This is a genomic window from Kitasatospora viridis, assembly GCF_007829815.1.
Taxonomy (GTDB): domain Bacteria; phylum Actinomycetota; class Actinomycetes; order Streptomycetales; family Streptomycetaceae; genus Kitasatospora; species Kitasatospora viridis.
In genome coordinates this window covers 2111547-3016143 of the sequence record NZ_VIWT01000001.1, presented here as the reverse complement: position 1 = coordinate 3016143, position 904597 = coordinate 2111547, and the positions used below count along the sequence as shown (strand labels likewise).

821 protein-coding genes, 19 tRNA genes, 3 rRNA genes, 7 pseudogenes and 3 riboswitches (2 of these 853 only partly in view) are annotated in these 904597 nt (G+C 73.2%); of the genes and pseudogenes, 497 read left to right on the top strand and 353 right to left on the bottom strand.

All coding sequences use genetic code 11. The features are described 5' to 3' along the window. Positions 1 to 184, bottom strand: partial view of a phosphoribosylformylglycinamidine synthase subunit PurS gene (purS, locus tag FHX73_RS13475; protein WP_110672848.1) — the 5' portion only. 68 nt of this gene lie to the left of the window's left edge; 184 of the gene's 252 nt are visible here — the first part of the coding sequence; the start codon lies at positions 182 to 184; its stop codon lies beyond the left edge, outside the window. A gap of 472 nt (positions 185 to 656) precedes the next feature. Here purS and FHX73_RS13470 point away from each other — a divergent pair, with 472 nt between their 5' ends. From FHX73_RS13470 to FHX73_RS13440, 7 genes are all read left to right on the top strand, one after another. Beyond that, positions 657 to 974 carry a histone-like nucleoid-structuring protein Lsr2 gene (locus FHX73_RS13470; RefSeq protein WP_101380749.1) on the top strand — a complete coding sequence of 106 codons (318 nt, stop codon included), beginning with the start codon at positions 657 to 659 and terminating at the stop codon, positions 972 to 974. Between the two features lie 132 nt (positions 975 to 1106). Then, positions 1107 to 1179 (top strand) — tRNA-Gly (locus FHX73_RS13465). A 45-nt stretch (positions 1180 to 1224) separates the two neighbouring features. Then, a tRNA-Gly gene (locus FHX73_RS13460) sits at positions 1225 to 1300 on the top strand. A 143-nt stretch (positions 1301 to 1443) separates the two neighbouring features. After that, positions 1444 to 2427, top strand: a complete 984-nt coding sequence (locus FHX73_RS13455; RefSeq protein ID WP_145905236.1) for an ABC transporter ATP-binding protein — start codon at positions 1444 to 1446, stop codon at positions 2425 to 2427. Next, positions 2424 to 3224 carry an ABC transporter permease gene (locus tag FHX73_RS13450; protein ID WP_145905235.1) on the top strand — a complete coding sequence of 267 codons (801 nt, stop codon included), beginning with the start codon at positions 2424 to 2426 and terminating at the stop codon, positions 3222 to 3224. The genes FHX73_RS13455 and FHX73_RS13450 overlap by 4 nt, the downstream gene beginning before the upstream one ends. A 42-nt stretch (positions 3225 to 3266) precedes the next feature. Beyond that, positions 3267 to 4538: a sensor histidine kinase gene (locus FHX73_RS13445; RefSeq protein WP_246213505.1), complete on the top strand. Its 1272-nt coding sequence runs from the start codon at positions 3267 to 3269 to the stop codon at positions 4536 to 4538. Beyond that, complete coding sequence (locus tag FHX73_RS13440; protein WP_145905234.1) at positions 4535 to 5155, top strand: response regulator transcription factor; 621 nt, start codon at positions 4535 to 4537, stop codon at positions 5153 to 5155. The genes FHX73_RS13445 and FHX73_RS13440 overlap by 4 nt, the downstream gene beginning before the upstream one ends. Positions 5156 to 5180: 25 nt before the next feature. Here the strand turns inward: FHX73_RS13440 and FHX73_RS13435 are convergent, their stop codons facing one another. The 4 genes from FHX73_RS13435 to purD form a co-directional block, all read right to left on the bottom strand. Next, a complete protein-coding gene (locus FHX73_RS13435; protein WP_145905233.1) occupies positions 5181 to 6080 on the bottom strand; it encodes a phosphoribosylaminoimidazolesuccinocarboxamide synthase in 900 nt (299 codons plus the stop codon). A 91-nt stretch (positions 6081 to 6171) separates the two neighbouring features. Further along, complete coding sequence (locus tag FHX73_RS13430; protein ID WP_145905232.1) at positions 6172 to 7710, bottom strand: N,N-dimethylformamidase beta subunit family domain-containing protein; 1539 nt, start codon at positions 7708 to 7710, stop codon at positions 6172 to 6174. Between the two features lie 145 nt (positions 7711 to 7855). After that, positions 7856 to 9298 carry a hypothetical protein gene (locus FHX73_RS13425; protein WP_145905231.1) on the bottom strand — a complete coding sequence of 481 codons (1443 nt, stop codon included), beginning with the start codon at positions 9296 to 9298 and terminating at the stop codon, positions 7856 to 7858. Between the two features lie 443 nt (positions 9299 to 9741). Next, positions 9742 to 10986, bottom strand: coding sequence for a phosphoribosylamine--glycine ligase (gene purD, locus FHX73_RS13420; RefSeq protein WP_145905230.1), 1245 nt, complete (start codon positions 10984 to 10986; stop codon positions 9742 to 9744). A gap of 297 nt (positions 10987 to 11283) precedes the next feature. Between purD and FHX73_RS13415 the strand changes: the two genes are divergently transcribed. Further along, positions 11284 to 12078 carry an SLATT domain-containing protein gene (locus FHX73_RS13415; RefSeq protein WP_425461381.1) on the top strand — a complete coding sequence of 265 codons (795 nt, stop codon included), beginning with the start codon at positions 11284 to 11286 and terminating at the stop codon, positions 12076 to 12078. Between the two features lie 40 nt (positions 12079 to 12118). On the opposite strand, the gene FHX73_RS13410 is transcribed toward FHX73_RS13415, so the two are convergent. The 3 genes from FHX73_RS13410 to FHX73_RS13400 all read right to left on the bottom strand — a co-directional run bounded on the left by FHX73_RS13410 (position 12119) and on the right by FHX73_RS13400 (position 14484). Beyond that, the gene (locus FHX73_RS13410) at positions 12119 to 12766 is read right to left on the bottom strand and encodes a hypothetical protein (RefSeq protein WP_145905229.1); all 648 of its coding nucleotides are present in this window, start codon (positions 12764 to 12766) and stop codon (positions 12119 to 12121) included. Between the two features lie 73 nt (positions 12767 to 12839). Next, positions 12840 to 13625 carry a GntR family transcriptional regulator gene (locus FHX73_RS13405; protein ID WP_246213504.1) on the bottom strand — a complete coding sequence of 262 codons (786 nt, stop codon included), beginning with the start codon at positions 13623 to 13625 and terminating at the stop codon, positions 12840 to 12842. A gap of 58 nt (positions 13626 to 13683) precedes the next feature. Beyond that, positions 13684 to 14484 carry a carbon-nitrogen family hydrolase gene (locus FHX73_RS13400; RefSeq protein ID WP_145905228.1) on the bottom strand — a complete coding sequence of 267 codons (801 nt, stop codon included), beginning with the start codon at positions 14482 to 14484 and terminating at the stop codon, positions 13684 to 13686. Between the two features lie 115 nt (positions 14485 to 14599). Between FHX73_RS13400 and FHX73_RS13395 the strand changes: the two genes are divergently transcribed. Continuing rightward, the gene (locus tag FHX73_RS13395) at positions 14600 to 15436 is read left to right on the top strand and encodes a maleylpyruvate isomerase family mycothiol-dependent enzyme (protein WP_145905227.1); all 837 of its coding nucleotides are present in this window, start codon (positions 14600 to 14602) and stop codon (positions 15434 to 15436) included. On the opposite strand, the gene FHX73_RS13390 is transcribed toward FHX73_RS13395, so the two are convergent. The 5 genes from FHX73_RS13390 to pdhA (FHX73_RS13370) all read right to left on the bottom strand — a co-directional run bounded on the left by FHX73_RS13390 (position 15426) and on the right by pdhA (FHX73_RS13370) (position 21887). Then, on the bottom strand, positions 15426 to 16799 hold the full coding sequence (locus tag FHX73_RS13390) for an MFS transporter (RefSeq protein WP_145905226.1): 1374 nt from the start codon (positions 16797 to 16799) through the stop codon (positions 15426 to 15428). The genes FHX73_RS13395 and FHX73_RS13390 overlap by 11 nt on opposite strands. A gap of 68 nt (positions 16800 to 16867) precedes the next feature. Beyond that, positions 16868 to 18097, bottom strand: a complete 1230-nt coding sequence (locus FHX73_RS13385) for a M64 family metallopeptidase (RefSeq protein ID WP_145905225.1) — start codon at positions 18095 to 18097, stop codon at positions 16868 to 16870. Positions 18098 to 18340: 243 nt separating this feature from the next. Further along, positions 18341 to 19750, bottom strand: a complete 1410-nt coding sequence (locus FHX73_RS13380) for a dihydrolipoamide acetyltransferase family protein (RefSeq protein WP_145905224.1) — start codon at positions 19748 to 19750, stop codon at positions 18341 to 18343. Between the two features lie 13 nt (positions 19751 to 19763). Beyond that, positions 19764 to 20735 carry an alpha-ketoacid dehydrogenase subunit beta gene (locus FHX73_RS13375; RefSeq protein WP_145905223.1) on the bottom strand — a complete coding sequence of 324 codons (972 nt, stop codon included), beginning with the start codon at positions 20733 to 20735 and terminating at the stop codon, positions 19764 to 19766. 6 nt (positions 20736 to 20741) lie between these two features. Next, positions 20742 to 21887 carry a pyruvate dehydrogenase (acetyl-transferring) E1 component subunit alpha gene (gene pdhA / locus FHX73_RS13370; protein WP_425461380.1) on the bottom strand — a complete coding sequence of 382 codons (1146 nt, stop codon included), beginning with the start codon at positions 21885 to 21887 and terminating at the stop codon, positions 20742 to 20744. 359 nt (positions 21888 to 22246) lie between these two features. Between pdhA (FHX73_RS13370) and FHX73_RS13365 the strand changes: the two genes are divergently transcribed. Further along, complete coding sequence (locus FHX73_RS13365; RefSeq protein WP_145905221.1) at positions 22247 to 22906, top strand: response regulator; 660 nt, start codon at positions 22247 to 22249, stop codon at positions 22904 to 22906. A 76-nt stretch (positions 22907 to 22982) separates the two neighbouring features. Next, a complete protein-coding gene (locus FHX73_RS13360) occupies positions 22983 to 24083 on the top strand; it encodes a phosphotransferase (protein WP_246213503.1) in 1101 nt (366 codons plus the stop codon). Between the two features lie 7 nt (positions 24084 to 24090). Here the strand turns inward: FHX73_RS13360 and FHX73_RS13355 are convergent, their stop codons facing one another. The 4 genes from FHX73_RS13355 to FHX73_RS13340 form a co-directional block, all read right to left on the bottom strand. Further along, positions 24091 to 25857 (bottom strand): protein kinase domain-containing protein, encoded by a 1767-nt coding sequence (locus FHX73_RS13355; RefSeq protein ID WP_145905219.1) that lies wholly within the window; start codon positions 25855 to 25857, stop codon positions 24091 to 24093. 138 nt (positions 25858 to 25995) lie between these two features. Continuing rightward, complete coding sequence (locus tag FHX73_RS13350) at positions 25996 to 27441, bottom strand: protein kinase domain-containing protein (RefSeq protein WP_145905218.1); 1446 nt, start codon at positions 27439 to 27441, stop codon at positions 25996 to 25998. Positions 27442 to 27608: 167 nt separating this feature from the next. Then, complete coding sequence (locus FHX73_RS13345; protein ID WP_145905217.1) at positions 27609 to 28211, bottom strand: bacterial proteasome activator family protein; 603 nt, start codon at positions 28209 to 28211, stop codon at positions 27609 to 27611. A 60-nt stretch (positions 28212 to 28271) separates the two neighbouring features. Then, complete coding sequence (locus tag FHX73_RS13340; RefSeq protein ID WP_145905216.1) at positions 28272 to 29087, bottom strand: hypothetical protein; 816 nt, start codon at positions 29085 to 29087, stop codon at positions 28272 to 28274. Between the two features lie 191 nt (positions 29088 to 29278). On the opposite strand from FHX73_RS13340, the gene FHX73_RS13335 reads away from it, so the two are divergent. After that, positions 29279 to 29545 carry a metal-sensitive transcriptional regulator gene (locus tag FHX73_RS13335; protein WP_145905215.1) on the top strand — a complete coding sequence of 89 codons (267 nt, stop codon included), beginning with the start codon at positions 29279 to 29281 and terminating at the stop codon, positions 29543 to 29545. A gap of 10 nt (positions 29546 to 29555) precedes the next feature. Here FHX73_RS13335 and FHX73_RS13330 read toward each other — a convergent pair whose 3' ends face one another. Next, a complete protein-coding gene (locus FHX73_RS13330) occupies positions 29556 to 30281 on the bottom strand; it encodes a TetR/AcrR family transcriptional regulator (RefSeq protein WP_145905214.1) in 726 nt (241 codons plus the stop codon). Between the two features lie 116 nt (positions 30282 to 30397). Here FHX73_RS13330 and FHX73_RS13325 point away from each other — a divergent pair, with 116 nt between their 5' ends. The 5 genes from FHX73_RS13325 to FHX73_RS13305 all read left to right on the top strand — a co-directional run bounded on the left by FHX73_RS13325 (position 30398) and on the right by FHX73_RS13305 (position 35243). Continuing rightward, positions 30398 to 31480, top strand: coding sequence for an alpha/beta fold hydrolase (locus FHX73_RS13325; RefSeq protein WP_145905213.1), 1083 nt, complete (start codon positions 30398 to 30400; stop codon positions 31478 to 31480). A 162-nt stretch (positions 31481 to 31642) separates the two neighbouring features. Continuing rightward, positions 31643 to 32986 (top strand): erythromycin esterase family protein, encoded by a 1344-nt coding sequence (locus tag FHX73_RS13320; protein ID WP_145905212.1) that lies wholly within the window; start codon positions 31643 to 31645, stop codon positions 32984 to 32986. 99 nt (positions 32987 to 33085) lie between these two features. Further along, a complete protein-coding gene (locus tag FHX73_RS13315; protein ID WP_145905211.1) occupies positions 33086 to 34558 on the top strand; it encodes a WXG100-like domain-containing protein in 1473 nt (490 codons plus the stop codon). Then, positions 34542 to 34850: a hypothetical protein gene (locus tag FHX73_RS13310; protein WP_145905210.1), complete on the top strand. Its 309-nt coding sequence runs from the start codon at positions 34542 to 34544 to the stop codon at positions 34848 to 34850. The genes FHX73_RS13315 and FHX73_RS13310 overlap by 17 nt, the downstream gene beginning before the upstream one ends. A gap of 60 nt (positions 34851 to 34910) precedes the next feature. After that, entirely contained in the window at positions 34911 to 35243 is a 333-nt protein-coding gene (locus tag FHX73_RS13305) for a WXG100 family type VII secretion target (RefSeq protein ID WP_145905209.1), read from the top strand. A 92-nt stretch (positions 35244 to 35335) separates the two neighbouring features. Here FHX73_RS13305 and FHX73_RS13300 read toward each other — a convergent pair whose 3' ends face one another. Then, the gene (locus FHX73_RS13300; RefSeq protein ID WP_145905208.1) at positions 35336 to 36313 is read right to left on the bottom strand and encodes an NAD(P)H-quinone oxidoreductase; all 978 of its coding nucleotides are present in this window, start codon (positions 36311 to 36313) and stop codon (positions 35336 to 35338) included. A 137-nt stretch (positions 36314 to 36450) separates the two neighbouring features. Here FHX73_RS13300 and FHX73_RS13295 point away from each other — a divergent pair, with 137 nt between their 5' ends. Further along, positions 36451 to 37071 carry a cyclodeaminase/cyclohydrolase family protein gene (locus FHX73_RS13295; RefSeq protein WP_145905207.1) on the top strand — a complete coding sequence of 207 codons (621 nt, stop codon included), beginning with the start codon at positions 36451 to 36453 and terminating at the stop codon, positions 37069 to 37071. Positions 37072 to 37074: 3 nt separating this feature from the next. Here FHX73_RS13295 and FHX73_RS13290 read toward each other — a convergent pair whose 3' ends face one another. The 5 genes and pseudogenes from FHX73_RS13290 to FHX73_RS13265 all read right to left on the bottom strand — a co-directional run bounded on the left by FHX73_RS13290 (position 37075) and on the right by FHX73_RS13265 (position 42105). Then, on the bottom strand, positions 37075 to 38097 hold the full coding sequence (locus FHX73_RS13290) for a potassium channel family protein (RefSeq protein ID WP_246213502.1): 1023 nt from the start codon (positions 38095 to 38097) through the stop codon (positions 37075 to 37077). A gap of 94 nt (positions 38098 to 38191) precedes the next feature. Next, complete coding sequence (locus FHX73_RS13285; RefSeq protein ID WP_145905205.1) at positions 38192 to 39403, bottom strand: molybdopterin molybdotransferase MoeA; 1212 nt, start codon at positions 39401 to 39403, stop codon at positions 38192 to 38194. Beyond that, positions 39400 to 40344 (bottom strand): annotated as a pseudogene (locus tag FHX73_RS13275) (NTP transferase domain-containing protein). Before FHX73_RS13275 ends, FHX73_RS13285 begins: the two are co-directional and overlap by 4 nt. A 37-nt stretch (positions 40345 to 40381) precedes the next feature. Beyond that, entirely contained in the window at positions 40382 to 41302 is a 921-nt protein-coding gene (locus FHX73_RS13270; protein WP_170304909.1) for an MBL fold metallo-hydrolase, read from the bottom strand. A 152-nt stretch (positions 41303 to 41454) separates the two neighbouring features. After that, positions 41455 to 42105 carry an FMN-dependent NADH-azoreductase gene (locus tag FHX73_RS13265; protein WP_145905201.1) on the bottom strand — a complete coding sequence of 217 codons (651 nt, stop codon included), beginning with the start codon at positions 42103 to 42105 and terminating at the stop codon, positions 41455 to 41457. Positions 42106 to 42211: 106 nt separating this feature from the next. Between FHX73_RS13265 and FHX73_RS13260 the strand changes: the two genes are divergently transcribed. Continuing rightward, the gene (locus tag FHX73_RS13260; protein WP_145905200.1) at positions 42212 to 42610 is read left to right on the top strand and encodes a winged helix-turn-helix transcriptional regulator; all 399 of its coding nucleotides are present in this window, start codon (positions 42212 to 42214) and stop codon (positions 42608 to 42610) included. Between the two features lie 33 nt (positions 42611 to 42643). Here the strand turns inward: FHX73_RS13260 and FHX73_RS46180 are convergent, their stop codons facing one another. After that, a complete protein-coding gene (locus FHX73_RS46180) occupies positions 42644 to 43153 on the bottom strand; it encodes a class I SAM-dependent methyltransferase (RefSeq protein WP_281292717.1) in 510 nt (169 codons plus the stop codon). A gap of 96 nt (positions 43154 to 43249) precedes the next feature. After that, positions 43250 to 43891 (bottom strand): annotated as a pseudogene (locus tag FHX73_RS46175) (HAD family hydrolase); the annotation flags it as partial. A 95-nt stretch (positions 43892 to 43986) separates the two neighbouring features. Between FHX73_RS46175 and FHX73_RS13250 the strand changes: the two are divergent. Beyond that, positions 43987 to 44310, top strand: a complete 324-nt coding sequence (locus FHX73_RS13250; RefSeq protein ID WP_145905198.1) for a DUF1330 domain-containing protein — start codon at positions 43987 to 43989, stop codon at positions 44308 to 44310. 26 nt (positions 44311 to 44336) lie between these two features. Here FHX73_RS13250 and FHX73_RS13245 read toward each other — a convergent pair whose 3' ends face one another. Together FHX73_RS13245 and dnaB are read right to left on the bottom strand one after the other, a co-directional pair. Next, complete coding sequence (locus FHX73_RS13245; protein ID WP_145905197.1) at positions 44337 to 44714, bottom strand: GatB/YqeY domain-containing protein; 378 nt, start codon at positions 44712 to 44714, stop codon at positions 44337 to 44339. A 59-nt stretch (positions 44715 to 44773) separates the two neighbouring features. Further along, positions 44774 to 46228, bottom strand: coding sequence for a replicative DNA helicase (dnaB, locus tag FHX73_RS13240; RefSeq protein ID WP_145908253.1), 1455 nt, complete (start codon positions 46226 to 46228; stop codon positions 44774 to 44776). A 436-nt stretch (positions 46229 to 46664) separates the two neighbouring features. On the opposite strand from dnaB, the gene FHX73_RS13235 reads away from it, so the two are divergent. Continuing rightward, entirely contained in the window at positions 46665 to 47981 is a 1317-nt protein-coding gene (locus FHX73_RS13235; protein WP_246213501.1) for an MATE family efflux transporter, read from the top strand. Positions 47982 to 48071: 90 nt separating this feature from the next. Here FHX73_RS13235 and rplI read toward each other — a convergent pair whose 3' ends face one another. The 4 genes from rplI to rpsF form a co-directional block, all read right to left on the bottom strand. After that, positions 48072 to 48512 carry a 50S ribosomal protein L9 gene (rplI, locus tag FHX73_RS13230; protein ID WP_145905195.1) on the bottom strand — a complete coding sequence of 147 codons (441 nt, stop codon included), beginning with the start codon at positions 48510 to 48512 and terminating at the stop codon, positions 48072 to 48074. A gap of 17 nt (positions 48513 to 48529) precedes the next feature. After that, positions 48530 to 48766, bottom strand: a complete 237-nt coding sequence (rpsR, locus tag FHX73_RS13225) for a 30S ribosomal protein S18 (protein ID WP_030304537.1) — start codon at positions 48764 to 48766, stop codon at positions 48530 to 48532. Between the two features lie 76 nt (positions 48767 to 48842). Continuing rightward, positions 48843 to 49460 (bottom strand): single-stranded DNA-binding protein, encoded by a 618-nt coding sequence (locus FHX73_RS13220; RefSeq protein WP_145905194.1) that lies wholly within the window; start codon positions 49458 to 49460, stop codon positions 48843 to 48845. Positions 49461 to 49560: 100 nt separating this feature from the next. Further along, on the bottom strand, positions 49561 to 49851 hold the full coding sequence (rpsF, locus tag FHX73_RS13215; protein WP_145905193.1) for a 30S ribosomal protein S6: 291 nt from the start codon (positions 49849 to 49851) through the stop codon (positions 49561 to 49563). A 301-nt stretch (positions 49852 to 50152) separates the two neighbouring features. Here rpsF and FHX73_RS13210 point away from each other — a divergent pair, with 301 nt between their 5' ends. The 3 genes from FHX73_RS13210 (at position 50153) to FHX73_RS13200 (ending at position 52972) form a co-directional block, all read left to right on the top strand. Continuing rightward, a complete protein-coding gene (locus tag FHX73_RS13210) occupies positions 50153 to 50458 on the top strand; it encodes a hypothetical protein (protein WP_145905192.1) in 306 nt (101 codons plus the stop codon). Between the two features lie 216 nt (positions 50459 to 50674). After that, positions 50675 to 51793 (top strand): lipid II:glycine glycyltransferase FemX, encoded by a 1119-nt coding sequence (locus FHX73_RS13205; protein ID WP_145905191.1) that lies wholly within the window; start codon positions 50675 to 50677, stop codon positions 51791 to 51793. A 75-nt stretch (positions 51794 to 51868) separates the two neighbouring features. Next, positions 51869 to 52972 carry an alanine racemase gene (locus FHX73_RS13200; protein ID WP_145905190.1) on the top strand — a complete coding sequence of 368 codons (1104 nt, stop codon included), beginning with the start codon at positions 51869 to 51871 and terminating at the stop codon, positions 52970 to 52972. On the opposite strand, the gene FHX73_RS13195 is transcribed toward FHX73_RS13200, so the two are convergent. Both FHX73_RS13195 and FHX73_RS47170 read right to left on the bottom strand, forming a co-directional pair. Continuing rightward, positions 52963 to 54573 carry a glycosyltransferase family 87 protein gene (locus FHX73_RS13195; RefSeq protein ID WP_170304908.1) on the bottom strand — a complete coding sequence of 537 codons (1611 nt, stop codon included), beginning with the start codon at positions 54571 to 54573 and terminating at the stop codon, positions 52963 to 52965. The two genes, FHX73_RS13200 and FHX73_RS13195, sit on opposite strands and share 10 nt — an antisense overlap. 118 nt (positions 54574 to 54691) lie before the next feature. Then, positions 54692 to 57481, bottom strand: a complete 2790-nt coding sequence (locus FHX73_RS47170) for a transglycosylase domain-containing protein (protein ID WP_281292678.1) — start codon at positions 57479 to 57481, stop codon at positions 54692 to 54694. A gap of 456 nt (positions 57482 to 57937) precedes the next feature. On the opposite strand from FHX73_RS47170, the gene FHX73_RS13180 reads away from it, so the two are divergent. The 4 genes from FHX73_RS13180 to FHX73_RS13165 all read left to right on the top strand — a co-directional run bounded on the left by FHX73_RS13180 (position 57938) and on the right by FHX73_RS13165 (position 62606). After that, positions 57938 to 58621 (top strand): PadR family transcriptional regulator, encoded by a 684-nt coding sequence (locus FHX73_RS13180; RefSeq protein ID WP_145905187.1) that lies wholly within the window; start codon positions 57938 to 57940, stop codon positions 58619 to 58621. Between the two features lie 150 nt (positions 58622 to 58771). After that, positions 58772 to 59854, top strand: coding sequence for an inositol-3-phosphate synthase (locus FHX73_RS13175; RefSeq protein WP_145905186.1), 1083 nt, complete (start codon positions 58772 to 58774; stop codon positions 59852 to 59854). A gap of 212 nt (positions 59855 to 60066) precedes the next feature. Beyond that, complete coding sequence (locus FHX73_RS13170) at positions 60067 to 61389, top strand: MFS transporter (RefSeq protein WP_342795298.1); 1323 nt, start codon at positions 60067 to 60069, stop codon at positions 61387 to 61389. 50 nt (positions 61390 to 61439) lie between these two features. Beyond that, positions 61440 to 62606 carry an LppU/SCO3897 family protein gene (locus tag FHX73_RS13165; RefSeq protein WP_145905185.1) on the top strand — a complete coding sequence of 389 codons (1167 nt, stop codon included), beginning with the start codon at positions 61440 to 61442 and terminating at the stop codon, positions 62604 to 62606. A gap of 68 nt (positions 62607 to 62674) precedes the next feature. Here the strand turns inward: FHX73_RS13165 and FHX73_RS13160 are convergent, their stop codons facing one another. Further along, a complete protein-coding gene (locus tag FHX73_RS13160) occupies positions 62675 to 64108 on the bottom strand; it encodes a CCA tRNA nucleotidyltransferase (RefSeq protein WP_145908250.1) in 1434 nt (477 codons plus the stop codon). Positions 64109 to 64401: 293 nt separating this feature from the next. On the opposite strand from FHX73_RS13160, the gene FHX73_RS13155 reads away from it, so the two are divergent. From FHX73_RS13155 to trxA, 7 genes are all read left to right on the top strand, one after another. Then, positions 64402 to 66801, top strand: coding sequence for a hypothetical protein (locus FHX73_RS13155; protein WP_145905184.1), 2400 nt, complete (start codon positions 64402 to 64404; stop codon positions 66799 to 66801). 107 nt (positions 66802 to 66908) lie between these two features. Beyond that, a complete protein-coding gene (gene murJ / locus FHX73_RS13150; RefSeq protein WP_145905183.1) occupies positions 66909 to 69308 on the top strand; it encodes a murein biosynthesis integral membrane protein MurJ in 2400 nt (799 codons plus the stop codon). A gap of 214 nt (positions 69309 to 69522) precedes the next feature. Then, entirely contained in the window at positions 69523 to 71757 is a 2235-nt protein-coding gene (locus tag FHX73_RS13145; protein ID WP_246213500.1) for a serine/threonine protein kinase, read from the top strand. 32 nt (positions 71758 to 71789) lie between these two features. Further along, the gene (sigM, locus tag FHX73_RS13140) at positions 71790 to 72626 is read left to right on the top strand and encodes an RNA polymerase sigma factor SigM (protein WP_145905182.1); all 837 of its coding nucleotides are present in this window, start codon (positions 71790 to 71792) and stop codon (positions 72624 to 72626) included. Continuing rightward, complete coding sequence (locus FHX73_RS13135; RefSeq protein WP_145905181.1) at positions 72623 to 73501, top strand: anti-sigma factor family protein; 879 nt, start codon at positions 72623 to 72625, stop codon at positions 73499 to 73501. The genes sigM and FHX73_RS13135 overlap by 4 nt, the downstream gene beginning before the upstream one ends. 138 nt (positions 73502 to 73639) lie before the next feature. Further along, on the top strand, positions 73640 to 74620 hold the full coding sequence (gene trxB / locus FHX73_RS13130; protein ID WP_145905180.1) for a thioredoxin-disulfide reductase: 981 nt from the start codon (positions 73640 to 73642) through the stop codon (positions 74618 to 74620). Positions 74621 to 74712: 92 nt separating this feature from the next. Next, positions 74713 to 75039 carry a thioredoxin gene (trxA, locus tag FHX73_RS13125; protein ID WP_145905179.1) on the top strand — a complete coding sequence of 109 codons (327 nt, stop codon included), beginning with the start codon at positions 74713 to 74715 and terminating at the stop codon, positions 75037 to 75039. A gap of 70 nt (positions 75040 to 75109) precedes the next feature. Here the strand turns inward: trxA and FHX73_RS13120 are convergent, their stop codons facing one another. The 9 genes from FHX73_RS13120 to rpmH form a co-directional block, all read right to left on the bottom strand. Then, on the bottom strand, positions 75110 to 75730 hold the full coding sequence (locus tag FHX73_RS13120; RefSeq protein ID WP_145905178.1) for a GNAT family N-acetyltransferase: 621 nt from the start codon (positions 75728 to 75730) through the stop codon (positions 75110 to 75112). Positions 75731 to 75863: 133 nt separating this feature from the next. Continuing rightward, positions 75864 to 76943: a ParB/RepB/Spo0J family partition protein gene (locus FHX73_RS13115; RefSeq protein WP_145905177.1), complete on the bottom strand. Its 1080-nt coding sequence runs from the start codon at positions 76941 to 76943 to the stop codon at positions 75864 to 75866. After that, positions 76940 to 77947, bottom strand: a complete 1008-nt coding sequence (locus FHX73_RS13110) for a ParA family protein (RefSeq protein ID WP_145905176.1) — start codon at positions 77945 to 77947, stop codon at positions 76940 to 76942. Before FHX73_RS13110 ends, FHX73_RS13115 begins: the two co-directional genes overlap by 4 nt. 199 nt (positions 77948 to 78146) lie before the next feature. After that, on the bottom strand, positions 78147 to 78917 hold the full coding sequence (gene rsmG / locus FHX73_RS13105) for a 16S rRNA (guanine(527)-N(7))-methyltransferase RsmG (protein WP_145905175.1): 771 nt from the start codon (positions 78915 to 78917) through the stop codon (positions 78147 to 78149). Positions 78918 to 79086: 169 nt separating this feature from the next. Beyond that, positions 79087 to 79620 (bottom strand): Jag family protein, encoded by a 534-nt coding sequence (locus FHX73_RS13100; protein ID WP_145905174.1) that lies wholly within the window; start codon positions 79618 to 79620, stop codon positions 79087 to 79089. 86 nt (positions 79621 to 79706) lie between these two features. After that, positions 79707 to 80900, bottom strand: a complete 1194-nt coding sequence (gene yidC, locus FHX73_RS13095; protein ID WP_145905173.1) for a membrane protein insertase YidC — start codon at positions 80898 to 80900, stop codon at positions 79707 to 79709. A 3-nt stretch (positions 80901 to 80903) separates the two neighbouring features. After that, positions 80904 to 81224: a membrane protein insertion efficiency factor YidD gene (yidD, locus tag FHX73_RS13090; RefSeq protein ID WP_145905172.1), complete on the bottom strand. Its 321-nt coding sequence runs from the start codon at positions 81222 to 81224 to the stop codon at positions 80904 to 80906. Beyond that, positions 81221 to 81658 (bottom strand): ribonuclease P protein component, encoded by a 438-nt coding sequence (gene rnpA / locus FHX73_RS13085; protein ID WP_145905171.1) that lies wholly within the window; start codon positions 81656 to 81658, stop codon positions 81221 to 81223. The genes yidD and rnpA overlap by 4 nt, the downstream gene beginning before the upstream one ends. A 19-nt stretch (positions 81659 to 81677) precedes the next feature. Continuing rightward, positions 81678 to 81815, bottom strand: a complete 138-nt coding sequence (gene rpmH / locus FHX73_RS13080; protein ID WP_145791958.1) for a 50S ribosomal protein L34 — start codon at positions 81813 to 81815, stop codon at positions 81678 to 81680. A 374-nt stretch (positions 81816 to 82189) separates the two neighbouring features. On the opposite strand from rpmH, the gene dnaA reads away from it, so the two are divergent. The 14 genes from dnaA (at position 82190) to FHX73_RS13015 (ending at position 98212) form a co-directional block, all read left to right on the top strand. Then, a complete protein-coding gene (gene dnaA, locus FHX73_RS13075) occupies positions 82190 to 84091 on the top strand; it encodes a chromosomal replication initiator protein DnaA (RefSeq protein WP_145905170.1) in 1902 nt (633 codons plus the stop codon). A 919-nt stretch (positions 84092 to 85010) separates the two neighbouring features. After that, positions 85011 to 86141, top strand: coding sequence for a DNA polymerase III subunit beta (dnaN, locus tag FHX73_RS13070; RefSeq protein WP_145905169.1), 1131 nt, complete (start codon positions 85011 to 85013; stop codon positions 86139 to 86141). A 128-nt stretch (positions 86142 to 86269) separates the two neighbouring features. Then, complete coding sequence (gene gnd / locus FHX73_RS13065) at positions 86270 to 87145, top strand: phosphogluconate dehydrogenase (NAD(+)-dependent, decarboxylating) (RefSeq protein ID WP_145905168.1); 876 nt, start codon at positions 86270 to 86272, stop codon at positions 87143 to 87145. Between the two features lie 67 nt (positions 87146 to 87212). Then, a complete protein-coding gene (gene recF / locus FHX73_RS13060) occupies positions 87213 to 88343 on the top strand; it encodes a DNA replication/repair protein RecF (protein WP_145905167.1) in 1131 nt (376 codons plus the stop codon). Positions 88344 to 88410: 67 nt separating this feature from the next. Continuing rightward, entirely contained in the window at positions 88411 to 88923 is a 513-nt protein-coding gene (locus FHX73_RS13055; RefSeq protein WP_145905166.1) for a DciA family protein, read from the top strand. A gap of 272 nt (positions 88924 to 89195) precedes the next feature. After that, on the top strand, positions 89196 to 91220 hold the full coding sequence (gene gyrB / locus FHX73_RS13050; RefSeq protein ID WP_246213499.1) for a DNA topoisomerase (ATP-hydrolyzing) subunit B: 2025 nt from the start codon (positions 89196 to 89198) through the stop codon (positions 91218 to 91220). A gap of 53 nt (positions 91221 to 91273) precedes the next feature. Further along, positions 91274 to 93892 (top strand): DNA gyrase subunit A, encoded by a 2619-nt coding sequence (gyrA, locus tag FHX73_RS13045; protein ID WP_425461379.1) that lies wholly within the window; start codon positions 91274 to 91276, stop codon positions 93890 to 93892. Positions 93893 to 94033: 141 nt separating this feature from the next. Then, complete coding sequence (locus FHX73_RS13040; protein ID WP_246213498.1) at positions 94034 to 94720, top strand: DUF3566 domain-containing protein; 687 nt, start codon at positions 94034 to 94036, stop codon at positions 94718 to 94720. Between the two features lie 267 nt (positions 94721 to 94987). Beyond that, positions 94988 to 96328, top strand: a complete 1341-nt coding sequence (locus FHX73_RS13035) for an SAM-dependent methyltransferase (RefSeq protein ID WP_145905164.1) — start codon at positions 94988 to 94990, stop codon at positions 96326 to 96328. A 65-nt stretch (positions 96329 to 96393) separates the two neighbouring features. After that, positions 96394 to 96467 (top strand) — tRNA-Ile (locus FHX73_RS13030). Positions 96468 to 96606: 139 nt separating this feature from the next. Further along, positions 96607 to 96680: transfer RNA gene (locus FHX73_RS13025), tRNA-Ile, on the top strand. 98 nt (positions 96681 to 96778) lie between these two features. Beyond that, the gene (locus FHX73_RS13020) at positions 96779 to 97546 is read left to right on the top strand and encodes a protein phosphatase 2C domain-containing protein (protein WP_145905163.1); all 768 of its coding nucleotides are present in this window, start codon (positions 96779 to 96781) and stop codon (positions 97544 to 97546) included. 312 nt (positions 97547 to 97858) lie between these two features. Next, positions 97859 to 97987, top strand: coding sequence for a DLW-39 family protein (locus FHX73_RS45585; RefSeq protein WP_211786189.1), 129 nt, complete (start codon positions 97859 to 97861; stop codon positions 97985 to 97987). A 152-nt stretch (positions 97988 to 98139) separates the two neighbouring features. Further along, positions 98140 to 98212 (top strand) — tRNA-Ala (locus FHX73_RS13015). A 70-nt stretch (positions 98213 to 98282) separates the two neighbouring features. On the opposite strand, the gene FHX73_RS13010 is transcribed toward FHX73_RS13015, so the two are convergent. Beyond that, entirely contained in the window at positions 98283 to 99041 is a 759-nt protein-coding gene (locus tag FHX73_RS13010; RefSeq protein WP_145905162.1) for a DUF5324 family protein, read from the bottom strand. Between the two features lie 141 nt (positions 99042 to 99182). Here FHX73_RS13010 and FHX73_RS13005 point away from each other — a divergent pair, with 141 nt between their 5' ends. Together FHX73_RS13005 and FHX73_RS13000 are read left to right on the top strand one after the other, a co-directional pair. Continuing rightward, positions 99183 to 99707 carry a peptidylprolyl isomerase gene (locus FHX73_RS13005; RefSeq protein WP_145905161.1) on the top strand — a complete coding sequence of 175 codons (525 nt, stop codon included), beginning with the start codon at positions 99183 to 99185 and terminating at the stop codon, positions 99705 to 99707. Positions 99708 to 99820: 113 nt separating this feature from the next. Beyond that, complete coding sequence (locus FHX73_RS13000) at positions 99821 to 100726, top strand: rhomboid family intramembrane serine protease (RefSeq protein ID WP_145905160.1); 906 nt, start codon at positions 99821 to 99823, stop codon at positions 100724 to 100726. Positions 100727 to 100989: 263 nt separating this feature from the next. Here FHX73_RS13000 and crgA read toward each other — a convergent pair whose 3' ends face one another. Beyond that, positions 100990 to 101241 carry a cell division protein CrgA gene (gene crgA / locus FHX73_RS12995; RefSeq protein WP_145905159.1) on the bottom strand — a complete coding sequence of 84 codons (252 nt, stop codon included), beginning with the start codon at positions 101239 to 101241 and terminating at the stop codon, positions 100990 to 100992. Positions 101242 to 101404: 163 nt separating this feature from the next. Here crgA and FHX73_RS12990 point away from each other — a divergent pair, with 163 nt between their 5' ends. From FHX73_RS12990 to FHX73_RS12975, 5 genes are all read left to right on the top strand, one after another. Next, positions 101405 to 102187 carry a DUF881 domain-containing protein gene (locus tag FHX73_RS12990; RefSeq protein WP_211786187.1) on the top strand — a complete coding sequence of 261 codons (783 nt, stop codon included), beginning with the start codon at positions 101405 to 101407 and terminating at the stop codon, positions 102185 to 102187. Between the two features lie 114 nt (positions 102188 to 102301). Beyond that, positions 102302 to 102475 (top strand): hypothetical protein, encoded by a 174-nt coding sequence (locus FHX73_RS44640; RefSeq protein WP_170304907.1) that lies wholly within the window; start codon positions 102302 to 102304, stop codon positions 102473 to 102475. Between the two features lie 80 nt (positions 102476 to 102555). Further along, the gene (locus FHX73_RS12985) at positions 102556 to 103218 is read left to right on the top strand and encodes an aminodeoxychorismate/anthranilate synthase component II (RefSeq protein ID WP_145905158.1); all 663 of its coding nucleotides are present in this window, start codon (positions 102556 to 102558) and stop codon (positions 103216 to 103218) included. A 10-nt stretch (positions 103219 to 103228) separates the two neighbouring features. After that, positions 103229 to 104320 carry a class E sortase gene (locus tag FHX73_RS12980; RefSeq protein ID WP_246213497.1) on the top strand — a complete coding sequence of 364 codons (1092 nt, stop codon included), beginning with the start codon at positions 103229 to 103231 and terminating at the stop codon, positions 104318 to 104320. 64 nt (positions 104321 to 104384) lie between these two features. Further along, positions 104385 to 105104 (top strand): class E sortase, encoded by a 720-nt coding sequence (locus FHX73_RS12975; protein WP_145905157.1) that lies wholly within the window; start codon positions 104385 to 104387, stop codon positions 105102 to 105104. Between the two features lie 100 nt (positions 105105 to 105204). On the opposite strand, the gene pknB is transcribed toward FHX73_RS12975, so the two are convergent. From pknB to FHX73_RS12950, 5 genes are all read right to left on the bottom strand, one after another. Next, positions 105205 to 107325 carry a Stk1 family PASTA domain-containing Ser/Thr kinase gene (pknB, locus tag FHX73_RS12970; RefSeq protein WP_145905156.1) on the bottom strand — a complete coding sequence of 707 codons (2121 nt, stop codon included), beginning with the start codon at positions 107323 to 107325 and terminating at the stop codon, positions 105205 to 105207. Positions 107326 to 107598: 273 nt separating this feature from the next. Next, a complete protein-coding gene (locus tag FHX73_RS12965; RefSeq protein WP_145905155.1) occupies positions 107599 to 109068 on the bottom strand; it encodes a peptidoglycan D,D-transpeptidase FtsI family protein in 1470 nt (489 codons plus the stop codon). 122 nt (positions 109069 to 109190) lie between these two features. Beyond that, positions 109191 to 110927: a BofC C-terminal domain-containing protein gene (locus FHX73_RS12960; RefSeq protein WP_145905154.1), complete on the bottom strand. Its 1737-nt coding sequence runs from the start codon at positions 110925 to 110927 to the stop codon at positions 109191 to 109193. Positions 110928 to 111025: 98 nt separating this feature from the next. Beyond that, entirely contained in the window at positions 111026 to 111586 is a 561-nt protein-coding gene (locus FHX73_RS12955) for an FHA domain-containing protein FhaB/FipA (protein ID WP_145905153.1), read from the bottom strand. A gap of 11 nt (positions 111587 to 111597) precedes the next feature. Beyond that, the gene (locus FHX73_RS12950; RefSeq protein WP_145905152.1) at positions 111598 to 112512 is read right to left on the bottom strand and encodes an FHA domain-containing protein; all 915 of its coding nucleotides are present in this window, start codon (positions 112510 to 112512) and stop codon (positions 111598 to 111600) included. A 429-nt stretch (positions 112513 to 112941) separates the two neighbouring features. Here FHX73_RS12950 and FHX73_RS12945 point away from each other — a divergent pair. Both FHX73_RS12945 and FHX73_RS12940 read left to right on the top strand, forming a co-directional pair. Beyond that, positions 112942 to 113025, top strand: a tRNA-Leu gene (locus FHX73_RS12945). A 142-nt stretch (positions 113026 to 113167) separates the two neighbouring features. Further along, positions 113168 to 113251 (top strand) — tRNA-Leu (locus FHX73_RS12940). A gap of 122 nt (positions 113252 to 113373) precedes the next feature. Here FHX73_RS12940 and FHX73_RS44635 read toward each other — a convergent pair. Beyond that, positions 113374 to 113568, bottom strand: a complete 195-nt coding sequence (locus FHX73_RS44635; RefSeq protein WP_170304906.1) for a hypothetical protein — start codon at positions 113566 to 113568, stop codon at positions 113374 to 113376. 31 nt (positions 113569 to 113599) lie between these two features. Further along, complete coding sequence (locus FHX73_RS12930) at positions 113600 to 114130, bottom strand: potassium channel family protein (RefSeq protein ID WP_211786186.1); 531 nt, start codon at positions 114128 to 114130, stop codon at positions 113600 to 113602. Positions 114131 to 114213: 83 nt separating this feature from the next. On the opposite strand from FHX73_RS12930, the gene FHX73_RS12925 reads away from it, so the two are divergent. Further along, positions 114214 to 114879: an MOSC domain-containing protein gene (locus tag FHX73_RS12925; RefSeq protein ID WP_145905150.1), complete on the top strand. Its 666-nt coding sequence runs from the start codon at positions 114214 to 114216 to the stop codon at positions 114877 to 114879. A 4-nt stretch (positions 114880 to 114883) separates the two neighbouring features. On the opposite strand, the gene FHX73_RS12920 is transcribed toward FHX73_RS12925, so the two are convergent. After that, positions 114884 to 115258: a hypothetical protein gene (locus FHX73_RS12920; protein WP_145905149.1), complete on the bottom strand. Its 375-nt coding sequence runs from the start codon at positions 115256 to 115258 to the stop codon at positions 114884 to 114886. A 158-nt stretch (positions 115259 to 115416) separates the two neighbouring features. Here FHX73_RS12920 and FHX73_RS12915 point away from each other — a divergent pair, with 158 nt between their 5' ends. Then, positions 115417 to 116160 (top strand): alpha/beta fold hydrolase, encoded by a 744-nt coding sequence (locus FHX73_RS12915; RefSeq protein WP_246213496.1) that lies wholly within the window; start codon positions 115417 to 115419, stop codon positions 116158 to 116160. Here FHX73_RS12915 and FHX73_RS12910 read toward each other — a convergent pair. Next, the gene (locus FHX73_RS12910; RefSeq protein ID WP_145905148.1) at positions 116132 to 117394 is read right to left on the bottom strand and encodes an MFS transporter; all 1263 of its coding nucleotides are present in this window, start codon (positions 117392 to 117394) and stop codon (positions 116132 to 116134) included. The genes FHX73_RS12915 and FHX73_RS12910 overlap by 29 nt on opposite strands. Positions 117395 to 117525: 131 nt before the next feature. Between FHX73_RS12910 and FHX73_RS12905 the strand changes: the two genes are divergently transcribed. Then, on the top strand, positions 117526 to 118341 hold the full coding sequence (locus tag FHX73_RS12905; RefSeq protein ID WP_145905147.1) for a site-specific integrase: 816 nt from the start codon (positions 117526 to 117528) through the stop codon (positions 118339 to 118341). A gap of 27 nt (positions 118342 to 118368) precedes the next feature. On the opposite strand, the gene FHX73_RS12900 is transcribed toward FHX73_RS12905, so the two are convergent. The 3 genes from FHX73_RS12900 to FHX73_RS12890 all read right to left on the bottom strand — a co-directional run bounded on the left by FHX73_RS12900 (position 118369) and on the right by FHX73_RS12890 (position 120581). Beyond that, positions 118369 to 118608 carry a chaplin gene (locus FHX73_RS12900; RefSeq protein ID WP_145905146.1) on the bottom strand — a complete coding sequence of 80 codons (240 nt, stop codon included), beginning with the start codon at positions 118606 to 118608 and terminating at the stop codon, positions 118369 to 118371. A gap of 141 nt (positions 118609 to 118749) precedes the next feature. Further along, entirely contained in the window at positions 118750 to 119922 is a 1173-nt protein-coding gene (locus FHX73_RS12895; protein WP_246213495.1) for a sensor histidine kinase, read from the bottom strand. Continuing rightward, entirely contained in the window at positions 119919 to 120581 is a 663-nt protein-coding gene (locus FHX73_RS12890) for a response regulator (protein ID WP_425461378.1), read from the bottom strand. Before FHX73_RS12890 ends, FHX73_RS12895 begins: the two co-directional genes overlap by 4 nt. A gap of 186 nt (positions 120582 to 120767) precedes the next feature. Here FHX73_RS12890 and FHX73_RS12885 point away from each other — a divergent pair, with 186 nt between their 5' ends. After that, positions 120768 to 122597, top strand: coding sequence for a phosphatidylglycerol lysyltransferase domain-containing protein (locus FHX73_RS12885; RefSeq protein WP_211786185.1), 1830 nt, complete (start codon positions 120768 to 120770; stop codon positions 122595 to 122597). Positions 122598 to 122849: 252 nt separating this feature from the next. Further along, the gene (locus FHX73_RS44630; RefSeq protein WP_170304904.1) at positions 122850 to 123602 is read left to right on the top strand and encodes a hypothetical protein; all 753 of its coding nucleotides are present in this window, start codon (positions 122850 to 122852) and stop codon (positions 123600 to 123602) included. A gap of 64 nt (positions 123603 to 123666) precedes the next feature. On the opposite strand, the gene FHX73_RS12875 is transcribed toward FHX73_RS44630, so the two are convergent. Then, a complete protein-coding gene (locus tag FHX73_RS12875; protein WP_145905143.1) occupies positions 123667 to 126348 on the bottom strand; it encodes an ATP-binding SpoIIE family protein phosphatase in 2682 nt (893 codons plus the stop codon). A gap of 260 nt (positions 126349 to 126608) precedes the next feature. Between FHX73_RS12875 and FHX73_RS45580 the strand changes: the two genes are divergently transcribed. The 4 genes from FHX73_RS45580 to FHX73_RS12855 are packed head-to-tail and all read left to right on the top strand — an operon-like array spanning position 126609 to position 131914. Further along, complete coding sequence (locus tag FHX73_RS45580) at positions 126609 to 127832, top strand: rhodanese-like domain-containing protein (protein ID WP_145905142.1); 1224 nt, start codon at positions 126609 to 126611, stop codon at positions 127830 to 127832. 23 nt (positions 127833 to 127855) lie between these two features. After that, positions 127856 to 128488, top strand: a complete 633-nt coding sequence (locus tag FHX73_RS12865) for a DUF5819 family protein (protein ID WP_145905141.1) — start codon at positions 127856 to 127858, stop codon at positions 128486 to 128488. Beyond that, positions 128485 to 129759, top strand: coding sequence for an HTTM domain-containing protein (locus FHX73_RS12860; protein WP_246213494.1), 1275 nt, complete (start codon positions 128485 to 128487; stop codon positions 129757 to 129759). Before FHX73_RS12865 ends, FHX73_RS12860 begins: the two co-directional genes overlap by 4 nt. A gap of 10 nt (positions 129760 to 129769) precedes the next feature. Next, entirely contained in the window at positions 129770 to 131914 is a 2145-nt protein-coding gene (locus FHX73_RS12855; protein WP_145905140.1) for an FUSC family protein, read from the top strand. On the opposite strand, the gene FHX73_RS12850 is transcribed toward FHX73_RS12855, so the two are convergent. The 7 genes from FHX73_RS12850 to FHX73_RS12820 all read right to left on the bottom strand — a co-directional run bounded on the left by FHX73_RS12850 (position 131903) and on the right by FHX73_RS12820 (position 139774). Continuing rightward, the gene (locus tag FHX73_RS12850; protein ID WP_145905139.1) at positions 131903 to 132676 is read right to left on the bottom strand and encodes a TrmH family RNA methyltransferase; all 774 of its coding nucleotides are present in this window, start codon (positions 132674 to 132676) and stop codon (positions 131903 to 131905) included. The two genes, FHX73_RS12855 and FHX73_RS12850, sit on opposite strands and share 12 nt — an antisense overlap. Before the next feature lie 22 nt (positions 132677 to 132698). Next, positions 132699 to 133166 (bottom strand): SAM-dependent methyltransferase, encoded by a 468-nt coding sequence (locus FHX73_RS12845; RefSeq protein ID WP_145905138.1) that lies wholly within the window; start codon positions 133164 to 133166, stop codon positions 132699 to 132701. Between the two features lie 55 nt (positions 133167 to 133221). Beyond that, positions 133222 to 133722 (bottom strand): HPP family protein, encoded by a 501-nt coding sequence (locus tag FHX73_RS12840; RefSeq protein WP_246213493.1) that lies wholly within the window; start codon positions 133720 to 133722, stop codon positions 133222 to 133224. 118 nt (positions 133723 to 133840) lie between these two features. Further along, complete coding sequence (locus tag FHX73_RS12835; RefSeq protein WP_145905137.1) at positions 133841 to 134908, bottom strand: hypothetical protein; 1068 nt, start codon at positions 134906 to 134908, stop codon at positions 133841 to 133843. Between the two features lie 318 nt (positions 134909 to 135226). Continuing rightward, positions 135227 to 137650, bottom strand: coding sequence for a protease pro-enzyme activation domain-containing protein (locus FHX73_RS12830; RefSeq protein WP_170304903.1), 2424 nt, complete (start codon positions 137648 to 137650; stop codon positions 135227 to 135229). A gap of 242 nt (positions 137651 to 137892) precedes the next feature. Then, positions 137893 to 138156 carry a hypothetical protein gene (locus FHX73_RS12825; protein WP_145905135.1) on the bottom strand — a complete coding sequence of 88 codons (264 nt, stop codon included), beginning with the start codon at positions 138154 to 138156 and terminating at the stop codon, positions 137893 to 137895. A gap of 100 nt (positions 138157 to 138256) precedes the next feature. Then, a complete protein-coding gene (locus FHX73_RS12820; RefSeq protein ID WP_145905134.1) occupies positions 138257 to 139774 on the bottom strand; it encodes an FAD-dependent monooxygenase in 1518 nt (505 codons plus the stop codon). Positions 139775 to 139873: 99 nt separating this feature from the next. Here FHX73_RS12820 and FHX73_RS12815 point away from each other — a divergent pair, with 99 nt between their 5' ends. After that, entirely contained in the window at positions 139874 to 141064 is a 1191-nt protein-coding gene (locus FHX73_RS12815; RefSeq protein WP_145905133.1) for a bifunctional glycosyltransferase family 2/GtrA family protein, read from the top strand. 7 nt (positions 141065 to 141071) lie between these two features. Here FHX73_RS12815 and FHX73_RS47165 read toward each other — a convergent pair whose 3' ends face one another. Next, positions 141072 to 141452: a nuclear transport factor 2 family protein gene (locus FHX73_RS47165; protein WP_145905132.1), complete on the bottom strand. Its 381-nt coding sequence runs from the start codon at positions 141450 to 141452 to the stop codon at positions 141072 to 141074. A 109-nt stretch (positions 141453 to 141561) separates the two neighbouring features. On the opposite strand from FHX73_RS47165, the gene FHX73_RS12805 reads away from it, so the two are divergent. After that, positions 141562 to 142395 (top strand): MerR family transcriptional regulator, encoded by an 834-nt coding sequence (locus FHX73_RS12805; protein ID WP_145905131.1) that lies wholly within the window; start codon positions 141562 to 141564, stop codon positions 142393 to 142395. Here the strand turns inward: FHX73_RS12805 and FHX73_RS12800 are convergent. After that, positions 142378 to 142905 (bottom strand): PadR family transcriptional regulator, encoded by a 528-nt coding sequence (locus FHX73_RS12800; protein ID WP_145905130.1) that lies wholly within the window; start codon positions 142903 to 142905, stop codon positions 142378 to 142380. The genes FHX73_RS12805 and FHX73_RS12800 overlap by 18 nt on opposite strands. 103 nt (positions 142906 to 143008) lie before the next feature. On the opposite strand from FHX73_RS12800, the gene FHX73_RS12795 reads away from it, so the two are divergent. Beyond that, positions 143009 to 143785, top strand: a complete 777-nt coding sequence (locus tag FHX73_RS12795) for an alpha/beta fold hydrolase (RefSeq protein ID WP_145905129.1) — start codon at positions 143009 to 143011, stop codon at positions 143783 to 143785. Positions 143786 to 143822: 37 nt separating this feature from the next. On the opposite strand, the gene FHX73_RS12790 is transcribed toward FHX73_RS12795, so the two are convergent. Continuing rightward, entirely contained in the window at positions 143823 to 144281 is a 459-nt protein-coding gene (locus FHX73_RS12790) for a nuclear transport factor 2 family protein (RefSeq protein ID WP_145905128.1), read from the bottom strand. A 127-nt stretch (positions 144282 to 144408) separates the two neighbouring features. After that, entirely contained in the window at positions 144409 to 146091 is a 1683-nt protein-coding gene (gene paaN / locus FHX73_RS12785) for a phenylacetic acid degradation protein PaaN (protein WP_145905127.1), read from the bottom strand. 115 nt (positions 146092 to 146206) lie between these two features. Here paaN and FHX73_RS12780 point away from each other — a divergent pair, with 115 nt between their 5' ends. Continuing rightward, the gene (locus FHX73_RS12780) at positions 146207 to 146791 is read left to right on the top strand and encodes a TetR/AcrR family transcriptional regulator (RefSeq protein ID WP_145905126.1); all 585 of its coding nucleotides are present in this window, start codon (positions 146207 to 146209) and stop codon (positions 146789 to 146791) included. A 4-nt stretch (positions 146792 to 146795) separates the two neighbouring features. On the opposite strand, the gene FHX73_RS12775 is transcribed toward FHX73_RS12780, so the two are convergent. Beyond that, positions 146796 to 147335, bottom strand: a complete 540-nt coding sequence (locus tag FHX73_RS12775) for an Lrp/AsnC family transcriptional regulator (RefSeq protein WP_145905125.1) — start codon at positions 147333 to 147335, stop codon at positions 146796 to 146798. A 172-nt stretch (positions 147336 to 147507) separates the two neighbouring features. Between FHX73_RS12775 and pdhA (FHX73_RS12770) the strand changes: the two genes are divergently transcribed. The 3 genes from pdhA (FHX73_RS12770) to FHX73_RS12760 are packed head-to-tail and all read left to right on the top strand — an operon-like array spanning position 147508 to position 150925. Beyond that, positions 147508 to 148641 (top strand): pyruvate dehydrogenase (acetyl-transferring) E1 component subunit alpha, encoded by a 1134-nt coding sequence (gene pdhA, locus FHX73_RS12770; RefSeq protein ID WP_145905124.1) that lies wholly within the window; start codon positions 147508 to 147510, stop codon positions 148639 to 148641. Between the two features lie 5 nt (positions 148642 to 148646). Beyond that, positions 148647 to 149633, top strand: a complete 987-nt coding sequence (locus FHX73_RS12765; protein WP_145908239.1) for an alpha-ketoacid dehydrogenase subunit beta — start codon at positions 148647 to 148649, stop codon at positions 149631 to 149633. 5 nt (positions 149634 to 149638) lie between these two features. After that, positions 149639 to 150925, top strand: a complete 1287-nt coding sequence (locus FHX73_RS12760; protein ID WP_145908240.1) for a dihydrolipoamide acetyltransferase family protein — start codon at positions 149639 to 149641, stop codon at positions 150923 to 150925. 28 nt (positions 150926 to 150953) lie between these two features. Here the strand turns inward: FHX73_RS12760 and FHX73_RS12755 are convergent, their stop codons facing one another. After that, a complete protein-coding gene (locus FHX73_RS12755; RefSeq protein ID WP_145905123.1) occupies positions 150954 to 151400 on the bottom strand; it encodes an Lrp/AsnC family transcriptional regulator in 447 nt (148 codons plus the stop codon). Between the two features lie 22 nt (positions 151401 to 151422). Then, a complete protein-coding gene (locus FHX73_RS12750; protein WP_246213492.1) occupies positions 151423 to 151731 on the bottom strand; it encodes a DUF7677 family protein in 309 nt (102 codons plus the stop codon). A 30-nt stretch (positions 151732 to 151761) separates the two neighbouring features. Between FHX73_RS12750 and FHX73_RS47775 the strand changes: the two are divergent. Both FHX73_RS47775 and FHX73_RS12740 read left to right on the top strand, forming a co-directional pair. Beyond that, positions 151762 to 151929: pseudogene (locus FHX73_RS47775) on the top strand (ribbon-helix-helix domain-containing protein); the annotation flags it as partial. A 103-nt stretch (positions 151930 to 152032) separates the two neighbouring features. Then, on the top strand, positions 152033 to 153802 hold the full coding sequence (locus tag FHX73_RS12740; protein ID WP_145905120.1) for an ATP-binding protein: 1770 nt from the start codon (positions 152033 to 152035) through the stop codon (positions 153800 to 153802). On the opposite strand, the gene FHX73_RS47160 is transcribed toward FHX73_RS12740, so the two are convergent. The 4 genes from FHX73_RS47160 to FHX73_RS12725 are packed head-to-tail and all read right to left on the bottom strand — an operon-like array spanning position 153795 to position 154841. Next, entirely contained in the window at positions 153795 to 153926 is a 132-nt protein-coding gene (locus tag FHX73_RS47160) for a hypothetical protein (RefSeq protein WP_281292677.1), read from the bottom strand. The two genes, FHX73_RS12740 and FHX73_RS47160, sit on opposite strands and share 8 nt — an antisense overlap. A gap of 38 nt (positions 153927 to 153964) precedes the next feature. Further along, positions 153965 to 154204, bottom strand: coding sequence for a hypothetical protein (locus FHX73_RS44615; RefSeq protein ID WP_170304902.1), 240 nt, complete (start codon positions 154202 to 154204; stop codon positions 153965 to 153967). Beyond that, positions 154192 to 154434: a hypothetical protein gene (locus tag FHX73_RS12730; RefSeq protein WP_145905119.1), complete on the bottom strand. Its 243-nt coding sequence runs from the start codon at positions 154432 to 154434 to the stop codon at positions 154192 to 154194. The genes FHX73_RS44615 and FHX73_RS12730 overlap by 13 nt, the downstream gene beginning before the upstream one ends. Next, entirely contained in the window at positions 154431 to 154841 is a 411-nt protein-coding gene (locus FHX73_RS12725) for an ATP-binding protein (RefSeq protein ID WP_170304901.1), read from the bottom strand. The genes FHX73_RS12730 and FHX73_RS12725 overlap by 4 nt, the downstream gene beginning before the upstream one ends. 242 nt (positions 154842 to 155083) lie before the next feature. Here FHX73_RS12725 and FHX73_RS12720 point away from each other — a divergent pair, with 242 nt between their 5' ends. The 7 genes from FHX73_RS12720 to FHX73_RS12695 all read left to right on the top strand — a co-directional run bounded on the left by FHX73_RS12720 (position 155084) and on the right by FHX73_RS12695 (position 159442). Continuing rightward, positions 155084 to 156010: a Scr1 family TA system antitoxin-like transcriptional regulator gene (locus tag FHX73_RS12720; RefSeq protein ID WP_145905117.1), complete on the top strand. Its 927-nt coding sequence runs from the start codon at positions 155084 to 155086 to the stop codon at positions 156008 to 156010. Continuing rightward, on the top strand, positions 156003 to 156209 hold the full coding sequence (locus FHX73_RS12715) for a DUF397 domain-containing protein (protein ID WP_145905116.1): 207 nt from the start codon (positions 156003 to 156005) through the stop codon (positions 156207 to 156209). Before FHX73_RS12720 ends, FHX73_RS12715 begins: the two co-directional genes overlap by 8 nt. Before the next feature lie 172 nt (positions 156210 to 156381). After that, positions 156382 to 156645 carry a hypothetical protein gene (locus tag FHX73_RS12710; RefSeq protein ID WP_145905115.1) on the top strand — a complete coding sequence of 88 codons (264 nt, stop codon included), beginning with the start codon at positions 156382 to 156384 and terminating at the stop codon, positions 156643 to 156645. Then, positions 156617 to 157144 (top strand): DUF6879 family protein, encoded by a 528-nt coding sequence (locus FHX73_RS12705; RefSeq protein WP_145905114.1) that lies wholly within the window; start codon positions 156617 to 156619, stop codon positions 157142 to 157144. Before FHX73_RS12710 ends, FHX73_RS12705 begins: the two co-directional genes overlap by 29 nt. Positions 157145 to 157165: 21 nt before the next feature. Then, the gene (locus FHX73_RS12700; protein WP_145905113.1) at positions 157166 to 158014 is read left to right on the top strand and encodes a helix-turn-helix domain-containing protein; all 849 of its coding nucleotides are present in this window, start codon (positions 157166 to 157168) and stop codon (positions 158012 to 158014) included. A 138-nt stretch (positions 158015 to 158152) separates the two neighbouring features. Further along, entirely contained in the window at positions 158153 to 158281 is a 129-nt protein-coding gene (locus FHX73_RS47155) for a hypothetical protein (RefSeq protein WP_281292675.1), read from the top strand. Between the two features lie 15 nt (positions 158282 to 158296). Next, complete coding sequence (locus FHX73_RS12695; protein ID WP_145905112.1) at positions 158297 to 159442, top strand: methyltransferase domain-containing protein; 1146 nt, start codon at positions 158297 to 158299, stop codon at positions 159440 to 159442. A 55-nt stretch (positions 159443 to 159497) separates the two neighbouring features. On the opposite strand, the gene FHX73_RS12690 is transcribed toward FHX73_RS12695, so the two are convergent. The 3 genes from FHX73_RS12690 to FHX73_RS12680 form a co-directional block, all read right to left on the bottom strand. Then, entirely contained in the window at positions 159498 to 160025 is a 528-nt protein-coding gene (locus tag FHX73_RS12690) for a DUF6879 family protein (protein WP_145905111.1), read from the bottom strand. Between the two features lie 168 nt (positions 160026 to 160193). Next, positions 160194 to 161321, bottom strand: coding sequence for an erythromycin esterase family protein (locus FHX73_RS12685; RefSeq protein ID WP_246213491.1), 1128 nt, complete (start codon positions 161319 to 161321; stop codon positions 160194 to 160196). 45 nt (positions 161322 to 161366) lie between these two features. Next, positions 161367 to 162299, bottom strand: coding sequence for an NADP-dependent oxidoreductase (locus tag FHX73_RS12680; protein WP_145908238.1), 933 nt, complete (start codon positions 162297 to 162299; stop codon positions 161367 to 161369). A gap of 125 nt (positions 162300 to 162424) precedes the next feature. Here FHX73_RS12680 and FHX73_RS12675 point away from each other — a divergent pair, with 125 nt between their 5' ends. Next, complete coding sequence (locus FHX73_RS12675; RefSeq protein ID WP_145905109.1) at positions 162425 to 163381, top strand: GlxA family transcriptional regulator; 957 nt, start codon at positions 162425 to 162427, stop codon at positions 163379 to 163381. A gap of 42 nt (positions 163382 to 163423) precedes the next feature. Here FHX73_RS12675 and FHX73_RS45575 read toward each other — a convergent pair whose 3' ends face one another. Beyond that, on the bottom strand, positions 163424 to 164569 hold the full coding sequence (locus tag FHX73_RS45575; RefSeq protein WP_211786346.1) for a hypothetical protein: 1146 nt from the start codon (positions 164567 to 164569) through the stop codon (positions 163424 to 163426). A gap of 194 nt (positions 164570 to 164763) precedes the next feature. On the opposite strand from FHX73_RS45575, the gene FHX73_RS12665 reads away from it, so the two are divergent. Continuing rightward, the gene (locus FHX73_RS12665) at positions 164764 to 166302 is read left to right on the top strand and encodes a globin domain-containing protein (RefSeq protein WP_246213490.1); all 1539 of its coding nucleotides are present in this window, start codon (positions 164764 to 164766) and stop codon (positions 166300 to 166302) included. Between the two features lie 13 nt (positions 166303 to 166315). Here the strand turns inward: FHX73_RS12665 and FHX73_RS12660 are convergent, their stop codons facing one another. After that, complete coding sequence (locus FHX73_RS12660; protein ID WP_145905108.1) at positions 166316 to 166819, bottom strand: NUDIX domain-containing protein; 504 nt, start codon at positions 166817 to 166819, stop codon at positions 166316 to 166318. A 481-nt stretch (positions 166820 to 167300) separates the two neighbouring features. On the opposite strand from FHX73_RS12660, the gene FHX73_RS12655 reads away from it, so the two are divergent. Both FHX73_RS12655 and FHX73_RS12650 read left to right on the top strand, forming a co-directional pair. Next, positions 167301 to 168095, top strand: coding sequence for an IclR family transcriptional regulator (locus tag FHX73_RS12655; protein ID WP_246213489.1), 795 nt, complete (start codon positions 167301 to 167303; stop codon positions 168093 to 168095). Between the two features lie 177 nt (positions 168096 to 168272). Further along, positions 168273 to 168692 carry an SsgA family sporulation/cell division regulator gene (locus FHX73_RS12650; protein ID WP_145905106.1) on the top strand — a complete coding sequence of 140 codons (420 nt, stop codon included), beginning with the start codon at positions 168273 to 168275 and terminating at the stop codon, positions 168690 to 168692. 60 nt (positions 168693 to 168752) lie between these two features. Here FHX73_RS12650 and FHX73_RS12645 read toward each other — a convergent pair whose 3' ends face one another. Continuing rightward, the gene (locus FHX73_RS12645) at positions 168753 to 169130 is read right to left on the bottom strand and encodes a phage holin family protein (protein WP_145905105.1); all 378 of its coding nucleotides are present in this window, start codon (positions 169128 to 169130) and stop codon (positions 168753 to 168755) included. A gap of 75 nt (positions 169131 to 169205) precedes the next feature. Between FHX73_RS12645 and FHX73_RS12640 the strand changes: the two genes are divergently transcribed. The 5 genes from FHX73_RS12640 (at position 169206) to FHX73_RS44610 (ending at position 172530) form a co-directional block, all read left to right on the top strand. Further along, positions 169206 to 169523, top strand: a complete 318-nt coding sequence (locus FHX73_RS12640) for a cupin domain-containing protein (RefSeq protein ID WP_145905104.1) — start codon at positions 169206 to 169208, stop codon at positions 169521 to 169523. Between the two features lie 62 nt (positions 169524 to 169585). Beyond that, positions 169586 to 170260: a thiaminase II gene (tenA, locus tag FHX73_RS12635; RefSeq protein WP_145905103.1), complete on the top strand. Its 675-nt coding sequence runs from the start codon at positions 169586 to 169588 to the stop codon at positions 170258 to 170260. A 157-nt stretch (positions 170261 to 170417) separates the two neighbouring features. Further along, entirely contained in the window at positions 170418 to 170618 is a 201-nt protein-coding gene (locus FHX73_RS12630) for a DUF5326 family protein (protein WP_145905102.1), read from the top strand. A 182-nt stretch (positions 170619 to 170800) separates the two neighbouring features. Further along, positions 170801 to 171544, top strand: a complete 744-nt coding sequence (locus FHX73_RS12625) for a VC0807 family protein (RefSeq protein ID WP_246213488.1) — start codon at positions 170801 to 170803, stop codon at positions 171542 to 171544. Positions 171545 to 171549: 5 nt separating this feature from the next. Further along, positions 171550 to 172530 (top strand): glycoside hydrolase family 113 protein, encoded by a 981-nt coding sequence (locus tag FHX73_RS44610; protein WP_170304899.1) that lies wholly within the window; start codon positions 171550 to 171552, stop codon positions 172528 to 172530. A 59-nt stretch (positions 172531 to 172589) separates the two neighbouring features. Here the strand turns inward: FHX73_RS44610 and FHX73_RS12615 are convergent, their stop codons facing one another. Both FHX73_RS12615 and FHX73_RS12610 read right to left on the bottom strand, forming a co-directional pair. Further along, positions 172590 to 174077, bottom strand: a complete 1488-nt coding sequence (locus FHX73_RS12615; protein ID WP_145905101.1) for an SPFH domain-containing protein — start codon at positions 174075 to 174077, stop codon at positions 172590 to 172592. Between the two features lie 188 nt (positions 174078 to 174265). Then, a complete protein-coding gene (locus tag FHX73_RS12610; protein ID WP_145905100.1) occupies positions 174266 to 174472 on the bottom strand; it encodes a hypothetical protein in 207 nt (68 codons plus the stop codon). A gap of 282 nt (positions 174473 to 174754) precedes the next feature. Here FHX73_RS12610 and thiC point away from each other — a divergent pair, with 282 nt between their 5' ends. The 3 genes from thiC (at position 174755) to FHX73_RS12595 (ending at position 177346) form a co-directional block, all read left to right on the top strand. Continuing rightward, the gene (gene thiC, locus FHX73_RS12605) at positions 174755 to 176560 is read left to right on the top strand and encodes a phosphomethylpyrimidine synthase ThiC (RefSeq protein ID WP_145905099.1); all 1806 of its coding nucleotides are present in this window, start codon (positions 174755 to 174757) and stop codon (positions 176558 to 176560) included. A gap of 151 nt (positions 176561 to 176711) precedes the next feature. Next, positions 176712 to 176942, top strand: coding sequence for a FitA-like ribbon-helix-helix domain-containing protein (locus FHX73_RS12600; RefSeq protein WP_145905098.1), 231 nt, complete (start codon positions 176712 to 176714; stop codon positions 176940 to 176942). Beyond that, positions 176939 to 177346 (top strand): type II toxin-antitoxin system VapC family toxin, encoded by a 408-nt coding sequence (locus FHX73_RS12595; protein WP_145905097.1) that lies wholly within the window; start codon positions 176939 to 176941, stop codon positions 177344 to 177346. The genes FHX73_RS12600 and FHX73_RS12595 overlap by 4 nt, the downstream gene beginning before the upstream one ends. 48 nt (positions 177347 to 177394) lie before the next feature. Here FHX73_RS12595 and FHX73_RS12590 read toward each other — a convergent pair whose 3' ends face one another. Continuing rightward, positions 177395 to 177835, bottom strand: a complete 441-nt coding sequence (locus FHX73_RS12590) for a CBS domain-containing protein (RefSeq protein WP_145905096.1) — start codon at positions 177833 to 177835, stop codon at positions 177395 to 177397. A gap of 236 nt (positions 177836 to 178071) precedes the next feature. Beyond that, a complete protein-coding gene (locus FHX73_RS12585; RefSeq protein ID WP_211786183.1) occupies positions 178072 to 179547 on the bottom strand; it encodes an alpha/beta hydrolase family protein in 1476 nt (491 codons plus the stop codon). Positions 179548 to 179787: 240 nt separating this feature from the next. Here FHX73_RS12585 and FHX73_RS12580 point away from each other — a divergent pair, with 240 nt between their 5' ends. Beyond that, a complete protein-coding gene (locus tag FHX73_RS12580) occupies positions 179788 to 180009 on the top strand; it encodes a type II toxin-antitoxin system VapB family antitoxin (protein WP_145905095.1) in 222 nt (73 codons plus the stop codon). After that, positions 180006 to 180425 (top strand): PIN domain-containing protein, encoded by a 420-nt coding sequence (locus tag FHX73_RS12575; RefSeq protein ID WP_145905094.1) that lies wholly within the window; start codon positions 180006 to 180008, stop codon positions 180423 to 180425. Before FHX73_RS12580 ends, FHX73_RS12575 begins: the two co-directional genes overlap by 4 nt. A 10-nt stretch (positions 180426 to 180435) precedes the next feature. Here the strand turns inward: FHX73_RS12575 and FHX73_RS12570 are convergent, their stop codons facing one another. Then, a complete protein-coding gene (locus tag FHX73_RS12570) occupies positions 180436 to 181074 on the bottom strand; it encodes a flavin reductase family protein (RefSeq protein WP_145905093.1) in 639 nt (212 codons plus the stop codon). A gap of 125 nt (positions 181075 to 181199) precedes the next feature. Here FHX73_RS12570 and FHX73_RS12565 point away from each other — a divergent pair, with 125 nt between their 5' ends. Together FHX73_RS12565 and FHX73_RS12560 are read left to right on the top strand one after the other, a co-directional pair. Beyond that, complete coding sequence (locus FHX73_RS12565) at positions 181200 to 182021, top strand: hypothetical protein (RefSeq protein ID WP_145905092.1); 822 nt, start codon at positions 181200 to 181202, stop codon at positions 182019 to 182021. 267 nt (positions 182022 to 182288) lie between these two features. Beyond that, positions 182289 to 182771 (top strand): hypothetical protein, encoded by a 483-nt coding sequence (locus FHX73_RS12560; RefSeq protein WP_145905091.1) that lies wholly within the window; start codon positions 182289 to 182291, stop codon positions 182769 to 182771. Positions 182772 to 182780: 9 nt separating this feature from the next. Here the strand turns inward: FHX73_RS12560 and FHX73_RS12555 are convergent, their stop codons facing one another. From FHX73_RS12555 to FHX73_RS12545, 3 genes are all read right to left on the bottom strand, one after another. Further along, positions 182781 to 183338: a MarR family winged helix-turn-helix transcriptional regulator gene (locus tag FHX73_RS12555; RefSeq protein WP_211786182.1), complete on the bottom strand. Its 558-nt coding sequence runs from the start codon at positions 183336 to 183338 to the stop codon at positions 182781 to 182783. A 101-nt stretch (positions 183339 to 183439) separates the two neighbouring features. Then, complete coding sequence (locus tag FHX73_RS12550; RefSeq protein ID WP_145905089.1) at positions 183440 to 183937, bottom strand: NUDIX hydrolase; 498 nt, start codon at positions 183935 to 183937, stop codon at positions 183440 to 183442. Positions 183938 to 183971: 34 nt separating this feature from the next. Further along, positions 183972 to 184754 carry a GNAT family N-acetyltransferase gene (locus FHX73_RS12545; protein WP_246213487.1) on the bottom strand — a complete coding sequence of 261 codons (783 nt, stop codon included), beginning with the start codon at positions 184752 to 184754 and terminating at the stop codon, positions 183972 to 183974. Positions 184755 to 184821: 67 nt separating this feature from the next. On the opposite strand from FHX73_RS12545, the gene FHX73_RS12540 reads away from it, so the two are divergent. Next, a complete protein-coding gene (locus tag FHX73_RS12540; protein ID WP_145905087.1) occupies positions 184822 to 185205 on the top strand; it encodes a YrdB family protein in 384 nt (127 codons plus the stop codon). A 21-nt stretch (positions 185206 to 185226) separates the two neighbouring features. On the opposite strand, the gene FHX73_RS12535 is transcribed toward FHX73_RS12540, so the two are convergent. Both FHX73_RS12535 and FHX73_RS12530 read right to left on the bottom strand, forming a co-directional pair. Then, positions 185227 to 186447: a metallophosphoesterase gene (locus FHX73_RS12535; RefSeq protein WP_145905086.1), complete on the bottom strand. Its 1221-nt coding sequence runs from the start codon at positions 186445 to 186447 to the stop codon at positions 185227 to 185229. 115 nt (positions 186448 to 186562) lie between these two features. Next, positions 186563 to 187720, bottom strand: coding sequence for a LacI family DNA-binding transcriptional regulator (locus tag FHX73_RS12530; RefSeq protein WP_145905085.1), 1158 nt, complete (start codon positions 187718 to 187720; stop codon positions 186563 to 186565). A 354-nt stretch (positions 187721 to 188074) separates the two neighbouring features. On the opposite strand from FHX73_RS12530, the gene hisC reads away from it, so the two are divergent. The 4 genes from hisC to FHX73_RS12510 all read left to right on the top strand — a co-directional run bounded on the left by hisC (position 188075) and on the right by FHX73_RS12510 (position 191468). Continuing rightward, complete coding sequence (hisC, locus tag FHX73_RS12525; protein WP_145905084.1) at positions 188075 to 189154, top strand: histidinol-phosphate transaminase; 1080 nt, start codon at positions 188075 to 188077, stop codon at positions 189152 to 189154. A gap of 201 nt (positions 189155 to 189355) precedes the next feature. Further along, on the top strand, positions 189356 to 190522 hold the full coding sequence (locus FHX73_RS44605) for a hypothetical protein (protein WP_170304898.1): 1167 nt from the start codon (positions 189356 to 189358) through the stop codon (positions 190520 to 190522). An 18-nt stretch (positions 190523 to 190540) separates the two neighbouring features. Next, complete coding sequence (locus FHX73_RS12515; RefSeq protein ID WP_145905083.1) at positions 190541 to 191119, top strand: sugar O-acetyltransferase; 579 nt, start codon at positions 190541 to 190543, stop codon at positions 191117 to 191119. Next, on the top strand, positions 191112 to 191468 hold the full coding sequence (locus FHX73_RS12510; protein WP_145905082.1) for a hypothetical protein: 357 nt from the start codon (positions 191112 to 191114) through the stop codon (positions 191466 to 191468). The genes FHX73_RS12515 and FHX73_RS12510 overlap by 8 nt, the downstream gene beginning before the upstream one ends. Before the next feature lie 47 nt (positions 191469 to 191515). On the opposite strand, the gene FHX73_RS12505 is transcribed toward FHX73_RS12510, so the two are convergent. Beyond that, the gene (locus FHX73_RS12505; RefSeq protein ID WP_145905081.1) at positions 191516 to 191908 is read right to left on the bottom strand and encodes a DUF6924 domain-containing protein; all 393 of its coding nucleotides are present in this window, start codon (positions 191906 to 191908) and stop codon (positions 191516 to 191518) included. A gap of 120 nt (positions 191909 to 192028) precedes the next feature. Between FHX73_RS12505 and FHX73_RS12500 the strand changes: the two genes are divergently transcribed. From FHX73_RS12500 to FHX73_RS12420, 15 genes are all read left to right on the top strand, one after another. Then, a complete protein-coding gene (locus tag FHX73_RS12500; protein WP_145905080.1) occupies positions 192029 to 192463 on the top strand; it encodes a GNAT family N-acetyltransferase in 435 nt (144 codons plus the stop codon). A 263-nt stretch (positions 192464 to 192726) separates the two neighbouring features. Further along, a complete protein-coding gene (locus FHX73_RS45570) occupies positions 192727 to 194217 on the top strand; it encodes an efflux RND transporter periplasmic adaptor subunit (RefSeq protein ID WP_211786181.1) in 1491 nt (496 codons plus the stop codon). Further along, positions 194217 to 195071: an ABC transporter ATP-binding protein gene (locus FHX73_RS12480; protein WP_145905079.1), complete on the top strand. Its 855-nt coding sequence runs from the start codon at positions 194217 to 194219 to the stop codon at positions 195069 to 195071. Before FHX73_RS45570 ends, FHX73_RS12480 begins: the two co-directional genes overlap by 1 nt. Beyond that, positions 195068 to 196279 (top strand): ABC transporter permease, encoded by a 1212-nt coding sequence (locus tag FHX73_RS12475; protein WP_145905078.1) that lies wholly within the window; start codon positions 195068 to 195070, stop codon positions 196277 to 196279. The genes FHX73_RS12480 and FHX73_RS12475 overlap by 4 nt, the downstream gene beginning before the upstream one ends. 8 nt (positions 196280 to 196287) lie before the next feature. Continuing rightward, positions 196288 to 196968: a hypothetical protein gene (locus tag FHX73_RS12470; RefSeq protein WP_211786180.1), complete on the top strand. Its 681-nt coding sequence runs from the start codon at positions 196288 to 196290 to the stop codon at positions 196966 to 196968. A 186-nt stretch (positions 196969 to 197154) separates the two neighbouring features. Further along, on the top strand, positions 197155 to 197850 hold the full coding sequence (locus FHX73_RS12465; protein WP_145905077.1) for a VC0807 family protein: 696 nt from the start codon (positions 197155 to 197157) through the stop codon (positions 197848 to 197850). Positions 197851 to 198049: 199 nt separating this feature from the next. Further along, the gene (locus FHX73_RS12460) at positions 198050 to 198895 is read left to right on the top strand and encodes a response regulator transcription factor (RefSeq protein ID WP_145905076.1); all 846 of its coding nucleotides are present in this window, start codon (positions 198050 to 198052) and stop codon (positions 198893 to 198895) included. A 4-nt stretch (positions 198896 to 198899) separates the two neighbouring features. Beyond that, positions 198900 to 200429, top strand: a complete 1530-nt coding sequence (locus tag FHX73_RS12455; RefSeq protein ID WP_246213486.1) for a sensor histidine kinase — start codon at positions 198900 to 198902, stop codon at positions 200427 to 200429. A 275-nt stretch (positions 200430 to 200704) separates the two neighbouring features. Next, the gene (locus FHX73_RS12450; protein ID WP_145905075.1) at positions 200705 to 202249 is read left to right on the top strand and encodes a cytochrome ubiquinol oxidase subunit I; all 1545 of its coding nucleotides are present in this window, start codon (positions 200705 to 200707) and stop codon (positions 202247 to 202249) included. A 15-nt stretch (positions 202250 to 202264) separates the two neighbouring features. Continuing rightward, positions 202265 to 203266: a cytochrome d ubiquinol oxidase subunit II gene (cydB, locus tag FHX73_RS12445; protein ID WP_145905074.1), complete on the top strand. Its 1002-nt coding sequence runs from the start codon at positions 202265 to 202267 to the stop codon at positions 203264 to 203266. A gap of 15 nt (positions 203267 to 203281) precedes the next feature. Continuing rightward, the gene (gene cydD, locus FHX73_RS12440; RefSeq protein WP_145905073.1) at positions 203282 to 206797 is read left to right on the top strand and encodes a thiol reductant ABC exporter subunit CydD; all 3516 of its coding nucleotides are present in this window, start codon (positions 203282 to 203284) and stop codon (positions 206795 to 206797) included. Between the two features lie 98 nt (positions 206798 to 206895). Then, a complete protein-coding gene (locus tag FHX73_RS12435; RefSeq protein WP_145905072.1) occupies positions 206896 to 207324 on the top strand; it encodes a peptidoglycan-binding domain-containing protein in 429 nt (142 codons plus the stop codon). A gap of 155 nt (positions 207325 to 207479) precedes the next feature. Beyond that, positions 207480 to 208379, top strand: coding sequence for a hypothetical protein (locus tag FHX73_RS12430; protein ID WP_145905071.1), 900 nt, complete (start codon positions 207480 to 207482; stop codon positions 208377 to 208379). A gap of 16 nt (positions 208380 to 208395) precedes the next feature. Continuing rightward, entirely contained in the window at positions 208396 to 208866 is a 471-nt protein-coding gene (locus FHX73_RS12425) for an amino acid kinase family protein (protein WP_145905070.1), read from the top strand. A 39-nt stretch (positions 208867 to 208905) separates the two neighbouring features. Then, positions 208906 to 210675, top strand: a complete 1770-nt coding sequence (locus FHX73_RS12420) for a sensor histidine kinase (protein ID WP_246213485.1) — start codon at positions 208906 to 208908, stop codon at positions 210673 to 210675. Positions 210676 to 210701: 26 nt separating this feature from the next. Here FHX73_RS12420 and FHX73_RS12415 read toward each other — a convergent pair whose 3' ends face one another. Next, on the bottom strand, positions 210702 to 211265 hold the full coding sequence (locus FHX73_RS12415; RefSeq protein ID WP_145905069.1) for a carboxymuconolactone decarboxylase family protein: 564 nt from the start codon (positions 211263 to 211265) through the stop codon (positions 210702 to 210704). Between FHX73_RS12415 and FHX73_RS12410 the strand changes: the two genes are divergently transcribed. The 11 genes from FHX73_RS12410 to FHX73_RS12360 all read left to right on the top strand — a co-directional run bounded on the left by FHX73_RS12410 (position 211264) and on the right by FHX73_RS12360 (position 223862). Further along, complete coding sequence (locus FHX73_RS12410; protein WP_145908233.1) at positions 211264 to 211842, top strand: MarR family winged helix-turn-helix transcriptional regulator; 579 nt, start codon at positions 211264 to 211266, stop codon at positions 211840 to 211842. The two genes, FHX73_RS12415 and FHX73_RS12410, sit on opposite strands and share 2 nt — an antisense overlap. A gap of 276 nt (positions 211843 to 212118) precedes the next feature. After that, the gene (locus FHX73_RS12405) at positions 212119 to 212622 is read left to right on the top strand and encodes a YegP family protein (protein ID WP_145905068.1); all 504 of its coding nucleotides are present in this window, start codon (positions 212119 to 212121) and stop codon (positions 212620 to 212622) included. After that, positions 212615 to 213028, top strand: a complete 414-nt coding sequence (locus FHX73_RS12400) for a hypothetical protein (RefSeq protein WP_145905067.1) — start codon at positions 212615 to 212617, stop codon at positions 213026 to 213028. The genes FHX73_RS12405 and FHX73_RS12400 overlap by 8 nt, the downstream gene beginning before the upstream one ends. Before the next feature lie 308 nt (positions 213029 to 213336). Then, on the top strand, positions 213337 to 214410 hold the full coding sequence (locus FHX73_RS12395) for a substrate-binding domain-containing protein (protein ID WP_145905066.1): 1074 nt from the start codon (positions 213337 to 213339) through the stop codon (positions 214408 to 214410). A 157-nt stretch (positions 214411 to 214567) separates the two neighbouring features. Then, positions 214568 to 215155 carry a hypothetical protein gene (locus tag FHX73_RS12390; protein ID WP_145905065.1) on the top strand — a complete coding sequence of 196 codons (588 nt, stop codon included), beginning with the start codon at positions 214568 to 214570 and terminating at the stop codon, positions 215153 to 215155. Between the two features lie 164 nt (positions 215156 to 215319). Next, the gene (locus tag FHX73_RS12385; protein ID WP_145905064.1) at positions 215320 to 217935 is read left to right on the top strand and encodes a hypothetical protein; all 2616 of its coding nucleotides are present in this window, start codon (positions 215320 to 215322) and stop codon (positions 217933 to 217935) included. Between the two features lie 125 nt (positions 217936 to 218060). Beyond that, the gene (gene pstC, locus FHX73_RS12380; protein WP_246213483.1) at positions 218061 to 219047 is read left to right on the top strand and encodes a phosphate ABC transporter permease subunit PstC; all 987 of its coding nucleotides are present in this window, start codon (positions 218061 to 218063) and stop codon (positions 219045 to 219047) included. A gap of 46 nt (positions 219048 to 219093) precedes the next feature. After that, positions 219094 to 220257: a phosphate ABC transporter permease PstA gene (pstA, locus tag FHX73_RS12375; protein WP_211786179.1), complete on the top strand. Its 1164-nt coding sequence runs from the start codon at positions 219094 to 219096 to the stop codon at positions 220255 to 220257. A gap of 38 nt (positions 220258 to 220295) precedes the next feature. After that, positions 220296 to 222101: a substrate-binding domain-containing protein gene (locus FHX73_RS12370; protein ID WP_145905062.1), complete on the top strand. Its 1806-nt coding sequence runs from the start codon at positions 220296 to 220298 to the stop codon at positions 222099 to 222101. A gap of 2 nt (positions 222102 to 222103) precedes the next feature. Further along, positions 222104 to 223003 (top strand): sortase, encoded by a 900-nt coding sequence (locus tag FHX73_RS12365; protein WP_145905061.1) that lies wholly within the window; start codon positions 222104 to 222106, stop codon positions 223001 to 223003. Between the two features lie 40 nt (positions 223004 to 223043). Continuing rightward, a complete protein-coding gene (locus FHX73_RS12360) occupies positions 223044 to 223862 on the top strand; it encodes a phosphate ABC transporter ATP-binding protein (RefSeq protein ID WP_145905060.1) in 819 nt (272 codons plus the stop codon). 78 nt (positions 223863 to 223940) lie between these two features. On the opposite strand, the gene FHX73_RS12355 is transcribed toward FHX73_RS12360, so the two are convergent. Further along, positions 223941 to 224753 carry an HAD family hydrolase gene (locus FHX73_RS12355; protein WP_145905059.1) on the bottom strand — a complete coding sequence of 271 codons (813 nt, stop codon included), beginning with the start codon at positions 224751 to 224753 and terminating at the stop codon, positions 223941 to 223943. A gap of 307 nt (positions 224754 to 225060) precedes the next feature. On the opposite strand from FHX73_RS12355, the gene FHX73_RS12350 reads away from it, so the two are divergent. From FHX73_RS12350 to FHX73_RS12340, 3 genes are all read left to right on the top strand, one after another. Next, a complete protein-coding gene (locus FHX73_RS12350) occupies positions 225061 to 225648 on the top strand; it encodes a helix-turn-helix domain-containing protein (protein WP_145905058.1) in 588 nt (195 codons plus the stop codon). Positions 225649 to 225832: 184 nt separating this feature from the next. After that, positions 225833 to 226372 (top strand): hypothetical protein, encoded by a 540-nt coding sequence (locus tag FHX73_RS12345; protein WP_145905057.1) that lies wholly within the window; start codon positions 225833 to 225835, stop codon positions 226370 to 226372. Further along, complete coding sequence (locus FHX73_RS12340; protein WP_145905056.1) at positions 226372 to 227544, top strand: MAB_1171c family putative transporter; 1173 nt, start codon at positions 226372 to 226374, stop codon at positions 227542 to 227544. Before FHX73_RS12345 ends, FHX73_RS12340 begins: the two co-directional genes overlap by 1 nt. 7 nt (positions 227545 to 227551) lie before the next feature. Here the strand turns inward: FHX73_RS12340 and FHX73_RS12335 are convergent, their stop codons facing one another. The 6 genes from FHX73_RS12335 to FHX73_RS12310 form a co-directional block, all read right to left on the bottom strand. Further along, the gene (locus FHX73_RS12335) at positions 227552 to 228439 is read right to left on the bottom strand and encodes an LLM class flavin-dependent oxidoreductase (RefSeq protein ID WP_145905055.1); all 888 of its coding nucleotides are present in this window, start codon (positions 228437 to 228439) and stop codon (positions 227552 to 227554) included. Positions 228440 to 228509: 70 nt separating this feature from the next. Continuing rightward, entirely contained in the window at positions 228510 to 229853 is a 1344-nt protein-coding gene (locus FHX73_RS12330; protein ID WP_145905054.1) for an MATE family efflux transporter, read from the bottom strand. After that, positions 229850 to 230392, bottom strand: coding sequence for a hypothetical protein (locus tag FHX73_RS12325; protein ID WP_145905053.1), 543 nt, complete (start codon positions 230390 to 230392; stop codon positions 229850 to 229852). Before FHX73_RS12325 ends, FHX73_RS12330 begins: the two co-directional genes overlap by 4 nt. Continuing rightward, positions 230331 to 231149 carry a multinuclear nonheme iron-dependent oxidase gene (locus FHX73_RS12320; protein ID WP_145905052.1) on the bottom strand — a complete coding sequence of 273 codons (819 nt, stop codon included), beginning with the start codon at positions 231147 to 231149 and terminating at the stop codon, positions 230331 to 230333. The genes FHX73_RS12325 and FHX73_RS12320 overlap by 62 nt, the downstream gene beginning before the upstream one ends. Then, the gene (locus FHX73_RS12315; protein ID WP_170304897.1) at positions 231149 to 232303 is read right to left on the bottom strand and encodes a multinuclear nonheme iron-dependent oxidase; all 1155 of its coding nucleotides are present in this window, start codon (positions 232301 to 232303) and stop codon (positions 231149 to 231151) included. Before FHX73_RS12315 ends, FHX73_RS12320 begins: the two co-directional genes overlap by 1 nt. A 688-nt stretch (positions 232304 to 232991) precedes the next feature. Continuing rightward, a complete protein-coding gene (locus FHX73_RS12310; protein WP_145905050.1) occupies positions 232992 to 233990 on the bottom strand; it encodes a helix-turn-helix domain-containing protein in 999 nt (332 codons plus the stop codon). A 205-nt stretch (positions 233991 to 234195) separates the two neighbouring features. Between FHX73_RS12310 and FHX73_RS12305 the strand changes: the two genes are divergently transcribed. Then, a complete protein-coding gene (locus FHX73_RS12305; RefSeq protein WP_145905049.1) occupies positions 234196 to 234561 on the top strand; it encodes a hypothetical protein in 366 nt (121 codons plus the stop codon). A 103-nt stretch (positions 234562 to 234664) separates the two neighbouring features. After that, a complete protein-coding gene (locus FHX73_RS12300; protein WP_145905048.1) occupies positions 234665 to 234877 on the top strand; it encodes a hypothetical protein in 213 nt (70 codons plus the stop codon). A 50-nt stretch (positions 234878 to 234927) separates the two neighbouring features. On the opposite strand, the gene FHX73_RS12295 is transcribed toward FHX73_RS12300, so the two are convergent. From FHX73_RS12295 to FHX73_RS44600, 4 genes are read right to left on the bottom strand one after another with little or no spacing between them, the layout of a single operon-like run. Further along, the gene (locus FHX73_RS12295; protein ID WP_145905047.1) at positions 234928 to 235674 is read right to left on the bottom strand and encodes a barstar family protein; all 747 of its coding nucleotides are present in this window, start codon (positions 235672 to 235674) and stop codon (positions 234928 to 234930) included. Between the two features lie 19 nt (positions 235675 to 235693). Continuing rightward, positions 235694 to 235993 (bottom strand): hypothetical protein, encoded by a 300-nt coding sequence (locus FHX73_RS12290; protein WP_145905046.1) that lies wholly within the window; start codon positions 235991 to 235993, stop codon positions 235694 to 235696. Positions 235994 to 236003: 10 nt separating this feature from the next. Then, complete coding sequence (locus tag FHX73_RS12285) at positions 236004 to 239825, bottom strand: RHS repeat-associated core domain-containing protein (protein ID WP_145905045.1); 3822 nt, start codon at positions 239823 to 239825, stop codon at positions 236004 to 236006. Next, complete coding sequence (locus tag FHX73_RS44600) at positions 239822 to 239983, bottom strand: hypothetical protein (RefSeq protein ID WP_170304896.1); 162 nt, start codon at positions 239981 to 239983, stop codon at positions 239822 to 239824. The genes FHX73_RS12285 and FHX73_RS44600 overlap by 4 nt, the downstream gene beginning before the upstream one ends. A gap of 299 nt (positions 239984 to 240282) precedes the next feature. On the opposite strand from FHX73_RS44600, the gene FHX73_RS12280 reads away from it, so the two are divergent. From FHX73_RS12280 to FHX73_RS12255, 6 genes are all read left to right on the top strand, one after another. Continuing rightward, a complete protein-coding gene (locus FHX73_RS12280) occupies positions 240283 to 240840 on the top strand; it encodes a DUF6939 family protein (protein ID WP_145905044.1) in 558 nt (185 codons plus the stop codon). A gap of 336 nt (positions 240841 to 241176) precedes the next feature. After that, positions 241177 to 242031, top strand: a complete 855-nt coding sequence (locus tag FHX73_RS12275) for a putative hydro-lyase (RefSeq protein ID WP_145905043.1) — start codon at positions 241177 to 241179, stop codon at positions 242029 to 242031. A 166-nt stretch (positions 242032 to 242197) separates the two neighbouring features. Continuing rightward, entirely contained in the window at positions 242198 to 242911 is a 714-nt protein-coding gene (locus FHX73_RS12270) for a hypothetical protein (protein ID WP_145905042.1), read from the top strand. Positions 242912 to 242915: 4 nt separating this feature from the next. Further along, positions 242916 to 243731, top strand: coding sequence for a hypothetical protein (locus tag FHX73_RS12265; protein ID WP_145905041.1), 816 nt, complete (start codon positions 242916 to 242918; stop codon positions 243729 to 243731). Next, complete coding sequence (locus FHX73_RS12260; RefSeq protein WP_145905040.1) at positions 243728 to 244558, top strand: hypothetical protein; 831 nt, start codon at positions 243728 to 243730, stop codon at positions 244556 to 244558. Before FHX73_RS12265 ends, FHX73_RS12260 begins: the two co-directional genes overlap by 4 nt. After that, on the top strand, positions 244555 to 245406 hold the full coding sequence (locus FHX73_RS12255; protein WP_145905039.1) for a hypothetical protein: 852 nt from the start codon (positions 244555 to 244557) through the stop codon (positions 245404 to 245406). Before FHX73_RS12260 ends, FHX73_RS12255 begins: the two co-directional genes overlap by 4 nt. Positions 245407 to 245454: 48 nt before the next feature. Here the strand turns inward: FHX73_RS12255 and FHX73_RS12250 are convergent, their stop codons facing one another. The 13 genes from FHX73_RS12250 to FHX73_RS12190 form a co-directional block, all read right to left on the bottom strand. Further along, entirely contained in the window at positions 245455 to 246717 is a 1263-nt protein-coding gene (locus tag FHX73_RS12250; protein WP_145905038.1) for a CynX/NimT family MFS transporter, read from the bottom strand. 116 nt (positions 246718 to 246833) lie between these two features. Next, positions 246834 to 247595, bottom strand: coding sequence for a FadR/GntR family transcriptional regulator (locus FHX73_RS12245; RefSeq protein WP_145905037.1), 762 nt, complete (start codon positions 247593 to 247595; stop codon positions 246834 to 246836). Positions 247596 to 247767: 172 nt separating this feature from the next. Beyond that, positions 247768 to 249429, bottom strand: coding sequence for an LCP family protein (locus FHX73_RS12240; protein ID WP_246213482.1), 1662 nt, complete (start codon positions 249427 to 249429; stop codon positions 247768 to 247770). Then, entirely contained in the window at positions 249422 to 250030 is a 609-nt protein-coding gene (locus FHX73_RS12235; RefSeq protein ID WP_145905036.1) for a DUF6542 domain-containing protein, read from the bottom strand. The genes FHX73_RS12240 and FHX73_RS12235 overlap by 8 nt, the downstream gene beginning before the upstream one ends. Before the next feature lie 386 nt (positions 250031 to 250416). After that, entirely contained in the window at positions 250417 to 251223 is an 807-nt protein-coding gene (locus tag FHX73_RS12230) for an HAD family hydrolase (protein ID WP_145905035.1), read from the bottom strand. Next, on the bottom strand, positions 251220 to 252494 hold the full coding sequence (gene serS, locus FHX73_RS12225) for a serine--tRNA ligase (RefSeq protein WP_145905034.1): 1275 nt from the start codon (positions 252492 to 252494) through the stop codon (positions 251220 to 251222). Before serS ends, FHX73_RS12230 begins: the two co-directional genes overlap by 4 nt. A 434-nt stretch (positions 252495 to 252928) precedes the next feature. Continuing rightward, a complete protein-coding gene (pheA, locus tag FHX73_RS12220; protein WP_145905033.1) occupies positions 252929 to 253864 on the bottom strand; it encodes a prephenate dehydratase in 936 nt (311 codons plus the stop codon). Between the two features lie 152 nt (positions 253865 to 254016). Continuing rightward, complete coding sequence (efeB, locus tag FHX73_RS12215; protein ID WP_145905032.1) at positions 254017 to 255225, bottom strand: iron uptake transporter deferrochelatase/peroxidase subunit; 1209 nt, start codon at positions 255223 to 255225, stop codon at positions 254017 to 254019. Positions 255226 to 255304: 79 nt separating this feature from the next. After that, complete coding sequence (locus tag FHX73_RS12210) at positions 255305 to 257326, bottom strand: copper resistance CopC/CopD family protein (RefSeq protein WP_145905031.1); 2022 nt, start codon at positions 257324 to 257326, stop codon at positions 255305 to 255307. A gap of 7 nt (positions 257327 to 257333) precedes the next feature. Next, on the bottom strand, positions 257334 to 257810 hold the full coding sequence (locus FHX73_RS12205; protein WP_145905030.1) for a copper chaperone PCu(A)C: 477 nt from the start codon (positions 257808 to 257810) through the stop codon (positions 257334 to 257336). Next, on the bottom strand, positions 257810 to 258493 hold the full coding sequence (locus FHX73_RS12200; RefSeq protein WP_145905029.1) for an SCO family protein: 684 nt from the start codon (positions 258491 to 258493) through the stop codon (positions 257810 to 257812). Before FHX73_RS12200 ends, FHX73_RS12205 begins: the two co-directional genes overlap by 1 nt. 74 nt (positions 258494 to 258567) lie before the next feature. Further along, positions 258568 to 259311, bottom strand: a complete 744-nt coding sequence (locus tag FHX73_RS12195) for a YcnI family copper-binding membrane protein (RefSeq protein ID WP_211786178.1) — start codon at positions 259309 to 259311, stop codon at positions 258568 to 258570. Positions 259312 to 259468: 157 nt separating this feature from the next. After that, positions 259469 to 260296, bottom strand: coding sequence for a hypothetical protein (locus FHX73_RS12190; RefSeq protein WP_246213481.1), 828 nt, complete (start codon positions 260294 to 260296; stop codon positions 259469 to 259471). 207 nt (positions 260297 to 260503) lie between these two features. On the opposite strand from FHX73_RS12190, the gene FHX73_RS12185 reads away from it, so the two are divergent. The 4 genes from FHX73_RS12185 to FHX73_RS12170 are packed head-to-tail and all read left to right on the top strand — an operon-like array spanning position 260504 to position 263454. Continuing rightward, positions 260504 to 261127, top strand: coding sequence for an ATP-binding protein (locus FHX73_RS12185; RefSeq protein WP_145905028.1), 624 nt, complete (start codon positions 260504 to 260506; stop codon positions 261125 to 261127). A gap of 37 nt (positions 261128 to 261164) precedes the next feature. After that, positions 261165 to 262064 (top strand): LysR family transcriptional regulator, encoded by a 900-nt coding sequence (locus FHX73_RS12180; protein WP_145905027.1) that lies wholly within the window; start codon positions 261165 to 261167, stop codon positions 262062 to 262064. A 38-nt stretch (positions 262065 to 262102) separates the two neighbouring features. Further along, the gene (alc, locus tag FHX73_RS12175; RefSeq protein WP_145905026.1) at positions 262103 to 263170 is read left to right on the top strand and encodes an allantoicase; all 1068 of its coding nucleotides are present in this window, start codon (positions 262103 to 262105) and stop codon (positions 263168 to 263170) included. 32 nt (positions 263171 to 263202) lie between these two features. After that, on the top strand, positions 263203 to 263454 hold the full coding sequence (locus FHX73_RS12170; RefSeq protein ID WP_145905025.1) for a hypothetical protein: 252 nt from the start codon (positions 263203 to 263205) through the stop codon (positions 263452 to 263454). A gap of 17 nt (positions 263455 to 263471) precedes the next feature. Here the strand turns inward: FHX73_RS12170 and FHX73_RS12165 are convergent, their stop codons facing one another. After that, positions 263472 to 264671, bottom strand: coding sequence for an acyl-CoA dehydrogenase family protein (locus FHX73_RS12165; RefSeq protein ID WP_145905024.1), 1200 nt, complete (start codon positions 264669 to 264671; stop codon positions 263472 to 263474). 153 nt (positions 264672 to 264824) lie between these two features. On the opposite strand from FHX73_RS12165, the gene FHX73_RS12160 reads away from it, so the two are divergent. Continuing rightward, positions 264825 to 265466, top strand: coding sequence for a TetR/AcrR family transcriptional regulator (locus FHX73_RS12160; RefSeq protein WP_145905023.1), 642 nt, complete (start codon positions 264825 to 264827; stop codon positions 265464 to 265466). A gap of 30 nt (positions 265467 to 265496) precedes the next feature. Here the strand turns inward: FHX73_RS12160 and FHX73_RS12155 are convergent, their stop codons facing one another. Both FHX73_RS12155 and FHX73_RS47150 read right to left on the bottom strand, forming a co-directional pair. Beyond that, positions 265497 to 265724 carry a DUF5302 domain-containing protein gene (locus FHX73_RS12155; protein WP_145905022.1) on the bottom strand — a complete coding sequence of 76 codons (228 nt, stop codon included), beginning with the start codon at positions 265722 to 265724 and terminating at the stop codon, positions 265497 to 265499. Between the two features lie 70 nt (positions 265725 to 265794). Beyond that, on the bottom strand, positions 265795 to 265917 hold the full coding sequence (locus FHX73_RS47150) for a hypothetical protein (RefSeq protein WP_281292674.1): 123 nt from the start codon (positions 265915 to 265917) through the stop codon (positions 265795 to 265797). Positions 265918 to 266066: 149 nt separating this feature from the next. Between FHX73_RS47150 and FHX73_RS12150 the strand changes: the two genes are divergently transcribed. Next, positions 266067 to 266609, top strand: coding sequence for a hypothetical protein (locus tag FHX73_RS12150; RefSeq protein ID WP_145905021.1), 543 nt, complete (start codon positions 266067 to 266069; stop codon positions 266607 to 266609). 30 nt (positions 266610 to 266639) lie between these two features. On the opposite strand, the gene FHX73_RS12145 is transcribed toward FHX73_RS12150, so the two are convergent. Beyond that, complete coding sequence (locus FHX73_RS12145) at positions 266640 to 267365, bottom strand: SDR family oxidoreductase (protein ID WP_145905020.1); 726 nt, start codon at positions 267363 to 267365, stop codon at positions 266640 to 266642. Between the two features lie 81 nt (positions 267366 to 267446). On the opposite strand from FHX73_RS12145, the gene FHX73_RS12140 reads away from it, so the two are divergent. Further along, entirely contained in the window at positions 267447 to 267944 is a 498-nt protein-coding gene (locus FHX73_RS12140) for an FBP domain-containing protein (RefSeq protein ID WP_145905019.1), read from the top strand. Here the strand turns inward: FHX73_RS12140 and FHX73_RS12135 are convergent. Beyond that, positions 267928 to 270726 carry an ATP-binding protein gene (locus tag FHX73_RS12135; protein WP_145905018.1) on the bottom strand — a complete coding sequence of 933 codons (2799 nt, stop codon included), beginning with the start codon at positions 270724 to 270726 and terminating at the stop codon, positions 267928 to 267930. The two genes, FHX73_RS12140 and FHX73_RS12135, sit on opposite strands and share 17 nt — an antisense overlap. A gap of 184 nt (positions 270727 to 270910) precedes the next feature. Between FHX73_RS12135 and FHX73_RS45565 the strand changes: the two genes are divergently transcribed. Next, complete coding sequence (locus tag FHX73_RS45565; RefSeq protein ID WP_145905017.1) at positions 270911 to 272410, top strand: MFS transporter; 1500 nt, start codon at positions 270911 to 270913, stop codon at positions 272408 to 272410. A 7-nt stretch (positions 272411 to 272417) separates the two neighbouring features. Here FHX73_RS45565 and FHX73_RS12125 read toward each other — a convergent pair whose 3' ends face one another. Further along, positions 272418 to 272981 carry a TetR/AcrR family transcriptional regulator gene (locus tag FHX73_RS12125; RefSeq protein WP_145905016.1) on the bottom strand — a complete coding sequence of 188 codons (564 nt, stop codon included), beginning with the start codon at positions 272979 to 272981 and terminating at the stop codon, positions 272418 to 272420. An 80-nt stretch (positions 272982 to 273061) separates the two neighbouring features. Here FHX73_RS12125 and FHX73_RS12120 point away from each other — a divergent pair, with 80 nt between their 5' ends. After that, a complete protein-coding gene (locus FHX73_RS12120) occupies positions 273062 to 273778 on the top strand; it encodes an SDR family oxidoreductase (RefSeq protein WP_145905015.1) in 717 nt (238 codons plus the stop codon). A 42-nt stretch (positions 273779 to 273820) separates the two neighbouring features. Here the strand turns inward: FHX73_RS12120 and FHX73_RS12115 are convergent, their stop codons facing one another. The 3 genes from FHX73_RS12115 to FHX73_RS12105 all read right to left on the bottom strand — a co-directional run bounded on the left by FHX73_RS12115 (position 273821) and on the right by FHX73_RS12105 (position 274956). Continuing rightward, positions 273821 to 274141, bottom strand: coding sequence for a transcriptional regulator (locus tag FHX73_RS12115; RefSeq protein ID WP_145905014.1), 321 nt, complete (start codon positions 274139 to 274141; stop codon positions 273821 to 273823). Beyond that, positions 274138 to 274560, bottom strand: coding sequence for a hypothetical protein (locus FHX73_RS12110; protein WP_145905013.1), 423 nt, complete (start codon positions 274558 to 274560; stop codon positions 274138 to 274140). Before FHX73_RS12110 ends, FHX73_RS12115 begins: the two co-directional genes overlap by 4 nt. Before the next feature lie 123 nt (positions 274561 to 274683). After that, positions 274684 to 274956: a hypothetical protein gene (locus FHX73_RS12105; RefSeq protein WP_145905012.1), complete on the bottom strand. Its 273-nt coding sequence runs from the start codon at positions 274954 to 274956 to the stop codon at positions 274684 to 274686. Between the two features lie 153 nt (positions 274957 to 275109). Between FHX73_RS12105 and FHX73_RS12100 the strand changes: the two genes are divergently transcribed. The 5 genes from FHX73_RS12100 to FHX73_RS44590 all read left to right on the top strand — a co-directional run bounded on the left by FHX73_RS12100 (position 275110) and on the right by FHX73_RS44590 (position 279582). Beyond that, a complete protein-coding gene (locus tag FHX73_RS12100) occupies positions 275110 to 276483 on the top strand; it encodes a sensor histidine kinase (RefSeq protein ID WP_246213480.1) in 1374 nt (457 codons plus the stop codon). Then, positions 276474 to 277118: a response regulator transcription factor gene (locus tag FHX73_RS12095; RefSeq protein ID WP_033826106.1), complete on the top strand. Its 645-nt coding sequence runs from the start codon at positions 276474 to 276476 to the stop codon at positions 277116 to 277118. Before FHX73_RS12100 ends, FHX73_RS12095 begins: the two co-directional genes overlap by 10 nt. Before the next feature lie 40 nt (positions 277119 to 277158). Next, positions 277159 to 277881, top strand: a complete 723-nt coding sequence (locus FHX73_RS12090; RefSeq protein WP_145905010.1) for a DUF4097 family beta strand repeat-containing protein — start codon at positions 277159 to 277161, stop codon at positions 277879 to 277881. Positions 277882 to 278143: 262 nt separating this feature from the next. Continuing rightward, a complete protein-coding gene (locus tag FHX73_RS12085) occupies positions 278144 to 278854 on the top strand; it encodes a class I SAM-dependent methyltransferase (protein ID WP_145905009.1) in 711 nt (236 codons plus the stop codon). Positions 278855 to 278874: 20 nt separating this feature from the next. Further along, the gene (locus FHX73_RS44590) at positions 278875 to 279582 is read left to right on the top strand and encodes a hypothetical protein (RefSeq protein ID WP_170304895.1); all 708 of its coding nucleotides are present in this window, start codon (positions 278875 to 278877) and stop codon (positions 279580 to 279582) included. Positions 279583 to 279633: 51 nt separating this feature from the next. On the opposite strand, the pseudogene FHX73_RS12075 reads toward FHX73_RS44590, so the two are convergent. Then, a pseudogene (locus tag FHX73_RS12075) lies at positions 279634 to 280377 on the bottom strand (pirin family protein); the annotation flags it as partial. A gap of 35 nt (positions 280378 to 280412) precedes the next feature. Here FHX73_RS12075 and FHX73_RS12070 point away from each other — a divergent pair. After that, positions 280413 to 282164 (top strand): recombinase family protein, encoded by a 1752-nt coding sequence (locus FHX73_RS12070; RefSeq protein ID WP_246213479.1) that lies wholly within the window; start codon positions 280413 to 280415, stop codon positions 282162 to 282164. 63 nt (positions 282165 to 282227) lie between these two features. On the opposite strand, the gene FHX73_RS12065 is transcribed toward FHX73_RS12070, so the two are convergent. Beyond that, positions 282228 to 282920, bottom strand: coding sequence for a recombination directionality factor (locus FHX73_RS12065; RefSeq protein ID WP_145905008.1), 693 nt, complete (start codon positions 282918 to 282920; stop codon positions 282228 to 282230). A gap of 1548 nt (positions 282921 to 284468) precedes the next feature. Here FHX73_RS12065 and FHX73_RS45560 point away from each other — a divergent pair. The 12 genes from FHX73_RS45560 (at position 284469) to fxlM (ending at position 297633) form a co-directional block, all read left to right on the top strand. Beyond that, on the top strand, positions 284469 to 285002 hold the full coding sequence (locus tag FHX73_RS45560) for a plasmid mobilization protein (protein WP_211786177.1): 534 nt from the start codon (positions 284469 to 284471) through the stop codon (positions 285000 to 285002). Next, positions 284999 to 286750 (top strand): relaxase/mobilization nuclease domain-containing protein, encoded by a 1752-nt coding sequence (locus tag FHX73_RS12055; protein ID WP_145905006.1) that lies wholly within the window; start codon positions 284999 to 285001, stop codon positions 286748 to 286750. Before FHX73_RS45560 ends, FHX73_RS12055 begins: the two co-directional genes overlap by 4 nt. Before the next feature lie 235 nt (positions 286751 to 286985). Then, positions 286986 to 287321 (top strand): hypothetical protein, encoded by a 336-nt coding sequence (locus FHX73_RS44585; RefSeq protein ID WP_170304894.1) that lies wholly within the window; start codon positions 286986 to 286988, stop codon positions 287319 to 287321. A gap of 275 nt (positions 287322 to 287596) precedes the next feature. Continuing rightward, on the top strand, positions 287597 to 288541 hold the full coding sequence (locus FHX73_RS12045; protein WP_145905005.1) for a hypothetical protein: 945 nt from the start codon (positions 287597 to 287599) through the stop codon (positions 288539 to 288541). Between the two features lie 166 nt (positions 288542 to 288707). Next, the gene (locus FHX73_RS12040; RefSeq protein ID WP_145905004.1) at positions 288708 to 290033 is read left to right on the top strand and encodes an NsdA family TPR-like regulatory protein; all 1326 of its coding nucleotides are present in this window, start codon (positions 288708 to 288710) and stop codon (positions 290031 to 290033) included. A 400-nt stretch (positions 290034 to 290433) separates the two neighbouring features. Then, positions 290434 to 290598, top strand: a complete 165-nt coding sequence (gene fxlA, locus FHX73_RS12035; protein ID WP_145905003.1) for an FxLD family lanthipeptide — start codon at positions 290434 to 290436, stop codon at positions 290596 to 290598. A gap of 132 nt (positions 290599 to 290730) precedes the next feature. After that, complete coding sequence (locus tag FHX73_RS12030; RefSeq protein ID WP_145905002.1) at positions 290731 to 293229, top strand: lantibiotic dehydratase; 2499 nt, start codon at positions 290731 to 290733, stop codon at positions 293227 to 293229. Between the two features lie 33 nt (positions 293230 to 293262). Continuing rightward, complete coding sequence (locus FHX73_RS44580; RefSeq protein ID WP_170304841.1) at positions 293263 to 293646, top strand: transposase; 384 nt, start codon at positions 293263 to 293265, stop codon at positions 293644 to 293646. A gap of 20 nt (positions 293647 to 293666) precedes the next feature. Next, a complete protein-coding gene (locus tag FHX73_RS12025) occupies positions 293667 to 294671 on the top strand; it encodes an IS3 family transposase (protein WP_170304840.1) in 1005 nt (334 codons plus the stop codon). Positions 294672 to 294698: 27 nt separating this feature from the next. Beyond that, positions 294699 to 295238 carry a thiopeptide-type bacteriocin biosynthesis protein gene (locus FHX73_RS12020; RefSeq protein ID WP_145905001.1) on the top strand — a complete coding sequence of 180 codons (540 nt, stop codon included), beginning with the start codon at positions 294699 to 294701 and terminating at the stop codon, positions 295236 to 295238. After that, complete coding sequence (locus FHX73_RS12015; RefSeq protein WP_145905000.1) at positions 295235 to 296407, top strand: lanthionine synthetase C family protein; 1173 nt, start codon at positions 295235 to 295237, stop codon at positions 296405 to 296407. The genes FHX73_RS12020 and FHX73_RS12015 overlap by 4 nt, the downstream gene beginning before the upstream one ends. A gap of 23 nt (positions 296408 to 296430) precedes the next feature. After that, a complete protein-coding gene (gene fxlM / locus FHX73_RS12010; protein ID WP_145904999.1) occupies positions 296431 to 297633 on the top strand; it encodes a methyltransferase, FxLD system in 1203 nt (400 codons plus the stop codon). Positions 297634 to 298009: 376 nt separating this feature from the next. Here fxlM and FHX73_RS12005 read toward each other — a convergent pair whose 3' ends face one another. The 6 genes from FHX73_RS12005 to FHX73_RS11980 are packed head-to-tail and all read right to left on the bottom strand — an operon-like array spanning position 298010 to position 304004. Beyond that, entirely contained in the window at positions 298010 to 299236 is a 1227-nt protein-coding gene (locus FHX73_RS12005; protein ID WP_145904998.1) for a beta-ketoacyl-[acyl-carrier-protein] synthase family protein, read from the bottom strand. Beyond that, positions 299233 to 299484 carry an acyl carrier protein gene (locus FHX73_RS12000; protein ID WP_145904997.1) on the bottom strand — a complete coding sequence of 84 codons (252 nt, stop codon included), beginning with the start codon at positions 299482 to 299484 and terminating at the stop codon, positions 299233 to 299235. The genes FHX73_RS12005 and FHX73_RS12000 overlap by 4 nt, the downstream gene beginning before the upstream one ends. Next, complete coding sequence (locus FHX73_RS11995) at positions 299448 to 300503, bottom strand: NAD-dependent epimerase/dehydratase family protein (protein ID WP_145904996.1); 1056 nt, start codon at positions 300501 to 300503, stop codon at positions 299448 to 299450. The genes FHX73_RS12000 and FHX73_RS11995 overlap by 37 nt, the downstream gene beginning before the upstream one ends. Then, complete coding sequence (locus FHX73_RS11990; protein WP_145904995.1) at positions 300500 to 302098, bottom strand: AMP-binding protein; 1599 nt, start codon at positions 302096 to 302098, stop codon at positions 300500 to 300502. The genes FHX73_RS11995 and FHX73_RS11990 overlap by 4 nt, the downstream gene beginning before the upstream one ends. Then, positions 302095 to 302991: an alpha/beta fold hydrolase gene (locus FHX73_RS11985; protein ID WP_246213477.1), complete on the bottom strand. Its 897-nt coding sequence runs from the start codon at positions 302989 to 302991 to the stop codon at positions 302095 to 302097. Before FHX73_RS11985 ends, FHX73_RS11990 begins: the two co-directional genes overlap by 4 nt. Before the next feature lie 56 nt (positions 302992 to 303047). Continuing rightward, entirely contained in the window at positions 303048 to 304004 is a 957-nt protein-coding gene (locus FHX73_RS11980; RefSeq protein ID WP_246213476.1) for a 3-oxoacyl-ACP synthase III family protein, read from the bottom strand. Between the two features lie 224 nt (positions 304005 to 304228). Here FHX73_RS11980 and FHX73_RS11975 point away from each other — a divergent pair, with 224 nt between their 5' ends. Then, the gene (locus FHX73_RS11975) at positions 304229 to 311614 is read left to right on the top strand and encodes a type I polyketide synthase (protein WP_145904992.1); all 7386 of its coding nucleotides are present in this window, start codon (positions 304229 to 304231) and stop codon (positions 311612 to 311614) included. 131 nt (positions 311615 to 311745) lie between these two features. Here FHX73_RS11975 and FHX73_RS11970 read toward each other — a convergent pair whose 3' ends face one another. The 3 genes and pseudogenes from FHX73_RS11970 to FHX73_RS11960 all read right to left on the bottom strand — a co-directional run bounded on the left by FHX73_RS11970 (position 311746) and on the right by FHX73_RS11960 (position 313703). Next, the gene (locus FHX73_RS11970) at positions 311746 to 312711 is read right to left on the bottom strand and encodes a pirin family protein (RefSeq protein WP_145904991.1); all 966 of its coding nucleotides are present in this window, start codon (positions 312709 to 312711) and stop codon (positions 311746 to 311748) included. A gap of 94 nt (positions 312712 to 312805) precedes the next feature. Next, positions 312806 to 313033 (bottom strand): annotated as a pseudogene (locus FHX73_RS11965) (pirin family protein); the annotation flags it as partial. A gap of 139 nt (positions 313034 to 313172) precedes the next feature. Continuing rightward, positions 313173 to 313703, bottom strand: a complete 531-nt coding sequence (locus FHX73_RS11960) for an SseB family protein (protein WP_246213475.1) — start codon at positions 313701 to 313703, stop codon at positions 313173 to 313175. A 235-nt stretch (positions 313704 to 313938) separates the two neighbouring features. Between FHX73_RS11960 and FHX73_RS11955 the strand changes: the two genes are divergently transcribed. After that, positions 313939 to 315768 carry an acyl-CoA dehydrogenase gene (locus FHX73_RS11955; RefSeq protein WP_145904990.1) on the top strand — a complete coding sequence of 610 codons (1830 nt, stop codon included), beginning with the start codon at positions 313939 to 313941 and terminating at the stop codon, positions 315766 to 315768. Positions 315769 to 316193: 425 nt separating this feature from the next. Further along, positions 316194 to 317504 carry a M18 family aminopeptidase gene (locus tag FHX73_RS11950; RefSeq protein ID WP_145904989.1) on the top strand — a complete coding sequence of 437 codons (1311 nt, stop codon included), beginning with the start codon at positions 316194 to 316196 and terminating at the stop codon, positions 317502 to 317504. 56 nt (positions 317505 to 317560) lie between these two features. Here the strand turns inward: FHX73_RS11950 and FHX73_RS11945 are convergent, their stop codons facing one another. After that, positions 317561 to 319381, bottom strand: coding sequence for an NHL domain-containing thioredoxin family protein (locus tag FHX73_RS11945; RefSeq protein ID WP_145904988.1), 1821 nt, complete (start codon positions 319379 to 319381; stop codon positions 317561 to 317563). 58 nt (positions 319382 to 319439) lie between these two features. Beyond that, positions 319440 to 321020 carry a glycosyl hydrolase gene (locus tag FHX73_RS11940; protein ID WP_170304893.1) on the bottom strand — a complete coding sequence of 527 codons (1581 nt, stop codon included), beginning with the start codon at positions 321018 to 321020 and terminating at the stop codon, positions 319440 to 319442. A 163-nt stretch (positions 321021 to 321183) separates the two neighbouring features. Between FHX73_RS11940 and FHX73_RS11935 the strand changes: the two genes are divergently transcribed. Beyond that, the gene (locus tag FHX73_RS11935) at positions 321184 to 321666 is read left to right on the top strand and encodes an LURP-one-related/scramblase family protein (protein WP_145904986.1); all 483 of its coding nucleotides are present in this window, start codon (positions 321184 to 321186) and stop codon (positions 321664 to 321666) included. A gap of 47 nt (positions 321667 to 321713) precedes the next feature. Continuing rightward, positions 321714 to 322487 carry an aminoglycoside 3'-phosphotransferase gene (locus FHX73_RS11930; RefSeq protein WP_211786176.1) on the top strand — a complete coding sequence of 258 codons (774 nt, stop codon included), beginning with the start codon at positions 321714 to 321716 and terminating at the stop codon, positions 322485 to 322487. A 7-nt stretch (positions 322488 to 322494) separates the two neighbouring features. Here the strand turns inward: FHX73_RS11930 and FHX73_RS11925 are convergent, their stop codons facing one another. Both FHX73_RS11925 and FHX73_RS11920 read right to left on the bottom strand, forming a co-directional pair. Continuing rightward, the gene (locus FHX73_RS11925; protein ID WP_145904984.1) at positions 322495 to 323097 is read right to left on the bottom strand and encodes a GNAT family N-acetyltransferase; all 603 of its coding nucleotides are present in this window, start codon (positions 323095 to 323097) and stop codon (positions 322495 to 322497) included. A gap of 131 nt (positions 323098 to 323228) precedes the next feature. After that, positions 323229 to 324512: an adenylosuccinate synthase gene (locus tag FHX73_RS11920; RefSeq protein ID WP_145904983.1), complete on the bottom strand. Its 1284-nt coding sequence runs from the start codon at positions 324510 to 324512 to the stop codon at positions 323229 to 323231. Positions 324513 to 324638: 126 nt separating this feature from the next. Here FHX73_RS11920 and FHX73_RS11915 point away from each other — a divergent pair, with 126 nt between their 5' ends. The 3 genes from FHX73_RS11915 (at position 324639) to purM (ending at position 328399) form a co-directional block, all read left to right on the top strand. Continuing rightward, the gene (locus FHX73_RS11915; protein WP_342795296.1) at positions 324639 to 325472 is read left to right on the top strand and encodes a diacylglycerol kinase catalytic domain-containing protein; all 834 of its coding nucleotides are present in this window, start codon (positions 324639 to 324641) and stop codon (positions 325470 to 325472) included. Between the two features lie 196 nt (positions 325473 to 325668). Then, positions 325669 to 327246, top strand: a complete 1578-nt coding sequence (purF, locus tag FHX73_RS11910) for an amidophosphoribosyltransferase (protein WP_145904982.1) — start codon at positions 325669 to 325671, stop codon at positions 327244 to 327246. A gap of 79 nt (positions 327247 to 327325) precedes the next feature. Next, a complete protein-coding gene (gene purM / locus FHX73_RS11905; protein WP_145904981.1) occupies positions 327326 to 328399 on the top strand; it encodes a phosphoribosylformylglycinamidine cyclo-ligase in 1074 nt (357 codons plus the stop codon). A gap of 118 nt (positions 328400 to 328517) precedes the next feature. On the opposite strand, the gene FHX73_RS11900 is transcribed toward purM, so the two are convergent. Both FHX73_RS11900 and FHX73_RS11895 read right to left on the bottom strand, forming a co-directional pair. Next, the gene (locus tag FHX73_RS11900) at positions 328518 to 328766 is read right to left on the bottom strand and encodes a DUF3073 domain-containing protein (protein WP_145904980.1); all 249 of its coding nucleotides are present in this window, start codon (positions 328764 to 328766) and stop codon (positions 328518 to 328520) included. Between the two features lie 347 nt (positions 328767 to 329113). Next, positions 329114 to 330289, bottom strand: a complete 1176-nt coding sequence (locus FHX73_RS11895; protein ID WP_425461377.1) for a Glu/Leu/Phe/Val dehydrogenase dimerization domain-containing protein — start codon at positions 330287 to 330289, stop codon at positions 329114 to 329116. 181 nt (positions 330290 to 330470) lie between these two features. Here FHX73_RS11895 and FHX73_RS11890 point away from each other — a divergent pair, with 181 nt between their 5' ends. Both FHX73_RS11890 and bldC read left to right on the top strand, forming a co-directional pair. Next, on the top strand, positions 330471 to 331367 hold the full coding sequence (locus tag FHX73_RS11890) for a DUF8083 family protein (RefSeq protein ID WP_246213474.1): 897 nt from the start codon (positions 330471 to 330473) through the stop codon (positions 331365 to 331367). Positions 331368 to 331990: 623 nt separating this feature from the next. Beyond that, positions 331991 to 332197: a developmental transcriptional regulator BldC gene (gene bldC, locus FHX73_RS11885; protein WP_014137253.1), complete on the top strand. Its 207-nt coding sequence runs from the start codon at positions 331991 to 331993 to the stop codon at positions 332195 to 332197. Between the two features lie 538 nt (positions 332198 to 332735). On the opposite strand, the gene FHX73_RS11880 is transcribed toward bldC, so the two are convergent. The 3 genes from FHX73_RS11880 to FHX73_RS11870 all read right to left on the bottom strand — a co-directional run bounded on the left by FHX73_RS11880 (position 332736) and on the right by FHX73_RS11870 (position 338275). Further along, positions 332736 to 332812: transfer RNA gene (locus FHX73_RS11880), tRNA-Asp, on the bottom strand. Between the two features lie 127 nt (positions 332813 to 332939). Further along, positions 332940 to 336920 carry an ATP-dependent RNA helicase HrpA gene (gene hrpA, locus FHX73_RS11875; RefSeq protein WP_145904979.1) on the bottom strand — a complete coding sequence of 1327 codons (3981 nt, stop codon included), beginning with the start codon at positions 336918 to 336920 and terminating at the stop codon, positions 332940 to 332942. Positions 336921 to 337024: 104 nt separating this feature from the next. Further along, a complete protein-coding gene (locus tag FHX73_RS11870) occupies positions 337025 to 338275 on the bottom strand; it encodes an FAD-dependent monooxygenase (RefSeq protein ID WP_145904978.1) in 1251 nt (416 codons plus the stop codon). 148 nt (positions 338276 to 338423) lie between these two features. Here FHX73_RS11870 and FHX73_RS11865 point away from each other — a divergent pair, with 148 nt between their 5' ends. Beyond that, on the top strand, positions 338424 to 339005 hold the full coding sequence (locus tag FHX73_RS11865) for a TetR/AcrR family transcriptional regulator (protein ID WP_145904977.1): 582 nt from the start codon (positions 338424 to 338426) through the stop codon (positions 339003 to 339005). Between the two features lie 28 nt (positions 339006 to 339033). Here FHX73_RS11865 and FHX73_RS11860 read toward each other — a convergent pair whose 3' ends face one another. Both FHX73_RS11860 and FHX73_RS11855 read right to left on the bottom strand, forming a co-directional pair. Then, positions 339034 to 339687 (bottom strand): response regulator, encoded by a 654-nt coding sequence (locus FHX73_RS11860; protein WP_145904976.1) that lies wholly within the window; start codon positions 339685 to 339687, stop codon positions 339034 to 339036. Further along, entirely contained in the window at positions 339684 to 340931 is a 1248-nt protein-coding gene (locus FHX73_RS11855; RefSeq protein ID WP_145904975.1) for a sensor histidine kinase, read from the bottom strand. The genes FHX73_RS11860 and FHX73_RS11855 overlap by 4 nt, the downstream gene beginning before the upstream one ends. Before the next feature lie 102 nt (positions 340932 to 341033). Here FHX73_RS11855 and FHX73_RS11850 point away from each other — a divergent pair, with 102 nt between their 5' ends. Then, positions 341034 to 341600, top strand: a complete 567-nt coding sequence (locus FHX73_RS11850) for a hypothetical protein (RefSeq protein WP_145904974.1) — start codon at positions 341034 to 341036, stop codon at positions 341598 to 341600. A 112-nt stretch (positions 341601 to 341712) separates the two neighbouring features. Here FHX73_RS11850 and FHX73_RS11845 read toward each other — a convergent pair. The 4 genes from FHX73_RS11845 to FHX73_RS11830 all read right to left on the bottom strand — a co-directional run bounded on the left by FHX73_RS11845 (position 341713) and on the right by FHX73_RS11830 (position 342452). Further along, positions 341713 to 341786, bottom strand: a tRNA-Phe gene (locus tag FHX73_RS11845). Between the two features lie 19 nt (positions 341787 to 341805). Beyond that, positions 341806 to 341879 (bottom strand) — tRNA-Asp (locus FHX73_RS11840). Between the two features lie 52 nt (positions 341880 to 341931). Next, a tRNA-Glu gene (locus tag FHX73_RS11835) sits at positions 341932 to 342004 on the bottom strand. A gap of 106 nt (positions 342005 to 342110) precedes the next feature. Continuing rightward, positions 342111 to 342452, bottom strand: coding sequence for a metallopeptidase family protein (locus tag FHX73_RS11830; RefSeq protein ID WP_211786175.1), 342 nt, complete (start codon positions 342450 to 342452; stop codon positions 342111 to 342113). A 150-nt stretch (positions 342453 to 342602) separates the two neighbouring features. On the opposite strand from FHX73_RS11830, the gene FHX73_RS11825 reads away from it, so the two are divergent. From FHX73_RS11825 to FHX73_RS11815, 3 genes are all read left to right on the top strand, one after another. Next, a complete protein-coding gene (locus FHX73_RS11825) occupies positions 342603 to 343379 on the top strand; it encodes a hypothetical protein (protein ID WP_145904972.1) in 777 nt (258 codons plus the stop codon). Positions 343380 to 343568: 189 nt separating this feature from the next. After that, positions 343569 to 345809, top strand: a complete 2241-nt coding sequence (locus FHX73_RS11820; RefSeq protein WP_145904971.1) for a DEAD/DEAH box helicase — start codon at positions 343569 to 343571, stop codon at positions 345807 to 345809. Positions 345810 to 345917: 108 nt separating this feature from the next. Continuing rightward, positions 345918 to 346730 (top strand): TIGR02452 family protein, encoded by an 813-nt coding sequence (locus FHX73_RS11815; protein ID WP_246213473.1) that lies wholly within the window; start codon positions 345918 to 345920, stop codon positions 346728 to 346730. Positions 346731 to 346737: 7 nt separating this feature from the next. Here FHX73_RS11815 and FHX73_RS11810 read toward each other — a convergent pair whose 3' ends face one another. Both FHX73_RS11810 and FHX73_RS11805 read right to left on the bottom strand, forming a co-directional pair. Continuing rightward, positions 346738 to 347613 carry a DUF3592 domain-containing protein gene (locus FHX73_RS11810; protein ID WP_145904970.1) on the bottom strand — a complete coding sequence of 292 codons (876 nt, stop codon included), beginning with the start codon at positions 347611 to 347613 and terminating at the stop codon, positions 346738 to 346740. A 131-nt stretch (positions 347614 to 347744) separates the two neighbouring features. Continuing rightward, positions 347745 to 348050, bottom strand: a complete 306-nt coding sequence (locus tag FHX73_RS11805; protein ID WP_145904969.1) for a hypothetical protein — start codon at positions 348048 to 348050, stop codon at positions 347745 to 347747. Between the two features lie 162 nt (positions 348051 to 348212). Here FHX73_RS11805 and FHX73_RS11800 point away from each other — a divergent pair. The 3 genes from FHX73_RS11800 (at position 348213) to FHX73_RS11790 (ending at position 350579) form a co-directional block, all read left to right on the top strand. Next, a tRNA-Lys gene (locus tag FHX73_RS11800) sits at positions 348213 to 348285 on the top strand. A 159-nt stretch (positions 348286 to 348444) separates the two neighbouring features. Next, positions 348445 to 348864, top strand: coding sequence for a hypothetical protein (locus FHX73_RS11795; RefSeq protein ID WP_145904968.1), 420 nt, complete (start codon positions 348445 to 348447; stop codon positions 348862 to 348864). Then, the gene (locus tag FHX73_RS11790; protein WP_145904967.1) at positions 348864 to 350579 is read left to right on the top strand and encodes a M48 family metallopeptidase; all 1716 of its coding nucleotides are present in this window, start codon (positions 348864 to 348866) and stop codon (positions 350577 to 350579) included. The genes FHX73_RS11795 and FHX73_RS11790 overlap by 1 nt, the downstream gene beginning before the upstream one ends. Before the next feature lie 3 nt (positions 350580 to 350582). Here FHX73_RS11790 and FHX73_RS11785 read toward each other — a convergent pair whose 3' ends face one another. After that, a complete protein-coding gene (locus FHX73_RS11785) occupies positions 350583 to 351665 on the bottom strand; it encodes a tyrosine-protein phosphatase (RefSeq protein WP_246213472.1) in 1083 nt (360 codons plus the stop codon). An 84-nt stretch (positions 351666 to 351749) separates the two neighbouring features. Beyond that, on the bottom strand, positions 351750 to 352628 hold the full coding sequence (locus FHX73_RS11780) for a LysR family transcriptional regulator (protein ID WP_145904966.1): 879 nt from the start codon (positions 352626 to 352628) through the stop codon (positions 351750 to 351752). Between the two features lie 76 nt (positions 352629 to 352704). Here FHX73_RS11780 and FHX73_RS11775 point away from each other — a divergent pair, with 76 nt between their 5' ends. Then, positions 352705 to 353448, top strand: coding sequence for a CTP synthase C-terminal region-related (seleno)protein (locus FHX73_RS11775; RefSeq protein ID WP_145904965.1), 744 nt, complete (start codon positions 352705 to 352707; stop codon positions 353446 to 353448). Here FHX73_RS11775 and FHX73_RS11770 read toward each other — a convergent pair. Continuing rightward, a complete protein-coding gene (locus tag FHX73_RS11770; RefSeq protein ID WP_145904964.1) occupies positions 353417 to 353734 on the bottom strand; it encodes a hypothetical protein in 318 nt (105 codons plus the stop codon). The two genes, FHX73_RS11775 and FHX73_RS11770, sit on opposite strands and share 32 nt — an antisense overlap. A 95-nt stretch (positions 353735 to 353829) precedes the next feature. Then, positions 353830 to 354900 (bottom strand): enoyl-CoA hydratase/isomerase family protein, encoded by a 1071-nt coding sequence (locus tag FHX73_RS11765; protein ID WP_145904963.1) that lies wholly within the window; start codon positions 354898 to 354900, stop codon positions 353830 to 353832. A 342-nt stretch (positions 354901 to 355242) separates the two neighbouring features. Between FHX73_RS11765 and FHX73_RS11760 the strand changes: the two genes are divergently transcribed. The 8 genes from FHX73_RS11760 (at position 355243) to FHX73_RS11730 (ending at position 364395) form a co-directional block, all read left to right on the top strand. After that, positions 355243 to 355992 (top strand): HAD family hydrolase, encoded by a 750-nt coding sequence (locus tag FHX73_RS11760; RefSeq protein WP_170304892.1) that lies wholly within the window; start codon positions 355243 to 355245, stop codon positions 355990 to 355992. Next, entirely contained in the window at positions 355989 to 358391 is a 2403-nt protein-coding gene (locus FHX73_RS11755) for a glycoside hydrolase family 65 protein (protein ID WP_145904962.1), read from the top strand. Before FHX73_RS11760 ends, FHX73_RS11755 begins: the two co-directional genes overlap by 4 nt. Positions 358392 to 358458: 67 nt before the next feature. Next, a complete protein-coding gene (locus tag FHX73_RS11750; RefSeq protein WP_145904961.1) occupies positions 358459 to 359061 on the top strand; it encodes a helix-turn-helix domain-containing protein in 603 nt (200 codons plus the stop codon). A gap of 63 nt (positions 359062 to 359124) precedes the next feature. Then, the gene (locus FHX73_RS44575; RefSeq protein WP_170304891.1) at positions 359125 to 359277 is read left to right on the top strand and encodes a DUF6126 family protein; all 153 of its coding nucleotides are present in this window, start codon (positions 359125 to 359127) and stop codon (positions 359275 to 359277) included. Positions 359278 to 359466: 189 nt separating this feature from the next. Next, entirely contained in the window at positions 359467 to 362040 is a 2574-nt protein-coding gene (locus FHX73_RS11745) for a WD40/YVTN/BNR-like repeat-containing protein (RefSeq protein WP_145904960.1), read from the top strand. Between the two features lie 80 nt (positions 362041 to 362120). Next, positions 362121 to 362846, top strand: a complete 726-nt coding sequence (locus FHX73_RS11740) for an MgtC/SapB family protein (RefSeq protein ID WP_145904959.1) — start codon at positions 362121 to 362123, stop codon at positions 362844 to 362846. A gap of 114 nt (positions 362847 to 362960) precedes the next feature. After that, positions 362961 to 363437: a carboxymuconolactone decarboxylase family protein gene (locus tag FHX73_RS11735; protein WP_145908220.1), complete on the top strand. Its 477-nt coding sequence runs from the start codon at positions 362961 to 362963 to the stop codon at positions 363435 to 363437. A 28-nt stretch (positions 363438 to 363465) separates the two neighbouring features. Then, the gene (locus FHX73_RS11730) at positions 363466 to 364395 is read left to right on the top strand and encodes an RNA polymerase sigma-70 factor (RefSeq protein ID WP_145904958.1); all 930 of its coding nucleotides are present in this window, start codon (positions 363466 to 363468) and stop codon (positions 364393 to 364395) included. Positions 364396 to 364414: 19 nt separating this feature from the next. On the opposite strand, the gene FHX73_RS11725 is transcribed toward FHX73_RS11730, so the two are convergent. The 4 genes from FHX73_RS11725 to FHX73_RS11710 all read right to left on the bottom strand — a co-directional run bounded on the left by FHX73_RS11725 (position 364415) and on the right by FHX73_RS11710 (position 366539). After that, positions 364415 to 364633 carry a hypothetical protein gene (locus tag FHX73_RS11725; RefSeq protein WP_145904957.1) on the bottom strand — a complete coding sequence of 73 codons (219 nt, stop codon included), beginning with the start codon at positions 364631 to 364633 and terminating at the stop codon, positions 364415 to 364417. 126 nt (positions 364634 to 364759) lie between these two features. Further along, entirely contained in the window at positions 364760 to 365359 is a 600-nt protein-coding gene (locus FHX73_RS11720) for a TetR/AcrR family transcriptional regulator (protein WP_145904956.1), read from the bottom strand. Then, complete coding sequence (locus FHX73_RS11715) at positions 365359 to 366183, bottom strand: alpha/beta fold hydrolase (protein ID WP_145904955.1); 825 nt, start codon at positions 366181 to 366183, stop codon at positions 365359 to 365361. Before FHX73_RS11715 ends, FHX73_RS11720 begins: the two co-directional genes overlap by 1 nt. A 68-nt stretch (positions 366184 to 366251) precedes the next feature. After that, complete coding sequence (locus FHX73_RS11710; protein WP_145904954.1) at positions 366252 to 366539, bottom strand: YiaA/YiaB family inner membrane protein; 288 nt, start codon at positions 366537 to 366539, stop codon at positions 366252 to 366254. A gap of 164 nt (positions 366540 to 366703) precedes the next feature. Next, a riboswitch (cyclic di-AMP (ydaO/yuaA leader) is annotated at positions 366704 to 366859 on the top strand. Positions 366860 to 366869: 10 nt separating this feature from the next. On the opposite strand from FHX73_RS11710, the gene FHX73_RS11705 reads away from it, so the two are divergent. Continuing rightward, the gene (locus FHX73_RS11705) at positions 366870 to 367778 is read left to right on the top strand and encodes a M23 family metallopeptidase (RefSeq protein WP_145904953.1); all 909 of its coding nucleotides are present in this window, start codon (positions 366870 to 366872) and stop codon (positions 367776 to 367778) included. 4 nt (positions 367779 to 367782) lie between these two features. Here FHX73_RS11705 and FHX73_RS11700 read toward each other — a convergent pair whose 3' ends face one another. Next, a complete protein-coding gene (locus FHX73_RS11700; protein ID WP_145904952.1) occupies positions 367783 to 368691 on the bottom strand; it encodes a hypothetical protein in 909 nt (302 codons plus the stop codon). Between the two features lie 43 nt (positions 368692 to 368734). Between FHX73_RS11700 and FHX73_RS11695 the strand changes: the two genes are divergently transcribed. Further along, positions 368735 to 369319 carry a GNAT family N-acetyltransferase gene (locus tag FHX73_RS11695; RefSeq protein WP_170304890.1) on the top strand — a complete coding sequence of 195 codons (585 nt, stop codon included), beginning with the start codon at positions 368735 to 368737 and terminating at the stop codon, positions 369317 to 369319. A gap of 65 nt (positions 369320 to 369384) precedes the next feature. Continuing rightward, positions 369385 to 370062 (top strand): sensor domain-containing protein, encoded by a 678-nt coding sequence (locus FHX73_RS11690; RefSeq protein WP_145904950.1) that lies wholly within the window; start codon positions 369385 to 369387, stop codon positions 370060 to 370062. A 46-nt stretch (positions 370063 to 370108) separates the two neighbouring features. Here the strand turns inward: FHX73_RS11690 and FHX73_RS11685 are convergent, their stop codons facing one another. After that, positions 370109 to 370522, bottom strand: a complete 414-nt coding sequence (locus tag FHX73_RS11685) for a hypothetical protein (protein ID WP_145904949.1) — start codon at positions 370520 to 370522, stop codon at positions 370109 to 370111. 184 nt (positions 370523 to 370706) lie between these two features. On the opposite strand from FHX73_RS11685, the gene FHX73_RS11680 reads away from it, so the two are divergent. Both FHX73_RS11680 and FHX73_RS11675 read left to right on the top strand, forming a co-directional pair. Then, entirely contained in the window at positions 370707 to 371441 is a 735-nt protein-coding gene (locus FHX73_RS11680) for a hypothetical protein (protein ID WP_145904948.1), read from the top strand. Further along, positions 371442 to 372092: a TNT domain-containing protein gene (locus tag FHX73_RS11675; protein ID WP_246213471.1), complete on the top strand. Its 651-nt coding sequence runs from the start codon at positions 371442 to 371444 to the stop codon at positions 372090 to 372092. It begins immediately after the preceding gene. A gap of 12 nt (positions 372093 to 372104) precedes the next feature. Here FHX73_RS11675 and FHX73_RS11670 read toward each other — a convergent pair whose 3' ends face one another. The 7 genes from FHX73_RS11670 to FHX73_RS11640 form a co-directional block, all read right to left on the bottom strand. Then, on the bottom strand, positions 372105 to 373157 hold the full coding sequence (locus FHX73_RS11670; RefSeq protein WP_145904947.1) for a hypothetical protein: 1053 nt from the start codon (positions 373155 to 373157) through the stop codon (positions 372105 to 372107). A 409-nt stretch (positions 373158 to 373566) separates the two neighbouring features. After that, positions 373567 to 373640 (bottom strand) — tRNA-Met (locus FHX73_RS11665). Between the two features lie 150 nt (positions 373641 to 373790). Beyond that, a tRNA-Met gene (locus FHX73_RS11660) sits at positions 373791 to 373864 on the bottom strand. 80 nt (positions 373865 to 373944) lie between these two features. Further along, positions 373945 to 374880, bottom strand: a complete 936-nt coding sequence (locus tag FHX73_RS11655; RefSeq protein ID WP_145904946.1) for a PrsW family intramembrane metalloprotease — start codon at positions 374878 to 374880, stop codon at positions 373945 to 373947. A gap of 100 nt (positions 374881 to 374980) precedes the next feature. Further along, positions 374981 to 375838 carry a tRNA (guanosine(46)-N7)-methyltransferase TrmB gene (gene trmB / locus FHX73_RS11650; protein WP_342795295.1) on the bottom strand — a complete coding sequence of 286 codons (858 nt, stop codon included), beginning with the start codon at positions 375836 to 375838 and terminating at the stop codon, positions 374981 to 374983. Between the two features lie 43 nt (positions 375839 to 375881). After that, positions 375882 to 377126, bottom strand: a complete 1245-nt coding sequence (lhgO, locus tag FHX73_RS11645; protein ID WP_145904945.1) for an L-2-hydroxyglutarate oxidase — start codon at positions 377124 to 377126, stop codon at positions 375882 to 375884. Between the two features lie 68 nt (positions 377127 to 377194). Further along, positions 377195 to 378622, bottom strand: coding sequence for an NsdA family TPR-like regulatory protein (locus FHX73_RS11640; protein WP_145904944.1), 1428 nt, complete (start codon positions 378620 to 378622; stop codon positions 377195 to 377197). A gap of 777 nt (positions 378623 to 379399) precedes the next feature. On the opposite strand from FHX73_RS11640, the gene FHX73_RS11635 reads away from it, so the two are divergent. Further along, a complete protein-coding gene (locus tag FHX73_RS11635) occupies positions 379400 to 381643 on the top strand; it encodes an asparagine synthase-related protein (RefSeq protein ID WP_145904943.1) in 2244 nt (747 codons plus the stop codon). Positions 381644 to 381703: 60 nt separating this feature from the next. Then, entirely contained in the window at positions 381704 to 382216 is a 513-nt protein-coding gene (locus tag FHX73_RS11630) for a universal stress protein (RefSeq protein WP_145904942.1), read from the top strand. Between the two features lie 19 nt (positions 382217 to 382235). On the opposite strand, the gene FHX73_RS11625 is transcribed toward FHX73_RS11630, so the two are convergent. Next, a complete protein-coding gene (locus FHX73_RS11625; RefSeq protein ID WP_145904941.1) occupies positions 382236 to 382745 on the bottom strand; it encodes a CGNR zinc finger domain-containing protein in 510 nt (169 codons plus the stop codon). Positions 382746 to 382845: 100 nt separating this feature from the next. Here FHX73_RS11625 and FHX73_RS11620 point away from each other — a divergent pair, with 100 nt between their 5' ends. From FHX73_RS11620 to FHX73_RS11610, 3 genes are all read left to right on the top strand, one after another. After that, entirely contained in the window at positions 382846 to 384132 is a 1287-nt protein-coding gene (locus FHX73_RS11620; protein WP_145904940.1) for an MFS transporter, read from the top strand. A 45-nt stretch (positions 384133 to 384177) separates the two neighbouring features. Next, positions 384178 to 384906 carry a tyrosine-protein phosphatase gene (locus FHX73_RS11615; RefSeq protein ID WP_145904939.1) on the top strand — a complete coding sequence of 243 codons (729 nt, stop codon included), beginning with the start codon at positions 384178 to 384180 and terminating at the stop codon, positions 384904 to 384906. Positions 384907 to 385026: 120 nt separating this feature from the next. After that, the gene (locus FHX73_RS11610; protein ID WP_145904938.1) at positions 385027 to 385734 is read left to right on the top strand and encodes a DsbA family oxidoreductase; all 708 of its coding nucleotides are present in this window, start codon (positions 385027 to 385029) and stop codon (positions 385732 to 385734) included. Between the two features lie 13 nt (positions 385735 to 385747). Here the strand turns inward: FHX73_RS11610 and FHX73_RS11605 are convergent, their stop codons facing one another. Together FHX73_RS11605 and FHX73_RS11600 are read right to left on the bottom strand one after the other, a co-directional pair. Then, positions 385748 to 387919, bottom strand: a complete 2172-nt coding sequence (locus tag FHX73_RS11605; RefSeq protein WP_211786174.1) for a sigma-70 family RNA polymerase sigma factor — start codon at positions 387917 to 387919, stop codon at positions 385748 to 385750. A gap of 386 nt (positions 387920 to 388305) precedes the next feature. Then, positions 388306 to 389121 carry a TetR/AcrR family transcriptional regulator gene (locus FHX73_RS11600; protein ID WP_246213470.1) on the bottom strand — a complete coding sequence of 272 codons (816 nt, stop codon included), beginning with the start codon at positions 389119 to 389121 and terminating at the stop codon, positions 388306 to 388308. Positions 389122 to 389434: 313 nt separating this feature from the next. Here FHX73_RS11600 and FHX73_RS11595 point away from each other — a divergent pair, with 313 nt between their 5' ends. The 13 genes and pseudogenes from FHX73_RS11595 to pstB all read left to right on the top strand — a co-directional run bounded on the left by FHX73_RS11595 (position 389435) and on the right by pstB (position 407641). Next, on the top strand, positions 389435 to 390799 hold the full coding sequence (locus FHX73_RS11595) for an NAD(P)/FAD-dependent oxidoreductase (RefSeq protein ID WP_246213469.1): 1365 nt from the start codon (positions 389435 to 389437) through the stop codon (positions 390797 to 390799). A gap of 166 nt (positions 390800 to 390965) precedes the next feature. Continuing rightward, entirely contained in the window at positions 390966 to 392309 is a 1344-nt protein-coding gene (locus FHX73_RS11590; RefSeq protein WP_145904937.1) for a PP2C family protein-serine/threonine phosphatase, read from the top strand. A gap of 599 nt (positions 392310 to 392908) precedes the next feature. Then, positions 392909 to 394423: ribosomal RNA gene (locus tag FHX73_RS11585) — 16S ribosomal RNA — on the top strand. A gap of 268 nt (positions 394424 to 394691) precedes the next feature. Beyond that, positions 394692 to 397811 (top strand): 23S ribosomal RNA (locus tag FHX73_RS11580). 85 nt (positions 397812 to 397896) lie between these two features. Further along, positions 397897 to 398013: ribosomal RNA gene (rrf, locus tag FHX73_RS11575) — 5S ribosomal RNA — on the top strand. The 16S, 23S and 5S rRNA genes sit together here, the layout of an rRNA operon. A gap of 88 nt (positions 398014 to 398101) precedes the next feature. After that, positions 398102 to 399025, top strand: coding sequence for a mycothiol synthase (gene mshD, locus FHX73_RS11570; protein ID WP_145904936.1), 924 nt, complete (start codon positions 398102 to 398104; stop codon positions 399023 to 399025). A gap of 307 nt (positions 399026 to 399332) precedes the next feature. Beyond that, a pseudogene (locus FHX73_RS11565) lies at positions 399333 to 401411 on the top strand (RNA degradosome polyphosphate kinase); the annotation flags it as partial. 60 nt (positions 401412 to 401471) lie between these two features. Next, on the top strand, positions 401472 to 402596 hold the full coding sequence (locus FHX73_RS11560; RefSeq protein ID WP_246213468.1) for a CHAD domain-containing protein: 1125 nt from the start codon (positions 401472 to 401474) through the stop codon (positions 402594 to 402596). A 159-nt stretch (positions 402597 to 402755) separates the two neighbouring features. Then, the gene (locus FHX73_RS11555; RefSeq protein ID WP_145908213.1) at positions 402756 to 403178 is read left to right on the top strand and encodes an NUDIX hydrolase; all 423 of its coding nucleotides are present in this window, start codon (positions 402756 to 402758) and stop codon (positions 403176 to 403178) included. A gap of 261 nt (positions 403179 to 403439) precedes the next feature. Further along, positions 403440 to 404582 (top strand): phosphate ABC transporter substrate-binding protein PstS, encoded by a 1143-nt coding sequence (pstS, locus tag FHX73_RS11550; protein ID WP_145904935.1) that lies wholly within the window; start codon positions 403440 to 403442, stop codon positions 404580 to 404582. Between the two features lie 146 nt (positions 404583 to 404728). Further along, positions 404729 to 405745 carry a phosphate ABC transporter permease subunit PstC gene (gene pstC / locus FHX73_RS11545; protein WP_145904934.1) on the top strand — a complete coding sequence of 339 codons (1017 nt, stop codon included), beginning with the start codon at positions 404729 to 404731 and terminating at the stop codon, positions 405743 to 405745. Then, on the top strand, positions 405742 to 406821 hold the full coding sequence (gene pstA, locus FHX73_RS11540) for a phosphate ABC transporter permease PstA (protein ID WP_145904933.1): 1080 nt from the start codon (positions 405742 to 405744) through the stop codon (positions 406819 to 406821). The genes pstC (FHX73_RS11545) and pstA (FHX73_RS11540) overlap by 4 nt, the downstream gene beginning before the upstream one ends. 43 nt (positions 406822 to 406864) lie before the next feature. Then, complete coding sequence (pstB, locus tag FHX73_RS11535) at positions 406865 to 407641, top strand: phosphate ABC transporter ATP-binding protein PstB (protein ID WP_145904932.1); 777 nt, start codon at positions 406865 to 406867, stop codon at positions 407639 to 407641. A 131-nt stretch (positions 407642 to 407772) separates the two neighbouring features. On the opposite strand, the gene FHX73_RS11530 is transcribed toward pstB, so the two are convergent. Continuing rightward, positions 407773 to 408768 (bottom strand): inorganic phosphate transporter, encoded by a 996-nt coding sequence (locus tag FHX73_RS11530; RefSeq protein WP_145904931.1) that lies wholly within the window; start codon positions 408766 to 408768, stop codon positions 407773 to 407775. A gap of 5 nt (positions 408769 to 408773) precedes the next feature. Beyond that, complete coding sequence (locus FHX73_RS11525; RefSeq protein ID WP_145904930.1) at positions 408774 to 409394, bottom strand: DUF47 domain-containing protein; 621 nt, start codon at positions 409392 to 409394, stop codon at positions 408774 to 408776. A gap of 275 nt (positions 409395 to 409669) precedes the next feature. Here FHX73_RS11525 and FHX73_RS11520 point away from each other — a divergent pair, with 275 nt between their 5' ends. Further along, complete coding sequence (locus FHX73_RS11520; RefSeq protein WP_145904929.1) at positions 409670 to 410026, top strand: metal-sensitive transcriptional regulator; 357 nt, start codon at positions 409670 to 409672, stop codon at positions 410024 to 410026. On the opposite strand, the gene FHX73_RS11515 is transcribed toward FHX73_RS11520, so the two are convergent. Continuing rightward, entirely contained in the window at positions 410004 to 410240 is a 237-nt protein-coding gene (locus tag FHX73_RS11515; protein ID WP_145904928.1) for a hypothetical protein, read from the bottom strand. The genes FHX73_RS11520 and FHX73_RS11515 overlap by 23 nt on opposite strands. Before the next feature lie 167 nt (positions 410241 to 410407). Continuing rightward, positions 410408 to 411283 (bottom strand): SCO4651 family lipoprotein, encoded by an 876-nt coding sequence (locus FHX73_RS11510; RefSeq protein WP_145904927.1) that lies wholly within the window; start codon positions 411281 to 411283, stop codon positions 410408 to 410410. Positions 411284 to 411473: 190 nt separating this feature from the next. Here FHX73_RS11510 and FHX73_RS11505 point away from each other — a divergent pair, with 190 nt between their 5' ends. Further along, positions 411474 to 411677 (top strand): hypothetical protein, encoded by a 204-nt coding sequence (locus tag FHX73_RS11505; RefSeq protein WP_145904926.1) that lies wholly within the window; start codon positions 411474 to 411476, stop codon positions 411675 to 411677. 55 nt (positions 411678 to 411732) lie between these two features. On the opposite strand, the gene FHX73_RS11500 is transcribed toward FHX73_RS11505, so the two are convergent. Together FHX73_RS11500 and FHX73_RS11495 are read right to left on the bottom strand one after the other, a co-directional pair. Then, a complete protein-coding gene (locus tag FHX73_RS11500) occupies positions 411733 to 412488 on the bottom strand; it encodes a phosphatase PAP2 family protein (RefSeq protein WP_145904925.1) in 756 nt (251 codons plus the stop codon). Between the two features lie 81 nt (positions 412489 to 412569). Continuing rightward, positions 412570 to 413655, bottom strand: coding sequence for an NlpC/P60 family protein (locus tag FHX73_RS11495; RefSeq protein ID WP_145904924.1), 1086 nt, complete (start codon positions 413653 to 413655; stop codon positions 412570 to 412572). A gap of 405 nt (positions 413656 to 414060) precedes the next feature. Here FHX73_RS11495 and FHX73_RS11490 point away from each other — a divergent pair, with 405 nt between their 5' ends. From FHX73_RS11490 to FHX73_RS11470, 5 genes are all read left to right on the top strand, one after another. After that, a complete protein-coding gene (locus FHX73_RS11490) occupies positions 414061 to 414411 on the top strand; it encodes a hypothetical protein (protein WP_145908212.1) in 351 nt (116 codons plus the stop codon). Between the two features lie 143 nt (positions 414412 to 414554). After that, complete coding sequence (locus tag FHX73_RS11485; protein ID WP_145904923.1) at positions 414555 to 415364, top strand: hypothetical protein; 810 nt, start codon at positions 414555 to 414557, stop codon at positions 415362 to 415364. Beyond that, positions 415354 to 416658 (top strand): hypothetical protein, encoded by a 1305-nt coding sequence (locus FHX73_RS11480; protein ID WP_246213467.1) that lies wholly within the window; start codon positions 415354 to 415356, stop codon positions 416656 to 416658. The genes FHX73_RS11485 and FHX73_RS11480 overlap by 11 nt, the downstream gene beginning before the upstream one ends. Before the next feature lie 6 nt (positions 416659 to 416664). Further along, complete coding sequence (locus tag FHX73_RS11475; RefSeq protein ID WP_246213466.1) at positions 416665 to 418245, top strand: SCO6880 family protein; 1581 nt, start codon at positions 416665 to 416667, stop codon at positions 418243 to 418245. Positions 418246 to 418303: 58 nt separating this feature from the next. Continuing rightward, a complete protein-coding gene (locus FHX73_RS11470; protein WP_145908209.1) occupies positions 418304 to 419614 on the top strand; it encodes an ATP-binding protein in 1311 nt (436 codons plus the stop codon). Here FHX73_RS11470 and FHX73_RS11465 read toward each other — a convergent pair. The 5 genes from FHX73_RS11465 to FHX73_RS11445 all read right to left on the bottom strand — a co-directional run bounded on the left by FHX73_RS11465 (position 419587) and on the right by FHX73_RS11445 (position 425078). Then, a complete protein-coding gene (locus FHX73_RS11465) occupies positions 419587 to 421161 on the bottom strand; it encodes a HAMP domain-containing sensor histidine kinase (protein WP_145904922.1) in 1575 nt (524 codons plus the stop codon). The two genes, FHX73_RS11470 and FHX73_RS11465, sit on opposite strands and share 28 nt — an antisense overlap. Positions 421162 to 421166: 5 nt before the next feature. Continuing rightward, complete coding sequence (locus tag FHX73_RS11460) at positions 421167 to 421937, bottom strand: response regulator transcription factor (protein ID WP_145904921.1); 771 nt, start codon at positions 421935 to 421937, stop codon at positions 421167 to 421169. A 102-nt stretch (positions 421938 to 422039) separates the two neighbouring features. After that, positions 422040 to 423134, bottom strand: coding sequence for a S1C family serine protease (locus FHX73_RS11455; protein ID WP_145904920.1), 1095 nt, complete (start codon positions 423132 to 423134; stop codon positions 422040 to 422042). Positions 423135 to 423223: 89 nt separating this feature from the next. Next, positions 423224 to 424270: a LacI family DNA-binding transcriptional regulator gene (locus FHX73_RS11450; RefSeq protein ID WP_145904919.1), complete on the bottom strand. Its 1047-nt coding sequence runs from the start codon at positions 424268 to 424270 to the stop codon at positions 423224 to 423226. A 73-nt stretch (positions 424271 to 424343) separates the two neighbouring features. Beyond that, a complete protein-coding gene (locus tag FHX73_RS11445; RefSeq protein WP_145904918.1) occupies positions 424344 to 425078 on the bottom strand; it encodes a response regulator transcription factor in 735 nt (244 codons plus the stop codon). A 380-nt stretch (positions 425079 to 425458) separates the two neighbouring features. On the opposite strand from FHX73_RS11445, the gene FHX73_RS11440 reads away from it, so the two are divergent. From FHX73_RS11440 to FHX73_RS11420, 6 genes are all read left to right on the top strand, one after another. Then, the gene (locus tag FHX73_RS11440; RefSeq protein ID WP_145904917.1) at positions 425459 to 425785 is read left to right on the top strand and encodes a MoaD/ThiS family protein; all 327 of its coding nucleotides are present in this window, start codon (positions 425459 to 425461) and stop codon (positions 425783 to 425785) included. Positions 425786 to 425919: 134 nt separating this feature from the next. Next, a complete protein-coding gene (locus FHX73_RS11435) occupies positions 425920 to 426615 on the top strand; it encodes an LmeA family phospholipid-binding protein (protein ID WP_170304889.1) in 696 nt (231 codons plus the stop codon). A gap of 122 nt (positions 426616 to 426737) precedes the next feature. Continuing rightward, positions 426738 to 426818: an Ms5788A family Cys-rich leader peptide gene (locus FHX73_RS47640; protein ID WP_425461439.1), complete on the top strand. Its 81-nt coding sequence runs from the start codon at positions 426738 to 426740 to the stop codon at positions 426816 to 426818. A 246-nt stretch (positions 426819 to 427064) separates the two neighbouring features. Next, positions 427065 to 427904, top strand: a complete 840-nt coding sequence (locus FHX73_RS11430; protein WP_145904915.1) for a sulfurtransferase — start codon at positions 427065 to 427067, stop codon at positions 427902 to 427904. 34 nt (positions 427905 to 427938) lie between these two features. Next, positions 427939 to 428229, top strand: coding sequence for a DUF1416 domain-containing protein (locus FHX73_RS11425; protein ID WP_101381718.1), 291 nt, complete (start codon positions 427939 to 427941; stop codon positions 428227 to 428229). 106 nt (positions 428230 to 428335) lie between these two features. After that, positions 428336 to 428590 (top strand): DUF3099 domain-containing protein, encoded by a 255-nt coding sequence (locus FHX73_RS11420; protein WP_425461438.1) that lies wholly within the window; start codon positions 428336 to 428338, stop codon positions 428588 to 428590. Here the strand turns inward: FHX73_RS11420 and FHX73_RS11415 are convergent. After that, on the bottom strand, positions 428584 to 428946 hold the full coding sequence (locus FHX73_RS11415; protein ID WP_145904913.1) for a DsrE family protein: 363 nt from the start codon (positions 428944 to 428946) through the stop codon (positions 428584 to 428586). The two genes, FHX73_RS11420 and FHX73_RS11415, sit on opposite strands and share 7 nt — an antisense overlap. Positions 428947 to 429220: 274 nt before the next feature. Here FHX73_RS11415 and FHX73_RS11410 point away from each other — a divergent pair, with 274 nt between their 5' ends. From FHX73_RS11410 to ygfZ, 3 genes are read left to right on the top strand one after another with little or no spacing between them, the layout of a single operon-like run. Continuing rightward, on the top strand, positions 429221 to 429805 hold the full coding sequence (locus FHX73_RS11410) for a heme-binding beta-barrel domain-containing protein (protein ID WP_145904912.1): 585 nt from the start codon (positions 429221 to 429223) through the stop codon (positions 429803 to 429805). A 33-nt stretch (positions 429806 to 429838) separates the two neighbouring features. Then, entirely contained in the window at positions 429839 to 430282 is a 444-nt protein-coding gene (locus FHX73_RS11405; protein WP_145904911.1) for a Fur family transcriptional regulator, read from the top strand. A 10-nt stretch (positions 430283 to 430292) separates the two neighbouring features. Beyond that, a complete protein-coding gene (gene ygfZ / locus FHX73_RS11400; RefSeq protein ID WP_145904910.1) occupies positions 430293 to 431252 on the top strand; it encodes a CAF17-like 4Fe-4S cluster assembly/insertion protein YgfZ in 960 nt (319 codons plus the stop codon). Positions 431253 to 431309: 57 nt separating this feature from the next. Here ygfZ and dtd read toward each other — a convergent pair whose 3' ends face one another. Then, positions 431310 to 431759 (bottom strand): D-aminoacyl-tRNA deacylase, encoded by a 450-nt coding sequence (gene dtd, locus FHX73_RS11395; protein WP_145904909.1) that lies wholly within the window; start codon positions 431757 to 431759, stop codon positions 431310 to 431312. Between the two features lie 312 nt (positions 431760 to 432071). Between dtd and FHX73_RS11390 the strand changes: the two genes are divergently transcribed. After that, entirely contained in the window at positions 432072 to 432593 is a 522-nt protein-coding gene (locus FHX73_RS11390) for an RsiG family protein (RefSeq protein ID WP_145904908.1), read from the top strand. A 78-nt stretch (positions 432594 to 432671) separates the two neighbouring features. Here the strand turns inward: FHX73_RS11390 and FHX73_RS11385 are convergent, their stop codons facing one another. Then, positions 432672 to 433166 (bottom strand): inorganic diphosphatase, encoded by a 495-nt coding sequence (locus FHX73_RS11385; RefSeq protein WP_145904907.1) that lies wholly within the window; start codon positions 433164 to 433166, stop codon positions 432672 to 432674. Between the two features lie 76 nt (positions 433167 to 433242). On the opposite strand from FHX73_RS11385, the gene dacB reads away from it, so the two are divergent. From dacB to folE, 6 genes are all read left to right on the top strand, one after another. Next, positions 433243 to 434637: a D-alanyl-D-alanine carboxypeptidase/D-alanyl-D-alanine endopeptidase gene (dacB, locus tag FHX73_RS11380; protein WP_170304888.1), complete on the top strand. Its 1395-nt coding sequence runs from the start codon at positions 433243 to 433245 to the stop codon at positions 434635 to 434637. Positions 434638 to 434676: 39 nt separating this feature from the next. Next, positions 434677 to 435912, top strand: a complete 1236-nt coding sequence (locus FHX73_RS11375; RefSeq protein WP_145904905.1) for a zinc-dependent metalloprotease — start codon at positions 434677 to 434679, stop codon at positions 435910 to 435912. Between the two features lie 157 nt (positions 435913 to 436069). Further along, positions 436070 to 437221 carry a tRNA lysidine(34) synthetase TilS gene (gene tilS / locus FHX73_RS11370; RefSeq protein WP_145904904.1) on the top strand — a complete coding sequence of 384 codons (1152 nt, stop codon included), beginning with the start codon at positions 436070 to 436072 and terminating at the stop codon, positions 437219 to 437221. A gap of 41 nt (positions 437222 to 437262) precedes the next feature. Continuing rightward, complete coding sequence (gene hpt, locus FHX73_RS11365) at positions 437263 to 437817, top strand: hypoxanthine phosphoribosyltransferase (RefSeq protein ID WP_145904903.1); 555 nt, start codon at positions 437263 to 437265, stop codon at positions 437815 to 437817. A 274-nt stretch (positions 437818 to 438091) separates the two neighbouring features. Further along, the gene (gene ftsH, locus FHX73_RS11360) at positions 438092 to 440122 is read left to right on the top strand and encodes an ATP-dependent zinc metalloprotease FtsH (RefSeq protein WP_145904902.1); all 2031 of its coding nucleotides are present in this window, start codon (positions 438092 to 438094) and stop codon (positions 440120 to 440122) included. A gap of 122 nt (positions 440123 to 440244) precedes the next feature. Further along, on the top strand, positions 440245 to 440850 hold the full coding sequence (folE, locus tag FHX73_RS11355; RefSeq protein WP_145904901.1) for a GTP cyclohydrolase I FolE: 606 nt from the start codon (positions 440245 to 440247) through the stop codon (positions 440848 to 440850). A 139-nt stretch (positions 440851 to 440989) separates the two neighbouring features. Here the strand turns inward: folE and FHX73_RS11350 are convergent, their stop codons facing one another. Then, on the bottom strand, positions 440990 to 442171 hold the full coding sequence (locus FHX73_RS11350; RefSeq protein ID WP_145904900.1) for an alpha/beta hydrolase: 1182 nt from the start codon (positions 442169 to 442171) through the stop codon (positions 440990 to 440992). A 368-nt stretch (positions 442172 to 442539) separates the two neighbouring features. On the opposite strand from FHX73_RS11350, the gene FHX73_RS11345 reads away from it, so the two are divergent. The 7 genes from FHX73_RS11345 (at position 442540) to FHX73_RS11315 (ending at position 448796) form a co-directional block, all read left to right on the top strand. Further along, positions 442540 to 444387, top strand: a complete 1848-nt coding sequence (locus tag FHX73_RS11345; RefSeq protein WP_145904899.1) for a phosphatidylglycerol lysyltransferase domain-containing protein — start codon at positions 442540 to 442542, stop codon at positions 444385 to 444387. Between the two features lie 41 nt (positions 444388 to 444428). Further along, the gene (gene folP, locus FHX73_RS11340; protein WP_145904898.1) at positions 444429 to 445283 is read left to right on the top strand and encodes a dihydropteroate synthase; all 855 of its coding nucleotides are present in this window, start codon (positions 444429 to 444431) and stop codon (positions 445281 to 445283) included. A gap of 125 nt (positions 445284 to 445408) precedes the next feature. After that, complete coding sequence (locus tag FHX73_RS11335; RefSeq protein ID WP_246213820.1) at positions 445409 to 445852, top strand: nuclear transport factor 2 family protein; 444 nt, start codon at positions 445409 to 445411, stop codon at positions 445850 to 445852. A 137-nt stretch (positions 445853 to 445989) separates the two neighbouring features. Next, positions 445990 to 446349 carry a dihydroneopterin aldolase gene (gene folB / locus FHX73_RS11330; RefSeq protein ID WP_145908208.1) on the top strand — a complete coding sequence of 120 codons (360 nt, stop codon included), beginning with the start codon at positions 445990 to 445992 and terminating at the stop codon, positions 446347 to 446349. A 46-nt stretch (positions 446350 to 446395) separates the two neighbouring features. Further along, positions 446396 to 446989, top strand: coding sequence for a 2-amino-4-hydroxy-6-hydroxymethyldihydropteridine diphosphokinase (gene folK / locus FHX73_RS11325; protein ID WP_145904896.1), 594 nt, complete (start codon positions 446396 to 446398; stop codon positions 446987 to 446989). A 48-nt stretch (positions 446990 to 447037) separates the two neighbouring features. Further along, positions 447038 to 447523, top strand: a complete 486-nt coding sequence (locus tag FHX73_RS11320) for a DUF3180 domain-containing protein (RefSeq protein ID WP_145904895.1) — start codon at positions 447038 to 447040, stop codon at positions 447521 to 447523. A gap of 67 nt (positions 447524 to 447590) precedes the next feature. After that, positions 447591 to 448796, top strand: coding sequence for a hypothetical protein (locus FHX73_RS11315; protein ID WP_145904894.1), 1206 nt, complete (start codon positions 447591 to 447593; stop codon positions 448794 to 448796). Positions 448797 to 448809: 13 nt separating this feature from the next. Here FHX73_RS11315 and FHX73_RS11310 read toward each other — a convergent pair whose 3' ends face one another. Beyond that, on the bottom strand, positions 448810 to 449295 hold the full coding sequence (locus FHX73_RS11310) for a hypothetical protein (protein WP_145904893.1): 486 nt from the start codon (positions 449293 to 449295) through the stop codon (positions 448810 to 448812). A 52-nt stretch (positions 449296 to 449347) separates the two neighbouring features. Here FHX73_RS11310 and arfB point away from each other — a divergent pair, with 52 nt between their 5' ends. After that, positions 449348 to 449788 carry an alternative ribosome rescue aminoacyl-tRNA hydrolase ArfB gene (arfB, locus tag FHX73_RS11305; protein WP_145904892.1) on the top strand — a complete coding sequence of 147 codons (441 nt, stop codon included), beginning with the start codon at positions 449348 to 449350 and terminating at the stop codon, positions 449786 to 449788. A gap of 7 nt (positions 449789 to 449795) precedes the next feature. Here the strand turns inward: arfB and FHX73_RS11300 are convergent, their stop codons facing one another. After that, positions 449796 to 450317: a flavin reductase family protein gene (locus FHX73_RS11300; protein ID WP_246213465.1), complete on the bottom strand. Its 522-nt coding sequence runs from the start codon at positions 450315 to 450317 to the stop codon at positions 449796 to 449798. Positions 450318 to 450626: 309 nt separating this feature from the next. Between FHX73_RS11300 and FHX73_RS11295 the strand changes: the two genes are divergently transcribed. Further along, positions 450627 to 452492, top strand: coding sequence for a GGDEF domain-containing protein (locus FHX73_RS11295; RefSeq protein WP_145904890.1), 1866 nt, complete (start codon positions 450627 to 450629; stop codon positions 452490 to 452492). A gap of 62 nt (positions 452493 to 452554) precedes the next feature. After that, a complete protein-coding gene (locus tag FHX73_RS11290) occupies positions 452555 to 453604 on the top strand; it encodes a carbohydrate-binding protein (RefSeq protein ID WP_145904889.1) in 1050 nt (349 codons plus the stop codon). A gap of 48 nt (positions 453605 to 453652) precedes the next feature. On the opposite strand, the gene nagA is transcribed toward FHX73_RS11290, so the two are convergent. The 3 genes from nagA to FHX73_RS11275 form a co-directional block, all read right to left on the bottom strand. Then, a complete protein-coding gene (nagA, locus tag FHX73_RS11285) occupies positions 453653 to 454819 on the bottom strand; it encodes an N-acetylglucosamine-6-phosphate deacetylase (RefSeq protein WP_145904888.1) in 1167 nt (388 codons plus the stop codon). Further along, the gene (locus FHX73_RS11280; RefSeq protein WP_145904887.1) at positions 454816 to 455748 is read right to left on the bottom strand and encodes an ROK family protein; all 933 of its coding nucleotides are present in this window, start codon (positions 455746 to 455748) and stop codon (positions 454816 to 454818) included. The genes nagA and FHX73_RS11280 overlap by 4 nt, the downstream gene beginning before the upstream one ends. A 100-nt stretch (positions 455749 to 455848) precedes the next feature. Continuing rightward, the gene (locus FHX73_RS11275; protein ID WP_145904886.1) at positions 455849 to 456766 is read right to left on the bottom strand and encodes an SIS domain-containing protein; all 918 of its coding nucleotides are present in this window, start codon (positions 456764 to 456766) and stop codon (positions 455849 to 455851) included. Positions 456767 to 456950: 184 nt separating this feature from the next. Between FHX73_RS11275 and FHX73_RS11270 the strand changes: the two genes are divergently transcribed. From FHX73_RS11270 to otsB, 4 genes are all read left to right on the top strand, one after another. Further along, positions 456951 to 457742, top strand: a complete 792-nt coding sequence (locus FHX73_RS11270) for a DeoR/GlpR family DNA-binding transcription regulator (RefSeq protein WP_145904885.1) — start codon at positions 456951 to 456953, stop codon at positions 457740 to 457742. A 200-nt stretch (positions 457743 to 457942) separates the two neighbouring features. Continuing rightward, positions 457943 to 459181 (top strand): extracellular solute-binding protein, encoded by a 1239-nt coding sequence (locus FHX73_RS11265; protein ID WP_246213464.1) that lies wholly within the window; start codon positions 457943 to 457945, stop codon positions 459179 to 459181. Between the two features lie 47 nt (positions 459182 to 459228). Next, positions 459229 to 459456, top strand: a complete 228-nt coding sequence (locus FHX73_RS11260; protein WP_145904884.1) for a DUF3263 domain-containing protein — start codon at positions 459229 to 459231, stop codon at positions 459454 to 459456. A 30-nt stretch (positions 459457 to 459486) separates the two neighbouring features. Then, entirely contained in the window at positions 459487 to 460338 is an 852-nt protein-coding gene (gene otsB / locus FHX73_RS11255) for a trehalose-phosphatase (RefSeq protein ID WP_145904883.1), read from the top strand. Here the strand turns inward: otsB and FHX73_RS11250 are convergent. Both FHX73_RS11250 and FHX73_RS11245 read right to left on the bottom strand, forming a co-directional pair. After that, on the bottom strand, positions 460328 to 461776 hold the full coding sequence (locus FHX73_RS11250; protein ID WP_145904882.1) for an alpha,alpha-trehalose-phosphate synthase (UDP-forming): 1449 nt from the start codon (positions 461774 to 461776) through the stop codon (positions 460328 to 460330). The two genes, otsB and FHX73_RS11250, sit on opposite strands and share 11 nt — an antisense overlap. Before the next feature lie 63 nt (positions 461777 to 461839). Continuing rightward, a complete protein-coding gene (locus tag FHX73_RS11245; RefSeq protein WP_145904881.1) occupies positions 461840 to 462856 on the bottom strand; it encodes a glucosyl-3-phosphoglycerate synthase in 1017 nt (338 codons plus the stop codon). 184 nt (positions 462857 to 463040) lie between these two features. Then, positions 463041 to 463173, top strand: a riboswitch (SAM riboswitch). 17 nt (positions 463174 to 463190) lie between these two features. On the opposite strand from FHX73_RS11245, the gene thrC reads away from it, so the two are divergent. From thrC to FHX73_RS11215, 6 genes are all read left to right on the top strand, one after another. Beyond that, positions 463191 to 464471 carry a threonine synthase gene (gene thrC, locus FHX73_RS11240; protein ID WP_145904880.1) on the top strand — a complete coding sequence of 427 codons (1281 nt, stop codon included), beginning with the start codon at positions 463191 to 463193 and terminating at the stop codon, positions 464469 to 464471. Positions 464472 to 464518: 47 nt separating this feature from the next. Next, complete coding sequence (locus FHX73_RS11235; protein ID WP_145904879.1) at positions 464519 to 464797, top strand: MoaD/ThiS family protein; 279 nt, start codon at positions 464519 to 464521, stop codon at positions 464795 to 464797. A 493-nt stretch (positions 464798 to 465290) separates the two neighbouring features. Beyond that, positions 465291 to 465494 carry a cold-shock protein gene (locus FHX73_RS11230; protein WP_030289665.1) on the top strand — a complete coding sequence of 68 codons (204 nt, stop codon included), beginning with the start codon at positions 465291 to 465293 and terminating at the stop codon, positions 465492 to 465494. A gap of 345 nt (positions 465495 to 465839) precedes the next feature. Further along, positions 465840 to 467462, top strand: a complete 1623-nt coding sequence (gene groL / locus FHX73_RS11225; RefSeq protein ID WP_145904878.1) for a chaperonin GroEL — start codon at positions 465840 to 465842, stop codon at positions 467460 to 467462. A gap of 114 nt (positions 467463 to 467576) precedes the next feature. Next, positions 467577 to 467936 (top strand): hypothetical protein, encoded by a 360-nt coding sequence (locus tag FHX73_RS11220; RefSeq protein WP_145904877.1) that lies wholly within the window; start codon positions 467577 to 467579, stop codon positions 467934 to 467936. A gap of 103 nt (positions 467937 to 468039) precedes the next feature. Beyond that, entirely contained in the window at positions 468040 to 468726 is a 687-nt protein-coding gene (locus FHX73_RS11215) for a copper homeostasis protein CutC (protein WP_145904876.1), read from the top strand. 55 nt (positions 468727 to 468781) lie between these two features. Here the strand turns inward: FHX73_RS11215 and FHX73_RS11210 are convergent, their stop codons facing one another. After that, positions 468782 to 470848 (bottom strand): HelD family protein, encoded by a 2067-nt coding sequence (locus FHX73_RS11210; protein ID WP_145904875.1) that lies wholly within the window; start codon positions 470846 to 470848, stop codon positions 468782 to 468784. Positions 470849 to 471155: 307 nt separating this feature from the next. Here FHX73_RS11210 and FHX73_RS11205 point away from each other — a divergent pair, with 307 nt between their 5' ends. Then, complete coding sequence (locus tag FHX73_RS11205) at positions 471156 to 471368, top strand: hypothetical protein (protein WP_145904874.1); 213 nt, start codon at positions 471156 to 471158, stop codon at positions 471366 to 471368. Between the two features lie 27 nt (positions 471369 to 471395). On the opposite strand, the gene FHX73_RS11200 is transcribed toward FHX73_RS11205, so the two are convergent. The 3 genes from FHX73_RS11200 to FHX73_RS11190 form a co-directional block, all read right to left on the bottom strand. Beyond that, positions 471396 to 473051 carry a DNA repair helicase XPB gene (locus FHX73_RS11200; RefSeq protein ID WP_145904873.1) on the bottom strand — a complete coding sequence of 552 codons (1656 nt, stop codon included), beginning with the start codon at positions 473049 to 473051 and terminating at the stop codon, positions 471396 to 471398. A 105-nt stretch (positions 473052 to 473156) separates the two neighbouring features. Next, positions 473157 to 473885: a purine nucleoside phosphorylase YfiH/LACC1 family protein gene (locus tag FHX73_RS11195; protein WP_145904872.1), complete on the bottom strand. Its 729-nt coding sequence runs from the start codon at positions 473883 to 473885 to the stop codon at positions 473157 to 473159. A 34-nt stretch (positions 473886 to 473919) separates the two neighbouring features. After that, on the bottom strand, positions 473920 to 476424 hold the full coding sequence (locus tag FHX73_RS11190; RefSeq protein ID WP_145904871.1) for a helicase-associated domain-containing protein: 2505 nt from the start codon (positions 476422 to 476424) through the stop codon (positions 473920 to 473922). Positions 476425 to 476588: 164 nt separating this feature from the next. Between FHX73_RS11190 and FHX73_RS11185 the strand changes: the two genes are divergently transcribed. Then, entirely contained in the window at positions 476589 to 477392 is an 804-nt protein-coding gene (locus tag FHX73_RS11185) for a hypothetical protein (protein WP_145904870.1), read from the top strand. Between the two features lie 25 nt (positions 477393 to 477417). Here FHX73_RS11185 and FHX73_RS11180 read toward each other — a convergent pair whose 3' ends face one another. After that, a complete protein-coding gene (locus tag FHX73_RS11180) occupies positions 477418 to 478002 on the bottom strand; it encodes a TetR/AcrR family transcriptional regulator (RefSeq protein ID WP_145904869.1) in 585 nt (194 codons plus the stop codon). Positions 478003 to 478104: 102 nt separating this feature from the next. Between FHX73_RS11180 and FHX73_RS11175 the strand changes: the two genes are divergently transcribed. Next, positions 478105 to 478359, top strand: a complete 255-nt coding sequence (locus tag FHX73_RS11175) for a putative antibiotic biosynthesis monooxygenase (RefSeq protein ID WP_145904868.1) — start codon at positions 478105 to 478107, stop codon at positions 478357 to 478359. Here FHX73_RS11175 and FHX73_RS11170 read toward each other — a convergent pair. Next, positions 478335 to 479195, bottom strand: coding sequence for a class I SAM-dependent methyltransferase (locus FHX73_RS11170; protein WP_145904867.1), 861 nt, complete (start codon positions 479193 to 479195; stop codon positions 478335 to 478337). The genes FHX73_RS11175 and FHX73_RS11170 overlap by 25 nt on opposite strands. A gap of 123 nt (positions 479196 to 479318) precedes the next feature. Here FHX73_RS11170 and FHX73_RS11165 point away from each other — a divergent pair, with 123 nt between their 5' ends. Next, the gene (locus tag FHX73_RS11165) at positions 479319 to 479936 is read left to right on the top strand and encodes an HAD family hydrolase (protein ID WP_145904866.1); all 618 of its coding nucleotides are present in this window, start codon (positions 479319 to 479321) and stop codon (positions 479934 to 479936) included. A gap of 21 nt (positions 479937 to 479957) precedes the next feature. Here the strand turns inward: FHX73_RS11165 and FHX73_RS11160 are convergent, their stop codons facing one another. Next, positions 479958 to 480197, bottom strand: coding sequence for a hypothetical protein (locus FHX73_RS11160; protein WP_145904865.1), 240 nt, complete (start codon positions 480195 to 480197; stop codon positions 479958 to 479960). Between the two features lie 515 nt (positions 480198 to 480712). Here FHX73_RS11160 and FHX73_RS47145 point away from each other — a divergent pair. Beyond that, the gene (locus FHX73_RS47145) at positions 480713 to 481096 is read left to right on the top strand and encodes a cold-shock protein (protein ID WP_145904864.1); all 384 of its coding nucleotides are present in this window, start codon (positions 480713 to 480715) and stop codon (positions 481094 to 481096) included. 49 nt (positions 481097 to 481145) lie between these two features. On the opposite strand, the gene FHX73_RS11150 is transcribed toward FHX73_RS47145, so the two are convergent. From FHX73_RS11150 to FHX73_RS11135, 4 genes are read right to left on the bottom strand one after another with little or no spacing between them, the layout of a single operon-like run. Continuing rightward, positions 481146 to 481994 carry a 1,4-dihydroxy-6-naphtoate synthase gene (locus tag FHX73_RS11150; RefSeq protein WP_145904863.1) on the bottom strand — a complete coding sequence of 283 codons (849 nt, stop codon included), beginning with the start codon at positions 481992 to 481994 and terminating at the stop codon, positions 481146 to 481148. Continuing rightward, positions 481987 to 482673 carry a futalosine hydrolase gene (locus tag FHX73_RS11145; protein WP_246213463.1) on the bottom strand — a complete coding sequence of 229 codons (687 nt, stop codon included), beginning with the start codon at positions 482671 to 482673 and terminating at the stop codon, positions 481987 to 481989. The genes FHX73_RS11150 and FHX73_RS11145 overlap by 8 nt, the downstream gene beginning before the upstream one ends. Continuing rightward, the gene (locus tag FHX73_RS11140) at positions 482670 to 483263 is read right to left on the bottom strand and encodes a hypothetical protein (protein WP_145904862.1); all 594 of its coding nucleotides are present in this window, start codon (positions 483261 to 483263) and stop codon (positions 482670 to 482672) included. Before FHX73_RS11140 ends, FHX73_RS11145 begins: the two co-directional genes overlap by 4 nt. A gap of 26 nt (positions 483264 to 483289) precedes the next feature. Next, complete coding sequence (locus FHX73_RS11135) at positions 483290 to 484663, bottom strand: MFS transporter (protein ID WP_425461437.1); 1374 nt, start codon at positions 484661 to 484663, stop codon at positions 483290 to 483292. A gap of 619 nt (positions 484664 to 485282) precedes the next feature. Between FHX73_RS11135 and FHX73_RS11130 the strand changes: the two genes are divergently transcribed. The 3 genes from FHX73_RS11130 to FHX73_RS11120 all read left to right on the top strand — a co-directional run bounded on the left by FHX73_RS11130 (position 485283) and on the right by FHX73_RS11120 (position 490291). Next, positions 485283 to 486161, top strand: a complete 879-nt coding sequence (locus FHX73_RS11130) for a DUF3027 domain-containing protein (protein ID WP_145904861.1) — start codon at positions 485283 to 485285, stop codon at positions 486159 to 486161. Between the two features lie 164 nt (positions 486162 to 486325). Then, positions 486326 to 489634 (top strand): sacsin N-terminal ATP-binding-like domain-containing protein, encoded by a 3309-nt coding sequence (locus FHX73_RS11125; protein WP_145904860.1) that lies wholly within the window; start codon positions 486326 to 486328, stop codon positions 489632 to 489634. A gap of 69 nt (positions 489635 to 489703) precedes the next feature. Continuing rightward, entirely contained in the window at positions 489704 to 490291 is a 588-nt protein-coding gene (locus tag FHX73_RS11120) for an NAD(P)H-dependent oxidoreductase (protein WP_145904859.1), read from the top strand. On the opposite strand, the gene FHX73_RS11115 is transcribed toward FHX73_RS11120, so the two are convergent. Together FHX73_RS11115 and FHX73_RS11110 are read right to left on the bottom strand one after the other, a co-directional pair. Continuing rightward, a complete protein-coding gene (locus FHX73_RS11115; protein ID WP_145904858.1) occupies positions 490257 to 492683 on the bottom strand; it encodes an HAD-IC family P-type ATPase in 2427 nt (808 codons plus the stop codon). The genes FHX73_RS11120 and FHX73_RS11115 overlap by 35 nt on opposite strands. Positions 492684 to 492764: 81 nt before the next feature. Then, positions 492765 to 493022 (bottom strand): DUF2530 domain-containing protein, encoded by a 258-nt coding sequence (locus FHX73_RS11110; protein WP_145904857.1) that lies wholly within the window; start codon positions 493020 to 493022, stop codon positions 492765 to 492767. 119 nt (positions 493023 to 493141) lie between these two features. Between FHX73_RS11110 and FHX73_RS11105 the strand changes: the two genes are divergently transcribed. The 5 genes from FHX73_RS11105 to FHX73_RS11085 all read left to right on the top strand — a co-directional run bounded on the left by FHX73_RS11105 (position 493142) and on the right by FHX73_RS11085 (position 497994). Then, positions 493142 to 494602 carry an NCS2 family permease gene (locus FHX73_RS11105; RefSeq protein WP_145904856.1) on the top strand — a complete coding sequence of 487 codons (1461 nt, stop codon included), beginning with the start codon at positions 493142 to 493144 and terminating at the stop codon, positions 494600 to 494602. 160 nt (positions 494603 to 494762) lie between these two features. Beyond that, positions 494763 to 494990: a hypothetical protein gene (locus FHX73_RS11100; RefSeq protein WP_145904855.1), complete on the top strand. Its 228-nt coding sequence runs from the start codon at positions 494763 to 494765 to the stop codon at positions 494988 to 494990. 108 nt (positions 494991 to 495098) lie between these two features. Then, positions 495099 to 496010 (top strand): DUF4231 domain-containing protein, encoded by a 912-nt coding sequence (locus tag FHX73_RS11095; RefSeq protein WP_170304887.1) that lies wholly within the window; start codon positions 495099 to 495101, stop codon positions 496008 to 496010. Positions 496011 to 496121: 111 nt separating this feature from the next. Then, positions 496122 to 496556 carry a MarR family winged helix-turn-helix transcriptional regulator gene (locus FHX73_RS11090; RefSeq protein ID WP_145904853.1) on the top strand — a complete coding sequence of 145 codons (435 nt, stop codon included), beginning with the start codon at positions 496122 to 496124 and terminating at the stop codon, positions 496554 to 496556. A gap of 49 nt (positions 496557 to 496605) precedes the next feature. Beyond that, positions 496606 to 497994 carry an MFS transporter gene (locus tag FHX73_RS11085; protein ID WP_246213462.1) on the top strand — a complete coding sequence of 463 codons (1389 nt, stop codon included), beginning with the start codon at positions 496606 to 496608 and terminating at the stop codon, positions 497992 to 497994. A gap of 7 nt (positions 497995 to 498001) precedes the next feature. Here the strand turns inward: FHX73_RS11085 and FHX73_RS11080 are convergent, their stop codons facing one another. Together FHX73_RS11080 and FHX73_RS11075 are read right to left on the bottom strand one after the other, a co-directional pair. Continuing rightward, a complete protein-coding gene (locus tag FHX73_RS11080) occupies positions 498002 to 498526 on the bottom strand; it encodes a GNAT family N-acetyltransferase (protein ID WP_211786171.1) in 525 nt (174 codons plus the stop codon). Between the two features lie 59 nt (positions 498527 to 498585). Further along, positions 498586 to 499122, bottom strand: a complete 537-nt coding sequence (locus FHX73_RS11075) for a hypothetical protein (RefSeq protein WP_145904852.1) — start codon at positions 499120 to 499122, stop codon at positions 498586 to 498588. 87 nt (positions 499123 to 499209) lie between these two features. Here FHX73_RS11075 and thpR point away from each other — a divergent pair, with 87 nt between their 5' ends. Next, positions 499210 to 499770, top strand: coding sequence for an RNA 2',3'-cyclic phosphodiesterase (thpR, locus tag FHX73_RS11070; protein ID WP_145904851.1), 561 nt, complete (start codon positions 499210 to 499212; stop codon positions 499768 to 499770). Between the two features lie 28 nt (positions 499771 to 499798). On the opposite strand, the gene FHX73_RS11065 is transcribed toward thpR, so the two are convergent. Further along, positions 499799 to 500401 carry a TetR/AcrR family transcriptional regulator gene (locus tag FHX73_RS11065; protein WP_145904850.1) on the bottom strand — a complete coding sequence of 201 codons (603 nt, stop codon included), beginning with the start codon at positions 500399 to 500401 and terminating at the stop codon, positions 499799 to 499801. A 77-nt stretch (positions 500402 to 500478) separates the two neighbouring features. Between FHX73_RS11065 and FHX73_RS11060 the strand changes: the two genes are divergently transcribed. Further along, on the top strand, positions 500479 to 501246 hold the full coding sequence (locus FHX73_RS11060) for an SDR family oxidoreductase (RefSeq protein WP_145904849.1): 768 nt from the start codon (positions 500479 to 500481) through the stop codon (positions 501244 to 501246). Between the two features lie 181 nt (positions 501247 to 501427). On the opposite strand, the gene serC is transcribed toward FHX73_RS11060, so the two are convergent. Continuing rightward, complete coding sequence (gene serC, locus FHX73_RS11055) at positions 501428 to 502549, bottom strand: phosphoserine transaminase (protein ID WP_145904848.1); 1122 nt, start codon at positions 502547 to 502549, stop codon at positions 501428 to 501430. Between the two features lie 112 nt (positions 502550 to 502661). After that, a complete protein-coding gene (locus FHX73_RS11050) occupies positions 502662 to 503762 on the bottom strand; it encodes a citrate synthase 2 (RefSeq protein WP_145904847.1) in 1101 nt (366 codons plus the stop codon). A 386-nt stretch (positions 503763 to 504148) separates the two neighbouring features. On the opposite strand from FHX73_RS11050, the gene pdxH reads away from it, so the two are divergent. The 6 genes from pdxH to fxsT all read left to right on the top strand — a co-directional run bounded on the left by pdxH (position 504149) and on the right by fxsT (position 514081). Beyond that, a complete protein-coding gene (pdxH, locus tag FHX73_RS11045; protein WP_145908202.1) occupies positions 504149 to 504772 on the top strand; it encodes a pyridoxamine 5'-phosphate oxidase in 624 nt (207 codons plus the stop codon). Positions 504773 to 505072: 300 nt separating this feature from the next. Then, positions 505073 to 505264, top strand: coding sequence for an FxSxx-COOH cyclophane-containing RiPP peptide (gene fxsA, locus FHX73_RS11040; protein WP_145904846.1), 192 nt, complete (start codon positions 505073 to 505075; stop codon positions 505262 to 505264). Positions 505265 to 505307: 43 nt separating this feature from the next. Then, positions 505308 to 507692: an FxsB family cyclophane-forming radical SAM/SPASM peptide maturase gene (locus FHX73_RS11035; RefSeq protein ID WP_246213461.1), complete on the top strand. Its 2385-nt coding sequence runs from the start codon at positions 505308 to 505310 to the stop codon at positions 507690 to 507692. Continuing rightward, positions 507692 to 508504 (top strand): AAC(3) family N-acetyltransferase, encoded by an 813-nt coding sequence (locus tag FHX73_RS11030; protein WP_145904844.1) that lies wholly within the window; start codon positions 507692 to 507694, stop codon positions 508502 to 508504. Before FHX73_RS11035 ends, FHX73_RS11030 begins: the two co-directional genes overlap by 1 nt. Positions 508505 to 508662: 158 nt before the next feature. After that, positions 508663 to 509994 carry a TIR-like protein FxsC gene (locus tag FHX73_RS11025; RefSeq protein WP_145904843.1) on the top strand — a complete coding sequence of 444 codons (1332 nt, stop codon included), beginning with the start codon at positions 508663 to 508665 and terminating at the stop codon, positions 509992 to 509994. Then, positions 509987 to 514081 (top strand): FxSxx-COOH system tetratricopeptide repeat protein, encoded by a 4095-nt coding sequence (gene fxsT / locus FHX73_RS11020; RefSeq protein WP_145904842.1) that lies wholly within the window; start codon positions 509987 to 509989, stop codon positions 514079 to 514081. Before FHX73_RS11025 ends, fxsT begins: the two co-directional genes overlap by 8 nt. Before the next feature lie 7 nt (positions 514082 to 514088). On the opposite strand, the gene FHX73_RS11015 is transcribed toward fxsT, so the two are convergent. The 3 genes from FHX73_RS11015 to FHX73_RS11005 all read right to left on the bottom strand — a co-directional run bounded on the left by FHX73_RS11015 (position 514089) and on the right by FHX73_RS11005 (position 516819). Next, positions 514089 to 514946: an alpha/beta fold hydrolase gene (locus tag FHX73_RS11015; RefSeq protein ID WP_145904841.1), complete on the bottom strand. Its 858-nt coding sequence runs from the start codon at positions 514944 to 514946 to the stop codon at positions 514089 to 514091. Between the two features lie 52 nt (positions 514947 to 514998). After that, positions 514999 to 515958, bottom strand: coding sequence for a DUF4231 domain-containing protein (locus FHX73_RS11010; protein WP_145904840.1), 960 nt, complete (start codon positions 515956 to 515958; stop codon positions 514999 to 515001). A 111-nt stretch (positions 515959 to 516069) separates the two neighbouring features. After that, positions 516070 to 516819: a sugar isomerase domain-containing protein gene (locus FHX73_RS11005; RefSeq protein WP_145904839.1), complete on the bottom strand. Its 750-nt coding sequence runs from the start codon at positions 516817 to 516819 to the stop codon at positions 516070 to 516072. Between the two features lie 174 nt (positions 516820 to 516993). Here FHX73_RS11005 and FHX73_RS11000 point away from each other — a divergent pair, with 174 nt between their 5' ends. After that, a complete protein-coding gene (locus tag FHX73_RS11000; RefSeq protein ID WP_145904838.1) occupies positions 516994 to 517686 on the top strand; it encodes an iron-dependent transcriptional repressor DtxR in 693 nt (230 codons plus the stop codon). 415 nt (positions 517687 to 518101) lie between these two features. Here FHX73_RS11000 and FHX73_RS10995 read toward each other — a convergent pair whose 3' ends face one another. Then, positions 518102 to 518761, bottom strand: coding sequence for a bifunctional DNA primase/polymerase (locus tag FHX73_RS10995; RefSeq protein WP_145904837.1), 660 nt, complete (start codon positions 518759 to 518761; stop codon positions 518102 to 518104). Between the two features lie 490 nt (positions 518762 to 519251). On the opposite strand from FHX73_RS10995, the gene FHX73_RS10990 reads away from it, so the two are divergent. Further along, complete coding sequence (locus tag FHX73_RS10990; RefSeq protein ID WP_145904836.1) at positions 519252 to 520628, top strand: NsdA family TPR-like regulatory protein; 1377 nt, start codon at positions 519252 to 519254, stop codon at positions 520626 to 520628. Positions 520629 to 520882: 254 nt separating this feature from the next. Next, positions 520883 to 522148 (top strand): hypothetical protein, encoded by a 1266-nt coding sequence (locus tag FHX73_RS10985; RefSeq protein ID WP_145904835.1) that lies wholly within the window; start codon positions 520883 to 520885, stop codon positions 522146 to 522148. A gap of 48 nt (positions 522149 to 522196) precedes the next feature. Here the strand turns inward: FHX73_RS10985 and FHX73_RS10980 are convergent, their stop codons facing one another. Next, positions 522197 to 523492 (bottom strand): ABC transporter substrate-binding protein, encoded by a 1296-nt coding sequence (locus FHX73_RS10980; protein ID WP_145904834.1) that lies wholly within the window; start codon positions 523490 to 523492, stop codon positions 522197 to 522199. A gap of 239 nt (positions 523493 to 523731) precedes the next feature. On the opposite strand from FHX73_RS10980, the gene FHX73_RS10975 reads away from it, so the two are divergent. Together FHX73_RS10975 and purU are read left to right on the top strand one after the other, a co-directional pair. Beyond that, a complete protein-coding gene (locus FHX73_RS10975) occupies positions 523732 to 524169 on the top strand; it encodes an SCO4402 family protein (RefSeq protein ID WP_246213460.1) in 438 nt (145 codons plus the stop codon). A 79-nt stretch (positions 524170 to 524248) separates the two neighbouring features. Continuing rightward, the gene (gene purU, locus FHX73_RS10970) at positions 524249 to 525127 is read left to right on the top strand and encodes a formyltetrahydrofolate deformylase (RefSeq protein WP_246213459.1); all 879 of its coding nucleotides are present in this window, start codon (positions 524249 to 524251) and stop codon (positions 525125 to 525127) included. Between the two features lie 16 nt (positions 525128 to 525143). On the opposite strand, the gene FHX73_RS10965 is transcribed toward purU, so the two are convergent. Next, positions 525144 to 526295: a maleylpyruvate isomerase N-terminal domain-containing protein gene (locus FHX73_RS10965; protein WP_145904831.1), complete on the bottom strand. Its 1152-nt coding sequence runs from the start codon at positions 526293 to 526295 to the stop codon at positions 525144 to 525146. 17 nt (positions 526296 to 526312) lie between these two features. Next, a complete protein-coding gene (locus FHX73_RS10960; RefSeq protein WP_145904830.1) occupies positions 526313 to 526810 on the bottom strand; it encodes a sigma-70 family RNA polymerase sigma factor in 498 nt (165 codons plus the stop codon). Between the two features lie 250 nt (positions 526811 to 527060). Between FHX73_RS10960 and FHX73_RS10955 the strand changes: the two genes are divergently transcribed. The 6 genes from FHX73_RS10955 (at position 527061) to FHX73_RS10930 (ending at position 535294) form a co-directional block, all read left to right on the top strand. Beyond that, positions 527061 to 527567 carry an ATP-binding protein gene (locus FHX73_RS10955; RefSeq protein ID WP_145904829.1) on the top strand — a complete coding sequence of 169 codons (507 nt, stop codon included), beginning with the start codon at positions 527061 to 527063 and terminating at the stop codon, positions 527565 to 527567. 306 nt (positions 527568 to 527873) lie between these two features. Continuing rightward, a complete protein-coding gene (locus tag FHX73_RS10950; protein ID WP_145904828.1) occupies positions 527874 to 529181 on the top strand; it encodes an MFS transporter in 1308 nt (435 codons plus the stop codon). Positions 529182 to 529191: 10 nt separating this feature from the next. Further along, positions 529192 to 529743, top strand: a complete 552-nt coding sequence (locus FHX73_RS10945; RefSeq protein ID WP_145904827.1) for a GNAT family N-acetyltransferase — start codon at positions 529192 to 529194, stop codon at positions 529741 to 529743. 80 nt (positions 529744 to 529823) lie between these two features. After that, positions 529824 to 530153: a DUF4229 domain-containing protein gene (locus FHX73_RS10940; protein WP_246213458.1), complete on the top strand. Its 330-nt coding sequence runs from the start codon at positions 529824 to 529826 to the stop codon at positions 530151 to 530153. 3 nt (positions 530154 to 530156) lie between these two features. After that, positions 530157 to 531206, top strand: a complete 1050-nt coding sequence (locus FHX73_RS10935) for a LacI family DNA-binding transcriptional regulator (protein ID WP_145904825.1) — start codon at positions 530157 to 530159, stop codon at positions 531204 to 531206. A gap of 86 nt (positions 531207 to 531292) precedes the next feature. Then, a complete protein-coding gene (locus FHX73_RS10930) occupies positions 531293 to 535294 on the top strand; it encodes an SdrD B-like domain-containing protein (protein WP_170304886.1) in 4002 nt (1333 codons plus the stop codon). A 37-nt stretch (positions 535295 to 535331) separates the two neighbouring features. Here the strand turns inward: FHX73_RS10930 and FHX73_RS10925 are convergent, their stop codons facing one another. Continuing rightward, entirely contained in the window at positions 535332 to 536543 is a 1212-nt protein-coding gene (locus FHX73_RS10925; protein ID WP_145904823.1) for an MFS transporter, read from the bottom strand. A gap of 413 nt (positions 536544 to 536956) precedes the next feature. On the opposite strand from FHX73_RS10925, the gene FHX73_RS10920 reads away from it, so the two are divergent. Further along, on the top strand, positions 536957 to 538270 hold the full coding sequence (locus FHX73_RS10920) for a dicarboxylate/amino acid:cation symporter (protein ID WP_145904822.1): 1314 nt from the start codon (positions 536957 to 536959) through the stop codon (positions 538268 to 538270). 123 nt (positions 538271 to 538393) lie between these two features. Then, entirely contained in the window at positions 538394 to 538954 is a 561-nt protein-coding gene (locus tag FHX73_RS10915; RefSeq protein ID WP_145904821.1) for a Uma2 family endonuclease, read from the top strand. 122 nt (positions 538955 to 539076) lie between these two features. Here the strand turns inward: FHX73_RS10915 and FHX73_RS10910 are convergent, their stop codons facing one another. Then, the gene (locus tag FHX73_RS10910) at positions 539077 to 539280 is read right to left on the bottom strand and encodes a cold-shock protein (protein ID WP_030060085.1); all 204 of its coding nucleotides are present in this window, start codon (positions 539278 to 539280) and stop codon (positions 539077 to 539079) included. Between the two features lie 349 nt (positions 539281 to 539629). Between FHX73_RS10910 and FHX73_RS10900 the strand changes: the two genes are divergently transcribed. The 12 genes from FHX73_RS10900 (at position 539630) to FHX73_RS10845 (ending at position 551923) form a co-directional block, all read left to right on the top strand. Then, entirely contained in the window at positions 539630 to 540520 is an 891-nt protein-coding gene (locus tag FHX73_RS10900; RefSeq protein WP_425461436.1) for a menaquinone biosynthetic enzyme MqnA/MqnD family protein, read from the top strand. A gap of 173 nt (positions 540521 to 540693) precedes the next feature. After that, positions 540694 to 541917: a cyclic dehypoxanthinyl futalosine synthase gene (gene mqnC, locus FHX73_RS10895; protein WP_145904820.1), complete on the top strand. Its 1224-nt coding sequence runs from the start codon at positions 540694 to 540696 to the stop codon at positions 541915 to 541917. 3 nt (positions 541918 to 541920) lie between these two features. Further along, complete coding sequence (locus FHX73_RS10890; protein WP_145904819.1) at positions 541921 to 542427, top strand: imidazolonepropionase-like domain-containing protein; 507 nt, start codon at positions 541921 to 541923, stop codon at positions 542425 to 542427. 189 nt (positions 542428 to 542616) lie between these two features. Then, positions 542617 to 543192: a hypothetical protein gene (locus FHX73_RS10885; protein ID WP_145904818.1), complete on the top strand. Its 576-nt coding sequence runs from the start codon at positions 542617 to 542619 to the stop codon at positions 543190 to 543192. 44 nt (positions 543193 to 543236) lie between these two features. Beyond that, the gene (locus FHX73_RS10880) at positions 543237 to 543929 is read left to right on the top strand and encodes a demethylmenaquinone methyltransferase (RefSeq protein WP_145904817.1); all 693 of its coding nucleotides are present in this window, start codon (positions 543237 to 543239) and stop codon (positions 543927 to 543929) included. Between the two features lie 149 nt (positions 543930 to 544078). Continuing rightward, positions 544079 to 544858, top strand: coding sequence for an SCO2525 family SAM-dependent methyltransferase (locus FHX73_RS10875; protein WP_145904816.1), 780 nt, complete (start codon positions 544079 to 544081; stop codon positions 544856 to 544858). A gap of 30 nt (positions 544859 to 544888) precedes the next feature. After that, positions 544889 to 546712, top strand: coding sequence for an SCO2524 family protein (locus tag FHX73_RS10870; protein WP_145904815.1), 1824 nt, complete (start codon positions 544889 to 544891; stop codon positions 546710 to 546712). A gap of 4 nt (positions 546713 to 546716) precedes the next feature. Next, on the top strand, positions 546717 to 547637 hold the full coding sequence (locus FHX73_RS10865) for an SCO2523 family variant P-loop protein (protein ID WP_145904814.1): 921 nt from the start codon (positions 546717 to 546719) through the stop codon (positions 547635 to 547637). Between the two features lie 20 nt (positions 547638 to 547657). Next, positions 547658 to 548611 carry an SCO2522 family protein gene (locus FHX73_RS10860; protein WP_145904813.1) on the top strand — a complete coding sequence of 318 codons (954 nt, stop codon included), beginning with the start codon at positions 547658 to 547660 and terminating at the stop codon, positions 548609 to 548611. Then, the gene (locus tag FHX73_RS10855) at positions 548608 to 549552 is read left to right on the top strand and encodes an SCO2521 family protein (protein WP_145904812.1); all 945 of its coding nucleotides are present in this window, start codon (positions 548608 to 548610) and stop codon (positions 549550 to 549552) included. Before FHX73_RS10860 ends, FHX73_RS10855 begins: the two co-directional genes overlap by 4 nt. 117 nt (positions 549553 to 549669) lie before the next feature. Then, positions 549670 to 550602: a DUF6879 family protein gene (locus tag FHX73_RS10850; RefSeq protein ID WP_145904811.1), complete on the top strand. Its 933-nt coding sequence runs from the start codon at positions 549670 to 549672 to the stop codon at positions 550600 to 550602. 40 nt (positions 550603 to 550642) lie between these two features. Further along, positions 550643 to 551923 (top strand): geranylgeranyl reductase family protein, encoded by a 1281-nt coding sequence (locus FHX73_RS10845; RefSeq protein ID WP_145904810.1) that lies wholly within the window; start codon positions 550643 to 550645, stop codon positions 551921 to 551923. Positions 551924 to 551960: 37 nt separating this feature from the next. Here the strand turns inward: FHX73_RS10845 and FHX73_RS10840 are convergent, their stop codons facing one another. Beyond that, complete coding sequence (locus FHX73_RS10840; protein ID WP_145904809.1) at positions 551961 to 552647, bottom strand: peptidylprolyl isomerase; 687 nt, start codon at positions 552645 to 552647, stop codon at positions 551961 to 551963. Positions 552648 to 552873: 226 nt separating this feature from the next. On the opposite strand from FHX73_RS10840, the gene FHX73_RS10835 reads away from it, so the two are divergent. The 19 genes from FHX73_RS10835 (at position 552874) to FHX73_RS10745 (ending at position 575194) form a co-directional block, all read left to right on the top strand. Next, entirely contained in the window at positions 552874 to 553785 is a 912-nt protein-coding gene (locus FHX73_RS10835; protein ID WP_145904808.1) for a DMT family transporter, read from the top strand. A 466-nt stretch (positions 553786 to 554251) separates the two neighbouring features. Beyond that, complete coding sequence (locus FHX73_RS10830) at positions 554252 to 554611, top strand: NADH-quinone oxidoreductase subunit A (RefSeq protein WP_014137597.1); 360 nt, start codon at positions 554252 to 554254, stop codon at positions 554609 to 554611. A 59-nt stretch (positions 554612 to 554670) separates the two neighbouring features. Further along, the gene (locus FHX73_RS10825) at positions 554671 to 555225 is read left to right on the top strand and encodes a NuoB/complex I 20 kDa subunit family protein (protein ID WP_145904807.1); all 555 of its coding nucleotides are present in this window, start codon (positions 554671 to 554673) and stop codon (positions 555223 to 555225) included. Beyond that, entirely contained in the window at positions 555222 to 555947 is a 726-nt protein-coding gene (locus tag FHX73_RS10820) for an NADH-quinone oxidoreductase subunit C (RefSeq protein WP_145904806.1), read from the top strand. Before FHX73_RS10825 ends, FHX73_RS10820 begins: the two co-directional genes overlap by 4 nt. Further along, entirely contained in the window at positions 555947 to 557275 is a 1329-nt protein-coding gene (locus FHX73_RS10815) for an NADH-quinone oxidoreductase subunit D (RefSeq protein WP_145904805.1), read from the top strand. The genes FHX73_RS10820 and FHX73_RS10815 overlap by 1 nt, the downstream gene beginning before the upstream one ends. After that, positions 557272 to 558009, top strand: a complete 738-nt coding sequence (nuoE, locus tag FHX73_RS10810; protein WP_342795294.1) for an NADH-quinone oxidoreductase subunit NuoE — start codon at positions 557272 to 557274, stop codon at positions 558007 to 558009. Before FHX73_RS10815 ends, nuoE begins: the two co-directional genes overlap by 4 nt. Next, positions 558009 to 559373 (top strand): NADH-quinone oxidoreductase subunit NuoF, encoded by a 1365-nt coding sequence (nuoF, locus tag FHX73_RS10805; RefSeq protein ID WP_145904804.1) that lies wholly within the window; start codon positions 558009 to 558011, stop codon positions 559371 to 559373. Before nuoE ends, nuoF begins: the two co-directional genes overlap by 1 nt. Beyond that, entirely contained in the window at positions 559370 to 561823 is a 2454-nt protein-coding gene (locus FHX73_RS10800) for an NADH-quinone oxidoreductase subunit G (protein WP_145904803.1), read from the top strand. The genes nuoF and FHX73_RS10800 overlap by 4 nt, the downstream gene beginning before the upstream one ends. Beyond that, entirely contained in the window at positions 561823 to 563193 is a 1371-nt protein-coding gene (nuoH, locus tag FHX73_RS10795; protein ID WP_145904802.1) for an NADH-quinone oxidoreductase subunit NuoH, read from the top strand. The genes FHX73_RS10800 and nuoH overlap by 1 nt, the downstream gene beginning before the upstream one ends. A 6-nt stretch (positions 563194 to 563199) precedes the next feature. Further along, positions 563200 to 563775, top strand: a complete 576-nt coding sequence (nuoI, locus tag FHX73_RS10790; protein WP_145904801.1) for an NADH-quinone oxidoreductase subunit NuoI — start codon at positions 563200 to 563202, stop codon at positions 563773 to 563775. Then, positions 563772 to 564629: an NADH-quinone oxidoreductase subunit J gene (locus FHX73_RS10785; protein ID WP_145904800.1), complete on the top strand. Its 858-nt coding sequence runs from the start codon at positions 563772 to 563774 to the stop codon at positions 564627 to 564629. The genes nuoI and FHX73_RS10785 overlap by 4 nt, the downstream gene beginning before the upstream one ends. Further along, positions 564626 to 564925 carry an NADH-quinone oxidoreductase subunit NuoK gene (nuoK, locus tag FHX73_RS10780; protein ID WP_101381844.1) on the top strand — a complete coding sequence of 100 codons (300 nt, stop codon included), beginning with the start codon at positions 564626 to 564628 and terminating at the stop codon, positions 564923 to 564925. The genes FHX73_RS10785 and nuoK overlap by 4 nt, the downstream gene beginning before the upstream one ends. A gap of 9 nt (positions 564926 to 564934) precedes the next feature. Beyond that, complete coding sequence (gene nuoL / locus FHX73_RS10775) at positions 564935 to 566830, top strand: NADH-quinone oxidoreductase subunit L (RefSeq protein ID WP_145904799.1); 1896 nt, start codon at positions 564935 to 564937, stop codon at positions 566828 to 566830. Between the two features lie 40 nt (positions 566831 to 566870). Then, positions 566871 to 568487 (top strand): NADH-quinone oxidoreductase subunit M, encoded by a 1617-nt coding sequence (locus tag FHX73_RS10770; protein ID WP_145904798.1) that lies wholly within the window; start codon positions 566871 to 566873, stop codon positions 568485 to 568487. Continuing rightward, positions 568484 to 570130, top strand: coding sequence for an NADH-quinone oxidoreductase subunit NuoN (nuoN, locus tag FHX73_RS10765; protein ID WP_145904797.1), 1647 nt, complete (start codon positions 568484 to 568486; stop codon positions 570128 to 570130). Before FHX73_RS10770 ends, nuoN begins: the two co-directional genes overlap by 4 nt. 173 nt (positions 570131 to 570303) lie before the next feature. Then, a complete protein-coding gene (locus tag FHX73_RS10760; RefSeq protein WP_145904796.1) occupies positions 570304 to 571314 on the top strand; it encodes a polyprenyl synthetase family protein in 1011 nt (336 codons plus the stop codon). Positions 571315 to 571359: 45 nt separating this feature from the next. Further along, positions 571360 to 572019 (top strand): response regulator transcription factor, encoded by a 660-nt coding sequence (locus FHX73_RS10755; protein ID WP_170305060.1) that lies wholly within the window; start codon positions 571360 to 571362, stop codon positions 572017 to 572019. A 287-nt stretch (positions 572020 to 572306) separates the two neighbouring features. Next, on the top strand, positions 572307 to 574154 hold the full coding sequence (locus tag FHX73_RS10750; protein WP_281292715.1) for a 2-oxoacid:acceptor oxidoreductase subunit alpha: 1848 nt from the start codon (positions 572307 to 572309) through the stop codon (positions 574152 to 574154). Next, positions 574151 to 575194: a 2-oxoacid:ferredoxin oxidoreductase subunit beta gene (locus FHX73_RS10745; protein ID WP_145904793.1), complete on the top strand. Its 1044-nt coding sequence runs from the start codon at positions 574151 to 574153 to the stop codon at positions 575192 to 575194. The genes FHX73_RS10750 and FHX73_RS10745 overlap by 4 nt, the downstream gene beginning before the upstream one ends. Positions 575195 to 575254: 60 nt before the next feature. Here the strand turns inward: FHX73_RS10745 and FHX73_RS10740 are convergent, their stop codons facing one another. From FHX73_RS10740 to FHX73_RS10730, 3 genes are all read right to left on the bottom strand, one after another. Beyond that, the gene (locus FHX73_RS10740) at positions 575255 to 575458 is read right to left on the bottom strand and encodes a DUF397 domain-containing protein (RefSeq protein ID WP_145904792.1); all 204 of its coding nucleotides are present in this window, start codon (positions 575456 to 575458) and stop codon (positions 575255 to 575257) included. Between the two features lie 78 nt (positions 575459 to 575536). Beyond that, positions 575537 to 575740 carry a DUF397 domain-containing protein gene (locus tag FHX73_RS10735; protein WP_145904791.1) on the bottom strand — a complete coding sequence of 68 codons (204 nt, stop codon included), beginning with the start codon at positions 575738 to 575740 and terminating at the stop codon, positions 575537 to 575539. A gap of 245 nt (positions 575741 to 575985) precedes the next feature. After that, positions 575986 to 576936: a winged helix-turn-helix domain-containing protein gene (locus tag FHX73_RS10730; protein WP_145904790.1), complete on the bottom strand. Its 951-nt coding sequence runs from the start codon at positions 576934 to 576936 to the stop codon at positions 575986 to 575988. Between the two features lie 75 nt (positions 576937 to 577011). On the opposite strand from FHX73_RS10730, the gene FHX73_RS10725 reads away from it, so the two are divergent. Together FHX73_RS10725 and FHX73_RS10720 are read left to right on the top strand one after the other, a co-directional pair. Then, complete coding sequence (locus tag FHX73_RS10725; protein WP_145904789.1) at positions 577012 to 577770, top strand: alpha/beta hydrolase; 759 nt, start codon at positions 577012 to 577014, stop codon at positions 577768 to 577770. A gap of 2 nt (positions 577771 to 577772) precedes the next feature. Next, a complete protein-coding gene (locus FHX73_RS10720) occupies positions 577773 to 578513 on the top strand; it encodes an alpha/beta hydrolase (RefSeq protein WP_145904788.1) in 741 nt (246 codons plus the stop codon). Here FHX73_RS10720 and FHX73_RS10715 read toward each other — a convergent pair. Then, the gene (locus FHX73_RS10715) at positions 578495 to 578803 is read right to left on the bottom strand and encodes a DUF6191 domain-containing protein (RefSeq protein WP_145904787.1); all 309 of its coding nucleotides are present in this window, start codon (positions 578801 to 578803) and stop codon (positions 578495 to 578497) included. The two genes, FHX73_RS10720 and FHX73_RS10715, sit on opposite strands and share 19 nt — an antisense overlap. Positions 578804 to 578883: 80 nt before the next feature. Between FHX73_RS10715 and FHX73_RS10710 the strand changes: the two genes are divergently transcribed. The 3 genes from FHX73_RS10710 to FHX73_RS10700 all read left to right on the top strand — a co-directional run bounded on the left by FHX73_RS10710 (position 578884) and on the right by FHX73_RS10700 (position 581257). Then, the gene (locus tag FHX73_RS10710; RefSeq protein ID WP_145904786.1) at positions 578884 to 579774 is read left to right on the top strand and encodes an RNA polymerase sigma-70 factor; all 891 of its coding nucleotides are present in this window, start codon (positions 578884 to 578886) and stop codon (positions 579772 to 579774) included. 115 nt (positions 579775 to 579889) lie between these two features. Beyond that, positions 579890 to 580849: an EamA family transporter RarD gene (rarD, locus tag FHX73_RS10705; protein WP_145904785.1), complete on the top strand. Its 960-nt coding sequence runs from the start codon at positions 579890 to 579892 to the stop codon at positions 580847 to 580849. A 24-nt stretch (positions 580850 to 580873) separates the two neighbouring features. After that, the gene (locus FHX73_RS10700; RefSeq protein ID WP_145904784.1) at positions 580874 to 581257 is read left to right on the top strand and encodes a hypothetical protein; all 384 of its coding nucleotides are present in this window, start codon (positions 580874 to 580876) and stop codon (positions 581255 to 581257) included. A 15-nt stretch (positions 581258 to 581272) separates the two neighbouring features. Here the strand turns inward: FHX73_RS10700 and FHX73_RS10695 are convergent, their stop codons facing one another. Genes FHX73_RS10695 through FHX73_RS10685 form a run of 3 tightly spaced genes read right to left on the bottom strand, consistent with a single transcriptional unit; the run spans position 581273 to position 584494 of the window. After that, positions 581273 to 582175 (bottom strand): ABC transporter permease, encoded by a 903-nt coding sequence (locus FHX73_RS10695; protein WP_145904783.1) that lies wholly within the window; start codon positions 582173 to 582175, stop codon positions 581273 to 581275. Next, on the bottom strand, positions 582162 to 583172 hold the full coding sequence (locus FHX73_RS10690) for an ABC transporter ATP-binding protein (protein ID WP_425461376.1): 1011 nt from the start codon (positions 583170 to 583172) through the stop codon (positions 582162 to 582164). The genes FHX73_RS10695 and FHX73_RS10690 overlap by 14 nt, the downstream gene beginning before the upstream one ends. Continuing rightward, positions 583172 to 584494, bottom strand: coding sequence for a LolA family protein (locus FHX73_RS10685; RefSeq protein WP_246213455.1), 1323 nt, complete (start codon positions 584492 to 584494; stop codon positions 583172 to 583174). The genes FHX73_RS10690 and FHX73_RS10685 overlap by 1 nt, the downstream gene beginning before the upstream one ends. Before the next feature lie 188 nt (positions 584495 to 584682). Between FHX73_RS10685 and FHX73_RS10680 the strand changes: the two genes are divergently transcribed. The 3 genes from FHX73_RS10680 to FHX73_RS10670 all read left to right on the top strand — a co-directional run bounded on the left by FHX73_RS10680 (position 584683) and on the right by FHX73_RS10670 (position 590127). Next, a complete protein-coding gene (locus tag FHX73_RS10680) occupies positions 584683 to 587262 on the top strand; it encodes a bifunctional FO biosynthesis protein CofGH (RefSeq protein ID WP_145904782.1) in 2580 nt (859 codons plus the stop codon). Positions 587263 to 587556: 294 nt separating this feature from the next. Continuing rightward, positions 587557 to 588873: an aspartate--tRNA(Asn) ligase gene (aspS, locus tag FHX73_RS10675; RefSeq protein ID WP_145904781.1), complete on the top strand. Its 1317-nt coding sequence runs from the start codon at positions 587557 to 587559 to the stop codon at positions 588871 to 588873. A gap of 144 nt (positions 588874 to 589017) precedes the next feature. Next, the gene (locus tag FHX73_RS10670; RefSeq protein ID WP_145904780.1) at positions 589018 to 590127 is read left to right on the top strand and encodes an ADP-ribosylglycohydrolase family protein; all 1110 of its coding nucleotides are present in this window, start codon (positions 589018 to 589020) and stop codon (positions 590125 to 590127) included. 87 nt (positions 590128 to 590214) lie between these two features. Here FHX73_RS10670 and FHX73_RS10665 read toward each other — a convergent pair whose 3' ends face one another. The 3 genes from FHX73_RS10665 to FHX73_RS10655 form a co-directional block, all read right to left on the bottom strand. Beyond that, entirely contained in the window at positions 590215 to 590427 is a 213-nt protein-coding gene (locus tag FHX73_RS10665; protein WP_145904779.1) for a DUF397 domain-containing protein, read from the bottom strand. Beyond that, positions 590402 to 591280 carry a helix-turn-helix domain-containing protein gene (locus tag FHX73_RS10660; protein ID WP_145904778.1) on the bottom strand — a complete coding sequence of 293 codons (879 nt, stop codon included), beginning with the start codon at positions 591278 to 591280 and terminating at the stop codon, positions 590402 to 590404. The genes FHX73_RS10665 and FHX73_RS10660 overlap by 26 nt, the downstream gene beginning before the upstream one ends. A 270-nt stretch (positions 591281 to 591550) precedes the next feature. Continuing rightward, positions 591551 to 592261 (bottom strand): GOLPH3/VPS74 family protein, encoded by a 711-nt coding sequence (locus FHX73_RS10655; protein ID WP_145904777.1) that lies wholly within the window; start codon positions 592259 to 592261, stop codon positions 591551 to 591553. 336 nt (positions 592262 to 592597) lie between these two features. Between FHX73_RS10655 and FHX73_RS10650 the strand changes: the two genes are divergently transcribed. Beyond that, positions 592598 to 594541 carry a hypothetical protein gene (locus FHX73_RS10650; protein WP_145904776.1) on the top strand — a complete coding sequence of 648 codons (1944 nt, stop codon included), beginning with the start codon at positions 592598 to 592600 and terminating at the stop codon, positions 594539 to 594541. 96 nt (positions 594542 to 594637) lie between these two features. Here the strand turns inward: FHX73_RS10650 and FHX73_RS10645 are convergent, their stop codons facing one another. Together FHX73_RS10645 and FHX73_RS47140 are read right to left on the bottom strand one after the other, a co-directional pair. Further along, positions 594638 to 595405 carry a polyprenol monophosphomannose synthase gene (locus tag FHX73_RS10645; RefSeq protein WP_145904775.1) on the bottom strand — a complete coding sequence of 256 codons (768 nt, stop codon included), beginning with the start codon at positions 595403 to 595405 and terminating at the stop codon, positions 594638 to 594640. A 211-nt stretch (positions 595406 to 595616) separates the two neighbouring features. After that, positions 595617 to 595742, bottom strand: a complete 126-nt coding sequence (locus FHX73_RS47140; RefSeq protein ID WP_281292669.1) for a hypothetical protein — start codon at positions 595740 to 595742, stop codon at positions 595617 to 595619. 210 nt (positions 595743 to 595952) lie between these two features. Here FHX73_RS47140 and FHX73_RS10640 point away from each other — a divergent pair. Further along, positions 595953 to 596025, top strand: a tRNA-Arg gene (locus FHX73_RS10640). 101 nt (positions 596026 to 596126) lie between these two features. Here the strand turns inward: FHX73_RS10640 and FHX73_RS10635 are convergent. Then, on the bottom strand, positions 596127 to 597305 hold the full coding sequence (locus FHX73_RS10635; RefSeq protein ID WP_145904774.1) for an alpha-hydroxy-acid oxidizing protein: 1179 nt from the start codon (positions 597303 to 597305) through the stop codon (positions 596127 to 596129). Positions 597306 to 597502: 197 nt separating this feature from the next. Here FHX73_RS10635 and FHX73_RS10630 point away from each other — a divergent pair, with 197 nt between their 5' ends. After that, positions 597503 to 598888 carry a nitrosuccinate lyase gene (locus tag FHX73_RS10630; RefSeq protein ID WP_145904773.1) on the top strand — a complete coding sequence of 462 codons (1386 nt, stop codon included), beginning with the start codon at positions 597503 to 597505 and terminating at the stop codon, positions 598886 to 598888. Between the two features lie 33 nt (positions 598889 to 598921). Here the strand turns inward: FHX73_RS10630 and FHX73_RS10625 are convergent, their stop codons facing one another. Next, on the bottom strand, positions 598922 to 599659 hold the full coding sequence (locus FHX73_RS10625; protein WP_145904772.1) for a hypothetical protein: 738 nt from the start codon (positions 599657 to 599659) through the stop codon (positions 598922 to 598924). Positions 599660 to 600021: 362 nt separating this feature from the next. Here FHX73_RS10625 and FHX73_RS10620 point away from each other — a divergent pair, with 362 nt between their 5' ends. Continuing rightward, positions 600022 to 601542, top strand: coding sequence for a PucR family transcriptional regulator (locus FHX73_RS10620; protein ID WP_145904771.1), 1521 nt, complete (start codon positions 600022 to 600024; stop codon positions 601540 to 601542). 18 nt (positions 601543 to 601560) lie between these two features. Here FHX73_RS10620 and FHX73_RS10615 read toward each other — a convergent pair whose 3' ends face one another. From FHX73_RS10615 to FHX73_RS10605, 3 genes are all read right to left on the bottom strand, one after another. Continuing rightward, on the bottom strand, positions 601561 to 602439 hold the full coding sequence (locus FHX73_RS10615; RefSeq protein ID WP_145904770.1) for a carbon-nitrogen hydrolase family protein: 879 nt from the start codon (positions 602437 to 602439) through the stop codon (positions 601561 to 601563). A gap of 47 nt (positions 602440 to 602486) precedes the next feature. Next, positions 602487 to 604811 carry a murein biosynthesis integral membrane protein MurJ gene (gene murJ, locus FHX73_RS10610; RefSeq protein ID WP_170304885.1) on the bottom strand — a complete coding sequence of 775 codons (2325 nt, stop codon included), beginning with the start codon at positions 604809 to 604811 and terminating at the stop codon, positions 602487 to 602489. Positions 604812 to 605152: 341 nt separating this feature from the next. After that, complete coding sequence (locus FHX73_RS10605; RefSeq protein WP_170304884.1) at positions 605153 to 605980, bottom strand: phosphatase PAP2 family protein; 828 nt, start codon at positions 605978 to 605980, stop codon at positions 605153 to 605155. Between the two features lie 471 nt (positions 605981 to 606451). On the opposite strand from FHX73_RS10605, the gene FHX73_RS10600 reads away from it, so the two are divergent. Beyond that, a complete protein-coding gene (locus FHX73_RS10600) occupies positions 606452 to 607438 on the top strand; it encodes a sigma-70 family RNA polymerase sigma factor (RefSeq protein ID WP_145904767.1) in 987 nt (328 codons plus the stop codon). Between the two features lie 229 nt (positions 607439 to 607667). Further along, positions 607668 to 609812 (top strand): helix-turn-helix transcriptional regulator, encoded by a 2145-nt coding sequence (locus tag FHX73_RS10595; RefSeq protein WP_246213815.1) that lies wholly within the window; start codon positions 607668 to 607670, stop codon positions 609810 to 609812. A gap of 10 nt (positions 609813 to 609822) precedes the next feature. On the opposite strand, the gene FHX73_RS10590 is transcribed toward FHX73_RS10595, so the two are convergent. From FHX73_RS10590 to FHX73_RS10560, 7 genes are all read right to left on the bottom strand, one after another. Then, positions 609823 to 610242: a hypothetical protein gene (locus FHX73_RS10590; protein WP_145904765.1), complete on the bottom strand. Its 420-nt coding sequence runs from the start codon at positions 610240 to 610242 to the stop codon at positions 609823 to 609825. A 154-nt stretch (positions 610243 to 610396) separates the two neighbouring features. Next, positions 610397 to 612541 carry an MMPL family transporter gene (locus FHX73_RS10585; RefSeq protein ID WP_145904764.1) on the bottom strand — a complete coding sequence of 715 codons (2145 nt, stop codon included), beginning with the start codon at positions 612539 to 612541 and terminating at the stop codon, positions 610397 to 610399. Between the two features lie 156 nt (positions 612542 to 612697). Continuing rightward, positions 612698 to 613405, bottom strand: coding sequence for a maleylpyruvate isomerase family mycothiol-dependent enzyme (locus tag FHX73_RS10580; protein ID WP_211786170.1), 708 nt, complete (start codon positions 613403 to 613405; stop codon positions 612698 to 612700). A gap of 70 nt (positions 613406 to 613475) precedes the next feature. Beyond that, on the bottom strand, positions 613476 to 614156 hold the full coding sequence (locus FHX73_RS10575; protein WP_246213454.1) for a class I SAM-dependent DNA methyltransferase: 681 nt from the start codon (positions 614154 to 614156) through the stop codon (positions 613476 to 613478). Between the two features lie 143 nt (positions 614157 to 614299). After that, the gene (locus FHX73_RS10570) at positions 614300 to 615064 is read right to left on the bottom strand and encodes an alpha/beta hydrolase family protein (protein WP_145904763.1); all 765 of its coding nucleotides are present in this window, start codon (positions 615062 to 615064) and stop codon (positions 614300 to 614302) included. A 164-nt stretch (positions 615065 to 615228) separates the two neighbouring features. After that, positions 615229 to 616074, bottom strand: coding sequence for an alpha/beta fold hydrolase (locus FHX73_RS10565; protein WP_145904762.1), 846 nt, complete (start codon positions 616072 to 616074; stop codon positions 615229 to 615231). Positions 616075 to 616137: 63 nt separating this feature from the next. Next, positions 616138 to 616803 carry a DUF4097 family beta strand repeat-containing protein gene (locus FHX73_RS10560; protein WP_145904761.1) on the bottom strand — a complete coding sequence of 222 codons (666 nt, stop codon included), beginning with the start codon at positions 616801 to 616803 and terminating at the stop codon, positions 616138 to 616140. Positions 616804 to 617045: 242 nt separating this feature from the next. Here FHX73_RS10560 and FHX73_RS10555 point away from each other — a divergent pair, with 242 nt between their 5' ends. The 4 genes from FHX73_RS10555 to FHX73_RS47135 all read left to right on the top strand — a co-directional run bounded on the left by FHX73_RS10555 (position 617046) and on the right by FHX73_RS47135 (position 621063). Beyond that, a complete protein-coding gene (locus FHX73_RS10555) occupies positions 617046 to 617789 on the top strand; it encodes a GbsR/MarR family transcriptional regulator (RefSeq protein WP_145904760.1) in 744 nt (247 codons plus the stop codon). 109 nt (positions 617790 to 617898) lie between these two features. Further along, positions 617899 to 618369, top strand: coding sequence for a carboxymuconolactone decarboxylase family protein (locus FHX73_RS10550; RefSeq protein WP_145904759.1), 471 nt, complete (start codon positions 617899 to 617901; stop codon positions 618367 to 618369). Between the two features lie 39 nt (positions 618370 to 618408). Beyond that, on the top strand, positions 618409 to 619914 hold the full coding sequence (locus tag FHX73_RS10545; protein ID WP_145904758.1) for an SMI1/KNR4 family protein: 1506 nt from the start codon (positions 618409 to 618411) through the stop codon (positions 619912 to 619914). 132 nt (positions 619915 to 620046) lie between these two features. Further along, on the top strand, positions 620047 to 621063 hold the full coding sequence (locus tag FHX73_RS47135) for a lytic transglycosylase domain-containing protein (RefSeq protein ID WP_145904757.1): 1017 nt from the start codon (positions 620047 to 620049) through the stop codon (positions 621061 to 621063). Between the two features lie 63 nt (positions 621064 to 621126). Here FHX73_RS47135 and FHX73_RS10535 read toward each other — a convergent pair whose 3' ends face one another. After that, the gene (locus tag FHX73_RS10535; protein WP_145904756.1) at positions 621127 to 621579 is read right to left on the bottom strand and encodes a MarR family winged helix-turn-helix transcriptional regulator; all 453 of its coding nucleotides are present in this window, start codon (positions 621577 to 621579) and stop codon (positions 621127 to 621129) included. Positions 621580 to 621687: 108 nt separating this feature from the next. Here FHX73_RS10535 and FHX73_RS10530 point away from each other — a divergent pair, with 108 nt between their 5' ends. The 4 genes from FHX73_RS10530 to FHX73_RS10515 all read left to right on the top strand — a co-directional run bounded on the left by FHX73_RS10530 (position 621688) and on the right by FHX73_RS10515 (position 624491). Beyond that, the gene (locus FHX73_RS10530) at positions 621688 to 622038 is read left to right on the top strand and encodes a hypothetical protein (RefSeq protein ID WP_145904755.1); all 351 of its coding nucleotides are present in this window, start codon (positions 621688 to 621690) and stop codon (positions 622036 to 622038) included. A 5-nt stretch (positions 622039 to 622043) separates the two neighbouring features. Next, positions 622044 to 622373 (top strand): YrdB family protein, encoded by a 330-nt coding sequence (locus tag FHX73_RS10525; protein WP_246213813.1) that lies wholly within the window; start codon positions 622044 to 622046, stop codon positions 622371 to 622373. A gap of 174 nt (positions 622374 to 622547) precedes the next feature. Next, positions 622548 to 624176 (top strand): S53 family peptidase, encoded by a 1629-nt coding sequence (locus FHX73_RS10520; RefSeq protein WP_145904753.1) that lies wholly within the window; start codon positions 622548 to 622550, stop codon positions 624174 to 624176. A 111-nt stretch (positions 624177 to 624287) separates the two neighbouring features. Continuing rightward, on the top strand, positions 624288 to 624491 hold the full coding sequence (locus FHX73_RS10515; protein WP_145904752.1) for a hypothetical protein: 204 nt from the start codon (positions 624288 to 624290) through the stop codon (positions 624489 to 624491). 26 nt (positions 624492 to 624517) lie between these two features. Here FHX73_RS10515 and FHX73_RS10510 read toward each other — a convergent pair whose 3' ends face one another. The 4 genes from FHX73_RS10510 to FHX73_RS10495 form a co-directional block, all read right to left on the bottom strand. Further along, on the bottom strand, positions 624518 to 624793 hold the full coding sequence (locus tag FHX73_RS10510) for a hypothetical protein (protein WP_145904751.1): 276 nt from the start codon (positions 624791 to 624793) through the stop codon (positions 624518 to 624520). 173 nt (positions 624794 to 624966) lie between these two features. After that, the gene (locus FHX73_RS10505; RefSeq protein ID WP_145904750.1) at positions 624967 to 625287 is read right to left on the bottom strand and encodes an FmdB family zinc ribbon protein; all 321 of its coding nucleotides are present in this window, start codon (positions 625285 to 625287) and stop codon (positions 624967 to 624969) included. A 132-nt stretch (positions 625288 to 625419) separates the two neighbouring features. Further along, the gene (locus FHX73_RS10500; protein ID WP_145904749.1) at positions 625420 to 626718 is read right to left on the bottom strand and encodes an MFS transporter; all 1299 of its coding nucleotides are present in this window, start codon (positions 626716 to 626718) and stop codon (positions 625420 to 625422) included. 298 nt (positions 626719 to 627016) lie between these two features. Beyond that, on the bottom strand, positions 627017 to 628504 hold the full coding sequence (locus tag FHX73_RS10495) for a potassium/proton antiporter (protein ID WP_246213453.1): 1488 nt from the start codon (positions 628502 to 628504) through the stop codon (positions 627017 to 627019). Between the two features lie 274 nt (positions 628505 to 628778). Here FHX73_RS10495 and FHX73_RS10490 point away from each other — a divergent pair, with 274 nt between their 5' ends. Further along, a complete protein-coding gene (locus FHX73_RS10490) occupies positions 628779 to 631508 on the top strand; it encodes a penicillin acylase family protein (protein WP_145904747.1) in 2730 nt (909 codons plus the stop codon). A 57-nt stretch (positions 631509 to 631565) separates the two neighbouring features. Here FHX73_RS10490 and FHX73_RS10485 read toward each other — a convergent pair whose 3' ends face one another. Further along, positions 631566 to 632153 carry a 5-formyltetrahydrofolate cyclo-ligase gene (locus FHX73_RS10485; protein ID WP_145904746.1) on the bottom strand — a complete coding sequence of 196 codons (588 nt, stop codon included), beginning with the start codon at positions 632151 to 632153 and terminating at the stop codon, positions 631566 to 631568. 60 nt (positions 632154 to 632213) lie between these two features. Between FHX73_RS10485 and FHX73_RS10480 the strand changes: the two genes are divergently transcribed. The 8 genes from FHX73_RS10480 (at position 632214) to FHX73_RS10445 (ending at position 638490) form a co-directional block, all read left to right on the top strand. Then, the gene (locus FHX73_RS10480; protein WP_145904745.1) at positions 632214 to 633047 is read left to right on the top strand and encodes a GGDEF domain-containing protein; all 834 of its coding nucleotides are present in this window, start codon (positions 632214 to 632216) and stop codon (positions 633045 to 633047) included. A gap of 54 nt (positions 633048 to 633101) precedes the next feature. Continuing rightward, the gene (gene galU, locus FHX73_RS10475; RefSeq protein WP_145904744.1) at positions 633102 to 634019 is read left to right on the top strand and encodes a UTP--glucose-1-phosphate uridylyltransferase GalU; all 918 of its coding nucleotides are present in this window, start codon (positions 633102 to 633104) and stop codon (positions 634017 to 634019) included. Positions 634020 to 634042: 23 nt separating this feature from the next. Further along, positions 634043 to 635392 (top strand): molybdotransferase-like divisome protein Glp, encoded by a 1350-nt coding sequence (glp, locus tag FHX73_RS10470; RefSeq protein ID WP_145904743.1) that lies wholly within the window; start codon positions 634043 to 634045, stop codon positions 635390 to 635392. 164 nt (positions 635393 to 635556) lie between these two features. After that, entirely contained in the window at positions 635557 to 636027 is a 471-nt protein-coding gene (gene moaC, locus FHX73_RS10465; RefSeq protein WP_246213812.1) for a cyclic pyranopterin monophosphate synthase MoaC, read from the top strand. Beyond that, positions 636024 to 636527, top strand: a complete 504-nt coding sequence (locus tag FHX73_RS10460; RefSeq protein WP_145904741.1) for a MogA/MoaB family molybdenum cofactor biosynthesis protein — start codon at positions 636024 to 636026, stop codon at positions 636525 to 636527. Before moaC ends, FHX73_RS10460 begins: the two co-directional genes overlap by 4 nt. A 14-nt stretch (positions 636528 to 636541) precedes the next feature. Next, positions 636542 to 637126, top strand: coding sequence for a GNAT family N-acetyltransferase (locus tag FHX73_RS10455; protein WP_425461375.1), 585 nt, complete (start codon positions 636542 to 636544; stop codon positions 637124 to 637126). Between the two features lie 154 nt (positions 637127 to 637280). Then, positions 637281 to 638297, top strand: a complete 1017-nt coding sequence (gene sepX / locus FHX73_RS10450) for a divisome protein SepX/GlpR (RefSeq protein WP_145904740.1) — start codon at positions 637281 to 637283, stop codon at positions 638295 to 638297. A gap of 119 nt (positions 638298 to 638416) precedes the next feature. Next, positions 638417 to 638490, top strand: a tRNA-Ala gene (locus FHX73_RS10445). A gap of 148 nt (positions 638491 to 638638) precedes the next feature. Here the strand turns inward: FHX73_RS10445 and FHX73_RS10440 are convergent. From FHX73_RS10440 to FHX73_RS10420, 5 genes are all read right to left on the bottom strand, one after another. Further along, entirely contained in the window at positions 638639 to 639235 is a 597-nt protein-coding gene (locus FHX73_RS10440) for a hypothetical protein (RefSeq protein ID WP_145904739.1), read from the bottom strand. A 17-nt stretch (positions 639236 to 639252) separates the two neighbouring features. Then, positions 639253 to 640806: a sensor histidine kinase gene (locus FHX73_RS10435; protein WP_246213452.1), complete on the bottom strand. Its 1554-nt coding sequence runs from the start codon at positions 640804 to 640806 to the stop codon at positions 639253 to 639255. Next, a complete protein-coding gene (locus FHX73_RS10430; protein ID WP_211786169.1) occupies positions 640800 to 641603 on the bottom strand; it encodes a response regulator transcription factor in 804 nt (267 codons plus the stop codon). Before FHX73_RS10430 ends, FHX73_RS10435 begins: the two co-directional genes overlap by 7 nt. A gap of 110 nt (positions 641604 to 641713) precedes the next feature. After that, positions 641714 to 643906, bottom strand: coding sequence for an ArnT family glycosyltransferase (locus FHX73_RS10425; protein WP_145904738.1), 2193 nt, complete (start codon positions 643904 to 643906; stop codon positions 641714 to 641716). 227 nt (positions 643907 to 644133) lie between these two features. Further along, the gene (locus tag FHX73_RS10420; RefSeq protein WP_145904737.1) at positions 644134 to 644874 is read right to left on the bottom strand and encodes an SDR family NAD(P)-dependent oxidoreductase; all 741 of its coding nucleotides are present in this window, start codon (positions 644872 to 644874) and stop codon (positions 644134 to 644136) included. A gap of 88 nt (positions 644875 to 644962) precedes the next feature. On the opposite strand from FHX73_RS10420, the gene FHX73_RS10415 reads away from it, so the two are divergent. After that, complete coding sequence (locus tag FHX73_RS10415; RefSeq protein ID WP_145904736.1) at positions 644963 to 645544, top strand: hypothetical protein; 582 nt, start codon at positions 644963 to 644965, stop codon at positions 645542 to 645544. Here the strand turns inward: FHX73_RS10415 and FHX73_RS10410 are convergent. The 3 genes from FHX73_RS10410 to FHX73_RS10400 form a co-directional block, all read right to left on the bottom strand. After that, on the bottom strand, positions 645532 to 646584 hold the full coding sequence (locus FHX73_RS10410; protein ID WP_145904735.1) for a TolB-like translocation protein: 1053 nt from the start codon (positions 646582 to 646584) through the stop codon (positions 645532 to 645534). The two genes, FHX73_RS10415 and FHX73_RS10410, sit on opposite strands and share 13 nt — an antisense overlap. Before the next feature lie 158 nt (positions 646585 to 646742). Then, complete coding sequence (locus FHX73_RS10405) at positions 646743 to 647297, bottom strand: DUF6197 family protein (RefSeq protein WP_145904734.1); 555 nt, start codon at positions 647295 to 647297, stop codon at positions 646743 to 646745. A 127-nt stretch (positions 647298 to 647424) separates the two neighbouring features. After that, positions 647425 to 648660, bottom strand: coding sequence for an aminoglycoside phosphotransferase family protein (locus FHX73_RS10400; RefSeq protein WP_211786168.1), 1236 nt, complete (start codon positions 648658 to 648660; stop codon positions 647425 to 647427). Positions 648661 to 648720: 60 nt separating this feature from the next. Here FHX73_RS10400 and FHX73_RS10395 point away from each other — a divergent pair, with 60 nt between their 5' ends. The 10 genes from FHX73_RS10395 (at position 648721) to FHX73_RS10350 (ending at position 660786) form a co-directional block, all read left to right on the top strand. Continuing rightward, a complete protein-coding gene (locus FHX73_RS10395; protein ID WP_342795293.1) occupies positions 648721 to 649554 on the top strand; it encodes an ABC transporter ATP-binding protein in 834 nt (277 codons plus the stop codon). Beyond that, positions 649551 to 650228 carry an ABC transporter gene (locus tag FHX73_RS10390; RefSeq protein WP_145904733.1) on the top strand — a complete coding sequence of 226 codons (678 nt, stop codon included), beginning with the start codon at positions 649551 to 649553 and terminating at the stop codon, positions 650226 to 650228. The genes FHX73_RS10395 and FHX73_RS10390 overlap by 4 nt, the downstream gene beginning before the upstream one ends. A 183-nt stretch (positions 650229 to 650411) precedes the next feature. Beyond that, complete coding sequence (locus FHX73_RS10385) at positions 650412 to 652004, top strand: MFS transporter (RefSeq protein ID WP_246213451.1); 1593 nt, start codon at positions 650412 to 650414, stop codon at positions 652002 to 652004. A 146-nt stretch (positions 652005 to 652150) separates the two neighbouring features. Further along, complete coding sequence (locus tag FHX73_RS10380; RefSeq protein WP_246213450.1) at positions 652151 to 652606, top strand: MarR family winged helix-turn-helix transcriptional regulator; 456 nt, start codon at positions 652151 to 652153, stop codon at positions 652604 to 652606. Positions 652607 to 652738: 132 nt separating this feature from the next. Beyond that, complete coding sequence (locus FHX73_RS10375) at positions 652739 to 653233, top strand: DUF1269 domain-containing protein (protein ID WP_145904731.1); 495 nt, start codon at positions 652739 to 652741, stop codon at positions 653231 to 653233. 76 nt (positions 653234 to 653309) lie between these two features. Continuing rightward, positions 653310 to 654668, top strand: coding sequence for an FtsW/RodA/SpoVE family cell cycle protein (locus tag FHX73_RS10370; RefSeq protein ID WP_145904730.1), 1359 nt, complete (start codon positions 653310 to 653312; stop codon positions 654666 to 654668). 47 nt (positions 654669 to 654715) lie between these two features. Further along, complete coding sequence (locus FHX73_RS10365; RefSeq protein WP_145908190.1) at positions 654716 to 656182, top strand: penicillin-binding transpeptidase domain-containing protein; 1467 nt, start codon at positions 654716 to 654718, stop codon at positions 656180 to 656182. 50 nt (positions 656183 to 656232) lie between these two features. After that, a complete protein-coding gene (locus tag FHX73_RS10360; RefSeq protein ID WP_145904729.1) occupies positions 656233 to 657690 on the top strand; it encodes an APC family permease in 1458 nt (485 codons plus the stop codon). 65 nt (positions 657691 to 657755) lie between these two features. Beyond that, positions 657756 to 659084, top strand: a complete 1329-nt coding sequence (locus FHX73_RS10355; RefSeq protein WP_145904728.1) for a glycosyltransferase 87 family protein — start codon at positions 657756 to 657758, stop codon at positions 659082 to 659084. Between the two features lie 67 nt (positions 659085 to 659151). After that, a complete protein-coding gene (locus FHX73_RS10350) occupies positions 659152 to 660786 on the top strand; it encodes a N,N-dimethylformamidase beta subunit family domain-containing protein (RefSeq protein ID WP_246213449.1) in 1635 nt (544 codons plus the stop codon). Positions 660787 to 660846: 60 nt separating this feature from the next. Here FHX73_RS10350 and FHX73_RS10345 read toward each other — a convergent pair whose 3' ends face one another. Next, positions 660847 to 662625 carry a penicillin-binding transpeptidase domain-containing protein gene (locus FHX73_RS10345; RefSeq protein WP_145904727.1) on the bottom strand — a complete coding sequence of 593 codons (1779 nt, stop codon included), beginning with the start codon at positions 662623 to 662625 and terminating at the stop codon, positions 660847 to 660849. A gap of 139 nt (positions 662626 to 662764) precedes the next feature. Continuing rightward, positions 662765 to 664636: a dolichyl-phosphate-mannose--protein mannosyltransferase gene (locus FHX73_RS10340; protein WP_145904726.1), complete on the bottom strand. Its 1872-nt coding sequence runs from the start codon at positions 664634 to 664636 to the stop codon at positions 662765 to 662767. Between the two features lie 130 nt (positions 664637 to 664766). Between FHX73_RS10340 and rsmI the strand changes: the two genes are divergently transcribed. The 10 genes from rsmI to FHX73_RS10290 all read left to right on the top strand — a co-directional run bounded on the left by rsmI (position 664767) and on the right by FHX73_RS10290 (position 675825). Beyond that, on the top strand, positions 664767 to 665627 hold the full coding sequence (gene rsmI / locus FHX73_RS10335) for a 16S rRNA (cytidine(1402)-2'-O)-methyltransferase (protein ID WP_211786167.1): 861 nt from the start codon (positions 664767 to 664769) through the stop codon (positions 665625 to 665627). Between the two features lie 338 nt (positions 665628 to 665965). Beyond that, positions 665966 to 666418: a hypothetical protein gene (locus FHX73_RS46150; RefSeq protein ID WP_425461374.1), complete on the top strand. Its 453-nt coding sequence runs from the start codon at positions 665966 to 665968 to the stop codon at positions 666416 to 666418. Positions 666419 to 666496: 78 nt separating this feature from the next. Then, positions 666497 to 667372 (top strand): TatD family hydrolase, encoded by an 876-nt coding sequence (locus FHX73_RS10325; protein ID WP_145904724.1) that lies wholly within the window; start codon positions 666497 to 666499, stop codon positions 667370 to 667372. 37 nt (positions 667373 to 667409) lie between these two features. Continuing rightward, positions 667410 to 668324: a 16S rRNA (adenine(1518)-N(6)/adenine(1519)-N(6))-dimethyltransferase RsmA gene (gene rsmA / locus FHX73_RS10320; protein ID WP_145904723.1), complete on the top strand. Its 915-nt coding sequence runs from the start codon at positions 667410 to 667412 to the stop codon at positions 668322 to 668324. Next, positions 668321 to 669259 (top strand): 4-(cytidine 5'-diphospho)-2-C-methyl-D-erythritol kinase, encoded by a 939-nt coding sequence (locus FHX73_RS10315; RefSeq protein WP_246213448.1) that lies wholly within the window; start codon positions 668321 to 668323, stop codon positions 669257 to 669259. The genes rsmA and FHX73_RS10315 overlap by 4 nt, the downstream gene beginning before the upstream one ends. 52 nt (positions 669260 to 669311) lie before the next feature. Beyond that, entirely contained in the window at positions 669312 to 671117 is a 1806-nt protein-coding gene (locus FHX73_RS10310; protein ID WP_145904722.1) for an ABC-F family ATP-binding cassette domain-containing protein, read from the top strand. A 276-nt stretch (positions 671118 to 671393) separates the two neighbouring features. After that, positions 671394 to 671903 (top strand): hypothetical protein, encoded by a 510-nt coding sequence (locus FHX73_RS10305; protein WP_145904721.1) that lies wholly within the window; start codon positions 671394 to 671396, stop codon positions 671901 to 671903. 94 nt (positions 671904 to 671997) lie between these two features. Continuing rightward, positions 671998 to 673590 carry a WXG100 family type VII secretion target gene (locus FHX73_RS10300; RefSeq protein ID WP_145904720.1) on the top strand — a complete coding sequence of 531 codons (1593 nt, stop codon included), beginning with the start codon at positions 671998 to 672000 and terminating at the stop codon, positions 673588 to 673590. A gap of 86 nt (positions 673591 to 673676) precedes the next feature. Then, complete coding sequence (locus FHX73_RS10295; RefSeq protein WP_145904719.1) at positions 673677 to 675131, top strand: S8 family serine peptidase; 1455 nt, start codon at positions 673677 to 673679, stop codon at positions 675129 to 675131. A gap of 169 nt (positions 675132 to 675300) precedes the next feature. Beyond that, positions 675301 to 675825: a DUF6083 domain-containing protein gene (locus FHX73_RS10290; protein WP_145904718.1), complete on the top strand. Its 525-nt coding sequence runs from the start codon at positions 675301 to 675303 to the stop codon at positions 675823 to 675825. Here FHX73_RS10290 and FHX73_RS10285 read toward each other — a convergent pair. Genes FHX73_RS10285 through FHX73_RS10275 form a run of 3 tightly spaced genes read right to left on the bottom strand, consistent with a single transcriptional unit; the run spans position 675798 to position 678294 of the window. Then, entirely contained in the window at positions 675798 to 676370 is a 573-nt protein-coding gene (locus FHX73_RS10285; RefSeq protein WP_145904717.1) for a hypothetical protein, read from the bottom strand. The genes FHX73_RS10290 and FHX73_RS10285 overlap by 28 nt on opposite strands. Then, a complete protein-coding gene (locus FHX73_RS10280; protein WP_145904716.1) occupies positions 676367 to 677980 on the bottom strand; it encodes an alpha/beta hydrolase in 1614 nt (537 codons plus the stop codon). Before FHX73_RS10280 ends, FHX73_RS10285 begins: the two co-directional genes overlap by 4 nt. Continuing rightward, positions 677977 to 678294 (bottom strand): WXG100 family type VII secretion target, encoded by a 318-nt coding sequence (locus tag FHX73_RS10275; protein WP_145904715.1) that lies wholly within the window; start codon positions 678292 to 678294, stop codon positions 677977 to 677979. The genes FHX73_RS10280 and FHX73_RS10275 overlap by 4 nt, the downstream gene beginning before the upstream one ends. A 225-nt stretch (positions 678295 to 678519) precedes the next feature. Between FHX73_RS10275 and FHX73_RS10270 the strand changes: the two genes are divergently transcribed. The 7 genes from FHX73_RS10270 to FHX73_RS10240 all read left to right on the top strand — a co-directional run bounded on the left by FHX73_RS10270 (position 678520) and on the right by FHX73_RS10240 (position 685658). Further along, complete coding sequence (locus FHX73_RS10270) at positions 678520 to 679902, top strand: MFS transporter (protein WP_145904714.1); 1383 nt, start codon at positions 678520 to 678522, stop codon at positions 679900 to 679902. A gap of 215 nt (positions 679903 to 680117) precedes the next feature. Then, positions 680118 to 680193, top strand: a tRNA-Thr gene (locus FHX73_RS10265). 183 nt (positions 680194 to 680376) lie between these two features. Then, positions 680377 to 681045 carry a response regulator transcription factor gene (locus FHX73_RS10260; RefSeq protein ID WP_145904713.1) on the top strand — a complete coding sequence of 223 codons (669 nt, stop codon included), beginning with the start codon at positions 680377 to 680379 and terminating at the stop codon, positions 681043 to 681045. Between the two features lie 224 nt (positions 681046 to 681269). Next, entirely contained in the window at positions 681270 to 682379 is a 1110-nt protein-coding gene (gene galT / locus FHX73_RS10255; RefSeq protein ID WP_145904712.1) for a galactose-1-phosphate uridylyltransferase, read from the top strand. Beyond that, on the top strand, positions 682376 to 683356 hold the full coding sequence (gene galE / locus FHX73_RS10250) for a UDP-glucose 4-epimerase GalE (protein ID WP_145904711.1): 981 nt from the start codon (positions 682376 to 682378) through the stop codon (positions 683354 to 683356). The genes galT and galE overlap by 4 nt, the downstream gene beginning before the upstream one ends. 38 nt (positions 683357 to 683394) lie before the next feature. Then, complete coding sequence (gene galK, locus FHX73_RS10245) at positions 683395 to 684558, top strand: galactokinase (protein WP_145904710.1); 1164 nt, start codon at positions 683395 to 683397, stop codon at positions 684556 to 684558. 173 nt (positions 684559 to 684731) lie between these two features. After that, positions 684732 to 685658, top strand: a complete 927-nt coding sequence (locus tag FHX73_RS10240; RefSeq protein ID WP_145904709.1) for a response regulator transcription factor — start codon at positions 684732 to 684734, stop codon at positions 685656 to 685658. A gap of 86 nt (positions 685659 to 685744) precedes the next feature. Here the strand turns inward: FHX73_RS10240 and FHX73_RS10235 are convergent, their stop codons facing one another. From FHX73_RS10235 to FHX73_RS10225, 3 genes are all read right to left on the bottom strand, one after another. Next, entirely contained in the window at positions 685745 to 686242 is a 498-nt protein-coding gene (locus FHX73_RS10235; RefSeq protein WP_145904708.1) for a MarR family winged helix-turn-helix transcriptional regulator, read from the bottom strand. Between the two features lie 88 nt (positions 686243 to 686330). After that, a complete protein-coding gene (locus tag FHX73_RS10230) occupies positions 686331 to 686966 on the bottom strand; it encodes a TetR/AcrR family transcriptional regulator (RefSeq protein ID WP_246213809.1) in 636 nt (211 codons plus the stop codon). A 110-nt stretch (positions 686967 to 687076) separates the two neighbouring features. Next, positions 687077 to 688045, bottom strand: a complete 969-nt coding sequence (locus tag FHX73_RS10225; RefSeq protein WP_145904707.1) for an acyl-CoA desaturase — start codon at positions 688043 to 688045, stop codon at positions 687077 to 687079. Between the two features lie 278 nt (positions 688046 to 688323). Here FHX73_RS10225 and FHX73_RS10220 point away from each other — a divergent pair. The 6 genes from FHX73_RS10220 to FHX73_RS47130 all read left to right on the top strand — a co-directional run bounded on the left by FHX73_RS10220 (position 688324) and on the right by FHX73_RS47130 (position 693615). Then, positions 688324 to 688397, top strand: a tRNA-Gln gene (locus FHX73_RS10220). 172 nt (positions 688398 to 688569) lie between these two features. Beyond that, on the top strand, positions 688570 to 690045 hold the full coding sequence (gene glmU / locus FHX73_RS10215; RefSeq protein ID WP_145904706.1) for a bifunctional UDP-N-acetylglucosamine diphosphorylase/glucosamine-1-phosphate N-acetyltransferase GlmU: 1476 nt from the start codon (positions 688570 to 688572) through the stop codon (positions 690043 to 690045). Positions 690046 to 690306: 261 nt separating this feature from the next. Then, entirely contained in the window at positions 690307 to 691284 is a 978-nt protein-coding gene (locus FHX73_RS10210; protein WP_145904705.1) for a ribose-phosphate diphosphokinase, read from the top strand. A gap of 228 nt (positions 691285 to 691512) precedes the next feature. Then, positions 691513 to 692106 (top strand): 50S ribosomal protein L25/general stress protein Ctc, encoded by a 594-nt coding sequence (locus FHX73_RS10205; protein ID WP_145904704.1) that lies wholly within the window; start codon positions 691513 to 691515, stop codon positions 692104 to 692106. A gap of 90 nt (positions 692107 to 692196) precedes the next feature. Then, complete coding sequence (gene pth / locus FHX73_RS10195) at positions 692197 to 692778, top strand: aminoacyl-tRNA hydrolase (RefSeq protein WP_145904703.1); 582 nt, start codon at positions 692197 to 692199, stop codon at positions 692776 to 692778. Positions 692779 to 692916: 138 nt separating this feature from the next. Continuing rightward, positions 692917 to 693615: a hypothetical protein gene (locus tag FHX73_RS47130; protein WP_145904702.1), complete on the top strand. Its 699-nt coding sequence runs from the start codon at positions 692917 to 692919 to the stop codon at positions 693613 to 693615. 85 nt (positions 693616 to 693700) lie between these two features. Here the strand turns inward: FHX73_RS47130 and ppc are convergent, their stop codons facing one another. Beyond that, positions 693701 to 696436 carry a phosphoenolpyruvate carboxylase gene (ppc, locus tag FHX73_RS10185; protein ID WP_145908187.1) on the bottom strand — a complete coding sequence of 912 codons (2736 nt, stop codon included), beginning with the start codon at positions 696434 to 696436 and terminating at the stop codon, positions 693701 to 693703. A gap of 260 nt (positions 696437 to 696696) precedes the next feature. On the opposite strand from ppc, the gene FHX73_RS10180 reads away from it, so the two are divergent. Further along, a complete protein-coding gene (locus FHX73_RS10180) occupies positions 696697 to 697965 on the top strand; it encodes a sensor histidine kinase (RefSeq protein WP_145904701.1) in 1269 nt (422 codons plus the stop codon). A gap of 24 nt (positions 697966 to 697989) precedes the next feature. On the opposite strand, the gene FHX73_RS10175 is transcribed toward FHX73_RS10180, so the two are convergent. Both FHX73_RS10175 and FHX73_RS10170 read right to left on the bottom strand, forming a co-directional pair. Continuing rightward, complete coding sequence (locus FHX73_RS10175; protein WP_145904700.1) at positions 697990 to 698475, bottom strand: SUKH-3 domain-containing protein; 486 nt, start codon at positions 698473 to 698475, stop codon at positions 697990 to 697992. A gap of 143 nt (positions 698476 to 698618) precedes the next feature. Next, entirely contained in the window at positions 698619 to 699077 is a 459-nt protein-coding gene (locus FHX73_RS10170) for a YwqJ-related putative deaminase (protein WP_246213447.1), read from the bottom strand. Between the two features lie 263 nt (positions 699078 to 699340). Here FHX73_RS10170 and FHX73_RS10165 point away from each other — a divergent pair, with 263 nt between their 5' ends. The 3 genes from FHX73_RS10165 (at position 699341) to FHX73_RS45550 (ending at position 704381) form a co-directional block, all read left to right on the top strand. Beyond that, a complete protein-coding gene (locus tag FHX73_RS10165) occupies positions 699341 to 700351 on the top strand; it encodes an SMI1/KNR4 family protein (protein WP_145904698.1) in 1011 nt (336 codons plus the stop codon). Between the two features lie 45 nt (positions 700352 to 700396). Next, a complete protein-coding gene (locus FHX73_RS10160) occupies positions 700397 to 702850 on the top strand; it encodes an SUKH-4 family immunity protein (RefSeq protein WP_145904697.1) in 2454 nt (817 codons plus the stop codon). Between the two features lie 154 nt (positions 702851 to 703004). Beyond that, positions 703005 to 704381, top strand: coding sequence for a hypothetical protein (locus tag FHX73_RS45550; protein ID WP_211786166.1), 1377 nt, complete (start codon positions 703005 to 703007; stop codon positions 704379 to 704381). A 48-nt stretch (positions 704382 to 704429) separates the two neighbouring features. Here FHX73_RS45550 and FHX73_RS10145 read toward each other — a convergent pair whose 3' ends face one another. Beyond that, complete coding sequence (locus FHX73_RS10145) at positions 704430 to 705329, bottom strand: SDR family oxidoreductase (protein WP_145904695.1); 900 nt, start codon at positions 705327 to 705329, stop codon at positions 704430 to 704432. 79 nt (positions 705330 to 705408) lie between these two features. Between FHX73_RS10145 and FHX73_RS10140 the strand changes: the two genes are divergently transcribed. Then, positions 705409 to 706035, top strand: a complete 627-nt coding sequence (locus FHX73_RS10140; protein WP_145904694.1) for a TetR/AcrR family transcriptional regulator — start codon at positions 705409 to 705411, stop codon at positions 706033 to 706035. On the opposite strand, the gene FHX73_RS10135 is transcribed toward FHX73_RS10140, so the two are convergent. Continuing rightward, positions 705981 to 707255 (bottom strand): nucleotide sugar dehydrogenase, encoded by a 1275-nt coding sequence (locus FHX73_RS10135; RefSeq protein ID WP_145904693.1) that lies wholly within the window; start codon positions 707253 to 707255, stop codon positions 705981 to 705983. The two genes, FHX73_RS10140 and FHX73_RS10135, sit on opposite strands and share 55 nt — an antisense overlap. Positions 707256 to 707785: 530 nt before the next feature. On the opposite strand from FHX73_RS10135, the gene mfd reads away from it, so the two are divergent. Continuing rightward, entirely contained in the window at positions 707786 to 711421 is a 3636-nt protein-coding gene (gene mfd, locus FHX73_RS10130) for a transcription-repair coupling factor (protein WP_145904692.1), read from the top strand. 61 nt (positions 711422 to 711482) lie between these two features. On the opposite strand, the gene FHX73_RS46140 is transcribed toward mfd, so the two are convergent. Then, on the bottom strand, positions 711483 to 712070 hold the full coding sequence (locus tag FHX73_RS46140; protein ID WP_246213446.1) for a DUF4352 domain-containing protein: 588 nt from the start codon (positions 712068 to 712070) through the stop codon (positions 711483 to 711485). A gap of 238 nt (positions 712071 to 712308) precedes the next feature. Between FHX73_RS46140 and FHX73_RS10120 the strand changes: the two genes are divergently transcribed. The 6 genes from FHX73_RS10120 (at position 712309) to FHX73_RS10095 (ending at position 719542) form a co-directional block, all read left to right on the top strand. After that, entirely contained in the window at positions 712309 to 714573 is a 2265-nt protein-coding gene (locus FHX73_RS10120) for an N-6 DNA methylase (RefSeq protein ID WP_246213445.1), read from the top strand. A gap of 122 nt (positions 714574 to 714695) precedes the next feature. After that, complete coding sequence (locus FHX73_RS10115) at positions 714696 to 715388, top strand: spermidine synthase family protein (protein WP_145904691.1); 693 nt, start codon at positions 714696 to 714698, stop codon at positions 715386 to 715388. A gap of 58 nt (positions 715389 to 715446) precedes the next feature. Continuing rightward, complete coding sequence (locus FHX73_RS10110) at positions 715447 to 716016, top strand: hypothetical protein (protein WP_145904690.1); 570 nt, start codon at positions 715447 to 715449, stop codon at positions 716014 to 716016. Continuing rightward, positions 716013 to 717716 (top strand): serine/threonine-protein kinase, encoded by a 1704-nt coding sequence (locus tag FHX73_RS10105; protein WP_281292668.1) that lies wholly within the window; start codon positions 716013 to 716015, stop codon positions 717714 to 717716. Before FHX73_RS10110 ends, FHX73_RS10105 begins: the two co-directional genes overlap by 4 nt. 153 nt (positions 717717 to 717869) lie before the next feature. After that, entirely contained in the window at positions 717870 to 718499 is a 630-nt protein-coding gene (locus FHX73_RS10100) for a SurA N-terminal domain-containing protein (protein ID WP_170304883.1), read from the top strand. Between the two features lie 41 nt (positions 718500 to 718540). Then, on the top strand, positions 718541 to 719542 hold the full coding sequence (locus FHX73_RS10095; RefSeq protein ID WP_145904688.1) for a MazG family protein: 1002 nt from the start codon (positions 718541 to 718543) through the stop codon (positions 719540 to 719542). A gap of 11 nt (positions 719543 to 719553) precedes the next feature. On the opposite strand, the gene FHX73_RS10090 is transcribed toward FHX73_RS10095, so the two are convergent. Next, positions 719554 to 719973: an SDR family oxidoreductase gene (locus FHX73_RS10090; RefSeq protein ID WP_145904687.1), complete on the bottom strand. Its 420-nt coding sequence runs from the start codon at positions 719971 to 719973 to the stop codon at positions 719554 to 719556. Between the two features lie 144 nt (positions 719974 to 720117). On the opposite strand from FHX73_RS10090, the gene FHX73_RS10085 reads away from it, so the two are divergent. The 7 genes from FHX73_RS10085 to FHX73_RS10055 all read left to right on the top strand — a co-directional run bounded on the left by FHX73_RS10085 (position 720118) and on the right by FHX73_RS10055 (position 728089). Further along, on the top strand, positions 720118 to 721428 hold the full coding sequence (locus FHX73_RS10085; protein WP_145904686.1) for a cytochrome P450 family protein: 1311 nt from the start codon (positions 720118 to 720120) through the stop codon (positions 721426 to 721428). A 229-nt stretch (positions 721429 to 721657) separates the two neighbouring features. Continuing rightward, positions 721658 to 721822, top strand: a riboswitch (cyclic di-AMP (ydaO/yuaA leader). Positions 721823 to 721826: 4 nt separating this feature from the next. Beyond that, positions 721827 to 722567 (top strand): transglycosylase family protein, encoded by a 741-nt coding sequence (locus tag FHX73_RS47125; RefSeq protein WP_145904685.1) that lies wholly within the window; start codon positions 721827 to 721829, stop codon positions 722565 to 722567. 225 nt (positions 722568 to 722792) lie between these two features. Beyond that, positions 722793 to 724079, top strand: a complete 1287-nt coding sequence (gene eno / locus FHX73_RS10075) for a phosphopyruvate hydratase (RefSeq protein ID WP_145904684.1) — start codon at positions 722793 to 722795, stop codon at positions 724077 to 724079. An 89-nt stretch (positions 724080 to 724168) separates the two neighbouring features. After that, positions 724169 to 724603 carry an FtsB family cell division protein gene (locus FHX73_RS10070; RefSeq protein WP_145904683.1) on the top strand — a complete coding sequence of 145 codons (435 nt, stop codon included), beginning with the start codon at positions 724169 to 724171 and terminating at the stop codon, positions 724601 to 724603. Positions 724604 to 724621: 18 nt separating this feature from the next. Further along, positions 724622 to 725272 (top strand): DUF501 domain-containing protein, encoded by a 651-nt coding sequence (locus FHX73_RS10065; RefSeq protein ID WP_145904682.1) that lies wholly within the window; start codon positions 724622 to 724624, stop codon positions 725270 to 725272. Further along, on the top strand, positions 725269 to 726210 hold the full coding sequence (locus FHX73_RS10060) for a Ppx/GppA phosphatase family protein (protein ID WP_145904681.1): 942 nt from the start codon (positions 725269 to 725271) through the stop codon (positions 726208 to 726210). The genes FHX73_RS10065 and FHX73_RS10060 overlap by 4 nt, the downstream gene beginning before the upstream one ends. 505 nt (positions 726211 to 726715) lie before the next feature. After that, entirely contained in the window at positions 726716 to 728089 is a 1374-nt protein-coding gene (locus tag FHX73_RS10055; RefSeq protein WP_145904680.1) for an NAD(P)/FAD-dependent oxidoreductase, read from the top strand. Between the two features lie 248 nt (positions 728090 to 728337). Here FHX73_RS10055 and FHX73_RS10050 read toward each other — a convergent pair whose 3' ends face one another. Then, positions 728338 to 730896, bottom strand: a complete 2559-nt coding sequence (locus FHX73_RS10050; protein WP_145904679.1) for an ABC transporter permease — start codon at positions 730894 to 730896, stop codon at positions 728338 to 728340. Continuing rightward, positions 730896 to 731669 (bottom strand): ABC transporter ATP-binding protein, encoded by a 774-nt coding sequence (locus FHX73_RS10045; RefSeq protein ID WP_145904678.1) that lies wholly within the window; start codon positions 731667 to 731669, stop codon positions 730896 to 730898. Before FHX73_RS10045 ends, FHX73_RS10050 begins: the two co-directional genes overlap by 1 nt. Before the next feature lie 329 nt (positions 731670 to 731998). On the opposite strand from FHX73_RS10045, the gene FHX73_RS10040 reads away from it, so the two are divergent. Together FHX73_RS10040 and FHX73_RS10035 are read left to right on the top strand one after the other, a co-directional pair. Next, positions 731999 to 732080 (top strand) — tRNA-Leu (locus tag FHX73_RS10040). A 46-nt stretch (positions 732081 to 732126) separates the two neighbouring features. Next, complete coding sequence (locus FHX73_RS10035) at positions 732127 to 732489, top strand: hypothetical protein (RefSeq protein ID WP_145904677.1); 363 nt, start codon at positions 732127 to 732129, stop codon at positions 732487 to 732489. 22 nt (positions 732490 to 732511) lie between these two features. On the opposite strand, the gene FHX73_RS10030 is transcribed toward FHX73_RS10035, so the two are convergent. The 3 genes from FHX73_RS10030 to FHX73_RS10020 all read right to left on the bottom strand — a co-directional run bounded on the left by FHX73_RS10030 (position 732512) and on the right by FHX73_RS10020 (position 736125). Then, positions 732512 to 733471 (bottom strand): hypothetical protein, encoded by a 960-nt coding sequence (locus FHX73_RS10030; RefSeq protein ID WP_145904676.1) that lies wholly within the window; start codon positions 733469 to 733471, stop codon positions 732512 to 732514. A gap of 301 nt (positions 733472 to 733772) precedes the next feature. Beyond that, positions 733773 to 734993: an acetyl-CoA C-acetyltransferase gene (locus tag FHX73_RS10025; RefSeq protein ID WP_145904675.1), complete on the bottom strand. Its 1221-nt coding sequence runs from the start codon at positions 734991 to 734993 to the stop codon at positions 733773 to 733775. Between the two features lie 52 nt (positions 734994 to 735045). Further along, positions 735046 to 736125: an SGNH/GDSL hydrolase family protein gene (locus FHX73_RS10020; RefSeq protein ID WP_145904674.1), complete on the bottom strand. Its 1080-nt coding sequence runs from the start codon at positions 736123 to 736125 to the stop codon at positions 735046 to 735048. A gap of 169 nt (positions 736126 to 736294) precedes the next feature. Between FHX73_RS10020 and FHX73_RS10015 the strand changes: the two genes are divergently transcribed. From FHX73_RS10015 to FHX73_RS09980, 8 genes are all read left to right on the top strand, one after another. Next, a complete protein-coding gene (locus FHX73_RS10015; protein ID WP_145904673.1) occupies positions 736295 to 737695 on the top strand; it encodes a cystathionine beta-synthase in 1401 nt (466 codons plus the stop codon). Between the two features lie 479 nt (positions 737696 to 738174). After that, positions 738175 to 738483, top strand: coding sequence for a hypothetical protein (locus FHX73_RS10010; RefSeq protein WP_145904672.1), 309 nt, complete (start codon positions 738175 to 738177; stop codon positions 738481 to 738483). 263 nt (positions 738484 to 738746) lie between these two features. Beyond that, a complete protein-coding gene (locus FHX73_RS10005) occupies positions 738747 to 739988 on the top strand; it encodes a L,D-transpeptidase (RefSeq protein WP_145904671.1) in 1242 nt (413 codons plus the stop codon). A 66-nt stretch (positions 739989 to 740054) separates the two neighbouring features. Then, entirely contained in the window at positions 740055 to 740558 is a 504-nt protein-coding gene (locus FHX73_RS10000) for a DUF1203 domain-containing protein (RefSeq protein ID WP_145904670.1), read from the top strand. A 39-nt stretch (positions 740559 to 740597) separates the two neighbouring features. Then, entirely contained in the window at positions 740598 to 741752 is a 1155-nt protein-coding gene (locus FHX73_RS09995; protein ID WP_145904669.1) for a cystathionine gamma-synthase, read from the top strand. Between the two features lie 212 nt (positions 741753 to 741964). After that, positions 741965 to 743176, top strand: a complete 1212-nt coding sequence (gene ilvA / locus FHX73_RS09990; RefSeq protein ID WP_145904668.1) for a threonine ammonia-lyase — start codon at positions 741965 to 741967, stop codon at positions 743174 to 743176. A gap of 41 nt (positions 743177 to 743217) precedes the next feature. After that, positions 743218 to 744201, top strand: coding sequence for an ATP-binding cassette domain-containing protein (locus FHX73_RS09985; RefSeq protein ID WP_145904667.1), 984 nt, complete (start codon positions 743218 to 743220; stop codon positions 744199 to 744201). After that, positions 744198 to 745055, top strand: a complete 858-nt coding sequence (locus tag FHX73_RS09980) for an ABC transporter permease (RefSeq protein ID WP_145904666.1) — start codon at positions 744198 to 744200, stop codon at positions 745053 to 745055. Before FHX73_RS09985 ends, FHX73_RS09980 begins: the two co-directional genes overlap by 4 nt. Positions 745056 to 745124: 69 nt before the next feature. Here the strand turns inward: FHX73_RS09980 and greA are convergent, their stop codons facing one another. After that, a complete protein-coding gene (gene greA / locus FHX73_RS09975; RefSeq protein ID WP_145904665.1) occupies positions 745125 to 745622 on the bottom strand; it encodes a transcription elongation factor GreA in 498 nt (165 codons plus the stop codon). A gap of 222 nt (positions 745623 to 745844) precedes the next feature. Beyond that, positions 745845 to 746261, bottom strand: a complete 417-nt coding sequence (locus FHX73_RS09970; RefSeq protein ID WP_145904664.1) for a DUF4307 domain-containing protein — start codon at positions 746259 to 746261, stop codon at positions 745845 to 745847. Positions 746262 to 746397: 136 nt separating this feature from the next. Here FHX73_RS09970 and mca point away from each other — a divergent pair, with 136 nt between their 5' ends. Both mca and FHX73_RS09960 read left to right on the top strand, forming a co-directional pair. Then, on the top strand, positions 746398 to 747291 hold the full coding sequence (gene mca / locus FHX73_RS09965) for a mycothiol conjugate amidase Mca (protein ID WP_145904663.1): 894 nt from the start codon (positions 746398 to 746400) through the stop codon (positions 747289 to 747291). Between the two features lie 78 nt (positions 747292 to 747369). Next, entirely contained in the window at positions 747370 to 747552 is a 183-nt protein-coding gene (locus FHX73_RS09960) for a hypothetical protein (protein WP_145904662.1), read from the top strand. A gap of 48 nt (positions 747553 to 747600) precedes the next feature. Here the strand turns inward: FHX73_RS09960 and FHX73_RS09955 are convergent, their stop codons facing one another. The 4 genes from FHX73_RS09955 to FHX73_RS09940 are packed head-to-tail and all read right to left on the bottom strand — an operon-like array spanning position 747601 to position 752061. Beyond that, positions 747601 to 748941, bottom strand: coding sequence for a GH1 family beta-glucosidase (locus tag FHX73_RS09955; RefSeq protein WP_145904661.1), 1341 nt, complete (start codon positions 748939 to 748941; stop codon positions 747601 to 747603). Between the two features lie 34 nt (positions 748942 to 748975). Further along, positions 748976 to 749818, bottom strand: a complete 843-nt coding sequence (locus tag FHX73_RS09950) for a carbohydrate ABC transporter permease (RefSeq protein ID WP_145904660.1) — start codon at positions 749816 to 749818, stop codon at positions 748976 to 748978. Then, a complete protein-coding gene (locus tag FHX73_RS09945) occupies positions 749811 to 750734 on the bottom strand; it encodes a carbohydrate ABC transporter permease (RefSeq protein WP_145904659.1) in 924 nt (307 codons plus the stop codon). Before FHX73_RS09945 ends, FHX73_RS09950 begins: the two co-directional genes overlap by 8 nt. Before the next feature lies 1 nt (position 750735). Continuing rightward, positions 750736 to 752061: an ABC transporter substrate-binding protein gene (locus tag FHX73_RS09940; RefSeq protein ID WP_145904658.1), complete on the bottom strand. Its 1326-nt coding sequence runs from the start codon at positions 752059 to 752061 to the stop codon at positions 750736 to 750738. A gap of 188 nt (positions 752062 to 752249) precedes the next feature. Here FHX73_RS09940 and FHX73_RS09935 point away from each other — a divergent pair, with 188 nt between their 5' ends. Together FHX73_RS09935 and FHX73_RS09930 are read left to right on the top strand one after the other, a co-directional pair. Next, a complete protein-coding gene (locus FHX73_RS09935) occupies positions 752250 to 753482 on the top strand; it encodes an ROK family transcriptional regulator (RefSeq protein WP_145904657.1) in 1233 nt (410 codons plus the stop codon). A 69-nt stretch (positions 753483 to 753551) separates the two neighbouring features. Beyond that, entirely contained in the window at positions 753552 to 755861 is a 2310-nt protein-coding gene (locus FHX73_RS09930) for a discoidin domain-containing protein (RefSeq protein WP_145904656.1), read from the top strand. A 7-nt stretch (positions 755862 to 755868) separates the two neighbouring features. Here FHX73_RS09930 and FHX73_RS09925 read toward each other — a convergent pair whose 3' ends face one another. Continuing rightward, complete coding sequence (locus tag FHX73_RS09925; protein WP_145904655.1) at positions 755869 to 756600, bottom strand: SDR family oxidoreductase; 732 nt, start codon at positions 756598 to 756600, stop codon at positions 755869 to 755871. A 104-nt stretch (positions 756601 to 756704) separates the two neighbouring features. On the opposite strand from FHX73_RS09925, the gene FHX73_RS09920 reads away from it, so the two are divergent. Continuing rightward, complete coding sequence (locus tag FHX73_RS09920; protein ID WP_145904654.1) at positions 756705 to 757346, top strand: class I SAM-dependent methyltransferase; 642 nt, start codon at positions 756705 to 756707, stop codon at positions 757344 to 757346. 28 nt (positions 757347 to 757374) lie between these two features. On the opposite strand, the gene FHX73_RS09915 is transcribed toward FHX73_RS09920, so the two are convergent. Beyond that, positions 757375 to 757935: a DUF421 domain-containing protein gene (locus FHX73_RS09915; protein WP_145904653.1), complete on the bottom strand. Its 561-nt coding sequence runs from the start codon at positions 757933 to 757935 to the stop codon at positions 757375 to 757377. Positions 757936 to 758072: 137 nt separating this feature from the next. Between FHX73_RS09915 and FHX73_RS09910 the strand changes: the two genes are divergently transcribed. Together FHX73_RS09910 and FHX73_RS09905 are read left to right on the top strand one after the other, a co-directional pair. Beyond that, positions 758073 to 758702, top strand: a complete 630-nt coding sequence (locus tag FHX73_RS09910; protein WP_145904652.1) for a MerR family transcriptional regulator — start codon at positions 758073 to 758075, stop codon at positions 758700 to 758702. A 10-nt stretch (positions 758703 to 758712) separates the two neighbouring features. Next, complete coding sequence (locus FHX73_RS09905; protein ID WP_246213443.1) at positions 758713 to 760080, top strand: RICIN domain-containing protein; 1368 nt, start codon at positions 758713 to 758715, stop codon at positions 760078 to 760080. Positions 760081 to 760284: 204 nt separating this feature from the next. Here FHX73_RS09905 and FHX73_RS44570 read toward each other — a convergent pair whose 3' ends face one another. Beyond that, a complete protein-coding gene (locus FHX73_RS44570) occupies positions 760285 to 760461 on the bottom strand; it encodes a hypothetical protein (protein WP_170304882.1) in 177 nt (58 codons plus the stop codon). A 168-nt stretch (positions 760462 to 760629) separates the two neighbouring features. Here FHX73_RS44570 and FHX73_RS09900 point away from each other — a divergent pair, with 168 nt between their 5' ends. Further along, entirely contained in the window at positions 760630 to 761787 is a 1158-nt protein-coding gene (locus FHX73_RS09900; protein WP_145904651.1) for a sensor histidine kinase, read from the top strand. Positions 761788 to 761828: 41 nt separating this feature from the next. Further along, positions 761829 to 762470: a response regulator transcription factor gene (locus tag FHX73_RS09895; RefSeq protein WP_145904650.1), complete on the top strand. Its 642-nt coding sequence runs from the start codon at positions 761829 to 761831 to the stop codon at positions 762468 to 762470. Positions 762471 to 762528: 58 nt separating this feature from the next. On the opposite strand, the gene FHX73_RS09890 is transcribed toward FHX73_RS09895, so the two are convergent. The 4 genes from FHX73_RS09890 to FHX73_RS09875 all read right to left on the bottom strand — a co-directional run bounded on the left by FHX73_RS09890 (position 762529) and on the right by FHX73_RS09875 (position 768496). Further along, positions 762529 to 765180: an FtsX-like permease family protein gene (locus FHX73_RS09890; protein ID WP_145904649.1), complete on the bottom strand. Its 2652-nt coding sequence runs from the start codon at positions 765178 to 765180 to the stop codon at positions 762529 to 762531. Further along, positions 765177 to 765950, bottom strand: coding sequence for an ABC transporter ATP-binding protein (locus FHX73_RS09885; RefSeq protein ID WP_145904648.1), 774 nt, complete (start codon positions 765948 to 765950; stop codon positions 765177 to 765179). Before FHX73_RS09885 ends, FHX73_RS09890 begins: the two co-directional genes overlap by 4 nt. Positions 765951 to 766122: 172 nt before the next feature. After that, a complete protein-coding gene (locus tag FHX73_RS09880) occupies positions 766123 to 767295 on the bottom strand; it encodes a serine hydrolase domain-containing protein (protein WP_425461373.1) in 1173 nt (390 codons plus the stop codon). 115 nt (positions 767296 to 767410) lie between these two features. Continuing rightward, the gene (locus FHX73_RS09875) at positions 767411 to 768496 is read right to left on the bottom strand and encodes a serine hydrolase domain-containing protein (RefSeq protein WP_425461435.1); all 1086 of its coding nucleotides are present in this window, start codon (positions 768494 to 768496) and stop codon (positions 767411 to 767413) included. A 375-nt stretch (positions 768497 to 768871) separates the two neighbouring features. On the opposite strand from FHX73_RS09875, the gene FHX73_RS09870 reads away from it, so the two are divergent. After that, a complete protein-coding gene (locus FHX73_RS09870) occupies positions 768872 to 770911 on the top strand; it encodes a thioredoxin domain-containing protein (protein ID WP_145904646.1) in 2040 nt (679 codons plus the stop codon). Positions 770912 to 770957: 46 nt separating this feature from the next. Next, the gene (locus tag FHX73_RS09865) at positions 770958 to 771824 is read left to right on the top strand and encodes a GNAT family N-acetyltransferase (protein WP_145904645.1); all 867 of its coding nucleotides are present in this window, start codon (positions 770958 to 770960) and stop codon (positions 771822 to 771824) included. Here the strand turns inward: FHX73_RS09865 and FHX73_RS09860 are convergent. Beyond that, complete coding sequence (locus tag FHX73_RS09860; protein ID WP_145904644.1) at positions 771821 to 772756, bottom strand: hypothetical protein; 936 nt, start codon at positions 772754 to 772756, stop codon at positions 771821 to 771823. The two genes, FHX73_RS09865 and FHX73_RS09860, sit on opposite strands and share 4 nt — an antisense overlap. Positions 772757 to 773012: 256 nt before the next feature. Here FHX73_RS09860 and FHX73_RS09855 point away from each other — a divergent pair, with 256 nt between their 5' ends. From FHX73_RS09855 to FHX73_RS09845, 3 genes are all read left to right on the top strand, one after another. Further along, positions 773013 to 773708 (top strand): papain-like cysteine protease family protein, encoded by a 696-nt coding sequence (locus FHX73_RS09855; RefSeq protein WP_246213441.1) that lies wholly within the window; start codon positions 773013 to 773015, stop codon positions 773706 to 773708. A gap of 10 nt (positions 773709 to 773718) precedes the next feature. After that, on the top strand, positions 773719 to 774567 hold the full coding sequence (locus tag FHX73_RS09850) for a hypothetical protein (RefSeq protein WP_145904642.1): 849 nt from the start codon (positions 773719 to 773721) through the stop codon (positions 774565 to 774567). Between the two features lie 186 nt (positions 774568 to 774753). After that, positions 774754 to 775134, top strand: a complete 381-nt coding sequence (locus tag FHX73_RS09845; RefSeq protein WP_145904641.1) for a hypothetical protein — start codon at positions 774754 to 774756, stop codon at positions 775132 to 775134. Here FHX73_RS09845 and trhA read toward each other — a convergent pair. Continuing rightward, positions 775030 to 775626 carry a PAQR family membrane homeostasis protein TrhA gene (gene trhA / locus FHX73_RS09840; protein ID WP_246213806.1) on the bottom strand — a complete coding sequence of 199 codons (597 nt, stop codon included), beginning with the start codon at positions 775624 to 775626 and terminating at the stop codon, positions 775030 to 775032. The genes FHX73_RS09845 and trhA overlap by 105 nt on opposite strands. 401 nt (positions 775627 to 776027) lie before the next feature. On the opposite strand from trhA, the gene FHX73_RS09835 reads away from it, so the two are divergent. Beyond that, the gene (locus FHX73_RS09835; RefSeq protein ID WP_145904639.1) at positions 776028 to 777854 is read left to right on the top strand and encodes a phosphoenolpyruvate carboxykinase (GTP); all 1827 of its coding nucleotides are present in this window, start codon (positions 776028 to 776030) and stop codon (positions 777852 to 777854) included. Between the two features lie 185 nt (positions 777855 to 778039). Here FHX73_RS09835 and FHX73_RS09830 read toward each other — a convergent pair whose 3' ends face one another. Beyond that, positions 778040 to 779254: a pyridoxal phosphate-dependent aminotransferase gene (locus FHX73_RS09830; protein ID WP_145904638.1), complete on the bottom strand. Its 1215-nt coding sequence runs from the start codon at positions 779252 to 779254 to the stop codon at positions 778040 to 778042. Between the two features lie 74 nt (positions 779255 to 779328). Here FHX73_RS09830 and FHX73_RS47120 point away from each other — a divergent pair, with 74 nt between their 5' ends. Further along, on the top strand, positions 779329 to 780024 hold the full coding sequence (locus FHX73_RS47120; protein ID WP_170304881.1) for a prepilin peptidase: 696 nt from the start codon (positions 779329 to 779331) through the stop codon (positions 780022 to 780024). 7 nt (positions 780025 to 780031) lie between these two features. Here FHX73_RS47120 and FHX73_RS47115 read toward each other — a convergent pair whose 3' ends face one another. Both FHX73_RS47115 and FHX73_RS09820 read right to left on the bottom strand, forming a co-directional pair. Next, a complete protein-coding gene (locus FHX73_RS47115) occupies positions 780032 to 780163 on the bottom strand; it encodes a hypothetical protein (protein WP_281292667.1) in 132 nt (43 codons plus the stop codon). Positions 780164 to 780331: 168 nt separating this feature from the next. Further along, positions 780332 to 781942 (bottom strand): chitinase, encoded by a 1611-nt coding sequence (locus tag FHX73_RS09820; protein WP_145904636.1) that lies wholly within the window; start codon positions 781940 to 781942, stop codon positions 780332 to 780334. Positions 781943 to 782385: 443 nt separating this feature from the next. Here FHX73_RS09820 and FHX73_RS09815 point away from each other — a divergent pair, with 443 nt between their 5' ends. The 6 genes from FHX73_RS09815 to FHX73_RS09790 all read left to right on the top strand — a co-directional run bounded on the left by FHX73_RS09815 (position 782386) and on the right by FHX73_RS09790 (position 789602). Further along, the gene (locus tag FHX73_RS09815) at positions 782386 to 783180 is read left to right on the top strand and encodes an isoprenyl transferase (protein WP_145904635.1); all 795 of its coding nucleotides are present in this window, start codon (positions 782386 to 782388) and stop codon (positions 783178 to 783180) included. Between the two features lie 248 nt (positions 783181 to 783428). Then, complete coding sequence (gene phoH2, locus FHX73_RS09810) at positions 783429 to 784763, top strand: RNA 5'-3' helicase PhoH2 (RefSeq protein ID WP_145904634.1); 1335 nt, start codon at positions 783429 to 783431, stop codon at positions 784761 to 784763. A 411-nt stretch (positions 784764 to 785174) separates the two neighbouring features. After that, the gene (locus FHX73_RS09805; RefSeq protein ID WP_145904633.1) at positions 785175 to 785897 is read left to right on the top strand and encodes an aggregation-promoting factor C-terminal-like domain-containing protein; all 723 of its coding nucleotides are present in this window, start codon (positions 785175 to 785177) and stop codon (positions 785895 to 785897) included. Positions 785898 to 786090: 193 nt separating this feature from the next. Then, positions 786091 to 787545: an AI-2E family transporter gene (locus tag FHX73_RS09800; RefSeq protein WP_145904632.1), complete on the top strand. Its 1455-nt coding sequence runs from the start codon at positions 786091 to 786093 to the stop codon at positions 787543 to 787545. Positions 787546 to 787554: 9 nt separating this feature from the next. After that, the gene (locus FHX73_RS09795) at positions 787555 to 788874 is read left to right on the top strand and encodes an AAA family ATPase (protein ID WP_145904631.1); all 1320 of its coding nucleotides are present in this window, start codon (positions 787555 to 787557) and stop codon (positions 788872 to 788874) included. Continuing rightward, complete coding sequence (locus FHX73_RS09790) at positions 788871 to 789602, top strand: HNH endonuclease family protein (protein WP_145904630.1); 732 nt, start codon at positions 788871 to 788873, stop codon at positions 789600 to 789602. The genes FHX73_RS09795 and FHX73_RS09790 overlap by 4 nt, the downstream gene beginning before the upstream one ends. Positions 789603 to 789614: 12 nt before the next feature. Here FHX73_RS09790 and FHX73_RS09785 read toward each other — a convergent pair whose 3' ends face one another. After that, positions 789615 to 790148, bottom strand: a complete 534-nt coding sequence (locus tag FHX73_RS09785; RefSeq protein WP_145904629.1) for an alkyl hydroperoxide reductase — start codon at positions 790146 to 790148, stop codon at positions 789615 to 789617. A 5-nt stretch (positions 790149 to 790153) separates the two neighbouring features. After that, complete coding sequence (locus tag FHX73_RS09780; RefSeq protein ID WP_145904628.1) at positions 790154 to 790705, bottom strand: peroxiredoxin; 552 nt, start codon at positions 790703 to 790705, stop codon at positions 790154 to 790156. A 161-nt stretch (positions 790706 to 790866) separates the two neighbouring features. Between FHX73_RS09780 and FHX73_RS09775 the strand changes: the two genes are divergently transcribed. The 5 genes from FHX73_RS09775 (at position 790867) to FHX73_RS09755 (ending at position 796285) form a co-directional block, all read left to right on the top strand. Further along, positions 790867 to 791850 (top strand): LysR substrate-binding domain-containing protein, encoded by a 984-nt coding sequence (locus tag FHX73_RS09775; RefSeq protein WP_145904627.1) that lies wholly within the window; start codon positions 790867 to 790869, stop codon positions 791848 to 791850. Positions 791851 to 792040: 190 nt separating this feature from the next. Next, positions 792041 to 793267, top strand: coding sequence for a phosphodiester glycosidase family protein (locus FHX73_RS09770; protein ID WP_145904626.1), 1227 nt, complete (start codon positions 792041 to 792043; stop codon positions 793265 to 793267). Beyond that, on the top strand, positions 793264 to 794193 hold the full coding sequence (locus tag FHX73_RS09765) for a decaprenyl-phosphate phosphoribosyltransferase (protein ID WP_145904625.1): 930 nt from the start codon (positions 793264 to 793266) through the stop codon (positions 794191 to 794193). The genes FHX73_RS09770 and FHX73_RS09765 overlap by 4 nt, the downstream gene beginning before the upstream one ends. Further along, the gene (locus FHX73_RS09760; RefSeq protein ID WP_145904624.1) at positions 794190 to 795506 is read left to right on the top strand and encodes an FAD-binding oxidoreductase; all 1317 of its coding nucleotides are present in this window, start codon (positions 794190 to 794192) and stop codon (positions 795504 to 795506) included. The genes FHX73_RS09765 and FHX73_RS09760 overlap by 4 nt, the downstream gene beginning before the upstream one ends. Beyond that, positions 795503 to 796285, top strand: coding sequence for an SDR family NAD(P)-dependent oxidoreductase (locus FHX73_RS09755; protein ID WP_211786164.1), 783 nt, complete (start codon positions 795503 to 795505; stop codon positions 796283 to 796285). The genes FHX73_RS09760 and FHX73_RS09755 overlap by 4 nt, the downstream gene beginning before the upstream one ends. On the opposite strand, the gene FHX73_RS09750 is transcribed toward FHX73_RS09755, so the two are convergent. From FHX73_RS09750 to FHX73_RS09740, 3 genes are all read right to left on the bottom strand, one after another. Then, positions 796275 to 798161, bottom strand: coding sequence for an ATP-binding SpoIIE family protein phosphatase (locus FHX73_RS09750; protein WP_145904623.1), 1887 nt, complete (start codon positions 798159 to 798161; stop codon positions 796275 to 796277). The genes FHX73_RS09755 and FHX73_RS09750 overlap by 11 nt on opposite strands. 70 nt (positions 798162 to 798231) lie before the next feature. Further along, on the bottom strand, positions 798232 to 798966 hold the full coding sequence (locus FHX73_RS09745) for a class I SAM-dependent methyltransferase (protein ID WP_145904622.1): 735 nt from the start codon (positions 798964 to 798966) through the stop codon (positions 798232 to 798234). A 475-nt stretch (positions 798967 to 799441) separates the two neighbouring features. After that, a complete protein-coding gene (locus FHX73_RS09740) occupies positions 799442 to 802411 on the bottom strand; it encodes an AfsR/SARP family transcriptional regulator (protein WP_170304880.1) in 2970 nt (989 codons plus the stop codon). A gap of 212 nt (positions 802412 to 802623) precedes the next feature. Here FHX73_RS09740 and FHX73_RS09735 point away from each other — a divergent pair, with 212 nt between their 5' ends. From FHX73_RS09735 to FHX73_RS09725, 3 genes are all read left to right on the top strand, one after another. After that, entirely contained in the window at positions 802624 to 802863 is a 240-nt protein-coding gene (locus tag FHX73_RS09735; protein ID WP_145904620.1) for a hypothetical protein, read from the top strand. Between the two features lie 423 nt (positions 802864 to 803286). Next, complete coding sequence (locus tag FHX73_RS09730; protein ID WP_145904619.1) at positions 803287 to 803610, top strand: nuclear transport factor 2-like protein; 324 nt, start codon at positions 803287 to 803289, stop codon at positions 803608 to 803610. Continuing rightward, positions 803607 to 804908, top strand: coding sequence for an Ig-like domain-containing protein (locus tag FHX73_RS09725; RefSeq protein WP_145904618.1), 1302 nt, complete (start codon positions 803607 to 803609; stop codon positions 804906 to 804908). The genes FHX73_RS09730 and FHX73_RS09725 overlap by 4 nt, the downstream gene beginning before the upstream one ends. 18 nt (positions 804909 to 804926) lie before the next feature. On the opposite strand, the gene FHX73_RS09720 is transcribed toward FHX73_RS09725, so the two are convergent. Next, positions 804927 to 806594 (bottom strand): fumarate hydratase, encoded by a 1668-nt coding sequence (locus FHX73_RS09720; protein WP_145904617.1) that lies wholly within the window; start codon positions 806592 to 806594, stop codon positions 804927 to 804929. Between the two features lie 99 nt (positions 806595 to 806693). Between FHX73_RS09720 and FHX73_RS09715 the strand changes: the two genes are divergently transcribed. Further along, positions 806694 to 807401: a DUF1707 SHOCT-like domain-containing protein gene (locus FHX73_RS09715; RefSeq protein ID WP_342795291.1), complete on the top strand. Its 708-nt coding sequence runs from the start codon at positions 806694 to 806696 to the stop codon at positions 807399 to 807401. A gap of 255 nt (positions 807402 to 807656) precedes the next feature. After that, positions 807657 to 808082 carry a WhiB family transcriptional regulator gene (locus FHX73_RS09710; protein WP_425461372.1) on the top strand — a complete coding sequence of 142 codons (426 nt, stop codon included), beginning with the start codon at positions 807657 to 807659 and terminating at the stop codon, positions 808080 to 808082. A gap of 69 nt (positions 808083 to 808151) precedes the next feature. Here the strand turns inward: FHX73_RS09710 and glpX are convergent, their stop codons facing one another. Beyond that, complete coding sequence (gene glpX, locus FHX73_RS09705) at positions 808152 to 809192, bottom strand: class II fructose-bisphosphatase (RefSeq protein ID WP_145904616.1); 1041 nt, start codon at positions 809190 to 809192, stop codon at positions 808152 to 808154. A gap of 198 nt (positions 809193 to 809390) precedes the next feature. Here glpX and FHX73_RS09700 point away from each other — a divergent pair, with 198 nt between their 5' ends. Beyond that, complete coding sequence (locus FHX73_RS09700) at positions 809391 to 809936, top strand: DUF4245 domain-containing protein (RefSeq protein ID WP_145904615.1); 546 nt, start codon at positions 809391 to 809393, stop codon at positions 809934 to 809936. An 87-nt stretch (positions 809937 to 810023) separates the two neighbouring features. Here the strand turns inward: FHX73_RS09700 and FHX73_RS09695 are convergent, their stop codons facing one another. After that, entirely contained in the window at positions 810024 to 810635 is a 612-nt protein-coding gene (locus FHX73_RS09695; RefSeq protein WP_145904614.1) for a malonic semialdehyde reductase, read from the bottom strand. 128 nt (positions 810636 to 810763) lie between these two features. Beyond that, on the bottom strand, positions 810764 to 811012 hold the full coding sequence (locus FHX73_RS09690) for an exodeoxyribonuclease VII small subunit (protein ID WP_145904613.1): 249 nt from the start codon (positions 811010 to 811012) through the stop codon (positions 810764 to 810766). 94 nt (positions 811013 to 811106) lie between these two features. Here FHX73_RS09690 and FHX73_RS09685 point away from each other — a divergent pair, with 94 nt between their 5' ends. After that, on the top strand, positions 811107 to 811583 hold the full coding sequence (locus tag FHX73_RS09685; protein ID WP_145904612.1) for a GNAT family N-acetyltransferase: 477 nt from the start codon (positions 811107 to 811109) through the stop codon (positions 811581 to 811583). 3 nt (positions 811584 to 811586) lie between these two features. On the opposite strand, the gene xseA is transcribed toward FHX73_RS09685, so the two are convergent. Together xseA and FHX73_RS09675 are read right to left on the bottom strand one after the other, a co-directional pair. Next, complete coding sequence (xseA, locus tag FHX73_RS09680) at positions 811587 to 812801, bottom strand: exodeoxyribonuclease VII large subunit (protein ID WP_145904611.1); 1215 nt, start codon at positions 812799 to 812801, stop codon at positions 811587 to 811589. A 10-nt stretch (positions 812802 to 812811) separates the two neighbouring features. Beyond that, positions 812812 to 814158, bottom strand: a complete 1347-nt coding sequence (locus FHX73_RS09675) for an APC family permease (RefSeq protein ID WP_246213438.1) — start codon at positions 814156 to 814158, stop codon at positions 812812 to 812814. Between the two features lie 88 nt (positions 814159 to 814246). On the opposite strand from FHX73_RS09675, the gene FHX73_RS09670 reads away from it, so the two are divergent. Both FHX73_RS09670 and ppgK read left to right on the top strand, forming a co-directional pair. Beyond that, the gene (locus tag FHX73_RS09670) at positions 814247 to 815236 is read left to right on the top strand and encodes a 4-hydroxy-3-methylbut-2-enyl diphosphate reductase (RefSeq protein ID WP_145904610.1); all 990 of its coding nucleotides are present in this window, start codon (positions 814247 to 814249) and stop codon (positions 815234 to 815236) included. Positions 815237 to 815318: 82 nt separating this feature from the next. Further along, the gene (ppgK, locus tag FHX73_RS09665) at positions 815319 to 816065 is read left to right on the top strand and encodes a polyphosphate--glucose phosphotransferase (RefSeq protein WP_145904609.1); all 747 of its coding nucleotides are present in this window, start codon (positions 815319 to 815321) and stop codon (positions 816063 to 816065) included. A 43-nt stretch (positions 816066 to 816108) separates the two neighbouring features. On the opposite strand, the gene FHX73_RS09660 is transcribed toward ppgK, so the two are convergent. Further along, positions 816109 to 816693, bottom strand: a complete 585-nt coding sequence (locus FHX73_RS09660; protein ID WP_145904608.1) for a DUF6542 domain-containing protein — start codon at positions 816691 to 816693, stop codon at positions 816109 to 816111. Positions 816694 to 816876: 183 nt separating this feature from the next. On the opposite strand from FHX73_RS09660, the gene ychF reads away from it, so the two are divergent. Beyond that, entirely contained in the window at positions 816877 to 817950 is a 1074-nt protein-coding gene (gene ychF, locus FHX73_RS09655) for a redox-regulated ATPase YchF (RefSeq protein WP_145904607.1), read from the top strand. An 80-nt stretch (positions 817951 to 818030) separates the two neighbouring features. Here ychF and FHX73_RS09650 read toward each other — a convergent pair whose 3' ends face one another. The 3 genes from FHX73_RS09650 to pdxR form a co-directional block, all read right to left on the bottom strand. Then, a complete protein-coding gene (locus FHX73_RS09650; RefSeq protein WP_145904606.1) occupies positions 818031 to 818291 on the bottom strand; it encodes a Txe/YoeB family addiction module toxin in 261 nt (86 codons plus the stop codon). Continuing rightward, entirely contained in the window at positions 818288 to 818545 is a 258-nt protein-coding gene (locus FHX73_RS09645; RefSeq protein WP_145904605.1) for a type II toxin-antitoxin system Phd/YefM family antitoxin, read from the bottom strand. The genes FHX73_RS09650 and FHX73_RS09645 overlap by 4 nt, the downstream gene beginning before the upstream one ends. Before the next feature lie 64 nt (positions 818546 to 818609). Next, complete coding sequence (gene pdxR, locus FHX73_RS09640) at positions 818610 to 820007, bottom strand: MocR-like pyridoxine biosynthesis transcription factor PdxR (protein WP_145904604.1); 1398 nt, start codon at positions 820005 to 820007, stop codon at positions 818610 to 818612. A 47-nt stretch (positions 820008 to 820054) separates the two neighbouring features. On the opposite strand from pdxR, the gene FHX73_RS09635 reads away from it, so the two are divergent. Beyond that, positions 820055 to 820549 (top strand): carboxymuconolactone decarboxylase family protein, encoded by a 495-nt coding sequence (locus FHX73_RS09635; protein WP_145904603.1) that lies wholly within the window; start codon positions 820055 to 820057, stop codon positions 820547 to 820549. Here FHX73_RS09635 and FHX73_RS09630 read toward each other — a convergent pair. Continuing rightward, entirely contained in the window at positions 820539 to 821975 is a 1437-nt protein-coding gene (locus tag FHX73_RS09630) for an aminotransferase-like domain-containing protein (protein ID WP_145904602.1), read from the bottom strand. The genes FHX73_RS09635 and FHX73_RS09630 overlap by 11 nt on opposite strands. A gap of 35 nt (positions 821976 to 822010) precedes the next feature. Between FHX73_RS09630 and FHX73_RS09625 the strand changes: the two genes are divergently transcribed. Further along, entirely contained in the window at positions 822011 to 822904 is an 894-nt protein-coding gene (locus FHX73_RS09625) for a DMT family transporter (protein ID WP_145904601.1), read from the top strand. Positions 822905 to 822947: 43 nt separating this feature from the next. Here FHX73_RS09625 and FHX73_RS09620 read toward each other — a convergent pair whose 3' ends face one another. The 4 genes and pseudogenes from FHX73_RS09620 to FHX73_RS09600 form a co-directional block, all read right to left on the bottom strand. Then, on the bottom strand, positions 822948 to 823307 hold the full coding sequence (locus FHX73_RS09620) for a DUF488 domain-containing protein (RefSeq protein WP_145904600.1): 360 nt from the start codon (positions 823305 to 823307) through the stop codon (positions 822948 to 822950). A gap of 25 nt (positions 823308 to 823332) precedes the next feature. Then, positions 823333 to 823986 (bottom strand): HAD-IA family hydrolase, encoded by a 654-nt coding sequence (locus FHX73_RS09615; RefSeq protein ID WP_145904599.1) that lies wholly within the window; start codon positions 823984 to 823986, stop codon positions 823333 to 823335. Positions 823987 to 824034: 48 nt separating this feature from the next. Further along, positions 824035 to 825188 (bottom strand): annotated as a pseudogene (locus FHX73_RS46120) (dihydrofolate reductase family protein). A 28-nt stretch (positions 825189 to 825216) separates the two neighbouring features. After that, complete coding sequence (locus tag FHX73_RS09600) at positions 825217 to 825798, bottom strand: pyridoxamine 5'-phosphate oxidase family protein (RefSeq protein ID WP_145904597.1); 582 nt, start codon at positions 825796 to 825798, stop codon at positions 825217 to 825219. Between the two features lie 87 nt (positions 825799 to 825885). Between FHX73_RS09600 and FHX73_RS09595 the strand changes: the two genes are divergently transcribed. The 5 genes from FHX73_RS09595 (at position 825886) to FHX73_RS09575 (ending at position 834425) form a co-directional block, all read left to right on the top strand. Further along, a complete protein-coding gene (locus FHX73_RS09595; RefSeq protein WP_145904596.1) occupies positions 825886 to 826707 on the top strand; it encodes a methyltransferase domain-containing protein in 822 nt (273 codons plus the stop codon). A 66-nt stretch (positions 826708 to 826773) separates the two neighbouring features. Further along, complete coding sequence (locus FHX73_RS09590; protein ID WP_145904595.1) at positions 826774 to 827895, top strand: septum formation family protein; 1122 nt, start codon at positions 826774 to 826776, stop codon at positions 827893 to 827895. A gap of 477 nt (positions 827896 to 828372) precedes the next feature. After that, complete coding sequence (locus FHX73_RS09585) at positions 828373 to 828768, top strand: (deoxy)nucleoside triphosphate pyrophosphohydrolase (RefSeq protein ID WP_145904594.1); 396 nt, start codon at positions 828373 to 828375, stop codon at positions 828766 to 828768. A gap of 135 nt (positions 828769 to 828903) precedes the next feature. Continuing rightward, entirely contained in the window at positions 828904 to 831573 is a 2670-nt protein-coding gene (locus FHX73_RS09580) for a SpoIIE family protein phosphatase (RefSeq protein WP_246213437.1), read from the top strand. 248 nt (positions 831574 to 831821) lie between these two features. Beyond that, a complete protein-coding gene (locus FHX73_RS09575) occupies positions 831822 to 834425 on the top strand; it encodes a SpoIIE family protein phosphatase (RefSeq protein ID WP_145908175.1) in 2604 nt (867 codons plus the stop codon). Between the two features lie 3 nt (positions 834426 to 834428). On the opposite strand, the gene FHX73_RS09570 is transcribed toward FHX73_RS09575, so the two are convergent. From FHX73_RS09570 to FHX73_RS09560, 3 genes are read right to left on the bottom strand one after another with little or no spacing between them, the layout of a single operon-like run. Further along, a complete protein-coding gene (locus tag FHX73_RS09570; RefSeq protein ID WP_145904593.1) occupies positions 834429 to 835187 on the bottom strand; it encodes a succinate dehydrogenase/fumarate reductase iron-sulfur subunit in 759 nt (252 codons plus the stop codon). Continuing rightward, entirely contained in the window at positions 835174 to 837054 is a 1881-nt protein-coding gene (locus FHX73_RS09565; protein WP_145904592.1) for a fumarate reductase/succinate dehydrogenase flavoprotein subunit, read from the bottom strand. The genes FHX73_RS09570 and FHX73_RS09565 overlap by 14 nt, the downstream gene beginning before the upstream one ends. 9 nt (positions 837055 to 837063) lie before the next feature. Continuing rightward, complete coding sequence (locus FHX73_RS09560; protein ID WP_145904591.1) at positions 837064 to 837849, bottom strand: hypothetical protein; 786 nt, start codon at positions 837847 to 837849, stop codon at positions 837064 to 837066. A gap of 123 nt (positions 837850 to 837972) precedes the next feature. On the opposite strand from FHX73_RS09560, the gene FHX73_RS09555 reads away from it, so the two are divergent. From FHX73_RS09555 to FHX73_RS09525, 7 genes are all read left to right on the top strand, one after another. Further along, the gene (locus tag FHX73_RS09555) at positions 837973 to 839541 is read left to right on the top strand and encodes an ABC transporter family substrate-binding protein (protein WP_145904590.1); all 1569 of its coding nucleotides are present in this window, start codon (positions 837973 to 837975) and stop codon (positions 839539 to 839541) included. A 148-nt stretch (positions 839542 to 839689) separates the two neighbouring features. Continuing rightward, positions 839690 to 841558, top strand: a complete 1869-nt coding sequence (gene typA, locus FHX73_RS09550) for a translational GTPase TypA (protein ID WP_145904589.1) — start codon at positions 839690 to 839692, stop codon at positions 841556 to 841558. Between the two features lie 177 nt (positions 841559 to 841735). Continuing rightward, positions 841736 to 843364: a peptide ABC transporter substrate-binding protein gene (locus FHX73_RS09545; RefSeq protein ID WP_145904588.1), complete on the top strand. Its 1629-nt coding sequence runs from the start codon at positions 841736 to 841738 to the stop codon at positions 843362 to 843364. Positions 843365 to 843448: 84 nt separating this feature from the next. Continuing rightward, positions 843449 to 844372, top strand: a complete 924-nt coding sequence (locus FHX73_RS09540; RefSeq protein ID WP_145904587.1) for an ABC transporter permease — start codon at positions 843449 to 843451, stop codon at positions 844370 to 844372. Further along, complete coding sequence (locus tag FHX73_RS09535) at positions 844365 to 845393, top strand: ABC transporter permease (RefSeq protein WP_145904586.1); 1029 nt, start codon at positions 844365 to 844367, stop codon at positions 845391 to 845393. Before FHX73_RS09540 ends, FHX73_RS09535 begins: the two co-directional genes overlap by 8 nt. Before the next feature lie 16 nt (positions 845394 to 845409). Beyond that, positions 845410 to 846471 carry an ABC transporter ATP-binding protein gene (locus FHX73_RS09530; RefSeq protein ID WP_145904585.1) on the top strand — a complete coding sequence of 354 codons (1062 nt, stop codon included), beginning with the start codon at positions 845410 to 845412 and terminating at the stop codon, positions 846469 to 846471. Further along, complete coding sequence (locus tag FHX73_RS09525) at positions 846461 to 847579, top strand: ABC transporter ATP-binding protein (RefSeq protein WP_170304879.1); 1119 nt, start codon at positions 846461 to 846463, stop codon at positions 847577 to 847579. Before FHX73_RS09530 ends, FHX73_RS09525 begins: the two co-directional genes overlap by 11 nt. Positions 847580 to 847639: 60 nt before the next feature. Here FHX73_RS09525 and FHX73_RS09520 read toward each other — a convergent pair whose 3' ends face one another. The 9 genes from FHX73_RS09520 to FHX73_RS09475 form a co-directional block, all read right to left on the bottom strand. After that, a complete protein-coding gene (locus FHX73_RS09520; RefSeq protein WP_145904583.1) occupies positions 847640 to 848746 on the bottom strand; it encodes an ABC transporter ATP-binding protein in 1107 nt (368 codons plus the stop codon). 28 nt (positions 848747 to 848774) lie between these two features. Beyond that, a complete protein-coding gene (locus FHX73_RS09515) occupies positions 848775 to 849848 on the bottom strand; it encodes an ABC transporter ATP-binding protein (protein WP_145904582.1) in 1074 nt (357 codons plus the stop codon). 55 nt (positions 849849 to 849903) lie between these two features. Continuing rightward, entirely contained in the window at positions 849904 to 850887 is a 984-nt protein-coding gene (locus tag FHX73_RS09510) for an ABC transporter permease (protein WP_145904581.1), read from the bottom strand. Between the two features lie 162 nt (positions 850888 to 851049). Further along, positions 851050 to 852825, bottom strand: a complete 1776-nt coding sequence (locus FHX73_RS09505; protein ID WP_145904580.1) for an ABC transporter substrate-binding protein — start codon at positions 852823 to 852825, stop codon at positions 851050 to 851052. Between the two features lie 144 nt (positions 852826 to 852969). Next, positions 852970 to 853995 (bottom strand): ABC transporter permease, encoded by a 1026-nt coding sequence (locus tag FHX73_RS09500; RefSeq protein ID WP_145904579.1) that lies wholly within the window; start codon positions 853993 to 853995, stop codon positions 852970 to 852972. A 565-nt stretch (positions 853996 to 854560) separates the two neighbouring features. After that, a complete protein-coding gene (locus FHX73_RS09495; protein ID WP_170304878.1) occupies positions 854561 to 856948 on the bottom strand; it encodes a peptidoglycan binding domain-containing protein in 2388 nt (795 codons plus the stop codon). Between the two features lie 139 nt (positions 856949 to 857087). Continuing rightward, positions 857088 to 857522 (bottom strand): DUF6113 family protein, encoded by a 435-nt coding sequence (locus FHX73_RS09485; RefSeq protein ID WP_145904577.1) that lies wholly within the window; start codon positions 857520 to 857522, stop codon positions 857088 to 857090. Next, on the bottom strand, positions 857519 to 858397 hold the full coding sequence (mshB, locus tag FHX73_RS09480) for an N-acetyl-1-D-myo-inositol-2-amino-2-deoxy-alpha-D-glucopyranoside deacetylase (RefSeq protein ID WP_145904576.1): 879 nt from the start codon (positions 858395 to 858397) through the stop codon (positions 857519 to 857521). The genes FHX73_RS09485 and mshB overlap by 4 nt, the downstream gene beginning before the upstream one ends. A 30-nt stretch (positions 858398 to 858427) precedes the next feature. After that, positions 858428 to 858622 (bottom strand): DUF2304 family protein, encoded by a 195-nt coding sequence (locus tag FHX73_RS09475; RefSeq protein ID WP_145904575.1) that lies wholly within the window; start codon positions 858620 to 858622, stop codon positions 858428 to 858430. A 244-nt stretch (positions 858623 to 858866) separates the two neighbouring features. Between FHX73_RS09475 and FHX73_RS09470 the strand changes: the two genes are divergently transcribed. From FHX73_RS09470 to FHX73_RS09450, 5 genes are all read left to right on the top strand, one after another. Then, positions 858867 to 861008 carry a S9 family peptidase gene (locus FHX73_RS09470; protein ID WP_145904574.1) on the top strand — a complete coding sequence of 714 codons (2142 nt, stop codon included), beginning with the start codon at positions 858867 to 858869 and terminating at the stop codon, positions 861006 to 861008. A 127-nt stretch (positions 861009 to 861135) separates the two neighbouring features. Further along, entirely contained in the window at positions 861136 to 862086 is a 951-nt protein-coding gene (locus FHX73_RS09465; RefSeq protein WP_145904573.1) for an ABC transporter ATP-binding protein, read from the top strand. Next, on the top strand, positions 862083 to 862805 hold the full coding sequence (locus FHX73_RS09460; RefSeq protein ID WP_145904572.1) for an ABC transporter permease: 723 nt from the start codon (positions 862083 to 862085) through the stop codon (positions 862803 to 862805). Before FHX73_RS09465 ends, FHX73_RS09460 begins: the two co-directional genes overlap by 4 nt. Before the next feature lie 8 nt (positions 862806 to 862813). Continuing rightward, complete coding sequence (locus tag FHX73_RS09455) at positions 862814 to 864076, top strand: sensor histidine kinase (protein ID WP_145904571.1); 1263 nt, start codon at positions 862814 to 862816, stop codon at positions 864074 to 864076. Positions 864077 to 864086: 10 nt separating this feature from the next. Then, complete coding sequence (locus tag FHX73_RS09450) at positions 864087 to 864704, top strand: response regulator transcription factor (protein WP_145904570.1); 618 nt, start codon at positions 864087 to 864089, stop codon at positions 864702 to 864704. Positions 864705 to 864729: 25 nt separating this feature from the next. On the opposite strand, the gene FHX73_RS09445 is transcribed toward FHX73_RS09450, so the two are convergent. Further along, positions 864730 to 865635 carry a transglutaminase family protein gene (locus FHX73_RS09445; protein WP_246213436.1) on the bottom strand — a complete coding sequence of 302 codons (906 nt, stop codon included), beginning with the start codon at positions 865633 to 865635 and terminating at the stop codon, positions 864730 to 864732. A gap of 67 nt (positions 865636 to 865702) precedes the next feature. Continuing rightward, positions 865703 to 866725 carry a GNAT family N-acetyltransferase gene (locus tag FHX73_RS09440; protein ID WP_145904569.1) on the bottom strand — a complete coding sequence of 341 codons (1023 nt, stop codon included), beginning with the start codon at positions 866723 to 866725 and terminating at the stop codon, positions 865703 to 865705. Between the two features lie 125 nt (positions 866726 to 866850). Between FHX73_RS09440 and fdxA the strand changes: the two genes are divergently transcribed. Continuing rightward, complete coding sequence (gene fdxA / locus FHX73_RS09435; RefSeq protein ID WP_145904568.1) at positions 866851 to 867177, top strand: ferredoxin; 327 nt, start codon at positions 866851 to 866853, stop codon at positions 867175 to 867177. A gap of 24 nt (positions 867178 to 867201) precedes the next feature. Continuing rightward, positions 867202 to 868347, top strand: a complete 1146-nt coding sequence (gene dapC, locus FHX73_RS09430; protein WP_145904567.1) for a succinyldiaminopimelate transaminase — start codon at positions 867202 to 867204, stop codon at positions 868345 to 868347. Positions 868348 to 868410: 63 nt separating this feature from the next. Here dapC and FHX73_RS09425 read toward each other — a convergent pair whose 3' ends face one another. Both FHX73_RS09425 and FHX73_RS09420 read right to left on the bottom strand, forming a co-directional pair. Then, positions 868411 to 869451 (bottom strand): hypothetical protein, encoded by a 1041-nt coding sequence (locus FHX73_RS09425; protein WP_145904566.1) that lies wholly within the window; start codon positions 869449 to 869451, stop codon positions 868411 to 868413. Positions 869452 to 869629: 178 nt separating this feature from the next. Then, a complete protein-coding gene (locus FHX73_RS09420) occupies positions 869630 to 870625 on the bottom strand; it encodes a VldE C-terminal domain-containing protein (RefSeq protein WP_145904565.1) in 996 nt (331 codons plus the stop codon). Between the two features lie 143 nt (positions 870626 to 870768). On the opposite strand from FHX73_RS09420, the gene dapE reads away from it, so the two are divergent. Together dapE and FHX73_RS09410 are read left to right on the top strand one after the other, a co-directional pair. Next, entirely contained in the window at positions 870769 to 871866 is a 1098-nt protein-coding gene (dapE, locus tag FHX73_RS09415) for a succinyl-diaminopimelate desuccinylase (protein WP_145904564.1), read from the top strand. A gap of 69 nt (positions 871867 to 871935) precedes the next feature. Beyond that, entirely contained in the window at positions 871936 to 872769 is an 834-nt protein-coding gene (locus FHX73_RS09410) for an LOG family protein (RefSeq protein WP_145904563.1), read from the top strand. 58 nt (positions 872770 to 872827) lie between these two features. On the opposite strand, the gene folP (FHX73_RS09405) is transcribed toward FHX73_RS09410, so the two are convergent. Then, positions 872828 to 873640 (bottom strand): dihydropteroate synthase, encoded by an 813-nt coding sequence (folP, locus tag FHX73_RS09405; protein ID WP_170305057.1) that lies wholly within the window; start codon positions 873638 to 873640, stop codon positions 872828 to 872830. 214 nt (positions 873641 to 873854) lie between these two features. On the opposite strand from folP (FHX73_RS09405), the gene FHX73_RS09400 reads away from it, so the two are divergent. Continuing rightward, complete coding sequence (locus FHX73_RS09400) at positions 873855 to 874196, top strand: DivIVA domain-containing protein (protein WP_145904561.1); 342 nt, start codon at positions 873855 to 873857, stop codon at positions 874194 to 874196. Beyond that, the gene (locus FHX73_RS09395) at positions 874193 to 874771 is read left to right on the top strand and encodes a DNA-3-methyladenine glycosylase I (RefSeq protein WP_145904560.1); all 579 of its coding nucleotides are present in this window, start codon (positions 874193 to 874195) and stop codon (positions 874769 to 874771) included. Before FHX73_RS09400 ends, FHX73_RS09395 begins: the two co-directional genes overlap by 4 nt. A 30-nt stretch (positions 874772 to 874801) precedes the next feature. Here the strand turns inward: FHX73_RS09395 and FHX73_RS09390 are convergent, their stop codons facing one another. Next, positions 874802 to 875602 (bottom strand): enoyl-CoA hydratase-related protein, encoded by an 801-nt coding sequence (locus FHX73_RS09390; protein WP_145904559.1) that lies wholly within the window; start codon positions 875600 to 875602, stop codon positions 874802 to 874804. Between the two features lie 382 nt (positions 875603 to 875984). Between FHX73_RS09390 and FHX73_RS09385 the strand changes: the two genes are divergently transcribed. Beyond that, positions 875985 to 876152, top strand: coding sequence for a DUF3117 domain-containing protein (locus FHX73_RS09385; protein ID WP_145793043.1), 168 nt, complete (start codon positions 875985 to 875987; stop codon positions 876150 to 876152). A gap of 104 nt (positions 876153 to 876256) precedes the next feature. Here FHX73_RS09385 and FHX73_RS09380 read toward each other — a convergent pair whose 3' ends face one another. Continuing rightward, positions 876257 to 876919 (bottom strand): O-methyltransferase, encoded by a 663-nt coding sequence (locus FHX73_RS09380; protein WP_145908172.1) that lies wholly within the window; start codon positions 876917 to 876919, stop codon positions 876257 to 876259. Between the two features lie 273 nt (positions 876920 to 877192). Here FHX73_RS09380 and sigE point away from each other — a divergent pair, with 273 nt between their 5' ends. The 4 genes from sigE to FHX73_RS09360 all read left to right on the top strand — a co-directional run bounded on the left by sigE (position 877193) and on the right by FHX73_RS09360 (position 880272). After that, positions 877193 to 877957 (top strand): RNA polymerase sigma factor SigE, encoded by a 765-nt coding sequence (gene sigE, locus FHX73_RS09375; protein WP_246213799.1) that lies wholly within the window; start codon positions 877193 to 877195, stop codon positions 877955 to 877957. Beyond that, positions 877954 to 878871, top strand: coding sequence for a zf-HC2 domain-containing protein (locus FHX73_RS09370; protein ID WP_145904558.1), 918 nt, complete (start codon positions 877954 to 877956; stop codon positions 878869 to 878871). The genes sigE and FHX73_RS09370 overlap by 4 nt, the downstream gene beginning before the upstream one ends. A 149-nt stretch (positions 878872 to 879020) precedes the next feature. Further along, positions 879021 to 879470: a sec-independent translocase gene (locus FHX73_RS09365; RefSeq protein ID WP_145904557.1), complete on the top strand. Its 450-nt coding sequence runs from the start codon at positions 879021 to 879023 to the stop codon at positions 879468 to 879470. Positions 879471 to 879579: 109 nt separating this feature from the next. After that, entirely contained in the window at positions 879580 to 880272 is a 693-nt protein-coding gene (locus FHX73_RS09360; RefSeq protein WP_145904556.1) for a hypothetical protein, read from the top strand. A gap of 91 nt (positions 880273 to 880363) precedes the next feature. On the opposite strand, the gene FHX73_RS09355 is transcribed toward FHX73_RS09360, so the two are convergent. Genes FHX73_RS09355 through FHX73_RS09345 form a run of 3 tightly spaced genes read right to left on the bottom strand, consistent with a single transcriptional unit; the run spans position 880364 to position 883514 of the window. Beyond that, on the bottom strand, positions 880364 to 881524 hold the full coding sequence (locus FHX73_RS09355; RefSeq protein WP_145904555.1) for an Mrp/NBP35 family ATP-binding protein: 1161 nt from the start codon (positions 881522 to 881524) through the stop codon (positions 880364 to 880366). Between the two features lie 57 nt (positions 881525 to 881581). Then, complete coding sequence (locus FHX73_RS09350) at positions 881582 to 882223, bottom strand: DUF1003 domain-containing protein (RefSeq protein ID WP_145904554.1); 642 nt, start codon at positions 882221 to 882223, stop codon at positions 881582 to 881584. Continuing rightward, on the bottom strand, positions 882213 to 883514 hold the full coding sequence (locus FHX73_RS09345; protein ID WP_145904553.1) for a magnesium transporter MgtE N-terminal domain-containing protein: 1302 nt from the start codon (positions 883512 to 883514) through the stop codon (positions 882213 to 882215). Before FHX73_RS09345 ends, FHX73_RS09350 begins: the two co-directional genes overlap by 11 nt. A gap of 77 nt (positions 883515 to 883591) precedes the next feature. On the opposite strand from FHX73_RS09345, the gene FHX73_RS09340 reads away from it, so the two are divergent. The 3 genes from FHX73_RS09340 to FHX73_RS09330 all read left to right on the top strand — a co-directional run bounded on the left by FHX73_RS09340 (position 883592) and on the right by FHX73_RS09330 (position 885878). Further along, the gene (locus tag FHX73_RS09340; protein ID WP_145904552.1) at positions 883592 to 884149 is read left to right on the top strand and encodes a pyridoxamine 5'-phosphate oxidase family protein; all 558 of its coding nucleotides are present in this window, start codon (positions 883592 to 883594) and stop codon (positions 884147 to 884149) included. Positions 884150 to 884280: 131 nt separating this feature from the next. Then, on the top strand, positions 884281 to 885204 hold the full coding sequence (locus tag FHX73_RS09335; protein ID WP_145904551.1) for a DMT family transporter: 924 nt from the start codon (positions 884281 to 884283) through the stop codon (positions 885202 to 885204). A 26-nt stretch (positions 885205 to 885230) separates the two neighbouring features. Then, positions 885231 to 885878: a suppressor of fused domain protein gene (locus FHX73_RS09330; RefSeq protein ID WP_145904550.1), complete on the top strand. Its 648-nt coding sequence runs from the start codon at positions 885231 to 885233 to the stop codon at positions 885876 to 885878. Positions 885879 to 885904: 26 nt separating this feature from the next. On the opposite strand, the gene FHX73_RS09325 is transcribed toward FHX73_RS09330, so the two are convergent. From FHX73_RS09325 to FHX73_RS09310, 5 genes are all read right to left on the bottom strand, one after another. Beyond that, entirely contained in the window at positions 885905 to 886765 is an 861-nt protein-coding gene (locus FHX73_RS09325; RefSeq protein ID WP_145904549.1) for a PHP domain-containing protein, read from the bottom strand. Positions 886766 to 886816: 51 nt separating this feature from the next. Further along, the gene (locus FHX73_RS09320; protein WP_145904548.1) at positions 886817 to 887455 is read right to left on the bottom strand and encodes a DUF6758 family protein; all 639 of its coding nucleotides are present in this window, start codon (positions 887453 to 887455) and stop codon (positions 886817 to 886819) included. A 229-nt stretch (positions 887456 to 887684) separates the two neighbouring features. Continuing rightward, positions 887685 to 887831: a hypothetical protein gene (locus tag FHX73_RS44560; RefSeq protein ID WP_170304877.1), complete on the bottom strand. Its 147-nt coding sequence runs from the start codon at positions 887829 to 887831 to the stop codon at positions 887685 to 887687. Between the two features lie 347 nt (positions 887832 to 888178). Further along, positions 888179 to 889039, bottom strand: coding sequence for an alpha/beta fold hydrolase (locus FHX73_RS09315; protein ID WP_145904547.1), 861 nt, complete (start codon positions 889037 to 889039; stop codon positions 888179 to 888181). A gap of 156 nt (positions 889040 to 889195) precedes the next feature. Then, positions 889196 to 891577 carry a DEAD/DEAH box helicase gene (locus FHX73_RS09310; RefSeq protein ID WP_145908171.1) on the bottom strand — a complete coding sequence of 794 codons (2382 nt, stop codon included), beginning with the start codon at positions 891575 to 891577 and terminating at the stop codon, positions 889196 to 889198. 625 nt (positions 891578 to 892202) lie between these two features. Between FHX73_RS09310 and FHX73_RS09305 the strand changes: the two genes are divergently transcribed. After that, a complete protein-coding gene (locus tag FHX73_RS09305) occupies positions 892203 to 892925 on the top strand; it encodes a ferritin-like fold-containing protein (RefSeq protein ID WP_145904546.1) in 723 nt (240 codons plus the stop codon). 36 nt (positions 892926 to 892961) lie between these two features. On the opposite strand, the gene FHX73_RS09300 is transcribed toward FHX73_RS09305, so the two are convergent. The 3 genes from FHX73_RS09300 to FHX73_RS09290 all read right to left on the bottom strand — a co-directional run bounded on the left by FHX73_RS09300 (position 892962) and on the right by FHX73_RS09290 (position 894465). Next, positions 892962 to 893258, bottom strand: coding sequence for a hypothetical protein (locus FHX73_RS09300; protein WP_145904545.1), 297 nt, complete (start codon positions 893256 to 893258; stop codon positions 892962 to 892964). Positions 893259 to 893439: 181 nt separating this feature from the next. Further along, entirely contained in the window at positions 893440 to 893667 is a 228-nt protein-coding gene (locus FHX73_RS09295) for a DUF3107 domain-containing protein (RefSeq protein WP_145904544.1), read from the bottom strand. Positions 893668 to 893808: 141 nt separating this feature from the next. After that, the gene (locus tag FHX73_RS09290; protein WP_145904543.1) at positions 893809 to 894465 is read right to left on the bottom strand and encodes a TetR/AcrR family transcriptional regulator; all 657 of its coding nucleotides are present in this window, start codon (positions 894463 to 894465) and stop codon (positions 893809 to 893811) included. A gap of 873 nt (positions 894466 to 895338) precedes the next feature. On the opposite strand from FHX73_RS09290, the gene FHX73_RS09285 reads away from it, so the two are divergent. The 4 genes from FHX73_RS09285 (at position 895339) to moeZ (ending at position 900107) form a co-directional block, all read left to right on the top strand. Further along, on the top strand, positions 895339 to 896868 hold the full coding sequence (locus FHX73_RS09285; RefSeq protein ID WP_145904542.1) for a DUF3492 domain-containing protein: 1530 nt from the start codon (positions 895339 to 895341) through the stop codon (positions 896866 to 896868). Continuing rightward, entirely contained in the window at positions 896868 to 897761 is an 894-nt protein-coding gene (locus tag FHX73_RS09280; protein ID WP_145904541.1) for a hypothetical protein, read from the top strand. Before FHX73_RS09285 ends, FHX73_RS09280 begins: the two co-directional genes overlap by 1 nt. Positions 897762 to 897825: 64 nt before the next feature. After that, a complete protein-coding gene (locus tag FHX73_RS09275) occupies positions 897826 to 898773 on the top strand; it encodes an NAD-dependent epimerase/dehydratase family protein (RefSeq protein WP_145904540.1) in 948 nt (315 codons plus the stop codon). Positions 898774 to 898928: 155 nt separating this feature from the next. Further along, positions 898929 to 900107, top strand: a complete 1179-nt coding sequence (moeZ, locus tag FHX73_RS09270; RefSeq protein ID WP_145904539.1) for an adenylyltransferase/sulfurtransferase MoeZ — start codon at positions 898929 to 898931, stop codon at positions 900105 to 900107. Between the two features lie 94 nt (positions 900108 to 900201). Here moeZ and FHX73_RS09265 read toward each other — a convergent pair whose 3' ends face one another. Next, on the bottom strand, positions 900202 to 902853 hold the full coding sequence (locus FHX73_RS09265; RefSeq protein ID WP_145904538.1) for a lysylphosphatidylglycerol synthase transmembrane domain-containing protein: 2652 nt from the start codon (positions 902851 to 902853) through the stop codon (positions 900202 to 900204). 133 nt (positions 902854 to 902986) lie between these two features. On the opposite strand from FHX73_RS09265, the gene FHX73_RS09260 reads away from it, so the two are divergent. Further along, positions 902987 to 903337, top strand: a complete 351-nt coding sequence (locus FHX73_RS09260) for an MGMT family protein (RefSeq protein WP_145904537.1) — start codon at positions 902987 to 902989, stop codon at positions 903335 to 903337. A gap of 84 nt (positions 903338 to 903421) precedes the next feature. Further along, positions 903422 to 904597: the 5' end (the start) of an ATP-dependent helicase gene (locus FHX73_RS09255; RefSeq protein WP_246213435.1), read on the top strand. The gene runs 2172 nt beyond the window's last position; the window shows 1176 of its 3348 coding nt (coding positions 1–1176); its start codon is at positions 903422 to 903424; its stop codon lies off the right edge, out of view.

The window sequence follows — 904597 nt, the reverse complement described above, 5'->3', positions numbered from 1 at the left end:
CTTCGCGGATCCGGGCGAGCGCGGCGTCGTCCACCGGGCCCTCCAGTTCCAGCTCGAAACGCTTGCCCTGGCGGACGTCGGCGATCCCGGTGAAACCGAGACGGGGCAGTGCACGCTGCACCGCCTGTCCCTGGGGGTCGAGGATCTCCGGCTTGAGCATGACGTCGACTACGACGCGTGCCACTGGCACTCCCAAAGGTGTGGTGCGTGAAGGCGGGGGACCTTCAGAGTACCGGGGCTGCGAGGTCGTTCGACGTCCCGGGCATTGCGACGCGCGTAGACCAACGACCCTTACCAACAAGGACATACGCGGTTACCGACAAGGGGGGCGGACCGCTTCCACACCCGTTCCGGACCAGCCGAATACCGGCACTTGGGACAGATCGACCAACGAAAGAGTCCGACGGCGACTGTGCCGCGGGGACCCAATCCCGGACGAAGTAACGGTATGGAGGCGAAGCGAGGTGAATATCCGGAAAAAGAAAGCAGGCACCATCGATTTCCCCGACCCTCCGGTGCAGAATAGGGCCACCGGCATCGACGGGGAGCCGCGCTGGTGGCATGTCCACCCTTGATGCCCCCCTGCGCGGCCGGCGCACAGGGCCGCCGCGGCATACCGCGCCCGGTAGGCCGAATTGCCGAGAGGATTGACACCCATGGCTCAGCGTGTAGTTGTCACGCTCTCCGACGACCTGGACGGCGGCGCAGCCGCCGAAACCGTCCACTTCGGCGTCGACGGGAAGTCGTACGAGATCGACCTGTCCGTGGACAACGCGGAAAAGCTGCGCGAGGCGCTCGCCCCGTTCGTCGCGGCCGGCCGCCGCCAGAGCCGCACCGGAAAGTCGTTCCGCCGCACCGCCCTCGCCCCCGACCCGGCCGCCGTCCGCGCCTGGGCGCAGTCCCGCGGCATGGAGCTGCCGGCCCGCGGCCGGATCCCCAAGCACGTCTACGAGGCGTTCTCCGAGGCGAACTGACCTCGCCGCACACCGGGCCGCCCGCAGGTCGGGCGGCCCGCCCCGGAAGTGTGCACGACCACTCCCGGGGATGGGGTAGAGTATTTCTCGTCGCCGCAACCGGAGGCCGAAAGGCCGAGGGAAGCACGACATGCGGACGTGGCTCAGTTGGTAGAGCATCACCTTGCCAAGGTGAGGGTCGCGAGTTCGAATCTCGTCGTCCGCTCGCAGTCCATCTGTTAAGGTGGCGTGCAGAACAAGTGAAGATCGTGCGGACGTGGCTCAGTTGGTAGAGCATCACCTTGCCAAGGTGAGGGTCGCGAGTTCGAATCTCGTCGTCCGCTCCACGAAAATCGGCCTCCTTCGGGAGGCCGATTTCGTTTTTCCCACCCGTCGATGACATTTGTCACCGCCGACCCGTGGAAGTGCCCGGGCGACCGGTGAAACCGCGCACTGCCGCCGGCCCGTTCCCGGACCGAAGCTGAGAGGCATGACGCCTCCCACCCCCGCCGTCCAGGCCAGCGGTCTGCGCCGCAGCTACGGCACCCCCGCCCGGCCCTTCGAGGCGGTGCGCGGTCTCGACCTCAGCGTGCAGCGCGGCGAGCTCTTCGCCCTGCTCGGCACCAACGGCGCCGGCAAGACCTCGACCATGGAACTGATCGAGGGACTGGCCCGGCCGACCGGCGGCACCGTGCGGGTGCTCGGCCACGACCCCCACCGGGAGCGCGCGGTGCTGCGCCCCCGGATCGGGATCATGCTCCAGGAGGGCGGCTTCCCCGGGGACCTCACGGTGGCCGAGACGGTGCGCGGCTGGGCCGGCACCAGCAGCCGGCCGCGCCCCGCGGCCGAGGTGATCGAGCTGGTCGGGCTGACCGACCGGGCCGCGGTCCGGGTCAAGCAGCTCTCCGGCGGCGAGAAGCGCCGGCTGGACCTCGCGGTCGCGCTGGTCGGCCGGCCCGAGGTGCTCTTCCTCGACGAACCGACCACCGGCCTGGACCCGCAGGCCCGGGCCGCCGTCTGGCAGCTGGTCCGCGAGCTGCGCGCGGCCGGCACCACGGTGCTGCTCACCACGCACTACCTGGAGGAGGCCGAGGAACTGGCCGACCGGCTGGCCATCCTGCACCACGGCCGGGTGGTGACCCAGGGCACCGTCGCCGAGGTGATCGCCGACCGCCCGGCCCGGATCGGCTTCGAGCTGCCCGAGCAGCCGGCGCCGCCGCTGCTCGCGCTGCCGCAGGCCGAGGTCGGCTTCCAGGGCCGCCAGGTCACCATCCGCACCCGGGACCTCCAGGGCACGCTGACCGAGCTGCTGCTCTGGGCCGAGCACCAGGGCGTGCGACTGACCGGGCTGGACGCCCGCAGCGCCAGCCTGGAGGAGGCCTTCCTCGCCATCGCCGCCGAGGCGCAGCCCGACCGGGCAGCGGGCGAGCACCCCACCGAACCCGCCACCACGCTGACCGGAGCCGGCCGATGACCACCGCCACGAGCACCCCGACCACCCCCGGCACCGCCCGCCGGATGCTCGCGCTCGCCCGCACCGAGGGCCTGCTGCTGACCCGCAACCGGATCGCGATCTACATGGCCCTCGCGATGCCGCTCTGCCTGATCGGCGTGCTGCGCCAGTCGCTCAAGTCCCAGCACGCCCAACTGCCCGGCGGCGACCTGCACAGCGCCCTGCTGCTCAGCCTCTACCTGACCGTGCTGCTCTTCGTCGTCTACTACAACCTGACGGCGGCCTACGTGGCCCGCCGCAACGACCTGGTGCTCAAGCGGCTGCGCACCGGCGAGCTGACGGACCTGGAGATCTTCGCCGGCACCGCGCTGCCCGGGCTGCTGCTGGCGCTGCTCCAGATGGTCGCGATGACCGTCGGGGTGGCCGCGCTGGTCGGCCTGCCGGCGCCCCGGAACCCGCTCCTGGTGGTGGTCGGCCTGCTGCTCGCGCTGGCCGTGCTGGTGCCGCTGGCGGCGCTCTCCAGCGCCTTCACCAAGAGCGTGGAGACCTCCGGGATCACCACCCTGCCGGTGATGATGCTGACCATGTTCGGCAGCGGCCTGCTGGTGCCGTTCTCGGTCTTCTCCGGCCCGGTGCTGCTGGTGCCGCGGCTGCTGCCCACCACCCCGGCGCTGGCGCTGCTGCGGACCGGCTGGCTGGGGTCCGACGGCGCCCACCACCCCATGGCCTGGTGGCTGTACCTGCCGGTCGCGCTGGCCTGGGCGGCGCTGGCGGTCTGGGCGGCCCGGCGCTGGTTCCGCTGGGAACCGCGGCGCTGAGCTGGTCTGATAGGACGGACGTCCACGAGGGGGATGGTGACGGTGCGCAAGCTGATGGCGCGTTGGCGGGGCAACTCGAAGGCCAAGCGGGTGGAGATATACAACCGCTGGTCGATGTACAGCCTGACCGTGATGCTGCCGGTGGTGCTGCTTCCGAGCGCCCTGCTGGTGCTGCACCGCGAGTCCCCCGGGTCCAGGGGCGCGCTGATCGCGCTGACCGCCACGGTGCTGCTGAACTCGGTGCTCTCGGTGCCGCTGGTGCGCTCCGCGCTGGCCAGCCAGATCCGGCAGACCGCGATTCCGGTGCGGCTGCTGGCGGTCCACGCGGTCACCACCCAACTGGGCATCTGGCTCACCCTGCTGCTCGGCCCGCACACCGTCGGCCGGCCGAAGGACGGCATCACCATCCTGATCTTCCAACTGACGGTCTGGGTGGTCGCCCCGGCGATCGCGCTGCGCCCGCGGCGGATGCTGCTGTGCGGCGTCCCGATGCTGCTGCTCGCCGTACCGCCGCTGGCGATCGGCTGCGAGTCGGTCGCGATGGCCGTCGGGGTGGTGGTCGGCTCGCTGCCCGGGCTGGTCTTCGCGGCCGCCAGCTGCCGCTGCGCCTCCTGGGTCGCCAGGACCGCGTGGGAGCTGGACCGGGCCCGGGAGGACCAGTCCCGGCTGGCGGTGGCCGAGGAACGGCTGCGGTTCTCCCGCGACCTGCACGACGTGCTGGGCCGCAACCTCACCACCATGGCGCTCAAGGCCGAGCTGGCCGTCCAACTGGCCCGGCGCGGCCGCCCGGAGGCGGTCGACCAGATGATCGAGGTGCAGCGGATCGCCCAGCAGTCGCACCGCGAGGTGCGCGAGGTGGTGCGCGGCTACCGGACCGCCGACCTGGGCGCCGAGCTGGCCGGCGCCCGCTCGGTGCTGCGGGCGGCCGGGATCGACTGCCGGGTGGAGCCGGGTCCCGACCCGGCGGCGCTGCCCCCGCTGACCCAGGCGGTGCTCGGCTGGGTGGTCCGCGAGGCGGCCACCAACGTGCTGCGGCACAGCGAGGCCGGCCTGGTCGCGGTGCGGCTGCGGCTGGAGGACCGGGAGACCGTGCTGGAGGTGACCAACGACGGGGTGCCGGCCGAGCCGCCGACCGGCCACCTGCCCGGCAGCGGGCTGACCGGTCTGCGCGAGCGGCTGGCCGCGCTCGGCGGCGAACTGGACTGCGAGCGCGGCGCGGGCGGCCGGTTCACGCTGCGCGCGGTGCTGCCGGTGCGTCAGGTCGACGGGTCGGCGGAGCTGGACGAGGAACTGGAAGAGGAGCTGGTCCGATGACCGCCACCGACCGGGTGCGGGTGCTGCTCGCCGACGACGAGCACCTGATCCGCGGTGCGCTGGCCGCGCTGCTGGCCCTGGAGGACGACCTGACGGTGGTCGCGCAGGCCGCCTCCGGCGCGGAGGCGCTGGCCATGGCGCTGGCCCACCAGCCCGACGTGGCCGTGCTCGACCTGCAAATGCCGACAATGGACGGCATCGAGGTCGCCGCCGAGCTGCGCAGCCGGCTGCCGGACTGCCGCACCATGATCGTCACCGGCCACGGCCGCCCCGGCTACCTCAAGCGGGCCCTGGAGGTCGGGGTGCGCGGCTTCCTGCCGAAGACCGTCTCGGCCGCCGACCTGGCCGGGATCATCCGCACCGTGGTGGCCGGCGGGCGCTACGTCGACCCGGAGCTGGCCGCCGAGGCGATCAGCTCCGGGGACAGCCCGCTGACCCCGCGGGAGACCGACGTGCTGGAGCTGGCCGCGGACGGCGCCACGATCACCGAGATCGCCGCCCGGGCCGCGCTCTCGGCCGGCACCGTGCGCAACTACCTCTCCTCGGCCGCCGGCAAGCTGGGGGCCGAGAACCGGCACGCGGCCGCCCGGATCGCCCGCGAGCGGGGCTGGATCTGAGCGGCCGTCGGTTTCCGGCGGGCCGTCAGACCCACTCGGTGCCGGTCAGCCGCTCGTAGACCTCGATGTAGCGGGAACGGCTGCGCTCGGCCACCGCGGCCGGCAGCGGAGGCGGCGGCTGCTCGCCGTTGCGGTCCCAGCCGGACTCGGCCGAGCTCAGCCAGTCGCGGATGATCTGCTTGTCGTAGGAGGGCTGGGTGCGGCCCGGCTGCCACTCGTCGGCCGGCCAGAACCGCGAGGAGTCCGGGGTCAGCGCCTCGTCGCCGATCACCAGCTCGCCGTCGCTCAGGCCGAACTCGAACTTGGTGTCGGCCACGATGATGCCCTGCTCGCGGGCGATGTCCCGGGCCCGGGTGTAGACCGCCAGGGTGGTCTGGCGCAGGGTGGCCGCCCAGTCCGCGCCGATCCGGCGGGCGGTCTCCTCGTAGGAGACGTTCTCGTCGTGCTCGCCGACCTCGGCCTTGGTGGCCGGGGTGTAGATCGGCGCGGGCAGCTCGGAGCCGTCCACCAGGCCCTGCGGCAGCGCGATCCCGCAGGCGGTCCGGCTGACGTTGTACTCGGCCAGGCCCGAGCCGGTCAGGTAGCCGCGGGCCACGCACTCCACCGGGAACATCTCCAGCGGGTCGCAGATCATGGTGCGGCCGGCCCAGTCGGCCGGGGCGCCGGCCGGCAGGTCGGTGGAGATCACGTGGTTGGGCACCAGGTCGGCGATCCGGTCGAACCACCAGAGCGAGAGCTGGGTGAGGATCCGGCCCTTGTCCGGGATGTCGGTCGGCAGCACCCAGTCGAAGGCCGAGGTCCGGTCGCTGGCCACCATGACCAGCCGGCCGGCCTGATCGCGGTAGAGCTCCCGGACCTTGCCGGTGTGCAGGTGCTCCAGACCGGGCACCTGGACCGGCTCGGGCTTGGTGACGAATCCGCTCACAGTGGTCTCAGTCCTCATATGTGGGGGTCGCTGGACGCCCCGATCCTTTCATGGGCCCCCTCGCCCGTCCTTCCGGCCCGTGAGCGGCCGGTCAACCCGCCTTGCAGACCCGGTCCAGCAGGTTGGCGGTGGCCCGCTGGATCCGCTCGTCGGTGTGGCCGGGCCGGTCCAGCGCGGGCGACCAGGCGAAGGTGCCGGCCGCGAAGACGTAGGCGCCGCTGGGCGCCCGGTAGAGCGAGGTCTCCTGGTGCCGGGGGCGGCCCTGCTCGTCCTGGTAGGGCGAGTGGGCGAGCAGGGTGCGCTCGCTGTGCGCCGGCAGCGCGACCTTGGGGAAGTACCGGTCGGCCTCGCCCGCCACCAGGCCCGGCACCTCGGCGCCGTCCCGCAGGCCGGTGCCGGTCCACAGCCAGTGCCAGGTGTTCGCCGCCCGCAGCGGCACCGGCTGGGCCACCCGGCCCGCGTACTGCACCCCGATCAGCTGCTGCTCGGGCTCGCCGGCGTCGCGCCACAGCGCGCTCGCGGTGCCGCTCAGCCCGGCGGCCGGGGAGCCGGGCGGAACCCGTTGCCGCTTGCGGCAGTTGAGCAGCCGGTTGGGCTCGCCGGCCGGGCCGGGGGTGAGGTCCACCCGCCAGTACATGGTGTTGGCGGAGAGGAAGACCAGCGAGGTGCCGCCGTCCCTGGCCCGCTCGGCGGCCCGCCGCATCGGCTCGGACCAGTACTCGTCGTGGCCGGGGAAGACCAGCGCCCGGTGCCGGGACGGCTCGACCAGGCCGGCGTGCAGGTCGCTCGCCGTGGCGTAGGCCAGGTCGTAGCCGTACCGCTCGGCCCAGCGGATGAAGTCGTAGGCGTGGCCCACGTGCAGCGGCAGCCCGGCCCCGGCGTGCGGGCGGTCGAAGGAGACCGTGACCGCCGCCTGCGCCTCGCCGACCAGCGCACCGCAGGAGTCCCAGGCGTGGTACAGGCTGGCGCCGGTGTGCCCGTCCTCCGGGAAGAGGTTGTACGCCTGCCAGGTCACGTCCGGCAGCACCAGCAGCAGTTCGGCCGCCGGCTCGGCGCCGAGCGGGTCCCGCACGGTGAACGGCACGTGGCTGCGGTGCCGCTGGTCGGCGGTGGTGAGCACCGCGACGTAGGCGCCCGGCCGCCAGTGCGCCGGGATCTGCAACCGCCAGGTGTGCCACCAGTGGTGGCAGCTGACGGTCCGTCCGACCACCAGCGGGGCCGGCTGCTGGATCCCGGGGATCAGCGGCGAGGCGTTCATGTGCTGGGCGCCGGCGCCCGCGTAGTGGCCGATCCGGTAGACGTCCACCAGGAAGTCGCGCGGCGGGTTCACGGTGACCCGCAGGTCCACCGCACCGCCGGGGTGCACCGTGCCGGCCGAGGAGAAGCCCTTGATCTGCTGCACCACGTCGTCCGAGTTGCGCGGGGCGCCGATCAGCGGCGGGGGTGCGGCCGGCAGCGGGCGCTGGCCGGGTGCGTCGGTGCTGACGTACCAGGGGATGGCGGCCTCGGTGCCCTCGAAGTAGCAGTCCGGGCTGCGCAGCCACGGCAGCGGCCCCTGCCCGAACGGGTCCGAGACCCCGTGCGCGAGCGTCCCGGACTCCCATCTGCGCCCGGCGGACTCCTTCTCCATGCCTGCCCCTCCCGCTACCGCCCGTCCGTGGCATGTGCCACGGAAAAATGCGTGTGGCCCAGCAGACCACACAGTGCCGGTACCGCGTCACCCCAAGTGAGCAACTGGTGACGGACGTTCCCCGATCGAGCGATCCCCTGGACGGTCAGCCCAGCCTGACCGGTTGTTCCAGCCGCACCCCGGCGGCCTCCAGCCAGGCGCGCAGCCCGTCCACCGCGCCCTGCTCGACCGCCTCCACCACCGGCTCGGCCAGGTCGCCCCGGCGGACCCCGCCGAGCAGCAGCACCGGACCGTCCAGCCAGTCCAGGCCCGGCTGTCCGCCGACCCCGTCCACCGCCGCGCAGCAGACCATCGCGGTCACGCAGTCGGCCAGCTGGTCGCCGCCGCCGGACAGCGCCCGGGCCAGCTCCGGCGCCCGCCCGGCGCCCAGTTGGGCCAGCAGCCGGGCCAGCGTGCCCGGCTGCGGGCCGTTGCCGCGCACCGGCGCGACGGCGTCCAGCGCCTCCTGCAGCGCCATCGCCCGCAGCCGCCAGCCGCGGTCCACCACCTGCTCCGGGTAGTCCGTCCAGAGCAGGTCGGCCGGGCCACCCGGCATCGGGCCGTGGAACAGCTCGGCGGCCAGTGCCGAGACGGCCGCGTCCATCTCGCCCGGCTCCTCCAGCAGGTCGCAGGCCGGGCGGTCGCCGAGCCGGCTCTCGTAGCCCTCGGCCAGCCGGTCCCGGCGGGACAGCTCGGTGAGCGCGGCGGCCACCCCGGCGTTCAGCTGCACCGGGCAGCGGCCGAGCCGCCAGGCCGGCGTGGCCACCCGGGTGAGCAGCCGGTCCCAACCCGCGTAGGCCAGCCCGACCTGGCCCTGGGCGGCGATCCGCAGCCCGTAGTCCACCGCCCTGGCCTGCTCGGCGGCGGCCGCCGCGGCGGACCGCTCCAGCTCGGCCGCGTGCGCCCGGCAGGCCCGCAGCAGGGTCCGGTCGATCCGGTCGAAGAGCCGGGAGAGCGGGCCGAGCCGGCCGGTGCCGAGCGCCGCGTCCAGCCCCCGGACGAACCGGCGGGCGGCGGCGATCTCCGGGTCGGCCGCGGCCGCCGTGCCCGCGGCCACCGGCGCGAGCAGCGCCAGCAGTTCGCCGGCCCGCATCCACCAGAGGAACGGCGAGCCGATCACCAGCAGCGGAGGTTCGGCGCCCGCTCCCGGGCGCTCCTCCAGCCAGCTGTCGCAGTCCGGGGTGAGCGCGATGCCGCTCGGCGCGGGCACCCCGAGCCGCGCGGCCAGCTCCTCGACCAGCCGGTACAGTTCGGGCGCCTGCCGCTCGGCCACCGGTATCGCGGGGGTGCTCGGCGGCACCGCCCGGGCGTGCCGGCGGATCGCGGCCAGCGCGACCACCGCCACCAGCACGGCGAGCAGGCCGACGGCCCAGCGGGCGGCGTCCCAGCCGGCCCGGTCGGGCGAGCCGGCGGCGCCGAGCCGCCCGGTCCACCCGCCGGCCAGCAGCACCACCGCCACGGCGGCCGGCAGCACGGCGGCGGCCCGGGCCAGGGCCCGGATCCGCAGCAGCGCGCGGGCCCGGGCACGAGCAGCGTCGAGAGCGGCCATCCGGTGCTGCACCCCCTTCGGAGTCGGACAGATGTCGGGCGGGTCGTCAACAACCGCTCCGGGCCGGCGGTCCCGCCGTCCGTGGAAGCGTCCTCCCGCTCAGGTGTGACGCACACGGACGGGCCGGTGTTCCGAGCCGGTCGGGAATCCACCCGGACCGGTGACCCGGGAGCCGGGCCGGTGTCGTCCGCCCCAGCAGCTTCCCCCCGTGCGCCCCGGTGCACCCGGCGGCGACCGCGGTCCGGCCCCGCGATCCAGCGCACCCTACGGCCGCCGGCGGGCCCGCGTCAGCCGGATGTCCAGGCTTTCACTCGAAGGGCTTGAATCGCCCGCCCGTTCGCCCTCCGGCCCCGGACCCCGGCGGCCGGCACAACGGCCAGGGGCGCTGCGTCCATGGGGGTGTCCCCCGGACGCAGCGCCCCTGGTGGTGGGCGGTCCGGCCGCTACTGGGCGGCCTTCAGCGCGATGTCGGTGCGGTGCTGGGAGCCCGCCAGCCGGATCTTCGCCACCCCGTCGTAGGCCCGCTCCCGGGCCTCGGCGAGGTCGGTGCCGGTCGCGGTGACCGAGAGCACCCGGCCGCCGGCGCTGACCACCCGGCCCTGCTCGTCCAGCTTGGTGCCGGCGTGCAGCACGAAGGCGCCGCCGTCCGCCTCGGCCTCGGCCAGGCCCTCGATCACGTCGCCGGAGCGCGGCGCGGCGGGGTAGCCCTCGGCGGCCACCACCACGGTGACCGCGGCGCCCTCGTCCCAGCGCAGCGGCTCCAGGTCGGCCAGCGTGCCGTTGGCCGAGGCCAGCAGCACGCCCGCCAGCGGGGTGCGCAGCCGGGCCAGCACGACCTGGGTCTCCGGGTCGCCGAAGCGGGCGTTGAACTCGATCACCCGGGTGCCGCGCGAGGTGAGCGCCAGGCCCGCGTAGAGCAGGCCGGAGAACGGGGTGCCGCGGCGGCGCAGCTCGTCCACGGTGGGCTGGAGCACGGTCTCCAGCACCTCGGCGACCAGGTCCTGGGGCGCCCAGGGCAGCGGCGAGTAGGCGCCCATGCCGCCGGTGTTCGGGCCGGCGTCGCCGTCCAGCGCGCGCTTGAAGTCCTGGGCGGGCTGCAGCGGGAGCACCGTGGTGCCGTCGGTGATCGCGAAGAGCGAGACCTCCGGGCCGTCCAGGTACTCCTCGATCACCACCTTGTCGCAGGCCGCGGCGTGGGCCAGCGCGGCGGTGCGGTCGGCGGTGACCACCACGCCCTTGCCGGCCGCCAGGCCGTCGTCCTTGACCACGTAGGGGGCGCCGAAGGCGTCCAGCGCCTCGGCCGCCTCCTCCGGGGTGGTGCACAGGTAGGAGCGGGCGGTGGGCACGCCGGCCCCGGCCATCACGTCCTTGGCGAAGGCCTTGGAGCCCTCCAGTTGGGCGGCCGCGCCGGACGGGCCGAAGACCGGGATGCCGGCCGCCCGGACCGCGTCGGCCACGCCGGCCACCAGCGGTGCCTCGGGGCCGACCACCACCAGGTCGGCGGTCAGTCGGGCGGCCAGCTCGGCGACGGCGGGGCCGTCCAGCTGGTCCACCGGGTGGACCGTCGCCAGCTGCCCGATGCCGGCGTTGCCGGGTGCGCAGTGCAGCTCGCTGACGGCGGGATCTTGGGACAGGGAGCGGCACAGGGCGTGTTCGCGGGCGCCGCCGCCGATGACGAGGACCTTCACGCTGCGCAAGGGTAGCCGGTGACCGGAACCGGGCGGTCCACCGGGCGGCGCGCCGGGCGCCGCGGACCGCCCGGTTCGGCCGACCGGTGGACCCGGTCAGGTTCGCGGAGCGGACCGCCCTCGCTCGGACGAGTGAAATCCCTCCGACTTCCGCAACCGTCCCACCAAGGGGTTCTGACGCCTTTTCGGGTAACGATCCGTCCGGTCCGGCCCACATGCTCAGCCATTTGGCGGTAAGAAGTGCTGTTGGATACCCAGCAGAGCCCAGCAGTCAGGCCCGTCAAGGGAGCCCCACAGGTGAGCCAGCCCGAAATGCAGCCCGAGGAAAGTCCCTGGGGCAAGGACGTCGGCGAGGAGGACCAGCCCACGCCCGCGGCCGGCGCCGGCCGGGACCGGGCCGCCACCCGCCGCCGCGCCGACCTGAGTGCCCGCCAGTTCCCCCTGGGGGACTGGGGGGAGCCGGCCGAGCGGCTGGAGGAGCTGTACCGCTGGTCCGAGGAGCGGGCCGTCGAGGCGATCGAGTGGTACCGCCGGGACCGGCTGTGGAAGCGCCGCTGGGCCCGGGTGCTGCGGTTCGGCGCGGTCGTGCTCGGCGTCGCCGGGGTGGCCCTGCCGCTGGTCCAGCTGACCGGCCGGCTGCCGCACGGCAGCGCCTGGGGCTACGTCGCGCTGGCGCTGGCCGGCGGCTGCCTGGGCGCCGACCGGGCCTTCGGGCTCTCCAGCGGCTGGATGCGGGACGTCTCCACCGGGCAGGCGCTGCAGCGCCGCCTGGAGGCCTTCCAGTTCGACTGGGCCTCGGAGTGCGTGCGCGAGGTGCTCGGCCCCACCGAGGGCACCGCGGGCGAGGCGGCCGAGCGCTGCCTCGGGGTGCTGCGGCGGTTCTGCGAGGACGTCTCCGAGCTGGTCCGCGGCGAGACCTCGGAGTGGATGCTGGAGTTCCGGGCCCGGATGACCCAGCTGCCCACCCAGGCGCCCGGCTCCTGGGGCGGCCGCTCGGAGGCCGGGGTGCCGGCGCAGGTGCGGGTGCTGCCGCCGCCCGGTACCCGGCCGACCATGCCCCGCCAGCGGCCGCCGGAGGGCCCGCTGCGCTGAGCCGCCCGGCGGTGGCCGTCCCGGTGGTCGCGGTCGCCGGTCAGGCGAAGACGATCATCGAGCCCTGGGTCAGGCTCCGGGTCGCCGCCGCGTACAGCCCGGCCCAGGCGTGCCGCTCCCGGGCGTACGGGTGCAGGTCGTCCAGCGGCGGGCCGAACGGCTGCTCCAGCCCGGTCGGGCCGAGCGGCCGGGTCGGCCCGGGCGGGTTCATCGGGTCGATGCCGAGCACCGGGGCGATCGCCTGCAGCTCGCGCACCAGCCCGTACGAGGAGCCCAGCGGCCCGCCGGAGGCGAGCAGGGCCTGGTCCACCAGCGGCACGTCGAACTCGATCGGCACGTAGGCGCCGGCGTGGTCGAAGTGCCAGACCAGGTGGGACTGCTCGGCGGTGGCCTCGAACATCTCCAGCAGCTGCTCGTAGTCGCCGCCCAGCGCGTCCACCGGGGTCAGCTCGAAGCCGGTGAGCTGCAGCAGGTAGGCCCGGCGCAGGAAGTGCAGCGAGTCGTAGTCGAAGGCCGCTATCGGCTCCACCCCGCCGGTGATCCCGGGGGCGAACTGGTACACCGGCACCGGCGGCAGCCCGCGGGCGGCCAGCGCGGCGTTGTAGAGGCCCAGGTCCTCGCGGAACGGGTTCTCCGGGCTGTGGGTCAGCACGTCCACCAGCGGGACCAGCCAGAGGTCGCAGGCCACGAGCGGTTCTTCCTCTCCGGGCGGGCTGGGGGGACGGGCGCGGCGCCGATCCGCCGGCGGCGCCCGATCAACCCTACCGGCCCGGCGCGGGGTCGGCGGTGGACCGCTCCCCGGCACCCGCGGTGAGCAGGCCCAGCACGGTGACCGAGTCCAGTGACTCGCCGGTCAGCCGGGCCAGCAGCCGCACGGTGAACAGGTTGTAGTCGTCCAGCAGCCGGCGGGCGCCGGCCAGGTCGGCGGCGGCGATGAGCTCGACCAGCTCGGGCTGCCGGTCCCAGCAGAGCCCGGCCAGCTCGCCGCCGGACCGCAGGTAGGGCGCGGCGAACATCCAGGACTGCACCCGCAGCCAGTCCAGGTACTCGGCGATCCGCCGGTTCTCCAGGAACTCGGCGATGCCCTGCCAGAACCGCCGGTCGCAGCCGACCATCACGTCCAGGTTGCCGGCCCGCACCGCCCGGGCCGCCGCCTCGGCCCGCCGGCGCAGCGGGCCCAGCCGGTCCGGGTCGGGCACGGCGTGCCGGACGGCGAACTGCCGGAAGGCGCTGTCGGTGAGCAGCGTGCGGGCCTCGAAGATCTCCAGGAAGTCTGCCCAGCGCAGCTCGGGCACGGTGAAGCCGCGGTGGTGCTCGGCCCGCAGCAGCCCCTGGGCGGCCAGGTCGACCAGCGCCTCGCGGGCCGGAGTCGCCGAGACCCCGTAGAGCTCGGCGATCTCCTTCACCGTGAAGTTGCTGCCGGCCGGCAGCCGACCGGCCATCAACTCCTCGCGCAGCGCCCCGGCGATCTGCTCGCGCAGGCTGTTGCGCTGGATCGGCAGGCGCCCGGAACCGGCCCCCACGTCGCCGAGACCGAGTACGACCACCGCACACCTCCTCCGACGCCGACCGGACCGAACGGCAATCCTCGCAGACCGGAGCGGGTCAGCGCCGCTGGGCCGGGGCCGGGATGCCCAGCAGGCGGTCCCGGAGCACCGGGAACTCGGCGCGCGCCCGGGCCACCTCCGCCGGGTCGAACTCCACCGTGAGCACCTCCTCGTCCGGGCCGGCCTCGGCCAGCACGGTGCCCCAGGGGTCCACCACCACGCTGTAGCCCGCCTGTTCGACGCCGGCGTGGGTGCCCGCGGTGTTGCAGGCCAGCACGAAGGCCTGCTCCTCCACCGCGCGGGCCCGGGCCAGCAGGCTCCAGTGCTCGCGCCGGCGGGCCGGCCAGGCGGCGGGCACCACCATCAGCTCGGCGCCGGCGTCCAGCAGCGCCCGGAAGAGCTCCGGGAAGCGCAGGTCGTAGCAGGTGGCCAGGCCCAGGGTGGCGAACTCGGTGCCGGCCGTGACGATCTCCTGGCCGGCCCCCATCGCCACCGCCTCGCCGCTGTCGAAGCCGAAGCGGTGGATCTTCCGGTAGGTCTGCACCAGGTCTCCACCGGGGGAGAAGACCAAGGAGGTGTTGTAGACCGGCCCGTCCGGATCGCGCTCGACGATCGAGCCGGCGTGCAGCCAGGCACCGATGTCCTTGGCGGCCCGCGCCATCAGCTCGGCGGTCGGGCCGTCCAGCGGCTCGGCCCCGGCTGACCAGGCGTCATAGGCGAACCCGCCGAGCGCCCAGAGCTCCGGCAGGACCACCAGGTCGGCACCCCGCTGGGCGCGCACCAGCGCGTCCGCGCGGGCCCGCCGCTCGGCCACCGGTTCGGCGTCGGAAACGGAGAGTTGGATCAAAGAGGCGCGCACACTACCACCGTCCACGTCAAGAGACCTACGATCGTCACCCGAAAGCGCTGCCCTGCTCTCACCAGGCAGCGTAACGTGCGGTGGGGATCGCCGGAGCGGAAGAAAAAAGGACACTGTGACCGACAATCAGGTCGTCCAGACCTACACGGATGCCTGGACGCACGCCATCGAGGCCATATCCGAGCTGTTGGCGGCGCTGCCCTCCGACTCGTGGAACCGGGCGACCGAACTGCCCGGCTGGTCGGTGCGCGACGTCGTGTCGCACGTGATCGGCGTCGAGTCGGAACTGCTCGGCGATCCGCGCCCGATCCACTCGCTCCCGAGCGACCTCTTCCACGTCAAGGACGACGTCTCCCGCTACCTCGAACTCCCGGTCGACAAGCGCCGTTGCCACACCTCGCCGGAGATGACGGCCGAGCTGGAGTACGTGATCATCCGCCGCGCCCGGTCGCTGCGCAACGCCACCACCGGAGCGGACGACCCGGTCGCCATGCCGCTCGGCCCGGGCGCCTACCAGGTGCCCTACCAGCGGCTGCTGCAGCTGCGGGCGATGGACCTCTGGGTGCACGAGCAGGACCTGCGGCGGGCCCTCGGGCTGTCCGGCAACCTGGACTCCCCCGGCGCCCCGATCACCCGCGACGTGCTGCTGGCCGGCCTGCCCCGGGTGGTCGCCAAGAGCGCCGGCGCGCCGGCCGGCACCACCGTCGCCCTCGACGTCGGCGGCCCGCTGGAGTTCCTGCGCACCGTCCGGGTCGACCAGGACGGTCGCGGCTCGATCGACGACCGGATCACCCTGGGCCCGGACGTGCGGTTCAGCACCGACTGGGAGACCTACCTGCGCCTGGCCACCGGCCGGGTCCGGGCCGACGGGCTGCCCGCGGGCCGGCTGCGGGTGGACGGCGACCAGGAGCTGGCCGAGCGGATCCTGGCGAAGTTCTCGGTCATGCCGTAGCGGCGGCCCGCCCGACCTGGCGGTGCAGCCGCAGCACCATCGCGGTGCCGACCGCCATCGGCACCGCGAGCCAGCAGAAGGCGATCCGGAAGGCGCCGGCCGAGTAGGTCTCGGCGCCGCCGGAGACCGCGTCCAGCAGCAGCCCGACGCCGAGCAGGGTCAGCATGGTGGCCACGAAGCCGCCCATGTTGGCGATCCCGGAGGCGGTGCCCAGCCGGTGCCCCGGGTTGTGCGCGCGGGCGTACTCCAGGCCGACCAGCGAGCCGGGCCCGTTGCTGCCCATCGCCACGATGAGCAGCAAAAGCAGCCAGAACGGCGGGTGCCCGCCGGGCCAGGCCAGCGCCGCCGCCCAGCTGGCCGAGGTGCCGGCGATCACGCCCAGGGTGATCGGCATCCGGGCCTGCGAGGAGCGGGAGAGCAGCCGGCCGAAGAGCAGGCCGAAGGCCATGTTGCTGAGCACCAGCAGGGTGAGCAGCCCGGCCGCCCCGCCGCGGCTCATGCCCTGCCCCTCCACCAGGTAGGGCAGGCCCCAGAGCAGCGAGAAGGCGTTGCCGGGGAACTGGGTGGTGAAGTGCACCCACAGGCCGAGCCGGGTGCCCGGCTCGTGCCAGCACTCCCGGATCCGGGCCAGCAGCGAGGGCTGCGGGCCGTCCGCCACCGGCGCCGCCGACTGCTGCCCGGACGGGCCCGGCGGGACCTCCCGCAGCCAGAGCGCGACCAGCGCGAAGACCGCCACCCCGAGCAGCGCCGTGCCGGCGAAGGTGGTGGTCCAGCCCTCGGTGTGCAGCGCCCGGGCCAGCACCACGGTGGTGACCAGGTTGCCGCCCATGCCGGCCAGGCCGGTGAGTTGGGCGACCAGCGGGTTGCGGGCGGCCGGGAACCAGCGGGCGGCGATCCGCAGGACGCTGATGAAGGTCATCGCGTCGCCGCAGCCGAGCACCGCCCGGGAGGCCAGCGCGGGCCCGAAGGAGGTGCTGAAGGCGAAGGCCAACTGCCCGGCGCTGAGCAGCAGCACGCCGGCCAGCAGCACCCGGCGCGGACCGTACCGGTCCACCAGCAGGCCGACCGGGATCTGCATCGCGGCGTAGACCAGCACCTGGAGGATGGAGAAGGCGGAGAGCGCGGAGGCGCCCACGGAGAACCGGTGCGCGGCGTCCAGCCCGGCGACGCCGAGGCTGGTGCGGTGGATCACCGCCAGGACGTAGACGCTGACCCCGATGCCCCAGGCCAGCCAGGCGGCCCGGCCGCCGGGCGGGAGGGCGGCCTCGGGGTGCGGGGTCCCGGGGAGCCGGCCGGGGGCGGGCCGGGGCGCGGGGACGGACGCGGGCAGGGACGGGGAGCTGGTGGCGGGGTCCGCGGGCATAGTGCACCCAGATTAGTCATCCCATCATTCGATGGTTCTATCGGGTACATACCGATCCGGTCGCGGATTCAGCCGGCCAGCGTCCAGCTCACCGTACGGGTCATGTGCTGGTCCCGGAAGGCCTCGTCCCGCACCCAGTCGGTGGTGTCCCGCACCGTCGCGGTCACCGTGGTCCGGTGGCCGGCCGGCAGGCCCAGCGCCGCCGGGTCCAGCCAGGTCTGGTCCGGGGCCTGCGAGGCCACCGGGTGCCCGTCCACCTTCCACTGCACCTGGAGCCGCCGGCCGCCCTCCAGGGTCAGCGGACGGACCGTCAGCCGCGGTCGGCCGCTGACCTGGCCCGGGCGCGGGTCGACGCCGTCCAGCGGGGAGACCCGGCGGTAGAGCTGCTCCAGGATCGCCTCCCGGGAGGGCAGGTTGTAGCTGCCGCCCAGGGTCCGCATCACCGAGTCCTCGGTCGGGCGGTAGACCCCGTTGGCGCTCCGGTAGGCGCCCACCTCGCCGCCGCCGTCCGGCGACTGCGCGCCCAGCCAGCGCCACCACTTGGCGTGGTCGCGGCGCATCGCGTCGGCGCCCTCGCCGGACAGGTTGGGGTAGTCGGTGTCGGTCGGCGCGCTGTCGTACTCGTCGCCCAGGTCGCCGACGGTGTGCCCGATCTCGTGCTGGATGATCCGGCCGGCGTCCGGGCTGCCGCCGGCCAGCGTGGTCACGCCGGTGCCGCCGGCCCCGCCGTACTCGACGGAGTTGGCCAGCGCGATCAGGTACTGCGGGCCCTCGCCGGGGCCGGCGTAGCGGGCGGTGGCGGCCTCGTCGGCGCAGAGCAGCCGGGCCGTGCCCTCGCACCAGAAGTGCATGCCGAGCGGGGTGGCCGGGCGGGCGCCGCGGCCGTCGGTCTCGGCGATCCCGGAGGTCGGGGAGACCACGTCCACCCGCCGTATGTTGAAGAAGTCCCGGTAGCTGCGGAACGGCTCGATGTCCATCAGGGCCCGCCAGGCCTGGTCCGCCTGTTGGTGGAAGAGGTCCTGCTGGGCGGCCGTGTAGCCGTCGCCGAGCAGCACCAGGGTGATCCGGTTGGCCGGGTCACCGGTGCGGCGTATGTCCACGGTGGGGGCCGCGCCGATGCCGCGCAGCCGGGCCGGCGCGACGCCGCCGCGGGGCGGCAGCGCGCGGTCCGGGAGCAGTCCGAGCGAGCCGAGCGGCTCCGGGTCGGCCAAGCCGGCCAGCGCGGGCGCCACGGCGGTGGCGAGCAGGACGAGTGCGGCCAGACTCCGGATGAGACGGCCAGGGCTGCCAGGCGTCATACCGATGGTCCTCGGTGCTCCGGTCACCCGGCGGGCGCTCGGGTGGGGGATTGCTCAGAGGTACCCCCGCCGCACCGATCATCTGACTTTTCCACCCCAGATCTCACCCGATCGGCGGCTGGCCAACGACGACGGGGCCTGACCCGCGAACGCCCTTTCGCACACCAACCGACCGGAACCGGCGACGGCCCCGGGCCGGCCCGGTCTCCCGAACCCGCCCGGGGCCGCCCGGCCCGGGACTCGTCAGCCCCAGGTGATCAGCTTCTTGGGCTTCTCCAGCACGGCGGCCGTGTCGGCCAGCACCTTGGAGCCCAGCTCGCCGTCGACCAGCCGGTGGTCGAAGGAGAGCGCCAGGGTGGTCACCAGCCGCGGCACGACCCGGCCCTTGTGCACCCAGGGCAGCTCCCGCACCTGGCCGAATGCCAGGATCGCGGCCTCGCCCGGGTTCAGGATCGGGGTGCCGGTGTCCACGCCGAAGACGCCGACGTTGGTGATCGTGACGGTGCCGCCGGACATCGCCGCGGGCGAGGTCTTGCCCTGCCGCGCGGTGTCGATCAGCGCGCCCAGCTCGGTGGCCAGGGCGGGCAGGGTGAGCGCGCCGGCGTTCTTGATGTTCGGCACGATCAGGCCGCGCGGGGTGGCCGCCGCGATGCCCAGGTTCACCTGGCCCTTGACCACGATCTCCTGGTTGGCCTCGTCCCAGGCCGCGTTGATCTCCGGGTAGCGCCGCACCGCGGTGAGCAGCGCCTTGGCGACCAGCAGCAGCGGGGAGACCCGCACGCCGGGGCCCAGCTCGCCGCTCTCCTTGAGCTCGCGCACCAGCTTCATCGTCCGGGTCACGTCGACCTGGACGAACTCGGTGACGTGCGGCGCGGTGAAGGCCGAGGCGACCATCGCCTGGGCGGTGGCCTTGCGCACGCCCTTGACCGGGATCCGCACGTCCAGGCCGGTGGCCGGCGGCGGCGCCGCCTCGACCGGCGCGGCCTCGACCGCGGCGGCGACGGGGGCCGGCAGGGCGGGGGCCGGGGCGGCGGCCGCGTGCACGTCCTCGCGGGTGATCACGCCGTCCTTGCCGGTCGGCACCACGGTCGCCAGGTCGACGCCGAGGTCCTTGGCCAGCTTGCGCACCGGCGGCTTGGCCAGCGGGCGCTCACCGGTCACCGGCACGGCCGCGACCGGCGCGGCCGGGGCGACGGGTGCGGGCGCCGCAGCCGCGGGCGCGACCGGGGCGGCCGGCGCGGCGGCGGTGGTCCGGCGGGCCCGGCGCTGGGCGGTGCCGGTGCGCGGGCCGTAGCCGACCAGCACGGGCTCGCGCTTGGCCGGCTCGGCCTCCTCCGCGGCGGGTGCCGGGGCCACCGGGGCGGCGGCCGGCGCGGCCGGAGCCTCGCCCGGCGCACCGGCCACCGCGACCGCGATGATCGCCGTGCCCACGTCGACCGTGGTCCCCTCCGGGAAGTGCAGCGCCTCGACCACCCCGTTGTAGGGGATCGGCAGCTCGACGGCGGCCTTCGCGGTCTCGACCTCGCAGACGACCTGACCGTCCGTCACGGTGTCGCCGGGCTGGACGTACCACTTGAGGATCTCGGCCTCGGTCAGGCCCTCGCCGACGTCCGGCATCTTGAACTCACGGAGTGAGCGCACTTCGGTGGTCATGGACTCACTCCTCTCAGAACGCCAGGGCGCGGTCGACCGCGTCGAGCACGCGGTCCAGGTCCGGCAGGAACTGCTCCTCGACCCGGGACGGCGGGTACGGCGCGTAGTAGCCGCCGACCCGCAGCACCGGGGCCTCCAGGTGGTAGAAGCACTGCTCGGTCAGCCGGGCGGCGAGCTCGGCGCCCATGCCCATGAAGACCGGCGCCTCGTGCACCACGACGGCCCGGCCGGTCCGCTTGATGGAGGCGGCCAGCGTCGGGAAGTCGATCGGGGAGAGCGAGCGCAGGTCCACCACCTCAAGGCGGTGGCCGTCCTGCTCGGCCGCCGCGGCGGCCTCCAGGCAGGTCTTCACCGTCGGGCCGTAGGCCAGCAGGGTCAGGTCGGTGCCGGGGCGGACCACCTTGGCGGCGTGCAGGTCGAGCGCCGGGGCGGCGCTGATCTCGGCCTTGTCCCAGTAGCGGGCCTTCGGCTCCAGGAAGATCACCGGATCGTCGGACTCCACCGACTGCCGGAGCATCCAGTACGCGTCGTCCGGGTTGGACGGGGTGACCACCCGCAGGCCGGCGGTGTGCGCGAAGTAGGCCTCGTGCGACTCGCTGTGGTGCTCGACGGCGCCGATACCACCCGCGTAGGGGATCCGGATGGTGACCGGCATCTTGACGTGCCCGAGCGCGCGGGCGTGCATCTTGGCCAGCTGGGTGACGATCTGGTCGAAGGCCGGGTACACGAAGCCGTCGAACTGGATCTCCACGACCGGGCGGTAGCCGCGCAGCGCGAGGCCGATCGCGGTGCCGACGATGCCGGACTCGGCGAGCGGGGTGTCGATCACCCGGTCCTCGCCGAAGTCCTTCTGCAGACCGTCGGTCACCCGGAAGACACCGCCGAGCTTGCCGACGTCCTCCCCCATGACCAGGGTCTTGGGGTCGGCCTCCAGACAGCTGCGCAGTCCCTCGTTGATCGCCTTCGACATGCTGAGCTTGGACATCTAGGGCTACTCCCCACCCTCGAAGGACTGCGCGTACGCCACGTACTCGGCCCGCTCCTCGGCCACCAGGGCGTGCGGCTCGGCGTAGACGTGGTCGAAGATCAGGGTCGGGTCCGGGTCCGGCATCGACCGGACGCCCTCGCGCACCCGCAGGCCCAGGGCCTCGCTCTCGGCGTCGACCGCGGCGAAGAACTCCTCGTCCGCCAGGCCCTCGCGCTCCAGGTGGGCGCGCAGCCGGGAGATCGGGTCCTTGGCCTTCCAGGCCTCGGTCTCCTCGCTGCTGCGGTAGCGGGTGGGGTCGTCCGAGGTGGTGTGCGCGCCCATCCGGTAGGTGAACGCCTCGATCAGCACCGGGCCGGAGCCGCTGCGGGCCCGGTCCAGCGCCCAGCGGGTGACCGCGAGGCAGGCCAGCACGTCGTTGCCGTCCACCCGCACGCCCGGGAAGCCGAAGCCGGCGGCGCGGCGGTAGAGCGGGATCCGGGTCTGGGTGGTGGTGGGCTCGGAGATCGCCCACTGGTTGTTCTGGCAGAAGAAGACCACCGGGGCGTTGTAGACCGAGGCGAAGGTGAAGGCCTCGTTGACGTCGCCCTGGCTGGAGGCGCCGTCGCCGAAGTAGGCGATCACCGCGTCCTCCGCGCCGTCCTTGGTGATGCCCATCGCGTAGCCGGTCGCGTGCAGGGTCTGCGAGCCGATCACGATGGTGTAGAGGTGGAAGTTCTTCTCGTTCGGGTCCCAGCCACCGTGGTTGACCCCGCGGAACATCCCGAGCAGGTTGAGCGGGTCCACCCCGCGGCACCAGGCGACGCCGTGCTCGCGGTAGGTGGGGAAGGCGTAGTCGTTCTCCCGCATCGCGCGGCCGCTGCCGACCTGGGCCGCCTCCTGGCCGAGCAACGAGGCCCACAGGCCCAGCTCGCCCTGCCGCTGCAGCGCGGTCGCCTCGCCGTCGAACCGGCGCACCAGCACCAGGTCGCGGTAGAGCGCCCGCAGCTCCTCGGGCGTGACGGTCAGCGGGAACTCCGGGTTCTCGACCCGCTCGCCCTCGGGCGTGAGCAGTTGGACGAGCTCGGCGGGGGCGTCCTGCCCCGTGCGGAGGCTGTCGGGGACGCCGGGGGCGGCCTTCTTGCGCGCCCTCGACGTGCTTTTGACGGTCACGTTCACTCCTCGGTCTGTCCGGCCGCCCGGGGTCGCCGGTGCCGGTCCGGTCACCCGTTCCGCTCGGCGCGCTGGGTGTGCGGCCGATGGCGAGACGGGTGGTGATCCTTTTCCGACGGCTTCCCACGAGAACGTTACCCAGCGAGCGCGTTCGGCGCGCCTGCGCTAGGACGTCCTACTTGTTCCGACCGGGCTGGGCCGAACCCGGGCATGGAGCAGCCTCCCGGTGGGGCTCGTCAGGACACCAGCGCACGCTATCCGGGCGGGGCGCTCCGCGTAAGGGGGTTGACCGGACAGATTGTGCGGACCGGGAGTGCGGTGATGGCGCCGTGACTGTCTGGTTATGGGAGCATTCGACAATGAGCAAAAACGGACGAATCAGGGTTTTTCTCCTCGATGACCACGAGGTGGTCCGACGCGGCGTCCACGAACTGCTGTCCGGCGAGGACGACATCGAAGTGGTCGGCGAGGCCGGCACGGCCGCCGAGGCGCTCAGCCGGATCCCGGCGGTGCGGCCCGACGTGGCGGTGCTCGACGTGCGGCTGCCGGACGGCAACGGCGTGGAGGTCTGCCGCGAGGTGCGCTCCGCGGACCCGCGGATCCGCTGCCTGATGCTCACCTCGTTCTCCGACGACGAGGCGCTCTTCGACTCCATCATGGCCGGCGCCTCCGGCTACGTGCTCAAGGCGATCCGCGGCACCGACCTGCTCTCCGCGGTGCGCGACGTGGCGGCCGGGAAGTCGCTGCTCGACCCGGTGGCCACCTCCCGGGTGCTGGAGCGGCTGCGCACCGGCGGCGAGCCGGAGGACGAGAAGCTGGCCCAGCTGACCCGGCAGGAGCGGCGGATCCTGGACCTGATCGGCGAGGGCATGACGAACCGTCAGATCGGCAACGAGCTGCACCTGGCGGAGAAGACCGTGAAGAACTACGTGTCCAGCCTGCTGGCCAAGCTCGGCATGGAACGGCGCACCCAGGCGGCCGCCTATGTCGCACGACTGGGCACGGAACAGCAGCACTGAGCCACCGATCGGTCAGTGGGCGAATACAATCCGCCAAGCCGCCCGCACTCATCCAGCGGCGCTACGATCACGGCACGTGACAGAGAGTCAGATCCTCGCGGAGGCCGACGGGTTCGTCGAGATCGACGGCCCCGACGCCGCCGCCCCACCGGTCGGCACGCTCAGCCCACCGGTCCCCGACTGGGCCATCGCCAGGGTGCTGGCCCGCTACCGGACCGGGCCGGTGCTGGACGTCGAACCGGTGGCCGAGGGCCTGCTCAACCGCTGCTGGCGGATCACCACCGGCACCGGCCGCTACTTCCTCAAGTGCTACGTGGACCAGAGCACCGCCGCCCCGGCCGCGATCGCCGCCCAGCACCGGGCCACCGTCCGGCTGGCGGCCCGCGGGCTGCCGGTGCCGCCGCCGCTGGCCGACCGCGCCGGACGCACCGTCAACCAGCTGCTCGGCCGCCGGTTCGCGCTCTACGCCTGGGTGCCCGGCCGGCACCGCGCCGGGGCGGAGCTGACCGGCGAGGAGTGCGCCGAGCTCGGCGCACTCCTCGCCCGGCTGCACGGCGCACTGGCCGAGGAGTGCGCCCCGGTGGTGCAGCCGGTCGCACTGCCGAGCGCCGACCCGCGGGCCACCGCCGCGCTGATCGCCGAACTGCGCGGGCTGGCCGCCGGGCACCGCCGGTACTGCGCCTTCGACCGGCTGGCCGAGCGCCGGCTGGCCGAGCGGCTGGACCTGCTGGTCACCCACCGGCACCGCCGCCCGGCGCCCACCGCGATCGGCCGCTCCGGCTGGGTGCACGGCGACTTCCACGGCCTGAACCTGCTGCACCTGGGCGGCCGGGTGAGCGCGGTGCTGGACTGGGACCGGCTGCGGGTGCGGCCGGTGGCCGAGGAGGTGGTGCGGGCCGCCACGCTGGTCTTCAACCACCCGGTCACCGGCGAGCTGGACCTGGCCCGGGTGCGCCGCTACGCCCGCGGCTACCGCTCGGCGGCCGGCGCCCCGGCCGAGGAGCTGGCGCTGGCCGTGCACCGGGTCTGGTGGGAGCGGCTGAACGACTTCTGGATGCTGCGCTGGCGCTACCAGCGCGACGACCCGCGCGCGGACCCGCTCTTCCCGGCCGCCGCCGCCCAGACGGTCTGGTGGTGCCAGGAGTACGAGCAGGTCCTCGACGCGTTCGTGAACTGAGCCGCCGTCAGCCCAGCGTGGGCAGGCCGCTCGGCTTGGTGCTCGGGCTGGGCGGCGGCGCGGTGCTGTGGCCGGAGGTCGGCGAGTCCGTCGTCTCGCCGCTCGGCGAGGCCCCGCCGCTGGCGCTCGGCGAGCCCGAACCGCTGGCGCTGGGCGAGCCGCTGGCGCTGGCGCTCGGCGAGCTGGAGCGCCCCGGCCGGGAGGTCTGGTAGGTCTGCTGCCCGCCGTCGGTCGGAGTGTACGACGGCGCGTGGCTGGCGCGGCTGGGCGACGGGGTGATCACCGGGCTCGGGCTCGACGAGGTCGGCTCGTCGGTCGGCGACTGCGGGGCCGAGCTGGAGGCGCCGGGCGCGGCCGGGGTGCCGCCGGTGCTGCCGCCGCCGTTCGCGGCCACCGCGATGCCGATGCCGGCCGCGGCGAGCAGCAGCGCGCCGAGCCCCCAGGCCAGCGCCTTGCGCCGGCCGCGCGGCTGCGGCTCGTGGTAGCCGTCGTCGTACCCGCCGTCGTAGCCGTCCCCGTCACCGCCGCCGTAGCCGCCACCACCGCCGTGCGGGCCGCCGCCGCCCTGGTACGGGGCGGCCGGGGTCTGGTAGCCGCCCGAGCCGTGCGGCAGCACGGCGGTGCGGTCGCCCACGCCGCCCAGGATCGTGGTGGCCGCCGTGGCGGCGATGCCGCCGGGCGGGGTGCCGGTGCCCAGCACCGTGGTCGGGTAGTTGGAGCCGGCCGCGTGCATCTCGCGCAGCGCGTGCTGCACGTGGGCGCGGAACTCGTCGGCGCTCTGGAACCGCTCGTCCGGGTTCTTCGCGAGCGAGCGCAGCACCAGGTCGTCCAGCTGCCACGGCACCCGGTTGTGCACCCGCGAGGGCGGCACCGGCGGGTCCTGGACGTGCTGGTAGACCACGGCCAGCGGGGTGTCGCCGACGAACGGCGGACGCAGCGTCAGCAGCTCGTAGAGCATGCAGCCGGCCGCGTACAGGTCGGAGCGGTGGTCCACCGGCTTGCCCAGCGCCTGCTCCGGCGACAGGTACTGCGGGGTGCCCATCACCATGCCGGTCTGGGTCATGGTGGTGGCCCCGCCGGCCAGCGCCCGGGCGATGCCGAAGTCCATCACCTTGACCGCGCCGGCGGTCGTGATGATCACGTTGGCCGGCTTGATGTCGCGGTGCACGATGCCGTGCCGGTGGCTGTAGTCCAGCGCCTCCAGCACCCCGGCGATGATGATCAGCGCCTGGTCCACCGGCGGTTCCTGCTCGCCCACCAGCAGCTCGCGGACGGTCCGGCCCTCGACCAGCTCCATCACGATGTACGGGGTCGACTCGGCCCCGACCATCTCCTCGCCGGTGTCGTAGACGGCGACGATCGAGTGGTGGTTGAGCGAGGCGACCGAGTGCGCCTCGCGGGTGAAGCGCTGGCGGGCGATGTCGTCCTGGGCCAGCTCGGCGCGGAGCAGCTTGACCGCCACGGTGCGGCCGAGCCGGATGTCCTGGGCGGCCAGCACCTCGGCCATGCCGCCCCGGCCCAGCCGGTGGGTCAGCCGGTAGCGGCCGTCGCCCAGGGTGCCGAGCGCGGCGGCGGTGCCCCGGCCCGGGGTCGCCGGGCCGCCGTACGGCTCGCCGCCCGGCTGGCCCGCCGCCCTGGCGGCGGTGGTCTCCTCGGCACCGGTTGGCAGAGGCGTCTCGCGGGTGAGCGCGTCGTCGGGGTCCGCCTGCGGCCCCTGCCCGGTGAAGGGCTCGCGCTCTTCCTCGCCGTCGCCCGGCTGCTGCGTCTGTGCCATTACTCCTCGCCCCGGGCCGACGCTCTGGTCGCGGTCGCCCTTTCGATTCGCTTCCCAGAACGCTACCGCCTCCGGGCCCGCCGCCCCGAATGCCGACGTGGGCCCGGGACGGCTGCGCGGGCCGCCGGCCCGCCCGGATCAGACCTGGGACTGCCCTGGCAACAGCTGCGACAGCTGCGCGGTCACGGTGTGCGCCGGGAACGCCGGCAGGCTGGTGGTGTCGGTGTTCTTGCTGATCACGATGGCGATGATGATGATGATCAGCACGATCAGGCCGATCACCACGCCGACCACCACCAGTGCCGTCGAGCACCCGCTGTTCCCGCTGCTCTTGACCGGCGCGAAGTTCGGCTGCTGCACCGGCATCTGCATGGACATCGGGGCGGGCGGCTGCTGGAAGGCCGGCGGCGGGGTCTGGAACTGCGGCTGCGGCGGCGGGGTCTGGTACGGGCCCGGGGCCGGCGTCTGGTACTGCTGCTGCGGCATCGGGGTCGGGTACTGCGCCGGCGGCGGGGTCTGCGGACCGTACGGCGGCGCCTGCGGCGGCTGGTAGGGCGTCTGCACCTGCGGGGCCGGGGTGTTGATGTCCCCGTTCACCGGCGGGAAGTTCTTCAGCCCGGAGGAGTGCGCGGACCGCGGGCCCTCGCCGATCACCAGCGGGGTGGCCATCAGCGGCGCGGCGCCCGACTTCTCGCCGGCCGCGACCCGCTCGACCTCCTCGCGCATCGTCTCGGCGGTCGGGAACCGGTGCCCCGGGTCCTTGCGCAGCGCCCGGGCGACCAGCGCGTCCACCGCCGGGGTGACGGCGCGGTTCAGCGAGGACGGGGCCGGCGGCTCCTCCTGCACGTGCTTGTAGGCGATCGAGAACGGCGAGTCCCCGTCGAACGGCAGCTGGCCGGTGAGCAGCTCGAAGAGCATGCAGCCGACCGAGTAGAGGTCGGAGCGGGCGTCCACGCTCTTGCCCAGCGCCTGCTCCGGCGACAGGTACTGCGGGGTGCCGACCACCATGCCGGTCTGGGTCATCGAGGTGACGCCGGACTGCATCGCCCGGGCGATGCCGAAGTCCATCACCTTGACGACGCCCTTGGTGTTCACCATGACGTTGCCCGGCTTGATGTCGCGGTGCACCAGGCCCTGGTCGTGCGAGACGTCCAGCGCGGCCAGCACCGCGGCGGTGATGCTCAGCGCCTGCTCGGTGGGCATCGCGCCGTGCTCGGAGATCGCCTGGTTGAGCACGTCGCGCAGCGAGTGGCCCTCGACGTACTCCATCACGATGTACGGGACGGTCCCGCCGTCCTGGGTGAGCTCCTCGCCGCTGTCGTAGACGGTGACGATGTTGGTGTGCTGGAGCCGGGCCACGGCCTGCGCCTCGCGGCGGAACCGCTCGCGGAACGAGGCCTCGCGGCCGAGCTCGGTGTGCAGCGTCTTGATCGCGACCGGACGGCCGAGCACGTTGTCGTGGGCCAGGTGGACCGAGGCCATGCCGCCCTGACCCAGCAGGTGCTGCAGGACGTACCGGCCGTTGCCCAGCGAGTGGAGCTGCGCCTGCGGCTGGTCCACTCCGGTGCTGCCGTCCTCGCTCATGGTCCTCTGCTTCCCCCTCGGCGCGGCCCGGATCGGCCGCCCCGCGACGTGGTGATTTCAGACGTGGGTGATGGATGTCCGGCGCCAGGGTATCGGCACCGCGTGCCGTCGGGGCCTGCCGGGGCACGGGGCTGAGCGGTGGTCAGCCCCCGTGCCCCCGGGACTGCTTACAGGTACGGGCCCGAACGGATTCCGCGGCCCTCGCCCGGGTCGTCCCCGTCGGCCTCGCCGAGCGCGCCGGGCGGCAGCGCCCGGCGCATCTGCTCCAGCTGGGCCCGGGCGGCCATCTGCTGGGCGAACAGCGCGGTCTGGATGCCGTGGAACAGGCCCTCCAACCAGCCGACCAGCTGGGCCTGGGCGATCCGCAGCTCCGCCTCGGTCGGGATGCCGTCGTCGGTGAACGGCAGCGAGAGCCGCTCCAGCTCCTCGACCAGCTCGGGCGCCAGGCCCTTCTCCAGCTCCTTGATCGAGCTGGCGTGGATGTCCCGCAGCCGCACCCGGCTGGCCTCGTCGAGGGGCGCCGCCCGGACCTCCTCCAGCAGCTGCTTGATCATGCTGCCGATCCGCATCACCTTGGCGGGCTGCTCGACCATCTCGGTCACCGGCAGCTCGCGGTGCTCGCCGTCCTCGTCCGACCGCACCCGGCCGCCGCCGACCGCCAGGCCGTCCGGGCCGACGATCAGCACCTGCGGCTCCTCGGTCCCGCCCCTCGGTCCGTTCGATCCCTGGTACGGCTCGTGCTCGGGCCGTTCGTTCAGCGGCTTCGTCATACCTCCTTCATATGCTTCCCCGCTCAGGAGGGTCAACCGACCGCGCGCCACCGGGCCCGGTCAGCCGCGCCGCAGCCGCAGGCCGACCAGGCCGAGTCCGAGCCCGATCAGCACCAGGCCGGCGCCCATCGGCAGCACCAGCACGGTCGGGCCGGTCAGCCGCACCGCCACCGGCAGCGCCACCGCCTGCTGCTCCTGCTCGGCCTCCGGCAGGCCCGGACCGGCCTGGTCCGCGGGGTCGGCGGGGGCGTCCGAGGGGGCTGCGGAGTCCTCGTCGGCCGGGGCGGCGGCGTCCTGGGCCGGCTGGACCGACGGGTCCTGCTGGGCCCCGGCGCCGGGCTGGTCCGTCCCGTCGCCCGGCTGCGCGGCGACCTGGTCGTCGCCGGCCTGGTCCTCGCCCGAGTCCCCGCCGGGGTCGGGCTGCTGGACCGGCTGCGGGGCGGCGGCGGCCGGATCGGTCTGCGGCTCGACCGCGGCCGGCGGGGGCACCGGCCCGGCGGTGCCGGGGGTGGTGCTCGCGGAGGGCGCGGCGGTGCGCTCGGGGCTCGGGCCGGCCGGGGTCCGGGTGGGCGCGGTGCTCGGGGCGGCGCCGGCGGTCGGGGTGGCCTGGCCGGTCGGGGCGGCCGGGGTCGCGCCGCCGGTCGGCCGGCTCGCGGCCGGGCCCTGGGACGGGCCGGCGGCGGGGCCCTGCGGAGCGCCGGGTCCGGCCGGGCTGCTCGCGCCGACGGCCGCGGGTCCGGCGACGGGGTCGGCCTGGGCGACGGCGGGCAGTGCGACGCCGAGCAGCAGCGGTGCGGCGAGGGTCACCCCCGTCGCGATCCGGCGGCAGCGGTGGGAGGGGTGCGAGCGGTGGAGCGGGAGCGGGGGCACGGCCACGGACGAGGTCCTTCCAACGGCCGGAGCCCGCGGGCCCCGGCGGCGGAACAGCTCGTGACCAGAGTCACACGATCCGACATTCCGGGCATGTCGGACCAGGCCGCTTCCCCTTGGCCCGAACCGGAACGGATACCCCACGGGGTACGCTGGAGCTCGCACCAGCCAACAGCCCGTCCCGGAGAGGTGGCGCCATGAAGGTCGACGACGAGGCGGTCGGCGCGGTCCTGAACCGCCTGCGCCGCGCCCAGGGCCAGCTGGCCGGCGTGATCGCGATGATCGAGGCCGGCCGTGACTGCAAGGACGTGGTGACCCAGCTGGCCGCCGTGTCGCGGGCGCTGGACCGGGCCGGCTTCAAGATCGTGGCCAGCGGGATGCGCCAGTGCCTGGCCGGCGCCGACCCGGACTCGCCGCCGATGACCGAGGCCGAGCTGGAGAAGCTCTTCCTCACCCTGGCCTGACGGCCGCCCGCTAGCCCTGAGCCTCGATCAACTCCCGCACCCCGGCGAGCAGTCGGTCGAGGCCGAAGTCGAGCGGATCGATCCCGGTGGGCGCGAAGGCGCCCTCCGCGATGGCCCGGCTGAGCGCCGGGAAGCGCTCGGCGTGCCGGGTGAGCAGCTCGCCGGTGAGCCGGTCCCACTCCTGGCTGCCGGCCTCGTCGTAGTCGACGTGCTGCTGGGCCACGCTCCGCACCAGGCCCGCGACCAGCACGAACACCTGGTGGCACTGGGCCGCGCCGAGCCCGGTGGGGGCGAGCGCGGCGTGCGCGGCGTCCAGCCAGCCGAGCTGGTTGGGGCCCATCAGCCGGCGGCTCATGGTGGTGGCCGCGAGCAGCCACGGGTGCCGCCGGTGCACGGCCAGCGAGCCGTGCGCCCAGCCGCGCAGGCGTTGCGCCCAGTCATCCCCGGCGGCTGACCGGTCGGGCAGCTCGGCGAGCACCGACTCCACCATCAGCGCGACCAGTTCGGTCTTTCCCGGCACGTAGCGGTAGAGCGCCATCGCGGAGACCTCGAACTCGGCCGCCACCTTGCTCATCGAGACGGCGTCCAGCCCCTGAGCGTCGGCCAGTTGGACGGCCGCGGCGGCGATCCGCTGCGGGGTCAGGCTGGGCTTGGGCCCCCGGGTGGGCTGTTCCTGCTCGCCCCAGAGCAGTGCGAGCCCGGCCTTCGGGTCGTCGGCCTTGGCGGTCCTGGCCATCGGTCGTCCCTTCCTCTCCTCGGTGGCGCATCTTCGGTGGCGCATTGACACGCCCCACAACTGTGTATACCTTAAACACAACAGCTGAGGCCGTAAACAGTTTAGGGGAGAAGCTCATGATCGGCACTATCGCCACCGCCACCGCCGCAGTCCTCGCCGCACCCGCCGCCGGCCTGCTGGGCTACCGCCAGGCCAAGCGGGCCGTGCTCGCCCGGCGGCTGCGGATCACCTCGCCCAACGGCATCGACGAGTCCGGGTTCGTCCGGATCGGCGGCATCGACCAGTGGGTCTCGATCCGCGGCGAGGACCTGGCCAACCCGGTGATCCTGGAGATCCACGGCGGCCCCGGCGCCTCCAACCTGATCTACGCCCACCGCACCCGGGAGTGGGAGCGCCACTTCACCGTGGTCCGCTGGGACATGCGCGGGGCCGGCCGGACCTTCCTGAACGGCGGGCCCGAGGGCCAGGGCGAGTTCAACCTCGACCGGCTCCACCGGGACGCCCTCGAAATGACCGACCACGTCCGCGCCCGGCTCGGCGTCGCCAAGCTGCTGCTGGTGGCCAACTCGCTCGGCACCGTGCTCGGCCTGCGGCTGGCCCGCAACCACCCCGAGCGGTACTCCGCCTACGTCGGCACCGACCAGAACGTGATCGGCGGCGGGCGGGACCGGTTCGCCTACCACGCGCTGGTCGAGCGGCTGCGCGCCGCCGGCAAGCGCAAGGAGCTGGCCGCCGTCACCGCGCTCGGCGCCGACTCCAGCGCCTGGACCACCCACCAGTGGGGCGAGTACCACAAGGTCGTGACCACCACCGACCCGCTCACCTTCGACACCATGAAGACCGTGGTGATCCGGTCCTTGTGGTTCTCCCCGCTGCTGACGCTGCGTGAGGTCCGCGGCTACTTCAAGGCGATGAACTGGTCGGAGCAGCTCGGCCCGCAGGCCATGGGCGTGGACGAGTACGCCGAGGGCACCGAGTTCCGGATCCCGTTCTTCGTCTTCCAGGGCGACCAGGACGTGATCACCCCCGTCGAGCCCGCCAAGCGCTTCTTCGACCAGGTCAGCGCCCCCGTCAAGGAGTTCGCCCTGCTGGAGGGGTGCAGCCACTTCGCCTCCTTCCGCCGGCCGCAGGCCTTCCTCGACCTGCTGCTCACCAAGGTGCGCCCCGCCCTCGACGCCGCCCCCGCGGGGCGGGCCTGATCCCCGGGAGCCGGGTCCTGGCCCCGTCCCGGGGGTGGACCCAGCTCCCAGTCCGTTCTCGTCCTGCGCCCGGACGAGAACGCGACGGCCGGGTGATGGGCTGGGATCGACCGGGAACGCCCGGTCGATCGAGGCGGCGGTTCGAGCTGAGGGGTGGTCGGGATGACCGACGGGACGGCGATGGGGCGGCGGTCGCTGCTGGTGGCGGCGGCGGTCACGGCGGGGGCCCTGCTCACACCCGGGAGCGCGGCCGCGGCCACCCCGGGCGACCAGGCCGGCCAGGACCCGGTGCACGCGTTGGCCCGGGCCGCGCACCCGCTGCGCTCGACCGAACCCGGCTCGGACACCGCCGACCTGCGGCCGCTGGGGGCGATGATCGGCTCCGCCGCCGTGGTGGGCCTCGGCGAGGCCACCCACGGGTCGCACGAGTTCTTCGCGCTGAAGGAGCGGGTCTTCCGGTACCTCGTCGAGGAGAAGGGCTTCACCACCTTCGCCCTGGAGATCGGCTGGCCCGCCGGACTGCGGATCGACGAGTACGTCCAGGGCGGCCGGGGCGACGCGCGCCAGGTGGTGCGGGCCGAACTGGGCGGATCGCCGTTCGAGCGCACGGAGTTCGTCCACCTGATCGAGTGGATGCGTGACCACAACCGCCGCGACCCGGGCCACCGGGTGCACTTCATGGGCAACGACATCGGCTTCCCCAAGGTGGGCGACGACTTCTTCGCGCGGGTCACGGACTGCGTCGCCCGCCGGTTCCCCCGGTTGCTGCCGCGCTTCACGGACCTCTACGCCGGCCTGCGACCGCTGGACGACGGGTACGCCTACCTCGCCCGGCCGGTGGCACAGCGGCAGCGCCCGGCGGCCGACGCCCAGCAAGCGCTGGACCTGCTGCAGGCTCAACCCGGCGCGGGCGACGAGGAGTTCGAGTGGACGCTGCAGCACGCCCGGTCGATCGCCCAGACCGCCGCAGCGCTCGCCACCGACTTCGCCGACCCGAAGTCGGTGACCGCCATGGAGCTCGACCGCGACCGGCTGATGGCCGCGAACACCGTCTGGTGGCAGCGCCGCACCGGTCACCGGATGCTGCTGTCGGCGCACGACGGGCACGTGGGCTACGTGACCGACGAGCCCGGCACCTACCCGAAGGTGCAGGGCGCCTTCCTGCGCGAGGCGCTCGGGACGTCCTACCTGGCGATCGGGACCACCTTCGGCCAGGGCTCCTTCCTCTCCCAGGACCAGAGCCTGGTCGGGCCGTGGAAGAAGTTCACGGTCGGCGCGGCCGCGCCCGGCAGCAACGAGCACACCCTCGACCGGGTCAGCCGCCCCGACTTCTACCTGGACACCCGCACCGCACCGCCCGCCGCCCGCGCCTGGCTCGAAGTCCCGCGCCCCACCCGCCACATCGGCACCGACTACCCCTGCCCCCTCGACGACGTCGCGCTCGGCCCCTCCTACGACCTGCTGGTCCACCTCCACCACGTCCGCGAGGCCGCCCCGTTGCGCTGAACCCGGGCCTTCGGGTGCCGCTCCCCGCGCACCGCGTACGATCGATCTGACTGTTGATCACATCTGGCTGCGGGGGAACTCGATGAAGGCGGGCGAGCGGTGGGGCTGACCCAGGACGCGGAGAAGACCGTCCGCTCGCTGACCGGCATGTGGTGGCCCGACGCCGACGAGGACGGACTGCGCAAGGCCGCCAAAGCCTGGACCGACTGTGCCAACGCCATCGACGACGTCTGCGGCAAGGCCAACACCACCGCCCAGGGCATCCTGCAGCACAACTCCGGCCCCGCCGTCGACGCCTTCGCCAAGTTCTGGGGTCAGTACTACGACAACGGCAAGGGCTGGCTCCACGACGTCGCCGACGCCTGCCGCCAGATGGCCAAGGCCTTCACCCAGTACGCCGACGAAGTCGGCAAGGCCAAGCACCAGTTGGAAGAGAAGATCGCCGTCGTCGGCGGCGTCCTCATCGCCGGCACCGCCCTCGCCTTCTTCACCGGCGGGCTCTCCGAAGCCGCCGCCGACGGAGCCGCCGCCGCCATCGTCTCCACCGCCGCGGCCGTCGGCGTCACCGTCTCCGAAACCGTCGCCACCATCGCCGGCACCGTCCTGACCGGAGCCGTCTTCGGCGCCGCCGAATCCGCCACCGTCGACCTCGCCGTCGCCCAACCCATCAAGATCGCCTTCGGCGACCAGAACGGCATCAGCGGCACCGAGATCCTCGACTCCGCCGAAACCGGCGGCCTCACCGGCGGCGCCACCAGCGGCTTCGGCGCCGGCGCCAGGATCCTCGCCCAATCCAGCGACACCCTCGCCCCCGCCCTCAACGCCCTCAACACCATGCCCGGCCGCATGCTCCTCGGCGGCGGCATCGCCGCCGGACAGGACACCGTCTTCAACGGCGGCATCGACCCCCTGGACATCGCCGCCGGCATCATCGGCGGAGCCGCCGCACCGGGCGGCAAGGGGAACGACGACTCACCGTCGTTCCCCAAGCACGCCAAGCCGGTCGAGCTGCCGTTCCCCGGCCGGCTCCCGCCGCGCGAGTACGTCGAGGACCACCCGGGCACCACCAAGGTGCTCAACGAGCTCGCGAACGTCCCGCCGGACGTCTTCAACCGGGTCTGGGACCACCTGAAGACGTTCGACGGCGGCGGGATCAGCATCGGCCCCAGACCGGTGACCGAACTCCCGGGCGGCTACCACCTCGCCGGGGGCCGGCCGATGGGCGCGGACTGGGGTTGGGAGGGCGTACCGGGCATGTACGACCCGCAGAACGGCCGACTCGTCATCAACTCCGCCGCGGACACGCCCACCAGCGTCGCCGTGCACGAGTTCGGCCATGCGACCGACCACGCCTACGGCAACCTGAGCAGCCAACCGGACTGGCAAAATGTCCAGCAGCAGGTGATGAACCGCATCGGCAACAACCCCGCCCTCGACAGCTACATCCGCCAGCCGCACGAGTACTTCGCCGAGGCGTTCAACGCCTGGGCCAACGGCAGCCTCAAGAAGTTCACCTTCGGCGACCGGACCGCGGCGAAGATCCTGAAGGACTACTTTGACCGAGCACTCTGACAGCTACCTGTTCAGCGCGCCCCCGATGCTCGACGCCGACGGCGTCACCATCTGGGTGAAGTACCACGGCCGGAGCGAGGAGGGGATCTTCTTCGACCGCTGGGAGAAGCTCACCCCCGGCCACCAGCGCTACGACGAACTCCTGCCGCAGGCCCGGCTCAACGCCCAGGAGCAGTACAGCGACGACGACCTGGACGACGACGAGGAGGAGCAGCCCGCCGCGCCGCACCCGGAGACCCTCTCGATGCTGCTGGAGATGCAGCGCAGGACCCGGGAGCGCGGCGACCGGTGACCCGGCGATCGCTCCACCCGTCGTCGAGCCGACTGTCCGTCATACCTGCCTGGGAGCACCGTGTCTGACCCCACCACCGGTGGCAGCGGCTTCTCCGTCCACCCGGCCGACATCCTCACCGCGGCACCGGACTTCACCACCCAGAGCGACCGCCTCAAGTCGGCCGTCACCAACCTGGAGTCCACCCTGAAGGGACTCGGCTCCCCCTGGGGCGCCGACGACCAGGGCAAGAAGTTCGGCGACGCCTACAACCCCCAACACACCGCCCTGGTCAAGTCCCTGGGCGTCCTCGTCCAGGGCCTGGCCAGCGTCCACCTGGGGCTGGAGTCCATGGCCGGAAACCACCAGGGCGCCGACACCACCGCCGCCACCTCCATGAAGGCGAGCGAGTAGGGGCGACGCCCGGGCCTGAGGACCAGCGGACCGGCGGCTCCCGGGGCACGGGTCCACCCGGCGAGAGCCGCCGCCGCACCGGCACCAACGGCTCAGGCCTGCAGCACGATCTTCCCCACCTGCTCCCCCGCCTCCAGCGCCCGGTGGCCCTGGGACGCCTCCGCGAGCGGGAGCACCCGGTCGATGATCGGCTTGACCACGCCCGACTCGATCAGCGGCCAGACGTGCTCGCGCACCGCCGCCACGATCGCCGCCTTCTCCGCCAGCGGACGCGGGCGCAGCGAGGTCGCGACGACCGCGGCGCGCTTGGCGAGCAGCACGCCCAGGTCCAACTCGCCGGTGCGGCCGCCCTGCAGACCGATGATCACCAGACGCCCGGCCAGCGCCAGCGCCTCCACGTTCCGGGACAGGTACTTGGCGCCCATGATGTCCAGGATCACGTCCGCGCCGTGCCCGCCCGTCGCCTCCCGGACCTGCTCCACGAAGTCCTGCTCGCGGTAGTTCACCAGCACGTCCGCGCCCAACTCCTTGCAGCGCGCCAGCTTCTTGTCGCTGCCCGCGGTCACCACCACCTTGGCGCCCACCGCCTTGGCCAGCTGGATCGCCATCGTCCCGATGCCGCTCGCCCCGCCGTGCAGCAGCACCGTCTCGCCCGGGTGCAGGTGGGCGACCATGAACAGGTTGGACCAGACGGTCGCGGCGACCTCGGGGAGGGCGGCGGCGGCGACCAGGCCGAGGCCGCGCGGGATGGGCAGGAGCTGGCCGACCGGGACGACGACCTTCTCCGCGTAGCCGCCGCCGGCCAGCAGGGCGCAGACCTCGTCGCCGACGGCCCAGCCGGCCACGCCGGGGCCGAGGGCGGCGACCGTGCCGGAGCACTCCAGGCCGGGGTAGGGGGAGGCGCCGGGCGGCGGGGCGTAGTTGCCCTGGCGCTGCAGCAGGTCGGCGCGGTTGACGGCGGTGGCGGCGACCTCGACCAGGACCTCGCCCTCGCCGGGGACCGGGTCCTCGACCTTGCTCCAGACGAGCGCCTCGGGACCACCGGGCTGGGGAATCGTGATTGCGTGCATGGCTCGAAGTTACCGGGCCGGACAGCGGGCGCACGCTGGGGGCGCGCGGCGGTCCGGGGACTGCCGTGCGGCTCATTTGATGGTCCGTCAGATATGGCAGTATGCGGCTACCGATCCGTTCGACCGGAAGAGCCGCCGTGCGCGACGAGACGATCAACGAGTTCCTTGACCGCCTGGCCGACCGGGTGCCCGCCCCTGGCGGCGGCGCGTCGGCGGCCCTGCACGCCGCCCAGGCCGGAGCGCTGCTCGCGATGGTGGGCCGGTACAGCACCGGGGAGAAGTACGCCGCGCACGAGGCCGTGGTGGAGCGGATCGTCCGCGAGGCGGACCTGCTGCGCCACCGGGCCCTCGGCCTGGCCGAGCGGGACGCGGCGGCCTTCACCTCGGTGGCCGAGGCGTACCGGCTGCCCCGGGCGACCGAGCCGGAGCGGGCCGACCGCGCCGCGGCGATCGCCCGGGCGCTGGCCGCCGCCGCGCAACCGCCCGCCGAGGTGATCACGGCGGCGCTGGACGCGGTGGAGCTGGCCGAGGCGCTGCTGCCGATCGGCAACCCGAGCGTGGCCACCGACGTCGCGGCCGCCGCCGAGGCGGCCCGGGCGGCGGCGACCACGGCCCGGCTGAACGTCGAGGTGAACCTGACCGGGATCACCGACGAGCGGACCCGGGGCGCGCTGCTGGCCGGCACCGCCCGGGTGGACGAGATCGCCGCCCGCGCCGAGCAGGTCACCGCGGCGGTCCGGGCCGAGCTGGCGAAGTGAGCGTCAGGCGGCGGGCACCCGCTGGATGGTGATCACCCGGTCGGTGGAGTTCAGCACCTCCGCCTCCGGGTCGGCGAAGTTGAGGATCCGCCGCCCGCGCACCACGGCCACCACCAGGTCGGCGCACTCCCGGGGCGAGCGGCCGGCCTCGGCGTGCGTGACGGGGCGTTCGACCACGTTCAGGCCGCGCCCGTAGGTGAGCAGGTCCTCCATCACCGCGCCGGCGTTCGGGCTGAGCATGGAGAGCCCGAGCAGCCGGCCGGCCGAGCTGGAGCTGGTCACCACCACGTCGGCGCCGCTCTGCCGCAGCAGCGGCGCGTTCTCGTCCTCGCGCACCGCGGCGACCACGGTGGCGGCCTTGTTCAGCTGGCGCACCGTCAGGGTGACCAGCACCGCGGTGTCGTCCCGCTCGGCCGCGACCACCACCTGGCCGGCCCTGGGCACCTCGGCGCGCAGCAGGGTGTCGGTCCGGGTGGCGTCGCCGACCACGCCGACCAGCCCGTCCAGCGCGGCCTGCTCGACCACCCGGCGCTGCGGGTCCACCACCACGATGGAGTCCCGGGCCAGGCCCTGGCCCAGCAGGGTCTGCACCGCACTGCGCCCCTTGGTGCCGTAGCCGACGATCACCACGTGCTCGTGCACGGCCGCCCTCCAACGCTTGGTCCGCCACTGCTGACGGGTCCGCTCGGCCAGCACCTCCAGGGTGGTGCCGACCAGGATGATCAGGAAGACCACGCGCAGCGGGGTGATGACCAGGATGTTGGTCAACCGCGCGCCCGCGCTGACCGGCGTGATGTCGCCGTAGCCGGTGGTGGAGAGCGTGACGGTGGCGTAGTAGGCGCTGTCCAGCAGGTTGGGCACGCCGTCGGCGCTGTCGTGGTAGCCCTTCCGGTCCACCCAGACGATCAGCGTGGTGACCAGCAGCACCCCGAGCGCCACCGCGAGCCGCAGCCCCACCTGGCGCAGCGGCGGCCGGCCGGGGCGGGCCGGCAGCACCACCCGTCTCTCTGGTTCCGCCTTGCTCATGCCTCCCAGCATGCGGTCCCGGTGGCCGGCCCGCGCGCCCATCAGGCCTGATCAGCCGTCAGACGTGTCCCCGTGGCGACGCCCTGCGGGACCGTCAGGCCGGCACCGGCAGCAGCTCGATCCGGGACCGGGCGGGCAGCCCGCCCGGCGGGATCACCGCTAGCGCCTCGGCCAGCGCCAGGCCGCGCAGCATGGCCGGCCCGTCGAAGGCGAGCGGCAGCGGACCGTCCTCGGTCAGCCGCACCGGGAGCAGCCGGGTCTGCGTCGGGTGGCCGGGCAGGTCGCCGGCCGTCCGGGCGTACCGGCCCGGGGACGGCTGACGGCCGCTCAGCGCGTCCAGCAGCGGCAGCGCCAGGGTGACCGTGCCGGCCACGGCGGCCAGCGGGTTGCCCGGCAGGCCGACCAGGTGCCGGGCCGGGCCGCCGGGGGTGCTCGGCGGCAGCTCGGCGAGCAGCATCGGGTGCCCGGGCCGCACCGCCACGCCGTCCACCAGCAGCCGGGCGCCGGTCTCGGCCAGCGCGGCGTGCAGGAAGTCGACCGGGCCGGCGGCGGTGGCGCCGGTGGTGACCACCACCTCGGCGGTGGAGCCCAGCAGCGCGTCCCGGAGCAGCCCGAAGTCGTCCCGCACCGCCCGGCGGCCGAGCAGTTCGGCGCCGGCCGCGGTCAGCCAGGGCTCCAGCAGCGGGCCGAGCGCGTCCCGCACCCGGCCGGGGCCGGGCAGGCCGGATCCGCACAGCTCGTCGCCGAGCACCAGCAGCTCGGCCGTGGGCCGCCGACGGACCGTCAGCCGGTCGTAGCCGCAGGCGGCGGCCAGTCCGAGCACCGCGGGACCGACCGCGCTGCCGGCCGGCAGCAGCTGCTCGCCGCGGCGGCACTCCTGGCCGCGCGGGCGCACGTCCTGCCCGGGCCCGGGGTCGCCGAGGGCGCGGAGCACCTCGCCGCGCGCCTCGCCGTGCTCGCGGCGCAGCACGGCGGTGGCGCCGGGCGGCAGCTGGGCGCCGGTGGCGATGCCGGTGGCCCAGCCGTCGGCCAGCGGCGGCGGGGTGCGGCCGGCCAGCACCCGGCCGGCCAGCCGCCACGGGCCTGGCCCGGCGACCGCCCAGCCGTCCATCGCGGCGGTGTCGAAGGCGGGCAGGTCGGTGAGCGCGGTCAGCGGCTCGGCCAGGGTGCGGCCGAGCGCCTCGGCCAGCGGCAGCTCGGCGGTGGGCCGCCCGGTCCGGGCGCCGGCCCGGCGGGCCGCCCGGCGGGCCTGCGGCCAGGGGACGGTGGTGTGCGCGGCGGGCACGGTGGGTGCCGCCGCCGTCATGCCGGCTCCGTCGGCTCCGCCGCCCAGCGCTCGGCGAGCGCGGCGATCCGCTCGGCGGCCCGGGTCACCGCGGCGGCGTCACCGCCCTGGGTGGCGGCGGCCCAGCCGAGCAGGAAGGCGGTCAGCGGCGCGGCCGGCCGGTCCACCCCGTGCACCACCACCCGGGCCAGGTCCAGCAGCTGCTTGGTGTCCACCGCGGGGTCGATGCCCAGCTCGGCGGCGGCCTCGGCCATCCAGTCGTCCAACGTGCGTCCCATGGGCCACCATGCTGCCCGATCCGGGCTACGGCGCGCTGCTCCGGGTGTGAGCGGGCCGAGTCGTTTCGCTCACCCGGCGGCGGAACGGTCGGTGAGGTCCCGGCGGCGGGCGGCGGCCAGCTGGGCCCAGGTGTCGCAGTCGGCGGCCGCGTCCTCGGTGTCGGGCAGCCGCACCGTGCGCAGCCCCCCGACCAGTCGGCGCAGCGGCCGGCCGGCCGGGTCGCCGAGCCCGGCCAGCGCGGCGCGCAGCGCGGCGGTGCGGTAGGCGGCGAGCAGCGGCTGGTCCCGGCCCCCGGCGTCGACCAGCACCGCGGCCTCGACCTCGCCGGTGACGGCGGCGGCCAGTCGTCCGACCGTGCCGGGGGTGAGGAACGGCAGGTCGGCGGCGAGCAGCAGCAGGACGGGCGCACCGGCCGGATCGACCGGGTGGGCGAGCTCGGCCAGTCCGGCCGCGACGGCGGCCACCGGCCCGCCGCCGGGCGGGCGCTCCCTGGTCCAGCGCACGCCGCCGCCGGAGCCGGGGCCGACCACGACGACCCGCTCGGCGCCCTGACAGGCCGCCAGCACCCGGTCCAGCAGCGAGCGCCCGCCCACCGCCAGCCGGGGCTTGTCGGCCCCGCCGAGGCGCCGGGCCGCTCCGCCGGCGAGCACCATCGCGTCGTAGCGCGGTTCCGCTGTCGTCATGCGCCCAGTATCCGGGGCGGGCGGGCGGCCGCGGCGGTCAGTCGGCCGGCCAGGTGTTCGCCTCCGCGCCCAGGGTGAGGAAGGTCGGCAGGGTGAGCTCGCCGTACTCCTCGGCCATGGCGGCGACCAGCGCCTCGGGGTCGTCGGGGTGCTCGGCGAGCAGCTGGTCGAAGTCGCGCAGGTAGGCCCGGGTGAAGCCGAGCACCCGGGCCGGGTCGTCGCCCTGCCCGGGCGCCCGGTGGCCGGCGATCAGCCGCTCGGGGGCGAGGGCGGCGATCCGGTCCAGATTGGCCAGCCAGGCCTCGCGGTCGGCGGGGGTGGTCTCGGCGGTCCACAGGTGGGTGCCGTTGCCCACGAAGTCCCCGGCGATCACGGTGCGCGAGCCGGGCACGTGCACCACGGTGGAGTCGGCGCAGTCCGCCTGGCCGAGCACCAGCACCCGGATCAGCTGACGGTCGATCATCAGCGGCAGCGGGCGCAGCGGCCGGGGCCGCACGGGGTGCTCGGGGATGTCGTCGCCCAGCACCGGGCGCCACTCGGCCACCTTGGCCACCGCGGTGCGCTCGATCGCGGCCACCACCGGCGGGGCGGCCAGCACCGCGGCGTCCGGGAAGAGCCGCAGCACCTCCTCGACGCCGAACCAGTGGTCGGGGTGCTGGTGGGTGACCACCACGGCGAGCAGGTTGCGGTCCTTGCCGGCGATCCACTCGGCGAGTTCCCGGCCGGCGCCGCGGGTCAGCTGGGCGTCCACCAGGACCGCGTCCCGGACCCCGTGCACCAGGCTGGAGGTGGCGAAGAGCGCCGACTCGGGGCCGGTGAACACCTCGATCCGCAGCGGGGGCCCGGGCGGCGGCGCCGCGCTCGAACCTCCCCCGGCCTCCGGCCGGGGGGACACCCGGCGCCCGCCCCGCTCGGCGGGCTCCCCGGTGGACGGTTCGGACGGCGGCGTCGTCGTCACGGCGGCTCCCTGGTCGGCGGCTGGTCGTCGCCCCCAGCATGGGAGCCGCCGGGTGCCGCTGCCCGGCGGGCGCACCCGCCCGGGTGAGCCGGCCGGGCGACGGACCGTCAGTCGAGGTCCGGTCAGCCGACGCCGCGTCAGTCCGCCGCCGGTCAGGCGGCGGTCGCGGCCTCCGCGGCGGCCCGGCCCTTCAGGGCGGACTCCTTGAGGGCCTGCGCCTTGAGCTCGTCGGCGGTGTCGATGAACTCGGCCATCGCGGGGTTGATCCGGGCCAGGGTGAACTCGGTGGCCACCGTGTCCACGGTCACGCCGAGCAGGCCGGTGAGCGCCTTCTCCAGGTACGTGGTGGTGAACTCGAACTCCTCGCGCGGGCTGCCCGGGCCGTAGCCGCCGCCGCGCGCGGCCAGCACGGTGACCGGCTTGCCGGCCACCGTGGCCGCGCCGCCGAGGGTGCGGCCGGCGACCACCACGTGGTCGATCCAGGCCTTCAGCGCGGACGGGACCGAGAAGTTGTACATCGGGGTGCCGATCACCACGGCGTCGGCCTGCTCCAGCTCGGTGAGCAGTTCCTCACGCAGCGCGAACGCGGCCTGCTGCTCGGCGGTGCGCTGGTCGGCCGGGACGAAGGCGGCCAGGATCGCCGCCTCGCCCAGGTGCGGCACCGGGGCGGCGGCGAGGTCGCGGTGGATCACGGTGCCCTCGGGGTGGGCGGCCCGCCACTCCGCGGCGAAGGCGGCGGTGAGTTCGCGGGAGACCGAGTTCCCGGGCAGCGCCGAGGAGTCGATGTGCAGCAGCGTGGCCATGGTGAACCTCCATACGTTCTGAAAGCAGCTGCCTTTTCCTCTGCAGATGCCAATAACGTAGCAGCTTACTTTTCTTTAGTCACTAGCCGCCGGTACCCTTGGCCGCATGGCTGAGGCGGTGGGCTCACGAACGGCGACCGGGAGCACGACGGCGGGCGGCTGCGCGGGTGACCCCTGCGGCAGCGTCGACGCCGGGCTGACCCGGGTCTTCGCCCTGCTCGGGAAGCGCTGGTCGGGGCTGGTCGTGGCCGTGCTCAACCAGCGCTCCGCCTACTTCGCCGACCTGCGCCGGGCCATCCCCGGGATCAGCGAGCGGATGCTGTCTGACCGGCTCTCCGAGCTGGCCGAGGCCGGACTGGTGCTGCGCGAGGTGGACGAGGGTCCGCCGCTGCGCGTCAGCTACCGGCTGACGGAGGCGGGCCGGGCACTCGGCCCGGCCCTGGAGGAACTGCGCTGCTGGGCCGCCGCGCACCTGCCCGCGAGAGCGCCCGACGGCCCCTGCTGACCGGCGCACCGCCCGGCTGCTCCTGACGAGGAGTCAGTCCCGCACGAACCCCAACTCGCTCCACCGCACCCCGGTCCGACCGTGCAGGTCGGCCCGCTCCCCCCGGTGCGCCGGTCGCAGGCCGGCGGCCGCCGCCTGGTCCAGCAACTCCTGGTCCGGGACCTCGAACATCCGCCGCCCGGGCGGCACCGGACCGTGCCGCAGGGTCAGCAGCAGGGTGGCACCGGGCGCCAGCAGCTCCAGCACCCGCGCGAAGGCCCGGGCCCGCTCGGCCGGGGCCAGGTGCATCCAGACGGCGGTGGCCAGCACCAGGTCGTACTCCCCGGCCAGCCCGGGCAGTTCCGGCAGGGCCGCGTCGGTCCAGTCGATCGCCGCCGCCGCGTGCAACCTCCGTCCCGGCTCGCGCAGCTCGGCCACCGGCTCGACGGCGGTCACCCGGTAGCCGCGGGCGGCCAGCCCGGCGGCGTCCCGGCCGGTGCCCGCACCGAGGTCCAGCACCCGGGCCGGGGCCGGCGGCAGCAGGTGCAGCAGCCGGCCGTGCACCTGCTCGAAGTCCAGCTCCTCGTACTGCTCCAGCAGCCGGTCGGCCTCCGCCGCGTAGCCGACGGTGCCCGACGGACCGTCAGCCTCCCCGCCCAGCGCGGCCAGCAGCGCGGGCAGCTCGCGCATGTCCGTGAACACCTCGGCGCCCTCCGCCACCAGCCACTCGGCCGGAGTCACCCCGCCGGCGTACCCGAGCACCCGCATGCCGGCCGCCCGGGCCGCCCGCACGCCGTACTTGCTGTCCTCGACCACCACGCAGGCCTGCGGCGGCACGCCCATCCGCTCCGCGGCGTGCAGGAAGAGGTCGGGCGCGGGCTTGCCGTGCCGCACCTCGGAGGCGCTGAAGATCCGACCGGCGAAGTAGTCGTACAGCCCGGTGCGGCCCAGGGTGTGCCGCATCTTCTCGTGACTGCCGCTGGAGGCCACGCAGCTCGGCAGCCGGAGCCCGGCCAGCGCCTCGGACAGCCCGTCCACCTCGGCCAGTTCGGCGTCCACCGCGATCCGGTGCAGCTCCTCGAACCGCTCCCGCCACGGCACCACGGCCGCCGGGCCGAGCCGCTCGGCCACCTGCTCGCCGATCGAGGTGGTGGACCGGCCGACGAACCGGTCCACCACCTCCGCCGCGGTCAGCGGCCAGCCGAGCTCCGCCCCCAGGGCCACCGTCGCCCGCACCGCGATCGGTTCGCTGTCCACCAGCACGCCGTCGCAGTCGAAAATCACCAGTTCGATCTTGGTCATTCGGTCAGGCTAGCCAGTACCTACGGCCGACCGATTCCCTGGCCCCCGGCCCCGCCTACCGTCGTTCCCGACGACGCGACCACCTGGAGGACCTCATGACCGCCTACGCCATCGGCAACCTGCACTCGGTGGACTTCGGCCCGCAGATCATCGAGTACCTGGAGCGCATAGACGCCACCCTGGCCCCGTACGGCGGCCGGTTCCTGGTGCACGGCAACCCGGTGGAGCTGCGCGAGGGCCAGTGGGACGGCGATCTGATCATCATCGGGTTCCCGGACCTGGAGCAGGCCCGGGCCTGGTACGACTCGCCCGCCTACCAGGAGATCCTGCCGCTGCGCACCGAGCACTCGGTGGGCGACGTGCTGCTGGTCGGCGGCGTGCCGGAGGGCTACCTGGGCGCGGACTCGCTCGCGCACTGAGCCCCTCCGGACCTGCCGACCACCCGTCAGTTCGGCTGCGCGCCGAGGTAGCCGGCCAGCAGCCGGGCCTCGGCGGCCAGCCGCTCCGCCCGGTCCTCCCGGCCCGCCGCCCGGTACTGCTCGGCGGCGGCCTCCCGGTCGGCCACCTCGGCGGCCAGCAGCGCGAGCTGCTCGGCCCCGGTCACCTCCCGGCGCGGCGCCTCCGCCGCCCCGGCCCCGAGCGGGATCTGACCGATCGCCAGGTTCCGGTCGGCGTCCGCCTCCCGCGGCACCGCCTCGGCGTTCTCCAGCACCCCGAGCGCCACCCGCAGCACGCTCGCGGCCGCCCGGTCGCGCCCCTTGATCGCCTCCGTCAAACCGGCGCGCAGCCGCGCCTTGAGCCCCTGGTCCGTCCCGTTCGTCATGCCGGCGACCCTACGGTCCGGCAGGCCGGCGCGGCGAGTGGTTTGCGGACGGCCGGCCGTCAGTCGCGGGTCATGTCGACGAAGCGCGAGTAGTGGCCCTGGAAGGCGACCGTGATGGTCGCGGTGGGGCCGTTGCGGTGCTTTGCGACGATCAGGTCGGCCTCGCCGGCCCGCGGGGACTCCTTCTCGTAGGCGTCCTCGCGGTGCAGCAGGATGACCATGTCGGCGTCCTGCTCGATCGAGCCGGACTCGCGCAGGTCGCTGACCATCGGCTTCTTGTCGGTGCGCTGTTCCGGGCCACGGTTCAGCTGGGAGAGCGCGATCACCGGCACCTCCAGCTCCTTGGCCAGCAGCTTGAGGTTTCGCGACATGTCCGAGACCTCCTGCTGGCGGCTCTCGGCCCGCCGGGAGCCGCCGGACTGCATCAGCTGGAGGTAGTCGATGACCACCAGCTTGAGGTCGTTGCGCTGCTTGAGCCGGCGGCACTTGGCCCGGATCTCCATCATCGACAGGTTGGGGGAGTCGTCGATGTAGAGCGGCGCCTCCGTCACCTCCGGCATCCGGCGGGCCACCCGGGTCCAGTCGTCGTCGGTCATGTTGCCGGAGCGCATGTGGTGCAGCGCCACCCGGGCCTCGGCGGAGAGCAGGCGCATGGCGATCTCGTTGCGGCCCATTTCGAGCGAGAAGATCACGCTGGGCAGCTTGTTGTGGATCGAGCAGGCCCGGGCGAAGTCCAGCGCCAGGGTGGACTTGCCCATCGCGGGACGGGCCGCGATGACGATCATCTGACCGGGGTGCAGGCCGTTGGTCAGCGCGTCCAGGTCGGCGAAGCCGGTGGGCACGCCGGACATCTGGCCCTGCCGGGAGCCGATCGCCTCGATCTCGTCGAGCGCGCCCTCCATGATGTCGGCCAGCGGGGCGTAGTCCTCGCTGGTCCGCTGCTCGGTGACGGCGTAGATCTCGGCCTGCGCGGCGTTGACGATCTCGTCCACGTCGCCCTCGGCCGCGTAGCCCATGCCGGCGATCCGGGTGCCGGCCTCGACCAGCCGCCGCAGCACCGCGCGTTCGTGCACGATCTCCGCGTAGTACTCGGCGTTGGCCGCGGTGGGCACCGAGTTGACCAGGGTGTGCAGGTAGCCGGGGCCGCCGACCCGGCTCAGCTCGCCGCGCTTGGTCAGCTCGCTGGCCACGGTGATCGGGTCGGCCGGCTCGCCGCGGGCGTAGAGGTCGAGGATCGCGCTGTGGATCAGCTCGTGGGCCGGGCGGTAGTAGTCGATCGGCTTGAGCACCTCGACCACGTCGGCGATGGCGTCCTTGGACAGCATCATGCCGCCGAGCACCGACTGCTCCGCCGGGATGTCCTGCGGCGGGACCCGCTCGAAGCCCTCGCCCTCGGGGCGGTCGCCGTCGCGGCCGCCGTCCCGGTCGCGGTCGCGCTTGCGGAACTCGCCGTCCTTGCCGCCCTTGCCGCCCTTGCGGAACTCCCCGTCCTGGCGCCGGCGGCCCGCGGGCAGCCGGTCGCTCGGGGAGTCGGGGAAGGACTGCTCGGGGAAGGAGGGGCCGAAGGCGTCGTCGGCGACCGGCCACTCCTCTTCCGGGGGCGGCGGGACGTCGTGGTCGTCGTACTGGGGGCCGGTCACGCGTCATCCCCGTTCAGCGAGCGTGCGTGGTGGTGCGTCGGGTGAGCGACCACGCTAAGGGGCGGGCCGGGCATGTTCCAAGCCGGATCACCGAAGTTATCCACAGGTCATGTGGATGGAACCCCCAGGACTGTGGACAACTGCCCGAAACCTGTGCACGAGCATGGGGACATCCCTGTGGATAACCTGCTGATCGGTCCACCGTCAACACGCTGACCTGGGTCTCCTCTTTCCACCGGCTGTGCATGAGAAAAACTTCACACACCCCCACCCGTCCGGCCCCGGCCTGTGGATGGCTACCTTGATCCGCATGAGACGCAGCCGCCGGCACGACCGGGAGATCCTCGCGCTGGCGGTACCGGCCTTCGGTGCGCTGGTCGCCGAACCCCTCTTCCTGATCGGCGACTCCGCGATCGTCGGCCACCTGGGCACCGCCCAGCTCGCCGGACTCGGCGTGGCCGGCAGCGCGCTCTCCACCCTCACCGGCGTCTTCGTCTTCCTCGCCTACGCCACCACCGCCGCGGTGGCCCGCCGGATCGGCGCCGGCGACCGCCGGGCCGCCATCCAGCAGGGCGTGGACGGCATCTGGCTGGCCCTGCTGCTCGGCCTCCCCCTGGTGCTGCTGGGCTACCTGCTGGCCCCCGCCACGGCCCACCTGCTCGGCGCCTCCGCCACCGCCGCGCCGTACGCGGTGACCTACCTGCGGATCAGCTCGCTGGGCATCCCGGCGGTGCTCATGGTGCTGGCCGCCACCGGTGTGCTGCGCGGGCTGCAGGACACCCGCACCCCGCTGGTGGTGGCGATCGGCTCGTTCTCCGCCAACCTGCTGCTCAACCTCGGCCTGGTCTACGGCGCCGGCCTCGGGGTGGCCGGCTCGGCCTGGGGCACGGTGCTGGCGCAGACCGGCATGGCCGCCGCCTACCTGTTCGTGGTGGTCCGCGGCGCCCGCCGGGAGCGCGCGGTGCTGCGGCCGGACCTGGCCGGCATCCGGGCCTGCGCCCGGGCCGGCGGGCCGCTGGTGGTGCGCACCATGGCGCTGCGCGGGGTCCTGGTGCTGGCCACCGCGGTGGCCGCCCGGCTGGGCGACCAGCAGGTGGCGGCCCATCAGATCGCCATGACGATCTGGGGCTTCCTGGCCTACGCGCTGGACGCGATCGCGATCGCCGGACAGTCGATCATCGGGCGCTACCTGGGCGCCGACGATCCCGCCGGGGCCCGGGCGGCCACCCGGCGGATGGTCCAGTGGGGGATCGGCTCGGGCGTGCTGCTGGGCCTGCTGGTGCTGGCCACCGCCCCGCTCTACCTGCCGCTCTTCACCCCCGACCCGGCGGTGCGCGGCCAGCTCTGGGCGGTGCTGCCGCTGGTCGCGCTGACCCAGCCGGCCTGCGGGGTGGTCTTCGTGCTGGACGGGGTGCTGATGGGCGCCGGCGACGGCACCTACCTGGCCTGGGCGATGACCGGCACGCTGGCCGCCTTCGCCCCGGTGGCGCTCGCCGTGCCGGCCACGGGCGCCGGGCTGGCCGGCCTCTGGTGGGCGATGAACCTGGTGATGCTGGTCCGGGCCGCCTTCCTGGTCGGCCGCACCCGGACCGGCCGCTGGCTGGTCACAGGCGCGGTCCGCGGCTAGCCGCCGGCTCCCGCGCGAACGGACCCGGGAACGCCCGAGGGCCGGGGCCTCCCAGTGGGAGGCCCCGGCCCTCGGGGTCACGACGGATCGTCAGGCGACGGTCACGTCGAGGTTGGCCTGGACGTCAGCGTGCAGCTTGACGGAGACCTTGTGGGTGCCCACGGTCTTGATCGGCGAGGCGATCACGACGGCGCGCTTGTCCACCGCCGGGCCGCCGGCGGCCTTGACGGCCTCGACGACGTCGGCCTGGGTGACCGAGCCGAACAGGCGGCCGGCGTCGCCGGAGCGCACGGCCAGCTTGACCTGCAGGCCCTCCAGGGTCGCCTTGACCGCGGTGGCGGCCTCGACGGTCTGGATCTCGTGGATCTTGCGGGCGCGACGGATGGCGTCGACGTCCTTCTGGCCGCCCTTGGTCCAGCGGATGGCGAAGCCACGCGGAACCAGGAAGTTGCGGGCGTAGCCGTCCTTGACCTCGACGACCTCGCCGGCGCCGCCGAGGCCGGCGACCTCGTGAGTGAGGATGATCTTCATTCTTCGGTCACCCTCTCTTAGCGCGCGGTGCTGGTGTAGGGCAGCAGCGCCATCTCACGGCTGTTCTTCACGGCCGTGGCGACATCGCGCTGGTGCTGGGTGCAGTTGCCGGTGACCCGGCGGGCACGGATCTTGCCGCGGTCGGAAATGAACTTCCGCAGCAGGTTCGTGTCCTTGTAGTCAACGTAGTTGACCTTGTCCTTGCAGAAGACGCAAACCTTCTTCTTCGGCTTGCGCGCAGGCGGCTTCGCCATGGTGTGCTCCAAATGAGGATCACGATCCGGGTCCGTCACGGGGACGGAGCCCGGTTCGCACGAAATCTGTCAGCTCTTAGAACGGAGGCTCTTCCGAGTAGCCGCCACCGGCCGGGGCACCCCAGCCACCGCCGGCGTTGTTGCCACCGCCGGCCGGCGCGCTGGACGCCCAGGGGTCGTCGGACGGACCGGACTGGCCGCCACCGGAGTTGCCACCCCAGTTGCCGCCACCCTGGTTGCCGCCCTGGCCGCCACCCCAGCCGCCCTGGCCGCCGCCCTGCTGCGGGGCGCCGCCGCCGAAGCCGCCGCCACCACCGCCGCCGGGACCGCGGTTGGCCCGGGTCACCTTGGCGGTCGCCGAGCGCAGGCTCGGACCGACCTCATCGACCTCGACCTCGAAGACCGTCCGCTTCTCGCCTTCCTTGGTCTCGTAAGACCGCTGGCGCAGTCGGCCCTGCACGATGACGCGCATGCCGCGCTGCAGCGACTCGGCCACGTTCTCCGCCGGCTGACGCCAGACGTTGCACGTGAGGAAGAGGCTCTCGCCGTCCTTCCACTCGTTGGTCTGGCGGTCGAAGGTGCGGGGAGTGGACGCGATGCGGAACTTCGCGACCGCCGCACCCGAGGGGGTGAAACGCAGCTCGGGGTCGTCGACGAGATTGCCGACGAGGGTGATGACGGTCTCGCCTGCCATGGTGTGCTGACCTCTCGGGAGGAGGAGTTCCGTTCAGCGATGTTTCACGTGAAACATCGGACTTGAGCCCTCGGGACCGTCAACGGTCCCGAAAGGTGGCTCAGTGGGTGTCCGGGCGCAGGACCTTGGTCCGCAGAACCTGCTCGCTCAGCGACATCTGGCGGTCAAGCTCCTTGACGACCTCAGGCGTGGCCTTCAGGTCGATGACCGAGTAAATGCCCTCGGGCTGCTTCTTGATCTCGTACGCCAGGCGACGACGGCCCCAGGTGTCGATCTTCTCAACGCTGCCGCCACCGGTGCGGACGACGTTGAGGAAGCTCTCGATCAGGGGGGAGACAGCGCGCTCCTCGACCGACGGGTCGAGGATGACCATCACCTCGTAGTGACGCATGGGTAAACCCACCTCCTTTGGACTCAACGGCCACGGTCTCTCCGTGGCAGGAGGGTTGTACGGCGTCGGCACTGGTCCGGGTGCCGTGCTCGGCCACCGTAGCGGCCGGGTCCGACAGACCCCGCCCCCGCGTCTGTGTGAAGACATGCGGGGGCACAGATACACCAGTGCAGATCGCACAGCCTACCCGCACCCATCCGGCCGAACAAAACGCCCATCGATTGCCGCCGGGTCTCAAGGGGCGCAATCTGGGCAGAACGGGTTCATCAGCATCGCCCGGCCCGCACTGGAGGTGGGTTCCATGGCACAGACCATCCGCCGATTCCCCGCGTTCACCCTCAACACCGACGGCCATTCGCACCCCAGGGAGAACACCCTGGCCGCGATGACCGCGCTGCTCGGTGTGCTGGCGTTCACCACGTCCTTCTTCCACGGCCTGCACGTGCTGAGCTCCTGGAGCGGGCTGGCCGGCATCGTCACCGGCCTGTGGGGCCAGTTCATCTCGGCCACCACCGCCGAGCGGTTCGTCCTGGTGATCGCCACGGTGATGTCCGCCTTCGGCTTCGGGATCGCGCTGGCGCACGGCGGACTGTTCGGCGGCATCTGATGGCCACTCGGTAGCAGGACCGCCGCGCGCCACGGCGCGGGCGCGGCGCAGGAGACGGCGCTCCCCCTCGGGGAGCGCCGTTTCGGCTCTCCACGACCCCTCCCGGCGCGGCGGCCCTAGGGTTCGGTCGAACGCGCCGAACGAGACCCGCCCGAATCGGACCATTCGGGCGATAGGGTCAAAGGGTCCACCAACCTGCCAAGGAGCACTCCGAGCATGAGCCTGCGTCTGAGGACGATCACCCGCGAGGAACACCTCGCCTTCGTGCGCAGCCGCCCCTCCGTCAGCCACATGCAGGTGCCCTCCTGGGGCGAGGTCAAGAGCGAGTGGCGCAGCGAGTCGATCGGTTGGGCGGACGCCACCGGCAACCTGGTCGGCGCGGGCCTGGTGCTCTACCGGCAACTGCCCAAGGTCAAGCGCTACCTGGCCTACCTGCCGGAGGGGCCGGTGATCGACTGGTTCGACCCGGACCTGGACCGCTGGCTCGCCCCGCTGCTGGCCCACCTCAAGGCGCAGGGCGCGTTCTCGGTGAAGATCGGCCCGCCGGTGGTGATCCGGCGCTGGGGCACGGCCACCATCAAGGAGGCGGTGGCCGGTGGCCAGGCCAAGCGGCTGCGCGACGTGGACCCGGACTGGTACGAGCCGCGCGCCTTCGAGGTCGCCGACCGGCTGCGCCGGGCCGGCTGGCGGCAGGGCGAGGACGGCGGGGCCGGCTTCGGCGACGTGCAGCCGCGCTACGTGTTCCAGGTGCCGCTGGCCAACCGCTCGCTGGACGACATCCAGCGCGGCTTCAACCAGCTCTGGCGGCGCAACATCAAGAAGGCCGAGAAGAGCGGCGTCGAGGTGGTCCAGGGCGGCTACGACGACCTGCCGGTCTTCCACCGGCTCTACCAGCTGACCGCCGAGCGGGACCGGTTCACCCCGCGCCCGCTGGCCTACTTCCAGCGCCAGTGGCAGCAGCTCACCACCGAGGACCCGAACCGGATGCGGCTCTACCTCGCCTACCACGAGGGCGAACCGCTGGCCGCCACCACCATGCTGACCGTGGGCCAGCACGTCTGGTACTCCTACGGCGCCTCGGCCAACCACAAGCGCGAGGTCAAGCCGTCCAACGCGATCCAGTGGCGGATGATCCGGGACGCCTACGCGCTCGGCGCCGGCGTCTACGACCTGCGCGGGATCAGCGACACGCTGGACGAGGAGGACCCGCTCTACGGCCTGATCCAGTTCAAACTGGGCACGGGAGGACAGGCCGCCGAGTACCTGGGCGAATGGGACTTCCCGGTCAACAAGGTCCTGCACAAGGCGCTCGACCTCTACATGTCGCGCCGCTGACCCGCCCGCACCACCGCACCACCGAGCACCGACCGCCCGTCACCCCGGGCAGCCGGTGCGCCCAGGGAGAGCACCATGACCCTTTCGCTGTACGTAGACGCCGACCGCTGGCGCGGCCACCAGCGCGCGCTGCTGGCCGAGTTCCCCGGCCTGGTGCCGGTGGCCAAGGGGAACGGCTACGGCCTGGGCAACCGGCGCCTGGCCCGGGAGGCGGAGCTGCTCGGCACCGGGCGGCTCGCGGTCGGCACCGCCACCGAGGCGGCCGAGGTGCAGGCCGACGGCTACCCGGGCGAGGTGCTGGTGCTCACCCCCTACCGGATCGGCGAACCGGCCGTCGAACTGCCGGACCCCGACCGGGTGGTGCGCACGGTGGCCGGGCTGGAGGCGCTGCGGGCGCTGACCGGCGCGGGGGCGTCACCGGCCGGGGGCGCGCGGCGGGTGGTGGTGGAGTGCATGACCAGCATGCGCCGGCACGGCATCGCACCGGCCGACCTGGCGCACTGCGCCGAGGTCGGTGACCGGGACGCGATCGAGGGCTTCGCGCTGCACCTGCCGCTGGACCGGCCGGACCGCTCCGACCCGGTGACCGAGGTGGCCGACTGGGTGGCCGCGATCACCGCCGCCGGGCTGCCCACCGCCGCCGTCTACCTCAGCCACCTAGGCTCCGCCGGGGTGGCCGAGCTGACCGACCGTCACCCCGGCACCGACTTCCGCTCCCGGGTCGGCACCCGGCTCTGGCTGGGCGACGTCGCGGCCCTGCGGGCCCGCGCCACGGTGCTCGACGTGACGGCCCTGCGCAAGGGCGACCGGTACGGCTACCGGCAGCACCGGGCGCCCTCGGACGGCCACCTGCTGGTGGTCTCCGGCGGCACCGCGCACGGCATCGGGCTGGAGGCCCCGAAGTACCTGCAGGGGCTGCTGCCCCGGGTGAAGGGGATCGCCCGGGCCGGCCTGGCCACCGTCAACCGCACGCTCTCGCCGTACCAGTGGGACGGCCGGCAGCTCTGGTTCGCCGAGCCGCCGCACATGCAGGTGAGCATCCTGTTCCTGCCCGGGCCCGGCAAGCCGCCGGTGCTGGGCGACGAGCTGGCGGTGACGGTGCGGCACACCACCACGCACTTCGACCGGGTGACGGACGACCGGACGGCCGACCGTCAGCCGGTCGACAGTCAGGCCTGAGCGGCGCCGCCCTCGGGCACCGCGTCCTGCGGCTCGCTCAGCGGGCGCTCCGGGGCCAGCCAGTCCACCACCGCGTCGTGCTCCCCGGCCGGCTCGACCGGGCCGAGCCCCGCGTACGACTCCTCCTCGCGCAGCCGCCGGGCGGTGCCGAGCACGAAGACGTCGGGGGCGAAGTCCAGCACCCCGCCGGACGGGTCGTCACTCCCGTCCCAGCGCACCGGGTCGCGGTCCGGGCGCAGGATGTCGCGGACCACCACGGCGACCAGGTAGAGGGTGCCGATCATGTGCAGCATGATCGCGAAGTGGTACCAGTCCTGGCCGATGCCGTGCTGCTTGGAGTCCCCGATGTAGGCCAGGTAGGACCAGATGCCGAGGAAGTACAGCACCTCGCAGGCCTGCCAGATCAGGAAGTCGCGCCAGCGCGGCCGGGCCAGCACGGCGAGCGGCACCAGCCAGAGCACGTACTGCGGCGAGTAGACCTTGTTGGTGAGCACGAAGGCCGCCACCACCAGGAAGACCAGCTGGGCGAAGCGCGGCCGGCGCGGGGCGCTCAGCGCCAGCCAGCCGATCGCCAGGCAACTGGCCACCAGCAGCACCGCGATCCAGGTGTTCAGGGTCGGCAGCGACTCGTTGCGGTCCTGCATCAGGATCATCCAGAAGGACCCGAAGTCCTCCTTGCGGCTCTGGCTGAAGGTGTAGAAGGTCTTCCAGCCGTCGAAGCTGGCGATCATGATCGGCAGGTCCACCACCAGCCAGGCGGCCACCGCGGCACCCAGCGCCCGACCGAAGTCCCGCCAGCGGCCGGCCCGCCAGCAGAGCACCAGCAGCGGGCCGAGCAACAGCACCGGGTAGAGCTTGGCGGCGGTGGCCAGGCCGATGAAGACGCCGGCCCAGACCGGGCGCCGGCCGGACCAGTAGGCCATCGCCACGGCGGTCAGCGCGACCGCCAGCAGGTCCCAGTTGATGGTGGCGTTCAGCGCCAGCGCCGGGGCCAGCGCGAAGAGCAGCGCGTCCCACGGGCGGCGGCGGTGGGTCCGGGTCAGCGCGATCACCGTGACCACCACGCAGATCAGCAGCATCCCGGCGTTGACCATCCAGAACCAGCGCTCGCGGTCCTGGATCGCCCCGGTGGTGGGGGTGAGCCAGCCGGCGATCTGCATGAACAGACCGGTCAGCACCGGGTACTCCAGGAACTTCATGTCCGGAGAGGGCGACGGGATCTGGTCCAGGTACGGGTGCAGCCCGACGGCCAGGCCGCGGGCGGTGTAGAGGTGCGGGATGTCGCTGTAGCAGGCGTGGGTGTACTGGCTGGTGGCGCCGAAGAACCAGCCGCTGTTGTAGCAGGGCAGCTTCTGGACCAGGCCCAGGCAGTAGGTGAGCACGGTGGTCAGCGCCAGGAACCGGGCCGGCACCCACCAGGAGACGCCCAGCAGCGCCCGCCGCCCGGGCGGGCCGCCGATCAGCTCGCTGCCGGCCTCGGCGACCGGGTCCTCGTCCGCGGGGACGACCACGGTGTTGGGCAGCGGGCCCTGGTCCGGCCCGCCCGGCGGCTGGGCCTCGGCGGCGGTCTGGTCGCGGGTGCTCGACGTCATGGCGCACATCCTGCCGCACGAGTGGTGATCCGACGAGGACCGGTCCACACCAGTTCCCGCACCGGGGCGGAACGGCCCGTGGCCCCGCTCGGTGAGCGGGGCCACGGGCCGTTGCGGGGTGCTGCTGCTAGCCGGCGGGGGGTGGTGCGGTGGTGCCGCCACCACCGGTGCCGCCGCCGGCACCGCCACCGTTGCCACCGCCGGTGCCGCCACCGGGGTGCTTGGTCGGCGGGGAGGCCGAGGTGGTGTCCGGCGGGCAGAACACCACGCAGCCACCGGTACCGCCGTTGCCGCCGCCGTTGCCGCCGCCGGGGCCACCGCCCGGGTTGCGGGTCGAGGTCGGCGAGCTGCCGGGGCAGTCCAGACCGGTCTGGCAGCTCTCGGACGGCAGCGGGGCCTGGGTGGTCGGCGCCGGCTGGACCGGGGCCTGGGTGGTCGGCGCGGCGGTCGCCGAGGCCGAGGTGCTCGCCGAGGCCGAGGGCGAGGGCGAGGCGGTGCTCGGTGCGCCGGACTCGTCGACCTCGGTGTTGACCGGGCCCGGCGCCGGGAAGTCGGTCACCGGGGTGCCGGCCAGCGCGGCCTTCATGTAGGCGGTCCAGATCTCGGTCGGCAGGGTGCCACCGGCGAACTCGGAGAAGCCGGCCGTGCCGGTCAGCGACTGCAGGCCGGGGTGGTTCGGGTCCTCGCGGAACATGGTGATCGCGGTGGTCAGCTGCGGGGTGTAGCCGTCGAACCAGGCCGAGGTGCCCTTGTCGGTGGTACCGGTCTTGCCGGCCACCGGGCGGCCGACCGCCTGCGCCTTGGTACCGGTGCCCTTCTGCACCACGTCCTGCAGCACGCTGGTGATGTTGTCGGCCACCGCCTGGTCCAGCACCTGCTTGGGCGTGGACTTGGTGAAGCCGCTCTGCACCTTGCCGTTCCAGACCAGCTTGGTCACCGCGTACATGTCGGTCTGCTGGCCGCGGGCGGCGAAGACCGAGTAGCCGGAGGCCATCTGGATCGCGCTCGGGGTCGAGGTGCCGATCGCGAAGGAGGCGGTGTTCTGGTTGGCGACCGGCATCGAGCCCGGGCTCAGGCCCATCTGCGCGGCCAGCTTGGCCACGTTCGGACCGCCGACGTCCTCGCCCAGCTGCACGAAGGGCACGTTGAACGAGTTGATCATCGCGTCCCGCAGGGTCACGTAGCCCTGCGGCCCGTTCTCGTCGTTCTTCTGGTGGAAGACCGAGCCGTCCTGGTTGGTGACCAGCGAACCGTCCGGCTTGCGGATGGTGCTGAGGTCGTCGGCCAGGTAGCGGCTGTCCTCGTTGATCCGCAGCGGTTTGCCGTCCGGACCGGTCTGGGTCAGCACGCCGTCCTGCATCGCGGTGGCCAGCACGTAGGGCTTGAAGGTCGAGCCGACCGGCACGCCGGAGGTGTCGGCGTTGTTGGTGTACTGGCCCTTGTCCTCGCCGGGACCGCCGTAGATGGCGACCAACGCACCGTCACCCGGGAGCACCGAGGCCGCGCCGACCTGCACGAAGGTGTCGGTCTTGGGGCGCTTGACCGGGTCCAGGTTCTGCTGGCTGATCTGGTCCACGGCCTTCGACAACATGTCCACCTTGTCCTTCTGCAGGGTGGTGTAGATGTTGAAGCCGCCGTGGCCGAGGACCTGGTCGTTGATCGTCGGGTCCTTGGCCTCGATGTACTTGTTGACCGTGTCGACGATGTAGCCGATCTGACCGGCCTGGCTGCTCGTGGCCTGCTGCTTGATCGGCTCCGGCAGACCGGCCTTGGTGCACTGGTCCATCTGGTCCTGGGTGATGGCCTTGGTCTTCACCATCATGCTCAGGATCCACTCCCAGCGGCCGCTGGCGGGGTCGCCCGGGGTGCCGAACATCCGCTGGTGGTTGCCGGCGCTGAGCGACGGGTCGTACAGGCCGGCGCCCTTCAGCAGACCGGCCAGCATGGCGCTCTGGCACGGGTTCAGGTCCTTCGCCTCGACGCCGTAGTAGGCGTGCGCGGCGGCCTGGATGCCGGTGGAGTTGCGGCCGAACCAGCTGGTGTTGAGGTAGCCGTCCAGGATGTCGTCCTTGGACTTCGCCTGATTGAGCTTCAGCGTGATGAAGAACTCCTTCAGCTTGCGCGTCAGGGTCTGGTCCTGGTTCAGGTAGGCGTTCTTCACGTACTGCTGGGTGATGGTCGAACCACCCTGGGTGGACTGGCCGGAGGCCATGTTGTAGACGGCCCGGGCGATGCCCTTGGGGTCGATGCCGTTGTCGGTGCGGAAGGTCTCGTTCTCCGCCGCGATCACCGCGTTCTGCATCGCCGGGTTGATCTGGGTGATGTCCACGATCTGACGGTTCGTCTGACCGGTGCGGGTCATCTCGCTGCCGTCGGCCCAGTAGTAGATGTTGTTCTGGACCGGGCTGAGGTCCTTGAGCTCGGGCACCGTGGTCATCGAGTAGGCGGTGCCGACCGCCGCCACGGTGCCGCCGAAGAACAGCACGAAGAGCGTGAGCACCTGCTTCCACGAGGGCAGCCAGCGGCGGATCCCGCGCTTGCCCCACCGCGGGTAGTCGATGAGCTTCTTCTTGCCCGGCGGCTTGCCGCCGCCCCGGCCGTCGCCCGGGCCCCGGCCGCCGGGACCGCCCGGACCACCACCGCCGCGGCGACCGCCGCCGGCACCGGCGGCACCGCCGGCGCCGCCGCGCTGCCCGGCCTTGCGCATCTCGGCCCGGGTCATCCGCGGCTGCATGGCGGTCTCCCGCACGCCCTGCGGAGGCCTTCTGGTCGGTCGGCCGGCCGGCTCCGGCCGGCCCGGCGAGTCGTAGGACGGCGCCCCCTCCGGGGGGGTGCCGTAGGCGTACGGGCTCGCGCCGTCATGGCGGCTCGGCGGTTGTTGGCCGCCGTCGGGCGACCGGCGCCGGTGTTCGCTCATAGTCCAGTAACTCCTAGGCCAGGCACGGACGCCTGTCAGCAGGATCTCTTCCGATGCCCGCAACCGCCCTAGGCCGTACGGCCGCTTCCCCGGAGGTGGTCCTCGTGCACACGCGACAGCGTACGGGTGGCGAATGACCCACTAATCGGGCATTTGGTGACAAGAGCCATGAATCTCCGTCAGATCATTACGAGCCCGTTGCCCAGCTTCCCCGAGACGGCCGCGATCGGGGCCCCCCGGAACCCCCTGACCGGACGTCACAGCAGGTCGCGGCGGTGTTCGAAAGGGGGGCCGCCGACGACTGTGTGACGTCTTGTGATCACATTCACCCGTGCCCCCCTTGCCCCAATCGTGACCCAGGCCTATCGTTCTCGATATATCGAGTCGATACATCGCAGCGGCATACACCGCCGCGATGCGGCGGAACCCGAACGTGTCGGAAGGAGGCCGGACCGCGTGAGCAGACGCTCAGGAGTGCTGGAGTTCGCCGTCCTCGGCCTCCTGCACGACGCCCCGATGCACGGGTACGAGCTGCGCAAGCGGCTCAACGTGCTCCTCGGTTCGTTCCGGGCCTTCTCCTACGGCACGCTCTACCCCTGCCTGAAGAGCCTGGTCGCCCAGGGCTTCCTGGTCGAGGACAACCCGAGCACCGAGTACGTCCCGGCGACGGCGCTCAACGGGAAGCGGTCGAAGATCGTCTACCGGCTCTCCCCCGAGGGGAAGCAGCGGTTCGAGGAGCTGCTCGCCGACTCCGGTCCGGACGCCTGGGAGGACGAGCACTTCGGTGTGCACTTCGCCTTCTTCGGCCAGACCGACCGGGCCGTGCGGATGCGCGTGCTGGAGGGCCGGCGCAGCCGGTTGGAGGAGCGGTTGGAGCGGATGCGCTCCTCGATCGCCCGCACCCGCGAGCGGTTCGACGACTACACGCTCGAACTGCAGCGGCACGGCCTGGAATCGGTCGAGCGAGAGGTCCGCTGGCTCAACGAGCTGATCGAGACCGAGCGGGCCAACCGCACCGGCCGCGCCCCGGCACCGCCGGGCGGCAGCGCGGCACCACACACTTCGGACGGCCGTGACCACGCGGACGGATCCCCGGATCCGGTCCGGTCACCGTACGACCGCCCGGGGCGCTCCTCCTAGGAGTGCCGCCGCCGCGTCCGCGTGGGTCATCCGCGCCGGTCACGTGGCGGGCCTGGGCGCCGTGCGCGCCCGTCAGACAGTCAGATGAGATGCAGCACGAGGATCGTCGCCCCCCGGCGAGCCTCACGAGATCACAGGGAGCAACCGGAAATGGGTTCGGTTCGCGTAGCCATCGTGGGCGTGGGCAACTGCGCCACGTCGCTGGTGCAGGGTGTCGAGTACTACAAGGACGCCGACCCGGCCGGCAAGGTCCCCGGGCTGATGCACGTGCAGTTCGGCGACTACCACGTCCGTGACGTGGAGTTCGTCGCCGCGTTCGACGTCGACGCCAAGAAGGTCGGCCAGGACCTGGCGCACGCCATCACCGCCAGCGAGAACAACACCATCAAGATCTGCGACGTGCCGCCGACCGGCGTCACCGTGCAGCGCGGCCACACCCTCGACGGTCTCGGTAAGTACTACCGGGAGACCATCGAGGAGTCGGACGAGACCCCGGTCGACGTCGTCCAGGTCCTGAAGGACAACCAGGTCGACGTCCTGGTCTGCTACCTGCCGGTGGGCTCCGAGGCCGCCGCCAAGTTCTACGCGCAGTGCGCCATCGACGCCAAGGTCGCCTTCGTGAACGCCCTCCCGGTGTTCATCGCCGGCACCAAGGAGTGGGCCGACAAGTTCACCGAGGCCGGCGTGCCGATCGTCGGCGACGACATCAAGTCGCAGGTCGGCGCGACCATCACGCACCGCGTGATGGCGAAGCTCTTCGAGGACCGCGGGGTCATCCTGGAGCGCACCATGCAGCTGAACGTCGGCGGCAACATGGACTTCAAGAACATGCTGGAGCGCGAGCGCCTGGAGTCCAAGAAGATCTCCAAGACCCAGGCCGTCACCTCGCAGATCCGTGACCGCGAGCTGGGCGCCAAGAACGTCCACATCGGTCCCTCGGACTACGTGGCCTGGCTGGACGACCGCAAGTGGGCGTACGTCCGCCTTGAGGGCCGCGCCTTCGGCGACGTTCCGCTGAACCTTGAGTACAAGCTTGAGGTCTGGGACTCCCCGAACTCGGCCGGTGTGATCATCGACGCCGTGCGCGCCGCGAAGATCGCCATGGACCGCGGCATCGGCGGCCCGATCCTCTCCGCGTCCTCCTACTTCATGAAGTCGCCGCCGGTGCAGTACTTCGACGACGAGGCCAAGGAGAACGTCGAGAAGTTCATCCGCGGCGAGGTCGAGCGCTGAGCTTGCGAGGTTCGCTCGCTAGAGCGGCTGAGCGCTGAGCTTGCGAGGTTCGCTCGCCAGAGCGGCTGAGCGCTGAGCGCTCAAGACTGAGCACTCAAGACTGAGCGCTGAGCACTGATCAGCTCGGACTTGCCGCGCTGATCACCCGTCAGCACCACCGAGGGCCGATGTTTCACGTGAAACATCGGCCCTCGGCATGACACCCTGGGCGGGTGGCGATCACCCGACGCGTGGCCCAGGCCCCGAGCTCCCCCGACACCGGGCGGGCCACCCTGGTCGCCCTGCTGCGGACCCGCGACTTCCGCCGGCTGCTCGGGGTGCGACTGCTCTCCCAGCTCTCCGACGGCGTCTTCCAGGCCTCGCTGGCCTCGTACGTGATCTTCTCGCCGGAGCGCCAGTCCAGCCCCGCGGACATCGCCTCGATGATGGCGGTGCTGCTGCTCCCGTTCTCCGTGATCGGCCCGTTCGCCGGCGTGCTGCTCGACCGCTGGCGCCGCCGCCAGGTGCTCTACCTGGGCAACCTGACCCGGTTCGGGCTCGGCCTGGGCACCGCCGCGCTGCTGCTGCTCCGCGCCGAGGAGTGGGTCTTCCTGGCCGCCGCGCTGCTGGTCACCGCGGTCAACCGGTTCATCCTGGCGGGCCTGTCCGCCGCACTGCCCCGGGTGGTGGACGCCGACCAGCTGGTCACCGCCAACGCGCTCTGCCCCACCGCCGGCACGGTGGCCGCGGTGATCGGCGGCGGCACCGGCTTCGTGGTCCACCAGGTGCTGCCGCCCGGCCCGCACGCCGACGCGGCCCTGGTCACCGTCGCGGCCGTGCTCTACCTGGCCGCCGGACTGGCCGCCCGCCGGATGGCCCCCGAACTGCTCGGCCCCGAACACCACCCCGACCGGCCGGACCTGCGGGCCGCGCTCGGCCAGGCCGGCCGCGCGCTGGCCGAGGGGGTGCGCCACCTGGTCCGGGAGAGCCGGCCGGCGGTGCGGGCCCTGGCCGCCGTGACCGCCGCCCGGTTCCTCTACGGGGTGCTGATCGTCACGGTGCTGATGCTCTCCCGCTACACCTTCAACCAGCCGACCGACACCCGGGGCGGACTGGCCACCCTGGGCACCGCGCTCGCCTTCTCCGCCGTCGGCTTCTTCCTGGCCGCCGTGGTCAGCCCCTGGTGCACCCGGCGGCTCGGGCTGGACGGCTGGATGACCGCCTGCCTGGCCTCGGCCGCGGTCTTCGTCCCCGCACTCGGGCTCTCCTTCGCGGTCGCCCCGATCATGCTCGCCGCGCTGCTGCTCGGCCTGGTCACCCAGGCGACCAAGATCTGCGCCGACACGATCGTCCAGCACGAGGTGGCCGACGAGTACCGGGGCCGGGTCTTCGCGATCTACGACGTGCTCTTCAACGTCGCCTTCGTCGCGGCCGGCGCGGTGACCGCCCTGGTGCTGCCGCTGGACGGCCGCTCGGTGCCGGTGGTGCTGGCCGTGGCCGCCGCCTATGCGATCAGTGCGATTTTTTACGCCCGGGGGCGGGCCGAGCGGCGCTAAGGTACCTGGGCGCGCCGACGCACCGTCAGCCGACCCAACGGAGAGCCGTCGTGACCCAACCCGACCAGCCGAACCCCTACGCGGCGGTGCCGCCGCCACCGGCCACTCCACCGGGTGTGCCGCCGGTGCCGCCCGCACCGCCCAGCAGCCCGCCCAGCGCCCAGCCGACGCTGCCGGCCCAGCCCGCCGTGCCCGCACCGCCGGCGGTTCCGGCGCCGCCCGTGGTCCCGGCTCCGCCCGCCGTGCCCGCGCAGCCGGCCAACCCCTGGGCACCGCCGGCCCAACCCGGCTTCGGCCCCGCGCCGGTGCCCGCGCAGCCCGGCTTCGGCCCCGCGCCGGTGCCCGCCCAGCCCGGCTTCGGCCCGGCGCCCGCCCCGGCCCAGGCCGGGTTCGGCCAGCCGGCCTTCGGCGGCTACCCGCAGCAGGCCGGCTTCGTGCCGCCGGCACTGCTCAACTGCAAGGTCTGCCAGGGCTTCCCGGCCGCCGACGTGACGGTCCGCGGGCACCGCGGCCTGATCGTGATGATGAAGTTCCTGACCAACCGCGGCCCGTTCTGCCAGGTCTGCGGCACCGCGGTGGTCCGCGACATGTCCCAGCAGACCCTACTCAAGGGCTGGTGGAGCTACCTCTCCTGGCTCTTCACGCTGATCGCGCTGATCGGCAACCGCGCCGCCTACCAGAAGATCCGCCGGCTCCCGGCCCCGCAGCCCGGCACCCACGGGCCGCAGCTCGACCCGGGCCGTCCGCTCTCCAAGCGCGGCGCGATCTGGATGCTGACCGTGCCGGTGGCCGCGGTGGTGCTCGCCGTCGCGCTGCCGATCGCGCTGGCCGGCTCCTCCGGCGACACCGTCACCGGCGCCTCGGTGGACACCGCCCAGCCCGGCGACTGCCTGCACGACTACAACGCCAAGAACGGCGCCGACGACAGCCACCCCTCAGTGGTCGTGGTCCCCTGCAGCAGCTCGGCCGCCGACTTCAAGGTGATCGCCCGCTCGGGCACCATGGACGACGGCAACCACACCTGCTCGCCCTACTCGGTCTCCACCAAGTGGTACGTCCACCAGGAGCCGACCTACAGCTACGTGCTCTGCCTGGCCCCGCCGAACGCCTCGACCAGCGGCGGCTCCGGCTCCTACGGCGGCGGCAACGGCGGTTCGAGCGGCGGCTCGACCGGCTCCACCGGCTCGGGCAACGGCTCGGGCGGCTCGGCCACCTGACGCCCCCTCGGTTGACGGTCCCTCGGGGCCCGGCGCGGACCGCGCCGGGCCCCGAGCCCGTTCCCGGGTCAGGCCTGCTGCTCGGCCCACCAGGCCTTCAGCTCGGCCTGCGCCTCGTCCTCGGTCATCGGACCGCGCTCCAGCCGCAGCTCCAGCAGGTGCTTGTAGGCCCGGCCGACCAGCGGGCCGGGCGGCAGCTCCAGCAGCGCCATGATCTGGTTGCCGTCCAGCGCCGGGCGGATCGAGTCCAGCTCCTCCTGGGCGCGCAGCTGGACGATCCGCTCCTCCAGCCCGTCGTAGGTGCGGGCCAGGGTCGCGGCCTTCTTCTTGTTCCGGGTGGTGCAGTCGGACCGGGTCAGCTTGTGCAGCCGCTCCAGCAGCGGGCCGGCGTCGGTCACGTAGCGGCGCACCGCGGAGTCGGTCCACTCGCCGCCGCCGTAGCCGTGGAACCGCAGGTGCAGCTCGACCAGCCGGGAGACGTCGTCGATCAGGTCCTTGGAGTACTTCAGGTCCCGCATCCGCTTGCGGGTCATCTTCGCGCCGACCATCTCGTGGTGGTGGAAGGAGACCCGGCCGTCCGACTCGAACCGCCGGGTGCGCGGCTTGCCGATGTCGTGCAGCAGCGCCGCCAGCCGCAGGGTCAGGTCCGGGCCGTCCTGCTCCAGCGCGATCGCCTGCTCCAGCACGGTCAGCGAGTGCTCGTAGACGTCCTTGTGCCGGTGGTGCTCGTCCTTCTCCAGCCGCAGCGCGGGCAGCTCGGGCAGCACGAAGCCGGCCAGCCCGGTGTCCACCAGCAGCCGCAGGCCCTTCACCGGGTGCGCGGCCAGCAGCAGCTTGTTCAGCTCGGCCTGGATCCGCTCGGCCGAGACGATGGCGAGCCGGTCGGCCATCGCGGTCATCGCGGCGACCACCTCGGGCGCCGGCTCGAAGTCCAGCTGGGCGGCGAACCGGGCGGCCCGCATCATCCGCAGCGGGTCGTCGGAGAACGACTCCTCCGGCGTGGCCGGGGTGCGCAGCACCCGGGCCTCCAGGTCGTCCAGGCCGTGGTGCGGGTCGATGAAGCCGCGCCCGGGCAGGTCCACGGCCATCGCGTTCACCGTGAAGTCGCGGCGGACCAGGTCCTGCTCGATGGTGTCGCCGTAGGTCACCTCGGGCTTGCGGGAGGTGCGGTCGTACGCCTCGGAGCGGTAGGTGGTGATCTCGATCAGGAAGCTGCCGTCCGCGGTGTCCTTGCGCGCACCGACCGTGCCGAAGGCGATGCCGACGTCCCAGACCGCGTCCGCCCAGCCCTTGACCAGCTTGAGCACCTGCTTGGGGCGGGCGTCGGTGGTGAAGTCCAGGTCGTTGCCGAGCCGGCCGAGCAGCGCGTCCCGCACCGAGCCGCCGACCAGGGCCAGCCGGAAGCCGGCCTCCTGGAAGCGGCGGGCGATCTCGTCCGCCACCGGGGAGACCCGGAGCAGCTCCTGCAGGCCCAGCGTCTGGGCCTCGCTCAGGCCTGGCAGGGCGGCCGGGACGGCGGACGGAGCGGTACGGTCGGGGCTGGGCTCATTGGCGTTGGACACGGCACACAAGGGTACGTGGCCGCGCCCGCCGGTCCGCACGGCTTTTCCGGGCCGCGCGCGCCCCGCTTTCGCCGAGCCCGCAACACTGCGGGCCGGGAAGCGTCGTTACCATGCCGATGACGGAACCCGCACGGCGGCGCGACGCGTCGTTCCGGGTGGGCCGCGGTCCGGCACGGTACCGCGGCGGGAGCAGCGAAGACGACGGCGATTCCAGAACGGCGAGGGCGAAGCGCGTGGGCGAGCCAGCACGGCACACCGAGGGTCCGCGCGACGCCGGGCACGACCGCAGGCCGGTCCGGCGCGGCCGCCGGGCCACCGCCCTGCTCACCGGGCTGCTGGCGCTGGCCGGGGTGGCCACCGTGCCCGGCGCCACCCCGGCGCCCGCCGCCTCCTCCGACTACCCCGCCGGTGTGACGATCACCTCGGTGGTGCAGAACTCGGCCGCGGCCAACGGCACCGTGCAGGTCTCCGGCACGCTGACCAACACCGGCTCCAGCGCGCTGAAGGCCCCGTCGGTCGGCCTGGCGGTCGGCCGCGGCGCCAAGGCCCTGAGCTTCCGCGGCGACATCGGCTCGATGCTCGGCCGCGGCGACCCGAGCAGCCAGGACGGCTCGCAGCTCGGCGCGCCGGTCAAGCAGCTGCCCGACCTGGCCCCCGGCGCCAGCACGCCGTTCGACCTGCCCGCCGTCCAGCTGGGCGACCTCAAGCTGCAGGGCGGCAACGGCGTCTACGAGCTGGCGGTGGACGTCGAGGCCGGCACCGCCGACGACGACAGCCCGCACACCGTCGGCATCTCCCGCACCGTGCTGCCCTACTTCCCGACGCCCGGGGACACCCAGAAGGTGCAGACCGCCACCCTCTGGCCGCTCACCCACGCCCCCGAGCTGGTCCCGCAGACCGGCCAGGACAACGACGAGCCGGTGCTGCGCGACGACAGCCTGGTCACCGAGCTGGGCCCGAACGGCCGGCTCGGCCAGCTGGTCAAGCTCGGCAAGGAGATGCCCGGCCTGACCTGGGTGGTCGACCCCGACCTGCTGGACGCGGCACTGGCGATGACCAAGCCGTACCGGGTGCTGGCGCCCGGCCACCACAACGGCGATCCGGCCCAGGACGGCAACACCGTGGCCGGCACCGGCACCGCGGTGGCCACCGAGTGGCTGAACCAGCTGCGCCAGGCCGTCGCCCAGCCGCAGAACACCGTGCTGGCGCTGCCCTACGGCGACCCCGACCTGGCCTCGATCGCCCACAACGGCGGCCAGTTGGCAAACCTGGACTCGCTGCTGAACACCGCCAAGACGGCCGGCGGGGTGACTGCCGAGGGCCGGCTCTCGGTGGACGTGCACAACGACGTCGCCTGGCCCTACCAGGGCTACGCCGACCCGGCCACCATCCAGGTGACCCAGCGGCTGGGCGCCACCAAGGTGCTGCTGAACGGCGCCAGCGTGCCCGACGCGAAGAGCCTCCCCTACACCCCCGACGCCGCCCGCCCGCTCGGGAACGGCCAGACCGCGCTGGTCGCCGACCCGACCATCGCCAGCCTCTTCCAGGACGACCTGAAGAGCCCGGACCGCCAGACCCAGGCCGAGCAGCGCTTCCTCGGCGAGACGCTGGGCATGGTCCAGCAGGCCCCCTCCAACCAGCGCACCCTGCTGGTGATGCCGCCGCGCGACCTGACCGCCGACACCGCCAAGGTGATCAAGGCCTCGCTGGCCGCGGCGCAGAACGGCGGCTGGCTGAACCAGGTCCCGTTCGACACCGTGGCGAACGCCCCGGCCGACCCCAGGGCGGGCACCACGGTGGCCGGGCCGGACGCCTACCCCGGCGACCTGCGGGGCAGCGAGCTGCCGGCCGGCGTCTTCGACCAGCTGAACCAGGTGCAGCAGAACGAGGACAAGCTGCTGCGGATCGTCACCAAGCCGCTGCGGGTCATCGGCCCGTTCTCCTCCGCCCTGGAGCGCTCGCTCTCCACCCAGTGGCGCGGCACGGTGCCGGCCGGTGTGGCCTACCGGGCCAACGTGCAGGGCTACCTCGACCAGTTGGTCGACGCGGTGCTGATCCCGAAGAAGAGCAAGACGATCACCCTCGCGGGTGACTCCGGGGTGCTCCAGGTCAGCGTCCGCAACGGCCTGCAGCAGCCGGTGACCAACCTCGAACTGCGGCTCACCTCGGCCCAGCCGAACCGGCTGAAGGTGACCAACCGTCAGTCGATCACGCTGGACCCGGCGCAGAGCACCTCGGCCAGGTTCCAGGCGCAGGCCCTGGGCAACGGCGCGGTGGTGGTGACCGCCCAGCTCTTCACGGTCGGGCCGGACGGCGCCCAGCCGTACAGCGCGCAGCAGCAGTTCACGGTGCAGGTCACCTCGGTGCCCAGCGGCGTCTGGTGGGTGGTCGGCGCGGGTGCGCTGCTGGTGCTCGCCGCCGGCCTGCGGATCTTCCTGCAGCGGCGCAAGCGCGGCGACGAGCCGCCGGAGGACCCGGACGCCCCGCTGACCGACCCCGAGGGCCCGGAGGGCGCCGAGGCCGACCAGGAGCAGGACGAGGAGGCGGAGGGCGACTGGTACGGCCGGCCCGACGACCCCTCACCGCCCTCCGGCCAGGGGCACCCCCAGCGGCAGGCCGCGGCTCACCCCTAGGCGCCGTCCGACGCCCGTCCGGTGGTCGCGTCGAAAGCCGGGTTCGGGTCCGCGGTGATGAGACAGTAGGTGCCTGAGCGGCCGGACCCGGACAGCGATGAGGTGGCATGAGCGAGCGCGGCGGCAAGGATCGGCTGGCTGAGGAGCCGGACTGGTACCTGGACGACACCTACGCACGGGATCCGTTCGCCGCCGACGACCCGTACGCCACCGAGGCCGGGCCGGGGCCCTACCCCGCTCCGGAACCCCCGGCCGGCCCCGCGGACGACACCGCCGAGCCGGACGCCGCGGGGGAGCCGGCGGGCGCGGCGGAACCGGCGGCAGAACCGCAGGCGCTGCCCGGCCAGCAGAACGAGGGCGCGGAGCCGCTCGCCGAACCGGTGGTGCCCGCCTCGCGCTGGGCCCGGCTGACCGCCGCCGCCAGGGCCCGGGCCGCCGCCCTGGCGTCCGAACAGCCCGACGAGGACGAGGACGAGGACGAGGACGGTGCCGAGGCTGGGGCCTCGGCTGCGGAGCCCGCCGGGACCGCCGAACCGGACGCAGCGGCGGACGGGGCAGGCCTGGAGCGCGAGCACGCCGAGTTCGTCGGCGTGGACGCACTGCTCGGCCCGGCGGCGGGCGCGGTGGCCGTCGAGTCCGGCAAGCCCTTCGTCCCGGTGATCGAGTTCGACCCGCCGCTCACCCCGGCCGAGACCGACCCGCACACCGGCGGCCCGGCCGCGCCCGAACTCCCCGACGAGGCCCACGAGACCCACCAGCCCCACGCATTCCACCCGCCCCACGAGCCCGCGGCACCGGGCGAGCCCGGCGAGCCCGGCGACCCCGAGGCGGAACTGCCGGACGACCCGGCCCCCGCCCCCGCCGGCCGGGTCGGCTCGCTGGTCAACTCCAGCGCGATCATGGCCGCCGGCACCCTGGTCTCCCGCGCCACCGGCTTCCTGCGCACCATGGTGATCGCCGCCGCGATCGGCGTCGGCACCATGGGCGACTCCTACTCGGCCGCCAACACCCTGCCCACCCTGCTCTACATCCTGATCGGCGGCGGCGCGCTCAACGCGGTCTTCGTGCCGCAGCTGGTGCGCAGCATGAAGCAGGACGAGGACGGCGGCACCGCCTACGCCAACCGCCTGCTCACCCTGGTGATGGCCGGCCTGGCCGGCGTGGTCTTCGTCGCCGTGCTGGCCGCCCCGCTGCTGGTCCAGCTGATCTCGCACTCGCTGATGTCCGATCAGGCGGACGCCGACGCCACGGTCGCGCTGGCCCGCTACTGCCTGCCCACGATCTTCTTCATGGGCGTGCACGTGGTGATGGGTCAGATCCTCAACGCCCGCGGCCGGTTCGGCGCGATGATGTGGACCCCGGTGCTCAACAACGTGGTGGTGATCTTCACCTTCGCGATGTACATCTGGGTGTTCGGCACCTTCCAGCACAGCCGGGTCGCGCCGCAGACGGTCTCCCCCGAGGGCCTGCGGCTGCTCGGCCTGGGCACCCTGCTCGGGCTGGTGGTGCAGGCGCTGTCGATGGTCCCGTACCTGCGGGCGGCCGGCTTCCGGTACCGGCCGCGGTTCGACTGGCGCGGGCACGGCCTCGGCAAGGCGGCCCGGCTGGCCAAGTGGACCTTCCTCTTCGTGCTCGCCAACCAGGCCGGCTACCTGGTGGTCACCCAGCTGGCCACCGCGGCCGGCAGCGACGCGGCCGACCACGGCTACCTCGGCGTGGGCCTGGCCGCCTACTCCAACGCGCTGCTGATCTGGCAGTTGCCGATGGCGGTGATCACCGTCTCGGTGATGAGCGCGGTGCTGCCCCGGCTCTCCCGCTCGGCCGCCGACGGCGACTCCGGCGCGGTCCGCGACGACCTCTCCTACGGGCTGCGCACCTCGGCGGTGGCGATCGTCCCGGCCGCCTTCCTCTTCCTCGCGCTCGGCCCGCAGATCGGCGGCGCGATCTACGGCCTGGGCAACGGCGGTGCGGTGGCGCACGCCACCACGGCGGTCGGCTACATGCTCTCCGCCTTCGCCCTCGGCCTGATCCCGTACTCGGTGCAGTACGTGCTGCTGCGCGGCTTCTACGCGTACGAGGACACCCGCACCCCGTTCTCCAACACCGTCTGGGTGGCCGTCACCCAGGCCGGCACGGCGGTGCTCTGCTACCTGGTGCTGCCGGCCCAGTGGGCGGTCACCGGGATGGCGCTCGGCTACGGCACGGCCTACGCGGTGGGCGTGGCGGTGGCGGTGCCCAAGCTCAAGCGGAAGGTCGGCGGGCTGGACACCGGCCGGATCACCAAGACCTACGTCCGGCTGGTGATCGCCTGTCTGCCGGCCGCCCTGGTCGGCTTCCTGATCTCCCTGGGACTGTCCAGCCTGCTCTCAGGCTGGCTGGGTAGCGTGCTGACCGTCGCGCTCGCCGGGGCCGCGCAGTTGGCGGTCTTCGCGCAGCTCGCCAGGCGGATGCGGATCGAGGAACTCAACTCGGTCGTCGGCATGGTCCGCAGCCGACTGGGCCGCTGACCCCTCCTCAGTTTGTCCACTGACCGAGCAGTTCGGGCAGCGGTGGAACCGGATGGCCGCATCAGCGGTCGTACTCCGGTGGGAAGAGTGGGCACAATTGTCTTCGAACGACTGGGACCGCGGTCACCGCGGCCCCGGGTCCTCGCCTGTCCTCCTTCCGGGAGGCGCACGGTGAGGGCGCCGTACCGGGCGCTATTTGGGGAGGCAGACGACGGTGGCTGATCGCACCACGGATCGCACCAGGGCAGCCGTCGACGCATCAGCTGCCGAGCCGGCCGCCGAGGTCACCGCGGCGCTGCCGGCCGCGGAGGCCACCTCCGAGCTGACCGTGCCGCTGGCGGTCGCCGAGGCGACGGCCGAGCTGACCGTGCCGCTGACCGGACTGAACGGGGCCCGCCCGCGCAAGGACCCGAAGCCCGCGGCCAAGGCGCCCGCCAAGGCGTCCGGCAAGGCGCCCGCCAAGGCGTCCGGCAAGGCGCCCGCCAAGGCGCCGGCCAGGACGGCCGCCAAGGCCCCGGGCAAGACCACTGCAGCGCCGGCTGACGAACCGTCCGCCACGCCGACGGCACCCGCGAAGACCACCGCGAAGCGCAAGGCGCCCGCGAAGGCAGCGGGGGAGACGACGACCGAGGCCACCGGGGAGATCACCGCGCCGCTCTCCACCGCCGAGATCGCCGCCGCGCTGGCCGAGCCTTCCGCCCGGGCCGACGAGCCGGTGGAGCCCGCTGACGCCACCTCACCCGAACAACCTGAGGAGCCCGAGAAGCCGGCCTCGGCCGAGCCCGCCGGGGGAACGGATCCGGCCACCACCGAGCCCGGCGACTCCGCCGAGCCCGACCCGCTGCCCGGTCAACTCCCGGTCCCGGCGCGGGAGAGCGGCGACCGGATCGCCGGCCGCTACCGGCTGGACGAGTGCTTCACCCAGACCGAGGCCTTCAGCAGCTGGCGCGCGGTGGACGAGAAGCTGCGCCGCGCGGTCGGCGTGCACCTGCTCGCGGCCGGCAACCGGCGCGCCGACGAGGTGGTGGCCGCCGCCCGGTCCGCCGCGCTGCTCGGCGACCCCCGGTTCGTCCAGGTGCTCGACGCCGTCCAGGAGGGCGAACTGGTCTACGTGGTCCGGGAGTGGCTGCCCGACGCCACCGACCTGGCCACCCTGCTGGCCGACGGCCCGCTGGAGCCGTACGAGGCGTACCAGATGGTGCGTCAGGTCACCGAGGCGATCGCCGCCGCGCACCGCGCCGGCCGCTCGCACCTGCGGCTGACCCCGCGCGCCGTGCTGCGCACCGACACCGGCCAGTACCGGATCAACGGCGTCGCGGTGGACGCGGCGCTGCGCGGGGGACCGGCACCGGCCGACCGCGCGGCGGCCGAGCTGGCCGACACCCGGGCGATCGGCGACCTGCTCTACGCGGCGCTCACCCACCGCTGGCCGCACCCCGAGGACCGGTACAAGCTGACCGGCCTGCCCGGGGACGACGTGCCGCCGCCCACCGAGCTGCGCGCGCAGGCCCACCCGGAGCTCGCCGAGCTGGCCGCCCGGATCCTCTGCGAGACCGGGTCCGAGCGGCTCTCCTCGCCCGCCGCACTGGCCAAGGCGATCGGGGCGCTGCCCCGGATCCGCCAGCCCGCCGGCGGCTCGGCCGCCGGCTCCTCCGCCCACCGCTACCCCGCTCCCGGGCAGACGGTCGGACGCACCCCGGCCGCGGCGCCGGCCACCGTCCGGATCCCCGCCGCCGCGCCGGCCCAGGTGCCGCCCCGGCCCCGGCCGCCGCAGCCGAACCCCGGCTACCGCCCGGGGCCGGCCCGGCCGCCGCAGCGCGCCCCGCGACGGGCCGCCAAGGTGCTCCGCTGGACCGTCTCGGTGGTGCTGCTGGCCGCGATCGGCTACGGCTCCTGGCAGTTGGCCGGCAAGCTCGGCGCGACCTCCAGCGGCACCCAGGCGCTCAGCAGCAGCGGCGCGGGCGGCCGCTCCAGCGCCCCGGCCAGCCCGCTCGCGCCGACCCCGCTGCCGATCACCAACGTCACCTCGTTCAACCCGTCCGGCACCACCCAGAACGTGCACGGGAACACCCTGCCGCTCACCCACGACGGCGACCCGACCACCGCCTGGTCCACCGAGAGCTACGACGACGACCTGACGGCCATGAAGCACGGCACCGGCCTGATCGTGGACCTGGGCGCGGTCAAGTCGGTCAACTCGGTCGAGGTGCTCTTCCTCGGCGGGACGACCGGCGTGGAGCTGCGCGTGCCCACCGCGACCGGGGACGCCCTGCCGACCCAGCTCACCGACTTCGGCCAGCCGATCGCCACCGCCTCCAGCACCGACGCGCAGTTCAAGCTCGCCGGCCCGGTTCACACCCGTTACCTCTTGATCTGGCTGACCAGCCTCCCCAAGGATGACAGCGGCAAGTACCGCGGCCAGGTGGCCGAGATCAAGGTGGCCGGCTGAGCCCGCCGGCCCAGCCCGGAGAGGTGTGGGGCATGGCAGGACCGGCGCGACCCGAGCCCGACCCGGTGGCTCTCCCCCCGGCCGGCGCGGCGCCGCAGGCGGAGCCGGACGACGCCGAGCTGCTCGCCCGGCACGTCGCCGGCGACCGGGCCGCCTTCGGCGTCCTGGTGGCCCGCCACCGGGACCGGCTCTGGGCGGTCGCGGTGCGCACCCTGGGCGACCGTGAGGAGGCCGCCGACGCGCTGCAGGACGCCCTGGTCTCCGCGCTCCGCTCGGCGCACACCTTCCAGGGCCGCTCCGCGGTCACCACCTGGCTGCACCGCATCGTGGTGAACGCCTGTCTGGACCGGGCCCGCCGGGCCGCCGTCCGCCGGGCCGACTCGCTGGACGCGCCGACCGGGGCCGACCACGACCGCCCGGCGCTGGACTCGCTGGTACCGCCCGCCGAGCCGGCCGAGGCCCAGGTGCTCCGCCGCGAGCTGGGCCGCGAGGTCTCGGCCGCGCTGGCCGAGCTGCCGCCCGACCAGCGGGCCGTCCTGGTGCTGGTCGACATGCAGGGCTACCCGGTGGCCGAGGCGGCCGAGGTGCTGGGCGTCCCGGTGGGCACGGTGAAGAGCCGCTGCGCCCGGGGCCGGGCCCGGCTGCTCCCGCTGCTGCGCCACCTGCGCTCCGGTCCCGAGGACCCGCCGCCGCAGGCCGCGGTACCGGGTGGCGGTGTTCCACACGGCGGTGTTTCACGTGAAACGGCGCCACGTGAAACACCGCACCGCCGGGACCCGGGGAACCCGAACCGCCCCGGGCCCGTCCCATCCCCGGACCCCGACCGCCACGAGCCGACCCTGGAAGAAGGAGGTGCGACGAGCCGATGACCACCCCATCGCCCCACGAGTCGTCGGCCGACCCGCGCCACCCCTCGGTCGAGCAGCTCGCCGACCTGGCCGAGGACCTGCTGCCCGCGGACCGGGCCGCGGCGGTCCGCACCCACCTGGCCGACTGCCCCGAGTGCGCCGACACCACGGCCGCCCTGACGGAGCTGACCGCGCTGCTCGCCGCCGACCCGATCGAGCCGATGCCGCAGGAGGTGGCCCGGCGGATCGACGCCGCGCTGGCGGCCGCCCAGCCGTCGACGCCCACCGCGCCGATCACCCCGCCCACGCCCGCCGCGCCGACCGTCCCGGGCGCTCCCGCCGCACCCCTCTCCCCCGGCGCCCCGCCGGCCCGGGCCGACCGCAGCACCCGGGCGGCCGGCCGCCCGGGCCGCCGGCGCCGGTTCGTGCTGGCCGCCGCCGCCTGCCTGGCGGTGTTCGGCCTGGGCGGCGGCCTGCTGCTCTCCCAGCAGTCCGCCTCGCGCCCGGCCGCCTCGGCCGTGTCCACCAGCACCCCGGACACCGCCACCCACCCGGCCGCGGGCACGAAGCCGACCGGCCCGGAGTTCACCGCGGCCGGTCTGCCGGACCAGGTCCGCGCCCTGCTCCGGCCGTCCGCCCTGGTCCAGCCGCACACCACCACCGAGCAGGGCGAGACCGGCAACCTCCCGCCCGACTGCGTCCAGCTGGCGATCCCCGCCCACCAGGGCGAGGTGCCGCTGCTGACCGCGCACGGCAGCTACCAGGGCAGCGCGGTGGACGTCTACGTCTTCCGGGCCGCCGGCGATCCGGAGAGCCTGGACGCGTACCTGGTCGCCCCGGGCTGCTCCACCGCCCCGGCCGTCGTCGAGCTGCACCAGCAGGTCCCCGCGCACTGACCGGCGCCGCCGTACCGGACCGCCTGGTGCACGCGGTGCCGGGAATGCGCCAGACTGGTGAGCCGTTGTCCGGGGCGGCGGACCACCGCCGCCGCCCACCCCCGCTGGCGCGGGTCGCGATGCCAACCAGGAGATGCAGTGAGCGACGTCCGTAACGTGATCATCATCGGTTCCGGTCCGTCCGGTTACACGGCAGCGCTCTACACGGCGCGGGCCTCCCTGAAGCCGCTGGTCTTCGAGGGCGCGGTGACGGCCGGCGGTGCCCTGATGAACACCACCGAGGTGGAGAACTTCCCCGGCTTCCGCGACGGCATCATGGGCCCGGAGCTGATGGACAACATGCGGGGGCAGGCCGAGCGCTTCGGCGCCGAGCTGGTCCCGGACGACATCGTCTCGGTCGACCTGACCGGCGAGATCAAGACCGTCACCGACTCCGAGGGCACCGTGCACCGGGCCCGCGCGGTGATCATCGCCACCGGTTCGCAGCACCGCAAGCTCGGCCTGCCGCGCGAGGACGCGCTCTCCGGCCGCGGCGTCTCCTGGTGCGCCACCTGCGACGGCTTCTTCTTCAAGGACCAGGACATCGCCGTGGTCGGCGGCGGCGACACCGCGCTGGAGGAGGCGACCTTCCTCTCCCGGTTCGCCAAGACCGTCACCGTCGTGCACCGCCGTGGCGAGCTGCGCGCCTCCAAGGCGATGCAGGAGCGCGCCTTCGCCGACCCGAAGATCACCTTCGCCTGGGACAGCGCGGTCGAGGAGATCCACGGCGACCCGAAGCTCACCGGCATCACCCTGCGCGACACCACCACCGGCGAGCTGCGCGAGCTGCCGGTCACCGGCCTGTTCATCGCGATCGGCCACGACCCGCGCACCGAGCTGTTCGCCGGCCAGCTGGAGCTGGACGCCGAGGGCTACCTCAAGGTGGACGCCCCGAGCACCCGCACCAACGTCTCCGGCGTCTTCGCCGCGGGCGACGTGGTGGACCACACCTACCGCCAGGCGATCACCGCCGCCGGCACCGGCTGCTCCGCCGCGCTGGACGCCGAGCGCTTCCTGGCCCACCTGGCCCACGCCCAGCAGGAGAACGACGAGCAGGAGCCGGCCGCCGTCGCGGTCTGATCCCTCGGAACCACCGGCGGGCGGAAACAACGCGGCGCCCGCCGGCGTTGAACACCACTGCAGCAGCCGAACAACGAACCCTAGGAGATCCCGTGGCCGGCGCCACCATCACCGTGACTGACGCGAGCTTCGACGCCGACGTCCTGAAGAGCGAGAAGCCCGTCCTCGTGGACTTCTGGGCGACCTGGTGCGGCCCGTGCCGCCAGGTGGCCCCGGTCCTGGAGGCCATCGCCGATGAGCACAAGGACAAGCTGACCGTCGCCAAGGTCGACGTCGACGCCAACCCGGCCACCGCCGCCCAGTACGGCGTGGTGTCCATCCCGACCCTGAACGTCTACGTCAAGGGCGAGCTGGTCAAGAGCATCGTCGGCGCCAAGCCGAAGGCCGCGCTGCTCCGCGACCTCGAAGGCATCATCTAGTCCCAGTGCGGGGACGACGAAGGGGCGGGCCGTTCGGCCCGCCCCTTCGTCGTCCCCGGGTGACGGCGGCTCAGAACGGCCGCAGCGCGGGCTCCTTGGGCGCGCCGCCGAGCAGCCGCTCCAGCGCGGCCGGCCGGCGCCAGGAGAGCGTGTTCCTGGCCTCCAGGCGCAGCCTGGGGTAGCGGTGGTGCGGTCGCACCGTCTTGAAACCCACCGCCAGCAGGTGCTCGGCCGGCAGCAGGCAGCTCGGCCGCTCCTTGCCACTCGCTCCGGTCACCCCGATCGCCTCGATCGCCCGGACCTCCCGCCGCAGCAGGTCCTTCGCGGTCGCCTGCACCAGCACCCGGCCCAGCCCCTGTCCCTGGAACGGCGGCAGCACCCGGCTGATCATCAGCTGAACCGCATCGGGCGAGACCGGGCTGGTCGGGAAGGACTGCGAGCGCGGCACGTAGGCCGGCGGGGCGTACAGCACGAACCCGGCCGGTTGCTCGTCCACGTAGGCGATCCGCCCGCAGGACCCCCACTCCAGCAGCACCGCGGAGATCCACCCCTCCTTCTCCGCCTCCGACTTGCCCGCCTCCACCGCCGCCCGCCCGCTCACCGGGTCCAGCTCCCAGAACACGCAGGAGCGGCAGGGCCCGGGCAGGTCCGCGAGATTGTCCAGCGTCAGCGGGACGATCCTGCGACCCATCCAGCACACCTCCTCGTTCGGTTCCTCCCCCTGGCGGCCCGGACCAATCCGCTCCGGTCCGCCAACACCTCCAACGACTGTGGGTGCATGTTTCACGTGAAACATGCACCCACAGCTGGTTCGCCGGCCTCGCTCAGCCGTTCAGGCGCAACCCGTCCTCACCCGGCGCGAGGCTGTCCAGGATCCGGTTCAAGTCCTCCACCGAGGCGAACTCCAGCACCACCTTGCCCTTGCCCAGCTTGCCGTTGCGCTGCGAGACCTCGACCTTGACCCGGGTGTCGAAGCGGTCGGAGAGTCGGCCCGCCAGGTCGTTGAAGGCCGGCGAGAGCAGCTTGCCGGCCTTCGGCGCGGCGGACTTCTTCGGCTGCTCCGCCGACTCGCTCATCAGCGAGGCGAGCTCCTCGGTGGTCCGCACCGAGAGGCCCTCGGCGACGATCCGCACGGCCAGCGCGTCCTGCTGCTCGGGGTCCACCACTCGCAGCAGCGCCCGGGCGTGACCAGCAGTCAGCACCCCGGCGGCCACCCGCCGCTGCACCGCCGCCGACAACTTCAGCAGCCGCAGCGTGTTGGTGACGTGCTCCCGGGAGCGCCCGATCCGGTCGGCCAGGGCGTGCTGGGTGCAGCCGAAGTCCTTCAGCAGCTGGTCGTAGGCGGCCGCCTCCTCCAGCGGGTTGAGCTCCGCCCGGTGGAGGTTCTCCAGCAGCGCGTCCAGCAGCAGCTTGTCGTCCTCGGTGGCCCGGACGATCGCCGGGATCCGCTCCAGCCCGGCCTCCTGGGAGGCCCGCCAGCGGCGCTCACCCATGATCAGCTCGTAGCGCTCGGCGGCAACCTGACGGACCACCACCGGCTGGAGCAGGCCCACCTCCTTGATGGAGGCGACCAGCTCGGCGAGCTTGTCCTGGTCGAAGACCTCACGCGGCTGCCGCGGGTTCGGCGTGATCGAGTCCAGCGGAAGCTCGGCGAACCGCGCCCCGGCCACCGGAGCGAGCTCCGCCGCCGCCTGCTCCACCGCCTTCTCCGCCACCGTGCCACGGCCGGGCGGGGGCAGCAGCGGCACCGCGCTGGGGGAGACGGTGCCGACGGCGGCCAGTCCCACCGCTCCGCCGGCCGGCCGCGCCGGAGCCGGCGCGACCGCACCCGCCCGTCCCGCCGATCCGGCGGCCGGCGGGATCAGCGCCCCGAGCCCCTTGCCCAGACCCCTGCGACCACTCACCGATTGCCCTCCATCGTGCTCTGCTCTGCCAACGGCCCCGCCTGGGCGCCGATCGTGTGCCGCCCCACGGCGCCCAGCGCCTCGGCCGCCGCCTGCTCCACCGCGGTCGGCGGTGCGGTGTCCAGCCCGACCGCCCGCAGCGCCAGCTCCCGGGCCGCCTCCAGGTAGGAGAGCGCACCGGTGGATCCGGGGTCGTAGGTCAGTACCGTCTGCCCGTAGCTCGGGGCTTCGGAGATCCGCACCGAGCGCGGGATCGCGGTCCGCAGCACCTCGGTGGAGAAGTGGTTGCGCACCTCCTCCGCCACCTGGGCGGCCAGCCTGGTCCGGGCGTCGTACATGGTGAGCAGGATGGTCGAGACGTGCAGCGCCGGGTTGAGGTGCGCCCGCACCAGTTCCACGTTGCGCAGCAGCTGCCCCAGCCCCTCCAGCGCGTAGTACTCGCACTGGATCGGGATCATCACTTCCTGACCGGCCACCAGGGCGTTGACCGTCAGCAGACCCAGCGAGGGCGGACAGTCGATCAGGATGTAGTCCAGCGGCTGCTCGTACGCCGCGATCGCCCGCTGCAGCCGGCTCTCCCGGGCCACCAGCGAGACCAGCTCGATCTCCGCACCGGCCAGGTCGATGGTGGCCGGCACGCAGAACAGGCCCTCCACCTCCACGACCGGCTGCACCACGTCCGCCAGCGGCTTGCCCTCCACCAGCACGTCGTAGATCGACGGCACCTCGGCGTGGTGGTCGATCCCCAGCGCGGTGGAGGCGTTGCCCTGCGGGTCCAGGTCGATCACCAGGACGCGCAGTCCGTGCATCGCCAGCGAGGCGGCCATGTTGACGGTGCTGGTGGTCTTCCCCACCCCGCCCTTCTGGTTGGCCACCACGATCACCCGGGTCGCCGGCGGCCTCGGCAGGCCCTCGCCCGCCCGCCCCAGCGCCTGGACCGCGGCCTGCGCCGCGCGCGCGATGGGGGTGTCATCGATCTGGTCGATGGTGTCCGACTCCTGCATGGGAGCCAGTGTTTCACGTGAAACCGGAGCGGCAACAGTCGCCGCCCGGCCCCGACCGAGGATGCCCGAGAGCAGAGAGCGACGTTTCACGTGAAACACCATGCCCGCTATGTCGGAAATCTGACGGCGCGACACTCCGAAGGCAGCAAAGAGCCCCTGGCCGCACCCAGTGCGACCAGGGGCTTCCCGCGGAACGCGGTCAGCGCCGGCGGCGACCACCGCCGCGCGGGTCCCCCGCGCGGCCCGTGGAGCGCCCGGCCCGGGCGGCCCGGGCTCGCCGGTTCGCCCCCTTCACTCCACCGGGGCTCTCCCCAGCCTTCACCTGGACGACCCGGGTCGCGGCACCCAGCGCGGCCTCGCCGACCGGCAGCACCGCGAACTCCACCGCACCCAACTTGGCCAGCGCCGACCGGGATTCGGCCAGCTCCTGCTCCGCGGTGTCGCCCTTGAGCGCCAGCATCTGGCCGTACGGACGCAGCAGCGGCATCCCCCAGCCGGCCAGCCGCTCCAGCGGAGCCACCGCCCGCGCGGTGACGAACTCCACCGCGATCTCGCCGACCATCTCCTCGGCCCGACCGCGCACCACCGTCACGTTCTTCAGGCCGAGCTCCCGCACCACCTCCTCCAGGAAGTTGGTGCGGCGCAGCAGCGGCTCCAGCAGCGTGACCGAGAGGTCGGGCCGGGCCAGCGCCACCGGAATGCCGGGCAGGCCGGCTCCCGAACCCACGTCGCAGAGCGAGGCGTTCTCGGGCAGCAGCTCCGCCAGCACCGCGCAGTTGAGCACGTGCCGGTCCCAGAGCCGGGGCACCTCCCGGGGACCGATCAGGCCGCGCTGCACCCCGGCGGAGGCCAGCAGCTCCGCGTACCGCTGCGCGGCCGGGAAGTTCTCCCCGAAGATCTCCCGGGCCACCGAGGGCGCCTCGGGCAGGGCCTGGGCACCTTCCTCGGGAGCCGCACTCTCCGTCGCCATCTCAGTCTCTCCGCTCAGAGGTTTCACGTGAAACATTCCCAGCCATTGTCCGATGCCCCGCCCCCGCCGGCACAGTACGAATGAGGACCCCGCCCGCACCGGCCGTGCGAGCGAGGTCCTCAGTGTCCTCGGCGGTCGCTTCCACGACCGCCCGGTCCCGGTCCGCCGATCAGCTCGCCAGGACGACGACGCAGCGCTGCGGCTCCTCGCCCTCCGACTCGCTGCGCAGGCCGGCCGCCGCGACCGCGTCGTGCACCACCTTGCGCTCGAACGGCGTCATCGGCCGCAGCTTCACCGACTCGCCGGTCCGCTTGGCCTCCTCGGCCGCCTTGGCGCCCAGCTCGGCCAGCTCGGCCCGCTTGCGCGCCCGGAAGCCCGCGATGTCCAGCATCAGCCGGCTGCGCTCACCGGTCTCCCGGTGCACCGCGAGCCGGGTCAGCTCCTGCAGCGCCTCCAGCACCTCGCCGTCCTGGCCCACCAGCCGGTGCAGGCTGCGGTCGTTGCCGTCACCGACGATGGAGACCAGCGCCCGGTCGCCCTCGACGTCCATGTCGATGTCGCCGTCCAGGTCGGCGATGTCCAGCAGGCCTTCCAGGTAGTCGGCCGCGATCTCGCCCTCCTGCTCCAGGCGGGCTTCCAGGGTCTCCGAGTCGGCCGCCGCGGCCGCCTCGGACTCGGCGGCGGAGGTGGTGCCTTCCGTCACGGGAGGGACTCCTTCTTGGGTGATACGGGCCCGGCGAACGGGCTGCGAACGACGATCGGACAGGCTCCGAGCCAACCGGCGCGGCGCTAGGACTTCTTCTTCGGCCGCTGGCCGCCCTGCTGCGGACCGCGCTTGGCAGCGCCGCCCGGCTTGGCCGCCGGGCGCTTGGCGCTCCCGCCGGAGCTGCGACCCGCACCCTGACCGGTGGGCACCGCGTCCTGCGGCTCGGCCTTCGAGGTCTCCGCCTCGGCCACCGCGGCGGCCTCGCCCGAGTCGTCCGGCGTGGTCTGCGGAGCCTTGGCCAGCCCGGTGTGCGCCTGGCGCTGCGACTTGGTCTGCTTGCGCGGCTGCTGCCGGCGCACCTGCACCGACTCCTCGACCAGCGCGGCCGCCTGCTGCTGGGCCGCCGGGGCCTTGCCACCGCGGAGGAAGCCGAACGGGCCGCCGCCGGTCTTGATCTCCGTGCCGTCCGGGTTCAGCCGGCCGGCCGCCTTCAGCCGGGCCTGCCGCTCGTCCCAGGCCTTGGAGCCCGGCGTCGGGTTGTTGCGGATGACGATCAGCTGCTGGCCCATCGACCAGACGTTGGTGGTGAGCCAGTAGACCAGCACACCGACCGGGAAGTTGATGCCCATCACGGCGAACATCACCGGGAAGACGTACATCAGCATCTTCTGCTGCTGCATGAACGGCGTCTTGACCGAGAGGTCCACGTTCTTGGTCATCAGCTGGCGCTGGGTGATGAACTGCGACAGCGACATCATCACGATCATCACCGCGGTGACGATCTTGACGTTCAGCGCACCGGTGTGGACGAAGGTGGCCGACAGCGGAGCACCGAAGATGTGCGCCTGTCCCGCGCTCGCCAGCAGCGAGCCGTTGATGACGCCGATCTCCTTGTTGTGCGCGACCGAGCTCAGCACCCCGTACAGGGCGGTGAAGAACGGCATCTGCACCAGGATCGGGAGACAGCTCGAGAAGGGGTTGGTGCCCGCCTCCTTGTAGAGCTTCATCATCTCTTCGGACTGGCGCTGCTTGTCGTTCTTGTAGCGCTCCTGGATGGCCTTCATCTTCGGCTGGATGGCCTGCATGGCCCGGGTCGACTTGATCTGCTTCACGAAGAGCGGGATCAGGCAGATCCGGATCACGACCACCATCGAGGCGATGGACAGGCCCCAGGCCCACCCACCGTTCGGGTCGAAGACGTGGCTGTACAGCGAGTGGAACTGGACGATGATCCAGGACACCGCTGTGTAGAGGGGGTTCAGGAAGGACCAGGTCACCGGTCAGACTCCTTGAGCATTGGGCTTGGTCGTCGGCTCCGGGAGCGCGGCGCTACCGGTGGTCCTGGACTGCACCAGCGCACGCAGGCGCTGGTGCCAGACGGGACGCTTGCGCGGCGGTACGTGGTCCACTCCACCCGGGGACCATGGGTTGCAGCGCAGGATGCGCCAAGCGGTCAGCACGGAGCCCTTCACGGCGCCGTGCACCCGCACCGCCTCGTACCCGTAGTGCGAGCACGAGGGGTAGTAGCGGCAGACCGGTCCGAGCAGCGGACTGATCGTCCACTGGTAGAGCCTGATCAGCCCCATCAGCAGGTACTTCATCGCCCTGATCCTGTCGGCCCTGATCCGGTCGCTGCGGCCGGATCCGTCCGGAGCAACCGCTTCAGTGCGGCATCCAGGTCATGTGCAAGATCCGAGTACGAGGCCTCCGCCGCCGTGGGCAGCGCCCGTACCACTATCAGGCTACCTGCGGGCAGCGCGACCAGACGTTCCCGGACCAGGTGACGAAGCCGACGCTTCACCAGGTTGCGCACCACGGCCGGGCCGACTGCCTTGCTCACGACGAAACCCGCACGCACCGAGGGAAGTCCCTCGGTGGCGTGCGGGTGGGAGTCGCTGTGCTCGTCGACCTGCCCCGCCGACTGGTCCGCCCATCTCAGGTGGACCACCAGCAGGGGCCGTCCGGCCCGGCGACCGCGTTTCACCGCGGTCGCGAAGTCCTGGCGCCGCCGCAGCCGATTTTCGGAGGGCAGCACTGCAGACCCTGGACGCGGATCAGGCGGAGATGCTGGAGCGGCCCTTGCCACGGCGGGCCGCCAGGATGGCGCGGCCGGCGCGGGTCCGCATCCGCAGCCGGAAGCCGTGGGTCTTGGCGCGACGACGGTTGTTCGGCTGGAAGGTGCGCTTGCTCACTCGGGGGCTCCTGGGGTGAATCGTAGGGTGACGAGTTGCGGGTTGGCCGTCACCGTGCGTCCGCGCGATCTCCCCTCATATCCGGGAAATCCGGCCCGAATCCCCAGGTCCGCTGGGTCTCGGGCAATCCACGGCGCCCGTGCTGCGCGCCATCTGGAAGCGGGGTGACCCGCGGGCATGCGGCAGCGGCCATCGACAACTCGACCTGGTTACGGTACGCGGCGGGGCACCCGAGGGTCAAACCGGCTGCCCCGTGGCCATTAACCCACAGCCTGTGGACAACAACTTGAATCAGCTCTGTCCGCTGACTACCGTTGCAGGACTTGTCTGGTTTTGTTCATCCCCCCGACGGGGGAACGAGAAAGCGTGCACCAGTGGCTGATGTCAACAGCGACCTCGCCCCCGCCTGGGCGGAGGTCGTCGAGCGGCTGGTCAACGACACCTCGGTGGGGGACAAGGACAAGGTCTGGGTGCAGCGCACCCAGCCGATGTGGATGATGCACGACACCGCCCTGCTGGCCGCCCCGAACGAGTGGGCGAAGCAGGTGCTGGAGGGCCGGCTGCTGCCGCAGCTGACCGAGGAGCTGAGCCGGCTGTTCGGCCGCCCGGTCCGGATCGCGGTGATGGTGGACGCCAACGCCGCGCCGCCGGTCGCGCCCGCGGCTCCGGCTCCGCCCCGCCCGGCCGAGCCGGAGCCCGACCCCGGTTACCGAGAGCCGTCCGGCTACCAGGACTACCCCTCCTACGAGGAGCGCCGCCCGTCCGGCGGGTACCCCCAGCAGGGCGGCTACGGCGACTACCAGTACCAGGACCAGGGCTATCCGGGCCAGGGCTACCAGCAGCCCGGCGGTTACCAGGAGCAGCAGCCGTACCAGTACCGCGACTGGGAGCCCGAGCCGGAGCGCGGCCCCGGGCCGCCGCCCGGCCGGCCCGCCCAGGGCGACCTGTTCGGCGGCGCCTACGACGCGGCCGAGTCGGAGCCGCGCGGTCGCGTCCCCGGCCGCGGCATGCCGCCGCTGCGCCGCGACCTGCCGCCGAACGCGTTGCGCGGGCTGCCCGGTGGCGGCCGCCAGCTCGGCGAGCCGCAGGGCGGCTCCGAGCGGCACGGCCCGGACCAGCCCGAGCCCGCCGACCGCCCCGGTGGCGGCGGACCGCCCGAGCGGGTGGCCGACCGCACCCCGGTGGCCGGGGTGCCGGCCCCGCCCGGCGGGCCCTCCGGCGATCCGGTCCGCAAGGACGAGCCGGCCGCCCGGCTGAACCCCAAGTACCTGTTCGACACCTTCGTGATCGGCGCCAGCAACCGGTTCGCGCACGCCGCCGCGGTGGCCGTCGCCGAGGCCCCGGCCAAGGCCTACAACCCGCTCTTCATCTACGGCGAGTCGGGCCTGGGCAAGACCCACCTGCTGCACGCGATCGGCCACTACTCGCGCAGCCTCTTCCCGGGCACCCGGGTGCGGTACGTGAGCTCGGAGGAGTTCACCAACGAGTTCATCAACTCCATCCGGGACGGCAAGGCGGACGCGTTCCGCAAGCGCTACCGCGACATGGACATCCTGCTGGTGGACGACATCCAGTTCCTGGCGAGCAAGGAGTCGACCCAGGAGGAGTTCTTCCACACCTTCAACAGCCTGCACAACGCGAACAAGCAGATCGTGCTCTCCTCGGACCGGCCGCCCCGGCTGCTGACCACCCTGGAGGACCGGCTGCGCAACCGCTTCGAGTGGGGGCTGATCACCGACGTCACCCCGCCCGAGCTGGAGACCCGGATCGCGATCCTGCGCAAGAAGGCGATCCAGGAGCGGCTCAACGCCCCTGCGGACGTGCTGGAGTTCATCGCCTCCCGGATCACCCGCAACATCCGCGAGCTGGAGGGGGCGCTGATCCGGGTCACCGCGTTCGCCAACCTGAACCGCTCGCCGGTGGACCTGGAGCTGGCCGGGATCGTCCTGAAGGACCTGATCCCGGGCGGTGACGAGGACGCCGGGCCGGAGATCACCGCCCAGGTGATCATGCAGCAGACGGCGGCCTACTTCGGGCTATCGGTCGAGGACCTGTGCGGCTCCTCGCGCAGCCGGGTGCTGGCGACGGCCCGTCAGATCGCCATGTACCTGTGCCGGGAGCTCACCGACCTGTCGCTGCCGAAGATCGGTGCGCAGTTCGGCGGCCGGGACCACACCACGGTGATGCACGCCGACCGGAAGATCCGCTCACTGATGGCCGAGCGCCGCTCGCTCTACAACCAGGTCACCGAGCTCACCAACCGCATCAAGAGCTGACGACCCCGCAGAACCGCGCCCAGGGCCGGTGGACGACCGTTTTCGGTCGGCCACCGGCCCTTTTCGGCTACCCGGTGGAGTGCGGGTGTAGAGCGCGCCGGCCGGGGAAGGTTCCTCGCTGACGCTCCGACAGTCTCCGGGCCACCTCGCACAACTGAGCATCGATTCGAACAGTGCGGGCCCGTCGAGCCGTTCTCCACAGGACTGTTGGCCATTCGGCCGTCCACAGGGTGGGGACCTCGGAGTTATCCAGAATTCCTCCACAGGGCCCGCGCGGCTACGCTCTTCGGCGCAGGTCAGACCCCTGTGGACTTGTGCACAACAGTTATCCACAGGGTGTGGACAGTTGGGGGCCTGTCAGCGGGCCGGAAAAGTTGTCCACCGGCTGTCCCCAGGCATGGGCCGGTTATCCCCAGCTTCTCCACAGCGATGTCCACTGTTCGACAACTGACGGACCAGGTTCATCGGCCGGTGTGAAAGCCGTCACGTGATGTTGACCCACCCGTCGTGGATAACCCGGGGAAAACCTGGGGAAGGCCCTGGGGAAAACCTGTGGATACCCAGCGTGCCCTGTGGGTAACGCTCCGCCGTCCACAGCGGGCCCTGGTTATCCACCGGCGCCCTCCACAGGCGATGTGGACAAAAAACCGGCGCTGAGCTGCGCAAACGGGGTTATCCACGGTATCCACAGGCCCTACTACTACCGCTACACCTAGAGACCCCCCGAATCGCTCAACAGCGGGGCGGGCCGAAATCTGTGGACAAGCCGTTCCGACACTTGTTCCCCCGACTTGCACCGAGCGGCGTGAAGTGTCCGTGGAGTGCGTCAGACTGTCCTAGGCAACTGAACACCGGCCGACTGACAGCGGCGGCCGACGAAGATCAGCAAGCGACAGCAGGACCCAGGAGGCGGTTACCGGTGAAGTTCCGGGTGGAGCGTGACGTTCTCGCGGAGGCGGTGGCCTGGGCGGCCCGCAGCCTCCCGGCACGGCCGCCGGTGCCGGTGCTGGCCGGCCTGCTGCTCACCGCCCAGGAGGGCTCGCTGGCGCTCTCCGGGTTCGACTACGAGGTCTCGGCCCGGGTCGAGCTGGAGGCGGACGTCGAGGAGCCGGGCACCGTGCTGGTCTCCGGCCGGCTGCTCAACGACATCTCCCGCAACCTGCCCAACCGCCCGGTGGAGATCTCCACCGACGGCATGCGGGTCAGCGTGGTCTGCGGCAGCTCCCGCTTCACCCTGCCGACCCTGCCGGTGGACGAGTACCCGTCGCTGCCCCAGATGCCCACCGCGACCGGCACCGTGCCCGGCGACCTGTTCGCCACCGCGGTCAGCCAGGCGGCCGTCGCCGCCGGCCGGGACGACACCCTGCCGGTGCTCACCGGCGTCCGGGTGGAGATCGAGGGCGACCGGATCACCCTGGCCGCGACCGACCGCTACCGGTTCGCCGTCCGCGAGCTGCTGTGGAAGCCCGAGCAGCCGGACATCTCCGCCGTCGCGCTGGTCCCGGCCCGCACCCTGCAGGACATCGCCAAGTCGCTGGGCAGCGGCGACAGCGTCTCGATCGCGCTCTCCTCCGGCGGCGCCGGCGAGGGCCTGATCGGCTTCGAGGGCAACGGCCGACGCACCACCACCCGGCTGCTGGAGGGCGAGTTCCCCAAGTTCCGCAGCCTCTTCCCGACCGAGTTCAGCGCGATCGCCGCGGTCCAGACCCAGCCCTTCCTGGAGGCGCTCAAGCGCGTCTCCCTGGTGGCCGAGCGGAACACCCCGGTGCGGCTCAACTTCGAGCAGGGCGTGCTGACCCTGGAGGCCGGCTCCGGCGACGACGCCCAGGCCACCGAGCGGATCGACGCGGACCTGGAGGGCGACGACATCTCGATCGCCTTCAACCCGGGCTACCTGGAGGAGGGCCTCAAGGCGGTGGACGCCGCCTACGCCCAGCTGTCCTTCACCACCTCGACCAAGCCGGCCCTGCTCTCCGGCAAGCCCTCGGTGGACGCCGAGGCCGACGAGGCCTACCAGTACCTGATCATGCCGGTCCGGCTCTCCGGCTGACCTGCCGTCCTGACGAGGCGCGGGTGTCCACAGGTGGTCCACACCCTGTGGACACCCGCGCGGCGTAGGCTCTTGACCCGCGGCAACGGCGCCGCCGTCAGGCACGACACCACAGGTAAGGACTTGTCATGGAGCTCGGCCTCATCGGTCTCGGCAAGATGGGCGGCAACATGCGCGAGCGCATCCGCCGCGCCGGCCACACCGTCATCGGCTACGACCGCAACCCCGACCTCGCCGACGTCGCCAGCGTGCCCGAGCTGGTCAACAAGCTCCAGGCCCCGCGCGTGGTCTGGGTGATGGTTCCGGCCGGCGAGCCCACCCAGCAGACCATCGAGGAGCTGGCCGAGCAGCTGCTGCCCGGCGACATCGTGGTGGACGGCGGCAACTCCCGCTGGACCGACGACGAGAAGCACGCCGAGCTGCTGGCCGCCAAGGGCATCGGCTTCGTCGACTGCGGCGTCTCCGGCGGCGTCTGGGGCCTGCAGAACGGCTACGCGCTGATGTACGGCGGCGAGGACGAGCACATCGCCCGGGTCCAGCCGATCTTCGACGCGCTCAAGCCGGAGGGCGAGTTCGGCGCCGTGCACGCCGGCAAGGCGGGCGCCGGCCACTTCGCCAAGATGGTCCACAACGGCATCGAGTACGCCATGATGCAGGCCTACGCCGAGGGTTGGGAGCTGCTGGAGGCGGTGGACAGCGTGACCGACGTCCGGGAGATCTTCCGCTCCTGGAAGGAGGGCACGGTGATCCGCTCCTGGCTGCTCGACCTGGCGGTGGACGCGCTGGACAAGGACGAGCACCTGGCCAAGCTCAAGGGCTTCGCGGCCGACTCCGGCGAGGGCCGGTGGACCGTCGAGGCCGCGATCGACCACGCCGTTCCGCTGCCGGCGATCACCGCCTCGCTGTTCGCCCGGTTCGCCTCCCGCCAGGACGACTCCCCGCAGATGAAGATGATCGCCGCGCTGCGCAACGAGTTCGGCGGCCACGCGGTCGAGTCCAAGTAGTTCCAGTGGTTCCGGCAGTTCCAGTAGTCCACAGGCTGTAGACAGAAGGCGGGCGCAGTACCTCCCCATGCATGTCGCGCACCTGTCGCTCGCCGACTTCCGCTCGTACGCCCGGGCCGAGGTTCCCCTCGACCCGGGCGTGACCGCGTTCGTGGGCCCCAACGGCCAGGGGAAGACCAACCTGGTCGAGGCGGTCGGCTACCTGGCCACCCTGGGCAGCCACCGGGTGGCCACCGACGCCCCGCTGGTCCGCCAGGGGGCCGAGCGGGCGGTGGTCCGCGGCTCGGTCGAGGACCGCGGCCGGACCACCCTGATCGAGCTGGAGATCACTCCGGGCAAGGCCAACCGGGCCCGGATCAACCGCTCCGACAACGTCCGCCCGAAGGACGTGCTGGGGCTGCTGCGGACCGTGCTGTTCGCCCCCGAGGACCTGGCCCTGGTGAAGGGCGACCCGGGGGAGCGCCGCCGGTTCCTGGACGAGCTGCTGACCGCCCGGGCGCCCCGGCTGGCCGGTGTGCGGTCCGACTACGAGCGGGTGCTCAAGCAGCGCAACGCCCTGCTGAAGACCGCCGCGATGGCCCGGCGGTCCGGCGGCCGGGGCTCCGACCTGTCCACCCTGGAGGTCTGGGACGGCCACCTGGCCCGGGCCGGCGCCGAGCTGACGGCCTTTCGGCTGCAGCTGGTGGCGGCGCTGCGGCCGCTGGTCGCCGAGGCCTACGAGCGGCTGGCGCCGGGCGGCGGGCCGACCGAGCTGGAGTACCGGGCCTCCGCCTTCGAGGGGGAGCCGCCGGCCAGCCGGGAGGAGGCCGAGCAGCGGCTGCTGGCCTCCCTCCAGGCGGTGCGCAAGCAGGAGACCGACCGCGGCCTGACCCTGGTCGGCCCGCACCGGGACGAGCTGGGGCTGCTGCTCGGCCCCCTGCCGGCCAAGGGCTACGCCAGCCACGGCGAGTCCTGGTCCTTCGCGCTGGCCCTGCGGCTGGCCTCCTACGAGCTGCTCCGGGCCGACGGCGGCGAGCCGGTGCTGGTGCTGGACGACGTCTTCGCCGAGCTGGACGCCCGCCGCCGGGACCAGCTGGCCGAGCTGGTGGCCGGCGGCGAGCAGGTGCTGGTCACCGCGGCGGTGCCGGAGGACGTGCCGAAGGCGCTGGCCGGCGCGCGGTACGCGGTGTCGGGCGGCGAGGTCACCCGGCTCCAGTAGCAAGGAAGGTCCGGCCGAGTCGTACCCTGGTCTGTCCACAGCCTGGGGAAGAAGGAGCGCACCGCCGATGGGCGAGGAACGAGAGCTCTCCGGCGTCGACCTGGCCCGGGTCGCGCTGCGGGCGGCCAAGGAGCAGGCCCGCCAGCGCGGTGAGCAGGTGCGCGAGAAGCGCGAGGCGAAGCGGCACGGGCTGCGCAGCGGGGCCCGCGCGGACGGCCGTGACCCGGTGCCGCTGGGGGCCGCGCTCAATCGTTTGATCACGGAGCGTGGCTGGGAGGCGCCGGCCGCGGTGGCCGGGGTGATGGGCCGCTGGCCGCAGATCGTCGGCCCGGACATCGCCGCGCACTGCGCCCCGGAGCACTTCGACGAGGCCGAGGCGATCCTGACGGTGCGTTGTGACTCCACCGCCTGGGCCACTCAGTTGCGTTTGCTGGCACGGCAGTTGGTCGCCCGGTTGAACCACGAGCTGGGGCACGGCACGGTCCGGGTGATCCGGGTGCTCGGGCCGGCGACCGCGCAGCGGCGGTACGGCCGGCTGCGCGCGCCGGGCAGCCAGGGTCCGCGCGACACCTGGGGCTGACGCCGTCGGGCCCGCCGGTCGGGGAAGCGGTCTTGACGGAGCGCACACTTCCGGAACCGCTGACGGCCGGTGTGAAGCCGCTGAGCCCCCCAGGCGAGTATCGGGACATGTGCGGAGGGGATTCGGGGCGGTGAATCCGCCTTCAGGGCCTGCCAAACGCCCATCTATGTCAGTGGTACCGGTAGACTGAGAGTCAAACACTGCCGCTTGCGGTAACTGAGTCGAAACGCCGTGGTCGCACGCTCGCCCGAATCCGGGCGGGGATGCGGCCCGTGTTGTGCCAGAGAGGGCGCTTCGTGGCCGATTCCGGCGAGTCCAGCCAGTCCCCCGTCCCCACCGACCCGTCCACCGGGAAGGCCTACGACGCCAGCGCCATCCAGGTGCTGGAGGGCCTCGACGCCGTCCGCAAGCGCCCGGGCATGTACATCGGTTCCACCGGTGAGCGCGGTCTGCACCACCTGGTCCAGGAGGTCGTGGACAACGCCGTCGACGAGGCCATGGCCGGTCACGCCGACACCATCGACGTCACGATCCTGGCCGACGGCGGCATCCGGGTCATCGACAACGGCCGCGGCATCCCGGTCGGCATCGTGCCCGGCCAGGACAAGCCCGCCGTCGAGGTGGTGCTCACCGTGCTGCACGCCGGCGGCAAGTTCGGCGGCGGCGGCTACGCCGTCTCCGGCGGTCTGCACGGCGTCGGCGTCTCGGTGGTGAACGCGCTCTCCACCCGGCTCGCGGTGGAGATCCACACCGACGGCCACCGGTGGACCCAGGAATACAAGATGGGTGCCCCGACCGCGGCGCTGGTCCAGCACGAGGCCACCGACCGGACCGGCACCAGCGTGACCTTCTGGGCCGACGGCGACATCTTCGAGACCACCGTCTACTCCTTCGAGACGCTGGCCCGCCGGTTCAAGGAGATGGCCTTCCTCAACAAGGGCCTGACCATCCGGCTGACCGACGAGCGCCCCGAGCACATCGACGACGAGGGCAAGCCGGTCTCGATCACCTACTTCTACGAGGGCGGCATCGCCGACTTCGTGCAGGACCTCAACTCCCGCAAGGGCGACGTGATCCACCCCTCGGTGATCGACTTCGAGGCGGAGGACAAGGAGAAGGCGATCGCGGTCGAGGTCGCCATGCAGTGGAACGCCTCCTACACCGAGGGCGTCTACTCCTTCGTCAACACCATCCACACGCACGGCGGCGGTACCCACGAGGAGGGCTTCCGCGCGGCGCTGACCGGCCTGGTCAACCGCTACGCGCGGGAGAAGAAGCTGCTCCGGGAGAAGGACGAGAACCTCTCCGGCGAGGACATCCGCGAGGGCCTGACCGCGGTCATCTCGGTCAAGATCGGCGAGCCGCAGTTCGAGGGCCAGACCAAGGACAAGCTCGGCAACACCGAGGCCAAGACCTTCGTCCAGCGCGTCGTGCACGAGCAGCTGAACGACTGGCTGGACCGCAACCCGAACGAGGCCGCGGACATCATCCGCAAGTCCATCACCGCGGCCACCGCGCGGATGGCGGCCCGCAAGGCCCGCGACCTGACCCGCCGCAAGGGCCTGCTGGAGAGCGCCTCGCTGCCCGGCAAGCTGAGCGACTGCCAGTCCAAGGACCCGGCCGAGTGCGAGATCTTCATCGTCGAGGGTGACTCCGCCGGCGGCTCCGCCAAGCAGGGCCGCGACCCGCGGGTGCAGGCCATCCTGCCGATCCGCGGCAAGATCCTGAACGTCGAGAAGGCGCGGATCGACAAGGTGCTGCAGAACACCGAGGTCCAGGCGCTGATCTCGGCCTTCGGCTGCGGCATCCAGGAGGACTACGACGAGTCCAAGCTGCGGTACCACAAGATCGTCCTGATGGCCGACGCCGACGTGGACGGGCAGCACATCCGGACCCTGCTGCTCACCCTGCTGTTCCGCTTCATGCGCCCGCTGGTCGAGGCCGGCTACGTCTACCTGGCGATGCCGCCGCTGTACAAGATCAAGTGGGGCAAGGACGACTTCGAGTACGTCTACTCCGACCGCGAGCGCGACGCCGTGATCGAGGCGGGCGTTTCGGCCGGCCGCCGGCTGCCGAAGGACGACGCGATCCAGCGCTTCAAGGGTCTGGGCGAGATGAACGCCGAGGAGCTGCGGATCACCACCATGGACGCCGCACACCGCCTGCTCCAGCAGATCACCCTGGAGGACGCGGCCCGCGCCGACGACCTCTTCTCGGTCCTGATGGGCGAGGACGTCGAGGCCCGCCGCTCGTTCATCCAGCGCAACGCCAAGGACGTCCGCTTCCTGGACGTGTGACGAGCAGTCTGCTCCGCACACCCCAGTCACGCGTGAAAGGAAACTGACCACCAGTGGTCGACGACAACCGTCCCGACGGCGGGCAGCCGGACACCGGCTCCACCGACACCTTCGTCAGCCGGATCGAGCCGATCGAGCTCGAGACCGAGATGCAGCGCTCCTACCTCGACTACGCGATGAGCGTGATCGTCTCCCGCGCGCTGCCCGAGGTCCGCGACGGCCTCAAGCCGGTGCACCGCCGGGTGCTGTACGCCATGTACGACGGCGGGTACCGGCCGGAGAAGGGCTACTACAAGTGCGCCCGCGTGGTCGGCGACGTGATGGGCAACTACCACCCGCACGGCGACACCTCGATCTACGACACCGTGGTGCGCCTGGCCCAGCCCTGGTCGCTGCGGATGCCGCTGGTGGACGGCAACGGCAACTTCGGCTCGCCGGGCAACGACCCGGCGGCGGCGATGCGCTACACCGAGTGCAAGCTGATGCCGCTGGCCATGGAGATGATGCGCGACATCGACGAGGACACCGTCGACTTCGCCGCCAACTACGACGGCCGCTCGCAGGAGCCGACCGTCCTGCCGGCGCGCATCCCCAACCTGCTGGTCAACGGTGCCACCGGCATCGCGGTCGGCATGGCCACCAACATCCCGCCGCACAACCTGCGCGAGGTGGCCTCCGGCGCGCTCTGGGCGCTGGAGCACCCGGACGCCTCCAACGAGGAGCTGCTCGAAGCGCTGATCGAGCGGATCAAGGGCCCGGACTTCCCGACCGGTGCGCTGATCGTCGGCCGGCGCGGGATCGAGGAGGCCTACCGCACCGGCCGCGGCTCGATCACCATGCGCGCCGTGGTCGAGGTGGAGGAGATCCAGGGCCGCCAGTGCCTGGTGATCACCGAGCTGCCGTACCAGGTGAACCCGGACAACCTCGCGCTGAAGATCGCCGACCTGGTGAAGGACGGCCGGATCGCCGGCATCGCCGACGTCCGCGACGAGTCCTCCTCGCGCACCGGCCAGCGCCTGGTGATCGTGCTCAAGCGCGACGCCGTCGCCAAGGTGGTGCTGAACAACCTCTACAAGCACACCGACCTGCAGACCAACTTCGGCGCCAACATGCTGGCCCTGGTCGACGGGGTGCCGCGCACCCTCTCGCTGGACGCCTTCATCCGGAACTGGGTCAACCACCAGGTCGACGTGATCGTCCGGCGCACCCGGTTCCGGCTGCGCAAGGCCGAGGAGCGGGCGCACATCCTGCGCGCGCTGCTCAAGGCGCTGGACATGATCGACGAGGTGATCGCGCTCATCCGCGCCTCGGAGTCGGCCGACGCCGCCCGCAGCGGCCTGATGAACCTGCTCACCATCGACGAGCTGCAGGCCAACGCGATCCTGGAGATGCAGCTGCGCCGCCTGGCCGCCCTGGAGCGGCAGCGGATCATGGACGAGCACGACGAGCTGCAGCGGAAGATCGACGAGTACAACGCGATCCTGGCCTCCCCGGCCCGGCAGCGGGAGATCATCTCCGAGGAGCTCACCGCGATCGTCGAGAAGTTCGGCGACGAGCGGCGCTCCACCCTGATCCCCTCGGACGGCGACCTGTCGATCGAGGACCTGATCGCGGAGGAGGACATCGTCGTCACGATCACCCGTGGCGGCTACGTCAAGCGGACCCGCTCCGACCTCTACCGTTCGCAGAAGCGCGGCGGCAAGGGCGTGCGCGGTGCCCAGCTGAAGCAGGACGACATCGTCGACCACTTCTTCGTGACCACCACGCACAACTGGATCCTGTTCTTCACCAACAAGGGCCGGGTCTACCGGGCCAAGGGCTACGAGCTGCCGGACGCCGGCCGGGACGCCCGCGGCCAGCACGTGGCCAACCTGCTGGCCTTCCAGCCGGAGGAGCACATCACCCAGGTGATGGCGGTGCGCACCTACGAGGACAAGCCCTACCTGGTGCTGGCCACCCGCGAGGGCCTGGTCAAGAAGTCGCACCTCAAGGACTACGACTCGCCGCGCTCCGGCGGCCTGATCGCGATCAACCTGCGCACCGACGAGGACGGCCGGGACGACGAGCTGATCGGCGCCGAGCTGGTCTCCGCGGACGACGACCTGCTGCTGGTCTCCAAGAAGGCCCAGTCGATCCGGTTCACCGCCACCGACGAGTCGCTGCGGCCGATGAGCCGGGCCACCTCCGGGGTGAAGGGCATGGCCTTCCGGGAGGACGACGAGCTGCTCTCGATGAACGTGGTCCGTCCGGGCACCTTCGTCTTCACCGCGACCGACGGCGGCTACGCCAAGCGGACCTCGGTGGACGAGTACCGGCTCCAGGGCCGGGGCGGCTTCGGCACCAAGGCGGCGAAGATCGTCGAGGGCCGGGGCTCGCTGGTCGGCGCGCTGGTGGTCGAGGAGACCGACGAGATCATGGCGATCACCCTCTCCGGCGGCGTGATCCGCACCAGGGTTTCCGGCGTTCGTGAAACCGGACGTGACACCATGGGCGTCCAACTGATCAACCTCGGAAAGCGCGACGCGGTGGTGGGCATGGCCCGCAACGCGGAGGCCGAGGAGGACGAGGCGGCCGACGACGTCGATGGCGTCGACGGAGTCGAGTCCGCCGTGGAGGGCGAGGATGTGGCGCAGGCCGCAGTCGAGCCGTCCGAGGGCACTGAGCAGGCCTGATACCACTCGGGCAGCCGGCGTCCCGCCGAATCGGCGGGACGCCGGCTGCCCCGGTTACGGGTTTCTCAGCTTGATGCCGCACAGTGGAGTGTCAACCGGGACGCGGCCGCGCCCCGGTGAGGAACTGCGGGAGGATCCAGAGTGAGTGGGACCACGGGTGCTGCGGGAGGTGCCGCGCCGGGCGGTGCGCCGTACGGAGGTGTTCCGCAGCCGCCGGCCGAGCACCCGGCGGCGTCCACCTCGCTGATGTCCGCGATGGGCTCCAACGTCCCGCCGCCGCCGAACGCGCCGGCCCCCGGGGCGGGCGGCTACTCGCAGCCGACCACCTACACCAAGGGCCAGCCCCGCGGCGGTCGCGCCGGCGGCGCGCCCGCGGGCCCCGGCCCGGGCGCTCCGCGCCGGCCGGCCCCGTCCGCGCCCGCGCAGCAGGGCGGCGGCGGCGCGATGGGTCGGCTGCGCAAGGCCCGGCTGCGGGTGGTCAAGGCCGACCCGTGGTCGGTGATGAAGGTCAGCTTCCTGCTGTCGCTGGCGATCGGCGTGATCATGATCGTGGCCGCCGCGGTGCTCTGGACCACCCTGGACTCGCTGGGCGTCTTCGACTCGGTCGGCAAGACCCTCAAGGACGTCACCGGCTCCGGCACCGGCGGCACCGGCGGCATCAACATCATGGACTACGTCGGCTTCGGCACGGTGATCACCTACACCGCGCTGATCGCCGTGGTGGACGTGGTGCTGCTGACCGCCCTGGCCACCCTCTCGGCGTTCATCTACAACGCGGCGGCCGGCTTCACCGGCGGCATCGAGCTGACGCTCGCCGAGGAGGAGTGATCCGGCCAACCCGCCGGTGATCTGACTGAAAGTCACTCGGTACGAACCAGCTTCGCCGAATGCGGCATAGCGGGTCCCACTCGGTTGTTCGACCGGGAGGGGCCCGCTTCGTCATTCGGGTGACTGCTCTCCGGGCCCCGGCGTGCCGCCGGGGCCCGGAGTCGTCGTTCCGGATTGGCTGGTGCGGCCGCCCGCACGGTCACCGGTACGGGTTCGAGGGGCGGCCGGCTCGGCGCTCGGCTGCCCCCAGTTGCGCGGAGGTTCCTGATGGCACAGATCGCACCGCAGCTCGTCGAGGCGCTGGAGGGGCTGCTCGGCAGCCGGCTCCCGTTCCGCCTCCAGGCCTGGGACGGCAGTTCGGCGGGGGCGCCCGAGGGCCCGGTGCTGGTGCTGCGCAACCGGCGGGCGCTGCGCCGGCTGCTCTGGGCCCCCGGCGAGCTCGGCCTGGCCCGGGCCTACGTCTCCGGCGACCTGGAGCTCGGCCCCGGCGAGGACCTGTACGCGGTGCTGAGCGAGGTGGCGCAGTTCGTCGACCGGCCGGAGATCCGCGACCTGCACCTGGGCCCGCGCGACCTGACCGGCCCGGCCGGGCGGCGGGCGCTCGGCGCGCTGGCCCGGGTCGGCGCGCTCGGCCCGCAGCCCGCGCTGCCCCCGGAGGAGGCCCGCCAGCAGGGCCTGCTCCACAGCCGCGGCCGGGACCGGACGGCGATCAGCCACCACTACGACGTGGGCAACGACTTCTACCGCCTGGTGCTCGGCCCCTCGATGGTCTACTCCTGCGCCTACTGGACCCCGCAGGGCCGCAGCCTGGAGGACGCCCAGGCCGCCAAGCTCGACCTGATCTGCCGCAAGCTCGGCCTGCGGCCCGGCCAGCGGCTGCTGGACGTGGGCTGCGGCTGGGGCTCGCTGGTGCTGCACGCGGCCGAGCACTACGGGGTGCGGGCGGTCGGCGTCAGCATCTCCGCCGAGCAGGTCGCGCTGGCCCGGCAGCGGGTCGAGGCGGCCGGACTGGCCGACCGGGTGGAGATCCGGCTGCAGGACTACCGGGAGATCCCTGACGGTCCGTACGACGCGATCTCCTCGGTCGGCATGGCCGAGCACGTCGGCAGCGCCCAGTACCGGGTCTACGCCGAGGGCCTGTACGGCCTGCTGGCCCCGGGCGGCCGGCTGCTCAACCACCAGATCGCCCGCCGCCCCGACCAGCCCGGCGCGGCGCACAGCACCAGCGACTTCATCGACCGCTACGTCTTCCCGGACGGCGAGCTCTCCCCGGTCGGCAGCACCGTCGCCAGCCTGGAGGAGGCCGGCTTCGAGGTGCGCGACGTCGAGGCGCTGCGCGAGCACTACGCGCTGACCCTGCGGGACTGGGTGGCCAACCTGGAGGCGAACTGGGCCCAGGCGGTCCGGCTGGCCGGCCGCGGCCGGGCCCGGGTCTGGCGGCTCTACATGGCCGCCTCCGCGCTGGCCTTCGAGGAGAACCGGATCGGGATCAACCAGGTGCTCGCCGTCCGCACCGCCGGCCGCGGCGAGAGCCGGCTGCCGGCCACCCGGGAGCAGTGGCTGGTCCGTTCCGCCGATCCTGAGCTGCGGGTTGCCAACCAGGGGTAGCCGCGGGGCCGCCGGTATCGATTTGGGGGATCGGGCATCGGTCCGCTAATCTTTCAGTGCGGCAAGGGCCTATAGCTCAGACGGTTAGAGCGCTTCCCTGATAAGGAAGAGGCCACAGGTTCAAGTCCTGTTAGGCCCACCTGCGGAGGAGCCCGCCGACTCATCGGAGTCGGCGGGCTTTCTCGTTGCCGCACGCCAACGGCCCGCAGCGGTGAACGGCCGTGGGCGGACCGGGAAACCGGAACCCGCTCCGGTCCGCTAATATTTCGGTCCAGCGAGGGCCTATAGCTCAGACGGTTAGAGCGCTTCCCTGATAAGGAAGAGGCCACAGGTTCAAGTCCTGTTAGGCCCACCGCGATCGCGGCCCCGGACGGTTCACCGTCCGGGGCCGCGCTGTTCTACCGTGGCTCCCGGTTGAGGAACGGGGACGGCGCGGGAGAGGAGCCGCGGATGCGGATCGAGTACCTGACCGAGGCGATGCCGGGCGGCCGGGGCAACGAGGACTTCGTGCTCGCCGGGGACGGCTTCGCGGTGCTGCTGGACGGGGCCACCGCGAGCGGGTCCGAGACCGGCTGCGTGCACCAGGTGTCCTGGGTGGCCCGGCGGCTCGGCGCGGAACTGGCCCGGATCCTGGTGGCCCGACCGGAACTGTCGCTGCGTGAGGTCCTGCGGGCCGGCGTGACGGCGCTGCGGGAGCTGCACGGGGACGGCTGCGACCTGACCAACCCGGACAGCCCCTCGGCCACCGTGGCGATGGTCCGCTGGGGGAGCGGGCGGCTGGACCACCTGGTGCTGGCCGACTCGCCGGTGCTGGTCGAACTGGCCGACGGCGAGCTGCTGACGGTGCTGGACGACCGTGTCGAACGTCTCCCCGCCTACGACCGCGCCACCGTCGCCCGGCTGCGCAACGCCCCCGGCGGGTTCTGGGTGGCGAGCACCCGCCCGGAGGCCGCCGACCAGGCGCTCACCGGCTCGCACCCGCTGGCCGGGGTGCGCCGCTTCGCGGTGCTGACCGACGGGGTGTCACGGCTGGTGGAGCGGTACGGCTGGAGCTGGCGGGCACTGCTGGACGGCTTGGCGCAGGGCGGCCCGGCGCAGCTGCTGGCAGCCGTCCGGGAGGCCGAACTGGCCGATCCGCCGGGCCGCTTCGCCGGCAAGCGGCACGACGACGCCACGGTGCTGTTCGGCCGCCCCGACCCGGCGGACCTGGTGGGTTGACCGGGAGCGGATCGCCGGGCGCGCAGCGGCCGTTCGAGGACCGACACGCCCGGGCGGGGGACGCCGCCCGCCGGGGGCCGGGGGGAGCTGGTGCCGGATGCGGACGCTGCGCCGTCAAACTGTCGGCAAGGACCGCCGGTTGGGCCCCCGATAGCCGGTCTCGAACAGGACACGGGTGTGTATCATCGGCCGCAGGGCAGTGCGGTCCTGCGACCGCAGGCCCGCCCTGAACATTCGAGGCTCGCCACCCCGGCCGCTCGGTCGGGACCCTTGTGGTCGGGCCGACCCAGCTGAGAAGGACGAGGTCCCGCGGTGAAGAAGCTCCTCCTGGTCGCCCTGGTCGCCCTCGGCGGCTTCTTTGTCTACCGTCAGGTCCAGGCCGACCGCGCCGAGCAGGACCTGTGGACCGAGGCCACCGACCCGATCCCGGCCGGCCGCTGATCCTCCCCCGGCCGCAGGCCGGGAAGTGATCCCCCGGCCCGCCACGGCCGGGGGCACGGCATCGCCCCTGGTCCGGTGCGGGCCGGGAACCTGCGCACGAACTCCGGTGGACCCGGTACGCTGTTGTCCGACGGCGACCCAGGGTTCGCCGCGGGGCTTTAGCTCAGTTGGTAGAGCGCTGCCTTTGCAAGGCAGATGTCAGGAGTTCGAGTCTCCTAAGCTCCACAGCCCAGCAGTACGCCGATGGCCGGCACCGTTCCCACGGTGCCGGCCATCGGCGTTCTCCGACGGTCCGTCAGACCTGCTCGGGCCCGTCCGGCTCCTCCCTGGTGCCGGCCGGCCCGGAGCCGTTCGGGCCGGAGGCGCCCGGGGTGCCGGGAGTGCCCTCGCCGCCCGCCGCGGTGGCGCCGGCGGGGCGCGAGACCGGGTGCAGCGGGTCCGGCGGGCTCTGCACCTCGGGCGGCTCGACCAGCCACTGCGGCTCGCTGCGCCGCCGGCACCAGCCCCAGGCCAGCAGGCCGCCGCCGATCGCCAGCAGGCCGGCCACCGCGAGCAGCCGGCCGGAGCGGGCGCGGCGGTGGCAGGCGCGCTGGTTCCGCTCGGCCAGCCGGCCGATCTGCTCGGCGCTCACCCGGCCCTGCAGCGCCGTCAGCGCGGCCGTGCCCCGGGCCTGTGCCTCCTGCACCACGGGGACCGCGGCGGCCCGCGCGTGGTCCGCGGAGTGCCGGGCGGCCAGGGCGGCCTCCTGGGCCCGGTGCACGGCCTTCAGCGCGCTCTCCTGACTCTTCGGCGGGAGCGCGGCGAAGGCCTGTCCGACGCGCGGGGCGACGTGCCTGACGTACCCCTCGCGGGCCGAGGCGGCGGCCTGGTGCCCGCCGCTGCGGGCCTGTTCGGCCGCCGCCCCCAGAGCCGGCCCGAGCCGCTGCCTGGCCTCGTCGGCGTACTGCGCGGCGGTCTCCCGGGCCGTGGCCGCGTACGGGCCCAGGCTCTCCAGGGTCCGGCCGGCCGTCTCACGTGCGCCTTCCAAAGTGGGCATCGCGGGCAAATGGGTCACGAGGATCCTCCTCCAGGGCTTCGTACCAGGCACTTATCCACCTGATTGGAGATCATGCATCCCGATTTGTCCTTTTGCATGACAGGCTGGGCCGTCTGCCATGATGCTGAGGTCATTGATCCACAGAAGGAAGGCAACCTCGTGGCCGAGGAACTGTTCGCGACCCTCAAGACCAACCACGGCGACATCGTGGTGAAGCTCTTCCCGAACCACGCCCCGAAGACCGTGGCGAACTTCGTCGAGCTGGCCGAGGGCACGCGCGAGTGGACCGACCCGAAGACCGGCCAGAAGACCAACGCCAAGCTCTACGACGGCACGATCTTCCACCGGATCATCGAGGGCTTCATGATCCAGGGCGGCGACCCGCTGGGCCAGGGCATCGGCGGCCCGGGCTACAAGTTCGGTGACGAGTTCCACCCCGACCTGGCCTTCACCAAGCCGTTCCTGCTCGCCATGGCCAACGCCGGCCCGGGCACCAACGGCTCGCAGTTCTTCATCACGGTGGCCCCGACCACCTGGCTGACCGGCAAGCACACCATCTTCGGCGAGGTCTCCGACGAGGCCAGCCAGAAGATCGTCGCCGCGATCGCCGGCGTGCAGGTCGGCCGCAACGACCGCCCGGTCCAGGACGTGGTGATCGAGTCCGTCGAGATCAAGCGCGGCTGACTCCTGCCGATGCCCCTCGGGCGGCAGTAGCCTTGACGGTCCCGGTGCCCCGCCGCCCTGCGGCGGGCGCGCCGGGACTCGTCGTGTCGGGAGTCTCAGGAGGAACAGCCGCGATGGTCCAGGACGACCCGACCGGCCCGGTCGCACCCGCCGGAGCCACCGGACCCGCCGGGCACGCGCTGCCGCGCTGCTACCGGCACCCCGAGACGGAGACCGGGATCGGCTGCTCGCGCTGCGGCCGGCCGATCTGCCCGCAGTGCATGGTCGACGCCGCGGTGGGCTTCCACTGCCCGGAGTGCGTGCGCGGCCCCGAGGCGCGGGCGCAGAGCCGGGCCCAGGCGCCGACCACCCGGTTCGGCGGCCGGCTCACCGGGGACGGGGCGCTGGTCACCAAGGCCCTGATCGGGATCAACCTGGTGGTCTTCCTGCTGGCCGGCTACCTCTACAAGCCGCTGGCCGACGACTGGGTGCTCTACAGCTGGGCCTCCGGCGGTGCCCGGGCCGGGGTGGCCGACGGTCAGTACTACCGGCTGCTGACGGCCGTCTTCCTGCACACCGCGCCGCTGCACGTGGGTTCGAACATGCTGGCGCTCTGGTGGGTCGGGCCGAACCTGGAGCGGGTGCTCGGCCGGCTCCGCTTCCTGGCGCTCTACCTGGTCAGCGGGCTGGCCGGGAGCGCCCTGGTCTACCTGGTGTCGGGGAGCCTGGTCGCCTCGCTGGGCGCCTCCGGTGCGATCTTCGGCCTGTTCGGCGCCACCGCGGTGCTCTTCCGCGCGGCCCGGCAGCCGCTGGGCCCGGTGGTCGCGCTGATCGTCTTCAACCTGGTGATCACCTTCTCGGTGCCCGGGATCGACTGGCGGGCGCACATCGGCGGCCTGGTGGCCGGCGTGCTGACCGGGATCGGGCTGATGCACGCGCCGCGGGCCAACCGGAACCTGGTGCAGGCCGGCACGGTGGTGCTGATGCTGGCGGTGGTCGTCGGCATGGTGCTGGTGGAGACCGCCCGGCTGGGCGGCTGACCCTCGCACAGTTGTCCACAGTGTGCAGTGATTCGCACACCGTGGGTGCGGGACCGGTCTACGCGCGTCTCCCTGCGGCGTTACCGGGCGCTTGGGGATCGTCTCAGAGTTATCCACAGGCGGGGTGGACTTTTCCCCAGTGTGGATAACCGTGTGGACAAGCGGACGGTACGACCGCCGCGGTCCGGCGCCGGACAGCACTGCGAGCCGCCCCGCCCGGCACGGACGGAACGGCTCGCGGAACCCGGATCAGCGGGTCGGCGTTACTTCCACTGGGTGGAGACGCCGAACCCCGCCGCGATGAAGCCGAAGCCCACCAGGATGTTCCAGTTGCCCCAGGCCTGCACGGGCCAGCTGGCACTGGTCACGTAGTAGGTGACGATCCAGGCGAGGCCGATCAGGAACAGCGCCAGCATCACCGGGGCCACCCAGCCGCGGCCTGAACTGATCTTGACCGCGGTCGCCGTCGCGGGCGGGGTGTAGTCGGACTTCTTGCGGAGTCGAGACTTCGGCACGAGGGGCTCTCCTGTCGATGCGCTGTAAGACCGCGCAGGGTGCAGCGGGGCGGGGCGGCAGATGGCGGAGCCGGTCCGCAGCGGAGACCGCGAGGTACTCCGCACATGCCACCGGCGTCCGTTAGCGTAGTGGCTCGGCGGGTCGGAAGGAGATAAGGGTACGGTGCCGAATTCCGAGAATTCCGGGAAACCGGACCAACACCCCGCTTCCGGCCGCCGCAACACCACCCGAATTGTCGGTCGTGCCCTGACCTGCGGCGTCTTCGCCCTCGCCGGAGTGCTCTTCTACGTCAGCGCGCACGCCGCCCGGGGCATCGACCTGCGCACCGACAACTCCATGCTCAAGCTGGGCGACCTGATACAGCAGCGCAGCGACCAGAACCGGCAGACCCAGGCCGACAACTCGCAGCTCCAGCAGCGCGCGGACGCGCTCGCCCGGCAACAGGGGCGCAGTCCCGCCGACAGCGACCTGCTCGCGACCCTGCGCCAGCAGGCCGGCCTCGACCCGCTGCAGGGGCCGGGACTGACCGTCACCCTGAACGACGCGCCGCCCGACGCCACCGCCAGGATCCCCGGCGTCCCCGAGCCCGGGGTCAACGACCTGGTGATCCATCAGCAGGACATCCAGGCCGTGGTCAACGCGCTCTGGCGGGGCGGCGCGAGCGGCGTGCAGGTGATGGACCAGCGGCTGATCGCCACCAGCGCGGTGCGCTGCGTCGGCAACACCCTGCTGCTGCAGGGCCGGGTCTACTCCCCGCCGTACGTGATCCGCGCGGTGGGCCGCACCGACGGGCTGCGGGCCGCGCTGGACGGCGACCCGTCGATCCGCAACTACCTGCAGTACGTCGCGGCCTACGGGCTCGGCTGGAAGGTGCAGGAGAGCGGCGATCTGACGCTGCCCGGCTACACCGGCAGCACCGACCTGCACTCGGCCACCGGCCAGTAGCGCACGGCCCGGTAGCACGCCGCTCCGCCACCGGTCACCGGATCGGCCGCAGCAGGCCACGGGCGAAGGTTCGCGGTCTACTCTGGTCCCCACGGTCCGACTCAAGGGAGCAGCATGTACGGCTGGATCTGGCGCCACCTGCCCGGCAACACGCTGGTGCGCGCGATCATCTCGCTGTTGCTCGTGCTGGGCGTGGTCTACGTGCTCTTCCAGTACGTCTTCCCCTGGGCGGAACCGCTGCTCCCCTTCAATGACGTCACGGTGAACAACGGCGGAGGCCAAGGCTGACCGCCCGCACCCCCGCCGCACCCGTCCGAGCGCCGCTCACCGCGGCACCTCACCGCCGCACCTCACCGGAGTCAGCACCAATGGCCTCGCCCGTCACCGCCCCGCGGATCCTCGTGGTGGACAACTACGACAGCTTCGTCTTCAACCTGGTCCAGTACCTCTACCAGCTGGGCGCCACCTGCGAGGTGGTGCGCAACGACGAGCTGACGGTGGCTCAGGCGGTGCGCCGGGACGGCGACCGCGGCTACGACGGGGTGCTGCTCTCCCCCGGCCCCGGCTCGCCCGAGGAGGCCGGGGTCTGCATCGAGATGGTCCGGCACTGCGCGGCGACCGGGCTGCCGCTGTTCGGCGTCTGCCTGGGCCTGCAGTCCATCGCGGTGGCCTACGGCGCGGTGGTGGACCGGGCGCCCGAGCTGCTGCACGGCAAGACCTCGGCGGTCGAGCACGAGGACGGCGGCGTCTTCGCCGGCCTGCCCTCGCCGATGACCGCCACCCGCTACCACTCGCTGGCCGTGGAGCCGGACACCGTGCCGGCCGAACTGCTGGTCACCGCCCGGACCGAGAGCGGAGTCATCATGGGCCTGCGGCACCGCGAGCTGCCCGTCGAGGGCGTGCAGTTCCACCCGGAGTCGGTGCTCACCGAGGGCGGGCACCGGATGCTCGCCAACTGGCTGGCCGAGTGCGGGGACCCGGAGGCGGTCGGCCGCTCGGCCGGTCTCGCCCCGGTGATCGGCCGGGGCTGAGGTGACGGCGGTGCGCCCGGAGGGGCGCCAGGAGGAGTGGTACGGCGGCTACCAGCCGTACCCGCCGCAGCAGCCGCAGTACCCGCAGCAGCAGCCCGCCCAGCCGCAGTACCAGCAGCAGCCCGCCGCGCAGCCCGGCGCCGAGAGCGACGGCTGGGGCGTCTACCAGCAGGCCGAGCCCACCGGCTACCAGACCCCGGAGCCGGTCGAGCCGGCCCCCGAGTACCCCTGGCTGGCCGACCAGACCCTCCAGCTGCGGGTGGTCCAGCTGCCCGGCCAGCGGGCTGACGACGCGTCGGCGGCGCCCGCCGCGGCCGCGGAGGGCCGGCGCGCCCAGGGCCGGATGTCGATGCGCTCCGGCAACGGCCGGCGCCGGGCCGCCGGACGGCAGGCCCCGGTGGTGCGGCCCAAGGAGCGCAAGCGGGTGGTCGCCGCCCGGGTGCTCGGCGAACTCTTCATCACCACGGGCCTGGTGATGCTGCTCTTCGTGGCCTACCAGCTCTGGTGGACCAACGTGCAGGCCGACGCGATCGCCGACGGCACCCGCAACAAGCTGGAACAGCAGTGGAACAACCCGGCCGCCGCGCCCAGCGGCGGCCCGTCCGGCGCGGCCTCCCCGACCTTCGCGCCCGGCCAGGGGTTCGCCATCATCCACGTGCCGAAGATCGGCCTGACCGACCCGATCGCCGAGGGCACGGTGACCACCACCGTGCTCGACAAGGGCCTGGTCGGCCACTACACCGGCACCGCGCTGCCCTCCGACCCGGCCGGCAACTTTGCGGTGGCCGGCCACCGCACCACCCACGGGCAGCCGTTCAACCGGTTGGCCGAACTGCACCCCGGCGACAAGATCGTGGTGGAGACCGCCACCACCTACTACACCTACGAGGTCGAGGGCGGCATCCCGGAGACCCCGCCGAACAACGTCTCGGTGCTCAACCCGGTCCCCAAGGGCTCGCCGTTCACCCAACCGGGCCGGTACATCACGATGACCACCTGTACGCCCGAGTACAGCGCCCGGGGGCGGCTGATCGTCTTTGGCAAGATGATCGATGAACGACCCAGGAGCCAGGGGCAGCCGCCCGCGCTGACCAACTCCTGATCCACCGGGTCCGGCGGACGCGCCCGGGGCGCGTCCGCCAGGATCCCCCGGGAGCGGAGGCCGCGTGACGCAGCAGCAGACCGGAAGCAGCCCGGCGGCCCGCCGGCCGCGCACACCGCTGGCCCGGGCGCTGGGGGTGGTCGGGGAGCTGCTCATCACGCTGGGCGTGCTGCTCGCGCTCTTCGTCGCCTACTCGCTCTGGTGGACCGACGTGCTGGCGGGCCGTCAGGCCGACCAGGCGGCCCAGCGGTTGCGGCACACCTGGACCGCCCCCGCCGCCCCGGACCCGGCCTACCAGCCCGGCGGCGGCATCGGGTTCCTGCACGTGCCCGCGATGGGCAAGGACTACTCGGTGCTGATCAAGATGGGCACCGACCCGGACGTGCTGAACGAGGGCGTCGCCGGGGTCTACACCCAGCCGTACGCCGCCGCGATGCCCTGGGCCCCGTCCGGCAACTTCGCGCTCGCCGCGCACCGGGACGGCCACGGTGCCAAGTTCCATGACCTGGACGAGGTGCAGAAAGGCGCGCCGATCGTGGTGGAGACCCGGGACAGCTGGTTCGTCTACCGGGTGGACGCGGTGCTCGACCAGACCACCAAGGACGACACCGGCATCGTCGCACCGGTGCCGGAGAAGGCCGGCTACACCCAGCCCGGCCACTACATCACGCTGACCACCTGCACCCCGGTCTACACCTCGCGCTACCGGATGGCGGTGTGGGGCTCGCTGGTCCGGGTCGACCCGGTGGACGCCAAGCGCACCCCGCCGCCGGAACTGCGTTGACGGGACGTTCTGCGCCGACGGGACGGGAAAGGCCGTGGGGCCGCGGACGACCGGAGTCGTCCGCGGCCCCACGGCCTCGTTCAGCCGTTACCTGGGGTGCTTAGTTCCCGCCGTTGCCGAAGGGCGGGAACCCGGGGAGCCCGGTGCCCCCGGTCCCTTTGCTGGGCGACGCCGGGTCGGCCGGGCGGGTGGTGATCGTGATGCTGGTGCTCGGGTCCACCGGCAGGTTGGGGCCGGGGTTGGTGCTGACCACCACGGACTTGTCGTCACCCGGGCCGTTGAAGGTCCAGTTGCTGAAGCCGGCGGCGGTGAGGGCCGCGGTGGCGTCCTTGACGGTCTTGTTGGTGACGTCGGGGACCTGGGCCTTGGCCGGCGCACCGTAGATGGTCAGCGCGATGGTCGCGCCCTGGGCCGCCTTGCCGCTCGGGTTCTCCGAGGCCACGGTGCCCGGGACCTGGCTGGTCGGGTTGGTGCTCGGGGTGGTCTTGCTGGAGTCCACGTTGAAGCCCGCGGCCTGCAGCTGCGCCGTGGCCTGCGCGGTGGGCTGGCCGACCACGTTCGGCACGGTGACCTTGCCCGGGCCCTGCGAGATGGTCAGGGTGACCGCGCTGCCCGGGGCGGCCTGGCTGCCGGCCTGCGGGCTCTGCGAGATCACCGAGTCCTGCGGGACGGTGGGGTCGTTGGCGTAGGTCGGCGCGCCGACCGTGAAGCCGGCGCCCTGCAGCTGCTGGGCGGCCTGGTCCTTGTTCTGGCCGACCACCGAGGGGACCGGGCTCTGGCCCGGGCCGGAGGAGAGCTGCACGGTGATCTGGCCGTTGTCCGGCATCGAGACGCCGGCCGCCGGGTTCTGCTGGCAGACCATGTCCTTGGGGGTGGTCCCGCAGGGGATCGGGTCGCCCTTGACCAGGGTGATCTTGGAGCCGGCGGCGTGCGCGGCGGTGGTCGCGTCGTCGAAGCTCTTGCCGGTCAGGGTCGGCGCGGTGACCTGCTTCCCGCCGCCCCCGCCCTTGAACATCGCCGAGGCGACGAAGAACGAACCGACCAGGACCAGCACGGCCGCCACGGCCAGGATGATCCAGGAGGTGTTGCTCTTCTTCGGCTGGTCGTCCCGGCGCCGGCTGCGCGGCTGGTCGTCGTAGCCGTCCTCGCCGTTGCCGTAGCCGTCGTTGTAGCCGCCGTCGGGGTAACCGGTCTGGTAGCCGTTCTGGTCGTAGCCGCCCTGGCCGGCGACCGGCGGCAGCATGGTGGTCGGCGCGGCGCCGCCGGTCTGCGGCATCATGCTGGTCTGGCCGTACGGGTCGTGCTGGGCCGGGTAGCCGTTCTGGTCGTACCCGTAGCCGCCCATGCCGTAGGCCGCGGCCTGCTGGGCGGCGGCCACCGGGAGGCCGTCGAGGAAGCGCTCGATGTCATCGCGCATCTCGTCGGCGCTCTGGTAGCGGTAGTCGCGCTCTTTGGCCAGCGCCTTCAGCACGATCGCGTCGACCTCGGGGCGGACCTCGGGGTCGTAGCTGGACGGCGGCGCGGCCTCCTCGCGGACGTGCTGGTACGCCACCGCGACCGGCGAGTCGCCGACGAACGGCGGGCGCAGGGTCAGCAGCTCGTAGAGCAGGCAGCCGGTGGAGTACAGGTCGGAGCGGGCGTCCACGGTCTCGCCCTTGGCCTGCTCGGGCGAGAGGTACTGGGCGGTGCCGATCACGGCCGAGGTCTGGGTCATCGTCATGCCGGCGTCACCCATGGCGCGCGCGATGCCGAAGTCCATCACCTTGACGTTGCCCTGCCGGGTGAGCATCACGTTGGCGGGCTTGATGTCGCGGTGCACGATGCCGGCCCGGTGCGAGTACTCCAGGGCCTGCAGGATGCCGATGGTCATCTCCAGCGCGCGCTCGGGCAGCAGCCGGCGGCCGGAGTGCAGCAGCTCGCGCAGGGTCGAACCCTCGACGTACTCCATCACGATGTAGGGGATGGAGATGCCGTCGATGTAGTCCTCGCCGGTGTCGTACACGGCGACGATGGCGGGGTGGTTCAGCGAGGCCGCGGACTGCGCCTCGCGGCGGAAGCGGGCCTGGAAGGAAGGGTCCCTGGCCATGTCGGCCCGGAGCGTCTTCACTGCGACGGAACGGCCGAGCCGGGTGTCATGGCCGAGGTACACCTCGGCCATGCCGCCGCGCCCGAGGACGCCGCCCAGCTCGTACCTGCCGCCGAGGCGACGAGGCTCTTCCATAGTTCCGACCCTCTCCCCCACCGTCCGGTGAGGATGTGACGTAGGTGTCCCCAGCACGTTCCTGTAGTGACGCGGCCGACGCCCCGGTGGTTCTGGAGGCCGGCCCCACCCCCGGCCCCGGCCGGAGCCGGACCGAGCCGCGGCAGACCCCGCCGCTGCGGATACGCTACCGGTCCATCCGGCGGCAACTCGACACGCCCGGCAGCTGAGACCAGACCGGTACCGGAACCGCGCGGCCCTCGGAGCCTAACCGGTGCGGTCGGCGAACCGTGCCTAGTGGCCGATCGCCGCCTGCATCATGGCCTTGGCGATCGGTGCGGCCTGGCTGCCGCCGGCGATCTCCTCGCTCTGCGCCGCACCGTCCTCGACCACCACCGCGACTGCGACCGGGTAGTCGTTGCCGACCTTGGCGTAGGAGACGAACCAGGCGAACGGCAGGCCGGAGTTGTTCACGCCGTGCTGCGCGGTGCCGGTCTTGCCGCCCACCTCGACCCCCGGGATCTGGGCCTTCACGCCGGTGCCGTTCTGCACCACGGCGACCATCATCTGCTGGAGCTTCTGCGCGGTGGCCGGGCTGACCGCCTGGTCCATCTCCTTCTCGGTGTGCTTGGAGATCACCGTCCCGCCGGGCGAGCGCTCCTCGTCCACCAGGTAGGGCTGCATCAGCTTGCCGTTGTTGGCGATCGCCGCGGCGACCATGGCCATCTGCAACGGGGTCGCGGCGGTGTTGTGCTGGCCGATGGCGTCCATCGCGGTGCCGTCGGGGCTGGAGTCGCTGGGGAAGTTGCTGGCCACCGAGCGGATCGGGGTGTCCACGGTGTTGTTGAAGCCGAACTTCTGCGCCTGGGCCAGCAGCTTGGTCTCGCCCAGGTCGGCGCCGAGCTTGCCGTAGACGGTGTTGCAGGAGATCTGCAGCGCGTACTTCAGGGTCGCGCCGCCGCAGTTCTCGTCCGGGCTGTCGTTCTTCAGCTCGGTGTTGGTGCCCGGCAGGATGTAGTGGTCCGGGGTGTCGGTCTGGTCGTCCGGCGTCTGGTACTTGCCGGTCTCGAACGCGGTCGCCGCGGTGACCAGCTTGAAGGTGGAGCCCGGCGGATAGGTCTGGCGCAGCGCCCGGTTGAGCATCGGCTGGTCCGGGTCGTTGCTCAGCGCGCTGAAGTTCTTGCCGTCGGCGGTGCTCGTGTCGGCGACCGAGTTCGGGTCGAAGGACGGGGTGCTGACCATCGCCAGGATCGCGCCGGTGCGCGGGTCCAGGGCGATCGCGGCGCCCTTCTTGTTGCCCATCGCCTGGAAGGCGGCCTGCTGCACCGCCGGGTTGATGGTGGTGACGACGTTGCCGCCCTGCTTCTTCTTGCCGGTCAGGGTGTCCATCGCGTTGCCGAAGAAGAGCCGGTCGTCGGTGCCGGAGAGGATGCCGTTCTCCAGGTTCTCCAGGGCGGTGGACCCGTAGTCGGCCTGCGAGAAGTAGCCGGTGACCGGCGCGTACATCGGCCCGTTGGCGAAGGTGGGCTTGTACTTGTACCGGTAGCCGTTGACGAAGTCCGAGCCCGTGATGGCCTGCCCGTTCTCCCCGCCGACGATGATGCTGCCCCGCGGGTAGGCGAACTGGTCGAACCGGACCCGCTCGTTGTTGCTGTTGTCCGCGTAGCTGTCCGCGACCACCGCCTGCACCCAGTTGGCCCGCAGCAGCAGGGCGAAGACGAGCACCATGCAGAAGACGGCGACCCGTCGGATGGGCTTGTTCACGAGACGGGTCCCCTCCTAGGCGCCACCCGGGCAGGCGGCGACTGCCATTCAACCGCACCTGTGCTTGAGCCCGGCGCGGGGTCCGGTCGGGACCCTGCACCGGGCTCCGGCGCGGCCCTGGATCAGGACGGCGGCGGGCAGTTCGCCTCAAGCTTCTGCTCGTCCGGGCTGAGCGCCGGGGCGCTCGGCGCGGGCGCGGCGGTCGGCGACTGGCCGGCGTCGGCCGGGGTGCCGGTCGACGGGGCGGCCGGGCTGGGCGTGGCCGACGGGCTCGGTCCGGCCGGGGAGGCGCCGACCTTGGGGGCGCTCTTCGAGGTCGGGGTCAGGAAGGCGGCCGGGCTGGCCGGCGCCTGGGTGGGCACCGCCTGGGCCTGCGCCTGGCCGGCCGCGGCGGGCTGGGCGGCCACCTTCGCGCACACCGTGGCCTGCGCCTGGAAGGTGTTCAGCTGCTGGTTCACCGCGTCCATGCCGTTGACCTTGATGGTCTGGCCGAGCTGCTGCTGCTGGGCGGTGGAGAGCAGCTTGGCCTGCACGTCGGTCTGCTGCTTGAGCGAGGACAGGTCCAGGCCGGCCAGCTTCTGGCCCTGGTAGACCGCGACCTTGCCGTCGTTGACGGCCAGGTAGTAGTGGTCCTGGTTCCAGGTCCAGCCGGCGAAGCCGGCGCCGGCGAGCAGGCCGAGGGCCACCACGGTGATCGCCGAGCGGCGGAACCAGCGGCGCTTGCGCGGCGGCTCGGGGGCCGGCTCGCCCGGCTGCTCCGCCGGGTAGCCCTGGGGCGCCCCGGCGGGGGCGGCGCCGTACTCGGGCTGGCCCTGCGGGTAGCCGGCGGGCTGCTCGTAGGCCTCGCCGTAGCCCTCGGCGGGGTAGTTCTCGGGGTTGCCGTAGCCGTCGTAGCCGCCCTCGACCGGGTAGCCCTCCGCGGAGTAGCCCTCGGCGGGGCCGAAGCCGGGCGCCTGGTCGTAGCCGTTGGCCGGGCCGAAGGCGCCCTGCGGGGGCTGCTGGCGGCCCAGCCCGGCGGCGCGGCCGGCCGGGGTGTCGATGATCTGGTTGTCGACGGCGGTGCCGTGCGGGCCCTCGGCGACCGCGCCGACCACCACCGGGGTGGTGGCGAACTGGCCGCTCAGGGTGTCGCTCGGGCCCACGTCGAGCACGTCGGCCACGATGCAGGTGATGTTGTCCGGGCCGCCGCCGCGCAGCGCCAGCTGGATCAGCTCCTGGATGGTCGGCTCGGGGGCGTAGAAGCTCCCGAGCGTCTCCTCCAGGGTCTGGTGGCTGACCGGGCCGGACAGGCCGTCGGAGCAGATCAGGTAGCGGTCGCCGGCCCGGACCTCGCGGATCGACAGGTCGGGCTCGACCTGGCCGCGGCCGTCCAGCGCGCGCATCAGCAGTGAGCGTTGCGGGTGGGTCTCGGCCTCCTCGGCGGTGATCCGGCCCTCGTCCACCAGCCGCTGCACCCAGGTGTGGTCCTGGGTGATCTGGCTGAGCGAGCCGTCCCGCAGCAGGTAGGCGCGCGAGTCGCCGACGTGCACCAGGCCCATCCGGTCGCCGGTCCACAGCAGCGCGGTGAGCGTGCAGCCCATGCCCTCCAGCTGCGGGTCCTGTTCGACCATCAGGCGCAGCCGGTCGTTGGCGGTCTGCACCGCGTCGTGCAGCAGGGTCAGCAGGTCGGCGTGCGGATCGGCGTCGTCGAGCGCGATCAGCGAGCTCAGGACCTCGGAGGAGGCGACCTCACCGGCCGCGGCACCGCCCATTCCGTCCGCCACCGCCAGCAACCGGGGGCCGGCGTAGCCGGAGTCCTCGTTCCCTTCCCGGATCAGACCCTTGTGGGATCCGGCGGCGAAACGCAGCACGAGGCTCATGCGACGCCTGCTCCCCTCTGTGCCGCGCGCTGGTCAGCCGCAGCGGACTGGCCGCCTGCCCGGCTGCTGTTGGACGGGGTGCTGTCCCTCATGCGCTACTACTTCCGCAGTTCGATGACGGTCCTGCCGATACGGATCGGCACGCCGACCTGCAGCGGCATCGGCTGTGTCAGCCGCTGACGGTCCAGATACGTGCCGTTGGTGGAGCCTAGATCCTCAACGGTCCACTGCCCAGTCTGGTCGGGGTAGATCCTGGCATGGCGGGAGGAGGCGTAGTCGTCATCGAGCACGATGGTCGAGTCGTGCGCGCGGCCCAGGGTGATCACCTGGCCCTGCAGCGCGACCGTGGTGCCGGCCAGTCCGCCCTCGACCACCACCAGCTGGGAGGGCTGGGCCGGAGCGCTGCGGGCGCGCCGACCGCCGCCCTGCGGGGAGTTCGCGGGCGCGCTCTCCCGGGGGCCCGGCTGGGGCCGGGCGGGGGCGCCGGAGCCGGCCGCGGCACCCGCCGCGGCGGCGGTGGCCGCACCGCGGCGGCCGAGCCGGGTAGTGCCCTTGGCGCCGAACAGATCGCTGCGGATCACCTGCACCGCGACGATCACGAACAGCCACAGCACGGCCAGGAAACCCAGCCGCAGGACTGTCAGTGTGAGCTCGGACACCGCTGCTCGCCCTACCCTTCGACCTGTCGGTAGATGATCGTCGTGGAGCCCACGACGATCCGCGAGCCGTCGCGGAGCGTAGCGCGCTGAGTGTGCTGCCCGTCCACCACGATGCCGTTGGTGGACCCGAGGTCGAGCACCATGGCCGGGTTGCCGGGCCGGATCTCGGCGTGCTTGCGGGAGACCCCGGGGTCGTCGATCCGCACGTCGGCCTCGGTGGAACGGCCGAGCACGCAGGCGTTCCCGGTGATCTGGTGGCGGGTGCCGTTGATCTCGATCCAGCGGCGGCTGCCGGCGCCGGTGCCCGAGCCGGGGAACGGGCGGACGTTGCCGCCGGCCGGCGCGGGGGGCATCGCGGGCGGGGCGCTGGGGGTCAGCGGCGCGCTGCCGGCGTAGGTGGGCTGGCTGCTCTGGGCCCAGCCCTGGGCGGCCGGCGGGGCGGGCGGTTCGGCCTCCCGCGGGCGCCCGAAACCGGCCTCCCGGGGGGCGGCGGGCGGCGGCGTCGCCGGGTAGCCGGACTGGTAGCCGGCGGCCGGGGCCGACTCGGGGGCGTCCGAGGCGAGCGTGCGGCTGCGCACCCGGTAGAGCCCGGTGTCCAGGTCGTCGGCCCGCTCCAGGTTGACCTGCAGCGGCCCGAGGAAGCTGTAGCGCTGGGCCTCGGCGTACTCCAGCACCATGCCGGCCAGCTCCTGGCCGAGCTGGGCCGCGTACGGGCTGAGCCGCTCGTGGTCGTGCGGGCTGAGTTCGACGATGAAGTCGTTGGGCACGACGGTGCGGTCGCGGTTCCAGATGGTGGCGTTGTTGTCGCACTCGCGCTGCAGCGCACCGGCGATCTCCACGGGCTGGACCTCGGACTTGAACACCTTGGCGAAGGTGCCGTTGACGAGACCCTCAAGTCGCTGCTCGAACTTCTTCAGCACTCCCACGGGGCACCCCCTTCCAAGGGCTCTCGGGCTTCCGGACGGGCCCGGGGGCCCGATTGCGGTACTTCCGTACTGATCGTATCCACGCTGCGGCCATCTGTACGGTTCCCCGGCCACGTGGTGGACGGGCGTGCGTCGCACCACACCCGGGCGCCGCCGCGCCACGAGACGTACCCCCGGCCGACCGGCCTCACCCCTGCCGGTCCCGGCCCTGGTGGCGCGGGTCGGGCCGCTCCGGTGGCGGTCCGCGGCCGACTGTGCGGGTGGGCGCGCGGGAGGGATTCGTAGGTCGCGCCGCGGCCGTGCTAATGTTTTCCACGTCGGAAGGGGCACCCGAGAGGGAGTCGGAACCGGCCGAGTGGGAAAGAAACGGGTCCAAACCGGTTCGACCTCACCCGGACGATCGGCTAGCATCTTCTTCATCACCCAGATGCGCGGGTGGCGGAATAGGCAGACGCGCTGGATTCAGGTTCCAGTGCCCGAAAGGGCGTGGGGGTTCAACTCCCCCCTCGCGCACAAACCGGGAAGCCCCGGTCCGAAGAGATTCGGACCGGGGCTTCCGGCGTTTCCGGGCGCCGTCGCAGGAGCCCACCGCGCGGCCGAGGGGTGTGTGCGTCGGACCCCGACGATCGGCTAACATCTTCCACATCACCCAGATGCGCGGGTGGCGGAATAGGCAGACGCGCTGGATTCAGGTTCCAGTGCCCGAAAGGGCGTGGGGGTTCAACTCCCCCCTCGCGCACAAACCGGGAAGCCCCGGTCCGAAGAGATTCGGACCGGGGCTTCCGGCTTTTCGTGGTGGACACTGCGCGGGGTCTCGCTGTGCGGTCGGGGCGGGCGGCGGAAATCGGGGCGGCGGGCGGTTCAGGATTCGCCGCGTTCCTCGGAGGGGGTGTGGGGGAGGGTGATGCCGTGGCTGGCGGCCAGCCGCAGCAGGCCGGCGATCCGGCCCTCGCTGGCCTGGACACCGTCGAGATCGCCCTCGGCGGTGGCCTTCGCCAGCTCATCCCGGGCCAGGGCGAGCTGAGCGCGGAGCTCTTCTTCGAACATCGCGGTCATCTGACCAGGATGTGCCGGGTCCGGCCATTCCTCAACCGTGCCGATCCGGCCGCTGCCGGTGCTGCCAGCGGCCGCGCAGCCGCTGGCTGAGCGCGGTGAACCCGGCGGCCAGGAAGACCAGGGTGTAGCCGATCTGCAGGATCACGACCAGGCGGGCCGTCTGTCCGGACGGCGTGATGTCGCCGTAGCCGACGGTGGCCATGGTCACCACGGTGAAGTACAGCGCGTCCAGCCGGGTGTGCAGGCCGATGAACTCGCCGGGCTGCCGGGCCAGGCCGGCGTAGGCGGCGGCGAAGGCGACCAGGGCCAGGAAGGAGGCGGCGGCGATCACCGGGGCCGGTCGGCCGCGCTCGGAGCCGCCCATGACCAGGCCGATCTGACGCACCAGCAGGGCGGCCAGGCCGGCCAGCACCACGATGAAGAGGGTCCAGCTGAGCGCCGGGTGCTCGGGGCCGAAGACGCCGAGCGGCAGGGTGAAGAAGGCGGTCAGCAGCACTGCCGGCACTCCCGCGAGCAGCAGCCAGACCAGCAGCGCGGAGTGGCGGTCGGGCGGCTGTTCCATGGCCCCACCCTGGACCGCGCCGGGGTGGCGGGCCCGTCGGCTGAGCCGTCCGGGTAGCCCGGACCGGTGGGTAGGTTGGGGACATGGCAGACCATGCGCGCATCCACTCCGTGAACATCGGCACCGCCCGGCCCACCGAGCACTCCGCGCCCGGGCTGACCGGCATCGACAAGCGTCCGGTGGGCGGCCCGGTCCGGGTCGGGGCGCCGGAGCGGGGCAGCGGGGTGGCCGGCGACGCCATCTGCGACCTGCGCCACCACGGCGGCCCTGACCAGGCGGTGTACGCCTACGAGAGCGAGGAGCTGGCGGCCTGGGCCGAGGAGCTCGGGCGCGAGCTGCACCCCGGGGTGTTCGGCGAGAACCTGACCACCGCCGGGCTGCCGGTGAGCACCGCGCTGATCGGCGAGCGCTGGCGGATCGGCGACGGCCCGCTGCTGGAGGTGAGCTCGCCCCGGATCCCCTGCCGCACCTTCCAGGGCTGGCTGGGCGAGCGGGGCTGGGTGAAGCGGTTCACCGAGCGGGCGCTGCCCGGTGCCTACCTGCGGGTGCTGGAGCCCGGCGAGGTGGCGGCCGGGGACCGGGTGAGCGTGGTGCACCGGCCGGCGCACGGGGTGGACGTGGCCACCGTCTTCCGGGCGATGACCACGGAGCCGGCGCTGCTGCCCGGGCTGCTGGAGGTGGCCGAGCTGCCGGAGCCGATCCGCGACCGGGCCCGGCGCCGGGCCGCCGGGGGCGCTGACGGGGACTGAGCGGTCAGACCGTCAGGGCGGTCTCGATCGAGCGGATCCGGTGACGGGCCAGCGCCAGGTTGGAGCGGGCGCGGTCCAGCACCAGGTAGAGGAAGAGGCCCTCGCCGCCCGGGCCGGTGAGCGGGCGGATCAGGTGGTACTGGTGGGTCAGCGTGGTGAGGATGTCCTCCATCGGCTCGCCGGCCCGGCCCTGGAGCTCGCCGGCCCGCCGGGTGGCCCGGACCAGGTCGGTGCTGCCGGCGGCGGCCAGGGTGAGGTCGAGGTCGGCCGCGTGGCCCAGGGTGCCGAGCGCCATGCCGCTGTTCAGGTCCACCAGGGCGGCGCCGAGTGCGCCGTCGATGGTCAGCGCCTCCTTGAGGGCGTGCTCGACTCCGGCCATCGGGACCTCCAGGTGCTGGTGAGGTGATCGTCGTGCTGTCTCCGAGGGTAGGGAGATGGCGGGTGCATGCCGGGCTGCTGACCGTAATTGATCAACAGTTGTCCGGTCGTACGCGGATGATGTCCGGGTCGAGGCAACAGGTGGAAGGCAGGACAGGGGTGACGGGGCTACTGCACTGGGGGTACGTGCCCGCGGACGGGGCACGTGCGGTGGTGCTGCTGCTGCACGGCGGCCAGGAGCACGGGAGGGGGCCGGCCCGGCCCTGGCAGCCCGCGGCGCTGCGGATGGCCGCCTTCCGGCCGCCGCTGCGCCGGGCCACGGCGGACGGCGCGGTCGCCATCGGGCAGCTCCGCTACCGCCACCGGGGCTGGAACGGGGAGCGGGCGGACGCCGCGCAGGACGCGCTGGCCGCGCTGGACGCCGTGGCCGAGCGGTTCGGACCGGTGCCGGTGCTGCTGGTCGGCCACTCGATGGGCGGCCGGGCGGCGCTGCGGGCGGCCGGGCACCGGGCGGTCACCGCCGTGGTCGCGCTGGCCCCCTGGGTCCCCGCCGCGGAGCCGTGCGAGCAACTGGCCGGGCGGACCCTGGTGACCCTGCACGGCGACCGGGACACGGTGACCGATCCGGCGGCCACCCGGGCCTTCGACGCCCGGGCGCGGGCCGCCGGAGCGGCCGTGGCCGGCATCGAGGTGGCCGGCGGCGACCACGCGATGCTGCGGCGCCGGGGCGACTGGCAGCGCGGCACGGCCGGCCTGGTGGCGGCGCTGCTCGGGCTGCGGCCGGTGCCCGGCCCGGTGGCCGCGGCGCTGGCGCTGCGCGGGGCGGACGGCGAGGGGCTGCGGATCGCGCTGCCCGCCCGGGGCCGGCCCGGCGTCAGTTCGTCCGGACCGAACGGAGGCTGAGTACCGCCGCCGTCACCGCCAGCTGCCCGACCGCGCCGGCCGCGAGCACCGTGCCGGTGCCCAGCAGCGCGGCCACCGGGCCGGCCAGGGCCAGGCCGACGGGGCCCAGGGCGAAGGAGCCGAGGCTCTCGTAGGCGGCCACCCTGGCCCGCACCCGCTCCGGGACCAGCCGCTGCAGGGCCAGGCCGCCCAGGCTCTGCCCGACCGCCGATCCGAGGCCGGCCAGCACGGCGGCCGCGCAGACCCAGGGCAGCCCGGTGCGGGCGGCCAGCACGGCCGGGGGCAGCGCGAAGCCGAACATCGCCACGGTGGACCAGAGCACCGGGCGGCGCGGGTCGCGGCGCAGCAGCCCGAGCGAGCCCAGCACCGAGCCGGCCCCGAAGCACCCCATCACCAGCCCCCAGCCCCGGGCGCCGCCCAGCTGGTGCGCGGCGCAGACCGGGCCGAGCACCAGGAAGGGCGCCCACAGCACCAGGTTGAGGAAGCAGGCGTGCAGGCAGCCGGCCCAGAGCCAGCCGTGCGAGCGGAACTCGCCCCAGCCCTCGCGCAGTTCGCTCAGCAGGCTGGGACCGGCCGGGTGCGGCGCCGTGCTGACGGTCAGTCGGGCCAGCGCGAAGAGGCTGGCCGCGTAGCTGGCGGCGTCCAGTGCGAGCACCGTGCCGGGGCCGGCCCAGGCGGTCAGCACCCCGGCCGCGGCCGGGCCGGCCACCGAGGCGGTGGAGCGGGCCAGGGTGAGCAGGGCGTTGGCCCGGGCCAGCTGCGCGGGCGGGGTGAGCCGGGGGATCAGCGCGGTCAGCGCCGGGTTGAAGACGGCCTCGCCGACGCCGCCGGCGGCCGCCAGCACCAGCAGTGGCCAGAGCGGCGGGCGGCCGGTGAGCAGGGCCGCGGCGAAGCCGGCCTGGGCCAGGCAGCGCACCGCGTCGGCGGCGAGCATCACCCGGCGTCCGCCCAGCCGGTCGGCGGCGGCGCCGCCGAGCAGCAGCACCAGCACCATCGGCAGGATCCGGGCGGTGAGCACCCAGCCGAGGGCGTCCGCGCCGCCGGGTTCGCGCAGCAGCGCGAAGGCGAGCGCGACCGGGGCCATCGCGGAGCCGAGCAGCGAGGTCGCGTAGCCGGTGAGGAAGCGGCGGAAATCCGGTTCCTGCCGTAAGAGGGCGAGCGTGGAGGGCGCGCCGGGTGCGCGCAGCGCGGTGGTCATGGGCAGCAGCGTGCCCTTGGCGGGATCCTCGGACAAGGGGTTCGGGCACGAAAGTTGAGTTTTCTGGTGTCAATTCGGCGCGAGCAGTGACAGGGCGCAGTAAATTGCTTCTGAACTGGCCGAACGGGGGTTTTGGAATGAGTGATTTACTGCGGGAAACCGCTCCGGTGGAATACGCGGTCGCGGTCGAGCGGTACCTGGCGGCGGCCGGCCTGGGGGACGGTTCGCGGCGGGTCTACCGGATCGCGCTGGACACCTGGGCCTGGGCGCTGGCCGGGCGGCCGGCGCCCGGCGGGCAAGGGCGGCGGCGGGCGGCGCCGCCGGTGCTGCCGCTGGCGCTGCTGGACGATCCGCGGGCGGCCGACCGGCTGCGCGCGGCGCTGGCGCGGCGGGCGCTGGAGGCCGAGCCGCGCACGGTGCGGCGGGAGCTGTCCGCGCTGCGCGCGGCGCTGACCTGGTGGCGGGAGCGGGGCTGGCTGGCCGGGGCGCTGCTGGCCGACGACGGGCTGGCCGGTCCGGCGCTGCCCCCGGTTGGGCCGACGGCGCTCACCGGGGAGCAGGCGCGGGCGGTGCTGGCGCTGCCGGCGGCGCTGCGCGACCAGGTCTGCTGGCACCTGGTGTACGAGTCGGGCGCGCCGGTCGAGCGGCTGCTGGCGCTCGACGTGGCCGACCTCGACGCCACCGCGCGGCACGGCCGGGGGCGGGCCGCCGAGCTGGCCTGGGGCGCGGGCACGGCCCGGTTGCTGCCGCTGCTGCTGGTCAGCCGGGCGGGCGGGCCGCTCTTCCTGACGGACCGCCGGGCGCCGGCGGGCGTCCCGGCCCGGGACCGCTGCCCGCTGACGGGGCGTGGGCGGCTCTCCTACCGGCGGGCGGCGGAGCTGTTCGCGGCGGCGACCCGGGAGCTGGACCCGGCGGGGCGCGGCTGGACGCTGCGTCAGCTGCGGCTGGCGGGGGCGGGCGAACGGGGGCCGGCCCCGTCCTGAGGACGGGGCCGGCCGGGACGCCCGGGATCAGGCGTTGATGCAGGTGTTGCCGAAGGCCGGGTTCGCGATGCTGACCACGCCGATCGAGTTCCCGCAGATGTTGATCGGGATGTGGATCGGGATCTGGATGACGTTGCCGGACAGCACGCCGGGCGAGCCGATCGCGACACCCGTGGCGTTCGCATCGGCCGCGGCGGCGCCGGCGCCGCCCAGCACGAGCGCGCCTGCGGCGCAGGTCAGCACCAGGGCCCTGCGGAAGTCCTTCATGGGGTTCTCCAATTCCTTGCGGGATCGAACGAGTTCACACGAGGACCACCTGCGACCGTCGTTGGCCGAAAGTGTTCCACTGGTCACTCTTCGTCTTTGCATCCGATTTCGCCGGTTGCACCACCCGCTAGTGCCGCCAAGTCACCCGCACGGCCCAGCCGGGAGCTCGGCACGGACGGTGAACCCCGCGTCCAGGGTCGGCCCGGCGGTCAGCGTGCCGCCGAGCAGTTGGGCGCGCTCGCGAAGCCCGACCAGCCCGTGGCCGCCGCCCGGCAGCCCCGGGGCGGGCACCGAGGCCGGGGCCGGCCCGTTGCGCACCTCGACCAGCAGCCGCTCCCCCTCGTCACGCACCGTCACCCGCACCCGCGCCCCCGGCGCGTGCTTGCTGATGTTGGTGAGCGCCTCCTGCACCGTCCGGTAGGCGGCCCGCTGCACCGGCTCCGGCCACTCCTGCCCGCCCGGCGGCAGTTCCACCTCGGTGCACAGCCCGCTGTCCTCGATCAGCCGGGGCAGGTCGGCCAGCCGGGGCTGCGGCGGGGGCGGCGAGCCGTCCGGCACGGCGGGGCCGGCCGCCCGCAGCACCCCGACCATCTGCCGCAGCTCCTGCAGGGTCCGCACCGAGAGCTCCCGGATGGTCCGCGCGGTCCGCTCGGCCGCCGGATCGGTGGTGGACACCTGCAGTCCGCCGGCCTGCACGCTGATCAGGCTGACCTGGTGCGAGACCACGTCGTGCATCTCCCGGGCCAGCCTGGCCCGCTCGGTGGCCAGCACCCGCTCGGCCAGCAGCCGGGCCTCGCGCTGCTGGCCCCGGGTCAGCTCGGCCAGTCGGACCGTCAGCTCCCGGCGGGTGCGGGCCAGCCAGCCGACCGCCACCGGCGCGGTGCCGAGCAGCAGCGACTGCATCATCGCCAGCCCGTTGGACTGGGTGAGCGAGAACGGGTCGATCCCGGAGCTGGGTCCGGACTCGGACCAGGTGAAGTAGTCGGCGAGCGCGAAGGCCGCACCGCAGACCACCGCGGCGGCGGGCCGCCGGCGCTGCGCGGCGACCGAGTAGAGCGCCGTCCCGGAGGCGATCCAGCTGTCCGTGTAGAAGGTGCCCGGCAGGGCCAGCGCCATCGAGACCAGCGGCCACCTGGTGCGCAGCAGCAGCCCCGCGGCGCCCGCGCAGTTCAGCCAGGTCTTCCACCAGACCGTGTTGTGGTCCAGCAGCCAGCCCTCCAGCAGCGCCGTCGCCACCGGGAGCAGCAGCGCCGCCCAGTGGCCGGCGCGGGCGGGCCGCCGGGCGGACCCGGCGGCGGGCGGGCGCGCGCTCACCGCTGCGGGGGCCGGACCAGCCCGGCGCGGTGCGCGATCACCGCGGCCTGGACCCGGTTGGCCGCGCGGAGCTTGCCGAGGATCGCGCTGATGTGGTCCTTGACCGTGCCGGTGCCGAGGAAGAGCCGGTCGGCGATCTCCGCGTTGGCCAGGCCCTCGCCGAGCAGCGCCAGCACGTCCAGCTCCCGCCCGGTCAGGGTGCGGACCAGGGCGAGCGCGTCGGCGTCCGGCCCGCCGCCCTCGACGTAGCCGCCGATCACGGTTCTGGTGACCGCGGGCGAGAGCATCGAGCCGCCGCCGGCCAGCACCCGGACCGCGTGGACCAGCTGGTCCGGCGCGGTGTCCTTGAGCAGGAACCCGGCGGCGCCGCCGCGCAGCGCGGTGCCGATGTACTCGTCGGTGTCGAAGGTGGTGAGCATCGAGACGGCCGGCGGGTCGGGCAGCGCCCGCAGCAGCCGGAGCACCGAGAGCCCGTCCAGGTCGGGCATCCGGACGTCGAGCAGCACCACGTGCGGCCGCAGCCGCCTGGTCTGCTCCTCCGCCTCGCCGCCGGAGCAGGCGCCGACCAGCCGCAGGTCGGGGGCCGATCCGATGATCATCCCCAGGCCGGAGCGGACCAACAGCTCGTCATCCACGATCAGCACTCGGATCGGTTCCACGCCGGCTCCTCCTCGTCTCCGTGCACGGGACGAGCGTAGGGCTTCGGACGGTTGCCACCCCCGCCGATCGGCGGGGGCCGAATCCACTGCCCGCATCACGCGCACCGGTTCCCGTGTGAGCCACGATGGATGACGCGCCACCAGGTGCGGATGCGCGCCCCGACCTGATCGTTTGGAATTGAACCCGTGTCCTCCACCAGCAAGCAGCCGCCGTCGGTCCCGGATGCGCCCCGCCGCTCCCCGCTCGCCCGGATACGGCCCGTGGCCGCCGCCGGGACGGTCTGGTACCTGCGGCTGATCGCGCTGCTCAACCTGCTGGCGGTGGTCGCCGTGCCGTTCCGCAACACGGTGCGCACCCACTCCGAGGGCCAGTACTTCACGCCCTACCTGATGACGGCCGGCCTGGCCACGGCGGTGCTCTCGCTCTTCCTCGCGGTGGCGATGCGGCGGCGCAAGCGGGCCGCCTGGATCTTCAACTTCGGGCTCGGCGGCCTGACCTTCCTGCTCTACCTGCTGGCCCTGCTGGTGCCCGGCCAGGACCACTACGACAGCCACCCGTTCAACTACTTCTCCACCGTGCTGACCGGCCTGTTCATGCTCTGCCTGGTGGTCGGCCGCAAGGAGTTCACCTCCAAGGGCGACCGGTCCAACCCGCGGATGGCGGTGGCCACCTTCCTCGGCGGCCTGCTGGTCGGCGGCCTGATCGGCGAGGTGCTGGTCGACGTCAACAACACCCTGACCGGCTCGGGCTTCGGCGACCGGTTCCGGTACGCGATCTTCCGGATGATCACGGTCACCCCCTCGGACCGGGTGCTGGACGTGATCAACGTCCCGAACTGGGTGAACGCCTTCATCAACGCGATGGGCGCGGTGCTCTTCCTGCTGGTGCTCTACGTGGCCTTCCGCAGCCCGCGCGGCAAGGAGCTGCTCACCCGCGAGGACGAGGCCAAGCTGCGCGAGCTGCTGGACCGGCAGGGCGAGCGGGACTCGCTGGGCTACTTCGCCACCCGCCGGGACAAGGCGGTGATCTTCTCGCCCACCGGCAAGGCGGCCGTCACCTACCGGGTGGTCGGCGGGGTCTCGCTGGCCTCCGGCGATCCGATCGGCGACCCGGAGGCCTGGCCCGGCGCGATCGAGCTCTGGCTGGCCGAGGCCCGCGAGCACGCCTGGGCGCCCGCCGTCACCGGCGCCTCCGAGGAGGCCGGGGTGATCTACGCCCGGCACGGGCTGGACGCGCTGGAGCTGGGCGACGAGGCGATCGTCGAGCTGGACGAGTTCTCCCTGGAGGGCCGGGCCATGCGGGTGGTCCGGCAGGCCTACAACCGGGTCAAGCGGGCCGGCTACACCGTCCGGATCCGTCGGCACGAGGACATCCCCGAGGCCGAGATGTTCGCCCTGCTGGACGCCGCCGACCACTGGCGGGACGGCCAGACCGAGCGCGGCTTCTCGATGGCGCTGGGCCGGCTCGGCGACGTGGCCGACGGGCGCTGCGTGATGCTGGAGTGCCACGACGGCGAGGGCCGGCTGCGGGCCCTGCTGAGCTTCGTGCCGTGGGGCGAGAAGGGCCTCTCACTGGACCTGATGCGCCGTGACCGGGAGTCCGAGAACGGGCTGGTCGAGTTCATGGTGATCGAACTGCTGGAGAAGGGCGGCAAGGAACTGCAGCTGGAGCGGGTTTCGCTGAACTTCGCGATGTTCCGCTCGGTCTTCGAGCGCGGCTCCAAGCTGGGCGCCGGTCCGGTGCTGCGGCTTTGGCGCTCGGTGCTCGGCTTCTTCTCCCGCTGGTGGCAGATCGAATCGCTGTACCGGGCCAACGCGAAGTACCGGCCGATCTGGGAGCCCCGCTACCTGCTCTTCGAGAAGAGCAGCGAACTGCCCAGGATCGGCATCGCCAATGCCCGTGCGGAGGGCTTCATCACCGCACCGAGCCTCCCGTCACTCTTCCGTCGCCGGCACCGGCGCCCGCTCACCGCGGAGCCGTCGGCGCCCACGGCGGAAGGCGGCGGGCAGGGGTAGCCCTCCGCCGGGGGGCGGAGGGACCTGGGGGACCCGTACGGGGTGAATCGGGGTTTGCCCCTACCGAATCCCGGGCAACCGACGGGGTTTCGAATGTGACGACTCCCTCTCGAGGATGACGGGAATATCGGTATCGAGAGCGAGTCGCCGGTTGTTGCAACTGCCTAGGCTGGAGAGTGAAGCGAACCGGGTTCGGGGCCCGGGAACGGACCGTGATCGACGCAATTGCGAAGACGGACGAGAGAGGCTGTCGTGAATCAGAAGACCCACGCGGGGGACGCGCGACGGGGGCGGCTGGCAGTGGTCCAGCGGTTCGCCGTCGCCGAGTGGGGAACCCTGTTCGGCACGGTGTGGGAACGGCTGCGGACCAAGAAGTTCGCGGCCGTACCGATGGCCACCGGTGCCACGTTGTTGATCCTGGCCTTCAGCATCGTGCAGCACCTGCCGCACGGTGAGCAGCTCGTCGAGCGGGTCGGCGTGGTGAAGGCCGCGCAGCCGTTGGACGTGTCGCTGCTGCGCACGCCGTTCTCGCTGTTCGTGCCCGCGCTCGACCTGCCGGTCTGGGGGGCGCTGGCCCAGGTGCTGCTGGTCTTCGGGATCGCCGAGATCGTGCTGGGCCGCCGGGCCACCGTGGTGATCGCCTACGCCTGCACGCTGGCCGGCACGCTGTTCGCCCGGATAGGGGTGCGGATCGGTCCGGAGCACCTGTTCGGCTTCCCGTCCTCGGTCGCCCACCTGCGGGACACCGGTCCGTCGGCCGCCGTGGTGGCGCTGGCGGTCTGCGTGGCCTGGAAGACCCGGGCCTGGGCCACCGGCACCGGTGTGGTGGTGGTGATGGTCGCCGAGGTGATCGCGATACCGAACCTGGCCGGCATGGAGCACCTGGTGGCGATCACCACCGCCGTGCTGCTGGCCGCCACCGCCGAGGTCTTCGGCAGCTACTGGCCGCGGGTGCTGAACGGGGTCGGTGCGGCCAGGCTGTTCGCCGGCCAGCGCACCGCCTGACGCAGCGTCGCAACGGCAGAGCGCGCCGCCCGGAGTCGGGCGGCGCGCTCTGCCGTTGCGGGTCTCAGTCCTGGGCGGGGCGGGGCTGGCGGGGCAGCGGCTGCTCGAACCAGACCACCTTGCCGACCGCCTTGCGGGCCGTCCCCCAGCGCTCGGCCAGCTTGCTCACCAGGTTGAGCCCGCGGCCGTTCTCGTCCATCGACTCGGCCGGCTCCAGCGAGGGCAGGTTGTGGTTGTCGTCGCTCACCTCGACCAGCAGCTTGTCCACCCGGATCAGCTGCAGCTGCACGTAGTCCCGGGCCACCCGGACGGCGTTCGTGACCAGCTCGCTGACCAGCAGCTCGGTGGTGTCGCCGAGCGCCTCCAGCCCCCAGGCGGACAGCTGCGCGCGGACCAGCCCGCGGGCCCGGCCGACCTCGGCGGTGTCCACCGCCAGGGTCCAGGTGGCCACCTCGGTCTCCGCGACCCCGTCGAACCGGGCCACCAGCAGGGCCACGTCGTCCTTGCGGTCCTCCGAGTGCAGGCGGTCCAGCACGGTGTCGCAGGCCTCGTCCGGGGTGCGGCGCGGGTCGATCAGGTTGCCGCAGAGCGCGGCCAGCCCGGCTCCTATGTCGCCCCCGCGGACCTCGACCAGCCCGTCGGTGCACATCACCAGCATCGAGCCGTCGGTCACCTCGATCCGCTTGGCCACGAACGGCACCCCGCCGACCCCGATCGGCGCGCCGGCCGGGATCTCCAGCAGCTCGCCGCGCCCGTCCGGATGGACCAGCACCGGCGGCACGTGCCCGGCGCTGGCCAGGTCGCAGGTCCGGTTGATCGGGTCGTAGACGGCGTAGAGGCAGGTGGCCAGGTGGTCGTCGCCGATCTTCTGGGCCAGGTTGTCCAGGTGCCGCAGCAGCTGGCCCGGCGGCAGGTCGAGCGCGGCCAGGGTCTGCATCGCGGTGCGGTAGCGGCCCATCGCGGCGGCCGAGTGCAGGCCGTGGCCCATCACGTCGCCGACCACCAGGGCGACCCGGCTGCCGGGCAGCTGGATCGCGTCGAACCAGTCGCCGCCGACCTCGGCCCGCCGGTCGCCGGGCATGTAGCGGTGGGCGATCTGCACGCCGGGGATCTGCGGCGGGCGGGTCGGGATCATCGAGCGCTGCAGGGTGGTGGCGACCTTGGACTCGGCCCGGTGCAGCCGGGCGTTGTCCAGCGAGAGCGCGGCCCGGGCGGCCAGCTCCAGCAGGGTGGCCGCCTCCGACTCGTCGAACGGCGCGCGGTCGGGCAGCCGGAGCAGCTTCAGGATGCCCAGCACGGTGCCGCGCGCGGAGAGCGGCAGCACCAGCATCGAGCGGCCGGAGACCACCGGCACCAGGCCGGGCCCGCCGCCCAGCGAGGCCGCGTAGTCCACCGCGAGGTCCTCGCCGACGGTGGGCACCAGCACCGCCTGGTTGTTCTGCAGCGCCATGCCGGGCGGGGTGGAGCGCGGCATCGCCAGCAGCGCGCCCTCGTCCAGCACGTGGCTCCACTGCTGCGGGGAGTTGTGGAAGCTGCGGGCCACCCGGCGCAGCATGGTGTCGTCGTCCGGCCGCTCCTCGGGCAGTTCGGCGTCCGAGATCAGCCGGTCCAGCAGGTCCACGCAGGCGAAGTCGGCGACCCGGGGGACCAGCACCTGGCAGAGCTCGCGGGCGGTGGCGTCCAGGTCCAGGGTGGTGCCGACCTTGGAGCCGACCTCGTTGAGCAGGGTCAGCTGCTCGCCGGCCTGACCGTTCGTCAGCAGCGGGGTCAGCTGCTCGGCCGCCCTCCCCCGGATCCCGGCGTCCTGCGGGACGGCGGCCCGGGGCGCGGGCACCGCCGGCTCGGGCCGGACGGCCGCCTCGGGCTCCGGCACCACCCGCAGGCCCAGCGGGCCGCCCTGCGCCTCCGCGCGGGGCGAACCGCGCTCGGCGCTGGCCCGCTGCTGGGCGGTCGGGTAGCGCCGGCCCAGCCCGGCGGCCAGCGCGGCCACCCCGGCGGTCGGCGGCTCGTAGGGCACCACCGGCAGCTTGGTGCCGGCGTCCACCCAGAGCGCCGGCAGCCCCGCGGCGGCCACCTGACGGAGCAGCACCTTCTGCCGCCCGGCCGGCAGCCGGTTCAGCAGCGGGGCCAGCGGGCCGGCGCCGCCGGGGGTGATCGGGCCGAGGGTGGCGGAGATCCAGTGGAAGGCGCCCTGCCCGGCCTCGGCGGCCGCGTACGGCAGCAGCCGGCGGCCGATCGCGATCCGCGGTCCGCGGGCCCGCAGCGGCCGGGCGTCGGCGGCCAGCACCAGCAGGCTGCGGCCCTCCGGCTCGACCAGCGGGTAGGCCCACCAGAGCACCGAGCGGCCGCGGTCCTCCCGGTCGGTGACCGGCATCAGGCCGGCCCAGGCGCCGGCCCCGGTGAGGTCGTCCAGGGTGTCGAAGGCGTCGCAGCGCCGCCCGGCCGGGGACGGGGCCTCGCTCGGCACCCGCGGCTCGACGGCCGGCAGCAGCCCGCTGGCGGCCCGGCCCTGGACCGCCTCGGTGCGGTGGCCGAAGAGCTCCTCGGCCGCCCGGCTCCAGAGCGCGATCCGGCCGTCCGGGTCGATCAGCACGGCCGCCAGCCGCACCATCGCCACCACGCCGGCCGGCTGCTGCCCGGCCGGGTCGGCCGGGCCGTCCTGGGCGCGCGGGGCCGAGGCCAACGCGCCCAGGGCCCGGGGGAGTTCGCTCGTGGTGTCCGCTGTGGAGTTCGGGTCGTCCGCCATGGGTCTGGTACCGCTCCCGCCTGTCCGGCCGCGCTCGGGCCGCCATCTTCGCGGCTGTTCAGGCCTGTCTCGCTGTTGCCGCTCCCAGCGAAGCACGGACGGACCGGGGACCGGTACCGAAACCGTCAGATTCCTCAGTATCAGTTGCGTGTCACCCAGCGTGCGCCGTGCCGCACGCCCTGTCCATCGTTTACTGGCCGGAATTCGCCGCCGGAAAACGCGCCGACCGGTGGCGGGCGCGGCCCGGGTAGGCTCGCCGGGTGGATGAGCGAGGCGACGTGCAGACCCCGGTGCCGTGGTTCGACCCCGAGACGGCGATGCTGGAGGAGAGGGTCGCGGCCACCGAGCTGGCCTGGCTGACCCTGGACGTGGACGTGGCCACGCTGCGGGTGGAGATCGACAACTTCGCGCTGGTCCACCACCAGCGCCTGGGCCCGCTCTACGCGCGGCTGGACGAGCTGGAGGCGCTGGTCGCCGAGGCCCGGGCGGCGCGCACCGGCGACCCGGAGGACCTGCGGCGGGCCGCCGAGGCCCGCCAGGTGGTGGCCGAACTGCCCGACCTGGACGCGCTCTTCGACAGCGTCCGGCAGGCCGAGCGGCAGTCGCCGGACGAGCGGCGGGCTCCGGCCGAACCCGAGCCGGTGCGCCGGGTGCGCCCCGGCAAGGAGGCCCAGCGGCTCTACCGCGAGCTGGCCCGGGCCGCCCACCCCGACCTGGCCCAGGACCCGGCCGAGCAGGAGCGCCGCTCCGTCTTCATCGCCCGGGCCAACGAGGCCTACGGGCGCGGCGACGCCGAGGCGCTGCGGGCACTGGCCGAGGAGTGGTCCACCGCCCCCGAGGCGGCCCCGCTGCCGGGCGCGCCGGAGCGCGGCGAGTGGCTGCACCAGCGGCTGGCCTGGCTGACCGCGCGGATCGGCGAGCTGGCGGCCGAGCGGGTCCGGCTGGAGTCCACCGCGATGGGCTCGCTGCTGGTGATGGCCCCCGGGGACCCGGAGCAGCTGCTGGCCGAGTTGGCCGACCAACTGCTGGCCGGTGCGGCCGAGCGGCAGCGCGAACTGGAGGGGCTGCTCGGTGCTCCGGCCCCGAACGGCGGCCGCGGCAGGCACAATGGGGCCGCTGTGCCCCCACGACCCGAGCCCGGACAGGAGACCCCGAGCATGTTCCAGCAGATCCCCACCGCCCCGGTCGAGACGGTGCCCGCCGAGGCGGTGCTGATCGACGTGCGCGAGCAGGACGAGTGGGACGCCGGGCACGCCGCGGGCGCCCTGCACATCCCGATGAGCCAGTTCACCGCCCGGCTGGACGAGCTGCCGGACGCGCCGCTGTACGTGGTCTGCCGGGTCGGCGGCCGCTCCGCCCAGGTGGTGCAGTACCTGGTGGCGAACGGCCGGGAGGCGTTCAACGTGGACGGCGGGATGTTCGCCTGGGAGCAGGCCGGCCGCCCGCTGGTCTCCGGCTCGGGCGCCGAGGCCTTCGTCCTCTAGCGGCCGCGGGACGGGGAGGACGGATGGCGCAGCAGCCCGCCGAGGGCCGCCGCTGGTCGCTGCCCGCGCTGGTGGTGCTGACCGGCGCCGGGGTGGCGCTGCTGGCCGCGACCGGGGTGCTGCTCGGCGCGCTGCTGCTGGCCGACGCCCCGCCGAACTCCTTCTCCACCAGCCACCAGTCCCAGTTGGACGGCCTGGTCTACCCGGAGTTCGAGCAGAACTGGAAGCTCTTCGCGCCCGACCCGTTGCAGGTCAACACCGACGTGCAGGCCCGGCTGCGCAGCGCGGCCGGGGACGGCTCCTGGGTGGACCTGACGGCCCAGGACGTGGCCGCGATCCGGCACAACCCGTTCCCCAGCCACGCCGACCAGAACCTGCTGCGCCGCGCCTGGGACTTCTACGACGGCACCCACGACGGCCAGGAGGCGCCCACCTCCGGGGAGCGCAGCTCGCTGGCCGTCGAGTACCTGAAGCGGATCGCGCTGCAGCGGCTCGGGCACGTGGCGGGCGGCGAGCCGGTGACCGGGGTCCAGCTGCGGGCCCGGACCACGCCGGTCGCGCCGCCGAGCTGGGGCCCGGGCCGCTCCGTCGACCCGCCGCAGCTGCGCGAGCTGCCCTGGTGGCCCGTCACCTCCTACGACTGGCAGGACCTGTGACGAACCACCAGGAGCACGGCGCGGAGCACGACCTGGCGGCGGAGGGCACCGGGCTGCTGTCCGGCATCCCGCGCCAGGCCGGGCCCGCCCGCGCCGCCGCGCCGCCGCCCGCGCCGGCCGCCCGGCCCACCCCGGTCGAACAGCTCGGCGCGGCGGTGCTGGCCGCCGCGAACGCCTTCAGCGGCCCGCCGCGGGCCCGCCACCAGGCGGCCGCGGTGCGGATCGGCTTCGCCCTGGTGGTGCTGGTGCAGTTCCTGCGCGAGTGGCCGAACCGCCGCGAGCTGTACGGCGACCGGGCGGCCTGGAGCCTGCCGCTGGCCCGGTCGCTGCAGCAGCAGACGCACGCCTTCTCGGTGCTCGGCTGGCAGGACGGCCGCTGGTGGTTCGAGGGCTGCTACGCGCTGGTGCTGGTCGCCGCGGTGCTGATGCTGCTCGGCTGGCGGACCAGGTTCAGCTCGGTGCTCTTCCTGGTCGCCGTGGTCTCGGTGCAGAACCGCAGCGTGCTGGTCGGCGACGGGGGCGACAACCTGGTCCACCTGATGGCGATCTACCTGGCCTTCACCCGCTGCGCCGAGGTCTGGTCGCTGGACGCCCGGCGGCGGGCCCGGGGCGGCGGGGCCGGGGCGGCGGGGGTGCTGCTCTGGCTGCTCGCCGGCGCGGCCCTGGCCGGGGCCGAGGCGGCGGGACGGATCTCCTGGTCGGACCCGGGCTGGTCCGGCCCGGGCTGGGCGGCGCTGCTCTGGACCCTGTGGGCGGTGGCCGGGGCCTGGTGGGCCGTCGACCGCCGGTGGCCCGACGGCGAGCCGCGCGCGGTGCTGGACGCGCTGGGCAGCATGGTGCACCACTGCGCGATGCTGGTGATCGCCGGTCAGGTGGTGCTGGTGTACGCCACCGCCGGGCTCTACAAGGTGCAGGGCAGCCGCTGGCAGGACGGCACCGCGCTCTGGTACCCGCTGCACCTGGACTACTTCACGCCGTGGCCGGGCCCGGCCCACCTGCTGGCGGCGAGCTCGCTGGTGGTCCTGCTGCTCTCCTACGGGACCGTGCTGCTCCAGGTGGCCTTCCCGTTCGCGCTCGCGAACCGGCGGTTGAAGAACGCGCTGCTGGTGGTGATGCTGCTGGAGCACGTGGGGATCGCGGTGCTGCTCGGGCTGCCGCTCTTCTCGCTGGCGATGCTCGCGGCGGACGCGGTGTTCCTGCCCGGTGCGCTGCTGGTCAGGGTGGGTGGTTGGCGGTCCGTCAGGTCGATCGGGCCGGAGCGCCCCGCCTAGACTGACCGTTATGTCGTGGTTCGCAGCTCTTCGTCACACCGGACGGGCGGGGCTGAGCTGGGAACGCGCGCTCAGCGATCCCAAGCGGTCGGCCCGCGGCGCCCTGGCGGTGGCCCTGGTGGTCTTCCCGGTGCTGGCGATCGGCGGGCCCAGGGAGGCCACCTCGGCCGCGATGGGCGCCTTCATCGCCGGCACCGCGACCTTCCAGCGCAGCTTCCGGCCGCGGCCCACCCTGGCGCTGGCGGCCGGCATCGGACTGGGCGTCAGCACCTTCCTCGGCTACCTCGCGGTCAGCGTGCCGGGGATGTTCCCGCTGCTGCTGGCCGCCTGGTCGTTCGCGGCGGGCCTGGCCTGGGCACTCGGCCCGAGCGCCGGGGTGGTGTCCGCCAACACCGTCACGGTGATGCTGGTCGTGGTGCAGCTGCCGGTCAGCGTGCCGACCGCGGCGGCGCACGCGCTGCTCTGCGCGATCGGCGGCGCGGTGCAGGCGCTGGTGATCACCGTGCTGCCGATCCGCAACTGGGGCGCCCAGCGGGACGCGCTGGCCGACGCCTACGCGGAGCTGGCGCACTACGCCCGCCGGCTGCGGCACGAGCCGCACGCCGCCTTCGACCCCGAGGCGATGATGCTGGCCCGGCACGCCGCCGCCCTGACGGCCTGGCAGGAGCGCCGCCGCCCGCCCGAGCTGCACGGCCTGCGGGCGATCGCCGAGCGGATCCGGCCGGCCCTGGCGGCGATCGCCGACCCGGAGATCGGCGCCGCCCCCGAGGGCCCGGAGCGGGACCGGGCCCGCGAGGTGCTGGCCGGCGCGGCCCAGCTGCTGGACGCGCTGGCCCGGGCGATCCGCTCCGGCGAGCCGCTGGTCTACCCGAAGTCCACCCCGGCCGCCCTCGCCCCGCCCGGGCCGCCGGTGCTGCGCGGCCCCGCGCTGCGCGCCTCGCGCCGGCTCACCAGCCAGCTCAGCCGGGCCGCCGGCGCGCTGGAGCAGGGCCGGGAGACCCCGCTGGCCGGACCGGTGGCCGGCCCGGACGGCGTGCTGCACCGGCCGGGGCTGGCCGGCATGGTGCCGGTGGCGGTGCGGGCCGGCTGGCGGCAGGTCAGCCTGGGCACGCCGGTGCTGCACCACGCGGTGCGGCTGGCCGGCGTGGTCACCACCGCCTACCTGCTGGCCAAGCTGACCGGCCTGCACCACAGCTACTGGGCGGCGATGACGGCCGCGATGGTGATCCGCCCGGACTTCGGCCAGACCTACAGCCGGGGCGTGGCCCGGGTGGCCGGCACCGTGGTCGGGGTGGTGCTGGCCACCGCCGTGGTGGAGCTGGCCCGCCCCGGCCAGTGGATCTCCTGCGCGCTCGCGGTGCTCTGCATCGGCGGCGCCTACCTGACCCTGAAGACCGGTTACGCGGTGACCACCACGTGCATCTCGGCCTACGTGGTCTTCCTGCTCGACCTGCAGCCCGGCAGCGCGGTGCACACCGCCTGGGAGCGGGTGCTGATGACACTGCTCGGCGGCGCGGTGGCGCTGCTCGCCTACGCGCTCTTCCCGACCTGGGAGACCTCCCGGCTGCCGGAGCGCACCGCCGAGTGGATCGCCGCGCTGGGCCGGTACGCGGCGGCGGTGCTGGCCGGCTACGGCGATCCGGCCGGGCGCGACCCGCACACCGTGCGCACCGCCCTGCTGGACACCCGGGAGGCCCGGTCGGACTTCCTGCAGGCCCGGGAGCGGGCCGCCGCCGAGCCGGTCCGGCTGGCCACCCACTCCCCCCAGCTGACCCGCAAGCAGCTGGCCCGGACGCAGGAGGCGTTGAGCTACCTGTCCCGGGTCGGGCTGCTGATGGAGGCCCACCTGCCGCCCGGGGACGCCGAGCCGGTGCCGGGCGCGCGGGAGTTCGGTGAGCGGCTGGCCGAGGCCACCGCGGCGGCCGGGGCGGCGGTGCTGACCGGTGCGCCGGTGGACTTCGCCGCGCTGCGGGCGGCGCACCGGGACTGGGAGCGGTCCGAGCAGCCGGCCACCGACCCGGAGCTGGCCTACACCCACCGGGGCAGCGAGCAGCAGGACGTGGTGCGCTCCGGCAGCCGCCTGCTGCTCACCGCGCTCGGCGAGCTGGAGCGGGCGCTGAAGCGGGGCCAGCCGGAGTCGGCGTCAGTCTCCTGACGCGGTGTGCGACATCCAGTGGAACAGCCCCATGCCCACCGAGGTGGCCAGGTTGAAGCTGGAGACCTGCGGCCGCATCGGGATCGCCAGCAGGCCGTCGGCGCTGGCCCGCAGCTCGGCCGAGACGCCGTGCCGCTCGGAGCCGAAGACCAGCAGGGCGTCGTCCGGCAGCCGCACCGAGCGGATGTCCTCGCCCTCCGGGTCCAGCACGAAGCGCGGGCCGGGCGGCAGGCCGTCGGCGGGCAGCCGGGCGACGGCGGTGGCGTAGTGCAGCCCGGCGCCGGCCCGCACCACGGTCGGGTGCCAGGGGTCCAGGTCGCCGGTGGTGACCACGCCGGTGACGCCGAAGCCGGCCGCCAGCCGGACCACCGCGCCGACGTTGCCGAGGTTGCGCGGGTTGTCGAGCACCACCACGGGCGCGGGCCGCGGCAGCGCCCGCAGCCGGTCCAACTGGCCCTGCCGGTCCGGCCGGACGGCCAGCGCGGCCACCCCGGTCGGGTGCGGCCGGGGCACTAGGGCGCGCAGCTCGGCGGCCGGCACCGGGACGGCGGCGGCGAGCACCCGCTCGGCCACGTCCGGGGCCAGCCGGCCGGCCAGTTCGGCCAGGCCGGCCGGGTCGCTGGTGACCACCGCGCGCAGTTCGCCGCCGAACCGCAGGGTGTGCTTGAGCGCGTGGAAGCCGTCGATCAGCAGGCTGTCCGGCTCGGTGGCGGCGGCCCGCCAGTGCCGCAGCGCGGCGGCGGGCTCCTGGTGCGTGGTCATGGCAGCCACTCTCGCACGGGGGTCAGTAGTACTCCTGCATCAGCTCGGTGGCCCACGCGGGCTGGACGGTCGGCTCCAGCGGGCCGAACTCGGCCATCCACGGCTTGAGGTCGAGCACCGGGGTGCCGTCCACCGCGTCCAGGCCGGCCACGTGCAGGTCGAGGCCGTCCAGGGCGATCAGCCGGCAGCGGGAGATGCCGATCCGGTTGGGGCGGTTCTTGCCGCGCTGGGCGAAGATGCCCACCTCGGGCCAGTCCGGGTTGCCGCGCGGGCGCCGGGCGGTGGTCTCGATCTTCTCGGGGGCCACCTTGTGGAAGTGGAAGACCACCTCCAGGTGCGAGAAGGCGTCCAGCCCGCGCAGCGCCTCGGCGGTGTACTGCGCGCCGTCGAGGCGGATCACGGCCCGCTCGCGGCCCCAGTCGTCGTCCTCGACCGCCACCCGGCCGCCGACCACCAGGCCGATCGGACGCACCGTCACGTCGTCAGTCATCCCGTACCACTCCCCCTGTCCGTAGGTGGGGTCGATCCTGCCCTACCTGCCGGACCTACCAGGCGGCCGGGTAGCGCACCGCCGTCGGGCCGAGCAGGCCGGCCAGCCAGCCGATCAGCACCAGGAGCGCGGTGGCCAGCGCCAGCAGGGGGAGGAAGGGCAGCAGGTGGGCGCCCTGCAGGACGACGATCACCGAGGTGGCGGCGGCCGGGGAGTGCGGCAGCCGGGCGATCATCATGGTGATCAGGGCGATCCCGCCGGCCACCGCCGCGCCCCACATGGTCCGGCCGGTGACCGCCAGGGTGGCGAAGCCGACGACGGCGCTCACCAGGTGGCCGCCCACCACGTTGCGCGGCTGGGAGATCGGCAGCCGGGGCGCGCCGTGCACCAGGGCCGCGCTGGCCGCCAGCGGCGGGATCAGCAGCGGCGCGCCGAGCAGCACGCCGAGGCCGACCAGCAGCAGGAGGGCGCCGATCGAGAAGGCGCCGGCGCGCAGGGCGTTCAGCGGATGGTGCGGGAGGTGCGGGCGGTGCGGTCGGTGGGCGGTCTCGGGCACGGCGACTCCACGGGTGAGGGTGCTGTGGGGTTGCCGTCGAGACTAGGTGGAGCTGCGAGGACGCGGCCAGGCGTCTTGCCTCCTGGACAAGTCGTTTGGACGAAGGCACCAGCGCGTGTCAGTCCCACTCCCAGCGGATGCCGGTCTGCCCGGGCTGCTGCTCGGTGGCGAGCGCGTGCACGCTGGCCGAGGCGCCGATCCAGAGCCGTTCGCGCAGCCGGTCCCGCTCCTCGCCGCCGTCCCGCTCGTAGCGCTCGCAGTGCGCGGGCAGGGCGGCCGGGTCGAAGTGCACCTGGAGCACGAACTCGCGCACCGGCACCGCGAACCGCCGGGCGTACAGGGTGGTCGGGCCGGCCGGCGGGAGTTCGACCTCGTACTCGAAGACCGCCGAGTCGCCCAGGCCCAGCGGCCGGTCCAGCAGCAGTTCGGAGACCAGCAGTCCGGTCTGCTGGTTGCGCCGCACCCGGCCGAGCCGGGCGTGCCGCACCGAGGTGATCTCGGGGCAGCCGTTCGCGTCCTCGTCGGACTTCTGCACCACCAGGCAGCGGGTGACGCCGTTGGTGGTGGCCCGCACCACCTGGCGGGTGCGCAGCAGTTGGCCCTGCCGCTCGGCGCCGACGTAGTAGGCGTCGTGGATGCTCAGGCGCTCCAGTTCGCCGATCGGCGGCGCGTCGAGCTCCTGGAAGACCTCGGCGACCTGCTGGTTCTCCGGCCAGAGTTCGGTGATCGGCAGGCTGTCGGGGGTGTGTTGGGAGACCCAGCGGCCGCGCGGACGGGGCGGGCCGAGCAGGCTGGAGAGCGAGCGCTCCTCCAGGCCGAGCAGGTCCTCCAGCAGGGCGACGGCGCGCACCGAGGCGGCCCGTTCGGGCTGGCTGCGCCCGCGCCGCCAGTAACTCAGCGTGGTGACACTGACTCTGACGCCCTGTTGGGCGAGTTCGGTCCTGATCCGGTCCAGGCTGAGTCCGCTGGCCTCGATGGCGCCGTGCAGGGTCTGCGCGAAGCCGCCGTGGCAGCTCGGCACGGTGACCGGGGCGACCGCGGTTGCCTGGGAGCCCGCTGGGAGCGCGGGGGTGGCAGGGAGCCGGGTGGCCGGGCCGGGCGGGGCCGGGTCGAAGACGGTCGGGACGGGTGACCGGTGTGCGACCAGGCGCAGGTGTCCGGCGTTCTGCTGGTACTGCGAGCCCATGCGAATAACCTTCCCCACCAGCCGCCCCGTTTTGCCCGAGACTTAACGCGGCGGGACCGGCTCGATGGTGTTGTGGGGACACCATCGAGCTGCAGGAACCTTACGCAGGCACCAGAGGCTACGTCATCTGTCGTGCCCTATGACAGTGGTCACGACAAATTACTTTCACGCCGTGTCGCGGATCTGCGAATCCGTGAAACATGAATGCAACAAATCCCGCCGGGGACGGGGGTGACCCGTTCCCGGCGGGATCCTGGTGGTGCCCCGGTGGGCCGCCGAAATGGTGTCGGCGGGCCACCGGGCGATGACTCGGCGTTGTCAGCCGACGTTCAGGTTCGCGTCGTCGATGACGAAGCTGGTCTGGCCGGTGCCGTCCTCGGTGCCGGTGAAGGTCAGGGTGACGGTCTGTCCGGCGTAGGCCGACAGGTCGACGGTGCGCTGGGTGTAGCCGTTGCCGGCGTCCAGGTTGGACCAGGTGTTCAGCTGGGTGCCGTTGGCGTCGAGCACCAGGGTGTCGTGCGCGGTGCCGTCGTTCTGGTTGGTGTCGATGTGCAGCCAGAAGGACAGGGTGGCCTTGCAGCCGGTCGGGATCGTCACGGTCTGGGCGAGCGTGTCGGTGTGCGCCGAGTTGTAACCGTCCAGCCAGGCGTCGTAGTTGCCGGAGTGGGCGGGCTCGGACGTCGTGTCACCGTTGACCACGCCGGAGCTGGTGGTCCACGGGTCGGCGGCGCCGGTCTCGAAGCCGCCGTTGCCGAGCAGCTGGGCCGGGGTGCAGGCGGACTGCGCGGCGATGGTGAAGGTGAACACCGCGGAGCCGGTGGCGCCGGTCGAGTCGGTCGCGGTGACCGTCACGTCGGTGGTGCCGGCGGTGGTCGGGGTGCCGGTGATCAGGCCCGAGGAGCTGATCGACAGGCCGGCCGGCAGGCCGGTGGCCGAGTAGGTCAGGGTCTGGCCGGCGGCCGAGTCGGTGCCGTTGACCTGCACCGAGAGGGCGCTGCCGACGGTGCCGCTCTGGTTGCCGGGGCCGGTCACCGTGACGGTGTTGCCGGTGTTGCCGCCCGAGCCGCCGCCGAGCAGCGCGGTGGTCAGCGCGTCCGCGACCGGGGAGCCCCAGCCGGTCACCTGGTCGTAGCCGGCGCCGGCCGGGAAGTCCTGGTTGGAACCGGTGGTGACGTCGTGGAAGGTGCTGCCGTAGGCCGAGGAGTTGGCCACCGCGTAGAGCGCCGGGTTGGCCTGGCCGAGGTTGGCCTTGCCGGCCGACTTGGCCTTCTCGTTGAACAGCGCGGTGTAGCCGGACCAGAGCGGGGCAGCCGCGCTGGTGCCGCCGTAGACCTGCCAGCCCGGGCCGGAGGTGCCCTGGGTGTAGATCGCGAAGCCGCTCTGCGGGTCGGCGTTGGAGGCGACGTCCGGCACGGTGCGCATGGTGCCGGTGACGTTGGTGCCGGTCTGCCAGGACGGCTTGCCGAACTGGGTGGAGACGCCGCCGCCGGCGGTGCTCCAGGCGCTCTCCGAGCCGTAGGAGTTGCCGTTGACCTGGAGGTTGGTGCCGCCGACGCCGGTCACGTACGGGTCGGAGGCCGGGTAGTCCACGGCCTTGACGTTGGCGCCGCTGGTGGAGCGGGTGCAGTCGCGCGAGCCGTCGTCGCCGGAGGCCGAGTAGGCCGAGATGCCCTCGGCGGCGGCCTGCTTCATGGAGTTGTCGACCGCGGTCATCACCGAGGTGGTGGTGTCCGGCTCGCAGGAGCCCCAGGAGATCGAGATGACCGAGACCTGGTCGTCCGCCACGATCTTGGCGGCCATGTCGATCTCGCCCTGGTCGTTGTTGGGGGCTTCGTAGACCAGCTGGGTGGCCTGCGGGGCGACGCCGCGCACGATCTCCGAGTCCAGCTCGACCTCGCCCTGGCCGTCGCCCGGCTTGCTGTCGTAGTTGGCGCCGTCCACCGAGACGGTGGAGACGGCCGGGCCGGTCAGGCCGTACTGCTTGTCGTAGGTGGTGAGGTTCGAGGCGCTGTAGCCGTCGAACTCCCAGAGCGCGACCTTGACGCCGGAGCCCTTGCCGCCGACCTTGTCCAGGTTGTAGGCGCCGTCGTACTGGCCCGGGCCGACGCCGCTCGGGGTGGCGGCCGGGGTGGAGCCGTTCGGCTTGGCCAGGCTCGGGGTGCGCACGGTGTGGTCGGAGAGGCCGCCCACGCCGGCGACCACGGCGGCGACGTCGGCCGGCAGGGTGGCCGCGCCGTCGTTGGCGAAGAACTTCTTCTGCTGCGAGGCGTCGAAGTAGGCGCTCTCGTGGGTGCCGAAGGCGGCGGAGATCTGCGCCGAGGTGCCCTTGACGTCCACCACCTGGCGGTTGGCGCTGACCGAGGCGGTCAGGCCGTGCGAGGTCAGGTAGGCGACCACCTTGGCGGTGTCGGCCTGCGAGGGCGCGTACCGGTCGGCGAACTGCTGGGGGGTCAGGTAGTGGCCGTACTGCGGCGACTTGGGGTCGGAGACCTTCGCCAGGAAGGCGTCCAGGTCGGCGGCGTTGCGCAGCTTGAGCGAGACCGCGACCGAGAGCTGCTGGTCGGCGGGGACGTCGCCCTGCTTCTGCGAGTGCGCGACGGCGGGCGTCACGGTGTTCGACAGGATCACCCGCGGGGTCGCGGCGTTGGGGGTGGCGGCCTGGGCGCTCTGGATGCCGAGTGAGGCGACCGAGAGCGGGAGCAGGGCTATGGCGGCTGCGAGCGCGAGCGGGCGGGGACGCACGGGGGCTCCTCCTCTGACCGGCGTGCAGAGCCGGCGGGGCAGTCGGGGCAGTCGAACTGAGTGGGGGTCGAAACGCTGCGCAGAAACATTCCAGAAGTTCCCTGTGAATTGATCAAAGTCCAGGCAATGAAAAACCAAATAACAGTCAAGTGTGAAAGTGCGTCAATTCAACGGAATGAAGCAACTTCCATACACTGTATGGAAATGGTCCAGACAAATCGGGGTCGCCGCGGCGGCCCCGGTCATTCGTCCACGTCCGCTGCCGCGGCGACCGGGCAGCCGGCCCCCGCGGTGGGGAAGGTGCCGAGCCGGGAGATCCGGAATCCGGCCGGGTAGCTGCGGATCTCCGGGTTCGGCCGGGGCTGGTGCGCCAGCTCGCGCGGGGACGGCGCGCAGACCAACTGGGCGCGCAGCCGCAGCGCGTTGGCGGCCGGCGAGACGGTGCGCGCAGCCGGCTCCGGGTGGCGGAAGGCGCGCCGCAGCGGCTCGGCCGGCAGGGCGATCACGGTGTCGCGCAGCGGCCGGCGCAGCGGGGCCGGGTATCAGGAAACCATCAGGTTCAGGGTCGCGTCCGGGACCCGCCGGCCGCGTTGAGCGAAGGTCAGGTCACGCTGCGTCAGTTTCGCCCAGCCAGTGGGCCAGCGCCCGGCGCAGCTCGGCCCGGCTCGGGTCGGCCGCCGCCCAGGCGGCGTACCCGTCGGGGCGGACCAGCAGCACGGTGGCCCGCAGCTTGCCGTGCCGGTCGGCCGGGGCGGCGTGCACCAGCCGGTCCTCCCAGGGCGCGGTGACCTCCGGCTGCTGGGCGGTGAAGACCGTGCCCGGGCCCCGCTCGTCGGCGTTGACCAGGACGAACCGGCCCGCCCGCAGCGCCTCGTAGAGCCGGGCCGGGGCCTGCGGGGAGTCCTGGGCCAGGCGCAGGTCGGGCACCCGCTTGCCGGCCAGCGGGTGCGCGCCGCGCTCGGCCGGGTACTGGATGCCGATCCCGGAGACGGTGCGGGCGCCCCGGACGGCCAGCGGGTTGACCACCCCGCCCAGCCCGCCGACCACCGAGCGCAGCGCCCGCAGCCCGCTGGACTGGGCGAGCGCCATCCGGATCAGCCCGCCGGAGGCGCGCACCACCTGCCTGCCGACCGGGTGCCGCTCGTCCTGGTAGCTGTCCAGCAGGCTGTCCGGGCTGTGCCCGTTGACCACCGAGGCGAGCTTCCAGCCCAGGTTGGCCGCGTCCTGCAGCCCGGTGTTCATGCCCATGCCGCCGGCCGGCGAGTGGCAGTGCGCGGCGTCGCCGGCCAGCAGCACCCGGTCGGCCCGGTAGCGCGGGGCGATCCGCTCGTCGCAGTGCAACCGGGAGACCCAGCGGACCTCGCGCACGCCCAGGTCGGTGCCGAGCGCGCGGCTCGCCGTCTCGGTCAGCTGCTCGATCTCCACCGGTTCGCCGTCCGGGAGTTGGCGGTTGCGGTCCCAGGCCATCAGCCGGTACCAGCCGTCCCCGAACGGGGCGACCAGGGCGAAGCCGTCGGCGCTGGCACCGGTGCTGATCGCCCCGGCGGGCTCGTCCGCGAGGCGCACGTCGGCCAGCTCCATCGAGGAGACCACCGACTCGCCGGGGAACGGGATGCCGGCCAGTTCGCGCACCGTGCTGTGCACGCCGTCGGTGCCGACCACGTAGCCGGCCCGGTGGTCGGCGGTGCCGTCCGGGGTCTCGACGGTGAGCAGCACGCCGTCCGCGTCCTGCCGCAGGCCGGTCACCCGGTGGCCCCGGCGGATCACCGCGCCGGCCTTCAGGGCCCGTTCGTGGAGCAGCCGTTCGGTGTTCGACTGGGGGGTGATCAGGACGAACGGGAAGCGGGTGGGCAGCTCCGACATGTCCACCTGCAAGGAGCCGAAGGCGCGCAGGCCGGCGATGGTGCGGCCGGTGGCGATCAGCTCGTCGGCCAGGCCCCGGGCGTCCAGCTGCTCCAGGGTGCGGGCGTGCACCCCGAAGGCCCGGGTCAGGTTGGACTCCTCGCTGCGCTGCTCCAGCACGGTCACCGCGACCCCGGCCGCGGCCAGGTCGCCGGCCAGCAGCAGACCGGTGGGGCCGGCCCCTACCACGATCACCTCGGACTGAGTTACCGTACCGGCCATGCCATCTCCAAGGGTCGCGGTGGGCAGCTGCGGTGGCTTCTCAGCCCCATCTCAGCTTCCCATCATGGCGGGCCCATCAGGCGCTGTGAATCTCCAGTCATGACGGACTCCGAGCTGCTCCTGGACCCGACCGGTCTGACGATCGTTCAGACGGTCGAGGTGGTCGTGCCGGTCCACAACGAGGAGCGCGTGCTGGCCCGCAGCGTGCGCCGCCTGCACGGCTACCTGGAGCAGACCTTCCCGTACCCGTTCCGGATCACCATCGCCGACAACGCCAGCACCGACCGCACCTGGGAGGTGGCCCGCGGGCTCGCCGAGGAGCTGTCCGGGGTGACGGCGGTGCACCTGGAGCTCAAGGGCCGCGGCCGGGCGCTGCGCCGGGTCTGGAGCGAGAGCTCGGCGGACGTGGTGGCCTACATGGACGTGGACCTCTCCACCGGCCTGGACGCCTTCCTGCCGCTGGTCGCCCCGCTGCTCACCGGCCACAGCGACCTGGCGATCGGCACCCGGCTGCACCGCGGCTCGGCGGTGGTGCGCGGGGCCAAGCGCGAGCTGGTCTCGCGCGGCTACAACGCCCTGCTGCGCACCACCATGGCGGCCTCCTTCAGCGACGCCCAGTGCGGGTTCAAGGCGGTCCGCACCGAGCTGGTCCGGCCGCTGCTGGCCGAGGTCGAGGACGAGGCCTGGTTCTTCGACACCGAACTGCTGCTGCTGGCCGAACGGGCCGGGCTGCGGATCCACGAGGTGCCGGTGGACTGGGTCGACGACCCGGACAGCCGGGTGGACGTGCTGCGCACCGCGCTGGACGACCTGCGGGGGATGGCCCGGATGGCCCGGGCCTCGTTCCGCCGCCGCCCCGCACTGCCGGGCCGGCCGCGGCCCGGCGCGCCGGGGCGGGGCCTGGTCCGGCAGTTGGCCAGCTTCGCCGTGATCGGCTTCGTCGGCACCGTGTCCTACCTGCTGCTCTACCTCTGGCTGCGCGGGGCGATGCCCGCGCTGGCCGCCAACTTCCTGGCCCAGGCGGTGACCGCGGTGGCCAGCACCACCCTCAACCGCCGCTTCACCTTCGGCGTGCGCGGCGGGCAGGACGCGCTGCGCCACCAGCTCCAGGGCGGGGCCGCGTTCGTGATCGGCGTGGTGCTGAGCAGCGGGGCGATCGGGCTGCTCGCCGCGACCGAGCCGCACGCCTCGCACGGCGTCGAGCTGGCCACCCTGGTGGTGGCCAACGCCTGCGCGACGGCGGCGCGGTTCACGCTGATGCGGTTGTGGGTGTTCCGGCCGGCACGCTGACGGACCGTCAACCCACCTGCAGGTCCTGGACCGTCAGGTGGTGGTCGCGGCGGATCCGGCCGTCCTCGGCGAGCAGCAGGAAGACCCGGGCGGCCCAGAGCCGCTCGCCGGCCTGCTCCAGCTGGATGGTGAAGGCGGCGCAGTCGTGGTGGGCGCGGGCGTCGTCGGCGGCGGTCACCGCCCAGCCGCGCTCGGCGCAGAAGGCATGCTGGGCCTCGGCGACCCGCCCGGTGAGCGCCGAGTGGCCGGCGAACTCGGCCTCCTCGGTGAGCTGCACCGCGTCGGGGGCCCAGAGTTCGGCGACGGCGGCGGCCCGGCGGGCGGCGTCCGGCTCGGCCCAGACGGCCAGGTAGCGGGTGACGAGGTCGGTCAGGGTGGTGGTGTTCACGGTGTTCTCCGTTTCCCGGTGGGTTGGTGCGTCCAGCCTCCGCAGTGCGGCCGGGGCAGGGTCAACGGCCGCCGGGCCACCGCACTCTCCCCCCGGGGGAGACCGCAGAATGAGCGGCATGCTGCTGCCGATCGGTGACTTCGCCCGGGCCACCCTGCTGACCGTCAAGACGCTGCGCCACTACCACCAGGCCGGACTGCTGGAGCCGGCCGACATCGACCCGCGCACCGGCTACCGGCGCTACACCGCCGAGCAGATCCCGGCGGCCCAGGTGATCCGGCGGCTGCGCGACCTGGGGATGCCGCTGGAGCAGGTGCGGGGAGTGCTGACTGCGCCCGGGCCGAACGCCAGGGCCGACCTGCTCGCCAATCACCTGGCCCGGCTGGAGGGCGAGTTGGACCGCACCCGACTGGCCGTCACGGCGCTGCGGGACCTGCTGGACGGCCCGCCGCAGGGGGAGGTGGAGGTGCGCGGCGTGCCGGCGACCAGGGCGCTGGCGATCCGCGAGGTGGTGGACGCGAGTGGGGCCGGGCTCTGGCTGCAGGGCGCGCTGGGCGAGTTGTACGCGGTGCTGGAGGCGCAGGGCGCCGCCGCGGACGGTCCGCCCGGCGGGGTCTACGCCGACGAGGTCTTCACCCACCACCGCGGGGAGGCCACGGTGTACCTGCCGTGTCCGGCGGGTCTGCGGCCGGCCGGGCGGGTGGTCGAAACGGTGCTGCCCGCCGTCGAGTTGGCGGTGATCACGCACGCCGGGCCGCCGGAGGAGAACGACCGGGCCTACGGCATGCTGGCCGCCCACGTCGCCCGGCACGCGCTGGCGGTGGCCGGGCCGGTGCGCGAGCACTACCTGGTGGGGCGGCGGGAGACGGCGGACCGCTCGCGCTGGCGGACCGAGATCGGCTGGCCGGTCTTCGCCACCGGGCGGTCACCGCGCGTCGAGTGACTCCAGGGTGTCGGCCAGCCAGGCGAGTTCGGTCTCGCTGGTGGCCCGGGCGATGAGCAGCACGCCGCGGCGGAACGGGTCGTCCAACTCCTCGGCGCCGAGCGGGCGCTCGCCCTGGTGGAAGAAGCTGCTGGGCTCGCTGAGGAAGGCCAGCCGGCGGCGCAGCACGGCGGCCTGCTCGGCGGGGGCGGTGAGGTGGCGCAGGAAGGCGAGCACGGTGAACCAGTGGTTCTCGTCGGTGAGCGCCGTGCCCTCGGCCTCGCGCAGCCGGCGGCGCAGTTCGGCGCGGCCCGGCTCGGTGAGGGTGAGCACGTGGCGGGGGGCCGCGCGGGTGCCGGGCTCGGTCTGCCGGCCCAGCCAGCCGGCCTGTTCCAGGCGCTTGATCGCCGGGTAGAGCGTGCCGTCGGAGATCGGGCGGACGTGCCCGGTGAGCTGCGCGACCCGGCGGCGCAGCTCGTAGCCGTGCAGCGGCTGGTCGTACAGGTATCCGAGGATCGCCAACTCCAACATGGAGAGCAGTATGCCTCACCCTCGCTATACCTCGATATCGATGTATAGTCCTCGCGATGTATGACCGCATCGAGACGCATGACCGCATCGAGGAGGGGACGACATGCGCGACGCCCAGGTGACGCCCGGGGGAGACCGGATCCGCTGGATCGACATCCCGGGGGACGCGGGGCGGCCCGCCCGGGTCTACCTGCACGGACTCGGCGCGAGCGCCGGCCCGTACTTCACCGCGGCGGCGGTCCACCCGCTGCTCGCCGGGCCGCGCTCGCTGCTGCTGGACCTGCTCGGCTTCGGCATCAGCGACCGCCCGACCGACTTCGGCTACACGCTGGAGGACCACGCGGACGCGGTGGCCACGGCGCTGCGGGCGGCGGACGTCGGCCCGGTCGACCTGGTGGGGCACAGCATGGGCGGGGCGGTGGCCATCGTGCTCGCCGCCCGGCACCCGGAGCTGGTGGCCCGGCTGGTGCTGGTGGACGCCAACCTGGACCCGGTCCCGCTCGACCCGCCCCGCCCCGGCTCCAGCGGCATCGCCGCCCACACCGAGGAGGAGTTCCTGGCCGGCGGCTGGCGCACGGTCCGCGACCGGGTCGGCCCGCACTGGTGGTCCACCATGCGGCTGGCCGGCCGCGCGGCGCTGCACCGCACCGCCGTGCACCTGGCCCGCGGCACCACCCCGACCATGCGCGAGCTGCTGCTCGACCTCCCGGTCCCCCGCCACTACCTGCGCCCGGCCGCCGACGGCCCGCTGCCCGGGGAGCCGGAGCTGCTGGCGGCCGGCGTCGCCGTGGTGCCGGTGCCGGACTGCGGCCACAACATCATGCTGGACAACCCGCAGGCCTTCGCCGAGGCCACCGCCCGGGCGCTGCGGGTAAGTTGACGGCGGACCGGTGCGCGGGCGGCCGCGCTGGCCGGGATCAGTCGAGGGTGTGGGTGCGGACCGCCGCGTCGCCCCGGGTGCGGGTGGCGTTGAAGGTGAGCCCGGTGGCCAGCCAGCCGTCGGCGGTGCGGGTGAAGGGGATCTCGTAGGTGCCCCACACCTCCCAGACGGCGCCGCCGAGTTCGGCGTCCAGCGCGTTGTAGGCGTAGCCCTTGACGTGCACGTGGGCGGTGTCGCCGTCGACGGTGACCCGGTGGTGGGCGGCCAGGTGGAAGCTCTCCTTGCGGGCGTGCAGGCCGACCCGCCAGCCGCCCACCAGCTGGACGTTGGTGATCTCGGCGGGCTCGCCGCCGGCCAGGCTGGTGAAGTCGGCGTGCAGCTTCGGGGTGAAGAGCCGCTCCGCGGCGTCCCAGTCCTTGGCGTCGACCGTGTCGAAGATGGCGGTCACCGCGTCGACCAGGGCGGCGCGGTCGATCAGACGGTCCAGCTCGCTCATCAGAATTCCTCTGTTTGACGGGTTGGTTGCTGATCTTTTTTTATCTCATGACGGACCGTCAGACGTGCAGCGCCCCGGGCGGCGGTTGGTGGTCAGCCGTCCCGGGGCGCCGGTTCGTGGGGGATGATCAGGCGGGGCGGCGGACCTCGACGGTGCGGAACCGGTTGGCCACGAAGGCCGCGTCGGTGTAGGCGGAGTTGGCGGCCCGGTTGGCGCCGGTGCCGTGCAGGTCGGAGAAGGCGGCGGTCTGGTTGGGGTAGACCCCGCCGGTCAGGTTGAGCGAGAGGCAGACGCCGGTGTCCAGGCAGGCCTCGACCAGCGCGTGCTCCACGGCGGGCGAGGTGGTGTAGCCGGTGGCGGTCATCGCGCCGTGCTCGGTGACGGTCTGCCGGAGCAGGTCGATCGCGTCGGTGGTGGACTCGGTGGCCACCGCGAAGTAGATCGGGCCGAAGCACTCGGTGAGGAAGTGCGAGCGGTCGTCCGGCTTGTGCGCCTCGACCTTGACCAGCGCCGGGGTGCGCACGGTGGCGCCCGGGAAGTCGGGGTGCTCGATCACCCGGGGGGCCAGTGCCAGGTCGCCGTACTCGCCGCCGGCCGCCGCCGCGCTGCGCTGCAGCACCGCCGGGTTGACCACGGCGCCGAGGATCGCGGTGGCCCGGGCGTCGTCGCCGAGCAGGCCCTCGATGGCGCGGGCCAGGTCGGCCACCACCTCGTCGTAGCTCTTCGGGCCCTGGTCGGTCTCGATGCCGGCCCGCGGGATCAGCAGGTTCTGCGGGGTGGTGCACATCTGGCCGGTGTAGAGCGAGAGCGCGAAGGCCAGGTTGTTGAGCATGCCCTTGTAGTCACCGGTGGAGTCGATGACCACGGTGTTGACGCCGGCCTTCTCGGTGTAGACCAGGGCCTGCTCGGCGTTCTTCTCCAGCCAGTCGCCGAACTCGGTGGAGCCGGTGTAGTCGATGATCCGCACGTCCGGGTGGAGCGCCAGGGTCTTGGCGACGCCCTGGCCGTCCCGCTCGGCGGCCAGCGTGACCACGTTGGGGTCGAAGCCGGCCTCGGCCAGCACCTCGCGGGCGATCCGCACGGTGAGCGCCAGCGGCAGCACGGCGCGCGGGTGCGGCTTGACCACGACGGGGTTGCCGGTGGCCAGCGAGGCGAACAGGCCCGGGTAGCCGTTCCAGGTCGGGAAGGTGTTGCAGCCGATCACCACCGCGGTGCCGCGCGGCACGGTGACGAAGTCCTTGGTCAGGACGAGCGGGTCGCGCTTGCCCTGCGGCTTGGTCCAGGTCGCCCGGGCGGGCAGCTTGGCCTGCTCGGCGTAGGCGTAGGCGACGGCCTCCAGGCCGCGGTCCTGGGCGTGCGGCCCGCCGGCCTGGAAGGCCATCGCGTAGGCCTGGCCGGTGGTGTGCATGACGGCCTGGGCCATCTCGTGCGAGCGGGCGTTGATCCGGGCCAGGATCTCCAGGCAGACGGCGGCGCGGGCGGCCGGGCTGGCGGCGGCCCAGTCGGCCTTGGCCGCGGCGGCCGCGGTGAGCAGCGCGTCGGTCTCGGCGACCGGGTAGGCGATGCCCAGCTCGATGCCGTAGGGGGAGGCCTCGGTGCCGGTGGTCTCACCGGTCCCGGGGTGGCCGGGCAGCGTGAAGACGGTGCCGAGCAGCGCGTCGAAGGCGGCCTTGCCGTCCGCGGGGGCGCTCTCGCCGTAGGCCTTGGCGATCTCCGGGTACGGAGTCCAGTAGTCGCGTTCGGCGAGCGCCGTCAGCGCCCGGGTGAGGGTCTCCTGGTGACGGGCGATCAGGTCGTCGACGGGGGCCATGCGGCGCTCCTCGGAGGGCGGGAAGAGGCTGACGCTCCTCAGCGTAACCGAACGATCGGTCGGGACAACAGCCCCCGCGCCGTCCGGCTGTCCCCGGGGCGTGGATACTCGGAGCATGGCCGAGATTCCCACCCGCACCACGTACACCGTCGACTCGCTGCTGGCGGTGACCGTGCAGGTCTTCAACGCGCGTGGGTACGACGGGACCTCGATGGAGGACCTGTCCCGGGCGGCCGGCATCTCCAAGTCCTCGATCTACCACCACGTGCGCGGCAAGGAGGAGTTGCTCCGGCTCGCGGTCGGCCGCGCGCTGGACGGCCTGTTCGGCATCCTGGAGGAGCCGGAGGCGAGCAGCGGCCGCCCGGTGGACCGGCTGGAGCACGTGGTGCGCCGCACCGCCGAGGTGCTGCTCGCCGAACTTCCGTACGTGACCCTGCTGCTGCGGGTGCGCGGGAACACCGGGACCGAGCAGTGGGCGCTGGAGCGCCGGCGGGACTTCGACCACCGGGTCGCGGAACTGCTGCGCGAGGCGGTGGCGGCCGGTGAGCTGCGGGCCGACGTGGAGCCCAGGCTGGCCACCCGGCTGCTCTTCGGCATGATCAACTCGATCGTCGAGTGGTACCGCCCGGACCACGGGCAGACCGACGAGATCCCGGACGCGGTGGTCCGGCTGGCCTTCGACGGCCTGCGGGCGGTCTGACGTCCTAGAACGGCGGGACCCGGTCGGTCTCCTCGAAGACCAGCAGGGTCTGGGTGGAGAGCACCTCGGGGATCGACTGGACGCTGCCGAGCACCAGCTCGCGCAGCGCCCGGTTGTCGGCGGTGTGCACCAGCATCAGCACGTCGAACTCGCCGCCGACCAGCGCGATGTGCGCCACCCCCGGCAGGTCGAGCAGCTGCTCGCGCACCGTCCGCCAGGAGTTCTGGACGATCTTCAGGGTCACGTAGGCGCAGGCGCTCTGCCCGGCCCGTTCGTGGTCGACCCGGGCGGTGAAGCCGCGGATCACCCCGTCCTCCATCATCCGGGCGATCCGCGCGTAGGCGTTCGCCCGGGAGACGTGCACCCGCTCGGCGACCGAGCGGATCGAGGCCCGCCCGTCCTGCTGGAGCAGGCGCAGGATCGAGCGGTCGACCCGGTCCAGCCCGCGGTCCGTCGCCAGCCGGTCCCCCGCCGTCAGCTGCCCGGGCAGCCCGGGTCTGCTCGCGCCGTTGCCACCCGGTCCGACCATTTGTTCAGCCACCATGTCCCCCAAGCCTCCGAGAATGGACGTGCTGCGTTCAGCAGACTGCCGTGGCGGCCGATTGTCCAGCACCTGTGTTGCGCTGTGGCCACAATGAAAAGACAACCGAACAATCGGTTGGGAGGCAATCCCCCGCTGCGTTCCCGCTGCCCTCCCCACCCCTTGGAGGTGCCCGATGACCGTTCTCGATCACCGGCCGACCGATCCGGTACCCGGCTGGCTGCCCGGTGCCACGGCACCGCGGACCGATCCCGCACCTCTGCTGCCCGACGCCGCGCCGGTGCGCGTGCTCGGTGCCGCCGACCTCGCCAAGTACGACCCGGCGCTGCTGCTCGACCTGTACCGCCGCCTGGTCGCCGGCCGCCGCTACAACCAGCAGGCGACCACGCTGACCAAGCAGGGCCGGCTCGCCGTCTACCCGTCCTCCACCGGCCAGGAGGCCTGCCAGGTGGCCGCCGCCACCGTGCTGGCCGAGGACGACTGGCTCTTCCCGAGCTACCGCGACACCCTCGCGGTGGTCGGCCGCGGAGTGGACCCGCTGGAGGCGCTCACCCTGCTGCGCGGCAACGCGCACACCGGCTACGACCCCAAGGCCACCCGCACCGCCCCGCTCTGCACCCCGTTGGCCACCCAGGCCCCGCACGCCGTGGGCCTGGCGCACGCCGCCCGGCTGGCCGGCGACCCGACCGTGGCGCTGGCGCTGCTCGGCGACGGCGGCACCAGCGAGGGCGACTTCCACGAGGCGCTGAACTTCGCCGCCGTGCTGAACGCCCCGGTGGTCTTCCTGGTGCAGAACAACGGCTACGCGATCTCGGTGCCGCTGACCCAGCAGTCCGCCGCGCCGACCCTGGCCCACAAGGCGGTCGGCTACGGCATGCGCGGGCGGCTGGTGGACGGCAACGACGTGGTCGCCGTGCACGAGGTGCTCGCCGAGGCGGTGGACCGGGCCCGGGCCGGCGGCGGCCCGACCCTGGTGGAGGCGCTCACCTACCGGCTGGAGGCGCACACCAACGCCGACGACGCCACCCGCTACCGGCAGGACGCCGAGGTGACGGCCTGGCAGGAGCACGACCCGCTGCTGCTGATGGAGCGTCAGCTGCGCGCCGCGGGGCTGCTGGACGACGCCGCGGTGGCCCGCGCCACCGAGGAGGCCGAGGCGCTGGCCGCCCGGATGCGCACCGAGTTCCACGCCGAGCCGCAGCTCGACCCGTTCTCGCTGTTCCAGCACGTCTACGCCGAGCCGACCAGTCAACTACTCGAACAGCAGGCGCAGTTGGCCGCCGAGCTGGCAGCGGAGGACGAGCGGTGAGTACGATGACCCCCACCCGCACCGCGAGCATGGCGCAGGCCCTCAACTCGGCGCTGCGCGACGCGATGCGCGAGGACCGCTCGGTCCACCTGCTCGGCGAGGACGTCGGCAAGCTCGGCGGCGTCTTCCGGATCACCGACGGGCTGGCCGCCGAGTTCGGCGCCGACCGCTGCCTGGACACCCCGCTGGCCGAGGCCGGCATCCTGGGCACCGCGATCGGCATGGCGATGTACGGCCTGCGCCCGGTGGTGGAGATGCAGTTCGACGCCTTCGCCTACCCGGCGATGGAGCAACTGGTCTCGCACCTGGCCAAGATGCGCAACCGCACCGCCGGCAAGCTGCCGCTGCCGATCACCGTGCGGATCCCGTACGGCGGCGGGATCGGCGGCGTCGAGCACCACAGCGACTCCTCCGAGGCCTACTACGCGAGCACCCCCGGCCTGCACGTGGTCACCCCGGCCACCGTGCAGGACGCCTACGGGCTGCTGCGCTCCTCGATCGCCTCCGACGATCCGGTCGTCTTCCTGGAGCCCAAGCGGCTCTACTGGTCCAAGGCCGAGCTGGACCAGGCCGCCGGCAGCGAGCCGATCGGCCGCGCGGTGCTGCGCCGCCAGGGCCGCTCGGCGGTGCTGATCACCTACGGCCCCTCGCTGCCGGTCTGCCTGGAGGCGGCCGAGGCGGCCGCCGCCGAGGGCTGGGACCTGGCGGTGCTGGACCTGCGCACCCTGGTGCCGTTCGACGACGCCACGGTGGCCCAGGTGGTCCGCTCGGTCGGCCGCGCCGTGGTGGTGCACGAGGCCACCGGCTTCGGCGGGGTCGGCGCGGAGATCGCCGCTCGCGTCACGGAGCGGTGCTTCCACCACCTGGCCGCCCCCGTGCTGCGGGTGACCGGCTTCGACATCCCGTTCCCGCCGCCGATGCTGGAGCACCACCACCTGCCCGGGGTGGACCGCATCCTGGACGCGGTCGCCAAGCTCCAGTGGGAGGCGTGAGCGTGATGCCGATCGTGCGCGAGTTCACCCTGCCCGACCTGGGCGAGGGGCTCACCGGGGCCGAGGTGGTGCGCTGGCTGGTCGAGGTCGGCGAGGTGATCGCCGTGGACCAGCCGGTGGTCGAGGTGGAGACCGCCAAGGCGATGGTGGAGGTGCCCTGCCCGTACGGCGGGGTGGTCACCGCGCGGTTCGGCGAGGTCGGCGAGGAGCGGCTGGTGGGCCAGCCGCTGGTCACCGTCGCCGTGGCGCCGGAGCCTGGCACCACGGTGCCGGACGCCGCGCCGGAGCGGCCGCTGGTCGGCTACGGGGTGGCCGAGGGCGGCAAGGGCGCCCGGCGGCGCCGGGTCGGCGTGCCCGTCCCGGTGGCCGAGGTGCACCCGGTGGCCGTGGTGACGCCCGCCGTGGTCGCCGTCATCTCGCCGCTGGTGCGGCGGCTGGCCCGGGACAACGGCGTCGAGCTGACCGGGCTGGCGGGTAGCGGGCCGGACGGGCTGATCGTGCGGGCCGATGTGGACCGGGCGATCTCGGCCCGCACGGCGGCGCCGATCTCGGGCCGGACGGCGGCGCCGGCCGTCGCCGATGGTTCTGCCGATGGTTCGATTCCGCTGCGCGGCCTGCGCCGCACGGTGGCCGAGAAGCTGACCCGCAGTCACCACGAGATCCCGGCCGCCACCTGCTGGGTCGACGCCGACGCGACCGAACTGCTGGCCGTGCGCGCCCAGATGAACCAGGACGCCCGCCTGCCCAAGGTGAGCCTGCTGGCGCTGCTGGCCCGGATCAGCGTCGCCGCGCTGGCCCGCTTCCCGGAGCTGAACGCCAGCGTCGACCTGGACGCGAGCGGCGCCCCGGTCGCGATCCGCCGCCACCAGGCGGTGCACCTCGGGTTCGCGGCGCAGAGCGACCGCGGCCTGGTGGTCCCGGTGGTGCGCGACGCGCACCTGCTGAGCACCGAGCAACTGGGCGCGGAGCTGGCCCGGTTGACCGAGGCCGCGCGCGCCGGGAAGCTCACCCCGGCGGAGCTGACGGGCGGCACGTTCACGCTGAACAACTACGGCGTGTTCGGGGTCGACGGGTCGACGCCGATCCTGAACCACCCCGAGGCGGCGATGCTCGGGGTCGGCCGGATCGTCGCGAAGCCGTGGGTGCACGAGGGGCAGCTGGCGGTGCGTCAGGTGACGCAGCTGTCGTTCACCTTCGACCACCGGGTCTGCGACGGCGGCACGTCGGGCGGCTTCCTGCGGTTCGTCGCGGACTGCCTGGAGCGGCCGGGGATGCTGCTGCGGCAGGTGTGAGGCACGTGAGTTGCGTGTCCCGGTCGGCTCAGGGCCGACCGGGGCCGCGGTAGGGCAGGGTCGGCCGGTAGACCACGCTGGTGGTGGTGCTGCCGAAGCCGGCCAGTTCGTCGACCAGGGTCTCCAGGTGCGCCATGGAGGTCGCGGCCACCTTGAGCGTGTAGCAGTCGTCGCCGGTCGTGCGCAGGCACTCCAGGATCTCGCGCCGCTCGGCGAGCAGCTGGTGCAGCGGCTGGTGGCGGCTGCCCGGGTACTTGAGCCGGACGACGGCGAGCACCGGGTAGCCGACCTTGGCCAGGTCCACGGAGGCGTGGTACCCCGTGATGACGCCCAGCGACTCCAGGTTCCGCACCCGCTCCGTGGTCGCCGACGGGCTGAGATTGACGCGCCGCCCCAACTCGCTGAGCGAGATCCGGGCCTCCTGCTGGAGCTGTTCGATGATGGCCCAGTCGGTCTCGTCGAGGTTCGCGGTCATGGCGCGACGGTACCGGGTGCTCTCACGGACCGTGGAGTTCCGTCTCCCAGGCCTGGAAGGGCGGTTCGATCCGGTAGGTCGGGTCGCAGCAGCGGCGGATCCACTGGGCGGCCCGGTACTGCGCGTCGCCCTCGTTCAGCACGTTGCCGTCGGGGTCCACTTCGAGCACGTTGGTGTAGATCGCGAAGACCTGCTCCAGCGACGAGCCGGAATGGAAGACGGTGGAGCGGTAGTCGAACCCGTCGAGCAGGTCGAGGTCGAGGGTGCCGTTCGCCAGGTAGAAGGCGAAGAGGCGGAGCGACGCGCGTACGTCGGCGGGGAGGTGTGCCACACCGGTCATCATGACCGGTGGTCAGGGCGCATGATGACCGGTGTGGCAACGAGGAAGTACAGCGTGACGCTGCCCGAGGAGCTGGCGGAGGAGATCCGTGCCGCGGTGGGGTCGGGTGGGTTCAGCCGGTACGTCGCACAGGCCATAGAGCGCCAGCGTGAGCACGACCACCTGGCTGACGTTTCGCCGTTGCTGCAGAGGGTCACTGTTGGTAACGGACTGGCATGTCCAGCTACAGACGACTACAGACGACTACAGATACACTCTGATGCTGTAGACGGGTGCCACTGGGGAGCTTCAGATGGATGTCGCCGAACTCCATGCCTTGCTGGATGAGCTTCGTCAGCTGGGTGGTGACCACAGCACCTGTGAGGTGAAGAAGGCGCAGGGTGGGCTGCCGCACACCCTGTGGGAGAGCATCAGTGCTCTGGCCAATGCACAGGGTGGCTGGATTGTCCTTGGCGTGGACGAGAAGAGCGACTTCCGGATTGTCGGGGTAAATGAGCCATCGGCCATGGAAGCTCAGCTCGGCGCAATTTGTTCTGAGCTTGAGCCGCCGGTGCGGACCGAGATCGTCACGGTCCGGATCGATGGTGTTGCGGTGGTCACGAGCTATATTCCGGCGGTGCCGCGGGAGCAGCGGCCGTGCCACAAAAGGAATCTGGGTCCTTATGCCGGGTCCAGGATTCGCGTGGCCGATGGAGACCGCAAGTTCACCGACTACGAGGTCTCGGTTCTGCTGTCGAATCGCAATGAGCCTCGGCACGATACATCGCCGGTGGCCGGCGCATTGCCCGATGACCTGAATGAAAACCTTGTTTCCGGATTTCTTCGTCGGATTCGTGACGTCAAGGGAGAGATCTTCAGGAGGGTTGACGACGAGCGTGCTCTGATGATGCTCAATGTGCTCACGCGCCATGAAGGGCGAGTGGTTCCCACTCTGGCGGGACTGCTGGTTTTCGCGGACTATCCACAGACCTTCGAGCCTCAGTTGGATGTCACTTTTGTTTCCTATCCTGCGGTAGAGGCCGGGATTCTAGGACCGGCTGGGGAACGATTTTCTGAGAACCGATCGATCGATGGTCCGATTCCGCTGATGGTCAGCGAATGTATTCGGGTCTTGAAGCGAAACATGAAGCGGCGGAGCATCGTCACCGGAATCTACCGAGTGGACGAGTGGGAGTACCCGGAAGAGGTGCTGAGAGAGGCGCTGGTCAACGCCCTGGTCCACCGCGACTACTCGGAGCACTCACGTGGCATGCAGGTTCAGGTCGAGATGTATCCGGATCGCCTGGTGATCACGAATCCTGGTGGTCTCTACGGTCCGGTCGAGATCAGTTCGCTCGGGACCAGCACGATCTCGTCATCAAGGAACAAGGCCTTGCTGAAGATCCTCGAAGACACTCCCTACGGTGACGGGCACATGGTTTGCGAGAACCGCGGAAGCGGAGTTGCCCGAATGCGCATCGCGTTGGCGACGGCGTGGATGGAGCAGCCGCGGTTCGTTGACGACATCGCCTCGTTCACGGCGGAGTTTCCGAACCATACGCTCTTGGATGAGGACTCCTTGTCCTGGCTTCAGGCGTTGGACGGTAATCCACTGACCCGATCGCAGATGGCTGCCCTGGTCATGATGCGAAGTGGTGCGGTGATGTCGAACAGCTCTTATCGATCTGTGACCGGGATTCAGGACAGTCGAACTGCCAGTCGGGAGCTCAAGGAGCTGGTCGATCGCAATATTCTTGTCCAGCTCGGAACCCGTGGCGGTGCAACGTATCGGCTGAAATCGCTGACAGCGGATTCTCCAGTCGTGGCCGAGCTGGATCTCGTCAGCGAGATGAGTGCATCCGAGGAATCGGAAGCAATCGACGACCTACCGATCTCCGAAACCCAGCGGATGGTGCTGGAGGCCATCGGCGAGGCCGATGTCTCTCGCGCTGAGATCGAGCAACTGACGGGCCTGGCGCAGCATCAGGTGATCAGCGCCTTGCAGGCGCTTCGGGCCAGGGGCCGGGTCGCGATGTTGGGTAAGCCCAGGTCAAAGCTGGCCCGGTGGCGCGGCCTCAGGTGATGTCGGGCAGGGCACCTGAGCGGCTGGTGGGCAGGTCTGTGGCAACCAGCCGGCCGGGTTCGGTGAAGCGGGCCTGCTCATGCTGTCGGACAAGGAGGAAGGTGCCGGCAAGGGTGGTGGTCATGTGGGTGTCCTCGGTGCTGGCGATGAGGGGCGATCGGTTCAGCGGTGGATGCCGATGAGGCGGTGGCCGAGGTGGTTGGCGAGGTCGTGGAGGAGGTCCTCGGCCTGGCGGTGGGTCAGGGCGAGGGTGAGGTGGTCGCCGGGGGCGAGGTTGATGTCGAGGTCGACGGCGGCGCGGAGTTGGAGGGCGGCGTCGGGGACGGTTTCGACGTCGAGGTGGGCGACGGTGGTGCGTTCGGTGTGCACCTGTCGGCCGGTCAGGGGGATCAGGACTCCCACGGGCTCGCCTCCTCGATGAGGGTGAGGAGGTTGAGGAGCGTGGAGACCGGGGCGTTGCCGAAGTTGATCAGGGTGTGGCCGTTGACGGTGCCGTTGGTGCGGGCGGATCCCCAGAGCAGGCCCAAGGCCTGGCCGCGCTGGTGGAGTTGGGTGATGAGGTCGGTGAGTTGGGTGTCGGTGTAGTCGCGGGTGGTGGGGTCGCTGGGGGTGATGGGCTCGCGGGGGCTCATGCGACGGCGTCCAGTTCGAACCAGACCCGTTTGCCTCCGCGCTTGTGGGGGTCGGCGCCGAAGCGGTGGGTGAGGGAGCGGACGAGGTGGAGTCCGCGTCCGGAGGGCTCGTAGGGGTCGGTGGGGGTGGTGGTGCGGTGGTCGGGGAGGGCGGGGCTGTCGTCGGCGACGGAGACGCGCAGGGTGCGGTAGGCGTGGCTGGCGAGGAGCACGACGACGACGGTGGGCGCGGGGCTGCCGCCGTGCTTCCAGGCGTTGACGAAGAGCTCGTGGAGGGCGAGTTCGGCGTCGGCGATGAGGTCGGAGTGCCAGCCGGCGGCGGTGAGGAGGTCGCGCAGCTCGTGGCGGGCGGCGGACCAGTCGGGGGGTTGGGGGCGCGTGGGCATGGTGGGGCAGGAGGTGGGCATGGGTGCTCCCTGGAGGGGGTGAAGGGTGGTGAGGTGGTGATCGGCGGATGCGTCGCCGTGAGCCAGGCCAGGACGGGACTGGTTGGGGTCGCGTGTGGCTGCTTCTGCGGTGCGAGGGCAGCAGGCGCCTACTGCCCTGTTGACAGGCGTTACTGACGATCCGTCGGATCGGTACATGAACGACCATAGCGCAGGCTCGGTTAAATTTACCCGCGTTGGCGGAAGGTTCCCCCGCCAGAGTGATGGCTGGCCCGCGAGGCGGCTCGCGCGGCACACTGATCCGACGAGATGGAGAGGACGCCATGGCAAGTCGCACCAACCCAACGCTCCGTCAGCGACGCGTGGGGGTTGAGCTGCGGAGAATGCGGGAGCAGGCCGGCATTGGAGGCAGTCAGCTCGCGCGCCTGCTCGGCGTCACCCCTGCGCACATCACGCAGTTGGAGAGCGGCAAGACCACGGTGAGCGTGGAACGCCTGTACACCATCGCTGGGATGTGCCTGTGCACCAATGAGCCGCTGCTCGAAGCACTCGCCGACATCATCGCGGATGGGGGTAAAGGCGGCTGGTGGGAGGAGTATCGGGGCGAACTCCCGATTGACTTCCTCGAAGTAGCGGAACTCGAAGGCCATGCGAAGGAGATCGTCGCGTTCAACATGGCCTATATCCCAGGGCCGCTCCAGACTCGTTCGTACGCCAGGGCCTTGTTCGCGGAAGGCCTCGTCCCTCTCCGGGGCCAGGAGATCGACCTCAGGGTCTCCTTTCGTCTGCGCAGGCAAAGGGAGATTCGCGCCGTCGGGACGCCGTACCTGGCGCTGGTGTACGAAGCCGCGCTGCACGGCCATTACGGCGGCCGTGAGGTGCTCATCGAGCAGCTCGCCTCCCTCATCGAGAGTTCGGAGGACCCCGGTATCTCGATCAGGATCGTTCCCTTCGAGGCGGTCGCCTTTCCGGTCCCGAGCGAAGATCTCATCCACCTGGTAGGCGTTGTGCCGGAGCTGGATACGGTCCAGGTCGATGCCTCGTACGGTGTGCACATCCTTGATCAACCCGCGCGGCTCGCACGCTACCGTGTGACTCTGAAGCGTATTGAATCTGTTGCCCTCTCAGAAGATGACTCACGGGGCTTCATTAAGTCGACCATGAAAGAGGTTGAACGCAAACATGGCTAGCTCGTCGTGGCAGAGGTCCAGCTACACCGGCAGTAGCAACGACTGCGTCGAGGTCCGCACCACAGACGACGGCATGGTGGAGCTCCGCGAGTCCGACGATGGCGAGGTCATCGTCCGCACTACCCCGATCAAGTTCGCCAAGTTCCTCCAGGGCGTCAAGGACGGCGAGTTCGACCACTTCGCCGACCCTGCCAGCTGACCGATGGCGGCGGCCCCTCGCTCGCAACGTGCCCGAGCAAGGGGCCGCCGCCTCCGTTTGGTGCCCGAAGCTGGGGCTTCTCGGCAACCAAGGGGAGTGGGTGTTTGACGCTCCGTAACCTGTGGGAACGGTGTCACAGGAAGCGGCAGTTCGCTTGAACAAGGAGGGGACCATGGATCTGGAGTTCGTCGGGATCGACCCCGAAACCGAGCACGAGGGCTCTCCCACCGTGTGGCTTCGTCGGGAGGTGGAGGAGATCGTGGTCCAGGGTCTGAAGGCCGATGGGGAGTTGGAGTCGACCGTCGCCTCTCAGAGCTGGTCCCCGGGCCACGCTGTCGGTATCCCTGACCACGAAGCCGTCGTCCGGATCCCCTTCCGAATGATCCCGATCCTGCGAAAGGCGTGCGATGACGCAGAGCGTCCCGACGTTCGCTGAGTTGTTGGCCACCGCCCGGCACAGTGCGGTGCACCTGGAGATGCGCGACACCTACCACGGCCAGGACAGCGGCGGGTTCGCCGAGTACCTGCGCAGTGGCTACGCCAACACCGACATCGCCTCGGCGCACTGGACCCGGTGGGGTGACATGGTGGCGGAGGCGGCCGGACGCGGTGTCGCGCTCCGCCGAGCTCGGATCGTCTCGCAACCGGTCACCGACTACATCCGGTACGAGCACGCTCTGACCCAGGCCAACGTCGCTCTTGGTGAGCAGGTCCGGTGGCTGCCCCGCCGCCTCGCCTCCGATCTCGCACTGCCGGGAAACGACTACTGGCTCTTCGACGACGAGCGCGTCCTGTTCAACCACTTCACGGGCGACGGCGCGTGGGCCGATCCCCGCCTCACCCATGTCGATGACCCCGCCGTGGTGAAGCTCTGCGCCGACGCGTTCGAAGCCGTCTGGGACCGCGCCGTCGATCACGCCGACTTCACCGTCTGACCCTGACCTCGCAGCTGGCCGATGCCCAACTCCCCGTCCTCCAGTGCCCAAGCCGCACGGCATGCCGTGGCCGCACGCCTGCGCGAGTTGATGCTGGACGCCGGACTCACCGGGCAAGAGTTGGCTGCTCGATGCGGGTGGCACGAATCCAAGACCTCCCGCATCCTCAACGCCAGGAAGGTCCCCTCCGAGGGCGACATCCGCGCGTGGTGCCACGCCTGTGGCGCTGATGACCACGTCCCTGACCTGATCGCCACGGTCCGAGCCGTCGAGTCCATGTACATGGAATGGAGACGGAAGCACCAGCGCGGCCTGCGCCGCACCCAGGAGCAGGCGATCGGCGAGTACGAGAAGACCGTGCTGGCCCGCGTCTACGTCTCCAACGTCATGCCCGGCTTCTTCCAAACCGCCCCCTACGCCACCGCTTTGCTCCGCTCGATCCGCCGGTTCAAGGACTACGACGACGACGTGACCGAGGCCGTCGCCGCCCGTGTCGCCCGGGGCCGCTTCCTCCACGAGGGCAACCACCGGTTCGTCGTGCTGATGGAGGAAGCCGTCCTCCGACACCGGATCGGCGATGCCGAGGTGATGACCGGTCAGCTTCGCCACTTGCTTGCGGTGATGCCGCTGCCTTCGGTGTCGCTCGGCATCATTCCGTTCGGAGCGGAGCGTGCCGTCTGGCCACTGGAGGCCTTCTACCTGCACGACAACGTCAGTTGCACCGTCGAGACGCTCACCGCCGGCATCAGCATCACCCAGCCCCGCGAGCTGGCCGACTACGCGAAGGCGTTCACCGAGTTGTCCACGATGGCTGTGCACGGCAACGCCGCTCGCCGGCTGATAGCCGCTGCCATCGCTGCTCTCGCCTGAGAAGCGCAAGAACTCGCAAGTGCTTTGAGTAGTCGAGCGGTTACTCCCTACGCTCATTGAGGAGCCCTTGTCGAGGCGAACCTCTGTGGGCTCGGCAATCACCGTGGGGAGTCATCCCCCCAATGTGAGGAGACCCGGATGGGCAAGCACGGCGACGGTCAGGGTGGACAGCAGGGCGACCAGAACCCGTCCCCGCAGGAGCAGGACGGCCAGTGGACCAGGCCCATTCCCGGGCCCGAGACCGACCCGGCCCCGAACAAGAAGTGAGCGGGCCATCAACTCATGGACACCTACGCACGGTTGCTCGATGAGCTGAGCACGTCGGGTGCACTGGGCGAGGAGTGGCGGGGCGCGTTCGAGCGCGCCCCGCGCTCTGCCTTCATCCCGGACAGGGTGTGGATCCAGGCGAAGAGCAGCCCCAACGGGTTCGTCCGGCTGGACCGGGCCGTTGACCCGGAGCGGTGGGAGGGCCTGGCCGACTCCGACGCGGTGGTGGTCACCCAGCTCGACGACGGCTTCGAGGAGGGGCCCGGGGTGGCGACCTCCTCCGCTTCTCTGCCGTCCCTGGTGGCGATGATGCTCGGTCGGCTCGGCTTGTCCGGAGGAGACCGGGTGCTGGACATCGGTACCGGTACGGGCTGGACGGCCGGCCTGCTGGCCGCTCGGCTCGGTGGGGACCGGGTGACCACGGTGGAGGTGGATCCGGAGCTGGCGGCGCAGGCCGAGGCCGCGTTGAGGGCGCAGGGGCTCTCTCCCACGGTGGTGGTGGCCGACGGCCTGGCCGGATGGGAGGCGTCGGCCCCGTATGACGCCATCCATTCCACGGCTGCCGTCCAGCGGGTTCCGGCCGAGTGGGTGGCGCAGACCCGGCCTGGTGGAGTGATCGTGACTCCTTGGGGCACCACGTACGCCAACGCCGGGCTGTTGCGGTTGGTGGTCGGCGAGCCGGGTGAAGCGGCGCACGGACGGTTCGTGGAGAACGCCAGCTTCATGTGGATGCGGGCGCAGCGCCCGCACGCGGTCACCCGCCCGGAGGCCGGGCCGGAACACCGGGGGCCGGCACGGCTGGATCCTGACCTCGCGATCGAGAACGTGCACGCCGCGTTCGGAATCGGCCTGCGGATCAGCGGAGTTCGGTACGCCCACACGTGGGAGCCGGAGGACCCCGCAGGGACCGCCCGGATGCAGCTCTCGGACGGCGCCGGTTCCTGGGCATCCATCAGGTACGTCCGGTGGGAGGAGGCGGACGCAGTGCACCAGCTCGGCCCTCGGCGGCTTTGGGACGAAGTCGAGTCGGCCCGCCTGTGGTGGGAGGAGCGGGGCAAGCCCGAACTGACCCGCTTCGGCCTGACCGTGCACCCGGAGGGCCGCCAGGTCGTGTGGCTGGACGATCCGCGACATTCGGTGTCCGGATCTCGACTGACGTAGGGCGGCTACCAGCACGGCTCGGACCAGGTCGCCTTGCGCGGCCTGATCCGAGCCGTCAGCGAGATCCTCGGCTCAGGTACTGGTCGAAGGGGACAGCATGGGCGAGGCAGATGTCACGCCAGTGCTGGTAGTCGGAGATGCTCGGGCCCTCGGCCAGTTCTCGGTTGACCTGCGTTCCGTCCGGTCGGAAGTTGAGGTGCACGATGCGCGAGTCATCGAACATCCACCAGTCCTGACCGGTCAGCGGTAGCCCGTAGTCCTCGTTGGTGACGTCGAGAACACGAATGTCCTCGGCAGCCTCGATGTTGCCCGGGATTCCCCAGGCGAACTGGTAGCGCTGATAGTCCGTCAGTGGTCGACGAACGACCCTGACACGTCCGATTTGCTTCCCTGCCGCCACGTACGACTTCACCCGTTGGTGCCAGCGAGTGTTGTGGCCGTCCGGTCTGGCGCCACCTCGGAGGAATCCGGCGAGGCTCTCAGCCTCCTTCGGCATGGTGTAGGTGGGTTGGGCCTCGAAGCGCCAGGCGTCACGCTCGAACGAGTCGAACACCTCCCGCCATGACTCACCGTCCAAGAGCACGGACAGCCTCCCTCGTCAGACGGCGTACTGCCTGTCCGAGCAGGTCAGCGAAGCTGGGCGGGTTCGACGACATCGCACGTCTCCGTGATCACGGGCACCGTTCGGGCCGGGACATTCATGGGGCCAGGACGTCACCGGACTTGAGTACATGAAGAACCGTTGGCCGGCTCACGGCAGCCAGTGCACCGGGGAGACCTCACCGATGTGGACGAAGACGTCGAAGGCTTCGGCCAGGGAGGCGACCGACACGTACTCGGCGGCGTCGCGCTCAGGGGTGTAGACGCCGCTGATCACGCGGGCCTTCGCCGGGCCGTCCCATTGGCGGCGCACGTCCTCCTGGCGCAGGTCCAGCCAGCGGGCCGGGAGGTCGGCGGCGCCGATCTTTGCGTCGACCAGGTCTGGGGCGGGGGCCGGGACCACGGCGGCACCGAGGTTGCCGTGGTGGAAGCCGATGGCCGCCGAGACGTAACGCTCGCCGTAGTGCTCGCGCAGCAGGCTGCCGACCGTGGGGCGGGAACCGCGCTCCGGGGCCAGGCCCAGCACCGTTTCGGCTGCCGAGGTGTGGGCGATGCCGTCCCAGTAGACGGTGCGGCCGTGCGACTCGGTGATGGCGTCGGCCCACAGCGCGGCCTCGCCCGCGTAGTCGCCCCGGCCGGCGACGCTGTGCTCGTGGAACCGCACGATCAGGCGCATTCGGGCGGCCGCCTCGGGAATGGATTCGACCAGTGCGAGGGCGTCGCGGGCGTGGTCGGCGAACGGGCGGCCGGGGTGGACCCCGCGCGCCCGCTGCACGTGCTCCTCGGTCTGGTGGGCGGTGCGGATGGGGTCCAGGTGGGCCGCCAACTCCGCGAGCCGGTCCGGTGCCGACGCGCGCACGTGTGCCAGCACGGCGTCGTAGTCGGCGGGCGTCGCCTGGACCGGCTTCACGCCGAGGATGCGGACCGGGTCGTCCCGGTGGTCCTGGTTGAACGCCCGGATCCACTCCAGCGCGGCCGCCATCTCGGCGGTGCGCCAAGGCTTCCAGGCGTCGGCCAGCGCTGACGCGGCCGAGCCCGGGCCGCCGGCCGCGTACGCGTCGAGGGCCTCGCCGGTGCCCGCGCCGTCCTGGACGGCGAGGGTGCGGAAGCCGTGGTCCCGGACCAGCCGGCGGAACAGCTGGTCCCGCAGCTCGAAGGTCTCCCGGGCGAAGCGGGTGGACTCCCCGATGCCGACCACCGTCGCGCCGGAGGCGAGGCGGCCGGCGATCTCGTCCAGGGGGAGGCCGGGTTCGCGCTCGATTGTGCTCTCGGTTGACATGCCATCAAGTCTCATAGCTGAAGCCGACTTGAGGTCAAGCCCTGCTCACTCGACCGTCAGCACCACCTTCCCCGCCACCCGCCCCGTGTCGCCCAGGGCGTGCCCCTTCGCGGCCTCGGCCAGTGGGAAGGTCGCCTCGACAATCGGGCGCAGCTTCCCCGACTCGACCAGCTCGCGGATCGCCAGCATGCCCGCCTGGTCGGCCTCGACCAGGATCGGGTGGAGCTCGACGCCCAGTGCGGCGGCGCGGTCGGGCAGGTCGGCCGGGAGGGAGGTGAGGGCGATCGAGACCAGGCGGCCGCCGGGCTTGAGCACCTGGAGCGAGCGCTCGGCGGTGTCGCCGCCGATGGTGTCGAGCACGACGTCGACCGGGGCGATGGTGGTGAAGTCGGTGGTGCGGTAGTCCACCGCCTCGTCCACGCCGAGGTCGCGCAGCAGGTCGTGCTTGGGGGCGCTGGCCGTGCCGACCACTTCTGCGCCACGGGACTTGGCGATCTGCACGGCCAGGTGGCCCACGCCGCCGGCCGCCGCGTGCACCAGGATGCGCTCGCCGGGCTGGAGGTCGGCCGTGTCGACCAGGGCCTGCCAGGCCGTCAGGGCGGCGAGCGGGAGGGCGCCCGCCTGTACGTGGTCGATGGTGGCCGGCTTGCCGACCACCGCGCGGGCCGGGGCGACCGCGTACTCGGCGAAGGAGCCCACGCCGTGCGGGTAGGGGAGCATGCCGAACACCTCGTCGCCCACCCGGTGGATGGTGACGCCGAGGCCGACCGCCTCGACCGTGCCGGAGACGTCCCAGCCGAGCACCAGCGGCAGCCGGTCGATCATGCCGGGGCGCTGGCGGTGCTTCCAGTCCGTCGGGTTCATCCCGGCGGCGCGGACCCGGATCAGCACCTCCGAGGGGCCGGGCTGCGGGCGGGTGGTCCGCACCTGGTGCAGCACCTCCGGGCCGCCGTAGGCGTCCTGGCTGATCGCGGTCATCGTTGCTGAGTCGGTCGTCGCTGAGTCGGTCGTCGTCGAGTCGGTCGTCGTCATGGGATCCAGCATCCGATTCCGTGAGCTGGGAAGTCAGTGGCCCGGAGGTCATGATGTGCAAGAATCGGGCCATGCATCGTGTCGTCGTCCTGGCCCTGGACGGGGTGATCCCGTTCGAACTCAGCCTGGCCTCCCGGCTCTTCGGCACCGCGACCGACGGCGACGGCGCCCGGCTCTACTCGGTGCGCACCTGTTCGCTCGACGGCCGTCTGGTGCGCACCTCGGCCGACTACGCGATCACCGTGGAGCACGACGCGGCGCTGCTCGCCGAGGCCGACACCCTGGTGATCCCGGCCTCGGGCCAGTTCGCCGGGATCACCGAGCGCGCCGCGCTGCCGCCCCGGCTGGCCCGGGCGCTCGCCGAACTGCGGCCCGACACCCGGGTCGTGGGCATCTGCCTGGCGACCTTCGTGCTGGCGGCGGCCGGTCTGCTGGACGGCCGGCGGGCGGCCACGCACTGGCACCACTCGCCCCACTTCAAGCGCTGCTACCCGCAGGTCGACCTGGCGCCCGACGTGCTCTTCGTCGACGCCGGCCGGGTGCTCACCTCGGCGGGCGCCGCGGCCGGCATCGACCTGCTGCTCCACCTGATCCGCAAGGACCACGGCAGCGCGGTGGCCAACCACGTGGCCCGGCGCTGCGTGGTGCAGCCGCAGCGCGAGGGCGGCCAGGCCCAGTACGTGGAGCGCCCGATCCCGACGAGCCCGGACAGCGGCACCGCCGCCACCCGGGCCTGGGCGCTGGAACGGCTGCGGGAGCCGCTCCAGCTCGCCGACCTGGCCCAGCACGCCGGGATGAGCCGGCGCACCTTCACCCGCCGCTTCCGCGCCGAGCTCGGCCTCAGCCCCGGGCAGTGGCTCACCCAGCAGCGCCTCGACCTGGCCCGCCACCTGCTGGAGAGCAGCGATCTGACGGTCGGTCGGATCGCCGAGCGGGTCGGCTTCGGGACGGACGTCTCGCTGCGCCAGCACATGCGCGAGGCGATCGGGGTGTCGCCGGGGGCGTACCGGCGGACCTTCCGGGGCTGACGCCACCGGTGGCACCGGTGGCGTCCGCGCACCCCGCCGCGGTCACTGGTACTGGACGACCACCTGACCGTTCTCGGTCCGCTGGCTGAGCTCGTACGTGGCGGAGGTGGCGCTGTAGCTGCTGCCCCCGCCGCCGCCGGCACCGCCGCCGCCACCGGCCCCCGCGGTGAAGAGGTCGTCGTTGCCCTTGCCGCCGCCCCCACCTCCGCCACCGCCACCGCCGTAGTAGCCGCCGCCCCCGCCGCCGCCGGAGCCGCCGGGACCGCCGGGCTCGCAGGCGCCGCAAGGAGACTGGCCGCCGGTGCCACTGGGGCCGCCGTTGCCGCCGAGGGCGAGCGAGCCGCCGGTGCCGGCGTGGCCCGGGCGGCCGCTGAGCGGGACGCCCGGCGCGTACGCGTTGCCGCCGATACCACCGCCGCCACCGGCGCCGGGGCTGTCGGGAACGGCTCCCAGGCCGGCGAGGCCGGGGCCGCCGCCGCCGTCCCCGGGGGCGCCGTCGCCGTTGCTCGCGTCGCCGCCCGTGCCGTTGCCGCCGGTGCCGCCGTTGCCGCCGCCGAGGTGGCGGAAGGGCGAGCTGAAGGCACCTCCGTTGCCGCCGCCACCACCGCCGCCACCGGCGACGATGATCCGGTCGTCGGGCGCGTAGGCGCCGGTGCGCACGTCGGAGGCGCCGCCGCCACCGCCGCTGGCACCGGCGTCGCGCGCCGCGATGTTCTCGGCCTCGGGGGTGTCGATGTGCACCACGATGCTGGCGTGGTGGCCCTTGCCACCGCCGTTGAACCCGGCGCCGCCGTTCTCGAAGTCGGCGTAGGTCGAGAGCCGGCCGGTGCCGCCGACGGTGATCTCCAGGACCTGACCGGGGGTCACGGCGATCCCGGTGGTCACCTTGGCGCCGTAGCCGCCGAAGTTGCCGCTCCCGCCGCCGACGCCCGCGCCGTTGCCGCCGTGGGCGCCCTCGACGACGAAGGTGACGAAGGTGACGCCGGCCGGCACGGTGAAGGTGTGGCGGCCGGGCAGTCCGTAGCCGCAGAACCGGTGGGAGCCGAGGGTGAACGGGACGCCTCCGCCGCAGGTGGGGGCGGCCGATGCCGGGCCGGCCAGCCCGATCAGGCTGGTGGCGGCCAGCGTCGCCGCCGCTGCCGTGGTGAGTGCCGTCCGTCGGCGGTGGTGAGGGGGGTGGGGGTCCATGGGGTCTCCGCTCGCGTGGGGGAATCCGGCAGGGCTGCCTCTCGCCACTGTGGAGCACGCAAGGTTTGAAGGGAGGGACCCTAGCGTCCCCGGCGGCTGTCCGTCCGGCGTTTGCACGATTTGTCGGATCAGCTGTTCGCCCGTGCCACGCTACCCGAGGCGTTGCTGGGACGACCGGAGGCGAAACGATTCTCTTGAGTACGCGTCAGTTAGCGGTGAAGCCGCTCTCCGCGCTGCTGGTCAGGTCCGGTCAGGGCTCGGCGGCGGCCACCTCCGTACCGGGCATGCCGCGGACGGAGCCCGAGCCGGAACCGGAGCCGGTTGCGCTTCCCGAGCCCGAGCCCGAGCCGCTCGTCGCGCCGGAGCCCCCCGCCCCCGTCGCGCTGGTGGTCCCGCCGATGCCGACCGAGCCGCCCCTGGTGCCCGCGCCCGAGCAGCCCGCGCACCCCCAGCCCGCGCACCCCGAGCGGCCCGCCATAGAGCCGCTGTTCTCCTGGGCGCCGGGCCTCAACTGGGCCGGGCAGGGCGACCATTGGAGCCAGGCGTGGGACGCCGCCGCGCACCCCGTGCCGCCCCCCGCGCCGCTCGGCGCCGAGCCGGCCGGCGGGGCCGCCCAGGAGCCGCCCACCCCGCGCGACCTGGAGCTGATCCGCTCCACCCTGACCCTGGTCGAGCCGGTCGCCGACCGGGCCACCGCGCACTTCTACGCGCTGATCTTCCTGCACCACCCGGAGGTCCGCTCGCTCTTCCCGGCCGCCATGGACGTGCAGCGCGACCGGCTCTTCCGGGCCCTGCTGCAGACCGCCCGGGGCGCCGGCGACCCGGCCGCGCTCACCGCCTACCTCGGCCAACTCGGCTGCGGCCACCGCAAGTACGGCACCCTGACCGGGCACTACGGTCCGGTCGGCGAGTGCCTGATCGCGGCGCTGGCCAAGTACGCCGGGGCCCGCTGGGACGCCGAGACCGAGCTGGCCTGGCGCCGGGCCTACCACCTGATCTCCACCATCATGATCGAGGCCGCCGAGCGGGACGCCCGCACCTCGCCGCCCTGGTGGCAGGCCGAGGTGGTCGCGCACCGGGCGGTCGGCCGGGACGTCGCGGTGCTCACCGTCCGCCCCGACCAGCCGTACCCGTTCCGGGCCGGCCAGCACACCACGCTGGAGACGCCCTGGTGGCCCCGGGTCTGGCGGCACTACTCGTTCGCCGCGGCGCCGCGCGGCGACGGGCTGCTGAGCTTCCACGTCCGGGCGCTGCCGACCGGCTGGGTGAGCAACGCGCTGCTGCGCCGGGCCCGTCCGGGCGACGTGCTGCGGCTCGGCCCGCCGGCCGGCCGGATGGTGCTGGACCACGCCGACCCGGCCCCGCTGCTCTGCGTGGGCGGCGGCACCGGGATCGGCCCGGTGACCGCCCTGGTCGAGGAGGTGGCCGCGCACGGCGCCGGCGCCCGCACCCTCCAGGTGCTCTACGGGGTGCGGCACGACGACGACCTCTACCAGCTGGACGCGCTGCGCGAGCTGGAGCGCCGCCACCCCTGGCTGACGGTGCGTCCGGTGGTCTCCGAGCAGCGCGGTCAGCGCGGGCTGCTCGGCGACCTGGTGGCCCAGCTCGGCCCGTGGGACGGGCACCGGGCCTACCTGGCCGGGCCCGCCGCGATGGTGCGCCGCTCGGCCGCCGCGCTGGCCCGGGCCGGGGTGCGGCCCGAGCACATCCGCCACGACCTGCCGGAGCAGTGAGCCTGACGACGGGTCAGAGGTCGGTGGCGAGCAGGGCCCGGACGCCCTCGATGTTGGCGGCCAGGTAGGCACGGAGGGAGGGTGGGACCAGGTTGACCGCGGTGACGCCCTCCCGGGTGAACGGCAGCCGGACGATCTCGTACTCGCCGCGCGGCTCGTCCACCTCGGGCCCGTGCCGCCGGGCCGGGTCCATGCCGGCCAGCCGGCAGACGAAGAAGTGCTGCACCTTGACCCCGTGCGGGTGGGCGAGGGTGCCGTCCTCGTGGTGCGAGTGGGCGACGGTGTCCACGAAGGCGGGCACCACGTCCACCACCTTGCCGCCGAGCTCCTCGTCCACCTCGCGGTGCAGGGCGTCGGTGACGCTGCGGTCCTCGGGCTCGACGCCGCCGCCGGGCGTGATCCAGTACGGGTTGCAGCCGGGCCTGGTGCGCTTGATGACGACCAGTGAGGCGGGGCCGTGGACCGGGTCGTCGGTCGGGAAGTCCAGCAGGATCGCCCGCGCCGTCCGCTTGACCACCGGTCGCGGGTGGGGCGTGACCGCCCCGGGAGCCGCCCCGGCCCTCGGCCGGCCGGCCGTTCCACCAGCACTCGGTCCACCAGCAGCCGTTCCAGCGTCAGCCGTGCGCACCGCCACCGTGCTCACCTCCAGGAGCGTTGTGCGGGAGCATCCCGCACCCCGAGGTGGCCGAAACTCGTACAAACGGACGAACAGGAATGGCGGATTCCGACACGTGTGCCGGTGGGGGAGGGCGTCGTGCGGGGTGCGGTCCGCCGACCGGCTCCGTCGCCGGCACGGCGCCGAGCTGGGGTTTTCCCTCGGGCCAATGGCCTGGTCTGGACCATCTTGCGGAAGTTCAGAGCGATTTCGGCAGTTAAGGGTGACTTACACGTGATTGCGACCGCCGGAGCGCTGTGCTGCAATGAGCCGGGCCGGACGAAGCGGATCAAACTCTTCCGATTGGCTTACGGACCATCAAGACCGGGGTTGGGGGCTGAGCGTGGCCGTGCGGCACACCGCGAGTTCGATCGGTACCCGGCCCCCCGGCTCCGGCCCCACCCTGATCGGCTCGGTGCAGCGCGCGCTGCGACTGCTGGAGGCGGTCGGCGGTTTCCTCCAGGGCGCCACCGCGAAACAACTGGCCCGGGCCGCCGACCTCCCGCTCGGCACCACCTACCACCTGCTGCGCACCCTGACCCACGAGGGCTACCTGCGGCGCGCCGACGGCCGGTTCTACTACGGCGCCTCGGTGGCCGGGATCAGCCGGGCCGAGGACCGGCAGCGGGCCCGCCGCCGGCTCCGGGCCGCGCTGGCCGAGCTGCGCGACGAGCTGGACGCGGCCGTCTACTTCGCGGTCTACCGGGAGGGCGAGGTCGAGCTGGTCGAGGTCGCCGCCTCCGAGCGCCGCCCGGCCGTGGCCGAGTGGGCCGACTTCAGGGCGACCGCGCACGCCCACGCGATCGGCAAGTGCCTGCTGGGCCAGCTCACCGGGGAGCAGCGCCGGGACCACCTGGCCCGGCACCGCCCGGTCGAGCTCACCGCCGCCACCACGACCGAGGCGTCTGTGCTGCTGCGCCGGTTCGCCGCACCCGCGCCCGGGCCGGTCTTCGAGCACCAGGAGTACGCGGTCGGGACGGTCTGCGCGGCCGTCCCGCTGGCCTGCGGAGCGACCGTCGGGACCATTGCCATCTCTTTGCCGATCGAGCAGGAGGGCCGACTGGCCCGAACCGCCGACACCCTGCTGACCAGCATCAACGGCCTGGCGGGAACCTTCGGCGCCTCGTTCACCATTTGAAAAAGCACGGCTTGTCCACGTCTCACCCATACGTGGACGATGGTGTCAGCCGGCGCGGCGGACCAGGCGACCGCGCGCACGGCGACGCACCGGCACAGCAGACGAAGCGAACGGCATGCCCGGCACCAGGCCGCCACCAGGTGCGGACCAGCCGGGCGGAACGAGAGGTACTGGCGCATGCAGAGCACAGTCCAGGGACACGTGGTGATGAGCCTGGTGGTGTCCGCCGAGCTGTCCTTCCGGCTCGTGGCGGACCTTGAGTACGACGCGGCCGACCCCTACGCGGTCCGGCTGACCTTCCACCTGCCCGGGGACGCCCCGGTGACCTGGGTGTTCGGCCGGGAGCTGCTGCTGGACGGGGTGAGCGCGCCGAGCGGCGAGGGCGACGTGCACATCCACCCGACCGGGGACGGCGAGGTCTGCCTGCTGCTCCGCTCGCCGGAGGGCGACGCGCTGCTGCGCTGCACCGCCGCCCCGCTGGTCGCCTTCCTCAACCGGGCCGACCGGCTGGTGCCGATGGGCGCGGAGCTGGCCGCCGGCTCGCTGGAGGCCGAGCTCGCCGACATCCTCAGCCGGGGCTGCGAGAACGCCGGCTGAGCACGCGCGAACGGCCCGCCCCCGGAAGTCCGGGGACGGGCCGTGCGGTCCAACGGTCGGTCAGTCCTTGTCGTCGATCGCCAGGTGCAGGCCCCAGGCCACCAGGCTGATGATCAGCGAGCCGAAGAGCGCCGGCAGGAACCCCTCGACGTGGAAGTCCAGCTTCAGCCGGTCCGAGGCGAACGAGGTCAGCCACAGCATCAGCGCGTTGATCACGAAGGTGATCAGCCCCAGGGTCAGGATGAACAGCGGGAAGGAGAAGAACTTCACCAGCGGCTTGATCAGCCAGTTCACCACCCCGAAGATCAGTGCGACCGCCACCACGGTCAGGGCCTGCTTGCCGAAGGAACCACGGGACAGCGTGATCCCCTTGACCAGCCAGGCGGCCACCCAGATTGCCGCGGCGTTGATCAGGGTCTTCAGAACGAAGTGCTTCATGCCTGTGCATGGTGGCAGGCTCGGGCGGTCGGCGGAAGCATCCGAGGCACGAACCTTTGGGAGTGGGGCGCGGCGATGAAGGTTTTCCGACTGGACCAGCTGGATGCCGAGCGGGCGGCCGAGGAGGGCGCCTACCTGCGGTTCCTGCGTGAACGCAGCATGTCGGTTGGGCTCTACGCACTGGCGCCCGGCGAGACCGACACCCAGACCGCGCACCAGCAGGACGAGCTCTACCAGGTGGTGAGCGGCCGGGCCTACCTGACCGTGGGCGAGGAGACCACCACGGTCGGCCGGGGCAGCGTGGTCTTCGTGCCGGCCGGGGTGCCGCACCGGTTCCACCACATCACCGAGGAACTGCGGGTGCTGGTGGTGTTCTCCCCGCCGGAGAGCTGAGGCCGTCTCCCCTGTCGGAGAGCTGATCCGGGCCGAACACCGGGTTGGCTAAGGTCGAACGCATGACGCAGACGCAGACGCTGACCGAGGAGCTGTGGGCGGCCGTCGAGCCGGTCTACGCCGAGATCCTCGCGCACCCGTTCCTGGCCGGCCTGACCGACGGCACCCTGCCCCGGCAGGCCTTCCGGCACTTCGTGGTGCAGGACTCGCACTACCTGCGCGACTACGCCCGGGCGCTGGCCGTGTGCGCCGCCAAGGCCCCCGGCGAGGCCGAGGTGCGGGCCTTCGCGGACGACGCGATCGGCGCGCTCGCCGCCGAGCAGGGCATGCACGCCGAGTTCCTGGACGCCTTCGGCGAGAGCGCCGAACAGGCGGCGGCCGAGCCGGTGCTGCCCACCACCCGCGCCTACACCAGCTACCTGCTGGCCACTTGCTACGGCGGCTCGTTCGCCGAGGCGGTGGCCGCCGTGCTGCCCTGCTACTGGATCTACGCCAGGGTCGGCGAGGAGCTGCTGGCCAAGTCGTCCCCCGACCCGCTCTACGCCCGCTGGATCGCCACCTACGGCGACGAGGCCTTCCAGTCCGTGGTGCGCCGGGTGCTGGCGCTCACCGACCGGCTCGGCGAACAGCTCTCGGAGGCGGAACGGCGGCGCGTGCACCAGCACTTCACCACCACCACGCGGTACGAGTGGATGTTCTGGGACGCCGCCTGGCGCGGTGAGCGCTGGCCGGTCTGAGGGCCAACCCGAGGAGGGTCCCTCAGGGCTTTATCCGGGTTCTCTCCGGGGCGGATCCGCTCGTTTCCGCTCCCCCGCCCTCCTACGATCGAAGTACCGGAAGCGGACAGGGTGCGGCACCGCAAGGCCGACCCGAACGGAAGAAGAGGTAACGGAGATGGCTGAGATCTGGAAGTCGCTGCCCGGCTGGGTGCGCAACATCGTCGTCCCGATCATCCTGCTGGTGATCGCGTTCAACATCATCGGGGCGATCTTCAGCGTGGTCAGCGCGCTGGTCTGGTTCGGGGTCAAGATCCTGGTCGTGGTCGGCATCGCCGCCGCGGTGGTGGTGCTGGTGAAGAAGGCGGCCAAGGGCTGACCCCGGCCCGCACCCATCCGCCCAGGCGCCCGCCCCCACTCGGGGGGCGGGCGCTCGGCGTTCCCGTCACCCGTGCGGGGTGACAGCTGTCATGCGGAGCCCCGGACGCAGGGCACTGACGGTGGATCAGCCCAGCTGGGAATCTTGATCTCGTCAGGGAGGACGGGGAAGGGATCAGGATGATGAGCACCACCGAACTGCCGGTCCAGCAAGCCCAGCAGACCCAGCAGGCCGAGCAGGCCGAGCCGGCCGCGGCGGTCAAGGCGCGCAACCCGTTGGTCGAGGCGCTGCTGCCGCTGGTCGTGGACGTCGCACTGCCGCTGGCCGCCTACTACGCGGCGCGCGGCTTCGGGGTCGGCCTGGTGCCCGCGCTGATCGTCTCCAGCGTGATCCCGGCCGTCCGCACGATCTACGGGCTGCTGCGCTCCGGCAAGGTGAACGCCTTCGCCGCGCTGATCCTCGGGGTCAACGTGGTGGGCCTGCTCACCACCTTCATCACCGGCGACCCGCGGCTGATGATCGCCAAGGACGGCCTGGTCAGCAGCTCGATCGGGATCGGCATCCTGCTCTCGGTGCTGCGCGGCCGGCCGATGATGAGCGTGGGCCTGCGGCCCTTCCTGACCAAGGGGGACGCGGCCCGCGAGGCCGCCTTCGAGGCGCTGGGCCACGGATCGGCCGGGCTCGCCGCGGCCGGTTCCGCCGCCTTCCGCCGGGCCGAGCGGGTCTTCTCGCTGGTCTGGGGCCTGGCCCTGGTGCTGGAGTGCGCCGCCCGGGTGGTCGGCGCCTACACCCTGCCGCTGGCCACCATGGCCTGGCTGCCGACCGTCCTGCTGATCGGCGCGATCTGGCTGGCCTCCATGGTCACCGGGCCGTCCACCCAGCGGATGAAGCAGCTGATCGCCGAGTACACGAAGAACGGGGAGTGAGTGCGGTGCGGGGCAAGGGGATCAACTACGACACGGGGTTCGCACCGATGGGCGACCTCTCCCGGAGCCGGTTCGAACCGGCCGAGGTGCGCGAGGAGATGCGGGTGATCGCCGAGGAGCTGCACTGCACCGCGGTGCGGATCTCCGGGGCGCTGCCCGAGCGGCTCGAACTGGCCGCCGAGGCGGCCGCCGAGCAGGGCCTGGAGGTCTGGTTCGCACCGTTCCCGTGCAACCTCGGGGAGGCCGACCTGGTGCCGCTGCTGCTGGACTGCGCGCGGCGGGCCGAGCGGATCCGGCGCGCCGGGGCCGAGGTGGTGCTGCTGCTCGGCTGCGAACTGACCCTCTTCGCCGACGGGTTCATCCCCGGCGACGGCTTCGGCCCGCGGCTGGCCGCACTGATCGCCCCGGACCGCACCCCGCTGGCCGACGCCGGCCGGCGGCTGGACGCCTTCTTCGCCCGGCTGCTGCCGAAGGTGCGGGCCGAGTTCGGCGGCCGGGTGAGCTACGCCTCCGGGGTCTGGGAGCAGCTCGACTGGAGCGGCTTCGACCTGGTCGGTGTGGACGCCTACCGGGACGCGCACAACGCCGACCACTACGAGCGGCTGCTGGAGCGCGCGTTCGCCGCCGAGCTGCCGGTCGCCGTCACCGAGTTCGGCTGCTGCGCCTACCAGGGTGCCGGGGCCCGGGGCGGGATGGGCTGGGCGGTCGTGGACAGCGAGGCGGAGCCGGCCCGGGTGACCGAGCCGGTGGTGCGGGACGAGCAGGAGCAGGTGCGCTACCTGGAGGAGCTGCTGGCGGTCTTCGAACGGGCCGGGGTGGACTCGGCGTTCTGGTTCACCTTCGCCGCCTTCGACGCGGTGCACCGGCCCGAGGACCCGGAGCACGACATCGACCTCGGCTCCTACGGGGTGGTGGCGATGCTGCCGGAGGGCGGGTGGCGGCCGAAGGCGGCGTTCGCCGCGCTGGCCGCCGCCAACCGGCGCTGAGTGTGCGTCAGGCCGGTCCCCGCGTACGGGGGCCGGCCTGAGTGCTGCTCGGCGGAGCGTCAGTCGGTCGGGTCCGACTGGACCGGGATCGACTGGGCGGTCGGCTTCGCGGGCGCGGCCGGCACCGGCTCCGCGGAGCCGGCAGCGGTGCCGGTGCCGGGAGCCATCGAGCCGAGCAGCTGGCGGGCCAGGCCGAGGCCGGTGCCGCCCATGGTGAGGGCCTTGGCGAACATCTCGCCCATGCCCTCGGCGCCGTTCAGCAGCACCATGTGCTCGACGTTGCCGAAGGCGTCGGCGCCGGCCCGGACGATCTCCGGCCAGTTCTCGGCGAGCTGCTGGGCGACCACGGCCTCCTGGTTCTCGGCCAGCGCCGCGGCCCGGGCCTTGATCGCCTCGGCCTCGGCCAGACCCAGCGCGCGGGCCGCCTCGGCCGCCGCCAGACCCTTCGCCTCGGCCGACGCGGCCTCGGCCTGACCGGTCGCCCGGGTGGCCTCGGCGCTGGCCAGACCGCGGGCCTTGGTGGCCTCGGCCTCGGCGACCGCCGCGATCTTGACCCGGTTGGCCTCGGCCGCGGCCTTCAGCTCGGTCTCCTTGGCCTGCGCCTGGGCGGCCGAGATCCGGGCGTCGCGGTCGGCGTCGGCCTTGGTGCGGGTCTCGTAGGCGCGGGCGTCGGCCGGCTTGCGCACCTCGGCCTGCAGCTGCTGCTCCTTGCGCAGACCCTCCAGCTCGGCGACCTTGGTCTCCTGGACCACGACCTCCTGCCGGGCGGCGGCCTCGGCGAGCGGGCCGGCCTGCAGCGCGCGGGCCGCGGCGGTGTCCATCTCGGCCTGGTAACCGGCCTGCTGGATGCCGGAGTTGCGGGTCGCCTCGGCCTTGCGGGCGAAGGACTCCTGCTCGGCCTCGGTGGCCTCCCGGTCGGCCGCGGCGGCCGCGATGCGGGCGTCGCGCTGGACGGCGGCGGCGTGCGGGGCGGCCAGGTTCTTGATGTAGCCGGTCGGGTCCAGGATCTCCTGGATCTGCAGCGAGTCGATGATCAGGCCGAGCTTCTCCATCTCGGAGCCGGAGGCGGCCCGGGTCTCGCCGGTCAGCCGCTCGCGGTCGCGGATCATCTCCTCGACCGTCAGACCGCCGACGATCGAGCGCAGATGACCGGCGAAGACGTTGTGCACCCGCTGGCCCATGAACTTCTGCTGGTCCAGGAACCGGCGGGCGGCGTTCGCGATGGAGACCGTGTCGTCCCCGACCTTGAAGATCACCACGCCCTTGACCTGCAGCGGGATCCCCTGCGAGGTCACGCACTCGACGTCCAGGTCGGCCTCGTTGAGGTCCAGCGAGAGCTTGCGGACGGCCTGGATGCCCGGGGTCACCAGGGTTCCGCGACCGGTGACGACGCGGAAGCCCAGGCCCTCACCGACCCCCTCGGTGCGGTGCCTGGACCCGGAGATGATCAGTGCCTCGTTCGGCTCGGCGACCCGCCAGCAGAGCTTGAAGAGAACGATCAGGACGATGACGGCGGCGACGGCCGCCGCGATGATGCCGATCAACATCGGCTCTTTCCCCCTTCAGGGCGCACCGCTCCGTGGCTGCGCTCGGTTGTGCAGGATTGCGCGGAACGCGGTGGCGAGCAGGATTCTGCGCTCGATCGCTCCGGTTGGGAAGCCGGGGGCGGCGTGTCGTCGCGGTTGTCACGCACCGGTGACGAACCACGGACGCTCCGGCCCCGGCTGACCGCTGGTCAGACGGAGGTGGAGGCCACGAAGACCGTGCGCGGCGGCTGGTACTCGACCACCACCACGGTGGTGCCGACCGGCAGCGGCTCGCCCGGCACCGCCAGGTACGCGAGGAAGGCCTCGCTGCCCACCCGCTCCGGCACGTGCACCATCACCTCGCCGACCAGGCCCTGGCCGACCTTGCCGGTGACCCGGCCGGTGTATCCGATCATGCTGTGCTCCCCCCTTCGACGTGCGTGATCCCCCAGTGTGCTCCCGGCAGCCGACACGGCGACAGATCGGGGTGCCCCGTTCGCCCGGCGGACCCCCACTGGACGCTCCGCTGAGCTGCGGCTACCGTGTGGGACGTCTTTGGGCAGGCATCCGCCTGTCAACGGGAGCTCGGAGCACCGGGCTGAGAGGGCGCTGAACGGCACGTCGACGGACGGGCCAACGGCTGCGCCGACCGCAGGAACCTGGACCGGGTAATGCCGGCGTAGGGAGTAGAAGGTCTGATGACCAGCATTGATGACGCACGCCCCGGTACGGTCGGCTCCGCCACCTCGGGCTACCCGACCCCGGCCTGGCGCAAGGCCTACCGCGAGGGATCCCGCCCCGATCTGCGGGTCCCCTTCCGCGAGGTGCACCTCACCAACGGTGCCGTCGTGCCGCTGTACGACACCTCCGGCCCGTACACCGACCCCGACCACCAGCCCGACGTGCGCCGCGGCCTGCCCGCGCTGCGCGACCCGTGGATCCGCCAGCGCGGCGACGTCGAGGAGTACGACGGCCGCGAGGGCCGCCCGGAGGACGACGGGATCCGGCACACCTCGCCGCGCGGCGGCGACCTGCGCAACCTGGACGCCGTCTTCCCCGGCCGCCCGCGCCGCCCGCTGCGCGCCCGCGACGGCGTCGCGGTGACCCAACTCGGCTACGCCAAGCGCGGGATCGTCACCCCCGAGATGGAGTTCGTGGCCCTGCGCGAGGGCCTGCAGCCGGAGTTCGTCCGCGACGAGGTGGCCCGCGGCCGCGCGGTGATCCCGGTCAACGTCAACCACCCGGAGGTGGAGCCGGCCATCATCGGCACCAACTTCCTGGTCAAGATCAACGCCAACATCGGCAACTCGGCCGTCACCTCCTCGATCGAGGAGGAGGTGGAGAAGATGACCTGGGCCACCCGCTGGGGCGCCGACACCGTCATGGACCTCTCCACCGGCCGCAACATCCACACCACCCGCGAGTGGATCCTGCGCAACTCCCCCGTGCCGATCGGCACCGTGCCGCTCTACCAGGCGCTGGAGAAGGTGGACGGCAAGGCCGAGGAGCTGAGCTGGGAGGTCTACCGCGACACCATCATCGAGCAGTGCGAGCAGGGCGTCGACTACATGACCGTGCACGCCGGCGTGCTGCTGCGGTACGTGCCGCTGACGGCCCGTCGCAAGACCGGCATCGTCTCGCGCGGCGGCTCGATCATGGCCGCCTGGTGCCTGGCGCACCACCAGGAGAACTTCCTCTACACGAACTTCGAGGAGCTCTGCGACATCCTGCGCGCCTACGACGTCACCTTCTCGCTCGGTGACGGCCTGCGCCCGGGCTCGACCGCGGACGCCAACGACGAGGCCCAGTTCGCCGAGCTGAAGACCCTCGGCGAGCTCGGCCGGATCGCCCGCGACCGCGACGTCCAGGTGATGATCGAGGGCCCCGGCCACGTCGCGATGAACAAGATCAAGGAGAACATGGATCTCCAGAAGGAGATCTGCGACGAGGCCCCCTTCTACACCCTGGGCCCGCTCACCACCGACGTGGCGCCCGGCTACGACCACATCACCTCGGGCATCGGCGCCGCGATGATCGCCTGGTGGGGCACCGCGATGCTCTGCTACGTCACGCCCAAGGAGCACCTGGGTCTGCCCAACCGCGACGACGTCAAGACCGGCGTGATCACCTACAAGATCGCCGCCCACGCCGCCGACCTCGCCAAGGGCCACCCCGGCGCCTCCGCCTGGGACGACGCGCTCTCCGACGCCCGCTTCGAGTTCCGCTGGGAGGACCAGTTCAACCTGGCCCTCGACCCCGAGACGGCCCGCGCCTTCCACGACGAGACCCTCCCGGCGGAGCCCGCGAAGACGGCGCACTTCTGCTCGATGTGCGGGCCGAAGTTCTGCTCGATGAAGATCAGTCAGAAGATCCGCGACGAGCACGGTGACGGTTCGTCGGCCGTGGCCACCGAGTTCGACGCCGACGCACTGGCCGGCATGGCCGAGAAGTCCGCCGAGTTCGCCGCCCAGGGCAACCGCGTCTACCTGCCCCTGGCGGACTGACCACCACCCCCCGCCGGTCCGGCCGGGAGCACCGTCCTGCTCCCGGCCGCGCCGGCCGCTGCTCCGGGAGGCAGGAGGGGGCTTCCCGGGGCGGCTCGGCGGGCTGGTATCCGGGTCTGCATTTTGCAGATGGGGAAGCTAAAATGCAGACATGACGGCTCTCACCATCCGGGACGTCCCGGACGACCAGATTCAGACCCTGAAGGTCCGCGCAGCCCAGGCCGGCAAGTCGCTCCAGGCGTTCATGCAGGAGTTGATCGCCCGGGAGACGTCGAAGCCCACGATGGCGGAGATGATGAACCGGCTGAACCGGGAGGCCACTGCCACCATCAGCACAGCCGATGTCCTCGCCGCCATCGACGAGGGGCGAGCCGGGCGTTGATCGTCATCGACTGTTCGGCACTCGTCGTGGTGCTCGCTGCCCAAGGTTCCGACGGAGAGCGCGTGCGCAGCCGGGTGGCCGAGGCCGGGGACGTCTACGCGCCCACTCTCCTGGACTACGAGATCCAGTCGGCCCTCCTCGGCATGCACCGCGGCGGCAAGCTCACCGAGAAGGAGGTGGAGAGGGCGATCGCGGCGTACCGGATGCTTCCCATCGCCAAGCTGGACACCTTGCCCTTCTGGGACCGGGTGAGGAAGCTGCACGCCAACCTCAGCACCTACGACGCCCAGTACGTCGCCCTGGCAGAGGCACTGGGCGTACCGCTGATCACCAGCGATGCGAGGATCGAACGCAGCGGTGCGGCGAAGTGCGAGATCGAGGTCTTCGCCTCGATCCGCCCCTGATCGGCTCGATGAGGACCAGTCAGGAGGCAGCTGAGGGCTGCCGTGCGATCACGCGGCGGTTGCTGCTGCTGCGGTCGTGGCGAGGAGGCCGGCGGCGTGGTCGGCGGTGAGGACGCCGAGGAGGAAGCCGTCGTCGTCGACCACCGGCCAGACCGCGAGGTGCTTGAGCCGCATGGCGGTGGCGGCCAGGGACAGGTCCATGGTCGGCCAGGCGAAGGGGCCGCGTTGGTGCCGGGTGGAGCTGATGGCGGTGCGCTCGGTGTACCAGGAGCGGGTCAGGAAGGGGTGGAGGGCGGTGCGGGTGACCAGGCCCTCGCAGCGGCCGTTGTGGTCGCGGACCAGTAGGTACTCGACGTGGGCGCTGTGCAGGATGTCGTTCGCCCGGTCGACGGTGCTGTCGTCGGCGATCTGGTAGTCGCAGGGAGCCATGGCGTCGGCGACCGTGAGGCCTTGGCCGGGCCCCGCCGGTTGTCGGGTGTGAGTGGTCACGGCGTTCACCGTTCCCCGGCCTGTCCTTCACCCAGAACGAAGCCGGAACGGGACCGGAATGCGGGATGCCCTGGATGTCTCCGAGGCTACTCCGCGGCGAGCGGCCGCGGGCAGCATGGTCTGGCACAGCTAACGCGCACCGAAGCGGCCGCTCGCAGCGGCCGCTTCGTGCTGTACGTCCGCACCGGGGCGGCGGAGGTCCTGCTCGCCGCCGCCGACGCGGTGGACGGCTGCGGTCAGGGCAGCAGCAGGCCCCAGTAGAGGGCCCAGGGGAGGAAGACCGCGCTCGACGTGAGCAGCAGGCCGAGCCTGGTCCGGGAGCCGGCGGTCAGCGCCCGGCGCCCGCGCAGGGCGCCGGCCGCGGCCCAGCCGGACGCCACGACGGTTGCCACGGCGAGGAGTTGGACGGCCAGCCAGACGACGGGGCGGCCGAGCAGGACCGGGCCGGTGATGCCCGCGGCGGTGATCGCCAGGAAGAGCAGGTAGCCGAGGGAGACCAGGGTGGCCGCCGTGCCGGCCAGGGCCGCCCAGCGGGCCGCGCGCGGCAGGTCGGCGGGGCGCGGGCGGCGGCGCAGCCGGCGGGCGGTGCCGGTGAGCAGGTAGCCGGTGAAGCCGAGCAGGATCACGCCGGTGGCGAGGGCCTGGAGCCAGACCCGCTCGTACCAGGCGAGCGGGGCCAGCGGCCGGCTCGGCGCGTCCTGGTGGGGCGCCGGGTCGACGGACACCGCGGGCAGGCCGGTGCTCAGCCGGTCGATCCAGGCCGTCTCGTAGGCGGCGTAGTCGCCGGGCAGTTGGTCGGGCCGGTCGTAGCCGTCCGCGTGGGTCAGTTCCAGGTTGTGCCGGACGCCGGGCACGGTGCGGAACGTGTAGTGGGTGTTGCCCGCGCGGTCGAGCGCCTGACGGATGATCGGCTCGCTCTCGGCCGGGGCCGCCTCGCGGTCCAGGGCGCCCCACTCGGCCAGCACGGGCTGGTGCACCCGCTGCCACACCGGCACCGGGTCGTAGTCGGCCTCGGGGAAGAGCCCGGCGCCGACGAGCTGCCGGATCGCGGTCACCTGCATGGTCGGCAGGAGCGACCCCGACACACCGGCGTGGCGCAGGAAGCCGCCGTACGACCAGGCCTGCTGGCGCGCCGGGGTGATCCCGACGGCGCCGGCGGTGATCAGGAAGTCCACGTCGGCGGACCGGGAGGCGGCCAGCGACACCACCCACGCGCCCTCCGACAGCCCCCACAGGCCCGCCTGGGAGGGCTGCACGTCCGGCCGGGCCCGCAGCACGGCGAGCGCGGCGAGGGCGTCGTCCGCGAGCTTCCCGTAGTCCCGGTGGGTGGTCGAGTACCCGGCGGTGCGCTTGTCGTAGACCAGCGTGGTGATCCCGCGCCGTGCGTAGGCCGCGGCGGCGTCCTGCAGGTCGGCCGCCTTGACCGGACCGGCCCCGCCGACCATCACCAGCCCGGGCCCGCGGGCCCCGGCCGCTCTGTGCGGGGCCAGCACGATCCCGTGCAGCACGGTGCCGTCGGCGCTGCTGAAGGAGACCGCGGTCCGGCTCGGGTCGTCGGTCCCGGCCCCGGCCCCCGTCGCGGCGGACGCGGGCACCGCCGCGGGCACCAGCACCGCCAGCACGGCGGCGAGCAGCAGGAGCAGCCCTGCCCGGACCGTCCTGACGACCCGTCGGGCCACCCCGGTCCGCACTCCCCACGAGCCGATCGTCACAGCAGTCACCTTGTCCTCCAGCACGGCGCCCGGGCCCTCCCGGTGCGGTCAGTGCTCCAAGCCTGGCCCGGCGCAGGGCCGTTGAGGATGGCGGCCGCACCCGGATCGGGGGTGGGGAAAGCCCCCGCACGGGCGGTGTCCGACCTCCGGAGGCACCAGGGCCTGGTGCGTTTCCGGGGCCGCTCCGGTCGGCGCTGCTATATTCAGAGATGTTGTTGGTCTTATATATCGGAGGCATGTATGAGCGTGACGACGATCGATCTGGATGACGACGCATTGGCGAAGGCCCTGCGCTTCTCCGCGGGTGCTACCAAGAAGGACGTGGTGAACACCGCCCTCCGCGAGTACGCGGAGAGGCATGAACGCGCGGCCCAGCGCGCCCGACACATGCGGGCGGCCCAGGAGTGGGACTACGAGGGGTGGCAGGAGCTCCACGACGCGGAGAAGCGGGGACCGGAGTGATCCGGTACCTCGTGGACTCCTCCGCCGTGTGGCGCCTGCTACGTGAGCAGGACCTGAACGACGCCTGGGGAGAGGACATCGACCTGCGTGTCATCGGATCCTGCGCGCCGCAGCGCACCGAGTTCCGCCGCTCCGCCCGCAACCTCGTCCACTACGAGCAGATGGGCGAGATGTTCGACGACCTGTACCCCGACGTGCCCCTGCCGAAGAACATCTGGGCCTGGATCGAGGCCGCCCAGTTCCGGCTCGCCCGCAGTGGCGGCGCCGTGCGGGCGCTCTCCACGGTCGATCTGATGGTCTGTGCCACCGCCGCGCACCACGGGTTGATCGTGTTGCACGACGACAAGGACTTCGCCACGGCAGCCGGGGCGCTGACCGATGTCCTCCAGCGGAGCGTCCGCGACGTGCCTCGGTAGCGGTGCCGGCTCAGGCCGGGTCCGGGGTGAGGTGGTGGGGCATGTTCCAGCCCTCGGCGAGGCGGGAGGGGTGGATGTTGGCGGCGCCGGCGAAGTACTCGCAGAACTTCATGATCAGCGGGTCCCAGCGGAGCGGGTCGACGTAGTGGGTGCCCGGGATGAGCAGGTCCTCCTCGACGTGGGCGCGCAGGACCTGGACCTGGAGGGCGGTGGCGCGGGTGGCGGGGCTGCCGAGGGGGTGGGAGGTGAGGAGCCGGCACTCCAGTTGGATCGGGCACTCGGCGACGCGGGGGGCCCGGACGAGTTCGGCGGGCTGCTCGGTGAGGCGCGCGGTGGCGAACTTGTCGGGCTCGTAGCGGTGGCCGAGGGCGGCCTTGAACTCCGGCACGTCCGGGGTGCCGGTGGTGAGGGCGAGGCGGTCGACGGCGTCGACCAGTGCGGCGGTGGGCAGGTTGAGCACGCACTCGCCCTCGCGGAGCAGGTTCTCGGTCGTCCGGCTGCTGGTGCCGAGACCGAGCACGCAGGTCTGGTCCAGCCACCAGGCGGAGGACATCGGCGCGAGGTTCGCCGTGCCGTCCTCGTTGCGCGTGGTGATCAGCACCACCGGGGTGCCGAAGTACAGCACCTTGAGCCCGGGTACGACGTGCATGGGTCTGCCTTTCATCGTGGGGCAAGGGATCTGACTCGGTGTCAGAACTGGACTCTGCCCGAGGCCGTCCGGTGCGGCTGGCAGTAATCGGACCTCGCGTTCGGTCGGGTGCGATGATCCGTGGCATGCAACTTTGGGACACGCTGAGCCCGGCCGAGCAGACGCTGGTGCGGCAGGCGCTGTGGCGGTCGGGGCTGGCCGGGACGGTCGAGCAGTACAACACCGGGCTGCGCTGGGCCGGGGCGCCGGGGGCCGTGCAGCGGAGCCTGGGCGAGGCGGAGCAACGGGTGCTGGTGCCGGAGCTGGCGGCGGTGCTGGTGGACCTGGCGGAGCGCGGGCTGGTGGTGGTCCGGATGCGGACGGGGATGAGCGCCGCCGCGACGGATCCGGTGCTGACCGAGGCCGAGCTGCTGGAGGTGCTGGCCGAGCCGGCGAACTGGTTCCGGCGCGCGGACGCCGCGATGCGCTTCGACCTGGACGCCACCGGGATCGCCCGGGAGTGGTGGCAGGACAGCGCCGTGCCCGAGGAGGTGCCCGACGGGCTGCCGCGCTGGGACGGGCTCACCCGTGAGCAGCAGGAGGTGCTGGTCTGCGCGAGCGAGGCCAGCGGCCTGCTCACCGGGCCGTTCGGCGTGCTGGCGGACCTGCCGGACGGGCTGACCGGCGCCGAGCTGACCGACTGGCTCGACGAGCAGCTCGCCCCGCTGGTCGAGTTCGTGGGCCGGGGCTGGCTGGAGGTGCGGCACTTCGCGACCTCGTCCGGCTCCGCCTACACGGTGGTCCCGCAGGCGCAGCTGCGCACCGCCTTCGCGGACCGCGAGCTGCGGCACGACGACGGGGACGAGTGGGGCGTCGGCTTCACCTGCGTCTTCACCTACGCCGGGCTGGGCGTCTGGCGCGGCAGCGGGTGGGGCGCGGCCTGGGGCAGCACGCTGCGGTTCGACTGACCGTCACTGGGTGCGGAACTCGGCGTGAGGCCGTCCGAACCGGCCGTCACCTGAGGGTCCTTCAGGCCGGGCGGGGCGCACCGGAGGTGCACCCCGTCACCAGCAGGCCGCCGGGGAGCAGGGCGGTCACGGTGAGGGCGCGGTGAGGCGACGTCATGATGCTGATTCCCCCTGGGGCGGATAACGGTGGCGACAGTTGACGGTGCGGCACGGTACTGTGCGCGGGCGTTCGACTTGATGTTTATCTGATTCTTACGGGGAAAGTCTGTGAATCTCGACTTCAGCAACCAGCCGATGTTCTCCTGGTACGTCGTCCTCCTGCTGCTCAGCGGTATCGCCATGGTGGGCTTCGGGCTGGTCGGGTCCGGACTCAGCAAGGGCATGCGGGCCGTCAACCTGGTCTTCGGCGTCGGCTTCGTCGGCTACGGGATCTACCTGGCGTTCATCTTCCAGGGCGGCACCTACTTCATCTTCTTCAAGGCGTTCATCCTGCCGGTGGCGCTGATCGTCCGGTCGATCGCCGCGATGAACGGCAAGCGTCGGCAGGCGGCGGCGCAGCCGATGGTCCAGGCCCAGCAGGCCGCGTACCAGCAGGGTGCCTACCAGCAGGGCGCCTACCAGCAGCCGTTCGCGCAGCAGGGCGTTCCGGCCCAGCCGCAGGACGCCAACCCGTACCAGCAGGGCGCCCAGGCTCAGCCGAACCCGTACCAGCAGGCTCCGGCCGCCGCGCCGTACGACCCGAACCGCTGACGGCACGTCTTAGGAGAGCGCGTCCTCGGTGAGGTCGAGGTAGTGCTCCATCCGCTCGCGGTTGGCCACCATCCGCAGTGCCAGGTGGCGCAGTTGGGCCAGCTCGGCGGGCGTGAAGTCGTGGAACAGGCCGGCGATGGCGCGCTGGGTGGGCTGGCGGTAGGAGTCCAGCCAGTTGCGCCCGGCGGCGGTGATCCGGGTGACGGCGCAGTCCGCGCCGTCGGTGCCGGGCAGCCGCTCTACCAGGCCGGCCTGCTCCAGGGCGCCCACCAGGGCGTCGACGGACGACTCGCCGACCTGTGCGGCGCGGGCGAGTTCGGTGCAGGGCAGCGCCTCGCCGGTGGTGGCGTTCAACCGGAGCAGGATGTCCAGCGCGCCGCTGCTGAGGTCCGCCCCGCGGGTGTCGCGCAGCCGCAGCCATTCGACGGCGCGGCGCGCGGCGCAGACCGCGGAGGCGGCCTCCAGGTGCAGGGTTTCGTCGCTCAGCGTGAACTCGGCCATCACCGCGCGGACGGCCGGGTCGAAGAGGCAGTCGTCGGCGTCGTGGGCCAGGCTGCTCCGGTGCATCAGCGGTGACTCATGTACCTGCTCCATAATGAAGTCATACTTTAGTAGCGGTCTATGACGGTGCGTCAAACACGCAGGTGAGAGCTTGGTTCACGTACCGGTCACGAGTTGTGTACGGACTCAAGACCGGAGAACTCGTAGGAGGTCCGGCCCTGCGAGCTCCGCGCCGCGGCCAGCCACTGCTGGTTGGAGTCGTCCAGCTCGGGGACCTCGTCCGGCTCGAACCAGGCCACCTCCAGTGACTCCTCGTCATTGACCCGGGCCTCGCCGCCGACCGCGCGGCACCGGAAGGCCAGCTCCAGGTAGCGCATCTGATCGCCGTTCGGGTAGGTCACCAGCGGCGAGACGGTCACCGAGGACAGCAGCTCCGGCTCGGCCAGCACCCCCGTCTCCTCCAGGCACTCCCGCACGGCCGCGTCGGCCGGCTGCTCGCCCGGGTCCACGATGCCGCCGACCAGGGCCCAGCGGCCGGTGTCGGCCCGCCGGCCGAGCAGCACCCGCCCCTGCTCGTCGAAGACCACCGCGACGGCGGCCGGGAGCCAGAGCGGACGGGTGCCGACCAGAGCGCGCAGCTCGGCCAGGAAGGGAGGGATAGCCATGGGGCAGAGCCTATGCGGTGGACCCCCGCGCCGGTCAGCTGCTCAGGAAGGTGTGGCTGCGCCCGATCTCCCGGAAGCCGCGCCGCCGGTACCACGCGTGCGGCCAGTCGGCGGCGTCCGCGAGCAGGAAGAACCACGGGATGCCGGCCCGCTCGGCCAGCGCCAGCCCGGTGGCCAGCAGCCGCTCGCCGTACCCCTTGCCCTGGTGCGGTTCGGCCGTCACCAGGTCCTCCAACTGGGCCAGCCCGGCGGCCCGGTCCAGGTAGAGGTCGGCCCAGGCGGCCACCTCGCCCGAGCCGGGGTCGCGGACCGCGAGGAACCGCACCTCCTCGGCCCCGGCCAGCCGGACCGCCCGACGCTCGGTCAGCTGACGGCTCAACTCCTCGTCGCCGAACCAGCGCAGCTGCTGGGCGTGCACCGCCGCGCACAGCTCGGCCAGCTCGGCGCTCGCCGCGGCGGGCCCGGGCAGCGCGCAGCCGGCGGTCTCCCGGGCCAGCACCAGCTCGGTGTCCCGCGCGAACCCGGCCGCCTCCAGCACCGGCGCGGCCCGCTCGCCGAACGGTCCGTCCAGCACGTTGACCCGGTACCGCCGGCGCGGCCCGAGCCCCCGCTCGGCCAGCCCGGGCAGCTCGGCCGGCTCGGGCAGCCCGGTCGGCCCGGCGGCGGAGCCCGCGACGATCAGCTGGTTGTGCTCCTGGGAGAGCCGGAAGGCCGGGTCGCGCACCGCGAAGGCCCCCGGCAGATCGACGAGTTCGGCGGCCTGGCGGCGGGCGAAGGCGACCCGGAAGGCGGTCACCCGCGAGAGGAGATCGGACATCCCGCCATGCTCGGCGGGCCGGCGGTCCGGGGCAAATGGATTTGCCCGAGGGCCTATGCTGCGGCGCATGGACAGACGGGGGATCAGGGTCGCCAACGAGCTCTTGGCGTTCCTACTGGAACTGGCGGCACTCGGCGCGCTCTCCTGGTGGGGCTGGGCGGTCGGCCCGAACCTCGCGGTGCGGCTGCTGCTCACGCTCGGCGCGCCGCTGCTGGCCGCCGTGCTCTGGGGCCGCTACGCCGCGCCCCGGGCGACGGTGAAGCTGCCGCTGGCCGGCGTGCTGGTGGTCAAGGCGGTGGTCTTCCTGGCCGCCTCGGCCGCGCTCTGGGCGGTCGCGGGCGCGGTGGCCGGCACGGTCTTCGGCGCGGTCTGCCTGGTCAACACCACGCTGGCGTACACCGTGGTGGGGCGCGGGCTCGACGAGCAGCGGTGGTCCGGGCCCCGGCCGTGACCGGGGACCGGGCCCGCCCGGTCAGTCCACCGGCAGCCGGGCCACCAGCAGTCGGCCCTCCATGGTGACCCCGCCGTCCATCGCCACCGCCAGCTCGTCGGCGTAGATGTACGGCCCGGGCACGTAGGGCGGCTCGCCGCTGTCCGAGTTGGCCTCGCCGGTCAGGTACGGGATCGGGCTGTGCCCGTGCACCACCCGGTGGCCGCCGTAGGTGGAGAGCAGCTCGCCGGCCGCCATCGGGCCGCCCGGGCCGCGGAAGGCGAACCGCTTGGTGAACCGCCGGAAGGCGTCCCACCACTCGTCCGCGCCCTCGTCGGCCAGCAGGTCGTGCACCGCGTCGTTGACCTCGGCGATCGAGTCGCCGAACTCCAGGTAGGCGGTGGTGTCGGAGTGCAGCAGCAGGTGGCCGTCCTCCAGCGCCATCGCCGGCAGCCGCTTCAGCCAGCTGACGTGGTGGCCCTGCAGCCGCTCCAGGTCGTGCTGCTGGCCGCCGTTGAGCAGCCAGGCGGCGCGGAACGAGGCGGTGCCGGCGGTGGACTGCACCGGCTCGTCGCCGTACCGGTGGGCACCGAGGAAGAGCAGCTCGTGATTGCCCATCAGGGCCCGGCAGTAGCCGCCGGCCGCGGCCGCCTCGGCGGCCAGCTGCATCACCAGGTCGATGACACCGATGCCGTCCGGCCCGCGGTCGGTGAAGTCGCCGAGGAACCAGACCCGGGCCCGGCCGGCCGTCCAGTGCCCGTCCGGGTCGACCAGGCCCTGCTGGTGCAGCGCGCCGATCAGCTCCTCCAGGTAGCCGTGCACGTCGCCGACCACGTAGAGCGGGCCGACCGGCCCGGGGTCGCCGAGCGGCGGGAGCTGCGCCAGCCGGTGCAGGTCCTCCTCGCTGATCGGCGGGCCCAGCTCGATCGTCGGCGGGTCCTCGTCGCGCACCCGGGCGGGCGCCTCGGCGGGCAGCTCGGGCGGCAGCTCGGGGGCCCGGAAGATCGGCAGGGTGCTGCCGGGGCCCGGGGTCGGGTGCCCGGCGACCGGCCAGTGCTGTTCGAGGTAGCGCGCGCCGCCGTACCCGATGTGGGTGGCGTCGGACCCGACCGGCAGGCCCTCCGGCTCGCCGGTCGAACCCGGTTGCTCGGCAGGGGTGTTGGGCTCGTAGTACGAGCCGTACGGCAGCACGTCGAGGTCCTGCTGCGGGTGTCGGCCTGAGTGGTCCGGTTCAGGCCCGGGGTAGCGGTCCTCGGGTGTCATCCGCCCATCATAGGAAGACCACTCTCCCGTCGTCCTCACCCGGTCGGCATCCAATCGATTCGGTTCGGCTCGGTCCGGCGCGGCCGGTCCCCGCGCGACGGCTCCGGCAGGTGGTTCAGACCTCACCCGGGGCGCGTGGCGCGCTGACGGTGGTTCGGGGACTGCGCCGCTGCGAAGAGGCCCGCACGATCAGCTCGGTGGGCATCAGGGTGCCCGGCGGCGGCCCGTTGCCGGCGGTGCGGTAGCGCGGCGGGAAGAGCCGGGCGATGTCGACCCCGGTGCCGGAGTCCACCCCCTCGATCGCGTCGATCAGCAGGTTCACCACCGTGGTGCCGATCCGGCGCGGCTTGAGCGAGAGGGTGGTGATCGGCGGTTCGGTGCCGGCGTAGACGTCGCTCTCGCTGCAGCAGACCAGCAGCAGGTCGTCCGGCACCCGCAGGCCGTAGCGGCGGGCGGCGGCCAGCAGGTCGGTGCCGTTCGGGTCGAACAGGCCGTAGACCGCGTCCGGCCGGTCCGGGCGGGCCAGCAGCCGGTCGGCGGCCACCGCGCCGGCCGCCGGGTCGTGCGCGGGGTAGGCCTCGTAGACCGGCTCCTGGCCGACCCGGGCGCACCAGGCGAGGTAGGCCTCGGTGCTGAGCCGGGTGTAGGTGTCGGTGCTGGTGCCGGTGAGCAGGCCGATCCGGCGGGCGCCGGCCGCGCTGAGGTGGTCCAGGATGTCCAGCACCGCGGCCTCGTGGTCGTTGTCCACCCAGGCGGTGACCGGGCAGTTGCCCGGCTTGCCGTCGCTCACCACCGGCACCCCGGACCGGTAGAGCTCGCTGACCAGCGGGTCCTGGTCGGCGGGGTCGATGACGACGGTGCCGTCCAGCGCGACGTTGCTCCACACGTCGTGCCGGGAGGAGGCCGGCAGCACCACCAGGGCGTAGCCGCGGCCGAGGGCGGCGCTGGTGGCGGCCCGGGCCATCTCGGCGAAGTAGGCGAACTCGGTGAAGGTGAAGGGCTCCTCGCCGTAGGTGGTGACGGTCAGGCCGATCAGTCCGGAGCGGCCGGTGCGCAGCGTCCGGGCGGCCGCGGACGGCCGGTAGCCGAGGCGCTCGGCGACCTCGCGCACCCGGCTGCGGGTTTCGTCGGGCAGGCGGCCCTTCCCGTTCAGCGCGTCGGAGACGGTGGTGATCGACACTCCGGCGGCTGCTGCCACGTCCCGGATGCCGGCCCGCTCCAGACGTCGTGAGGTGGTGGGTCGCCGACCGCTCTGGTTGGCTGCTGCTGTCATGGCGGACCGATCGTATGGTGCGTCAGCGGGTGGTCGAACCACGGTGCTTGCGGCCTCGGAAGAACCGTTTCTCCACGCCGAGTGCTCGTTCCGACCCTTGGATCGATGGTCTGATTTCGGCCGATTACCTCTGACATGTGCCATCGGAACGAGCGACAATGGCTGATCTGCGGCGGTGTTCCGGGGGCAACTCTCACCCTCATGGGTGAGCGCGCTCGGTATCGTTCAGGGCACCCGACCGGGGAACGAACGCCGCGAGCAGCACCGGCGCGCGATCTCGCGCTGGGGCGTGCAGACGGCCCGGGAGTGCGCCCCGACCGGGCGGACCCCGTCCACACCTGAAGGAGCACCATCGTGAGCGGTACGGCAGCGCAGGGCCCGCGGCTTCGGCCCAGCCTGGCGGGCATCCCGACCTACAAGCCGGGCAAGCCCGCCGGCGCGGAGGCCTTCAAGCTCTCCTCCAACGAGAACCCCTACGAGCCGCTGCCCGGTGTGCTGGAGGCCGCCGTCTCCGCCGCCGGTTCGTTCAACCGCTACCCCGACATGGCCGCCACCGAGCTGACCGAGGAGCTGGCCAAGCGCTTCGAGGTGCCCGCCGAGCACGTCGCGCTCGGCACCGGCTCGGTCTCGGTCGCGCAGTCCCTGGTGCTCTCCACCGCCGGCCCGGGCGACGAGGTGATCTTCGCCTGGCGCTCCTTCGAGGCCTACCCGATCATCACCCAGGTCGCCGGCGCCACCCCCGTCCCGGTGCCGCTCACCGCGGCCGAGGAGCACGACCTGGACGCGATGCTGGCCGCGATCACCCCGCGCACCCGGCTGATCTTCGTCTGCAACCCGAACAACCCCACCGGCGTGGCGATCCGCCGTCCCGAGCTGGAGCGCTTCCTGGACGCGGTGCCGGCCGACGTGCTGGTCGTGGTGGACGAGGCCTACCGCGAGTTCCTGCGCGACGAGCGGGTGCCGGACGGCGTCGAGCTCTACCGGGACCGCCCCAACGTCTGCGTGCTGCGCACCTTCTCCAAGGCGTACGGCCTGGCCGGCCTGCGGGTCGGCTTCGCGATCGCGCACGAGCCGGTGGCCACCGCGCTGCGCAAGACCGCCGTCCCGTTCGGCGTCAGCCAGCTCGCCCAGGACGCCGCGGTGGCCTCGCTGCGGGCCGAGGACGCGCTGCTGGTCCGGGTGCAGGCGCTGGTCGACGAGCGCACCCGGGTCGCCGCCGCCCTGGCCGCCCAGGGCTGGACGGTGGCCGACTCGCAGGCCAACTTCGTCTGGCTGCGGCTCGGCGAGCGGACCATGGACTTCGCCGCCGCGGCCGCCGTCGCGGGCGTGATCGTCCGGCCGTTCCCGGGCGAGGGCGTGCGGGTGACGATCGGCGAGACCGAGGCCAACGACATCTTCCTCACCGTCGCCGAGGCCTTCCGCGCGGAGCTCTGACGCGCCGAGCGCAGCATCGCCGCGCCGCGGGCGCCCCTCGCCGACGGGAGAGGGGCGCCCGCGTCGTCGCGTCGTCGCTGGACCCGCGGTCGGCATCCTCACCATCCGTCAGATCATCCCCGCGGGGCGGTGCGCGGCCCGGGGCAGGCCCTAGAGTCTGGGCATGACGTGGGAGTCTCGGGAGTCGAGGGAGCCGCGCGGATGACGCCGGCGGGGGCGGACGAGTGGAGCCGGCGGGCCGCCGAAGTGGCCGCGCTGCGGGCCTCCGGCCGGTGGCTGCGCGGGCCCTCCACCGGGCTGGCCGTGCTGGAGCGCGGCGCCGAGGAGGAGGCGCACGAGCGCTACCTGGCCTTCCTGCTCGACCCCTGGGGTGCCCACGGCCTGGGAGCCGGACCGCTCGCCGCGCTGCTGCGCCGGGCCGGGCGGCCCGACCTGGCCGCCGATGCCGCGGTGCTGGCCGAGGCGGTGGTGGAACCCCTCCCGGCGCCCCGGGAGCGCCGGCCCGGGCTTGTGGTGGTCGCGCCGCGGTTCACCCTGGCGGTGGAGCTGCGGCTGCGGCCGGGGGCGGCCGGACAGCGCTGGCCGGCCCGGGAGTTCGGGCACCTGCCCGACCCGGTGCTGGTGCAGCTCACCCCGAGCGGGCGGCCGACCCTGTCGGCCGCCGTCCGGCCGGTCTCGCTGCTCGACCTGGCCCGCGACCTGTCCGCCGCGCTCGCCGCCCCCGCCCGGGCCGGCGGTGCCCGCGAGGGGCGCGGGCGGGCGGTCGCCCTCGACTACCTGAACGCCCTGGAGGACCTGCTCGGGATGAACCCGGTGGACGAACCCGCCGCCCGCTTCTGGCTGACCCACGTCCAGGAGATGACGGCGGCCCGACGGGCGGCCCGCGAGCTGCTGGCCGGCCTGCCCGAGCGCAGCCACGCGGTGCTCGACGAGCTGGCGTCCCGGCTGGGCGAGGGGCTGACGGTGGAGTGGGTCGAGTACGAGTCCGGCGACGGGACGCCGCACGTGGCCGTGCTGCTCGGGCGGGTCGAGTGGCTGGCGCCCGGCGGGCCGCGGTGCGGGTTCGGGCTGGGGCAGCGGCTCGGGCCGGGCGCGGACCCGGACGATCCGGACGCGGCGCCGTTCGTCGGCTTCTACTGCGAGGACGACCGGCTGCGCGAGGCGGTCTCGGCGCACTTCGACCGGCGCCCGCACGGGCGGCACTGGGCCCGGCGGGCCCTGCTGCCGCTGCGGCCCGAGCCGCGGCTGCCGGTGCTGGACGGGCTGGCCCGCCGGGTCGCGGAGAGCGTCGCGATGGGCTGGCGGGAGGACGGCGAGGTGATGGAGCGGCTGCGGGCCGCCGTGTCCGGCGGGAACGAGGGGTCCTGACGGTTCGTCTGATCCGGCATGGGAGTCAACAAGGAGCGGATGCTCGCGGGTCGCTGGTTCATCCCGGACGACGAGGAGCTGGCCGAGGCCTCGCGCCGGCGGGCCAGGCTGCTCGACGCCTACAACGCGCCCGGGGCGACGGCGGCCGGCCGCCAGCGGGTGCTGGAGCAGCTGATCGGCTCGCTGGGCGAAGGGGTCGGGATCCGGCCGCCGTTCCACTGCGACTTCGGGCAGTACATCAGGATCGGTGACCGCACGTTCGTCAACTTCAACGCGGTCTTCCTGGATACCGCCCAGATCACCATCGGCGCCGATGTGCAGATCGGCCCGAACGTCCAACTGCTCGCGGCCACCCACGCGTTGTACCCGGTGCGGCGCCGCGAGGGCTGGGAGCGGGGCGAGCCGATCACGATCGGGGACAACGTCTGGCTCGGCGGCGGTGTGATCGTCTGCCCGGGCGTCACCATCGGGCGCGACACGGTGGTGGGCGCGGGCTCGGTGGTGACCCGGGACCTCCCGGCCGGGGTGCTCGCGGTGGGCAACCCGGCAAGGGTGGTGCGGGAGTTGGGGCCGGAGGATAGTGCTCCGTATGAGTAGACAGTCGTACCCGCTCCCCGATGTCCTGCGCGTGCTGGCCGAGTTGGTCGCCTGGACCGCCTTCCCGTGGGCGATGGGCCGGATCTCGCTCTGGCTCGCCCTCGCCTCGCTCGTCCTGCTGATCGGCGTACCGGCGGTGCTGGCCACCCCGGGCGACAACGGCAAGACCAACGTCCCGGTGCCGATCCCGGGCTGGGGCACGATCCTGCTGGTGCTGATGGAACTCGGCGCAGCGGTCGCCGGCGGCTGGCTGGTGCTGCCCGCCTGGGCCGCGGTGCCGGTGACCCTGCTGGCGCTGGCCTGCGTGGTCACCGAACAGCCTCGCTGGCGCCGACTGCTGGGTGGCTGACCGTCGGCAGTCGATGTTTCACGTGAAACAACCTGGTTGACCAGCCGTCAGAACTCGGAGAACCCCCGGAACACCCCGTCCTCCTCCGCCGCCGCGCGTTCGAACTCCTCGAAGTCCATGGTGGCGAGCGAGAGGTTGCTCTCCACCGACCAGAGCTGGCTCGCGACCGCCCGCAGCTCGCGGCGTGCGAGCAGGTCGACCACCAGGACCGGGAGTTCGTGGGAGGAGAAGGTCTCCCGGTCGGCGAGCAGCAGTAGGCGTTGCGGGTCGGGGGAGTGCAGGAGCGCGAGGAGCTGGACGGGGGACAGGTCCGCGTACTCGGGCCGTTCCAGCAGGGCGACGTCGGCGAGGAGACCCTCCTCGGTGGGGGTGGCCAGGACGGCGCGGAGCTCGTCCCAGCGCGCCTGGTCGGTGAAGTCGGTGCGGATCAGCAGGGTCACGGGGCAAGCGTATGCAGCGTTGGCCGACGGAACGTCAAGTGACACGGCGTCCGGTCGGGCCGGGTGTCCGCTCCGCGGAAACCTGTTCCGCGGCGCGGGCCGGTCGCGAAGAATGAGGGCATGCTGACGATCGAGAAGCTCACCGCCGCCGACCGCGAGGCCTGGACGGAGCTGTTCCGGGCCTACCTGGACTTCTACCGGCGCGACGAGCCGCAGGCCACCTTTGACCGCGCCTGGGCCCGCTTCCAGGAGGACACCGAGATCCACGCGCTGGGCGCCCGGCTGGACGGCCGACTGGTCGGGATCACCCACTTCCTGGTGCACGCCAACACCTCCGGGCCCGACGTCTGTTACCTCCAGGACCTGTTCACGGCGGCGGACGTGCGCGGGCGCGGGGTGGCCAGGGCGCTGATCGAGGCGGTCACCGACTTCGCGCGGGAGCGGCAGTGCCAGCGGGTGTACTGGATGACCCACGAGACCAACGCGACCGCCCGGCTGCTCTACGACAAGGTGGCCGACAACCGGGGCTTCATCCGCTACCAGATCGACCTGTAGTCCGGCGGGCCCCGGTCGCGGGTCCCTGTGAGACGTGCGCCCGAGGTGGCTGGGAACATGCTGGGAGTTGCGCCAACAGTGTTTCCGGCGGGGCGCGGGCGGTAGGTGTTCTGTCCTGATTTGTCGGGGGCCGGGGAGAGTGGGCGATTCAGCGTCCGCTCAGACGCCGCTCAGGACTTCGCAAGAGCACCGGGCGAACCTTGTGCGCTATGAAGGTCCTCCCGCGACGGCGTGGCGCCGTCCTCGTCAACTCAGTGCTCGCCGTGGCCCTCCTCGTCGGGGGCGCCGTGGCCTACTCCACCGTGAACAGCACCAGCAGTGCCGCGGCCGGGAAGCAGACCTCCCGGACGGCGACCGTGACCAAGGGAACGGTGCTGGCCACGGTGTCCGGATCCGGCTCCCTGTCCTCGCCGACCGACGCGGCCGAGGACTTCGTGACCGGCGGCAAGCTGACCGCGGTCCGGGTCTCGGTCGGCGACACGGTGACCGCGGGCGAGGTGCTCGCCACCGTGGACACCACGGCGGCGCAGCAGGCGGTGGACTCGGCCAACACCGCGCTGACGACCGCGCAGGCGGGACTCAGCTCGGCGCAGGCGAACCTGACGAAGGCTCAGGCCGGCACCACCACGACCAGCACGGTGCCGGTGGGCCAGGCGGGCAACGCCGCCGTGCAGGCCTCGTACACCGCGGGAGGGAGGCCGAGCGGGTCGCCCAGCAGCTCCGACAGCAGCTCCCCGGCGCCGAGCTCCAGCGGCACCGGCAGCAGCAGTGGCAGCGGCGGCAACAGCGGCTCCGGCGGTTCCGGCGGTTCCGGCGGCAACAACGCCCCCGCGCCGCAGACCACCACGATCACCACCACCAAGGTGGACCCGGCCGCGGTCGCCCAGGCCCAGCAGCAGGTGGCGCAGGCCCAGCAGCAGGTCGACACCGCGCAGACCACCGTGACCAACGCGCAGACCGCGCTGGCCGGCACCACCCTGACCGCGACCGTCTCCGGCACCGTCGCCTCGATCTCCAACAAGGTCGGCGACACCGTGGACGGCACCGGCAGCTCCGCGGGCTCCGGCTCCGGCGGCGGCAGCACCGGCAGCAGCGGCACGAGCAGCACCAAGACCTCCAGCTCGGGCTCCACCCCGTCCGGCTTCATCGTGATCACCAACCCGACCGGCATGCAGGTCACCGCCGACTTCTCGGAGCTGGACTCGCTGAAGCTGCAGAAGGGCCAGGCGGCCACCGTCACCCTGAACGCGCAGTCCGACACCACCCTGAACGCCAGCGTGCTGAGCGTCAGCCCGCTGCCGGTCTCCAGCGGTTCGGGCAGCAGCGCGTCCGGCAGCGCCGTCCAGTACGCCGCGGTGCTGCAGATCAACGGTGACACCAGCAAGCTGCGCACCGGCATGAGCGCCACCATCTCGGTGGTCACCGGCGAGGCCGACAACGCGCTCTCCGTCTCGGCGTCCGCGCTCTCCGGCACCGGCACCACCCGCACCGCGACCCTGGTCAAGCCGGACGGCACCACCTCCCGGGTCAGCGTCACCGTCGGCGTCCAGGGCGACACCACCGACCAGGTGGTCTCCGGCCTGAGCGAGGGCGACAAGGTGCAGATCATCCCGACCACCTCGGGCGGCTCCAACGGCTTCCCGAGCGGCGCCTTCCCCGGCGGCTTCGGCGGCGGTGGCGGCTTCGGTGGTGGTGGCGGTCGTGGTGGCGGCGGTGGCGGCCTCGGTGGCGGCGGCAGCAAGGGCGGCAACTGATGGGCCGTCGGTCCCGCGGGTCGGCCCCCCGGGCCGGGGAGCCGCAGCAGGAGCAGCGGCCCGGCCCGCCGCCCCCGGTCATCCAGGTCCGCCGGCTCACCAAGTCCTACGGCCACGGCGACGCGACCGTGCACGCGCTGCGCGGTCCGTCCGACCCGCAGACGGGGGAGCCGCTCGGCGTCAGCCTGGACATCGAGCAGGGCGACTTCGTCGCGGTGATGGGCAGCTCCGGCTCCGGCAAGTCCACCCTGATGAACATCCTGGGCTGCCTGGACGTGCCGACCGCCGGGCGCTACCTGCTGGACGGCATCGACGTCGGCCACCTGGACGAGCAGCAGCTCTCGCTGGTCCGCAACCGCAAGATCGGCTTCATCTTCCAGTCCTTCAACCTGGTCCCGCGCACCACCGCGCTGGCCCAGGTCGAGCTCCCGCTGGCCTACGCCGGGGTGCGGGCGGCCGAGCGGCGCCAGCGGGCCGAGGCCGCGCTCTCGCTGGTCGGCCTCGGCAGCCGGATGGACCACAAGCCCAACGAGCTCTCCGGCGGCCAGCAGCAGCGCGTCGCCGTCGCCCGGGCCCTGGTCACCGCGCCGGCCATGCTGCTGGCCGACGAGCCCACCGGCAACCTCGACACCCGCTCCACCGAAGAGGTACTGGCGATCATCGACGCACTGAACGCCGCCGGCCGCACGGTCGTGCTGATCACCCACGAGGACGAGGTGGCCGCGCACGCCAAGCGGGTGCTGCGCCTGGTGGACGGTCAGGTCATCTCGGACAAGCGGCAGGGCCCGGTGGTCGGGCCGCCGCCGGTGCTCGCCGCCCAGCAGCGCTCCCAGCTGGTCGGGGGCCCGCGATGATCCTCTTCCAGATGCTCCGGTTCGCCGTCGCGGGCCTGAACGCCAACAAGGTGCGCTCCGCGCTCACCATGCTCGGCGTACTGATCGGCGTCGCCTCGGTGATCCTGCTGCTGGCGGTCGGCAACGGCTCCTCACAGGCCGTCAAGAACTCGATCACCGCGCTCGGCACCAACTCGCTGACCGTCTCCTCCGGCGCGAGCGGCGGCGCCCGCACCGCCTCCACCGTCAAGAAGCTGACCGTGGACGACGCCAAGGCGCTGGCCAACCCGACGGCGGCGCCCGACATCAAGTCGGTCGCGCCCGAGGTCACCACCACCGCGGCCGCCACCTACGGCAACATCTCGTACACCCCGGGCTCGGTGATCGGCACCTACCCGGCGTACTTCGAGACCACCAACTCGAAGATCGCCCAGGGCGACTACTTCAGCAACGACGACGTGCTCAACTCCCGCAAGGTGGCGGTGATCGGCTCGACCACCGCGCAGCAGCTGTTCGACACCGAGAACCCGGTCGGCAAGCAGATCACCCTCGGCGGCACCCCGTTCACCGTGGTCGGCGTGCTGGCCACCAAGGGCTCCTCGACCGGCTTCACCGACCCGGACGACGTGGTGATCGCCCCGCTGCCGACCGTGCAGAACGCCTTCACCGGCTTCAGCTCGGTCAACCAGATCCTGGTGCAGGCGACCTCGGCGGAGACCACCACCCAGGCGCAGTCCGAGATCACCCAGATCCTGATGGGCACCCACTCGCTGACCGACCCGACCAAGCTCGACTTCCGGGTCAGCAACCAGGCCTCGCTGCTCAGCACCCGGGAGTCCACCAGCCAGACCTTCACCGTGCTGCTCGGCGCGGTGGCCGCGATCTCGCTGCTGGTCGGCGGGATCGGCATCACCAACATCATGCTGGTCACGGTGACCGAGCGGACCCGGGAGATCGGCATCCGCAAGGCGCTGGGCGCGCCGAAGGCGGTGATCCTCGGGCAGTTCCTGGCCGAGTCCACCCTGCTCTCGGTGCTCGGAGCCGGGCTCGGGGTGGCGGTCGGGATGATCGGCTCGCACTTCAGCGTGGTCGGGATCAAGCCCGTGGTGATCCCGTCCTCGGTCTTCGGAGCGTTCGGGATCGCGGTCGCGATCGGCCTCTTCTTCGGCAGCTACCCGGCCAACCGGGCCGCCTCGCTGCGCCCCATCGACGCCCTGCGGCACGAGTGAGGAACCCCATGGCTACCAACAACAGCGACCTGGTCAGGTCCGACGACACGATGCGCCTGCCGGTCGTGCCGGCGGCCGCGACCCTCTCGGCCGAGGCGATGGCGCAGGCCGAACTGCTCGCCACCCCGCCGGACGCCCGCGACATCGGGGCGGAGCTCGCCGCGCCGCCGCGCCGCAAGCTGCCCTGGCTCACCCTGCTGCTGGCCGGCGGGGTGATCGCGGCCGGGGCGTTCGCCGGCGGCGCCTGGTACCAGAAGAACGACGGCGCCTCGAACAGCGCTAACAGCGGCCGGTCCGCGATCGCGGCCGCGCTGCAGAAGGCCGGTGCCGGCCAGGCCGGCGGCCGGGGCAAGGGCACCGGTGCCTCGGGCCAGGCCGGCGGCGGCAGCGGCGGCTTCACCCGCGGCACGGTGAAGCTGGTGGACGGCAGCACCGTCTACCTCACCGACGCCAACGGGAACATCGTCAAGGTGACCACCGGCGGGTCCACCAAGGTCTCGGTCACCCAGGACGGCAAGGTCAGCGACCTGCAGCCGGGCCAGAGCGTCACGGTGGTCGGCACCCCGGACGGCTCGGGCGGTTACACGGCGAGCCAGCTCACCGAGGGCGGCAGCGCGGCCGGCGGCGCGGGCGGCTTCGGTGGCGGCGGGTTCGGCGGCGGCGGCTTCGGCGGGGCCGCCGGCGGCTGATCGGCACCCCTCGCCGCACAGGTGACCCCGGGTCAGGCTGACCCGGGGTCACCTGCGTTCCGCGCCAACCGAAGTGGCGGCTCCTCTAGGCGACTCCTCCATGGTTCCGCCACAATGTGCGTCGGCCCGGCGATCCCTGCCGGCGCTTTCGCACAGCACGTCTCGCACCACTTCGGGGGCACCACCTTGTCCAGCACCACCGCGCCACCGCCCGCTCCTGCCCGCAAGCGCTCCAGCGCCGCGCTGGGCTGGGTGATCAGCATCGCCTTCAACGTCGTCGCGCCGATCCTGATCTACAACCACTTCCACGGGCACACCAGCGAGTACGTCGCGCTGCTGCTCTCCGGCCTCGGGCCGGTCCTGGACATCGTGATCTACCTGGCCTGGCACCGCCGGGCCGACGAGTTCGCGATGATCTCGCTGCTCTTCGTGGCGATCACCGTGGTGGTCTCCTTCATCGGCCCGCACGACGCCCGGCTGCTGCTGGCCAAGGACTCCGCGGTGACCGGGCTGTTCGGCCTGCTCTGCCTGGCCACCCTGGCGGCGCCGCGGCCGCTGATGTTCTACTTCGGCCGCAAGTTCGCCACCGACGGCACCCCCGAGCAGGTCGCCTGGTGGAACGGCCTGTGGCAGTTCGAGGGCTTCCGCACCGTGCAGCGCAACCTGACCATCGGCTGGGGCGTGGGCATGCTGGTCGAGGCGGTGGTCCGGATCGCCTGCGTCTACTCGCTCTCGCACGGCACGGTGGTCACCGTGAACAGCGTCCTGCCGTACGCCTTCACCGGCGTGCTGGTGTTCTGGACCATGAGCTACGCGCGCCGGGCGCAGGCCCGCGGCGCGGCCCGAGCCGCTCTCGCCACGGCGACCGCGGAAACCGTCTGAGACCAGGTTCGGTCGCGAACCGGCCGGGTCCCGCTTGGGACACCCGGTGTGACCAGGCCGATCCGGTTGGTCCCTGCGAATACGGAGGGACCAACCGGCTCATGCATTTCTCACGGATTTCGCGTAGCCTCCGGAAGCTGTCATCCGATCGGTCTGTAATCCGATAGCCACTGCCCAGAACCGGGAGGCACACGCCGTGATGTCAGGGACCGCCACCCAGGACGCCACCCGCCAGGCCACCGCTCCCGCCGCGCAGGCGCCGAGCAGTCAGTCCAGCGGCGAGGCCTTCCTCCTGGTGGTGGACGACGAGCCGAACATCCGCGAACTGCTCTCCGCCTCGCTGCGCTTCTCCGGTTTCCGGGTGGAGTCCGCGGCCAGCGGCGAGGAGGCCCTCGCGCTGATCACCGAGGAGCGCCCCGACCTGGTGGTGCTCGACGTGATGCTGCCGGACCTGGACGGCTTCACCGTGGTCGAGCGGCTGCGCGAGCAGACCCGCCGCCAGCAGATCGCCAACCCGGCCGGCCTGGCCGCCCGCCCGGGCCGCCCGCGCCCGGCCGACCACCTGCCGGTGCTCTTCCTCACCGCCAAGGACGGCACCGAGGACAAGGTGCACGGCCTGGCGGCCGGCGCCGACGACTACGTGACCAAGCCGTTCAGCCTGGAGGAGCTGATCGCCCGGATCCGGGCGATCCTGCGCCGGGCCGGCGGCCCCGCCGAGGACGGCCGACTGGTGGTGGCCGACCTCACCCTGGACCCGCTGGCCCACGAGGTGACCCGGGACGGCCGTCCGGTCTCGCTCTCGCCCACCGAGTTCAAGCTGCTGCACTACCTGATGGCCAACGTCGGCCGGGTGGTCTCCAAGACCCAGATCCTGGACCACGTCTGGGCCTACGACTTCGGCGGCGACCTCAGCATCGTCGAGTCCTACATCTCCTACCTGCGCCGCAAGCTCGACTCCGGCCCGGAGCACGGCGCCAAGCTGATCCACACGGTGCGCGGCATCGGCTACGCGCTGCGCCGGCCGCCGCAGCAGGCGCAGGACTGAGCTGGTGGGTCGGCTGACGGGGGTGCGCCGGCTGGTCGGCCGCCCGTTCTCGCTGCGGGCGCGGCTGTTGGCGCTCACCCTGGTGCTGGTCGCCACCGGGCTGGTGGTCAGCGACGTGGTGGTGCTCGGCACCGTGCGCTCGCAGCTGACCAACCGGCTCGACCAGCAGCTGGAGCGGGTCGGCACGCCGATGTCGCACCGCGGCGGGCAGCGCCAGTCCGCCGGGCCGCCGGTCTCGCCGTTCGTCACCGACAACTCCGTCGCCAGCAAGCGCTCGGGCAACCTGGCCGGCCTGCCCAGCCTCTACGAGGTGCGGATGCTGAGCGCCGACGGCAGCGTGCTGCGGTCGATGGCGCAGCCGATGACGCCCTCCGACCCGGTGCTGCGGCTGCCGCACTTCACCCCCGCCGAGCTGACCGAGCACCTGGGCGAGGCCTTCGACGTGCCCGGCACCGATGGTGACGACCCGTGGCGGGTGCTGGTGCTGCCGGTGGTGCGCAGCTCCCCGGCGCCGGCCCCGGCCAACTCCTCCGCCTACGTGGTGGTCGGCGCCTCGCTGGGCGAGGTGAACTCCACGGTGGAGAAGCTGCGGGTCGGCTTCCTGGTGATCGGCGGCGCGGTGCTGGTGCTGATCGGCGGGCTGGGCGCGCTCGCGGTGCGGGCCGGGCTGCGGCCGCTGCGCCGGATCGAGCGCGGCACCGAGCTGATCGCCGGCGGTGAGATGTCCTACCGGATGCCCGAGCCGTCCAACGCCACCGAGGTCGGCCGGCTCTCGCTCGCATTGAACGGGATGCTCGACCAGATCGAGACGGCGTTCGCCGCGCAGGCCGCCTCCGAGTCGCGGATGCGCCGCTTCGTCGCCGACGCCTCGCACGAGCTGCGCACCCCGCTGGCCGGCATCCGGGGCTTCGCCGAGCTCTACCGGATGGGCGCGCTGCGGTCCGAGACGGACGTCAAGCGCACCATGGACCGGATCGAGAGCGAGGCCGTGCGGATGGGCGGCCTGGTCGAGGACCTGCTGACGCTGGCCCGGCTGGACGAGGAGCGCCCGCTCGACCTCGCGCCGATGGACCTGCGCACGCTGGCCGCCGACGCGCTGCACGACGTGACCGCGCTGGACCCGAGCCGTCCGGTCTCGCTCACCGGCCCCGGCGGCACCGGGGCGCCGGCCGCCGCGCCGGTGCTGGGCGAGGAGGCGCGGCTGCGCCAGGTGGTGACCAACCTGGTCGGCAACGCCGTGAAGCACACCCCGCCGGGCACCCCGGTGCGGATCGCGGTGGGGCGGCTGGACGGCTGCTGCGTGATCGAAGTGGCCGACTCCGGGCCGGGCCTGACGGACGATCAGGCGGAGCGGGTGTTCGAGCGGTTCTACCGGGTGGACGCCTCGCGCAGCCGGCAGGACGGCGGGGGAGCGGGCCTCGGGCTGGCCATCGCGGCCGCGCTGGCCCGGGCCCACGGCGGCGAGCTCGGGCTGGAGACGGTGGCCGGCGAGGGCGCGGTGTTCCGGCTGGTGCTGCCGGTCGCCCTGGGCTGAGCGGGCTCGTCGTCCGCTTCGCCTTCGTTCCTGTGGGCCGACCCGCTTCTACACCTTCCTTATGGGTGTCGTTCACCCCACCCCCGCCCTTCCTCCTCGAACGCCCGTGTGGTCTACTGTCACCACGCTTGTGAACGTGTTCACGTTCACAAGCTCGCAAGCCTGACATGCATTGGTGTGCTTTGCGGCAAAGCGCACTTTTGTCTGGCGTGTACGGCAGGATTCTGGGTGAAACCAGGTCAGAACGGGCAACGATCGGCAAGGAAGAGGCCGAAGTGGAGCTAGCACTCGCTCACGAGACCATCGCTCGATGGCAGTTCGGGGTCACGACCGTCTATCACTTCCTCTTCGTCCCGCTGACGATCTCCCTCGCGGCCCTGGTCGCCGGGCTGGAGACCGCATGGGTCCGCACGGGGAAGCAGAAGTACTTCCACGCGACCAAGTTCTGGGGGAAGCTCTTCCTGATCAACATCGCCATGGGCGTGGTGACCGGGATCGTGCAGGAGTTCCAGTTCGGCATGAACTGGTCCGACTACTCGCGCTTCGTCGGTGACGTCTTCGGCGCCCCGCTCGCGATGGAGGCGCTGATCGCCTTCTTCTTCGAGTCCACCTTCATCGGCCTGTGGATCTTCGGCTGGGACAAGCTGCCGAAGAAGCTGCACTGCGCCTGCATCTGGATGGTGGCGATCGGCACGGTGCTCTCCGCGTACTTCATCCTGGCCGCCAACTCCTGGATGCAGCACCCGAACGGATACACCATCGACCCGGTCACCAAGAAGGCCCGGCTCACCGACATCGGCAAGGTGCTGTTCCAGGACACCACCCTGGCCCAGGTCTTCCACACCCTGACCGCCTCCTTCCTGACCGGCGCCGCCTTCATGGTCGGCATCGCCTCCTACCACCTGTGGAAGGCCAAGCGGCGCCCCGAGCGGACCGACGGCCGGCAGATCGCCTCGATGCGCACCTCGCTGCGGGTCGGCCTGGCCGTGGCGGTGGTGGCCGGTCTCGGCACGGCGGTCAGCGGCGACACCCTGGCCAAGGTGATGTTCGAGCAGCAGCCGATGAAGATGGCCTCCGCCGAAGCGCTCTGGGACACCCAGGCGCCCGCGCCGTTCTCCATCTTCGCGATCGGCGACGTCTCCAAGGGCCACAACTCGGTCGAGCTGCAGGTCCCCGGGATACTGTCCTTCCTCGCCAAGAGCAACTTCCACGACGCGGTGCCCGGCATCAACGACACCGCCCGGGCCGAGGCCGCCAAGTACGGCGGCAACCCGCAGGACTACATCCCCAACATCTTCGTCACCTACTGGGGCTTCCGGTTGATGATGGGCTTCGGCATGACCTCCTTCGTCGCCGCCCTGATCGGACTCTGGACCACCCGCAAACGGCGGTTCCTGGCCCCCGAGTTCCGCACCGGCGAGGAGGAGGTGCCGCGCCTGATGCTCACCCGGACCAGGGAGATGGGCCCGTTCCTCACCAAGTGGAGCTGGCGGATCGGGATCCTGACCATGGGCTTCCCGCTGATCGCCAACAGCTTCGGCTGGGTCTTCACCGAGATGGGCCGTCAGCCCTGGTCCGTCTTCGGCCTGATGACCACCGCCGACTCGGTCTCGCCCAACGTCAGCATCGGCATGCAGATCGGCGCCTTCGCCACCTTCACCGCGCTCTACGCGGTCCTCGCGGTGGTCGAGGTCCGACTGATGGTCAAGTACGCCAAGGCCGGACCCGACGTCGAGGAGCAGCCCCCCGCCAAGGACCCGACGCTGCGCGGACCGTCCTCGGACGAGGACGCCGACCAGCCGCTCGCCTTCGCCTACTGAGCCCGGGAGAGGGACATGCAACTCCACGACGTCTGGTTCGTGCTGATCGCGGTGCTGTGGATCGGCTACTTCTTCCTGGAGGGCTTCGACTTCGGGATCGGGATCCTCACCAAGCTGCTGGCCCGCGACCGGGCCGAGCGCCGGGTGCTGATCAACACCATCGGCCCGGTCTGGGACGGCAACGAGGTCTGGCTGCTGACCGCCGGCGGCGCCACCTTCGCCGCCTTCCCGGACTGGTACGCGACGCTGTTCAGCGGCTTCTACATCCCGCTGCTGGTCATCCTGGTCTGCCTGATCGTGCGCGGCGTGGCCTTCGAGTACCGGCACAAGCGCAGCGAGGAGCGCTGGCAGCGGAACTGGGAGGAGGCCATCTTCTGGACCTCGCTGCTGCCGGCCTTCCTCTGGGGCGTGGCCTTCGCCAACATCGTGCACGGCGTGCACATCGACCAGGCGAAGAACTACACCGGCTCGTTCTGGGACCTGCTCAACCCGTACGCGATCCTCGGCGGCCTGACCACCCTGGTGCTCTTCACCTTCCACGGCGCCGTCTTCAGCTCGCTCAAGACGGTCGGTGACATCCGGCTGCGGGCCCGGGCGCTGGCGCTGAAGCTCGGGCTGGTCACCGCGGTGCTGGCGCTGGCCTTCCTGATCTGGACCCAGGTGCACCAGGGCGACGGCTGGAGCCTGGCCGCCCTGGTGGTCGCGGTGCTCGCGCTGGTCGGCGCGCTCGGCGTGCTGCGGGCCGGCCGCGAGGGCTGGGGCTTCGCGCTCTCCGGGCTGACCATCGTGGCCGCCGTCGCGATGCTCTTCCTGGCGCTCTTCCCGAACGTGATGCCCTCCACGCTCAACCCGCAGTGGAGCCTGACGGTGAGCAACGCGGCCTCCTCGCCGTACACGCTGAAGCTGATGACCGTCGTGGCGGCCGTCTTCACCCCGATCGTGCTGCTCTACCAGGCCTGGACGTACTGGGTGTTCCGCAAGCGGATCGGCGTGCAGCACATCCCGGCCGAGCACTGAGAACGGAGCACTGAGATGCGTCCGATCGACCCCCGGCTGCTCGCCGAGGCCCGCGCGACCCGCAGCTTCCTGGCCGCCTCGGTGCTGCTCGGCGCGGTGGGTGCGGTGCTGCTGCTGGCCCAGGCCACGCTGATCGCCGAGATCACCGTGCGCTGCTTCCAGCACGGCGAGGGCGTGGGCCGGTTGGCGTGGCCGCTGGGCGGGCTCGCCGCCGTCGCGGTCGGCCGGGCGCTGGTCGCCTGGCTGACCGAGCTGGCCGCGCACCGCTCGGTGGCGGCGGTCAAGTCCCGGTTGCGCGGCCGGCTGGTCGAGCACGCCACCGCGCTCGGCCCCGGCTACCTGGCCGGCCGGCGCACCGGTGAGCTCACCACCCTGGCCACCCGGGGGATCGACGCGCTCGACGACTACTTCGCCCGCTACCTGCCGCAGTTGGCGCTCGCCGTGGTGGTGCCGGTGGTGCTGCTGGCCCGGATCCTGGGCGCCGACTGGATCAGCGCCGCGATCATCGTCGGCACGCTGCCGCTGATCCCGCTCTTCATGGCGCTGATCGGCTGGGCCACCCAGGGCCGGATGGACCGTCAGTGGCGCTCGCTGGCCCGGCTCTCGCACCACTTCCTGGACGTGGTCGGCGGGCTGCCCACGCTCAAGGTCTTCGGCCGGGCCAAGGCGCAGGCCGCCGCCGTCCGCAGGATCACCGACGACTACCGCCAGGCCACCCTGCGCACCCTGCGCCTCGCCTTCGTCTCCTCCTTCGCGCTGGAACTGCTGGCCACCATCTCGGTCGCGCTGGTCGCGGTCTCGATCGGCTTCCGGCTGGTGGACGGCACGCTCGACCTGGAGACCGGCCTGCTGGTGCTGGTGCTGGCGCCCGAGGTCTACCTGCCGCTGCGCCAGGTCGGCGCGCTCTACCACTCCAGCGCCGAGGGCCTGGCCGCCGCCGGCGAGGTCTTCGAAGTGCTGGAGACGCCGCTGCCGGGCGGCGGCACGGTGCCCGCGCCCTCGCTGGTCGGGGCCACGGTGCTGGTGGACGGGCTGACGGTGCGTCACCCCGGGCGGACGGATGCCGCCGTCGACGGGTTCGACCTGCTGCTCCCGGCCGGGCGGACGGTCGCGCTGACCGGGCCGAGCGGGGCCGGCAAGAGCACCATGCTCGCGGCGCTGCTGGGGTTCGTCACGCCGGACGCCGGCACGCTGACGGTGCGGGCGGCCGACGGTCGGGAGTACCCCCTCGATTCGCTCGACCCCGCCTCGTGGCGGGCCCAGGTCGCCTGGGTGCCGCAGCACCCGCAGCTGTTCGCCGGGACGGTCGCGGACAACGTCCGGCTGGCCCGGCCGGCGGCCACGGACGCCGAGCTGCGGGCGGCGCTGGCCGCCGCCGGGGCGGACGGGTTCGCCCCGCCGGAGCTGGTGCTCGGCGAGGGCGGGGCCGGGCTGTCGGCGGGCCAGCGGCAGCGCCTCGCGCTCGCCCGGGCGCTGCTGACGGACCGTCCGCTGGTGCTGCTGGACGAACCCACCGCCCACCTGGACGCGGAGAGCGAGGCCGCGGTGGTGGAGGCGGTGCGGGCGCTCGCCGCCGACCCGCGCCGCACGGTGCTGCTGGTCGCGCACCGGCCGGCGCTGCTGGCGGTGGCGGACGAGGTGGTGCGGATGGGGTCAACGCCGGTGACCCCGGGTGAGGTTGTGCCCGCGCCTCGGAACAGCGCACCGAACGTCGGCCCGGCCGACGGCCCCGTCCTGACTCCTGAGCTGGGCACCTCCGGGGGCACCCCGCTGCGCCGCATCTCCCGACTCTTCCGCGAGGCCGAGGCCGGGCGGGCCCGGCGGCGGTTCGCGCTCGCCGTGCTGCTCGGCTCGCTGGCGCTCGGCTGCGCCGTCGCGCTGCTCGCCACCTCCGGCTGGCTGATCTCCAAGGCCTCGACCCAGCCGCCGGTGCTCTACCTGATGATGGCGGTCACCTCTGTGCGCGCCTTCGGCGTCGGCCGCAGCTTCTTCCGCTACACCGAGCGGCTGGTCTCGCACGACGCGGTGCTGCGCACCCTGGGCAGCCTGCGGGTCACCGTCTACCAGCGGCTGGAGCGCCTCGCCCCGGCCGGGCTGCCCGCCTTCCGGCGCGGCGACCTGCTGTCGCGGCTGGTCGCCGACGTGGACTCGGTGCAGGACTGGTACCTGCGCTGGCGGCTGCCCGCGCTGGTGGCCGGCGCGGTCTCGCTGGTGGGTTCGGTCGCGCTCGGGCTGCTGCTGCCGGCGGCCGGGGCCGTGCTCGCGGTCGGCCTGCTGCTCACCGGCCTCGCCGTGCCGCTGCTCACCGCCCGGACCTCGGCCCGCACCGAGCGTCAGCAGGCGCCGGCGCGCGGCGAGTTGGCCACCGCCGTGGTGGACACCTGCACCGGGACCGCCGAGCTCACCGTGGCCGGTGCGCTGCCGCGCCGGATCGCCGCCGTGCGCGCGGCCGACGCCCGGCTCACCGAGCTGGCCACCCGCTCGGCCGGCACCACCGCGCTCGGCGCGGGGCTGACCGCGCTGCTCACCGGGCTGACCGTCGCCGCGAGCGCGGTGGTCGGCGTGCAGGCGGTGGCGGCCGGGCGGCTCTCGGGGCTCTGCCTGGCGGTGGTGATCCTCACCCCGCTGGCCGCCTTCGAGGCGGTCGCCGGACTGCCCGGCGCGGTGCAGGTGCGCGAGCGCAGCCGGGCGGCGGCCGAGCGGCTCACCGAGGTGTTCGACGCGCCCGACCCGGTGCTGGAGCCGGCCGCGCCCGCCGAGCCGCCCGTGGACCCGTTCCCGATCGCGGTGCGCGGGCTGGGCGTCGAGCACCGGCTGGCCGGGGTGGACCTGGACCTCGCGGCCGGGCGGCGGATCGCGCTGGTCGGCCCGTCCGGCTCCGGCAAGACCACGCTCGCCCAGCTGCTGCTGCGGCTGCTCGACCCGTCGGCGGGAGCGGTCACCCTCGCCGCCGGTCGTCCACAGGCTGTGGACAGCCGCGCGCTGGACGGCGACGCCGTCCGCCGGCTGATCGGGCTCTGCGCCCAGGACGCCCACGTCTTCGACAGCTCGCTGCGGGAGAACCTGCGCCTGGCCCGGCCCGACGCCACCGACGACGAGCTGCGCGCCGCACTCGCCGCAGCCCGCCTGCTCGCCTGGGTCGACGGCCTGCCGGACGGCCTGGACACCATGGTCGGCGAGCACGGCGCCCGCCTCTCCGGCGGCCAGCGCCAGCGCCTCGCGCTGGCCCGCGCGCTGCTCGCCGACTTCCCGTTGCTGATCCTCGACGAGCCCGCCGAACACCTCGACCTGCCGACGGCGGACGCCCTCACCGCCGACCTGCTCGCCGCCACCACGGACCGCGCCACCCTGCTGATCACCCACCGCCTCGCGCCGCTCGCCTCGGCCGACCTCGACGAGGTGCTCGTGCTGGACGCGGGCCGGGTGATCGAGCGCGGGACGTGGCACGAGTTGCTGGCGCGCGAGGACGGGCGGCTGCGGTCGCTGTGGGAGCGCGAGGTGACGGGTGATCAGTTGGTGGCGATTGGGTAGGGATCGTGGGTATTGACGGACCGTCATGTGATGGATCTCATGCCAACCATCGGCCCCGTTCGTGCCACTGTGGACCCGGCAAGGTCGATCGTCGAGTGATGGGGGTTCCGCTGATGCTGGGCAAGTTGAAGGCGAAGTCGGCGCTGGTGGTGGCTGCGGCCGGCATGGCGGTCGTGGTCGGCGCGGGCACCGCGAGCGCGAACCCGAACGCGTCGTACATCGGGTACGGGTACACCACCTACGGGTCCGGGGTCTGGTGCGTCCAGCACCTGATCAACTACATGACCAACCACCCGGGGTACACCCCGATGCTGCCCGGTGCCGTCACGCTCGGCGAGGACAACTCCTTCGGGCCCGCGACGCAGGGCATGGTCGAGCTCCTGCAGCGGAGCTACAACGCGCAGCCGGGCGTCGCCCAGCTCAGCGTGGACGGCGTGGTCGGCCCGGCCACGGGCAACGTCATCCTCAACTGGGCGCACCAGGACCCCTACCAGCCCTACTGCCAGGGGTACATCCCGTCGTCGTGATCGGGCCGGGGCCGGGCTGATCATCCGTCAATCTACGGTGACGATCGGGCATATGTCACGCGCAGTGCGTGTTAGCTTACGTACTGATGCAAGACAAGGTTGACCCCGGCGGTGCGCCAACACCCCGGGGCCCGGCACGGGAGCTGACACTCCATATGCACGTTCATCGTACCCAACACCCCAACCGCTTCACGGTTCTACCGAACGGCCTGTTGCAGGCGCGCGGCCTCAGCTACACCGCGCGCGGCCTCCTCGCCGACCTGCTCTCCCGCCCCGACGGCTGGCGGGAGGACGGCCGCCACATGGCCGACAGCAGCACCCAGGGACGCGGCGCCGTCAACCGCGCGCTGCGCGAACTCACCCTCGCGGGCTACTACGTGGTCCACCGGGTGCGCCAAGCCGACGGCACCATCCGCTCCGAGACGCACGTGTTCGACACGCCGCAGCGGCCGAAGCTGCCTTGCGCACCGGAACCACCGGAACCAGCGCAGCCACCGGATGCCAGGAAACCGGGACCCGGTGACCCGAAGCCTGGTCCGCCTGTCGTTCCATTGCAAAGGAGGAAGACCAAGGAACCCACCCTCCCCACCTCCCAGGTCTCGCAGCCGGCCCAGCCCGACGGCGAACTCCGCGCCGCCGTCGCCCTGCTCTTCCGGGTGCTCCGCCCCGAACCCCGCCTGCACATCGGCGAACGCGAGGCCTACCGGCTCGCGCCGCTGGTCCGCCAGTGGGTCGAGCGCGGGGCCACCCACCTCGACCTCACCACGGCCCTGCTCCCCGGCCTGCCCGCGACCGTCCACTTCCCGGGCGGCGTGCTGCACGACCGCCTGACCCGCAAGCTCCCGCCCCCGCCCGACCCCGGCGACCAGCCCCTCGCCTACACCGAATGCCCCACCTGTCGGGGCCCCGCGCCCAGGTACGGCCTCTGCCGCCCCTGCGCCGGCCTCGAACCCCCGCCGCCGCGCCGTGACCCGAACGCCATCGCCCGCGGTGTCGCCATCGCCCGGGAAGCCCTGCACGGCCGTACGGTGTCCCAGCGAAGGCACAGTCCGTAGCGGAGCGGAGGAGCACATGCGGATCGGGATCACCGGGCACCGGGGGCTGCCGGAGGAGCTGGAAGGCGTGGTGCGGGCCATGCTCGCGCAGGAGTTGGCGCAGGCCGGGGCCCAGCTCACCGGTGTCTCCTGCATCGCGGACGGGCCGGACGCCTGGTTCGCCGAGGAGGTGCTCGCCCGGGGCGGGCGGCTGGAGGTGGTGATCCCGGCCGAGGCGTACCGGGCCGGGCTGCCGCCGGAGTACCACGAGACCTACGACCACCTGCTGCGCTCCGCCGCCGAGGTGCACGACACCGGGCTCGCCGTGGCCGACGAGCAGGCGCACATGCGCGGCAGCGAGCTGCTGGTGCAGCGGGTGGAGCGGCTGCTCGCCGTCTGGGACGGCCGGCCCGCGCGCGGCTACGGCGGCACGGCCGACGTGGTGGCCTACGCCGGGCGGTTCGGGGTGCCGGTCACCGTGCTCTGGCCGGACGGCGCGGTGCGGTGAAGCCGGGCGAACCGGGGGAGACGTCTTAGGGTCGTAGGCGTGAACGCCGACGAGCCCGCCCCGCACCGCGTGCCCGAGATCTCCTCGCTCGGGTTGGACACGCTGGTGACCGAGGTGTCCGAGCGGTTGCAGTCGGCGGCCGCGGTGACCGACCGGATGCAGCGGCTGCTGGAGGCGGTGGTCTCGGTCGGCGCCGGGCTCGACCTGCACGCGACGCTGGAGCGGATCGCCTCCGGGGCGGCCGAACTGGTGGACGCCCAGTACGCCGCGCTCGGGGTGGTCTCGCCGAACGGGCACGGGCTGTCCGACTTCATCCACGTCGGCATCGACGCCGAGACCGCCGGCCGGATCGGCGACCTGCCCTCGGGCAGGGGGATCCTCGGCGTGCTGATCGAGACGCCCGAGCCGCTGGTGCTGGACGACCTGTCGCGGGACCCGCGCTCGGCCGGCTTCCCGCCGCACCACCCGCCGATGCGGTCCTTCCTCGGCGAGCCGATCCGGGTGCGGGACGAGGTCTTCGGCAACATCTACCTGACCGAGAAGCGCGGCGGCGGGGGCTTCACCCCGGAGGACGCCCAGGTGGTGCACGCGCTCGCGGCCGCCGCCGGGGTGGCGATCGAGAACTCCCGGCTGTACGAGGAGGGTCGGCGCCGCGAGCGGTGGATCGCCGGTGCCGCCGCCGTCACCACCGCGCTGCTCTCCACCGACAAGGCGCACGACGCGCTGGCCGTCGCGGCCGAGCGGGTGCGCGAACTCGCCGACGCCGAGCTGGGGATGATCATGCTGCCGACCGGCGACGGCGGCCTGCGGGTCTCGCACGCCTCCGGCGAGGCCGCCGAGCACGTGGCCGGGGAGCTGGTGCCCGGCACCGGCTACGCGGCCCGGCTGGCCGAGGGCGAGCAGATCTTCATCGACGACATGTCGCAGGACCCGGCCCTGGTGATGCGGCTGGCCCGCGAGTACGGGCCGTCGATGGCGCTGCCGATGGTCGCCGTCGGCCGGGTGCTCGGCGCGCTGGTGGTCTGGCGGGGGCGCGGCGCCCGGCCGTTCAGCGAGGTCGAGAAGGAGCTGGCCGCCACCTTCGCCTCGCAGGCCGCGCTCGCCCTGCGGCTCGCCGAGGGCCAGCGCGACCAGCAGCGCCTCGCGGTCTTCCAGGACCGCGACCGGATCGCCCGCGACCTGCACGACCTGGTGATCCAACGGCTGTTCGCCACCGGGATGATGCTGGAGGGCGCGGCCCGCCGGGCGATCGTCCCCGAGGTGCAGGAGCGGCTCGGCCACGCGGTGGACGAACTGGACGCCACCATCCAGGAGGTCCGCACCACCATCTACGCGCTCCAGCACGACGACACCGGCAACGAGCCCGACACCCTGCGCACCCGGGTGCTGCGGGAGGGCAGCCAGGCCGCCGCCGCGCTCGGCTTCAAGCCGTCGATCACCTTCATGGGCCCGGTGGAGAACATGATCGGGGAGCAGACGGAACGCCAACTGCTCGCCGCGCTGCGGGAGATGCTCTCCAACACGGCCCGCCACGCGCGGGCCTCCCGGGTCAGCGTGCAGGTCGACACCACCGTCTACCTGGACGCCGAGGGGCACCCCGTGTCGGCCGACCCCGAGGCCGCCGTGCGCCCCGGCCGGCCGGGGGTGCTGCTCACGGTCACCGACGACGGCGTGGGGATCCCCGAGACCGGTCGCCGCAGCGGCCTGGCCAACCTGCGCCGCCGGGCGGAGAACCTGGGCGGCGCCGCGTGGCACGAGCCGGGCCCGGCGCGCCGGGGGACGCGGGTGCGGTGGTCCGCCCGGCTGTGAGTGCGGAATCCGGCTGATCGTCGGGCTCAGGCGAACTGCGCCATCGCCTCGTCCACCGGAGCCCCCGTCAGCCGGTTCGCCAGCGTCGAGATGGTGTACACGCCCACCCCGAGCACCACCTCCAGCGCGTTCTGCGGGGTGTAGCCGTGGGCCAGGAAGGCGTCCATGACCTGCGGGTCCACGGCGCCCCGGCTCTCGACGAGCTCCACCGCGAACACCCGCAGCGCCTCCAGCCGCGCGTCCGGCAGGGGCCGCTGCTCCCGCAGGGCGGCGATCAGCACCGGGTCGGCGTCGAGCCCGGTGAGCACGGCGGTGTGCATCGCCACGCAGAGGTGGCACTCGTTGCGGGTGGCCACCGTGAGCACCACGACCTCGCGCGACAGCGGGTCCAGCGAGGTGGCGCCGAAGGCGGCGTTGGCGCGCTGGAAGCCTTCCAGGGCCTGCGGGGAGGTGGCCATCCGGGCGACGGCGGACGGCAGGTAGCCGAAGTGCTTGGTGATCCCCGCCATCATCGGCCGGGCGGCCTCGGGGGCGGTCTGCGGGGTGTGGTCGGGGAAGTGGGCGGACACGGCGGCGGGCGTGGCGGACATGGCGTGCTCCTCATCGGTACGATGGACAACGCGGTTGACTAAAAAGGTAAACCAGGTTGTCCATCATGGCAAGGGGAGAACGTTGTCCGAACCATCGCCACTGCCGGCCGAGTCGCGGGAGAGCTACGGCTTCGAGCTCCCGCTGCTGCTCTTCGCCGGATTCCGCTCGATCATCGACGAGTTGCACGCCGACCTGGCCCGCCAGGGCCACCCCGACGCCCGCCCGGCGCACGGCTTCGCCCTCCAGGCGGTCGGCCGGGGCGGCGCCACCGCCAGCGAGGTGGGCCGTCGGCTCGGCATCTCCAAGCAGGCGGCCGGCAAGACGGTCGACCGGCTGCTCCAGCTCGGGTACGTCGAGCGGGCCGACGACCCGTCGGACGCCCGCCGCAAGCTGGTCCGGCTGACCCCGCACGGCGTCGACCTGCTGGCCCGCTCGGCCGAGGTCTTCGAGCGGGTGCGCGGCGACTGGATGGCCGCGCTCGGCGCCGAGCGGGTGCGGGCGATGGAGGCGGACCTGCGCAGGATGGTCCCGCAGGCGTTCTTCCGGCTGGACGTGGCCGGCTGGCTGGGCGGTTGAGCGGGGGAACCCTCTGCGACTCATCCGACATAAGACACTTGGTAGCAGCGGGAGTTAGCTCCGTCATGGACTGATGCACCATCAGCTGTGGCCGGTTCAGATTAACGAGAGAGAACTTCCCGGCCAATAGACCCGCCGAACGGGCCATCAGCACTATCAGGAGTCATCTGCGCACACATACGGTTGCCCTGCTTGAGAGCCGAGCACGAGATCTCTACGCGACGCCCACGTGTCGCTGCCCAGGGGCGGGCCGCACGGGGTCGGGGAGTGGGACGGGTGGGCCTGGTGGGTCAGGTGGGTGGGGGCCGGGCTGGGGCGGAGGCGGTCCGGGGCGGTTTCCAGATCGAACGGGCGGCGAACGGGCGCTACCAGTGGCAGCTCAAGGCGCCCAACGGCCGGATCGTGGCGGTCTCCTCGCCGGTCTTCGAGACCGTCGCGGAAGCCGGCCGCGCCTTCGGCGCGCTGCGGGAGGAGGCGGCCGGGCTGACGGCGCGGATCACGCACGTCCGGGACGGGATCGGCTGGATCTGGGTGGTGCCGGGGCCGCGCGGCCTGCCCGAGGCGCGCAGCAGCCGCGCCTACGAGCGGTACGCGACGTGCCAGAACGCGTTCCGGCGGTTCGTCGCCCTGATGGAGCGCCAGTCGGCGCCGCCGCCGGACGAGCCGCCGCCACCTGAGCCGTCACCGTCCGGGTCGTCGCCATCCGGGCCGACGGCGCGGGAGCGCTCCCTGGTCAGGACGGTCGACTCGATCGAGCAGAGATCCGCCGGCGATGACTGACCGCGCGCTGCCCGCGCGCGGGCCCCGGCTGCTCGCCGTGCAGGGCGCCGGGCGGCTGGTCGGCTGGTCGCTGGCGGCCGGCAACGGGCGTCAACTCGCCGTCTCCTCAAGGCTCTACCGCAACGAGGTGGAACTCGTCGCGGCCCTGCGCGAGCTGCTGATCGAACGCGGCTCGTTGCGCTTCGCGTTCAGTCAGGACCAGACCCGCGCCTGGGGCTGGGCCGCCTTCCTGCCGCCGCGCAGCACCCGGCCCGGTCCGCTCGCCGAGGAGCCGGTCGCCCGCAGTGCCAGAGGCTACCTCCGGCGCGACCAGTGCCGCCAGGGCGTGGCCAGCTTCCGCACCGGACTCAACGCGCTGGAAAGGGAGTTGCGCACTTCAGGCGGCGAGGGCCGGTGGCCCTGGTGACCTGGAGGTGGCCGAGCGCGACCCGAATCGCCACCGCGAGAAGAACACCAGGCGGCGCACGCTCCCACTGACCGGTTCGACCGGCCTACGAACCAGTACCCCAGGCCAGCGGTTAAACCATCAAGTCGACAAAACTCTGAAGTTCACCCGCTCCGGGGCCGCCGAGCAAGGTCCTTCCCCGCCCGGCCGCCGACCGATGAGGATCAGTCCCGCCGCCAGGGCCGACGGCAACTCAGGCCCGGGGCAAGCGGGTTCAAACCGTTCCCGTGGACGTCATGCGCACCTCTCCCACCGGAGGAAGAAGCACGATGCGTTACACCGCTGCCAAGCTGTTCGCCGCCGTGGCGATCGCCACCTCGCTGACCACCGTCGCCGCCGGCACCGCCCTCGCCGACCCGACCGGGACCCCGGCCGCCCAGGACATCGTGGGCACCGGTTCGGACACCATCCAGGCCGTCCTGAACCAGCTCTCGACCGACTACAACGCCTCGCTGACCGCCGCGCACGACACCACCTCGCCGCGGCTGTACAGCTGGGACGCGACGGGCAGCTCCCCGATCGTCCCGAAGACCGGTGCCAGCAGCATCACCCGCCCGAACGGCTCCGGCGCCGGCATCAGCGCGCTGAACGCCAACACCAGCTCCACGGTGAACTTCGCCCGCTCCTCGCGCGGCCCGGTCTCGACCGACCCGACCAGCGACGACTTCGTGACCCTGGCCGAGGACGGCGTCGCCTGGGCGGCCCCGAGCGGTGGCGTCGCCCCGAGCAACCTCAGCACCAACGACCTGTACGCGATCTACGTGACCTGCTCCATCACCAACTGGAACCAGATCACCGACGTGTCCGGCTACACCGGCCCGAACGCCCCGGTGCACGCCTACCTGCCGCAGACCAACTCCGGCACCCGGGCCTTCTTCCTGGGCGCGATCAACACCGCCAACCCGGGCGTCGCCGCCACTCCGGGCTCCTGCGTGCAGAGCACCCTGGTGGAGGAGAACCAGGGCGTCGCCCCGTCGGCCTTCGCCTCCGACAACGACGCGCTGGCCCCGTACTCCGCCGCGCACTACATCGGCCAGACCGTCGGTGGCCACACCACCAGCTCCGACGCGCCCGGCACCTACACCATCCGCAGCATCGACGGTGTCGCGCCGGAGGTCAGCAACGCGCTGAACGGCGACTTCACCGCCACCAACTACGGCCGCAACGTCTACGACGTGGTCCGTGACGCCGACTGGACCGCCAACGGTGGCAGCAACGCGCTGCAGAACATCTTCGGCACCAACGGCTACCTCTGCAACAACGCCACCGCCGAGGCCGACATCGCCAGCTACGGCTTCCAGGTCCTGCCGGCCGGTGCCTGCGGTTCCGTGACCCACAACTGACCCACCTGACCCACCTGACGCACCACCAGCACGACCAGCGCCACCAGCCCAACCAGCAGCACTAGTTGAACCAGCAGCACAGCCGGCGGCCAGGGGACCCCTCCCCTGGCCGCCGGTCCCGCTAGAAGCCCAAGCCCGTGCACGAAGGAGATCAACCGTGACCCGCATGACCGTCCGCCTCGTCGCCACCGCCGCCGTCGCCGCCAGCGTCGCCATGGTCGGCCTGAGCGACACCGCGACCGCTGCCACTACCCCCGCCAGCGGCAGCCTGGTGGTCCAGGAGGACAACACCTTCCTGCAGAACTCCCTGCAGAACGGCATCATCGCGGTGGCGCTGCCCAGCGCCACCGTCGGCTACAACCCCAGCACGGGCTTCTCCGGCACCTTCCCGGTGACCGGCGGCTCGGTCAATGTCAGCCGGTTCTACGGCGCGGCGCAGCTCGGCGGCCAGATCCTGGTCGTCAACCTGGGCACCGGCCAGACCGTGATCTTCAACAACCTGGCCTTCGACGCCAGCAAGTGGGCCGTCACCGCCGTGCCGCAGGGCTCGACCACCGCGGTCAAGCTCTTCGACCCGAAGAGCACCGTGATCACCAAGAGCGGGACCACCCAGAACCTCGCGGCCGGCGAGCTGGACATCGACGCCGCCGCCGCGCAGTACGCCGACAACGCCCTGGGCACCAGCTACTTCACGGCCGGTCAGAACGTCGGTTCGGCCAACTTCTCCTTCACGCCCGCGAGCTGAGCACTCCGATCGCCCGGCGTCGGGGTCCGGTTGGGGCCTCGTACACCTGAACTGACATCAACTGTCATGTGGTCATGGACGAATGGGCCCACGGGGATCCGTGGGTCCATTCGCATGCCCGTACACATCGCGCATCCGCACCGCGTCCAGCCGGAGGTATCCCCATGAGAGTGCGAGATCGGAGCCCGAGAGGCCTGGGGTGGTGGACCCGGGCCTGGTCGGCCGCAGTCGCGGCCTGGTCGGTCGTCGCCCTGCTGGCGGTGCTGCCGCTCGGTGCGGGCACGGTGCCGCAGGCGCACGCCGACTCGGGCTCAAGCGCCAAGACGGTGGCCGCCCAGCCGCCGTGGATCCCGGCCACCAAGACGTACGGCACCGCGGGCACGGTCACGGTCTCCTCGGTCACCAACCTGACGGACCAGATGCTGCACGTCTCCTGGACCGGCTTCACGCCGAGCGTCAACCGGGTGGGCGGGGCGCAGGCGACCAAGGTCTCCTTCGGCTCGAACGTCGTCCTGTACCCGGTCCGGGTGTACGAGTGCCGGGGAGCGGACCCGAAGATCACCGACTGCTACGGCTCGACCCTGTTCGGCGGCGACGCGACCGCGGGCTTCCAGCAGCCGGCCCGGCCCGCCGGCACCACGACCCCGGACCTGCCGAGCAACGCCCAGATCGCCGTGACGGGTGCGGACGGCACCGGTTCGGCCGACATCGAGGTGTGGACCGCCGCCCAGAGCCCGAACCTCGGCTGCGACAACACGCACGCCTGCTCCGTCGTCGTGGAGCCGAACTACGGCGGCGACCCGCTGGCCAACACCCAGTCGCACCTGCACGGGAAGAACGGCGACCCCTCGCCGGCCTGCGAGGACCGCGCCTACGACACGAGCAACATCTGGCAGGTCTACGCCGCGACCGACCTGGTGACCAAGAAGGGCAACGCGGTCAACGGCGACTGGTCGGGCGAGGCCTGCTCCTGGACGCACCGCACGGTGGTCCCGCTGTCCTTCGCGCCGACCCCCAACAGCTGCGCGGCCGCCAACAGCGACTTCGGCACGGCCGGTTCGGCGCTGGCGGAGCGCGCGATCCAGCAGTGGCGCACCGGCGCCTGCCTGAACGACAACCCGATCAACGCGGGCTACACCTCGTTGAGCGAGTCGATGACCCGGCAGCAGTTCGGCCAGGGGGGTGGCGCGGACGTCGGGCTGGTGCTGCGCCCGGACAGCGCGCCGGCCACCAGGCCCTACGTCTACACCCCGCTCGCCAACAGCGCGGTCACCGTGGCGTTCCTGGTCGACGACCCCACGACGGGCAAGCAGATCGGCCAGATGAAGCTCAACGCCCGGCTGCTGGCCAAGGAGCTGACCCAGTCCTACACCGAGTCGGCGGCCTCCGTCGCACCCCAGTCGGTGGCCGGCAACCCGGACTGCCTCTTCTCCGACCCGGAGTTCCTGGCGCTGAACCCGGCGAGCTCGATCGCTCCGCTCCAGTGGCCGAGCTGCACGGACGGCACGCCCAACAGCCTGCCGATCGTGCTGGGCAACTCCAGCGACATGATCTACCAGCTGACCTCCTGGATCGCCGCCGACCCGGACGCGAGCAACTTCCTGGAGGGCCAGCCCGACGACTGGGGCATGCGGGTCGACCCCAGCTTCCTGCGCTCCTCCTCGTACGCCGGCTTCCCGACCGACATCCTGGCCCCGCGGGACAGTTCGGGCTGGCAGACCACCAACTCCAACGGCGTCGTCATCTCCCTCGACCAGAAGCTGTACGAGTGGAGTCCGGTGCTCTCCGGGCTGGACGACGCGGTCCGGGACTTCCTCTCGTACACGCCCACCTGCCAGAACCCGAACGTCAACGGCACCGGGGGGCACGACCACTGCGTCGCCCAGCCGCGCGGCACCCGGCAGTTGATCGCCATCATGGACAACGCCGACGCGCAGGACTTCAGCCTCCCCGCCGCCCAGCTGGTGAACCCGTCCGGCACCGCCGTCGCCCCGTCCATCCGGACCATGCAGGCCGCGGTCAACGACATGCCGCTGGACCCGACCACCGGTACCCGGGAGCTGCCCTACGGCGTGCCCAACACCCCGTTCACCGTGGACTCCCAGGCCTACCCGCTGACCGTCGTGCAGTACGCGATGGCGCCGACGGCCAACCTGGGCTCGAAGTCGATCGCGATCAGCAACTTCCTGCAGCAGATCACCAACCAGGGCGGCGGCCAGCTCTACGGCGTCAACCCCGGCAACCTCGCGCCCGGTTGGGCGAGCCTGACGCCCGCCCAGCTGAACGACGCCCAGGCGGCGCTGGCCCACGTGACCGCGCAGGACGGCGCCTACCCGGGCAACCAGCAGCCGCCGGCCAACCCGGCGGCGGGCAACAACGGTTCGACCCAGTCCACCACGGCGAACCAGGCCGCGCAGACGACGCCGAACAACTCGACCGGTGACAACGCCAGTTCCAGCGGATCGGGGAGCAGCGGCTCGACCGGCGCAGACACCGGCAGCACCGGTGACACCGGCACCACGGGCAGCACCACCGGTGCGGCCCCGACCGACAAGACCGGTGCCGCGCCGTCCGCGAGCCCGAGCAGCCCGGCGATGCAGCAGGCGGCCCTCGGCACCCCGACCGCCGACCGGTCCGGCGCGGCCCGGCTGCTGATGCCGGTGGTGCTGATCGCCGGCGCGGTGCTGCTGGTCGGCGGCCCGGCCGCGCTGGTGGTGGGCGGCACCGCCTTCGGCGCCCGGGTGCTCAGCCGGCTGCGCCGGTTCACCGGCGGCAGCTGAGCCGGAGTCGGTCGGCCTCCCGGGCCCGGTCCGCGACGGACCGGACCCGGGAGGCCGACCCCCAGTGCCCCCACCCCATCGGCGCCTCGGAGAGCTGACCCACCATGACTTCCGCACTACCGGCCGTGCCACCGCCCGTGGCGGCGCCCGATCCCGACCGGCCGCGCCGCCTGACCGCGCCGGCCACCCGCGGTGACCTGGTCTTCCGCGGCGTCCTGCGGGTCGCCGGCTACTCGGTCTTCGCCATCATGGGCCTGATCGCCTTCTTCCTGCTGTTCCGCGGCACCAAGGCGCTGAACGCGGCGGGCTGGCACTTCTTCACCGAGTCGAAGTGGAACCCGCAGTCCCACGTCTTCGGCATCGCCGCGGCGCTGCCGGACGGCATCCTGATCGCGCTGATCGCGCTGCTCTTCTCGGTGCCCGTCTCGCTGGCTGCCGCGCTCTTCATCTCCGAGTACGCGCCGCAGCGGATCCGGCCCGCGCTGGTCTCGGCCGTCGACCTGATGGCGGCGGTGCCCAGCATCATCTACGGCCTGTGGGGCTTCTTCTGCCTGCAGCCCCAGGTGATCGGCCTGATCAGCTGGACCTCCCGGCACTTCGGGTTCATCCCGTTCCTCAAGGTGCGCACCGGTGACTACGGCACCTCGTACACCTCCTCCACCTTCATCGCCGGCCTGGTGGTGTCGCTGATGATCACTCCGATCATCACCTCGCTCAGCCGGGAGGTGTTCTCGCAGGCCCCGCAGGGCGAGCGGGAGGGGGCCTACGCGCTGGGCAGCACCCGCTGGGGCATGGTCCGCTCGGTGGTGCTGCCGTTCGGCCGGGGCGGGGTGATCGGCGCCGTGATGCTCGGCTTCGGCCGGGCGATGGGCGAGACCATCGCCGTCGCGCTGATCATCTCGCCCGCCTTCAAGTTCACCGGCCACATCTTCGAGGCCGGCGGCAACTCGATCTCCTCGCTGATCGTGCTGCGGTTCAGCGAGTCCGACGGCCTCTCGCTCTCCGCGCTGATGGCGGCGGGCCTGGCGCTGTTCGCCGTCACCCTGGTCGTCAACGTGCTGGCGGGCATCGTGGTCAGCCGCTCCCGCTCCGGCGCCTCGACGGCGGACTGATCGCCATGACCGACACCTCTTCTCGCTACCCCCGGGGGGCCGCGCCGTGACCACCGTCGACCTGACCGCGAGCCCCGCGGCCGCACCGGACGCGACCGCCGCCCGGTCCGCCGGGCCCGGCACCGAGCGCAGGCGCAAGCTCGGCGGGGTGACCGCCGCCGAGGTGGTCACGCTGTTCGCCGCCGCGGCCGCCTCGCTCGGACTGGACTGGCTGCTCTACGAGCGGGTGCTGCCGTTCAGCGGCGCCCAGGGCTTCCTGCTCTGCTGGTACCTGCTCTTCCTCGGCTTCACCTACGCCATCGGGACCACCCAGTGGCCGCCGCTGCACGTGCGCGAGCGACTGGTCACCCTGGTCGCCTGGAGCTCCGGGCTGCTGCTGCTCTGCCTGATCTTCGCGGAGGGCTACTTCATCGCCGTGCGCGGTTGGGACGCCTTCCGGTACGGCAACTTCCTCACCCAGACCATGTCCACCACCTCCGCGATCTCGCCGATCACCTCCGGCGGAGCGCTGCACGCGGTGGTCGGTTCGTTGGAGCAGATCGGCCTGGCCACGCTGTTCGCGGTGCCGCTGGGCATCGCGGCCGCGGTCTTCCTCTCCGAGATCGGCGGCCGGACGGCCCGCCCGGTGCGCACCCTGGTCGAGGCGATGACCGCGCTCCCGTCGATCGTCGCCGGCCTGTTCATCCTCGGTGTGGTGATCCTCTCGCTGGGCATGCAGGCCTGCGGTTTCGCCGCCTCGCTGGCGCTCACCGTGATGATGATGCCGATCGTCACCAGGGCCGCCGAGGTGGTGATCCGGCTGGTGCCGGGCACCCTGCGGGAGGCCTCCTACGCGCTCGGCGGCAGCCAGTGGCGCACGGTGTGGAACGTGGTGCTGCCGACCGCCCGCCGGGGCCTGGCCACCGCGGTGATCCTCGGCATGGCCCGCGGCATCGGCGAGACCTCGCCGGTGCTGCTGACCGCCGGCTTCACCTCCGGGATGAACGCCAACCCGCTGAGCGGCCACCAGGTCAGCCTGCCGCTCTACATCTGGAACTACGTCCGCCAGCCCTACCCGCACATGGTCTCCCGCGCCTTCGCGGCCGCGCTGACCCTGATGATCCTGGTCCTGGTGCTGTTCGTCACCGCACGCCTGCTCGGCGGCGGCAGGCCGGGCGAGCTGAGCCGCCGTCAGCGGCGCCGGCTGGCCCGTCAGGCGGCCGCCCGGTGACCAGGACAACCGCCCAGAACCGTCACGGAGGAACCGTCATGCCGTGGGCCGCAGCTCACCGTCCGAGGGCCGGCCGGGGCACGGCCCTGCTGGTCTCGTTCGCCGTCACCCTGTTCGCCCTGACGCTCGGTCAGGCGACACCGGCGTTCGCCGACACCACGCTCAACGCCGACGGGTCCAGCTGGGCCGGCCCGGCGATCGAGAAGTGGCGCACCGACGTCGCGAACCAGGGCATCAACCTCAACTTCACCCCCAACGGCTCGGCCGCCGGCCGCCAGCAGTGGGAGAACGGCCAGGACGACTTCACCGCCTCGGACGTGCCGTTCCGCACCCAGGAGGACACCGGGGCCTCGCAGTCGATCCGCAGCCAGGGTGCGGGCGACCGGGAGAACCCGACCTACGGCTACTCCTACGTGCCGATCACCGCCGGTGGCACGGCCTTCATGTACAACCTGACGCTGGCCGGCCAGAAGGTCACCGACCTGCGGCTGTCGCCGGACACCATCGTCAACATCTTCACCGGCAAGATCGCCTACTGGGACGACCCGCAGATCACCAAGGACTACGGCAAGGCGCTGCCGCACATCCCGGTCACCCCGGTGGTCCGGTCCGACGGCTCCGGCGCCACCGCGCAGTTCAGCCGCTGGATGGAGCACACCCACCAGAGCCAGTGGGACGCCTACTGCACCAGCGTCAACAACGTCGCCTGCGGCGACTACACCGAGTTCTTCCCGCCGTCCGGCCGGATGATCGCGCAGAACGGCTCGGACCAGGTGGCGCACTACATCGAGCAGCCCTCGGGCCTCGGCGCGATCGGCTACGACGAGTACGCGTTCGCGCTGACCTCCGGCTGGCCGGTGGTCAAGGTGCTCAACCCGGCCGGCTACTACAGCCTGCCGACCGCCTCCAACGTGGCGGTCGCGCTGACCGCGGCCAAGATCCGCGGCGTGGACGACAACACCCCGCCGAGCGACCCGAACTTCCTGCAGCAGAACCTCGACGGCGTCTACAGCAACACCGATCCGCGCTCCTACCCGATCTCCAGCTACAGCTACGTGATCGTGCCGCGGGCCAACGCGCCACTGCCGGTGCCGCCGAAGTTCGACAACCAGAAGGGCGCGGCGCTCAGCCAGTACCTGGACTACGTGCTCTGCGGCGGCCAGGCCACCGGGCACGACGGCATCGACTCGATCGGGTACTCGCCGATCCCGCGCGGCCTGGTCCAGGGCGGTCTGCTCCAGGTGCAGCACATCCCGGGCTACGCCGGGAACGTGGACCCCAACACCCTGAACAACTGCCCGAACCCGACCTTCACCGGCACCCAGCTGACCATCCTGCTCAACGCGCCGCAGCCCAACGCCTGTGACAAGGCGGGCCAGCCGCTGACCTGCAACCGGAACAACCCCAGCGCCAGCGCCTCCACCGGCGGCTCCTCGAACGGCGGTTCGGCCGGTGGCACGGGCGGCAGCGGCAGCAAGGGCGGCACCGGCGGCGGCACCGGCACCGGGGCCGGCTCGGGCACCGGAACGGGCGGCGCCAACGGCTCCAACGCCGGTGGCGGCACCGGTGGTTCGGGCGCCGGCGGGACGGGCGGCGGCGACGGCAGCGGCGCCGGCACCATCGACCCGCAGACCGGCCAGCTGATCCAGAACGGCTCCGGCGGCGACGGCGCCGGCAACACCCAGGTCGCCGCCAACGTGGTCAACGTCGGCGGTCGGCCGGACAACTGGGTGCTGACCGTGCTCACCGCGGCCGAACTGCTCGCCGTGGTGGCCGTGCCGCCGCTGCTCGGCAGCTGGCTGCGGCGGCGCCGGGCCGGGGCGACCGCCGGGGGGCCGCGGTGACCATGACCGCCGAAAGCTCCGCCACCGACGACACGGTGGTGCTGCCCAAGGTCGAGGAGGCACCGGCGGCCCCGCCCGCCGGGCCCTCCCGGGCCCGCCGGATCGCGGTGCAGACCGGCTGGGCCGCCACCCTGCTCTCGGGGCTGCTGCTCGGGTTCGGGATCTTCCTGTTCGGGCTCTCCCCGCTCCAGGAGATGCACTACCAGGCGGCCGCCCACCGGACCTTCCAGGACCGGCTGGCCAACGCGATCGCGCCCACCGGCGCGGCCACCGACGGCTCGCCGGTGGCGATCATCGACATCCCGCGGATCGGGCTGCACGACGAGGTGGTGGTCGAGGGCACCACCGGCCGCGACCTGATGCGCGGCCCCGGGCACCGGCGGGACACCGCGCTGCCCGGGCAGGCCGGGGTGGCCGTGCTGTTCGGCCGGGGCGCCGCGTTCGGCGGCCCGTTCGGGCGGATCAACGAGCTGCGGGCCGGCGACAAGATCCAGGTCGCCACCGCCCAGGGGCAGTTCAGCTACACCGTGAACGCCTACGGCACCGGCGCCCACCCGATCCTGGACCCCGACCCCAACCGGATGGTGCTGACCACCAGCAACTCCGACTGGATCCCGACCAGCACCGTGCTGGTCGGGGCCCGGCTGGACGGCGACCCGCAGGACAACCCCGGCGGCCGGCCGGCGATCATCGCCGCCGACCACGCGCTGGCCCAGGACACCGGGGCGCTGGCCGCCCTGCAGCTCTGGTCCGCGGCGCTGCTCGGCGCGGTCGCGCTGAGCACGCTGGCGGCGCGCTACTGGGTGCGGCGGGCCGCCTACCTGGCCTGCACCCCGGTGCTGGCCGCGCTGCTCTGGGCGGTCTACGAGAACGCCGCCGCGCTGCTCCCCAACCTCTACTGACACCCCAGTGCTGACTCAGCATCAGGAAGGATCGCGCCCGATGACCACCACCGCCCCCCACCCGAGTGCCGGGGCCCAGCCCCGGCTCTCCGGTCTGGAGAGCCGGGACGTCTCCGCCTGGTTCGGCTCGCACAAGGTGCTGGAGCGGGTCTCGCTGACCATGGCCGCCGGCGAGGTGACCGCACTGATCGGCCCCTCCGGCTGCGGCAAGTCCACCTTCCTGCGGATCCTCAACCGGATGCACGAGATGGTCCGCAGCGCCCAACTGGCCGGCGAGGTACTGCTGGACGGCGAGGACATCTACGAGCACGGCCGCCGCCCCGCCGAGGTCCGGCGGCGGATCGGCATGGTCTTCCAGCGGCCCAACCCGTTCCCGGCCATGTCGATCGCCGACAACGTGGCCAGCGGCCTGAAGCTGGCCGGGATCAAGGTGAGCAAGGACTACCGCGAGCACCTGATCGAGGACAGCCTGCGGCAGGCCGGGCTGTGGAACGAGGTGAGCAGCCGGCTCGGCACCCCGGGCGGCTCGCTCTCCGGCGGCCAGCAGCAACGGCTGTGCATCGCCCGCTCGTTGGCCGTCGAGCCGGACATCCTGCTGATGGACGAGCCCTGTTCGGCGCTGGACCCGACCTCCACCCGCCGGGTCGAGGAGACCATCGCCGAGCTGCGCGGGCGGCTCACCATCGTCATCGTCACCCACAACATGCAGCAGGCGCAGCGGGTTTCGCAGTCCTGCGCGTTCTTCCTGGCGACCCACGACACGCCGGGGCGGATCGTCGAGGCCGGGCCGACCGAGCAGCTGTTCACCGACCCGGCGGACCAGCGCACCGCGGACTACGTGAACGGGCGCTTCGGGTAACCGGCGGCCGTTCACGCCAGGGGAGTCGGCCCGCACGGGTCGACTCCCTTCGCGTTCCTCCTCGCGCTTCCGCTCGCTTTACAGAGAGTTGACGATCTGTTCGATCACCACGGCCACCCCGTCGTGCTCGTTGCTGACGGTGTGCTGGGCGACCGCCGCCAGCACCTCGGGGTGGGCGTTGGCCACGGCGTAGGAGGTGCCGGCCCAGGCCAGCATCTCCAGGTCGTTGGGCATGTCGCCGAAGGCCACCACCTGCTCCCGGGCGATGCCCTGCTCGGCGCACCAACGGGCCAGCGTGCTGGCCTTGGTGACGCCGGCCGCGCTGATCTCCAGCAGCGCGATCGGGCTGGACCGGGTGATCTCGGCCAGCGGGCCGACCACCTCGCGGGCCCGGCGCAGGAACTCGTCCGGGGCCAGCTCCGGGTGCTTGACCAGGATCTTGTAGCAGTGGGCGGCCTCGGCGGCGAGCAGCCGCTCGGCGGGGGCGACCGAGTGCGGCTCGTCGTCGCCCCACATGGTCACCTGGTAGCCGGGCTCGCGGGAGAAGCCGGTCGGGTACTCAAAGGCGAAGGCGCTGCCGGGCAGCGCCTCGCGCAGCAGGTCCACCACCTGGCCGGCGGCCGCGGTGCCGAGCGGGAAGGTCTCCAGCAGCCGCTCCTGCCGGACGTCCACGATCGCGCCGCCGTTGGAGCAGATCGCCACGCCGTGGCCGCCGATGTGGTCGCTGAGCAGCCGCATCCAGCGCGGCGGCCGACCGGTCACGAAGACCACCTGCAGTCCGGCGTCCTCGGCCGCGGCCAGTGCGGCGGCGGTGCGTGCGGAGACGGATCCGCCCTGGCAGAGCAGGGTGCCGTCGAGGTCGGTGGCGATCAGGCGGGGGGCAGGCGTCACCCGTCCATCCTCGCAGAGGGGGGAAGGCGTCCTCGGGGAGGGGGAAAAGCGGGCGGCCGGAGGGGAAAAGCGGACGGCGCGCGGTCAACCCCCGTGTGACCGTGCGCCGTCCCGGCGGCCGTCTATTTTGTTGGACGGGCCGCACTTGAACATACGCTGAACCCTCCCCAGCCTGTCAACCGTGATACTGGGCGTAAACCTGTGATCCCAAGTGATTTCCGGGGCATAACTTTCACGATCTCCTCGATTTATTCGTCTACTTCAGTGGATACTGGGAGCAACAACCCAAACGGACAAGGGAGCGACGATGCCGTCGGCTGAGCAGACTCCGGCCCGCCGCTCCCTGGCGCAGAAGCTGGACCACCTCTTCCAGGTGATCCACCCCGCCGGCCGCGGCCCGTTCAGCTACCACGAGGTGGCGCAGGCGATCCGCGAACAGGCCGGTCCGGACGGGCCCACCGTCTCGCACGGCACGCTCCAGCAGATCCGCACCGGCGCCAAGGCCAACCCGACGGTCAAGACCCTGGAGGCGATCGCCGCCTTCTTCGGGGTGCCGGCCGCCTACTTCCTGGACGACACCGTCGCCGACCGGGTCGACGCCCGGCTGCGCGAGCTCAAGTCGACCGCCGGGGCCCGGCCTTCGGCGGAGCCGGCCGGCCGTGCCGACTCGTCGCGGACGAGCCCGGTGCGCACCGAGCCGGCCCGCACCGAGCCGGCCCGCGACGAGCTGGCCGACGAGTTGGCCGACGTGCTCGCCGACAGCGACATCCGCGCCGTCGCCTTCCGCCTCGCCGGCCTCTCGCCGCGCGCGCTCAAGGGGCTGCGGGCGATCGTCGACCAGGTCCGCGAGGTCGAGGGGCTGCCCGAGGTCGGCCGCCCCAAGCGCGACGGCTGATGGGCGCTCCACCCCGCCGAGGCACACCCGCGACCGGTCGGCCGACCGATCGGGCGAGGTGAAAGTCGCCGTGTGCGGACCACACCGGACCCGCACCGGATCGGCTGTGAGCACACGTGACCGGCGTGCGAGCGGGCGTTTATGCTGCTTGCTCGAACGTTTCGCGGAGAGGGCAGGGCGGGCCATGGGATGGCGCAGGAAGCCGCGCTCCGAGCTCGCCGCCCTGGTGGCCCGCATCGAGGTGCCGCAGCCGTTCCAGCTCGACCGGTTCTGTGACTCCATCGCCCGGGAGCGCGGGCGCCCGCTGCGCCTGGTGCCGCTCTCCGACGCGGCCGGCCGGGACCTGCCGTGCGGACTCTGGCTCGGCCTGCCCGAGGCCGACGTGATCTTCTACGAGGCCGGGGCCGCCCCGATCCTGAAGACCCAGATCGTGCTGCACGAGATCTCCCACATGCTGCTCGACCACGGCCGCCCCGCGGGCTCGGTACCGCCCCAGCGCGCCGCACCCGCCACCGACCGGGAACTCGGGCTGGACACCGACCGGGTGCTCGCCCTGCTCGCCCGCAGCGGCTACACCGACCGCCAGGAGGCCGACGCCGAGTCGCTCGCCACCCTGCTGCTGGAGCGGGCCACCCGGGCCGGCGCGGGCACCGGATCGGCCGGCACCGTGCGGGTGCTGACCCGGCTGGACGAGGCCTTCGGCCACCCGACCCGGCGGAGCTGATGGTCCCGCTCGCCCTGCACCTGCCCGGCATCCACTTCTCCCCGGTCAAGCTGCTGATCCTGCTGCTGATCTGGGCGGTCACCCTGTGGCGGCTGCCGGCCGCGCTGCGCAGCCCGCAGCAGCGGCCGCTGTGGAACGCCTTCGCCGGGGTGACCGGGCTGCTGACCATCGGCCTGCCGGCCGTCGCCTCCCAGGTGGACCGGCTCGGCGGGGTGCCCGACCTCGCCCTGCTGCTGGAGCACCTGCTCGGCCTGTTCGCCTGCTCCGCCGGACTCACCTTCTGCGGCCGGACCGCCCGGCCCGAGCTGGCCGCCCGCTGGCGCCGCCCGCAGCTCGCCACCCTGATCACCGCTCAACTCGGCCTGGTGCTCTGCTTCGCGCGGTTGCACCACCCCACCGAGACGGCCGACTTCTACCAGGACTACCCCCGCTCCGGCACGGCCTGCCTCTACGCGCTGATCGTGGTCGGCTATCTAGGCGTATCGATGGGAACGGGCAGTTGGCTCTTCGGCACCTACGCGCGCCGGGCCGGCACCCGCTCACTGCGGCTCGGCCTCGCGGTGCTCGGCCTCGGCACCGCCACCGGGTTCGGCTACGCGCTGCTGCGCGGCTGGCAGATCCTGCTGGAGACGGCCGGCCGGCCGATGTGCCTGGCCGACCGCTGGCTCTACCGGGTCGAATGGACGGCCACCGCCCTGGTCGTGGTCGGCAGCCTGATCCCCGCCCTCGGCGTGGCCTGCCGGGGCCTGCGCGACCGGCTGATCGCGCGCCGGCTGCACCCGCTCTGGGCGGAACTGACGGCCGCGGTGCCCGAGGTGGTGCTGGCCGAGCGGCTCGGGCGCGGCCCCCGGCTGCGGCTGCACCGCCTCGTGATCGAGATCCGGGACGCCGCCCTGGTGCTCGCCCCGTACGCCGCCGAGGAGGCGCGCCACCGGGCCGGCGCGGCCCCCGACGAGCGGACGGGCGCCCTCGCCGAGGCCTCCTGGCTGCGCACCGCGATCGCCCGCCGGGCCGGCGGCCAGCGCCCGGCCGAGCACCGCGAGGCACCCCCGCCGCCCGCACCCGCCGGCCCCGCCTGCCCCGACGAGCTCGACGAGCTCGACTTCGACAGCGAGACCCGCCGACTGGTCCGGCTGGCGGCGGCCTACGCCCGCACCGCCGCCCCCGGCTGACCGGCACTCAGCCCAGCTGGGCCAGGCCCTCGGTGGCGATCCGCTCGAAGGTGCCCAGGTCGTTGGCGAAGATCGAGTCGGGCACCGGCCAGTGGATCACCAGCTCGGTGATGCCGATCTCCCGGTACCGCCCGGCCCAGTCGACGAACGCGTCCAGCGACTGCAGCGGCTTCTCCGCCGTCGAGCCCTGCAGCAGCACCTTCGCCAGCTCCGCCACGTCCCGCCCGGTCGCCGCGCAGGCCGCCGTCAGCTTCTCGACCTGACCCCGGATCACCTCGGGCGCCTGCTCCACCGGCACGTCCCCCGGCCCGCGCGGGTCACCGTAGGTCACCCAGCCCTGCCCGTACTCGGCCGCCAGTTTCAGCCCCTTCGGCCCCGTCGCCGCCACGTAGAACGGCACCCGCGGCCGCTGCACGCACCCCGGGATGTTCCGCGCCTCCACCGCCGAGTAGTAGGTGCCCTCGCGCGTCGTCGAGTCATTGCGCAACAACTCGTCCAGCAACGGCACGAACTCCCCGAACCGCGCCGCCCGCTCCTTCGCCGACCACGCCTCCTGCCCCAGCGCCGTCGCGTCGTACCCGACCCCGCCGGCCCCGATCCCCACTGTCAGCCGCCCGCCCGACACGTCGTCGACGCTCACCAACTCCTTCGCCAACGTCACCGGGTGCCGGAAGTTCGGCGAGGTGACCAGCGTGCCGAGCCGCATCCGCTCGGTCGCCGCGGCCGCCGCGGTGAGCGTCGGCACCGCCCCGAACCACGGCTCGTCCCGGAACGACCGCCAGGAGAGGTGGTCATAGGTGTACGCGGCGTGGAACCCGAGGTCCTCGGCCCGCCGCCAGATCTTCTGTCCCTCGTTCCACCGGTGGATGGGGAGGATCACTGTGCTCAGACGCATGCCGTCGACCCTAGCCGGACGCACCGGCAGCGCGGCGAGCACACGCAGCCGTCGCGGTCCCGGGGATGGCTCAGGGGTGGCTCAGGGCCGTCCCGTCGGCCCGGTCGGCCTGCCGGGCGCCGAAGGGCAGCGCCGGTGGGCGCCGGGGCGCCGGGGTGCGGAGCAGCCGGTAGTTGACCGCGCAGCCCAGCACGATGCCCGACCAGGCGAGGACCGCGTTGCCGGTCAGCAGGCCCGCGAGGAAGACGGGCAGGGCGATGCCGAACTGCTGGAGCAGGCGCAGGCGCAGCACCACCCCGAAGCGGCCGGCGGCCTTGTGCCGGCCTTCGGCGGTGGCGGCCAGCAGGCGCAGCGGGAGGGCGGTGGCCTGAGCGACCATCAGCCAGCTGAACCAGGTCGCCGCCGTGCCGTGCAGACCGTAGAAGCCGGGCAGCACCGTCCAGGTCGCGGCCGCGACGAGGACACCGACGGTCGCGGAGACGGCCAGGACGCCCGCGCGCAGGTTCCGCCAGTCCCGGGCGGAGGGGGCCGCACCCGTGCAGACCATGCCGGTCGCGTTGACCAGGGCGGTGATCGGGATCTCCAGCGTCGCCGTGAGGACGGCCCCGGCGGAGAACGCGGCGAGCCGGGCGTCCCACGAGGCCCGGAAGGTCAGCGCGAGGACCAGCAGCAGGTCGAAGCCGATCACCGAGAGCATGTGCCCCCACTCCGTGAGCACGGTGCGCGCCACCTGGCGCAGCCAGCGTGCGCTGTCCCGCAGCCGCAGCGAGCGGGACAGCTGGTCACGCAGCAGCCACACGGTGACGGCGCATTCGAGGACGGCGATGAGGGAGGTCGCGGCGTAGGCGCCGGCGAATCCCAGTCCGGCCCCGTGCACGAAGAACCAGTCGAGCGCGGCGTTGGCGACGACGGCCACGGCGTACAGGGTGAGGAGCGGGCGCGAGCGCCGGAGCGCGAACAGGGCCATGGCGCCGACGAACTGGGCGAGGCGCACGGGGGCGGCCAGCAACAGCCAGAAGAGGGCCGACCGCGTGTCCTCGCGGATGCCCGGCGCGACGCCCAGGGTGTCCACCAGGTACGGCAGCACGGCCAGGCCGATCGCCGCGACGAGCAGCCCGGCCGCCGCGGCACCGATCAGCCCGCTCTGCACCGCCCGCCGGCGGGCGTGCGCGGACAGCGCCCCGGCCACGGACAGCCCGACGACGGGCCCCATGGCCATGGCGGTGATCGAGTCGAGCAGGAGCAGGCGCTGCGGCAGGGCCGCGGCGGCCACCGCCTGCTCGCCCAGGGTGCTGATCACCCACAGGTCGGTCTGGGCGATGGCCTGGCCCATGACGGACGCCACCATCATGGGGCCCATCAGGGCGAGGACGCGCCGGCCCAGCGACGGGGCGGAGGTGGTCGCGCCGGTCACAGCGGGCTCCAGGTGAGGACGGCGAAATCGCCGGAACGGGAGAGCGACCACCGGATGCCCGGTGCCGGGTACAACCCCGGCACCTCGGCGAGCTTCACCCGGCCGCGCTCCAGGGATGCGTGCCCCTTGAGCGCCACGACGACCTTGGGGGCGGTGGTTCCGGTGGTGAGGGCCAGGCCCCGGTGCCGGTGCTCCGGTGAGGCGAACCAGCGTGCGGCCGAGGCCGCGAGCAGTTCGATGTGGTCCTGCGGCCGCAGCGCGATTCCCTCGCGCTCCAGGAATTCGAGGAAGTGCAGGTGCATGCGCCAGTCCAGCCGTCGGCCCGCGGCCACCGCCCACTCCAGGAAGGCCTCGTAGAGGTCGGTGGTGTCCGGCAGGCGTTCGGCCAGCTGCGGGATGCGGTCGAAGAGCTGGTGCCAGCGGATGCGGAGCGATTCCTGGGCGATCAGCCGGTCACGGGATCCCGCGGCGAGGGAGTCACGCGCGGCGGGGCTGATGCAGGCGTCGAGCCGCGACGACTGCGGCGCGGGTGCGGTCAAGGTCCGTTCTCCATTCGTCCAGGTCGTGGTTGGCGTCGCGTTCGACGACGAGCGTGGCGTCCGGTGCGGCGCGGCCGGCGAACAGCGTCACCAGGTCGAGGGTGTCGTCGCTGACGGGGGAGTCGTGGCTGTCGATGATCAGCGAGTCCGACGTCGGCGAGGGGCTGTAGCCGGCCAGGTGGAACCTGCGGCCCACGCCCGGCACCTCGGCCCAAGCAGCGGCGGGCTGCCCGGTGTTGAGCTCGGCGACCACCGCGTTGGAGACGTCCATCAGGACTTCGCACCCGGTGGCTTCGACCAACTCGGCGTAGGCGCGGGCCTGCGGGATGTCGCAGGGCGCCTGCGAGGGGAAGTTCTCCACGGCGAGGACGGTGCCGAGCTCCTCCTGCCACGCGCGCACGGAGTCGATCACCGGCTGCCAGGCGCGGTAGTCCACCTCCAGGGCCAGCGACAGCGGCTGGCCGTTGTGGGAGAAGTGGGCGATGTGGTCGCTGACGTAGAGCAGGCCGCAGTCCGCCCGCCACCGGTTCACCAGGTCCAGGTAGTGGTCGAGGCGCGCCCGGTCCGGGTCGAGGAACCGGGACAGCATGATGTGGCAGCCGACCGGGAGGTCACCGACCGTGCGGCGGAACTCCTTCGGGTCGAGGTGGGCGAAGCCGTCGATCAGGACCTCGACGAAGTCGACGTGACCCGAGTCGCGCAGCGCGCAGGCCAGCTCCAAGGTGTCCGGCGAGGTCACATTGACACCGATCAGCATCAGCGCAGCTTCCCCTTGGCGTAGGCCAGCAAGTCCTGGGGCGCGCTGACCGCGCCGGGACGTTCGGCCGGCGGTATCTCGTCGAGGTTGAGGACGATGCGCTTGCCGCGCGCGCGGACGTCGTCCACCCACTGGTCGAACAGGTCGACGTAGGACAGGCCGCGTTGTTCGGAGGCCTCCGCGAGACCCGGGATCCAGCCCTTGCACAGCTGGCGGAGGTAGGCGCGGCAGTAGGGGACGCCGTAGTCGTGCGGCTCCTTCTCCCCGGCTCCCGCGGTGCCCGCCGACCGGTGCCGTTCCAGGGCCGAGGCCGCCCGGGCGAAGTCGGCGTAGTACTGGTCCGGCCGGTCCGTCCAGGTGAGGTCCGCGTGTTCGACGATCACGGTGACGGGCTGGTTCTCGGTGATCAGCCGTTGGTCCAGCACGGTGTCCAGCAGCGACCACACGCCTTCGTGGACCGCCACGGAGTGGCCGTCGTGCAGGGCGCCGTCCCGTCCCGTGCGGATGCCCGACAGGTGCAGCTCGACCACCTGGGACCACGGGATCGCGCCGAGCAGCACCTCCACGGGGACACCGCAGTTGACGGCGTCGATGTAGAGGTGGGCCAGGTCGACGATGAGGCCGGTGCCGGTCTTCTCGCAGATCCGCGTCACGGCCTGCCAGGCGTCCAGGATGCCTCGGGCTGAGGCGGAGTAGCAGTTGGCGTTCTCCACCCAGACGGGCAGGCCCGAGGTCCGGTGAAGGTCGGTCAGGAAGCGCACGGCGCGCTGCTCTTCCTCCTTCGTGCCGGTGAAGTACGAGTGGAGTCCGAAGGAACCGCCGCCCAGGGCGCGGTCGCCGGTGACGTGGACCCCGATGGAGGTCGGCTTGTTGCGGCGGGTGGCCGACTGGTCCATCACGTAGTCGATGTAGCGGGCCTGTTCCCGCGGGCCCTCGCAGATCGCGGTGCGCCCCAGGTGCAGGGAGAACTCCGGGACGGCCGGTACCCCGTCGAGGCTCTCCCATTTCCGCCACTCGTTGAACCCGAATTCCAGGAAAGGGTTCTCGCCGACGATGGCGAGCCGCCGGGACGGGTCCGGGTCGAGGAATCCCGGCGTGAATGATCCGCCCACGCGGAGCAGGTCGTCGCGGACCGGCAGAACTGTCGCTTGCATATCTTTCCCTCCACCTGCTTCCGGGTACGGCGGGGGCGCGCTCCGCATTCGGAGCGCGCCCACATGATTGGTCAGCCCTTGTTGTAGCTGCCGCAGGTCAGGGCCTCGGCCATGACCTCGATGTCCTGGATGTCGATCATTGTGTTCACCTCCCCGGGTGATTCCGGTGTGCTGGCTGTGTTCGCCGGCAGGCTTCAACCTGCTTGCGTTCAGCCCTTGTTGTAGCTGCCGCAGGTCAGGGCCTCGGCCATGACCTCGATGTCCTGGATGTCGATCATTGTGTTCACCTCCTCGCGTGATTCCGGTGTGCTGGCTGTGTTCGCCGGCAGGCCTCAGCCTGCTTGCGTTCAGCCCTTGTTGTAGCTGCCGCAGGTCAGGGCCTCGGCCATGACCTCGATGTCCTGGATGTCGATCATTGTGTTCACCTCCCCGGTGAATTCGGCGCACGAGTGGAGCGACGGCCTTTTCGGGATTCCCCGGGGATCCCGGGTTTTTCGCTTTCGGCCGGTGCTCCCTGGCGATGTCTCTACTGTGCCCGGTCCCCGGAGCGGCTGGAAGGGATTTCCGGTGGACGGATTCTGCACTGGCATATCCCGTCCACCTCGACCTGCGGCGCAATGGGCCACGGAACGACGGAAGCCGCGTCCCGGGGGGACGCGGCTTCGGTGGAAGGGGGGTCGGGCGGGGCTCAGACCCGGGTGGCGGGGAGCCAGCCGTTCTGGACGGCGTGCGCGCCGGCCTGGAAGCGGCTGCGGGCCTCCAGCGCCTCCAGGAGTTCGGCGGCGATGCGTCGGGCGGTGCGCGGGGAGACGCCGAGGCGCTTGGCGATGGCCTCGTCGGTGAGTCCCTGGAGGAGCAGGTGGAGGGACTCCTGGTGCTGGCGGGTCAGCCCGTCCATGTTGCGTTCCACCGCGGCACCCAGCCGGTTGGCGCTCTGCCAGACGCTCTCGAAGAGGGCGCACAGCGCCGCGATGGGCCCCTCGTAGGCGATGACGACCGCGCCGGTCTGGGCGTCGTTGGTGTCGAGCGGGAGGACGGCCTCACGGCGGTCCGAGATGATCATCCGCACCGGCAGGGTGGGAGCGGTGCGCACCTGTCCGCCGTGGCGGTGCAGCCAGTCCATGTGGTCGAGGGTGGGCTGGTGGTTGCGGACGCTGTCGAGGTAGACGGTGCGCATGGCGATGCCCCGGTCGAGGAGCGCGGCGTTGGGGACGCGGCTGGCTTCGAGGTCCTCGATGCTGTGGCCCCCGCCGGGCGCGAACGTCATGATCTCGTGGCGGGTGTTGGCGGCCAGCCGGGCCAGCCGGTCGCGGATCTCCTCCGGCCCGTGCAGACTCTCGGCCCCTGCGGTGGCGCCCCGCGGACGCATCGAGGAGCACTCGGCGATGAGCTGCGCGGCGGCGGCCCGGGAGGCGTCCACCTTCTGCTGGTGGGCGGCCAGTTCGGCCTGCTGACGGGCCAACAGCAGTTCCATGGCGTCCTCGGGGTCCAGGGCACGGAATCCGAGGCCGCCCCGGGACGAGGGCCGGACCAGCGAGAGGCGGCTGAGCCGGTCGAGGCAGGCGCGCAGATCGCTCTCGGGCAGCGCGATCCGCTGGGCGAGAGCGGTCACCCCGTCCTCGGGGTGGGCGAGGAGTGCCCGGTAGACGCGTTCCGCTTCGGCGTCCAGCCCCAGCAGTTCCAGCATGGCGATGCCCCCAGAGGTTAGTACACGTGCGCCTGCACGGAACTATACGAAGAACCCCTGGTCAGGGGTTCGACACACGGGGGTCCCAGAGGGCGGTGACTGCGACCGTGTCGGGGCCCGATCCCCTGGTCGGTTCCTGTCATGGCATAAACAGTCCCCGGCGGCGGCCTGTACCGCGGTGCCGGGCGCTGCGGAGGATGGCCGCATGTATCTCGTGCATGCCCGACTCCGGGCCCCGGATCACACCCCCTTTCCCCCGGACGCGGCACAGCTGTTCCTGGGCTGCGCGCTCGACGGAGAGGGCCTGGAACACGTCAGCGCGCACGGCGATGCCACCGGCGGCCCGGTCGTCGGCTTCTACCTGACCGCGCCCTCGCTCGCCATCGCGGAGCAGGCCGCATCGGCCGTCTGCCACCGCGCGCTCCTCGCGCACCCCTCGCTCGCCGAGGTGCACGTGGTGTCCTTCAGCGCGGCCCTGGCCCCGCCGCACCGCAACGCACTCCGGGGATCCGGTGGACGGGATATGCAGATGCAGGATCCGTCCACCGCGAACCTCTTTCACCCGTTCTGAAGTCCCAGCAGAGTAGGGCCATCGGCAGGGGAACCGGCCGGAACCGAAATCCGGGCAGGGTGCCTGGGACGTAACCGAAGCGACTGTGCTCAGGGGGAAACAGATGTCCGTGTTCGCCACTCGAATCGCCAAGACCGCGGCCGTTGCCGTCATCGCCGCCGGTGCTCTGGGACTGGCACATTCCTCCACCACGGCGAAGCCGATGGACGCGCACCACGTCTCCGCCGCCGGCCCCGCCCTCAGCGCGACCATCGCGCTGAACCCGACCAACCTGGGGAAGCAGTCGGCCACCGACGACGTCACCTGGGGCCACTGACGGCGCTTCTGGCTGTCGACGGACAGGGCGATTCCGGTCTTGGGGGGCCGCTACCCGGCGTCGCGGCGCTCCAGGTCGACGCCGGCGTCGCGCAGGACCGCCAGCACGTAGCCGAGTTCCGCCTCGTCGATCCGCTGCTCGGCCGCGGCGAAGTTCTGCCAGACCAGTTCGAAGCGCGCCTCGCCCGGTCCGCCCGCGGCGAGGCAGTCTTCGAGGGCGCTGGGGTTCGAGCCGAAATACCCGCCGGCCCCGTTGACCGCTTCGCCGAGCGCGCAGTAGAAGCTCGCGATGGTGGGCATGTCCGCGCCGTCGACCAGGTAGCGCGGCGCCGCGCTGTGGCGCTTCGCCCGGCGTCCGGCGCCGAACCAGGACTGCTGGACCACGTGCAGCCAACTCCCGTGCAGGTCCGGGCGGTAGGAACGCCACTCGCCCCGCTCGACCGGAACTCCGGATGCCCAGCGGCGCCAGATCTCGCGCGCCCCGGGGTAGGGCAGCGAATAGCCGCCGAGTGAGGCCAGCACGTCCGTGGCACCACTCGCGTCATCGGCGACGGCACTGGCCGTCAGGTCGACGGCCCCGATGTAGTAGCGCGCCATCGGCTGCCCCGACCGGTCCAGCACCTGCAGCTCCACGTCCTCGAAACTCTGCGGCCGGGCGGCTGCGGGCAGGGTCGTGCCGAGGAAGCCGACCAGCGCGGACTCGGGCTGGGGCGCGTCGGTGAAGAAACCGTCGACGTCGTCGGCGGAGAGGATCTCCCGGCGCAGTTCATCGTCGAAGAGTCGGTAGTAGGGGGCCACGGCGGGACCTGCTGAAGTCCTACGGGATCCCCAGGATGTTCTCCACCGATTCCTGCACGAGGGTCGCGATGCGGGCCAGCTGCTTGTCCTCGGGTTCGGTCAGCGCCAGGCGTTCGGTCTGCCACTCCATGAACAGCGGGGCGAACCAGATCAGTTGGACGAGCCTGGCATCGATCACGTCCCCCGGCTGCGGGATGCGCCCCAGGAGGGCCACGTAGGCGTCGCCGGCCTCGGGGTCGAACGTCCCGGACCGGAGCTTCCCGAGGAATCCGTCTTCGTCGTCCCAGGCCTCGTCCAGCTGGTCCAGCAGCTCTTCCACGCCTATCTCCTCACCAGATACCGACGATCGCTTCGGGCGGAATGAAGCGCCATGCTAGCACCTCGGAGTCTTTTCTGGCGTAAGCACTGTGACGTCGGCTCGACGGAAACGGGCCATCCGATATATCCGTGTATTTGTACGGTATTCGGCGCAGGTCGATGGCCACCACGCCGTTCCCTTGGTTGTATTTGTCGAAGGCGATGTCAGGGTTTTTGCTGAGGGATATCCAAGGCGTCCGCTTCTTGCCCGCCACATGCGAAAGCGGCCTCACGGCAAGGTTGTTCGGGTCCCGTGCGGTCAGCCCCACGGACGGGTCCTCGCCCTTCGCCAGGGCGCGGTAGACGATATGTCCATTGGGGTCCGGGCCGGTCGGCCGGGGATTCGCGTGCGGAGAGAGCCCGAGCGGATCGGACCACGTGTGAGGATTGTGGACGTAGGTATCCGGATTGGGCGCCGGCGTGAGACCGAGCGGGTCCGGGGTGATGTAGCGGGCGGTCTCGGGGTCGTAATAGCGGTGATGGTTGTAGTTGAGGCGCGTCTCGGGGTCGAAGTACTGGCCGGGGAAACGCAGCGGGGTGTACGTCGTGCTCGCGCTCGGCCAGGCGGTCTGTCCCCACAGTGTGGAACCGGCTTGCCAGGCGATGCTCTCGGTCGCGGGGTCGACGAGTTCGGTCGGGGTGCCCACCAGGTCGGTGACGATCGCGAAGAACCGCTGGTCGACGCGGGCCTGGTCCTGGTCGTCGGCGATCGGGACGGTGATGGTCTCGGTCTGCGCCAGCGGGTGCAGGTCCTGGTGGTCCCAGCTGATGGTGTGCGGACCGGGGAGGTAGGAGGCCTGGGTGGTCTGCTCCGCGAGGACCGGGCCGTCCCAGGTGAAGGTGGTGACCTCTTCGACGGTCGTCCCGTCGGCGGCCAGCCGCTCCTTGGCGATGCGACGCCCGAACGGGTCGTAGCGGTAGCGCCAGCGGGTGCCGTCCGGGGTGGTGACCTCGCTCAGGCGGTTGTCGGAGTCCCAGGTGTAACGCCAGGTGTCGGGTTTCCGGGACAGCCGCACCGCCTGACGGAGCGTCATCCGACCGGCGGAGTCGTACTCGTACCGTACGCGGCCCGCGCTGGTGAGTTGGGTGCCACTGTAGCTGCGGGCGCCCACGGCGGGCTCGTTGGCGGCCGTCGCCGGCCACTCGGCTGAGGTGAGATTGCCGTTGAGGTCGTACGCGTACGCCTCGGACCAGTCCGCGGCGTGCACACCCGTGACCCGGCCGGCCAAGTCCAACTCGAAGGTGCGCTTGCCGGTCAGACGATCGTCGACGCCGCTGAGACTGCCGTCCTCGCGGTAGGCGTAGGTGCGGCGCTGCAGGACGTGCTGCTGGCTCGTCCGCAGCTCCTGGGCAGAGAGCAGATCGCTGCTGTTCCAGTGGCTGGTGAGGGTGAGCCGGTCGTCGAACGTCCGCTGTTGTTCCCGTCCGGCCGCGTCGTAGCTGAAGTCGATGGTGCCGCCCGGTGTGTCGAGACCGGTGAGCCGACCGGCGGTGTCGTACGAGCGTGCCGTGACATGGCCGGACGGCGTTGTCCGCCGGGTGCGGCGGCCGAGCACGTCACGATCGAAGGTGATGGTCCGCCCGTTGACGGTCTCCGAGAGGAGGCTGCCCAGCGGATCGAACGTACGGCGGACATCGGCGTCCTGATTGACCGCCCGGATGACGTTCCCCGCCTGGTCGTAACCGAAGGTCGTCGACCGGCCGTGGGCTTCCTTGGTGATGACGCGTCCGAGCTCATCGCGGTCGTAGCTGGTCAGGGAGCCGAAGGCGTCGGTGTGCTCGATGAGTTGTCCGGCCGCGTCCAACCGGTAGGCGAGGGCGCGACCGTGGAAATCCGTCTCCGCGATGACCCGTCCCGCCGGGTCGTAGGTGTACGTCCACTGCTGGCCGGTGGCATTGCCGACCGCCACCAGTTGCATGCAGCTGTCGTGGGTGAAGGTGATCCGGGAGCCGTCGGGTCCGGTCCGCGCGGCGAGCAGCTCGAAGTGGGTGTACTCGAACGTCGTCGTCCGTCCGAGCTGGTCGGTGTGCGCGAGGCAGTTCCCCTCGCCGTCGTACGTCCAACGCTCGACGGTGCCATCGGGCCCGGTACGGCTTTCGGGCTTCCCCTCGATCGTCCAGGTCATCCGAGTGACCTGGCCGGCCGGATCGGTCACCGTCACCGGTCGGCCGAAGGCGTCACGCTCGATCCGGGTGACCGCGCCCGTCGGGTCGAGGGTCTCGACCGCCATTCCGGCGTCGTCACAGCGCAGCGAGGTGGTGTCGCCGGCCGGGTCGGTGACGGTGCTGAGGTGGCCGCGGCTGTCGTACCCGAAGGTCGTGACGTTGCCGAGCGGGTCGGTGGCGGAAACCCGCCGTCCGAGCGCGTCGTACGCCTGGCGCCAGGTGGTTCCGCCGGGCTCGGTGATCGCCTCGGGCAGGCTGAGACCGGCACCGTAAGTCGCCGTGGTCTGCTCGCCGTTCGGCCGGGTGACGCGGATGAGGTCGCCGGCGCCGTCGTACTCGTGGCGGGTGGTGCGGCCGAGCGGGTCGGTTTCGGTGAGGAGGCGGTGGTACTCGTCGCGCTCGTAGGTGCTGGTGTTGCCGAGCGGGTCGGTGATCGCGGTGATCTGGGCGCGTTCGTTGACGGTGTAGGTGGTGGTGTGGCCGTGGGCGTTGGTCTCGGTGTGGAGCTTGAGGCCGGTTTCCGGGTCGGGTTCGTCGTAGGTGAAGTGGAAGCGTAGTGAGCCGTCGGCGCCGCCTTCGTCGGTGACGCGGTTGAACTCGTCGTACTGGTAGAGGTATTGGGAGTTGGTGCGGTCGGTCCAGGAGAGGATGCGGCCGGTGGGGTCGTTGGCGAAGCGCATGGGCTTGCCGCTGGAGTTGTAGACGCTGGTGAGGTGTCCGTCGGTGTAGCCGTAGCGCGTGATGAGCGTGTCGCCGCCGTCCGGGGCGCCGCCTGCGAGGCGCAGGGCGGTGATGCGGCCGCTGTCGGTGGTGACGAGGAGGTGGTAGCCGCCGGAGTGGGTGATGGACTGCGGGGTGCCGTGCTCGTCGTAGGCGAGGGTGTAGTGGTGGCCTTGGCGGTTGCGGACCTTGGTGAGGAGGGCTTCGGTGCCGCCGGGGGCGGTGGTGAACTCGCGGGTGAGGCCGGTGGTTCGGTCGTGCAGGTGGTAGCCGCCCTTGGCCAGGCGCAGGTGGCGGCGTTCGCCGGTGGTGGCTTCGACGGTCTCGCCGGGGTCGGGGTGGGGGTAGGCCTGGGTGCGGCGGTCGGCGCGGATGTGGACGAGGCCCTCGGTGTCGATTTCGAGGCGTTCGTCGAAGGTGCAGACCCAGCGGGGGCCCATCCAGCGGCCGGCGAGGTAGCCGGATTCGTGGTTGCGGGTGAAGAGCAGGGGCAGGGAGCCGGGCAGGGTGGTGTCGACCTGGTCGATGAACATGCGTCCGGTGGCCATGTCGACGGGTTCGCCGCCGGGGCAGATGGCGTCGTCGGCGCGGGCGGCTTCGTCGGGGTTCTGGACCTGGACGCGGCCGGGGCCGGGCTCGCCGGGGTGCTCACCGCCCGGGTGGCCGCCGCCGGGGAGCTTGGGGTCGTGCGGCAGGTCCTTGCCGGCGTCCTTCTCCGCGCCGTTGAGGATGTCGTCGAGCGCGCCCTTGTGCTTGGCGTCGGCCTCGGCGGTGTTCTTGGCGACGGTCTTCAGCTTCGTGCCGGCCGAGTGGTAGAAGTCCTTGACGGCTTTGCCGGCGTCCTCGGCGAGGGACTTGCCGATCTTCTTCGCCGCGTCTTCGAGGGCCTTGACGATCTGGTTGCTCATGACGAGAAGTCCACTCCGTCGACTCTGCCGCCCACGGCGCCGGCGAAATCGCGCACGCGCGCGGCGAGGTCACGGACCCCGTTCTCATTGGTCCCGGGCCAGTTGGCGTCGATGAATTGAGGCATCGACACCGCCTCGCCGGATTGCTCGATCGCCATGGCGCTCCCCCGATCCACGCGTCCGGAGCACGACCGTAGCCCACGACGCGTCGGCTCCGGAAGTCAGTGCCGGTTCCTTCCGCGCGACTTCGCAATGACTCGACGGAGGATTGCCCGGAATCGGGTCCGTCGGCCTGCCGGACTATGCTCGGTGCCGTCTCGGCAGAGACCGCGCCGGACGGCCGGCACATCGTCAGCGGCTCATCGCCCGGCGACCGAACGGGTCGGTGACCGAACGGGCCGGTGACAGAACAGGCTGGCAATAGAACAGGCCGGCAATAGAACAGGGGAGTCCCAGGATGCCGATCCACGTCGCCAGCCGCCGCCGCTCACCAGCGACGCTCGCCACCATGTTCCCCGGCGCCCAGGTGATCGACGTGACCTCCAAGGCGTCCGAGCCGTGGGTTCGACTGAGCCCGTTCTACCCCCACGGCGGCATTCCCGTCCCGTTCACTCCCGGTGTGACGAGCCAATCCGTGGAAGGGATCTGGCAGGCACTCAAAGTATTCGAGAGCACCGACGTCGACCCGGCCAAGCTCGACATCACCTCCATGAAAGGCCTGAAGCGGACGGTCCGCCGCTACGGAGCCGTCCGAGGGCATCGTGCGGGCCTGCACGGGGATGAGCTGCTTCCCTACGAGACGGCCCGTCGGGTGATCTACCTGCCGGCCTTCCGATGGGTCCTCGACAACCGGGTCGGTGACCTCGTGCGAGAGCTCCGGGACATGCAGGACGTCGTCCTTCTCGACTACACGACCAATGGCGACGTGGCCGATCCCCGGACCCCGCTCTCGCACGCGGCACTGATCCAGCGGTACGCCGAGGGCGATTGGCCCGGCGAGGACGGCGCTGCGTAGCACCTGCCGCAGGCGGGCGCACTTGCAAGTGCGTACTTCCCCGTGGATCTCAACTCTCCAATAGCGATCAGGAGTTGCCCGGCCGCCCGGCCGTGGCGGACGGCCAGTCAGGAGAGAACCATGGTCCAGCCCGCGCTCCGCGCCCAAGTCGCCATCGGTGGGACGACGGTGACCTGCCTCCCGGACGGGGAGGCGTGGCTCAACCCGGCCGCGTTCTTCCCGGCGAGCGTGCCGGACGGGTGCGTGACGCACTCGGAGTTCCTGGACGAGCGGGGGGTGGTTCCCGGTGAGCGTCGGGGCGTTCCTGATCCGGGTCGGCCTCGGCCGCGGACCAGGATGTCTGAGGCGGAGAACCTGGGTATCACCGCAGTGGCGGTGCGAGCGAGCGGAGGCGCGGTGGACCGGGAACGGATGCGGTGGACCCCGGCGCGGGCGCGGGCGGAGTTCCGGGCGGGACTGTCCGTGCCGACGGCCGGGCTGGCGCCGGGGTACGTGCAGGCGAACCTGCTGGTGGTGCCGGCCGACTGGGCGGCCGACTTCCGGCTGTTCGCCGCCCGCAACCCGCGGCCCTGCCCGGTGCTGGAGGAGGCCGCGCCGGGCGCCTGGCACAGCCGGCTGGCGCCCGGGGCCGACCTGCGGACCGACCTGCCGGGCTACCAGGTCTGGGTGGACGGCGAGTTGGTGGACGAGCCGGACTCGGTGACGGAGCCGGAGCTGGCCCGGGCGCGGACGGGGGAGCTGGTCTGCTTCCTGATCGGGTGCAGCTTCACCTTCGAGGCGGCGCTGCTGGCGGCGGGGGTGCCGCTGCGCCACCTCGAACAGGGGCGCAACGTGGCGATGTACGTGACCGACCGCTGGTGCCGACCGGCGGGGCGGGTGCGGGGGCGGCTGGTGGTGTCGATGCGGCCGGTGCCGGTGGGGCTGGTGGCGACGGCACGGGCGGTGAGCGGGCGGATGGCGCGGATGCACGGCGCGCCGGTGCACGTCGGCGACCCGGCGGAGCTGGGCATCGCGGACCTGGGGCGTCCGGACTACGGCGACGCGGTGGCGGTCGCCCCCGGCGAGGTGCCGGTCTTCTGGGCCTGCGGGGTGACCGCGCAGCAGGCGGTGATCGGGTCGCGCCCGCCGTTCGCGATCACCCATGCGCCCGGTCGGATGTTCATCACGGACCGCCGGGAGAGCGAGCTGTAGGGGTCTTGGTGCGGAATTGGTCGTCAGGCAGAGGATCTCTCATACTTCCTGATGATCGGTGGTTAGCACCTGGGGGGGTCCTTTGTCCGTGCCAGACGGCACTGCTGACGCTGCGTCCGAAGAGCCCGGGGCGGGTCCGGCCCCCGCCGCCCGGTCGCCGCGCGGCGTGGCGATCGGGCTGGCCGCCTTCGCCCTGCTCGTCGTCACCGCGGCGAGCGCGACGGTGACGGTGGCGGCCGGCCGGCCGGGCGGCTCCGGGCCGACGACGGTGGCCGCCCCGCCGGCGCCCGCCGGTGCGGCCGACGGCCCCGGTCCGGCGCCTTCCCCGCTGCCGGGCATCACCCTGCCCCCGCCGCCGGGCGGCTCGCTGCACGGCACGGTGAACGGCAGCACGCACGGCGGCGACCTGCGGTACTTCCTGCTGCCGCTGCCGGACGGCGCCGAACCCTACGGCGCGCCCGACGGTTCGACGATGAGCACGGACGACCTGGCCAAGGACTACAGCGACGCCGGCGGCCTCGCGAGCGTGCTCGACTCCTACGGCTTCCAGGAGGCGGTGACCCGGCGGTACCGGACCGCCGACGGGAAGACCGACGTGCGCAGCCGGCTGATGCGGTTCTCCTCGGACGGCAACGCGCAGGCCTTCCTGCAGGGCGCGACGTTCAGCAACACCACCCCGGTGGACGTGGCCGGGGACGGCGCCGCCCGCGGCTTCGTGACCAAGCCCGCGCAGCCGGGCTACACCGGTCACCTGATCGGAGTCTCCAGCGTCGGGGACGTCGAGTACGAGGTGACCGTCTACGTGAAGGGCGACCCGGACCCTTCGCTCCTGACAGATGTGATGAAGCGTCAACACGATCGGCTGACCAGTGGCGGATGAACCGGTGACCGAACCCATCGGTTCGGTGGACGAACTGCCAGGTGCGATGAACGAACCGTCGGAGTCGGTGGACGAACCGTCAGGTTCGGTGGGCGAACCGACGGCCGAGGCCGCGCGGCGTCCACCGCGCACCTCGCGCACGGTGCTGCTGCTGGTCGGCGCACTGCTGCTCGGACCGCTGGTCGGCGGCGGGATCGGGTACGGCATCCAGGCGGCCCGACCGGCCACCGCGCTGCCGCCGCTGACACCCGCCGCGCCGCCGGCCTACCCCGCCGGGGCGCTCGACCCCGCGTCGGCCGCCGCAGCCGCACCGAAGCCGCTGCCGATCGACGGCGACCTGCGCAAGCTGCTGCTGCCCAAGCCGGACGGCGCCCAGGACTGGGACTACGCCTACGCCGAGTCCGGCGAGTGGGAGACGGCCGGCCGGATCGCCCAGCAGCACGCCGACGGGGCGGACAACCTCGCCAAGCTGCTCGGCGCCGGCTTCCGGCGGGCGGCCGCCGCCACCTGGCAGCAGGACGGGGTGAAGTACCTGGTCGAGCTGGTGCAGTACGCCTCGGACAGCACCACGTCCGCCAAGGCGCTCACCCTGGCCGCGAACACCGCCGGGTACACCCCGCTGCCGAACGGCCTGGAGGGCGGCTGCTCGGCACCGGACCAGCAGCAGCCCTACGCGGACAACACCGCCACGTACTACCCGGGCAACGCCGTCACCCGGCGCGGCGACGTGGTCGTGCGGGTCACCGCCTTCGGCGACCACCAGGTCGACCTGGCCACGCTGTGCGGCCTGGTCCAGCAGCAGTGGGAGCGGCTGGGATGACCGAGCAGCCCGCCACCCCCGAGGACCCCGCCGTCCCGCGTCCCTCGCGGCCGCTGCGGCCCCCGCGCCCGCTGCGCGCCGCCGCCCTCGCCGTCACCGCCGTGCTCGCCACCGCCGCGGTGGGCGTGGCCGTCGGCCTCGGCGTCCTCGCGGCCACCCGCCCGGAGCACGCCGGGACGGTCGGGCCCACGCCGGTCCCCGGCACCGCCCACGAGACGCCGGCAGCCGGCGGGCCCGTTTACGGCGCGCACTCCGACGGCACCCACTTCGGTGCGCTGAGCGACCTGCTGCTGCCCGTCCCGGCCGGCTTCTCGCTGGGTCTGAACGGCGGCGACGCCGGCGCGGACACCGAGGCCGGCGCCGATCTGACCGGCGATCAGCTGGCCGGCGAACTCGACGCCCAGCTCGACCTGCTCCCGGCCGCACAGCGCTCCGCCGCCAGGACCCGGCTGCAGGGCGCCCACCCCAGGACCGGTACCCGCGGCTACACCGCGGCGGACGGCCACCTGGTCGCCTCGATCTGGCTGGACCAGTTCGCCGGCAGCGCCGACGCGGGCCCGGCCGGGGCCGTCTTCGCCACCGCCTGGAGCGGGGCCGGGACGGACTACCGCCAGGGCCCGTCCGTCCCGGGCCACCCGGAGGTGTCCTGCGTCCTGCCGTCGACCCGGCCGAGTGCGCCGATCGACGAGCTGGACTGCGCCGCGGTGGTCGGCGACGTGCTGGTGACGATGCGGGTCGAGGGCGCCGCACCCCTGCCGAAGAGCGAGGCCGTGTCCATGTTCCGTCAGCAGCTGGAGCGGCTGGCCATTCCGGGAGCGTCCGCATGACCGACCAGCCGAGCCCGGACACCGTCGACGCACCCCTCGACGCACCCCGCGACGCACGTGCCGACGTGCTCTCCAGCGACGAAGCCACCGAGCCGGCCCGCCGCTCCCGCGCCCGCCACCCGGACAGCGTGCTGCGCTGGGCCACCGCCGGCGTGGTGCTGGTGGCGACGGCGGCCGCCGCGGCCGCCGTGGTCACGGCCGTCCCCCGCGACCGGCTGCCCGGCCTGGCCGCCCCGAACGACGGCCGGTACGACTTCGCCCCGCTCAGCCTGCCCCCGCTGCCGTCCGGCCGGCCGGTGCCCTCGGCCAAGTCCGCGGACGGCCGCCACTTCGCCGCGCTGCCCGACCTGCTGCTGCCGCCGCCGAAGCAGGCGCCCGGCGCGGCCCCGGCGGCAGCCGCCGGCTGCGCCGACTACGCCGAGCTGCACGCCACCTCGGCCCACGTGCCGACGGTCCTCGCCACCGACGCCTGCCGGGCGGCCGCCTCCCGGACCTGGACGGCCGAGGACGGCACCCGCACCGAGATCTGGCTGCTCCGCTTCGGCTCCCGGGACGAGAGCCGGCTCTGCTTCGGCTCCCTGGGCACCGCCGGCGCGATCAACCGGGTGCCGAACGCGTCGACCGGTACCGGCGACTTCGCGCTTGGCCCGGACCAGCAGTCCTACAGCCTGGCCGGTGCGGCCGAGGCCGGCGGCCCGGCGGGCTCCCGAGCCGGGCGGCCCACCGGCAGGGTGGCCTACCTGCTGGCCGGCGACGTGGTGGTCACCGTGGTGATGACCAACGCGGCCGGCGTTCCCGACCAGGCCTTCCACCAGGTGGTCACCCTGCAGTCCGAGCTGCTGAGCTGACCACCCGACCATCCACCTGACCATCCACCCGACCGGTCGTCCGACCAGTCAGAGCGTCCGGTTCCGCCCGGCGCCCCAGCCGGCCACGGCCACCACCGCGGCCAGCACCAGCAGCACCACCAGCACGGCGGTCCACCCGCCCGTCAGCTGGTGCAGTGCACCCGCGCCCACCGGCCCGACGGCGGCGATCAGGTAGCCGACCGCCTGCGACATGCCGCCGAGCTGCGCGGCGCCCGCCGCCGAGTCGGTGCGCAGCACGATGAACGCCAGGCCGAGCCCGAGCGAGCCGCCCTGCGCCACGCCGAGCACGGCCGCCGCAACCCAGGCACCCGAGACCGGTGCGATCAGCAGACCGGCGATGCCCACCCCGTTCAGCACGGCCATCAGCACGGCGAGCCCGCGCTGCCGGGTCATCCGCCCGGCCAGCAGCGGCACCAGGAAGGCGCCGGCCACCTGCACCAGGTTGGAGAAGGCGAAGACCAGGCCGGACTGGTCCCGGCTCATCCCGTGGTCGGCCAGGATCGTCGGCATCCAGGCGACCAGGGTGTAGACCATCAGCGAGGAGATGCCCATGAAGAGGCTGATCTGCCAGGCCAGCGGGATCCGCCAGATCCCGGCGATCGGCTTGGCCGCCGGCTGCACCACGCCGCCGGTCAGACCACCGGCCGGTCCGCCGGCCAGTGCGCCGCGCTCCTGACGGGCCCTCAGCACCTGCGGCAGCCAGGCCACCGCCGCCACCAGGGCGAGCAGCGACCAGGCGCCGAGCGAGGCCCGCCAGCCGCCGCCGAGCGCGTGCTCCAGCGGCACCGAGCTGCCGGCCGCCAGCGTCGCGCCGACCAGCATGGTGGTCGAGTAGACGCCGGTCATCGCCGCCGCCCGCTCCGGGAACTCGCGCTTCACCAGCCCGGGCATCGAGACGTTCAGCACCGCGATGGCGACGCCGATCACCACGCAGCCCAGGTAGAGCGCGGCCACCGAGGGCAGCACCCGCAGCAGCACCCCGGCGCCCAGCACCAGCACCGCGCCCAGCACCACCCGCTCGGCGCCGAACCGCCGGGTCAGCCGCGGGGTGAGCGGCGCGCCGAGGCCCTGGAAGAGCACCGGGACGGTGGTGATCAGACCGCTGACCGTGGACGACAGTCCGAAGGTCCGCTGGATCTCGCCGACCATCGGGGAGACGGCCGCCAGACAGGCCCGCATGTTCAGCGCGACCAGCACGATGCCGGTGAGCAGCAGGGCGGGGTGGGCGAGCTTGCTACGGACCGGGGCGACCGGAACACCCAGCGCCTGCTGGGTTCGGGTGACGGACATGGTGGTGCGGCTTTCTGAGCAGGAGTGACCGGTGCGGCCCGGGAACCGGGAGCAGCCGGGAGAAAGGGGGAGGAGAAGAGGAGAAGAGGAAGGGCGGAGCAGGACCGCGCCCGGCACTACTTGCGGGCGGCGAACTCCGCGAGCAACTGCTCGACGGCGGCGGTCGGCTCGGCCAGCAACGCGCGACACGCGGCCTCGGCCAGCTCGGGATCGCCGGAGGCGATCGCGTCGACCAGGGCCTGGTGGGTGGCGACGACCACCTCGGGCATCTCGTGGTCGCCGAAGGCGGTGCGCATGGCCTCCCGCACCGAGGCGCCGAAGTAGCGGTAGACCTCGGTCAGCGCCGGGTTGTGCGCGGCCTCGACGACGGCGGTGTGGAACTCCAGGTCGTGCTCGACGGTGGCCTCGCGCCCGACCCGCTCGGGGTGGGCGGCGATCACCTCGGCCTCGCGGGCCAGCGCGGCGCGCATCCGTGCCAGGTCCTCGGGGGTGTGCCGGACGGCGGCCAGCCGGGCCGCCTCGGCCTCCAGCGCGGCCCGCACCTCCAGCACGTCGCGGACGCCGGAGCGCTGCACCCCGCGCAGCACGGCGGCCGGGTCGCTGGTGCTGCGCACGAAGGTGCCCTCGCCCTGCCGGGTGACCAGCATGCCGGCGTGCACCAGCACCCGGATCGCCTCGCGCACCGTGTTGCGGCCGACCCGCAGCTGCTCGGCCAGCTCGTGCTCGGTGGGGATCCGCTCGCCCACCGGCCAGTCGCCGGCGGCCAGCCGCTCGCGCAGTTGGTCGATCGCGGCGTCCACCAGCGAGCGGCGTCCGGCGGCGTGCAGGTTGGCGGTGCCGCCCGTGCCGCTCGTGCCGCTCGTCTGAGGGCTGGTCATCCCGCCACCTCCGCTCAACGCTCGCTCGTCCGCCACCTGTCCGGTCATCCTACAACCGCTTGCCCGGTCATCCTACAACCGACCCGCCGTACGAGAAGCAGCGAGAAGCAGCGGGAGAACGCCGACGGGGGCCGCACCGAAGTGCGACCCCCGCCCCGCCCGCCGGTGTGGATCAGTCCACGCAGGCGATGCCGCCCATCTGCACCGGCGGCCCGACCTGTTGCACGCTGTTCGGGTCCGCCGCGGGCGCCGCGGGGGCCGTCGCCCCGCCGGCGGCCGGCGCGGCCGCCCCGCCGCCGGAGCCGCCCGACGGGGTGTAGTCGCCGCCCAGCACCACCTCGATGTGCCCGGCCTTGACGCTGCCGCTCGGCGCCGCGGTCACGTTGTACCGGGCGGCGACCAGCGCGGCCGCGTCCTTCTCGCCGGTGCCGTACAGCACGGTGGTCTTCGCCTGGTGGGTGCCCTGGCCGACCTTGCCCGGGGTGAAGCCCATCCCGGCCAGCGCCTTGGACTCGGTGGCGGCGGCCCCGGTGACCGTCGAGGTGTTGGTGACGTCCACGGTGCCGGTGGCCTGGGCGTTCGGGGCGGCCGGGGCCTGGCTGGCCGGGGCCTGGGACGGCGCGGAGCTGGGCGCCGGGGCGGAGCCGCCGCCGTCCACCGCGTTGTCGGCCGGGGTGTCGTGGCCGGTCAGCTGCTGGACGATCTTCTTGACCTGGCCCGGGTCGACCTTGTTGACGTCCTCCTTGGTGCCGCCCACGTTCACCGTCTCGAAGCCGGCGATCGGCAGGGTGATCGCGGTGACGTGGCCGCCGGCCAGGTTGGGCGCCTGCTGGGCGAAGTCCAGCACGTTCCACTGGTCGTCCAGCACCACGTCCTGCTTCACCACGTTGAACAGGTCCTGCATCTTGCCCAGGTCGCCGACGACGCCCTGGTCCTTCAGCTTCTTGATCACCGAGGAGATGAAGGCCTGCTGGCGGTGGGTGCGGGCGAAGTCGCCGAAGTCGCTGGGGTCGTTCGGGTTGACCAGGTTGTGGCGCTGGCGGACGAAGGAGAGCGCCTGGGCCGCGTTCAGCGTGTTGATCCCGGCCTGGAAGTCGGCGCCGGAGCCCTGGCCCTCGATCGCCGGGTCCTTGGTGGCCCGCTTCAGGCAGACCTGGATCGGGCCGACCGCCTGCGCGATGTCGTAGAAGCCCTTGAGGTTGACCTCGGCGAAGTGGTCGATCGGGATCCCGAGGAAGTTCTGCACGGTGGCCAGGGTGGCCTTGCGCCCGGCGTCCCGGCTCTGCTTCTCCATGTCGGGCTTGGAGAGGCCCTTGCCGCTGTTCTTGGCCTCGTACATCGACTTGGCGATGCCGTAGGCCTCCTTGATCTTGTGCATCCGGCCGTCGGCGTTCAGCGTCTGCACGTAGTCGTCGCGCGGGATGGAGATCGCGGTGACCTGGCCGCCGTTGGCCGGGATGTGCATCACCATCAGGGTGTTGGTGTTGTAGCCGCCGACGTCGCTGCTGGAGCCCGCGTGCAGCTCGTCCTGGACGAACTGGCCCGGCAGGTCGTTGCCGTTCATGTCCTTGCGGCTGTCCAGGCCGATCAGCAGCAGGTTGACCGAGTTGTCCAGGTGCGGCGGGGCGGCCTTCTTGATGTCGTCCAGCGCGCTGGAGGTGGTCAGGCCGTCGGTCAGCGAGGTGTAGGCGTACCAGCTGAAACCGCAGGTGCCGAGCACCGCGAGCGAGGTCGCGCAGGCGACCGTGCGGCCGGCCATCACGAGCGGCTTGGGACGGCGCGCGGGCGCGGACTTGCGCCGACCGGTGGCCCGGGGGCCGTTCTGCTCAGCCACGGGGACTCCTTCGATCTCGGACAGTGCGCACCAGGATGACCAGCAGCGCCGCGCCCATGGCGTACAGCATCACCGGGAACCCCTGGATGGCCCACTTGGCGGCGCCGGCGGCGAGCTTCTTGCCACCCTTGTAGTCGTCCGAGTGGGCGAGGTAGGCGGTCGCGGCCGTGACGGCCAGCACTATCGGCGGCGGCGCGGGCAGCACCCACCACCAGCCGGTCCGGCTGCACACCGCCGCCGCCCCGGCGAAGCCGGCCACGCTGCAGAGGAGCAGGCCCCAACCGCCGATGCCGAGGCCGAACAGCTGGTCCGCCAGCCCGCCGGCGGCCGGCAGGCCGAGCGAGAGCAGCACCGCGACGCCGCTGAACGGGCGGGTGGACGGGGCCTGCGCGCGCGCCGTGCGCCGGCTGTCCGCGCGCCGCTGCTGCGCCCGGCCGCCCCTGGCGGGACCGTCCTGGGCGTGCGCGTCGCGGGCGCGGCCGTCCTGCTCCGGCCCGGCCTCGGACCACTCCTGGGGCGCCTGCCGCTGGGCAGGCGGGTAGCCACGACCGGTCCGACCGGTGGCCCCACCCTCGGGTGTGCGTACCCGCTGTCCTGCCATGCTTCCCACCTCTGTGATCGGCCCGGCACCGCCGGATGTCGCCGCGGCGACTGCCCGCGGTGCGCCGGTTGCACCATGGTGCCCCAGTGACGCGGAGCCGGACCCCGGGTCCGGGTGAGGCACGTGTCGCCCTCACCGTTTAGACGGTCGAGCACGCACTGAGGTTGCAACAGTTGCGCAGCTTAGCAAGTGTTCCATGATTGTCATACGGGCCCGTGGGGCCCCCGTGACCGCGTGAACACCACTGAGAACGGCCGCTGCTGACGCTTCATCATGGCCAGTAAAACGGACATTTGATCAGAAAAGACACGGCGGGCGACCGGAAGAATCCGGTCGCCCGCCGTGTGCGGTTCGTCAGGGGGCCGCGGGGGAGGCGCGGCGCGCGGTCAGCGGAAGAGCCGCTCCAGCACCTCGGCCACGCCGTCCGCCGCGTTGCTCGCGGTCACCTCGTCGGCGACGGCCAGCAGGTCGGGGTGGGCGTTGGCCATCGCCACGCCGTACCCGGCCCAGCGGAACATCGGCAGGTCGTTGGGCATGTCGCCGAAGGCGATGGTCTCGGCCGCGGTCAGCCCGAGCCGGCGGGCCGCGACGGCCAGGCCGGTCGCCTTGGACAGGCCCAGCGGCAGCAGTTCGACTATCCCGGGCCCGGCCAGCACGGTGGTGACCAGCTGGCCCAGCACCTGCTGCCCGGCGCTGACCAGCTGGTCGTCCGTCAGCTCGGGGTGCTGCACGTAGAGCTTGCTGATCGGCAGGGCCAGCAGCTCGGCGGTGCCGGCCACCCGCTGCACCGGCAGGTCGGGGTTGGAGAGCCGGTAGTCGGCGGTGGCCAGCACGGCGCCGTCCAGGCCGTCCTGACCGGCCGCCACGGCCAGCGGGCCGAGCTCGGCGGTGAGCTTCTCCAGTGCCACCGCGGCCAGCCGGCGGTCCAGGGTCATCGAGGTGAGCAGCCGGTGCTCGCCCGCGTCGTAGACCTGGGCGCCCTGGCTGCAGACCGCCAGGCCCCGGTAGCCGATCTGGTCCAGCACCGGCCGGGCCCAGGAGGCCGACCGGCCGGTGACCACGATGTGCACCGCGCCGGCCGCCACGGCGGTGGCCAGCGCAGCGCGGGTGCGCTGCGAGACGGTGTCCTCGGGGGTGAGCAGCGTGCCGTCCAGATCGGTGGCGATCAGCCGGAACGGCAGCGCGGGGGTCACTTGACCGGGTCCAGCGTGGTCCGGCCGCCGAGGTAGGGGCGCAGCGCCTCGGGCAGCACCACGGTGCCGTCGGCCTGCTGGTGGTTCTCCAGGATCGCCACGATCAGCCGCGGGATGGCCGCCAGGGTGCCGTTGAGGGTGGCCAGCGGGCGGACCTTGCCGTCCTCGCGCATCCGGATGGAGAGCCGCCGGGCCTGGTACTCGGTGGTGTTGGAGGTCGAGGTGACCTCGCGGTACTTGCCCTGGGTCGGGATCCAGGCCTCGATGTCGAACTTGCGGGCGGCCGAGGCGCCGAGGTCGCCGGAGGCGACGTCGATCACCCGGTAGGGCAGTTCGAGGGCGTTGAGGAAGTCCTTCTCCCACTGGAGCAGGCGGCGGTGCTCGGCCTCCGCCTCCTCCGGGGTGGTGTAGACGAACATCTCGACCTTCTCGAACTGGTGCACCCGGATGATGCCCCGGGTGTCCTTGCCGTAGGTCCCGGCCTCGCGGCGGAAGCAGGAGGAGAAGCCGGCGTAGCGCAGCGGGAGGCGGTCGGCCTCCAGGATCTCGTCCATGTGGTAGGCGGCCAGCGGGACCTCGCTGGTGCCGACCAGGTAACGGTCCTCGTCGGGCAGGTGGTAGACGTTCTCGGCGGCCTGGCCGAGGAAGCCGGTGCCGTCCATGGCGGCCGGGCGGACCAGCGCCGGGGTGATCATCGGGATGAAGCCGAGCGCGGTGGCCTGGGCGATCGCCATGTTCACCAGCGCCAGCTCCAGCAGCGCGCCGGAGCCGGTCAGGTAGTACGACCGGGAGCCGGCGACCTTGGCGCCGCGCTCCATGTCGATGGCGCCCAGCAGCTGGCCGAGCTCGACGTGGTCGCGCGGCTCGAAGCCCTCGGCGGCGAAGTCGCGCGGGGTGCCGATCTCCTCCAGCGTGACGAAGTCCTCCTCGCCGCCCACCGGAGCGGCCGGGTCGAGCAGGTTGGCCAGCGCGCGCAGCAGCCGCTCGGCCTCCTCCTTCGCCTCGCTCTGCTCGGCGTCGGCGGCCTTGACCTCGGCGGCCAGCTCCTTGGTGCGCGCCAGCAGGGCGGCCTTCTCCTCGCCCTTGGCCTGGGCGACCTGCTTGCCGAGACCCTTCTGCTCGTTGCGCAGCTCGTCGAAGCGACTGCCCGAGGAGCGGCGGCGCTCGTCGGCGGCGAGCAGGGAGTCGACGAGGTCGACGTCCTCACCACGGGCGCGCTGCGAGGCGCGCACTCGGTCGGGGTCCTCACGAAGCAGGCGAAGGTCAATCACGGGGCCAGCCTACCGGGGCGGAGGGCGGCTGTGGATAACCTGTGGATAACTGCGGCCCCACGAGTCGCCCGTCGTGTTTTTTCCACAGGCCGTTCGCAGACCCTGTGGATTGCGGCCGTGTCGGGAAAGTCTCAGGGCAATTCTGGGATTTACAGGTTTCAAACCCGAATCAGCCTGCACGGCGGAGGGAAATAGACCACTCGGCCGGGTGAATTATCGGCAGAAGGGTGACTCTGATGGCATCAGTCCGATCTGCGGCGCTTCCCGATGATCCGACCGCACCTGGGAGTGGCTTAGCCGTTTTGTCGATTCATCCCCAGGGCTGTGGATAACCGGTGGGTCACGGCGGTCGTGCACACCTGTGGATGACTGTGGACAGCCGACCGCCCCGGGCGGTGGAACCGGGCCCGGGGCGGTCGGTGGACCGGGTGGGGTCAGGCCTCGCCGCGCCCGTCCAGGCAGCGGGCCAGCCAGTCGGCGGCCCGGTCGAAGTCCTGGTTCGAGGTGCCGGGCTGGCGGGGCGTCGGCTCGCGGCGGTCGGCCCGCGGATAGGAGCCGAGGAACCGGATCTGCGGGCAGATCCGGCGCAGGCCCATCAGCGTCTCGCTGACCCGCCGCTCGGTGAGGTGGCCCTCGCAGTCGATCGAGAAGCAGTAGTTCCCGAGCCCGTGCCCGGTCGGCCGGGATTCGATCCGCATCAGGTTGACCCCGCGCACCGCGAATTCCTGCAGCAGTTCCAGCAGCGCGCCCGGGTGGTTGTCGCCGAGCCAGACCACCATCGAGGTCTTGTCCGCCCCGGTCGGCGAGGAGACCCGGCCGGGCCGGCCGACCAGCACGAAACGGGTGGTCGCCTCGGCCGCGTCGTGGATGTCGGTGGCCAGCGGCTCCAACCCGTACAGCGCGGCCGCGAACTCGCCCGCGAAGGCGCCGTCCGCCTGCCCCTCCTGGACCAGCCTGGCGCCGTCGGCGTTCGAGGCGGCCGCCTCCCAGACCGCGTCCGGCAGGTTGTCCCGCAGCCAGCCGCGTACCTGCGGCTGGGCCACCGGGTGGCTGGTCACCCGCTTCACGTCGGTCAGCTCGGTGCCCGGGCGGACCAGCAGCGCGAAGCTGATCGGCAGCAGCACCTCGCGGTAGATCATCAGCGGCGCGCCGTTGGCCAGCTCGTCGGCGGTCGCGGTGACCGCGCCCTCCACCGAGTTCTCGATCGCCACGAAGGCGCCGGCCGCCTCGCCGGCCCGCACCGCGTCCAGCGCGGCCGGCACCGAGGGGAGCGGGACGAGCTCCCGCGTGGCGGCCTCCGGCAGGGTGTGCAGCGCGGCCTCGGTAAAGGTGCCCGCCGGGCCGAGGTAGGTGTAGCGGGTTGCCGACATGTCCGCGCCTCCGTGCGTCTCCCGAGGGGGCACCCGCCCCCGGCCTTCGGCCGGGGGCTCCCCCAGGCCGAAGGCCGGGGGAGGTACCAGACCTGCCACCTTAGCCACTCCGGGCACCCGCCGTGGACGCGTCCCGACCGGTGGTCACCTGGTCAGGACTCCAGCAGCGCCTGGCCGAGGTAGCCCCCGTCCGGCACGCCCGGCAGCACCGCGTACAGCCCGCTCGCCTCGTGCCGCAGGAAGGTGGTCAGCCCGTCCCCCCGGGAGAGCGAGCGCTGCACCGGCACGAAACCGTGCGCCGGGTCGGCCTGGAACGCCAGGAAGAGCAGCCCGGCGTCCGGGGCGCCGTCCGGCCGCACCCCGTCGGAGTACGAGAAGCCGCGCCGCAGCATTGCCGCACCGCCGTTCGAGGCGGGCGCGGCGATCCGGACGTGCGCGTCCGCCGGGACGGCCAGCGAGCCGTCCGGGTCCTGCTTGCCCAGGTCCACCGGGGTGGTCTCGGTGCCGCCGGACAGCGGCGCGCCGTCGGACTTGCGGCGCCCGACGATCCGCTCCTGACGGTCCGTCGGCAGCTGCTCCCAGTTGTCCAGCAGCATCCGGATCCGGCGGAACACCAGGTAGCTGCCGCCGGCCAGCCAGTCGGGGCCGGTGGCGAAGACCTTGGCGGCGAAGTCCGGGTCGGTCGGCTTGGGGTTGTTGGTGCCGTCGACCTGGCCCATCAGGTTGCGGCCGGTGCGCGGCTGGGCGGTGGCGCCGGGGGAGCGGGAGAAGCCGGACATCTGCCAGCGGGTGCCGGCGGTGCCGGCCGCCAACTGCTGGAGCACCCGCAGCGCGTGGTAGGCCACCAGCGCGTCGTCCGCGCAGACCTGGAGCAGCAGGTCGCCGTCGCTGCGCGAGCGGTCGATCGCGTCCTGCGGGAAGTCGGGCAGCGGGGCGAGCTGCGGCGGGCGGTGCGCGGCCAGGCCGAGCTTGTCGAAGAACGTCGCGCCGAGCCCGACCGTGACGGTGAGCGAGCTGGGTCCGGCGTCCAGCGCGATCTGGTTCTCGTGCGAGTCGGCCGGCTCGCCGAGCGCCATGTCGCCGGCCGTCCTGGTCCAGCGCTTGAACAGCTCCTGCACCGCCTGCCGGGTGGCACCCGGCGCCAGGTCGAGGGCGAGCAGCTCGATCCGGGCCTGCGGCGGCTGGACGATCCCCGCCTGGTGCGGCCCGTGGAAATCCACCCGGGCCGCGCCCAGGCTCACCTGGTGCGGCTGCCCGGGCACCGCCACCGCGCGACCGAAGGCCCCCGCCGCCGCCCCCGCGGCCAGTCCCGCCCCGGCCCCGCCGAGCAGGGTGCGGCGGGAGAAGCCGGCGTACTTCATCGTGTCTCCTTCTCCAGCGCGTGAACGCCGGTCGACCGGCCCCGCCGCCGACCCGACCGGGCCGGCGGCGGGGCGGCTGTCACTTGATCGTCAGCTGCTTGGTCTCGGTGTCCTGGTCGATGTCGTCGGAGCGGACCACCACGGCGGCCACCCACTCGCCCGCGATCGGCAGCTGGGCGGTGCCGGTCCAGGTGCCGGTGCCGCTCTTGGTGAGGGTCACCGGGAGCGGGCCGAGGTCGCGGTCCGGCAGCGTGAACGAGACGTCGGTCTCCGGCACGTCGACCGGCGCGCCCGAGGCGTCGGACACCACCAGGGTGAGCTGGTTGGGGCCGCTGGTCGCCGGGTTCACGGTGAGCGTGGCGGTGCCCTTGGCGCCCGGGCCCTTGCCGCCGGTGTCGTAGGGCAGCTTCAGCTCCACCGGACGCCCGGTGCTGCTGCCCGTGCCGGCCGAGGGTGCGGCCGGCGCGGCCTGGGCCACCTGCGCGGCCACCCGCCCGGGCGGGGAGTTGGTCAGGACCGTGGTCACCGCCAGCACGCCGATCGCGATCACCGCCTCGATCAGCACCGAGCGCCGCAGACCGGCGTGCACCGGCGTGCCGTCCTGCGCCCGGCGCTGCTTCGCCCGGGCCAGCGCGGCCCGCTGCCGGTCCAGCTGGGCCCGGCGCTCGGGATCGGCGTCGGCCCCTGCGCTGTCCCCGGCCCCGCCGCTGCCTTCGGCCGCCGCGGCGGCCGGCACCTCGACCGGGACGTCGGCCCCGTCGACAGCCGTGTCCGCGGTGCCCGCCGTCCGCAGCCGCCCGGTCCAGCGCCGGGAGAACCAGGCCGTCCCCAGCATCCCCAGCACCAGCGCGACCTTGACCAGCACCAACTGCCCGTACTCCGTGCCGGTCAGCGCCGACCACGAGCCGACGCCCCGCCAGGCCTGGTAGACCCCGGTGACCACCAGGACCCCGACCGAGACCAGCGCCACCGTGGAGAACCGCGCCGCCACCGCCGCCCCGGCCCCGTGCCGCAGCCCGACCAGCAGCGTCACCAGGCCGCCCAGCCAGCAGGCCATCGCGATCAGGTGCAGCAGGTCGAACGGCAGCGCCACCCCGACCTGGATGCCGACCGCCGCGTGGTCCGCCGCCGACCAGGTGGCGGCCAGCCCGAGCGCCAGCAGCAGCCCGCCGACCCCGAGCGCGAGCCGGGCCTCGCGCTGCGGCCGCTCGGCGGCCCGCCGCTCCAGCTCCCGCAGCTCCCGCTCCTCGGGGTCGTCCGGGTCGGCACCGGCTGCCGCGGGCCGTGCTGACGCCCCGTCAGTGTCCTCTTCTTCCGGCTCGGTCGCCCCGAGCTGGCCGACCAGCAGCGAGAGGAACACCCCGCCCGCCGCGAGCAGCAGCAGCCGGGCCGCCAGCGCGGTGCCCAGCCGTTCGTTCAGCGTGCCGCGGACCAGCGTCAGGTTCAGCACCTGTCCCAGCCCGGTCCCCTGCTCGTACGGCCCGCGCAGCAGCAGCACCGCCACGGTGGCCGCCAGCAGTGCCACCCAACCGCCCATCAGCAGCCGTTGCACCGGCCGCACCGAGGCCCCGCGCGGCCAGCAGAGCAGCACGAACGCGGCCACCCCGACCAGCACCGCGAAGGCCCCGTAGGCGACCGCCCGCCCGATGCCGTAGAGCGCGGCCACCGTCTGGTCGGCGTTCTCGCCCTGCACCGCCGCCGGGTTGACGCTGGTGTCGGAGGGCGCGCCGATCGAGAAGGTGAAGGCCCCGCCGACCACGTGGGTGTCCTCCGAGACCGCCCGCCAGGCCACCGTGTAGGTGCCGTTCGCCAGCCCGGGCCGCAGCCCGACGGTCGCGGTGTCGCCCTTGCCGTCCGCGTGGCCGGGACTCCCGGTGTCCACCTGCTTGCCGGCCGGGTCGAGCACCCGCACCGCGTCGTCGGAGAGCGTCACGTTCTCGCTGAAGGTGAGCGTGACCGCGGTCGGCTCGGTGGCGACCACCGAGTTCTGCGCGGGGTCGGTCTGCAGCAGCGCGGCGTGCGCGCTGGCGGCGCCGGCCGTGCCGAGCACCAGCAGCAGCGCGGCCGTCAGGGTGGTGAACCAGGCAAGGGCTTTGCGCATCGGTGGGTCAGCTCCCGGGACGGTAGGTGAGCGGTTTGACCGGAACCTGGACGGCGATGGTGCCGCCCTTCGCGAAGGTGAGGTCGAGTTCGAGCTGGTCGCCGACGGCCGGCTGCTTCTGCCAGCCCATGATCATCAGGTGCGCGCCGCCGCGGGCCAGCTGGAGCGTGCCGTGGGCCGGCACCGCCATGCTGTCCACCTCCTCCATGCTGGTGTCGGTGGACCGGTGCATGGTGATCGATCCGGCGCCCGGGCTGGACACCCGGACCAGGGTGTCGGCGGTGGAGCCGGTGTTGCGCACCGTCAGGTAGCCGGCCGCCATGGCGTCCCCGGCCGGCATCGGGATGTACGGGTCGGCGACGGTCAGCCGCACCCCGGCCGGGGTCTGCGCCGAGCCTCCCTCGGCCACGGCTATCGCGCCGGCGGTCAGCACGGCCGCCAGGCCCGCGCCGGTCAGCGCCACTCGGTTGAAGCGGGCGGCCATCAGGCGGGCACCCCCTTGGCGAGCAGCGGCAGGTCGTGGGCGAAGACGTCCTGGCTGGTGTTGCTCAGGTAGAGCACGTGGGCCTTGTCGTCGGAGGGGAGGAAGGCCAGCACCTGGGCGCCGTGCGAGGAGGTGACGGTGCCGTCCTTGTTCACCACCGGGTCCTCGACCAGGATGCCGAGCGACCGGGCGGCCGCCTTCACCTGGGTCAGGTCGCCGGTCATCCCGATGAAGTCCTTGTCGAAGGAGTCCAGCCAGGTGCGCAGCACCTTCGGGGTGTCCACCTGCGGGTCGGTGGAGACGAAGACCACGTCGATCTTCGCGCGCTCCTCGGGGGTCAGCTTCTGCATCGCCACGCCGATGTCGCCCATGGTGGTCGGGCAGACGTCCGGGCAGCTGGTGTAGCCGAAGAAGAGCAGCGTGGTCTTGCCGGCGGTCCGCTGGCGCAGGTCGAACGGCTGGCCGCTGGTGTCGCTCAGGGTCAGGTCGGGCTTGTCGAAGTGCTTGCTCAGCACGGTGCCCTGGTAGGGCGAGTTGCTCGCCTCCTTGGAGACGATGGCGGCGGCCGAGTTGGAGTTCGAGCCCGAACCGGAGCCGCAGGCGGTCAGCGAGAGCGCGGCGGCCAGCGCGAGGGCGGCGGCCCCGGCGATCCGGCGGCGGTTTGTGGTCGGCAGGGGAGGCATGGCGGGTCCTTCGGTTCGCGGGAGGGGCCCGCCGGGACCGCCGCCACATGGCGGCGGTCCCGGCGGACGGTGGATCAGGAGGCGCTGCCGGCGCCCTTGCGGCGCAGGCCCAGCACGCCGAGGGCGGCGCCGAGCGCGCCGACCACGATGCCGACCACGGCCAGCGTGCGGGCGGTGGAGTCGTCGGACTTCGGCGCGGCACTGGTGGTGGCGCCGTCCTGGGAGGCCGTCACCTGCTGGCCGGCGGCGGGGGAGGCGGTGGCCGCGGCCTTGGTCAGGTGCAGCACGGGGGCCGGGTGGGCCGGCTCGGGCTGGCCGTCCTTGGCCTCGTCGATCCACCGGACCACGGTGCCGTCGTCCTTGGTCTGCAGGGCCTTGAAGACCAGCTGGTCGGCGTCGGCGGGCAGCGGGCCGAGCGAGACCTTGAACTCCTGGAACTGGCCGGGGCCGATCTTGCCGGTCTGGTCGGCGGTCCAGGTGATCTTGGAGACGGCGCTGGTGATGCTGCCGCCCTCGGTCTTGACCGGCGCGGGCAGCTGGCTCTTGTCCACCTGCACCGTCCAGCCGGGCAGCGGCTGGGTGTTGACCGAGCTGATCGGGTGGTCGGCGGGCAGGGTGACCTCCAGCTTCACGGTGCTGGCGGTGTCGCTCTCATCGGGCACCCGGAAGGCCACGGCGGTGTAGCCGCCCTGGGTGGCGGTGCCGGGCTGCACGGTGACGTGCGCGAAGGCGGGGACGGCGGTGGCCAGCACGCCGGCGGCGGCGAGCACGACGGCGCCGGCCGAGAGCCGACGGGTGGAGGCGGGAAGCGAACGCATCGGTGCGGTCTCCATCTGGGGCGGGGCACTGGAGGTGCCTCCCAGCCGTCGGGCTGGGGGCGGGTGCCCCGGAACTGTGGGGTCGGTCGGGCGTCTGACGCGCCGACACCACCCCCGCAGTCGGATGGGGGTACCCCGGCCGAAGACCGGGGGAGGCTCAGCGCGCCCAGGCCGCCGCGGGCGGACCGCGCCGCACCACGCTGTGCCGCAGCACCACCGCCACCGGCAGCCGGTGCCGTTCCGGGCGGCGGCGCACCGGCCGCGGCCGCTCGGCCGTCAGACCGCGCAGCAGCGCGGCCAGCAGGGCCAGCGCCCGGTAGAGCGGGGCGGTCCAGCGGGTCAGCTCGCGCGCCGCCCGGCCGGCGCTGCGCACCAGCCGCCACAGCGCCGCCTCGCCGCAGCGCAGCCACCAGCCCGCGACGACGGCGGCCAGCAGGTGGCCGAGCAGCATCGCGGGGGTCAGGCCGAACAGCCACCACGGGCCGTGCGCCATCGGGGCGGCGGCCGCGACGGCGTGCGGGTCCAGGCCCGCCGCGCCGACCAGGGCCGCCGGGTCGGTGCCGGGCGGCAGCATGCCGCGCATCCCCGGCATGTCGTTGCAGACCAGTCGACCCGCCAGCTGATCCAGCGTCAGGCCGCCGGTGCCGGCCGTCGCGGCCTGGCCGACGGTGTGGAAGAGCAGGTGCAGGCCGAGCTGGCCGATCCCGAGCGCGCCGGCGATGCCGGCCAGCGAGCGCTCCCGGCCGCCGAGCGCGGCGCTGGGCAGCAGCACGGCGGTGAAGCCGAGCGCCACGGTGCGCGGGGCCACCGGGCAGCCCTGGGCCAGGTGGTGGCCGAGCGCCGCGATCAGCGTGCAGACCGCCGCGAACGGCACCGCACGCAGCAGCCGCAGGTCCCAGCCCGCACCGCGCGGCGCGGGTACGCCGAAGCGCCGGGGGGCCGGCTCGGCGGCGCCCGGGGTCGCGGCGGGACGGTGGCTGCTCATGGCCGGGTCATCATCTCACCGGCCCGCCGCGCCGCCTGGGGGCACCCCCGGCCGAAGGCTGGGGGAGGGCGCCCCCAGGCGGACCGGCGCGCGGGGCGCGGCACGCCATCGGCCGAATGGGCGGACCGCTCGCCGAGCGACGGTTCACCGCGCGTACCCGAGGCAATACCTAGTTGTATGTGGAGCCCCAGCCAGGAGGGACCGGTCGTGGACATCTGGTGGACTCTGCACCTCAAGCGCGAGCTGGCCAGCGTTCCGCTGGCCCGGCGGATCCTGCTCAACACCCTGGCGACGGCCAAGGTGGCGGAGAGCATCGCCCAGGACCTCGCGCTGGCCCTCACCGAGGCGTGCGCCAACGCGGTCGAGCACGCGCGCGGTGACGACGGCTTCCAGGTGACCGCGGCGCTGGACGGCGAGCTGCTGCGGATCGAGGTGGTGGACTCCGGGCCCGGACTGCCCGCCGCACCGCGCCTGCTGCCCCCGCCGCCCCCGCACCGGCCGTCCACCAGTCGCTCGCTAGCCCCGCACGGCCACCCGCGCCGCCGCCGGGGCCGCGCCTCGCTGCCCGCCCCGGGCCCGGTGCACCGCTCCCGCCCCACCGCCTACGACGTGCACGTGCTCCCACCGCGCCGCCCCGCCCCGGCCGCCCCGCGCCTGCCCGACCTGGACCACTTTCCCGACCCCACCGCCGAGAGCGGCCGCGGCCTCCTGCTGATCCGCGCCCTCACCGACCAGGTCCGCCTGCACAACCACCCCCAACGCGGCGCCATCGTCAGCTTCGAGAAGCACCTCACCCCCACCCCGGACCCCCTGCTGCGCGTCGCCTCCTGATCCCGGCCCGCCGGCGGCGGCCCCCTACCCTGCCCCCATGACCGACTGGGACCTCAGGAAGCTGCGGATTCTGCAGGCGCTGGACGAGTGCGGCACGGTGACGGCGGCGGCCGGGCGGTTGCGGCTGACGCCGTCGGCGGTGTCGCAGCAACTCGCGGCGCTCGCGCGGCAGGTGGGGGCGCCGCTGCTGGAGCCGTACGGGCGGCGGGTGCGGTTGACCCCGGCGGCCCGGCTGCTGCTCCGGCACGCCGACCGGGTGTTCGGTCAACTGGAGCAGGCCGAGGCCGAGTTGGCCGGCTACCTGCACGGGGAGGCGGGCGAGGTGCGGATCGGTGCGTTCGCCACCGCGATCACCGCGCTGGTGGTGCCGGCGGTGCTCGCGCTGCGGGAGCGGGCGCCGGAGCTGCGGGTGCGGGTGGTGGAGGCCGAGGCCGCCGAGGCGGTGGAGCTGCTGGCGGCCGGCGAGGTGGACCTCTCGCTCTCGCTCAACGTCCAGGGCGCGGACCCCCGGTTCGTCCAGCGCACCGTGCTCGACGACCCGCTGGACCTGGCGCTGCCGCTGGACCACCGGCTCGCCCACCGGCCGCTGCGGCTGGCCGACCTGGCCGACGAGCCGTGGATCTTCGGCGGCGCCGGCCCGTGGCGGGACATCACCCTGGGCGCCTGCGCGGAGGCCGGTTTCGTGCCGGAGCTGGCGCACGTGGCGGCCGACTGGGCGGCGATCCTGGCGCTGGTCGGGGCGGGCCTGGGGGTGGCCCTGGTGCCCCGGCTGCTGGGCGGTGGCGGCCGGGGCGTGCTGGTCCGGGCGCTGCCCGCGGACCGGCCGAGCCGCCGGGTGGTGGCCGCCGTGCGCACCGGCACCGAGCAGGTCCCGCCGGTCCGCCGGCTGCTGGACGCGATCGTTCAGTCTGCCTCAACGATTCAGTCAGTTATTTGAGATGGACCTGAACGGTTGCCCGCTCGCACAGTTGAGCCATGACCTCCGACGACCTCGGCTACGCCGACTACCAGCCCCTGCCCGCCGACCTCCCCTTCCTGCTGCTGCCCGACCTCGCCGACCGCCGCCTCGGCGCCGGCGTGCCGGCGGCCGGCGACGAGTTCTTCGCCGAGCGGGAGAACCTGCTGCGCCCCGAGCGTCCGGTCTTCCGCCCGCACACCTTCGGCCCCAAGGGCCAGCTGATGGACGGTTGGGAGACCCGCCGCCGGCGCGGCAGCACCGCCCACCCGCACCCCGCCGCCGAGGAGCACGACTGGGCGCTGATCCGCCTCGGCCTGCCCGGCACGGTGCACGGCCTGGTGGTGGACACCGCCCACTTCCGCGGCAACCACCCCCAGCTGGTCTCGGTCGAGGCCGCCGCACTGCCCGGCACCCCGAGCCCGGCCGAGCTGCTCGACCCGGCCACCGAGTGGCACGAGCTGCTCGCCCCCGCCCCGGTGCGCGGCCACGCCGCCAACGCCTTCCCGGTCGCCGACCCGCGCCGCTGGACCCACCTGCGCCTGCGCCAGTACCCCGACGGCGGCATCGCCCGCCTGCGGGTGCACGGCGAGCCCCGCCCCGACCCGGCCTGGCTGGCCGCCCTGGGCAGCTTCGACCTGGCCGCCCTGGAGCACGGCGGCCGGGTGGAGGACGCCTCGGACCGCTTCTTCTCCCCGCCGGTCAACCTGATCCTGCCGGGCCGCTCCCGGGTGATGGGCGAGGGCTGGGAGACCCGCCGCCGCCGCGACGGCGGTCACGACTGGGTGCGGCTGCGGCTGGCCGGCCGGGGCACCGTGCGCGCGGTGGAGATCGACACCGCCAACTACCTGGGCAACGCCGCCGGCTGGGCCGCCCTGCACGCCTTCGACGCCGCCGCCCCGGGCGCCGGCGACCCGGCCGACCCCGCGGCCCCGGGCTGGTCCGAGCTGCTGCCCCGCACCGAGCTGCGGCCGGACACCCTGCACCGCTTCGTCCTGCCGACCTGCCACCCGGCCACCCACGCCCGCCTGGACGTCTTCCCGGACGGCGGCATCGCCCGTCTGCGCCTGCACGGCAGCCTCGCCTAGCGTCTGCCCCCGCCGGGGAGCACTGTGGAGTCATGTTGCACAAGATGCACGCCGAATACGGCGATCAGGGCAGGTCAGGACCGGTGGCGCGGTGGCACATGGTCCAGGACGAGAAGCACGTGGGCCTGTGCGGCCGTGACCTGCCCGAGGACGCGGCCACCCTGGACTCCACCGAGTGGGGCCGCACCGAGGAGCCGTGCTGCCGCCAGTGCGGGGTGGTCTGGTTCCAGTCCGTCCCGTTCCTGGCGGACGAGCACGACCGCTCGTCCTACCTCAACAAGTAGCACGAGCAGCCCGGCGGTCAGCGGTAGGCGGCCGTCCCGGTGATGGCCTCGCCGAGCACCAGGGTGTGGATCTCGCTGGTCCCCTCGTAGGTCAGCACGGACTCCAGGTTGTTCGCGTGCCGCAGCACCGGGTAGGCGGTGGTGATCCCGTTGGCGCCCAGCACGGTCCGGGCGCTGCGGGCGATCTCCAGCGCGCTGCGCACGTTGTTCAGCTTGCCGAAGCTGACGTGCGCCGCCCGGGCCGCGCCGGCCTCCTTGAGCCGGCCGATCCGCCAGGCCACCAGGTGCGCCTTCTCCAGCTCCAGTGCCATCTCGACCAGCTTCTCCTGGGTGAGCTGGAAGCCCGCGATCGGGCGGCCGAACTGCACCCGGCTCTTCGAGTAGTCCAGCGCCGCCTGGTAGCAGTCCCGGGCCGCGCCGACGGTGCCCCACAGGATGCCGTAGCGCGCCTCGTTGAGGCAGGAGAGCGGACCGCGCAGCCCGCTCACCCCGGGCAGCACGGCGTCGTCCGGCAGCACCACCTCGTCGAAGTGCAGCTCGCTGGTGACCGACGCGCGCAGCGAGAGCTTGCCGTGCACGTCGGTCGCCGTGAAGCCGCGGGTGCCGCGCGGCACCAGGAACCCGCGCACGCCCTGCTCGGTCTGCGCCCAGACCACGGCGACGTCGGACGCGCTGCCGTTGGTGATCCACATCTTCGAACCGGAGAGCACCCAATCTCCCCCACCCTCCGGGCGGGAGGTGCCCCCACGCCCCTTGCGGCGGGCGGTGGTGCGCATCCCGGCCGGGTCGGAGCCGAAGTCCGGCTCGGTCAGGCCGAAGCAGCCGATCAGCTCGCCGGCCGCCATGCCCGGCAGCCACTGCTGCTTCTGCTCCTCGGAGCCGAAGGCGTGGATCGCCCGCATCGCCAGCGAGCCCTGCACCGAGACGAAGCTGCGCAGCCCGGAGTCGGCCGCCTCCAGCTCCAGGCAGGCCGCTCCGTACGCCACCGCGCCGGCCCCGGCGCAGCCGTACCCGTCCAGGTGCATGCCGAGCAGGCCCAGCGCGCCCAGTTCGGGGGCGAGTTCGCGGACGGGGAAGACGCCCCGCTCGAACCAGTCGGCGATGTGCGGGCGGATCCGCTCGTCGGCGAACCTGCGCACGGTGCTCTGGATCAGCCGCTCCTCGTCGGTGAGCAGGTCGCCCACGGCCAGCAGGTCGATCGGGTCGGGTCCGGTCATGCGAGCACTCCCTGGTGGGTGAGGGTTACTGAGGGGTTGTCGTGTGCCGGACCATCCGTATCAGCCTTTACGCTGGCGGGAAAGCAGTGTGCGGAGCAGTGTGTGCGCCACGCCGCACGGGCGGCGGTTCCCAGGGAAAGACGGTGGTGGGCAGTGACGGATCCCACGACGGACGGCCGGGTGCAGAAGGGCAACGAGACCCGGCGGCTGGTGCTTTCGCGCGCGGTCGCGATCGCCTCGGTCGAGGGACTCGGCGGGCTCTCGCTGGGTCGGCTGGCCACCGAGCTGGAGCTGAGCAAGAGCGGGGTGTTCGCGCTCTTCGGCTCCAAGGAGGAGCTGCAGTTGGCCACCGTCCGGGCCGCCCAGCGGATCTACTGGGACGCGGTGCTGGCGCCGGTGCAGCAGCTGCCGGTCGGGGTCGGCCGGATCTGGGCGCTGGCCGAGCAGTGGCTGGAGTACTCGCGCACCAGGGTCTTCCCGGGCGGCTGCTTCTTCTACGCGGTGGGCGCGGAGTTCGACGCCCAGCCGGGGCGGGTGCGGGACGCGCTGGCGGAGGCCAGCCTGGCCTGGCACCGGATCGTGCTGGACGAGCTGGTGGCGGCCCGGGCGGCCGGCGAGCTGCGCGAGGACGCCGATCTGGACCAGCTGGCCTTCGAGCTGACCAGCTACCTGGAGATGGCCAACGCGCTCTCGCTGCTGCACGGGGACGAGACCCCGTACCAGCGGGCCCGGCGCTCGGTGCTGCTGCTGCTGCGCTCGGAGGCGCGGGACGAGACGCAGGTGCCCGCGGTCTGAGACCGCGGGCACCCGGTGGTGCGGGGCGGATCAGCCGCCGCTCTTGCGGCGGAAGGTGCGCTTGCCGCCGGCCGCGCCGTGGGCGCCGTGGATCTTGGAGTCGCCGGACTTGCCGCCGCCCGCGGCGTCGCTCTTCGCGCCGTGCTTGCGCTCCAGGGCGGCCAGGAACTTGGCCTTCACGTCCTCCGCGGGAGTCTCGGCGGGCTCGGCAGGGGAGCCCTCCTGTTGGTCGGCCGCGTTTGCCTCGGTGCTGGTCATCCGAACCTCCTGGACGGTCTGGCTGCTTCGTACTGGAGCCACTGTGTCACGTCCGGCTGTTGGCGTGCGGTCAGTTTCCCCTGGTGGGCCGGGTGGGCCGGTCGCGGAAGGTGGGGCCGCCGATGAAGAAGAGCAGGGCCAGGGTCGGGAACCCGAGACCCGCCAGCGTGACCAAGATCGCCTGCCACCACATGCGCTCTGCCCGTCTCTTGAGGGACTGTCCGATATGTGACGCTAAGTGAAGTTCTGACGGTGCGCCAGCCAACCCGCCGCAACCGCCCGTCCGGGCGAACCGCGGCCGGATGCTGCCGGATCCCGCCCCCGGCGGCGCACACTGGGGCCATGCAGGTAGAGCTGGCCGCCGCCCCGCCACCACCAGGCCTGGGCTTCGCCGCGGCCACCCCCGAGGCGGTGGTGCTGCTTGAGGGCGCCCCGACCGCCGCCGCGCCCTCCGTCGAGTGCCGGCACGGCACCGCCTGGTTCGTCCGCCGGCTCGGTGTGCACCTGCTGGCCCGGCTGACCGACCGCCCCGACCGCTCGATCGCCGAGTGCCTGGCCGACGCGGTTGCGGAGACGGCCGCGCTGCACGGCGGGCGGTGCGACCTGGCCGACCCGGCCAAGGCACCCGCCGCCGCGGTGCTGGCCGCCCGGGTGCACGGGGGCTCGCTGGAGTACCTGGTGTTCGGCGCGGGGCAGCGGCTGCGGCTGGAGCGGGTCGAGGGGCCGGCGCTGGTGGTGGCCGACCGGGGCGGCGTCGGGCACCCGGTCGGCGCCTCGCCGCGCGCGGCCGAGCGGGCCCGCACCGGCTTCGAGCCGCTGGCCGGGCTGCACGCGCTGGCCGTGCCGGACGGCGGGGCCGGGCACCTGCTGCGCGCGCTGGTCTGAGGCCGCGCCGGACAGCCGTCTGACGCCGGGTCAGAACGGGATCGGCCGGCCGTCCCGGAAGAAGCCGCCGGTCGGCCCGTCGTCCGGCAGGGTGGCCGCCCAGACCACGCCCGCCGCGCCCTCGGCGACCGGGCGCCCGCCGCTGCCGCCCATGTCGGTGGCGACCCAGCCGGGGCAGACGGCGTTCACCAGGATCCGGTCGGCGGCCAGATCGCGGGCCAGCATCCGGGTCAGCCCGTTCAGCGCCAGCTTGCTGATCGAGTAGGCGGGGGCGCCCGGCCCCAGGTCGTCCAGGGCGCCGGCGCCGCTGGAGACGTTGACGATCCGGGCGTGCCGGGAGGCGCGCAGCAGGGGCAGCAGGGCCTGGGTGAGCTGCCAGGGGCCGAGCAGGTTGGTCTCGGCGGCCTCCCGGACCACGGCCAGGTCGGCGGTGCTGACCCGCTGCCAGGTGTCGTAGTGGATGGCCGCGTTGTTCACCAGCACGTCCAGCCGGCCGTAGCGCTCGCGCAGGTGCTGGGCGAGCCGGTCGGCGTCGGCGGTGCTGGTGACGTCCAGCCGGGCCGGGTGGACGGCGGGGCCGATCCGCTCGGCGGCGAGCCGGGCGGCCTCGGGGTCGCGGGCGGCCAGCACCACCCGGTGGCCGAGCGCGGCGAGCTGGCGGCAGGTCTCCAGGCCGATGCCGCGGTTGCCGCCGGTGACCAGGCTGACCGGGCCGTCGGGGCTGTCGGGGCTCTTCGCGCGGGTGTCTGCGGGCATCGGCCCAGGCTACGCGGCGGGTTTGAACCTAGAGGAGTTATTCCTTTGCCTAGAACCCCTAGGCAACTTAGAGTCGGAGTCATGAAGCCAGTCACCGATCAGGACATCCGCAACTCGTTCGTCAACTGCTCGAAGGGCGAGGCGAAGCGGCTCAACCTCCCGCGCGACCTGGCCGAGCTGCCCTGGGCCGACCTGGACTTCCTCGGCTGGCGGGACCCGGGGGCGCCGGACCGCAGCTACCTGGTGCTGGAGCGCGACGGCGGGCTCACCGGCCTGTCGCTGCGGTTCTCCGCCCAGTACCGCGGCTACCTGCGCAGCAACATCTGCAGCCTCTGCCTCACCGTGCACAGCGGCAGCGGCGTCGCGCTGCTCACCGCCCGCAAGGCCGGCGCGGCGGGCCGCGAGGGCAACTCGGTCGGCGCCTACATGTGCACCGACCTGGCCTGCCCGCTCTACATCCGCGGCAGCCGCCAGCCGCAGGGCACCGGCGGCCGGATCGAGGAGTCGCTCACCGTCGAGCAGCAGATCGCCCGGCTGCACGCCAACCTGGACGCCTTCCTGGTCAAGGTGCTGGCCTGACGGCCGGCCGGACCAGGCCCAGTTGGAGGGCCAGCGCCGCCGCCTCGGTGCGGGAGGCGGCGCCCAGCTTGGGCAGCAGGTTGGAGACGTGCACCCCGGCGGTCTTCGCCGAGATGAAGAGCCGCTCGCCGATCTCCCGGTTGCTCCGGCCCTGCGCGACCAGCTCCAGCACCTCCAGCTCGCGCGGGGTCAGGCCGAGGCGGTCGGCGGCCGCGCCGGCCAGCCGCTCCCGCGCGGTCAGCTCGGCGATCCGCCCGGCCAGCGGGCGGGCGCCCAGCCGCTCGGCCAACCCGGCGGCTTCGCGCAGCAGTTCGGATCCGTCGGGGCGGTCGCCGGCGGTCAGTGCCGCCTGACCGGCCCGGAGCAGGGCCTGGGCCAGTGGATACGGCTGGTCCAGCGCCCGCCAGGCGGCCACCGCGGGCGCCCAGTCGGCCCCGGCCCAGGCCTGCGCGGTGACCCGCTCGGCGCGCTCGACCGGTCCTGGTGCGGCCATCGCGTCCGTCAACTGGCCGAGTTTCGCGGCCCGTTGACGCACCGTGGCAGCCGCCGCCGGCTGCCGCGCGCCCAACGCCGCGCCCAGCTCGTTCACCTGGTACCCGGCCAGCAGCAACGGCCATGCCTCGGTGGCGTGTTCGGGCAGCTCGGGATCGTCCAGCAGCTCGCCGAGCAGCCGGTCGGCAGCCGGCCAGTCGCCCTCGGCCAGCCGGTGCAGCACGGCCAACTCCCGCTCCGGCAGCCGGAACCCGGGCCCCGGGTAGCCGGCCGCGAACGGCACTGCTGCCGCCTCGGCCGCCGCCGCGGCCTGCGCCGGCTCGCCCTCCGCCAGGTCGAGCAGCCCCCGGGTGGTGAGCAGCACCGCGCGGTAGAGCGGGGGCGGCTCCTCGGACAGCGCCCGCTCCAGCACCTCCCGGGCCTGCGGCCAGCGGCCCAGCCGGAAGAGCGCGTCGGCCAGCATCGAGGCCAGCACCGCGCCCCGGTTCCCGGCCAGCCCGCGCCGGGTGGCCAGCGCCAGCCCGCGCTCGGCGGTCCGCACGGCCTCCGGGTAGTCGCCGACGGCCTTGTGTGCCATGGTCAGCATCACGGTCGCCAGCACCAGGGTGTCGTCGTCCTCGGCCACCGCCGCCAGCCGCAGCGCCTCGGCGCAGGCCGCCACCGCCGCCGGGTGCTCGCCGGCCCGGGAGCGCCCGGCGGCCAGCGTGACCAGGGCGAGCGCCCGCACCGCCGGGTCGTCCGCCGTCTCGCCCAGGCGCAGCGCCTCGCCCGCCGCCGTGGCCGCCTCGGCATGCCGGGAGAGCACGGCCAGTCGGCTCGCCAGGGTGGCGAGCAGCCGCCCGCGCACCCCGGAGGGCCCGCACGGCAGCAGGCCCACCGCCTCGCGCAGGTCGTCCAGCCCGCTCTGGCCCTGACGGTGCTTCAGCAGGCTGCGGGTCTCCAGCAGCAGCGCCCGTTCGGCGGGATCGGCCGTGACGGCCAGTGCGGCGTCGGCGAGCTCCAGGCCGCGCACCGTCGCCCGGGCGTCCAGCGCCGCCCGCACGGCCGCCCGCAGCACCTCGGGCTCGGCCCGCGGCTCGGTCAGCATCCGTTCCAGCAGCCGGAGTTCCTCGCCGTAGGCGTAGCCGGCCCGGGCCGCCGCGGCCGCCGTCCAGGCCGCCCGGTAGGCGGCCTCCCGTTCGCCCGCCGCGTGCCAGTGCAGGGCCAGCGCCGCCGCGGCCTGGCCGGCCGGCAGCAGCGCGGGATCGGCGGTCAGCGCCCGGGCGCAGGCCGCGTGCAGCCGCCGCCGCTCGCCCGGCAGCAGTTCCTCGGCGACCGCCGCGCGCAGCAGCGCGTGCCGGAACGCGTAGCCCTCCTCGCCGGCCAGCAGCAGCCCGCGCCGCACGGCCGGCCGCAGCGCCGCCTCCAGCTCGGGCTCCGGCTGCCCGGCCACCGTGGCCAGCAGCGCCGGGCCGACCGGCTCGCCGAGCACCGCGGCCGCCCGCAGGCCCGCCTGGGCCGACTCGGGCAGCTCCCGCACCCCGGCCAGCAGCAGGTCGCGCAGCGGCGCCGGGGTGCGGTCGCCGGGGGAGTCGAGCAGCGCGCCGGCGAACAGCGGGTTGCCGCCGCTGCGCCGGTGCACCTCGGCCAGCCGGGCGGCGGAGAGCCCGTCGCCGGCCAGCCGGGCCAGGTCGGCCGGGCCGAGCGGGCCCGGGTCCACCCGGCGCACCTGCGGCAGCCGGGCCAGCGCGGCCAGCAGGGCGCGCACGGGGTGGCCGTCGGCCGGTTCGTCGTCGCGGTGGGTGACCAGCAGCAGGGTCCGGGGCGCGGCCAGGTTGCGGACCAGGAAGAGCAGCAGTTCGGCGCTGGCCGGGTCGGCCCAGTGCACGTCCTCCAGCACCAGCACCAGCCCGCGGTCGGCGGCCGCGGCCTCCAGCAGCGCCAGCAGCTCCTCGAACAGCCGGGCCCGGCGGTCGCCCTCGGGGGCCGGGCCGAGGCCGGGCAGCCAGTGCGCGAGCGCGTACGGGCCGGGGCCGGGCAGCCGGGTGGTCAGCCAGTCGGGGCCGTACAGTCGCAGCAGCCGGCGCAGCACGGCGGTGAACGGCGCGTACGGCAGCCCGTCGGCGCCGAGCGCCAGGCAGCCGCCGGTCAGCACCAGGTCCGGCAGGCCGGTGGTGAACTCGGTGACCAGGCGGGTCTTGCCGATCCCCGGCTCGCCGCCGACCAGCACGGTGACCGGTTCGCCGGCCGCGGCCTCGCGGTGGGCCGCGGCGAGGGCGGCGAGCTCGGCGTCCCGGGCGAGGAGGGTCATGCGGGGATCCTAGTCGCGGAACCAGCCTGATGATCATGGGATCTGAGCCTGCGTCGGTTGGGGAGCGGCCGAATCTGAAGACCCGACTAAGCCGTTTGCCCAAGGTGCTCAGCAGGCCTGCCGGGCGAAGCTCGGTGCCGGCGGCGCCCGTCGCCGAACCGCTCGCCGAACGGGGACGCACACGATGATCGACACGCTGCGCCGCAGACTGCTGCTTCCGGTGATCCTGCTGGCCACCTTCATGGCCTCCTTCGACTACATGGTGGTCAACGTGGCCGCCCCCTCGCTCGCCCACGACCTGCACGCCGGCCAGGCCGCGCTGGAACTCGTGGTCGGCGGCTACGGGTTCAGCTACGCGGCCGGGCTGATCACCGGCGGCAAGCTGGGCGACCTGTTCGGGCACCGGCGGGTCTTCCTGCTCGGGGTCGGCGCCTTCACGGTCGCCTCGCTGCTCTGCGGACTCGCCGGCAGCCCGGGGCAGTTGGTCGCCGCCCGGCTGCTCCAGGGGCTGGCCGCCGCCGCGATGGCACCGCAGGTGCTGGCGCTGATCACGCGGCTCCTCCCGGGCGAGCAGCGGGCGCGGGCGCTCGGCTGGTTCGGCGTCGCGCTGGGCACCGGCGGCATCGCGGGGCAGGTGCTGGGCGGTCTGCTGCTCCAGGCCGACCCGTTCGGGCTGGGATGGCGGGTGATCTTCCTGGTCAACCTGCCGGTCGGGGTCGGCACCGTCGCCGCGGCCACCCGGCTGCTGCCGCGGCCGGTGCGGACGGCCGAACCGGTGCAGCCCCAGCCGGTGGCCGCGCGCAGCGGTGGCCGGACCGCACTGGCCGACCCGCCCGCGCCCGCCGCAGCCGTTGCGCCGCCGACCCGGCCGAGGCTCGACCTGCCCGGCGTGCTCGGCCTGGCCGCCTCGCTCGCGCTCGCCCTGGTCCCGCTGGTGCTCGGCCGGGAGGCCGGCTGGCCGCTCTGGAGCTGGCTCAGCCTGGCCGCCGCCGCGCCCGCGCTCGCCGCCACCCTGTCCTGGGAGCGCCGGCTCGCCCGGACCGGCCGGGAGCCGCTGCTCGACCTCGCGCTCTTCCGCGGCCGCACGTTCAGCACCGGGCTGCTGATCAACGCCTGCGTGCTGGCCGCCATCGGCAGCCAGCTCTTCACCACCACCCTGCTGCTGCAGGCCGGCCTCGGCCTGGACTCCCGCGCCGCCGGGCTGGAGTTCCTGCCGCTCGGCCTCACCACGATGGCCGCCTCGCTGCTCGGGCGGCGCCTGATCGCCCGGTTCGGCCGCCGGGTGCTGGTCGCCGGCACCCTGCTGAGCACCGCTGCCGCCGTGCTGCTCGCGCTGACCCTGGAGCTCTCCGGGGGCGGGGTGCGCCCGGTCGAGCTGATCGCCCCGCTCGCCCTCACCGGCTTCGGCAACGGCCTGACCCTGCCCGCCCTGATGGCCGCGGTGCTGGCCACCGTGGCCCCGGCCCGGATCGGCGCCGCCTCCGGAGTGCTCACCACCACCCAGCAGTTCGCGGGCGCCTCGGGCGTGGCCGCGGTCGGCGCGGTCTTCTTCGCCACCCTCGGCACCGCCGGCTCGCCCGGCGCCTACGCCGCGGCCGCCGCCTCGGCCGCCTGGGTGATCGCCGCGCTGATGGCCGCCGCCACGGTCCTGGTGGGCGTGCTGCTGCGGCCCGGCCGGTCCTGACCTTCGCTCAGCTGCTCAACTTCTTCACTGCGGCGCACAGTTCGGTGGCCAGCCGGTCGTCCACCGGTCCGTGCAGGTCGATCATCCGGTACCACATCGTGCCGAACACCATGTCGACCGCCAGCTCCAGCGGCACGGTCCACCGGGCGTCCAGCCGCTCCAGCAGTCCCCGGAGCAACTCCCGCCGCCGGCCGGTGTGTTCGGCGAGCCCGGCGGCGATCTCCGGGTCGTCCAGCGCCTCGGCGACCAGGATCAGCAGCACCGTGCGGCTCGGCCCGTCCTGGGTGAGCGCGAAGGTCGCGGTGAGGAAGGCGAGCAGGTCGGCCTCGGGGTCGCCGGTCAGCTCGGGTTCGGCCCGCTCCCGGCTCAGCTCGGTGAGCGCCTCCATCAGCACCGCGGCCGGGGCGGACCACCAGCGGTAGACGGTGGCCCGGCCCACCCCGGCGGCCTCGGCGATGCCCTTCATGGTCACGGCGGGGTAGCCGTCCCGCTCCAGCAGGGTCAGCGCCGCGGTCAGCACGGCCTGCCTGGCCTCGTCACTGCGCGGTCGGCCGCGCGCTCGGTCGTTCATGCCGCCACTTTACAAGACAGGGTGACTCGAAATATAAATGAGTCATCGTGACTCGTAACTTTCTCGGGGGAGTGGCACCCATGTCGGAACGCATCGTGATCATCGGCGGCACCGCGGGCATCGGACTCGCGGCCGCCAAGCACTTCGAGAAGGACGGCCACCGGGTGGTCATCGCCGGCCGCGACGCGCAGCGCCTGGCCGCCGCACTGGAGCAGCTGGGCAGCACCGCCGAGGGCCGCACGGTGGACGCCGGCTCGCCCGAGTCGCTGGCCGAACTCTTCGCCGCAGTCGGCGAGTTCGACCACCTGGTGGTCACCGTCGCGCCGCACGGCGGTGCCGGCCCGGTGGCCGACCTGCAGCGCGAGCAGCTGCGCGCACTGACCGACGGCAAGCTGGCCGCCCACCTGCTCGCCGTCCAGGCCGCGCTGCCGACGCTGCGCGCCGACGGCTCGATCACCCTGGTCGGCGCGGTCACCGCGCACCTGGGCATGGCCGGCACGGCGGCACTCGCGGCGGCCAACGGGGGCGTGGAGGCGGCCTCCCGGGCGCTCGCGGCCGAGCTCGGCCCGCGCCGGGTCAACGCCGTCTCCCCGGGCGTGGTGGACACCGACTGGTGGGACTGGCTGCCCACCGAGGCCCGCGAGGGCGCGCTCGCCCAGACCGCCGCCGCCCTCCCGGTCGGCCGGATCGGCCGCCCCGAGGACGTGGCCCACGCCATCGCCTTCCTGGTGGAGAACACCTACACCACCGGCATCAGCCTGATCGTCGACGGCGGCGCGCGGTTGCAGCGCGGCTGACGCCCGGGCCCGGGGCCGGCCCGTGCCGGCCCGGCCCCGGGCTCACTGCTCCAGGTCCGCCGCCCGGCCGGCGTTGCGCGCGGCGATCTCCTGCAGCGCCGCCAGGTGGGCGGCCAGCCGGGCCCGGCCGGCGGGTGTGAGGGAGAGCCAGGTCCGGGGCCGCTTGCCCACGTAACCCTTGCGGACCGCCACGTGGCCGGCGGCCTCGAACGCGGCCGCCAGCTTGCTCAACGCCGGCTCCGACAGGCCGCACTCCTCGCGGACCGTCCGGAACTCGGCCTCGGCGCAGCCGGAGAGGAACGCGACCACCGCCAGTCGGTTGGGGTGGTGGAACGCGCTCTCCAGGCCGTCGGCCGCGGTCACCGGGCCCTCCGGGCCAGCCGGAACCACTCCGAGGCGCCCAGCGCGATCCCGGAGAAGACCAGCATCCAGGCGAGGCCGACCGTGGCCCAGAGCGCCACGTCGACGACCATCACGACCAGGCTCGGCAGCACGTCGATCCAGCGCTGCCTGCTGTCCCGCTCGGCCAGCCGTGGGACGACGCCGCCCCGGCGGCCGAGCCGGGCGCTGAGGCCGAGCACCCCGGCCCAGGTCACTACCGCCACGGCCAGCAGCGGCCAGCGCAGCGCCGGTTGAACCGACGTCATCAGTGCGACCCCGAGCGCGATCGACCCCGCGGCGTGCAGGCCCGCGCCCACCGGCGGGTACCAGCCGGGCAGGCGGCTGCGCGCGGCGGCCCGTCGTGCGTCGGCGGCGATCCCGAGGGCTTGCTGCGCGTCCATTCCCCACCCCTGACTCGACCTCGGGCCGGGCCGGAAGGGCCCGCCCTGTTGATCTGATGATGGCATCTACTTTCCAAAAGAGAAAGTAGATGCCATCACTGGGCGCGCGGACGCCTCCAGTCGTCAGTTCGGCCGGCGCGGGAGCCGGGTGGTCCGTGACCGCCACACGCAGATGACGGAGGTGGCGGTCCACACCAGGGGGACCGCCCACGGGATCCACCACATGAGCGCCGGCGAGACGGCCGCGGCCGCCAGCAGCGCGACGGTGACCGGCAGCACGACGTCGCGCCGGTACCGCCTCTGCCGCTCGCCGAGGACCTCTTCGACGATCTCGGCGACCCGGTCGTCGATGGTGTCCCCGTAGTGCACGAGGAACTGCTCGATGTCGTCGGTCATGTCCCCACGATGTCGCACCGGGCGGCGCCGGGTCGGCAGCGTGGACCCACCGGCCGGACGGGGGGTAAACCCTACCCCCGCTGGTGGGTTGTCCTCGCTGCTGACGGGTGGTCGGGTTGGGTACCGTCCCCTTGTCGAAACGAGGCGCGGACGGTGACCTGGTCGCCGCCCGCACTGTCCAGGAGAGCGGGTCTGAAGCAGTTGGCCGAGAACATCGCCGGCCGTGCCACCGGCAGAGCCCGGACGGACGCCCGGCCACCCCGCGAGGTGGTGCCGGGCAATCCGCTGCGCGCGCTGGCCTCCCCCGTGCTGTGGCGGGCGTCGATCCACCTGGCACTCGACGCTCTGGTGGCGCTGGCGGGACTGGCCGTGCTGGTCGTGCTGGTCGTCGCCGTCTGCCTGGCGCCGGCCGGCCTGGTGGGCCTGCCGGTCACGGTGGCCGCGGGGTGGGCGCTGTTCCGGCTGGCCGCCGTCGAGCGCGCCCGGTTCGCCGTGACCTGCGGGCTGGAGCTCGACGAGCTGCCGGCGCCGGTCAGTTCGTGGCGGCTGGTCAAGTCGCTGCAATCGCTCGTCCACAACCTCTGCACCTGGCGGCTGATCGGCTACTTCGTCCTGCTGCTGCCGGTGGCGGTGGTGACCGTGGTCGGGGTGGCGCTGACCTGGGCCGTGCCGCTGACCCTGGTGCTGCTTCCGGCCTACTACCGGGGCCTGCCCGGCGGGCAGGCCCAGATCGGGCCGTTCGTGGTGGACTCCCTGCCCCGGGCGCTGCTGGTCGCGGCGGTGGCACTGCTGGTCGGCACGGTGATCTCCCCGCTGATCGTCAAACTCCTGCTGGCGCTGGACACCGCGCTGGCCCGCGCACTGCTCTCCCGGCCCCGCGGCATGGAACTGGAGCAGCGGGTCATCGATCTGACGGAGAGTCGGGCCCGGGTGGTGGACGCCGCCGAGGCGGAGCGCAAACGGATCGAGCGGGACCTGCACGACGGTGCCCAGCAACGGCTGGTGGCGATCTCGATCACCCTGGGCCGGGCCAGCTCGCGGTTGAAGAAGTCCGGTGACCACGAGACCAACAAGCTGGTCGAGGACGTCCGGCGGGAAACCCTCAGCACCATCACCGAGTTGCGCAACCTGGCGCGCGGCCTGCACCCGCCGGTGCTGACCGACCGCGGCCTGGAGGCGTCGCTCTCCGCCGTCGCCGCGCTGGCTCCGGTGCCGGTGCGCCTCGACGTCCTGGTGGAGCCGCGCCCCAGTGCCGCCATCGAGGCGGTCGCCTACTTCACGGTGACCGAGGCGCTCACCAATGTGGCCAAGCACGCTCGTGCGACCCGCGCTTGGGTGGAGATCCGGCGGGAGGGTGCCCGGTTGGACGTTAAGGTCGGCGACGACGGGCGTGGCGGGGCCGACCTCGCGGCCGGCACGGGTCTGACCGGTCTGGCGGACCGGGTGTCCGGCGTGGACGGGCGGTTCCGGCTCAGCAGCCCGGTGGGTGGACCGACCGTGATCGAGGTGGAATTGCCATGCGGGTAGTGCTGGCCGAGGACTCCGCGCTGCTGCGCCAGGGCATCGAACTGCTGCTCAGCGAACAGGGCATCGAGGTGGTCGCCGCGGTCGGCGACGGGGAGCAACTCCTGCGCGCGGTGGCCGAACACCGGCCGGACGCCTGTGTGACGGACGTCCGGATGCCGCCCACCTTCCTGGACGAGGGCCTGCGCGCCGCACTGGCGGTACGCGCCCGCTGGCCGGAGACCGGCGTCCTGGTGCTCTCCCACTACGTCGAGGAGCGCTACGCCATCGACCTGGTCAACACCAATGACAACGGGGTCGGTTACCTGCTCAAGGACCGGGTGTCGGACGCCGAGGAGTTCGTGGACGCGCTGCGCCGGGTCGCCGCGGGCGAGACGGTCCTCGACCCGGAGGTGGTCAAGCAGTTGCTGGCCGGCAGCCGGCAGCGGGACCCGCTGTCCACCCTGACGCCGCGCGAGCGGGAGGTCCTCACGGCCATGGCGGAGGGCCGTTCCAACGCCGGGATCGCGGCCGACCTGGTGATCGGCACGGCGGCGGTGGAGAAGTACATCCGCAGCATCTTCGTGAAGTTCGACCTGCAGCAGGAGGCGGGGGACCACCGCCGCGTGCTCGCCGTTCTACGCTACCTGGGAGCTTGAGATCAGTACCGCACCGTGGAAGCGCCGCGGATTCCTCCTCGTGGGGCTGGCCGTCCTCGTCGTGGTCGTCACCGTGGCCAGTTGGACTGTGGTCGCCTCGCTCCCGGTGCACCACCCGTACAGCGGCAGCTGGCAGCAGGACGCGGCCGGCGCCGGCCGGGTGACGGTCCAGGCCGACGGGCTCGACGTGACGCTGGGTCAGGACGACTCCACGCAGGTCACGGTGGCCATGAGCGGCAGCTACACGGGCCGTGTCCCGCAGGTCTCCGTCGCCCGGTCCGGGGCGGACGTCACGGTCACCGCCGGCTGCTCCGACGACTGCTCGGGGCACCTGCGGATCACGGTGCCGTCCGGCCTGGCCGCGCAGGTGAGCACCGGGGACGCCGGGATCCGGGCGAAGGGCCTGACCGGCCGCCTGGACCTGACCACCGGGCTGGGCGGGGTCGAGGTGGACCAGTCGTCCGGCCCGCTGACCGTGCGGAGCACGTACGGCGCGGTGACCCTCGCCGACAGCAGCGCCCCGACCGCCGAGGTGACCACCACCGACGGCGCGGTCAGCGCCTCCTTCACGGCGGCACCCGCCTCCCTGGAGGTCACCACGGGCTACGGCGGCGTCGACCTCAAGGTGCCGCACGACGCCACCTACCACGTCGACGCGCAGAGCCCCTGGTCCCCGCCGAGCGTCTCCCTGCCGAACACCGCCACGGACGCCCCGCACAGCGTGGTGGTGAGGACCACGCGCGGCGACATCACGGTCCACTGAGCACACCCGTGCCGCGAACGACGGTGGCGCCCCCGGGATCTCCCGGGGGCGCCACCGTCGTTCGGGCGGTCAGCCGGCGACCCCCGGGCCTGACAGGTGGGTTATCCCTACCCCGGTTCGGTGGGCTGGCCACGTGTCAGGCCCGGCCGAACTCCGGTTGGCTGGAGGGCAGATGGACGGTGCGGCGCGGGTGCGCCGCCCCGCAGCATCCACCGCGCGGGCACCACCGCCCCACGCCGACGACCAACGTTGGAGAAGAACCATGCGCCACGCCTCCTCACCCCTGCGCGCCCCGTTCGGCAAGGCCGGCATCTGGGCCCTCGCGGGCGCCTCGGCCGCGGCCGCGGCCACCGCCTGGTGGGTGACCGACTCCGCACCGTACCCCTACGCGCAGCACCGACTGCTCGACCTGCCGCTGCCGTTCCTGTCCTGGGAGCGGCTGGCCGAGCAGCTCCAGCCGCTGCCGGGCGAGCGGATGCTGGAGATCGGTCCCGGCACCGGGCTGCAGTCGCTCCAGGTGGCGCCCCGGCTCGGTGCCGACGGCCGGCTGGACATCGTCGACATCCAGCAGGAGATGCTCGACCACGTGATGCGCCGGGCCGCCGGATCCGGCCTCGACACCATCGCCCCCACCCTGGCCGACGCGCGCGAACTCCCCTTCGACGACGCCACGTTCGACGCCGCCTACCTGGTCACCGCGCTGGGCGAGATCCCGGACGTCCCCGCCGCCCTGAGCGAGCTGCGCCGGGTCCTCAAGCCGACCGGCCGCCTGGTCGTCGGCGAGTTCTTCGACCGCCACCAGATCCGCCCGGCGGCCCTGGCCCGGCAGGCCAACGCCGTCGGCCTGCACGTCATCCGGCAGTCCGGACCGGCCCTGGCCTACTTCGCGCTGCTGCGTCCGTGCACCTCGGGCTCCGCCGACCGGCCGCACGCCGGTGCCGCGGACCGGTGCGCCGTCACCATCGACTCGTGATCGGGACCGGGGGGACCCTCATGAACAATTCCGTCATCCAGCGCGCGGCCGAGAGCGAGTGGGGCCCGTTCTACCGCCGGGCGCGCGCCCGGCTGCGGGCCAGGGGCGCCGCCGCACTGACCCTCACCGCGGTCTCCAGCTGCCTGGTGCTGCTGTTCGCGGCGGTCGACGAGTTCCCGAGCGGGGCGGCCTTCGTCTCCCGGATGGGCGTGGTCCGGGCCACCGAGCCGTGGGACGTCGCACTGCTGCGCTTCCCGGTCTCGATATTCGTGCCGGCCATCCACCTGCCCTGCTGGACCGCCGTGTTCCTGGTGGTCCTCGCCTTCGGCGCCGCCGAGCTGACCATCGGCCCGTGGCGCACGCTCGCCGTCGGGTACGCCTGCTCGCTGGTGGGCACCTGCTACGCGCGCTTCGGGGTGTCCCAGGCGCCCGGCCACCTGCTCCACCTGCCCGCCGCCTTCGCCCAGGTCCGGGACACCGGGCCGTCGGCGGCCGTGGTCGGGCTGGGCCTGCTGGTCGCCTGGCGGTTCGGGGCGCGCTGGACCGCGCTGGGCGTGGTGCTGCTGACGGCCGCGATCACGGCGGTGGACCCGGAGCTGGCGGGTTACGAACACATGGCCGCGCTGGTGACCGCCGCCTTGCTGCTGCTCGCGGACGGGGTCGCCCGCAGGCTGGCCGCCCGCGGTGCGCACGGCTCCGCCGCCGTGGCACCCCAGCGGGTGGCGTAGCCGACGACGGCCCGGACCGGTCGTACCGGTCCGGGCCGCTGCGTCGTGGGATCAGCGTCCCAGGGTGGTGTCGGCCGGGATGGTGCCGAGGCGGCCGGCCTGGAAGTCCTCCATGGCCTGCTGGAGCTCCCGGTGACTGTTCATCACGAACGGGCCGTAGTGGGCGACCGGCTCGCGGATCGGCAGGCCACCGAGCAGCACGACCTCGAAGTTCTCGCTGCGCGAGTCCTGCTGCTCGTCGGCGCGGATGGTGAGGCTGTCGCCCTCGCCGAAGACCACCGCCTGGCCCATGTGGAACGGGCGGCGCTCCTCGCCGGCCGAGCCGCTGCCGGCCATGCCGTAGGCGAGCGCGTTGAAGTCGGCCCGCCAGGGCAGGGTGACCTGGGCGCCGGGGTTCACCGACACGTGGATCATGGTGATCGGGGTGTGGGTGGCACCGGGGCCCTGGTGGCCGTCGATGTCGCCGGCGATCACCCGGACCAGCCCGCCGCCGTCGGCGGAGGCGAGCAGCTTGACGCTGTTGCCGCGGATGTCCTGGTACTTGGGCGCGATCATCTTGTCGGAGGCGGGCAGGTTCACCCACAGCTGGAGGCCGTGGAAGAGGCCGCCGGACAGCACCAGCGACTCGGGCGGGGTCTCGATGTGCAGCAGGCCCGAGCCGGCCGTCATCCACTGGGTGTCGCCGTCGGTGATGGTGCCGCCGCCGCCGTGCGAGTCCTGGTGGATGAAGGTGCCGTCGATGATGTAGGTGACGGTCTCGAAGCCCCGGTGCGGGTGCCACGGGGTGCCCTTGGGTTATGCCAGTTAGGGGAGTAGTACGATCCGGTTTTATGTCCACGACCTCGCAGCTCAGCGCCATGGACATCCATGCGGCCGTATACGCACGACAGTCCGACGCGCGGGAGAACGCCAGCGAGGTCTCGACCACGGTCCAGCGCGAGCAGGGCTACGCGGAAGCTGAGCGGCGGAGCGCGTCGAGCATCACCTACTACGAGGATCTCGGCATCTCGGCGTTCACCGGGGTGGAGCGTCCCGACTTCGAGAAGCTGCTGAAGGACTGCCGCGCCGGCAAGATCAACCTGCTGATCGTCTACTACATCAGCCGCTTGTCCCGCCTCGAGCCGGAAGACGCGATCCCGATCGTCGTCGAGCTGCTCGGCCTCGGCGTGACCATCGTCAGCGTCACCGAGGGCGAGTTCCGCAAGGGCAACCTGCTCGACCTGATCCACATGCTGATGCGGCTCGACCAGTCGCACAACGAGAGCAAGAACAAGAGCCAGGCCGTCCGGGAGGCGAAGGCGAAGGCCGAGAGCCTCGGCGGCTACCTCGGCGGGAAGCCGCCGTACGGGTTCGCCCTGCAGGAGGAGACCCGGTACACGGCTGACGACCGTCCGATCGCCATCCAGTTGCTCGTGCACAACCGGGACGAGGCCGAGGTGATCCGGCGGGTCTGGGCCACCATCAAGCAGCACATGGACGAGCCGTACGACCCGAAGAGCAAGCGTCATCCGGGCTCGCTGAACGGGATCGTCTCCGACATGAACAACGGGGACGAGCCGGTCCCGACCCGGGGTGCGGTGACCGGCAAGAAGACCAAGGACAGCGCCTGGGACCCGAAGACGCTGAAGCGGATCCTGCGGGACCCGCGGATCGCCGGCTTCGCGGCCGAGCCGATCTACAACGTGAAGGACGACGGCACCGCCACCAGCCAGGTGGAGAGCTATCGCATCCTCCGGGATCCGGGGACGATGCTCCCGCTGCAGCGGCACGAGCCGATCATCCCGTCGGCCGACTGGCACGAGCTGCAGACCTGGCTGGACAGCCGGGGGAGGGGCAAGGGCCTGTCCCGGGGGCAGTCGCTCCTCTCCGCCATGGACGTGCTCTTCTGCGAGTGCGGCTCGGTGAAGACCTCCCACGCCGACAGCGCCAAGCCCGTGAAGCGGTCGTACCGGTGCCGCCGCCGGAAGGTCCAGCCGGGCCAGCACCTCGGCGAGTGCACGATCAGCCAGGCGGCGCTGGATGACCACGTGGCCCGAAGCATCTTCGCGCTCCTACGGGAGGTCGAGCACGACCACGAGGCCCTGGCGGTCCTCGCCGAGGCGACCCGCCGGTTCGGCGTCGCCACCGAGTCGCCTGAGCGGGCTCGGGAACGGGCCGCTCTGATCGCCGACCGCGCGGATGCGGCGCGGGCGCTCGAAGAGCTCTACGACGACCGCAAGGCCGGCGGCTTCCGCAGCGACATCGGACGGCGTCGGTTCATCGCCGAGGAGGACGCGCTGGTGAACCTGCTGGAGGCCACCGAGGCGAGGCTCGCCGTCCTGGAAGAGGCCATCACCCCGGTCATCCCGATCGGCGAGTGGCTGCCCGAGGACCCGGCGGTCGACCCGATCGGGCCCGGGTCCTGGTGGCACGGCACGCCGATCGACGGCCAGCGGACGTTCGTCAGGCTCTTCGTCGACCGGATCACCGTGTCCAAGTCCGAGCAGCGGGGCGGACGAGGGCCAGTGCATCAACGAGTAAGGATCGACTTCGCCAAGCGGCAGGAGACAGCCGAGAACGGTGAAGGCCAGCGCGTGGTGTGACGAGCGCTGGAAAGCAGAGCAGGCCCCAAGCCGAGACGCCTGGGGCCTGCTCTGTATGCGGTTCTAGCTCCACGGCCCGATGACGTTGAGCCTCGGCCTCCGGAAGGACACGTCAGCGCTACCGGCGACCGTGACCGTGACGAGGTCGAGCGAGAGCTCGCAGAGCGCCTCGCCCACGACGCTGGAGAGCTTGGTCCGGATGTCGCCTGCCTCGTCTGCGAGCATCCGCGAGGGCGAGCTGAACTCGAACCACCCGAGGCTGTAGTGGTCCGCCAGGCGGAATGTCACGGTGGTCTCAGGCTGCGGCGCCCGCAGCACCTTGGCGAGGGCGACCCGTTCCTTGGCAGAGTCGGGACAGCCGCACGGAGTTCCCTGGACCTTGGCCGGAGTCAGGAATCGGGCGCCGTCGCAGTGGTGGAGGACTCCCTTCGGACCCCACAGCCGCATCTCGGTCGAGATGGAGTGTGGGCCGTCGAGAATGACGCGGACGACGTGGGAGGTGGTGAGTACCTCGGCCGTCTGGTCGCCGACTGCTGCTGTACCGCCCAGGAGGCGGCCGACTGCGATGGCTACCTCCGAACTCGTGCTGGATACCCGCCACTGGGGGAGCGACTCGGGGCGGTTGTCCACCCGGCGGCCGGCGTGGAACCTTCCGACGGGTGGAGGCACCACAGTGGGGTGCAGCCTGTCTGCACCGGAGCCGGGCGCGGACACGATGGTGGAGTGGGACGTCCGCGCGAGGGCGGTTGGGGGCATGGATCTCCTGTCTGGCGGCTGGCTCCTTGCAGTCGGGCAGAACTGGGAGCCGGTGACGTGCGCTCGGGATGGGGTGGGGTTCGCTCCGGATCGGGGAGCGGTGAGACGAGCCGGGCAAGGGGCAGCGTCGGGAAGCCGGCCAGGCGTCAGAAGGCGTGGCGGCGGGGAAGCCGCGCCGCAGCGGCAGGGCGGGTGGTGGTCCCCGGTGGCTGGGGCAGCTGGGGGAGACCGTCAGCTCGGTCTGGGGAGCGAGGTGGTGGGTGCCGGCGGCAGGCTGATGCGCAGGGGAAGTGCGGGCGGCACGGGGTTCCTTTCTCACCGGCTGGCCGTGGGGTTGTGGCCTGTTGCCGGTGTCGGTGCAGCGCGGACGGGCTGGCGGGTTGGCGTGTCGGGGACAGTAGCTCGGCATTCCGGCCGCACCAAGCAACAGGTGGCCGACCAGGGGTGGGCACTCTAGGCGGTGGTCGGCCGAAGGCCTAAAACGATCTTGAGCGCGGTTGAGTCGGTGGAGCAGAGCCCTCGGTGATCGGCTGGGTCATGTCCCTATCGGAGAAGCCGGCAGGCAGGCTGAGGAGTTCCTCCAGCGGCAGGTCGAAGCCATGGAAGTCGGTCGTCATTCGCATCCCCAGCCGAGCTTTTTTGCCATCGGCCGGTCGATAGGTACCGTCAGCCGCCGCACTTCACGTCGAGAATCTGGAGCCCGTCACGCCCCGCCGTACCAGAAGCTGCCAGGGACTGCCGCACCCTGAGCCAGGGCCGTCTGGCCATTGACCTGTTCGCCCGTCCCCGTCCCCGGTCCCGGATGGTCAGTCAAGGCAGCCGCCAATTCTGAGCGGCCCGCCCGGGTCGGAGGGGACGACTTCGGTGGACTGGTCCGTCCCCGCGGTCAGAACGGTTTGGTCCGTTCCGCAGTCCCCCGCTGAGCCGGTCCCCCGGTCCCTCCGGCGTGAGCGGAAGCGGTTCGTTCGGTGGGGCCCACTGCCGCCCTCGCCCAGCCCGGTTCAGCCGGGCGACCGGCCTGACCGACGGGCTTACCGGGGTGACCGATCGGGGACCGGTCACCGGTCGGTCACCTCGGTCACCGGTCTTCTGCCGATGCGCGGAAGTCGGTTGACCGGTCGTCCCCTTGGGGACCGGTGCCCGTCCCGGTAGGGGACCGGTCCCGGAAACCGCCCGTCTTTATCAGCGATGTCCGGCATCGCCAAGCCCCGGTACCGCCTCGATACTGCCCCGTCCCCGTCCCCGTCCCCGTCCCCGTCCCCGTCCCCGTCCCCGTCCCCGTCCCCGTCCCCGTCCCGCTCCCCGTCCACGCCCCGGTCCCCCGTCCCCGGTCCCCGGTCCCCCGTCCCAGGGGACCGGTCCCCTGAACGCCAGTCCCAAGGAGTACCCCTGACTGCCGCCCGTCCCGTACCGCACGCCCAGCCCGCCGATGCCGTAACCTCCGAGAACTACAAGGCTGTTGACCTCCTCCACCTCAACAGCGGAGCAAGCGAGTGCGTACGAGGCCCCTACGGGGCCACGTACGCGGACGTCCACGCCCAGGGGGGCGTGGACGTGCCGGTGCTGCCGAGGGCGGCAGCACCGGAGCTTCACCGCGAGGGCGCGGCGAAGCAGGAGAAGCCCGTCGTCGACCCGCCTGAGCCTGCTCGTGCTGCGCCTGTCAACGCCCGTCCTCCCAAGCGCCGCCGACGTGACAACGACGACCCGAAGACGAAGAAGGTCGGCTTCCGCTGCACCGAAGAGCAGAAGACGCGCGTCGAGCAGTTGGCCGCCGCAGCCGAGCTGACCGTGGCCGACTACCTGGAGCGCCGGGCCCTGGCTCCTGGCGGCGCCGGCGCGGCGACCCGTGACGAGCAGGTGGACAAGGCCGTGCAGGCCCTCGACGCCACCCGGTTCCAGCTCGCCAAGGTGGGCGTCAACCTCAACCAGATCGCCTTTCAGCTCAACGCCCACCTCGGCGTCGACCATGGCTCCGCGCAGGCCACCCTGGCAGCCGCCGCGCACCTGGTGGCCGAAACGAGGCGTGCCGTCGCCGAGGTCGACGCCTCGGCGATGCGCTTGGCGAAGGCCGGCCGGGGGTGATCACCACCGCCCGCTCGGGCCGCAACACCCTCAAGGCGCTGGAGTACCTGTACGGTCCGGGACGGCGCAACGAGCACACCGACCCGCACCTCGTCGCGTCCTGGGACGGCTTCGCCCCCGACCCGGGCCGCGACGGCGAGGCCACCCTCGCACAGCTGCGTGACGCCCTGGACCTGCACGTCGTGCGCTACGGCAGGCCGATCAAGCAGCACGTCTACCACCGCATGGTCCGCGCCGACCCCACCGACCGGAACCTGACCGACCAGGAGTGGGCGGATATCGCCCGCCGGACCGTGGCCGCCGCCGGCATCGCCCCCGACGGCGACCCGGACGGCTGCCGGTGGGTCGCCGTGCACCACGGCGACAACCACATCCACATCCTCGCCACCGTGGTCCGCGCCGACCTGACCCAGGCCCGCCTGCGCGGCGACCAGTACCGCGCCGAGGCCGAACTCACCACGATCGAGCGCGGCTACGGGCTCAAGGACCTGTCCGACACCCGGACCCCGGCCTACCGGGCCGCGATCCCCAAGCGCGCCAAGAGCGGCGAGCTGCGCAAGGCCCAGCGCCTAGGCCGGGAGGACTCCGAGCGCGAGCGCCTGCGCATCGGGGTTCGCCGGGCACTGGCCGGCGCCGCCGACCAGGAGGAGTTCCTCGCCCGCCTCGCCCTGGCCCGCATCCAGGTCGAGATCCGCCGCCTGCCCTCCGGCGACGCCCAGGGCTACAAGTTCGCCCTGCCCACCAGAGAACCGGGAGGCCCGGTGTGGTTCTCCGGCAGCCAGCTCGCCGCCGACCTCACCCTGCCCAAGATCCGCGAACGCTTCACCACCGGCCTCGACCACCCCAACCCCACCCGCCCCGGCGACCAGGCGAACCCGGCCACGGCCCGGTACCGGACCAGCACCACCACCGACCACGCCGCCGCCACCCTCGACGACCAGCCCCTCCCCGGCCAGGTCGCCGCCGTCGTCGCCGGCACCATCGAGGTCCTCGACACCCTCGCCCTCACCAGCCCGACCCTGTCCCGACGGGAGATCAACCAGGCCGCCCGCGCCCTCGAATACACCGCCATCGCCCGCACCCGCGCCGCCCGCACCGAGGTCCGCGCGATGCGCTCGGCCGCCCGCGAACTCCTCTACGCGGGCCCCGCCGGCAGCCAGGCCCCCGACGGCACGGCCGCCGCGACGATGCTCGCCAGCCTGGTCCTGCTCGCGATCGTCATCGCCAAATGGCACACCGCCCAAGGCCACCAGCGCCAAGCCGAAGCCGCCCACACCGCCGCAGCCCACCTGCGCACCGCCTACGGCCGCCACGCCGCACGCCCCCTCGCCCTCCTCGACACCCAGGGCCGCCAACTCCCCACCCCGGACTGCGACCGGCACGAGACCGCGGTCCGCCAGGCGCTGCCCGCCGACCAGGCCGCTCGCATCCTCGCCGAGGCGGACTGGGCGGCACTCGCCGCCACCCTCACCGAAGCCGAGCAGGCAGGCCACGACCCCGCCACCCTGCTCACCCACGCCGCAGGCCGACGCGAACTCGCCACCGCCGACTCCCCAGCAGCCGTCCTCACCTGGCGCATCCGCCGCAACACCCGACTGCCCGACCCCACCCGCCCGCTCACAGCCGAAGAGCAGCGCGCCAACGCAGCCCTTGCCCGCACCACCACCCACCGCCCCACCACACCAGCACCCACCCCCGCGCCAACACCGGCACTCCCCGCACCGGAACAGGCACGCCGCGCACGGTGACAAGCGACGGGGCATAGCCTCACCGGTCCCACTCACTGATTTCGCCGGAGAATTGCCACCGGAGTCTCCGGAAACCCGCCGGGATTATCCGGGAGGAATCGGTTGGTCCGGCCTGCCGTCAACCGGCTTGGAAGAGCATTCGATGTCGACTCGATGTCCTTCTTGCCGTGAGGGGTCCATTTCGGTGCCGAGTGTCGTATGGTCCGTCGTCCCCCCGCCAAGGCGAAAGGACTGCATGACCGACTACGACCACGACTTCTACGACCCTGCTGCTGAATTCGCCCCCACGACGATCTTCGCCGTCCCGCACCCCGCCGAACTCGACCCCCGCGGCACCGTCATCACCTGCGCCCAATGCGGCGCCCGCCGCGACTGGCTCCTCCTCGCCGTCCGCGACCTCGTCTTCGTCCGCTGCCGCTGCGCTTACGAATGGCACGAGCCGGACCTCGCCCGCGCCGACTTCGACTCGCACTTCACGGCACCCGAGCGCCGCTGGGAGAGCTCCGAGGACGCCATGAGAGCCCTCGGCTTCGACGGCCTCCTTGCCGGCACCACCTGGAACCTCGGCTGAGACCCGTGCCGCTCCTGCCGCTCCGATTCCGGAAAGCCATGCTGCCGGGATCGGAGCGGGTGGCTCCTGCTGAGACTGGATAATCGACGGGACATTCACCCGGCGAACCGCTCTCTAAGTCCGGACGAGCCCACGATGAATGTGATGGTGATCGCTAGACGATCCCGTGGATCTTCGAACGGTGCGTGTGCTACGTTCCGTGGTCCAATCGAAAATAGGCGACCCCGGCGGTGCTGGAACACCCCGGGGTCCGGCAACAGGAGCTGGAACTCCCGATGCGCGTCCATCGTACCGAACACGCGCGGCACTTCACCGTGCTGCCCAATTCCGTGCTGCAGTGCCGGCGGCTGTCCTTCACCGCCCGCGGCCTGCTCGCCGACCTCCTCTCCCGTCCAGACGGCTGGCGCGAGAACGCCCAGCACATGGCCGACACCAGCCCCCAGGGCCGCAGTGCGGTCCGCAAGGCGCTCAAGGAGCTGACCGAGGCCGGCTTCTACCGGGTCGAGAAGATCCGCATGCCCGACGGCACGATTCGCAGCGAGGCCCACGTCTACGACACCCCGCAGCTCGCGCTGCCGGGTGTCACCCGTCCGGCGTCCGGTGGAGCGACCACCGGTGGTCCTGACGTCCCTGTAGTAAAGAACCTGGTCAAAGAACCCACCCACCCTGCCGACGGTCAGCAGACCGCTGACGAGGCGGGCGGGGAACCGGGAGGGCGGGAGGGGGAGAACCGCGAGATCGAGCAGGCTCCGCCGATACCGGATGCGCAGACCCGCAGGGCCGTCGCCACGTTGTTCCGAGTGATCCGGTGTGAGCCGCGTCTGCACCTCGGCGAGGCCGAAGCCCGCTCCCTTGCCCCGCTGGTCGCCCAGTGGCTGGCCCGAGGCGCCACCCCCGCTGATCTCGCCGCTGCCCTACTCCCCGGGCTGCCCGCCCAACTTCACGCCCCGGCAGCGATGCTCCGCAACCGCCTGGAGCGCAAGATGCCGCCCGCCGTGGGCCCTGCGCAGCCGCTGACGGCCCGGTACGCCGAGTGCGCCAAGTGCCACGACCCCGTGCCCCAGCCCGGCATCTGCCGCGCCTGTGCAGGCCTGGTGCCGCGCCAGATCGCGGTCGGCGGAGGCGAAGCCGTCACCCGCAACGGCGCCGCACGCGCCCGAGTCGCCCTCCGTGCTGCGAAGACCATGGGGCTGCAGGTGAGTGCCCTGGCGACAGGGTGATCCGGCTCGTTGGCGCGGGGCACCTGACCGTCCCGCAACGAACGGGCCGTGGTGGACCGGGAGCACAGGCCTGCCACCGGCGCACCGATTCCCGTCGGCGAGCGGCTCCTTCAGGGTACGGTTGCGCCTTGTAGTGGATTGATCACGGGATTCGGGGTGTCCAGTGATGGAGATCGACAAGATCATCGGCCAGCGCGTCGAGAGGGGAAGACGGCGGCGGGGGTGGCAGCAGCGGCAGCTCGGGGCCGAGGTGGGGCGGTCGGAGTCCTGGGTCGGGCAGGTGGAACGCGGCGTCCTCTCGCTGGACAGCGTCAGTCTGGCGGAACGGCTTGCCCGCGTCTTGGGGATGACGGTTGATCACATCCTGGCGTTCGATATTCGCTACCCGGACGCTGTTGTGGTAGCACAGTCAGGCAGATCACCGGCGGTCACCCCGCCTCCGGCCCGCGCGAAGGCGCCTGAAGCGGAAAGCCCTGAGACCGTGCTCCGACGTACCTTCACCCTCGGCTCGCTCGTCGGCATGACCACAGCCTTCACCGCCCTCTCGCCGGACGCCGAGGCTCAGGCCGCCAGACCCGGTGCTCCCGTGGACCAGTCGGTGGTGGACGAGCTGAGGTCGATCGGTGCGTCATATCGGCGCTCCTACAAGAGCTTCCCGGCGTCCAGCCTGGTGCCGGTGGCCCACCACCAGATCCAGCTGGTCACCTCGCTCCGGCCGAAGGACCAGCCGGCCGCCGTTCGGAACTCGCTGCTGGCCCACATGGCGGAGATGGCCGCGCTGGCCGCGATCCTGCTCTCCCTCGACCTCGGGGACCAGGAGCAGTCCGACGCCTACACCGACTTCGGATACCGGATCGCGAAGGAGATTCAGAGCCCCGAGCTGTGCGCCCTGCTGCTCGGCGGCCAGGCCTTCCGCACGTCCTACGGCGGCGACCCCGACGGCGGCCTGGACTACGCCCTGGCCGCGGTGGACGCCGCCGAGCGTGGTGCCTCGGCCCGGATGCGGGCCTGGACGCACGCGGTGGCCTCCGAGATGTACTCCTCCACCCGGGACGAACACGGCTTCCGCTCCTCCCTGGAGGAGTCCCGCACCGTGCTGTCCGGGCCGATGGACGACGAACGCTGGGGCGGTATCTCCTGGTTCGACGAGTCCAAGGCGGCGGCATACGAGGGCAGTGACCTGATCAGGCTCGGCAAGTACGACGAGGCCCTGCCCTCTCTCGACCAGGCGATCGACCGGCTCGGCCCGGAGATGCTGCGGCACCGCTGCACCGCCTACTTGGCCCGCGCCGAGGCACACGCCGGCGCCGGGCACGTCGACGCTGCCTGCCAGGACGGCCACGCCGCGCTCGACCTGGTCACCCGGATTCAGCACCGCGAGACCCTGCGGAGGGTCGGCGAGCTGCACCGTCAGCTGCGGTCGGCGAAGACCGCCTCCACGAGGAGCCTGGGCGAGCACCTGATCGACACCCGGTCCGCGCTGGCGGCGTGAGGCGCGGCCTGACGGCACCAGGCGGCCGGGCCCGGAGCAGGAGCACCGCAGACTGATGGTCGTCAGAGACTGCTTCTCAGCTCGATGCCCGCGCGTGCGGGTCTATGCCTATGCGTCGGACCCGGCCGAGGTCCGACTCTACGCGGCTTTCGTGCGGCTGTGATGCGCTTCCCGACGCGTGACGCCAGGTCAGACCATCTCCGGCTGACTGTGGTTCAGACCGACCCGCAGCCGGGCTGCGGGCCCGCAATCCGCCTGCGTATCCGATCTTGAGTGGGGCGGCATCGTGGTGTCCGAGCCGCCCCGCGAGCCACGGGCCCACGCATCCCGGGGCGGCTGGGCACGTCGCAACCCCTGCCGCGCGAAGCGGCAGCCTCAGCCACCCAGCGAAGGAACCGACATGGCACCGACACAGCTCATCCCCGCATCCCTGAAGGACGTCGACCTGCTTGACCTCGACGTCACGGTGACCGCCGAGGCCGGCGCCGAGGCGCGGCCCGTCGCGTGCGGCTCGTCCGACGGCTGCGGGGCCTCCTGCGCGTCGGCGTGCATCAGCGCGGTCTGACCAGCCATCAGCCCGGGGCCGGGAGGCACCAGCCTTCCGACCCCGGCCGACCCCGTCTCACGGCGGGCGCACGACGCGCCCCCGAGCGGGGTGCTCCCCAGCTTCTGCACGACCCGATCGGCGGAGGAACGGATGCACACCCCCTACCGGCACACCGGCGCCGCCCTCCTGCGCGCCGCTGCCGCACCACTGGCTGCCACGCCCACCTGGTGGCCGGACCCGAACAACACCGCCCAGTGCCGCACCTGGCTGGCCGAGGTCTGGACCCGGCCCGGCTTCGCCGCCGCGGTCCGGGAGGCCACCGGCGGCCTGGCGGACCGGATCGAGGACCTCGTGAACGGCCGCCCGGTCCCCGACAAGCAGGTCCGCCGGGCGGCCCTGTCCGCCGCCCGCTACCTCCTGCGGTTCACCGGCCGCCCCACCCCCTTCGGCCTGTTCGCCGGCGTCGCCAGCGCCTCGCTCGGGCCGGGCACCACGGTCGAGTGGGGAGACGGGCACCGCCCGGTCGCCCGGGTGGACACCGAGTGGCTGGCCAGCATCATCGAAGCCCTGGAGTCCTACCCCGAGTTGCTGGACCGGCTCGACGTGGTCTTCAACAACCTCGCCGCCGAGCGGGGGAGCCGGCTGCAGGTCCCACGAGGCGGCTCGAACCGGGTCAGCGTCCGGCACAACGCCGTGATCCGCTTCGTCCAGCAGAACGCGTCCGACCCGGTGCCCTTCGCCGTGCTGGCCGAGCGGCTGACCACCGCCGTCGGTCAGGACCCGGCGAAGGTCAGCGCGATGCTCACCGAACTCGTTCGCCGCGGCTTCCTGATCACCGCATTGCGGGCCCCGCTGACCGTCACCGATCCCCTCGGCCACCTCCTCGACCAACTGCACGACGCCAAGGCCGACACCCTGCCCGTCACCGCCCAGCTGGTGCGCGACCTGGAGACCGTCCACGCGGAACTGCACGCCCACAACCGGGCCGAGCTCGGCAGCGCTCTCGCCGAAGCCCGCCGAGCCGTCCGCGACCGGATGCGAAGCCTGTCCGGAGCCGGGCGGACACTGCTGGCCCTGGACCTGCTCCTCGACTGCGACGTCCGGTTACCCGACGCCGTGGCCACCGAGTTGGAGCGGGCCGCCGGCGCCCTGCTGCAGCTGACCCGCGAGCCCTCGGGCGAGGCGGTCTGGCGGGACTACCACCGCGCCTTCTGGGAGAGGTACAGCACCGGCACGCTGGTGCCGCTGACCGAACTGGTCGACCCGGCAACCGGGCTCGGATTCCCTGCCCAGTACCCGGGCAGCACCCTGCCGGAGCCGGTCATCGAGCCGTCGCGCCGTGACGAACGGCTCCTCGCCCTCGCCTGGCAGGCCGTGGCCCAGGGCAGCAGGGAGATCGTCCTCACCGACGAGGCCATCGACGCCCTCACCGAGGGCCGCCGCGTGGACTCCTGGTTCGCACCGCCCCACGTGGAGATGGCCGCCCGGGTCCAGGCCGCGGACACCGACGCGCTCGACCGGGGTGAGTTCACCCTGACGGTCTCCCCGGCCCGCTCGGCCGGCACGCTCACCTCCCGGTTCAGCCCCGCCGCCACCGGCACCAACCTGGCAGCGGTCTACCGCACCGTCCCGACCCTGGTCGAGGGCGCCCTGCCCGTCCAGCTCTCCTTCCCGGCCCTGTACGCGCATGCCGAGAACATCGCCCGCATCCCCGCCTACCTGCCGCACGTCATCGCGCTGGGCGAGCACCGCCCGCCCGGCCGAGCGGAGGCGATCGGGCTCGACGACCTCGCGGTCACCGCGACCCGCGACCGCCTGTTCCTGGTCAGCATGTCCCGCCGGCAGGTCGTCGAGCCGCAGGTGTTCCACGCGGTCGCGCTCGACAAGCAGGCCCCGCCCCTGGCCCGGTTCCTGGCCCATCTGTCCCGCGCGTTCGCCCCGGCCTGGACCGGCCTCGACTGGGGTCCGACCGCTGCCACGCTGCCGTTCCTGCCGCGGGTCCGGTACGGGCGCTGCGTGCTGACCCCGGCCCGCTGGCGACTTACGCGGGCCGACGCGGCCGACCTGGACGCCTGGCGCAGCCGCTGGCACTGCCCACAGGTGGTGGACCTGCGCGACGACGACCGCACCCTGCGCCTAGACCTCACCATCCCGGCCCACACTGCCCTCCTTGCAGCCGAGTTGGCCAAGCGCGGCACCGCGACCCTGACCGAGCCGCCCGCCGAAGAAGGGCTCGGCTGGATCGGCGGGCACACCCACGAGGTCGCCCTGCCCTTGACCGCCTCCGGCCCCCAGCTCCCGTCACCGCTGATCGGCTCGCTGCCCCGCCTGGCCACCCGCACCCACGGCCACCAGCCCGGCAGCGACGCAGTCCGCTGGCTGAACGCGAAGATCCACACCCACCCCGAGGTGCTGACCGAGATCATCGCCGACCACCTGCCCAAGCTCCTGGCCGTCCTCGACGAACCCGCCTTCTGGTTCGTCCGCTACCGCTCCCCGAACGAGAGCGACCACCTGCGCCTGCGCCTTCGAGTCACCGGCTCTGGTCGGCAGGCGGCGTTCGCTCGCGAAATCGGCGAGTGGACCGAGCACCTGCGGCACGACCCTCTCTGTCAGCCTTGGGTGAGACATCCCGCTTTGTCGGGTTAGCCTGAGAGGGCCCGAGTAGGAGTTTCACCCCTGATGACCAGCAGTAATCCGTCCGCCACTGACCCGGCTCCCCGGCCGAAGCGCCGCACGTTCAGCCCCGAGTACAAGCTGCGGATCGTCGCCGAGTACGACGCCGCGCCCGAGGGCGAGAAGGGTGCGGTCCTGCGCCGCGAGCGCCTGTACCACTCGCACGTCACCGAGTGGCGGGCCGCGCGCGACGCCGGGGCCCTGGAGAGGCTGGTCGACCACCGCACGAGCCCGGCCCGCCCGAAGAAGTCCGCCGCCGAGGCCGAGAACGAGAAGCTGCGCCGGCAGGTGGAACGGCTGGAGAAGGAACTCGCCCGGAACAAGGCCGCGCTGGAGGTCCTGGGAAAAGCGTCGGCGCTCTTGGAAATGATCTCCGAGAGCGCGGACTGACACACGCCGCCGACCCCGTCGTGGACGAGGCGTTCACCGCCGTCGAACACGAGTTGGGCACCACGGCCGCATGCCGGCTGACCGGCCGCTCCCGGGCCACCCACTACCGAAGACTGAAACCGCCGCCCGCGCGCCGGCCCCGATCTCCGCAGGTCCAGCCCTCCGCCCTGACGGCCGAAGAACGGCATGCGGTACTGGCCTTGATGAACAGCCCCGAGTACGCCGAGCTGCCGCCCGCGCAGATCTGGGCCCGCGAGCTGGACACCGGGCGCTACCACTGCTCGGTCTCCACGATGTACCGGATCCTGCGCGAGCGCGGGCAGTCGGGCGAGCGGCGCAGGCAGGCCACCCACCCGGCCAGGACGGTTCCCGAACTGGTCGCCACCGCGTCCTCGCAGGTGTGGTCGTGGGACATCACCAAGGCCGCCGGCCCCCGCAAGGGCATCTGGTATCACGCCTACGTCATCATCGACATCTTCAGCCGCTACATCGTCGGCCATACCGTCGAGCCGGTCGAATCGGCCGAACGGGCCGAGGAGTTGATCCGCGAGGCCATCGAGCGCAACGGCATCGTCCCCGAGACCGTGCACGCCGACCGCGGCACTTCCATGACCTCCAAGAAGGTCTCCCAGCTGCTGACCGACCTCGGCGTCACCAGGAGCCACTCGCGCCCCAAGGTCTCCAACGACAACCCTTACAGCGAGGCCCAGTTCAAGACCGTCAAGTACATGGCCGACTTCCCGCCGCGCTTCGATTCCCTGGCCCATGCACGTGAATGGTTCGACGCCTTCATCTCGTACTACAACCACGAGCACCGGCACTCGGGCATCGGCCTGCACACGCCCGCCAGCGTCCACTTCGGCACCGCCGAACAGGTCCGCGACCAGCGGGCCGTCACCCTCGCCGAGGCATACGCCCGGCATCCCGAACGCTTCGGACGCCGTCCCCGGCCGCCCGAGATACCGCAGACAGCATGGATCAACGACCCCAGCAAGCGCAGGGAACCCACACCACAAACCTCATAGCATCACGACCGTCTCACTGGACTTGAAATCTTCCGCGACGGCCTGGCCGGCGCACTGACCTTCGACGCCTACACCCCGGAGATCGGCCGCTACGGCACCGGCCGGGTGCTGGAGGCCGCCGAGGAGGTGTTCACCGCCGACTCCCGAGCGGTCGCCGCAGCCCTCCGCCACCTGCCAGCAGCCCAGGTCCACCCGACCGCGCTGGTCGCCGTCGGCATGCTCCACATCACCCAGGGCTTCTTCGGCCAAGAGGCGGGCGCCGCGTGGCTCGCCGAACACCCGAGCCGCCCAGCACCGGTCGAACGGGCGACCGCCAGCCAGGCCACCGCCTTGGCCAGCCTCACCGGCTGGCCCAGCGAGCTGGCCGAGGCCAAGCATGACCGCGCCCAGGCCCTGGGCGCCTACCAACTGCTGCTGCCCGAGGACGCCGACCGCACCTCCGTCGTGGAGTCCCTCCTGCACATGCACCACAACCGCCTGGTGGGCCTCGACCTCGACGCAGAGGCCGCCGCCCGCCGACTGGCCCGCCAACTCGCCCGCGCCCAACAGGAAGGGCAACGCCGATGACCGCCCTCGCCACCGAACGGTCGGCGGCACCGGGCTGGGCCCAGTCGCTCGACGCCGGCGCCCTCGGCCCGGTGCTCGCCCACATCGAGTACGCCCACACCGGCGACGGCGACTGGGCCACCGCCCACCGGCTTGCCGCCGCCACGGTCGCCGCGCCGATCAGCTCCGACCCCGCCACGACCGGGCTGTTCCACGGCGCCCCCGCCGTCGCGTTCACCCTGAACACGGCCGGACCCGGCGCCTACCAGCGGGCCCTGGCCGTCCTCGACCAGCATGTCGCCGACCTGACCCGCCACCGGCTGGAGGCTGCCCACGCCCGCATCGACGCCGGCCGCCTCGCCGAACTACGCGAGTGGGACCTGATCAACGGCCTGACCGGTATCGGCGCCCACCTGCTCGAACGCCACGGCGACACCCAGCAGGCCCGGGAAGTGCTGGCCTACCTCGTCCGCCTCACCGAGCCGGTCACGGTCAACGGCGAACAGCTGCCCGGCTGGTGGTCCGTCAACGGCCCGTCCGACACCCCCTCGCCCCGCTGGCCGGGCGGGCACGCCAACTTCGGCATCGCTCACGGCATCGCCGGTCCGCTGGCACTACTGTCGAGCGCGATGAGACGGGGCATCACCGTGGCCGGACAGCCCGAGGCGATCGAGCGGATCTGCGCCTGGCTGGACCGCTGGAGGAGCTACAGCCGGGCCCGCACCTGGTGGCCGGAGATGATCTCCCGCACCGAGTGGAGCGCCGAGGCCAGCCACCACCCGGGTCCGCAGCGGCCGTCCTGGTGCTACGGCACTCCCGGCTTGGCCCGAGCCCAGCAACTCGCCGGCCTCGCCCTCGCCGACCCACGACGCCAACGCGCCGCCGAGGACGCCCTGCTGTCCTGCGTCCGCGACCCGGTCCAGCTCTTCGACCTCTCCGACGCCACGCTCTGCCACGGCTGGGCCGGACTCCTGCTCACCACCTGGCGAGCCGCCGCCGACGCTGCCGACGACCGACTGGCAGCCGAACTGCCCCGCCTCGCCGCCCGCTTCGACCAGCACCTCCACCGCGCCGGGATGCCCGCCGAGACCGGCCTGCTCGAAGGCACCACCGGCATCGACCTGGTCCGCCACACCACCGCCACCGAGCCCCCCACCCGCTGGGACGCCTGCCTCCTGCTGGCCGGCTGACCTCTAACGAACGAAGGAGCACGATGAACACCGCAGCCCCCGCCACACCCGAGCACCTGCGCGAGCGCATGGTCGACACCATCGCGGCCACCCACCACCTCACCCCCGCGGTCGAGGAAGCGATGCGCACCGTCCCCCGGCACGAGTTCGTCCCCGACGCCACCGCCGAGGACGCCTACAAGGACATCGCCGTCACCATCAAGGACAACCCCGCCGGCGGCCTCCCGCTCAGCTGCGCCTCCGTGCCCTCGCTCGTCGCCGACATGCTGGTCCAACTCGACGTCCACCCCGGCGACCGCATCATCGAGATCGGCGCCGGCACCGGCTACAACGCCGCCCTCCTCGCCCGCCTGACCGGCCCGACCGGCCACGTCGCAACCGTCGACATCGACGAGGACGTCACCGCCCACGCCCGCCACACCCTCGCCGCCACCGGCAACAAGGACGTCGTCGTGATCACCGGCGACGGCGGCCTCGGCGCCCCCGCCCACGGCCCGGCCGCCCGGATGATCGTCACCGTCGGCGCCTGGGACATCCCGCCGGCCTGGTGGGACCAACTCGCCACCGGCGGCCGCCTCGTCGTCCCGCTCCGCTGGCGCGGCACCACCTACAGCATCGCCTTCGTCCGCCACGGCGACCGGATGGTCTCCGACACCATGGAACTGTGCGGCTTCGTCCCCATGATCGGCCAGGACGGCGAGCACACCGCCACCATCGACCCCGACGGCCTGATCTCCCTCTACTGGGACGCCGACCAGCCCATCGACCCTACCGCCCTGGCCGGCGTCCTCGACCAGCCCTCCACCCAGACCGGCTCCGGCGTGCTGATCCGCGGCGACGAGTCCTTCGACGGCGTCTGGCTGCGTCTGGCCGCCACCGACCCCGCCACCTGCCGCATCGCCGCCGACCAGGCCGCCATCGACAGCGGCCTGATCAAGCTCGTGATCCCCACCCGAACCCCGGCCCTTGCCGAGGGCACCTCCCTCGCGTACCTCACCATCACCCGCACCGAGACCGAGGACCCGGCCCGCTGGGAACTCGGCGCCACCGGCTACGGCCCCGTCGGCCCCCAGCTCGCCGACCGCCTGACCGACGCCATCCGCGCTTGGTCCAAGGACCGCAAGGCCCGCCCGATCACCACGATCCACCCGGCCGGCACCCCCGACGATCGGGTTGACGGTTACGTCATCGACAAGCCCGGTACTCGGGTGACTTTCGCGTACTGATCCACCACCACGACGACCTGCGGGCCTGACAAACCCGCAGGCTGGTCCATCGGACGCATCAGCTCCTGCTGCGGCTTCCGCGCTTGTTCTTCCGCCGGGGGAGCACGTAGAGCACGAACTCGTCCGCCAGCAGGAGCACGCGGACGAGGAGCCCCGTCACCGTCTCGGTGACTCGCCACGGAACGGATGCGCCTGACCGGACGACAGTGGGTTTGCGCGGAGAGTTCTTCACGTTGGTTCCCTACGGCTCATGGGACTCGTCCTGCACGGTCGTCCGGGGGACTGCGACAGCCGGGGGCCTTCGCCTGGTGATCCGAGACTCCAGTGGGCGGCTGATCCGGACCGGCGCAACGAGTCGTGGCGGTCGGTTCGGATGTCAGGAAGCTCTTGACAGGGCGAGGACGACGTTGTGGCCACCGAAGCCGAAGGAGTGGCTGACGGCCGTCTCCACCTGCTGATCGCGCGGTTGTTTGGTGACGCAGTCGATGTCGAACTCGGGCGCGGGGGCGGTCAGGTTGGCGATCGGCGGGATGCGGCGGTGCTGGAGGGTGAGCACGGTGAGGGCCGCCTCGATGGCGCCGGCCGCCCCGCAGCTGTGCCCCAGGACGCCCTTGGGCGCGGTGACGCTGGGGCGGTGCGGCAGCACGCGGGCGATCAGGGCTGCTTCGCCGGCGTCCCCGAGCGGGGTAGAGGTGCCGTGCGCGTTGACGTGGTCGACATCGTGCGGGGCCAGTCGCGCCTCTGTCAGGGCGGCGCGCAGTGCTTTCTCAGCGCCGTTGGCGTCCTGCGCCGGTGCCGTGGGGTGGTAGGCGTCCGAGGCGCTGCCGCAGCCCACGAGCAGAGCGCGCGGGCGGATGCCGCGCGCGGCGGCGTCTTCGGTGCGTTCCAGGACGAGGACGGCAGCGCCTTCGCCCAAGACGAAGCCGTCGCGGTCGGCGGCGAAGGGCCGGGATGCTCCGGTGACCGTGTTGGTGCGCTGGGAGAGAGCGCCCATGCGCCAGAAACCGGTGGTCGTCAGCCGGCTGATGGGCGCTTCTGCGGCTCCTGCAAGCGCGACATCGCATTGGCCGGTGAGCAGTAGGTCACGGGCTACGGTGATGGCGGTGGCGCCAGAGGCACAGGCGGTAGCCGGGGCCATGCTGGGCCCGTGGGCCTTGAGATCGATGGAGACCTCGCCGGCGGCCATGTTCGGGATGATCAGCGGAATGGTGAGGGCGGAGACCATGTCAGCGCCCAGTTCCTCCAGACGTCTGCCCTGTTCTTCCCGCTCCGTGGCTCCTCCGAGCCCGCAGCCGATGACGACGGCGACCCGGTCGCCGTTCCATGCTCGCGGATCGAGGCCGGCGTCGCGTACGGCCTCGCGTGCGGCGAGCACCGCGAACTTCGCGTACCGCGCCATGCGCCAGGCGGTGCGTCCGACGCGCTGGTCGAGGGCGTCCTGCGAGAGGGGGAGGCGGCAGGAGAAGTCGACGGGCAGGCCGGTGAGCGCTGGGTCGGGTCCCGCAGTGCTCACACCGGCGCAGACCGCGTTCCAGGTGGCATCGACGCCTTCTCCCGCTGGGGTGAGCAGGCCGAGCCCGGTGATTGCCACGGGTGCTGTCATGGCGACGTCACCGCTCCTGCGCGCAGGGCGTCGATGTGGTCAGCGACCTCGGCGACGGTGGTGGTGCGGGCGGCGTACTCCTTGTCGATCTTCACGCCGCAGCGTTCGTGCAGGAGGAGCACGAACTCCGCGAGGGCCAGGGAGTCCAGCTCCAGCCGCTCCAGGGTCGCCTGGGGGTGGATCTCGTTCTCCGGTACGCGGAAGGCGGTGGTCAGGAGGGAACGGATGGCGTCGTAGGTTTCCGACACGGTGATTCCTTGCTGTTGTCCAGGGCGGGCGGTGCGGTTCGGGTCAGCTCGTCCAGACCGTCGTCGAACCCGATCGGCGGCTCGAACCGCAGGTCGCGGCGGGCCGCGGTGAGGTCGAAATGGTGAGGGTGCAGCATTTCGGCGACCAAGAGCCGGCTCAGGGCGTGGGTGCGACGACTGCGGGTCAGGCGCAGGTACGCCTCGCCGACGGTTGCGGTAGCTGTTGCCAGGCGCGGCGGCACGGTGCGCCAGCGGGCGTTGATGCCGGCTGCCTGCAGGAGGCGCAGGGTGATCTCGCGCAGGGGGCGCGGGTCGTCCTGGCCGATGAAGTAGACGCGGCCGCCCGCTTGGCGGGGCTGCTGGAGGGCGTCCAGGGCGAGGAGGTGGGCATGGGCGGCGGTGCGGACGTGGGTGGTGTCGATCAGGTTGTTGCCCTCGCCGGGCATCAGCAGGTGCCCGGCGCGGACGGCGCGGGCGAGGGCGGGGGCGAAGTGCGGGTCCCCGGGGCCCCAGATGATGTGCGGGCGCAGCGCGAGGGTGGCCAGTTTGGGGCTGTGGGCGGCCAGGACGAGCGCCTCGGCCTCGGCTTTGGTGCGGGTGTAGGCGGCCAGGTGGCGGCGAGGGTAGGGCAAGTCCTCGTTGACGCCTTCCAAGCCGCCGGGTCGGAAGACGACGCTGGCCGTCGACGTGTGGACCAGCGCGGGAACGCTTTGCACGCGGCAGGCGGCGATCACGTTCAGCGTCCCGGTGACATTGGCTCGCCAGTACGGGCGCAGCGGGCCGCTCGCACCCGCGAGCGCCGCGCTGTGGACCACGGCCTCGCAGCCGGCCGCCGCGCGCGAGAGCAGTGCGAGATCGGCGGTGTCAGTGATGTCGACCTGGTACTGGCGCACGCCGAGGTTTGCGAGTTCGGCGCTCGGCCGGCGGCTGATGGACACCGTCTGTGAGCCGCGCGCGATCAGCTGCCGGCAGATCTCCAACCCGAGGAAACCGCTGCCACCGGTGACCAGGACCTTCACCGGGTCCTCCTGCGCAGGCGCTTGGCGGCCCAGGCGGCCAGGCGGGGACGGTCGATCTTGGAGTTGTGCCGGGGATCGGTGGGAAAACCGGGATGGAGCAGCAGAGCACCGATCCGGTGGCCTTCCGGATGGCTGCGCAGAGCTGTGCGTACGGCGTCCAGAGCGGTGGCGCGGGGAGCAGAGGGTAGGGACTCCACGCACAGGACGGGTTCCTGGCTTCCGGCCGGACCGAGACCGACCAGGGCGGTGCGCCGGACGCCGGGGGTGGTGTCGGCCAGGGTCTCGATGTCCTCGGTGGTCAGGGTGAAGCCGGAGCCGGTCACGAGGTGGGCTTTGCGGCCGAGGAACCAGAGCTGTCCCTGGTCGTCCAGTCTGCCCATGTCACCGGTGCGGTGCAGCACACCACGGCTGGTGGTGATCTTGGCTGTGGCGTCGGCGTCGGGGCGGCCGTGGTAGGCGGGGCTCACGGTGGGGCCGGAGACGGCGATTTCGCCGAGCCCGGTGGCGTCGGCGTCCAGGATCTGGGGCTGCATGCCGGGCAGGGGGTGGCCCAGGCAGGTGCCGGTGTGCCCGGGGGGCGGCTGGATGGCCGCGGTGCGCAGGTCGTGGTCGGTGATGGCTGAGACGGGCAGGCATTCGGTGGCGCCGTAGACGCTGCGGAGCTTCGTGTCGTGAGGCAGGGCCCTGCGGAGCGCGTCGGCGAGTCGGGGGCGCAGGGGGGCACCGAAGGACAGGGCCTGGCGGGCGGAGGGCAGGCGCACGTCGTGGCGGGCGCAGTGCCCGGCGATCAGGGTGAGGACGGCGGGCGAGGCGGCGATGGTGGTGACCTGGTGCCGGAGGATGGGGTCGATCAGTCCCTGTGGGGGTGTGCGGGCCGGCGCCAGGTGGTTCACGGCCGGGGTGACAGTGGTCAGGCCCAGGAGCGGTCCGAACAGCACCAGTGGCAGGAACCCTGCGAGGAGTACGTCACCGGGCCGGGGGGCTAGCAGCGTGGCCAGGGCTTCGAGCTGTCCAGCCAGGGTGGCGTAGCGGTATTCCGCGCCTTTGGGTCTTCCGGTGGATCCGGAAGTGAAGGCGATCATGGCGAGGTCATCGTCGGTCGGCTCCTCCTGCTGCCAGGGTGGTCCGTCGGCGTCCGGTGTGTGGACCGCCAGCCGCCGGCCGAGGGCGAGGCGCTGTCCGGGGAAGGAAGGGCCAGTTACCAGGGGCAGACGGACGTGGCCGCGGCCCCAGCCCAGAACACGGCGTCCCAGGTGTGCAAGGGGTTCGCCGATGAAGAGGTCCGGGGCGATCTCCCGCAGACAGCGGCCCACTTCGGCGCGAGGCTCGATCAGCGTGGGGACCGCGCCGATCGACCACAGGGCGTAGGTGATGGTCGTGAGGTCGTAGGCGTCGCGGGTCATGACGACGGCCTTGTGGCCGGGGCGGGCGCCGGCTGTGCGCAGGGCTGCCGCGGTGATCCGGCAGCCCTGAAGCAGTTGGCCCCGCGTGATGGTGCGGGATGATCCGGGACGGCAGCTGATGAGCGCGGTGGCGTCGGGTTCTTCGGCCAGGCGTGCCAGCCGGGCGAAGACGTCGGGTGCGGTCACGGTCATCGGGATCCCTGCAGGAAGTCGCGGATGTGGCCGCTGAGTTCGTCGGCGGCGTCTTCCATCACGAAGCGCCCGGCGTCATGGAAGCGGTGGATGACGGCGTGGGGGAACCGGCGGGCCCACTCCTGCAGCACCATCGGGGTGAACACCGGGTCGCGCATCCCCCAGCCGATGAGGAGCGGGAGGGCGGCCAGGTCGGCGGCCGGTGTGGGGGGTTCGAGTAGTCGCCACAGCGGGTCCGCGGCGTTCTGCGGGATCGCGCGGACGGCATCGGTGATCACCTGGCGTTCGGTGCGGCGGGCACAGGGCCGCAGGTAGGCGCGGCGTTCGCGGGCGTGGAGCGGGTGGTGGACACCGGCGTGCACGGCGATGCGCGCGAAGGCGTTGGTGCGGTGGACGGCGTCGGCCACGCCTTGGTGGTCGCGGATCCAGCGTAGGTAGAACGGCAGTTGGTAGCCGGCGGGCCAAGGGAAGGCAAGGGTGTTGCAGATGACCAGGCGGGCCACGACCCCCGGGTGACGTAGGGCCCAGGCGATGCCGAGCGGTCCGCCCCAGTCGTGCAGGACCAGTGTCCAGCCTTGTCCCGGAACGCCTGCGGTTTCCACCAGGTGGCGGTAGAGGGCATCGAGGTGGTCCAACTGCGTTTGGTGGAAGCCCTGCCCGCGCTGGGCGGGGGTCAGCGGGCGGGAGAGTCCGAAGCCCGCAAGGTCCGGTGCCAGGCAGCGCGCGTGCGGGGAGAGCGAGCCGAGGAGCTTGCGCCAGGCGTAGCTCCAGGACGGGTTGCCGTGCAGGAACAACACAGGGTCCCCGGCGCCGAGGTCGAGGTAGTGCTGGCCGGTATCGGCTACGCGCCGCCAGTGGCGTGGTAGCGGGTAGCCGGGCAGCAGCCGCTGCACAGCCGCGTCCCGGGCCGGCGATGTGGGAGAGCCGGGGGCGTGGTCGGGTTCGGTGGTCACCATCGGATCAGCGCCAGACCGAAGCTGAAGCCACTGGCCAGGCCGAGCATCGCCACGGTGTCGCCCGGTTCGATGCGGTCGGCCTCCCTGGCCTTGACCAGTTGCAGGGGGAGTGAGGCTGCGGCGCAGTTGCCGTGCTCGGCGACTGCGGGCATGCACCGGTTCTCGGGGAGGGAGAACCGGTCGAGCGTCTCGTGGTACTGCGGCATGGCGATCTGGTGGAAGGCGATGAAGGCGCCGGCCCGTGCTGCCCGGAGTTCGCTTCCGGCGGAGGCCACGATCCGCGGCAGGACATCGAGTACGCCTTGGCGCAGGTCTCCGTTCAGGCGCAGTGTGCTGTGGTCGTCATGTGTGGAGCGTGGGTGCATGGTTCCCCCGCTGGCCACGGTGCAGGCGTCCCACACGGCCGAGTTGGCGGCGAACCGCACGGCCAGGACGCCGGGGTCCTTCTCGCCGGCGGGGCCGGCGGTGAGCACCATTGCCGCGCCCGCGTCGGAGACGGTGTAGCCGGGCATGGCGCGCAACAGGGCCTGGCGGTCGGGGGCGTGCCAGCGGGTGGCCAGGGAGCCGACTTCTCCGCAGGCGATGAGGATCGTGCGGTAGCGGCCGGCGGCGATGAACGACTCGGCGACCTCCATGGCGTTGAGCACGCTGTTGCAGGCGTTCTTGACGTCGAACACCGGGCAAGAAGCGCCCAGTTTGGCGGCCACCAGATGTGAGGTGGCGGGTTCGATCAGGTCCTGTGCCGTAGCGGCGAACAGCAGCAGCTCGACATCGTCGATCTTCAGTCCGGCCTCGTCGAGGGCCTTACGGGCGGCGGTCACGGCCAGGTCGGAGGCATTCTCCCCGTCCTCGCGCACGTGGACCCCTCGGACCCCGGTGAGATCCTCCAGCAGCCCCGGCGGCGGGGCGTAACCACCGGTTTCGGCGATCTTGACGCGGATCTCGTCCATGGTGCGGTAGCGGGGCGGCAGGTGAGCGGCAACGGCCGTGATGCGGGCACGCGGAGCTTGGAGCACCGCATCACCGTAGCGGCGCCGGACATGTCACGGATCGGACGAAACACCTGGTGAGGACCTTCCACTCCAACGAGTGATCCGCGTTGGCTTTGTATGCCGACGGTCCTCTTGAATCCACGTCGAAGCCTCCAATCGGCGTGAAAAGGCGGGACCTGACGATGCGGCTCGAACGATCCGTGGCAGTGGTGGGCATCGGCTGCCGGCTGCCTGGGGGGATCACCGACCTGGACGGGCTGTGGTCCGTGCTGCGGGAGGGTCGGGACGTGGTTGGCGAGATGCCCGCCGACCGGTTTCCCAAGGACCGGATCGTCGACCCTGGGACCGTACGCCCCGGCCGCAGCTACACGGCCGCCGGAGGCTTCCTCACCGACGTCGCCTCGTTCGACGCCGGCTACTTCGGGATCTCCCCCAGGGAGGCTCGGCACATCGACCCGCAGCAGCGACTGCTACTGGAGATGGCTGCCGAGGCGCTCGACGACGCCGCCATCCCCGTCGAGGCACTGGCCGGGTCGGACACCTGCGTCTACGTGGGCGTCTCCGATCACGCCTACGGCACGCGCCTGATGGCGATGGGTGACCACACGAGTCCCCACACGATGCCCGGCGCCGTGTTGTCCATCACGGCGAACCGCCTCTCGTACGCCTTCGACCTGCGGGGGCCGAGCATGGCCGTCGACACTGCCTGCTCGTCGGCGCTGGTAGCCGTGGACCGCGCCTGCCGGACCCTGCGCGAGGGCTCCAGCCGTGTCGCCTTGGTCGGCGGTGTCAACGTCCTGACGAACCCCTATTCGTTCGCTGGGTTCAGCTACGCGGGCATGCTGTCGCGGAAGGGGCGCTGTGCGGCGTTCTCCGCCGACGCCGACGGCTACGTCCGTGCCGAAGGCGGCGCAGTGCTCGTCCTCAAGCGGCTGGCGGACGCGATGGCGGACGGGGACCGCATCCACGCCGTACTGGCAGCCACCGCCAACAACACCGACGGCCGCACCAACGGCATCACCCTGCCCAGCGCCACCGCGCAGGAGGAACTACTGCGGTCGGTCTACGCCGAGGCCGGGATCGGCGCGGACGATCTGGTGTGCTTCGAGGCACACGGCACCGGCACCCCGGTCGGGGACCCGGCAGAGGCCGAGGCTATCGGCCGGGCACTTGGCCGCCACCGCAGCACCGGCCTGCTTCCGGTCGGCTCGGTCAAGACGAACCTGGGCCATCTCGAATCCGCCTCGGGGATGGCGGGCCTGCTCAAGGCGATCCTGGTGCTGCGCCACCGGGTGGCGCCGGCGTCCTTGCACGCCCTCCCGCTCAATCCGGCGATCGACTTCGACGGCCTGGGCCTGGCACCGACCGTCGACCCTGTCCGGCTGCGCGGCGGGGAACGGGCCGCGGTGGGGGTGAACTCCTTCGGCTTCGGCGGAGCCAACGCCCACGCCATCGTCACCGCGCCCCCCGCGCCCCCCGCGCCCCGCGAGGCCGACGTCCCGGCGGCACCGCACGCGCGCCGAGTGCCGCTGATCGTCTCCGCTCGCTCGCCCAAGGCGCTGCAGCAGGCGGTCACCCGTATGGTCGAGCGCTTGCGCGACACGCCGCCTGCCGAGTTCTACGACCTTGCCTACACCAGTACCGTGCGCCGCAGCGCACACTCGCACCGGGCCGCCGTACTGGCCGCCGCCCCGGACGACGCCGCCCGGGAGCTGGCGCGACTGGCCGCCGGAGATCCCGCCCACGGAGCGAGCGTGCGCGTAAGCGGGCGGGAGGGAATCGCCTTCGTCTACTCAGGCAACGCCTCCCAGTGGCCGGGCATGGCCGCCGACCTGCTGGCGCAGGAGGCGGTCTTCCGCGAGACCGTCGAGGAGGCCGACGCGGCCCTGGCTCCGCACCTGGGGTGGTCGGTGTCCAAGGAACTGGCATATCCGTCCGCGCCTTCCTGGCAGCGCACGGAGGTGGCGCAGCCGGCCCTGTTCGCCGTTCAGGTGGGCCTGACCGCGCTGCTGGCCTCGCACGGACTGCGGCCGGCGGTGGTAGCCGGGCACAGCGTTGGTGAAGTGGCCGCCGCCTACGCCGCTGGTGCCCTGACGCTGGAGCAGGCGGCGCTGGTGATCGCGGAACGCAGCCGCACCCAGGGTGTTACGGCCGGGCGAGGCCGCATGGCCGCCGTGGGCCTGCCCGCCGTTCAGGCCCACGAGGAGCTGCTGCGTTTCGACGGGGCGCTGGAGATCGCGGGGATCAACAGCGACCGCGATGTGACCGTCGCCGGGTCCGCCGACGTGCTGGCCGTTTGGGGTGCCGAACTGGCCGGCCGCGGCGTCTTCTTCCGCGAGCTGGACCTGGACTACGCCTTCCACAGCAAGACCATGGATCCGATCGAGGAGCCGCTGCGCACTGCATTGGCGGGCCTGGCTCCCGCCGCCGCCCGGGTGCCGTTCGTCTCCACCGTCACCGGCACTGTTCTGGACGGGCAGGACCTGGACGCAGAGTATTGGTGGCGCAACGTCCGCGAGCCCGTTCGTTTTGCCGAAGCCGCAGCATGCATCGCGGCCGAGCACACCGACATCGTCGTCGAGATCGGCCCGCACCCGGTGCTGCGCCCTTACCTGCGCCGCACCAGTGCCACCTGCGTCCCCACCCTGCACCGCGACGGAGACGGCCCCCGCGAGAGCGCGGCGGCGGTCGCCGCGCTACTCGCTTCCCGTTCCACAGCCGACTGGCAGCTCCATTTCCCCCGCCCGGGCCGCGTGGTCGACCTTCCCGCCTACCCGTGGCAGCACGAGCGGTACTGGCACGGCACCCCGTACGACCTGATCGCCGGCACCGGTGGCAGTGGCGAGTTGGACCACCCGCTGCTGGGTGAGCGGATGCCCGCCCCGCACCCGGTATGGCACGGCACCGTCGAGCCGCAGCTGGTCCCTTGGCTGGGCGACCACCGGATCGTGGGCACTGTGCTGATGCCCGCCGCTGGCTACGTGGAGATGGCACTGAGCGCCGGCCGACGAGTACTGGACCGCCCGGTGGAGGTGCGGCACCTGGAAGTCAGCCGCATGCTGCCCCTGCGGTGGCCCGACCCCACACCGGTCGCTCTGCAGACCGCCCTCACGCCCGAGGACGGCGCTCTGACCATCAGCGTCCGCGAGGAGCATGGCGGCGAGTGCCAGCCTGTCGTGCGCGCCCAGCTGCGTACCATGCTCGGCTCTGCACCCGCCCCGCTCGATGTTCCCATGATCCGAGCACGCTGCCCACGCCCGCTGGACGGCCCCGGGTTCTACCAGATGGGCCGCGGAGTCAAGCTGGACGTCGGCCCGGCCTTCCAACTCATCGACCACATCCATGTCGGAGAAGAGGAGCTGCTCCTCTCCTACAGGCTCCGACACTCCACCGACGCCTACACGGCCCACCCGGTCCTGCTGGACGCACCGCTGCAGGCCACCATTGCGTTGGACGACCCGCAGGCGGAACCCGCCGTCTTTCTGCCGTCCAAGTTCGGGGCCGTACGTGTGTGGCGAACCCCCGCACTCACCGGCATCGTGCACCTGCGCCGCCGGCACCGCAGCGTCAACGAGGTCTGCTGGGACATCACCTACGCCGACCACGACGGCACCGTCACCATCGAGATCGACGGCTGCCGCACCCGGCGGAGCCATCTGTCCGAACACACCCCGCTGACCATCCAGCACACGGTGCTCCGGGCAGCCCCCCACCCAGCCGCTCCCGTCGCACCGTCCCCGCTCCCCTCGCCCTCGGAGGTTGCCCGAGCGGCAGAGCCGCGCATCGCCGCGGCCCGGATCGCCCTGGACAGCGTCGGCCACCGACTGTTCCTCGGCGCGGCCGAACTGGTTGGCGCACACTGCTGGGCAGCCGCGCTGCGCGGCCTGCTCACCGACCCCGCGGCCCCCTTCGCGATGCAGGACCTGCTGGCCGGCGGCCTCCAGCCCCAACACCGGCGCCTGGTGCGGCTGATGATGCCGCTCTTGGCCGAGCACGGACTCGTCCAGCCTGTCACAGACACCTGGCAGCTGACCGACACCGAGTTCCGCCCCGAGCAGCTGCTACGCGAACTGCTGGAGAACCATCCCGGGTTCAGTGCCGAGGCGCTGCTGCTCAACCGGCAGTTGCGCCACCTGTCCGACGTCCTGCGCGGACGCGTCAACGCGCTGGAGCTCCTGCCGGCCGGCGACAGCATGTACGAGCAACTGCGCGAGACTGGTCCCTCGCACCGCTTCACCCACCGTGCCGTCCAGGCGCTGCTCGGCGACCTCGTCAGCCGCTGGCCCGCCGACCGCCCGCTGCACGTCCTTGAGGTGGGCGCGGCCACCCCCGCGCTGACGGCCACCGTACTGCCCCTGCTGCCGGCCGACCGGACCCGCTACACCTGCACGGCCGCCACCCAGGCCGGCGTCACCCGGGCCGAGAACCGCTTCGCCTCGTACGACTTCGTCGACTACCGCGTCGTCGACCTGAACACTGGTCTGGCCGATCAGGGGCTGCCCAGGGCTGGCTTCGACCTCATCCTCGCGGACGACGCACTGCACGCCACCGCCGATCTGACCACCACACTGCGACACCTGCACGCCCTGCTGGCGCCCGGCGGATACCTGCTGGCCGCTGAACCCCACCATGTGCCGCTGCAAGCACTGCTGTTCGGCGCTCACGACGAGTTCTGGCAGCGCGGCGACCGCGCCCTGCGTCCCGACTCCCGTGTCCTGGTCCGCGATCGATGGGTACCGCTGCTGGAGCAGTGCGGTTTCCCCCATGCGGTGCGGACCGACACCGAGGACCGCACCGTTCTGCTGGCGGCCCGCGACCACGGCGACGACGGTCGGCCCGTCGTCTCCTCGCCGGCCCCCGGTACCGCCTGGCTGGTCGCCACCGAGGGCGGCACGGAGCTGCCGACGGCCCAGGCACTGGCTGCTCTGCTCGGCGACGCCACCGTCGTCCCCGTGTCCGACGAGACCAGCGCCTGGACCGAGGTCCTGTCCTCAAGCCGCTGCCCGCGGATCGCCCTGCTGCTCGGCGAAGGCGGAGGTGAACCCGGCCGGCCGGAGACCGTCGGCCTGACCACCCACCGCGCCGCCGTCCTGCGCGCCCTGGCCACCGCCTGCGAGAGCCTGCAGAGCGGTGCAACGCCCCACGTCTGGCTGATCACCCGCCCCACCGGTCTGTTCCCCGCGCCGGAGCTGCCCTCGCACCCTCAGGACGCGGCCGTCTGGGTGGCCTGCCGTACCCTCGCCAACGAGCGGCCGGACCTGCGGATGTCCCGCATCTCCTGCCACCGCACCGGCGACCCGGCCATCGACGCGCACCGCCTGGCCGCCGAACTCCTGGGCATGACCGGCGACGACCGTCAGGAGGACGAGATCGTCCTCACCGCCCAAGGCCGCTTCGTGCCCCGGCAGATCCAGCACCCGGCGGGCGAACCGCCCGCCGTCCCCGCCAGCACGCCGTTCCTGCTGGAGGCCCGCGACCCGAGCCTGCGACGGCGGTTGACCTGGCGTCAGGCACAGATCCCCGAACCCGGACCGGGTGAGGTGGCTATCGAGGTGCGGGCGGTGGCCCTGAACTACCGCGACACCCTGCGGGCCAACGGCCTCCTGCCGCCGGAAGCGGGAGAGCACGGCCACTCCGGCGACGGACTGGGCAACGACGGCGCGGGGATCGTTCACGCGGTGGGAGCGGGCGTGGGCCACCTGAAGCTCGGCGACCGCGTCTGCGGCTTCGTCCCGGCCGCCCTGGCCTCGCACGCCACCACCCCTGCCCACGCTCTCATCCGGATCCCGGAGGCGATGAGCTTCGCGGAGGCGGCGACGCTGCCCGTCGCCTTCCTGACCGTCCATCACACCCTGGTCGACCAGGCACGCCTGGCCCCCGGGGAGACGGTGCTCGTCCACGGTGGGGCCGGCGCCGTGGGCCTGGCCGTGCTGCAGTGCGCGCGGGCCTGCGGCGCCCGCGTCATCGCCACCGCCGGAACCGAAACCAAGCGCGACCTGCTGCGGTCCCTGGGTGCCTGGCACGTCCTCGACTCCCGCAGCCTGGACTTCGTCCCACAGGTGCGGGAGCTGACCGGCGGGCAAGGCGTCGACGTCGTGGTCAACTCGCTCAGCGGAGAGGCCATCGCCTACGGTCTGGACCTGCTGCGCCCCAACGGCCGGTTCATCGAACTCGGCAAACGGGACATCCTCCTCAACAACCCGCTGACGCTGCGTCCCTTCCACAACAGCCTGACCTTCACCGGCTTCAACCTCGACGCCATGAGCGACGATCCCGTGCGCGGCCCGCGCCTGGTCACCGACGTCGCCGCACAGATCACCCGCGGCACCTACCGGCCGCTGCCCCACACGATCTACCCCGCCGCACGGGTCGACGAAGCCTTCCGGCTCCTGCAGCACTCCCGGCACATCGGGAAGGTCGTCATCTCCTTCGATGCGCTGGACGAGCCCGTCCCCGTCGAACCGGCCCCCGGCATCATCGCCCTGGACCCCGCCGGCACCTACCTGATCACCGGTGGACTGAGCGGACTCGGCGCCGCCACCGCCGACTGGCTGGCCGACCACGGCGCCCGACACCTGGCCCTGCTCTCCCGCCGCGGCCCACAGGCGCCCGAAGCACCGGCCCTCCTCGCCCGGCTCACCGAGCGGGGCGTGCACGCCACTGCCCATGCCGTGGACGTCACCGACCGGGCCGCACTACGCGAGGTCATCGACGCCGTCGATGCCACCGGACACCCGCTACGCGGCGTCGTCCACGCCGCGATGCACATGGACGACGCGCCGCTGTCACAGCTCACCGACGACCGCTTCGCCGCCGTCCTGGCCCCCAAGGTCACCGGAGCGGCACTGCTGGACCAGCTCACCGCCGACCGCGAGCTGGACCTGTTCCTCGGCTACTCCTCGGTCTCCGCCGCCATCGGCAACCCCGGCCAGTCCGCCTACGCGGCGGCCAACGCCTACCTGGAAGCCCTCGCCCGCGCCCGGCGAGCCGCCGGACGACCGGGCACGGCCCTGGCTTGGGGGCCGATCGGCGAGACCGGGTACGTCGCCCGCCACGCCATGGAAGCCGCCATGGCCGAACGCGGCCTCGAGCTCCTGACCCCGGCAGAGGCCCTGAACACCGCCGACCGCCTTCTGGCCGCCCGCACCGACGTCGCGGGCGCGGGCCGCTACCGCTGGGGCGCCGCACGCCAGTTGCTGCTGGCGCTGGCCGCACCGCGCTTCTCCCTCTTGGCGCCGGCGTCTTCGGCGGCCGCCGCGGACGCCGGCGGCGACCTCCGCCGGGCCCTGGCCGACCGACCTGCGGACGAGGCCCTGCACACGATCACCGACCGGCTCGCCCACCTCCTCGCCGAAGTCCTCCAGACCGATCCGACCGACCTGGACCCCGCCCGCCCCCTCACCGACCTCGGACTCGACTCCCTGCTCGGCACCCAGTTCCTGGTCAAGGCCCGCGACCTCTTCGCCGTCCGCCTCACACCGGCCGACCTGGCCACCGGCCGCACCCTGTCCCACCTCGCCCGCCTGATCCAACAACGGCTTGACCTTCGCACGGGTGAGGCGGAGTAGGGAGAAAAACAGGAACGCCGTGCGCGGGCAGAACCTGCGTGGATGAGGGAGAGCCTGCCTGCGCAGCGAACGATGCCCGCGCGAGCTCGTCTCGGGTAGAGAGGGCCTGCGCGGGCAGCTTCACTCCTTCGTCAGCGTCCCAGGTTGCTGTCCGCCGGGATGGTGCCGAGGCGGCCGGCCTGGAAGTCCTCCATGGCCTGCTGGAGCTCCCGGTGGCTGTTCATCACAAACGGGCCGTAGTGGGCGACCGGCTCGCGGATCGGCAGGCCGCCAAGCAGCACCAGCTCGAAGTTGGCGCTGCGGGAGTCCTGCTTCTCGTCGGCCCGGATGGTGAGGGAGTCGCCCTCGCCGAAGACCACCGCCTGGCCCATCTGGAACGGACGACGCTCCGAGCCGGCCGAGCCGCTGCCGGCCAGGCCGTAGGCCAGCGCGTTGAAGTCGGCTCGCCACGGCAGGGTGACCTCGGCGCCGGGGTTCACCGACACGTGGATCATCGTGATCGGGGTGTGGGTGGCACCGGGGCCCTGGTGGCCGTCGATGTCGCCGGCGATCAGCCGGACCAGCGCGCCGCCGTCCGAGGAGGCGAGCAGCTTGACGCTGTTGCCGCGGATGTCCTGGTACTTGGGCGCGATCATCTTGTCGGAGGCGGGCAGGTTCACCCACAGCTGGAGGCCGTGGAAGAGGCCGCCGGACAGCACCAGCGACTCGGGCGGGGTCTCGATGTGCAGCAGGCCGGAGCCGGCCGTCATCCACTGGGTGTCGCCGTCGGTGATGGTGCCGCCGCCGCCGTGCGAGTCCTGGTGGATGAAAGTCCCGTCGATGATGTAGGTGACGGTCTCGAAGCCCCGGTGCGGATGCCACGGGGTCCCCTTCGGCTCGCCGGCCTGGTAGTCCACCTCGCCCATCTGGTCCATCATGATGAACGGGTCGAGGTACTTCTGGTTGATCTTGGCGAAGGCCCGGCGGACCGGGAAGCCCTCGCCCTCGAAGCCCTCCAGGGCGGTGGAGACGGCCAGCACGGGGCGGGCGACGGCGTCGGGCGCGGGGGCCGCGATACGCGGCAGGACGAGCGGGTTCTCAACGGTCACGGCAGGCATGTCGGCCTCCTCGGGCAGATCAGGATTTGGTGTTCGGGACCGCGTTTCCGCAGGTCAGATCCCCGTTGTGAGTAGTCCCCCAACTGGGTTAGCTTTTCGGCTCCCCGGCCGCGTAATCCACCTCGCCCATCTGGTCCATCATGATGAACGGGTCCAGGTACTTCTGGTTGATCTTGGCGAAGGCCCGGCGGACCGGGAAGCCCTCGCCCTCGAAGCCCTCCAGCGCGGTGGAGACGGCGAGCGCGGGGCGGGGCCGGGCGTCGGGGGCGGGTGCCGCGATGCGGGGCAGGATCAGCGGGTTCTCTACGGTCACGGCGGGCATGTCGGCCTCCTCGGTGGGGGTGCTCTGTGGGCCTTCGTCGGCAAGATTAGTTCAACCTTCAACCAGAAGCAAGTTGAAGATTGAACTAAATGGTTGTGGAGCGGAGCCAGGGCCTCCTGGCCGTCCTACCCGTTGGGGGTCAGCCGTACATCCGGCGCATGGTGAAGTCCACCATCTGCTCCACCGCGCGGGCGTCGAACACCATCCGGTGCTCGCCCTCCATGTCCAGCGCGAAGCCGTAGCCGGTCGGCAGCAGGTCCAGCACCTCCGCGCCGGAGACCGTGAAGTGCTTGGACTCCTTGCCGGCGTAGCGGCGCAGCTCCTTGAGCGTGCTGAACATCGGGATCACCGGGGTGGGGGTGTTGTGCAGGGCGAGGAAGCCGGGGCGGTCGCCGCGCGGGCAGTGCACCTTCGAGGTGATGAAGATCGCCTGGAAGTCCTCCATCGGCATCGAGCCGGTGGTGAAGGCGCGCACCGCGTCTGCCAGTGACGGCGGCGAGGGCTCGGGGTAGAGCGACTGTCCGGCGGACTGGGCCTGCTCGCCGTAGCCGGGGCCGGCCTGGGTGCCGTAGCCCTGCTGCCCGTACGCGCCGCCCATGCCCTGCTGACCCGCCTGCTGGTAGGGGTCGCCGGGGTAGCCGCCGCTGGCGCTCTGCTCGTAGCCGTACACACGGACAGGCTATCGGGCCGGGGTGTCCTCGTGCGGCGGCCGATCCGGACAACCCGGCCTACCGTCCGGCTGTGGGGAGCTGACTATCCGGTCCTTCCCGTTGACCGGAGTGATGGCCTTCACGTCGGATTAACGTGCAGGGGCTTGATGAAGTTACTTACCGGTAGCATCATGGCCTGTACTGGCGGGTAGGGGCGTGATGGCGCACCCTGAGCGACGAACCGGAGAAATGGCCATGGGTCACTACAAGTCCAACCTGCGGGACGTGGAGTTCAACCTCTTCGAGGTGCTCGGCCGCGACCAGGTGTACGGCACCGGCCCGTTCGCCGACATGGACGTGGACACGGCGAAGAACATCCTCAGCGAGATCTCCCGCCTGGCGGAGAACGACCTGGCGGCCTCCTTCGCGGACACCGACCGCAACCCGCCGGTCTTCGACCCGGAGACCAACACCGCGCCGGTCCCGGCCGCCTTCCGCAAGAGCTACGACGCCTACATGGACGCCGAGTGGTGGCGCCTGGGCATCCCGGAGGGCATCGGCGGCCAGGTCACCCCGTCCTCGCTGGTCTGGGCCTACGCCGAGCAGATCCTGGGCTCGAACCCCGCCATCTGGATGTACTCCTCCGGTCCGGCCTTCGCCGGCGTCGTCTACGACGAGGGCACCGAGGAGCAGCAGAAGATCGCCCAGCGCATGGTCGAGAAGTCCTGGGGCGCCACCATGGTGCTGACCGAGCCGGACGCCGGCTCGGACGTGGGCGCCGGCCGCACCAAGGCGATCAAGCAGGAGGACGGTTCCTGGCACATCGAGGGCGTCAAGCGCTTCATCACCTCGGGCGAGCACGACATGTCCGAGAACATCATCCACCTGGTGCTGGCCCGCCCCGAGGGCGGCAAGCCGGGCACCAAGGGCCTGGGCCTGTACATCGTCCCCAAGTTCGACTTCGACTGGGAGACCGGCGAGCTGGGCGAGCGCAACGGCGCCTACGCCACCAACGTCGAGCACAAGATGGGCCTCAAGGCCTCGAACACCTGCGAGATGACCTTCGGCGCCAAGCACCCGGCCAAGGGCTGGCTGGTCGGCGAGAAGATCGACGGCATCCGCCAGATGTTCAAGATCATCGAGTTCGCCCGGATGATGGTCGGCACGAAGGCCATCGCCACCCTCTCCACCGGCTACCTGAACGCGCTGGAGTACGCCAAGGAGCGCGTGCAGGGCGCCGACATCGCCGACTTCCTGGACAAGAACGCCCCGCGCGTCACCATCACGCACCACCCGGACGTGCGCCGCTCGCTGATGACCCAGAAGGCCTACGCCGAGGGCATGCGCGCGCTGGTCCTCTACACCGCCTCGGTCCAGGACGACATGCTCGCCGCCCGCCTGCGCGGCGAGAAGGACGAGGCCGCCGAGCGCCTGAACGACCTGCTGCTGCCGATCGTCAAGGGCTACGGCTCGGAGAAGTCCTACGAGCAGCTGGCCCAGTCGCTGCAGACCTTCGGCGGCTCCGGCTTCCTGCAGGAGTACCCGATCGAGCAGTACATCCGGGACGCCAAGATCGACACCCTCTACGAGGGCACCACCGCGATCCAGGGCCTGGACTTCTTCTTCCGCAAGATCGTCAAGGACGGCGGCCAGGCGCTGACCGCGGTCTCCGAGCAGATCCAGAAGTTCCTCGCCGCCGGCGAGGGCGGCGAGGCGCTGGCCGCCGAGCGCGAGCTGCTCGCCAAGGCCGCCGGTGACCTGGAGGCGATCGTCGGCAAGACCCTGGCCGACCTCTCCGCGGTCGAGCAGGACACCAAGAACATGTACAAGGTGGGCCTGAACACCACCCGCCTGCTGCTGGTCTCCGGCGACGTGGTGGTCGGCTGGCTGCTGCTGCGCCAGGCCGTGGTGGCCCAGGCCAAGATCGAGGCCGGCGCCACCGGCAAGGACCTCGCCTTCTACCAGGGCAAGGTGGCCGGCGCGAAGTTCTTCGCCCGCAACGTGCTGCCGACCATCAGCGCCCAGCGCCTGATCGCCGAGGGCATCGACCTGGACGTCATGGAGCTGTCCGAGGACGCCTTCTGAGCGGCTCCATCCTGACCGCCTGACCCACCCTCAGCACCGTGGGGCCCGCACTCGTGCGGGCCCCACGGTGCTGTTCCGGTGGGGTTCGGGTGCGGTTCGTGGTCGCATTCCGGTCGCAGGTCGGTCGTGTTCCGGTCGGTTGATGTGAAGGTCTGATGGGCATCTGATGGATGGTGAGGTATTGCGGCCGGCCGGATCGGCGCCGCGGCGGACCGCCTGACAGCCACGGGACCCGGGGCTCCCGCCGGGCTGGTCGGACGGGGCCCGCACGGGGTCGGACGGGGCCGGGCAGACCGCTCGGAGGGCCGATCGAGCAGGTCGGAGGCGATACCCAACCTTGACCGTTCTGTCGGTGTACGGGCATATGCTCATGTGGGGAGGCCCCACGGCACCGGTTCTCCGCTATCCCTCGACCCAGGAGCAGCATGTCGCACGACGCCCGTCCGGTCTTCTTCGACCGGACGCACACCGACGACCTGATCGCCTATCTGGCCGCCGCGCCGTCGCCGTACCACGCGGTGGCCCAGGCGGCCGAGCGCCTGGAGAAGGCGGGCTTCCGGCAGGTCGCCGAGGCCGACGCGTGGGAGGGCACCGCGGGTGGCCGCTACGTGATCCGGGGCGGCGCGCTGATCGCCTGGTACGTGCCGAGCACGGCCACGCCCGCCACCCCGTTCCGGGTGGTCGGCACCCACACCGACTCGCCGAACCTGCGGGTCAAGCCGGTGCCGGACACCGGGTCGGCCGGGTGGCGCCAGGTGGCCGTGGAGATCTACGGCGGGGTGCCGCTGAACACCTGGCTCGACCGCGACCTCGGGCTCTCCGGCCGGCTGGTGCTGCGCAGCGGGGCGACCCGGCTGGTGCAGCTGGACGAGCCGCTGCTCCGGGTGCCGCAGCTGGCCATCCACCTGGACCGCCAGGTCAACGACAACGGCCTGAAGCTCGACAAGCAGCGCCACCTGACCCCGATCTGGGGCCTCGGGCCGGTGGACGAGGGCGGCCTGATCCGGTACGTCGCCGAGCGCGCCGAGCTGGACCCGGCCGAGGTGCTCGGCTGGGACCTGATGACCCACGACATCCAGCCGCCGTCCTACCTGGGCCGGGACCGCGAGCTGCTGGCCGGCCCCCGGCTGGACAACCTGCTCTCGGTGCACGCGGCCACCGCCGCGCTCGCCGCCGTGGCGACCTCGGCCGCCGCCGAGGAGCTGCCGTACATCCCGGTGATGGCCGCCTTCGACCACGAGGAGACCGGCAGCGAGTCGGACACCGGCGCGCAGGGTCCGCTGCTCGGCCGGGTGCTGGAGCGCAGCGTCTTCGCCCGCGGCGGCCACGACGAGGACCGGGCCCGGGCGCTGGCCGGCACCATCTGCCTCTCCTGCGACATGGGCCACGCGGTGCACCCCAACTACTCGGAGCGGCACGAGCCGGGCCACCACCCGGTGCCGAACGGCGGCCCGATCCTCAAGGTCAACGTCAACAACCGGTACGCCACCGACGGCGTCGGCCGGGCCGTCTTCGCGGCGGCCTGCGAGCGGGCGGGGGTGCCCTGGCAGAGCTTCGTCTCCAACAACGCGATGCCCTGCGGCACCACCATCGGCCCGATCACCGCGGCCCGGCTCGGCATCACCACGGTGGACTGCGGAATCGCCGCGCTCTCCATGCACTCGGCGCGCGAGCTCTGCGGGGCGCAGGACCCGTACCTGCTGGCCTCGGCGGTCAAGTCCTTCCTGGAGGGTTGAGAACGGCAGTGACGGCGGGTCAGGGGAGCTCCCCTGACCCGCCGTCGCGTTCTCCCCTACTCCAGGCCGGCGAGCACCAGCGGCAGCCGGCTCGCGCCACCGGCCACCAGCTTCACCGGCACGCCCCAGTCCTGCTGGTGCACGTGGCAGGCCGGGTACTCGATGTCCGGGTCGTCGTCGCAGGAGGCGGCCATCGCCGAGACGTGCAGCACGCCCTCGGTCAGCTCCGCGGAGAGCACCAGCTCGCGGGAGAGCGCGGTGTCCGCACCCGCGCCGGAGACCAGCAGCTCGGGCGGGGTCGCGCTGACCAGCAGCCGGGTCGAGGGGCCGTAGCGCTCGTCCAGCTTCTGGCCGGTCGGGGCGGAGAAGACCACGTCCAGCCGGAGCGTGCCGGGGGCCACCTCGGTGGCGGCGCGCTGGGTGCGGTGGGCGACCGACTCGACCTGCACCGCCTCCTCGGGGAGCCGCAGCCGGGTCAGCCGGTGCCGGGCCGACTCCACCACCACGATGTCCCCGTCCACCAGCACCGCGCCGGAGGGCTCGCGCAGGTCGGTGGCCAGGGTGGTCACCTCGCCGCTGCGCGGGTCGAAGCGGCGCAGCGCGTGGTTGTAGGTGTCGGCGATCGCCACCGAGCCGTCCGGCAGCGCGGTGACGCCCAACGGGTGCTGGAGCAGCGCCTGGCCGGCCGCGCCGTCCCGGTGGCCGAAGTCGAACAGGCCGGTCCCGACCGCGGTGCGGACCTCGTTGGTTTCACGTGAAACCCACCGCACGGCGGAGGTCTCGGAGTCGGCCACCCAGAGCTTCTCGCCGTCCGGGGAGACCGCCAGCCCGGACGGCTGGGCGAACCAGGCCTCGGCGGACGGGCCGTCCACCAGGCCCTCGTTGGTGGTGCCGGCCGCCACGGCGACCGTGCCGGCGGCCGGGTCGAAGGCCCAGAGCTGGTGCACGCCGGCCATCGCGATCCACACCCGGCCGTCGAAGAAGGCCACGTCCCACGGCGAGGAGAGGTCCACCCCGGTCGCCGGGCCGCTGGTCGGCGAGCCCTGCCACCACTGGCGGCCGGTGCCGGCCAGCGTGGTCACCGAGCCGTCGGCCAGCCGCAGGCCGCGCAGCGCGTGGTTGACCGTGTCGGCCACCACCACGTCGTAGCCGAGCTCCAGGCCCTCGGGCACCAGGGCCAGCCCCTGCGGCTCGCTGAACCGGGGCGCGGCACCGTCCACCAGCCCGCGCTCGCCGTCGCCGATCCGGCGCAGCACCGTCTCGCCGTCCGCGGCCAGCTCCACCAGCGAGTGGTGGCCGGAGTCCGCCACCAGGAAGCCGCCACCGGGCAGCCGCACCGCCTTGCCGGGGAACTTCAGCGCCCCGGCCACCGGCTCCGGCGGCACGTACGGCCCGTCGCCGCGGCGCAGCGTGCCCTTGGCCGCGTGCTCCTGCTCCAGCTCCTCCACCAGCCGCTCGATCGCGTGCGCGTGCCCCTCGCCGGCGTGCTGCGCGACCACGTACCCCTCGGGGTCGATCACCACCAACGTCGGCCAGGCCCGCACCGCGTACTGCTTCCAGGTCACCAGCGCCGGGTCGTCCAGCACCGGGTGCTCCACCTCGTACCGCGCCACCGCGTCCACCACCGCCTGGTGGTCGGCCTCGTGCACGAACTTCGGCGAGTGCACCCCCACGATCACCACGGTGTCGCGGTGTTTCTCCTCCAGCTCCCGCAACTCGTCCAGTACGTGCAGACAGTTGATGCAGCAGAAGGTCCAGAAGTCGGCGATCACGATCTTGCCCCGGAGGTCCGCCAGGGTCAGATCCTTGCCACCGGTGTTCAGCCAACCGCCCTCACCGACGAGCTCGGGGGCGCGGACACGTGCACGAGAAGCCATGCCCTCATCCAACCCCATCCGGGCGCGGCGGCATTCCACCCGCCCGCCCGGACAGGGCCTACGGTCGGGCGGCGGTCAGATCGTCGACGTACACCGAGCTCCGGCCGCTCGCGCCGGCCGCGGGGGTGAACTGGACGCCGATCTCCCGGACGTCGTCGAGGTCGGCCAGGCCGGTCAGCGGCAGGGTCAACGTCGTGCCGTCCGGGCCGATCGCCGCCGCCCCGCCGTCGTGCCAGGTCTGGTTCGGGCCGGTCTTGACGTAGAGCTTGGCCTGCATCCCGCCGGCCTGGCCGCCGCCCCAGGGCGCGGTGCGGGCCACCACGGAGAGGCCCGCGTACTTGCTGAGGTCGAACTTGCCGACGTGGCGCAGGGAGGTGCCGGGCCGACCCAGGTCGATGTCCTCCTTGAGCGAGTAGCTGCCGCTCGCCGACCACTCGATGACCGCCCACGGCCCGTCGAGCTGCTGGTCGCCGGTCCAGCCCTGGGCGGTGCCGTCCTCGAAGCCGGCCAGCAGGTCGCCGGGCGGCCGGGTCGGGCGGACCGGCGCCGTCGTCCCGGCGCGCGGCGGCAACTGGATCCCGCCGCGGTTGACCGTCCAGGGGGCGGTCAGCAGCTTCTGGCCACCGCGCTGGCTGGCCGGGCTCCAGCCGTCGTTCCAGGCCAGGAAGTACCTGGTGGCGGGGAACCGGTTGTGGATGGCGTCCGCCCACCGGCCGTAGTCGTAGGAGGAGGTGGCCGGCAGACCGGACCTGGAGTTGTTCGGCGGGCCGATCTCGGCGAAGGCGAACGGCTTGCCCAGCGCGACCAGCTCGTTGTAGCCCTGCGCGGCGGTCGGGTCGGCCAGGTAGCAGTCGAGGGCGACGACGTCGGTGTAGCCGGCCCCGGGGTAGTAGCCCGCCCGGTCGCCGGCGTTGCACAGCGGGGAGTAGACCCAGAGCAGGTTGTGCAGGCCCTTGGTCCGGGTCAGGTAGGTGTACATGTAGCGCCAGACCGTGGCGTACGCCGCCGGGTCCTGCCCGCTCCACCAGAACGCCTTGTTCCCGGAGCCGTTCATTTCGTGCATCGGCCGGAACAGCACCGGGACTCCGGCGGCGTTCAGTTCGGACAGTCCGGCCGCGATCTGGTCCATGGTCCGCTGCCAGGCCGCGCCGACCGCCGTGGTCGGGTCGGTGATCTGCCGGAAGTCGGCCAGGTGGGTGTAGAGCCCCTGGAGGTTCGGCTGCGCCGGGTTCGGCGCGTGCACGCTCACCGAGACTAGGCCGCCGCTCTGCCACCAGCTCTCCAACGTCGCGTCGCAGGAGGTGTCGATGGTCGAACTGCCGTCGGCCCCGTAGTCGCAGGCCAGAACGCCGGGGGACTGGCCGGTCTGCTGCTGCAGCCGCTGGGTCTGGGCCAGCGAGAAGGTGGAGCCGCTGTACCCCCCGAAGAAGCCGGAGGCCACGGGGCTGCCCGCCGGGCCCGGCGGTTGCGCCAGCCAGTCGAACACCTGCCTGGCGGCTGCGCTCGCCTGCCCGTCCGACGGTGCGACAGCTGACGGTGCGACGGCCGACTCCGAGGTGACGGGCGCGCTCAGCACGAGGGGAACGAAGAGCAACGCCCACACCAGTGCGCCTCGGTACTCCCGGAGTCTCTGCTTCATGGGTGCCAGTAGTAGCAGCAGGCGGTGAAGCACTCGCAGGCACCCGGACCCGGTTCGGCCGGTCGCGCCGGGAAGCGGGCCGAGTCCGTGTCGCAGCGGGGCGCCCGGGCCGGCGGGTGGTAGGCCGGGGGAAGGACGGTGACGAGCGCGGTGGAGGCGGCTGATGAAGTACCAGGTCAAGGAGCGGCTGTTCAGCATCGGTGAGGACTTCTGGATCGAGGACGACCACGGGGCCAAGGCGTTCCTGGTGGACGCGAAGGTGCTGCGGCTGCGGGACACCTTCGAGCTGAAGGACGCGGGCGGGCGGGTGGTCGCGGTGATCAAGGAGAAGACGCTGTCGGTGCGGGACGCCATGAAGATCGAGGACGCCCGGGGCACGGTGATCGCGACCGTGCACAAGAAGCTCTTCACGCCGTTCCGCGACAAGTACCACGTGGAGCTGCGGGACGGCGGGGAGCTGGAGATCCACGGGAACCTGATCGACAAGGACTACCGGATCGAGTCGCACGGCGACCGGATCGCCGAGATCTCCCGCAAGTGGTTCCGGCTGCGCGACAGCTACGGCGTGCGGATCGCCGACGGCGCGGACGCCGGTCTGCTGCTCGCCGTCGCGGTCTGCGTGGACCACCTGGTCGAGCAGGAGTGACGGGGGCCCGGGCGGGCGTCGGCTGACGGACGGTCAGAATGGGCCGCATGAGGATCGATTCACCGCAGGGACCGCTGGTGGTGCCCGAGGCCGTGCTCGCGCTGGCCGACGGGGACACGATCGAGGGGGTGTGGCGCAACGAGGCCGGCGGGCTGACCTTCCGGCTGGGGGAGCGGTTCGTGAAGTGGGCGCCGTCCGGGAGCGGGCTGGACCTGGCGGCGGAGGCGCCGCGGCTCGGCTGGGCCGGGCGGTTCGCGAGGGTGCCCCGGGTGCTCGGGCAGGGGGCGGAGGCGGCGGGGCAGTGGCTGCTGACCGCGGCGCTGCCCGGCGGGATGGCGGTGCTGGACGAGTGGAAGCGGGAGCCGGCCACCGCGGTGCGGGCGATCGGGCGCGGGCTGCGCGCGCTGCACGAGGCGCTGCCGGTCGAGGACTGCCCGTTCGACTGGTCGACGGGGACCCGGCTGGCCAGGGCCCGCCGGGGGAGCGGGCCGGCCGACTGGCACCCGGAGCACCGCCACCTCGGCACCGCCGAGCGCGCGCTGGCCCTGCTCGCCGATCCGCCGCCGGTGGACCGGCTGGTGGTCTGCCACGGCGACGCCTGCGCGCCCAACACCCTGATCGGCCCGGACGGCGAGTTCGCCGGCCACGTGGACCTCGGCGCCCTCGGCCTGGCCGACCGCTGGGCCGACCTGGCCGTCGCCACCTGGAGCACCAACTGGAACTACGGCCCCGGCTGGGAGCTGCCGCTGCTGGCCGCCTACGGGGTCGAGCCCGATCCGGTCCGCACCGCCTACTACCGGCTGCTCTGGGACCTGACCTGAGGCCGGCTCAGCCCCGGGCGGCCAGCGCGCCGGACAGCCGCTCGCGCGCCGCCGGCCACTCCTCGGCGAGCATCGCGAAGTAGACGCTGTCCCGCCAGCTGCCGTCCTTGCGGCGGCGGGCCCGGCGGAAGGTGCCCTCGTGCTGGGCGCCGAGGCGGCGGATGGCGTTCTGCGAGCGCTCGTTGAGGTTGTCGGTCTTCCACATCACCCGGCCCATGCCGAGCTCCTCGAAGGCGTGGGTGAGCAGCAGCAGCTTGGACTCGGTGTTGACGGCGGTGCGCCAGACGGCGCGGCCGTACCAGGTGCCGCCGATCTCCACCCACTCCTGCGCGGGGTTGGCGTCGTAGAAGCAGGTGACGCCGACCGCGCGGGCCGCCGGGCCGTCGGTGGCGATGACGGCGAAGGCGACGCAGCCCTCCGTGCCGAGGTAGCCGTCGACCACCGCGGCCATCTCCGCCTCGGTGCGCGGCTCGGCCCAGCCCAGCCAGCGGAACACCTCCTCGTCCCCGCCGGCGGCGGCGAACAGGTCGGCGGTGTGCCCGGGGGCCAGCGGCTCCAGGCGGACGTGGCGGCCGGTCAGGGTGACGGGGGCGGGAGTCTGTGCGCTCATGCCCGGAACGGTAGTGCGCAAATGAACTAGATGCAATGGTTGATTGAACTAGTGCAAATAGGAAAGCCCATGGAAAGGGCCCCGGGCGGCACGCCCGGGGCCCTGTGCTTCCGTCCTGACCGGAGCCCGGCCTACAGGAAGGAGTTGATCTCGATCGTCTCGGTCCGGCCGGGGCCGACGCCGATCGCCGAGATCGGCGCGCCCGACATCTCCTCAAGCGCCTTCACGTACGCCTGCGCGTTCTTCGGCAGCTCGGCGAAGGTGCGCGCCGCGCTGATGTCCTCGCTCCAGCCGGGCAGGTACTCGTAGACCGGCTTGGCGTGGTGGAAGTCGGTCTGGCTGTACGGCAGCTCGTCGACCCGGCGGCCGTCGATCTCGTACGCGACGCAGACCGGGATCTGCTCCCAGCCGGTCAGCACGTCCAGCTTGGTGAGGAAGAAGTCGGTCAGGCCGTTGACCCGGGTCGCGTAGCGGGCGATCACCGCGTCGAACCAGCCGCACCGGCGGTCACGGCCGGTGGTGACACCGCGCTCGCCGCCGATCCGGCGCAGCGCCTCGCCGTCCGCGTCCAGCAGCTCGGTCGGGAACGGGCCGGAGCCGACCCGGGTGGTGTAGGCCTTGAGGATGCCGATCACCCGGTCGATCTTGGTGGGACCGATGCCGGCGCCGGTGCAGGCGCCGCCCGAGGTCGGGTTGGACGAGGTGACGAACGGGTAGGTCCCGTGGTCGACGTCCAGCAGGGTGCCCTGGCCGCCCTCCAGCAGCACGACCTTGCCGGCCTTCAGCGCCTCGTCCAGCACCAGCGTGGTGTCGGCGAGGTAGGGGCGGATCTGCTCCGCGTAGCCCAGGTACTCCTGGACCACCAGGTCGGCCGGCATGGCGCGGCGGTTGTACAGCTTGACCAGGATCTGGTTCTTGTGGTCGAGCGCCGCTTCGACCTTCTGGATCAGGATCGACTCGTCGAAGAGGTCCTGGACCCGGATGCCGATCCGGTTGATCTTGTCCGCGTAGGCGGGGCCGATGCCGCGGCCGGTGGTGCCGATCTTGCGCTTGCCGAGGAACCGCTCGGTCACCTTGTCCAGGGTGCGGTGGTACGGCGTGATCAGGTGCGCGTTGCCCGAGATCAGCAGCTTGGAGGTGTCGATGCCGCGCTCGTTCAGGCCCGCGAGCTCGGAGAGCAGCACGCCCGGGTCGATCACCACGCCGTTGCCGATCACCGGCACGACGTTGGGGCTCAGGATGCCGGAAGGCAGCAGGTGCAGGGCGTACTTCTGGTCGCCGATGACCACCGTGTGACCGGCGTTGTTGCCGCCCTGGTAGCGGACGACGTAGTCGACGGAGCCGCCGAGGAGGTCCGTCGCCTTCCCCTTGCCCTCGTCTCCCCACTGGGCACCAACGAGCACGAGTGCCGGCACAGGCGTACACCCCTTCCGGTTGGGGCATCCTGCGTAGGCCGCAGTCTGCCCCGAGATAGACGAAGCCCCTGGCGCAATAGCGCAAGGGGCTCTTGCACCGAGAGATTACCTGAGGAAGGACCGGTCGTGTCGTCCCAGTCCACGCCCGCCCCCCAGCCCCCCGACGCAGCCGGACCGCCCGGCGCCGCACCGTTGCTGGTGCTGCTCGACCCGGCCGCCAAGGCCGCGGACGGCGAGGCGGTGCGGATCGCCCGGGACGTGCTCAGCGGCGGGACGGACGTGAAGGTCGCGGTGCCGGCCAGCGCGACCGAGTTGGACAAGGTGCTCTCGCACCGCGGACGGCGCCGTCCGGTGGTGGTCGGCTCCGACCTCGCGCTCCAGCGGGTGGTCCAGGCCCTGCACCGGCAGGGGGAGTTGGCGGCCGGCCCGGTCGCCCTGGTGCCGGTGGGCAGCGGCCGGGAGGTGGCGCTGGCCCGCGCGCTCGGGGTGCCGCTGGAGCCGGTGGCGGCGGCCCGCGCGGTGCTCGCCGGAGTGCCCCGGCAGCTGGGGCTGCTGCTCGACGACGGGGACGGCGTGGTGCTCGGCGAGGTGCGGATCCCCGGTCGGCGGGGCAGCCATTCGGGCGGATGGCGTTCGCTCTGGGCGAAACTGATTGCAGCCGAGCAGGTGGAGCATCCCGGCGAGCGGCTGCGGGTCGAGGTGGACGGCCGCGAGCTCGGCGGCGCCGGGCGGCCGCCGCGACTGGTCGCGCTGCGGCTGCCGGCCGGCGGGGAGGCGGTCGAGGTGGTGGTCCGGGCGGCCGGCTCCGGGCGCACCCTGCTGCGGGTCCGGGCCTCCCGGGTCACCGTGGCCGGCCGCGCCTTCGGCTACGAGGCGGACGGCTGCCCGGCCGGCCCGGTGCCCGAGCGCACCTGGACGGCGCACCCGGGAGCCTGGCGGCTGGTGCTCCCGGTGGCCTGACGGACGCCCCGCGGACACCTGCGGGCCACCCGCCGGCCGGAGAGTGAGCGAGGTCACCGTCGAACACCCGATCCCCCTCCAGCCTGGCGACCCGCTCTGGTAAGGGGTTTCGTCTACGCGCGTCGCTGGTCAAACCGCCTGGCCCGGGCCACTCCCGGCGGCCAGAACCGGTGCGAACTGCCCTAGACTCGAAGGCGTGCCACGTGGTGACGGAAGACTCAACCACGATCTTCTTCCCGGCGAGAAGGGCCCCCAGGACGCATGCGGCGTCTTCGGGGTCTGGGCTCCCGGCGAGGAGGTCGCCAAGCTCTCGTACTTCGGCCTCTATGCCCTGCAGCACCGCGGACAGGAATCCGCGGGAATCGCAGTGAGCAACGGCTCCCAGATTCTCGTCTTCAAGGACATGGGACTGGTCTCCCAGGTCTTCGACGAGGCCTCGCTGGGGTCGTTGCACGGGCATATCGCCGTAGGACATGCCCGCTACTCGACCACCGGGTCCTCGGTCTGGGAGAACGCCCAGCCGACCTTCCGGGCGACCGCGCACGGTTCGCTCGCGCTCGGTCACAACGGAAACCTGGTGAACACCGCCGAACTGGCGGAGATGGTCGCCCAGCTGCCCGGTGCGGAGCACGTCTCCCGCTCCGGCCGCACGGCCGCGACCAACGACACCGACCTGCTCACCGCCCTGCTGGCCGGCCACCCGGACCTGTCGATCGAGGAGACCGCCCGCACGGTGCTCCCGAAGGTCCGCGGCGCCTTCTCGCTGGTCTTCATGGACGAGCACACCCTCTACGCGGCCCGCGACCCGCAGGGCATCCGCCCGCTGGTGCTGGGTCGGCTGGAGCGCGGCTGGGTGGTCGCCTCCGAGACCTCGGCCCTCGACATCTGCGGCGCCTCCTTCATCCGCGAGGTGGAGCCGGGCGAGCTGATCGCGATCGACGAGAACGGCATGCGCAGCTCGCGCTTCGCCGAGGCCAAGCCCAAGGGCTGCGTCTTCGAGTACGTGTACCTGGCCCGCCCGGACACCTCGATCGCCGGCCGCAACGTCTACCTCTCCCGGGTCGAGATGGGCCGCCGGCTGGCCGCCGAGGCCCCGGTCGAGGCCGACCTGGTGATAGCCACCCCCGAGTCCGGCACCCCGGCCGCGATCGGCTACGCCGAGGCCAGCGGCATCCCGTTCGGCGCCGGCCTGGTGAAGAACGCCTACGTCGGGCGCACCTTCATCCAGCCCAGCCAGACCATCCGTCAGCTCGGCATCCGGCTCAAGCTCAACCCGCTGCGCGAGGTGATCGAGGGCAAGCGCCTGGTGGTCGTGGACGACTCGATCGTCCGCGGCAACACCCAGCGCGCCCTGGTCCGGATGCTCCGCGAGGCGGGCGCCGCCGAGGTGCACATCCGGATCTCCTCGCCCCCGGTGAAGTGGCCGTGCTTCTTCGGCATCGACTTCGCCACCCGGGCCGAGCTGATCGCCAACGGCATGACGGTGGAGGAGATCGGCCGCACCCTGGGTGCCGACTCGCTCTCCTACATCTCGATCGACGGCATGATCGAGGCCACCAAGCAGCCCAAGGACAAGCTCTGCCGGGCCTGCTTCGACGGCGAGTACCCGATGGAGCTGCCGGACCCGGCGCTGCTCGGCAAGCTGCTGCTGGAGGCGGAGATCGCCGGCAGCCAGCAGCCCCCCGCCACCCGGGGCAAGCCGACCTCCGACCTCGACGGGGTGCAGTCCCTGCTCGGCGGTCACGGTGCGGCCGACGCGCTGCGCCGACCGTAGGACCACACGGCGGGGCCCCGAAGAACCGGGGCCCCGCCGTTCTCAGCAACCCCCACTTGACCCGAGAGGGCCGCACGCAGTGACCACCAATGAGAGCGGCGCCACCTACGCCGCCGCCGGAGTCGACATCGAGGCGGGCGACCGCGCCGTCGAGCTCATGAAGCAGTGGGTGAAGAAGACCAACCGGCCCGAGGTGGTCGGCGGCCTGGGCGGCTTCGCCGGGCTCTTCGACATCTCCGCCCTGAAGCGCTACGAGCGTCCGCTGCTGGCCTCCGCCACCGACGGCGTCGGCACCAAGGTCGCGCTGGCCGCCGCGATGGACAAGCACGACACCATCGGCCACGACCTGGTCGGCATGGTGGTGGACGACCTGGTGGTCTGCGGCGCCGAGCCGCTCTTCATGACCGACTACATCTGCGTCGGCAAGGTCCACCCGGAGCGGGTCGCGCAGATCGTCAAGGGCATCGCCGAGGGCTGCGTGCTGGCCGGCTGCGCGCTGGTCGGCGGCGAGACCGCGGAGCACCCGGGCCTGCTCGGCCCGGACGAGTACGACGTGGCCGGGGCCGGCACCGGCGTGGTCGAGGCCGACCAGCTGCTCGGCGCCGACCGGGTGCGGGCCGGCGACGTGGTGATCGCGATGGCCGCCTCCGGCCTGCACTCCAACGGCTACTCGCTGGTCCGCCACGTGCTGCTGAACCAGGCCGGCTGGCAGCTGGACCGCGAGGTGCCGGAGTTCGGCCGCACCCTGGGCGAGGAGCTGCTGGAGCCCACCCGGATCTACTCGCTGGACTGCCTGGCGCTCACCCGGGCGACCGAGGTGCACGCGTTCTCGCACGTCACCGGTGGTGGCCTGGCGGCGAACCTGGCCCGGGTGATCCCGGACGGGCTGCACGCCCGGCTGGACCGCGGCACCTGGACCCCGCTGCCGGTCTTCCAGACCGTGGCCGAGGTGGGCCGGATGAAGACCCTGGAGATCGAGAAGACCCTCAACATGGGCATCGGCATGGTGGCCGTGGTGCCGCCGGAGTCGGTGGACGTGGTGCTGTCGATCCTGGAGGACCGCGGCGTCGAGGCCTGGCTGCTCGGCGACATCGTGGACCGCGGCGCGGAGCACGCGGACGGCGCGGCGCTGTACGGCGACTACGCGAGCTGATCGAACGGTCGAGCGGGCCCTCCGGGGCCCGCTCGCTGTTTTTCCCGGTCCGACCGGCCCCGAGCACGCCGAAAACCGGCCCGGCGCTCAGGCGCTCGGACCGGTCAGGGCAGGGACGTCAGACGCGTCGGCGGGACTGGTGGTGGCCGGCGTCGGCCTCCTCCTCGTCGTCCTCGTCGTCGTTGTAGTAGTCCGCGTAGGCGGCGTAGGGGTCGTCCTCGTCCTCGTCAACCGGCTCTGGGTTGACCGGACGGACGGGTGTAACGCCCAGCTCGCTGGACAGACGGTTAGCGTCGAAGCCGCCGCTGTTGTACTTCAGCTCGCGGGCGACCTTCGTCTGCTTGGCCTTGGCCCGGCCGCGCCCCATGGGTCGACCCCCTCAACGATGGGGCTCACGGCCCCGAGTCTGACACGTGTTCATGATCAGGAGCGGCTCGCCCGAATCGGGATAGCCGTCCCTTGGAGCATCAACGGTACCTGTTTCCGCCCCCGGACGGTACGTCGCCGGTGTGACGTGGCGCGCACTGTCGCCCCGCCGAACCAGGACCCGCCTGGTCGGACGGGGAATTCCGGGCGATCCCAGGGTGCCCGGCGGGTGGACCGGGACCGTCGTTCCGGCACTGATTATCCCCCGACCGTGGCGCCTGGGGCGCCCGATCGGGGGACAAGCCGCAATCCGGGTCCACATTGTGATGCGGCCGGTGCCACGGAGCGTCAGCCCCGGCGTGCGCCCGGCAGCAGGATCGTGCGCAGGGCGCTGATCTCGCGCATCCGGCGCTCGGCCAACCGGTCCGCGGCGACCGCCGGCGGGATCCCGTCGTCGGCGGCCCGGGTGAAGATCTCCAGGGTGGTGTCGAAGATCTTGGTGGCCTTGTTCTTGGCCCGCTCGAAGTTGAAGCCGTCGATCTCGTCGGCCACCTGGATCACGCCGCCGGAGTTCACCAGGTAGTCGGGCGCGTACAGGATGCCGCGGTCGGCCAGGTCCTTCTCCACGCCCGGGTGGGCCAGCTGGTTGTTGGCCGCGCCGCAGACCACCATGGTGCCGGCCGCGCTCAGCTGGGCGACCGTCTCGTCGTCCAGCGCGCCGCCGAGCGCGCACGGGGCGTACACGTCCAGGGAGGAGCCCAGCAGGGCCTTGGTGTCGGCGACCACCTCGACGTCCGGGTGGGCGGCCCGGACGCGGTTGACGGCGGCCTCGAACGGGTCGGTGACGACCACGGTGGCGCCGTCCGCGACCAGGTGGCCGACCAGGTAGTGGCCGACCTTGCCGACGCCGGCCACGCCGACCCGCTTGCCGCGCAGGGTCGGCTGGCCCCAGCGGGCCTGGGCCGAGGCGCGCATGCCCTGGAAGACGCCGAAGGCGGTCAGGATCGAGGAGTCGCCGGCGCCGCCGTGCTCCGGCGAGCGGCCGGTCACGTAGTCGCACTCGCGGGCCACCACGTCCATGTCCTGGACGTAGGTGCCCACGTCGCAGGCGGTCACGTAGCGGCCGGCCAGCGACTGGACGAAGCGGCCGTAGGCGCGCAGCAGCGCCTCGGACTTGTCGCCGCCCTCGGCCTTCGGGGCCGGGTTGCCGATGATCACGGCCTTGCCGCCGCCGAGGTCGAGACCGGCCAGCGCGTTCTTGTAGCTCATCCCGCGGGACAGCCGCAGCGCGTCCTCCAGCGCCTCCTCCTCGGAGGCGTACTGGTGGAACCGGGTGCCGCCGAGGGCCGGGCCCAGCGCGGTGGAGTGGATGGCGACGATCGCCTTCAGGCCGGTGGTGCGGTCGTGGCAGAGCACGACCTGCTCGTGCCCGTCGCCCGGGACGCCGTCCTGCTCGGTACGGAAGATCCGGCTCAGCACACCTGGTGCGGGGTGCACAGCGGAATCGGTGCGTACGTCGGTCACTGTGGTGACTCCAGTATCTGCGGGCCCGCTGCTGTGGTGCGGGCCATCTAGGGCGAAGCCTAGTGCGGAGCCCGGCCGCCGGACTCCCCTCGGTACGGACCGGATCCGGGCCCGCAGAACGGCCGGATCATGCGGTCCGGTGCCTCCCGCTGAGCCGGTGCCCCGTGCGACGATGCAGGGCGTGACCGCTGTGCGCACATCCGTGCTGCCGCCCTACGCCGCCCACCTGCGGGTGTACGAGCCGCTCGCGGCGCTGCCCGAGCCGGACCGGCTGCGTTGGCAGGCCAGGCTGGCCGCGCACGGCCCGGACGCGGCCTCGGCGGACGAACCGGTGGCGCGGGCGGCGCTCGAAGCGCAGCGGGAGGCGCTCGCCGGCCTGCTGCCCCGGCCGCCGCGCGCCCGGCCCGACGTCGAGGGCGACCGGGCCTTCCTGCGGGTGGTGGACTCGGTCACCTACGTCTGCCCGTGGGCCACCCGGCTGCGCAACTGGCAGGCGCTGGAGGAACTGCGGGACTCGCTGCCCGTCGCGCTGCTGGACACCGTGCTGCCGCGCCGGGCGCGGGAGGAGGCGCTGGCCGCCCAGGAGCGCTGGCGCTCGGCCCACCCGGACGCCCGGCCGTGGATCCTGACCAGCCGTTGGGAGGTTCCGGTGCGCTGGTTCCTGCCGTTCGGCGCCGAGGACCGGCGCTACCGGCCGGCGGGCGGGCCGGGCGACGGGGCGCGGGCGGAGGAGCCGGCCGCGCTCTTCTACCTGACCAGCATGGCCCAGGCCCGCCGCCGGGTGGCCCGGAGCTACCGGGTGCTGCGGGAGCGGGTCCGCGACGCGGCGCTGACCGGCGGCGCGGAGGAGGTGGGCCGGTGGCTGGAGGAGTTCCACCCGCGCTCGCTGGTGGAGCTGGACTACGGCGGGCTGGTGCACGTGATCGGCGAGCGGGCCCTGGCGGCCGACCACTCGGCGGGAGAACTGGCGGACGGTCTGGCGGCGCTGCGGGAGGGCGACGCGGAGGCGGCGGCGGAGGCGTATGAGACGGTGACGGAGCGCTGGCGGCAGGTGCAGGCACTGCGGTCGGCCAACTGACCGCTGACGGGGGATCAGGCCGCCTCGGTGGCCGGATGGTGACGAGTTGTCCGGGGGGACTGCTTGTATGACGGGGGAGCACGGGACACCGGAGCGCTGCGGCGCGTCCTGGTGCGTGCGAGTTCTAGGGGGTTCAGTGGAGTGCAATCGGCCGTCGGGCTGGGTAGGAAAGATGTTCGGGACCCTTGGGACCAAGGTCCCGGTTCGGGTCAATACTCCACTAACGTGACACTACTCACCGTTGACGCGAAGTCACGGCTAACGGTAAAAATGGGACAAGCCGCCCAACTCTCCTCAGTCCTGCCCACTTTTGGGTGGATCTGGGGTCGGTGTGCCCTTTGGGGGGAAACGATAGGTCTGGGTGGCCCATAACCGAATGTCGCGAACTCGTGACTGTCCGTTATGGGATGGTCCATAGCCTTCCGTCGCTCTTGAACCCGTGAGGGGCCAATTTTGGCGGTTTGGTCGATAGGGCTGGACGGATGGTGTAGTTGTAGACACCAGGACAAGCCGTTCGTCCTATAACCGACTCGGTCCGTCCGTGCCATTTCGGGCATCGCGGGCCAAGGTGCAGAATTTGAAGGATAGAACCGCCCTGGTTCGGTTCTCCGAGGAGGCCGCTCATGACCGCTCGTACCCCTGACGCTGAACCCCTGCTGACGCCGGCGGAGGTCGCCACCATGTTCCGGGTGGACCCGAAGACCGTGACCCGGTGGGCGAAGGCCGGGAAGCTCACGTCCATCCGCACGCTCGGCGGCCACCGCCGGTACCGGGAGGCGGAGGTGCGGGCGCTGCTGGCCGGTATCCCCGCCCAGCGCACCGAAGCCTGAGGCGCCGCGGCGGGTCGCTCAACCCGCCGCCGCAGCACGTGACAGAGGGGGTCGTCCCCCGGACTCCGCCGGGTCCGGGGAACGGCCCCCTCCGGCATGTCCGGGACCGCTTTCCCGCGGGCGCCCCCAGGGGGCGTCAAGGGCGCCCTAAGGGCCGTAAAAGTCGTGGGATGTTTATTCGGTCGCCATGTCGGGCGACATGAGCATCAACTATTACATGGCTGTCATTTGACCGGACAATGATGGTGCAATGGAGAACTTTTGTGACTCCAGTGGCGCTGGGAAATCCGGTTGGCGGGGGCGGGGAAAGCATCGGAAAGACAGTGCAATTTTACATATTAAATGTCGAGGTCCTGGAGGGGCGTCGGAGTCGCCCGAGTTCAAGGGAAGATAAGTGACGACGGTCACACATGTCGTCCTTGTGGCGCGGACCGGCGTGTCGATAATGCGGCTGACGGTCCGTCGGAGGCCGGGCGGGCCGGCTCGGCCGGAGAACGACGAGAGGCCCGGAACCTCTCGGTTCCGGGCCTCTCGCTCGTGGCGACCCTGACGGGACTTGAACCCGCGACCTCCACCTTGACAGGGTGGCGAGCTAACCAACTGCTCCACAGGGCCTGGAAGTTCACTGCTGTTCGCAGTGTTTGTCACTGCTCTGCGCGGTGACAAGACAGATCGTACTGCATCGCGGGGCCCCAGGTCGAACCGGCTGCCGAGGGCTCACCGGCCCGACCTGGGGCAGGGCTCAGAGGGTGGCCCGGGCCGCGTCCATCGCCTTGAGGATCCGCTTCTCCGAGACCGGCGCCGGGGTGCCCAGCGACTGGGCGAAGAAGCTCACCCGCAGCTCCTCGATCATCCAGCGGATCTGCCGGACCTCTTCGCTCGGCTGCTGGCCGGTCGGCACGGCCGCCAGCAGCTCGCCGTACGCCCGCTGCACCTCCTGCACCTTCGAGAGGTTCAGGGCGTCGCGCTGCGGGTGGTTGGGCAGCGCCTCCAGCCGGCGGTCCACCGCGATCAGGTAGCGCTTGACGTCCCCCAGCCGCTGCCAGCCGGTCGCCGTGACGAAGCCCGGGTGCACCAGCGAGGCCAGGTGCAGCTTCACGTCGTTCACGGCGGCCAGCAGCACCGGGCTCTGCACCGTCCGCAGCCGGTTGCCGGCCCGGTGGTAGGCGATCAGGGCGGAGGCGGTCTTCAACGTGGTGTCGGCGGACAGCTCGTACAGGTCGGCCCGGACCTTGTCGTAGAGCTTGGTGAAGGACTCGGCGTCCCAGGCCACCCCGCCGTTCAGGGTCATCAGGCGGTCCACCGCGCAGGCCGTGATGTCCTCGAAGAGGGCCGGGACCGAGCCGTGCGGGTTGTAGGAGAGTGCCAGCTTCGCCTGGTTGCCGAGCCGGGCCTGGATCTGCTTCGCGGGCGAGTTGCACACGAGCAGCAGCAGCCGGCGGGTGCCCTGCCACATCGCCTGCTGCTGGGCCGCCGGGGTGTCGTAGAGCCGGATCGAGACCGAGTCGCCGTCGTCGGTCAACGCCGGGTAGGCGCGCAGCGAGTGGCCGCGCGAGCGCTGCTCGAAGGTGCGCTGGATCAGCGGCAGGTCGTCCGGCCAGGCGGTCAGGCCGGTGCGCTCGATGCCCCGGCCGCTGGCTGCGGCCGCCGAGGAGAGGGTCTCCTTGAGCTTGGGGGTCAGCCGCAGCCGCAGCTCCTCCAGGTCCTTGGACTCGGCCAGCTTCCGCTTGCCGTCCACCACCCGGAAGGTGACCTTGAGGTGGTCCGGGACCCGCTCGTCGTCCCAGGCCTCCGGCGGGATCGGGATGCCGGACATCCGGTGCAGCACCCGCTCCAGCGAGGGCAGCAACGGCTCCTGGCGGTCGGTCAGTTCGCGCAGGGCGGCCTTGGCGAAGTCCGGCGCGGGCACGAAGTTGCGCCGGACCGCCTTCGGCAGCGTGCGGATGTGCGCGGTGACCAGCTCCTCGCGCAGGCCCGGGATCTGCCAGTCGAAGCCCTCCGCCGAGACCTGGTTGAGCACCGGCAGCGGGATGTGCACGGTCACGCCGTCCGCGTCGCTGCCCGGCTCGAACTGGTAGGTCAGCTGCAGCCGGAGCTTGCCCTGCTGCCAGTGGTCCGGGTAGTCGGCCTCGGTGACGCCGCCGGCGGCGTCGTTGATCAGCATCGACTTCTCGAAGTTGAGCAGGTCCGGCTGGTCGTGCCGGGCCTTCTTCCACCAGGAGTCGAAGTGCCGGGTGGAGACGACCTCCTCCGGCAGCCTCGCGTCGTAGAAGTCGAACAGGGTCTGGTCGTCCACCAGGATGTCCCGGCGGCGGGCGCGGTTCTCCAGCTCCGCCACCTCGCCGAGCAGCGTGCGGTTCTCGGCGAAGAACCGGTGGTGGGTCTCCCAGTCGCCCTCCACCAGGGCGTTGCGGATGAAGAGTTCGCGGCAGAGCGCGGGGTCGATCCGGCCGTAGTTCACCCGGCGCTGGGTGACGATCGGCACGCCGTAGAGGGTGACCCGCTCGAAGGCCATCACCGCGCCGGCCTTCTTCTCCCAGTGCGGCTCGCTGTAGTTGCGCTTGATCAGGTGGCCGGCCAGCGGCTCGATCCACTCCGGCTCGACCTTGGCGTTGATCCGGGCCCACAGCCGCGAGGTCTCCACCAGCTCGGCCGACATCACCCAGCGCGGCGGCTTCTTGAACAGGCCGGAGCCCGGGAAGACCGCGAAGCGGGCGCCGCGGGCGCCGCCGTACTCGCGCTTCTCCACGTCGAACAGGCCGATGTGGGAGAGCAGGCCGGCCAGCAGCGACTGGTGGATCCGGTCGGCGTCCGGCTCGACGTCGTCCCTGGCCTCCTCGATGGTCACGCCGAGCTGCTTGGCGACGGTGCGCAGCTGGACGTAGATGTCCTGCCACTCCCGTATCCGCAGGTAGTTCAGGAACTCGCTCTTGCACATCCGGCGGAACGCGGAGGAGGAGAGCTCGCGCTGCTGCTCCCTGACGTAGCGCCACATCGCCAGGTAGGAGAGGAAGTCGGAGGTCTCCGAGGTGAAGCGGCGGTGCCGCTCGTCGGCCGCCTGGCGCTTCTCGGTCGGCCGCTCGCGCGGGTCCTGGATGGAGAGCGCGGCGGCGATCACCATGACGTCCCGGACGCAGCCGTTGCGGTCCGCCTCCAGCACCATCCGGGCCAGCCGGGGGTCCACCGGCAGCTGGGCCAGCTTGCGGCCGAGCGGGGTCAGGCGCTTCTTCGGGTCCTGCGCCTGCGGGTCCAGCGCGCCGAGCTCCTGGAGCAGGTTGACGCCGTCCTTGATGTTGCGGGAGTCCGGCGGGTCCAGGAACGGGAAGGCGGCGATGTCGCCCAGACCGGCCGCGGTCATCTGCAGGATCACCGAGGCCAGGTTGGTGCGCAGGATCTCGGCGTCGGTGAACTCGGGGCGGGCGAGGAAGTCCTCCTCCGAGTAGAGCCGGATGCAGATGCCGTCGCTGGTGCGGCCGCAGCGGCCCTTGCGCTGGTTGGCGCTGGCCTGGCTGATCGCCTCGATCGGCAGCCGCTGCACCTTGGTGCGGTGGCTGTAGCGGGAGATCCGGGCGGTGCCCGGGTCGATCACGTACTTGATGCCGGGGACGGTGAGCGAGGTCTCCGCGACGTTGGTGGCCAGCACGATCCGGCGCCTGGTGGAGCGTTGGAAGACCTTGTGCTGCTCGGCCGAGCTGAGCCGGGCGTAGAGCGGGAGCACCTCGGTGAACTTCAGGTTCAGTTTCTCCAGGGCGTCGGCGGTGTCCCGGATCTCCCGCTCGCCGGAGAGGAAGACCAGGATGTCGCCCGGGCCCTCGGACTGGAGCTCCTCGGCCGCGTCGCAGATCGCCTGGACCTGGTCGCGGTCCCGGTCCGCCTCGTCGGGCGCGTCGTCCTCGTCCTCCCCCTCGCCCTGGGCCACCAGCGGGCGGTAGCGGACCTCGACCGGGTAGGTGCGACCGGAGACCTCGACGATCGGGGCGTCCTCGAAGTGGCGGGAGAACCGCTCCGGGTCGATGGTCGCCGAGGTGATGACCACCTTGAGGTCGGGGCGGCGGGGGAGCAGCTGCTTCAGGTAGCCGAGCAGGAAATCGATGTTGAGGCTGCGCTCGTGCGCCTCGTCGATGATCAGGGTGTCGTACTGGCGCAGTTCGCGGTCGGTCTGGACCTCCGCCAGCAGGATGCCGTCGGTCATCAGCTTGACCAGGGTGTCCTGGCCCACCTGGTCGGTGAACCGGACCTTCCAACCGACTGTCCCGCCCAGCGGGGTGCCGATCTCCTCGGCGATCCGCTCGGCCACCGTGCGGGCGGCGATCCGGCGCGGCTGGGTGTGGCCGACCAGGCCCTTGACGCCGCGGCCGAGCTCCAGGCAGATCTTCGGGATCTGGGTGGTCTTGCCGGAGCCGGTCTCACCGGCCACGATCACCACCTGGTGGTCCCGGATCGCGGCCAGGATCTCGTCCTTCTTCTGGCTGACCGGCAGTTCCTGCGGATAGCTGATCCGCGGGACGGCCGCGCGGCGCTCGGCCAGCCGCAGCTCGGCCCGGTCGATCTCGGCCGCGAGCTCGGCGGCGACCGCCTGCCGGGCCTCCGGCTTGCGGACCCGGCGGGCCCCGTCCAGCCGCCGGCCGATCCGCTGCTGGTCCCGCAGCATCAACTCGGGCAGCCGGGCCGCCAGCTCACCGATGGTGGTCGCGTCGGCGGACTGGGCGGCGGGGGAACTCATCGCGGGCATCCCTCAAGGGTCGCAAGGAGGCGCGGGCAGGCGCACCTCAGTTTTCCGGGCCCGTCAGTTTTCCGGGCCCGTCAAGTGTCACATCCGCCGCACCCTCAGCGGGCGGCCGCCGCCGCGGCCGGGGCGGGCTGCCGGTCGGCCGCGGCCGGCGAGCGGTCGGCCGACGGGTAGTCGGGCAGCGGGACCGCGTTGGCGGCCTTCATCGCCATCCGGGAGAACACCGCCCCGAACAGCCGCGTGGTGAGCATCCGGTAGATCCGGTTGCGCCGGCGCAGCGCCTTCGCGGTCAGCGGGGCGAGGAACGGGCCGGCCCCCTTGGCCTGCTTCTGCGAGACCACGGCGCCCGGGCGCAGCAGCTCCTCGTAGGCGGCGAAGGCCGCGCGGTGGTCGCCGGGGTGCGCGGCCAGCTCGCCGGCCAGCACGTAGGCGCCGGCCAGCGCCAGGCCGGTGCCGCCGCCGCCCGGGCCGGCGCCCCAGGCCGCGTCGCCGAGCAGCACCACCCGGCCGCGGGAGTACTCGGACAGGGTGATCCGGCTGAGCGAGTCGAAGTACCAGTCGGGCGCGGAGTCCAACTGCGCCAGCAGCGCGGGGGTGTGCCAGCCGACCCCGGCGAAGGCCTCGGTGACCAGCCGCCGCTGGGCGGCGACGTCGTGGCGGTCGACGCCGGACCAGCCGTCGGGCAGGGCACTGGTGTGGAAGACCAGGCCGAGGCCGGCGGTGGCCGGGTCGCGGTGGCTCATCAGGATCACGCCGCGCCCGGGGGTGTTGTGGATCCGGCCCTCGTGGTCCAGGCCGAGCAGGTTCGCCACCGAGCAGCCCGCGGTGTAGAAGCCCGAGTCGGTGCGGAACCGCTCCTCCGGACCCCAGACCAGGTCGCGGACCTTGGAGTGCATCCCGTCGGCGCCGACCACCAGGTCGAAGGTCCGGGTCGCGCCGTGCCGGAAACCGACCCGGACGCCGCCGGGGAGCTCGGTCAGCTCGGTGATCGAGTCGCCGAAGACGTACTCGACGTGCTGCGCGGTGCGCTCGTGGAGGATCCGGGTCAGCTCGCCGCGCTCGATCTCCAGCTCGCCGCTGAAGATCAGCGAGGGCAGTTCGACCACCGGGCGGTCGGCCTCGTCGACGATCACCTCGGCGCCCATCGCGGTCTGCCGGGCCCGGACCTCCGCCAGGATCCCCATCCGCCGCAGCACCTCCAGCTGCGCGCCGCGGAAGTCCACGGCGCTGCCGCCGTCGCGCAGCGCGGGGGCGTTCTCCACGACCGTGACGGTGTGGCCGGCGAGGTGCAGCCAGTGGGCCAGCGCGGGGCCCGCGATGCCGGCGCCGGAGATCAGAACGGTGCTCATGACGTCCTCCTGGACTTGGTCGGTCCGTGTCGTGCTGACGGAACCACCGTAGGACGGGTTTATCCAAACGGTCAATCCATCTGGATAAATCGTTTGGATGAACCTCATGGATGAACCGCTTGGATGATGGCTGCGCTAGCCTGTGGCCATGGGAAACCGTGAGGATCTGTTGGCCGGAGCCACCCAGTGCCTGAAGGAGAAGGGCTGGGCGCGCACCACCGTGCGGGACATCGCCGCCGCGGCCGGGGTCAACCACGCCGCGATCGGCTACCACTTCGGCTCGCGCGACGCACTGCTCACCGCCGCCTTCGTGCAGGCCATGGACGAGTGGGGACGGGCCGTCGGCACCGCGCTCTCGGCCGTCGGCGACCCCTCGGGCGCCGGTCCGGAGCAGTACGCCGAGATGTGGCGCCGGATGCTGGACTCCTTCGCCGGTACCCGTCAGCTCTGGCTCGCCTCGGTGGAGGCGGCGGTGCAGGCCGAGCACAACCCGGCGCTGCGCGAACTGCTGCAGGCCGCCCAGCGCGAGGGCCGGCGGGGGCTGTCCGCCGGGATCCTCGGCGTCCCCGAGGAGGAGGTGGACGGCGCGACCGAACGCAGCGTCGGCGCGGTGCAGTCGGCGCTGCTCGGCGGGCTCTTCACGCAGTGGCTGCTGGACCCGGAGGGGGCGCCGAGCGCCGAGGAGGTGCTGGCCGGACTGCGGGCGCTGGGGCGGCTGGCCGGGGCCTGACGGACCGTCGGCTCCGGCCGGCCGGTGCTCAGCCCTCCAGTTCGCGGACCAGCACGGCCGCCTGGGCGCGGCTGCGCAGGTCGAGCTTGCCGAGCAGGCGGCTGACGTGGGTCTTCACCGTGGTCTCGGCCAGCCGCAGGCGGGCGGCGATCTCGGCGTTGGACAGGCCCTCGCCGAGGTATCCGAGCACCTCGCGCTCGCGCGGGGTGAGCGAGGCCAGGGCGGCCGCGTCGGCCAGCCGCTCGGCGCGGGCGGCGGGGCGGGCGGCCGCGAACTCGTTGATCAGCCGCCAGGCCACGTCCGGCGAGATCAGGCTGTCGCCGGCCGCCACCGTGCGGACCGCGGCCACCAGCCCGGCGGCGTCCACCGTCTTCAGCAGGAACCCGGCGGCGCCCGCCCGCAGCGCGCCGAAGACGTACTCGTCCAGGTCGAAGGTGGTCAGGACCAGCACCTGGGCGAGCCGTTCGGCGACCACCGCGCGGGTCGCCGCCACCCCGTCGAGCAGCGGCATCCGGACGTCCATCAGCACCAGGTCCGGGCGCAGCTCGCGGGCCAGCGCGACCGCGCGCTCGCCGTCGCCGGCCTCGCCGACCACCTCGACGCCGGGCGCGGCGCGCAGGATCAGCACCAGGCCGGCGCGGACCGCCGACTGGTCCTCGGCGACCAGCACGCGGATGGTCATCGCGGGTCCTCCAGCGGGGGTGCGGTGGTGAGCGGCAGCACGGCGCGGACCTCCCAGCAGCGCCCCTGCTCGACCGGTCCGGCCCGGAACTCGCCGTGCAGCAGGGCGGCGCGCTCGCGCATGCCGATCAGGCCGGCACCCGAACCGGGGGCCCGGGAGACCGGGTGACCGTCCGTCAGGCAGCTGGTCACCCGCACCGTCAGGGCGTCCGGGCGGTGGGTGAGGCGGACCTCGACCGGGCCGGGGGCGGCGTGCTTGAGCGCGTTGGTCAGGCACTCCTGGGCGATCCGGTACGCGGCGAGCTCGACCGGGGCGGGCACCGGCGGGCGGGCGTCGGCGGTGTCCGGGACGGTGCGCAGGGCCACCTCCAGGCCGTTCGCCCGGGCCTGGGCGACCAGCGCGGACAGGCCGTCCAGGGTGGGCACGGCGAGCGGTTCGCCGTCCTCCCGCTCGCGCAGCAGGCCGATCATCCCGCGCATCTCGGTCAGGCCCGCGACGCTGTTCTCCCGGATCACGCCGAGCGACTGCCGGGAACTGCCCGGGTCGTCCAACGAGAGCGCGGCGGTGGAGTGGATGGCGATCGCGGTCAGCCGGTTGGCCACCATGTCGTGCAGCTCGCGGGCCATCCGGGCGCGTTCGGCGGCCACCGCCTGGGCGCGGTCCAGCTCGGCCAGCCGGGCGCTCTGCTCGGCCAGCCGCAGGTGCTGGGCGGCCTCCCGGCGGGCGGTCCGGGCGGCCTCCCGGTGGTTGCGGACCAGCGCGCCGGTGGCGGCCGGACCGAACGTCAGCACGCCGATCGGCACCGCGATCATCAGTGCCTGGGCCTGGCGCAGCCAGGCCAGGAAGCCGAGGGCCACGACCAGCGTGAACAGGCCGGTGCCGAGCGGGATCCGCCGGGCGAGGGCCGGGCTGCCGTAGAGCACCGAGGCGTAGACCAGGTCCGTGTACATCACCAGGGTGGCCAGGCTGCCGGTGGTGCACTGGTCGGCGACCGCGAGCGCGGTGCCGAGCGCGAACACCAGCAGCGGGCGGTCGCGGCGGCACAGCTCCAAGGCCGCCACGACGGTCAGCGGCAGCAGCACCCAGGGACCGCGCAGCGGGGCGTCCGTCTGGGTGTGCAGACCGACCAGCCAGAGCAGCAGCCCGCCGAGCAGACCGGCCGCGGCGATCGACGCATCGAAGCGGTGCGGCCGACGGATTGACACTTCGCCATCCAACCACGGGCGTTCTCGAACGGCGTACATCGAAGGATGCAGGACGGGGTCGTCTCTTCCGCCGATGCCCGCGGTGCCGCGCGGCTGCCAGGCTGGAGCGGAGCGAGCGGAAGGGCGCGGAAGGAGGCTGCGATGGTCGTCGCCCTGGTCATCACGTGCGAGGTCGCGTTCTGGGTGCTGCTCTGCGCGGGGCTGGCCGTCCGGTACCTGCTGGGGTGGCGGCGCACCGGCCTGGCGCTGCTGCTGGGCGAACCCGTGCTGGAGCTGGTCCTGTTGGCCGCCACCGCGGTGGACCTGCACGGTGGTGCCCGGCCCAGCTGGGAGCACGGGCTGGCCGCCGTCTACCTCGGCTTCACCGTGGCCTACGGCCGAAGTACCGTGCGCTGGTTGGACGGGCACGCCGCCCACCGGCTGGCCGGCTCGCCCCGTCCGCCGAAGCCGCCGCGCCACGGCCGGGCCCGGGCCCGGTACGAGGGCTGGGTCTGGCTGCGCACCCTGCTGGCGAGCGCGGTCGCCTGCGCCCTGCTGCAGCTCGCCGCCTGGTACGTGGGCGGCGGCAGTACGGCGGCGGCCCCGCTGCGCAGTTGGCAGTGGGTCTGCCTGCGGGTGGCCGGGGTGCACGGGGTGATCGCGCTCAGCTACCTGCTCTGGCCGAAGAAGCCGCCGGCCGGCTCACCGGTCGGGCGGGAGCCGCGCTAGCCGGTGCCCGGACCTCCGCGGCGCGGCAGGTCCGCCGCGGCGCTCTCGAAGGTGGCACGCAAAAGCCCCCGAGCGCTGTGCGCTTCGGGGGCTTTCGTGCTTTCAGCACCGGTGGCCAGGGCCGGGGTCGAACCGGCGACCTTCCGCTTTTCAGGCGGACGCTCGTACCAACTGAGCTACCTGGCCGCGTCCCTCGCGGGACGAGCGATCCTGACGGGACTTGAACCCGCGACCTCCACCTTGACAGGGTGGCGAGCTAACCAACTGCTCCACAGGACCTCAACAGAGCTTTGCGGCTCTGACTTTACTACATTCACTGCCTTTTACTGCGTGCCCCCAACGGGATTCGAACCCGTGCTACCGCCTTGAAAGGGCAGCGTCCTGGGCCACTAGACGATGAGGGCTTTCGGCCCGCCAACTGTTCTCCAGCGGTCGGGGACGTTGAGAAGCATATGGGATTCCGGCGGGATCGCCAAAACGCATTCCGCGCGGGGTGTGCGGGGGCGCAGGTCAGGACCAGCCCAGCTCGTCCAGCTCGTCGTCGTCGAAGCCGAAGTGGTGGGCCACTTCGTGGATCACCGTGGTGCGGACCTCGGCGACCGCCTGCTCCCGGGTCCCGCACAGCCGCAGGGTCGGGCCGCGGTAGACGATGATCCGGTCCGGCAGCACGCCGGCGTACCACTCGCCGCGCTCGGTCAGCGGCGTGCCCTCGTAGAGGCCCAGCAGGTCGGGGGTGGCCGGGTCGGGTTCGTCCTCGACGAAGACCGCGACGTTGTCCATCATCGCCGCCAGCTGCGGCGGGATCTGGTCGAGGGCGTCGCTGACCAGGCCCTCGAAGTCTTCCCGGCTCATCTCCACCCGCCCATTGTCGAGGCCCGGCTGATGGTGTGCCAGATGACGGGCCGTTGTTCGGCCGTGTCCCTTGGGCCGTTCGGGCGTTGGGCATCCAAAGGGCCGCCGGTCGGGGCGGTCAGGGTGGGGCGGCCAGGAGAGGCGGCGGCGATGATTCCGACGAAGCGTGCGACCAGGAGCCCCGGTGCGGTGCCGGCCGGTGCGGCGGTGCGGCCGGCCGGGCGGCGGCCGGTGGCGGTGGCGGCGCTGGTGCGCCAGGCCCGGGCGGTGCGCGGCACCGGCCGGGTCACCCCGGCCGGGCCGGGCCGGGAGCGGGCCGCGGTGTTCCGCTCGATGGCGGTGCGCACCGCCGTGCTGGCGCTGGCCGGGCTGAGCGCTAGCGGCTGCATGGCGGTCGGCTCCGGCGCCGACCAGCAGCCGGTCGGCCACGCCTCCGGGCTGCCCAGCCCGAGCGGGCGGGCCTCCGGCAGCCCGGCGGCCGCCCACGCGGCGGGCCGCGGGGGCAAGGGCGGCGCGAGTCGCGGCGAGTCCGGCTCGCCCGCCGCCGTGGCCGGGCCGGCCGCGGCGGGCGGCGAGGTGGCCCAGGTCGGTGACCCGAACGCGGCGGTGAGCGGTCAGCCCGCCGTGCCGGGTGCCGTGGTCGCGATCCCTGAGCAGCCCGGTCAGCCCGGCCAGCCCGGCGGTGCGGTCAGCGGGTCGACCCCGGCCGGCCGCTCCGGCGGCGGCACGCCGGCCCCGGGGGGCGGCGCGAGCGGCGACCCGAGCCCGGCGCCCAGCGGTCCGGCCGGCGGCACCGGCGCGCCGACCCCCAGGCCCTCCGCCTCGGCCAGCCGCCCGGCCCCCTCGGCCACCCCGACGACCGGACCGGCCCCTTCGGCCAGCGGCTCCGGATCCGCGGCCGGCGGTACCGGTTCCGCCGCACATTAGGGAGCGGACCAGGGCATTTGCCTGCGTACCGATGGCTCCTCTATGGTGGTAGATCGTTCGTTTGATCCTCGGCGCCCTGTTCTCTCATCGGCGCCCTTGGCGCGTTCCGGCGATCCGTGGCTGACCGCATAGAGGCGGTTGTACTCAGAACCCCGGACTTTGGCGCGTGCCACTTCCGGAAGGTTTTCTATGTCTCTCGTTGACGACGCCCGCTTCGTCATGCCCGCTGACGCCCAGCCCACCGATGAGGCGACCGCCGCCGACACGGTCACCGACCTCGACACCGAGCTCGACCTCGACACCGTCGCCGAGCTCGACGCCGACACCGACACCGTCGAGCCCGAGGCCGTCGAGGCCGAGGCCGAGCCCACCATCACCTTCGGCGACCTGGGCCTGCACGACGACGTGGTCCGCGCCCTCGCCAAGCGTGGCGTGACCACCCCGTTCCCGATCCAGGCCGCCACCATCCCGGACGCGCTGGCCGGCAAGGACGTCCTCGGCCGCGGCCGCACCGGCTCCGGCAAGACGCTCAGCTTCGGCCTGCCGCTGCTGACCCGCCTCGCCGACGGCGAGCGCACCAAGCCCAAGCACCCGCGCGGCCTGATCCTGGTCCCGACCCGCGAGCTGGCCATGCAGGTGGCCGACGCGCTGGAGCCGTTCGGCTCGGTGCTCGGCCTGCGCCTCAAGGTGGTCTGCGGCGGCACCTCGATGTCCAACCAGATCTACGCGCTGGAGCGCGGCGTGGACGTGCTGGTGGCCACCCCCGGCCGCCTGCGCGACCTGATGAACCGCGGCAGCGCCAAGCTCGCCGACGTCCAGGTCGCCGTCCTCGACGAGGCCGACCAGATGGCCGACATGGGCTTCCTGCCCGAGGTCACCGAGATCCTCGACCAGGTGCCGGCCGGCGGCCAGCGACTGCTCTTCTCCGCCACCCTGGAGAACGAGATCGACAGCCTGGTCAAGCGCTACCTGAACAACCCGGTCACCCACGAGGTCGACCCGTCGGCCGGTGCGGTCACCACGATGACCCACCACATCCTCGTGGTGAAGCCCAAGGACAAGGCGCCGATCACCAACGCGATCGCCGCCCGCAAGGGCCGCACGATCATCTTCGTCCGCACCCAGATGGGCGCCGACCGGGTCGCCGAGCAGCTGATCGAGGCCGGCGTGAAGGCCGACGCGCTGCACGGCGGGATGACCCAGGGCGCCCGTACCCGGGTGCTCGGGGACTTCAAGGACGGCCTGGTCAACGTGGTCGTCGCGACCGACGTCGCGGCCCGCGGCATCCACGTGGACGGCATCGACCTGGTGCTCAACGTGGACCCGGCCGGTGACCACAAGGACTACCTGCACCGCTCCGGCCGCACCGCGCGGGCCGGCCGCTCCGGCACCGTCGTCACCCTGGTGCTGCCGCACCAGCGCCGCGGCGTCTTCCGCCTGATGGAGGACGCGGGCGTGGACGCCTCGCGCCACATCCTGGACCGCGCCTTCGACGCCGAGGTGGCCCGGATCACCGGTGCCCGCTCGCTGGTCGAGGTGCAGGCCGAGAGCGCCTCCGGCATCGCCGGTGCCGCCGAGCGCGAGGTCGCCGACCTGACCCGCCAGCTGGAGCGCGTCACCCGCCGGGCCGTCGAGCTGCGCGAGGAGGCCGACCGACTGGCCGCCCGGGCCACTCGTGAGCGTGCCGAGCTGGGCATCGAGGACGAGCCGACCGGGACCGAGGAGTCGGCCGAGCCGACCTCCGAGGCCGCGGCCGTGGCGGCCGAGCTGCCCGAGCAGCGCGAGGAGCGGATCCCCGCCTACCGCGAGGCGCGCTCGGAGCGTCCGTCGTTCCGTGACCGCGAGGACCGTGGCGAGCGCCGTTCGTTCGGCGACCGCGACAACCGCGGCGGTGGCTTCCGTGACCGCGACCGTGACCGTGACAACCGCGGCGGCGGCTTCCGTGACCGCGACGACCGCGGCGGCCGTTCGTTCGGTGACCGTGACAACCGTGGCGGTGGCTTCCGTGACCGCGACGACCGCGGCGGCCGTTCCTTCGGTGACCGTCCGGCGCGTTCGTTCGGTGACCGTGACAACCGCGGTGGTGGCTTCCGGGACCGTGACGACCGTGGTGGCCGTTCCTTCGGTGACCGTCCGGCGCGTTCGTTCGGTGACCGTGACAACCGCGGTGGTGGCTTCCGGGACCGTGACGACCGTGGTGGCCGTTCCTTCGGTGACCGTCCGGCCCGTCCGGCCTACGGCGACCGCGACAACCGTGGCACCGGCGGCGGCACCGGCAGCAGCAGCCGTCCGTTCGCCCGCCGCGACGACCACCGCTCCGGCGGCCGTCCGCAGGGCGGCTCGTACGGCGACCGTGGTGGCCGTTCCTTCGGCGGCGACCGCTTCGACCGTGACAACGGCGGCGACCGCAAGCCGCGTTGGAAGAACTGACGCACTGCCGGTCTGACAGACCGTCTTGACTGAGGGCCCGCTCCACTTCGGTGGGGCGGGCCCTTAATCGTTGGCGGGCCGGCGCGGGGCGCACGTAGCGTCGGCCGGGTGAGCAGACTGAGCGCGGTGGCGGACCGGAACGAGGAGATCGCCGGGCGCGGACACTACCTGGCGGCGGACGGCACCGGGGTGGAGATCGGCGAGTGGCTGGCGCAGGCCCAGCGCGGCACCGTCGGCTACGGACCGGACTGGAGCGACGGGACGCGGTACCAGGGCCCCGCGCCCCGGCTGGAGGTCACCGGCGAGGGCAGCCTGCAGGCCGCCGCCCGGTTGGTCGGGGAGGGCGGCGAACCGGTCGGGGTGCTCAACTTCGCCTCCGCGCGCAACCCGGGCGGCGGCTACCTGCGCGGCGCCCGGGCCCAGGAGGAGGACCTCTGCCGGGGCGCGCTGCTCTACAGCTGCCTGCTGCGGGTGCCCGAGCACTACGCCGCGCACCGGGCCTCCAGCGACCTGCGGTACAGCCACCGGGTGGTCTTCTCGCCCGGCGTGCCGGTGATCCGCGACGGGCGCGGCGAACTGCTCGCCGCCCCGCACCGGGTCTCCTTCGTCACCGCGCCGGCCCCCAATGCGGGCCAGCTGGCGCTGCGTTCGCAGGGCTCACCGGCGGAGCTGGCCGAGCTGTTGACCGAGCGGGCGCACCGGGTGCTGGCCGTCGCGGCTCGGCACGGGGTGCGCCGGCTGGTGCTCGGCGCCTGGGGCTGCGGGGTGTTCCGCAACGACCCGGCGCAGGTGGCGGACGCCTTCGGCAGCGCGCTGGAGCGGTACGGGCCGGCCTTCGAGCGGGTGGTCTTCGCGGTGCTGGACCGGGCCGGCGGGCCGAACCGCGCGGCCTTCGACGCACGCTTCCCCGTGGCGGGCTGACCCTGCGTCAGCGGTTCGGCAGGGTCTCCACCAGGGTGATCGCCACCCCGCAGCAGACCATCGCCGCGACCAGCCCGACCGCCGCCTCGGCGGGGCCGACCCGGACGCCCGACGGCGGCCGCGACAGGCTGTCCACCCGGAACACCGACGGGTCCTGCGGCAGGTGGCGGACCGCGACCCGCAGCCCGTCCACGGCCGGGTAGCCGTGCCGGTTGTGGGTGCCCAGGTCCACCCCGGTGACCCGGTCGCCGTGGGCCGAGGTGAAGGTGACGACCGGGTGGTAGCGGTGCGCGCCGTCCGCCCCGCCGTCCACCACGAAGGTGCCGACCAGCTCGCCCGGCACCACCACGCCCCGGTCCCGCAGGCGGGAGCGCCGCTCATGCCGGTCGGTCCGGTGGTTCAACGCCCCGGCGGTGCCGAGCGCCAGCCCGGAACAGGCCAGCACGATGCTGGTCGCGATCGCGTCCGGATCGGTCCACCTGGTCAGCACCAGCGCCACCGAGCCCAGGGTCATCACCAGCAGCGCCGTCAGCGCGGCGTCGCCCGGACCGGTCTGCGGCCCGATCTGGAACCGCTCGGGCGCACCCGGCAGGTAGCGCACCACGATCGACTGGCCCGGCCAGCCGACCAGCGGCACCCGCCCGCAGGCCGGGCCGCCGACCACCTCGCGCTCACTGGCCGGGTCGGTGAACCGGACCACCAGCGCGACCGCGTCCACCCCGCGCCGCCGGTCCACCCGGACCTCGGTGACGGTGCCGCGCACCTCGACCCCGAGCCGGGCGAACCTGGTCAGCCGCAGCGCCACCGCCGGCACTCCGAGCAGCAGCGTCGCCAGACCCGCCCACCAGATGAACAGCGGTACCCCAGCGCTTATTTGGCCCATCGTCGTCCCCCCGACTCCGTTGCCGCCTGGTATCCCTCTCAGTGACTCCCCGTCATCCGTGCGGCCACCTCGGTAGCCGTCTCAGATCCTGCCCCGTTCCAGGGCTCCTGTCACCCCGCGGCCTCGGCGGGTCAGCGCCCCAGCCGTCGCTCCGTCAGCACCGAGGCGGCAGCGACCACACCCGTCACGGCGAGCACCGACGGCCAGGCGCCGATCCGCTTGGCCAGCGGGTGCGAGCCGCCGAACGCCGTGAGGTACAGACCGGTGAGCGCGGCCGCCGCCCCGGTGCCGGCCGACCGCCGCCACTGGTAGGCCGCCCCGGCGCCGGCCACCGCCAGCACCGCCCCGCCGGCCGGCCGGCGACCGGTGAACCGGGCCACGCCGTAGCCGCCGATCAGTCCGGCGGCGGCGATCGCGGCCGTGGGTACCTTCGTCATGGTGCACTCCTTCGGGTTCGCGCTCGGAAGACTCGCTCCCGACCCTAACTCCGGCCTCCCGCCACTCCTCGGCCGGATCCGCTAACCATTCGCCAAGCCGTGCGGCCGACCCGGTAGGATCGACCCGGCCGACGCGTACCGTCACGGTGCCCGACCGGCCACGGGCCACTAGCTCAATCGGCAGAGCTGCGGACTTTTAATCCGTAGGTTCAGGGTTCGAGCCCCTGGTGGCCCACGTACGGCGAGGGGCTGCACCCCTCGCGACCCGCAGTGCGGCACCCCGGCTGGTTCGAACAGCCGGGGTGCTGTTGCATTTCGGGGCGTATCAGCTCCCCGGGTGGGTTGATTGGCCTAGTGTGAAAGGCAGTTGACCTAGGGGAGCGGAGTTTTTCCGATGTCGAAGCACCTCGCCCGCGCGATTCTGGAGCAGCTGCCGCCCGAATGGCTGGCGCCTGACGAGCTTGCCGAGTTCGACGAGAACGCGGCGACCTGGGGTGAGGAGGCGCCGAGCCGGGAGGGGGTCAACGGGTTCGGGTTCGACAGCGTCACCCCCGAAGCCACCGCGCTCGCCGGGATGTTGGCGCACGCGGTGGTGGACATCGTGATCGAGAGCGGGCTGAAGGCGTGGTGGAGGCAGTTGCGCAGGCACCCGGAGCGGCGGGCTCCGCTGACGCTGGGCCAGTTGCGCGAGCTTCGGGCCCGGATGATCGAGGCGATCGTTGAGATGGGCGCGGACGAGGAGAAGGCCGCGGTGTTCGCGGATGCGGCGCTGGCCGCGCTGCTGCGGGGCGGGGGAGACGAGGAAGCAGCCTGATGGGGCCGGTTCGGGCGCTGGCCGGCCTGATTCTGGTGGCCGGCTGGTACCTCACCACCGGTGTGCTCGCCACCGCACTGCTGTGGCTGGGCATCGTCTGCCTGGAGAACCTCGCAGCCGCCCTCGACCAGGGGCTGGCGGTGTTCAACCTGCTGTTCTGGGTCACGCCGGCCGCCCTGAGCATCGGGGTCCTGGTCCTGGGCGGCATGATCCGTTCCGCCCTGCCACTGGCGCCGGTGCGCGAGGGGTCGCTGCCGGTCGGTCGGGCGCAGGCACCGGCGTTGTGGCGGATGGTCGACGAGGCTGCCGAGCGGATGGACGCCAGGGCGCCCGCCCAGATCCGTCTGACCATGGAGGCGAACGCGGCTGCCGTCGAACGGACCGTCCTGATGGGACTGCTGGGCGGCAAGCGGATCCTGTACGTCGGCGCACCGCTGCTGATCGTGCTGGACACCGACGAGCTGCGGGCGGTGGTGGCGCACGAACTCGGACACGACGCGGCTCGGCACACCCGCTTCAGCGCCCTGACGATCCGGGTCACGCAGGCCCTGGACTCGACCGTGAAAGCGTTCGAGAGCGACCTGGCGACCAACCGGTTCCTGCGCACGTACCAGCGGCTCGCGTTCGCTCCGCTGCTCATCTTCGCCGCGGTCTACCGGAACATGGTGCTGCCGTCCCGCCGCGAACACGAGTTCGCGGCCGACCGGGCGGCGGTGGAACTGGTCGGCACCAAGGCGATGGTGCGGGCTCTGCACGCCTACCACGCCGCGAACCGCGCGTGGCACGACTTCACCGCGAAGATCCTGCGGACGAGTCTGGCCGTGGGAGTGGTTCCTGACGATCCGTTCGCGGCCTTCGCGGCCATCGTGGACCGGCCCCAGTACCGGAAGGGCCTGCTGGCCGTCAGGGAAGGCCCGCTGCCCATCGAGCGCAGGGACGGGCCGAACCCGCACCCGAGCCTCATCGAGCGGGCGGAGCGCCTGTGCGCCGGCCGGCCGACCGGCGCGCCGAAGGGTGTCGAACCCGCGCCCGAGCGGCTCGACGGCGCGCTGGAACTGGTCTCGCTGCTCGCCGGGACGCCGTGGGTCCGGCACGTGGACTTCCCCACCGTCGGCCACCGGCGGAGCGTGCCCTGGGCGCAGTGGCTGTCCTCGATCGGGGAGCAGGCCTCGGTCGGGCAGCTGGACCGGCTGCTGCGCGCGGTCGGCCGACTGGACCCGCACGGGCCGGTCCGCAGAGCCGTGCCGGCGGAGCTGGTGCTCCGGACGGTGGGGAGTCGCCGCCAGCAGCTGGTGCAGCACGAGGCGGCCGTGGGGCGCAGGTTGACCCCGCGGTCGGCCGAACGCTGGCTGACCGAGGGCACCACCGCGCTGGTGCAGCGGCTACTGGTGGCGGACGGCCTGGCGGCCTGGCGCGTCGACTGGGGGGCCGTGGTCGTGGCGGACTGCCCGGCGCTGGCGGAGGGGGAACTCGGCGCGCTGGTGAGTGGGGTGCTGCGCAGCAAGGAGGGGGAACCGAGGCTCCGCCGGCGCTTGGGGGAGTTGGGCCTGGACCTGGGGACGGTGGTGAAGCCGACCGGCTTCACCACCTCCGTTCAGCGTCGGCCGATCGAGCGGAAGGTGAAGGCGCCTTTGGAGGCCCGGGCCGCCAGCGCCGTGACGGTGCTCGCGTTCGGCTGCTCCGTCGTCACCTTGCTCATGCACTCGACGACCTGACGGTCAGTCCGCCAGGAGCTGTTCCTTCAGCTCGCGCAGGTCCTGGTGGGTCAGGCCGAGGCCGTCGTGCAGGTAGGCGTCGAAGCCGCCGAAGTCCTTGGCGACCTCGTCGAAGCCGGCGTTGAGGTACTCGGGGCGGACCTCCAGCAGGGGCTTGTAGACGGGCTGGTAGGCCGCGGGGAGCTGGGCCAGGGTGGCGGCGTTGACCTGCGCCCGGTAGGTGTTGCTGGCCAGGTAGTCGGACATCACGGTGTCGCGCGGCACGCCGAGGGCGGTGAGCAGCACGGCGCTGGCCCAGCCGGTGCGGTCCTTGCCGGCGGTGCAGTGGTAGAGGACGGTGCCGCCGTCGCCGCGCGCGGCCAGGGAGTCGAGCACGGCCTGGTAGGCCGACTTGGCGGAGGGGGCGGCGACCATGGTCCGCTCGGCGTCCTCCATGGCCTGGACGGCGGCGGCCGGGGTGGTGACGTCGAACGCGCCGGTGCCGGCGACGCCGAGCACGTTCTCGCTGTGCTCGGTGGCGCCGGCCGGCAGCTTGTCGGGAGCGGCCTGCTGCTCGGCGGGGGTGCGCAGGTCGTAGACCTGGGCGATGCCGAGGCGCTGGAGCTTGGCCAGGTCGGCGGCGGAGAGCTTGCTGAGGTCACCGGAGCGGTAGACCTCGCCCATCCGGACCCAGCGGCCGTCGGTGGTGCGGTAGCCGCCGGCGTCACGGAAGTTGGGGGCGGAGGCAAGGTGCAGGTCGCGGTCGGCGATGGTCAGCGGGTCGCCGTGGTCGGGGACCAGCTCGAAGTACCAGCGGTCGGCGGCGGGGAGGGTGACGGTGACCGTGGTGGAGCCGGCGGCGCGGGCGACCGGCTTGCGCTGGGCGATCCGGTCGCGGTCCTGGCCGGCGTAGACGGTGACGTGGTGGACGCCGGGGGCGGTCCAGGTCAGGGCGAACGAGCCGTCGGCTTGCTGGGTGGCGGTGGCCGCGGTGAACGGGATGCCGCCGTGGTGGTGGCCCTGGGCGAGGGCGGGGGAGGCGGTGCCGAGGACGAGGGTGCCGGTCAGCGCGGCAGCGGCGGCGAGCAGTCGGGGGGAAGTCAGCATGCCGGGAGGCTAGGTGTGCCAAGGTGGCACGCCGTGACACTTTGATGGCCGGATGGCAACAGTTTGTTGAAGATGCGGAGGTGGTCAGTCCAGCAGGTCGAGCAGCCGGGTGACCGCGGCGGCCGGGTGGCGCGGATGGCGCAGCTCGGTGCGGTGCAGCAGGCGCGGCTCGCCGACCGGCACGGCGGCCAGCGCGGGGGCGGCGCACCGGCGGGGGAGCACCGCGAGGCCGTGGCCGGCCGCGACCAGCGCGGTGAGCGCGTGCGGATCGGTGCCCCGGTAGGCCAGGTGCGGGTGGAACCCGTCGGTGCGGGCGGCGGCCCGCAGGGCGGCCAGCGGGACGGCCGCCTCCGGCGCGTCCAGCCAGCGCGCGTCGGCCAGGTCGGCGAGCCGCAGCGCCGCGCGGTGGGCCAGCGGGTGGCCGGGCGGCAGCACCAGCACCAGCGGCTCCTCGGACACCGCCAGGGCGGCGGTCGGCGGCTGGTCGGCCTCGGGCAGCCGCAGCGGATCGGTGGGCGCCGCGATCCCGTCCACCAGCGCCAGGTCCAGCCCGTCGGTGGCGAGCGCGGCCAGCGCGGCGGCGGCGTCCGTGGTCTCGACGGTGACCCGCAGCAGCGGCTGCTCGACCCGCAGCCGGGCCAGCGCGGCGGCCAGCGCCCCGGAGTCGGCGAGCGGGGTGAGGCCGACCGCGAGCCGGGCGCTGGGCGCGGCGACCAGCCGGCGCAGCTCGGTGCGCACCGCCGCCAGCCGCAGCAGCAGCGGTTCGGCGTGCTCCAGCAGCCGGGTGCCCGCCTCGGTGGTGCCGACCGGGCGGCGGGTGAGCAGCGGCATGCCGAGGTCGGCCTCCAGCGCGGCGATCTGCTGGGAGACGGCGGACTGGGTGTAGCCGAGCTCCTGGGCGGCCGCCGAGAACGAGCCGGTCCGGGCGACGGCGGTGAAGGTGCGGAGCAGGTGCGGATCCATGGGGATAAGCATCGCTGATGTGGACTCAAGAGATCATCGTTGGCGCTGACCTCGCCCCGAGCGGCAGCATGGCGGCATGACCGAAACCCCCGTCGCGGCCCGGCTGGCCCTGGTCGGCGACCGCTCCGCCAACGTCCGTTCCCACACCAACATCCCCGGGCTGCTGGACCAGCTCGCCGAGCGCCACCGGCTGGCGATCGACGCCTACTGGATCCCCACCGAGGAGGGCGCCGAGGTCGCCGGCTTCGACGGCGTCTGGCTGCTGCCCGGCAGCCCCTACCGCAGCGAGCAGGGCGCGCTGGCGGCCGTGCGCACCGCCCGCGAGCAGGACATCCCGTTCCTCGGCACCTGCGCCGGCTTCCAGCACGCGATCCTGGAGTTCGCCCGCTCGGTCTGCGGGCTGGCCGACGCCGGGCACGCGGAGAACGACCCGGACACCGAGCGGGCCGTGATCGTGCCGCTCAGCTGCTCGCTGGTCGGCCACGAGGGCGCGGTGCTGGCGGAGCCCGACACGCTGGCCGGGCGGCTGTTGGCGGCCCGCCGCACCGTCGAGCGCTACCACTGCAACTACGGCGCCGCGCCCGCCCACCTGCCCGAACTCGCCGCCCGCGGAATGCGGTTCAGCGGCAGGGACGAGGCCGGCGAGCTGCGCGTGCTGGAGCTGGCGGAGCACCCGTTCTTCCTGGCCACGCTCTTCCAGCCGGAGCTGGCGGAGCGCACCGACGACGTGCACCCGCTGATCCGCGGCTTCGCCGAGGCCGTGGTGGCGCACGCCCGGGCCGGGAGCCTCACTGCCCCGGCGGGAGCGTCAGGTAGCTGACCACCGAGAGCGTGGCCAGCGCGGGGGCGAGCGCGCAGAGCACGGCGTGCCAGGCGCTGCGCCAGCGGGCGGCCGCCAGCCAGGCACCGGCCAGCAGCGGCAGCGTGCCGAGCAGGCACCAGAGCCCCACGGTCACGTGCAGGTCGGTGCCGGGGCAGCCGTCGGGGGCGCAGGAGTCGTAGGCGAAGCCGACGAACATGGTGATCAGGGTGCCGAGCGTGAGCGGCGGCATGGTGATCACGGTGCTGACGGTGGGGGCGACCCACCAGCGGGAGCGCGAGGTCATGCCCCGAGCCTGCCGCCGACGGGCCGTCAGCGGCACCGCCCGGGTACCCGGTTCGGCCTGAGTACCCGTACTCAGTCGCTCAGTCGCTCGGTCGCTCAGTCGGGCAGCACCGCGAGCCCCAGCTCCTGCCCGGCCGGCACCGGGGCGAAGTGCCGCGCCACCTCCGCCTCCCCGACCCCGGCCAGCTCGGCGGGGGACCAGCGCGGGTTGCGGTCCTTGTCCACCACCTGCGCCCGGATGCCCTCGATGAAGTCCGGATCCGCCAGCCCGGCCCAGGCGATCCGGAACTCCTGCTCCAGCGCGGCGGCCAGCGAGGGCAGTCGGCGGGCCCGGCGCAGCGCCGCCAGGGTGGTCTTCAGCGCGGTGGGCGACTTGGCCCGGATCTGCTCGGCGGCCTCCTTGGCGGCCGGCAGGTCGGCCGCGGTCAGCCGGTCGAGGATCTCCTCCACGCTGTCGGCCGCGTAGCAGTGGTCGATCCAGTCCCGCTCGGCGGCCAGCTCGGAGGGGCCGGCGGGCACGGTGAACTCCCGCACCGCGTCGAGGGGTTCCAGCTCGGCCAGGGCGGCGGTGAAGGCCGCCACCCGGTCGGTGGGCAGCAGGTGGTCGGCGAAGCCGCAGTGGATCGCGTCGGCGGCCGTCATCCGGCCGGCGGTCAGCGCCAGGTGGGTGCCCAGCTCGCCGGGGGCCCGGGCCAGCAGCCAACTGCCGCCCACGTCCGGCACGAAGCCGATCGCCGTCTCCGGCATGCCCACCTGGGCCCGCTCGGTGACCACCCGGACCGAGCCGTGCGCCGAGACGCCGACCCCGCCGCCCAGCACCAGGCCGTCCATCACGGCGACGTAGGGCTTGGGGTAACCGGCGATCCGGTGGTTCAGCAGGTACTCGTCGCGGAAGAAGGCCCGGGCCGCCGTGCCGTCCTGCTTGGCGCTGTCGTGGAAGAACCGGATGTCGCCGCCGGCGCACAGGCCCCGCTCGCCGGCGCCGGTGAGCACCACCGCGGCCACCGCCGGGTCCTCGGCCCAGGCGTCCAGCGCGGCGTGCAGGGCGAGCACCATCGGGTGGTCGAGCGCGTTGATCGCCCGGGGCCGGTCGAGCCGCAGCCGGCCCACCCGGCCGTCCCGCTCGGCCCGGACGTGGTCGGCGGGGGCGGGTTGCTGGGAGGTCATCGCGGGGTACTCCTTCTACCGGGGGTGCGGGCCGTGCCTGGCCCACCGTACGCGGGGCCGTCGCAGCCCCCGCGGAACGGGGTCAGCGCTACCGGAGCGCCCCCGTCGCACTCCGGCGTGCGCCCCTGGGCAACACACTCCCTGCCAACGCTCCTTTCGCACAACTAGGCTTTGCCTGGAACAGAGTTGACCATGTGTCACATCCGGATAAACTCGTCACACAACTGACGCTCCGTCATATGAGCCTCACCCGTTCGGGCGAAGCGGAGCCGGGACCCGACGCTCTACGACGCGCCGTCCGGAATGGCCACGCCGAAACGATTCCTGGGACAGACTTCAACCATGCTGGGGCTACCCGACCACATCCGCGCCTGTCTCTTCGACCTGGACGGTGTGCTGACGCAGACCGCCAAGGTCCACGCGGCCGCCTGGAAGGCGATGTTCGACGACTTCCTGCGGTCCGAGGCCGAGCGCACCGGCACCGAATTCGTGCCCTTCGACCAGACCACCGAGTACGACCGGTACGTGGACGGCCGCCCCCGGCTGGACGGCACCCGGACCTTCCTCGCCTCCCGGGGCATCGAACTGCCCGAGGGCGCCCCCGACGACGCCCCCGGCACCCGCAGCATCAACGGCCTGAGCACCACCAAGAACGAGCTGGTGCTCCGCCTGATCCGGGAGCAGGGCGTGCAGCCCTACCAGGGCTCGGTCGACTACCTGGACCGGCTGGCCGCGGCCGGCGTGCCGCGCGCCGTGGTCTCCTCCAGCGCCAACTGCCGGGACGTGCTCAAGGCCGCCGGCATCGACGGCTACTTCGACACCGTGATCGACGGCGTGGTGGCCACCCGCGAGGGCCTGCCCGGCAAGCCGGCCCCCGACACCTACCTGGCCGCCGCCCGCGAGCTCGGCGTCGAGCCCGGCGCGGCGGCCGTCTTCGAGGACGCGCTGGCCGGGGTCGCCTCCGGCCGGGCCGGCGGCTTCGGCTGCGTGGTCGGGGTCAACCGCACCGGCCAGGCCGAGGCGCTGCGCGAGAACGGCGCGGACCTCGTGGTCGACGACCTGAACGAACTCATCGAGGGGGCGGCGAAATGACCGCACAGGAGGGCTTCGCGGTCGATCCGTGGGGCATCACCGAGCACCGGCTCGACCTGCCGGGCCTGGCCCGCAGCGAATCCGTCTTCGCGCTCTCCAACGGCCACATCGGCCTGCGCGCCAACCTGGACGAGGGCGAGCCGCACGGCCTGCCCGGCACCTACCTGAACGGCGTCTTCGAGCTGCGCCCGCTGCCCTACCCGGAGGGCGGCTACGGCTACCCGGAGTCCGGGCAGAGCGTCATCAACGTCACCAACGGCAAGCTGGTCCGGCTGCTGGTCGACGACGAGCCGTTCGACCTGCGCTACGGCGAGCTGCGCGGCCACCGCCGCTGGCTGGACTTCCGCGAGGGCGTGCTGCGCCGCGAGGCCGAGTGGACCTCGCCGGCCGGTCGGACCGTGAAGGTCCGCTCGGCCCGGCTGGTCTCGCTCACCCAGCGGGCGATCGCCGCGGTGGACTACGAGGTCGAGGCGGTGGACGGCCCGGTCCGGATCGTCGTCCAGTCCGAGCTGGTGGCCAACGAGCAGCTGCCGGAGAGCTCGGAGGGCGACCCGCGGGCGGCCGCCGTGCTGGAGGCCCCGTTGGTCGCCGAGGCGCACCACGCGCACGGCACCAAGGCGACGCTGGTGCACCACACCCGCTACAGCAACCTGCGGCTCGCGGCCGGCATGGACCACGTGATCGAGGGCCCGGACGGGGTCAGCGTGACCAGCGAGGCCCGGCACGACCAGGCCCGGATCAGCGTCACCACGGTGCTGCAGCCCGGCGAGCGGCTGCGGCTGACCAAGATCATCGGCTACGGCTGGTCCGCCACCCGCTCGCTGCCGGCCGTCCGGGACCAGGTGGAGGCGGCGATCACCGCCGCCCGCTACTCCGGCTGGGACGGGCTGCTGACCGAGCAGAAGGCGTACCTGGAGGAGTTCTGGGCGACCAGCGACATCGAGATCGAGGGCGACGTCGAGCTCCAGCAGGCGGTCCGGTTCGCGCTCTTCCACGTCGTGCAGGCCTCCGCCCGCAGCGAGGAGCGGGCCATCCCGGCCAAGGGCCTGACCGGCCCGGGCTACGACGGGCACAGCTTCTGGGACACCGAGACCTTCGTGCTGCCGGTGCTCACCTACTGCCTGCCCGGCGCGGTCGCCCAGGCGCTGCGCTGGCGCTACTCCACGCTGCCGCTGGCCCGGGAGCGGGCCGCCCAGCTCGGGCTGGACGGCGCGGTCTTCCCCTGGCGCACCATCAGGGGCGAGGAGTGCTCGGGCTACTGGCCGGCCGGCACCGCGGCCTTCCACATCGGGGCGGACATCGCAGTGGCGGTGTCGCGCTACGTCCGGGCCACCGGGGACGTGGAGTTCGAGCGGCGCTACGGCCTGGAGCTGCTGGTCGAGACCGCCCGGATGTGGCGCTCGCTGGGCCACCACGACTCGGCCGGCCAGTTCCGGATCGAGGGCGTCACCGGGCCGGACGAGTACAGCGCGGTGGCCGACAACAACGTCTTCACCAACCTGATGGCGCAGACCAACCTGCGCGCCGCGGCCGACGCGGTGGGCCGCCACCAGCTGGAGGCCGACGCGCTCGGGGTGGACACCGAGGAGACCGCCGCCTGGCGGGACGCCGCCGCCGCGATGTACATCCCGTACGACGAGAAGCTCGGCGTGCACCCGCAGGCCGACGGCTTCACCAACCACCAGGTCTGGGACTTCGAGGGCACCCCGTCCGAGAAGTACCCGCTGCTGCTGCACTACCCGTACTTCGACCTGTACCGCAAGCAGGTGGTCAAGCAGGCCGACCTGGTGCTGGCGATGCAGGTCCGCGGCGACGCCTTCACCCCGGAGCAGAAGGCCCGCAACTTCGCCTACTACGAGCGCCTGACGGTGCGTGACTCCTCGCTGTCCGCCTGCACCCAGGCGGTGATGGCGGCGGAGGTGGGCCAGCTCGACCTGGCCTACGACTACACCGCCGAGGCCGCCCTGATGGACCTGCACGACCTGGGCGGCAACACCAAGGACGGCCTGCACATGGCCTCGCTGGCCGGTGCCTGCATCGCCCTGGTGGCCGGCTTCGGCGGCATGCGCGACCACGGCGAGGCGATCGGCTTCCGGCCCCGGCTGCCCGCCGGACTCACCCGGCTGGCCTTCTCGATGAAGATCCGTCAGCACCTGCTGCGGGTGGAGATCACCCACGAGGAGACCACCTACACGCTGCGCGAGGGCGACAAGATCCTGGTCGAGCACGAGCTGGAGCAGCTCTGGGTGGAGGTCGGCAGTCCGGTGAGCCGGGCCACCGTCACCCCGCCGGCCGGCGAGCGGCCGGTCCAGCCGGTCGGCCGCGAGCCCGCCCGCCGGGCCGCCCAGGCGGCCGCGATCGGCGGGTCGGCGATGGGGGAGCACCTGGCGGCCGAGTGAGCACGCGGCTTTTTGCCTCTGAGGCACATTTGTTGCCTGTCGGGCACGAGGGGTGTGCACTGGTGGCATGACCACCGAAGAGGAGCTGCCGGGGCTCGGCCCCCGGCTGCGGGAGCACCGGCAGAGCAGCCGGCTGACCCTGGAGGCGGCCGCCGCCCGGGCCGGCCTCTCGCCAGCCTATCTGTCGCGGCTGGAGACCGGCCGCCGGCAGCCCTCGCTGCCGGTGCTGCTCTCGCTGGCCCGGCTCTACGGCGCGACGGTGGCCGGGCTGCTCGGCGAGCAGCCCGGCGCCCCCGACCCGGTGATCCGCGGCGGGGAGATCGAGCCCAGCCGCACCGGCGGCTGGGGCTACCGCCGGGCCGGCGCGCCCGGCATGGCGATGCAGGCGCTGCGGGTGCAGATCCCGCCCGGCCTGCAGGACGCGGTGGTCCGGGTGCACGCCGGCGAGGAGTGGCTGCACGTGACCAAGGGGCGGCTGCGGCTGACCCTCGGTCAGGAGCACCACTTCCTCGAAGCCGGTGACAGCGCCCAGTTCGACTCGCTGACCCCGCACCAGTTCGCCGCGGAGTCGGCCGACGGGGTGGAGATGCTCTTCGTCCACACCCTGCTGCAGAGCCCGGCCAGTGACCTGTGCCTGCCGGCGCCCGCCGTCTCCCGCACCGCGCCCTGAGCGCTGCGGGCCCGGTGCTCAACACCCCCTCGTTCGACCCCCGTTCGACTGAAGGAGCCCGTGATGGCCGTTCAGCGCGTCCAGTACGCCCCCACCACCGACGGCGGCAAGCGGACCGACCGCCGGGTCGCCTTCCGGCTGTTCGTCTACATGGCCGCCGCCCACCTGTTCGGCGCCTTCCTCTTCCTGCTGTTCTGGCTCGGTGCGCACCGCTGAGCGGTTGATGCGCCATCTGGCGCGTTCACAGCAACGATCGGATCACAGGCGCGCTGAAACTGTGTCAGGGATCTTCCGGATGTGATCGAGTGCCGCCCGGCATCACCGGCCACATTCGACTGGGAGACTCCTTTGTCGGCACGACTCACAACCGGGCGCTGGCTCACGATCTGCGCCATCACCGCCACCATGACCCTGACCGTCGGCTCACCCGCCGGCGCGGCCCCGCTCCCGCACGCGGGCGGCACGGGCAGCACGGTGCGACCACTGGACAAGGGCGACGGGGGTGACGACGAGTCGGACTCCATCCAGGAGGGCGCCGACCAGCGCGCCGAGGCCCGCACCGCCCCCGGCGTGGTCGCCCCCGGCGCCTTCACCGCCGCCTGGGACGCGATGAAGGCACTGCCCGCCAGCGGCGGGGACTGGCGGCACACCACCGGGCTGGTCTACAACTCGGACGACCCGCGCTACCGCGACACCTCCTCCAACTCCTCGGCGGGCATGGGCGACGTGACCGGCCGGATGTCGGCCGTCGCCGCCGACGACCAGGGCCACGTCTACGCCGGCAGCGCGGGCGGCGGCGTCTGGCGTTCTTCCACCGGCGGCGGCCACTGGCAGCCGATCAGCGACCAGCTGCCCAGCCAGGCCACCGGCGCGCTGGCCCTGGACGCGCAGGGCCGGCTCTGGCTCGGCACCGGCGAGGCCAGCACCAACTCCGACGCCTACCTGGGCTCCGGGGTCTACGTGCTGGACCACCCGGCCAGCGGCAAGTTCTCCACCCGCTCCCGGGTCGGCGGCTCCGAGCTGGACAGCACCACCATCCACGAGCTGCGGTTCGGCGGGAACAAGGTGTGGGCCGCCACCAGCCACGGCGTGTGGAGCCACTCCACCACCGACCTGAGCGGCCCGTGGACCCTGGAGTTCGCGCCGAACCCGGACTACCTGCCCGGCGGCAAGCTGGCGAACGACCCGAGCGCGCCGTACAAGAACCTCGCCAACGACATCGCGATCGACGCCAACGACCCGTCCAAGGTGGTGCTGGCGATCGGCTGGCGCAGCGGCGACCCGACCAACGGCTTCTACAGCAAGGCCGCGGACGGCAGTTGGCAGCGGGCGAGCTCGCTCGGTGACCTGCCGACCGACGCGGCGAACGTCGGCGAGGTGACCTTCGCCCGCTCGGCCGACGGTTCCCGCTACTACGCCATCGACCAGTCCCCGGCGCTGCAGACCAGCAACCCGGCCAGCGCGCTGGACGGCATCTTCGTCTCCAAGTCGGGCTCCCCGCTGGGCCCGTGGACCCGGATCGCGGACGCCACCAAGCTCGGCAACTCCGGCTCGGCGCTGAACACCGCCAGCCAGCTGCCCGGCCAGCAGTCCTGGTACGACCAGTCGCTCCAGGTGGACCCGACCGACCCGAACCACGTCTGGGCCGGCCTGGAGGAGGTCTTCGAGACCAAGGACGGCGGCACCAGCTGGAGCACCCCGGGCCCGTACTGGAACTTCAACTTCCCCTGCTGGAGCATCGACCCGACCAAGCAGAGCGGCAGCTGCCCGCAGACCACCCACCCGGACCAGCACGCGCTCGCGGTGGGCAGCCTGAACGGCAAGCCCTACGTGGTGGCCGGCAACGACGGCGGCCTCTACTCCCGCCCGGTCAACGGCCAGGTCGACCCGCTCGGCCACGCCACCGACTGGAAGTCGCTGAACGACGGCACCATCGACACCCTGGAGTACTACTCGGTCGGGGTCGGCAAGGACCTGACCTACGGCGGCGTCTCGGTCACCGGCGGCATGCAGGACAACGGCCAGTCGATGCTGCGCGGCGGCCACGACAAGGTGATGGGCTCCAACTTCGGCGGCGACGGCGGCGGCACCCTCACCGACCCGGCCAACGGCTGCAACATCGCCCAGGAGTACGTCTACCTGGCCGTCAACGTGACCCAGAACTGCGCCGTCAACGACGGCAGCTACCTGACCGACCCGAGCAAGGCCACCAGCTTCTCGGTCGCCCCGCCCGACAACGCGGCCGGCCCGGACGGCGCCCGCTTCATCGCCCCGCTCGCCGCCGACCAGCAGAACAGCAACCTCTGGGTGGCCGGCGGCCGGCACGTCTGGGTGCAGACCCAGGGCTACGCGATCCGCAGTTCCACCGCCTGGCAGAGCGCCTTCGACCTCGGTGACGGCCACCTCGCCACCGCCGTCGCGGCCTCCGGCGGCAAGGTCTACGCGGCCTGGTGCGGCCCGTGCGACGTCAAGGGCTTCACCCGCGGCCTCGCGGTCGGCAACGCCGACGGCACCGGCTGGCAGCAGCTCACCCTGCCGGTGGACGGCACCGTGCCCAACCGCTACCTGGCCGGCCTGGCGGTCGACCCGAAGAACTCCAGCCACGTCTACCTCGCGGTGAACGGGTTCTCCCGGGCCTGGACCGGCGGCCCGGGCGCGGGCGTCGGCCACGTCTTCGAGTCCACCGACGCGGGCGCGCACTGGAGCGACATCTCCGCCAACCTGCCGGACGTGCCGGCCGACTCACTGGCCATCACCCCGAGCGGCGGCCTGGCGCTGGCCACCGACCTCGGCGTGGTCTACCGCCCGGCCGGCCAGACCGGCTGGGAGCGGGTCGGCCACCTGCCGGCCGTCGCGGTGGACGAGCTGCAGATCGGCGCCGACGGGCGGCTCTACGCGGCCACCCACGGGCGCGGCATCTGGTCCGTCGACCTGTGCGCACTGGACGGCAACGACCAGGGCGACCAGAACCAGCAGTGAACGAGCCGTCCCCCTGGCGGACGGCCGGCGGCGGCGCGGGCGTCACTTCCCGTGCCGCCGCACGGCGGTAGCGTGAGCCCGTGGCACACCTGAGCACCCTGGACTTCCTCACCCGGCTCGCCGTCGGCGTCGGCTGCGGCGCGCTGGTCGGCATCGAACGGCAGTGGCGGGCCCGGATGGCGGGCCTGCGCACCAACGCGCTGGTCGCGGCCGGCGCGACCCTGTTCGTGCTGTACAGCGAGGCGGTCTCGGACCCCGGCTCGGTCACCCGGGTCGCCTCCTACGTGGTCTCCGGCATCGGCTTCCTCGGCGGTGGCGTGATCCTGCGCGACGGGGCCAGCGTGCGCGGGCTGAACACCGCGGCCACCCTCTGGTGCTCGGCCGCGCTCGGGGTGCTGGCCGCCTCCGGCAACCTGAAGTTCGCGCTGCTCGGCACCGTCGCGGTGCTGCTGGTCCACCTGGTGCTGCGGCCGGCCGGGCGGCTGATCGACCGGGTGCCGCAGGACGACCCGGACATCGAGGGCGTGCGGGCCACCATCCACCTGCACTGCGACCGCAAGGCCGAGCCGCAGGTGCGGGTGCTGCTGCTGCAGGCGCTGGGCGCCAGCAACCTGACCCCGACCGGCCTGCGGGCCCGCCGGGAGGACGACCACACCACCCGGCTGCGCGCCACCATCGCCACCACCGGCGACCCGGCCCGCGCGCTGGAACAGGTGATCTCCCGGCTCTCGCTGGAACCCGGCATCCGCGACCTGCACTGGCACCTGGTCGAGGAACCCCAGGACGCGGGCGACGAGGAGGAGTGACGAGGAGGAGTGACGAGGCGGAGTGACGCCCCCTCGGCCGAGGGGATGTCACAGGGCGCGGGGCTGCCTCGTCCAAGGGTGTGCAAGCCACTGGACACCACCGAGGAGCACACCATGGAGCAGCGGCTCGACCTGTTCGCCCGGCTCGGCACCGACAAGACCCTGAAGCACTTCATGGCCGGCGCGATGGCCTTCAAGGAGTCCGCCGTCCCGCTCGCCACCCGCGAGCTGGTCTCGCTGCGGATCAGTCAGATCAACGGCTGCGCGGCCTGCATCGACATGCACGTCAAGGAGGCCGCGGCGGCCGGCGAGGCCGACCTGCGGCTGCACCTGGTGGCGGCCTGGCGGGAGGCCGGCGGCGTCTTCACCGAGGCCGAGCGGGCCGCGCTGGAGCTGGCCGAGCAGGGCACCCGGCTGGCCGACCCGGCCGGCGGCGTCACCGACGAGGCCTGGGCCGACGCAGCCAAGCACTACGACGAGGGGCAGCTCACCACCCTGGTGACGCTGATCGCCTTCATGAACCTGGCCAACCGGCTGAACGTGATCACCCGTCAGCCGGCCGGCACCTACCGGGCCGGACAGCTGGACTGAGACCGCGCGGGACGAAGGGGGAGCCACGGTGAGCAAGGTCGAGGAGTTCGAGGAACTGCGGCCGCTGCTGTTCTCGATCGCCTACCGGATCCTGGGCAGTGTGGGGGAGGCCGAGGACGCGGTGCAGGAGACCTGGCTGCGGTACGACGCCTCGACCACCGTGCCGGACTCCGCGAAGGCCTACCTGTCGGCGGCGGTGACCCGGCTCTCGATCGACGTGCTGCGCTCGGCCCGGGTGCGGCGCGAGGAGTACGTCGGGCCGTGGTTCCCCGAGCCGCTGCTCGCCGACCCGTACCAGGACCCGGAGCGGGCGGCCGAGCTGGCCGACTCGGTCTCGATGGCGGCGCTGCTGCTGCTGGAGCGGCTCAGCCCGCTGGAGCGCGCGGCCTTCGTGCTGCGCGAGGTGTTCGGCTTCGGCTTCGACGAGGTGGCCGGGGCGGTGGGCCGCTCCGAGCCGGCCTGCCGCCAGCTGGTGGTGCGGGCCCGGCGGCACATGGCCGAGGGGCGCACCCGGTTCGAGGCCGACCGCAGGGAGCGGGCGGAACTGGCCGCGCGGTTCTTCCGGGCGCTCAGCGAGGGCGACCTGGACGGGCTGCGCGGACTGCTCGCCGCCGACGTCTCGCTGGCCGGCGACGGCGGCGGCAAGGCCCCGCAGCTGGCCAGGGCGGTGCTGGGCGCGGACAAGGTGGCCCGACTGCTCGCCGCCGTGTACCCCGGGCTGCTGGCCCTCGGGGTCAGCTGCGAGCCGCGGCCGGTCAACGGCCAGCCCGGCGCGATCTTCCGCGACCGCGAGGGCGCGGTGCTGAACGTCATGGTGCTGGAGGTGCTGGACGGTCAGGTCCAGGGAGTGCGGCTGGTGGTCAACCCGGACAAGCTCGGCCACCTCGGCCCGGTGGCGGACCCCTGGGTGCTGCACGAGGAGCTGCGCAGGTCCCGGCAGGGCGGGGCGGGCAGCTGAGGGGGCGTCAGCCGCGGGCCTACTGGCCGTCCACCTCGCCGTAGCCCGGCTGCGGCCGGGCCGGCACGGTGGCGAGCGAGCGCAGGCCGCGGACGACCGCCAGCCCGCGGCGGACGGCGGCCCAGCCGGTGGGCTGCGCGGGGGCCGGCTCGGCGCGGAGCACCGGGGCGGCCGGCGCGGGCACCGGGCGGGTGCGCGGTGCCGGGATCACGGCGTCGGCGGTGCTGGGCTGCGTCATGGCCCCTCCAATGGTCCTCAGGGTGAGTGGGACTTTAGTCCTGTCCGATCCGCAGACCATCAGACCAGGGGATGATTTGAACCCGATGAACCACCCCGTCCCGGTTGCTACCCCCTGACAGGCCGCTCACTCCGCCCGTCGGGCCGGTCCGCCGGCCGTGGGCCAGCCGCGCAGCCCGCCGGTGAGCAGCCCGATCATCCGCTCCTGGGTCACCGCCAGGTCCTCGCCGAGCTGGAAGGCGCCGCCGATGGCCAGCGAGGCGAAGCCGTGCGCCAGGCTGCGCACCGTGCGGGCCGCGTGCACCGCCTCGGCGTCGGTGATCCCGTAGCCGGCCAGCACCTGGAAGATCGTCCCGACCAGCCGGCCGCCCTCGGTGGTCAGCCGCTCGTCGTCGTCGGCCGACGGGGCCTGCGGCAGGGCCGCGTACCGGCGCGGGAAGGCCAGCGCGTAGGCGTGGTAGGCCCGCAGCAGGGCCTGCACCGCGTCCTCGCCGTCCAGCCCGGCGACCGCGCCGGTCAACTGGTCGGCCAGGTCGCCGGTGACCCGCACCGCGACCAGCCGGCGCAGTCCGGCCAGGCCGCCGGGCACGTGCTTGTAGAGCGAGGGGGCGGCCACGCCGGCCCGGGCGGCCACCGCCGCCAGGGTCAGCTCGCCCGGCCCCTGCTCGTCGATCAGCGCGAGCGCGTGGTCGACCACGACGTCGGGGGTGAGTCCGGCGCGGGGCATCAGGCGGCCACCTCGGCGAGGAACGGGAGCAGCGCGTCGGCGGTGGCCCGCGGGGCCTGTGCCATGGGGTAGTGGCCGGCGCCGTCGATCATCACCTTGCGGGCGTTCAGCGCGGCGGCCTGACGGTCCGCCAGCTCCTCCGGCTTGGGGAAGTCGGGGTCCTTGCTGCCCATCACCACCAGGGCCGGGCAGCGCACCCCGGCGCTCCAGCCGATCGGGGCGGAGTCGCCGCGGACGTAGCCGCGGGTGGCGGTCTTGCGGCCCGGGGTGCGCAGCGCGGCCTCCAGGCCGGCGTTGTAGGCGCGGATCTCGGGGGTGGGGCCGCCGGGGTAGGCCAGCTTGTTCAGGTAGTAGCCCCAGACCTTGGGGAAGGCGAGCAGGGCCGTGCCGAGGCCCCAGCCGAGCGCCTTGGTGAAGGCACCGGCCGGCTGCTCGGCGAAGGCGTCCAGCAGCACGATGCCGGCCACCCGCTCGGGCGCGTCGGCGGCGACCCGGATCACGGTGGCGCCGGTGTAGGAGCTGCCGACCAGCACGGCCCGCTCGACGCCCAGGTGGTCGAGGAGCGCCAGGGCGTCGCCGGCCAGCGCGGTCGGGCTGTAGTCGTCCCAGGCGATCGAGGACTCGCCGAAGCCGCGCAGGTCCATGGTGATCACCCGGTGGCCGGCGGCGGTGAGCAGCGGGACGAGGTGGCGGTAGGCGGCCCGGGAGTCGAGCATCCCGGGCAGCAGCAGGACCGGGGTGCCGGCTCCCTCCGTGTCGTCGTAGGCGAGGGTGCCGCCGGCGAGCTTCAGGTACCGGGTCTGCGGAGCGAGGGTGCTGTTCACGGCTGCCTCCGAGGGGCTCTGCGCTGGTCGGCGTCCTGCCGACACCCACAAAGCTATGGCTAATAGCCTTAGCCGTCAACCCGGAACGGATCGTGCTCCGCCAGCAGCTTCTCCAGCCGGGCCTGGTCGACCCGGTTCACCACCTCCCCCACCTCCTGTCTGTCCCGGATCACCTTGGCCAGGGTGAACGCGGAGGTGACGGTGTAGAGCAGCCCGAGCGCGAGGAAGGCCCGCGTCCAGGTGCTGACCGGCAGGTAGGCGATCCCGATCGCGAGGCCGCCGCCGGCCAGCGCGAAGGAGAGGATCGCCTGCACGTAGTAGGCGGAGGTGGTCCGGGGCTGCACCGATGAAGTCATGCCTGAAGGATCGCCAACTCCGCTTCCGGGCACATGAGTACGCGTACTCAGGTCGGCACCCAGGGTGAGAGTGGAGTCGCCTCGGGAGAGTGGCTTGGAATCAGGGGCTCGTGGGATTAACGTTTGATAACGCAGCGCGGTCGGCAACGCCGTCCCCGACGGCACCGTGCGCGTCGCCTAATCCGCCGGCCTGCGAGAACGCAGGCCGGGGGAGCCGGGGAACCACGTTCCTTGGGGTGAATCGGGCCTTCACCGGCCCGTAGGAGACCTTCCTGCTCCGAACCCGTCAGCTAACCCGGTAGGCGCGAGGGAAGGAAAGGAGCGCCACCCGTGGCGTTGACGCACACCCCGGCCGGCCGCGGCGCCGTGCTCGACCCCACCGACGCGCCCCGTCGGATGCCCAAGCAGACCCGCACCAGCGCCCCGGTGCTCGGCGTCACCGCGATGGCCGCCGCGCTCGGCGCCACCACCGGGCTGACCGCCGCCGCAGCGGCCGCCGAACCCGCCGCCCCGGCGCCCGCCGTGACCGCGCCGGACACCGACCCGGGGCTGGCCCTGGCCGCCCGGATCCAGCAGCAGGCCGAACCGGCCCAGTCCGAGGCCCAGCAGACGGCGCAGCAGCCGACGGTGCGGCAGGAGACGGCGCGCCAGGAGGCCGAGCAGGCCGCCCGCGCGGAGGCGGCCCGCGAGGCCGCCCGGCTGGAGGCCGCGCACGAGGCCGCCGCCAAGCGCGCCGCCCAGCAGGCCGCCGCCGAGCACGTCGCGGCCCAGCAGGCCGTGGAGCAGGCCGCCGCGCAGCAGTCCGCCGTGGAGCAGGCCGCCGCCGAACCGGCCGCCGTCGAGCCGACCGGGACCGGCAGCACCGTGCTCCCGATCGCCGACCGCCCGATCGACCCGCCCGTGGCCACCCCGTGGGAGGGGCTGCGCACCGGCGTCGACTTCTCCGCCCCCGTCAACACCCCGGTGCGGGCCGTGGCCGGTGGCACCGTCAGCTCGGCCGGCTGGTCCGGCCGCTACGGCTACCGGGTGATCCAGACCCTGCCCGACGGCACCGAGGTCTGGTACTGCCAGCTGTCCGCGATCACCGCCACGGCGGGCGAGCTCGCCCCGGGCGAGCCGCTCGGCCGGGTCGGCGCCACCGGCAGCGGCACCACCGTGGCGCGGCTGCACCTGGAGGTCCGTCCGGGCGGCGGCGCGCCGGTCGACGCGGCGGCCTGGTTCCAGTCCCGCGGGGTCTAGGAGTTCACCCCTCCTCGGGGGCCGGCCAGTCGCCGATGTCCGGCAGCTCCACCAGGCCGCGCTTGACGATGTAGTGGTCCACCTCGGCGGCCCCCGGCTCCGGGGCGAGGTCCTGGTACTCCGTCAGCAGCAGCTCCGGCAGCCCGGGCACGGTCCACTCGCCGAGCAGCCGCAGCGCCTCCGCCTGCACCGCCGCCTCGAACTGCGGGAAGTCGCCGGACAGCTCGGCCGGCATCGGCAGGCCGAGCGCGTTCAGCCCGGCCAGGTTGCGGTAGCTGCGCTGCATCAGCCGGTTCTCCACCAGCAGCCGGGCGCCGTCGGTGGCCATGCCGATGGAGAGCAGCACGCCCTCGGTCCAGCCGTCCGTGCCCTCCGGCTGGTCCAGCCCCTCGATCCCGGCCAGCACCGCGACCTGGTCGTGCGGCTCCAGCTCGCGGTAGCCGTCCAGCCAGGACCGCACCGCGGCGGGGTCGGCGGTGTCCACCCCGGCCCCGCGCAGCAGCAGCGCGTACAGCCGGGGCCAGGTCAGCAGGTGCGGCTGGCGCAGCAGTCCGGCCAGCAGCTCGCCCTGCCACTCGGCCTCCGCGCGCAGCCGCTCGTGCCGCTTGGCGTTGAGCCGCTTGGCCGCCCGCTGGTGTTCGAGCAGCAGCAGCACGGCGGCGCCGTAGGCCAGCGGGTCCTGGTCCGGCGCCGGCTGCACGTAGAGGTGGATCCTTTCGTACAGCAGTTCCTGGAGGAGGGGGGAGGTGAGCTCCGGGAAGCCGTCGTGCAGCCGGGCGTCACCCAGTTCGAGCAGTGTGAGGACCGCGTTCAGCGGCCCCTCGGGCACCGGGTCCAGACCCTGTTCCTCGGCCCAACGCAGCAGCTCAGCGGTGTGCGGCCGGGGGGTGAGCCGCAGGTCCTCGTCGTCCATGACCGGTACGGTAACCGGTTCGCGGCGCACTACCGTACGTGCCATGCACCCCGTCCTGCTGACCGGGCCACGGCTGACCGTCCGTGAGTTCCACCACGTGGAGCGCGACATCGACGCGCTGCACGCGATCTTCGGCGATCCGCTGGCCGCCCGCTACCTGCCCTTCGAACCCCGGGACCGGGAGGACTGCGCCGACCAGGTGGCGCTCTACCTGGACGAGTCGGAGAAGGACCCGCGCACCGTCTACCGGCTCGCCGTCACGCTCACCGCCGACGGCGAGGACGCGGTGCCGCTGGGCAACGCGGTGCTCGGCGTCGAGGGCGCCGCGGAGCAGCGCCAGGCGTTCATCGGCTACGCGCTGCGCCGGGACGCCTGGGGCCTCGGGTACGCCACCGAGATCGCCCGGCTGCTCTGCGGCTTCGGCTTCGGCGAGCTCGGCCTGCACCGGCTGGCCGCCCGGCTCGACCCGGAGAACCTGGCCTCGGCCCGGGTGCTGCGCAAGGTCGGCTTCCAGCTGGAGGGCCGGATCCGGGACGACCTGTACCTGCGCGGCCGCTGGCACGACGCGCTGCAGTACTCGCTGCTGGAGCACGAGTGGCCGTCCGCCGCGGACCGGGCGGGGGGTTAACCCCACCCCGGGTCCGCCGGACAGCAGGATTTCCCGGGTCGGCCCCGCCCGGCAGGCTTGGGCACATGACGACGACCTTCGCCCAGGTCGGGCCGGCCGACCGCCCCGCCCGCTCCGCCTCCTTCCTCGGCCGGATCGGCCGCGAGTACGGCTACGTGGCCGGCTCGCTGTTCACCGGCATCCTCGGCTTCTGCTGGTCCGTCACCCTCTTCGCGGCCGGGCTCGGCACCCTGCCGACCATGCTGGGCATGCCGGTGCTGGCCCTGCTGCTCAGCGGCTGCCGCGGCCTGGCCGCGCTGGAGCGCGCCCGGGTGGGCGCCCTGCTCGGCGAGGAACTGCCCGCCCCGGCCCCGGTGCGCCGCTCCCGGGCCGGCTTCTGGGGCGCGGCGGTGGACCGGCTGGCGGACGGCGCCGGCTGGCGCGCCTTCGCCCACGAGCTGCTGATGTTCCCCTGGCGGGTGTTCAGCTTCGTGCTGAGCACGGTGCTCTACGCGGTGGGCCTGGCGATGGCCGCGCTGCCCGCCTACAACTGGGTGTTCAAGACCTACGTCGGCTGGCCGGGCTACCGGATCTTCGACTACTACGACAGCCACCACGTGCACCACACCTACTACGTGTCCTCGTCCTGGCAGCTGATCGGCGCCTCGCTGGCCGGGGTGCTGGTCCTGCTGCTGGCCGTCGGCACCACCCGGGTGCTGACCGGCGTCTCCCGCTCGGCCGCCCGGCTGCTGGCGGCCGGCTGACCCAGCCGATCGACCGTCACCAGCTGCCCCGACCGCCGAGCGGCCGTCAGGGCAGCTGCTGGTGGTTGATCAGGTAGCCGCCGGCCACCTGGGCGCAGTTCGCCCGCCAGCCGATCGGCAGGTCGGCCGCGAGGTCGTGCATCACGGTGAGGCTGTTCGCGTCGGCGGCGCCGCCGTGCTGGAGCAGGGACAGGGTCACCTGGATCTCGTCGGTCAGGCTCTCGTCGGAGTCCAGGCAGCGGTTGGAGAGGGTGCTGAAGGCGTCGTCGTACTGCTGCGGGCTGCCCACCCCGGCCAGCTGGGCGTGCAGGTCCTGCAGCCGCAGCCACTCGCCGCGGGGCAGCGCGGTGATCACGATCGGCGCGGGCCGCGGCGGGTGCTGGGTGGCCACGCCGACCGCCGTGACGGCGGCCACCACGGCCACCAGCACGACCGCTCCGGCCGTTCCCCGTCGCGACACGGCGACCCCCCTTCCGCTGCCCGGCGACCAGCCTGGCAGGCCGGCCCCGGATGCGCTCCGTCGTTTACGCAGCTGTGACCGCACAGTCTGGCGGACACCCGCACCCGGACGCCCCACCCGGACGCCCCCACCCGGCCGGCCCGCAGCGGATGCGCCGCTCCCGCGCGCGTGTTCGGCTGGCCGGGTGCTGATCACCTCGCGGCCGCTGGACGAGTACTGCGCCTTCTTCGGGCTGACCAGGGCTCAACTGGCGCTCCTGCCGGGGCCGGTGCTGGACTGCCCGGGCGGCGCGGCGGGACTGGTGGCGGAGGCCAGGGCGCTGGGCTGCCGGGTGGTGGCGGTCGACCCGGCGTACGCGCGGCCGACCGCGGAGCTGCTCGCCGAGGCCGAGCGGGCCCGCTCGGCGATGGCGGCCGCGATGCGGGCCCGGCCCGGGCAGTACCTGTCGGTCCGTCACCTGCCGCACCACAAGTACCTGCGCAGCTGGGACCGGGCCCGCGCGCTGTTCGCCGCCGACCGGGCGGCCCACCCGGGGGACTACCTGGCCGCCGCGCTGCCCCGGCTCCCGTTCGCCGACGGGGTGTTCGCGCTCACCCTGAGCTCCTACCTGCTCTTCGCCTACCCGGACCGGTTCCCGCCGGCCGCCCAACTGGCCGCCCTGCTGGAGCTGGTCCGGGTCACCGCCCCCGACGGCGAGGTCCGGGTGCACCCGCTGCACGACGCCGAGAGCCGGCGCAGCCCGCACCTGCCCCGGCTGCGCCGGGAGCTGGGCGGGCGCGGGGTGCACAGCGAGCTGCGCACCGTGCGCGCCCCGGGGGACGGGCGGCGGCGCTACGTGCTGGTGCTGACCCGGGTCCGGTTTCGGCCAACTCCCGGAAAGACCGGAAGGCCAGAGTCCGTGACCGCTAGCGTCCGCTGAGTGACCATCACACTGACGAAGAGCAGCCGTCTGTTCGCCGCCGCGGTCGCGGCCGCCGCCCTCTGCACCGTCGCCGCCCCCGCCGCCCGGGCCGACACCCCGCCCGCCGACCAGTGCTCCACCGCCTTCCAGGCCGGCGACGCCCGGCTCGGCCCGGCGCAGCTGCCCAGCACCGGACGGGTCGGGGCCCAGCTGATCGGCTACGACCGCACCGGCGGGCTCGGCGACCAGGCCTTCCTGCAGCAGTACTACGACCCGGCGGCCGGCTCCTGGAAGTACCCGCCGCAGAACGGCTACCTGATCGGCCTGAACGACCAGCCGATCGAGATCGACCAGACCCTGCCGGTCGGCCAGGACATCGACCGCTACGGCTCCGAGTACGGGTCCTTCCTGGCCCCCGAGGGCACCCCGTACACCATGCGCGCGATACCGCCGCAGAGCCTGGACGGCACCCCGGCCGCCGGCTGCAACTACCACGACTACAAGGTGGTCAAGCCGTTCGCCGTGCACGGCGGGCCGATCGCCCCCTGGTTCGGCCAGCTCGGCTACGGCTGGCAGTACCAGCTGGACGCCACCCTGCTGCCGGGCGCGCCGAGCCGGATCAACGTCGGCTGGCTGGTCGCCAACGGCTACCTGGAGCGCCTCGTCTGACGCCCCGGCGGCTCAGACCCCCGACGGCCGCGGCGTCGGCACCTGACCGATCGCGTCCAGCTTGGCCAGGATCCGTTCCGCCACCCAGCGGCGGTCGGAGGCGTCCGGGATGCCGTCGGGGGCGAGCAGCTGGTTGACCACCGCGTTGCGCAGCCGCATCCGCTGGTCGCGGCCCAGCCGGTTGAGCATGCCGCGGGCCGCGAGCAGCGCGTGGTAGTGCTCGAAGGCGCTGCGCGGGTGCTCGACGTACTCCAGCACGCTCTCGAAGTCGCCCAGCAGCGGGTTGCCCTGGGTGAGCGCCAGGGCCTGCAGCCGCAGCCCCGGGTCGTCCGAGGCGAACAGCCCGCGCACCTCGTCCGGCCCGGCCGGGGAGTTCTTGGCGCCGGCCCGGATCTCGGCCATCTGGGCGGCGGCGGCCGTCGGCTGGGCCGGGGTGCCGGCCCGCGCGGTGAACTTGCCGAGCCGGCCCATCGCCTGCACCCGCAGGTCCTCCGCGCCCACCTCGTCGCCCTGGCGCTGCTGCTCCTGGGCGGTGGTGAACAGGTGCAGCGCGTCGCCGTCGGCCCGGGTCAGCGCGCCGGCCAGCATCAGCCGGGTGGCCAGCCAGCCGCCGAGGAAGCCCAGGATCAGGAAGTAGAGCACCAGCGCGACCGCGAACGGGGTGGCGTCCTGCCGGCCGCCGAGCGCGGGGGAGAGCGAGTGGCCGAGCTGGCGGGCGCCGTGCCAGAGGCTGCCGAGCTGGGTCAGGCCGACGCCGAGCAGCAGCTTGGTGAGCCAGTCGGAGACCTGCTCCAGGTTGGTGTTGGCAGTGTACTGGCCGCTCTGCGCGGGCGCGGCGGCCGCGTTGGACCCGAGCACGTGCGGGATGCCGAACAGGAAGCCGATCAGCGCACCGACCACGGTGGTGGCGCAGGAGATCATCACCCCGGCGCCGAGCGCGCTCACCGGGTGCGGCGCGGCGGTGGTGTAGAGCAGCAGGCCGAGGAACCCGAGCCCGATCAATGTGCCGACGGCGACCGCCTGCCGGCGTCGCGCCAGCCCGTCCAGACCCAGCTGCCCCGCCATCCGCCCGCTCCCCGCTCGCTCCGGTCCGCTCCAGACGGCACGAACTGTAGCGCCAGCTCACCCGTTCGCGCGTCCGTCAGGCGGGTGAATGCCGAAGCCCCCGGCGCCTCGCCTTGAGGCATCCGGGGGCTCGACTACTTCTGCGCGGTTCCGTCCGCGGGGCGCCGGCTGATCAGGCCGACAGCTCCACGGAGGCGCGCCCGAGCGAGTCAGACGCGCGGAGCGCAGTCGTGTTGGTACTCAACTCAGGATCACCTCCTTTCATTTGGTTCGGTGCCCACCATAGGCAGGCGGTCCGCGCGGGGGCAACGGATTATTCGCGCGACCCGCGAACCGCGACCCGCGAACCGCACCCCGGGGAACGCCGAAGGCCCGGTGGATTTCTCCACCGGGCCTTCGTGCTACTGAGTAGCGGGGACAGGATTTGAACCTGCGACCTCTGGGTTATGAGCCCAGCGAGCTACCGAGCTGCTCCACCCCGCGTCGGTAGGACAGACAGTACGCGATGTCGTCCGGAATGCACAAACAGCCGTCCGGAGCGCCCCGGAAACGGGTCACGGGCCGGGTCCGGAACCGCCCCGGGGAATGCCGAAGGCCCGGTGGATTTCTCCACCGGGCCTTCGTGCTACTGAGTAGCGGGGACAGGATTTGAACCTGCGACCTCTGGGTTATGAGCCCAGCGAGCTACCGAGCTGCTCCACCCCGCGTCGGTGAACACCACACTACGCGATGCCGTCCGTTTCCGGAAATCGCTTTCACGAAACCTGCTGACCTGCGGTTCCTCCGGTCAGCGCGCAGCGGTTGCGGGGCGGGGCAGGCCGTGCGGGCGGCCGCGGGCCCAGAGCGCGAGGCCGGCCAGGGCGGCGAAGCAGGGGACCATCAGCAGGGCGTAGACGGCCAGGAAGTCGTGGGTGCCCAGGCCCGCCGCCGCGTTCCAGACGCCGTGCAGGGCCACCGCGGCCAGCCAGCCGGCCGGTGCGGCCAGCCGGGCCCGCCGCCGCCCGGCGCAGGTCAGCGAGACGGCCAGGCCCAGGCCGGTCAGCGCGGTGAACAGCGGGTGCGCGAACGGGGTGAGCAGCGCGCGCAGCACGAAGGTGTGCACGGTGTCGTCGTAGTCCCGCAGCGAGGGGGTCAGGCCCAGGCCGATCGACTCCAGCCGCTGCTGCTGGTCGTCGGTGAAGGCCCGGCCCAGGTAGAGCACGTTCTCGGTGAAGGCGAAGCCGCAGGCGGTCATGCCGCTCAGCACCAGGCCGGAGGCGATCGCCCGGTGCCGCAGCCGGGCCCGGGCCGCGGGCGAGGGGCCGGTGCCCCGGCGGGGCCGGCGGCGGTGCAGCGGCAGCATGGTGGCCAGCAGCACCAGGCCCTTGGCGGTCTCCTCGATCAGCGGGGTGGCGAGCTCGGCGCCGAGCGTCTGCCCGCGCTGGCCGCCCTGCACGGCGGTCAGCCAGGAGCCGGCCCAGCCGTTGGCCAGCAGGGCGATCAGGGTGGCGGCGCAGGAGCCCCAGGCCAGGCAGAGCGCCAGCCGCCGCCCGGGCAGCCGGGCCCCCTGGTTCAGCCAGGTGAGCGCGGCCAGCACGAAGGGCACCGGGAGCACCGCGAGCCCGAGGCCCACCAGCAGGCCGGTGGTGCCGGTCTGCCGCTGCACCAGGCGCACCATCAGCACCGCGCAGCAGGCCAGGCCCAGGACCACCGCGGCGCCGCGGGCACGGTGCGGACGGCTCACGCCGAAAAGCGTAGGGGACGATCCCGCTTCCGGACAGGGGTCGGTGACCGGCCGTCGGGCCGCGGTGACGCCCCGTCAGGCGTGCTGCGGCCCGCGGCGGTCAGCGCTTCTCGAAGAGCAGGTCGTGCACCACGTGGCCCTTGGCCAGGCCGGCCCGCTCGAACTTGGTCACCGGGCGCCAGTCGGGCCGCGGGGCGTAGCCGGGCACGGTGCCGTCGGCGCGGCCGTCGGTCCAGTCGCTGCCGTCGCCCTCGGGGTGCAGGTTGACCAGCTCGGGGCGGGCCGCCAGCACCTCGGCCATCTGCTCGGCGTAGGGCTCCCAGTCGGTGGCGCAGTGCAGCAGGGCGCCGGGCGCGAGCCGGGGCAGCACCAGGTCGAGGAAGCCGTGCTGGACCAGCCGGCGCTTGTGGTGCTTCGGCTTCGGCCACGGGTCGGCGAAGTAGATCCGCAGCCCGGCCAGCGAGGCCTCGGGCAGCATGTCGCGGATCAGGATGATCGCGTCGCCGGCGGCCAGTCGGACGTTCTGCGCGCCGCTGAGCTCCAGCAGGTTCAGCAGGGCGCCGTGGCCGGGGGTGTGCACGTCGGCGGCCAGGATGCCCTTGCCCGGGTCGGCGGCGGCCATCGCGGCGGTGGTCTCGCCCATCCCGAAGCCGATCTCCAGGGTGACCGGCAGGCCGCCGAAGAGCGTGCCCAGGTCCAGCGGGGTGCCGTCGATCGCCACGCCCCAGTGCTCCCAGAGCCGGTCCAGCGCGCCGGCCTGCACCTGGGTCATCCGGCCGCGCCGGGGCTGGAAGGTGCGGATCCGGTGCTCCCGGTGCTGGGCCTCGGTGGCCTTGTGCGGGTACATCGGTGCCGGGTAGCCGGCCGGGGCTGCGGAGAGCCGCTCGGACGGGCGCGGGGCGGGCAGCTCGCTCGGGGAGCCGGGGGCGCTCGGGGTGGTGGGGGCAGTCGCATTCACAATGCCGTCGAGTGTACGGGGGCGCTGCGGGGCGGCAGTAGGGTCAGCGGCCGCCCGCGTCCAGGGCGGCCAGCGCCCGCCGGGCCACCTCCGCGCCGATCGGCAGCGAGGCGGTGGCGGCGGGCGAGGGGGCGTTCAGCACGTGCACGGTGCGGCGGGGCGAGCGCGGGTCGGCGGGGTCGAAGCCGGCGAAGGCGAAGTCGTCCAGCAGGGCGCCGTGGCGGTCGACGGCCTGGGCCCGCACCCCGGCGCCGGCCCGGACCAGGTCCTCGGCGCGGACGGCGGGCAGCAGCCGGCGCACCGCCCGCAGGAAGGCCGGCTTGGAGAGCGAGCGGTGCAGCTCGCCGACCTCGCTGCGCCAGTGCCGCCGGGCCAGCCGCCAGGTGCCGGGGAAGGCGACCGTGTCGGCCAGGTCGGCCAGCCGCACGGTGCGCCAGTCGTAGCCCTCCCGGGCCAGCGCCGGCACCGCGTTCGGGCCGACGTGCACGTCGCCGTGGATGCCCCGGGTCAGGTGCACGCCCAGGAACGGGAAGGCCGGGTCCGGCACCGGGTAGACCAGCCCGCGGACCAGGCCCCGGCGGTGCTCGGCCAGCTCGTAGTACTCGCCGCGGAACGGCACGATCCGCACGCCGGGGTCGTCCCCGGCCAGCCGGGCGATCCGGTCGCCGTACAGGCCCGCGCAGTTGACCAGCACCGCGCAGCGCAGCTCCCGGCCGGTGGCCAGCCGCACGGTGACCGCGTCCCGGCGCCGCGCGATCCCGGTCACCTCGTGGCCGGTGCGCAGCTCGGCGCCGCGCTCGGCGGCCAGCCGGGCGTAGCAGCGGGCCACTTCGGCGAAGTCGCAGATCCCGGTGCTCGCCACCCAGAGCGCCCGCAGCCCGGCCACCGCGGGCTCGCGCTCGCGCAGCCGGGCGGGCGTCAGCTCCTCGACCCGCAGGCCGTTCGCCCGGCCGCGCTCGGCGAGCGCCGCGAGCCGGGGCAGCTCGGCCGGGGCGGTGGCCACGATCGTCTTGCCGGTCACCTCGTGCGGCAGCCCGTGCTCCCGGCAGAACCGGACGAGTTCGGCGGCGCCGCGCACCGCGTAGCGCGCCTTGAGCGAGCCGGGGCGGTAGTAGATCCCGCTGTGGATCACCCCGCTGTTGCGGCCGGTCTGGTGGCTCGCCGGGACGGCCTCCTTCTCCAGCACCGCGACCCGCAGTCCGGGCCGTTCGCCGACCAGCGCCCGGGCCGTCGCCAGGCCCACGATGCCGCCGCCCACCACCAGCACGTCGTAGCTCTCGTCCGCCATGCTGCGGATGGTGCCACGCGGACCGGTGCGGCGTCAGGAGGGCCGGGCGGTTCGGGCGGGCGCGGGTGTCAGGCGGGGGCGGTGAGCACCGCCCGGGCCCGCTCGGTGAGTTCGCGCACCCGCTGCTCGCCCTGGAAGGGCTCCAGCCGGCGCAGCATCTCCAGCACGTACTCCCGGCTGCGCTGGGAGGAGATCCGGCCGGCCACCTCGACGGCCCGGCCGCCGGCCTCCACGGCCGCGTCCAGGTTGCCGGCCTCGGCCTCGGCCATCGCCGAGACCACCAGCCGCAGGCCGTGCGAGCGGACGAAGCCCTCGGTCGGGCGGGCCAGCGCCTCCTGGGTGAACTGGCGCACCTTGGCGGGCATCCCGAGGTCGCGGAAGCACTCGGCGGCGTCGGCGGCCAGCCGGTCGTAGGCGTAGAAGTCGATCCAGGCCGGGTCGGGATCACCGGCGCGCGAGCGCTCCAGCGCGCCCTCCGCCGCCGCGAGCGCCGCGCCGCAGGCCGCCGAGTTGCCGGCCTTGGCCTGCGCCCGGGCCTCCACCAGGTGGAAGAAGCTCATCGTCCGGTTGGTGGCCAGCCCGCGGTTGCGCTCCAGCGCCGCCTGGGCCAGGTCCACCGCCTCCTCGGCGAAGCCCCGGTAGCAGGCCTGCAGGCTCATCGAGGCCAGCACGTAGCCGCCCAGCGGCACGTCGGCCGCGGCCCGGGCCAGCCGCAGCGCCTGGATGTAGTACCGCTGGGCCGCCTCGTGCTGGCCGGTGTCGAAGGCCATCCAGCCCGCCAGCCTGGTGAGTTCGGCGGTCGCGCCGAACAGCGCCCGGCCCACCGCGTCGCTGTAGGAGGCCAGCAGCAGCGGCGCCGCCTCCTGCCGCAGGCACTCCGGCACCATCGAGGAACGCCAGTCCCCGCCGCCGTACTTGGAGTCCCAGCGGCGGGCCTCCTGGGCCGCCTCGCGCAGCTTGGCCGCGTCGGACTGGCCCACCCGGCCGCGCCCGCCCGGGCGGACGGCCGCCGACTCCTCGCGGGCCACCGTGCTGTCCGCCGGGTTGATCAGCCAGCGCGAGACCGGGGTGGTGTAGGCCGCGGCGGAGAAGGTGCCGGCCAGCGCGTCGCTCCAGCGGCCGCCGCCCGCGCCCCGGCGCAGCTCCAGGTCCACCCGCCACAGGTCGGTGGCCGAGCGCACCGCGTCCGGCACCTCGCGCGGGAAGGCCAGCCCGAGTTCGGGGGCCGGGTCGGTGCCGCCCAGCCCGATCTCGTCCAGCGGCACCGGGCGGCCCAGCTTGCCGCCGATCGCGGTGGCGATCAGGTGCGGCACCGGGCCCTGCGGCACCATGCCCTTGCTCACCCAGCGGGCCACCGAGGTCTTGTCGTAGCGCAGCGTCAGACCGCGCTGGGCGCCCAGGTCGTTGACCCGCCGGGCCAGGCCCGCGTTGCTGATCTGGGCCTGGGCCAGCAGGGCGCCGAGCCGCTCGTTCGGTCCTCGTGAGGTGGTGCTCATGCGACGGCCCCCCTCTGTGGGTGTGCGCGCAGCGGCCCGATGCGGTGGCACCAAGCGTAGTCGGCCGGGTTCCCAGGGTTAAGGGTGGATATTCCGGTTGGCGCGATCGCGCACCCGGGGCGTCGGGGGTGCGGTGGCGCACGGGGGCCGTGGGAGTGGCGTGACGGTGCGTCAGGGGAGGCTGACGGGTGGTCATGGAGATCGCCGTGCTCCGGTTCCGTGTTGACGTGCGCCCACCTGTGCCCCCTGGTTCCACCGGCGTCCCGGCAGTTCGCTAGGGGCAGTGGGTCGGCCCGCCGTCGAGGACCCGGCGGGCCGGGGGATGCCGCTGCCTCAGTTCCCCGCGGGCAGTGGTGGAGGTCCGGGAGGGCATGCGGATGCCCTCCCGGGCTTTGCGCTACTTTCGGCCATTCCTCGGTGGCCGTGACCCGATCGGAACGCTCGGCGGCGGTGGGCCGCGGGCACCGCGAATCGGACGCGCGGTACCCGCGGCCCCACACTCTCGGACGGCCACCGGGTGCCCAGCTCCCCGCCGCGCCGTCCGCGCCGCGCGGCCCGGGCCACGGAGGGGGAGCCCCGGGCCGCGCGGCAGTCCACACCGCCGCCGCCGGACAGCCGGAGGGTCCCGGCCGCCGGGATTGCCGGGAATGGCCCGCCCCGGGTGGGAATCACCCGACCTCGCACGAGGGGCTGTTCGAATCCGCCGCAGTGGCACGATGTCCTTGGCCCGCCACCTCCTCGGCCGCGGGCCGGGACCCACGCTCTGGTGGAGGCGCGATGCGGTGGCTGGCGGGGTGGAGCGGCAGCGTCTCCCGGGCGCGCCCGCCCGGTCGCGCGCCGCTGGGCGCCGCCGTCGGCGGCCCCACCCTGCCGGACGCGCTGGCCGCGCTCGCCGCCGTCCGCCCGATCGCCGCCACCCCGCTCTGGCTCGGGCCCGACCCGCTCTGGGCGGTCGGCGACTGGCGCCCCGAGGAGATCCGCCAGTTCGTCCAGCGCCCCGGCGCCGGCCGCCCGGAGGCGGTCACCGGGACCGCCGACCTGAGCGGCGACGCCGAGTCCACCGCCCGGCTGCTGGTGCTCGGCCACTGCGGGGCCGGCGACCAGGAGCTGGCCGCCGGGCTCGCCACCGCCCGCGGCGGCGCGGTGCGCCACCTGACCGGTTGGCCCGGCAGCTACACCGTGGTGCTGCGGATCGGCACCCGGAGCACCCTGCTGCTCACCGACCTGGCCGGGCTGCAGCCGGTCTTCCACACCCCCTGGTGCGGCGGCACCGCTTACGCCACCGCCGGGCTGCCGCTGGCCGACCTGGTCGGCGCCGGGGTGGACACCGGCCACCTGGCCGCCGCGCTGGCCTGCCCCGAGTCCGCCGAGGCGCTCGGCACCAGCACCCCCTACGCCGGGGTGCACCGGGTGCCGCCCGGCCACACGCTGGCGATCCGCGGCGGCCGGCCCCAGACGGCCCGCTACGACGACGAGGGCACCCCCGGCGGCGGCCCGGGCGCGGGCGGCGAGGCGCCGGCCGTGCGGGAGTTGACGCGCACCCTGCTGGAGGCGGTGCGCTACCGGGTGCGGCTGGCGCCCGGCGGCGGGCCCGGGCCGCGGATCGGCGCGGACCTGTCCTACGGCACCGCCTCCACGGCGGTCGCGCTGCTCGCCGCCGCCGTGCCGATCGCCGCCGCTGCCTCCGCCACCGCGTCCGTCGCCGCCCCGGCGCTGCCGGCCGGGCCGGTCCCCGCGCCCCGGCGCACCGGCGCCACCAAGGGCTCCTGGACCCGGCCGGAGCCGGCCGGGGAGCAGGCGGCGGTGCCGGAGCTGCTGGCCGCCGTCACCTCGCACGAGGCGCCGCGCCCGGCCCCCGAGCCGCCGCCGGACGGCGGGCGCCCCCGGCTGCGGCACACCGTGCTGGCGACCGACGCCCAGCACCTGCCGTACGCCGAGCTAACCGACGACCCGCTGGCCGGGCCGCTCACCGACGCGCCCGGCCGGGCCCTGGTCACCGCCGCCGGCACCGCCGCCCGGCTCGGCGCCGGCGGCACCGACCACCTCACCGGGCACGGCGCCCGCCAGGTGCTGGACGGCCACCCGGCCCGGCTCGCCGACCTGATCCGGGACGGCCGACCGCGCGAACTGCTGCCCCCGGTGGCCGCGCTGGCCGGCGCCGACCGGGCGCTCACCGGCACCTTCAGCGACGCGCTGCGCACCCCGGTGACCGTGCTGCGGGCGGCCCGGCGGCTGGCCCGGGCCGGGTACGCGGAGGCGCTGGACGACGCGGCGGTGCAGCTGACGGTCCGTCGGCCGGCGGTGCGCCGGGGCAGGCGACCCGGCGCGCGGTACACCATGGGCGCCTACTCGGTGGCCGACCTGGCCTGGGTGGTGCCCGGGCCGGCCGCCCGCTGGCTGTCCGACGACGCGCTCGCCGCCGTCGCCCAGCGGCTGCGCATGGCCGCCCGGGGGCCGGAGCCGCTGCTCGCCCCCGGGGCGCACCGGGCCCGGCTGGCCCTGCACCACCACGCGGGCGGCTTCCGCACCCTGGTGCAGGCCACCGAGCAGCACGGGCAGCGGGTGCACGCGCCGTTCTTCGACAACCGGGTGGTCCGGGCCGCCCGGCTGCTCCCGGCCGACCTGCGCCTGCAGCCCGGGGCCCGGCACGCGCTGCTGCGCTCGGTGCTCACCGGGGCGGGCCGGGCCGACCTGCCCGCGGACTGGGGGCGGGCGCCCCGGCCGGACCGCGCGCAGGCCGCCCGGCTCGGGCTGCGGCGGTCGGGGGACGCGCTGGCCGACCTGTTCCGTGCGCCGCTGCTCGCCGAGGCCGGCCTGATCGACCTGCCGGCCGTGCACCGCGCGCTCGGCTCGGCCACCGACCCGTACGGCGACCTGCCGCCGGGCGCCCTCGACGGCCTCGCCGACCTGATCGCCACCGAACTCTGGCTGCGCCGCTTCACCGCCCGCCACCGCGGCACCTGCTGGACCGGGCTGCCCACCCCGCAGCGCCGGGCGCTGGCGGTCGGCACGCCGATCTGACGGCCCGTCCTCCGGCGTGCCGTCGGGTCGGCCGGTGCGGCGGGCCCCGATCATGGGCCGGTGACCACCCTCGATCCCGCGCCCGCCGCCCGGCCGGTGCACACCGGCCCGCCCGCGCCGCCGGGCGGGATCCTGGCGGCCTGCGACGGGTCGGACGGCTCGCTGTGGGCCCTGGACCGGGCGATGACCGAGGCCGAGCGGTACGGCCTGCCGCTGCACGTGCTCGGCGTGGTCAACCCCAGCCCCGGCGGGGCCTACCCGCCCGGGATGGCCGAGCTGGTGCGGGAGAGCGTGGAGCGGCTCGGGGAGAGCATGGCGGACGGGCTGCGCCGGGCCGTCGGCGCCGTCGAGCGGGCCCGGCACCGTCCGTTCACCGGCCCCTGCGCGCTGCACGTCGCGTACGGCCGGCCGATCGAGGTGCTGCTGGCGGCCTCGGCCGGCCGGCACACCCTGGTGGTCGGCGCCCGCGGCAACGGCGCGTTCGGCCGCCTGCTGCTCGGCTCGGTCAGCTCGGCCGCCGCCCACCACGCCGGCTGTCCGGTGCTCATCGTCCCCGCGCCGCCGGCCCGCTGAGAGAACTCCTCCGGTCCGGTCACCCCTCCCGCTTCTTGCGGTAGTGCCGGGCCGCCCGGGCCCGGTTGCCGCAGCCGGGGCCGCACCACTCGCGGCGCGGGTGGTCGCGGACGAAGTACTGCACGCAGCCCGGGCCCTGACAGGCCCGCAGGTCCGCCCGGGCGGGGGTGCCGAGCAGGCGGACGGCGTCCCGGGCGCGGTCGGCGAGGGCCGCGTCGGCCGGGCCGGCGGCGGACCGCTCACCGGTCGTCGGCGTGCCGTCCGGGCCGGTGAGCAGCACCGGCCAGCGCGGGGCCAGCGCGGCGGCCGCGTTCAGCACCGCCAGGTCGGCCGCCGGGTACGCGCCGTCCCCCGTCGCCGCGGCGAGCAGCCGCCGCACCGCGTCGCGCAGCTCGCGGAACCGCTCGGCGTCCGCCGCCAGTCCGTGCGCCGCGAGCCACCCGTCCAGCTCGTCCCGCTCCCGTCCGCGCACGGCCACCACGGTGTTCGCCAGCTCGACCGCCGGCGGCTCGGTCTGTGTCGTCTCCATTCTCTAATGGTAAGTCACTCTTGCAACCATAAGAATCCCCTGTCAGGATCTCACACCAAGACACCTTTCGAACCGTTAGAAACCCTGGGGGAAACCGCCGATGGCCACCGTCGCCGCCAGCACCGACAGCGCCGCACCGCCGATGCCACCCGCCGCCCTCCGGCACAACCGCGACTTCCTGGCCTTCTGGTTCGGCGAGTCGCTGTCCCTGCTCGGCAGCCAGGTGACCACCCTGGCGCTGCCGCTCACCGCCGTGCTCGCCTTCCACGCCAGCCCCGGCGAGGTCGGGCTGCTGCGCTTCCTGCAGCTGGTGCCCTACCTGGGGCTGGCGATGGTCTTCGGCGCCCTGGTGGACCGGATGCGCCGGCGGCGGGTGATGCTGGTGGCCAACGCGGCGCGGATGGTGCTGATCGGGCTGGTGCCGCTGCTGGCCGCCACCCACCACCTGACGATCGGTCTGCTGCTCGGGCTGGCCTGCGCGATCGGCGTCTTCTCGGTGCTCTTCGACGTCAGCTGGATGTCCTTCGTGCCCACCCTGGTCAAGGACCCCGACCAGTACCTGGCGGCGAACCAGCGGCTCGGCGTCACCTCCTCGGTCGGCGACGTGGCCGGGCCCGGCATCGCGGGCGTGCTGGTCGGGGCGCTGACGGCGCCGATCAGCCTGCTGGCCGACTCCGCGTCCTACCTGGTCTCGCTGGTCACCCTGCTGATGATCCGCACGCCCGAGGAGCGCCCCGCGCCGCCCGCCGCGAAGCGGCACCTGGGCGCCGAGGTGCGCGAGGGCCTGGCGTTCGTGCTCGGCCACCGGATCCTGCGCCCGCTCGCGCTGGTCGGGCCGTTCTGCAACTTCTCGATGATCTCGGTGTGGACCCTCTTCCTGCTGCACGCCGCCCGGGACGAGGGCCTGGCGGCCGGGCTGATCGGCGTGGTCTTCTCGGCCTCCTCGGTCGGCGGCCTGGTCGGCGCGAGCCTGTCCCGCAAGGTGGTGGCCCGGCTGCGGCCGGGGCGCGCCTACGCGGTGTCGATGTCGCTGATCTTCGCCGGGCCGCTGCTGATCCCGTTCGCGAGCGGGCCGAAGCCGGTGCTGCTCGGGTTCTTCGTGCTGGCGTTCTTCGTGAGCTACGCGGGGCTGGGCGTGGCCAACGTGGTGATGGTGAGCCTGCGTCAGGGCTGCACCCCGCCCGCGCTGATGGGCCGGATGAACGCCGCCTTCCGCACCCTGCTGTTCGGCGGCGGCTCGCTCGGCGGCCTGCTCGGCGGCTACCTGGCCGGAGCGGTCGGCATCCGCACCGCGCTCACCGCGGTGGCGATCGGGTCCGCGCTGATGCTGTTGCCGGTGGCCCTCTCGCCGGTCAGCCGGCTGCGCGAACTGCCCACGAAGGACTGAGCCGCCCCTACAGTGGGCCGATCACGACGACCGGGGGGACTCCCAGTGAACCGACACCACGACTTCGCCGCCGTCCACAACTTCCGTGACCTCGGCGGCTACCCGGCCGCCGACGGCCGCACCGTCCGCTGGGGCCGGGTCTACCGGTCCGACTCGCTCGGCAAGCTGCGGGGCGCGGACCGGGAGCGGTTCCGCGCCCTCGGCGTGCGCACCGTGATCGACCTGCGCTACCCGTGGGAGATCGAGCGCAGCGGCCGGGTGCCGGAGCTGCCCGGCCTCGCCTTCCACAACCTCAGCATCGAGCACCGCCCGTACGACCAGGCCGCGCAGGGCCCGGAGGTCGAGGTCGGCCCGTTCCTGGCGGAGAAGTTCTCCGAGGTCGCCCACGACGGTACCGCCGAGATCCGCCGGGCCCTGGAGGTGATCGCGCACGGCGACGGCCCGCTGGTCTTCCACTGCCAGTCCGGCAAGGACCGCACCGGCCTGATCGCGATGCTGCTGCTCACGCTCCTCGGGGTCGACCAGGAAGTCGTCGTGTCCGACTTCACCCTCACCAACCTGGCCACCGACCGGCTGGTGGCCGACTGGCACCAGAAGTACCCCGAGCTCACCCTGCGCTGGCCCGGCTACGGTCGTGCCCCCGCCGAGGTGCTGGAGCTCTTCATCGCGGAACTGACGCAGCGTTACGGATCGGTCCGCGGCTACGCCACCGAGCGGCTCGGCGTGGACGACGCCCTGGTGGCCGTCCTGCGGGAGAGGTACCTGGAGGGCTGAGGCCGCCGTGCCCCGCCGGCCGGCCGGGGCGGAATGGATTCGCGGACGAATTGGTTGAAACTTCACGTTCAAGCACGTTCGTCCACCGTCCGTCCTCCGTCGAAACAGGAAGCCACCCCCATGAAGGTCGAGATCTACTCGGACATCGCCTGCCCCTGGTGCTACATCGGCAAGCGCCGCTTCGACCAGGCGCTGGCCCGGTTCGACGGGGAGGTCGAGGTGGTCTACCGCCCGTACCAGCTGGTCCCCGACGCCCCGGCGACCGCCAGCCCGCACCGCGCCTGGCTGGCCGAGCGCTACGGGCCGCAGTCCCGCGCGATGGACGACCGGGTCACCGAGCTGGGCCGGGCCGAGGAGATCACCTTCGACTTCGACGCCGCGCTGCACGCCAACACCTTCCTGGGCCACCGGCTGCTGCACCTGGCCGAGGCCGAGTACGGACCGGCCGCGCAGGGCGCGCTCAAGGAGGCCCTGCTCAAGGCGCACTTCACCGACGGCGTGGACGTCGGCGACCGGGCGGCGCTCACCGAGGTGGCCGTCGCGGCCGGCCTGGACCGGCAGCGGGTCACCGAGTACCTGGCCGGCGAGGAGGGCGCCGACGAGGTCCGGCACCAGCTCGACACGGCCCGGCAGCTGGGCATCAGCGCGGTGCCGACCTTCGTCTTCGAGGGCCGCTGGGCGGTGCAGGGCGGTCAGGAGGCCGACACCTTCCTGCAGGTGCTGAACCAGGTGGCGGCGGAGACTACGGCCGAGGCTGCTGCGTCGGAAGTCGGCTCGGCCGACGTCGACGGCACCGGGGCCTGCGCGGACGGCTCCTGCGCCGTCTGAGCACCCGCCCGGTTCAGCAGCTGAACCGGGCGTCCGCCCAGTCGGCCAGGTTGGCGCCCGACCAGATGCCGTCCAGCGGGGTGACCACCAGCTCGATCCGGGTCTGCGCGCCCAGCGGCACGTGCACCGGCACCGCCGGGTCGCCCACCCGCAGCGGCGCGGAGGACCAGAGCGTGCCGCCCGCGCCGTCCCGCACGCTGAACCGGAACGCGCCCGGCGCGAGGCTGAAGTCGTCCATGCCGACCGTGGCGTCATAGGCCGAGCAGCTGCGGTTCAGGTCCACGGTCACCGTCGAGGGCGAGTGCACCGAGATGCCGCGCTTGTAGGCCGAGCCGCCGATCAGCAGCCCGTCCCGCTGGAGCAGCCAGTCGCTGTTGCGGCGGTCGATGCTCGGCCCGGACGGCGGCACCCGGTCGGACTTCTTGGAGAACGGCAGCGTGTCCACCCAGAAACTGGCCGGGGGCGGCGGGGCGACCGTCGGCTCCGGGGTGGGGATCGGCGGCGGTGTCGGCACCACGGTCGGCACCGGCGGCGGCGAGAAGCTGGGGACCGGCGGCGTCGGCACCACGATCGCCGGCGGCGTCGGGACCGGCGGCGGGCTGGGCACCGGCGCGGGGGGAGTCGGCGGGGCAGACTTCTGCGGTGGGGGCACCACCCGGGCGTGGGTCGGCGCGGGCGTGGGCACCGGCGGCGCCGGGCTCGGCGCCGGGGGAGTGGGCAGCGGTGCGGCCGCTGGCGGCGGGCTGGCCGGCGCCGAACTGGGCGCGGGCGGAGCGGCGGCCGGCGGCTTCGGCTCGGGGCTGCCGGTCAGCGCGTAGGCGACCGCGGCCACCGCGGCCACCGCGACGGCGGCGGCCACCGCGGCCTTCCCGACCGTGCCCAAACCCTCACCGGCCGCCCCGGCCACCCCGCCTGACGCACCGCCACCCGCCGCGCCGCCGGCCGCCGCACCGCCCGCGGCCGCACCCGACGCGCCGGCCGCACCCGCGGCCGCGCCCCCGGAGGCACTCGCCGCCGAGGCGGCCGAGGCCGCCGAGGCCGCAGCCGCCCCGCCGGCCGCCGCGCCCCCGGCCGCCCCGGCGATCCCGAGCGCCGCCGCGAAGGCCGAGAACGCACCGGCCCCGATCCACACCAGCACCCCGCCGGGCAGCACCAGGCGCAGCGCGTGGTTGATGTCCACCAGCTCCAGCAGCGCGGCCGTGCACTTGTCGCACTCCCGCAGGTGGGTGCCGACCTCGCTCGCCGCCCGCTTGCGCAGCGCACCCCGGGCGTACTGCCCGAGCCGGTTGGCGTACTCCTCGCAGCCCTGCTCCTGGGAGCCGGAGACGTGCGCCTGCAGGAACGCGGCGGCCAGCCGGGAGCGGGCCCGGTGGGCCTGCACGGCGGTCGCGTTGGCGGTCTTGCCGAGCAGCACCGCGACGGTCTTCGGCGACTCCTGCTCCACCTCGGTGTGCCAGAGCAGCACCCGGTCGTCCTCGGGCAGTTCGACGAAGGCCCGCATCACCATCCGGCGGTCGGCCATCGCCATCGCCCAGGCGTCGGCGCCCGGGTCGGCCAGCTCGAAGTCGATCGCGGCGGCGGCGGCCGACTGCTCGAACGCGCCGAAGTCGTCGATCAGCTGCTCGCGCCGCTCGCTGCGGGTCCAGGCGGCGGCCACGTTGCGGACCGCCGTCTGCAGGTAGGCGCGGACCGCGAACTCCGGCCCCTTGCCGGCCTTGAGCGCCTGCAGGGTGCGGGCGAACACCTCGCCGGTCAGGTCCTCGGCGGTGAAGCTGTCCCGGCAGCAGGTGCGGGCGTACCGGCGCACCGCCTCGACGTGCCGGCGGTAGATCTCCTCGTAGGCGGAGTCGTCGCCGGCCCGCACCAGTGCGGTCAACTCGGCGTCGGAGGGCGGCCGGTCGCCGTCCACCGGGTCGGCCGGCGGCGGCACCTTGCCGAGCGGCACCGGAACCTCGCGCTCGACCGGGCCCGGCTCGCCGGGGGCGGCCCGGTGCGCCACGAAGGCCTCCGGCGTCACCCCGCCCTGCCCGGCCACCGCCTGCCCGGGCACCCGGGGCGGGCTCTCGGGCGCGGGCGACTGGGCGAGCGACTCCCGCACGGGCGCGCCGCCCTGGCCGGGCACCTGCCCGGTCGAGGCCTCGGCGCCGGGCTCGGCGCTCCGCTCGTTCTGCTCCTCGGCACTCATCCGTCCGCCTCGCCCGATCCGCCCGTCCACCCGTGCCCGTGCCGCGGCCCGGGCCAGCGCCCCGCACGCCCGGGGCGCACGACCCGCCCAGGGCCGTGCCGCAGTGCGCCGCCGCGAACGGCACGCACCGGGACAATGGCTCCAACCACGGGCAAAGGATGGCATAGCGCAGCGGGGGCCGGAAGCCGTCAAGGGCCCGACCCACCCTTTGGGGGGAGGCGCCCGGGCGCCCTTCCAGCCGCTCCGGTGCGGCGGGTTGACGCCCGGCGGCCACCCGGCGCCCGCGACGGCCCGCCTGACCACCCGTCAAGCATCCCGCCCGTCAAGCATCCCGCGGCGCCGGACCGGCCGGCGCCGCGGGATGCCGGCCGGCCGAACCGGCCCGGTCAGGCGGCGCGCAGGCCGTCCAGCAGGATCTGCAGCAACCGCTCGCCCGGATCGGTGCCCTCCGGACCGACCGTGCGGCCGATCGACGGCGGCACCGCCGCGGTCAGCACCAGCACGATCTCCGAAACGGTGACCCCGGGCCGCAGTTCGCCCGCCGACGCGGCCCGCGCGACCAGCGCCGCGAGCAGTTGCAGCAGCAGCCGCGGATCGGCGTGCGGCCCGGTGGCCCCGCCGCCCGGCAGCGGGGCCGGCTCGACCGGGCCGGGGCCCGCGCCGAACGCGTGGCCGAACTCCTCCGAGGAGGGCCGCTGTTCGGGCACCCGGGCGAGCTCCTCGGCGTAGCCGAAGGCCTCCGGCGGCAGCAGCCGGCCGGCGCCGGTGCCCACCGCGTTGGCCAGGTACCCGGCCAGTGCCTCCCAGGGGCCGGCCGAGCCGTAGAGCGCCTCCCGGGCCCGGGCGGTCAGCCACGCCACCTCCTCGGCGGCGATCCGCTGCACCAGCACCTCCTTGCTCGGGAAGCGCCGGTACACCGTGCCGACGCCGACCCCGGCGCGCCGGGCGACCTCCTCCATCGGTGCGTCGTAGCCGAGTTCGCCGAACACCTCGCGGGCCGCGCGCAGCACGCTCTCCAGGTTCCGGCGGGCGTCCACCCGCAACCGGGTGGACCGGCGCTCCTCGGCGGGCGCCGGTGCGGGCTCCGGTTCGGCCTGGCGCTGTTCCGGCAAGCGCTGTTCCGGCACCGTGCAGGTGATCGGCCCGGTGGCCGCGCCGGCCCCCGGCACCGCCGGGTCCAGCAAGTGATCCTGTTTCATCATCCCCAACCCTCCCCCGGAGGAGCCTGTTCCGGGCTCCTAGTGCGTCGTCGTCGCAGCCGCCCGTGACCAGCACACGGGTCCGGCCCCCAGCACCCGGCCCCCGCGCCGGGCCCGCACGGCCCGCGCCACATCCGAGCAAGGATCATCCGCGGACTACCCTTCCCCGTTTGAGCGTGGGACAGTCGGGCTGGTCGGCCAACGGTAAATCAGGCCGTAATGGATTCACCACCCGGGGTGACGGTTTGTCGGTACGCGGTCGGGAGTGAATCCGGTCCGGGGTGTGGACAAGACCCCCCTCCGCAGGGCGTCATGGTTGCGTGAACCAGGTCACATCGACAGGGGGTGCACCATCCGGATCCTGATCGTGGGCGGTGGCTGCGCCGGGCTGACCACTGCCCAGCGGCTCCAGCGGGAGCTCCGGGACGACCTGCGGTCCGGTCGGACGGAGCTCACCCTGGTCGAGGCCGCACCCTACCTGACGTACCGTCCGCTGCTCGCCGAGGTGGCCGCCGGGTCGATCGACCCGAGACACGTGGTGGTCCCGCTCCGCCCCGAGCTGCCGCACTGCCGGGTGCTGACCGGCCGGATCGCCCGGATCGACCACGCCCGCCGGCTCGCCTGGCTCGCCCCGCAGGACGGCATCACGGTCGAACTGCCCTACGACGAACTGGTCCTGGCGGTCGGCTCGGTCTCCCGGACGGCACCCGTGCCGGGCCTGGCGGAGCACGGCCTGGGCTTCGAGACGGTCGGCGAGGCGGTGGCCCTGCGCAACCACGTGCTGGACCAGCTGGACCTGGCCTGCTCCACCCGCGATCCGGAACTGCGCGACGCCGCACTGACCTTCGTCTTCGTCGGCGGCGGCTACGGCGGGGTCGGCGCGATCGCCGAACTCGAAGACATGGCCCGGCACGCGCTGCGGGGCTACCCGGGCATCCAGCCGGAGGACCTGCGCTGGGTGCTGGTCGAGGCGGGCGACGCGATCCTCGCCGAGGCCGAGCCCGAACTCGCCCTGCACGCCCTGGTGGAGCTGCGCGAGCGCAACGTCGACGTCCGCCTCGGCAGCACCCTGGAGTCCGCCCGGGACGGCCTGATGGTGCTCTCCGACGGCACCAAGTTCGCCGCCCGCACGCTGGTCTGGACGGCCGGGGTGCGGCCGGCCCCGGTGCTCGGCGCCACCGACCTGCCGCTGGACCGCGAGGGCCGGGTGCGCTGCCTGCCCACCCTCCAGGTCGCCGACCGGCACGGCACCCCGCTGCCCGGCGCCTGGGCGGCCGGCGACTGCGCGGCCGTGCCGGTCGCCGCCGCCACCGGCACGGCGCCCTGCCCGCCCAACGCGCAGCACGCGCTGGCCCAGGGCGAGCTGCTGGCGGCCAACCTGCTCGCCGCCCGGGCGGGCACCCCGCTGCGCCCCTACCGCCCCGCACGCACCTACGCCTCCGCCTCCCTCGGCCTGCGCAGCGCCGTCGCCCAGCGGCGCGGCCGCAGCCTCACCGGCCGGCGCGCCTGGCTGCTGCACCGGGCCCGCACGCTGCGCCGGCTGCCCAGCGGCGACCGGCGGGTCCGGGTGCTGGCCGACTGGGTGCTCGGCGGACTCTTCGCCCGGGAACCCGTCTCGCTCGCCTCGGTCGAGGACCCGCGGGCCGAGTTCCGGGCCGCCGCCGGCACCCCGGACGAGTAGTCCGCGGCGCGCCATTGACGTTCCGTACAACACGACCAACACACGTACGACTTCCGGAATCACTGCTTCACCTGACAGGATCTGCGTGACACCCCGTCACGGCCAGTATGGACACCAGTACGAACCGTGACGGATCCCCGAGGAAAGCGACGAGCGGTTGAACCTGATGCGCTGGAGTGCGCGGCTCACCGGATCGCCGTGGCGTGTCGCACCGCCCAAGGACGACCAGGTCGCCCTGCCGGGGCCGCGCGACCCGCTCGGCCACGTCGACCTGCCCGGGCCCGACCAACTGCTCGACCTGCACGACCTCTACGACCTGCGCGACGTGCTCGGCCGGCTCCCCGCCCCGGTGGTGATCACCTACGGCGCCCGGCACCGGCTCGGCTACGCCAACGACGCCTACCGCGAGCTCTTCGGCACCCCGCCGAACGGCCAGCCCGCCGAGGAGGCGCTGCCCGAGCTGGACGGGCTCGGACTGCTGCCGCTGCTCGACCAGGTGCTGCGCAGCGGCCGCGGGCGCGGCGTCAAGGCCAGGAGCATCACCGACCCCGCCGACCCCACCCGCACCCGCTGCTTCAACGTCTCCTGCGTCCCCCTGCACTCCACCGAACGGGTGAGCTCGCGGGACGGGCAGCCACCCGCCGTCGGCGTGCTGGTCTTCGCCGCCGAGGTCACCGACCAGGTCGCCGCCGCCACCCGGCTGCGCGAGGCGGAGCGCCGCCAGCGCGAGGCCGCCGTCACCCTCCAGCGCAGCCTGCTCCCGCAGAAGCTCGAACAACCCGCCGACCTGCGGGTCGCGGCCACCTACCAGCCCGGCGGCGCCGACGCGGCGGTCGGCGGCGACTGGTACGACGTGATCAGCCTGCGCGGCGGCCGCACCGCCCTGGTGATCGGCGACGTGATGGGCCGCGGCCTGCGCGCGGCCGCCGTGATGGGCCAGCTGCGCACCGCCGTGCGCGCCTACGCCCGGCTCGACCTTCCGCCGCACCAGGTGATGACCCTGCTGGACGGCATCGCCATGGAGATCGACGCCAACCAGATCGCCACCTGCATCTACGCCGTCTACGACGCACCCTCGGCCTCCGGCAAGGCCGGCACCCTCACCTACTCCTCGGCCGGCCACCTCCCGCTGATGCTCCGCGGACCGGACGGCACCGTGCTCCAGGGCGAGCAGGTGAACGGCCCGCCACTCGGCACCGGCGGCGGCAACCACGTCTCCCACACCCTGCGCCTGTTCCCCGGCACCACCGGCGTCCTCTACACCGACGGTCTGGTGGAGCGCCGGGACCAGGACATCGACCAGGGCCTCGGGGTGCTCGCCCGCACCCTGGCCGGCGCCGTCGGCTCGCCGGACGTGGTCTGCTCCCGGCTGCTCCGGGCCATGGGGGTCACCGCCGAGCACGACGACGACGTCGCGGTGCTCGCCTTCCAGCTCCCCGGCACCGAGCCGGCCGTGCCCGCGCAGGGCCGCCTCACCTCCGCGGTTGACTCGGAGCTCGGAGAGGTCTAGTGTTCTTCGAGCTGCCCGTCAGGGAGCACCGGACGCGAGCTATGTGCGGACGGTCCCGGGTGCAGCCACTCTCCTGAAACACCACTTACGGCAAGAACGTCGGCTCCTTCCGTGCTGCTTTTCGCACATATTCGGAGCGGGCTTGTTTTGCTGTGCCGGTATTTCGACGAGAGGGCCCGGATTCGCTTTTCGGAGCGGGACTGAGCTAGAGTTCAACACGTCGGACGGGCCGTCAGGTCCGGTACGGCGAAGGCCTCCAGGGGCCGAACGGTGCGGAAGACCTGCTAAGGTTGGAAACACCGAGAGCGAGTCGGAAAAAGCCGCGAGGCGGATCTGATAAGCTCGAAGAGAAGAAAGAACGAAGCGCCCGGAGAGAACGCGAGAGCGGGATCGAAGGAAGCGTCCGTTCCTTGAGAACTCAACAGCGTGCCAAAAGTCAACGCCAGATATGTTGACATCCCCGGCCTCGGTCTTCTGATCGGGGTTGGAGATTCCTTTAGTAACAAAAACACTAGCGAGGACGCAGTGCACGGGGCCGCCCTATTCCGGTGGTTGCTGTGCCGCTCTGCGCGAGTGGCTTACCGGATTACCGGTAGACATTCACGGAGAGTTTGATCCTGGCTCAGGACGAACGCTGGCGGCGTGCTTAACACATGCAAGTCGAACGGTGAAGCCCTTCGGGGTGGATCAGTGGCGAACGGGTGAGTAACACGTGGGCAATCTGCCCTGCACTCTGGGACAAGCCCTGGAAACGGGGTCTAATACCGGATATTACCTTCCTCTGCATGGGGGTTGGTGGAAAGCTCCGGCGGTGCAGGATGAGCCCGCGGCCTATCAGCTTGTTGGTGGGGTAATGGCCTACCAAGGCGACGACGGGTAGCCGGCCTGAGAGGGCGACCGGCCACACTGGGACTGAGACACGGCCCAGACTCCTACGGGAGGCAGCAGTGGGGAATATTGCACAATGGGCGCAAGCCTGATGCAGCGACGCCGCGTGAGGGATGACGGCCTTCGGGTTGTAAACCTCTTTCAGCAGGGAAGAAGCGCAAGTGACGGTACCTGCAGAAGAAGCACCGGCTAACTACGTGCCAGCAGCCGCGGTAATACGTAGGGTGCGAGCGTTGTCCGGAATTATTGGGCGTAAAGAGCTCGTAGGCGGCCTGTCGCGTCGGATGTGAAAGCCCGGGGCTTAACCCCGGGTCTGCATTCGATACGGGCAGGCTAGAGTGTGGTAGGGGAGATCGGAATTCCTGGTGTAGCGGTGAAATGCGCAGATATCAGGAGGAACACCGGTGGCGAAGGCGGATCTCTGGGCCATTACTGACGCTGAGGAGCGAAAGCGTGGGGAGCGAACAGGATTAGATACCCTGGTAGTCCACGCCGTAAACGTTGGGAACTAGGTGTTGGCGACATTCCACGTCGTCGGTGCCGCAGCTAACGCATTAAGTTCCCCGCCTGGGGAGTACGGCCGCAAGGCTAAAACTCAAAGGAATTGACGGGGGCCCGCACAAGCAGCGGAGCATGTGGCTTAATTCGACGCAACGCGAAGAACCTTACCAAGGCTTGACATATGCCGGAAACGTCTAGAGATAGGCGCCCCCTTGTGGTCGGTATACAGGTGGTGCATGGTTGTCGTCAGCTCGTGTCGTGAGATGTTGGGTTAAGTCCCGCAACGAGCGCAACCCTTGTTCTGTGTTGCCAGCGAGTAATGTCGGGGACTCACAGGAGACTGCCGGGGTCAACTCGGAGGAAGGTGGGGACGACGTCAAATCATCATGCCCCTTATGTCTTGGGCTGCACACGTGCTACAATGGCCGGTACAAAGGGCTGCGATACCGTGAGGTGGAGCGAATCCCAAAAAGCCGGTCTCAGTTCGGATTGGGGTCTGCAACTCGACCCCATGAAGTTGGAGTTGCTAGTAATCGCAGATCAGCATGCTGCGGTGAATACGTTCCCGGGCCTTGTACACACCGCCCGTCACGTCACGAAAGTCGGTAACACCCGAAGCCGGTGGCCTAACCCTTGGGAGGGAGCCGTCGAAGGTGGGACCAGCGATTGGGACGAAGTCGTAACAAGGTAGCCGTACCGGAAGGTGCGGCTGGATCACCTCCTTTCTAAGGAGCACATGGCAGCTTCGGGCGAATGTCCTGGAGTGCTTGCTCATGGGTGGAACGTTGACTATTCGGCACAGTTCAGAGGATGAGCGTTAGTACTGCTTCGGCGTGGAACGCGGTTCGGATTCTGGGTGTGTCGGGCACGTTGTTGGGTCCTGAGGGAACGGAAACGTTGTCTCAGTGCCGGTCCCATGTGAGGTGCCTTCGGGTGTCGAGTGTGGGTGTCTGGTCGTTGTTTGAGAACTGCACAGTGGACGCGAGCATCTGTGGCCAAGTTTTTAAGGGCGCACGGTGGATGCCTTGGCACCAGGAACCGATGAAGGACGTGGGAGGCCGCGATAGGCCCCGGGGAGCTGTCAACCGAGCTTTGATCCGGGGGTGTCCGAATGGGGAAACCCGGCAGTCGTCATGGGCTGTCACCCATACCTGAACACATAGGGTATGTGGAGGGAACGCGGGGAAGTGAAACATCTCAGTACCCGCAGGAAGAGAAAACAACCGTGATTCCGGGAGTAGTGGCGAGCGAAACCGGATGAGGCTAAACCGTAGTGGTGTGAGACCCGGCAGGGGTTGCCACTTCGGGGTCGTGGGAAAGTTCTTCAGTCGTCTGCCGGCGGCTGGGTGAGTCAGAAACCGTATGGATAGTCGAAGGACATGCGAAAGGTCCGGCGTAGAGGGTAAGACCCCCGTAGGCGAAATCTGTACGGCTCACTTGAGCTTCTCCCAAGTAGCACGGAGCCCGAGAAATTCCGTGTGAATCTGGCGGGACCACCCGCTAAGCCTAAATATTCCCTGGTGACCGATAGCGGATAGTACCGTGAGGGAATGGTGAAAAGTACCGCGGGAGCGGAGTGAAATAGTACCTGAAACCGTGTGCCTACAAGCCGTGGGAGCGTCGTTCGTCAGCTTGCTGGCGGGCCGTGACTGCGTGCCTTTTGAAGAATGAGCCTGCGAGTTTGCGGTGTGTAGCGAGGTTAACCCGTGTGGGGTAGCCGTAGCGAAAGCGAGTCCGAATAGGGCGTTTGAGTTGCATGCCCAAGACCCGAAGCGGAGTGATCTAGCCATGGGCAGGTTGAAGCGCGGGTAAGACCGTGTGGAGGACCGAACCCACCAGGGTTGAAAACCTGGGGGATGACCTGTGGTTAGGGGTGAAAGGCCAATCAAACTCCGTGATAGCTGGTTCTCCCCGAAATGCATTTAGGTGCAGCGTCGCGTGTTTCTTGCCGGAGGTAGAGCACTGGATAGGCGATGGGCCTCACCGGGTTACTGACCTTAGCCAAACTCCGAATGCCGGTAAGTGAGAGCGCGGCAGTGAGACTGTGGGGGATAAGCTCCATGGTCGAGAGGGAAACAGCCCAGAACACCGACTAAGGTCCCTAAGCGTGTGCTAAGTGGGAAAGGATGTGGAGTCGCAGAGACAACCAGGAGGTTGGCTTAGAAGCAGCCACCCTTGAAAGAGTGCGTAATAGCTCACTGGTCAAGTGATTCCGCGCCGACAATGTAGCGGGGCTCAAGTACACCACCGAAGTCGTGTCATTGCAGCATGAGGGCCAACGCCCGCTGTGATGGGTAGGGGAGCGTCGTGTGCCGGGTGAAGCGGCCGAGGAATCGAGTCGTGGACGGTATACGAGTGAGAATGCAGGCATGAGTAGCGATACAAGAGTGGGAAACTCTTGCGCCGATTGACCAAGGGTTCCTGGGTCAAGCTGATCTGCCCAGGGTAAGTCGGGACCTAAGGCGAGGCCGACAGGCGTAGTCGATGGACAACGGGTTGATATTCCCGTACCCGCTTTGAAGCGCCAACGCTGAACCTCTGAATGCTAAAGCCGTGAAGCCGGCCTGGAGTCTTCGGACGAAGGGACGTGGTGGAGCCGCTGATCCAACAGGGTAGTAGGTGAGCGATGGGGTGACGCAGGAAGGTAGTCCAGCCCGGGCGGTGGTTGTCCCGGGGTAAGGGTGTAGGCCGAGTGGTAGGCAAATCCGCCACTCATTAAGGCTGAGACCTGATGCCGAGCCGATTGTGGTGAAGTGGATGATCCTATGCTGTCGAGAAAAGCCTCTAGCGAGTTTCATGGCGGCCCGTACCCCAAACCGACTCAGGTGGTCAGGTAGAGAATACCGAGGCGTTCGGGTGAACTATGGTTAAGGAACTCGGCAAAATGCCCCCGTAACTTCGGGAGAAGGGGGGCCGGAACTGGTGATGGCACTTGCTGCTTGAGCTGGGGCCGGCCGCAGAGACCAGCGAGAAGCGACTGTTTACTAAAAACACAGGTCCGTGCGAAGCCGTAAGGCGATGTATACGGACTGACGCCTGCCCGGTGCTGGAACGTTAAGGGGACCGGTTAGCTCTGTTTCGATGGGGCGAAGCTGAGAACTTAAGCGCCAGTAAACGGCGGTGGTAACTATAACCATCCTAAGGTAGCGAAATTCCTTGTCGGGTAAGTTCCGACCTGCACGAATGGCGTAACGACTTCTCGACTGTCTCAACCATAGGCCCGGTGAAATTGCATTACGAGTAAAGATGCTCGTTTCGCGCAGCAGGACGGAAAGACCCCGGGACCTTTACTATAGCTTGATATTGGTGTTCGGTTCGGCTTGTGTAGGATAGGTGGGAGACTTTGAAGCAGTGACGCCAGTCATTGTGGAGTCGCCGTTGAAATACCACTCTGGTCGTGCTGGATGTCTAACCTGGGTCCGTGATCCGGATCAGGGACAGTGTCTGGTGGGTAGTTTAACTGGGGCGGTTGCCTCCTAAAGAGTAACGGAGGCGCCCAAAGGTTCCCTCAGCCTGGTTGGCAATCAGGTGTTGAGTGTAAGTGCACAAGGGAGCTTGACTGTGAGACCGACGGGTCGAGCAGGTGCGAAAGCAGGGACTAGTGATCCGGCGGTGGCTTGTGGAAGCGCCGTCGCTCAACGGATAAAAGGTACCCCGGGGATAACAGGCTGATCTTCCCCAAGAGTCCATATCGACGGGATGGTTTGGCACCTCGATGTCGGCTCGTCGCATCCTGGGGCTGGAGTAGGTCCCAAGGGTTGGGCTGTTCGCCCATTAAAGCGGTACGCGAGCTGGGTTTAGAACGTCGTGAGACAGTTCGGTCCCTATCCGCTGTGCGCGTAGGAGTGTTGAGAAGGGCTGTCCCTAGTACGAGAGGACCGGGACGGACGAACCTCTGGTGTGCCAGTTGTCCTGCCAAGGGCATGGCTGGTTGGCTACGTTCGGGAGGGATAACCGCTGAAAGCATCTAAGCGGGAAGCCTGCTTCGAGATGAGCACTCCCACCTCCTTGAGAGGGTAAGGCTCCCAGTAGACGACTGGGTTGATAGGCCGGATGTGGAAGCCCTGTAAGGGGTGGAGCTGACCGGTACTAATAGGCCGAGGGCTTGTCCTCAGTTGCTCGCGTCCACTGTGTTGTTCTGAAACAACGACCCCCACCGTCAGGTCACGGGTGGGTGCGGTTGACAGTTTCATAGTGTTTCGGTGGTCATAGCGTGAGGGAAACGCCCGGTTACATTCCGAACCCGGAAGCTAAGCCTTACAGCGCCGATGGTACTGCAGGGGGGACCCTGTGGGAGAGTAGGACGCCGCCGAACAATCTTTCAGAAGAAGCCCCCATCACTTGGTGATGGGGGCTTCTTCGCGTTGTGGGCCAGGGGTCTGACGCGGCGTAAGGTCGCATACATGGCCATCCACAGCATCGACGCCCTCACTCCTGACGATCTCTCAGTCGTCCAAGCCGTCCTGTCGGCGGCCGTCACGGCCGACGGCCGGGAGGCGGTCTCCGAAGCGGGCCGGCTCCGGCTGCGGGCCGGCGAGGCCCGGCCCGGCCTGCACCACTTGCTGCAGACCGACCACCGGGGACCCGCCGGTTACGCGCAGGTCGAGGCGCCGGAGGGGGAGGCGACCGCGACGGTCGAGCTGACCGTCCATCCGGACCAGCGCCGGCGCGGGCTCGGCCGCGAGTTGGTGGACGCCGTGCTGGTGGCGGCGAGCGGACGGACCGTCGACTTCTGGGCCCACGGCGGTCACCCGGGGGCGGCCCGGCTGGCCGAGCACTACGGCGCCGCGCTGGTCCGCGAGCTGCGGCAGATGCGCCGCACCGGCCCCGCCCCGGAGCCGGCCCCGCTCCCTGGCGGCGTGACCCTGCGGACCTTCCGCCCGGGTCAGGACGACGAGGCCTGGCTGCGGTTGAACGCGCTGGCCTTCGCCCACCACCCCGAGCAGGGCTCGTGGACCGGTCGCGACCTCGCCGACCGGTTGGCCGAACCGTGGTTCGACCCGAACGGCTTCTTCCTCGCGGTCCGCCAGGAGGCGGCCGGCGAGCGGGTGGTCGGCTTCCACTGGACCAAGGTCCACCCGGCCACGGGCACCGACCCGGAGCTGGGTGAGGTCTACGTGGTCGGCGTCGACCCGGCCGAACAGGGCAACGGCCTGGGCCGGGCGCTGACCGCGGCCGGGCTGCGCCACCTGGCCCAGGACCGGGGACTCGGCACCGTCCTCCTCTACGTCGACGCGGACAACACGGCGGCGGTGCGGGTCTACGAGAAGGCCGGCTTCACCGTCCACGAAGTGGATCTGATGTACCAGGTCAAGCCGGGACGCTGAGTCCGTCCGGACTCCGTTCAGGGTCTGACCGCGTCAGCTTTCCTCCTGGCCATGCGGTGTTTACCGTGGATTCAATTGCCGCCGCGAAGATCACAGGATGACGTCCATAGTGTCTCGCTCCCGCAGCTTGGGCCCCGCGGCCCGGTCCGGTCGGATATCGACCGCGCCGGGCGGCTGGCCCATCCCGCGGCGGCCGGGGGACGCCGCAGCGGCGGACACCACGGACCTCACGGCCCTGGAGGAGCTGGAACCCATGAGCATCACCAACGCGCTCGGTCCGTCGGCGGAGAAGACCCCGGACTCCGAGCTGGAGGAGCTGCCGCAGGGGCGGTTCCTCGACCGCGAGCGGAGCTGGCTGGCGTTCAACGAGCGGGTGCTGGAGCTGGCCGAGGACCCGCAGGTCCCGCTGCTGGAGCGGGCCAAGTTCCTGGCCATCTTCGCCGGTAACCTGGACGAGTTCTTCATGGTCCGGGTGGCCGGCCTGAAGCGCCGGATCGCCACCGGGGTGGCCCAGCGCAGCGCCTCCGGCCTGCAGCCGCGCGAGGTGCTCGACCAGATCTGGACCAGGTCACGGGAGTTGATGGCCCGCCACGCGGCCGCCTTCCAGCACGACGTGCTGCCGGACCTGGCCGCTGAGGGCATCGAGCTGGTCCGCTGGGCCGAGCTCACCGACCACGAGCAGACCCGGTTGCACACCCTCTTCCGGCAGAAGATCTTCCCGGTGCTGACCCCGCTGGCGGTGGACCCGGCGCACCCCTTCCCCTACATATCGGGCCTGAGCCTCAACCTGGCCGTGGTGGTGCGCAACCCGGTCTCCGGGCACAAGCACTTCGCCAGGGTGAAGGTTCCGCAGTCGCTCTCCCGCTTCCTGGAGGCCTCCGCCCAGCGGTACGTGCCGCTGGAGGACGTGATGGGCGCCCACCTGGAGGAGCTCTTCCCCGGGATGGAGGTGCTCGCCCACCACGCCTTCCGGGTCACCCGCAACGAGGACCTGGAGGTGGAGGAGGACGACACCGAGAACATCCTCAAGGCGCTGGAGAAGGAGCTGATGCGCCGTCGGTTCGGTCCGCCGGTGCGCCTGGAGGTGGAGGAGTCGATCGACCCCTACATCCTCGACCTGCTGGTGCGCGAGCTGAACATCAGCGACGCCGAGGTCTTCCCGCTGCCCGGCCCGCTCGACCTGACCGGGCTGTTCGGGATCGCCGACCAGGACCGCCCGGAGCTCAAGTACCGCAAGTTCGTGGCCGGCACCGCGAGCGGGCTGACCGACGTCGAGTCGGCCTCCCAGCCGGACATCTTCGCCGCCATGCGCGAGCGGGACGTGCTGCTGCACCACCCGTATGACAGCTTCTCCACCTCGGTGCAGGCCTTCCTGGAGCAGGCCGCCGGCGACCCGCACGTGCTGGCGATCAAGCAGACGCTCTACCGCACCTCCGGCGACTCGCCGATCGTGGACGCGCTGATCGACGCGGCGGAGTCCGGCAAGCAGGTGCTGGTGCTGGTGGAGATCAAGGCCCGCTTCGACGAGCAGGCCAACATCAAGTGGGCCCGCAAGCTGGAGGAGGCCGGCTGCCACGTGGTCTACGGGCTGGTCGGGCTCAAGACGCACTGCAAGCTCTCGCTGGTGGTCCGCCAGGAGGGCGAGACGCTGCGCCGGTACTCGCACGTCGGCACCGGCAACTACCACCCGAAGACCGCCCGGCTCTACGAGGACCTGGGCCTGCTGACCAGTGACCCGCAGGTCGGCGCCGACCTCTCGGACCTGTTCAACCGGCTCTCCGGCTACTCCCGGCGGGCCTCTTACCGGCGGCTGCTGACCGCGCCGCGCGGTCTGCGGGACGGCCTGGTCGAGCGGATCGCCGGCGAGGTGGCGAACCACCGGGCGGGCCTGCCGGCCGCGGTGAAGCTGAAGGTCAACTCGATCGTCGACGAGTCGGTGATCGACGCGCTCTACCGGGCCTCGCAGGCTGGGGTCCCGGTGGACGTGTGGGTCCGCGGGATCTGCGCGATCCGGCCCGGGGTGCCCGGACTGAGCGAGAACATCCGGGTCCGCAGCGTGCTCGGGCGGTTCCTCGAACACTCCCGGATCTTCGTCTTCGAGAACGCCGGTGATCCCGAAGTCTGGTTCGGCAGCGCGGATATGATGCACCGTAACCTGGACCGGCGGATCGAGGCGCTGGTCCGGGTGGCCGATCCGGCGCACCGCAGGGAGCTCACCGAACTGCTCGACCTGGGCATGGCGGAGGACACCGCCTCCTGGCACCTCGGCCCGGACGGGACCTGGACCGGGCGAAGCCAGGACGCCGACGGCAACCGGCTCCGGGACATCCAGGAGCTGCTCATCGACTCGCGCCAGCGGCGCCGGGGTTCCACCGGCGCGCTCTGACCATCCGTCACTTGCCCCAGGGGTCGGCCAACCTCGGGGGAACGGGGAGTACCCACGATCATGACTGACGCGCCCATGACGGCCCCGGCGTCCACCGCGACCGCCGGGGAGGTCCTTGCCAGGTACCTGACCGAACAGGCCGGCAACTTCCTGCGCGCGCTGCCGCAGGCGGTCGGCGAGGCGGGAGCCCGCCCCGGCGCGCTGCCCTCGCTGAACAGCCCGGTGGGCGGTGGCGGGACGGTGGAGCTGCTCCGCGCGGTCCGGCGGATCGGTGGCGCGCTGCACACCTACGGCTCGGTCTTCGAGCCGCTCTGGGCCCAGGAGTCGCGGGCCGAGCTGCGCTGGCTGCTCAACCTGCTCGCCCAGGAGCCGGCCTACCTGCGGCGCTCGGCCCGGCTGCTGAGCGCGCTGGACTCGCTCAGCGCGGTGGCACCGGCCGGCGAGGCCGGCGGCCCGGGCATGCTGGCCGGCCACCAGGGGGCGCCCAAGGCCCGGGCCCTGCTGGACCGCCAGCTGACCCTGGCGCGCACCCGGGCGCACAGCACGGTGCTGCAGGAGCTGCGGTCGGCCCGGCTGCACGCGCTGGCCGACCGGATGACGCTGCTGGTGGGGGAGACCCCGCTGGTCGAGCCGGCCCGCGGGCGGGCCGGGGAAGTGCTGCTGCCGCAGGCCGCGGGGGCCTTCGGCGCGCTCGACTCGGCCGTCCAGGCGCTGCCGCTGCGCCGGGCCTCCGCCGCCTACCAGGGGGACGCGCTCCACCGGCTCGGCGGCGCCGGGGCCGGCCCGCAGGTGCCGCAGCAGAGCCGGCCGGCGCCGGCCGCCGCCGCGGGGATGGACGCGGACTCCGCGCTGGCGGCCGACGACGCCCCCTGGCACCGGGTGCGGATCCTGCTGAAGCGGGCCCGGTACGCACTGGAGGTGTGCGGTCGCCCGGGCGGCGAGCTGGCCGAGCTGGACCGGGTGCTGGACCGGCACCAGGAGGCGGCGGACGCGGCGGTGACGGCCGCGACGGCGGCACGCACGCCGCGGATCACCCCGGCGACGGCCTACGTGCTCGGGGTGGTGCATGCTGATCAGCGGTTGGAGGTGGAGGCGGCGCGGTTCGCCTTCGGCGGCCTCTGGCCGGACCTCCCGCCCAGCCTGGTGGACGGTTGGGAGGGCCCCCGGGCACAGCGGATGGGATGAATGGGCGAGCAGCGCGGCCTCGGGCCGGACCGACTGGGCGGGGCGGTGGCCCGGCGGCGGCTGCGGGAGGCCAAGCGCCTCGCGCCGTGGCCGGCGGAGCAGGCGGACCAGTCGTCGGAGCACCTGTCGCAGCACCCGGCGGGTCGCCGCGCGGCGGCGCTGCCCGGCACCGTGCTGGCGGCCGGCGCGGTGCTCTGGGTGCCGGGCGAGCCGCGCCCGGACGGCAGTGCGCGCAAGCCGCGGATCGCGCTGATCCACCGTCCCAAGTACGACGACTGGAGCCTGCCCAAGGGCAAGCTGCAGCCCGGCGAGACGCCCTGGCAGGCGGCGCTGCGCGAGGTGGAGGAGGAGACCGGGCTGGTCTGCCGGCTGCTCGCGCCGCTGCCCGCGCAGCACTACCTGGCGCACGGGCGGCCCAAGGAGGTCCGGTACTGGGCGGCGGTGCCGGTGTCGGGGGAGTTCCGGCCGAACCGCGAGGTGGACCGGATGAAGTGGCTCAAGCCGGGCAAGGCCCGGGCCAAGCTGACCCACGACCGGGACCGCGGGCTGATCGACGCGCTGATGGCCCATTTGTCGCGTTAGCCCGTCCGACGGTCGTACGTCACCTGACAGCGTGTCTTGGATGAACCCTTGCCGTGATGCAACCGTGACTACCGGACAGTGTTTCCTGGCATCCGTTCGAGGTTCACTCTCCGTTCACTTCCGACCGGCTGATGCGTCACCTACCCGGCTTAACTTCGGTCCTACCGGAGGGCCGGCGAGGCCCCGGACCACAGCAAGGTCCATGCCGGCCACCTGCACGTGGCAGGGCCGCGCGGACTGTGCCAAAGAAAGGGACACCCTGTGAAGCTCCAGCGGAACGGCCGCACCAAGGCCCTCGCGATCGGTGCCGTGGCGCTCGTCAGCTCGCTGTCGCTCGCGGCCTGCGGCTCGGACAACAACAACAGCACCAGCAGCAACTCGACCGCGAGCGGTAGCGCCAGCCAGGCCGCCGCGATCGCCTGCGCGAGCAAGCAGGCCAACCTGCTGGCCGCCGGTTCCACCGCGCAGGGCAACGCCATCGACGTGTGGAAGAACGCCTACGGCGCCGCCTGCTCCGGCACCACGCTGAACTACAACGGTGTCGGCTCCGGCGCCGGTGTCGCGCAGTTCAACCAGGGCAAGGTCGCCTTCGCGGGCACCGACTTCGCGCTGAAGCCGGCCGACGTCGACGCCTCCAAGGCGGTCTGCACCGGCGGTGGCCAGGCGATCGACCTGCCGATGGTCGCCGGCCTGGTCTCGATCGTCTACAACGTGGACGGCGTCAGCCACCTGACCCTGGACGGCCCGACCACCGCGAAGATCTTCAACGGTGCCATCACCAAGTGGAACGACCCGGCGATCGCCGCGCTGAACCCGGGCGTCACCCTGCCGGACACCGCGATCACGACCTTCCACCGCTCGGACGACTCGGGCACCAGCTACAACCTGACCTCGTACTTCGCCAAGACCTCGAACGGCGCCTGGACCGCCGCGCCGAGCAAGACCTGGGCGGGTCAGGGCGGTCAGTCGGCCGCCGGCAGCGCCGGCGTCGCCTCGCAGATCAAGGCCACCAAGGGCTCCATCGGCTACGTCGAGCTGTCGTACGCCCAGATCAACAACCTCTCCAGCGCCTCGATCTCCACCGGCGCCAGCAAGGCCGTCGACCCGACCGCCGCCAACGCCGCGATCACCCTGGGCAACTCCACCGTGGTCGGCACCGGCAACGACCTGGCGCTGCAGCTGGACTACGGCACCAAGGCCGAGAACGCCTACCCGATCGTCCTGGTCACCTACGAGGTCGCCTGCGACAAGGGCAACAACCCGGCCACCCTGGACAGCCTGAAGTCCTTCCTGAACTACACCATCAGCGACGCCGGCCAGCAGGCCATCGCGACCAAGGGCTACGTGCCGCTGCCGTCGGCCATCAGCACCAAGGTGAAGGCCGCGATCGGCAACCTCGCCTGACGACCGGTCACCGCGGGCGGCCCCCTCAGGGGGAGGGGGCCGCCCGCACCGCACCACCTCGTCCGACCACACCGCTCTTCCGGGGCACCGCCGCCATGGTGCCGCTCCCCGCGGGGGGCAGCGCCGCCAGACCGGAGTAGAACCTCATGACTTCCGCACCCCCTGACCTCCCCAGGGACAGGCCCGCAGCGTCCAGCTCCTCATCGGGGCAGCCGTCCTCGCTGCGGGGCAGCGGCCGCCTGGGCGACCGCGTCTTCCGCTTCCTCTCGACCGGCTCCGGCGTCCTGCTGCTGGTCATCATGGCCGCCATCGCGGGCTTCCTGCTCTACCGCAGCGGGATCGCGCTCAGCAAGGACAAGTCCAACTTCCTCACCACCTTCGAGTGGGACCCGGACAACATCCTGAAGCCCAGCTTCGGCATCGCCGTGCTGGCCTTCGGCACCATCGTCAGCGCGGCGATCGCGATGCTGATCGCCGTTCCGGTGGCGATCGGGATCGCGCTGTTCATCTCGCACTACGCGCCGCGCCGGATCGCCCAGCCGTTCGCCTACCTGGTGGACCTGCTGGCCGCGGTCCCGAGCATCATCTACGGCCTGTGGGGCGCGCTCTTCCTGGTGCCGCACATGGCCGGCCTGAACGCCTGGCTGAACCAGTACCTCGGTTGGACCTACATCTTCAAGGTCAGCCAGGCCGGTGCCCCCGCCCGCAACCTGTTCACCGTGGGCATCCTGCTCGCGATCATGGTGCTGCCGATCATCACCGCGGTCAGCCGCGAGGTGTTCCGCCAGGTGCCGCGGATGCACGAGGAGGCGGCGCTGGCGCTGGGCGCCACCCGCTGGGAGATGATCCGCACCGCGGTGCTGCCGTTCGGCCGCCCGGGCATCATCTCGGCCTCGATGCTGGGCCTTGGCCGTGCGCTCGGCGAGACCATCGCAGTCGCCACCGTGCTGTCGGCCAGCGACAAGCTCTCGCTGCACCTGCTGGACGCGGGCGGCGGCACCTTCGCGCAGAACATCGCGCTGAAGTTCGGTGAGGCCGGCAAGCTCGGCACGGACGCGCTGATGGCCTCCGGCCTGGTGCTGTTCGTCATCACCCTGCTGGTCAACGGTGCGGCCCGGCTGATCATCGCCCGCCGCAAGGAGTACTCGGGGGCGAACGCATGAGCACCGCGACTTCCGTCTCGGACCGGACCCCGGTCCCCGGGCTGAACCTCCAGCTCACCGCCGCCAAGCTGCCGCGCTGGGCGCCCGCCGGGGTGGCCGTGCTGGCCATCGCGCTGGGCTGCGGGATCGGCGCCGGCGCCGGTCTGGCCAGCCACATCCAGTGGGGCCTGATCGCCGCACTGCTCTACGTGGTGCTGAGCTTCGGCCTCTCGGCCAAGGTCGAGGGCGTCCGGCAGGCGAAGGACCGGCTGGCCACCTCGCTGGTCTGGGTGGCCTTCATCCTCGCCGTGGTCCCGCTGGTCTCGCTGCTGGTCTACACCGTGCAGCAGGGCGCCGGCGTGGTGAACGGCGACTTCCTCACCCACTCGATGCGCGGGGTGCTCCAGTCCGGTCCGGGCGGCGGCGTCTACCACGCCCTGCTCGGCACCCTGGAGCAGGTCGGCCTGGCCACCGCGATCGCCGCTCCGATCGGTCTGCTGACCGCCGTCTACCTGGTCGAGTACGGCCGGGGCCGACTGGCCAAGGTGGTCACCTTCTTCGTCGACGTCATGACGGGCATCCCGTCGATCGTCGCCGGTCTGTTCATCCTCTCCGTCTGGAACCTGGCCCTCGGGTTCAACTACTCCGGCTTCTCGGGCAGCCTGGCGCTGTCCATCCTGATGATGCCGGTGGTGGTGCGGTCCACCGAGGAGATGCTCAAGCTCGTCCCGAACGAGCTGCGCGAGGCCTCCTACGCGCTGGGCGTGCCGAAGTGGAAGACGATCCTGCGAATCGTGCTGCCGACCGCGATCGGCGGCATCACCACCGGTGTGATGCTGGCCGTGGCCCGCATCACCGGTGAGACCGCGCCCGTGATGATGCTGGTCTTCGTCTCGGACTCGATCAACCCGAACCCGTTCCAGGATCCGCAGATGAACCTCCCGGTCTACATCTGGCAGCAGTACGCCCAGGTCAACAACAGCTTCGGGTACGCCCGGGCCTGGGGTGCCGCACTGGTCCTGATCGCCTTCGTGATGGCGCTCAACCTGGTGGCCCGCGGCATCGCCCGCTGGCGCTCGCCCAAGACCGGCCACTGACCGTCCGACTGACGAACGAACAGACGAGAGAAGAAGAAAGATCATGGCGAAGCGCATCGACGTCAGCGGACTGTCGGCCTTCTACGGGGGGACCAAGGCCATCGAGGACATCTCGATGACCATCGAGCCCCGCTCGGTGACGGCCTTCATCGGCCCCTCCGGCTGCGGCAAGTCCACCTTCCTGCGCACCCTCAACCGGATGCACGAGGTGATCCCCGGCGCCCGGGTCGAGGGCAAGGTCCTGCTGGACGACGAGAACCTGTACGGCACCGGGGTGGACCCGGTGGCGGTGCGCCGCACCGTCGGGATGGTCTTCCAGCGCCCGAACCCGTTCCCGACCATGTCGATCTACGACAACGTGGCGGCTGGCCTCAAGCTGGCCGGCGTGCGGAAGAAGTCGGTGCTGGACGGCATCGTCGAGCAGTCGCTGAAGGGCGCCAACCTCTGGAAGGAGGTCCACAACCGCCTGAACAAGCCGGGTGCGGGCCTGTCCGGCGGTCAGCAGCAGCGCCTGTGCATCGCCCGGGCGATCGCGGTCGAGCCGCAGGTGCTGCTGATGGACGAGCCCTGCTCCGCGCTGGACCCGATCTCCACGCTGGCGATCGAGGACCTGATCGGCGAGCTCAAGTCGCGCTTCACCATCGTGATCGTGACCCACAACATGCAGCAGGCGGCCCGGGTCAGCGACCGCACCGCCTTCTTCAACCTGGCCGGGGTCGGCCAGCCGGGCAAGCTGATCGAGCTGGACGACACCCAGCGGATCTTCTCCAACCCGTCCGTGCAGGCGACCGAGGACTACATCTCCGGCCGCTTCGGCTGAGCCGGACCAGGAACTGCCCCGCGGCGCTGCATGGCGGTGCCGCCGCGGGGCATGAGGAAGGGCCCGCCCTCGGGACGCGAGGGCGGGCCCTTCGCCCTTTCCGGGCCGGGCGCCGGGGGGATGACGGCGGGTCAGCCGACCGCGAGGTCGGTGATCCAGTAGACGAGTGCCGCGACCAGGCCGGCCGCCGGCATGGTGATGAACCAGCCGAGCACGATGTTCTTCGCCACGCCCCAGCGGACCGCGCGGACCCGCTTGGTGGCGCCCACGCCCATGATCGCCGCGGTGATCACGTGGGTGGTGGAGATCGGGGCCTTGTAGACGTACGAGGTGATGTACATGATCGCCGCGGAGGTGGACTCGGCCGCGAAGCCCTGCGGCGGGTCGAGCTCGATGATCTTGCGGCCCAGGGTGCGCATGATCCGCCAGCCGCCCGCGTAGGTGCCCAGCGAGAGCATCGCGGCGCAGGAGACCTTGACCCAGATCGGGATCCCGTTGCCGTGCTGGTGGCCCGAGATGACCAGCGCCATCACCACCACGCCCATCGTCTTCTGGGCGTCCTGCAGGCCGTGGGCCAGCGCCATCGCGGCGGCCGAGGCGGTCTGCGCGACCCGGAAGCCGCGCTTGGCCCGGTGCGGGTTGGCCCGCTTGAAGATCCACAGGATGGCCAGCATCACCAGGTAGCCGACCACCAGTCCGACGATCGGCGAGATCACCATCGGGAGGATGATCTTCTCCACCACGCCGTGCCAGAACACCCCGGTGCCGCCGGCCAGCGCCGCACCGACCAGGCCGCCGAAGAGCGCGTGCGAGGAGGAGGACGGCAGGCCGAAGTACCAGGTGATCAGGTTCCAGACGATCGCCCCGACCAGCGCCCCGAACAGGATCGTCATGCCCTTGGAGCCGTGCGGGGTCTCGATCAGGCCCTTGGAGACGGTCGAGGCCACCCCGCTGCCGAGGAAGGCACCGGCCAGGTTCATCACCGCGGCCATCGCGAGCGCGGCCCTGGGGGTGAGCGCCCGGGTGGAGACCGAGGTGGCGATGGCGTTCGCCGAGTCGTGGAAGCCGTTGGTGTAGGTGAAGAAGAAGGCAACGCCGATGACGGCGATGAGTGCTGCCATGTCCACGCGGTTCAGGACTCCTTGACGGCGATGGTCTCCACCGTGTTCGCGACGTGCTCGAACGCGTCAGCGGCCTCCTCCAGGACGTCCACCACCTGCTTGAGCTTCAGCACCTCGATCGCCTCGTACTGACCGCTGAACAGGTGGGCCAGCAGCTTGCGGTGGATCTGGTCGGCCTGGTTCTCCAGGCGGTTGACCTCGATCCAGTACTCGTTGAGGTTCGACATGCTGCGCAGCCGGGGCATCGCCTCGGCAGTGAGCTCGGCGGCCCGGGCCAGCACCTCGATCTGCTGCTCGACGCCCTTGGGCAGGGTCTGGATGTCGTAGAGGACGACCAGGTCGACCGCTTCCTCCATGAAGTCCATGATGTCGTCGAGCGAGGAGGCCAGGCTGTAGATGTCCTCGCGGTCGAACGGGGTGATGAACGAGGAGTTCAGCTGGTGGAAGATCGCATGGGTGGTGTCGTCGCCGGCGTGCTCGGCGGCGCGCATGCGCTCGACGATCTCCGCGCGGGCTGACACGTCTGAACCCAGCAGTTCCAGCAGGAGCTTCGACCCGACGACCAGGTTCTCCGCGGCCGCGGCGAACATGTCGTAGAAGCTCGTCTCCTTCGGGGTCAGGCTAAAACGCACGGAGATCTCCGATGTGCGGGGGACGGACTGAACGATGCTAGGTGTTCGGCGTCAGGGTTGTGCAAACGGGGTGCGGGAGGAGGAACCGGATGCTCCCCTTCCACTGGGTGCGCCGGTGACGGAGACGGGCCGGAGCGCCCAGCACCGGTCGACGGGCGTAGACCCACAGTCTGACGGAACGGCGGCCCGTTGGCCCCCGTCCTGCACCGGCGATCACCATCAGCCCCCCGGACGGGGGAACCCCGCCGCGGTCCACGGTGCGGGAGACTGGGGGCATGACGACGACCGAGGCCCACGACGCCGACGACGCGCAGCAGGCGCCCGGCGCCCACGCCCACGGCGGGCACGGCCCGCACGGCTACAGCAAGAACAAGGCCGACCACCTCAAGCGGCTGCGCCGGATCGAGGGTCAGGCCCGCGGCCTGCAGCGGATGGTGGAGGAGGACGTCTACTGCATCGACATCCTCACCCAGGTCTCGGCCACCACCAAGGCGCTGCAGTCGTTCGCCCTGGCGCTGCTCCAGGAGCACCTGGGCCACTGCGTGGCCGAGGCCATCGAGGAGGGCGGGCCGGCGATGGACGAGAAGGTCACCGAGGCGATGGCGGCGATCAGTCGGCTGCTGCGGAGCTGACCCGGCCGTCGTCGGGGGCGTCGCCCGAGCCGGAGGGCGCCGGCTCGCCGGGCACGGCGCCGGGCGGCCGGCGCAGCAGCACCTCGTCGATCCGGTCGGTGGGCAGCCGCTCGGCGCTGCTGTCGGTTGCGGCGATCATCAGCTCACCGGCCAGCTCGATCTCGTCGAGGGCCGCGCTCTCCTGGCCGAACGTGCGATCCGCCGAGGACGACACCCAGCACCACCCCTTCAGCGCGCCCGGGAGGCGGGGCGGCCGCCACCCTCGCCACCCCAGCCTAGAGAGTGCCCGGCCGCCAGCCCCATGGCACGGACGGGCCATCTCTGCCGCACAGTCGGGTGGCCGACCGTGCGCCCGCTGACGACGGGTCAGCCGACGGGCGGTCACTTGGGCGAGGGCGAACCGTTGTCCTTCAGCTCCACCACGTCGGCGGCGGCCGGCTCGGCGACCGAGACCGCGGTGCCGAAGCCGGCGAGCGAGACCGTGGAGGTGACCTGCACCTGGTCCTTCGCGTCCTTGGAGCCGGCCACCCCGGCGAAGGAGAAGAGCTCGGTCACCTTGTGCAGCCGGCCCTGGGCGTCCAGCCAGGCGTCGAACGGCACCGCCTTGACGGTGAAGGTGGCGGCCGCCATCTGCAGCCCGTAGCCGGCCTGGCCGCCGGCCGCGTCGGCCGCCTTGGCCAGGTCCAGGGTGCCCTTGTAGTGCTTCAGCGGCGTCCCGTCCACCGTCTCGTCGCCGACCAGGGTGGCCTGCTGCACCCCGCGCAGCGCCGCGGCGGCGGTGGCCGGGTCGGTGGCGCCGTTGCTGATCAGGTTGCCGTCCGCGAGCTGGCGGACGTCCAGCTTGACCCACTTGCCGGGCGGCACCTTGGCGCCGCTGTTCTGCAGGAAGACGATGCCGGGCTCGTACACCTCGACCACCGGGCCGCTGGTCGCCGCGCCCGGCGGCACCTGCACCTCCAGCCGGCCGATCCGCTTCGCGTAGTCGTACGGGCCGCCGCCGGTGAACGAGGCCTTCTTGTCGCCCGCCGCGGTGGTCAGCTGGGTGGTGGCCTGCACCGAGCCGGCGTGGCCGGTGATGTCGGGGGCGTTGCGCACCGCGGTGGCCGGGTCGTCCGACAGCTTGTCCGCGACCGGGCTCTGGCCCGCCGAACCGGCGTCACCGGAACCGCCGGCGGCCGCACCGCAGCCGGCCAGCGCGGCGGTCAGCAGCGCGGCGGCCGCGGGGGCGAGGAGCCGGGCACGGCGCGACGTCGTCATGGTGAACGGGACCCCCATGGTGATCAACCCCCTCGGGCCGGCGAACCGGCGGGCCGCCGCCCCTGGGTGGGCGGGGCCGGTACTGCCGAGAACGAGCCCGGGAACCGGGGGTTACGCGCCACCCGGCGTGCGCCGGACGGCCACGCGCCGGGGGCGGGGGCGTTCATCCGGGTGGGTTACCGTGGGCCGCGTGTCGGCGCGAGCAACCGGACCGGAACCGGGCGAGCTGGGCCCCGCGGTGGGCCCGGAGCCGCCCGGCGGCCACCGGGCGGAGGTCACCGAGCGCGGCGCCTTCGCCTTCGCGGTCTGCGACTGCGGCTGGTTCGCCCCCGGTCGCCGCTCCCGGGACAAGGCCCGCCGGGACGTCGCGGAGCACCTCGCCGAGCCGGACTGAGCCGAGCCGGATTGAGCCGAGCCGCCCGCGGGCACCCGCCCTGCCTGACGCCGGGTCAGGCGGCCAGGTCGGACTCCCCGCCGGGCTGGCGGCCGGGCGCCGCCCCCAGCGCGGGCGGCTGCTCCGCGGAGGCCGGCCCGCCCCCGCGCCGCCGCCGGCGCGCCCCGCGGCCACCGCCCGGGCCCGACGGACCGGCGGTCACCAGCGGGGCCGCCGCGGTCCGCGCGACGGCGTGGCACAGCGGCACCAGCACGGCCATCGCGATCGGGGCCAGCAGCAGCACCACGGCCGCCGCCAGCGCGTAGCCGCCGAGCACGTCGGTCGGGTAGTGCACGCCCAGGTAGAGCCGGCAGAAGCCCTGCAGCAGGGCCAGCGCGCCGGCGACCGCCCCGAGCCGCCGGTTCACCAGGAAGAGCGCGATCGCGATCCCCATCGACATGGTCGAGTGGTCGCTGACGAAGGAGTGGGTGCCGGCCTTGCCGGCCACCAGCACGATCAGGCCGGGGTGGCTGACGAAGGGTCTGGGCCGGTCCACGATCGCGGAGATCGGCAGGTTGGCCAGCTCCGCCAGGGCCACCGAGAGCGGGGCCCAGAGCACCCCGGCGACCGCCGCGGGCGCGTCCGGTCGGCGGCGGGCCAGCAGCCAGCCGACCAGGCACAGGGCCAGCAGGCCGAGCAGGATGCCGTACTCGCCGATCCAGGAGACCAGCGAGTCCAGCCAGCCCGGGGCCGACTTGGCCCACCCGTTGACGGTGTAGAGCAGTTCGAGGTCGGGGTTGCCGTTGCCGGGGCCGGCCAGCGGCTGTGACACGCCGTACCTCCTGTGGTGGGTGGCGACCTGTCCTGTGCGGTTGCAGCCTACTGGAACCGGTGTACCCGAACTGGCACTCCGTCAGGGCGTGCGGGTGGCACCGGGGGACGGGCTCGCGGCGCCCGCCAGGGTGCTGTTGCCGCGCCCGTCCAGGGCCGAGCCGCCGCTGATCGTGCCGTCCGGGTTGCGGCTGGGCAGCGCGGCCGCGCCGTCCGGGGTGACCCGGGTCGCGCCGAAGTACTCCTTCTGATCGATGGTGTCGTAGCGGATCACCGCGCCGGTGTGCGGGGCGTCGATCATGTAGCCGCCGCCGACGTAGATGCCGACGTGGTGGATGCTGCGCGGATCCGTCAGGTCGGTGGCGAAGAACACCAGGTCGCCGGGCCGGAGTTGGTCGCGGCTGGGGTGCTGGCCGGCGTTCCACTGGTCGTTGGCCACCCGGGGGAGCTCGATGCCGACGCTCCGGAAGGCCATCATGGTCAGGCCGGAGCAGTCGAACCGGCCGTCCGCGCCGTCGCCGCCCCACTCGTACGGGGTGCCGAGCCTGGACTGGGCGAAGTAGATCGCGCCGGAGGCCTGCGCGGAGACGTCGACGGGGGCGCTCGCGGCGGTGAAGGTGCGGGCCAGCGCGAGGATCGACTTCACGTAGGACTGGGTCTCGGAGTACGGCGGCACGCCCTGGTAGCGCAACACCGCGTCGGTGCCCGCGTTGTAGGCGGCCAGCATGTTGGCCTGCGGGTCGCCCGGGACCGAGGCCACGTCCTTCGCGTACTCGCAGTCGATGTGTGCGGCCATCGGGATCGCCTGGCTCGGGTCCCACGGGTTCTGCCAGTTGTTCACCGCGTACTGGGCCCAGGTGGCCGGCATGATCTGACTGATCCCCTGCGCGCCCACCGGGCTGACCGCGTTCGGGTTGAAGCCGCTCTCCTGGTACAGCTGGGCGGCCAGCAGCGGGGCGGTGACCTGGGCGCAGGTGCCGGTGCCGGCCTGCTGGATCAGCGCCTGGTAGGCGGCCGGCACGGTGCCGGGCGCCAGGCCCAGACCGGAGCCGTCGGTGGTCTGCGGGACGCCGCTGGCCGCGTAGGTGCCGAGGCCGATCAGGAGCAGGAATCCCGCCCCAAGAGCTCCCGCCGCGATGGCCGCTCGCGGGCCGTTCCGGAGTACCATCAGCACCATCCCGATGCAGTGTCAGAGTGCTTGTGTCCGAAGGGCGGACCGAATGGTTCGGGCCTCGGGCAGGAGCCTCCGGCGCGGCACCGGATCGCATATGCCCCCCGCACGCGCCAAGTCGAACGGCCGACACCACCGCCAGTCTGCTGCAAGGCGTTGCTCAGCGCAATCATCGGAGATACAAAGAGTGAGCGCTATCCTTCTTACAGTGGACATCCTGGCAAACGTGTCCCTTGCCTCGCGACCAATCCTCCAGAAGTAGCCAAAGCGACATCAGATCCGGCCAAGAATAGGACTCGGCCCTTCGCGCAGTGGCAGGGCGGGATCTTCAATTGCCTGGATCGGGCGGTGAGACAGGAAATGCACGTGAGTGACACATTGAGCAGCGTGGGCAGCGTCGTGATGGGACGCACGGGCGCCCTGCTGGCGGACCCGTCGCCGGCGCCGTCGCCGGGGTCGACCAAGGGCAACATCGACACCATCATCGGCGGGATCGCCCCGGACTGGGGGCCGTTCAGCACGCTCGGCTCGGAAGCCCGGATCATGGTCGAGGTCGTGATGGCGGTGGCGATCCTCGCCTGCCTGGCGATCGCGGTCTGGGGCGCGGCCAAGCAACGGATCGGCGCCACCGCGCTGCGCGACACGTTCAGCGCCGAACAGGGCAAGGGACTGATCGTCGCCGGGCTGACCGGCGTGTTCATCATCGGATCCCTCGGCACCCTGTTCACCATTGTCTACGGCATGGCGATCTGACGATCAGACAGTCGGCCGGGCTCGCCGCCGAGGCGCGGCCGGGTCGGCCCACCGCCGCGTCCCGGGCCGCCGCCGACGGGGCGTGACGACCGGAACACCCCGCTGGAGCCCGCTCGCCGGCTCCCCGTCCCAGGAGGGCCGCCGTGCCGTTGCCCGACGACCAGCCGCACACCCGCACGCGGCTGCCGGTCGGCGACCCCGGACACGGCCAGCCGCCGGTCCGTCAGCCCCGGCCGCTGCGCACCCTGTTGACCGTCCTGGTGGTGGTCACCCTGCTGGTGGTGGCCATCTCCATCGCCAACAGCGGAAGTGACGGCCCATCGGGCACCGGCGGCACCCAGCACCCCGGCGCCGCCCCGCCCGCCGCCGCCACCGCGGCCACCGGCCAGACACCGGTCACCACCACCAGCAACGGCATCGGCACCGGCTACCCCGACACCGAGGAAGGCGCCCAGTCCGCCGCCGCCAACTACGCGGTGGCGCTCGGCGGCGCCGACATGTTCCGGGCCGACGGGCGGGGGCGGATACTCGACACCATCGCGGACCCGGCGGCGGTGGGGGGGCTGCGGGGGGTGTTGGACCAGGCCGCCGGCCCGGCCGTGCTGGCGGGGCTCGGCCTCGACGCGCACGGCAACCCGCCGGTGGACCTGACCTTCGTCAGCCGCACCGTGCCGATCGGCAGCAAGACCGACACCTACGCCGCCGACACCGCGAAGGTGGACGTCTGGTGCGCCGCGATGACCGGCCTGGCCGGTCAGAACTCCACCAAGCCGGTCACCGCGAGCTGGTTCACCTTCACCATCTCGCTGCACTGGACCGGCGGGGACTGGAAGGTGTCCGACCTGAGCCGGCAGAACGGCCCGGTCCCGCTGCCGGCCGACCAGCAGGCCGCAACGGCCGATCAGATCACCGGCGCCGTCCAGCAGTTCGGAGGCTTCCGCTATGCCCGCTGACGCACGCGAAGGCTCCCGGCTCCGGCGCGCGGGACGCCTCGGTACGGTCCTGGCGGGCCTCCAGCTCGCCGCCCTGCTGGCCGCCCAACGCGCCTTCGCGGCGCCCAGCCCGAGCGCACCGGCCTCGCCGAGCGGTTCGCCCGGCCCGAGCTCCAGCCCGTGCAACGTGCTGCCGCTGCCCGGCAGCGACGTGTACTGCGCCCAGGGCGGCGGCTCCGGCTCGCTGCCCGGCTCCGGCACCGTCGGTTCGGTGACCGATCCGCTCGGTTCGCTGGCGCGGGCGTGTGCGCAGGCGGCGGCGTGGGTGGTGCGGAACCTGTCGTCGGTGATCGACAGCACCACGCAGGTGGACTTCACCAACACCGACTTCCTGACCCAGTACGCGGTGGTGTTCGCGGCGTCCTCGGTGCTGACCCTGGTGCTGTGGTTGTTGGCGGTGACCAAGCGGGCGGTGCGCGGGGTGCCGCTGAGCCAGGCGTTTTCGGAGGCGATCGGGTTCCTCTGGCTGACCGTGATCGCCTCGGCCTTCACCCCGCTGTGCCTGTACACGCTGGTGGGCGCGACGGACGGGCTGACGGCGGCGATCGCGGCCGGCACCAAGTCCGGTACCAGCGGCTACCTGAGCGGGTTCGCGGACACCCTGGAGCACGGCACGATCGGCGGCGGGCCGCTGATCCTGGTGCTGGTCTCGCTGGTGGCCGTGCTGGCGGCGGTGGTGCTGTGGATCGAGCTGTGGGTGCGCACCGCGATGCTGTACGTGGGAGCGCTGCTCGGCACCGCGGTGTACGCGGGGCTGGTGGACAAGCAGTTGTGGAAGCACGTGCGCCGCTGGGCGGGGCTGATGGCGGCGATCGACCTGGCCAAGCCGGTGATCGTGATCATCCTCGGGCTGGCCCAGGCGGTGGCCGGCAGCGCCGGTGCCTCGGACGACTTCTCGCGGGTGCTGGCGGGCCTGGCGATCCTCTTCCTGTCGATCTTCGCGAGCAGCGCGATCTACCGGTTCGTGCCCGGCTTCGGCGACGAGATGATGCAGCTGCGGCACGCCCGGGCCAGCGCGGTCAGCGCCGGGCAGGCGATGATCAACGGGCCGGCGAACCTGGTCAAGCAGGGCATCTCGACGCACGGTTCGCGCGGTTCCGCGGAGACCGCGAACGCCAGTGGGGGCAGCGGCTCGGGCGGCGGCTCGGTGGCCACGGGGATCGCCGCGCACGCCTCGCGGACCCCGGCCGCCCCGCCGCCACCCGCCGCGCCGCCGGCCCAGCCACCAGCTCAGAACCCAGCGAAGGGAGGGTGACGCACCTTGAGCAGCGAACCGCTCGGCCAGTACGGGGGGCAGTACGCCCAGCCGTACATCCACCAGCGCCGCACCTACCTGATCGGCAAGTCCCGGCCGAACGCGCCGATCGGGCGCAACCGCGAGTCCGGAGAGATCGTCCTGATCATCTTCGGCGCCTTCCTGGGCATGCTCTGGGGCCTGCTGCTGCCGGTGCTGCCGCTGCGCATCGCGGGCCTGGTCGGCTTCCCGCTGCTGGCCATCGCCGCGGTCTACCTGCCCTACCGGCGCCGGACCTTCTACAAGTGGGTGGAGATCAACCGGACCTACCGGCGCACCGTTCGCTCGGGGCGGGGCCTCTGGCAGTCCACCGCGATGGACGCCGGCACCCGGTTCGACGGCCGGGAGATCGAGGTCGGCCCGCCGCCCGGGGTCGGCCGGCAGCGTTGGCTGAGCGCGCCGTTCGGCCCGGACGAGGTCGGGGTGCTGATGCACCTGGAACGCCGCACGGTGACCGCGGCGATCGAGATCGAGGGTCCGGGCGTCGGGCTGCGCGACTCGGAGGACCAGGAGGCGCTGGTCGACCGGTTCGGCACGCTGCTCAAGCACGTGGCCAACGGGGACGGCTTCGTGACCCGGCTGCAGATCCTGGCCCGCACCCTGCCGGCCGACCCGGACGCGCACGCCAAGGACGTGGAGCGGCGCGGCGACCAGGGCGCGCCGGCCTGGTTGCGCGACTCCTACGACCAGCTGCAGTCGATGGTCTCCACCTCCTCCGAGCAGCACCGGGCCTACCTGGTGGCCTGCATGCACTACACCCGCGACCTGGCCTCCGAGGCCCACGCGATGGGCCGCAACGCCTACGACAAGGGCCGCTCCAGCCGGGACGACGACGGCCTGGCCGCCGTGATGGCCCGTGAGCTCACCGACATCTGCGCCCGGTTGGCCGAGGCCGACATCCGGGTCCGGCAGCCGCTGGGCGAGGCCCGGCTCTCCTCGCTGCTGCACTCGATGTACGACCCGGACCACCCGATCGACCACATCCAGGCGATGAGCCGGCGCAACGCCTGGCCGGCCGAGCTGGACGCGACCCAGCCGCAGTACCTGCAGGCCAAGACCCGGGAGTCGCAGACCCGGGAGCCCTGGTGCCACGCCACCGCCTGGATCAAGGAGTGGCCGCTCACCCCGGTCGGCGTCAACTTCCTGGCCCCGCTGCTGGTGCACACCCCGGACGTGATCCGCACCGTCGCCGTCACCATGGACCTGGAGCCCACCGACGTGGCGATCGAGCGGATGCTCACCGAGAAGACCAACGACGAGGCCGAGGCCAGCCGGGCGGCCAAGATGAACCGCACCGTGGACCCGCGCGACCTGGCCCACACCGGGCGGGTGGACCAGCGCGGCGACGACCTGGCCTCCGGCGCGGCCGGGGTCAACCTGGTCGGCTACATCACGGTCTCCTCGCGCAACCCCGAGGCGCTGGCCCGGGACAAGCGGACCATCCGCGCCTCGGCCGGCAAGAGCTACCTCAAGCTGGAGTGGTGCGACCGGGAGCACCACCGCGCCTTCGTCAACACCCTCCCGTTCGCCACCGGCATCCGCCGCTGATCCGCAAAGGGGGCCGGCCGTGGCGCTCGGCAGCCTGACCGACTCGTTCACCAGCCTGATGTTCGGCAAGGTCGAGACCGCCCGGCTGCCGGTGCGCACCTCCACCGGCCAGGCGCAGGCGGTCTACCTGCCCACCGCCGCGCCCGGTCTCGGCGACTCCGGGGTGATCATCGGCCGCGAGGTGTACAGCGGCAAGGGGTACGTCTACGACCCGTTCCAGCTCTACGGCCAGCAACTCCCGGCCCCGCACTGGCTGGTGCTCGGCGAGTCCGGCAACGGCAAGTCGGCGCTGGAGAAGACCTACGTCCTGCGCCAGCTGCGGTTCCGCGACCGCCAGGTGGTGGTGCTGGACGCGCAGGGCGAGGACGGGGTCGGCGAGTGGAACCTGATCGCCGACGCGCTGGGCATAAAGTCGGTCCGGCTGGACCCGATGGCGGCCCGCGACGGCGGGGTCAAGCTCAACCCGCTGGACCCGGCGATCACCACCACCGGCCAGCTCTCGCTGCTGCGCACCATCATCGAGGTGGCGATGGGGCGCGGGCTGGAGGAGCGGGCCGGCTTCGCGCTGAAGGCCGCGCACGCGCACGTCCGGGCCACCGTGACGGACCGTCAGCCGATCCTCGGCGACATCATCGACACGCTGCGCCGCCCCGACCTCTCCTCGGTCGAGTCGCTGGGGGTGGACCCGGAGGAGGTGCAGTCCTGGGGCCTGGACGTGGCCCTGGTGCTGGACCGCCTGGTCGACGGTGACCTGCGCGGCATGTTTGACGGGTCGACCACCGACGGCATCGACCTGGACGCCCCGCTGATCGTCTTCGACCTCTCGCACATCGACCGCAACTCGATCGCGATGCCGATCCTGATGGCGATCGTCGGCGTCTGGCTGGAGCACACCTGGATCCGCCCCGACCGGAAGAAGCGCATCTTCCTGGTCGAGGAGGCCTGGCACATCATCAACAGCCCGTTCGTGGCCCAGCTGTTCCAGCGGCTGCTGAAGTTCGGCCGCCGGCTCGGCCTCTCCTTCGTCGCCGTGGTCCACCACCTTTCGGACGTGGTGGACGGCGCGGCGGCGAAGGAGGCCTCGGCGATCCTCAAGATGGCCTCCACCCGGACCATCTACATGCAGAAGGCCGACGAGGCCCGGGCCACCGGCCGGGTGCTCGGCCTACCGCGCTGGGCGGTGGAGATCATCCCCACCCTCTCCCCGGGCATCGCCGTCTGGGACGTCAACGGCAACGTGCAGGTGGTGAAGCACATCATCACCGACACCGAACGGCCCCTGGTCTACACCGACCGCGCCATGACCGAGGACGCGGTCGCCGAGCGGATCCGGGCGGAGCGTCAGCTGGAAGCGGAGCCCGGCGTCTGACCCGGGCCCTGGCCCTGCCCCGGGTGATCTGACGGGTGATCTGACGGGCGGGCTGACGGTGTGTCGGCCGGCGGCGGCTCGGAGGCACCCGGCAGCCGGATCACGGCCAGGGCGCCCGGTCCGCCGTCCTGCGCCGGGCCGAGGGTGACCTGGCCGCCGCTGTCCTGCACGGTCTGCGCCACGATCGACAGCCCGAGCCCCGACCCCGGCAGCTGCCGGGAGGACGGCGAGCGCCAGAACCGGTCGAAGACGTACTGCAGCTCGTCCGCCGGGATGCCCGGCCCGTGGTCACGGACCGTCAGCCGGCCGTGGTGCAGCCCCACGTCGATGGTGCCGCCCGGCGGGCTGTACTTGACCGCGTTGTCCAGCAGGTTCATCACGGCCCGCTCCAGGGCCGCCGCGTCCGCCCGGGTGTACCAGGGCTCCAGGTCCACCGCGAAGGTCAGCCCGGGCCCGCGCAGCTTGCCGCGCTCCACCGCCCGCTGGGCGATCTCGTGCAGTCCGACCACCGAGACGTTCTGGCCCGGGCGCGGCGAGTCCGGCCGGGAGAGCTGCAGCAGGTCGCCGATCAGGCCGGTGAGCTCCTGCATCTGCGCCTTCATCGAGCCGAGCAGCTTGGTCTTGGTCGCGGCCGGCAGCGGACGTCCGGTGTCGTCGCTGCGGATCATCAGGTCCACGTTGGTGCGCAGCGAGGTCAGCGGGGTGCGCAGCTCGTGGCCGGCGTCCGCGATCAGCCGGGTCTGCCGCTCCCGCGAGTTGGCCAGCGCGGTGGACATCGAGTTGAACGCGGAGGAGAGCCGGGCGATCTCGTCCGTGCCGTGCACCGGGATGGTGGTGCCGACCTCCTCGGTGCGGGCCATGTGCTCGATCACGTCGGTCAGGTCGTGCACCGGACGCAGCGCGGCCCGGGCGACGAACCGGCAGACCAGTCCGGCGATCAGCACGCCGACCGCGGCGACCACGACGAGGATGAGGGCCAACTGTTGGAGGGAGTTGTCCACCTTCGTCAGGGAGCTGGCGGTGATGACCAGCGCCGGTTGGTGTTTCACCTCCACCACCGTCAACCGGACCATCGCGGGTTCGCCGTCGGTGTAGCTGCCCAGCCGGTAGACGGTCTTCCCCACCGGGCCGTTCAGCAGGTCCTCGTCGCTCTGGTAGAGCTTGACCGCCCGTGGTGTCGGCCCGACCGGGACGAAGACGATGCCGTTGGCGTTGAGCTCCTGCATGTCCCAGCGGTTGCTGCCGGCGAGCACGCTCTGCTCCTGGGGCGTGTAGCCCTGGTAGGTGTGCAGGGCGTCGGCTGCGGCCGCGGCCGGCGTGTTGCCCGAACCCAGCGGCTCCAACGGACGGAACCCCAGCGGCGCCCCCGCCAGCGTGTCCTGCTGCAACTGGTACACCTGCGACTTGGCGAAGAACCAGGCCGCGGTGGAGCAGATGGCGATCGCCACCGCCACCGCCACCGAGGCCAGGATCGCCATCCGACTGCGCAGCGACCGGTCGTGGTACCAGCGCGACAGCCGCCCCCGTGAAACCGCTTCAGTGCTCATCGTGCTCAGTTCGCGGTGCTCGGCGCCCGCAGCGCGTAGCCGACGCCGCGCACCGTCTGGATCAGCCGCGGCATGCCGCCCTGCTCGGTCTTGCGGCGCAGGTACATCACGTAGACGTCGAGGGAGTTGGAGGACGGTTCGAAGTCGAATCCCCAGACCGCCTTGAGGATCTGTTCCCGGGTCAGCACCTGGCGCGGGTGCGACAGGAACATCTCCAGCAGCATGAACTCGGTGCGGGTGAGCTCGACCGGGCGGCCGTCCCGGGTGACCTCGCGGGTCGCGGTGTTCATCCGCAGGTCGGCGAAGGCGAGCACCTCGGAGTCGTCCTCCACGGCGGTGGCCCGGGCGGCGGCCTCGGTGGCCAGGGCGTTGCGCCGCAGCAGGGCGCGGACCCGGGCCAGCAGCTCGTCCAGTTCGAACGGCTTGGCCAGGTAGTCGTCCGCGCCCACGTCCAGTCCGGTGACCCGGTCGCCGACCGCGTCGCGCGCGGTGAGCATCAGGACCGGGGCGGTGTCGCCGCGCGAGCGCATCCGGCGCACGGCGGTGAGGCCGTCCATCCGGGGCATCATGATGTCGAGCAGCACCAGGTCGGGCTTGTCGCGCTCGACGACCTCAAGCGCTTCGTAGCCGTCGGTGGCGGTGGTCACCTCGTAGCCCTCGAAGGCCAGGCTGCTCTCCAGGGCGTCACGCAGGGCGGGCTCGTCGTCGACCACGAGCAGGCGCGCCGGGGGAGCGGTCTGTTCGGCAAGGGTGCGGTCGTCGGCGGGGGGAGTCATCGGCGGGGCTGCCTCTCTCGAGACTCGGCGGGATCGGTCGGGTAGGGGTCTTGCCATTGTGCGGTGCGGACCGCACGGATCGGCGGTTTGCGGGTCGGAGGCCTACAGCGTCTGGCCGGCCTGCAGCTTGGGCAGCACCTGCTTGACGGAGTCGATCGGGATGGAGAAGCCGAGGCCGACGCTGCCGGCCTGGCTGGAGGTGGCGCTGGAGTTGGTCCCGCTGCCGGAGTACATCGCGGAGTTGACGCCGATCACCTGGCCGGTCGCGTTGATCAGCGGGCCGCCGGAGTTGCCGGGGTTGAGCGCGGCGTCGGTCTGCAGGGCCGCGTAGGTCGCGGTGCTGCCGGAGGCGGCGCTCGGGCCGTTGCCGTTGCCGTAGCCGGGCAGGAACGGGTAGCCGAAGCCGCCGTTGCCGCGCGTGCTGCCCTCGTCGACCTGCACGGTGACCTGGCGGTTCTTGGCGCTGATGATGCCGGAGGTGACGGTGCCGGTGAGGCCGTCCGGGTTGCCGATGGCGACCACCGGGTCGCCGACCGAGACGCCGGCCGAGGAGCCCAGGGTGGCGGGGGTGAGGCCGCTGACACCGCTGGCGGTGATCACCGCGACGTCCAGCGACTTGTCGGTGCCGGTCACCGTGCCGGAGGTCTTGGCGCCGTTCTGGAAGGCGACGGTGATCTGGCCGCCCTCGCTGACCGCCCCGGAGATCACGTGGAAGTTGGTGAGGATCTGGCCGCCGGCGGTGAGGATGATCCCGGTGCCGGTGGAGGTGCCGGAGTTGGTCTGCACGGTGATCTGCACGACGCTGGGCGAGACGGCGGCGGCGATGGCGGCCACGTCGGCCGTGCCGCCGCTCTTGTCGGAGACCGGGCTGACCAGGGTGGAGGAGGCGGTGGTCGAACCGGAGCCGTGCCGGGCGTCCGCGAAGGCGCCGCCGGCCAGCCCGCCGAGTACGGCGGCGACCGCGGCGACCGCGGTGACCAGGGCCAGTCGGCCGCGCAGATAGCCGCTGCGGGCCTTGTGGGCGGGGCCGCCGCCGTACGCCGCGATCGGCTCGGTGGTCGGCTGGGCCTCGGGTCCGAAGGGCTGGCCCTCGGAGCCGGGCGTCGCGAAGTAGTCGTAGTGAGCGGAAGGTGCCCCGGCCGGCTTCGGCGGGAACGGGTACCCCGACTCATCTGCGGTGCTGCGGTGCTCGCTCATGGACCACACCGTCCGCCCGGCGGATGAGAGTCTCATGAGAGCCGGGTCAGAACGACCAGAGAAGCCTGTTGGCTTCTCATAAAGGCCCGTTACTCTGCGCGCTGCTCACCCGGGCAGCCGCAGGAGCGGCGCACCACCAGCCGGGACGGGAACTTGCGCACCCGCTGGGTTTCCGAGCCGGGCACCATCAGCGAGTCGTCCAGCACCAGCTCGACCGCGGCCCGGGCCATCGCCTCGCGCTCGCTGGCCACGGTGGTCAGCGGCGGGTCGGCCAGCGCGGCCTCCGGGATGTCGTCGAAGCCGGCCACCGCCAGGTCCTCCGGCACCCGCAGGCCCAGCTCGCGGGCGGCCCGCAGCACGCCGATCGCCTGGTCGTCGGTGGAGCAGAAGACCGCCGGCGGCCGGTCGGCCGAGGCCAGCAGCCGCAGCGCCACCTCGTAGGCGCCGTAGCGGTGGAACGGGGCGTCCACCAGGTGGGCGTCGGTGTCCAGGCCGGCGGCGGCCATCGCCTGCTGCCAGCCGGCCACGTGGTCGATGACCGGGTCGCCGGGCACCGGGGTGTCCACCGGGCCGCCGAAGCAGGCCACGTACGGGTGGCCGTGCTCCTCCAGCAGGTGACGGACCACCAGCTCGGCGCCGCCGATGTCGTCGGTGACCACCGAGACGTCGTCCGCGGCCTCCGGGCGGCGGTGCAGCAGCACCACCTTGGCGCCCTCCATCGCGGCGAACTCCTTGGCGGCCCGCTGCGGCGCGCCCTGGCTGACCAGGATCAGGCCCGAGACCCGCATGCCGAGGAAGGCCTGGATGTAGTGCATCTCGCGGTCTTCGACGTAGTCGGAGTTGCCGATCAGCACCAGCTTGCCGCGGTCCGAGGCGGCCCGTTCGACGGCGTGCGTCATCTCGGCGAAGAAGGGCTGCCGGGCGTCCGGCACGATCATGCCGATCAGGTTGGTCCGGCGGGAGGCCATCGCCTGCGCGACGCTGTTCGGCCGGTAGCCGAGCTGCTCGATCGCGGCGAGCACCTTCTCCTTGGTCGCCGGCGCCACCGGCCGGGGACCGTCGTTGATCACGTAGCTGACGACCGCGGTCGAGGTCCCAGCCAGTCGGGCTACATCGTCGCGCGTCACCTTGGCCACGGGGGGAGTCTACGCGTGTTTGTCCAATCGGCCAGTGGCCGGGCCCGGTACCATCCCCCGGGCCCGTGCCTGGTCAGGCCTCGACCGGGCGGCCCACCGGTTGTTCGGCGCCGCCCCGCTCGCCCTTCTCGCCCTGGTTGGGCACGACGAAGCGGTAGCCGACGTTCCGCACGGTGCCGATCAGCTGCTCGTGCTCGACGCCGAGCTTGGCCCGCAGCCGGCGGACGTGCACGTCCACGGTCCGGGTGCCGCCGAAGTAGTCGTAGCCCCAGACCTCCTGGAGCAGCTGGGCCCGGGTGAAGACCCGGCCGGGGTGCTGGGCGAGGTACTTGAGCAGCTCGAACTCCTTGAAGGTGAGGTCGAGCACCCGGCCCTTGAGCCGCGCCGAGTAGGTGGCCTCGTCGACCGAGAGGTCGCCGTTGCGGATCTCCATCGGGCTGTCGTCCACCACCGCCTGCTGCTGCCGGCCGATCGCCAGCCGCAGCCGGGCCTCGACCTCGGCGGGGCCGGCGGTGTCCAGCAGCACGTCGTCGACGCCCCACTCGGCGGTGACGGCGGCCAGGCCGCCCTCGGTCACCACCAGCAGCAGCGGGGAGCCGACCCCGGTGGAGCGCAGCAGTTGGCAGAGCGAGCGGATCTGCGGCAGGTCGCGGCGGCCGTCGACCAGTATGACGTCGGCGCTCGGGGTGTCGACCAGGGCCGATCCCTCGGCCGGGGCGACCCGGACCTGGTGCAGTAGCAGCCCCAGGGCCGGCAGTACCTCCGCCGAGGGCTGGAGCGCGTTGGTGAGCAGGAGGAGAGAGCTCATACCCGGGGCGTCCCCTTATCTTCTCCGTGGCCTACTGGCTGCCCGCGCCGGGACGGTGGGGTATCGCACGACGTTGTGCGACTTCCGGCACGGTGGGCTACCACTCGCAAGGACGTCCGGATGGGTGTCCTGAAAGCACAAAAGGACCCGGGGGCGACTCTGCCCGGATCCCTTGCGTTCAGAGAATAGCCGAACCGGCCTGCCCGGCGAAGGGGGCGACGCGGGTGACCGAGCTCGCATTCGGGGTCGTGCGCCCCCGCTGCGACCGCCCTGGCCTGCGGCGTTCCCGGTCCGGGCGGCGGGCGGTCCATCATGGGGCACGGCACCGACCGGAACCCGTCCGGGTTCACCTTCGAAGCCCTGTTCAAGAAGGGGGCGCCATGACCGCGACCACAGACACCGCGACGACAGACACCGAGACCACGGACACCGAGAGCGCCGGCAACGCCGTGGCGGGCACCATCCGCTACTGGGCCGCCGCCAAGTCGGCGGCCGGCACCGGCGAGGAGCCGTACCGGGCCGCCACCCTGGCCGAGGCGCTGGAGCAGGTGCGGCTGCGGCACGCCGACCGGCCCGAGCTGGTCCGCCTGCTGGACATCTGTTCCTATCTGGTGGACGGCGAGCCGGTGGGCACCCGGGACCGGCGATTCGTGCCGCTGCACGAGGGCGGCACGGTCGAGGTGCTGCCGCCGTTCGCGGGGGGCTGAGCGCGCCGCGCGGCGGAACCAAGCACACCGTCGGATCGTCGTACCGGCGAGTCACCCCGAGCGGGGTGGCTCGCCGAACCTTCGGGATGATGTCCCGGGAACACCGACAGTCGCCGACGGGGAGAGAGAACGCGATGCGGACCTGGATCAAAGTCACCGTGCCGGTCGTGGTCGTCGCCGGCCTGCTGGTCGGCGCGGACCGGGTGGCGGTCGGGGTGGCCGAGGACCAGGCGGCCCAGAAGCTGGCCGACCGCCAGGGCATCTCGGGCAAGCCCACGGTGACCATCGACGACATGCCCTTCCTCACCGACCTGATCGACAGGAAGCTCGGCAAGGTGCGGCTCTCGGCCAGCGAGATGAAGGTGACCGGCGACGGCGGCACGGTCCAACTCCAGGACTTCAAGGCCGAGCTGAACGGGGTTCAGGTGAACTCCGGCTACACCTCGGCGACCGTCGACTCCGGCTCCGGCTCCGGCCTGGTCGGCTACCAGCAGGTGCACGACCTGATGGGGCTGGACCCGAAGATCACCCTCGGCTACGGCGGTCCCGGCCTGGTCAAGGTGGACTACTCGGTGCTCGGCCAGAAGATCTCCAGCACCGTGAAGCTGGTCAACAACGGCGACGTCATCCACGTCGGCAGCGTCGGCGACCTGCCGCCGGAGCTGGGCGCGCTGCCCGGGGTCGGCGGCATGATCCAGCAGAACCTGGGCGCCAAGAGCTTCACCCTGCAGGATCTGCCGGTCGGCCTGCACCTGGACTCGGTGGCGCCGCAGCCGGGCGGGCTGGAGCTGAAGTTCACCGGCACCAAGGTGACGCTGACCAACAGCTGAGACGGACCGAAACCCGGCGGGACAAGGCCGGAAACCCTGCCAATCCCACAATCCGGTCGTTTTTGTCTCAGGATTCGACACGCTGGTGACAGCGCGGCGTTCGGCTCCCTAGCATCGTTCCCATGAAGCGACAGGCACATCTCACCAAGCGGCGGGCGGTAGACCTCTGCCGCGTGGCTGCCTGCCTGTGTCGCACGCGGTGACCGGCGGTCCGCTCCGGCAGAATCGAGCCGCCGCCCTGCCCGCATCCGTGGCCTGACCAGGCGCGCAGCGCCTGCGGCCACAGCTCTTCGACGAACTTCCGCAGCACCCGCCCGTGACGGCGTCCATGGCCGCCCCATCCCACTATCCGGACAGAATTTCGGACAAGTGGGACGGATGACCGGCTGTTGGACCCGCCGACCGGGACCACTCACCTTCCGCAAACCGCCCCCGGATGGAGACATCACATGAGCCGCAGCGACGTCCTGGTCGACGCCGACTGGGTCCAGGCCCACCTGGACGACCCGAAGGTCGTCGTGGTCGAGGTGGACGAGGACACCTCCGCGTACGACAAGAACCACATCAAGAACGCCGTCCGGATCGACTGGAAGAAGGACCTCCAGGACCCGGTCCGCCGCGACTTCGTCGACCAGGCCGGCTTCGAGGCGCTGCTCAGCGCCAAGGGCATCGCCAACGACGACACCGTGGTGCTCTACGGCGGCAACAACAACTGGTTCGCCTCCTACGCCTTCTGGTACTTCAAGCTCTACGGCCACCAGGACGTCCGCCTGCTGGACGGCGGCCGCAAGAAGTGGGAGCTGGACTCCCGCGACCTGGTGGACGGCGCCGAGGTCCCGGCCCGCCCGGCCACCGAGTACAAGGCCCAGGCCCAGAACACCGCGATCCGCGCCTTCCGCGACGACGTGGTGAACGCCATCGGCAACAAGAACCTGGTCGACGTCCGCTCGCCCGACGAGTTCTCCGGCCGCCTGCTCGCCCCGGCCCACCTGCCGCAGGAGCAGTCGCAGCGCCCCGGCCACGTGCCGAGCGCCCGCAACATCCCGTGGTCGAAGAACGCCAACGACGACGGCACCTTCAAGTCGGACGACGAGCTGCGCGCCCTGTACGCGGCCGAGGGCGTGGACCTGGGCCAGGACACCATCGCCTACTGCCGGATCGGCGAGCGCTCCGCGCTCACCTGGTTCGTGCTGCACCAGCTGCTCGGCCAGGAGAACGTCAAGAACTACGACGGCTCGTGGACCGAGTACGGCAGCCTGGTCGGCGTTCCGATCGAGCTCGGCAACTGAGCCCGCGCGGCTTCGCAAGCAAGGAGAACGAGACATGTGTGGTGCGAAGGCCGGCGGCCCGGACCTGGCAGGAGTTGACGTGGCGAACGAGACGATCATCCAGGGTTCGGTGACCCGCGACGGCGAGCCGGTCAACGGCTACGTCCGACTGCTCGACGCGAGCGGTGAGTTCACCGCCGAGGTGCCGACCTCGGCGACCGGCCAGTTCCGCTTCTTCGCGGCCGAGGGCCAGTGGACCGTGCGCGCGCTGGTCCCGGGCGCGACCGTGGACCGCAAGGTGGTCGCCTCCAAGGGCGCGCTGACCGAGGTCCCGATCGCGGTCTGACCCGTCCGAACGGTACGGATCAACGACGAGCCCCTGCCCGCGCGGGGGCTCGTCGATTTACCGTGAAGGTGTGCAGCAGCGCGCGCGACACCGCTACTACTTCCTGATGATGGCCGGCTGCCTGGGGCTCTTCGTGCTGGCCTGGGGAGTCGTGCGGTTCTTCTCGGTCGGTGCGGCGATCGGCATGTGCGTGGTGGCGATGGTGATCCCGCCGCTGGCCGCGATCTTCGCCAACCGGCGCGACCCGGAGGACGACTGGTGGCAGGACCCGCGCTGGGACGACCCGGAGTGGGAGAAGCCGGGCCACGACCGGGACCGACCGGACCAGGAACCCCCGCGCGACCCCGAGGGCCGTCAGTAGACCAGCGCCTGCACGCCGTCGGCCATGATCTCGCTGACAAAGACCTGGGCGCCCGCGATCCGGACACCGGGCAGCGTGTCGGCCGCCTCGATGCCGCGCCGGGCCGCGCACTGGGTGCAGAGCGTGACCGTGCCCGCCGCCAGCAGCGCCTCCAGCAGGTCCGGCAGCGGCGCCGAGTGCGGCAGCTCGAACTCGGCCGCCCGACCGGGCAGCGCGAACCAGGCGGACTCCCCGGTGAGCCAGAGCGAGACCTCGACCCCGCTGGCGACCGCCACGGCCGCCACGGTGAAGGCCTGCGAGCAGCGCTCCGGCGCGTCCGCCCCGGCGGTGACCTTGATGACCAGCTTCTTCGACACGCCGTCAGCCTAGACCCTGTGTGGCAGCCCTCACCGCGTCGGCGCGGTGGCCGACCGATAGACTCGCGCCGTCACCGTCCGTCCGTACCTCGCCGAATCCGGAGCGCACCATGAGTGGCCTTGAGATCTTCTTCGACGTGCTGCTTGCCGTCATGTCCATCGTGATCGTCTGGTTCGCCGCGTTCTCCGTGATGAAGCTGTACCAGGGCCAGCGCTGACCGCTCGCGTACCGTAGGGACCGCAGTCCTTCCGTCTCCGATAATTGATCAGGACCATGATCGAGATCCCCTCTGACCTCCACCCGGACGTCGTTTCGCTGGCCTTCCTCCTCGGTACCTGGGAGGGCGCGGGCGTCCATGACTTCCCTGGTTCGGAGAAGTGCAACTTCGGCCAGGAGATCGTCTTCCGGCACGACGGCCGCCCCTTCCTGGAGTTCCGCTCCCGGACCTGGGTGCTGGACGAGGCCGGCGAGAAGGTCCGGCCGCTGGAGACCGAGCACGCCTTCTGGCGGGTGACCACCAACCAGCGCGGCACCAGCGGCGAGCGCGAGGTCGAGGTCTCGCTGGTCCGCGACGACGGCACCGTGGAGATCTGGTACGGCCGGCTCGCCGACGGCAAGCCGCAGATCGACCTGGCCACCGACGCGGTCGCCCGGGTCGAGGGCTCGGCCCCCTACAGCGGCGGCAAGCGGCTCTACGGCTTCGTCAACGACGAGCTGCTCTGGGTCGGCGAGAAGGCCGCCCCCGAGGTGCCGCTGCGGCCCTACATGTCCGCGCAGCTGAAGAAGGTGCTCAACCCGGCGCAGCTGATCAAGGACGTCAACGACCTGCCGGACGACGGGATCGCCTTCTTCCGCTGACCGGCTTCCCACGAGCGAGGGACGTCAGACGCAGTGACCGACGGTACGACCGACTGGAAGGCCGACCTGCGCGAGCGCGGCTACCGGCTCACCCCCCAGCGCCAACTGGTGCTGGAGGCGGTGGACGCGCTCGACCACGCCACCCCGGAGGAGGTGCTGGCGCAGGTCCGGCGGACCGCCAGCGGGGTCAACATCTCCACCGTCTACCGGAACCTGGAGCTGCTGGAGGAGCTGGGCCTGGTCTCGCACGCCCACCTCGGTCACGGCGCGCCGACCTACCACCTGGCCGGGCGGCACCACCACCTGCACCTGGTCTGCCGGGACTGCGGCTCGGTCACCGAGACCGGCACCGCGATCGCCGCGCCGCTCACCGACGCGCTGCGCGAGCAGCACGGCTTCGACACCGACCTCAAGCACTTCGCCATCTTCGGCCGGTGCGCCGACTGCACCGCCAAGCTGGAGCACGGCGGGTCGTAAGCTGGCGGGCATGAAGAGCCCGCTGCTGTCGCTGCCCGGAGCCGTCCCCGCCGAAGGGCCCGACGAAGGGGTCGCGGCGCACTACGGCGACCTGTTCCGGGAACAGCGCGAACTGGCCGGCGGCCGGGCCTTCACCGACCTCTCGCACCGCGGCGTGATCACCGTGACCGGCCCGGACCGGCTGGCCTGGCTGCACCTGCTGGTCACCCAGCACGTCAGCGAACTGCCCGCGGGCCAGGCCGCGGAGGCGCTGGTCCTCTCCCCGCACGGCCACGTGGAGCACGCGCTCTACCTGGTCGACGACGGCACCACCACCTGGGCGCACGTGGAGCCCGGTACCCAGGCCGAGCTGCTGGCGTACCTGGAGAAGATGAAGTTCATGTACCGGGTGGAGGTCGCCGACGCCACCGCCGAGTACGCCGTGCTGCACCTGCCGGCCGGCCACGCCGCCGCTCCCGGGGCCGCCGCGGTGCGCGAACTGCCCTGGGGCCGCGACCTCTTCGTGCCCCGCGCCGAGCTGGCCGCGGTGGCCGCCGGGCTCGGCAGCCCGGCCGGCGTCTGGGCCCACGAGGCGCTGCGGATCGAGGCGCACCGCCCCCGGCTCGGCTTCGAGACCGACCACCGCACCATCCCGCACGAGGTGGACTGGCTGCGCACCGCCGTGCACCTCAACAAGGGCTGCTACCGCGGCCAGGAGACGGTGGCCCGGGTGCACAACCTGGGCAAGCCGCCGCGCAGACTGGTCTTCCTGCACCTCGACGGCACCGAGGAGACGCTGCCGCCGCACGGCACCGAGCTGCGCACCGCCGCCGACCCCACGGGTCGCCCGGTGGGCTTCGTGACCTCCTCGGCCCGGCACTGGGAGCTGGGTCCGATCGCCCTCGCCCTGGTGAAGCGGAACACCCCGGTGGACGGCGTGCTGCTGGCCGGCACCGTGCCCGGCACCCAGGACGTCGTGGTCGAGCCCTGAGCGGGCTCCCCCAGCCTTCGGCCGGGAGGTGCCCCCAAGCGGGGTTCTGGCGGCGGGTCAGACTTCCAGCAGCACGGTGAACGGGCCGTCGTTCACCAGCGCGACCTTCATGTCCGCGCCGAACCGGCCGGTCTCCACGGTGGCGCCGAGCGCCCGCAGCCGCGCCACCACCTCGTCCACCAGCGGCTCGGCGACCGGGCCGGGCGCGGCGGCGTTCCAGGTGGGGCGGCGGCCCTTGCGGGCGTCGCCGTAGAGGGTGAACTGACTGACCACCAGCAGCGGCCCGTCGAAGTCGGAGCAGGACAGTTCCCCAGCACTCCCATCGGCGGTCTCGCCCGGGAAGAGCCGCAGCGACCAGAGCTTGCGGGCCAGTTGGGCGGCCTGCTCCGGGGTGTCCCCATGGGTGACCCCGACCAGCACGCAGAGCCCGGGCCTGCTGATCGCCCCGACCGTCTCCCCGGCCACCGTCACGGAGGCCTCGCTCACCCGCTGCACCACTGCTCGCATGCGGGCCATTGTGCACCGGCCCCGCCGGGTGGCGGTGACTGCCAGGTCATATCAGACGCACCCGTTCGCCAGGCGGCCGTACGGGTGCATCTGCGCCGCGCGCCGGGCCCGGGGGTGGCACGATCGGGGAGTCAGCGCGCCCGTCGGGCTCGGACGGCCGTTCGTGCCGACCGAACACCGGTTCAGGCGCGGCTCGCCCGGGTGGGTGGCAGTGGCGGGGCGGGGAACCCCTGAGGGGCCGTCGGTCGTGCAACCCGTCGGGTGGGCGGAGCAAGGGTGGGACCGAGGTACGCGACGGCAGGTGGTTGCTCGATGGACACGACGGAGCTGGCCGGGCTGGGCCTTGCCGAACTGCGCACCGTGCGCAGGGACGCACTGGAGCAGGAGGCCGATCTGTCCTACCTGCGCCGGCTGCTGCAGGGGCGGGTGGACATCCTGCGGGCCGAACTGGACCGCCGGACCCTGGAACTGCGCCCGGTGCCGCCACCGGCCGAGACGCTGCTGCACCGGCTGCCGCAGATCCTCGCCGACAGTCCGTCACACGTGCGCCAGTCGGCCCGGCACGTCACGCTGGGCACGCCGCGCGGCGAGCAGTACCAGGAGCAGGCGGACGCCCTGATGGGCGACGTGCGGCTGGCCGACCTGGCCGCGCACGCCTCGGCCGAACTGCTGGCCGCGCTGGACCGGCTGACGGCGCACGAGCGGGAGGTCTCCGGCCGGCGCTCCGGGCTGCAGCGCACCGCGGACTGGTGCAGCGCCGAGATCACCCGGCGGTACCGGGAGGGCGAGGCCCGGGTGGAGGATCTGCTGGCCGACCGGCCGGCGGCCGACTGACCGACGACCGACTGACCGGGCCGGGAAAGCCGACGGGGCCGCCGGGCACCCAGTGCGCCGACGGCCCCGACGAGCGGATCAGTGGGAGTCGCCCTGGTCCGCCAGCCGCTTGATCGAAGCGGTGATCTCGGCCTCGGCGTCGGCACGGCCGACCCACTCGGCACCCTCGACCGACTTGCCCGGCTCCAGGTCCTTGTAGACCTCGAAGAAGTGCTGGATCTCCAGGCGGTCGAACTCCGACACGTGGTGGATGTCCCGCAGGTGCTCCCAGCGCGGGTCGGTGGCCGGGACGCAGAGCAGCTTGTCGTCGCCGCCCGCCTCGTCGGTCATCTTGAACATGCCGATCGCGCGGCACTTGATCAGGCAGCCGGGGAAGGTCGGCTCGTCCAGGATGACAAGAGCGTCCAGCGGGTCGCCGTCCTCGCCGAGAGTGCCCTCGACGAAGCCGTAGTCGGCCGGGTAACGGGTCGAGGTGAAGAGCATCCGGTCCAGGCGGAGGCGACCGGACTCATGGTCGACCTCGTACTTGTTGCGGGAGCCCTTCGGGATCTCGATGGTGACGTCGAACTCCAACGGTGCCTCCAAGGTAGGGACTGACAGAATCCAAGTGTCTCCTACGGGGGCAGGTGATCGGGAAAGGGGTTGGGCAGTGGCAGGGACTCGGCGGGGCCTGGTCGGGACGGGGCTCGCGGTAGCGACCGGATTCGCTCTTCTGGCGGGTGGCACACCCGCGCATCCGGCGGCGCCCGAGCAGGGCGCCGCGCCCGCGGCGAGCGCCGCGCCGGCCGTGCTGGAACCAGCGCTGACCGGGGCGGACGGGCTGCCCAGCACCGCCGGACTGCAGGCCGCGCTGGGCCAGCTGACCGGCGACAAGGCGATGGCCACGCTGAACTACGCGATCGCCGACGGCACCACCGGCAAGCTGCTGCTGGGCTCCGGCGAGGGCAGTCCGGCCACCCCCGCCTCCACCACCAAGCTGGCCACCTCGGTGGCCGCGCTCAGCCTGCTCCCCCCGCAGACCCGGCTGACCACCAAGGTGGTCAAGGGCGCCGGGGCGGACGAGATCGTGCTGGTCGGCGGCGGCGACCCGACGCTGACCGGGCTGAACCCGGATCAGATCCGGATCGGCGGCGCCCCGGTGGACGGCGACTCCGCCCCCGCCTCGCTGCCCGCGCTCGCCGAGCAGACCGCCGCCGCGCTGAAGGCCTCAGGCCTGACGACGGTGCACCTGGACGTCGACACCTCGCTGTACACCGGTTCGCCGTTCCACCCGTTCAACGACGGCACCAACATCGGCCCGATGTCCGCGCTGATGGTCGACGAGGGCCGGCAGACCGCCACCGACGACACCGACGCCCCGGTCCGGGTGGTCGACCCGGCCGGCCAGGCGGCGGCCAGGTTCACCGACCTGCTGGGCGCCCAGGGCATCAAGGTGGCCGACAAGCCCAAGGAGGCCGCCGCCCCGGCCGGTGCGGCCCCGCTGGCCCAGGTGCAGTCGCCGACCATCGGCCGGCTGGTCGAGCGGGCGCTGACCAACTCGGACAACACGCTGGCCGAGGCGATCGCCCGTCAGGTCGCGCTGGCCGCGCACCAACCGGTCAGCTACGACGGCGGCGCCGCCGCGGTCACCGCCGAACTGACCAAGCTCGGCCTGCCGATGCAGGGCGTGCAGCTGAACGACGGCAGCGGGCTGAACGTCCGCAACACCATCCCGCCGGTCTTCCTGGCCGACCTGCTGGCCATGGCGGCGGCGCCGGACCACCCGCAGCTGCGCCCGGTGCTGACCGGCCTGCCGATCGGGGCCTTCACCGGCACCCTGGCCAAGCGCTACCTGGCCTCCCAGGGCTCCGGCGACGGGGCCGGCCTGGTCCGGGCCAAGACCGGCTCGCTGACCGGGGTCAACACGCTGGCCGGCACCGTGGTGGACGCCGACGGCCGGGTGCTGGTCTTCGCCCTGATGTCCAAGGGCGCGCCGGACGCCAACGCGGCCCGGTACGCGATGGACCGGATCGTCACCCGGCTCGCCTCCTGCGGCTGCCGCTGAACGGTGCCGCCCGCGCCGTCCAGCACGTACGGTGAAGCCATGACGAGCGCGAGCGGCGGTGCGGACATGGTCGACTGGAATCTCGCGGTCGCGACCGCGACCAGGCTGGCCCGGCCCGGCCCGGCGGTCAGCCGGGAGGAGGCCGCGGCCGTGGTCGCCGAACTGCGCGAGCACGCGCGGGCGGCCGAGGGTGCGGTGCGCGAGTACACCAGGATGGTGGCGGCCCCCGCCGGCCGGCGGTCCGGCGGTCCGGACCCGGCCCGGGTGCTGGTGGTGGACCGGCCCGGCTGGGTGCGGGCCAACGTGGCAGGCTTCCGCACCGTGATCGCCCCGCTGACCGCCAAGCTGGCGGCCCGCCGGGCCGAGACCCCGGGCGGCGCGGTGCTCGGCGCGGTCGGCAGCAAGGTGACCGGCCTGGAGGTCGGTGCGGTGCTGGCGCTGCTCTCCGGCAAGGTGCTCGGCCAGTACGAGACCTTCGCCGCCGCCGAGCCGGCCCCGAGCGCCCCGGACAGCCCGGCCGGGCTGTTCGACCAGCCCCGGCTCGGCCGGGTCGACCCGGACGGCCCCGGGGGGTCGGACGAGCGCACCGCGCCGGTCACCGCGGGCCCGGGCCGGCTGCTGCTGGTGGCGCCCAACATCGTCCAGGTGGAGCGGGAGCTGGACGTCGATCCGCACGACTTCCGGCTCTGGGTCTGCCTGCACGAGGAGACCCACCGCACCCAGTTCAGCGCCGTCCCGTGGCTGCGCGACCACGTGCAGGCCGAGGTGCAGGCCTTCCTGGCCGAGACCGACGTGGAGCCGGTGGCCCTGCTGGAGCGGCTGCGCGAGGCGCTGGCCCCGGGGGAGCGCCCGGCGAGCGGCGCCGGCGGGCTGCTGGAGGTGGTCCAGACGCCCCGTCAGCGGGAGGTGCTGGCCCGGCTGACGGCGGTGATGTCGCTGCTGGAGGGCCACGCCGACGTGGTGATGGACGGGGTCGGGCCGGCCGTGGTGCCGAGCGTGACGGAGATCCGGGAGAAGTTCCAGAGCCGCCGCGACCGGGGCGCCGGCCGGCTGGACCTGATGCTCCGTCGGCTGCTCGGGATGGACGCCAAGCTGCGGCAGTACCAGGACGGCGCGGTCTTCGTCCGGGCGGTGCTGGACCGGATCGGGATGGACGGCTTCAACCGGGTGTGGACCTCGCCGAACACCCTGCCGACCAAGGAGGAGATCCACGACCCGGCGGCCTGGGTGGCCCGGGTCGGACGCCAGTCCCAACCGAAGCCCCCGGACGAGTGAGACCCCCGGGCGCCGATACGTTTCTGCATTCACCCGTCCGTGGGACCGAGGTCGTACCGGTGGCGCGGGGGGCTCGGGCGTGCTCCCCGTTCTGCGACGATCTGTGAGCACCCGGTCACCCGTTGGCCGGATCCCCCCGTCCGAGGAGCTGCTTCCCATGGCCCCACACCCCGCGGTCGCGGCGATACGCCTGGCCGTCCGCCGCGCCCTCGCGGACCTGGCGGCCGAGGCCGTCGCGTCCGGCGTGCCCGCGCCCGTCCCCGCCCCCAACCGGCAGCCCGCCGCCGTGCCGTCCCCCGCCACGGCCGGCAGCCCCGCCACCGTGCTGATCGGCAACGCCCGCCGCCACCCCTCCGGCCTGCCCCGCACGCCCGCCGCCGCCGACGCCCCGCTGGTGCTGGTCGCGGTCAGCGGCGGCGCCGACTCGATGGCACTGGCCAGCGCGACCGCCTTCGAAGCCCCCAAGCTGGGCCTGCGGGTCGGCGCGGTCACCGTCGACCACGGCCTGCAGTCGGGCAGCGCCGACCGGGCCCGCCAGGTGGCCGACCGGCTGCGCGCCTTCGGGCTGGACCCGGTCGAGGCCGTCGCGGTCCGGGTGGGCCGCCAGGGCGGCCCGGAGGCCGCCGCCCGGGAGGCCCGCTACGCCGCGCTGGACGAGGCCGCCGAGCGGCACCGGGCGCTGGCCGTCTTCCTCGGCCACACCCGCGACGACCAGGCCGAGACCGTGCTGCTGGGCCTGGCCCGCGGCTCCGGCTCCCGCTCGCTGGCCGGCATGCCGGGGCGCAAGGGCCGCTACCTGCGCCCGCTGCTGGACGTGGACCGGTCCGCCACCCGGCAGGCCTGCGCCGCGCAGTCCATCCCGGTCTGGGAGGACCCGCACAACCTGGACCCGGCCTACACCCGCGCCCGGGTCCGGCACGAGGTGCTGCCGGTGCTGGAGAAGCACCTGGGCAACGGCGTGGTCGAGGCGCTGGCCCGCACCGCCCGGCTGTTCCGGGACGACGCGGACGCGCTCGACGAGTGGGCCGGCCGCGCCGAGCAGCGGCTCTACCGGCGTGATCCGCACGACGGCCGGGGCGAGCTCGCGGTGGCCGACCTGGCCGAACTGCCCGCCGCGGTGCGCCGCCGGGTGCTGCGCCGGATCGCGCTGCGCACCGGTTCCCCGGCCGGCGACCTGTTCGCCCGGCACCTCGAATCGGTGGACCTGCTGGTGACCGGATGGCGCGGTCAGGGGCCGCTCCAGCTACCCGGGGGCGTCGAGGTCACCCGTAGGTGTGGCAACCTGGTGTTTCGGCGGCGGAAAGACTGACCGCCGGCACAGGACCACGAACCCTTGAGGACGTATTCCCGGTGGACGACAAGGACATGGGCGCCGACCTGGCGAAGGTGCTCATCAGCAAGGACGAGATCGACGCGAAGCTGGCGGAGCTGGCGGAGCGGATCGACCGGGACTACGCCGGGAAGGACCTGCTGATCGTCGGCGTCCTCAAGGGCGCGGTGATGGTGATGGCCGATCTGGCCCGGGCGCTGCACTCGCAGGTCACCATGGACTGGATGGCGGTCTCCTCCTACGGGATGGGCACCAAGTCCTCCGGCGTGGTGCGGATCCTCAAGGACCTGGACACCGACATCGCCGGCCGCGACGTGCTGATCGTCGAGGACATCATCGACTCCGGGCTGACCCTGTCCTGGTTGCTCGGCAACCTGGGCTCGCGCGGCCCGGCCTCGCTGGAGGTCTGCGCCCTGCTGCGCAAGCCGGACGCGGCCAAGGTGGAGATCGACGTCAAGTACGTCGGCTTCGACATCCCCAACGAGTTCGTGGTCGGTTACGGACTGGACTACGCGGAGAAGCTCCGCAACCTCCCGTTCATCGGTACGCTCGCCCCACACGTGTACGGCGGCTGAGTACCGACCGGCACTCAGGGGAACACCCCACCGGTTCCACCCGTTGGAGTCGGCGAACGGACAACTGCATAGACCGTACCGCCGCGCTTCCACAGAGCGGGGCATTACTGCTGTACGGTCAAATTACCCGTTCTTCGTACTGTCGCCTCCAGGTGTTGGAGGCGCGGTACCGCGGAGCGGGGTGCGCACGCACACCATCGGAAGCGCCGACGGCAGAAGGCCGCCAGGTGCCGTTTGAGTGGCAGGAGGGACGGGGCGGCAACGCCCCGCATGGATGGACGTCAAGCGATACTTCCGCGCGCCGATCGCATGGATCCTCCTGGCAGTCGTCGCCGTCATTGTGCTGATGAACGTCGTTTCGGACTCGAACGGCTACAAGACGGTGGACACCGGCCAGGTGGTCCAGGCGATCAACGCTGGCAACGTCAAGCAGGCGCAGATCACCACCGGTGACTCCCAGACGATCAAGATCGAGCTGAAGGACGGCACCTCGTTGTCGGCCGGCAGCAACGGCAAGGTCCCCTCGGGCACCAAGTTCCAGGCTTCGTACATCGGCTCGCAGGGCAAGGACCTGGCCGAGCAGATGTCGAGCAACCCCAACCTCATGCCCGCCCAGGGCTACACGATCAGCCCCGAGAAGCAGTCCACCTTCGTCAGCCTGCTGCTGTCGATGCTGCCGATCGTGGTCATCGTGCTGGTCTTCCTGTTCCTGATGAACCAGATGCAGGGCGGCGGCTCCCGGGTCATGCAGTTCGGCAAGTCCAAGGCCAAGCTGCTCAGCAAGGACACCCCGAAGACCACCTTCGCCGACGTGGCCGGGGCGGACGAGGCGGTGGAGGAGCTCCACGAGATCAAGGAGTTCCTGCAGGAGCCGTCGAAGTTCCAGGCGGTCGGCGCGAAGATCCCCAAGGGCGTGCTGCTCTACGGCCCGCCCGGAACCGGCAAGACCCTGCTCGCCCGCGCCGTCGCGGGTGAGGCGGGCGTGCCGTTCTACTCGATCTCCGGGTCCGACTTCGTCGAGATGTTCGTCGGTGTCGGTGCCTCCCGGGTCCGCGACCTGTTCGAGCAGGCCAAGGCGAACGCGCCGGCGATCATCTTCGTCGACGAGATCGACGCGGTCGGCCGGCACCGCGGCGCCGGCCTCGGCGGCGGCCACGACGAGCGCGAGCAGACCCTCAACCAGCTGCTGGTCGAGATGGACGGCTTCGACGTCAAGGGCGGCGTGATCCTGATCGCCGCCACCAACCGCCCGGACATCCTGGACCCGGCGCTGCTGCGCCCGGGCCGCTTCGACCGCCAGATCGCGGTCGAGCGCCCCGACCTGCAGGGCCGGCTGGACATCCTCAAGGTGCACCAGAAGGGCAAGCCGATCGCCCCGGACGTGGACCTGTCCGCGGTGGCCAAGCGGACCCCGGGCTTCACCGGTGCCGACCTGTCCAACGTGCTGAACGAGGCGGCCCTGCTGACCGCACGTTCGGACAAGAAGCTGATCGACAACTACCTCCTGGACGAGGCGATCGACCGCGTGGTGGCGGGTCCGCAGAAGCGCACCCGGATCATGTCGGAGAAGGAGAAGAAGATCACCGCGTACCACGAGGGCGGCCACGCCCTGGTCGCGGCGGCGTCTCCGAACTCCGACCCGGTGCACAAGATCACCATCCTGTCCCGCGGCCGGGCCCTGGGTTACACCATGGTGCTGCCGGAGGAGGACAAGTACTCGCAGACCCGCAACGAGATGCTCGACCAGCTCGCCTACATGCTGGGCGGCCGGGCGGCCGAGGAACTGGTCTTCCACGACCCGACCACGGGCGCCGCGAACGACATCGAGAAGGCCACCGCCACGGCCCGCGCGATGGTCACCCAGTACGGCATGACCGAGCGGCTCGGTGCGATCAAGTTCGGCAGCGACAACTCCGAGCCGTTCCTCGGCCGTGAGATGGGCCACCAGCGCGACTACTCCGAGGAGGTCGCCGGGCTGGTGGACGAAGAGGTCAAGAAGCTGATCGAGAACGCCCACAACGAGGCCTGGGAGATCCTGGTCGAGAACCGGGACGTGCTCGACAACCTGGTGATGGAGCTCCTTGAGAAGGAGACCCTGAACAAGGAGCAGATCGCCGAGATCTTCACCTCGATCGTGAAGCGGCCGGCCCGTCCGGCCTGGACCGGTTCGTCCCGCCGCACCCCGTCCACCCGGCCGCCGGTGCAGTCCCCGAAGGAGCTGGCGCTCACCAACGGTGCCGCCGGCGCCGCCCCGGTGGACGTGGTGAAGCTCCCGCCGGTCACCGGCGAGGCCACCGAGGGCTGAGCCCCGCGGCTCCGGCCGCAGTTGCACGACGGAATGGATGCCGCGCCACCCGGGTTTGTACCCTGGGGGCGCGGCATCCGTGCTGTTCAGCCCCTATACCCCAGCTACTCTGCGAGGCTCGCATGATCGATCCGGTCACGCTCGACGGACAGTCCGTTATCGGCACCTTCGACCAGAAGCGGGCCGAGAACGCGGTCCGCGAGCTGCTGATCGCCGTGGGGGAGGACCCGGACCGCGAGGGTCTGCTGGACACCCCGGCCCGGGTGGCGCGCGCGTACAAGGAGATATTCGCCGGGCTCTGGCAGCAGCCGGAGGACGTGCTGACCACCACCTTCGACCTCGGCCACGACGAGATGGTGCTGGTCAAGGACATCGAGGTGTTCTCCACCTGCGAGCACCACCTGGTGCCGTTCCAGGGCGTCGCCCACGTCGGCTACATCCCCGCCGCGACCGGCAAGATCACCGGTCTGTCCAAGCTGGCCCGGCTGGTCGACGTCTTCGCCCGCCGCCCCCAGGTGCAGGAGCGCCTGACCAGCCAGGTCGCCGACTCGCTGATGCGGATCCTGGAGCCGCGCGGCGCGATCGTGGTGATCGAGTGCGAGCACATGTGCATGTCGATGCGCGGGATCCGCAAGCCCGGTGCCAAGACCCTCACCTCGGCGGTGCGCGGACAGCTGCGCGACCCGGCCACCCGGGCCGAGGCGATGAGCCTCATCATGAGCCGCTGACGGACCGTCGGCCGTCGCGGCGCCGCGCACTGCGCCGACGGCCTGACAGGCCGCTGGAAGGCCCCTGGAAGCCCGCTGAGCCCGGCTCGGCGGGCTTCGCGGTGTCCGGGGGCGGGTCGGCGGGCCGTCCGTGCGGTGGTCAGGCCCGCGGTTCGCGGTCCGGGGCCGGGGCCAGGTGGTCGCTGATCCACTCCAGCGAGGCCGGCAGCTCCCGCCGCCAGGTGTCGAAGCTGTGCCCGCCGTCCGGCAGGAAGAGCGAGTCCACGGAGAACTCGGGGTGCGCCTGGCCGACCGGCGCCGCCGCGGCCAGGAACTGCTGGGTGGCCGGGTAGTCGTCCTCGGTGCGGGTGGAGACGATCAGCAGCGAGGTCCTCGGCACCGGCAGGTTGTGCAGCCGCCAGGCCAGGTCGTAGCCCTGGGCCAGCTGCTGGTTGCCGCCGAACAGGTCGCCGCCGGTGGACCAGTCCGAGCCGACCTGGTACTCGGCGTGCAGCGCGGCCGCGCTGCCGTAGGAGCCGGGGTCGCGCAGCGCCAGCCGGAGCGCGCAGCTGCCGCCGGTGGAGTAGCCGAGCACCGCCCAGGACTGGGCCGAGCGGCTGACCCGGTAGGCGGAGCGGAGCGCGGTCGGCAGGTCCTTGGCGAACCAGGTCTCGGTGGCCGGCCCGCCCGGCACGTCCACGCACTCGGTGTCGCGCGGCGCGGCCACCGTGGGGCGGGCCATCACGACCACGGTGGGCGCCATCCGGCCGGTCCGCTGGAGGTCCCAGACCTGTTGCGGGGTGTGCAGCTCGGTCAGCAGGTGCAGCGGGGTGCCGGGGTAGCCCGCGAGGGTGAGCAGGACCGGGAACCGTTCCCGGGCGTATTTCGGATTGAAGTACTCGGGTGGCAGGTAGATGAACATCTGGTCGGAGAGGCCGGACTGCTTGCCGCTCACCCGGATGGAGTCCACCCGGCCGACCTCCTCCGGCCGCCCCTGCGGCAGGTCGGTGACCCCGGCCAGCGACTCGTCGCCGGCCGGCCGGACCAGGGTGTCGCCGGCCGGCGGACCGGCCCGGCCGGCGCCCGCCGGACCGAGCGCGAGCCGGCCGGTGTCCCGCTGCAGCAGGTCGCCCCAGGAGGTGTAGAACCCGTACGCGTTGTTCAGCAGCAGCCCGGCGACCGCCAGGGCCAGCAGCTGAGCCGTGGTCAACAGGCCGAGCCGCCCGAGGACTTGCCAGGGGCTGTTGCGGGCCAGCCGGGGCCAGAGCCAGAGCGTGCCGGCGCTCGCGAGCACGGCGGCGACGGCGATCAGCCCCAGCAGCGTGGCGCTGGTCAGCTCCATCCCAGACCCCCTGGCGGTCCGTCAGCTCTGCGGCGGGCACCGCTGACTCATCATCGGAGACCGGTCCACGGGCGGCCACCCGAACCACCCCGGCCACTTGGGCAACGGTGGGCGAACGGTGTGCGGCACGGGCGGGGCACCGGCCGTGGCTCGGCTTCACCCACAGGAACCAAAGCCCTAGACTTCGGCGTCGCCACCCAGACGGGGGCCGCCACACCGAGGAATCGGCAGCTGCGGTGCTGGTGGGCCGCCCATTACCCGTTCTTGACGGTCTCTTGGCCTGGTGAAGGAAACAAGGATGAAGGACCCCCACGGCTCACTCCTCAGGGTGACCGGCCACCTCCGGGAAGCAATTACGCTGAGCTTCCATGAGTGTTCCCGTGTCCGCTGAGTCGTCCCCGGAGCAGCCCCGCAAGCGGGGCCTCCAGACGCTGCGCCACCAGGCGGCCGCCGTGCCGCGGGCCTGGCTGCCCGGTGTGGTCGGCTACGCCTGCCTGCTGATCGGCCTGATGGACATCGCGGCCGGGGCCTTCCCCCGGCTGCGCCGGACCCGGATGCACCTGTGGGCGGGTCAGCTGCCGGGAGCCACCACCACCATCGCCACCGCCGGCACCCTGTTGATCGGCATCCTGCTGGTGCTGCTGGCGCACGCGCTGCGCCGCCGCAAGCGCCGGGCCTGGCGGCTGGTCTGCGTGCTGCTGCCGGTCAGCGCCGCGCTGCACGTGCTGCGCTGGCACCAGGTCGGCCCGGCCGTCGTCTCGCTGGTGCTGCTCGGCGTGATGCTGCTGCACCGCCGCGAGTTCTACGCCAAGGCCGACCCGCGCACCCGCTGGCGGGCGCTGCTCAACTTCGTGGTGATGGGCGCGATCAGCCTGGGCCTCGGCTTCCTGATCGTCAGCTCGCACCCGTCCCGCGAGATGGGTCACCCCAGCCTGATGGCCAAGGTGCGGGAGACCGTCTGGGGCCTGTTCGGCCTGGACGGCCCGGTCCGCTACCACCCGGACCGGATCGGCGACCTGGTCGGCTACTCGCTGGCCGGCCTCGGCATGCTGACCGCCGTCTCCACCGCCTACCTGCTGCTGCGCCCGGGCAAGCCGGAGCCGGAGCTGACCGCCGAGGACGAGGCCAGGGTGCGGGGCCTGCTGGACCGGCACGGCCGGCGCGACTCGCTCGGCTACTTCGCGCTGCGCCGGGACAAGAGCGTGCTCTTCTCGCCCAGCGGCAAGGCGGCGATCTCCTACCGGGTGGTCTCCGGCGTGATGCTCGCCTCGGGCGACCCGGTCGGCGACGTCGAGGCCTGGCCCGGCGCGATCAAGGAGTTCATGACGCAGGCCCGTGAGCACGCCTGGGTGCCGGCCGTGATGGGCTGCAGCGAGGTCGGCGGCGAGGTCTGGACCCGCGAGGCGCACCTGGACGCGCTGGAGCTCGGCGACGAGGCGATCGTGGACGCGAGCACCTTCTCGCTCGCCGGCCGCGCGATGCGCAACGTCCGCCAGATGGTCAAGCGGATCGAGCGCAACGGCTACTCCTGCCAGATCCGCCGGGTCGGCGAGCTGACCCCGCAGGAGAAGCGCCGGATCGCCGACGCGGCCGCCCGCTGGCGCGGCACCGACACCGAGCGCGGCTTCTCGATGGCGCTCGGCCGGTTCGGCGAGCCGGGCGACGACGCCTGCGTCGTGGTGACCGCGCACAAGGCGCCGGGCGAGGGCGAGCCGCCGGAGGCGGACGACCTCAAGGCGGTGCTGCACTTCGTGCCCTGGGGCGAGGACGGCATCTCGCTGGAGCTGATGCGGCGCGACCGGGCGGCCGACCCGGGGCTGAACGAGCTGCTGATCGTCGCCGCGCTGCAGGCGGTGCCGGCGCTGGGCATCCGCCGGGTCTCGCTGAACTTCGCGATGTTCCGCTCGGCGCTGGCCCGCGGTGAGCGGATCGGTGCCGGACCGGTGCTGCGGGCCTGGCGCGGGCTGCTGGTCTTCCTCTCGCGCTGGTTCCAGATCGAGTCGCTGTACAAGTTCAACGCCAAGTTCCAGCCGGAGTGGGAGCCGCGGTTCCTGGTCTACCCGAGCACCCGGGACCTGCCGCGGATCGGCTTCGCGGCGATGCAGGCCGAGGCGTTCATCACCCTGGGCATGCCCCGGTTCGGCCGCAAGAAGCAGCGCCAGGGCCTGATGTCGGCCCCGGCCGGCGACCAGGAGTCGATTGCGCCGGCCGCCTGAGCAGCGCGGGCCGGGCGGCGGGAGGGACCGATAATGGCCCCATGAACAACCCGCTGCCCGGTCTGCCCCTCCTCGACCGCTGCGCCGTGATGGGCGTGGTCAACGTCACCCCCGACTCGTTCTCGGACGGCGGGCAGTGGTTGGACCCGCGGGCCGCGGTGGCGCACGGCCTGGACCTGGTGGCGCGCGGCGCCGACCTGGTGGACGTGGGCGGTGAGTCCACCCGCCCCGGCTCGCGGCGGGTGACCGAGCAGGAGGAGCTGCGCCGGGTGATCCCGGTGGTCCGCGAGCTGGCCGCGCAGGGCGTGGTGGTCTCGGTGGACACCATGCGGGCGGTGGTCGCCGAGCAGGCGCTGGCGGCCGGCGCGGCGCTGGTCAACGACGTCTCCGGCGGCCTGGCCGACCCCGCGATGGCCCAGGTGGTGGCGGACGCCGGCGCGCCCTTCGTGGTGATGCACTGGCGCGGCCAGTCCGCCGACATGGACGCGCTGGCGGTCTACGACGACGTGGTCGCCGACGTGCTGGCCGAGCTGACCGTCCGGATCGAGGCGCTGCTCGCGGCCGGGGTGAAGCAGGAGCAGCTGATCCTCGACCCGGGGCTGGGCTTCGCCAAGACCAGCGAGCACAACTGGGCGCTGCTGGGAGGTTTGGACGCGCTGACCGCCTTGGGCAGACCCGTGCTGGTCGCCGCATCCCGCAAGCGCTTCCTGGGTACGCTGCTCGCCGACCCGCGAACCGGTCAGCTGCGGCCGGCCCGGCAGCGCGACGACGCCACCGCCGCGATCTCCGCCCTGTCGGCCCGGGCGGGAGCCTGGGCGGTCCGGGTGCACGACGTGGCGGGCACCGCCGACGCCGTCCGGGTGGTGGCCGCCTGGCGGGCGGCCGGGCCGAGCTGAACCGAGCAGGGCAGGGCAGAGGGAAGGTGGGTGGTGGCGTGACCGGTGATCCGAAGGCCGGTGACCCCAAGCGGGGCGGCGGTGGCAACGGCCGGGCGGCCGCGCCGACGGACGACCGCGAGGCGGTGCTGGCGGCCAACCTGCGGCTCTACGAGTCGCTGGAGAACGGCGACCTGGAGGCCTTGGAGGACGTCTGGCTGTCGGCGGCGGACGCCGACGACAAGACCGGGGTGGTCTGCGTCCACCCGGGCTGGCCGGTGCTCCGCGGCCGGGCCCAGGTGACCAGGTCCTACCTGTTGATCATGATGAACACGGAGTACATCCAGTTCTTCCTGACCGACGTCGAGGTCGAGGTGCAGGGTGACGTGGCACTGGTGACCTGCACCGAGAACATCCTCTCCGGTGGCGAGGCCGAGGAGGAGGGCGAGCTGGGCCCGCTGGTCGGCGGCAAGGTGGTCTCCACCAATCTGTTCCGCCGCACCGCGGCCGGCTGGAAGCTCTGGTCGCACCACGGTTCACCCGTGCTGACCAGCGGCGACGACGAGGAGGAGGACGGCGGCCAGGAGTGAGGCCGGGGCGCGGCCGGGGGCTCCCCGGGACCCGGCGCCGGACCGTCCGGAGTCGAAGGTAGATTCGAGTGCGGCGGGCGACGGGGCCCGCCGCAGCCTGATCAGGGGCAGCCCGGATAGGAGCAGTGAGCCAGGTGCTGGACCGCGTCACCCTGCGAGGCCTGAGGGCCCGTGGCCACCACGGCGTCTTCGAGCGGGAGCGGATCGAGGGGCAGACCTTCGTGGTCGACCTCGTGCTCTACCTGGACACCCGGCCGGCGGCCTCCGGCGACGACCTCACCCGCACGGCCCACTACGGGATCGTGGCGGAGCAGGTCACCGCGATCATCGCGGGCGAGCCGGTCGACCTGATCGAGACCCTGGCCCAGCGCATCGCCGACCAGTGCCTGAGCCACGAGGCGGTCCAGGAGGTCGAGGTCACGGTGCACAAGCCGGACGCGCCGATCACCGTGCCGTTCGACGACGTGACCGTCACCATCCACCGGGGCCGCGGATGACCCGCCCGCACCCGCCCGCACCCGCGCAGACCGCAGAGGACACCCGATGAGCACCAGCGACCCGACCGCCTCGCCGACCACCTTCGACCTGCAGAACCGGGTGGACAGCGTCGACAGCACCCTGGCCAGTCCGCGCACCGCCGTGATCGCCCTGGGCAGCAACCTCGGCAACCGGCTGGAGACCCTTCAGGGCGCGGTGGACGCACTGGCGGACACCCCCGGCCTGAAGATCACCGCGGTCTCCGGCGTCTTCGAGACCGACCCGCTCGGCGGGCCCGACGAGCAGCCCGCCTACTACAACGCGGTGGTGGTGCTGCGCACCACGCTGCCGCCGCACTCGCTGCTGGAGCGCGCCAACGCCGTCGAGGACGCGTTCGGCCGGGTGCGCACCGTGCGCTGGGGCGCCCGCACCCTGGACGTGGACATCATCAGCTACCAGGGCGTGCTGAGCGACGACCCGGTGCTGCTGCTGCCGCACCCGCGCGCGCACGAGCGGGCCTTCGTGCTGGCCCCCTGGCTGGACGCCGACCCGGCGGCCGAGCTGCCCGGGCACGGTCCGGTGGCCGGCCTGCTGGCCACGATCGGCGCGGACCAGGGCGTGCGCCGCCGCGCCGACCTGGAGATCCGGCTGCCGGAGTAAGGTCGGGCAGAGCGTCGCAACAGACCGTCAGAAGGGACTCCCGGTTTCGTGAAGCCGCTGCGCCTGCGACTCCTGCTGGGCATCTTCGTGGTCGCCACCGCCCTCTCCTGGGCCGGGGCGAAGCTGTGGAACTCACTGGACACGCTGCCCGGCACCCCGACCGCCGCGCCGGTGGTGCTGGCGGTGGTCGCCGTGATCCTGCTGGCCGCCGCGATCTCGCTGCGCTCCCGGCTGAAGGCGGTCCGGGACCGCGCCCCCGGCGCGAAGCGGGTGGACCCGCTGCTGGCCGCCCGGGCGGTGGTGCTCGGGCAGGCCAGCGCGCTGGTCTCCGCGGTGGTCAGCGGGATCTACGCCGGCTTCGGCATCGAGCTCCTCACCCTGCCGGACTTCGACGCGCACCGCGGTCCGGCGATCACCGCCGGGTTCGCGGTGCTGGCCGGGGCCGGGGTGGTCGCCGCGGCGCTGTGGCTGCAGCACATCTGCAAGCTGCCGGAGGACGGCGGCGGCAAGGGCGCGGCGCCGTCACCGCGCTGACGTCCCGTCAGCCGTAGCGGGGACCCTCAAGCTGACAGTCCGCTATTCGCACGCTAGTTTTTTGCTCATGTCTCGCGGACGCCACCGTCACTCCTCGCTCCTCAGCCGTGCGCTCGGGCCGCTCGCCGCCGCGGTCCTCGCGGTGGCGGCGCTGGCCGCGCTGCTGCTCAGTGCGGACCGGTTGGTGGTCCGCTCGGTCGGGGTCGCCGCGGTGCTCGCGGTGCTCGGCCTGGGTCTGGTGCTCCGTCAGCGCGACCGCGCGGGACGGGCGGCGGCGGAGGCCGCCGCCGCCCGCCGGATCCGCGAGGAGGAGCGGTTCGAGGAGCAGCTGGCCGAGGCCGAGTACGCGGCCGAGGTGGCCGAGGAGCGGGCGGCCCGGACCGGCCGCCGGTTGGCGGCCGAGAAGTCCCGGCTGGCGAAGGCCGAGACGGAGATCGCCCGACTGCTCAAGGAGCGCGCGGTGCTGGTCGCCGAGCAGGCGCTCAAGGAGGCCGAGGCGGCCCGGCTGGCGGCCGAGGCGGCCCGTCCCAAGCACCCGGTGACGCCGGTGGCCTACCTGCGCGCGGCGAACGCGCTGCGGGCGCTGGAGCGCCGGGCCGAGCTGGCCGCCGTGCAGGCCGAGCACCTGGCCCGCCGTCAGGCCCGCAAGGCGGCGGCCGCGCTGCCGGCGGCCCGGCCGGCCGAGCACGCCGCGCTGCCCGAGGTGCGGGAGCGGCACGTGCCGGCGCTGCCGGAGCAGGCGGGCGAGCGGCCCGTCCCCCGTGCCGCGGGCGTGGCCGAGCCGGCCGAGGTGCGCGAGCAGGAGCGGCCCGGGGCCGAGGAGCCCCGTGCGACGGCTGGGAAGTCGGCCGCGACGACTTCCGGCGCCACCGCCCGGCCCGCCGTGACCGCCTCGCCGGTCCGGCCGATGCTGGCCGGCCCGGCCGAGCAGGCGGCCGCCGCGGCGGGGCTGCCGGCCGAGCGGCAGCGGCCGCGCCCCCGCCCGCAGACACCCGGTCCGCGGATCCCGAGCTTCAGCTTCTTCGACCGCGGCGCCGCGCTGCGGGCCGCCGCGCCCGCCCCGTCGGTCGGCTCGGTCAACGAGCTGGCGCAGCGTCAGGACCAGCCGGAACTGAGCGCGCCTCAGCTGACCGAGCGCCAGGCGCCCGCGGCGGAGCCGGACCTGGCCGACGTGCTGGGCGAGGAGGTCGGCGCCACCCAGGTGGTGGACCTGACCCCGGAGGACGACACCGAGCTGCTCGACCTCGGCGAGCTGCGGGCCGAGCGGGGCTGAGGCCGGGCCCGGCTCAGATCCGCGGGTAGCGGCCGGCCACCACCCAGACGTTCGGGTTGTCGGCCAGCTCCGGGTGCAGGTCGGTCAGGTCGGCCAGCACGTCCTGCAGGAAGTCCCGGGCCTCCCGGCGCAGCTCCTGGTGCCGGACCACCAGCGGCGGCTCGTCCAGCCAGGTCGCGGTGATCTCCACGTGGCCGAACCGGCGGGCGAACCGGAGCAGTTCGGTGTTCTGGGTGAAGTCCAGGTCGGCGGTGCGCAGCGCGGCGGCCCGGCTGCCCCGCGGATCCTCGTCCAGCCGTTCGGTGATGTCGCACAGCGCCCAGGCGAAGTCCAGCACCGGGACCCAGCCCCAGGCGGTGGAGAGTTCGAGCTCGTCCTCCGCGACGTACACGTCCCCGCAGAACAGGTCGTGCCGCAGCGCCTGCACGGAGGCGGTGCGGTAGTCGGTCTGCGGGGGGTCGGGGATCCGCAGGGAGAGGGAGTAGCCGAGCTCGATCACCCGGACATTTAACCGCGTGACGGGCCCGGGTCCGGACCGGGATGATGGGGGCATGCCCGAGCCACTGCGCGTCCGGGGCTCGGTGGTGGTGCCGGAGGCCGAGCTCGTCTGGCGTTTCTCGCGATCGAGCGGCCCCGGTGGCCAGCACGTGAACACCTCCGACACCCAGGTCGAGCTGCGTTACGACCTCGCCGCCTCGACCGCGCTGCCCGAGGTGTGGAAGCAGCGCGCGCTGGAACGGCTGGCCGGCCGGCTGGTGGACGGGCGGGTACTGGTGGTGCGGGCCAGCGAGCACCGCTCGCAGTGGCGCAACCGCGAGGTGGCCGCGGCCCGGCTGGCCTCGCTGCTCGGCGAGGCGACCGCCCCGCCGCCGAAGGCGCGCCGGGCCACCAAGCCGTCCAAGGGGATGGTCGAGGCGCGGCTGCGGAACAAGAAGCACCGGGCGGAGCTCAAGCGCGGGCGCTCGGCGCCGCGCGGCGGCTCGGGGGAGTGACGGGGCGTCAGCCCAGTTCGCGGTAGGCGCCGCGGAAGTAGAGCAGCGGGCGGCCGTCGGGCGCGGGCACCCGGGCCCGCAGCACCCGGCCGAGCAGCAGGGTGTGGTCGCCGGCGGGTATCCGCTGCTCGGTGCGGCACTCCACGGTGGCCAGCGCCCCCTCGATCAGCGGCGATCCGGTCAGCTCCGAGCGCTGGTGCGGGGTGTCGGCGAAGAGCAGCCGGTCGCTGAGCCGGCCGCGCATCGCGAACCGGGAGGCCACCGCCCGGTGCTGCTCGCCGAGCAGCGAGACCGCCCAGGTGTCCACCCCGGCGAGCAGCTCGTCCATCCGGGAGTCCTCGCGCACCGAGACCAGCACCAGCGGCGGCTCCAGCGAGACCGAGAGGAACGAGGTGGCGGTCATCCCCGCGTCCTCGTCCGCCTCGCGGGCGGTCACCAGGGCGACACCGGCCGCCAGCTGGCTCAGGGCGGCCCGGAACTCGTCCGGCGTGGCGGTGGGGGCAGTGGTGGACTGCGGCGAAGTGGACACGTACCGCACGGTAGCCCCCGACCACCGCGGACGGCATCCGGCGGTGGTCCTAGGCCCTTGGGCCCGTCCCGCGGATCGGGTCGCGGAGGCCGTGCACGACCGAACGGGGAAGGTGGCCATCGCCGAATCGTGTCCGGGCATGACCGAGATGAACCGGGTTTGCCTGTCTATGCGTCCTGTGATTTGAGTCACAAGTGCCGACCTATTGCTGACCGAGCGTGCCTATTGCTGTGCTCGCTGTGATTCAGTTCTTCTGGCAATCGGACGATAACCATCAAGACCTATCCGAAGAAGCCGGGGAGCCCCCGCATGGAAGCCGAGTCGGAGCCCTACGTCCGCCTCGCGACCCTCCGCACCTTGCACCGGGTCGTGGCGGACCTCAATGCTGCCCGCAGCCTGGCAGGCACCCTGCAGGCCGTGGTGGAGGGGGCGGTGCACGGACTGGGCTTCGACGCGGCGGCGGTCAGCCTGGTGCGGCCGGACGGCGACCTGGTGGTGGCGGCCGTCTGGGAGTACGAGGTGCGGGACTTCGGCGGCCCCTCGGTGCTGCTCGGCCAGGTCGGCGGACGGGCCTCCTGGGACCGGCTGCTGGCCGCCTCCGACCACTGGGGCACGCTGCGCTTCCTGCCGCACGACCGGGGCTGGGCGGTCGGACCGGACATCCCGCGGTGGACCGGAGACGGCGCGCTGCCCGTCTACGCCAACGACTGGCACCCCGAGGACGGCCTGCTGGCCCCGATGTACAGCGCCGGCGGCGACCTGCTCGGGGTGCTCAGCGTGGACCGCCCGCGCAGCGGCAAGCGCCCCGGCGCCTGGACCCGCGAGGCGCTGGAGATGTTCTCGCTGCAGGCCTCGATCGCGATCGGCAACGCTCGGCTGCGCGCCGAGATGCAGCGCGCGCTGGCCCGGATGGAGAAGGACCAGCAGGCACTGCGGGCCAGCGAGGAGAGCTTCCGGCAGGCCTTCGAGTACGCCCCCAGCGGGATGGCCATCACCGAGCTCCACGGACCGGCCAGGGGCCAGCTGACCCGGGTCAACGACGCGCTCTGCCGGCTGCTCGGCCGCTCCCGCTCCTCGCTGCGCCAGCAGAGCTTCCTGGACCTGGTGCACCCGGACGACCAGGCGCTGCTGGAGCGCACCAGCGCCGAGAGCGGCCGGGCCGAGCTCCGGCTGGCCCGCCGCGACGGCAGCTACCAGTGGGTCTGCCTGCGCAACTCGATCGTCGCGGACGCGGCCGAGGGCCCCAGCTTCCTGCTCACCCACGTCGAGGACATCGAGGACCGCAAGCGCCACGAGCTGCAACTGGCCCACCGGGCCAGCCACGACGCGCTGACCGGCCTGCCGAACGGCGCCGAGCTGCGGGCCCGGCTGGCCCGCCGGCTCTGCTCGGTGCCGCAGGGCCCGGGCGGCGCGGCCGCCCACGGGGCGGTCGGGGCCACGCCGTGCGCGCTGGAGACCGCCGCCTCCGGGCACTCCGCGGCCGCCTTCGCGGGACCGCACGGCCAGCGCGGCGGGGCCACCGTGCCGGCCCCGGTCGGTCCGGCGCAGGCCGACTACGGCGCCGACCTGCTGGAGCCGCTCGGCGCCCTGGTGCACGGCTACGCCGAGCGGCCCGGGGCCGACCCGGTCTGCCGGGACGGCTTCGACGCGCCGCCGCCGGACCACGTGCACGCCGTGGTCCCCGGCGACCCGGACAGCACCCCGGAGCCCTGGCACGGCCCGCGCACCGGCGCCCCGACCCAGCAGAAGCAGAAGGGCCTGGCGGTGCTCTTCTGCGACCTGGACGGCTTCAAGTCGGTGAACGACCGGTTCGGCCACAACGCGGGCGACGCGGTGCTGGTGGAGGTGGCCCGCCGGCTGCAGGGCGTGGTCCGGGACGGCGACACGGTGGCCCGGCTCGGCGGCGACGAGTTCGTGGTGCTGGCCGACGCGATCGGCAGCGAGGAGGCCGCGGACCTGGCGGTGCGGCTGCGCAACGCGGTGATGCCGCCGATGCGGATAGCCGGCCGGGTGATGCGGGTCGGGGTCAGCCTGGGGATCGGCTGGGCGGGCTGCGGGATGAGCATCGAGGAGGTGCTGCACGCGGCCGACAAGCGGATGTACGACGAGAAGCGGGCGCGCGGCGGAGCGATGCGCGGGGCGCGTGGGGAGCGGTCGCACCGGCGCGCCGTGTGAACCCCTGTAGGGTGCCGTGAGAACCGGTGTGCCCACGACGTCCAGGGGAGTTGATCTGCGCGATGACGGCCGACAGCCAAGGGCCTGAGGAGAGCGCGGGCGGCGTCCCGGCGGAGGACGACCCGTTCGGGTACCTCTACCGTCCCGCCGCGGGCGAGGCAGGGGCCGAGCAGCCGCCGCCGGCCCCGCGCACGGCCTACCGTCCGATGGAGGTCGGCCGGGCCCAGTACGGGGCCCAGACGCCCCGTCAGCAGCCTTTCCCGCCCGGGCCCCAGGGTCCGCCGCCCGGCTACCCGCGGGCGCCGCTGGGGGCGCCCGGCGGCCACCAGGCGCAGGGCCAGCCCGGCTACGGCGCCGAGTCGACCGCCCAACTGCCGCACCAGCAGTCCCGGTACGCCGAGCGGTCCCGGCCGCAGCCCGGTGAGGACGTGCCGCGCGGGCGCGGCAAGGGTCCGGTGATCGGCGTGGTCGCGGTGGTCGCGGCGATCGCGATCGGCGCCGGCATCGCGCTCTCCGGCGGGGACGGCAAGACCAAGGACAACGCGGGCCCCGGACCGACCGGCGGCGCCGGGCACACCACCAGCGCGAGCAGCGCCGGGCCGAGCACCTCCGGCTCGCCCTCGGGCTCGCCGTCCGCCTCGGGCGGCACCACGGCCTCCAACGGCTTCGCCGACGCCTCGCAGGCGCAGGCCGGCGGCGGGGCGGTCCTGGGCAGCGGGGTCAAGGGCGCGGTCTCGGCCGACGGCAGCTACCTGACGATGCAACAGGGCTCCACCGCGACCTTCTCGGTGACGGTGCCCACCGCCGGTGTCTGGAAGGTCTGGTTCCACTACGGCAACACCAGCGGCGGCCAGGTGAAGGCCGCGGTCACCGTGAACGGCACCGACCACCCGGGCGGCACCACCTTCAAGAGCTGGAACACCGGCGGCGACCCGGCCCAGTCCTGGTCCTACACCTGGGTCAGCCCGCAGCTGCAGGCCGGGACCAACACCATCGTGGTGACCACGTCCGGCGGCCCGGTGCTGCTCGACCAGATGGCCGTCACCGGGATGGACGTGAGCGGCAACTACCCGAGCCCGTCCGGGGCCGCGCCCGCGCCGTCCAGCAGCTGACCGGCGGCCCGGGAGGGGTCCGCGACCCCTCCCGGCGCTGACGGCCGGTCAGCCCGCGCGGGTGAAGCGCTCGGCGCCCTTGATCCACTCGCCCCGGCGGACCACGGCGACCAGCTCGAAGGTGTCGGAGTCGAGCACCACCAGGTCGGCGTTCTTGCCGACCTCCAGCGAGCCGACCGTGTCGGCCAGGCCGAGCAGTTCGGCCGGGCGGCCGGAGATCGACCGGACGGTCTGCTCCAGCGTCAGCCCGTTGATCAGCACCGAGCGCTGGAACGCGACGTCCAGGGTGAGCGTGGAGCCGGCGATCGAGCCGCCCTCCACCAGCCGGGCCACGCCGTTCTCCACCCGGACCTGGAGCGGGCCCAGCGGGTAGAGGCCGTCGCCCATGCCGGCCGCGCCCATCGCGTCGGTGATCAGCGCGACCCGGTCGGCGCCGGCCGTGCCGTAGGCCAGGTCGAGCACCGAGGGGTGCAGGTGGGTGCCGTCGTTGATCAGCTCGACGGTGACCCGCTCGTCCTCCAGCAGGGCGATGATCGGGCCGGGGGCGCGGTGCTGGATGCCCGGCATCGCGTTGAACAGGTGGGTGGCGACGGTGGCGCCGGCCTCGATCGCCTCCAGGGTCTTGGCGTAGTCCGAGTCGGTGTGGCCGACCGCCGCGACCACCCCGAGGTCGGCCAGCAGCCGGACCGACTCCAGGCCGCCGGGCAGCTCGGGCGCCAGGGTGACCATCTTCGCGGTGCCGCGGGCGGCGTCCACCAACTTGCGCACCAGCGCCGGGTCCGGGTCCCGCAGCAGGTCCGGGCGGTGCGCGCCGCACCGGCCGGGCGAGATGAACGGGCCCTCGAAGTGCACGCCGGCCAGCACGCCGTCCTCGACCAGCTCGGAGAGCACGGCCGCCTGCCGGCAGACCTCGTCGATCTCCGCGGTGACGGTGGAGGCCATCGTGGTGGTGGTGCCGTGTTCCAGGTGGGTGCGGGCCGCGGTGAGCGCCTCCTCGGCCACGCCGGAGGCGTAGGACGCGCCGCCGCCGCCGTGCACGTGCAGGTCGACGAAGCCCGGGACCACGGTGCAGCCGGTCAGGTCCAGTTCACCGGGGACGGCCGGGCCGCCGATCGCGGTGATGGTGCTGCCCGAGAAGGCCAGCCGGCCGTCCTCGACGACCCCGGTGGGCAGGACCAGCCGGGCTCCGGCGAGGGTTGCAGCGAGCGCGGTCACGCGGTCACCTCCGTTGAGAGCAGGTCCCAGGCGAGCAGGCCGGCGCCCAGGGAGGCGGCGGTGTCTTTGAGCATGGCGGGTACCACCTTCGGGGGCATCTGGAAGGTCAACCGCTCGGCGACCGCCGCGCGCAGGGGAGTGAAGAGCGTGTCACCGGCCTCGGCGAGCCCGCCGCCGACGATCACCGTGGACGGGTCGAGCAGGCTCTGCGCCAGCACGATGCCGTCGGCCAGCGCGTCGACCGCCTGCTGCCAGACCGTCAGCGCGGCCGGGTCGCCGGCCAGTACGGCGGTGGCGCAGTCGGCGGCGTCGGCGGCGGGATCGCCGCTGGCCCCGGCCCAGGCGCGGGAGACGGCCGAGGCCGAGGCCAGGGTCTCCAGGCAGCCCTTGGCGCCGCAGCCGCAGGCCGGGCCGCCGGGGCGGACCACTACGTGGCCGATCTCCCCGCCGTAGCCGTGCGCGCCCGCCTCGATCCGGCCCTCGATGCCGATGGCGCCGGCGATGCCGGTGCCCAGCGCGATGAAGAGGAACCGGTCCACGCCCCGGCCGGCGCCGAGCCGGCCCTCGGCCAGCCCGCCGGTGCGGACGTCGTGGCCGAGGGCGACCGGCAGGCCGCCGAGGCGCTCGCCGAGCAGCTTGCGCATCGGCAGGTCCCGCCAGCCGAGGTTGGCGGAGAAGACGGCGATCCCGTTCTTCTCGTCGATGGTGCCCGGCACCGCGACGCCGGCCGCCGACGGAGCCTGCCCGAAACGGCGCAGGCCCTCCTCGGCGAGGTCGGCGGCGAAGTCGAGGATGGTGGCGACGACGGCGTCCGTGCCGTGCTCCCGCCCGGTCGGTCGGCGTGCTTCGAACAGCACGGAGCCGTCCTGGGCGAGCAGCGCGGCCTTCATGCCGGTGCCGCCTACATCGAGTGCGATGACGTGCTTCACGGGGGACAGTTTCCCTTGACCGAGGAGGAGAGGTCTAGTCCAGTGGTGGGATTGGTCCGGTCCGGTCGGGGTGAGCTTGGTCGCGCGGCGCGCACCGGGGTCAGAGCTGCACCGAGCGGGTCAGCGCCCGCGGGCGGTCCGGGTCCAGTCCGCGGGCCCCGGCCAGCTCCACCGCCAGGCGGTGCACCCGGACCAGGTCGGCCATCGGGTCCAGCCCGCCGGCCGCCGAGTCGCTGACCAGCAGTCCGCCGGTCGCGGCGACCTGCGCGCCCAGGCCCTCCGGCAGGGTGCCGAACATCCAGGCGGCCCGCCCGGGGGCGGTGATCGCGACCGGTCCGTGCCGGTACTCCATCGCCGGGTATGCCTCGGTCCAGAAGGACGCCGCCTCGCGCAGCTTCAACCCGGCCTCCAGGGCCAGGCCGTTGGTCCAGCCGGCGCCCAGGAAGGTGATCTGCTCCACCTCGGTCAGGCCGGCCGGCAGCGGTCCGGCCAGTGCCCGCTCGGCGTCGGCCGCCGCCCGCTCCACCGTGGCCGTGCCCGGCGGCAGCGCGCCGGACAGTTCGAGGTGGGCGCGCAGCAGGGCGAGCGCGCTGGTGGCGAACCGGGTCTGCACCACCGAGCGCTCGTCGGCGAAGTCCAGCACCACCAGCCGGTCGGCGGCCCGCTTGACCGGGGTGGCCGGGTCGGCGGTGAGGGCGGTGGTCGGGGTCCGGCCGGACAGCCGGTCGAGCAGGGTGAGCACCTCGGTGGTGGTGCCGGACCGGGTGATCGCCAACACCCGGTCGTAGGACCGGGCGTAGCGGAACTCGGAGGCCGCGAACGCGTCGGTCTCGCCCTGCCCGGCCGCCTCGCGCAGCGCCGCGTAGGCCTGGGCCATGAACCAGGAGGTGCCGCAGCCGACCACGGCGACCCGCTCGCCCGGTGCCGGCAGGTCGGCGCCGGCCGGGGCGGCCAGTGCGGCGGCGCGGCGCCAGCAGGCCGGCTGGCTGGCCAGCTCTTCGGCGGTGAGTGCGCTCATGCCGTTCCTCTCCAGTGCGCTTCTACTGCTCTTCTACTTCTCTGCGTGAAGGTGATTGTTTTATAGCCGTTGCGATCAGAACCGCGCAATAGTCCGTCGGGCCTGCGGACGCCGCCGCAGGCGGGGGCGGCCTTGTGCGACGCTGTCCGGACAGCGGGTGGACGAGAGCAAGGGATGGCGCGGCGTGTCCAGGTACGAGCGGTGGAACGGTCTCCTCGAACTCCTCGCCGAGCAGGGCAGGTTGGAGGTCGAGGAGGCGGCCGCCGCGCTCGGCGTCTCGGCCGCCACGATCCGCCGCGACCTGGACCAGCTGGCCCGCCAGCAGATGGTCACCCGGACCCGCGGCGGCGCGGTCGCCCACAACGTCTCCTACGACCTCCCGCTGCGCTACAAGACCGCCCGGCACGCCGACGCCAAGCAGCGGATCGGCCAGGCCGTCGCCGCGCTGATCGCCCCCGGCGAGGTGGTCGGCCTGAACGGCGGCACCACCACCACCGAGGTGGCCCGCGCCCTCGCGGTCCGCCCCGAGCTGGCCGAACGGCCCGAGGTCGGCGGGCAGTCGCTCACCGTGGTGACCAACGCGCTCAACATCGCCAACGAACTGACGGTCCGTCCGGCGGTGAAGATCGTGGTCACCGGCGGGGTGGCCCGCCCGCAGTCCTACGAGCTGATCGGCCCGCTGGCCGCCGCCGTGCTCGGCGAACTCACCCTGGACGTCACGGTGCTGGGGGTGGACGCGCTGGACGCCGGGGCCGGCGCCACCGCGCACCACGAGGGCGAGGCCAGCGTCAACCGGCTGCTCGCCGAGCGGGCCCGCCGGGTGGTGGTGGCCGCCGACTCCTCCAAGCTCGGCCACCGGGCCTTCGCCAAGATCTGCGGGCTGGAGGCGATCGACACCCTGGTGACCGACGCGGACGCCGACGAGGAGCTGATCGCGGCCTTCACCGAGGCCGGCGTCCAGGTGCTCACCGTCTGACCTGCGGCGCACGGCAGTTGACGGGCCGTCCGGGGCTCCGGCTGGGCGTTGCGCCCTGCGCAACGAGGCGACCCACTTCGGTAACGTTCGGCGACTTCAGGTTTCTGGTTCAGACCACTCGGTGGCAACCTTCCGTCACCCCCGATACCTGTGCGCCCGAAGGCGGTCCCCCGTTGAAGTCCCGGCTCAGCGCTGCGCTCGTGACCAGTACCCTGCTGCTCTCCGGTTGCGGGGTGCTCGGCCTCGACGGGAACGGCACCGTCACCCTCCAACTGGTGGCCGCCGACTACGGCGACAGCCCCGCCACCAGCTCGCAGCACTACTGGGACGACCTGGCCAGGCGCTTCGAGGCGGCCAACCCGAAGATCAAGGTCGACGTCCGGGTCTACAGCTGGAACGACATCGACGCCCGGGTCGCCGCGATGGTCAAGGCCGGCCACTCGCCCGACATCGTGCAGACCGGCGGCTTCGCCGACAAGGTGGCCGCCAACCAGCTCTACCCGGCCCGGGACGTGCTCTCGATGGACACCGAGGCGAACTTCCTGGACGTCTTCAACCGGGCCGGGGAGGTGCTCGGCACCCAGTACGGCATCCCGTTCGTCTCCTCCTCGCGGACCTTCTTCTACAACAAGACGATCTTCGCCAAGGCCGGCATCGCCCAGCCGCCGGCCAGCTGGGCCGACCTCAAGGCGGACGCCGCGCTGATCAAGGCCAAGGTGCCCGGGGTCACCCCCTACGCGCTGCCGCTCGGCCCGGAGGAGGCCCAGGCCGAGTCGATGATGTGGACGATGAGCGGCGGCGGCGGGCTGACCGACGACGCCGGCGTCTACACCCTGGACAGCAAGGAGAACCAGGAGACCTTCGCCTGGCTCAAGCAGAACCTGGTGGACCCCCACCTGACCTATCCCGACCCGGGATCGGTCAACCGCCAGACCGCCTTCGACGACTTCGCGGCCGGCAAGGTGGCGATGCTCAACGGCCACCCGGCACTGGTCCAGAAGGCGGCGCAGGCGAAGGTCGACTACGGCACCGCGCCGATCCCCCGCAAGGACCCGGCCACCAAGGACCGCACCCTGGGCGTGGCCGACTGGATGATGGCCTACACCGCCAACGGGCACCGGCAGCAGATCCGCGACTTCCTCAACTTCGCCTACACGAAGGACAACACGCTCGCCTTCGACGAGCAGTACAACCTGCTCCCGGTCACCCAGGACACCCTGGACGACATGACCAACAGCGGCCGGCACCCCGACCTCAAGCCGTTCCTGGACGCGCTGCCGGCCGCCAGCTTCTACCCGCTCGGCGACCCGGCCTGGGACACCGTCAGCGGCCGGCTCAAGACCGACATCGGCAAGGCGGTCTCCGACGACCCGGGCCCGGTGCTCACCGGCCTGCAGCAGTTCGCCGAGACGACCAGCAAGAAGGCCCGCGGCCAGTAGTCGGGCGGCTTGCCCGGGACGTCGGTGCGCTGCGGGAGAATGGCGGGATGACCGAGCTGACCGAGCGCGAGCGGGCCGTGCTGGCCCTGGAGGCCCGCGGCTGGCGCACCCAGGGGGCCAAGGAGCAGGCGGTCCGCGAGGAACTGGGCATCTCCGCCACGCGGTACTACCAGCTGCTCAACGCCCTGCTGGACCGCGAGGAGGCGCTCAAGCAGGACCCGGTCCTGGTCAACCGGCTGCGCCGGATCCGGGCCGCCCGCCGGGCCGAGCGTTAGCCGACCCGCGCCCTGGGTAGGTTGGCGGGCATGCTGCAGGAACCGACCACCACCGCCGGCCGGGCGGGCCTGGCCGCACTGCTGGCCGACCCGGCCCGGGCGCTGCTCGCCCTCGACTTCGACGGCACCCTGGCGCCGATCGTCGCCGACCCCGAACGGGCCGCCGCCCACCCCGGCGCCGCCGCCGCGCTGGCCGCGCTGGCCGGGCGGATCGGCACCGTCGCCGTGGTCACCGGCCGCCCGGCGCTCGCCGCCGTCCGGCTCGGCGGCTTCGCCGACACCCCCGGACTGGAGCGCCTGGTGGTGCTCGGCCACTACGGGGCCGAGCGCTGGGACGGCGCCACCGGCCGGCTGACGGCCCCTCAGGTGCACCCCGGGGTGGCCGCCGTGCGGGCCGAACTGCCCGGCCTGCTGGCCGCCCTGGACGCGCCGGAGGGCACCTGGCTGGAGGACAAGGACCGCTCGCTGGCGGTGCACACCCGGCGCACCGCCGAGCCGGACGCCCTCCTGGAGCGGCTGCGCGGCCCGCTGGCCGAGCTGGCCGCCGCGCACGGGCTCGCCGTGGAACCCGGCCGGATGGTGGTCGAACTGCGCCCGCCCGGGGTCGACAAGGGCGCGGCGCTGACCGGGCTGGTCGGCGAGCGGGCGGCCGGCGCGGTGCTCTACGCCGGGGACGACCTGGGCGACCTGGCCGCCTTCGCCGCCGTCGAGCGGCTGCGCGGCGCCGGGCTGCCCGGGCTGCTGGTGGCCAGCGGCCCGGTCACCGGCGAACCGCCGGTGCGCGAGGTGGCCGAGCGGGCCGACCTGGTGGTGCCCGGGCCGGCCGGGGTGGTGGCGCTGCTGGAGGGGCTGGCCCGGGCGCTGGAGGGTCTCAGGCGCTGAGCTCCGCGAGCTGATCGAGGAACCACTGCTGCGGCGGCAGCGCGGTGGCCGCCGCGGCCAGCCGCTTGGTGCGCTCGGTGCGCTCGGCGACGGGCATGCCGAGCGCGCGGTGCAGTGCGTCGGCGGTGCCCAGCACGTCGTACGGGTTGATCCCGATCGCGTCCTCGGCCAGTTCCGGCCAGGCCCCGGCCTCCCGGGAGAGCACCAGCGCGCAGCCCGCGTCGGAGACCACCGGGACCTCCTTTGCGACCAGGTTCATGCCGTCCCGGATCGGGTTGACCAGGGCCACGTCGGCCAGCCGGTAGGCGGCCAGCGAGCGGGCGAAGTCGTCCTCCACCTGGAGTATCAGCGGCTGCCAGCGCGCGGTGCCGAACTCGGCGTTGATCTCCTCGCTGATCCGGCGCACCTCGGCGGTGTACTCGCGGTACTCGGCCAGGTCCTGCCGGGAGGGGTAGGCGAAGGCGACGTGCACCACCCGGTCGTGCCACTCGGGGCGGGTGCGCAGCAGGTGCCGGTAGGCCTGCAGGCCGCGGACGATGTTCTTGCTCAGCTCGGTGCGGTCCACCCGGACGATGGTGCGCCGGTCGCCCACCTGCTGCCTGAGCGCGGCGAGCCGCTGGTCCACGTCCGGCCGGTGCGCGCGCTCGCGCAGGAACTCGCCGTCGGCGCCGAGCGCGTGCACGCCCAGCCTGGTGGTCCGGCCCCGGTGGGTGACCGAGAGGTCGGCCCGGTCGACGGTGGCGCCCAACACCTGCTCGCAGCAGTCGGCGAAGGCCTCGGCCCAGCGCCGGGTGTGGAACCCGGCCCGGTCGGCGCCCAGCACGCCGGTGAGCACGGCCGCCGCCCGGTCGTCCGGCAGCAGCCGGAAGTAGTCGGCCGGCGCCCACGGGATGTGCAGGAAGTAGCCGATCCGCAGGTCCGGGCGCAGCTCGCGGAGCAGCTCGGGCACGAGGGTGAGGTGGTAGTCCTGCACCAGCACCGCGGCGCCGGGCGCGGCCTCGGCGGCCAGCGCCTCGGCGAAGGCCGCGTTGTAGGCCCGGAAGCCGGCCCACTGCTCGCCCGCCCGCCGGTCGAAGGCGGGCGAGGTCGGGGTGGCGTAGAGCATGTGGTGGAGGAACCAGAGGGTCGAGTTGGCCACGCCGTTGTAGGCCCGGTCGAACACCTCGGGGTCCAGGTCCAGCATCCGCACGGCCTGCCCGCCGACCTCGAAGCCGGCCCGGTCGAGCCGCCCGTCGGGCGAGCGCCGGGCCGCCGCCCGGTCGGCCTCGCCGAGTGCGGCGCAGACCCAGACGGCGTTCGGGTCGTCGATCGCGGAGAGCCCCGAGACCAGTCCGCCGCCGCCGCGGCGCAGGCTGAGACTGCCGTCCGCCGCGGTCGAGAAGGACACCGGGCCCCGGTTCGAGGCCACCAGGATGCGTGCGGTCGTTTGATCGGCCATATCTCGAACCTTGCCGGGGCCGCCGTGCGGCAAACCAGGACGTCGGCCACACCCCGGGACCGGTCAGCTCCGGCCGGACCGCTCCCGGTACTGCGGCAGTTCGATCACCGGGGGGCGCTCCAGCGCCGTGACCGGGTGGTCGTGGGCGGTGAACTCCCTGGTCACCGGGTCGCGGGAGAACTGGGTGAGCACCGGGCGGGCCAGGTCCTCGGCCGCCTTGAGCCGGTGGGTGCGGTCCAGCCGCTCCAGCGCGGTGCGGTAGATGGTGGCGGCCATCCGGCCGAGCGCCTGGCCGTCCTGGTGGCGGTGGTGCCGCACCCCGACGTCGACCTGGGCCAGCGCGTCCAGCCCGACCAGGTCCAGGGCGTCCACCAGCAGGCCGAGCTCCACCCCGTAGCCGGTCGGGAAGGGCAGCCGCTCCAGCAGCGAGCGGCGGGCCGCGTACTCGCCGCCGAGCGGCTGCACGAAACCGGCCAGTTGCGGCCAGTGCAGGTTGAGCAGCGGCCGGGCGACGAGTTCGGTGACCCGCCCGCCGCCGGCCGGCACCACCGCGCCGCCCTCCTCCAGCGGGCGGTCGTACATCGCCTTGACCAGGTGCACGTCCGGTTCGGTGAGCAGCGGCCCGACGATGCCGGAGACGAAGGCCGGGTCGAACTCGCGCAGGTCGGCGTCGATGAAGCAGACGATCGCGCCGCTTGTCACCATGAGTGATCGCCAGAGCACCTCGCCCTTGCCGGGCACCGCGGGCACCTCGGGCAGCACGGCGTCGCGCTGCACGACCCGGGCGCCGGCGGCGGCGGCGACTTCGGCGGTCCGGTCGGCGGAGCCGGAGTCCACCACCACGAGCTCGTCCACCAGCGGGACGCGCTCCATCAGTTCGCGGCGGATCACCTCGACGATCCCGCCCACGGTGGACTCCTCGTCCAGCGCCGGCAGCACCACGCTCACCGTGCCGGCCGGTCCGGCGGCCCGCTTGGCGGCGAGCAGCTCGGACAGCGGCCGGTCCGCCGCCGTCCAGGACCTGCGACGCAACCAGCGCGCTGCCTCCGGGAGAAGCTCCGGGCTCTGCTGGGCTGGCAAATCTCGCTCCTTGTCGGCTCTCTGAAATGGTCGCGGCCGTCTCGCGTAGCGGACGGTAGCGGTCAGCTGTCGTGCCTTCGGCTACAGTCTTCGTACTGCGATCAGACCTTCGCACACCGGGGTGGACCGCCGGCCAACTTGATCATCATGGCCGCCGGCTTCGCAGTCGGTGACAACTTCATAGAGCTCATCCAGAGGGACTGAGGGAACGGCCCGTTGACGTCCCGGCAACCTTCTCGACCGGCCTGTAGCAGGCCCCGGCGGGACAGGTGCCAATTCCGGCCTGTGGCGCGCCCGCGCCACGGGGAAGATGAGGAGAGAGGCCTCCGCCATCATGGCTACCGCTACCCCTGTCGCCGCGACGTCCGATGTTGACCTCGGCCCCGCCACCGCGCTGTCCTGTCGCGAGTGCGGCACCCGGTTCCCGCTCGGCCCCAGCTTCGCCTGCCTGGAGTGCTTCGGGCCGCTGGAGATCGCCTACGACTACAGCGGCTACGACACCGAGGAGCTGCGCAAGCGGATCGAGGCCGGGCCGGCCTCGATCTGGCGCTACGCCCCGCTGCTGCCGGTGCCGGCCGACGTGGCCGGCAAGCCCAACCTGAACCCCGGCTGGACCCCGCTGGTCAAGGCCGACCGGCTGGGCGCCGAGCTCGGCTTCACCGCCCAGCTGCACATCAAGGACGACTCCGGCAACCCGACCCACTCCTTCAAGGACCGGGTGGTGGCCTGCGCGATCGAGGCGGCCCGGGCCTTCGACTTCACCACCCTGTCCTGCTCCTCCACCGGCAACCTGGCCGGCGCGGTGGGCGCCGCGGCGGCCCGCGCGGGCCTGCGCTCCTGCGTCTTCATCCCGCACGACCTGGAGCACGCCAAGATCGTGGTGGCCGGCGTGTACGGCGGCGACCTGGTCGGCATCGAGGGCAACTACGACGACGTCAACCGGTTCTGTTCGGAGCTGATCGGCGACCCGGCCGGCGAGGGCTGGGGCTTCGTCAACGTCAACCTGCGGCCGTACTACGGCGAGGGCTCCAAGACCCTGGCCTACGAGATCTGCGAGCAGCTCGGCTGGCGGCTGCCCGAGCAGATCGTCATCCCGATCGCCTCCGGCTCCCAGCTCACCAAGATCGACAAGGGCCTGCAGGAGCTGATCAAGCTCGGCCTGGTCGAGGACCGCCCGTACAAGGTCTTCGGCGCCCAGGCGACCGGCTGCTCCCCGGTGGCCGCCGCCTTCAAGGACGGCCGGGACGTGATCCGCCCGGTCAAGCCGGACACCATCGCCAAGTCGCTGGCGATCGGCAACCCGGCCGACGGCCCCTACGTGCTGGACATCGCCCGGCGCACCGGCGGCGCGGTGGAGGACGTCACCGACGCCGAGGTGGTCGAGGCGATCAAGCTGCTGGCCCGCACCGAGGGGGTCTTCGCCGAGACCGCGGGCGGCGTGACCATCGGCGTGCTCAAGAAGTTGGTCGAGAGCGGTCAGCTGGACCCGGCCAAGGAGACCGTGGCGATCAACACCGGCGACGGCCTGAAGACGCTGGACGCGGTGGCCGGGACCGGCCTGACCGCGACCATCCGGCCGACCCTGGAGTCCTTCCGGGCCGCCGGGCTGGTCTGAGCCGCCTCCCCCACCCCCCAGATCCCCCCGAACCAGGAGAGCCACCGATGAGCGCCACCGTCCGCATCCCCACCATCCTGCGCCCCTACACCGACGGCCGGTCCGAGGTGACCGCCGAGGGCGCCACCCTGGCCGAGGTGATCGCCGACCTCGACCGCAACCACGCCGGCATCGGCGCCCGGGTGCTGGACGACGCCGGTGCGCTGCGCCGGTTCGTCAACGTGTACGTCAACGACGACGACGTGCGCTTCGACCAGGGCCTGGCCACCGAGGTCAAGGACGGCGCCACCGTCTCCATCATCCCGGCCGTGGCGGGCGGCTGCTGACGGTCCGTCGGCACACCCCAGGGGCGTCGCCCGGCCACTGCGGCCGGGGGCGCCCCGCCGTCGTGCCCGGGGCGGTGCGAGCAGCCCGGAGGCTGGGGCATAGGCTGTGCCCCGGCGTCCCGACCGTTGAGACATAGCTGCCCACGCGCACGCGGATTCATGTCGGCGACGCGTCAGAATTATTTGGACAATTCGCGGCTTCCGCCCGCTATGTCCGAGGCGAATTGCCGAACTCTGTCGTATTCCTCCCCTCCTGTCCGTCGGCCGGGTGGCTGAATTGGCGTTCAGTGACCCTGTTGCAGAGGGCTCCGATCCGGATACATTCAGCCGCGGTCGACGCATCCGCCTGTCCTCGGGACGCCAACTGGCAACCGGGGGCGGGTTGCTGCGGCAGGATCACGCCCCGGGGGGACACCTTCGGCATGGTCCGCCAGACCCGGGTCCGCGACCAGCGGGCGCGTGAAGGGCCAGTACAGCACTAGGGGAGTTCGGAATGGCTCAGGGCACCGTCAAGTGGTTCAACGCGGAGAAGGGCTACGGCTTCATCGCGGTCGACGGTGGTGCGGACGTGTTCGTCCACTACAGCGCGATCCAGATGGACGGCTACCGCACCCTCGAGGAGGGCCAGCGGGTCGAGTTCGAGATCTCCCAGGGGCAGAAGGGCCCGCAGGCGGACATGGTCCGCGCGGCGGTCTGATCCTTTCCGAACCTCGGAGTATCGGCTCTCACCGAGCTGGTGGACCAAGCGGCCGAGCCCGCACCCGACACCCCGTCAGGGGCCGGGGGCGGGCTCGGCCGCTTCCGTCGTCCCGGGGCGCCGCCGGGGGTGGCCGGCATCGTGCCGCCGTCCTCAAGGAGCTTGCACTCGCCACCCCAGAGTGCTAATCATTGGCGTTAGCACTCAGAGCTTGAGAGTGACAAACGGACCGGGTCGGTGAGGCCTCGGGGCGTGGCTGGGGAAAGGCCCCCCGCACCCCACGGCCGTCCGTCGCGGGCGCCCCCTGGTCCGAGCAGTCGACCGTGTCCTGGAGGACCACTTCCGATGGCCAAGATCATCTCGTTTGACGAGGAAGCTCGCCGCGGCCTTGAGCGCGGCATGAACCAGCTTGCCGACGCCGTCAAGGTGACGCTGGGCCCCAAGGGCCGCAACGTCGTCCTTGAGAAGAAGTGGGGCGCCCCCACGATCACCAACGACGGTGTCTCGATCGCCAAGGAGATCGAGCTCGAAGACCCGTACGAGAAGATCGGCGCCGAGCTCGTCAAGGAGGTCGCCAAGAAGACCGACGACGTCGCGGGTGACGGCACCACCACCGCCACCGTGCTCGCCCAGGCCCTGGTTCGCGAGGGTCTGCGCAACGTCGCCGCCGGCGCCAACCCGATGGCCCTCAAGCGCGGCATCGAGAAGGCCGTCGCCGCCGTCTCCGACCAGCTGCTGGCCCAGGCCCGCAACGTCGAGACCAAGGAGCAGATCGCGGCCACCGCCTCGATCTCCGCCGCCGACACCCAGATCGGCGAGCTCATCGCCGAGGCGATGGACAAGGTCGGCAAGGAAGGCGTCATCACCGTCGAGGAGAGCAACACCTTCGGTCTGGAGCTTGAGCTCACCGAGGGCATGCGCTTCGACAAGGGCTACATCTCGGCCTACTTCGCCACCGACCTGGAGCGTATGGAGGCGTCCTTCGACGACCCGTACATCCTGATCGCCAACTCCAAGATCGGCTCGGTCAAGGACCTGCTGCCGCTGCTGGAGAAGGTCATGCAGTCCGGCAAGCCGCTGCTGATCATCGCCGAGGACGTCGAGGGCGAGGCCCTGTCGACCCTGGTGGTCAACAAGATCCGCGGCACCTTCAAGTCCGTCGCCGTCAAGGCCCCGGGCTTCGGCGACCGCCGCAAGGCCATGCTGGGCGACATCGCCATCCTGACCGGTGGCACCGTGATCTCCGAGGAGGTCGGCCTCAAGCTGGAGAACGCCGGTCTCGACCTGCTGGGCACCGCCCGCAAGGTGGTCATCACCAAGGACGAGACCACCATCGTCGACGGTGGCGGCGACAGCGACCAGGTCGCCGGCCGGGTCAACCAGATCCGCGCCGAGATCGAGAACAGCGACTCGGACTACGACCGCGAGAAGCTCCAGGAGCGCCTCGCCAAGCTGGCCGGCGGCGTGGCCGTCATCAAGGCCGGCGCGGCCACCGAGGTCGAGCTCAAGGAGCGCAAGCACCGCATCGAGGACGCCGTGCGCAACGCCAAGGCGGCCGTCGAGGAGGGCATCGTCGCCGGTGGCGGCGTGGCGCTGCTGCAGGCCGGTGTCGCGTTCGACAAGCTGGAGCTCGAAGGCGACGAGGCCACCGGTGCCAACATCGTGAAGGTCGCGCTGGAGGCCCCGATCAAGCAGATCGCCACCAACGCCGGCCTTGAGGGTGGCGTCGTGGTCGAGAAGGTCCGCAACCTGCCCGCCGGCCACGGCCTGAACGCCGCGACCAACGAGTACGTGGACCTGGTCGCCGAGGGCATCATCGACCCGGCCAAGGTCACCCGCTCCGCGCTGCAGAACGCCGCCTCCATCGCGGCGCTCTTCCTCACCACCGAGGCCGTCATCGCCGACAAGCCGGAGAAGGCCGCCGCGGCCGCCGGCGGCGGCATGCCGGGCGGTGACATGGACTTCTGATCCTTCGTTCGAAGGATCGGCCGTTCCGCTTCGCGAGGGCGGTCTCCCCGAGGGGAGGCCGCCCTCGCGGCATTTCCCGAACGTCTCTCGAAACGTCTCTCGAAAGGACTTGGCATGCCGGACCTGGAAGCCGCGCTGCACGCGGCCCGGGCCTCGATCCTGGCCGACCTGCAGGCCCGCGAGGCGGCCGACGCGGCCGTGGTCTCGCTGGTCGAGGCGGCGGTGGTGCACCGCCGCTGGTGGCTGGAGCAGTGGCCGCAGGGCACCGAGTACGTGCTCGGGCTGGTCGCCCAGGACGTGCAGGACGCGCTGCTGGAGAGCCACGGCCGCTGGCCGATCTGCGCGGACTGCCAGGCGGCCGAGGGCGAGCTGCACGCGCTCGGCGTGGAGCCGGAGTTGGGCCCGGACCCGCACTGGGTCTGCGGGCGCCGCGGGGTCGTGGTGGCGCCGGTGGGGTCGCTCGGTCCGGCCTGACGGCGGGCCGGCCCGGGCCCGGCGGCCGTTCGGGTGTGCCGGGCCGTTCTCCGGCGTGCCAGGGGCTCGCGAGGGGGACCGGTGATGTGGCAGGGTAGCTGATATGTCTAGACCAATTCTCGAAGTCATCGCGCTGACGGCGCAGGATGCCCAGGCCGCGCAGTCCGGCGGCGCCGACCGGCTCGAACTGGTCACCGACATGGCCGCCGACGGACTGACCCCCACGGTCGCCGACTTCGCCGCGATCCGGGCCGCCGTCACCCTGCCGCTGCGGGTGATGCTGCGGATCCGCGACGGCTTCGCCCCGGGCGACCTGGACGAGCTGCTGGCCCGGACGGCGGCCCTGCGGGCCGAGGGCGCCGACGAGTTCGTGTTCGGCTTCCTGACCCCCGACGGCCGGCCCGACCTGCCCGCCGTGCGGGCCGTCGCCGAGGCCGTGGCCGGCTGCCGCTGGACCTTCCACCGGGCGATCGACCACAGCGCCGACCGGTCCGCGGTGCGCGCCGCGGTGGGCGAACTGGCCGGCCTGGACACCTTCCTCACCTCCGGCGCCGCCGCCGGGGTGGACGCCGGGCGCGAGGTGCTGGCCGGCGAACTGGCCAAGGCCGGGGAACCCGGCTACCGGCAGCGGATCCTGATCGGCGGCGGGCTGCGCGAGGAGCACCTGCCCGGGCTGCGGGCCGAGGGCTTCGACGCCTTCCACGTCGGCGGGGCGGTCCGCCGGGACGGCTGGACCACCCCGGTGGACCCGGCCAAGGTGGCCCGCTGGCGGGCCCTGATCGACGGCTGACGGGGCGTCCGATCCGCCGCCGGGCGGTCGGACGCCCCGTCAGGTCCGGCCGGGCTCAGCCGAGCTCGGCCGGCAGCGGCTCGGCGTGCAGCACCGTCAGCCCGGAGACCGCACGGGTCAGCGACACGTACAGCCGGCGCAGCCCGGTGCGCCGGTCCGGCTCGCCGGCCACCACCTCGGCCGGCTCGTCCAGCACCACGTAGTCGTACTCCAGACCCTTGGCCAGCGAGGCCGGCACCAGGGTCAGCCGGGCCTCGGCGGTGGTCTCGGTGCCCGGGGTGAGGAACGGCAGGCCGGCCTCCGCCAGCGCCTCGGCCAGCGCCGGGATCCGGGCGTCGGCCGCGATCAGACCGGTCGAGCCCTCCCGGTCCAGCGCCTCCAGGCAGGCCAGCAGCACCGCGTCGGTGCGCCCGTCGGCGGTGGTCGCACGGATCGTCAGGGAGTCCTGGCCGGTGCGGATCGAGGTGGCCGGGGCCAGCCCCGGGGCGATCGCCGGGAGCAGCCGGGAGGCGTAGGAGATCACCTGCTCGGGCACCCGGAAGCCGGTGGTCAGCTCCTCCACGTGGGCGCCCGCCTTGCCCAGGTGGTGCAGCGCCTCCGGCCAGCTCGCGGTGGCCCACGGGGTGGTGCCCTGGGCCAGGTCGCCGAGCACCGTGGCCGAACCGGTGGTGCAGCGCCGGCCGACCGCGCGGTACTGCATCGGGGAGAGGTCCTGGGCCTCGTCCAGCACCACGTGGCCGAGCGAGGGGGTGCGCTCCACCAGGTCGGTGGCCTCGTCCACCAGCACCGCGTCGGCGGGCGTCCAGGGCGCCGTCTTGACGGACCGTCCGGGCTTGGGCCACAGGACCGCGGCCTGCTCCTCGGGGGTGAGCAGGCCGTCCGCGCAGCGGGCCAGGAACTCGGCGTCGCCGAGCAGCCGGAGCACCAGCTTGGCCGGGTCCACCGGCGGCCAGCAGGCCTTCACCACGGCCTTCACCTCGCGGGAGCGGGCCACCGCGTCCTGCACCCGGTCGTCCGGGGCCTCGCCGCCCTGCTCCATCTTCAGCAGCACGGTGTGCGCGATGCGCTGCGGCAGGGCCGCCATGGCCGCCCCGTAGCGGATCTCCCGGCCGGTCAACTCCTCGATGATCTCGACCAGTTCGTAGGCGGGCACGCGCCAGCGCCGGGAGCCGCGGACCACCACGCAGGGCTCGGTCGGCAGGGTGATGCCGTCGCGCACCGCGCGGCGCAGCACCTCGGCCATCCGCGCGTCGCCCTTGATCCGGGCCGCCTCGGCGCCGTCCTGCGCGCGCACCTCGACGTGCGACACCAGCTCCTGCACGGTCGCCTGGGCGACCTCCAGCTCGCCGAGCGCGGGCAGCACCTGCTCGATGTAGGAGAGGAAGGAGCTGTTCGGCCCGATCACCAGGGTGCCGGCCTTGGCCAGCCGCTCCCGGTGCGCGTACAGCAGGTACGCCACCCGGTGCAGGCCGACCGCGGTCTTCCCGGTGCCCGGGGCACCCTGCACGCAGACCGTGCCGCCCAGCTCGGCGCGGACGATCTCGTCCTGCTCGGGCTGGATGGTGGCGACGATGTCGCGCATCGGGCCGACGCGGGGCTTCTCGATCTCGGCCGCGAGCAGCGCGGAGGCCTTGGCCTGCTCCGCCGGGTCGCTCAGGTTCTCGTCCTCGTAGGCCGTCAACTCGCCGCCGGTGTAGCCGAACCGGCGGCGCTTGGCGATGTCCATCGGCTCGGTGCGGCTGGCCTGGTAGAAGGTCTGGGAGACCGGGGCGCGCCAGTCGATCACCATCGGATCGCCGCCGGCGTCGTGCACGTGCCGCCGGCCGATGTAGAACCGGGCCCCGCCCGCGCCCTCCGAGACGTCCTCGGAGATCGAGTGCAGGAAGTCCAGCCGGCCGAAGAACAGCGGGGTGTGCACCAGGTCTGCCAGCGCGGCGATCCGGCGCTGGATCTGCTCGTGCAGCACCTGCTGGGTGACCCAGGTGCCGGCGACGTCGGAGATGTCCAACTGCTCGGCGTCCTCGCGCATGGCGCGCAGGGCGGCGCGCGAGGAGGCGAGGTGGTCCCGTTCGCGCTGCAGCGGGTCGTCGGCGGGAACGGTGGTGGGGGCGGCGGATTGCACAGCGAACCTTCCCGGCCGCGCCGTCCGGGCGCGGCGGTCTCGTCGTAGCTCACGGTGGTGGACTGCCTGGCCGGTTGCCGAACGGCCAGGGCCTCGCGACAACACGGGCCGGGAGGGGCAAGACCGGTCAGCTTAGACCCTGCCGCGCTTCGCGGGCCAACCTGTTTTCCCCCGCCCCGGGGCGCCGCTCGGGGTCGCCCCTCCGTCCCGGGTAGGGGACGGGTACGTCCCGAGGACGACTTCGGTCCCGACGGTTGCGGCCTTTGGGGTGATGTGCCCGGGCTGTCGGAAACCTACCGTGGAACACATGAGCACCGTTCGTCTGACGGCGCCCCCGGCAGCGGCCAAGACCCCCCGGGCGCGCACCACCACCGAGTCCCCGTCCACCCCCTCCGGCGCCACCGCGGCGGACCGTCAGCGCCGGCGAAGGCCGTTGGGCACGGTCGTGCGCAACGCCGGGATCCTGCTCGACACCGCCGCGCGCGTGGCCTTCCTCGGGCGCGACGGCGTCAAGCTGTAGGCCTCGCTGCTACTGCAGCCCTTCCGGCTACGCGTCGTCGGCGTCGACGCCCTGCCTGATGTCATCGGCGTCGATGATGCGGTACGCGTACCCCTGCTCGGCCAGGAAGCGCTGGCGGTGGGCCGCGAAGTCCTGGTCCACGGTGTCGCGGGCCACCACCGAGTAGAAGTGCGCCGCGTGGCCGTCCGCCTTCGGACGCAGCACCCGGCCGAGCCGCTGGGCCTCCTCCTGGCGCGAGCCGAAGGTCCCGGAGACCTGGATCGCCACCGTCGCCTCCGGCAGGTCGATCGAGAAGTTCGCCACCTTGGAGACCACCAGCACGCTGATCTCCTTGGTGCGGAAGGCGTCGAACAGCTTCTCCCGCTGGGCGTTGCTGGTCTCGCCCTTGATCACCGGGGCGTCCAGCGCCACGCCCAGCTCGTCCAGCTGGTCGATGTACTGCCCGATGATCAGGGTCTGGTCGCCCCGGTGCTTCTTCACCAGCGACTCCACCACCCGCTGCTTGGTCGCGGTGGTCGAGCAGTAGCGGTAGCGCTCCTCCGGCTCGGCGGTGGCGTAGGCCAGCCGCTCCGAGTCGGTCAGGGTGACCCGCACCTCGCAGCAGTCGGCCGGCGCGATGTAGCCCTGCGCCTCGATCTCCTTCCACGGCGCGTCGAACCGCTTGGGGCCGATCAGGCTGAACACGTCGCCCTCCCGGCCGTCCTCGCGGACCAGGGTGGCGGTCAGGCCGAGCCGGCGCCGGGCCTGCAGGTCGGCGGTGAACTTGAAGACCGGCGCGGGCAGCAGGTGCACCTCGTCGTAGACCACCAGGCCCCAGTTGCGGGCGTCGAAGAGCTCCAGGTGGGCGTAGCTGCCCTTCCGCTTGGTGGTCATCACCTGGTAGGTGGCGATGGTGACCGGGCGGATCTCCTTGCGGGTGCCGCTGTACTCGCCGATCTCGTCCTCGGTCAGCGAGGTGCGCTTGACCAGCTCGTGCTTCCACTGCCGGGCCGAGACGGTGTTCGTCACCAGGATCAGCGTGGTCGACTTGGCCTCCGCCATCGCGGCCGCGCCGACCAGCGTCTTGCCGGCGCCGCAGGGCAGCACCACCACGCCGCTGCCGCCGTGCCAGAAGCCCTCCACCGCCTGCCGCTGGTAGGGGCGCAGCTGCCAGCCGTCCTCGCGCAGCTCGATCGGGTGCGCCTCGCCGTCCACGTAGCCGGCGTGGTCCTCGGCCGGCCAGCCCAGCTTCAGCAGCACCTGCTTGATCTGCCCGCGCTCCGAGGGGTGCACGATCACCGTGTCCGGCTCGATCCGGGCGCCCACCAGCGGGACGACCTTCTTGGACTTCAGCACCTCCTCCAGCACCGGGCGGTCGGTGGTGGTCAGCACCAGTCCGTGCACCGGGTGCTTGAGCAGCTGGAGCCGACCGTACCGGGCCATCGTGTCGGCGACGTCCACCAGCAGGGCGTGCGGCACCGGGTAGCGCGAGTACTTCACCAGCGCGTCCACCACCTGCTCCGCGTCGTGCCCGGCCGCCCGCGCGTTCCACAGCCCCAGCGGCGTGATCCGGTAGGTGTGCACGTGCTCGGGCGCCCGCTCCAGCTCGGCGAACGGCGCGATCGCCCGGCGGGCCTCGGCGGCCTGGGGGTGGTCGATTTCGAGCAGCAGGGTCTTGTCGCTTTGGACGATCAGGCAGGACACGCAAACCTCCGGGCGCGGGCCGACGACTGGGCGGCGGACATCCGTCCAGTCTCCCTCATCGGCGGGACCGGCCGCGGGCCCTTCGGCGCCCCGGGGCCGGCGGGGTCAGTCCCCGGCCAGCCAGACGTAGGCGGCGAACCGGCCCGTGGGGTCGTCGCGGCGGTGCGAGAACAGGCCGTGGTCCTCGATGGTGCAGCGCGGATCGCGGCGCACGTCGGTCACGCCGGCCCGGCCGAGCTCGGCGGCGATGCCCGCGGGCAGGTCCAGGGCCGGGGTGCCCCAGCTGGTGGTGGACCAGGTCTCGGGGACGGTCGCGGCCGCCTCCTCGCGCATCGCGGCCGGCACCTCGTAGCAGCGGCCGCAGGCGGCCGGGCCGATCAGCGCGGTGGTGCGGGCGGGGTCGGCGCCGGCCCCGGCCATCGCGGCCAGCAGGTTGACGGCGACCCCGGTCAGCGTGCCGGCCCGGCCGGAGTGCGCGGCGCCGACCACCCGGGCCACCGGGTCGGCGAGCAGCACGGCGGCGCAGTCGGCGCCCAGCGAGGCGAGGGCCAGACCGGGCTCGGTGGTCCAGACACCGTCCAGCGGCGGGGCCTCGGCGCCCCACGGCCGGTCCACCCGCTGGACGTCGGGGCTGTGCACCTGGCGCATCCAGACCACCCGGTCGGCGGCCAGCCCGAGCTGACCGGCCGTCAGGTCGCGGTTGCGCAGCACGTTCGCGTAGTCGTCGGCGGTCGCCCCGCCCAGGTTCCGGCTCCCGTACGGCTCCGGACTGACCCCGCCGCTGCGGTCGCTGACGGCGTAACGGACCCCGGGCACGAGCAGCTGCGCTTCCATGCGCCCGAGCTTAGGGGGTGCCGTGACGCACCCCTCAGTCGTCCGCCAGTTCGGCGACGCCGGTGATGCGGTGGAGGGCGAAGGTGGCGAGCTTGTCGGCCTGGTGGTCGAAGGCGGTGACGTAGCCGCCCTCGACCTTGACCGGGTCGATGACGCGCTGGGTGGCCAGGCCCTCGGCGTTGATGTAGCCGATCCACATGCGCTCGCCGAGCAGCACGGCGGTCTGCAGCGCGGCCAGGGTGTCGGCGGCCGCGGTGCGCGGGAGCTGGGCGCCGGCGGGGCCGGGGACGGTCTCCCGGCGGTGCGCGGTGGCCGCGTGGTCGCCGGCCCGGATCGCCTTCACGGCGGCGGCCAGCAGCACGTCGTCCGGCACGGCCGGCCCGTCGGCGACCGGTGCGGGCGCGGTGCGCGGCGGCGTGCGGTGGCTGTCCGGCCGGGTGATCACCAGGTCTCCCTCGGCCGACTCGGCGGCCGGCGCGTACCCCATCGACCGCAGCACCGTGAGCACCGTGTCGGGCGCGGCCTGGGCCGCCAGCACGGTCGGCGCGAGCAGCCGCAGCCGCAGCTCGGCGGTCCGCCGGTCGGCCTGCACCTCGGCGAGCAGCGCCGGGTCGTCGCACCGCAGGTAGGCGCAGGCGGCGCCGACCCGCAGCACCCCGTGCCGCCGGGCCACGTCGTCGATCAGGTAGGCGAGCGGCTGCGGCACCCCGGTGCGCGAGTGCTGCTCCAGGAAGGAGTGCAGTTCGGCGGCGGTGCGCCCGGCGTCCAGGGCGCGGCGGACCGACTCGGCGGTGAACCGGTAGACGGTCGCCCCGCCCTTGGACTCGATCTCCGCGCAGAGCGCCAGCACCTGGGCGAGCGGGGTGAGCAGCGGCCCGGGCGCGATCGCGGTCAGGTCGGGCTGCAGGATGACCCGGTCCAGCGGCTCGGGCAGCAGCGGCGCCAGCACCGGCGCCGGGTCCCGTCCGGCCAGCAGCGCGCGGGCGGCCGAGCCGAGCGCCCCGCGCCCGGTGATCCCGAGCTGCTCGGCCTCGGCCAGGGTGAAGCCGGTGAGCTGGGTGCGCAGGTCGCGCCCGTCCGGTCCGAGCGCCCCGCCGCGCAGCGGCCGGTACCAGCGCTGCACCGGCAGCAGCGCCTCGGCGTCGGCCACCCCGCCCGGCGGCAGGTCGGCGAGCAGGCTGAGCACCGCCCGCCGGGTGGCGGGGGCCAGCACCCGGTCCAGTTCCGGTCCGAGCGGCGCCCGGGGCTTGCCCTTGCCGTCCACCGTGCCGACCAGCCCGGCCACCCGGGTGGCGGCCAGCCAGCCGCGGGCCAGCACCGCCCAGCGCTCGGCGACCGGCAGCTGCAGCCACTGGTCGTAGGCCGGGGTGGGCGCCCAGAGCTCTCCGGTGTCCCCGCCGTCGGGGGCCATCAGCCCGGCGCCGTAAGCGAGTTCGAGCCAGAACGCGGCCTGCGGCTCGGTGCAGTCCAGGGCGGTGGCGGTGCGCTTGAGGTCGCGCACCCCGAGCCCGCCGGCCCGCAGCGCGGGCGGCGGCTGCAGGCCCCAGAGCTCCAGCAGCTCCTCCACGGTGCGCACCGCGGTGTGCGCCTGCCCGGCCGCCGCGCCGTCCACAGCCTGTGGATCGCGCTCGGCGGTCGGCACCAGCGGCGGCGGGCCGGGCCGCACCGACCGGTGGCTGCGGCCGCCGCGCAGGTGCAGCGCCAGCTCCCGGGGCAGCACCACGCTGCCGGGGCCGGAGGGCAGCAGCAGGCCGCGGGCCAGCAGCCACTCGATCGGGCTGCGCGCCTGCTCGGCGGTGACCGGCCGGCCCGCGTCCGGCACGGTGCCGGTGGGCGGCCCCCAGACCAGCTTCTCCAGCACCCCGAGCGCGGCCGGCGGCGCCTCGGCGAGCAGCGCGGCGCAGCGCTTGCGGTCGGTGAGCAGGTCGGTCAGCGCGGCGACGGCGGTCACCGGGTCGGGCGTGCCGGGCAGCCCGGCGCCCTGCAGCAGCTGCTGCAGCCGGGCCGGGGACATGCCCAGGGTGGCCTCCGAGAGGGTCGGCCCGAGCCCGGTGCCGCCCGGCGCGCCGGCCGTCGGGGCCAGCGCCTCGCGCACCGCGATGACCAGGTGCAGCGCGCCGTCCGGGCCCCAGAGCAGGGCCCGCTCGCGCAGCGCGGCCAGCGCGCCGGGCAGGGCGGCGAGCACGGCGGACCGGTCCACCGGTTCGGCGTCCGGGTGCGGCTTGGCGCCGCGGGCCGGGCCGGCCAGCAGGTCGCGGACCACCGTGTCCGGGCAGCCGGTCGAGCTCTCGCCGGGGGCGGCGGCCAGCGCCTCGGCCACCTGCAGGGTGAAGGCGTCCAGCCGCTCCAGCGCGCGCAGCGCGGAGGCCCGGCCGGAGAGCCGGGCGGAGAGCTGGGTGAGGTCGGTCGGCACCGGGTTGAGCAGATCGGGGCGCAGCCGCAGCAGCGTGGCGAGCTGTTCGTCGCCGCTGGCGCGGAGCTCGTCGGCGAGGGTGCGGGCCCGGGCCCGGCCGGGGCGTCCGTTCGACTCGGTGGTCATCCGATTCAGGGTAGTCGCCGGATCCGGCCGACGGGGTCCCGGCCTGGAACCGGGTGCCGCTGACACCGGGTCAGTCCGCTCGGCGGGTGGGTCTCGCCTGGCCGGGTCCGAGTCGGTAGCGTCAGCGGCGGCGGGGCCTGGAGTACGGAACAGGGTGGCGGGCGATGGCGGGAGAGCAGTCGGGCGGACGGCCCGGGGACGGCGGGTCGGCGGGCGGCGAGGGCCGGGCGCTGACCGGGGGGCTCTCCGGCGGCGAGTGGTGGCGCACGGACTTCGGCGGGCAGTCGGACTTCGGCGGGCAGCCGGCCGAGGACAGCGTCTACGCCCCCGAGACGCCGACCGCCGGGCCCCCGGCGTCCGGGCCCGCGGCCCCGGCGCCCCAGGTGCCGGTCACGCCGCCGAGGCCGAGCGCGCCGCCGCGCCCGGTGGGGGAGCCGCCGACCCGGCCGGCCGTGCCGACCGCCGCCGACTTCGCCGGCTGGGACTCGGTGGTGATCGAGTTCCCGCCGGACGACGCCGAGCCCGCCCCGGCCAAGCCGATCCCGGACCAGCGGGCCGGCGAGCCGGAGCCGGAGGCCGCGGAGGAGGCCGGGCCGGAGCAGCCGGGCCGCCGCTTCATGGACGGCCGCCGCCCCTCCCCGCTGCTGCTGCTCGCCGCGGCGGTGCTGGTCGGCGGCGCGGTGAGCGGTCTGATCCTGGTGCTGCTGATCGGCTGGGCGCTGACCTACCTGTCCCGGCGGCTGGGCGACCTGACCAAGAAGTTCGCGGTCTTCGGCATCCCGCTGATCGCGATGACCGCGTCCAGCCTCTGGGTCTGGGGCCGCGCCCAGGACCGCTGGGGGAGCCCGCTGGCCAAGGGCGACCCGGCCACCCGGGCGCTGCTCACCGCCGCGCCGGGCGTGCTGCGGCTGGCCGGCGTGCTCACGGCGCTGTTCATCACCGCGCTGGCGATGCGCCGGCGCCGGTAGCCGCGGCGGTGAGCGGCGCCCGGGGTCACTGCCCGAGCTTGCGGGCCAGCGCCACCAGCGCCGCGCGCCGGCTCTGCGGCGAGTCGTCCGGCACCCCGGCCATCACCATGGCGATCACCTTGGGCGCGGCGAACCACCAGGCGGAGAGCGCGAAGACGGCGTAGAGCAGGTGCTGCGGCAGCAGGTCCGGGCCGACCCGGCCGGCCTGCTGGGCGGACCGGACGGCGGCGATCCGCTCGGCGTAGTAGGCGGCCCGTTCGTTGTCCCGCGAGGTCGGGGTGGGTTCCAGCAGCAGGCCCTCCCAGCGCAGCAGGCGCAGGAAGTTCGGGTTGGCCGAGTGCCAGTCGAAGAGCAGTCCGGCGAACTCGCCCAGGTCCTCGCAGTGCGCGGGCATGGGTGAGGCGGCGGCCATCACCTTGGCCAGCTCCTGGTCGATGACGTGCCCGAACAGCTGCTCCTTGTTGCCGAAGTACTGGTAGATCCGCTCCTTGTTGACGCCCGCGTTGCGGGCGATCCGGTCCACCCGGGCACCCTCGGGGCCGAACTCGGCGAACTCCTGGACCGCGGCGTCGAGCAGCAGTTGCTTGGTCCTCTGGGTGTCCCATGGCATGCGGCAAGCCTAGCGGCACTGTCCAACCAGGTGGTTGGACAAGTGCCCGGCCCTGTGCCATGCTCCAGCCAACCGGTTGGTTGGAGATTCGGAGGCACCACGATGTCCGCACTGTCCGTGCACCACCGCGCACTGGTCACCTGGCTCGCCGTCTACCCGACGATCACCGTCGCCTCGATCCTGCTCGCCCCCTACACCGCCCACCTGCCGGTCTACCTGCGCACCCTGCTGCTCACCGCCCTGGTGGTCCCGGTGGTCGCCTACGGCCTGGTGCCGCTGTTCAGCCGGGCCCTGCTGGCCGGCCGGGCCCGCCGCACCGACCGCTACGCCCGCTACACCCGCGACGCCGTGATGTAGCGGATCGTGGTGCGCCGCACCAGGCTGCCGTCCGGCGCCGCCAGCCCGGCCAGCTCGGCCAGCGCCGCCTGCCGGGCCTCGTCCAGCCGGGCGGCCGGCACCGCGTCCAGGGCGGCCCGCCAGCCGCCCGCTGCGCCCTTGCCCCGGTCCTCGGCCGGCGGCAGGCTCATCGCGCGCCACCAGGCGGCCGCGTCCGGGTAGTGGCTGACCGCCTGGTGCTCCTCGCAGCGCACCCCGGTGAACCCGGCCGCGTGCAGCAGCTCGGCCGCCTCCTGCGGCGAACGGCCGAGCGCGTTGTGCCGGCCCGCCCCGGAGTGCCGCAGCCGCAGGGCGTGCGGCGACAGGAAGGCGTCCAGGGCCGCGCCCGGCCGCTCCCAGCCGGGGGCGTCCGCGCCGAACGCGGTGCAGCCGAACCGCCCGCCCGGCACCAGCACCCGGTGCACCGAGGCCAGCGCGGCGGCCGGATCGGGCGCCAGGGCGAGGACGAACGAGGAGAGCACCGCGTCGAAGGAGCCCGCCGGGAAGCCCAGTGCCGGCGCCTCGCCCAGCTCCACCCGGACGTTGCGCAGCCCGCGCCCGGCGGCCCGCGCCCCGGTGGCCCGCACCGTCCCGGGCGCCGCGTCGACGCCGACCACCGATCCGCCCGGCCCCACCTCGGCCAGTGCCGCGAAGAGTACGGCGCCCCGGCCGCACCCCAGGTCCAGCACCCGGTCGCCGGGGCGCAGTCCGGCCAGCCGGGCCAGCCGGGCGCCGATCGGGTTGAAGAAGCCGCCGTCGGCCGCGTCGTGGTCGTCCGCGGCGGGTGATGACTCGCCGCTGAGCTGAGTGTCCGTCATGGCGCCATCGTGATCCGGCTGTGGCGTTCGTCACAAGGGTCGCCCGCCCGGCGCACGGGAGGCGCGGTCCGCGGGCCCGGGGCGCTCCGCGTGCGCCGGTGGCAACCCCATAGGCTCGGGCGCATGGCTGCGCTCACCGTTGGTTTCGACCTCGACATGACCCTGCTGGACACCCGCTTCGGGATCCGGGCGACCCACCTGGCGCTCTCCGCCGAGACCGGCACCTACATCGACGCCGACCTGGTGATCACCCGGCTCGGCCCGCCGCTGGCCCAGGAGCTGGCCAACTGGTTCCCGGCCGACCGGGTCGACGCGGTGGTCGACCGGTACCGCGAGCTCTACCCCGAGTACGCGGTCGAGCCGACCGTGCCGCTGCCGGGCGCGCTGGCGGCGGTCGACGCGGTGCGCGCGGCGGGCGGGCGGGTGGTGGTGATCACCGGCAAGTACGAGCCGAACGCCCGGCTGCACCTGGCGCACGCGGGCATCGAGTACGACGCCGTGGTCGGCGACCTGTGGGCGCAGGCCAAGGGCGCCGCGCTGCGCGAGCTGGGCGCGAGCGTCTACGTCGGCGACCACCTCGGCGACGTCCGGGGCGCGCGGGCGGCCGGCGCGGTGGCGGTCGGCGTGACCACCGGTCCGTACGGCGCCGCGGAGTTGACCGAGGCCGGCGCGGACGTGGTGCTGCCCGACCTCACCGGCTTCCCGCAGTGGCTGGCCGGCCACCTGGCCGCGGCGGTCTGACCGCTCGGCGGCCCCGGCCGGTCAGGCCTGCGGCGGTTCGGCGGCCGCGTGCACCCGGCGGCGCTGCGCCCGGGCCGAGCGGAACAGCCCGACCAGCGCCAGCAGGAAGCCCAGCGGCATCAGCATGCTGGCCCAGTAGGCCGCGCTGGGCAGCGGGTGCAGGTGGAGGAAGAGCGGTACGAAGGTGACGACGGTGGCCACCGCGCCCACCAGGAAGACCACTCCGCCGACCGGGACCAGGCGCTCGCCGGACTCCTGCACCGCTGACTCCTCCGCTGTCGCCACGACTTCGCGGCCGGGGCCCGGCCGCCCGGTCAAGTCTGGCACGGCCGGGGAGCGAAACCCGCCTGCCGTCGGCGGCCCGAACGACTAAGCTGACGGCCCATCACCTGCACTGATGCCCGTGCCGTCACTGCCTGCGGTTCGCCGGGGACAGGGAGTTTCGAACTGCCTGTGGCGAGGGTATGCAGGTCTCGCAAGGGGTCACCCGATCCCGCCTTTCCAGCCAGGGGGTGTGCCATGACGACCGCCAGCAGGCCGTCTCCTGGCCGTGCCGTGCCCTGGCCGGGCCGGGGCCCCAGAGCCGAGCGGAAACCCTGGGCCGTGTGCGAGTAGAACCCCCGAGCGCCCGTCAGCCGATCCGCTGACGGCCGCCGCGCACCGGTCCCGCGTCACCGCACACCGCACACCGCGCCCGACCGGTTCGTGCCGCCCGTTCCCCAAGGCTCCCGACGACGACGCCGGGATGCCTCCCCACCACACCGAGGACATTCGAGATGCCCACCGGCCAGGTCAAATGGTTCAACGAGACGAAGGGCTTCGGCTTCCTTTCGCGGGACGACGGTGACGACGTCTTCGTCCACAGCAAGGCGCTGCCCGCCGGGGTCAGCTCCCTGAAGCCGGGGCAGCGGGTGGAGTTCGGCGTGGTCGCGGGGCACCGCGGTGAGCAGGCGATGGGGGTCACCCTGCTCGACGCGCTGCCGTCGGTGGCGGCGGCCCAGCGGCGCAGCGCGGACGACATGGCGCCGATCGTGCAGGACCTGATCACCATGCTGGACGCCGTGCTGCCCGGCCTGCAGCACGGCCGCTACCCGGCCAAGCCGACCGGGCAGAAGCTGGCCCAGGCCCTGCGCGCGGTGGCCGACCAGTTCGACGTCTGACCCGGTGTCAGCGGTGCGCCGGCCCCCGAGGGGCCGGCGCACCGGTGCGTCAGGGGAAGGCCAGCGCGTCCGGCGCCAGCGCCGGGACCAGGCCCTCGGCGGCGGCCCGGTCGAGCAGGCCGCGCACCGCCGCGTAGCCCTCCTCGCCCAGGTCGGCCGTGAACTCGTTGACGTAGAGCGCGATGTGCTGGTCCGCCACCGCCGGGTCCATCTCCTGCGCGTGCGCCAGCACGTACTCCCGGGAGGCCGCCGGGTCGTCCCAGGCCGCCCGCACCGAGGAACGGACCGCGTCGGCCAGCTCGCGCAGCCGGGCCGGGCCCAGCGAGCGCTTGGCGATGATCGCGCCCAGCGGGATCGGCAGCCCGGTCGCGGCCTCCCAGGCCTCGCCCATGTCGGCGAGCTTGGCCAACCCGTACTGCTGGTAGGTGAACCGCGCCTCGTGGATCACCAGCCCGGCGTCCACCCGGCCGTCCCGCACCGCCGGCATGATCTCGTGGAACGGCAGCACCACGACCTCGCCCAGCCCGCCGGGCACCGCCGTGGCCGCCCAGAGCCGGAACAGCAGGTAGGCGGTGGAGCGCTCGCTCGGCACCGCGACCACCTTGCCGGTCAGGTCGCCGGAGGACTCCGGCCGGGTCAGCACCAGCGGGCCGCAGCCGCGCCCGAGCGCGCCGCCGCAGGGCAGCAGCGCGTACTCGTCGAGCAGCCAGGGCAGCGCCCCGTAACTGACCTTCAGCAGGTCGAGTTCGGCGCGCTCGGCCAGGCCGTTGGTGACGTCGATGTCGGCGAAGAGCACCTCGGGGGCCTCGGCGCCGGGGATCCGGCCGTGCGCCCAGGCGTGGAACACGAAGGTGTCGTTCGGGCAGGGCGAGTACGCGATCCGCAGCGGCTCAGCCACCTCGTACCTCCTGGAGCAGGGTGTCGTAGGGGAGGGCGGTGAAGGCCCGGCCGAGGGCGGCCAGCGCCTCGCCGATCCGCCAGGCGGCCCGGTCCCGGGGGCCGACCGGGTTGGAGACGGTGCGCAGCTCCAGCGCCGGCACGCCGTGCCGGGCGGCGGCCTCGGCCACGCCGAAGCCCTCCATCGCCTCGGCCAGCGCGCCGGGGTGGCGCCGGGTCAGCTCGGCGGCGCGCTCGGCGCTGCCGGTGACGGTGGAGACGGTCAGCACCGGCCCGAGCAGCGCGCCGGTGGCCCGGGCGAGCAGCGCGGCGGCGGCCGGCGGCGGGGTGTGCGCGGCGGTGCCGAAGCCCAGTTCGGCCACGTCGAGGAAGCCCTCCGGGGTCTGCGCGCCCAGGTCGGCGGCGACCAGCCGGTCGGCCACCACGGTGGTGCCGACCGGTGCCAGCGGGGCGAAGCCGCCGGCGATGCCGGCCGAGAGCACCAGCGGGTGCGGCTCGGCGGCCAGCGCGAAGGCGGTGGCGGCGGCCGCCGCGGCCGGGCCGACCCCGGCGGTGACCACGGCGACCCGGCCGGCCGGTGCGGCGCCCAGCACCGCCTCGGCCTCGGCGGCCACCGCGACGACGACGAGCAGCCGGCCCGGGCGGGCCGACTGCTCGTCACACGAGTGCGGCAGGGTCACTGGCCCTGCGAGGAGCCGTCGCCCTGCGAGGCGTCGCCGGAGGTGTCGGGGGTGCCGACCGGCGCCGCGTTGTTCTTCAGGTCGATGAACCAGACCGCGATCAGGCTCTGCTTGGAGGAGCTCTGCGGGCTGTTCGGGTCGTACTCCAGGATGGTCAGGTGGGTGTCGCGCACCGAGCTCAGCACGTTCGCCGCGGGGACCAGGCCGGAGAAGGTGGTGTCCTTCTGGTACGGCGCGATCTGCACGCCCTGGCCGCCGCCGCCGTTGGTGCTGGCGGTCCAGCCGTTCTTGGCGCTGTCCGGGTCGAGGCCGACGCCGATCCGGTCGGAGCTCTTGACGGTCAGCGTGGGCCACTTGTTCGGCTGGCTGAAGAGCACGCTGCACGCCTTGTTCGTCGCGTCGTCGAGCGGCTTGCCGCCGTTGAAGCAGGACGGCTGGATGCGGTGCGAGTCGCGGCCGATGGTGATCGTCGCCTGGGTGGTCACCGGCTTGTGCTGGCCGGAGGCGTAGGCGTAGGACCCGCCCAGCGTGCCGGCGCCGATCAAGGCCACGGCGCCGAGGGCGGCGATGACGGGGGTGCTGAGGCTCATGGACGAAGGCTATCCAACTCCGGCTCTCACGCTACGCGGGGGTGCGGTGCGCCGCCGCGAACCCCCAACCGGACCAGGCTGAGCACCGTCCACAGCAGGGCCGCGCCGAGCACCCCGGCGGCCACCGAGAGGCCCAGCGTGCCGTTCAGCGGGAGCAGGATGCCGAGCGTGCCGCCGGCCACCCAGGAGAGCTGCATCAGGGTCTCCGAACGGGCGAAGGTCGAGGTCCGCACCGCCTCCGGCACGTCGCGCTGGATCAGCGAGTCGAGCGCCAACTTGGCCAGTGAGGCGGCGATCCCGGCGACCGCCGCCACCACCATGACGGTCGCCAGCCCGTACCAGAGCGCCGCCGCCACCGAGGCCCCGGTGGCCAGCAGCAGCATCGCCGTGATGGTCGCCTCCGAGCCGCGGCTGCGCAGCCAGGAGCCGAAGACCGAGCCGAGCGCGTTGCCGCCGCCCGCCGCCACCGCGAGCAGGCCCAGCGAGACGGTGGGGGAGAGCCCGCCGACCGGGGAGACCCGGAGCAGGAAGGCCAGGAACAGGGTGAGGAAGCCGCTCAGCCCGCGCAGCGCGGCCACCGCGCGCAGGCCCAGCACCACCGCGGGGCCGACGGTGCGCAGCCGACCGGTCGGGCGCGGCGCGGCGGTGTCCGGCTGGTCCGCCCCGACCGGGCCGGCGTGCAGCACCGCGCGCTCCTCGCCCTTGGCCGAGTCGACCTGGTGCGGCAGGTGAAAGGCCATCAGGGTGCCGACCACGAAGACCAGGAAGGCCCCGCGCAGCGGCCAGCCCGGCCCGATCAGGTGCAGCCCGCCGCCGACCCCGGCGGCCAGCCCGGTGGCCAGCAGGCCGGCCAGCGTGACCCGGGAGTTGGCCTTCACCAGGGTCACCCGCTCCGGCTTGAGCCGGGGCACCACCACGCTGCGCACCACGCCGTACGCCTTGGACGCGACCAGGCAGCCCAGCGCCTCCGGGTAGAGCGCGAGGCCGCCGTGCTCCACCGAGCCGGCCATGGTCCAGGCGAGGAAGGCGCGGACCAGCATCGCCATCGCCATCGCGGCCCGGCGGCCGTGCGGCAGCCGGTCCAGCAGCGGGCCGATCACCGGGGCCAGCAGGGCGAACGGGGCCATCGTGATCAGCAGGTAGAGGGCCACCCGGCCGCGGGCCTCGCCGGTGGGGACCGAGAAGAAGATGGTGGAGGCCAGCGCCACGGTGATCAGCATGTCGCCGAAGGAGTTCAGCGCGTGCAGCTCGATCAGCTTGGCGAGGCCGGACTCGCCGGCGCCGTCGGCCGAGGTGGCCCGGCGGATCCGCCGGCCGGTGCCGTGCACCACCCGGCCGGTGCCCAGGCCGGCCGCCGAGGCACCGCGCAGCAGCAGGTTGCGGCGCGGCGAGGTGTCCACCGGCGCGGTCTCGGCGGCGGTGTCCTGCGCGGCGGTGCCCTCGTCGGCGGGGCCCTCGGCGGAGCCGTCCGGCGTGGGGCCGGGCAGCGGTCCGTCGTCCACCGGCCGCGGATCCTCCTCCGCGGCGGGGACCGGCAGCTGTTGTCGCGGCACGGCGCCCGCCTCCGACGCCGCCGGGTCGGCCGGCGGGGGCCGACCTGAACCGGCTCCGTCCGGGCCCGCGGCGGGCAGGGCGTGCTGCGACGGATTTTCCTCCGCCACACAGGCAATCCTGCCTGACGAACCGGGCGGGGACGAGGGATTGGCACCGGCTCGGCGCGGCTGACCGGACCCCGGAGGGTCCGCAGCAGGTCGCCGGGCTGTCGCGCGGACCTTTCCGACGGGTAGCCTGCTGTCCGCGTGCCGTTGTCCCGGGCTGCCCGGCGCCGCGGACAGCCGGACCCCCGGCGGCGCGGCCGGTCCGCGCAGGGCGCCCGGTCACGCAGAATAGGGGCGGTGAGCTGCTAGGACCAGGCCCGCGAACCCGGCGGCCAGGAGGTCCCGAACGGCCCGGGCGAGGCACCGGGCCACTAGGCTGCAGGCAAGAAGACTGGAGAGAACCGACGCCGTGAGTGCTGCGATGCGAAGCCGTACCCCCGACCGGGTCTGTGCCGAGGCCGTCGAGATCGCCAGGCAGGCAGCAGTGGAGTCGGTCGGCGCCGAGGCCGTCGGCGCGCACCTGGCGGCCGTGGCCGAGGGCGAGCGGGTGGTGACCCACACCTTCGAGTGCCTGGACGCGGCTTACCGCGGCTGGCGCTGGGCGGTCACCGTGGCCCGGGCGCCGCGCGCCAAGCTGGTCACCCTGGACGAGGTGGTGCTGCTGCCCGGTCCCGACGCGGTGCTGGCGCCGCAGTGGGTGCCGTGGAGCGAGCGGCTGCGCCCGGGCGACCTCGGCCCCGGCGACCTGCTGCCCACCGACGCCGACGACCTGCGACTGGAGCCGGGCTGGACCGGCGAGGACGCGCCGGCACCCAACTCGGCCGTCTTCGACGGCGACGAGGACCTGGTGGTGAGCGACCCGCACGTGCAGCCGGCCCCGGCCCGGGCGCAGATCGGCGCGGTCGCCGAGGAGCTCGGCATGAGCCGGCCGCGGGTGCTCTCCCGGCTCGGCCTGCACCAGGCCGCCGACCGCTGGGAGAAGGCGCACGGACCGCAGACGCCGATGGCGCAGTCGGCCCCGGCCAGCTGCACCTCCTGCGGTTTCCTGATCCCGATCGGCGGCTCGCTCGGCCAGGCGTTCGGCGTCTGCGGCAACGAGTTCGGTCCGGCCGACGGCCAGATGGTCTCGCTCGCCTACGGCTGCGGCGGCCACTCCGAGGCCGCCGTGCTGCCCGCCCCGCCGGTGCCGGCCGAGCTGATCCTGGACGAGACCGTGGTCGAGCCGCTGCACCTGCACCCGGACCGCACCGCCGGCTCGGTCGAGCCGGACGCCCCGGCCGAGGAGCTCGGCCACTCCTGAGGCCCGACCGGGCCGACCTCGGGCCGACCGAGGCCCGCCCCGGGCCCGCCCGGAGCCGTCGACGGCTCCGTGGCGCGGCCTGCGGCGGAGGGTGTCGGTGAAACGCGAGAGAATGCCCCCCGGTAGCAGTGTCCGTGTGACAGACGGGGAAGGCGGCGGGTCCAGTGGAGCCTCGCATCATCGGTTCCGGCAGTGGCGAGCAGATCGGTGACCCGTTCGGGACGGCCGAGCTGCGGCGGCGGGTGCTGGACGCCTGGACGGCCTCCCCGGCGAGATTCCGGGAGGACGCCAACGCCGAGGAGGAGCTCGCCCTCGGCGGCTACCGGGACCGCCTGGTCATCGAGTTGGCGCAGAACGCGGCGGACGCGGCGGCCCGGGCCGGTCGCGGCCCCGGCCGGCTCCGGCTGACCCTGCGCGACGGCGTGCTGGTCGCGGCGAACACCGGCGCCCCGCTGGACGCGGCGGCGGTGGAGTCGCTGGCCACCCTGCGGGCCTCCTCCAAGCGCGCCGACGCCTCCCCCACGGTGGGCCGGTTCGGCGTGGGCTTCGCCGCCGTGCTCGCGGTCAGCGACGAGCCGGCCATCGTCGGCCAGGCCGGCGGGGTCCGCTGGTCGCTCGCCGAGGCGCGCGAGCTGATCATCGGTCAGGCGGCCGCGCAGCCCGCGCTGGACGAGGAGCTGCGCCGCCGCGAGGGCCACCTGCCGCTGCTCCGGCTCCCGCTGCCGGCCGCCGGCGAGCCGCCGACCGGCTACGACACCGCGGTGCTGCTCCCGCTGCGCGACGGCGCCGCCGAGGACCTGGCCCGCACCCTGCTGGAGGGCGTCGACGACGCGCTGCTGCTCACCCTGCCGGGCCTGGGCGAGGTGGTGCTGGAGACCCCGGACGGCACCGTGCGCACCCTCACCCGGGCGGTCGCCGAGATCACGCCCGAGGGCCTGGCCGAGGTGCTCATCACGGACAGCACCGGCGAGCGCTCCGAGCAGTCCCGCTGGCAGACCGTCACCGCGATCGGCGAGCTGGACCCGGAGCTGCTGACGGACCGTCCGGTGGAGGAGCGGGCCCGCCCGTTCTGGACCGTCACCTGGGCGGTGCCGGTCTCGGCCGCGGGCACCCCGGAGCCGGTGCCGGTCGCGCCGGTGCTGCACGCGCCGACCCCGAGCGAGGAGCCGCTGGGCGTGCCGGCGCTGCTGATCGCCTCCTACCCGCTGGACTCCACCCGCCGGCACACCGCCCCCGGCCCGCTCTCCGACTTCCTCACCGAGCGGGCCGTCGAGGCCTACGCCGGGCTGCTCCGGGCCCGCGGCGCCGACCTCGGCTCGCTCTCCCTGGTGCCGGCCCCGCTGGGCAGGGGCGCGCTGGACAACGCGTTGCGCGCCGGCATCCTGGCCCGGCTGCCCGAGACGCCGTTCCTGCCGCACCCGGCCCCGGTGGAGGAGGGCACCCCGGCGCTGCGGCCCAGGGACGCCACGCTGCTGGAGGGCGCCGACGCCTCGGTGGTCGAGGCGCTCGCGCCGATCTTCCCGGGCCTGCTGCCGGCCGGCCTGGAGCGCCGGACCGAGCTGCGCGCGCTGCAGGTGCGCCGGGTGCCGCTGGCCGAGGTGGTGGACCAGCTCGGCGGTCTGGACCGGGAGCCGGCCTGGTGGCGCAGCCTGTACGGCGCGCTGGCCGGGGCCGACCCGGAGGCGCTCGGCGCGCTGCCGGTGCCGCTGGCCACCGGCCGCATGCTGACCGGCCCGCGCCGGGTGCTGCTGCCCTCCGAGGACGCCGACTGGGCCGGTTTCCCCGGCTACCCGCAGGCGCTGGCCGAGGCGCTGGACCTGCTCGACCTGCGCCTGGCCCACCCCGACGCGGCGCACCCGCTGCTGGCCAAGCTGGGCGCGGCCCAGGCCACTCCGGCCGGCATCCTGGCGACCCCCGAGGTGCGGGCGGCGGTGGCCCGCTCGCTGGACCTCGGCGAGGACGACTACGACGCCGCGGTGGACCTCGCGGAGGCGGTGCTCGGCCTGGTCAAGGCGGCGGGCGCGCAGCCGGGCGAGCACCCGTGGCTGGCCCGCCTCGCGCTGCCGGACGACCAGGGCGACCTCGCCAGGGCCGGTGAACTGGTGCTGCCGGACAGCCCCTTCGGCCAGCTGGTGCGGGCCGACGACGCGCCGTTCGTGGACGACGAGCTGCTGGAGCGCTGGGGGCCCGAGGTGCTGGCGGCGGTCGGCGCGCTGGGCGACTTCGTGCTGGTCCGGGCCGAGGACGCGGTGCTCGACCCGGACGACCTGGAGCGCCTGGACCCGACCGCGCCCGCCGACCGGGCGGCCGGCGGGCGCCCGACCGGGCTGCTGGACGAGGCGCCGGACGGGTTCGCCGACTGGTGCGAGGAGGCGCTGGAGGCGCTCGACGCCGACCAGGCCGAGCTGGGCGTGCCGCCGGTGGCGGCGGAGCTGCTGGCGGTGCGGGACCTGGACCTGGTGGACGACCAGGCCTGGCCCGAGGCGCTGGCCCGGCTGGCCCGCCCGCCCTACCGGGACGCGGTGGTCGCGCCGGTGCGCGCGCTGCTGCCGGACGGGCGGTACGCCGACCTGCCGCCGTACACCGCCTGGTGGCTGCGCGACCACCCGGTGCTGGACGGCCGCGAGCCCGCCGGGCTGCGCGCGGCCGGCGCCGACTGGCTGCTGCGCGGGCTCTACGAGGAGGCCCGCACCACGCTGGACGAGCAGTTCCTGCACGCCCTCGGGGTGCGCACCACGCTGGCCGCGCTGCTGGCCGAGCCGCACGGCTCGGAGGAGCTGCTGGACCGGCTGACCGACCCGGACAGCGAGGTGACGCACCGCCAGCTGCACGGCATCTACACGGCGCTGGCCACGGTGGAGGCCGAGCCCATCGACGTGGTGCGGGCGCTGCCGCCGCTGGACCCGCAGACCGGCCGCCGCCCCGGGCACACCGTGGTGGTGGACGCCACCGAGGCCGTGGTGGCCGACGCGCCCGACCTGGTGGCGCTGCTGCACCCGTACCCGCTGGTGCCGGTGGCGCCCGCGCTGGCCCCGGCGCTGGCCGAGCGGCTGCACGTCTCGCTGGCCAGCGAGATCGCCGGCGGCCGGGTGCTCTCCGAGGGCACCCTGCACCGGGTCCCGCCGATCGTCCGGGAGCTGCTGCCCGGCTGCCCGGTGGCGTACGAGGAGCACGAGGAGCTCCTGGTGGTCGGCCCGGACGGGGAGGAGGCCGGGGTCGACTGGCGCTGGGACCCGGCGGCGCCGAGCCCGGAGCTGCCCTACGACCCGGAGGACCCGGACACGTCGGAGGAGGACGCCGAGTTCGAGGTGCCGCCGGTGGCCGGTCTGCTGCACGCGGCCACCCCGGAGGGGCTGGCGGCGGGCCTGGCCTGGTCGGTGGGGCAGTGGCACCGGCGGTTCGAGGTGCTGGCCGCGCTCACCGAGCCGGACCGGGCCTACGAGCTCTCGGCGGCCCGGGACTTCGAGGGCTGACGGTGCGTCGGCCGGGCGGGCGCGGGCCCGCCCGGCCGGCTCCGCGGGCGGGGGCCTAGGGTGGCGGCCATGATCGACACGGCTGACCGCAGCTTCCTCTTCCTGCTGGCGAGCGCCCGGCTCGACGGCAACACCGAACTGCTCGCCCGCCGGGCCGCCGCGGCCCTGCCGGCCGGTACCGAGCAGCGCTGGCTGCGGCTGAGCGAGCAGGCGCTGGCGCCGTTCCCGGACCGCCGGCACGAGGGCGAGGGGAGCTACCCGCAGCCGGAGGGCGGCGAGCGGGTGCTGCTGGAGGCCACCCTGGCCGCCACCGACGTGGTGGTCGCCTCGCCGCTCTACTGGTACAGCGTCTCCGCCGACGCCAAGCTCTACCTGGACCACTGGGCCGGCTGGATGCGGGTGCCGGGCTACGACTTCCGGGCCCGGATGGCCGGCAAGACGCTGTGGGGCGTGACCGCGCTCGCCACCGAGGACTTCTCGGTGGCCGATCCGCTGGTGGGCACCCTCAAGCTCAGCGGCGAGTACCTGGGGATGACCTGGGGCGGCGCGCTGATGGGCTACGCCAACCGGCCGGGCCAGGTGGCCGAGGACGCCCGGGCGCTGGCCGCCGCCGACACGTTCTTCAGTCAGTCGAGCCTTCGGCCAGGCCGCGCTTGACGAACCGCCAGGCGATCTCCAGCAGCAGGCCGGCGGCGACCGCGATCGCCACCCCCGTCCAGGGGTCGCGGAAGCCGACCAGCTTCAGCTGGAAGAAGTCGGACAGCCAGGGGACCAGCAGGATCAGCGCGAAGGCCCCGCCCATCGCGCCGATCAGCAGCAGTCGCCACCAGGTGTACGGCCGGGCCACGATCGCCAGCACCCAGATCGCCACCAGGAAGAGGGTCAGGGTGGCCACGCTGGTGTCGGCCTTGAGGTCGGTGGCGTGGTCGGAGCGGGCCAGCGCGTAGGCGGTGAAGGTCGCGGCGCCGGCGATCACCCCGCCGGGCACGGCGATCCGCAGCACCCGCCGGACGAAGCCGGTGCGGGCCCGCTCGTTGTTCGGCGCCAGGGCCAGGAAGAAGGCCGGGATGCCGATGGTGAGCGAGCTGAGCACGGTGGAGTGCCGGGGCAGGAACGGGTACGGCACCTGGGTGAAGACCACCAGCAGCGCCAGCAGCACCGAGTAGACCGTCTTCACCAGGAAGAGCCCGGCGACCCGCTCGATGTTGCCGATCACCCGGCGGCCCTCGGCGACCACCGAGGGCAGGGTGGCGAAGCTGTCGTCGAGCAGCACGATCTGCGCGACCGCCCGGGTCGCGTCGCTGCCCGAGCCCATCGCCACGCCGATGTCCGCGTCCTTGAGCGCCAGCACGTCGTTGACGCCGTCGCCGGTCATCGCGACGGTGTGGCCGCGGGACTGCAGCGCGGCGACCAGCTCGCGCTTCTGCTGCGGCGTCACCCGGCCGAAGACGGCGGTCCGGTCGGCGGTCTCGGCCAGCGCCTCGGGATCGCCGACCGGCAGGGTGCGGGCGTCGACCGGGTGCTCGGCGCCGGGCAGCGCCAGGCTGCCGGCCACCGCGCCGACCGAGACCGCGCTGTCCCCGGAGATCACCTTGGCCCGCACGTTCTGCCGCTCGAAGTACCGCAGGGTGTCGGCGGCGTCCGGCCGCAGCCGCTGACGGAGCACCACCAGGCCGAGCGGCTCCAGCCGGGCGGCCGGATCCGGACCGTCCAGCGGCACCGGGGTGCGGCCGAGCAGCAGCACCCGCAGCCCCTGCGCGCCCAGCTCGTCGGCCTCCTCCAGGGCCGGGTGGCCGGCCGGCAGCAGCACGTCCGGCGCGCCGAGCAGCCAGCTGGCCTCGCCGCCGGTCGGCTCCAGCAGCTGGGCCCCGCTCCACTTGCGGGCCGAGGAGAACGGCATCGCCTCCAGCACCCGCCAGCGCTCGCGCTCCGGCCCGCCCTCGCCGTAGGCGTCGATCACCGCCTGCATGCTGGGGTTGGGCCTGGCGTCCGCGCTCGCCAGCACCCCGAGCACCTGCTCCAGCACCGGGAGGCCGACCTGGTCCGGATCGAGCGGGCGCAGCTCCCGCACGTCCATCCCGCCCTCGGTGAGGGTGCCGGTCTTGTCCAGGCAGACCGTGTCGACCCGGGCCAGGCCCTCGATCGCGGGCAGCTCCTGGACCAGGCACTGCTTGCGGCCGAGCCGGACCACGCCGAGCGCGAAGGCGACCGAGGTGAGCAGCACCAGGCCCTCGGGCACCATCGGCACGATGCCGGCCACGGTGCGCCGGACCGCCTCCCGCCAGTCGTTGTGCTCGACCGACCACTGACTGATCACCAGGCCGATCGCGGTCGGGACCAGCAGGTAGGTGACGTACCGCAGGATGGTGTCGATGCCGCTGCGCAGTTCGGACTTGACCAGGGTGAAGCGGCTGGCCTCCTCGGCGAGCTGGGCCGCGTAGGCCTGACGGCCGACCCGGGTGGCGGTGAAGGCGCCGGCGCCGGCCACCACGAAGCTGCCGGACATCACCTGGTCGCCGGGCTGCTTGAGCACCGGGTCGGGCTCGCCGGTGAGCAGCGACTCGTCGATCTCCAGGCCCTCGGCCTCGGCGACCTCGCCGTCGACGATCACCTTGTCGCCGGTGCCGAGCAGCACGGTGTCGTCGAGCACGATGCCGGAGACCGGCACCTGCACCGGCTGCCCGTCCCGGCGCACCGTGGGGCGGGCCTCGCCGATCAGCGCCAGGCCGTCCAGGGTCCGCTTGGCGCGCACCTCCTGGATGATGCCGATCGCCGTGTTGGCGACGATGACCAGGCCGAACAACCCGTCCTGGGGCGGGCCGACGACCAGGATCACGGCGAACAGCGCGCCGATGATCGCGTTGAAGCGGGTGAGGACGTTGGCCCGGACGATCTCCTTGACGGACCGGCTGGACCGCACCGGCACGTCGTTGACCTCGCCGCGGGCGACGCGCTCGGCGACCTCGGCGCCGCTCAGCCCGCCGGGGTGGGCGGGGGCGAGGCCGAGGGCGTGTGCACCGGGCGTGGTGCCGTCCGAGGGGTGCGTCATGGCACCGACTCTACGGGCGGCAAATGTCCGGTGCGTCCTCCTTTGGGCCGATAGCGGGTCAGCCGATCGGCCGACGGAGGGTCAGTCCTGTTCCGCCGCCCGGCGGCTGCGCTCGATGGCCGCCCGGCGGGTCCGGCAGTACCAGAGGCCGATCAGCCCGAGCAGTCCGCCGGCCAGGCAGATCCACGGCCAGTTGCCGTGCTCGTGCCGGCTCAGCTGGTGCTGGAACGGCAGCAGCACCACGAACCCCAGGAACCAGAGCGCCGTGCCGGCGCCGACGATCGCGACGTCGTTGGCTTCCAGTGGAGGTGGGGAGGGGTGCACGGGGGTCTTGGCCATGGCAGTCAGCGTACGGGGTCGGTGCGTCCGGACGGCCGTTGTCTACGCGCGAAGATGGCGCGTGCACGACGCAACGACCCATACTTGAGACTTCCTCCACCCCCATCTGAGGACGTTCCATGCCTTCCGTGGCCCAGCCGACCCTGGAGTCGCCCGAGCCCCAGGCGCCCACTCCCCCCACCGGCGCCATCGACCGCTACTTCAAGATCTCCGCGCGCGGTTCGAGCGTGCCCCGGGAGATCCGCGGGGGCGTCGCGACCTTCTTCACCATGGCCTACATCCTGGTGCTGAACCCGATCATCCTGAGCAACGCGGTCGACGTGGACCACCACGCGCTGAGCTTCCCCCAGCTGGTCACCGCGACCGCGCTGACCGCCGGCCTGACCACGCTGCTGATGGGCGTGATCGGCAACGTGCCGATCGGCCTGGCCGCCGGCCTGGGCGTGAACACCATCGTGGCGCTCCAGTTGGCACCCAAGATGACCTGGCCGGACGCCATGGGCATGGTCGTGCTGGCCGGCTTCTGCATCATGCTGCTGGTCGCCACCGGGCTGCGCGAGCGGGTGATGAACGCGGTGCCGCTGGGCCTGCGGAAGGCGATCGCGATCGGCATCGGCTTCTTCATCACCCTGGTCGGCCTGGTCGACTCCGGCTTCGTCAGCCGGATCCCGGACGCCGCGCACACCACCGTGCCGCTGGAGCTGGGCATCGGCGGCCACCTGCACGGCTGGCCGGTGCTGGTCTTCGTGGCCGGCCTGCTGCTCACCCTGACCCTGGTGGTCCGCAAGGTGCCCGGCGCGATCCTGATCTCGATCGCCGTGATGACGGTGCTCGCCGTGGTGATCCAGAAGCTGGCCGGCCTGCCGGCCGCCGCCTGGGGCCTGACCGTGCCCAAGTGGCCCGGCAACCCGGTGGCCACCCCGGACTTCGGCCTGGTCGGCAAGGTCAGCCTGTTCGGCGGCTTCCACCACGTCGGCGTGCTGACCGGCGTGCTGTTCGTCTTCACCGTCCTGATGAGCTGCTTCTTCGACGCGATGGGCACCATCCTGGGCGTCGCCGACGAGGCGCACCTGCTGGACAAGAACGGCGACCTGCCCGGCATGAACCGGGTGCTGATGGTGGACGGCATCGCCACCGCGGCCGGCGGCGCCACCTCCGCCTCGGCCAACACCTGCTTCGTGGAGTCCACCGCCGGCGTCGGCGAGGGCGCCCGGACCGGTTTCGCCAGCCTGGTCACCGGCGGGCTCTTCATGCTCGCGCTCTTCCTGACCCCGCTGGCCACCATGGTCCCGGCCCAGGCGGCCACCCCCGCCCTGGTCACCGTCGGCTTCCTGATCCTGGCCAACTCGATCCGGGAGATCGACTGGTCCGACTACACGATCGCGGTGCCGGCCTTCCTGACCATGGTGCTGATGCCGTTCACCTACTCGATCACCAACGGCATCGGGATGGGCTTCGTCACCTTCTGCGTGCTGCGGCTGGCCACCGGGCGCGGGAAGAGCGTGCCGGTCGCGCTCTACGCGGTTGCGGCGGTCTTCGCCTTCTACTACCTGATGCCGGCGCTGGGGATCGGCCAGTAGCCCGGCGCCCGCCGCACGCAGGAGCCCGGTCCCGGGTCACGGGGCCGGGCTCCTCCGCGTTGCGCAGGGCTGCTCGTCCGCTGGGGGTAGGCGGAGTCAGGGGCATTTCGGGGTCGCTCCCCGATGCGGCGCCGGGGCGGGCTCCGGGAAGCTGGGGGGCATGCTGAGTGAGCTGCGGGACACGAGGTCTCGGGTGCGGGTGCGCGGCGCCACCGTGCTGGCGGTCGGCGTGGTGCTGGGTGTGGTGTGCGGCCTGCTGGCGATGGCCGCGGCGCCGCCCCGGCCGGTCGACGCGGTGCCGGTGCGCTGGCTGCTGCTGGCCGAGGTGGGGGTGCTCGGCGCGGTGATGGCGCTGGTCGCCGCGGTGGTCCCGGTGCGCCGCCGCTGACCGTCCGGCCCGCCGGCCGACCGCCCGTCAGGTGGCCGGAAACCGTGCTGTGTAGCGGAGTTGACGATGGGCATACTGCCCCCTGACGGAGTGAGGGGGCACTGCCTGATGGTGCGATGGGACCCGGCCCGGGCCGACGAGGCGGACTTCCTGCCCGAGCCGTACCAGACGGCCGACCGGGCCTCGGTGGACGCGCAGCGGCAGACCCTGCGCTGGTACCGCGGGATGATCCTGATGCTGGTGGTCGCCGCCGCGGTCGGCGCGGTGGCCGGTGCCGGCTCGGGGGCGGCCCCGCTGGTCTCGGTGGCGGCCTTCCTGTTCGGCGGCTTCTTCTGGTTCCGGCTGCGCGCGGGCAACCCGCAGGCCCGCTGGTTCGAGGCCCGGGCGGCGGCCGAGTCGTTGAAGACCCTGGCCTGGAAGTACACCGTGCGGGCCCGCCCGTTCGGCGGCCCGGCGGACTCCGCCGAGCTGGACGAGGACTACCGCGGGCAGGTCGCCGAGGTGCTGCGCACCTTCGAGGGGTCCGGGGTGCTGCCGGCCGGCGCCGCGCCGGAGATCACCGAGGGGATGCGCGAGCTGCGGACGGGCGACCTGACGGCGCGCCGGATGCTGTACCTGCGCCTGCGGGTGGAGGGCCAGCGCACCTGGTACCTGGCGAAGGCGAACGCCGCCGAGTCGCAGGCGGCCTCCTGGGGGCTCGGCACGGTGGCCCTGATGATCCTCGGCGGCGCGGCCGCGGTGGCCCAGGCGGCCGGCGCGATCCACACCAGCCTGTTCGGGGTCTGCGCGGCGGCCGCCGCCGCGATCATCGCCTGGACCCAGCTCAAGCAGCTGCGCCCGGTGGTCTCCGCCTACCGCCTCGCGGCCAAGGAGCTGGACGCGGTCTGGGCCAAGATCACCACCCTGGACCTGACCGACCCGCAGGCCGAGGAGGCCTGGGTCCGGCTGGCCGGCGACGTGGAGGACGCGGTCGCCCGGGAGCACACCAGCTGGCGCTCCCGGCGGGCCTTCCCGCACTGAGACCAACCCGTTCGTACCGAGGGCGTGGCTCGTCGAGCCGCGCCCTCCGGCGTGTCCGATCTCACGTGTCGAAGTCTTAATTAGCGAGAGTAATGACGTAAGCTAAGGATCATGTCCGAGATGTCCGAGGAGGACCTCGCCGCTGTCAGTCAGCTGCGGTCGTCCGTGATGCGCCTGGCCAGGCGGCTGCGCCACCAGCAGGTGGAGCATTCGCTGAGTCCCACCGAGGTGGGCGTGCTGGGCACGCTGGCGAGGTGTGGGAGCGCCACGCCGGGGGAGTTGGCGCGGCGGGAGCACGTCCAGCCGCCGTCGATGACGCGGATCATCGCGATGCTGGAGGAGAAGGGCCTGGTGCGGCGCGAGTCGCACCCGCAGGACCGGCGCCAGGTGGTGGTCAGCATGACCGACCAGGCCGCCGAGATCCTCGACGAGAGCCGGCGGCTGCGCAACGCGTGGCTGGCCGAACTCGCCGCCCAGCTCACCGAGGAGGAGTGGGCCGCGGTGCGCGAGGCGGCGCCCGCGCTCTACAAGCTGGCCCACCTCTGACGGCCTCTCGGACACGGCACGGAAGACGCGAACGAGAGGAACCGACCCTGTGAGCAAGGGAAGCCATACCGCCGACCCCGACGAACGCACCGCGACGGCCGACACCGTCGCACCGGGCCCCACGGGGGCCAGATTCACCCGCCCGGGAGGGATGTTCTCCTCGCTGCGGGTGCGCAACTACAAGTACTTCTTCGCCGGACAGATCGTCAGCAACACCGGCAGCTGGATGCAGCGGATCGCCCAGGACTGGCTGGTGCTCAGCCTGACCCACAGTCCGCTCGCGGTCGGCATCACCACCGCGATGCAGTTCCTGCCCACCCTGGCGCTGGGCCTGTTCGGCGGGGTGCTGGCCGACCGGATGCCCAAGCGGCGGCTGCTGATCGGCACCCAGGCCGCGATGGGCCTGCTGGCCGCGGCGCTGGCCGTGCTGACCGTCACCGGCGCGGTCACCGAGTACTACGTCTACCTGTTCGCCCTGCTGCTCGGGCTGGTCACCGTGGTGGACACGCCGACCCGGCAGGCCTTCGTCTCCGAGATGGTCGGTCCCAAGGACCTGGCCAACGCGGTCAGCCTGAACGCCGCCAACTTCCAGACCGCGCGGCTGGTCGGCCCGGCGGTGGCCGGCCTGCTGATCGCCGCGGTGGGCAGCGGCTGGGCGTTCGCGCTGAACGCGCTCTCCTTCGCCGCCGTGATCGGCGGGCTGCTGGCGATGCGGACGGCCGAGCTGCACCCGGTGGAGCGGATCCCGCGCGAGCGCGGTCAGCTGCGCGAGGGCCTGCGGTACGTGAAGGAGCGCCCGGACCTGATGTGGCCGCTGGTGCTGGCCGGGTTCATCGGGACCTTCGGCTTCAACTTCCCGACCCTGCTCTCCGGCTTCGCCTACCGCACCTTCCACGTCGGCCCCGGCCTGTACGGCCTGCTGAACACCGCGATGGCGGCCGGCTCGCTGGTCGGCGCACTGCTGGCGGCCCGTCGCGGCGCGCCCCGGCTGCGCTGGCTGGCCGGCGCCGCGCTCGCCTTCGGGGTGCTGGAGGTGGCGGCCGCGGGGGCGCCCGGCTACTGGAGCTTCGCGCTGCTGCTGACCCTGGTCGGGGTCTTCGGGCTGACCTTCAACACCGCGGTCAACTCCTACGTGCAGCTGGCCACCGACCCCGAGATGCGGGGCCGGGTGATGGGCCTGCTGGTGCTGGTCTTCACCGGCGGCACTCCGGTGGGTGCGCCGCTGGTCGGCTGGGTGACCGACGCCTACGGTCCGCGGGTCGGCCTGCTGGCCTGCGGCGCGGTCGCCACGCTCGCCGCCGCTGCGGTCGGCCTGGTGCTGGCCCGCTGCGCGGACCTGCGGCTCCAGTTGGACCTGCACCGCGGCAACGGCGGTCGGGTGGTGGCCTTCGTGCCGCGCCAGGCGGCGCCGAAGCGCGAGCTGGCCGCCGCCTGCTGACGGGCGGTCAGCCGTCGAGGCGGATCTCCAGCACCTGGCCCGGCCAGCGGCTGCCGTCCGGCCGGTCGACCTCGAAGGGGTCGGTCTCGGTGAAGCCGAGGGCGCGGTAGGCGGCGACCAGGCGGCGGTCGTCGCCGGCGTAGCAGTCCACCCGGAGCAGCGGGAGGCCGCGGCGGACCGCCTCGGCACGGGCGTCGGCGACCAGGGCGGCGCCGACGCCGGTGTTCTTGCGGCCGCGGTCGGTGCCGAGCAGCCGGATGAAGAGGTCGGGGGCGTCGGCGGGCGGGATGTGGGCGGGCACCTCCTGGGCGAGCACGCAGACGCCGAGCAGCTGCCCGTCCGCGTCCTCGGCCAGGCGCATCAGGCACTTGGTCGCGTAGTCGTGCACGTGCGCGATCCGGGCCTCGTTGGTGGACCAGGGCTGGTCGCCCCACTGGCCGGTGCGGCCCTGGGCGGCCAGCCAGGCGACCGCGCGGTCGAACAGGGTGAGCACTGCGGGGATGTCGTCAGGACCGCCGGTTCGAATGATCATGTCGTCTTGTCTACACCCCGGGCGACGGGGTGTCAGCCTCCGCCGCCCGGGGCCGCCGGTCAGACGTGGTAGAGCTGGGTCAGCTCGGTGATCTGCTTGCCGGGGTCGACCAGCACGTCGTAGAAGTTGCCCAGGCACTCCTCGCCCTTGGGGGTGGGGTAGCGGTCGGGGGCGGCGCAGGACTGCAGGTGGCGCAGCGCGGTGTCCCAGGTGACGGTGCGCAGGCCGTCCGGCGCGTAGACGATCTTCGTCTTGGCGGCGGTCGAGAAGGTGTACTCGACGGCCTGCGGGGTGGGCTCCCAGGTGGGGCCGTCGGGCAGGCCCGGGGAGCAGTTCAGGATCGCGATGTGGGCCTCGACGTGGTTCATCGCGCCGTTCACGTCGTCCACGTGGATCGCCAGGTGGCCCCAGGCGAGCCCGGGACAGTCGGTGGGCTTGGCGGAGGCGTGTGCGGACGGCGCGGAGGCGTGCGCGGACGGCGCGGACGGCGCGGGCGCGGCGGTGCCGGCCGGGGTCTCGTCGGGCCCGCAGGCGGTCAGGGCGAGCGCCGCGGTGGCGAACAGGGCTGCTGCGGCGGCCCGGTGACGGACTGGCATGTGGTTCCCCCTGGAGTGGCTGACGGCCCGTCAACGGCGGGCCGCAGGGACTGTAGCGACTCCTGCGACGGGTGGGACACTGGGGGTATGAGGCTCTTCGTCGCCGTGCTGCCCCCACCGGCGGTGCTGGCCGAACTGGAGGCCGCGGTGGCGCCGCTGCAGGCGCTGCCGGGGGCGGACGGGCTGCGCTGGACGGACCGGGACGGCTGGCACCTCACCCTGGCCTTCCTCGGCGAGGTCCCCGAGGAGCGGCTGCCGGTGCTCGGGGAGGCGCTGGCCCGGGCGGCGCTCGACCACCCCGTGCACCGGCTGCGGCTGGCCGGCGGCGGGCACTTCGGCGGCCGGGTGCTCTGGGTCGGGATGGCCGGCGAGACCTGGACGCTGCGCGCGCTGGCCCGCTCGGTGGCCGTCGCGGTCGGCGAGGTGCTCGACGAGGGGGCGGACGCCGCCGAGTTCCACCCGCACCTCACCCTGGCCCGCAGCGGCCGGCACCCCGCCGCGGGGCCGCTGCACGCCGCCGCGGCCGAGCTCGTCCCCTTCCACGGCGCCGAGTTCCCGGTCACCGCCGTCCACCTGGTGCGCAGCGACCTGCACGCACCCCGCGCCCGCTACACCAGCCTGCGCAGCTGGCCGCTCAAGCCCGGCTGATCCGTCGGCAGGCGCCCCTGACGCGCCGTCACTGCGGTGTGGGCCAGGCCAGCACCGCCGTCCGCGCGACGAGTTCGAGCTCCTGCCGGGTGGCGCCGTCCCTGGCCTGCTGGGACATGCCCTGGAGGACGGCGGAGACGAACCGGGCGAGCGCGGCGGGATCGGTGCTGCCCGGTTCCTCGCCGGTGGCGACGGCCCGGGCGATGCGCTGTTCGAGGTTCTCGGTGCCCGCGGTGCGCAGGCGGCGCAGGCTGGCGCGGACGGCGGCGTCGGTGCAGTTGGTGGCGGCGCTGATCGCCAGGCAGCCGGCCGGGCGGCCGGGGGTGGCGTACTCGCTCGCCGCCTCGTGCAGCAGCCGGGCGATGCCGCGGCGGACGGTGGGCTCCTCGTCGAGCGCGCGCCGGACGAAGTCGCCGGGTCCGGCGGCGTAGCGCGCGACCACCTCGTGGAAGAGCGCCCGCTTGTCGCCGAAGGCCGCGTAGAGGCTGGGCGGGCGGATGCCCATGGCGGCGGTCAGGTCGGCGATCGAGGTGGCTTCGTAGCCGTGCTCCCAGAAGAGCAGGGTGGCGGTGCCGAGCGCCGCCTCGCGGTCGAACGAGCGGGGTCGTCCCCGGGTGCCTGCTGCCGTCATGGAGGAATTGTATATCGACCGCTAAAGATACTGTGCTACGGTCTTTGCTTAGTGACCGCTAAAGAAAGGTGGGGGCCATGGACCGGCTCACCGGCAGGACCGCGCTCGTCACGGGTGGCAGCCGCGGGATCGGCAAGGGGATCGCGCTGCGACTGGCCGCGGAGGGGGCGCTGGTCGCCGTGCACTACGGCGGCAACGACCAGGCGGCCAAGGAGACGGTGGCCGAGATCGAGGCGGCCGGCGGGCAGGCCTTCGCGGTGCGCGCCGAGCTCGGCGTGCCGGGCGACGCGGCCGCGCTCTGGGCCGCCTTCGACGCGGCGCTGGCCGCGCGGGGCGCCGAGCCGGGGCTGGACATCCTGGTGAACAACGCCGGGATCACCGCGTTCGGGCACACCGGCGAGGTGGCCGAGGCGGACTACGACCGGGTCTTCGCGGTGAACGTGAAGGCGCCGTTCTTCCTGGTGCAGCAGGGGCTGGAACGGCTGCGCGACGGCGGCCGGATCGTCAACGTCTCCTCGGGGGTGACCAGGATCGCCTTCCCGGTGATCACCGCCTACTCGATGACCAAGGGCGCGCTGGACACCTTCACCCGGACCCTGGCCCAGCAGCTCGGCGGGCGCGGGATCACGGTCAACGCGGTGGCCCCCGGCATGGTGCTGACCGACATGAACCCGCAGTTGGCCGATCCCGACGAGCGGGCCGCGGCGGGCCGGCTGTCGGTCTTCGACCGGGTCGCGGAGCCGGCCGACATCGCCGACGTGGTGGCCTTCCTGGCCTCCGCGGACGGCCGCTGGGTGACCGGCCAGGTGCTGGACGCCACCGGGGGCTCCTTCCTGGGCATGTGAGCCCAGCGGGTACCCTCGGGGACCGTGGATCCCAAGACCCGTACCCGCATCGTCTCCGGAGCCCTGGGCCTGGTCCTGGTGGCCGTGCTGATCGGCGCCCTGCTCGGGAAGTGACGGACGACGGACGAGGGGCCGCCGCTCGGTGCGCGAGCGGCGGCCCCTCGTCGGGTGGTGCCGTGGGTCAGAGCTGGTCGACCACGTAGTCGATGCAGGCGGTGAGGGCCTGGACGTCGGCCGGGTCGACCGCCGGGAACATCGCGATCCGCAGCTGGTTGCGGCCGAGCTTGCGGTACGGCTCGGTGTCCACGATGCCGTTGGCCCGCAGCGCCTTGGCGATCGCGGCGGCGTCGATCCCGTCCTGGAAGTCGATGGTGCCGACCACCTGGGAGCGCATCGACGGCTCGGCGACGAACGGCTGCGCGAACTCCGCCTTCTCCGCCCAGCCGTAGAGGTGGGCCGAGGATTCAGCCGTACGGGCGACGGCCCAGTCGAGCCCGCCGTTGCCGTTCAGCCAGTCGAGCTGGTCGGCCAGCAGGAACAGGGTGGAGATCGACGGGGTGTTGTACGTCTGGTCCTTCGAGGAGTTGTCGATCGCGGTCGGCAGGTCGAAGAACGGCGGGACGTAGCGGCCCGAACCGGCGATCTCGGCGGCCCGCTCCAGCGCGGCCGGCGAGAAGGTGGCCAACCACAGCCCGCCCTCGGCGGCGAAGGACTTCTGCGGCGCGAAGTAGTAGACGTCGGTCTCGGCGATGTCCACCGGCAGGCCGCCGGCGCCCGAGGTGGCGTCCACCAGGACCAGCGAGCCGTCGCCCGCGGTGCCCGCGGGGCGGCGGATCGGCATCGCCACACCGGTGGAGGTCTCGTTGTGGGTCAGCGCGTAGACGTCCACGCCGGCCTCGGCGACCGGCAGCGGGTGGCTGCCGACCTCGCTCTTGACCACGGTCGGGTCGTCCAGCCACGGCACGGCCTTGACCGAGGAGGCGAACTTGGAGGAGAACTCGCCGAAGCTCAGGTGCTGCGACTTCTGCCGCACCAGGCCGAGGGCGGCGATGTCCCAGAACGCGGTGGAGCCGCCGTTGCCGAGCACCACCTGGTAGCCCTCGGGCAGCGAGAAGAGGCTGGACACGCCCTCGCGCACGCGCTTCACCAGGTCCTTGACCGGGGCCTGGCGGTGCGAGGTGCCGAGCAGCGAGGTACCGGTGGCGGCGAGGGCACTGAGGGCCTCGGGGCGCACCTTGGACGGCCCGCAGCCGAATCGGCCGTCGGCGGGCTTGAGGTCAGCGGGGATCTGAATCTGGGCCACGGGCCGCAGCCTAGTGGTACGCGCCGCGTGTGTCCGCCCGTTGTCCGGCCGCTGAGATGTGATCTTCGGCGACTGGACAACGGGCGTCACGGGGTGCACACCTGTCGCAGCGTCAGTGTGCGATCGACTCGAAGCCCTCGACCTCGCGCGGGCTGCGCGGGCCGGGACCGATGTAGCGGGCGGCCGGGCGGACCAGGCGGCCGGTGCGCTTCTGCTCCAGGATGTGGGCCGACCAGCCGGCGGTGCGGGCGCAGGTGAACATCGAGGTGAACATGTGCGCGGGGACCTCGGCGAAGTCCAGCATGATCGCGGCCCAGAACTCCACGTTGGTGGCCAGCACCCGGTCGGGGCGGCGGTTGTGCAGCTCCTCCAGCGCGGCCTTCTCCAGCGCCTCGGCGATCTCGAAGCGCGGGGCGCCGAGCTCCTTGGCGGTGCGGCGCAGCACGCGGGCGCGCGGGTCCTCGGCGCGGTAGACGCGGTGGCCGAAGCCCATCAGGCGCTCGCCCTTGTCCAGGGCGTTCTTGACGTAGGCGGTGGCGTCGCCGGTGCGCTCGATCTCCTCGATCATGTGCAGCACGCGGGAGGGGGCACCGCCGTGCAGCGGGCCGGACATCGCGCCGACCGCGCCGGACAGGGCGGCGGCGACGTCGGCGCCGGTGGAGGCGATCACCCGGGCGGTGAAGGTGGAGGCGTTCATGCCGTGCTCGGCGGCCGAGGTCCAGTAGGCGTCGATCGCCTTGACGTGCTTGGGGTCGGGCTCGCCGCGCCAGCGGATCATGAACCGCTCGACCACGGTCTCGGCCTTGTCGATCTCGCTCTGCGGGACCATCGGCAGGCCCTGGCCGCGGGCCGACTGGGCCACGTAGGAGAGGGCCATCACGGCGGCCCGGGCCAGGTCGTCGCGGGCCTGCTCGGCGGAGATGTCGAGCAGCGGCTTGAGGCCCCAGACCGGCGCGAGCATGGCGAGCGCGGACTGCACGTCGACCCGGATGTCGCCGGAGTGCACCGGGATCGGGAACGGCTCGGCGGCCGGCAGGCCGGGGTTGAACTTGCCGTCCACCAGCAGGCCCCAGACGTGCCCGAAGGACACGTGGCCCACGAGCTCGTCGATGTCCACGCCGCGGTAGCGCAGCGCGCCGCCCTCGCGGTCCGGCTCGGCGATCTCGCTCTCGAAGGCGACGACTCCCTCAAGGCCGGGTACGAAATCGGACATCACGCGGCTCCTCAGTGACGTGACGGGCCGGGCCGCCGAGGTGGGGCGGCACGGCCGGTGACCGTTGGGTGTTTGGCACTCGGTGCCAGAGTGACAGGCACTGGGTGCATTGCGCCATACACCACTGCGGTGATGTTTCCCGTGGGCCCGCCGTGCCGCTCGTCGCGCCCGGTGGGAACCGGGGATCTTCCGGTGCGAACCGGCCGTTACCGGACATCGTCCTGGTCTGCCGGGCGGCCCGGCGGTGGCGAGCCACCATATCTCTTGATGTCGAGATTCCATAGGCGGAGCACGGTGCGCCGCTTGTCGTACGGGATGATGTTGGCGTGCAGATCCCGGACAGCGCCCAGCACGCGCCGCAGACCTCCGTCCCCAATCTCGCCCGGATGCGCCGTCAGTACGAGGAGGAGGGGCTGGCCGAATCCGACCTCGCCGCCGACCCGGTGACCCAGTTCAGCCGCTGGTTCGCCCAGGCCGAGCGGGCCGGCCTCGACGAGCCCAACGCGATGGTGCTCTCCACCGCCGACGCGGCCGGCCGGCCGAGCTCGCGCACCGTGCTGCTGAAGGGGTACGACCGGCGCGGCTTCGTCTTCTTCACCAACTACGGCTCCCGCAAGGGCACCGAACTGGCCGCGAACCCGCACGCCGCGCTGCTCTTCCCCTGGCACCCGATCCAGCGTCAGGTGACCGTCACCGGGCGGGTCGAGCGCACCGGCCGGGACGAGACCGCCGCCTACTTCCGGATCCGCCCGCACGGCTCCCAGCTCGGCGCCTGGGCCAGCGAGCAGTCCAGCCCGGTCGCCTCGCGCGAGGTGCTGGAGCGGCGCTTCGCCGAGCTGGAGTCCCGCTACCCGGAGGGCGAGGGCGTGCCGGTGCCGCCGTTCTGGGGCGGCTTCCGGGTGGTCCCGCAGGCCGTCGAGTTCTGGCAGGGGCGCCCCAACCGGCTGCACGACCGGCTCCGCTACACCGCCGGCCCCGGCGGCTGGACGGTCGAGCGGCTCTGCCCCTGACGCGGGGTCGGCTGAGTGCCCGTCAGCGGGCGCACCGTCAGTAGACGCGACGCGCCCGGAGTTCCCGGCGCCTACGCGATTCGGAGTAGCCCTACCGGGTGGTCTTCGCTAGTCGGATCAGGCCAGGTCCGCGGCCCCGCCGCAGGTCGGCGCAGCTCGCGGCCACCGGGCTGCCCCGGAGCCGCGACGGCGGGCCCGGGGGCGGGCGGCGAGCGGCATGCTATGGCGCGCCGGGCGGGCTACCTTTACCCGCACCGGGTGCGGTTGAATCGCATCTCTCGCTGAAGAGGATCTGACGCTATGACCACTGTCCTGACTGTCGAGCCTGCCGCGGCGTCTGACCGGGAGGGCGGCCCGCAGGCTGACACCCGGATCCCGCTGGACCAGCTGGCCGCCCTGGGGGTCGCGGAGCTGACGGCCGCGCTGCACCGGGCGCTGCCGGGCGGCGAGTCCGGTCAGGTGGCGGTGGCCGCGTTCAACTCCTCGATCTGACGGCGGGATCCGAAGAACCGACCGGAGTCTGGTGGGCGGCCCCGTGCTCGTACCGTTCGCGCAGTTCGTGCTGAAGGTGCACAGTCGCTGCGACCTCGCCTGCGACCACTGCTACGTGTACGAGCACGCCGACACCAGCTGGCGCGGCCGCCCGAAAGCGGTCTCCACCGAGGTGCTCGACCAGGCGGCCCGCCGGATCGGCGAGCACGCGGAGGCCCACCGGCTGCCCGCGGTGCACGTGGTGCTGCACGGCGGGGAGCCGCTGCTGGCCGGCCCGGCGCTGCTGCGGCACGCGGCCCGGCGGCTGCGCGCCGAACTGCCCCCGGGCTGCGAACTGGACCTGCGGATCCACACCAACGCGGTCCGGCTGAACGAACGTTTCCTCGAACTCTTCCTGGCCGAGCGGATCAAGGTCGGCGTCTCGCTGGACGGCGACCGGGCGGCCAACGACCGGCACCGCCGGTTCGCCGACGGCCGCAGCAGCCACCCGCAGGTGCTGGCCGCCGTCGAACTGCTGCGCGCCCCCCGCTACCGCGAGCTGTACGCGGGGCTGCTCTGCACGATCGACGTGGCGAACGACCCGGTGGCGGTGCTCGACGCGCTGCTCGAACTCGACCCGCCGCACCTCGACTTCCTGCTCCCGCACGCCACCTGGGACGCCCCGCCGCCCCGGCTCGGCCGGGACACCCCCTACGCGGACTGGCTGCTGACGGTCCACCAGCGCTGGCTGGAGCTCGGCCGGCCGGTGCCGGTGCGCAGCTTCGACTCGATCCGGCGCACCCTGCTCGGCCTGTCCAGCCTCACCGAGTCGCTCGGGCTCGACCCGGCCGACCTGGTGGTGATCGAGACCGACGGGAGTTTCGAACAGGCCGACAGCCTCAAAACGGCCTTCGACGGTGCCCCCGCGACCGGTTTCGACATCTTCGCGAACAGCCTGGACGAAGTGGCCCGGCACCCTGGCATGATGGCCCGTCAGTCCGGCCTGGCCGGGCTCAGCGCGCAGTGCCGGGCCTGCCCCGTGGTGCGCAGCTGCGGCGGCGGCCTGTACGCGCACCGCTGGCGCACCCCCGAGCGGCGGGGGGACGCCGGCTTCGACAACCCTTCCGTCTTCTGCGGAGACCTCATGCGGCTGATCACCACCATCCGGGACCGGGTCGCCCCCGCCCTGCCGCCCGGCGTGCGGCCCGGCACCGGCCCGACCGGGGAGCAGCTCGACCAGCTCGCCCGGGGCTACGGCGACGCGGCGACCGTGCGCGCGCTGGCCGCCGGCCAACTGGACCTGACCCGCCGGCTGCTGGCCGCCGTCGGCCCGGCCGACGCCCGGGCCTGGCAGCTGCTCACCCTGCTCGACGCCGAGGCCCCGCAGGCCGTGGACGCCGTGCTCGCCCACCCGTACGTGCGGGCCTGGGCGGTAAGCCGGCTGCGCGGCGGGCCGGGCGCCGAGGAGAGCGCGCCGCTGGCCGAGATCGCCGCCGCCGCCTCGCTGCGGGCCGGCCGGCGCGAGGAGCTCCCGGTGCCGGTGCGCGGCGGCGCGGTGCACCTGCCCACGCTGGGCCGGCTGCTGGTCGGCGGCAGCGGCGAGGCGGTGCTGCGCGGCGGGCCGGCCTCCTTCGCGGTGCGGGCACCGGGCGGGGCGCGCTTCGAGGTGGCGCACGACCAGCCGGGCGACGAGCGCTGGCTGCCGGTGCGCCGGGTGGAGCTGCCCGGCGGCTGGACCGTGGCGCTGGAGGACCTGGACCCGCACCGGGACAGCCACCAGTGGCCGGCCGAGCAGCGGCTCACCGCGGGCGCGCTGGCCGACTGGACCGGCGCGCTGCGCGAGGCCTGGGAGCTGACCCGGCGCGACCTGCCGCAGTACGCGGACGGCATCGCGGCCGGCCTGAGCACCATCACCCCGCTGCGGCCCGGCCCGAACGGACGGGACGTCAGCGCCGCCGCCCGGCAGGCCTTCGGCGCGGTCGGGATCGCCCGGCCGGCCACCGCCCCGGCCCTGGCGCTGCTGCTGGTGCACGAGTTCCAGCACGTCAAGCTCGGCGCGGTGCTGGACTTCCACGACCTGTTCGACCGCGGTGACCGGCGGCTCTTCGAGGCCCCCTGGCGGGAGGACCCGCGCCCGCTGGAGGGGCTGTTCCAGGGCTGCTACGCGCACCTGGCCGTGGTCGAGCACTGGGCCGGCCGGGTGCGGGCCTACGACGGGCTGGCCGGGGAGGCAGCCGGGCACGCCAGGGAGCAGCTGGCCCGCTGGCACGGCCACACCGCCCGGGCCTGCGAGACCCTGCTCGGCTCCGGCGCGCTGACCCCGCTGGGGGAGCGGTTCGCCCGGGGGCTGGCGGAGTCGGTGGCGCGGGTGCCGGAGCTGGAGCCGGCGCCGGAGCGCCTGGTGCCGGAGCCGGAGCGGCGGCCGGCCGGCGCCGAGCAGCCGGTCTGATGGAGGGTTCGACGTCCCGCCTCACCGCCGAACTGCGCGACCTCGGCATCGGCCCCGCCACCGGCGTGCTGCTGGTGCACGGCGGGCTGCGCTCGCTGGCCCCGTGGGCCGGCGACGCGGCCGCCGTGCTCGCCGGGCTGCGCGCCGCGCTCGGCCCGGCGGGCACCCTGGTCGGCTACACCGCGACGCCGGAGAACTCGCTCACCTCCCGGCTGCACACCGAGGCGACCGCGGGCCTGGGCCCGGACGAACTCGCCGAGCACCTGGCCGCGATGCCGGCCTTCGACCCGGCGGCCACCCCCTGCTCGCCGACCGTCGGCCGGCTCTCCGAGGAGCTGCGCCGCACCCCGGGCGCGGTGCGCAGCGCCCACCCGCAGACCTCGTTCGCCGCGCTCGGGCCGCGCGCCGCCGAGCTGACCGCCGGGCACGAGCTCGGCTGCCACCTGGGCGAGCGCTCCCCGGTCGGCGCGCTCTACCGGGCCGGCGCCCAGGTGCTGATGCTGGGCGCGCCGCTGACCAGCTGCACGGTGCTGCACCTGGCCGAGTACCGGATGCCGGACCCGCCGCGGAAGCGCTACACCGCCCGGACGGCGGACCGCGGCTGGGTGCACTTCGACGGGGTGGACGTGGACGACCGGCACTTCGCGCGGATGCTGGCGGCGATCCTGCCGCTCGGCCTCGCCCGCACCGGCCGGGTCGGCGGCGCCGGCGCGGTGCTGCTGCCGGTGTGCGCCGCGGTGGACGCGGCCACCGACTGGCTGCGCATCGAACAGGCTTCCGGTGCGACGGAAGTGACGCGGGTTCGGACGTGAGGCCGGGCGGATGCGGGCAAACTCCTGACAGTTGACCGCGCTCTGACGCATGATCAGTGGTGCGGGCCGAGGCGGCGCTATTCCCTCCGGGAAGCCCGGCTTCCTACACTGAAGTCCTCCCCCCGGTGGGGAGGAGCGTCCGGGCCGGGGGAGGCTGAGTGAACGACGCTGAAGGCGGGCGGACGGCCTCGGCGAAACCGCACTTCTTCCTCTCCTACGCGCACATGCCCACCGTCGGCTCGCGCAACCCGAACCTGCGGGTCAGCCAGTTCTACGAGGACCTCTGCGAGGCCGTGCTGCAGCTGACCCCGCTGCCCACCGCCGACCCGGTCGGGTTCATGGACGAGACCATGCACCAGGGCGAGAACTGGGCGCTGAAGATCTCCGAGGCGCTGGCCACCTGCCGGGTCTTCGTGCCGCTCTACCACCCGCGGCTGTTCCGCTCCACGCCCTGCGGACAGGAGTGGTACACCTTCGCCCGGCGGGCCGCCAACGCCCCCGGCGGACCGGCCCACAACACCGCGATCGTGCCGGTGCTCTGGGTCGGCATGCGGGAGGGCGCGCTGCCGTCGGTGGCCGCCGAGGTGCAGTACAACCACTCCTCGATGCCGCGCGCCTACACCGAGGACGGGCTGTACGCGCTGATGGCGCAGCGGCACAACCAGGGCCTCTACGAGAAGGTGGTCTACAAGCTGGCCCGCCGGATCGTCGACGTGGCGCTGGAGACCGTCGTCCCGGTGGTCGAGCCGGTCGACTTCACCACCAACCCCTCGGCCTTCCCGAGCCGCTCGCCGGCCGACGAACTCACCATCGCCGTCCTGTCGTTCAAGGACACCGAGGTGCCCGGGCACCGCGACCCGGGCTGGTACGGCGCGCTGCGCACCGACTGGCAGCCGTACGTGCGCGGCGGCGACACCACATTGGCCGAGAAGGCCGCCCAGCTGGCCCGGCAGTGCGACCTCAACCCGACCGTGCACGAGTTCGACGCCCGGGCCGAGCTGCTGATGGAACTGGAGCAGCCGCAGGGCCCGGGCGTGGTGCTGCTGGACCGCTGGGTGTTGCAGGACCCGCACCGGGCGGCGCTGGTCGCCGAGTTCGCCCGGCGCAACCCGGCCTGGGTGACGGTGGTCGAGCCGTGGAACCGGGACGACCCGCAGTGCGCCGCCGAGGCCGACGCGCTGGCCGCGCTCAGCGACCGGGTGCTGCGCCGGCGCGGCGCGGCCGCCCGCCCGACCTTCCGGGCCGGTGCCGGCGACCGGACCGACGCCGAAGGGGTGCCCACCGCCACCGACTTCGGGCTGGCCTTCCAACACGCCGCGATCCGGGCGCAGAAGGCCTTCAAGGAGCGGGCGCTGCCGCGCCCGCCCGCCGCCGGGGAACCCCGGCCACGACTGACCGGCGCCTTCAACGAGCTGCCGCCGCGCGGCCGCCGGCCGTTCGCCAACGACCAGGACCGCGAGAGCGACCGAGGGGGAGAGCACGATGCCTGAGCCGTCCGACCGGGACCGCACCCGCAACCTACGGCTGGGCGGGCGGCTCCCGTCCTCCCCGCAACTGCCGGAGCCGTCCCCGCAACCGGCCCGTCCGGTGCTCGCCGACGACGCGGACCGGCAGGGCCGGATCATCACCTTCTACTCCTACAAGGGCGGCACCGGCCGGACCATGGCGCTGGCCAACACCGCCTGGATCCTGGCGGCCAACGGCTACCGGGTGCTGACCGTGGACTGGGACCTGGAGGCGCCGGGCCTGGCCAAGTTCTTCCACCCCTTCCTGGACGCGGCCGAACTCGCCGAGGCACCGGGCGTGATGACGCTGATCAACGACTACCGGGAGGAGGCGCTGCGGGAGACCGAGCTGTACGCGGACGCGCTGCTGGAGCCCGAGCGCTACCAGGAGGAGCTCCGCGGCATCGGCCACCACCCGGGCTGGCACCTGGACTTCGCCAAGGTGGCCGGGCACACCGTGCCGCTCTCCTGGGCCGGCTTCCCGCCCGGCGGCGGCATCGACTTCCTCTCCGCCGGCCGGCAGGACCGGGACTACTCCGGCACCCTGGGCGGCCTGGACTGGGACCTGTTCTACGAGCGGTTCGACGGCGGGCAGTTCTTCGACGCGCTGCGGGCCGACATGCGCCGGCGCTACGACTACGTGCTGATCGACAGCCGCACCGGCCTCTCCGACACCGCCGAGATCTGCACCGTGCAGATGCCCGACGACCTGGTGGTCTGCTTCACCCTGAGCGACCAGAGCATCGACGGCGCCTCGCGGATCGCCCAGCACATCAACGACCGCTACCGGGACCGCGGGATCCGGATCCTGCCGGTGCCGATGCGGATCGACGACTTCGAGAAGGAGAAGGCGGACGCCGGCCGGGCGCTCGCCCGGATCCGCTTCGACGGCCTGCCCTCCGGCCTGACGGGCGAACAACTGGTGCACTACTGGGGGTCGGTGGAGATCCCGTACCGGCCGTTCTACGCCTATGAGGAGATCCTCGCCACCTTCGGCGACCAGCCCGGCACCCCGACCAGCATGCTCTCCGCCTGCGAGCGGCTGACCGACGCGATCACCGGCGGCGAGGTCAGCACGCTGCCGGCGATGGACGAGGAGGTGCGCCAGCGCTACGTCGAGGCGTTCACCCGGCGCCGCCCCACCGTGCCCGCCGACATCTACCTCAGCTACGTGCCCGAGGACCGGATGTGGGCCGACTGGATCGAGTACGTGCTCGGCGCGGCCGGCTTCCGGGTGCTGCCCCGGGACGCCGACGCGGGCTCGGACACCCGGCTGGAGACCGAGCGCTCGGTGGACGCCGCCTTCCGCACCGTCGCCGTGCTCTCGCCCGCCTACCTGCGCTCGCCGCAGGCCCGCGCGCTCTGGGAGTCGGTGGCCGGCTCCGACCCGTCCGGCACCCGGCGCCAGCTGATCCCGGTCCGGGTCGGCTCCACCCCGCTGGCCGCGCCGTTCAGCAGCCGCAACCCGGTCGACCTGGTCAACCTCAAGGAGCCGCAGGCGCTGGCCGCGCTGGTCAAGGCGCTCGGCCGGGAGGAGCTGCCGACCATCGACCCGGCCGGCGGACCGCGGTTCCCCGGCACCCAGCCGGAGATCTGGAACGTGCCGCCGCGCAACACCTACTTCACCGGCCGGGCCGAGGTGCTGGAGCGGCTGCGCAACCAGCTCGGCGGCGGCACCACCGCGGTGCTGCCGGTGCCGCAGACCCTCTACGGCCTCGGCGGCGTCGGCAAGACCCAGGTGGCGCTGGAGTACGCGCACCGGTTCATGGCCGACTACGACCTGGTCTGGTGGATCACCGCCGAGCAGGAGGAGGAGATCCAGGGCCAACTGGCCGAGCTGGCCCGGCGGATGGGCCGCTCCACCAACGAGCCGGTGGCGCACGCGGCGGAGATCGCGCTGGAGACGCTGCGCCGCGGCGAGCGGGTCAAGCGCTGGCTGCTGATCTTCGACAACGCCGACGAGCCGGCCGAGATCCGCCGGTTCTTCCCCGGCGGCCCCGGCCACGTGCTGGTCACCTCGCGCAACCAGGCCTGGTCCACCGCGGCCGAGGCGCTCACCATGGACGTCTTCACCCGCCCGGAGAGCATCGACCACCTGAGCCGGCGCACCGGCGGCGCGCTCGGCCGGCCCGACGCCGACGCGGTGGCCGAGGCGGTCGGCGACCTGCCGCTGGCCGTCGAGGTGGCCGGCGCCTGGCTGAAGGCCACCGGCACCCCGGTCGCCGAGTACATCGAGGCGCTGCGCACCGAGGCCGCCCGGGTGCTGGAGCTGGAGCGCCCGGTGGACTACCCGATGACGGTCGGCGCCACCTGGCGGGTGTCGATCGCGCGGCTGCGCCGGCAGTCCCCGGCCGCCGCCCGGATGCTGCAGCTGTGCGCCTACTTCGCGCCCGAGCCGATCTCGATGAACCTGTTCTACAGCGACCAGATGATCCGGGCGCTGGTGCCCTACGACCCGGGGCTGAGCGACAAGTTCCTGCTGGGCCGGGTGATCCAGGCGATCGGCCGGTACGCGCTGGCCAAGGTGGACGCGGGCGCCAACAGCATCCAGGTGCACCGGCTGGTCCAGGAGGTGATCCGCTCCGAGATGACCCCGGCGGAGCAGATCGACACCATCCACGAGGTGCACCGGATCCTGATCGGCGCCCGCCCGGTGGTCGGCGACACCGACGACCCGGCCAACTGGCCCGCCTTCGAGGAGATCTGGCCGCACCTGTCGCCGTCCCGGGCGCACGACTGCGAGGAGGCGGACACCCGGCAGCTGATGATCGACCGGGTCCGCTACCTGTGGAAGCGCGGCGAGTACACCCAGGCCCGGCGCACCGGCCACCTGCTGGACGAGGCCTGGACCGCCAAGCTCGGCGAGGACGACCGGCAGACCCTGCTGCTGCGCTTCCAGCTCGCCAACGTGATGCGCTCGCAGGGCCAGTACGCGGCCGCGATGGAGCTCGACGAGGACACCCTGGAGCGGCAGCGCCGGGTGCTCGGCGAGCACCACCCGTACACCCTGATGACGGCCGGCTCGCTGAGCGCCGACCGCCGGGCGCTGGGCGAGTTCGCCAAGGCGCTGGAGCTGGACCGGGAGATCCTGGAGCGGTTCCGCGAGCAGTTCGGCGAGGACAACCCGCGCACCCTGTCGATCGCCAACAACCTCGCCATCGACCACCGGCTGGTCGGGGACAGCGCGGCCGCCCTGGAGCTGGACCAGGACACCCTGGACCGGCGCGCCCTGGTGCTCGGCCCGAAGCACCCCTACACCCTCTCCAGCAAGTCCAACCTCGCCCGCGACCTGCGCGAACAGGGCGACTACGAGGCATCGGTGACGGTCCACCAGGAGGTGGACGAGGCCTACGCCGAGACCCTGGACATCGACGTGCCGGAGATCCTGCGCAACGCCAAGGCGCTGGCCGTGGCGCTGCGCAAGGCCGGCCGGCAGGCGGAGGCCCGCCGGCTGACCAAGGAGACCTACGAGCGCTACCTGGAGCGGTACGGCCAGGACGCCCCCGACACGCTGGCCTGCGCGCTCAACCTGGCCGCCGACTACAGCGCCGGCGGGGACAAGGACGCGGCCCGCGACCTGGCCCGCCAGGTCTACGTCGGCCACCAGCAACTCTTCGGCCACGAGCACCCGTTCACGCTGGCCTGCGCCAACAACCTGATGATCTACCTGCGCGGCAGCGGCGGCCTGGCCGAGGCGGTCGAGCTGGGCCGGGCCACCGTGGCCACGCTCGGCCGGGTGCTCGGCCCGGAGCACCCGTTCACCCTGAACAGCATGATCAACCTGGCCAACGCCTACGGCGACCTCGGCCGGCTGGAGGAGGCCGAGGAGCTGGAGCGCACCGCCTACCAGGGGCTCTGCGACCGGTACAGCGCGCGGCACCCGGACGCCGTCGCCTGCCAGGCCAACATGGCCGTCACGCTGCGCTCCCAGGGCCGGGTGAACCAGGCGGCCGAGCTGCGCTCCCGGGCGGTCGCGGAGTTCATCCGCCAGCTCGGCGAGGAGCACCCCAACACCGTCTCGGCCCGGGGCTGGAAGCGGATCAACCGCGACCTGGAGCCGCAGCCGGTCTGACCGGCGCTCAGCCGGGTGCTCCCGCCGCCCACTTGACGGCGGCGGTGAGCACCCGGAACGAGCCGAAGTGGGCCACCCCCGGCTCCAGGAAGAGCGTGGCGTCGGGGATCTGCGCGGCCAGCCAGCGGGAGTGGTCGACCGGGGAGAACATGTCCTCGGCGCCGTGCCACAGCCAGGTGGCCGCGGTGATGTCCTGCACCTTGAAGCCCCACTCGGTGGTGAAGGCCAGCACGTCGTCGATCCAGCCGTCGGCGTTCTGCCGGAACGCCTCGCGGTAGTTGCGGGCCAGCATCCGGCGGATCCCGGCGTCCGAGACCACCGAGGCGTCGCTGCCGGAGAGCTCCTGGCGCAGCCCCGCCAGCAGGGTGGCCGGATCGTCCCGGATCCGCCGGGCCCGCTGCGCCATGGTGGCGGCGATCCGCAGGTGGTCGCGCTCGGCGGCCCGGTAGTCGCGGATGTTGGACGCGGTCATCCCGGCGAACCAGTCCAGCCCCTCGGCGTCGTGCGGGGCCAGCGCCACCAGGGCCGCCACCCGGTGCACCCGGCCGGGCAGCAGCGCCCCGCAGGCCAGCGCGTGCGGCGCGCCGCCGGAGCGGCCGACCACGGCGAACCGCTCCAGGCCCAGCTCGTCGGCGATCGCCTGCACGTCGGCGGCGGCCGAGGCGACCTGCCGGCCGCGCTGCCGGTCCGAACCGCCGTAGCCGGGCCGGTCGAAGGAGATCAGGTGGACCCCCAGGTGGTAGAGCACGGTCGGGCGCGGGGTCGGTCCGACCCGGCTGCCCGGGGTGCCGTGCAGCAGGAAGACCGGCCGCCCGGCGGGATCGCCGAAACTCTGCACGGCCAGGGTCCGACCATCTGCGGCCATGACAAGTCGAGGCTGCACGAGAGTTCCTCCAGAGGCGGTCGGCGGTCGGCGGTCAGTGATCGGGGCGGAGCTCGCGCCGGGCCTGCCAGGTGGTGTGCTCGCGGGAGACCGCGTCCTCCGCGTCCCGGGCCAGCCGGGCCCACAGCTCCTCCGCGCCGGCCGCGCCCGGGTCCAGCCGGCCGAGCTGCTCGGTGACCTGGTCCAGCTCGCCGGCGGCCAGCCGGTAGGCGGCGGCCAGCGGGCGGTACTGGCGCAGCTGCGCCCAGGCGGTCACCGCGGCGGCCAGCGTGGCCACCGGCCCGAGCGCGTCCACCGGCAGCGCGCCGAGCGCCCGGCACACCGCCAGTGCCAGGCCGAGCAACGGCAGCGCGACGCCGAGCAGTTCGGTCGCCCGCCCGGCCCGGCCGCAGTAGGCCGCCTTGGCCCGGTACCAGTCGCGCTGCGCCGCCACCCGCTCGCGCAGGTAGACGGCCCGCCGCACGGCCAGCGGCTGCTCGCGCAGCTCGCGCATGGCGGTGGTGACGGCGGCCGGCCCGGCCGCCCCGGCCGCACCGGCGGGCAGCGCGGCGCCGGGTCCGCCGGCGCCGTCGCCGAACCCCGCCAGCAGGCCGTCCAGTTGCCGCCGGTAGGCGCCTTCGGCGTCCTGGGTCGGCTGTTGCCGTTGCTGCGGCGGTGGCTGATAGGCGTCGGCCCGCACCGCGTACTTCCAGGCCAGGGTCTTCACCGACTCGGCGGCGGCCCGCCCCTCGTACCAGAGCGCCTGCGGCTGCCGCCTGCCCAGCCGCGCGGCCAGGCCGGCCGCGCCCAGGCAGGCGGCGGCGGCGAGCCAGTCGGCCGACCGGCGGCCGACCGCGCCGGCGGCCGCCGCGGTGATCAGCAGCACCAACTGCCAGCGGGCCAGCGTGACGGCCAGGCGCTGGCCGAGCGCGGAGGCGGAGTCGGCCAGCCGGAACAGCTCCGGGAGCAGCTCCTCCTCCCGGACCCGGTCGGTCGGTCCTGAGCCGGCAGCCATCCCGTCCCCCCCGGTGTCCGCGTGGTCGTCCGCTGCACGAAGTATGGGCGGTGGCCGGGCCCGGGCACAGGGTGAGTACGCGCCTTTTCGGACGGGACCAGAACCGCTCGCTCAGAAGGAGTAGTAGATGCGGTCCGCGTGTTCGGCCATCAGCTTGGCGTTCCAGTCGGTGCCGCCGTCCACGTTCCCGGAGCGGAACAGCGGGGGAGTGATGCCGCGGTCGGCCAGCTTGCCGACCGCGCTCGCCACCACGGCCTGCATCAGCGCGCTGGTGACGACGGTGGAGACCGAGCCGAAGCCGGTCGGCACGGCCGGGTGGGTCAGCTCGTGGTCGCCGACCGCGATCTTGCTGTCCAGCACCACGTCGCAGTGGTCCTTGAGGTAGCTGCCGGACGGGTGCCGGGAGCTCACCTTGCCCGGGTAGTCCAGCGAGGTCACCCCGACCACCCGCAGGCCGCGCTCGCGGGCGTGCGCGGCCAGCTCCACCGGCATCACCTGGCGGCCGGAGAGCGAGATCACGAAGAGCAGGTCGCCCGCGGTCGCCGGGGTGAGGTCCAGGGTCGCGGTGGCCAGCCCGGAGACCCGCTCCAGCGCGCTGCCCAGCTGAGCGGGCATCACGTTGACCCCGGTCATCCCCGGCACGTTCAGCAGGTTGACCACCGCCAGGCCGCCGGCCCGGTAGACCACGTCCTGGGCGGCCAGCGAGGAGTGCCCGGCGCCGAAGGCGAAGATCCGCCGGCCGTCGGCCACCGCGTCCGCGAGCAGCACCGCGGCCCGGTCGATGGACCCGGCCTCCTCTTCCGCGACCCGCTTGAGGTGGGCCGCGGCGGCCTCGAAGTACTGTCCGACCAGGTCGTTCATCGCGTTCTTCCCTCTAGGCCAGTGGAGAAAGCTACGGCGAGCACCGTGGTGCCTGTGCGGCCCCGCTGTCAACAGGGACGAAACCGTCGGGGAAGCGGTACGCGGCGGACCCGGTTGTCCGATCGGTACGTCAGAATTGACGGTGAGGACCCCGATGGAACGGAGCCGGCGGCGATGTCTGGGCTGATCGATACCACTGAGATGTACCTTCGCACCATTCTGGAGCTGGAGGAGGAGGGCATCGTCCCCATGCGCGCCCGGATCGCCGAGCGGCTGGAGCAGAGCGGTCCGACGGTCAGCCAGACGGTCGGGCGGATGGAGCGCGACGGCCTGCTCCAAGTCGCGGGCGACCGGCACCTGGAGCTCACCGAGGACGGCCGCCGGCTGGCGGTGCGGGTGATGCGCAAGCACCGGATCGCCGAGTGCCTGCTGGTCGACGTGATCGGCCTGGAGTGGGAGCAGGTGCACGAGGAGGCCTGCCGCTGGGAGCACGTGATGAGCGAGGAGGTCGAGCGCAAGGTGCTCAGCATGCTCGGCCACCCGACCCAGTCGCCCTACGGCAACCCGATCCCGGGCCTGGACGAGCTCGGTGACATGAAGGCCGAGGGCGAGGGCTTCGACGCCGCCCTGGTTCCGCTGGACGCGCTGCGGCCCGGCGACGGCGGGGCCGACGTGGTGGTGCGCCGGATCGGCGAGCCGATCCAGACCGACGAGGAGCTGATGCGCACGCTGCGCCGGGCCGGCATCCGGCCGGGGGCGACGGTGCGGGTGGCGCCGGCCGGCGGCGGGGTGCTGGTGGGCACCGGGGCGGACGCGGCCGAGCTGGGCAAGGACATCGCGCAGCACGTCTTCGTGGCGCACGCGTAGTCGTGGTCGCGGCGCCGCGGCGCGCGCGTGGTCGCGCCGGCGCCTGACCGGGGATGCCGTTCGGGCCCGGCACGTCCCCGCGTGCCAGGCCCGAACGCCCCCGCTCCCTCCCGATTCCCCCTCCGCCGCCGCCCGGCTTCCCCGTCCGGGCGTCCCCTTCGGCGCTCCCCCGGTCCTTGGTGAGATCCGCGGTGAGATCCGCCCCTTTCGTCTCGGTTTGGGCTTTTCGCGTCTCGCGGTGATTCATCCCCCGGGCAACCCGGGGCAACCCTGTCGCGCTGTCACTCGTCCGAGCGGCTTGCCGGGCCGGTGACCGGGTAGACCCGTCCTTCGGCCCGCCTCGGGAAGCACCGTGGCGGGCCCGGGAGTTCCGGGCCCGCCACGGGGCCTGACGGTCCGTCCGGACGGCGGCGCGTCAGCGCGCCGCCGGTGCCGCGGGCGCCGCGACGGGCTGCGCCGGTCGGGGCGCGGGGGCCTCCCGGCCGCAGGCGTAGGCCAGCGGGTTGATCAGCTCCGTCGCGTCCGGCAGCCAGCGGTTCAGCGCGGACGGCGGCCGGGCCCACTGGGCGAAGCCGTAGGGGCCGATCCGGGACGGCGGCGCCACGATGTAGTCGCCCTCGCCGCGCCCGGCCAGGTCCAGCCGGCCGGGGGCCCAGCCGAGCCGGCGCAGCAGCTCCGGCAGCTTGACCAGGGTGCCGGGGAGCACCAGGAAGAGCAGCCGGCGGCCGCGCTGCCCGGGCGGGGCGGGCGCCTCCAGCACCGGGCCGAGCTGGAGCTCCATCCGCTCCATCCGGGCCAGCGCCAGGCAGCCGGCCCGCTCCGGCACGTCGAGCGCGTCGAACGAGCGGCCGGTGGGCAGCAGGATCGAGGCCTGCGGCTGCTCGGTCCACCAGCGGCGGACCACGCCCGGGCCGGCGCTGGCCCGCTGCTGCCAGTCCGGACCCAGCGGGTGGGCGCCCGGGACGGGGCAGCCGGGCGCCCCGCAGGAGCAGCGCGGCGGACCCTCGCCGTCCACCAGGTGGGTGCCGGGCACGACCTCCCAGTGGCGCTCCTCCGCGTACCTGACCGCCTCCATCAGCAGCGGGGGGATCGGTTTGCCGTCACTGCCCGTCGGTGGGGCTCCTGGGGTCTCTTCCACGTGCTGCTCAACTACCGGGGGTGGGGCGGGTTACGGGCCGACTCCCGGCGCGGTCGCCGCGCTGTGGAATGTCACTCGAAACGGTGATCGCGAGGAGTCGGGGCCGGGCCGGCGGTGGGTGGCGCGCCCTGGCGCGGAACATGGCGCCCGGGAGGCGTCCGGCCTGCGCGCAGTGGGCGTGCGGCGGTCCGGGCGGGGGTGGGCGCAGCGGGGGCGCACAGGAGCATTTTCCCGGGCGCGCATGGGGAACAGGTCCTGCGCATGGGTATCCCGATGGTGTCGTTGATCGCTAACCTGGCCTCAAGTTCCTTCACTGGCCGGGTAGTCGGCACGCCGTTCGGCTCCGTACGCGAGCGGTCGGCCGGCACCAGAGCAGCAGAGTCGACGCCCGCCGGCCGTAACCGGGGGCGCTGGGGAGGCGAAGCCCATGGCCGCGAGACCACTCGTCGCACGACAGCCCAACGAGCGTCTGCAGCAGCTGATCCAGGAGGCGAGCTGCTCCAACGCGGGTCTCGCCCGCCGGGTCAACCTGTGCGGCGCCGAACACGGGCTCGACCTGCGCTACGACAAGACCTCCGTCGCCCGCTGGCTGCGCGGCCAGCAGCCGCGCGGGCAGGCACCGGCGGTGATCGCCGAGGCCTTGGGGCGCAAGCTCGGCCGCGGGGTCACCGTGGAAGAGATCGGCATGGCCGACGGGAAGAACCTCACCTCCGGGGTGGGCCTGCAGTTCGCCGCCACGCTCAGCGGGGCGGTCGAGCAGGTCTGCGAGCTGTGGCGCAGCGACGTCAGCCGGCGGGACTTCCTGGGCGGTGCCTCGGTGGCCGCCTCGGCGCTGGTCGAGCCCAGCCGGGACTGGCTGATCACCCCGCCCGACCCGGTGGTGGCGCGCACCGGCGGGCCCCGGGTCGGGCCCTCGGACGTGGCGGCGATCCGGGCCACCACCGAGATGCTGGTGGACCTGGACCACCGCTTCGGCAGCGGGCACGTGCGCCCGGTGGTGGTGCACTACCTGAACAGCGTGGTCTCCGGACTGCTGACGGGTGGTTACCGCGAGGAGACCGGGCGTCAGCTGTTCGCCGCGGTGGCCAGGTTGACCGAGCTGGCCGGCTACATGGCGGTGGACACCGGGCAGCCCGGGCTCGCCCAGCGCTACTACATCCAGGCCCTGAGGCTGGCTCAGGCCGCCGACGACCGCGGCTACGGCGGCTACGTGCTGGCCGCCTCGATGAGCCACCTGGCGGCCACCCTGGGCAACCCCAGGGAGATCGCCCAACTGGCCCGGGCCGCCCAGGAGGGCGCCCGCTCGGTGGCCACCCCGACCGCGATGGCGATGTTCTACGCCGCCGAGGCCCGGGGCCACGCGCTGCTCGGCGACGCCCGGTCCTGCGAGCTGGTCGCCGCCAAGGCGGTGGCGGCCATGGAGCGGCGCGAACCCGAGGAGGACCCGGACTGGATCGCGCACTTCGACGAGGCCTACCTGGCCGACGAGTTGGCGCACTGCTACCGCGACCTGGAGCACGGCAAGCAGGCCGAGAAGCAGGCCCGGATCGCCCTCGACCTGCACCCGGCCAGCCGGGTGCGGCGGCGCGCCGTGGACCTGGTGCTGCTGGCCACCGCACAGCTCCAGCAGCGCGAGATCGAACGCGCCTGCGAGACCGGGGTGCAGGCGGTGCGGCTGCTCGGCGGGCTGCGCTCCAACCGGGGCGTGGAGTACCTGGACGACTTCCGGCGCAGGCTGGAGCCGTACCGGGACCACCGGGTGGTGCGGGAGTTCCAGCAGCGCGCGGAGGCGGAGGCGGCGTGACGGTCCGTCGGCGGACCGGTGCGCGAGTCGCGGGGCCGGGCGCCCACGTGGTCACCCGAAGCGGTGAACCGGTAGCGTGGGCGCGAGGTTCCGAGGAACTCCAGCAGAAGTGGTCCGCCGTCAGTGAAGCGCGCGGAAGAACCGAGGAAGGCCCGGGTGCTCCTACCGGACAGACAGCACGGGCGGTCCGCACGCCGGACCGCCCGATCGCCGCTGCCCGCGCGCCCACGGCCGTGCACAGGTGAGGATTCGCGTTGAGCCAGCGCCGCTCGTACAACTCCGGTGACTTCAACCTGGACGACCTGTTCCGCCCGGAGCCGGCCGCACCGGCCGGTCCGCCAGGAGCGGCACCGGCCGCGCCCGGGGTGCCGGCGCAGCAGACCTGGGGCGAGCAGCCGCCCGTCCAGCAGCCGCCGGTCCAGCAGTCCTGGACCGAGCAGCCGCCCGCGCAGCAGTCCTGGACCGCGCAGCAGCAGTCCGCGCCGGCGCCGGCCGCGGAGGCCCCGGAGACCCAATACCTGCCGCCCTACCCGACCAGCGACCCGAACCCGGGCGCGGGCCCCGACTACGGCCAGCCCTCGTTCGGCGGGCTGGGGGCACCTCCCGGCCCCCAGGCCGGGGGACAGACCTTCGGGGGACAGCAGTCCTTCGGCGGCGGCCCGTCCTACGGCGGGCTGGGGGCACCTCCCGGCCCCCAGGCCGGGGGACAGACCTTCGGGGGGCAGCAGTCCTTCGGCGGTGGCCCGTCGTACGGCGGGCTGGGGGCACCTCCCGGCCCCCAGGCCGGGGGACAGTCCTTCGCCGGCTACGACGCGCAGCCGGCGGTCAACGAGCACACCACCCAGCTCGGGCGGGCCGAGGTGCCGCGCCGGGGCGGCGGCGGGCCCTCCCGCAAGGCGGTGATCGGCGGCCTGGTGGCGGTCGGCGTGATCGGGGCGATCCTGGTCGGCGTGCTGTCCAGCGGCGGCGACGGCGGCAAGAGCAACAAGGCGGCCGCCGGCTCCACCGCGAAGGCCACCAGCACCGGTTCGGCCGCGGCGGGCTCCGGCGGCACGGGCGCGCTCAGCGCGGGGGCCGAGGGCCAGGCGAAGGCCGTCTCCAACCTGCTGAGCGGGGCGAACAGCAGCCGGCAGGCCGTGATCGGGGCGGTGGCCTCGGTGAACAAGTGCGACAACCCGGGTGCCGCCCAGCAGGCGCTCAGTCAGGCCTCGGCGCAGCGCAAGCAGCTGCTGACCTCGCTGAGCACGCTCAAGGTGGACCAGCTGCCCACCGGGCCGACGCTGGTGCAGCAGCTCACCCAGGCCTGGCAGGCCTCGCAGGCCGCGGACGACGCCTACGCCGCCTGGGCGGGGGACGCGGCCGGCGGCTGCGACCCCACCAAGCAGGCCGACAACCCGCACCGGCAGGCCGGTGACCAGTCCAGCGGCCAGGCGAGCACCGCGAAGAAGGCCGCCGCCGCGACCTGGAACGCCATCGCCACCCAGGCCAACCTGCCGACCCTGGGCGACTCGCAGCTCTGAGGCACCGTCAGGGGGCCGCGCCGGGACGGGCAGCCCCCTGACGGGCGGTCAGCCGGTGATCGGCGTGGAGGTGGGGGCGGGTCCGTTGGTGAGCACCCAGCGGACGTCGATGAAGCCGGGCTGCTGCTCCACCAGCCGGCCGCCCTGGACCTGCTGGAAGGTCACCGAGGTGTTCACCAGGCGCGGGGTGTCGGCGCTGGCCAGCATGTTGCTCAGGCCCCAGGCGAGCGGCGGGGTGGCGCCGCCGGTGTCGATCGGGGTGCCGCTGTCCAGCACGTCGCGCAGCGAGTGGTTGTCCACCGCCCGGCCCTGCGGGACCCGCTTGATGGCGGCCAGCAGCACCTGGTAGGCGACCCAGGTGGTCTGCACCCCGGGGTCGGCGTCGTCGATGCTGGCGTCGGCCGCCGCGCGGGTCCGCACGATGGCCCGCAGCTGGTCCCAGACCGTGGAGGCCTCGGGCGGGAACCAGCCCACCGCGAAGGCCCCGCCGAGCGGCCCGGCGTCGCCGCCGGTGGAGTCCACCACGGACTGCTGGAAGCTGCCGATCACCGAGAACAGCCGGGTGTTCTTGTGCGGCTGCCGGCGCAGCGAGTCCAGCAGGGTCAGCGTCGGCTGCGAACTGAGCGCGGCGGTGATGCAGTTGCCGGGTGCGTCGGAGCCGATCGCGGCCTTGGCGACGGCGGTGAAGTCGGAGGAGCTCTCCTGCGCCTTGACGTCGTTGAGCTTGACCCCCGCCGGGCTGAGCGCGCCGACCAGCGAGCCCACCAGGGTGTCGCCGGCCGGGGTGTCGGGCCGGATCAGCGAGACCGACCGGCAGCCGGCCGCGGCCAGCTGGCGGCCGCTGCCGGCGATCAGCGCCGGGGTGCCGCCGGCCACCGGGTAGGAGAGCGGGCTGGTGAACTCCGGCCCGGAGAGCCCGTAGCCGCCGATGAACGGGATTCCGGCGTTCTCCAGCACCGGCATGAAGGCGTCGCCGAACTGGCTGTAGGAGCCGACCACGGCGATCGCCCCGGCGGCCACCGCCTGCTTGGCGCAGGCCGTGGCGCCGTCCGCGGTGTTGTGCTCGTTGCAGGTGAGCACCTTGAGCCTGCGGCCGGCGATGCCGCCGTCGGCGTTCACCTCGGCGCCGATCGCGGTGGCCAGCTGCGGCATCCCGGGGCGGTCGGCGGAGCCGGTGCCCCAGGGCGCGAAGGTCAGCACGGTGAGCGGCTCGCGGTCCCCAGCCGCGGTGGCGCTGCCGGCACAGCCCGACGCGGCCAGCAGGACCGGGACGAGGGCCGCGGCTGCGACCAGGGCCAGTGGCCTTCGCGGTCGGCGGGCGGCCCTGGGTACGGCGGTGGTCACAGCTGGTCCTTCCCCGGAACGGACTGCGTCGCGCACCAGCCTCACCGCCGGTTCACTCCACGAAGGGGCACGATCCGCAACAACCGGCAAACAGGGGATGAACTCAATGCGTGGACGCGTGTAGAGGGGTTTCGGGCGGGAACGTACGATCGTCTCCCATGGCGGTCAGCACAGAAACTTCCAACGGCTCTCCCGGAAACCCTTCTCGCCGGGGGCGCCGCTCCAGCACCATGGGCGGCATGCCGCTCAACGACCTCCCCTGGTGGCGCTGGCGCGCCCGACTGCGCTCCGCCCTGCACATGCTCGCCGACCCCGAGTTCCAGCAGCAGTACTGGGCGACCGGACGGGACGGCTACGGAGACGTGACCGACGCCGTCTACCGCCTGGTCGAGGACAGCTGGCTGGACCGCTGGTCGGCCGAGAAGTACGTCGGCACCATCGTGCGGGACGGCGCCGAGGCCGCCCTGGTGGACGCCGCCGTGCTGCGGGTGCTGCGGATCCTGCACGAGGTGGGTGCTGACGCACCGTCCGCCGCCTACCTCGCCCACCCGGACTGGCCGGCCGCGGTGGCCGCCGCCCGGGCCGCCCACGAGCTGCTCGCCGGCAACGACGGGGAGGACCCGGACGGGCCGCCGCGCTCGCTGGAGGTGCTGCGGATCCTGACCCGGGTCGGCTGACGGCTGTGCCAGGCTGAACCCCCATCGCACCCAGCACCCGACAGCGGCCCGGCCGCCAGTGAACGTGAGGACCGAGAGCGTGGCGCAGCAGAACAGCGCGGCCCAGCCGACCCAGTACGTACTGACCCTGTCCTGCCCGGACCGGCAGGGGATCGTCCACGCGGTCTCCAGCTACCTCTTCATGACCGGCTGCAACATCGTGGACAGCCAGCAGTTCGGCGACCTGGACGGCGGCGGACTGTTCTTCATGCGGGTGCACTTCTCCGCGCAGTCCCCGGTCAGCCTGGACAGCCTGCGGGCCAGCTTCGCCGCGATCGGCGCCTCGTTCGGCATGGAGTGGGCGATCCACCCGGCCGACCGGCGGATGCGGGTGGTGCTGATGGTCAGCAAGTTCGGGCACTGCCTGAACGACCTGCTGTTCCGCAGCTCGATCGGCGCGCTGCCGGTCGAGGTGGTCGCGGTGGTCTCCAACCACACCGACTTCGAGGAGCTGACCGGCTCCTACGGCGTCCCGTTCGTGCACCTGCCGGTGACCCGGGACAACAAGCCGGAGGCGGAGCGCAAGCTGCTGGAGCTGGTCGAGGAGCGGGAGGTCGAACTGGTGGTGCTGGCCCGCTACATGCAGGTGCTCTCGGACGACCTGTGCAAGGCGCTGGCCGGCCGGGTGATCAACATCCACCACTCCTTCCTGCCCAGCTTCAAGGGCGCCAAGCCGTACCACCAGGCGCACGCCCGCGGCGTGAAGCTGATCGGCGCCACCGCCCACTACGTGACCGCCGACCTGGACGAGGGCCCGATCATCGAGCAGGAGGTGGCCCGGGTGCAGCACGGCGTGACGCCGGACCAGCTGGTCGCGATCGGCCGGGACGTCGAGTGCCAGGCGCTGGCCCGCGCGGTCAAGTGGCACAGCGAGCACCGGGTGCTGCTGAACGGCTCGCGCACCGTGGTCTTCGCCTGACGGCTCCCCGGTCCGGCTACGGCCGGGAGAGCAGCGGCACCGCCGACAGCACCTCGCGGATCGCCGCCCGGTCGCCGTACTCGCCCACCGGCAGGTGCTCCGGATCCCGGTGGGCGGCGGCCAGCTGGCAGAACTCCACGCCGTCCATCACCAGTTCGGCCACCGGCTCGGACACCGCTGGGGCCACCGGACGTGCCGTCGGCCCGGATGCCGGCCCGGATGTCGGACCGTCGGCCGGCGGGTCCAGCGGGATCAGCCACTGGCCGGCCGCCGGGCCCTCGATCACCAGCCGCAGGGTGCGCCCGGCCCCCGCCGGCACGCCGCCGCCGGCGTAGGCCGCCTGGCGCCGCCCGACCAGCGCGCCGGGCAGCATCCGGGCCGCCAGGTCCACCATCTGCCGCAGGTGCGAGGGGGAGGGCTGGGCGTACGGGTAGGCGACCGCCCGGGCCACGTCCTCGCCGTGCATCCAGGTCTCGAAGGCCCGGTCGATGAAGGCGTCGCGCACCGGCAGGCTGGCGAAGCCGTAGTCCACCGCCCGCTCGCCGGCCTGCGGCACCGCCTGCCGCAGCAGCGCCTGGGACTGGTCGCGCCAGAGCTGGCGCACCTGCTGCGGCGGCGCCCCGGCGTGCTCGGCGGCCAGCCGCTCGCCGCGCTCCAGCAGGGTGCCGAACGGGTGGGCCGGCGGGCCCTGGGCCGGCACCCGGCCCGGCGGTGGTGCGGCCGGATCGGGCAGCCCCAGCGCGGGCGCCAGCAGCGCGTCCACCCCGGCCAGGTGGCACAGCACCTCGGCCGGTCGCAGCCGCAGCACCCCGCCGTGCCAGGGCAGTTCGGCCACCTCCTGCCACTCGGCCCGGCCCAGGTCGCGCAGCAGCGCGTCCAGCTTGGCGGTCTCGGCCGCGTACGGCGCCGCCCAACTGGCCAGCGGGCGCCCGGCGGCCCGCCGGGTCAGGCAGAAGTCCAGCACCTGCTGGCGCAGCCCGTCCGGCTGGTCCAGCGGGTCGTCCGCGCTCAGCCGGCCGGCCGCCCGGCGCAGCTGCCCGGCCTCCTCGGCGCAGTCGGCGCAGGCGGCCAGGTGCCGTTCCAGCTCGTCGGCCTCGTCCGGCCGGCAGGCCCGCAGCGCCCAGGCGCCGAGCAGGCCGCGCAGCGCGTCGTGCTCCTGTTCGGTCATCCTGGCTCCGTCCCCCGTCAAGACCCGAACTCCAGTTCATTGGCCAGCAGTTGCAGGCCCAGGCGGAGCCGTTGGCGGGCCGCCTGCTCGCTGATGCCGAGCTGTCGGGCGGTCTCCTGGTAGGTCCGGCCGTCGTACCAGGTGGTCTCCAGGGTCTCCCGCAGCGCCGGCGGCAGGGCGGCCACCACGTACTGCACCTGGGCGGCGGCGGCCCGCTCGCGGATCTCCTCCTCGGCCAGCCGCTGGCGCTGCAGCCGCTGCACGGCCCGACGGTGGGTCAGTTCGCCGATCCAGGAGCGCAGCGAGCGCTGCTCGGGGTCGAACTCCTCGGGGTGCTCCCACAGGTGTCCGAAGACCTCGCGGGTGAGCTGTGCGGCCGCCTGCTCGTCGCCCAGGATCCGCCCGGCGAGCCCGTGCACCAGCGGTGAGAGCTGGTCGTAGAGCTCGCCCAGGGCACTCTCCTCGCCGCGGGCCAACCGCGACCGCATCTGCTGGTCCCAGTCCGGAGCGGTCATGGATCCACGGTATCGGCGCGGTCGGTGCCGGGGAGGCGATTTGTAGGAAGAACATCTCCGAGCAGTGCGAAGACCGTTGCGAGGCTCGGCCGGGCGAGCGGGTCAGTATGCGCCGTGGTGTCCCCCGATCGCTGGAATATGCCCGAAGCTGTTGTCGGCCCGGTTTCCGCGAATCATCCTGGGGCCTATTCGTGCCGACGACTAACTTCGGACAGTCCAACCGGTAGCTCGTCATGCAGGTGGTGGAGCGGTGCAGGTGGTTCAGGTACAGCTCGCGGTGGGCGCCGACCCCGCGGAGGTCGGTCGGGCCCGGCAGTGGGTCCGGGGCAGGCTGCTCGCGCTAGGGGCCGACCCGACGGCGGACTACGCGGAGACGCTGGTCCTGCTGGTCTCCGAACTGGTGACCAACGCGGTGGTGCACACCGGGCACCCGGCGGTGCTGCGGCTGCTCTGGCCGCGGCAGGCGGGGCCGGTCCGGGTCGAGGTGGCGGACGCCAGCGGGGTCGCCCCGGCACCCCGGGCCGCCTGCGGGGAGGCGACCAACGGGCGCGGCCTGGAGCTGGTCGAACTGCTCGCGGCCCGCTGGGGCTGGTCGCCGCAGGAGGCCGGGAAGCTGGTCTGGTGCGAGGTGGACGTGGAGTCCGGTCCGTGTCAGGCCGTCAGCACGCCGGTGCTGCGCGGCGCACCCGGCCCGGCCGCGGCCCCCTCGCGGCTTGACCGTGTACAGACGGCCGGTTTTCGATCATCCACCGGCTGAAATGACGCGCAATCGTTCCGAATTTCGGACGAACCATTGACGTGATGTGGCCGGCTGATCACTCTTGGGGCAGCTCTCCGTCGCGAGGGGACGTCAAGAGTCGGTCGGCAGGCGGTATCTGACGCCGAGGCAGCCGCTTGGCGAGTGCGGAGCAGTCCCGAAGTGCGGGTCAGGGCCCGTACCGGCGGACGGCCCGGGCGGGGGTGCCACGGGCCGTCCGCCGCAGGCGCCGAGTGGCCCGATCCCGACGGAAGATGGCAGTCAGGCCACTCGTTCGAACGCCGACCGGCGGCGAGACTCCCCGGTGTGACCCAGCTGAGAACCGCCCGCGCCGAGACCGCCGCCCGCCGCACCACCCGGCCGCACTACGCCTGGGTGATCGCCGCCCTCTCGCTGCTCGTCCTGGTCGGCTCGGCCGGCTTCCGCTCCACCCCCGGCCTGATGATGACGCCGTGGAACAGCGAGTTCGGCTGGTCGCACGGGATCATCAGCCTGGCCGTCTCGATCAACCTGATCCTCTACGGCCTGACCGCGCCGTTCGCCGCCGCGCTGATGGACCGGTTCGGGGTGCGGCTGGTGACGGTCTGCGCGCTGCTCACCATCTCGGTCGGCGCCGGCCTGACCGTGCTGATGACCCAGACCTGGCAACTGCTGCTCTGCTGGGGCGTGCTGGTGGGCCTGGGCAGCGGCAGCATGGCCGGCGCCTTCGCCACCACGATCAGCGGACGCTGGTTCAAGGCCCGCCAGGGGCTGGTCACCGGGGTGCTCACGGCGGCCGGCGCGGCCGGCAACCTGGTCTTCCTGCCGGTGCTGTCCTGGCTGGTGGGCGCGCACGGCTGGCGGACCGCCGTGGTGGTGGTCTCGCTCTGCGCCACCGCCGTCGCGGTGCCGGTGCTGCTGCTGATGCGCGAACACCCCTCCGACCTCGGCCTGTTGCCCTACGGCGCCGGCCCCGACGACGAACTGCCGCCGCGCAGCTCCGGCCGGGCCGTCTCCCGGACCCTGCGGGTGCTCCGGGAGGCCATGCGCACCCGGGTCTTCTGGCTGCTGGCCGGCTCCTTCGCGATCTGCGGCGCCACCACCGTCGGCCTGGTCGGCACCCACTTCATCCCGGCCGCGCACGACCACGGCATGCCGGAGACCACCGCGGCCGACCTGCTCGCACTGATCGGCGTCTTCGACGTGATCGGCACGGTGGCCAGCGGCTGGTTCACCGACCGCTTCGACTCCGGCCGGCTGCTGATCGTCTACTACGCGCTGCGCGGCCTCTCGCTGCTGCTGCTCCCGCAGCTCTTCGACATCAGCGTGAAGCCGCCCTTCCTGGCCTTCGTGATCTTCTACGGGCTGGACTGGGTGGCCACCGTGCCGCCGACCGTCGCGCTCTGCCGGCGCCACTTCGGGGCGGACGCGCCGATCGTCTTCGGCTGGGTGCTGGCCTGCCACCAGATCGGCGCCTCGATCGTGTCCACCGCGGCCGGCGTGATGCGGGACAAGTTCGGCGACTACGACCTGGCCTGGTACGGCGCCGGCGGGCTGTGCGCGATCGCCGTGCTCTGCTGCCTCGCGGTCAACCGGCTGCCGGCGTCCGCCGGGACCGTCGTCGCAGCTCAGTAAGCTCGACGGCATGGCGCTGCACTTCACCCTGGACCCCGAACCGACGCCCGAGCTGCGGGCCGAGATCACCACGCTCTGGACCGAGGCCAGCAATGCCGGCGGCGCGGTGGGCTTCGTGCCGCCGGTCACCGAGGACGAGGTCCGGCCGACCGCCGACAAGCAGTTCGGCGGCCTCGGCGCGAGCGACGACCAGGACGCCGACCGGCTGCTGGTCGCCCGGGACGGGGACGGCCGGCTGGTCGCGGTGCTCTTCTTCGAGAGCATGCGGTTCGGGCTGATGGCGCACTGGCGGCTGCTCAAGCGGGTCATGGTCGACCCCAAGCAGCAGGGCCGCGGCTACGGCCGGCAGCTGCTCGCCGAGGCCGAGCGGATCGGACGCGCCTGGGGGCTGGCCGGCCTGCGGCTGACCTGCCGGGGCGGGCTCGGGCTGGAGCGGTTCTACGAGTCCTGCGGCTACACGGAGGTCGGCCGGGTGCCCGGCGCGATCCGGGTGGCGCCGGGGGACGACCGGGACGACATCACCTTCTGGCTGCCGCTGGCCCCGGCCCCGGCCGCCGACTGAGCGAGGTCCTCGAAGATCCGCCGGGCAGGCATGCTGTACTGGGATGCCTGCCGTACCCGCGAGATCCGAAGGACGCCACCGTGAGCAGCAAGAAGCACGCCACGCTCCGCTACACCTCGTTGCGGGCCAGCATCTTCCTCGCCTGCCTGCTGGTCACCCTGCTGCTCGGCCGCTTCGGGGTGCTCCCGGTGGTCGGCGCGACCGGTGCGGTCTTCCTGGTGCTGCTGGCCGCGCTGGTCTCGGCCCCGATCAGCTACGTGGTGCTACACAAGCAGCGCAACGAGATGTCCGAGCAGCTGGTGGACAAGGTCGGCGGCATCCGGGAGCGCACCGCCCGCCGGATCGCCGAGCAGAACGCCGAGGAGGACGCGGCCGACGACGCCGCCCGGGCCGCCGCCGGCCAGCAGTAGGCCGTGGCCGACACCGCGGGGACACTGCCCCCACGCCGTCCGACCGGCCGGGACGTGGCCCAGCTGGCCGGCGTCTCGCAGGCCACCGTCTCGCTGGTCTTCTCCGGCGCCGAGGCCGGCCACCGGGTCTCCGAGGCCACCCGGCAGCGGGTGCTGGAGGCCGCCCGGGGGCTGGGCTACCGCCCGCAGGCGGCCGGCCGGCAGCTGCGGCTGGGCCGCAGCGGGATGGCCATGCTGGCGGTGCCCAACCTGCAGGGCCCGTTCTTCGGCCGGGTGTTGGCCGGGGTGCACGAGGAGGCGGCCCGGCACGGGTTGTCCGTCGTGGTCAGCTCCGGCTGGAGCGCCGCCACGCTGGCCGAGGCCGCGACCACCAGCCGGTTCGACGGCCTGCTGATCTGCTCGCCGGACGACGGCCAGCTCGGTGAGCTGCCGCCCGGCACGCCCGCCGTCTTCCTGGACGCCGACCCGGCCGCCGCCGGGGGCGCCCCGACCGTGGAGCTGGACCTGGCCGGCGGGATGGCCGCCGCGGTCGCCCACCTGACCGGGCTCGGCCACCGACGGCTCGGCCGGCTGCGCTCGGCGCACAGCGCCTACACCTTCCGGGTCCGCCAAGCGGCCTTCGAGAAGGCGGCCGCCGGGCTGGCGGTGACGGAGTGCTCGGTCTCGCTGAACCGGGGCGAGTCCGCCGCCCGGGCCGTGGCCACCGAGCTGCTCGGCCGCCCGGACCGCCCGCACGCGGTGGTCTGCGACGACGACGTGGTGGCCTCCGGCGTCTACCAGGCCGCCGCCGACCTGGGCCTGCGGATCCCGGCGGACGTCTCGGTGGTCGGGATCGACAACATCTCGGTGGCCGCGCTGCTCACCCCGCCGCTGACCACGGTCGACCTGCCGGGCGAGCAGCTCGGCCGCACCGGGGTGGCGGCCCTGGCGGCGCTGCTGGCGGGCCGTCAGGTGGAGCCGGAGCCGCCGCTGGCCACCCGACTGCTCGTCAGGTCCTCGACGACGGCTGCCTCGACGACGGCTGCCTCGACGGCGGGTGGCTCGGGGGCGTAGTCGGATGCCCGCCGTACGGGTGAAATGCCGTCAGGGGTGATCGCGCCATCCGGGCGTACATGCGACGGTCGGATGAACTGCACGGTATGCGCACTCCCTTCCGGACCGGGCGGATCGTCTCGGTACTCGCCCTCCTAGCGGGCTCACTGCTGGGCAGCGGCGTGCTGGCCCCACCGGCACAAGCCGCCATCTCCTTCAGCAAGACGGTGGACAAGGCGACCGCGTCTCCTGGGGAGAACGTCACCTTCACCCTGCGGTACACCTGCTCGGTCTCCGAGTGCACCAACGGGCTGATCACCGACACCCTGCCGCCGAACATGCAGTTCGTCGGCTGGTCGCCCGACCCGTCCACGGTGGACGAGGCCGGCTCCACCGTGCCCGCCCAGGGGGCGATGGGCGGCACCATGGACATCAAGCTCAAGGACCTCAGCCCCGGCACCACGGCCACCATCACGGTGGTGATGAAGTACCCCAACTTCACCACCCCCAACGGCGCCGCCTCGACCAACTCGGCCACCATGTCGGCCACCGGCGAGACCACCCAGAACGCCAGCGCGGACACCAAGGCCGAGGTGCAGCCGCACTACACGGTGACCAAGGGCATCCAGACCAGCAGCCAGGACGGACGCACCGTCACCTACCAGTTCAGCGCGTGCGCGACCAACAACGTGCCGAACGTGGACCTGGACGGCAGCAACCTGGTCGACACCCTGCCGACCGGCGCGGTGGTGGACACCAGCCGCTCGCCCGGCTGGACCCAGGTCACCACCGACCCCAACGTCTGGCGCTACGACATCGGGGCGTTTTACTCCTCGAACGGCCAGGGCGGCTGCCAGATCCCCGGCGCGATGGTGGTTAACTACCCCGACCCGACCTTCCCGACCGGCTCCACGGCGACCAACACCGTGGACCTGAACGGCTCTCCGCTGGGCGAGGGCGAGCGGAAGCTGGACGACGCCAGCGCCACCACCGGCCAGTTCCGCGAGCCGACCACCGGCGTGGTGGTCACCGCCAGCAAGGTGTGGGGCTCCCAGGTCACCTCCGGCGACCTCAACTCCTTCAGCCTCTCGGCCACCAACACGGCCGGCCCGGCGACCAGCCTGACCATGACCGACCCGGGCGCCGGTTCGACTGACGGCATCTACAACTGGATCTACCCGCAGTCGCTGCAGTTCGAGCCGTGGAACCCGACCAGCATCGCGCTGACCTTCCAGTACCGGCTGAACGGCGACCCGACCTGGCTGACCTTCAGCCCGACCAACCCGCTGAACGGCTCCACCAGCCGCCGGATCACCTTCGCGACGGGTGCGGGCGACCCCGGCCAGGACATCCTGGGCATCCCGGCCGGCCGCTGGCTGGACGGCCTCAAGTTCACCTGGAACGGCCCGATCCCGACCGGTTGGAGCCCGGGCAACGCGGTGCAGTTGGTCACCCAGGTGGCCACGCCGGGCCACGACGGCCGCACCGCGCCCGACCCGCTGACCAACTGCCTGGACACCGCGGCCACCGACGGCACCAACAACTCCTCGGCCAACTCCTGCGCCAGCACCAGCATCAAGGCCGCCACCAACCTGGGCGCCGCCAAGACCACGGTCTCCGGCTCGCTCTCCGCGCCCGGCGGCAAGGCCACCTTCCAGGTGATCCCGTACAACCGCAGCGCCCGCGACCTGACCCGCCCGCTGGTGCTCTACGACGTGCTGCCGGCCGGCGTGGTCTACATCGACGGCTCGGCCCGCCCGGACCCGAACTACCCGGACGCCAAGGCCCCGCGGTCGATCACCGTGACCCCCGGTCCGGACGGCCGGCAGATCGTCCGGATGGAGTGGCCGCCCGGCGCGCCCGACATGACGTACCTGCACGACCCGCTGGCCTACCGGATGCTCTTCGACGTCCAGGTGGCGGGCAGCGTCGGCCCCGGCATCATGACCAACGACGTCTACGTGACGGTGGACCAGCCGACCGAGCCGGTCGCCTGCATGTTCAGCGGCAACGACACCGGCGTGCCGGACACGCTGGACCTGAACGGCAACGGCAACACCTCCGAGCTGATGTGCCACGCCAGTTCGACCATCGAGGTGCAGGCACCGAGCGTGCTGCGGTCCTTCAAGGAGGTCAAGGGCGACCTGGACCAGGACTACGGCGCCATCGGCTCCGCCACCCCGGGTGGTCAGCTCTCCTACCGGATGACGGTGCGCAACGACTCGCCCGACCCGGTGAGCGACTTCATCGCCTACGACGCGCTGCCCACCCCGGGCGACCACTACGTGCTGACCCAGGACGCGGCCCGCGGCTCGACCTGGACCCCCTCGCTCAGCCAGCCCATCACCAGCAGCGACCCGACCGTGGTGATCGAGTACACCACCGACCCCAACCCCTGCGTGGAGACCGCCCTGGTCACCCGCACCGGCTGCAACGCCGGCGCGGCCTGGAGCACCACCTTCCCCGGCCCGGGCACCGCCACCTGGTTCCGGGTGCACCGCCCCGGCACCCTGGCCGCCGGCGCCTCGTTCACCCTGACCTGGCCGATGGTCGCCTCGGTGGACGCGCCTGACGGCGAGTACGCCTGGAACAGCTTCGCCTACACCGCCACCGACGCCAGCGGCGGCCAGCTGCTGCCCGCCGAGCCGGCCAAGGTGGGCGTCGCGGTCAAGCAGACCAAGCCCTCGGACAACGCGATCGGCGACTTCGTCTGGCTGGACAAGAACGACTCGGGCATCCAGCAGGGCAACGACACCGGCGTCCGGGGCGTCAAGGTCAACCTGCTGGACGGCAACGGCCAGCCGGTCCGCGACAAGATGGGCAAGCCGGTCAGCACGGTGACCGACGCGACCGGGCACTACCTGTTCGAGAACCTGCCGGACGGGACGTACGCGGTGCAGTTCGACCTGACCACGCTGCCGCCCGGCGCCACGGTGTCCAAGCGGCACCAGGGCACGGATCCGGCGAAGTGGTCCTCGGCGGACCAGGCGAGCGGGATCACCCAGAGCGTCACGGTGGCCGGCGGGCAGCGCGACCTGACCCTGGACATGGGCGTGGTCGAGCCGCCGAGGAACGACAACGCGATCGGCGACTTCGTCTGGCTGGACCAGAACGACTCGGGCATCCAGCAGGGCAACGACGCCGGGGTCCAGGGCGTCAAGGTCAACCTGCTGGACGGCAACGGCCAGCCGGTCCGCGACAAGATGGGCAAGCCGGTCAGCACGGTGACCGACGCGACCGGGCACTACCTGTTCGAGAACCTGCCGGACGGGACGTACGCGGTGCAGTTCGACCTGAGCACGCTGCCGCCCGGCGCCACGGTGTCCAAGCGGCACCAGGGCACGGATCCGGCGAAGTGGTCCTCGGCGGACCAGGCGAGCGGGATCACCCAGAGCGTCACGGTGGCCGGCGGGCAGCGCGACCTGACCCTGGACATGGGCGTGGTCGAGCCGCCGAGGAACGACAACGCGATCGGCGACTTCGTCTGGCTGGACCAGAACGATTCGGGCATCCAGCAGGGCAACGACGCCGGGGTCCAGGGCGTCAAGGTCAACCTGCTGGACGGCAACGGCCAGCCGGTCCGCGACAAGATGGGCAAGCCGGTCAGCACGGTGACCGACGCGACCGGGCACTACCTGTTCGAGAACCTGCCGGACGGGACGTACGCGGTGCAGTTCGACCTGAGCACGCTGCCGGCGGGCACCACGGTGTCCAAGCGGCACCAGGGCACGGATCCGGCGAAGTGGTCCTCGGCGGACCAGGGGACCGGGATCACCCAGAGCGTCACGGTGACGGGTGGTCAGCGGAACCTGACCCTGGACATGGGCGTGGTGCCGGCCCCGATCCCGACGCCGACGCCGACGCCGACGCCCACCCCGACGCCGACTCCCTCGCCGAGCCCGTCGCCCACCGAGACGGCGACGCCCACCGGCAGCCCGACCGGGACGGTGACCCCGACCACCTCGCCGAGCCCGACCGGCGAACTCCCGCACACCGGCAGCTCGGTGCCCGGTGAGTTCCTCACCGTGCTCGGTGCGATCGCGGTGCTCGCCGGTGCGGTGATCTGCGTGGTCGCCTACCGCCGGCCCCGCTCCGGGAGGCATAGCTGACCGACCGGTAGCTGGCCGACCGCCAGTTGATTGACGGTCAGACCGCAGCCACCAGTGGCGCCGCCCCCAGCGGCGCCACTGGCGCGTCCAGCCGGCCCCGGGCCGCGAAGAGCAGCAGCCCGCCGAGCGTCACCCCGCCGACCGCGCACCAGGTGACGGCGGTCAGCGAGACCTGCACCAGCGAGCCGGAGACGGCGTAGCCCAGCGCGTTGCCGGTCGCGAACAGGGTGACCAGCCAGGCGAACGCCTCGGTCACCGTGCCGACCGGGGCCAGCTCGGCGACCAGCACGAACGCGGCCGCCAGCAGCGGGGCCAGGCCCAGACCGGAGAGGAAGGCCAGCGCGGCCATCGGCCACGGGCCGGGCAGCGCGAGCAGCGGCAGGTAGCAGGCGGCCATCGCCAGGGCCATCGCCCAGGTGCGGGTGCCGGTGCTGCTGCGCCACTTGACCGCGCCGTAGCCGAGCGCGCCGAGCAGGCCGGCGAAGGCGGCCAGCGCGAGCAGCAGGCCGGCCCCGCCGGGCAGCGCGCCGCGGTGCCGCTCGGCGTAGGCGATGAAGAGCACGTTCTGCGCGCCGACCGACCAGCCCGCGCCGGCCAGGCCGACCAGCAGCAGCACCAGCCCGGGGGAGCGCAGCGGCCCCAACAGCCCCGCGCCGTGCGCCCGGGCCGGCGCGCGCCAGCGGCGGGCCGGGGCGGCGGTGGCCACCACCAGGGCGCCGAGCAGGCCGAGCCCGGCGGCCGCCCAGAGCGCGGCCACCGGCCCGACGGTGCCGGCGATCCCGGCCACCGCGAGCGGGCCGGCCACGTAGAGGATCTGCTGCGAGGCGGAGTCGAAGGCGTAGGCGGTGTCCAACTGGTCCTCGGCCACCACCTCCGGCCAGAGCGCGCGCAGGCAGGGCTCCAGCGGGGGCATCGCCAGCCCGGCGACCGCCGCGCCGCCGATCGCGGCCGGCGCGCTGCCGGGCGCCAGTGCCAGCAGCGCGTAGCCGAGGCCGGCCACCACGGCGGAGCAGAGCAGCACCCGGGGCTGGCCGGTGCGGTCGACGATCCGGCCGAGCACCGGTCCGCCGATCGCGGCGGCGAGCGCGTAGGCCGCGGTGGCCAGCCCGATCCTGCTGTAGGGCGCCCCGGCCTCGCGCAGCGCCAGGGCGATCACCAGGGCGGTCATCCCGGCGGGCAGTCGGCCGAGCAGGGTGCCGGCCAGCAGCCGGGTGACGTGCGGGGCGCGGAGCAGGGCCAGGTAGCCCACGGTTTCTCCCAGGTAAGGGGTGTGAACGGCGGTGGTGCGGCGGTAGTACCTGAAGTTATACGTATAACAACACCTCGGTCAACCGGCGGCCCCACCGGCAGGGGTGTCCGCATCTCAAACTTCTACTTTGAACATCTAAAAGGTTGACTGCTAACGTGTCGGCCATGACCACCCCAGCGGCACTCCGGCAGCAGGACATGAGCGGTTCGCTCATGCCGCGCGCCGGCCTGCGCTCAGGGGTGTCCGTTCAAGCCGTGGTGTGCCGCGTCCGCTCGTGTCGCGTTCCGAGCTGTAGCTAGGCGGCGTACTGCCCCGCTCCGGTCCGCCCGTCGGCCACCGGAGCCCCGTTCCCCGCGTGCGCCGCCCCGCCTCCGCCGCCCCCGTTCCCCCTCCACCCCCGGAGTCGTACCCCCATGTCCTCCACCGCGCCCTCGGCCTTCGGTCGCCTGCGCCGCACCCCGTTCTGGGTGCAGATCGTCGCCGGCCTGGTGCTCGGAGTCGTGCTCGGCTTCGTCGCCCGGCAGAACGACGTCAGCTGGCTCACCAACACCCTGGACACCATCGGCAAGCTGTTCGTGCAGCTGCTGAAGCTGGCCGTGCCGCCGCTGGTCTTCACCGCGATCGTGGTGTCGATCGCCAACCTCCGCAACGTCACCAACGCCGCCCGGCTGGCCGTCCGCACCCTGCTCTGGTTCGCGGTGACCAGCCTGATCGCGGTCTCCATCGGCCTGGGCATCGGCCTGCTGACCGACCCCGGCAAGGGCACCAACCTCTCCACCTCGGGCCTGAAGCCGCCTCAGGACTCCGGCTCCTGGCTGGACTTCCTGACCGGCATCATCCCGACCAACATCGCCGACGCCTTCCTCAAGGTGAACGTGCTGCAGATCGTCTTCCTCGCGGTGGTGGCCGGCGCGGCCATCCTCAAGGTGGGGGCGAAGGCGGAGCCGATCCTGAAGCTCAACGAGTCGCTGCTGGAGCTGGTGCAGACCGCGCTCTGGTGGGTGATCCGGCTGGCCCCGCTCGGCACCCTCGGCCTGATCGGCAAGTCGGTCGCCAAGTACGGCTGGGACCTGCTGCGCCCGCTGGCCACCTTCACCGCCGACATCTACGTCGGCTGCGCGCTGGTGCTCTTCGTCGTCTACTCGCTGCTGCTGCGCTTCGTCGGCGGCCTCAACCCGCTGCGGTTCTTCCAGGGCGCCTGGCCGGCCATCCAGTTGGCCTTCGTCTCGCGCTCCTCGGTCGGCACCCTGCCGGTCACCCGCCGGGTCGCCGAGCGCCTCGGGGTGCCCAGCGAGTACGCCAGCTTCGCGGTGCCGTTCGGCGCCACCACCAAGATGGACGGCTGCGCCGCGATCTACCCGTCGATCGCCGCGATCTTCGTCGCCCAGGTCTACGGCGTCCACCTGGGCATCGGCGACTACCTGTTGATCGCCTTCGTCTCGGTGATCGGCTCGGCCGCCACCGCCGGCCTGACCGGCGCGATCGTCATGCTGACCCTGACCCTCTCCACCCTGGGCCTCCCGCTGGAGGGCGTCGGCCTGCTGCTGGCCATCGACCCGATCCTGGACATGATGCGCACCGCGACCAACGTGGCCGGCCAGGTGGTCGTGCCGATCCTGGTCTCGGCCCGCGAGAAGACCCTCGACCTGGTCGCCTACAACACCCCCAAGGAGCTCTACGACGAGGCACCGGCCACCGAGCCGCCCCCCGTCGCGGTCGCTGCCTGACCCCCCGTCACCCGTTCGAGCCCTCCGGTGCCCCTCGGCGCCGGGGGGCTCGCTCGTTCGTGTGAAGGGGACGGGCGGGGAGCCCGGCCGGGGATACGGTGAAGGGGACCAGGAGGAGGCGCGATGGGCGCGGAGCGGGCGGGCGAGTATCACGTCGATGACCTGGAGGCGGCGCTGAAGCTCGCCATTCGCCATATCGAGGGCGATCGGGTGGAGATCGTGGAAGGGGTAATTCAGCAGATGTCGCCGCGCTGGGGCCATGAGAGGCCGATCGCTCTCATTCGAAGGCAGCTCGAAGCGCGAGTGGAAGAGCTCGGTTGCGTCATCGGCTCCGGTGACATCGACCTGCCGGGTAGCTCCAACTGGTTCATCCCGGACATCGCGGTCGTGCCGTTCGAGCTGACGGAGAACGACGCCGGATCCTTGGTGCCTTCCCAGACCTTGTTGGTTGTCGAGGTGACCTCGGAGTCGAACGGTGACACGGACCGGCTGGTAAAGCGTCGCCGCTATGCGGAATATGGTGCTCCGCTGTATCTCCTGGTCGACCGGCGGGAGCGCACCACCATGCTCTTCGCAGAGCCGGGGCCGCTCGGCTACACCAGGGTGTCGGGCCCCTATCCGTTCGGAACTCCGATCGAACTGCCCGAGCCCTTCGGGCTGGTCCTGTCGACCGAGAAGTTCTGACAAAACGGCAGGGGGCCCGATGGTGGGCCCCCTTGGTACTGCGAGTCGTGCTCGTGGGACCCGGGCTACGGGCCGCCGGCGGGCCTGGAGGGGCCCGGAGCGATCAGGTGATCAGCAAGTGATCAGATAGCGGTGACGTTCTCCGCCTGGGGACCCTTGGGACCCTGGGTGACGTCGAAGCTGACCGCCTGGTTCTCCTCCAGCGAGCGGAAGCCGCTGGCGTTGATCGCGGAGTAGTGGACGAAGACGTCCGGGCCGCCGCCCTCCTGGGCGATGAAGCCGAAGCCCTTCTCAGCGTTGAACCACTTGACGGTTCCCGTGGCCATGCCGTTCTCCTTGCGAGGGACGTAATGGACGCCACACGTCTTGTGGCGTCCGGTCCGCTGCGCTGATCGCCCCGCCTCCGGATGTGGGCCCGGAGTTTTCGCAAAATGCTGAAAAACTACAAAAAGCCTGCGGTTACATGCTCCGCAGGCTTCAAGTACTGCAAGGGGAATCAAACTGCAACTGAGTGAAACCGTAGCACGGAGGCGCGGGCTCGACCAGGGGTGTCCGAAGGTGTGGAAGGGGCGTGTCGAGGTGTGTCGGACGGGGGTCGCGCGGGCCTCCGGGAAGCCCGGGCATACGCTGCGATGACAGCACGAACCGGGCAGCAGGGAGCAGGAAGTGGCCGATCTGGTGGAAGACGTCGTCGAGGGTTCGACGGGCGGTCGGGTGGCCCGTCCCAAGGTCGGCCACATCGAGTTCCTGAACTGCGTTCCCCTCTACTGGGGGCTCGGCCGCACCGGCGCGCTGCTCGACCTGGACCTCACCCGGGACACCCCGGAGAAGCTCAGCGACCAACTGGTCGACGGGCGCCTGGACATCGGCCCGATCACCTGCGTCGAGTACCTGCGGCACGCCGACGAGCTGGTGGTGCTGCCGGACATCGCGGTCGGCAGCAACGGCCCGGTGATGTCCTGCGTGATCGTCAGCACCCTGCCGCTGGACCAGCTGGACGGCCGGAAGGTGGCGCTCGGCTCGACCAGCCGGACCTCGGTGCGCCTCGCCCGGCTGCTGCTGGAGGAGCGCGAGGGGGTGCGGCCCGAGTACCACAGCTGCCCGCCGGACCTGGAAGCGATGCTGGCCGGGGCGGACGCCGCCGTGCTGATCGGCGACCCGGCCCTGCGCGCCACCCTGGAGGCCGACCTGCACCCCGAGTACACGGTGCACGACCTCGGGCAGATGTGGCGGGAGTGGACCGGGCTGCCGTTCGTCTTCGCGGTCTGGGCGGCCCGGCGCGAGTTCGTCGAGCAGCAGCCGGCCCTGGTGGCCGCCGTGCACCGGGCCTTCCTGGAGTCCCGCGACCTCTCGCTGGTGGAGGCGGACCGGGTGGCCGCGCACGCCTCCCGCTGGGAGGGCTTCGACGCCCCGGCGCTGGAGCGCTACTTCCGCGAGGCGCTGGACTTCTCGCTGGCCGGGCCGCAGCTGGCCGGCATCGCCGAGTTCGCCCGCCGGGTCGGGCACGACTCGGGCTTCGCACCGGACGTGACGGTGCGTCTGCTGGCGGAGAGCCTCACGGCCTGATCCCGCCGGCTGATCCCGCCCGATCCCGTCGCCCGATCCCGCACGGTTGTGCCGCCCGATCCGGCCAGCCGGCTGCCGTCCGCACCGCCCGGCTGGCCGGAGTGCGCCGTACCCCCTGGCGTACGCTGGTTCGGTCGTACCACCGGACATACCGCAAGAAAGAAGGCCGCCAGGTGACCGAGCTCGCCGCGCCCCCCGCCGCGCCCAGCAGCAGTGACCTGCAGGCCGTTCTCGACCGGGCCGCGGCCGGCGGTCGGATCAGCGCGGAGGAGGCGCTGGAGCTGTACCGTTCGGCGCCGTTGCACGCGTTGGGTGCGGCGGCCGACGCGGTGCGCCGGCGGCGGTACGCGGGTACCGAGCACATCGCCACGTACATCATCGAACGCAACATCAACTACACCAACGTGTGTGTGACGGCGTGCAAGTTCTGCGCGTTCTACGTGGCGCCGAAGAGTGACAAGGGCTGGTCGCGGAGCCTGGAGGAGATCCTGCGCCGCTGCGCGGAGACGGTGGAGCTGGGCGGCACGCAGATCATGTTCCAGGGCGGGCACCACCCGGACTACGGGGTGGAGTACTACGAGGAGCACTTCGCGGCGATCAAGCGGGAGTTCCCGCAGCTGGTGATCCACTCGCTGGGCGCGTCCGAGGTCGAGCACATGGCGCGGCTGTCGGGGGTGTCGGTGGAGGAGGCGATCGGCCGGATCCACGCGGCGGGCCTGGACTCGTTCGCGGGTGCGGGGGCGGAGCTGCTGCCGGAGCGTCCGCGCAAGGCGATCGCGCCGCTGAAGGAGTCGGGGGAGCGGTGGCTGGAGATCATGGAGACGGCGCACCGTCTGGGGGTCGAGTCGACGTCGACGATGCTGATGGGCACAGGTGAGACGAACGCGGAGCGGATCGAGCACCTGCGGATGATCCGTGAGGTGCAGGACCGCACGGGTGGGTTCCGGGCGTTCATCCCGTACACGTACCAGCCGCAGAACAACCACCTGAAGGGCTCGACCCAGGCGACGGTGTTCGAGTACCTGCGGATGATCGCGATCGCGCGGTTGTTCCTGGACAACGTGGCGCACATCCAGGGCTCGTGGCTGACGACGGGCAAGGAGGCGGGCCAGCTGTCGCTGCACTACGGTGCGGACGACCTGGGCTCGGTGATGCTGGAGGAGAACGTGGTGTCGGCGGCCGGTGCCAAGCACCGCTCGAACCTGACGGAGCTGATCCACCTGATCCGCACGGCGGGGCGGGTGCCGGCGCAGCGGTCGACCACGTACGAGCACCTGCGGGTGCTGGACGATCCGGCGAACGACCCGGTGGACCCGCGGGTGGCCTCGCACATCGCCTCCACCGCGATCGAGGGCGGAACCGCCCACCCCGAGCTGAAGATCCTCCCGAACGACTGACCGGTGCTCACCCTGCACGTGGCGGGCGGGCAGGCGGTGCTCGTCCAGGACGACCGGATCGCCGCGCTCGGACCCGCCGCCGACCTGGCCGCCGCGCACCCGGGAGCCCGGGTGCGCGAGTGGGCCGGCGCCGACCGGATCGCCGCCGGCGCGGTCGAGCCGGCGGCCGGCGAGCTGCTGGAGCACCGCTACCACCCGGACCCGCGCGAGGGTGTCGGCACCGGCGCGCGCCCGCTGCCGGCCGGCCTCACCCCGGCCGGCCTTGGCGGCAGCGCCCGGCGCGGCGTGCAGGCGCTGCTCTCCCGCGGCGTGACGGCGGTGGTCGGCCCGTTCGAGCGGCCCGAGGTGCGCACCGCCGTGGCCCGCTCCGGCCTGGCGGTGGTGGCGGGCGCGGGCGAGCGGTCGCTGACTCCCGGGGGCCGGGCGGACTTCGCCGTCCTCGGTGCGGACCCGGTGCGCTGCCTGGCCACCGTACTGGCCGGTAGGATCGTCTACCGGGCCCGCGACTGACGCCGTATCACTTCCGGCGCACGGGTCGTCAGCCGACGAACTCCGTTGTGCAGGACCCGGTCTGATTCGGACTCGCCGTGACCTGAGGGGTCGCCAGCGGTTACGATCCCGGTCGGTCCGCCGGGCGGTGTCCCCCCGAACGGCGTGCCCGCTCACCGTCCCCTACGGGAAGCCAGGTCAGCTCCGTCCATGCGATCCCCGTCCGAGACCCCCCGGATCGGCCGAGGCTGGTACGTCGCCGCGGTGCTCAGCGCCGTCGTCGCCCTCGGCATGTGCCTGCTGGGCTGGCGGCAGGCCGCGCTGGCCGACAAGATCGGCGCGCACCCGGTCCGGGTCGAGGGCACGGTCACCCAGCTGCCGGGCGGCAGCGGCACCTACAGCGCCGTCAGCTACCAGGCGGCCGGCCAGCAGCGCTCGGCCGCCGACCTCCAGCTCCCGCAGGACGCCAAGGTCGGCGACCCGGTCTGCCTGGAGCGCGCCGCCAGCGACCCGGGCGCGGTCCGGATCTGCAACCAGACCTACCCGCAGGCCGCCGGCGTGCGGCTGGCCCAGATCAGCGTGCCGGTCGCCCTGCTCTTCTGCGCGCTCTGCGTGCTGCGGATCCGCCGGCACCACCGGCGGGTGGCGGTCCGCTACGGGCGCGGCAACCAGGTGATCGCCACCGTGGCGCTGGCCACCGAGGCCCTGGCCGAGGGGATGCCGGCCATCACCCAGGGCAAGCGCTCCCGCCGGCGCCACAAGGCGGTCCGCCGCGCGGCACGCTGACCCTCGCGGCGGGGCGCCCGGCGCCAGGGTGAACAATGGGGTGCGTGACCCGAGCCAACCTGGACAAGCAGCCGCAGGAAGTCGCCGCCATGTTCGACGACGTCGCGGCCAAGTACGACCGGACCAACGACGTGCTCTCGCTCGGCCAGGCCCGCGCCTGGCGCCGCGCGGTGGCCGAGGCGGTCGGGGCCGGACCGGGCGACCTGGTGCTCGACCTGGGTGCCGGCACCGGCACCTCCTCCCTCCCGTTCGCCGAGGCCGGCGCGAACGTCGTCCCCTGCGACTTCTCGATCGGCATGCTGGCCGAGGGCAAGCGCCGCCACCCCGAACTGGCGCTGACCGCCGGCGACGCCACCCGCCTGCCCTTCGCCGACGACTCCTTCGACGCGGTGACCATCTCCTTCGCCCTGCGCAACGTGCACCGCACCGAGGCCGCGCTGGCCGAACTCCTGCGGGTCACCAAGCCCGGCGGCAAGGTGGTGATCTGCGAGTTCTCCACCCCCACCTGGACCCCCCTGCGCACCGTCTACACCGAGTACCTGATGCGCGCCCTGCCCCCCGTCGCCAACAAGGTGAGCAGCAACCCCGACGCCTACGTCTACCTCGCCGAGTCCATCCGCGACTGGCCCGACCAGCCCACCCTGGCCGCCCTCATGCAGCAGGCCGGCTGGCAGCGCGTCGCCTGGCGCAACCTCACGGGCGGGATCGTGGCACTGCACCGGGGGTTCAAGGGCTGAGGGGGCGGGGGCCGCGGCAGGGGCGCTCCGAACAGGCTCAACTCTCCATCAAATCCGGTAGAATGACACTCCTTCAGGGGGTCGCTCGTCCGGGTGTTTCGGCCCCATCCACCCGCCACCGGCGGGCTCGACGGAGAGTTGTGCCGTTCATGGATGCCATCCCCTCGCTGGATGCGAGAGCCCTCACCAATCGCCAGGCGCCCTGGGACGACTTCGACCCCGCGGCCTACCTGGAGCACAACTACCGCACCCTGCGCGAGGACGACCGGCAGATCCTGGCCGCGGTCCGCGACCACTTCGCCGGGCACTTCGAGGGCCACCCGGCGCCGGAGGGGCTCCAGGGCCTGGACGTCGGGGCCGGCACCAACCTCTACCCCGCGCTCGCCATGCTGCCCTGGTGCGCCGGCATCACGCTGTTCGAGCGGTCCGCCGGCAACGCGGCCTGGCTGCGCGGTGCGGTGCGGGAGTACGGCGAGAACTGGGACGCGTTCTGGGAGGTGCTGCGGGAGCAGCCGGCCTACCGGCGGCTGGCCGACCCGCGGGCGCTGCTGCGCGAGACGGCCACCGTGGTGCAGGGCGACCTCTTCGCCGACCTGCCGGAGCGGATCGCCGACCTCGGCACGATGTTCTTCGTCGCCGAGTCGCTCTCCAGCGCCTACCAGGAGTACCAGGACGCGATCGGCCGGTTCGCCCGGGCCCTGCGCCCCGGCGCCCCGTTCGCCGTCGCGTTCATGGAGAACTCGGACGGGTACGAGGTGGGTGAACACACCTTCCCGGCCTGCAAGATCGAGCGGACGGACGTGCTGAGCGGTCTGCGGGAGTACGCCGCCGACACCCTGGCGGTCAGTCACATCGACGTCCCGGGAAGCCAACCGCTGCGCGACGGGTACACCGGCATGCTGCTCGCCCTCGGGCGGCTGCGCGCCTGACACCGGACTGGTTCGGAACCGAGGTGGGACGTGCGGATCAAGCCACGCCAGCAGTTGCTGGAGATCTGGGAGGCGGTCTCCGCCCAGCTCCAGCAGGACTACCCGGCGGACGCGCCGCCGAACTGCGTCAGTGAGGCGGAGCGGCTGCTCTGCCTGCTCTACCCGGCGACCGAGGTGCCGGCGCTGCGCCTGGACCTGCCGGACGAGACGGCCGAGGACGTGCTGGCCGCGCTGCGCAAGCTCGGTGACAGCGTGGAGGTCCCGCGCTCGCTGCTGGACCTCACGGCCGAGTACTTCGAGCGCAACAGCGAGTCGGGCGCGCCGACCTTCGGTGCCGGTGACTACTACCTGTCCGACGACCCCGGCGTCGCGGTGACCGAGGAGCAGCTGCGGCTCGGCGTGGTGGACTCCTACTCGCTCGCCATCACCATGTGCCTGGCCACCCTCGGCTTCCTCAAGGGGTTCAGCCGCAGCCTGACCCGGCCCGACCTGCGCCGCCGGGCCGACGAGCTGCAGGAGGCCGCGAGCCTGCGGCTGTCCGCCGCGATGGCCGCGCTGCTGCGCTGCTTCACCGTCTCGGTCTTCGAGGCCGACTCCGAGCGCGGCCGCACGCTCTGCGCGATGATCAACCGCACCGGGCTCTCCAACCGCGCCGTGGTGCAGAAGCTGCAGACCAGGCTGCGCCCGCTGCGGGCGATCATCCGCGACCAGTTCACCCTGGGCCTGACCACCGTCGACGCGCTGGAGAACGAGAACCTGCTCTTCGAGTGCGGCTGGTCCTGGGGCGTGGTGGAGGGCGCGCCGCCGGTGGACACGCCCGAGGACGTCGGACCGCAGTCGCCCGGCATCGCGCAGAACGCGCCCTACCTCTACTTCACCGTGGCCGCGCTGGACGGCATCGCCGACCTGTTCTCCGAGCGCACCCTCACCCTGGGCCTGCTGAACGAGGGCCAGCAGCGCCTGGCCACCGCGCTCCAACTGCGCTGGGAACTGACCCAGCGCTACTGGTCGGCGCTGGCCAGGTTCGAGGACGAGGCCTGGCCGCTGGAGAACATCCCCTGGCGCACCACCGACGGCCAGGAGTCGCTCTACTTCTCGCTGCTGGTCAGCTCGATCCTGGTGCAGGACCTGCTGCGCCGCCGGGCCACCGACGCCGACCTCACCCGCACGGTCGCGGTGCTGGAGGAGCTGGGCGTGCGCTCCAAGACCACCCGCCGGATGGTGCCCGGCGACGCCGGGCTGAGCCTGCACCGCCCCGGGGTTCCGCTCACCCTGCTGGGCAGCGAGCGGATCGGACCACTGCTGCGCTGGTCGGTCACCGACTTCTCCCCCCAACTCCTGAAGCGAACCGTCCAGTTGGCCCGCCTGGCGCAGAGCGTCGGCGCGCACGACCGGCTGCTCCGGCTGGCCGAGCAGATCATGGACCACCTCTGGCAGCGCCGGATCCCGGGCGGCCGGTACGCCCGGCTCTGGGACGACCTGAGTGCGGTCTCCCCGGACGTGCCGCCGCACGGCGGAGCGGTCTCCTGGTCGCTCACCGAGCGGATGGTGGAGGCGCTGATCGCCACCGCCAGCATGATCGGCGAGACCCCGATCCGCTCGCCCCGGCTCACCGAGGTCGCCACCGACCTGCTCGGCGAGGCCGACCACCTGTTGGACAAGGAGATGATGGCCGCCACCGGCGGCGGCTTCGCCTCGGTGCAGAACACCCTCAACCAGGCCGAGGCCCGGCTGCACCTGGCCCGCCGACTGCTCCGCGACAACCCGGGCACCGCCTGCGCGCTGGCGATCCAGGTGCTGACCGCGCTGGACGAACTGGCCGCGGCCCGCCGCACGGCCGCCTGGGGGAGTTGATCGCGTGCTGGTCTTCGCGACCTCCGACAAGGGCGGCACCGGCCGCTCGGTCACCAGCGCCAACGTGGCCTACCGCCGGGCCCTGCACGGCGACGACGTCTGCTACCTGGACTTCGACTTCGGCTCGCCGACCAGCGCGGCCGTCTTCGACGTGCCGACCGCGCTGCGCGGCGCCGACCACTCCGGTCTGCACTCCTACCTGCGCGGCGAGTGCGCCGAGCCGCGCCGGGTGGACGTCTGGGGCGAGTCGGAGAGCCCGGCGCTGCGTCGCCGGCCGGCCGGCTCCGGCCAGCTGGTGCTGCTGCCCGGCGACCGGGGCGGCGGCGAGTTCGTGCTCGGCCCGGACACGCCGCGCCGCTGCGCCGAGCTCTTCCTGCGCCTGGAGGAGGAGTTCGAGATCGTCCTGGTCGACCTCAGCGCCGGCCGCTCCTACGCCGCCCAGCTCGTCCTGGAGGCCACCTCGCTGCCCGAGCTGGCCGGCCTGACGGCCCGTTGGCTGGTCTTCCACCGGTGGACCCGGCAGCACATCATCGCCGCCGCCGGATTGGTCTACGGCGAACGGGGCATCATGGCCACGGCGACCTCCCGGGGCCACGACGCGGCGTCGATGCGGGACTCGGTCCGGTTCGTCCGGGCGGCCGTGCCCGACGTCAGGTCACCGATGTTCACCGACCTGCGCCCGGCCCAGGCGCAGTGGTTGAGCATCTGCGACGAGGAGCTCAACCGGCTCGCCGCCCAGCACCGGCTCGGCCCGACCCTGACCCTCGGCAAGGTCCCGCTGGACCCGGTCCTGCAGTGGCGCGAGCAACTGATCACCGACGACGACGTACTGCTGCACCAGGTGGCCAACGTGGAGACCGCGCAGGCCTTCGCGGACCTGGCGGTGGCACTGACCGACCACCGGCGCTGGCAGTCGCCGTTGTGACCGACGGCGGGGGAGGGGCGATGGAGACGACATTCCGGGAGGCCTCGGCCGACCCGCGCACGGCGGCGCTGCCGCTGGCCCACCTCTCGCTGGAGCTGGGCCACCTCTACATGGACGACTTCGCGGCCGGCCCGGTGCGGCTGCGCGAGCACTTCGCCCGGATCCGCCCGTGGGTCGACGCGGCCCGGGAGAGCTGCGCCGGTGCGGTGGGCAGGCGGCCGCGGATCAGCACCTGCTTCCTGATCGACGACTACTTCACCCGCTTCTCCTCGCCCGCCGAGGTGGTGCCGCAGATCGTCGAGGAGGCGGCCCGGGCCGGCCTGGTGATCGACTACCTGGCCCGCGAGTCCGCGTGCGCCGAGGCCGGTCCGGTCCGGCCCGCACAGCTGGTCGAGGCCCGGCTGGTGCCCTCCCCGCCACCCGGCAGCACCGGCTCCCGGCCGCCCGCCACCGAGACCGGCTGGCTGAGCAACGGCGAGCGATCGCCGGTGGACTCGCTGGCCGAGGCGATGAGCGAGACCGCCGGCTGGCGCCCGCCCCGGGAGATCGAGGCCCGCCGGCACTCGGTCTTCCTGGACGTCGAGCTCTGGGACGAACAGCACGGCAGGCGCACCTGGTCCTGCCCGTTCCTGGCCGCCGTCTGGCAACTGCTCCGCCTGGGGCTGCTGCGCGACCAGGGCCAGGAGGTGCTGCGGCCGGCCGAGGCGCCGCAGGACCTCCCCGGATCCTGGGACGCGCTGGCCCCGCTGGTCCGGCTCAACCCGGGCGCCGCGCCGTTCGCCGCCTACCGCACCTTCTCGGTGCTGGCCGGACGGTTCCTGCCGATCGAGCACGCCGTCGCGGTGATCCTGGACCAGTGGTCGCCGGAGGAGGCGGTGCTGCGGCAACTCGCCGAACGGGCCCGGCAGGAGGGCGTGGCGCTGCCCGACGGCGTGCGGGCCCGGGTCGAGTACCTGTTCACCGGACCGTCATGACCGGCCCCGAGGAGCGGACCGGAGTGCTGCTGGGCGAGGTCCGCACCGGCCTGCTCCAGCACTCCGTCGAGCTCTCCCGCCCCGCCGCGCTGCAACTGCTCGACCTGCGCCACGGCGAGCGGGTGCGCAGCTCCACCCGGCCCAACCAGCAGGTGCGCTCGCCCGACCTGCTGACCGGGGTGGACTGCCCGCTGCCCACCGGCTCCCGGCGGGCGGTGCGCGGGGTCGGCACCGCCCTGACGCACGCCGTGCTCACCGAGGGGCGGGTGCTGCAGGCCTCGGTGCGGGCGAGGGTCGGCGAGCGGGGAGCCGGGCTCCGGCTGCCCTGGGGGCACTACCTGGCCCGCCCCGGCACGGTGGAGCCGACCGGGCCGGTGACCGACGCGGACCTGGTGGGCGGCCACCTGCTGACCGGTCCGCCGGCCGGCCGACTGGACCTCGGGGCGCTCGCCGAGCGGCTGCTGACGGACCTCCAGGGCCGACCGCAGCTGGACCGCCGGGCACCGTTCAAGTCCCGCCGCACCCGGCTGCTGTGGAGCTGTGAGCCGGGCCCGCCGGCGGCCCGCTTCACCATCGAGGACGGCACCCTGCGCACCCTGCGGCTCAGCCTGGAGCAGGCGGACCCGGAGGCCGTCACCGCGTTCTGCGAGGACCTGGCGCTGCACGACTGGCTGCTGACCACCCTGGTCCAGCTGGTCGACCGCAGCGGCCTCGGCTCGGTGCCCGGTGCCGAGCCGGTGCTGCGGCTGCGCCCGGCCGTGAACCACCTGCTGCACCTGTGGATGCCCGGCGCCCGGGTGGACCGGGTGCTGGCCCAGGTGTGGGGGCACCTGGAGAGCAGTCCCGGCTTCACCCGCCAGTGGGCGGCCGCCGTCCAACGGATCCGCGACCAGCTGGCGTTGCAGGCCGTCGGGCTGGCGGCGCCGGTAGGCGAACGCTAGGCAACGAACGCCAGTCACATCCGTACGGGGGGAAACAGCATGAGCGAGCGTCACTTACCGTCCGTCGGCCACCGAGAGCAACACGGTGGACACGCCGGGTCAGCGGCGGGGGAGCGGGTGCCGCCGCTGCTCCGGAAGATCCTCACCACCACCGTCTCGGGCGGCACCACGCTGCTGATCACGGTGCTGACCAAGCAGGAGCTGATCCCGAGCGTCAACCTCTCGGTGCTGGTCGGCTCGGTCGCGCTGCTGGTCGAGTTCCTGGTCGAGTTCGACGCCCGGCTGACCGAGACCGAGCAGGCCGTCGCCGAACGCACCGAGCAGATGCGGGCCCTGGTCACCGAGGGCTTCGCCCAGGTCAACCGGGCCACCGCGCTCTACGACCAGCTGCAGAAGGCCCCGCTCGCCAACGGGGTGATGACCCAGCTGGCCGAGAACCTGGCCGGCCTCGGTGGTGAGCACCCGCCGATCGTCAGCGCCTTCACGCAGCGCGAACTGCGCCGGCTGGCCGACCTGATGAAGGAGCTGAAGGCCGGTCAGGCCGCCTACGACGGCGAGGACCAGGACTGGCTGCTCACCCTCACGCACAGCTCCGCCATCGGCATCGACGCGATCAGCACCGCCGTGGACACCGGCTTCTGGAGCACCGAGCTGGGCCGCCGGTACCTGGAGGCGCAGCGCGCGGCGGTGCGGCGCGGGGTGCCGGTGCGGCGGGTCTTCGTGGTGCGCGGGGCCGAGCCGCAGGAGTTGGCCGAGATCGAGCGGGCCGGGCGGACCCACCAGCAGCTCGGCCTGGAGGTGCGGGTGCTGGAGGTCACGGCGCTGCCGCCGTGGGCCCGGCGGCCGATGTCCGACTTCATCGTCTTCGACCGGGCGGTCAGCTACGAGGTGCAGACCGACACCAGCGGACGGCAGGACGACGGGACCGGACCGGAACTGATGGTGGCCAGCACCCTGCTGGTGCTCCGGGAGGAGCAGGTCAACCGGCGGATCCAGCGGTTCGAGTACCTCTGGGCAGTCGCCCGGCCCCTCGACGGGCCCACACCGTAGACTGCCGAGCACTAGACCAGTCATCAGGAGTGTTGCCATCGTGACCGAGAACACCGTCGAGAGCAGTGCTGACGTCATCGTGGTCGGCGCGGGACCGGCGGGCTCGGCCACCGCGTACTACCTGGCCCAGAGCGGGCTGGACGTGCTGTTGCTGGAGAAGACGGAGTTCCCGCGGGAGAAGGTGTGCGGTGACGGTCTGACGCCGCGGGCCACCAAGCAGTTGGTGGACATGGGGATCGACGTGTCGACCGGGAACGGGTGGCTGCACAACCGGGGGCTGCGGATCATCGCGGGTGGGGTGCGGCTGGAGCTGGACTGGCCGGAGCTGTCGTCGTTCCCGGACTACGGGCTGGTGCGCAAGCGGGCCGACTTCGACGAGTTGCTGGCGCGTCAGGCGGAGAAGGCCGGGGCGCGGTTGTACGAGAAGTGCAACGTCTCCGGGCCGGTGCTGGACCGGAGCGGGCGGATCACCGGGGTCACCGCGAAGGTGGGGGCGGACAAGCGGGAGGTCGAGTTCCACGCGCCGCTGGTGGTCGCGGCGGACGGCAACTCCACCCGGCTGTCGCTGGCGATGGGTCTGCACCGGCGCGAGGACCGGCCGATGGGTGTCGCCTACCGGACGTACTTCACCTCGCCGCGGTCCTCGGACGACTACCTGGAGTCCTGGCTGGAGCTGTGGGACACCCGGGGCGGCGAGCGCAAGCTGCTGCCCGGGTACGGGTGGGTCTTCGGCATGGGGGACGGCACCTCCAACGTGGGCCTGGGCATCCTGGACTCCTCGCCGGCCTTCGGTGAGCTGGACTGGCGCGAGGTGCTGAAGTCCTGGTGCGCCTCGATGCCGGCGGAGTGGGGCTACACCCCGGAGAACATGACGGACCCGATCCGCGGTGCGGCGCTGCCGATGGCCTTCAACAGGCAGCCGCACTACACCCGCGGCCTGATGCTGGTGGGCGACGCGGGCGGCATGGTCAACCCGTTCAACGGCGAGGGCATCGCCTACGCGATGGAATCCGGCCAGATCGCGGCCCGCACCATCATCCAGGCCCAGGCCCGGGTCACCCCGGCGGGCCGGGAGCGCGCGCTGCAGGCCTACCCGGCGATCCTCAAGGACACCTACGGGGGTTACTACAACCTCGGCCGCGCCTTCGTGAAGCTGATCGGCAACCCGAAGGTGATGCAGATCGCCACCCAGCGCGGGCTCACCCACCCGATGCTGATGCGCTTCACCCTCAAGCTGCTCGCGAACCTCACCGACCCGCAGGGCGGCGACGCGATGGACCGGATCATCAACGGCCTGACCCGGGTGACCCCGACGGCCTGACGCCGGCGGGGCCACCCGCGTGGTGGCCGGTAGGTGGTCAGTGGTTGGCGATCCGCACCGAGTGGATGTCGACCGGCAGGGTCGGGTAGCCGTCGCCCGGGGCGTTCTGGTCGTCCTCGCCGGCGGCGGCGATCTTCTGGAGGACGTCGAGGCCGGCGGTGATCCGGCCGAACGGCGTGTAGGCCGGGGGCAGTTTGGTGTCCTGCCAGACGAAGAAGAACTGGCTGCCGTTGGTGTTGGGGCCCGCGTTGGCCATCGCGACGGTGCCGGCGGGGTAGGTCGCGCCGGTGAGGTTCTCGTCGTTGAAGGAGTAGCCGGGGCCGCCCGAGCCGGTGCCGGTGGGGTCGCCGCACTGCAGCACGAAGATGCCCTTGGTGGTGAGCCGGTGGCAGTGGGTGCCGTTGTAGTAGTGGTGCTCGCTGAGGAAGCGGAACGAGAACGTGGTGCAGGGCGCGGCGGCGGTCAGCGCCTGGAAGGTGACGTTCCCCTGGCTGGTGTGCAGCGTGGCCTGGTAGGGCTTGGCCGCCTTCGCCGGGTCGAAGACCGGGATCCCCTTGAAGTCGTCCGCGGGCACCGACTTGGTGAAGCCGCAGTCGGCGTTGGCGACCGGCGCGACCGTCTTGGCCTGCGGTGACGCGGTGACGGTCGCGGCGGAGGCGGCGCTGGTGGCGGCGAGCACCAGGGCGGCGCTGACCGCCGCGGCGGTGAGGCGGGTCCGGGACATCTGACGGCCTTTCGAGGGCGGCGGGCGGGGCGGGGGAGCGCGAAGTGACATGTGCACAGCCTCCCTGCCCAGTGCGACGGCTGTTCACTCCTGTCGATTCGCGGATCGGCAACGGTCGTTCGGGGCGGCCCGGAAAGCCGTTGATCATCGGGCGGGCGGTGCGGGATCATGCCGGTCGGCGCAACGGAGCGCGGACCTGACGGCGGACCCGCGGACGGAGCCCGGTATGCGAAGCCCTTCACAAGCACGGCTGGCCGATCTGCCGTTGCTGGCCGTGGCGGTCGTGTGGGGGTCGAGCTTCCTGGCGGTGAAGCACCTGGCCACGGCGCAGACCGTGCTGCCCGTGCTGGTGCTGCGGTTCGCGCTGGTGCTGCCGTTGCTGGGGGTGCTGGTGGGGCGCCGGCTGCGCGGGTTGAGCAGGGTGGAGTGGACCGGTGGTGCGCTGCTCGGGCTGATCCTCGGCGGGATCTTCCTGCTGGAGACCTTCGGTGCGGTGCACACCTCCGCCACCAACGCCGGGCTGATCATCAGCCTCAACATGCTGCTCACGCCGCTCGGCGAGAGCCTGTTGGGTCGGGTCAGGCCGTCGCGGCCGTTCCTGCTCGCGGCCGGCGCCTCGCTGCTCGGGATCGCCCTGCTGACCCAGGGCAGTGGTCTGCGGGCGCCCTGCGCCGGTGATCTGCTGATGCTGGGCGCGGCGGTCGTGCGCACCGGGCACATGCTGGTGATGGGTCGCACCCGGGCCCTGCGCGGGACCGACTCCGGCGCCCTGACCTGGGTCCAACTGGCCACTGCCGCCTTGGTGTTCGCGCTGGTGACGCCGTTCACGGGGGCGCCCGCGCCGTGGCGGCTGGCGGTCGGCTTCGGCCCCGCGCAGTGGGGGCTGCTGCTGTACCTGGCGCTGTTCTGCACGCTGTTCGCCTTCGCGGTGCAGATGTGGGCGGTGCGGGCCACCTCGCCCTCCCGGGTCTCCCTGCTGCTGGGCACCGAGCCGCTGTGGGCGGCGGTGCTCGGCATCGCGCTGGGCGGTGGCCGGTTGACCGTCGCGGTGCTCGCCGGTGCGGGGCTGGTGCTGGCCGGCACCGAGGCGGGTCGGCGGGTCGCCCTGCCGCGGCCGTCGGCCCCCGAGCCGGCCTGACGGCGAACCCGAGGTGGCCGGCGGCCCCGCGGCGCGCGTGCGCTTGTGAACCAGGGGTCAAGCCGACGGCGCGGCGGGCGTCACCCGGTCGAGTGGGGTCCCTTAGCACGCGAAGTTAAAGCCCCGAAATTTGCCTTGATCGCAGGATAGTTGATATAGGAACGGCGCCCTGGCCAGCGGGTTCGCAGATAAATATGACGGAATGCGACCGTCTGGGTTCGTTGTGTTCATATCTCGCTACTTGTGCGCATGGCTACGGGTCTGCGAGGTGGTGTAGATCACAGAGATCGTCTCGAACCGCGTGTCGCACGTCACAAGCGGACGGGCATAGGATGCGCTCGATCCGGGCTTTGTGAACTGCCTCACATGGGGTGGATCTCGGGAACCGGATCACCGGATCACCCCACAGTGACCCGGCGGTTCCGATCTGCAGTCAAGGACGACTGGACGGAAGGAGCGACGGCGGATGAATGCCTACGCGCCGATCCTCGTACTGGGTGCCATCGCGGCGGCGTTCGCGGTCGGCTCCGTCGTGATGGCCTCGCTCACCGGCCCGAAGCGCTACAACCGGGCCAAGTTGGAAGCCTACGAGTGCGGCATCGAGCCGACGCCGCAGCCGGTGGGCGGCGGGCGGTTCCCGATCAAGTACTACCTGACGGCGATGCTCTTCATCGTCTTCGACATCGAGATCGTCTTCCTCTACCCGTGGGCGGTCAGCTTCGACGCCCTGGGGATCTTCGGGCTGGTCGAGATGCTCCTCTTCATCGCCACCGTGTTCGTCGCCTACGCGTACGTGTGGCGTCGCGGCGGCCTGGAGTGGGACTGACGCCCCCAGCGGGCGCCCCGACGGGACCGACCTGCCAAACCACTGAGAGGGATGGGTAGATGGGAATCGAGGAGAAGCTGCCGAGCGGCTTTCTGCTCACCACGGTGGAGAGTGCCGCGGGGTGGGTGAGAAAGGCCTCGCTCTTCCCGGCCACCTTCGGGCTGGCCTGCTGCGCCATCGAGATGATGACCACCGGCGCCGGCCGCTACGACCTGGCCCGGTTCGGCATGGAGGTCTTCCGGGGTTCGCCCCGGCAGGCCGACCTGATGATCGTGGCCGGCCGGGTCAGCCAGAAGATGGCCCCGGTGCTCCGCCAGGTCTACGACCAGATGGCCAACCCCAAGTGGGTCATCTCGATGGGCGTCTGCGCGTCCTCGGGCGGCATGTTCAACAACTACGCGATCGTCCAGGGCGTCGACCACATCGTCCCCGTGGACATCTACCTGCCCGGTTGCCCGCCGCGCCCGGAGATGCTGATGGACGCGATCATCAAGTTGCACGAGAAGATCCAGCACGAGCCGCTGGGCGTGAACAAGCGGCGGGCCCAGGAGCTGGCCGAGGAGCTGGCCCTGGACGCCGTGCCCACCAGCGAGATGCGGGGGCAGCTGCGATGAGCGAGGAGCAGCAGCCCGTCCCGCAGACCAGGAAAGAGATCCCGGTCGAGGTGGTCGGCCGGCGCAAGGGCATGTTCGGCGCCCAGGGCAGCGGCGACACCTCCGGGTTCGGCGGCCTGACCGCCGCGGTCGCGCTGCCCGCGCCGGCCGAGCGGCCCTACGGCGGCCCGGCCGGCCGGCCCGGCCTCTTCGACGAGATCGCCGACGAGCTCGAAGGCGCCCTGGAGGAACAGGGCCTGACGGTAAGTCAGGTGATCGAGAAGACCGTGGTCGACCGCGAGGAGCTCACCTTCCAGATCGCCCGCGAGCACCTGCCGCAGACCATGCGGACGCTGCGCGACGACCCGGCGCTGCGCTTCGAGCTCTGCCTGGGCGTCAGCGGCGTGCACTACCCGTCCGACGCCGGAAGGGAGTTGCACGCGGTCTACCAGCTGCGCTCGATCACCCACGGCCGGCTGGTCCGGGTCGAGGTGACCGCGCCGGACGCCGATCCGCGGATCCCCTCGGTGGTGAGCGTCTACCCGACCAACGACTGGCACGAGCGCGAGGCCTACGACTTCTTCGGCATCGTCTTCGAGGGCCACCCGGCGCTCACCCGGATCATGATGCCGGACGACTGGCTGGGCCATCCGCAGCGCAAGGACTACCCGCTCGGCGGCATCCCCGTCGAGTACAAGGGCGCCCAGATCCCGGCGCCCGACCAGCGGAGGTCGTACTCCTGATGACCACTCACTTTGAGGAAGCCGGCGCGCGCGACACCACCGAGGGACGGGTCTTCACCGTCACCGGCGGCGACTGGGGCGAGGTGGTGGACGCCGTCGCCCGGGCGGACGACGAACGCATCATCGTCAACATGGGCCCGCAGCACCCGTCCACCCACGGAGTGCTGCGGCTGATCCTGGAGATCGACGGCGAGACGGTCACCGAGGCCCGCTGCGGCATCGGCTACCTGCACACCGGCATCGAGAAGAACATGGAGTTCCGCTCCTGGGTGCAGGGCACCACCTTCGTGACCCGGATGGACTACCTCACCCCGCTGTTCAACGAGACCGCCTACTGCCTGGCGGTGGAGAAGCTGCTCGGCATCACCGCGGACGTGCCGGAACGGGCCAACGTCATCCGGGTGTTGATGATGGAGCTCAACCGGATCTCCTCGCACCTGGTCTGCCTGGCCACCGGCGGCATGGAGATCGGCTCCACCACGCTGATGATCTACGGCTTCCGGGACCGCGAACTGATCCTGGACGTCTTCGAGTTGGTCACCGGCCTGCGGATGAACCACGCCTACGTGCGGCCCGGCGGGCTGGCCCAGGACCTGCCGCCGGGCGCGGTCGACCAGATCCGCGAGGCGGTCAGGACGCTCCGTTCCCGGATGCACGAGTACGACAAACTCGCCACCGGCAACCCGGTGTTCAAGGCCCGGCTGGTCGACGTCGGCTTCCTCGACCTGCCCGGCTGCCTGGCGCTCGGCGCCACCGGCCCGATCCTGCGGGCCACCGGCCTGCCGCACGACCTGCGCAAGACCGATCCCTACTGCGGCTACGAGAACTACGACTTCGAGGTCGCGGTGGCGGACACCGCGGACTCCTACGGCCGTTTCCTGATCCGGCTGGAGGAGATGCGGCAGTCGTTGCGGATCGTCGAGCAGTGCCTGGACCGGCTGGCCCCCGGGCCGGTGATGGTGGGCGACAAGAAGATCGCCTGGCCGGCCCAACTGGCCGTCGGCCCGGACGGGATGGGCAACTCGCTGGATCACATCCGGCAGATCATGGGCACCTCGATGGAGGCCCTGATCCACCACTTCAAGCTGGTCACCGAGGGCTTCCGGGTCCCGGTCGGCCAGGCCTACGCGGCGGTCGAGTCGCCCAAGGGCGAACTCGGCGTCCACGTGGTGAGCGACGGCGGAACCCGGCCGTACCGGGTGCACTTCCGTGACCCGTCGTTCACCAACCTGCAGACGATGGCGGCCATGTGCGAGGGCGGCCAGGTCGCCGACGTGATCGTGGCGGTGGCCGGGATCGACCCGGTGATGGGAGGCGTGGACCGGTGAGCACTGACCTCGGTTTGCCGGCGCTGCCGGCCAAGCCGTACCCGCCGGAGGTCGAGCAGCGGCTGGCTGCCGACGCCCGGAAGCTGATCGACCGCTACCCGCAGGCACGTTCCGCCCTGCTGCCGCTGCTGCACCTGGTGCAGGCCGAGGAGGGCTTCGTCAGCACCACCGGGATCCGGTTCTGCGCCGAACAGTTGGAGCTGACCACGGCCGAGGTCACGGCCGTCGCCACCTTCTACACGATGTACCGGCGCCGCCCGGCCGGCGAGTACCACGTCGGGGTCTGCACCAACACGCTCTGCGCGGTGCTCGGCGGCGACCAGATCTTCGAGGAGCTCAAGGAGCACCTGGAGATCGGCAACAACGAGACCACCGAGGACGGGAAGATCTCGCTGGAGCACATCGAGTGCAACGCGGCCTGCGACTACGCCCCCGTGGTGATGGTCAACTGGGAGTTCTTCGACAACCAGACCCCGGACAGCGCAAGGCAGTTGGTGGACGACCTGCGGGCCGGCGGCGAGGTCCGGCCGACCCGCGGCGCCCGGCTGTGCGGTTTCAAGGAGACCGCCCGGATCCTGGCCGGGTTCCCGGACGAGCGGGCCGGCGCCAACGACGAGTCCGGCGCGGGCGGCGCCCCGAGCCTGGCCGGCCTGCGCCTGGCCAAGGGCGAGTCGCTGCCCGGCACCCCGGGCGCCCGGGTGGTCTCGCCGCGCAACGAAGGGACGGAAGCGTGATGACCGCCACCGAGCCGGCCGAGAAGCTGCTCACCCCCGTGCTCTCCGCCTCCTGGGCCGACCACCGGCCGTGGTCGCTGGAGACCTACCACCGCCACGAGGGCTACCAGGGCCTGCGCGCCGCGCTGGCGATGGAGCCGGACGCGGTGATCGCGCTGGTCAAGGAGGCCGGGCTGCGCGGCCGCGGCGGCGCCGGCTTCCCGACCGGCATGAAGTGGCAGTTCATCCCGCAGAACGACGGCAAGCCGCACTACCTGGTGGTCAACGCGGACGAGTCCGAGCCGGGCACCTGCAAGGACATCCCGCTGCTCTTCGCCAACCCGCACGCGCTGATCGAGGGCATGGTGATCGCCTCCTACGCGATCCGCTGCGACCACGCCTTCATCTACCTGCGCGGCGAGACCGTGCCGGTGCTGCGCCGGCTGCACGCCGCGGTGGCCGAGGCCTACCAGGCCGGCTACCTCGGCAAGGACGTCCTGGGCAGCGGGATCGACCTGGACATCACCGTGCACGCCGGGGCCGGCGCCTACATCTGCGGCGAGGAGACGGCGCTGCTGGACTCGCTGGAGGGCCGGCGCGGCCAGCCCCGGCTGCGCCCGCCGTTCCCGGCGATCGCCGGCCTCTACGCCTGCCCGACCGTGGTGAACAACGTCGAGTCGATCGCCTCGGTGCCGCCGATCCTGAGCCGCGGCAAGGAGTGGTTCACCTCGCTGGGCACCGAGAAGTCGCCCGGGTTCACGCTCTACTCGCTCTCCGGGCACGTCACCAACCCCGGCCAGTACGAGGCCCCGCTCGGCGTGACGCTGCGTCAGCTGCTGGAGATCAGCGGCGGGATCCGGGCCGGACACCGGCTCAAGTTCTGGACCCCGGGCGGCAGTTCCACGCCGATGTTCACCGACGAGCACCTCGACGTCGCCCTCGACTACGAGGGCGTCGGGGCGGCCGGCTCGATGCTCGGCACCAAGGCGCTGCAGGTCTTCGACGAGACCACCTGCGTGGTCCGCGCGGTCACCCGGTGGACCGAGTTCTACGCCCACGAGTCCTGCGGCAAGTGCACCCCGTGCCGTGAAGGCACCTACTGGCTGGTCCAGTTGCTCCAGCGGATCGAGGCCGGCCAGGGCGAGCCCGGCGACCTGGAGAAGCTGCTGGACATCGCCGACAACATCAACGGCAAGTCGTTCTGCGCCCTGGGCGACGGCGCGGCCAGCCCGATCGTCTCCTCGCTGCAGCACTTCCGCGCCGAGTACGAGCAGCACCTGGCCGAGCGCCGCTGCCCGTTCGACCCGGCCGCCAGCACCGTCTGGGCCGACGCCCGCCGGGCCGCGGCCCCCAGCCCCGCCACCGAGAGGGAGGTGCACGCGTGACCGTCACTGAGCCAACCCGCACGGAGGTCGAGCTCGTCACGCTCACCATCGACGGCGTCGAAGTCCAGGTCCCCAAGGGCACCCTGGTGATCCGCGCGGCCGAGCAGATCGGCACCCAGGTGCCGAGGTTCTGCGACCACCCGTTGCTCGACCCGGCCGGCGCCTGCCGGCAGTGCATCGTGGAGATCGAGGGCCAGCGCAAGCCGGTCGCCTCCTGCACCATCCCGGTCGCCGAGGGCATGGTGGTGCGCACCCAGGTCAGCTCGCCGGTGGCCGAGAAGGCCCAGCGCGGCGTGATGGAGCTGCTGCTGATCAACCACCCGCTGGACTGCCCGGTCTGCGACAAGGGCGGCGAGTGCCCGCTGCAGAACCAGGCGATGTCCAACGGCCAGGCCGAGTCCCGGTTCGACGGGATGAAGCGGACGTACGAGAAGCCGGTGCCGATCAGCAGCCAGGTGCTGCTGGACCGGGAGCGCTGCGTGCTCTGCGCCCGCTGCACCCGGTTCTCCCAGCAGATCGCCGGCGACCCGCTCATCGACCTGGTGGAGCGCGGCGCGCTGCAGCAGGTCGGCACCGGGGCCGGCGACGACTTCGAGTCGTACTTCTCCGGCAACACCATCCAGATCTGCCCGGTCGGCGCGCTCACCTCGGCCGCCTACCGGTTCCGCTCCCGCCCGTTCGACCTGGTCTCCTCGCCCAGCGTCTGCGAGCACTGCTCCGCCGGGTGCGCGCAGCGCACCGACCACCGGCGCGGCAAGGTGCTGCGCCGACTGGCCGGCGAGGACCCGGCGGTGAACGAGGAGTGGAACTGCGACAAGGGCCGGTTCGCCTTCCGCTACGCCCAGCAGCGGGACCGGCTGACCAGCCCGCTGGTCCGCGACCCGGCCACCGGCGAACTGGTGGAGGCCTCCTGGCCGCAGGCGCTGGCCGCCGCGGCCGAGGGGCTGCGCGGCGCCCGGGCCGGCGTGCTGGCCGGCGGGCGGGTGACCGTGGAGGACGCCTACGGCTACGCCAAGTTCGCCCGGGTGGTGCTCGGCACCAACGACGTGGACTTCCGGGCCCGCCCGCACAGCGCCGAGGAGGCCGACTTCCTGGCCGCCGCGGTCGCCGGGCAGGGCGTGGACCTGTCCGGGCAGGGGGTCAGCTACCAGGCCCTGGAAGAGGCCCCGGCCGTGCTGCTCGCGGGCTTCGAGCCCGAGGAGGAGTCGCCGATCGTCTTCCTGCGGCTGCGCAAGGCCACCCGCAAGGGCCTGAAGGTCTACGCGGTCGCCGACCACCGCTCGCGCGGCCTGGCCAAGTTGGGCGGCACCCTGCTGCCCGCCGCCCCCGGCACCGAGCCCGAGTGGCTGGGCACGCTCGCCGAGTCGCCCGGCCTGGACGGCGAGGCCGAGCAGGCCGCCGAACAGCTGCGCCGCCCCGGCGCGGTGATCCTGGTCGGCGAGCGGCTGGCCCAGATCAGCGGCGGGCTGACCGCCGCGCTGCGGCTGGCCCACGCCAGCGGCGCCCGGATCGCCTGGATCCCGCGCCGGGCCGGCGAGCGCGGCGCGCTGGAGGCCGGCGCGCTGCCCGGCCTGCTGCCCGGCGGGCGCCCGGTCACCGTGCCGGCCGCCCGGGCCGAGGCCGCCGCCGTCTGGGGCGCCGCGGAGCTGCCCGCCCGGCTCGGCCGGGACACCGGCCAGATCCTGGCCGCCGCCGCGGCCGGCGACCTGGACGCCCTGGTGATCGGCGGGCTGGACCCGGACGACCTGCCGGACCCGCAGCTGGCCGACGAGGCGCTGGCCCGGGTCGGCTTCACCGTCTCGCTGGAGCTGCGCCCCTCGGCCGTCACCGAACAGGCCGACGTGGTGCTGCCGGTGGCGGCGGTGGCCGAGAAGGCCGGCACCTTCCTGGACTGGGAGGGCCGGGTGCGGATGTTCGAAGCCGCCCTCAAGCCCGACCAGGTGATGGGCCGTCATCTGCACTCGGACGTCCGGGTGCTGAACATGCTCGCGGACGCGCTGGGCCACCGGCTCGGCCTGCCCGACATCCGGGCCGCCCGGCTCGAACTGGACGCCTTCACCCCGTGGACCGGCGACCACCCGGCCGCACCGGCCGGCCACCCCGCCCCGCTGCCCCGGCCGGCCACCGGCCAGGCGGTGCTGGCGGGTTGGCGGCTGCTGCTGGACCGCGGCCGGCTCCAGCAGGGCGACGAGCAGCTGGCCGGCACCCGGCACCCCGCCGTCGCCCGGCTCTCGCCCGGCACCGCCGCCGAGATCGGCGTCGCGGCCGGCGGCCGGCTGCGGGTCACCGGCCCGGCCGGCTCGCTGATCCTGGCGCTGGAGATCACCCCGGAGCAGCCGGACCGCACCGTCTGGGTGCCCGTCAACTCCGTCGGCCAGGGCGTGCACCGCACCCTCGGCACCACCGTCGGTCACCTGGTGACCATCGCCCCGGCTGGGGAGGAGGAGTAATGGCACCCGCTCTGCCGAGCGTCCAACTAGCGGCCGCCTCAGGGAGCCTGGAGTACTTCGGCCGCGACCCGTGGTGGCTGGTGCTGCTCAAGGCGGTGTTCTGCTTCGCCTTCCTGGTGCTCACGGTGCTGATCGCGATCGTCTGGGAGCGCAAGGTCGTCGCCTGGATGCAGCTGCGGATCGGCCCGAACCGGCACGGGCCCTGGGGCCTGCTGCAGTCGCTGGCCGACGGCATCAAGCTGGCGCTCAAGGAAGACCTGGTGGTCGCCAAGGCCGACAAGGTGGTCTACGTCCTGGCGCCGATCGTCTGCGCGATCCCGGCCTTCATGTCCTTCGCGGTGATCCCGTTCGGCCCGGCCGACAACGAGGTCTCGATCTTCGGCACCCGGACCCCGATGCAGCTCACCGACCTGCCGGTGGCGCTGCTCTACATCCTGGCCACCGCCTCGATCGGGATCTACGGCATCGTGCTGGCCGGCTGGTCCTCGGGCTCGACCTACCCGCTGCTCGGCGGCCTGCGCTCCTCGGCGCAGATGATCTCCTACGAGATCGCCATGGGCCTGTCGTTCGCCGCGGTCTTCATCTACTCCGGCTCGATGTCCACCTCACAGATCGTCAGCGCCCAGCAGCCGACCTGGTTCGCGGTGCTGCTGCCGGTCTCCTTCATCGTGTACGTCATCGCGATGGTCGGTGAGACCAACCGGGCCCCGTTCGACCTGCCGGAGGCCGAGGGCGAGCTGGTCGGCGGCTTCAACACCGAGTACAGCTCGCTGAAGTTCGCGATGTTCATGCTGGCCGAGTACGTCAACATGGTCACCGTCTCGGCCGTCGCCTCCACCCTCTTCCTGGGCGGCTGGCGGGCCCCGTGGCCGATCTCCACCTTCTGGGCCGGCGCCAACCACGGCTGGTGGCCGATGCTCTGGATCGTCATCAAGATCCAGCTGCTGCTCTTCTTCTTCATCTGGCTGCGCGGCACGCTGCCCCGGCTGCGCTACGACCAGTTCATGAAGCTGGGCTGGAAGGTGCTGATCCCGGTCTCGCTGGTCTGGCTGGTGATGGTGGCCAGCGTCCGGGCGCTGCGCAACGAGGGCCACGGCTTCGGCCAGGTGGTGCTCTACGTCGGGGCGCCGGTGATCGCGGTGCTGCTGCTCTCGCTGGTCTGGGACGCCTTCCGGCGCAAGGAGCCGGTCAAGCAGTTCGAGCCGCCGGCCGCCTTCGACCCGATGGCGGGCGGGTACCCCGTGCCGCCGCTGCCCGGCCAGCAACTGCCGCCCGTGCCGCGCCGGCGCAGCCGGGTGCCGCAGGCGCAGCCGCCCGCCGAACCACTGCAGGACGCGCTCAACGGCGCCAACCAGTCCGAAGGGAGCTGAACCGGCATGTCCGAACAGGACGACAAGCCCTCGCTGCTGGGACCGGCCGCGGGCTTCGGCGTGACCTTCAAGGCCATGTTCAAGAAGCGGCTGACCGAGCAGTACCCCGAGCAGAAGAAGCCCACCGCCCCGCGGTTCCACGGCCGCCACCAGCTCAACCGGCACCCGGACGGCCTGGAGAAGTGCGTCGGCTGCGAGCTGTGCGCCTGGGCCTGCCCGGCGGACGCCATCTACGTGGAGGGCGCCGACAACACCGAGGAGGAGCGCTACTCCCCGGGCGAGCGGTACGGCGCGGTCTACCAGATCAACTACGCCCGCTGCATCCTGTGCGGCCTGTGCATCGAGGCCTGCCCGACCCGCGCGCTCACCATGACCAACGAGTACGAGCTGGCGGACTCCTCCCGCAAGGACCTGATCTTCACCAAGGAGCAGCTGCTGTCCGGCCTCACCGAGGGCATGGTGGCGCCGCCGCACGCGATGTACCCGGGCACCGACGAGGGCGCCTACTACCGGGGCGAGGTCACCCACGCCGCCCCGGGCACGCCGACCCAGGAGCAGCAAGAGCGCGAGGTGACCTCATGACCTCCACCGGCGAGGCGGTCCAGTTCTGGGTGCTCGCGGTGCTCGCGGTGGGCGGCGCGCTGGGCATGGTGACCATGCGCAAGGCCGTGCACAGCGCCCTCTGCCTGGCCGCCACCATGCTGTCGCTGGCCGTCTGCTACCTGGCCCAGGGCGCGGTCTTCCTGGGCGTGGTGCAGATCGTGGTCTACACCGGCGCGATCATGATGCTCTTCCTCTTCGTGGTGATGCTGGTCGGCGTCTCCAGTGCCGACGAGCTGAAGGAGACCCTCAAGGGCCAGCGGATCGCCGCGGTGCTCTGCGGGCTCGGCTTCGGGGTGCTGCTGATCGCCGGCATCGCCAACGCGAAGCTCGGGCACTTCACCGGCCTGTCCGAGGCCAACGCCGAGGGCAACGTGCAGGGCCTGGCCCGGCTGATCTTCACCAAGTACGTCTGGGCCTTCGAGGTCACCGGCGCGCTGCTGATCACCGCGGCGATCGGCGCGATGCTGCTGACCCACCGCGAGCACGTGGAGCGGCCGAAGACCCAGCGCGAGCTCGCCGACCAGCGGGTGCGGGAGAACAAGCAGGTCCCGCCGCTGCCGGCGCCCGGCGTCTACGCCCGGCACAACGCGGTGGACATCGCCGCCCTGCTGCCGGACGGCAGCATCGCCGAGGACTCGGTGATGGCCACGCTGCGCGAGCGCGGCCAGATCCGCGACGTCAGCCAGGACATGCTGCGCCGGATGGCCGAGTTGGAGAACAGCACCGCCGAGTGGCTCGGCCGGCCCGCCTCCGAGCGGCCCGCGCCGCCGCAGCCCAGGGAGGCGCTGGAGACCGTGCCGAACAAGCGGACGACGCCGGAGGAGGCGGAGTGAATCCGGTCAACTACCTGTACCTCGCAGCCCTGTTGTTCACCATCGGGGCCGCGGGGGTGCTGATCCGGCGCAACGCCATCGTGCTCTTCATGTGCGTGGAGCTGATGCTCAACGCCTCCAACCTCGCGCTGGTCACCTTCTCCCGGCTGCACGGCAACCTGGACGGCCAGATCATGGCCTTCTTCACCATGGTGGTCGCGGCGGCCGAGGTCGTCGTGGGCCTGGCCATCATCGTCTCCATCTTCCGTACCAGGCATTCGGCTTCGGTCGACGACAGCAACCTGATGAAGCTGTAGGGGACCGAAGTGAACACTCTCATCCCGCTGCTCGTCGCAGCGCCGCTGGCCGGTGCTGCCCTGCTGCTGCTCGGGGGCCGGGCGCTGGACCGGTTCGGGCACTGGCTCGGCACCCTGGCGGCCGCGCTCTCCTTCGTCTTCGGCCTGGTCCTGTTCAGCCAGATGCTGGGCCGCTCGGCGGACCAACGGGCCGTCCACGTCAAGCTGTTCAGCTGGATCCCGGTGGCCGGCTTCAAGGCCGACGCGGCCTTCCAGCTGGATCAGCTGTCGATGACCTTCGTGCTGCTGATCACCGGGGTCGGCACGCTGATCCACCTCTACTCGGTGGGCTACATGGCCCACGACGAGCGCCGGCGGCGGTTCTTCGGCTACCTGAACCTCTTCCTGGCCGCCATGCTGCTGCTCGTGCTGGCCGACAACTACCTCCTGCTGTACGTCGGTTGGGAGGGGGTCGGGCTCGCCTCGTACCTGCTGATCGGGTTCTGGCAGCACAAGCCGAGCGCGGCCACCGCGGCCAAGAAGGCGTTCATCGTCAACCGGGTCGGCGACGTCGGGCTGTCCATCGCGATCATGCTGATGTTCACCCAGTTCGGGGACTTCTCGTTCAGCGGGGTCTTCGCCAACGCCCACCAGGCGAGCGAGGGCAAGCTGACCGCGATCGGCCTGATGCTGCTGCTGGCGGCCTGCGGCAAGTCGGCCCAGGTGCCGCTGCAGAGCTGGCTCGGCGACGCGATGGAGGGCCCGACCCCGGTCTCCGCGCTGATCCACGCGGCCACCATGGTGACCGCCGGCGTCTACCTGATCACCCGCTCACACGCGATCTTCGACCTGGCCCCGGACGCCCGGCTCGCCGTGGTCTGCGTCGGCGCGGTCACCCTGCTCTACGGTGCGATCGTCGGGTGCGCCAAGGACGACATCAAGAAGGCGCTGGCCGGCTCGACCATGTCGCAGATCGGCTACATGATCCTGGCCGCCGGGCTCGGCCCGATCGGCTACGTCTTCGCGATCATGCACCTGGTGACCCACGGCTTCTTCAAGGCCGGCCTGTTCCTCGGCGCCGGCTCGGTCATGCACGGCATGAACGACGAGGTCGACATGCGGCACTACGGCGGGCTGCGCAAGTACCTGCCGGTCACCTTCGTCACCTTCGGCCTCGGCTACCTGGCGATCATCGGCTTCCCCGGCCTGTCCGGCTTCTTCTCCAAGGACAAGATCATCGAGGCGGCGTTCGCCAAGGGCGGCACCGAGGGCTGGATCCTCGGCGCGGTCACCCTGGTCGGCGCGGCGGTCACCGCGTTCTACATGACCCGGGTGATGCTGATGACCTTCTTCGGCGAGAAGCGCTGGCAGCCGGACGAGCGGGGCGAACTGCCGCACCCGCACGAGTCGCCGAAGACCATGACCCTGCCGATGATCGTGCTGGCCTTCGGCTCGGTGCTGGCCGGCGGACTGTTCAGCGTGAACGACGCCTTCGTGAAGTGGCTGGCGCCGGTCACCGGGCACAGCGAGGGCAACTCGCCGCTGCCGTCGATCGCGATCACCGTGATCACCATGGTCTGCATGCTGGCCGGCGTCGGCCTCGCCTACCTGGTCTACGGGCGCAGCCCGGTGCCGGTCGCCCCGCCGGTGGGCTCCGCGCTCACCCGGGCCGCCCGGCGCGACCTGCTGCAGGACGACATCAACCACGCGGTGCTGGTCCGGCCCGGCTCGGCGCTCACCGCCGCGCTGGTCTACTTCGACAGCAAGGGCCTGGACGGCGTGGTCAACGGGCTGGCCGCGACCATCGGCGGCATCTCCAGCCGGGTGCGCCGGGTGCAGAACGGCTACGTCCGCTCCTACGCGCTCTCCATGTTCGGCGGCACGCTGGTGCTGGTCGCCACCACTCTCCTGATGAGGTCGGTATGAGGAATCTGACTGATCTGACTGGGCGTCAGGGGGTGGCGGCATGAGCGTCCTGCTCACCACCGCCTGCGCCGTCCCGGCCGCCGGGGCGATCGTCACCGCCGCGCTGCCGGCCGGGACCAGTGAGGCCCGGCGGCGCACCACCAAAGCCGTCGCGCTGGCCTTCTCGGTGGCCACCCTCGGGCTGGCCGCCGCCATCGCGGCGAGCTTCAAGTCCGGCGGCCCGCGCTACCAGCTGACCGAGCACTACAGCTGGATCCGGGCCTTCGGGATCAGCTTCTCGTTCGGCGCGGACGGGATCGGCACCGTGCTGGTGCTGCTCACCGCGGTGCTGGTGCCGCTGGTGATGCTGGCCGCCTGGCACGACGCCGACCCGGCCCCCGCGCCGGAAGGCACCTTCGAGAACCGTCGCAGGACCCAGGGCTACTTCGCGCTGATCCTCGCCGTCGAGGCGATGGTGATCGTCTCCTTCCTGGCCACCGACGTCTTCCTGTTCTACGTCTTCTTCGAAGCCATGCTGATCCCGATGTACTTCCTGATCGGCGGCTTCGGCGACAGGGCCGGCGGGCCCGAGCAGGCCCGGCAGCGCTCCTACGCCGCCGTCAAGTTCCTGCTCTACAACCTGCTCGGCGGCCTGGTGATGCTCGCCGCGGTGATCGGGCTCTACGTCATCGCGCAGAACCAGAACCTCGCCACCTTCGACCTGCAGACCCTCACCTCGGCGATCGCCGACGGCAAGCTGGTGATCGACCCGACCGCGGAGCGGGCGCTCTTCCTCGGCTTCTTCTTCGCCTTCGCGGTGAAGGCCCCGCTCTGGCCGCTGCACACCTGGCTGCCGAACGCGATGGGGGAGTCCACCGCCGGAACGGCCGTGCTGATCACGGCGGTGGTCGACAAGGTCGGCACCTTCGCGATGCTGCGGTTCTGCCTCGGGCTCTTCCCGAACGCCTCGAAGTTCTTCGCCCCGGCGATCCTGGTGCTCGCGGTGGTCGGGATCATCTACGGCGCGCTGCTGGCGGTGGGTCAGAAGGACATCAAGCGGCTGGTCGCCTACGCCTCGATCTCGCACTTCGGCTTCATCATCATGGGCATCTTCGCGATGACCAGCCAGGGCCAGAGCGGTGCCACGCTCTACATGGTCAACCACGGCATCTCCACCGCGCTGCTGATGCTGATCGCCGGGTTCCTGATCTCGCGCCGCGGCTCCCGGCTGATCGCCGACTTCGGCGGGGTGCAGAAGGTCGCCCCGGTGCTGGCCGGCACCTTCCTGATCGGCGGCCTGGCCACGCTGTCGCTGCCGGGGCTCGCGCCGTTCGTCAGCGAGTTCCTGGTGCTGGTCGGCACCTTCACCCGGTACCCGGTGCTCGGCATCATCGCCACGGTGGGCATCGTGCTGGCCGCGCTCTACGTGCTGGTGCTCTACCAGCGCACCATGACCGGCCCGGTGAAGCCCGCGGTGAGCGGCATGGCCGACCTGAAGGCCCGTGAACTGCTGGTCGCCGCGCCGCTGATCGCGCTGACCATCGCGCTGGGCGTCTACCCCAAGCCGCTCACCGACCTGGTGAACCCGACGGTCGCCGACACCCTCTCCCAGGTCCACCGGACCGACCCCGCCCCGGCCCACCCGGTGGCGGTCACCGCAGGAGGTGAGACCAAGTGAGTTCCGTCCACAGCCTGTGGAACCTCGCCGCCGGCGGCGGCAACACCCCGAGCATCCCGGCGCCGCAGATCGAGTACGGCCAGCTCTCCCCGATGCTGGTGGTCTTCGGCGCGGCGGTCGCCGGCATCCTGGTGGAGGCCTTCGTGCCCCGCCGGCTGCGCTACCGGATCCAGCTGCTGGTGGCCCTGCTCGGGCTCGGCGGCGCCTTCGCCGCCGTCCTGGTGCTCGCCACCGAGGGCTACGGCACCACCAAGAGCGGGCTGCTGGCGATGGGCTCGGTGGCGCTGGACGGCCCCGCGCTCTTCCTCCAGGGCGTGATCCTGCTGGCCGCGGTGCTGTCGGTGCTGCTCTACGCCGAGCGCGCGCTCGACCCGCGGGTGGAGGGCGTGCCGCAGGACGCGTTCGCCCCGCAGGCCGCCGCCACCCCCGGCGGCGAGCAGGAGCGGCAGGCCACCCGGGCCGGCTTCGCCAGCACCGAGGTCTACCCGATCACCCTGTTCGCGGTCGGCGGCATGCTGCTCTTCCCGGCCGCCAACGACCTGCTCACCATGTTCGTGGCGCTGGAGGTCTTCTCCCTCCCGCTCTACCTGCTCTGCGCGCTGGCCCGGCGCCGCCGGCTGCTCTCCCAGGAGGCGGCGGTCAAGTACTTCCTGCTGGGCTCGTTCTCCTCGGCCTTCTTCCTCTTCGGCAGCGCGCTGCTCTACGGCTACGCCGGCAGCTTCCGGCTCCCGGACATCGCCGACGTGGTCTCCGGCACCGCCCCGGCCACCCCGGCGCTGGCCGTCACCACCCAGAACGACGCGCTGCTGCTGATCGGCCTGGCGATGCTCGCGGTCGGCCTGCTCTTCAAGGTCGGCGCGGTGCCGTTCCACGCCTGGACCCCGGACGTCTACCAGGGCGCCCCGACCCCGGTGACCGGCTTCATGGCCGCCGCCACCAAGGTGGCCGCGTTCGGCGCGCTGCTGCGGATCTTCTACGTGGCCTTCCCCGGCCTGCGCTGGGACTGGCGGCCGGTGATGTGGGGCGTGGCGATCCTGACCATGGTGGCCGGCGCGGTGCTGGCGGTCACCCAGCAGGACGTGAAGCGGCTGCTCGCCTACTCCTCGATCGCGCACGCCGGGTTCATCCTGACCGGGGTGATCGCCACCAACCGGCAGGGCCTGGGCGCCGTCCTCTTCTACCTGCTCGCCTACGCCCTGGTGACGCTGGGCGCGTTCGCCGCGGTCACCCTGGTGCGCGACTCGAAGGGCGAGGCCACCCACCTGTCCAGCTGGGCCGGCCTGGGGCGGCGCTCGCCGCTGCTGGCCGCGGTGTTCGCGCTCTTCCTGCTCTCCTTCGCCGGGATCCCGCTCACCGCGGGCTTCACGGGTAAGTTCGCGGTCTTCCAGGCCGCGGCGGCGGGCGGGGCGACCCCGCTGGTCATCGTCGGTGTGCTGACCTCGGCGGTGGCCGCGTTCTTCTACATCCGGGTGATCGTGCTGATGTTCTTCTCCGAGCCGCAGCAGAACGGTCCGGCCGTGGTGATCCCGAGCACCGCGACGGCCACCGTGATCTCGGTCGCCGTGGCGGCGACCCTGGTGCTCGGCCTCGCGCCGCAGTACTTCCTGGACCTCGCCTCCAAGGCGGCGATGTTCACCCGCTGAACCGGTCGGGAGGGCCGGGTCCGGGGCGGCGTTCCCCGGGCCCGGCGGCTTCTTCGGCCTCCGACCAGCACGCCCGTACAGTGATCCACTCGTGACCCGATACGCTGCTGGGGATGGCAGCGGCCGCAACAGGGACCGGACCGCATGATCGACCGGCGACAGGAGTGGTCTTCGTGACCGTCGTAGGACCCTTCGGGCTCAGCGTGCAGGACCGCGATCTGACCCGTGACGTCCAGGCCGGGCTGCAGGCGGTCGAGACCGCACTCACCGAGGCCGTCAAGAGCGACATCCCGTTCATCACCGTCACCGCGAGCCACCTCATCGAGGCCGGCGGCAAGCGCTTCCGCCCGCTGCTGGTGATGCTCGCCGCCCAGTTCGGCGACCCGACCGCGCCCGGCGTGGTGCCCGCCGCCGTGGTCGTCGAGCTGACCCACCTCGCCACCCTGTACCACGACGACGTGATGGACGAGGCCCCGGTGCGCCGCGGCGCCCCCAGCGCGAACGCCCGCTGGGACAACTCGGTGGCCATCCTGACCGGCGACTTCCTCTTCTCGCGGGCCTCCAAGGTGCTGGCCGACCTCGGCCCGGAGGCGGTGCGCACCCAGGCCGACGCCTTCGAACGGCTGGTCACCGGCCAGATCCTGGAGACCGCCGGCCCGCAGCCCGGCGGCGACCCGCTCAGCCACTACCTGGACGTGCTGGCCGGCAAGACCGGCGCGCTGATGGCCGTCTCCGGCCGGTTCGGCGCGCAGATGGCCGGGGCCGAGCCGTGGATGGTGGACATCCTCACCGAGTACGGCGAGAAGATGGGCCTGGCCTTCCAGCTCGCCGACGACGTGCTGGACATCGCCAGCGACGGCCACGAGTCCGGCAAGACCCCCGGCACCGACCTGCGCGAGGGCGTGCCCACCCTGCCGGTGCTGCTGCTGCGCTCGATGCCCGCGGACGAGAGCGACCCGGCCGACCTGCGGCTGCGCGAGCTGCTCCAGCAGGACCTGACGGACGATCAGCGGCACGCCGAGGCGCTGCGCCTGCTGCGCCGTCACCCCGCGCTGGAGCACGCCCGCCGGGAGACCCTGCGGTACGCGGAGGAGGCCCGCGCGCTGCTCGCCCCGCTGCCGGACTGCCCGGCCAAGGCGGCCCTGCAAGGGCTCTGCGACGCGGTGGCCATCCGTACGATGTGACCAGCACGGTCTGTCCGGGGCCGTCTCACTGGGGGTTTGGGCATGCTGCGCGTCGTCATCGCCGAGGATTCGGTCCTGCTCCGGGAGGGCCTGACCCGGCTGCTCACCGACCGCGGCCTGGAGGTGGTGGCCGGGGTGAGCGACGCCGTGGCCCTGCTGAAGACGATCGACGACCTGGCGGCGGGCGACGGGCTGCCCGACGTGGTGGTGGCCGACGTGCGGATGCCCCCCACGTTCACCGACGAGGGCGTGCGGGCCTGCGTCACGCTGCGCGGGCTGTACCCCGGGCTGGGGGTGCTGGTGCTCTCCCAGTACGTCGAGGAGCAGTACGCCGGTGAGCTGCTGGCCGGCTCCACCCGGGGCGTCGGCTACCTGCTGAAGGACCGGGTCGCCGAGGTCCGCGAGTTCGTCGACGCGGTGAAGCGGGTCGCCGAGGGCGGCACCGCGCTGGACCCCGAGGTGGTGCAGCAGTTGCTCAGCCGCAGCCGCAAGGGTGACGTGCTGACCGGCCTGACCCCGCGCGAGCGCGAGGTGCTCGGCCTGATGGCAGAGGGCCGGACCAACGCCGCGATCGCCAAGCAGCTGGTGGTCTCGGACGGCGCGGTGGAGAAGCACGTCTCCAACATCTTCCAGAAGCTGGGCCTCGGGCAGAGCCAGCAGGACCACCGCCGGGTGCTCGCGGTTCTCACCTACCTCAACTCCTGATCCGCCGGGCCGCCGCCGCGGTGGCCCGGGGTGGCCAGCGATGCCTCGGTGACGGCAGTGGGCATCCGATTGCTGCAGTTACCCGTGAGCGGAACTCGGCCCGCATAGGATGCGATTGGTGCACCAGGCGGACGGGGCACACGGCCCACGCCCGCGGCTGGTACCCCTGAGGGAGGTCCGCGGCAGTGACCAGCGAGGTCGATCAGGTAACAGCGAGCGGTGGCCCGGACGGCGCCGACGGCCCACAGGGCCGGCCCGGTCCGGGCGCACCACGACGCGGCAAGCCGATCCGGCGGGTGGATCGGGTGATCATCCGGTTCGCGGGGGACTCGGGTGACGGGATGCAGCTCACCGGGGACCGGTTCACCTCGGAGACGGCATCGTTCGGCAACGACCTCTCCACCCTGCCGAACTTCCCGGCCGAGATCCGGGCACCACAGGGCACCCTGCCCGGGGTCTCCAGCTTCCAGTTGCACTTCGCCGACCACGACATCCTGACCCCGGGCGACGCGCCGAACGTGCTGGTCGCGATGAACCCGGCGGCCCTCAAGGCCAACCTGCCGGACCTGCCGCGCGGTGCCGAAATCATCGTGGACACCGACGAGTTCACCAAGCGGGCGCTGGCCAAGGTGGGCTACGCGGCGGATCCGCTGGGCGACGGTTCACTGGACGGCTACCACCTGCACAAGGTGCCGCTGACCACGCTCACCCTGGAGGCGCTCAAGGAGAGCGGCCTGCAGCGCAAGGACGCCGAGCGGGCGAAGAACATGTTCGCGCTCGGCCTGCTCTCCTGGATGTACCACCGGCCGACCAAGGGGACGGAGTCGTTCCTGCGGACCAAGTTCGCCAAGAAGCCGGCCATCGCCGAGGCCAACATCACCGCGTTCCGGGCCGGTTGGAACTTCGGCGAGACCACCGAGGACTTCGCGGTCTCCTACGAGGTGGCGCCGGCCAAGCTGCCGGCTGGCACCTACCGCAACATCTCCGGCAACCTGGCGCTCGCCTACGGCCTGATCGCCGCCGGCCAGCGCTCCGGGCTGCCGCTCTTCCTCGGCTCCTACCCGATCACCCCGGCCTCCGACATCCTGCACGAGCTGTCCAAGCACAAGAACTTCGGTGTGCGGACCTTCCAGGCCGAGGACGAGATCGCCGGCATCGGCGCGGCGCTCGGTGCCGCCTTCGGCGGCGCGCTCGGCATCACCACCACCTCCGGGCCCGGCGTGGCGCTGAAGTCGGAGACCATCGGGCTCGCGGTCTCGCTCGAACTGCCGCTGCTGGTGGTGGACATCCAGCGCGGCGGCCCGTCCACCGGGCTGCCCACCAAGACCGAGCAGGCCGACCTGCTGCAGGCGATGTTCGGCCGCAACGGCGAGGCGCCGGTGCCGATCGTGGCGCCCGCCACCCCGGCCGAGTGCTTCGACGCGGCGCTGGAGGCGGCCCGGATCGCGGTCGCCTACCGGACCCCGGTGATGCTGCTCTCGGACGGCTACCTGGCCAACGGCTCGGAGCCCTGGCGGATCCCGGCCGTGGACGAACTGCCGGTGATCGAACCGGACTTCGCGACCGGCCCGAACACCGAGGACGGGGCGTTCTGGCCCTACAAGCGCGATGCGGCGACCTTGGCCCGCCCGTGGGCGGTGCCCGGCACCCCCGGGCTGGAGCACCGGATCGGCGGCATCGAGAAGCAGGACGGCACCGGCAACATCTCCTACGACCCGGCCAACCACGACCTGATGGTCCGCACCCGGCAGGCCAAGATCGACGGCATCACCGTGCCGCCGCTGGAGGTCGACGACCCGGACGGGCAGGCCAAGGTGCTGGTGGTCGGCTGGGGCTCGACCTACGGGCCGATCGCGGCGGCGGTGCGCCGGGTGCGCGCCGACGGCGGCCACGTCGCCCAGGCCCACCTGCGCCACCTCAACCCCTTCCCGGCCAACCTCGGTACCGTGCTGGCCGGTTACGACAAGGTGATCGTGCCGGAGATGAACCTGGGCCAGCTGGCGATGCTGCTGCGCGCCAAGTACCTGGTGGACGCCGAATCCTACAACCAGGTCCGCGGACTGCCCTTCAAGGCGGCCCAGTTGGCGGACGTGCTGTGGGCGGCGATCGGCACCCTGGACGGAGAGACCCGATGAGCGAGCTGCGTTCCCTTTCTCTTGTTCCGAAGGCTGAAGCCCTGCAGACCGCCAAGGAGTTCAAGACCGACCAGGAGGTGCGCTGGTGCCCGGGGTGTGGGGACTACGTGATCCTCAACGCCGTCCAGGCCTTCATGCCGGAGCTGGGGATCCGGCGGGAGAACACCGTCTTCATCTCGGGGATCGGGTGTTCCTCGCGGTTCCCGTACTACATGAACACCTACGGGGTGCACTCGATCCACGGGCGCGCGCCGGCGATCGCCACGGGGCTGGCGACCTCGCGGCGGGACCTGTCGGTGTGGGTCGTCACTGGCGATGGTGATGCTCTCTCCATCGGCGGCAACCACCTGATCCACGCGCTGCGGCGCAACGTCAACCTGAAGATCCTGCTCTTCAACAACCGGATCTACGGATTGACGAAGGGTCAGTACTCGCCGACCTCGGAGATCGGCAAGATCACCAAGTCGACGCCGATGGGCTCGCTGGACGCGCCGTTCAACCCGGTCTCGTTGGCGCTGGGTGCGGAGGCGACGTTCGTCGCGCGGACCATCGACTCCGACCGGCCGCACCTGACGTCGGTGCTGCGGGCGGCGGCGCAGCACGAGGGCACGGCGCTGGTGGAGATCTACCAGAACTGCAACATCTTCAACGACGGCGCGTTCGATGTCTTGAAGGACGCGGAGAGCGCCGAGAGCGCCCTGATCAGGCTGCAGCACGGCGAGCCGGTGCTGTTCGGCGGGCGGGGCGTCTTCCGTGACCGGGCGACCGGCGAGTTGACGGTCGCCGAGGTGACGGACGCCAACCGCGCCGAGGTGGTGGTGCACGACGCGCACAGCGCCAGCCCGGTGAGCGCCTTCGCCCTGTCGCGCCTGGCCGACAACGACACCCTGCACCAGACCCCGATCGGCGTCTTCCGCGACGTCGAGCGCCCGGTCTACGACACCCTGATGGCCGACCAGCTGCAGACGGCGGTGCGGGAGAAGGGTGCCGGCGACCTGACCGACCTGCTGCACGGGAAGGACACCTGGACGGTCGCCTGATCAAGGACCGCCGACCTGCGACGGCCCCTCGCCCGGGAAGGGCGAGGGGCCCGCGGTGTGTCAGTTGCCGAGGTCGGCGTGGTGGTCGAACTCGCCGTCCTTGACGCCCTGGAGGAACTTGGCGAACTTGACGGGGGTGGTGCGGACGATGATGTCGCCACTGTCGGACTCGCGGAGTTCGACCAGGCCGTCGGCTGTGCGGACCTCGACGCAGTCGCCGCCGGATCCGCTGAAGCTGGACTTCTGCCACTCGGTGTTCGTCATCTCTGCCTCTCGCTTCCTGTGGACGGGGCGGGTGACGTCCCGTCATCCATTCTCGGGCAGTCAACGGGCGTCGACAGGTCAGTTGCTGAGGTCGGCGTGGTGGTCGAACTCGCCGTCCTTGACGCCCTGGAGGAACTTGGCGAACTTGACGGGGGTGGTGCGGACGATGATGTCGCCGCTGTCGGACTCGCGGAGTTCGACCAGGCCGTCGGCTGTGCGGACCTCGACGCAGTCGTCGTGATTGGCAGAGTAGCTGGACTTCTGCCATGCAGAGCTACGCATGCTTGCTTTCCACTTCCTCTTGATGGATCGGATGAGGTCTCGTGACTCCCCTTCCGGGAGGGCACCGGACTCCAGCTGGGCAATGATGGCCCGAAATCTCGCCAGGTGCGCTGGAGCGTCGAAGACCTGCCCGCCATGACCAGTGCCACCCGCCACCTGACCAGACCCGGCCAGGAGGCCACCACTCGCTCCGACCACCGCGTGCCGCCCAGGGGTGCGGCCGACTGAAGGTGGCGCCAGCCGGCTCACAGTGCGAGGGCCGTGCCCAGGGCGGTGCGGGTGTGGTGGACCGCTCTGCCGTCGCGGGCTGTGGCGATCAGACCGGCTTCGCGCAGGGCCGTTGCGTGGGTGGAGGCGGAGCCCGGGCTGATGCCCAGTCGATGGGCGAGGTCGGTGGTGGTCATCGGGTCGGCGAGGAGGCGGAGGGCGCGGGCGCGGGTGGTGCCGAGGACCGGGGCGAGGGGGTCGTGGTCGGTGGCGGCGGGGGTGACCGGGATGCCGGGGCCGGCGGGGTAGACGAGCAGGGTCGGTTGGCCCGGGACGGCACCGAGCAAGGGGGTTGCGGTCCAGTGGAAGGTGGGGAGCAGGGTCAGCCCCCGGCCGGCGGCGACCAGGTGCCGGTGGTGGGGCGCGTCGAGTTCCCAGGTGCCGTCCACCAGGCGTGAGCCCGGGCAGAGGGCGGTCAGGGCAGCTGCGACTCCGTGTTCGGCGGCGGTGAGGGCGTAGCGCAGGTACTCGGCCTGGTGGAGGCTGCGGATCTCCGGCCAGCTCTCGCGGAGCACGGTGTCGTAGGCGTCGCGCAGGCTGCGGTGGAGGAGTTGGTGGGCGGTGGCCCTGCCGTCGGCGAGGTCGTGGAGCCAGGACGGCGGGGTGCTCCGGCGGTCGGCCCAGACGCGTTCGATGCCGTCCCGGACGAGGGCGGGCGGCGCGGTGCGGACCTCGTGCAGCCCGGTGGCCAGATCCGTGCTCACCGGGTCGAGGAAGGCCGGCCCGCGGTAGGGCGTGAGCAGGTCCCAGAGCGGGCGGGTGGTGTCGGGCAGCCGGCGCCGCAGGCCGTGCCGCCAGCGGCCGAACAGGGCTGCGGAGTCCGGGCGTTGGAGCATCATCAGGGCGAGCTTCAACTCGACCAGCGGGGCCGGCCGGGCGGCGAACCGGACCCGGGCCAGGTCGTCCGCCGAGAGTTCGATGCGCAGCACGGTCGGCCCTCCGCAAGCGTTTTGGTCTGAACGGAAAGCATCGCGGAAGGCCGGGCCGTCGAACAGGCTGACGACATGACACGAAGACGTTCCTGGACCGGGGTTGCTTCGTCGCTCGTGTTCGCGGCGGCCGTGCTCTCGGGGTGCAGCGGGGGGATCCCGAGCGCCGGCGCCGCTGCCCGCTGCGGGTCGCCGACCGGTCCGGCGGCCCGCGCGCTGCGGCTGCGCACCGCCGACGGGGTGGGGCTGGCCGCGATCGAGGCCGGCGGCGGGCCGCGCGGTGTGGTGCTGGTGCCGGAGTCCGGCGTGAGCGGCGGTTGCGGCTGGTGGCCGTACGCCGCCGAGCTGGTCGGGCACGGCTTCCGGGTGCTGCTCTTCGACGCCCGCTGCCAGGGCAGCAGCGACTGCCCGGCGAGCCCGGGCGACGGGATCGCCGACACTGCCGCGGCCGTCGACCAACTGCGCCGGGACGGTGCCGACCGGCTGGCCGTGCTCGGCGCCTCGGCGGGCGCGAGCGCGGCGCTCGCCTACGCCGCGCATGCGGCGCCCGGCGTCCGCGCGGTCGCCGCGCTGTCGGCGGACGACTTCGCGCAGGCCGGTGCGGCCGCGCCGGCCGTCCGGCTGCCGGTGCTGATGGCGGTGGCGGCCGACGATCCGTACGCGAGCGTGGACGCGACCCGGCAGCTGTTCGCGGCGCTGGGCACCCCGGCAGTCGACCGGACCCTGGTGGTGCTGCCCGCCGGGGCGGGCCACGGCTGGGAGTTGACCGCCGACAGCGCACCGGCCGGGTTCCGCGCCGAACTGTTGGACTTCCTCACCCGGAGGCTCGCGTGAACATGAAGGTGCGTCAGGTTCTGCTGGCGGCGGGAGCGGTCGCGCTGCTCTGTGCCTGCGGGAGCCCCGGGTCCAGCGGCGCGAGCCCGCCCGACGGCTGCGCGCCGCCCGGCCGGGCCCGGGTGGTGGTCGCGAGCGTGCCGGGCGGCGCCGACCGGATCCGGGTGACCGTCTTCGGCAAGGGCCCGGACACGGTGGTGCTGTCCAACGAGAGCGACGAGGACCTCTGCTCCTGGCTTCCGCCGGCCGACCACCTGACGGCGGCGGGCTACCGGGTCGCGCTCTGGGACTACGGGACCGCGGGCCCGGTCGACGAACTCACCGCCGTCACCGCCGCGGTGCGCGCCGCCGACCCGCCCGGGCCGGTGGTGCTGCTGGGCGCGTCGGAGGGCGCGAAGGCCTCGCTGGTGGCCGCCGCCGGGATCCGGCCGCCGGTGGTCGGCGTGGTCTCGCTGTCCGCCGAGGCCGAGTTGGCGGGCGGCATCGACGTCGAGTCGTCCATCGGCAGGATCGGCTGCCCGCTGCTCCTGCTGACCGCCACCGACGACCCGTACGGCTCGGCACCCGCCGCCCGCTCCTTCCTCGCGGCGGCCCGGCCCGGCCAAGCCCGCCTGCTCACCCTGCCGGGCGCCGCCCACGGCACCGCGTTGCTCCAGGGCCCGACGGCCGCCGAGGCGCAGACGGCGGTGGACGAGTTCCTGCACACCGCGTTCGGTGCGGCCGGTCAGTCGGCGGGCGGTTGACGGACCACCACCCGGCCGGAGTCGAGGTCGATCCGGCCGGGATGCGGTGCGCCGGCCGACTCGTCGTCCCGGAGCACGAGTTGACGCTCCTTCTGCTCGGTGACGTGGCGTTGGGCGGGCGAGAGCAGGGTCTGGAGCTCGTTGATCGCGCTGTACACCGAGCCGCCGCCGGCCTCGGGCTGCCGCTTGCGCCAGTAGACCCAGCCGTGCCGCTCCAGCAGGAGCAGCAGCCGGTCGGCGAGGAGGAGGGCAGGCGGGGCGGCGATCACGGCCCACAGGTACCACGGCATCGGTCGACCCCCTCCCTGGGCAGAACGCGCGGGACGGGGGAGGGGTGCCCCGGCGGCGGGCGGTCTGCGAACCTGGAGCGGTGACCACTGCGCAGCGGGAAGACCCGTTCCTGGAGAACCGGCGACTGCTCTTCGGTACCGCGTACCGGATGCTGGGCAGCGTGGCGGACGCGGAGGACGTCCTGCAGGACGCCTGGTTGAAGTGGGCCGAGGCGGACCGGTCCGGGGTGCTCAACCCCCGGGCGTACCTGGTGCGGACGGTCACCAACCTCTCGCTCAACAAGCTGACCTCGGCCCGGGCGCGCCGGGAGTCCTACGTCGGCACCTGGCTGCCGGAGCCGCTGCTCACCGCGCCGGACGTGGCGGAGGACGCCGAGCTGGCCGAGTCGGTCTCGCTGGCGATGCTGGTGGTGCTGGAGACGCTGAGCCCGCTGGAGCGGGCGGTCTTCGTGCTGCGCGAGGTGTTCGGCTACTCGAACGCCGAGTTGGCCGAGACGCTGGGCAAGAGCGAGGCGGCGGTGCGGCAGTTGGCGCACCGGGCGAAGGCGCACGTGCAGGAGCGGCGGCCGCGGTTCGAGACCGGAGCGGCGGAGCGGCGTGCGGTGACCGAGCGCTTCCTGGCGGCCTGCGGGAGCGGCGAGGCGAGCAAGGTGATGGAGCTGCTGGCGCCCGAGGTGGTCTCCTGGTCGGACGGCGGCGGGGTGGTGCGGGCGGCGCTGCGGCCGATCCAGGGATCCGACCGGGTGGCGCGCTGGGCGCTCGGGGTGCTGGCCAAGCCGGAGCTGCGGGACGCCACCGCCGCGTTCTGCTGGATCAACGGCGAGGAGGGGGTGCTCTTCACGGCGCCGGACGGGAGCCTGGTGGGTGCGCTCGCCGTCGAGGTGCTGGACGGGGTGGTCCACACGATGCGCTGCATGATCAACCCGGCGAAGCTGGACGGTCTGCGCCGGAGTGAGCCGTTCCGCTTCTGATTGGGACCCCGAGCAGGGTTGTCAGTAGCTAACTGGTGATACGGAGATGACAGGGGCCCGCTCCGCCCGCTACGGTCTGCTCGACCGTGTGCCCGGGTGGAGAGAAGGACCGCACATGCCGCAGGCAGCTCGCAGCGAGAACGCACGGGGCCTCTGGTACGGCTTCGCCGCCTACGGCATGTGGGGGCTGTTCCCGCTCTACTGGCCCCTGCTGGAACCCAGTTCGGCCATGGAGATCCTGGCCAACCGGATGGTCTGGTCGCTGGTCGCGGCCGTGGCCATCCTGGCCGTGCGGCGGCACTGGTCCTGGCTGCGGCCGCTGCTGGGGCAGCCCAGGCGGCTCGCGCTGAGCGCGCTCGCGGCCGCCGTGATCGCGGTCAACTGGGGCGTCTACATCTGGGCGGTCAACGCCGGGCACGTGGTGGAGAGCAGCCTCGGCTACTTCATCAACCCGCTGGTGACCATCGGGTTCGGCGTGCTGCTGCTGCACGAGAAGCTGCGCCGGGCGCAGTGGGCGGCGGTCGGGATCGGCGCGGTCGCGGTGGCCGTGCTGACCGTCGGCTACGGGCGGCTGCCGTGGATCGCGCTCTCGCTGGCGTTCAGCTTCGGCAGCTACGGCCTGCTGAAGAAGAAGGTGGCGCTCGGCGGGCTGGAGAGCTTCGCGCTGGAGGCCGGCTTCCTCTTCCCGATCGCGCTGGGCTACCTCGGCTACCTGGCCGCCACCGGGCACTCCTCGCTGGGCCACGGCGCCGGTCACACCGCGCTGCTCGCGCTGACCGGGCCGATCACCGCCGTCCCGCTGCTCTGCTTCGGCGCCTCGGCGATCCGGCTGCCGCTCTCCACCATCGGGCTGATGCAGTACTTGGCGCCGGTGTTCCAGTTCCTGATCGGCATCGTCTACTTCCACGAGACCATGGAGCCGGCCCGCTGGGCGGGCTTCGCGCTGGTCTGGGTCGCGCTGCTGGTGCTCACCTGGGACGCGCTGCGCCGCGGCACGCGTGCCGCGAGGGGCGACGCGCCGCAGCTGGGGCGGGGCGAGCCGGCGGTCAGCGAGGGCGTAGCCTCCGGGAGGTAGCGAGCCGACGGGGGAGCAGACGCGATGGTGGCAGTGGCGTTTCTGGTGGGTGTGGTCGGGCTGTTGACGGCCGTCGGTGCACTGCGCGCGGCGGCCAAGGCCGAGCGCCGGGCCCGGGCTGCCGTGGCGCAGGCGGCCGCCGCACGCGGGCAGCTGACGGTGGCCGGGCCGCCCCGGGTGGCGCTGACCAAGGCCGCGGCGCCCCGGCCGGTACCGGTGGGCCGGGACACCCTGCTCGCCGTGGTGCACCTCCAGCTCGCCGAGCTGGAGCGCAGGCGCCGGCACGGGCAGCGCCCGGCCCCGGTGGACGCCGTCCCGCGGGCCTACCAGGACACCCTGCGCCGACTGAAAGAAGCAGCCGCCGCCGCCTCCGACAGCCCGACGGACGCCGGGCGCCGGGAGGCGTAGTTCGGCCGGGGCGGATCAGGCCGTGATGTCGCGGGAGCTGAACCGGGCCCAGGCCGCCGCGCCGAAGACCGCCACGTAGAGCGCCTGGAGCCCCAGGTTCTGCAGCACGCCGTCCCAGTACATGGGTTGGCGCAGCAGGTCGGCGAAGGTGAGCCAGTGGTGGGTGAAGAGCCAGGGCTGGATGGTGTGCAGCTGGGGGAAGCTGTCCAGCACCTGGACGATGATCACCAGGCCCACGGTGGTCGCCATCGCGGCGATCCCGCTGTTGGTGAGGGTGGAGACGAAGAGCCCGATCGCCACCAGTCCGGAGAGCGAGAGCGCCACCACCACCGCGATCAGCGCCATCCGCAGCAGCCCGTCGGCGAGCGGGATGGTGTCCCCGGAGAGCAGCGCCACGTCGCCGACCGGGAAGAGGATCGAACCGATCAGCAGCCCGGCCAGCGCCACCGCCAGGGTGGCGGCGAAGCAGAAGGTCAGTGCGGCGGTGAACTTGGCGGCCAGCAGCCTGGTCCGGCCGGCCGGGGCGACCAGCAGGTAGCGCAGCGTGCCGGAGGTGGCCTCGCCGGCCACCGAGTCGCCGGCCACCACGCCGACCGTCATCGGCAGGAAGACCGGCAGCGAGACGGCGAGCGCGGTGAAGGTCAGGAAGACCCCGTTCTGGGTGACCTGGGCCAGGAAGGCGGGGCCGCCGCCGCCCCCGTTGCGCATGTTGCCGGTCTCCAGCTTGACCACCACGCCGATCAGGATCGGCACCAGGGCCAGCACGCCGAGCAGCGCGATCGACCGCACCCGGCGGAAGGTCAGCCCCAACTCGCTGCGGAACAGCGCCAGGAACCCGGGCACCGTCTGCGGCCGGGGCCCGGCGGCGAGCACCGGTTCGGTGGCCGCGGTCCGCTGCGGTGACTCAACCCGCGACATCGAATCCCTCTCCGGTCAGTGCCACGAAGGCGTCCTCCAGGGTCCCGCGCTCCAGCCCGAACCCGCGCACCCGCACCCCGGCCGCGACCAGCGCCGCGCAGAGCCGCGGCAGCCACTCCTCGTCCGCGTCGGCAGCGGGCCGGCCGAGCACCTGACCCTCCGTCACCTGGAGCTCCGTCACCTCGTGCGCCGTCAGCACGGCCACGGCGCCGGTGGTGTCGGGGGTGCGCACCACCAGCCGGCCCTGGGCGCGGGCGGCCAGCTCGGCCACCGTGCCCTGCACCACCAGCCGGCCCTTGGACATCACGGCGGCGTGCGTGCACACCTGCTCGATCTCGTCGAGCAGGTGTGAGGACAGGAAGACCGTGGTGCCCTCGGCGGCGACCTCGCGGACCAGCGCCCGGATCTCCCGCATGCCCTGCGGGTCCAGGCCGTTGGTCGGCTCGTCCAGCACCAGCAGCTCGCGCGGCTGGAGCAGCGCCGCGGCCAGCCCGAGCCGCTGCTTCATGCCCAGCGAGTAGGCGCGGGCCTTCTTGCCGGCCGCGGCGGCCAGCCCGACCCGCTCCAGCGCCCGGTCGACCCGGGCGTCCCGGGTGCGCGGGTCGCAGGTGGGGTCGGCCGAGTCGAACCGGCGCAGGTTGTCGCGCCCGGAGAGGAACCCGTACAGCGCCGGGCCCTCGATCAGTGCGCCGACCCGGGGCAGCACCCGGGTCACCGACTGCGGCATCGACTCGCCGAGCACGGTGGCCACACCGGAGGTGGGCGCGATCAGGCCCATCAGCATCCGGATGGTGGTGGTCTTGCCGGAGCCGTTCGGGCCGAGGAACCCGAAGACGCTGCCGCGCGGCACGGTGAGGTCCAGCCCGTCCACGGCGAGTTGGCCGCCGCCGAACCGCTTGGTCAGGCCCTGGGTGCGGATGACCGGAGGGCCCCCGGCGGGGGCGGCGGCCTCGGCCACCGCCCCCGCCGCGGACTCCAGCGCGGGGGAGTGCGCCACTACTTCACCCCGGCCGCGCTCTGCAGGACCTGCAGGGTGACCGCGCCCGCGTAGACCCGGTTGTCGTCCGTGATCAGCACGTTGATCACCTTGCTGCTGATCAGGGTGCCGCCGCCGACCGGCTTGCCGAAGGACTTCAGCAGCGCCATCGGGCTGCCCAGGCCCTTCAGGCCCTTGGCCTGCTTGCCGCCGTCCTGCTTCCCGCCGGCCGGCGCGGTCTGGTTCAGCTCGGCGGGCAGCTGGGCGGAGAGCACCGCGGTCCAGCCCTCGCCGATCACCTTGGCCTGCTGGCCGGCCTGGTCCCCGGTGTGGTGCTCGCCGGCCTTGCCGGTGTCCGGCTTGTCCAGCCCGGCCGCCTTCTGGGTCACCTTGGCGCCCTTGGGCGGGGTGAAGTCGAAGGTGCCGGAGCCCGGGTGACCGAACGACACCTGGGAGAAGCGGCTGTCGAGGATCGTGCCGCCGCCGGTGCCGAGCGCGGTGACGGCCAGCGGGGTGCCGGTGGCCGAGTCGATCGCGATCCGCACCTCGCCGATGGTCGAGCCGGACTGCTTGGGCCGCACGCTCAGCTGGTAGGCGCTGCGACCGGCCACCGTGGCGGTGCCGGAGACCGACACGTCCGAGTAGGTGGCGCTGCCGGCCAGCAGCTGCTGCGCGGCCTGCTGGGGGGTGGCCGGCACGTCGCCCGGCAACTGGTGCTGGTCGCCGGACGCGCCCTGGCGCAGCCCGGTGTAGTGCACGGCCTGCTGGCTGCCGCTGTCCCAGGACCAGGCCTGGGTGCCGTTGTGCACCAGGTCGTACTCGGCCAAGTCCTCGACCAGTGCGACCCGTTGCTTGTCCGGACCGTCCACCGCGACCCGCAGGGTGTGGCTGCCGGAGAGCAGGCCGGTCAGCTGCGAGGTCGGGTTGGCGCTGGAGCCGCCCCACTGCCGGGACTGCCCGCTGCCGCCGGCCTGGCCCGCGGTGCCGGCCACCCCGGCGGCCCCGCCGCCCTGGCCGATCACGCTGACCAGTTCGCTCGGGATGCCCAGGTCGGTGGAGACCTGGACGGTGCCGCTGAGCGCCTGGGTCTGGTTCGAGAGCACCTTGGTGACCAGCTGCTCCGCCGTCAGTTTCGGCAGCTGCGGGGCGCTGTCGCTGGCCAGCGCGGGCACCACGGCGACCGCGGTGGCGGCGGCGGCCACCACCGCGACCGGCACCAGGAGCCGCATCGCGGTCCGCCGGCCCGCCCGGTAGGGGATGCCCGCCGGGTCGGCCGACCCGGCGGCCCCCCCGGCCGGCTCCACCCCGTCCCGCTGGTCGTCGAATCCTGCGTACTGCGTCATCGGTTCAGCCCCTCCGTGGTGTCCACCCGTGGCCAGTCGGCCCGATGACATCCATTAGAGACCCGGACCGGCCGCGCGGGCATCGCCCCACGGGGCCACAACCGAGTACACCGGAGGATTTAGTCAACCCTGATGTCGGCTCAGGGTTAGGGGTCCGACGGGTACGTCTCCTGACGTAGGGTCGGGCCATGGACGCCAGGGGAGAGCAGACCGCACCGACCGAGACCGCGATGCGCCGGGCGCTGCGCCGGGCCAGGGACGGGGTCGCGCTGGACCGCACGGAGGCCGCGGTGCTGCTCCAGGCCCGCGGCGCCGACCTCGTCGACCTGTGTGCCACCGCCTCCCGGATCCGCGACGCGGGCCTGGTCGAGGCGGGCCGGCCCGGGCTGATCACCTACTCCAAGAACGTCTTCATCCCGCTCACCCGGCTCTGCCGGGACCGCTGCCACTACTGCACCTTCGTCACCGTGCCGGGCAAGCTGCGCAAGGCCGGCCACGGGCTCTACCTGTCGCCGGACGAGGTGCTGGAGATCGCCCGTCAGGGCGCCGCGCTGGGTTGCAAGGAGGCGCTCTTCACCCTCGGGGACCGGCCGGAGGACCGATGGCCCGAGGCCCGCGAGTGGCTGGACGCGCACGGCTACGACGACACCATCGCCTACGTGCGGGCGATGGCGATCCGGGTGCTGGAGGAGACCGGCCTGCTGCCGCACCTCAACCCGGGCGTGCTGAGCTGGACCGACTTCCAGCGGCTGAAGCCGGTCGCCCCGTCGATGGGGATGATGCTGGAGACCACCTCGGAGCGCCTCTGGTCGGAGCCGGGCGGCCCGCACCACGGCTCCCCGGACAAGGAGCCGGCGGTGCGGCTGCGGGCGCTGGAGGACGCCGGGCGCAGCGCCGTCCCGTTCACCACCGGTCTGCTGATCGGCATCGGCGAGGACTTCGAGGAGCGGGCCGAGTCGATCCTGGCGATCCGTTCGGTGGCCCGGCGCTACCACGGCATCCAGGAGGTGATCATCCAGAACTTCCGGGCCAAGGCGGACACCGCGATGCGGGCCCGGCCGGACGCGGAGCTCACCGAGCTGGCCGCCGTGATCGCGGTGACCCGGATCGTGATGGGCCCCTCGGCGCGGATCCAGGCCCCGCCGAACCTGGTGGCCGGGGAGTACCAGCTGATGATCGACGCGGGGATCGACGACTGGGGCGGCGTCTCCCCGGTGACGCCCGACCACGTCAGCCCCGAGGCGCCCTGGCCCGCCATCGAGGAGCTGGCGGCCCGCACCGCCGCCGCCGGCTTCGGCCTGCGCGAGCGCCTGACGGTCTATCCGGAGTACGTGCTGCGCGGCGAGCCCTGGCTGGACCCGCGGCTGCTGCCGCACGTCTCGGCGCTGGCCGACCCGGCCACCGGCCTGGCCCGCCCGGACGCCGCGGTGACCGGCCGGCCGTGGCAGGAGCCCGATCAGCTGCCCGAGTCCGGCGGCCGCACCGACCTGCACCGCACCATCGACACCGAGGGCCGCACCGGCGACCGCCGGGCCGACTTCTCCGAGGTCTACGGCGACTGGGAGGCGCTGCGCGAGCAGGTCGCGCGGATTCCGCTGGCCCGCACCGACGGTGACGTCCGCTCGGCCCTGGCCGTGGCCGCCGACGACCCGACCAAGCTGACGGACGATCAGGCGCTGGCCCTCTTCCAGGCCGACGGCCCGGCGCTGGACGCGCTCTGCGCGATCGCCGACGCGGTCCGCCGCGACGCGGTCGGCGACGAGGTGACCTACTGCGTCACCCGGAACATCAACTTCACCAACGTCTGCTACACCGGCTGCCGGTTCTGCGCCTTCGCCCAGCGCCGCACCGACGCCGACGCCTACACCCTCTCGCTGGAGCAGGTGGCCGAACGGGCCGCCCAGGCCTGGGAGGTGGGCGCCACCGAGGTCTGCATGCAGGGCGGCATCCACCCGGACCTGCCGGGCACCGCCTACTTCGACATCGCCCGCACGGTGAAGGAGCGGGTGCCCGGCATGCACGTGCACGCCTTCTCGCCGATGGAGGTGGTGAACGGGGCCACCCGCACCGGCCTGTCGATCCGCGAGTGGCTGAGCCGGGCCAAGGAGTCGGGCCTGGACACCATCCCGGGCACCGCGGCGGAGATCCTGGACGACGACGTCCGCTGGGTGCTGACCAAGGGCAAGCTGCCCGCCGCCACCTGGGTGGAGGTGGTCAGCACCGCGCACGAGCTGGGCATCAGGTCCTCCTCGACGATGATGTACGGCCACGTGGACACCCCCGCGCACTGGCTCGGCCACCTGCGGCTGCTCGCGGAGATCCAGCAGCGCACCGGCGGGTTCACCGAGTTCGTCACGCTGCCGTTCATCCACACCAACGCGCCGGTCTACCTGGCCGGGATCGCCCGCCCGGGCCCGACCCACCGGGACAACCGCGCGGTGGTCGCGATGGCCCGGCTGCTGCTGCACCCGCACATCCGCAACATCCAGACCAGCTGGGTCAAGCTGGGCGCCGAGGGCGCGGCCGAGATGCTCCGCAGCGGCGCCAACGACCTGGGCGGCACCCTGATGGAGGAGACCATCTCGCGGATGGCCGGCTCGGCCTACGGCAGCTACAAGTCGATCCGCGACCTGGAGGCGATCGCCGAGGCGGCCGGCCGCCCGGCCCGCCAGCGCACCACCCTCTACGGCGAGGTGTCCGCCGAGCGCCGGGCCGCCGGGCTCGCCTCGGACGGCCACCTGCCGAAGCTGCTGCCGGTGCTCGACTGATCCGAGGATCACCAGTGCCCCCTTAAACCGTTGCCCGGCCCCGCGGCACTCGGTAGCCTCACTGTCCAACGCGGTGACGGAGACGAGTAGCCGCGGGACCGGGTGGGTCGAGAGAGCCGCCGGCAGCTGTGAAGGCGGTCCCGCTCCCCGTGGCGAAGACACTCCCGAGCGTTGACGCACGGCCACAATGAGGCCGCCGCCCCAGCGGGGTCGGCGGCAAAGGCGCGGTGGCACCGCGAGTCACCCTTCTCGCCCGCGCTCCCAAGGGATCAGTCGAGGTCCTCGGAGGACACGATGATCCACCCTTCCACCCGCACCCTGGTGTCCGAGTTGCCGTCCCACGTCGGACGGACCGTCACCGTCAACGGCTGGGTGCGCACCTCCCGCCTGCAGCGCACCATGCAGTTCGTGCTGCTCCGCGACCACACCGGCACCGTGCAGCTGACCCACCGCCGGGACGGCTCCGCGATCGAGGCCGCGCTGGAGGGCGCCGCCGTCGAGTCCGCGGTCCGGGTGACCGGCACGGTGGTGGCCAACCCGGCGGTCAAGCTGGGCGGCCTGGAGCTGCTGCCCGAGTCGGTCGAGGTGCTGGCCCCGGCGGCCGGCCCGCTGCCGGTCGACGAGCAGTCAGGACCCGAGCACCGCCAGGACTGGCGCTTCCTGGACCTGCGCCGCCGCCCGGCCGCGGGGCTCGCGCTGACCGTCGCCAGCACCCTGGAGCAGGGCCTGCGGGAGTACGCGCTGGCGCAGGGCTGCACCGAGCTGCACACCCCCAAACTGATGGCCACCGCCTCCGAGTCCGGCGCCGAGGTGTTCAAGCTGGACTACTTCGGCGGCGCCGCCTACCTCGCCCAGTCCCCGCAGTTCTACAAGCAGACCGCGATCGCGGCCGGCATCGACCGGGTCTTCGAGGTCGGCCCGGTCTTCCGCGCCGAGCCCTCCTACACCTCCCGGCACGCCACCGAGTTCACCGGCGTGGACGTGGAACTGGGCTGGACCGCCGGGGTCGAGGAGGTGCAGGCCTTCGAGGAGGGCATGATCGCGCACGCCCTGGCGCTGGTCGCCGAGCGGCACGGCGCGCGGATCCGCGAGGAGTTCGGCGTCGAGGTGACGGTGCCCGCCACCCCGTTCCCGCGGATCACCATGGCGGACGCCCAGCAGCGGCTGCGCGCGGCCGGCTGGGACCCGGAGGGCGAGAAGACCGACCTGGACCCGGCGGGCGAGCGGCTGCTGGCCGAGCTGGTGGGTGAGGAGACCGGCCACGAGTTCGTCTTCGTGACCCACTACCCGTCCGAGATCCGGCCGTTCTACCACGCCCGGCCGGCCGGGCGGCCCGACCTGACGCTCAGCTTCGACCTGCTCTGGCGCGGCCTTGAGGTGACCACCGGCGCCCAGCGCGAGCACCGCCACGAGGTGCTGGCCGAGCAGGCGGTGGAGAAGGGCATGGCGCTGGAGTCGCTGGCCGACTACCTGAACAACTTCCGCTACGGCTGCCCGCCGCACGGCGGGTTCGGGATGGGCCTGAACCGGATGCTGATGGTGCTGCTCGGGCTGGCCTCGATCCGGGACGCGGTCTTCCTCTTCCGCGGACCGAACCGGCTCACCCCCTGAGACGACGCGGGTTGACGGTCCGTTGGGCCGAACCCGTCGCGATCGACACCTTCACGAACTACAGTGCGAGGCTGCGCCCGGGGTCGCCCCGGGCGCGGTCCCGCCGTCCCGCAGCCCCGTAGCCCAGTGAAAGGCCGTCGATCCGTGATTCCCCTCTGGTCGCGCACCCAGCAGCAGGAGTACCGCAGCCGGGTGCGCGGGGTGCTGCTCGGCGGCGCGATCGGCGACGCGCTGGGCGCCGGGATCGAGTTCGACTCGCTGGACGCGATCCGCGCCGCCCACGGCCCGGCCGGCGTCACCGGCTACGTGCCCGCCTACGGGCGGCGCGGCGCCGTCACCGACGACACCCAGATGGTGCTGTTCACCGTGGACGGCCTGATCCGGGCGCACGTGCGCCAGGCCGCCGGGGGCTGGCACCCGCCCACCGACGTGCACCACGCCTACCTGCGCTGGGCCGCCACCCAGCAGGACTGGGGGCCGGACGAGCGCCGCAAGGACCTGGGCTGGCTCGGCCGGGAGGAGTGGCTCTACGCCCGGCGGGCCCCCGGCAGCGCCTGCCTGGCCGGCCTCTCCGGGCCGGACGCGGAGCGCCTGGGCACCCTGGAGCAGCCGAAGAACCCGGAGTCCAAGGGCTGCGGCACGGTGATGCGGGCCGCGCCGTTCGGCCTGCTGATCGGCTGGGAGCCGGCCCTGGTCTGCCAGCTGGCCATCGAGTGCTCGGTGCTGACCCACGGTCACCCGACCGGCTACCTGGCGGCCGGAGCCTTCGCGGTGATCGTGCACACCGTGCTGCGCGGCGGCACCGTCGAGGACGGCGTGGAGCAGGCGCTGGCGCTGCTGGCCGAGCGGCCGGGCCACGAGGAGACCACGGCGGCGCTGCGCGGGGCGCTGGCGGCGGTGCGGGCCGGCGAGCCGTCGGCGGCCCGGGTGGCCGAGCTGGGCCAGGGCTGGGTGGCCGAGGAGGCGCTGGCGATCGGGGTGTACTGCACCCTGGTGGCCGAGGACGTGCGCTCCGGGCTGCTGCTGTCGGTCAACCACTCCGGGGACAGCGACTCCACCGGGACGGTCTGCGGCAGCCTGCTCGGTGCGCTGCACGGGGAGACGGCGCTGCCCGGCGAGTGGCTCGCCGAGTTGGAGGGCCGGGGCACCATCCTGCAGCTGGCCGACGACCTGGTGCTGGAGCTGAGCCAGGGCACCGAGCTGCACGGCCCGGCGGCCGGGCCGGCCTGGCGGGAGCGCTACCCGGTCGGGTGAGACCGGGCTGCGCGCCCCGCCGGACCGCCCACGGTGCTGTCGGCCCGAAGCACCGTCAGCCCGAACGGCCGTCAGTGCGAAGCGCCGTCAGGCAGTGGCGAGTCGGTCCCCGCCCGCCGCGCCGGCGAAGGCCTGCCAGGCGGCGGGGGAGAAGTGCAGGCGCGGGCCGGCCGGGTCCTTGGAGTCGCGGACGGCGACCACGGCCTCGGCCGGGACGGCGACCTCGACGCAGTTGCCGTTCGGACCGCTGTGGCTGCTCTTGTGCCAGCCCGACTCAGCGGTCAGCGGCTTCGATCCCATTCTCGTACTCCTCCGCGTAGGTGGTGATCAACGACCGGGACTCGGCGACGCCCAGTGCCGCCGCCCTCAAGTGGTCGTAGAGACCGGTATAGCGGCGGACGTCCTGCTCCTTCTCCAGGTAGAGGTCGCTCGTCACACCTTCGAAGTAGACAACCGTGGAATCGGCAGACTCTGGGAACTCCAGCAGGGAGAATGTCCCGGTCATGCCGGGATGCGCGCCGTAAGTGAACGGCACCACCTGGATGTTGACGTTGGACCGCTCGCCGACCTCCAGCAGTTTGCGCAGCTGACCGGCCATCACCGAGCGTCCGCCGACCTCGCGGGCCAGCACCGCCTCGTCTATCACCGCCCAGAAGCTGGAGAGCTGGTCGTCGCCGGAGATCCGGTCCTGGCGCTTGAGCCGCACCTCGACCCGGCGGTTCACCGCGTTCTGGTCGGTGTCCGGCTGCACCCCGAAGACCGACGCCTCGGCGTACTCCCGGGTCTGCAACAGGCCGGGGACGAAGGAGGTCTCGTAGGAGCGGATCGAGTAGGCCTCGGTCTCCAGGCCGATGTAGACGCTGTACGGGATGTCCCCGAAGTCGTTCCACCAGCCGCGCTGCTTGGACTCCTTGGCCATCTCCATCAGGCTGTTGCGCATCTTGGCGTCGGTGACCTCGTAGACGTCGCACAGGTCGCGCACGTCCCGCGGGCTGATGCTGCGTCTGCCGTTCTCCAGCCGACTGATCTTCGACTGGGAGACCATCAGGCGGTCCGCGACCTGCTCCGCGGTCATGCCCTTCTGCTCGCGCAGCCGGCGCAGCTCCGCGCCGAGCCTGCGGCGTCGGACGGTTGGATTGACGCTCGCGGACACTTCGACCTCCGGCAGTACCTCTGGGGTGAGTGGCGGTGCGTGGAGACGACGGCGGAGCCGGGCCTGCCTTTCCGGACTCCGCCAACCCCCGGCACCAGCAGCATGGCATCCGGATCACCGGGACCGGGCGGAAACGGTCCCACCTGGGCCGGAGTACGGGATTTCCCAGCGCGCCGGGGTGCTGAAGTGGTAATGAGATGGAACGACACAGGGCGGCCGCCCCCGCTGCTCAAGCGGGGGCGGCCGCCCTCGGTGCCTGGTGGGACTGCCTCAGCGGGCGCCGACCCGACTGGGCGCGGCGGAACCGCTGCGGGCGGCCGGCGCCCGTCCGGTGCCGCCGGTCCTGGCCTGCTGTGCGGGCAGGCCGTTCTGCACGTCCATCACGGCGTGCGCGACCATGCCGCCGAGCGGGTCGTAGCGGATCAGGTCGCGCAGGCGCGACCGTGAGGACCGGCCCTCGTTGCCCGGGTAGAGGTGCTTGCCGAGCCCGACCGCGTGCGCCAGGGCGGCCAGCGCCGCGGTCCGGGGGTCCGGCGGCACGCCGGTCCGGATCGCGGTGTCCAGCCGCTGTTTGATGGCGGCGTTGGTGCAGTCGTCCGACGCCTGGTAGCGCGTCGTCGGCAGGACCCCGCACACCTGGCCCGGCACGGCGGCGACCATGCCGCACCGTTCCAGGTGCGCCAGGTAGGTCTGCCGCAGCCCCAACCGGGGCCCGCCGATCCAGTGCGCGGCACGCACCGGACTGCCGCGTCGGCGCAGCAGTTCCAGGGCGTGGTCCAGGGTGGGGTCACCGGTCGGTCGTGGCAGCACCACGGCGATCCGGTCCCCGTCCGGGACGATCCGTCCGGCCAGGGACAGCTCGACGAGCTGCGCCCCGGCGAGTCCGAGGTCGAGGGTCTGCGGCTGCGCCGTGGTACCCGTGGTCGGGTCCAGGGCGAGCAACAGGAGTTCCTCGGGAATAGTTCTACGGCTCTTGCCCATCCAAGCCTCCCCGCGTGGATGAATGACAGCGTGACGCCTCTCACACGGCCTTGTCGAGTACGCCTCCGAATCGTGACCTTGCGAGAGGAACCGTTTCTGCGGGCGCGCAGAGCGGGGAACCACGGCCCGGTGAGCGGACGTCTCTGCCCGGGACGGGCCGCGCGAGCACGATAACCGCCGGTCGGACGGGGTGTGGCGGCCCGGGAACGGTCGGCCGCTGGCGGAGACTGTAGCGGTGCGCGCCGCCCGGGAGGACCCCCGGGACGGCACTCGCGGAACCGAGCGGTGCCGCAAGTGGCACGGGAGCGGACGAGACTGACGAGGAGGTCGGGAGACGTGGGCGAGGCCCCGGAGCAGGTGCCGGACGGGGAGCGGGAGCAGCCCCCCGCGGACGCGGAGCGCAGGGCGGAGCCGGCGGACGGCGGCGGAACCGTCCATCTCCGCGTCCGCGATGCGGACACGGCGACCACCTCGCTGCGGCTGCCGGAGACCGGGGCCGCCGAGCCGGTGGCGGAGTCGGCGGCGAAGGAGTCGCAGGCCGTGGATCCGCGTCTCGCGATCCGGGACGAGCGGGTGGTCGACGGCGAGACGGCGCCGACCGGGGGCGACGCGCCGGAGGCGGCCGCGGACGAGGTGGCTGACGCGCCGTCAGCGCCGTCAGTACAGTCGGCGCCGTCGGTCGATCGGGCGACGGTCTTCCTCAAGACCCGGCCGGTCGCCGCCGCGCCCGAGCGGGCGGAGTCGGTGGTGCCGGTCGGGCCGGTCGATTCGGTCGATCCGGTGGAACTGACCAAGCCGGTGCCGTTGCCCGAAGCCGCTCCGTTGCCCAAGGCCGAGCCCGTCGCGCGCCCCGAGCCCGTCGCACGGCCCGAGCCCGTCGCGCCGCCGGTCCGGGCGCTGGCCTCCACCCCGCCGCCCGCGCCGGTCTTCGCCGCCGCCACGGCGCCGGCCGCCGGCGCCGCTGCCGCTGCCGCGGTGGCCGTCGCCGAGCCACCGGTCGGCCCGCCCCCCGGCCCGCCGCCCGCCGGGCCCGCCGCCGACGGCGCCCCGCTGCTCTCCCCGGGCCGCCGGGCCGCCCGCGCCGCCGTGGTCTGGTCGCTGGTCGCCGTGCTGGTGATCGGGGCACTGGTCGCCGCCCAGCTGCTGCGCCCGCTGCCCGACCCGAAGATCGAGCTGACCGCCCAGACCTCCTACACCTTCACCGGCTCCCCGGTCGCGCTGCCCTGGCCGAGCAAGGGTCAGGCCGCCGCGGAGGTGGTCGGCCTCGGCCCGCTCGGCAGCTCCGGTCCGGCGGACACCCCGGTGCCGATCGCCAGCGTCACCAAGGTGATGAACGCCTACCTGGTGCTGCAGAAGCACCCGCTCAAGCGCGGCGAGTCCGGCCCGACGATCATCGTGGACAAGGCCGCCGCCCAGGAGTCCGGCGACTCCGACCAGTCCACCGTCAAGGTGACCGAGGGCCAGCAGATCAGCGAGTACGAGGCGCTGGAGATGCTGATGCTGCCCAGCGCCAACAACATCGCCCGGCTGCTGGCCCGCTGGACGGCCGGCGACGAGCAGACCTTCGTGCAGCAGATGAACCAGCAGGCCGCCGGCCTGGGCATGGCCCACACCACCTACGCCGACGCGGCCGGCTACAACGCCAACACCAAGAGCACCGCCACCGACCAGCTGAAGATCGGCGAGCTGGCGATGAAGGACGAGATCTTCCGGCAGATCGTGGCCGAGCCGCGCGCCACCATCGCCGGCGCGGTGATCAGCAACACCAACGGGCTGCTCGACCCGAAGACCGGGGTGATCGGCGTGAAGACCGGCTCCTCCACCCCGTCCGGCAGCTGCCTGATGTGGGCGGCCACCAAGGAGGTCGGCGGCACCCAGCAGCTGCTGCTCGGGGTGACCCTGGGTCAGCCGCCGACGGCCACCGACAACATCATCAAGGCCGCCCAGACGGTCAGCTCGCGGATCATCACGGCCGGCCAGGCCGCCGTCACCGGCCACACCCTGGCCAAGCAGGGCGACGTGGTGGGCTACGTCTCCGACGGGCTCGGCGGCAAGGTGCCGCTGGTGGCCGGCAAGGACCTCACGGTGCCCGGCTTCACCGGCACCTCCGCCACGGTGACCCTGCAGCGCAGCGGGAACCTGGGGCACTCGGCCCCGGCCGGCACCCAGGTCGGCACGCTGACCGCCGGCAGCGGCCCGGGCCAGGTGCAGGTGCCGGTGGTGCTGCAGCGCGACCTGGCCCCGCCGTCGATCCTGTCCCGGCTCACCCGGCTCGGCTGAGGCCCGCGCCCGTCCGACCCGGGGAGAACGCGGAAGCGGCCCGCACGCGTCACGCGTGCGGGCCGCTCCGTCTTCTCGTGCTACTTGCTTCTCGTGCTACTTGCGCTTCTTGCCGGTCAGCTTGCCCAGCCGGGCCTGCACGCCCCAGACGGTGACCCGCCAGAGCGCCTCGACCACGATGTTCTTGCTCATCTTCGAGGCGCCGTGCTCGCGCTCGACGAAGGTGATCGGCACCTCGGCCACCTTGAAGCCGCTGCTCACGGAGCGGAAGGCGAGGTCGACCTGGAAGCAGTAGCCGGCCGAGGCGACCTGGTCCATGCCGAGGCCGAGCAGGGTCTCCTTGCGGAAGGCCCGGTAGCCGCCGGTGACGTCCCGGATCGGCACGCCCAGCATCAGGCGGGAGTAGGTCGAGCCGCCGCGCGACAGCATCAGGCGGGACTTCGGCCAGTTGACCACCTTGCCGCCCGGCACCCAGCGCGAGCCCAGCACCAGGTCGGCGCCGCGCAGCGCGGTCAGCAGGCGGTACAGCTCCTCGGGCTGGTGCGAACCGTCGGCGTCCATCTCGACCAGCACGTCGTAGCCGTTGTCGATGCCCCAGCGGAACCCGGCGAGGTAGGCCGCCCCCAGGCCTTCCTTGCCCTTGCGGTGCATCACGTGGACGTTGCCGTCCTCCTTGGCGATCTTGTCGGCCGCCTCGCCGGTACCGTCCGGGCTGTTGTCATCGGCGACCAGGACGTGCACCTCGGGGACCGCTGCCCGGACCCGGGAGACGATTCGCTCGACGTTCTCGATCTCGTTGTAGGTCGGGATGATGACCAGCACCTTGCCGAGATCGGCGAAGGAGGTCTCCTGGGGCGCAGTCACGTATGAGCCTTTCGGGGGTTGCACCGCGTCCAGCGCCGGACCGCGGGGTTCGTTACCAGTCCCGATGGTAGCGACCCTACAAGGGTGGTCGTTACCCGGCCGGGACCCTCCCCGCACCGCCGCCTCCCCGCCCCGGCGGCCCGGCCGCGGTGCGGTGCCGCACCGGCGCGCGGACCGGGCGTTCCCCCTTCCGACCTGGTCTGATGCCCCGTCAGTCCGCCTCGTCCTGCTGACGATCCTCGGCCAGCGACTGCTTCAGGCCGTCCAGCAGCAGGACGAAGTTCTCCAGGTCCCCACTCTGCAGGGCCTCCGGCGGCGATGTGCTCGACTCGTTCATGAACCGAACCTAACCGCCGCCGATCAACAACAGATAAGCGCGACACCCGCCCGACCTGCCGTTCTCCCGGCCCCCGCAGGCCGCCGCGTGCCTGGTCAGCCCCGCTGCGGCCGCCCGCCGGCCCGGCCCGGGACCCGCCGCCCCGCACCGGCGAACCGGGCCCGGGCCCCGACCGCATCCGCTAGGCTGTGCTGGGTCGTACGACCCCCCGCCCCAGTAGCTCAGGGGATAGAGCACAGCTCTCCTAAAGCTGGTGTCGCAGGTTCGAATCCTGCCTGGGGCACGCACGGCGGGCGTTCTCCGCCACCGGAGGGCCGGGCGAGCACCAGCGCCCGGCCCTTCGCGTTCGGTGTTCCCGCAGGTCGGGATCCTGGTGAGGCGGCATCAGTTCCGGCGCAGGGCGCCGTCCGCGCGCAGGTCGGCCAGGGTCGGGTAGCCGTCCACGGCCATGATCAGGTCGGCCTCGGCGAGCAGGCTGCGCAGCACGTGGACGATCCCGTCCGTGCCCGCCAGCGCCAGGCCGTAGGCGTAGGGGCGGCCCACGCCGACGGCGGTGGCGCCGAGGGCGAGCGCCTTGACCACGTCGGCCCCGGAGCGCACCCCGGAGTCGAAGAGCACCGGCAGGCCGTCGGCGGCCTCGACCACGCCGGGCAGCGCGTCCAGCGCCGCGAGGCCGCCGTTCGCCTGCCGGCCGCCGTGGTTGGAGCAGTAGACGCCGTCCACCCCGCCGTCCTTGGCCCGGCGGACGTCCTCCGGGTGGCAGATGCCCTTGAGGACGATCGGCAGGTCGGTGAGCGAGCGCAGCCAGGGCAGGTCGTCCCAGGTCAGCGGGTTGCCGAAGACCCGTACCCACTCCAGCACGGCCGCCCCCGGATCCTCCTCGGGCGTCTTGGCGAGCCGGGCCCGGAACACCGGGTCGCCGGTGTAGTTGGCCAGGCAGTGCCCGCGCAGCTGCGGGAAGTTGGCGGCGGCCAGGTCGCGCGGGCGCCAGCCGGTGATCCAGGTGTCCAGGGTGACCACGATGCCCCGGAAGCCGGCCGCCTCCGCGCGGTGCACCAGGCTCTCGGCGAGCGCCCGGTCGGTCGGCGTGTAGAGCTGGAAGAAGCCGGGGGTCCCGCCGAACCCGGCCGCGACCTCCTCCAGGGGGTCCACCGTCAGGGTGGAGGCCACCATCGGCACGCCGGTGCGGGCGGCGGCCCGGGCGGTGGCCAGGTCGCCGTGCCCGTCCTGCGCGCACAGCCCGAGCACCCCGACCGGCGCCATGAACAGCGGGGACGGCAGCCGCAGCCCGAACAGCTCCACCGACAGGTCGCGCCGGGCCGCCCCGACCATCATCCGCGGCACCAGGCCCCACTTGTCGAAGGCCGACACATTGGCCCGCTGGGTGCTCTCGTCGCCCGCCCCGCCCGCCACGTAGGACAGCACCGAGGGCGCCATGGCCGCCCGGGCCCGGGCCTCCAACTCGGCGAAGCCCATCGGCAGCGTCGGCAGCACGCCGGCGAGCCCGTTGAAGTAGATCTCGTGCTGGTAGTCGCCGAACCGGCCCTCGAACTCCGGGTCCACCTCGATCGCCTTCTTTCCTGACGCTGACGTTGACGTTGACGTCCTGACCGTGCCGGGGAACCGCGGCCGGGGGCAAGGGGGCGGGGCAAGGGGCCGGCGCGGGGTGCTGTCGCCGACCCGGTTTGTGCGTACGGTCGTGCGGTTAGGCTGATCGGGTCCTGACGCAACGCCCGTACGACGCATCGGAGTCCTGGACCATGACCGAGCACGTTGCTCCCGCGCTTGACTACGACTCAGGGCTGCTCTCCCCGGTCCGGGTGGGGACGCCGGTGGAGGCGGTGACCGGCGACACCGCCTGGCTGCAGGCGATGCTGGACGCGGAGGCGGGGCTGGCCAGGGCCCAGGCGCGGCTCGGCACGGTGCCCGCGGCGGCGGCCGACACGATCGGGCGGCTCGCCCGGGCGGAGCTGCTGGACCTGGCCGCGCTGGCCCGGGCCGGGCGGGAGGCGGCCAATCCGGTGGTCGGGCTGGTCCGGGCGCTCACCGCGGTGGTCGCGGCCGAGGACCCGAGCGCCGCCGAGTACGTGCACCGGGGCTCCACCAGCCAGGACGTGCTGGACACCGGCTCGATGCTGGTCGCCCGGCGGGCGATCGCGGTGATCCTGCCCGACCTCGACCGGACCGCCGCCGCGCTGGCCGCGCTGGCCGCCGAGCACCGCGGCACCACCATGGCCGGGCGCACCCTGGCCCTGCACGCCGTGCCCACCACCTTCGGGCTCAAGGCGGCCGGCTGGCTGGAGCTGGTCCGCACCGCGCGGACCCGGCTGGCCGAGCTGGCCGACCGGCTGCCGGTCGAACTCGGCGGCGCGGCGGGCACGTTGGCCGGCTACCTGGAGTACGCCGAGGGGGCGGGGGAGGACTACGCCCGCCGGCTCACCGAGACCTACGCGGACGAACTCGGCCTGGCCGTGCCCGAACTGCCCTGGCACGCGCTGCGCACCCCGATCGCCGACCTCGGGGCGGCCTGCGCGCTGCTCACCGGCGTGCTGGGCAAGATCGCGGTGGACGTGCAGGTGCTGGTCCGCACCGAGGTCGGCGAGCTGGCCGAGCCGGCCGCCGTCGGGCGCGGGCGGTCCTCCGCGATGCCGCACAAGCGCAACCCGGTGCTCAGCACGCTGATCCGCTCGGCCGCGCTCCAGGTGCCGGTGCTCTCGGCCGGCCTGGCGCAGTGCCTGGTCGCCGAGGACGAGCGCTCGGCCGGGGTCTGGCACGCCGAGTGGCTGCTGCTGCGCGAGTGCCTGCGCCTCGCCGGCGGCGCGGCGCACCTGGCGGCGGAGCTGGCGGAGGGTCTGGAGGTGCGCCCGGAGCGGATGCGGGCCAACCTCGACCTGACGGGGGGCCAGCTGGTCTCCGAGCGGATCGCCGCCGTGCTGGCCCCGCTGCTCGGCCGCGGCACCGCCCAGGAGCTGCTGAACCGCGCCGCCACCCTGGCCGCCGCCGAGCAGCGCCCGCTGGGCGCCGTCCTCGCCGAGCAGCCGGAGCTGCACGGCAAGCTCACCGATGCCGCGCTGGCCGAGCTGCTCGACCCGGCCAACTACACCGGCGCGGCGGTCCCCTTCACCGACCGGGCGGTGCGCGGCTGAGCGGCCGTCAGGCCGACGGGAGCTGAGCCGCCGTCAGCCCCGGCCCCGGCGGTGCGCCCCGCGCAGCACCAGGGCGGGCGCGCCGTCGTCGTACCCGCCGCAGGCGGTGGCCGACCACGGGGAGCGGGACTGCGGGACGGCGTAGTAGGGGACGAGCACCCGGCGGGTGCGGTGCCAGGCCCGCCGCACCTCCAGCAGCGCGGGCAGCACGTCCGGCAGCTCGCCCGCCAGGACGGCCCGGCGGCAGGCCTCGCAGGCCGGGCGCCGGTCCGCCGCCGCCTCCCGCGGCCCGACCCGGCGCCGGGCCTGCTTCTTGCCGGCCTTCGGCGCGGCGGCCGGCGGGTGCAGCGGGTAGTAGAAGCAGCGGGCGGGCGGGGGCACCGGGCGCCGGCCGGCCAGCCGCTCGTGCGCGGCCGCCAGCCGGTCCACCGCGCGCTCGGCCAGCACCACGGCGGCGGCCAGGTCGGGCAGGTCGGTGCCGTCCTCGTCCAGCAGCTTCCCGGCGGCCTGGTAGGCCTCGACCGCCCACAGGTAGTCCGCGCCGGCGGGCCCGCCGGCCAACTGCGGCGGGAAGTCGGGCTCGGCGGCCCGCAGCACGTCCCCGACCAGGGCGATCCGCTCCTGCGCGAAGGACCGCAGCCGCTCCCGCAGGGTCTCCCACTCCCGGAGCACCAGCTCCTGCCGCTCCTTCGACATCCGCCGGGCCCGCGGTGCGGCGCCCCCGCCCGCCCGGTCGCCCAGCAACCGCAGGAACCACCAGTGCCGGAACACCCGCCCGCCTCCCCGTCCGCTCGCGCTCCGCGGTGCACGCCACCGAGGTGAACGCGACTGGGGTGAACGCTACTGAGCAGGACGGACGGGCAAGGTGCCGGGGCCCCGCGCGGCCGAAGGCTGATGGGAGGACCGCGCGGTGATCCGGTGCCGATCACCGGACGCCCCGGCACCTGGTGAGCCCAGTGAAGCAACGGGCGCAATGGTGCGGGCAGTGGTGCCGGGCACCAGGTGGGGCGGGTCGGTTCGGATGATCGACCAAAGGGGTTCAACCGTCCCGGCCCTGGCATTTACCATGCAGCTGCACCTGAATCCCTGGCTGCTAAGAGGGCCGGCCGGGTGCGGCACGGAGGAGAGTCCCAGTGATCGTCGCTGATCTGCTGCAGGTCCCGGATCTTCGGCTGTCGGTGGCGTGGGGCCCGCCGGAGCTGCTGGAGCGCCAGGTCACCGGTGTGACCTCCACCGACCTGCAGGACCCGGCCCGCTACCTCCAGCCGGGCGAGCTGGTGCTCTCCGGGCTGGTCTGGTGGCAGCCCGAGCACCCGCTCGCGCAGACCCTGGCGCTGCGCTTCGCCACCTCGCTGCGCAGCGCCGGGGTGGCCGCCCTGCTGGCCGGCGAGGGCACCCACGGCGAGGTGCCCCCGGCCCTGGTCGAGGCCTGCGAGGTGCACGGCATCCCGCTGCTCTCGGTGCCGGCCGGCACCAGCTTCCGGGCCGTCACCGACCGGGTCTACCTGCGGCTGTGGGGCGGCCTGCGCCCGGCGGACGAGCCCGCGGCGGCGGTGCCGGAGCAGGCCCGCCGGGAGCTGGTCGAGCTGATGTACGCGGGCGCGCCGCCGGACGTGGTGCTGGAGCGGGCGGTCTCCCGGCTCGGCTGCGGACCGTGCTCGCTGATCACCGCCTCCGGCCGGACCGTGGCGACCTCCGGCGGCGCCCCCGACCCGGCCCCCGACCCCGCGACGGTGCGCGCCGCGCTGCCGGTCGGCGAGGGCGGCGACAACCCGTTCGACGGCTGGTACCTGCACCCGCACGGCGAGACGGCCGGCCAGGCGACCGTGCTGCACGGCCTGGCCGAGGTGCTGGGCACGCTGTGGACCAGGGCCCGCGGCGAGGCGGCCGAGCGCCGCCGGTCGGCCGGCCGGCTGGCCGCGCTGCTCGGCGCCGACTCCCCGGTGCACGCCGCCGCGCTGCTGGAGGCGCTGGCCGCCTGCGGCCTGCCGACCGGTCGGCCGCTGGTGCCGCTGACGGCCCGGATCGACGGCCAGGACGCCCCCTGGGCCGCCGACGCGCTGGCCGAGGCGCTGCGCTCGGCCGGCGGCGAGTTCGCGGTCGGCACCGAGCCGAGCGGCCGGGCGGTGGCGATCGCCGCCACCGCCGACCCGGCGGCGCTGACCGCCGTGCTGCGCGAGGTCTGGCCCCGGTTGCAGGCCCGGCTGCCCGACCGGCACCTGCTGCGGGCCGGCGTGGGCCCCCGGGTGGAGCGCCCGGCGCTGGACCTGGCGGCCGGACTGCGCCAGGCCCGGTACGCGCTGGACGCCGCGGCGGCGGGCCGCCGGCGGGCCACGGTGGGGGCCAGCGGCGAGCTGGACTCGCTGGCCGCCCTGGTCCGCGGCATCCCGCCGGAGGTGGCCCGGGCGTTCCGCGGCCGGCTGCTGGACCCGCTGGTCGAGCACGACCGCAGCACCGGCGGCGCGCTGCTCGCCACCCTGGTCAGCTTCCTGGACCACGACTGCTCCTGGGCCCGGACCGCCGAGGCGCTGCACGTCCACGTGAACACCGTGCACTACCGGATCCGCCGGATCGAGGAGCTCACCGTGCGCGACCTGGCCCGGCTGGACGACCGGCTGGACCTGCGCGCGGCCCTGCTGTGCGGCGCGCCCTGAGCGCACTCTGAGGGTCCGTCAGAGCTTGACCTGGATGCGGGGGGCCGGGGCGGCGGTCTCCCGCGCGGGCAGGTCCGCCAGCATCTCCAGCTCCGCCCGGGTGGTGGCGAGCACGGCGGGGTCCAGCTCCGCGATCGCGAGCCCGCACTCGGTCTGGCCGGCATCGGCCAGCAGCACGCCGTCCGGGCCCCAGGCGGAGCTGCCGCCGCAGGTGTCCCAGCCGCCGGTCGCGCCGATGTGGTTGGCGAGCAGCACGTAGCAGGTGTTGTCCAGCGCCCGGGCCGGGAACCAGACGGCCCGCTGCACCCGCCCGTGCCCGGTGCCGAAGAGCGCGCTGGCCAGGTAGGCGTGGCAGCCGTCGAGCGCGGCGGCCCGGGCGTGCTCGGGGAAGCCGGAGTCGTAGCAGATGCCCAGGCCCAGCCGCCAGCCGTCCAGCTCGACCGTGCAGCCGTGCTCGCCGGGGGTGTAGAGCTCGACCTCGGTGTGGAACAGGTGCTGCTTGTCGTACCGGGCGCGCACCGCACCGTCGCCGCCGATGACCAGCACGCTGACCCGCAGGGTGCCCTCGGCGTCCCGGCCGGCCGCGCCGACCACGGCCGCGGTGCCGGTCTCCCGGCAGGCCTCGGTGATCGGCGCGAGGCGCGGGTCCTCCTCGGTGACGGTGTAGCGCACCGGGTCGGCGGCGATCAGCGCGGGCTCGTAGCCGGTGAGGAACTTCTCGGCGAAGAGCACCAGCCGCACCCCCTCGGCGGCGGCCCGCCGGATCAGTTCGGCGGCCCGGGCGGCGTTGGCCTCGACGTCACCGGAGACCACGGTGGACTGGGCGGCGGCGATCCGCAGCGGCGAGGTGGGCAGCGGTGGGGTGGCCGGCACGGCGGAAACATGAGTGGCAGTCATGTTCTGCCACCCTAGCAACGCGCTCCCCGACCCCGACAGGCGTTCGCTCAGGCCCGCCGGCGCCGGCCGCTCGGCTCCGGCTCGGCCGGGAACGGCAGCCGCAGCTTGCGGGCCAGCGGCGCCACCGTGCTCGCCGCGCCCAGCGGCTTGGCCAGCAGGAAGAGCGAGACCAGCACCGTCACGGTGCCGAGCACCAGCCCGATGCCGTTGCCCAGGGTGGACGCCACCACGCCGCCGCTGATCGCACCGCTGACCGCGGCGGCCAGGAAGTGGCCGACCAGCGCGCCCGGCAGGCAGGCCAGCAGCAGCCCCAGGTGCAGCCCGAAGACCCGCCGCCCGTCCAGCCCGCTGCGCATCGGCTGGCGCAGCGCGGCCCGCAGCACCTCGGCGCGCCGCTGCGGGTCCTCCGGCGCGGCCGGCAGCGAGCGCAGTCGCCGGGCCAGCGCGAAGCCGGTGATCAGCATGTTGATCACGCAGGCGATGCTCTGGGCGGCGGCCATGCCGACGATGATCCAGCGCGGGCTGAAGGACACGTAGGCGAGGTAGGAGAAGAACACGTTGGAGCCCGAGGAGACCACGGTCAGCCAGAACGGGGTCCGGGCGTCGCCCATCGCGTAGAAGCCGCGGGCCAGCGCGTACTGCGCGCAGAAGAACGGGATGCCGATGGCGAAGGCGAGCAGCGCCCCTGAGATCACCGCCAGGCCCAGCTTGGTCTGGTGGCCGTAGCCGTAGGCGAGGTGGGTGATCTGGTCGGAGAAGGCGATGAAGAGCACCGTGGCCGTGATGATCATGGCGGCCGAGTTGCGCAGCACCCGGGCCAGGTCGGCACCGATCTTCTGCAGGTTGCCCTCGGTGGCGGCCCGGGACATCTGCGGCATGATCGCGGTCACCATCGAGATGGTGATCACGCCCTGCGGCACCAGGAAGAGCGTGCTGGCGTAGGTGTAGGAGGCGTTGCCGATGCCGACCATCTTGTCGCCGCCGATGTGGTCCACGGCGGTGGTCAGCGCGGTGATCTCGGTGAACGCGACCTGGGTGACGATCACCAGCAGCAGCGCCCAGGTGGCGGCCTTGATCGGGGCGCCGAGACCGGCGCCGCGCCAGTCGAACCGCGGGGTCCAGCGGAACTTGACCGCCCGCAGCGAGGGCACCAGACCGAGCGCCTGCACCACCACGCCGAGCAGGGTGCCGAGCCCCAGCAGCCAGGTCTGCCCGGTGGTGACCGCGCCGGTGCTCGCGGCCTGGCCGCCGATCGCGATGTAGAGCCCGAAGACGGCGCAGGCCACCACGTTGTTGAGCACCGGCGTCCACATCATGGCGCCGAACTTGCCCCGGGCGTTGAGCACCTGGCCGAGCAGCGTGAAGAGTCCGTAGAAGAAGATCTCGGGCAGGCAGAACCGGGCCAGCGAGACGGTCAGGCTGCGGTCCGACCCGGTCCAGTCGCCGGCGTAGATGTTCACCAGCCACGGCGCGATCAGCACCGAGACGATGGTGAGCAGGCCCAGCGCGACCGTGCACAGGGTCAGCAGGCGGTCGGTGTAGGCGACGCCGCCGTCGGCGTCGTTCTTGGCCGCCTTGACCAGCTCGGGCACGAAGATCGACTGGAGCGCGCCGCCGATCAGCATGGTGAAGACGATGTTCGGCAGGGTGTTCGCCACGTTGAAGGCGCTGCCGAGGATGCCGGGGCCGAGCGCGGCGACCAGCATCGCGGTGCGCACGAAGCCGAGCCCGCGCGAGGCCAGCGTGCCGATCGCCATGATCAGGCCGTTGCGCCCGGCCGCCGCGTCCTCGGACTGCTCCGGCCGGGCCTGCGGCGGGGCGGCCGGCTCGGCGGGCCGCTGGTGCGGCAGCTGGGGCGGGGCCGTCGGGGCCGGCGGGATCAGGTACTGCTCCTGGGCGGTGATCGCGCGCAGCGACATGGTGGGCGGGTCGTTGAAGGTGTGCGGCAGGCCGTAGTCCGCGGGCAGCAGGTAGGGCTCGGACACCTGGTACTGGTGGGCGTGCTGCTCCGGGCCCGGGTACGGCTGGTAGGCCGGGTACTGCTGGTACGGCTGCTGCTGCTCGTACTGCGGCTGCGACTGCGGCTGCTCGTACGGTGCCTGCTCGTACGGTGTCTGCTCGTACCGCGCCTGCTCGTACTGCTGCGGCGGCGGGTCCTGGTAGAGCGGCTGCTGGTACTCGGGGTAGCCGGCGGGCTGCTGCTCGTAGCCGTAGGACGGCTGCGGCTGCGGCGGCGGCTGGTCGTAGGAGAACTGCGGCTGCTGCGGGTCCGGTTGACCCTGCTCCGGCATCGCCGGGTACGGCTGGGCCGCCCCGTGCGACTCGGATGACCCGTACGACCCGTACGGCTCACCCGCCGTGTGCGTGGTCATGGAACTCCCGTGGCTCGGTTTCCGGGCAGGTGCTGCTGCGGGGTGCCGCAGGTCAGGTGCTCGGTTCCCCGAGCCGGGCACAGGCATACCCAGCCGAAGCAGTCTGCCCCATCAGGGCACTTCATGGGGAGTCGGGTGTCCTGTGGTGAGGATCTCGGGGACGTGAACCGGCCGCGCGCGAGCGTCGGCCGACGCGGCGAACCGGCGGGTGTTTGGGGTGCTTTGCGGAGGTTTTGCCCGGAATTTCGCCCCGGTTTGTTGTGATTGGGACACCACCGGCGGTGGCGGGATGTCGTTGTCCGGCCCCTGTCACCCGTGAGTGTGAGCTATCTCACCGACCGTCAGCTGTCCGGCCGGTCCAGGTAGTCGGGCTCCACCCGCTCGCCGAACGGCAGCTCCGGGAACGGCACACTGGTGGCCAGCACGCTCTGCACCCGGGGCCTGGTGCGCCAGTTCACCCGCCGGACGTCCCGGGAGAGCGCGCCGGGCCGCCACAGCTCGGCCGCCACGGTGGTGCCGCCGAGCACCGCGGCGGCCAGGATCCAGCCGCCCAGCACGTCGCTGGGCCAGTGCACGCCGAGCGCGATCCGGGTGAACCCGACCAGCAGGCTGGCCGCCACCGCCACCGCCGAGCAGGCGATCCGGGCCGGCCGGTCCACCCGCGGCCAGACCAGCGCCACCAGGGTGGCCCCGGTGATCGCGGCGGCCATCGCGTGGCCGGAGGGGAAGGCCGCGCCGGGGGCGGAGGCCACCGGGTCCGGCCAACTCGGCCGGGGCCGGTCCACTAGGGCCTTGGCCAGCCACTGCGCGCCCCAGCCGACCAGCGCCTGCGCGGCCGTCCAGCCGGCCAGCGCGCGGGCGCCGATCGCCCACAGCCAGGCGGCGGCCAGCGCGAGCAGGGTGCGCATCACCACCGGGCCGCCGAGCGTGCTGGTGGTCTGCATCGAGGCGGTGAAGGCGGCGTGGTCCCGGGCGAACCGGTGCAGCCCGTCGGTCCAGGACTGGTCCAGCCGGGCCAGCGGCCCCCAGCCGCCCTCGACCAGCCCGAGCAGCAGGGCGAAGACCGCGAGCGCGCCGAGCGCCACCGCCGCGTAGCGCGGCAGGCGGGCGCGCAGCGTGCTCCGGCGCTGCTGGTCCGAGGGTTGGTCCCGGCCGGTGGTCAGGTGCATGGCTGACACCTTCCCAGCCGGGTGATGCGATCCGATGGGGGACCGATCGCGATTTGGCATCGTTTGCGTGCACCCGGAGCGGGATCGAACGGGGCGTTCGGTGCGTTGGGCAGGGTGGGCTTGATGCGGGCGGTCCATTCGCATCCGATCGATCGGGAGCCCCGCGCCGCACCCGGCGCGTGAACGGCCACGCGCGCCGTGTGACTTCGGGTGTGCGCCCCTGACGGTCCGTGCGGACCCGCTCGCCGAGCGTTCCGAAAGCCGGAAAAGCGATGCAGGATACTGCATCTCCCGAAGAATCTGGCCGACTTGGGAATGTTGTCCGGAATCTGTTCGTTGGATCGTTACGTGTGAGGCCCCCGGGGTCCCGCATCACCGGGAGGCGCGCTTGTCGCGGCCGGCCGGCGCAGATCCCCTCGCCGCACCCACCCGCGAGATCCACACCCGGGCACCAACAGCAAGGGAGCAAGCATGGCCACCCGTGCCGTCGTTCGCGACAGGGCCGACCGGACTCGTACGGCCCGCCCGACCAACCTCGAAGCCGACCGCGACCTGGTCGGCATGTACCTCGACGAGATCGCCAGGACCCCCCTCCTCGATGCCGCCGAGGAGGTCGAACTGTCGCTGCGGATCGAAGCCGGCGTGTACGCCCAGCACCTGCTGGAGGAGGCCGGCGACGACGGGACCGCGCTGCCCGAGGGCGTCACCCGCGAGGAGTTGGAGGCGATAGCCGCCGACGCCGAGCGGGCCAAGGACGTCTTCATCCGCTCCAACCTGCGCCTGGTCGTCGCGGTGGCCCGGCGCTACCCGCGCAGCGGGCTGCCGCTGCTCGACCTGATCCAGGAGGGCAACGCCGGCCTGGTCCGCGCGGTCGAGAAGTTCGACTACGCCAAGGGCTTCAAGTTCTCCACCTACGCGACCTGGTGGATCCGGCAGGCGATCACCCGCTCGATCGCCGACCAGTCGCGCACCATCCGGCTGCCCGTGCACCTGGTCGAGGAGCTCGGCCGGATCCGCCGGGTCCAGCGGGAGAAGTCCAAGGAGCTGGGCCGCGAGGCCGAGCCCTCGGAGATCGCGGCCGAACTCGACACCACCGCGGAGCGGATCAAGGACGTGCTGGACTGGGCCCGCGACCCGGTCAGCCTCAACATGGCCGTCGACGACGAGGGCGAGACCCAGTTCGGCGACCTGGTCGAGGACACCGGCGCGGTCTCCCCGGAGGACGCGGTGCTGGTGATGCTCCGCCGGGAGGAGCTGGACGACCTGATCAGCCGGCTCGACGACCGCACCGCCTCGATCATCCGCTCCCGCTACGGCATGGAGGACGGGCGCGAGCGCACCCTCACCGAGGTGGGCAAGCAGCACGGCCTGACGCGTGAGCGGATCCGCCAGATCGAGAAGCACGCGCTCGCCGAGCTCAAGAAGATCGCCGGTCACGCCGGCTTCGAAGCCGCGTGAGGTGGCGGCGCCACGGCGCCGCCACCTCACCGGGGGGTGCTCGGGGGAGCGCGGGGGGATTACGCACGGTCAATGCCCCGTGAACTCCCTGTTTCGTGTGCGGAGTTGCGCGCCGGGCGATATTGACGTGCCGTCAGCAGCAGGTTGAGATGGACCTCCGGGCCGAGGCAGGGGTGGCGCGAAACTGCTGTCAGGTGCACGCCATTGCGCGGTGGAGGGGGCGGTGCGGATGCCGGAACTGCGCGGGAGGGACGCCGAACTGGACGCCGCCCGGCGGGCCCTGGGCGAGCACGGCGCGCTGCTGCTGACCGGCCCCGCCGGGATCGGACGGACCGCCCTGGCCGGCGCGCTGGCCGCCGCGGCGGAGCGCGACGGGCAGCTGGTGCTGCGCTGCGCCCCCGCGCCCGAGGAACGCGAACTGCCCTGGGCCGCCCTCGGCGACCTGCTCGGCGGCCGCCCGCTGGACGCCCTCGCCCCGAGCCGCCGGGACGCGCTGCGCGCCGCACTGCTGCACCACCGCTCGCCCGCCGACGGCGAGGGCCGGCTCGCGCTGCGCCGGGCCGTGCTGGACCTGCTGCTCGCGCTGCGGGGCGAGCACGGCGCAGTGCTCGTGGTGCTGGACGGCGTGGCCTGGCTCGACCCGCCCAGCGCCGCCGCCCTGCGGTTCGCGCTGCGCCGGGCCGTGGGCCAGGGCGTGCGGGTGCTGGCCACCCGGCGCACCGGCGAGGACGCCTGCCGGTTCGAGCTGCCCGAACTGCGGCTCGGCCCGCTCTCCCCGGCCGCCCTCGCCGAGCTGCTGGCCGACCGGTACGGCCGACTGCCCGTGCCCGTGCTCGGCGGCATCCAGCGGGCCGCGCTGGGCAACCCGGGGACGGCGCTGGACCTGGCCGCGAGCACCCGGCCGGACGGCACGGCCCACCGGTTCGGCGGGCCGACGGTGCGTCAGCCCGCCAGTGCCGCCGAACTGCTGGCCGCCGCCCGCGGTGCGCGGCCCGAGGAGGCGCGGGCGCTGGCCCGCCAGGTGCTCGGGCAGAGCCGGTCGGGCGTGCTGCGCGCCCGGGCCCACCTGGTGCTGGCGCGCGCCGCCGCCGTCGAGCAGGGCCTGGCCGGGGCCGTGGACCTGCTGGCCGCCGGGCTGGCCGAGGCGCCGGCGCAGAGCCGGGAGCAGGGCGAACTGCTCCGCTGGGTGGCCGAACACCACCTCAGGGCCGGGCAGTTGCCGCTCGCCCTGGCGCAGGCCGAGGCCGCCGCCGGCCACCGCAGAGCCGACCCGGCCGCCCCCGCCCTGCTGGCCCGGGTGCGGGCCGCGCTCGGCGACCCCGGCGGCGCGGCCGAGGCGCTCGCGGCCGCGCCGCCCGGCCCCGAACGGGCCCTGGCGGCACTGGCCCTGGGCGAGCCGGGCCCGGCCCTGCGCACCGAGGGCGACGAGGCGCTGGCGCTGCGGATCACCGCCCACGCGCTGGCCGGGGAGGCAGTCACCGCGCTCGCGCTGGCCCGCCGGTTGGCCGACCTGCTCGCCTGGCAGGGCGACCCGCTCCCCGGCACCTCCCGGCTGGACGCCCTGCTGGCCGTGGCGGTGGCCGAACTGACCGGCGGCAGCGCCGAACGCGCCCGCCGGCTGGCCCTGCGGGCCGCGGCCGGCTGGGCGGCGGCCGGGGACCGCTGGCACCGGGCGGAGGCGCTGGCCGTGGCGGGCGAGGCGGCCCTGCTGCTCGGCACGGCCGCCGCCAACGCCGCCGCCGTCGAGGACCTGGAGGCGGCCGGCCGGCTGCCCAGGGCCGACCGGTTCGGCCGGCGGGCCCGGGCCCTGCTCGCCGAGGCGCGGGTGACCCAGGGGGACCACGCCGTGGCGCGCCAACTCGTCGGCGCCGTGCCGCAGTCGACCGACGAGCCGGCGACCGTCCGGGCCCGGGCGCTCGCGCTGGCCGGGCTCGGCCAGGCCCGCGAGGCCGTCGCCCTGCTGCGCGCCGCCGCCGACCGGCAGCGCGGCGACGGCCGGCAGCGGCTCGAACTCGCCCGCACCCTGCTCGCGTTGGGCTCGGTCGAGCGCCGGCTGCGGCACCGGACGGGTGCCCGGGTGGCGCTCGGGCAGGCGCACGCGCTCTGCGCGGCGGCCGCCGCCGCGCCGCTGCTGGCCCGGGTCGCCGAGGAGTTGGCCCGGCTCGACCAGTCGGCTGACGGCCCGCTGCTGACCGCCACCGAGCAGCGGATCGCCGGCCTGGCCGCCGACGGCGCGACCAACCGCGAGGTCGCCGCCGCGCTGTTCGTCAGCGTCAAGACCGTCGAGGGCACGCTCTCCCGGGTCTACCGCAAACTCGGCGTCAGGTCCCGGGCGGCCCTGGTCAGGGCGCTGCCGGTGGCCCGGCAGGGGTGATGACGGCGGGTCAGTCGATCGAGCCGCCCCAGATCGCGTCGCTGCCGGTCGGGCAGACGAACTCGAAGTCGCCCCGGCCGCCGAACGGGCCGACGACGTAACGGAAGCCGTCGCTGCAGAAGGCGAAGGTGTAGTAGCGGGTGCCGTCGCAGGACTCGTAGAACGTCGGGCCGTCGGTGCGGCCGGCCCAGCAGGTCAGGCCGGGCGGCTGCTGCGCGCTGGTGCCGGCGAGCCGCACGGAGTGGACCTCGCCGGGCGACGGGGTGGCGTTGCCGATCAGGGTCTTGCCGGTGTCCGGGAAGGTCACGGTGTAGCGGGCCACGCTCGCGCCCGGCTCGGCCGCGGCGGCGGTCGGGGCGCCGCCGCCGAGGGCCGCGCCGGTGAGGGCCGCGCAGGTGGCGAGCGCGGCGAGGGTCTTCCGGAGGGCCATGGTCGTCCTGCCTCTGGTGCCGTCGGGGGTGTCCGGCCACGGTAGGACGGGCCTCGGGGCGGGACGGGGGACACGCCAGGCGGGCCGTTCGGATACGCCCCGTTGGCGGGCGCACCGGGCGCGCCGGCCGGACCGGTGACACCAACCGGAGGCATCAGTCGACGGCGAGCCGCTGTTGGAGCCGGCCCAGCCCGGCCGGCGCCCACCAGTTGGCCCGGCCGGACAGGCGCATCACGGCGGGCACCAGGACGCCCCGGACCACCGTCGCATCGAGCAGCAGGGCGAGGGCGAGCGCCGCGCCGAACATCCGGTTGAGCGAGAGCTCGGAGGCCGCCAGCACCACCAGCAGCACCGCGACCACGGCGGCGGCGCTGCTGATCAGCCCGCCGGTGCTGCCGATGCCGCTGGTGATCGAGCGGGCCAGGTCGTCGGTGCGGCGGAACTCCTCCCGGATCCGGGAGATCACGAAGAGCTCGTAGTCGATCGACAGGCCGAAGGCGAGGAAGAGCACCAGGACCGGTGTGGTGACCTCCAGTTGGCCGTAACTCGGCGCGCCGCCGACCAGCCACCGGGCGTGGCCGTCCTGGAAGACCGCCACCATCGCGCCGAGCACGGCGGTGAGGCTCAGTGCCGACAGCAGCAGCGCCTTGACCGCGATCAGCACGCTGCCGGAGAAGAGCAGCAGCAGGCCGCCCATCGCGAGCACCACGACCAGTGCCACCCAGGGCAGCCGGTCGGTCAACACCTGCTGGGTGTCGACCAGTTCGGCCGCCCGGCCGCCGACCAGCGCGGTGCCGGGGGCCGGCACGGCGCGGATCAGCCGGACCAGCCGCTCGGCCTCGGGGGACTGCGAGTCGGCCGGCCCGACCACCGAGAGCCAGCCGCCCGGCACGGTGTCCACCCGGGTCACGCCCGGCAGCCGGGCCAGGCGGGCGGCGTAGCCGGCCAGCGCGTCGCGGGCGGGGGCGTCCGGGAGCACGACGGAGGTCGGGGCCAGCTCGGCCGGGTCGAACCCGGCGCCGATGGCCCGGGCGGTCACGCTCACCGGTGCGGAGGCGGGCAGCACCCGGTAGTCGGAGAGCGCGGTGCGAAAGTGCCCGGCCGGCACGGCCAGCGCCAGCAGCAGGAGGCCGGCGCCCAGGCACCAGGGCAGGGGGTGCCGGACCACCCGGGTGGCCAGCCGGTGCCAGAAGCCCGGCCGGGCGGCCCCGCGGCGCAGCCGGCGGCGCACCGCGGCGAACGGGTCCAGCCGGTCCAGGTGCCCTCCCAGCACCGCCAGCAGGGCGGGCAGCACGGTCAGCGCGGCGGCCGCCGCGAGCAGCACGACCACCACGACCGTGGCGGCCATCGCCCGCAGGAACGGCACCGGGACCAGCAGCAGACCGGCCGAGCAGAGGGCGACGGTGAGCGCGGAGAAGACCACCGTGCGGCCGGCCGTGCGGATGGCGGTGACCACGGCCGGGTGCGGGTCGGCGCCGCCGGCCAGCTCCTCGCGGTACCGGTGCACCACGAACAGGCAGTAGTCGACGGCGAGTCCGAAGCCCAGGGTGGTGGTCAGGTTCTCGCTCAGCACGGAGACGGCCATGACGCCGGTCAGCAGCCGCAGCACCGCCATCGTGCCGGCCGCCGCCAGCGCGCCGACCGCCACCGGCAGCAGCCCCGCGACCAGCGAGCCGAGCGCCGCGACCAGGATCAGCAGGGTGAGCGGCGAGCCGAACAGTTCGGCCCGCCGGGTGTCCCGGCCGACCTGGTCCATCACGTCCCCGTAGTTGGGGCCGGTGCCGGTCGCCGAGACGCTCAGCGGGCCGTGCCGGCCGCTGAGCGAACGTCCCAGCCGGGCAGCGGACTCGGTGCTCCGCACGGCGTCCCCGGCGGTGCGCACCAGGAGCAGGGCGGAGCGTCCGTCGGTGGAGCGCAGCGCGGCGGGGCCCGACGGCCAGTAGGAGAGCACGGTGCGCACGCCCGGCTGTCCGGCGACCAGCCGGGTGAACGCGGCGCCGGCCTGCCGCGAGGCGGCCGAGTCCACGCCGTCCGGGGTGGCCACCAGCAGCTCCAACTGCGCGTCACCGACGGCGCCGTGGTCGCCGAGCCAGCGGTCGGCGCGGACCGCGTCGCCGGTGCTCGCCGAGTTGCCGCCGAGCGCCAGCCGGTCGTGCGCGCCCAGGCCGAAGACGCCGGTCAGGACGGTGAGCAGGGCGGCGAGCGCCAGGACCGCGCGGGGTCGGGCGAGGACGGCGGCGGCGAGGCGGGCGAGGAGCCCGCCGCCGGCGTCCGGGGCGGCGGGGCGCGCCAGTGACATCTCGACTGCCTTCGACGGAGTGGTCGGTTCCTGGCGGTCAGTGAAACGGAGGCGGCGCCGAACAGGTGGCGGGCGGACGGGTATTCCACCCGTCCGGGTCAATCACGCGGGTGTTCGACCCGGACGGGCGCGCGTTCTGGTAGGTGTGACGGCGGGTCAGCCCCAGCCGGGTGCCGGGGGCTGCGGCCAGGCCGGCGGGGTGGGCCAGCGCCCGTCCGGGACGGTCCGGCCGGCGAGCCAGCCGAGCAGCAGGTGGCCGGGGGCGGCGATGACGGGGCCCTCGCCGTGCAGCTCCCAGCTGCGGCCCAGGTCGGTGGCCTCGATCCGGGCCACCGGGAAGGCCCGGGCGGTCAGCGCGGGCGCCGTCTCGTCCAGCGCCCAGGCGACGTAGTCGGCCGGCCAGTCGGCGGTGGTGGGGCCGAGCGCCAGGTCGAGGCGGTGGGTCTCCAGCTCGCGCCAGCAGCGCCGCAGGGTGAACCAGGCGGGGTGCTGCCAGCCGGCGAGCGCCGTTACCGGGGTGTCCCAGCGGTCGGCCGGCATCAGCTCGGCCTCGGCGAACAGCCGTTCGGTGCTCCCGCGCAGGTCCGCCACCAGCTCGGCGGCAGGGCGGCCGGCGCCCTCGGCCAGCGCCCGGGCCAGTGCCGGTCCGTCCGCCCGGGGGCCGGGCTCGGAACCGGTGCGGGCCAGCGCGAGCAGCCAGCGGTAGACGTCGGCGCTGCGGGCGACGTGGGTGATCACGTGGCCGCGGCTCCACCCGGCCAGCGCGGAGTCGGCCCGGGCGTCGGCGTCGGTCAGCCCGGCGAGCGCGGCGTCGAAGCGGGTGGCGGCGGCGCGGATCCGGTCAATGTCGATCTTGTGGGACACGGTCCGAACTGTAGGGCCCCGCGGGCCCGGTGGACAGGGGTGCGTGATCGCCGACTGACGATCAGTCGGATCACCGTGCGGCGGGACCGCCGGGTTTCACGGCGTGGACGAAGAGGTGCTCCTCCTCGCCCATGCCGGGGAAGTCCGGCTGGAACGTGCTGAGCCGCTGGTGGACGACGGTCAGGCCGGCGGCCGTGAGCAACTCCGGGTAGCGGGCGGCCGGGTAGCTGGTGCAGCGCACCTGCTGGCCCATCCAGGTCGTCTCCACGCCCTCGCCGTCGAACGGCACGGTCGCGAAGGCGAACAGCCCGCCGGGGGCCAGCCAGTCGGCGACCCGGGCGAGGGTGCGGTCCAGGTCGGCGCGCGGCATCTGCAGCAGCGGGAAGAAGGCGGTGATCGCGCTCCACCGGCCGGGCGCGTCGGGCAGTTCGCGGACGTCGACGAGTTCGAAGACGGCGGCCGGGACCTGGGTGCGGGCGAGCTCGACCATGGTGGTCGAGACGTCGTAGCCGGTGACCCGGTGCCCCGCCGCCGTCAGCAGCTCGGCGGTGGGGCGGCCGGTGCCCGAACCGATGTCCATCACCGGGGAGTTCGCCGGCAGCCGGGCGATCAGCCAGTCCAGGGCGGCGCGTTGCTCGGGCAGCCGGCCGTAGGCGTCCTCGTAGAGCTTGCCCAGCACGTCGAACGGCCGGGCCGCCTCGGCGGCGGACCCGGTCGGCGCGGGTGGGACGGCGAGCATGTCGGCACTCACGGGCGGGGCCTCCTGGCGGCGTTGCGGGGATCGGTGGAGCGCGGGGACTGGCGGAGTCACGGGGGACGATCCGCCGTGACACTACACTCCGCAGTCGTGCGATCGCGATTCGTAGCGATCCCCGGTCCGCGCCGCCGGCAGGGTCAGGCCGCAGTGGCCACGGGCCGGCCGAAGTGGCGGGCGAAGAACCGGACCGCGCTGTCCGCCTCGAAGCGCGGCAGCTCCTTGTGCTTGCCGGAGTTGACGTGCAGTGACTTCTCCGCGGAGGCGAAGGCGTCGAACAGCGCGAGGCCCTCCTCCCGGGAGATGTGCTCGTCGTCCCACTGGAGGTCGAACTCGACCGGGACGGTGATCCGCCGCGCCTTCCCGGCCAGCGTGTCGGGCCAGTGCTGGCCGAACACGGCGGCCCGCACCCGGGGTTCGGACGCCACGAACGGGATGCCGATCGCGGTGCCCATGTTGATCCCCCAGAAGCCGACCGGCCCGTCGGCGCCGATCTCCGGGAGCTGCTGGAGCGCGTCCAGGGCCGCCCGGTACTCGGGGACGGCGAGCTCCGCCAGGTGGTCGTTGTAGCGGACGACGATCGGGCCCTCCGGCTCGCCGGCCGCCCGCGCCGCGAACAGGGCGGCGATCTCGGCCTCGTCGTGCTCGGTGCGCGGCCGGTCGCCGTGCCCGGGCGCGTCCAGGACGGCGACGTGGAACCCGCAGCCGTCGATCAGGCGCCGGGCGCGGCCCGACATCGCGGGGTGCTTCTTGTGGTTGCCGCCACCATGGGCCAGCAGGATCAGCGGCGCGCGGTCGGCGCCGGAGGCGGGCGACCAGAGGACGCCGGGGACGCCGTCGACGGTGAACTCGCGTTCGAGGACGCCGTTCGAGGACGACTGGGAAGTGAAGAGGAGAGAAGACATGGCCGTGGCCTTTCGGGAGTGCCTGCGTTTCGGGCGCTCCCGGCGACGGCTGCGTCAGTCGCCGGACCGTGACGGGAGGGGGAGCGCCCACGTGGTCGTTGCGGTCACTGGGTCTCACCTCCTCTGCCGGTGTCTCGGTCGGGAGAAACGTAGCAGCGGGATGATCAAGCCGCCAAGTCCTTTGCGGCCGGGGTCTTCGCGCCCGGCACGGTGATGTGATTGGACGTCAGGTCCTGGTCGGCGAGCTCGCGGACGGCCGTGGCCACGGCCCGGTGGTCGTTGCGCAGGATCTTGGAGTGGTTGCTGGGGACCTTGGCGCTGACCTCGATGCGGGGGTTGCGGTCGAGGGCGGGGCCGAGGTCGGCGCGCAGGCGCTCCATGGTCTTCGCGTCGGCGCCGAGGTTGCCGCCGGTGCCGAGGACGTAGCGGGTGGGGGCGGTGATGGCGTCGAGGACGGGGGCCAGGGCGGTCGGGGCGCACAGGTCGATGAGTTCGAGGTTGATCTCGGCGTGCTGGGTGGCGCTCATCCGGGCGGCCATGCCGAGGCGGCGGGCGATCGGGAAGACGGGGCTGAGGCGGCGGAAGAGGGCGCGGACCTGAGTGCGGGTGGCCTCGTCGAGGGGCTCGGTGGGCAGCGCCCCGTCCACCGAGACCACGGCCGCCGTGCGCTCGGGGTGGCGGGCGGCCCAGTGGACGGCGATCAGGGCGCCGTAGGACCAGCCGACCAGGATCGGACGTTCGACGTTGCGCGCGGTGAGCACGGCGTCGAGGTCGCGCAGGCACGCTTCGAAGGAGTAGTCGCAGGCGGTCCCGGACTTGCCGCGGGCGCGCTCGTCGAAGGTGATGTGCCGGTAGTCGTCGCCGAGCTCGGCGATCACGCGCTGCCAGTGCTTCTGGTCGGCGTACGAGCCGTTGAGGTAGACGACGGTCGGGCCGGGGCCGCCGGTGTCGGTGACGGCCAGGGTGGTGTCCTCGATCGCGAGCGTGCCGGTCCAGGCGGTGGCGTTCATGGTGGTCCTCTCAAGGGGGTGGCGGGGCGAAGGGTGCTGGCTGGCCGGAAGGGTGACGGTGGATCAGAGGGCGCGGGCGGTGATGTCGCCGTGCGGGGTGGTCGCGTGGATGTCGAGCTCGGTGGTGCCGGTGTTGCGCAGGCTGTTGGTGATGCGGCCGTGGCTGGTCGCGGCGTCGAGGGCGGCGGAGACGCCGGTCGCGGCGCCGACGGTGATGTCGCCGGACTGGGTGCGCAGGTCGAGCCGGCCGTGGTGGGCCTCGGCGATGCGGATGGCGCCGCGGGAGGTGGTGATCTCGGCGGGGCCGGTGAGGCGGCCGACCTCGACGTCGCCGTCCACGGCGGTCAGGCGCAGGCTCGCGGCTTCGGCGACGTGGATCTGCCGGTAGGCGCCGTCGAAGGCGAGGTCGCCGAGCGGGCCGGTGGTGCGCAGCTCGCAGGCGGCGCTCTTGGCCTGGACGCGGGAGCCGGCGGGCAGGTGGACGGTGACCTCGACGGCGCCGGAGGGGCCGAGGTACTGGTGCTTGGGCTCGGCGGTGCGGATGTGCAGGGAAGCGTCGGTGCAGCTGACCTCGACCTGCTCGGCGGCCTTGGCGTCGCGGTTCTTGGCGGGGTCGGCGGGGCGGACCTCGACGGTGGTGTCGGCGCGGTCGGTGGCGATGAGGTGCAGGCGCCCGCCGGCGATCTCGATGGTGGCGGTGATCGCGGCGGGGGTGGCGAAGGTCTGCATGGTGGTCTCCTCGTGAGGGGCGGTCCGCCTGTCGGCCCGCCGTTTCTGATGAGTGAAACGCTACGTTGCTTTCCAGAGTGTGGCAACAACTTCGTTGCGCAAAAAACCCATCACAGCAGGTCGCTGAGCCATTTTCATTGCGGTGATCCTGCAAGGAATGCAACGGATGGCGCGTCAGTCATTGCAATGGATTGCCGATGAACGCTATGATGGGGCCACCACGGACCACGAAGGAGACCGCGATGCCGGGAGGCAGACTCACCCAGCACGACCGTCAGCAGATCGCGCTCGGGCTGGCCGACGGCCTCGCCTACGCGGAGATCGCCCGACGCCTGGACCGCCCGACCTCGACCGTCACCCGCGAGGTCATGCGCAACGGCGGCCCCAACGGCTACCGCGCCGACCTCGCCCACCGCGCCACCGAGCAGCGCACCCAGCGCCGCCGGCCGGCCGCCCCCCGCGACCCGAACGCGGCCCCGCAGCCGCACGGGCGCGACGCCGAGGCGGTGCACGCCTACCAGGAGGTGTTCACCACCGTCCTGATGGCGGCGGGCACGCCCAAGATGATGGCCCGGGTGATGACCTGCCTCTACACCACCGACGAGGGCAGCCTCAGCTCCTCCGACCTGGTCGAGCGGCTCCAGGTCAGCCCGGCCTCGATCTCCAAGGCGATCGCGTTCCTGGAGGCCCAGGGCCTGGTGCGCCGGGACCGCGACGAACGCCGCCGCGAGCGCTACTTCGTGGACGACGACGTCTGGTACCAGTCGATGATGGCCAGCGCCCGCTCCACCATCCAGCTCAGCGAGACCGCGCGGGACGGCGTCGACGTGCTCGGCGCCGGCACCCCGGCCGCCGTGCGGCTGGAGAACATCGCCCGCTTCCTCGACTTCGTCTCCGAGAGCATCGAGCGCGCCGCCGAACAGGCCCGGGACATCCTCCACGTGCGGCCCGAGACGGTCGCGGCGGCCTCGGCGGACACCGACTGAGCCGCGGCGGCCGCGGGTCGGCGGGCAGCTGCAGGTGGGTCCGTGTCACATTCCGGGGCCGGGGTCCGTCAGTGTGCTGAAACCGCTTGAACGGATGAGGAGAAGGACCATGAGCGCGCGGATCAACTTCTACGGCAACGGCGTCGGCGCGAAGTTCGCCAAGTACGTCAACTCGGCGGGCAAGGCGGTCTCGGACTCGACGCTGCCGGCCGAGGTGCAGGAACTGGTGAAGATCCGGGCCAGCCAGATCAACGGCTGCGGGTTCTGCACCGACATGCACACCAAGGACGCCCTGCACGCCGGCGAGACCCAGACCCGGCTGAACCTGGTGGCCGCCTGGCGGGAGGCCACCGTCTTCACGGCGGCGGAGCGCGCCGCCCTGGAACTGGTCGAGGAGGGCACCCGGATCGCGGACGCGGCCGGCGGGGTACCGGACGCGGTGTGGCAGCGGGCGGTGGAGCACTTCGACGAGGACCAGCTCTCGGCGCTGGTGGGCCTGATCGCGCTGATCAACGCCTACAACAGGATGAACGTGCTGATCCAGCAGCCGGCGGGCGGTTACCAGCCCGGCCAGTGGTGATCCGTGCGGATGTCGGTGCGGCAGGGCAGGATCCTGCGGGTGACTGAGCCTCAGAACTGCCCGGCCTGCCCGGTGCCGCAGCTGCTGGACCCGCCTTCGGGCCGACCGGAGGAGGTGTTGGCCCGGGTCGTGGCGGCGGCCGAGGGCGGCGAGCGGGCGGAGCTGGTCGGCGAGGTGCTGCTGCACCTGCTGGACCACGACTTCCACACCCGGCCCGCCGTCGCCCGGGCCCTGGTGCGCCACGCACCCGCGCAACTGCCGGTCGCGGTGGAGCGGATGAGCCTCTACCACCGCAACCGCTACCGCGACCCGCAGGTGCAGGCCGTGACGTACCTGGTGGTGAACCCGCAGCCCTGGGAGCAGATCAACCGACTGATCACGCTGGCCTACCTGGACCGCGAGTGGCTGGACCGGGCCGAGGCCGAGTACCGGGGGGCCGACGTGACGGCGCTGCTCTCCGTGCACCACGAGTTCGCGGGGCTCGGCGAGGCGCAGGGGCGGCTGGCCCTGGCGCGGCTGTCGGAACACGCGGAGCTGAACGACTGGGCGGCGGCGGGCCTGGCCCGGAGCATGCTGCTGCTGCCGCCGGAGCACGAGCGGCAGGTGCGCGAGGTGCTCGACGGGCTGCTCGCGCGCGGCCGGGCACTCGGTGTGCTGGCGGATCCGCTGAGCTCGCTCGATCCCGTCTACCAGCCGCACGCGGTGCACGCCGCGCTCGGCTCGCTGCGGATGGATCCGGCGCAGTTCCTGGAGCCGGGCGACCAGGGCGTGGTGGCGGCCGTGCTGGCGTCCGGTCCCCGCTTCCACGGCGAACTGCTGCGGACCCTCTGGGACTTGGTGCGTGACGAGGGCTCGCGGCCGGTCTTCCGCCGGCGGGCGGCGCGGTGCCTGGGCGAACTGGGCGCGGCCGAGCGGCAGGCGGCGCAGGAGTGGCTGGTGCAGCGGTCGCAGGAGGCGGCCGAGCCCGCGGCGGTGGCGGCGGCGCAGGCCGGACTGCGCGCGGAGGTCGCCGAGGTGTGGACGCGCATCGAGGCCCACCTGGCCGAACACGCCCCGGGCGTGCTGGAGTCGCTGGGCGGGCCGGCGGGTGCGGCGGAGGTCGCCGAGCTGGAGCGGGAGTTGGGGATGCCGCTGCCGGTCGACTTCGCGGCCTCCTGCGCGCGGCACCGCAGCGTGCACCTCGGCGGGGTGCTGGGCTTCGACGTCGAACATGCCGACTTCCGGAGCCTGGTGGTGACCCCGGGTGCGCCGATGGGCGAGCCCGAGGACGCCGAGGAGGGCGAGGTCCGGTGGACCGAGGACGACTGGCGGGAGGGGTGGCTGGCGGTGGGCCACGAACCGGACGGCTCGGTCATCGCCCTCGACCTCGACCCGGGGCCCGACGGCGTGCGGGGGCAGGTGATCTACGCCGACCAGGGGATCGCCCCGGGCGCCCACGTGATGGCGGAGAACTGGCTGGCACTGCTGCGCACGTTCGCCGACCGGCTGACGGCCGGCCACTACCCGTACCTGCCGGAACAGCGGGCGCTGACCGAGCGGTCCTGAGCCCGGGGGAGGGCGGCCGACCCGGCGGATGCGTCGTCAGCCAACGAGTGGGTCTCCGTGCGGCACCGGGCCGCTGGATGCGGCGAACCGGTGGGTAGGCTGGGCCGACTTCTTCACAGAGCCGGGGGGACCATGCGCATCACCACGGGACAGAAAGCTGCTGCGGGGCTGATCACGCTCGCCGTGGTGGGGGCCGGCAGCGCCTACGCGCTGACCGGGGGCTCCGGGTCGAGCAGCCCGGAGCACGTGACCGTGGCGGACGCGCCGACCTCGGTCGCGGCCGCGAGCACCACCGACTCGGCGAGCGCCACGCCCACCGACTCGGCCTCGCCCTCGGCCTCCGCTTCGGCCTCCGCCTCGCCCTCGGCCTCCGCGTCGGCCTCCGCCTCGCACAGCGCGAGCCCGACCCGGGGAGCCACGCCGAGCGCGACCCGCGGCGGCTCGGGCGCCAACCCCGCGCCGACCGCCGCCAAGCCGCAGCCCGCCAGCGCGCCGCCCGCGCCGGTCGCCAAGCCCGGCCCGGTCGCGCCGCAGCCCCCGCAGATCGCGCACACCCCGCCGGCGCAGAGCGGCTGCGCGCCCAGCTTCACCGGGACCAACGCCGCCACCGCCGACGTCTCGGCCGCGCTCGCCACCGCGGCCGGCAAGCCGCGCACGCTGAACCTGAGCGCCGGCGGCACCGACAAGATGCCGGCGCTGCCGATCAGCCTGGTCAAGGCGATCGCCTGGCAGGAGAGCGGCTGGAAGTCGGCGATCCTGGCCTGCGACGGCGGGATCGGCACCATGCAGATCATGCCGGCGACCGTGACCTGGATGAACGGCAAGTTCGGGACCGCCGACGACGTGCACACGCTGGCCGGCAACACCGACCTCGGCGCCGAGCTGCTGGACGAACTGGTCGCCTACTACGGCGATTCGGCGTTCGGCGGCAACTACGACCTCTCGCCCGACCCGGTGACCGGCAAGACGCCGCTGCTCGACCTGGTGATCGCCGCCTACAACGCCGGGGCCGGCGCGGTGCACTACACCACGGCGACCGACCCGACCACGGGCGCGGTGGTCGGCACCGAGCAGATCCCGAACCCGAGCTACGTGGCCAACGTGAAGGCCCTGATGGGCAACTGCCCCTGCCAGGTGCAGAAGGGCTGACCGCCCGACGGATCCACGAACGGCACCGGTGCTCGACGCACCGGTGCCGTTCGCGTTTCCCGGCTACTCCTCGACCGGCAGGCCGGCCTCGTGGGCGAGCACGCCGAGCGCGTGCCGCAGCGACTCGCGCTCGGCGGGGGAGAGGGCGGCGGCGAGCTCCGCGTCGATGGCGTGCGCCTGGGCGGCGCACTCGTGCAGCAGCTCGCGGCCGTCCTCGGTGAGGGCGAGGATCTGGCGGCGGCGGTCCGCGGGGTCGCGCTCGCGCTGCACCGCGCCCAGTGCCTGCAACTGGTCGGCCATGCTCACCACCAGGCTCGGTGCCACGCCCATCGCCTGTGCCAGTTCCAGCTGCGAGGGGGCCGCGCCGCCGTCGAGGGCGGCCAGCAGGGCGACGTGCTTCGGCTTGAGCCCGCGGTCCTCGATCGCGGCGGTGAAGCGGGTGGTGGCGATGGTGCCCAGGGTGCCGAGCCGGAAGGACAGCGACGAGGTCAGCGAAGGGGGGTTGACGGCGCTCATGGCCGCGATACTATCTCTACCGAATCATTCAGAGCTCGAATCATTTGGAGTGTGTTTGATATGGGTGGGACGGGGACGGGCGCGGGGTCGGGGCCGGGCGGACCGCTGGTGATCGCCAACGCGGCGGGTGCGCTGCTCTCGATGGCCTCCTGCGTGGCCGGGCTGGTCAACCCGGGCATCGGGCTGCCCGAGGGGGAGCCGGTGACCGGCGGCGTGCGGTTCTACGCCGAGGCGTACGGCGCGCGGGCGCTGCCGCTCGGCGCGATGGTGCTCCAGCAGCTGGTGCGCGGGCGCGGCGGGCGGGTGCTGCCGGCGGTCCTGCTGCTCGCGGGTGCGGTGCAGGCGGGGGACGCCGCGATCGGGGTGCGCACCCGCAACCCGGGGATGGCGCTGGGGGCGGGAGCGCTGGCGGTGCTGCACCTGGAGACGGCGCGTCGGTTCGCCCGGAGTGCGCGGTGATCCAGATGCTGCGGATGGCCGATGACACGCTCGCCTTCCTGCTCGAACTCGCCGTCTACGCCACGGCCGTGCGCTTCGCGCTGACCCGGTGGCCGGCCGGCCCCCTTCGCTGGGCATCGGCCCTGGCCCTGCCGGTCGGCTACGCCGTGGTCTGGGCGCTGTTCGGCGCGCCGGGTGCGGTGCTGCCGCTGCACGGAGTGGTCCGGGCGGTGCTGGACCTGCTCTGGTTCGGCAGCGCGGCCGTGCTGCTGCGCGCAACGCGTTTGCCGCGCACGGCCGTTGCCTTCGCCGTGCTCTACCTGCTGACCACCGCCGGGCACCTGGCGCTGTCCTGATCGGCGACGGGGCGGGGCGGCCCCGACGGCACCTCAGGTCACCGGAGGACACCGGGCTGACATCTGATGAGCAGGGGATACCTCTCTTTTGACGGTGCTTCGACAAATTTACGGTGGACGGCATCCGACCCCAGCTGCCCCCGTCAGCTGATCCCCCGTAACAGGAGGACCCCTGTGAAGTCCCGTCTCCGGCCGGTCATCGGTCTGCTCGCCGCCCCGCTGCCGATCATCGCGTTCGCCGCCGCACCCGCGTTCGCCGCCCAGCCGGCCACCGTCGAGGTGAAGGGTGACGTGGTGGCGGCGGTCGCCCACTCCGCCCGCACCGGGAACGTCGCGGCCGACCAGCCGATATCCGTGGCCGTCAACCTGGCCCAGCGCGACACCGCCGGCCTCGACACCTTCCTCGCCCAGGTGACCGACCCCGCCTCCGCGCAGTACCAGCACTACCTGACGGTCAGCCAGTTCGCCGACCGGTTCGGTGCCAGTCCCGAGGCGGTGGCCAAGGTGACCGGCTACCTGAAGGCCCAGGGGCTGCAGGTCGGCGAGGTGACGGCGAACCGGCTGACCGTCGAGGCCAGCGGCACCGCCGCCCAGGTGCAGCGGGCCTTCGGCACCAGCCTGGCCACCTACCGGGACGGCAAGGACGGCCACGGCTACTACGCCAACACCAGCGCCCCGGTGCTGCCCGCCGACATCGCGAGCGTGGTCACCGACGTCTCCGGCCTGAACGACTACGCCCGCTACCAGCACTTCGGCCAGGCCAACCCGGCCGCCAAGGCCAAGGCCCCGACCGGCCTGAGCCCGGCGACCGCGCGCTCCGCCTACAACCTCACCAGCCCGATCAGCGCCGGCTACAACGGCAAGGGCAGCACCGTCGGCCTGCTGGAGTTCTCCGCGTTCCAGCAGTCCAACATCTCCGCCTACGACAAGTACTACGGCCTCTCGGTGAGCGCCCCCAGCGTGGTCGCGGCCGGCGGCGGCACCACCGACCTGTCCGGTCAGGACGAGGTGGAGCTGGACATCGAGGTGGTCCAGGCGCTCGCGCCCGGCGCCACCGTCAAGGTCTACGAGGCGCCGAACAGCGACGCCGGCGAGACCGCCGTCTACGCCAAGCTGGTCAGCGACAACGTCCCGGTGGTCTCGATCAGCTGGGGCACCTACGAGGCCGGCGAGACGCCGAGCAACCGCACCGCGGTGGACGCCGACCTCAAGGAGGCCGCCGCCCAGGGGCAGTCGGTCTTCGCCGCCTCCGGTGACAGCGGCTCGGACGACGCCGGCAACGGCGGCACCTCGGTCGACTTCCCGGCCGCCGACCCGTGGGTGACCGGCACCGGCGGCACCACGCTGAGCCTCTCCGGCAGCTCGTACAGCAAGGAGACCGCCTGGTCCGGCAGCGGCGGCGGCATCTCCTCCTACTTCGCCACCCCGAGCTTCCAGACCCCGGTGAACAAGGGCGGCTTCCGCACCGTGCCGGACGTCGCGGCCGACGCCGACCCGGCCAGCGGCTGGGCCATCTACACCGGGGGCTCCTGGAACGAGTTCGGCGGCACCAGCGCGGCGGCGCCCAACTGGGCCGCCTTCGCCGCCGACTTCAACAGCGAGGCGAAGGCCAAGGGCAAGGCCTCCTTCGGCTTCGCCAACAGCCGGATCTACTCGCTGGCCGGCTCCTCCTCCTACTCCTCCGCCTTCCACGACGTGAAGTCCGGCAACAACGGCGCCTACAGCGCGGGCACCGGCTACGACAAGGTCACCGGCTGGGGCTCCTACAACGGCGCGAACTTCCTCTCCGCCTCGCTCGGCTGAGCCGCCGGGCACCGCGGTGCTCCCGCCGGGGGCCGGGCCGTCGCCCGGCCCCCGGCGGCCGTCCCGGACCGACCGGCCCACGACGCCGCCGGTCGGTCCTACCCTGGACGGATGACCGAGCAGCCCGAACCCACCCCGGAACAGCAGCCCGCGAAGCCGGCCGAGCCGGTGCGACCCGCCGGCACGAAGATCGTCTTCGGCGACCCGCTGGCCCGCCAGACCAGTGACGACACCGACGCCGCCTGGGGCGAGTCCTCCGGCGGCCGCGGCCTGGATTGGTACCTGAGCCAGCGCCCGCCGCACCACGGCGACTGAGCCGGGGCCGACCGACCGGCCCGCGCTCACGGCGGTCCGCTGACGCAGAGCAGCCGACCCGTCGTCAGCAGCAGCGAGTGCGGCGGTCCGGCGGCCAGCGCGGCGGTGGTGCAGACGACCAGCCCGGCGAGCGCGGCGCCGCAGCGGTGCGGCACCGCCCGTCGCAGCCGGTGCCGCCCGCCGCCGCCCCGGCGGATCGGGCGGAACTCGGGCACCACCCGGCGCGGCGGCAGCGGCCGGGGCGCGGGCACCGGCGGCCGGTGGTGGGTGCGGCGGTGGCGGGGGGCAGTGGTTCCGTTCATGGCGCCAGCGTCGCGGTCCGGCGCGGCCGCGGGAAGCGCCACCATCGAACCTGTGGACAACCCCGGGGCTGTGGACAACGCAGGCACACCCCCGGCACCTCCCCGGCACGCACGAAGGCCCCCTGGGAACAACCCAGGGGGCCTTCGCGAAAGATCGCGCAGCGGGCCGCGCGTCAGCTCGTCGAGGTCGAAGTCGAGGACGACGAGGGCGACGACGCCGAGGGCGAAGCCGAGGAAGAGGAGGACGACGCGGCACCCGAGCCGGACGTCGACGGGGCGGCCGAGCCCGAGCCCGAGGACACCGAGCTGCTCGACGAGGAGCGGCTGTCGGTGCGGTAGAAGCCCGAGCCCTTGAAGACCACGCCCACCGCGGAGAAGACCTTGCGCAGGCGACCCTCGCAGTTCGGGCAGACGGTCAGCGCCTCGTCGGTGAACTTCTGGACCACCTCAAGGCCGTTGCCGCACTCGGTGCACTGGTACTGGTACGTGGGCACTGTGTCTTCCTCCTGGCACTCTCGCCTGATGAGTGCTAACGACGGTCCATGATGCGGCATTCCGTCGGAACAGTCCAGCGTGATCGCTCCGACATGGTCAGTGAGCGGTGATCACTGACGACCGACTGGTGATCAGTCGACCGCCGACCACGCCGGCGCCCCGGCCGTACTGCCGCTCCTGGCAACGGTACGGCTCGCGGACCCCGGAGAGCTGAGCAGACGGCGCAACGTGACCAGGGCCACCAGGCCGGCGCCGGCCCCGGCGAGCGGCATCAGGAAGCCGAGCGACGGGCCGGAGAGGTCGATCAGCAGGCCGGCGACGGTCGAGCCGATCGCCAGCCCGAGCCCGATCGCACCGGTCAGCCAGGTGAAGGCCTCGGTCTTCGCCCCGTCCGCGACCAGCGTCTCGACCAGGGTGTAGCCGGTGATCAGGGTCGGCGCGATGGCCAGCCCGCAGACCAGCCCGGCCACCGCCAGCGCGGTCAGGTTGGGCATCGCCCAGAGCATCGAGCAGCCGAGCACCAGCGCCGCGTAGCTGATCAGCAGCCGCTGCTGGGCCGAGCGCCGCCAGTCGGCCATCCCGTAGGCGACCCCGGCGAGCATCGAGCCGCCGGCGAAGACCCCGTAGACCACCCCGGCCAGGCCGCCCTGTCCGGCGTCGGTGGCGAAGGCGGTGACCGAGACCTGCATGCCGCCGAAGACGGTGCCGACGCCCAGGAAGCACCCGGCCAGCAGCCGGACGCCGGGGGAGGCCAGCGCGGAGACCCGCCGGGCCCCGGGCACGGCCGGGTGGCGGGTCGGCGCGGTGGCCCGCTGGGCGGCGAAGAGCAGGCCGCCGACCACGGTCAGCGCGGCCTCGGCGATCAGCGCGGCGGCCGGTGCGACGGCGGTGGCGATGGCACCGGCCAGCACCGGGCCGATCACGAAGGTGAACTCGTCGGTGACCGACTCGAAGGCGAACGCGGTGTTCAGGTGGGCCGGCCGGTCGGCCAGCCGGTTCACCCAGCGGGCCCGGACCATCGCGCCGATCTGCGGCACGCTGGCGCCGGCCGGGGCGGCGGCCAGGAAGAGCGTCCAGGCCGGTGCGTGCCCGAGCGCGAGCGCGATCAGCGCGCTCACCGAGACGGCGTGCACCAGCACGACGGGCAGCAGCACGGCGGCCTGGCCGATCCGGTCGGAGAGCCGGCCGGTGACCGGGCCGATCACGGCCTGGGCGGTGGCGGCGGTGGCCGCCACGGCGCCGGCGATGCCGTAGGAGCCGTCGGTGTGCAGGACCAGCAGGACGATGCCCAGGCTGAGCATCGCGTAGGGGAGCCGGGCCACGAAGGCGGGCGTCAGGAACGTCCACGCACCGGGGGTGCGCAGCAGGGAGACGTAGCCGATCCGGGCCGGTGCGGTGGTGGTGTCGTCGACCGTTGGGCGGGCCGCCACGGTCGGTCCTTCCTGCTGCCTGGTAGCGACCGCCGGGGTGCGGGTGGTCCCGGCGGCGCCGAGAGTCGTCCTCTCGCGCCTTGACCGGGGTTGATACCGGGCCCACCGGCGGCCGGTCTCCTGGAAGCGGGCGCCGCACGGTGGACCACAGCCGCCGAGCGGTCGCGCCAACTCTGCATCAGGCAGAAAAGTGCGGGTGTGGGTCAATCACTACTGGAAAGCCATATTACTGGGGTACTGGTGAGTACCGCCTTCGATTCTACGGGTGTGTCAAGTGTTCACCCTCACGTAACGCGGATCACTGCCGGCCCTGCAGCCAGCCGGCGAGCTTGCCGCCCCGGTCCACCGCGCGCAGCCGCGCCTCGGTGGCCTCGCCGGCCTCGTCGGTGGTGACCACCAGCAGCTCGTCGCCGGCCCGCAGCACGGTGGCCCGGTCCGGCACGAAGCTGCTGCGCTCGCGGACCACCAGGGTGACCGCGGCCCCGGCCGGCAGCCGCAGCTCGCTCACCTCGACGCCGGACATCCGCGACTGCGGGGCGAGCGAGACCGAGAGCAGCCGCCCGTGCAGGTGCTCCAGCGGGGCCGACTCGATGCCCAGGTCCTGGCCGAGCGCGCCCTCGCCGATCCGCAGCCGGCGGGCCAGCCAGGGCAGGGTCGGGCCCTGCACCAGGGTGAAGACGACCACCAGGACGAAGACGATGTTGAAGCCGTCCTGGGCGTGCGGCACGTCGGCGACCAGCGGGATGGTGGCCAGCACGATCGGCACCGCGCCGCGCAGCCCGGCCCAGCTGAGCAGCGCCTGCTCGCGCCAGGGCAGCTTGAACGGGGTCAGCGTGAACACCACCGAGAGCGGCCGGGCCACCAGCACCAGGACCAGCCCGATCACCAGCGCCGGCACCACGGCCGAGCCCATGGTGGCGGGCGTGCAGAGCAGGCCGAGCAGCACGAACATGCCGATCTGCCCGATCCAGGCGAGCCCGTCGGCGAAGCCGCGCACGGCCGGGCCGTGCGGCAGCTTGGCGTTGCCGAGCAGCACCGAGCAGACGTAGACGGCGAGGAAGCCGGAGCCGTGCAGCAGCGCGCCGGCGGCGTACGCGAGCGAGGCGAGCGCGAGCACCGCGATCGGGTAGAGGCCGGAGGCGGGCAGTGCGATCTGCCGCAGCCCGTAGGCGCCGAGCTTGCCGACGGCCAGGCCGACCGCGGCGCCGATCGCCAGTTCCGCGAGGATCGTGCCGAGCAGCACGTACCAGGAGTCCAGCGGGCCGGTGGTGGCGAAGGCGACCACCAGGATCACCACGGGCGCGTCGTTGAAGCCGGACTCGGCCTCCAGCAGGCCGCTCAGCCGGGACGGCAGCGGCACGGTGCGCAGCACCGAGAAGACGGCGGCCGCGTCGGTCGAGGAGACCACCGCGCCGAGCAGCATGGAGAGCCGCCAGTCCAGGCCGCAGAGCAGGTGGGCGCCGGCCGCGGTGACGAAGACGCTGATCCCGACGCCGACGGTGGCCAGCACGGTGGCCGCCGGCATCACCGGCTTGATCTCCTGCCAGTTGGTCTTGAGCCCGCCCTCGGCCAGGATCACCACCAGGGCCGCGTAGCCGAGCACCTGGGTGAGCTCGGCGTTGTTGAAGGTGACGCCGAGTCCGTTCTGACCTATCGCCATGCCTATGCCGAGGTAGAGCAGCAGGCTGGGCAGTCCGGATCTGCTGGCCAGGCGCACCGCGACCACCGCGACGAGCAGGATCGCGGAGAACTCCAGCAGCAGCTTGTTCAGGTGGTCGACGGTCACGCAGGGGCTCCTCGATGTCTCTGATGGGCAGGGAGGGGTCTCTGTGGAAGAGGTGCACTTCGGGCGGCGACGGTGACGCGAGTGCGGGCGGGCAGGATGACACAAGATCAGCTGGTAAATCGTTACCAGTGCTAACATTTTACCTTATCTTTGCAGTGCTTCTCACGGGGGGTCAGCACACCGCACCGCGTGTGCTGGCCCGGGCAAAGCGGCTCACCCGCGCCGGGTAGGGTCCGTGGGGTCAGTTGCCCCGCTCCCTGCACCTAGGACCGAGATGCCCCGCTCTCGCCGCTCGAAGAAGTTCCGGCGCGCCCGACTGCTCTTGCTCGTTCTGGTCGTGCTCCTGGTGGCCGGCACTGGCGCCGGCGGCTGGTACGCCGTGAACACCGTGCGCGCGTCCTTCCCGCAGGTGAGCGGCACCATCCAGGTGCCGGGGCTGTCCGCCGCGGTGGACGTCAAGCGGGACGCGCAGGGCATCCCGCAGATCTACGCCAACACCCCCGAGGACCTCTTCAAGGCGCAGGGCTACGTGCAGGCCCAGGACCGCTTCTGGGAGATGGACGTGCGCCGGCACATCACCGCCGGCCGGCTCTCCGAGATGTTCGGCTCCAGCCAGGTGAGCACCGACGCGCTGATCCGCACCATGGGGTGGCGCGACGTGGCGCAGCAGGAGTACGACACCCAGCTGAGCCCGGACACCAAGCGGTACCTGCAGGCCTACTCGGACGGGGTGAACGACTGGCTGGGCAAGCACCCGGGCGGGGCCGGCGCCTCGCTGGAGTACGCGCTGCTCGGCACCGCCAACAGCTCCTACAAGCCCGAGCCGTGGACCCCGGTGGACTCGGTCGCCTGGCTCAAGGCGATGGCCTGGAACCTCTCCGGCAACGTGCAGGACGAGATCGACCGCGCGCTGCTCAGCCAGAACTTCAGCCAGGACCAGATCGCCCAGCTCTACCCGGACTACCCGTACGACCGGAACCCGGTGATCGTGCAGGGCGGTTCGCTCGGCTCGGACGGCAGCTACAAGCCGCCGGCGCCGGCCGCGACCACCACCTCGGCCCCCGGCAGCCAGGCCAACTCGGCCGTCACCCAGGGCCTGACCGACGTCTCCGACCGGATCGCCGCGCTGCCCCAGCTGCTCGGTCCGCAGGGCTCCGGCATCGGCTCCAACTCCTGGGTGGTGTCCGGCAGCCACACCACCACCGGCAAGCCGCTGCTGGCCAACGACCCGCACCTGGGCCCCGGCCTGCCGAACGTCTGGTACCAGATGGGCCTGCACTGCCGCACGGTCAGCGCGGCCTGCCCGTACGACGCCACCGGCTTCACCTTCGCCGGCATGCCGGGCGTGGTGATCGGCCACAACCAGTCGATCTCCTGGGGCTTCACCAACATGGGCGCCGACGTGGCCGACCTGTACCTGGAGAAGATCACCGGCCCCAACACCTACCTGGTGGACAACAAGGACCAGCAGTTCACCACCCGTCAGGAGACCATCAAGGTGGCCGGCGGGCCGAGCCAGGTGATCACCGTGCGGACCACCAACAACGGTCCGCTGATCTCCGACCAGAGCACCCAGCAGCAGAACGTCGGCACCTACGCGCCGGTCGGCAACGCCGCGCCGGACCGCGGCACCACCGGCTACGGGGTGGCGCTGAAGTGGACCGCGCTGACCCCCGGCAAGACCATGGACGCGGTCTTCGAGTTCGACAAGGCCACCGACTGGAACAGCTTCCGCGCGGCCGCCCAGGACTTCGCGGTCCCCGCGCAGAACCTGATCTACGCCGACACCCAGGGCCACATCGGCTACCAGGCCCCCGGCCAGATCCCGGTCCGGGGCAAGGGCGACGGCACCTACCCGGCGCCCGGCTGGGACTCCGGCTACAACTGGACCGGCTACATCCCGTTCAAGAGCCTGCCCTACGAGCTCGACCCGCAGTCCGGCTACATCGTCACGGCCAACCAGCCGGTGACCGATCCGACCTACAAGCCGCTGATCACCAAGGACTGGGAGTACGGCACCCGGGCCAAGGAGATCACCGACCAGCTGCAGAGCCGGCTGGCCAACGGCGGCAAGATCTCGCCCGACGACATGCAGTCGATCCAGCTGGACAACACCAGCGTGATGGCCAAGACGCTGGTCCCGATGCTGCTCAAGGAGCAGGTCAGCGACCCGTACGTGCGCCAGGCCCAGGACCTGCTGAAGGACTGGAACTACAACCAGGACGCCGACTCGGCCGCCGCCGCCTACTACAACGGCGTCTGGCGCCAGCTGCTGATCCTCGCCTTCGGGCAGAAGTTCCCGGCCTCCATGCGCCCGCAGGGCGACTGCCTGCTGGTCGAGCAGAAGGCGGACGCCAACCAGCCGGCCGGCTCGCTCGGCGGCGAGACGAAGATCGTCACCCAGTGCGGCACCGCCAAGCCCGACCAGGCCCAGCCGGACGGCGGCGACCGCTGGATGGAGGTGGTCCGCCAGCAGCTGGGCAACCCGAACAGCCCGTGGTGGGACTACATCGACTCCAACCACCTGCAGCAGCACGGCCTGGACAACCTGCTGAAGGAGGCGATGAAGGACGCCCGCCAGGACCTCACCGCCCACCTCGGCAAGGACATCAACACCTGGAGCTGGGGCCGGCTGCACCAGCTGACCCTCAAGGAGCAGACGCTCGGCACCGACGAGTCCTCGATCGCCTCCGGCCTGGTGCACCGGCTGCTCGACCGCGGCCCGTTCCAGATGTCCGGCGGCTCGGCCGCGGTGGACGCCACCGGGTGGAACGCGGCGGCCGGCTACGACGTGGACTGGATCCCGTCGATGCGGATGGTGGTCGACCTGAGCGACTTCGACGCCTCGCACTGGATCAACGTCGGCGGCGAGTCCGGGCACGCGTTCAGCGACAACTACGACGACCAGACCGACCTCTGGCGCCAGGGCAAGCTGCTGACCTGGGCCTACTCCGCGAGCGCGGTGGACCAGGCGACGAAGAACCGGCTCACCCTGACGCCGTGACGGTCCGCTGAGGGTGCGTCAGCCGGCGTCGGCCGGTTGACGCACCCTCAGGCGTTATCAGAACCTGGTGACCCCCGCCGGGGTCACCACCGCGTGCACCGGGCGGTCGTGCGGCTCGGCCGGCACCCGGTCCAGCAGCTCGCCGTCGTACAGCAGGGTGGCCAGCAGCGGCTCGGCCCCCGCCGCCGCCAGCCGGGCCAGCACCCGGTCGTAGGAGCCGCCGCCGCGGCCCAGCCGCACCCCCCGCCGGTCCACCGCCAGGCCGGGCAGCAGCACCACGTCCGCCCCGGTCACCGCGGCCGGGCCGAGCCGCTCGCCGACCGGCTCCAGCAGCCCGCGCCCGGCCGGGGCCAGCCGCTCCGGGCCCTCGTGGGCGGCCCAGTCCAGGTCGTTGTCGGGCAGCAGCACCGGCAGCAGCACGGTGGTCCCGCGCCGCAGCAGCAGCTCCAGCAGCGGGCGGGTGCCGGGCTCGGCGCCCACCGAGACGTAGGCGGCCACCAGCGCGCCGGGCGGCAGCAGGTCCAGCGCCCGCTCGGCGATCGCACCGGCCGCCGCCGCCCGCCGTTCGGGGGACATCGCGCGCCGGTCGGCCAGCAGCCGTGACCGCAGCGCGGACTTGTCGTTGTACAAGAGATCGTCGGACACGGTCCTGATCCTGCCCCAGCATCCCGCCTCAGCCACTCCCGCCGCGGAGTTCGGAGCCCCATGTCCCCCCTGGTGCCGGCCATCGCCCTGCTCAGCGCCCCGCTCGCCGGGCTCAGCGGACTGCTCTGCTGCCGGTTGCGCGGGACCCGGCGGGCGGCCGCGCTGGAGGTCCGCGAGCTCACCGGCGAGCTGGCCCGGCTGCGGGAGCAGTGCGAGGAGTTGAGCCGCTCGGCCGCCCGGGACCCGCTCACCGGGGTGTGGAACCAGCGCCACCTGCAACTCACCCTGGAGCGCGAGGTGCAGCGCTGCCAGCGCCGGGTCCGGCCGGGCGAGCCCGCGCCGGAGCTGGCCGTGGTGCTGCTGGAGATCGACGGCTTCGAGGCGGTGACCGCCGAGCACGGCCGCACCCGGGCCCAGGCGGTGCTGCGCGACCTGGCCCAGCGGCTCACCGTCGAGGTGCGGCGCACCGACGTGCTGGGGCACTGCGGCGGCACCGGGTTCCTGGTGGTGCTGCCGGACACCGGTGCGGCCGGCGCGGCCAAGGTGGCCGAGCGGCTCTGCTGGACGGTCCGCCGGCACCGGCTGCTGGACTGGCGGGTCGACCCGGTCCGGCCGGAGCCCGACCTGCCGCCCCGGCCGGCCGGCAACGGATTGCGGGCGTTCGCCGGAACCGCCGTGCTGCCCGCCGACGGTGGCCACCCGGTGCCGCTGCTGCGGGCCGCCGACCGGTCGCTGGCCGCGGCCAAGCGGGCCTGGGCGGCGGCCCGCAGCAGGGATTCCGGTTCGCAAAGGCACGGTAACCTGTCGCCCTGTGTCGGCCCGGGCGCCCTCGCCCATCCCGACGCTGCCCGAAGTGTCGCGGCCGTTCCTGTCCCCGGCGAGGTTCGTTCATAGCCGATTGACCTTGCTGCTGGTAGCGCGGCCATTCCATATCAGTAAGGTCATCGCATGACGACGAACCCCCGGATGTCCGTCACCAAGGCGGTTGTGCCCGCCGCAGGTCTCGGAACCCGTTTCCTGCCCGCGACGAAGGCCACGCCGAAGGAGATGCTGCCGGTCGTCGACAAGCCCGCGATCCAGTACGTGGTGGAGGAGGCCGCCTCGGCCGGCCTCTCCGACATACTGATGGTCACCGGCCGCAACAAGCGCGCCCTGGAGGACCACTTCGACCGCGCCTACGAGCTCGAAGAGCTGCTCGCGCGCAAGGGCGACCAGGACAAGCTGCGCCGGGTGCAGGAGTCCGTCTCGCTGGCCAACATGCACTACGTCCGCCAGGGCGACCCCAAGGGCCTGGGCCACGCCGTGCTGGTCGCCGAGCAGCACGTGGCCGGCCAGCCCTTCGCGGTGCTGCTGGGCGACGACCTGATCGACCCGCGCGACCCGCTGCTGTCCCGGATGATCGAGGTCCAGCAGGAGCTCGGCGGCTCGGTGGTGGCGCTGATGGAGGTCGACCCGGCGCAGATCCACCTCTACGGCTGCGCGGCCGTCGAGGCGAACGGCTTCGGCGACGACGTCTTCCACATCACCGACCTGGTGGAGAAGCCGGAGCCGGCCGAGGCCCCCTCCAACTACGCGGTGATCGGCCGCTACGTGCTCGACCCGGCCGTCTTCGAGGTGCTGAAGAAGACCGAGCCCGGCCGCGGTGGCGAGATCCAGCTGACCGACGCGCTGCGCACGCTGGCTACGCTGGGCGCCGACGAGGGCGGCCAGGTGCACGGCGTGGTCTTCTCGGGTCGTCGCTACGACACCGGCGACCGCGCGGACTACCTGCGCGCCATCGTCCGCCTGGCCAGCGAGCGCGAGGACCTCGGTCCGGACTTCCGCAGCTGGCTCAAGGAGTTCGTGGCGAGCGAGATGCAGGCCTGAGCCTGCCGGAAGGCGGTAGCGGGATGAGCCCCGACAGCGGGAACAGCGGAGCGCACCAGCACGGCGAGCGGGCGGACGCCTGCGCCACCGAGGCCCCGGGCCGGCGGTACTGGTCGGTCGAGGAGCACCTGGCCGACGTGCTCTCCCGGGTCTCGCCGCTGCCCGCGATCGAGCTCCAACTGCTCGACGCCCGGGGCTGCCGGCTGGCCGAGGACGTCACGGCCACCGGCGACCTGCCGCCCTTCGACAACAGCTCGATGGACGGCTACGCGGTCCGCACCGCCGACACGGTCGGCGCCACCGAGCAGTACCCCTCGGTGCTGTCCGTGGTCGGCGAGATCGCGGCCGGCGCCGCCGAACTGCCCCGGCTCGGCCCCGGCCAGGCGGTGCGGATCATGACCGGGGCCCCGGTGCCGCCCGGTGCCGAGGCGGTCGCCCCGGTCGAGTGGACCGACGGCGGCACCGGCAGCGGTCGGGCGGCGCAGGCGATGACCGCCGCCCGGCCGGACGAGGAGGTGCGGGTCCGTCAGGAGGTCCGGGACGGCGCGCACATCCGCCGCCGGGGCAGCGACGTGACCGCCGGCAGCACCGTGCTGACCGCCGGCACCGTGCTCGGCCCGACCCAGCTCGGCCTGCTCGCGGCGATCGGCCGGGGCAGCGTGACGGTCCGTCCGCGCCCCCGGGTGGTGGTGCTCTCCACCGGCAGCGAGCTGGTGCCGCCCGGCGAGCCGGTCGGCCCCGGTCAGATCTCCGACTCCAACAGCTTCACCCTGACCGCCGCCGCCCAGCAGGCCGGTGCGATCGCCTACCGGGTCGGCGGGGTGCCGGACGACCCGGAGCGGCTGCGCGCGGTGCTGGACGACCAGCTCGGCCGGGCCGACCTGATCGTCACCTCCGGCGGGGTCAGCGTCGGGGCCTACGACGTGGTGAAGGAAGCCCTCCAAGGGATCGAGGGGGGCGAGGACCACGCGGGGGTGGAGTTCCGCACCCTGCGGATGCAGCCCGGCAAGCCGCAGGGCTTCGGCCGGATCGGCGGGGTGCCGCTGCTCGCGCTGCCCGGCAACCCGGTCAGCGCCTACATCTCCTTCGAGCTCTTCGTCCGCCCGGTGATCCGCACCATGCTGGGCGCGCCGGACGTGCACCGGCCCGTGGTGCGGGCCACCACCACCGCCGCGCTGCGCTCGCCGGCCGGGCGCCGGCAGTTCCTGCGCGGGCGGTACCTGGCGGAGCAGGGCGCGGTGGAGCCGGTCGGCGGCTCGGACTCGCACCTGGTCGGGGCGCTGGCCAAGGCGGACTGCCTGATCGTGGTGCCCGAGTCGACCGAGTCGGTGGCGGCGGGCGAGCCGGTCGACGTGGTGCTGCTCGCCGACTGAGCACGGGCCGGGGCGCGTCCCGAGATGTGGCCGTCCGGCGCGGCAGGCCGGGTGGGTAGCGGTACGGTAGCGCGGTATTCAACCCGTCCTGCTGGAGAACTGACGTGACCACACCACCCGGCGGCGACCGCCTGACCCATGTGGACGAGACCGGCGCCGCCCGCATGGTGGACGTCTCCGAGAAGAGCACCACGGTGCGCACCGCCGTCGCGGCCGGCCGGGTGACCGTCTCGCCCCGGGTGGTCGAGCTGCTGCGCGGCGAGGGCGTGCCCAAGGGCGACGCGCTGGCCGCCGCCCGGATCGCCGGGATCATGGGCGCCAAGAAGACCCCCGAGCTGGTGCCGCTCTGCCACCCGATCGCGATCTCCGGGGTCACCGTGGACCTCGCGGTGACCGACGAGGCGGTGGAGATCACCGCCACGGTGCGCACCGCCGACCGCACCGGGGTCGAGATGGAGGCGCTGACCGCCGTCGCGGTGGCCGGCCTGACCGTGATCGACATGGTCAAGGCGGTGGACAAGGCGGCCGCGATCCAGGACGTCCGGGTGCTCAGCAAGACCGGCGGCAAGAGCGGCGACTGGCAGCGCGGGACCGCACCGACCGGGACCGGGCCGGGCGAGGACGGTGCGCGGTGAGGGCGCTGGCGATCACCGTCTCCAACCGGGCCTCGGCCGGCGTCTACCCGGACAAGGGCGGCCCGCTGCTGGTCGAGGGCCTGCGCCGGATGGGCTTCGAGGCCGACGGCCCGCAGCTGGTGCCGGACGGCGAGCCGGTGCTGGCGGCGCTGCGGGCGGCCGTGGCGGCCGGCTACGACGTGGTGCTGACCACCGGCGGCACCGGGATCTCCCCGATGGACCTGACCCCGGAGATGACCGCTCAGGTGATCGACCGTCAGCTCCCGGGCATCCCCGAGGCGATCCGGGCGTACGGCCGGGAGAAGGTGCCCACCTCGGCGCTCTCCCGGGGCCTGGCCGGGGTGGCCGGGCGGACCCTGGTGGTCAACCTGCCCGGCTCCACCGGCGGCGTGAAGGACGGCCTGGCGGTGCTGGAGCCGCTGCTGGCGCACGCGGTGGACCAGCTGGCCGGCGGGGACCACCCGCGTCCGGCCGCCGGGGCCGAGGGGAGCGCCAGCTGAACGCCGGCTGGCCGGTGGAGCTGCGGGAGGGGGAGGTCGCGCTGCGGCCGATCCGGCTGCGCGACCAGCGGGCCTGGCAGGACGCCAGCCGGCGCAACCGGGACTGGCTGCGGCGCTGGGAGGCGACCGTGCCGCCGGCCCCGCCGGGCCGCACCGTGGGCCCGCGACCGAGCTACCGGCAGATGGTGCGCTACCTGCGCGGCGAGGCCGGGGCCGGGCGGATGCTGCCCTACGTGGTGGTCTACCGCGGGCAGCTGGTCGGCCAGCTGACGGTGGGTGGGATCACCTGGGGCTCGATGTGCTCGGCCAACATCGGCTACTGGATCGACGAGGCGGTGGCGGGGCGCGGCATCATGCCGACCGCGGTCGCCCTGGCCACCGACCACTGCTTCCAGGAGCTCGGGCTGCACCGGATCGAGGTGTGCATCCGCCCGGAGAACGGGCCGAGCCGGCGGGTGGTGGAGAAACTCGGCTTCCGGTCGGAGGGAATGCGACCGCGCTATCTGCACATCGACGGGGACTGGCGGGACCACCTGGTGTACGCCCTGACGGCGGATGAGATCCCCGAAGGGCTGCTCCGGCGTTGGCGTTTGAGGTAATTGAATAAGTGTTCGAAATTCATATCGATATGGCATCGGGCCACTGCCAAGTGGTCGTTCCTACCGGCAAAATAGTCAGAGAATCAGTTTGGCAGGGCGACACGCCGTGCCAAATTGCCGACCGCCCTTACCCAACGCCCGTACGGTGTGAAACGTGAGCAGTAGCGGCCTCATCTACGCGGTGATCGTAGGGGCCTGGGCTGCCTATCTGGTGCCCATGTGGCTCCGCAGGCAGGACGAGCTCAACGAATCGCGCCCCACCGAACGCTTCAGCACCGCCATCCGCCTGCTCGCCGGGCGGTCGGCGCTGGAACGGCGGGCGTCCCGGGCCCTTGGCGACGACGAACCCGCCGACCACTCCGCCGACGGCCGTACCGACGGCCCCGCCGGCGGGGAGTCCGGCGACGCCCCGACCCGGGTCGCGGCCCGGCCGGCCGACGGTCCGTCGGCGGCTGCGGCACCCGTGCCCGTGCCGTCCGTGCCGTCCGCGTCGGCATCCGCCGCGGCGACGCCGTCGGCGCTGGCCGTCGCGCAGGCCAACGACAAGCGCGCCCGGCTGCTGGCCCGGCGCCGCCGGATGGTCACCCTGCTGTTCGGCGCCTTCGCGCTCGGCGCGGTGGCCGCCGCGGTCGCCGGGGTGGCCTTCCTCTGGGTGCCGGCGCTGCCCGCGGCGCTGCTCACCCTCTACATCGGCCACCTGCGCAGGCTGGAGCGCCAGCGCTTCGAGGTGAAGCTGGACCGGGCCCGGGCGGCCGCCGCCGCCCAGCGGGTGCGCGAGCGCGAGCAGGCCCGGTCGGTCGAGACGGTGCGGGTCGCGGCCGCGCCGTCCGGGGTGGCGCCCGAACCGGCTGCCGTCGCCGAGCCGCCGGCCGCCGAGCCGGCGCCCGAGCCCGAGCAGCGCCAGGCCCTGGTCGAGGCCACCGACCACGCGGAGTGGGTGGACGGGCTGCGCGAGCGCGCCGCGGCCGGCCCCGACTCCTGGGAGCCGGTGCCGGTCCCGCTGCCGACCTACGTCACCGCCCCGGTCGCCCCCCGGATCAACCGCGGCCTGGACCTCAACACCCCGGGCACCTGGAACTCCGGCCGCACGACCGAGGCCCCCCGCACGCCCCTGTTCGACCAGTACCAGGACCCGGCGCCGCAGCAACGCCCCCGCGCCGCCAACGAGTAGCCGGCCCGGGGCGGCGGGCCCGGGCAGCGGCCCGGGTGGCCGCCCCGGGTGGCCACCCCTCCCCACCAGCGGGGGTGGTCACGACCCCCCTCGAAAAGGTGCTAGAGTTTCTTCTCGTTGGGGCTGTGGCGCAGTCCGGTAGCGCACCTCGTTCGCATCGAGGGGGTCAGGGGTTCGAATCCCCTCAGCTCCACCCAACGGAGATCCCGTCCGGTCCGCAAGGACCGGGCGGGATCTCTGCGTTGTGCGCGAGGCCCGTCGGCGGGCCGGGGCGGGCGCGTCGGGGGCGCGGCCAACGGCGGTGTGAGGTACGTCTCTTCGGCCGCCGGGCGGACCCTGCGTCAGGCGGGCGGCGCGGTCGGCCCGTTGAGGCCGGCGGCCCAGCGCGCCAGCAGCGAGAAGTCGTCCGGGCCCAGCCCGAGCCGGGGGTCGACCCGGTGGAGCAGGGCGGGGCCGTCGTGGTGCTCGGCGACCCAGTCACGGTCCGCCTGCGTGATCTCGTCGTCCACCCAGGCGAAGGGGCGGCCGGCGGCCCAGGAGACGACGGCCGGGGTCTTCCAGAAGACCTTGCCGCCCGGGGCGGGGCGCGGGGAACGCCAGGCGACGAAGGGGAGTTCCGGCAGGCCGAGCAGCGGGGCGATGAAGGTGTTGGCCTCGGCCTGCCAGGTCGTCGCCCAGGCCAGGTCGAACGGAAGGGCCGTCAGCTGCCGCCCGTGGCCCGGGTTCAGCCAGACCGGCAGGGGCACCGGCCGCATGCCGGGCCGGCCCCGGGCGGCCAGCCGGGCGAGCTCCGCCGCCTCCCAGCTCGGCGGCATCAGCCGGTACGCCTCGAACCCCTGCGGGCGGTCGTCGGGCATGCCCGCGAACGGGTTGAGCGGCCCGTCGACGTCGAGCAGCAGCACCGGCCGCACCGGCCCGCCGTCCGTACCCACACCCATGCCGGGCACGCTACCCGCTAGCCGGAGCGCGGCAGCACGAGTCGGAAGGTGCAGCCGGGGGCCGGGGCGGTGTCCAGCTCCAGCCGGCCGCCGTGGCCCTGGGCGATGGTGGAGGCGATGGCGAGGCCGAGACCGCTGCCGCTGCCGCCCCGGGCGCGGGCGCGGGAGCGGGCCGGGTCGGCGCGGTAGAAGCGGTCGAAGGCCTGGGCCGCGTCGGCGGGGGCCAGGCCCGGGCCGTCGTCGGCGACCTCGATCACGTCGATCGGGGTGCCCGGGGCCAGCGGCGGAGCGGCGCTGGTCCGGCCGGGCCGGTCGGTGCCGCCGGTGGTGGGCCCGGCCGTGGTGCTGCCGACCCGGACGTGCACCGGGGTGCCGGGCGGGGTGTGGGTGTGCGCGTTGGAGATCAGGGCGGCGACCAGCTGGCGCAGCCGGTGGCCGTCGCCGACGGTCTCCACCAGCTCCAGCTCGCGGGCGCCGGTCGGGTCGGCCGCGGTGCGCAGCGGGCCGAGGTCGACCGGGTGCCCGGGGTGGTGCAGGGCGGCGGTGCCGACCGCGTCGGCGCCGACCGACAGCAGGTCGACCGGTTCGCGCCGGTACAGCGGCTCGCGGTCCAGCGAGGTGAGCAGCTGGAGGTCGTCCACGATCAGGCTCATCCGCTCGGCGTTCTGCGCGACCAGGCGGTTGGCCTCCCGCCGCTCCTCGGCCGACTGCGGGTGGCGCAGGGCGAGTTCGGTGAACCCCTTGATCGTGGTCAGCGGGGTGCGCAGCTCGTGGCCCGCGTCGGCGACGAAGCGGCGCAGCCGGGCCTCGGAGGCCTCGTGCGCGCGCAGCGCCTGCTGGAGGCGGTCCAGCATGGTGTTGAGCACCTGGCCGAACCGGCCGATCTCGGTGCGCGGATCGGTGTCGGTCAGCCGCAGGTCCAGCTCGCCGCCGGTGATCGCGCGGGCGGTGCGCTCCATCCGGATGAGCGGCAGCAGGCCCAGGCGGACCAGCCAGGCGCCGGCCGCGACCAGCACCAGGATGCTGCCGCCGAGCACCGCGACGTCCAGCCAGAGCAGTTTGGACATCGTGCCGTCCACGGTGTCCAGCGGCAGCGCGACCAGGGTGCCGGAGCCCTCCGAGGAGTCCCGCAGCAGCAGCACCCGCCAGCGGCCCTGGCCGGACTCCGCGGGCACGGTCGCCGGGCGGTCCGCGGCCGGGCCGCCGACCGAGAGCTGGGCGGGCAGCCGGGGGCCGGCGGGTGCCGGGTCGCCGATCCACTGGCCGGTCAACTCGCCGTCGACGTCGTAGAAGTAGATCCGGAAGTCCGAGGGCAGCGGCCCGACCGGGCCGACGGTCGGCGGCCGGTGCACCGCCGGGCCGAACACCGAGCGGCCGGAGGAGCCGGGCGGCGGTGGCTGGAAGGCGCGCAGCTGCTGGTCCACCCGGCCGGTCAGCCAGGAGCCGAGCACCTGGTAGCCGATGAACTGCGAGGCCAGCACGACGGTGGCGGCCAGCGCCGTGACCACCAGCAGCAGCCGGCCGCGCAGCGAACGGGTGGGGGCGGCCCGCAGCACGGTCGGGGTCAGCACGGCTGCTCCGATCCGGTCGGCTCGGCGCCGGGCTCCGGATAGGTGGGGTCCGGGTGGGTGGGGTCCGGGCCCGGTTGTTCGCGGGGCAGCCGCAGGCTGTAGCCGACGCCCCGGATCGTCTGGATCAGTGGCGGCTGGAAGCAGTCGATCTTGCGGCGCAGGTACTTCACGTAGGTGAGGACTATCCGGTCGTCGCCGGAGAAGTCGTAGCGCCAGACGTGGTCCAGGATCTGGGCCTTGCTCACCACCCGCCCGGCGTTCGCCATCAGGTAGCCGAGCAGCTTGAACTCGGTGGGCGAGAGCGGGACGTACCGGCCGGCCCGGTGCACCTCGTGGGCCTCGGGGTCGAGTTCCAGGTCGGCGTAGCGCAGCACCTCCGGCACGGGTGCGGCGGCCGCCGGGGTGCCCGAGCCGCGGCGCAGGATCGCCTCGATCCGCAGCAGCACCTCCTCGATGCTGAACGGCTTGCTGACGTAGTCGTCCCCGCCGACCCGCAGGCCGGCGATCCGGTCGCCCAGGCCGGTGCGGGCGGTGAGGAAGAGCACGGGGGTGAAGTCCCCGCCCGCGCGCAGCCGGCGGGTGACCTCGAAGCCGTCCACGTCCGGCAGCATCACGTCCATCAGGACCAGGGCGGGGGTGGAGCGTTCGATCTCCACCAGGGCCGACAGGCCGGTGCCGGTGCTGCTGACGGTGTGTCCGGCCAGCCGCAGCGCGGACTCCAGCAGGGTCCGGATCGCCGGCTCGTCCTCGACCACCAGGAGGCGGTGGCCGCCGGTCGGTGCGTGGGTGCCCACCATGAGCGGCGGTGACCTCCTCGTCTCGTCGCCGCCGCCCGGGGCGGCGGCCCGGGGGCTCGGGCCGGGCCACTGTAACCAGCGGACTCCGGCGTCCCCCGGGCCCCGGACGGTCATCCGGCCTCGGCGGGGTCGCAGCGGTAGAGCGTGCCGCCGGAGCCGCTGGGCGCGGCGATCGCCGGACCGCCGTACTGCGTGGCGGCCACCGCGGTGCAGTGGTCCTTCGTCCAGGCGGCGACCCCGTCGTCGCCGCCACCGCTGGGCATCATGCCCATCCCGCCGCCGGTCAGCACGTAGTGCACCCGGCCCTGGCGGACCAGGTCGGTGAAGGCGCCGAGCGCGGGCTGCGGCACCTGGCCGGAGAACCCGCCCATCGGCAGCACCTTCTGACCGGTCGCCAGGATGAAGGGCTGGGCGGCCATCCAGCCGACGGTGGCCAGCGGGTACTCGGCGCCGTCCCGGTGCGCCTCGACGTAGCTCCAGAGCTTCTGCTGGTCAGGGGTGAGGTGGTCGGTGGTGCCGCCGGTCCCGCCGCCGGCCTTGGCGCCGCCGCCCGCCTCGCCGTTGCCGCCGGGACGGCCAGGGCCTTCGGCGCCCGCCGGGGGGCCGGCCGGAGCCTTCCCCTTCGTCGGGCCCATGCCCATGAACATCCCGGCCTGCGGGCCGGCCGCCGCGTCGAAGGCGCTGCCCGCGTCCCGCTGGTCGAACACCGAGGCGGACCAGGCGGTGGCGCCGACGGCCGTGCTGGCCAGGCCGACCAGCGCGCCGATCGTCGCCAGCCGGGCCCGGCCGCGCCCGCCGAGCCGGGCGGGCACCAGCACCAGTACGGCGGCCACCGCGGCGAGCAGGCCGGTCCAGCGCAGCCAGGGGGCGAAGTCGGCGGAGCCGGACCACAGGTGCCAGGTCCAGGCCGCCTGCCCGGCCACCACGGCGGGCAGCAGCCAGCCCGCCCGGCCGCCGTCCCGGTGGGCGCGCCACAGCAGTACGGCGCCGGCGCCGCAGAGTGCGGCGATCGCCGGGGCCAGGGTGGACATGTAGGCGGTGTGCGGGATGGCGTCCATGTCGCTGAAGACCAGTCCGACGACCAGCAGCCAGGTGCCCCAGAGGACGAAGCCGCCGCGTGCCGGGTCGGTGCGGTCGGCCCGCCGGGTCCGGTAGAGGCCGAGCACGGCCGCGAACAGGGCGAACGGCAGCAGCCAGCCGATCTGCGGGGCGAACCGGCCCTCGAAGAGCTTCAGCCAGCGCGGGCCGCCGCCGACGGGCGGGCCGTACGCCACGACGGGGCCGCCGGGCCGGGGGCCGGCGGCGGGGGCGCCGGGCCCGCCGCCCGGCGGGCGCCCGGCGGTGGGCCCGTCACCGCCCCCGCTCCCGCCCGGGGTGCCGAACATGCTGTGCACCGCGCCCGGCAACTGCACGCCGAACCGGTCCAGCGCGTTGTAGCCGAACACCATCGCCACCGCGCTGTTGTTGGTGGACCCGTCCACGTACGGCCGGTCGCCCGCCGGCACGAGCTCCATCATGGCGACCCAGGACACCGACACCGCGAGGCAGACCACCCCGGCCACCGCCGTGTGCCACAGCCGCCGCCGCACCGGCCCGGGCGCGACCAGCAGGTAGGCGAGCGCGAGGGCCGGCAGCACCATCCAGGCCTGCACCATCTTCATCTGGAAGCCGACCCCGACCCAGAACGCGGCCCACAGCAGCGGCCGCAGCCGCCCGGAGGCGACCGCGACCTGGCACCGGTCGGCGGCCAGCACCAGGCAGCAGGTCAGCGCCCCGTCCTCCATCGAGTGCGCGAACATCGAGGCGACCACCGGGGTCAGGGTGAACAGCGCGGCGGCGACCAGCCCGGCGGCCGGACCGGCCCAGCGGCGGACCACCCGGTAGAGCACCAGGACGGCCACCACGCCCTCGATCACCTGGGGCAGCGTCACCGACCACTGGTGGAAGCCGAAGAGCCGCACCGAGAGCGCCTGGACGGCGAAGGCGCCGGGGATCTTGTCCAGGGTGATGGTGGCCCCGGGGTCCATCGCCCCGAACAGCCACGCCTTCCAGCTGACGCCCATGCTGCGCACGCTGTTGCTGTAGAACAGGGCGTAGCCGGACGTGGTGATGTTCCAGGAGTAGAGCGCGGTGGCGAAGGCGGCGATCACCAGCAGCAGCGGCCGGGCCCACGCCGGCTGGTCGCCGGGCGAGCGCCACACCTGCCACCGGAACCGCCCGCCCCCGCCGGGCACCGCGGACGCGGACCCCGTGGGCCCCGTGCCGGACTGGGCCACCTCGGTGGCCTGCGCGTGGTACGTCATGACGCCCTTCGGGTCGCAGGGGAACCGATCGTGCGCCTACTCTCACCACTCCCGCTGAGTCCCCGGGGTGAACTCGGTGAGAATTCGGGGAGAGCCCGGCCCGTGCCGACTGGCCTGCCGGGACCCGAAAAGCTTGCTGATGTACCGTCAAGCTGGGCGTATGCAAGCAGTCTGACGGTGCGTCTGGTGCTGAATCGATGAAGGGCGGACGGGTGAGTCCGCCTCCGTCAGACGGTGTAGCCGCCGTCCACCGCGATGCTGGTGCCGGTGACGTACCGGCCGGCCGGGCCGGCCAGGTACTCGACGGCGGCGGCGATGTCCTCCGCGGTGCCGAACTCGCCCAGGGCGGTGAGCGAGCGCTGGAACTCGGCGCTCTCGCCGTCGGCCGGGTTCATGTCGGTGTCGATCGGGCCCGGGTCCACGATGGTCGCGGTGATCCCGCGCGGACCGAGCTCGCGGGCCAGGCCCTTGGTCAGCCCGACCAGGGCCGACTTGGCGGTGGCCTGGAGGACGAAGTTCGCGCCGGGCACCCGGCCGTTGAAGCACGAGCCGATGCTGATGATCCTGCCCCCTGCGGTCATGTGCCGGGCGGCGGCCTGCGCGGCCAGCAGCACCGAGCGGACGTCCACCGCGAGCACCCGGTCCAGCTCCTCGGCGGTGATCCCGTCCAGCGGACCGTAGGTGAGGAAGCCGGCGTTGTTCACCAGGATGTCCAGCCCGCCCAGTTCGCGGACCGTCGTCTCCACCGCCTCGGCCGCGGCGCCCGGCTCGGTCAGATCGGCCCGGACCACCAGGGCCCGGCCGCCTGCCGCCTCGATCTCCTTCGCCACCGCCTCCGCCTGCCCGGCCGCGCTCACGTACGTCAGGGCCACCGCCGCACCCGCCCCGGCCAGCCGCTTCGCCACCGCCGCCCCGATCCCACGGCTGCCACCCGTCACCAGCGCCACCTTGCCGGTCAGCTCACCCATTGCCGTCCTCCTCCGTGCGTCCCGTTCGTTCGTGGTACGCACACCGTAGGAGTTGACGCCGGTGTCAGGTTCAAGTAGCTCTGTGCCCATGCGATTCGACGCGGTGCCGATGCCGGCGGGGGTGGCCGGGCGGCCGCGGGACGGGCGGGGGTACCCGGTGCCCGCGATCACGCCCTGGGAGGACGGCGAGCCGAGGTTCGCGCTGACCGACCACGGGCGGACCGCGCGGTGTGCGGTGCAGCGGGAGTGCTCGGTCTGCGGGGAGTTGATGCCGCGCGGGCCGGTCTGGCGGGTGGTCGGGGCGGGCGAGAGCGCGGCGATCGCGGCGGCGCTGGAGGCGGGCGCGCCCTACCGGAACATGGCGCCCACCGGGGAGGGGCCGGGGCACCGGGCCTGCATGCTGTACGCGGCGATGGTCTGCCCCTACCTGGCCCGGCCGAACGCCCGCCGCTCGGTGAGCAGCGGGCAGCCGGCCGACGAGCTGACGGGCCATCTGGTCCGCGGCGCCGCGCGCGGCGGCACCGGCGCGGTGGTGGGCTTCGCGGACTACGAGTACGCCGTGACGGAGCAGCAGGTGCTGTTCCGCTTCATCGACCTGGTGGAGTACCTGCCGCACCAGGAGGCCTCGGCCCACCTGGCGCGGCTGGAGGCCGAGATTCAGGCCCGGTAGGCCGGGAGGCCGATCGGGTGGGTGGCGACCGGGTGCGGCTGGAGCGAGCCGTCCGCGGGCAGCGAGACCACGCCGTCCGGGGTGCGGACGGCCAGCTCCTTGCCGTCCGGGGACCAGGCGGGCTCGGTGTAGTCGGTGGTGGCGTTCGGGGTGAGGTCCTGGATCTGCGGCGTCTGCTGGTCGAACTTGTCCAGGAAGAGGTGGTCGTGGCCGCCGACCGAGCGGACGAAGACCACCTCGCCGCCCTGCGGCGAGACCGCGGGCTCGGAGCCGGCGCCCACCGAGTAGGTGTTCAGCCGCAGGTAGTCGTCGCGGACGTAGACCTTGCCGTCGGCGGTGTTGGCGTAGGTCATGGAGCCCTGGGTGCCGGCCGCGTTCGCCCAGGTGTTGCCGGTGGTCGGCAGCTTGGGGGAGTCCGGCTCGGAGTCGCCGATCGGCAGCGGCGTGGGCGCGGCGGGCGCGCCGGTGGTCGGCACCTCGTAGAGCTGGGTGCTGCCGCCCGCGTCGACGGTGAAGGTGAGGTACTCGTGGTTGACGTCGGCCGCCTGGGAGGGCTTGGCCGACTCCCAGGTCGGGTGCGACCAGGTCTGGCCGCCGGGGTTGGTGGCCCGGACCTGCTGGTCGGTGCCGTCCGGCTTGCTGGTCACCAGGTCGCCCTTGCCGTCGATGAAGACGGCGCGGGTGCCGTCCGGGGACCAGGAGAGGTCGCGGACCGCGGTGTGGAAGTCCACCGTCGAGTCGGCCAGTGCGACCAGCTCGGTGCCGTTGCTGACCGTCAGGTGCGGCACCCCGGTGCCGTGCGCCGGGAGCGGTGCGGCGGTCGGTGCGGCGGAGCCCTTGCCGGTCGGGGCCGGTGCGGGCTTGGCGGTGCCGGTCGGCTTGCCGGCGGCGGGCGCCGAGGCGGCCGGGGAGGCCGTCGTCGAGCCGGCGGCCGGGACCTCGTCCGGGCCGCAGGCCGAGAGCAGCAGGGCCGCGCCGACGCCCAGTGCGGCGGTCAGGGCGAGGGACGCAGTGGTGCCGCGGCGGCGACGAACGGCCATGGGAATTCCCCCCGGAAGGAACGTGACGTGTGGTGACGTGACAAGCATGGCGAGCCGACGTCGCCGTCAGGTCGGGCGGCTGTCACGGCTGTGCAACAGGGCTGAGGCCACGTCAGGACCACGTCAGGACCACGTCGGGCGGCACGTCGGTGCCCGCGTCAGAGTCCGAGCCGGCGGGCGCGCAGGGCGGCCTGCTCCAGCAGGCGGTGCACGTCGGCCTGACGGGTGGTGGGGCGGTCGTTGTACTCGTCCGGCGAGTGGACGGGGCGTCCGGTGGCGTGCAGCACCTCCATCACCTGGACCCGCGCGGTGCGCACCGTCGCCGGGACGCCGTAGCCGTGCGCCAGCACCGCGGCCTGGGCGCCGAGCAGGCAGACCCGGCCCGCCGCGTCCCACATCGCGCCCTGCAGCCAGCCGGCGCCGGTCAGGTAACGGGAGGTCAGCTCCAGGTGCTCGGCGGCGCTGACCCGGACCGGCCGGGCCGGGCGGTGGGCGATCCGGTCCAGCAGCGTGCGGTGCGGCACCGGGTGCCCGGCGAACCAGGCCTGCCGGACGCTGCCCAGCGGGGAGATGTGGGGCGGGCAGACGTACGGAACGGGTTGGGCCGCCGGCCGGGGCAGCGCGGCGAGGTAGGCCTCGATCTCGGCGACCAGGCCGGAGGCGTCGACGGTGAGGGTGAGCGGGGCGGGCGACGGGAGCAGGATGGACGGCACCGGGGTCTCCTCTGTCCGGATTGTGCCGTTTCATCCTGCGCGGTCGCCGTGCCGACCGGACGCACCCCGCCGACCGTCGCGTGTCGCGGGGTGCGTCGCCCCGGGCTGCCCAGTGGGCTCAGCGGGCTCAGCGGGCCGCGAAGGCCGCCAGGGCGGAGCGGATCTCGGCCGCCGGGTCGCCCGCGTGGTAGCGGTACTCGGAGGGCTCGATGGAGTCCAGGAACTCCTGGTAGCGGACCGCGTAGCCGAGGTGGGTGAGCGGCGCGGCCAGCCGCAGGGCCCGCTCCGGGTCGCTGCCCGGGGCGACGGTGCGCCAGGCCTCGCACCAGGCCTCGGCCGCCTGCGCCCAGCGCTCGGCCGAGCAGAAGTCGCGCGGCCGCAGTCCGTCCAGCGCCGGGTGCCCGTAGCAGGCGTCGGCGAAGTCCACCAGCACCGCCTCCGTGCCGGCCGAGCGCCAGTTGCCGGGGTGGAAGTCCCCGTGCAGCACCACGTCCGGCAGCCCGCACTCCGCCAGCTCCCGCACCAGCTCCGGCAGTTGATCGGCCATCAGGTGGGCCTGGGCCAGCTCCTGCGCCGTCAGTTCGGCGGCCGCCGGGCCTTCCAGCAGCACCTTGACGGCTGCGGCCAGCACGGCGGGGGAGCGGTCCGGCACCCCGGCGGGCGCCCCGCCCGGGTAGCTGGCGGCCAGCGCGGCCTGGGCCCGGACCAGCCGCGGCACCACGTCCGCCACCACCTCGGCGGACGGGCCCCAGCAGTCCTCGCCGGGCACGTGGTCGAGCAGCAGCAGTCGGCGCGCCGGATCGGCGGCCAGCACCGGCGGGACGAGCGACGGGTCGACCCCGCCGAACAGGGCGATCACCGCGGCCTCGTCGACCGCGAACCGCCGCCCGGTCTTCAGCCAGACCGCGCTGTCGGCGGTGGGCAGCCGGAACAGCCCGGCCAGGTTCCAGGTCTTCACCTGCGCCACCGGCCCGGTCACCGGCCGCCCGGCGGCGGCCAGTTCGCGCTCCGCCCAGTCCAGCGCCGCCCGCACCCCGGCCGCGGTGGCGTAGTCGGCCCGCAGCGGGTGCGGGGCCAGCATCGCCGACTCCTCGGGCGTGAAGGGCCGCAGCGCGGGCGCGACCGGCTCGGCCAGCGCCAGCGCGTGGTAGACCGCCTCGCCACCGAGCCCGCCCCCGCCGCCGCGCACGTCCAGCAGCCGCAGCACCACGGTTGGGACGCCGAGCAGTTCGGCCAGGTGCTCGTTGACCGGCGCCACGTCGTGCCACCGGGGCCGGTCAACCGGGAACGGCCCGACCACCCCCAACTCCCGCTCTCCGTGGGTCAGCAGGACGGTCACCGTACGATTACTGGGATTGCTCACCGGGGCAGTTTGGGGGCTGGATCGGTTGTTGGCGACCGATTTTCCGAACGGGGGTTCGGCGTGGGCGGTTTGAAACTGGCCGGTGTCGGCAAGCAGTACCGGCGCGGCGCGCCCTGGGTGCTGCGCGGAGCCGACCTGGACGTGCCCGCCGGGGCGCTGGTGCGGATCGAGGGGGCCAACGGGAGCGGCAAGTCCACCCTGCTCAAGCTGGTCGGCGGGATCGAGCCGCCGAGCCGGGGCCGGATCGAGCTGACCGGGCGGCGGGCCTACGTGCCCGAGCGGTTCCCGCCCGCGCTGCCCTTCGACGCCGGCGACTACCTGCGCCGGCTCGGCCGGATCCACGGGCTGGACGCGCGCACCGCCGCCGCCCGGGCGGACGAGTGGCTGGACCGGTTCGGAATCGCCGACCGGGCCGGCACCCCGCTCAGCCGGCTCTCCAAGGGCACCTGCCAGAAGGTCGCGGTGGCCCAGGCGCTGCTCGCCGAGGCGGACGTGCTGCTGCTGGACGAGGCCTGGACCGGGCTCGACCAGGACTCCCGGGCGCTGCTCGACCAGGCCGCCGCCGACCGCGCGGCGGCGGGCGGCACCGTGCTCTTCGTGGACCACGATCTCCACCGCCTAGCCGGGCTGACCACCGCCGCCTACCGGGTCCAGGACGGCGCGCTGACGCCCGCTCAGCCGGCGGCCCCGGTCGACCCCGACCGCCCGCCGGTGCGGATCCGGGTCGCCGCGCCCGAGTTGCCGGACCGTCTGCCCGGCGACCCGAAGCGCGCCGAGCCCGCCCCCGACGGCACCGTGCTGCTCCGGGTGGCCGCCGAGCACTCGGACGCGCTGCTGCGTCGGCTGCTCGCCGCCGACGCCCACATCGTCGAGGTCAGGGGTGAGGACGCGTGACCGCGCTGACCCGGTACCAACTGGAGCTGCTGCTGCGCTCGCAGCGCTGGCTGCCGCCGTTCCTCGGCTACGCCGCGCTGGTGGCGATCCTCGTCCAGCAGGGCAGCCCGCTGCTGGACGGCCTGGGGCTGGGCGCGGCGCTGCTGGTGCCGGTGACGGCCTGGTACGTGCGCTGCACGCTGACCGCCGATCCTCCGCAGGCCCGCGCCGTCCTGGTGGCCGCCCGGGGTGCGGCCCGGGTGCAGCTGGCCTCGCTGCTGGCGGCGCTGCTGGCCGGCACCGTGCTGGCGGTGCTCGGCACGGGCGCGATCTGGTGGCTGAGCGGCCCGACCACCGGCGTGCCGAACCCGAAGCCCCCGGTGCCCGTGGCGCCGGTGCTGCTGGCCGGCCTGCTCGGCGCGCTGGCCTGCGTGCTCACCGGGCTGGCGATCGGCGCGCTCTGCCACCGGCCGGTGCTGCTGCGGCCCGGGTGGGGGCTGCTGGGCGTGCTCGGGCTCTCGGTGCCGGTGCTGGTGGCGTCCGGTTCGCCGGCCAACGCGGCGGTGCGGGCGCTGGTCACCGGGTCCCGGGTGGCCCGGGTGGAGCAGCCGGTGGTGGCGCTGCTGGGCGCGCTGGTGCTGGCCGGCGCGGTGGCGGCCGGTTCGGCCTGGCTGGCGGGGCGCCGCACCGAGTAGCAGCCAGTCGTATACGCGTGAACTGCACGCACAGTCGTGCGCACAGGAGGGTCGCCCGCATCGGGCGGCCCTCCTCGTCGTTCTGTCGACCATCGATCGCTTGACAGTCGATCTCCAGATTACTAGCGTTTTTAATCATCGAGATTTCGATGGTTTGTCTTCATCACGGCCTGGGGGTTCGCCATGTCCACCGCTCCACAGCTCGACACCCCGCCCGCCCGGGGCACCGCACCCGACCCGCCCGGTGGCTCCGGCCGCTGGTGGACGCTCGGCATCGTGTCCATCGCGACGTTCATGCTGATGCTCGACCTGACGGTGGTGAACGTCGCGCTGCCCGACCTGCGGACCGCGCTGCACGCCGACTTCTCCGCCCTGCAGTGGGTGCTCGACGCCTACGCGCTGACCCTCGCCGCCTTCCTGCTCACCGGCGGCTCGCTGGCCGACCGGCTCGGCCGCAAGCGGGTCTACCTGGCCGGCTTTGCGATCTTCACCGCCGCCTCGCTCGCCTGCGGCGCGGCCGGCGGGATCGCCGGACTGAACATCGCGCGCGGGGTGCAGGGCGCGGGCGCCGCGGTGCTCTTCGCGGTCGGCCCGGCGCTGATCGGGCAGGAGTTCCGGGGCAAGGACCGCGGACTGGCGTTCGGCGTCTTCGGCGGCGTCTCCGGGCTGGCCATCGCCTTCGGCCCGCTGATCGGCGGCGCGCTCACCGACGGGATCGGCTGGCGCTGGATCTTCCTGGTCAACGTGCCGATCGGGGTGCTGGCGATGGTGCTCGGGGCGCTGCGGATCGGCGAGTCCCGCGACCCCGCCGCGCACCGGGTGGACTGGGCCGGCCTGCTCGCCTTCTCCGGCGCGCTCACCCTGCTGGTGCTGGGCTTCCTGCGAGGCGAGGCGCTCGGCTGGGGCAGCCCGGCGATCATCGGGATGTTCGCCGGCTCGGCGGTGCTGCTGGCCGCGTTCTGGCTGATCGAGCGCCGGCTCGGCGAGGCCGCGATGCTCGACCTCGGGCTGTTCCGCAACCTGACCTTCAACGGCATCTCGGCCGCCACCCTGCTGGCCAACGCGGCCGGCATGTCGGCGATCTTCCTCCAGGTCTCCTACATGCAGAACGAGCTCGGCTACTCCCCGCTCGCCACCGGCCTGCGGTTCCTGCCGCTGACCCTGCTGCTCTTCGTGGCCGCCGCGGTCACCGGCTCACTGACCGTCAGGGTGGCGCCGCGGCTGCTGGTCGGCACCGCCACCGCGCTGATGGCGGCCGGCCTCTTCCTGGTCACCCTGGTGCACCCGGGCAGCGGCTGGACGGCGCTGCTGCCGAGCATGGCGGCCACCGGACTCGGGATGGGCATGTTCAACCCGCCGCGGGCCGCACTGGCGATCGGCGTGGCCGAGCCGGCCAAGGCGGGCATGGCGGCCGGCATCGGCGAGACCTTCCAGCAGGTCGGGATCGCGATCGGGATCGCCGGGTTCGGCGCGCTCTTCCAGCAGCGGGTGACCGACGGCTTCGCGGCCTCCCCGGCGGGCAGCGCGCTGGGCGGCGGAGCCCGGGCGGCCGGGCGCACGGTGGCCGCCGGGGCCGGCGAGCAGCTCTCGCACTCGGTGCCCGCCGCGCTGGCCGGCCCGGTCCGGGCGGCGGCCCGGACGGCCTTCGTGCACGGGCTGACCGAGGTGATGACGATCGGCGGGGCGGTGGCCGCGGTGGCCGCGCTCTGCGGCTTCCTGCTGGTCCGCCGGCGCGACCTGCACGAGAGCGCGCTGGCCGGCGCCGAACACGCCTGACGCACCGCGAGCGGGCGCACCCGGCGGGCCGGGGGAGCGCACCTGACGCACCGTCGGCCGCCCGGGCCGGGAGACCGGGCGGCCAACCGGGTCCGGGAAGGCCGGGATCGCCGATAATGGAGGATCCCGACGAAGAGAGGGCTCCGATGTCGCTGCGCGCCGACTTCCTGCTTGCCGAACGCACCGGTGTGCTGCTGTTCAAGGCCGGGCTGCTGGTCCAGGAGGAGGCCGAGCGGGCCTTCCAGGCGGCCGGTTCCAGCCTGCGCACCTTCATGGTGCTCTCCGCGCTGGCCGGCCAGGCCGAGCTCTCCCAGCAGGACCTGAGCCAGGTGCTCAACCTGGACCCCACCACGGTGGTGGCGCTGATCGACGAGCTGGAGAAGGCCGGCCAGGTGGAGCGGCAGCGCAACCCCGCCGACCGCCGCCGCTACATCCTGCGGCTGACCGACCGGGGCCGGGAGGCGCGGGCCGCCGTCGAGGAGGTGGCGACCGCGACCGAGCAGGCGTTCTTCGCCCGGCTGGAGCCCGGCGAGCGGGAACTGCTGCACGGGATGCTCGACCGGCTGCTGGACGGCCGCTGGCCGCAGGCCGTCTGCGACTGACAGGGCGCCGGGTCCAAAACCGGACACACCGTCACAGGTGATGGATAAATAGGTTAAATACTCACTACGGTGGCGACTGCATGCCTTCGAGATGCCTTCGAGCTGACCAGTCGAGTCGGAAGGACCCCACCCGTGAGCAACCTCTTCGCGATCGCCTACCCGGACCTCGCCACCGCCCAGCAAGTCCGCAACGAAGCCCTCGCCCTGCAGAAGCAGCAGCTCATCGAGCTGGAGGACATCGTCGTGGTGGAGCGCCGCGAGGACGGCCGGATCAAGCTGCACCAGGCCACCAGCACCACCGGCATGGCCGCCGCCTCCGGCGCGCTCTGGGGCGGGGTGATCGGCCTGCTCTTCTTCATGCCGCTGATCGGCGCGGCCGTCGGCGGCGCCACCGGCGCGGCGGTCGGCGCCTCCACCGACATCGGCGTGGACGACGACTTCATGCGCCGGGTCGGCGAGCACCTGCGCCCGGGCGCGGCCGCCGTCTTCCTGCTGGTCCGCAAGGCCACCGCCGACAAGGTGGTGCCGGCGCTGGCGAAGTTCGGCGGCCAGATCATCCAGACCTCGCTCTCGCACGAGGCGGAGGAGCACCTCAAGGAGATGGCCAAGGCCCAGCAACCCGCCTGACGCCAGCTCAGAAACCCGCCTGACGTCGGCCCGGCAGCCCGCCTGACGCCACCCCACCCACCGCCGGAGCCCCCGCATGGCCACCCCAGCCGCATCCGCAGCCGCGGCCGACCGGTCCGAGCCGGCCGCCCGGCGGCCGCGCACCGGTCGCACCACGGAACTCGCGCTGGTGCTGTGCGCGGTCGCGATCGCGGTCTTCGGGTACGTGGAGGTCGGCGTCAACATCGACGGCCGGGCGCCCGCCGACGCGGCCCGCTACGGCGGGGCGCTGTGCGGGCTCGCGCTGCTCGCCCACTTCCTGGTGCGCTGGAAGGCCAAGTACGCCGATCCGCTGCTGCTGCCGATCGCGGTGCTGCTCAACGGGACCGGACTGGTCGTCATCTACCGGCTGGACCGGGCCACCCCGCACAGCTCGGCGGCGCCGACCCAACTGCTCTGGTCCACCCTCGGGGTGGGGCTCTTCATCGCGGTCACCGTGCTGCTGCGGGACCACCGGTGGCTCAGCCGGTACGCGTACAGCGGGGTGCTGGTGGCGCTGGTGCTGCTGATCGTGCCGATCTTCTTCCCGGCGGTCTACGGCTCGCGGATCTGGATCACCGTGGGCTCGTTCTCGATCCAGCCCGGTGAGTTCGCCAAGGTGCTGCTGGTGGTCTTCTTCGCCGCCTACCTCGCCGCGCACGGCGACGCGCTGGCCCTGACGGGGCGCCAGATCTGGAAGTTCCGGCTGCCGCCCGGCCGGGTGCTCGGGCCGGTGCTGCTGGTCTGGGCGGCGTTCGTCGGGGTGCTGGTGCTGGAGACCGACCTGGGGATGTCGCTGCTCTACTTCGGCATCTTCGTGGTGATGCTCTACGTGGCCACCGCCCGGATCGGCTGGATCGCGATCGGCCTGGTGCTGGCCGGCGCCGGCGTCACCGTGGTCGGCTGGCTCTCGCCGCACGTGCACTCCCGGGTGGAGCAGTGGCTGCACCCGCTGGCCTCGATCCAGGCCGGCCAGGGCGCCAACCAGATCGCCCAGTCGCTGTTCGCCTTCGCCTGGGGCGGGCTGCTCGGCGAGGGGCTGGGCAAGGGGCACTCGATCCTGATCGGCTTCGCCGCCAAGTCCGACTTCGTGCTCGCCACCATCGGCGAGGAGCTGGGGCTGACCGGCCTGCTGGCGCTCTTCCTGCTCTACGCCCTGCTGGTCGGCCGGGGTTACCGCACCGGGATCGCGCTCAGCGACCCGTTCGGGCGGCTGCTGGCGATCGGCCTGGCCACCGTGGTCGGCCTGCAGGTGTTCGTGGTGGCCGGCGGGGTGCTGGCGCTGATCCCGCTGACCGGCGCCACCCTGCCGTTCATCGCCCAGGGCGGCTCCTCGGTGGTGACCAACTGGATCATCGTGGCGCTGCTGGTGCGGATGAGTGACCTGGCCCGCCGGCCCCGGGAGGAGCAGCCGTGAACAACCGAACTCCGGGCCGGCACCCCGACCAGCAGCGTCGTCCGGGCATCAACATCACCGGCCGCCGGGCCGGCACCTTCTGCCTGCTGCTCTCCGTGCTGCTGGCGGCCCAGGCCACCCGGGTGCAGTTCTTCCAGGCCAAGGGCTACGACGACAACCCGGCCAACCAGCGCAAGGCGATCGAGCGCTACGACCAGCCGCGCGGCGACATCCTGGTGGCCGGCAAGCCGGTGACCGGCTCGACCGCCACCGGCGGGCGCTACGACTACAAGCGCAGCTACCCGGACGGCCCGCTGTACGCGGCGGTGACCGGCTTCTCCTCGCAGATCTACGGCAACACCCAGCTGGAGGGCACCGAGGACGCGCTGCTCAGCGGCACCGACAACCGGCTGGCCGGCTGGGCGGTGTGGAGCGCGATCACCCGCAAGCAGAACCCGGGCGGGCAGGTGTTCACCACCATCGACCCGGCCGCCCAGCAGGCCGCGATGCAGGGCCTGGGCAGCCAGAAGGGCGCGGTGGCCGCGATCGAACCGGCCACCGGGCGGATCCTGGCGCTGGCCAGCACCCCGTCCTACGACCCGGGCAGCTTCGCCGGCTCGTCCACCGCCGACCAGCAGGCCTGGACCAAGCTGCAGGACGACAGCGACCAGCCGATGCTCAACCGGGCGCTGCGGCAGACCTACCCGCCGGGCTCGACCTTCAAGGTGGTCACCGCGGCGGCCGCCCTGGCGAACGGCGTGGTCAGCGACATCAACGCGCCGACCAGCGCGCCCTTCCCGTTCGTGCTGCCGGGCACCACCACCGCGCTGGTCAACGACACCAGCGCCTGCGACACCCCGAACATGGACCTCGACACCGCCATGACGCTGTCCTGCAACAGCGTGCTCGGCTACCTCGGCACCCAGGTCGGCCTGGACAAGATGGTGTCGACCGCGCAGGCCTTCGGGTTCAACGACGCCCGGCTGGACACCCCGGTGCGGGCCGCCCGGAGCAACTTCGACACCTCGATGAACCAGTCCCAGGTGGCGCTCTCCTCGATCGGCCAGTTCGACACCGCCGCCACCCCGCTGGTGATGGCGATGGTCGCGGCGGGCGTCGCGAACAACGGCACGGTGATGTATCCCCAGCTTGTGGACAAGTTGGCGAAGTCCGACGGCTCGACGGTGCAGCTGATGCGGCCGCAGGTCTACAAGCAGGCGATCAGCCCGGCGGTGGCCGGCCAGGTGCAGCAGCTGATGGCCGACGTGGTGAGCAACGGCACCGGCACCAACGCCCGGATCCCCGGCGCCACGGTCGGCGGGAAGACCGGCACCGCGCAGCACGGGGTGGACAACAGCGGGGTGCCGTACGCCTGGTTCATCTCCTGGGCGAAGCCGAGCGGTTCCTCGAACGTGCCGCCGGTCGCGGTGGCCGTGGTGATCGCGGACAGCTCGGCGACCGACGTGACGGGCGGGGCCCTGGCCGCGCCGATCGCCCGCTCGGTGATGCAGGCGGTCCTGGGCAGCTCCTCCTGAAAGGTATATTTATGCGGTAAGCCTTATAAACCATCAGGAAGCGGCACCCCGTGAGCACCACCCCCACCCTCGGCCAGGCCCTGCTGCGGCGGAAGCCCGTCGCCACGCTGATCGCGGAGAGCGACGGCAGCCGCACCGACGGCGGGCAGCTGCGCCGATCGATCGGGCTCTGGCAGCTCTCCGCGATCGGCATCGGCGCCACCGTCGGCACCGGCATCTTCTTCGTGCTCAGCGCCGCCGTGCCGGAGGCCGGCCCGGCCGTGGTGGTCTCCTTCCTGCTGGCCGCCGTCACCGCCGGCCTGACCGCGCTCTGCTACGCCGAGCTGGCCTCGGCCATCCCGGTGTCCGGCTCCTCCTACTCGTACGCCTACGCCACCCTCGGCGAGGCCACCGCCTTCGGCGTCGGGGTCTGCCTGCTGCTGGAGTACGGGGTCTCCGCCTCGGCCATCGCGGTCAGCTGGGGGCAGTACCTGAACAAGTTCTTCGAGCTGGCCTTCGGCTTCCGGGTGCCGGACTGGCTGGCCGCCCCGCCCGGCCACGGCGGCTACGTCAACCTGCCGGCCGTGGTGCTGGTCGCGCTGGTGGTGCTGCTGCTGGTGCGCGGGGTCAGCGAGTCCGCCCGGGTCAACGCGGCCATGGTCGGTATCAAGATCGTGGTGCTGGTGCTCTTCGTGGCGGTCGGCCTGACCGGCTACCACTCCGGCAACCTGCACGACTTCATGCCGTTCGGCTGGTCCGGCGTCGGCGTCGCGGCCTCCAGCATCTTCTTCTCCTTCATCGGCCTGGACGCCGTCTCCACCGCCGGCGAGGAGGTCCGCAACCCGCGCCGGAACCTGCCGCTGGCGATCGTGATCTCGCTGGTCGTGGTCACCCTGCTGTACGTGGCGGTGGCGCTGGCCGCCGTCGGCGCCCAGCCGTGGGGCAGGTTCGACGGGCAGGAGGCCGGGCTGGCGCAGATCCTGCAGGACCTGACCGGACAGACCTGGCCGGCCCTGGTGTTCGCGCTCGGCGCGATCGTGTCGATCTTCAGCGTCACCCTGGTCGTGGTCTACGGCCAGACCCGGATCCTCTACTCGATGGGCCGGGACGGGCTGCTGCCGGCCCGGTTCGCCGCCGTCTCGCCGCGCACCGGCACCCCGGTCTGGAACACCCTGGTGGTCGGCGCGGGCGTGGCCCTGCTCGCCGCCGTGGTGCCGCTGGACGTGCTGACCGACCTGACCTCGATGGGCACCCTGGTGGCGTTCTCGGTGGTCAGCATCGGGGTGATGGTGCTGCGGCGCACCAACCCCGCACTGGAGCGCGGCTTCAAGGTGCCCGGCTACCCGGTCACCCCGCTGCTCAGCGTCGCCTTCTGCGCCTACCTGATCAAGGGCCTGCACGCGCTGACCTTCGCCTTCTTCGGCGTCGCGATGCTGATCGCCGCCGCGGGCTACTTCGGCTACGGCATCCGCCACTCCCGGCTCACCCGCACCCCCGCCGAGCAGCCGGTGCCCGCCGTCCGGGGCTGACCGGACTGCGCCGTACGGACCAGGCCTCCCGCCGTCCGGCACCCCACCGCCCTACCCTTCCAGGCATGGTGACCCCTCGTCAGCCCCGCGGCCCGGACCGGCGGCAGGGCGCGGGCCTGCCGCGCCAGCGGGCCGGGCGGCCCCCGCGGCCGCCCGGCCCGGCCTGGGCGCGCTGGGCCGACCGGGCCGCCGGGCTCGGCCGCCGCCGCCCCGTCCAACTGCTCGCCTGCCTGGTCGCGGCCGGCTGGGCGGGCGGCTTCCCGCTGGTCTCCCGGCTGGCCAACCAGCGCCTGTGGGGCGAGACCGCCGCCCCCGCCTACCTGCTGGCCGGCCTGGCCGTGCTGCTGCTGCCCCGGTGGGCGGCCGGGCGGGCCGCCGCGCTGATCACCCTCGGCGGTGCGGTGCTGCTGCCGCTCACTCTGCTGGCGGTGCAGCGGCGGGCGCAGTCCGAGGTCGGCGTGGTGGAGCGGGCCGCCGCCCTACTACTGCACACCGGCACCCCGTACCTGCCCGACCCGGTCGCGGTCACCGACTTCAACCCCTACCTGCCCGCGATGGCGCTGTTCGGGCTGCCCCGGGCGCTGCTGGGCACCGGCGGCCCGGCCGCGCTGCTGCTCGGCGACGCCCGGGTCTGGTTCGCCGCCGCCTTCCTCGGCTGCCTGGCCGTCAGCTGGCGGCTGCTCAGCCCCGACCGGGCCAGCCCGCTGCTGCCGCTGGCGCTGCTCACCGGCTCCCCGCTGATCGCGCTCAGCCTGACCGTCGGCGGCGTGGACCTGCCGCTGATCGGGGTCTGCTGCCTGGCCCTGGCACTGGCCGCGCGGGGCCGGCCGCTCGCCGCCGGGCTGGTGCTGGCGCTCGCCTGCACCCTCAAGTGGACGGCCTGGCCGGCGCTGCCGGTGGCGCTGCTGCTGCTGCGCCGCCGGCACGGCAACCGGGCGGCGCTGCGCACCGCGGCCGTCACCGTCGCGCTCGCCGCCGCGGTGATCCTGCCGTTCGCGCTGAGCCGGCCGCAGGACCTGCGGCTGCAGGTGGTGCGCTACCCGCTCGGGCTGACCCCGGTGCGCACGCCGGCCGGCAGCCCGCTGCCCGGCAAGCTGATCGCCGACCTCGGACCGGCCGGGCACAGCGCCGCGCTGCTGCTGATACTGGCCGGCTGCCTGGCGGTGGCCGGCTGGGCCCTGCGCCGCCCGCCGGCCGGCGCGGCCGCCGCCGCGGACCGGCTGGCGGCCGGGCTGACCACCGCCTTCCTGCTCGCCCCGGCCGGGCGGTTCGGCTACCTCGCACTGCCCGCCGTGCTGGTCTGCTGGCCCCGGCTGGCGGCCCACCACTGGCCCGGACGCACCACCGGCCGGGCACGTACGGTGGACGGCGGGAGCGTCACCCTCACCCGGTGAGGTGCCCTGACGGATCGTGGGGGAGTATGGCGCCGACTTTCCCCACCGAGGCGCAGGAGGAACCGGGATGGCCGAGCACCGCCGTGACGCAGAACGCCCCGACGGACCGCGGGGCCACCGCGCCGCCCGGTCCAGGCGGCGCTTCCTCGGCTGGGCCGCCGGCGGTGCCGCCGGAGTCGCGGCCGCCGGCGCCGGACTGGCCGCCTGCGGGACGGGCGGGGCCAAGGGCGGCGGGACCACCGCCGCGGTGGCGGCGGACGGCTCGCCCGCGCCGTCCGGCAGTGCCGCCCCCACTGCCGCGCAGCGGGAGAACGACAAGCCCGGCACGCCCGGCTGGCAGATCGGCAACGCCGGCCCCGACCGGGCGATCGAGGGCTGGGCCGACCGGGTCAGCGTGCTGCCGGGCGAGAAGTTCGGCCTGCACGTCTCCACCACCGCGCCCGGCTACAAGGTGACGGCCATCCGGACGGGTTACTACGGCGGCGTCCGCGGCCGCCAGGTCTGGCAGTCCGACCACCTGCCCGGCACCCGGCAGCCGGCCGCCACGGTCGACAAGACGACCCGGATGGTCTCCACCGACTGGCCGGTCGGCACCACCGTGGACACCACCGGCTGGCCCGAGGGCAGTTACCTGCTGCGGCTGGACGCCGACGGCGGCGCCGGCCAGCGCTACGTGCCGATCACCGTCCGCTCCGCCAGCACCGCCGGGAAGCTGGTGGTGGTCAACGCGGTGGCCACCTGGCAGGCCTACAACCTGTGGGGCGGCTACAACCTCTACAACGGCCCGAGCGGCGGCCTGCCGACCCGCTCCCTGGTGGCCTCCTTCGACCGGCCCTACGACACCTACGACGGCGCCGGCCTGTTCTGGGTCTACGAGACGCCGTTCATCGCGCTGGCCGAGAAGCTCGGCCTGCCGCTCGCCTACACCACCAGCACCGACCTGGCCGGCTCGCCCGACCTGCTCAAGGGCGCGCTCGCGGTGCTCTCGCTCGGGCACGACGAGTACTGGTCGCCGGAGCAGCGGGCCAACGTCACCGCCGCCCGGGACGCCGGCACCAACGTGGCGATCCTCGGCGCCAACTGCTGCTTCCGCCGGGTCCGTTACGAGCCCTCGCCGACCGGCCCGGACCGCCAGGTGGTCTGCTACAAGGACTCCTACAAGGAGGACCCCGGCTTCAAGGCCGGCAAGCCGGCCACCACCGACTTCCGGGTCTCGCCCGGCGCCGACCCGGAGAGCTCGCTGCTCGGCGTGATCTACGACGGCTACCCGGTGGACGAGCCCTACGTGGTCACCAACCCGGGCCACTGGCTGCTGGAGGGCACCGGGGCGAAGGCCGGCGACAGCTTCGAGCACCTGGTCGGCGTCGAGTACGACCGGGTCAACACCGGCTTCGACACCCCCCGGCCGATCGAGATCCTGGCCCACTCGCCGGTGGTCTGCGCGGGCCGCAAGAGCTTCAGCGACACCGCCTTCTACGCCGCGCCGAGCGGCGCCGGGGTGTTCGGCAGCGGCACCATGCGCTGGGTGGAGTCGCTGGACGCCAGCGGGGACGGCAGCAACGGCGCCGTCCACTCGATCACCGGCCAGGCCGCGGCGTTCACCCAGCAGGTCACCACCAACCTGCTGAAGGCCTTCGCGGCCGGCCCGGCCGGCAAGGCGCACCCGCCGCAGGACAACGTGGCCGAGGTCTACGGGCACTGACGCCGAAGAGCCTGACGGCCGGTCGATTGACCGGCCGTCAGGCTCTTCCGGTGGTGTCCGTCAGCCGGCGTTGCCGACCTTCAGCACCTCGACCACGGCCGGGGCCGCCGCCTGCGCGCCGAAGTTGCCGCCGAGCACCTCGGCGGAGACCGCCAGGTTGTCCCGGTAGCCGGTGAACCAGCTGTTCGGGGTGGCGCCCGGGGCGGTCTCGGCGGTGCCGGTCTTGCCGCCGATCAGGGTGCCGGTGATGCCCTGGCCCTGGAAGACCGGGGTGCCGGTGCCCGACGGGTCGGTGACCACGCTCTTCATCAGCGCCCGCAGCTTGGTCAGCGTGTCCGGCGAGAGCTGCCGGGCCGCCTGGATCTGGGTCATCCCCGGCACCAGGATCGGCTGCTTGAAGGTGCCGCTCTCCACCGTCGCCGCGATCGAGGCCATCGCCAGCGGGTTCATGGTGATCTTGCCCTGGCCCATGAACTCGCCGGCCGTCTCGTCCTTGCTCTGGCCCGGTCCGGGGATCTGGCCGTCCGCGCTGGTGATGCCGGTCTTCCAGGCCGGGCCGACGCCGTAGACGTCGGCGGCCACCTTGGCCAGGTCGCCGGACTTCAGCGTGGTCAGGCCCTGCTTGATGAAGGCCGTGTTGCAGGAGATCGTGAAGTCCTGGGTGAAGGTGTTGTTGAGCTGATCACCCGTGAAGTCGTTGTGGTACGTGGTGCCGGTGGTGATGTGGTCCGGGCAGGGCATGGTGGCGTTCGGGTCGATCCCGGCCTCCAGCAGCGCGGTGGCGGTGATGATCTTCATCGTCGAGCCCGGCGCGGTCTGGCCCAGGAAGGCCAGGTTCTGGCCGGTCGCCGGGGCGTTGGCGATCGCCAGCACGTTGCCGGTGCTCGGCTCGATCGCCACCATGCCGGCCGGGGTCTTGTTCTGGCCCTTGGCGTACTGCTCGTTCACCGCCTGCTCGGCCGCCGCCTCCAGCTTGGCGTCGATGGTCAGCTTGAACGGCTTGCCCGGCTTCGGGTCGACGACCGTGAAGAGCGGCTCCGGCTTGTTCTTGCCCGCGTCGTCGGTGATCACCACGCCGGTCCCGGCGTCGGCCGGGTCGCCGGCGGTGGTGGAGCTCTGGAACTTCAGCACGATCTGGTCCAGCGACTTGAACTGGGCCAGCGACTGCCCGTTCCGGTCGGTCACCTTGGTCGGCGGGTTGAAGATCTGCGTGGTGGTGATGGTCTCGCCCGGGCCCAGGTGCGGGTGGACCACGCTGGGCACCCAGTGCACGGCGGCCTTGCCGTCGCTCATCTTCACCATGCCCAGGTAACCGGTGTAGTCCCAGACGTTGGTGGTGCCGGCGAACTCCACGTGCGACTTGAAGGTCATCGGCACCTGGAAGGCCGGCGCCGCGGAGGCCGAGGCCGACGGCGAGGCGGCGGCGGAGGCGGACGGCGAGGCCGCGGCCGAGGGCTTGGCGGAGGCCGCGCCGGACGGGCCGGCGGTGGCCGAGGCGAAGGCCGTCGGCGTGGTCGGGGCGCCCGGGGTCAGGGTGTCCGCGCTCGGCTTCACGTTGGTCTTGAAGGCGGTCAGCGCGGTCAGCGCGGCGGCCGGGTCGTCGGTCAGCTTGCTGGCCGCCGTCAGGTCGCCGGAGGTCCAGGCGGCCAGGAAGTCCTTCTCCCCGGCGGCCGCCAGATCGGCCGACGGCGCCTCGTCCACCACGTGCCGGGCCGGTGCGGCGCCGGGCTTCTTGTCACTGCCGCCCGATCCCACCAGCGAGTAGGCGCCGTAGCCGCCGGCGGCCAGCATGGCGGCCGCGACGGCGGTGATGACGGCGGCCTTGGGCCCCTGACGCATGGTGCTCCCCCGGAGAGACGGACGATTGGAGTGAGCACAGCCTAAGCTGCGCCCCCCGGTCCGCCCGGTCGGCACCCCGGCTCGTGACAGAGCTGGTACACACCGGTGGAGGTCCTGTGCGTTTGCCGGCGCCCGCCGATCAGATCCAGGTGGTGAACCACATCCGGGCCCGCCAGTCCTGCATCGGGATCACCTGGCCGGTGTACAGCGGCAGGAAGTAGAGGAAGTTCCAGACGATCAGCAGCACCAGCACGCCCGCCGCCGCACCGCCCACCAACCGCCGCTCGGGCGTCGCCCGGGCCGGCCCGATCAGCGCCCCGATCAGCATCGTCACCGCCAGCACGACGAACGGCACGAAGGCCACCGCGTAGAACAGGAAGATGGTGCGCTGCTGGTACTCGAACCAGGGCAGCAGGCCGGAAGCCAGCCCGCACAGCACCGCCCCGGCCCGCCAGTCCCGGCGCGCCGCCCAGCGGTACAGGCAGTAGGCCAGCGCGATCACCCCGGCCCACCAGAGCAGCGGGGTGCCGATCGCCAGCACCTCGGAGGCGCACTCGCTGGCCTTGCAGCCGCTCTGCCCGTACTTCGGCGACTCGTAGTAGAAGGAGACCGGCCGGCCCAGCACCAGCCAGCTCCACGGGTTGGACTGGTACAGGTGCGGGCTGTGCAGGTTGACGTTGAAGTCGTACATCTGCGAGTGGTAGTGCCACAGCGAGCGCAGGCTCTCCGGCACCCAGGTCATGTCCACCCGGAACGGCATCTTCACCCGCCCGGCCAGCGGCAGCGTCACGAACTCGGTGGAGATGCCGTGCCGGCCGGCCGCCCAGCCCCGGTCGAAGCCGCCCTTGCCCGCCACCGGGCTGCTGGCCAGCCAGCCGGACCAGGAGGCCACGTAGGTGCCGGCCGCGACCACCACGATCGAGGCGAAGGCCGGCAGGCCGTCGCGCAGCAGGGTGGACCAGTACGGGCGGCGGGCCCCGGCCAGCTTGCGCGCGCCCAGGTCCCAGAAGACGGTCAGCAGCCCGAAGAAGGCCGCCACGTACATCCCGGTCCACTTGGTCGAGCAGGCCGCCCCCACGCACACCCCGGCCGCCAGCCGGTACGGGCGCAGGCCCAGCCGCATCCGGTGCGCCGTCAGGGCGTCTACTGCGCCGTCCAGTTGCCGGGCGATCCGGGCCCGGGTGCGGTCCCGGTCCAGCAGCAGGAAGCCGAAGGCGGCCAGGATCCAGAACATCACGATCAGGTCGAGCAGCGAGGTGCGGCTCATCACGAAGTGCAGGCCGTCCACCGAGAGCAGCAGGCCGGCCACGCAGCCCAGCAGGGTGGAGCGGAACAGCCGGCGGCCGATCCGGGCCAGCATCAGGATCGAGGCGGTGCCGAGCACGGCGAGCATGAACCGCCAGCCGAACGGGTGCATGCCGAACAGGTGCTCGCCGATGCCGATGATCCACTTGCCGAGCGGCGGGTGCGCGATGAAGGCGCCGTCGGCCTTGTACGGGATCTGCTGCGGGTGACCGAGGATCAGGTTGTTGGCGTCGTCAGGCCAGTTGGTCTCGAAGCCGCCGTGCCAGAGCGCGTAGGAGTCCTTGGCGTAGTACGTCTCGTCGAAGATGATCCCGCCGGGGCTGCCCAGGTTCCAGAACCGCAGCACGCCGCCGAAGAGCGCCACCGCCAGCGGGCCCAGCCAGCCGGACCAGCGGCACAACCAGGTCCACAGGCCGTCCGGCAGCCGCAGGCCGGCCCGCAGCAGCAGGGGCGAGTGCGGGGCCGGGCTCGGGGTCACCCCGGGGCCGTCCGGCATCGGCGGCACCAGGCGCTCTTCCAAGGACAGCCGCTCGGGCGCCCGGTAGCCGTGGGCGGCCAGCCGGCGCACCCAGGGGGCCCGCTGCCGCTCCGCGCGAGGCCCGGGTATCCCGTCGCCGCTCGGGTCCTGCTCCTCCACCGGGCCGGATTCCGCAGTGGTCTCGACCACTGTCGCCTCGGCCGACGTCTCGCCAGTCACCCGCCACATCGTAGGGGCGGGGGCTGAAAGCAGAACCCCCTGCCGAGAAGCTGCCCGAATCGTCACGATTGCGGGTCCGGCGGGCGGACACCGCCCGGATCATTGGGTCCGTTTCGTCCGGCCTGACAGGATGGCCCCCGTGACAGGAGTACTCGTTCTCGCAGGCACCCCCATCGGCGACGTCGCGGACGCCCCGCCCCGGCTGCTCACCGAGCTCGCCGAGGCGGACGTGATCGCCGCCGAGGACACCCGGCGCCTGCGCCGGCTCACCCAGGCGCTCGGGGTGGCCCCGGCCGGCCGGGTGCTCTCCTACTTCGAGGGCAACGAGGTCGGCCGCACCCCCGAGCTGGTCGAGGCGCTCACCGGCGGCGCCCGGGTGCTGCTGGTCACCGACGCCGGGATGCCCTCGGTCTCCGACCCCGGCTACCGGCTGGTCGCCGCCGCCGTGGCGGCCGGCATCAAGGTCACCGCCGTGCCCGGGCCGTCCGCGGTGCTCACCGCGCTGGCGCTGTCCGCGCTGCCGGTGGACCGGTTCACCTTCGAGGGCTTCCTGCCGCGCAAGGCCGGCGACCGCGGCCGGGCACTGGCCGAGATCGCCGCCGAGCCGCGCACCATGGTCTTCTTCGAGGCCCCGCACCGGATCGCCGAGACGCTGACCGCGATGGCCGGGGCCTTCGGCGCCGACCGGCCCGCCGCCGTCTGCCGGGAGCTGACCAAGACCTACGAGGAGGTCAAGCGCGGCCCGCTCGGCGAGCTGGCCGCCTGGGCCGCCGACGGCGTGCGCGGGGAGATCACCGTGGTGGTCGGCGGCGCCCCGCCGGCCGCCCCCGCCGAGCTCACCCCCGCCGAGCTGGCCGACCGGGTGGCGGCCCGGGAGGCGGCGGGGGAGCGCCGCAAGGAGGCGATCGCCGCCGTGGCCGTGCAACTCGGCCTGCCCAAGCGCGAGGTCTTCGACGCGGTGGTGGCCGCCAAGCCCGGCCGCTCCGCCGACACCCCCTGACGCCCCGCCCGCACACTCCCCGAACGGTGCTTCGCCCCGCCAGTCCCACACGCGTACCGTGGAGGGACGGGCACCAGGGGCGTGCGCCGGTGCCTTCGACTTCCGATGACACGACCCGCGCCATCCGAACGGCGCGGGCGCCCGAGAACCCGCCCGCAAGGTAAAAGGCAGGTCCCGCGGACACCGGCTGAGCTGCGGTTTCGACGGTGGTTCGTACAGGTTTTCCCAACTCCCCGCCAAGTCTCGGCAAGTCGGGCATCGCAACGGGCCGCTTGGGCATTCCATCGGATGGAAAGACCCGATCCGGACGAACGTCCGGCGGGCGCAGGGAGACCGCGATGAGCGACACAATCGGTAGCCCGCTGGGGAGCGCCCCGGCAACCGGCCTGATGAAGCAGGCCGCCGACACCCCCGGCCCGATCGCCGGGCGGGGCCCCGCCCGCACCACCGTCCCGACCGTCCACGAGGCGTACGCCTTCGTCTGCCTGAACTGCGGCTACGGCTGGGAACAGGGTTACGAGATCGAGCACCACAAGGACCGGGACGGGCACCTGGTGATCCAGTACCGGGCCAACGGCGTCCGGGTCCCGTCGCCGCTGCTCAAGCCCACCTGCCCGGGCTGCGGCGGGCACACCGTGCGGATCATGCGCGAGGGGCGGGTGGCCTCCGCCGTGAACTCCCTGCACACCGCCCCCGGGTACGCGCCGTACGCCGAGCCGGCCGACCCGGTCCGGCCCGCGGAGCAGCGGCTCAGGCAGCACTGGTACCAGTTCTGGCTGCCGCGCGGCTGAACCTCCGCGGCCCGGGCCCCCGCCGCAGCACCGGCCGGGGCCCGGCCCGCGCCCGCGCCCGCCACTAGGCTTCGACCCATGGCTGCCAAGGACGACCGCACCACCCCGCCCCCGCCGCCCGCCCCGCTCGCGGTGCCGGTGGCCGACTCGCACACCCACCTGGACATGCAGTCCGGCACCCCGGCCGAGGGGCTGGCCAAGGCCGCCGCGGTCGGCGTCAGCACGGTGGTCCAGGTCGGCTGCGACGTGGCCGGCTCGCGGTGGGCCGCCGAACTCGCCGAGCGGTTCGAGCAGGTGCACGCGGCCGTCGCGCTGCACCCCAACGAGGCGCCCCGGCTGGTGCTCGGCGACCCCGACACCTGGTCCGGGCAGCAGCGCACCCCCGGCGGGCAGGCCGCGCTGGACGAGGCGCTGGCCGAGATCGACCGGCTGGCCGCGCTGCCCCAGGTGCGGGCCGTCGGCGAGACCGGCCTGGACTACTTCCGCACCGGCCCCGAGGGCGTGGAGATCCAGCAGGAGTCCTTCCGCCGGCACATCGAGATCGCCAAGCGGCACGGCAAGGCCCTGGTGATCCACGACCGGGACGCCCACCAGGACGTGATCGAGCTGCTGCTCGCCGAGGGCGCGCCCGAGCGCACCGTCTTCCACTGCTACTCCGGCGACGCCGAGATGGCCAAGGTCTGCGCCGAGCACGGCTGGTACCTGTCGTTCGCCGGCCCGGTCACCTTCAAGGCCAACCAGCCGCTGCGGGACGCCCTCGCCGTCACCCCGCTGGACCGGATCCTGGTCGAGACGGACGCGCCCTTCCTTACCCCGCACCCCTACCGGGGCCGGCCCAACGCGCCCTACCTGATCCCGGTCACCGTCCGGTCGATGGCCGACACCCTGGGCCTGGGCGAGGACGAGCTGTGCACCGCGATCGCGGCCAACACCGCCCGCGCCTTCGACTACTGAGCGCTGCCGGGGGTGGCGGGGCCGGTAGCCTTGACCGGTGAGCACCACCGACCCCACCAGTCCTGCCTCCGACCACCACCTGCTCGGCGCCGCCGACATCCGTGAGCTGGCCGCCGCCTTCGGGGTCCGCCCGACCAAGCAGCGCGGCCAGAACTTCGTGATCGACGCCAACACCGTGCGCCGGATCGTCCGCGCCGCCGGAGTCACCCCCGAGGACGCGGTGGTCGAGGTCGGCCCCGGGCTCGGTTCGCTCACCCTGGCGCTGCTGGAGGCGGCCGCGCACGTCACCGCCGTGGAGATCGACCCGCTGCTCGCCCAGCACCTGCCGGACACCGTCGCCAGCCGGATGCCGGACCGGGCCGACCGCTTCGCCCTGGTGCTCAGCGACGCCATGGAGGTCACCGAGCTGCCCGGCCCCGCGCCCACCGCGCTGGTCGCCAACCTGCCCTACAACGTGGCCGTCCCGGTGCTGCTGCACATGCTGGCCACCTTCCCCAGCATCGAGCGCACCCTGGTGATGGTGCAGTCCGAGGTGGCCGACCGGCTCGCCGCCAAGCCCGGCAACAAGATCTACGGCGTGCCCTCGGTCAAGGCCAACTGGTACGCCGAGGTGAAGCGGGCCGGCGCGATCGGCCGCAACGTCTTCTGGCCCGCGCCCAACGTGGACTCCGGCCTGGTCTCGCTGACCCGCCGTCAGCCGCCCGCCACCACCGCCAGCCGGCGGGAGGTGTTCGCCGTGGTGGACGCCGCCTTCGCGCAGCGCCGCAAGACCCTGCGCGCCGCGCTGGCCGGCTGGGCCGGCTCGCCCGCCGCCGCCGAGCAGGCGATCGCCGCCGCCGGCATCGACCACACCCTGCGCGGCGAGATGCTCACCGTCGAGCAGTTCGCCGCCATCGCCGAGCACAAGCCGTCCGCCGAGTCGAAGCCGTCCGCCGAGGGGTCGTCGAAGTGACTGCGAAGATCCGGGTGACTGTGCGGGTGCCCGCCAAGGTCAACGTCCAGCTCGGGGTCGGCGGGCTGCGCGCCGACGGCTTCCACGACCTGGCCAACGTGTTCTTCGCCGTGGCCCTCGGCGACGAGGTCACCGCCACCCCGGGCACCCCCGGTCGGGGCGTCACGCTCGGCTGCACCGGCCCCGACGCCCACCAGGTGCCGCTGGACGACAGCAACCTGGCCGCCCGGGCGGCCCGGCTGCTCGCCGCCCACCACGGCATCGAGCCAGACGTCCACCTGGAGATCGCCAAGGCCATCCCGGTGGCCGGCGGGATGGCCGGCGGCAGCGCCGACGGGGCGGCCGCGCTGGTCGCCTGCGACGCGCTGTGGGGCCTGGACACCCCGCTGCCGGTGCTGCTGGAGCTGGCCGCCGAGCTCGGCTCCGACGTGCCGTTCGCGCTGCTCGGCGGCGTCGCGCTGGGCCGCGGCCGGGGCGAGCTGCTGGAGGAGCTGCCGGTCACCGGCACCTTCCACTGGGTCTTCGCGGTCGCCGACGGCGGCCTCTCCACCCCCGCCGTGTTCCGCGAGTGCGACCGGCTGCGCGAGGCCGCCGGCACCGGCGCCGGCGTCGACCGGGTGCCCACCCCCGACCCGTCCGCCGCGCTGCTCGCCGCCCTGGCCGCCGGCGACCCGGTCGCGCTGGCCGAATCGCTCACCAACGACCTGCAGGCCGCCGCCCTCTCGCTGCGGCCCGCGCTCGCCGACTGCCTGGAGGCGGGCCTGGCCGCCGGCGCGCTCGCCGCCCTGGTCTCCGGCTCCGGCCCCACCTGCGCCTTCCTGGCCAAGGACGCGGCCGGCGCCGAGTCGGTGGCCGAGGCGCTCACCGCCTCCGGCACCTGCCGCGCCGCGCACGCCACCCACGGTCCGGTGCCCGGCGCCAGGGTCACTGGCTGAAGCCGTCTAGGCTTGGCAGTTCCACCGGTCGACCCTCAGGAGCGCAGCGCACGTGGCCGTCAACCTCGCCACCATCGAGTCCGTCACGAAGGTCTACGGCACCCGGGCCCTCCTGGACGGGGTCACCCTGGGCGTCAGTGAGGGTGACCGGATCGGCGTGGTCGGTCGCAACGGCGACGGCAAGACCACCCTGATCCGGATGCTCGCCAAGCTGGAGGAGCCCGACACCGGCCGGATCACCTGGAACGGCGGCCTGCGCCTGGCCACGCTCACCCAGCACGACTCGCTCGACCCCGCCGCCACCATCCGGCACGAGGTGATCGCCGACCGGGCCGACCACGAGTGGCTCGGCGACGCCCGGATCCGCGACATCATCGAGGGCCTGTTCGGCGGCCTCGACCTGCCCGGCTTCGCCAACGGCCTGGACACGGTGATCGGCCCGCTCTCCGGCGGCGAGCGCCGCCGGATCGCGCTGGCCAAGCTGCTGCTCGGCGAACACGACCTGGTCGTGCTCGACGAGCCCACCAACCACCTCGACGTCGAGGGCATCGCCTGGCTCGCCCGGCACCTGCAGAACCGCCGCTCCGCGCTGGTCTGCGTGACCCACGACCGCTGGTTCCTCGACCAGGTCTGCACCCGGATGTGGGACGTGCAGCGCGGCGAGGTCCGCGAGTACGAGGGCGGCTACTCCGACTACGTCTTCGCCCGCGCCGAACGCTCCCGGATCGAGGCCACCGAGGAGCAGAAGCGGCAGAACCTGGCCCGCAAGGAGCTGGCCTGGCTGCGCCGCGGCGCCCCCGCCCGCACCTCCAAGCCGCGCTACCGGATCGAGGCGGCCAACGCGCTGATCGCCGACGTGCCCGAGCCCCGGGACAAGAGCGAGCTGATGAAGTTCGCCAACGCCCGGCTCGGCCGCACCGTCTTCGAGCTGGAGAACGTCGCCATCTCGGCCGGCCCCAAGGAGCTGCTGCACGGCCTCACCTGGCAGCTCGGCCCCGGCGACCGGATCGGCCTGCTCGGCGTCAACGGCGCCGGCAAGACCTCGCTGCTGCGGGCCCTGCAGGCCGCCCACGCCTCGCAGGGCGACGTGCAGCCCGCCTCCGGCGTGATCAAGGTCGGCAAGACCGTGCGGCTCGCCTACCTCTCCCAGGAGGTCGCCGAGCTCGACCCGGCCACCCGGGTGCTGCAGGCCGTCGAGCAGATCCGCGGCCGGGTCGACCTCGGCAAGGGCCGGGAGATGTCGGCCGGCCAGCTCTGCGAGCAGTTCGGCTTCGGCAAGGACAAGCAGTGGACCCCGGTCGGCGACCTCTCCGGCGGTGAGCGCCGCCGGCTCCAGCTGCTGCGGCTGCTGATGGACGAGCCCAACGTGCTCTTCCTCGACGAGCCCACCAACGACCTCGACATCGAGACCCTCAACCAGCTGGAGGACCTGCTCGACGGCTGGCCCGGCTCGATGATCGTGATCAGCCACGACCGGTTCTTCATCGAGCGCACCACCGACGTGGCCTACGCGCTGCTCGGCGACAAGCGGATGCGGATGCTGCCCGGCGGGGTCGACGAGTACCTGGAGCGCCGGGCCGCGATGGCCGCCGCGGCCGCCCCGGCGGCGGCCGCCCCCGCCTCCGACGCCGCCGCACCGGCGAAGTCGGCGGCGGACGAGCGGGCCGCGAAGAAGGAGCTGCAGCGGATCGAGCGTCAGATCGCCAAGCTGGACCAGCAGGAGCGCAAGCTGCACGACCAGCTGGCGCAGCACGCCGCCGACTTCGCCAAGGTCGCCGAGCTGGACGGGCAGCTGCGCAAGGTGCGCGAGGAGAAGGAGGAGCTGGAGACGGCCTGGCTGGAGCTGGCCGACTCCTGATCCGCTGATCCACCGGCAGGGGGCTGCCGCACCGCCGACCGTCACGGTCCGTCGGGCCCTACGTGACAACTGCGTACCGATAACGGCCGGGCGCACCAAGGGGCCTGCCGGACCGACAGGGGCCGTCGCTAGGATGTGAACCGACGGTCACTGGCTGTCCGTATTCAGGGGCCGGTGACAGGTACGGGACTTCGACGTTGATGGCGTGGTGCGGCACGGCAGCCTTCGAGCCGGGCCGGGTACGGGGGAGGTGCAGTTCGATGAACGTGGTGCCGAATGAGTAGGTACATCAACTACGACGACGGCGGGGGCGGCAGCGTCTCGGCCGAGCTGGAGACGCTGACCGTCTTCAAGGGCAAGGTCGACAAGATGATCACCGACCTGGACGCCTCCGAGGCCGCCCCGACCCAGGTCAGCCAGCAGACCGTGGACCAGAGCTGGGTGGGCACCGGTTTCGGTTCCGCCGACAGCCTGCACGCCGCGTACACGCTGGCGCACCAGAACCTGCAGGCGCTGTCGCAGACGCTCGCCAACCAGATCCAGGCGATGAGCATCGCGATGAACATCAACATCAACGGCTACAAGAACGTGGACGACGACCAGCGGACGACCCTCTGGACGATCTACAACCAGACGAACACCCAGTACTCCACTGGCGTCCAGGCGGGGGCGGTGACGGTTCCCGGGGCGTCGCCGCAGACGGATTCGGCTCCGGCGAACGGGGATTCGTCCGGTGGGACCGGCACCGCGAACTCGTCCGACAACAGCGTCGGTGCAACCGGATGAGTCGGCTGAGGTTCGGGACGGGGCGGCGGACTGAAATGGGGGGTATGTAGTGCCTACGCCACAGACAGACGATTTCTACTCCTATTTCGACGGCATGTCGCACGAGCAGCTGTTGAACATGGTGAAGAGCGGGAACCCGAAAACGCTCGGGGACCGGGGCGATGCCCTGAACAAGGCGGCCGGCACCCTGGGCGAGATCAGCCGTGAGCTCTCCTCCCATGCGCAGAACCTGGAGTGGACGGGCGACGCCGCCAACCAGTTCCGCACCTGGTTGAAGCAGGTCTCGGACGCCACCGCGAACCTGAGCACCTACGTGGCCACCACCGGCCAGCAGATCCAGCAGTCCGGTGACGCCCTCGGCACGGCGCAGGCGATGCCCAAGCTGCCGAACGACCAGATCGCCCTCGTCAACAAGCGCAAGGCCCAGGGGGAGAACCTCTACAACGACCTGCAGCCCAACCCGCCGTTCGGCTGGGTGACCCAGCTGCAGGCCACCGCCGCCCAGCAGAAGATCGACGGCGCGAAGAACGAAGCCGTCGACGCCATGGTGAAGTTGTCGCAGGCCTACGAGGGGGCGGCGACGGCGATTCAGGGGCAGACACCGCCGCTGTTCCCGCCGAGCCCGCAGGACGTGATGGGGCCGCCGCCGACATCGGTCGACAATCAGACCGGGATGACGTTCACCGGACCGGGAAGCTCGAACAAGTACCGTCCTTCGCCGCACGGCGGCGGTGGCGGTACGGTCACGCCGCCGCCCGTCCGGACGACCCCGGCCCCGCCGGAGCCGACTCCGCCGCCCCACTTCTACCTCCCGCCGAAGCACCCGACGCCGCCCCCGGTGCGGGAGCCCATTCCGCAGCCGCCGCACGACCCGACACCGACTCCGCCGCACGATCCGACGCCGACCCCGCCCGGTACCGGGATCGACCACACCAACCCGACGCCGCCGACCCCGCCCGGTCAGGGTGGTGGCACGACCGGCACGCTGCCGAACGGGCCCGGCTACAACGGCTCTGGCGACAGCGGCCCCGGCGGGCTGCCGGGCGGCTTCCCCGGGCTGCCCACCGGCGGCGGCTCGATCAAGGGCGGTGGCTCGGGCCAGTACGGCACCATCAACGGCACCGGAGGGTCCTCCTATGGTGGCTCGGCCGGGCGCTACGGTGGCGGCCGGGTCGGTGGTGGCGGGCTCGGTTCGGAGGAGGGCATCACCGGTGGCGTGAGCCGTCCGGGCGCGGTGTCCGGCCGGAGCCAGCTCGGCAACAACGCGATCGGCGCCCAGGAGGGTGAAGAGGCGGCAGCCGGCCAGGCCGGTGGTCTCGGCGGTGGCCGTGGTGGCTACGGGCCTGGTGGCGGCATGGGCGGCGGTGGCGCCATCGGCGGCCGTGGGGTCGGCGGTGGCGCGGGCCGCGGCGGCCGGGGACTGGTCTCCAAGGCCGGCGGCGAGGTCGGCGGCCAGGAAGGTCCGCAGCCGGAGGGCGAGTTCACCAAGGGCGGCAGCGGCCTGGGCAAGGCGTCCGCCGAAGCCCGTGGAGCGGAGACCGAGGGCGAAGGCGGTTTCATGCCCGGTGGCCTCGGCGCTGGGAACAAGCGCAAGAAGGACCGTCGCAACCGCGCGGACTACCTCGTCGAGGACGAGGAGACGTGGACCGACGGGACCCCGCAGAGCAACCCGGACGTGATTGAGTAACTCCGGAACCATCTGCCCGGCCACTGGGCCACTCCCAGCGGCCGGGCAGTTCTGTTCGGGGCAGCCATGGTGATGAGGAGAGCGTGATGCGGCGAACCGGCGCGTGGATGCGAGGGCTGAGCACGGCGGCCCTGCTGTCTGTGAGCCTGTCCCTGGCCGGCGTCTTCGCCCCGGCGGCCCAGGCGTACGACAATCCCCGGCAAGGGGAGTGGTACCTGGACGTGCTGCACATGTCGGACGTGTGGCAGGTGGCGAACGGTTCGGGCGTGACCGTCGCGGTGATCGACACGGGTGTGAAGGCCGATCACCCCGATCTGGTGGGTCAGCTTCTGCCGGGCAAGGACTTCAGTGGTCTGCCCGGAGGTGCGGATACCGACCCTGATGGTCACGGAACCGGTATGGCGAGCATCATCGCCGGCTCGGGTAAGGGCTTCAACGGGAATGGTGTCATCGGGCTTGCGCCAGGTGCTCGCATTCTTCCGATCAAGATCGACGCCGAGCGTGATCCGAGCAAGGTGCTCCCAGCGCCGGTCTTCATGAAGCAGATCGACCAAGCGATCACGTACGCCGCAGACCAGGGAGCCAAGGTGATCAACATCTCCCAGGCTGTCCGCAGTGTCGATGTGGCCCCCTCCGACGTTGCTGACCTCCAAAACGCTGTCAACTACGCGATCGGTCACGGCAGTGTGATCGTCGCTGGTGCTGGTAACAGCGGCCAGCAGGGGAATCCGGTGATGTACCCGGCCGATTCGGCCGGTGTCGCGGCAATTGCTGCGCATGACCAAAACGGAGCCAGTACAGCTGAGTCGGAGAATGGGAGCTACATCGCTCTCGCGGCGCCCGGGGTGAACACTGTCGAGGCCTGTTTGGCGGCGAGTGGCTACTGTCAGGGCACCGGTACATCGGACTCCAGCGCCATGATCTCGGCAGCTGCGGCGATTCTGTTCTCCGAGCACCCGAGTTGGACCGGGAACCAGGTTTTGCGGGTACTGATCAGTACAGCCAACAAGGCCAAGAGCGGCGCCAACCACACCGACTATCTCGGCTTCGGCAACATCAGCATCCGTACCGCCGTCCGCTACACCGGTGACCCGGGCCCGGCAGACGTCAATCCCCTGGTGCAGGCGGGAATCAGCGTGATGCCGCCGGCCTCCGCCTTCCTGCCCGGCACGGCGTCCTCCACCGCTCCGTCGGCCGGTGCGTCGGTCCAGCCGAGCGCCCCGGCCAGCGGTGCTCCCGCGCCGAGCTCGTCGGCAGCCCCCGCCCCCGCCAAGTCCGCCTCCTCGTCATCGGGTTCGTCCAGCCTCCCCTTCATCGTCGGCATCGTGGTCGCCGCGGTGCTGGTGGTCGGTGGCGCCGCCTTCTTCCTGGCTCGCCGGAAGCGGACTGCGGCCTCGTTCGAAGCCGGTCCCGGGGCGGGCGGCCAGGAGCCGCCGTACGGGTACCCGATGCCGCCGCAGCAGGGCCAGTACGGCACCCCGGCCCCGCCGCCCTACCAGGCACCGCCGCCGCCGGGCGGTAACCCGTACCGCGAGGGCTGACAGCCAGGGGCCATCCACCGTCAGGTGGGTGGCCCTCGTTCTTGGGTACCGGGTTCGGGCCGGCAGCCGGTCAGCGGCGCGCCGTGTCGTTTGTGTTCGATCGGTCGTTAGCCGATCGGGGCGGGCTGTTGCCGGTGGAGGCCGGCGTCCGCCGTCGAGGACGGAGTTGATGGCCGGTCAGGAGCGGAGCGAGGGGTTCACGGCCTGCTGGTGGTGCGGGCGGGTCGGGGGGAGCTGGCACTCGGCGGCACGGGCCGTGCTGTGCGGCGCTTGTGTGCCGCGGGTGCCGGCGGCGAAGCGGGAGGTCCGCGAGCCGGTGCCGCTGGGCGAGGCGGTGCTCGCGGTGCAGCGGTACCTGGCGCGCCGCAGCCGTGCGCTGGCGGACGGCTACGAGAGCGTCGGGCGCTGCCGCCACTGCCAGCGCGAGGCCACCTGGCACCTGACGGCGCGCGGCCGCTGGATCCTGCTCGACCCCGACAACCACCCCACCGCCGACGTCCCCCACGGCCGCCGCTGGCACCTGGACCGCTTCGGCACCGTCGTCCACCCCCCGGGCACCACCCCGCACTGCCGGGTCGTCCACTGGGACGTCTGCCCCGGCCTGCCGGCACCGCGCGACCCGTACCTGGCCCTGGTGCGGGCGAGGTTGCGGGGTGGGGGTCGGGGTCAGTGGGACCAGAAGGGGTCGTCGTAGGTGGGGAGGATGTCCAGATTTCCGTTGGCCGCGGTCGGTTCGACGGGACGGGGGCCGTACGGACCTCCGGGGGGTGTCGAGTCGGCGACGTCGATCGGGCTGACATTCGCGGTGACCGTGATGTTCCCGGGGGCGCCGACGGTCAATTGCACAGCAGATCGGTCCGGGGTCCTGGCGAAGATCCCGGGCATCGAGACATCGGTGTTGACGCTCTCGATGGTGTATCCCCTGGCCTTCCAATGGCGTTCCACGAGACCCAGCAGCGCGCCGTACTTCCCGCGGTCGACCTTGGTCAGCACGAATCGGTCGAGCGAGACGTTGGCCGTGCCTTCGGGGGCGTCGTTCTCCGTCACGTCGGGCCAGCTCTCGCGGAACTTGAGCGGGGGAGAGACCGCGGCGAAAGTGTCATCGAGCAAGGCGGTCAACTTCGCCCGGGCGTCCGAAGGTGCCAGCACGGAAGTGCTCTCCGAAGGGGTGTGGGTGGAATGACAGCCGACGGCCAGCGCGACCAGTGTGAACAGGGCGAGCGACTTCGACGCCTTCATCGGAAGGACTGACCCTTCACTTTGTCCGGATGTCCGGCGACGATCTGGCCGATGTTCGTCAGGGAACTTCCGCCGCTCGGGTCCAGGTAGTTGGAATGTGACGAGAAGCTGTGTGGCGGGCCGTCAGCCACTTCGAATCGTTTCGCTCCGAATCCGGCACTCGCCGGATCCCGGCCGAACCATCGTTCGTCGCTGTGCCCGGTGAGGTCGGCGACCGGGTCGGGCAGATAGGTGACCGGATCGTTGTCGGCCGCGCCCACCCACACGTGACCGGGAGCCACCCCGAGCCGGGACGCGTCGTCCGAGTCGGTGCCGGGACTGCCGACGAGGATCATGTCGTCGGCTCCACTGCCGGTGGGAGTCTGGCCGGAGAGTCCGACGGTGAGTGAGCCGTAGCTGTGGCCGAGGGCCGTGAGGTGGGCCGGCCCGTCGGAGTGGCCGGCCCGCAGACCTGCCAGGAAGCGTGAGTAGTTCGCCGCACCGGCTCGCGCGCGTCCGTCGCCCATGACCGACAGGGACGCGGGGTCGGCCTTGTCGAGGCCGGGGGGCGGGTCGTAGCCCAACCAGACGATCGAGGCGGCGGAACGGGTCGGGTCGGCCTTGTTGGCGGCCTTCCAGACATTGAACGCCCGGTCCGCGTCCTTCCCGCCCACGTCCTTCAGTTCCGTCCCCAGCCCCGGCACGTACGCGCTCACGTTCGTCGCCGTGTCCGGGTTGCCGAAGGACAGGGCGGCGCGGCCCTGGCCCTGGTCGGAGAGGGCCAGGAGGAGGACGGGCGGGGTGGCGGGGCTGTGGGTGAGGCGGGTCTGGATGGCGCGGAAGCCGGTGAGCCTGGTGCGGTCGGCGGGGGTGGGGCTGGTGCGGCCGGCGTAGTCGGCGAGGTGGGCGGTGAGGAGCAGGCGGTTGGCCTGGTCGCGGGTGGTGGCGGGGAGGCCGTCGCGGTTGCCGATCAGGTCGGGTCGGGTGGTGGTGAGGTGCTGCTGGGTGGCGGGGGGCAGGGTGCGCCACCAGGCGGCGACTTCGGCGGGGGTGGCGTTGGCGGGTGGGAGGGCGGCGGCGAGCAGGTCGGGGGCGGTGAGGGCGGGGACGGGGGAGTAGCCGCCGGTGGCGAGCGCGGAGCCGTCCCGGGCGGCGCGGGTGTGGGCCTGGAGGTGTTCGGCGAGGGTCCGGTCGGCGGTGTCGGCCTGGGCCAGTGCGGAGTCGATCCGCTGTTCGAGCTCGGTGGCCGCCAGGTCGGGGTCGTGCCGTTCGCCGGCCGGCCGGGTCAGCCGGCCTTCGGGGGTGACGGTCAGTCCGGCCGCGGCGGCCTCGTCGAGGGCTTCGACGAGGCGGGCCCGGGCGAGTTGCACGGCTTCGGCGCCGGAGCGCAGCAGGGCGCCGAGTCGGCGCAGTCCGTCTTCGGCGGCGGTCAGTCTGTCCTGGCTGTCGCGCAGGCTGGCCCGGCAGTTGTCGGCGGCGGTGCCGAGCCAGCCGGGGTCGCCGGCCCGGTCGCGGACGCCGGTGCGCCAGTCCTGCGCGCCGCCGTGCAGTTCGCCGCCGAGCCGGTCGTGGGCGTCGGCGCAGTCGGGGAGGGCTTGCGGGTCGGCCTCGCGCAGGGCGGCGGGGTTCACCGGTGGCCGGCCGGGAGGAAGGCGTCGGTGGCGGACCGGTCGCCGGCCCGGTAGTGCCGGGCGGTGTCGTCGAGCTTCTCCGCCTGTTGGGCCAATTCCCGGGCCAGGGTGGCGAGTAGCTCGTGCCAGGCGGCTGCGCAGTCGGCCAGGGCGGCGGCGGTGCGCCAGCCGGGGAGGCCGGCGGCGGCGTTGCGGACGGCGGCGGTGAGCCGGTCGGCCTGGGCGGGGAGGCGGGCGGCCACGGACCGGGCCTCGGCGGCGCCGTCGGCGAGTTGGTCGGGCTGCACCTGGAAGCCGGTGCTCGGCTCGGCCATCGGAGGACCCCCGGGGAGACGGCGGCCACAGGGGGGACGGACGGATCCCCCGCGTGGCCGGTCGGACACGCTCGGTAGCCAAAGGATAGCCGCAGCGGTCCGCTCGTGTGCAAACGGCGTGGGCGCGATCGCGTGGCATCCGAGGGGCGTACACGAACCGAAGCGCGCCCCCGTCACCCGGGTGGCGGCTGCGGACCGGGGCGGCGGCGCGGCATCGTCGGTGGCATGGCGATTGACAAGGCGTCAGGGCAGCTCGACCCGGGCCTCGGTGGGACCGAGGGGCTGGGGCGGGTGGCCGCTGCCGCCTTCGTCGGGACGGCGATCGAGTTCTACGACTTCGTGCTGTACGGGATGGCGGCGGCGCTGGTCTTCGGGCACGAGTACTTCCCCGGGCTCGGGCCGGCCGGCGCGCTGCTGGCGGCCCTCTCGGTCTACGCGGTGGCGTTCCTGGCCCGCCCGGTCGGGGCGGTGGTGTTCGGCCACTTCGGGGACCGGGTGGGCCGCAAGGCCGTGCTGGTCACGTCGCTGCTGCTGATGGGGCTGGCCACGGCCGCGGTGGGGGTGCTGCCGGGGTACGGGCGCTGGGGCGTCTGGGCGCCGCTGGCGCTGGTGGTGCTGCGGTTCTGTCAGGGGTTGGGGCTGGGCGGCGAGTGGGGTGGTGCGGCCCTGCTGGTCGCGGAGTATGCGCCCCGGGGGCGCCGCGGGCGGTACTCCGGGTACCTGCAGCTCGGGCCGTCGGCCGGCTCGGCGCTGGCCACCGGCGTCTTCCTGGCGGTCTCGCTAGGGCTGTCCGAGCGTCAGTTCCAGTCCTGGGGCTGGCGGCTGCCGTTCCTCGGCTCGCTGCTGCTGGTCGGCGTCGGGCTGTTCGTCCGGCTGCGGATCGCCGAGACCCCGGTCTTCGCCCGGGCCCTGAGTCGGCCGTCCGGCGAGGGCGGCGCGCCGGTGCTGGAGGTGCTGCGGCGGCACTGGCGGGTGGTGCTGCTCGGCACCGGCATGCTCTCGTTCGGCTACGCGCTCCACTACCTGAGCAGCACCTACGCCCTGGGGTACCTGACCGGCCAACTGGGCGTCTCCCGGACGGTGCTGCTGGCGCTCCAGCTGACGGTGGCTCCGATCGGCGCGCTGACGGTCTGGTACAGCGCGGGCCTGTCCGACCGCTGGGGCCGCCGACGAACCGTGCTGCTCGGCACGGCGCTGGCCTCCTGCTGGTCGCTGCTGCTCTTCCCGGTGCTGGAGACGCTGCGGCGGGGGCTGATGCTGCTGGCGCTGGCGGGCACGGTGCTGCTGGAGGGGGTGCTGCTCGGTCCGGTGGCGGCCTACCTGCCCGAGCTCTTCCCGACCCGGGTGCGCTACACCGGCGCCGCGCTCACCTACAACCTCGGCGGGGTGATCGGCGGCGGCACCGCCCCGCTGCTGGCGGCCAGGCTGACGGCGGCCTACGGCACGGCGGCCCCGGTCGGCTGGTACCTGGCCGGCCTCGGCGCGGTGGCGGCGTGCTGCCTGCTCGCCCTCCCGGAGCGGGGCGGCTGCGATCTGACGGTGGACCACCCGCTCGGTGACGCCCGCGCCACGGGCAGCCCGGCCGCCGTGAACCAAGCCGTGAACTAACAGGTCGGCCTGCCCGGACCCCGCCCCACACGCCCCGCCCCACGCACCCCCGGCGCGGCGCCTGCGCCGCGCGCCCCACCCCGCCGATCAGCGCACCCGTCCCGGTCGCCGGCGCGCCCGGCGCCGACCCCGGTCGGGGGCGTGCGCTCCGTCCCGGTCACCGATTTCCCAATCGGCTCGATGACCATGTAATGTCTTCCTCGTTCGACCGGTTCGCCCCTATAGCTCAGTCGGTAGAGCGTCTCCATGGTAAGGAGAAGGTCTGCGGTTCGATTCCGCATGGGGGCTCCATCGGAAAAGGTCCCCGCCATTACGGCGGGGACCTTTTCGTTATTCTCCTGGCACCGTCCGAACCCGCCGGCCCCTGGCGGCCCGGGTCCGTCATGCGCTGTGATGGTGCGTCAACAGTGCTGTGGCGCAAGGCCGGTACGTGGCGCGTGGGGTCCGTTCCACGCAGGTTCGGGGAGGGGCCCCTTGGGCGTTCGGCTCGTCGTGGTCGACGATCACCGACTGCTGGCCGAGGCGCTGGCCGCGGCGCTCCAGGTGCGCGGGCACCGGGTGCTCGCGGTGGGCAGCCCGGCAGGCGCGGCGCCGGAGCTGGCCGCGCAGCGCCGTCCGGACGTCTGCCTGATCGGGGTGGCCCGGCCGGGTGCCGTGAGCGCGTTCGCCCCGGTCCGCCGACTGCGCCTGGAGCGGCCCGAGGTGGCCGTGGTGGTGCTCGGACCGGTGGACGACCTGCGCGGGGTGGCGGGCGCCTTCGCCGCCGGCGCGGCCGGCTACGTCCGCAGCGACGAGCGGATCGAGGTGGTGGACCGCTCGATCGGCCGGGCCCGGGCGGGTGAGGCGGCAGTCGCGGTGGAGGTGCTGCAGGCCTCCTTCGAGCGCCTGCTGCACCCGGTGCACGAGCCGGACGACGAGGCGCTGCGGCTGCTCGGCGCGCTGACCCGGCGTGAGGTCCAGGTGCTGGCCCGGATCGCGGAGGGCCAGGACACCCAGGAGATCGCCGCCGCCATGGGCATCGCCCCCAGCACGGCCCGCACCCACGTGCAGCGGGTGCTGATGAAGCTCGGCGCCCGCACCCGCCTGGAGGCCGCCGCGGTGGCCGACCGCACCGGCCTGCTCGCCCGGCTCGAACGCGAGTAGCCACGGCCGGCCGTCGCACCTCCGCGCCGCGCCGCTCCGCCGCACCCTGCCCTCGCGCACCCCGTCCCCCACCACCCCCCCGCTTCGACCCGTCCGGGCTCCGGCCAAGCGGCACGGGCGAATTCGCCGTGTCCGGATGCCGTTCGTCTGTTGACTGGTGATGAGTATTGTTTGATTATGTGTGATGACTCAGGCGGGTGACACGGCATCGAGGGCGGAAGACTGTGCGCAAGACCACGACCAAGCTGGCGGACGGCCGTGAGCTGATCTACTTCGACCGGGACGAGACGGTGTTCCGGGACGAGCCCGACCGCAGACCCCTGGAACCGGTGGCCAACCTCTCCGAGGTGCGCCTCGACCCGGTGTCCGGCGACTGGGTCACCGTGGCGGCGCACCGCCAGGGCCGGATCTACCACCCGCCGACCGACCAGTGCCCGCTCTGCCCGAGCACCGAGGCGCACCTCAGCGAGATCCCGGCCCCCGACTACGACGTGGCCGTCTTCGAGAACCGCTTCCCCTCGCTGGCCACCGACGCGGCCCCCGAACTCGCCCTGACCGCCGGGGGGACCGCCGCCGCCCCGGCCGCCCTGCACCTGGCCCGCCCCGGCACCGGCCGCTGCGAGGTGGTCTGCTTCACCGCCGACCACGCCGCCTCCTTCGCCGACCTCGACGAGTCCAAGGCCCGCCTGGTGCTGGACGCGTGGACCGACCGCACCGCGGCGCTCGGCCGGCTGCCCGGAGTGGAGCAGGTCTTCTGCTTCGAGAACCGCGGCGCCGAGATCGGGGTGACGCTGGCTCACCCGCACGGTCAGATCTACGCCTTCCCGTTCACCACCCCGCGCACCACCAAGATGATCGCCAGCGCCAACGACCACCGCGCCCGCACCGGCCGCAACCTCTTCGAGGACCTGCTGGCCGGCGAACTGGCCGACCCGCTGCGGGTGGTGCTGGCCGGCGAGCACTGGACCGCCTTCGTGCCGTTCGCCGCCCGCTGGCCGTACGAGGTGCACCTCTTCCCGAACCGCCGGGTCGGCTCGCTGCCCGAGCTGGCCGAGGAGGAGCGGGCCGAGTTCCCCCGCCTCTACCTGGAGCTGCTGCGCCGCTTCGACCGGCTGTTCGGCGAGGGCCTGGCACCCACTCCGTACATCGCCGCCTGGCACCAGGCCCCGCGCCGGGGCGGTGCCGAGCTGGCACTGCATCTGGAGCTGTTCACGATCCGTCGTACCGTAGGCAAGCTGAAGTACCTGGCCGGGGTCGAATCCGGCATGGACGCGTTCGTCAACGATGTGTCGCCCGAGGCGGCGGCACACCGCCTGCGGGAGGTCGCAACATGAGCAAGTACCTGGTCACCGGCGGTGCCGGCTACGTCGGCAGCGTGGTCGGTGCGCACCTGTTGGAGGCAGGGCACCAGGTGGTCGTGCTGGACGACCTCTCCACCGGGTTCGCCGAGGGCGTGCCGGCCGGCGCCGAGTTCGTCCGCGGCCGGATCCAGGAGGCCGACCAGGTGCTGGACGCCTCCTTCGACGCGGTGCTGCACTTCGCCGCCTCCTCGCAGGTCGGCGAGTCGGTCGCGGACCCGGAGAAGTACTGGCGCAACAACGTGGCCGGCTCACTGGAGCTGGTCAGCGCGATGCGCAAGGCCGGGGTGCGCAAGCTGGTCTTCTCCTCCACCGCCGCCACCTACGGCGAGCCGGAGGGCACCCCGATCGCCGAGACCGCCCGCACCTCGCCGACCAACGCCTACGGCGCCACCAAGCTGGCGGTGGACCACCTGATCACCAGTGAGGCGATCGCCCACGGCCTGGCCGCGGTCAGCCTGCGCTACTTCAACGTGGCCGGCGCCTACGGCGCCTACGGCGAGCGGCACGACCCGGAGTCGCACCTGATCCCGCTGGTCTTCCAGGCCGCGCTGGGCCAGCGCCCGCACATCTCGGTCTTCGGCGACGACTACCCGACCCCGGACGGCACCTGCATCCGCGACTACATCCACGTCGCGGACCTGGCCGAGGCCCACCTGCTGGCGCTGGACGCGGCGAAGCCGGGCGAGCACCTGATCTGCAACCTGGGCAACGGCAGCGGCTTCTCGGTCCGCGAGGTGATCGAGTCGGTCAAGCGGGTCACCGGCCGGGAGATCCCGGTGGTCACCGCCGAGCGCCGCCCGGGCGACCCGGCCGTGCTGGTGGCCTCCGCCGAGCGGGCCCGCCAGGCCCTCGGCTGGGTGCCCAAGCGCCCCGAGCTGGACGCCATCGTGGCGGACGCCTGGGCGTTCACCCTCGAGAAGTTCGACAAGAGCCGGCGCAGCGAGAGCTGAGCCACACCGGATGAGACCCAGCGGCGGGAGAGCAGCACGTGTCTGACGAGTTCCAGCGGATCTTCGGGACCACCCCCACCGGGGTGTGGGCGGCCCCGGGCCGGGTCAACCTGATCGGCGAGCACACCGACTACAACGACGGCTTCGTGCTCCCGATCGCTCTCCCGCACGCGGTCCGGCTGACCGCCGCCCCGCGCACCGACGGCCGGCTGCGGCTGTACAGCGCCCAGGGCGACGGCCGGACCACCGACCTGCCGGTCGCCGAGCTCGCCCCGGGCGCGGTGGCCGGCTGGGCGGCCTACCCGGCCGGCGTGGTCTGGGCGCTGCGCGAGGCCGGCCACCCGGTGGGCGGCGCCGACCTGTACTTCGACAGCGACGTGCCGACCGGCGCCGGCCTGTCCTCCTCCGCCGCCCTGGAGGTGGTGGTCGCGGCGGCCTACCGGGACCTGTACGGGCTGCCGCTCAGCACGCCGGCGATCGGGCTGCTCTGCCAGCGGGCGGAGAACCTGTTCGTCGGCGTGCCCTGCGGGGTGATGGACCAGATGGCCAGCGCCTGCTGCACCGAGGGCAACGCGCTCTTCCTGGACGTGCGGGAGATGACCCAGCGGCAGGTGCCGCTGCGGCTCGCCGAGCAGGGCCTGGAGCTGCTGGTGATCGACACCCGGGTCAAGCACGACCTGGGCGACGGCGCCTACGCGGGCGTGCGGGCCGGCTGCGAGCGGGCCGCCGGACTGCTCGGGCTGCGGGCGCTGCGCGACGCCCCCAGCCTGGCGGCCGGGAGGGACCCCCACCCGGCGGCGGTCCTGGCGGCCGCGCTGGCACAGCTGCCGGCCGAGCTGGTGCCGGTGGTGCGGCACGTGGTGACCGAGAACGACCGGGTGCTGCGCGCCGTCGAACTGCTCGACAAGGGCGAGTTCGAGGCGCTCGGCCCGATCCTGACGGCCGGTCACGCCTCGCTCCGGGACGACTTCCGGGTCTCCTGCGCGGAGACCGACCTGGCGGTGGCGGCGGCCGTGGCGGCCGGCGCGCTGGGCGCCCGGATGACCGGCGGCGGCTTCGGCGGCTCGGTGATCGCCCTGGTCGGGGTCGACCGGACGGCCGAGGTGGGCGCGGCGGTCACCGCCGCCTTCGCGGCGGCCGGCCTGCGCGAGCCCGCGCTGTTCACCGCCACCGCGGCCGCGGGCGCGCGCCGACTGGCCTGAGGCCCCGTCAGCCCCGCGGTTCCCCCGCGCCGCCCCGCTCCCGTCACCACCGCTCGTTCCGGGCGGTGGTATTCGGACGGAACTTCACCGTTGCGCCACCCGCCGGCCGTTCAAGCCTTACGCTGAGCCGGGAGATCGGTGCGCGCCACGGCTGGAGCAGGGGGGACACCGGGATGGGGCGGATCCGAGTCCTGGTGGTCGACGACCACCGGATCTTCGCCGAGGCGCTCGCCACGGCGCTCTCCGCCGAGCCGGAGATCGAGGTCGGCGCGGCCGGCAGCGCCGCGGCCGCCGAACACGCGCTGGAGCGGGCCGCCGCCGACGGCCGCCCGTTCGACGTGCTGCTGGTCGACGCCGACCTGGGCAGCACCACGACCGCCCTCGGCCCGCCCCGCCGCCCGCGGGTCGCCGAGCCGGAGCCGGCCCCGCGGCGCACCCCGGCCGGCCTGGTGCCGGCCCCGCGCCGGGCCGGCAGCGCGCTGGCCCCGCAGCGGTCCGTGGCGCCGCCGGTGCCGCCGTCCGTCGTCCCGTCCGTCGTCCCGTCCGCCGTCCCGGCCGTGCGCCCGGTGGAGCCGCCCGCCGCCGCGGGCCCGGCCCGCCGCCCGGCCGACGGGATCACCCTGCTGGGCCGGGCCTGCCACACCTACCCGGGCCTGCACGCCGTGGTGCTGGCCGCCGAGGAGGACCCGCGCCGGGCCGTCCGGGCGCTGCACGCGGGCGCCTCGGGCTGGGTGGCCAAGGAGAGTTCGCTGACCCGGCTGCTGACCGTGCTGCGCGGGGTGCTGCGCGGCGAGACCCACCTGCCGCCGGCCCTGCTGACCGGGGTGGTCCGGGAGCTCACCACGGCCCGCCGGGACCGCACCGAGAGCGAGCGGCTGGTCGACTCGCTGACCCCGCGGGAGAAGCAGGTGCTGCGCTGCATGGTGGCGGGCCTGGGCCGGCAGGCGGTCGCCGAGCGGCTCTACCTCTCCCCGCACACCGTGCGGACCCACATGCAGAACGTGCTCGGCAAGCTGGGCGTGCACTCCACGCTGGCGGCGGTGGCACTGGCCCGGCGGGCCGGGGTCGGCCCGGCGGAGGCGGCCGCCGAACGCCCCTGACGGCCCGGCAGGGCGGTGGCGGGGGCCGGACCGGGGGAAACCCCGTCGGTACCGCGCGGAGCCGCTGGCGGCCCGCTGAGGGCCCGTCAGCCGGGGATGTTGTCGAACGGGGCGACCAGCTGCCGCAGCAGCGCGGCCAGCTCGGCCTGCTGCCCGCCGGTCAGTTCGGCCAGCAGCTCGCGCTCGTGCGCCAGCAGGCCGGCCAGCGCCTCGTCAGCCTTGAGCTGCCCGGAGCCGGTCAGCCGGACCAGCACCCCGCGGCGGTCGTCCGGGTCGGGCAGCCGCTGCACCAGGTCCTTGCCGGCCAGCCGGTCGATCCGGTTGGTCATGGTGCCGGAGGTCACCAGGGTCTGGGTGAGCAGCTGGCCGGGGGAGAGCTGGTAGGGGTGCCCGGCCCGGCGCAGCGCGGTGAGCACGTCGAACTCCCAGGGCTCCAGCCCGTGCTCGGCGAAGGCGGCGCGGCGGGCCCGGTCCAGGTGCCGGGCGAGCCGGCTGACCCGGCTGAGCACCTGGAGCGGTTGCACGTCGAGGTCGGGGCGCTCGCGGCGCCAAGCTGCGACCAGCCGATCGACCTCGTCCTCCATGTGGATCAGTGTATCGGTGGTTCTGTCGATATAAAGCCTCTTGACATCGAGAAAACCAGACCGTGAACGAGCCGTGACGGACCGGGCGTCAGTTCTGCCGGTCGCCGACCAGCTTCGGGTGCCGCTCCATGCCCTCCAGGCCGTGCCAGGCGAGGTTGACCAGGTGCGCGGCCACCTCGGCCTTCTGCGGCTTGCGCACCTCCAGCCACCACTGGCCGGTCAGCGCGACCATGCCCACCAGCATCTGCGAGTACATCGGGGCCAGCCGGGGGTCGAAGCCGCGGGCCTTGAACTCCAGGCCCAGGATGTCCTCGACCTGGGTGGCGATGTCGCTGATCAGCGAGGCGAAGGAGCCGGTCGACTGGGCCACCGGGGAGTCCCGGACCAGGATCTTGAAGCCGTCGGTGGAGGTGTCGATGTAGTCCATCAGCGCGAAGGCGGCCTGCTCCAGCAGCTCCCGGGAGTGCCCGCCGGTCAGCGCGCCGGTGACCATGTCCAGCAGCAGCTGCATCTCGCGGTCCACCACCACCGCGTAGAGGCCCTCCTTGCCGCCGAAGTGCTCGTAGACCACCGGCTTGGACACCCCGGCCCGCTCGGCGATCTCCTCGACCGAGGTGCCGTCGTAGCCGCGCTCGGCGAAGACGGAGCGGCCGATCTCCAGCAGCTGCTCGCGGCGCTGCTTGCCCGTCATCCGGACCCGGCCGCGGCCGCGGCCGTCCCCCAGCCGCCGGCCGGGGGAGCCCGCGGCGGTGCCGGGCTGGTGGCCGTCCGGGCTGGTCTGCGGGCTGGTCTCGTTGCTCCGGTTCACCCCTCCATCATGCTGTAGGCGAGGGGTCATGCCGTGCGCCGGGCGGCGATGCGCGCCGCGTCGGGCCAGCGCACGTCGCGGGCCCAGCCGATCTGCTCGAACCAGCGGATCACCCGGGCCGAGGAGTCCAACTGGCCGCGCAGCACCCCGTGCCGGGCCGAGGTCGGGTCGGCGTGGTGCAGGTTGTGCCAGGACTCGCCGCAGGACAGCACCGCCAGCCACCAGACGTTGCCGGACCTGTCGCGGGAGCGGAACGGCCGCTCGCCGATCGCGTGGCAGATCGAGTTGATCGACCAGGTCACGTGGTGCAGCAGCGCGACCCGGACCAGCGAGCCCCAGAAGAAGGCGGTCAGCGCGCCCTGCCAGGACCAGCTGAGCAGCCCGCCGGCCAGCGCCGGCAGCAGCATCGAGAGCGTGGTCCACAGCCAGAACAGCCGGGAGATCGCCCGCAGGTCGCGGTCCTTGACCAGGTCGGGGGCGTAGATGTGCTGCGGGGTCTGCTCCTGGTCGAAGAGCCAGCCCATGTGCGCCCACCACAGGCCCTTGAGCAGGGCCGGCACATTCTCGCCGTAGCGCCAGGGGGAGTGCGGGTCGCCGTCCCGGTCGGAGAACTTGTGGTGCTTGCGGTGGTCGGCGACCCAGCGCACCACCGGGCCCTCGATGGCCAGGCTGCCGGCCACCGCCATGGCGATCTTGAGCACCCGGCCGGTCTTGAAGGAGCGGTGGGTGAAGTGCCGGTGGTAGCCGATGGTGATGCCGTGGCAGGTGAGGAAGTACATCACCGTGCCGATCGCCAGGTCGCGCCAGCCGAGCCCCCAGCCCCAGGCCACCGGCACCGCGGCCAGCAGGGCGAGGAAGGGCACCGCGATGAACAGGCCGAGCGCGATCCGCTCGGGCAGGCCCTGCTTCTCGCCGCCCAGGGTGGCGGAGATCTGGCTGTTGGGCTTGGTGACGGGGCTGGCGCCGGGGAGCGCCTCGTCTGCCTGAAGCGTCATGGGGGTCGTCCCTCAACGAGAGCGGAGGAAGGCGGCCGACCGGGCGGGCGGTGCCTACGTCTGCGTAACTTACGGCATCGTAGGTTCTGTCACCGGCCAACGGAAGGACGACACCTTTCCGTGTCAGGGCGCCCCGGTGACCGGTTGGCACCCGTTCGCACCCGCTGCGAACCGAGTGCGGACAGGTGGTGGAGGAAGAGCCTCGGTAACCCTTAGGCTGTGGTTGGCTCCGGGGCGTGCGGTGGTTGGCGCGTCCAGGGGGCTGGATTGACGGTCGGTCCGCCGTGGTGTAATGGCAGCACGGGGCCCTTTGAAGGCCTTTGTCTAGGTTCGAGTCCTAGCGGCGGAGCCAGTCGTTCCGGGTGATCCGGTCGGGCGTTGCCGCGCGCGGAGCGGGCCTTTCACGGTCGCTGGGTATCCTCGGTCCCACTCGGCGCTCCGTGCGGAAGGCCGCTGGCCTGGGAGTTCGCCCTGGGAGCAGGCCGAGCCCCTCCACTCCCGAACCCGACCGAGGAGCCTCCCGCGTGAGCGCTGTGAGTGACCGCCCCCTTGCCGCCGTTCTGGTGCTCGCCGCGGGGGAGGGCACCCGGATGAAGTCCCGGGCCCTGCCGAAGGTGCTGCACGAGGTCTGCGGCCGCAGCCTGCTCGGCCACGTGCTGGCCGCGGCCGAGGAACTGGCGCCGCATCAGCTCGCCGTGGTGGTGGGCCACCGCCGGGAACTGGTGACGGATCACCTGAACGAGCGTCACCCGCGCGCCCGGGCCGTGGTCCAGGAGCGGCAGAACGGCACCGGCAGCGCCGCCCGGGTGGCCGTCGAGGCGCTGGCCGCCGAGGGCCTGGAGCTGGACGGCACGGTGATCGTCACCTACGGCGACACCCCGCTGCTCACCGCCGACACCCTGCGCGCCCTGGCCGAGCAGCACGCCGGGCAGGGCAACGGCGTCACCGTGCTGACCGCCGAGGTGCCCGACCCGACCGGCTACGGCCGGATCCTGCGGGCCGCCGACGGCTCGGTCACCGGGATCGTCGAGCAGCGCGACGCCACCGCCGAGCAGCGCGCGATCAGCGAGATCAACTCCGGCGTCTACGCCTTCGAGGGCAAGCTGCTGGGCGACGCGCTGGCCCGGATCGGCACCGACAACGCGCAGGGCGAGGAGTACCTGACCGACACCCTGGAGATCCTGCGCGCGGCCGGCCACCGGGTCGGCGCCGTGGTCGCCGAGGACCACCGGGAGATCCTCGGCATCAACGACCGGGTGCAGTTGGCCGAGGCCCGCCGGCTGCTCAACGACCGGCTGCTGGAGCGCGCCATGCGCGCCGGGGTCACCGTGGTCGACCCGGCCACCACCTGGATCGACGTGCAGGTCTCCTACGAGCAGGACGTGCTGCTGCACCCCGGCACCCGGCTGCGCGGCGCCACCTTCCTGGCCGAGGGCTGCGAGGTCGGCCCGGACACCACGCTGACCGACACCGAGGTCGGGGCCGGCGCCACCGTCGCCAGCAGCACCGTCGAGCGGGCCCGGATCGGCGCGGGTGCCACCGTCGGCCCGTACGCCTACCTGCGCGGCGGGGTCGAGCTCGGCGCCAAGGGCAAGGTCGGCACCTTCGTCGAGGTGAAGAAGTCGAGCATCGGGGACGGCGCCAAGGTGCCGCACCTGGCCTACGTCGGCGACGCCACCATCGGCGAGGGCGCCAACCTGGGCGCCGGCACCATCACCGCCAACTGGGACGGCGTGAACAAGTCGCCGACCGTGGTCGGCAGGCACGCCCGGGTCGGCTCGAACACCGTGCTGGTCGCCCCGGTGACGGTCGGCGACGGCGCGTACACCGCGGCCGGCTCGGCGCTCAACAAGGACGTGCCCCCGGGCGCGCTCGGCGTGAGCCGGGCGCAGCAGCGCAACGTGGCCGGCTGGGTGGCGCGGAGCCGCCCCGGCACCACATCCGCCGAGGCGGCCGCGGCAGCCCTGGCAGCGACCGCCGAGGACGGCGAGCAGGCCTGACAGCGGCGCACCGGCGGCCGTTCCCGCCGCACCGGACGGATCGACGAGTCCGAAGTCACAACCGGCTTTCCGGCCCTCGGGGCGGCGGGGTGCGGACGCTTCGCGTCCGGGCGCGTAACCTTGTGGACATATGTGCGCCGTGGGATTGCAGCCCGCGCGATGCACACCCAATCCCCCGTCGATCACCGACCCCGGGCGGCAGCGGCCGTCGGGGGTGCGGCGCGGCGGGATCATGCGGCAGCAACGCGAGGAGACGGTGCAGTGAGCGGGATCACGACGTCGGGTGAGAAGAAGCTCAAGCTCTTCTCCGGCCGTGCCCACCCCGAGCTGGCGCGGGAGGTGGCCGAGGCCCTCGGCACCGAGCTCGTTCCGACCAAGGCCCTGGACTTCGCCAACGGCGAGATCTACGTCCGCTTCCTGGATTCCGCCCGGGGAGCGGACTGTTTCGTGATGCAGAGCCACACGGCTCCGATCAACCAGTGGATCATGGAACAGCTGATCATGATCGACGCGCTGAAGCGGGCCTCGGCCCGGAGCATCACGGCGATCCTGCCGTTCTACGGCTACGCCCGCCAGGACAAGAAGCACCTCGGCCGCGAGCCCATCTCGGCCCGACTGGTCGCCGACCTGCTGTCCGCGGCCGGCGCCGACCGGCTGATGGCGGTCGACCTGCACACCGCGCAGATCCAGGGCTTCTTCTCCGGCCCGGTGGACCACCTCTTCGCGCTGCCGATGCTGGCCGACTACGTCGGCGAGCGGGTGCCCCGCGACAAGCTCACCATCGTCTCGCCGGACGCCGGCCGGGTGAAGGTGGCCGACCAGTGGTGCGACCGGCTGGACGCCCCGCTGGCGATCATCCACAAGCGCCGCGACATCACCCAGGCCAACACCATCCTGTCCGCCGAGGTGGTCGGTGACGTCAAGGACCGGGTCTGCGTGCTGGTCGACGACATGATCGACACCGCCGGCACGATCTGCGCCGCCGCCGACGCGCTCTTCGACAACGGCGCCGCCGACGTGATCGTCGCCGCCACCCACGGCGTGCTCTCCGGCCCCGCCCCGGACCGGCTGAAGAACTCCCGGGTCAGCGAGTTCGTCTTCACCAACACGCTGCCCTGCCCGGCCGAGCTCGGCCTGGAGAAGGTCACCACCCTCTCGATCGCCCCGTCGATCGCCGCCGCGATCCGCGAGGTCTTCGAGGAGGGCTCGGTCACCTCGCTCTTCGAGGGCGTGCACTGACGCACCGTCGGCGCCGCCCGGCCCCCGTCGCCCCCGTGGCGGCGGGGGCCGATTTCATCCGCGCGCAATCGTCCGGTTAGACTCGTGAGACTGCTCGGCGAGGGATGCTACTGCGCTCCGTGATCGACGCGCTGGATGGATGAGTCCGCCGAGCCGACCCGTGTTTGCGAGGGTGTGGTCCCGGCGGCTTTTCGCTGTCTGCACCCGTTTTTACTCCAGGAGTGCAGCATGTCCGAGATCCGCCTCGCCGCCGAGCCCCGCAACGAGTTCGGCAAGGGTGCCGCCCGCCGCGCCCGCCGCGCCGGCTTCGTCCCCGGTGTCGTCTACGGCCACGGCCACGCGCCGGTCCACCTGAACCTGCCGGGCCACGACCTGATGATGGCCCTCAAGACCCCGAACGCCCTGCTGGTCGTCCCGATCGAGGGCAAGGACGAGTACGTCCTGCCGAAGGCCGTGCAGCGCGAGGCCATCAAGCGCAGCATCGAGCACGTCGACCTGCTGCTGGTGAAGCGCGGCGAGAAGGTCACCGTCGAGATCCCGGTGATCATCGAGGGCGAGCTCGCCCCCGGCGGCAACCTGGTCGAGCACGTGCTGAACGCCCTGCCGATCGAGGCCGAGGCCCTGCACCTGCCCGAGTCGGTCACCGTCTCGGTCGAGGGCCTGGAGGCCGGCGCCGCGATCACCGCCGGCGACATCAAGCTGCCCGCCAACGTCTCGCTGGCCGTCGAGGCCGACGCCGTCGTGCTGCAGATCATCGGTGCCCAGGCCGCCCCGGCCGAGGAGGAGGCCGCCGAGGCCGCCGAGGAGACCACCGAGGCCTGAGCCTCGCGCTGACACCCGCTGCCCCGGTTCCCGTTGGGAACCGGGGCAGCGGTGCGTCCGGGATGATGGGGAGCACTGAGGAGGATGGCGATGACTGACGCGCAGTACGGCGGACCCTGGCTGGTGGTCGGCCTGGGCAACCCCGGGGACGGGTACGCCCGCAACCGGCACAACATCGGGTTCATGGTGGTGGACCTGCTGGCCCAGCGGATCGGCGCCCGGTTCAAGGCGCACAAGAGCCGGGCCCAGACCGCCGAGGGCCGGATCGGCGGCCACCGGGTGGTGCTGGCCAAGCCGATGACCTTCATGAACCTCTCCGGCGGCCCGACCACCGCGCTGCGCGACTTCTACAAGGTGCCGAACAGCGCGATCGTCGCGGTCCACGACGAGCTGGACATCGACTACGCGACCCTGCGGCTCAAGCTGGGCGGCGGCGACAACGGGCACAACGGCCTGAAGTCGATCACCAAGTCGCTCGGCCCCGACTACCACCGGGTGCGCTGCGGGATCGGCCGCCCGCCCGGCCGGATGGAGGTCGCCGACTTCGTGCTGAAGGACTTCTCCAGCACCGAGCGCAAGGAGCTCGACTGGTTCGTCGACCGCTGCGCCGACGCCGTCGAGGCGCTGCTGACGGAGGGTCTGGAGCGGGCCCAGAGCACCTACAACTCCTGACGGCACGTCAGCGAACCACCGGCCCGTGACCGCCAGGGCAACAGTCGTACAACTCTTGCCCACCGCCCCCGATCCGGTGATCGAGCGCTCACCGGGATCCGATACGGTTCGGACCGGACTCGGGAAGGTGGGGCGCTGGTGGGCGCGGGGTTGGGACCGGCACGGCTGGTCGGCACATGGGTAATCGCGGTCGCGGCCCTGCTCGGTGGGGCCGCCGCGACGGCAGCGGCGGCACCGCCCAGCGGCTCGCCGGCACCGGCGCCGTTCGGCCCCCCGTGGCCGAGCGCGGACCCGGGGCCGAGCCTGGCCAGCGGTTCGCCCAGCGCCTCCGCCGCGCCGGCCAGCACCGGGCCGAGCACCAGCCCGAGCCCCAGCTGCCCGCCGGACACCGCCCCGGCCGGCGCCACCGCGAGCCCGACCGACCCGACCACCGCGTCGCCGACCGCCCCCGCGCCCACGGACCCGGCCCGCCCGGCCGGCTGCCCGAGTCCGACGCCCACGGCCACGCCGACCCCGTCGCCGGCGCTCAGCCGCGGCGCCCTGCTGCCGGTCGGCACCGGGCGGGGCGGCGGCCGGCTGCGGCCCGGTGGCGTCCCGGCCGCCGACCCCACCGCGCAGGACGTGCAGCTGGTCGACCCGGCCTCCGCCACCGCCCAGCCCGCGCCCACCTCGGTGCCGGCGCCCAGCGGCGAACTGGCCGGCACCATCGTCTCCTCGATCGGCGGCGACGCCGGACTGGGCGCGGTCGGCGGCGGCCTGCTGGTGGCCGGCGGCGGCGGCGCGCTCTGGCTCAAGCGCCGGGTCGCCGCCAAGCGGACCGCGCCGTCGGCGGGCTGACGCACCGCCAGGACGCGCACGCGCGCGGGAACGGACGAGCGGGCCGGGGGAGACCCCCGGCCCGCTCGTCCGTTCCCGCGGCGGATCAGCCGGTGTTGCGCAGACCGGCGGCGATCCCGTTGACCGTCAGCAGTAGCGCCCGGGCCCGCAGCGGGTCCTCGGTGCGCCCGGCCGCGGCCTCCTCGCGCTGCCGGCGCAGCAGCGCCACCTGCAGGTAGGAGATCGGGTCGAGGTAGGCGTCGCGGACCGCGAAGGTCTGCTTCAGCACCGGGTTGTGCTCCAGCAGCTCGTTCTCGCCGGTCAGCCGCAGCACCTCGCGCAGGGTCAGCTCGTGCTCGGCGGTGATCTGGTCGAAGACGTGCCGCAGCTCGCCCGGGACCAGCTGCTCGACGTAGTGGCGGGCGATCCGCAGGTCGGTCTTGGCCAGCGTCATCGCGACGTTGGACAGGAAGTTGCGGAAGAAGTGCCACTTCTCGTACATCTCCGGCAGCACGTCGCCCAGGCCGGCCGCGCGGGCCGCCGCCAGGCCGGAGCCGACGCCGAACCAGCCCGGCACGATCTGCCGCGACTGGGTCCAGCCGAACACCCACGGGATCGCCCGCAGGCCGTCCAGGCCGGCGCCCGAGTCCGGGCGGCGCGACGGGCGGGAGCCCAGGTGCAGCGAGGCCAGCTGGTCCACCGGGGTGGCGGCGAAGAAGTACTTCGGCAGGTCCTCCTGCTCCACCAGGGCGCGGTAGGAGGTGTGCGCGGCCTCCGAGACCACGTCCATCGCGGCGTCCCAGCGGGCCAGCTCCTCCGGGGCCTGGCGGGGCGAGGTGTGCAGCGCCGAGGCGGCCAGCGTGGCGGAGAGGGTGAGCTCCAGGTTCTCCCGGGCCAGCGAGGGCAGCAGGTACTTGTCGGAGATCACCTCGCCCTGCTCGGTGACCTTGATCTCGCCCTCCAGGGTGCCCCAGGGCTGGGCGAGGATCGCCTCGTGCGAGGGGCCGCCGCCGCGGCCCACGGTGCCGCCGCGGCCGTGGAAGAGCCGCAGCCGGATGCCGTAGCGGTGGGCCACGTCGCGCAGCCGGCGCTGGGCGCGGTGGATCTCCCACTGGGAGGTGGTGATGCCGCCGAACTTGGAGGAGTCGGAGTAGCCGAGCATGACCTCCTGGACGTCGCCGCGCAGCGAGACCAGCAGGCGGTAGGAGGGGTCGGCGAGCATCTCCTCCAGGATCCGGTCGGCCTGCTGCAGCTCGTCGGTGGTCTCCAGCAGCGGCACGATGCCGATCCGGGCCACCCCGCCGTGCAGGTCGATCAGGCCGGCCTCGCGGGCCAGCACGGCCGCGGCGAAGACGTCGTCCGCGCCCTGGCACATGGAGATGATGTAGCTCTCCACGATCTCGTCGCCGAACCGCTCGAAGCCCTCGCGGATGGTGTTGAAGACGCCCAGGGTCTTGGTGCCGGCCGCGTCCAGCGGGGCCGGGGTGGGGGCCAGCGGGCGGCGCGAGCGCAGCTCCTTGGCGAGCAGCCGCTGGCGGTACTCGCGCGGCATGTCGTTGTACCGCCAGGCCTCCTCGCCGAGCCGGTCGAAGAGCTGGCCGAGCGCGTGGTGGTGGGCCTCGGCGTGCTCGCGCACGTCCATGGTGGCCAGCTGCAGGCCGAACGCCTCGACCGTGTTGATCGCCCGGGCCAGCCGGCCGTCGGCGATCAGCTCGCCGCGGTGCGCCCGCAGCGAGTCCTGGACCAGCCGCAGGTCGGCGACCAGCTCCCGGGTGCCCAGGTAGTCCCGGCCGGGCACGTGCGGGGTGCCGGCCGCCAGCCGGTCCCGGGTGTTCTCCAGCTTGAGCCGCACGCAGGTGGCCTTCAGCCGGTACGGCTCCTCGGCGTTCATCCGCTTGTACCGGGGGCTCAGCTCCGGCAGCAGCTTGAGGTCGGCCTCCAGCGAGGCCAGCAGCTCCTCCGAGGCGCCGGCCAGGCGGACCGAGGTGGAGAGCGAGCCGCGCAGGTCGTCCACCGCCGCCAGGGCGTCCTTGATGCCGTACTCGTGCTGCAGGTTGAGCACGTCCCAGGTGACCTGCGGGGTGACGTTCGGGTTGCCGTCCCGGTCGCCGCCGATCCAGGTGCCGAAGGTGAGCGGGCGGACCCCGTCGGGCAGCGCCAGGCCGACCCGGGCCAGCTCCTCGTGCAGCTCCTCCAGCACCTCCGGGACGGCGTCGCGGTAGAGCTCGTCCAGGTAGTAGACGGCGTTGCGGGCCTCGTCGGTCGGCTCGGGGCGGGCGATCCGCAGCTCGTCGGTCTGCCAGAGCAGGTCGATCACCTCGGCCAGCCGGCGGTCGGCGGAACGCCGGGCGCTGGTCAGCCGGGCCGCGTCGGTGCCGGACAGGCCGGCCGCGGCGTTCTCGCGGTGGATGCGCTCCAGCAGCTCGCCGATCCGGCGCAGCTTGTTCAGCACCGAGCGGCGGGCCGCCTCGGTGGGGTGCGCGGTGAAGACCGGACGGACCGCCAGGTTGGCCAGCGTGTCGGTCAGGTGCTTGGGATCGGCCTCGGCCAGCTGGTCGGCGGTCTGCGCCAGCAGCGAGCCCTCCCGGGCCCGGCGGGCCGCGAACTCGCGGCCGCGGTGCACCTGCTCGGTGACGTTGGCCAGGTGGAAGTAGGTGGAGAAGGCGCGCACCAGCTTGGCGGCGGTCTCCAGGTCGATGTTGGCCAGCAGTTCGGCGGTGGCCTCGCCGTCGGTGCGGCTCAGCAGGCGGACCTGCTCGACCAGGCCGAGCACCTCCGCGCCTTCCTGCCGTACCAGCGTCTCGCCGAGCAGATCGCCGAGGCGGCGGATGTCTGCGCGCAGGGCGGCGTTGTCCGCTTCTACGGCGGCGGGATCGGGGCTCGGGCGGTCGGCCGGGGTGGGGACCGAAGCGGTCACGGCTGGCTCCCTGAAGTGGTGGGGTTCGGCAACGGCGGACCGCGCTGTCCGACGCGCAACAGCATAGGTTGCGACGCGCGTCGAATCGCGGGGGTGGCCGGATTGCGGACAACCGCTCGACCCGGCCGGTCGGACGCCGCGAACTCGGTGGGGTGGCCGGGGCGGCCTCACTTAGGCTGGCACCCATGAGCTTGTCGCCTGGGGAGGGCGCGCGGAGCCGATCGGTCTGGTGGTGGGGCCGGCGGCGCGCCGCGCTACTGGACGTGGGGCTGGCCGCGCTGGCCGCCCTGGAGACCGCGGCCGGCGGCTACACGCTGGCCGCCGGTCGGCTCCACCTGGGCACCGCGCTCGCCGTGCTGGCCGCCGTGGTCGGCGGGCTGGCCGGTGCCACGCTGCTGGTGCGGCGGCGCTGGCCGGCGCTGCCGGTGATGGTGTCCATGGTCCTGGTGCCCGGCCTGTTCGGCGGGGTGCTGCTGGAGGTCGCGCTCTACACGCTGGCCGCCACCTGGATCTGGCCGTCCCGCCGGCTGCGGCTGGTCGGACTCTCCACGGTGGTCTTCCTGGAGACCACCGCGATGGTGCTCTTCCTCTTCCTCACCAGCGACCCGCAGCCCGGCGAGCAGACGCCGCCGACCTGGGTGACCGCGCTGGTCGCGGTGCTGGTCGCGGCCGGGCTGACCGTGGTGCCGCTGGTCACCGGCCTCTACATCGGCGCCCGGCGCCGGCTGCTGGAGTCGCTCAAGGACCGTGCCCAGGGCCTGGAGGCCGAGCTGGACCTGTTGGCCGAGCGGGCCACCGAACGCGCCCGCCGGGCCCGGCTGGAGGAGCGCACCCGGATCGCCCGGGAGATGCACGACGTGGTGGCGCACCGGGTCAGCCTGATGGTGGTGCACGCGGGTGCGCTGGAGCGGATCGCCGCCCGCGACCCGGAGAAGGCCGCGCAGAGCGCCAAGCTGATGGCCGACACCGGCCGGCAGGCGCTGAACGAGCTGCGCGAGATCCTCGGCGTGCTGCGGATGAACGAGGAGCCGGTCGAGCGGGTCCTCGGGCTGACCGAGCTGCCCCGGCTGGTGGACCAGTCCAAGGCCGCCGGGATGCGGGTCACCCTGACGGTGAGCGGCGACCGCACCCCCTACCGCGGGGACGCCGAGCAGACCGCCTACCGGGTGGTCCAGGAGGGCCTGACCAACGCCCACAAGCACGCCGGCGGGGCCCGGGTCTCGGTGCTGCTGGCCTACGTGCCCAACGGGGTCCGGGTGGCCGTGGTCAACGACCGCCCGGGCGCCGGCGAGCAGGTCGGGCTGCCCAGCGGCGGCAACGGGCTGGTCGGCATGGAGGAGCGGGTGCGGGCGCTCGGCGGCAGCTTCAGCGCCGGGCCCGAGCGGGACGGCGGCTTCCGGGTGGAGGCCACCCTGCCGTCCCGGCTGGCCGCCCGGGCCGACCGGCTGGCCTGACGCTCCCCGGGCCCGCCCGGCGGCTCAGTCCGGCGCGCCGGCTCGGTCCAGCGCGTCGGCCACCGTGCGCAGCCGCTCCGGGCGGGTGCCCAGCACCAGCGTGGAGACCGCCTGGTCCAGGTCGTGCCCGAGGAACCACTCGCCGGTGTGGTCCAGGCTGTAGACCCGGCCCGCCTCGTCGATCGCCAGCAGCGCCTGCCCGTACCGCTCCTCGCCGAGCGGGGCGACCCGGCTGTCCAGCGCCCGGCCCAGGTCGGCCAGGGTGCGCGGCTGGTGCAGCCCGCACCGCGGGTCCAGCAGGAACGGCGTGCGGGCCACCTCGCGGCCGGCCCCGGACAGGTCGAAGGAGAGGCCGCCGAACTCCGCCCAGGCCTCGACCGCGGCGGGGAAGACCGAGTGCCGGGCCGTCTCGGGCGCCGGGTGGGCGAGCAGTTCGTCGGCCCACTCCTCGGCGCGGCGGATCTCCCAGCGGCCCGGGTGCCAGCCGGCCTGCTTGAGCGCGGCGGCCACGTCGGCGGAGAACCGGGGCTGGGAGCGGACGGCGGTGGAGCCGGGTGCGGCGATCGGGTTCAGGGGACACTCCGGGGTCGGGGACAGGAACGGTCCAGGCGGTGGCGGCCAGCTGGGCCGGGTGCGGCCGAGGGGAGGACCCGTCAGGTCCGCGGTCCGACCGCCACGCCGAGCACCGCGAAGTGCTCCAGCATCGGCTCGCAGGAGCGGCAGGGCGGGGCGTGGGTGCCGTGCGCCGGGTCGTCCTGCTCGCGGATCCGCACCGTGGTCAGTTTGGCGCCCTTGAGCGCCTTCTTGGCCTCGTGCAGGCTCAGCGGCTTGCGGGCGGCCCGCTTGGAGCGGCCCGTGTCCACCGCCGTCAGGTACTGGGAGAGCAGCAGCGCCTCCGGGCAGCGGCCGGTGAACCGCTCCCGGTGCTGGGCCGGCAGCCGGGACAGGAACTCGCCGACCAGCGGGTGCAACTCGGGCTCCTGGTCGGCCTTGCGGCCGGCCAGCGTGTGCACCTCGCCGCCGCGCAGCGACAGGGCGGCGGCCACTGCGGGCAGCAGGCTGTCGCGGTGGTGGCGCAGCAGCGGCGCGCTCGGCGGCGGTGGGATCTCCACGGCTGGCTGCTCCTTCGGCGGTCGGGCTCGGTCCTGGCACTGCGGTTGTCGGTGGCACGTGTCTGCGGGCCAGCCTGCCAAACGACTCGGACAGACGATCACCCGGGGGTGCCGGAGGCCCTGCTGACGGTGCGTCAGCAAGGCGTCGGGGTGCCCCGCGCGGGCGGGCCGAAGCCGAGGGGCGGCCGGGGGGACCGTTCGCGGGCCCGACCACATACCCTGGTGCCCGGCACAAATCGGCTTCAGCCAGTGGGGGCACCCAGATGACGACAGGTCGGCCCGGCACCGCGGCCGCGCCCAACGCGGCCTATGCGGGTCAGGTGGTCCACTTTCCCGACCCGGTGCGGGCGGCCCGGTACCCCGACGGGGTGCCCGTGGACGCCCAGGGCTACCCGGACTTCGGACGGTACGCGAAGGCGGTGGCCGAGGTGGCCGACCCGCCCGAGGGCTTCGGCGTGGACGAGCTGCGGCTGACCGACTACGTCTCGGCCAACGCCGCGCTCTACAGCCACGGGCACGAGCTCTGGGCCGACCTGGAGTCCCCGGTCGCCACCCCGCCCGGCTGGACCTGGCACCACGCGGTGACCGGCGCGGCCCCCGGCTGGCGCCGGATGGAGCTGGTCCCGGTCGAGGTCAAGGCGCTGCTGCGGCACCACGGCGGGCTGGCGGCCTCGGCCGCCGACCACGGCCGGCGCGGCACCCGCCCGCTGCAGGAGCGCCGCCCGGCGCACTTCTCGCTCTCCAAGGAGGGCGCCGACCCGCTCGCGGTGACCGAGGACCTGGTGCAGTCGGCCGAGGAGCGGCTGGGCTACCGGCTGCCCGGCCCGTACCGGGAGTTCCTCAAGCTGGCCGGCGGGCGCGGCCCGGTCGGGGTGGCGCTGGACACCGAGCTGGGCCTGCTGCTCGACCAGCCCTTCCTCACCCTGACCGAGGAGTACGGGCCGGCCGACCTGGTCTACGTGAACAAGTGCCTGCGCGACCACCTGACCAAGGACTACCTGGGCATCGCCTACGCCCAGGGCGGGCTGGTGGCGCTCAAGGTGCGCGGCGACCGGATCGGCTCGGTCTGGTTCTGCCCCTACGACGACGCCCGCGACACCGGTGGGCCCGAGGACCCGGCGGCCCGGGTGGCGCGGCTGCTGCTGCCCGCCGGGGACAGCTTCGACGACTTCCTGGTCCGGCTGGCCGGCAGCCCGGTCGAGCTGGAGACGGTGGCGGGCCTGATGGTGGACGGCGGATTCGCCCGCGCGGTGCCGACCGCGCCGGTCGGCTGAGGACGGGGGAGCAGTGACGGTGTCGAAGACCAAGGCGGTGCTGGCATGGTGACGTACGCGCAGGCGCAGGACCTGGCGGCGGAGTGGATCAACGGCGGGGTGCCGCCGTTCCAGCAGCGCGAGGTGCGGGTCCGGGAGTTCGACCTGGGCTTCGTCTGCTGGGCCGAGGACCGGGCCGGCGGCCCCTCCTCGGACGGCGGGGCGGCCAAGCTGGTGATCGCCCGGGAGAGCGGGGCCAGCACGCTCTGGCCCGCGCTGCCGGTCAACGAGGTGGTGCGGCGCTACCAGGAGGCCTACGGCAAGCCGGTCGGCGGCGCGTCGAACGGGCTGAACAAGCCGCTGCCCGGCCCGGTCGAGGCGACCTCCTTCCTGCTCAGCCCGCCGCAGTGGATGCAGGAGGCGGGGGAGGCGGCGATCGCCGCCGAGGCCGCCAAGCTGGGCAACGCCGCGCCCGTGCCGGCGCCCGCGCCCGCCGCCGAGGCTCCGGTGCCGTTCGCCGACACCGCGTCGCAGTTCGCCGACGCCGCCGCCCGCCGCGAGGCGGCGCCCGCCGACGCCGGGCAGCCCGCCCCGCCCGCCCCGCCGGCGCCGTACGCGCCGGCGCCCGACGCGCCCGTGCCGCACGGTCTGCCGCTCACCGGTCCGGCCCGGCTCAGCACGCCGCCGGTCTCCGACCGCCCGGCCGGGGACGGGCCGACCATGCTCGCCCCGCCGCCCAGCTGGGAGGGCGACGAGCACGGCGAGGAGGTGCCGGCCCCGGTCACCCCGCCGGACGCCCGCACCGTGCGGATGCCCCCGCCCACCGCGGCCCGGCCGCCGGCGGACCCGTACAACCCGTACCCGAGCGCCGAGGCCGCCGCGCCCGCGCAGCCCGTCCCCGCGCAGCCCGCCCCGGCGCCCGCGCAGCCCGCGCCGGTCGGCGGGTACGCGCCCACCGTGCTGGCGACCGACGGCCCGCCCGGCCTGATGGGCCTGCCCGGTGCGCCCGGCCAGCCGACCCCGCCCGGCCCGCCCGCGGTGGAGCAGGCGCCGACCATGCTGGCCGGCGAGCCGCCGGTCGCGCCGACCCCGCCCGGCCCGCCGGCCGTGGAGTACGCGCCGACCATGCTGGCGACCGACGGTCCGCCCGGGCTGATGGGCCTGCCCGGTGCGCCCGGCCAGCCGACCCCGCCCGGCCCGCCGAGCCGCGGCCGCAGTGACCAGAGCGCTCCGCCGCCCCCGCCGCCGGCCGCGCTGCGCGGCACCGGTGGCGGTGGCCCCGCCTCCTCCGGCCGCGGGCGCAGCGACACCTCCGCCCCGCCGCCGCCCCCGCCGTCCGGGCTGCTCGGCGCCAAGGCGTCCACCCCGGCGCCGGTGCCGCAGGCGTCCGCCCCGCAGGCCCAGCAGCCCCCGGCCGGTGCCGCCGACCTGTCCGACGCGGCGACCAGCAAGTCCTCGATGCCGGCCCGCCCGGCGCAGGGCGGGGTGCCCGGCGCCGCCGCGCCGGTGCCCGGCCTGCCGCCGCAGGGCGCGCCGGTGCCGCCCGGGGTGCCCACGGTCGGCCCGGGCTACCTGGCGGTGCTCAGCTACCGGGCGCCGGACGGCTCGGAGCAGAAGGTGATGTTCCGCAGCGAGCCGGGCACCCCGCACCCGGAGTGGCGGATCCTGCAGGAGCTGCGCCGGTTGAACGTGCCCGCCGAGCAGGTGCTGGAGCTGCACACCGAGCTGGAGGCCTGTGACCTGCCGGGCGGCTACTGCCGCCGGCTGATCACCTCCTCCTGGCCGAACGTGCGGATCACCAACACCGCCGCCTACGGCCGCGACCTGGCCTCCCGTCAGTCCGGCATGGCGCACCTGCTGAACCACCTGGACGAGTTGCACCAGCTGGCCGGCGGTCCGCGCCGGCCGCGTCCGGTCCGGGCGCCGCTGCCGGCGCCGGGCACGGTGGCGCAGCTGCCGCCGGTGCCGCCGCAGCAGCTGGCGGCGGAGCTGGGCCAGTACTTCGGTCCGGCGGTGTTCCGCTACGAGCAGCGCGCGGTCTCCCGGCAGGGGGTGCCGGAGATCGTGGCGCAGACCCTGGTCTGGGCCGGCCTGCCGACGAACTTCGGCCCGTTCTTCTGGGCGCACGCGCCGGAGAACCGGCCGATCCCGACGCTGGCCGAGCTGGCCGCCGAGCGGGGCCGGCAGGCGGCCCCCGACGCGGGCGGCTACCTGGTGCTCGGCAACGACTACGGCCGCCAGCTCTGTGTGCAGTACGGCACAGCCGCGGTGGTCGCGGTCGATCTGGAAGGAACCGGGGAGCCGCCGCGGTTCGTCAACACCGGTGTGCCGGAGTTCGTCCGGTCGCTCGCCCTGCTCGGTCGGATGTGGCCGCTGCGCTACGGTCTGACCCCGGATCAGGCCGGGCGCTGGACCACCGACTTCCAGGCCGAGCTGGCCGCGGTCGACCCGGCCGCCCTCCAGGCGCCGGACACCTGGTGGGCGGTCCTCCTGGAGCAGTTCTGGGACGGCCTGCTGTAGCCGCCGTCGGCGGCTGGGGCCGGAGTGTCACCCCGGGTGACCTCCGGCCGGCGGTGTCGCTTCCTTGGGCTTTCCAAATGATCTGCGCAAAATAGGTCAAGAGGACAGGCATCGAGACCAGCCCTACCCAGCCCGCCAATGAGGGGACCAGGACATGAGCGACGCCATCCCGTCGTACGGCTTCACCCAGGCCCGACGCGGCTACGCGCCCGAGCAGGTCGACCGCGCGCTGACCGCGCTGACCGCGCAGCGCGACGAGGCGTGGCACCGGCTCAGCGTGCTCGGCGCGCAGATCCGGGACCTGGAGACCGCGCTGGTCGCCGCCCGGCAGGCCGCCGCCGAGGCGCCCGAGCCGGACTACACCACGCTCAGTGAGCAGGCCGGCGACCTGATGGCGATCGCCGACAACGAGGCCCGGCAGATCCGGGAGAAGGCCGAGCGGTTCGCCGAGGACACCCGGGACGACACCTACCAGGCCGGCCAGGACGGGCAGCAGGCCGCCGAGGAGTACTCCGCGGCGACCCGCACCGAGGCCGACCAGGCCGCCCGCCGGACCGACGAGCGCACCCGGGCCGAGGCCGAGCGGCTGCGCGGCGAGGCGGACCGGGACTCCCGGACCACCCGGGACACCGCGACCGCCGAGGCGGCCAAGATCCGGGTGGCCGCCGCCGAGGCCGGCGAGCGGGCCGAGGCCAAGCTGGCCGAGCTGCGCCGCGAGGCGGACGAGCGGTTCGCCGCCGAGGAGGCCGCCGCCCAGGCCGCCGACGCCGCGAGTTCGACCGCCGCCGAGGGCCGGCTGCGGGAGGCCGAGCAGCACCGGGAGTCGGTGCTCGGCGTGGTCAAGCAGATCGACACCGACGCCCAGGCCCGGGCCGACAAGCTGGTCGAGCAGGCCCGCCGGGAGGCCGAGCGGATCAACAGCGCCAGCGCCGAGGAGCGGGCCGCCTTCGACGAGCGGCTGTCCACCGTGCAGACCCACCTGGACCACATCAAGGGCACCCTGGCCTCGCTCACCGGCAAGGCCGTCGGCATGATCGAGGCCGGCGACCGGCCCGCGGCCGGTGGGGTGACCGAGCCGCCGGCCGGGTCCGACGCCGCTGCCGGCACCGCTGCCGACGCCGGTTCCGAGGACGAGACCGGGGAGGTGCCGCTGCCCCCGACCGCCGACGCGCCGACGACGGTGCTGCGGCTGCCCGCCGACTTCCGCCAGCAGGCCGCCGCCGCTGCACCCACCGGGCCGGACCCGCGCGCCGTCCAGCCGCCGATCGCCCAGCCGCCGATCGCGCAGCCCCCGACGGCCCCGCCGCCGGCTGCCCAGCCCCCGGTGCCGCCCCGCCCGGTCGCGCCGCCGCCGGTGCCGCCGGCCCCGCCGACCGCCGCCGCGGCCCCCGTGGCCCCCGCGTCCGAGGACGAGACGAGGGTGCTCCCCAAGGTGGAGGCCGAGACGGCGGTCATCCCGAAGATCGTCATCATCGACGACGGCGTCACCATGGACACCCTGCCGAACACGGTGGGCCGCCGGCGCAGCTGAGGCCCGGTCAGGGGGCGGCCGGACGGGCCGTCCCCCGCGCTCGGCGTGTCAGTGTCCGCCGGGCGCGGCGTGCTCCCCCTCGCGCAGGTCGTCCAGCAGCGTGGGGTGCACGGGCTCCCAGCCGTACGTCTCACGGGTGAGGGTGTTGTCCGCCCGGGAGTCGAGGGCGAGCATCGGGGCGAGCCAGCGGAAGTGGCTGGCGGCCTGGTCGGCGGGGATCGAGCGGAGCGGGATGCCGAGGCGGTCGGCGAGGGCTTCGGCGACCGCGCGCTGGGTGATGCCCTGTTCGGCGACGGCGTGCAGGACGGCCCCGGCGGGGGCCCGGTCGAGGGCGCGCACCACCAGGTCGGCGGTGTCGCGCACGTGCACGGCGGGCCAGTGGGCGGTGCCCTCGCCGAGGTAGCCGGACACCCCGGTCTCGCGGGCGATCTGGGCGAGCACACTGGCGAAGCCGGCCCGGGTGCGGTCGTGCACGCAGGGGGCGAGCCGGAGCAGGGCGCTGCGCACGCCGCGGTCGGCGAGCTCCAGGGCGAGCTGCATGGACCGGGAGCGCGGGCTGGCGGACAGGTCGAGCCCGTCCTGCTCGGTGGCGATCCGGCCCGGGGCGATCCCCAGCACGCCCGAGGCCATGAGCAGCGGCTTGCCGGTGCCGGCCAGCGCCTCCCCGTAGGCCTCGACGGCCGCGTACTCGGTCTGCGCCGAATCGGCGAACTGCGAGAAGTCGTGGTTGAAGGCGAGGTGGACCACGCCGTCCGAGGCGGCGGCGCCCGCGCCGAGCGAGGCCGGGTCGGCCAGGTCGCCGCGCAGCACCTCGACCCCGGCGGCCGCCAGCTTCGCGGCGGAGGCGTCGGAGCGGGCCAGGGCCAGGACGTGGTGGCCCTCGGCGAGCAGCAGCGGAACGACCGCGGAGCCGATGAAGCCGGATGCACCGGTGATGAAGACACGCATGATGGGCCCTCCAGTGATGAGACCAAGTACCATCACTCTACGCCTGATGAGACCAAGTCTCATAGCTAGAGTTGCAGACATGGCCAGATGGGAACCGGACGCCGCCGCGCGCCTGGAGCGTGCCGCGCTCCAGCTCTTCGTCGAACGCGGCTACCAGAACGTGACGGTGGTCGAGATCGCCGAGCAGGCCGGCCTCACCAAGGCCACCTTCTTCCGCCACTACGCCGACAAGCGCGCGGTGCTGTTCGGCGGCGAGGAGATGCTGAGCTCGCTGCTGGCCGAGGCCGTCGCCGATGCCCCGGACGGCGCCACCCCGCTCGCCATGGTCGGCGCGGCGCTGTGCGCGGTGGGCACCGCGTTCACCGACGAGCGCCGGGAGCTGGCCACCCTGCGGGCCCAGGCGGTCGCCCAGGACGCCGGGCTCCAGGAGCGGATGGCCTACAAGCGCACCGTGCTGGCCGAGGCGATCGAGCGGGCGCTGCGCGCCCGGGGCACCGCCGAGCCGGTGGCCCTGGTCGCCGCCCAGCTCGGTGTGCTCGCCTTCCAGGCCGGCTACCTGCGCTGGGCGGTGACGCCGGATCAGGGCTACGGCCCGCTCGCGGTGGACGCGCTGGCCGAGCTGGCGGCGGCGACCGAATCACTGGGGGTGGCTCAGAGCACCTCCACCGCCGAGCCGGTGACCCTGCGTCGGCAGTCCAACACGTAGCCGGCGTGCTCGCCGATCGCCGCGTAGTCGAAGTCGTCATGGTCGGCGAGCAGCACCACCGCGTCGGCGGCGGCCAGCTCGGCGGGGGTCGGCGCGACCCGCTGCACCCCGCTGAACGGACCGCGCTGGCCGGGCAGGTGGACGCCCGGCAGCACGTGCGGGTCGGCCGCCCGGACCTCGGCCCCCATCCGGGTGAGCAGTTCGGCCACCCGGGCCGCCGGGGTCTCCCGGGCGTCCCCGGTGTTCTTCTTGTAGGCCAGGCCGAGCAGCAGCACCCGGGAGCCGTTCACCGGCCGGCGCCGCTGGTTCAGCCCCTCGGTGAGCCGCCGCACCACGTAGTCGGGCATGTGGCTGTTCACGTCGTTGGCCAGCTCGACGAACCGGAACGACCGGCCGAGCGCCCGCTCGACCCGCCAGGAGAGGAAGGACGGGTCGATCGGCAGGCAGTGCCCGCCCACCCCCGGCCCCGGGTTGAACCGCAGGAAGCCGAACGGCTTGGTGGCCGCCGCGTCGATCGCCTCCCAGATGTCGATGCCCAGGTCGTGGGCGAACATCGCCAGCTCGTTGACCAGTGCGATGTTGACGTGCCGGAAGGTGTTCTCCAGCAGCTTGGTCAGCTCCGCCTCCTTGCAGGAGGAGACCGGCACGGTGCGCTCGACCAGCTGCCGGTAGAAGCCGTCCACCACGCGAAGTGACGCCTCGTCGATCCCGGAGACCACCTTCGGGGTGTTCTCCAGCCGCCAGACCGGGTTGCCCGGGTCGATCCGCTCGGGGCTGTAGCCGAGGTGGAAGTCCGGTCCGGCGAGCAGGCCGGAGGCCTTCTCCAGCAGCGGGGCGAGCAGCTCTTCGGTGGTGCCGGGGTAGGTGGTGGACTCCAGCACCACGGTGGCGCCGGGCCGCAGGTGCGCGGCCAGCACCTCGCCGGCCGCCTCGATGTAGGAGAGGTCCGGCACGCCGTCGCGCAGCGGGGTGGGCACGGTGATCACCGCGAGGTCGAAGCCGGCCAGCTCTGCCGGTTCGGCGGTGGGCCGGTAGGCGCCGGTGGCGAGCAGCGGACGCAGCCGGGCGTCCGGGATGTCCTCGACGTAGGAGTCGCCGCCGGCCAGTCTGTCGACCCGGCGCCGGTCGATCTCGTACCCGATCACCTGATGACCGACTTCGGCCGCGCGGACGGCGAGCGGGAGCCCCACGTAGCCCTGGCCGGCGATGACGACACGCATGGCGCCAGCCTAGGGAGCGGCCGGGGCGTCGGACCGCGGCTCGCGGCAAAGATCACCGGAACGAGCGTCGCGGTGGCGCGGAGGTCAGGACCCGGGGCGCCCTCCAGGACAGGGCGCCCCGACTCCCGACGATCGGGCGGGCGCCCCCACCCAGGGTCGCCCGGCCTCGCACCCCGACCCCCATCGGAGTGCGTCGGGCCCACCGCGCCATCCCCCACGGTTGGAGCGGCGAGCACGGGATCAATACTGCGCGGCCTCCATGGACGGCCAGTGACAGGAGTATGTCCACTTCTTGACAATCGGCCGTGCCGTCCGATCCGCAGGTCGTGGGCATGACGCCCGTGCCCCGTGGTCCCGGGCGCACCCGTGGCCCCGTGGCTGGCCGCGTCGGCGGCGGGTGCTCGGCGTACGCTGGATGCCTGACCCGGCCCCTGGTGTATCGCGGTGCCGGGCCCGTCAAGCTGCCCGGCTGCAGGAGCGCGTGCCTTCAGGCGGGCCCCGCCGCGACCCAACGGGACGAAGAAGATCGCATGAGCCTGACCGGTTTGCTCGACGTCGTGGTCCGTGACCCCGCCCTCGCCGAGGCGATCGAGGCGGCCGCTGGCAGCCATCGCCCGCACCTCGACCTGGTCGGCCCGCCCGCCGCCCGGCCGTTCGTGGTCGCCGCACTCGCCCGTTCGCTGGCGGCCGGGGGCGCCGAACGCGGCCGCCCGGTGCTCGCGGTGACCGCGACCGGGCGGGAGGCCGAGGACCTGGCCGCCAGCCTCCGCTCGCTGCTGCCGCCGGACGCGGTGGCCGAGTTCCCCGCCTGGGAGACGCTGCCGCACGAGCGGCTCTCGCCGCGCTCCGACACCGTCGGCCGCCGGCTGGCGGTGCTGCGGCGGATCGTTCACCCGAGAGCTGACGATCCGTCGGCCGGCCCGGTGCAGGTGGTCGTCGCCCCCGTGCGCTCGGTGCTGCAGCCGCAGGTCAAGGGGCTGGCCGAGCTGGAGCCGGTGGCGCTGCAGCGCGGCGAGTCGCACGACCTGGAGGAGGTGGCCCGCCGGCTCGCCGCGGCCGCCTACGCCCGGGTCGAGCTGGTCGAGAAGCGCGGCGAGTTCGCGGTCCGCGGCGGCATCCTGGACGTCTTCCCGCCCACCGAGGAGCACCCGCTGCGGGTGGAGTTCTGGGGCGACGACGTCGAGGAGGTCCGCTACTTCAAGGTGGCCGACCAGCGCTCGCTGGAGATCGCCCAGCACGGGCTGTGGGCGCCGCCCTGCCGCGAGCTGCTGCTCACCGAGGAGGTGCGCGAGCGGGCGGCCGCGCTGGCCCGGCGGCACCCGGAGCTGGCCGAGATCCTGGACAAGATCGCCGAGGGCATCGCGGTCGAGGGCATGGAGTCGCTGGCCCCGGTGCTGGTGGACGACATGGAGCTGCTGCTGGACGTGCTGCCGGCCGGCTCGGTCACGGTGGTCTGCGACCCGGAGCGGGTGCGCACCCGGGCGGCCGACCTGGTGGCGACCAGTCAGGAGTTCCTGCACGCCTCCTGGGTGGCGGCCGCGGCCGGCGGCGAGCGGCCGATCGACGTCGAGCAGATCGACGTCTCCGCCGCCTCGCTGCGCTCGCTGGCCGACGTGCGCGAGCACGCGGCGGAGATCGGACTGCCCTGGTGGTCCGTCAGTCCGTTCGCGACCAGCGACAGCGAGGTCAGCTCCGTCCTGGCCCGCGGCGGAGCCGCTGATGGATACAGCGACAGCAACACGCTGAGCCTGGGTATGCACGCCGTCGAGGCCTACCGCGGCGACACCGCGCGGGCGATCGCGGACGCCAAGGAGCGGCTGGCCGCCGACTGGCGGGTCGTCATGGTGACGGAGGGTCAGGGTCCGGCCTCCCGGCTGGCCGAGGTGCTCGGCAACGAGGGGATCCCGGCCCGGCTGGTCACCGAGCTGACCGAGGCGCCGACCCGGGACGTGGTCTACGTCTCCTGCGGGTCGATCGAGCACGGCTTCGTGGACGAGGCGCTCAAGCTCACGGTGATCACCGAGACCGACCTGTCCGGCCAGCGCTCCTCCACCAAGGACATGCGCCGGATGCCGTCCCGGCGGCGCAACGCGATCGACCCGCTGGCCCTGGTGGCCGGCGACTACGTGGTGCACGAGGCGCACGGGGTGGGCCGCTACGTCGAGATGGTGCAGCGCACCGTGCAGGGCGCGACCCGCGAGTACCTGGTGCTGGAGTACGCGCCGGCCAAGCGCGGGCACCCCGGCGACCGGCTCTTCGTGCCGACCGACCAGCTGGACCAGGTGACCAAGTACGTCGGCGGCGAGGCACCGACGCTGCACCGGCTCGGCGGCGCGGACTGGGCGAAGACCAAGCAGCGGGCCAAGAAGGCGGTCAAGGAGATCGCCGCCGACCTGATCAAGCTGTACAGCGCGCGGATGGCGGCGCCCGGTCACACCTTCGGCCCGGACACCCCGTGGCAGCGCGAGCTGGAGGACGCCTTCCCGTACGCGGAGACGCCGGACCAGCTGACCACCATCGCCGAGGTGAAGTCCGACATGGAGAAGTCGGTCCCGATGGACCGGCTGATCTGCGGCGACGTCGGCTACGGCAAGACCGAGATCGCGGTCCGCGCGGCGTTCAAGGCGGTGCAGGACGGCAAGCAGGTGGCGGTGCTGGTGCCCACCACGCTGCTGGTGCAGCAGCACTTCTCGACCTTCGCCGAGCGGTACGCCAACTTCCCGGTGGTGGTGAAGGCGCTCTCCCGGTTCCAGACCGACAGCGAGGCCAAGGCCGTGCTGGAGGGGCTGTTCGACGGCTCGGTGGACGTGGTGATCGGCACCCACCGGCTGTTCTCCTCGGAGACCAGGTTCAAGGACCTGGGCCTGGTGATCGTGGACGAGGAGCAGCGGTTCGGCGTCGAGCACAAGGAGCAGCTGAAGAAGCTGCGGGCAAACGTGGACGTGCTGACCATGTCGGCGACCCCGATCCCGCGCACCCTGGAGATGGCCGTCACCGGGATCCGGGAGATGTCCACCATCACCACCCCGCCGGAGGAGCGGCACCCGGTGCTGACCTTCGTCGGACCGTACGACGAGAAGCAGATCTCGGCGGCGATCCGGCGTGAACTGCTGCGCGAGGGCCAGGTCTTCTACATCCACAACCGGGTGGAGTCGATCGACAAGGCGGCCGCCCGGCTGAAGGAGCTGGTGCCCGAGGCCCGGGTCGCCACCGCGCACGGGCAGATGGGGGAGACCCAGCTGGAGAAGGTGGTGGTGGACTTCTGGGAGAAGGAGTTCGACGTCCTGGTCTCCACCACGATCGTCGAGTCCGGCATCGACATCTCCAACGCCAACACGCTGATCGTGGAGCGCGGCGACACCTTCGGCCTCTCCCAGCTGCACCAGCTGCGCGGCCGGGTCGGCCGCGGCCGCGAGCGCGGCTACGCCTACATGCTCTACCCGCCGGAGAAGCCGCTCACCGAGACCGCCCACGAGCGCCTCGCCACCATCGCCCAGCACACCGAGATGGGCGCGGGCATGTACGTCGCGATGAAGGACCTGGAGATCCGCGGCGCCGGCAACCTGCTCGGCGGCGAGCAGTCCGGGCACATCGCGGGCGTCGGCTTCGACCTCTACATGCGGATGGTCGGCGAGGCGGTGGCCGAGTTCCGCGAGTCGCTGGAGGCCGGCGGGGAGGTGGAGGAGGAGCCGCTGGAGGTGAAGATCGAGCTGCCGGTGGACGCCCACGTGCCGCACGACTACGCGCCCGGCGAGCGGCTGCGGCTGCAGGCCTACCGCTCGATCGCGGCGGTCAACTCGGAGCAGGACATCGAGCAGGTGCGGGCCGAGCTGACGGACCGTTACGGGAAGCTGCCGGAGCCGGTGGAGAACCTGCTGCTGGTGGCCGCGCTGCGGCTGTACGCGCGGCGGTGCGGGATCGCGGACATCACGCTGCAGGGCAACGTGGTGCGGTTCGGGCCGGTGGAGCTGCGCGAGTCGCAGACCCTGCGGCTGAACCGGCTCTACCCGCGCAGCCAGGTCAAGGCGGCCACCTCGCAGCTGATGGTGCCGCGCCCGACCACGGCCCGGATCGGCGGCAAGCCGGTGGTCGGGCGGGAGCTGCTGGCCTGGTGCGGCACCTTCCTGAGCACCATGTTCGAGGAGCTGGCGGGCGCCAAGAAGTAGGCCGCGCGGGCCGGGGCGACCGGTCGGGGCACGGCGGCGGGTGCGCCGCCGGCCCGGCCGGTCAGCCCAGCTGCCACTGGCCGGACTGGTCGGCGAAGCCGCTGTCCAGCGCGAACTGGGCCTTCGTCAGCTTGGCGCCGGTGGGGACCTCGAAGGTGATGAAGCCGAGCGCGCTGTCCCCGGGGGCGATGTTCAGCGGGACCGGGAAGCTCTGGCCCGCGGTGGTGTCGTCGACCACCGCGTCGTAGGACTGGCCCTGGTCGTCCCGCACGGTGGCGCCGTTGGACGGCGCGTCGCTGTAGGCGGCGCTGCCGGTGTTCTTGATCCGGAACTGGATCGCGATCCAGCGCTTGCCGTCGGCCGGGGTGCTGCCGTCGGTGGCGCTCTGCGCGTTGTCCACCACCTTGACCACGGTGATGTCGGCGGACGCGCCGTTCGACATGCCCTTGAGGGCGATGGTGTCGCCGACCTTGGCGACCGTGGGGGACTTGGCGGCGGGCGAGCCCGCCGGGCTGCCGGGGGTGCTGGTGCCGGCGGCGGTCTGCTTGGGCTTGGTCGAGACCGTGCTGCCGCTGCTGGTCGGGCCGCAGGCCGAGACGGCCAGGGCGAGCAGGGCGGTGCCGGTGATCAGGGCGGCGGTGCGGCGCATGGCGAAGACCTCGGTTCTCTCTGTTCACAGGGTGTGGACGGTTCACGGCGAAAACTCTCCGGTCGGCTGTTCCGCCCTCTGCGGCGGTGCCGTCCGGTGCCGTGTCATCACTACAGCAGAGCCTGTGAACGTCGTCAACAGCGAAATGGAAAACCTCTACGTTCACGTGTGAACGGAGGTCTTGCGCGCACTGGCTATGCTGGGTGGTCACAGACCGACCCCGCGAAGGAGCCGCGCCGTGCCGGACCGCGCCGAGCTGACCCCCGTCGAGATCGCCCGGCTGGCCGGGGTGGGCCGGGCCGCCGTGAGCAACTGGCGCCGCCGGCACGCCGACTTCCCGCAGCCGGTCGGCGGCACCGAGGCCAGCCCGACCTTCGCCCTGGACCAGGTCGAGGAGTGGCTGCGCCGCCAGGGCAAGATCGCCGAGCTGCCACTGCTGGAGCGCTGCCACCAGCAGCTGGAGGCGCTGCGCGAGCCGGTCGGGGCGTCGCCCGGGCTGACCGGCGGGGGCGGCCCGCTGGTGCTGGCCGGCGCCGTGCTGCTGCTGGTGCACCGTCACCCCGGGCGCTGGGCCGAGCTGTCCGAGCGGCCCGACACCGGGGTCGCGCTGGCCCTGCCGCAGGCCGTCGGGGAGCTGGTCCGCGAACTCTTCGCCCCCGGCTGGGCGGCCGTGCTCGACCTGCCCGCGCTCTACGGCAGCACCCAGCTCGGCCTGGCCCGGCTGCTCGCCCGGCTCGCCGAGCAGCACGGCCCGGCCGCCGCTTACGAGCTGCTGCTGGCCCGCTCCTTCCCCAGCCTTCGGCCGGGAGATGCCCCTACCCCCGGTGCCCGCCAGCCCCAGCTGCCGGCCCCCGCCGCCGGCCTGCTCGCCGCGCTCGCCGCCGCCGACGCGCCCGAGACCGTGCTCGACCCGGCCTGCGGCCTCGGTGCCACCCTGCTCGCGGTCGGCCCCGACACCGAGAACCCCGACGCCGGGCGCTCCGACGCCGGCCGACCTGACGCCGACCGACCTGACGCAGGGTCGGGGCGTCCGCACCCCACCCGGTTCGGCCAGGAGCGCGACCTCAACACCGCCGGTGCCGCCCTGCTCCGGCTCGCCCTGCACACCCCGGCCGGCACCCCCGGTCCGCTGCCGCTGCACCTCGCCTCCGGCGACGCGCTGCTCGCCGACGGCCACCTCGGGCTGCTGGCCGACGCGGTGCTCTGCCGCCCCCCGTACAACGAGCGCGACTGGGGCCACGACGAGCTGCGCTACGACCCCCGCTGGCTCTTCGACCAGGCCCCGCCGCGCACCGAGCCGGAACTCGCCTGGCTGCTGCACGCCCTGGCCCGCACCCGCCCGGGCGGCCTGACCGCGCTGCTGCTGCCGCCCACCGTGGCCAGCCGCCGCTCCGGCCGCCGGCTGCGCGCCGAACTGCTGCGCAGCGGTGCGCTGCGCGCCGTGGTCGCGCTGCCGGCCGGCGCCGCCCCGCCGTTCGGCGTCCCGCTGCACCTGTGGCTGCTGCGCCGCCCCGGGGTCGAGGAGCCGCCCGTCGCCCGCCGCCTGCTGCTGCTCGACGCGGCCGCCGCCCAGCCGGCCGGCGCGGCGGGCGGCGGCCGGGAGCGGATCGACTGGCCCGAGCTGCACCGCACCGTGCTGGACGCCTGGACCGGCTTCGACCACGCGGTGCGGTTCGACCGGCCGCCGCCCGCCGACCGCCCCGGTGTGCACCGGGTGCTGGACGCGATCGACCTGCTGGACGACGAGACCGACCTCACTCCGGCCCGTCACCTGCCGCCCGCCGCGCCCGCCGACGGCGGTGCCGAACTCGCGCACCTGCGCGGCCGGCTGGCCGAGCAGTTGACCGCGCTGGCCGCCCTGGACGGCCAGCTGCCGCAGGTCGGCGCGGCAGCCGCCGAGCCGACCGCCGCCCCGCTGACCACGCTCGGCGAGCTGGCCAGGACCGGCGTGCTGGAGGTGCACTCCTCGGGCCAGGGCCCGGAGGTCCGGTCAGCGGCCGACGGGGGCGCCGGTGAGGGTTCCGGCCGGGCGGTGCTCACCGATCAGGACCTGATGGACGGTCAGCCGCCGAGCGCCCGGCTGGCCGGGGGCGCCACCGGCGTGCTGCGGGCCCGCCCGGGCGACGTGCTGGTGCCGGTGCTGGGCGGCGGCACCGCGCTGGTGGTGCGGGCGGGTGAGCCCGCCGACGGCGCGGTGCTCGGTGCCCGGCTGCACTTGCTGCGCCCCGACCCCGAACTGCTCGACCCCGACTTCCTGGCGGGCCGGCTGCGCTCGACCTCCGGGAGCCGCTGGGCCAGCAGCCACGCCTCCACCACCGCCCGGATCGACGTCCGCCGGCTCCAGTTGCCCCGGCTGCCGATCGACCGTCAGCGGGCCCTGGGTGCGGCCTTCCGTCAGGTGGCCGAGTTCGAGGCCCGGTTGCGCCGGGCCGCCGAGGCGGGCCGGCTGCTGGCCCAGGGGCTGACGGACGGTCTGGCCGACGGCCGGATCACCTTGCCCTGACGAGGCTGTCGGCGTCGGCGTCCGCGTCGGGCCGCCTGGCGGGCGAAGGGGTGTGCCGGAGGGTGCGGGGGAGAAATAGGCTGAGGCCTCCAGTCAGGACGAAAGGCGACGAAAGGCATCGCATGATTCCCGACCTGCCGACCCGGGAGCAGACCGGCGAGCCCGTGGTGCTCGACCGGCGTGACGGACCGTTCGGTGAGGTGGTGCTGCGCCGGCGCGGGGCCGACCACGAGATCATCGCCAACGGCTGCTTCCTGATGGACACCGCCGACGGCCGCTCCGAGCGGCTGCTGGTCGACGCCGCGCTGGAGCGGCTCGACGCCGAGCGGCCGAGCGTGCTGATCGGCGGCCTCGGCGTCGGCTTCTCGCTGGCGCACGCCGCCGCCGAGCCGCGCTGGGGCGCGATCACGGTGGCCGAGCGGGAGCCGGCGATCATCGACTGGCACCGGGCCGGGCCGCTCGGCGCGATCTCCGGTCCGGCGCTGGCCGACCCCCGGGTGGTGGTCCGCGAGCTCGACCTGGTGGCCCACCTGACGACCGGTGAGGACAGCTACGACGCGCTCTGCCTGGACATCGACAACGGCCCGGACTGGACCGTCACCGAGTCCAACGACGGCCTCTACGGCCCGGCCGGCCTGGCCGCCGCCCGGGCCCGGCTGAACCCCGGCGGCGTCCTCGCGGTGTGGAGCGCCCAGCCCTCGCCCGCCTTCGAGGAGGCGCTGCGGGCGGCCGGCTTCACCGAGGTGCACACGGTCGAGGTGCCGGTGCGCCGGGGCGTTCCGGACGTGGTGCACCTGGGCCGTCGTCCCAGCTGACGCGGGGCGGTACGGTGGCCCTCGCCGTACCGACGCGCAGCCCTGGGGGAGCCCGCCGATGTCGTACCAACCGCCACCGCAGCCGGGCCCGTTCAGGGTGGGCGCGAGGGTGCTGTGTTGCCTGGCCGTGTTCCTCTCGGCGGGGCTGCTCGGTTTCCTGCCGCCCCTGCTGCTGGCGGTGCGGCGGCGGTCGCGGGCCGACTGGGCCGGGCTGGTGGTGGTCTGCCTGGTCGAGGTCGGGATGCTGGTCTGCGCCGGGGTGGCCAAGCCGAACAGCGCGGACGGAGTGGCCAACGGCGTCGGCATGGGGCTGATGGTGCTGATGATGTTCGGCGGGCCGGTGCACTTCCTGCTGATGAACCGTCGCTCGGTCTGGGCGCGCCGGGCCCCGGTCGCCGCCGCCCCGTACCCGGCGGCCCCGCAGTACGGTCCGGGTCCCGTTCCGATGCCGGTTCCGATGCCGTCGCCGTACAGCCCGGTGCCGACCGCAGTGCCCGTGCCGCCCGCACCGCCCGTGCCCACGATGCCGAGCGCACCGACCACGCCGTCCGCCCCGTCCGCGCCCGTCGACGACCTGCGGCAGCTCGGCGAGCTGTTGCGCCGTCAGGCCGGGGGCGACCAGCGGTGACCCGGGACCGGCTGATCGGCGGTCGCTACCGGCTGGCCGAGAAGATCGGCCACGGCGGCATGGGCCAGGTGTGGGCCGGCTACGACGAGCGGCTGGACCGCCGGGTCGCCGTCAAGCTGCTCCGCGCCGACCTCTCCACGGCCCATGACCAGCAGACGCCGACCACCAGCGGGACCCGGGACTCCCGCGCGGACCTGCGCAAGCGCTTCCTGCGCGAGTGCCGGATCACCGCGGCGCTCGACCACCCCGGCCTGGTCACCGTCTTCGACGCGGGTGAGGACGACGGCGAGCTCTTCCTGGTGATGCAGCGGGTGCCGGGCGCCGGCCTGGCCGACCTGATCGCCGAGGAGGGCCGGTTCCCGGTGGACCGGGCGGCGGCGGTGGCGGCGCAGCTGTGCGCCGCGCTCGCGGTGGTGCACGCCGTGCCGGCGGTCCACCGCGACCTGAAGCCGAGCAATGTGATGGTCCGTCCGGACGGCCGGGTGGTGCTGCTCGACCTCGGCATCGCCACCGCGCTGGACACCGACCGCACCCGGCTCACCATGACCGGCGTGCCGATCGGCAGCCCCTCCTACATGGCGCCGGAGCAGGCGCTCTCCGGCAGCGTCGACGCCCGCAGCGACCTCTACGCGCTCGGCTGCCTGCTGCACGAGATGCTCACCGGTGAGCAGCCGTTCCCGGCGTCCACCGCGCTCGGCGTGCTGCGCCGCCAGGTGGACGACCCGCCGGTGCCGCTGCGCCGGCTGCGGCCCGAGGTGCCGGCCGAGTTGGAGGCGCTGGTGCTGGAGCTGCTGGCCAAGCCGCCGGCGGGGCGGCCGGCCGACGCCCAGCAGGTGTTCGGGCGGCTGCTGCCGCTGGTCGGCGCGGCAGCGGCAGCGGGGGCAGCACCGGTGGCTGGCCAGGGCGATCCGACGGCCCCGTTCCGTCGGCCGCTCGCCCCCGTCCCCGCGCCGACGCTCGCGCCGGCCGTCCCTCTTCTCCCCCCTGTCCCCTCCGCTCCGCCCGTCACCTTCGCCGCACCAGCACGCGCAGCCACACCCGCACCCGCACCCGCAGCGCAGTTCCCGCCCCCGCCCGCCCCGGCGCCGGTCGGCGACCTCGCCGCGGCTTGCGGACAGGTCTCCGACCTGCTCGCCGAGCAGCGCTACGCCGAGGTGATCGACCTGGCGGCCCGGCTGCTGCCCAGGGCCGTGGCCGCGCACGGCGAACAGGCGCCGCTGGTCGGCACGCTGCGCACCATCTACGCCCGCACCCTGCTCCAGGAGGGCCAGTACCGGGCCGCACTGCCCGAGTACCAACTGCTGGCCGGGCAGGCGGCCGGGGCGAGCGCGCTGGAGTACCGGCTCCGGGTGGCCGAGTGCCTGGAGCACCTGGGCCGGGTGCCGGAGGCGCTGGCCGGCTACCAGGCGCTGCTCGCCGACTGCTCGGCCCGGCTGGCCGCGGGCACCGACACCGACCCGGCCCGCTGCTGGGACCTGCGCGAGCGGATCGGCCTGCTGCTGGCCGGTTCCGGCGAGGCGAACGCGGCCTGGGACTGGCTGCTGCCGCTGCTGCTGGACCGCGAGCCCCGGCTCGGCCCGCACCACCCGGACGTGCTGCGGGTGCGCCGGCACCTGGACCACCTCCAGCACCACCGCCCCGCCCCGCTGCCCCCGCTGGACCCGCGCACCCGCAGCTGGTGGCGCAGCCCGTCCGGGTAGTCGGACACTTGTGCTGACGCACCGCCAGTTCGCCTGTACGGGTGACGTGTTCGGTACAACGTCTGGGCAACGGCGGGGGCGCTCCCTATCCTCGTGACTCGTCAGGAGTACGACTCGGCCACATCCCTACCGCGCCCCGTCCGGGAGGCCCGCGTGATCCGCAGCTCCGTTCGCCGCACCCTGCCCCTGCTCGGCGTGCTGGGGGCCGCTCTGGCCCTGACGGCCTGCGGGAGCCAAGCACCGCGCCCAGGCGCGGCCGCGCTGATCGGCTCGGACAAGATCACCGTCTCGGCCGTCGAGGCGCGGGTCGGCGAGTTCCGCGCCCAGGCGGCCGAGCTGCCGACCGGGCAGTACCAGGAGCAGGCCGGGCTCGTCGGCGCCACCGTCTCCGAGATGGTCTTCGACCGGGTGGTCGCGCACGCGCTGGCCGACCACGGCCTGACCGTCTCCGACGCCGAGGTGGCACAGGCCCGCGACCAGGGGGTCGCGGAGCTCGGCGGGGAGCAGGCCCTGGAGCAGACCCTGCTGCTCAAGCACGTGGTGCCGACCCAGGACATCGACGCCTACTTCCGCGAGCAGCTCGGGCTGCAGAAGCTGGCCGCCCTGAACGGCCAGCAGATCGGCACCGCCGACGGCAACAAGACCGTGCACCAGCTGCTCACCGAGGCCTCCGACGAGCTGAAGGTGACGGTCAATCCGCGCTACGGCAGCTGGGACCCGGCGCAGGCCGTGCTGGACGGCCCGAGCGAGCCCTGGCTGCCGCAGTCCGGCGCCGCCGCCTGACCGGACGGCCGGCCCGCCCGCCGGGGCGGTAGGTTCGAGGGGTGGAGACCTCGAAGCTGACCCTGCTGACCACCACTCACCGCGTCGCCCCCGGCCTGCTCAGCTGGCCGGCCTGGCAGGCGCTGCGGGAGGCGCCGGCGGTGCTGGCGGCCGACCCCAGGCACCCGCAGCTGGCCGCGCTGGAGCGCGCGGGCGTGACGGTGCGTCAGGTCGAGCGCGGGAGCGCCCCGGCGCTGGCCCGGCTGCTGGTGGAGCGGGCGCCGGTGGTCTTCCTGGGCAGCCAGGACGGCGACCCGGGGCTGACCGAGGCGCTGGCCCGGATCGCGGTGGAGGAGGCGGGGCTGGCGCCGGAGATCGAGGTGCTGCCCGGCTCCTACGACCTGCCGGGGGCCCGGCTGCTCGACCTGGTCTCGGTGATGGACCGGCTGCGCTCGCCCGGCGGCTGCCCGTGGGACGCCGAGCAGACCCACGCCTCGCTGGTGAAGTACCTGGTAGAGGAGGCCTTCGAGCTGGTCGAGGCGATCGAGCAGGGCGACCGGGCGACGCTGCGCGAGGAGCTCGGCGACGTGCTGCTCCAGGTCTTCTTCCACGCCCGGATCGCCGAGGAGCACGCGGACGACCCGTTCTCCATCGACGAGGTGGCCGGGGACATCGTGGCGAAGCTGATCTACCGCCACCCGCACGTCTTCGCCGACTCGGACGCCAGCACCACCGACCAGGTGGAGGCGAACTGGGAGGCGCTGAAGGCGGCCGAGAAGGGCGACCGGGAGTCGGTGCTGGACGGCGTGCCGGCCGGACTGCCGGCCCTGGCCTACGCGGCCAAGCTGGTCTCCCGGGTGCGCCGCGCCGACTTCACCGGCGTTGCCGACGCGCCGTACGAGCTGCCCGCCGAGCTGACCGAGCGCAGCGCCGGCGAGCTGCTGCTCGCCGTGGTGCAGCGGGCGCACGACGCGGGGGTGGACCCGGACGCGGCGCTGCGGCACGCGGCCCGGGCCTACCGGGCGGCGGTGCGGGCGGCCGAGGGGCTGCCCGACCGGAGCTGAGCCCGCGGGAGTCAGGCGACCTCGGCGACCTCGGTCAGCACGGCGCGCTGCGGCGGGACCACCTCGCCGATCGCGGTGCTCAGCGGGTCGAGCAACTCGGCCAGCCGGTCCAGGTCGCCGGGGAGTTCGTCCAGCGCGACGATCCGCTCGCCGTCGGGGCCGGCCACGCAGAACAGGTCGATCCGGCCGAGGTGCTGCTCGGCGCTGGTGACCAGGGCGGCGATGTCGCTGGGCTGGTGGATGTCGGAGGAGACGCCGACCACCGGGCAGCCGGGGCGGTCCAGCGCGGCGGCCAGGTCCTCGGCCACGCCCGGCCGCGGGTCCGCCAGCAGCAGTCCGGTGGCCCCCGCGGCGGCGAACCGCCGGGCCGGGCCGTCGCCGTCGCCGCCGTCGAGCACGGCGATGACCACCACTTGACCGGCTACTCGCATGGCCTGCTCCTCCCTGGGGGCGACACCGCACCGTGGCCCACCATCCGTATCGGAGGATCGTAGGCTTCGGCTGACCCTCCGCAACAGGGATTACCCGTCAGGTGACCAGACTCACTCATTCCGGGCACCGGATACCGTCAGGACATGCCCGCAACGCCGACTGAGCCCATGCCACCCCTGTTCACCTGGGAGTTCGCCGCCGACCCGTACCCGGCGTACGCCTGGCTGCGCAAGCACGCGCCGGTGCACCGCACCACCCTGCCGAGCGGGGTGGACGCCTGGCTGGTCACCCGGTACGCCGACGCGCGCCAGGCGCTCGCCGACGGCCGGCTGTCGAAGAACCCGGCGCACCACAGCGAGCAGGCGCACCGCACCGGCCGGGTCGGCATCCCGGGGGAGCGGCAGGCGGACCTGATGACCCACCTGCTGAACATCGACCCGCCGGACCACACCCGGCTGCGCAGGCTGGTCTCCAAGGCCTTCACCCCGCGCGGGGTGGCCGAGTTCGAGCCGCGGGTGCAGCTGCTGACCGACCGGCTGATCGACTCCTTCGCGGCCCGCGGCTCGGCCGACCTGATCCACGAGTTCGCCTTCCCGCTGCCGATCTACGCGATCTGCGACCTGCTCGGGGTGCCGGCCGAGGACCAGGACGACTTCCGGGACTGGGCGGGCATGATGATCCGCCACGGCGGCGGCCCGCGCGGCGGGGTGGCCCGCGCGGTCAAGAAGATGCGCTCGTACCTGCTGGAGCTGATCCACCGCAAGCGCGGGGACCTCGGCGAGGACCTGATCTCCGGGCTGATCCGGGCCAGCGACCACGGCGAGCACCTGACCGAGAACGAGGCCGCCGCGATGGCCTTCATCCTGCTCTTCGCGGGCTTCGAGACCACGGTCAACCTGATCGGCAACGGCGTCCACGCGCTGCTGAACCACCCCGTGCAGCGGCGGCTGCTGCAGGACTCGGTGGCGGCCGGCGAGACCGCGCTGCTGGCCACCGCGGTGGAGGAACTGCTGCGCTACGACGGCCCGGTGGAGCTGGCCACCTGGCGGTTCGCGACCAGCCCGCTGAGCATCGGCGGGGTGGACATCCCGGTCGGTGACCCGGTGCTGGTGGTGCTGGCGGCCGCGGACCGCGACCCGGCGCGGTTCGCCGCGGAGAACACCCTGGACCTGGCCCGCCAGGACAACCAGCACCTGGGCTTCGGGCACGGCATCCACTACTGCATCGGCGCGCCGCTGGCCCGGTTGGAGGGGCAGCGGGCGCTGGCGACCCTGCTGACCCGGCTGCCCGACCTGGAGCCGGCCGCCGAGCCGGGCGAGCTGCGCTGGCGCGGCGGGCTGATCATGCGGGGGCTGCGCGAGCTGCCGGTCCGGTTCACTCCCGAGTCCAGCTCCAGCTCCAGTTCCAGCTCCAGCTCCAACTCCGACGCTGACGCCGACGCCGACTTCAGCTGACGTTCGGTCAACTCCGGCGGCGTGTCGGAAGGGTCCGGGCATGGGCGTTCCGAATGCGGAGCAATGCGGACATACCTGATCAGTCGGTAGACGATCAATGACGCACCGTAATTCTGATGTGATGTCAGCGATATGAGCTTGTGATTGCCAGGCAGATCTGCCTACTCTCCGTGGAGTTCGCGGCTGCGAACCCCGTGCGCGGCAACGCCGAGTCCTGCCCGCCGCGCTGTCGGGACACCGACCGTCCTCGGGCAGGGGCGGGGGACCCAGGTTTTTCCGCCGTCTCCCACGGCTTGGGGTGAAGCCGACCGCCGGAGCGATCCGCGCGGCCGGCCGGGCCAACCTCACCGGTCCGAACCCGACAGCTCACCTCGCAGGCGTGCGGAGAGGGACACTTCATGCTGTTCAACGGCACTGGTCGTCATCGTCGTCGCACCGCAGCGGAGAAGGCGATCGCCGTCGCCGGCGTGGCCGGCGCGGGCCTGGCGATGCCGCTGCTCACGGCCACCGGCGCGCACGCCGCCCCGGTCTCGGTCTGGGACGGCGTCGCCAACTGCGAGAGCACCAGCAACTGGTCGATCAATACCGGCAACGGCTTCTACGGCGGCCTCCAGTTCACCTCCTCGACCTGGGCCGCGTACGGCGGCACCCAGTACGCGCCGCGCGCCGACCTGGCCTCGAAGGACCAGCAGATCGCGGTGGCCGAGCGGGTGCTGGCCTCGCAGGGCCCCGGCGCCTGGCCGGTCTGCTCGGTCAAGGCCGGCCTGAGCAAGGGCGGCGCCGCGGCGAGCGTGGACACCGGTGCGCCGGCGAGCGACCGCGCCGCGCAGCCGAGCACCCCGGCCAAGCCGGCCCAGCCCAAGCCGGCCCAGCCGAAGCCCGCGCCGTCCAAGCCGGCGCCGGCCAAGCCCGCCCAGCCGAGCGCGCCCGTGCCGGCCCAGCCGAAGCCGAGCAGCCCGGCGAAGCCGCAGACCGGTGCCGCCAACGGCTACACCGTCAAGTCCGGTGACACGCTGTCGAAGATCGCCCAGGCCCAGCACATCCTGGGCGGTTGGCACGCGCTGTACCAGGGCAACCAGGGCGTGGTCGGCGGCGATCCGGACCTGATCTACCCGGGCCAGGTGCTGAACCTCGGCTAGTCCCCGGCAACTGCCCAAAGGGGTCGAAAACGGTACCGGGCCGCTCAACCAGGCGGCCCGGTACGGGACCGAACGGGCATTCAGGTGAACTACCGGCAGGTAGCCGAGCCACACCGTGAGACGGGACCGAGGTCCGGGTGGCCCGGCCGGTCGGTGCGGTTAGGCTCTGGTCGTAACGCCTCCGCCATCCCTGTCCGCAGGACCGCTTCCGCAAGGAGATGCATAGTGCCGTCCATTGATGTCGTCGTCGCCCGTGAAATCCTCGACTCCCGCGGCAACCCCACGGTCGAGGTCGAGGTCGGCCTCGACGACGGCAGCACCGGCCGTGCCGCTGTCCCGTCCGGTGCCTCCACCGGTGCCTTCGAGGCGCTGGAGCTGCGCGACGGCGACAAGAACCGCTACGGCGGCAAGGGCGTCGAGAAGGCCGTGCTCGCGGTGATCGAGCAGATCGGCCCGGAGCTGGTGGGCTACGACGCCACCGAGCAGCGGCTGATCGACCAGGCGATGCTCGACCTCGACGCCACCCCGGACAAGTCCTCGCTCGGCGCCAACGCGATCCTCGGCGTCTCGCTCGCCGTGGCGCACGCCGCCTCCGAGGCCTCCGACCTGCCGCTCTTCCGCTACCTCGGCGGCCCGAACGCGCACGTCCTGCCCGTGCCGATGATGAACATCCTGAACGGCGGCTCGCACGCCGACTCCAACGTGGACATCCAGGAGTTCATGATCGCGCCGATCGGCGCCGAGTCCTTCTCCGAGGCGGTCCGCTGGGGCGCCGAGGTCTACCACACCCTCAAGGGCGTGCTGAAGGAGCGCGGCCTCTCCACCGGCCTGGGCGACGAGGGCGGCTTCGCGCCGAACCTCGACTCCAACCGCGAGGCGCTGGACCTGATCACCGAGGCCATCAAGAAGGCCGGCTACGTGCCGGGCAAGGACGTCGCGCTGGCCCTGGACGTCGCCGCCTCCGAGTTCTACAAGGACGGCGCCTACCAGTTCGAGGGCAAGCCGCTCTCGGCCGGCGAGCTGATCGACTACTACGCCGACCTGGTCGCCTCCTACCCGCTGGTCTCCATCGAGGACCCGCTGGACGAGTCGGACTGGGACGGCTGGAAGGCCATGACCGACAAGCTGGGCGACAAGGTCCAGCTGGTCGGTGACGACCTGTTCGTGACCAACCCGGAGCGCCTCGCCAAGGGCATCGAGACCGGCACCGCCAACGCGCTGCTGGTGAAGGTGAACCAGATCGGCTCGCTGACCGAGACCCTGGACGCCGTCGAGCTGGCCCAGCGCAACGGCTTCCGCTGCATGATGTCGCACCGCTCGGGCGAGACCGAGGACGTCACCATCGCCGACCTGGCCGTCGCCACCAACTGCGGCCAGATCAAGGCCGGTGCGCCGGCCCGCACCGACCGCACCGCCAAGTACAACCAGCTGCTGCGCATCGAGGAGATCCTCGACGACGCCGCCGAGTACGCGGGCCGCGCGGCCTTCCCGCGCTTCCGTTACGAGGGCTGACCGTACCGAGCAAATGACCGGTGCCCCGGTCCCCACCCCGTAGGGTGTGGGGACCGGGGCACCGGTGCGACGACAGGGGCGAGGGGTTCATGGCAGCGTGGAAGTTCCCGGGGCGGCCCCGGTTCACCAGCCGGGCCACCGTGCTGGTGCTGGTGCTCTGCTCCCTGGTGGCGATCCTCGCGTACCCGACCCGTCAGCTCCTCAACCAGCGGGCCGAGATCGCCGCGCAGCGGGTCAAGGCCGAGCAGGCCCGCCAGGAGGTGCAGCGGCTGACCACCGAGCGGGCCCGCTGGCAGGACCCGGAGTTCGTCAAGGCCCAGGCCCGCAGCCGGCTGCACTTCGCGATGCCCGGCGAGACCCCGTTCACCGCCGTGGACCCCAGCCCCTCGGCCGGCGCCTCCCAGCCCTCCGGCGCGGGCACCGCGAAGTCCGGGCCGAAGGCTGGCGCGCCCTGGTACAGCACCGTCTGGGAGTCGGTGGACGCCGCCGCGTCCCCGGCCCCCACCCCAGCCCCCGTTCCCTGACGACCTGATGAGCACCTGATGAGCACTGAGAACCAGCCGGTAGACGACCGCGACCTGGCCGCCGTGGCCGCCCAGCTCGGCCGGGTGCCGCGCGGCACCCGGGCGGTCGCGCACCGCTGCCCGTGCGGCAACCCCGACGTGGTGGAGACCGCTCCCCGGCTGCCGGACGGCACGCCGTTCCCCACCCTGTACTACCTGACCTGCCCCAAGGCCGCCTCGCTGATCGGCACCCTGGAGGCGGACGGGGTGATGAAGGAGCAGACGGCGCGGCTCGCCGAGGACCCGGAGCTGGCCGCGGCCTACCAGAAGGCGCACGAGGACTACATCGCCCGCCGCGACGCCATCGAGGTGCTGGAGGGCTTCCCGAGTGCCGGCGGCATGCCGGACCGGGTGAAGTGCCTGCACGTGCTGGTCGGCCACTCGCTGGCCGCCGGTCCCGGGGTCAACCCGCTGGGCGACGAGGCCCTGGCGATGCTGCCCGACTGGTGGGGCAAGGGGAGCTGCGTGACGCCGGAGCAGGTCGAGACCGGCGTCGAGGCCCTGCGGCAGCAGCGGGCCACCGCCGAGGACCACGCCGAAGTGATCGCGGCCAAGGAGCGCAAGACGGTCGAGCGGGCGGCCAAGCGGGCCGCCGCCGACGAGCAGGGGGAGCAGGGGGAACAGGCGTGACCGGTACCAGGGTTGCCGCGGTCGACTGCGGCACCAACTCGATCCGCCTGCTGATCACCGAACTGGACCCGGGGACCGGCCGCGCGCTGGACCTGGACCGCCGGATGACGATCGTCCGGCTCGGCCAGGACGTGGACCGCACCGGGCGGTTGGCCCCGGAGGCGCTGCAGCGCACCTTCGCGGCCTGCCGGGAGTACGCCGCGGTGATCGCCGAGTTCGGCGTGCCGGTCGAGCGGATCCGGTTCGTGGCCACCAGCGCCTCCCGGGACGCCGAGAACAGCGCGGAGTTCGCCAAGGGCGTGCGGGAGATCCTCGGGGTGGAGCCGGAGGTGATCTCCGGCGACGAGGAGGCCCAACTCTCGTTCTCCGGCGCCACCAAGGGCCTGGCCGGCACCGGCGTGGCCGCCCCCTACCTGGTCTTCGACCTGGGCGGCGGCTCCACCGAGTTCGTGCTGGGCGGCGAGAGCGTGCAGGCGGCCCGCTCGGTGGACATCGGCAGCGTGCGGCTGACGGAGCGCCACTTCGCCGGCGCCGAGGTGCCGACGCCGGCTCAGATCGCGGCCGCCGAGGCGGACATCGCGGCCGGGCTGAACCGGGCCGCCGAGGTGGTGCCGCTGACCGCCGGGGCCACCCTGGTGGGCCTGGCCGGCACGGTCACCACGGTGGCCGCGATCGCGCTCGGGCTGCCGGAGTACCAGTCGGAGCGGATCCACCACTCGCGGCTGTCGCTGACCCGGGTGCGCGAGGTGACCGAGCGGCTGCTGAGCTCGGGGCACGCCGAGCGGGCCGCGATCCCGGCGCTGCACCCGGGGCGGGTGGACGTGATCGCCGCCGGGGCGCTGGTGCTGCGTTCGGTGATGGAGCGGACCGGTGCCGCCGAGCTGGTGGTGAGCGAGCACGACATCCTCGACGGCATCGCCTGGAGCCTCTTCCGCTGACCCGCGGCGGTCCTCCTGGCAGTCCGCCCGGCAGTCCTCGGTACTCCTGGGCAGTCCTGTCGGCAGCCGTCCGGACACCCCGTCGGCACCCCTCGGGCACCCCGCCGGACCCGCTCGGCGGGGTGCCGCGCCGAGCCCCGCGAAAACCTTCGTGAATTTCTTCACATGGAGTTCCGGCTGTTCGTGGCGTCTTGGAGGGCGGTTCGTCCGGATTGCGGGACCGAAGGTCGCTCGCCGTGGCCGACCGAAGGATCCCAGGCGAGGCTCCGGCGCGGCCGGTGAATTCGAAACGATTATCGGGAACCGGTGGCTGTGCGCGGATCGTTGCTGCTCACACGGGGGAGCGGAACCCAAACATCCGGTCGAGGACGGACCGAGGGGTTCCGGGGTGCTCGTGGGGCCACCGGGCGGCCCATCTGTGGGCGCGCAGTGTAGCAGGCCATGTCCAGGGGCTTGTGACGGGCCTCACGAAGGGTGCTCCGGACGGTGCTGGATACTTTCGGATATGAGCACCACGGAGCGTCCTCGCATCCTCATTGTCGGCGGTGGTTACGTCGGCCTGTATGCCGCGATGCGCATCCTCAAGAAGATGCGCTACGGGGAGGCGACCGTCACGGTCGTCGACCCGCGGTCGTACATGACGTACCTGCCCTTCCTTCCCGAGGCGGCCGGCGGCAACGTCGCGCCTCGCAACCTCGTCGCGCCGCTGCGCAGCGCCCTGAAGAAGGCGGAGGTGCTCACCGGTCACGTGACCGAGGTGGACCACGCCCGCAAGGTCGCCACCATCGCGCCGCTGTCCGGCGACTCCTACGAGCTGAACTTCGACTACCTCGTCGTCGCCACCGGCTCGGTCTCCCGCACCTTCCCGATCCCCGGCCTGGCCGAGCACGGCATCGGCATGAAGACGGTCGAGGAGGCGATCAGCCTCCGCAACCACGTCATGGCGCAGCTGGACAAGGCCGAGTCCACCACGGACGAGGCGGTCCGGGCCAAGGCCCTCACCTTCGTGGTCATCGGTGGCGGCTTCGCCGGCATCGAGACGATCGCCGAGATCGAGGACATGGCCCGCGACGCGGCGAAGATCTACAAGACCGTCAGCCGCGACGACATGCGCTTCATCGTGGTCGAGGCGGCCAACCGGATCCTCCCCGAGATGGGTCCGGACCTGGGTCTGTGGACCAAGGAGAAGCTCGAAGAGCGCGACATCGAGATCTACATCGAGACCTCGATGGACTCCTGCGTCGACCAGCACGTGGTGCTGAAGAACGGCATCGAGTGCGACGCCGCCACCATCGTGTGGACCGCCGGCGTGAAGCCGAACCCGGTGGTGTCCAACTTCGGTCTGCCGCTGGGCCCGCGCGGCCACGTCGACACCGCGCCGACCCTGCAGGTGCAGGGCTTCGACAACGTCTGGGCGGCCGGCGACAACGCCCAGGTGCCTGACCTCGCCGTCGGCGAGGGCGCCTGGTGCCCGCCGAACGCGCAGCACGCGGTCCGGCAGGCGGTGCAGCTCGGCGACAACGTGATCTCCGGGATGCGCGGCTTCCCGCAGGCCGAGTACAAGCACAAGAACCTGGGTGCGGTCGCCGGTCTGGGCCTGCACAAGGGCGTGGCGATCCTCTTCGGCAAGTACAAGCTGAAGGGCCGTCCGGCCTGGTGGTTCCACCGCCTGTACCACGGCAGCCGGGTGCCGACCATGAACCGCAAGATCCGCGTGTTCACCGACTGGACCCTCGCGATGTTCCTCAAGCGCGAGACGGTCGGCCTGTCGGAGATGGAGAAGCCGTACGGCGCCTTCCAGGAGGCGGCCGGTCCGGTCATCCCGAAGCCCGCGGCGGCGCCGGCCGAGGCCGACAAGGCGCTGGCGAGCAGCAAGTAGTCCCAACAGACGCGACTGATCCCGGCCGCAGGGCCGGGATGTGAGTCGGAGGCCCTCCGCCCGGCAGCGTCGCCGGACCACGACCTCCGTGGTGCTCAGCCGGTTTCGTGACCGGGCGGAGTACGAACCAGAGCGACGAGAACGGGCCCCGGCCCGGTGGTCACCACCACCGGACCGGGGCCCTTCCGTTCGCACCGCCGCGGGGCGCCTCTCAGGAGGCGCCCCGCGGCATTTCGTCGGACGGTCCGTCAGCCGGCCTTGATGCTGTCCAGGATGTCCAGCTTCGCGGCCCGCCGGGACGGCCAGTACGCGGCCACCAGGCCGACCAGCCCGGCGAGCGCCAGGAAGATCGCCAGCCGGCCCCAGGGCAGCACCGTGGTCAGCCCGGCCAGCCCGTCCTTGAGCGTGCCGTTCACCGCCCAGGCCAGGAAGCAGCCGAGGCCCAGGCCCAGCACCGCGCCGAACACCGAGATCACCACGGACTCCAGCCGGACCATCCGGCGGATGCCCCGCCGGTCCAGGCCGATCGCCCGCAGCATGCCGATCTCGCGCTTGCGCTCGAAGACCGACATCGCCATCGTGTTGATCACGCCGAGCACGGCGACCAGCACCGACATGGCCAGCAGCCCGTAGAGCATGTTCAGCGCGATCGAGATGAACGAGCTGACCTCGTTCTTCAGGTCCTGCTTGGTCTGCACCTTGATCAGCGGGTTGTCGCCGGCCGCGTCCACCAGCGCCTGACGCAGCGTCGAGCTCTCCCCGCCGGCGCCCTTGACCAGCACGCTGTCGGTGTTGCTGGGCACCTGGTGGGCCGTCAGCACCGCGTTGTCCAGCACCATCGAGTGCAGCCGGGGGACGCTGTCGAAGACGCCGCCGACGGTCAGGTTCGCCGTCGTGCCGTTCGGGAAGGCGGCCGGCACGGTGCTGCCGACGGTCAGTCCGTCGGACTTGGCCAGCTCGCTGGAGACCAGCAGCTGCCCCTGGCCGAGCGCGGCGGCGGAGCCGCTGGTGACCGGGAAGTCGAGCACCTGGGAGGCGGCGGCCGGGTCCAGCCCGGAGACGGTCTGCTTGTCGCCACCGATCTTGAAGTAGCTGGAGGTCACCGGGGTGGCGGCGGCCACGCCGGGGGCGTGCGCGATCCGGGCGGCGAGGTCGGGGGAGACGCTCAGCCCGTTGGACAGGCCCACCGAGTAGTCGGCCTTCATCGAACTGCCCACGGCCTTGTCCAGCGCCGCGTTGACCGAGGTGCCGAGCACGGTGAGCGCGGTGACCAGGGTCAGACCGATGGTCAGCGCCGAGGCGGTGGCGGCGGTGCGGCGCGGGTTGCGCACCGCGTTCTGCCGGGCCAGCTTGCCGGCGACGCCGAACAGCTTGCCGAGCACCGGGCCGAGCAGCGCGATCAGCGGGCGGGAGAGCAGCGGGGTGAGCACGAAGACCCCGAGCAGCGCGAGCACCGCACCGCCGGCCACCGTCCACTTGCCGCTGCCGCCCTGGCTGGAGCCGAGCAGGATCAGGCCGAAGCCGGCTGCGGCGAGCACCCCGCCGATGGAGTTGCGCACCACCAGGCTCTTCTGACTGGCGGGCTGGTCCGAGCTGCTCATCGCGGCCACCGGGGCGATCCGGGCGGCCCGCACGGCCGGCAGCAGCGCCGACAGCACGGTCACCAGCACACCGGTGGCCAGCGAGACCAGCACGGTGAGCGGGGAGACGATCAGCGGTCCGGTCGGGTTGGAGCCGTTGCCCAGCGAGCCCACCAGGGACTGCAGTCCGGCGCCGATCCCGATGCCGGCCAGCAGCCCGGCCACCGAGGCCACCAGGCCGATCGCCAGCGCCTCGATCAGCACCGAGCGGGTCACCTGGCCGCGGCCGGCGCCGATCGCCCGGAGCAGCGCGAGCTCCCGGGTGCGCTGGGCGATCAGCATGGTGAAGGTGTTGGCGATGATGAAGATGCCGACGAAGAGCGAGATCCCGGCGAAGGCCAGCAGCATGGTGCGCATGGTGCTGGTGCCGTCCTCGATCATCTTGCGCTGGTCGTCCTGCAGCTGGTTGGCGGTCTGGGCGGTGATGTTCCCGGAGTGCGGGATCACCGTCAGCACCTCGTCCTGCAGCTGCTGCTGGCTGCTGCCGGGCGCGCCGACCACCTCGATCGAGTTGAACTGGCCCGGCGCGGCGAGCAGGCGCTGCGCGGTCGCGGTGTCGAAGAGCACCAGCGGGTTGCCGGAGTTGACCCCCGGGTCGTCGGTGCTGAAGATCCCGGCCAGCTTGGCGTCCTGGGCCGGGCCGTTGACCGCGAACCGGACGGTGTCACCGAGGTGGTAGCCGGCCTTGTCGGCGCTGCCCTGGTCCAGGGCTATCTCGCCGGCGTTCTGCGGGCCGTGACCCTGGGTCAGCTGGTAGCGGGCGTCCTTGCCGTCCGGGCCGGGGGCGAAGTTGCCGCCCGCCGAACCGCCGCCCTGGCCGATGCTCTTGCCGGTCTTGTCGGCGATCGCGGTGAACCCGCTGACCACGCCGCGGGCCTGGCTCACCCCGGGCAGCGCGCCGAGTTGGGCGACGGTGCCCGCGGTCAGGTGCTGGGCGGTCGGGTCCGGGTCCTCGTCGGTGATCCCGGCCAGCGCGCTGCGGTTGTCGGTGACCCGGACCGAGAGGTGGTCGTAGCCCTTGGAGTAGCTGTTCTTCAGTGCGGAGCCGAAGGTGTCGGAGAAGACCATGGTGCCGGCCACGAAGGCGGTGCCGAGTAGCACGGCGAGCACGGTCATCAGCAGCCGGCCCTTGTGGGCCAGCACGTTGCGAAGGGCGGTGCGGAACATCAGCTGGTCCGGCCCTTCGCGTCGAAGCGGCGCATCCGGTCCAGCACCGCGTCGGCGGTGGGCGCGACCAGCTCGTCCACGATCCGCCCGTCGGCCAGGAAGACGACGCGGTCGGCGTAGGAGGCGGCGACCGGGTCGTGGGTCACCATGACCACGGTCTGGCCCAGCTCGCGCACCGAGTTGCGCAGGAAGGAGAGGATCTCGGCGCCGGAGCGGGAGTCCAGGTTCCCGGTGGGCTCGTCGGCGAAGACGATCTCCGGCCGGGAGGCCAGCGCCCGGGCGCAGGCGACGCGCTGCTGCTGGCCGCCGGAGAGCTGGCTGGGCCGGTGCGAGAGGCGGCCGGACAGGCCGACGGTGTCCACCACCGCGTCCAGCCAGGCGCGGTCCACCTTGCGGCCGGCGATGTCCATCGGGAGCGTGATGTTCTCCAGCGCGCTGAGCGTGGGCAGCAGGTTGAAGGCCTGGAAGATGAAGCCGATCTTGTCCCGGCGCAGCTGGGTGAGTTGCTTGTCCTTCAGGCCGACCAGTTCGGTCTCGCCGATGGTGGCGGAGCCGGAGCTGACCGAGTCGAGGCCGGCCATGCAGTGCATCAGGGTGGACTTGCCGGAGCCGGAAGGTCCCATGATCGCGGTGAACTCGCCCTGCCGGAACTCGACGCTGACGTTGTCCAGGGCGACCACCCTGGTCTCCCCCTCGCCGTAGACCTTGTTGAGGCCGACCGCCCGGGCGGCTGCCCGGCCGGTGTGGACGGCGGGTGCGGTCGAGGTGGTCATCGGCTGCTCCTGGGTCGTGTGGGTCAGCGCTCCGGCTCCCGTTCGGCCGCGCACTGCTGGACTCCCTCCATGCTCCCGGCCGGTACCCCCCGATCTCGTCGCCCCGGCGGACGGTTGGCCGCCCCCACCGCGGTCTGACCCCGCCCCCGGGATCTCCTCCTGCGGTATGACAGGGACCCTGATGGCCGGATCCGGTGCATCCCTGGCCGGATTGCGGACAGTTCGTCAGATGGCAAGGAAACATGACAACTTCCCGGGCAAGGAACATGCGCGAGGGGGATCAGGGCGACTAGGCTCAGGCATGCCCGGGAGACGGGCGGTGTGTTCCGGCCCGGATGGTGGAACGCAGACACGGGCAGCTTAAAACTGCTTGGCCGAGAGGCCGTGCCGGTTCGAGTCCGGCTCCGGGCACCTGTGTACATCAACCGCCGGCCAGGCAGCCGGTTAGGCTTCGGCCATGCCCGATGCCACCGCCCTGCTGGACGCCGTCGACCACCTCGCGGACCGGTTCCGCGCGATGCCGCAGAGCCGGCTGCTCGGCGCGGTGCCCGGCCACCGTTCGCGGGCCGCGGCGGGATTGGCGCTGGCCCGGCTGTTGGCCGACCGGGCGCAGGCGTGGGAGGAGGGCCCCGGGGCCGCCCCGCGCGAGCTGCCGGACGCCGGCGCTTTCGCGGTGGGTGACCAGATCGCGGTGGCCGGCCACGACCTGGCGGCCGCGCTCGACGGACCGGCGGCGCGGGCCGGGAACGACGAAGCCGCGACCGCGCTCCTGGAGGAGGCGATCGCGGCGATCGGCGAGGTGGCCGGGCTCTGCGCCTGAGCGGGCGTCAGCTGGCGGCGGGTCAGATGCTGGCCACCACCCGGTCGGCGAGCACGTAGACGGTCTCGTCGTCGGTGGAGAAGGTCAGCGAGTAGGAGCCGGAGAACCGGGAGCCGCCGAGCAGTCGGACGTCCTCGCCGGCCCGGACCGCGTCGATCAGCCGGTAGGCCGCCTCCCGGTCGCCGGGGGCCACGCAGAGCGTGGTGCCGTCGGCGAAGGCGTAGACGTCCAGGGTGCCCAGCGGGCCGGGGCGCACGTCGGTGAGCGCGATCCGCTCCTCGGCCAGCGCGGTCAGCCGGGTGTCGGTCCACTCCCGGGACGGGGTCTGGCTGGGCACGAAGTCGGGGTGCGAGGGGTGGCGGCGCGGGTCGGGCGCGGGGGCCGGCTCGGCCTCGGCGAGCGCCGGGTCCTCGGGGTGCGGGTCGAGCAGCCCGGCCTCCAGGCCGGTGGCCAGCAGGTCGGCCTCGCGGCGGGCCCGCTGGTCGCTGTCGCCGGTCTGCACCGGGGTGCCCGGCAGGCCGGGGTGGCCGGTCGGGCCGGGCAGTGCGCCGCTGTCGCTGATCATGTCCTCCAGCGCGGAGCGCAGCGCCTCGCCGAAGGCCGGGTCGATGGTGCCCGCGTTGTCCGCCGCCTCCTGCGGACCGGTCGGCCGGGGGAAGAAGACCGGCCAGTTCTCCACGCCGAGGTCGGCCAGCCCGGAGTCGGCCCCCGGGAACGGCGGGTCGAGCAGCGGGTCGTCCTCGGCCGCCCGGGCCTCCTGCTCGGCCCAGAACGCCCGGGCCTCGTTGATCTCCCGCTCGCGGTCCGCGGCCAGCGCCTCGGTGACGGCGCGGCGTATCGCCGCCTCGTCGGGCGCGGCCCCAGCGGCCCCGGTGGCGGCCGTGTGCTCGGCCAACCGGCGGGAGAGGACGCGTACATGGACCAGTACGGCTGACGTCAGGACGACCAGGATCAGCATCAGCGAGATGTACACGGCGCTCACGGAACGTACTCCTTGCGCGGAGTGGAACGGGGGAACGTCTCCACCCTGCCGTATGGATGGCTGGTGCTGCAGTGGAAGATGTCCGATATGTCCGTGACGTTCGTCATTGTCCGAAAATCTAAACGTCCCACTGGTGTACGCTGCGGAGTTGACCGACTTCGGTACGTTGAAATCGGTGCCCCCTGAAACGAGTTGAGGGCCGGATCGCCCTCCTCGGTGTGATCCGGCCCTCAATTACCGTGGGTTATGCCGAACGGGTGTCAAGTACCCATCCGCGCACGGCGCGTCACCTCTTGCGAACTCAGCTGAGCCGCTCGATCACCATCGCCATGCCCTGCCCGCCGCCGACGCACATGGTCTCCAGGCCGAACTGCTTGTCGTGCCACTGCAGCGAGTTGATCAGGGTGGCGGTGATCCGGGCGCCGGTCATGCCGAACGGGTGGCCGACCGCGATCGCGCCGCCGTTGACGTTCAGCTTCTCCAGCGGGACGCCCAGGTCCCGGTAGGACGGGATCACCTGGGCGGCGAAGGCCTCGTTGATCTCGACCAGGTCGATGTCGTCGATGGTCAGGCCGGCCCGCTTGAGCGCCTGCCGGGAGGCATCCACCGGGCCGTAGCCCATGATCTCCGGGGAGAGCGCCGAGACCCCGGTGGAGACCACCCGGGCCAGCGGGGTCAGGCCCAGCTCGCGGGCCTTGGTGTCGGACATGACGACCAGCGCGGCGGCGCCGTCGTTCAGCGGGCAGCAGTTGCCGGCGGTGACCGTGCCGTCCGGGCGGAAGACCGGCTTCAGGCCCTGCACGCCCTCCAGCGTGACCCCGGCGCGCGGGCCGTCGTCGGCGCTGACCACGGTGCCGTCGGGCAGCGTGACCGGGGTGATCTCGCGCTGCCAGAAGCCCGCCTCGATCGCGGCCTCGGCCAGGTTCTGCGAGCGGACGCCGAACTCGTCCTGGTCGGCCCGGGTGATGCCCTTGAGCGCGGCCAGGTTCTCGGCGGTCTGGCCCATCGCGATGTAGGCGTCCGGCAGCAGACCGTCCTCGCGCGGGTCGTGCCACTCCCCGCCGCCCTCCTCGGCGCGCTTGGCGGTGCGGGCGACCGCCTCGGCGAAGAGCGGGTTCTGGGTGTCCGGCAGGCCGTCCGAGCTGCCCTTGATCGAGCGGGAGACGGTCTCCACGCCGGCCGAGACGAAGATGTCGCCCTCGCCGGCCTTGATCGCGTGCAGTGCCATCCGGGTCGTCTGCAGCGAGGAGGAGCAGTACCGGGTGATGGTGGTGCCGGGCAGGTAGTCCATGCCCATCTGGACCGCGACGATCCGGGCCAGGTTGTGGCCCTGCTCGCCGCCGGGCAGGCCGCAGCCGAGCATCAGGTCGTCGATCTGGCGCGGGTCCAGCTCGGGCACCTTGGCCAGGGCGGCCTGGATGACCTGCGCGGTCAGGTCGTCCGGGCGCAGGTCCTTGAGCGAGCCCTTGAAGGCGCGGCCGATCGGCGAACGGGCGGCACTGACGATGACGGCTTCGGGCATGACGGCTCCTCAGGGCAGGGCGCGGCGGCGGTGAAGGCTACGGGCGGAAAAGTTACTCCCAAGTAGAGCGTGCGTCATCCGACCCGGGGTGTGAGCTGGCCGACGTCGGCGGGTCGGCCGCCGCCGCCGCAGCCGCTGCGGCCGGCAGGCCGAACCGCAGCCGCTGCTTGACCAGCGCCCAGCGCCGCCCGCCGGCGCCCTCGGTGGCCGAGGCCACCTCGGTGCCGGACCGGGCGGCCGCGGTGGCCGCCGCCTCCGCCATCGGCAGCACGGTCTCCCGGGTACCCGGCGTGGGCAGCTCGGACTCCTCGGGCCACAGGCCCAGCGCGGCGCAGACCGAGGGCAGCACCGCCATCGCGGCGGTCGCGTAGCCCTGGGCGGAGGGGTGGAACCGGTCCGAGGCGAACATCTCCGGGCGGGTCGCGAACTCCGGGCCGAGCAGCGAGCCCAGCGAGACGGTCCGCCCGCCGGCCTCGACCACCGCGATGGTCTGCGCGGCGGCCAGCTGCCGGCTCACCCGCCGGGCCAGCCAGCGCAGCGGCGGCCGGACCGGCTTGATGGTGCCCAGGTCCGGGCAGGTGCCGACGACCACCTCGCAGTCGAAGGCGCGCAGGTCCCGGACCGCCTCGCCGAGCAGCCGCACCGCCTGGGCGAGCGGGATCCGGCCGCGCACGTCGTTCGCCCCGATCATGATCACCGCGAGGTCGGGCGGGGTGGCCAGGGCGAGCCGGACCTGGCGGGCCAGGTCGTCCGAGCGGGCCCCGGAGACCGCGACGTTGACCAGCCGCACCCGGCGCTCGGCGACCGAGGCCAGCCCGGAGGCGAGCAGCGAGCCCGGTGTCTCGCGGCCGCGCCGCACGCCCAGGCCGACCGCGGTGGAGTCGCCCAGGAAGGCCAGCACCAGCGGCGGCTCCTCCTTCCGGGCCGGATCGACGAAGCCGTCCCCGTAGACGCCCGCGGACTTCGGCGGATCGCCCTCCAGCACGCCGACGGTGCGGATCGCCAGCCGGCTCTCGGCGATCAGCAGGCCGGCCACGCCGACCCCGAGCAGGCCGAGTCCGCCACCGCCGTAGGCCGCGGCGGTGGCGATCCGGCGGGCGACCCGGGCCCGTGACTGGTGCGCCCCTGGCATCGGCGGCCCCCTTCGCGTCGGTCTCGCCGGCGCGCTGCGCGCGGCCGGCCTCCACGCAGGCTGCATACCCGTGGACACCTTGGCGCTATCGGTGAGCGTGGGCCATCCGGAGCCATAGGCTTGGCGGTACCGAAGGAAATGTCATGGCCACAGACCCGGGAGGACCCCCGTGCGGTACCACGATTCGATCATCGATCTGGTTGGCGACACGCCGCTGGTGAAGCTCAGCAAGGTCACCGAGGGCATCTCGGCGACCGTGCTCGCGAAGGTCGAGTACTTCAACCCGGGCGGGTCGGTGAAGGACCGGATCGCGCTGCGGATGATCGAGGCGGCGGAGGCCTCCGGCGCGCTGCGCCCGGGCGGCACCATCGTCGAGCCCACCAGTGGCAACACCGGTGTCGGCCTGGCCATCGTGGCCCAGCAGAAGGGCTACAAGTGCATCTTCGTCTGCCCGGACAAGGTCTCCACTGACAAGATCAACACCCTGCGGGCCTACGGCGCCGAGGTGGTGGTCTGCCCGACCGCGGTGGCCCCCGAGCACCCGGACTCCTACTACAACGTCTCCGACCGCCTGGTCCGGGAGACCCCCAACGCCTGGAAGCCGGACCAGTACTCCAACCCGGACAACCCGGCCTCGCACTACCACTCCACCGGTCCGGAGCTGTGGGACCAGACCGAGGGGCGGATCACCCACTTCGTGGCCGGCGTCGGCACCGGCGGCACCATCTCCGGCACCGGCCGCTACCTGAAGGACGCCTCCGGCGGCAAGGTGCAGGTGATCGGCGCCGACCCGGAGGGCTCGGTCTACTCCGGCGGCACCGGCCGCCCGTACCTGGTCGAGGGCGTCGGCGAGGACTTCTGGCCGACCGCCTACGACCGCACGGTCGCGGACGAGATCGTCGCGGTCTCGGACAAGGACTCGTTCCAGATGACCCGCCGCCTGGCCAAGGAGGAGGGCCTGCTGGTCGGCGGCTCCTGCGGGATGGCCGTGGTGGCCGCGCTGGAGGTGGCCCGCCGGCTCGGCCCGGACGACGTGGTCGTGGTGCTGCTGCCGGACGGCGGCCGCGGCTACCTGTCGAAGATCTTCAACGACGACTGGATGGCCGACTACGGCTTCCTGCCCACCGCCCAGGACGAGGCGACCATCGGCGAGGTGCTCGCCCGCAAGTACCACGTGGACGAGGGCGGCATCCCGCAGTTCGTGCACATGCACCCGAACGAGACGGTCGGCGAGGCGGTGCAGGTGCTGCGCGACTTCGGCGTCTCGCAGATGCCGGTGGTCTCGCCCGGCGCCGGCCACCCGGACATCATGGCCGGCGAGGTGATCGGCTCGGTGGCCGAGCGCGACCTGCTGGCCGCGCTGTTCAGCGGCGGCGCGCAGCTCGGCGACCCGCTGGAGAAGCACATGTCCAAGCCGCTGCCGGTGGTCGGCTCGGGCGAGTCGGTGACCGGTCTGATGACCGTGCTGGAGCAGTGCGACGCGGCCGTGGTGCTGGTGGAGGGCAAGCCGCAGGGCATCGTCACCCGCCAGGACCTGCTCGCCTTCATGGCGGTCCGGGCCGCGCACTGAGGCTCCGTCAGGCCGTGGGCCGACCGCGGTCCGGGCTGACAATGTTTCAGGTGATCGTTCGCCGACCCACCGACTGGTACACCCGCGTCACGTGCGCGCAGCAACCGGTTAACAACGCTGCGGCATCGTAGGTGTCACGGCAAGACGCCGAGCACGGCGGCGGTGGCGACGGGAGCGGCTCCCCGGCGCGACGGCCGCCGGACCGCCGGGACCGGCCCTGAATCCGGTCCGGGTGTGCGCCCTCCGGAGCCTGACGGTCCGGAGGGGGCCCTCGTGGGGGCCGTCGTCGTCCCGCCCCTGGTCCGGTTCCGGCCGGTTCCCAGGGTGCGGCGGTGTCCACGAGCGCGCCGCGGTGGCGCGGCTCCGTCGGCTCCCGGGTGGGGGAGCGGGCGGCGCAATGGCGGGGCCGGTCCCGGTACGTCCGGGGCCGGCCCCGAGCCGTGTCGCCCGCAGGGCCCGCTCTCGCCTACGCTCGCCCCATGACCAGCAATGACGAACCCCGCTACGTCCGGCTCAGCATCGAGCTGATCGCCGAGATCACCGACGAGGGCGCCCTCAAGGCCGCCGCGCTCGCCCAGGTGGCGGCCGACGAGTACCTGGACGACGAGGAGCGGGCCGAGTCCGTGGAGGCGATCGAGCTGGACCCCACGGGTTCGCTCGCGCACTTCATCGACCCGGTGGCGCTGCTCGGCGACGTCCCGGGCGTCGAGCTGACCCAGGCCACCTGGGAGTCCGCGCAGACCGCCTTCGACCCGGAGGACGAGTCCTTGGAGTTCGAGACCGAGTAGTCCGAGACCGAGCACTTCGGGATCGATCACTTCGAGACCGAGCACTTCGGGATCGATCACTCCGGCATCGAGACCTGGCGCGGCTCCACCCGCCGACCCTCCTGCATACCGCCCGCACGGCTTGCCGTGCGGGCGGTATGTCCTTTTTGGCGCAATCTCGCAGGGTCTCGTACGATCTGAGCCTCCTCGGAGAACCGGTCATATCAGTACATGCGTCATTAGGTCCGATATGACCGATCGGAGTCGGCAGCAGGGAGACGGAGATGACGGCACGGCAGATGACCGAGGGCGGCTGGAGCCGCCGGGGGGTGCTGGCCGGACTGCTCGGCGCACCGGTGCTGCTGCTCGCGGCCTGCGAGAGCGGGAGCGGCGGCGGGAGTGGGGGAGGGGCCGGGGCCGGGAAGGCCGCCGGCAGCCCGGCGCCGCGCAGCTCGGCCGCCGTGATCACCGTCTCGCCCGCCGACGGCACCCAGGGCGCGCCCTTCACCGCCCCGGTGACCGTCACGGTCGCCGCCGGCACCCTCGGCGAAGTCACCGTCACCGACCAGTCCGGCGCCCGGATACCCGGCCGGCTCGCCCCGGACGGGACGAGCTGGACCACCACCGCGCCGCTCAGCAGCGGCACCCGCTACGCCGTCGCCGCCAGCGCCACCGACAAGGACAAGCTGGTCGCCGCCGCCGACACCGCGTTCACCACCGCGACCCCCGCCAACACCTTCGTCGGCTACTTCACCCCGGAGGACGGCTCCACCGTCGGCGTCGGGATGCCCGTCTCGATCAACTTCAGCAAGCCGGTCACCGACCGCAAGGCGGTCCAGCAGGCGATCACCGTGCTGGCCGACCCGGGCGTCGAGGTCGCCGGGTACTGGTACTCCAGCACCCGGCTGGACTTCCGCCCCGAGCAGTACTGGGCCCCGGGCACCAAGGTCACCCTGAAGCTGCGGCTCAAGGACGTGGCCGGCGCCGCCGGCGTCTACGGCACCCAGAGCAAGGACGTCTCGTTCACCGTCGGCCGCGCCCAGACCTCGGTCGCCGACCTGGCCGCCGGCACCCTCACCGTCACCACCGACGGCCGGGTCAGCGCCGTCTACCCGGTGATCGGCGGCTCGCCCGAACACCGCACCTGGGGCGGCTCGATGGTGATCTCCGAGCGGTTCACCCAGACCCGGATGAACTCCGCCACCGTCAACCTGGGCGACGAGTACGACATCCCCGACGTGCCGCACGCCCAGCGGCTGACCACCTCCGGCACCTTCATCCACGGCAACTACTGGTCGCCCGCCTCCGCCTTCGGCAAGGCCAACACCAGCCACGGCTGCATCGCGCTGCGCGACGTCAAGGGCGCCGGCGACCCGGGCACCGACGCGGCGAGGTTCTTCGCGAGCTCGATCGCCGGCGACGTCGTCCAGGTGGTCAACTCCGGTGACCGCACCGTCGATCCGGGCAACGGGCTGGGCGACTGGAACATCGGCTGGGCCGACTGGAAGGCCGGCGGCGCGCTCTGACGCCGGGTCCAACGCGGTGTCCGGAAGCCGCCAGCCGCCCGGCCGCCGGCCCGGCAGGCTGGAGCCATGAGCACCGTGACCACCCGCTTCACCGTCCACCCGATCGCCCCCGCCGTGCTGGCCGGCCTGCGCCGCACCGACGACGCCGGCCGCCCGCCGGTCCCGGTGCGCGGCACCACCGGCGGCGAACCGCTGCGCTGCTGCCTGCGCCGCGCCGAACCCGGCGCCGACCTGCTGCTGCTCGCCTACGCCCCGCTGCGCCGCTGGGCCGCCGAGACCGGCGCCGACCCCGGCCCCTACGACGAGCTCGGCCCGGTCTACGTGCACGCCCGGGCGGCCGACTGCCCCGGCGCCGAGCCCGGTTACCCCGCCGCGATGCACCGCGGCGACCGGGTGCTGCGCGCCTACGACCGGGACGGCCGGATCCTGCGCGGCGTCCTGGTGGAGCCCGAACCGGCCGTCGCCGAGGAGGCGCTCGACGCGATGTTCAGCGACCCGCTGGTGGCCGTCGTGCACGTGCGCGCGGTCGCCTTCGGCTGCTTCCAGCACGAGGTCCGCCGCGCGGACTGAGAGGGCTGCGGCGCAGCCGGGTTCCACTACGCTCGGGCCATGACCGATCACCAGCACCCCCAGGGCTTCGAGACCATCGCCATCCACGCGGGTCAGGAAGCAGACCCCCGTACCGGGGCGGTCGTCCCGCCGATCTACCAGGTCTCCACCTACAAGCAGGACGGCGTCGGCGGCCTGCGCGGCGGCTACGAGTACAGCCGGTCGGCGAACCCGACCCGCACCGCGCTGGAGGAGTGCCTGGCCGCGCTGGAGGGCGGGCAGCGCGGACTGGCCTTCGCCTCCGGCCTGGCCGCCGAGGACACCCTGCTGCGCACCGTCCTCAAGCCGGGCGACCACATCGTGATCCCCAACGACGCCTACGGCGGCACCTTCCGGCTGTTCGACAAGGTGCTCACCCGATGGGGCGTCAGCTTCGACGTGGCCGACACCCAGCACCCGGAGCGGGTCCGCGAGGCGATCCGGCCGAACACCCGGGCGGTCTGGGTGGAGACCCCGTCGAACCCGCTGCTCGGCATCACCGACATCGCCGCCGTGGCCCAGATCGCGCACGACGCGGGCGCCCTGCTGGTCGTCGACAACACCTTCGCCAGCCCCTACCTGCAGCAGCCCCTGGCGCTCGGCGCCGACGTGGTGGTGCACTCCACCACCAAGTACATGGGCGGCCACTCGGACGTGGTCGGCGGCGCGCTGGTCGCGGCCGACGCCGGGCTGGGCGACGAACTGGCCTACCACCAGAACGCGATGGGCGCGGTGGCCGGCCCGTTCGACTCCTGGCTGGTGCTGCGCGGGATCAAGACCCTGGGCGTGCGGATGGACCGGCACACCTCCAACGCCGAGCAGATCGTCGCGCTGCTCTCCCGGCACCCGAAGGTCACCCGGATCTACTACCCGGGCCTGGCCGAGCACCCCAACCACGAGGTCGCGGCCAAGCAGATGAAGGCCTTCGGCGGCATGGTCTCGTTCCGGGTCGAGGGCGGCGAGCAGGCCGCGGTCGACGTCTGCAACCGGGCCAAGCTGTTCACCCTGGGCGAGTCGCTGGGCGGCGTCGAGTCGCTGATCGAGCACCCGGGCCGGATGACCCACGCCTCGGTGGCCGGCTCGCTGCTGGAGGTGCCGGCCGACCTGGTCCGCATCTCGGTCGGCATCGAGTCCGCCGAGGACCTGGTCGCCGACCTGGCCCAGGCGCTCGGCTGACGGTGCGTCACGGCCGCCCCGACCCGGTCGGGGCGGCTGTGGACCCTCCGTCGATCGGGGGGCGGCGTCGCGGCGCCCGGACTCTCGCCTGGACGGCTTCTCCTCAGTCGCCGATGCTCCGCATGGACTCCTTCGTCGGCACCGCCCAGACTCGGCCCGGACCCCGCTCCTTCACCCACCCCCCAATCGACGGAGGGTCCTAGGCTTTGCCCATGCAGAGCTGGCCGATCACCATCGACGACTTCCGCGGCGCGCAGAAGATGCTGGCCGGGGTCGCCCGGGTCACGCCGATGGAGAGCAGTCGGTACCTGTCCGGGCTGGTCGGCTCCCCGGTCCACCTGAAGTGCGAGAACCTGCAGCGCACCGGGTCGTTCAAGCTGCGCGGCGCCTACCTGCGGATCGCCGGGCTGACCCCGGTGCAGCGGGCCGCCGGCGTGGTGGCGGCCAGTGCGGGCAACCACGCCCAGGGCGTGGCGCTGGCCGCCGCGCTGCTCGGGGTGCGCTCCACCGTCTTCATGCCGCGGGCCGCGCCGTTGCCCAAGGTGGCGGCCACCCGGGAGTACGGCGCCGAGGTGCGGCTGCACGGCGCCACCGTGGACGAGGCGCTGGACGCCGCCCAGCGGTTCGCCGAGACCTCCGGCGCGGTCTTCATCCACCCCTTCGACCACGCCGACGTGGTGACCGGCCAGGGCACCGTGGGGCTGGAGATCCTGGAGCAGTGCCCGGAGGTGCGCACCATCCTGGTCGGGGTGGGCGGCGGCGGGCTGCTGGCCGGGATCGCGGCGGCGGTCAAGCCGCTGCGCCCGGACGTGCGGGTGGTCGGGGTGCAGGCGGCCGGCGCCGCCGCCTACCCGCCCTCGCTGGCCGCCGGCCGGCCGGTCACCCTGCCGTCCTTCCACACCATGGCCGACGGGATCATGGTCGGCCGCCCCGGCGACATCCCGTTCGAGCTGGTCAACACGCTCGCCGACGGCGTCCGCACGGTGACCGAGGAGTCGCTCTCGCGGGCCCTGCTGGTCGCGCTGGAGCGGCTCAAGCTGGTGGTCGAGCCGGCCGGGGCCAGCCCGGTCGCCGCCCTGCTGGAACACCCCGACGAGTTCCAGGGGCCGGTGGTGGCGGTGCTCTCCGGCGGGAACATCGACCCGCAGCTGATGCAGCGTGTGCTCCGGCACGGCCTGGCCGCGGCCGGCCGCTACCTCTCGCTGCGGGTCCGGCTGACCGACCGGCCGGGCGCGCTGGCCACCCTGCTCGGGGTGCTCTCCTCGGTGGACGCCAACGTGCTCGACGTCGCCCACGTCCGCACCGACCCGACCCTCGGCCTGGCCGAGGTCGAGGTGGACCTGCACCTGGAGACCAAGGGGCCCGAGCACTGCGCCGTGGTGCTCGGCGAGTTGGGTGATGCGGGGTATGTCGTGTCGCGTTAGGTTCGATCGCAGTGGGTCCGCTCCGAGGAGATGAGGCAGCCATGGCCCCAGCCATCCAGGCCGAGAACCTGGTGAAGACCTTCGGCGACGTGCGCGCCCTGGACGGGGTGAGCCTGGACGTCCCGGAGGGGACGGTGCTGGGGCTGCTCGGCCCGAACGGCGCCGGCAAGACCACCACCGTGCGGGTGCTGACCACGCTGCTGCGGCCCGACTCGGGCAGCGCCGTGGTGGCCGGGGTGGACGTGCTCAAGCACCCGAACCGGGTGCGCAGCATGATCGGCCTGTCCGGCCAGTACGCCGCCGTGGACGAGTACCTGACGGGCCGTGAGAACCTGCGGATGGTCGGCGAGCTCTACCAGATGAGTGGCCGCGCGGCCAAGGCGCGGGCCGCCGAACTGCTGGAGTGGTTCAACCTGAGCGAGGCCGCCGACCGGACGGCCAAGACCTACTCCGGCGGCATGCGGCGCCGGCTCGACCTGGCCGCCGCGCTGGTGGTCCGCCCGCCGGTGATGTTCCTGGACGAGCCGACCACCGGCCTGGACCCGCGCAACCGGATGGCGCTCTGGGAGGTGATCGAGACCCTGGTCGGCCAGGGCACCACGCTGCTGCTCACCACCCAGTACCTGGAGGAGGCCGACCGGCTGGCCCACGACATCGCGGTGGTGGACCACGGCCGGGTGATCGCCCGGGGCACCGCCGACCAGCTGAAGGCGCAGATCGGCGGCGAGCGGGTGGAGGTGGTGGTGCACGACCGGGAGCTGATCGGCACCGCCGTCGAGGCGCTGAGCGGCTACGCGGTCGGCGAGGCCAGCGTGGAGCGCAACACCCGGCGGATCACCATCCCGGTCACCGGCGGCGCGAAGGTGCTGGCCGACGTGATCCGCGACCTGGACGCGCGGGACGTCGAGATCGACGACATCGGCCTGCGCCGCCCGACCCTGGACGACGTCTTCCTCTCGCTGACCGGTCACCTGACCGAGTCGGGCGGCGGCGAGGAGACCCCGGCGCGGGAGGCCGTGCGATGAGCGCCGCGACCGAGCACGCGATCGGGGGCGCCGTCCCCCGCCAGCGCCGCGGCCTGGCCGCGATGGCCCACGACTCCTGGGTGGTGGCCCGGCGGAACCTGCGCCGGATGACCCGGATCCCGGAGATCGTGGTCTTCGGGCTGCTCCAGCCGGTGATGTTCGTGCTGCTCTTCTCCTACGTGATGGGCGGCGCGATCCAGATCCCGATGGCCGGGGCCAGCTCGAAGATCTACACCCAGTTCCTGATGGCCGGCATCTTCGCGCAGACCGTCACCTTCGCGGTGGCGGGCGCCTCGGCCGGCATCGCGGAGGACATGACCAAGGGCCTGGTGGACCGGTTCCGCTCGCTGCCGATGACCCGCTCGGCGGTGCTGGTCGGGCGCACCCTGGCGGACCTGTGCCAGACCGCGTTCACCCTGCTGGTGCTGGCCCTGGTGGCGCTGGCGGTGGGCTGGCGGATCCACCACGGGGTCCCGCGGATGCTGGCCGGCTTCGCCCTGCTGCTGCTGCTCGGCTACGCCTTCTCCTGGATCGGCGCGCTGATCGGGCTCTCGGTGCGCAGCCCCGAGGCGGCCACCTCGGCCGGGCTGATCTGGCTCTTCCCGCTGACCTTCATCTCCAACGCCTTCGTGCCGATCAGCAGCATGCCGGGCTGGCTGCAGCCGATCGCCTACTGGAACCCGTTCAGTTCGACCGTGCAGGCCTGCCGCAACCTGTTCGGCAACCAGATCGGGCCGGTGGACAAGGCCTGGCCGATGCAGCACGCCTACGGCGTGTCGATCGTCTCCTCGCTGCTGGTGCTGGCGCTGTTCTCCTGGCTCTCGGTGCGCAAGTACCGCTCGGCGGCCGGCTGACCGCTCGGTGCCGGAGACGGCGAAGGGCCCCGCCGCGAATGCGCGGCGGGGCCCTCGGTGTTCTTCGGCTCAGCCGGTGTAGGGCTTGACGTCGATGACCTTCACGGTCGCCTTCTTGCCGTTCGGCAGCTCGTAGGTGGCGTTGTCGTCCACCTTCTTGCCGTCGATCGCCCGGCCGAGCGGCGACTGCGGCGAGTAGACGTCCAGGTCGTCGCCGGCCACCTCGCGGGAGCCGAGCAGGAAGACCATGGTGTCGTCCAGGTCGCCGTCGAAGGCGACGGTGACGAGCATGCCGGGGGCGACCACGCCGGAGTCGGCGGGGGCCTCGCCGACCTTGGCGCGCTCCAGCAGCTGGGTGAGCTGACGGACCCGCAGCTCCAGCTTGCCCTGCTCCTCGCGGGCGGCGTGGTAGCCGGCGTTCTCCTTCAGGTCGCCCTCTTCGCGGGCCTGCTCGATCTTCGCGACGATCTCGGAGCGAGCGGGGCCGGTCAGGTGAGCCAGCTCTTCCTTGAGCTTGTCGTAGCCGGATTGAGTGAGCCAGGTCACGTTCTCGCTGGTCTGGGTCACGGGTGCTCCTCGTCGGTGCTGGGCAATACTGCTTCGGGGTCACTACAAAGGAACGCCCGCTCCCGGAGACTTCGGACCCGGAAGGGGCGAAACCACGAGCCTAACAATCTCCGGGCCCGGACGGGAGTGGCGTTGTCGGCGCGTTAACCCGCGCTTCCCCCGAATCTGCCCGGTGAACAGGGCGTTCATGCCACCGGGCGGCCGGGCGCGGCGCGCGGCGCGCTAGGAGGGGGTGCAGCCGAGCAGCTCGGCGGTGGTGCCCCGGGCGGTGGTGCGGATGGTGACCATCTGGTTGTAGCTGCTGCCGGCCTTCGGCACCGGGACGTCGAGCTGGCCGACCACCGAGTGGTCCGCGGCCTCGGTGCGGATGGTGCAGGTGCCGCCGGTGCCGGAGTCCTTGGAGACCGAGAGCTGGGCCTGCACCTCGGAGTCGGAGACCACCTGGAAGACCGGGACCGAGCCGTTCAGCTTGGACTCGCGCAGCAGGTAGTCGCCGCCGAGCCAGGCGATCAGGGCGAGCACCACGACGGCCAGCACCGCGCCGACCACCTTCAGGCGGCGGTCCGCCTCCTGGTCGGAACGGCCGCCGTAGCGGCCCTCGGGCAACTGCCCGGCACTGCTGGCGCTGGTCGCGGTCATGGCTGCTCGGGTTTCCTGGTCGGGTGCTGGGAATGTGGGGGCCTTCCAGTCCGTCACTATAGGGGGGCAAGGTTTCGGACCTCGAAGCCGAGCCCCCCACGTTGCCGGCCCGGACATTCCCGGAAGGAACCAGGCGTTGACTGAGCAGTTGCGGCTGATGGCGGTGCACGCGCACCCGGACGACGAGTCCAGCAAGGGTGCGGCCTCCATGGCCATGTACGTCGCCCAGGGCGTTGAGGTGCTGGTGGCCACCTGCACCGGCGGGGAGCGCGGTTCCGTGCTCAACCCCAAGCTCCAGGGCAAGCCGGAGATCGAGGACAACATCCACGAGGTCCGGCGCAAGGAGATGGACCTGGCCCGGGAGATCCTCGGCGTCCGGCAGGCCTGGCTGGGCTTCGTGGACTCGGGGCTGCCGGAGGGCGACCCGCTGCCGCCGCTGCCCGAGGGCTGCTTCGCGCTGCGGGAGGTGGACGAGGCGGCCGAGCCGCTGGTCCGGCTGATCCGCGAGTTCAAGCCGCAGGTGATCACCACCTACGACGAGAACGGCGGCTACCCGCACCCCGACCACATCATGACCCACAAGATCACCATGCGGGCCTTCGACGCTGCCGGTGACCCGGACGCCTACCCGGAGGCCGGCGAGCCCTGGCAGCCGCTGAAGCTCTACTACAACCACGGCTTCCCGATGGGCCGGATCCGGGCGCTGCACGCCTACCTCACCGAGCACGGCATGGACTCGCCGTACGGCGAGTGGATCGAGGGCTGGGAGAAGAGCGGCCGCAAGGAGCGCGAGATCACCACCCGGGTGCAGTGCTCGGACTGGTTCGAGACCCGGGACCGGGCGCTGATCGCGCACGCCACCCAGATCGACCCGGACGGCCCGTGGTTCCGGGTGCCGCTGGAGGTGCAGCGGGAGGTCTGGCCCACCGAGGACTACGAGCTGGCCCGTTCGCTGGTGGACACCGACCTGCCGGAGGACGACCTGTTCGCCGGCCTGCGCGCGGCGAGCCTCGCGGGCGAGCCGAAGTAGCACCCCGCCGACCTGGGGTGGGGCGTGTCGCCCCACCCCGGTGACCGGTTCCTCAGGGAGTCGGGTCACCATGGAGCAATGAGCACCTCCGTGAACCTCGCCGCGACCCTGGCCCTGGACGAGTCCAAGGTCACCCCCGGCCTGCTGGGCTTCGTCGTCTTCGCCGTCCTCGGCGTGGCCACCTGGTTCCTGCTGAAGTCGATGAACTCGCGCTTCAAGAAGATCGACTTCGCCGAGGAGGGCGACTCCCCCAAGGAGTAGTCCGCCCCGGCGGTCCGCCGGCCGGAGCGGGGACCGCCCGGCCGGTCGTCATGCTGCCCGGTGGGCCCGGATCAGCTCGGCGTAGCGGTGGCCGCTGCGCTTGACGGTGCGCCGCTGGGACGGGTAGTCGACGTGCACCAGGCCGAACCGCTTGTCGTAGCCGTAGGCCCACTCGAAGTTGTCCAGCAGCGACCAGGCGAAGTAGCCGGCCACCGGGGCGCCCTTGGCGGCCGCGCGGGCGCAGGCGGCCAGGTGCTGCTCCAGGTAGGCGGCGCGGTCGGCGTCGTCGATCCGGCCGTCGGCGTCGACGGTGTCGCGGTAGGCGGCGCCGCTCTCGGTGACGTAGAGCTCGGGGACCCGGTACTCCTCGGCCAGGCGCAGCAGCAGCTCCTCCAGGCCGGGGGCGTGCACCTCCCAGTCCATCGCGGTGCGCTGCGGGTTGCGGCCGGGCAGTTGGCGAAAGCGCGGCACCGGGCCGGTCGGGTCGTCGGCGACGACCTGGCGGAAGTAGTAGTTCAGCCCGAGCCAGTCCAGCGGGGCGCCGATCAGCTCCGGGTCGCCGTCGCGGACCGGGAGTTCGACGCCGTAGAGGTCCACCATGTCCTGCGGGTAGCCGCGGCCCAGCACCGGGTCCAGCCACCAGCGGTTGATGTGGCCGTCGGCCCGGCGGGCGGCGGCCAGGTCCGCGGGGGAGTCGGTGGCCGGTTCGATCGGGCTGAGGTTGTTGACGATGCCGATCCGCGCCCCGGGCACGGTTTCCCGCAGCGCCCGCACGGCCAACCCGTGGGCCAGGTGCAGGTGGTAGGAGGCGCGCACGGCCGCCGTCAGGTCGGTCAGGCCGGGCGCCATCAGGCCCTCCAGGTGGCCGATCCAGGAGGAGCAGAGCGGCTCGTTGAGGGTGCACCAGTGGGTGACCCGGTCGCCCAGGCGCTCGGCGATCACCGCCGCGTACTCGGCGAACCGCTCGGCGGTGGCGCGCTCGGGCCAGCCGCCGCGGTCCTGTTGGGCCTGCGGGAGGTCCCAGTGGTAGAGGGTGGGGAACGGGGTGAGGCCGCGGGCCAGCGCCCCGTCCACCAGCCGGTCGTAGAAGTCCAGTCCGGCCGGGTTGACGGTGCCGTCGGCCAGCGGCACCACCCGGGGCCAGGCGATCGAGAACCGGTAGGCGTCCAGACCGAGGCCGGCGGCCAGGTCGAGGTCCGCGGGCCAGCGGTGGTAGTGGTCGCAGGCGGTGTCGCCGGTGTCGCCGCCGGCCACCGCGCCCGGGGTGCGGGAGAAGGTGTCCCAGATCGACGGGGCCCGGCCGTCCTCGGCCGCGGCGCCCTCGATCTGGTAGGCCGAGGTGGCCGCGCCCCAGCGGAAGTCGGGCGGCAGTGCGTCCAGGTCGTTCACGAAGAGCCTTTCGGGTAGGTGAGTTGACTGATCGTCACTTGACGGCGCCGGCGGTCAGGCCGGCCACCAGGTAGCGCTGGAGGAGCAGGAAGCCGGCCACCATTGGGACGCTGACGACCAGTGAGGCGGCCATCACCTGGTTCCAGTACACGTCGGTCTGGGTCGCGTAGCCCTGCAGGCCGACGGCCAGGGTGCGGGTCTGGTCGTTGGTCATCACCGAGGCGAACAGCACCTCGCCCCAGGCGGTCATGAAGGCGTAGACCGCGACCGCGACGATGCCGGGCACGGCGGCGGGCAGCACGATCCGCAGCAGGGTGCGGACCGGGCCGCAGCCGTCCACCGCGGCCGCCTCGTCCAGGTCGCGCGGGATCGAGTCGAAGTACCCGACCAGCATCCAGATCGAGAACGGCAGCGAGAAGGTCAGGTAGGTGAGGATCAGGCCGCCGCGGCTGCCGTAGAGCGCGATGCCGGTGGAGTTGCCGATGTTGACGTAGAGCAGGAAGAGCGGCAGCAGGAAGAGGATCCCCGGGAACATCTGGGTGGAGAGCACCGTGGTGGTGAACAGCCGCCGCCCGGGGAACCGGTAGCGGCTGACCGCGTAGCCGGCCAGCACCGCCAGCAGCACCGAGAGCGCGGTGGCGCTGCCGGCCACGATCAGCGAGTTGGTGAAGTAGCGGGCCAGCGGCACGGTGGTCCAGATGTCCAGGTAGGGCCGGAAGGTGAGGTGGCTGGGCAGCCACCGCCAGGGCCCCTGGACGTCCTGCAGCGGCTTCAGCGAGGAGCTGAGCATCACCGCGACCGGGGTCAGGGTGAAGACGGCGAGCAGCAGCAGGACCAGCCGGCGCAGCCGGCGGAACCAGGCGGGCGGGTCAATCATCGGCGCCCCTGCGGCGGTTGGTGGCGAACAGGTAGCCGGCCGTCACCAGCAGCAGGAAGAGCAGCAGCAGCACCGACATGGCCGAGCCGGCGCCGAAGTTCCAGGTGACGAAGGAGGCTTGGTAGATGTGGACGGAGATCAGGTCGGCGGCCTTCGGGGCGGCCTTGCCGAACAGCACGAAGGGGGTGTTGAAGTCGTTGAAGGTCCACAGGAAGAGCACCAGCACCAGCACCTGGTTGACCGGGCGCAGCGAGGGCAGGGTGATCCGGCGGATCTGCTGCCAGACCCCGGCGCCGTCCAGCGCGGCCGCCTCGTAGAGCTCGCGCGGGATGTTCTGCAGCCCGGCGGTCAGGGTGAGGAAGGCGAACGGCCAGGAGCGCCAGACCGAGACGGTGAGCAGCGCGGTGAAGCTGTTGTCGCCGATCAGCCAGAACGGCTTGTCACCGATCAGGTGCAACTGGTCGTGCAGCACGTGGTTGATCAGGCCGGTGTCCCGCTGGAACATGAACGACCAGGTGATCACCGAGGCGAACACCGGCAGCGCGTAGGGCAGCAGGAAGGCGGCCCGCAGCAGCGCCCGGCCGCGGAAGGCGTCCTGCATCAGCACCGCGGCGGTGGTGCCGATCAGCCAGGAGAGGCCGACCGAGAGCAGGGTGAAGGCGCAGGTGGTCCAGAAGGAGTCCAGCAGGGCCCGGCCGACCGGGGCGTTGAAGTCCAGTGCCATGCGGTAGTTGGCGGTGCCGGCGGCCGGCGCGGTGGTCCAGTCGCGGATGGTGAACTGGGTGAGCTGTTTGAAGCTCATCAGGATGCCGACCACCATCGGCACCAGGTGGACCAGCAGTTCCACGGCCAGGGCCGGGAGCAGCAGCAGGTAGGGCAGGGCGGCTCGGCGCCCCGGACGTCGCAGCCGGATCACCTCAGCCGGCCGGCATCTGCTGCTGGGCCTTGGTCAGTTCGGACTTGACCGTGGCGTCGGTGACGGGCTGTCCGGCGGCGGCCGCCGCCAGCAGGTTCTTCACGGCGGTGCCGACCAGGGTCTCGAACTGGCTCTCGCTCGCCACCTGGGGCAGTGGTGCGGCGCTGTTCTGCAGCACGCCGGCCAGGGTCTTCAACTCCGGGGTGGCGAAGGCCGGGTCGGCCTCCACGCTCCTCACCGGCGGCAGGCTGCCGTAGCTGGAGTTGAGGATCTTCTGCTCGTCGTCGCCGGTCATGAACTTCACGAAGTCCAGGGCGCCGTCGAGGTTGTGGGTGTTCTTGAAGACGGCGAGGTTGATGCCCGCCACCATCGAGGTGGTGGCCTGGCTGCCGGTGGCGCCGGCCGGGACGGGGATCGAGGCGACGCCGTAGTCGTCCGGGTTCATGCCGTGCGACTTCAGGCTCGGGCCCGCGGCCTGCCACATCAGCATGGCGGCCTTGCCGGTGGCGAAGTCGGTGACCGACTGGTTGGCGGCGTACTCGGCGTCGCCCGGGGCGGCGATCTTGTCGGCGGCGATGAAGTCCACGTACTGCTTGACCGCGGCGACCGCTTGGGGGCTGTCGAACTGCGGCTTGCCGGAGGTGTCGTAGAAGCCGGTGCCGTGCTGCAGGCCGAGCATGAAGGCGTTGTGCACGTTCTCCGAGACGTTGCCGCCCTCGATCGCCAGGCCGTACTGCGAGCCGGTGGTGAGCTTCTTGCCGTCGGCCACCAGCTCGTCCCAGGTGGTGGGCGGGTTGGCGATGCCGGCGGCCTGGAAGAGCGTCTTGTCGTAGTAGAGGCCGTAGGCCATCGAGTAGAGCGGCACGGCCGCCGGGTCCTTGCCGACCGCGCCGGCCGAGGCGACGGCGGCGGGCAGGAAGCGGTCCTTGCCGCCGATCCGGGCGAAGGCGGCCTGGTCGAAGGGGAGCAGGGCGCCGGTGGCCTGCAGGGAGGCGGACCAGGTGTTGCCGATGTTCAGCACGTCCGGTCCCTGGCCGGAGGCGGTGGCGGCGAGGATCCGGTTGAGCAGGTCGGACCACGGGATCACTTCGAGGTCGACCTTGATGCCGGTCTGCTGCTCGAACTTCTTCAGTTCGGGCTCCAGCACCTGCTTGTCGTTGTCCAGGCTGGTGCCCTGGTTGGAGGCCCAGTAGGTGAGGGTCTTCGGGCTGGAGTCGGAGCCCGCGGTGGTCGAGCCGCCGCCGCAGGCGGTGGTGGTCAGGGTGAGGGCGGTGGCCAGGGCGATGCCGGCGGCCATGGGGAGGGCGGCGGGTCGCTGGGTGCGCATGTGTGACGGCCCCTCTCGGGCACGGGCGGAGTGGGTCTCGGGGATGGTGGCGCGAGGGGTGAGGGTGGGGTGTCGCGAGGTGTTCCGGGGCGTCCCCCGGTAACTTCATGGCGTGATTTAACGTGTGAGAAAACCTGGCGTCAAGACTTCGCGCACGGCAGGATGAGCACCCAGGAGGGAGAAACACCATGGCAGAGCAGAATCGGCAGACCGTCCGCGACCTGCGCCGGGGGAGCCGGGCCACGCTGCTGCGCCACCTCTACTTCGGCGGGCCGCTGAGCCGCCAGGAGTTGGGGCCGCGCAGCGGTCTGAGTGCGGGCTCGATCAGCAACGTGGTCGGCGAACTGCTGGCGGACGGGCTGGTCGAGGAGTGCGGGTCGGTGGAGTCGGACGGCGGTCGCCCGCGGATCCTGCTCCGGGTCGCGCCCGGAGCCGGCCACCTGGTCGGGGTGGACGTCGGCGAGACCCGGGTCCGGGTCGCGCTCTTCGACCTGGCACTGCGGGAACTCGCCGCCGCCGACCACCTGTTGGCCGACCGCGGGCACGACGCCGAGCACGTGGCGCAGCTGATCCTGGCCGGGCTGGCCGAGGTGCTGGCCGCCACCGGGGTGGCCGAGTCCGCGGTGCTCGGGGTCGGCGTCGGGGTGCCCGGCGTGGTCGAGCGGGGCGAGCCGGACGGTGCGGGGGCGGTGGTGCACGGGCCGACGGTCGGCTGGTCGGCGGTGCCGCTGGGCCGGCTGCTGCGGGCCGGCACCGGGCTGCCGCTGCACGTGGACAACGGCGCCAAGACGCTCGGGCAGGCGGAGATGTGGTTCGGCGCCGGGCGCGGTGCGCGGCACGCGGTGGTGGCGCTGTTCGGCTCCGGGGTGGGCGCCTGTGTGATCGCCGACGGGGCCCGGTTCCGCGGCGCGACCAGCAGCGCGGGGGAGTGGGGGCACACCAAGGTGCACGTGGGCGGGCGGCTGTGCCGGTGCGGTGCGCGCGGCTGCCTGGAGGCCTACGTCGGGGCCGAGGCGTTGGTGGAGCGCTGGGGCCGGCGCGCGCCGGGTGGCGAGCAGGCGGGCATCGCCGCCCTGCTGACGGCGGCTCAGCAGGGCGACCTCTCCGCGATCGACCTGCTGAACGAGGCCGCCGAGTACCTGGGGGCGGCGATCGCCGACCTGATCAACCTGTTCAACCCTGAGCGGATCGTGATCGGCGGCTGGGCCGGCCTGCTGCTCGGCCCGTACCTGCTGCCCGCGGTGCGGGAGGCGGCCACCCGGTACGCGCTGAGCTTCCCCCGGGAGCAGACCGCGATCCTGCTCGGCGAGCTCGGCCCGGAGGCCGTGACCACCGGCGCGGCGACCCTGCCGCTGAGCCGCTTCCTGGACTCCGGCGGGACCCTGCCCAAGACGGGGAGGGGGGCCCGGCAGGCGAGTTGACGGTGTGCGAAACAGTGCGCGGGGGGTTGACGGGCTCTTTTCTCACTCGTTAAATCACGCCATGAAGTTATGGGGCGGTGCCATCACCACACCCTCGGCCCCCCTTCGCACCCTCGCCCCCACCCCCCACCGCAGGAGAAGCCCGTGAGGCTCACTTCAGCACGCACCGGGGCCACGGCCGGACGACGCGGCCCGGCCCTGAGGCTCGGACTGGCCGTGCTCTGCGCGGCCGCGCTCGCCCTCCCCGCCGGCTCGGCCAGCGCGGCCGGCGCCGCGCCCGGCACCCCCAAGGCACCTGCCGCCAGCAGCAGTTGCGGCACCACCGACGCGGCCCAGGGCCGCCCCGCCACCGCCTCCTCCACCGAGAGCGCCGCCTTCCCCGCCTCCGCCGCGGTCGACGGCGACCCCGGCACCCGCTGGTCCAGCGCCTTCAGCGACCCGCAGTGGCTCCAGGTGGACCTCGGCAGCGACCAGCAGATCTGCCAGGTGGTGCTCACCTGGGAGGCCGCCTACGCCAAGGCCTACCAGATCCAGACCTCCGAGGACGGCACCACCTGGACCACCGTCTACGCCACCACCAGCGGCGCCGGCGGCACCGAGACCCTGAACGTCTCCGGCAGCGGCCGCTACATCCGGCTCTACGGCACCCAGCGCGCCACCCAATGGGGCTACTCGCTCTGGGAGTTCGCCGTGCACACCGGCGGCTCCGGCGTCCCCCCGGTGCAGGGCGGCGGCGATCTGGGCCCGAACGTGCTGGTCTACGACCCCTCGATGAGCAGCAGCTCGATCCAGGCCAGCCTGGACAGCGTCTTCAACCAGCAGCAGAGCGCCCAGTTCGGCACCGGCCGGTACGCGCTGTTCTTCAAGCCCGGCACCTACAACGGCCTGAACGCCAACATCGGCTTCTACACCTCGGTCGCCGGCCTCGGCCTGAACCCCGACGACACCCAGCTCAACGGCGACGTCACCGTGGACGCCGGCTGGAACAACGGCAACGCCACCCAGAACTTCTGGCGCTCGGCCGAGAACCTGGCCGTCAGGCCGTCCAGCGGCACCGACCGGTGGGCCGCCGCCCAGGCCGCGCCGCTGCGCCGGATGCACATCGAGGGCGGCCTCAACCTCTCGCCCACCGGCTACGGTTGGGCCTCCGGCGGGTACATCGCCGACAGCCAGGTGGACGGCAGCGTCGGCAACTACTCGCAGCAGCAGTGGTACACCCGGGACAGCACGATCGGCGGCTTCTCCAACGGCGTCTGGAACCAGGTGTTCTCCGGCGTCAACGGCGCGCCCGCGCAGTCCTTCCCGAACCCGCCCTACACCACCTTGGCGACCACGCCCGAGTCGCGCGAGAAGCCGTACCTGTACCTGGACCAGAGCGGTGGCTACCAGGTCTTCGTGCCCACGGCGCGCACCGCTGCGAGCGGCCCGTCCTGGGCCAACGGGGCCACCACCCCGGGCAGTTCGCTGCCGCTGAGCCAGTTCTACGTGGTGAAGCCGGGCGCCACCGCCGAGACGATCAACCAGGCGCTGGCCCAGGGCCTCAACCTGCTGTTCACCCCGGGCGTCTACCACGTGGACCAGACGATCGACGTGACCCGCCCGGACACCGTGGTGCTCGGCCTGGGCCTGGCCACCATCGTCCCGGACAACGGGGTCACCGCCCTGCGGACCGCCGACGTGGACGGCGTCCGGCTGGCCGGCCTGCTGATCGACGCGGGCCCGGTCTCCTCGCCGGTGCTGCTGCGGATCGGCCAACCGGGGGCGGGCGCCGACCACAGCGCCGACCCGACCAGCATGCAGGACGTCTTCGTCCGGATCGGCGGCGCCGGTCCCGGCGCGGCACAGACCGCGGTCGAGGTGGACGCGAACAACACCCTGATCGACCACACCTGGATCTGGCGGGCCGACCACGGCACCGGTGTCGGCTGGACCGTCAACCCGGCCGACTACGGCCTCGAAGTGCACGGCGACGACGTGCTGGCCACCGGCCTGTTCGTCGAGCACTTCGAGAAGTACGACGTCGAGTGGAGCGGCGAACGCGGCCGGACGATCTTCTTCCAGAACGAGATCGCCTACGACGCGCCCGACCAGGCCGCGATCCAGAACGGTTCGACGCTCGGCTACGCGGCCTACAAGGTGGACGACGGCGTGACCACCCACGAGGCCTGGGGCGTCGGCAGCTACTGCTACTTCGACGTGGACCCGACCATCCGGGTGGACCACGGCTTCGAGGTGCCCGACACCCCGAACGTGAAGCTGCACGACGCCCTGGTGGTCTCGCTGGGCGGCGACGGGCAGTTCAACCACGTGGTGAACGGCACCGGCGCGGCCACCTCAGGCACTTCGACCACGCCGTCCACCGTCACCTCCTACCCGTGACGGACCGTCAGGCCAGCCATTCGGCGAAGGTCTGAACCCCGCGCGGACCCGGGGCGGCGGGCAGCAGCCCGCCGCCCGTCATCGCCCGGCCCGCGGCGCCCGGGAACGGCACCGGCAGCACCGGGCAGCGCCGCCCCCGGGCCCGGGCCAGCCGGCGCACCATGTCCGGCACCCAGAGCCGCTCCGGTCCGGCCAGCTCCGGGGCCGGACCGAGCGGCTCCCCGACGGCGAGGCGGACCAGCTCGGCGGCCACCTCGGACACCGCCACGGGCTGGCTGAGCATCCGCGGCGCGAGGGCCACCGGCAGGCCTCGGGGCGGCAGGAACCGCTCGGCGAACTCGTGGAACTGGGTGGTCCGCAGCACCGTCCAGGGCACGCCGCCGGCCCGCACCTCGGCCTCCTGGCGGCGCTTGCCGGCGTAGTAGGCCAGGTCCGCCCGGTCGATCCCGACGATCGACAGCGCCACGTGGTGCCGCACACCGGCCCGCCGCCCGGCGGCCAGCAGGGTGCGGCTGACCGCGCCGAAGAACTCCACCGACACCTCCCGCCGCAGGGTCCTGACGTCGGTCACGTCGATCACCGCCGCGCAGCCCGCCAGGGCCGCCTGCGCTCCGGTGCCGGCCACCAGGTCCACGCCGGTGCTCCGGGCCAGCACCACCGCCTGGTGCCCGGCCGCCGTCAACGCCGCGACCACCTGACGCCCGGTCAACCCGGTGCCGCCCGCCACTGCCACCCGCATCGTCCTCGTCCTCCGATCCGGCCGCCCGGCGGCGGCCCCGTACCCAACGGACAGCGCGGGGGCGGCGGGTGTGACACGGTGCGCCGCCGTGGGAGGCTGAGCCCATGACGGGGGAACAGCGCGAGCGGACACGGCAGGGCTACGACACGGTGGCCGAGGAGTACCGGCGGCGGATCGGCGGTGAGCTGGCCGGCAAGCCGCTGGACCGGGCGCTGCTGGGCGCACTGCTGGAGCAGGCGGAGCCCGGGGCGCCGGTCGCCGACCTCGGGTGCGGGCCGGGGCACGTGGCCGGGTGGCTGGCCGCGGCGGGCGCCCGGGTGGTCGGGGTGGACCTCTCGCCCGCGATGGTCGAGCTGGCCGGGGCGGCGCACCCGGCGGCGGAGTTCCGGGTCGGCGACCTGTGCGGGCTGCCCGCCGCCGACGGGGAGTTCGGCGCGGCCGTGGTGCTCTACTCGGTGATCCACCTGACGGCCGACGAGCTGGGCGGCGCCTTCGCCGAGCTGCACCGGGTGCTCCGGCCGGGCGGCCGGGCGCTGATCGCCTTCCACCTGGGCGACCAGGTGGTCCGGCTGACCGAGTGGTGGGGGCACCGGGTGGCCGTGGACTTCCACCACCACGGGCTGGCGACCGTGGCCGGGGAGCTGGAGCGGGCCGGGTTCGCCGTCGAGGTGCGGCTGGAGCGCGAGCCGTACCCGGCGGAGGCGCCGACCCGGCGCGGCTACCTGGTGGCGCGGCGTCAGGACTGAGACGTCAGGGGCGGTGCGGGGGTGTGCGTCACGGTCGGGCGGGCAGGCGGCTCTCGATGCGGTGGAGGAGCTCGCGCAGCGCCGCCACGTCGTCCTTGTCGGCGACCTGGTCCCCTCGGTTCAGCTTCACCAGCAGCAGCCCGCCCGGCTCCAGCACGATCAGCTCGGTCTCGGCCACGCTGTCGCCGCCCTGGTGGTGCACCGCGAGGTCGAGGTCGGCGCGGCGCAGGCCCTGGCGCCGGATCGCCCGCAGGTCGTAGCTGCCGCCCCGGCCCAGCACCGTCGGCGTGCCCTCCAGCAGCTTGGCGAACCACCCCCAGCGGGCCGCCTGACGGACCAGCAGCGCATCGGTGCCGAGCAGCACCACGGCCCCGAAGAGCCCGCCGACCAGCGAGTTGTCGTTGCCGATCACCGCGTTCTGCACCACGTTGGAGAGCAGCAGCATGACCACCAGGTCGAAGGTGTTCAGCTGGGCCAGCCCGCGCTTGCCGACCACCCGCAGCAGCACCACCAGCGCCAGGTAGACCGCGATGGTGCGGATGGCCTTCTCGGCGTACGGGATGCCGACGCTCACCATGTCGTGCCACATCCCGGCCACCCTACGGACCGCCGCCCGCCGCGCCCGGCAGCAACACACGGCTGGGGGTGGGAGGTTGTCCCGCGGGTGTGCCGGGAGGTGCCGGCGTTCCGGGAACGCGCCATGGGGATCGGTGAGATGTTCCGCGGATGCGCGATCCAAGGCCCTGTGACGCGGATCACACGACCATCGGCACGCCCTCCCGTGAGGACTCGGCCGGCCCGCGGCTGCTGCGCCACCACGAGGAGCAGGGGCTGCCGGCCGCCGAGCGCAGCCCCGGTGGTCACCGTCGGTATTCCGCGGACGCGCCCGCCACCGCCCGGCGGATCCGCACGCTGCCCGCGGCCGGACTGCCGGCCGGCGTGATCCGCCAGGTGCTGCCCGCGTCGAGGGTTTGGGCCTTGACCTGCAGTCCTGCGTCCCCGACCGGTTGCGGGGGCAGCTCGCCGGTGCCGGGACCCGGAGCGCCGACCCGCAGTGCCTCGGCCGGCCCGCTCGCGGCCACCGGGGCCCATCGCGCGGTGTTGCGGCCTGACGGTGCGACAGAGCGTGACGGAGGGTCAGGTCGCCCTCCGGCGGAGGTCCTGTGGAGGGTTCGGGCGGCTCGCCGTGGCGATGTCCGCTTCCGGCGCGCGGCCGTCCGCAACCGCCGGACCAGGGCCGTTAGGGCACCCGCGCTCTGCCCCTCGTCCTCTGTCCCGAAACCCGTCGGCGCCGTAGCGTTGCAGGGTGATCTGGACTTCCTTGGAACCCGCCTCCACCACAGTGGATCCCGGTAGCACCGCCACCGTGAGGCTGCGACTGCGCAACACGAGCGACGTCGTCGACGAGTACCGCTTCATGCCGGTCGGCGAGCTCGCCCCGTACATCACCGTGGAGCCGCCGACCGTCCGGCTCTACCCGGGGACCACCGGTTCCGTCGAACTCACCATCGCGCCGCCGCGCACCCCGGACGCGGCCGCCGGCCCGAACCCGTACGCGGTCCAGATCATCTCCACCGAGTACCCCGACGCGACCACCGTGCCCGAGGGCAACGTCACCGTCATGCCGTTCAGCGAGGTGCGGGCCGAGCTCGTCCCGCACACCGTCAAGGGCCGCTTCCGGGGCCGGCCCAAGCTGGCCATCGACAACCTCGGCAACACCCAGCTCACCGCCTCGCTGACCGCCAGCGACAACGGCGACCAGCTCGTCTACGAGATCCACCCCGCCAACGTCCAGATCGAGCCCGGCCGCGCGGCCTTCGTGCGGGCCAAGCTGAAGCCGCGTCAGGTCATCTGGTTCGGCCGCAAGCAGAACCGGCCGTACAGCCTGGCGGTGCGCCGCTCCGGCCAGACCCCGATCGCGGTGGACGGCATGTACGTCCAGCGCGGCGTGCTGCCGGGCTGGCTCGCCGCCCTGTCCAGCATCGGGCTGGCGCTCCTGCTGGCCTTCATCGCGCTCTGGTTCGGCCACCAGCCGTCGGTCTCCACCCAGGCCACCGCGGTCGACGTGGCGACCTCCGCCTCCGCGCTGCCGGCCCCCACCTCCGCCGCACCCGCCGCGCCGCCCGCCCCCGTCGTCCCGACCCCGGCCGCCCCTGTTGCCGCCCCGACCCCGGCCGCGCCCCAGACCCCCGCCGGCTCGGGCGGCGGAGGCGGCGCCCCGGTCCCGCGCCAGACGACCGCCGCCGCTCAGCAGCCGGCCCCCGCCCAGCCGCAGCCCGCCCCGGCCCAGCCGCAACCGCAGCCGCAGCCGCAGCCCAACTCGGGCGTCGAGATCATCGGCCAGCAGACCAACCGGTGCGTCACGGTGACCGACGGCGCGGCGTACGGCGGGAAGGACGGCAAGCCGCTGATCCTGGGCGACTGCACCAAGGCCGTCTGGCAGCAGTGGATCTTCAACCTGAGCAACACCCCGGACCGCCGCGGGCCGATCAACTCGCTGAACCTGTGCATGGACGTCGCGGGAGCCAACACCGCCAACGGAACCGTCGTCCAGCTGGCCAACTGCAGCGGCGACCAGGCCCAGCTCTGGGTGCTCACCCCGCAGGGCGACCTGGTGAGCGTCCTGGCCAACAAGTGCCTGGACGCGGCGGCCGAAGGCGGCGGCGGCAACGGCACCAAGCTGCAGATCTGGGACTGCAACGGCCAGCCCAACCAGAAGTGGCACACCCAGTAGGCGAACCGAGTGCCCGGAGCGTGCGGTCGATCGGTCCTCGTGGCGGGGCCGATCATGGCCGTCCGCTTCGACGTGGCAGCCGTTTCACCCGTTGCCGGCAGCTGCTCCTCCAGGCGGCCGCTGATCGCACCTCCTGACAGACGAACATCCGGGCCGCCCCCTGACAGGGACGGCCCGGATCGATCCAGGGTCTTCAGCGGTCTGCTAGGAGGCGTTCTTCTCGCCGCGCACCAGCCACAGGCCGACTCCGGTGGCGATGGTGACCAGGCCCGCCACCGCGCGGCTGATGATCGCGGCGCTTCCGCTGAGGTCGGAGAAGTTGGTGAGGTAGACGGCCGCGCCGAGGGCGATGACGAGCAGGATCCAGAGCGTGGCCTTCATGGGGTGGTGCCTCCTGTGCGGAAATGTGATCAGCAGCCTCGGTGGGGGCTGCCCTTACGTCGTCCACTCTGCCCGGGCGCTCGGGCGCACGCATCAGAGCAGTCCCCCCGATCCATGGTGTAGCCCGCTACACCCCGCTCCCCGCGCGCGTCGCTTAGCCTGATCCGTATGCGCGAACCGGCCCGTAGAGCGGGAAAGGCTTCAGTCCAGCTGCTGGTCGGAGCGGGAGTCAGCGTCGCCTGCTACCTGCTGCTCGGCGTGCTGATGGTCACCGCGGTCCTGTCGGTGACCGTGGTCGGAGCCGGCCTGCTGCCCGAGGGCGTACTCACGGTGCGCCGGCTCGCGGGCTTCCAGCGCCGCCGCACCTCCGCGTGGACCGGGGAACCGCTGCCGGAGGCGTACCTGCCGCTGGCCGGCTCGCTGCCAGCGCGGCTGCGGACGATGGCCGCTGATCCCGGTACGGCGCGCGACCTGTTCTGGATGGCCGCGGACCTCGTCTACGGCATGGCGCTGATGAGCGCGGCGCTGCTGCTGTGGGTGCCCGCGCTGTTGGTCGACGCCGTCTGGTGCGGCGCGGCCGGGAAGGACGCGGTGCTACTACCGCTGATCGGGCGGCTCGCCGACCTGGAGGCGTCCTGGTCGCACCTGCTGCTGCAACCCTCTCCGGACGCCGGTACGGCCGACCGGATCGAGCAGCTGACCGTCACCAGGGCGGGAGCGGTGGCCGCCCACGGCGCGGAACTGCGCCGGATCGAGCGGGACCTGCACGACGGGGCGCAGGCGCACCTGGTGGCGCTCTCGATGCGGTTGGGCCTGGCCCGCCGGGCGTACGACTCCGATCCGGCGACCGGACGGCGGCTGCTGGAGGAGGCGCAGGACCAGGCCGAGACCGCCCTGACCGAACTGCGCCATGTCGTGCGCGGCATCCACCCGCCGATCCTGACCGACCGCGGACTGGCGGGGGCCGTCCGTGCGCTGGCGGCGGGCAGCGGGATGGCCGTCGACGTCGAGACGGGCGGCATCGAGGAGGGGCCGCGCGCGCCCGCAGCGGTCGAGGCGGCGGCGTACTTCGCGGTGGCGGAGGCACTGACCAACGCCGCCAAGCACAGCGGGTCCGACCAGGCGCGGGTGGAACTGGACCGGTCGCCCGGGATGCTCCGCATCTCGGTGCGCGACGAGGGGCGCGGCGGGGCCCTGGCGGGCGGTGACGGCTCGGGGCTGCTCGGATTGCGTCGCCGGGTGGCGGCGCTCGACGGAGCCGTGGGCATCACCAGCCCGGCGGGAGGCCCTACTGTGATCACTGTGGAACTGCCGTGCGCGTGGTGACCACTCAGGTTCAGAAGTAGAGGTCTCCGAGGGGAACCGCCGTGCGGGTAGTGATCGCCGAGGACAACGTCCTGCTGCGGGAGGGGCTGCAACTGCTCCTCTCGTCCTCGGGACACGAGGTGGTGGGCGTGGCTTCCACCGGTCCGGAGGTGCTGCCACTGCTGCTGGAGCACCGTCCGGACGTCGCCGTGCTGGACGTCCGGATGCCCCCGGCCTTCCGTGACGAGGGGCTGCGGGCGGCCCTCGCCGCCCGCGAGCAACTGCCGGACCTGCCGGTCCTGGTCCTGTCCCAGTACGTCGAGGAGACCTACGCCGCCGAGCTGCTCAGCGGCGGCGCCAGGGGTGTCGGCTATCTGCTGAAGGACCGGGTGGGCCGGGTCGACGAATTCCTCGACGCGTTGGAGCGGGTGGCGGCGGGCGGTACCGCGCTGGATCCGGAGGTGGTGACGGAGCTGATGCAGCGCCGCCGCGACCATCCACTGGACGGTCTCACCCCCAGGGAGCACGAGGTCCTGGGCCTGATGGCGCAGGGCCAGGACAACGCGTCGATCGCGAAGGCACTGCTCATCACGGAGCGCTCGGTGCACAAGCACATCAGCAACGTGTTCGCGAAGCTGGGCCTGCCACCGAGTGACACCGGGCACCGCAGGGTGCTGGCCGTCCTCGCCTTCCTCAACTCCTGAGCGCTGCTCTTCCCGGCCCCCGCCGCCCCGAGCCCCCGCGTTCCCAAGCCCTTCCGGGTCAGGCGGCGCGGCGGCGCAGCACCCGGCGGGCCGGGGCGAGTACGCCCGCGAAGCCGGTGAGCACCGGGACCGCCACCAGCAGGCCCAGCTCGGCCGGCGGCAGGTACGGCAGGCTGTGGGCGAGGGTCAGGGTGAAGGCCAGCAGGGGGAACGCGGCGACGGCCGCGCCCATCACCAAGCCAGTCGCGGTGACCGCTGCCGCCTCCACCCGCAGCATCCGGCGCAGTTGTCCCCGGCTCGCGCCCAGGCGACGCAGGAGGGCCAGTTCGGGACAGCGCCCGACGGTGATCAGCGCGAGGGTGCTGAACACCGCGATGACGGTGAGGGCGGCGATCGCGGCCATCAGCACCGTCGACATGATGCTGTTCAACCGCGCGCCCTCGACGGCGAGTCGGATCGGAGCGGGTGGTGACTGGATCTGCGCCCCGGCGCCGTGGTCGAGCCGCTGGAGCGCGGACCGGACACCGCCCGGCTCCGTGCCCGGGACCGTTGCCACCAGGACCTGCTGAGCCGCCGGCGCGGACATGTGCCGGGCCAACTCGTCCTGCGCCAGCATGAAGTCGCCCAGGGCCAGCGAGCGGTCGTAGACCGCGACCACCCGCAGCCGCTGCTGCTGCCCGTCGTCGAAGCGCAGCGTCACCGTCGAACCGACCCTCGCACCGAGGGACTTGGCGCGTTCGGCGCCCACCGCCACCGTGCCGGGCTGTCCGAGACCGGTGAGACTGCCGGCGGTCACCCCGGGATCCAGGGTGCCGGTCAGCCCCTCCGGGGTGACCCCGAGGACGGGCAGCCGGTCCAGCAGCGGGCTGCCCGCCGAGGTGTGCGGCAGGATCACCGTGCCCGGCAGGACGTCCGTGGCCGCCGTGACCCCCGGCACCCTGAGAGCCTGCTGGGCCGTGATGCCCGTGCCCGACACCGAGAACTCGGCGCGCATCGCCCGAGCGGCCTGCGCGGCCCCCGCGTGGACCATCGTGGAGCCCGCCGAGAACTGGACCGCGGCGAAGGCGATCACCAGCACGATCGGGGTGATCGCCGCGCCCAGCCGTCGGGTGTCCGACGTGCAGGCAGCGGCTGCGAGCCTGCCGGACGCTCCACCCAGACGTCGCATCGGTCCACCCAGGACGAGCAGCGCACCGCGGGCGATCCACGGGCCGAGCACCGCGCAGGCGGCGACCATGGTCACGGTCGCCGTCCCCGCCGCGGCCGCGGCGGCGTCACTGTTCTGCAGCGTCGCGGCACCCGCCGCGCTCACCCCGCAGAACAGCAGGACCAGGCCGGTGATCCGCCGGGCCGTCCCCGGTTCCGCGGGGCGCCCGGTCGGCCGGCCGCAGGCGAACGGGACGACCGCCCGCGCGGCACCGACCGTCAGCCCTGCCATGACCAGGACCGCGGTGAACAGCCACGGCGGGGCGGGCAGTTCGAGACCGTCCGGCAGCGCCCCCTGGTCCCGTAGCAGGCGCCGCAGTCCCAGGAAGGCCGGTACCGCGGCGATCGCGCCGACCAGTGCGGCCCACAGCGCGATCCGCACCACCTCCCTCCCGACCGAGGAACGCAGCTGGCGCGGAGTCATCCCGACCGCGCGCAGCAGGGCCAGTTCACCCGAGCGCTGTTGGAGCGCCTGGGCCACCAGGGAGGACAGGACGAGCAGCGCGACCACCAGAACCAGCCCGGAGACCGTGGCCAGCATCCCCAGCAGCTCGCCCCGGACGGGTGAGGTCGCCAGATGCTCGGCACTCCCACGACCGTCACCGGTCAGCACGCGCAGCGACGCGGAGTCCCCAGGAGCCCGCCGGCCCGCACTCATGTCCTGGACATGGTCGGCGTCCAGCGCGTGCCGCACCTCGGTGTACAGCTGCTGCGCCGAGACACCCGAGGCGGGCAGCACTCCGATGGCGTCGACGGAGGCAGGGTGCCCTGCGAGCTGCTGCGCCCGGTCCTGGGTGAAGTAGAGCACCGGCGGACCGTCCGCCACGCCGACGACCCGGTAGCTGCCGTCGGTCGCCGTCGTGACCTCCTGCCCGGTTCGAAGACCGAGGCCGGTACCCGCCACCACCTGGTCGGGCTGCTCCGGAGCCCGACCGTCACGAAGCCCGTACGGTGCCAGCGCGGCGGCCGGCCAGGGCCGTCCGACCACTGCCCGGTCCTGGACCTGGTTCCGGTCCGCCGGTCCCGAGGCCGCCGTGCGGCTGTCCACGCGTACCCCGGGCACGGTGAGGACGTCGTCCGCGACCACGGCCCCCACCTCCGGCAGCGAGCGCAGGAGCGCGACCGTGCTGATCGGCACGCCGACCCTCTCGGTGAGTGCCGCCGTCGCCGTCGTGGGCGGGTCGCCCCAGGGCTTCGAGGTGTACTGCGTGGACTGGTGGCCGGCCACCACCACCGGCGCCGCGGCGTACCGGTCCACCGAGGCGTGGCCGAGCGCGGCCGAACCGATGGCCAGGCCGACGCCGCCGAGCAGCGCCGAGACCATCGCGAGCGCCACGAACAGGGACGCCCAGGCCCTGCGATGGGTCTTCAGCGCGCGCGAGGCGAGCAGGCGCGTGGCCGAGCGGCCCTCCCGCCACCGCACCCGCGGCCTGTCGACGCGCTTGTCCGCGGTGCCCTTGTCCGCCGTGCGCTTGTCCGCCGTGCGCTTCCACACCGTGTTCATCGCTGCCGTCCCAGCCCGCGAAGTGCCTCCCGGACATCGCCGGCCTCCGGCTGGGCCAGGCGGCCCGCGATCCTGCCCGAGTCGAGGAAGACCGCCTCATCGGCCCACTGCGCGGCCATGGGGTCGTGGGTGACCAGGACGACCGTGCGGCCCCGCTGATCCACCGCCGAACGCAGCAGCGCCAGGACCTCCTCGGCGGTCACCGGGTCGAGCGCGGCCGTCGGCTCGTCAGCGAAGATCACCTCCGGTTCGGTGACCAGTGCCCGCGCGATCGCCACCCGCTGCTGCTGCCCACCGGACAGCCTGGCCGGGATGTCCTGAGCGCGGTCCGCCAGTCCGACCGACGCCAGTGCGGCCAGCCCCCGCTCCGGACGCCCCGCTCCTGCCAGCATCAGCGGCAGCACGGTGTTCTCCAGCACCGTCAACGACGGCACCAGGTTGAGGGATTGGAAGACGAAGCCGATCCGGTCCCGCCGCAGCCGGCTGAGCGCGGGCTCCTTGAGCCCCGCGAGATCGGTCCCCCCGAGCCGCACCGTTCCGCTGGTGGGCCGTTCGAGACCGGCGGCGCACTGCAGCAGCGTGGACTTCCCCGAACCCGACCGGCCCATCACCGCGAGGAAGCCGCCACGCGGCACGTTCATGCTCACCTCGTCCAGCGCGGGCGCCGCTTTCCCGTACCTGCGGCTGACCTTGTCGAGAGTCAACGCATCCCCCCGACCCGTCGTGACCGTCAGTGCGGGATCGACGTTGCGCTGCTTGATCTGTCCCATGGCTCCTCGCTTGCTCCGTCCCAGGTCAGGCGGCCGAAACCACCCACCCATGACGCTAGGGACCGCGGGGACGAGCGAGGAGCCTGCCAGTACCCGCCGTCGGGACAGCACGGGCACGTAGGGACAGGTGGAGCCAGCTCCACCTCCGGCACCCTTCAGGCCCGGGGTCGGGTCAGCGGCAGAGGGCCGCGTCCAGGGCGTCCGCCATGTGCTGCGCGCCGACGTCGCCCGGGATGGTGGTGACCGTGATGGTGGCCGCGCGGCCGTCGTCGGTGACCCCGTCGCGGGAACGGAAGCCCGGAATGGTCCCACCGTGGCCCCAGGCGAGGCCGCCGCAGGAGAGCGGCTTGCTCTCCAGGCCCAGCCCGTAGCGGATCCCCGGGCCCAACTCGTCGGCGGGGACGGTGGTGCGCATCTCGGCGAGCTGCGCCGCGGGCAGGAGCCGGCCGCCGAGGAGCGCGGTGAAGAACGCGTTGAGGTCGGTGTTGGTGGAGACGATCGCCCCGGCCGCCCAGGCCATCGAGGGGTCCATCTCGGTGTAGTCGTGGAGCGAGCCGTCGGCCTCCTGGTTGTAACCCTCGGGGTGGGCCTCGTGGATGGTCATGTCCCCCGGGGTGGGGAAGGAGGTGTGGCGCAGGCCGATGCGGTCGATGACGCGCTGGGTGATCTCCTCGCCGAGGGGCCGTCCGGTGACCTTCTGGATGATCAGGCCTGCCACCAGGTAGTTGGTGTTGTTGTACTCCCAGTGCGTGCCCGGGGCGAAGTGGGCCTTCTGGGCGAGGGCGCCGTCGAGGAGCTCGCGGGGCTCGAAGTAGCGGTGCTGGATCGTGCTGAAGTCCGAGAGCGCGGGTGCGTCCGTGTAGTCGGGCAGGCCGCTGGTGTGCTGGAGCAGTTGACGGACGGTGATGTTGCGTCCGTCGATGCCGTCGCCGCGCAGCAGGCCGGGCAGGTAGGTGTCGACGGACGTGTCGAGGCCGATCTTTCCTTCGGCGACGAGCTGGAGGACGACGACGGCGGTGAAGGTCTTGGTGTTGCTGCCGATCCGTATCTGTCCGTCGACGGGGACCTTGGCCCTGGTGGCGAGGTTGCCGACGCCGGCGGTGTAGTTGCGGGTGCGGCCGTCACGGCCCTTGACGGAGGCCAGCGCGGCGGGCAGGCCGTCGTCCTTCACCAGCGCGTTCAGGCTCGCCTGGACACTGTCCGGCCTGCCGCCCGCGAACGCCGCGGTCGGTGCCAGCACCCCGGCCGCCACGACGCCGGCGGCCACGGCTGCCATGGCCACCGCCGAACCGCGCCGACCCCGGCGGTGCCGGTGGGCCCGGATGTGCTGTACGTGCTCGTTCACGGAGGAACTCCTCTGCTGGAGGGGGTGATTGGTGGGGTGCGCGGGTTCTGCGCGCAGGCACGCGCAGAACCCGCTGGTGGTACCGGTGTGGGCGCTCAAGCCGGATCGGGGAGGGTCAGCGGCACAGGGCGGCGTCCACCGCGGCGTCCATGTGCTGCTCGGCCGCGCCGTTCGGGAACAAGGTCACCGCGATGCTGACCGCGCGGCCGTCCTCGGTGGCGCCCCCAGCGGTCTCGTAGCCCGGAATGGCCCCGCCGTGGCCCCAGTACAGGCCACCGCACGACAGGGGCCGGCTCACCAGGCCCAGCCCGTAGCGGGCGCCCGGGCCCAACTCGTCGGCGGGGACGGTGGTGCGCATCTGGGCGAGCTGCGCCGCCGGGAGGAGGCGACCGCCGAGCAGTGCCGCGTAGAAGCGGATGAGGTCGCTGTTGGTGGAGACGACGGAGCCCGCCGCCCAGCCCCAGGACGGGTCCAGCTCGGTGTAGTCACGGAGCGAGCCGCCGGCGTCCCGGACGTAACCCTCGGGGTGGACCCCGCGGATGCCCATGTCCCCCGGGGTGGGGAAGGAGGTGTGGCGCAGGCCGATGCGGTCGATGACGCGCTGGGTGATCTCCTCGCCGAGGGGCCGTCCGGTGACCTTCTGGATGATCAGGCCTGCCACCAGGTAGTTGGTGTTGCTGTACTCCCAGCGCGTGCCCGGCGCGAAGTGGGCCTTCTGGGCGAGGGCCGCGTCGAGGAGGTCGCGCGGTTCGTAGTACCGCTTCGGACCGGTGAGGATCGCGTCCGTGTTCACGTACTCGGGCAGGCCGCTGGTGTGCTGGAGCAGTTGACGGACGGTGATGTTGCGTCCGTCGATGCCGTCGCCGCGCAGCAGGCCGGGCAGGTAGGTGTCGACGGACGTGTCGAGGCCGATCTTTCCTTCGGCGACGAGTTGGAGGACGACGACGGCGGTGAAGGTCTTGGTGTTGCTGCCGATCCGTATCTGTCCGTCCACGGGGACCTTGGCCCCGGTGGCGACGTCGCCGACGCCGGCGGTGTAGCTGTGGGTGCGGCCGTCACGGCCCTTGACGGAGGCCAGCGCGGCGGGCACGCCGTCGTCCTTCACCAGCGTGTTCAGGCTCGCCTGGACGCTGTCCGGCCTGCCGCCCGCGAACGCCGCGGTCGGTGCCAGCGCCCCGATTGTGGTGGCCACGGCGGCCACAGCGGCCACGACTGCCCCCGTCCGGTGCCGGCCGCCCCGGCGGGAGAGTCGGAAGCGGTTGTGCGGTGCATGCTCGTACACGAAAGGACCTCTCCGGTGAAGGGCGCCGGTGATTCCCGGCGTTGCTCAAGAGGACCATTCGGGGACCGGGTGATCCGTCCGCACCCAGGACGAAAACGCGCCCGGGAGCAGAGTCCGGGAGCCGCCGCCGGCCAGGACCGTGCTCCCGGCCACCGGCGCCGATCGGTCCGCTGCTTCTCCCGCCCCCTCACGCGCACCACCGACATCGAGGGCGGACCCTGACCAGTGGTCGCCGCCCCGGAACTCGGATGCCAGGTGCAGCGCCTGGGCCCCGGCTCGTGCGACGATGCCGGTATGAACCGGCTGGCCAACGCGACCTCCCCCTACCTGCAGCAGCACGCCGACAACCCCGTGGACTGGTGGGAGTGGTCCCCCGAGGCGTTCGCGGAGGCGGAGCGGCGCGGGGTGCCCGTGCTGCTCTCGGTCGGGTACGCCGCCTGTCACTGGTGTCACGTGATGGCGCACGAGAGCTTCGAGGACGCGGAGCTGGCCGGGTACCTGAACGAGCGGTTCGTCGCGGTGAAGGTGGACCGTGAGGAGCGGCCGGATGTGGACGCGGTGTACATGGAGGCGGTGCAGGCGGCGACCGGGCAGGGTGGGTGGCCGATGACGGTGTTCCTGACGCCGGGGAAGGAGCCGTTCTACTTCGGGACGTACTTCCCGCCCGAGCCGCGGCACGGGATGGCGAGCTTCCGGCAGGTGCTGGAGGGGGTGGACGCCGCCTGGCGGGAGCGGCGGGACGAGGTGGCCGAGGTGGCCGGGCGGATCAGGGCGGAACTGGCCGAGCGGGCCGGGGTGTTCGGGGCCGGCGGTGGGGTGCCGGCGCCGGGGGAGAAGGAGCTCAACCAGGCGTTGGCGGGCCTGAGCCGCAGTTACGACCCGGTGCGCGGCGGGTTCGGCGGGGCGCCCAAGTTCCCGCCGTCGATGGCGCTGGAGTTCCTGCTGCGGCACCACGCGCGGACCGGCTCGCAGGCGGCGCTGGAGCAGGTGGTCCGGACGGCCGAGGCGATGGCCCGGGGCGGGATCTACGATCAGCTCGGCGGCGGCTTCGCCCGCTACTCGGTGGACGCGGGCTGGGTGGTGCCGCACTTCGAGAAGATGCTGTACGACAATGCGCTGCTCTGCCGGGTCTACCTGCACCTGTGGCGGACCACCGGCGACCCGCTGGCCCGCCGGGTGGCGCTGGAGACCGCGGACTTCATGGTGGGCGAACTCGGCACCGCGGAGGGCGGGTTCGCCTCCGCGCTGGACGCGGACAGTGCCGACCCGGGGACCGGGTTGTCCGCCGAGGGCGCCTACTACGTGTGGACCCCGGAGCAGTTGGCCGAGGTGCTCGGCGCGGTCGACGGCGCCCGGGCCGCCGAGCTCTTCGAGGTCACCGCGGACGGCACCTTCGAGCACGGCAGTTCGGTGCTGCAACTCCTGGCCGGCGAACCGGACGAGGGGATCCGGGCGGCGGTGCTGGCGGCCCGGGCGAAGCGGCCGGCTCCGGCCCGGGACGACAAGGTGGTGGCCGCCTGGAACGGCCTGGCGATCGCCGCGCTGGCCGAGTGCGGCGCCCTGCTGGACCGTCCGGACCTGGTGGCCGCCGCCGAGCGCGCCGCCGACCTGCTGCTCTCGGTGCACCTCACCGCCGACGGGCGACTGTTGCGCACCTCGCGGGACGGCCGGGCGGGCGGCAACGCGGGCGTGCTGGAGGACTACGCCGACAGTGCCGAGGGGTTCCTCGCGCTCTACTCCGTGACCGGCGAGCCGAGTTGGCTGCAGCTGGCGGGCGGACTGCTGGACACCGTGCTGCTGCACTTCACCGACGAGGCGTCAGGGAGCCTGTACGACACGGCGGATGACGCCGAGGAGCTGATCCGCCGTCCGCAGGATCCGACCGACAACGCCACCCCCTCCGGCTGGACGGCCGCCGCCCAGGCGCTGCTGAGCTACGCCGCCTACACCGGGTCGGAGCTCCACCGCACCGCCGCCGAACGGGCCTTGGGCGTGGTCGGCGCGCTGGCCGGGCGGGCGCCGCGGTTCATCGGCTGGGGGCTGGCGGCGGCCGAGGCGCTGCTCGACGGCCCGCGCGAGGTGGCCGTGGTCGGCCCGGCCGGCGACGAGCGCACCGCGCTGCTGCACCGCACCGCGCTGCTCGGCACCGCCCCGGGAGCCGTGGTGGCCCTCGGCGAGCCGGGCGGCAGCGCGGGCGCGGAGGTGGCGCTGCTCGCCGACCGGCCGCTGCTCGGCGGCGCCCCGGCGGCCTACGTCTGCCGTCACTTCGCCTGTGAGGCGCCGACCGCCGACCCGGCGGAGCTGGCCGCCAAGCTCGGCAGCCGCCAGGTCTGACCCAAAATCAGGTGCACCCGGGCAGAGCGTGTTCCAGGATCGGCGGATGACCTGGACCCAGACCGAATCCGTGCACGAGTTCCGCGCCGCGGCGGGCGACTTCCTGGCCGCCCACCCGGCCGAGAACACCGTGTTGCTCACCCTCGCCAACCGGCCGGCCCGGGCCGGGGCGGCCGGCGGTGATCCCGAGCAGTCGCTCCGCTCCGGCTGGTGGCGACCGGACGCCGACGGGCCGGTGGCCGGCGCCTGGATGCAGGCCCCGCTGGAGCCGCTGCGGCTGAGCAGGATGCCGGTGGCCGCGGCCGAGGAACTGGTGGACGAGCTGGTCGGCGATCCCTGGTTGACCGGGGTGGGCGGCGGGGTGGCCCAGGCCCGGGCGTTCGGCGACCGCTGGGCCGCGCGCACCGGCGGCGCCGTGGAGGTGGAGTTCGAGCAGCGGCTCTACCGCCTCGGCGAGTTGCTGCCGCCGCAGGTGCCGGGGCGGCTGCGCCCGGTCACCGAGCGGGACTTCGAGCAGGCGCTGGCCTGGGTGCTGGCCTTCTTCGCGGAGGTGGACCACCAGGCGGAGCGGGTGCCGGAGTACGTCCGGGTGCGGGCGGCCGCCGGTGAGCTGTTCCTCTGGGAGGACGCCTCGGGCCGGCCGGTCGCGATGGCCGGCCTGTCGGGGGTGCTGGCCGGGATGGCCCGGATCGGCCAGGTCTACACCCCGCCGGAGCAGCGCGGCCACGGCTACGCGAGCGCCGTGACCGCCGCGGTCTCGCAGGTCGGCCGGGACCGTGGCGCCGAACAGGTGCTGCTCTACACCGATCTGGCGAACCCGACGGCCAACTCGATCTACCAGAAGATCGGTTACCGCCCGGTGGAGGACACCGTGGTGCTGAAGCTCCGGCGTGATCCGGAAGGCGCGGCCTAATCCCAGTCCCACTCCACCCCGAGCAGGCAGGGCCCGAGCCCGGTGCCGACCAGGTGCACGCAGTGCTGACCGTCGAGGGTGAGCTCCTCGCTCTCGTACGGGGCCGCGCCCGGGCGGCTGCTGGCGAACCGGCGGCAGCGCACCGGGAGCGCGGCTGGGTCGAAGGCGGCCTGCAGCACGTAGTGCCCGGTGCCGGAGTTGAAGCCGCGCACGTACTCGGTGCTCGGGCCGGGCGGTGGCGCGTCGTCGAAGCCGTAGCCGAGCAGGTGGGTGTCGCCCACGTCGAGCCGCCGGTCGAGCAGCAGTTCGGCGATCACCAGTTGGGCCGCCGGGTCGCGGCGGATCCGGCCCGGGCGGCAGTTCTCCTCGGCCCGCACCCGCACCTGGCCGACGTCGCAGCCGGGATCGCCCTGGTAGATCGCCAAGTAGCGGTCCACGCCGGGACGGTGGGCCCGCACCGCGTGCTGGGAGTCGCGGCGCAGCAGCCGGCGGTCGGGGCCGATCCGGATCCGTTCGATGTGGGTCACCGTGTGCAGGCCGGTGTCGCGCGGGGCGGGCAGGGCCGCGAGTAACTGGTCCACCGCCGCGGCGGGAGTGATCAGGTCGCGGTAGGGGCGGACCGGCACGCTCGGCGCGACCACCGTGCGGCGCGGGCCGAGCAGCCGGGTCAGCGAGTGCGCCGGGAGCTCCAGCACCTCCTCCAACGCGCGTACCGCGCGCAGGGATTCGGCCCGCTCGGGCCGGCGGCGGCCCTGCTGCCAGTAGCTCAGGCTGGTGACCCCGACCCGGACGCCGCGCTGCGCGAGGTGCTGCTGGATGCGGTGCAGCGCCAGCCCGCGGACGCCGATCGCGGTGCGCAGCGCGAGGTGGAACGGACCGGTGCGCAGGGCCGCGGCGAGTTCGGGCGGAACGGCTGGTGCGGTGCGCGGCATGGCGGCCCTCCTGCGTGCTGGTGGTGAATATTCACACCTCCGTGGGGCCTTGTCACCCTTCCGGAGCGCAGCAGCGCCGCCCGTTCACACCCACGGGGCCCCGTTCACCCCCCGTTCCGGTGCGCCCGGACCCTCGTTGACCAGCGGCGGTCAACGGCCGGATGCTCGATCCGGCCCCGCCGCCGACCCCGCCCGCCGGGGACGGCCCGCCGGGCCCGCGTGTCCCCCACTTCCTTCACCCCACGGAGGAATCACCGTGTCCACAACCCGCCGGCTGCTCGCCGCAGTCGTGCTGACCGCCCTCGCCCCGGCGCTGACCGTCGCGACCGGCTCACCCGCCCTGGCACAGTCCCAGCAGCCCCAGCAGCCCCAGCAGCCCCAGCAGCCCCAGCAGTCCCCGCAGTTCCAGCAGTCCCCGACCCGACCCGCGGCCCACTCGCCCGCCTTCGCCACCATGGCCGCCACCGACGGGAGTTGGCGGACCCTCAACATCACCATGCAGCAACAGCAGAACACCAACTGGTGCTGGGCCGCCAGCGGCGACACGATCGCGAGCTGGTTCGGCTACAGCTACACCCAGAACGAGTTCTGCAACGCGGCCTTCGGCCGGTCGATCGACTCGGCCTGCCCGAACAGCCAGGCCGCGCTGGACGACGTGCAGAACGCGCTGAGCTGGATCGGCATCAACCCGGGCAGCTACGTCAGCGGGTACCTCTACTACTCCACCGTGCAGAACGAGATCAACGCCAACCGCCCGGTGGAGGCCCGGATCCAGTGGGCCTCCGGCGGCGGGCACATGGAGGTGCTGTACGGCTACGACCTGAGTAACAACTGGGTCTACTGGGGCGACCCGTGGCCGTCGGACTACCGCTACAACTGGGCCGACTACAACTACTACGTCAGCAACAGCTCGTTCTCCTGGACCCACTCGCTCTACGGCATCGGCGCCTGAGGAGGCTGTTGTGAGCAAGCGTCAGACGATCATCGTGGTGGCCGCGCTCGCGCTGGCCGCCACCCCCGTCGGCACCGCACTGGCCGCCGCCGGGCCCTCGGCGGGGGACCTGGCCGCGGCCCACGCGGTGGTGCAGTCCCCGGCGGTACTCGCCCAGGTGGGCCGGTTCTTCGCCCATGACGGTGCGCCCGGCGGGAGCAGCACCGGCAGCGGCACTTCCGCCGGCGGCACCATGACCCCGGCGGACGAGGCCCGGGCCGCCGCCCAGGCCGCCCCGCGCCCGGTCGGCGCGACCGTGCCGGTCTACACCCTGGACCCGTCCTTCGTGGCCGGCGCCCCCGGAGCCGCGGTGGCCCGCCCCGACTTCACCGCGACCGAGGTGACCGCCGCGGACGGCCGCACCGCCTCGGTCTGGACCGTGCAGCAGAACGGGAGCTGGCGGGTGGTGAACATCGCCTCCGGCAGCGACGAGACCGACTACGCTGCCCGCGGCGCGGCGGGCGGCGGCGGCACGGTCTTCCGGGAGCCGCAGCTGAACGCCTGGTACGTGCTGCGCGGCGGCCGGGTGCTGCCACTGGACGCCGAGGCCCGCTCCTCGGTGGGCGCCGGCGGGGAGAGCCTGGCGGCGTACCAGAAGCTGGTGCACCAGCGGTACGGCGACAAGCTGCCCGGCTCGGCCTACGACCGGGCCGGCCTGGGCGGCGGCTTCTCGACCGAGGCGACCGCCGGGCCGGCTGTCGCGCCGGTCGCCGCGCCGTCGCCGTCCCGGGTGGCGCCGATCACCGCCGCCGGCGCACTGGTGGTGACGGGGCTGGCGGGCGCCGGCCTGGCCGTCCGGCGCCGGCGGGTGCGCGGCTGACGCGCCCGCGCGGTGTGCGAAGTGCCCTCGCGGGTGGCCCGCGAGGGCACTTCGCCCGTTCTCGGGTGACAGCACCCGGAGTTGATGAAACATTGATGCATTGTTCGCCCGAGACCGACTACTCCCAGTGACTAAGAGTAGATAGGATGTGTCACTCGGTCAGGACTGGGAGAGGTGGGGATGGCCGTGAAGGATGCTCAGGACCTGCAGTTCTGGGGCACGGTCGCCGTGGTCGGCGCCGCGCTCGCGGTGGTGGCCGCCTACCTGGGCGGCGGCGCGCCGCTGGTGTGGGCGGTCGCCGGGGTCGAGGTGCTGCTGGTGATGGTCCACGTGGCCCGGCGGTTCCGGCACCTGGCCCATCCCGCCGAGCACCATCAGGACGACCGCCCCGACACCGCGCACTGCGACCGCTGCGCCCGGGCCCGGGACCTGCGCGCCGTGGCGGCCGCCCGCCGCGGCGGCTCAGGTCGCGGAGTAGGCCACCAGCGAGACGCCCACGTACTGCACGATGAAGGCCCCGAGGGTGAAGGCGTGGAAGACCTCGTGGAAACCGAACCAACGCGGTGACGGGTCGGGCCGCTTGAGCCCGTAGACCACGCCGCCGATGCTGTAGAGCACCCCGCCGACGATCATCAGGGTGATCACCGCGACGCCGCCGGTGTGCAGGAAGTCCGGCATGAAGAAGACCGCCGCCCAGCCGAGCGCGATGTAGCAAGGGGTGTAGAGCCAGCGCGGGGCGCCGACCCAGAACACCCGGAAGGCGATCCCGGCCAGCGCGCCGCCCCAGACCAGCCAGAGCAGCAGCTCCTGGCGGCCGCCGTGCAGCAGCAGGATGGTGAACGGCGTGTAGGTCCCCGCGATGATCAGGAAGATGTTCGCGTGGTCCAGCCGCCGCAGGATCGCCTCGCCGCGCGGGCCCCAGGTGAAGCGGTGGTAGACGGCGCTGACGCCGAAGAGCAGCCAGGCCGTCGCCGAGTAGAGGGCGCAGGCGATCCGCCCCTCGGTGCTGTCGGCCAGGCAGATCAGCACGATCCCGGCGGCCAGCGCGGCCGGGAACATCCCGGCGTGCAGCCAGCCGCGCCAGGCCGGCTTGGCGGGCGGTGCCACCGCCGCGGCGCTGCCCCCGATGCTCTCCCCAACTGTCCCGAGCTGCTCGGGAGCCCCACCGTGTTGATCCGCAGTCATGGGCGTCATGCTACCTACGGGTGCGTAGGTTACCTATAAGTAGGAAGTGGCTCGCGTCACTTTTGGACAATGTGGAGCAGTTGGATGTGATCGGGGCAACGTCGGCGAGTGCCGCTGATGGACGCAGAACTGCCAGTTTTTGGCCATGGCGTAGCAAAACTTGCGACAAGGATGCCGTTGTGCCGAATTTGCTCTTGGAGGCCGGAGCTACGGTGTAACCACCCTCAACCCCCGGACGCCTGATCGCGTGTGATCAGGCGTGAAACGGAGCGATCGTGTCGTACGAGAACTCTGCCGTCAGCACGGCTGCCCCCACCCGCCACGCCCGCCTGGTGGCTTGGGTCAACGAGATCGCCGAGCTCACCCAGCCGGACCGCATCGAGTGGTGCGACGGCTCAGAGGAGGAGTACCAGCGCCTCGCCGACCTGCTGGTCGCCCAGGGCACCTTCAAGAAGCTCAACCCCGAGAAGCGGCCCAACTCCTACTACGCCGCCTCCGACCCGAGCGACGTGGCCCGCGTCGAGGACCGCACCTTCATCTGCTCCGAGCAGGAGAAGGACGCCGGCCCGACCAACCACTGGAAGGCCCCGGCGGAGATGCGTGACATCTTCTCCGGTGAGAACGGCCTGTTCCGGGGCGCCATGAAGGGCCGCACGATGTACGTCGTGCCGTTCTCGATGGGCCCGGTCGGCTCCCCGCTGGCGGCCTACGGCGTCGAGATCACCGACTCCGCCTACGTCGCCGTCTCCATGCGCGTGATGACCCGCATGGGCCAGGCCGTGCTGGACCAGCTCGGCGAGGACGGCGAGTTCGTCAAGGCCGTGCACACCGTGGGCGCCCCGCTGGCCGAGGGCGAGGCCGACGTGCCGTGGCCCTGCAACAGCACCAAGTACATCTCGCACTTCCCGGAGACCCGGGAGATCTGGTCCTTCGGCTCCGGCTACGGCGGCAACGCCCTGCTCGGCAAGAAGTGCTACGCGCTGCGGATCGCCTCCACGATGGCCCGGGACGAGGGCTGGCTGGCCGAGCACATGCTGGTGCTCAAGCTGACCGCGCCCAACCAGGACGTCAAGTACATCGCCGCCGCCTTCCCGAGCGCCTGCGGCAAGACCAACCTGGCCATGCTCCAGCCCACCATCCCGGGCTGGAAGGTCGAGACCATCGGCGACGACATCGCCTGGATGCGGTTCGGCGCCGACGGCCGGCTCTACGCCATCAACCCGGAGGCCGGCTTCTTCGGCGTCGCCCCCGGCACCGGCACGGAGACCAACGCCAACGCGATCGACACCCTCTGGGGCAACACCGTCTTCACCAACGTCGCGCTGACCGACGACGGCGACGTCTGGTGGGAGGGCCTCACCGAGGAGCCGCCGGCCCACCTGACCGACTGGCGCGGCAACGACTGGACCCCCGAGTCCGGCACCCCGGCCGCCCACCCGAACGCCCGGTTCGCCGTGCCGGCCGCGCAGTGCCCGACCATCGCCCCGGAGTGGGAGGACCAGGCCGGCGTGCCGATCTCGGCGATCCTCTTCGGCGGCCGCCGGGCCACCGCCGTCCCGCTGGTCACCGAGTCCTTCGACTGGCAGCACGGCGTCTTCCTCGGCTCCAACATCGCCTCCGAGAAGACCGCCGCGGCCGAGGGCACGGTCGGCGAGCTGCGCCGCGACCCGTTCGCGATGCTGCCGTTCTGCGGCTACAACATGGGCGACTACTTCGCCCACTGGCTGAAGCTCGGCGCGCAGGCGGACGCGGAGCTGCTGCCGAAGATCTACTACGTCAACTGGTTCCGCAAGGACGCCGACGGCAAGTTCGTCTGGCCGGGCTACGGCGAGAACAGCCGCGTGCTCAAGTGGGTCGTCGAGCGCCTGCAGGGTGCCGCCGACGGCGTCGAGACCCCGATCGGCGTGCTGCCGACCAAGGACGCGCTGGACCTCGACGGCCTGGAGCTCTCCGACGCCGACCTGGAGCTGCTGCTCTCGGTCGACCCGGAGATCTGGCGCCAGGAGGCCGCGCTGATCCCGGCCCACCTGGAGCTCTTCGGCTCGCACACCCCGGCCGCGCTCTGGGACGAGTACAACGCCCTGGTGAAGCGGCTCGGCTGACCTCTCCCCACCCGCTCGGACCACCCTCACCGAGCAACCGCCGACGGCCGCGGCCCTCGGCGCGGCGATCCCTCCCCGACCAGGATCTCAGGGATCGCCGCGCCGTGGCCCGCGGCCGTCGGTGCGTCATGCGGCCCGTCGGCCCGTCGGTCCGTCGGTCCGTCAGGTGACGGCGTGACGGGCGGTCAGACCTGGACGTACCCGCCGAGGAACTCGCCGATCCGGGTCACCGCGTCCTCGATGTCCTCCGGGCGCGGCAGCGTGACCAGCCGGAAGTGGTCCGGCTCCGGCCAGTTGAAGCCGCTGCCCTGGACGATCAGGATCCGCTGGGCGCGCAGCAGGTCCAGCACCATCTGCGCGTCGTCCTTGATCTTGTAGACCGCGGGGTCCAGCCGGGGGAAGGCGTAGAGCGCGCCGCGCGGCTTCACGCAGCTCACCCCGGGGATCTCGTTCAGCAGCCGGTAGGCCGTGTCCCGGGACTCCAGCAGCCGGCCGCCCGGCAGCAGCAGGTCCTTGACCGACTGCCGCCCGCCGAGCGCGGCGGCCACCGCGTGCTGGGCCGGCATGTTGGCGCACAGCCGCATCGAGGCCAGCACGTTCAGGCCCTCGATGTAGCTGCGGGCCCGGTGCCGGTCGCCGGAGAGCACCATCCAGCCGGACCGGAAGCCGGCCACCCGGTAGGCCTTGGACAGCCCGTTGAAGGTGACGCAGAACAGGTCCGGCGCCAGGGTGGCCAGCGGCACGTGCTCGGCGTCGTCGTAGAGGATCTTGTCGTAGATCTCGTCCGCGTAGACCACCAGCTTGTTGCGGCGGGCGATCTCCGCGATCCCCTCCAGCACCTCGCGCGGGTAGACCGCACCGGTCGGGTTGTTCGGGTTGATCACCACGATCGCCCGGGTCCGGTCGGTCACCTTGGCCTCGATGTCGGCCAGGTCCGGGTACCACTCGGACTGCTCGTCGCAGCGGTAGTGCACGGCGGTGCCGCCGGCCAGGCTCACCGAGGCCGTCCACAGCGGGTAGTCCGGCGCGGGCACCAGCACCTCGTCGCCGTCGTCCAGCAGCGCCGTCATGGCCAGCTGGATCAGCTCGGAGACGCCGTTGCCGAGGAAGACGTCGTCCACCGACAGGCCGTGCAGGCCGCGCTCCTCGTAGTGCATCACCACGGCGCGGCGCGCCGACAGCAGGCCCTTGGAGTCGCCGTAGCCGTGGGCGTTGGAGAGGTTGCGCAGGATGTCCTGGAGGATCTCCGGCGGCGCCTCGAAGCCGAAGGCGGCCGGGTTGCCGGTGTTCAGCTTGAGGATGCGGTGCCCCTGGTCCTCCAGACGCATCGCCTCGTCGAGCACCGGGCCGCGGATGTCGTAGCAGACGTTGGCGAGCTTGCTGGACTGGGTGACCTGCATGGGCAAACTGTACGGGCCGGGGCACCCGCGGTGCGTGTGTTCCGCCTCACGGGCACCCGGGTAGGGGAGTGGGCGTGATCGCGGAGAGCGTGGGCGCGCTGGTCGGGGTGGCGGCGGCACCGGTACTGAGGGGAGCGGCGGCCCGGCTGGCCGTGCCCTGGGACGAGCCGGTGCGCCGGTGCGCGTGCGGGCGCACCCCGGGGTGGCTGCCGCCGAGCGGGCGCTGCCCGCGCTGCGCGACGGCGATCGGACCTGCCCCGCTGGCCGTCGAACTGGTCGCCGCGGGCGCCGGGGCGGCGGTCGGGGCGGCGGCCGACTGGCCCGCCGGGCCGGTGCTGGCCTGGGTCGCGCTGCTCGGCGTGGTGCTCGCCTTCGTCGACACCGCGGTGCACCGGCTGCCCGACCTGCTCACCCTGCCGCTGGCCGGCGGCACCGCCGCCCTGCTGCTCGCGGCCGGCCTGCTCGACCACCGCACCGACGCGCTCACCCGCAGCCTCTACGGCGCGCTGGCCTGCCTGCTGCTCTACGGCCTGCTCGCGCTGCTCGGCCCGCTCGGCGGCGGCGACGTCAAGCTCGCCCCCACCCTCGGCGCACTGCTCGCCTGGTACGGCTGGCGCCCCCTGCTCCAGGGCACCATGGCCGCCTTCCTGCTCGCCGCCGCCTGGGGCGTCGTCCTGCTCCTCACCGGCCGCGCGAAGGCGAAGGACCCCCTCCCGTTCGGCCCGTGCATGCTGCTGGGGGCGCTGCTGGGGGTCCTGACGGCGGGCTGACGACGGGTCAGCGGGCCCACATCTCGGCGTGGTTGCCGTCGGCTGGGGCCTTGACCGCCAGCTTCCCGCCGATGAACTCCAGGGTGATCCCGTCCCGAGCAGCGACGTCGGCCAAGCGCTCGAACTCGTCGGTCTCCATCTGCGGACGGCTTTTGTGGACGGAGCCCATGTGTCCTCCCGAGGATGCCCCGGGCAACGCTACCGAACCCCCGACGCACGCGGGGCCCGCCGCACCTGCTCGGTGTGGCGGGCCCCGTGGGGTGCGGTGGGCCTCTCCCTCAAGGGGCCGGGCGCACCTGGGGGGTGGTCACTGCATGCCGTGGGCGTGGTTGCCGACGTTGGTCGAGAAGTCGTTGCCGTTCTTCGCGTCCCAGTTGGTGGACCAGGCCATCGCGCCGCGGATGGTGGGCCACTTGGCCGGCGGGACGAAGGTGCCGCAGTTGGTGCCGGTGGCCAGGCAGTCCAGCGCGTTGTTCACCACGGTGGAGTTGACGTAGCCGCCGCCCGCCGCCGAGGGGGAGGCCGGGACGCCGATGCCGACCTGGGCCGGGTCGAGGCCGCCCTGGATGTAGGAGCAGACCTGCGAGGTGATGAAGTCCTCGGTGCCCTGGTTGTAGTTCTTGCCGTCGCAGCCCGGCATGCCGCCCGAGTTGTAGAACTGGGTGTTGACGACGGTCAGGATGTCCTTGGTGTTCAGCGCGAGCTGGTAGTAGCCGGCCGTGGTGGTGTACATGTCCATGGTCTGCGGGGCCATGGTGAGCACGAAGCCGCTGCCGACCTTCGCCGCCAGGGTGTGCAGGGCCTGCGACATGTAGGTCGCGTTGATGCCGTTCTCCAGGTCGATGTCGACCCCGTCGAACCCGTAGTTCTGGATGATCGAGTAGGCGCTGTTGGCGAAGTTGTTCGCCGAGGCCGCGTCGCCGACGGTGATCGCGCCGTTCTGGCCGCCGACCGAGAGGATGACCTTCTTGCCGGCCGCGTGCTTGGCGGCGATGTCGGCCTTGAACTGGGCGTCGGTGTAACCGCCGAGGTTCTTGGCCAGGGTCGGGTCGATGGAGAAGGTGACGGCGCCCGGGGTGGTGGGGTCGGCGTTGGCGAAGGAGACCGCGATGATGTCGTAGTTCGCCTGGACGTCGGAGATCTTCTGGTCGGTCGCGCCGTTGTCGAAGTCCTGGTAGTAGCCGGTGATCAGGTGCTTCGGCAGGCTGCCGCCGCCACCGGTGCCACCGGTCGGGGTGGGCGTCGGGGTCGGGGTCGGCGTCGGCGTGGGGGTGGGAGTAGGCGTGGGCGTCGGGGTGGGAGTGGGGGTCGGCGTCGGCGTCGGCGTCGGCGTGGGAGTAGGCGTGGGGGTCGGCGTCGGGGTGGGGGTAGGCGTCGGCGTGGCTGTGCCGCCCGGGCCGGTCAGCGTGATGTCGTCCGCGCCGTAGGCGGACTGCCCGTACCACCCGTGCACGTAGACCGTGACGCTGGTGGTGTTGGCGCCGGTGGTGAAGCTGGTGGAGAGCTGGTTCCAGCTGGTCTGGCTGGACCAGGTGCTCGGGTCGGTCCCGCCGGTCCCGCTGGCGCCGAGGTAGACGTACGGGCCCTGCACCCAACCGGCGAGCGTGTAGCTGGAGTTGGGCAGCACCGGGATGGTCTGGCTGCACTGCGCGGTGTCGCCGGCGCTCGGCGTGCCCTGCAGCGCGCCGGTGCCGCTGTGCACCGGGGAGGAGACCGCGGCGGTGGTGCCGGCGCAGGTCCAGCCGCTCAGGCCGCTCTCGAAGCCGCCGTTGGTGACCAGGTTGCCGACCGCGGCGCTGGCGCCGCCGGCGAACAGCGCCAGGCCGGTGCCGGCCAGCGCGAGGGCGGTGGTGCCGGCGGCCAGCGCGGGCAGCGCGCGGCGGGGGCGGCGGTGGGTGGGCGGGACCGAACGGGCCATGTGGAACTCTCCAGAGGAGGAGAGGAGCCGCCGCGGTGGGGGTCGCGGCGGCCCCGCGTGGGGGAGGGACGTGCCGAAGCAGTACTGCTGACCAGGGGCAGTGCGACCGCAGTTGGGTACGGACTCGGTGCGTCCCGGTGCGTCCAGGTGCGACTCGGGGCGACCGACCGGCGGTTGAACCGGCAACTGCTTGTCGAACAAGCTGGACTAGACCATTGGCACGCGTCAAGCATCCGTCGGTCGCTTACGGATTCTTTAAGAATCCGGAGACCTCCCCGTGTCCACGTCGAGACCGTTTCGGAAGGGGCCGCCGGCCTCCCCCGGACCCCGGTGCGACCTGCGGCTTTCCCGCACCAGGGGGTGCCGGAGTACGCTGCCCCGGGACCCGTGGCAGCCAGGGCTGGGGGACCAAGGGGGCCAGAGCTCGGAGGGGCTGAGAACACATGGGTCTGCGCGATCTCGTGGAGCGCACACCAGGGCTGCGCACCGTGCTCGGCGGCATGTACCGCCTCTACGGCCAGCGCGTCGAGGTGCACCTCGGGCGAACCCCCCACCACGTCGGCGTGATCATGGACGGCAACCGCCGCTGGGCCAAGGCGGCCGGCGGCACCACCGCCGACGGCCACCGGCGCGGCGCCGACAAGATCGCCGAGTTCCTCGGCTGGTGCGACGAGACCAACATCGAGGTCGTCACCCTCTGGATGCTCTCCACCGACAACCTCTCCCGCTCGGCGGAGGAGTTGGCGCTGCTGATGGGCATCATCGAGGACGCGGTGACCGAGCTGGCCGAGCTGAAGCGCTACAAGGTCAACCCGATCGGCACCCTGGACATGCTGCCCGCCAGGACCGCCACGATCCTCAAGGAGGCCGCCGAGGCGACCGCCCACCTGGAGGGCATCACGGTCAACGTGGCGGTGGGCTACGGCGGTCGGCACGAGATCGCCGACGCGGTCCGCTCGCTGCTCCAGGAGCACGCGGACCGCGGCACCTCGATCGAGGAGCTGGTCGAGATCCTGGACGTCGAGCACATCGCCGAGCGGCTCTACACCAAGGGCCAGCCCGACCCGGACCTGGTGATCCGGACCTCCGGCGAGCAGCGGCTCAGCGGCTTCCTGCTCTGGCAGAGCGCGCACAGCGAGTTCTACTTCTGCGAGGCCTACTGGCCGGCCTTCCGCAAGGTCGACTTCCTGCGGGCGCTGCGCGCGTACGAGCAGCGGCACCGGCGCTACGGCGGCTGACCGCGCCGCGGCGGTGCCCCCGCACGCCTCCCGCAGGCCGCCCGGCGCGCCGCCGCACGGCGGTTGACCTCGGTGCACTCCCGGCGCGCGTCACCAAGAATTCATGTGCGCTGATCAACGTCTTGGTTCCGGCTGGCGTATCCGACACCTCGTCAGGGCATACAGAAGGCAGACCGGCACCCTGACCAACAGGGGCACGGGGGCCGGTGAGCCGCGGGTGACGCAGGGTCACCCGCCCTGGAGGCCTAGTGGTCAGTTCCAAGAGCCGCCGGACACCAGACCGGCGCACGTACGTCCTCGACACCAGCGTGCTCCTGGCGGACCCGCTGGCCATGACCCGGTTCGAGGAGCACGAGGTGGTGCTCCCGGTGGTCGTGGTCACCGAGCTGGAGGCCAAGCGGCACCACCCCGAGTTGGGCTACTTCGCCCGCCAGGCCCTGCGCCTGCTCGACGACTACCGGGTCCGCCACGGACGGCTGGACGAGCCGATCCCGGTCGGTGAGATCGGCGGCACGATCCGGGTCGAGCTGAACCACTCCGACCCCTCGGTGCTGCCGGCGGGCTACCGGATCGGCGGCGGCGAGTCGGACGCCCGGATCCTCGCCGTGGCGCGGAACCTGCAGGCGGAGGGGTACGACGTCACCGTCGTCTCCAAGGACCTGCCGATGCGGATCAAGGCCAGCGCGGTCGGCCTGCTCGCCGAGGAGTACCGGGCGGAGCTGGCGATCACCTCGGGCTGGACCGGAATGTCCGAACTGTCCGTCCCGGCCGGCCTGGTTGACGAACTGTTCGGCGCGCCGCACGACACCGCGGTGGCGGTGGACGGCGCCGAGGAGCTCCCGGTCCACACCGGCCTGGTGCTCGGCTCGGAGCGCGGGCGCGCGCTCGGCCGGGTGACCGTGGACGGCCGGGTGAAGCTGGTGCGCGGCGACCGCGAGGCGTTCGGCCTGCGCGGCCGCAGCGCCGAGCAGCGGGTCGCCCTCGACCTGCTGCTGGACCCGGAGGTGGGCATCGTCTCGCTCGGCGGGCGGGCCGGCACCGGCAAGTCGGCGCTGGCGCTGTGCGCGGGCCTGGAGGCGGTGCTGGAGCGCCGCCAGCACCGCAAGGTGATGGTCTTCCGTCCGCTCTACGCCGTCGGCGGCCAGGAGTTGGGCTACCTGCCGGGCAGCGAGTCGGAGAAGATGAGCCCCTGGTCGCAGGCGGTCTTCGACACCCTCGGGGCGGTCACCACGCCCGCGGTGATCGAGGAGGTGATCGCCCGCGGGATGCTGGAGGTGCTGCCGCTGACCCACATCCGGGGCCGCTCGCTGCACGACGCCTTCGTGATCGTGGACGAGGCCCAGTCGTTGGAGCGCAACGTGCTGCTCACGGTGCTCTCCCGGATCGGCCAGGGCTCCCGGGTGGTGCTCACCCACGACGTGGCGCAGCGGGACAACCTGCGGGTCGGCCGGTACGACGGAGTGGTGGCGGTGGTGGAGAAGCTGAAGGGGCATCCGCTGTTCGCGCACATCACCCTCACGCGCTCCGAGCGCTCCCCGATCGCCGCCCTGGTGACCGAGATGCTGGAGGACATCCAGCCCTGACGGGCCCGCGCCGGGGCGGACCGGCGAACGGCACGTCGGCGAACGATCCGTCCGGTTCAGGGTGTTGGGCCCGATCCGGACGGATCGTCTGCACATCGCACCGGTGGCTGTCAGGTGAACGGGCCGTTCGCCTGTCAGGGCGTCATGTGAGCTTCGCCACGCAACCGGGAATTGCGCACCCGCGTCCCGGTGCGGCATGGTGTGGTTTCTGTCAGGCCCCGCGTACGGCCCGCTGGTTGGGCGTCAACTGGATATGGATGGACCGTACGCCGCCCGATCTTCGCGCCCGCCCCGGCCTCCGGGGCGGACACCGGGCCCGTTCCTCCCGTGACCAGCAGCAGGTGGAGGACAGTGACCAGGGGCATGTTTCGTCCTCACGGTCACGCGGGGGCGACGCTGGAAGGAAACCATGTGACTCGGATCTCGGTCCGGGGAGTTGCCGTGGCCTCCGCCACTGCGGTCACCGCTGTCGGTGCCGTGGTCGGAATGGCCTCGGGCAGCGAGGCCAAGCCGGCCCAGGCAGCGGACATCGCGGGTGCCACCCTGCTCGCCGACGTGCCCTCCGCCGCTGACGCGCAGGCCATCAGCGACAACATCGACCAGCAGGCCACCGCGCAGCAGCAGCAGGCCGCCGCCGCCGCGCAGAAGGCCGCTGCCGAGGCCGCCCGCCTCAAGGCCGCCGCCGACGCGCAGGCCAAGGCCGCCGCCGACAAGGCCGCTGCCGATGCCGCCGCGCAGGCCAAGGCCGCCGCCGACGCGGCCCAGCAGGCCGCCAACCGTGCCAAGGCGCGCTCCGAGCTCGCCAGCACCAGCACGGACTCGGCGCCCGCCACCTCGGCCAGCCCCGGCTCGGTCCAGGCGCTCGCCCAGGGCATCATCGGCGACAGCACCCAGTTCCAGTGCTTCAGCAACATCGTGACGCGCGAGAGCGGCTGGAACTACCAGGCGGTCAACCCGTCCTCGGGTTCCTACGGCCTGGTGCAGGCGCTGCCCGGTTCGAAGATGGCCTCGGCCGGTGCCGACTGGCGGACCAACCCCGCGACCCAGATCAAGTGGGGCCTCGGCTACATGAACGACCGTTACGGCAGCCCGTGCGGCGCCTGGTCGTTCTGGCAGGCCCACAGCTGGTACTAGAGCTCCGGTGGCCGGAGTTCCGGCACCAGGAGTTCGAAGGCGTCGATTGCCCCCGGCCGATTCCGGCCGGGGGCTTCGGCCGTTTCCGCCCCCGGTGCCCCGGACGGGTGAGCGCAGCGGGTAGCGTGAGCCCCGCAGCGGCCGTGCCCGAAGCGCGGCCGACCGGAGGACCGACCCGGAGAGCGGAGTGCGGATGGCACGGGGCGAACGACGGGACCGGGCACTGACCGTGGTCGCCCGCTGGGGAGCGAAGGCGGCCGGCGCGCTGGCCCGGCGGGCCGAGACGGCCCGCGACGCCGAACCCCTGGTGCTCGGACTGGGCCGGGCGGCGGCCGAGCCGGCCGCCGTCGAGGCCGAGCCGCCGTCCGCGCCGCCCCGCCCGCGCGCCGCGCTCCGGGAGCCGGCGGTCGAGCCGGAGCCGGCCCGCGAGCGGCCGCGCAACCCGCACCCGACCCGCCCCGCCACCCCGGCCGAGGCGGTGCCCTGGGGGCTGCGGGTGGCGGCCGAGTCCACCTGGCGGCTGCTGCTGCTCGGCGCGGCGCTCTACGTGATCTTCTACGTGGTCGACATGCTCCGGGTGGTGGCCTTCGCGCTGCTGGCCGGGGTGCTGCTCTCCGCGCTGCTCGAACCGACCGTCTCCTGGCTGCGCCGGCACGGGGTGCCCCGGGTGGTGGCCGCGCTCGGCACCTTCCTGACCGGGCTGTGCAGCATCGGCCTGGTCGGCTGGTTCGTGGTCTGGCAGGTCACCACCAACGCCTCGGACGTCTCCAACAAGGCCCAGAAGGGCGTCCAGCAGCTGCACGACTGGCTGGTCAAGGGCCCGATGCACCTGACGCACCAGCAGCTGAGCCAGTTCACCCACCAGTTGCAGGACGCGATCGGCAACAACACCAACCAGATCACGTCGCTCGGCTTCACCACCGTCGGCATCGTGATCGACCTGGTGACCGGCGCGCTGCTGGCGGCCTTCACCACCTACTTCCTGCTCTACGACGGCGCCCGGATCTGGAACTGGGCGCTGCGCGGGCTGCCCCAGCAGTCCCGGTACGCGATGGCCGGCGCCGGCCCGAAGGCCTGGGCCACGCTGACCGCCTACGTCCGCGGCACCGTCGCGGTCGCCTTCATCGACGCGCTCTGCATCGGCATCGGCATCTACCTGCTCGGAGTGCCGCTGGCGGTGCCGCTGGCGGTGATCATCTTCCTGGGTGCCTTCGTGCCGCTGGTCGGCGCGCTGGTCACCGGGACGCTGGCGGTGCTGGTCGCGCTGGTCACCAAGGACGTCTACACCGCCGGCATGGTGCTGGTGGTGCTGGTCGCGGTGATGCAGATCGAGGGACACCTCCTGCAGCCGCTGATCCTCGGCCGGGCGGTGCGGGTGCACGCGCTGGCGGTGGTGCTCGGGGTGGCCTCCGGGTCGATCATCGGCGGGATCGGCGGCGCGGTGGTCGCGGTGCCGCTGATCGCGGTGACCAACACCGTGGTCGGCCACCTGCGCCGGCGCAACGCCGCGGCCGACGAGGTGTTCGTCGCCCTGGAGGCGGCCCAGGAGGCGGCCGAGACGGCGCAGGAGCAGGCGGCCGCGCAGCGGGCGGCGGCTTCGACGCCGGACACCGCAGACCTCTCCCCGGAGCTCCCCGTCACCTCCTAAAATGCCGTCATGTATGTGACCCGGCTGGGGATCTCGGGCCTGCGCGGCTTCACGCCGGAGCGCGAGGTGCGGCAGCTGGAGCTGCCCGCCGCGGGCTGGACGGTGCTGGCCGGGCGCAACGGCTCCGGCAAGACCACGCTGCTGCGCGCGCTGGCGCTGGCGCTCGGCGGCCCCTCGGTGGCGCGCAGCCTGGTGAGCGACTTCTCCGGCTGGCTGACGGCCGGTGAGCGGACCGGCTGGGTGCAGGCCTTCGTCCGCCCGGACTGGTCGGTGGACAAGCTGGCCGGCAGCGGCAAGGCGCCCAAGTACGACCTGCAGCTCGGCCTGCGCTGGAGCCTGGGTCCGCCCCAGCACGCCCGGCCCGGCGGTCTGCGGCCGGAGCTGGAGGTGTTCGGCTCGGCCAGCCCGGAGCGCGGGCCCTGGGCGGAGAACCCGCGCGGCTGGTTCTTCGCCGGCTACGGCCCGTTCCGCCGGCTGCTCGGCGGGGCGGGGGAGAGCCAGCGGCTGATGCTCTCGGCCGGCCCGGTCGGCCGACTGGCCACCCTGTTCCACGAGGAGGCCTCGCTCGCCGAGGGCGTCTCCTGGCTGGTCGACCAGCACGTGCGCCGGCTGGAGGGCCGCCCCGGCGCCCAGCAGACCCTGGACGTGGTGGTCGGGCTGCTCTCCGACGGCCTGCTGCCGGACGGCTTCCGGGTGGCCCGGGTGGACTCCGACGGGCTCTGGGTGCACCGCGGCGACGGCCCCGGGTTCCCGCTGCGCGAGCTGAGCGACGGGTACCGCACGGTCGCCGCGCTGGTGCTGGACCTGGTCCGGCAGTTCCAGAACTGCTACGGCCGGCTCCCGCTGGACGCCGCCGGAGCGCTCGACCTGCCCGGCGTGGTGCTGATCGACGAGGTGGACGCCCACCTGCACGTCAGCTGGCAGCAGCGGATCGGCCCCTGGCTGACCGCCCACTTCCCCCGGGTGCAGTTCATCGTCTCCACCCACAGCCCGTACATCTGCCAGGCCGCCTCGCCCGGCGGGCTGATCCGGATAGCCGGCCCGGAGGAGCCGGTGGCGCCGCAGCCGGTGTCCGAGGAGCTCTACCGCCGGGTGGTCTACGGCAGCGGGGACGACGCGGTGCTCTCCGAGCTGTTCGGCCTGGAGTCGCCCTACTCCGCCCGGGCCGAGGACGCCCGGCGGCGGATCGGCGACCTGGAGGGCCGGGTGCTGGCCGGCGACGCGGACGACGCGGAGCTGGCCGAGTACCAGGAGCTGACCGAGCGGCTGCAGAGCTCGCTGTCGGCCCGGGTGGACGAGGTGGCGGCCCGGCTGGGGCGGCGGCGGTGATCCCGCTGCAACGCGGGCCGCTGCCGCAGGCGCTGACCGAGCGGATGGTCGCCCGGTCGGCCCGGGTCGGCACCCACCGCGGCGGGGCCCGGGAGTCCTGGCGGGACGCCCGGACCATCCGGCGCGACCTCGCGGTGCACCTGATCGCGATGGCGGCGGGGCTGTCCCGGTGCATGTACTGCGGGGACAGCGAGGGCACCAGCATCGACCACTTCCAGCCGATCGCGATGGCCCCGGAGCGCGCCTTCGACTGGCTCAACCACCTGTGGGCCTGCGCCTTCTGCAACAGCAACCAGAAGCGCGACCTGTACCCGGTGGACCGCCAGGGCCAGGCCCTGCTGATCGACCCGACCAGCGACGAGCCGGCCGACCACCTGCAACTGGTGCTGGCCACCGGCGCCTACCGGGCCCGCACGGCCAAGGGCCGGGAGACCATCCGGATCTTCGGCCTGGACCGGGCGGTGCTGGAGCGCGGCCGGGCCCACGCCTACGTGCGCTGCCGCTCGATGCTGCGCGACCTGGCCCACCTGGACGGGCTGGGCGAGCGGGCCGAGGCCCGGGAGGTGGCGCACTCGCTGGCCGTGCAGCCGTTCGCCGACGTGCTCTACGAGATGCTGCGGCTGCGCACCGCCCCCCGGGCGGCGCTGGTCTTCGGCGCCGAGGCGGTGGCGGGCCTGGACGCGCTGACGGGGCCCCACTCGGTGAAGTGGGGCCCCGTCAGGAGCTGAGTCGAAGCGGCGTCAGGCGAGCGCGGCCTCGGCGTCCAGCACCGAGGCGACGGCCTGCAGCACGGCGGCGATCCGGATCGCGACCTGGACGGTCTCCCGGTCCACCCCGCCCTTGCGCAGCACCTGCTCGTGCGAGTCCAGGCACTGGCCGCAGCCGTTGATCGCGGAGACCGCGAAGCACCAGAACTCGAAGTCCAGCTTCTCCACGCCCGGGTTGCCGATGATGTTCATCCGCAGCCCGGTCCGCAGCTTCGCGTACTCCTCGTGGTCCGAGAGGAGGTGCGTGGTGCGGTAGTACACGTTGTTCATCGCCATGATCGCGGCGGCGGCCTTGGCGGCGGTGTACGCCTGCTCGGAGAGCAGCTCGCGGGCCTGCGGCTCCAGCTCGGCCAGCACCGGCTTGCTGCCGGTGGCCATCGCGCAGGAGAGCACGGTGCCCCAGAGCTGCTGCTGCGGCAGGTCGGAGTTGCCGATCACCGCGGACAGGTTGAGCTTGAGGTCCTTGGCGTACTCGGGGAGGCGGGCCTTCAGGTCGTCGAGGGCCATCGGAGTCAGCCGGCCAGCAGGGCGGCGGCGTCCAGGGTGTCCTCGCCCTTGGTCCAGTTGCACGGGCACAGCTCGTCGGTCTGCAGGGCGTCCAGCACCCGCAGGACCTCCTTGGGGTTACGGCCGACGGAGCCGGCGGTCACCATGACGAACTGGATCTCGTTGTTCGGGTCCACGATGAAGACGGCGCGCTGGGCGGTGCCGTCGGCGCCCTCGACGCCGCAGGCCTGCATCAGCTCGTGCTTGATGTCGGCCAGCATCGGGAAGGGCAGGTCACGCAGGTCGGCGTGGTCCTTGCGCCAGGCGTGGTGGACGAACTCCGAGTCGCCGGAGACGCCGAGGATCTGCGCGTCGCGGTCGGCGAACTCCTCGTTCAGCTTGCCGAAGGCGGCGATCTCGGTCGGGCAGACGAAGGTGAAGTCCATCGGCCAGAAGAAGACGATCTTCCACTTGCCCTCGTAGGTCTTGTGGTCGATGTCGGCGAAGGCCTTCGAGGCCTCCAGGTCGACGCAGGCCTTGAGGTCGAACTCGGGGAACTTGTCGCCGATCGTGAGCATGGTCACGTCTCCTGGAACTGTGAGGGCTTCGAGCGCCTGGATTTGCAGGTTTCTGAGCCCGGGCCGCCTATGGTTCGACGGTTCCAGGCGTGCCCCACCCTGGCATGCGGCTAACTGATCAGGGAAATAGCTAGACTCGATCCGACCGATCGGAGAGACCTATCAATACCCCGCAGCCGAAGTCCTCGAAGCCCGCGCAGTCGAAGTCCGGCGCCCCGCGCACGCCCAGCGTCGCCCAGCTGCGCGCCTTCCTGGCGGTGGTCGAACACCTGCACTTCCGGGAGGCCGCCGCCGCGGTCGGCACCAGCCAGCCGGCGCTGTCCGGCGCGCTCGCCGCGCTGGAGGAGGCGCTCGGCGCCCAGCTGGTGGAGCGTACGACACGCAAGGTCATCATCACGCCGCTCGGCGAGCGGGTGGCGGTGCACGCCCGCCGAGCGCTGGCCGCCCTGCACAGCCTGACCGAGGAGGTCGAGGTCTCCCGGCGCCCGTTCACCGGGCCGCTGCACCTCGGGGTGATCCCGACCGTCGCGCCCTACCTGCTGCCCACGGTGCTGCGGCTGGTCCGGGAGAGCTACCCGGACCTCGACCTGCACGTGCACGAGGAGCGCACCCCCTCGCTGCTGGAGGGGCTGGCCGCCGGCCGGCTCGACCTGCTGCTGCTCGCGCTGCCGGCCGGAGGCTCCGCGCCGACCCGGGACATCCCGCTGTTCGACGAGGACTTCGTGCTGGTCACCCCGCCCGACCACGAGCTGGCCGGGCGGGTCGACGTGCCCCGGGACGTGCTGCTCGACCTGGACGTGCTGCTGCTGGAGGAGGGCCACTGCCTGCGCGACCAGGCGCTGGACCTGTGCCGCGAGGTGGGTGCGGAGGCGGGTGGCGGATCGACCCGGGCGGCCGGGCTCTCCACCCTGGTGCAGCTGGTGGCCGGCGGGCTCGGGGTCACCCTGCTGCCGGCGACCGCGCTGGAGGTGGAGGCCGGGCGGGCCGACCGGCTGGCCGCGGTGCGCTTCGCCGACCCCGCGCCGGGCCGGCGGATCGGTCTGGCGGCCCGCCCGGGCTCGGCCCGTTCCGCGGAGTACGACCGGTTCGCCGACTCGCTGCGGGCGGTGCTGCGGGACCTGCCGGTGCGGATCGTCAGCCACTAGCAGGCCCCCGTCCGGGTGACTCTGTCTGCGTCGTATCGTCACCTGACGATCAGTCAATCATATTGATATGACTAACTCCTGAGGGTGTTGGACCGTCAATCCTCGACTTCCCGCTCCCCTCGCCGACTCCCCGCACCCGGGGTCAGCTGGATCCGAAGCGCAGATCCGGCAGTGCGAGGGAGACGAACGCGTGGGAGCGCAGACCGAAACCGAAGTCGAACCCGAGGAGAGCACCCCGCCGCCCGAGTCCGGGAAGCGGCCCGGCCTGCTGCGCCGGCTCTGGCGCCGCCGCCCGGTCAAGGTGGTGCTGGCGCTCTTCGCGGTCTTCCTGACCTGGCTCAGCTGGTCGCTCGGCAGCGCGCTGACCGCGCCGGGCAACGACAGCGCCGTGGCCCGGGTCGCCGAGTGGGCCCGGGACCACCACCTCGGCCCGCTGGTCACCGGGCTGGAGACCGCCCAGTACAAGATGAACCCACCCAAGGTCGGCGGCCGGCCCACCATCGCGCTCGGCCCGACCGGGCCCACCCCCGCGCAGAGCGGCACCGCCGCGGCGGAGAACAAGCACGCGCTGGCCCCCACCGTCACCCCCATCGCGCTCGCTCCGCTGACCTCCCCGGCCGGCGACCCGCTGCCCGGCGAGGGCGCCTGGAAGGTGATCGGCACCGCCCAGGGCGTGCCGGCCGTGCAGGCCGCGATGCTCCGGCCGGACAACGAGCACACCTCCTACGTGGCCGCCGTGGTCTCGATGGACCAGCGGCTGGTCAAGTTCCAGCTGCACCCCGGCACCGACGACCCCGGCCCGGACAACTGGGGCGTGCCGCCGAACATCCCCCCGGAGGCCCGCAACGGCCTGCTGGCCAGCTTCAACGGCGGCTTCAAGGTCGGCGAGGCGCGCGGCGGCTTCTACCTCAACGGCGTCACCCACGGCACCCTCACCCAGGGCGCGGCCTCGCTGGTCTTCTACAAGGACGGCCACACCACCGTCGGCAGCTGGGGCCAGGACGTCTCGATGACCCCCGACGTGGTCGGCGTGCGGCAGAACCTGCGCCCGATCATCACCGGCGGCCAGGTCGCCGCCGACGTGGACGAGGCGATCGAGAGCGGCTGGGGCCTGACCATCGGCGGCAAGTTCTTCGTCTGGCGCTCCGGCGCCGGGGTCACCGCCGACGGCCGGCTCGTCTACGCCTACGGCCCCGCGCTCTCCGTGCGCACCCTGGCCGAGCTGCTGCACCAGGCCGGCTGCGTCAGCGCGATGCAGCTGGACATCAACCCGGCCTGGATGTCCTTCAACTACTACCAGCCGGGCGCCGACCCGGGCGCGCCCACGCCGACCAAGCTGCTGCCCGATCAGGAGCGGCCCGCCGACCGGTACTTCGAGCCGACCAGCCGCGACTTCACCGCGGTCTACGCCCGATGACCGCGGGGCCGCCGGTGCTGCCGGCCCCCGAGCTGCGGCCGGTCGTCGAGCCGGCCGCGATCGGCTGGCCGCGGGCCGTGCTGCGCACCTCCAGGCCCCGGCAGTGGCCGAAGAACCTGCTGGTCTTCGCGGCCCCGGTGGCCGCGGCCGACCGCGGCCGGATGGTCGGCCTGCTGCCCGCGCTGCTCGCCTTCGTGGTCTTCACCCTGGCCTCCTGCGCGGTTTACTTCGTCAACGACGTGGTGGACGCCGAGCGGGACCGCCGCCACCCCGCCAAGTGCACCCGCCCGGTGGCCAACGGCGACCTGACCGAGCGGCACGCGCTGCTGGTGGCGGGCGGCTGCGTGCTGGCGGCGCTGGGGGGCGCGGCGCTGACCGGCAGCCCCGGACTGGCCTTCTGCCTGGCCGGCTACCTGGCGATGTCCTTCCTCTACTCCGGCTCGCTCAAGCACCTGCCGGTGCTGGAACTCACCATGGTCGCGTCCGGCTTCGTGCTGCGGGCGCTCGGCGGCGCGGCGGCCGCCGGGGTGGCGCCCTCCGGCTGGTTCGTGCTGGTCTGCAGCCTGGGCGCACTGCTGGTGGCCGTCGCCAAGCGGTACACCGAGCTGTCCGGCCTCGGCGCGGCCGCCGCCGCGCACCGGCCCAGCCTGCGGCACTACACGCCGGCCGGGCTGCGGGCGGCCCAGCGCGGGATCAGCACGGCGATGATCGGCGCCTACCTGGGCTGGGCGCTGCTCAACGGCTCCCCCTGGGGGGTCGACTGCCACCTGCTCACCGTGCTCCCGCTGGCCGGCGCGCTGCTCCGGTTCGACTGGCTGACCGGCCGGTCCGTGCTCGGGCGGGTCGAGGACCTGATCACCCGTGACCGGTGGATGCTGGCCTGCGAGTCCGTCTGGCTGCTGCTCTTCGTCGCGGGGACCACATGAACGCCCCGCTGACCTACCTGGACGGCTTCGGCCGGTGCACCGGCGGCCGGGCCGAGGTGCGCGGGCCGGTCGCCCCCGAGGCGCTCGGCGAACTGCTGGCCGCCCGCCCGGCCCGCGGCCTGCTGGCCCGGGGCACCGGGTGCAGCTACGGCGACGCCGCGCAGAACACCGGCGGGCTGGTGCTGGCGCCGGCCACGCCGGCGGAGATCACCGTCGACGCCGGCGGCGGCACGGTGCGGGCCTCCGGCTCGGCCACCTTCCGGCAGATCCTGGCCCGCACCGTGCCGCGCGGCCTGCTGCTGCCGGTGCTGCCCGGCACCGCCCGGCTCACCCTGGGCGGCGCCGTCGCCGCCGACGTGCACGGCAAGAACCAGCGCACCGACGGCTCGCTGGCGGCCTGGCTGGACAGCGTCGAACTGCTCGACGGCACCGGGCGGGTGCGGTTCCTGACGCCCGACCAGGAGGAGTTCCGGGCCACCGTCGGCGGCATGGGCCTGACCGGGGTGGTGCTCGCCGCCACCGTGCGGCTGATCCCGATCACCGGCACCCGACTGGCCGTCAGCTCCCGCCGGGCCGGCGACCTGGAGGCGCTGCTGGCCGAGCTGGACGGGGCGCGCAGCCGCTACGGCGTCGCCTGGATCGACACCACCGCCGGCGGGGCCGCGCTCGGCCGGGGCGTCGTCGACCTCGCCGACCACCTGGACGAGCCGGACGAGCTGGCCTACGCCGAGGAGCCCGGCCCGCGCGCCCCCCGGCTGCCGTTCGCGCCGTTCACCCCGCTCACCGCGCGCGCCTTCAACACCCTCTGGTACCGCCGCGCGCCGCGCGAGCGCACCGGCACGCAGTCGCTGGGAACCTTCTTCCACCGGCTGGACGCGGTGCGGGACTGGAACCGGGCGCTCGGGCCGCGCGGCTTCCTGCAGTACCAGTTCGCCGTGCCGGACGGGCGGCACGCCGTGCTGGCCGAGGTGCTGACGCAGCTCCAGCGGGCCGGCGGGGCGCCGTTCCTGGGCACCGTGAAGCGGTTCGGCCCCGGCAGCGGCTGCCCGCTCTCCTTCCCGCTGCCCGGCTGGTCGCTGGCCGTCGACCTGCCGGCGGGCGGGCCCCGGCTGCACGCCGTGCTGGACCGGCTGGACCGCCGGGTGGCCGAGGCCGGCGGGCGGATCTACCTCGCCAAGGACGCCCGGCTCGGCCGGGCCGCCTTCGACGCCATGTACGGGCCGCTCGCCGACTGGCGCGCCGCGCGCGCCCGGCTCGACCCGGATGACACCATGCGATCCGACCTCGGACGGAGACTGGGACTGTGTCGGTGAACGAAACCACTGCCGTGACGCCCGCCGCGACCACCGGGCGCCGCACGCGCGCCGGGCGGATCCTGCTGCTCGGCGGGGCCAGCGAGATCGGCCAGGAGATCCTCAAGGCGCTGGACGCGCCGCCCGGTTCGGAGGTGGTCCTGGCCGGCCGGGACCAGCAGCGGATGGCCGAGCTCGGCGCCGGGCTGCCGCACTTCACCGTGCGCACCGTGCCGTACGACGCCACCGACCTGGACGGCCACCGGCGGCTGGTCGACGAGCTGTTCGCCGAGGGCCCGATCGACCTGGTGGTCTCGGCGGCCGGCCTGCTCACCCCGCAGGCCGAGCTGGACGCCGACCCGCGGGCCGCCGGCACGCTGATCGAGACCAACCTCACCGGCCACGTGACCACCCTGCTCGCCGCCGTGCCGCACCTGCGGGCCCAGGGGCGCGGGCTGATCGTGGTGCTCTCCTCGGTCGCCGCCGTCCGGCCGCGCCGGGCCAACTTCGTCTACGGCGCCGCCAAGGCGGGCCTGGACGCCTTCGCCCGCGGCCTGGCCGACTCGCTGCACGGCAGCGGGGTGCGGGTGCTGCTGGTGCGGCCCGGCTTCGTGATCGGCCGGATGACCGAGGGCATGCCGCCCGCGCCCGCCGCCACCACCCCGGCCGCCGTCGGCGCGGCGGTCGCCGCGGCGGTGCGCAGCGGGGCGTCCGTGGTCTGGGTGCCGCGCTCGCTCGGCGTGCTCTCGCACGGGCTGCGGCTGCTGCCCAGGCCGCTCTGGCGCCGGCTCAAGCGGTAGGGCGCTTGCGGGGCGCGGCGAGGGTGCCCGGCAGGCGCTGCTCGAACCAGACCACCTTGCCGCCGCCCAGCCGGGTGGCGCCCCAGCCGTCCGCGCACTTGGCCACCAGCTCCAGGCCCCGGCCGCGCTCCTCCTGCGGGCCCGCCTTGCGGCGGCGCGGCAGGGCCGGGCTGTCGTCGCCCACCTCGCAGCGCAGCACCGAGGTGCGGACCAGCCGCAGCGTCACCGGCTTCTTGGCGTGCTGCACCGCGTTGGTGACCAGCTCACTGACCATCAGCTCGGTGTTCTCCGCCAACTCCTCCAGGCCCCAGCGGCGCAGCGCGTGCCCGGCCAGCCGGCGGGCCCGCCCCGGGGTCTCGTTGCGCGGCTGGAGGTACCAGTAGGCCACGTCCTCCGCCGGGATCCCGTCGAAGACCGCGGCCAGCAGGGCGATGTCGTCCGCCCGCTCGTCCCGGGGCAGGATCCGCAGCGCCTCCTGGCAGATCTGCTCCGGCGAGTGGTGGTGGGTGTGCGAGAGCCGCTTGCGCAGCCGCTCCAGGCCGGTGCTGATCGGGCGCCGGGGGTTCTCCACCAGCCCGTCGGTGAAGAGCAGCAGCGCGGATCCGGGCGGCGCGTCCAGCTCCTCGGAGGAGAAGTCCACCCCGCCCACCCCGATCGGCGCGCCGGCCGGCAGGTCCTCCAGCAGCTCGGCCCGCCCGTCGGGATGGATCATGGCCGGCGGCATGTGGCCCGCGTTGGCCACCACGATCCGGTTGGCGATCGGGTCGTAGACCGCGAAGACGCAGGTCGCCAGGTGCTCCTCGCGGCCGAGCCGCTGGGCCTGCTCGTCCAGGTGGTAGAGCACCTCGTGCGGCGGCAGGTCGAGCGCGGCCAGGGTCTGCGCGCTGGTGCGCAGCTGGCCCATCACGGCCGCCGAGGTCAGCGAGTGGCCCATCACGTCGCCGACCACCAGCGCCACCCGGTTGCCCGGCAGCGGGATCGCGTCGTACCAGTCGCCGCCGACCTGGGACTCGCTCTCGCCCGGCAGGTAGCGGTGCGCCAGCCGCACCCCGTGCGGCTGCGGCAGGTGGGTCGGCAGCATGCTGCGCTGCAGGCCGCCGGCGATCTCCGACTCCCGGGTGTAGCGGTAGGCGGTGTCCACCGCCAGGCCCGCCACGGTGGCCAGGTGGGCGGCGGTGCGGGTGTCCGTCGGGTCGAACCTGGCCGGCTCCTTGCCCGGCACCGGCGGGCGGCGGACCAGCACCAGCACGCCGAGCAGCGCCTCCTCGTCCGGCCGGTCCGGGCGCCCGCGGCGCGACCGCCGGGCGGACGGGGCGGCGGCCCGCCCCTGCAGCGGCAGCGTGAGCAGCGCCGTGCCGCGGGCCAGGCCGGCCAGCGCCCGGGCACCGTAGAGCTCCTGCAGCACCGGGCGCAGCCGCTCGCCCTCCGCGCTGCCCAGGATCACCTGACCCGGCATCAGCTCACCGCGCATCAGCCGCTCCAGCGGCCCGCCCGGACGGACCTTCAGCGGTGGGCGGCGGGTGCCCAGCCGGGTGCCCTCGGCGCGGTGCAGGGTGAGTTCGAGCGGCAGCGCGAGCTCCCGCTCGCGGGGCGTGCGGGGCGTCCAGCCGCGCAGGTGCACCAGGGCGGCGTCGGCCAGCGAGGGCACCAGCACGCTGGTCAGGGTGCGCACGGTGGCGGCCGGGTCGAGGCTGGTGGTGATCAGCCGGGTGGCGCCGTTGAGGTAGGCCAGCCGCTCCTCCATCGCCTGGCGCACCCTCAGGTTGAGCGGGCGCTGGGCGGCGGGCGCGGAGCTGCTGGCGGAGCCGGGCGGCGGGTGACGCTGCGTCGGCACGGCGGGGGAGCGGCCGGCCTGGGGAGAGGGAAGGTCGCGCACGGCTGCCTGTTCTTACTGGTGGTGAGTGGGACGGTCGGGGGAGCGGGGCTGGGCGGTTCGGGGGATCGGCTCAGGTGGTGCGCCGACAGTGCAGGAAGAGCTGCTCCTCCGGCGGCAGTGCGGTGCAGGCCGGGGCGTAGGGCCGCCCGTTCAGCGCCTCGACGGTGAAGCCGGCGTGGTGCAGCACCTCGACCAGCTCCTCCCGGAGGAAGCCGCTGATCCGCAGCGGGTGTCCGAGGAAGTGCATCCGGCAGTCGTCCAGATCGGCCTCGACCAGGCCCAGCGCGAGCAGCCCGCCCGGTCGCAGCAGCCGGCGGATCCGGCCGAGGGCCACCCGGATCTCCTGCTGGGGCAGCAGGATCAGCGAGAAGAACGCGGTGGCGGCGGCGAACGACCCGGCCCCGGCCGGCCCGAGCTCGGGCAGTCCCCAGGCGGTGCCGGCCCGCACGGTGGCCAGATCGTACAGGTCCATCCGGTGGTAGGCGGCGGCCTGCGGGAAGGTGCGGCGGGCCAGTGAGAGCATGCCGTCGCTCAGGTCGACCGCGGTCACCAGCAGGCCGCCCGCGGCGAGCTGGCGCACCGTCGGATCGCCGGTGCCGCAGCCGATGTCCAGCACCCGGTCGCCCGGCCGCAGCTCGTCCAGCAGCAGCCGGCCGGCCGCCAGCTGGCCCTCCTTGGCCGGGAACGCCTCGCTGTACCGCTCGCCGATCGCGTCGAAGGCCACCGCCTGCAGGGCCCGCTCGGCACGGCGGCGGCTGGGAGCCGACCCGGCCTCGCCCCGGGCGGGGTCCGATATCTGTCCCATCGTCACGATTGAGAGGCACCTTTCCCGCGCTGCACCGCCTGTAGACCCTCGTCCGCTCCGTCCCGCTCCGTGTGCGGCCGACCCCTCTGCCGCCGGTCGGGCACGGGTCAGCCGCACGTGCCACCTGGCCTCTGAGAATATGCGCGATCACCGCGGTGTGGAGGTCGTTTTCGGTCAACTCGTGCCCGACCCGGCGAATCCGGCGCCGGTGACCCCGGTTGGCGGGAGCACACCGGGGGTGCCGGGGGTGGTGCGGGACATTGTCGCGCGCCCCGGCCGCCGTTTATCGAACGTCAATCGCCGGGTGTCAGAGTCTTCTCAGCGCCGGGGAAGCGCAGAGCGGTGCTCCCGCAGCCGGGGGGCTGCGGGGGCTCCACTCACCATCGGGGGGTGGGCGCTTCCGGGGGGACGGGGGAAACACCGGGTGGACGGGGGGAGCGGGTTCACGGGGGACCCGCTCCGGGGGGACCGGTGGTCACGGCGCGACGGTGGAGGAAGAAGGGGGCTCGGTGTGCTGAGCGTCGATGAGGTCCCGGACCGCCTGGGCCTCGGGCACACCGAGCCTGCTGAACACCTCGTGCGCCTCGGTCAGGCGGGCGAGGCCGCGCAGCGGGTCGTCGAGGCGCAGCAGCGCTTCGCCGAGGGCGGCGTTGGCGAGGCCCTGGCAGTAGGCGGCGTCCATCTCGACGGCGATCAGCACGGCCTCCTCGGCCGCGGTGCGGGCCCCGGCGGGCTGCCCGTCGGCGAGCAGGCAGCCGGCCAGGCGGGCGAGCGAGAGCCCCTCCCAGAGGCGCTGCTGCTGCTCCTGGTAGAGCTGGTGCGCCTCGCGCAACTGGACCGCCGCCTCGGCGGGCGAACCGGTCGCCCGCAGCACCACGCCGAACTGGTAGAGCGTGTCGGCCAGGCAGCGCGCGTTCCCGGAGGTCCTGGCGATCGCCACGGCCGAGGTCGCGGACTCCACGGCGGAGTCCCACTGACCCAGCGTCATGTGCACCCGGGCGATGTTGCCCTGGATCCGCGCGGCGCTGCCCATGGCGGTGAGGGTGGCGGCGAGGTCACGGGCCTGTTCGAAGTAGGGGAGCGCTTCGGTGGGCCGGCTGACATTGGTGAGTACGGTGCCGAGGAAGCTGTTGGCCGTCACCCGCAGGGTCGGAGTGCCGGAGCCGATCAGTCCCAGGCACTCCCGCAAGGCCCGCTCGGCGGCTCGGAAGTCACCCGAGAGGTAGGCGAAGAAGGCGAGCGCGAACCGGACCCGGGCCAGTGCCTGGTCGTCCTGGTCACAGGCCGCCGCCTCGGCGGCCAGCACCAGGGTGCTGCGGATCCGCTCGGCGTGGGTCGGCTCCTCGACCAGCGTGTTGACCGTCACCAGTACGTCGATCGCCAGGCGGAGCAGGTCGGACGGGCCGCCGATCGACTCCTCGATGGTGCGCAGGATCAGCGGGAGCTCCGAGCGCAGCCAACCCCGTGCGGCGTCCGCGTCGGCGAGCGGCGTGCCGAAGTGGGTCGGCTCCTGGAGCGGTTCGATCAGCGGGTCGTCCGGTTCGAGCAGTTGGGCCGCGTTGCGGGCCGTGGACACCAGCAGGGCCAGCAGCCGCAGCAGCGCCGCCTGGGTGTCCGCCAGATCGGCGATCTTCTCCCGCTGCTTCTGCGCGAACAGCCGCAGCAGGTCGTGGTACCGGTAGCGGCCGGGCGTGAAGCACTCCAGCATGTTCGCCTCGACCAGCGCCTCGGCGATCCGCTCGGCCTCGTCCTCCGAGGTGCCGAGCAGCGCGGCGACGGCGGACAGCGGCAGGTCGGGGCAGTCCACCAGGGCGAGCAGGCGGAAGGCCCGCGCCTCGGCGGGGCTCAGCTGTCCGTAGCCGAGGCCGAGCGTGGTCTCCACCGCGAGGTTGCCCAGCTGCAGTTCGTCCAGCCGGCGCCGCTGGTCCGCTAACCGGCGGGCCAGGTCGGCGACGGTCCAGCGCGGCCGGCTGGCCAGTCGGGCGGCGGCGATCCGGACGGCGAGCGGCAGGAAGCCGCAGGAGGCGACCACGGCCATCGCCGCCTCGGGCTCGGCCTCCACCCGGTGCTGCCCGGCGATCGCCCCGAACAGCTGCAGCGCCTCCTGGGACGTCAACTCCTCGACGTCGAACAGGTGGGCGCCGGGGATGCCGGCCAGCCGGGAGCGGCTGGTGACCAGCACGGCGCAGCCGGCCACGCCGGGGATCAGCGGGGTGACCTGCTGCACGTCGCGCGCGTTGTCGAGCAGGATCAGCATCCGCCGGTCGGCCAGCGTCGAGCGGTAGAGCGCCGCCCGCTGCTCGAAGGACTCCGGCGGCTCGGTGGTGCCGAGCGCGAACAGGAAGTCGCCCAGCACGACGGTCGGGTCGGCGGGGGTCGCGCTGACCCCGCGCAGGTCCACGTAGAGCTGGCCGTCGGGGAACTCCGAGCGGACGCTGTGGGCGACGTGGACGGCGAGCGTGGTCTTGCCGACGCCGCCGATCCCGGCCAGCGAACTGACGACGACCGCCTGACCCGAGGCGCTGCGCAGCAGCCCGCGCAGGTCCGAGACGAGTTCGGACCGGCCGCTGAAGTCGGAGACGTCGGCCGGCAGCTGGGCCGGCGGCGCCGCGACCGCCTGGTGGGCTGCTTCGGTGGCCGCAACCCTGGGCTCCGTGAGGGTCGGGTCGGCGGAGAGGATGCGGGAGTGCATGGCGGCCAGACCGGCCCCCGGTTCCACGCCCAGTTCGTCGATCAGCAGCTTGCGGGTCGCCGCGTAGACGTTGAGCGCCTCGGCTTGGCGCCCGCTGCGGTAGAGCGCCAGCATCAGCAGCTCGCGCAGCCGCTCGCGCAGCGGGTGCTCGGTCGTCAGGTGGTTCAGCTCGGAGACGCTCTCCGCGTGCAGCCCGATCTCCAGGGCCACCGCGCAGCGCTCCTCGCGGGCCGCGATCTGCAGCTCGACCAGGTTCAGCCGCTGCGCCTCGGCGAACGGTCCCGGCAACCCCGCGAGCGGGTGGCCGCTCCACAGGCCGACGGCGGCGCTCAGCAACTGGTGCGCCTTCTCCAGGTTCCCGGCCTGCCGGTTCTGGGCCGCCTCGGCGAGCAGCGAGTCGAAGCGCGAGGCGTCGAGTGAGTCCTCCGCGACGTGCAGGGCGTAGCCGTCACGGACCGAGACGAGCAGCCGGGCCGGCGCACGGGTCTCGCGGTCGGGTTCGATGACCGTCCGCAACCGGGAGATGTACGTACGGAGCGCTGCCACGGCCTGCGGCGGCGGGCGGTCGCCCCAGAGGCCGTCGACGAGCTCCTGGGTGGTGACGGGTCGTCCGCGGTGCAGCAGCAGGGTGCTCAACACCGCTTGTTGCTGGGGTGAACCGAGCGAGAGGGCGTGCTCGTCGCGCCACGCCTGGACAGGGCCGAGCACCTGGAAGCGCAGCACAGCACTGTGCGGCGTCGCCTGAAGCTCCATGAGGGGTCCCCCGAAGGCCTGTTTCTCCGAACCTCGAATACTGCCCCCATGCTCCGGCCATGATGCCAGGTCAGGAAGGGCAAATGGGGCAGATTGTGCACCCCGAGGGCCGTTTATAAGACATTTAACGACCCCTACGATACTGTCCCCACGCCGCGGCTGGATCGACCGGGGCGGTCCAGTAACAGTCATCCCTGAGAGGTGGATCGGCGATGGCCGACATTGAGAGTCAGACCGCTCAGCCCGAGCAGACCGACGAGGCGGGCGGCGCCGTGGTGAACGCAGTCCGTGCCACGGAGCAGGCCGCCGACCAGCAGGCGGAGTCAGGCGGCAACGCCCCCGCCCTTCTCGTGGACCCCGCTACGACCGAGGCCGAGCCGACCGGCGCCCCGGCCGCCCCGGGCGCTCCGGCCGAGACGGGGCCGCGCGGCCTGATCATCAACACGCAGTGATCTCTGCCGCCGAGCCCGTGAACTTGGCCTGATTCCACCAGGTACCCGTTCCACGCGGCCATGCGCGCACAGCCCCCCGGAACCGCGCACCGGGGGGCTTCGGTGTTCCGGGTACGAGTTGACATGGCGCCAGTTGCCTTATGATTTGCGGGGCTTTGCTCCGAATTGTCGTTCCGGGGCGCGATTCTGGAAATGCTCATGGCAGTCGGACGCATACCGCCCCGGACCCTCACATTCCGCTATCGGGTAATGAATCGCCGCGCCCGATGAGCGCGTTGCGATCCGCCCCAGCGCGATCGACCCCGGCCGCCCGATTGGGCCGGAGGGGTTGATCGGCACCCGGGCACGCCGGTGATGCTCGGCGCCCAGCCGGTCACGCCGTGTCATGGTGACGGCAGAGGAGCCGAGCTGAGAGGCAGTGGGATGACGATCGCGGTGGCGAAGCTGAGCGACCCGGTGGTGCGCAAGGTCGTGGAGGCGATCAACGCGGGTGACCGGGCGGCGTTCCTGGACCTGCTGGCACCCGGGGCGACGATGTCGGACGACGGGAGCGACCGGGAGCTGGCGGACTGGGTCGACCGGGAGATCTTCTCCTCGCGCGGGCACATGGAGGTGCAGACCGAGGCGAACGGCGGCCGGGCCCTGGTGGCGAACTTCCGCAACGAGACCTGGGGCGAGATGCGGACCGCCTGGCGGTTCGAGATCGCCGAGGGGAAGGTCACCCGCTTCGAGACGGGCCAGGCGTGAGAGCGGCGGGGGCGCTGGCGGCGGCGGCACTGCTGGTGCTGCCCGCCGCCCCGGCCGCCGCGGGACCGGCCGCCGCGGGACCGGCCGCCGCCGCGGCGCCGCAGTACGTGATCCAGCTGTCGGCGTCGGACCAGACCGTGCAGGCCGGGCTCGTGGTGTTCCTCACGGCCCACGTGACCAGCGGCGGCCGGCCGGTGAAGGGGGTGCAGGTGGCCGAGACGGTGCAGGACGGGGGCACCACGGGGCCCTACGGAAGCGGCCCGACGGACGGCAACGGGGACGCGGAGGTGCTCCTCCAGTACGGCCGCCCCGGCACCCGGCAGTTCCAGGCCAGCGTGACGGAGGGCAACGGGTCGGTGGACCGCTCGAACACCGTCGCGGTGACCTGGACGCCCATCGGCACCGTCACCCTCGCACCGCCCGCGCGCCCGGCCTACGCCGGCTACCCGACCACGCTCCGGGCGACCGTGACGGTGGCGGCCGGCTGGCCGCTGCCGAAGAAGGTGCACTTCGCGGTCGCGGGCGGGAACCCCGGGGCGACCGGCGACGTCCCGCTCACGGCGGACAGTGCCACCGGCGGCCACGCCGACCTCCGGTACGAGAGCGACGAGCTCACCGGCGACACCGTGACCGCCGGCATCGACTCGACGAGTTGCGAGACCGACTTCTCGGCCCCGGTCACCGTCTGGTGGAACACGCCCTTCCGGGTCGACCTGACGGGGCCTCAGCACCTGCGCACCGGGCTGAGCGCCTTGGTCACGGAGACGATCACCAACGCGGCCACGGGCGACACCTACTCGGGCGGCGGCTCCGTCGCGTTCGACGTCGGCGGACCGAACGCGGGGCACGACGCGAGCGTGCCGCTGGGCACCGACGGGTCGGCCACCTTCGGCTACACCGGCACCAAGCCGGGCACCGACACCGTGCGGACCAGCTTCGTCGACCCGACGGGCACCACGCAGCTGACCCAGACGAGCGTCGAGTGGGACGCGCCGATCAGGGTGGAGGGTGCCTACCTGACGGTCCATCCGTGGCAGGGGCTGCACGGCCAGGTCGCCAGCTTCGTCGTGGACGACCCGAGCGTGACCGCCGGCCGCTACGAGGCCTCCGTCGACTGGGGCGACGGCACCGGACCGACAGTGGCCCGGATCAACGGGCCGACCGGCGGGCCGTTCACGGTGGACGGCGACCACGAGTACCCGCAGCCCGGCACCTACCCCCTCACGGTGACGGTCACCGACACCTACGACCCGGCGAACGTCGGCACGGGCACGGGGCAGGTCACGTCACAGCCGTGACCTGCCCCGAGTTTTGGATCACTGCGCCGAGCGCACCCGGATGGCGGTGATCAGCGGGCCGTCGGTGACCTCGGCGAAGAAGTCGTTGCCCTTGTCGTCCACCACGATGAAGGCCGGGAAGTCCTCGACCTCGATCCGCCAGACCGCCTCCATGCCGAGCTCGGGGTACTCCAGCACCTCGACCTTCTTGATGCAGTCCTGGGCCAGCCGGGCCGCCGGCCCGCCGATCGAGCCGAGGTAGAAGCCGCCGTGCTGCGCGCAGGCGTCGGTGACCTGCTTGGACCGGTTGCCCTTGGCGAGCATCACCAGCGAGCCGCCGGCCGCCTGGAACTGGTCCACGTAGGAGTCCATCCGGCCGGCCGTGGTCGGGCCGAAGGAGCCGGAGGCGAAGCCCTCGGGGGTCTTGGCCGGGCCGGCGTAGTAGACCGGGTGGTCCTTGAGGTACTGCGGCATGCCCTCGCCGGCGTCGAGGCGCTCCTTGATCTTGGCGTGCGCGATGTCGCGGGCCACCACCAGCGTGCCGGTGAGCGAGAGCCGGGTCTTCACCGGGTACTTGGAGAGCTCGGCGCGGACCTCGGACATCGGGCGGTTGAGGTCCACCCGGACCACGTCGTCGTCCAGGTGTTCGTCCGTGGTCTCCGGCAGGTACTTGGCCGGGTCGGTCTCCAGCTGCTCCAGGAAGACGCCCTCGGCGGTGATCTTGCCCAGCGCCTGGCGGTCGGCCGAGCAGGAGACGGCCATCGCGACCGGCAGCGAGGCGCCGTGCCGCGGCAGGCGGATCACCCGGACGTCGTGGCAGAAGTACTTGCCGCCGAACTGGGCGCCGATGCCGATCTTCTGGGTCAGCTCGAAGACCTTCTGCTCCAGCTCCAGGTCGCGGAAGCCGTGGCCGGTCTTCGCGTCGCCGCCGGTGGGCAGGTTGTCCAGGTAGTGCGCGGAGGCGTACTTGGCGGTCTTCAGCGCGAACTCGGCGCTGGTGCCGCCGACCACGATCGCCAGGTGGTACGGCGGGCAGGCCGCGGTGCCCAGCGAGCGGATCTTCTGCTCCAGGAACGAGAGCATGCTCTTCTCGTTCAGGATCGCCTTCGTCTCCTGGTACAGGTACGACTTGTTGGCGCTGCCGCCGCCCTTGGCCATGAAGAGGAACTTGTAGGCGTCCCCGTCGGTGGCGTAGAGCTCGATCTGGGCCGGCAGGTTGGAGCCGGTGTTCTTCTCGTCCCACATGGTCACCGGGGCCATCTGGGAGTAGCGCAGGTTGAGCTTGGTGTAGGCGTCGAACACGCCGCGGGCGATCGCGGACTCGTCGCTGCCTTGCGTGAGCACGTGCTGGCCGCGCTTGCCCATCACGATCGCGGTGCCGGTGTCCTGGCACATCGGCAGGATGCCGCCGGCCGAGATGTTGACGTTCTTCAGCAGGTCCAGCGCGACGAACCGGTCGTTCGGGCTGGCCTCCGGGTCGTCCAGGATCCGGCGCAGCTGCGCCAGGTGGGCCGGGCGCAGGTAGTGCGAGATGTCGTGCATCGCCTCGGCGGTGAGCAGCCGCAGCGCCTCCGGCTCGACCTGGAGGAAGGTGCGGCCGTTCGCCTCGAAGGTGCTGACGCCCTCCGAGGTCAGCTTCCGGTACGGGGTCGGATCGGCCCCGAGCGGGAGCAGGTCGGAGTAGGCGAAGTCCGGCGTCGGTGCCATGTGGGGTCCTTCACGAGGTGGTGGTGCTGCGTCGGCGAAGCGCCCTCCAGGGTAGAACTTGCCTCCCGGTCGTGTGGCCACACCCCCTAGGCTGTGACCGTGGACACTTCCTCGCCGCAGCCGCCGTCCGACCGTCCGGTGCACCTGGAGAAGCAGGCGGAGCCGGCGCGGCCCCCGGTGGCCCGGGTCGCGGAGCCCGAGCTGCGCGCCTCGGACGCGGACCGCGAGCGGATCGCCGACCTGCTGCGCGACGCCTACGCCGAGGGCCGGCTGACCGTCGACGAGCACGCCGAGCGGATCGAGGCGGCCTACGGCGCGCGGACCATGGGCGAACTGGCCACCCTCACCCGCGACCTGCCCAGCCACCCGGCCACCGACCCGGCCACCGCCCCGCTCCCGGCGCCCACCCCGCTGCCGCCGGCCCGCACCGAACCGACCGCCGTGGTCGCGGTGTTCGGCGGCGCCGCACGCAAGGGCCGCTGGGTGGTGGGCTCGCAGGTGCGGGCCACCGCCGTCTTCGGCGGGATCGAACTCGACCTGACCGACGCGGTGTTCGAGTCGCCCGAGGTGGTGATCACGGTCAACGCGGTCTTCGGCGGAGTCTCGGTGCGGGTGCCGGAGAACGTCACCCTGGTGGGCAGCGGGGTCGGCATCTTCGGCGGCTTCGACGTGCGCGAGCAGACCGCGGCCGACCCGTACGCCCCGGTGGTGCGGATCAAGGGCGCGGCGGTCTTCGGCGGGGCGGACGCCAAGGCCCGGCGCGGCAAGAAGGTCAAGGAGTGGGTGCGCCGCCAGCTCGACCGCTGAGCCCTCGCGAGGGCTCTGAGCTGCGCCGACCCGCGATCGGGCGGTCCGTCAACTGCCGGTCCGGCACTCCGGGTTGAGGCGCGTGCAGGCAGTTGCCGAGCGACCACGGTGTGCATGAATCCCGGGCGCGCGGGGTAATTCCTGGGGCACACCGTTACTTGAACGGTTGCGGTCAGGCGGGTGCCGGCAGGCGCCCCGAGGGGCGGCGGCCGAGCGGTGCCGCGAGCCTTTCCCCGAGCTGTCCCAGGAGTCGCCGTGCTGCACCCGATCGAGCCCAGCACCACCGTCGCCGTGCGCACCGCCGGCCGGACCGACCTGCGGCCCGCGCCCGCCGCCGCGGGCGCCGCGCTGCGGCTCGACCCGTCGGAGGAGAACCCCTGGCACACCGCGGCGGCCTGCCGGCGGGACGAGGCCGCGCTCTTCTTCGCCCCCTCCAAGGAGCCGACGGCCGCCCGGCTGGCCCGCGAGGAGCACGCCAAGCAGGTGTGCGCCGGCTGCCCGGTGCTGCTCTCCTGCCGGGAGCACGCGCTGGCCCAGCCGGAGCCCTACGGGGTCTGGGGCGGGCTGACCGCGGCCGAGCGGCGGGTGGTGCTGGCCCGCCGCCGGCGCCGGGCGGCCGAGCTGCGCACCGAGGCGCAGCTGGTGCCGGCCCGCCGCAGCCGCCGTCAGATAGCCGGGTGAGCGGGGGTCACGGCCGCCGCGACGGGGGCGCCGCCGTGACCCGCCGACACCTGATCAGTTCACCGGGGATCAGTTCGCCCGGTCGAAGTCGATCGCGCTGTAGGCCCGCAGCTTGGACAGCTTGTGGGTGGAGTCGATCTGCCGGATCGTGCCGCTCTTCGAACGCATCACCAGCGAGCTGGTGGTGGCGGTCTCCTGGCGGTAGTGCACGCCGCGCAGCAGCTCACCGTCGGTGATGCCGGTCGCCACGAAGAACACGTTCTCGCCGCTGACCAGGTCGTCGGTGGTGAGCACCCGGTCCAGGTCGTGCCCGGCGTCCAGCGCCTTCTGCCGCTCGGCCTCGTCCTTGGGCCAGAGCCGGCCCTGGATCACGCCGCCCATGCACTTCATCGCACAGGCCGCGATGATGCCCTCCGGGGTGCCGCCGACGCCCATCAGCAGGTCGATGCCGGTGCCCTCGCGGGCCGCCATGATCGCGCCGGCCACGTCGCCGTCGGAGATGAACTTGATCCGCGCGCCGGCCTCCCGGATCTGCGCGGCGAGGTTGTCGTGGCGCGGGCGGTCCAGCACCACCACGGTGACGTCCTCGACCGCCATGCCCTTGGCCTTGGCCACCCGGCGGATGTTCACGGCCGGCGGGGCGGTGATGTCCACGAAGTCGGCGGCCTCGGGGCCGGTGATCAGCTTGTCCATGTAGAAGACCGCGCTCGGGTCGAACATGGTGCCGCGGTCGGCCACGGCCAGCACGGCGACGGCGTTGTTCATGCCCTTGGCGGTCAGCGTGGTGCCGTCCACCGGGTCCACGGCGACGTCGCACTCGGCGCCGGTGCCGTCACCGACCCGCTCGCCGTTGTAGAGCATCGGGGCTTCGTCCTTCTCCCCCTCACCGATGACGACGACGCCGTTCATCGAGACGGTGGAGACCAGGGTGCGCATGGCCTTCACGGCGGCGCCGTCGGCGCCGTTCTTGTCGCCCCGGCCGACCCAGCGGCCGGCCGCCATGGCGGCCGCCTCGGTGACGCGGACGAGCTCCAGGGCCAGGTTGCGGTCCGGGGCCTCGGGGGCCACCTCCAGCGAACGCGGCAGGTGCGAGGGGTGCTGCGTGGTCATCGTCGTGACCTCTCTGTACGCGACGGCCAGTGAGCGTCCGGCCACGAAGGGTCGAGCGCTGCAAGGTGAGGGTCCCCCGATCGTATCCGTGCCCCGAACGGCTGTCTGTGGCGCGGGTCCCGCCCACCTGCGGTTCTGCACTGGTATGGGTGCTTTTCGGCCGCGAACCCCACCCCGGTGGTCGGTGCGGCGGGTGCGATGGGTCACCATGGCGGGGTGGCAGGCAACAGTGGTTCGAGAGGGCGGCAGACGGTACGGGACATGGTGCTGTCCATGCTCGCCGTCATGGGCGTGGCCCTCGTGGCGTACGTGACGATCCCGCACAGCACCGACGGCGACCCGGTGCACGTGGTGGACTACAGCTCCGCCTTCGCCTCGGCGAAGCGCGCGGCGCCCTACCCGCTGCTGGCCCCGCAGGGCCTGTCGGACAAGTGGCGGGCCACCTCGGTCAGCTACCAGACCGACGCCGAGGGCCACTCCGGCTGGCACCTCGGCTTCGTCACCCCGGACGGCAAGTACGCCTCGGTGGAGCAGAGCGACGCCCCGCAGACCGACCTGCTCAAGCAGGTGGTCAGCGGCTTCACTCCGGACGGGAAGTCGACCATCGAGGGCCAGCCCTGGGCCCGCTACCAGGGCGACCACTACCGCTCGGTGACCGAGGAGAGCGGCAAGGCCGCCACCGTGGTGGCCGGCAGCGCCTCCTACGACGAGCTGGACCAGCTGGCGGCGGCGCTCAAGCCGTAACCCCCGGACGACGGCACGGCCCGGCACGGCACGGCGAAGGGCCCGCATCCCCCACGGAGCGGGCCCTTCGCGTCGGTCCGGCCGGACTCAGACCGTGGTGACGACCTGGTCGTAGGCCAGGCGCGGGCTGCGCGGGAACCAGGCGCCCTCGGCGGCGGCGGTGCCGATGTTGACCACCAGCAGGGCCGTGTGGTCGCCCTCCGGGAAGAACTCCTTGGTGACGCCCGCGGCGTCGAAGCCGGTCATCGGGCCGGCGGCCAGGCCCGCGGCGCGCACGCCGAGCAGGAAGTAGCCGGCCTGCAGCGCGGCGTTGAAGCCGGCCGAGGCCTCGCGCACCGGGCGCTCGCTGAAGAAGACGTCCTTGGCCTGCGGGAAGGCCGGGAACAGCTCGGGGAGCTCCTCGTGGAACTCGTTGTCGGCGGCCAGCACCGCGACCAGCGGGGCGGCCAGGGTCTTCGCCTTGTTGCCGTCCGACAGGTGCGCGACCAGGCGCTCGCGGGCCTCGGTGCTGCGCACCAGGAGGACGCGCAGCGGCTGCTGGTTGAAGGCGGTCGGGGCGTACTTGACCAGGTCGTAGATGGCCTGGACCTGCTCGTCGGAGACCGGCTCGTCGGTGAACGCGCTGACCGTGTGGGCCTCGCGGAAGAGCAGGTCCTGCGCGGCGGAGTCGAGCGCGAGGGTCTCGTTGGTGATGCTCATGGGTGCGGTTACCTCGGGAGTTGGGTGAGTCGGTCCCGGCTGCTGCCGTTCACCCCCACCCAACGTGGGTGAATTTTCAACCATTCCCGAACCGGCGAGTGACCTGCGTCACGCCGCACCGGCCCCGCTCACTCGCCGGCCGCCGCCGGCGCGTCCTCCGCGGCCAGCGCCGCGTCCAGCCGCTCCCGGGCGCCGTCCAGCCAGCGCTGGCAGACCTTGGCTAGCTCCTCGCCGCGCTCCCACAGCGCCAGCGACTCCTCCAGCCCGGTGCCGCCCGCCTCCAGCCGCCGCACCACGTCCAGCAGGGCGTCCCGGGCCTCCTCGTACCCGAGCTCGGCACTGGTCGGTCCGGCGGTCTTCGCGTCCTCGTCAGCCATGGGGCCAGGGTAGGGGGTGCCCCGGACAAACCGGTGCCGCGCGCAGCGGCGCCCGCCCGGCGTGATCCGTAAGACACCCCCTAAGGTTCGGGCCATGATCACCGTGCGACAGGCGAAGGCCGGGGACGCCGCCGAGCTGGTCCGGCTCCGGGCGCTGATGTTCGAGGCGATGCAGGGCGAGGCCCGCCCCGGACCCTGGCAGGCCACCGCCGAGCGGATGCTGCGCGAGCGGCTCGCCGGCGACCCGGCGGCCGGCACCATGGGCGCCTTCGTGGTGGACCACCCCGAGCTGCCCGGCCGGCTGGCCGCCTGCGCGGTCGGCACCCTGGAGGAGCGGCTGCCCGCGCCCGGCCACCCGCTGGGGCTGTTCGGCTTCGTCTTCAACATCTGCACCGACCCCGGGGCCCGCCGGCGCGGCTACGCCCGGGCCTGCACCGAGGCGCTGGTGGCCTGGTTCGACGAGCGCGGCGCGACCCGGGTCGACCTGCACGCCACACCCGGCGGCGAGGGCCTCTACCGCAGCCTCGGCTTCGCGGAGCACTCCCTGCCGCTCTCCCGCAAGCGGCCCTGACGGCTACTCGGCAGGGTCCTGGCGCACCGTCACCTCGAAGGCGCCGCCCGCCACCCGGGCGTGCAGCGGCTCGTCCGGGGCCAGCACCGCCGGGTCGGTCACCACGTGCCCGTCCGCCCGCTGCAGCACCGCGTAGCCGCGCTGCAGCGTCGCCGCGGGGGAGAGCGCCAGCACCCGCTCGCCCAGGTGGCCGAGGTCCGACTCGGCCCGGTCCAGCCGGTGCCCCAGGGTGCGCCGGGCCCGGTCCAGCAGCGCGGTCAGCTCCGCCGAGCGCTCGTCCAGCAGCCGGTGCGGGGCGGCCAGCGCGGGCCGGCTGCGCACCCCGGCCAGCCCGGCCAGCTCCCGCCGCACCAGGTCGGTCACGCTGCGCCGGGCCCGGTCGCGCAGCTGGCGCACCCGGGCCTGCTCCTCGCCGACGTCCGGCACCACCCGCTTCGCCGCGTCGGTCGGGGTGGCCGCCCGCAGGTCGGCCACCCAGTCCAGCAGCGGCTGGTCCGGCTCGTGGCCGATCGCGCTGACCACCGGGGTGCGGGCGGCCGCCACGGTGCGGCACAGCTCCTCGTCGGAGAACGGCAGCAGGTCCTCCACGCTGCCGCCGCCGCGGGCCACCACGATCACGTCCACGTCCTGGTGCGCGTCCAGCTCGCGCACCGCCCGGGCCACCTGGGCGGCCGCCTGCGCGCCCTGCACCAGCACGTTGCGCACCTCGAAGCGGACCGCCGGCCAGCGCCGCCGGGCCACCTCCAGCACGTCCCGCTCGGCCGCCGAGGCCCGGCCGGTCACCAGGCCCACGCACTGCGGCAGGAACGGCAGCGGGCGCTTGCGCTCGGCGTCGAACAGCCCCTCCGCGCCGAGCCGGCGCTTGAGCTGCTCCAGCCGGGCCAGCAGTTCGCCCAGGCCGACCAGCCGGATCTCGGTGGCCCGCAGCGAGAGCGTGCCGCGCCCCGCGTACCACTCCGGCTTGGCGTGCACGATCACCCGGGAGCCCTCCTGCAGGGTGTCGGCCAGCGGCTCGACCACCGAGCGGAAGCAGGTGACGACCAGTGAGACGTCCTGCTCCGGGTCGCGCAGGGTCAGGAACTGCATGCCGGGGCGGCGGCTGAGCTGGGTGATCTGACCCTCCACCCAGACCGCGCCGAGCCGGTCGACCCAGCCGCCGATCAGCTGCGAGACCTTGCCGACCGGGAGCGGGGCTTCGGGGGAGCTCGGATTGGCCATGCCCAAGAGGCTAGCGCCGCTGCCCGACAGGACCCGCCCCCTGCGCCCAGACGACCGCGAGCCCGACCAGCAGCCAGAGCGCCCCGGCCAGCTGCGCCGAGTGGCTCGCCCGCCAGATCACCGCGAGGAGCACCACGATGCCCAGCACCGGCAGCACCAGGTGGCGCAGCCGGTCCCGGGAGTGCTGCCGCAGCAGGTACCAGCCGATCACCGAGGCGTGCAGCAGCACGAAGGCGGTCAGCGCGCCGATGTCCACCACCGAGGTGAGCCGGTCCAGCCCGTCGCCGCGCCCGGCCGCCCAGGCCGCCGCCCCCAGGGTGACCAGCGCCGCCAGCAGCAGCGCCCGGCGCGGCACGCCCGAGTCCGGGTCCACCAGGGCCAGCTGCCGGGGCAGCCGGCCCTGCCGGGCCATCGCGAAGACCAGCCGGCCGGCCGCCGCCTGCCCGGCCAGCGCGGCGAAGGCCGCCCCGATCGCCTTGCTGACCGCGACCAGGGTGTGCAGCCAGTGGCCGACAGCGTGCTCCGCGGTGTCGTAGAAGGCCGAGCCCTGCTGGTCCGGGTGGGCGGCCAGCTGCGCCGGGGGGACCGGATCCAGCAGCGCGGCCAGGTAGGTCTGCGCGACGAACAGCACCCCGGCCAGTACCAGGCAGAGCAGCACCGCCCGGGCCACCGCCGCCGAGGCGCCCACCGCCTCCTCGACGAACGAGGCGATCGCGTCGAAGCCCAGGTAGGAGAGGACGGCCACGCTCACCGCGGAGAGCACCGCGCCCGGGCTGAAGCCGCCGATCCCGGTCAGCGGGGAGAGCACGGGCCGGGCCGCCCCGTGCCGGACCAGCTGCACCACCGCGGCGGCCAGGAAGACGGCCAGCACCGCCAGCTCCAGCGCCAGCACCGCGAACCCGACCACCGCGGCGGTGCGCACCCCCGCCAGGTTGAGCGCGGTGGTCACCAGCACCGCGAGCACCGTCCAGGCCCACCGCGACACGCCCGGCACCAGGGCGTGCATCGCGATCCCGGAGAACAGGTAGGCGACCGCCGGGACCAGCAGGTAGTCCAGCATCGCCATCCAGCCCGCGACGAACCCGGCGGTCTCGCCCAGCCCGGCCCGGGCGTAGGCGAAGACCGACCCGGTCTGCGGCACCGCGTGGACCATCTGCGCGTAGGAGAAGGCGGTGAACCCCATCGCCGCGGTGGCGGCCAGGTAGACCGCGGCGACCGCGCCGTGGCTCTTGGCGTCCAGCACCCCGAAGATCCCCACCGGCGCCATCGGCGCGATGAACAGCAGGCCGTAGACCACCAGGTCGCGCAGGCCGAGGCTGCGGCGCAGGGCGCCGCCGGTGGCGGGTCGCAGGGTCACGGCACCGATTGCACCACCTGACGGGGTGTGAGCACGGAATGCCGGGGAGTTCCGGCGCGGCACACCGGGGCCGCGCACCGCCCGTAGCATGGGTGCCATGTCGACCACCGCTCAGCGCCGTGTCCTGCTCGCCGCCCCCCGGGGCTACTGCGCGGGCGTGGACCGTGCCGTCATCGCCGTGGAGAAGGCCCTGGAGCAGTACGGGGCGCCGATCTACGTCCGCAAGCAGATCGTCCACAACAAGTACGTCGTGCAGACCCTGGAGAAGCAGGGCGCGATTTTCGTCGACGAGACGGAGGAGGTGCCCGAGGGCTCGATCGTGGTCTTCTCGGCGCACGGCGTGGCCCCCTCGGTGCACGACGAGGCGCGGGCCGGCAAGCTCGCCACCATCGACGCCACCTGCCCGCTGGTCACCAAGGTGCACAAGGAGGCCGTCCGGTTCGCCGAGGAGGACTACGACATCCTGCTGGTGGGCCACGAGGGCCACGAGGAGGTGGTCGGCACCATGGGCGAGGCCCCGGAGCGGATCCACCTGGTGGACGGCGCCGAGGACGTGGCCAACGTGCAGGTGCGCGACGAGTCCAAGGTGGTCTGGCTCTCCCAGACCACGCTCTCGGTGGACGAGACCATGGCCACCGTCGGCGAGCTGAAGAAGCGCTTCCCGCTGCTGGTCTCGCCGCCCAGCGACGACATCTGCTACGCCACCCAGAACCGCCAGGTGGTGGTCAAGCAGATCGCCCCCGAGACCGACCTGCTGATCGTGGTCGGCTCCAAGAACTCCTCCAACTCGATCCGGCTGGTCGAGGTCGGCCTGGAGTACGGCGCCAAGGCCGGCCACCTGGTGGACTTCGCCGAGGAGCTGGACGAGGCCTGGCTGGACGGCGTCGCCACCGTCGGCCTCACCTCCGGCGCCTCGGTGCCGGAGATCCTGGTGCAGGGCGTGCTGGCCTGGCTGGCCGAGCGCGGCTTCGGCGAGGTCGAGGTGGTCCGCACCGTCGAGGAGACCCTCACCTTCTCGCTGCCCAAGGAGCTGCGCCGCGACCTGCGGGCGGAGGCGGCCGGCAAGGTCGCCGAGTAATCGCCGAGTAGTCGCTTTCGAGCTGCCCGCACCAGGCTCCTCACCTACCGTGAGGAGCCTGGACTCTGGAAGGAGCAGCGAAGTGACCACACCTCAGGTGTTCGGAGTGGACATCGGCGGTTCGGGGATCAAGGGTGCGCCGGTCGACATCGGCCGCGGCGCCCTGGCCCAGCCCAGGCACAAGGTGCTCACCCCGCAGCCGGCCGAGCCGGAGGCTGTGGCGCGGGCCGTGCGCGAGGTGGTCGAGCACTTCGCGCACCACGGGCCGGTCGGGCTGACCTTCCCCGGCGTGGTGGTGGACGGCAGCACCAGGACCGCGGCCAACGTGGACCCGGGCTGGATCGGGCTGGACGCCGCCGGGCTCTTCGAGCGCACCCTCGACTGCCCGGTGGTGGTGGTCAACGACGCGGACGCCGCGGGCCTGGCCGAGGTCACCCACGGCGCCGGGCGGGACGAGCGCGGCACGGTGCTGCTGCTCACCTTCGGCACCGGGATCGGCAGCGCGCTGTTCAGCGGCGGCGTGCTGGTGCCCAACACCGAGCTGGGCCACCTGGAGCTGCGCGGTAAGGACGCCGAGCGGCGGGCCTCCTCGGCGGCCCGCGAGCGGCACGGGCTGAGCTGGGCCGAGTGGGCGGTCCGGGTGGACGAGTACCTGGACCTGGTGGAGCGGCTGTTCTGTCCGCAGCTGGTGATCATCGGGGGCGGGGTCAGCCGCAAGCACGAGAAGTTCCTGCCGCTGCTGACCGAGCGGGCCGCCAAGGTGGTGCCGGCCGAGCTGCGCAACGACGCCGGGATCGTCGGCGCGGCGATGGCGGCCGCCGGACGCTGACCCGGCGTCAGCTCCGGCTGCGGCGCCAGTCCCGACTGCGGCGTCAGCCCCGGTTACGACGGATGCGGCGCTGGGCGACGAACCGGGCGACCACGATCAGCGCGGCCAGCCCGGTGCCGCCGAACAGCCAGCCGGCCCGCATGGCCAGCCCGCTGCACAGCGCCAGCACCTGGCCGACCACCCCGGGCACCTGCGCCGGCGCGAGCAGCCCGACGGTCACCGCGAAGGCGATCGGCCCGCTGATCGGCGCGGCGGGCAGGTCGGCCAGCCGCACCCGGACCGCCGCCTGGAAGCAGACCAGCACGAAGCCCAGGCCGAACAGCGTCCCGAGGCCGCCGAAGAGGAACTGGTCCAGCAGGCCGAAGGCGAGCGTGCCGAGCACGGCGAAGACGCCGGTGCCGATGCCGGTCAGCCGGGTCGGCGGCCCGGTCCGCGGGCCGCCGGCCTGCACCCGGCGGCGCAGCCGGGCCAGCAACGGGGCGGGCCCGGCCGGCCGCAGTCGGGTGGGCCGTGCGGCGCCGCCGTCACGCGGCGCGGCCGGCCCGGGTACGGCGGCCTCGCGACCCCGGCCGGCGGCCGGCGGACGGCGTCGGGGCCCGGGGGGCTGGGTACGGATGCTCTGCTCCACATGCCCAACGTACGGTCCGATTTACATCACCATGGGTAATGAGCCCTCATGAGTCGTCCGTGTCCTGCCTTCCGGGTCCGGCCTCCCGGCGCGGGGCGAGGCGTTCCGGTGCGGCCCCGTAGACTTGGCGGTCGGCCCCGTAGGGTGCCGCTCCACGACCTCCAAGCCCACGGGACTCGCTTCATGTCGCTCACGATCGGAATCGTCGGTCTGCCCAACGTCGGGAAGTCGACCCTGTTCAACGCCCTGACCAAGAACGACGTCCTGGCGGCCAACTACCCGTTCGCCACCATCGAGCCCAACGTCGGCGTGGTCGGCGTTCCGGACGCCCGACTGGCCGTGCTGGCGAAGATCTTCGGCTCGGAGCGGATCCTGCCCGCCACCGTCGACTTCGTCGACATCGCCGGCATCGTCCGGGGCGCCTCCGAGGGCGAGGGCCTGGGCAACAAGTTCCTCGCGAACATCCGCGAGTCGGACGCGATCTGCCAGGTCATCCGGGCCTTCCAGGACCCGGACGTGGTGCACGTGGACGGCAAGGTCTCGCCCAAGGACGACATCGAGACCATCAACACCGAGCTGATCCTGGCCGACCTGCAGACCATCGAGAAGGTGCTGCCGCGACTGCAGAAGGAGGCCCGGCTGAAGAAGGAGTCGGCCGCCACCCTGGTCGCCGTCGAGGCCGCGCAGCAGATCCTGGAGTCCGGCAAGACCCTCTTCGAGACCGGCTTCGACGCCACCCCGATCCGGGACCTGCACCTGCTCACCACCAAGCCGTTCCTCTACGTCTTCAACGTGGACGAGGAGGAGCTGGAGAACGAGGACTTCAAGAACGGCCTGCGCGGCCTGGTCGCCCCCGCCGAGGCCATCTTCCTCAACGCCAAGATCGAGTCCGAGCTGATCGGCATGGACGACGACGAGGCCCTGGAGCTCCTCCAGTCCATGGGCCAGGAGGAGCCCGGCATGGCCACCCTGGGCCGCGTCGGCTTCGACACCCTCGGCCTGCAGACCTACCTGACCGCCGGCCCCAAGGAGGTGCGCGCCTGGACCATCAAGAAGGGCGCCACCGCCCCCGAGGCCGCTGGCGTCATCCACACCGACTTCCAGCGCGGCTTCATCAAGGCCGAGATCGTCTCCTACGACGACCTCGTCGAGTGCGGCTCCATCCCCGAGGCCCGCGCCAAGGGCAAGTCCCGCATCGAGGGCAAGGACTACGTCATGCAGGACGGCGACGTGGTGGAGTTCCGCTTCAACGTCTGATGCACCCATGGAGGGGGCCGAGCCGCGGTGTGCGGTTCGGCCCCCTTCTGGTGTCACGGTTGAAGGGCCGACCCCTCGGGTCAGCTCTCGTAGTGGTAGCGGCACTGGGCGATCAGGACGGAATCGTCGGTGACTTTGTGGATGAGCCGGTGCTCGTCGTTGATCCGGCGTGACCAGTACCCCTGGAAGCCGTGTTTGAGGGGTTCGGGCTTGCCGATGCCTTCGTTGCCGTTGCGTGCCACGTCGGCGATGAGTGTGTTGATGCGCCTGAGGATCTTGCGGTCCTGGAGCTGCCACCACAGGTAGTCCTCCCAGGCCCGGGAGGAGAAGACGAGCTTCACTCGGGATCCGCCAGCTCCCGCACCGTCCCGCCGCCGGTCTCCAGCTCTTCGATCGAGGCCAGCAGGCGGCGCGCGTTCGCAGGGCTGCGCAGCAGGTAGGCGGTCTCCTTCAGGGACTGGTAGTCCTCCAGCGACACGATGACCACCGGCTCGCGCCCGGCGCGGGTGATCACTATCTCCTCGCGGTCGTCCGTGACCGCGTTGAGCACTTCGGCGTACCGTGCGCGCGACTCGGAGTAGGTCATGGTCTTCACGGCTCGACTCCTCTGATAGGTACAAGAAACTGTACGTCGGCGCCGATGAGGCGGCAATCATGTGCTACCCCAGTTCCTCCCGCAGCAGGGCGCTCAGTGCCGCCACCGCCGGGGGGTAGGCGGCGTCGCGGGGGGTGCCGTAGCCGAGGACGAGGCCCTGGCGGTGGGGCGGGGTGGTGGGGGTGTGCCAGTGCTCGGTGAGGGTGCCGAAGGTGAGGCCGTGGGCGGCGGCGCGTTGGAGGAGGAGTGGCTCGGGGGGCGATTGGGCGGGGAGGGCGAGCAGGACGTGCTGGCCCGCGGCGACGCCCTCCACCTGATGGCCGGTCAGGGCCTGGAGCAGCAGGTCCCGGCGGCGGCGGTAGCGGGCGCGGCCGGACCGGACGTGGCGGTCGTAGGCGTGCGAGGTGAGGAACTCGGCGAGGGTGAGCTGGCCCAGTGCCTCGGTCTGGAAGTCGGTGAGCCGTTTGGCGCGCATCACCGGTTCGACCAGGTCGCCCGGCAGCACCAGCCAGGCCAGCCGGACGCCGGGGGCGAGCGTCTTGGCCGCCGTGCCGACGTAGGCGACCCGGTCCGGGGCGGTGCCCTGGAGGGCGCCGACCGGTTGGCGGTCGTAGCGGAACTCGCCGTCGTAGTCGTCCTCGACGACCAGGGCCGAGGCGTCGCGGGCCCAGGCGGCCAGTGCGCGGCGGCGCTCGGCGCGCAGGGTCACGCCGGTCGGGTACTGGTGGGCGGGGGTGACCACGGCGGCGGCGATGCCGCGGGACGGGAGTGCGGACGGGTCCGCACCGTCGGCGTCCACCGGTAGCGGGACGACCTCGCGGCCCGCGTGCCGGACCACCTCGCGGTGGAAGGGCAGCCCCGGGTCCTCCATCGCGAAGGCGCCGGGCGGCAGCACCCGGGCGAGCAGGGCGAGGGCCTGGACGTAGCCGGTGGTGACCACGATCCGGCCGGGCGCCGCGTCCACCCCGCGGGCCCGGCCGAGGTAGTCGGCGAGCGCGGCGCGCAGCTCGGGCCGCCCGCGCGGGTCGCCGTAGCCGAAGGCGGTGGGGCCGGCCTCGCCGAGTGCCTTGCGCGAGGCCCGCAGCCAGGCCGCGACGGGGAAGGAGCCGACGTCCGGGGAGCCGGGGCGCAGGTCGTGCCGGGGTGGCGCGGAGCCGCCCCGGCCGCCCCGGGCCTGCGGTCGGACCACCTCGGCGACCCGGGTGCCGGAGCCGTGACGGGCGATCAGGTAGCCCTCGGCGACGAGCTGTTCGTAGGCGGCGGTGACCGTGCCCCGGGAGAGGCCGAGCTCGGCCGCCAGGGCCCGGGTGGCGGGCAGTCGGGCGCCGGTGGCGAGCCGGCCGGCCCGGACCGCCTCGCGCAGCGAGCGCTCCAGCGCGGCGCGCGCGCCCTCGCCGGCGGCCTGTCCGGAGGCGAGGTCGAGGTGGAGGTCGACCCCGAAAGTGGTCCAATCATCCGTCATGGAAATGGACCTTATCGTCGGTCCACTCGACTTCTAGAGTCATACACATGACGACGACGAAGACGGACACCAAGACCGACACCACCACCAAGCCCGAGATCGCGGTCCGCATCGCGGCCGACAAGCTGGCCCCGGCGGCCATGCGCGCCATGGTCGCGCTGGACCGCGCGACCGCCGGCAGCGACCTGGAGGCCGGCCTGAAGGAGCTGGTCCGCACCCGGGCCTCGCAGATCAACGGCTGCGCCTACTGCGTGGACTCGCACACCGCCGACGCGCTGACCGGCGGCGAGGAGCAGCGCCGCCTGCTGCTGCTCCCGGTGTGGCGGGAGACCGGCCTGTTCACCGCCCGCGAGCGGGCGGCGCTGGCCCTCACCGAGGCGGTCACCCGGCTCTCCGAGGGGCCGGTCGGCGAGCAGGTCTGGGGGGCGGCGGCCGAGCAGTTCGAGGAGACCGAACTGGCCGAGCTGCTCTGGCTGATCACCACCATCAACGCCTGGAACCGGGTCAGCGTGGCGAGCCAGGCCTGGCCGGTCAACGAGTGAGTGAGCACTGGTCGAGGGCGTGCAGCAGGCGGCGGGCGCCCTCGGCGAGGTGGCCCGGCGACTCGGCGGGGGCGTAGCTGAGCCGCAGCTGCGGGGCGGGCGGCTCGGCCGTGAAGTACGGCGTGCCGGGGGTGACGGCGACGCCGCCGCGCAGCGCGGCGGTGGCCAGCGCCTCGGGGGTGACGGTGGCCAGCAGCCGGACCCAGAGGTTGAAGCCGCCCTGCGGGATCCGGGCCGGCAGCAGTTCGGGGTGGGTGCGGGCGAGCGCGCCGGCCAGCGCGGTGCGCCGCTCGCGCAGCGCCTCGGCCAGCGCGCGCTGGTGCTGCGACCAGGCGGGGGCGCCGACCAGCTCCAGGGTGGCCTCCTGGAGCGGGCGCGGCACGAAGAAGCTGTCCACGGCCTGCACCGAGCGCAGCCGGGCGAGCGCCGGCCCGCGGGCGGCGAGCGCCGCGACCCGCAGGTTGGGCGAGGTGGGCTTGGTGAGCGAGCGGATGTGCACCACCACGCCGTCCGGGTCGTCGGCGGCCAGCGGCGGCGGCAGGTCGGGCGCGTCGGCGTGCACCAGCCGGCGGGCGAAGTCGTCCTCCACCACGAAGGCGCCTGCCGCCCGGGCGATCCGCAGCACCTCCCGGCCCCGCTCGGGGGTGAGCACGGCGCCGGTCGGGTTCTGGAAGAGCGGTTGGCTGACGAAGAGCCGGGCGCCGCTGGCGGCGAACGCCTCGGCGAGCAGGTCGGTGCGCACCCCGTCGGCGTCCACCGGCACGGGGACGGGCCGCAGTCCGGCGGCCCGGGCGACGGCGAGCACCCCGGGGTAGGTGGGCGACTCCACCAGCACGGGTGCGCCGGGCGCGGCCAGCGAGCGCAGCGCGGTGCTCAGGGCGCTCTGGCCGCCGGCGGCGATCAGCACGTCGGCGGCGCTCAGGCCGTCGGCGATGTCCCGGGCGAACCAGGCCCGCAGTTCGGTCAGGCCTTCGACCGGCGGGCGGCTCCAGGCGCCGGGCCGGCGGCCGGCCCGGGCGAGTGCGCCGGCCAGTGCGCGCTCGGGTTGCAGCGAGGGGTGCAGGTAGCCGGCGTTGAGGTCGATGGCCTCGGGCGGGGCGGTGGCCAGGGTGGTGAGCACGCCGGTGGCGTCGGTGCTGCGGGCCGGGGGCACGCCCGCCTCGGCGCTGAGCGCCACCTCCTGCCAGGAGGTGTCGCCGAGTCCGGCGGCCGGGCGCGGTGCCTCGGCGCGGAAGACCCCGGCGCCGGGGCGGGAGACCACCAGCCCTTCGGCGGCCAGCGCGGCGATCGCCCGGGAGACCGTCACGGGGCTGACCTGGTGGCGCTGCATCAGGTCGCGGCTGGACGGCAGCTTCTCGCCCGGAGAGTAGCGGGTGATCTCCTGGCGGAGCATCAGGGCCAGTTCGCCCACGGTCGTGCGGTCCATCTCGATGCCTTCACCCTCGACTGCTACGCTCGTTCATGACAGTACAAGGTAGCGCTATCTTCAGCCGCTCGATAGCGGTCGGCGGGACCGCCCTGGCCGCGTCCGCCGTCTTCCTCTTCTCCTTCAGCTTCCCCGCGACCGCCTGGGCGCTGGAGGGCTTCGGCCCGTGGTCGGCCACGGGGCTGCGCGGACTGCTGGCCGCGGTCCCGGCCGCCGTCTGCCTGGCGGTGTGGCGGGTGCCGGTGCCCCGGCGGGCGGACTGGCCGGGGCTGCTCGTGGTGGCCGGCGGCTGCGTGGTGGGTTTCCCGCTGCTGACCACCTTCGCGCTGCGCGCCTCCTCGACCGCGCACTCCGCCGTGGTGATCGGGCTGCTGCCGCTGGCCACCGCCGCCTGTTCGGCGCTGCGCACCGGCGCCCGGCCGCCCCGGGCGTTCTGGTGGGCCGCGCTCGCCGGGGCGGCCGCGGTGCTGGCCTTCACGCTGCAGCAGAGCGCCGGCCGCCCGACCCCGGCGGACGGCTGCCTGCTCGCCGCGCTGCTGATCTGCGCGGCCGGCTACGCGGAGGGCGGGCGGCTGGCCGGGCGGATGCCCGGCTGGCAGGTGATCGCCTGGGCGGTCGTCGCCGCGGCCCCGGTCATGGCGCTGACCTGCGCGATCGCGCTGCCGGCCGAGCCGGTGCGGCTGACCGCGCACGGCCTGCTGGGGCTCGGCTACCTGGCCACGGTCTCGCAGTTCGGCGCCTTCGTGATCTGGTACCGGGGGATGGCCGCGATCGGGGTGCCGCGGGCCAGCCAGCTCCAGCTGGCCCAGCCGCTGCTCACGCTCTGCTGGGCCGTGCTGGTGCTGGGGGAGCACACTCCGCCGGCCGCGCCGCTGACCGCCCTGCTGGTGGTCGGCTGCATCGCCGTCACCCAGCGCATCAGGAGCTGACCACTCGCCAGGAGTCGGTCACCCGCCAGGACCTGGCTGCCCGTCAGGTGCGCAGCAGCTCGCCGAGCACGGCGGTGTGGCGGGCCCGCGGGTCCTTGTTGGCGGTCAGCAGGGTGAGCACGGGGTGGGCGCGCAGCGCGGCGAGGCGGGCCCGCGCCGCGGGGGTGTCGAGCTCCGCGCGGTAGCGCTCGGCGAACTCGGCCCCGCGCTGCTCGGGGGCCTCGTGCAGCCAGTGGCGCAGCTCGGTGGAGGGGGCCAGGTCCTTGGCCCACTCGTCGAGTCCGGCCCGTTCCTTGGCCAGCCCGCGCGGCCAGAGCCGGTCGGCGAGCACCCGGTAGCCGTCGGCGGGCTCGGGCGGGTCGTAGACGCGGCGCAGGCGGATCTCGACGAGTGGGCGGGCCATGGGGCCAGTCTGGCCCGACGGGCCGTCAGAGGGCGACCAGCAGGCCGCCGTCCGCGTCGCGGGTGACCCGGACGGAGGTCAGGTCGGCGACCTGGACGGTCGGCCGGTGGGCGGCGGCGCGCGGTCCCACGCCGACCACCCGCATGCCGGCGGCGAGCCCGGCCTGGATGCCCGCCTGGGAGTCCTCGAAGACCAGGCAGTCGGCGGGGTCGACGCCCAGTGCGGCGGCGGCCTTCAGGAAGCCCTCCGGGTCGGGCTTGCTGGCGCCGACCTGTTCGGCGGTGACGGCCAGTTCGGGGTAGGGCAGGCCGGCGGCGGCCATCCGGACCCGGGCCAGGCCGGTGTCAGCGGAGGTGACCAGGGCGTGCGGCAGCCCGGCGAGCTCGGCCATGAACCGCGGCGCGCCGGGGACCGGGACGATGCCCTCGGTGTCGGCGGTCTCCGCGGCGAGCATCGCCCGGTTCTCGGCGAGGTTCTGCTCGACCGGCCGCTCGGGCAGCAGGATCGCCATCGACAGGTGGCCCTGCCGGCCGTGCACCACGCTCATCACGTGGTCGCCGTCGAGGCCCTGGGCGGCGGCCCAGCGGCGCCAGCAGCGTTCGACCACCGCGTCGGAGTTGACCAGGGTCCCGTCCATGTCCAGCAGCAGGGCACGGGCGGAGAGCTGGGTGGCGGTCATGCGGCGACTCCCGGGGACGAGGTTATGTTCCCCTAGCGTACAAAATGACTACCGGTCGAGCAGGTGCCGGTTCACGTCGCGCGCGGCCTGCGCCAGCTCCGGCAGCTCGACCACGGTGACCCCGGCCGCCCGCAGCAGGTCGATCCCCTCGCAGCCGGTGACGAACAGGTCCGGCTCCCGCCAGGCCACCACCACCCGGGCCACCCCGGCGGCCAGCACCAGCTCGGCGCACGGGCGCGGCCGGGAGGCCCGCCGGCTGCACGGCTCCAGCGAGCTGTAGACGGTGGCCCCGCGCAGCCCCGGGTCGCCGGCCGGCAGCTTGGCCAGCGCGGCCTCCTCGGCGTGCACCACCGGGTCGCCGCCCTCCCGGCTGAAGCCCTCGCTGAGCACCGCGCCGTCGGCGCCGACCACCACCGCGCCCACCGAGAAGGCGTGCTCGGCGGGCGGGCACTGCCGGGAGAGCTCGATGGCGCGCTCCATGAAGGCGCGGTCGGCGGCGGTCGGGTCGGTGGTCACGCGGACTCCTTGGGGGCGTACCGGAGCAGGACGACGTCCCCGACGGTACGTGCTTCCAGCAGCCGCAGCCGCCGGGTGCTCCCGCCGGGGAAGTCGGCGGGGTTGACGAAGCGCGGCGCGGCGGCGTCCCCCACCAGCAGCGGGGCGACGGCCAGCTGCAGCTCGTCGGCCAGCCCCTCGCTGAGGAACTGGGTGTGCACCGAGCCGCCGCCCTCCACCATCAGCCGCCGCACCCCGCGCCGCCCGAGGTCGTCGAGCACGGCGCCCAGGTGCACGGCCGGACCGAGCGCGACCACCTCGGCCAGTCCGGCCAGCTCGCCGGTCAGCCGCCGGGCGCCGCGGTCGGTGCTGTAGACCAGCCGCTCCCCGCCGGTGTGCCAGAACCGCAGCCCGGCGGCCAGCTCGCCGCTGCCGCTCAGGGTCACCTTCAGCGGGTACGCCGGCCGCCCGGCGGCCTCCCGGGCGGCCCGCCGCGCCGGGTCGTTGACCAGCAGCCGGGGGTTGTCCCGGCGCAGCGTGGTGGAGCCGACCAGCACCGCGTCGGAGTCGGCCCGCAGCTCGTCCACCCGGTCGAAGTCGGCCGGGTTGGAGAGCAGCAGGCGCTCCGGCGAGGCGTCGTCGAGGTAGCCGTCGATGGACACGGCGGCGCTGAGGGTCACGTACGGGCGCTGGGTCACGGCGCCCAGGCTACGACCCGTCACCGCCGGCCCGGCGTCACGGGCGGGGCGGCAGCGGCAGTGGCAGGCCGGGCAGGCCGTCCACGCTCACGCCGACGTACTCCTTCTTCGCGCAGTACTCGGCGAACTCGGGGTCGCTCTTGCGGTCGAAGTAGTCGGCGTGCAGCGCCCGGTCGCCCCGGTACTCCATCACCGGCACCGCGAAGCCGCAGGAGTCGCTCACCCGCTCGGCCCGCACCAGCACGACGGCGCGCAGCCCGCCGCCGTCGGCCCCCGGCTCGAAGTGGCCGAGCAGGTCGGCGAACCGCGGGTCGTCCCGGAACACCGGCTCGCCCCGGCCGTGCACCCGGACCACGGTGGGCGGGCCGGTGAAGGCGCACCACATCAGCGTGATCCGGCCGTTCTCCCGCAGGTGCGCGATGGTCTCGGCGTGGCTGCCGCCGAAGTCGAGGTAGGCCAGGGTCCGGTCGTCCAGCACCGCGAGGGTGCCGGCCCGGCCCTTGGGGGAGAGGTTGACGTGGCCCTCGTCGGAGAGCGGGGCGGTGGCGGTGAAGAAGACCGGCTGGGACTCGATGAACGAGCGCAGGCGGCCGTCGATCCGTTCATAGGTTTTTCCCATGCGAACAGGCTAACCCCGTCTCACGGATCGAGAAAGAGTTTCTTACTGGCTGAGACGGTGGCTATCGTCGAAGGCATGGCGAACTCGATGACGAACCATCAGAACCAGGCGGCCGTCTACACCCACGGCCACACCGACGGCGTGCTGCGCTCCCACCGCAGCCGGACCGCGGCGAACTCGGCGGCCTACCTGCTGCCGGAGCTGACGGCGGGTCAGTCCCTGCTCGACGTGGGCTGCGGGCCGGGCACCATCACCGCCGACCTGGCCCAGCTGGTCGGCCCCGAGGGGCGGGTGGTCGCGCTGGACACCTCCGCCGAGGTGCTGGCCGAGGCCGCCGCGTACGCGGCCGACCGGGGGATCGGGAACATCGACTTCGAGGTCGCCGACGTCTTCCAGCTGCCCTACGCGGACGGCGAGTTCGACGTGGTGCACGCCCACCAGGTGCTGCAGCACCTGGCCGACCCGGTCGGCGCGCTGCGCGAGATGCGCCGGGTGCTGGCCCCGGGCGGGGTGCTGGCGGTCCGTGACGCGGACTACGCGGCGATGACCTGGTACCCCGAAGTCCCGGAGCTGGACCGCTGGTTGGAGCTGTACCGGGCGTCCGCCCGGGCCAACCGCGGGGAGCCGGACGCCGGGCGCCGGCTGCTGGCCTGGGCCCGTGCGGCGGGCTTCACCGAGGTCACCGCGAGCAGCGCCACCTGGACCTACGCCACCCCGGGCGAGCGGCTGTGGTGGGGCGAGTCCTGGGCCGAGCGCACCACCGGATCCGGGCTGGCCCGCACCGCGCTGGCCGCGGGCCTGGCCGATCAGGCCGAGCTGGACGCGATCGCGCAGGCCTGGCGCGGCTGGTCGGTCGAGCCGGACGGCTGGTTCGCCGTGCTGCACGGGGAGGTGCTGGCCCGGCGCTGAGCCGGGGGCCGCGCTCGGCTAGAGTCCCCCCGTTCGTCGAACTCGTGCACGAATCGAGGCGGAGCGGTGCAGGAACAGCAGCTGGGCGACGAGGTCCAGGCGGCACCGGAGCCGGACCCGGAGCCCGCGGCCGTGCCCGAGTCGCAGTCCGTGGCCGTGCCCGAGCCCGCTCATGTCCCCGAGCCCGAGCCCGCACCCGCCGCCCCCGGCCTCGACGGCTTCGCGGTCGCCGCGCTGGTCTGCGCGGTCACCGTCGTGCTCTGGCCGCTGGCGCTGGCGTTCGGCGCGGTCGCCCGGGTGCGGATCCGGCGCCGTGGCGGCCGCGGCGGCGCGCTGGCCGTGAGCGGCCTGCTGCTCTCCCTGCTCGGCGTGCTGACCACGGTCGGCCTGGGCCTGGCCCAGGTGCTGCCCGCCCACCCGATCGCCCTGGACGCCGGTCCGGTCTTCTCGCTGCACGCCGGCGACTGCTTCGACCGGGACGGCGGCCGGGTCCGCACCCGGCCCTGCACCACCCCGCACGAGGGCGAGATGGTCGGCACCACCGAGCTGACCGGCGACTCCTTCCCCACCGAGTCGCAGGTGCACGACCAGGCCACCCCGCAGTGCCAGGGCCTGGCGCAGGACTACGCGATGGACCACTGGCTGCTGCCCGCCAAGCTCTCGGTGGACTTCTTCTACCCGAGCCGCGCGGAGTGGGAGGGCGGCCGGCGCACCGCCACCTGCGTGCTGATGGACCAGGGCGGCGGGCTGACCGGCCCGCTGCGCCGGGACCGCTCGACCCTGAGCGCCGACCAGTACCGCTACCTGCGGGCGATGGACGCGATCGACCTGGAGTCGGGCCGCCGCCCGGCCGGCCCGGTGGCCGGCGACCCGGTGGGCTACCGCGAGTGGGCCGGCACCTTCGCCGAGGTGCTCCGGGCGCAGACCGGCGCGCTGCGCTCCGGCGACTGGGGCGCCGCGGTGCGGGGCGCCGCCGGCGCCCAGGCGGACGAGCTGGACCTGCGGGCGGCCGCGCTGGAGCGGGCGGCCGCGGCGCCCGGCCCCGACGAGCTGGCCGCCGCGGTGGCCGAGTCGGACCTGCACAAGGCGCAGGACCGTCAGCTGGCGGTGCGTCAACTGCTGCGGCTCGCGACGGTGCACGGGCAGGGCGGCGCGGCGGGCGGGGGCGGCGCCTCGCAGTCGGTCTGAGCGGCGCCCCGGGGCCGTTCGGGCGCTGCTCCGTTCGTCGCCGATCCAACCAGGACCTTGCGCGATGGGGATTGCCGGTACACCCTTGCGATAGTCGTACTTGAGGCGCTCGTCCCGGTGTCAACCGGGCGAACCGCGACGCCCTGGCCCGTTCGGGTCCGCCCGTCGCGGTGGTCGCCGAAGGTGCGTCGGACGGGGGACCACGGGGGCAGGTGCGGCGAACGGCAGGCGGCGATCGCGGTCGGCCGGGTACGGATCATCGGGTCGGCGGCGGCAGCCGCAGGCTCTCCTTGCGCCGATCAGCGAGCCGGTCGGGCTCGTGACGGCACCGAAACCTCGCCCGTACGTCCCGTTGGCGGGTCGTTCCCACGCTCGTGGGGCGGCCGGTACCGTGCGGGCCCGACTCGACCCCCACCGAGCCGGGCCCGCACGGCGCACTCCCGGTCCCACCGTCAGCACCCCCTAGGGTGTGGCGGCATGGAGAACCGGATCGTGGTCGGCGGCGTCCTCATCCACCACGGCAGGGTGCTGGCCGCCAGGCGCAGCGCCCCGGCCGAGGTGGCCGGGCGCTGGGAGTTCCCGGGCGGCAAGGCCGAGCCCGGCGAGACGCAGCAGCAGGCGCTGGAGCGGGAGCTGTTCGAGGAGTTGGGCGTGCGGGCCCGGGCGGTCGGCCGGCTGCCGGGGGAGTGGCCGATCCGGGCCGGGCTGGTGCTGCGGATCTGGTCCGCCGAGCTGCTGGAGGGCGAGCCGGAGCCGCTGGAGGACCACTCCGAGGTGCGCTGGCTGGGGCCGGACGAGCTGTCGGCGGTGGACTGGCTGGAGCACGACCGGGAGGTGCTGCCGGAGGTCGCGAGGCTGCTCGCCGCCGGCTGACGGACAGTCAGGGCGTCGGTGCCGGTCCCCGGGTCACCCACCTGCCGTCGGGTAGTACGGTTTTCGTGTCGGTATGTCACAGTTCCATATGAGCCGTGACATCAGGAGAGCCAGCACGTGTGGGAGGCCCGGTCGGTGACCAGCACGGGGAGCGGCCGGGCCCGGCCCGGGCGGACCGGAGGGGCGGCCGCTCGCGCGCGCCTGCGCGGGCGCGGAGGGGTCGGCCAGGACCGCCCGCCGGTGCGCGGCGGCGCCGCGCCGGCGGCGCCGGCCTCGGTGCGCGGCGGCCCGGCCGAGCCGTTCCCGCAGGGCGCCCCGGGGCTCGGCGAGCTGCTCGGCGAGCACACCCAGGGCAGCCTCTTCGACATGGTCACGGTGGCCATCGCGATGCTCGACACGGCCGGCCGGGTGGTGCTCTGGAGCCCGGCCGCCGAGCAGCTGCTCGGCTGGCCCAACGAGGTGCTGGTGGGCCGCCGGATCGAGGAGCTGATGGTGGACCAGGCCCTGGTCCTGCGGACCCGGGAGGCGATCGCCCAGGCGCTGCGCACCGGCGGCTGGAAGGGCCTGACCGAACTGCACCACCGGGACGGCCCGCTGGTCCGGGTGGACGCCCGGATCTCGCTGCTGGTGGACGGCGACGGCACCCCGTTCCTGCTGGTCGCGCTCGCCGAGTCGGGCCGGGTGCAGGCCGTGGAGCGCGACCTCGCCGTCCGGGACGCGCTCTTCGAGCAGTCCGCGCTCGGCATCGCGGTGCTCGACACCGAGCTGCGCTACACCGCCGTGAACCAGACCCTGGCCGAGATGAACGGCGTGCCGGCCGAGGAGCACGTCGGCCGCACCACCGGCGAGACCCTGCCGGACCGGGCGGCCGACGAGATCACCGTGATCCAGCGTCAGGTGCTGGCCACCGGCGAGCCGGTGATCGACGTGACCCTGGCCTCCCCGCTGACCGCCCGCACCGGCGGCTACCGCTCGATGTCGTACAGCCGGCTGACCGACCGGGCCGGCCGGGTGCTCGGCATCTCCGGCACCGTGATGGACGTGACCGAGCGCTACCGGGCGGTGGCCAAGGTCGAGCACGCCCGCCGCCGGCTCGCGCTGCTCAACGAGTTCGGCTCGCGGATCGGCGACCTGCTGGACGCCGGCCGGATCGCCCAGGAGCTGGCCGGCGCCGCGGTGCCCCGGCTCGCCGACTTCGCGGGCGCGATCCTGCTCCAGGCGGTGGAGCACGGGGACGACCTGCCCAAGCACGGCCACGACCGCCGCACCTCGCTGCTGCAGCTCGGCGTGGCGGCCAACCGGGACGGCGCGGACGTCGAGGTGATGCTCCGTCGGGGCGCCCGGGTGACCTTCGCCGAGGACTCCTCGTTCGGCCGGGTGCTGCGCACCGGCGTGCCCGAACTGCTCTCCGGCTCCGAGGAGTTGGAGAGCGCCACGTATCCCGGCGACCCCAAGGTGCGGGCCGCCCAGGCGCTCGGCGTGCACTCGGTGCTGGTGGTGCCGCTGCGGGCCCGCGGGATCGTGATCGGGCTGCTGGTGCTCAGCCGGGCCGGCCGCCGGGAGGGCTTCGACCGGGACGACCTGGCCTTCTCGGTGGAGCTGGCCGACCGGGCCGGCAGCTCGCTGGACAACGCCCGGCTCTACGTCCGCGAGCGCACCGCCGCGCTCACCCTGCAGCGCACCCTGCTGCCCCAGCAGGTGCCGCAGCCCACCGGCCTGGAGGTGGCCTACCGGTACGTGCCGGGCAGCAGCGGCACCGAGGTCGGCGGCGACTGGTTCGACGTCATCCCGCTGCCCGGCGACCGGACCGCGCTGGTGGTCGGCGACGTGATGGGGCACGGGCTGCGGGCGGCCGCCACGATGGGTCGGCTGCGCACCGCGGTGCGGGTGCTGGCCGCCCTGGACCTGCCGCCGGACGTGCTGCTGCGGCACGTCCACGAGCTGGCCGACGACCTGGCGCAGGGTCCGGACGAGGCGCTGCTGGCGACCTGCGTCTACGCCGTCTACGACCCCGCCACCGCGCGGCTGACCATGGCCAAGGCGGGCCACATCCCGCCGGTGCTGGTCAGCCCGGAGCGGCCCGGCCCGGCCCGCTCCGGCGGCCCGCTGCCGGGCGGCCGGGGGCGGGTGCTGGAGCTGCCCTCGGGGGCGCCGCTGGGGGTCGGCGGGGTGGCCTTCGAGTCGGTCGAGCTCAAGGTGCCGGAGGGCAGCGTGCTGGCGCTGTGCACGGACGGCCTGGTGGAGTCGCGGGACAAGGACCTGGACGTCGGGCTGGGGCGGCTGCAGTCGGTGCTGGAGAAGCCCTACCCGTCCATCCAGCACGCCTGCGAGGCGGTGCTGGACACCATGGAGCAGGGCCGCGAGCCGGACGACGTGGCACTGCTGCTGGCCCGGCTGGGCCGCGGCGAGGAGGGCGCCCGGACGGTCGGCTGGACCCTGCCGGCCGAGCCGACCGCGGTCTCCCGGGCCCGCCGGCTGGTCCGCGGGGCGCTGCGGGACTGGGACGTGGCCGAACTGACCGACACCGTCGAGCTGCTGGTGAGCGAGCTGGTGACCAACTCGGTGCGGTACGCCAGCGCGCCGATCGGGGTCCGGCTGACCCTGGCCGGGGTGCTGCTGGTGGAGATCTCTGACCCGATGCCGGACCCGCCCAGGGAGCGGCACGCGGCCGAGGCGGACGAGGGCGGGCGGGGCCTGGAGCTGGTCCGCCGGCTGGCGCTGCGCTGGGGGGCCAGGGCCGAGGGGATGGGCAAAGTGGTCTGGTTCGAGCAGGAATTGCCGGGGAAGGAGGCGGATCGGGAATGAACCGAGCGGATTCTTCGAGCAGATTTTCGAATAGCGCCCGCCTGTCCATGACAATCGGGGGGTGGGCGCACGGAAGCGGACCGGGGGCGCGGGTGCGGCGGGCCGGTGGTGCGGGGCGCCGGACAAAAACCTTCGCTCGATTTGATGTTGTGATGTCGGGGGCGTGTGCGGCCGCCCCCGGATGATGAATACTCGGTCTTCTCGACATCCGGATGGTCGCGGGTTGGAGGGGTCGGTCCTTGAACAGCATGCCGGCGCGGGAAGCGCTGACTGGCAGCAGCGGCCATGCCGCGGTGCCCGGGCAGTCGGGCGCGCCGCCGGTCGCACCGCCGCCCCCCTCCCCGGTGCAGCAGGCCCGCTGGGGTGACATCGACCCCGGGTCGATCTACGAGTACATCCGGGTCGCCACCTTCGCGATCGGGCCGGACGGCCGGATCAACCAGTGGAGCGAGCGGGCCGCCGACTTCTTCGCGCTGCCCGCCGAGGAGGCGCTCGGCGCCGACCCGGTCACCGCCCTGGTGCCGCGCGAGCACTGGCGCAACGGCCGGGCCCGGCTGGAGCGCACGCTCGCCGGCGAGGAGTGGATCGGCACCACCCCGTACCTCGACCGCGAGGGCAGCGAGAGCCTCGCCGAGGTCTACCTGATGCCGGCCGCCGGCCACGCCTCCGAGGACGGCACCCCCGGCGCGCTCTGCCTCGCCGTGGACCTCGGCAAGCTGCGCCGGATCGAGACCGACCTGGCCGCCTCGGCGGCGGTTTTCGGCCAGACTCCGAGCGGCTTCTTCCTGTTCGACCGCGAGCTGCGGCTGCAACGCGTCAACAAGGCCTTCGCCGACGCGGTCGGGGTGCCGGCCGAGCTGCTGGCCGGCCGCGGCGCCCACGACCTCTTCGTGCCCGCCGAGGCCGAGCGGCTGCAGGCGGCGGTCCGTCAGGTGCTGGCCACCGGCGACCCGGTGGTGGACCTGCGGTTCAGCGGCAGCCTGCCGTCCCGCGGCGGCGAGCGCCGCTGGGCGATCTCGCTCTACCGGCTCACCGGCCCGGGCGAGCGCCCGATCGGCGTGGCCGGCCAGGTCAACGACGTGACCAGCCGGCTGGTCGCCGAGCGCGAGGCCGCCGGGGTGCGGCGCAACCTGGCCCTGGTCAACGAGGCCAGCGCGCACATCGGCTCCACCCTCGACCTGGAGACCACCGCCAAGGAACTGCTGGACGTCGTCGTCCCGCAGTTCTGCGACCTGGCCACGGTCGACCTGTACTCCGCGCTGCTCTCCGGCGAGACCGGCCCCGCGCTGGCCGGCGCCGGCCGCGGCGGCGCCTACGACGGCAGCGGCGAACTGCGCCGGGTGGCCGTCTCCAGCGTGGTCGGCGACGCCGCCGCGGTGCTCGGCGGCGACAGCGCGGCCTACGGCGAGCTGGGCTACGGCGCCCGGCTGGCCGCCGCCGAGGCCGGCGGCACGCTCTGCTACCCGCCCCGCTCGCCGCACGCCCGGGCGCTGCGCACCGGCCGCAGCGCGATCCCCGACCCCGGCCCGGACCCGCTGCTGCGCTCCACCCTGGTGGTCCCGCTGGTGGCGCGAAACCAGGTGCTCGGCCTGGTCCAGCTCTCCCGGGCGATCGGCAGCGAGCCGTTCGACGCCCGCGACGTGGCGATCGCCGAGGAGATCGCCGCCCGCGCCGCGGTCTGCGTGGACAACGCCCGGCTCTACCGGCGCGAGCACGAGCGCGCGCTGATCCTGCAGCGCAGCCTGCTGCCCCCGGGCAACCCGGAGGCCAGCGGCCTGGAGATCGCCTGCCGCTACCGCCCGAGCAGCAACAACACCGAGGTCGGCGGCGACTGGTTCGACGTCATCCCGCTGCCCGGCAACCGCACCGCGCTGGTGATCGGCGACGTGATGGGCCGCGGCCTGCGGGCCGCGGTGGCGATGGGTCAGCTGCGCACCGCCGTGCGGACCTTGGCGATGCTCGACCTGGAGCCGGCCGAGGTGCTCGGCGCGCTGGACGACATCGCCCGCGGCCTCGGCGACCCCGGCCCCGGCCCGCTGCCCGGCTACGGCCGCCCGGACCGGCCGGTGGACGAGCACGCGGCCGAGGTCTACCTGGCCACCTGCGTCTACGCGGTCTTCGACGCGGTCACCCGGCGGTGCACCTTCGCCAACGCCGGCCACCTGCCCCCGGTGCTGCTCAGCCCCGGCGAGCCGGCCCGGATGCTGGACGTGCCGCCGGGCCTGCCGCTCGGCGTGGGCGGCGAGCCGTTCGAGGAGGTCACCCTGGAGCTGCCGGACGGCGCCCTGCTCGGCCTCTACACCGACGGCCTGGTGGAGTCCCGCAAGCACCAGCTGGACGAGGGCCTGCTGGCCTTCCGGCTGGCCCTGCAGAACGGCGGCCCGGTCCTGGAGACGCTCTGCGACCAGGTGCTCAACGAGCTGGACCCGCACCACGGCGAGGACGACATCGCGCTGCTGATGGCCCGGGTGCGGGCCTTCCCGGAGGACGCGGTCGGCGACTGGCGGCTGCCCCCGGAGCCCACCTCGGTGGCCAAGGCCCGCGAACTGGCCTGCGGCTGGCTGCTGGTGCGCGGTCTGGAGGAGCTGGTGGACACCACCGAGCTGCTGGTCAGCGAGCTGGTGACGAACGCGCTGAAGCACGGCCGGGGCGACATCCGGTTGCGCCTGCTGAAGGACACCACGATGGTCTGCGAGGTCTGGGACGACGGCTACGCCCAGCCCCGCCAGCGCCGCGCCCAGGAGACCGACGAGGGCGGCCGCGGCCTCCAGCTGGTCAGCCTGCTGGCCGAACGCTGGGGCAGCCGCCGCACCCCGCACGGGAAGATCGTCTGGTTCGAGCTCTCGATCTGATGCTCAGTCGGAGCGGGGCCGCCGGCCGATCTTCGACCCGAGCCAGACCAGCGGGTCGTACTTGCGGTCGGCGACCCGCTCCTTGAGCGGGATCAGCGCGTTGTCGGTGATCCGGATGTGCTCGGGGCAGACCTCGGTGCAGCACTTGGTGATGTTGCAGTAGCCCAGGCCGTGCTCCTCCTGGGCGGCCCGCTTGCGGTCCGGCGCGGCGTCCAGCGGGTGCATGTCCAGCTCGGCCAGCCGCATCAGGAACCGCGGGCCGGCGAAGGCCGGCTTGTTCTCCTCGTGGTCGCGCACCACGTGGCAGGTGTCCTGGCAGAGGAAGCACTCGATGCACTTGCGGAACTCCTGCGAGCGCTCGACGTCCTGCTGCGCCATCCGGTACTCGCCCGGGGCCAGCCCGGGCGGCGGCACGAAGGAGGGCACCTCGCGGGCCTTGGCGTAGTTGAAGCCGACGTCGGTCACCAGGTCGCGCACCGAGGGGAAGGCGCGCAGCGGGGTCAGCACCACCGGGCCGTCCGGCGGCAGCGCGGACATCCGGGTCATGCAGAGCAGCCGGGGCCGCCCGTTCACCTCGGCGCTGCACGAGCCGCACTTGCCGGCCTTGCAGTTCCACCGCACCGCCAGGTCGGGGGCCTGGGTGGCCTGCAGCCGGTGCACCAGGTCCAGCACCACCTCGCCCTCGTTCACCTCCACCCGGTACGAGGCGAAGTCGCCCTCGCCCGCCGCACCGCGCCAGATCCGGAACTCACGCGTGCTCATCGGTCAGCTCCTCGGGGGTGAAGTACTTCGCCAGTTCGGTCCGGTCGAAGAGCGCCAGCAGGTCCGGCCGCAGGGCGGGCAGCGGCTGCCGGACCACCTCCACCGACTCCCCCGAGAGCCCGCAGACCAGGTTGGAGCGCCGCCAGTCGCGGTCCATCGCGGGCCAGTCCTCCCTGGTGTGCCCGCCCCGGCTCTCCCGCCGCAGCAGCGCGGCCCGGGCCACGCACTCCGAGACCAGCAGCATGTTGCGCAGGTCCAGGGCCAGGTGCCAGCCGGGGTTGAACTGCCGGTGGCCCTCCACGCCCACCCGGGCGGCCCGGTCCCGCAGCTCGGCGAGCCGCTCCAGCGCCTGCTTCACCTCGCCGGCCCGGCGGATGATGCCGACCAGGTCGTTCATGGTCTGCTGGAGTTCCTGGTGCAGCGCGTACGGGTGCTCACCGCCGTCGCCGAACGGCGCCAGCGCCTCGGCCCGGGCGGCGGCCAGCTGCTCCTCGGCGACGGCCGGACGCTCGGTGAGCCCGGTCGCGTAGGCGGCCGCGTGCAGTCCGGCCCGGCGGCCGAAGACCAGCAGGTCGGAGAGCGAGTTGCCGCCCAGCCGGTTGGCGCCGTGCATCCCGCCGGCCACCTCGCCGGCCGCGAAGAGCCCGGGCACGGCCGGGCTTGCGGCGGTGTCCGGGTCGACCTCGACCCCGCCCATCACGTAGTGGCAGGTCGGCCCGACCTCCATCGGCTCCTTGGTGATGTCCACGTCGGCGAGCTCGCGGAACTGGTGGTGCATCGAGGGCAGCCGGCGGATGATCTCCTCGGCCGGCAGCCGGGAGGACACGTCCAGGTAGACCCCGCCGTGCGGGGTGCCGCGGCCGGCCTTGACCTCGGAGTTGATCGCCCGGGCCACCTCGTCCCTGGGCAGCAGCTCGGGCGGGCGGCGGTTGGCGGCCGGGTCGGCGTACCAGCCGTCGGCCTCCTCCTCGGTCTCGGCGTACTGCGGGCGGAAGACGTCCGGCACGTAGTCGAACATGAAGCGCCGGCCGTCGCTGTTGCGCAGCACCCCGCCGTCGCCGCGCACCGACTCGGTGACCAGGATGCCCTTCACCGAGGGCGGCCAGACCATGCCGGTCGGGTGGAACTGGACGAACTCCATGTTGAGCAGCCGGGCCCCGGCGAGCAGCGCCAGCGCGTGCCCGTCGCCGGTGTACTCCCAGGAGTTGGAGGTCACCTTGAAGCTCTTGCCGATGCCGCCGGTGGCCAGCACCACGGCGGGCGCGGCGATGGCGAAGAACTCGCCGCTCTCCCGGACGTAGCCGAACACCCCGGAAACCCGGTCACCCTCCTTCAATATCCGGGTCACCGTGTATTCCTGGAATATTCGCAATCCCGATTCGTACCCTGCTGGATCCTTCCGGCCAGTCGCCCGGTGGTCGGCCTGCTGCAGCGCCACGACCTTCTGCTGCAGGGTGCGGATGAGTTCCAGTCCGGTGCGGTCGCCGACGTGGGCCAGCCGCGGGTACTCGTGGCCGCCGAAGTTGCGCTGGGAGATCCGCCCGTCGGCGGTGCGGTCGAAGAGCGCGCCCCAGGTCTCCAGCTCCCAGACCCGGTCGGGGGCCTCCTTGGCGTGCAGCTCGGCCATCCGCGGGTGGTTGAGGAACTTGCCGCCGCGCATGGTGTCGCGGAAGTGCACCTGCCAGTCGTCCGAACCGTTGGCGTTGCCCATCGAGGCGGCGATGCCGCCCTCGGCCATCACGGTGTGCGCCTTGCCGAAGAGTGACTTGCAGATCACCGCGACCCGGGCGCCGCGCTCCCGCGCCTCGATCGCGGCCCGCAGTCCGGCCCCGCCGGCGCCCACCACCACGACGTCGTACTCGTCCATGCGTGCCCCCTAGAAGAACCGCGGGTCGGCGAAGGCGCCCGACGCGACCAGGTAGACGTAGAGGTCGGCCAGGCCGACCGAGGCCAACGAGCACCAGGCCAGCAGCATGTGGTGCCGGTTCAACCGGCCGACGAACTGCCAGGCGCGGTAGCGCACCGGGTGCTTGGAGAAGTGCTTGAGCCGGCCGCCGACGATGTGCCGGCAGGAGTGGCAGGAGAGCGTGTAGGCCCAGATCAGCGCCACGTTGGCGAGCAGCACCAGGGTGCCCAGGCCCGCGTGGCCCCACTGCCCGGCCGGGTTCCGCAAGCCCAGCACCGCGTCGTAGGTGAGGATCCCGGCGACCGGCACCGCCAGGTAGAAGAAGTACCGGTGCAGGTTCTGCAGCACCAGCGGGAACCGGGTCTCGCCGCTGTAGCGGGCGTGCGGCTCGGCCACCGCGCAGGCCGGCGGGGAGGACCAGAAAGCGCGGTAGTAGGCCTTCCGGTAGTAGTAGCAGGTCAGCCGGAAGCCGAGCGGGAAGATCAGCACCAGCAGGGCGGGGGAGAGCTTCCACCAGCCGCCGATCAGGGCCCAGTCCGCCCCGCCCTTCATCGGCACGCAGCGCGCGGCCAGGCAGGGCGAGTAGAACGGCGAGACGTACGGGGCCGCGTAGTAGTCGGCCGCGTCGAAGGCCCGCCAGGTCGAGTAGCCGACGAAGAGCAGCAGGCCGATCGCGGTGGCGAGCTGGGGGACCCACCAGCGGTCGGTGCGCAGCGTCCGTTCCGGGATCGATGCGCGCTTGGTCGTTGTGGCCATTCTGCGAGTGTGACCTTGATCACATTCCCTGGGAAGGGGTCGTGCCGTGCGGGTTCCGCCAACGGGGTGTCAGCTTGTCGTGCCGTCAGCTCTTCTCCGGCCCGCTGGAGTTGAGTGGACGTCATGAAGCGACTGCTCGCGGCGGCCGTGCTGCTGCTCCCCGCACTGGCCGGCTGCTCGGGCGGGTCCGCTCCCGCCGCCCCGAAGCCCGTCGTCGCCGCCGACCTCACGCCGGCCGACCGGGCCGCGGTGCGCGAGGGCGGCACGCTGCGCTGGGCGGTCGACGAGGTGCCGGCCGCCCTGGACGTCTACGCGGCCGACGCGCCGCCGGACACCGCGCTGATCGCGCACGCCCTGCTGCCCAGCCTCTACCGGCTGGACGAGCGGGGGCGCCCGGTGGCCGACCCGGACTACCTGGCGGGCGCGGAGCAGCACGGCAGCACGGTGGTCTACCGGCTCAACCCCAAGGCGGTGTGGAGCGACGGCACTCCACTGACCGCGGCCGACTTCACGGCCCAGTGGACGGCGCTGCGCGCCGCCAACCCGGGCTACGGGGCGATCGAGTCGGTCGGCCCGGGCGCCGGACCGCACCAGGTGAAGGTGGTCTTCCGGCAGCCGTACCAGGATTGGCAGGGCCTGTTCAGCCCGCTCTACCCGGCCGGGGGCCTGCCGCTCTCGGCCGGTCCGTTCGCCCTGCGCACGCTGGACGCCAAGGGCGGCCGGGCGGTCCTGGTGCGCTCCCCGCACTGGTGGGGCGACGCCCCCAAGGTCGACGAGCTCGACTTCCTGGCCACGACGGACCGGCTGGCCGCCCTCCAGCAGAACCAGGTCGACGTCGCCGCCCTGGAGGGCACCGTGGACCACCCCCCGGTGGCGGCCTCGGCGGACGCCGTGGACAGCGCCGTCCGGCTGGTCCACCGGGCCGAGTCGCTGACCGGCGTCACCCTGCACCGGGCCGCCGCCCCGGCCTTCACCCAGCTGACCCTGAACGGCGCCCGCGGCCCGCTGGCGGACGCCGGGGTGCGCCGGGCGGTGGCCGCGCTGGTGGACCGGGCCAAGCTGGCCGACGCCGCGCTCACCCCGCTCGGCCTGCCCGCCGCACCGCTCGGCAACCACCTGCTGATGGCCGATCAGGCGGGCTACCAGGACGACAGCGCCGCGCTGGCCGACACCGCCAAGCAGCTGCGCCTGGACCTCTCGCTGATCTACCCGGACGGCTCGGCCGCCGCCCGCCGCACCGTCGACGCCCTGGTCGCCCAGCTGGCCCCGCGGGGCGTCGCCGTGACGGCGCACGCGGTGCCCGCGGCCGGCTTCGTGCCCGACCACCTGGCGGTCGGCGACTGGGACCTGGCGCTCTTCTCCTGGCCCGCCACCGCCTTCCCGGCGGTGGACGAGCGCCCGCTCTACGCCAAGCCGCGGCCCGGCCCGGACGGCCGCCCGGTGCCCGGCCTCAACTACGGGGGCACCGGAACCGACGAGATCGACCAGCTCTTCGACCGGGCCGCCGCCGAGCCGGACCAGGCCCGCCGGACCGCGCTGCTGCTCCAGGCCGACCAGCGGATCTGGCAGGAGGGCCACTCGGTGCCGCTCTACCAGCGCCCCGAACTGGTCGCCGTGCGCGCCCCGGTGGCCGGCGCGGGCGCCTACGGCTTCGGCTGGCCGCGCTACCAGGACCTCGGCTTCCTGCGCTGACCACCCCGTCCGGCGCGCTCCGCTGAGCAGCGCCACCCGGCGGCCACGTACCATAGGACAAGCCGTGGCATGTGCCGCCCGGCAGGTGGACCGGTCAGGGAATGCACCGGGGCGCCACAACCCACGACTCCGGGAGAGTTCGCTCCGCATGCCCACGCGCAATGACATCCGCAACGTCGCCATCGTCGCCCACGTCGACCACGGCAAGACGACCCTGGTCGACGCGATGCTCAAGCAGGCTGGTGCCTTCGCGGCCCACCAGCACCTTGACGACCGCATGATGGACTCGAACGACCTGGAGCGCGAGAAGGGCATCACCATTCTCGCGAAGAACACCGCGGTCAAGTACCACCCCAAGGAGGGTGGCGCGCCGATCACCATCAACATCATCGACACCCCGGGTCACGCCGACTTCGGTGGCGAGGTCGAGCGCGGCCTCTCGATGGTGGACGCGGTCGTCCTGCTGGTCGACGCCTCCGAGGGCCCGCTGCCGCAGACCCGCTTCGTGCTGCGCAAGGCGCTGACCGCGAAGCTGCCGGTCATCCTGTGCATCAACAAGACCGACCGTCCGGACTCCCGGATCGACGAGGTCATCAACGAGACCTACGACCTCTTCCTGGACCTCGACGCCACCGAGGACCAGATCGAGTTCCCGATCGTCTACGCCTGTGCCCGTGACGGCGTCGCCTCGCTGACCAAGCCGGAGAACGGCACCGTCCCGGCCGACAGCGACTCGCTGGAGCCGTTCTTCTCCACCATCCTGGCGCACGTCCCGGCCCCGGAGTACGACGAGGACGCCCCGCTGCAGGCGCACGTCACCAACCTGGACGCCGACAACTTCCTCGGCCGCATCGCGCTCTGCCGCGTCGAGCAGGGCGAGCTGCGCAAGGGCCAGCAGGTCGCGTGGATGAAGCGGGACGGCTCGATCCAGCAGGTCAAGATCACCGAGCTGCTGATGACCGAGGCGCTCACCCGCAAGCCGGCCGAGGTGGCCGGCCCGGGCGACATCTGCGCCGTCGCCGGCATCCCCGACATCATGATCGGCGAGACCCTGGCCGACCTGGAGAACCCGGTCGCGCTGCCGCTGATCACGGTGGACGAGCCGGCCATCTCCATGGTCATCGGCACCAACACCTCGCCGCTGGTCGGCAAGGGCGGCAAGGGCCACAAGGTCACCGCCCGCATGGTGAAGGACCGCCTGGACCGCGAGCTGATCGGTAACGTCTCGCTGCGCGTCATCCCGACCGAGCGCCCCGACGCCTGGGAGGTGCAGGGCCGCGGTGAGCTGGCGCTGGCCATCCTGGTCGAGACCATGCGCCGGGAGCTCTTCGAGCTGACCGTCGGCAAGCCGCAGGTCGTCACCAAGGTCGTCAACGGCAAGGTGCACGAGCCGGTCGAGCGGATGACCATCGACAGCCCCGAGGAGTACCTCGGCGCGATCACCCAGCTGATGGCCGTCCGCAAGGGCCGCATGGAGACCATGACGAACCACGGCTCCGGCTGGGTCCGCATGGAGTTCATCGTGCCGTCGCGCGGTCTGATCGGGTTCCGCACCCAGTTCCTGACCGACACCCGCGGCACCGGCATCGCGCACAGCATCTTCGAGGGCCACGAGCCGTGGTTCGGCGAGCTGCGGATGCGCAACAACGGTTCGCTGGTGGCCGACCGCGCCGGTGTCGTGACCCCGTTCGCCATGATGGGCATCCAGGAGCGCGGCACCCTGTTCGTCGAGCCCACCACCGAGGTGTACGAGGGCATGATCGTCGGCGAGAACTCGCGCCAGGACGACATGGACATCAACATCACCAAGGAGAAGAAGCTCACCAACATGCGTGCGGCCTCCTCCGACACCACCGAGAACCTGGTGCCGCCGCGCAAGCTCTCGCTGGAGCAGTCGCTGGAGTTCTGCCGCGAGGACGAGTGCATCGAGGTGACCCCGGAGACCGTGCGCATCCGCAAGGTCGTCCTGGACCAGAAGGAGCGCGGCCGGACCGCCTCGCGCGCCAAGAAGGCCTGACGCCTCGCCAGTCGACGCACCGTCAGCCGGCTCCCCCTCGGGGGAGCCGGCTGACGGCGTTTCAGCACCCGTTCGGTCGTACTGTGGGCCCGACTGGCCCTGCTGCGGGTGCGCCGCCGCGATCTGACCCTTCGAATGGGGTGTGATGCACCACACACCCCGGTAGGAGGGACATCCATGCGCGCAGCCAAGATCCGCTGGGCCATCGTCGCTGTCACCTCGGTGGCCCTGGCGGCCACCGGCTGCAGCAGCAGCAAGAGCAGCGGCGGTTCGTCGTCCGGCGGAGTCGTCCGAGCCTGGTGGGGCGACCCGCAGAACCCGTTGGAACCGGCGAACACCAACGAGGTGAACGGCGCCACGGTGATGAACAACATCTTCGCCGGCCTGGTCCAGTACGACCCCAAGACGAGCGCCGCGAGCAACGCCAACGCCGACTCGATCACCTCCTCCGACCAGCAGAACTGGACGGTGAAGCTGAAGCCGGGCTGGAAGTTCAGCGACGGCACGACGGTGACCGCGAAGTCCTACGTGGACGCCTGGAACTACGGCGCGCTCTCCACCAACAAGCAGATCGACGCCAGCTTCTTCGCCTACGTCCAGGGCTACAACGACGTCGCCCCGGCCACCGGCTCGCCGACCGCGCAGACCATGTCCGGCCTCAAGGTGGTGGACGACAACACCTTCACGGTGGCGCTCACCCAGAAGTTCTCCACCTGGCCGCAGACCCTGGGCTACAACGCCTACTACCCGCTGCCCGCTGCCTTCTTCAGCGACCACGCCGGCTACCTCAACAAGCCGATCGGCAACGGGCCCTACATGGTCCAGTCGTACACCCGCAGCCAGCAGATGCAGCTGGTGCCGAACCCGGACTACAGCGGTGCCAACAAGCCGAAGAACGGCGGCATCACGCTGACCGTCTACACCGACCCGAACGCGGCCTACTCGGACCTGCAGTCCGGCGCGCTGGACGTGGACAACACGCTCTCCACCACCGCGCTGAAGACGCTGGCCGGCGGGGCGAGCGGCGGGCGGTTCCTGAACACCCCGGCCGGCATCATCCAGACCATCTCGTTCCCGCTCTACCAGGCGAACTGGAACACCGAGAACGCCAAGCTGGTGCGCCAGGGCATCTCGATGGCGATCGACCGGCCCACCATCACGAAGACCATCTTCACCAACACCCGGACCCCGGCCACCGACTGGACCTCCCCGGTGCTCGGCGACTCCGGCGGCTACAAGGCCGGGCTCTGCGGTGACCTGTGCACCTACAACCCGACCAAGGCCAAGCAGCTGATCCAGCAGGGCGGCGGCATCCCCGGCGGCCAGCTGACGATCAGTTACAACGCCGACGGCGGCCACAAGGACTGGGTCGACGCCACCTGCAACAGCATCAACCAGGCACTGGGCAACAACAACGCCTGCGTCGGGAACCCGATCGGCACCTTCGCGGACTTCCGCAACCAGGTCACCAGCCAGAAGATGACCGGCGCCTTCCGCACCGGCTGGCAGATGGACTACCCGCTGATCCAGGACTTCATGCAGCCGGTCTACACGGTCGGCGGCTCGTCCAACGACTCGCACTACAACAACCCGGCCTTCGACAGCCAGGTGAACACCGCGAACGCCGAGCCCGACCAGGCCAAGTCCGTCGCGGACTTCCAGACCGCGGAGAAGATGCTGGTCACCGACGTGCCGGCGATCCCGCTCTGGTACCAGAACGGCACGGTCGCCTGGTCCAACCACGTCAACAACGTGACGCTCGACCCGTTCAGCATCCCGGTCTACTGGCAGATCACCACCAGCTAGCCCGGCGCCGGCGGCCCGCTCCCGCGCGGAGCGGGCCGCCGCCGCTCGTCCGCCCCCTCGATCGCCGCCCTGTGGGAGGTTCGCATGGGACGTTACGTCCTGAGGCGCCTGCTCCAGATGATCCCGGTCTTCATCGGGACCACCTTCCTGATCTTCGTCATGGTGCACGCGCTCGGTGACCCGGTCAACGCGCTCTTCGGCGACCGCGCCCCCGACCCGGCGGTCGCCGCCCAGATCCGGGCCCAGTACAACCTGAACGACCCGCTCTGGCAGCAGTACCTGCTCTACATGGGCCGGCTGTTCAAGTGGGACTTCGGCACCACCTTCAGCGGACAGACCGTCACCTCGCAGCTGGCCGCCGCCTATCCGACCACGCTCAAGCTGACCGCCGTCGCCTTCACCATCGAGGTGGTGGTCGGCATCGGCCTCGGCCTGCTCAGCGGGCTGCGCCGGGGCCGGATCGCGGACAACAGCGTGCTGATCCTGACCCTGGTGGTGATCTCCATCCCCACCTTCGTCACCGGCTACGTGCTGCAGTACCTGGTCGGGGTGAAGTGGGGGATCCTGCCGGCCACGGTCGGCTTCGACGTCACCTTCCAGTCGCTGATCCTGCCCGGCATCGTGCTGGCCTCGGTCTCGCTGGCCTACGTGGCCCGGCTGACCCGCACCACGGTCGCGGAGAACTCCCGGGCCGACTACGTGCGCACCGCGGTGGCCAAGGGGCTGCCGAGGCGCCGCGTGGTGATCAACCACCTGCTGCGGAACTCGCTGATCCCGGTGGTCACCTTCCTCGGCACCGACCTGGGCGCGCTGATGGGCGGCGCGCTGGTCACCGAGCGGATCTTCAACATCCACGGCGTCGGCTACACGCTCTACCAGGGGATCGTCCGGCAGAGCAGCAACACCGTGGTCGGCTTCGTGACCATCCTGGTGATCGTCTTCCTGGCGGCCAACCTGCTCGTCGACCTGCTCTACGCGGTCCTGGACCCGAGGATCCGGTATGCCTGACCAGGAGAAGTACAACGACTCGGATCCGCTGGCCGAGGCCGGCAAGGAAGACGAGGAGATGCCGAGTGCGGTAGAGAACCGCCAGTTCGACCTCGGCACCTTGGAAGGCGAGACGTTGATCAAGGCGGAACGCCTCCAGGACCAACCGCAGGCCCCCGCCGCCGACGACCGGGTGGCGCCGCGCAGCCTCTGGCAGGACGCCTGGCGGGACCTGCGGACCAACCCGATCTTCATCGTCTCGGGCCTGCTGATCGTCTTCCTGGTGCTGGTGGCGATCTTCCCGTGGATGATGACCTCGACCAACCCGCTCAACTGCGACCTGACCAAGTCCCAGCTGGGGCCCACCTCCGGGCACCCGTTCGGCTACGACACCCAGGGCTGCGACGTCTACGCCCGCACCGTCTACGGGGCCCGGGCCTCGATCACGGTCGGCGTCTGCGCCACCGCCGGGGCGGCCCTGGTCGGCACCCTGCTGGGCGGCCTGGCCGGCTTCTTCGCCGGCGCGACCGACTCGCTGATCTCCCGGATCGCCGACATCTTCTTCGGCATCCCGATCCTGCTCGGCGGCCTGGTCTTCCTCTCGGTGATCAAGACCAAGTCGATCTGGATCGTGGTGGCCTTCATCGTGGTGCTCGGCTGGCCGCAGCTCGCCCGCATCGCGCGCGGCGCGGTGATCACCGCGAAACAGCAGGACTACGTGACCGCGGCCCGGGCGCTCGGCGCGGGCAGCTCGCGGCTGATGCTCCGGCACATCCTGCCGAACGCGGTCGCACCGATCATCGTGGTCGCCACCATCGCGCTCGGCACCTACATCGCGCTGGAGGCCACCCTGAGCTACCTCGGCGTCGGCCTCAAGCCGCCGACCGTCTCCTGGGGCATCGACATCTCGGCCGCCTCGGACAGCTTCAGCGTGGCGCCGCACATGCTGCTCTTCCCGGCCGGCGCGCTGAGCATCACCGTGCTCGCCTTCATCATGCTCGGCGACGCGGTGCGCGACGCCCTTGACCCCAAGCTGCGCTGAGAGAGGGCCACCAGCGATGAGTAGCAGCAGCATCAGCGCGCCGCAGCCCGGTACGGCCGAGGCCGACACCGGGACCCAACCGCTGCTGGAAGTGCGCGACCTGAAGGTGGAGTTCCGCACCCGGGACGGGGTGGCCAAGGCGGTCAACGGGGTGAACTACTCGGTGGACGCCGGCGAGACGCTGGCCATCCTGGGCGAGTCGGGCTCCGGCAAGTCGGTCTCCGCGCAGGCCGTGATGGGCATCCTGGACAGTCCGCCGGGTTTCGTGACCGGCGGTCAGATCCTCTTCAAGGGGCGCGACCTGCTGAAGATGGGCAAGGAGGAGCGGCGCAAGATCCGCGGCTCCCAGGTCGCGATGATCTTCCAGGACGCGCTCTCCGCGCTCAACCCGGTGCACACCGTCGGCGCCCAGCTGGGCGAGATGTTCCGGGTGCACCAGGGCGCCTCGCGCAAGGACGCCAGGGCCAAGGCGATCGAGCTGATGGACCGGGTGCGGATCCCGGCGGCCGGGAACCGGGTGGACGACTACCCGCACCAGTTCTCCGGCGGCATGCGCCAGCGCATCATGATCGCCATGGCGATGGCCCTGGAACCGGCCCTGATCATCGCCGACGAGCCGACCACCGCGCTCGACGTGACCGTGCAGGCCCAGGTGATGGACCTGCTGGCGGAGCTCCAGGCCGAGTACCGGATGGGCCTGATCCTGATCACCCACGACCTCGGCGTGGTGGCCGACGTGGCCGACAAGATCGCGGTGATGTACGCCGGACGGATCGTCGAGACCGCGCCGGTGCACGACCTCTACGGCGGCCCCGGGCACCCCTACACGCAGGGCCTGCTGGACTCGATCCCGAGGCTGGACCAGAAGGGCCAGGAGCTCTACGCGATCAAGGGCCTGCCGCCCAACCTGCTGCGGATCCCGCCGGGCTGCGCCTTCAACCCGCGCTGCCCGCGCGCCCAGGAGATCTGCCGCACCACCGAGCCACCGCTCTTCGAGGTGACCGACGAGTCGGGCGCGCCGCGCCCGGGCCGGGCCAGTGCCTGCCACTTCTGGAAGGAGACGCTCCGTGGTGAATGACGGCGCCACCGCGCTCGGCGCGGCCCAACCGGAGGAGGCGGCCTTCGCCCACCCGGTGTCCAGCGGCGAGCCGATCCTGGAAGTGCGCGGCCTGGTCAAGCACTTCCCGCTGACCCAGGGCGTGCTCTTCAAGAAGCAGGTCGGCGCGGTGAAGGCGGTGGACGGCGTCTCCTTCGACCTGATCAAGGGCGAGACGCTGGGCATCGTCGGCGAGTCCGGCTGCGGCAAGTCCACGCTGGCCAAGGTGCTGATGAACCTGGAGCAGGCCACCGGCGGCTCGGTGCGCTACAAGGGGGAGGAGATCTCCCGGCTGGGCGGCTCGGCGCTGAAGGCGGTCCGGCGCAACATCCAGATGGTCTTCCAGGACCCGTACACCTCGCTCAACCCGCGGATGACGGTCGGTGACATCATCGGCGAGCCCTACGAGATCCACCCCGAGGTGGCGCCCAAGGGCGAGCGGCGCAAGGCCGTGCAGGACCTGCTGGACGTGGTCGGGCTCAACCCCGAGTACATCAACCGCTACCCGCACCAGTTCTCCGGCGGCCAGCGCCAGCGGATCGGGATCGCCCGCGGCCTGGCGCTGAAGCCGGAGATCATCATCTGCGACGAGCCGGTGTCCGCGCTGGACGTCTCGGTGCAGGCCCAGGTGATCAACCTGCTGGAGCAGCTGCAGGGCGAGTTCGACCTGTCGTACATGTTCATCGCGCACGACCTGTCGATCGTGCGGCACATCTCCGACCGGGTCGGCGTGATGTACCTGGGCAAGATGGTGGAGATCGGCGCCGACCTGGAGATCTACGACCACGCCACCCACCCGTACACCCAGGCGCTGCTGTCCGCCGTGCCGGTGCCGGACCCGGGCGCCCGGGAGCACCGGGACCGGATCGTGCTCACCGGCGACGTGCCCTCCCCGGCCAACCCGCCCTCCGGCTGCCGGTTCCGCACCCGGTGCTGGAAGGCCCAGGAGAAGTGCGCCATCGAGGAGCCGCTGCTCGCCCGGCCGCACTGGCTCACCGGGCCGGCGGCGCACGACTCGGCGTGCCACTTCGCGTCGGAGCGGGCCGATGACGGCGGCGCCGCCACCGAGGGCGACCGCAGCGGGTCCTGAGAACGCGTCAGGGCCCCTCCCGCACGGAGCGGGAGGGGCCCTGACGCATGCTCGGACCGGTCAGTCCTCGGTCTCGCGCGGCTCCGGGACGGTGTCGGTGACCTTGGCCGCCGTCGCGGGCTTGGCGTCGCCGTCCTCCGGGAAGTGGCAGGCGGTCAGGTGACCGTCGGCGCTGCCGGAGAGCTGGAGCAGCACCGGCTCCTCCGTCGCGCACTTCTCCTGCGCCTTCCAGCACCGGGTGCGGAACCGGCAGCCGGACGGCGGGTTCAGCGGCGACGGGACGTCACCGGTGAGCCGGATCCGCTCGGCCGCGGCGTTGTCCGGGTCGGCGTCGGGGGCCGCCGAGAGCAGCGCGTGGGTGTACGGGTGGCGCGGCCGCTCGTAGAGCGAGTCGCGGTCCGCGATCTCCACGACCTTGCCCAGGTACATCACCGCGACGCGCTGCGAGAAGTGCCGCACGATCGACAGGTCGTGGGCGATGAAGACGAAGGCGATGCCCAGCTCCCGCTGCAGGTTCTGCAGCAGGTTGACGACCTGGGCCTGGATCGACACGTCGAGCGCGGAGACCGGCTCGTCGGCGATGATCAGCTTCGGGTTGAGGGCGAGCGCGCGGGCGACACCGATGCGCTGGCGCTGACCGCCGGAGAACTCGTGCGGGAACCGGTTGTAGTGCTCCGGGTTCAGGCCGACGATCTCCAGGAGCTCCTTGACCCGGGCCTCGCGGCCGCCGGGCGGGTTGATCCCGTTGATCTCCATCGGGTTGGTGATGATCGTACCGACGGTGTGACGCGGGTTCAGCGAGGAGTACGGGTCCTGGAAGATCATCTGGATCTCGGACCGGATCGGCGCCAGCTCCTTGCGGGAGGCGTGCGTGATGTCCTGGCCGAGGTACTTGATGCTGCCGGCGGTGGGCTCGTACAGCCGGGTGACCAGACGACCGGTGGTCGACTTGCCACAGCCGGACTCACCGACCAGGCCCAGGCTCTCGCCCTCGGCGACGGTGAAGCTGACGTCGTCGACCGCCTGCACCGCACCGACCTGCCGCTTGAACGGGAACCCGCCCATCACGGGGAAGTGCTTGGTGAGGCCTTCGACCTCCAGGAGGGGACGACCGGGGGCGGCGGCCGGCTCCTTCTTCTTGGCCAGCGAGGTCTGCTCTGCGCTCATGGGATTTCCTTGGCTCCTTTACCGAGGCTCAGCTGCTCAGCCGGGGCAGGATCTGCTCGGTGAGGATGGACTGCTTCTGCTCGGCCGTCAGGTGGCAGGCCGACAGGTGGCCGTTCGCCATCTCCAGCGGCGGGCGCTCGGTGACGCAGCGGTCTCCGGGCACCAGCTCCTTGTACGTGCAGCGCGGGTTGAAGGCGCAGCCCGAGGGCGGGTTCAGCAGGGACGGCGGGGTGCCCGGGATCGGCATCAGCGGGATGTCGACCGAGGCGTTGATCCGCGGGATCGAGCTGAGCAGGCCCCAGCCGTACGGGTGCTGGGAGCTCTTGAGCACCTCGCGCATGGTGCCGCGCTCGACGGCGCGACCCGCGTACATCACCAGCACGTCGTCGGCGATCTCGCGGATCACGCCGAGGTCGTGGGTGATGAAGATGATCGAGGTGCCGGACTCCTGCTGGAGGTCCTTGAGCAGGTCCACGATCTGGGCCTGGACGGTCACGTCGAGCGCGGTGGTCGGCTCGTCGGCGATCAGCAGCTCGGGGTCGCAGACCAGCGCCATGGCGATCATCGCGCGCTGGCGCATACCGCCGGAGAACTGGTGCGGGAAGTCGTCGACCCGGGTCTGCGGCTGCGGGATGCCCACCCGGCGCAGCATCTCGATCGCGCGCTCGCGGCCCTCCTTCTTGCTGGCGCCGGTGTGCTTCATGAACGGCTCGGCGATCTGCCGGCCGATCGTGTAGTACGGCGACAGCGCGGCCAGCGCGTCCTGGAAGATCATCGCCATCTTGTTGCCGCGGAGCTTCTCCAGGTCCCGCTGCGAGGCGTGGAGCAGGTCCTTGCCGTCGAGGGTGACGGAGCCCTCGATGGTGGTGTTGCGCGGGTTGTGCAGACCCATCACGGCGAGGTTGGAGACCGACTTGCCGGAGCCGGACTCGCCCACGATGCCGAGGGTCTTGCCGCGCTCCAGGTCGAAGGTCAGGTTGTTGACGGCCTTGACGATGCCGTCCTCGGTGCGGAAACGGACCTGCAGGTCGCGCACCGAGAGGAAGGGGCCGGCGGTCTCGGGTGCGGTGCCGGCGGGCTCGGACTTGGTGAGGGTGCTCACGGTCGGATCTCCTCGGGGGCGGGGCTGTGCGGGTAGGACGTGGACACGGTCGGGGTCATCCCAGCCGCACCCGGGGGTCGAGGAGAGCGTAAGCGGCGTCAACGATGATGTTGAACAGCAGGATCGCGACCGAGCTGAAGATCAGCACGCCCAGCTCCAGGTACAGGTCGGCGTTGTTGACCGACTTGACCGCCAGGAAGCCGAGGCCCTGGATGCTGAAGGTGTACTCGGTGATGATCGCGCCGGAGAACACGGCACCCAGGTCGATGCCGAAGATGGTGATGATCGGGGCCATCGCACCGCGCAGGGCGTAGCGCCACCACACGTAGGTGTTCGACATGCCCTTGGCGCGGGCCGCGCGGATGTGGTCCTCGGAGAGCTGCTCCAGCATCAGGGAGCGGACCTGGCGCGAGTAGTTGGCCCAGAAGATGACCGACATGACCAGCCACGGCAGGATCATGCCCGTGAAGCAGCCCCAGGGGTCCTGGGTGAAGGGCACGTACTGCGGGCGGTCCAGCCAGCCGAGGCTGTAGACGAAGAGCGCCATGGCCAGCGGGCCGAGGAAGTAGATCTGGGTGGACTGGCCGATCAGCGACAGCGAGCTGGCGATCCGGTCCCAGATGGTGCCCTGCTTCCAGGCGGAGAGCATGCCCAGGCCGACACCGATGGTCAGGAAGCAGATGGCACCGCCGATGGCCAGCACGAAGGTGGCCGGGTAGTTGGCGGCGATCTTGTTCCAGACGAAGTCCTGCGAGTTGTACGAGTAGCCGAAGCAGGGGGCCGCGCAGTGGCCGATCTGACCGAAGTCCTGACCGACGAACAGCCCGCTGAAGTAGTGCCAGAACTGGAGGTAGATCGGCTGGTTCAGATGCATGTTCTGGCGGATCTGCTCAAGCAGCTGCGGAGTACAGGACTTCGGCGGGCAGGCGAGCTGCGCCGGGTCCACTGCCATGGAGAAGAACGCGAAGTACGTCAGGCAGATCAGCAGCAGAATGATGACGATCGCGCCGAGCGCCCGGCGGACGAGAAATCGGAGCATGGGATGAGCTCTTCCGAAGTGAGGGCGCCTGCGGCGGCCACGTCGTGGAGTGTGCGCCCCCCGGGTCACGGGGGGCGACACGCGGCCCGGGCCGGGCCACCCGCAAGGGTGGCCCCGCCCAGGGGAGCCGGGCCCGGAGGGCGGCTCCGGACCCGATTGCTATTACTTGATGTAGATGCTGGAGACGTCCACCGAGCCGATCACCGGGTTGTAGGCGACGCCGCCCACGCCCGCACCGTAGACCTGGAAGAACTTGTCGTAGGCGTAGGGGATCTGCGGGACGTCGTTGGACAGGATCTGGTCAGCCAGCTTCATCCACTGGGCGCCGGCCTGGTTCTGGTCCGCGATGGACTCGATCTGGTCCATCTGCGAGTTCATCGCCGGGTTGTTGTAGTGCGAGTAGTTGGTCGCACCGTCGGCGATCTGGCGACCGTCCAGGGTCGGCGGGATCACGGTGTCACCGGTCGGCCAGTCGGCCGCCCAGCCGGAACGGTACAGGTCGAACTGGTTGTCGACCTTGCCGATCACCGAGTAGTAGGTGGTGGCGTCGATTTCCTTCTTCTCCGCGTTGAAGCCGGCCTGGTTCAGGGCGTCGACGACGGTGGTGGAAACCTGCTGCCAGCGCGGGGTGTTCGCGTAGCCCAGCTCGATGTGGGTGCCGAGCGCGCCGGCCGCCTGCAGCATCTGCTTGGCCTTGGCCGGGTCACCGGTCGGGTTGGCCTTGATGCCCAGCGGGTCGGTGTTCTGCCAGCCGGCCACGGTCGGGCTGACCAGGTTGCCGGCCAGGTCGCCGGTGGCCGAGCCACCGAGCTGACGGTTGACCTGGGCCGCCGGGAACGCCACGGCCAGCGCCTTGCGCACCGCCGGGTTGGTGATCCGGGTGGTGTTGATGTCGAAGGTGTCGACGAACGGCAGGAACTGGCTGATCGTGCGCGACGCCATGGACGAGTCGTCCTGGATGTTCTTGATCAGGCTGGAGTCCGCGTTGGTCACCAGGGTGAGCGCGTCCTTGTCGTCACCGGCGCCACCCATCAGACGCTGGGTCAGCTGCGGGTTGGCGACGTTGAGCTCGACCTGCCACTTGTCCACGTACTGGTGGCGGATCGGGTCGGTCTTCGGGTCCCACATCGGGTTCTTGACCAGAGTGAGGGACTTGTCCTTCTGGTAGTCCGCGATCTTGTAGGGGCCGATCGAGACCGGGTGGTTGTCGTACTTCGGGCCGGTGTCGGCCGACTTCTCGATGGCCGTGATGTCGGGCATCGCGGCGGCGAAGTTGGCGTCGGTGTGGATGCCCTGGAAGTGGAACGTGATGGTCTTGTTGTCCGGCGTGCTGATGACGCTGTCCGGCAGGTCCTGGCCGTTCTGCGGGCCCTGGTACACCTTGCGGTAGTCGGCGCCGGAGAGCCAGGTCGGGAAGTAGGTCGGACCGTTGGTCTGGTAGTCCTGGTACAGGGTCTCGACCGCGTACTTGACGTCCTTCGAGGTGATCGGCGTGCCGTCCTCGAACTTCAGGCCGTCCTTGAGGGTCCAGGTCCAGGTCTTGCCGCCGTCCGACATGGTGCCGGTGTCGGTGGCGAGGTCGCCGACCAGGGTGACCTTGCCGGTCTGCGGGTCGGTCTTGTAGTTGGTCAGCTGGCGGCTGTACAGCATGCCGATGGCCTGCAGCTGGTTGACGTACTGCTGGCGCGGGTCCAGGTAGTCGAAGCCGCTGGCCTCGATGTCGTGAGCGGTGCCGCCCTGCTTGGCACCCGGGACGTCCGCGGCCGGGCCGGTCGAGTCGGCCTTGGTGCCGATCGAGAAGTTCTGCACGGAGGACTTGGCGCCCCCGGTGCTGCTCGACGCGGACGGCTTGCTGCCGCCGCCCCCACCACAAGCGGACAGCGTGAGGGCGCTGACCGCCACGAGCGCCGGCACGAGTGCTGCCTTGCGAAGTCTCATTGGTTCCTACCTGTCACTGGTCATTGCTGTGTCTGGCCAGCGCGGACCGGCGGGGCGACTCTGCCCCGGGGTGGCCGGTGCTGGGGGAGCGGGGGATCGAGCAGTGGTGCAGTGGTGCGCGCCGGGCTCGGGGCCCGGCGCGAGTCAGCGGATGGTCTTCGGGTCCAGCGCGTCGCGGATGGAGTCACCGAACAGGTTGAACGCCACGGCGAAGATCATCAGCGAGAGACCGGGGACCATCAGGTACGTCAGGTCGTTCTGGTAGTACTTGGCCGCGTCCTGGAACATCAGGCCCCAGTCGGGCGTGGGGTCGACCATGCCGACACCCAGGAAGGAGAGGCCGGCCTCGGCCGTCACCATCGCCGGCAGCAGGAGGGTGACCTGCACCAGGATCGTGGTGGCCAGGTTGGGCATCAGCTCCTTGAAGATGATGCGCCAGGAGGAGGCACCGGTGATCTTGGCGGCCTCGACGTACTCGCGCTCGCGCAGGCTCAGGGACATGCCGCGGAGCAGACGGGCGGTGGCCATCCAGCCGAGGAACGACTGCACCAGCACGACCGAGATGACGCGCAGCGAGGTCGACATGGCGCGGTCCGAGGGGACGAACCAGTTCTCCACGATGGGCGTGAAGGCGATGAAGAACAGCTGGCTCGGCAGGCCGAGGAGCAGGTCGGTGAAGCGACCGGTGAAGTAGTCGAACCGTCCGCCCAGGTAGCCCTGCGCGACACCGAGGACGATGCCCACCACGCTGGAGAGGATCGTGATCAGCAGGCCGATGCCGAGCGAGGTGCGGATCGCGTAGACCAGCTTGGCGAAGATGTCGAACCCGTTGCCGGGCGTGACGCCCAGCCAGTGGGTGGCGCTCATCCCGCCGTTGGGGCCGATCGGCAGGCTGGAACTGTCCAGCAGGCTCATGTCCCGGTCCCCGTAGGGGATGTAGGGCGACTGACCGTAGAGGCCGGTGATCACCGGCGCGAAGATCGCGACCAGGATGTAGAGGATCACGATGCCGGCGCAGATCATACCGATGCGGTTGCGCTTGAAGCGGCTCCAGGCAATCTGGCCCGGGGTGCGCCCTTGGAGAGTTGCCGGCTTGTTGCCGGAGTCTCCCGTCGCGGACGCGACGAGGACCGGTTCGGTCTCTGTCGTGTCCTCAGTTGGCGTCGTCATGGTGCGAAAGCTCCCGCCGGTGTGGTCTGTGCAGCAGCAACGAGGAAGAAGTTGGTCGAACGGACTCTCGCAACTCGTTTATCGAACGTCAAGAGTTTCTCTGTGGCTGGACTCCAGGTTTTGGCTTCGTTCTGGAAAGTCAATCAGCTTGTAGCTTTCAGCTACTTGACAGCCCCTCAGCGAGACGGTCTAAAACGGACATAAAGCCACAAAGCGCGTTCATAAGTTCGTAACGAGGGCTTAGCTTCACCGGTATCTGAACGCGATGATCCGCTCGATAGCGAGTCAATGCGCGTAGATTACAGTGTCCGATTTGGACTGGTATGGGTGGGTTACCGAGCGGTTTTCAGCGTCCGGTTATCGGACGGATTTGGCGGGAAGCCGCCGCTGGCGACATTTCGTCAGCAATTGGCGCCCCTCCTGGTAATCCGTCGGGAAGGACGCTGCCCAGGGGTGGTGACAGTTACACGCCACTGGCGAGATGTCGCCGGGAAAGGCGTGGAGCCCCGGAACGCTGCGCGTTCCGGGGCTCCATCCAATGGATCGTCAGTTCATATTGGCATGCTCACATACGGAAGTGGAATGTGCGATCGGTCGTCGTGTTCTTGTCATAGACCTGGGTGATCGCGTCGGCCACGTCCTGAGTGGTGATCGGGGCCAGAGTGCCGTCGCTCTTCTTGTACTTGACCTTGTCGAAGGCGTTGCCGACCAGGGTGCCGAGCTGGTTCAGGTCCCACTGCGGACCGATGTTGCCCGAAGCGTCGGGGGAGAGCACCAGGGCCTTGCCGAACTTGGCGGGCGAGAGCACCAGCTTCTTGGCGCCCGCCTGGATCGTCACCGGCCCGGACGCGATCTGCTTGCCCAGGCCGTCCGCGACCTGCTGCAGGGCCTGGGTGGTGGTCTTCGGCTGGGCCGTGGTCACCGCCAGGGTCACCGGGGCGTCGCTCTTGCCGTTGGCCCGGTCCTGGTAGCTCTGCACCACCTGGTCCACGGCCGAGGCGTCGTCGACCGCCTGGCCCGGCTGGCCCGGCACCACCACCGGTGCGCCGGAGTCGTCGAACTGGACGAAGCCCTCCTTGTACCCCTGCGCCGAGTTGGCGGCCAGACCGTCCAGCGCCGCCTTGAGCTTGGCGCGGTCGATCCGGACCGCCGGCGGCACCGCCGTGCTGCCGCCGGTCAGCGACGCGAGGACGTCGGAGGGGTTGTAGCTGTGGTGGGTCAGGCCGTCCACCGTGGCCGTGGTGTCGAAGGTGAGGCCGGCGGTGGTCGGGTCCAGGGTGAGCGCCTGGCTGCCGAGCTTCAGCTGGATCGGCTTCTGGCCGATCTTGCCGACCGTGGCGTCCAGCTGGTGCACCGCCTGGTCACGGCTGTCGCCGCCGATCGCGGTGCCGAGCACGGTGGTGCCGCGCGGGACGTCGGCCTGGTTGAGCATCAGACCGGTGCCGTAGGCGGCGGCGCCCAGGAAGACCACCCCGCCGACGCCGGTCACCAGCAGCTTCTTCGCCTTGCCGCCGGGCTTCGGCTTGGCGGCGGGCGCCGCCTTCTTCGGCGGCTCGGGCGAAACCGCCTGCGGGGCGGGGGAGTTGGGGACGCCATCGGGACCCGCCGGGGCGCCGGGGCCGCCGGGGCCCGCGGGGCCGCTCGGGGCGGCGCCGTACACACCGGTCACCGGCAGGCCAGGTATGGCCTCGCCGGAGATCGGCTCGAACCCGCCGATCTGGGTGTCCTCCGGCTCACCGGCCGACGGGGCGAACCGGTTGGGCTCCGGGGTGAGCGGCTGCTGCGGGCGGGCGAACCGGCCCGGCGCGCCGGGGTTGCCGAGCGGGCGCTGACCGGCCGCCTCGGCCGGGGCGCCCGGCGCCGCCGCGGCGGCCGCCTGGGCGGGAGCGGTGTTGAACGGGTCGTTGGCGTAGGGGGACGACGCGTCGCCGGGGAAGCGCGGGGCGCCGCCCTGGGCGAACGGATCCTGATGCTGCGTCGCACCGGGGAAGCCCGGCACGCCGTTCGGCGGGGTGCCGGGGTGCGCGCCCTGCGGGCCGGGGTAGAGCGGCACGCCGTTGGGCGGGGTACCGCCCGGGCCGTCGGCGGCCGGGAAGCCCGGGTGCTGCGGGTCCCGGTGCAGCGGCACGCCGTTCGGCGGGGTGCCGCCGGGGCCCTGCGCCGGGTAGCCGGGCACACCCTGGGGCGGCGTGGTGACGGTGCCGAACGGATCGGTCGCCGCCGGGGCGTGCGGGTAGCCCCCGCCGACGCCCTGCGCGGGCTCGCCCGGGTAACCGCCCGGCGCGGGCGCGAACGGCGAGCCGGTGCCGGCCGGTCCGGGCGCGAACGGCGAGCCGCCGTCGGCCGGTTGCCGCAGCGGCGCGCCCGGCGCGGGGTGCGCGGAGAAGAGCGGGGCCTCGCCGCCCGGCGCGCCGGGCGCACCGACCGCGGCACCGGGCGCACCCGGAGCCGTCGGCGCCCCCACGCTGTCCGGGCGGTTGCGCTGCCGCGGCCGGAACCACTCGCCGGTGGACTCCGACTCGGCGCCCTCCGCGCCCTTCGGCGGCACCGGCGTGCGCCACTGCGGCGGCAGGTCCGGCGGGGTGCTGGTCCGCCCGCTGGGGTCCATCACCCCGAGCACCGGCGCGGCCGGCGGTGCCGAGCGGTGCCGCGGCCCGGCGGGGGCCGGCGGCTCCGCGGCCGCCCTGGCCTCGCCCTCCTCGGGCTTGACCGCGCTGCGCATCACCACCGGTGGGATCGGCCGGGAGCCCGGGATGTTGATGGAGATCCGGGTGGTCAGGGTGGTCTCGGTCTTCGGCGTCTCCGGCTCCGGGTCCGGACCAGCGGTCTGGACGAAGGGGTCGAAGCCGTTGCCGAGCCCGGGGATGCCGTACGGCGGCGTGCCCGAGGGATAGGCGTCAGGTGCGCCGGCCCCCCGACGGGGGTTGGCGTTGTCAGAATCGCGGCTGCTCAATGCTGCTCTGCTCCGGGTTCGCCGCCGGACGGCTCGTCCGACGTAGCTGCGGCACCACCATACTGGGAACCCCCGGGTGGCGAACTGCTTCCCTTAGAACCCGATACGTCCGGTTCCGTGCCGTTGAGCCTACGGGCAGTCAGTCCCGTTGGCGCGGGATCCCGAAGGCGTACGGCGCCCGGGTGGGGAGCAGTCCGACGCCGAGTCCGGTGACCAGTCCGCCGAGCAGGTAGGCGTAGGAGTTGGCCGAGGAGGAGAGCACGAAGTCGCCCTCCGGACGGGGCGCCAGGAGCACGAACATCACCAGCAGCCAGCCCACCAGTGCGCACGTCAGCCCCACCTTGGTGGCGGTCAGCCGCAGGCCCCCGTAGAAGACCGCCAGGTTGGCGGCCAGCGCGAGCAGCAAACCCCAAGGACTCCACAGGGCCTGCACGAAACACCCGCACAGCGCGTCCACCGCGCCCAGCAGGAAGACCAGTCCGTACCAGGCGAACCGCAGGCCGCGCGGCGGCAGCGGTTCGGCCAACCGCTGGCCCTGCGAGCCGATCAGGCGGTGCAGCGGATTGGCGCTCACGGGGCCTCGACTCCCTCGAACAGGTCGCGCTCGGGGCGCGCCGACCCGGCCGGGCCGTGCACCAGCTGGTAGTACTCGTCGGCCAGCAGCGGCTGCCAGCGGTCGTTGCTCAGCGCGAAGTAGGCGCCGTCCACGGTGATCTGGGTGGCGTGCGCGCGCATCGCCGCGGCCTTGCGGTCGACCCAGTCGGCGCCGTCCAGCACCGCGTCCACCGTCTCGTCCGGCACCACCCCGGGCACGTCCTGCTCGTCGGCGACCAGCGGGTACCGCTCGGCGGCCCGCGCCAGCCGGTCGCGCAGGACCGATCGCGGCACCCGGTTCCAGTACACCTTGACGATCCGCCAGGCCGGGCCGAGCTCCGGCCGCCAGGCCGGATCGGCGGCCAGCTCGACCGCCCGCATCGCGACCCGGTGCGCCTGGATGTGGTCCGGGTGCCCGTAGCCGCCCTGCTCGTCGTAGGTGACCAGCACCTGCGGGCGGACCTCGCGGACCACCTCGACCAGGTGGCCGGCCGCCTCGTCCGGGTCGGCCTGCCAGAAGCAGTCCGGGCGCCCGTTCTCCGGCACGCCCATCATCCCGGAGTCGCGGTAGCGGCCGGGGCCGCCGAGGAAGCGGACGTCGTCGACGCCCAGCTCCTTCATCGCGGCCGACAGCTCGCCGATCCGGTACTCGCCCAGGGCGTCCGTCCGATCCGCCGTCAGATGGGCCAGCTCGGGCGGGATCACCTCGCCGCCCTCGCCGAGGGTGCAGGTCACCAGGGTCACCCGGGCGCCCTGCGCGGCGTAGCGGGCCATGGTGGCGCCGTTGCCGATCGACTCGTCGTCGGGGTGGGCGTGCACCAGCAGCAGGCGGCGGGCCCGGTGGTCGGCAGTCATGGGCGCCAGCCTAGACGGCCGCCGGGCGGCTCAGAGCTTCAGGCCGTTGAGCATCCCGGCGAGGTTGCTGGTGACCTCCTGGATGGACGGCGCGATCGAGCTGGAGGCCAGGTAGAAGCCCAGCAACGAGCAGATGATCGCGTGGGCCATCTTGAGACCGGAGCGGCGGATCAGCACCACCACGATCACCAGCATCAGGACTGCTGCGGAGATGTTGAGAGCCACGGTGGCTCACACCCCTTTCCGGGTGCGCCACCCGGGGAGCGGGCGGCGAGTCGGTCGCTGAGACCAGGAATACCCGATGAGTGAGGTGTGCATTACTTTCCGTGAGGCGGAAGTGGTTCGTGTCCCGGGTGGTCCGGGGCGCTGCGGGCCCGGTGGGACGGGGTGACAGGGGCTCGGCGAACAGGTTGCGGTCCTTGCGCCGAACGGGTGAGCAAGATCGGCGGACCCCGTATGGTGCGGTGCCATGACACCCTCCGGCACCACCTCCGACACCTTCCCGCGGCAGTACGCGCGCACCCAGCGCTACACCGTGGGCCAGCCGCGCTCCTTCCGGGTCACCCCCGACGGCGCGCGGGTCGTCTTCCTGCGCTCGCGCGGCGGCAGCGACCGGACCAACCTGCTCTGGACCCTCGACCCGGCCGACGGCACCGAGCGGATCGCCGCCGACCCGGCGGAGCTGCTGGCCGGCGGCGAGGAGGACCTCTCGCCGGCCGAGCGGGCCCGCCGCGAGCGGATGCGGGAGAGCTCCGCGGGCGTGGTCGGCTACGCCCTGGACGGCTCCGGCGAGCTCGCCGTCTTCGCGCTCTCCGGCCGGCTCTTCGCCGCCGACCTGGCCGGCGGCGGCGTGCGCGAGCTGCCCGCGGCCGGCCCGGTGCTGGACCCGCACCCGTCGCCGGACGGCCGCTGGGTGGCCTACCCGACCACCGGCGGCGAGCTGCGGCTGACCGCGACCGACGGGACCGGCGACCGCGCCCTGGTCGAGGTCGAGCAGCCCGGGGTGATGTGGGGTCAGGCGGAGTTCATCGCCCAGGAGGAGATGGACCGGGACGAGGGCCTGTGGTGGTCGCCGGCCGGCGACCGGCTGCTCGCCGCCCGGGTGGACGACGCGCCGGTGCACCGCTGGTGGATCGCCGACCCGGCCAACCCGGAGAAGACCCCGGTGCAGGTCGGCTACCCGGCCGCCGGTACCCCGAACGCCGAGGTCACCCTCTGGCTGGTCGAGCTGGACGGCCGCCGCACCGAGGTGGTCTGGGACCGCACCACGCACCCCTACCTGGCCCGGGTGCACTGGTCGGCCGGCGGCCCGCCGCTGCTCCAGGTGCAGACCCGGGACCAGCGCGGCCAGCTGCTGCTCGCCGTCGACCCGGCGACCGGGGCGGTCAGCACCGTGCTGGAGGAGCGGGACGAGGCCTGGCTGGAGCTCTTCAACGGCGTGCCGGCCTGGACGGCGGACGGCGGGCTGCTGCGGATCGGCGACGAGCCCGGCCACCGGGCGCTGCTGCTGGACGGCGTGCCGCTGACCGACGACACCCTGCACCTGCGCCAGGTGCTCTCGGTCGGCCCGACCGACGTCCTGGTGCGGGCCTCGGCCGGCGAGGGCGCCGAGGACCAGACCCCGGGCCTGACCGGCGTCTACGCGGTGCCGCTGGCCGGCGGGCCGGTGCGGGAGCTGATCACCGGCGGCGCGGCGGACGCGGTGCGCGGCGGCCCGGTCACCCTGCTCGCGGTCTCCCGGCTGGACCGCCCGGGCCGCACCGTGGAACTGCTGGTCGACGGCAAGCCGACCGGACACACCGTCACCTCGCACGCCGAGCCCCCGGTGCTGACGGCCCGTGCGCAGCTGCGGCTGGCCGGCGAGCGGCGGATCCCGTCCGCCGTGCTGCTGCCCACCGGCTACGACCGGGACCGGGACGGCCTGCTCCCGGTGCTGATGAACCCGTACGGCGGCCCGCACGCCCAGATGGTGGTGCAGGCGCACAACGCCTTCCTCAGCTCCCAGTGGTTCGCCGACCAGGGCTTCGCCGTGGTGGTCGCCGACGGCCGCGGCACCCCCGGCCGCAGCCCCGCCTGGGAGAAGTCGATCGCCGGCGACATGGCCGGCCCGACCCTGCAGGACCAGGTCGACGCGCTGCGGGCGCTGGCCGAGGAGTTCCCGCTGGACCTGGAGCGGGTGGCGATCCGCGGCTGGTCCTACGGCGGCTACCTCTCCGCGCTGGCCGTGCTGCGCCGCCCCGACGTCTTCCACGCCGCCGTCGCGGGCGCCCCGGTGACCGACATGGCGCTCTACGACACCCACTACACCGAGCGCTACCTCGGCCTGCCGCAGGAGCACCCGGAGCGCTACCGCGGCCAGTCGCTGATCGAGGCGGCGCCGGGGCTGCGCCGGCCGCTGATGATCGTGCACGGCCTGGCCGACGACAACGTGGTGGCCGCGCACACCCTGCGGCTCTCCTCGGCGCTGCTGGCCGCCGGCCGCCCGCACACCGTGCTGCCGCTCTCCGGGGTCACCCACATGACGCCGCAGGAGCAGGTCGCGGAGAACCTGCTGCTGCTTCAGGTCGCCTTCCTGAAGGAGTCCTTGGGCATGCCCGCCGAGCGGGGCTGACCGGCGCCGTCACGGTCCTCGGCATGACATTCGTCATGCCGAGGACACGACCCGCCGCACTGCCGCCGACCCCGCCGCGCAACGGATCCTTGAGGAGTCGCAGGAACGGCAGCGAAGGGATTCGGGGATGGACAACGGGGAAGTGGCCGCCTTCCGGCAGGTCAGCAAGAGCTACGGCAAGGTCAAGGCGGTGAACGGCCTGGACCTGACGCTGTACCCGGGGCAGACGGTCGCGCTGCTCGGGCCCAACGGCGCCGGCAAGTCCAGCAGCCTCGACCTGCTGCTCGGCCTGCGCGAGCCCGACCAGGGTTCGGTGACGCTGTTCGGCGGCACCCCCCGCGCCGCCATCGAGGCCGGCCGGGTCGGCGCGATGCTGCAGAGCGGCGGCCTGATGACCGACGTCAAGGTCGGCGAGCTGGTCAAGCTGGCCTGCGACGTGCACCCGCGCGGCCACAAGCCGGCCGAGGTGATGCACGAGGCCGGCCTGGAGGAGATCGCCGACCGCCGGGTGGACAAGCTCTCCGGCGGGCAGGAGCAGCGGGTCCGGTTCGCGCTGGCGGTGGCCGGCGCCAACGACCTGATCGTGCTGGACGAGCCGACCACCGGCATGGACGTCTCGGTCCGGCAGCACTTCTGGGCCAGCATGCGCCGGCAGGCCGACCTGGGCCGCACGGTGCTCTTCGCCACCCACTACCTGGAGGAGGCCGACTCGATCGCCGACCGGGTGCTGGTGCTGCACCGCGGCCGGCTGATCGCCGACGGCTCCTCGGCCGAGATCAAGGCCCGGGCCGGCGCCCGCCGGGTCAGCTTCGAACTGCACGCCGCCGACGGCTTCGTGGACGACACGCTGCTGCGGGCCCTGCCGGGCCTGGCGGCGCTGGACATCAGCGGCCCGGCCGACGCGGTCCGCACGGTGCGGATCCGGGCGACCGACGCGGACGCCGTGGTCGCCGGCCTCTACCGGGCGGGCTGCTACCCGCGCGGGCTGGAGGTCACCAGCCTGGGCCTGGAGCAGGCCTTCCTGACCATCACCGAGGCCGCCGAGGCGACCGAGCTCGCCGAGGAGAGCGCGCGATGAGGACCCTGATCAAGCTGGAGATCCTGCGGACCCTGCGGAACCGGCGGTACGTGTTCTTCAGCGTGCTGTACCCGGCGATCCTGTACTTCGTCTTCATCAGCGCGTACGGCAGCCACCCGGTGGCCGGCGGGCTCAGTGCCAAGTCCTACTTCATGGTCTCGATGGCCACCTTCGGCTCGGTCGGCGCGGTGCTCACCGGCAGCGCGCAGCGGATCGCGCTGGAGCGCAAGGCCGGCTGGACCCGGCAGCTGCGACTGACCGCGCTGCCCGGGTGGGCCTACACCGCCGCGAAGATCGCGGCCTGCGCGGCGACCACGTTGCCGGCGATCCTGGGCGTCTTCGCCCTCGGCGCCGTCGAGGGGGTCCGGCTCGGGGCCGGCCAGTGGCTGGGCCTGGTGCTGGCGCTCTGGGCGGGCAGCTTCGTCTTCGCCGCGCTGGGCGTGGCGCTGGGCTACGCGGCCGAGCCGAACGCGGTGCAGCCGATCGTGCTGGTCGTCTACATGCTGTTCTCGGCGCTGGGCGGCACCTGGTTCCCGGCCACCGGCACGCTGAAGACCATCGCCCGGTTCGACCCCGTCTACATGTACAACCAGCTGGGCAACTTCGTGCACCCGGGCCAGGGCTTCGACACCGGGGCGGCGGCCGGTCTGGTCGGCTTCCTGGTGGTCTTCGTGGCCGCCGCCGCCTTCCTGTACCGCCGGGACACCCAGCAGGCATGATGACCGCCATGGCGACCACCGAGCAGGAGCAGGGGGCCGAACGGGCCCGCACCGACCGGCCGACCGCGCTCCTCGCGCGGCCGGCCGCCGGCGAACGCGTGCTGAACGTCCCCGGGGCGCCGGTGGAGAGCAGGCGGCAGCTGCTGGTGAAGCTCTGCTGGATGCTGCTGTGGATGTTCTACCTGGTCTACCCGATCAAGGACCTGGCGGGCGGCCGGCACGGCACGGTGGGCACGGTGGCCGGCGCGGTGGCCCTGGCCGCCTTCCTGGCCAGCTACCTGAGCCTGGTGATCTTCCGCTCCAGCAACGGCGACTGGTGGCGCGGCACCTACCCGCTGACCGCCCTGATGGGCCTGATCGCGCTGGGCACCTCGGTCGGGTTCGGCGGCGAGTGGCTCGGGCTCTTCACCTACCTCTCGGTGACCGTCGGCGCGGTGCTGCCGGTGCGCTTCGCGCTCGCCGGGGTCGCCTCGGTGACGGCGCTGCTGGCGGCCGTCGCCCTGGGCACCGTCCACTCGCCCGCCTCGCTCGGCGCGCTGGCGCTGCCCACCTTCCTCAGCGGCGCGGCGATGACCGGCCTGCAGCGGCTGGTCGGCACCATGCGGGAGCTGCGCGAGGCCCGCGAGGTGGCGGCCCACCTGGCCGCCGCGGAGGAACGGCTGCGGCTGGCCCGGGACATGCACGACCTGCTCGGGCACTCGCTCTCGCTGATCACCCTGAAGAGCGAGCTGGCCGGCCGGTTCATGGACGCCGGCAAGGAGGAGCAGGCCCGGGCCCAGGTGTCCGACATCGAGCAGGTGGCCCGGCAGTCGCTGACCGACGTGCGGTCCGCGATCTCCGGCTACCGCAAGCCCAGCCTGTCGGTCGAACTGGCCGCCGCCCGCACCGCGCTGGCCACCACCGGGGTCACCCTGGAGGCGCCCTCCACGCTCACCGAGGAGCACCCGGGCCTGGGCGGCCCGGAGGCCGAGACGCTGGCCTGGGCGCTGCGCGAGGCGGTCACCAACGTGGTCCGGCACGCCGAGGGGGCCACCCTGTGCACCGTGGCGCTGGACGAGACCTGGGACGGCGAGGGCAGCCGGTTCGCGGTGCTGGAGGTCATGGACAACGGCCGCGGCCCGGGCAAGTCCGGCCCCGGCAACGGGCTGACCGGTCTGGACGAGCGGCTCTCGCTGGTCGGCGGCCGGCTGGAGACCGACACCGGCCGGCACGGCAAGGGCTTCAAGGTCCGGGCCCTGGTCCCCCTGGGGGTGAGTCCGGGCAGGCCGTAGGGTCGCGGGTATGACAGACGATCAGGTGCGGGTGCTGCTCGCCGAGGACCAGTCGATGGTGCGGGAGGCGCTGGCCGCGCTGCTCTCGCTGGAGGGCGACATCGACGTGGTGGCGCAGGTGGCCCGGGGGGACGAGGTGCTGCCCGCGGTGCTGGAGCACCGGGTGCAGGTGGCGGTGCTGGACATCGAGATGCCCGGGATGACCGGGATCGAGGCGGCCGCCCTGATCCGGCGTCAGAGCCCCGGCACCAAGGTGGTGATCGCCACCACCTTCGGGCGCCCCGGCTACCTGCGCCGCGCCATGGAGTCCGGCGCGGACGCCTTCCTGGTCAAGGACGCGCCGGCGGCCGAACTCGCCGAGGCGGTGCGCCGGGTGCTGCGCGGCGAGCGGGTGATCGACCCGACGCTGGCCGCGGCCGCGCTCGCCGAGGGGGCCAACCCGCTGACCGGCCGGGAGCTGGACGTGCTGGCCGCCGCCGCGGACGGCGCGGTGAACGCCGAGATCGCCCGCCGGCTGCACCTGTCCGAGGGCACCGTGCGCAACTACCTGTCGATGGCGATCCAGAAGACCGGCGCTCGCAACCGGGCGGAGGCGGTGCGGGTGGCCAAGGAGAAGGGCTGGCTCTGACCTGCCGTCAGGAGGTGCCGGCCCGTCAGTTGAGCCGGTGCCGGGCCGCCCTGGCCTCCCGGCGGACCCGGGCGGCCGAGTCCGGGTCGAAGGCGTCCAGGATCCGCGCGTAGTCCTCCATCTCGGCCGCCCCGGCCAGGAAGTCGCCGGTCCGCAGCAGCACCTCGGCCCGCTCCAGGCGCAGCTGGGCCGGGTGCCGGGGCAGCAGCAGGGCCAGTTCGGTGGCCCAGAGCTGGGTCCTGGCCTGCTCCGGCCGTTCGCCGGCCCAGCCGCGGATGTTGCCCAGCACCCGCAGCACGATGTCCAGCGGCGCGGCCGGGGTGAAGAGTTCCGGCGTGAACGGGTGCCCGGCCGCCACCACGATGGCCGCCGCGTCCTCGGTGCTGAGCGGCCGGCCGCCGTGGAACGGGTCGGCCAGCACGTACTCGTCGCCGGGCTGCGGCGCACCCACCGCGACGATGAAGTGGCCCGGCAGCGCGATGCCGTGCACCGTCAGCCCGGCCCGGGCCGCCACCGCCTGCCAGACCAGCGAGAGCATGATCGGCAGCCCGCGCCGGCGCCGCAGCACCTCGGGCAGCAGCGAGGACTCCAACCGCCGGTAGTCCGACTGCCGCCCGTGGAACCGCTCGCGCCCGGCCAGCACGGCGGCCAGCAGTGCCGCGGTCTCCTCCGGGGTGGTCGGCCGGCGCTCGGCCACCGCCCGGCGCACGGCGGCCGCGTGCCGGTCCAGGGCGGCCTGGCAGGCGCCCAGCAGCTCGTCCAGGGTGGGTGGCGGGCCGTCACCGGCGGCGCCGGGGGCCGACAGGGTGTGCTCGGCGGCGGCCAGCACGCAGAGCAGCACCGCATCGGGCTGCTCGGACCTGGCCTCGGTGCGGAAGCGGGCTCTGCTCTGCTCGGTCACGGTGGCTGCGGTGGCTTTCGTGTGCGACACGGGTGCGGTGCTGCTCCAGGCACCTGCGGTTCCAGGCACCTACGATTCCAAGAACGTACGACGGCGGCTAAGCCTGGGGAAGCCGGACGTAGTGGTAAGTGTGACTGGTGGTGAAACCGAGCCGGTCGTAGAGCGCCAGGGCGCCGTCGTTGTCGGCCTCCACCTGCAGGTAGCCGGCCCGCGCGCCCTCCTCCGCGGCGCGCGCCGCCAGTGCGGACATCACGGCGGTGGCCAGCCCGCGCCGGCGCGCCGCCGGGCTCACCTCGACGGCGCTGAAGTGCGCCCACGGACCGTCGATGACGCACCGTCCGATCGCCAGCGGCTCCCCGCCGGCCTCGCCGGGCACCTGGGCGAACCAGACCGAGGGCCCGCCGTGCAGCAGCTGACGGGCGGCCAGCAGCATCTGCGGGCTGCCGGCCGTCAGGTGGTAGAGCGCCAGCCAGCCCTCGTCGGCGGCGGTGGCCAGCCGGACCAGCTCCGCGCCCGGCACCGGGCGGGCGAGGGGGGCCAGCGGCGCGGTCTGCAGGTGGGCCCGGGTCAGCTGCTCCAGCCCGTCCAGCAGGGCGGCCAGCGCCGGGTCGGTGCCGGGCGAGGTGACCTCCACCAGCGCGGGCAGCGCGCGGGCCGCGTACCAGGCGCGGACCGCCGCCAGCGCCTCCGGCAGCGGCAGCCCGGGGTCGCCCAGCGCCTGCACCGAGTTGGCCCGCTTGGTGAAGCCGGCCGCCGCCCGCAGCGTCCAGTCGCCGAGCTGCTCGCGCTCCAGGGCCGGCCAGCTGCCGGCGGCGAGGCGCTGCAGTTCGGTCGGGGAGGCCGCGGGCAGTTCGCCCCGGCGGGCCGGGAACGGCGGCACCGGCTTTCCGGCCACCAGCCGGTCCACCGGAATCCGGCTCTCGGTCCGGTCCCGGCCGATCACCACGAGTTCGTATTCGTCCCATGATGTGAGCACGCCGATCACATCCCGGAACACCGGACGTCCGGTGGCACAGTCAAGAGCCGCTTCCAGCCTCCGCACCGACACCCGTCGTCCCACGTCAGAGCGGTCTATCCGGACCGTTCCCGGGACGCTGGCCGGAAACTGGCTGGTGCTCAAGGTAACCTCCGGTGCATTTGTAGTCTCTGACCCGCGATACTAGGGGCGGGCATCGACGAGCAGCGCTCACCCGCGCACGGAAGCACATAGTTTGGGCAACGGCCCAACCGAGGAGGAACGACAGCGTGACGTACGTCATCGCGCAGCCTTGTGTCGACGTCAAGGACAAGGCGTGCATCGAAGAGTGCCCGGTTGACTGCATCTACGAGGGCAAGCGCTCTCTGTACATCCACCCGGATGAGTGCGTCGACTGCGGTGCATGTGAGCCGGTCTGCCCGGTCGAGGCGATCTTCTACGAGGACGACACCCCGGAGGAGTGGAAGGACTACTACAAGGCCAACGTGGAGTTCTTCGACGACCTCGGTTCGCCGGGCGGCGCCTCCAAGCTGGGGCTGATCGACCGGGACCACGTCTTCATCGCCGGGCTGCCCCCGCAGAACCAGGACCACTGACGATCGATCGGCGGAAGCTGAGCTGTGAGCACCACTGATGCACCGCGCGCGCCGTTCCCGGGTCACCCGGGGGCGGCGCGCCGCGTTTCCGACCTGCTGCCGGTCTTCCCCTGGGACAAGCTCGAACCGTACCGCGCCACCGCGCTCGCCCACCCCGACGGGCTGTGCGACTTCTCGGTCGGCACCCCGGTGGACCCGGTGCCCGAGCTGGTCCAGCGGGCGCTGGCCGAGGCGAGCGACTCGCACGGCTACCCGACCGTCTGGGGACCGCTGGCGCTGCGCGAGGCGATCGCCGGCTGGCTGAACCGCCGGGCCGGCGCCGGGATCGACCCGAGCGCCGTGCTGCCGACCGTCGGCTCCAAGGAGCTGGTGGCCTGGCTGCCCGGCCAGCTCGGCCTCGGCCCCGGCGACCAGGTGGCCTACCCCCGGCTCGCCTACCCGACCTACGAGGTCGGCGCGCGGCTCTGCGGCGCCGAGCCGGTGGCCTACGAGAAGCTGGAGGAGCTGGACGGATCCCGCGTGCGGCTGCTCTGGCTCAACTCGCCGGGCAACCCGACCGGCCGGGTGCTGACCGCGCAGGAGCTGCGCGAGGCGGTGGCCTGGGCCCGCGAGCACCGGGCGCTGCTGGTCAGCGACGAGTGCTACCTGGAGCTGGGTTGGGAGGCGGAGCCGGTCTCGGTGCTGCGCGCCGACGTCTGCGGCGGCTCGCACGAGGGCCTGCTGGCGGTGCACTCGCTCTCCAAGCGCTCCAACCTGGCCGGCTACCGCGCCGCCTTCGTGGCGGGTGACCCGGTGGTGGTCCGCGAGCTGCTGGAGATCCGCAAGCACGGCGGCATGATGGCGCCGGCGCCGGTGCAGGCCGCGACCATCGCGGCGCTCGGCGACGACGCGCACGTGGCCGAGCAGCGCGAGCGGTACGCGGCCCGGCGGGCCGCGCTGCGCGGGGCGCTCACCGCGGCCGGCTTCCGGATCGAGCACTCGGAGGCCAGCCTCTACCTGTGGGCGACCCGGGACGAGCCGTGCTGGGAGACGGTGGCCTGGCTGGCCGAGCGGGGCGTCCTGGTGGCCCCGGGCGACTTCTACGGCCCGGCCGGCGACCGCTTCGTCCGGGTGGCGTTCACCGCCACCGACGAGCGGGTGGCCGCGGCGGTGGCCCGGCTGACGGCCTGATCGAGCGTCAACGCGGATGGGGGCCCGGTCCACTGGACCGGGCCCCCATCCGCGTCCGGTGGGTCAGCTGACGGTGGGCAGGTGGCTCAGGCCGCCGGTGGCGGTGCCCAGGCTGCCGGTCAGCCCGCTCAGGTCGGGCAGCCCGCCGAGCCGGTGGGTGGCGCCGGTGGCCTGGCCCTCCAGGGCGGCCAGGTGGGCGGCGTCCGCGGCGGTGGTCGGGTGCTGCAGGTCGGCGGCGGCCGGCAGGGCGTGCGCCAGCTGGTCGGCGCCGGCCAGCTGGCCGGTCAGGCCGTGGGTGGCGGGCAGCGCCTCGCCGAGCTGCGCGGTGGCCGGCACCGCGGCGTCCAGCTGCTGGGCGGACGGCGGCTGGCTCAGGTCGCGGGGGAGCGCGCCGGCCAGCCGGTCGGTGCCGAGCGCACCGGTGAGCCGGCTCTGCTCGGGCAGCTGGCCGGCCAGCCCGGCGGTGGCCGGGACCTGGCCGGCCAGTCGGCCGGTGGCGTCCACCGGGTTGCTCAGGGTGTCGGCGTTCAGCACCTTGTCCACGCCGGTCACCGTCGGCATCGCCGGGGCGTGGGCCAGGCCCGCGCCCTGCGCCAGCCCGGCACCCTGGGCGAGTCCGGCGCCCTGGGCCAGCCCCGCGCCCTGGTCGGCGCCGAGCGGCATGGAGCGCGGCGCGGCGGCGGGCAGCAGGCCGCCCAGCGGGGTCAGCCGGGCGACCTTGCCGATGGTGTCGGCCAGCGGCCCGCTGCCGTTGGTGGTGGCGTTGGTGACGGCCGTGCCGGGGTCGCTGAGCACCTCGGCGGCGTGGTCGGTGTGCGGCAGCGCCTGGCCGGCGGCCAGCCCGGCGGTGTCGGCCATCGCGGGCACCGCGGTGCCGCTCAGCACGGCGCCGGTGCGGCCCAGTGCCTGGCCGAGCTGGTGGGTCTCCCCCTTCAGCGTTGAGGCGGAGGTGACGCCGTCCAGCTTGCTGATCCCGGACCCGAGGTCGGTGCCCTTGGGCATCAGCTCGGCCGCGGACGCCGCCCCGGCGGCGGCCAGCGGGGTCGCACCGGCGGCGACCAGCAGAGCGGCCTGGGCGAGCCGACGGGAGAGGGGGAGGGACATGGTGCTCCTAAGACGGTGACGACACGACAGGTCCGCCGGGGCGGACGCCGTGAATACCGCGCCAGGAGTCGGAAGGTTTCGCGGGAACCCGCCTGATTCACCCTCCGGAGGGGCAGACGGGTGAACGTTCGTCAAGCACCGTTGACGGTGTGTCAACTCGCCGTCAGGCGGACGGCAGTCACTTCCCGGCGTTCGGCATGCCCATCGTGACCAGCACCGCGCCGGTGCCCGCGGCCGGCGAGGACTGGGTCTGCCAGCCCGCGTCCGAGCGGTCCACCCGCCACACCTTGCCGTCGTAGCGGATGCTCCCGATGCCCAGCTCCTCGGCGTTGGCCACCGCCCACTGGGCCACCGCCCAGCCGCTCTGCCGCTGGGCGTCCGCACCCGTGTCGGTGTTGGCCGCCGGGTCCGGGGTGAGCGCCAGCGCGGTGCCGGCCACCGCCGGGTCGCCGGAGCCGGCCGGGGCCGCCGCCATCGACACGGTGCGCCCGAACTCCACCTGGAGCTTGGCCGACAGCGCCTGCGAGCCGCCGACCGAGACGGCGGGGGCCGGCGACCCGCCCGGGGTCGAGGAGGGGGAGCCCAGCAGCGCCGGATCCACCTGGAGGAACTGGTGCACGGTGCAGCTGAACGCGGCCGGCGTGCGGCCGGTCAGCGCGGAGGACAGCAGCGAGGCGTTCGCCTCGTGCTTGGCGTAGGCCTGCGGGTAGGCGCTGTGCTGCACCGCCTGGGCCGCGTCGGTGAGCGAGAGCCGGGCGTAGCCGGGCACCTTCACCAGGGCGTCCAGGAACTTGTTGGTCGCGTAGACCGGGTCCTGGATCTGCTCGGCGGTGCCCCAGCCCTGCGAGGGCCGCTGCTGGAACAGGCCGACCGAGTCGCGGTCGCCGCCGTCCAGGTTGCGCAGCTTGGACTCCTGCATCGCGGTGGCCAGGGCGATGGTCAGGGCCCGCTCGGGCAGGCCCCGGGAGACCACGACGGCGGCGATGGTGGCCGCGTTCTGCGCCTGGTCCAGGTCCATGCCGACCGGTTTGCCGCCCGGCTGGAGCACCGCGCAGCCCTCGGCGGAGACCGAGTTGTGGCTGCGGTCCCACAGCACCAGGGCGGCCGCGACGACCGCGGCCAGCAGCAGCAACGTCAGCGCCCAGCGCAGCTTCCGGCCCCGGCGGTGCCCCACGTCTCCTCCTCGATGGCCGCCGGGCCCCACGCGCCCGGCTGTCTGCCCCACACCGTACTCACCCGCCCCCACCTCGGACGACAGTGCGGTCCCCCTCGGTCACCCTCCGCGTCCCGAAGGCGCCGCCCACTAGGCTGACGGCCATGAGCACCGTGCCCGGAACCAGCGTCCCGACCAGCCTCGACCTGACCCTGGACGGCGGCGCCCTGACCGCCCGACTGGTCGACTTCCCGTCCGTCAGCGGGGAGGAGGAGGCGCTGGCCGACGCGGTCGAGCAGGCGCTGCGCGGCCTGGCGCACCTGACCGTCGAGCGGTACGGGAACAACGTGGTGGCCCGCACCCACCTGGGCCGCGCCGAGCGGGTGCTGCTGGCCGGCCACCTGGACACCGTGCCGATCGCCGACAACGTGCCCTCCCGGGTCGAGGGCGACCTGCTCTGGGGCTGCGGCACCAGCGACATGAAGTCCGGCGTCGCCGTGCAGCTGCGGCTCGCCGCCACCGTGCCCGACCCCAACCGCGACCTGACCTTCGTCTTCTACGACTGCGAGGAGATCGAGGCCTCCCGCAACGGCCTGGGCCGGCTGGCCGCCGCCCACCCGGACTGGCTGGCGGCCGACTTCGCGGTGCTGATGGAGCCGAGCGGGGCCTGGGTCGAGGGCGGCTGCCAGGGCACCATGCGGGTGCGGATCCGGCTCACCGGGGTGCGGGCGCACGCGGCCCGCAGCTGGCTCGGCGACAACGCCATCCACCACGCCGCCGAGGTGCTCGGCCGGCTCGCCGCCTACCAGCCGCGCACCGTGCTGATCGACGGCCTGGAGTACCGCGAGGGCCTGAACGCGGTGGACATCCGGGGCGGGGTGGCCGGCAACGTGATCCCCGACGAGTGCCTGGTCACCGTCAACTTCCGCTACGCGCCGGACCGCAGCCCCGCCGAGGCCGAGGCGCACCTGCGGGAGGTCTTCGCCGGCTTCCCGGTCGAGGTGACCGACTCGGCCCCCGGCGCGCTGCCCGGGCTGGACCGGCCGGCCGCCCGCGCCTTCCTCGCCGCGACCGGCGACCGGGCCCGGGCCAAGTTCGGCTGGACCGACGTGGCCCGGTTCAGCGAGCTCGGCGTGCCCGCCGTCAACTACGGCCCGGGCGACCCGAACCTGGCGCACAAGCGGGACGAGCACTGCTCGCTGAGCGCGATCGCCGAGTGCGAGAGCCGGCTGCGCGACTGGCTCACCGGCCCCGTCTCGTAGTCCTCCCTTCTCCGGGCGGTCATCCCGATGTTCCCCGTGATCCGCCGGTGCCGGGCGTAGAGTTTCGTCATGACAGGGACGGATGCGCACAACGGTGCGGACGCACGGCAGTTCGGACACGGCCCGGAACCGGTGGAGGACGCCGACGGGCGGCCGCGGCGGAGCTGGCCGGAGAAGCAGAAGGGCCCGGTGCTGCTGCGCCGCGACCAGGTCGAGCGGAGCACGACCGACCAGCGGCTGCTGGACACCACCGGGCCGACCGACTGGCTGCACACCGATCCGTGGCGGGTGCTGCGGATCACCTCGGAGTTCGTCGAGGGCTTCGGCGCGCTGGCCGAACTGCCGACCGCGGTCAGCGTCTTCGGCTCGGCCCGGACCCCGGTGGACTCGGCCGAGTACAAGGCCGGGGTGGCGATCGGCCGGGCGCTGGCCGAGGCCGGCTACGCGGTGATCACCGGCGGCGGCCCGGGCGCCATGGAGGCGGCCAACCGGGGCGCCTCGGAGGGCGGCGGGCTGAGCGTCGGCCTGGGCATCGAGCTGCCCTTCGAGCAGGGCCTGAACGAGTACGTCGACCTCGGGCTGAACTTCCGTTACTTCTTCGTCCGCAAGACCATGTTCGTCAAGTACGCGTCGGGCTTCGTGGTGCTGCCCGGCGGACTGGGCACGCTGGACGAGCTGTTCGAGGCGCTCACCCTGGTGCAGACGAAGAAGGTCACCAGGTTCCCGGTGATCCTCTTCGGCACGGCCTACTGGAGCGGCCTGGTGGACTGGCTGCGCGACACCCTGGTGGCCCAGGGCAAGGCCTCGCCGGCCGACCTGGAGCTCTTCCACCTGACCGACGAGGTGGACGAGGTGCTGCGGATCCTCGCCGAGACCCGCAAGCCGGCCGGGCAGCAGGTCTGACCGCCCGTCGGCCTGACTGTCCGTCGGCTCGGGACGCCCGTCGGCTCGGGCCGGCCGGTCAGGCGAGCCCCCGGCGGGCGACCGCCGGGGGACGGGTGCCGCGGATCGAGGCGACCATGTCCAGCACCTGCCGGGTCTCGGCGACCTGGTGCACCCGGTAGACCTGGGCGCCCAACCAGGCCGAGACGGCGGTGGTGGCCAGGGTGCCGAGCAGCCGCTCGTCCACCGGCTTGTCCAGGGTCTCCCCGACGAAGTCCTTGTTGGAGAGCGAGACCAGCACCGGGAAGCCGGTCGCGGTCATCTCCGGCAGCCGCCGGGTCGCCTCCAGCGAGTGCCGGGTGTTCTTGCCGAAGTCGTGCCCCGGGTCGATGATCAGCCCGTCCCGGCGGACCCCGAGCTCCAGCGCCCGCTCGGCCAGCCCCACGGTGACGTCCAGGATGTCCGCCATCACGTCCTGGTAGCCGATCCGGTGCGGCCGGGTGCGCGGTTCGGCCCGCCCCGCGTGGGTGCAGACCAGGCCGGCGCCGTACCGGGCGGCCACCTCGGCCAGCTTCGGGTCGGCCCCGCCCCAGGCGTCGTTCAGCAGGTCGGCGCCGACCTCGCAGACCGCCTCGCCGACCTCGTGCCGCCAGGTGTCCACGCTGATCACCACGGACGGGTGGCGCTCGCGCAGCGCGGCCACGAACGGCACGGTGCGGCGCAGCTCCTCCGCCACCGTCACCTCCTCGCCGGGGCCGGCCTTCACCCCGCCGATGTCCAGGATCCCCGCGCCCTCGGCCACCGCCTTGTCGGCCGCGGCGAACGCGGCCTCGTCGGCGAAGGTCGCGCCGCGGTCGAAGAAGGAGTCCGGGGTGCGGTTGACGATGGCCATGATGACCAGTTCCTCCGCACCGAACTCCCGCGGTCCCAGTCGCAGTGCCACCCCGTGCTCCTCACGCTCTCGCCGACCCGGCGACCCGGTGTATCGGTCAGGTCTCGCAGGTATCGATCCGGGGGTGCCCTGGTGCGATGATGGGGCCCGGCCGTCCCACGCGGGTCCATGATCCCCCACGCGGCCGGATACTCACGTCTCGGGAGGACAGCTCGTGTTCTGGGTGATCGTGGTGGCGATGGCCGTGGTGGTCGGCGGCGCCGCGCTGGTGGCCTTGGGTGGCGGCGGCTCGTTGCCGGAGGCGGTGCACGACCGGATCGCGGCCCGGCTGCCGCAGGAGCGTCCGCTCAACCGGACCGACGTGGACGAGATCCGGCTGCCGATGGCGGTGCGCGGCTACCGGATGGACGAGGTGGACGACGTGCTGGACCGGCTCGGCGCCGAGCTCGCCTACCGGGACACCCGGATCGCCGAGCTGGAGGCGGCCGTCGCGGCGCACGCCCCCGCGGGCGGCGGGCCGGCCGAGCCGGGCGACCCCGCGCAGGGCACGGAGTGAGCGCCGCCGTTCCCGGAGCCGACGGGCTGCTGCGCTGCCCGTGGGGCGACTCGGCGGACGACTACCGGGCCTACCACGACACCGAGTGGGGCCGGCCGGTGCACGGCGAGGACCCGCTGTTCGAACGGATCTGCCTGGAGGCCTTCCAGTCCGGGCTCTCCTGGATCACCATCCTGCGCCGCCGGGAGGGCTTCCGGGCCGCCTTCGCGGGCTTCCGGATCGCCGAGGTGGCCCGGTTCACCGAGGCGGACGCCGCCCGGCTGCTGGCCGACCCCGGGATCATCCGCAACCGGGCCAAGATCGAGGCGGCGATCGCCAACGCCCGGGCCGCCGAGGCGCTGGCCGGCGGGCTGGACCCGCTGGTCTGGAAGTTCGCCGGCGACCCGGACCGGCCGGCCCCGCGCACCCTCGCCGAGGTGCCGGCGGTCACCCCCGAGTCCACCGCGCTGGCCAAGGAGCTGAAGAAGAACGGCTTCCGGTTCGTCGGGCCGACCACGGCCTACGCGCTGATGCAGGCCTGCGGGCTGGTGAACGACCACCTGGCGGACTGCCACGCCCGCCAGGCGGTCGACTGAGGCACCGTCAGCGCGGGCCCGGCCGGCGCCCTACCGCCCGAGGAAGGTGGGCCGCTCCTTGGCCACGAAGGCGCGGACCGCGATCCGGTGGTCCTCGCTGTTGCCGGCCAGCGTCTGCAGCTCGTCCTCCTTTTCCAGGGTCTCGGACAGCGAGTGGGTCGCGCCGAAGTCCAGCGCGGTCTTGATCGCGCCGTACGCCAGGGTCGGGCCGGCGGCCAGGCGCTGGGCGAACTCGCGTGCGGTCGCGGCCAGTTCGGCGGCCGGCACGACCTGGGTGGCGAGCCCGAGGCGGAGCGCCTCGTCGGCCCCGACGGTGCGCGGCAGCATCATCAGCTCGGTCGCCCGGGCGTGCCCGACCAGCCGCGGCAGGGTCCACGAGCCGCCCGAGTCGGCGGTCAGCGCGATCCCGGCGAACGAGGTGTTGAAGCCGGCCGTGTCGGCCACGATCCGGAAGTCGCAGGCGAAGGCGAGCGAGGCCCCGGCCCCGGCGGCCACCGCGTTCACCGCGGCGATCGTCGGCTTGCGCATCCCGGCCAGCGCCCGGACCAGCGGGTTGTAGTGCTCGGCCACCGTCTTCAGCGGCGCCTCGCCGGTCTCCTCGGCCCGCTTGAGCAGCCCCAGGTGCTCCTTGAGGTCCTGGCCGACGCAGAACGCGTGCTCCCCGGCACCGGTGAGCAGCACGGCCCGCACCGCGGGGTCCTCCGCGGCCGCGGTGACGGCGTCGCGCAGCGCCACCTTGGTGGGCACGTCCAGCGCGTTGCGGGCCTGCGGGCGGTTGATGGTGATGACGGCGAGCGCGCCGTCGCGCTCGACGAGGACGGAGTCGGACATGGGCGAGGGCTCCCTGGTGACTACTGGTCGGTACAGTGCGGACCCAGCCAGCATGACGGAAGCCGGGCGGCGTGCGGGAGTGTGAGGTAGCGCACCTTTGGCGGGCCTTGCGCCGACGGGTGCCGACGGACCGTCCGGGGACCCGTCGGACCCTGCCGGGACAGGCCCTGGACGGCAACTGATGGGTCCTCGTGCGGGCGGTTGACGGGCCGTCCGGGGCGCCGGCGGGCGCCCCGTTCCGGGGTGCCCGGCACCGCGGCGAGAGTGACGTTGGTCATCAGGGCGCCGTATGCGGGATAATGGCTTCCGATCAAGGCGTTCGATACCAGCGGTGGACGGACTGCTGGTACCTAGCTGAGCGGCTGCAGGAAGGGGAACGAGCATGGCGGCCATGAAGCCGCGGACGGGTGACGGCCCGCTGGAGGTCACCAAGGAAGGGCGGGGCATCATCATGCGAGTTCCGCTCGAAGGCGGCGGTCGCCTGGTGGTGGAGCTGACCCCGGACGAGGCCAACGCCCTGGGCGAGGCCCTCAAGCAGGCCTGCGGCTGACTCCAGCCACGCGCTGCCCCGAGGCCCGGTGCCGACCTTTCCGGTCGCGCCGGGCCTCTCGCACGCCCGGGCCGCTCCGCGGCCTCCCGGCCCTCCGCGGCGGGTCAGCGCCGGACGGCGCAGAGCAGCCCGTCGCTGACCGGCAGCAGGGCCGGCACCAACTGCTTGCTCTCCCGCACCGCTTGGACCAGCTCGCGCATCGCCGCGGTCTCCGGGTCGTCCAGTGCCGGGTCGGTGAGGCGGCCCTGCTGGAACACCCCCTCGAAGCAGACCACCCCGCCGGGGCGCAGCAGGCGCAACGATTCTGCGAGATACGCCACCGACTCGGCGGCGTCCCCGTCGCAGAAGACCAGGTCGTACTGGCCGTCGGCGAGCCGGGGCAGCACGTCCAGGGCGCGGCCGGGTATGAACCTGGCCCGGTTGGCGGCGAACCCGGCCGCCAGGTAGGCCTCGCGGGCCAGCTCCTGGCGGATCGGCTCCGGGTCGACCGTGGTGAGGATGCCGTCCGGCCGCATGCCGCGCAGCAGGTAGAGGCCGGACACGCCGGTGCCGGTGCCGATCTCGGCGACCGCCTTGGCGCCCAGCGCGGCGGCCAGCAGCCGCAGGCAGGCGCCGCCGCTCGGCCCGACCGCCTGGATCCCGGTGCGGGCCGCCTGCGCCCGGGCGTAGGTCAGCACGGCGTCCTCGCCGACGTACGTGTCGGCGAGGGTCGCAGCCGCGGGCCCGAAGTCGATGATCTCTGTCCTGGTGGCTAGGCGCTGCCGGATGTCGATATTTCCTGGCACAGATTACTGGCCGGGCGGGAACCGCGTCCGGCGGCGGGCCGTTGAATCCGCAGAACGCTCCGCGACCGATCCGGATTCGGTGGCCCGCCGCTCGCCGGCAGGAGGACACGCTTTTATCCGGAACTGACGGGTGAGGTGGATATGGTGGTGGCCTTGCTGGGCAGAAGAGCCAACCGAGGAGGTGTGGCCGAGGGCGACGTCCCTGTGCGGCGGCAACTCCGCACCACCGCGTCGGCCCGTACGCCGAAGCCCGTGATGAACCAGTCTGCGCACTCTCCCCTGAGCCCCTCGTCCGACGGCGCCGCTGCCGAGGTCGCCGAGACCTCCGCCCCCGCCGCGCTCGCGACCTTCACCGAGGGGCCGGGCGCGCAGGGCTGGACCCCGCCCAGCTGGGAGGAGATCGTCGAGGCGCACAGCGCCCGCGTCTACCGGCTGGCCTACCGCCTGACGGGCAATCAGCACGACGCCGAGGACCTCACCCAGGAGGTCTTCGTCCGGGTCTTCCGCTCGCTCTCCACCTACACCCCCGGCACCTTCGAGGGCTGGCTGCACCGGATCACCACCAACCTGTTCCTGGACATGGTCCGCCGCCGCCAGCGGATCCGCTTCGACGCGCTCGCCGAGGACGCGGCCGAGCGGCTGCCCAGCCGCGAGCCGAGCCCGGCCCAGGCGTTCAGCGACACCCACTTCGACGCCGACGTGCAGCAGGCGCTCGACACCCTGGCCCCCGAGTTCCGCGCCGCCGTGGTGCTCTGCGACATCGAGGGCCTCTCCTACGAGGAGATCGCGGCCACCCTGGGCGTCAAGCTCGGCACCGTGCGCAGCCGGATCCACCGCGGCCGCTCGCACCTGCGCGCCGCGCTGAAGCACCGCGCGCCGGGCGCCGCGCCCGGCCGGGCGCGGCGCGGCGGCAGCAGCGTCGAGGGCGGGGCGGAACCGGAGCCGGTGCCGGTGCCGGTCGGCGCCGCCGCGGGCGAGGCCACCGGGCTGCCCGGCGGGAGCGGCCGGAGGCGATCATGAGCGGCACGGGCCGGTCCGACGCACGGCGCCCGGCCCCGCAGACCGACCGAACCGCCGAACTGCCGCCGCTGCGGCCGATCGCGGTGCGCCAGCCCGAGCCGGCGCCCGAGCACCTCGGCGACCGGCTGAGCGCCTACCTGGACGGCGAGCTGGGCCACGACGCCCGCGAGCGGGTGCAGGCCCACCTGGCCACCTGCGCGCTGTGCCTGGCGGAGGCCGAGGCGGCCCGCTCGGTCAAGCAACTGCTGCGCGGCACCGAACCGCCCGGACCGTCGGGCGCGTTGATGGCCCGGCTGATGGCCGTGGCCGCGCTGCCGGACGACGACCGGACGGCCCCGCCCGGGCCGTCCGGCGGCTCCCCGGCGGCCGACCCGCCGCCCGCCGGGCCGACCATCGGCGGCAGCCGGCTGACCGGCGGCAGCTTCGGCCGGGGCGCCTCGTTCGGCGGCAACGCGCTCGGCGCCGACGGCTACCCCGGGCCCGCCCGGCCCCCGCGCGGCGGCGAGCCGCGGCTGTGGAGCGTGCGGCGCACCGGCCGGGGCACCGTCGGCACCCGTGCGGCGGCCGTGCTGCCGATCGCCCGGCCCGACGTGCCGCGCGGTCGGCGGCTGGTGGTCGCCGCGGCCGGCGCCTTCTCGGTGGCCGCCGTCACCCTGGGCGGCTTCGGCAGCCTGGGCCTGGCCTCGGTGGCCGGGGACAGCCCGGTCGACGAGCCGCACGGCAACAGCAACGCGGTCAACCCGCACTACCCCGGCGGCTCGGTGCCGGTGCTGCCGGCCACCGTGCCGCTGACCGTCGACTACCCGGCCCGCGGCGGCACCGGCCGGCCCTACGGCACGGTCAGTTCGGGACCCACCGCCTTCGCGGTGAATCCGCTGAACCCGGTGGTCAACGGCCCTTCGCTGCTGCCCTGACCCCCCGGGCGGCCCCACCTGTTCGGGGCCGCCCGAACGCACCAGGGATTCATCGCCCCGTACCCAATTTCCACGGAGGGGCCATTACCCTGTAGGGGACCGGTGTCGCGGGCCGCGCCGGGTCACACCGCCGGCAGCTGGGAGCGCACGTGTTCTTCGACATAGGCCCACTCGAGTTGGTCACCCTGGTCGTCATGGCGATCGTGATCTTCGGGCCGGACAAGCTCCCCAAGCTGATCCAGGACACGGTCGGGTTCATCCGCAAGGTGCGCTCCTTCGCCGACAGCGCCAAGGAGGACATCCGCAACGAGCTCGGCCCCGAGTTCAAGGACTTCGAGTTCGAGGACCTCAACCCGAAGACCTTCGTGCGCAAGAACCTGATCGGCGAGGGCGGCGACCCGCTGGGCCTCAAGGAGCTGCGGGACGGCCTGGACGTGCGCGAGCTGCGCGAGGAGCTCGACCTGCGCTCGGTGCTGGACGACAAGCCGGCGAGCCTGAGCAAGCCGGTCGCCCCGGCCGGCGGCCACCTGCCGGCCCCGGACACCGGCGTGCCGCTGTCCGTCGGCGAGCGCGCGCCGTTCGACCTCGACGCCACCTGAATCCCGCCCAGCACCCCGCGACACCCCGCCCGGCCACCGGCCCGGCGGGGTGTCGCCGTTCGGCGCCGCTATTGTGCTGATGGTTCGACAGTTGCGAGGAGGTCCCCCGATGGACGCGTCGAGTTCGCCCGCCCCGGGCCCGGCCGGAACGGCCACCGCGCGTGCCGCGGAGGTGCCCGGGCGGCGCACCGCCGAGCCGGCCGACCCGCTGGCGCCCTACCTGTCCGCCGACTTCCCCTGGTACGGCCTGGACGAAGGCTGGACCGGCCGGCGCTGGCTGCTGCAGGCCGGCGCCGGGGGAGCCCGCCCGGCCCAGCCGCGCGCCGTCGACTACGGCTCGCTGGGCCACGGCGAGGAGCCGCCGCGCCAGCAGGAGGCGCACGGCGGCCGCCGGTTCGCCGTGGTCGTCACGGTGGCCCGCCGCCCCGGCCGGCGCAGCGCGGACGGCACCGGTGTGCTGGAGGCGACCTCCGCCGCCTCGGCCGCCTGGCTGGCCGGCTCCGGCCTGCTCGCCTCCACCTGGCCCGGCCAGCTCGACCGCAACCGCCGCCAGGAGTGGCTGGACCAGCAGAGCGCGCTCGCCTGGGACCTGGCCGACGACCTCGGCGGCGCCGGCTGGTCCCCGCTCACCCTCCCGGTCAACGGGCTCCCGCAGCCCTTCCGCTACCGCGAGTCCGAGTACGGCTGGGTGCTGGCCGGCGAGGCCCCCGGCGTCCTGCTCGGCGCCTACGGCCGCGGTCTGAGCGCCTACGGCCTGGGCTTCTCGGCCGTCCAGGACCTGGCCGCCTACACGAAGCACTGACCGCCGGAACGCGCTGTCCGCCGGAACGACTGACGGCCCGTCGGCCGCGTGCGGGGCACGCGGCCGACGGGCCGTCAGCGGTGGGGCAGGGTCAGAACTTGTTCTTCGGCGTCAGCCCGAGGGAGAGGCCCGACAGGCCGCGCTGGCGGCCGGACAGCTTGTCGGCGACGGCGCGCAGGGCGGCGCCGGCCGGGGAGTCGGGGGCGGCCAGGACGACCGGGTTGCCGTCGTCGCCGCCCTCGCGCAGGCGGACGTCGATCGGGATGCTGCCGAGCACCGGCACCTCGGCGCCGGTGGCGCGGGTGAGGGCGTCGGCGACCGTCTTGCCGCCGCCGGTGCCGAACACGTCGACCATCTCGTCGCAGTGCGGGCAGGGCATGCCGGACATGTTCTCGATCACGCCGACGATCTTCTGGTGGGTCTGCAGCGCGATGGTGCCGGCCCGCTCGGCGACCTCGGCGGCGGCCTGCTGGGGGGTGGTGACGATCAGGATCTCGGCGTTCGGGACCAGCTGGGCGACCGAGATCGCGATGTCGCCGGTGCCGGGCGGCAGGTCGAGCAGCAGCACGTCCAGGTCGCCCCAGTAGACGTCGGCCAGGAACTGCTGCAGCGCGCGGTGCAGCATCGGGCCGCGCCAGACCACCGGGGCGTTGCCCGGGGTGAACATGCCGATCGAGATCACCTTCACGCCGTGCGCGGCCGGCGGCATGATCATGTCCTGCACCTGGGTCGGCCGGCCCTCGACGCCCAGCATCCGGGGCACGCTGTGCCCGTAGATGTCGGCGTCCACCACGGCGACCTTCTGGCCCTGGGCGGCCAGCGCCGCCGCCAGGTTGACGGTCACCGAGGACTTGCCGACGCCGCCCTTGCCGGAGGCCACCGCGTAGACGCGGGTCAGCGTGCCGGGCTTGGCGAACGGGATCTCCCGCTCGGGCGCGCCGCCGCGCAGCAGCTGGGAGAGCTCCTTGCGCTGCTCCTCGCTCATCACGTCGAGCTCGACCTCGACGGCGGTGACGCCGGGGATCCGGCCGACCGCCGTCTTCACCCGATCGGTGATGGTGTCGCGCATCGGGCAGCCGGAGACCGTCAGGAAGACGGCCACCTTGACCGTGCCCTGCGCGTCGAGTTCCACGGATTTCACCATGCCCAGATCGGTGATCGGGCGGTTGATCTCCGGGTCCTGCACGGTCGACAGCGCCTTGCGGACGGACTCCTCCGTCACGGCGGTCGCCACTTCGGTCTCATTGGCCATGCCTTGATGGTACGGCGCGCCACCGGCCCGCTTGACTGGCCGGTAGCGTGCCGCGGATCACAGCAGTTCGGCCGTCTCCCGGCGCTCGTCGAGCTCCTTGAGCAGGCTCTGCAACTCCGAGCGGACGAAGTCCCGGGTGGCCACCTCGCCCAGGCCCTGGCGCAGCGCGGCCACCTCCCGGGTCAGGTACTCGGTGTCGGCGATGCTGCGCTCGGCGCGGGCCCGGTCCTGCTCCATGTTGACCCGGTCCCGGTCGTCCTGGCGGTTCTGCGCGAGCAGGATCAGCGGGGCCGCGTAGGAGGCCTGCAGCGAGAGCACCAGGGTGAGGAAGATGAACGGGTAGTCGTCGAACCGGACGTTCTCGGGCAGCAGGGTGTTCCAGCCGATCCAGACGACCACCACCACCGTCATCCAGACGATGAACCGGCCGGTGCCGAGGAACCTGGCGATCCGTTCGGAGAGCTGGCCGAAGGCCTCCGGGTCGTAGGCGGGCAGGCTGAACAGCGACGGCTTGCCGGTGCGGGGCTGGTCCAGCCGGGCGCGCACCGCGGTGCCGTGCGCCGTCTCGGTGCGCTGCTGGCGGTTGCCCTCGCGGGTCCGCGACTCGCGCAACTGGCGCAGCTCGCCCTGGATCCGCTGCCGCGGACCCTCCCCGTCGCCGTCCCGTCCGGTCCGGCCGCGCCTGCGGTCAGGCTCCATGCTCCGCCTCGCTCTCGTGCTCACCGTCGCCGTGCTGCTCGCCGCCGTGCAGCACGGCCTCGCGCCAGTCGTCGGGCAGCAGGTGGTCCAGGACGTCGTCGACCGTGACGGCGCCCAGCAGGTGGTCCGCCTCGTCCACGACGGGGGCCGCGACCAGGTTGTAGGTCGCCAGGTAACTGGTGATCAGCGGCAGCGGGGTGTCGGCCGGCAGCGGGTCCAGGTCGTCGTCCACCAGCGAGCCGAGCAGGGTGTAGGGCGGCTCGCGGAGCAGCCGCTGGAAGTGCACCGTGCCCAGGTACTTGCCGGTGGGGGTCTCGTTCGGCGGGCGGCAGACGTAGACCTGGGCGGCCAGCGCCGGCTTGTGGTCGCGCACCCGGACCCGGGCCAGCGCCTCGGCCACCGTGGCGTCCGGCTCCAGGATGATCGGCTCGGTGGTCATCAGGCCGCCGGCGGTGTCCTCCTCGTAGGAGAGCAGGCGGCGCACCGGGGCGGCCTCCTCCGGCTCCATCAGCTGGAGCAGCCGCTCGGCCTCGTCGCCGGGGAGTTCGGAGAGCAGGTCGGCGGCGTCGTCCGGGTCCATCGCCTCCAGCACGTCGGCGGCCCGCTCGTCCTGCAGCTTGCCGAGGATCTCCACCTGGTCGTCCTCGGGCAGCTCCTCCAGCACGTCGGCCAGCCGCTCGTCGTCCAGCGCGGCGGCCACCTCGGCGCGGCGCTTGGCCGACAGGTGGTGCATCATGCTCGCCAGGTCGGCCGGGCGCAGCTGTTCGAAGGTGGCCAGCAGGTTGGCCGCGCCCTGGCCCTCCTCGGCGAGGGTGAAGCCGGTGACGGCGGACCAGTCCAGGGTGACCGTCTCGCCGCGCGACTTGCGCAGCCGGGCCGGTCGGCCGCGCTGCGCGAAGACCTTGGTGATCTCCCACTCGCGCAGCCGGGTGGAGACCATCGCGACGTCCAGCACGGTGACCTCGGCGCCGGTCGCGGTCTCGGTGACCCGGCGGTCCAGCAGTTCGGCGAGCACCAGGGTCTCGGTCGGGCGCTGCTCGAACCGGCGCATGTTGATCACACCGGTGGTCAGCACCTGGCCGGACTCCAGGCTGGTCACCCGGGTCATCGGCAGGAAGATCCGGCGGCGGCCGACCACTTCGACCACCAACCCCAGCACCCGGGGCGGCCGGGCGCCGATCCGCAGCGCCACCACCACGTCGCGCACCCGGCCGACCTGGTCGCCGTTGGGGTCGAAGACCGCGATGCCGGCGAGGTGCGAGATGAAGACCCGGCTTCCGGGACCTGCCATGGACTTCCTTCCGGTCGGCGTCGGGTTCGGCGTCCGGGCCAGGTTATCGAACGGGCCGGACCGTTACGCTGTGCCGCATGGACGGGACCACCGCGACTGCCGACGAGTTCTTCGACCGCGCGCTGCTGGAGGAGGCGGTGAAGAAGTCCGGCCTGCTGTGGGTGCGGCCCGAGGGCGCCGAGGGCCCGGACTCCGCGCCGCGGCCGGTCTGGCACGCCTGGCACGACGGCGCGGTGGTGCTGGTCGGCGACGGCGGCGAGCAGCCGCTGCACGGCCTGCGGGCCGGCGGCGCGGCCGAGGTGACGGTGCGCAGCAAGGACAAGTGGGGCCGGCTGGTGGCCTTCCGGGCCCGGGTGAGCACCCTGGAGCCGGGCAGCGAGGGCTGGTCGGGCGCGGTGGAGGAGCTCAAGGGCAAGCGGCTGAACGCGCCGGACACCGACACCATCGCGGACCGCTGGGCCGCCGAGTGCCGGGTGCTGCGGCTGGAGCCGGTGGGCGGGACGACCGAGCGGCCCGGCGCGATGCCGACCGGCTCGCACGCGGCCGTCCCGCTGCCCACCGCGGCCACCACCCGGCAGCCGGCCCCGGCGGGTCTGCCGAAGCTCGTGCTGGGCCGCCTGCGCCGCAAGGGCTGACCGGGCGTCAGGCGCCCGGGAGGGCGCGGACCAGGGAGTTCAGGCGTCCGACATCTGGGCGACAGTGCCGTACTGCCAGCACGGGCCTTACCTTGGTACGGCCCGTACCAGCAGTACCCCCGAGGAGCACCGTGCCCGAGACCCGGACCGCTGCCGCCGCCGTCGGCCCGACCGCCGCACCGGCGGGGCGCGGGCTGCCCGGCACCGACCTGGTGCTGCTCGCGGTGTCGATCGCGGGCATCTCCTCCTCCGCCCCGCTGATCAGCGCCACCGCGGCGCCGGTGCTGGCGATCGCCTGCTGGCGCAACGTCATGTCGGTCGGCGTGCTCGGCCCCTACGCCCTGCTGCGGCACCGGGACGAGCTGCGCGGGCTGACCCGGCGCCCGGTGCTGCTGGCGATGGCCGCCGGCGTGCTGCTGGCCGCGCACTTCGCGCTCTGGATGCCCAGCCTGCGGATGACCTCGGTGGCCTCCGCCACCGCGCTGGTCACCACCACCCCGCTGTGGACCATCATGCTGCTCCGGCTGGCCGGCCACCGGGTGCCGCGGCTGGTCCGGACCGGCATGATCACGGCCTTCGCCGGGGTGCTGGTGCTCACCGGCGTGGACCTCGGGCTCTCCACCCGGGCGCTGGCCGGCGACGCGCTCGCGCTGGCCGCCGGCCTGGCCGCCGCCGGCTACATGCTGCTCGGCGCCGAGGTCCGACGGACCGTCAGCACCACCGCCTACACACTGGTCTGCTACACCACGACGGCCGTGGTGCTGCTGGCGCTCTGCCTGGCCACCGGCACCCGGATGAACGGCTGGCCGCCCTCGGTATGGGGCCAGATCGCGCTGCTCATGGTGGTCGCCCAACTGCTCGGGCACTCGCTGAGCAACCGGGTGGTGCGCACCCTGGGCCCGACCGTCACCTCGACCGCGATCCTGCTGGAGACCCCGGGCGCGGCGCTGATCGCCGCCGTCTGGCTGGGGCAGCTGCCGCCGGCCGCCGCCTGGCCCGCCCTGCTGCTGATCCTGGCCGGCCTGGTGCTGGTGGTGCGGGGCGGCCGGAAGTGAGCTTTACCGGCGGGTAGGCTCGGCCCATGGCTGCCTCCGACTTCCCGCTCTTCGGCGACCCGACGGCTTCGCACGGCCCGTCGGGCCCCACCCCGGGCGAGGTGCTGACCGCCGTCGAGGCCCGGCTGCTGACCACCTTCGGCGAGCCGAGCGGCCGCGCCGCCGTCACCTTCCTCGGCACCGAGAAGATCGAGGTGCTCCGGTTCGGCCCGGACGCCGACGGCCTGGTCCGCTACGCGACCCTCGGGATGGCCGCCGCCCCGATGGCCGACCCCACCGCGGCGCTGGTCGACCCGGTCCGCGGCCCGCGCGCCGAGCTGGTGCTCACCCTGCGCGAGGGGCGCGACCAGGTGCTCCGCGCGCTGGCCGTGCTGGCCGCCACCCCGCAGGTGGAGGGCCTGGTGGTGGCGCCCGGCAGCTCGCTGGACCTGGGCGAGCCGCTGTGGCCCGGCGCGCCGTTCACCTCGGTGCTGGCCGGCGAGGGCGGCGGGCTCGTCGAGGACCTGGAACTGCCCGAGCCGGCCGAGGCCGTGCGGTTCCTGCCGCTGCTGCCGATGACCCCGAACGAGGCCGCGCACAAGCGCGTGCACGGCGCGGCCGAGCTGCAGGAGCGCTGGCTGGCCCGCGGCACCGACCTGCGCGACCCGCAGCGCCGGGGCGTCACGCTGGACTGATCCGGCGCGCGCGGGCCGACGCAGGGTCAGGCCGCGACCGGCTTGATTCCGGACGCCTGGGCGAGCAGCCGCTCGAACTGCTCCGGGTCGGTGGTGTGGGCACCGAGCCGCACCGTCTTGCGGCTGCCGTGGTAGTCGCTGGAGCCGGTGCGGAGCAGCCCCAACTCCCCGGCCAGCTCGGCCAGCCGGGCCCGGGTCGGGTCGTCGTGGTCGATGTGGTCCACCTCCAGGCCGCCCAGCCCGGCCGCCGCCAGCTCGGCGATCACCCGCTCGGGCACCGTGCGCCCGCGCTTCACCGCGCCCGGGTGGGCGAAGACCGGCACCCCGCCGGCCGCCCGGACCAGCCGGACGGCCTCGAACGGGTCGGTCTCGTGCTTGGGCACGTCGGCCCGGCCGCCGTTGGCCAGCCAGTCGGTGGTGAAGGCGTCCGAGACGGTGGCCACCACGCCGGCCTCGACCAGCGCGCTGGCGATGTGCGGGCGGCCCACCGAGCCTTCGCCCGCTATCCGCTGCACCTGCTCCCAGCTGATCGGCGCGCCCAGCTCGCGGCACTTGTCCACCACCGCGCGGCCGCGCCGGAACCGGTCGGTGCGGACCAGCTCGCGCTCGGCGGCGAAGGCCGGCTCGGCCGGGTCGAAGAGGTAGGCCAGCAGGTGCATGCTGACGCCCTCGACCCGGCAGGAGAGTTCGGCGCCCGGCACCAGGGTCAGTCCCTCGGCCCCCGGCACGGTGCGCAGCGCGGCCGCCGCCTCGGCGTGGCCGGCCACCGTGTCGTGGTCGGTCAGCGCCACCACGTCCAGCCCGGCAGCGACGGCCGCGGCGACCAGCTCGGTGGGCGAGTCGGTGCCGTCGGAGGCGTTGCTGTGGGCGTGCAGGTCGATCCGCACGGGCTGGCTCCTGACTGCCGAGGGGCTGGAGCCGCCCAGGATAGCGGGGCCCTAGCCCAGCAGCCGGGGCGAGAGGGCGCCGCACGGGAGCAACTCCAACTCCGCGCCGGCCTCCCGAAGATCGGTCAGCACCAGCTCGTCGTACATCAGCAGGGCGGACTGCTCGGGCCAGGCGATCGCCCAGATCCACAGGCCGCGGGCCTCGCCGACGTAGACCGCACGGTCGTCCGGGGCGTCCGGCACGTGCCACATCGGGGTCGGCCGGCCGGCGGCCAGCAGCTTGGTGTCGGCGGGGCGGTCCAGCGAGATGACGTCGCCCGGGTCCGGGCCCTTCAGGCCGGCGTACCGGGCACCGAGCCCGACGCCCAGCTCCTCGGCCACCAGCACCAGTTCGCCGAACCCGCCGAGCGGGGCCGGACCGGAGCAGGCCACGGCGGTGGCCCGGGCGCCGGAGAGGTCGTCGCCGGCGTGCGCGACGCCGGTGTAGAGCCAGCTCACCGGGAGCGGCCAGGGCAGCCAGACGGGCACCTCGGAGCGGGCCACCGCCACCCCCAGGGCCTCCACACTCGGGGGCAGTACCGGCTGCATCGGGTGCACGGCGCCGTGCGTGTCGCACTGCCAGGTGTCGGAGAAGAGACCGGGGGCACGCACCCGACCGGCGCACCTCGGGCAACTTGGCTCGCCCCTCATGACAGCCAACGGTCCTCCCTCCGGACCGCCGCGTCAAGGACGATCACTCGTACGGAGTGCGTCGTCGACGGCCGGGTCCCCGGCGTGGGACGTGGTGTGCGGGCGGCCCCCGGTAGGGGATGTCCAGGCGGGCCCGGCGGCAAACGTGGCCGGGCGCACCAGGGGGCGCACGCCGGGACACTGACGCCCCGTCACCGGGCCGGGCTCGGGTGACGGGGCGGGAGGTGCGTCAGGCCGACTCGAACGGGCGGATGTAGAGGCGCTCGCCGGTGCGGGCGGCGGCCTCCACCAGGCGGCGGACGGTCTCGGCGTCGGCGATCAGCCGATCGGTGGCCGAGCCCTGCTGGTCGTCCAGTCGGAGAATCTCGAAACGCATGGGCCTCTCCTCGCTCTGCTCCGGTGACACCGGGGCTTTGGGGGTTGGTGCTCCCTCGTTCATCAGGCTCACAGTGGGCCGATTCCCGGCGGTTGCCCGCCGATGAAGATCCGGTTACGTGACTAGCCAAGGGGGTGCGTCGCAGGCGGACGCACCCGGTGCAACACTCGGGCGACGACGGTTCATTCCCGGTCTGAATGGAATAGTCCCACCGATTTTTACCGGGGCTAACGAGTTTTCCACCGGCGCACGCCCGGAGCACGGAAGCTGACGAAAGGTCAGGCCCCCGGCCGGTGGGGAGAACCACCGGCCGGGGGCCCAAGGGGAGCGCACGGCCCGGCGCTGCGTCAGGCGATCGTGCCCCAGAAGTCCGTCAGCAGGGCGGCGGTCTCGGCGGGGCGCTCGGCGTTGGGGGAGTGGCCGGCGCCGGCCACCCGGTGGTACGCCGCGTCCAGCCGCCCGGCGGTGGCCTCCTGCTCCTCCACCGGCCAGGCGTAGTCCTGCTCGCCCGAGACGTAGAGCTTGGGCAGCGCCACCGCCGCCAGCTCGGCGGTGCGGTCCGGCTCGCCGAGCAGCCGCTCGCCGAACCCCAGCAGCGACTCCGGGACGTTGGCCACCCAGCGCCGGTGCAGGAACTCGGCGATCTCCGGCTCGTGCCGCGACGCGTCCTCGCCCTCCATCTGCTGCATGATCTGCCAGATGGTCTCCAGGTCCAGCCCCTCCAGGGCGTCCATCAGCATCTTGGTGCGGGCCGCCTCGGCCGCGCAGATCGGGCCGGGCCCGGTGGAGAGCAGGGTGAGCGAGGACCAGGGCAGCGGGCCGGCCGCGGCCAGCACCGCCTCGCGGGCCACGAAGCCGCCGAAGGAGTGCGCCAGCAGGTGCAGCGGCCCGCCGTCGGCCAGCGCCCCGGTCACCGCCGCCAGGTCGCGGCCCATCTCGGGCAGCGCGTAGGCGCTCCGGTCGGCCGGGCCGCCGGTCTCGAACTGGCCGCGCTGGTCCAGCGCCACCGTCCGGTAGCCCGCCTCGGCCAGCGGCTCCAGGAGGGCGATGAAGTCCTCCTTGCTGCCGGTGAAGCCGGGCACCAGCAGCGCCGTGCCGCGCACCCGGCCGGCCGGCTCGGCCCGCAGGACCGCGAACTCCCCGCGCGCCGTGGTCAGCCGCGCGGCCCGGGCGCAGGCCGGCAGGGTGAGGAACGGCGGGGTGCTCATGGGGTCCTCCTCGGACGTGTTACTGGCCGGTACGAGCCTATGGCCTGCGGAATCGGACCGACGAGGCGGGTCCGGCGGCGGGCGCAAGAACGACGGGGGCGGGTGGACCGTCGGTCCACCCGCCCCCACGATGCGTCAGACGACGCCCCGTCAGGCCTACGCCTCGCCCTCCGCGACCGCCTTCTTCGCGGCGGTCTTGCGCGGGCGGGTCGTCTTCTTGGCCGGGGCCTCCTCGGCGGGGGCCTCGGCCTTCTTGACGGTGCGCTTGGCGGCGGTCTTCTTGGCCGGGGCTTCCTCGGCGGGGGCCTCGGTCTTCTTGACGGTGCGCTTGGCGGCCGTCTTCTTGGCCGGGGCCTCCTCGGTGGGGGCCTCGGCCTTCTTGACGGTGCGCTTGGCGGCCGTCTTCTTGACCGGGGCCTCCTCGGCGGGGGCCTCGGCCTTCTTGACCGTGCGCTTGGCAGCGGTCTTCTTGGCCGGGGCCTCCTCGGCGGGGGCCTCGGCCTTCTTGACCGTGCGCTTGGCGGCCGTCTTCTTGACCGGGGCCTCCTCCGTGGGAGCCTCGGCCTTCTTGACCGTGCGCTTGGCAGCGGTCTTCTTGACCGGGGCCTCCTCCGTGGGAGCCTCGGCCTTCTTGACCGTGCGCTTGGCAGCGGTCTTCTTGACCGGGGCCTCCTCGGCGGGAGCCTCGGCCTTCTTGACCGTGCGCTTGGCAGCGGTCTTCTTCACCGGCGCCTCGACCGCGACCGCGGCGACCTCGACGACCGCAGCGACCTCGACGACCTCGGCGACCTCGGCGGCCGGCGCCTCGACCGGCTCGACCACCGCGGTCTTGCGGGTCCGCGTCCGGGTGGCCTTCTTCGGCGCCGGCACCGCGCTCTCCTGGGCCGGCGCGCTCGCCTGCTCCGGAACGCTCAGCACGGGCACGGCCTCCAGCACGGCCACCGGCTCGGCGGCGACGGGCGCCACCGGCTCGACGGCCTCGACCGGCTGGCGCACCGCGGCCTCGGCGCCCGCGGCCGCCGCAGCGCCGCCGCGCGAGCGGCGCCGCCGCCGGCGCGACGCGCTGCCGCCCTCGCCCTGCCCCGCGGCGGGCGCACCGGCGACCGGCGCGGCCGCGGTGGTCTGCTCCACCGGCTGCGCGGCAGCGGCCGCCGCGCCGTCCACGGTGGCCCCGCCGCGGGTGCGGCGGCGGTTGCGGGTGCGGGCCGGCCGCTCCTCGGCGGGCCGCTCGGCGGCGGCCGCCTCGGGACGGGCGTCGCGCTCGCCGCGACCCCGGCCGCGACCACGGTCGCGGTCCCGATCGCGATCCCGGTCCCGGTCGCCCCGGCCGCGCGCACCGCGCCCGCCGGTCTCGCCCAGGTCCTCGATCTCCTCGGCGCCCAGGCCGGCCCGGGTCCGCTCGGAGCGCGGCAGCACGCCCTTGGTGCCGGGCGTGATCTTCAGCAGCTCGTAGAAGTGCGGGGAGGTCGAGTAGGTCTCCTCCGGCTCGTTGAACGGCAGTTCCAGCGCCTTGTTGATGAGCTGCCAGCGCGGGATGTCGTCCCAGTCGACCAGGGTGACCGCGGTGCCCGAGGCGCCGGCCCGGCCGGTCCGGCCGATCCGGTGCAGGTAGGTCTTCTCATCCTCGGGGCACTGGTAGTTGACGACGTGGGTGACGCCCTCGACGTCGATGCCGCGGGCGGCGACGTCGGTGCAGACCAGCACGTCCACCTTGCCGTTGCGGAAGGCGCGCAGCGCCTGCTCGCGGGCGCCCTGGCCGAGGTCGCCGTGCACGGCGCCGGCCGCGAAGCCGCGCTGGGTCAGCTGGTCGGCCACGTCGGCGGCGGTCCGCTTGGTCCGGCAGAAGATCATCGCCAGCCCGCGGCCCTCGGCCTGCAGCAGGCGGGCCAGCATCTCGACCTTGTCGAGCGAGTGGGCGCGGAAGATGTGCTGATCGACCGAGGCGACGGTGTGGCCGGTGTCGTCCGGCGCGGCGGCCCGGATGTGGGTCGGCTGGCTCATGTAGCGGCGGGCCAGGCTGATCACCTGTCCCGGCATGGTGGCCGAGAAGAGCAGGGTCTGCCGCTTGGCCGGCAGCATGGTGATGATCTTCTCGACGTCGGGCAGGAAGCCCAGGTCGAGCATCTCGTCGGCCTCGTCCAGCACCAGCGCGCGGACCTTGGAGAGGTCGAGCTTGCGCTGGCCGGCCAGGTCGAGCAGTCGGCCGGGGGTGCCGACCACGATGTCGACGCCCTGCTTGAGCGCCTCCACCTGCGGCTCGTAGGCCCGGCCGCCGTAGACGGCGAGCACCCGCACGTCGCGGACCTTGCCGGCGGTCTGCAGGTCGTTGGTCACCTGGGTGCACAGCTCGCGGGTCGGCACCACGATCAGCGCCTGCGGGCTGTCGGAGAGCTGCTCCTCGGTGGCCCGGCCGGCCTCCACGTCGGCACGGACCACGGCCCGCTCGATCAGCGGCAGGCCGAAGCCGAGGGTCTTGCCGGTGCCGGTCTTGGCCTGGCCGATGACGTCGTGCCCGGTCAGCGCGACCGGGAGGGTCATCTCCTGGATCGGGAACGGGTGGACGATGCCGACCGCTTCGAGGGCCTCGGCGGTCTCCGGGAGGATGCCGAGCTCGCGGAAGGTCGTCTTCGTGGGTTCAGTCGTGGTGGACAGGGTGCTGCCTCTTCCGTGTGGGCGGGCCGAGAGCGAGAGGGCGGCGGCGGGCAGCCACGCTGCCGCGTTCGAAGCCGTCAAGGCTCCTTGCGCGAACTGCGAGGTCGTGCACGACCGCGCCGGTCCCTGCTGCGCGCGGGCGCCGGCCCTGGCTGGGCGGCGGCGTCCCGTGGCGTGGGGGAGAGGTCCCATGAGGAGTCCGGCGCGGGACCGGCGCCCTGCGGCGCGGTCCGCGGCGGCCCTCGCTCGGCCACTGATGCGGTGCCTGGCTTGAGGTCCAAGCCAAGGTCGGAGCCGATCGGCTCTCCGACCGGGCATCCGCGTACGCGGGACCCGGGCGCCACTCCGGAGCGGGTCCGGACGAAGCGAACCCGCGCGGTCTGTGAACCGTGCGGGTATACGAGTCCCTGTACCACTGTACCGTTTGCGGCCGACTCGAACACGTGACGTCCCTGACATGCCCGCTGAGCACGGCCGGAACCCCGCCCGGGGCGGTCTAGAGTGACGGTCCATGGAGACTCAAGGCGGGGCCGGCCAGGTCGGCTCGATCGGAGACTGGGCGACCTGCGCGGCGGACCCCGGCTACCGCGCGGCGGTGCTCGACCTGCTGGGCGCGCTGGCCTACGGCGAGCTGAGCGCCTTCGAGCGGCTGGCCGACGACGCCAAGCTGGCCCCCGGCCTGGCCGACAAGGCGGCGCTGGCCCGGATGGCCTCGGCCGAGTTCCAGCACTACCAGCTGCTGCACGACCGGCTGGTCGAGATCGGCGCCGACCCGACCGAGGCGATGACCCCGTTCGTCGAGCCGCTGGAGAGCTTCCACCGGGTGACCGCTCCCTCGGACTGGCTGGAGGGCCTGGTCAAGGCCTTCGTCGGCGACTCCATCGCGACGGACTTCTACCGCGAGGTGGCGGTCCGGCTGGACGACGACACCCGTGACCTGGTGCTCCGGGTGATGAGCGACACCGGCCACGCGCAGTTCGCCGTGGACAAGGTGCGCCAGGCGATCGAGCAGGAGCCGCGGGTGGGCGGGCGGCTGGCGCTCTGGGGCCGGCGGCTGATGGGCGAGGCGCTCGGCCAGGCCCAGCGGGTGGTGGCCGAGCGGGACGCGCTCTCCAACCTGCTGGTCGGCGGCGCCCAGGTGCGCGGCTTCGACCTGGTCGAGGTCGGCAAGATGTTCAACCGGATCACCGAGGCGCACACCAAGCGGATGAGCGCGCTGGGCCTGTCCTCCTGACCCCGCCCGTCACCGGGCCGCCCGGGCGACGGTCCGTCAGGCCGCGTGCCGGCGCCGGTGGTGACCGCCCCGGCGGGCGGTGGCCAGGTCGGGGCGGGCCGGCACGGAGGTGAGCAGGCCGGTGGCGAGCACGGTCAGCAGCAAGGTGGCCGGCAGGTCGGCGCCGGACAGCACGAACCGGATCACCAGGCCGCTGAGCAGGGCCGACACCAGCCCGGTGCCGATCACCAGGCCGCGGCCCTTCGGGAAGTACTCGGGCCGCAGGGCCAGTGCGCCGAACCCGGCCAGCAGGCCGATCACGGCGAACAGGACGGCTTCGACGGGCAGCGGCACGGTGGCCTCCGGGGGAGCGGAGTTCGACCGCGGCGGGGATCCGCGGTGCGCGACCCATACCCGGGCGGTCCGGGATCCATGCCTGCCCGTTCACCGGACCGCCGCCCGCCCGGGGACGCGGAACGCCGCTGCCCGCCGCTCCGGGAGGAGCGGCGGGCAGCGGCGTCGTGCGGGTCCGCGCTCAGATGGTGCCGAAGCCCACCTTGCGGATGGCCTGCTCGCCGATCTCGACGTAGGCCAGGCGGTCGGCCGGGACCAGGATGCGGCGGCCGTGCTCGTCCGTCAGCGAGAAGAGCTTCGACGTGCCGTCCAGGGCCTTGGCCACGGCGTTCTCGACCTCATCAGCGGTCTGCGAGCTCTCGATGACGATCTCTCGGGGCGCGTTCTGCACGCCGATCTTGACCTCCACGGCTTCCGTCCCTCCGGGGTTGCAGCCAGTGATGCGCGGCGGTGCCCGCCGTCCACCGGACCGGGGCGACCGCGCCGTACGGCTTCACCTTAGATCACGGATCCGGCGGACCGGGGCTGATCAGCTGTCAGCGGAGCGGGCTCAGCTGTCGGCGGAAGCCGAGGACTCCATGCCCGGGTGCATCGGGAAGCCCTTGAGGCCGCGCCAGGCCAGCGAGGCGACCAGCCGCACCGCCTCCTCGCGCGGGATCGCGGCGCCCTGCGAGAGCCAGTAGCGGGCGGTGATCTGGGCCAGGCCGCAGACCCCGGCCGCGAGCAGCTTGGCCTCCGCCTCCGGCAGGTCGGTGTCCTCCGCGATCACCTTGCTGACCAGGGTCGCGGTCATGTCGGAGGCGCGCTCGACCCGCTCCCGCACGGCCGGCTCGTTGGTCAGGTCCGACTCGAAGACCAGCCGGAACGAGCCGGACTCGGAGGCCACGTAGTCGAAGTAGGCCTGCATGGTCGCGGCGACCCGCTGCTTGTTGTCCGTGGTGGCGTCCAGCGCCTGCCGGGTGGACTCGACCAGGGAGTCGCAGTGCTTGTCCAGCAGCGCCAGGTAGAGCTCCAGCTTCCCGGGGAAGTGCTGGTAGAGCACGGGCTTGCTGACCCCGGCGCGCTCGGCGATGTCGTCCATCGCCGCGGCGTGGTAGCCCTGGGCGACGAACACCTCCTGCGCGGCACCGAGCAGCTGCTCGCGTCGGGCGCTACGCGGCAGCCGGGCGCCGCGCGGGCGGTCCTGGGCCTCCTGGATGGCCGTCACGGCGCTCCTCACTTCACGGTCGATGGTCACACGGTCGATGGCTGGGCGGCTGATTCTACTTTTGGGTAACCCGAATGCGCGCTCGGCCCGATCGGGAAAACCGCAGCTCTCTGGTTGTCGGGAGCCCACAATACGGCGCGATCCCCCCTGCGGCGCCAGAGTCTCACTACCATCTTCTCCCATCGGTGCTGAGCAGCGGGAACGGGCCCGGGCAGGGCAGCGGCACCGACCCGCGGGCGGCTGCGGCGCCCGGGCCGTCGAGGTGCCGGGCGCGGTGCTCCCGGTGACCGGCCCGACCGCTGGGGCCACTCTTCGTGCACGGACCCGGCGGCTCGGCGGACAACCGGACCGAGCTGCCGGCCGGCACCGTCCGCGGCGAGGCTGCCCCCGCACGGCGATGGCGGAGCACCCGAGTGCACCGGGTGACCGGGCGTCAGCTGAGCCTGGGGCAGCGGCGGCAACGCCGGGGCGGCGCGGACGTTACGGGCATTCACTCGTTCAGGTGGCATGAGCGCAGGTGAGCGATGTACCGCCGGATTCCGCTCTACCTTCGTGGGTGTCGGACCGAACAGATGTGGGGGCGCCCGCCGCGGGCGGTGCCGAGGGGAGCAGGAGCGGGCCAGCCCGAAGGCTGGGGGAGGCCCGGTGGGGTGCGAGCGGTCCGTGACGGTGTCCAGGCCGCCGAGTCCCCCCAGCCTCGCGTGGGGTGGCGGGGGCGGTTGAGTCCGGGGCGGTCCGGTCGGGATCGTCGGCGAGGGTCCTCCCGTGCGTCTGGTGCCCGCTGTTCCGGTCCGGTTCTCCCCGGCCCCGTCTCTGCCCGGCTCTGTCCTTGCCCGGCTCCGTCTCTGCCCGGCTCTGTCTCTGGAGGTCGTCGTGCGCGTTGCCCTGCTGGTCGAAGGTGCCCGGGCCCGGTCCGGGGCGGGCTGGCCCGACCGGCTGGCCGCCGGTCTGCCGGAGCACGAGTTCGAGCGGTTCCTGCTGCTCGCCGGTCCGGCGGCGGAGCAGCCGCGCCCCGGCGAGCGGGTGCTCGCGCTGCGCGGGCCGCGCCCGGCCGGGCGGCCGCCCGGGGCGGTGCGCCGGCGCCCGTACGCGAGGGCCTACGAACAGCTGGTCCGCGCGCTGGTGCTGCCCGGCGAGCGGGACGGCTTCGCGCCCGCGCTGCACCGGCTGGCCGAACTGGCCCGGCAGGACGGCGCGCTGCCCGCCTTCCTGGCCTCCGGGCGGGCCCACCAGGTGCTGGAACGGACCTGGCGCTCGCCCGGCGCGGACACCGCGGCCGGCCAGCCACTGGTGCACGACGTACTGGTCGCCGGGGACCTGCTGGAGCAGTGCCTGCGCCCGCTGGCCGCCGACTGGTACGGCGAGCAGCCGGGCGGGCTCGGCGCGGTCGACCTGTGCCACGTGGTCGGCGGCGGGCCGGCCGCGCTGCCCGCGCTGATCGCCAAGGAGCTGCACGGGGTGCCGTTCGTGCTCACCGAGCACGGCCTGCACCTGCGCGAGCAGTACCTCGGCTACCGGCAGGCGCCCTACCGCTGGCCGGTGCGGGCGCTGCTGCTCTCCTTCTTCCGCCAGCTCACCACCGAGACCTACCGGCAGGCCGCCCTGCTCACCCCGGGCAGCCGCTACGACCGCGAGTGGCAGCTGCGCTGCGGGGCCGACCCGGAGCGGATCCGGGTGGTGCACCGCGACCTGCCGGCGGCCGGCCGGCCCGCCGCCGGACCGGAGCCGGAGACGCCCACCCTGGTCTGGGCCGGCCGGCTCACCCCCGCGGCCGACCCGGAACTGATGCTGCACGCCTTCGCGCGGGTGCGGGCCGAGGCGCCGACGGCCCGGCTGCTGTTCTGCGGGCCCGAGGGGCAGCCCGGCCACCGGGCGCACTGCGCGGCGCTGGCCGACCGGCTGGGGCTGACCGTCGGCGAGCGGGGCGCGGTGCGGTTCGCCGACCGGCTGCCGGCCGCCGAGCGCTGGGCGCTCGGCACGGTGGCGGTCTTCTCGCACCGCACCCTGCCGGTGCCGGCCCCGCTGGCCGAGGCGATGCTCAGCGGCCGGGCGGTGGTGGCCACCGACGTGGGAGTGGCCCGCGAGGTGCTCGGGCCGGCCGGACTGCTGGTGCCGCCCTGCGACCCGGCGGCGCTGGCCGGCGCCTGCCTGGCGCTGCTCGGCGACCGGGAGCGGCGGGAGCGGCTCGGCCGGGCCGGCCGGCAGCGGGCGGTGGAGCGGTTCGCCGTCGAGCCGTCGACCGCCGCCTTCCGGGACGTCTACCTGGAAGTGGTCTCGCAGTGGCCGGCCTTCCCGGCCGCCGACCCCGCCCCGGGCACGCTGCCCCGGCCGTTCGCCCGCCCGGCGGAGTACTGGGTGGCCGGCCCGCCCCGGTCGGTCGCCGCCCGGGTGAGGACCAGCTGATGGACGGTCAGGACCCCCGGGAGGCGGCGTTAGGGCGCCGGCGGGCGGCCGACCCGGTGCGGGAGCTGATGGAGGCCCACCGGGTGCTCTGCGAGCGGGCGGTGGACCCGCTGGAGATCGCGGCCGGCCTGGAGGAGGCCGGGATCGGGGCGGCGGTGGCCGGGCGGTACCGGCACGCCGACGTGTTCGGGCTGGCCGAGGAGCTGTTCGCCCGGGTGCCGCGCCGCCCGGTCGAGCCGCCCGCGCCCCTCACGGCCCGCCCGGCGCCCGGCTGGCGGTACCGGCTGGGGTCCGGCGCCGGGCTGCTCGGCGCACTGCTGCTGCCGCTGCTCACCGCCGCGCCCGGGGCGCTCGGCACCGCGCTGGCGCTCGCCCTCGCCGCCTGGCCGGCCGCGGGTGCGGCCGACCGGGCGGCCCGCTGGGTGCGGCACACCGGCAAGGTGCAGGTCCGCGGGTCGGTCACGCTGGCCGAGTTCCGGGCCCGGATGCGCCCGGTGCTGCCGGTCGCGCTCGGCCTGCACCTGGCGGTGCTCGCGCTGACCAGCTTCGCCGCGCTGGCCGTGCTGACCGTGCTGGCACCGCGCCCCGGGTCGGCCGCGCTCGGGCTGCTGCCGGCCGTGGTGCAGCGGGCCTGCCCGGCCCAGTGGTACGGCCAGGCGGTGCTCGGCCTGCTGGTCGGCGCGGCCGCCGTGCTGCGCCGGCTCGGCCGGGCCCGGCTGGCGCTGGCCGGGGTCGCGGTGGCCGACGCGGTCGGGCTGGTGCTCGCGCTGGTCCGGCCGGCCGCCTGGTCCGCGGTGCCCGGCACGCTGACCGTGCTGGCGGCCGGGGCCGCGGCGGCCGTGCTGCTGCCGCCCGCCTGGGCGGCCACCGGGCAGGCCACCTCCTACTCCTGAGCCGGCCGGCCCCGGAGTACTCCCAATCCCTACTCGCCCTACTCGTCTCGTTGGAAGGACACCCATGCGGGTGCTGTTGCTGGGGGCCGGCGGCTATCTGGGCCGCCGGGTCGCCGATCGGCTGCTGTTGGACCCCGACCTGCAGGTCACCGTGCTCGGCCGGCGGGACTCGGCCGACATCCGGTTCGACCTGGCGGACGGCAGTCCCGGGGCGCTGGCCCGGTTCCTGGACGCGGTGGCCCCGCAGGTGGTGGTCAACTGCGCCGGCGCCACCTACGGCAGCCCGCGCGCCCTGGTGCGGGCCAACGCGCTCGCGGTGGCGACGGTCTGCGAGGGGATCCGGCGCAGCCGCGAGCCGGCCCGGCTGGTGCACGTCGGCTCGGCCGCCGAGTACGGGCCGATGCCGTTCGGCTCGGCCGTGCCGGAGAGCGCCGAACCGCGCCCGGTCGGCCCGTACGGGGTGGCCAAGCTGGCCGGCACCGAGCTGGTGCTGGCCTCCGGGCTGGACGCGGTGGTGCTGCGGGTCTTCGACGTGGTCGGCCCCGGTGCGCCCGCCGCCTCGCTCTTCGGGCGGCTGGCCGAGGGCCTGCGGCGGGCGCTGGAGCACGGCGAGTCCCAGCTGCGGCTGCCCGACCTGTCCGCATTCCGGGACTTCGTGGACGTCCGCGACGTCGCGGTCGCGGTCCGGGCCGCCGTGGACTCGGCGGCCACCGGCGTGGTGAACATCGGCAGCGGCCACGCGGTGCGGGCCCGGGAGGCGGCCGACCTGCTGGTCCGGGCCTCCGGTTACGAGGGCGCGCTGACCGAGGAGAGCCGGCCGGTGCTGCTGCCGGCCCAGTCGGTGGGCGAACCGCCCGCCGCCGGCCAGGCCGAGCCCCGGCTGACCACCGAGCCGGTGCCCTGGCGGCAGGCCGACGTGCGCACCGCCCGGGAGCGGCTCGGCTGGCGCGCGCAGATCCCGTTGGAGGAGTCGCTGGCCGACGTCTGGCTGGAGACCGCCTGCCGGGTCTGAGCTCCCGCCGGACCGCGGGCGGGGCGGCGGTCCGGCGGCGATTCCCATCATCCGGTGGCGGTCGTCTCGCCCATCGGACAAGCTGTCTCGGAATACCGGCCGGGCATGACACTGTTGAGCAAGGAACCACTGATTAGACGACCATCGGAGTCCCCGTGTCGCTGCCACCCCTGGTCGAGCCGGCCGACGAGCTCACCGTCGACGAGGTCCGCCGGTACTCCCGCCACCTGATCATCCCGGACGTCGGGATGGCCGGGCAGAAGCGGTTGAAGAACGCAAAGGTGCTCTGCGTGGGCGCCGGCGGCCTCGGTTCCCCGGCTCTGATGTACCTGGCCGCGGCCGGCGTCGGCACGCTCGGCATCGTCGAGTTCGACACCGTCGACGAGTCCAACCTGCAGCGCCAGATCATCCACGGGCAGTCCGACATCGGTCGCTCCAAGGGCGAGTCCGCGCGGGACTCGGTCAAGGAGATCAACCCGTACGTCGACGTGATCCTGCACGACGAGCGGCTCGACAACGACAACGTGATGGAGATCTTCTCCGGCTACGACCTGATCGTCGACGGCACCGACAACTTCGCCACCCGGTACCTGGTGAACGACGCCGCGGTGCTGCTCGGCAAGCCGTACGTCTGGGGCTCGATCTACCGGTTCGACGGCCAGGCCAGCGTCTTCTGGGCCGAGCACGGCCCCTGCTACCGCTGCCTCTACCCGGAGGCCCCGCCGCCGGGCATGGTCCCGTCCTGCGCCGAGGGCGGCGTGCTGGGCGTGCTCTGCGCCTCGATCGGCTCGATCCAGGTGACCGAGGCGATCAAGCTGCTGGCCGGCGTCGGCGAGCCGCTGGTCGGCCGGCTGATGATCTACGACGCCCTGGAGATGAACTACCGCCAGGTCAAGGTCCGCAAGGACCCGAACTGCGCGCTCTGCGGCGAGAACCCGACGGTCACCGAGCTGATCGACTACGACGCGTTCTGCGGCGTGATCTCCGAGGAGGCCCAGGAGGCCGCGCTCGGCTCGACCATCACGTCGAAGCAGCTCAAGGAGATGCAGGACAACGACGAGGACATCCTGCTGATCGACGTCCGCGAGCAGAACGAGTACGAGATCGTCAGCATCCCGGGCGCCGTGCTCATCCCGAAGAACGAGTTCCTGATGGGGAACGCGCTCGAGAAGATGCCGCAGGACAAGAAGATCGTCGTGCACTGCAAGACCGGCGTCCGCTCGGCCGAGGTGCTGGCCGTGCTGAAGGCCGCCGGGTTCGCCAACTCGGTGCACCTCGGCGGCGGCGTGATCAGCTGGGTGAACCAGATCGAGCCGGAGAAGCCGGTCTACTGATCCCGGCCCCCGCTCACCGGCCCACCGGTTCGGACGTCCGCCCCCGCACTCCTGACAGTGCGGGGGCGGTTCCGTTCCCGGGGCCGGCACGGGGTCAGATCGCGCCCTTGCGTTGCAGGTAGGTGTAGGCGATCCAGCCCGGCAGCACCGGCAGCCAGAAGGTCAGCGCCCGGTAGAGGAAGACCGCCGAGGTCGCGGTGGCGGCCGGCATCCCGAGGCTCATCGCGACGATCAGCGCACCCTCGATCGCGCCGATCCCGCCCGGCGTCGGCACCGCCGACCCGGCCGCGTTGGCGGTCAGGAAGATCACCGCGACCGTCGCGTAGTTCATCGAGCCGCCGAAGGCCCGCACCGAGGCGTCCAGGCAGGCGGTGAAGGTCAGGGTCAGCAGCAGGATGCCGCCGAAGCCGGTGACCAGCTTGCTCGGCGTCTGCATCAGGTCGAGCATCCGCGGCACCACGCCGAAGAAGAGCGAGCGCAGCCGGGTCAGCACGAACCGCCGCAGCGGCCCGACCGCCGCCACCACCAGCGCCAGCACCGCCGCGCTCAGCACCCCGATGATCACCGCCCGCTCGCTGCCCAGGTCCCCGTTGCCCTGGCTGCCGGTGATCAGGCCGAACAGGAAGAGCAGCAGCAGGTGGCCGGCCAGCCCGGCCAGCTGGGAGGCGCCCACACTCGCCACCGCCTGCCCCGGCCGGATGCCCTGCTTCTGCAGGTAGCGGGTGTTCAGCGCGATGCCGCCGATCGCGGCCGGCGCCACCAGCTTGACGAAGGAGCTGGCCAGCTGGGCCGCCACGGTCCGGCCGAACGGCAGCTTCTCCGGCACGAAACCGGTCAGGCTCATCGCGGCGGCGCCGTAGGTGACGGCCGAGCAGGCCAGCGCCACCGCCGCCCAGGCCCAGTTCATCTGGGAGAGCTTCAGCTGGCCGGGCTGGATGGTGGTGACCGCCAGGTAGGCGGCGAAGGCCCCCGCCACCACGGTGATCAGGGTCTTCGGCTTCAGCCGCTCCAGCTTGGCGGGCGCCTCCGGGGCCTCCGGGGCGATCTCCAGGATCTGCTGCCGGATCCGGCTGAGCAGGTCCTCGCGGGCCGCCGCGATGTCCTCCTCGGCCTGCTCCCGGCTCTTCTCGCCGGCCGCCACCTGCTCCAGCGCCAGCGCCTGCGCGGCCGCCCGGCGCTCCTTCGTCTGCTTGCCCAGGTCGGCCCGGGTCTGCCGGCTCAGCCCGACCGGCTGCAGCAGCGGCAGCGCGGCCGCCACCCGGTCCCGCCCGAGCACCCGGTTGGCCACCGCCACCGCGCGCTCCGGGCCGATCCGAAGCGCGAAGGTGGTGAGCAGCTGGGCCACGTCGATCCGCAGCGTCAGGTCGCCGGCCGCGATGTCGCCGCCGGAGAGGTTGACCAGCACGCCCCGCTTGCCGTCCACCACCAGCAGTGATTCGCCGGTCAGCCGGCGGTGCGCGATCCGGCGGTCGTGCAGCGCGCCGATCGAGGCCCAGAACGAGGCCATCACCTCGTCGGTGATCTCCTCGTCCGGGAGCTCGTCCAGGGTGCGGCCCTCGACCTTCTGGTAGACCAGGATGGCCGCGTCCGGGCCCAGCTCGGAGGTCGCCACCAGCTGCGGGGCGTCGGCGCCGGCGGCGGTGGCCGCGTAGGCGATCAGCGCCTCCTGCTCCAGCGCCTGGCGCAGCGACTGCGGGCTGCGCCGGATCGCCACGGTGCGCAGCCGCAGCCGCCGCCAGGCCCGGTAGAAGAAGCCGGAGGCCTGCTGCTCGCGGTCGATGATGTGGACGTCCAGCGCCGGGCCGTCCTGCTGGTTGACCACGTAGCGGCGGGTGCCGCCGGGCGCGTCGGCGGCCCGGTGGGCGTAGCGGGGGGTGAAGCCGACCCGGCGCAGGCCGAGCATCAGGTGCTGCCCGGTGGGCCGGATGTTCGGCGAGCCGATCGTGTACAGCGTGCCGTAGGCCACCGACCAGCCGATCGCCACGGTCAGCAGCAGCGAGAGCGGGGTGGTGTAGCCGCTGATCAGTTCGGTGAAGCCGCTGAGCAGCACCACCAGCCAGAGCGCCACCCGCCAGCGCGGGCGGCTGACCATGCCGACGGCGGTCATGAAGGCGATCACCGGCGCCAGGTAGCCGTGCACCGGCTCGGTCAGCGGGCCGCCGTTGGCGTGCATCCTGGTGAAGGCGCCGCGGATCGCCTGCGAGGCGCCCTCGGCCACCCACCAGTCCACGCCCAGCGAGACGCCGTAGGCGAGCACCGCGGAGAGCACCCCGTCGGCCACCCGCAGGCCGTCGCGCTTGATCAGCCGCTCGACCGCGAAGGCGACCGGCACGGCCAGCACCGCCACGCTGGAGACCAGGCTGCCCAGGGTGGTCAGCCAGGGCGTGACGTGCTTGATGTTGGTCTGGATGTCCGTCTCGATGCCGCTGGTGGTCGAGGTGGCGATGTTCGCGATCACGAAGAGCGCGATGATGCCGATCAGACCGGCCACGAAGCGGATCAGGTCGGAGGGGCGGTGCGCGCGGGCGGCCAGCAGCGGCTCGTCGACCGCGAGGTGCTCGCCGTCCTCGTCGTCGTCCTTCTCCGGACCGGAGTTCTCCGGGCCGGACGGGACGACCGGGGCCGCTGCGGGCGCGGCCGGCCGGGCCGGTCTCGGCTCCTTGACCAGCGACACCTTGGGCTCCTCGGCGGGAGCGGGTGCGGGGGTGGGCTCGGCGGAGCCCTGATCCACATCCACGTCAGCCATCCCGGTCATCTGGTCTTGTCCTCGTATCACCACTCACCGCCTGGAAGATGGTGGCATGCCGGGCTCCCCGCCGCCGGACAGGGGCAGGGCCGGGCGCGGCGAATACCCCGCAGGGGGCCGCCGACTGCGCCGGATGGGCAACAATGCCCGAATGACGGACAACAGCACGGGCAGTGCCGCCGACCTGCCCCCGTTCGCAGAGCTGGTGCTCGACGTGATCGACCGTATCCCCCCGGGCCGGGTGATGACGTACGGCGACGTCGCGGAGTTCCTCGGCGAGGGCGGGCCCCGGCAGGTCGGCCGGGTGCTGGCGCTCTACGGGAGCGCGGTGGCCTGGTGGCGGGTGGTGCGGGCGGACGGCACGCTGCTGCCCGGCCACGAGCACCGGGCGCTGGCCGCCTACCGGGCCGAGGGCACGCCGCTCAAGGAGGGCGCCGAGCAGTACCGGCTGGACATGCGGCGGGCGCGGTGGGACGGCGGCTGAGGCCCGTCCGCCGAGCCCCAGCGCGTAGGCTCTAGTCTTCCCGTTCGCTATCCCTGGAAGACCGTGGCCCCCTCCTACCGCTTGGTGCGAAGCCCGCTCGCGACGCCCGACCCGCCCCGGCTGGACCGGTTCCAGCAGGCGGTGGCCGAGCACGCGGGCGGTCCGCTGCTGGTGCTCGCGGGACCGGGCACCGGCAAGACCACCACGCTGGTGGAGGCGGTCGCCCGCCGGGTGGAGCGCGGCACCGACCCGGAGCGGATCCTGGTGCTGACCTTCAGCCGCAAGGCCGCGATGGAGCTGCGCGACCGGCTGGCCGTGCGGCTGGCCCGGGCGCCGCAGGCGACCACCTTCCACTCGTTCTGCTACGCGCTGCTGCGCCAGCACCAGGAGCCCGAGCGGTACGCGGAGCCGCTGCGGCTGCTCTCCGGCCCGGAGCAGGACGTGATGGTGCGCGAGCTGCTGGCCGGCGGCGCCGAGGACGCGGCGGCCGGCACCGGGAAGATCCGCTGGCCGCTGGAGCTGCGCGCCTGCCTGACCACCCGGGGCTTCGCCGACGAGGTGCGCGCGGTGCTGGCCCGCAGCCGCGAGCTGGGCCTGGGCGAGGCCGAGCTGGCCCGGTTCGCCGCCGGGGTGGCCCGGCCGGACTGGGCCGCCGCCGCGCACTTCCTGGCCGACTACCTGGACGTGCTGGACCTGCGCGGGGTGCTGGACTACGCCGAGCTGGTGCACCGCGCGGTGCTGCTGGCCGAGCGGCCCGGGGTGGACCTGGCGGCCCGCTACGACGCGGTCTTCGTGGACGAGTACCAGGACACCGACCCGGCCCAGGTGCGGCTGCTGGGCCGGCTGGCCGGCGGCGGGCGGGACCTGGTCGCGGTGGGCGACCCGGACCAGTCGATCTACGCGTTCCGGGGCGCCGACATCAACGGGATCCTGGACTTCCCCGAGCAGTTCCGGCAGCGCGACGGCCGGCCGGCCGAGGTGAAGGTGCTGCGGGTCTCCCGGCGCTCGGCCCCGCTGCTGCTGGCGGCCTCCCGGAAGCTGGCCGAGCGGATGCCGATGGGCCGGCTGCCGGCCGCGAAGCTGGCCGAGCACCGGGGGCTGCTGCCGGGCCGGGAGGGCGGCCGGGGCAGCGTGGAGGTGTACACCTACCCGACCCCGGGGGCGGAGCTGGAGAGCGTCGCCGACCTGCTGCGCCGCGCGCACCTGGAGGACGGGGTGCCGTGGGGCGAGATGGCGGTGCTGGTGCGGGCCGGTGCGCGG

Excerpts from the sequence above, each read along its gene's own strand:
- FHX73_RS13375 (WP_145905223.1), bottom strand. The coding sequence starts at position 20,735 with ATGTCCAAGCTCAGCATGTCGAAGGCGATCAACGAGGGACTGCGCAGC.
- FHX73_RS10270 (WP_145904714.1), top strand. The coding sequence starts at position 678,520 with ATGGCGATTGACAAGGCGTCAGGGCAGCTCGACCCGGGCCTCGGTGGG.
- FHX73_RS09470 (WP_145904574.1), top strand. The coding sequence starts at position 858,867 with ATGACACCCTCCGGCACCACCTCCGACACCTTCCCGCGGCAGTACGCG.
- FHX73_RS11140 (WP_145904862.1), bottom strand. The coding sequence starts at position 483,263 with ATGAGCCTCAGCACCCCCGTCATCGCCGCCCTCGGCGCCGTGGCCTTG.
- FHX73_RS11205 (WP_145904874.1), top strand. The coding sequence starts at position 471,156 with ATGAGCACCGTTCGTCTGACGGCGCCCCCGGCAGCGGCCAAGACCCCC.
- FHX73_RS09385 (WP_145793043.1), top strand. The coding sequence starts at position 875,985 with ATGGCGGCCATGAAGCCGCGGACGGGTGACGGCCCGCTGGAGGTCACC.
- sigE (WP_246213799.1), top strand. The coding sequence starts at position 877,193 with ATGAACCAGTCTGCGCACTCTCCCCTGAGCCCCTCGTCCGACGGCGCC.
- FHX73_RS13320 (WP_145905212.1), top strand. The coding sequence starts at position 31,643 with ATGACCGACGGGACGGCGATGGGGCGGCGGTCGCTGCTGGTGGCGGCG.
- FHX73_RS13350 (WP_145905218.1), bottom strand. The coding sequence starts at position 27,441 with ATGAGCGAGGACGGCAGCACCGGAGTGGACCAGCCGCAGGCGCAGCTC.
- FHX73_RS10615 (WP_145904770.1), bottom strand. The coding sequence starts at position 602,439 with ATGACTGCCACTCATGTTTCCGCCGTGCCGGCCACCCCACCGCTGCCC.
- FHX73_RS12170 (WP_145905025.1), top strand. The coding sequence starts at position 263,203 with ATGTTGCACAAGATGCACGCCGAATACGGCGATCAGGGCAGGTCAGGA.
- FHX73_RS12235 (WP_145905036.1), bottom strand. The coding sequence starts at position 250,030 with ATGGCAGGACAGCGGGTACGCACACCCGAGGGTGGGGCCACCGGTCGG.
- FHX73_RS10070 (WP_145904683.1), top strand. The coding sequence starts at position 724,169 with ATGGCAGCGTGGAAGTTCCCGGGGCGGCCCCGGTTCACCAGCCGGGCC.
- FHX73_RS13430 (WP_145905232.1), bottom strand. The coding sequence starts at position 7,710 with ATGGAGAAGGAGTCCGCCGGGCGCAGATGGGAGTCCGGGACGCTCGCG.
- paaN (WP_145905127.1), bottom strand. The coding sequence starts at position 146,091 with ATGGCCCCCGTCGACGACCTGATCGCCCGTCACCAGGAGACCCTCACC.
- rsmG (WP_145905175.1), bottom strand. The coding sequence starts at position 78,917 with ATGGCGACGGAGAGTGCGGCTCCCGAGGAAGGTGCCCAGGCCCTGCCC.
- FHX73_RS47145 (WP_145904864.1), top strand. The coding sequence starts at position 480,713 with ATGCCCACCGGCCAGGTCAAATGGTTCAACGAGACGAAGGGCTTCGGC.
- cydB (WP_145905074.1), top strand. The coding sequence starts at position 202,265 with ATGCAACTCCACGACGTCTGGTTCGTGCTGATCGCGGTGCTGTGGATC.
- FHX73_RS10370 (WP_145904730.1), top strand. The coding sequence starts at position 653,310 with ATGGCCACCCCAGCCGCATCCGCAGCCGCGGCCGACCGGTCCGAGCCG.
- FHX73_RS10240 (WP_145904709.1), top strand. The coding sequence starts at position 684,732 with ATGGGGCGGATCCGAGTCCTGGTGGTCGACGACCACCGGATCTTCGCC.
- FHX73_RS10420 (WP_145904737.1), bottom strand. The coding sequence starts at position 644,874 with ATGGGTGAGCTGACCGGCAAGGTGGCGCTGGTGACGGGTGGCAGCCGT.
- FHX73_RS44585 (WP_170304894.1), top strand. The coding sequence starts at position 286,986 with ATGACCGACTACGACCACGACTTCTACGACCCTGCTGCTGAATTCGCC.
- FHX73_RS12625 (WP_246213488.1), top strand. The coding sequence starts at position 170,801 with ATGAGCACCACCGAACTGCCGGTCCAGCAAGCCCAGCAGACCCAGCAG.
- FHX73_RS11375 (WP_145904905.1), top strand. The coding sequence starts at position 434,677 with ATGACGAGCGCGAGCGGCGGTGCGGACATGGTCGACTGGAATCTCGCG.
- FHX73_RS10565 (WP_145904762.1), bottom strand. The coding sequence starts at position 616,074 with ATGAACGCCACCGCCTGGACCGGCACGCTCGCGATCGAGGACACCACC.
- FHX73_RS10490 (WP_145904747.1), top strand. The coding sequence starts at position 628,779 with ATGCCCCGCTCTCGCCGCTCGAAGAAGTTCCGGCGCGCCCGACTGCTC.
- FHX73_RS11935 (WP_145904986.1), top strand. The coding sequence starts at position 321,184 with ATGAAGTACCAGGTCAAGGAGCGGCTGTTCAGCATCGGTGAGGACTTC.
- FHX73_RS12285 (WP_145905045.1), bottom strand. The coding sequence starts at position 239,825 with ATGAGCAACCAGATCGTCAAGGCCCTCGAAGACGCGGCGAAGAAGATC.
- FHX73_RS09540 (WP_145904587.1), top strand. The coding sequence starts at position 843,449 with ATGGGACGTTACGTCCTGAGGCGCCTGCTCCAGATGATCCCGGTCTTC.
- thpR (WP_145904851.1), top strand. The coding sequence starts at position 499,210 with ATGAGGCTCTTCGTCGCCGTGCTGCCCCCACCGGCGGTGCTGGCCGAA.
- FHX73_RS12775 (WP_145905125.1), bottom strand. The coding sequence starts at position 147,335 with ATGGTGGCTGAACAAATGGTCGGACCGGGTGGCAACGGCGCGAGCAGA.
- FHX73_RS10290 (WP_145904718.1), top strand. The coding sequence starts at position 675,301 with ATGGCCGGTCAGGAGCGGAGCGAGGGGTTCACGGCCTGCTGGTGGTGC.
- FHX73_RS10930 (WP_170304886.1), top strand. The coding sequence starts at position 531,293 with ATGCGCACTCCCTTCCGGACCGGGCGGATCGTCTCGGTACTCGCCCTC.
- FHX73_RS09355 (WP_145904555.1), bottom strand. The coding sequence starts at position 881,524 with ATGGCCAATGAGACCGAAGTGGCGACCGCCGTGACGGAGGAGTCCGTC.
- FHX73_RS11130 (WP_145904861.1), top strand. The coding sequence starts at position 485,283 with ATGCGAAGCCGTACCCCCGACCGGGTCTGTGCCGAGGCCGTCGAGATC.
- dtd (WP_145904909.1), bottom strand. The coding sequence starts at position 431,759 with ATGCGAGCAGTGGTGCAGCGGGTGAGCGAGGCCTCCGTGACGGTGGCC.
- FHX73_RS11900 (WP_145904980.1), bottom strand. The coding sequence starts at position 328,766 with ATGGGGCGCGGCCGGGCCAAGGCCAAGCAGACGAAGGTCGCCCGCGAG.
- FHX73_RS09920 (WP_145904654.1), top strand. The coding sequence starts at position 756,705 with ATGACGGGGGAACAGCGCGAGCGGACACGGCAGGGCTACGACACGGTG.
- FHX73_RS11170 (WP_145904867.1), bottom strand. The coding sequence starts at position 479,195 with ATGACGGACACTCAGCTCAGCGGCGAGTCATCACCCGCCGCGGACGAC.
- FHX73_RS09460 (WP_145904572.1), top strand. The coding sequence starts at position 862,083 with ATGAGGACCCTGATCAAGCTGGAGATCCTGCGGACCCTGCGGAACCGG.
- FHX73_RS12715 (WP_145905116.1), top strand. The coding sequence starts at position 156,003 with ATGGCTAGCTCGTCGTGGCAGAGGTCCAGCTACACCGGCAGTAGCAAC.
- FHX73_RS12850 (WP_145905139.1), bottom strand. The coding sequence starts at position 132,676 with ATGACCACGCACCAGGAGCCCGCCGCCGCGCTGCGGCACTGGCGGGCC.
- FHX73_RS12835 (WP_145905137.1), bottom strand. The coding sequence starts at position 134,908 with ATGGGCTCGCAGTACCAGCAGAACGCCGGACACCTGCGCCTGGTCGCA.
- FHX73_RS47140 (WP_281292669.1), bottom strand. The coding sequence starts at position 595,742 with ATGAACGAGTCGAGCACATCGCCGCCGGAGGCCCTGCAGAGTGGGGAC.
- FHX73_RS09960 (WP_145904662.1), top strand. The coding sequence starts at position 747,370 with ATGAGCACCTCCGTGAACCTCGCCGCGACCCTGGCCCTGGACGAGTCC.
- FHX73_RS47155 (WP_281292675.1), top strand. The coding sequence starts at position 158,153 with ATGGGCAAGCACGGCGACGGTCAGGGTGGACAGCAGGGCGACCAGAAC.
- FHX73_RS11105 (WP_145904856.1), top strand. The coding sequence starts at position 493,142 with ATGCCTTCCGTGGCCCAGCCGACCCTGGAGTCGCCCGAGCCCCAGGCG.
- FHX73_RS10345 (WP_145904727.1), bottom strand. The coding sequence starts at position 662,625 with ATGCGTCAGGGGCCCAAGGCCGCCGTCATCACCGCCGTCGCGGCCGCC.
- FHX73_RS10830 (WP_014137597.1), top strand. The coding sequence starts at position 554,252 with ATGAATGCCTACGCGCCGATCCTCGTACTGGGTGCCATCGCGGCGGCG.
- FHX73_RS11765 (WP_145904963.1), bottom strand. The coding sequence starts at position 354,900 with ATGACCTCCCAGCAACCCGCCCCCGCCGACCACGTCCGGGCCGAGCGG.
- FHX73_RS13110 (WP_145905176.1), bottom strand. The coding sequence starts at position 77,947 with ATGCAGGAGTCGGACACCATCGACCAGATCGATGACACCCCCATCGCG.
- FHX73_RS12705 (WP_145905114.1), top strand. The coding sequence starts at position 156,617 with ATGACGCAGAGCGTCCCGACGTTCGCTGAGTTGTTGGCCACCGCCCGG.
- FHX73_RS11860 (WP_145904976.1), bottom strand. The coding sequence starts at position 339,687 with ATGACCATCCGCGTGCTGGTCGCCGAGGACCAGTCGGCGGTCCGCGCC.
- FHX73_RS11295 (WP_145904890.1), top strand. The coding sequence starts at position 450,627 with ATGGAAGCCGAGTCGGAGCCCTACGTCCGCCTCGCGACCCTCCGCACC.
- FHX73_RS11795 (WP_145904968.1), top strand. The coding sequence starts at position 348,445 with ATGTCGAAGCACCTCGCCCGCGCGATTCTGGAGCAGCTGCCGCCCGAA.
- FHX73_RS10975 (WP_246213460.1), top strand. The coding sequence starts at position 523,732 with ATGCCGCTCAACGACCTCCCCTGGTGGCGCTGGCGCGCCCGACTGCGC.
- FHX73_RS12085 (WP_145905009.1), top strand. The coding sequence starts at position 278,144 with ATGCGCCACGCCTCCTCACCCCTGCGCGCCCCGTTCGGCAAGGCCGGC.
- FHX73_RS09555 (WP_145904590.1), top strand. The coding sequence starts at position 837,973 with ATGAAGCGACTGCTCGCGGCGGCCGTGCTGCTGCTCCCCGCACTGGCC.
- FHX73_RS11465 (WP_145904922.1), bottom strand. The coding sequence starts at position 421,161 with ATGAGCACTGAAGCGGTTTCACGGGGGCGGCTGTCGCGCTGGTACCAC.
- pknB (WP_145905156.1), bottom strand. The coding sequence starts at position 107,325 with ATGGAAGAGCCTCGTCGCCTCGGCGGCAGGTACGAGCTGGGCGGCGTC.
- FHX73_RS12540 (WP_145905087.1), top strand. The coding sequence starts at position 184,822 with ATGGACAGACGGGGGATCAGGGTCGCCAACGAGCTCTTGGCGTTCCTA.
- FHX73_RS11275 (WP_145904886.1), bottom strand. The coding sequence starts at position 456,766 with ATGAGCGCACTCACCGCCGAAGAGCTGGCCAGCCAGCCGGCCTGCTGG.
- arfB (WP_145904892.1), top strand. The coding sequence starts at position 449,348 with ATGCCCGAGCCACTGCGCGTCCGGGGCTCGGTGGTGGTGCCGGAGGCC.
- pstA (WP_145904933.1), top strand. The coding sequence starts at position 405,742 with ATGAGCACCGCGACTTCCGTCTCGGACCGGACCCCGGTCCCCGGGCTG.
- FHX73_RS11095 (WP_170304887.1), top strand. The coding sequence starts at position 495,099 with ATGGTGCGATGGGACCCGGCCCGGGCCGACGAGGCGGACTTCCTGCCC.
- cydD (WP_145905073.1), top strand. The coding sequence starts at position 203,282 with ATGCGTCCGATCGACCCCCGGCTGCTCGCCGAGGCCCGCGCGACCCGC.
- FHX73_RS10430 (WP_211786169.1), bottom strand. The coding sequence starts at position 641,603 with ATGGTGGGCACCCACGCACCGACCGGCGGCCACCGCCTCCTGGTGGTC.
- pth (WP_145904703.1), top strand. The coding sequence starts at position 692,197 with ATGACTGACGCGCAGTACGGCGGACCCTGGCTGGTGGTCGGCCTGGGC.
- FHX73_RS12615 (WP_145905101.1), bottom strand. The coding sequence starts at position 174,077 with ATGTTGATCGGCATCATCGCGGCGGCCGTCGCCGCCGTCATCGTCCTG.
- FHX73_RS11290 (WP_145904889.1), top strand. The coding sequence starts at position 452,555 with ATGACGGCCGACAGCCAAGGGCCTGAGGAGAGCGCGGGCGGCGTCCCG.
- typA (WP_145904589.1), top strand. The coding sequence starts at position 839,690 with ATGCCCACGCGCAATGACATCCGCAACGTCGCCATCGTCGCCCACGTC.
- FHX73_RS09940 (WP_145904658.1), bottom strand. The coding sequence starts at position 752,061 with ATGCGCACCCAGCGACCCGCCGCCCTCCCCATGGCCGCCGGCATCGCC.
- FHX73_RS11050 (WP_145904847.1), bottom strand. The coding sequence starts at position 503,762 with ATGTCCGATTTCGTACCCGGCCTTGAGGGAGTCGTCGCCTTCGAGAGC.
- FHX73_RS10685 (WP_246213455.1), bottom strand. The coding sequence starts at position 584,494 with ATGACGCAGTACGCAGGATTCGACGACCAGCGGGACGGGGTGGAGCCG.
- mshD (WP_145904936.1), top strand. The coding sequence starts at position 398,102 with ATGGCCATCCACAGCATCGACGCCCTCACTCCTGACGATCTCTCAGTC.
- moaC (WP_246213812.1), top strand. The coding sequence starts at position 635,557 with ATGGTGGACGTCTCCGAGAAGAGCACCACGGTGCGCACCGCCGTCGCG.
- FHX73_RS10275 (WP_145904715.1), bottom strand. The coding sequence starts at position 678,294 with ATGGCCGAGCCGAGCACCGGCTTCCAGGTGCAGCCCGACCAACTCGCC.
- FHX73_RS09700 (WP_145904615.1), top strand. The coding sequence starts at position 809,391 with ATGGGTCACCATGGCGGGGTGGCAGGCAACAGTGGTTCGAGAGGGCGG.
- tilS (WP_145904904.1), top strand. The coding sequence starts at position 436,070 with ATGGCCCCACACCCCGCGGTCGCGGCGATACGCCTGGCCGTCCGCCGC.
- FHX73_RS09830 (WP_145904638.1), bottom strand. The coding sequence starts at position 779,254 with ATGCAGGTCACCCAGTCCAGCAAGCTCGCCAACGTCTGCTACGACATC.
- ftsH (WP_145904902.1), top strand. The coding sequence starts at position 438,092 with ATGGACGTCAAGCGATACTTCCGCGCGCCGATCGCATGGATCCTCCTG.
- FHX73_RS13235 (WP_246213501.1), top strand. The coding sequence starts at position 46,665 with ATGAGACGCAGCCGCCGGCACGACCGGGAGATCCTCGCGCTGGCGGTA.
- FHX73_RS11445 (WP_145904918.1), bottom strand. The coding sequence starts at position 425,078 with ATGAGCTCTCTCCTCCTGCTCACCAACGCGCTCCAGCCCTCGGCGGAG.
- FHX73_RS13175 (WP_145905186.1), top strand. The coding sequence starts at position 58,772 with ATGGGTTCGGTTCGCGTAGCCATCGTGGGCGTGGGCAACTGCGCCACG.
- FHX73_RS10480 (WP_145904745.1), top strand. The coding sequence starts at position 632,214 with ATGTCCCCCCTGGTGCCGGCCATCGCCCTGCTCAGCGCCCCGCTCGCC.
- FHX73_RS12140 (WP_145905019.1), top strand. The coding sequence starts at position 267,447 with ATGAAGCCAGTCACCGATCAGGACATCCGCAACTCGTTCGTCAACTGC.
- FHX73_RS13285 (WP_145905205.1), bottom strand. The coding sequence starts at position 39,403 with ATGACGGCGGCGGCACCCACCGTGCCCGCCGCGCACACCACCGTCCCC.
- FHX73_RS09915 (WP_145904653.1), bottom strand. The coding sequence starts at position 757,935 with ATGTGGCACGACATGGTGAGCGTCGGCATCCCGTACGCCGAGAAGGCC.
- FHX73_RS10355 (WP_145904728.1), top strand. The coding sequence starts at position 657,756 with ATGGTGACCCCTCGTCAGCCCCGCGGCCCGGACCGGCGGCAGGGCGCG.
- rplI (WP_145905195.1), bottom strand. The coding sequence starts at position 48,512 with ATGAAGATCATCCTCACTCACGAGGTCGCCGGCCTCGGCGGCGCCGGC.
- FHX73_RS10860 (WP_145904813.1), top strand. The coding sequence starts at position 547,658 with ATGGAGACGACATTCCGGGAGGCCTCGGCCGACCCGCGCACGGCGGCG.
- FHX73_RS12755 (WP_145905123.1), bottom strand. The coding sequence starts at position 151,400 with ATGACCGCGAACCTCGACGAGACCGACTGGGCCATCATCGAACAGCTC.
- FHX73_RS09865 (WP_145904645.1), top strand. The coding sequence starts at position 770,958 with ATGACCTGGACCCAGACCGAATCCGTGCACGAGTTCCGCGCCGCGGCG.
- FHX73_RS13450 (WP_145905235.1), top strand. The coding sequence starts at position 2,424 with ATGACCACCGCCACGAGCACCCCGACCACCCCCGGCACCGCCCGCCGG.
- FHX73_RS11755 (WP_145904962.1), top strand. The coding sequence starts at position 355,989 with ATGACCGCACAGGAGGGCTTCGCGGTCGATCCGTGGGGCATCACCGAG.
- FHX73_RS10115 (WP_145904691.1), top strand. The coding sequence starts at position 714,696 with ATGATTCCCGACCTGCCGACCCGGGAGCAGACCGGCGAGCCCGTGGTG.
- FHX73_RS12365 (WP_145905061.1), top strand. The coding sequence starts at position 222,104 with ATGACCGCCGAAAGCTCCGCCACCGACGACACGGTGGTGCTGCCCAAG.
- fxsA (WP_145904846.1), top strand. The coding sequence starts at position 505,073 with ATGACCACTGTCCTGACTGTCGAGCCTGCCGCGGCGTCTGACCGGGAG.
- FHX73_RS10085 (WP_145904686.1), top strand. The coding sequence starts at position 720,118 with ATGCCCGCAACGCCGACTGAGCCCATGCCACCCCTGTTCACCTGGGAG.
- FHX73_RS09695 (WP_145904614.1), bottom strand. The coding sequence starts at position 810,635 with ATGAGCATCACCAACGAGACCCTCGCGCTCGACTCCGCCGCGCAGGAC.
- FHX73_RS10725 (WP_145904789.1), top strand. The coding sequence starts at position 577,012 with ATGACACGAAGACGTTCCTGGACCGGGGTTGCTTCGTCGCTCGTGTTC.
- FHX73_RS10045 (WP_145904678.1), bottom strand. The coding sequence starts at position 731,669 with ATGACCACCTCGACCGCACCCGCCGTCCACACCGGCCGGGCAGCCGCC.
- pheA (WP_145905033.1), bottom strand. The coding sequence starts at position 253,864 with ATGTCGGCAACCCGCTACACCTACCTCGGCCCGGCGGGCACCTTTACC.
- FHX73_RS09980 (WP_145904666.1), top strand. The coding sequence starts at position 744,198 with ATGAGCGCCGCGACCGAGCACGCGATCGGGGGCGCCGTCCCCCGCCAG.
- FHX73_RS09795 (WP_145904631.1), top strand. The coding sequence starts at position 787,555 with ATGTATGTGACCCGGCTGGGGATCTCGGGCCTGCGCGGCTTCACGCCG.
- FHX73_RS12685 (WP_246213491.1), bottom strand. The coding sequence starts at position 161,321 with ATGTCAACCGAGAGCACAATCGAGCGCGAACCCGGCCTCCCCCTGGAC.
- FHX73_RS11855 (WP_145904975.1), bottom strand. The coding sequence starts at position 340,931 with ATGTACGCCGTTCGAGAACGCCCGTGGTTGGATGGCGAAGTGTCAATC.
- FHX73_RS09315 (WP_145904547.1), bottom strand. The coding sequence starts at position 889,039 with ATGAGCACCCCGCCGTTCCTCACCCTGCCGGCCTGCGCCCGGGCCGCG.
- FHX73_RS10000 (WP_145904670.1), top strand. The coding sequence starts at position 740,055 with ATGAGCACCGTGACCACCCGCTTCACCGTCCACCCGATCGCCCCCGCC.
- FHX73_RS10550 (WP_145904759.1), top strand. The coding sequence starts at position 617,899 with ATGAGCGCGCGGATCAACTTCTACGGCAACGGCGTCGGCGCGAAGTTC.
- FHX73_RS47115 (WP_281292667.1), bottom strand. The coding sequence starts at position 780,163 with ATGGAGACCGACGAGTTCGAGCGCTTGGCCGACGTCGCTGCTCGGGAC.
- FHX73_RS13325 (WP_145905213.1), top strand. The coding sequence starts at position 30,398 with ATGATCGGCACTATCGCCACCGCCACCGCCGCAGTCCTCGCCGCACCC.
- FHX73_RS11610 (WP_145904938.1), top strand. The coding sequence starts at position 385,027 with ATGAAGGTCGAGATCTACTCGGACATCGCCTGCCCCTGGTGCTACATC.
- FHX73_RS09735 (WP_145904620.1), top strand. The coding sequence starts at position 802,624 with ATGGCCGACATTGAGAGTCAGACCGCTCAGCCCGAGCAGACCGACGAG.
- FHX73_RS12425 (WP_145905070.1), top strand. The coding sequence starts at position 208,396 with ATGCGGATCGGGATCACCGGGCACCGGGGGCTGCCGGAGGAGCTGGAA.
- FHX73_RS10300 (WP_145904720.1), top strand. The coding sequence starts at position 671,998 with ATGTCGCACGAGCAGCTGTTGAACATGGTGAAGAGCGGGAACCCGAAA.
- rpsF (WP_145905193.1), bottom strand. The coding sequence starts at position 49,851 with ATGCGTCACTACGAGGTGATGGTCATCCTCGACCCGTCGGTCGAGGAG.
- FHX73_RS09785 (WP_145904629.1), bottom strand. The coding sequence starts at position 790,148 with ATGGCCCTCGACGACCTGAAGGCCCGCCTCCCCGAGTACGCCAAGGAC.
- FHX73_RS12470 (WP_211786180.1), top strand. The coding sequence starts at position 196,288 with ATGGCTACCAACAACAGCGACCTGGTCAGGTCCGACGACACGATGCGC.
- FHX73_RS12260 (WP_145905040.1), top strand. The coding sequence starts at position 243,728 with ATGACCGAGCAGCCCGCCACCCCCGAGGACCCCGCCGTCCCGCGTCCC.
- FHX73_RS11005 (WP_145904839.1), bottom strand. The coding sequence starts at position 516,819 with ATGAACGACCTGGTCGGACAGTACTTCGAGGCCGCCGCGGCCCACCTC.
- FHX73_RS09560 (WP_145904591.1), bottom strand. The coding sequence starts at position 837,849 with ATGGCCACAACGACCAAGCGCGCATCGATCCCGGAACGGACGCTGCGC.
- galU (WP_145904744.1), top strand. The coding sequence starts at position 633,102 with ATGACGACGAACCCCCGGATGTCCGTCACCAAGGCGGTTGTGCCCGCC.
- sigM (WP_145905182.1), top strand. The coding sequence starts at position 71,790 with ATGGCAGGACCGGCGCGACCCGAGCCCGACCCGGTGGCTCTCCCCCCG.
- FHX73_RS12820 (WP_145905134.1), bottom strand. The coding sequence starts at position 139,774 with ATGGCCGGTACGGTAACTCAGTCCGAGGTGATCGTGGTAGGGGCCGGC.
- FHX73_RS12875 (WP_145905143.1), bottom strand. The coding sequence starts at position 126,348 with ATGGCGGACGACCCGAACTCCACAGCGGACACCACGAGCGAACTCCCC.
- FHX73_RS13440 (WP_145905234.1), top strand. The coding sequence starts at position 4,535 with ATGACCGCCACCGACCGGGTGCGGGTGCTGCTCGCCGACGACGAGCAC.
- FHX73_RS09425 (WP_145904566.1), bottom strand. The coding sequence starts at position 869,451 with ATGTCCCTCCCCCTCTCCCGTCGGCTCGCCCAGGCCGCTCTGCTGGTC.
- FHX73_RS09390 (WP_145904559.1), bottom strand. The coding sequence starts at position 875,602 with ATGTCCGACTCCGTCCTCGTCGAGCGCGACGGCGCGCTCGCCGTCATC.
- FHX73_RS13355 (WP_145905219.1), bottom strand. The coding sequence starts at position 25,857 with ATGGCACAGACGCAGCAGCCGGGCGACGGCGAGGAAGAGCGCGAGCCC.
- FHX73_RS47135 (WP_145904757.1), top strand. The coding sequence starts at position 620,047 with ATGCGCATCACCACGGGACAGAAAGCTGCTGCGGGGCTGATCACGCTC.
- FHX73_RS11425 (WP_101381718.1), top strand. The coding sequence starts at position 427,939 with ATGTGTGGTGCGAAGGCCGGCGGCCCGGACCTGGCAGGAGTTGACGTG.
- FHX73_RS10055 (WP_145904680.1), top strand. The coding sequence starts at position 726,716 with ATGAGCACCACGGAGCGTCCTCGCATCCTCATTGTCGGCGGTGGTTAC.
- FHX73_RS10020 (WP_145904674.1), bottom strand. The coding sequence starts at position 736,125 with ATGCCAGGGGCGCACCAGTCACGGGCCCGGGTCGCCCGCCGGATCGCC.
- thrC (WP_145904880.1), top strand. The coding sequence starts at position 463,191 with ATGGCTACCGCTACCCCTGTCGCCGCGACGTCCGATGTTGACCTCGGC.
- FHX73_RS12120 (WP_145905015.1), top strand. The coding sequence starts at position 273,062 with ATGTCGGAACGCATCGTGATCATCGGCGGCACCGCGGGCATCGGACTC.
- FHX73_RS12165 (WP_145905024.1), bottom strand. The coding sequence starts at position 264,671 with ATGACCGGACCCGACCCGATCGACCTGCTGGCCGTGGGCGACCTGCTC.
- FHX73_RS12805 (WP_145905131.1), top strand. The coding sequence starts at position 141,562 with ATGAGCGGCATGCTGCTGCCGATCGGTGACTTCGCCCGGGCCACCCTG.
- FHX73_RS11980 (WP_246213476.1), bottom strand. The coding sequence starts at position 304,004 with ATGGACGAGATCCGCGTCAAGATCGCCGAAACCGGTGGTTACGCCCCG.
- FHX73_RS10235 (WP_145904708.1), bottom strand. The coding sequence starts at position 686,242 with ATGGAGGACGAGGTCGATCGGCTGGTCGCAGCTTGGCGCCGCGAGCGC.
- hrpA (WP_145904979.1), bottom strand. The coding sequence starts at position 336,920 with ATGAGTTCCCCCGCCGCCCAGTCCGCCGACGCGACCACCATCGGTGAG.
- FHX73_RS47160 (WP_281292677.1), bottom strand. The coding sequence starts at position 153,926 with ATGACCACCACCCTTGCCGGCACCTTCCTCCTTGTCCGACAGCATGAG.
- FHX73_RS11750 (WP_145904961.1), top strand. The coding sequence starts at position 358,459 with ATGACCACCGAAGAGGAGCTGCCGGGGCTCGGCCCCCGGCTGCGGGAG.
- FHX73_RS10735 (WP_145904791.1), bottom strand. The coding sequence starts at position 575,740 with ATGCGTAGCTCTGCATGGCAGAAGTCCAGCTACTCTGCCAATCACGAC.
- FHX73_RS09450 (WP_145904570.1), top strand. The coding sequence starts at position 864,087 with ATGACAGACGATCAGGTGCGGGTGCTGCTCGCCGAGGACCAGTCGATG.
- FHX73_RS09885 (WP_145904648.1), bottom strand. The coding sequence starts at position 765,950 with ATGGGACAGATCAAGCAGCGCAACGTCGATCCCGCACTGACGGTCACG.
- FHX73_RS12385 (WP_145905064.1), top strand. The coding sequence starts at position 215,320 with ATGAGAGTGCGAGATCGGAGCCCGAGAGGCCTGGGGTGGTGGACCCGG.
- FHX73_RS11215 (WP_145904876.1), top strand. The coding sequence starts at position 468,040 with ATGTCTAGACCAATTCTCGAAGTCATCGCGCTGACGGCGCAGGATGCC.
- bldC (WP_014137253.1), top strand. The coding sequence starts at position 331,991 with ATGACCGCTCGTACCCCTGACGCTGAACCCCTGCTGACGCCGGCGGAG.
- FHX73_RS09730 (WP_145904619.1), top strand. The coding sequence starts at position 803,287 with ATGACGATCGCGGTGGCGAAGCTGAGCGACCCGGTGGTGCGCAAGGTC.
- FHX73_RS10350 (WP_246213449.1), top strand. The coding sequence starts at position 659,152 with ATGGCCGAGCACCGCCGTGACGCAGAACGCCCCGACGGACCGCGGGGC.
- FHX73_RS12190 (WP_246213481.1), bottom strand. The coding sequence starts at position 260,296 with ATGAGCAGCCACCGTCCCGCCGCGACCCCGGGCGCCGCCGAGCCGGCC.
- FHX73_RS12320 (WP_145905052.1), bottom strand. The coding sequence starts at position 231,149 with ATGCTGATCGGTGTCAATGTGACCTCGCCGGACACCTTGGAGCTGGCC.
- FHX73_RS44640 (WP_170304907.1), top strand. The coding sequence starts at position 102,302 with ATGTACGGCTGGATCTGGCGCCACCTGCCCGGCAACACGCTGGTGCGC.
- FHX73_RS12460 (WP_145905076.1), top strand. The coding sequence starts at position 198,050 with ATGTCAGGGACCGCCACCCAGGACGCCACCCGCCAGGCCACCGCTCCC.
- gnd (WP_145905168.1), top strand. The coding sequence starts at position 86,270 with ATGGAGCTCGGCCTCATCGGTCTCGGCAAGATGGGCGGCAACATGCGC.
- FHX73_RS09330 (WP_145904550.1), top strand. The coding sequence starts at position 885,231 with ATGGCTGCCTCCGACTTCCCGCTCTTCGGCGACCCGACGGCTTCGCAC.
- FHX73_RS10010 (WP_145904672.1), top strand. The coding sequence starts at position 738,175 with ATGACCAGCAATGACGAACCCCGCTACGTCCGGCTCAGCATCGAGCTG.
- FHX73_RS10630 (WP_145904773.1), top strand. The coding sequence starts at position 597,503 with ATGACCGAGCACGTTGCTCCCGCGCTTGACTACGACTCAGGGCTGCTC.
- FHX73_RS09595 (WP_145904596.1), top strand. The coding sequence starts at position 825,886 with ATGACGAACCATCAGAACCAGGCGGCCGTCTACACCCACGGCCACACC.
- FHX73_RS12795 (WP_145905129.1), top strand. The coding sequence starts at position 143,009 with ATGCGCGACGCCCAGGTGACGCCCGGGGGAGACCGGATCCGCTGGATC.
- FHX73_RS11620 (WP_145904940.1), top strand. The coding sequence starts at position 382,846 with ATGGCCACCGTCGCCGCCAGCACCGACAGCGCCGCACCGCCGATGCCA.
- FHX73_RS11345 (WP_145904899.1), top strand. The coding sequence starts at position 442,540 with ATGAGTGTTCCCGTGTCCGCTGAGTCGTCCCCGGAGCAGCCCCGCAAG.
- FHX73_RS13335 (WP_145905215.1), top strand. The coding sequence starts at position 29,279 with ATGAAGGTCGACGACGAGGCGGTCGGCGCGGTCCTGAACCGCCTGCGC.
- FHX73_RS12480 (WP_145905079.1), top strand. The coding sequence starts at position 194,217 with ATGGGCCGTCGGTCCCGCGGGTCGGCCCCCCGGGCCGGGGAGCCGCAG.
- FHX73_RS10885 (WP_145904818.1), top strand. The coding sequence starts at position 542,617 with ATGCGATCCCCGTCCGAGACCCCCCGGATCGGCCGAGGCTGGTACGTC.
- FHX73_RS10960 (WP_145904830.1), bottom strand. The coding sequence starts at position 526,810 with ATGACCGCTCCGGACTGGGACCAGCAGATGCGGTCGCGGTTGGCCCGC.
- FHX73_RS11770 (WP_145904964.1), bottom strand. The coding sequence starts at position 353,734 with ATGACCTCGCGCTCCCGCTGGTGGGTCGCCCCCACCGTCAGCACCGTG.
- FHX73_RS10110 (WP_145904690.1), top strand. The coding sequence starts at position 715,447 with ATGTCGTACCAACCGCCACCGCAGCCGGGCCCGTTCAGGGTGGGCGCG.
- FHX73_RS10820 (WP_145904806.1), top strand. The coding sequence starts at position 555,222 with ATGAGCGAGGAGCAGCAGCCCGTCCCGCAGACCAGGAAAGAGATCCCG.
- FHX73_RS11945 (WP_145904988.1), bottom strand. The coding sequence starts at position 319,381 with ATGGCTTCTCGTGCACGTGTCCGCGCCCCCGAGCTCGTCGGTGAGGGC.
- FHX73_RS11110 (WP_145904857.1), bottom strand. The coding sequence starts at position 493,022 with ATGGCCAAGACCCCCGTGCACCCCTCCCCACCTCCACTGGAAGCCAAC.
- pdxR (WP_145904604.1), bottom strand. The coding sequence starts at position 820,007 with ATGACGGATGATTGGACCACTTTCGGGGTCGACCTCCACCTCGACCTC.
- nuoF (WP_145904804.1), top strand. The coding sequence starts at position 558,009 with ATGACCGCCACCGAGCCGGCCGAGAAGCTGCTCACCCCCGTGCTCTCC.
- FHX73_RS13120 (WP_145905178.1), bottom strand. The coding sequence starts at position 75,730 with ATGGGTCGCAGGATCGTCCCGCTGACGCTGGACAATCTCGCGGACCTG.
- FHX73_RS11790 (WP_145904967.1), top strand. The coding sequence starts at position 348,864 with ATGGGGCCGGTTCGGGCGCTGGCCGGCCTGATTCTGGTGGCCGGCTGG.
- FHX73_RS09820 (WP_145904636.1), bottom strand. The coding sequence starts at position 781,942 with ATGGCCCGTTCGGTCCCGCCCACCCACCGCCGCCCCCGCCGCGCGCTG.
- FHX73_RS12710 (WP_145905115.1), top strand. The coding sequence starts at position 156,382 with ATGGATCTGGAGTTCGTCGGGATCGACCCCGAAACCGAGCACGAGGGC.
- FHX73_RS12070 (WP_246213479.1), top strand. The coding sequence starts at position 280,413 with ATGTCCACGACCTCGCAGCTCAGCGCCATGGACATCCATGCGGCCGTA.
- FHX73_RS12610 (WP_145905100.1), bottom strand. The coding sequence starts at position 174,472 with ATGATCGGATACACCGGCCGGGTCACCGGCAAGGTCGGCCAGGGCCTG.
- FHX73_RS12200 (WP_145905029.1), bottom strand. The coding sequence starts at position 258,493 with ATGCCTCCCCTGCCGACCACAAACCGCCGCCGGATCGCCGGGGCCGCC.
- FHX73_RS11785 (WP_246213472.1), bottom strand. The coding sequence starts at position 351,665 with ATGCTGACTTCCCCCCGACTGCTCGCCGCCGCTGCCGCGCTGACCGGC.
- FHX73_RS45575 (WP_211786346.1), bottom strand. The coding sequence starts at position 164,569 with ATGGACCCCCACCCCCCTCACCACCGCCGACGGACGGCACTCACCACG.
- FHX73_RS11180 (WP_145904869.1), bottom strand. The coding sequence starts at position 478,002 with ATGCCATGGGACACCCAGAGGACCAAGCAACTGCTGCTCGACGCCGCG.
- FHX73_RS11850 (WP_145904974.1), top strand. The coding sequence starts at position 341,034 with ATGGTCGTCGCCCTGGTCATCACGTGCGAGGTCGCGTTCTGGGTGCTG.
- FHX73_RS13210 (WP_145905192.1), top strand. The coding sequence starts at position 50,153 with ATGGCACAGACCATCCGCCGATTCCCCGCGTTCACCCTCAACACCGAC.
- FHX73_RS11605 (WP_211786174.1), bottom strand. The coding sequence starts at position 387,919 with ATGAGTGCCGAGGAGCAGAACGAGCGGAGCGCCGAGCCCGGCGCCGAG.
- FHX73_RS10410 (WP_145904735.1), bottom strand. The coding sequence starts at position 646,584 with ATGGCCGTTCGTCGCCGCCGCGGCACCACTGCGTCCCTCGCCCTGACC.
- FHX73_RS13390 (WP_145905226.1), bottom strand. The coding sequence starts at position 16,799 with ATGCCCGCGGACCCCGCCACCAGCTCCCCGTCCCTGCCCGCGTCCGTC.
- FHX73_RS13055 (WP_145905166.1), top strand. The coding sequence starts at position 88,411 with ATGGGCGAGGAACGAGAGCTCTCCGGCGTCGACCTGGCCCGGGTCGCG.
- FHX73_RS09505 (WP_145904580.1), bottom strand. The coding sequence starts at position 852,825 with ATGAGACTTCGCAAGGCAGCACTCGTGCCGGCGCTCGTGGCGGTCAGC.
- FHX73_RS13020 (WP_145905163.1), top strand. The coding sequence starts at position 96,779 with ATGCGGATCGAGTACCTGACCGAGGCGATGCCGGGCGGCCGGGGCAAC.
- FHX73_RS10510 (WP_145904751.1), bottom strand. The coding sequence starts at position 624,793 with ATGAACGGAACCACTGCCCCCCGCCACCGCCGCACCCACCACCGGCCG.
- FHX73_RS11165 (WP_145904866.1), top strand. The coding sequence starts at position 479,319 with ATGGCTGCGCTCACCGTTGGTTTCGACCTCGACATGACCCTGCTGGAC.
- FHX73_RS12845 (WP_145905138.1), bottom strand. The coding sequence starts at position 133,166 with ATGACTGACGACGTGACGGTGCGTCCGATCGGCCTGGTGGTCGGCGGC.
- FHX73_RS09745 (WP_145904622.1), bottom strand. The coding sequence starts at position 798,966 with ATGGGACAGATATCGGACCCCGCCCGGGGCGAGGCCGGGTCGGCTCCC.
- FHX73_RS10815 (WP_145904805.1), top strand. The coding sequence starts at position 555,947 with ATGACCACTCACTTTGAGGAAGCCGGCGCGCGCGACACCACCGAGGGA.
- FHX73_RS09455 (WP_145904571.1), top strand. The coding sequence starts at position 862,814 with ATGGCGACCACCGAGCAGGAGCAGGGGGCCGAACGGGCCCGCACCGAC.
- FHX73_RS11810 (WP_145904970.1), bottom strand. The coding sequence starts at position 347,613 with ATGGGCCAAATAAGCGCTGGGGTACCGCTGTTCATCTGGTGGGCGGGT.
- FHX73_RS12530 (WP_145905085.1), bottom strand. The coding sequence starts at position 187,720 with ATGACAGCAGCAGCCAACCAGAGCGGTCGGCGACCCACCACCTCACGA.
- FHX73_RS12500 (WP_145905080.1), top strand. The coding sequence starts at position 192,029 with ATGCTGACGATCGAGAAGCTCACCGCCGCCGACCGCGAGGCCTGGACG.
- FHX73_RS11120 (WP_145904859.1), top strand. The coding sequence starts at position 489,704 with ATGATCGACACGGCTGACCGCAGCTTCCTCTTCCTGCTGGCGAGCGCC.
- nuoH (WP_145904802.1), top strand. The coding sequence starts at position 561,823 with ATGGCACCCGCTCTGCCGAGCGTCCAACTAGCGGCCGCCTCAGGGAGC.
- FHX73_RS09520 (WP_145904583.1), bottom strand. The coding sequence starts at position 848,746 with ATGAGCGCAGAGCAGACCTCGCTGGCCAAGAAGAAGGAGCCGGCCGCC.
- FHX73_RS12400 (WP_145905067.1), top strand. The coding sequence starts at position 212,615 with ATGACTGACCGCGCGCTGCCCGCGCGCGGGCCCCGGCTGCTCGCCGTG.
- FHX73_RS12105 (WP_145905012.1), bottom strand. The coding sequence starts at position 274,956 with ATGACCGACGACATCGAGCAGTTCCTCGTGCACTACGGGGACACCATC.
- FHX73_RS09780 (WP_145904628.1), bottom strand. The coding sequence starts at position 790,705 with ATGCTCACGATCGGCGACAAGTTCCCCGAGTTCGACCTCAAGGCCTGC.
- FHX73_RS09370 (WP_145904558.1), top strand. The coding sequence starts at position 877,954 with ATGAGCGGCACGGGCCGGTCCGACGCACGGCGCCCGGCCCCGCAGACC.
- FHX73_RS09305 (WP_145904546.1), top strand. The coding sequence starts at position 892,203 with ATGGAGACTCAAGGCGGGGCCGGCCAGGTCGGCTCGATCGGAGACTGG.
- FHX73_RS11600 (WP_246213470.1), bottom strand. The coding sequence starts at position 389,121 with ATGATGAAACAGGATCACTTGCTGGACCCGGCGGTGCCGGGGGCCGGC.
- FHX73_RS11925 (WP_145904984.1), bottom strand. The coding sequence starts at position 323,097 with ATGAGCGCACAGACTCCCGCCCCCGTCACCCTGACCGGCCGCCACGTC.
- FHX73_RS12865 (WP_145905141.1), top strand. The coding sequence starts at position 127,856 with ATGGCGCAGCAGCCCGCCGAGGGCCGCCGCTGGTCGCTGCCCGCGCTG.
- fxlA (WP_145905003.1), top strand. The coding sequence starts at position 290,434 with ATGGCACCGACACAGCTCATCCCCGCATCCCTGAAGGACGTCGACCTG.
- FHX73_RS12195 (WP_211786178.1), bottom strand. The coding sequence starts at position 259,311 with ATGCGTTCGCTTCCCGCCTCCACCCGTCGGCTCTCGGCCGGCGCCGTC.
- FHX73_RS09760 (WP_145904624.1), top strand. The coding sequence starts at position 794,190 with ATGAACGCCCCGCTGACCTACCTGGACGGCTTCGGCCGGTGCACCGGC.
- FHX73_RS10605 (WP_170304884.1), bottom strand. The coding sequence starts at position 605,980 with ATGCACCTGACCACCGGCCGGGACCAACCCTCGGACCAGCAGCGCCGG.
- FHX73_RS11520 (WP_145904929.1), top strand. The coding sequence starts at position 409,670 with ATGACGACGACCGAGGCCCACGACGCCGACGACGCGCAGCAGGCGCCC.
- FHX73_RS11230 (WP_030289665.1), top strand. The coding sequence starts at position 465,291 with ATGGCTCAGGGCACCGTCAAGTGGTTCAACGCGGAGAAGGGCTACGGC.
- FHX73_RS12680 (WP_145908238.1), bottom strand. The coding sequence starts at position 162,299 with ATGACCGCGATCAGCCAGGACGCCTACGGCGGCCCGGAGGTGCTGCAC.
- FHX73_RS10855 (WP_145904812.1), top strand. The coding sequence starts at position 548,608 with ATGACCGGCCCCGAGGAGCGGACCGGAGTGCTGCTGGGCGAGGTCCGC.
- FHX73_RS13265 (WP_145905201.1), bottom strand. The coding sequence starts at position 42,105 with ATGGCCACGCTGCTGCACATCGACTCCTCGGCGCTGCCCGGGAACTCG.
- FHX73_RS10440 (WP_145904739.1), bottom strand. The coding sequence starts at position 639,235 with ATGGGTGTGGGTACGGACGGCGGGCCGGTGCGGCCGGTGCTGCTGCTC.
- FHX73_RS12040 (WP_145905004.1), top strand. The coding sequence starts at position 288,708 with ATGGAGATCGACAAGATCATCGGCCAGCGCGTCGAGAGGGGAAGACGG.
- FHX73_RS11805 (WP_145904969.1), bottom strand. The coding sequence starts at position 348,050 with ATGACGAAGGTACCCACGGCCGCGATCGCCGCCGCCGGACTGATCGGC.
- FHX73_RS11390 (WP_145904908.1), top strand. The coding sequence starts at position 432,072 with ATGGACACGACGGAGCTGGCCGGGCTGGGCCTTGCCGAACTGCGCACC.
- FHX73_RS09530 (WP_145904585.1), top strand. The coding sequence starts at position 845,410 with ATGAGTAGCAGCAGCATCAGCGCGCCGCAGCCCGGTACGGCCGAGGCC.
- FHX73_RS12570 (WP_145905093.1), bottom strand. The coding sequence starts at position 181,074 with ATGCACGTCGTACCCGGGCTCAAGGTGCTGTACTTCGGCACCCCGGTG.
- FHX73_RS12310 (WP_145905050.1), bottom strand. The coding sequence starts at position 233,990 with ATGCTGGAACTGCTGGGGCTGGACGCCGAAGCGGAACGCGTCTACCGG.
- FHX73_RS11745 (WP_145904960.1), top strand. The coding sequence starts at position 359,467 with ATGACCCTGACCGTCGGCTCACCCGCCGGCGCGGCCCCGCTCCCGCAC.
- FHX73_RS12900 (WP_145905146.1), bottom strand. The coding sequence starts at position 118,608 with ATGAAGGACTTCCGCAGGGCCCTGGTGCTGACCTGCGCCGCAGGCGCG.
- murJ (WP_145905183.1), top strand. The coding sequence starts at position 66,909 with ATGAGCGAGCGCGGCGGCAAGGATCGGCTGGCTGAGGAGCCGGACTGG.
- FHX73_RS12475 (WP_145905078.1), top strand. The coding sequence starts at position 195,068 with ATGATCCTCTTCCAGATGCTCCGGTTCGCCGTCGCGGGCCTGAACGCC.
- FHX73_RS11440 (WP_145904917.1), top strand. The coding sequence starts at position 425,459 with ATGACCGCGACCACAGACACCGCGACGACAGACACCGAGACCACGGAC.
- FHX73_RS12150 (WP_145905021.1), top strand. The coding sequence starts at position 266,067 with ATGCAGGTAGAGCTGGCCGCCGCCCCGCCACCACCAGGCCTGGGCTTC.
- FHX73_RS11625 (WP_145904941.1), bottom strand. The coding sequence starts at position 382,745 with ATGGAGACGACACAGACCGAGCCGCCGGCGGTCGAGCTGGCGAACACC.
- FHX73_RS12720 (WP_145905117.1), top strand. The coding sequence starts at position 155,084 with ATGGCTGGCCCGCGAGGCGGCTCGCGCGGCACACTGATCCGACGAGAT.
- rpsR (WP_030304537.1), bottom strand. The coding sequence starts at position 48,766 with ATGGCGAAGCCGCCTGCGCGCAAGCCGAAGAAGAAGGTTTGCGTCTTC.
- FHX73_RS10035 (WP_145904677.1), top strand. The coding sequence starts at position 732,127 with ATGCCCGATGCCACCGCCCTGCTGGACGCCGTCGACCACCTCGCGGAC.
- FHX73_RS11430 (WP_145904915.1), top strand. The coding sequence starts at position 427,065 with ATGAGCCGCAGCGACGTCCTGGTCGACGCCGACTGGGTCCAGGCCCAC.
- FHX73_RS11250 (WP_145904882.1), bottom strand. The coding sequence starts at position 461,776 with ATGGCCGATCAAACGACCGCACGCATCCTGGTGGCCTCGAACCGGGGC.
- FHX73_RS12760 (WP_145908240.1), top strand. The coding sequence starts at position 149,639 with ATGCCGATCGTGCGCGAGTTCACCCTGCCCGACCTGGGCGAGGGGCTC.
- FHX73_RS13200 (WP_145905190.1), top strand. The coding sequence starts at position 51,869 with ATGACCCTTTCGCTGTACGTAGACGCCGACCGCTGGCGCGGCCACCAG.
- FHX73_RS11190 (WP_145904871.1), bottom strand. The coding sequence starts at position 476,424 with ATGACCACCGAGTCGAACGGACGCCCCGGCCGGGCCCGGGCCCGCACC.
- FHX73_RS12550 (WP_145905089.1), bottom strand. The coding sequence starts at position 183,937 with ATGGCTATCCCTCCCTTCCTGGCCGAGCTGCGCGCTCTGGTCGGCACC.
- FHX73_RS12985 (WP_145905158.1), top strand. The coding sequence starts at position 102,556 with ATGGCCTCGCCCGTCACCGCCCCGCGGATCCTCGTGGTGGACAACTAC.
- FHX73_RS10695 (WP_145904783.1), bottom strand. The coding sequence starts at position 582,175 with ATGTCGCGGGTTGAGTCACCGCAGCGGACCGCGGCCACCGAACCGGTG.
- FHX73_RS47640 (WP_425461439.1), top strand. The coding sequence starts at position 426,738 with ATGAAGCGACAGGCACATCTCACCAAGCGGCGGGCGGTAGACCTCTGC.
- FHX73_RS09970 (WP_145904664.1), bottom strand. The coding sequence starts at position 746,261 with ATGACCGCGACCAGCGCCAGCAGTGCCGGGCAGTTGCCCGAGGGCCGC.
- glpX (WP_145904616.1), bottom strand. The coding sequence starts at position 809,192 with ATGACCACGCAGCACCCCTCGCACCTGCCGCGTTCGCTGGAGGTGGCC.
- otsB (WP_145904883.1), top strand. The coding sequence starts at position 459,487 with ATGCTGCAGGAACCGACCACCACCGCCGGCCGGGCGGGCCTGGCCGCA.
- FHX73_RS12145 (WP_145905020.1), bottom strand. The coding sequence starts at position 267,365 with ATGCCCGCAGACACCCGCGCGAAGAGCCCCGACAGCCCCGACGGCCCG.
- FHX73_RS12800 (WP_145905130.1), bottom strand. The coding sequence starts at position 142,905 with ATGTTGGAGTTGGCGATCCTCGGATACCTGTACGACCAGCCGCTGCAC.
- FHX73_RS10835 (WP_145904808.1), top strand. The coding sequence starts at position 552,874 with ATGCGAAGCCCTTCACAAGCACGGCTGGCCGATCTGCCGTTGCTGGCC.
- FHX73_RS09265 (WP_145904538.1), bottom strand. The coding sequence starts at position 902,853 with ATGGCTGACGTGGATGTGGATCAGGGCTCCGCCGAGCCCACCCCCGCA.
- FHX73_RS11010 (WP_145904840.1), bottom strand. The coding sequence starts at position 515,958 with ATGGCTGCCGGCTCAGGACCGACCGACCGGGTCCGGGAGGAGGAGCTG.
- pstB (WP_145904932.1), top strand. The coding sequence starts at position 406,865 with ATGGCGAAGCGCATCGACGTCAGCGGACTGTCGGCCTTCTACGGGGGG.
- FHX73_RS10050 (WP_145904679.1), bottom strand. The coding sequence starts at position 730,896 with ATGTTCCGCACCGCCCTTCGCAACGTGCTGGCCCACAAGGGCCGGCTG.
- FHX73_RS13290 (WP_246213502.1), bottom strand. The coding sequence starts at position 38,097 with ATGAGCAAGGCGGAACCAGAGAGACGGGTGGTGCTGCCGGCCCGCCCC.
- FHX73_RS10840 (WP_145904809.1), bottom strand. The coding sequence starts at position 552,647 with ATGTCCCGGACCCGCCTCACCGCCGCGGCGGTCAGCGCCGCCCTGGTG.
- nuoI (WP_145904801.1), top strand. The coding sequence starts at position 563,200 with ATGTCCGAACAGGACGACAAGCCCTCGCTGCTGGGACCGGCCGCGGGC.
- FHX73_RS11100 (WP_145904855.1), top strand. The coding sequence starts at position 494,763 with ATGCTGAGTGAGCTGCGGGACACGAGGTCTCGGGTGCGGGTGCGCGGC.
- FHX73_RS44605 (WP_170304898.1), top strand. The coding sequence starts at position 189,356 with ATGACGCCGGCGGGGGCGGACGAGTGGAGCCGGCGGGCCGCCGAAGTG.
- FHX73_RS10285 (WP_145904717.1), bottom strand. The coding sequence starts at position 676,370 with ATGAAGGCGTCGAAGTCGCTCGCCCTGTTCACACTGGTCGCGCTGGCC.
- yidD (WP_145905172.1), bottom strand. The coding sequence starts at position 81,224 with ATGAAGTACCTGCTGATGGGGCTGATCAGGCTCTACCAGTGGACGATC.
- FHX73_RS10915 (WP_145904821.1), top strand. The coding sequence starts at position 538,394 with ATGGGCGCGGAGCGGGCGGGCGAGTATCACGTCGATGACCTGGAGGCG.
- folE (WP_145904901.1), top strand. The coding sequence starts at position 440,245 with ATGATCGATCCGGTCACGCTCGACGGACAGTCCGTTATCGGCACCTTC.
- FHX73_RS09600 (WP_145904597.1), bottom strand. The coding sequence starts at position 825,798 with ATGGGAAAAACCTATGAACGGATCGACGGCCGCCTGCGCTCGTTCATC.
- FHX73_RS12725 (WP_170304901.1), bottom strand. The coding sequence starts at position 154,841 with ATGCCCACCTCCTGCCCCACCATGCCCACGCGCCCCCAACCCCCCGAC.
- FHX73_RS09910 (WP_145904652.1), top strand. The coding sequence starts at position 758,073 with ATGCGCGATCCAAGGCCCTGTGACGCGGATCACACGACCATCGGCACG.
- FHX73_RS12555 (WP_211786182.1), bottom strand. The coding sequence starts at position 183,338 with ATGCACCGGAGCAGCCTGGCCCACGACGCCGACGACTGCCTCTTCGAC.
- FHX73_RS10165 (WP_145904698.1), top strand. The coding sequence starts at position 699,341 with ATGACGACAGGTCGGCCCGGCACCGCGGCCGCGCCCAACGCGGCCTAT.
- FHX73_RS46150 (WP_425461374.1), top strand. The coding sequence starts at position 665,966 with ATGAGCGACACAATCGGTAGCCCGCTGGGGAGCGCCCCGGCAACCGGC.
- FHX73_RS09575 (WP_145908175.1), top strand. The coding sequence starts at position 831,822 with ATGCCGGCGCGGGAAGCGCTGACTGGCAGCAGCGGCCATGCCGCGGTG.
- FHX73_RS10570 (WP_145904763.1), bottom strand. The coding sequence starts at position 615,064 with ATGTCTTCTCTCCTCTTCACTTCCCAGTCGTCCTCGAACGGCGTCCTC.
- FHX73_RS11710 (WP_145904954.1), bottom strand. The coding sequence starts at position 366,539 with ATGACTTCATCGGTGCAGCCCCGGACCACCTCCGCCTACTACGTGCAG.
- FHX73_RS12580 (WP_145905095.1), top strand. The coding sequence starts at position 179,788 with ATGAGCGTGACGACGATCGATCTGGATGACGACGCATTGGCGAAGGCC.
- FHX73_RS12015 (WP_145905000.1), top strand. The coding sequence starts at position 295,235 with ATGACCGCCCTCGCCACCGAACGGTCGGCGGCACCGGGCTGGGCCCAG.
- FHX73_RS11000 (WP_145904838.1), top strand. The coding sequence starts at position 516,994 with ATGTCTGGGCTGATCGATACCACTGAGATGTACCTTCGCACCATTCTG.
- FHX73_RS13000 (WP_145905160.1), top strand. The coding sequence starts at position 99,821 with ATGGTCCAGGACGACCCGACCGGCCCGGTCGCACCCGCCGGAGCCACC.
- FHX73_RS12645 (WP_145905105.1), bottom strand. The coding sequence starts at position 169,130 with ATGAAGCACTTCGTTCTGAAGACCCTGATCAACGCCGCGGCAATCTGG.
- FHX73_RS09765 (WP_145904625.1), top strand. The coding sequence starts at position 793,264 with ATGACCGCGGGGCCGCCGGTGCTGCCGGCCCCCGAGCTGCGGCCGGTC.
- FHX73_RS12630 (WP_145905102.1), top strand. The coding sequence starts at position 170,418 with ATGGCTGAGATCTGGAAGTCGCTGCCCGGCTGGGTGCGCAACATCGTC.
- FHX73_RS12360 (WP_145905060.1), top strand. The coding sequence starts at position 223,044 with ATGACCACCACCGCCCCCCACCCGAGTGCCGGGGCCCAGCCCCGGCTC.
- FHX73_RS13260 (WP_145905200.1), top strand. The coding sequence starts at position 42,212 with ATGGCTGAGGCGGTGGGCTCACGAACGGCGACCGGGAGCACGACGGCG.
- FHX73_RS44590 (WP_170304895.1), top strand. The coding sequence starts at position 278,875 with ATGAACAATTCCGTCATCCAGCGCGCGGCCGAGAGCGAGTGGGGCCCG.
- FHX73_RS11640 (WP_145904944.1), bottom strand. The coding sequence starts at position 378,622 with ATGAGCACCACCTCACGAGGACCGAACGAGCGGCTCGGCGCCCTGCTG.
- FHX73_RS44635 (WP_170304906.1), bottom strand. The coding sequence starts at position 113,568 with ATGACCGCGATGTTCGAAGAAGAGCTCCGCGCTCAGCTCGCCCTGGCC.
- FHX73_RS11775 (WP_145904965.1), top strand. The coding sequence starts at position 352,705 with ATGACCGAAACCCCCGTCGCGGCCCGGCTGGCCCTGGTCGGCGACCGC.
- FHX73_RS11510 (WP_145904927.1), bottom strand. The coding sequence starts at position 411,283 with ATGACGACGTCGCGCCGTGCCCGGCTCCTCGCCCCCGCGGCCGCCGCG.
- FHX73_RS11825 (WP_145904972.1), top strand. The coding sequence starts at position 342,603 with ATGATTCCGACGAAGCGTGCGACCAGGAGCCCCGGTGCGGTGCCGGCC.
- FHX73_RS09985 (WP_145904667.1), top strand. The coding sequence starts at position 743,218 with ATGGCCCCAGCCATCCAGGCCGAGAACCTGGTGAAGACCTTCGGCGAC.
- FHX73_RS12515 (WP_145905083.1), top strand. The coding sequence starts at position 190,541 with ATGGGAGTCAACAAGGAGCGGATGCTCGCGGGTCGCTGGTTCATCCCG.
- FHX73_RS09685 (WP_145904612.1), top strand. The coding sequence starts at position 811,107 with ATGATCACCGTGCGACAGGCGAAGGCCGGGGACGCCGCCGAGCTGGTC.
- FHX73_RS12345 (WP_145905057.1), top strand. The coding sequence starts at position 225,833 with ATGGGATGGCGCAGGAAGCCGCGCTCCGAGCTCGCCGCCCTGGTGGCC.
- FHX73_RS12395 (WP_145905066.1), top strand. The coding sequence starts at position 213,337 with ATGCGTTACACCGCTGCCAAGCTGTTCGCCGCCGTGGCGATCGCCACC.
- FHX73_RS11735 (WP_145908220.1), top strand. The coding sequence starts at position 362,961 with ATGGAGCAGCGGCTCGACCTGTTCGCCCGGCTCGGCACCGACAAGACC.
- FHX73_RS11460 (WP_145904921.1), bottom strand. The coding sequence starts at position 421,937 with ATGACTCCCCCCGCCGACGACCGCACCCTTGCCGAACAGACCGCTCCC.
- lhgO (WP_145904945.1), bottom strand. The coding sequence starts at position 377,126 with ATGGCGGACGAGAGCTACGACGTGCTGGTGGTGGGCGGCGGCATCGTG.
- FHX73_RS09615 (WP_145904599.1), bottom strand. The coding sequence starts at position 823,986 with ATGACCGCCACCCAGCTCTCCGCCCGTGCCCTGCTGCTGGACATGGAC.
- FHX73_RS10535 (WP_145904756.1), bottom strand. The coding sequence starts at position 621,579 with ATGAGCGCCGTCAACCCCCCTTCGCTGACCTCGTCGCTGTCCTTCCGG.
- FHX73_RS44570 (WP_170304882.1), bottom strand. The coding sequence starts at position 760,461 with ATGAAGGCCACGCTCTGGATCCTGCTCGTCATCGCCCTCGGCGCGGCC.
- FHX73_RS11560 (WP_246213468.1), top strand. The coding sequence starts at position 401,472 with ATGACTGACGCGCCCATGACGGCCCCGGCGTCCACCGCGACCGCCGGG.
- FHX73_RS09340 (WP_145904552.1), top strand. The coding sequence starts at position 883,592 with ATGGACGGGACCACCGCGACTGCCGACGAGTTCTTCGACCGCGCGCTG.
- FHX73_RS11315 (WP_145904894.1), top strand. The coding sequence starts at position 447,591 with ATGTCTCGCGGACGCCACCGTCACTCCTCGCTCCTCAGCCGTGCGCTC.
- FHX73_RS09510 (WP_145904581.1), bottom strand. The coding sequence starts at position 850,887 with ATGCTCCGATTTCTCGTCCGCCGGGCGCTCGGCGCGATCGTCATCATT.
- FHX73_RS10990 (WP_145904836.1), top strand. The coding sequence starts at position 519,252 with ATGGCCGCGAGACCACTCGTCGCACGACAGCCCAACGAGCGTCTGCAG.
- FHX73_RS11760 (WP_170304892.1), top strand. The coding sequence starts at position 355,243 with ATGCTGGGGCTACCCGACCACATCCGCGCCTGTCTCTTCGACCTGGAC.
- FHX73_RS11350 (WP_145904900.1), bottom strand. The coding sequence starts at position 442,171 with ATGGAGCTGACCAGCGCCACGCTGCTGGGGCTGATCGCCGTCGCCGCC.
- FHX73_RS11695 (WP_170304890.1), top strand. The coding sequence starts at position 368,735 with ATGCACCCCGTCCTGCTGACCGGGCCACGGCTGACCGTCCGTGAGTTC.
- FHX73_RS11185 (WP_145904870.1), top strand. The coding sequence starts at position 476,589 with ATGGCGGGAGAGCAGTCGGGCGGACGGCCCGGGGACGGCGGGTCGGCG.
- FHX73_RS12930 (WP_211786186.1), bottom strand. The coding sequence starts at position 114,130 with ATGGAACAGCCGCCCGACCGCCACTCCGCGCTGCTGGTCTGGCTGCTG.
- FHX73_RS13470 (WP_101380749.1), top strand. The coding sequence starts at position 657 with ATGGCTCAGCGTGTAGTTGTCACGCTCTCCGACGACCTGGACGGCGGC.
- FHX73_RS11115 (WP_145904858.1), bottom strand. The coding sequence starts at position 492,683 with ATGACGCACCCCTCGGACGGCACCACGCCCGGTGCACACGCCCTCGGC.
- FHX73_RS13135 (WP_145905181.1), top strand. The coding sequence starts at position 72,623 with ATGACCACCCCATCGCCCCACGAGTCGTCGGCCGACCCGCGCCACCCC.
- FHX73_RS11495 (WP_145904924.1), bottom strand. The coding sequence starts at position 413,655 with ATGGTACTCCGGAACGGCCCGCGAGCGGCCATCGCGGCGGGAGCTCTT.
- FHX73_RS10305 (WP_145904721.1), top strand. The coding sequence starts at position 671,394 with ATGAGTAGGTACATCAACTACGACGACGGCGGGGGCGGCAGCGTCTCG.
- FHX73_RS13250 (WP_145905198.1), top strand. The coding sequence starts at position 43,987 with ATGACCGCCTACGCCATCGGCAACCTGCACTCGGTGGACTTCGGCCCG.
- FHX73_RS11410 (WP_145904912.1), top strand. The coding sequence starts at position 429,221 with ATGATCGAGATCCCCTCTGACCTCCACCCGGACGTCGTTTCGCTGGCC.
- FHX73_RS12730 (WP_145905119.1), bottom strand. The coding sequence starts at position 154,434 with ATGAGCCCCCGCGAGCCCATCACCCCCAGCGACCCCACCACCCGCGAC.
- FHX73_RS10140 (WP_145904694.1), top strand. The coding sequence starts at position 705,409 with ATGGCCAGATGGGAACCGGACGCCGCCGCGCGCCTGGAGCGTGCCGCG.
- FHX73_RS11235 (WP_145904879.1), top strand. The coding sequence starts at position 464,519 with ATGAGCGCCACCGTCCGCATCCCCACCATCCTGCGCCCCTACACCGAC.
- FHX73_RS10160 (WP_145904697.1), top strand. The coding sequence starts at position 700,397 with ATGGTGACGTACGCGCAGGCGCAGGACCTGGCGGCGGAGTGGATCAAC.
- FHX73_RS10785 (WP_145904800.1), top strand. The coding sequence starts at position 563,772 with ATGACCTCCACCGGCGAGGCGGTCCAGTTCTGGGTGCTCGCGGTGCTC.
- FHX73_RS09260 (WP_145904537.1), top strand. The coding sequence starts at position 902,987 with ATGGGCAACAATGCCCGAATGACGGACAACAGCACGGGCAGTGCCGCC.
- FHX73_RS12675 (WP_145905109.1), top strand. The coding sequence starts at position 162,425 with ATGCATCGTGTCGTCGTCCTGGCCCTGGACGGGGTGATCCCGTTCGAA.
- FHX73_RS44580 (WP_170304841.1), top strand. The coding sequence starts at position 293,263 with ATGACCAGCAGTAATCCGTCCGCCACTGACCCGGCTCCCCGGCCGAAG.
- FHX73_RS12920 (WP_145905149.1), bottom strand. The coding sequence starts at position 115,258 with ATGGCCGGAGTCGAGCACGCCCTCAAGGAGGCGCTGACCATCGACGGC.
- FHX73_RS11990 (WP_145904995.1), bottom strand. The coding sequence starts at position 302,098 with ATGACCGTGACCGCACCCGACGTCTTCGCCCGGCTGGCACGCCTGGCC.
- FHX73_RS11220 (WP_145904877.1), top strand. The coding sequence starts at position 467,577 with ATGCCGGACCTGGAAGCCGCGCTGCACGCGGCCCGGGCCTCGATCCTG.
- FHX73_RS10700 (WP_145904784.1), top strand. The coding sequence starts at position 580,874 with ATGGTGGCAGTGGCGTTTCTGGTGGGTGTGGTCGGGCTGTTGACGGCC.
- FHX73_RS13365 (WP_145905221.1), top strand. The coding sequence starts at position 22,247 with ATGAGCAAAAACGGACGAATCAGGGTTTTTCTCCTCGATGACCACGAG.
- FHX73_RS44600 (WP_170304896.1), bottom strand. The coding sequence starts at position 239,983 with ATGGCGATCGAGCAATCCGGCGAGGCGGTGTCGATGCCTCAATTCATC.
- FHX73_RS44560 (WP_170304877.1), bottom strand. The coding sequence starts at position 887,831 with ATGCGTTTCGAGATTCTCCGACTGGACGACCAGCAGGGCTCGGCCACC.
- FHX73_RS12545 (WP_246213487.1), bottom strand. The coding sequence starts at position 184,754 with ATGTCCGATCTCCTCTCGCGGGTGACCGCCTTCCGGGTCGCCTTCGCC.
- FHX73_RS09565 (WP_145904592.1), bottom strand. The coding sequence starts at position 837,054 with ATGGACGAGTACGACGTCGTGGTGGTGGGCGCCGGCGGGGCCGGACTG.
- fxsT (WP_145904842.1), top strand. The coding sequence starts at position 509,987 with ATGCCTGAGCCGTCCGACCGGGACCGCACCCGCAACCTACGGCTGGGC.
- FHX73_RS12650 (WP_145905106.1), top strand. The coding sequence starts at position 168,273 with ATGCAGAGCACAGTCCAGGGACACGTGGTGATGAGCCTGGTGGTGTCC.
- ychF (WP_145904607.1), top strand. The coding sequence starts at position 816,877 with ATGTCGCTCACGATCGGAATCGTCGGTCTGCCCAACGTCGGGAAGTCG.
- FHX73_RS12005 (WP_145904998.1), bottom strand. The coding sequence starts at position 299,236 with ATGACAGCACCCGTGGCAATCACCGGGCTCGGCCTGCTCACCCCAGCG.
- FHX73_RS10590 (WP_145904765.1), bottom strand. The coding sequence starts at position 610,242 with ATGGCCCTCCGGAAGACCCTCGCCGCGCTCGCCACCTGCGCGGCCCTC.
- FHX73_RS10385 (WP_246213451.1), top strand. The coding sequence starts at position 650,412 with ATGTCCACCGCTCCACAGCTCGACACCCCGCCCGCCCGGGGCACCGCA.
- FHX73_RS09310 (WP_145908171.1), bottom strand. The coding sequence starts at position 891,577 with ATGACCCTCCCGGTCGCGCTGACCGGGCACGACGTCATCGGCCAGGCC.
- FHX73_RS11865 (WP_145904977.1), top strand. The coding sequence starts at position 338,424 with ATGGGAAACCGTGAGGATCTGTTGGCCGGAGCCACCCAGTGCCTGAAG.
- FHX73_RS11975 (WP_145904992.1), top strand. The coding sequence starts at position 304,229 with ATGCGGCTCGAACGATCCGTGGCAGTGGTGGGCATCGGCTGCCGGCTG.
- FHX73_RS09620 (WP_145904600.1), bottom strand. The coding sequence starts at position 823,307 with ATGGCCCGCCCACTCGTCGAGATCCGCCTGCGCCGCGTCTACGACCCG.
- FHX73_RS11060 (WP_145904849.1), top strand. The coding sequence starts at position 500,479 with ATGGACCGGCTCACCGGCAGGACCGCGCTCGTCACGGGTGGCAGCCGC.
- FHX73_RS12535 (WP_145905086.1), bottom strand. The coding sequence starts at position 186,447 with ATGACACCCGAGGACCGCTACCCCGGGCCTGAACCGGACCACTCAGGC.
- folP (WP_170305057.1), bottom strand. The coding sequence starts at position 873,640 with ATGGCCATCGTCAACCGCACCCCGGACTCCTTCTTCGACCGCGGCGCG.
- FHX73_RS10005 (WP_145904671.1), top strand. The coding sequence starts at position 738,747 with ATGACGGCACGGCAGATGACCGAGGGCGGCTGGAGCCGCCGGGGGGTG.
- FHX73_RS09740 (WP_170304880.1), bottom strand. The coding sequence starts at position 802,411 with ATGGAGCTTCAGGCGACGCCGCACAGTGCTGTGCTGCGCTTCCAGGTG.
- FHX73_RS11950 (WP_145904989.1), top strand. The coding sequence starts at position 316,194 with ATGTCGCACGACGCCCGTCCGGTCTTCTTCGACCGGACGCACACCGAC.
- FHX73_RS09860 (WP_145904644.1), bottom strand. The coding sequence starts at position 772,756 with ATGCCGCGCACCGCACCAGCCGTTCCGCCCGAACTCGCCGCGGCCCTG.
- FHX73_RS12350 (WP_145905058.1), top strand. The coding sequence starts at position 225,061 with ATGCCGTCGGCTGAGCAGACTCCGGCCCGCCGCTCCCTGGCGCAGAAG.
- FHX73_RS09690 (WP_145904613.1), bottom strand. The coding sequence starts at position 811,012 with ATGGCTGACGAGGACGCGAAGACCGCCGGACCGACCAGTGCCGAGCTC.
- trhA (WP_246213806.1), bottom strand. The coding sequence starts at position 775,626 with ATGTTCCCGGCCGCGCTGGCCGCCGGGATCGTGCTGATCTGCCTGGCC.
- FHX73_RS10825 (WP_145904807.1), top strand. The coding sequence starts at position 554,671 with ATGGGAATCGAGGAGAAGCTGCCGAGCGGCTTTCTGCTCACCACGGTG.
- FHX73_RS09935 (WP_145904657.1), top strand. The coding sequence starts at position 752,250 with ATGGCAGAGCAGAATCGGCAGACCGTCCGCGACCTGCGCCGGGGGAGC.
- FHX73_RS11725 (WP_145904957.1), bottom strand. The coding sequence starts at position 364,633 with ATGACGCAGCCCAGCACCGCCGACGCCGTGATCCCGGCACCGCGCACC.
- FHX73_RS11870 (WP_145904978.1), bottom strand. The coding sequence starts at position 338,275 with ATGAGCACCGTTCTGATCTCCGGCGCCGGCATCGCGGGCCCCGCGCTG.
- FHX73_RS12205 (WP_145905030.1), bottom strand. The coding sequence starts at position 257,810 with ATGGCCGCCCGCTTCAACCGAGTGGCGCTGACCGGCGCGGGCCTGGCG.
- ilvA (WP_145904668.1), top strand. The coding sequence starts at position 741,965 with ATGCAGAGCTGGCCGATCACCATCGACGACTTCCGCGGCGCGCAGAAG.
- FHX73_RS10515 (WP_145904752.1), top strand. The coding sequence starts at position 624,288 with ATGACCGAGCAGCCCGAACCCACCCCGGAACAGCAGCCCGCGAAGCCG.
- FHX73_RS12095 (WP_033826106.1), top strand. The coding sequence starts at position 276,474 with ATGCGGGTAGTGCTGGCCGAGGACTCCGCGCTGCTGCGCCAGGGCATC.
- ygfZ (WP_145904910.1), top strand. The coding sequence starts at position 430,293 with ATGAAGAGCCCGCTGCTGTCGCTGCCCGGAGCCGTCCCCGCCGAAGGG.
- FHX73_RS12925 (WP_145905150.1), top strand. The coding sequence starts at position 114,214 with ATGGCAGACCATGCGCGCATCCACTCCGTGAACATCGGCACCGCCCGG.
- dapE (WP_145904564.1), top strand. The coding sequence starts at position 870,769 with ATGAGCACCGTGCCCGGAACCAGCGTCCCGACCAGCCTCGACCTGACC.
- pdhA (WP_145905124.1), top strand. The coding sequence starts at position 147,508 with ATGACCGTTCTCGATCACCGGCCGACCGATCCGGTACCCGGCTGGCTG.
- FHX73_RS13035 (WP_145905164.1), top strand. The coding sequence starts at position 94,988 with ATGGCACAGATCGCACCGCAGCTCGTCGAGGCGCTGGAGGGGCTGCTC.
- FHX73_RS10715 (WP_145904787.1), bottom strand. The coding sequence starts at position 578,803 with ATGCCGTGGTACCTGTGGGCCGTGATCGCCGCCCCGCCTGCCCTCCTC.
- FHX73_RS11690 (WP_145904950.1), top strand. The coding sequence starts at position 369,385 with ATGACGACGACCTTCGCCCAGGTCGGGCCGGCCGACCGCCCCGCCCGC.
- FHX73_RS09585 (WP_145904594.1), top strand. The coding sequence starts at position 828,373 with ATGGAGAACCGGATCGTGGTCGGCGGCGTCCTCATCCACCACGGCAGG.
- efeB (WP_145905032.1), bottom strand. The coding sequence starts at position 255,225 with ATGAAGTACGCCGGCTTCTCCCGCCGCACCCTGCTCGGCGGGGCCGGG.
- FHX73_RS45550 (WP_211786166.1), top strand. The coding sequence starts at position 703,005 with ATGAGCGACGCCATCCCGTCGTACGGCTTCACCCAGGCCCGACGCGGC.
- FHX73_RS09720 (WP_145904617.1), bottom strand. The coding sequence starts at position 806,594 with ATGGCACCGACGCCGGACTTCGCCTACTCCGACCTGCTCCCGCTCGGG.
- FHX73_RS12740 (WP_145905120.1), top strand. The coding sequence starts at position 152,033 with ATGGATGTCGCCGAACTCCATGCCTTGCTGGATGAGCTTCGTCAGCTG.
- FHX73_RS11455 (WP_145904920.1), bottom strand. The coding sequence starts at position 423,134 with ATGAGCGAGCACCGCAGCACCGCAGATGAGTCGGGGTACCCGTTCCCG.
- FHX73_RS11420 (WP_425461438.1), top strand. The coding sequence starts at position 428,336 with ATGATGGCCGGCTGCCTGGGGCTCTTCGTGCTGGCCTGGGGAGTCGTG.
- FHX73_RS10025 (WP_145904675.1), bottom strand. The coding sequence starts at position 734,993 with ATGCCCGAAGCCGTCATCGTCAGTGCCGCCCGTTCGCCGATCGGCCGC.
- FHX73_RS10525 (WP_246213813.1), top strand. The coding sequence starts at position 622,044 with ATGCTGCGGATGGCCGATGACACGCTCGCCTTCCTGCTCGAACTCGCC.
- FHX73_RS10770 (WP_145904798.1), top strand. The coding sequence starts at position 566,871 with ATGAGCGTCCTGCTCACCACCGCCTGCGCCGTCCCGGCCGCCGGGGCG.
- FHX73_RS10600 (WP_145904767.1), top strand. The coding sequence starts at position 606,452 with ATGGCCACCCGTGCCGTCGTTCGCGACAGGGCCGACCGGACTCGTACG.
- FHX73_RS12960 (WP_145905154.1), bottom strand. The coding sequence starts at position 110,927 with ATGAGCCTCGTGCTGCGTTTCGCCGCCGGATCCCACAAGGGTCTGATC.
- FHX73_RS11635 (WP_145904943.1), top strand. The coding sequence starts at position 379,400 with ATGCGGTGGCTGGCGGGGTGGAGCGGCAGCGTCTCCCGGGCGCGCCCG.
- FHX73_RS12510 (WP_145905082.1), top strand. The coding sequence starts at position 191,112 with ATGAGTAGACAGTCGTACCCGCTCCCCGATGTCCTGCGCGTGCTGGCC.
- FHX73_RS12065 (WP_145905008.1), bottom strand. The coding sequence starts at position 282,920 with ATGCCCCCAACCGCCCTCGCGCGGACGTCCCACTCCACCATCGTGTCC.
- FHX73_RS45565 (WP_145905017.1), top strand. The coding sequence starts at position 270,911 with ATGATCGACACGCTGCGCCGCAGACTGCTGCTTCCGGTGATCCTGCTG.
- FHX73_RS11090 (WP_145904853.1), top strand. The coding sequence starts at position 496,122 with ATGTCCGAGATGTCCGAGGAGGACCTCGCCGCTGTCAGTCAGCTGCGG.
- alc (WP_145905026.1), top strand. The coding sequence starts at position 262,103 with ATGACCTCCGACGACCTCGGCTACGCCGACTACCAGCCCCTGCCCGCC.
- FHX73_RS12315 (WP_170304897.1), bottom strand. The coding sequence starts at position 232,303 with ATGCAAGCGACAGTTCTGCCGGTCCGCGACGACCTGCTCCGCGTGGGC.
- FHX73_RS13425 (WP_145905231.1), bottom strand. The coding sequence starts at position 9,298 with ATGGCCGCTCTCGACGCTGCTCGTGCCCGGGCCCGCGCGCTGCTGCGG.
- FHX73_RS10875 (WP_145904816.1), top strand. The coding sequence starts at position 544,079 with ATGGATGCCATCCCCTCGCTGGATGCGAGAGCCCTCACCAATCGCCAG.
- FHX73_RS13330 (WP_145905214.1), bottom strand. The coding sequence starts at position 30,281 with ATGGCCAGGACCGCCAAGGCCGACGACCCGAAGGCCGGGCTCGCACTG.
- thiC (WP_145905099.1), top strand. The coding sequence starts at position 174,755 with ATGACCAGCATTGATGACGCACGCCCCGGTACGGTCGGCTCCGCCACC.
- FHX73_RS10995 (WP_145904837.1), bottom strand. The coding sequence starts at position 518,761 with ATGGAGGCGGTCAGGTACGCGGAGGAGCGCCACTGGGAGGTCGTGCCC.
- FHX73_RS12695 (WP_145905112.1), top strand. The coding sequence starts at position 158,297 with ATGGACACCTACGCACGGTTGCTCGATGAGCTGAGCACGTCGGGTGCA.
- recF (WP_145905167.1), top strand. The coding sequence starts at position 87,213 with ATGCATGTCGCGCACCTGTCGCTCGCCGACTTCCGCTCGTACGCCCGG.
- FHX73_RS09930 (WP_145904656.1), top strand. The coding sequence starts at position 753,552 with ATGGGGCGGTGCCATCACCACACCCTCGGCCCCCCTTCGCACCCTCGC.
- FHX73_RS12210 (WP_145905031.1), bottom strand. The coding sequence starts at position 257,326 with ATGCGCAAAGCCCTTGCCTGGTTCACCACCCTGACGGCCGCGCTGCTG.
- FHX73_RS11830 (WP_211786175.1), bottom strand. The coding sequence starts at position 342,452 with ATGAGCCGGGAAGACTTCGAGGGCCTGGTCAGCGACGCCCTCGACCAG.
- FHX73_RS09570 (WP_145904593.1), bottom strand. The coding sequence starts at position 835,187 with ATGAGCACGCGTGAGTTCCGGATCTGGCGCGGTGCGGCGGGCGAGGGC.
- FHX73_RS09900 (WP_145904651.1), top strand. The coding sequence starts at position 760,630 with ATGCGCGAACCGGCCCGTAGAGCGGGAAAGGCTTCAGTCCAGCTGCTG.
- FHX73_RS13195 (WP_170304908.1), bottom strand. The coding sequence starts at position 54,573 with ATGTGCGCCATGACGTCGAGCACCCGCGACCAGACCGCCGCCGAGGCC.
- FHX73_RS12305 (WP_145905049.1), top strand. The coding sequence starts at position 234,196 with ATGTATCTCGTGCATGCCCGACTCCGGGCCCCGGATCACACCCCCTTT.
- FHX73_RS10225 (WP_145904707.1), bottom strand. The coding sequence starts at position 688,045 with ATGACGCTTCAGGCAGACGAGGCGCTCCCCGGCGCCAGCCCCGTCACC.
- FHX73_RS12335 (WP_145905055.1), bottom strand. The coding sequence starts at position 228,439 with ATGCGTCTGAGCACAGTGATCCTCCCCATCCACCGGTGGAACGAGGGA.
- FHX73_RS12300 (WP_145905048.1), top strand. The coding sequence starts at position 234,665 with ATGTCCGTGTTCGCCACTCGAATCGCCAAGACCGCGGCCGTTGCCGTC.
- FHX73_RS11075 (WP_145904852.1), bottom strand. The coding sequence starts at position 499,122 with ATGCCAGTCCGTCACCGGGCCGCCGCAGCAGCCCTGTTCGCCACCGCG.
- FHX73_RS09280 (WP_145904541.1), top strand. The coding sequence starts at position 896,868 with ATGGACGGTCAGGACCCCCGGGAGGCGGCGTTAGGGCGCCGGCGGGCG.
- FHX73_RS10180 (WP_145904701.1), top strand. The coding sequence starts at position 696,697 with ATGAGCTTGTCGCCTGGGGAGGGCGCGCGGAGCCGATCGGTCTGGTGG.
- FHX73_RS09995 (WP_145904669.1), top strand. The coding sequence starts at position 740,598 with ATGACCGATCACCAGCACCCCCAGGGCTTCGAGACCATCGCCATCCAC.
- tenA (WP_145905103.1), top strand. The coding sequence starts at position 169,586 with ATGACGCAGACGCAGACGCTGACCGAGGAGCTGTGGGCGGCCGTCGAG.
- FHX73_RS12855 (WP_145905140.1), top strand. The coding sequence starts at position 129,770 with ATGTCGTGGTTCGCAGCTCTTCGTCACACCGGACGGGCGGGGCTGAGC.
- FHX73_RS11480 (WP_246213467.1), top strand. The coding sequence starts at position 415,354 with ATGCCCGCTGACGCACGCGAAGGCTCCCGGCTCCGGCGCGCGGGACGC.
- FHX73_RS10340 (WP_145904726.1), bottom strand. The coding sequence starts at position 664,636 with ATGTGGCGGGTGACTGGCGAGACGTCGGCCGAGGCGACAGTGGTCGAG.
- FHX73_RS47150 (WP_281292674.1), bottom strand. The coding sequence starts at position 265,917 with ATGTGGTGGCAGGCGATCTTGGTCACGCTGGCGGGTCTCGGGTTCCCG.
- FHX73_RS10585 (WP_145904764.1), bottom strand. The coding sequence starts at position 612,541 with ATGTCACTGGCGCGCCCCGCCGCCCCGGACGCCGGCGGCGGGCTCCTC.
- FHX73_RS09950 (WP_145904660.1), bottom strand. The coding sequence starts at position 749,818 with ATGATTGACCCGCCCGCCTGGTTCCGCCGGCTGCGCCGGCTGGTCCTG.
- murJ (WP_170304885.1), bottom strand. The coding sequence starts at position 604,811 with ATGACCACGCACACGGCGGGTGAGCCGTACGGGTCGTACGGGTCATCC.
- groL (WP_145904878.1), top strand. The coding sequence starts at position 465,840 with ATGGCCAAGATCATCTCGTTTGACGAGGAAGCTCGCCGCGGCCTTGAG.
- folP (WP_145904898.1), top strand. The coding sequence starts at position 444,429 with ATGAACAACCCGCTGCCCGGTCTGCCCCTCCTCGACCGCTGCGCCGTG.
- FHX73_RS10665 (WP_145904779.1), bottom strand. The coding sequence starts at position 590,427 with ATGGGATCGAAGCCGCTGACCGCTGAGTCGGGCTGGCACAAGAGCAGC.
- aspS (WP_145904781.1), top strand. The coding sequence starts at position 587,557 with ATGATCCACCCTTCCACCCGCACCCTGGTGTCCGAGTTGCCGTCCCAC.
- FHX73_RS09890 (WP_145904649.1), bottom strand. The coding sequence starts at position 765,180 with ATGAACACGGTGTGGAAGCGCACGGCGGACAAGCGCACGGCGGACAAG.
- rarD (WP_145904785.1), top strand. The coding sequence starts at position 579,890 with ATGCCGCAGGCAGCTCGCAGCGAGAACGCACGGGGCCTCTGGTACGGC.
- FHX73_RS11030 (WP_145904844.1), top strand. The coding sequence starts at position 507,692 with ATGGAGGGTTCGACGTCCCGCCTCACCGCCGAACTGCGCGACCTCGGC.
- FHX73_RS11470 (WP_145908209.1), top strand. The coding sequence starts at position 418,304 with ATGTTCGGCAAGGTCGAGACCGCCCGGCTGCCGGTGCGCACCTCCACC.
- FHX73_RS12415 (WP_145905069.1), bottom strand. The coding sequence starts at position 211,265 with ATGTCCGCCACGCCCGCCGCCGTGTCCGCCCACTTCCCCGACCACACC.
- FHX73_RS12700 (WP_145905113.1), top strand. The coding sequence starts at position 157,166 with ATGCCCAACTCCCCGTCCTCCAGTGCCCAAGCCGCACGGCATGCCGTG.
- FHX73_RS11080 (WP_211786171.1), bottom strand. The coding sequence starts at position 498,526 with ATGATCATTCGAACCGGCGGTCCTGACGACATCCCCGCAGTGCTCACC.
- FHX73_RS10910 (WP_030060085.1), bottom strand. The coding sequence starts at position 539,280 with ATGGCCACGGGAACCGTCAAGTGGTTCAACGCTGAGAAGGGCTTCGGC.
- FHX73_RS12135 (WP_145905018.1), bottom strand. The coding sequence starts at position 270,726 with ATGACCCTCCTCGCCCGGGACGCCGAGCTCGCCGCCCTCGCCGCGGCC.
- FHX73_RS10560 (WP_145904761.1), bottom strand. The coding sequence starts at position 616,803 with ATGCAGACCTTCGCCACCCCCGCCGCGATCACCGCCACCATCGAGATC.
- FHX73_RS13205 (WP_145905191.1), top strand. The coding sequence starts at position 50,675 with ATGAGCCTGCGTCTGAGGACGATCACCCGCGAGGAACACCTCGCCTTC.
- pstC (WP_145904934.1), top strand. The coding sequence starts at position 404,729 with ATGACTTCCGCACCCCCTGACCTCCCCAGGGACAGGCCCGCAGCGTCC.
- FHX73_RS11175 (WP_145904868.1), top strand. The coding sequence starts at position 478,105 with ATGTCCGCACTGTCCGTGCACCACCGCGCACTGGTCACCTGGCTCGCC.
- FHX73_RS11720 (WP_145904956.1), bottom strand. The coding sequence starts at position 365,359 with ATGCCCCGCGCCGGACTCACCCCCGACGTCGTGGTCGACCACGCGCTC.
- FHX73_RS10380 (WP_246213450.1), top strand. The coding sequence starts at position 652,151 with ATGTCGCTGCGCGCCGACTTCCTGCTTGCCGAACGCACCGGTGTGCTG.
- FHX73_RS11195 (WP_145904872.1), bottom strand. The coding sequence starts at position 473,885 with ATGGAAGCGCAGCTGCTCGTGCCCGGGGTCCGTTACGCCGTCAGCGAC.
- FHX73_RS10680 (WP_145904782.1), top strand. The coding sequence starts at position 584,683 with ATGGACGCCAGGGGAGAGCAGACCGCACCGACCGAGACCGCGATGCGC.
- FHX73_RS09275 (WP_145904540.1), top strand. The coding sequence starts at position 897,826 with ATGCGGGTGCTGTTGCTGGGGGCCGGCGGCTATCTGGGCCGCCGGGTC.
- FHX73_RS12765 (WP_145908239.1), top strand. The coding sequence starts at position 148,647 with ATGACCCCCACCCGCACCGCGAGCATGGCGCAGGCCCTCAACTCGGCG.
- FHX73_RS09350 (WP_145904554.1), bottom strand. The coding sequence starts at position 882,223 with ATGGAGCCTGACCGCAGGCGCGGCCGGACCGGACGGGACGGCGACGGG.
- FHX73_RS09345 (WP_145904553.1), bottom strand. The coding sequence starts at position 883,514 with ATGGCAGGTCCCGGAAGCCGGGTCTTCATCTCGCACCTCGCCGGCATC.
- FHX73_RS10065 (WP_145904682.1), top strand. The coding sequence starts at position 724,622 with ATGAGCACTGAGAACCAGCCGGTAGACGACCGCGACCTGGCCGCCGTG.
- FHX73_RS12245 (WP_145905037.1), bottom strand. The coding sequence starts at position 247,595 with ATGACCAGCCCTCAGACGAGCGGCACGAGCGGCACGGGCGGCACCGCC.
- FHX73_RS12600 (WP_145905098.1), top strand. The coding sequence starts at position 176,712 with ATGACGGCTCTCACCATCCGGGACGTCCCGGACGACCAGATTCAGACC.
- FHX73_RS12815 (WP_145905133.1), top strand. The coding sequence starts at position 139,874 with ATGACGGACTCCGAGCTGCTCCTGGACCCGACCGGTCTGACGATCGTT.
- FHX73_RS10745 (WP_145904793.1), top strand. The coding sequence starts at position 574,151 with ATGAGCGAGCTGCGTTCCCTTTCTCTTGTTCCGAAGGCTGAAGCCCTG.
- FHX73_RS12565 (WP_145905092.1), top strand. The coding sequence starts at position 181,200 with ATGCAACTTTGGGACACGCTGAGCCCGGCCGAGCAGACGCTGGTGCGG.
- FHX73_RS11955 (WP_145904990.1), top strand. The coding sequence starts at position 313,939 with ATGGGTCACTACAAGTCCAACCTGCGGGACGTGGAGTTCAACCTCTTC.
- FHX73_RS12250 (WP_145905038.1), bottom strand. The coding sequence starts at position 246,717 with ATGTCCGTCACCCGAACCCAGCAGGCGCTGGGTGTTCCGGTCGCCCCG.
- FHX73_RS10965 (WP_145904831.1), bottom strand. The coding sequence starts at position 526,295 with ATGACCGAACAGGAGCACGACGCGCTGCGCGGCCTGCTCGGCGCCTGG.
- mfd (WP_145904692.1), top strand. The coding sequence starts at position 707,786 with ATGAGCCTGACCGGTTTGCTCGACGTCGTGGTCCGTGACCCCGCCCTC.
- FHX73_RS09625 (WP_145904601.1), top strand. The coding sequence starts at position 822,011 with ATGACAGTACAAGGTAGCGCTATCTTCAGCCGCTCGATAGCGGTCGGC.
- FHX73_RS11260 (WP_145904884.1), top strand. The coding sequence starts at position 459,229 with ATGACCGAGCTGACCGAGCGCGAGCGGGCCGTGCTGGCCCTGGAGGCC.
- FHX73_RS09500 (WP_145904579.1), bottom strand. The coding sequence starts at position 853,995 with ATGACGACGCCAACTGAGGACACGACAGAGACCGAACCGGTCCTCGTC.
- FHX73_RS12275 (WP_145905043.1), top strand. The coding sequence starts at position 241,177 with ATGTCTGAGGCGGAGAACCTGGGTATCACCGCAGTGGCGGTGCGAGCG.
- FHX73_RS11700 (WP_145904952.1), bottom strand. The coding sequence starts at position 368,691 with ATGGACGACGAGGACCTGCGGCTCACCCCCCGGCCGCACACCGCTGAG.
- xseA (WP_145904611.1), bottom strand. The coding sequence starts at position 812,801 with ATGGCCAATCCGAGCTCCCCCGAAGCCCCGCTCCCGGTCGGCAAGGTC.
- FHX73_RS47170 (WP_281292678.1), bottom strand. The coding sequence starts at position 57,481 with ATGAGCGAACACCGGCGCCGGTCGCCCGACGGCGGCCAACAACCGCCG.
- FHX73_RS09410 (WP_145904563.1), top strand. The coding sequence starts at position 871,936 with ATGACAGGGACGGATGCGCACAACGGTGCGGACGCACGGCAGTTCGGA.
- FHX73_RS10720 (WP_145904788.1), top strand. The coding sequence starts at position 577,773 with ATGAAGGTGCGTCAGGTTCTGCTGGCGGCGGGAGCGGTCGCGCTGCTC.
- FHX73_RS12280 (WP_145905044.1), top strand. The coding sequence starts at position 240,283 with ATGCCGATCCACGTCGCCAGCCGCCGCCGCTCACCAGCGACGCTCGCC.
- FHX73_RS11670 (WP_145904947.1), bottom strand. The coding sequence starts at position 373,157 with ATGGCGGGGCAGCTGGGTCTGGACGGGCTGGCGCGACGCCGGCAGGCG.
- FHX73_RS12030 (WP_145905002.1), top strand. The coding sequence starts at position 290,731 with ATGCACACCCCCTACCGGCACACCGGCGCCGCCCTCCTGCGCGCCGCT.
- FHX73_RS10555 (WP_145904760.1), top strand. The coding sequence starts at position 617,046 with ATGCCGGGAGGCAGACTCACCCAGCACGACCGTCAGCAGATCGCGCTC.
- FHX73_RS09360 (WP_145904556.1), top strand. The coding sequence starts at position 879,580 with ATGGACGCGTCGAGTTCGCCCGCCCCGGGCCCGGCCGGAACGGCCACC.
- FHX73_RS10145 (WP_145904695.1), bottom strand. The coding sequence starts at position 705,329 with ATGCGTGTCTTCATCACCGGTGCATCCGGCTTCATCGGCTCCGCGGTC.
- FHX73_RS12410 (WP_145908233.1), top strand. The coding sequence starts at position 211,264 with ATGGCGTGCTCCTCATCGGTACGATGGACAACGCGGTTGACTAAAAAG.
- FHX73_RS10135 (WP_145904693.1), bottom strand. The coding sequence starts at position 707,255 with ATGCGTGTCGTCATCGCCGGCCAGGGCTACGTGGGGCTCCCGCTCGCC.
- FHX73_RS11940 (WP_170304893.1), bottom strand. The coding sequence starts at position 321,020 with ATGAAGCAGAGACTCCGGGAGTACCGAGGCGCACTGGTGTGGGCGTTG.
- FHX73_RS12435 (WP_145905072.1), top strand. The coding sequence starts at position 206,896 with ATGGGGGTTCCGCTGATGCTGGGCAAGTTGAAGGCGAAGTCGGCGCTG.
- FHX73_RS11065 (WP_145904850.1), bottom strand. The coding sequence starts at position 500,401 with ATGACGGCAGCAGGCACCCGGGGACGACCCCGCTCGTTCGACCGCGAG.
- FHX73_RS12255 (WP_145905039.1), top strand. The coding sequence starts at position 244,555 with ATGACCGACCAGCCGAGCCCGGACACCGTCGACGCACCCCTCGACGCA.
- FHX73_RS09320 (WP_145904548.1), bottom strand. The coding sequence starts at position 887,455 with ATGAGGGGCGAGCCAAGTTGCCCGAGGTGCGCCGGTCGGGTGCGTGCC.
- FHX73_RS10920 (WP_145904822.1), top strand. The coding sequence starts at position 536,957 with ATGTCCTCCACCGCGCCCTCGGCCTTCGGTCGCCTGCGCCGCACCCCG.
- FHX73_RS47125 (WP_145904685.1), top strand. The coding sequence starts at position 721,827 with ATGCTGTTCAACGGCACTGGTCGTCATCGTCGTCGCACCGCAGCGGAG.
- FHX73_RS09800 (WP_145904632.1), top strand. The coding sequence starts at position 786,091 with ATGGCACGGGGCGAACGACGGGACCGGGCACTGACCGTGGTCGCCCGC.
- FHX73_RS13345 (WP_145905217.1), bottom strand. The coding sequence starts at position 28,211 with ATGACGAAGCCGCTGAACGAACGGCCCGAGCACGAGCCGTACCAGGGA.
- FHX73_RS10655 (WP_145904777.1), bottom strand. The coding sequence starts at position 592,261 with ATGGGCAAGAGCCGTAGAACTATTCCCGAGGAACTCCTGTTGCTCGCC.
- FHX73_RS09465 (WP_145904573.1), top strand. The coding sequence starts at position 861,136 with ATGGACAACGGGGAAGTGGCCGCCTTCCGGCAGGTCAGCAAGAGCTAC.
- FHX73_RS11490 (WP_145908212.1), top strand. The coding sequence starts at position 414,061 with ATGGGACGCACGGGCGCCCTGCTGGCGGACCCGTCGCCGGCGCCGTCG.
- FHX73_RS12045 (WP_145905005.1), top strand. The coding sequence starts at position 287,597 with ATGCGCGTCCATCGTACCGAACACGCGCGGCACTTCACCGTGCTGCCC.
- FHX73_RS11780 (WP_145904966.1), bottom strand. The coding sequence starts at position 352,628 with ATGGATCCGCACCTGCTCCGCACCTTCACCGCCGTCGCCCGGACCGGC.
- FHX73_RS12370 (WP_145905062.1), top strand. The coding sequence starts at position 220,296 with ATGCCGTGGGCCGCAGCTCACCGTCCGAGGGCCGGCCGGGGCACGGCC.
- FHX73_RS10090 (WP_145904687.1), bottom strand. The coding sequence starts at position 719,973 with ATGCGAGTAGCCGGTCAAGTGGTGGTCATCGCCGTGCTCGACGGCGGC.
- glp (WP_145904743.1), top strand. The coding sequence starts at position 634,043 with ATGAGCCCCGACAGCGGGAACAGCGGAGCGCACCAGCACGGCGAGCGG.
- FHX73_RS11930 (WP_211786176.1), top strand. The coding sequence starts at position 321,714 with ATGAGGATCGATTCACCGCAGGGACCGCTGGTGGTGCCCGAGGCCGTG.
- FHX73_RS09815 (WP_145904635.1), top strand. The coding sequence starts at position 782,386 with ATGGGTCTGCGCGATCTCGTGGAGCGCACACCAGGGCTGCGCACCGTG.
- FHX73_RS11435 (WP_170304889.1), top strand. The coding sequence starts at position 425,920 with ATGCGGACCTGGATCAAAGTCACCGTGCCGGTCGTGGTCGTCGCCGGC.
- FHX73_RS09925 (WP_145904655.1), bottom strand. The coding sequence starts at position 756,600 with ATGCGGGTGGCAGTGGCGGGCGGCACCGGGTTGACCGGGCGTCAGGTG.
- FHX73_RS09630 (WP_145904602.1), bottom strand. The coding sequence starts at position 821,975 with ATGGACCGCACGACCGTGGGCGAACTGGCCCTGATGCTCCGCCAGGAG.
- FHX73_RS10595 (WP_246213815.1), top strand. The coding sequence starts at position 607,668 with ATGCCGGAACTGCGCGGGAGGGACGCCGAACTGGACGCCGCCCGGCGG.
- FHX73_RS13455 (WP_145905236.1), top strand. The coding sequence starts at position 1,444 with ATGACGCCTCCCACCCCCGCCGTCCAGGCCAGCGGTCTGCGCCGCAGC.
- FHX73_RS10945 (WP_145904827.1), top strand. The coding sequence starts at position 529,192 with ATGGCGCTGCACTTCACCCTGGACCCCGAACCGACGCCCGAGCTGCGG.
- FHX73_RS44575 (WP_170304891.1), top strand. The coding sequence starts at position 359,125 with ATGGCCGTTCAGCGCGTCCAGTACGCCCCCACCACCGACGGCGGCAAG.
- FHX73_RS12125 (WP_145905016.1), bottom strand. The coding sequence starts at position 272,981 with ATGAACGACCGAGCGCGCGGCCGACCGCGCAGTGACGAGGCCAGGCAG.
- FHX73_RS09635 (WP_145904603.1), top strand. The coding sequence starts at position 820,055 with ATGACGACGACGAAGACGGACACCAAGACCGACACCACCACCAAGCCC.
- FHX73_RS12780 (WP_145905126.1), top strand. The coding sequence starts at position 146,207 with ATGGCCGAGATTCCCACCCGCACCACGTACACCGTCGACTCGCTGCTG.
- FHX73_RS10205 (WP_145904704.1), top strand. The coding sequence starts at position 691,513 with ATGTCCGAGATCCGCCTCGCCGCCGAGCCCCGCAACGAGTTCGGCAAG.
- FHX73_RS13385 (WP_145905225.1), bottom strand. The coding sequence starts at position 18,097 with ATGACGCCTGGCAGCCCTGGCCGTCTCATCCGGAGTCTGGCCGCACTC.
- folK (WP_145904896.1), top strand. The coding sequence starts at position 446,396 with ATGAGCACCAGCGACCCGACCGCCTCGCCGACCACCTTCGACCTGCAG.
- FHX73_RS13380 (WP_145905224.1), bottom strand. The coding sequence starts at position 19,750 with ATGACCACCGAAGTGCGCTCACTCCGTGAGTTCAAGATGCCGGACGTC.
- FHX73_RS11015 (WP_145904841.1), bottom strand. The coding sequence starts at position 514,946 with ATGGCCGCAGATGGTCGGACCCTGGCCGTGCAGAGTTTCGGCGATCCC.
- FHX73_RS09670 (WP_145904610.1), top strand. The coding sequence starts at position 814,247 with ATGGGTGCCATGTCGACCACCGCTCAGCGCCGTGTCCTGCTCGCCGCC.
- FHX73_RS10415 (WP_145904736.1), top strand. The coding sequence starts at position 644,963 with ATGCGATTCGACGCGGTGCCGATGCCGGCGGGGGTGGCCGGGCGGCCG.
- FHX73_RS09870 (WP_145904646.1), top strand. The coding sequence starts at position 768,872 with ATGAACCGGCTGGCCAACGCGACCTCCCCCTACCTGCAGCAGCACGCC.
- FHX73_RS11590 (WP_145904937.1), top strand. The coding sequence starts at position 390,966 with ATGCGCTGGAGTGCGCGGCTCACCGGATCGCCGTGGCGTGTCGCACCG.
- FHX73_RS12340 (WP_145905056.1), top strand. The coding sequence starts at position 226,372 with ATGGTCCCGCTCGCCCTGCACCTGCCCGGCATCCACTTCTCCCCGGTC.
- FHX73_RS10425 (WP_145904738.1), bottom strand. The coding sequence starts at position 643,906 with ATGACGTACCACGCGCAGGCCACCGAGGTGGCCCAGTCCGGCACGGGG.
- mshB (WP_145904576.1), bottom strand. The coding sequence starts at position 858,397 with ATGACTGCCGACCACCGGGCCCGCCGCCTGCTGCTGGTGCACGCCCAC.
- FHX73_RS12790 (WP_145905128.1), bottom strand. The coding sequence starts at position 144,281 with ATGAGCGAGCTGGACCGTCTGATCGACCGCGCCGCCCTGGTCGACGCG.
- FHX73_RS12110 (WP_145905013.1), bottom strand. The coding sequence starts at position 274,560 with ATGGACGCGCAGCAAGCCCTCGGGATCGCCGCCGACGCACGACGGGCC.
- galE (WP_145904711.1), top strand. The coding sequence starts at position 682,376 with ATGAGCAAGTACCTGGTCACCGGCGGTGCCGGCTACGTCGGCAGCGTG.
- FHX73_RS12640 (WP_145905104.1), top strand. The coding sequence starts at position 169,206 with ATGAAGGTTTTCCGACTGGACCAGCTGGATGCCGAGCGGGCGGCCGAG.
- FHX73_RS46140 (WP_246213446.1), bottom strand. The coding sequence starts at position 712,070 with ATGCGCCGCACCGCCGCCCTGATCACCGGCACCGCCCTGCTCGCCCTG.
- FHX73_RS09535 (WP_145904586.1), top strand. The coding sequence starts at position 844,365 with ATGCCTGACCAGGAGAAGTACAACGACTCGGATCCGCTGGCCGAGGCC.
- FHX73_RS12430 (WP_145905071.1), top strand. The coding sequence starts at position 207,480 with ATGCACGTTCATCGTACCCAACACCCCAACCGCTTCACGGTTCTACCG.
- FHX73_RS11970 (WP_145904991.1), bottom strand. The coding sequence starts at position 312,711 with ATGCCTGCCGTGACCGTTGAGAACCCGCTCGTCCTGCCGCGTATCGCG.
- FHX73_RS09545 (WP_145904588.1), top strand. The coding sequence starts at position 841,736 with ATGCGCGCAGCCAAGATCCGCTGGGCCATCGTCGCTGTCACCTCGGTG.
- fxlM (WP_145904999.1), top strand. The coding sequence starts at position 296,431 with ATGAACACCGCAGCCCCCGCCACACCCGAGCACCTGCGCGAGCGCATG.
- FHX73_RS10295 (WP_145904719.1), top strand. The coding sequence starts at position 673,677 with ATGCGGCGAACCGGCGCGTGGATGCGAGGGCTGAGCACGGCGGCCCTG.
- FHX73_RS10325 (WP_145904724.1), top strand. The coding sequence starts at position 666,497 with ATGGCTGCCAAGGACGACCGCACCACCCCGCCCCCGCCGCCCGCCCCG.
- FHX73_RS11820 (WP_145904971.1), top strand. The coding sequence starts at position 343,569 with ATGTCTCTCGTTGACGACGCCCGCTTCGTCATGCCCGCTGACGCCCAG.
- FHX73_RS13300 (WP_145905208.1), bottom strand. The coding sequence starts at position 36,313 with ATGCACGCAATCACGATTCCCCAGCCCGGTGGTCCCGAGGCGCTCGTC.
- FHX73_RS13220 (WP_145905194.1), bottom strand. The coding sequence starts at position 49,460 with ATGGCAGGCGAGACCGTCATCACCCTCGTCGGCAATCTCGTCGACGAC.
- FHX73_RS12155 (WP_145905022.1), bottom strand. The coding sequence starts at position 265,724 with ATGACCAGCACCGAGGCAAACGCGGCCGACCAACAGGAGGGCTCCCCT.
- FHX73_RS12180 (WP_145905027.1), top strand. The coding sequence starts at position 261,165 with ATGACCGACTGGGACCTCAGGAAGCTGCGGATTCTGCAGGCGCTGGAC.
- pdxH (WP_145908202.1), top strand. The coding sequence starts at position 504,149 with ATGCGCCGTCAGTACGAGGAGGAGGGGCTGGCCGAATCCGACCTCGCC.
- FHX73_RS10740 (WP_145904792.1), bottom strand. The coding sequence starts at position 575,458 with ATGACGAACACCGAGTGGCAGAAGTCCAGCTTCAGCGGATCCGGCGGC.
- FHX73_RS13245 (WP_145905197.1), bottom strand. The coding sequence starts at position 44,714 with ATGACGAACGGGACGGACCAGGGGCTCAAGGCGCGGCTGCGCGCCGGT.